Here is a 922,746-nt window from a genome sequence, read left to right as displayed (position 1 = left end):
TAGAAAAAATCAAAGAATACATTCGAGCGGGTGATATTTTTCAAGGCGTACTCTCACAGCGATTCGATATCCCAGTGTCAGTGAGTTCATTTGAATTATACCGTGTGCTGCGCATTGTAAACCCATCTCCATACATGTATTTTATGAAATTAAAAGACCGTGATTTAGTCGGAAGCTCACCAGAACGATTAATTCATGCCAAAAATAGGCACTTAGAAATTCATCCTATTGCAGGCACAAGAAAAAGAGGAGCAACAAAAGAAGAGGACGCCGCACTGGCAAGAGAGCTGCTAGAAGATGAGAAAGAAAAAGCAGAACATTACATGTTAGTAGATCTAGCCAGAAATGATGTCGGCCGCGTAGCAGAATACGGCAGCGTGTCCGTACCGACCTTTACAAAAGTTGTGAACTTTTCACATGTTATGCACATCATCTCCATAGTGACCGGGAAGCTAAAGCAGGATACACACCCAGTTGATGCACTCATGTCCGCATTTCCAGCAGGCACATTAACAGGGGCACCGAAAATAAGAGCGATGCAATTATTAAATGAAATGGAGCCTGAGCCAAGGGAAACATATGGCGGCTGTATTGCCTATATTGGATTCGACGGTAATATCGACTCTTGTATTACCATTCGCACCATGAGCGTGAAAGATCAGACCGCTTCCATACAAGCAGGCGCTGGCATTGTCGCAGATTCTGTTCCAGAAAATGAATGGGAAGAGACATGTAACAAGGCAGGAGCGCTTCTGAGGGCCATTCTGCTTGCTGAACATATTTTCTCAGAAAAGGAGAGTGTGCAGGATGAATCAACGACTATCAGCTCTTGTTAACGGAGGCTTCCTATCAGAAAATGAAGCACATAGTCTAATGCATGATATGATGAGTGGCTCTTTAACAGATGCTGAAGTCGCTGCAAGTCTATCGATTTTAGCACATAGAGGAGAAACCGCTGAAGAAATGACGGGCTTTGTGAAGGCCATGCGGCAAAAAGCAGAACCAGCGGAAAGATTACTTGATGTCGTTGACACATGCGGCACAGGAGGCGATGGACTCTCTACATTTAATATATCAACTGCAGCTGCTATTGTAGCTTCCGCCGCTGGTGCTAAAATCGCAAAACACGGAAATCGTTCAGTCTCTTCTAAAAGCGGAAGTGCCGACGTGCTAGAGTGTCTTGGGATTCACATTCAATCCACGCCAGAAGAAACAAGAAAACAAATACAAGAGAAAAACATGGGCTTTTTATTTGCGCCACTGTACCACTCATCTATGAAACAAGTAGCAGCAGTCCGCAAGCAGCTTGGCTTCCGGACGGTATTTAATCTATTAGGGCCGCTTTGCCACCCGCTGCAAGCCAAAAAGCAAATCATCGGTGTGTATGCAAAGGAAAAGGCAAAATTAATGGCAGAAGCCCTTGCCCCATTAGAACCAGAGCATGTCCTGTTTGTATGCGGGGAAGACGGGCTGGATGAATTAACGATTACAGCAAATTCATATGTGATTGAACTTAAAAAAGGTGCCATGACAGAATATACGCTAAACCCAGAAGACTTTGGATTGGAAAAAGGATACTTATCAGATATTCAGGTCCAATCACCGGAAGAGAGTGCGAAATTGATTCAGAATATATTGAATCATCAAACAGGAGGGGCACCGCTTCATATTACAGCTCTGAATGCCGGAGCGGCTTTATATGTCGCAGGCAAGTCAGAAAGCCTCATGGCAGGAACATTAAAAGCATTAGAAACGATTAAAAACGGAGCAGCCATAGAACAATTGGCTCGTTTAAAACAAAAAACGAAAGAGGAAGAGATCTATGCTTAATGAAATCATTGCACGCAAAAAAGAACATATCCAAACGTTGCAGCTACCTCATGATGGACACTATGAAAGACGATCATTTAAAGAAGCACTCATGAATCCTCACCGCTCGATTGGGTTGATTGCTGAGGTGAAAAAGGCATCTCCTTCCAAAGGAATCATTCAGCCGAATTTTGATCCTCTGCAAACAGCAAAAGCATACGAAAAATCGAATGCTGACTGCTTATCAGTCTTAACAGATGAACCATTTTTTCAAGGGAAAAACGAGTATCTTTCCTACATTAAAGAACACGTCGCACGTCCAATTTTAAGAAAAGACTTTATCATCGATTCAATACAAATAGAAGAGTCGAGACGTATCGGTGCAGATGCCATTTTATTAATTGGAGAAGTACTTGAACCACAACAGCTGCATGAGCTCTATGCTGAAGCAAAGGAAAAAGGACTAGATATCCTTGTCGAAGTTCACGCAGAAGATACACTGGAACATATCTTAAATATATTCACCCCCGAAATCATTGGCGTGAATAACCGAAATTTAAAGACATTTAAAACAACAGTTGAGCAAACAAAAGAGATTGCACCACTTGTACCAAAGGATGTCTTATTAGTAAGTGAAAGCGGTATTCAGACATTTGATGATCTAACCTTTGTCAAAAAACATGGAGCGAGTGCTGTCCTTGTAGGTGAATCATTAATGAGAGAACCCTCACAAGAAAAAGCCGTTCAGACGTTATTTGGAGAATGACACGATGAAACCTTTTTTAAAATATTGCGGGGCGGTCTCACTAGAAGATGTAGAATGCATTGCCCAATCTCAAGCAGATGCGATCGGATTTATTTTTGCTCCAAGTAAAAGACAAGTCGATCCAGATCAAGTGAAACAATGGCTCATGAAGTCGCAGTGCGAGAAAGAGATTACTGGTGTCTTTGTAAATGAAAAAATCCAAAAAGTGTGTGACATCACTAAACATATTCCTTTAGATATCGTGCAGCTGCATGGAGATGAAACACGAGAGGATGCAAAACAAATAAAACAACAAACAGGGGCGGTAGTGTGGAAAGTCTTTCATCACGATCCCAATATAAAAGAAACACTTGATCAAATGACGGCATTTGCGCCGTTTGTCGATGGCTTTCTCATTGATGCGAAAGTAAAAGGGATGAGAGGCGGTTCTGGCACAGCTTTTGCTTGGGAAGCGGTACCTGTATACAATCAGCAAGCAAAACGACTGGGGAAAACATGCATCATTGCAGGCGGGATAACACCTGAAACGCTGCCAGAGCTGCTTGCCTATGGCCCAAAAGCGATCGATCTTTCAAGCGGTATAGAAGAAAACGGGAAGAAAAGCAGCGCTAAGATCAAAGCGCTCGAAGAAAGGATGTTAAACGATGTACGCATATCCAAATGAGCTTGGCAGATATGGAGAATTTGGAGGGAAATTTGTTCCCGAGACACTCATGCAGCCACTCAAAGAAATAGAACAAGCATTTAACGAATTAAAAGAAGACCCCGCTTTTAAGCAAGAATATCTTTCTCTATTGCAAAACTACTCAGGCAGACCGACTGCGCTGACATATGCTGATCAATTATCTGCATACCTCGGCGGCGCAAAAATCTATTTAAAAAGAGAAGATTTAAACCATACAGGTGCTCATAAAATCAACAATGCACTTGGTCAGGCACTGCTTGCAAAAAAAATGGGGAAATCAAACATCATCGCGGAAACAGGCGCTGGACAGCACGGAGTAGCAGCTGCAACGGTAGCCGCAAAGTTTGGATTATCGTGCACGGTATTTATGGGAAAAGAGGATGTGGAGAGACAATCTCTCAATGTTTTCCGAATGAAGCTCCTTGGCGCTGAAGTCATACCTGTCACAAGTGGAAACGGCACATTAAAAGATGCAACGAACGAAGCGATTCGTTATTGGGTCCAGCACTGTAGTGATCATTTCTATATGATAGGTTCAGTTGTAGGACCTCACCCGTATCCCCAAATCGTCAGTGAGTTCCAGCGGATGATTGGTGATGAAGCAAAAGAGCAGATGCTTAAAAAAGAAGGCAGGCTTCCACATAAAGTCATTGCTTGTGTCGGCGGCGGAAGTAATGCGATTGGAATGTACCGAGCGTTTTTGGATGATGAGATTGATTTAATTGGTGTAGAAGCGGCTGGAAAAGGGATCGATACCCCGCTTCATGCAGCAACCATTACAAAGGGGACAAAAGGAGTCATTCATGGCTCTTTGACCTATTTAATCCAAGACGAATTTGGCCAAATTATTGAGCCCTATTCCATTTCAGCTGGTTTAGATTATCCCGGGATCGGACCAGAGCACGCCTATTTACATGCAAGTGGACGCGTTCAATATGTAAGTGCTACAGATCAAGAAGCACTGGATGCACTAAAGCTGCTGACAGAAAAGGAAGGAATTCTGCCAGCGATTGAATCAGCACACGCTTTAGCCAAGGCATTTGAGATGAGCAGGACGATGGGTGAAGATGAAATCATCCTTGTCTGCCTGTCAGGAAGAGGAGATAAGGATGTGCATACATTAATGAATGTGCTTGAAAGTGAGGGCAAAACCAAATGATCACATTTCAATTAGAGCAAGGCGAGAAATTATTCATCCCATTTATTACGGCAGGAGATCCGTCAGAAGAAATCACGATCGATTTAGCTTTGTCCCTTCAAGCAGCCGGTGCACATGCGATTGAGCTAGGTGTTCCTTATTCCGATCCGCTAGCAGACGGTCCTGTCATTCAAAGAGCCTCCAAAAGAGCTCTAAATCATGGCATGAATATCGTAAAAGCGATAGAATTAGCAGGGAAGATGAAAAAAAACGGTGTAAAAATTCCTGTAATTCTATTTACGTATTATAATCCTGTGTTACAATTAGACACAGAATACTTTTTCGCTTTACTGCGCAAAAATCATATTTCGGGACTCTTAACACCCGACTTGCCTTTTGAAGAAAGCAGTGAGCTGCAAAAGAACTGTCAAACACATGACATTTCATATATTTCGCTCGTTGCACCAACCAGTAAGGAACGATTAGTAACTATTGTAGAGCAGGCAGAAGGTTTTGTGTATTGTGTTTCATCTCTTGGTGTAACAGGTGTCAGACAAGCCTTTGACGAATCGATTACTGATTTTATTCAACAAGTGAAACAGCTGAGTCACATACCGGTTGCGGTCGGTTTTGGTATCTCAACAAGAGAGCAGGTAGACTCAATGAATAAACTGAGTGACGGTGTCGTGGTAGGCAGTGCACTTGTGAAAAAAATTGAAGAACTTCAAGATCAATTGTTAGCAAATGATACACGTCAAGACGCTTTAAGAGAATTTGAAACCTATGCAAAAACATTTAGTCCCCTCTATTCATTCAAATGAGGTGAAACTTTTGCAAATCAAAGATCAATTAAAACAACTAAAACCGTATCAACCTGGGAAACCAATTGAAGAGGTCAAAAAAGAATATCAATTAGACAAAATTGTGAAATTGGCTTCAAATGAAAACCCTTTTGGATGTTCCACGCATGCAAGAGAGGCGATACAAGCTGAACTCGAACATTTAGCGATTTATCCAGATGGATACAGCGCAAGTTTAAGGACAGAGCTTGCTGAGTTTCTTCAAGTAAATGAAAAACAATTAATATTCGGGAATGGCTCAGATGAACTTGTGCAAATTATTGCTAGGGCATTCCTTGACCAACATACAAATACCGTCATCCCAGCTCCGTCTTTTCCGCAATATCGTCACAATGCAATCATTGAGCGGGCAGAGATTCGAGAGGTGCCGCTTTTAGACGGAGGAGCTCACGATCTAAAGGGCATGCTTGATGCGATTGATGAGAATACGAAGGTTGTCTGGGTATGTAACCCGAATAACCCGACAGGAAATCATTTGTCAGAATCTGAGCTTGTGGCGTTTTTAGATCAAGTACCAGCTCATGTGCTTGTAGTACTAGATGAAGCATATGTCGAATACGTTCGTGCGGAAGACTTTCCGAACAGCTTATCTTTATTACACAACTATCAAAATGTCATCGTACTCCGTACGTTTTCTAAAGCGTATGGACTGGCCGCGCTTCGAGTAGGCTATGGCATTGCATCAGAAGAGTTGATTACTGCGATTGAACCAGCGAGAGAGCCGTTTAATACGAGTCGTATTGCTCAGGCAGCAGCTCGTGCAGCGATAAAAGATCAGGACTTCATTCAATCATGCAGACAAAAAAATGAAGCAGGGCTCAAGCAATATCAAGAATTTGCAGACCGTTTTGGACTATTTATTTATCCGTCTCAAACAAACTTCGTGCTGATTGATTTTAAAAGAGATGCAGATGAATTATTCAATGCATTATTGAAAAAAGGCTACATTGTTAGGTCTGGTAAAGCACTTGGTTTTCCAACGTCTTTACGTATTACGGTCGGGACAATGGAGCAAAATGCAGAAATTCTAAGTACACTTGCTGATTTATTGCAAGGCATTCGTGCGTAGCATAACCATAAAGTCATATCCTTTTACAGGATATGGCTTTCATTGTACCAACCTCATACATATAAGCTGTTGAAATGGCTTTTTTAATTTTCGCGAAAAAACAGGTGATGAACATGAATGATGCAAATGAAACAATATTAATCGCTGGACTTGGTTTAATTGGAGGTTCCATCGCACTGTCGATTAAAAAAGAGTATCCTCATAAAAAAATTGTTGGATATGATGTGTCCAAAGAACAAATGGTTGCAGCAACAAAGCTGGGTATCATTGATTTAGCAGCTGATTCATTTGCGGCAGGTTTGGCTGAATCTGCGACTATTATTTTGGCAACACCAGTTCAGCAAACAGTCAAGATGCTTCGTGATATTGCAAACTCTGGAATTGAGAGAGAGCTCACAATCACAGATGTCGGCAGCACAAAGCAAAAGGTCGTCCATTATGCAGAAAAAACGCTTCCTAAGCACTATCAATTTATTGGTGGACATCCAATGGCAGGCTCTCACAAGTCAGGTGTCATAGCAGCGAAAGACTTTTTATTTGAAAATGCGTTCTACATTTTAACCCCGGCAAAGGAAACAAACCGAGAGGCTGTTGATCGTTTGAAGGACTTGTTAAAGGGGACAAATGCTCATTTTATTGAGATGACCCCAGAAGAACATGATGGTGTAACAAGTGTGATTAGTCATTTCCCTCATATTGTTGCAGCCAGCCTTGTGCATCAAGCACATCATTTTGAAGAACAATTCCCACTCGTCAAACGGTTTGCTGCTGGAGGCTTTCGTGACATTACACGTATTGCGTCAAGCAACCCTGCAATGTGGCGAGATATCCTTCTGCACAACAAAAACAAGATTTTAGACCGGTTCCATGAATGGAAAAAAGAGATCGACCGCATTGAGACCTTTGTACAGCAAGAAGACGCTGAAGGCTTGTTCTCTTATTTTCAAGAGGCAAAGGAATATCGTGATGGACTTCCTCTGAGGAAAAAAGGTGCCATTCCAGCTTTTTATGATCTTTATGTGGATGTTCCAGATCACCCTGGGGTCATTTCGGAGATTACAGGGCATTTAGCAAATGAGAACATTAGTATTACGAATATCCGTATTATTGAAACGCGGGAAGACATTAATGGGATTTTACGCATTAGTTTTCAAACAGAAAACGACCGTAAACGTGCAGAGATCTGTATAAAAAATAGAGCGAATTACGATACATTTTATGCTGACTGAGGTGACAAAGATGAAAATTCATAAACATGCTCCTATGAATGGAGTCATTCATATTCCAGGTGATAAATCCATTTCTCATCGATCAGTGATGTTTGGAGCAATTGCTGATGGGACGACAGTGGTGAAAAACTTTCTCCCTGGAGCCGATTGTTTAAGTACGATTGATTGTTTTAGAAAGATGGGCGTTGAAATTGAACAAAAAGGGACCGATGTTGTGATCCATGGAAAGGGACTGAAAGAGCTCAAGGAGCCGTCTGATGTCCTCGATGTCGGGAATTCTGGTACAACCATTCGATTAATGATGGGAATATTAGCTGGTTGCGAGTTTCACAGTACACTGATCGGTGATGAGAGTATTGCTAAAAGACCAATGAAGCGAGTAACAGGTCCACTTAAACAACTAGGAGCGAAAATAGATGGCAGAGCAAACGGAGAGTATACGCCACTGTCTATTCGTGGCGGCCATTTAAAAGGTATCTCATATGAGTCTCCGGTGGCAAGTGCGCAAATTAAGTCCGCTGTCCTTTTAGCAGGGCTTCAAGCAGAGGGCACAACGACATTAACTGAACCACATAAATCAAGAGATCATACAGAAAGAATGCTCTCCATGTTTGGTGTGAAACTAGATGAAGATGAACAAAGTGTTTCCATTGAAGGCGGTCAAGCATTAAAAGCAACAGATATATTTGTTCCTGGAGACATCTCTTCAGCTGCATTTTTCCTTGTTGCTGGATCTATTGTTCCTAACAGCCGAATTGTGTTAAAAAATGTCGGGCTAAACAAAACAAGAACGGGCATTATTGATGTTCTGAAACAAATGGGTGCGAATCTTGAGATCAATGAAGTAGATGCAAAAGGTGGAGAACCATATGGTGATTTAACGATCTCGACCTCTTCATTAAAAGGAATCGAAATTTCTGGTGATGTGATTTCAAGACTTATCGACGAGATTCCAATTATAGCGCTTCTAGCGACACAAGCAGAAGGCACAACGGTCATTAAAGATGCTGCTGAGTTAAAAGTGAAAGAGACCAATCGAATTGATACAGTCGTGTCAGAACTTAAAAAACTCGGTGCTGATATTGAAGCAACAGATGATGGTATGAAGATTCATGGTAAAACCACGCTTCAAGGCGGCGCAGTCGTGTCAAGCTACGGAGATCACCGAATCGGGATGATGCTTGGGATTGCTGCATGTATCACAAAGCAAGCGGTTGAGATTGAAGATACAGATGCTGTACGCGTTTCATACCCGAATTTCTTTGAACATATTGAATACTTAACAAAAACAGTCTGAGGATGTCCTCAGGCTTTTTCTTTCCTTAGGCATATTTGTAAGGAATATAGCATAGCTTGTCTCAAGATGAAACCTGGAAAAAATTCATTTTATTTGATCAAAAAATGAATTTTAGGTGTTTTTAGTTTACAAAACTTCCGTTTTGTAAAGGATGAAATGAAAAACAGTCTTTAAAACACAAAAATGGGTTCATTTTAAAAGTGCAACATATTTGCTGGATGAGTACCTGTCGATTATGATATGAAGTAACAATAGTTTAGGTTTTTGGAAAACAGAAAGGAACGGTTTGATTTGAATAGTTCATTACAAGAAGCCATAAAATTAGTTGAGGCGGGTGAGACTGAAAAAGGACTTCAAACACTTGCTAAGGCAGAAAAGCATTTGCATGATGAAGAAAAGGCGCAGGCAGCTCAGTTATATTATGATTGGGGAGATATCGATAAAGCGAGAAATCTCATCAGTGATTTACATGATTTATATCCAGAGGAAACAGGGTTAACATGTTTTTATGCAGAACTTCTGATTGACTCTGATGAAGAAGAAAAGGCGATTTCGGTATTAGAGACGATTCCTGAAGATGATGATGCGTATCCAGAGAGTCTACTGTTAATGGCAGATTTGTATCAAATGCAAGGACTATTTGAAGTCAGTGAACAAAAGCTCTTAAAATCAAAAGAGCTGCTCCCAAATGAAGCCATTATTGATTTTGCATTAGGTGAATTGTATTTTTCACAAGGTCTTTCAAAGAAAGCGGCCGACTATTTCTACAAGGTTGCAGATCAACAACATGAGGTTGGCGGCGTCAATGTTTATCAGAGGCTTGCTGAATCACTCAGCACAGCTGGAGAATTTGAAGATGCGCTTGAATGGTACGAAAAGGCAGTGAAAGGTCAAACAGATCCGAATACACTTTTTGGCTACGGATTTACAGCGATGAGGGCTGGTCGAACGAAAACAGCCATTCAGCAGCTTTCAGAACTAAAAGATATTGATCCATCTTATTCGTCTCTATATATGCCTTTAGCGAAAAGTTATGAGGAAGAAGGACTATATCACGAGGCTTTAGAGGTAGTAAAAGAGGGTATTAAAATTGATGAGTATAACAAAGAATTATATTTATATGGTGCAAAGATTGACTTGAAAAATGGGGATTCAGAAGATGCGAAAAAGCTGCTTCAAGAAGCACTTGCTCTTGATCCGGGATATATTGAAGCGATTCAAACATTGCTCGCGATCTATTTAAATGAAGAGCTTTTTGATGAAATTTTGGATGTCATTAAAGAGGTTAAAAGCTTTGGGGAAGATGATCCAAAATGGAATTGGTATGCTGCATCAGCATCTGTTGGACGAGAGGAATATAAAGAAGCAGCTGAGTACTTCAAGCTGGCTCTGCCTGATTTTGATGAGGAACGTGACTTTTTATATGAATACGCATCGTTCCTTTTAGAAGAAGGCAGACAAAAAGAAGCATTGCCGCTATTACGCAAAGTTCTTCAGAAAGATGGCACGAATGAAGAAATCGAAGAAACGATTTTGAGAATTGAAGACGAAATTTCCTTATAGTTTGCAGGAATGAAGAACTGGTTTGTTGAATAATTCATGTATAGCAATTTAATTTACGATAGAGGAGGGAATAACATGCAGACCCCTGTTTCTGTCAATGAAAAGAAGGAATTCATCCGGTGGTTTTTAAACCATTATCAGTTAAAGCGAAGAGAGTGTGTTTGGATATTAAATTATTTAATGAGTCACGACTCTTTGATGGAAAAGGTTCATTTTGTAGAGCAAGCAGAATTTTGCCCAAGGGGAATCATTATGTCAACACACTGTGTGGATGAAGTTCCCTTTAGATTTTATAAAGAAAACATCATGACGACAGATGCTGAAAAGTCATTTCATGATATTCGTTTGAATAAACAGCAAGATTTGTTTATTCAATTGAATTTCCGTTCTGCTTATCGTTCTCCGGAATATGCAGCTGTGCTTGAAACAAATCCTCATATTCCAAAGGATCTTTATGAGAACGAAAAGGATAAGGATCTTGCGGAGAAAGTGCTTGAACACTCGATCGCAACTTTCCAAAAAGAACGGCTTATGAAAGAGATAGATGAAGCACTTGACCGTCATGATCAAGAAACATTTAATAAGTTAGCAAGAGAATTAAGCCTATTGTCATAAACTGAACGAATAAGCCTTGCCCTATCCAGGCAGGGCTTATGTCATGAAAGAGGGGAAATTGATGAAGTTTCAAGCGGAGGATGTGGATAGCTTTTTGCAATCTAAAGATTACATTGATACCGCTATCATTCCATTAGTTGGAATAGATGCGAATCAAATCAAACAAACCGTATCTTTAGGGGAGTTTACCATTCTTGTAGCAGAGGAACTTGAAAGGCAGCTGAAAGGGCGGGTCTTTCTTTTTCCACCACATACATATGTAGAAATCAATGACCGAAAACTAGAAGACATCTTCACGATGAAGCGGTCGCTAGAAGATCATTTTCAGCATGTCGTGTTAATCTCATCTGATCACCAATGGAAAGAGCATGCGGCGGTTAGTGAATCACTATTTTTGTTAAAGCCGGTTCCGCTCGAGCATTTAAAGGTAGAATTAAAGCAAAAAATTGTACAAGACAGTGTAGAACAAATTTTGAACTTTTTGTTACAAAAGTGGAACCCTTCATAAAAACCCTTACATTTGCATTGTACATAGCTTTTTAGGCTGTTGACCTTGTGAATAGATTGATATATTATGAGGGTGTCCTAGTTTTATGAAATTTTTTCTAATTCAGTTATAAAGTAGCTGACGACCTGAGGGGGGGAGAAAAAAATGAGCGAGAAGAGACATGGAGTGTCCAGGCGTCAATTTTTGAATTACACGTTGACCGGCGTGGGGGGATTTATGGCCGCTGGAATGCTCATGCCTATGGTTCGCTTTGCGCTTGACCCTGTGCTAAAAGGAACAGAGGATCAGGATATGGTTCAAGTTGTCAGTGTAGATGAACTGACGAAGGAACCGAAGCGCTTTGACTTTAAAATTGATCAAGTAGATGCATGGTATGAGTCAAAGGAATCTAGGTCAGCATGGGTGTACAAAGAAGGGGATGAAATTGTCGCTTTATCGCCAATCTGTAAACATTTAGGATGTACAGTGAACTGGAACAGTGATCCGAAAAATCCAAACAAATTTTTCTGCCCATGCCACTATGGGCTGTACGACAAGGATGGTACAAACGTACCCGGAACTCCGCCACTTGCACCGCTTGACCATTATAAGCAGCAAGTGAAGGACGGATACCTCTATCTTGGAAAAGCTGTGCCGAAAGGGGAAGGGTAACGATGCTTAACAAGATTTATGATTGGGTAGATGAGCGGCTAGACATTACACCAATATGGAGAGATATTGCGGATCATGAGGTGCCAGAGCATGTCAATCCAGCACATCATTTCTCCGCTTTTGTGTACTGTTTTGGCGGTTTAACGTTTTTTGTGACAGTCATTCAAGTCCTTTCGGGCATGTTTTTAACGATGTATTACGTGCCAGATATTAAAAACGCCTGGGAATCTGTCTATTATTTACAAAATGAAGTGGCATTTGGTCAGATTGTCAGAGGGATGCACCACTGGGGTGCGAGTTTAGTTATTGTCATGATGTTTTTACATACGCTAAGGGTCTTTTTCCAAGGGGCGTATAAAAAGCCTAGAGAGCTCAACTGGATTGTTGGTGTGCTCATTTTCTTTGTGATGCTTGGACTTGGTTTTACAGGTTATCTCTTGCCATGGGATATGAAGGCGCTATTTGCGACGAAGGTTGGTCTTCAAATTGCAGAAGCGACACCTTTCATTGGTAAAGAGATCAAAACGCTGCTTGCAGGTCATCCTGACATTGTAGGGGCACAAACGCTGACGAGATTTTTCGCTATCCATGTCTTTTTCTTGCCAGCGGCATTATTTGGGCTGATGGCTGCCCACTTTATTATGATTCGTAAGCAAGGAATTTCTGGACCGCTATAAAAAAGTTGCGTTTGATGAATGTTCAATGAGGAGGGGATGACTTTGCATAGGGGAAAAGGGATGAAGTTTGTCGGAGACTCTAGAATTCCGGCAGAAAGAAAACCTAACATACCTAAAGACTATTCCGAATATCCGGGAAAAACAGAAGCCTTTTGGCCGAACTTTCTTTTAAAGGAATGGCTTGTAGGTGCCGTTTTTTTAATTGGATTTCTTGTCCTAACTGTGGTTCATGCACCTCCGCTTGAGCGGATGGCTGATCCAACAGATACCGGCTATATTCCGCTGCCAGACTGGTATTTCTTATTCTTGTACCAGTTATTAAAATATGAATTTGCTGCAGGCGGCTATACGGTAGTTGGTGCGATGATTATGCCTGGGATTGCGTTTGGTGCACTGTTGCTCGCACCATTTCTTGATTCTGGTCCTGAACGCAGACCGTATAGAAGACCGGTTGCAGTGGGGATGATGATCCTTGCAGTCGGCGCAGCAACATATTTAACGTGGGAGTCTGTTGCTACTCATGATTGGGAAGCAGCGGCAAAGCAAGGTGAAATTAAGAAAGAAGCAGAAATTGACACCTCAGCGGAAGAGTATAAAATTTATCAGGAGCAGACATGTATCTCCTGTCATGGGGATAACATGCAGGGCGGAGCAGCCGGACCGTCACTTGTTGACAACGGTCTTGCACCTGAGGAGATCGCTAAGATTGCTGTTGAAGGAAAAGGTAACATGCCTAAGGGTATCTTTAAAGGCAGCGATGAAGAACTTGAAAAGCTGTCTAAATATTTATCTGAGGTCAAATCTAAATAATTCAGTTGTTTAAATGCAAGTACAAGGATATACTCAAAAGAGAAAAAGCTGGCGCTGTCAGCTTTTTTCTGATTTTAATAGATCGTGAGTGAAGAGACATATGAGATGGATTCAATATCTGCTAGCCACGCGCTACATGCTTGTGTTAGTCTTGATGATCAATTTCCTTGGCACTGTGTACGGCTACTATTGGTATATTCCACAGCTTGTAGAAACGCCGGCTATCTTTTTAGCTTTTGTTCCAGACAGTCCAACGGCAAGCTTTTTCTTTTTATTTGTTCTACTTGCGTTTTTGATGAAACGAAACGCTCCTTATTTTGAAGCACTTGCCCTCGTGACCTTAATTAAGTACGGGTTATGGGCTGTAGGAATGAATATCTTTGTCCTTTTATCTGTGGATGACTTTCCGTGGGAAGGGTACATGCTGATTGGGTCCCACTTTGCGATGGCGGTTCAAGCCGTATTGTTTGCACCGTACTATCGTTTTAAAATGCGTCATTTGGTGGTAGCTGGCATATGGATTTTACATAATGATGTGATTGATTATGTATTTGGTATGATGCCGCGTTATTCTATGCTGTCTGCCTATACAAACGAGATCGGCTACGTCACGTTTTGGTTGAGCATTGCCGTTCTTCTTGTTTCATATTATCTCGTCCTATCGAAAAAATCGATCAAGCTTGAACTCCCTTAACAATATTGGTCTAACCTTGTCCTTTTCTTCATACGCTGTATGGAGAAGGGCTAGGAGGGACTTGCATGAAACGAAAGCCAATCGCGATGATTCTATTATTTTTTCTCGTATTACAGCCATCTGTTGCCAAAGGCGAGGAAACAGCCGCTAGTGTGCTGCAAGAATTAACGGAACTATCAGATTCAATCTTTCAACTAACGAGACAAGCTAAATATGATGAGGCGTTACAGGTCGCATTGTATGTTGAAAAGACATTTAAAGCTGAGAATTGGCGCGGAACGCTGACAAATACTCAGATTCGGCAAATTACAGTTGGCTATCAAGATATCATAAAAGGGCTGCCGCAGGAAGAATTGAATGAGCGCGAAAAGCTTCGTTATGCCTCTCAGTTTAGAATGCTGCTCGATGCGATCCAGTCAGATTCTGAGCCGCTTTGGGGTTCGCTGGAGAAGCCCATTATGGGGTCTTTTCCTACGTTGAAAAAAGAAGTGAAGGATCCGGAGTCGACGACGTTTTATGAAACTTGGAATGAGCTGGTTTCTTTATACGATATGATCTATCCGAGTTTAACCATTGATGTTTCGCCTGAAAAGCTGCAAACGATTAAGCAGCATATGGAAGTGATTGAGCAAGGTGAATTTTTAAAAGCATCAAGTGGGACAAAGCTTGAGCGCCTTACGAAGCTTGAAGAGGATTTATCGAGTGTATTTGCCCACGTTGATCAAGATGAGGCTGACCCATCGCTTTTATGGGTCATTTTAACAACGGGAAGTATCATTTTATTAACATTAACGTATGTTGGATTTAGGAAATACCGTGCTGAAAAAGAGAAGAAGCAAAAGCGACAAGCTGATTATCCGAAATCATAAAAAAGAAGCACCATTTTTGGGCTTCTTTTTTTAATGCGGATTGAGCGGCTTTTTGTGTTCATCTAATGTGAAGCCTTCACCAAGCACATCATGCACGTCACTGACGGATACAAACGCATGAGGATCGACTGAGGTCACGACGCTTTTAAGATGGACAAGCTCGTTTTTCGGGACGACGCAATAAAGAACGTTGCGCTCCTGTTTTGTATAGGAACCGACCCCTTTTAAAATGGTGACACCCCGCTCCATTTCCTCTGTGATTTTCTTTTGAATGATGTCATCTTTTTCAGATATGATCATGGCGCCTTTGGCTGCGTAAGCGCCTTCTTGCATGAAGTCAATGACCTTCGCAGCAACAAATACTGCGACGAGTGTATACATGGCTTCTTTGTAATTTAAATAAGTAAGAGAAATCGTAATGACGCAAGCGTCGAAGATGAACATTGTTCGTCCCATAGCCACCTGATAATGCTTGTTGATGAGTCTTGCGATGATGTCAACACCGCCGGTAGTACCGCCGAACTTAAAGATGATCCCGAGGCCTGTTCCGATAAACACGCCAGCAAAGAGCGCGGCTAGGGCCAAATCGTGCTGGAGAGGCATATGTATTTGAAAGCGCTGGAAAATGGCAAGAAAGACAGAAAGACTGACGGTTCCTACAATTGTATAAGTAAACATGGTTCTGCCGAGCATTTTCCAGCCGATAAAAAAGATCGGAATGTTTAAGACAAGGTTTGAAATGGATGGGTCAATGTGGAATAGAAAATATAAAAGCAGTGTAATACCTGTAAATCCGCCTTCCGCCAAATTGTTCTGCATATTAAAATGAACAAGACCGAAAGAAAAAATCGCAGATCCTATTAAAATAAATACGATATTTTTAAGACGAATTTCTTTTAGCAAGAGACCACTCCTTTTTTTGCTTAGACAGCGATAATATTATATGGTATGGGAGAGAAACAAGCAAACTGAGTTTTAAACATTTGTCAAATATTTATGATTTCGCTAACATGTAAGAGATGGATAGGAGGATGAGCTTCATGACGAATGAAAAAACGCTGCGTCACGTGCAGCAAGAAGTAGATGATTACATAGGACAATTTAAAGAAGGTTATTTCAGCCCGCTTGCTATGATGGCCCGTCTAACAGAAGAATTAGGTGAGCTAGCAAGAGAGGTTAACCATTACTATGGAGAAAAGCCGAAAAAAACAACGGAAACGGAAAAAAGCATGGAAGAAGAAATTGGCGATGTTTTGTTTGTATTAACATGTCTCGCTAATTCACTAGATATATCACTAGAGGAAGCACATGATCGTGTGATGCATAAATTCAATACAAGAGACAAAGACCGCTGGACGAAAAAAGAAGGGAAGTAGAGACGATGACGAACCAAACCATCAAAGTAGTAATCGCTGGAGCAAGAGGAAGAATGGGGATAGAAGCTGTGAAGCTGGCAGAAGAAACGAGCCATTTTGAGCTTGTGGCAGCCCTTGATCACGCGCACGAAGGAAAAAAATTATCTGATGTGATTCATACGACATCTGAGGCGCCAATTTATACAGATATTGATGTGTGTCTTTCAGAGACAGCACCTGATGTATTAATTGATTTGACGACACCAGAAATTGGGAAAGTACATACTAAAAAGGCACTTGAACATGGCGTGCGTCCAGTCGTCGGGACCACTGGATTTTCTGAAGCTGACCTGAAAGAGCTCCAGCAATTAACAGAAGAAAAGGGCATAGGCTGCATTATTGCGCCAAACTTTGCTGTCGGTGCGGTCTTAATGATGAAGTTTGCCAAAATGGCAGCGAATTATTTTCCTGACGTTGAAATCATTGAGCTTCACCATGATAAAAAACTAGATGCCCCGAGCGGTACTGGGCTTAAAACAGCTGAAATGATTGCAGAAGTCAGGGAAAGCAAAAAGCAAGGACATCCAGAAGAGAAAGAATTAATCGAAGGTGCACGAGGTGCAGATTATGACGGTATCCGTCTGCACAGCGTAAGACTTCCGGGTATGATCGCACATCAAGAAGTACTGTTTGGAATGGACGGACAGACGCTTACCATTCGTCATGATTCTTATAACCGTGCCTCGTTTATGTCAGGTGTAAAGCTTTCAGTTGAACAAGTCATGCACATTGATCAGCTCGTCTATGGTTTAGAAAATATCATCGACTAATAAGGAGTGGATTCCTGATGAACATTGCTTTAATCGCTCACGATAAGAAAAAAAGTGACATGATCCAATTTGCTATTGCGTACCGTGATATATTGGCAAATCATACACTTTACGCAACAGGGACAACAGGTTTGAGAGTGAAAGAAGCGACGGGGCTTCCCATTCATCGTTTTCAGTCAGGACCACTTGGGGGAGATCAGCAGATTGGTGCTTTAATTGCTGATAATGCAATGGACCTTGTGCTCTTTTTTAGAGACCCGCTTACCGCGCAGCCGCATGAACCAGATGTATCTGCACTCATTCGGCTTTGCGATGTGTATACCATTCCACTTGCCACCAATATGGGGACGGCTGAAATTTTAGTCAGGAATTTAAATAAAGGTACGTTTGATTTTCGAGATGTAGCAAAAAACGGAGGAACAAATGAAACGACTTGATATCCTTGCATTCGGAGCCCATAGCGATGATGTAGAGATCGGTATGGGCGGAACGATTGCAAAATACGTAAAAAAAGGGGCACGTGTCGGGATTTGCGACTTGACCCAGGCTGAATTATCCTCGAATGGAACAGTAGAGAGCCGTAAAGAGGAAGCGAAAGCGGCTGCCGCCATTTTAGGCGTGTCAACGCGAATCCAGCTTACACTGCCAGACAGAGGGCTTTATTTAAATGACGAAGCAATGAAGGACATTGCAGGCGTGATTCGTACATACAAACCGAAACTAATTTTTGCTCCGCATCACCAAGATCGGCATCCAGATCATGGTCATGCGGGTTCACTTGTAGAAGAGGCTGCTTTTTCGGCAGGGATACATAAATTTGAAGATTCATACAAGCAGCCAGCGCATAAAATAAGTCAAATGTATTATTACATGATTAACGGCCATCATCGTCCAGATTTTGTGATTGATATTTCTGAGGAAATGCACCAAAAGATTGATAGCCTGCATGCGTATCAAAGCCAATTTGTGAAATCGGCGAATTCAGTTGAGACACCTCTTGTGAACGGGTATATTGATTTTGTCAAAATGAGAGAGTCTATGTATGGAAGAGAAGTCAATAAAGCTTATGCAGAAGGGTTTATCACAAAAAAACCACTTTTGATCGATGACGACTTACTTGGGGGGTAATTATGAAAAAACTGAAGGTCGGAATCACTTGTTATCCAAGTGTCGGCGGCTCTGGCATTATTGCGACGGAACTTGGAAAACGTTTAGCTGAAAAAGGGCACGATGTTCATTTCATTACCTCAAGTATTCCGTTTAGGCTCAATAAAGTGTATCCGAATATTTATTTTCATGAGGTGGATGTCAATCAATACGCTGTTTTCCAATATCCGCCTTATGACCTTGCATTAGCAAGTAAATTGGCAGAAGTCGCAAGACGAGAGAAACTTGATATTATTCACGCGCACTATGCGGTGCCTCACGCCGTCTGTGCGTACTTAGCAAAGCAAATGATGGGACACTCTGTAAAAGTCGTCACGACGCTTCATGGGACGGATATTACGGTATTAGGCTATGATCCATCACTAAAGGAAGTCATTCGCTTTGCGATCGAATCATCAGACCGGGTAACGGCGGTGTCGCATTCATTAGCTGCGCAGACGTACGACCTCATCAAACCAAATAAAAAGATCGAAACAATCCATAATTTCGTCGATGAGCGTGTATACTTGCGTGAAGATCACGATGTGCTGAAGAGACACTATGGTCTTTTACATGATGAAAAGGTCGTCATCCATGTATCGAATTTCCGCAAGGTGAAGCGGGTGCATGATGTCATTCATGTGTTTAAAAAAATTACTGAACAGGTGAATGCAAAACTGCTGCTCATTGGGGACGGTCCAGAAAAATCGGTTGTTTGCGAACTCGTGAAAAAGCTAGGGCTGACAGACCGCGTGTTATTTTTAGGTAAGCAAGAGAAAGTAGAAGAGCTGTATTCCATCAGTGATTTGAAGCTGCTTCTATCTGAGAAAGAGAGCTTCGGACTTGTGCTTCTTGAGGCAATGGCATGCGGTGTCCCATGTATTGGGACTGATGTTGGCGGGATTCCAGAAGTCATTACACATGGAGAAACAGGTTTCCTTGTCCCGCTCGGCGATATAGAAGCGGCAGCTAAACACGCAGTCTCTATACTGAAAGACAAAGCGCTTCATGAGCAAGTGTCGGCGGCAGCCCAGTCTAGCGTTCAAGCCCATTTCTCTTCTGAAAAAATTGTGAGTGAATATGAAGAGCTTTACCTAGAATTGATCGAAGGTGATGATGAACATGAATGAACCATTCACACATGCGATCCCTATTTTACATACACTGCACGAACATGGGCATCAGGCTTACTTTGTCGGCGGAGCAGTGAGAGATGTCCTTTTAGGCAGGGAAATCGGCGATATCGATATAGCAACGGATGCAACGCCTGATACGGTCGAGTCTTTATTTGAAAAAACAGTTGATGTTGGCAAAGAGCATGGCACTGTCATTGTGTTACATGATGGGATTAGCTATGAGGTGACAACGTTTCGAACTGAATCAGAATATGAAGATTTTCGCAGACCGAAAGAAGTGGCGTTTATCACATCCTTGAAGGAAGATCTTTTAAGAAGAGATTTAACGATCAATGCGATGGCCATGGATATAAATGGGGAGATCATTGACCATGTAGGGGGCAAACAAGATATTGAGCGGAAACGAATTCAAACCGTAGGAGATCCTGCGTGCCGCTTTCAAGAAGATGCGCTTCGGATGATGAGAGCGGTCCGTTTTTTAAGCCAGCTTGGCTTTAAGCTCGCTGCAGAAACGGCTGAGGCAATGGAAAAAGATAAGCATCTCCTTGCCAACATATCCGTTGAACGCAAAAAGATTGAAATGGAAAAGCTTTTAAAAGGACGTTATTGTGAGCGGGCGATCAAAGTGCTCATTTCTACCAAATTGTATGAAGAATTGCCGGGTTTCAAAAAGGATCGTCTACAAGAATCTTTTCAGTCATTTCCGTATTATTTACTGGATGGACTGGAAGAAGTATGGGGAGCTGTTATCCATTTGCTTGGCTTAGATGAAGAGGAGGCTGTGCTCTTCTTAAAAGAATGGAAGCTGTCAACAAAGCTATTAAAAGACGCGGTGGCCATTAGCCGATACGTCGATTGTGACTGGGATGCGGAGAAGATGTTCGAGGCTGGTGAACACGTGCTCTTATCTAGCTTGAAGATCACACAGCTAAAACACGAGCGCCGCATTTTCTTTGACGAGCTGGAGGCTGCGAAGCGTTCTTATGATGCACTGCCGATTAAAACGCTTCAAGACCTCACTGTTTCAGGTAAAGATTTAATGGCCTTTCGGCAAAAGACATCAGGAAAATGGATCGCAGAAGAGCTTAATTTGGTGAAAAATGCCGTTCTGCACAATCATTTGGAAAACCGAAAAGAAGCCATAGAGGAGTGGCTTACAGCATGCGATCAGCAATTAGAAAACGATTAATCGAACTATTTACAGCATCTAGTCAGGACTTTGTTTCAAGTCAGCAAATATGTGATGAGCTTGGCTGTTCTCGAACGGCTGTCTGGAAGCATATAGAGGACCTCAGAAAAGAAGGCTATGAGGTAGAAGCCGTCAGAAGAAAAGGATATCGTCTGCTACGTAAACCAGACAAAATTAGTGAGGACGAAATTCTGTTTGGTCTCGACACAGAGTGCTTTGGCAGACACATTTATTTTCAGAAAGAAGTCGCCTCCACACAGCTGATTGCCCATGATCTTGTAAATGAAGGTGCGCCCCACGGCACGCTCGTTGTCAGTGATCATCAGACAAACGGGAAAGGCCGCCTTCAAAGAACGTGGCATTCACCAAATGGGACAGGCATTTGGATGAGTCTCATTCTACGCCCTGAAATTCCGCTGCACAAAGCGCCGCAGATGACGCTTTTGGCATCTGTAGCCATCGCAGAAGCTATTGCAGAGCAAACAGGACTCAGCCCCTCTATTAAATGGCCAAATGATATTTTGCTAAACGGGAAAAAAGTCGTTGGTATTTTGACTGAATTAAAAGCAGAGGCGGATCAGGTTCATGCTGTGATTATTGGACCGGGCATTAATGTGAATCAAACGGCAGATGACTTTCCGGATGAACTAGAGGATGTCGCTACGAGCATGCGAATGGAACTGAATGAAAAAGTGGACCGTGCTGCGCTCATCCAACAGATCATGTTCACATTTGAAAAAAGGTATGCTGATTATATGAACCATGGATTTGCGCCCATTAAACAATTGTGGGAATCGTTTGCGATGACGATCGGTCAGCATATTGTGGCCCGTACCGTCAATGGGCAATACACTGGAAAAGCGCTCGGAATCAATGAAGAAGGTGTTTTATTGCTTGAAACGGAGGAAGGGATCCAAAAAATCTACTCCGCAGACATCGAGATCAAGTCAACTTAAGTGGAACACCCGGCACATTTTTGATATACTTCGTGTGGGCAGTATCTGAAAAGAGCTGTACCTGTTAGAAACAAAAATTTGATGAATTTCTGCCTTGATCCTAAGGGACTTGGACAGAGGGATGATTCGCCGCGCATGAGAGATCAAAACATGTGATGTGAGGCAAGCCATCTCCTCTCCAGAATGAGGAGGAACAAATGAAGACAAAGCTAGATTTTTTCAAAATGAAAGAACAAAATGAACCAATTGTAATGCTGACAGCATACGACTATCCATCTGCAAAGCAAGCAGAAAAAGCGGAAGTCGACATGATCTTAGTCGGTGATTCACTTGGGATGGTTGTACTTGGATTAGATTCGACAGTACAAGTCACGATCGATGACATGATTCATCACACAAAAGCAGTGAAAAGAGGCGCAAAAGACACATTTATTGTGACGGATATGCCATTTATGTCTTACCATTATTCATTAGCAGAAACATTGAAAAACGCAGCACGCATCATGCAAGAAAGCGGTGCGGATGCCTTAAAGCTAGAAGGTGGAGATGGAGTATTTGAATCCATTCAAGCCCTTACAAGAGGCGGAATTCCTGTCGTCAGTCATTTAGGCCTCACACCTCAGTCAGTTGGAGTACTTGGCGGGTATAAAGTGCAAGGAAAAGACCACGAAAGTGCGCAGAAATTGATAGAAGACAGCTTAAAATGTGAGGAAGCGGGTGCGATTGCACTTGTGCTTGAATGCGTACCTGGTGAACTGACAAAACGAATTACCGACATGCTGAAGATTCCTGTGATCGGGATTGGTGCAGGGGCTGAGGCAGACGGACAAGTTCTCGTTTACCATGATGTGGTAGGATACGGCGTGTCTAGAACACCTAAGTTTGTGAAACAATACGCGCAAATTGATACTGTATTAGAAGAAGCGCTTATTCAATATACAAAAGAAGTAAAAGCACACACATTTCCAGAAGACAAGCATACATTTCATATCAAAGAAGAAGTCCTTGATGGTTTATATGGGGGTATCAAAAAATGAACGTTGTCACCCATATTCACGAGTTGAAGGAATTGATCAAGTTGCATCAAGAAAAACAGCATTCCATCGGCTTTGTCCCAACGATGGGCTTTCTTCATGAAGGACATCTGACGCTTGCGAAAGAAGCAAGGGATCAAAATGACATTGTGGTAATGAGTATTTTTGTCAATCCTTTGCAATTTGGACCGAACGAAGACTTTGAATCCTATCCAAGGGATATGGAAAGAGATCAGCGCCTTGCAGAAGAAGCAGGGGTAGATATTTTATTTACACCTGATGTGAAAGAAATGTATCCAAATGAACCATCGATCACGATGACGGTTCAAAAGCGAACTGATGTCTTATGCGGGAAAAAACGTCCAGGACATTTCAACGGTGTTGTTACTGTGCTTACAAAGCTATTTCATCTTGTAGCACCAACAAATGTATACTTTGGTCTAAAGGATGCACAGCAAGTCGCTGTGATCGATGCGATGATCAAGGATTTCTTCTTTGATCTTCACCTCGTCTCAGTGCCGACAGTTAGGGAAGAAGACGGTTTAGCGAAAAGTTCAAGAAATGTGTACTTGTCTGATAAAGAAAGACAAGAAGCTCCTGCTTTGTACCGCGCATTGAAAAAAGGACAGTCAGCGGTTGAAAAAGGTGAACGTGACGTCAGTCGCATTTATCAGTTGGTAGAAGAGGAAATTCTTCAAACTAGCGGGGAAATTGATTATATTGAGATTTACTCTTATCCAGAGCTTGAGCCGCTTCAGCAGTTAGCAGGTCAGGTCATCATTGCGATTGCGGTGAAATTCTCACGGGCAAGACTGATTGATAATGTGATATTCCATGTTCCTGAAAGCGGTGAAAAGCATGTATAGAACCTTTATGACTTCTAAACTTCATAAAGCGACAGTAACAGAAGCAAACTTACATTATGTAGGAAGCATCACCATTGACGAAGATTTACTTGATGCGGCAGGTATGATGGCAAATGAGAAAGTACAGATTGTCAATAATCATAATGGCGCGAGACTTGAAACATATATTATTCCCGGTCAAAGAAAGAGCGGTGTCATTTGTCTAAATGGCGCAGCAGCAAGATTGGTTCAGCCGGGGGATGAAGTGATTATTATCGCTTATGGGATGCTTTCAGAAGAAGAAGCAAAGACACATACACCAAAAGTGGTCGTGTTAAATAAAGAAAATCAAATTGAACAAATGATTGGGCAAGAGCCTGCGAGAACGATTTTATAACGCATGCTCCAATGAAACAGAACAGTTTAAGCAAAGAAGCTGTTCTGTTTCAGCTATTTTTGCCCAGAGCGTGTTTCACTTTGAGTGGAACGAGGAATTGAGGTGTCCATTTTATGGCCGATCAAAGGTTTGTTGTCGTTGATATTGAAACCACCGGAAATTCACCTAAGAAGGGTGATAAAATCATTCAAATTGCTGCGGTGGTCATTGAAAATGGACAAATTGTCGAACGGTATTCAAAATATGTGAACCCGGGAAAAACGATCCCTGGATTTATTGAACAGCTGACAGGCATTCAGCAGCATATGGTAGACGATGCAGTGTTTTTTGAGGACATTGCCCAAGAGGTGTATGATCTCATTCAAGGCGCTTATTTTGTTGCGCACAATGTTCATTTTGACTTGAACTTTTTAAATGATGAACTAAAAGCATGCGGGAAAAATGAGCTGGATGTGCTAGCGATTGATACAGTTGAAATTTCTAGAATTCTTTATCCAGAGCTTGAAGGCTATAAGCTCACTGAATTAAGTGAAGAGCTCATGCTTCCACATGACCACCCGCACAGGGCGGATAGTGATGCGGAAGTTACTGCCATGTTATTTTTAACCTTACTCCATCAATTAACACATACGCCGTCAAATGTGCTTAAGCAGCTGCGCAGATTATCCTCTTATCTCTTAAGTGATATTGGATTTTTAATCCAGCAGCTTGAAATGAGTGATGCCAGCCGTGAAGATTCTTTGGTAGAAGTAGGCTCTTTTGCTGTTAAAGATGTCACCAATTCTGAAAAGGATACGACAGATTCAGTAGGGGAAGACGATGAACAGCTGTTTGAGGAGATCAAAAAGAAGCTGCCCCAAACGGTGGTAGGCTATGAAGTAAGAGAAGGCCAGCTCAAGATGATGAATAAAGTAAGAGATGTGTTTCATGAAAGAGCTTATGCTTTAATTGAAGCGGCACCAGGTATTGGAAAAACGCTGGCATACCTCATACCAGCCGCATTAGAAGCAAAAAAATCAGGAAAACCTGTCATTATTAGTACATATTCCATTCTTTTGCAGCAGCAAATGCTTCAGCGTGATGTGCCGATTTTAAATCAATTGCTTCCATTTGAGCCAGCAGCCTGTGTATTCAAAGGTCGGGCGCATTATATTTGCTTAGATAAGTTTGAGCATGTGCTGCATGAGGAAGATGATAACTATGATGTGGTCTTAACGAAGGCGCAAATATTAATGTGGCTCCTTGTGACAGAAACGGGTGATTTATCTGAACTAAATTTACCTTCAGGAGCTGCCAATATAAAAGACCGGATTTCGTGTGTGCACATGCCGTTTACATCGAAAAAGCGCCGCTTTAAGGAATACTGCTTTTATGAGCGTGCAAAAAGAAGGGCGAAAACAGCTGATTTAATTTTAACGAATCATCGCCTGCTCTTATCACAAACGGAAGCATCATCTATCTTTCAGCATGCAGACGTATATGTGATTGACGAGGCTCACCAATTTGAGAAAACAGCCAATGAAACGCTAGGGGATAGTGCGTCGTATATCCAGCTTCATGCGAAATTAACGCAGCTTGGCTCATTACAGGGCGGTCTGTTAAAGAAGCTGAAAAAGAGATTTCACGGTGCCGGCTTACAGACGGACACCTTTATCGAAATGGATGAGTATCTTCAGCAGCTTCAAATGGAAAGTGACGCCTTCTTTAGTACCGTTCATTCTTTTGTGAAAAGGACAAAACCAAAAGCAGACATCAATCGTCTCATTCATAGAGTACGTCATCAGTCGAAGCATGCGCAGTGGAAACGGATTAAAGAGACGGCAAGTAAGCTTTGTTCCTTGTTAATTGCTTGTGAAAAGCTGTATGAACAGCAAAAAAGCGAGCTTGTTCAAAAAAGTGATCAGCTGACAGAACACTTTGCGTTTGAAGCAGAGGAATACGATCAAGTGATGTCGTTTATGCATACATTTTGCAGTACGCTGTACCGGTTCATTTTTGAACCGAAAAACGATGAAACGGTTTGGATTGAGATCGATGCAAAGGGTGCCAAAAATGCTGTCTTTATGCATGCACAGCCGCTAGATACCGGCGAGCTTTTAGCGGATCGATTTTTTATGAACAAAAAAAGTGTTGTCCTCACATCAGGGACACTCACAATTAATGGTCGTTTTGATTATTGCTTAGAACGATTTGGTCTGCAAGATTTTTATCCGCATCTTGTACAGATTGAGTCACCGTTTGAACTTGAGAAACAGCTCAAGGTGATTGTACCAGCTGATATGCCGCCGATTACGAACCGTGATGAGCGTGACTATGTAAAGCAAGCAGTACGGTACATTAAGATAATGGAAAAGCAGCAACAAGCGAAAATATTGGTGTTGTTTAATTCACATGAGATGTTAAAAGCAGTGTATGATGAACTGAAAACAGAAGGGATGCAAGCCGCCCTTTTTGCCCAAGGTCTGACGGGCGGTAGTCCTGTTAAATTAACGAAGATGTTCAAATTAGCAAAACATGCAATTTTACTTGGTACGGGTAGTTTTTGGGAAGGTGTCGATTTTCCTGGATCAGAGCTGACAACAGTTATTATGGCACGTCTTCCGTTTCGGCCGCCTGATTCACCGCTCATTGAAGCAAAATGTGATGCCGCTAAAAAACAGGGGAAGAACCCGTTTAAAGCCGTTGCTCTCCCAGAAGCTGTGTTAACCTTTAAACAAGGTGCAGGACGCTTGCTGCGCTCTGAAAAAGACATAGGGACATTGCTCATTTTAGACCGCCGAGTGAAAACCGCGTCATATGGAAAGCTATTTTTAGAATCACTCCCTCATGCGCCAGTCCACGAGATGTCAAAAGAATCACTTGAGGCGTATATAGAGAAACTCAAAAACGAAAAGCCGCTGTCATAAGCGGCCTTTAGCTGATGTGGGTTTGGAGTTAATTTATCGTAACGGCTTTTTGTGTTCCGTTGTAAAAATAGTATCGGTTTCCGTGCCGAAAAGTATGACTAACAATATTTACGTACCGAGGAGGAATTAGAAGTGGAAAGTAAAATAGAGGTACTTTCAACTGTTCACATTAAGCATTCAGAAGACCTGTATAAAATTGTTGACTTATTGAACAGAACGCTTAAAAGAGAAGATCTCATGTTTGGATTGGCATTAGATCAAGAAGATCAAAATCAAGCGATATTTACAATATATCGCACATAGGGGAAGCTTGACATGAAAAAAATAGTCTGGATCATCTCATCCATTGTGGCTCTCGTTTTGCTCATTGGTATCATCAGCTTTACGTGGATTTATCAGATTGCCATGGGACAAAAAGAACAAGGTCATGAGGCGGCGATTGAACGAGCAAAAAAACAAGCAAACATCGTACAAGTGGAGCAAGTAGAAACTTTTGTTGGAAAAGAAAAACAATTTATTGTTGAAGGGAAAAACAAACAAAACGAAACAACCTATGTTTGGGTACCTGCCAGCAAAAAAGAAAAAGTGATCGCAAAAAAAGAAAAAGAAGGCATTACCTCAAATCAAGCAGTACAAGCCGTTCAAAAGGAGAACACGGTCTCTAAGCTAAAGGACGTTCAATTAGCAAGAGAAGGTGACGTACTCCTTTGGGAAGTGACGTACTTAAATGAAAACAATCAATACAGCTTTAGCTATGTCGATTTCTCGACAGGACACGTGGAAAAAAATGTAACGCCGTAGTTTCTCCTGTCTTGCGTTGACCATGCTGATTTAGAACGGTTATAATAAAATGTATGAAAAAAGAATCACACCTATCGAAAAGGTGAGCTTCTTTCTGGCTTTGGAGGGAATTATGTTGAAAACAACGATTAATCAAGTGTTCAAACATGTCGATGAAGATGTAACCATCGGCGCATGGATTGCCAATAAACGTTCAAGCGGTAAAATTGCATTCTTGCAGCTGCGTGACGGGACAGGCTTTATTCAAGGAGTTGTAGTAAAAGCAGAAGTGGAAGAGGAAGTCTTTAAGCTTGCGAAATCAGTTACTCAAGAAACATCTGTCTATGTGACAGGACAAGTAACAAAAGACGAGCGTTCACCTCTTGGTTTTGAATTGCAAGTGAAATCCATTGAAGTGATTCACGAAGCAACTGACTACCCGATTACACCAAAAGAGCATGGAACAGAATTCTTAATGGATCACCGTCATTTATGGCTTCGTTCTAAAAAGCAGCATGCTATTATGAAAATTCGTAATGAAATCATTCGTGCTACATATGAATTCTTCCATCAAGAAGGCTTCGTGAAAGTAGACCCGCCAATTTTAACTGGAAGTGCACCTGAGGGTACAACGGAGCTGTTTGCAACGAAATATTTTGATGAAGATGCGTACCTTTCTCAAAGTGGACAGCTTTACATGGAAGCTGCGGCAATGGCACTCGGAAAAGTATTCTCATTCGGCCCAACATTTAGAGCTGAAAAATCTAAAACAAAACGTCATTTAATTGAGTTTTGGATGATCGAGCCTGAGATGGCTTTTGTCGAATTCAATGAAAACCTTGAGTATCAAGAAAATTATGTGACTCATGTGGTTCAAAGTGTACTTGAAAACTGTAAAGTGGAACTGCATACACTTGGCCGTGATACAGCAAAATTAGAAAATATCAAAGCACCATTCCCGCGCATCACTTACGATGAAGCAATTAAATTCTTGCAAGAAAAAGGATTTGACGATATTGAATGGGGAGATGACTTCGGCGCGCCTCACGAAACAGCGATCGCTGAAAGCTACGATAAACCGGTGTTTATCACTCATTATCCAACATCATTAAAGCCATTTTACATGCAGCCTGCACCAGATCGTGATGATGTCGTTCTTTGTGCAGACTTGATTGCACCAGAAGGCTACGGAGAGATCATTGGCGGTTCTGAGCGTGTCCATGATCTAGAGCTGCTTGAAGCAAGATTGAAAGAACATGGCCTAGATCAAGAAACTTATAAATGGTACACAGAATTAAGACAATATGGTTCTGTACCGCATTCAGGTTTTGGTCTTGGACTTGAACGTACAGTTGCTTGGATTAGTGGAGCGCCGCATGTGCGTGAAACCATTCCTTTCCCAAGATTATTAAACCGTTTATATCCTTAAGACGTGAAAGCCTCCAACATATGGAGGCTTTTTCAAACGTTTTTTGAAGGGGCACGTGAAATAAAACGTGATATACTTAAAGTGAAGAGGTGTATCCGATGAATAGGCAGCAATTTATTAATATGCAGCAAATGGGCTCGACTAGTTTGCCTAATTTGCTGATTGCTCATTATGAGCAGTTAGGACTGAATGAATCACAAATGATGGTGATGCTTAAGATTAAAATGAATGAAGAACAAGGTGTGTTCTTTCAAACGTTTGAAGAGCTATCCCATGGCATGACCATTTCAGCTGAAGAGTGTGCGTATATGGTTCAGCATTTAATTCAAAAAGGATTTATTTCGATTCAGCCGTTTGAAGACGGGTCTGGTATTCAGCATGACCGTTACTCAGTTGAGCCTTTATGGGGCGTGCTGTATGACTTTCTAGAGGCAAAACAAGCGAAGGAAGGTCAAAAACTTCATGTACAGGCTGAAAAGTCTTTATATGCTTTATTTGAAGATGAATTTGGCAGACCACTGTCCCCACTTGAAGGAGAAACACTCTCGATTTGGATGGATCAAGACCATCATGATGCTGAAATGATCCGCCTAGCATTAAGAGAAGCGGTTTTATCAGGAAAATTAAATTTCCGTTATATCGACCGAATTCTGTTTGAGTGGAAAAAGAAAGGGCTGAAAACAGCGGAAGAAGCAAAAGAGCATAGCCAGCATTTCCGTTCTCAGCAAAAAGCGCCACCTTCAAAAGAAGAGACGTCAACATATAAGCGACAAGTTCCTTTTTATAATTGGCTGGAGCAATAACCAATAAAGGAGAAGTCATGTTATCAAAAAAACAAATCAATGAATGTTTAGATATTATAGGAGATATGTTTCCAGAAGCTGAGTGTGAGCTTGTTCATTCCAATCCATTTGAACTTGTGATCGCTGTAGCACTCTCTGCGCAGTGTACAGACGTGCTTGTCAACAAAGTGACCAAAACGTTATTTCAAAAATATAAAACACCAGAAGACTATTTAAGTGTACCGCTTGAAGAATTGCAGCAAGATATTCGTTCGATTGGCCTTTATCGAAATAAAGCCAAAAACATTCAAAAGTTGAGCAAAATGCTGATTGAAGAATATGGCGGCGAGGTGCCAAAAGATCGGGACGAACTTGTGAAGCTTCCTGGGGTGGGCCGGAAAACAGCAAATGTCGTCGTTTCGGTCGCTTTTGGGGTGCCGGCAATTGCAGTGGATACACATGTGGAACGTGTCAGCAAGCGACTTGGAATCTGCCGCTGGAAGGATTCAGTTCTCGAAGTAGAACAAACTTTAATGAAAAAAGTGCCAGAAGAAGATTGGTCTGTGACGCATCACCGCCTAATCTTTTTTGGTAGATATCACTGCAAGGCGCAGCGTCCGCAGTGCGAATCTTGTCCGCTTCTTGATATGTGTAGAGAAGGGCAGAAAAGGCTGAAAAAAGGATTGGTGAAGCTGGCATGAGCGGGGCAGTTGTTTTTTCCGCATATGTCGAAAAATTAAAAGGGAAAAAGGTAGAGATGAAAGGCGATCGAGTAGACATCCTTAGAGAGCATCCACTCGCATATGATCTATCATCAGAACTTCTTACAAATGAACTTCCATGGCAGAACACAGAAGAATTTGTTCCTGTGATGTTCGAACTGTGGAATGAATTAAAAGAAAAAATGCTTCCTCGTTTTCAAACAAGAAAGTCACGGTGTGAAGAAGATGATATGCTGCAAGGGATTGTCAGTATGATTGCTGTGTTTTACTGGATCAAAGGGGAGAGACTTCAAACGCTTGATTGGGAACATATTAAGCAAGAGACATTTCCTGTTGCTCCTATTAATTGGACAGAACGTTTAGAGTTCATTTTGCTAAAACCGACTCAATATCACTGCTTTATTCAACTAGACGAGCTATACACAGAACTAAAAAAGCAGTATGGAAAATATGAAGCACTTAAAAAGATTAGACAAAACCGTTAAAAAAAGCACTTGCCATATAGGCAAGTGCTTTTCATTATTCATTTTCTTTTCGATTAGGAGAAGTTGATTGCGAATTTGAGCTTTGAGAGTTGGTTTTCGCATCATCTTTCTTTTTATCTTTATTGTCAGTTTGTGAGTTTCCGTTCCCATTTGTACTGTCTGAGCCATTATCGGAAGAACCATTATTTCCGTTTTCCGTATTTCCGCCTTGATCCTGATCCTTATCTTTGTCTTGATCTTTTTTATCATCTGGCTTTTGCTCATCAGTGCCTGGGGGTTGATTTTTGTTATCGTCAGTCTGGTCTGTCTGCTCGTCGTCAGGCTGCTGAGGTTCTTCTTCTTCTTTGTTCTCATCATCTGCTTTTTCTTCCTCATCTTCATCATCCTTGATGGTGAGGAAAGTAGAAGCTGCTTTACTTGTAACATCCTCAACAGTGGCTGTCACTTGGAACTTATAAGTAGAGCCAGGCTTCACATCAGAGATGACCGCTTCTTTAGCAGAACTGTTTTGAATCTCTTTATAGCCGCCGTTATCAACCGCTTGTTTTACATTAAATGTAGCATCTGCGTCGTCATCATAGCCCCAAGTCAGTGTGATGGATTTTTTCTCTTCATCATACACTGCTTTTAAGTCAGAAGGCTTATCAGCTTCTTTTTTCTCATATGTGTCAGACACTTTTGTCGGAACCGTTCCTTTTACAAAGTATTCTGTTGTCTTCTTATCGCTCGGTGTATTTGGTCCGGCTAATTTCGCTGGATCCGATCCTTTTTCAACCGTAGCTTCAACGACACTGTCTGGTTTTTCAAATGAGCCGCTTCCATCATCAATTTGAGAAATTAATCGCTGGAAGACGATTTTGGCAACACGCTGCTCATAATCTGTGAGCCACATTTTGCCGTCCGCATCTTTTGAGTTACCGATCCCAGTCCAAACGGCTGCTGTATATTGCGGCGTATAACCAACAAACCACGAATCTTTCGCACCGCCAGAAGGTATATTGTATTTATTGATATCATCTTGTGTAAAGTTCGTTGTACCTGTTTTACCAGCTACTTGAACGTTCGGTACTTGTGCAAGTGTCCCAGTTCCAGATTGGACAGCAGTTTTTAGCATATCTGTGACCATAAATGCTGTGTAATCACTCATAGCCGCTTTGGAATCTGGCGTAAGGTCAAGCTTTGTACCGTCATTAAATTCAACAGATGTGACAGCATGCGGTTCATTATAGTATCCATTATTACCGAATGCACTAAAGGCTCCAGCCATCTTCAGGGAGGAGACACCATCGTCAAATCCACCGATTGAGTAAGACTCTGGAATGTCAGACGGTAAGTCCATACCTAAGTTATTAGCGAATTTAACGGCATTGTCTGTGCCAGCTTCTTGGAAAGCCTTTAGGGCAGGGATGTTTCTTGATTGTGCCAAAGCACTTCTCATCGACATTTTCCCTAAATGTCTTCTGTCAAAGTTATTAATCGGTGTACCGTTTGAGTACGTATATGGCGCATCATCAATTTGCTGATACGTTGACCATTTTTTGTTTTCAATGACAGGACCGTAATCTAAAATTGGTTTGATCGTTGAACCTGGCTGACGTTTTGCATCTGTCGCATAGTTAAAGCCGCCAGCTGGTACATCACGTCCACCGCCAATAGCTCGGATTTCACCATTTTTCGTATCAAGCAGGGTGACACCCGCCTGCATACCTTTCGTAAAACCAACTGAATCCCCATTGATAATATCATCTAAGTGATCCTGAGCTTTTCGATCAAGTGATGTATAGATTTTTAGTCCATCTGTTGATACATCCACTTTGGCTTTTTTCTGTACTTCTTCCATGACTTCTTCAATGTAAGCAGAATACTTACTTGAGTTCTGGCTCTTATATTTATCAGCAGGGACTACGGTCTTTTTGACAGGGGTTGCTTTTGCAACTTCATAGTCTTTCTCTGAAATATAGCCTTGTTTTTTCATGAGGCCTAATACGATATTACGGCGTTTTTCCGCTGCCTCAGGATTTTTCACTGGGTTATAAGCAGAAGGGCTCTGCGGCATACCTGCAAGTGTGGCAGCCTGTGCAACAGTTAGTTTATTTAAATCTGTCACGCCGAAAAATTGTTCAGCCGCTTTCCCAACACCATAGGCATAAGGCGAGAAGAAAATACGGTTTAAATACATTTCTAAAATTTCATCTTTAGAGTACTTTTGCTCAAGCTGAATCGAGAGCCATACTTCCTGTACTTTACGTTTTAACGTTTTTTGATTATTAAGTAGAGTGTTTTTCACAACTTGCTGTGTAATTGTACTTCCACCTTCAGCTCCAAAACCGTCCTCGACGTTTGCGACAAGGGCACCGCCAATACGGATTGGGTCAATCCCGTGGTGTTTATAAAAACGTGCATCTTCCGTTGCAATAAATGCTTCTTTTACCACATCAGGTATATCTTTAATCGAGACATACGTTCTTTTTTCCGCACCGACTTCTGCAAACACTTTCTTGTCTATGTCATAAAGCTTTGAAGAATACGGTGTTTTGAGCTTACTATCATCAATTGAAGGAGCGCTTGATGCAAAAACGGCAAAAGTTGTGATTCCGGCCACTACACATAGAAGACCGATCACGAGTAAAGATAAAAATATTTTTTTAAATAGACCTGCTTTCTTTTTGCCTTTTTTGTTCTTTTGCTTCTTATTGTTTTCTTGACTTGCTTTACGTCGCTGTTCACGACTTGTAAATTGATCAGACATCACATCTCAACCTTTCGTGTTAAACCTTTTTCGAACGTCATTGTTACTCACTTTCATCCGAAAAATGAAGTGTCTCCACTACTTTAATATAATCAATTCTTGGCGAATATCCAAGTGTCATTAAGTGGCCTGCTTCCACTAATTCGTCTTTACTAATGGATTTTCGGCCGTTTAGCTTCTGCCGCTCCCAAAAGAAAAAGAGATCTGAAGCGGGCAAATAATAAACGGAGCCAAATGCGGATATAATAACGAAACAAATACCGCCTTGCTTTTCAACCTGTTTCATATGCTCAATTTGATGGTCGTGGAAATTTTTGAGCGGAAACGAGGTGGTGCTTTTGGTTTCCTTTGCTTCAAAATCGATATAGCGCCCTTTGTACACTCCATTATAGTCTGTTGTGGATGATTGTTTAAAGTAGGCTTCTTTGATCACAGCAGCGCTTCTTTTTGGATAATCCACATTCACAATTTGAACGGGGGTAGGCTTTTTATGAATGACTGCGATCCCGTTGACCAAATAGTACTGGTTGGTTTCATTTAAGTCAGCCTCAAGCGTCATCCCGCGGTTACTATAAGAGGATTCGCCGCTGATTCTTTTTTTTGTCCCAATTGGTTGAATGGGCTGATACGATTTTCCGTTTGGATACCGAATCATCAAGTTTCAGCCTCCTTTTAATGCATTTTGTATTGGAGAGATACCTATGTTGTCACAAAAAGAGCACATCATCACTCAGCATATATTGCGTGAAACGAAAGTGAAAAATAAAGACAACCTGACGAGGACAAATGCTTACAAGCGCTTTTATGACCGTCATCCAGAGATGAAATGGTCGCTGCTTGCTTCCTTTGTCTCGAGAAATGCTGGATGGTCTATGACGGATCTAAAGGGCGAGCTCTTCCATCCAGGTCTAAAAGATCAAGAGGGGCACCTTTTTTTCACAGCATATGAAAGAGCGAATTGGCTGATCTTTGCGGATGCTTACCCTCAGCTTCTTTTGTATGAATGGTCTAAGCGGTGCGGCAAACCCTTGTTTCATCTGCTTCCGTATTTTTCTGTATCTCGTTTTATGAGCACTGAGTGGGAACGATTTTGGTTAAAGCGTGACACAGAGCGCCTGCTTTATGCACTCATCATAAATGAACAATATACTATACAATCTCCTATTATACAAAATCCTCTTCTGAAAAAGAATGTTTTTCACTCGATTCAATATCTGTTCAGCGAGTGGGGACATTTTCAAACCGTTGTTTTTCCAACGGTGGACGGGCATTTGTACGGGTTAACCATACAGAAGTTTTCCCACGTAAAGGAGCGTATTACATTAGGGAAAAAACTAGCGAAACTATTATTTCGGGCCGATTTATTTTCGGATTTTTATCATTTTTTGCATACTGTTCCGCATACCGGATCACGGTTTGATTTTGAGCCGTTTTTAGGGATCGCTAGGAGGTCAACACCTTTTCTTCGAACTGTTTATCCAGTGATGACACATTCATTAGACGATCAAAGAGAAGATTGGTTTCAAAAGAAATTGAGCCCATCTTTGTTTGATGCAGAGACGCTGCCAAAACAAATTGAGCTGACCGACTGGTATTTTCATAAAAAAAGACAGCTTCGTTTTCTTTTCTCATTAGAGCACTATTTTTTGCATAAATAAAAAGCAGGGGGTACCTGCTTTTTTTACGTAGATGGTCGATTAGGACCGCCGAGCTTTTTATCAAGCTGATCTGTACTGTTTTCTTTCCCTTTTGGTTTTTGCTCTTTTGGTGCTGGCTGCTTTTTCATGAAATCTACCTCCTTTGTCCTTAGAATTTACACAATCGGACGCAATCATACAAAGAAGGACAAGCATATGTCGAAAAGGAAGAAATAGCGCTCATCTACACTTAGATTGGCGATTTGCTTCTAGTTTTGTCATGTGTGAAGGAGGGTGTGAAAGAAAAGAGAATGTAACGAGAGACGATAAAGGAGGAATCTGATGATGAGCGAATTTGTATCAAAAGAATCCATTTTGCAGTTATTAGAGGAAATCGAGCGAAAAATTGATGCGGTGGAAGAAGAGCTGTCTCTTGCTGTGAACGAAACAACACGTGCAGCCATAGAAGAGCAAGAGCAAATGATAGACCGGCTTGAATCGGAAGTAAAGGACTGTGAAGTGAAGATTCACGCAGCTGAGTATCAACTGGCGGCAAGACCGGCATACCACGCAGGGTAGCTTTCTATTTGAGCAATAAGTAAACGTTTGATAGGATGGTTCATAGAGGTGAACACTTTGGATAATCAAACATTACTTGAACATACACAAGAGCTGAGAATATGGATCGAAGAGGCGTATGAGCAGTACCAAAAGGGAAAGGCTGAAGAGGAATACCCCGTTTATGATTTTCACACTGAAATTCAGCCAGCCGTTGAGACATTTGATCAGAAAATGGAAGAGTGGCTCACTGCTGCGATCTCGTTTATTCATCTGGCGAAACCTAGATATTTACACGAAGAACAGCTTGAAGCCGTCAAAGAAAATGGGAAAGAGGTTGTCCTGCAATCTTATTTTGGCAAACAGCATGCACCCCGTGTGAAAAATTTAGTTGAGTCAGTGATTTACACACTGAACCTTTTAATAGAAGAAATTAACAAGCGCAGCTGAAGACATCGCTGCGTTTTTCTTATGGCTGCTTTAGGCACATCTTCTGTTCTTCATCATAATATATGAGTGACAAGACTATGTGTTGAGAGCGAGAGGAGCGAGATATATGATCCCTTATTCAAACCAGCAGCCTTATGAATTCAATCCATTCAATCAAGGGCCTTTTCCGTATCCAGAAATGCAGCAGCAGCCTCCGCAGCCTCCAGAATATTTCATGCCGCCACATCAAGGTGGCATGAGCCAGGCATCACCTGCTGTCTATCAGCCGCCTTATGGATACCAAGAAAATGGGCCGCCTTATCAGCCGCCCGAAGCGATCAATCAACCCCAGATGCAGCCACCAGGCATGATGCCCATGCAGCAGCCTATGAACCCTTATCCTTTGCCCAGACCGCAAAAACAGCAATCATCTCAATTTAAAAGTGTGCTATCGCAATTCAAAAAAACGAATGGACAATTCGACTTTAACAAAATGTTTGATACAGCTGGGCAAATGATGAGTACGATGAATCAAGTAGGCTCATTAGCGAAAGGATTTACGAGCATTTTTAAAGCATAGTGAAAACCCAATAGAAGGATCTATTGGGCTCTTTGCTTTGGTGCCGTTACACGAAGCGTTTGATCTTTCCACACGCTTTTCATGTTCGTTTCATCTATTTTTGCCGGCATTAAAATGGTTTTTGTAAAGCTCGAATACGAGGAAGTTGTATCCGTTTTGATTGTTTCCTGCACGGATAAGTGTAAATATTGGGCTTTTACTTCTAGCGCGATATCGCCTTCAACAAAATGGTCAGGAAATTGGATTGCGATATACACAAACTGCTCATCCTCTGTCACATCAGTCGTAATCGATGCAAGTGAATGCGATGTGGTCATGAGCGCTTCCGCACTATTTAATATCTCATGAAACGGGGAGGATGCGAAAAATTGTTCAATCGCTTCATAGAGAATATCTTCATTTGCCAGCAATTCATGTTTCTTTTCGCCTTCATGTTCCATTTGAATCACCTCTCATCTACAGCCTATGCAGAAAGGACTCAGGCGGTTATCAATTGATGAGAGGAAAAAATTATGATTAAATAGTGTTGAATGAAGCAAGGTGTATGAGCGTATCGTTTCATACACGGAATAGATCTAGAAGCAAAGCTTGAAGGGAGCAATTGACATTGCTGAAAAAATTATTCGGTTTCGGGAAAAACCAAGATGATGTAAAGGAAGAAATCATTTATTCTCCAGCTGATGGAGAGTTAATGGATATGACGGATGTACCAGACCCTGTTTTTTCTCAAAAGATGATGGGAGACGGCGTAGCAGTCAAACCAAAAAGTGGTACGATTGTGTCACCAGTAGAGGGTGAAATCATCCAGCTCTTCCATACAAAACATGCAATTGGCATTCGAACACTCTCAGGGCTTGAGCTTCTGATTCATATCGGACTTGAAACAGTGGGATTAAATGGTGAAGGATTTGAAGCGCACATCAAAGAGGGAGATAAAGTGAAGATCGGTGACCCTCTCATTACGTGTGATTTAGAACTGATTGAAGAGAAAGCGTCAAGCACAGTGACACCGATTGTCATTATGAATGTTGACTTGATCGAGCATCTCGAAAAAGAGCCAAAGGGATCTGTTGAAAAACAGACATCTAAGCTTTTTACCGTTAAATTAAAATAATCAGGACAAAAAAACTACCCAATCGCATGAGGGTAGTTTTTTTGCTGACATTAATCTTCCATCGGAACCCAGCCTTGACTCGCTTCCATAACAGACCACAATCCTTCTGGGATCAAATACTGATCTTTTTGGCTTCGTTTAATGACAGTTTCAATCTCGCTTTCTCTGCCTTCTTTAATCTTCTTTGCCCAATCTGGATCGACGATCAGTTCACGTGCGACAGCGATAAGCGGAATTCCTTGGTTATAGGCATTTAGTGCATCTTCGGCTGTAATCACGCTGCCTACGCCGATGAGCGGAAGTGTATCGCCGCAGCGATTCTTTAGCAGCTCCATCCGAGTCTTATCCGTATCTGCACCGCGTCTTGCTTTAGAGTCAATCTCCATTAAAGAGATATGCAAATAATCAAGGTTTTTAGTTTTAAGAACATCGACTAAGGTAAACGTCTCTGTCATCGTTAAACCAGGTGTTTCTGGTTCTTCAGGGGATAATCGATATCCAAAGATAAACGGTTTTGTCGCATGTTTTTCGATTGCCTCTTTCACTGCATCCACAACAGCGATAGGGAAAGCTAGACGCTTTTCTTCATTTCCTCCCCACTGATCTGTCCGCTGATTGCTATGCGGAGAGTAAAATTGCTGTAATAAATAACCGTTTGCACCGTGGATTTCCACGCCGTCAAATCCTGCTTCGACCGCTCGTCTTGCTGCTTCTTTAAAAGAGTCAATGATATGGACAATTTCCTCTTCTTTTAAAGCGCGTGCAATCTGATTTCCATCTTTAAACACATCACTTGGCGCAACCACATCACCATTTGGAACTAAGTGAGGGAGAGCCTGAGAGCCGCCGTGATGAATTTGAATGATGGCTTTTGTTCCCTTTGCCTGAATCGCAGAAGCTAGTTTTTTCAGACCGGGTATATCTTCATCTCTTGCGATAGAAGGCTGTCCTTCAAATGCCTTACCATCTGGAGTCACGTTCGCACATGCTGTGATCACCATGCCCATCTCACTAGATCTAGCTGTAATGAAATCAATTTCCTCTTTAGAAATGGTGCCATCCTCGTGAGAACCGAAGTGTGTCATTGGCGCAACGACTAACCGGCCATTAATAGACGCACCTCCTGGAAACGTAAATGGTTCAAATAAAGGCTTAAATTCGTTTTTCACTCTCATCATCTTCTTCCTTGATAAAATCATTTCACTATAGAAGTGTAATAGATACTGTTACAACACTTCAAAGTATTTGCTCATAAGCTGCGCATCAAAAAATTGCCGCCTAGTCATGCAAACAAATATTCGGTACACTATGTAAGAGAGGTGATGCGATATGAAAAAGAAAACAATGAACGAACTCATAGAAGAATTAAAAAAAGATGAACAGGTAGAACATTGGCATGAAATTGAAGCGAAGCCCGCACAGACCTCTCCAGTGCCTGAAAGAGTGAACGAAAAGCTGAAAAAGGCGCTTGAGAAACGAGGCGTGAGTGAACTCTACATTCATCAAAAGGAAGCCTTTGAACGTGTGATGGACGAGGAGCATGTTGTAACTGTCACACCAACAGCTTCAGGTAAAACACTTTGCTACAATCTGCCTGTCCTTCAGTCGATCGTAGAAGATCAGACAAGCCGCTCCCTTTATTTATTCCCAACAAAAGCGCTCGCACAAGACCAAAAGAGTGAACTTAACGAGATCATCCACGAGATGGATGTTCCGATTCATAGTGAAACATATGACGGGGATACCTCACCCGCCATTCGGCAGCGAGTTAGACAAGCAGGACATATTGTCATCACAAACCCGGATATGCTGCATTCAGCCATTTTGCCTCATCATACGAAATGGGTCAGCTTGTTTGAGAATTTGAAGTATATTGTCATAGACGAGCTTCATACATATCGAGGCGTATTTGGCAGTCATGTAGCCAATGTGATTCGCAGGTTAAAACGAATTTGTGCATTTTATGGAAGTGATCCGATTTTCATTTGTACGTCCGCAACGATTGCAAATCCAAAAGAGCTTGCGCAGCAGCTAACGGGAAGCAAGATGCATTTGATTGAGCGAAACGGGGCACCTAGCGGTAAAAAGAATTTTGTGTTTTACAACCCGCCAGTTGTGAATAAACCACTAAATATTAGACAAAGTGCTGCCACTGTCGTCAATCAACTGGCTAAAACTTTTTTAAAGGAAAAAATCCAAACGATTGTTTTTGCTAGAAGCAGAGTAAGAGTAGAAGTGATTTTAAGTCATATTCAAGAACTAGTGAAAAAAGAAATCGGTCCAAAATCAATTCGTGGATATCGTGGAGGCTATTTACCAAAAGAGCGGCGCGTGATTGAAAAAGGATTGAGAGAAGGAGATATTCTAGGTGTCGTCAGTACGAACGCACTAGAATTAGGTGTAGACATAGGTCAGCTAAAGGTCTGTATCATGACCGGGTATCCTGGCAGTGTAGCGAGTACATGGCAGCAGGCAGGCCGTGCTGGAAGGCGTCATGAGGAAGCACTCATTATCATGGTGGCAAGCTCCTCACCCCTTGACCAATATATTGTCAGACACCCAGAATATTTCTTTAATAGACCACCTGAAGCTGCCAGAATTAACCCTGAAAATCTCATTATCTTAGTGGATCATTTAAAATGTGCATCCTATGAGCTTCCGTTTCGGGAGGATGAACAGTTTGGCGGCATGGACGTAGAAGAGATTTTGCAATACTTACATGAGGAAGGCGTTCTCCATTTTAGCGGGAACCGGTATTATTGGTCAGATCAATCGTTCCCAGCGCATGGCATCAGCCTCCGGTCTGCAAGCCAGGAAAATGTCGTAATTGTGGATCAATCAGATGTGGCGAATGTTCGGATTATTGGCGAGATGGACCGTTTCAGTGCGATGACGCTTCTTCATGATGAGGCTATTTATTTACACGAAGGGGTTCAGTATCAAGTGGAAAAGCTAGATTACGAGCATCTGAAGGCTTATGTGAAACAAGTAGATGTAGAATACTATACAGATGCGAATTTAGCTGTTCAACTTAAGGTGCTTGAAATCGATCAGACGACAGAGAAGGAAGCTGTATCTGTTCACTACGGTGATGTGACCGTCAACGCAATGCCGACGATTTTTAAAAAAATCCGTCTGAGTACCGGTGAAAATATCGGATCTGGACCGATTCACTTACCGGAAGAAGAAATTCATACGAGTGCGGCTTGGTTTGAATTACACGAGGCAGAGCGGAGATTTGAAGAGAAAACTCTTGAACAGCTGCTTCTAGGCATTGCAAATGTTCTTCAGCACATTGTACCTGCTTTTGTGATGTGTGACCGTTCTGATATTCATGTGGTTTCACAAATTAAAGCGGCACATACCGGAAAACCGACGGTCTTTTTATATGACCATTACCCTGGCGGAATCGGCTTAAGTAAGGAAGTACAAGCTCGCTTCGATGAAATAGCAGGCGCAGCCATTCAGCTCATTGAGCGGTGCCGCTGTGACAATGGCTGTCCATCCTGCATTGGCATGGAAATGAAAGAGGTCAACGGAAAAAGCAGCATCGTTGAATTGATGTCCGTATTTTAAGGGAAAGGAGGGGACACCTGCTCATGTCTTTAAAAGGGAAATTAAACAGAATGAAAAAGCATCTATCGCACAATCAGACACATGAAAACCGGCAGAAAACATCTGAAGGAATACCTCAGCCTGTGACTTCAGAAAATATCCCATTTTTAAAAGAATGGGAAGCATTAGGTGTGTCTCCTTATCATTTTGAGGAGTCCTTTTGTCTGATTCGCGAAGTTACCTACTCATTAGATCATCAGCATGGGCGCTATTCGTTTGCGGAACTGCCGAAAATCATTGAGCAATGGAACGAAAGCGGCATCCAGCATTCGCTATCGGCTAAAGGGTACGAGCCGCACGAGCTGTTTTTCTTTGATACTGAAACAACAGGATTATCTGGCGGTACGGGAAATATGATCTTCTTGCTTGGACACGCACGTGTCTTTTCGGGAAAAGTGGTGGTGAAACAGCACCTGCTCACCAATCCAGGAAATGAAGCGGCTCTTTACAAAAGCTTTCTGGATGAAGTAAACGTAGAATCATTAGTTACATATAATGGTAAATCATTCGATTGGCCGCAAGTGAAAACGAGACATACACTTTTACGAGGTCAAATCCCTGCACTTCCTGAATTCGGCCATTTTGATCTTCTGCACGGATCTAGACGATTGTGGAAGCATAAATATGAACGAATGGCGCTATCTGTTGTGGAAAAAGAAGAGCTGCACGTGCAGCGTGAAAACGACACGCCGGGGTTTTTGGCACCGATGATTTATTTTCATTTTTTAAAGGAACAAAATCCGAAGCTGATTGAAGGAATCTTGACTCATAATGAACTAGACGTCTTATCGTTAATCAGCCTCTACATTCACCTATCCAAAAAAATACTATCTGAGGATGCGGTAAAGGAACACAATGAGAAATATGCGCTCGCTAGGTGGCATCTTGCTCATCGTGATGTACAGGAAGCAACGAAGCATTTGCAGGAATTAACGAATGCTGACTTTGAGCATGCGAATCAGGCATCTTATGATCTTTCCTTGCAATATAAACGACAAAACGAGTGGGATCAAGCGGTTCAAATTTGGGAGAAATTATTTGCATCAAGTGATGTCCATTTAGCATTAAAAGCGGGTATAGAGCTTGCGAAGTATCAAGAACATCGTGAAAAAGATGCAAGGTCAGCTCTATCTGTCACTGAATCGTTATTATCTTTTTCTACGTTAAGTCAGCGAGAAACTGAAGAACTTGAAAAGCGAAAAAAACGGCTATTGAGAAAAGCTGGGCAATAAACATTATTGCCCGGGAAAGCGCAAAACATGACAACGTTCGGCTCTCGACCGAAAATGAAAATTGTTTAGCACTTTTATTGTAGAAAAGTCACGAATCCTGTAAAATAACGTTAGATATTGAATGAGGAGCGTAGAGCATGTATAAGGGTCTTTTCTACTTGTTTTTTCTTGTTGTCATTTTGGTCGCTTTTGTGTTTTCAAACTATAAGGATGTTTTCCTTGCAAACTTTTAAAATAGGTTAATGCATTAGTACATGTACACCTCTTAATTCATACATTATTAATGTAAGAAAATTAAGGAGAGGGGAATGCTACATGTACCATCATCATCATTGCCAGCCTAATGTTACACAGCCAATTGTTCATCCGACGAATCATTGCTGTACACACAGTGATTCAACAACAATTGTGCCGCATATCCATCCGCAACATGTGACAAATGTTCACCATCAAAATTTCAAACATGTTCACTACTTCCCGCATACGTTTTCTCAGGTGGACCCGGCAACACATCAACACTTTAACTGCGGTGGACCTTGCTGTAACAGATAAAGTGGAATGGGACTTTTATAAGTCCCTTTTTTTAAAAGCAGGTGAAAAAATGAAAATTATTGCTGTCACAGGGTACAAGCCATTTGAGCTTGGGATATTCAAACAAGACGAGCCTGCACTTCAATACATAAAAGCGGAGCTTCAAAAAAGGCTGACAGCTTTAATTGAAGATGGCCTCGAGTGGGTTCTCATATCAGGCCAGCTTGGTGCAGAAATCTGGACGGCCGAAGTAGTATTTGAGCTTCAAGAGGAGTATCCAGCGTTAAAACTTGCCGTCATTACGCCATTTTATGAACAGGAAGAGCGCTGGAATGAACAAAACAAAGAGTTGTATGAAGGAATTCTTGCACAGGCCGATTTTGTAGAAAGTGTCACGCATAGACCGTATGAAAGTCCGGCACAATTTAAACAAAAGAACCGTTTTTTTATTGAAAAAACAGATGGACTCCTCGCCCTTTATGATCCGGAGCATGATGGCTCGCCAAAGTACATGATCAAAGAAGCGGAAAACTATACCGATTACCCCATTATGTACATCACAATGGATGATTTGAGAGCGCAAGTTGAGGCGGAAGATCCGTTTTTTGACTAAAAGCAAGAGAAAATTTGACAACGTCACGTATTTCTGAAAAAATATACTATGAATTCACGATATGAGGTGAAAAAGATGCTTGCTGATAAAGTAAAGCTTTCTGCGAAAGAAATTTTAGAAAAAGAATTTAAAACAGGTGTCAGAGGATACAAACAAGAAGAAGTCGATAAATTTTTAGATATGGTCATTAAAGACTATGAGACCTTCAACCAAGAAATCGAAAAGCTTCAACAAGAAAACCTCCATTTGTCAAAACAGCTTGAAGAAGCCGTTGAGCAAGGGAAAAGACAGCCTGCACAGTCTAATACAACAAACTTTGATATTTTAAAAAGACTATCTAACCTTGAGAAACACGTTTTCGGAAGCAAACTTTATGATTGAGCCTTGCTGAAAAAGCTTGTGCGTCATGTCATTGTCGTTTATAATAACGCATGTTGATTAACGTTCGGGTAATCGCTGCAATGCGTTTAGACATTGCAGAGGAAAGTCCATGCTCGCACGGTGCTGAGATGCCCGTAGTGTTCGTGCCTGGCGAAAAAATAAGCCGGGGCAGCCTGGGAAAGGCTGACGGCAGGAAAAATGCCTACGTCCTTTTAGGATATGGCAAAGTATCCTTGAAAGTGCCACAGTGACGAAGTCTCACTAGAAATGGTGAGAGTGGAACGCGGTAAACCCCTCGAGCGAGAAACCCAAACTTGGTAGGGGAACTTTCTCAAAGGAACCAAACGGAGAGAAGGACAGAGTATTCTGTAGATAGATGATTACCACCTGAGTACGAGGCATTTGCCGTTTGCAGTACAATGGAACAAAACATGGCTTACAGAACGTTATATCCGTTATTATAAACATGATGAAAACAAAGCTCTCCTATTTCAACATATGGAGAGCTTTTATCTTGGAATACATAAAAGGACGAGAAAACAGGTGATAAATCAATGAAAACCTATACACTTATCGCAACGGCTCCAATGGGAATTGAAGCGATTGTTGCAAAAGAAGTAAGAGGCCTTGGCTATGAATGCACAGTAGACAACGGAAAAGTGATTTTCGAAGGGGACGCGCTTGCGATTTGCCGTGCGAATCTTTGGCTGCGTACAGCAGACCGAATAAAGGTACAAGTCGCTGAATTTTCGGCAAAAACATTCGATGAGCTGTTTGAACGCACAAAGGCGATTGACTGGGCCGCTTTTTTACCGAAAAACAGCACGTTCCCTGTCATCGGTAAATCTGTGAAATCACAGCTTGCCAGTGTGCCGGATTGTCAGCGTATCGTCAAAAAGGCGATTGCGCAAAAGCTCATCTCCTCTTACAACATACAGTCTGAATGGCTTGAAGAAACAGGACCTGAGTATAAAATTGAGGTTGCCCTTTTAAAAGATAAAGCTGTGCTCACGCTTGATACATCTGGTGTAGGTCTTCATAAACGGGGGTACCGCATGGATCAAGGCGGAGCACCTATTAAAGAAACCCTTGCGGCTGCACTCGTGCTATTAACGAATTGGACACCTGACCGTCCGTTTGTTGATCCTTTCTGCGGATCAGGAACAATCGCTATTGAAGCGGCCATGATTGGACAAAATATTGCCCCAGGATTTAACCGGGATTTTGCATCCGAGTCATGGGATTGGATTGGTGAAGACGTATGGAACAAAGCGCGTCACGAAGTGGAAGAAAAGGCAAACTATGATCAGCCGCTCCACATTATTGCAAGTGATATCGATCACCGGATGATAGACATTGCAAAAATGAATGCGGAAGAAGCTGGACTAAGTGAATTGATTGAGTTTAAACAAATGCAAGTGAAAGACTTTCAAACAAAAGAAGATTACGGTGTGATTGTCGGAAATCCGCCTTATGGAGAACGACTCAGTGATAAACCAGCTGTTGAAAAAATGTATCAAGGAATGGGCGAAGCATTTAAAAGCCTAGACACATGGTCCATTTACATCTTAACGTCACACGAACAGTTCGAAGAGTGCTTTGGTAGAAAAGCAACGAAAAAGAGAAAACTGTTTAATGGTTTTATTAAAACAGACTATTACCAATATTGGGGAAAACGCCCGCCTAGAAAACAGACAACTGAATCATAAAAAATGGTCACACCTACAGAAGGTGTGGCTTTTTTTATCGCAGAAAGGTATAAACCTTCACGGGACGGAATAAACTGAACTTGATTTTAAAAAAAGAGGTGTCTCCATGATACAATATGATCAATTTCAGTTAATCCAAAAAGCACTCGCTTCGACTGCTCAAGAAATTGAAGGGCAAGAAGGTGGACAATCTGCTCAGCTGACTGCAGCCATCGAAGATTTAGCGCTTGCTCAGGCTTACATAGAGCGATCTGAGCATGCATTTTTAATGAAGGAAACCTACCAACATCGTTTGCGGTCATAAAAAAGATTGTCATTCCCCAGCATAAATGTTACTATAGAATGTCTGAATGATTCAAAAGTTGGGGGTTGAAGCAGGTGACAGCATCTCGTTTGCCTTTTTCATTATCAAAAGAACATAATTTTTACGAAGAACTGGGCAACTGGATTGGTGATGTGTTCTATGACATTTTGCCAGAAAAGGGCTTTGATCTTCGAGATGAACAAATATTCATGGCTTTTCAACTAGAAAGAGCCTTTAAAGAAAAAAGTGTGATGTTTGCCGAAGCTGGGGTAGGCACAGGCAAAACCATCGTTTATCTATTATTTGCGGTCACATATGCAAGGTATACAGGGAAACCTGCGATTATTGCATGTGCAGACGAAACGTTAATTGAACAGCTAGTGAAACAAGAGGGTGATATCTATAAAATTGCCAATCACCTTGATATTCAAATAGATGCGAGATTAAGTAAATCGCATGATCAATATTTATGCTTAAAGAAATTAGAGAAAACCATGCAGCGTGAAGATGATGAGAAGTGGCTCGATATTTATGAAACGCTTCCTTCGTTTGTTCATGAATCACATGGGATGCAGAATTTTTATCCGTATGGTGATCGAAAAGAGTACCCAGAGCTATCCAATGATGAATGGTCACGCATTGGCTATGATTCGTTTCAGGACTGCTTGACGTGCGATATGCGTCATCGCTGTGGTTTGAATTTATCAAGAGATCATTACCGGAAAGCAACAGACCTCATCATCTGTTCTCATGATTTTTATATGGAGCATGTGTGGACGAAGGAATCCCGCAAACGCGAGGGTCAGCTTCCGCTGCTTCCAGAACATAGCTCTGTTGTATTTGATGAAGGGCACCTTCTTGAATTTGCCGCACAAAAAGCACTGACATACCGAGTGAAGCAATCAATGCTCGAAACCTTTTTAGAGCGCCTGCTTCAAAACGATATACGCGAAGAGTTTGCCGAGCTCGTTGAAGATGCACTAGCTACAAACGATGAGTTCTTTTATCTCTTAAAAACACATGCCAAAGAAATCAAGGGCTCACATCGACTTGAAATTGGCCGGGTGGATGAGGTGAAGCGTTCTGCAAGTGAATTGTGTGATTTACTTGAAAAAATCGGAGAAGCACTCGTATTTGAATCAGAGATGTATACAATCGATCAATACGAATTGTCTGTTGTAGAAGAGTACATTGAACAAATGGCGTATTCTCTGTCGCTTTATCAAAAAAATGCGATTAGCTGGCTTGAAAAGCAGGAATTAGATACGACATTTGTTGTGATGCCAAAGACTGTCGCAGAGGTACTTGGTGAAAAGGTATTCTCGCAAAAAAGACCATACATTTTCTCTTCTGCTACATTGTCTGAAAATCAATCCTTTGATTATTTAGCTGAAAGTCTTGGGATAAAAGACTACTTATCAATGAGTGTCGCTTCGCCGTATGATTACGATGAACAAATGAAGATTTATTTCCACGGGATTCAGCAGCTTCAAGAGCAAGAAGTAAAAGGACAGCAAGTGATCACTCAGCTGAAAGATAATGGAGGACGGTCTCTCATTTTGTTCCCTTCATTTGATGAACTTCATTTCTTTAGAAAGCAGCTTGAAGCATCGGATGAATCACTGCCTTTCGACGTGTACTTTGAGGGAGACGAGGAAATCAGTACGATTGTTCAAAAGTTTCAAGCGGATGAGACATCTGTGTTATGCTCTGTTCACCTTTGGGAAGGGCTGGATATTCCAGGACAATCATTAACAAATGTGATCATCTGGGGACTTCCTTACCCGCCTCATGATCCGGTATTTGAGGCGAAACGGAATGAAGCAAAGGATGCTCGTGCTGAAGTCGACCTTCCGTATATGCTGCTGCGTTTACGACAAGGTATTGGAAGACTGATTCGGACAAGCCAAGATGCAGGAACCATTCATATTTACTTTGACCGTAAGGAAGATACAGAGCTTCAAAGTAAAATTGAATCCGTTCTGCCAGTAAAGCCAATCATCACATCTTAAATAATATATAACGAAAAAAGAGAGGAGGATACCATCTGCGTATCCTCCTTTTTCATTGACAAAAGAACATTCCTTGAAGTAGCCTTGAAACGTACATACATATTTTATCGATTGGGGGAACAAACGTATGAGTCTTGAAGCACAAGAGAAAGCGTTTTATCAATTACTAGGAAAAATCGCCCACTATACGGAGGCGCTCCATTTACTTTATTGGGACTCTAGAACACAGGCGCCTAAAAAAAGCGCCGATTTCAGAGCTGAAACGATCGGTCAATTATCAAGTGATATTTTTAATATGAAGACTTCTGATGAAATGAGAGATCTTCTTGATGCATTAAATAAACACCGAGATGAGCTGTCAAAAGATACACAAAAGGCGCTCGAATTATCACAAAAAGAGTATGATGAAAACAGCAAAATTCCGAAAGAAGAATTTAAAGAATACTCGATTTTACAATCAAAAGCAGAGCATGTCTGGGTTGAAGCAAGGGAGAAATCAGACTTTTCACTCTTTGCTCCATACTTAAAACAGCTCATTGATTTTAACAAGCGTTTTATTCAATATTGGGGCGTGAAACAAACGCCATATGATGTGCTGCTCAATAACTATGAGCCAGATATGACGGTTGAACAGCTCGATCAAAAGTTTGGTGCACTTCGTGATGCCATTGTTCCTCTCGTGAAAAAAATCGAAGCCTCTCCTCATAAACCGGATACTTCATTTTTATCGAAAAGCTTTCCGATCGACAAACAAAAGGAACTGAGTCTTTTCTTCTTAAAAGAATTAGGCTATGACTTTGATGCAGGACGTCTGGATACAACGGTTCATCCGTTTGCTGTGACATTGAGCAGAGGGGACGTTCGTGTGACGACCCGTTATGATGAGCATGATTTTCGGATGGCGATCTTTGGCACCATTCATGAGTGTGGTCATGCCATCTATGAGCAAAACATTGATGAGGCGCTGAGCGGAACATTATTATGTGATGGCACATCAATGGGGATCCATGAATCACAGTCTCTTTTCTTTGAGAATTTTATTGGCAGACATGAAGACTTCTGGAAAACGTATTATCAAAAGCTTCAAGAAGCGTCTCCTGAGCAATTTAAAGATGTCTCTTTAGAAGACTTTGTGCATGCAGTGAATGAATCGAAGCCAACTTATATTCGAATTGAAGCAGATGAGCTTACATACCCGCTTCACATTATCATCCGCTATGAAATTGAAAAAGCGATATTCAATGAAGAAGTGGCGGTTGAAGACCTGCCTGCACTGTGGAATGAAAAATATAAAGCATATCTTGGCATTACGCCTCCTAATGATGCACTCGGCATCTTGCAGGATGTTCACTGGTCTGATGGTAGCTTTGGATATTTCCCTTCATATGCCCTTGGTTATATGTATGCGGCGCAACTAAAGCACCAAATGATCAAAGATTTACCGAATTTTGATGAGCTGATTCAAAACGGGTCTTTTGCACCAATAAAAGAATGGCTCACAACACATGTTCACCAGCATGGAAAACGCAAAAAGCCTTCTGAAATCATTCAAGATGCAACTGGTGAGGAATTAAATGTACAATATTTAATCGATTATTTAACTGATAAATATACGAAACTGTATTTATCTTAAATAAAAGGCACCCTTTGCTCAGAAGGGTGCTTTTTTGATGCTTGAATATTCTAAAAACGAACGTTTTGATCTGATTTATTATTTAAGTTCGGTATTTTTCTAGAAAAGTGCTTTCCAAGCGTCTGAAATCTTGTTATAATTTGAACACTATAACACTCATATAATCGCGTGATGATGGCACGCAAGTTTCTACCGGACACCGATACCGTCCGACTATGAGTGAGCAAATGAAACAGCTCTTGTTTGAGCTGAAGATCCGTGGATCGTTTTCGCATTGCTTGCTCCTCATGGACAGCAATGCTTTTTTTATGCGAAAAATAAAAATGTTTGCCAATATGCTGGGAGGAAGAATGATGGAATTGTTACGTCAAAAAATTGAGAACGAAGGAATCGTTCTGTCAAATCAAGTGTTAAAGGTAGATGCCTTTTTAAATCATCAAATTGATCCTGTCTTAATGCATGAGATCGGGCAAGAGTTTGCTAGCTTATTCAAGCATGATGGCATTACAAAAATTATCACAATCGAATCTTCGGGCATTGCACCTGCTGTGATGGCTGGACTAGCTCTTCAAGTACCCGTTGTCTTTGCTCGAAAACGTCAGTCACTCACACTAACAGAAAATCTATTAACAGCGAGTGTGTACTCTTTTACAAAAAAAGTAGAAAGCACGATCGCTGTCTCAAATACGCATCTCGGTGAAAAAGATTGTGTATTAATCATTGATGACTTTTTGGCGAACGGTGAAGCCGCTAAAGGACTTGCCGCAATCGCAAAGCAGGCGAAGGCAAAAGTAGCCGGATTTGGCATTGTCATTGAAAAGTCATTTCAGCCAGGAAGAGATGCGCTTGTTCAAATGGGCTACCGCGTCGAATCCCTTGCACGTATTGAATCACTTGAGGAAGGGAAAGTCACGTTTGTACGAGAGGTACAATCATGAGTACAGCTAAAAAAGCCAAAACACTCTCGCTAGGGATTCAGCATGTGCTGGCGATGTACGCAGGTGCCGTTCTTGTACCACTCATTGTGGGAGATGCACTCGGCCTCACACCTGCACAACTGACTTACTTAATCTCAGCAGATATTTTCATGTGCGGGACTGCCACGCTCCTTCAAGTTTGGAAAAATCGTTTCTTTGGTATCGGTCTGCCTGTTGTATTAGGCTGTACATTTACTGCGGTTTCTCCTATGATTGCGATTGGCTCTAAATACGGGATTTCGTCTATCTATGGAAGTATTATCGCTTCGGGGTGTATCATCATTCTGCTTTCCTTTTTCTTTGGGAAGCTTGTGAAATTTTTCCCGCCTGTCGTGACAGGGTCTGTCGTCACCATTATTGGCATTACCCTTATTCCAGTAGCGATGAACAATATGGCAGGAGGAGAAGGAAGTGCTGATTATGGTTCTTTTGAAAATTTAGGCCTCGCTTTCCTTGTGCTGTTTATCATTGTGCTGCTCTATCGATTCACAACAGGCTTTATGAAGGCGATCGCCATTTTAATCGGTATTCTCCTTGGGACAGGCGTCGCTGCATTTATGGGGAAAGTGGAAACAGCTGAGGTGGCGAACGCTCAAGTTTTTCGTATGATTGAACCATTTTATTTTGGCATGCCTACCTTTGAATTTGCACCGATTATGACGATGACGTTAGTTGCGATTGTGTCATTAGTCGAATCAACAGGCGTTTATTTCGCACTAGGTGATTTGACAAACCGGTCATTAAAAGAGAAGGACTTAGCGAAAGGCTATCGTGCAGAAGGGATTGCTGTGTTATTAGGGGGTATCTTTAATGCTTTTCCTTACACAGCCTACTCGCAAAACGTTGGGTTGATCCAGTTGACAGGGGTCAAGAAAAATCAAGTCATCGTTGTGACAGGCGCATTGCTCATGTTATTTGGACTTTTTCCTAAAATTGCTGCATTTACGACGATTATTCCAAAGTCAGTTCTTGGCGGCGCAATGGTTGCCATGTTTGGGATGGTCATTGCCTACGGGATTAAAATGCTCTCGCGTGTGGATTTTGCCAAACAGGAAAACCTGCTGATTGTCGCTTGCTCAGTTGGGATCGGCTTAGGTGTCACCGTTGTGCCGCAAATGTTTGAGCATTTGCCAGAATCAATCAAATTATTAACAAGTAATGGCATAGTGGCCGGCAGCTTTACCGCTATTTTACTTCATATTATTTATCACATGATTCCTTTTAAAAAAGAAACCGGGCAGGACCTGATGGAAGAGCCTAAGCAATCTGTTATGTAAACCCCTCTCCAAGAGAGGGGTTTAGATGATGGACAAAGAGCTAAAATGATCTTTATTTTAGCTCTTTGTCTTCTTTTTAGCTTGATAAAAAACCTTTGAAGTCCTAGGATCCTAGGAAGGAGCGTGTGAGGGTTTGTCTACACGCTGAAAGCCCGTATCTTTTGGATACGGGCTTGTTGTGATTAGCACTATTAATGTTGTACCGGCTGCATTGTTTCGTTAATGACTGCAAATGTATAGCCCCGTGCTTTTAGCTGTGTAATCAGGCTATCTAAATAGTTTGTGGTAGAGGGTTGATCATGCATTAAAATAACTTTTGGTTCCCATGGTTTATTTTTCTCAAACATTTGCAATTGATTCAATACCTCTGGAACATATTGTGAGTTTTTATATCTCCAGTCAAGGCTATCAATCGTCCAATCCCAGTAAATAAAGCCATGTTGGTTTAAACGTACTTTTTGATGATATGTTAAATTTGGAACACTGCCATAGGGTGTTCTCACAAGACGGGCGTAGACGCCTGTAACAGAAGCAAGAATGCGCTGAGCTTCTCTCATTTCATTTGCGGGAGACTCACTGTTCTGATAAAAAAGGTTTATATCATGCGTCATGCCATGAAGCCCCAATTGATGTCCTTCTTGATAAAGTCTTTTCACAGCTGCTTGGTGTGCTTGGATTTGCGGTCCAAGCATGAAGAACGTCGCCTTCACATGATGTGCTTTTAATACATCTAACAGCTGATTTGATGTAGCAGAAGGACCATCATCAAATGTTAAAAAGACCGTTTTATTCGTTGCCTGTTGGTTTGGATTGGTCTTAAAATGTGTATCCAATGTTCTTGTAGACTGATCTTTTGCTTTCAGATTGATGCTTGTGTCACGGAAGTCACTGCTGGCAACATTTTTTGCTTGCCCGTTTGTCGCCTGCAAATGGGCTTTAGACATATCCCAGATAAAAAAAAGAAACAGTGTAAGAAGCACTAAACCAATTACCTTTGAGAGAAGTACCGTGTTGTAGGGTGTCTTTTTTTTGGAAACCTTTTTCATTACAATCACTCCAGTCAATTAAATTTTGAGCCGAATCATGTAGTAGATTCTGTCTTTTTTCACTGTTTTTCTTGGTGATCATATTGATTAAGTATATAGTGGAAAAAATCCTTTTAATATAGAAAATTCAAATAAATTAGGAATTTATGGTTATTATTTTGTGTTGATCAGCAAAAAAAGGTGATCCATTCATGTTTAAATGAAATCATTCTGAATAATGATCGAAACGTTAATATTGATACGCTAAGATAGCATCAGATTTAACCATAAATGCGAAGCGAAGGGGAGATTCCGTATGAAAGTGTTGTATAAGTAAAGGGGGGTCTACGGTCTGAACACTTCTCTTTTAGAGGTGTTTTTTTGCATAAAAAAAGCAGGTTCGCTTGGCTTGGAACGAACCTGTGAAGGAGGAAAACTACATCATGTTTTCATTTATATTATCCAATATTTATCAATTGTCGTCAAGACAAAAAGTTAGACGGAGGAAAATGTTTTGACTGAATTGTGACGATTTGGCATGTATATCCTTTTTTCGATAGGGGATATTAACCGAAAAAAGAGGTGAAGCCGATGGCGTACATTCTTTCAGTTGGAACGAGTCATCCGAAGCATCATGTGGATCAGAAAATAGCTGCCGAATTTGCAAGGTCTCAATTTAAACGATCGTTTAAAGATATTGACCGGCTACTGAGAGCTTTTCAAAATGGAGAAATTAAGAGCAGGCAGTTTGTGCAGCCCATTGAATGGTATCAGACGCACCACTCTTTTGAAGAGAAAAACAATATCTATTTGGAAAAAGCCTTGACTCATGCAAAAGAAGCGATCATACATTGTCTTCAAGAGAAGACGTTTCTGAAAAAGCCAGTTCCGGTTGAAGAGATCGATGCATTGTTTTTTATTTCAAGTACCGGCTTATCGACCCCAAGTCTTGATGCAAAGCTTATGAACGTCCTTCCTTTTTCTCCGTATACAAAACGAGTACCGATCTGGGGCCTAGGGTGTGGGGGCGGTGCGGCAGGGCTGTCTCGGGCTTATGAATACATAAGGGCATTTCCAGAAGCAAAGGTACTTGTCGTTGCCTGTGAGCTGTGCAGTTTAACTTTTCAGCCGCAAGATCAATCAAAAAGCAATTTAATCGGCACCTCCTTATTTGGAGACGGGACGGCAGCGGTTCTTTTAACTGGAGAAAAAGCTGCGCTTGAATATGCCCATTTAAAAACAATCCCTAAAGTACTAAGCACGCAATCCGTCACAATGAAGGATTCTGAGGATGTCATGGGCTGGGATTTTACAAGTGACGGCTTTCGGGTTATTTTCTCCCGTGACATTCCGTCGATGATTTCCGGCTGGTTAAAAGAGCAGGTGGATCAATTTTTAGAGGAACATGGATATTCAACTAAAGACTTGTCCGTTTTTTTAGCCCATCCTGGAGGAAAAAAAGTGATTGATGCCTATGTTGAAAGTCTATCTTTACGAGAAAATCAGCTGTTTTCTTCAAAAGAAGTACTCAAACAACACGGAAATATGTCCTCTGCCACAGTTTTGTATGTCATCAAGCATTTCCTTGAACATCAATCTGCTGAAGCGGGGGAGATGGGACTTTGCGGGGCGCTTGGTCCGGGCTTTTCCTCAGAGTTGCTGCTTATGAAATGGGAGGATGTCTTGTCGTGATCATTTGGCTTGTCATCGGTTTTTTCGTTTGTCAGAGGCTCATTGAAATGCTTGTGGCCAAAAGAAATGAAAAGAAAGTAAAAGCACTAGGTGCCATTGAATTTGGTGCTAGTCATTATCCTTATATGGTCGCTATGCATACGGCTTTTTTTCTCTCACTGATAGTTGAGATAACGCTTTTACATAAAGGGCCATCCCAGTATTTTCTTGTACTGCTCCTTTTGCTGATGGCTACACAGATCATTCGGTACTGGGCTTTATGCTCCCTAGGGACGTACTGGAATACAAAGATTTTAGTCGTTCCAAACGCAACGATTATAAAAAAAGGGCCGTATCGCTGGTTGAAACACCCTAACTATGTCGTCGTGGCGATTGAGCTTATACTGATCCCGCTATTGTTTGATGCATATGTCACTGGCATCTTGTTTACATGTTTAAATGCATGGATGATGGCTGTACGAATTCAAACAGAGGAGAAAGCATTAAATCAGTATTTGCTAAATTAATATTGAAAATCATTATCAATTGTGCTACACTTTCATTAATGATAAGCATTCTCAATCATGAAGGATGGACGGTGATCACATGACAATGATTTTCTTACTCGGTACGGTGTGTGTATACAGCCTATTAATTGGCTTCGTATTAAAAGGTGTCTCCAAAAAATCTGCTTCCTGATTCCAGTCAACTGCGACTGATCGGGCAGCAGATTTTTTTATTTCCCCAGATCAGAAGAAAAATCTCTTTATTTTGTGTAAAATGGTATCACATACATAACTGACTTTTCTAAAAACAAAGGGGTTTATCGTCATGAAAGACTTGTCTATTCGAGATTCGCTCGTTCAAACTACAGGAGCTTTATATCAAAGCTTTCTCAAAAGGGATGATTATGAGCGCGCAGCCAAACTTGCATCGATTATCAAAAAGGAAGCAGAAGAAGAAGTATATATCGCATTTACCGGCCATTATTCTGCTGGAAAGTCATCACTTGTAAATTATCTGCTTCATGATCACATTTTGCCAACGAGCCCAATCCCAACAAGTGCAAACTTGGTCGTCGTGAGGAAAGGCGAAAGAGAAGTTCAGCTTCATACCTCTGATGGCCGATTTGCAAAAATGAGCGGCTCTTATGATAAAGAAGCAGTACAGCGTTTCTGTAAGGACGGAGAACAGATTGAAATGGTGGAAATTAGCGGTGACTATAGAGGACTTGAAGAAAAAGTGGCACTGATTGATACGCCCGGAATTGATTCGACGGATCATGCCCACTTTTTATCTGCTGCGTCTATTCTTCATCAAGCGGATGCTCTCTTTTATGTCGTTCACTACAACCATGTTCATTCTGAAGAAAACATTCGTTTCATTCGCTCCATTAAAGAGAAAGTGCCAAATCTTTATTTCATCGTAAACCAAGTCGACCGGCATGATGAGCATGAGACAGCGTTTGAAGACTACAAAAATCAAGTAGTTGATATGCTTCAAAAAGAAGGCATTGAAGAAGAACATCTATACTTTACATCTGTAACCGATGAGACCCATCCAAGAAATGAAATGATTCGTTTAGTCAAAAAACTGCAAGAATTACAGACATTGCCGAAGGCCTCACTTCGGGCTTATACGGAGCAGAAAATTGAGCATGTCTTAAAAGAACACATTGACTCGTTAAAAGAAGACCTGCAAGGTGAGGAGCTTGAGTCACAGCTCGAAGAAAAAAGAATAGAAGTAAATGAATTGGAAGCGAAAAATCACTTCATTGAAAATGGGGCCAAACAGTTAGAAGAAGAAGTATCTACTGAAGTCGAGAGCATTTTGAAAAATGCCAACCTCACTCCATTTAAAATGAGAGAACTCGCAAGCGGCTATATTGAATCAAAAGCACCTGGCTTTAAAGTGGGACTGCTTTTTGCTAAAAATAAAACTGAACAGGAAAAAGAAAAACGCGCAAATGACTTCTTAACAGATGTCAAAGCGAGAATGAAGGCAGAAGTGGACTGGCATATTGCTGAGCTACTAAAAAAAGAAGTCAAGAAACATCAACTTGGTGAAGAATTATTAAATCAAGTGATGGCGTTTGAAACGCCTGTACAAGAATCACTTCTTGAAAGTGTGATTCATCATGGAGCAACGTTCTCTAATGAATACGTACTGCAATATGCAAAAGATGCTGGAGAAGCCTTGAGAAGAAAGGCTAAGCAGCAAGTGATGCCACTGATTGAACAAATGGTGGAGTCGCTGAAAGCCAAGCTGATGGAAGATAAAGCAGAACAGCAAGAAAAATGGGCTCAGTCTGCAAAAGAGCTCCAAACACTCGAACAGTGCACCAGAAAAAATGAACAAATGAAGCGAGATATTCAGCATGTATGGGATATATGGCAAAATGGAACGGATGAAAAGATCGAAGAAGATTGGTTTTATGCGAAAAAGAGACAAATGCAGCATGACCAGCTAAAGCAGGATCAAGCGACCATTCATCCTGAAGAGAGCGACCAAGAAAAAACGAACAAGCAGATAGAGCAACCTCAAATGCGTCAGTCACAGCATGTCACGACGGCACAGTCGATTGCACAGTTTGAGCAGCTTTCTCAGATTTTATTGCCATTAGATGCGCTCCAATCTCAAAGGAAGTCCTTTGAAAAACGAACAAAACGGCTGCAAGCGAAAGAATTCACACTCGCTTTATTTGGGGCTTTTAGTTCGGGGAAATCTTCCTTTGCAAATGCTCTCGTCGGGAGAAAGGTGCTGCCATCCTCTCCCACACCAACAACGGCAACGATTAATAAGCTGACGCGGCCGGCAGAAGGTCATCCGCATGAAAGTGTCAAAGTGGTGTTCAAAACAGAACAGGATATATTAGAGGAGCTCAATCAGATCCTAGGATTTCCGATCTCAGAAGAAAAGGGAGAGACGTTTACATCCAAGCTCGAACGAGCCCTGAAAAAAAGACAGCTTGAACAAGATCATCGCGTTATTGTTGAACATTTTTTACAGGCACATACTCGTTTCCTTCATCACATTACGAAGCAAACGCCACTTCATGTCACCCTTCAAGAACTGAGGCCATACGTGGCGGAAGAAGCTGTTTCTTGTGTGGTGAAAGAAGTGACGGTTTATTTGAGTACACCTCTTACAGATAAAGGGCTGACTATTGTTGATACGCCAGGCGCCAGTAGTATGAATAAGCGTCATACAGAGATTGCTTTTCAATATATGAAGGACGCAGATGCGCTTCTTTATTTAACTTACTACCAGCACTCTTTTTCGAAGGCAGATCGGTCATTTTTACGTAAGCTTGGGCTTGTAAAAGATTCATTTAGCATGGATAAAATGTTCTTTATTATCAATGCAGCTGATCTCGCAAAGGATCAAGAAGAGCTTGATACCGTCTTTGACTATGTAAAAAATGAGCTCACAAAAGAAGGCATAAGAAACCCAAACCTTCATCATGTCTCCAGTAAGGAAGAGATCGAAGGAAATGGAGAGACAGCTTATAATCAATACGCAAAGCTTAGAAAGCAGCTCGACTATTTTATTGAGGAAGAATTAACGAAAGATGCGATCGAGCTGTTATATTTTGAAGCTGGTACATTATGTAGAACAGTCGACAAACTGCATGCGACGCTGCATCATTCAGAAGATGAGAAGCAAGTGGAAAAGAAAAAGATAGATGCATCCTATGGAGCGATTCTTGATCAAATGAGCCATATAAAACAATCTAAGCTAGTGACAGAAAGCGTGAAAAAGGACTTACATGAACAGCTCTATCATATTGTGCAGCGCCTATCACTATTTGCGAATGATCTGTTAAAGACAGCCTTTTATCCTGGAATATCTCAAGGGAATTTCGGACAGCAATTGAAAAAAGCGCTTGAGAAGGCGCTAAAGGATTATGAATTTGAATTTATACAGGAGTTAAAGGCGCTTGATATTCGGATGGAATCGTTTATTCATCAATACTTCCAAGAGGAGTGGGAGAAAGGATTACAGAAGGCATGTGCAGAAGACCCTTACTTTTCTCTCTCGCTGTCGCCGCCAGAAGAGAAAAATGCTGAACTGAAACAAATTGAAATCGAAGCTGAACTAACACCATTCGAACCGCTCTTAAAGAAACAAAAATCAGCGAAAGTTTTCTTTGAACAGAATGGTAAGGCTGCGTTTATTGAAGCGATTCGAGACATTCTTCATCAGTTAACCATGAAATGGGCAGATAAAGAAAAAGAAGAATTACTGAGCAGGTACGATATGATGGTGAAGACCTTTACGGAAAGATATGAAACAGAAGCGCTCGAGCAGCTAAGTGAACAAAAACAAACATTTATCACGAGCCTAACAACAGATCCCAAAGAGCAGGCCGTTATTGAACAAGTTTATGAACAAACAAATGAGTGGAAGAACCAGTTGAAAACCATTTGATTCATGGTAGACTAAATAAAAAAGAAAGCAGTTGATACAAAATGACGAGCGTACACGAAGAGATTTCCGCACACTCACAAAAGCAGCATGCTCATATCCAGTCCTTTCTTGAGCTTGAACATAAAAGAGAACAAGCAATAGAGAGGGCTGTTGTCAAATGTGAGCAAAACGAGTCATTTACAACAGACGAGATCAACGCCATTACGTCGAAGATGAATGAGCTTGCACGAGGCGGTATTGTTCCATTGCGAAAGCTTGTGACGAATGATATGGTCAGGGAGTATGTCGAGCGCAAACAGAAGTAAAGAGTAACATTCTCTTTTTTGGTCATCTTAATGAATGTACCGAGAAAGGGGAATGATCATGAAAAAAAAGCAACAGGCAAAGCAGCAGGATGAGCGTGACCCTAAACAAAAAGACATGCCGTCCTATGCAGAAGCAGAATCGAAAAAAATGCAATATGGTCAAAAGTAAACAGGCTGCCTCTTCTTTTCCAAAAGAAGAAGGCGCCTTTTTTATGTCTAGTTTTGCGTTCTGTGATAGAATAGGAGTATTGTTTTGAAAAGGGAGTTTATAAGAATGAGTAAACACGTACTGCTTGTAGATGGAATGGCGCTTTTGTTCAGAGCGTTTTATGCGACGGCTGTCCATCGCAATTTTATGATAAATGACCACGGTGTGCCAACAAATGGAGTGAATGGCTATTTGAAGCACTTATTAACAGCTGTACAGACATTTGAGCCAACTCATATTGTGTGCTGCTGGGATATGGGGAGTCAAACCTATCGAAACGAATTGTTTCAAGATTATAAAGCAAATCGTGGAGAGGCGCCTGTCGAGCTCATTCCGCAATTCGATTTAGCGAAAGAAGCGACAGAAGAACTAGGAATTGTGAATATTGGTTTAAAAGGCTTTGAAGCAGATGATTGTATTGGAACACTTGCTGCGCTTTACCAAAAAGAAGCACGCGTGACTGTCCTCACTGGTGACAAAGATTTACTGCAAATTTTAAATGAACAAGTGACTGTTGCCTTGATGCAAAAAGGAATTGGCAATTATAAGCATTATACAAAAGCCTTATTTGAAGAAGAAATGGGAATCTCGCCAAAGGCACTCATTGATATGAAAGCACTCATGGGTGATGCAAGTGATAATTATCCAGGTGTCAAAGGAATCGGAGAAAAAACGGCTTTGAAATTTATTCAAACATATGAAACGATTGATGGTTTGTTAGAAAATGTCCATGAACTAACGGCTGCACAGCAAAAGAAAATGCAAGCAGGATTAGAAGATTTAAAACTTTCTCGTCTATTGGCAGAGATCAAATGTGATGTCCCGCTCAGCTGTCCAATGGATGAGGCGAAAATGAACATCAATCAAGAACGAGCTGCTGCTATGCTAAGGCACCATCAAATCAAAGGAATCGAACCGATGGTGAATCGTTTAAATACAATAGAGATCAGCTAAAGCCGATCTCTTAGGTTTATCTTTTTGTATTGCTTTTCTTCGCTCTATTTTCCAGCTGAGATAGTGGCTGTTTATCTTTTGTTTGCGCATCACCTTGAGGGGTTGTCCCATTTGTGACACGACCTTTATTTTCTTTATCCAATCAGTATCACCTCACACACATTAGCATAACCGAAAAAAAGCGATTCATCCTTTAGAAAGGTGAATCGCTTTTCTAGCGAGCTGATCTGCTACTTGATTTTCCTTACTCGGAATCCATTTAATAAAAAATAAATCAAACTGGCTTTGGAGCTCGATTATCTCTTTAATAAAATGCTGAAATGCTGGATTTTTAGCAAATCCTGCATTGGCTGCGCGGTCAACTACTTGTGAATCTGTGCGAAATGAAACGGTACGCAATCCTTTTTCCACGCAGATTTTCATCCCCTCGATCAGAGCAGAAAATTCTGCTTCGTGATTGCTCATGGATTCAAGAGGAATGGAGAAGGATTCAGCCTTTCCATCATATTTGATGAAAATGCCGATGCCAGAAGGACCTGGATTACCTGCACTCGCACCATCAATGTATATTTCAGCTGGCAAATTACTTCATCCTTTCATCAAGCGGAACCATTTTTTTCGCTGCATACGCATATGGTGTGGAAATCGCAGCGACGATAAATTTAATGACATATGTCGTGATAAAAATTTCAATCCATACTTGAGTTGGATACGTGCCAAGAAAGGCAATGGTCGTAAAAATCAGTGTATCAAGAAGCTGGCTAATCATCGTACTTCCAGCATTGCGCATCCAGAGCGCACCATCAGAGGGAAATATCCGGCGAATAAACGAATATACATAAACATCTAGCATTTGACTGATGATATAAGCAGCGAGACTGCCGAGTGCCACCCTTGGCATAAAACCAAATATGGTTTCCAGCGATGATTGTGAGATATCAGATGGAGCAGGATCGAAAAGCAAAGCCTCCTGCATGACAACAGTTAGTGTTAAAAGGGTCGTAAAACCAATCCATACCGCTTTTTTCGCTTCATGTTGTCCATATTTTTCATTCAACACGTCCGTTGCAAAAAAGACACTGCCGTACAAAATATTTCCAAGTGTGGCTGTTAAGCCAAACAATTCAACGGTTTTCACCACTTGTAAGTTAGCGGCAGCCGTCGCAAAGCCAATCCAAACGAAAAGGCCCATCTTGCCAAATCCTTTATAAAATAGAAGAACAATGATAAAATTAATGATCGCAAATAAGATCCAAATACCTTCATTAAACAAGTGACATGAACTTCCTTTCTCATTGTAAAATGTAACTTTTTGATTATAGCATAACGTATGTTTACCTTAAAAGCACGGGAAGGCGATGTGATCAATGAAATTAAGAGCACACTACACAATGAAAGTGAAATCAATTGGGTCCATTGTTTTTTACCAAGAAGATTGGTTGGAGCTAAAAGAGGCCTTGAGATTAGCTAAACATATTGACAAAAAAGAACCACAGTCTCTTCTGTCATTTGAAGATGAAAAAGGGGCTATGTGGTCTATAAAAGAGCTTGAAAAGCTAAATGAAGAATTAAAGCTTGAGCCTGATCAGCTTCAAGTCTATTTTGATGCAAGTTTTCATAAAGAAACAGGTGACTCTGGTCTTGGCGTTGTCGTCTACTATAAGCTAGGAAAAGACGCTTATCGATTGAGAAAAAATCAGCCTTTCCAAGGAATTACCAATAATGAAGCAGAGTATGCGGCTTTATTTGAAGCAGTAAAAGTTTTAAAAGATCTAGGAGCAAGCAGAAATTCTGTCACGATTAGAGGAGATTCACTTGTTGTCATGAATCAGTTAAAAGGAGAATGGCCTTGTTATGATGATGTACATAACAAATGGCTTGACCGAATTGAAGCGGCTTTAAAAGAGCTGAAGCTGACGCCAACCTATGAAGCCATCGATCGGAAACAAAATGCAGAAGCGGATCAGCTTGCAAGACAGATTCTTGCAGACGTCCCAATCGAAAGTACATTGAAATTAGAAGCAGACGGAGCTGAATAATGTGGATAAAAAAACAGCAGTACAAGAATTGACTGATCTTCAAGACACGTATTGTTCAGATTGTTTGATTAAGAAGCATTTTCGAAAAGAATTTGGCAAAAAATATGCCCATTCCTTTTGTATACAGCAATGCACCGTTGGAGAGAAAATAAAAGAATATGGGCAAACGCTGCTCAAAAAATAAGAGGACGCACCGGTTTTCCCTGCTCAAACATCCGTTCTTGAAAAAAAACGGATAGAATGTGTAAAAAAAGAACATATTTCGAAAAATGAGCCGATATAACTATAGAAAGTTTTGGTTGAGTTACTTTTTGACTAAGTGACGGATATTAGAGGAAAAGGGGAAGGCCGGTATGAATAATAAGGAGTTCGAAACGGTATTACATCGAACATTTCAAGAGGTGTACAGCGATCTAGAGCAACTTGTAGATGTGGCAAAGAAGGGAAGACCTTTTCTCGAAAAAGATATCTCTGAAATTGAACAACGACTGAAGCAAAATATTTTAGCAATTGAAATTCAGCTGAAAATCAAATAAGAGAGGCATAAGCCTCTCTTTATTTTGCATCATTGATTTAGTTGATTAGATTTTTGTTACGTTTGCAGCTTGAGGTCCACGATTACCTTCAACGATTTCAAAAGAAACTTCTTGTCCTTCTTCTAAAGACTTGTAACCGTCACCTTCGATAGCTGTGAAGTGAACGAATACATCGTCTCCGCCTTCAACTTCAATGAAGCCGAAACCTTTTTCATTATTGAACCATTTTACTTTACCGTTTTGCATATTGCTTTTTCCTCCTAGTACTGTAGCATACCTTTAGGCATACTAAAAAAAATTTTCATCACCTAACGACTTTGCAGTTGTTAAATGATGGTTCCACTATACACCATCAAAAGTAAAGCGTCAAGCGGGAGAGCCAAATTTTGAGCAGAATGTTTGATTTTTTTTGACAAATAACAATTATAGCTGAACCGTCCCCATTTTCTGAAACTTTATGCACAGTTTGTCCGTATATAAAAAAAATACAGAAAGAGGTGCTATCATGAATCGTTATACACTCGAAGAATTTGTTCAGAATACGCAGCAGGAAGATAAGGGAGAAGGGGTCTTCGAACTTGAAACACCAAGACTTTTAGAAATTAATTTGACTGATACCATTTGGGCAAAAACAGGTTCCATGGTTTCGTACCGAGGCAAAATCAAATTTGAACGAGAGGGCGTGTTTGAGCATGGCGTCTCAAAGATGTTCAAAAAAATGCTGTCAGGAGAAGGCACTTCACTCATGAAGGCAACAGGTGATGGGAAATTATATGTAGCAGATCAAGGCAAAAAAATCTCAATTCTTCGCCTGGCTCAAGGGGAATCCATTTTTGTGAATGGGAATGATCTGCTCGCATTTGAACCTTCAGTCCGCTGGGATATCAAATTGATGAAAAAAGTATCGGGGATGCTTGCGGGTGGATTATTTAATGTCAAATTAGAAGGACCAGGCCTTGTTGCGATTACGAGTCATTATGAGCCGCTCACATTGATTGTTCAGCCGGGTGACTCTGTCTACACAGATCCGAATGCGACAGTTGCATGGTCAGGGGATTTAAAAACTGAATTTGTGACAGATGTTTCATTCAAAACCTTTATTGGCAGAGGAAGCGGTGAGTCTATTCAAATGAAGTTTAGCGGAAGCGGATTTGTTGTCGTGCAGCCGTTTGAAGAAGTGTACACAACAAATGGAAATCAAGGATAAAGAAAAAAGGTGTCCGTCAATGACGGACACCTTTTTATGATAATGCGCGAGCATACGTTTTATTATTCGTGATGAGATCCGATTGCTCAACGATATCTTCCAAAATGGTTTGAGAAGAATGCTTTAAGTGAAGTTTTTTTATATTTTGTTTCATGGTTTCTAGTTTTTCTTCATCTTGCAGTAAGTTGGTCACAGATTCTAAAATGTCTTCATGTCTGTTGATGACAATGGCTGCACCATAATCTTCAAAGAAATGAGCATTTTCCTTTTCTTGTCCAGGGACAGGCTTGTAAAGAATGACTGGGACGCCGATTGCTGTTGCTTCTGTTAAAGTAATGCCGCCTGGCTTTGTGATCATACAATCTGTTACTCTGAACAATTCATCAATTTGTTCCACATATCCAAGCGCCTTCAATTGATCTGGATGTGCTTGTTCAAGATCGCTTAGTGATTGTTTCAGCGCTGCGTTCTTTCCGCATACAACAACAATTTGTACTTCACTGTCTAGAAGCAATGCTTCACATAATTCCTTGACATTTTTCAGTACACCATGAGCACCGGCCATAATCAGAAGAACTTTTTTGTTTGATGATAATCCATATTTTTTATAAATCTTCGATTTTGGCACGTCTGCTTCAAATTGTGGTCTAATAGGTATGCCTGTCACTTTGACATCGCTTGGATGTGTGCCGATTTCCACTAATTTTTGTTTCACATAATCGGTTGCAACATAGTACCGGTCGATGTTTTCATGTACCCAAATCTTATGAAGACAGAAATCTGTCATGACATTAAATGTCGGGATGACTTTTCCTGTTTTGTTCCGGTATTCAGGAACAACAATCATCGGGAATGTAATAATAATGATATCCGGATTGTGTAATTGAATAAGTTCATCAAGACGCTTATTTCCCATTTTTAAATAAATGTTAAATTTGCGTTTATTGTAAATTTTATCTACACCGTAATAAAACAAGCGATAAAATTGTTTCCCAATGGAAAAGCTCTTCAAGTATAAATATTGAGTCACTTCCGACACAATGGGATTTGATTCTTGATACAAATTAGAAACTACAACATGCTCAAATCCTTGGGATTTACACTCATCATACAGTGTTTTAGCCACCTGCATATGTCCATTTCCATAATTTGCGGTCAAGATTAATATTTTTTTATTGGTATTCAAGAATATTCACCTCAAATGTAATCAACAACAACAAAACTTCGTACGAAAACTATTAATCTCATAGGTCTACATATACATAAAGATAACATATAAACAACCAGAGCATATCATTCGTTACGAAAGAATTAAACTAATTTTAAAAAACAACAAGACTAAATTGATAATGGAAGACAGAGCCATTTGTATTTTAACACATTTTGGCCATTTATCATCAGACTACAGTCTATTTTATTCCCAAACGTATGGTGTTTCTTGATAAACATAATAATTGAGCCAATTCATAAACAGTAAAGTGGCATGGGCTTTCCATCGATTCACTGGGACTAATGTGTCACCATCTTCTATAAAATAGTGGACAGGTTTTTGGACTGTATCATCCTTCAACAAATCTCTTTCATATTCCTGCTTCAATGTGTCCGTATCATATTCAGGATGTCCAGTTAAAAATACTTGTTTATCATCATCTGAAACAATTAAACAAACACCCGCTTCTTCAGAGACACTCAATACTTTCAAATTCGGCGTATTTTTTAATTGTTCTGTATTAATATCTGTATGCCTCGAATGTGGGACATAGTATACTTCATCGAAACCTCTGACTAATCTTTCTTTTTTCTCTTTCACAAGATGCTCAAATACACCAAATTTTTTCTCAGCAAGCTTGATTTTCTCAATACCATAATGGTGATATAGGCCTGCCTGTGCACCCCAGCAAATGTGAAGAGTAGACGTCACATTCGTTTTACTCCAGTCTAAAATCTCCTGCAGTTCTTTCCAATAGGATACTTCTTCAAAAGCTAAATGCTCAATTGGTGCGCCGGTGATGATCATTCCATCAAATTTCTTATGGCGAATCGATTCAAAGGTCGTATAAAATTCATCTAGATGCTCTCTCGACGTATTCTTCGGTGTATGCGTACTTGGAATCAAAAACGTAAAGTACACTTGTAAAGGAGAATTTCCGAGCATTCTTAGCAGCTGCGTTTCAGTTTGTATTTTTTTTGGCATTAAATTTAAGATCACGATATTCAAAGGACGGATATCTTGATTGAATGCCCTTGTCTCATCCATGACGAAAATATTTTCGCTCTCTAGTATTTGTTTTGCCGGCAGATGAACTGGTATGTTAATAGGCAACTCGCCACCCCCTGAATCAAAGCTAATTTCACTTCATTATAGGAACTTTCTGGCGATATTTCAATGTTTCAATTATGTTACAATGAAAAACAGAGCAAAAACAAAGCTGTTTCTCGAAAAAAAGGAGGCCGTTTATTTATGATCACAAAGCATTTATCAGATATTGACATCGCCCAAAAGGCAAAGCTGAGACCTATTCAAGACATCGCAGCTAAGCTGCAAATACATGACGAAGAATTAGAATGCTATGGTTTCACAAAAGCGAAAATATCTTTGACTATTTTTGACCGTTTAAAAGAACAAAAAGAAGGACATGTGATTCTTGTCACATCCATCAACCCAACCCCAGCAGGTGAAGGGAAGTCCACCGTCACAGTTGGACTCGGCCAAGCCTTCGAAAAAATAGGGAAAAAAGCAATCATTGCAATGCGAGAGCCTTCATTAGGTCCTACAATGGGCATAAAAGGTGGTGCAGCAGGTGGAGGATATTCACAGGTGCTACCAATGGAAGAAATCAATCTTCATTTTACAGGAGATTTTCATGCCATTACTTCTGCACATAATGCCTTATCTGCGTTTATTGATAACCATATCCATCACGGAAATGAACTTGGCATCGACGCGCGCCGCATTGTATGGAAGCGAGTGCTTGATTTAAACGATCGTGCATTAAGACAGGTCGTTGTCGGACTTGGTGGACAGGTAAATGGGTATCCTAGAGAAGACGGGTTTGACATCACAGTTGCCTCCGAAATGATGGCCATCCTTTGTTTAGCAGAAGACTTAACCGACTTGAAAAAACGTCTTTCTTCTATTGTTGTTGCCTATAATCAAGACGGGGAGCCAGTCACTGTTGGCGCACTTGGATATGAAGGTGTTCTAACGTTACTTTTAAAAGACGCGCTCAAACCAAATCTTGTACAAACGATTGAAGGAACTCCGGCCCTCGTTCATGGCGGTCCTTTTGCCAATATTGCGCATGGATGTAATAGTTTAATTGCAACTAAAATGGCGGCGAAATTAGCTGATTATGTCGTAACAGAAGCTGGATTTGGAGCAGATCTTGGAGCAGAAAAGTTCCTGCACATTAAAACAAGAGCTGGTGATTTCAAGCCTGGTGCAGTGGTCATTGTGGCGACAGTCAGAGCATTAAAGATGCATGGCGGAATGAAGAAAACAGAACTCAAAGAAGAGAATGCACAAGCTGTATTAAAAGGTATACATAATTTAGAAAAGCATATTGAAACCGTCCAATCCTTTGGTCTTCCGTACATTGTCGCAGTTAACAGGTTTATCACTGATACAAAAGAAGAGATTCAAGCGATAGAAGATTGGTGCCACGCACATGGCCACCCAGTCAAGGCTGTGAATGTATGGGAAGAAGGAGGCGAAGGCGGCACAGCACTCGCCGAAGAGCTCGCAACACTTATTGAAAAGAAGAAGAACAGCTTTTCCTATTTGTATGAAGAGCATGATGCCATCGAAGAAAAATTATCTAAAGTTGCCAAAGTGGTTTACGGAGCAGACGGGGTCACACTCACTTCAAAAGCAAGAAAACAGCTGGCAGCCATCGAGGCAAACGGCTGGGGGCATTTACCGGTTTGTATGGCAAAAACGCAATATTCACTTTCGGATGATCCAGCTTTGATTGGGAGACCTAAGGGCTTCACCATTACGATTCGTGAGTTAAAACCATCTGTAGGAGCAGGATTTATTGTTGCTTTAACTGGAAGCATATTGACAATGCCTGGATTACCTAAAAAACCTGCTGCGCTCGAGATGGATTTATTAGAAGACGGCAGTGTGACAGGACTCTTTTAACCGGAAGCATAAAAAGCGATTTTATAAAAGAAGCATGTTACGATAGGAAAAAGTGAATCCTAGGAGGCTATGAGATGTCAATTTATGATATTCAGGTCAAGACCATTAACGGTCAAGAAAAATCAATGGCAGATTATAAAGGAAAAATACTCATTATTGTCAACACAGCAAGCAAATGTGGACTAACTCCTCAATTTAAACAACTGCAAGAGCTATATGATCAATATCATGAAAAGGGCCTTGAAATTTTAGGATTTCCATGTAACCAATTTATGAACCAAGAACCAGAAGGAGAAGAAGCCATTCAAGAATTCTGTTCTTTGAATTATGGGGTGACCTTCCCTATGTTTGCAAAAGTAGATGTCAATGGTGACAATGCGCACCCGCTTTTCAAACATTTAACAAGTCATGCAAAAGGTGTACTTGGGACGAAAACAGTGAAATGGAATTTCACAAAATTTATCGTGGATCAAAACGGAGAAGTCACTGAGCGGTTCTCTCCGAAAACATCACCAAAAGAATTAGAAAGCTCCATCATCGCTCTTTTGGACAAATAAGGTGCTTACCGTCATGCAGAAAAAACAATTGGAGGCAGCTGCCTCCTTTGTTTCAGATCGGCTGAAATATGAACCTACTGGACACGATGCGGCTCATATTGATCGTGTGCGGCAGCTTGCCCGCCAAATTGCTAATCAGGAAGGCGGCTCTCTGTTTGTGATTGAAATGGCAGCGATTGTTCATGATGTCATTGATGAAAAGCTGCCGGGTGAATGGCAGCTTTCACCAAAGCGGCTTGAGCTTCAGCTCCTTTCTTGGGAAGTTCATACGCGGGATATTCGTTATATCATGGACATCATTACAACGATGTCTTTTCGACATCGACATAAGCAGAATAGACCAATAACGTTAGAAGGGGCTATTGTTCAAGATGCAGATCGTCTCGATGCGATAGGAGCAACCGGTATTGCGAGGGTGTTTACGTATGCAGGCGCAAAAGGGGAACCCCACTATTCAAAGGGCAGGCAGCAGGGCTCCGTGCTAAAACATATGGAAGAAAAACTGCTCAAATTAAAAGACTTCATGAACACTCGTACAGGAAAGCTGCTTGCTGAGGAGCGGCACGATTTGATGAGCCTATTTATCAAGACATGGAAAGAAGAATGCGGCCTTACAGATGAGTTGGGTCTTTATGTGTGTAAGGAGGATGTATAGATGAAAATAACAGCGATAGAACCGACGCCAAGTCCAAATACGATGAAGGTCATTTTGACAGAAGCACTTGCCGGCGGTAAAAGCAACAATTACAAAAAGGATCAAAAAGACGAAGCGCCAGAGATGATCAAGCGCATTTTGAACATTGAAGGTGTAAAAGGTGTTTATCATGTCGCAGATTTCTTAGCTGTTGAGCGTAATGCAAAGTATGACTGGCAGGGCATTTTGCAGCAGGTCAGAGAAGCCTTTGGTCAAGAATCAGAAGGCCTTCAGGAAGGAGTGCAGTCTGGTGGTGACACATTTGGCGAAGTCAAAGTGTTTGTCCAAATGTTTAATGGGATTCCGATGCAAGTCAAATTAACAGACGGTGAAAGAGAAGAGCGGTTCGGCATGCCTGAACGCTTCCAAGCAGCTATTTTAAAGCTCAGAAGCAGTTCAGACAATGTCGTATTTGAACGTGTGTGGAAAGAACATGGCGTTCGTTTTGGTGACTTTGCAGATATCGGTCAGGAAGTCACAGAAGAGCTGCAAGCAGCCTATGATGATGAGCGTTTAGCACGCTTAACAGAGGCAGTCAAAGAAGGTCAAGAAGCTGTAGATCGACAAGTGAACCGAAAGGCATATGATGTAACAGAAGATATGCTGCACGAGGAAGATTGGAAAAAGCGTTTTGCCCATCTAGAGCAAATGCAGCCAGAGCAAAAGGATATACCTGTTTTAATGAAAGCAATGGAAGACCCAAAAACATCCATTCGCAGACAAGCCGTTGTGAATGCTGGAATGATTGAAGATCCTGCTATTCTGCCTATTTTATATAAAGGGCTTAAAGATAAAACAGTGACGGTCCGCAGAACCGCTGGAGACTGCATTTCAGACCTTGGTGACCCGAACGCTATAGAAGCAATGATCGAAGCATTAAAGGATCCAAGTAAGCTTGTCCGCTGGCGTGCAGCGATGTTTCTTTATGAAGAAGGTGACGAAACAGCACTTGACGCATTAAAAGAAGCTGAGCAAGACCCTGAATTTGAAGTCAGCCTTCAAGTGAAAATGGCGATTGAGCGCATTGAGCACGGAGAAGCAGCGAAAGGTTCAGTATGGAAGCAAATGACAGAAAGTAGAAAAAATGCATCAGAATGATGAGACATTTGAACAAGCTGCCAATGATAGGCAGCTTGTTTTTCTTAAAGTCATAGACAGAAAAATTTTTTTAGAAAAATTATTTTGAATATTGTTGAAATATACGAAAAAACTCTATATAGTAGTACCAATATAGAATATTGGAGGTCAGATTTTATGACACGAACCTTGCTGAGCGCTAGCTTCAGCAGCCATGTTGGTCATCAGTCATTCATCGGTGGCTAAATAAACAGAAAATTTGTAAAATAAAATCAACTCAAAATCATACAGTCAACAAGACTTGTAGTATAGGAGGCTTTTTAAACAGATGGCAGAACTACGTAGTAATATGATTAAACAAGGAATTGACAGAGCACCTCACCGAAGCTTACTAAGAGCAGCGGGGGTAAAGGATGAGGACTTCGGCAAGCCATTTATTGCTGTATGTAATTCCTATATTGATATTGTCCCAGGACATGTCCATCTTCAGGAATTCGGAAAGATTGTGAAAGAAGCCATTCGTGAAGCTGGCGGAGTCCCATTTGAATTCAATACAATTGGGGTCGACGATGGAATTGCGATGGGGCATATCGGGATGAGATATTCATTACCAAGCCGTGAAATCATCGCTGACTCTGTCGAAACCGTTGTATCTGCTCACTGGTTTGATGGCATGGTTTGTATTCCTAACTGCGATAAAATTACACCAGGGATGATGATGGCAGCGATGCGTGTCAATATTCCAACGGTCTTTGTCAGCGGTGGACCGATGGAAGCGGGTAGAACAAGTGATGGCAGAAAAATTTCTCTTTCTTCTGTATTTGAAGGCGTTGGTGCATACCAGTCAGGTAAAATTAACGAAGAGGAATTAAATGAATTAGAACAGTTTGGCTGTCCGACCTGCGGATCTTGTTCAGGAATGTTTACAGCAAACTCAATGAACTGTTTAGCAGAGGCGCTTGGAATTGCTCTTCCTGGGAATGGCACAATTTTGGCGACATCACCAGAGCGAAGAGAATTTGCGAAAAAGTCAGCAAAACAACTAATGGAGCTCATTAAAAAGGATATTAAACCACGTGATATTGTAACTGAAAAAGCAATTGATAACGCATTTGCATTAGATATGGCACTTGGTGGGTCAACGAATACAGTTCTTCACACACTGGCGATTGCAAATGAAGCAGGTGTTGAATATTCACTTGAACGTATCAATGAAGTAGCAGAGCGTGTGCCTCATTTATCAAAACTTGCGCCAGCATCGGATGTTTATATTGAGGATTTACATGAAGCCGGCGGCGTCACAGCTGCGCTAAATGAATTGTCCAAAAAAGAAGGCGCACTTCATTTAGATACAATGACCGTCACCGCGAAAACGCTTGGTGAGAACATTGCAGGTCATGAGGTTAAGGACTATAACGTCATTTATCCAATCGACAAACCATTTACTGAAAAGGGCGGCTTAGCCGTTTTATTTGGAAACCTTGCGCCAGATGGAGCCATTATTAAAACGGGCGGGGTACAAGATGGGATCACACGTCACGAAGGGCCTGCGATCGTATTTGAATCCCAAGAAGAAGCTCTTGAAGGCATCATTAATAGAAAAGTAGAAGCAGGACATGTTGTTATCATTCGCTATGAAGGGCCTAAAGGCGGACCTGGTATGCCAGAAATGCTTGCTCCTACTTCGCAAATTGTCGGGATGGGACTTGGACCAAAGGTTGCTTTAATTACGGACGGACGTTTTTCCGGCGCTTCACGCGGCTTGTCTATCGGACACGTCTCTCCTGAAGCAGCTGAGGGCGGCCCGCTTGCCTTTGTTGAAAATGGTGACCATGTCGTCGTCGATATTGAACAGCGCATTTTAAGCGTCGATGTTCCAGAAGAAGAATGGGAAAAACGAAAAGCGAACTGGAAAGGCTTTGAACCAAAAGTGAAAACTGGCTATCTTGCTAGATATTCAAAACTTGTGACATCAGCCAATACAGGCGGAATCATGAAAATTTAATCTGAAATAGAACATTTGAAAATTGGCTCTCTCTATAGTATCCTTTATTCACAACATAAGGATTTTAGAGGGGGCTTTTTTATGTCAATGGCATATGAAGAATATATGCGCCAGCTCGTTGTGCCAATGCGCCAAGAGCTGACAAGTGCAGGATTTCAAGAACTGACGACGGAAGAAGAAGTAGAACAAACCATGCAAGAGGCTGAAGGAACAACATTTGTTGTTGTTAATTCTGTATGCGGCTGTGCTGCAGGATTAGCGCGCCCAGCAGCGACTCAAGCTGTAATGAAGGCAGAAAAAGCGCCAGACAAAATCGTCACAGTATTTGCTGGGCAGGACCGGGAAGCCACGGCAAAAATGAGAGAATATTTCACAGGTGAAGAGCCATCATCTCCTTCTATGGCCCTTTTAAAAGGAAATGAACTCGTTCATTTTATCCCGCGTGACGAAATTGAAGGTCATGAAATGGAAGATATCATGAAAAATGTCTTAACTGCATTCGAAAAACATTGCTAATACACGTGTTGAAATGCCCTGTAACTAGATCAGGGCATTTTTTCTTGATCATGATGGAGGAACGATATGCTCATTACAACAAGCTTTAGAGCAAATGAACAAACGATTGAAACAGCGAAGGGTCTTGCAGAGGATTTACATGGTGAGTATGTAGAAAGACGCAAACAATCCGTCAAGCAGCTTGCGGTGAAACGAGGAGATGTCCTTGTTGTCGGGAAAGAAAGATTTGAATGGTATCAGCCAAATGGTGAAAAGTTCTTCTTTCATCCAAGCTCAGCGATGTTCAGGGTGAAGCGGCTCTTGCGCGGAGAAAAGGATCCTTTAATTGAAGCAGCACAGCTAAAGCCGGGCGATTCCTTTTTAGATTGCACACTTGGCTTAGGGTCTGATGCGATTACTGCAAGCTGTGCGATAGGCAGGAAGGGAAGGGTCGTCGGTATTGAAAAGAATCCCATTACGGCATTACTAGTGCGAGAAGGACTGAATACATGGGAGACGGGAATAGAGGAAGCTGATGAAGCGATGAAACGGATTTCTGTTATCAGTGGAGACAGTATCGAGCAGCTAAAGAAGTATCCTGACTGTTCATTTGATATCGTCTATTTTGACCCCATGTTTGAGGAAACGATTCAAGAATCTACAAGTATAGCGCCGCTGCGTCATGCGGCAGAGCACGACTTTGATCACGAATCAGCCGTGCAAGAAGCATTAAGGGTGGCAAGAAAAAGAGTGGTGTTAAAAGATCATTGGAAAAGCACACGATTTATAGCAGACTCTTACCAATTTCATGTCATCAAACGAAAAACAGCCCAATTTCATTATGGGTATATCGAGAAAGAAAAAAGCCCTCACTAAGGGCTTTTAATCCGTAATTTCCATATAGACAAAATAAAACAGTGTCAGCAAGGAAGCTGTGATGAAAAAGCCTTCAAGCATACCCATTCCTCCCAAATTTTAGTTGCCTGTACTGTTATTGTAAACGTTTTATTATGAAAAAGAAAGTCTCAAATCAGTGACCAAATTGAATGACTGAAAATTCATTATATGCTAGAATAGCAGTATGATAACTTATGGAAGGAATTAGATATCATGAAGATGTGGATGAGAAAAACGCTTGTTGCGCTCTTTACAATTGCAACTTTTGGTTTGGTTTCTCCTCCGTCGGCTTTGATGACAGACAAGCCATCTGAACTTTCTTCACCTGATAAAACGCCTTATACAGCGGTTTATGATACATCAGATGAATTGCGCAGCTGGGAACGATCGCAAGAGGCAAGCGAAGAGCAGGTAGACCCCTTTGAGAAATATAAGGAAGAGGTTCTATCAAGTGCAGAAAATCAATCCTTTCTCAAATTCGGCCGTAAAATCACACCTGTCATTGAAGACGAGTACAGAGAAGAGATTCAACCGAAAATTGAACAAGTGTTAACCGATGTTTTAACAAATTTCAAAGATGACGAAAAATTTCAAGATGTTGTGTTAACTGATCAGCCTTCAAGCGGAAATGGCGAAAAAATCTTTCACATCTACAATCGGAAGACTGGAGAAGATTTGCTCCGTTTTCATGTGAGAAGAGATCAGCCGCCACACAGCGGATATTGGTTTAACTTTCACTACCATACAGCAGAAGATGGATTCCAGACGCATCATGAACTCGGTAATATTTACTGGGACAAAAACACCCCGCCGAGCTGGATGAGCCACTAGAAGGAGATGTCATGCCAATTGAAAAAATATACAATGAACGAAATGGTGCAGATTACAAAACAAATGTTAAACGAACGTGGAGTGAAAATTGAAGATATTGCACACATTGTGCTAAAGCTTCAAGAAAAATACCATCCAAACCTTCCACTTAGTGTCTGTATTGAAAATGTTGAGAAAGTGTTGAATAAAAGGGAAATTGTCCATGCAGTTTTAACAGGACTTGCCCTTGACCAGCTGGCTGAACAAAAGCTATTGCCAGAACCTTTGCAGCACTTAGTTGAAACAGATGAGCCGCTATATGGAATTGATGAGATTATTCCGCTTTCCATTGTCAATGTATATGGATCAATCGGTTTGACGAACTTCGGTTATTTAGATAAAGAGAAGTTTGGCATTATTAGGGAATTAGATGAAGGTCGCCCAGGTGAAGTACATACTTTCCTTGATGACCTTGTCGCCGCGCTAGCTGCAGCAGCAGCTAGTCGTATTGCTCACTCACACCAAGATATTAAGGATGAAGAGCAGGATCGAGTGAATCAAGTATAAAAAGAAAAACATGTCTGCTCCTCATGCAGGCATGTTTTTTTGGTTTAAACAAAAGCAGAAATAAGGTAAACTACAACAAGAACATAAATAAAGGATGAAAAAAATGAAACAATACAAAGAGTTATGCCGTCATGTATTACAGCACGGGGATGAAAAAGGTGACAGAACGGGAACAGGCACAATCAGCACGTTCGGTTACCAGATGAGATTTGATTTGCAGGAAGGATTTCCACTGTTAACAACAAAGAAATTGCACCTGAAATCAATTATTCATGAGTTACTGTGGTTTTTAAAAGGTGATACAAATGTCAAATACCTTCAGGAAAATGGTGTCCGTATTTGGAACGAATGGGCAGATGAAAATGGCGAACTGGGCCGTGTGTACGGGGCACAGTGGCGATCTTGGGCTAGTGGGGATGGTGAGACTGTGGATCAGATCACAAAGCTGATCCATGATATCGAGCATAATCCGAATTCAAGAAGACTGATCGTCAGCGCTTGGAACCCGGGTGAAATTGATCAAATGGCGCTGCCACCATGCCATTGTCTGTTTCAATTTTACGTATCAAATGGGAAGCTTTCCTGCCAGCTCTATCAAAGATCGGCAGATATCTTTTTAGGCGTCCCATTTAATATTGCTTCATATGCTCTTCTTACGATGATGATTGCCAAAGTCACAAATCTTGAGCCAGGAGAGTTTGTTCATACGCTAGGAGATGCACATATTTATCAGAATCATCTTCCGCAGGTGAACATGCAGCTAGAGCGCGAGGAACGCACGCTTCCGCAGCTTCGCATCACAAGAGATGTGAAGAGCATTTTCGATTTCACGTTCGATGATTTTGTACTTGAGAACTATGATCCACATCCGCATATCAAAGGAGAAGTCAGTGTATGATTTCAATGATTGTGGCGACAGGAAAAGACAGAGTCATTGGTCAAGATAATCAAATGCCCTGGCATTTACCAGCTGATTTAGCGTATTTTAAGAAGGTCACAGGCGGCCATACGATTGTCATGGGCAGAAAAACGTTTGAATCCATTGGACGAGCGCTGCCTAACCGCCGTAATATCGTGCTCACAACAAGTTCTTCTTTTGAAGCAGAAGGATGTGAGGTTGTCCATTCCATTGCTGATATTTTGGCAATTGGAAAAAGCGAGACAGAGTTATTTATCATCGGCGGGTCTAAGCTGTATGAAGAAATGATGCCATATGCGGATCGTCTATATATTACGCATATTCATCATGCGTTTGAAGGAGACCGCTACTTTCCTGATTACGATGAAAACGAATGGACGGTTGTATCACGCGAAAAAGGCCATCGTGACGAAAAGAACCCCTACAATTATGAATTTGTCGTTTATGACAAAAAAGGATAAATGAGTAGGAGGAGTACGGTTGTTTCGTTATTGGTTTTTAACGATTTATGTTGTTGTATCCCTTTTTAAAAGTATGAGGCATTTGCATGCCCATGAATTAACTGATCCGCGCATTTCCTATACGAAACGAATGCATCTCATTCATGAGCATGCAAAAAGGTTTGCCAGGGGCTGTATTGATCAGTCAGGATCAGTCATGACCATTCACCAGCAAAAGAAGCTGCCGGATGGACCCGTTATTTATATCACACAGGCACTGAATCCAGCCACAACGGCATTATTGATTGGTCACCTTGAGAAACCATTTGCTTTCATGGCAAAGCCGAATCTTTTTCGATATCCTATTTTAAAACAATGGCTGAAGAAGATGGCGATTATTCATCAGAATCAATCTGATGATGCCTTATTAGAAGAAGCAAAGGAAAAAATCTTATCTGGGCAGAGTGTATTGCTTTCAGAAGCACAGCGTCACATAGCAGAGGCACTTGCTGAAGATTGTGATTGTCCGCTTGTACCGATTGAAACAAGTGGAACGGATCGTCTATTAACTGGGAAAGTCGTGAAAAGACTGCACCCTGTGAATGTTGATATTCATATTAAAGCACCTGTCATGATGAGCGATTACGCCCAAAAGCGCGCATAGAAAAACCAGCATCCACTTTCGGATGCTGGTTTTTTTCATGCAGCAGGAATGTTCACACAGTAGAAAAGAATACAGAAGAACATGGATGCACTGCCGCCTAGAACAAAGCTGTGCCAAATCGCATGATGATAGGGGATCTTCCGCCAAATATAAAAGATGGTTCCGGCTGAATACAATAGACCGCCTAACAGTAAGAGGCCAAACCCTGGGCCTGTTAACCCAATGTAAAGTGGTTTGATGGCAATGATAATCATCCAGCCCATTAATAAATAAACAAGGGTGGACACAATGATAAACCGTTTGACGAAAAAGATTTTAAAGACAATTCCGCCAGCAGCAAGAGCCCATACAATCGCAAGAAGCGTATAGCCGAGTGCGCCTTTTAATGGTCCTAGTAAAAAGGGCGTGTAGGTACCAGCAATCAATACATAAATAGCCGAGTGATCGAGGATTTCAAATACATCTTTTGTTTTTTTGTGCCGAATGCTATGAAGCAAGGTCGAGCTTAAATAGAGCAGCAGCATAGATGCGCCAAATATTGAAAAGCTTACGATCTCTGTGACAGTGCCGTATTGAACAGCGAATAACACAAGAAAAACAATGGCTGGTATGGATAAAATAACGCCTATGCCATGTGTAATGGCGTTTGCAATTTCTTCTTTTACAGTAAACAATGGATGTCCTCCTTTTATTGAACCGGTATATAACCATCAAGTGACTTCAGGAATGAAAGACCTTCAAGAGTAATCTTCGTGCCGGCCCTGCCCTTTCCTTTCGTCACGTATGCTTTTTTCTCAAGGTCATCTAATCGGCTTCTTACCTGCTGAGGGGTCAGCGGGATGTCGCCTTGCTTGCTTAATTCAGACAAGATGCGTCTGCTGGCTGCTTCACCTTTCTCATTGAGAGATTTAATGGCTTCCAGTAGGAAAACAAACTCTTGTTTTTCCATTAAAGTGAGCTGATGTTCTTCTTTTTTTCCTTTTACCTCCGGCGAAAGAGGGGTTAATACAAAAGGCGGCAGGTGATGTAAAAATACCGTTTGCCCTTCGAGAATGACTGCAGCATAATGAACGATATTTTTGAGTTCCTGTACGTTTCCTTCAAACGGATACTCCTGCAAGGTTTCCCAAACACTTGGATCAATATCAGGTGCCATGCTCAGCTCCTGAAAGAAAGCAGTTGTTAACACAGGAATATCTGTTTTTCGATCTGCTAATGACGGTAAAGGTAAATGGAAAACGTTTAAGCGATAAAACAGCTCAGGTAAAAAGGTAGATGAAACCCTCAATGCCTCTATTGATAAAGACGAAGTGGCAATGATTTTTGTTGCAGGAGAGATTTCTAGAAAACGAATGACCTGATGCTGCATAGGAATACTTAATGCGGCAATTTCGTCTAAATAAAGAATTTGACGTTTTTTTTCAGTGAAGGCTTTCTGCAAGGTATCTTCATCTAGGATGGGACAATATAGATGTGTCAGTGAAGCGTTTGGAGCCGATGCATGAGCAATTTCATGGGCAAATCGTGTTTTACCTGTGCCAATTTCTCCTGTGATCAAGACCGGCTGCTCGTGTTTTGTGAATTGCTTTGCCAGGTGAATGGCACGCTTCATTTCTTGGTGCTCTCCATATATAGACGTAAATGAATGTGTGGTCATCGGGTGATTCCTTTCTTTGTGGTTCTAATTGGTTCAATTGTAACACCCAATAAAACCAAATGTACAGAGAAACGAAAAAGTTTATGAAATTTATGCTTGATCTATGATCTATTGGTTTATTTTTTGAATATTCATGTTATAATGACAAATTAAATAAGGTTAAAGAGAAAGGATCTTGTACATGAAACCGTTGCTCAAAGAAAACACGCTAATTCAAGTGAAAGACATTTTAAAGGCCCATCAAAATTTGAAGGATGTAGTCATTCATACACCTCTTCAAAAAAATGAGCGACTTTCTGAACGATATGAATGTAATGTCTACTTAAAAAGAGAGGATCTTCAAGTAGTTCGTTCCTTTAAATTAAGAGGCGCTTTTAATAAAATGAGCCAGCTTCCAAAAGATAAACTAAAAAACGGCATTGTTTGTGCAAGTGCAGGAAATCATGCACAAGGTGTTGCCTATTCTTGTAAATATCTAGGTATCCACGGAAAAATCTTTATGCCTGCTACGACACCAAGGCAAAAAGTATCTCAAGTAGAGCTTTTCGGAAAAGAATATGTTGAAATTATCTTAACCGGAGATACGTTTGATGATTCATATCATGAAGCAGTGAAATGCGGAGATGAAGAAAAGCGCGAGTTTATCCATCCGTTTGATGATTTGGATGTGATGGCAGGACAAGGAACGACTGCTGTAGAAATATTAAATGATATCGAAGTGGAGCCTCACTTTTTATTTGCAAGTGTTGGAGGTGGAGGTCTGTTATCTGGTGTTGGTACATATATCAAAAATATCGCCCCAGAAACCGAAATCATTGCCGTCGAACCGCTTGGCGCAGCTTCACTCCATGCTTCCCATGAAAAGGGTAAGGTTGTGACACTTGATTCCATTGATAAGTTTGTAGACGGAGCAGCGGTTCAGCGGATTGGCGAAAAGACGTTTACATCGCTACAATCTGTTGTCGATAAAATTAGTCTTGTACCTGAAGGGAAAGTATGTACAACCATTTTAGAGCTTTATAATCAATGTGCGATTGTAGCAGAGCCGGCAGGTGCACTTCCGATCGCAGCGCTGGATGCCCATCGCGAGGAGATTAAAGGGAAAAATGTTGTCTGTATTGTCAGTGGAGGAAATAATGACATTGGCAGAATGCAGGAAATCAAAGAACGGTCGATGATCTATGAAGGGCTACAACATTATTTCATTGTCAATTTTCCGCAAAGAGCAGGTGCGCTTCGGGAGTTTTTAGATGAAGTATTAGGGCCAAATGATGATATCTCCCGCTTTGAATATACGAAAAAGAATAACCGAAGCAAAGGACCGGCGCTTGTTGGCATCGAATTGAAAGAAAGAGATGACTATGCGGCGCTCATTGAACGGATGAATAAAAAAGGATTCCATTATGTTGAAGTGAATAAAGATCAAGATTTATTCCACCTATTTATTTAGGCGTAACAGAACATTGGAAAAGAGGATTGATCGTTTGTGCTGCTCAAAACAATATGTTTTAGACGGATGGATGGAGCTCAGATCAAGGTAACAGAAGTTCCTGTACTAAAGGGAGATGAGCCGTATCGTTTCATGCTCACCTTTAGACTTGAAGCTTTCTTGAAAAAAGTCTATGTATCTAAAGGAAAGAGAGCTGTGTACTCTTTCAGAGAGGATGTGAAACGTAACGTCAAGTGGAGCACATATGAGCAGATCTATCAGAAGCCTACACTGAAACACAATGCGTAAAAAAGGAATCTTTGTCAAAGGGAGTGAGCGGCTGTTTTAAAATGGCTGTTGCTCAGATTTGGCAAGGATTTTTTTCATGCAAACAAGCAAATGTGACAATTTCAAAAACGTTCTGACAGTTGTTTTCAAGTACGCACGAAATAAGGTAATATCATAAGTAAAGACTAAGACAGCAAGGATGAGACGATAGTGAAACAAATTAAAATTGTAACAGATTCTACTGTGGATCTTCCGCAAGAAAAAATCAATGATCTTTCAATTCACGTGATTCCGCTCAATATCTCCATTTCTGGGGTTGATTATATTGACCGAGTGAATATACAGCCAGATGAATTTATCGAAAAAATGGAGGCCGCTGAAGAATTGCCGAAAACGTCTCAACCTGCGATCGGTCAATTCGTCGAATTATATGAAAGGCTGACGGCAGATGGAAGCGAAGTCATTAGTATCCATTTAACGGGTGGGATGAGTGGTACGGTTCAAACTGCTGAAAGCGCTTCGAAAATGGTAGACGGAAACATCACGGTGATTGATTCAAACTTTATTTCATATGGATTAGGGTTTCAAGTCACCAAAGCAGCCGAACTTGCACAAAATGGTGCAAGCCGTGAAGATATTATCAAAGAAATGGATAAAATCCGTCTTGGAACAAAGCTATTTGTCACAATCGATACATTAGAAAATCTCGTGAAAGGTGGAAGAATTGGAAGAGGGAAGGCGCTGATCGGCTCACTTCTTCACATCAAACCAATTGCCAGCTTAACAGACGGGGTATACACGCCAGAAGCGAATGTGAGAAGCTATTCTGCTCTTGTCCGCTATTTAACCAAACAGTATGTACAGGCGGTGAAAGGAAAAACAGTTCAAGCCATTGGGATAGCGCATGCAGATGCATTAGAACTCGCTGAAAAGCTCAAATCAGCGCTGCTTGACCATACACCTGAAGCACCTGTTGACATCGCCTACACAACACCGATTATTTCGTGTCACACTGGAAAAGGTGCAATAGGCTTTACTTTTTATACCGATTGACTTCGAAAAGGGGATGGACGTACCATGCTTAAAAAAAGGGGAGCCTCACTTGGTGCGCTTATGATCATAAGCGTGCTTCTTTTAGTCTCATGTTCAAATGGACAAATCAAAGATGCGTTAAATTATCAAATACAGCCGTTTGAATATGAAAATCAGGATGGACAAAAGGTGTCATTGGATGATTTGAAGGGGAAAGTATGGGTGGCAGATTTTATTTTCACAAGCTGTGAAACGATCTGTCCGCCGATGACTGCACATATGACAGAGCTGCAAAAACGGTTAAAAGAAGAAAAATTGGATGCGCATATCATTTCCTTTAGCGTGGACCCGGAGGTAGATTCACCGAAAAAGCTAAAAGAATTTGCAAAAGCATATCCTTTATCCTTTAAAAATTGGGATTTCCTCACTGGTTACTCGCAGTCAGCAATTGAAAAATTCGCAATGAAAAGCTTTAAAACCATTGTGAAGAAACCTGAAGATGAAGACCAAGTGATCCATCAGTCATTGTTTTTCCTAGTTGATCAAGAAGGAAAAGTGATGAAAAATTATGATGGTGTACAAAACACGCCATATGATGACATCATCAAGGACATCAAAACGCTGATCCGTAGCTAGCATAAAGATGTTCAAATGAGCAAAAACATGATACACTTTTTTAATCAGAAAAAGGAGGGACATCATCGTTTGAAGGCTCGTTTGATTTTGATTGTGATGTCTCTAGCTTTTGTTCTTTATGCATGTTCCGCGCAAGAGGCTGGCATAAAGGATAAACTAGAAGACACACAAGACGTAAAAGAACATATTACCATCGCAGCGGTTGGAGATTCCTTAACAGAAGGAATCGGAGATCAACAAAAAAAAGGATATGCAGGCATGACCCGTGACAAGTTAGAAGCAGTGGACGGCGTGCAATCTGTCACATTAAAAAACTATGCCATTAAAGGCAGTAGAACGGTAGATTTATTAAAAAGATTAAAAGAAAAAAAGGTGCAAGACGGTCTGAAAGATGCTGACTATATTTTCTTTACGATCGGCGGCAATGACTTAATGCATGTCGTTCGTCAAAATGTACTCAATTTGACGTTTGCTCCTTTTCAAAAAGAGCAGGGGCCTTTTGAGGAGCGCTTTAAAACCATTCTTGCTCAACTGAGAGAACATAATGACCATGCGAAGATCATGTATGTAAGCATGTATAATCCCTTTAAATTTAGTCTCACTGAGCTGAAAGACATTGATGAAGTCGTCAAAGACTGGAATGCCGTCGCCAAAAAAGAACTAAAAAAAGATGGCAACGCTGATATGATCAATGTAGCAGATTTATTTGAGGATGATTCTGATGAAAAATTACTGGCAGATGATGATTTCCACCCAAACCAAAAGGGGTACTCTCTTATGGCAAATCGTTTATTCTCCAAAGTGAAAAAAGAAGGACTGCCGAAGGAATAGGGTGAACGTATGAAAAAGTGGAAAAGCTTATTTTTTATTTTACTTGCAATCAATCTATTGATTGTACTTGCCTGCGGTATTTTGATGTTAATGCCAGGCGGTCAATCCGCTTCAACTAAAGAATTGAAAAGCGAGTATTCTTTTAATATATCTAGCTCAAAGGAATCACTCACCAGCTTTATCAATGATTACTTGAAAAATCAAGGGTCAAGCGATATGCCAGACTTTCATGTGGCGATCGATCAAGATGTGAAAGTAACAGGCGCCATTAAAGCTTTCTCTTCGACGATTGATGCAAACGTCTCATTTACGCCAACTGTCGAAGATAATGGTGATGTGCTTTTGAAAGTGGATGGCCTTTCAATTGGACAATTGAGCATTCCGATTAGTTTTGTTCTAAGCTACATGGGCCAGTTCTATGAACTGCCAGAATTCGTTCATGTGAAACCGGATCAAAAAACGGTTGAAGTGCGCCTTTCAGAAATGCCGTTGACGAATGATATGTATGTGAAAGCAAACAAAATTGATCTAGAGAACGATGAAATTGAGTTCTCATACTATCATCCAAAGCAATAGAAAGTGAGTCAGGAGTGAAATCATGAAGCGAGTCTATCAATATTTTAGTTTACTGTCGTTTTTATTTGCTGCGTACTTTGGCATCACAGCTGCCACTGATTTAAGAGCAGAAAATATCGATCAGTTTTACTTTAATATTGCCTATTGTGCATTATTTCTAGGTATCATGATTCTTGCTTTTGATTTTCAAAAGCAAGAAAAAGCTGAAGATGTCTCGTAAAGAGCCTTCCCTTTATGGAAAAGGCTCTTTTTTATATTTGCTGAGACAAGACCACCTTCGCCATAAGCTCTGGCTCTCCATTAGCAAATCCATGAAGCAGAATGAGGTATGCGCGATTTGCTTGCAGATGAACTTTTGGGATATCAAGCAGTATACTTTGAGTGCCGGCGGCTTTCAATTCAAAATGATATTTATTCGGGGAGAAATGATGAATGTGAGTGCTGTTTACATAGTGAAGCTCCTTAGCTAACACCCCTTGATCACGTTCATATATATCAATGGAAGGAAGGTCTGGAGAAAGGTGGACAAATGTAAGGGCTGACAGGTCTTCGTGTTGAATCAGAGGGTCTTGCCGTTCTGTCAGCAGCGCAAAACCTGCATGCGCACCTGTGATACATAGGGTGTAAATCTCGTCACGTTTAATCATCATACGAGAATGAAGGACTCTTTCTTTTGTTGCTAGCTTGAACACTTCTATCTCATACATTCCCTCATCCCACTCCATATAAGCTGTTAAATGGCTGTAAGGCATTTTTTTCAAGATCTCATTCCGGTTCACATATACAGCGAGCTCACTAAGATCTGGGGCAGCGTGAAAGAGCCGAATAAAGGCTTTGGGTGAAGGGCTGCTTTGAGGGTGCTCGAAGCCCGCAGCGAGTGGACGGTATGGATAGTCATGATATAAGAGCTGCTGCATGTCATCAATCCCTACTTTCTTATGCGATGGTGTTTTTTGTAGCGTATGCATGAAAAAGGCGATCTGTATAGGCAAAAGAAGCATAGAAAAAAGCCTGACGTTTTCCGTCAGGCCCGCATGTTAAGAAGGAGAAGAATATTGATGATATTCAGCTAGTTTAATGAACGTTTTTTCATCCTCAATGAGACCACAAACACCGCACTGGACCTTTATTTGAGGACCTTGATAGCTCATGTGAAAAGGGGAAAGCTGATCTCCTTCGTATCTTTCGACAACTGCTCCGGTCGCAGGGTCAAGCTTCACAGGTTCTGAAAGCTGCTCAATCAGATTAAAGCGCGTTCTGTTTGTTTTACAGTTTGGACAAAGATAAGGGCTTGTCATGATTCATTCCACCTCTTTTTATCCGTAGCATGTCCAGAGCGCTAAATTCTATGCTTCATCCTTTTGACTTTTATCCAGCTTTTTAAATAATCTGATCATTGTTTTTAGTTCCTCGTCGTCGAATGACTCAAATCGCTCCATAAAGTATTCTGTTTTCTTTTTCTCAAAATGCTCAGTAATTTCCTTACCCTTATCGGTTAAGTGGATTTTGATGATGCGGCGATCCTCTTTAGAACGGATACGGGTGATCCAGCCCTTTTCTACGAGTGTGTCGGTCACAGCAGTGATATGGCTTGCTGACACACCTAGAATGGACGCAAATTCCGTTACTTTTTTTGCACCTTGCTCACGAAGCAGATTTAAAATGAGAAATTCATTCCGAGATAATTCGTTTTCGAGCAGGCTGTTAATCTCATAACGGATCTGCTTAAATACGGTTCTCAGTAAAGTATCCATTTCATACATCATTTTTTTTCTTTGTTCCAATCATTAAACCCCCATTATATTTTAAAATACGACAAAATGCTTTTTTATATTTTAGGTATACAAGTCGTATCGTTTTCATTATTTTTCATCATGTTATAATATGATGATACCATTTTTTAAATGAAGGGGGCACTAATATGTCTGAAAAACAAGAATTAGCCACATTTGCAGGAGGCTGCTTCTGGTGTATGGTTAAACCTTTTGATGAACAGCCGGGCATTATCAAAGTTGAATCAGGGTATACTGGCGGACATACAGTGAATCCGACCTATGAAGAAGTATGTACAAATACAACGGGACATAGAGAAGCGGTTCAAATCACGTTTGATCCAGACGTTTTCCCATATGAAAAGCTATTAGAACTGTATTGGCAGCAAATTGACCCAACAGATGATGGCGGGCAGTTTGGTGATAGAGGAGAGTCCTACCGCACAGGTATTTATGTTCATCATGACGAGCAAAGAAAGCTTGCAGAGGCATCGAAAGAGAAGCTGAACGAAAGCGGCACTTTCCAAAAGCCAATTGTGACAGAAATTTTAGATGCTGCTCCTTTTTATCCCGCAGAGGAATATCATCAGCACTATTATAAAAAGAACAAAATGCACTACGAACGATATCATGTCGGTTCTGGCAGAGCGGGTTTTATTGAGTCCCATTGGAGTGATAAATCATGACAAATGACAAAGAAAAACGACTGAAAGAATTAAACCGAATGCAGTACGAAGTCACGCAAAATAATGGCACTGAGCCGCCATTTCAAAATGAATTCTGGGATCATAAAGAAGAAGGCGTTTATGTAGATATCATTTCTGGCAAGCCACTTTTTTCTTCTTTAGATAAGTTTGATGCCCATTGCGGATGGCCGAGTTTCACAAAGCCGCTTGAAGATGAGGAAGTAGCGGAAAAGGTGGATAAGAGCCATGGGATGGTGCGGACAGAGGTGCGCAGCAAGACAGCAGATTCTCATCTAGGCCATGTCTTTCCTGATGGACCAGGACCAAATGGTCTTCGTTATTGTATTAACTCAGCCGCTTTAAAGTTTATTCCAAAAGATGATCTTGAAAAAGAAGGCTATGGGGATCTGAAACATCTATTTGATTGATCTATTGAAAAATCGCCACATGGAAAGCATCTGCTTCCGTGTGACGATTTTTTATTTTTTATGATGCGTATGATGTAATTGTTCAATGATGCGGAATAGCTTTTCTTTTGTAATGAGAGGCGCTTCATTGGATGTGTAATTGGTTAAGTCGACTTTTTGAAAGTCAGCATGCAGTTGTGGTCTTGGTAAAATGGCATAAAATTGTTCATGCTCAAATAGTGCATCTGCTTCGTGCGGAAATGTGAGCTCTTCGTGAAGCTTTTCTCCAGGTCTTTTCCCGACAACGAGAATATCCGGAGATGCGACATTGATTTGAGCAGCATATTCATGAAACGCTTTTAAGAGATCAGCAAGCTGTAAAGACTCCATCTTGAGAATGAACGTTTCGCCGCCTTTCATCATGATGGCTGCTTGAAGTGTGAGGGAGACAGCCTCTTCGATGGACATAAAAAAACGTGTCATATGAGGGTCCGTTACAGTCAAAGGTTTTTCATTTAACAACTGCTGGAGCATGATGGGAATGACGGAACCTCTTGATCCAAGCACATTGCCGAAACGCACAGAGCAAAACATCGTTTTTTGATTCGGAATGCTTTCGTTTGCTTGGAAAAATAGTTTTTCTGAAATTAATTTTGTTGCACCCATGGCATTTGTCGGAGAAACTGCTTTGTCTGTGGAGATGTTGACAACATGACTGACTTCATGTTCGATTGCAGCCTCAATGATGTGCTGCCCGCCGATAATATTTGTTTGCACGGCTTCAAACGGATTGTCTTCACAAGTGGGTACTTGTTTTAAAGCAGCTGCATGAAAGATGATATCAACGCCTTTGACGAGCTGTCTCACGCGGCTTGCATCTCGTACATCGCCTAAAGCGAAGGCGACTTCTGGGTGATCCGCATACTCATTTTTCATCATGTATTGTTTGCTGTCATCTTTGCTGAAGACGATAATCTTTTTTGGAGAGCATGATGTTAATTTTTTCACAATTTGACGTCCGATTGAACCTGTACCGCCAGTAACTAATATCGTTTTGTCACGAAAAAAAGCCTTCAAACTCGTTTCTATCTTTTTGGACATATCTAATCCCCCAACTCTCATTTCTCTACTTTGCATCATATGTGAAAGAGTGGTATCCGTTTGAGGAAAAGAACCACTTTCTATATAAATTAGGTGAACACATTATAACCATCTGCATGACGTTTTAATAGAATATGGAGAGATAAGAGAATAAGTAGAAAAATGAGAGACCTGAACACTTCAGTACTGCGATCAGCTCGGAAGAATATGTAGAGAGCTTTGCGCGAGGGGAGAAGGGAATACATGTATAGGGGAAATCGTATTTTAGCCTTGATACCAGCTTTTAGAAGCAGGCGCGATCAGCATGATGAACACATTCGCGTATTGGCGGAGCGGCCGCTCATCTATTGGACCATTCAGCCGTTACTGCAAATGATTGAGTTAGACGAAATCATCGTCTCTACAGAGGATGTCAATACACAAATCATTTCTTCTCACTACGGAGCCCGTGTGATAGAACTTCCAGACAGTCATGTAACAGAACAAACACCGTCACTCATAGCGGTGAAGCATGCGCTTGCTTACTTAGAGCGTGAGGGGAAAACCTTTGATATTGTTCTATATTTGCATCCATCGTCTCCTTTAAGACAGCCGGAAGATATTGAGAAGTGCTTGCAGCTTCTAGTAGAAGGGAGCTATGACTGCATGGCATCTTTTACAGAGGCGCTAGAAAATCCAAATGAGACATGGACATTGCATGAGAATAATGAAGCCACTTTATATAAGGACAATCATTACTTTTTCATGCCAAAGAAAGAGCAGCCATACACGTATGGTCGTTTAAATGGAGCAGTGTATGCTTTTCATGTTCCATATGCAAAAGAATGCATTCATTCCTTTTTAGAAGGATCTGTTGGAGCGTATATCATGGATTCCCAAAAATCACTTGTGGTCAAACAAGAAGAAGATTTTGAGAAAGCGGAGAAAGTCTTATTGGCTCGCAGAGATGCGGAGGGTTAGGTATAAGAAGAATTTCAACGAGAAAAGCGCCCGGTCATAGGGCGCTTTTTACGATCTCATAAAGTCTGTGTGGAAATGACTCAAATGTATTCCATGAAACGACTTGTTCGTAATTGTTTCGTGCGATTGCTTTTCTTTTCTCGGCATTTGATCCATAATATTCAACCTGTTCCAGCAAATCGTCCTCATCTTTATAAAAAGCGAAGCTTGAAAAAGCTTGAGGTGGTTGTAGATCCGTCAATTGAAAGCTTCCAGCTGCAGCGATATCAAACGCTCTGTTGTTCAGGCTTACATTTTGAACCATGGCTTTGTTTTTGTTATAAGCAAATTGAGCCGGTCTGTGCGGGTTAAGAACAATCGCTGATTGCTGATAGATGTCCGCCAATTGCTGAGGGCTCAGCCAATTGGTCACTAATGTGAGATCGCGATCATGTCTTCGTGACTTATTTAAATGACGATGCCATTCCTTACCTGCAACGAGAATTCGCCATTTTTTCTGTTGTAAGAGTGTATCAATGGCTTTCATGCGGTTGGGATAAGGGTAGCCAATGAGTGCAATGTCGTAGATGCACATCTTTTCAGACGATTCGTTTTTTTGAAAAATACGTGTATTTGCCGGAATGGGAAAGTAGTAGGCGTCAACTATGCCCAATTGCTTGTAAAAAGGCAAAGCTCCTTCATCAATTGTTAATATGAGGCGCGCATCACGCGTGCAAGCAGCTGACACATCTGTATAAAAGGGATCTTCTGTCATCCACAAAACGATCGGGATCTTTTCTTGTTTGAATTGATAAAGCACTTCGCTCGGAACATGATCACCAATCATCATCAAAACAAAATCCGGAGAAAATGTCCGGATTTTGTGCATGTGTGACTGTATAGATTCTCTTTCTATCTTGAAACATGAAAAGGGTGAATCAATGAAGCTTTCTTCTACCCAGTGATCAAACATTTGATAGATCCCGCCGTAGCCAGAGCTGATATAAAGTAGCTTCATGATAGATTTCTCACTTTAAGTTGTAAATGTAACACTTTCAACTTTATCTACATCTAAAAGAGTTGTTGCAGAGCCAGTAGGTGTAACAGAACTTTCCTGTGTGACAAAAACGATACCAGTTGAAGCATTGAATGCTACAAACTGAACTGGGCCAATTAAATCTCCAGAATCCATCACAATACTAATGACCGTTCCTGGTGCAAGTCTTGCGAAAATCCATCTTGCTCCTTTAGATGATTTAAGGGATGTAGCAGCTCCGCTTAAAAAATCGTTTAATTTATCTTCCACTTCTGTACCTCCCTCTTCGAGATTGACTGTTAACGCTTGACTAAGCGGCTTGAAGAATAGTTTCAATAGTTCTTTTTTTAACTCGGTACGATTGTCGCTCATTTTATCCCCATCCTTTCTTCAACAATTGAAACACACCACTATGTATATGCCGCTCACTTTTTTTTGGTATAAGCAGAACGCTGATTCCTTGTTCTTTTTTCATTTAATCACTTCACACATTTTTTAAAATGTGTTCAAATGCTGAGGCTAAATGAAGTGGTTCTCATACTCTAGTAAAGATTAAATGTGAAGAGAGAGGGATTATGAATGGAATTTGAACAATTATTAAATGATTGGAACGAAGAATTACTAGAAGTTGAAGGTGTACTTGAAGTTATCTTCATTTTACTTCTTCTTCGTCTTTTAGAGGAAAAACAAGAAGAAGGTTCGTCAGAAATCAAAGAGTTGCTGCGTTCTTGGTTGGAACTTGGTATTCCATTGCCGCGTGTTCATTTAGTCAATGGTGAGGTGCTCCAAAACGTGATTGTCGTTCAATTGTTTCATACAGTGGCGGTTTTTAAAAATGCAACAAATCAGTTAAGAGTGAGCGTTCCTTACGCAAACATTGTTAGTTGGGGAGCTTTTTAATCTCATTAAAAAGGATAATGCCTATGAAAGTATCGGTGATTTTAACAAGTTACAATAAACCTGATTATATTGATCGTGTGCTAAAGAGTATGGTGGAACAAACGTATCAAAACTGGGAGCTTTTGATTATGGATGATGGCTCAGAGCCAGAAACAATGAAAAAGATTCATTCCTTTTTAAACGATGACCGTATTCAGTTGTATCCGCACACTGTTCATCCTGCAAAAAGGCTTGAGACTGTACGTTATGCGACGCTTATTAATGAGGCATTAACACGTATATCAGGGGAGCTTATTTGTTATTTAACGGATGATACAATGTATTGTAATGATCGTTTGCAGAAGATGGTGGAGGTTTTTCAATCAAAGCCAGAGGTAGATATCGTTTATTCCTCGCAGCGTGTGATCCATGTTGATAAGCATCTGGTAGAAACAATGACCTTTGTACGTGAGGCGGAACACGTGTTAGACCATGCGTCCTTTCAAGTAGATCACTGTTCGGTCATGCACAGAAGCCGCTTGCTTCCATTGATTTATAAGAAATTTGGGCAATATTGGGATGATGAGCCGAAGCATTGGCATCATGCAGATTCTGTTTTTTGGATGCGGTTGAATCATTTTGCTGCGTTTCATCCATTAAAAGAAGTACTTGATATCACCTTTAAAACACCCCAATCCTTTCATCACATGTTTTCAAGTATGCCATATGATGTAATTGATGGGACGGTGATCGAAAGAGAAGGAAGATATTTCCAACTTGTTCATGGGGATCTTAACCAAATTGATAAGCGATGGGTGAATGAAAAAAAGAGGCGTGCAATTCGTGTTCCTTTGTTATGTGCAATGAAATATGAGGTAAAAGATACGCTGGTTGTGCCGAACTATACAGTCGTCACCGCAGATAACGGAAGAACGTTTTATTATATTGAAGATCAGAAAAAAAGACGATTTGCTTCAAAGCGCGATATGCAATATTTTCAGTTTCATCCAAAGGAAATGTGCGCCGTTTCAAACGAACTGTTACAGACGTTTGACGATGGCAAAATCATTCAAGTATCCCCTGAATTCAGCCCGCCAAATCGCCGGCTTTTTAAATGGCAACGAGATGTCTATTTACTTGTGCATGATACCTTCTGCCTTATTGCCCCTGAGGTGGTTAAGTTATTTGCGTTTTATCATCAGCCCATCAAATTATATCCTTCTCAATTTACTTTATTTCAAGAAGGAAAGCCGATCGTGCCGCTGTATAGGGAATCGCTGCAGGAATTCGATATGTCTCTTTATCAAACATCCGGGCGAAAGCACTCCTCATAAGAGGGGTGCTTTTTTTAGCAATGAAAGCAGGAAGTAGAAAGGAAAAAGCGAAACATGAAAAGGACAGGGAACCTTTTGGAGATGATCAAGCCGCTGAAAATCCGGCAATAGATGCCGGTTTTTCGGCACTGGAAGTGAGGGGAAAAGAATGGGGAAGGTTGTCGAAAGAGCGGATTGGTTTGAATTAATTTTAGAAGCCATTGATGAAGCCATCCATGTTGTAGATGATCAAGGAATGACGATTTTTTACAATCATAATGCCGCCAAGTTTGACTGTTTGCAAAAAGAAGAGGTGATTGGCAAGTACATTCTTGATGTGTATCCCTCTTTAACAGAAAAAACAAGTACGCTCATGCATGTTTTGAGAACAGGGAAGCCCATTTATCATTCGCTGCAAACCTATTTGAATAAAAACGGAGAAAGAATTGAAACCGTCAACACGACATTGCCTATTATTGAAGACAGCCAGTTAATAGGTGCGGTCGAAGTCGCAAAAGATGTATCGAAGCTGTCAGCCCTTTCGAATCGTTTAGATCAAAAAAAACGAATACACGATGCGGCTGGGGCAGAACAAATGCATGATTTTTCTTCATTTTTAACAAATGATCCGCTCTTAAATGAAATGCTTGAAAAGGCAAAAAAAGCTGCTGCTTATCCGTCATCAGTTGTTGTCTACGGGGAAACAGGGACAGGGAAAGAAGTGCTCGTTCAAGCCATCGTTCATGAATCTGATCGGAAAAACCAAGTGTTCATTCCGCAAAACTGTGCGGCACTCCCAGAATCGCTACTTGAAAGCCTATTGTTCGGATCTGTCAAAGGGAGCTATACAGGCGCAATTGATCGCAAGGGGCTCTTTGAATTAGCTGATGGAGGCACGCTTTTTCTTGATGAACTGCAAGCGATGCCGCTCACGCTGCAGACGAAATTATTACGTGTGTTAGAGGATGGCGTGGTGCGCCGCATTGGAGATGCAAAAGCGATTCAAGTAGATGTAAGACTCATTACTGCACTCAATATGGACCCATTTGAAGCGGTGAAAAAGCAAATTTTAAGAGAAGACTTATTTTATAGACTGCATGTGTCATCTTTTCATATCCCGCCGCTTCGTGAGAGAAAGCAAGACATCCCGCTGCTTTCCCGCCATTTCATTCAAACCTATCATCAGCAGTTTTCAAAAAACGTCAAACGCCTTTCTGAAGAAACAAAGCAATTGTTTATGGCTCACCACTGGCCGGGGAACGTTCGAGAATTAAAACATACCATTGAGCATGCCGTATTGATGATGCCAAAGGAAGCGGAAGACATCACACCTTCATACCTTCCTGCTCATTTACGTACGCAGAAGCTTGAGGAAGGAACACTCAATGCCTCCTTAAAAAGTCAGGTTTCTTCATTTGAACAAACACTCATTCAAGAAGCTTTAAACAAGCATCATGGCAATATTAAAAAAACCGCTGCCGCTTTAAAAATCCCTCGACAAACACTGCAATATAAACTGAAGAAATATGCAGATGCCGAAATATAGGCATCACTATCCATTGAATATCACGGGTAAAGCTCCTTCTATAAAGAATAGGGGCATTTTCCCATGTTGGCACATAACTTGCATAGTATAAGGAGAATGCTGATAGGGGGAATGGATATGAATCAAAAACTATATGAACCGGCGCGTCATTGGAAGGACATTGAGCTTTGGAAAGATGTACCTGAGGAAAAATGGAACGACTGGATTTGGCAGCTGACGCATACCGTGAAAACGCTTGAAGATTTAGAGAAAGTCGTAAACTTAACAGAAGAGGAAAGAGAAGGGGTGAAGATTTCCACCAAAACCATTCCACTTAACATTACACCCTACTATGCCTCATTGATGAATCCAGACGATCCAAGATGTCCAGTACGTATGCAATCTGTGCCAATTGCTGAGGAGCTTCATAAAACAAAATATGACCTGGAAGACCCGCTGCATGAAGATGAAGACTCACCTGTCCCGGGGTTAACACATCGGTACCCAGATCGTGTGCTCTTTCTTGTAACAAATCAGTGCTCCATGTATTGCCGCTATTGTACGAGAAGACGTTTTTCCGGTCAGATCGGTATGGGCGTGCCAAAAAAGCAGTTAGATGCTGCCATTGGATATATTAGAGAAACACCTGAGGTGCGGGATGTGTTAATTTCCGGCGGAGATGGGCTCTTAATCAATGATCAAGTGCTTGAATACATTTTGAAAAACTTACGAGACATTCCGCATGTTGAAATCATTCGCATAGGAACCCGCGCACCGGTCGTCTTTCCGCAGCGCATTACAGATGAGCTGTGCGAGATTTTGAAAAAATATCATCCAGTTTGGCTGAATACCCATTTCAATACAAGCATTGAAATTACGAAAGAAGCAAAAGAAGCGTGCGAACGTCTTGTAAATGCCGGCGTGCCTGTAGGTAATCAGGCCGTCATCCTTGCAGGAATTAACGACAGTGTGCCGATTATGAAGAAGCTGATGCACGATCTCGTGATGATACGGGTCAGACCTTATTATATTTATCAGTGTGATTTATCTGAGGGCATTGGCCACTTTAGAACACCAGTATCAAAAGGTCTTGAAATCATAGAAGGCTTAAGAGGGCATACGAGCGGCTATGCCGTGCCAAGCTTTGTTGTGGATGCACCAGGAGGCGGAGGAAAGATCGCCTTGCAGCCAAATTATTTATTATCGCAAAGCCCTGACAAAGTCGTCCTTCGTAACTTTGAAGGTGTCATCACCTCTTACCCTGAACCAGAGCATTACGTCGCAGGCCAGGCAGATGCGTATTTTAATGAAATTTATGAAGAGAAACAAGACCCGGCAATTGGTATTACCGCACTATTTGAGGATGAGGCGAAATCGTTTACGCCAGAGAATTTAAGCCGGATGAAACGAAGAGAAGCATATGAGACAAATCCTGAGCATGACACACTCAAAAACAAACGTGAAAAACGAGATGAATTAAAAGAGAAAAAATATCAAGCGCAGCTCAAAAAAGATCAAACTGTAAAGGAGGAGAAATAACCTTGCTGACATGTGATTGGTGTGAGGAAAACAAAGCAAACAGAGAGCAGACAACAGTCTATTGGGAACTGATCACTGGCACACAATCCATTGAAATCATCGAAACACCGTCCATTTCCTGCACACACTGCGGTATGACATATCAAAAGGATGAGACGGTTAAAGGGATAGAAGATCAATTAATTTTAGTGGATCAGACAAAACTTCCAGAAAAAATTTCATACGAAGAATTAATGAGCATGGAGCGGTTATTAAAGCGAAATTACTTTGACTTTTCATCATAAGTTGTACCTCCGCCTATACAAGTCATCAAATTGCTGTATAATATAACAACAAAATAGAGTGTCGCGGAGGGAAAAACAGGTGAAGTCGTTTTACCATTATTTAATGAAGTACAGACATCCAAAACCGAAAGATGAAATCAGCCATTTTGCAAATGCTGCTTATGAGGATCACAGCTTCCCGAAAGCGTCCACTGATTATCATGAGCTTTGTGCCTATTTAGAATTAAATGGCGATTATTTAAGCTCAATGACAACATTTGACGAAGCGTTTGAGCAATATGAAGTAGAAGTCAAAAAAAAATAACACACAACCGCTTTTTCCAGATGGGAGAAGCGGTTTTTTGATGAGAAATAAAATGGCGTTTTGCATGGTGTGGTTGCCCATGCAGAATTCCTTGCGCCGGCATACGATACGTTAAGACCAAAAGTCGGGCAAGGGGGAGACAGAATGAAGGCGAAAGCACCAAAATATCAAGTAGGGGATATTGTCGTCGTTGTCATGTACGGCACAGTTGGAACGATTACAAAAGTCCATCAAATTGACCAGCACTATTTGTATGAGGTCAATCATAATGAGGTGCTTTATTTTGAAACATCACTTCAGCTTTACGATGAGTACGACGGGGTGATTGTGGATACAGAAAAGCTGGACATTGAATATGAGTTCCTCATTGGCGATGTTGTATATGTAAAAGATTACGGAAAAGAGCTATTTAAAATTATTGGCCATCGAACTGAAATATGGCGATACCTTGATGATGGCTGGGAAGATGTCATTTACGAACTCACAAGGCTAAAGGACGGAGAGTGGCTGGAAACAGAAGAGGAAGACTTAACGCTTGTCCTGAGGAAATATGAGATGGACCAGTTCGTTCATCAGCTTCTTTTTGTGCATTACGTCGGTGAAACCTCAAAAGAAATGGAAGAAGATATGGTGCAAACAGCTCTATTACAATTAGAAGAGAAACAAGAAAGCGAAGCATCACTAGAATTTCTCGCTGTATCTATAGTGGATGAGCTTCTTGATATTTATAATGACTATAAAATTCTCTACGAATTTTTCGAAGATCCAGAATACAAAGATATGATGGATTTTATATTGGAAAGTTTACACGAGCATTTTGGTTAAAGAAAGACTTGTCCTAACACGAATAAAAAATAAGGCACACAGAAAAAAACAATCACATAAAACCATCCCCTCAAGATACGGCCCATCACCTGATCAAACATTTCTCCATCTAATATGCTGAACCATTTCATTGCCTCAAACCCCTTTTCTTTTTGTTTATTGCATTTATATGTATGGAATGAGCCATTATGACAAACTGTAATAAAAAACAGGCGTCGTTCATACATCATAAAAAAGGAGGCGGAATGTCATGAAAGAAGCAGATTTGGTGATCGATACAGAGGAAATTGCGGAATTCTTCTACATGGAGCTGGTCAAAAGAGGGTACATACCTGCTGAGCTGGAAACGTTTGAGCTGGCTGACATTACGTTTGAATATATGCTGAAAAAAACAATGATAGTTGAAGAAGAGGCGTGGTAGGCACTATACTTTGAAGTGATTCTGAAGAGAGGGAGGAGAATCTTTCGCGTGTATATCCTATTTCTTTTAATTTTATTTGGTGCCATTGCTGCGCTCATGGTATCTGGAGCGGGTCAAGCATTGGACAACCAGATCATCTTATGGTTTGAGAGCATCAGACTCCCTTTTTTAAATGATGTCATGCTGACTTTGACGGACTTTGGCATTAGTGCGCTGCTCGTGCCCATCATGCTCATTTTTAGTGTCGCTTTATTCATGTATAAGCGCTATTACTCTATCATGATGCTTTTTCTATTATATCTCACAGAAAAGACTATCAATCATGAACTAAAGGGGCTGTTTGCTAGAGAGCGTCCAGCCTTTGATCATCTTGTCAATGAAACGTATTACAGCTTTCCGAGCGGACATTCGATGAATGCAGCCACAATCTATCCGTTTATAGCTTATCTATTAGTTGAAATGATTCCATGGCTGAAAGAAAGACAAAAAATCGTCTACTTGATCACAGGGGTCTGTGTTGTTTTGATTGGGATCAGCCGAATGTATATCGGCGTTCATTTTTTGACAGATGTCGCAGGCGGTTTTGCGATAGGACTTGCTTTATTTCTCATTTGTAAAAAGATTGACGGAAAATTGTCTGCCATTCGACAAAAATAGAAGAAGGAAATTGACAGACCCCAGCCAATTTTATATAAAAGGGGAGGGGATTTGAATGCAATTGACGTTGAGATTTTTTCAAAAAAAACCTTCAGCATTTCACTTAACCATTTATCAGACACCTGAATATGGCGCTGCAAGCGGGCATCAACCTGTGTACCGAACAAAGATTGGCGGCAGAACACACCTGGATGTTCTGGAAAAAGCATTCTCGACATTTAATGTACATGATACAGTCCCTAGTGATTACAATGCACGCTTTATGACAACAGGCGATATTGTTGTGATTGATGATAAGAAAAAAGGAAAGTGCTATTATCAGCTTTTTCCGGCAGGATGGAAACGCAGTAAGCGGCTGATGACAATGAGTTAAATAGATGATAGACGATGCCAGCTTGAGCTTCAGCTGGTATTTTCTTTTTTGGACTCAATTGTTTATACTAAATAGGACAAATCACATAGTAAACGTAAGTGGAGGCTAAAAAAATGAGTGTACATATTGGAGCAGAAAAAGGACAAATTGCAGAAACGGTATTGCTGCCAGGCGATCCGCTTCGTGCGAAATATATTGCAGATACATATTTAGAAGATGTCGAATGCTATAACGAAGTGCGCGGAATGTATGGTTATACGGGAACCTACAAAGGAAAGCGCGTTTCTGTACAAGGTACCGGAATGGGCGTACCTTCTATTTCGATTTATGTGAATGAACTCATTCAAAGCTATGATGTTCAAAACTTAATCCGCGTCGGATCTTGCGGGGCTATTAAAAGGGATGTCAACGTACGAGATGTCATTTTAGCTCAAACATCTTCAACAGATTCACAAATGAATCGTGTGGCGTTTGGACCGATTGATTACGCACCTTGCGCTGATTTTGGACTGCTTAAGAAAGCATACGACACAGCAGAAGCAAAAAATGTCGCTGTACGTGTCGGTAATGTATTTACAGCAGATCAATTTTACAATGAAAAACCACTTGAGCTCATGGCCCAATACGGAATTCTAGCAATTGAAATGGAGACAACCGCACTATATTCGCTTGCAGCAAAATTTGATCGTAAAGCGTTATCCATTCTGACAGTGAGTGATCATGTTCTCACAGGAGAAGAAACAACGGCTGAAGAGCGTCAAACGACATTTGACGAAATGATCTTAATTGCGCTAGACTCCGTTTTATAATAGTATAAAGGGTGTGCTACGATGTAGCGCATCTTTATTTTTTTAGAAGAGCAAAAGGAAGGTATGTCATGAAGAAAAGCTATAAAATACTCTCAATCGCATCGATTCTTGGTTTGACAGCCGCACTATCGGGCTGCCAGTTGCTGGATCAAAAAAGCGGTACATCTGAATCGAACAAAACAAACGAACAAAAAAGCGCAGAAAATTCATCTCCCCAGCAAAACTCAAACAATACAGCAGATTCATCGGATCAAGAGCTGACGTTAAAGAGTGAATATTTCAATGACATCAAAGTGGTAAGCGGGCTGAAAACCATTCAAAATCCTGCAAACGTGCTAGCACTTGTCAACAAAGAATACGCATTACCAGGAACCTATAAACCTTCTGATCTCGTTGTTCCAAAAGTAGAATTCTCTTTTTCAGAGGATATTGAAAAACGATATATTCGTAAAGAAGCAGCAGAAGCACTTGAGACATTATTCAAAGATGCGAAAAAGAAAAACTTTGAGCTGGCTGCCGTATCTGGCTATCGCTCCTATGACCGTCAAAAGGTCATTTTTGATAGTGAAGTCAAGTTAAAAGGCAAAGAAAAAGCGCAAGAAGCAGTAGCTTTACCAGGCGAAAGTGAACACCAAACAGGCCTTGCAATGGACATTTCCTCAAAAAGTGCCGGCTTTGACATCTCTGAAAAGTTTGGTGAAACACCTGATGGCAAATGGGTGGCTAAAAACGCCTATAAATATGGTTTTATCATTCGTTATCCAAAAGGAAAAGAAGACATGACAAAATATGAATATGAGCCGTGGCATCTGCGCTATGTTGGAAAAGAAGCAGCAAAAGCGATGCATGATCACGATTTAACATTTGAAGAGTACATGAATAAAGTGAAGAAAATTTAATCAAATAAAAAGGCCTCCCAGCTATTCGGGGGGCCTTCTTTATTCTTCTTTTAAAAAAAGAACAATCCTGCTAATGCGAAACCTGTAATGAAACCAAGCCCGATGCCATAAGCGGCACCCCAGCCGTAATACCCTCCGTAATAACCAAAGCCAAAGCCGCCGCGAGAACCGCCGACTGGACGAATATACACTTTGCGGTTTGTCACCCGCTCAATGCGTCCGACATGTACTCTGCCATTACGATCTGTGATTCTAGCGACTTTCCCCATATGCTGCTGACAAAGCTTTTGATAGCGCTCCATATTTTTCCTCCTTATGACAAACTCTTTTCCCTCTTATCCTATGCGAGAGACCTCATAGAGTTTGGACAAAACATATAGGAGATTCGCTCATTTTATACGGTACATTCAAATAGAATGTGGCTTAGCTGCTTTCGGTGCGCTTGAATCAGATCGTAGTGTGTTTGCATCGTTTCGTAAAGAGAAGACGGGATATATTCAGATAATTCCATTTCTGTCGGCTCCTCTTGTACCATGTGATCATCAAATGAGAGAATTCGAACGTCATGAAATCCTGCTGCTTTTAGCTGCTCCTTCCATTCTTCAAGTGAAAAGAGTGCGTGAAACCCGTAAAAATCTCGAACGGCGGCAAGCTCCTTCGGTGTAAGGGGTGCTTTTAATACTGCTTCATTCGCAACAAGTTGACTTCCAGGGGCAAGCACGCGTTTAATCTCAGCAAGTGCCGCTGGAAGGTTGGTAAAGCTCAAAACAGATTCACTGATCAGAAGAGTGAACGCTTCATCTGGAAATGGCAGCTGTTCGATCGATGCTTGCAGTGCGCGGATCGGCAGTTCTTCTCGCTCAAATCGCAGATTGGCCTTTTCAATCATCAAAGGGTGTGTATCAATCGCCTCCACCTGATAACCGATATTGCCTAAATATGCCGCCGTTTGTCCAGTCCCGCATCCCGCATCCAGTATGCGTGCATCCGGCGTCAATTTTATATGCTCAAGCATCGTTTTTGTAAACTCAATTCCACCAGGATGGGCACTAGATACGCCAAAATAGGCAAGCATTTCTACATAATCACTCATAAAATCCCTTCTTTCCTTATCAAGTTCCTCTTTAAAGATTATGCAATGTAAGGTCAAATGGCTTATCTTTTCAAAGAGAACTTCGATCCTTTGGTTGACGGATGATGCATCGTCCTTGATAATAATGAAAGGAGATAAAGGTGGTGTTTTTTTGAAAAAACAATTTAAGATCGTCATCGCTATTTTGGTGACAGCGGCACTGTCCTCAGCGATTACATTTGTGATCACAAAACAAGGGACTGTCAATGTCTCAGGAGATGAGAAGTTTAGTAAACTCATGGCTGCGTATACGAAAGTAAAAGATGAGTATTACGAAAAAACGGATGATCAAAAACTAGTAGATGGTGCGATTCAAGGAATGATCGCATCACTTGATGATCCATACTCTACATATATGGATCAGGAGGAAGCCGAAGGATTTAACAACACCATTTCTTCATCATTTGAAGGAATTGGTGCACAAGTAGAAGAGAAGGATGGACAAATTTTAATTGTCGCACCGATTAAAGGCTCTCCTGCTGAAAAAGCCGGGTTGAAACCTCATGATCGTATTTTAAAGGTGGATGGAAAAAGCACAAAAGGCATGTCGGTCAATCAAGCAGTCTCTCTAATCAGAGGGGAAAAAGGAACGGATGTCAAGCTTCACCTTAACCGCCAAGGAGTGGGAAATGTTGATGTGACCATCACAAGAGACACCATTCCAGTTGAAACAGTGTATGCAAAACTCACAAAAGACAAAATAGGAGAAATCCAAATTACGTCCTTTGCTGAAACAACATCGAAAGAGTTAGATAAAGCCATTGATGACCTCGAGAAAAAAGGGGCAAAAGGGTTTGTCATCGACCTGAGAGATAATCCAGGCGGTATCATGACAGAAGCGATTGAAATGAGTAATGACCTTATCGATAAAGGGAAAGTCATCATGCAAGTTGAAGAAAAAGGGAAGAAAGAAGAGTACAAGGCTGAAAAAGAACGTAAAGTTCATCAGCCGGCAGTTGTCCTTGTAAATGGCGGTTCAGCCAGCGCTGCAGAAATCATGGCGGCGGCTCTACACCAATCTTCAGGTATCAAAATTATTGGTGAAAAGACATTTGGTAAAGGAACTGTTCAAAATGCGCAAAGCTATAATGATGGTTCTAGTGTCAAGTTAACCATTGCCAAGTGGCTGACGCCGGATGGTTCATGGATTCACAAAAAAGGAATTGAACCACAGGTCAAAGCATCACTCCCAAGTTATGCAAAGCTGCCATACTTAAGCCCGAAAAAAACGTATCAGCTGAATGACAATGGAGATGAAGTCAAAGCGGCTCAAAAAATGTTCCAAGCGCTTGGCTACAAAGCAAAAGCAAATGGTGAGTACGATCAAGCCTTCCAGACGATCGTCAAAAGCTTCCAAACAGACAACGATCTGAAAGCAGACGGAATTCTGACGGGAGATACAACGACAGTACTGATGACAAAGATCCAAGATAAGCTAAAGAATAATGATACTCAAATGAAAAAAGCGATTGAAGTCTTGAAAAAAGAAATGAAATAAAGAAAGAGCAGTCCTCTTAGGGGGACTGCTCTTTTTATACTTACGCGTTGTTTACAATTGCTTCTGTTTTGTCGTGATCTTTTTCAAATAGATCATTCATGACAGAATTAGATGAGACCTTCTTCTGGAAGAATGGATTCAACATCAGGATGACCACAACGTTTGCTAGTAAACCAAGAAACCCTTCATAAAGACCGAACGTGACTTGTGAGATATTGGCTGTAAAGGTGACGATAATGCCAACAACTAACCCCGCAATCGTTGCTTCTCTCGATTGTTTTTTCCAGAACAAGCTGATCGCAATGGCTGGGAAGATTTGAACCATTCCTGAAACACCAATAAGCTGAAGCGTTACAAGTGCTGTTGGGAAGAGCATTCCGAATAATAGAGCCAGTCCGATAACGATAAACACCATTGAACGAGTGATGATGGTCAACCGTTTAGGTGATACATTCGGATGAATTAAGTCACGATATAAATTATTGGCAAATAAATTCGATGCACCAATGGCCATGATTGAGCATGGAATGAGGGAAGCCAGTGCAATCGTTGAATAAGCAAGACCTTGCATCACGCCGCCATATGACGTTTGAATTAAATGAAGAAGTGCAAATCTTGGATTCGTATCTTCTGGTAAGACTAAAAAGGCAATAAATCCAAGGAAGATGACCAAAATCAATACAATGTTATAAAGAGGCAAAAACATGCTGTTTTTACGGATAGCATCTGCACTTTTGGCTGTGAAAACCCCTGTTGCCGCATGTGCCCACATAAACAAAGCAAGGGCAGAAACGCCTGAAGCGGTAATGAACCATAAAATGCCTTTAGGACCCCCGTCAGGAATTGTCAGAAGCTGTGGCGCTTCCTTCGCTAACGTATTCATCATCGGGGTCCAGCCGTTAAAATGAATGATTGGCAGTGAAACCACCATAAACAGCATGATGACCCAAACGAGAATATCCTTAATAATGGCTGTATAGGTAGGACCTTTAATCCCGCTGAAAAATGTATAAAGTGCAACTAAAATAAATGAAATAATAACAACTGCATTCACATTAATATAACTAGTTCCAGCGACAGTTAACGTATCTTGAATCCCGCTCAGTTGAAGACAAATATACGGAATGAGCATAAGTACTCCAATAATCGCAATGAGACTGGATAACAGTTTGCTGTCAAAGCGCTCACGTGCATAATCAGCGAGCGTTGTGAGATTGTGATTTTTCGCAACCGTCCATAGCTTTGGTAAGAAGAAATAAGCAATAAAATACGCTAGAACTGAATAGGGGATAGCGAAAAAAGCGACACTTCCAGCTGTATAGGCTGTACTAGTGAGTCCTAAAAAGGTATAAGCTGTGTATAAATCTGCACCAACAAGGAACCAAACGAGCAGCCCGCCAAATTTCCTCCCGCCAACAGACCATTCCTCTACTGACTGTCTGGATGATTTATCACGGCCAGCGGCAAATCCAATGACCACGACGATGAAAATGATACTTGCTGTAATCAATAAAGCTGTCAAATTTCCTTGCATTAGTCAGTTCCTCCATTTGAATGTTGCATCCGATAAATGATAAATGTACAGACTGGTGTGAGAACAATCCATAGTAAGAGCCAGAAGTGGAAAAAAGGCAGGCCTATCACAAATGGATGAATACGATTCGCAAAGGGCAGCAGTGCGAGCTGTCCGATGAATGGAATCGCTATAAGTAGTGCCAGTATCAATTTTTTATTCATGATTCCCTCCTGAATTTTTTGTAATTTCATAATAATAGCAGTTGTCAGATTAGATCACAAGACCATTTTCAGAAAAAACAATCATTTTGCAGAATATCATCCTAATATAACGCTTTCATTCTTAAAAAAGAGAAAAAGTGTAGATGAAAAGGGGGGAAGTGAAAAGAAAATATGTAGAAATAATATTTAAACCAAATAAAAAAAGCCTCAGCATGAAAGCTGAGGCCTTGCCATTTTTTAAAGAAAATCAGATACTTCTTCGATGTCGAAGCGGTTGCTTTTATGAGCTTCTTTCGCTGCTTTACCAACTGAAATCAGCATAACTGGCTCATAACGGCCGCTTACATTGAATTCTTTGATAAAGGCTTCTTTACTGAAACCACCCATTGCACATGTATCATAGCCCATTGCTTTTGCAGCAATCATTAATTGCATAGCAGCTAATGAAGCATTTGAATACGCAGCTTCACGTGCATACTGCTCGCTTTGGTATGCGCCATTGATTTGAGTCATCAATGTTTCTTTGATGTCTTCAGTAATGAACCCTTGTTCTGCCAGCTCACCATAGATTTTTTCTCCATTTTGATTGGCTTCAAGATCACCTAGTACAGCAATAACAGCCGATGCTTGTGAGATTTGCTTTTGGTTATAAGCGATTGGAAGTAACTTTGCTTTGGATTCAGCACTGTGGAAAACAGTAAAATGCCAATGCTGAAGGTTCCACGCAGATGGTGCTTTTGTTGTGATATCAAGTAGCTCTGTTAGCTCTTCTTTTGTCATTTCATGAGTCGTATCATACTCTTTTACTGAAGCTCTTTGTTTTAAAATGTCAATCGTTTTTTGATCAGTCGCCATATGGATATTTCCTCCCGTTTTTGCAAATAGTATGGTACAATAACTAAAAAAGTGAGAAACTTACTTATTGTAACTAGAGATATTTTAAATTGTATACCGTTAGTTTGTCAAACAATCATGAAAAGAAAGGCTGAAATTTATGGAATTTCAATTATGTCCACACATTCAGCAAGCTTTTTTACTGCTAGGCAAAAGGTGGAATGGTCTCATTATTCATGTATTGCTTGATGGTCCAAAGCGATTTAAAGACATGACGGACATTATCCCATCTATCAGTCAGAAAATGCTCGCAGAGCGTTTAAAAGAACTTGAGCAAGAAGGGATTATAAAGCGAACTGTACTTCCTGAGACGCCTGTTAAAGTCATTTATTGTTTAACTGAAAAAGGAAATGCGCTACATGATGTGTTTCATGAGGTATCTAGGTGGGCAGGGGAATATACAGAATCTCATGAAAAAAAGGAGCAAGCCTAGTTTCAGGTTTGCCCAAACGTTTTGACTCCTAATGAATATGCTGATCTTAGGCACATGACAAAGGAGGAGAAATGCATGTACCCTCATACTCCGTATTTCCGAGGCGGCGCCCCTGGCATTCCGCCATATGAATCCAGAGTCCCTTTGTTTTTTGGTTTTGGCGCTCCTTTAGTCGGCGGACTGCTTGGCGGATTTTTAGGAAGTGCGATTTTTAATTATCCCCGTCCATATTACCCGCCACCACCACCGCCTGTTCCACCACCTTATGGCGGAGGATATCCACCATACTATTAAGAAAAAAGAGTAAGCCTGCTTCTATATCAAAGCAGGCTTTTTATAATGGAATATCGATTTCAGAAATCCCCGGATCATCATGCTTTAAAAACATAATCTCCAAAATACCGTCCTGATACGAAGCCTTCGTTCCTTTTCTTTTGACAGCAGCAGGGAGGACGACTTTCTTCTGCGTGCCTTCCTCAGGAAAATGATCAATAAATAGCAGGTTGGCGGTATGTTTGATTTTTACTTTTTCTGTGTTCGGCCGAGCAAGCTCAATCTTAACAAACACGTGATCAGTTGTTTCAAACACTTCTACTTCGGGTTCTTTTTCTTTTTTGACATCTGTTTCTCTCGTTTTTTGATGTTGAGAGAGTGGGTCCTGAAAAGGGAACTGAGCAGGATAATTGGAGCCGAATACACTTTCCATCACTTGATTGACGTACTGCTCGACGTCTTTAGGGTCTGAATTCTTTAAGGCTTCTTTTGAAAATTGCTTTTGAAAAGGGAATAATCGGTTCCAGTCAAACATGAAAATCATCCTTTCTAAATGCCCTGAATTAGTATATGCCCATTCACTTGAGTGCGTGCTATAATATACGATAGGTTTAGAAAGGAATGGTTAGATTGAACGAACAACAGCAATCAAAAGGTGTTCTCTACACGGCAGCATCTTTTACATTATGGGGATTATTCCCATTATATTGGAAACTGATGGAACATATTTCGTCAGGCGAAATTTTAGCGCACAGAATTTTATGGTCATTTGTTTTTATGTGCGGTATTCTTTTGTATTTAAAACAAGTTCGGCCAGCCATGCAGACCGTGAAGGGTCTCATGCTCGATGGTAAAGCACTTTTTTCATTACTATTATCTGCTATATTAATATCGGTTAACTGGTATGTGTACATTTGGGCAGTCAACCATCATCTTATGCTAGAAGCTAGTTTAGGGTATTATATTAATCCGCTTGTCTCTGTTTTACTAGGGATCATTTTCTTGAAAGAGCGGCTCAATAAAATACAAACCATTGCGATTTTAATTGCCGCCGCTGGGGTGATTCTTTCTACGATCCAGTACGGTTCATTTCCTGTCGTTGCAATATTACTTGCCTTTAGCTTCGGTTTTTATGGATTGATAAAAAAAAGAATGAGCTTCACGAGTGCCATTGGTTTGACAATTGAAACGCTGCTTCTCGCCCCGGCAGCTCTTGTGTACTTATTGTTCTTCTTAAAAGAACCTGTGGTGACAATGAATCCTAACAGTTTCGGATCGCTTGGTCTCTTATTCTTTGCAGGGGTCTTTACTGCGGTCCCGCTTCTTTTATTCTCTGAAGGCGCAAAAAGAATCCCTCTTTATCAAGTGGGCATTTTACAGTACATAGCACCAACGATTACGCTGTTTTTGGGGTTGTTTGTGTATCACGAGCACTTAACTTCAGCTAAAATTGTGACGTTTCTTTGTATCTGGGTGGCGATTTTATTGTTTACGACCTCTCAATTACGCATGAAAAAAACAGCGAATTCTCATTAACTCCTACGAGCAGTTTGCTTTTTTTTGAAGGCGGATCATGTCATAATAAGTTGTTACCAAAACTGTTGAGGTGATTACATGTCATCAGCCAATGAGCTTACAGCTGCTTATCAATCTTTATGGAAAAATCGTCAGCTTGATGTCGATGATATGTCTTCTTTACTCGGAGCAATATGTGATGATTTAAGCGATGCACGGACTCATCCGAGGGCGAGAAAATCATTTCATCAAAAATATGTGCTCGCTGTAGAAAGAATATTAGAAAGTGAGCTTGAGCATGATCATCAACTGCAGCTGATCAGCTTACATACAAAAAAGCTGCGCGAATTAATTCAAAATGAAGGAAGGAACCACTCATGAAACCAATTCAAACGGAAGATGTCACGGCACATCTTGAATCGTTTTTAAATCGTCCAGTCTTCGTTCATCTTGAAACGACTACTGGTTCTTATTCAGCTCATGTAAATGAACAAAATATGACGGTCGTTGCCTATATCCGCAATGCCAAAGTTGTCTATTCTCAGGCGAAAATAAAAGGACAAGGTCCATACCGTGTTGGAATGAAAACAGAAGATGGCTGGATTTACGCAGAAGGCTTAACCGATTATGAGTTTGATGACCAAGGCCGCCTGCTGTTAGCAGGGCACTTGCCAGACGGGAAACTAGCGATCTCATTACAAATTAGCGAAACACCATTTCAGGTGTAGAAGAAAGGGTGACGAGTCATGAACGAACATGTACTAGTGATGCTGCCTCACCCAGATGATGAATCGTTTGGGGTTGCAGGTCTCATTGCACAAAGCAGAAAACGCGGCATCCCAGTCACGTATGCATGCGGGACACTTGGGGAAATGGGTAGAAATATGGGCAGCCCAACATATGCCAATCGCGAAACACTTCCTGAGTTAAGAAAACAGGAATTAATCAATGCCTGCAAAGAAATGGATATCACAGACTTGCGTATGCTTGGACTGCGTGATAAAACTTTGGAATTTGAGGATGACGAGTATTTAGCTGATGTGATGGAAACCATCATTGATGAAGTCAAACCTACACTGATTGTCACGTTTTATCCTGGACATGGTGTACATCCTGATCATGATGCGACAGGGGAAGCGGTGATTCGTGCTCTTTACCGTAAGAAAAAAGAAGACCGTCCTGTCACATACTGCATGGCTATTACAAAAAATAGAGAAGAAGTACTTGGAAATGCAGATATTACGATCGACATTACAGATGTAGCAGATATCAAATTAAATGCACTAAGAGCACATAGAACGCAAACAGAAGGCATGCTAAGAGAGCTTGAACAGAAGCTAAAAAACAAAGAACCTGTTGTCCAAAAATGGTTCGATGAAGAAATTTTTTGGACATACCAATGGAATGACTAAATAAAAAAGCAGCTGACATCGATCAGCTGCTTTTTTGTCTTGTATTTAGTGGTTGGGCGATTTCTGAAGCAGTCGTTTTTCCATCAATCTGAGACGGATAAAGAGGACAATGGCACCAGCGGCAAGTCCTGCAATCAGACCAATCCAATAACCAAATGCTCCAAATGAGGTATAGGTGCCGATCAGATAGCCGGAAGGAAGGCCGATCACCCAGTATGAAACAAATGCGGCAATGAGTGTATAGTTGACATCTTTATAGCCGCGCAGCGCTCCTTGAATAGGTGCAGCAATGGCATCTGACAGTTGGAAAAAGATCGCATAAATCAAAAAGTGCTGTGTCATCTGTAAAACAGCCGATTCAGTTGTGTATAAACCAGCAATCTCTGGTCTAAATAATAAAATGAGTGCTGCCGTAAACAAGGAGAATAATATCGCCGTTCCAATTCCGATATAGCTATAGCTTTGCGCATCTTTATAACGCTTGGCACCGGCTTCAAACCCAACGACAATCGTTAAAGCCATTGAGATACTGAGCGGTAAAATATATAAGATAGAAGCAAAGTTCATCGCAGCCTGGTGACTTGCAATCGTCACAGTATCAAAGTGACCCATTAATAAGGTAACTGCTGCAAAGATACTCGTTTCAAAAAAGATCGCAAACCCGATAGGAAGACCGATTTTCAGTATTTGCCCCATACGGGAGATATTAAGTCGAGGCAGTTTTTGAAACAAACGAAATGAGGCAAATGGTTCTGCTTTTATGACAATACAAATACTCATGATAAAAATTGCCCAATACGTCATCGCAGAAGCAAGGCCAGCTCCCGCGCCGCCAAGCTTTGGAAAGCCAAAATTCCCAAAAATAAATACATAGTTTAACACAAAGTTAATCGGAAGTGCTGTTAACGTGATAAACATCGTCACTCGTGTTTTCCCTAATGCATCAATAAATGACCTGAGCACCGAATAACCAAATAGCGGAATGATACCAAAAGCAAGAAAACGTAAGAAATGCTGCGCAATATCCTCTACGGATTGCTCAAGTCCAAGTCCCCCTAATACGTAAGGGATGCTAATTGTCCCAATCGCAATCACACAAATACTTAAAAGAAAGGATAAATAAATCGCCTGAAAGACAGCCTTGGGAACATCTTTTTTATGCCCTGCGCCCATCAGCTGAGCGACAATTGGCGTAACGGCCATTAATATACCAGCAAGCCCTGTATAAACGGGTGTCCAAATACTTGAACCGATCGCCACACCCGCAAGGTCTTCTGCACTCACTTTTCCAGACATCACGGTGTCTAAAAACGTAATAAGTGAAAGACCCGCTTGAGTGATTAAAATCGGAATCAAAATGGTTAAAAATAGTGTCACCTTAGCTCGAATGCTATTTGTTTCTCTCATCATAAGTTCCTCTCTGAACAGAAATAACGAGAGGATTATATCATGCTATGTAAAAAAATCAATTCTCTGTCGGATTATTTTTCTTAGATGGCTTCGTTTTTTTAAACATTTGGGCATAAATAAAGGAAAGACTGACAACACCTAAAATGCTGCAAGCATATTGAATCACTTTCTGAATGGTCATATTAAGTCACCTCCATAACAATAGCATGCGCATCATTTGTTATTTTATGACAACGAAAAAAAGGAGGGAAAAGGTCAAATGATCAATCGTACGAATGAAGAAGTGCAATTTAAAGTGGGCATGAGAACACACTTGATGAAAATTATGAAGGATGCAAGTGACATTATTGATTCCCTTGATGAGATTGAGCAATGTCTACTTTGTGATCTCGAGTCATTACATGATGAGTTTAATGCAATGCATGCAGAGGCTTCCTCGTTTTATTTACAATCGTATATGGAAGAATACACACCCGGATTTGCTCAATTTTCTTTAGCCATTGAGAACTTATCAAAACAAAAGCATGGGGCACTGATTGTGATTCAAAGGCGGGATGAGGTTGAGGATTTTATTCAAAGAGGGACAAATCTTCATGCGAAAATAAGTGCTTCATTAATCGAAAGCATTTTCTACCCAGGAAATCCACTTCATGATGGTGCGCTTTTAGTCAAAGAAAATACGCTCGTATCTGCGGCAAATGTGCTGCCGCTTACTTCAAAAAAAGTCAGTCCTTCTCTCGGGACAAGACACAGGGCTGCAATTGGACTCTCTGGCATGACCGATGCACTTGTTCTCGTCGTTTCAGAGGAAACAGGGAAAATGTCATTTGCGAAAGAAGGAGTCCTTTATCCGCTCACTGTAAAAGAACCTGAAATCAGAAAATAAAAAATCAATCGCTGCATTCTTCATTCGGAAGGATGCTTTTTTCATTCGAGGAGAAAAAACAGGCAATTAAGTAAAAAGTCATTTGATACAGAAAAATTTGTCATGTAGAATAGAACTATGAAACTAGCAGCGTGCTTGTTTTGACAAATTTCTAAACGTCAACTTAAAAATTCCTTAAAAAATGTTTATAAATACAGTAAACTGCCGATACAAACGATATGGCTTAGTTTTAGCATTTTGAGTTGACTGCTTTAGCCTATTTGTTATTGCCCAACGTCTACATGTCGAGTAATATAATAGAAATAAAGATAAAATAGTGCAAGAGAAGCAGAATCATTTAATGCGAAACTTAAAACTAGTACATAAGTCTTATTGGATGAAATCATGAAAGGCGGAGATTTATCTATGAAGAAAAAAGTAGTAACCGGCCTCACAGTTTCAGCGATCGCTGGCTCAGCTGTGTTTGCTGCACCGGCAGAAGCACAGACGATCAAGGTGAAAAGCGGTGACTCACTTTGGAAGATTGCCGAACAGTACAATACAAGTATTTCGGAGCTGCAATCTCTTAATCAACTAAAAACGACGATGATTTTTGCAGGACAAAGCTTGAAAATTCCTGCCGCAAAAAGCACAAAATCCAGTTCTTCAACAGGTTCAAAAGCAACAAAATCAAATGCTTCAACGACATCAAGCTACACTGTAAAGCTTGGAGACTCTTTATGGCTCATTGCAAACAATCATAAAATGTCAGTTGCAAGCTTAAAAAGTCTAAACAGCTTAAACAGTGACTTGATTCGTCCTGGACAAAAGCTAAAGATATCTGGAAGCACGAAGACAAGCGGGAGCCAGTCATCAAACTCCTCTTCAAATTCCAGCTCGAACAATAAGACAACGAACTCAAATAGTTCATCTTCATCAAGTACATACAAGGTCAAATTAGGGGATTCTCTCTGGAAAATTGCGAATTCGCTCAATATGACGATTGGTGAAATCAAAACATTGAATGGGCTCAAATCTGATACGATTTATCCGAATCAAGTATTGAAAGTAAAAGGGACGGCTGCATCAAAACCAAGTCAGCCCCAAGCCCCTGCAAAACCAAGCAACCCGCCTTCTAACAGTAACCAGTCTTCAAGCGGGAAAGCGACATCTTATACCGTAAAATCAGGAGATTCTTTATGGAAGATTGCGAATCAATTTAAAGTGCAAGTTCAATCCATCCGTACAGCTAACAGCTTAAAAAGCGATGTGCTTAGAATTGGACAAGTTCTCAAAATTAATGGTGCAGCTTCAGGCTCAACTGGATCGAATGGTTCTACGTCCAACGGCTCGACAACTCCAGTGAACAATAACAAAAACGATGTGCCGATGAATGCAAAAATCACGACGATGATCCAAGAAGGCAAAAAACTGACAGGCATTCCTTACAGATGGGGCGGCAACACACCATCTGGATTTGACTGCAGCGGCTTTGTTTATTATCTCATTAACAAGGTTTCATCTGTATCGAGATTAAGCACAGCAGGCTACTGGAGTATGATGACACCAGTGAGCACACCTCAAGTTGGCGATTTTGTTTATTTCACAACGTACAAAGCGGGTCCATCTCATATGGGACTATATCTTGGCGGAGGAGATTTCCTTCATGCAAGTGACAGCGGTGTGGGGATCTCGAACTTGAGCAACCCATATTGGAAAAAAGCCTATTTAGGTGCAAAACGTTTCTTCTAAAAAAGCCGATTTTCGGCTTTTTTTGTTTGCCTATTGATCAGGTTGTCCATACTGATATCAAAAGGGGGCAATCATATGAAAAAGTCAGTGTGGTTGATCATGATGAGTCTGGTCTTTGTTGCAACAGCTTGTCATGCACCGCCGAAAAAAGAAACGACAGAAGAAACCATTGAAGTTGCAGCACCTAAACAAGCACTAGTTACCACGTCACTCATCAATGAAAACGGGCAAAAAATAGGGAGCATCGAAGTAAGAGAATCCTCAGAAAACGGGCTGGATTTACATGTGAAAGCGAAAAACCTGCCGCCAGGTCCTCATGGCTTCCATATTCACGAAACTGGAAGATGTGAAGCGCCAGATTTTGAAACGGCAGGGGCTCACTTTAATCCAACACACCGGGAGCATGGCTTTGACAACCCAAAGGGTCATCATGCTGGAGATATGCCTAATTTAGAAGTTGGGGCAGATGGACAGATTGATGTTGTCGTAAATGTACCAGATGTGACGTTAAAGGGAGGACCAACCCAATTAATTGATCAAAATGGGCGGAGCTTTATCATTCATGCAGAAGCAGATGATTACTTAAGCAACCCTTCTGGAAACTCAGGGAAACGCATCGCCTGCGGAGCAATCACAAAAGAAATGGTAAAATAACAGATGTCTAGCCTTTATGTATTGAGTGCATAAAGGTTTTTTTAGTATACTTGGTGAGGAAAATGATCGAAGAGAGGAATTAATCATACATGTTTAACGAACAATCACTCCCAGAAGAAATTCAAGCAATGATTGAAGCAAAAGCAAAAGGACTAGAAGAAGAATTCCGTCCGCTTATTGGAACAGGCGGCTATGAATCACAGGACACGTCTATCATACAAGATGCGATGATTGCACTAGCACTCGGCAAAAACGTTCTTTTAAAAGGGCCGACCGGTTCAGGTAAAACAAAACTAGCAGAAACTTTATCTGCTTTCTTTCAGCAGCCGATGCATAGTGTGAACTGCTCAGTTGATCTTGATGCAGAAAGCTTGATTGGCTATAAAACCATTCACAATGATGGTCAAGTTGCTTCTATTGAATTTATTGAAGGACCTGTAACGAAAGCAATGAAAAAAGGCCATCTTTTATATATTGATGAAATCAACATGGCGAAGCCAGAAACTCTGCCTATTTTAAACGGTGTACTCGACTACAGAAAAATGATGACAAATCCATTTACAGGCGAGGTCGTTCGAGCAGATGAAGGCTTTGGCGTGATTGCGGCCATCAATGAAGGCTATGTCGGTACAGTGCCTCTAAATGAAGCGTTAAAAAACCGTTTTGTTGTCATTGACGTTCCATATATCGGCGGCGGCATCTTAAAGGATGTACTGCAATCTCAATCTGTATTAAAGGATGAACGATTAATCGATCAATTCGTGCAGCTTTCATCAGACCTCATTACACAGGCGCACAACGGGCAGGTAAGTGAAGAAGCAGCATCCATTCGCGCACTCCTAGACACATGTGATCTTGCGCAATACATCCCGCCGCTTCGTGCAGTTGAACGAGGGATTGTTGAAAAGCTAGAAGATGACCGGGAAAAAGCAGCGGTAAGAAATATTGCCCAAACATTATTCGAGTGAGGTTCTGAGTTTTGAAATTCATCAAATTTAATGACAGCAGAATCGATTCATTTTTATTTATGGAATTAACGGATTTAGCCAAAACGTTAGCAAAAAGTGATGATGTCGAGCTTGAATACGGTGTGCAGTCCTACTATGATCCTTTTGAAAAGAAAATTTTCATCAGTCATTTTTGGGATGACCGCAAACAAGAAGACATGACAGCCGGACTGAAAAGTGATGTATTCCTCCGTGCAGTAGGAACCGTTTATAGTGATCTGACTGTCTTTCAGGAAATCATTCGCTATGCTCATACATTGTCCATTCCTGACCTATGTAAACAACTGTTCATGCTCTTTGAAGATATCCGGATTGAAGAGCGGATTAAACGTGACCGCCCAGGAACAAAAAAGGTATTTAAACGAAGAAGAGAACTTTACCGGCGTCATTTTAAGACGCAATTAACGATTAACCAAGAGCGGAGCATTTTAACCGATGCACTTTATTGTGCAATGTATGTGAAGCTGACAGCGGATTCGCCGCTGGAAGAAGTTCCGCCGCTTCATGAGCGGATCAACCCAATGATTCCGTTTATTGAATCAAGTCTTGAGCGTGTATATGAAGCGCGTTCAACCGGAGATATCGCAGTCATCGTCAAAGAATTAATGGAAGGCTTTGATGAGCTTCTTGATAAAGATATGCTGAATACGTACTTTTTCTTCCCAGAATTGGACTATGAAAAAGCGGCAAAAGAACCGCTGTTTCATGACTTGAAAAGAAAACCTAAACTAAGTGAAGACATCAAAGTAGACAGGGAAAAAGAGGGCGATGAAGACATCCATCAAGAGTATATGGAAGTGTGGCATCGAGAAACAGAAGCGCCGTCAAAAAGCTTCCTTCAATTTGATTTAGAGCACGGAGGGAAAAGTGATCTCGGGAAGGATGCAGCAAGAGAAGGCGATGACGGAGATCAAGCACTTGGCACTGTCCAAGGCTCTGCCAAGCAGACTCACCGAAAAGATTATTCAAAGCTTGAAGCGCTGGAAGAGGCTGAAGGCGAAGAAAGCGGGGCGGATGCTCATGAGAATGGAAAAGAGAACAAATATGCATTTCCAGTCATGATTTCACCAGATCCTCCCGCGCCAGAACAAATCGACGTATACAAGCAGCACGCCAAGGAGATTGAGCCTTATCAGAAACGCTTAAAACAGATGATTCAAAAAACACTTGAACACAAAAAAACATGGCCAAAAACGGACCTTCATGCTGGACGTCTGAGTAAAAAGCTCATTCGTTATTTTACAGAGTCAAATCCGCGTCTTTTCTATAAAAAACAGGCACCTTCTTCGGAGATTGATGCTGTTTTCACTTTATTAGTGGATTGTTCTGCCAGCATGTTTGACAAGATGGATGAAACGAAAAAAGGCATTGTTCTATTCCATGAAGCCTTAAAGTCAGTTCAAGTCCCACATCAAATTGTGGGTTTTTGGGAAGATACAAACGATGCATCAGAAACAAGTCAGCCGAACTATTTCAACACAGTCGTGTCGTTCAAAGATTCTTTATTTGATGCAGGTCCTTCCATTATGTCTCTTGAACCAGAAGAGGATAACCGGGACGGCTATGCGATTCGCCAAATGACAAAAATGATATTAAAACGAAGAGAAGAGCAAAAGTTTCTCATTGTTTTTTCCGATGGAGAGCCAGCTGCATTCAGCTACGAACAAAATGGGATTGTCGATACACATGAAGCAGTTCTTGAGGCGAGGAAAAAAGGCATTGAGGTAATCAATGTGTTTTTATCCAATTCACCGATCGAAGAAGCACAGATGAAAACGATCCAAGATATGTATGGCAAGTTCAGCATTTTTGTACCAGATGTCGATACATTGCCAGATGTTTTATATCCGTTACTGAAGAAATTACTGCATAAAAGCATTGGGGCATAAGGTTTTGCCCCTTTCTTCAAAATATTTTTCGGAATGATTTAAATTTTTTGTTTTTCTGTGAATTTTTTATCTTTAATTGAACAAAGAATGTAGAAAGTAATCCGAAACAGTGGTAGAATATTATTGGAAGCGTTTTATTACATAAATTTGGTCATTGTGTTCTGGAAGTTATATCGAGATAGTGTTCAATCACTTGATGATCAAAGTTGGGGGTAGTGTTCAAAATGTTTCAAAATGATGTGAAACAACCGTTGAGTTGGGAAGAATTTCATGGTCCGAACCTCGGCTATGTGCTCGAGCTCTACGATCAGTATGTCCAGGATCCTACTAGTGTTGATGAAGATCTAAGAGGCATATTTGATGAACTTGGTGCACCACCGAGTGAAATGAAGGAGGAAATTGGGAAAAAAGAAAATAGCGTAGTTACTTCTGAACAAATCCAAAAGATAGCATCAGTCGTTAAACTGGCAGAAGACATCAGAACGTATGGCCATTTAAATGCTTCCGTCAATCCTCTTCGCAAAGAAAAGGAATTACAAGAGCTGTTTCCTTTAAAGGAGTACGGTTTAACAGAAGAAGACGTCAAGAATATACCAATATCTATTATTAGTCCTGACGCACCAAAACACATTTCAAACGGCATAGAAGCCATTAACCATTTGAGAAATACGTATAAGCGTACCATTTCATTTGAGTTTGATCACGTACATGATTTCGAAGAACGCAACTGGCTCTCAAAATCAATCGAGTCTGGTGAACTATTTAAGAAAAAACCAGCCGATAAACTAGTTTCTGTATTCAAGAGATTAACAGAAGTTGAGCAGTTCGAACAGTTTCTTCATAAAACATTTGTTGGGCAAAAGCGCTTCTCTATAGAAGGATTAGACGCACTTGTCCCAGTACTTGATGAAATTATTTCAGAGTCTGTTACACAAGGGACTTCAAATATTAACATTGGAATGGCACACAGAGGCCGTTTAAATGTATTAGCACATGTGTTAGGAAAACCATATGAGATTATTTTTTCGGAATTCCAGCATGCGCCAAATAAAGAGCTTGTTCCATCAGAAGGCTCTATTGGCATCAGCTACGGGTGGACAGGTGACGTAAAGTACCATCTTGGAGCAGATCGTCAAATTAAAGACGAAGATACAAAGAGTGCGAGAGTCACGCTTGCTAATAACCCAAGTCACCTGGAATTCATTGATCCAATCATTGAAGGAAGCACACGTGCCGCTCAGGAATTACGTACTCAAAAGGGCTATCCAGTACAAGACGTTGAAAAGGCTCTAGCCATCTTAATTCATGGTGATGCGGCATTTCCTGGAGAAGGAATTGTGGCAGAAACATTAAATTTAAGTCAACTTGTAGGCTATCAAGTGGGCGGAACAATCCATATCATTGCAAACAATATGATCGGATTTACGACGGAAAGTAATGAATCTCGCTCAACGAAATATGCAAGTGACCTTGCAAAAGGGTTTGAGATTCCAATTGTTCACGTCAATGCAGATGATCCAGAAGCATGTTTAGCGGCTGTTCAATTAGCTGTAGAATATCGCAAACGCTTTAAGAAGGATTTCTTAATTGATTTGATTGGTTACCGCAGATACGGTCATAACGAAATGGATGAGCCTTCTACGACTCAGCCGATGCTGTACGATGCCGTCAGAAAGCACAAAACGGTCAAGAATATCTTTGCAGATAAACTTGTCACAGAAGGTCTTCTAACGAAGGAGCAGCGTGAAGAAATCGAGCAGGCTGTAGCGACAAGAATAGAAGAAGCCTATCAAAAAGTGCCTTCAAAGAAAGAGCATACGATTCATGAAATTGAACTGCCAGAACCAGTATCAAATGGCTTCCCAGCAGTGGATACATCCGTAGAGTTTGATGTATTACGAAAGCTGAATGAAGAATTGATCAGCTGGCCGGACGATTTCCAAGTATTTGGTAAGCTTAAACGGATCCTTGAAAAACGTGCAAAAGTGTTTACAGATGACCGTAAAGTAGAATGGTCACTTGGGGAAGCACTTGCATTTGCATCTATATTAAAAGACGGTACGCCAATTCGGATGACCGGACAGGATTCAGAGCGCGGTACTTTTGCTCAAAGAAACCTTGTTCTTCACGACAGTCAAACTGGAAATGAATTTATTGCTCTTCATGAGCTGAGTGATGCAAACGCATCATTTACTGTTCATAATAGTCCACTGTCAGAGGGCTCAGTCATCGGGTTTGAATATGGTTATAATGTCTATTCTCCTGAAACGTTAGTCATTTGGGAGGCTCAATTTGGAGACTTCGCAAATGCGGCTCAAGTGTATTTCGATCAATTTATTTCAGCTGGACGCGCAAAATGGGGACAAAAATCAGGTCTAGTGATGCTCTTGCCTCATGGATATGAAGGACAAGGTCCTGAGCATTCAAGTGGAAGAACAGAGCGGTTCCTGCAATCAGCTGCTGAGAATAACTGGACAGTGGCGAACCTCACAAGTGCAGCGCAATACTTCCACATTCTTAGAAGACAGGCGAAAATGCTACTTCGTGAAGAGATTCGTCCGCTTGTCATCATGACACCGAAGAGTCTGCTTCGTAACCCGAACACATTGTCTGAAGTCCAGGAATTAACGGATGGACAGTTCCAACCAGTTCTTGAACAACCAGGCCTTGTGCATGATCACGAAAAAGTATCGCGCCTCGTGCTATCTAGCGGGAAGGTATCAATCGATATTAGTGATCGCTTTACTCAAATGGAAGAGCCGAAAGATTGGCTTCACATTGCGAGAGTGGAACAGCTATATCCATTCCCAGCCAAAGATATTAAAGCGATATTATCAAAACTAACAAACTTAGAAGAAATCGTATGGGCACAAGAAGAGCCACAAAATATGGGGGCTTGGGGATATATTGAGCCATATTTACGTGAAATTGCGCCTGAAAAAGTAAAAGTACGTTACATCGGCCGAAGAAGACGTTCAAGTACGGCTGAGGGTGATCCAACTGTGCATAAAAAAGAACAAGAACGAATTGTATCTGATAGCTTGACTCGCAAAAACTAAGGGGGAAATGAAAAATGGCGGAAATTAAAGTACCTGAATTAGCGGAATCGATCTCGGAAGGAACGATAGCTCAATGGCTCAAGCAGCCGGGCGATTATGTGGAGCAGGGAGAATACCTGTTAGAACTTGAAACAGATAAAGTCAATGTCGAACTGACAGCCGAAGAATCTGGTGTACTCAAAGAAGTACTGAAAGATTCTGGTGACACTGTACAAGTTGGAGAAGTCATCGGAACAATTGCAGCGGGTGAAGCTGGCGGAAGCGAGTCCGCAGCTCCAGCACCTGAGCAAGAGTCTGCACCAGCTCCGAAAGATGAACCGGCAGCTGCTCAAAAAGAAGAAGCAGTGAAAGAAGAGCCGAAATCTGGTAATGGCAGAACCATCGCTTCTCCTGCAGCTAGAAAACTAGCGAGAGAGAAGGGACTAGACTTATCTGAAATTCCAACCGTAGATCCGCTGGGCAGGGTACGAAAGCAGGATGTCGCTTCCTATCAAAAGAATGAAGCACCTGCAAGTGCACCAAAAGCCGCGCCAAAAGCAAATGCTGCGGTGCAAAATGAACAACAAGGAAAGCCAGTTGAACGTGAGAGAATGTCGCGCCGCAGACAAACGATTGCTAAACGTTTAGTTGAGGTTCAGCAAACGGCTGCAATGCTGACGACATTTAATGAAGTAGATATGACGGCTGTGATGGACTTAAGAAAACGACGTAAAGATGCCTTCCTTGAACAAAATGATGTAAAACTTGGCTTCATGTCTTTCTTCACAAAAGCCGTTGTAGCAGCGCTGAAGAAATATCCGCTGCTTAACGCAGAAATTCAAGGTGATGAGCTTGTCTTGAAGAAATTCTATGACATCGGCATCGCTGTTGCTGCTAATGAAGGACTTGTCGTACCGGTTGTTCGTGATGCAGACAGATTGTCGTTTGCAGGGATTGAAAAGGAAATTGGTCATCTTGCGAAAAAAGCTAGAGATAACAAATTGTCTCTAAATGAGCTACAAGGTGGATCATTCACGATCACAAACGGCGGAACATTCGGTTCACTGCTTTCAACACCAATTTTAAACAGTCCTCAAGTTGGAATTTTAGGGATGCACAAAATTCAGCTTCGACCTGTGGCAATTGATGAAGAACGTTTTGAGAACCGCCCGATGATGTATTTAGCTCTTTCTTACGATCACCGGATTGTCGATGGTAAAGAAGCAGTTGGATTCCTTGTCACGATTAAAAACTTACTTGAAGATCCAGAGCAGCTATTGCTTGAAGGATAATCTTTCATTTGAAAAGCTAGCACCTTAATGGGTGCTAGCTTTTTTTCTTTTCATTTTCAGCATTTCCTCTTTTTGACCAATATGTCGCAAGCCAGGAACCGGATAAATTATGCCACACACTAAAAATGGCACTTGGTACGGCTGCAAGTGGAGAGAAGTGTGCTGTTGCTAAAGCTGCACCAAGTCCAGAGTTTTGCATGCCTACTTCAATCGAGATGGCTCTTCGAGAAGGGATATCCATTTTGCACCACTTTGCAATAAGGTAACCAAATAAAAGACCAAGTCCATTATGTAAGATCACAACGGCCAATATTAGCAGCCCAGATTGAAGAATCTGTTCTTTATTTGCACTGACAACCGCTGCAATGATCACTACGATTCCGGCGACAGACACAAGCGGTAATGCTTGTACCGCATAGGTTACTTGTTTTTTGAAAAATAATTTAACGATGACGCCTAAGATAATAGGGATCAACACAACTTGTACAATTGACAAAAATAGTGCTTCCGGCGATACAGGTAGCCATGATCTTGCAAAGAGTAAAATAAAGACAGGTGTTAAAAAGGGAGCAAGAAGGGTCGATATGGTGGTGACGGCTACAGATAATGCCGTATTTCCTTTCGCCAAAAAGGTCATAACGTTCGATGCTGTACCGCCTGGGCAACAGCCTACGAGAACAACTCCTACTGCAATTTCGGACGGGAGCCTTAGTCCGTACGCTAACAAAAAGGCGAGAAGCGGCATGAGTGTGTACTGCGTCAGTACCCCGATCAGAACATAAAGAGGTTTTCGAAACAGTTCTTTGAAGTCTTCAGCGGATAATGTCAGCCCCATCCCAAACATAATGATACCGAGTAAAAAAGGAATATAAGGTCCGATTTTTGAAAATTCCGCAGGAAAGGCAAATCCAAGAAACGCAAAGACAAGAACCCAAATCGCAAAGGTCCTACCTGCAAAGTGACTAATAGTTAAAAGAATCTTCATATATTGCTTCAACTCTCTTTCTTTACATATCTTTTCTATTTTAAATGAATTTTCTGAAAAAACAACCCCATTCTTTTAGTTCTGATAATAATATTATGTAAACTATAAATACTCCATATAAGCATATGCCTACATGGAGTAGCGTTTTAAAATGGGGTCCATTTCACTTGCTGAGCTTGCTTAAGTCGTGCTTCTGGCTCACGCCAGTCAACGACATTCCACCAGCGATCTACATATGTCGCTTTTTCATTCAGATATTGCAGATAGTAGGCGTGCTCCCATACGTCAAGAGCTAGAAGAGGGATCACATCCCATTGTGATAAAAATTGGTGGCGTTCTGCTTGTAAAATCTCTAATCGCTGAGATCTGGGCGCCCAAACAAGAATCGCCCAGCCAACACCTTCTACTTGTTTGGCTGCAGCAGAAAATTGGGATTTGAATGCATCATAGCTTTCAAATGATTGTTCAATAAGACGAAGCATTTGCCCAGTGGGCTTTCGTTTGCCTGAAGGGCTCATAGAAAACCAAAAAATGCAATGTAAATAGTGTCCCGCACCATTGAAGGCAAGCTCCCGTTCCCAATGCTTGATCATTTTAAAATCATTGGTTCTTCTCGCTCTTTTTAAGGCAAGCTCAGCTTGGTTCAGACCATCAACATATGATTGATGATGCTTCTGGTGATGCAAATACATAATCTCTTTTGAAATAAACGGTTCTAGTGCATCATAGCGGTAAGGGAGAGGGGGTAATTTGTGGCCGCCAGTTGCCACATCCCGAGTAGCATCTTGTGGAATTATATCTTCTGCAATACTCTCAGCTAATTCATACCACTCCTTTTCACTGGAATGTTCATCATTCATGATGAACGACAAATGTTCTGCTTTCTGACGGAGGTTGTCATCTTGAATTGCATCTTGAATGGAGCTAAGCCAATCTTTAAGCTGCATGCGATATTCTTCCTTATTCATTTTTACGCCTCATTTCTTCTAAAAATGTGGAACAAGCCATCATTGGAAAGACATATGGATAGCTATGATAGGTGATGTAAAATTGCTTTGGAAGACCAATGCCTACTGGATAGTGTAAGGCTTCACTCGAGTGCTGATGTTGAATCAAAAATGAGATGGCTTTTAAAATTGCTTTGTCATCTGGCTGCTCGTATTGTAAAAGTGCCTCAGCGGCCCAAGCTGTTTGAACCACTGTTCCAAATGGAAGCGGGACGTATCTTTTAACCTCTGCACTTTTACACGATTCTCCGAAGCTGCCATCTTCTAATTGACTTGTTTTTAAAAATCGACATGCTTTTTGAACAGCAGGATGCGATGAGGGGATGCCAGCAGCCTTTAGACCTGTTAACGCAGCCCAAGTACCATAAATATAGCAAACGCCCCATCTGCCGAACCATGATCCGTTTTTCTCTTGATGATCAAGCAGCCATTTCACACAATGATCTTTTTGCCTTTGCATGAGTGGTGACTTGCTGCTATCTTCAAGAGCGATAAGATGAAGCACACGACCTGTAATATCAGGAGTAGAAGGGTCAATGGCCGCGTCCTCAGCAGATTCGAGCGGGAGATGACGAAGCAAGAAGTGATCTTGATTTTTTTCAAAAGCTGAGAAGCCGCCATCCCGGTTTTGCATGGAAAGAAGCCAATCAAATCCTCGTTTCCACTGAACGGGAGCGTAAGTTTGAGGAATGGCTTTTAACACAATCTGCGTATCATCACAATCTGGGTTATTTGTATTCAAATCTGAAAAACCAAAGCCTCCCGGAGCCGCATGCCGGTTATGGACCGCCCAATCTGCTTTCTTCATTTGCTGCCTGTTCAGTAAGTACGTAAAAGACTTTTTGATCACTGGATCAACTTGTGCTCTGCCTGCCCGCTGAGAAGCATAACTGACAAGGGCTGTATCCCAAACAGTGGATGTAGAATTCTCAGCATATTTCATGCCCCCGCAGTCAGTGACTAGCTGTTTCATCCCTTTGACTGCTTTTAAAATGAGATGATGTCCAGGAGAGTATCCAAGACTCATGAGTGCATAGACCATAAAAATACTGGCACTTAAATAGCTGTACAGCGTTCCATCTTTTTCAAGGCGGTCAAACATATACTTCTTCGCTGCCTCATACCCGAAAAAGTCGAACCGTCTGTCGAGTGCTGTATACGACCGCATGTATGCTAGAAATTGGTGGGTGGAACGTTCTTCTCTTGCCATAAACCAGTCAAAAGGATTTTTAGACATGTTTGCATCAAGATGTGCTAGGCTTGGAAACTGTTCATGTGAGGTATATCGTTTGTTGAGTGCAATCATCATTGGGACAAAATGAATTCTTGCATATGCACTAAGATGATAGAAGTGAAGCGGGAAGTATGTAGGGATGAGTAAAAATGAAAGTGGTGCATAGAAGTATGGCCAAGGGTGCATGCCATTGACGGCAAGCATCCACTTTGTCATAAAATGAACGTCCTTCAGACCGCCATTTGATCGAATAAAATGTGCTGCTTTTTCCATATGCGGCTCATCTTGTTGATACCTGCCTGACACAAGCATCCCGCAGTAGCCTTGCACAGTCGCGGTTACATGTCCCGCCTGATCATGATACAAAGAAAAAGAACCATCCTCATTTTGCTTTTCGTGAATTGCTTCTGCTAATTGATGAACCAAAGCCTGATCCGAATCGCCGACAGCCTTTAAGAGCATAATCAAAAAAGCATTTGTCATCATTGGCCCTTCAAAGCAGAAGACAAAAGCGCCATCTTCTCGTTGTCTGTGCTGTAGTTGCATGTGCAATTCATCAATATATTCGTTTACTTTCATTTTGAAATCTTGCATATTCGGCCATGCTCCTTTCCTTTATTACTATATTCAGGAGCCTGCCTGTCACATGCAATCACAAAAAAGCCGATGACATGGTCACCGGCTTTAAAGGCGTCATTAGTCTTGGAGATTAATCCACACACTTTTGACCTCTGTATAGTTGTTAAGGGCGTATGATCCCATTTCTCTGCCAAGACCTGATTGCTTGTATCCTCCAAACGGGGAGGCAGCATCAAAAACGTTATAGCAGTTGACCCAAATCGTGCCTGCTTCAAGACGTGCAGCAATATCATGGGCATGTTTTAAGTTTTCTGTCCAAAGTCCTGCTGCTAATCCATAGTCAGACTGGTTGGCTCTTTCGACCACTTCTTCAATGGAATCGTAAGGAATTGCAGATAGGACAGGTCCAAAGATTTCTTCTTTTGCGATGGTCATGTCATCTTCTACATCTTTAAAAACAGTAGGGGAGACAAAATAACCAGCCTCATAAGGGCAATCGCCACCGACAACGGCTGTTGCACCTTCTGATTTACCTTTTTCAATATAGCCTAACACGCGCTCATGCTGTTCTTTACTGACAAGAGGTCCGATTTGCGTATCTTGATGAAGACCAGCTCCTTGTTTGAGGGATGTCGCATATTCAGCCATTTGATCGACAACCTCATCATATTGGCTCCGGTGAACAAAAACCCTAGAACCTGCACAGCATACCTGACCTTGGTTAAACATGACCCCATTTAAAGCACCTGGAATAGCTTTCTTTAAATCGGCATCTGGCAAAATAATGTTTGGTGATTTTCCGCCAAGTTCTAATGTGACCCTCTTAATGGATTTGGCTGCTTTCTCCATGATGAGTTTCCCAACACTTGTTGACCCCGTGAAGGCAAGTTTATTTACATCAGGGTGATCGGTTAAGGCGTTCCCAGCTGTTTCACCGAATCCAGGAACGATGTTAATCACACCTTCTGGGAAGCCGGCTTTATCTACTAATTCAGCTAAATAAAGCGCAGAGAGGGGTGTTTGTTCTGCTGGTTTTAACACGATGGTGCAGCCAGTCGCAAGTGCAGCACCCATTTTCCACATGGCCATAAGCAGCGGGAAGTTCCAAGGAATGATTTGTCCTACAACGCCAACAGGCTCATGACGGGTATAATTAAAATATCCTTGGCTGACAGGAATGGTTTGTCCGCTTATTTTGGTTGTCCAGCCCGCATAATAGCGCATATGCTCGATTGCGAGAGGGATGTCTGCATTGGTTGTTTCATTAATTGGCTTTCCGTTATCTAAAGTTTCGAGCTGAGCGAGCTCTTCTTGGTTTTCTTCCATTAAATCGGCAAGCTTAAACATGAGGCGGGCACGTTCTGCGGCAGACATGGAGCGCCAAGGACCATGAAAGGCTTTTTTGGCTGCTTTTACTGCCTCATCAATGTCTTTTGCACCTGCTTCATATACATCAATAAGGGTTTCACCTGTGGCTGGGTTAGGAGTTGAAAAGGTTTTGTTATCGTGACTTGTGACAAACTGACCATTAATGTAGAGTTTTTTCGTCCCTTGGAGAAAAGATTCGAGTTTTGAACTAATTTGAAGTGTTGTAGAGCTCATAAATAAACAAACCTCCTTAAAGATATGGGTTGTTCTGCGAGTTCTAGGTGAAAAAGCGGATTTGAGTAAATGATCTAGTATACGCACATGGATGTAAACGTATACATTCATCATATTACACCACATGTTTGAAAGCAATCCATAACACTCATTGCATTTCATGAAAAATTGGCTACAATAAATGTATAGATGAAAAAAGGAGTTTTTAAATCATGATCCATCAAAACTGGCAAACAGCTCAAACGTTAAAACAAGTAAAATGTATACATACGAATGCGAAAAAATATATGGTCGACCGTGCACTAACGGCTGGAAGCACATATGAAGTGAAAAATGAAACAGAAGAATTCCTGTTTGTCGTTGATAATACAGGTAAAGTAGGCGGGTATTATAAAGAGTATTTCGAAGCCATTTCTGCTGAATGATTTTGGTGATCATCACTCATACTAAGAAAAACAGTAAAGGGTGATGATGATGAAAAAGAAGCAAACAGATGAGCAGAATCAACAAAATGCTTGGCATGATAACGAAGATGCTGATATGGCAATTACGCTTGAGCAGATTTCCGATGTATATGCCGAGGGAACCATTGAAACACCAAAAGACGAATAGTCATTTTAAACAGTGATTTGAAAAAATCACTGTTTTTTTATTGGTCACAATTCAACCATTTTTCTCAAAAAGAACTGAAACTTTTTTCCTGCTTTAACTGTCTAAATAAGTAGAGGAAAGAGCATCGAATCAAAAAGAAAAAGTTAAATGAAATTTAATCTATTCGTAATGGAATAACGACCATTTATAGCGTATTCTATAAGTGAGAACAAAACGTATCCACAGAGCGTGTGGCCGTTTTTTCATAAAGGAATTTGATGGAGGAAGAGGGGGTTTACGTGGGTATTTTTTCTGTCAGTAAACAAAATGATAAGAAATTCGAATCCTTACTAATTGAAGGGGAGAGAATTGAAGCTGTTTACAGACTGCGTCACGACCAAATTTGTTTCACCAATAAACGACTGATCTTTGGCGATAACCGCGTATTTTCTAAGAAGAAAGTCAGGGTCTCCTTGCCGTATCGATCAATTGAAAGTTTTGCCATTCAAGAAGCTGGCGTGTTTGATCAGGACACAGGTATGCTGCTTGTCACAAGCTCAAAAGTATTTGAACTCGATTTTTCGAAAGAGACGGATTTGAGTGATGTGCAAGCCATTTTGACAAAACATCTTTGCTGATCAACCTTGCGATTACATAGATCACATGCACTTTTCTCATTCTTCGTATTTATTTTCATAGATCGCACATTTCCTGAACCCTTCCCCATATTTTCTGGGAAGGGCTTTTTTGTTTAGGTGTTTGAATGATAGCAAAAAAGGATAAAGATGAAACAGATACAGAAAGGAGAATGAACAATGAAAGTATTAGTTGCAGGAGCAAATGGACATACAGGTAGACTCGTTATTCGTTATTTAAAAGAAAAAGGACATGAGCCGCTTGCTCTTATTCGAGATGAAAAACAAGCGGATGCGCTAAAAGAACTTGGTGCAGCGCCTGTCATCGGTGATCTTGAACAGGATGTGACAGATGCTGTGAAACAAGCAGATGCTGTCATTTTTGCAGCTGGTTCAGGCTCAAAAACAGGTGCAGATAAGACGATTGCAGTGGATCAAGAAGGAGCAAAACGTCTTGTTGACACAGCGAAAAAAGAAAATATTCAGCATTTTGTGATGCTGAGTTCCTATAATGCCGATGATCCAAACCAGGGAAAAGGGCAAGGAAGTATGGAAATTTATTATGAGGCAAAAAGAAAAGCAGATGAACACCTAAAACAGTCTGGGCTTTCCTATACCATTGTCCGTCCAGGTGCCTTGCTGCATGAGGAAAAGACAGGAAAGATCGAAGCTGCAGAGCATATTCCAGATGATCAAAACATTGAGATTTCAAGAGAGGACGTAGCCGCTGTACTTGTGGAAAGCTTAACAGAATCCAATGTGAAAAATAAATCCTTTGACTTAATTAAAGGGGATAAGCCAGTAGAAGAAGCACTTCGCATCCTGTAAGAGAAGAAAGGCTGCTGCCAATCAGGCAGCGGCTTTTTTGATGTTTTCATTTCGTTAGCATCGGGAAGGTAATAAGAAAGGAGTGATTGACCGTGGGCTTAACGAAAGAACAAAAAGCTGATTTATACGAAAGATTGAATCAATTAAAGGAAGATGTAAAAGGGTCAAAAAAGAAAGAAGAATCTATGCTAAGTGAATCGAGCGAGATTTCAAATGGTGTTGGGAACCATATCGCTGATCATGGGAGCATCTATTTAGACCGCATGACCGAACAAACGCTGGACCAAGTTGATGGCCAGCTTGAAGCTGAAATTGATGCAGCACTGAAACGAATGGAAGACGGAACATATGGGATTTGTGAGAAAACAGGGAAAGACATTCCATATGAACGTTTAAAAGCAGTTCCCTATACACGTTATTCAATCGATGCGAAGAAAAACGAAGAAACCACTCAAGATCCAAACGAGTTTGATCGTAATTTCTCTGATCAAATGCGTGATTTAACAAATAGACAAACAATGGATCAGATGCATTCAGATACGTATGAACGATTAGAGGAAGAGCAGGATGTTGACATAGACGAAGAAAAATAGGATAATTAGTGAACTTTACATTTTTTCAGAATAATTTTTTCTTATATGTACAAGGACAAATCTCTTGTATACACGAGTCTTTCATAGAAAAAAGATCTCTTGAAATTTAATAAACTTTCGTGTAATATAGTTTAAAGGCTGCGATGCGCGTAATGTTAATTAAGTTTTAACCTTTAAGCTGTAATAGGGAGTTTTATATTGAAGCCGGAATGTCATGCCTCCTTAGAGAGGAAGACAGGAACGTTTCTGCAAACACCCACTTTGAGGAGTGGTGGTTTAAAACTTTCTTACTTAGATTACGGCATCCGCAGCTTTTCCTAGGATGATTCAAGCCATTTTCCATTTCGGAAAATGGCTTTTTATTTTGTGAAAAGACGAAATTAGACTGATCGCCTGTAGAGGCAAGAATCTGTGTTAAAATGGACAAAACAAATGACGGAGAGGGAATTGGATGTTAGAACAAGCAGAAGCACTCCTGAAACAATATTATGGCTTTGATGCCTTTAGAAAAGGACAGAAACAAGCCATTGAAGCAATTGTAAATAAACAAAAGGATACTGTCTGCATTATGCCGACAGGCGGAGGGAAGTCAGTTTGCTATCAGATTCCTGCACTAATGATGGAAGGTACAACGATCGTCGTATCTCCGCTTATTTCATTAATGAAGGATCAGGTTGATGCGTTAAATGAGATGGGCATACGTTCTTCCTTTTTAAACAGCACCCTGTCCGCAGCTGAAATGAATGAAAGGCTGAAAAAATGCGAAAATGGGGAATATGAACTGCTTTATATCACACCTGAACGCTTACAAAATGAACGTTTTTTTCAGCTGCTAGATCGGTTAACGATTCCTTTAATTGCGATTGATGAAGCGCACTGTATATCTGAGTGGGGACATGATTTTAGGCCAAGTTATCGCTTCATTCAAGAATGCTTGAACAAGCTGTCAAAAAGACCGGTGATTGTCGCATTAACAGCTACAGCGACGAAAAAGGTCCATCAAGATATATGTGAACAGCTTGGTATAAACGGAGAAGAAACCATCTTTACTGGGTTTGCTAGAGAAAATTTGTCCTTTCAAGTGATCAAAGGAGAAAACAGTGAACGTTTTATCACACAATATATGAAGAAAAACAGTCTTGAGTCTGGCATTATTTATACCGCCACTCGTAAAGAAGCGGATAATATTTATCATCGTCTAAAAAAACAAAAGATCAAAGTTGGCGTTTATCATGGGGGATTGGATGATCATACGAGAGAAGAGCAGCAAAACCTCTTTTTAAATGATGACATCCAGGTGATGGTCGCAACATCAGCATTTGGCATGGGAATCAATAAGTCGAATGTGCGTTTTGTGATTCATCATCAAATTCCAAGGGATATTGAAAGCTACTATCAAGAAGCTGGCCGTGCCGGCAGAGATGGGCTTGAAAGTGAATGCATCTTACTGTTTTCACCTCAAGGTGTAAGAGTGCAGCGCTTTCTCATTGAGCAGTCAATAGAAGATGAGACGCGCTACCAGCATGAGCTGTTTAAACTAAGGCAAATGGTGGATTACTGTCATACTGAGCAATGTTTGCAGCAATTTGTGATGGACTATTTTGATCAAACAGCTAGTTCGCCTTGCGGTAAATGCAGCAACTGCCTTGATGAAAGAGAGCGTGAAGAGGTCACAAGAGAAGCACAGATGGTGTTATCTTGTACAGTGAGAATGAATGAGCGATTCGGTAAAATGATGATCGCCCAAGTACTGGCAGGCTCTAAAAACAAAAAAGTGCTAGAGCTAGGTTTTGACCGTCTCCCTACATATGCTTTAATGAAACAACATTCGACTCAGCAAATCAGTGACTTCATTGAATTTTTAATTACAGAAGAGTATTTGCACATGTCTGAAGGTGCTTATCCAACACTCAAGGTGACCCATAAAGGGAAGAAAGTGCTAGTTGGACAAGAGGCAGTGTATAAAAAGCAGGAGATCAAAGCAGAAGCCATTCAAGAAAATGATGCATTATTTGAGCAATTGAGAGCACTGAGAATGAAGCTAGCTAGAGAGCAAGGTGTCCCGCCGTTTGTTGTTTTTTCTGATCAAACATTGAAGGAAATGTCAGCGGTAGAGCCTCAAACAGATGAAGAATTACTCCAAATTAAGGGGATTGGCGCTCAAAAAAGAGAGAAATACGGAGATGTTTTTTTAGAAGAAATTCGTTTATTTATAGAAAAAGAGAAAAAATAAAAGGTTTGAAGAAGAAAAATAAATTTTTTTCGCTGCACTTGGACACGTTTTCATCAAGCTGTTTTTGATCCTTTTAAAACCTTGATATGGCGGGGAATCAAGCCGTTTTGTGGTCTGATTTACCAATGGAGAGAGATGTTTCATGTAAAGGAACTGTAATCTAAAACATATCGTTTTGTTATTGAAATGACATTTACATATGTTACGATAGCACTCGTTAGCCGCCATAAAAAGCTAACAAGGGAGGATTTACTTTATGAAGAAGACTATTATGTCCTTGGTTGCTGTTGCAGCAATCTCAACAACAGCATTAGGAGCACAGCAAGCTTCTGCAAAGGAAATCACTGTACAGAAAGGTGATACACTTTGGGGAATCTCTCAAAAAAATGATGTGTCTCTAAAGGACCTAAAGGGTTGGAACAATTTATCTACAGACATGATCTATGTAGGAGATAAATTGACAATCTCTTCAAAAGAGAAAACTCAGGAGCAGTACAAAGTCCAGAAGGGGGACAGCCTCTGGAAAATCGCTCAAAAATTCAATGTGTCAATTAGCGATATTAAGTCTTGGAATAACTTAAACTCAGATATAATTATGATTGGTTCAACATTAAGTGTTGCTGGTCAAAGCTCAGCTCCGGTAAGCTCAGAACCTGTTCAAAAACAGGCACCTGTCCAAAAAGAGCAAACAACGAAAAAAGCTGCTCCTAAAAAGGAAACAGCTAAAGCAGAATCATCTTCTGCTAGTCAAAGTGTACAAAAAGAAATGACTGTAACGGCTACGGCCTATACAGCAAATGATGGTGGCATCTCAGGTATCACTGCAACAGGGGTAAACTTAAACAAAAACCCAAATGCAAAAGTCATTGCAGTAGATCCTAACGTCATTCCATTAGGAAGTAAGGTTTATGTTGAAGGCTACGGTGAAGCCATCGCAGCAGATACTGGCGGCGCAATTAAAGGTAATAAAATTGATGTACATGTACCAAGCAAATCCCAAGCGAAAAATTGGGGCGTAAAATCAGTCAAAGTAAAAGTACTTAACTAGTAGTCTATTGTTTTTTGGAAGAAAGCATCAGGTGGCGGCCTGATGCTTTTATTATACCTTTTTTTGGTCAGAAATACACATATTTTTCTGAAAAATTCGCATTTTCGACAAAAACCAGCGTATAAGCCCATACAACGCTGGTTTTTGTGTCGTTAGCTGTCAACCCAATAAATTTCTCCGCTTTGTTCTTTCCAATTGATCTGGACATCAAATTGATGCTTTTCATAAAAATGAATTAAGCGGTCCACGTGATCCCAGTCTCTTTTGACGAGGTCGCCAGTAATCACTGGGATGTTCTGCTCTCTTGCAATTTCTTTTAAATGCTTCATGCAGATAGAGCCGTACCCATTATCTGGCGGGCCTTTAATATCGGCAATATGAATCTTTCCTTCTTCAGGATATTCCGCAATTAAGGAAAAATCAGATTGTCCGCGAAAAGCTTTTTCACAATCGCTGAGCATTATTTTACATGTATCTGCATTTTCAATGGCAGAGACGATCAGCCACTCATCTTCTTTCGCTTGATCGATGCCAATGATTTTTGCTTTTTTCGAAATATCTTTCATTTTTTCTTGCATTCGATACATTTGGAACTGCAATTGCTGTAATTCTTGCTCTAATGTCTTCACATCTTTGGCTGTTTCTTGTAAGATTGACAAGTCCATTACTCCTTTCCTATCAGAAATGATAAAAATCACATAAATTCCAATTTTAAAGGAAGTGGATGGATCTTTCAAGCCGTTAAAACACCTGTAACCTGCAAGTTTGTCTAAAATTCGACGAAGACAGCGAATTCATTGACTTTATCGAGAAATTTAAATAACATACTCTTAGTCGGAACTAATAAAGAGAGGTTTTCAAACATGAAAGAACAGAATCAAAAACCGAAAAATTTCACTGGTATTGTGATCATTTTAACAATTGCCATAAACGGATTAATCGCTTTATTATTTTTAATGCCAAAATCAGATAAATTTAGTCATCTGGATATTACATTTTTGCCGTTACTGAATGCCGTGATGAACAGCTTTACGTTTATCTTTTTACTTTCAGCACTTATCATGATTAAACAAAAGAACATTAAAGCGCATAGACGATTTATCTTTGCTGCATTTTCAACGACACTTGTCTTTTTAATTTCGTATGTCACCTATCATTCAATGGCAGCAGATACTCATTTCGGAGGAGAAGGGATCATCCGCCCGATTTACTTCTTTATTTTAATCACACATATCGTCTTATCAGCAGTCATTGTACCGCTTGCCCTGATTACGCTGTTTAGAGGCGCACAGATGCAAGTTGAGCGCCACCGTAAAATTGCTCGCTGGACAATGCCGCTATGGCTTTATGTCAGTCTCACTGGCGTCATTGTGTATATGATGATTTCTCCATACTACAGCTAACGTATGTCCAACTGGACATACGTTCTTTTATTTACAAGATGCAGTGCTTTGGATAAAATGGGAATTGGGTATCCGACTTGCACGGTATCTTCCCATCTATAGACTCACATCATTTCTGGCCGTTTGCTCGTTTGGAGAACAACAATTGAACGAAACGGGGGTTATATGATGACTGAACAAATGCAGTATAAACCGGGGCTTGAAGACATTGTGGCAAGCGAAACGTCTATCTCATACTTAGATGTGCAGCAAGAAGAGATTGTAATTCGCGGGTATGACCTCATCGAGTTGGCACAAAAAAAGACCTATTTAGAAACAGCCTATCTGCTTATTTATGGAAGATTACCAGATGCCATGGAATATCACCAATTTCAGCAAGACATTTCCTCACAAACCAACTTACATCCAACCATTCAATCCATTTTAACAAAACTGCCAAAAACCACTCATCCGATGGACGCCATGAGAACGTGCATATCTGCTCTTAGTGGGTACGATGATGCATTACAAGATCGATCAGAAGCGTGCCAGCAAAAGCGTGCTATTCGATTACTCGGCCAGCTGCCGGCGATTGTCGCTGGAAGCTATCATATTCTCACAAAAGACGCCGCTATTTCTCCAGATCAGACCAAATCCTACACTGAAACCTTTTTAACCATGCTAACCGGACGCACGCCAACCCAAGACGAAATCACTGCTTTTGACCAAACACTCACATTATATAGTGAACATGAGCTTCCTAATTCAACGTTTGCCGCTAGAGTCATCGCATCCACACATTCTGACATGTATGGTGCTTTTACTGGAGCAATTTCTTCATTAAAAGGTGACTTGCACGGGGGAGCGAATGAAGCTGTCATGCATATGCTTCTCGAAGGAAAAACAACGGAAGGCTTCCTTGCGCTGATTGAGCGAAAATTAGCCGCAAAGGAAAAAATGATGGGCTTTGGCCATAGGGTATACATGAGAAAAATGGACCCAAGAGCTGCTCTTTTAAAACGATCATTGAAAACGCTTACGGAATCAAAGGGAGATACAACGCTTTATGACATGTGTGTAGCAGGAGAGGCATACATGAAAGAGAAGAAAAACCTCTATCCGAACCTTGATTATTACGCCGCACCTATTTATTACGTGCTCGGGATTCCAATTTCACTTTATACACCGATTTTCTTTGCTGCAAGGGCAAGTGGATTAGCTACTCATGTCATTGAACAGCATTTGCATAATCGCATTTTCAGACCGAGAGTCCGGTATTTAGGGCCAAGAGGATTAAAAGTTTCAGATGATGATAGAAAAACGGGGGAATGATCATGAATAAAACAGCAGTCGCCAATCAAACAGATCAGCTATTAGAAGAAATCGCAGCCTATGCAGTAGATGGGGAAATTACGAGTAAAGAAGCCATTGAAACGGCACGATATGTGCTCATAGATACACTTGGCTGCGGAATGCTGGCGCTCAATTTTCCTGAATGTACGAAACATCTTGGACCGATCGTACCTGGAACCGTTGTACCTAACGGAGCAAGAGTTCCAGGCACTTCCTTTGTGCTAGATCCTGTTCAAGCAGCTTTTGATATAGGCTGTATGATTCGCTGGTTAGATTATAATGACACATGGCTTGCAGAGGAGTGGGGGCATCCGTCAGATAACTTAGGCGGAATATTAGCTGTGAGTGATTACATCAGCAGAACACGTCTTGCAAACGGAGAAGAGCCGCTTTCGATGAATGACGTATTGCATGCGATCGTCAAAGCACATGAAATTCAAGGCGTGCTGGCTTTAGAAAATTGTCTGAACCGCAATGGCTTGGATCATGTGCTATTTGTCAAAGTAGCAACTAGCGCTGTTGTGTGTGCATTGCTTGGCGGAACAAAGGAAGAAGTCCAGCATGTTTTATCACAAGCGTTTGTTGATAATTCACCGCTTAGGACGTATCGCCACGCCCCAAACACAGGATCTAGGAAATCGTGGGCAGCGGGTGATGCAACAAGCCGCGGGGTGAGACTGGCAATGATGACGCTAAAAGGGGAAATGGGCTATCAAACGCCGCTTAGTGCAGAGAAGTGGGGCTTTGAAGATGTTCTGATGAAAGGGAAATCTCTCACACTTGCTCAGCCGCTAGGATCATACGTCATCGAAAATGTGCTTTTCAAAATTGCTTATCCTGCTGAGTTTCATGCCCAGACGGCTGCAGAGGCCGCTATGATCCTGCATGACGCTGTAAAAGGTCGATTAGATGAAATTGACCGAGTAGAGATTACAACACATGAATCAGCGATTCGGATTATCGATAAGAAGGGACCGCTGTATAACCCAGCAGACCGAGATCATTGCTTGCAATATATTACTGCGGTTGGATTGATCTATGGTGAGCTTACTGCTGACCATTATGAAGAAGAAACGGCGCAAAATCCGGCCATTGATCGTCTCCGGGATCAAATGGTTGTCAAAGAAGATAAACAATATACAGCGGATTATTTAGATCCGAAAAAGAGATCTATTGCAAACAGTGTGCAGATCTTCTTTAAAGACGGGACGATGACAGACCGAATTGAAATTGAATATCCACTTGGTCATCGCAGAAGAAGGCAGGAAGGCATTCCTCTGCTTGAAAAGAAATGGCTTTATCATTTGAAGACAAGATTTCCACAAAAACAAGTGGATCAAATTGTGTCACTCTGTCAAAACCCAAATCAATTAAAAACAACAACCGTACCAGCATTTATGGACCTATTCGTCATATAAGGGAGGGAACTAGTGTGTGGATCGTGAATGATGAATCAAGTCAAGCAGATTTAGCCGCAGCCTTTCAAGAACAAATGCACAAATCAGCTTTATTTCAAATCCCAGGCGTTCACGATGGAATGTCTGCGCTCTATGCAAAAAAAATGGGCTTCCAAGGGCTCTATTTATCCGGCGCCGCTTTTTGTGCCAGCAAAGGATTGCCTGATCTCGGCATGATTCATTCAACGGAAATGGCTGAAAAAGCGAAGGAAATCATTCGAGCTTCTCAGCTGCCGCTTTTGGTCGATATGGATACTGGCTATGGCGGTGTATTGAATGCTGCAAGAGCGGCAAAGGAAATGGTAGAAAGTAAGGTGGCAGCTGTTCAAATTGAAGATCAGCAAATGCCGAAAAAATGCGGGCATTTAAACGGAAAATCACTCGTTCCAGTAGAAGAAATGGTCGCAAAAATCAAAGCCATTAAACAAGCGGCACCAACGCTTTTGGTGATTGCAAGAACCGATGCAAAGTCTGTAAACGGGATGGAGGATGTCATCCACCGGGCCAATCTTTACGTAGAAGCAGGAGCTGATGCTATTTTTCCTGAGGCACTCATCACAGCAGAGGACTTCACGCATGCGTCAAACAATATTAAAGGACCGCTTCTTGCAAATATGACGGAGTTTGGCAAGACGCCTTATTATCATGCAGACGAATTTTCTGTATTTGGTTTTCAAATGGTCATTTACCCTGTGTCATCACTAAGAGTCGCTGCAAAAGCGTATGAGCGTTTATTTACAGAAATCATGGAGAAGGGGACGCAGCAAGGAATGCTAAAGGACATGCAAACGAGACAAGAGTTGTATGAAACGATTCATTATGATGAATATGAGGAAATGGATCAGCATTTAGCGAAAACGATCCTGCCGGAAATCGGGAAAGAACATCGATAAAATGAAAAGCACTTCCAAAGAGGAAGTGCTTTTTTTACGATGATGGTGAGGATGACGAAGCCAATTTCATCTTTTCTTCAACTGTTTTCGTTTTTTCTTTTACTTTTTCAGCATAAGTGAAGTCACCGAAGCAATATGGGTAGCGGAAGTTATCTTTGTTGCCTCCGCACGTATAGACTTCTGGGTTTCGTTTCACTTGCTTTTTAGAGTATTGCTTTGCCAATTTCTCGGAATGTTTTCCCCCGTTTTTTGCAACAAAATCAATATAGCCAATTCCCATATTATAGCTTTGGATAATAGTTTCCAAATCAACGCCTTTTTTCTTCCCATGCTTGTACATAGTAGAAAAATGATGGACTCCTTGTCTAATGCTTTTCTGAGGGTCATTGATTTCATTTCGTTTCAAACCAAGAGATTCAGAGGACTGCATTGGATCTCCGCCTCTGCCTTTTGATTCTTGATACATCATACCGAGGATTAACGCGGTATATTGATCTAAATCTTGATCTCTTAACTCTGTTTCTACAAGCGGTTTGAAATCATCCAATCTCGACAAAACAATTGATTCCGTATCAATCGGCAGCTTTTTTAACTCCTTTTGATTAAAGGACATGACAATGGCTGCTAATACGAAAACAAACAGAAAAATCGTGAAGCAGCCTGAAATGGCAAAACATCCTGTTTTTTTCTTTTTCAAGGTCAGTTCACCCCTGTTTTGCCCCGCTTTTAAAAGGGAAGTACAGCCTTTTTATTATGCCATATCCTGCACAAGATACCAAGTGAAAACCTTATAATCAATCGTACCCAAATGTAAATTCGGGTCTTGTTTTCAGTCTGTAGCAGAAATAAACAAAACCGATAATTAGCCAAAGCAAACCAATGATTAATGCATTTGTACTGATGCTCGTTAATAGCCATATACAAAAGGCCGTCCCGCACAGAGGGATCACTGCGTATCTCAATGTATTGAGTACACCTCTTTGTTTTTGTCTAATGAAATAGTACGCAAAAACAGATAAGTTCACAAATGTGAATCCAATCAACGCGCCGAAGCTGATAAAGGAATAAATGACTTCAAGTTCGCCAACGACTGCGGTTAAGGAGAAAGCACCAATTAATAAAATATTAAAAACAGGCGTTTTTAATCTCGGATGAATATATCCGAAGAAACGCTTCGGTAACGACTCATCTCTACCCATTGCATATAACAGCCTTGCTGCACTTGCATGTGACGATAAGGAAGAAGAGATAACAGCGACCATTGTGCCAGCTAAAAAGAACGAGTGGAGAAAGGCGCCGCCCACAAATTCCGCAATTTCAAGTGACGCCGCATCGGGATGCTTGAACTGCTGAAAATTTGGAAATACTTGCTGCAAAAAATAAGACGTCAAGGTAAAAAGTACGCCTCCAATGGCGACGGTTAAGAAGATGGCAAGTGGGATCGTCTTTTTTGGCTTAATGGTTTCCTCAGACATGGTTGAGATGGCATCAAATCCTAGAAACGAAAAACATAAAATGGTTGCTCCTGAAAAAATCAGCGCTGGATCTAAGCTCGCCGAATAAAAAGGCCGGGCGGACAATAATTCTCCGCTGCCTGCGTTTTGCGTGAGCCCATAAATAATAAACCCAACAAAAGTGACGGCGACAATGACCTGGAAGGTCACAAATAGTGCCGTGATGTTGGCTGTAAGCCGGATACCGATTACATTGACAGTCGTTATGGCGATAGCAAGTATGGTGATCCAAATGTAATGAGGTACATCAGGAAAGGCTGCGGTTAAATAAGCACTTCCAATCGCAAAATTCACCATAGGCAAAAATAAATAATCCAGTAAAAGTGTCCAGCCTACAAGAAAGCCAATATGAGGATGAATACTTTTTTGCGCGTATGTATAAGCAGATCCTGCTTTTGGAAAAGCCTTCACCATATTCCCATAGCTAAGCGCTGTCAATAGTAATGCAAGTAACGTAAATATATAAGCTGCAGCGACGTGTCCTTTCGTCAGCTGAGCCACAATGCCGTATGAATCAAATACGACAAGTGGATCCATATAAGCAAGCCCGATCACAACAAGTGGAAAGACAGTCAGGCTGCGTTTTAGTCTTGGCTCCTCAGTCAATTTGCCTATCAGCTCCTCTAAAAAAATGAATAAATAATGCTCATTTTAAAAAGAATGCTACCAAGTGTCAATGCTATTTGAGTAAATCTTTTTTCTAAAGTGTGCTCTCTTTGCATGCCGGACGTTTTGGTATATGATGATACATAGAATAAGTCGTGATTTGACGGACAAGAAAGGTGAAGCAAAATGAAGGAAGAACTGAATACAAATCAAGAACAGGAACGGATGGAGCTGGATGAAGAAAGTCTATTTCTTGTCTCCCAAACCTTTAAAGCTTTATCTGATCCGACACGTATTCGAATTCTGCACCTGCTGTCTCAAGGTGAACACTCGGTAAATGATATAGCAGAAACACTGAATCTCATGCAATCAACCGTTTCTCATCAGCTGCGCTTTTTAAAAAATCTTCGTCTTGTGAAATCTAGACGAGCAGGGACCTCAATTTTTTACAGTCCTGAAGATCAGCATGTAATGGAAGTGCTTGAACAGATGATTCATCATGCACAGCACGATTGATAAAAAACCTTCCTACGCCAATAGGAAGGTTTTTATACATGATGTACATGTGTCGATCGTTTACTTGCTTTCATCATGTGAAAAGAAAAGACAACATAGTAAGCCGCTAAAAGGAAAAAGCTGAGCATGGTCATCGCATCATCGCTCACGATATGCTGATACAGTTCAACGACACTGATCTTGGTCATCGAATGGTTTGTCAGTTCAACCAGCTTAAAACTAACCCTGGATAAAAACAAGCATAAAATGAAGCTTTCAATCCATTTACTCGTTTTCATATACAGCCGGCCATTTTCTTCTTTCATACGAATCGTCTGATAGGCATGAACAGCAAGGCTGCTTCCAAAAAGCATACCAATAGCGGCATAGATCAAGATATTGTGATTTTGCCATCCTTCTGATAGGAGAATAAGGGCTGAAAGACCAAAGAGATACATTCTCATCAAAAGCCTGATGGGGCGTACAAGCTGATAGCGTCTCATTCGATTCATTCGAATCATGATGCAGATCAACATAATGCTCCCAATCATGAACAATTGCCACACGTTATGTGTCATGATGCAACCTCCTCCTGCACGTGCAGGGATGTAAACGAATGCTGGCTGTTACTTATCTTTACCATTCTTTCTTTTTTTATCAAAACAAAACCTACATTTATGAAAAAGAGGAAAAGTCATGAAAATTGACCGCATTTTATCTACTGTGATGCTGCTCATTAGCAAGAAGCAAGTACAGGCGAAAGATCTTGCTGAACTTCACGAAGTGAGCACGAGGACCATTTATCGTGACATTGATACCATCAATCAAGCGGGAATTCCTGTTGTGACAACCCAAGGAGCAGGTGGAGGCATTTCACTTGTTGAGGACTATCGTTTAGAGAAAAAATTATTTACCGATGATGACATCGAGGTCATTTTAACAGCTCTTGAAAGCATGACGAGTGCATACTCCTTTAAAGAAAGTGAACATGTACTGAAAAAAATCAAATCTCTCATTGCCCCGCATACCGATGAAGGCGAGAAACAGCACCATGTCTTCATTGATTTAAGCTCCTGGGGAAAAGACAGCCAGGCAGAGCAGAAGCTCCAGCTCATTCATACAGCTGCGTCAGCGCACCAATACATTCAGTTTACTTATCGCAATGCGAAAGGTGAAACTCTTTCGCGCAAAGTGGAGCCTTATACGCTCGTTTTAAAAGGGAGGCATTGGTATTTGTATGCGCTTTGTTGTGTAAAAAAAGCTTTTCGCCTGTTCAAGCTGACTAGAATGACCGGTCTTGTCACCATTTCAGGGTATTTTCAACCGAAAAGAGTCAAAAACGAAGAGAAGCCTTGGAATGATTCTTGGCAAGAACAGCCGTCTGTCAGTCCAGTCATGCTCAGGTTAACGGAAGCATCAGTGGGGAAAGTGAAGGAATGGGTAGATGAGAACGAATTGAACGTCTGTTCAGACGGTACCTATCTTGCCACCATCACCGTACCTCTTGATGATTGGTTAAATAGTTTTCTATTCCATTTAGGTCCAGATGTTGACATTCTTTCTCCGAAGCATGTCAAAGAAGCGTTTGATCTCCAGTTGAAACAATTTCTCAAACGAATAGAAACTTGACACTATGTTGTCAGGTTTCTTTTTATATGATAGAAAAAAAGGAGATGAGAATGTATGTACGATATCGTGACATTAGAGAAACAATGGATAAAAGGGCTGTCTGTTCGAACAACAAACGAAATGGAGCAAACAAAAGAGCGGAAGATTGCTCCACTCTGGCAGCAATTTTTTGCGCAGCAGCTTCACGGAGGGCAAGCGCCCGTCATAGGATTGTATTCAGATTATGAAAAAGATGAGCATGGCTCTTATTTATTTACTGCTGGGCAATTCGTGGATCAGCAGTTAGAACATATCATAGAGATTCCTGCCTCCGCCTACGTAAAATTCCGAACGAGAAAGGGTCCGATTGAAGAGGTCGTGTGGGAAACATGGCAGCAGATTTGGACGTGGGATGAGCGCCATTACCGCACATATACAGGCGACTTTGAATGGTATGACGAAAGATCTATAGATCCAAAAGAAGCGCAAATTGATATTTATATTGCGGTTGATGAAGAAATGCTTGCTAAAACTAATAGTATTAGTTAATATAAAACTAACAACATTAGTTTTAGGGGGACACTTGATGAGATTGACAACTTTTGACCGTCTGCACCAGCTCACATTGATGCCGAGATTATTCCCGGTAAACTGTTATGTTTTTGAGGAAGAGAATGGACTGATCTTAATTGATGCTGCTTTAAAAATGGCAGCAAACTCGATCATCGAATTTGCTCGACAAAAGAACAAGCCCATCCACAAAATCATTCTCACCCATAGTCATATGGATCATATCGGTGCATTAGATGAAGTGAAAAAGGTTTTTCCAGAGGCTGTCGTCTATTTATCAAAACGCGATGCCCGCCTATTTGAGGGTGACTTGTCCTTACTTCCTGGCGAACCCCAGCAAAAAATCAAAGGCAGTTTTTCGAAACATATTCGTACAAAACCGGATGTGCTTGTCGAAGAAGGGGATGAGATTGGACCGCTGAAAGTTATTGCAACACCAGGGCACACACCTGGCAGCATATCCTTATACGATGAAAGATCAAAAGTTGTGATTGCTGGGGATGCCCTTGTGACAAAAGGCGGCTTATCTGTTACGGGTGAATTTCGCTGGTCTTTCCCTTTCCCGGCTTTTGCTACATGGGATGCAGAAACCGCACTCAAAAGCGCCGAAAAATTACTGGCACTTCGCCTATCCTGTCTTGCTGCAGGACATGGCGATCTCATTATAGAACCTCATGAAAAGCTTCAAGCTGCCGTTCGAAAAAGGCAGCAGCAGCTGAAGAAAGGGGAGCAGTAAACCGTGTCTCCAAGAATGGGAATCACGCAAGAAAAAATCATCGATACAGCAGCTGCATTTGTTGATGAAGAGGGTTTTTCTGCTTTGACCATTGCTACATTGTCTAAAAGACTGAACATCAGACCACCTTCTCTTTATAATCATGTATCTGGTCTTCATGAAATTCAGGCGGCACTCGCAGAAAAAGGGCTGTCCATGCTACGTGAAGAAGGCATACACGTAACAGAGGGGCTGGATAAAGAAGAAGCTGTGTTAGCCTTTGCCAAACAGTATGTTCAATTTGTCCGCGAACATCCAGGTCTTTATGAAGCAGCCTTTTCACATATGGAGGAGAAAAAAGTAAGAAGTGAGGCAGAGCGCCTTGTTGAATTTGTCCAATCCATCATGGCCCGTTTTGGTGTCAAAGAAGAAGAGATGACACATGTGGTCAGAGGACTAAGAAGCTTATTGCACGGCTTCGGTGATATTTCAAATAAAAATGGATTTCAACGAAAAGAACAGCTTGAAGACAGTGTGAGCTATGCGGTCAAGCTTTATATCTCAGGTGTGTTGCAAAAAGAAGATCTGTCTCATTGACAGGTCTTTTTTTGGTAGTGAATCGATATGTTTTAGAGGCGGTCATCTTGAAGCAATTTTTTGACAAAAAAAGAATAAAGATTTGACAGTTTTGTGAAACATGGTATGATTATTATGTGAAATAATTCACATAGAGGAGAAGAGGCAGATGAAAAGAAAGCCCGTTTATGTGGAAACAACCATTCATGCACCGATAGAGAAAGTATGGGAGTATACGCAAAATCCAAAGCTTCATGAACAATGGGATTTGCGCTTTTCAACCATTTCATTAAATGAACCTCAAAATGAACAGCCCCAATCCTTTTTGTATGAAAAGCATCTTGGGTTTGGTTTAAGTGTCACAGGGACAGGAGCTTATCGAACAAGAATGATGGATGAACGGAAAGAGCGGGCATCCTCACTTCATTTCAAATCGTCACACCCATTGTCTTTTATCAAAGAAGGCAGCGGCTACTGGAAGTATATGAAAACAAGCGATCACATTGTGTTTCAAACTCAATTTGATTACAAAACGAAAGAAGGAAAAGGATGGACATGGGCAGACCGGATTCTTTTTCGCCCAATGATCGGGTTTATGACAGCCTTTAGTTTTGGTGCATTAAAGACGTGGCTTGAAAAGGGAACGCACCCTCGGTTATTACTAGAGAGAACCCTTGCTCATTACGGGATTTGTTTGCTGTTTGCCATCGTCTGGCTAAGCCAAGCAGCCATTCCTTTTTCACATTCAGCTTTTGATCATAGCACGAGTTTCCGATTGTTTTATGCGCTTTTAGGCGTATCATGGCTAATTCCCAAACTATCAAAGAAATATCTCTTCATTTTACAAAGTATGTTTCTTCTCATTATGCTTTGTATAGGGATCCTATCCCCGCAAACGACGCTTTATGAGCCGCTTGTGATGAGTGCATTTTTCATTTTGTCGATTGCAGGTATGATCAATCTAAAAGATTGTGTAGATGTATTTTCAATCAAGCGAAAAAGGGGAGGTAGACATGGTCGTTCATCGTCATCAAGTAAAGGATTACGATAAACTGCATCCAAAGCTAAAAGAGAGATACAACCGCGCGTTTTCTGCTGAAGGTACTATGGAGGAAATAGGCGGCGGGTCAAGACTCATTCGGTTGATCTTCAGAATGGGTCCACTGTTTCGTTGCTTTTTCCCCGAGCGAGGTAAAAACATTCCTTTCCAAATTGTGAACGAGCCCTTTGTGACAAATAAGGGGGAGGAAGGGATGCACTGGTATCGAACGTTTTATTTCCCAAAGAAGGAGCGGCACTTTGATGCAGATATGATCATTGATCAGGAGAGTCATACAGTACTAGATTACTTTGGAAAGCCTAGACTTCTTGTGTCAGAGCTTCATTTTACAGTAACAAAGCATGGTTTCTTGCACATCCAATCCGGCCGGCAGAAGTTTTTGATGTTCAGAAAAGAATGGCCGCTGCCTTCATGGCTTTATGGTGTGTCAGATGTAACGGAAGGCTACGATGAGCATGCAGGTGAATATACCATTGATGTCCACGTGAAAAACCGCCTGTTTGGTACTCTTTTTACATATAAAGGCCGTTTTACAGAAAGGATGGCTCATGATGAATAAGTGGCATTTGACATCCAGTCTGATCTTCATGTCTTGTTTTATTGCTACCCGTTTCATGACAGGCCGGGTAGCAGAATTTTTTGTTCTCATGGCGATTCTATTTTTTCTTCCCGCTGCCTTACACTTTTTTGAGAAAGAAGGGAAGAAACACAAGCCAGGGATGCTGATCGGCTTTTTAATGAAAGCCTTTCCACTAGCGGCTCTTTGTGCAACCGCTGCTTTTATCTATCATTCCGCTTGGTTCGCATCGGGATGGCTTTTATATACAATCTTATTGGCGTTATTTGGCTTTTCTCGTTTATTGAAAAGAGGAATCTTTCCGCTTCATGAGCTGATGATTGATGGCGCTTGGATGTATCTCGCTTTAGGGGGTCTGTGGTTTTGGCTATACACAGCAGATATACAGGTGATGACATTTTCGCCGATCATTGTTCTTTTGACCGCTATTCATTTTCATTACTCCGCTTTTTTTATTCCGCTTTTTTATGGATTATTAGGGAGGCAGCCAGCAAAAGAAACAGCTTTATACAAAGCGGCGGGATGGGTGATTTTGCTGTCGCCTCTGATGATTGCTGTTGGGATTAGCTTTTCCCGTCTATTTGATACGTTCAGCGTCATTCTTTATGTGATGGCCCTCTACATATATGGCTTCCTTTGTGTGAAAACAAGATTTCGGTCAACTTTGGCGAAAGGTCTCGTTGTGTTTTCTAGCTTTGTTTTAATGGGGACGATCGTGCTATCACTTCTTTATTCCGCAGGTATGCTGATGCGTGTGACCTACATTAGCATTGATCAGATGATTTGGTTTCATGGCAGTATCAATGCTTTTTTTGTGATTTTGCCAGGTTTGATTGGCTGGCTGATTGAAGGATCGAAGGATCAATTAAAGCAGAAGAACTTTCCGATTTCGAAAGTGCATGGCCGGTTTCAGATGATCTCGATTCAAGAGGACAGCGCGCATGACTCTGAGAAGCTGGGTTTAGTCGATTCTCTTGATGAATTAAATGGAAAGACGTTTTCAGCTGATAGGGTGTCACCCGTGATTCGCAGATTTTATGAAGACCCTATGGCATTCACATTAAAAGCAGCCGTCAGCTTTCATTGGTGGGTAAGGCCGTTTGTTTTTTTAATTCAGCCAATGTTTAAGAAAATAGGTCAGCTTTATTTGGGGTTATCTCGTCATCCATATGAAATGAAGGGACGTCTGACTAGATTTCAACATCCGAAGGAAGAAAGGAAAAATGTTCGGGCTTGGGTACGTCACAACGCAAAAGGAGAGCAAGTCTTTTTTGCACTTTATGCTCTTCATTACGATGCAGATGGGGGTTATTTGAACATTGCGCTGCCACTTCCTTATTCTCAGCTGACAGCTATTTTAAAGCCTTTTAATGAGAAAGAAGATTTTTTATTAAAAAGCACATGTCCAAAAGGCAGTACCGGTGACGAAGGATTGTATTTGCATACGCCTTTTATCACCATGAAACTGCCAATGGAAGAAAGCTTTCATATGAAGCCGCAGACGGATGAAAGTCTCACAGCGGTACATCAAATGAAGCTGTTCGGTATTCCTTTTTTAACGATTCATTATCATATTGACAGTGAAAGTCAGCGTGTTAGTCAATGATGTCACATGGTTCACCGTGCCGAATGATGTTTACAATTGCTTGCCCATCACTCGGATGATGATCTGCATATTGGACTGGCAGAAGTGCAAAAAATACATAGTAGACTGAGAAGTAAGCAAATTGATAGAAAAATTGGTGCTCTGGCAGGAAATCATTGGCGATCATTGTGTTCAGTATGAGAACACTGAGCAAGTTGCATAATGAACCGCCTAAGTAGACAAGAATGTGCGACAATCGGTTATTTTTCCTCATTTCTTCATAGTGGCAAAATGCATCTAGAAAATAGATCCGTCTAATTTCAACGACGCCTACTTTCAACACTTTTTTGCCTCTGCCAAGCGCAAAGGAAACCTTTGCTCCAAACATCCACGCGACCACAATATGGCCAAGTTGATGCAGGATGGCAACAATAGGAAGAATGACAAAAAACGACCAGCAAAACGTCCACATATCTGATAGTGTAAACAAGTGTGAACCCTCCCCAAATTATTCGAGAGGAAGCAGTAGGATTATTTGCCATTCTACCGAATTCATTTTTAGGATGCAAACATTTAATACGCGACTATAAATTTATTATGTAAACTATAAAGATGATGTTAACGCTGTATAGGCTTTTTGAACCTCCTTTTTGACAAAATGAATGTGCTACAATGGATAATCAATAGAATACGTTATCTTTTACGAAGGGGAGAGAATCAGATGGCAGATATTGAACAGTTTTTGGCGTTAGATATTCGTGTTGGAACGATCATAGAGGCAGAATTTTTTGCAGAGGCAAGAGTGCCTGCGTTGAAACTCAAGATTGATTTTGGCGAAGAAATCGGTGTGAAGCAATCTAGTGCTCAGTTGACAAAGCGTTATACAGCGGAGAATCTTACTGGCAAACAAATCGTAGCGGTCGTTAATTTCCCGCCAAGAAGAATTGCTGGGTTCAAATCAGAAGTGCTTGTCTTAGGAGGCATGCCGTCAAAAGAAGACGTGGTTTTGCTAGCGACAGATGAACCGGTTGAGAATGGAACAAAAATAGGGTAAGAAAAAAGACATCTTCCTAAGAAGATGTCTTTTGCGTATTGAGGCGGAATAACCACACGCCACATTCGTGTGTGTCTCAAAGAGACATGTTACCCGACTTACACAATTCAGCTCATCGCTTGATTAATATAGCATGGGATGAGCTTGAATGCAACCAATAAATGAATTCTTTTAGATTTTCATGTCATTTCAAAAGATAAATGACAAGATATCGATTATTTGGATTATTTTTTCAAAAAATATTGAAAAGTCAGATCAGATTTTATAAAATGAATTCATCTTAGTTTGTTTAGTCAATAAACTAAGATGAATTTCAATTATCGAACCCTATATTGAAGGAGATGATTCTGTCATTCGACTGTTTTGCTGCGTATTTGGGCTAAGCTGAAAGGATGAGATGTTCAGCTACATTTTTATAACAAATTGAAAGCGCTTTATATTCCGCGTATTGATTGCTGCTGCCCTCCATCATCTGTTCGTTAGAAGAGGGTAAGTGAAGAAGGGAGAAAGCTCATGGTTAGTGAGAATTTAAAGAAGATTCGTATGTCTGAAAAAGTGGGATATGCTTCAGGGGATTTCGCATGTAATTTGATTTACGCAACTGTCTCTACATATCTATTATTTTTCTATACAGATGTGTACGGTTTATCAGCGGCAGCAGCAGGGACGATGTTTTTGGTTGTTCGCGCCATTGATGCACTTGCAGATCCATTTATTGGTGCATTGGTGGACCGGACGAACAGCCGTTTTGGCAGGTTTAGACCTTACTTGTTATTTGGTGCGTTTCCTTTTGTCGTACTTGCCATCCTCTGCTTTACAACACCTGATTTTTCCGAAATGGGTAAACTCATTTATGCCTACATCACGTATGTTGGTTTATCGCTTACATACACATTCATCAACGTTCCTTATGGTGCTTTAACTTCCGCAATGACAAGAAATAACCAAGAAGTTGTTAGTATTACGTCCGTTCGCATGGTGTTTGCCAATCTAGGCGGTCTGGTTGTGGCTTTTTTTGTTCCTTTTCTTGCGACCTTTTTAAGTGATACGACAGGAAATACAGCACTTGGCTGGCAGATGACGATGGCTTTTCTCGGCGTTCTTGGCGGTGCATTATTGATTTTCTGTTTTAAAAGTACGAATGAACGTGTCACGCTTCAAAAGCCAGAGGAAAAGATTAAATTCAGTGATATTTTTGTCCAGTTACGAGTGAATCGCCCGCTTGTTGTATTAAGTATTTTCTTTATTATTATTTTTGGTGTGAACTCGATCAGCAACTCTGTTGGGATCTATTATGTGACGTATAACCTTGGCAGAGAAGATTTAGTAAAATGGTACGGACTCATTGGCAGTCTGCCAGCTTTAATGGTGCTGCCGTTTATTCCGAAGCTGCACAAGTTGTTAGGTAAGAAAAAGCTGCTGAATTATTCTTTATCGCTGAATATCGTAGGTCTTCTTGCCTTACTTGTGATACCGCCGAGTCAAATCACGTTAATCCTGATTTTCAGACTCGTTGCTGCTGCGGGTAGTATTACAGCCGGTGCATACATGTGGGCACTCATTCCTGAGACTGTTGAATATGGCGAATATAAAACTGGAAAAAGGATGGGCGGACTTATCTACGCAGTCATTGGATTTTTCTTTAAATTTGGGATGGCATTAGGCGGGATCGTTCCGGGGCTTGTACTCGATCGATTTGGCTATGTTGCAAACCAAATACAGACGCCAGAAGCATTGCTTGGCATTTTAATCACGGTAACAGTGATTCCTGTATGCTTACTGATTTTAGCGATGATTGATATTAATTTTTATAATTTAGATGAAGAAGAGCACCAAAAAGTCGTGAGGGAGCTTGAGAATAGGGATCAAGTATATATCGATCATATGGATGATTTTAAAATGTAGGTCGTGAAAGAGGAGGAAGTTGAATGAAAATTACCAATCCAGTGCTCAAAGGATTTAACCCGGACCCAAGTATTTGCCGTGTAGGAGAAGATTATTACATGGCGGTCTCTACATTTGAATGGTTTCCAGGGGTGCAAATTTATCATTCGAAGGATCTCGTCCATTGGCGGCTTGCTGCGCGTCCTTTGCAAAAAACGTCGCAGCTGGACATGAAAGGGAATCCTGATTCTGGCGGAGTATGGGCACCGTGCCTAAGCTATGCAGATGGTCAGTTTTGGCTTATTTATTCAGATATTAAAGTAGTGGATGGTCCATTTAAAGATGGTCATAATTATTTGGTTACGGCAAGTGAAGTTGACGGTGATTGGAGTGAACCGGTTAAGCTTAATAGCTCTGGCTTTGATCCCTCTTTATTTCATGACCAAAGCGGCAAGAAATACGTTTTAAATATGCTGTGGGACCATAGGGAAAAGCACCATTCCTTTGCAGGTATTTCCCTGCAGGAATATAGCGTGACGGAAAAGAAACTCATTGGCCAGCGGAAGGTCATTTTTAAGGGCACACCGATTAAATTGACAGAAGCACCGCATCTTTATCACATCGGCGATTACTATTATTTATTAACAGCAGAAGGAGGCACCAGGTACGAGCATGCGGCAACAATTGCCCGTTCCCCGCAGATTGAAGGGCCTTATGAGGTTCATCCTGATAACCCAATTTTAAGTGCTTTTCACACGCCTGAACATCCGCTTCAAAAATGCGGGCATGCTTCCATTGTTCAAACGCACACAAATGAATGGTACCTCGCTCATCTGACTGGCCGCCCTATTCAATCAAGCAAGGAATCTATTTTTCAACAGAGAGGGTGGTGTCCTTTAGGAAGAGAGACAGCGATTCAAAAGCTTGAATGGAAGGATGGCTGGCCGTATGTTGTGGGCGGAAAAGAAGGATCGCTGGAGGTTGAAGCGCCAGCGATCAACGAAAAGATTTTTGCTCCAACACACCATACAGTCGATGAGTTTAAAGAATCAACGTTAAATAGACACTTCCAAACATTAAGAATTCCTTTTACTGAACAGATCGGTTCATTAACGGAAAAACCTACTCATTTAAGGTTATATGGTCAGGAATCTCTCACATCTAAGTTTACCCAATCCTTCGTTGCAAGGCGCTGGCAAAGCTTTTATTTTGAAGCAGAGACAGCTGTGTCGTTCTTTCCAGAGAATTTTCAGCAAGCCGCTGGTCTTGTAAATTATTACAATACGGAAAATTGGACTGCGCTTCAGGTGACATATGACGAGGAACTTGGCCGTATTCTTGAATTATCTGCCTGTCAGAACCTTTCCTTTTCTCAGCCATTGACACAAAAAATCGTCATTCCAGAGGAGGTCACCTATGTGTATTTAAAAGTGACCGTTCAGAGAGAAACTTATACCTATTCTTATTCTTTTGATCAAAAAGACTGGAAGGAAATTGATGTGATATTTGAATCTAGCCATCTATCTGATGACTTCATCCGAGGAGGGGGATTTTTTACAGGGGCATTTGTCGGCATGCAGTGCCAGGATACAAGCGGCGAGCGTCTGCCTGCTGATTTCAACTATTTCCGTTATGAGGAAACAGAATAAATAAAAAAAGACAACACGGTAAGAGCTGTCTTTTTTATTGAAGAATCTGTCATGGTGAGAGGGTGGCATCTTGCAGAAAGGCTTCAATGACGAGTGAAGTCATCCCTAATACCGGTGCGTTATGTCCTAATGACGAAGGAAGCAGCTCGACATGTGAACTGAATTGAGTATCTATCCTTGAGGATACCTCCTCTTGAATCACACGTAAAACCGCTGGCTGCGATTCAATCACCTTGTTTCGTAAAATAATCGCTTGCGGGTTAAAGGTATGCAGGACGTTTGTGAGACCGACCCCAAGGTAAAAACCAAAGTTGCGCAGGGCATTGAGCGTTTTCATATCATTGAACGTCGCCAGTTGTTCCACATCTTGGTGAGAGATGGGCTGATCATTTGTTTGAAGGGACTGAAACAAGGCTTTCTCAGATGCATACAGCTCCCAGCAACCACGGTTTCCGCAGCTGCATGTTGGTCCATTAAAGTCGATGGTCATATGTCCCATTTCACCAGAAAAGCCGTATGCGCCTCTGTATAAATGATGATTGATAATGATTCCGATTCCAATGCCAGTGCCGATGCTGGCATAGATCAAATGATCATAATGTTTAGCGGCACCAAAGATTTTTTCACCATATGCACCGGCATTTGCTTCATTTTCAATAAAGACCGGTACTTGGAATGCATCTTGTAGCGTTGTTTTCAGGTCAACATTTTTCCATTTAGAATGAGGCGTAAACACGATCTGTTCATCAGCATCCACTAGCCCGGGAATACATAGGCCAATACCTATGAGCCCGTATGGGGAAGAGGGGATTTGGGTCATCAACTGCTGTATTAATTCAGTTAATATTCGTATGGTCACATCAGGAGCGCTTGATGGGAGCCTCATCTGCTCCTCATGAAGGATGGACCCTTCAAGGTCGGTTAAAATGCCGTTGACATAATCAACGCCGACATCAATCCCGATGGAGCAGCCAGCACGTTTATTAAACATGAGTAAAACCGGCCTTCTCCCGCCGCTGGACTCACCTTGGCCGATCTCATAGACGAGCTGCTCTTTCATTAATGTATTTACTTGAGAGGAAACCGTCGATTTATTTAACCCAGTGCGTTCAGATAATTTGGCTCTAGAAATTGGCGCATGCTGGAGAATTTCTTTTAATAATAGCTTTTGATTTATTTTTTTCACAAAGTTCTGATCAGCGATATCCATGTTATCCACTCCATTTGTTTCGTCTTTAGATTAAGTGAAGAAAAAAGCTGTTTTTCTTCGTCTGTAATCTGTAAGAAGGATGATTTTAACTTTATTATAACGAAAATATTTCTAAAAAACTAAAAAATATGGAAAATTCAAAGTGAATGGATCATCAATTGAACATTAGTTTGTTGAATCAACTTACAAAGTGAAATCATAGGAGGAATAAAAGATGGCCAACTCAAATATGAAAACGTTACACAGCTTAGAAGGAATCGGAAAAATACAATTTGAAGGAAAACAATCAAAAAATCCACTCGCTTTTAAATACTATGATCCAAACGAAATGATTGGCGGAAAAACAATGAAAGATCACCTGCGCTTCTCAGTCGCTTATTGGCATACATTGACTGCTGATGGAACAGACATGTTTGGAACTGGCACGATGCAGAGAGCCTGGGATTCCTATAGCGGAATGGATTTAGCAAAAACTAGATTGGAAGTAGCCTTTCAACTGTTTGATCTATTGGATGTACCGTATTTTTCGTTCCATGACCGTGACATTGCACCGGAGGGAGATACGCTTCAAGAGACGAATCAGCAATTAGACATCATTTTAGAAAGAATGAAAGAATACATGCAAGATAGCGGAGTCAAGCTGCTGTGGAACACGGCCAACATGTTCAAGCATCCTAGATTTGTACACGGCGCAGCGACATCTTGTCATGCAGATGTCTTTGCCTATGCGGCCGCACAGGTGAAAAAAGGGATTGAAACAGCTAAAGAACTTGGCGCAGAAAATTACGTTTTTTGGGGAGGACGAGAAGGATACGATACTCTGCTGAATACTGATATGAAAAGAGAGCTTGACCACATGGCGTCATTTTTGCATATGGCTGTTGATTATGCAAAGGAAATTGGATACATTGGCCAATTTTTAATTGAGCCTAAGCCAAAAGAGCCAACCACTCATCAATACGATGCAGATGCAGCAACATCTATCGCCTTTTTAAAGCAATACGGATTAGATTCCCATTTTAAATTGAACATCGAGGCGAATCATGCGACGCTTGCTGGTCATACGTTTGAGCATGAATTACGCATGGCGAGAATACATGGATTGCTCGGTTCAGTGGATGCGAACCAAGGAAATACGCTGCTTGGCTGGGACACTGATGAATTTCCAACCGATTTATATGCCACAACGCTTGCTATGTATGAAATTCTGCAAAATGGCGGACTAGGTACTGGCGGTCTCAACTTTGATGCAAAAGTTAGAAGAGCTTCTTTTGAGCTTGAAGATATTTTGTATGCCCATATTGCGGGGATGGATGCATTCGCAAAAGGGCTGCGGGTCGCTCATAGACTCATAGAAGATCGTGTGTTTGAAGATGTGATCAAGCACCGGTATCGCAGTTTTTCTGAAGGGATTGGACGTGACATTTCAGAAGGAAAGGCAAACTTTCATACATTAGAAGAGTATGCGCTCAAACATCCTTTAATCAGAAACGAATCGGGAAGAGAGGAACAGTTAAAAGCCCGGTTAAATCAATACTTATTAGAAGATTGATTGAAGAAGCGGACCTGTTTTGAAGGAGTGAAGACATGAAGTATGTAATGGGAATTGATCTTGGAACGAGCGGAGTCAAAGCCATATTAGTCGATGAGGATGGAAAGGTGTGCGGCGAGGCCACTAAGCTTTACCGCCTCATTCAAGATAAACCTGGATATTGTGAGCAGAACCCAGAGGAATGGGTTGAGCAAACAGTGGCTGCGATGAAAGAACTGATGGCAAGGCAGCCTGCCTTTTCAAAGAAAGTAGAGGGCATCAGCTTCTCTGGACAGATGCATGGTCTGGTTCTTTTAAATGAATCCCGTGAGGTGCTCCGCCCTGCGATTTTATGGAATGATACACGAACAACAGCGCAATGTACACACATCACAAAAAAGCTGGGGGAACGACTGCAAAAGATTACGAAAAATCAAGCGTTAGAAGGATTTACACTGCCAAAATTATTATGGGTAAAGGAACATGAACCAGAAATTGATCAACAAATCGACATGTTTTTACTCCCAAAAGATTACGTCAGATTTCGTTTAACAGGTTCTGTTCATATCGATTATTCAGATGCAGCTGGCACCTTGTTATTAAATATTGGAGAGCAAGCGTGGAGTGAAGAGATTTGTCAGGCATTTGATATTCCTCCTCATATTTGTCCGCCGCTTATCTCATCAGAGGAAGAGGTCGGTACACTCTTGCCGCACATTGCACGTGAGGCGGGGATTGAAGAGGGCGCAAAAGTGTTTGCTGGCGGGGCAGACAATGCTTGCGGAGCAATTGGAGCTGGCATTTTATCTTCTGGCCGCACGTTATGCAGCATTGGCACATCTGGCGTCATACTTTCTTACGAAGAGGATCATGAAAGAGCGCTTCAAGGAAACTTGCATTTGTTTCATCACGCAAAAAAAGATGCTTTTTACACAATGGGTGTGACGCTTTCAGCAGGATATAGCTTGAACTGGGTAAAACATTTGCTGGCTCCAGAAGAATCGTTTCAATCGCTTTTAGAGGGTGCGGTTGATGTCGCGCCTGGAGCGAATGGATTGCTCTTCACACCCTATTTAGTAGGAGAAAGAACACCTCATGCGGATTCTATCATTCGTGGAAGCTTGATCGGATTAGACAGCCGGCATGAAAGGGCACATGTCGTCAGGGCTGTGCTAGAAGGGATTACTTTCTCGTTAAATGAATCGATCGCTTTATTCAGGCAAGCTGGGAAACACATAGATTCAATTGTCTCCATTGGAGGCGGTGCAAGAAGCCGGACATGGCTTCAAATGCAAGCAGACATTTTTCAGGCTGAGGTCATCCAGTTAGACAATGAACAAGGGCCTGCTTTAGGAGCAGCTATACTGGCCGCCGTTGGCTGCGGCTGGTATCCGTCGCTTGAAGCATGTGCGGAACAGTTTATCCACCAAGCAGCTGTCTATGAGCCAGAGCAGCAGCATGCAAGTATATATGCTGATCTATTTCATCTGTATCAAAAGATCTATACACAAACAAGAGACATCCATGCCGGGTTAGCGAAATATCGTTCCATCTAGCAGAAAAGGGTGATATGAAAGGAGGTGGTGGGCTCGCTTCATCTTAGAGAAGGCAGAACAATTTTATTGAAAAAAGGAGAGGGATGAAAAATGAATTTGAAAAGATTGAGGCTATTGTTTGTGATGTGTATTGGATTTGTGCTGACACTGACGGCTGTGCCAGCTCATGCGGAAACGATTTATGATAATAGAATCGGCACACACGGCGGATACGATTTTGAATTATGGAAAGATTACGGAAATACGTCAATGACACTCAATAATGGCGGCGCATTTAGCGCACAATGGAACAATATCGGAAATGCTCTGTTTCGAAAAGGGAAGAAGTTTGATTCCACTAAAACTCATCATCAACTTGGCAACATCTCCATCAATTACAACGCAGCCTTTAACCCAGGCGGGAATTCCTACTTATGTGTCTACGGCTGGACACAAACTCCATTAGCTGAATACTACATTGTTGAGTCATGGGGCACTTATCGCCCAACAGGAACGTATAAAGGATCATTTTATGCCGATGGCGGCACATATGACATTTATGAAACGCTACGTGTCAATCAGCCTTCTATTATTGGAGACGCTACCTTTAAGCAATATTGGAGTGTACGTCAAACAAAACGTACGAGCGGAACTGTATCCGTCAGTCAGCATTTCAGAAAATGGGAAAGCCTAGGTATGCCAATGGGGAAAATGTATGAAACAGCATTAACTGTAGAAGGCTACCGAAGCAACGGAAGTGCGAATGTGTATACCAACCAGCTGATGATTGGACAATAAAAGAATACAAAAAAGCCAGCAGATTTTGCTGGCTTTTCTTCTGTCTATGATCGTTTTTCAACTTCAACTCTGCCAGAAAAGAACGTCGCACCGCCGCCCATATCTGCCAGCCGATCAGGTGTTAGTCCATTGACTAGCTGTTTTTTGCCTTTTTGATCTGCCCATAATCCTTGGCTCACCACAACACCGGATAAGACATTTTGACCAACTGACACGACAAGCTCGCATTCACCCCGGTCATTCAGCACACGCACCATGTCACCATCTTCAATCTCTCTTGCCTTTGCATCCTCTTCATTCATGTGAAGCTTAGGAAACTTCTCGAGCTTTTGGTGCTTTTCATGAAGTGAGAAGGTCGAGTTAAGAAAATTATGATTCGGTCCAGGTATGAAGGTAAGTGGATATTCGCTTTCTTGATAGAGCGGCACATAAGTTGGAAGCGCTGGATACCCGTCTTTTTTCATTTGTTCCGAATAAAGCTCAATTTTCCCGCTTGGGGTAGAGAGCCTTAAGTCTTGGAAAGGTCCTCTTTTTGCTTTAATCCATTTCTTTTCTTTTAATGCCTCGTATGAAATGTCCTCATAATGCGGATTTTCTGGATGATGAAGGGCTTGTTCCATGAGTTCCGCATCTGTCTCGCGGAAGGCTGCATCTTCAAAGCCCATCGCATGGGCTAACAAGCGGAACACTTCTGTATTGGATTTGCTTTCTCCATAGCGTTCAATCACTGGCTCTTGAATTTGAATATAATGGTGCCAGTATGATGTATAGAAATCCTCATTTTCAAAGGCGGATGTGGCCGGCAGGACAATGTCTGCATACTTAGCTGTCTCTGTTAGAAATAGGTCGTGAACCACTGTAAATAAATCCTCTCTCAGCAAACCTTCTCTTACTTTATTTGCTTCAGGCGTCACAACAGCTGGGTTGCACGAGTAGACAAAGAGTGAATCAATGGAAGGCGCTGCATTCGTCAGCACACTGCCTAGCTGATTCATATTAAATGATCTTGGCGTGCGTTCCTTTAATAAATCCGGCCGCTGAAGAGCTGTTTCATTATAGCTCAGAAAAGAAGAGTTTGATTTCATCGCACCGCCTCCCTTGTAGAGCCACTGGCCAGTCAGGGCAGGGAGGCAGGAAATGGTACGAATACTCATCCCGCCATTATCATGGTGCTGCAAACCATTGCCAATACGTATAAGAGATGGCGATGTCTCTGCGTACATTCTTGCGAGTGTCACGATGTCCTTTTTTGAAACCCCTGTGATCCCCTCAACAGTGTCTGGATCATACTGCTTCACATGCTCACGCAGCTCCTTATGACCGGTTGTATAAGTTTCTAAAAAGGCTTCATCTGTCAATTCTTCTTTAAAAAGAACATGCATGATGCCAAGGGCAAGGGCACTGTCAGTACCAGGTCGAAGCGGAATGAACCAATCTGCCATCCGTCCGGTTTGGTTTTTGTGAACATCAATCACGACAATCTTTGCTCCTTGCTTTCGGGCTTTTTGCGCGAGGGTGATTTGATGCATATTGGTCGACACAGCATTGATCCCCCAAAAGATAAATAGTTTCGTATGAATGGTGTCTTCTGGGTCAGTCCCGATGCTTGCACCCATTGTATATTTATAGCCAGTCGTTCCTGCTGACTGACAGATGGTCCGGTCTAATTGACTTGAACCAAGACGATAGAAAAAACGGCGGTCCATGCCTTCTGCATTCAGATTGCCCATATTTCCATAGAAGCTGTATGGCAGAATACTTTCTGGACCTTTTTCTTCAATGAGCTTTGTCCATTTTTGCCGAATGGTTTCAATGGCTTCTTCCCACGTAATCGGAGCAAATTGTCCATCGCCTTTTCGACCAACACGCTTCAAAGGAGTGGTCAGCCGCTTTTCATCATATAAACGGGCTGTGACATTCCGCACTTTGTTACATATATTGCCTTGGGTGACGGGGTGGTCTGGATCTCCCTGCACTTTTACGATCTTTCCATTTTCTTTATGTATCAAAAGACCGCACTGATCTGGGCAATCTAACGAACAAACTGATTTGAATATTCCGTCTTTCATTGCTGTAAAATCGGTCATGAATTTTTGGCTCCTTTTCTGAAATCCGTTATCTCTTTATATGGACTTTATTTTAGCATGTTCGGAGATGGAAGGTAAGAAAGAGATGATGAATTGAAGAAAATGAAAAAAAGCCCCTCAAGAGGGACTTTTAAAAACGGGTGATCTGTACAGGAAATTCTTTTACCCCAAAAACAAAAGTGCTTTGAATAGGTTTTAGCTGATCTGCCGCGCAGGTGATATCCTGATACGTCTGGAGTAAAACCTCAAGTGCAATGTTGCTTTCAAGGCGGGCAAGCGGTGCACCGAGACAAAAATGAATGCCAAAGCCAAAGCTCATATGCGGGTTTGATTTTCGGTCAAGACGGAATGTATCTGGATCGTCAAATTTCTGTTCATCGCGATTTGCTGAAGCGACCCAGTTAATGAGATAGTCTCCTTTTTTAATTTTTGAGCCTGCAATCTCAACATCCTCGGCCGCGATTCGCCCAATGGCTTGAACAGGCGGGTAATAGCGTAACGTTTCTTCGGTCAATTGAGGAATAAGAGAGGGGTCTTGCCGTACTGCTTCGGCGATATGCGGCTGCTCTGTTAGCAGTCTTACTGCATTTGTAATCAAATTGGTCGTTGTCTCATTACCAGCAACTAGTAATAGAATACAAAAACCAAGTAGTTCATTCTCGGTTAAACGCTCACCATCGATGTCTGCTTGAATAAGAAGTGAGATCAGGTCATCAGCAGGGGCTTCTTTTCGTTTTTGGATTAAGTGTGCAAAATAAGCGGACAGCTCTTCCTCTGCGCGTTTCTGCATATCGACGACTGCTTGAATGGCTTCTTTTGATTCATCCTTTGCACCTGCTACTAGGGCATCAGAATGTTTCTTAATGAACGCTCTATCCTTTATCTCTGCGCCAAGAAGCTCAGCAATGATCATGACAGGCAGGGGAGCTGCTAGATCTTCCACGATATCAAACGTACGCTGATCTTTGACTTGTTGCAGCAGGTCATGTGTCAAGTCTTTAATGTTATCTTCTAATTGTTTGATCGCTTTTGGCGTGAATGCTTTATTCACGAGTGCTCTCATTTTTGTATGTTTTGGCGGGTCCATCGTTAAAATACTCGTTTTTGTCGTGCTTCTTCCTCGCTGTGATGAGAACACTTTTGGCTGCTTCAGAACAGACTGGATATCCGCATATCGAAAGAGATCCCAGCACTTTCTTGTTTCATCATATCTAATATCACTCTTGGTACGTAGCTCATTGTAAATAGGGAACGGGAAAAGAAGGTCATCGGTCGAACGGATTTCTTTCATTGGAATGACATTGATATAGTTTTCTTTCACTTTCATTATGAACGCTCCTTTTTCACTTGGTTTCCCTTTCACGGTAACACCCGTAAAATATCATTTCAACGGACATGTTTTCTAAAATATGTCAATAGTCTAATCGAAAGATTCAAGCACATTCGTCGTATAGGAAAATAGGAATCCATTAGAAATGATAGCGTTTTCTATAAAATAGAATTGAAGTCACCGAAACCAAAAATAAAATGGGGAATTCAGTCGAACGAAAGGGTACTATGATGCAAATGCATATAGTTCATTAGATCTAAATTGTTGTTTTGTAAAAGCGCAGTCAGTATACATACAGCAAGCGGTTGAACGCGTATTCGGGACTTTTGAAAAGCGCTGGCTCTTTCTTGACACGATTTCTCATCATGTTACGATAACTAACGTGCGAAAAACACGAACAAAAAGCGAACGAGGGAGAGGGTCAATATCATTGATCAAAAGAAAGTTGCTTTCATTGGAGCAGGTTCTATGGCGGAAGGAATGATTGCAGGGATTGTGCGATCAGGACAAATGCCGCTAGGCCAAATTTACGCAACAAACAGACAAAATCAACTTCGATTGAATGAACTAACGACACGTTACGGAATACAAACAGCCACAATGGATTCTTTTCCTTTTGAAGAAATGGATATGTTGATTCTGGCCATGAAGCCAAAGGATGCTGAAACAGCACTTGAATCGTTAAAACCTCATATTCAGAGTGACCAGCTGATCTTGTCTGTCCTTGCAGGTGTGAAGCAATCTTATATTGAAGATATGCTGCATGAAGGGCAGCCCGTGATGAGGATCATGCCGAATACATCAAGTACAATCGGGGCTTCAGCGACCGCTTTATGTGCTGGACGTTATGTGAAAGACGCCCATATCAGCATGAGTCAGGCGCTTTTATCTGAAATGGGCGAAGTGTATACCATTCAGGAAGAACAGATGGATATTTTCACTGGCATTGCCGGAAGCGGACCAGCCTATTTTTATTTCTTAATGGAAAGAATCGAAGAAGCAGGAGAAGAAGCAGGTTTATCTAAGGAATTGTCTCGCCAAATTGGCGCGCAGACACTTCTCGGTGCTGCGAAAATGCTGCAAGAAACAGAGGAAGATCCTTCTACTCTAAGAGAGAAAATTACGTCACCAAATGGAACAACAGCGGCAGGTCTGAATGCATTAGATGATTTTGGCGGAGGAGAAGCAATCAAGCAAGCCGTCAAACATGCTGCCAATCGATCAAAAGAGATCAGCAAACAGCAAAAACAAAAAGTATCTATATAAATAGAGCTCAGGTACAGGAGTGATAAGGTGTACGCAGATAAAGAGAGAAAACGAATTGTTGTGAAAATTGGAAGCAGCTCTCTTACTAGCTTTCAAGGGGAGATTAGTTTAAAAAAACTAGAAAACCTCGTCAATCAAATTGTGAAACTCAAAGATGAAGGACACGAAGTCATTTTGGTTTCATCTGGTGCGGTTGCAGCTGGTTACCGAAAACTAGGATTTATCGATAGACCTAAAACACTGCCGGAAAAACAGGCATCTGCCTCAATCGGGCAAGGGCTTTTAATGGAATCATATTCTACTTTATTTTTATCACACGGTTATATTGCCTCACAGCTTTTAATCACAAGAAGTGATTTTTCAGATGAAACGCGCTATCAAAATGTGCGCAACACGATGAATGTGTTATTAGATCGAGGCATCATTCCGATTATTAATGAAAATGATACAGTGACGATTAATCGCTTGAAGTTCGGAGATAACGATACATTGTCTGCAAAAGTAGCTGGACTCATTGATGCGGATTTCCTTGCCATTTTATCTGATATTGATGGCTTGTATGAAGAGAACCCGCATACAAATCCGAACGCGAAGAGAATTCTTGAAGTCACAGACATCACAGAAGACATCGAAGCAGCAGCTGGAGATGCAGGCAGCAGTGTGGGCACAGGTGGAATGAAATCAAAGCTCGATGCGTTTAAAATTTCAATGGCCGCTGGCATTAATGGCTTTTTAGGAAAAGCAGATACGCCTCACATTTTAGACAAAGCAATCAATGGAACAGAGGACGGCACTTATTTTACCGCTGATGAGAATTTAGCACCGCTGAATTACAAGAAGCAGTGGATTGCCTTTCATTCTGGACCAAAAGGCGAGATCGTTATTCAAAAGAAATCACAGGAACACCTCATGCACCGGGAGAAATGCCTTGATTCCGATGGCATTGTCAATGTAAAGGGTTCGTTTAAAAAAGGCGATGTCGTCCGTATTTTAGATCAAGATGGTAGAGAAATCGGGCTTGGTATTGTGAATTATCCATCTGATGAACTTGCACAAGGCAGTGACTCGTTACAGGATGAAGTGGTTCATGTCGTCGATCTTGAAGCTTTTGTTTGTCATTTAGATTTATCGATACCCGTTTGTTAACAAAAAGGGAGGAATTTCATGACACTGACAGCTGAAGTTGTCACAACAGTCAAAGAAAAAGCGAAAAAAGCAAAGCACGTTTCAAAAAAACTAGGTTTACTTCATACAGAGGATAAAAACAAGGCTCTGCTTAAACTGGCAGAAGCGTTAGAACAAAATAGCACCTTCATCTTACAAGAGAATCAAAAAGATATAGATGCCGGGAAGGAAAAGGGCTTCTCAGAGGCACTCTTGGATCGTTTAATGTTAAATGAAGAAAGAATTCATGAGTTTGCCGAAAGCTTGCGGCTTGTGACGAGATTAACAGATCCTGTTGGAGAAATATTGGATGAATGGACTCTTGAAAACGGCTTGCATGTGAAAAGCCGAAGAGTACCGCTCGGCGTGATCGGGATGATCTATGAAGCGAGACCGAACGTCACTGTCGATGCAGCAGGGCTTGCCCTTAAGGCAGGTAACGCAGTGATTTTAAAAGGCGGTTCCTCCGCTATTTCTTCCAACAAAGCCATTGTGAGTGTTATTCATGAAGCATTGGATCAAACAAAGATTCCGCGTGATGCAGTGCAATTGATTGAACAAACAGATCGTTCATCGGTTCAAGCGATGCTTCATCTAAAAGAATGGATTGATGTCTTAATTCCGCGAGGCGGAGCTTCTTTAATCAAAACAGTGGTTGAACAATCTACGATTCCCGTCCTTGAAACAGGAACAGGAAACTGTCATGTCTTTATTGATCAAACAGCCAATGTGAAAAAAGCCATTGAGATCGTCATCAATGCAAAAACGAATCGTCCAGCTGTATGTAATGCGCTTGAAACGCTGATCATCCATCGCGATTGGCTGAAAGAGAATGCGGCATCATTGAATGAAGCCCTGCAGGAGCACCATGTCACCGTTCATGGCGATGAGGCTGCACTGTCTCATTTTTCAAACGCCATTCCTGCTGAGGAAGTGGACTGGACAGATGAGTATTTAAGTCTTGACCTTGCCGTAAAGGTAGTTGATTCAATCGACGAAGCGATCCACCATATTGAAAAGTACGGTACAAAGCATTCAGAAGCCATCGTGACAGAGGATGAAAAGCAGGCACTCACGTTTTTAAACGAAGTCGATGCGGCGGCGGTTTATCATAACGCATCTACTCGCTTTACAGACGGAGGTGCACTTGGATATGGGGCTGAAATTGGCATCTCTACACAAAAACTGCACGCCAGAGGACCAATGGGACTTCCAGCACTCACAACAACGAAGCTGCTTCTTTCTGGTGACGGTCAGATTAGAAGCTAGATGAGATTCAAAAAACACTACCTTTTTCATGGGGGTAGTGTTTTTTTGATGCAGATATTTATTGGCTGGAACAGGTTTTCTTCATCACTTTCTCAAACTTAAAAAATTCAAATTCCTCAGGTGCTGTAGGCTCATTTTTTTGATCAGTTTCATGAGGTGCGTTTGGATCTGGATGTTTCATATGATAAAACTCCACAATTTGAAAGCCGCATTTATTGACATAGAAATGAATGTTGCGTTTTTCAAAATACGGGGTCACAACCTCCCAAACAATCGTTTCTGGATATTTCGCCTCGATGGCTTTCCATGCTGCCTGACCAATGCCTTTTCCGTGTGAGGATGAAGAGATGTATAATAAGTCAACTGAGTTGTGGTGGGTCTCTTGGTTGATTTTAATGACAACGCCGCCTGCCTTTTCGCCATTTAGCATCATATGATAAACAATGTGTTCATTCGAATGAAAAGATGCATCAATCACATCATCTGGAGGAATCGGTCCATCATACGCATCGCCAAATGCGTCGATTACGCCAGCTGTAAAAGCTTTCTGTAGCTCATTTTTCATAAAAGGGAAGTCCTCTTTTTTGGCAAGTTCTAATGTCACTTCATGTTGAATGATATTGTTCATGTTTATATCCTTTCCAAGCTTAGTGGTGTTCTGCATGTTATCATAAAGGGTGGAGTAACTCCATAGTCAAGAGGGGAGCCTTAATGATGATGAATGATGTGCAAAAAACTTTTTTCACTGGAGAATTTGCCAAGTTATTTGATGTAAAGAAAGATACTTTATTTTATTACGATAAAATTGGTTTATTTAAGCCAGCTGGTGTTCATGAAAATGGGTACCGTTACTATACCCTTGAGCAATTTGATCATTTTATAGCGATTCAATCCCTTCGAGCTGTGCAATTTCCGATAAAAGAGTTAAAACAATATTTCACTGAGCCTTCTCGCGAAAGGCTCCAATGCCTAGCAGCTGAACAAATAGACAAGGTCAAACAAGAGATTGAAAAACTTCAAGATATCCAGTCTTTTCTTATGCGGGTCATGGAGACGACGCAGGAATTATCATCTGTAAAAATAGGAGAGGTGCTGTTTCAAGAGCTCCCAGAAGAACCAGTTGTATTAAGCGTGTCAAATCCGATTGACATGAATACATCCGTAGAAGAAATATCTCGTATTGTTGGACATTTTCTAAAGGAAATTGGCATAAAAGGGGCTGCGGCAAATGGAGCTGTCTTAAAAAAGGAGCAGTTTCTTCAGCGTCAATATCATCAGTCAGATCAGTTGTTTTGCCGAATGGAAGCGCCGGAAGCAGTTAAAAAACCTGCGGGCCTTTATGCGGTGATGTATGATCAAGGATCATATGAAGGGATTGAATCTGCTTATTCGCGCTTGTTAGATGAAATTGAAAAAGAGGACATGATGCTGGATGGAGATGTATTTGAGGAGTATTTGCTTCATTCACTCATGTCTAAAGATGAAGCAGAGTATATAACGAAACTCAGTGTAAAAGTGAAAAAGCGTTTAGAGTAACCAAAAAGGATAGACCGCATGGATGCGTGTCTATCCTTTTTTATCTTTAACCGACTTGATTCTCCGTAAATTGGCTCATATATAAGTCTGCATAGAAACCATTTTGTTTTAAGAGTTCGCTGTGCGTTCCTTTTTCAATGATGGTGCCATCTTTCATGACTAGAATAAGGTCGGCATCTTTGATCGTCGACAGTCTGTGTGCAATAACGAAGCTCGTTCTGCCTTTCATCAACTCATTCATCGCCTTTTGAATGTGCATCTCTGTCCGTGTATCCACACTGCTCGTCGCTTCATCTAGTATTAAGATCTTTGGATCAGATAAAATCGCACGGGCGATGGTTAACAGCTGGCGCTGACCTTGGGACAGGTTGCCGGCATCTTCTGTTAAGAGTGTGTCATATCCGTGTGGAAGCGTGCGGATGAAATCGTCAGCATAAGCATGTTTGGCGGCTTTGATGACATCCTCTTTTGAGACGTTCTGCCTGCCATAGGCAATATTGTCGTGAATCGTCCCTTCAAAAAGCCACGTATCCTGAAGAACCATCGCAAATAAGTCGCGTACTTGCTGACGGCTGAGATCAGTTGTTTTGACGCCGCCGATGCGGATAGAGCCTTGATCTAATTCATAGAAACGCATTAAAAGATTGATGATGGTTGTTTTTCCAGCGCCTGTTGGCCCAACAATCGCAACCGTTTGTCCTTCTTTGACATCTAAACTCAAATCTTTAATAATCGGATGGTCTTTTTCATATCCAAATTGAACTTGTTCAAAGCTCACATTGCCTGAAAGTGATTCAAGATCAATTGCTGCATCTTCCTCGGCACTTTCTTCTTCCTCATCCAGGATGTCAAACACCCTTTCAGCAGAAGCAATCGCTGATTGAACCAAGTTGGCGACGCTTGAAGCTTGCACGAGCGGCTGAGACATTTGCTGCGTGTATTGAATAAACGCCTGCACATCACCGACACGAATATTCCCGTTAATCACAAGAATACCGCCGGCTACACTGACTGCCACATAGCCAAGGTTCCCGATAAACGTCATCAATGGCATCATTAATCCGGATATGAACTGCGCTTTTCTTGATGATTCATACAGCTGTTCGTTTAATTGATCAAATGTATCGATCGCTTTCGTTTCGTAGCCATATGCACGAACCGTTTGATGCCCTGTGAACATTTCATTAATATGTCCATTGATCATTCCTAGCTCTTTTTGCTGCGCTTTAAAATGTTTTTGAGAAAATGACGTAATGCCGCGAATGGCAAACAGGCTGAGCGGCAGTGTTAAACAAACAAGCAATGTCAGCAGCGGACTAATCAAGAGCATCATGACAACAATCCCAATGACCGTGATGACAGATGTAATTACTTGGGTGAGTGCCTGCTGAAGCGAAGTATTAATATTATCAATATCATTCATCACACGGCTCAGTGTGTCCCCATGGGTTGTTTTATCAAAATACCGAAGGGGGAGACGTGTGAGCTTGTCATTTGCTTCTTGCCGTAATTCAGCAATGGTCTGTTGGGAGACACCCGCCATCACATATTGCTGGACAAATGAAAAGAGAGAGGCAACGACATATAAAAGGACAAGCAATAATAAAATACGTGAAATGACATCAAATTGAACGGCTGTTCCTTGAGTAAAGCTGTCAAATAGGGAAGAGGTGGCATCCCCTAGCAGCTTTGGACTAATGACGTTAAAAACGGTTGAACCGACCGCTGCAATGAAAACAAGGATCAGTTGAAATTTTCTCGGTTTCAAATAGCCAATCAAACGAAGCAGTGTTTTCTTAAATTCCTTTGGTTTTGCGACAGGCCCTCTAGGGTGGCCGCCTTTATGGCCCATGCCGGAAGACATTTTCTTACTCATCCTCGCTCCACCTCCTGACCTTCCTGTGATGCAACAATTTCTTGATAGACAAGATTGTCCTTCAGTAATTGTTCATGTGTTCCGATACCAGCAATTTTTCCTTCATCTAGTACGATGATTTTATCACTATGCTTCACTGTGCTGATTCTTTGCGCCACAATGATTAGAGCGGCATGTGCTTTTTCGGCTTCTAAAGATGCCCGAAGCTTTGCATCTGTTTTATAATCGAGTGCTGAGAAACTATCGTCAAACAGATAGAATGACGGCTTTCTCACTAGCGCTCTTGCAATAGAGAGACGCTGCTTTTGACCACCAGATAGATTCGATCCACCCTGGTCAATTTCCGCATCGATGCCGCCATCTTTTTGTAAAACAAATTCTTCTGCCTGCGCCGTGCGCAGCGCCTGCCAGACGTCTTCATCGCTTGCATCCTGCCTGCCAAAGCGCACATTATCGGCAATGGTTCCACTAAATAAAACCGCTTTTTGAGAAACATAGCCCATCTGGCTTCTTAGTTTCTTCTGAGGCAGCTCTCTAATGTCTACACCATCTAGTGTAATCCGGCCTTCTGTTGCTTCGTAAAAGCGCGTCATTAGCTGGAGAAGGGTGGTTTTCCCTGATCCTGTACTTCCGATAATAGCTGTCGTTTCACCGGTTTTGGCTTCAAACGTAATGTCTTGAACCGCCGGCTTTTCCGCATTTGAGTAATAAAATGACACATCCTCAAAGCGAATGGATTGTGGGGGCGCGCGAAGGTCAGCAACCGTTGCTTCATTGTCTTGAATTTTCGGTTCCATGTTTAACACTTCGTTCATGCGTTTAGCTGATGCTTGTGCTCTTGGGACCATAATGAAACTCATTGACAGCATAATTAGTGCCATCAAAATCATCATCGCATATTGGATAAAGGCAATAAGATTCCCAACTTCCATCTCTCCGGCATCAATTCGGTTTGCACCAAGCCAGACAATGCCGATATTTGTGAAGTTCATGATGATGAGCATAAATGGAAACAAATAAGCCATTAAACGGTTGACTCTAAGACCGGTATCCTTGTAGGATGTGTTGGCTTCTTGAAAACGTTCCTTTTCATCATCTACACGGTTAAAAGCACGAATGACCCGGATGCCTGAAAGAGATTCTCGCATAATTAAATTCAGCCGGTCTGTTTTTTTCTGAAGCTGGCCAAAGAGCGGAATGGCTTTCCTCGATACTAAATAGATAAATCCGCCAAGAAGGGGAAGGGCTGCTAAAAAGATGAGAGACAGCACAGTATCGCGGGATACAGCCAAAATAATTCCGCCCACAAGCATGAGCGGGGCTCTCGTCATCATTTGTAAAATCATGATCGTAACATCTTGGACTTGTTTCACATCATTTGTCGATCTTGTAATAAAGGAAGACGTTCCGATCTTTTGAAATTCTTCTAGTGAAAATTGTTCAACATGCACAAATAACTGTCTTCTCATATCACGCCCGAAGCCAAGTGCAGTCTTTGAGGACAAGTAAGACTTCCAGATCGTGAGCAAGATGGCAAGTAAAGAACAAGCCACCATCCAGCCGCCAACCTTCCATATGTAAGCAATATCTCCTTGGACGATCCCGACATCGACGATATCTGCCGTAAGCGTCGGTAAATACAGCTGGAGCATACTGCTTAAAAAGGTGAGGATCACAATGGACACAACGGATAGCCGATATGGCTTTAAAAACGATAAAATTGATTTCATACAAATACCTTTCTTCCATATAGTGTGTTGTTCTGTAACTCATCATATACAAAGAGGGATTATTTCCACAAATGAAATGTCTTGTTTTAATGAATTATTTATATTGTTCAATTTTAGAAAAGAAATCCTTCACAAACACATAAAAATCATGAGCAGAAGGAGACATTTCTCTTGATTTAGAAGCAATAATTCCAACAGTTCTCCTCACCTGCGGAAAATCGATCGGAATTTTCGCTGTAAATCGCGGTGTGGTTTCATAAAAAGCACTTTCGGGTAATAAGGTAACGCCCATACCTGCTGATACGAGACCTTTAATGGCGTCTAAATCTTCTCCTTCAGATGAAATGGTTGGCTCATAGCCTGCCTGCTTACAAGCATCAACCGCAATTTGTCTCAGGACATATCCTTCCGGAAATAACACGAAATGATCTTTTCTTAAATCACTTAAATGAATACTCCTTTGTCCGCTAAAGGGGTGGCTGACAGGAAGCAAGGCATAAATGCTTTCTGAAAACAAAATATTTCCTTCAATTTGAGGATCGTTTGTCGGTACAGGTCCTAAAAAGGCAAGATCAATATCTCGATTTTTTACAGCTTCAATGAGAAATTTATAGGATCCTTGACGAAGTAAAAAATCGACCTCTGGGTATTCCTGCTTAAAGGCGGAAATGACAGAAGGCAGTACTTGGCTTGCTAGGCTAGTAGGAAAGCCGATATTGACGGTTCCTTTGTGCGGATCTAAATATTCATCAATTTGCTCTTTCGCATAATCAATGGCTTTTAGTGCCGTTCTGACATGATCTAAAAATTGTCTGCCGATCTTCGTTAATTTGATATTTCGTCCTTCTCGTTCGAATAAGGCCACTCCAAGTTCTTCTTCTAAATTCGCAATCTGCCGGCTGATAGCAGATTGGGCAACATGTAAGTTTTCAGCCGCTTCTGACACGTGTTCACGGTCTGCGACTTCTACAAAATAACGCAACTGACGAAGCTCCATTTTTACACTTCACACCCATCTATCTCAAAAAGAGATTGTTTTCATCTAAATTATATATTGTTTATATTAATTTGAAAACTTAAAATAAGTTACAGAGTTTGTGAGATTTTATTACTGTGAAAAAACGGATCTTTTAAACGGGGGAGAGAAACGATGACTTATAATCAACTACCACAACCACAAGGTCTCTACCGTCCTGAATTTGAACATGATGCATGTGGGATCGGACTGTACGCTCATTTAAAAGGGGAAGCGACACACAGCATCGTCAAAAAGGGATTACAAATGCTGTGCCAGCTTGATCACCGCGGCGGGCAAGGCAGTGATCCGTATACAGGTGATGGTGCCGGCTTAATGGTACAGCTGCCAGACGCTTTCTTTAGAAAAAGCTGCAAAGACTTTGCACTTCCTGAAAAGGGCCGTTATGGGGTAGGAATGGTCTTCTTTTCAAAAGAGGATGACGAGAAAACGCGTCAAGCCATCGAGCAAAAAATCAACGGATTCATTAAGCAAGAAGGTCAAACATTAATTGGCTGGAGAACAGTACCTGTTGATGCCGGGAAAATTGGTACTGTCGCAGCGAAGAGCTGCCCGGTTGTGAGGCAAGTCTTTATCGGGGCAAACGACAACATCACAGATCGTCTGTCATTTGAAAGAAAATTATATGTCATTCGTAAGCAGGCTGAGAACTGGGGAACAGCAGAGGAAAAGCAATTTTACTTTGTCAGCTTGTCGAGTCAAACCATTGTATACAAGGGGCTTTTAACATCAGATCAAGTCGATGCTTTTTATCTTGATCTTCAGGATGAAACATTTGTTTCTGCATTTTCACTTGTTCATTCACGATTTAGTACAAATACATTTCCTACATGGGAAAGGGCTCATCCAAACCGTTACTTGATTCACAACGGTGAAATTAACACATTAAGAGGAAACATCAATTGGATGAGAGCAAGAGAACAACAATTCGTGTCTGAAGCCTTCGGAGACGATTTAGACAAGATTTTGCCAGTGCTGAATGCAGACGGAAGTGATTCATCCATTTTAGACAATGCCTTTGAATTTTTCGTACTTGCAGGGCGAACTCCTGCTCATACAGCGATGATGCTGATTCCTGAGCCTTGGACGGAGAATACGCACATGTCAAAAGAGAAACGGGCATTTTATGAATACCATAGTTCTCTTATGGAGCCGTGGGATGGGCCAACAGCCATTTCCTTTACTGATGGTAAACAAATCGGTGCCATCTTAGATCGTAACGGATTAAGACCTGCGAGATACTACGTTACAAATGATGATCATATTATTTTCTCTTCTGAGGTCGGTGTGATCGACACAAATGAAGAGGATGTGAAGTATAAAGATCGTCTTGAGCCAGGTAAAATGCTGCTAATTGATTTAGAAGAAGGACGAATTATTTCTGACGAAGAAGTGAAATCTTCGATTGCGAATGAACTTCCTTATCAAAAATGGCTCGATGAAGAAATGGTTCACGTCAATCGCTCTGAAGAAAATTCAGAAAATTCTAGTATAATGGATGATTTATTGACGCGCCAGCGTGCATTCCATTATACGTACGAGGACATTCAAAAATATTTAATTCCTTTACTAGAAGAAGGTAAGGACCCAATTGGTTCAATGGGAAGCGACACTCCGCTTGCTGTGTTATCAGATCGTGCGCAGTCTCTGTTTTCTTATTTCAAACAGCTGTTTGCTCAAGTCACGAATCCGCCGATTGATGCCATTCGTGAGCAGCTCGTCACATCAACCATGACTTGGTTAGGTGCTGAGGGAGATATTTTACATCCAAATGAATATTCATGCCGAAGAATTAAACTTTATACACCTGTTTTAACAAGCGGGCAGTTTAACGGCTTGAAAACGATTGTTCACAATGCCTTTAAAAGCAAAACGATTCATACACTTTTTACAGATGACCTAAGACGCGGTCTGGATGCAATGTTTGAAGAGGCAGAAAAAGCCATTCGTGAAGGTGTATCTTTATTAATCCTTTCCGATCGTGAAATGACGGAAGAAAAAGTGCCGATTCCACCTCTTCTTGCATTAAGTGCACTGCATCAGCATCTTGTGCGTCAAGGCTTACGGACAAAGGTGAGTCTGATCGTTGAATCTGGAGAAGTAAGAGAGGTCCATCATTTTGCCGCACTGATTGGCTACGGAGCAGATGCCATTCATCCTTACCTTGTGTATGAAACGTACAAACAGTTGATTGCAGAAGAAGCGATCTCTTTCAGCTTTGATGAAGCAGTCACAAAATTTGGTAAAAGCGTAACCGAAGGTGTCGTCAAAGTCATGTCTAAAGTAGGAATTTCTACTGTGCAAAGCTACAGAGGAGCGCAAATCTTTGAAGCCGTCGGCATTAGTGAAGACGTCATTCAGGCGTATTTCACAGGAACAGCTTCTCAGCTTGGCGGGATTGACCTTGAGACCATTGCACATGAAGCAAAACTCCGTCATGAAGCGGGGTATCAGGCAGCGACTGACCAAACACTCGAATCAGGAAGTGATTTCCAGTGGAGAAAAAATGGGGAGCACCATGCCTTTAATCCAAAAACGATTCATACGCTTCAGTGGGCATGCCGCAATGAAGATTACGATCTATTTAAGCAATATACAAAGGCTGCGGACGAAGAAAGAATCGGCTTCCTTCGAAATTTATTTGCTTTCCAGCCAAAACAAAAACCAGTTCGTTTGGAAGACGTTGAATCTGCTGAATCCATCGTGCGCCGGTTCAAGACAGGTGCCATGTCATTTGGATCTTTAAGTAAAGAAGCGCATGAAGCACTTGCCATTGCCATGAACCGAATTGGCGGTAAAAGTAACAGCGGAGAAGGCGGAGAAGATCCTGCGCGTTTTACAGTTGACGAGCACGGCGATGATCGCAGAAGTGCGATTAAACAAATTGCTTCTGGACGCTTTGGCGTAAAGAGCCATTATTTGGTCAATGCAGATGAACTGCAAATTAAAATGGCGCAGGGAGCAAAACCTGGAGAAGGCGGACAGCTGCCAGGTAATAAAGTATACCCTTGGGTTGCCGATGTACGCGGATCTACTCCAGGCGTCGGATTGATTTCACCACCGCCTCATCATGATATTTATTCCATCGAGGATTTGGCGCAGCTGATCCATGATTTGAAAAACGCCAACCGTGATGCCCGCATCAGCGTCAAGCTTGTGTCAAAAGCAGGCGTTGGTACGATTGCAGCAGGTGTTGCAAAAGGGACGGCGGATGTCATTGTAATCAGTGGATACGACGGCGGAACAGGAGCTTCGCCGAAAACAAGTATTAAACATACAGGACTTCCTTGGGAGCTTGGATTGGCAGAAGCGCATCAAACCCTTGTATTAAACGGTCTTCGAGAGCGAGTCGTTCTAGAGACAGATGGCAAATTAATGACAGGACGCGATGTTGTCATGGCTGCGATTTTAGGAGCAGAAGAATACGGCTTTGCGACAGCTCCACTTGTTGTTTTAGGGTGCGTCATGATGAGAGCATGCCACTTAGATACTTGCCCAGTCGGTGTCGCAACTCAAAACCCTGAACTTCGCAAAAAATTTATGGGTGATCCTGATCACATTGTCAACTTCATGATGTTTATTGCAGAGGAAGTAAGAGAGATTTTAGCTGAACTTGGCTTTACATCAATGGATGAATTGATTGGGCGTACGGATGTTTTATCCGTGAGTGAAAGAGCAAAAGCACACTGGAAAGCAGGTCAGTTAGACCTTGAAACACTGCTTTATCAGCCAGAAGGAGCTCGTACATTCAGAACACCGCAAAATCATAAAATTGATGAATCACTGGATATGAATGAAATTCTCCCTTATGTACAGGAAGCGCTGAATCATCAAACACCGGTTGATCTATCATTGAATATTCGCAATATCAATCGTGTGGCGGGAACCATTACTGGAAGTGAAGTGTCTAAGCGCTACGGAGAAGAAGGCTTGCCAGAGGATACGATCACACTAAGGTTCACTGGTTCCGCAGGACAAAGCTTCGGCGCATTTGTACCAAAGGGCATGTCTCTTTATTTAACAGGTGATTCAAATGATTATATCGGCAAAGGACTCTCTGGAGGCAAAATTGCGGTTAAAACCTCTGATCACTTTGTACAAAATGGACATGAAAACGTCATTGTCGGAAACGTCGCATTCTACGGAGCGACAAGCGGGAAAGCCTTTATTAACGGACGTGCAGGTGAACGCTTTGCCGTTCGTAATTCAGGGGTGCATGTGGTCGTTGAAGGAATTGGTGATCACGGCTGTGAATACATGACAGGCGGGCGTGTCGTCATTTTAGGAGACGTCGGAAAAAACTTCGGTGCAGGCATGTCTGGCGGCGTAGCTTACGTCCATACATCCGATGCGAAACAGTTCAAAAGAATGTGCAACATGGAAATGATCATGTTTGAAAAACTCACAGATCACGATGAAGAGCAAGAAGTAAAACAGCTGATTAAAGAGCACCTTCACTATACAAACAGCGCAAAAGCTTCGGCACTTTTAGAAAACTGGGCGCAAGAAAAGGAACAATTCATCAAGGTCATTCCGAGAAATTACAAAATGATGCTTCAAAGTATTGAAGAACAAAAACAAGCGGGCCTTAGTCATGAAGAAGCTGTTATGTTCGCATTTGAAGCAAACACAAAACCGAAAAATCAAGAAACGGCAAACGGGCAAAAAGCAGCCCTCGCTCATTAAGAAAGGGGAGAGGACAATGGGCAAAGCAACAGGTTTTATGGATTATAAAAGAGAAAAGCCAAATGAACGTGACCCTCTCACTCGTCAAAATGACTGGAAAGAATATTCAGCTCCTTATACAGATGAGGTATTAAAACAGCAGGGTGCTAGATGTATGGATTGCGGAACACCGTTTTGTCAAATTGGGATGGAGATCAGAGGCGGCGTTTCTGGCTGCCCGATCTACAATTTAATTCCAGAATGGAACGATCTTGTCTATCGCGGGAGATGGAAAGAAGCGCTTGAAAGACTACAAAAAACGAACAATTTCCCTGAATTTACTGGGAGAGTATGTCCAGCGCCTTGTGAAGGGTCATGTACAGTCGCGATCAATGATCCAGCTGTTTCGATTAAAAATATCGAACGCACGATTATTGATAAAGGCTTTGAAAATGGCTGGATTACACCTAGAATTCCTTCAAGCCGTACAGGGAAAAAGATCGCCATTGTCGGATCAGGACCAGCAGGACTTGCAAGTGCTGATCAATTAAACCAAGCAGGTCATGCCGTTACAGTGTTTGAACGGTCTGACCGCCTTGGCGGACTGCTGACATACGGCATTCCAAACATGAAGCTGGACAAAGAAGTTGTTGAGCGCAGAGTCAAACTGCTAAGACAAGAAGGCATTGATTTTGTAACGAACACAGAAATCGGCGTGGATGTCACTGCCGATGAACTGAAAGAACAGTTTGATGCGGTCATCCTTTGTACAGGTGCACAAAAACAGCGTGACCTGTTAATTGAAGGCAGAGAAGCAAAAGGGATTCATCTGGCAATGGATTATTTAACACTTGCAACAAAAAGCATGCTTGATTCAGGATTTAAAGATAAAAACTTTATTGACGCAAAAGGTAAAGACGTGATTGTCATTGGCGGAGGAGATACAGGTGCTGACTGCGTCGCAACTGCACTTCGCCAAAAAGCAAAAAGTGTTGTTCAATTCGGAAAGCATCCAAAGCTTCCGGATACACGTGTAGGGGATAACATGTGGCCTGAACAGCCTTACGTCTTTTCACTCGATTATGCTTATGAAGAAGCACAAGCTAAGTTTGGGGAAGATCCGCGTCAATATTCCATTCAAACCACAAAAATTGTGGCAGATAAAAATGGAAAATTAAAAGAGCTTCATACGATTCAAATGGAAAAGGTGAAAAACGAACATGGGAAGTTTGAATTTCATGAGATTCCAGGGACAGAAAAAGTATGGCCGGCTCAGCTAGTCTTTATTGCAATTGGTTTTGAGGGAACTGAACAGCCACTCGTGAAACACTTTGGCGTGGACAGCAAAAACAATCGCATTGACGCAAAGTATGGGGAGTATACAACAAATGTAGAAGGCGTATTTGCAGCGGGAGATGCAAGACGCGGGCAAAGCTTGATTGTCTGGGCAATTAATGAAGGCAGACAAGTGGCGCACGAGGTAGACCGTTATTTAATGGGGAGTTCGGTTCTGCCAAAATAGGTCAAACAAAGGGTGTTTACACATATAAAGAAAAGCCATGACCAACTAGTGGTCATGGCTTTTTATGATTCAGAAGATGTAATTTTACTTACTTCGTCATATTTAAAGGCTGAACGTACCGTGACAAACGCAGAAGGGCGCGTTACGCTTAAAGTAGCAACATTTCACCCAAAGAAAGTACGATTGGCAAATCATTTGTGTTTAGCAACTATATGAAGACAAATACGGCTTTTTCTCCCGCAGAAGAGGAAATGTGAACCGTCATAAGATGAAGAATCTGATGATTCTGGCATGACCTATGAAACGAACGATGATTTAAAAATGAATGCTCACATTATGATCGTTGAGCAAAATTTGCCGTCGTCACACAACATGAAAAAAGGTAGCAAGGGAACAGTCCTGTACAGCCGCCAGAGTATGCGAGAATTAAAAACATGTATTTAAAATCTATGTTTAAATGATGGTACTTTCTAAAAATGATCACATGAGGGGTGTTTTATCATGAAAGAAAGACTCGTATTAGTGGGGAACGGTATGGCTGGTATTCGAAGCCTCGAACACATTTTAAAAATTGACAGCGAACGATTTGAGATGACGGTATTTGGAAGCGAACCGCATCCTAACTATAACCGGATTCTTTTATCGAAGGTGCTTCAAGGAGATACGAAGATTGAAGATATTACACTAAATGATTGGAAATGGTATAAGGCGCATCATATTCAGCTTTTTACAAATGAAACCATTGTGAAGATCGATACAGAAAATCAAACAGTCACCAGTGATCAAGGACGGACCGTACCTTATGACCGGTTGATTTTAGCAACTGGGTCACTTCCGTTTATTTTGCCGCTTCCAGGAAGTGATAAAAAAGGTGTGACAGGTTTTCGGACATTGCAAGATACAGAGGAAATGGTCAATGTCTCTCACATGTACAAAAAAGCAGCAGTCATTGGGGGCGGACTTCTTGGACTGGAAGCGGCACGCGGTCTACTTAACTTAGGCATGGAAGTGAATGTCATTCACCTCTGCTCTCATTTAATGGAACGCCAGCTAGACCCTACTGCAGGTCAGCTTCTCCAAAAAGCATTAGAGGAACAGGGCATGAACTTCCTATTAGGAAAACAGACAACTGAGATTTTAGGAGATACAAGAGTTGAAGGATTATTATTTTCAGATGGCACAACACTTGAGACAGATCTCGTCGTCATGGCTGTAGGAATTAAACCAAGTAAAATGCTTGCAGAAATAAGCGGTCTTGAAGTGAACCAAGGCATTATCGTCAATGATTTCATGGAAACAAGTGTACCGGGCATTTATGCAGTCGGAGAATGTGCAGAACACAGGGGACAAACGTACGGTCTTGTTGCTCCTTTATACGATCAAGCGAATGTGCTTGCTGGTCATATATGTGGCATGAATGCTGCCCCATATGAAGGTTCTGTGATGTCAACACAGCTGAAAGTGTCAGGAGTAGATGTATTTTCTGCTGGTGATTTTATTGAAAACAATGAGAAAAAAGCGATCAAAATTTTTGATGAACAAAAAGGCATTTACCAAAAACTAGTCTTCCAGCAAAACCGTTTAGTTGGTGCCGTCATGTTTGGAGAAACAAATGATGGCCCCCGCCTATTTTCGTACATTAGAGAAGGGGTAGATATGTCGGATATGGAGAAGGTATCTGTCCTAACCTCAAATGATTCGGCGCAAGAAAGCACGATTGAAAGCATGTCAAACGACCATATCGTTTGCGGCTGTAATGGGGTCTCAAAGGGTCAGATTGTGGAAGCCATTCAAAAAGAAGGTTTAACAACGCTTCAGGAAGTCAAGCAATGTACAAGTGCCTCACGATCATGCGGAGGCTGTAAACCCGTTGTTGAAGAGACTCTTTGGCACACGTTGGGCGAGGGTGCGAACCGAACAGCTCAAAAAGAAACCATTTGCGCCTGCACCACTCTTTCACGAGATGAGGTCATTCACGAAATCAAAGAGAAGGGCTTGCAGCATATCAAGGAAGTCATGAGCGTACTTGACTGGGAGACAGAAGAGGGCTGTTCAAAATGCCGACCTGCCCTGAACTACTATTTAGGCATGCTTCAACCTCTTGAGTACAAAGATGAAAGGAGCTCAAGATTTGTGAATGAACGCTTGCATGCCAATATTCAAAAAGATGGCACTTATTCAGTTGTTCCGAGGATGTACGGTGGCGTCACAAATGCAAATGACCTGAGAAAAATAGCTGATGTCGTCGACAAATATGAAATACCGCTTGTGAAAATGACTGGCGGTCAGCGTATTGACCTTCTAGGTGTCAAAAAAGAAGATTTACCTAAGGTGTGGGCAGACCTGGATATGCCTTCTGGTTATGCATATGGAAAATCTTTAAGAACGGTCAAAACTTGTGTTGGAGAACAATTTTGCCGGTTCGGCACACAGGACTCAATGGCTCTTGGCATTGCACTTGAAAAGAAATTCGAAGGTCTTGCGACACCGCATAAAGTCAAATTGGCTGTCTCTGCTTGCCCTAGAAATTGTGCAGAGTCTGGCATTAAGGACCTCGGCATTGTGGGAATTGATGGAGGATTCGAATTGTACGCTGGTGGAAATGGCGGCACGCACCTGCGGGCTGGCGATTTATTGATGAAGGTCAGTACAGCTGAAGAAGTAGAGGAAGTGGCAGCTGCATATCTTCAATATTACAGAGAAACGGCAAATTATTTAGAAAGAACCTCTGCTTGGGTTGAACGACTTGGATTAGATCATATTCAATCAGTACTTCTAGATGATGAGAAACGAGAAGCCTTGATCGAAAGAATGGACATCGCACTTTCAACATATGAAGAGCCTTGGCAGGAGCTTCGCGGGAGTCAAAAAGATTCGAAACAATTATTTCAAAAAGCGACGGCTTCTGTATCAATCAATTGAAGGGATGGGGTCATATGACAGTTTCAGTTGTAAAAGTTCACATTGGCACCTTATCAGATTTTCCGCTTCAGCTAGGAAAAACAGTTGCAGCAGGTACTCTTGAATTAGCTGTTTTTCAAACCTCTAATCAGCAGTTCAAAGCCATTGAAAATCGCTGTCCTCATAAAGGCGGTGTACTAGCTGAAGGAATGGTCAGCGGGGATCATGTCTTCTGTCCAATGCATGATTGGAAAATCGAACTATCATCAGGGTATGTTCAAGCGCCAGATCATGGATGCGTTCAAACATATGAAACATTGGTTGAGGGGAACGAGGTCTTTGTTTTATTGCCCTCATAAGTCGTTTAGAACCTTCCTTTCATGTATATGCTGTATGTAAATAGAGCAAGAAAGGAAGGAATTTTCGTGCCGTTTCTTAGTATTTTGATCGAGCTCTTTATCGGGTTTTCCGCATTGTTTTTAATTACAAAATTATTAGGGAAAACACAATTTGCACAAATTACGCCGTTTGATTTTATTTCTGCACTAATTTTAGGGGAAATGGTCGGAAACGCCATTTTTGACCCAGAAGTCAAAATTCAGCACATTTTATTTGCTGTTGCGGTATGGGGTGTCCTCATCTACACAGTTGAATGGTTTTCACAGCGCTTTAAAGGGATTCGAGCCTTTTTAGAGGGGAGACCGACACTTGTCATTGATCAAGGGAAAATTCACTACAATCGTTTAAAGAAAAATATGCTTGATCTCAATCAGTTGCAGACATTAATTCGCGCGAAAGGTCATTTTGCCCTGAATGAAATTGAATATGCCATTTTGGAAACAGATGGATCGGTGAGCGTTCTTCCGAAAATGAAATACGCAACAGCCACCGCAGAAGATGTGAACGTGAAGGGAAAAGAAGTCAAATTGCCTAGAACGTTTATTATTGATGGTGAAATTTTAAAAAAAGATTTACAAGAAGCTGGTTTCGATGAAACATGGCTGAGAGAGCAATTAAAAAAGAAGCATATTTCTTCTTATCGAGACGTTCTATTTTGTGAATGGATTGAAAATGAAGGGATTTATGCGATGAAATATGAAAAGTCTAAAAAACACCCATAACATCAATAAGTGGGTGTTTTTTTGTGATTATCATGAATAGGATCAAAAAGAATGTTTGATTGAAAACGTTCACAAAGAGGAGGAAATGTATGATGAAGTATGGAAAGGTATGGCTTGTGGCCGTCTTGTCATTATTACTATTGAACTTAGATTCACTTCAAGCAGCCGATCATCAGAATCAAACAAATCGCGTCCTTGTGGTCGATCAAAAGGGAAATGGCTCGTTTCGAAACGTTCAGTCTGCCATTGATGCGATTCCAGTGAACAATCAACAGCGCGTAACGATCTATATTAAAAATGGTGTGTATAAAGAAAAAATCCTGCTTCCGCAAAATAAACCTTATGTGTCCTTTATCGGGGAAAACCAACACAAGACGATTCTAACGTATAATGATACAAATGCAAGTACTGGCAGCACAACAAATAGCTCAAGCACAATGATTCGTGCGAACGACTTTTACGCAGAAAATATCACCTTTCAAAATACGGCCGGCAGACATGCTGGTCAGGCAGTTGCACTGTACGTCTCTGGCGACCGGGCTGCGTTCAAACAAATACGTGTCTTAGGGTATCAAGATACACTTTATGCAACAGGAACAGGCCGCCAATATTATGAAAACTGCAATATCGAAGGAACGGTCGATTTTATTTTTGGATCAGCCACGGCTGTGTTTAAAAGAGCTGAAATAAGAAGTCTTGGAAATGGGTATATTACTGCAGCATCCACAACTGAAGCTCAAAGGTATGGCTATGTATTCATCGACTCTACATTGCAAAAGGGGACGGCTGCTGCTCAATCGGTTTATTTAGGACGTCCGTGGCGGCCTCATTCTGCTGTGACATTCCTCTATACACAAATGGATGATCATATAAAGGCAGAGGGATGGCATAACTGGGATAACCGTGATAACGAAAGAACAGCAAGGTATAAAGAATATGGATCGGCAGGGGCAGGAAGCAATTTGACAAACCGCGTAAAATGGTCCAGCATTTTAACGAAAAACGAAGCAAGTCAAATCACGGTGCAAGCTGTTCTTGGCGGAGCCGATGGCTGGAATCCAGAAAAAAGGTAAAGGGCTTGTCAGTTTTCGTCAAAGAAAGCTGACTTTTCTGTTTAAAAAACCTTTGAGAACAAACGTTCTTTTGTGTATAATGAACATATTCTTCTAAAATTGGCTGCGACAAAAAAGGAGGGATTCCGTGAAGCGTTTTTCACAGCTCTTGTTTTTACAAATATGTATCCTGTCGATTTTATTTCTCCCGTTTTCAGCAAAAGATGATCAACTTGTAGCTCGTAACGGCTCACTGCCGTGGATGACAGCTTTAGATGAATTTATACGAACAGCACCTGATTTAGAAAGTGCAATCTCTGGCATCAGCGTCCGCGATACTTCTGACTCCTCTCTTCTTTATGAACATCAAGCCGATACGCGCCTTACTCCTGCTTCTAATATAAAACTGCTCACATCAGCTATCGCCCTTGATATACTTGGAGAAACACACACATTCCCTACAGACATCTGGATGGATGGCTCTATTCAAAAGAAAACGTTATATGGAAGCCTGTATCTACGTGGTACCGGAGATCCGACTTTATTAGAAGAGGATTTTGCAGCACTTGCCAAACAAGTGAAAAAGGCCGGAATACATACAATTCGCGGACAGCTTGCGGCTGATGATACTTGGTTTGATGACACAAGGTATTCGATTGATTTACCTTGGAGTGATGAAGATCAATATTACGGCGCTCAAATATCTGCTCTCACTGCTTCACCGAATGAGGATTATGATGCAGGAACGCTGATTCTCGAAGTCAAGCCAGGAAAGAAAGCAGGGCAGAAGGCCACCTATGACACGATCCCGAAGACTGACGTCGCTCAAGTTGTCAATCAAGTGAAAACTGTGCCAAAAGGCGGAAAGAAAAAAATATCTTTTAAGCGCTCTCACGGCACAAACAAAATTACGCTGACTGGGACGATTCCGCTAAAAGCATCTTCATCTAAACAATGGGTAGCATTATGGGAACCGACAACGTATTCTTTAGACTTAATGAAACGAGCATTAAAGGCTGAGGGTATTCAGCTGAAAGGATCACTCAAAACAAAACAAGTTCCTAAAAAAGCAAAAAAAATCGCTTCCCATTCGTCAATGCCTTTATCGGAGCTTCTTGTTCCGATGATGAAATTAAGCAATAATACACATGCAGAAATTCTGTTAAAAGAACTTGGCAAGCGGGTAAAGAACAAAGGAAGTTTTGACAAAGGGCTTGACGTGCTGAATGAACGTCTCCCTGCCTTTGGCATAGATTCATCCATGGCTGTGTTGAGAGACGGATCAGGCATATCACCCATTAATCTTGTTTCAGCAAACCAATTCACGTTATTTTTGACAAACATTCAAAAGGAAAAATGGTTTGACACCTATGTCAATGCACTTCCGTTAGCTGGGGCAAGTGAGCGTATGGTGGGAGGTACATTAAGAAACAGATTGAAAGAACCAGCTACACTAGAAAAAGTGCGTGCAAAAACAGGCTCGTTATCAACGGTCAGTACACTATCTGGGTATATTGAAACGCAGAGTGGAAAGACGCTTGCTTTTTCCATATTATTGAATCACCTCGTTGATGACGAAAAAGGTAAAGAGATAGAAGACCGCATTGTCAGCATATTAGCTGAGGATCTTTAGACAGAGAAGGAGAACCATCATGACGTTAGATAATAATCAATCTTTAGCAAAAACCATGTCGATCTTTCTAATTCCACTTTTATTAAGCAATATTTTACAATCAATCGGGCAGCTTGTGTCCATTGTGCTTGTCGGTAGATGGATTGGAGAGGATGCAGTAGCTGCAATTTCTGCATTCTTTCCGCTTTTCTTTTTACTTGTTTCTTTTTCCATTGGGATTGGATCAGGAAGCTCGATCCTCATTGGACAAGCGTATGGAGCAAAAAATGAGCAGAGATTAAAGGAAATTATAGGCACAACGCTTTCGTTCACTTTTTTAATTGGACTTTCTTTAGCTGTCATTGGAGGCTTTTTTGCAACTGATATTTTACATTTGATGGGGACACCTGCAAATATTGTGGAGGAAAGTGCGGCATATGCCAGAATCCTATTCATCTCCATGCCGGTCTTATTTCTTTATTTTGTCTATACGACCTTTTTACGTGGAACAGGAGATTCAAAAACACCATTTTATTTCTTAATGATTAGTACTGGAACAAATATTTTATTGCTGCCGATTTTATTATTTGGCTGGCTCGGTCTACCGGCATTTGGTTTATATGGTGCTGCGTATTCTTCAGTGATTTCTACAATCGTTACGTTTATCATTCTGCATATCTATCTTTATAAAACAAAGCATCCGCTGCGCATTGATGCGTCGGTTAGAAAGCATTTATTGATGAAAGGGGATTTATTAAAAACGTTATTAAAGTTAAGTATCCCTTCTAGTATTAATATGATTCTGATTTCTTTATCAGAAATTGCTGTCATTTCTTTTGTAAACGATTATGGATCACAGGCAACAGCAGCCTATGGCGTTGTCAACCAAGTCGTAAGTTATGTACAGATGCCCGCAGTGAGCCTTGGTATTGCGGTTTCTATTTTCGCAGCACAATTCATTGGCGCAGGAAACATGAATCGTTTGAAAGATGTCATTAAAATTGGTCTGGGGCTAAACTTTGCGATAGGCGGATTGATTATTATTTTCGTCTATATTTTCGCACCGCAAATTTTATCTATCTTTTTAACAGATCCTGCAACGATTGATATTGCATATAGTTTGGTCGTGATTACACTATGGAGCTATCTCATTTTTGGAACGGCGCAAATTGTTGCAGCCACAATGAGAGCAAGTGGAACCGTTCTATGGCCGACCATCTTTAGTATTTGTTCCATTTGGCTTGTTGAAGTACCAGTGGCTTATGTGCTATCACACCACACATCGCTTGGGATCAAAGGAATCTGGATAGGATATCCTGCAGCCTTTTTTGTAAACTTATTCCTCCAATATGGCTATTATCGATTGGTTTGGAAGAAAAAGCAGATCGTTGCACTTGTCCAATCATAATGTGAGCCTATCATCGGGCATATACATACGAAGATCGATTACTTTTTAGGGGGTCTGATCTTCTATGTTTTTAAACCAAAGAAGTGAGCTCGGCTCGTATGATATCGGTGATTTCACTTATGCCGGACCAGATTTTCAAGTGTTGACTTGGGGAGAAGGAACGACACTGAAAGTGGGAAAGTTTTGTTCCATTGCAAACGAAGTAAAAGTTTTTCTTGGTGGTGAACATCGAACAGATTGGGTCACGACGTATCCCTTTAATCAAATTTTCACAGAGGCTGCTCATATTGAAGGACATCCACGATCAAAAGGAGATGTGTGCATAGGGCACGATGTTTGGATTGGATATGGAGCAACGATCATGTCAGGAGTACATATAGGAAATGGGGCAGTCATTGGAGCAAATAGTCTGATTACAAAAGATGTGCCACCATATGCGATTGTAGCAGGGAACCCGCAGCGGCTCATGAAATATCGGTTTTCTTTTGATATCATTGAAAAGCTTCAGTTATTAGAATGGTGGAATTTAGAGTTTTCGATCATACAGTCTGTTTTTCATCTCTTGCAATCTGATGATATTGAACATTGTATAAATGTCGTAGAAGACATAAAAAAGAAAGGCTGAAAAAGCCTTTCTTTTTATGTTTAGTGTAAGTGTGATGGAGTGCTTTAGTGAAAAAGGCCTCACACACACCTAGCTTCTGCCGTACAGGTATCCGATAAACATCATTTTGAATAAAATAAGTGGATCAAGAGAAGGACGACCTTTATTCTCGCTATAATACGGTTTTACTTTATCTACGATAAATGAAAACTCAATGTACTGATCAATTTTACGAAGCAGGTGATCCTCTTCGACCAGTTGATCTAGCAATACAAATTCGGCTTCGTGCTGAGAAGAATTTCTAGTGTGGAACATGAGAAAAACACCTTCCTTTAGTTTGCTTTTCTCTATTATAAAATGGACAGATGGAAACTTAGAAAAAAATAAAGCTGTCGAGATTTTTTCGACAGCCTGAAAGCATAAAGGCCAAAGCCTTTATGCGTTTTGTTTATACATATCTTACAGCATTTGCAGCTCGAGTATCTGTGTTAACTGTTGTTATACTTGACTGTGCTGTAATAATGATATTAACAGTATATACATTATTACCCGTACTAGTTACAGTATCAACGAAAGTGGTGGAAACTACAAAGCTTTGTGCCCCTGCGCCTGATCCTGATCTAAAGAAAGGAACTTCTGTTAACAATGTTCCGTTTCTCCTTAATCGAGTATTTCCATTTATACTATAATTCGCTGTAGTGTTAGCTGTAATATTTGCTGACAGGTCAATCTTTACTCTTTGACCACTTGTTACAGGAACTGTAAAAGTGAGTACTGTTATTTCTGAATTTAACGGAGGAAATATTTGCTGCTGTGTTGCTGTTTGGTCAAAGAAAATTTGTGAGGTTGGTCCAGTAGCTCCAGTAGGACCGGTAACTCCGGTTGCACCTGTTGCTCCAGTAGGACCGGTAACTCCGGTTGCACCTGTTGCTCCAGTAGGACCGGTAACTCCGGTTGCACCTGTTGCTCCCGTGGGACCGGTAGTTCCGGTTACACCAGTTGGTCCAGTTGGACCAGTAGCTCCGGTTGCACCTGTTGCTCCAGTAGGACCGGTATCTCCGGTTACACCGGTTGCACCAGTAGGACCAGTATCTCCAGTTGCACCAGTGGCTCCAGTAGGACCGGTATCTCCAGTTGCACCAGTAACTCCAGTAGGACCTGTATCTCCGGTTACACCAGTAACTCCAGTAGGACCGGTATCTCCGGTTACACCAGTAGCACCAGTAGGTCCCGTTGGACCTGTATCTCCAGTTGCGCCAGTTACACCAGTAGGACCTGTATCTCCAGTTGCACCAGTAGAACCTGTATCTCCAGTAGGTCCCGTTGGACCGGTATCTCCAGTTGCGCCAGTTACACCAGTAGGACCTGTATCTCCAGTAGGTCCCGTTGGACCGGTATCACCAGTTGCGCCAGTAGCACCAGTAGGACCGGTATCTCCAGTTGCACCAGTGTCACCAGTAGGACCAGTATCTCCGGTTACACCAGTAGCACCAGTAGGTCCCGTTGGACCTGTATCACCAGTTGCGCCAGTTACACCAGTAGGACCAGTATCTCCGGTTACACCAGTGGCTCCAGTAGGTCCCGTTGGACCAGTATCTCCAGTTACACCAGTTGCACCAGTGGCTCCAGTAGGACCGGTATCTCCGGTTACACCAGTAGCACCAGTAGGACCTGTATCACCAGTTACACCAGTAGGTCCCGTTGGACCTGTATCACCAGTTGCGCCAGTTACACCAGTAGCTCCAGTAGGACCGGTATCTCCGGTTACACCAGTTGGTCCAGTAACTCCAGTAAGACCAGTAGCTCCGGTTGCACCAGTAGCTCCAGTAGGACCTGTATCTCCGGTTACACCGGTTGCACCAGTAGGACCGGTATCTCCAGTTGCACCAGTATCTCCAGTAGGTCCCGTTGGACCAGTATCTCCAGTTACACCAGTTGCACCAGTAGGACCGGTATCTCCAGTAGGTCCCGTTGGACCTGTATCACCAGTTGCGCCAGTGGCACCAGTAGGACCTGTATCTCCGGTTACACCAGTAGCACCTGTATCACCAGTTGCGCCAGTAGGACCTGTATCACCAGTAGGACCAGTATCTCCAGTTGCCCCAGTATCTCCAGTTACACCAGTGGCACCAGTAGGACCTGTATCACCAGTTACACCAGTAGCACCAGTAGGTCCGGTATCTCCAGTTACACCAGTAGGTCCCGTTGGACCTGTATCACCAGTTGCGCCAGTAGGACCTGTATCACCAGTAGGACCAGTATCTCCAGTTGCCCCAGTATCTCCAGTAGCACCAGTAGGACCGGTATCTCCAGTTACACCAGTAGGTCCCGTTGGACCTGTATCACCAGTTGCGCCAGTAGGACCTGTATCACCAGTAGGACCTGTATCTCCAGTTGCCCCAGTATCTCCAGTAGGTCCCGTTGGACCAGTATCTCCAGTTACACCAGTGGCACCAGTAGGACCGGTATCTCCAGTTACACCAGTAGCACCAGTAGGTCCGGTATCTCCAGTTACACCAGTAGGTCCCGTTGGACCTGTATCACCAGTTGCGCCAGTTACACCAGTAGGTCCGGTATCTCCAGTTACACCAGTAACTCCAGTTGCGCCAGTAGGACCTGTATCACCAGTTACACCAGTAGCACCAGTAGGTCCGGTATCACCAGTTACACCAGTAGGTCCCGTTGGACCTGTATCACCAGTTACACCAGTAACTCCAGTAGGACCGGTATCTCCAGTTACACCAGTAGGTCCCGTTGGACCTGTATCACCAGTTGCGCCAGTAGCACCAGTAGGTCCGGTATCTCCAGTTGCACCAGTGGCACCAGTAGGACCGGTATCTCCGGTTACACCAGTGGCTCCAGTAGGACCGGTATCTCCAGTTGCACCAGTAACTCCAGTAGGACCAGTATCTCCGGTTACACCAGTGGTTCCAGTAGGACCGGTATCTCCAGTTGCACCAGTGGCACCAGTATCTCCGGTTACACCAGTTACACCAGTAGTACCTGTATCACCAGTTGCGCCAGTAGGACCAGTATCACCAGTTGCCCCAGTGGCTCCAGTAGGTCCGGTATCTCCAGTTACACCAGTATCTCCAGTTACACCAGTAGGTCCGGTATCTCCAGTTACACCAGTATCTCCAGTTGCGCCAGTAGGACCGGTAACTCCGGTTGCACCAGTAGCTCCAGTAGGACCGGTATCTCCGGTTACACCAGTTGGTCCAGTAACTCCAGTAAGACCAGTAGCTCCAGTAGGACCGGTATCTCCGGTTACACCGGTTGCACCAGTAGGACCAGTATCTCCAGTTGCACCAGTATCTCCAGTAGGTCCCGTTGGACCAGTATCTCCAGTTACACCAGTTGCACCAGTAGGACCGGTATCTCCAGTTGCACCAGTGGCTCCAGTAGGACCGGTATCTCCAGTTGCACCAGTAACTCCAGTAGGACCTGTATCTCCGGTTACACCAGTAACTCCAGTAGGACCGGTATCTCCGGTTACACCAGTAGCACCAGTAGGTCCCGTTGGACCTGTATCTCCAGTTGCGCCAGTTACACCAGTAGGACCTGTATCTCCAGTTGCACCAGTAGAACCTGTATCTCCAGTAGGTCCCGTTGGACCGGTATCTCCAGTTGCGCCAGTTACACCAGTAGGACCTGTATCTCCAGTAGGTCCCGTTGGACCGGTATCACCAGTTGCGCCAGTAGCACCAGTAGGACCGGTATCTCCAGTTGCACCAGTGTCACCAGTAGGACCAGTATCTCCGGTTACACCAGTAGCACCAGTAGGTCCCGTTGGACCTGTATCACCAGTTGCGCCAGTTACACCAGTAGGACCAGTATCTCCGGTTACACCAGTGGCTCCAGTAGGTCCCGTTGGACCAGTATCTCCAGTTACACCAGTTGCACCAGTGGCTCCAGTAGGACCGGTATCTCCGGTTACACCAGTAGCACCAGTAGGACCTGTATCACCAGTTACACCAGTAGGTCCCGTTGGACCTGTATCACCAGTTGCGCCAGTTACACCAGTAGCTCCAGTAGGACCGGTATCTCCGGTTACACCAGTTGGTCCAGTAACTCCAGTAAGACCAGTAGCTCCGGTTGCACCAGTAGCTCCAGTAGGACCTGTATCTCCGGTTACACCGGTTGCACCAGTAGGACCGGTATCTCCAGTTGCACCAGTATCTCCAGTAGGTCCCGTTGGACCAGTATCTCCAGTTACACCAGTTGCACCAGTAGGACCGGTATCTCCAGTAGGTCCCGTTGGACCTGTATCACCAGTTGCGCCAGTGGCACCAGTAGGACCTGTATCTCCGGTTACACCAGTAGCACCTGTATCACCAGTTGCGCCAGTAGGACCTGTATCACCAGTAGGACCAGTATCTCCAGTTGCCCCAGTATCTCCAGTTACACCAGTGGCACCAGTAGGACCTGTATCACCAGTTACACCAGTAGCACCAGTAGGTCCCGTTGGACCTGTATCACCAGTAGGACCAGTATCTCCAGTTGCCCCAGTATCTCCAGTAGCACCAGTATCTCCAGTAGCACCAGTAGGTCCGGTATCTCCAGTTACACCAGTAGGTCCCGTTGGACCTGTATCACCAGTTGCGCCAGTAGCACCTGTATCACCAGTAGGACCAGTATCTCCAGTTGCCCCAGTATCTCCAGTAGGTCCCGTTGGACCAGTATCTCCAGTTACACCAGTGGCACCAGTAGGACCGGTATCACCAGTTACACCAGTAACTCCAGTAGGACCAGTATCTCCGGTTACACCAGTAGGTCCCGTTGGACCTGTATCACCAGTTGCGCCAGTTACACCAGTAGGACCGGTATCACCAGTTACACCAGTAACTCCAGTAGGACCAGTATCTCCGGTTACACCAGTAGCACCAGTAGCACCAGTAGGTCCCGTTGGACCTGTATCACCAGTTACACCAGTGGCACCAGTAGGACCGGTATCACCAGTTGCGCCAGTTACACCAGTAGGACCGGTATCACCAGTTACACCAGTAACTCCAGTAGGACCAGTATCTCCGGTTACACCAGTAGGTCCCGTTGGACCTGTATCACCAGTTGCGCCAGTTACACCAGTAGGACCGGTATCACCAGTTACACCAGTAACTCCAGTAGGACCAGTATCTCCGGTTACACCAGTAGCACCAGTAGCACCAGTAGGTCCCGTTGGACCTGTATCACCAGTTACACCAGTAACTCCAGTAGGACCAGTATCTCCGGTTACACCAGTAGCACCAGTAGCACCAGTAGGTCCCGTTGGACCGGTATCACCAGTTGCGCCAGTTACACCAGTAGGTCCGGTATCTCCAGTTGCACCAGTAACTCCAGTAGGACCAGTATCTCCGGTTACACCAGTAGCACCAGTAGGTCCCGTTGGACCTGTATCACCAGTTACACCAGTGGCACCAGTAGGACCGGTATCACCAGTTACACCAGTAGCACCAGTAGGTCCCGTTGGACCTGTATCACCAGTTACACCAGTAACTCCAGTAGGACCGGTATCTCCAGTTACACCAGTAGGTCCCGTTGGACCTGTATCACCAGTTGCGCCAGTAGCACCAGTAGGTCCGGTATCTCCAGTTGCACCAGTGGCACCAGTAGGACCGGTATCTCCGGTTACACCAGTGGCTCCAGTAGGACCGGTATCTCCAGTTGCACCAGTAACTCCAGTAGGACCAGTATCTCCGGTTACACCAGTGGTTCCAGTAGGACCGGTATCTCCAGTTGCACCAGTGGCACCAGTATCTCCGGTTACACCAGTTACACCAGTAGTACCTGTATCACCAGTTGCGCCAGTAGGACCAGTATCACCAGTTGCCCCAGTGGCTCCAGTAGGTCCGGTATCTCCAGTTACACCAGTATCTCCAGTTACACCAGTAGGTCCGGTATCTCCAGTTACACCAGTATCTCCAGTTGCGCCAGTAGGACCGGTAACTCCGGTTGCACCAGTAGCTCCAGTAGGACCGGTATCTCCGGTTACACCAGTTGGTCCAGTAACTCCAGTAAGACCAGTAGCTCCAGTAGGACCGGTATCTCCGGTTACACCGGTTGCACCAGTAGGACCAGTATCTCCAGTTGCACCAGTATCTCCAGTAGGTCCCGTTGGACCAGTATCTCCAGTTACACCAGTTGCACCAGTAGGACCGGTATCTCCAGTTGCACCAGTGGCTCCAGTAGGACCGGTATCTCCAGTTGCACCAGTAACTCCAGTAGGACCTGTATCTCCGGTTACACCAGTAACTCCAGTAGGACCTGTATCTCCGGTTACACCAGTATCTCCAGTTGCGCCAGTAGGACCTGTATCACCAGTTACACCAGTAGCACCAGTAGGTCCGGTATCACCAGTTACACCAGTAGGTCCCGTTGGACCTGTATCACCAGTTGCGCCAGTTACACCAGTAGGTCCCGTTGGACCTGTATCACCAGTTACACCAGTAACTCCAGTAGGACCGGTATCTCCAGTTACACCAGTGGCACCAGTGGCACCAGTAGGACCTGTATCTCCGGTTACACCAGTGGCACCAGTAGGACCGGTATCTCCAGTTGCGCCAGTAGCACCAGTAGCTCCTGTTTCACCTGCTGCTGCCAACAACGTATAATCTGGAGACGTATCTGGCGTGCCGGTTGGTGGTGCCGTGTTAACGAGATACGTTGCTGTTGGCAGTCCCTTATCGACGAGTATCGTTCCTCTTTCATCCATCACCACTTGGCCTACTGGATACGTCACTACTTGGCCTACTGGATACGTTGGAGCCACTGCTGGATCAAATGCGATGACACCCGTTAAGCCTACGCCGGTGGATCCTGTTGCTCCGGTATCTCCAGTTGCACCAGTGGCTCCTGTTGGACCTGTATCTCCAGTTACACCAGTGGCTCCTGTTAGACCAGTATCTCCAGTTACACCAGTGGTTCCAGTAGGACCGGTATCTCCAGTTACACCAGTAGGTCCCATTGGACCTGTATCACCAGTTGCGCCAGTTGATCCTTCTGCAGCCAGTAATGTGTAGTCTGGGGAAGTATCTGGTGTACCTGACGGTGGTGCAGTATTTACTACATACGTACTTCCATTAAAGGTCACTACTTGCCCTACTTGGTAAGTAGGACTGACTACCGGATCAAACGTTTCAATTCCTGTTAATCCTGCACCAGTGGCACCAGTAGGTCCCGTTGGACCAGTATCTCCGGTTACACCAGTTGCCCCAGTAGAACCGGTATCTCCAGTAGGACCTGTATCACCAGTTACACCAGTTGCGCCAGTAGCTCCGGTAGGACCTCTTTTTACAATCTTATTATTTGTTTTTTTCCGTCCTTTTGCTTTAGCACAAGTGCTGTGATGTTTAACAACTTTTTTCTTTTTACATTCTCGTTTAAGAAGAGGGCAATCATCAAATAGAGGTCTATCGTGACGAGATTTTCTGTAGTGAGGTTGCCAATCATGCTTTTTTCCGCAAAAGGGACATTTGTTATCGTACTGATTATACAAATTCCCCATCTCCTAAAAGTTAATATTTTATTCTATGTAGAAATTTAAAAAGCGGAATTGAGCTAAATGATATTTTTTAGTTCGAAGTTCATCGAATCAAATGATTTAAAAATTAAATCGTTTTATGTTATGGTGTTGAAAGTATGAAACTAGTATGATTTTTGACAGAAATGGGGACATCATTTATGAGTCAATCAGTTTTACAACACGCAGCATATTCCGTGTTAAATTTATCCTCTGTAACAGAAGGTGGCACAATCAAAGAGTCATTTGAACATAGTATGGATTTAGCAAAAAAAGCTGAGAAGTGGGGCTACCATAGATATTGGCTTGCGGAGCACCATAATATGGAAGGGGTTGCGAGCTCAGCAACGTCTGTCTTAATTGGACATATTGCTGGAGGGACTGAAAAGATCCGGGTTGGTTCTGGGGGGATTATGCTTCCAAACCATTCTTCACTCGTCATTGCAGAACAATTTGGAACACTGGAGACTTTGTATCCAGGGAGAATTGATTTAGGTCTAGGCAGGGCACCAGGAACAGATCAGTTAACAGCAAGGGCACTTAGACGTAATCTTCATAATGGAGAGGACTTCCCTGAGCAGCTTGAAGAACTTCGGCAATATTTCAAACCGACCGGCCAGGTCAAAAAACATGTAAGAGCCGTTCCGGGAGAAGGGCTGGATATTCCGATTTGGCTTCTTGGTTCAAGTGGTTTTAGCGCAAGACTTGCAGGAGAACTAGGGCTGCCATTTGCCTTTGCAGCACATTTTTCACCTAAAAATACCATTCCTGCTTTAGAATTATACAGACAGTCATTTCGACCTTCTGATGTGTTAAAAGAGCCTTATGCGATGGTTGGTGTGACGGTTTTTGCTGCTGATCAAACAGAGAGAGCTGAGTATTTGGCGACGTCTCATTATCAGCGATTTTTGAGCCTCATTCGTAATACACCAGGAAAACTTAAAGCCCCTGTTGAAAGTATGGATGGGCTGTGGAGTCCATATGAGAAGGCAATGGTGGACGAACAATTAAGTTCGACGATGATCGGGGATAAACAAAAGGTGAAAAAAGAGTTAGAAGCTTTTATTGAAGCGACTCAAGCAGATGAAGTCATGATTAATTCTGATATGTTTGACCATCAAGAAAGAATGCGTTCTTATGAAATCATTGCAGAGATATTTCAGGAGGAACAAGAAAAATAAGAATTTAAAAAAGAACTGCAAAGAGCAGTTCTTTTTTATTTATGCTTTAGTAAACACGCGAAATGGTTGTCCTACTGGCAGTACTGTACGACCGAAATGTGTATTGAGTACAACAGCTGCAGAACCATAAAATGAAAGAAGAGAAATAATTAATTCTGCAATACCAGCAATCGTATGAGTTACATCATACATCACACCAAACGAGCTAAGGGAAAGGCCGATGAATAAGAAATCAATAAAGACGAAAATCAAAAACAATACTTTATGTGTTTCCATTGCACCGATCGTCATAAATAAGCTGAAAATCAAATAACCAATAAAAGCAAAACCTAGTTGTTTTGGGTCCGCAGCTTCCGCAAGCGTTTTCCCAAAAACGCCAGCTTGAATGATCCAAGTCGTTCCAACGCCCATCCAAAAAAGACCGAATGCGCCGAAGGCAGTGGCTCCAAAAATATTATGATGCTTTGAATCTTGTATGGACGCGATGAGTTGCGCGATTCCTCCAAGGAAGATAGCCCAAGGTAAAATAAGGGATGTGCCATCTGTGATTCCTAGTTTTTGTGAAGACGCAACAAGCGTCACCATTGCTAAACCAAACAAACCAAGTGGTGTTGGGTCTGCAATTGATAATCGAATTGCTTGAACATTTTGTTTTTCCATAATGACCTCCTACAATTTGCACTTACAAAAGATACTCGAATTCGATAGAAACGTCAAGCTCTTTTTTAGTAGACACTTGCAACGTCTTCCAAATAAATCTATATTTAATACATAATACATGTGATAGAAAAAGAGGGATTAGAATGGGTAAAGGCTTAGCTGGAAAAACCATTGCCATATGCGGCACAAGAAAAACAGAAGAAATGAGTACGCTTGTTGAAAAGCAAGGAGGACAAGCTGTTATTCGTTCTCTTCAGGGCACTGTATTTTTAGCCAAAGAGGAGTTAAAGCCAGGCATAGAAACCTTTGTAAAGAAGGGAGCTGACTGGGTGATTTTAACAACGGGTATTGGTACAGATACATTAATTGAAAGTGCAGAAGAATTGCAACTTGGAGAAGCATTTATGAACATTTTATCAAATGCTCATATTGCTTCAAGAGGATACAAAACGTTCGCGGCTCTAAAAAAACACGGAATTCAGCCCGATGTGTCTGATGAAGACGGAACCGTTCGTGACCTCATTTCTAAGTTAGAAGATAAAGAGCTTCAAGGTAAACGTGTCATGGTGCAGCTTCACGGCGAAAATGCACCAGCTCTCATCGACTTTTTACATAAGAAGGGGGCAGACGTTTTGCAGCTCATGCCGTATCAGCACACGCCTCCTGAACCAGAGGCAGCTGACACTTTGCTTCATGAAATGAAAGAAGGGAAGGTGCATGCCGTCTGTTTTACAACCGCTGTTCAGGTCCATGCCTTTTTCAAACTAGCAGAAGAATGGGGCAAAAAAGAAGAGCTACAACATCTATTCGAGCAGCATGTATTAGCTGTTGCTGTCGGAAAAGTCACAGCTGAAGCTTTAAAAGAAGAGGGAGTCAGCCGAATTCTTGCCCCTGCACTTGAGAGAATGGGTGCAATGATTATAGAATTATCTCAGTATATGAAAAAACAATCGACACACTCATAGAAAAAACGCCTTTCACATGATGAGTGAAAGGCGTTTTCGTTAGATTGTCCGTTTTCGATTCGTGCGAATTTTTTTCAAAACGAAATATAGCACAATCAGGACAATGGCAATCGCCATAATTGGTGTTGTATACGTATGAGCGACACTTTGAATGTGGCCCCATTTTGTTCCAAGCTGCATACCGAGGTAGATAAAAAGGATAGACCAAGGGATGGCGGCTAATCCGGTCAGGAGAACAAATTTGAGAAATGGCATCTTTGCAATACCAGCTGGAATCGAGATCGCATGGCGCACGACTGGGATAAACCGGGCTGTAAATACGACGCCTGTTCCATATCGGTCAAACCAGCGTTCTGCCGTGGCAATATGATGCTCATGGATGAATAAATACTTCCCATACTTTGTTAAAAAAGGTCTGCCGCCGTAAAGGCCGATCCAGTAAATAAAGCACTGGGCCAGCGTTCCTCCAATGACCCCAGCGATGACGGCTCCAACAAAACCAATGCTTCCTGTTGACACCATATATCCGCCGTAGGCAAGTACAATTTCACTCGGAATAATTTCAATCATCAGTCCAAGTGCAACACCTGCGTAACCAAGGCTTGTCAGCCAGGTTAAAATTTCATTAAACAAGGTTCCCATTCATTTCACTCTGCCTTTAAATACGAATTTTCTTCAAGCATCCTTATAAGAGCCTATGCTTGTTTTGCTTCTCTCATGAGTATGCTTTGCATATATGCTAGCATGGCTGGCCGCATATCATGACGTATCAATCCGATTTCAGCCGCTGCCTTAAATGAACCGAGCTTATCACCAACGTCAAATCTCATCCCATCTAATTGTTTTGCATAAATGGGTGATTCCTGTGCAATGATTTTCAGCGCATTTGTCAGCTGGATTTCGTTTCCGGCACCTCTCTCGATTCCTAGTAATATAGGTGTTAACAGGTACCTGCCCATTACGGCTAAATCGGAAGGAGCATCATGAATAGCTGGCTTTTCCACTAAGTCTGTGACTTCAAACACTAGACCGTCTATCCTAGCTGGTCTTATCATACCATACTTGCTGACATCTAGAAGATCACTTGCTGGACGCCAATGACCTCTCTTTGTTTGTCTTCAAAGTGATCATCATGCCAAGAAAGGTGCCAATCGCTTTACTTAAGAATAATGAGAAACCTGCGAGCTGCATGACATATAAGACAATATAGGTGAGAAGAGACGCTGCTCCGTTGACTGCGGCCCATTCCTTTTTTACTTGGAACGTCCAATTTCGCACTGTGCGAGAAAAGAGGGGACAAAGCAGGCAGTTAAAAAAGAAGAACAGAAAGTCAATCAGCGTATTGCTTGCGCCTACAATGAAAAATGCAGTATAGGACCGAAAGTTTTTCTTTGTCATGTGAAGGATCATCACCTCGTGATATAATTTGTAAGATGAAACGAACGGTGGTGCACATTCATGTATTTAACAATTGGAGAAACAGCTGAATACCTAGAAGTATCTGAAGCATATGTTGAAAAATTAATTCGGCAAAAAAAGATTCGCTACGTATTTGACGGGGAATCATATCTCATTTATCAAGGGCAGTTTCAAACCCATATGAAACAGCTAGAACAATATAAAGAGCTCATTCAAGACATCTTAAATGAACCGATTCCTGAGGACCCGGACGTAAAAGATGAAGATTAAAAAAAGACTGTATGAGAAGGGAGAGCCTTTTCATACAGTCTTTTTTATTGGCTGACACCAGTTTGGACAATGTTCATATGACAATTCACTTGAACATCTGCATCAGGGTAGAGTTTTTGCCATTTTTCTGGTGTCATGGCTTTATCTTTAGAGCGATATCTCAAACCGAGTCCAAGCGGATCAATTTTTTGATTTTTAAAGGATTGAACAAGTTCTCTTCCTTGCTGAGCTACACGCTCCTCAACTTCTTTTTCGACATGCTTTAAAATAGAAGGCGTATCGATTTTTTTCGATTTCATGAATTCTTTTAATTCACCTTTCAGTTTGATATCAATGGTGATATGAGGCTTTTTTGTAAGGTTTTCTGTTGGTTTCATATGATAAGACACATGTGATTTAATATTTTCAATGACGACATGTGTTTTCTTTTTGTCATTAAATCGAAACTCATAAATCCCGTTTATATGATTTTCAATCATCGCTTTAAACGTAAACGTATCTTCCCCTGGAATATGCCCAACCATTTTTTCTTGATCAAAAAGGGCGACACCTGACACTTTAATAGAGTTGCTTGTATTTTTAATGTAAGGGAGGTAAGCATCAACGCCTTTTGCCATCATCTGATTCATAAAAATATGCTGATTGGTGACAGGTTGATTGCCGTTTCGCATGTTTTGGGCAAGCAAATCTGAAAGATATACACCTATATTTAAGTTGGTTTGATTCATTTTTGTATGCAATAAATCTTCAACTTCTCCGTCTACTATGGCAAATACTTGCCTTGACCCAATGATCGGATCACGATAGATGTAATTCATCAAATCAATCATACCCACTTCTTTCGCCAGCTTTTCACTTATTAAAATCACGAGTACTTGTCCCATGACAACGGGGAAAGGCGATTTTTCTGAAACAAGAAACTGAATATTACTAATGGTATTTGACTTAGCACTTACAATTTGATAGCTTCCTTGCTCTTCGCTTTTAAAAACAGGGAAAACAAAGAAGCCCTTCATTTCTCCATCTTCCAATAAGTCAAATCCCGCCGCCTGCGAGATACTTAATTCATCTAAGAGACGAGGCTCTGCACAGCTCGTTAAAAAAAGACTAAATAACATGAGACACATCAGAATAGAATGTTTCATGCTCGTTTTTTCACCCACCTTTTTTTCAGCAGCAGCCCAATGATCATACATCCAATCAATCCATAGATGAGGATGTACCCGCTATATTCCACCCATTTATTAAATGTCTCAAAAGAGGTAGCTCCGATAAAAAATGAAAACATGCCGAGAATGAGAAGGCTGAGAACAATTAACGTGATGCGCTGGCTCGTCTGAAACACTTGTTTTGCCATTCTGCTGGCAGCCCATAATGGAATGGCGATATTTGGAACGATGAGCAAAAGCCATAGCGACACTTCAATAAATTCAAAGCGCTGGATAAACGGAAGTTTGACAATGCTGGTAAATGTCAATGTCGGCCATTTCGTTAGTTTGAGCTGGGCACTTGAGTAGTACGCTATAGAAACGAGAAATACAAGCAAATTGAGGCATGTGGTCAGCAATGCCCCCATATGTGCAAATTTTTGCGACGTTTGTGCTTTTTTAATAAAGGGATAATAGACAAGCAGTGTTCCAAAACCAAACATGGATAAAGAGGCATCTTTGACCCCCACCATGAGTTGTGAAAATGAATGATCAAACATTGGGAACATAAACCGGATGTGACTATATTTCATGACATAAAAGCAGATAAAGGTCATCCAGTACGTTAGGATAATGCTAAAGAATGCCCAACCAGCGATTGTTCTAAATCCGCCCGTATGAATGTAATAGACAAGGATGAGAAGCACTGATGCAAATAAGAGGCCGGGAATTTCTTTAAACAGCCAAACATGGATCACATCCATATAATGAATAAGCACAATCAAAGACAATGAAGAAAAATACAAAATGTAGAGAATGTTGATGAATTGTCCGAGCCATTTACCAAACACAGATTGCGTAATGTCACTGAATTCGTCAGTAGGTGCTTTTTTAAACAAAAAGTAAATAAGGAAAATCATTAAATTGACACTTGCACCAGCAATTAAAATGGCAATCCACCCATCATTATTAATCGTCCGGACAAGATTCGTCTGGAAATTTAAAATACCAACACCTACTTGATTGGCATTGACAAGGAAAAATACAAAAAAAGGGGATACTTGAAATTTTTCTTTTACAGAAGAAGAGCTCATGCCTTCACTTCCTTATTCATAAAAATCATTTTTCCCCTTGCGGCCTTGCTTCGGCTTTTGGTGGTGTATCGTTTCATTTGGCGGGCGTAAGTTCTCTGGGCGTTTATTCAAAAATCGGAGCTGAGGTCGAATCAAACTGCCCTTTAAATCGGCCAATCGAAGTGGAAAGATAGGTTCTAAGTAAGGACGGCCAATAGACGTTAATTTCATTAAGTGGGTAAGAAGAAAAGCTCCCATGAGCGCAATTCCGAGCGCTCCCCACGCTTGTGCGGCAAAAAGAAATGGGAAGCGTAAGAGACGAATGGTCGTCCCCATTTTATAAATCGGTGTGACAAAAGAGGCAAGAGCTGATAATGCGACAATAATAAGCAGAATATTACTTGTTAATCCCGCTGCAACTGCTGCCTGTCCGATCACAATACCTCCAACAATCCCAAGTGTCTGTCCGACTTTTGCTGGAAGGCGAGACCCGGCTTCCCTAAGCAGCTCAATGGATATCTCTAAAAATAATGCCTCAATAATTGGCGGAAAGGGAACGAGATAGCGTGATGCTACAATCGTTTCTAATAAGTCCTTAGGAATCAGTTCATAATGAAACGTTAAAATGGCAACATACAAGGGGGTTGCAAAAATAGAAAATATCACAGCAAAAATGCGTAACAGTCGAAAGGAGGATGCTGCGATCCAAGACATGTTATAGTCTTCCATTGTAGAAAAATACTCGAGTAATATTGTAGGTGCAAGCAGGGTATGAGGCGAACCGTCAACCATAATGGCTATTTTCCCTTCTGTTAAACCTGAAGAAACCCTGTCTGGCCTTTCTGTATTTAAAAATAATGGAAAGATTGTATTGGACACATCATAAAGCATTTGCGCAAGATAATTTGAATCTAGAATTTGGTCATAATCAACATCTTTAATCCGCTGAAGAACGGTTTCAATGTTCTGCGGGTTGGCGATATCCTCTATGTATACAACGGCTACTTTCGTTTGAGAAAGGGTTCCCACTGTGTGTTCAACTACTTTAAGGCCAGGGGTTGGCAGTCTGCGTCTGAGCAAGTTTAAGTTTGTATCCAGCCCTTCCACAAAGGCTTCCTGCGCACTGATAATCCCGAATTCAATCTCAGGTTGACTCACTTGTCTGCCTTTCTTTTCTTCAATCGGTAAAAGGAGCGTTTTGCCCCAGTCTGTCTCAATTCGAACAGCAATACTGCCACGATGAAGAGCTTCTTCCACTTTTTGAAGGTCACTTGTAATCACAGCTTGTTCAATTGGGATGTGTTCTTTCAGCTCTTCAAGAGTGGGTGTCAAATGCAATTGTTGAATAAAAGGCAAGATTTGTTCATGAAGTAAATTGCCATTAATTAAAGGTCGAAAAAAAGAAATTCGATAAAGAAAACCTCCGGAGCTTGATAATTCATTAATAAAATCAGAGGAACGAGATAATGCTTCAAATACTGAATTCGGGTCTTTCTGATGAGGTTTATTTTTCTTCAGCACTTGAACCATCTCCTTTCGCGATTTGCCTCTATTATCCAACCAATCGTCTGAAGATATGCATAAAAAAAGCGTTCAGCTTCATGAGCTGGACGCTTTTTTTCCATATTGAACGGCTTCTAATAAAAAGTCAGCCAGATGAATTGCTCTCATGCTGGGCGTATGTCCTGCCTTTTTGACGCCTGCTGCCATTTGTAATTGACAACCTGGATTCGACGTAACAATGGCAGCCGCTGCTGTGTGGTTGGCTTCTGCCATTTTATGATCTAAAATCTGCATCGACATATCGGGCTGCAAGATATTGTAGATTCCTGCTGATCCACAGCAGCGGCCGGCATCTTTCATTTCCTTAAACGTTACTCCTTGAATGGCTTTCATGAGCACCCTCGGCGCTTGTTGTACATTCATACCATTTCGTAAATGACAGGAATCTTGATAGGTGATCACTTGCGCTGGCAGCGCAAGTGGCATGCTGCGGTGAAACTCCAGCTCCACAAGAATGCTTGATATATCGGTTATTTTCTGTGAGAAGGCTTTACTTCTTTTTTGGAAATCTAGATCATCCTGAAGCAAATGGCCGTAATCAGTTAAAAAGGCACCACAGCCGCCCGCATTCATGATAATAGCATCGGCATCTGTATCCTCGAATGCTTCAATATTCCGCTTGGCTAACTGTTTTGCTTGGTCTTTTTCTCCGCTATGACCGTGAAGCGCTCCGCAGCATGTTTGTATAGCAGGAACGACGACATCACAGCCTGCTAGCTGCAAAAGATGAATGGTCGCTTCGTTTGTGCTTGAGAAAACCGTATCCATTAAACAGCCAGTAAAAAACGCCACCCGTTTTTTTGTCTTACCAATGGCTTTATATTCATTCAAACGTTTTTTCTTTTGAGGCGGCACCTTTGGAAGCGCTTGTTCCATCAGCTGTAAATGGGAGGGAAGCACCTTCAGTATGCGCGTCTTGCGGGCAGCCGTTTGCAGACCAGATGTTTGATAAAATCGAAGAAAGCTAGCAGCTTGCCGCATACGACTTTGTGAAGGGAAGAGACCTTTAAACACAACTCGTCTCATCAATTTGACAGGAAGCGATTGTTTTTTGTGCTGTTGAATAATGTCTCTTGCATCTTCTAGCAGCTGTCCATACTTGACGCCAGAAGGACAAACAGGTTCACATGCACGGCAGCCGAGACAAAGATTAAGTGAATGTTCAACATCTTCATCTGGTTCAATGACGCCATCTCTTACAGCTTTCATTAATGCAATTCGGCCCCGGGGAGAGTGCGTTTCTTGTTGTCCAGATTCAATATAGGTAGGGCAGGAAGGGAGGCAGAAGCCGCAGCGCATGCAATTAAGCAGCTCCTTTTCATCCATTTGCTCCTGAAACTGCTGCTGGATCTCTTTTTGCTTAGAAGAAGAACTCATGAGACCACCACCCGCTTTCTTGAGGCTTTTCCAAACACTTTATCTGGGTTCATGATATTTGCCGGGTCAAGCGCCTGTTTGATCGCTTTCATTGCAGCGATTCCTTCTTTTTTGACCTTCAGCTCCAAATAAGGGGCTTTCATGAGACCAACGCCATGTTCGCCTGTGATGGTGCCGCCGAGTGCAACGGCTTTTTCAAAAATGGCCTGAAAGGCAGCTTCTACACGTGTCATTTCTTCTACATTTCTTGCATCTGTAGCACAAGTGGGGTGTAAATTCCCATCACCTGCATGACCAAAGGTACAAATGTTCACCTCGTATTCTCGGGCAATGTCTTCAATTGCACGAACCATATTGGCAATTTCAGACCGGGGAACGGTCGCATCTTCTAAAATCGTTGTAGGGCTTAATCGAGCGAGAGCAGATAAAGCAGAGCGTCTCGCTGTTAAGAGCGCACTTGCCTCATCTTCTGAATGTGCGATCTTCACGCTTTTAGCCCCGTGCTGCTCACAGACTTCTGCGATTTTTTGGATATCACGAGAAACAGCTTCGGGGTTGCCGTCCTGTTCAATTAATAACACGGCTTGAACGTCAGTAGGCAGGCCAATGTTTGCAAAATCTTCAACGACTTCAAGGGTCGGCTGATCCATAAATTCTAATGTGGCAGGAATGATACGCTCAGCAATGATGGCCGAGACAGAAGTCGCAGCTTCTTCCAGGCTTTCGTATAAACAAAGCATCGTTTGTTTCGTTTCTGGAAGCGGCAGGAGCTTCAGCACCGCTTCTGTGACAATCCCGAGCGTTCCTTCTGAACCGACGAACAATCGAGTCATATCATATCCAGCGACATCCTTTGCAAGCTTTCCGCCTGTTTTGATAATGTCACCATTTGGCAGAACCACTTCAAGCCCAAGGACATAATCCCTTGTCACTCCATACTTTAAACCCCGTAGACCCCCTGAATTTTCGTTAATATTGCCGCCTAATGTGGAAATTTTCATAGAGCTTGGGTCAGGCGGGTAGAAGAGACCTTTTTCCTCTACTTGATGAATGAACTCCTGCGTAATCAAGCCAGGCTGCACCGTTGCGGTTAGATTTTCTTCGTCTATTTCTAAAAGTTGGTTCATTCTAGTAAAGAGAATCACCAACCCGCCTTGGGTAGGACATGTTCCTGCACAAAGATTCGTCCCTGAACCTCTTGGGACAATCGGCACCTTGTGAGTGGCGCAGAGTTTAACAATTTGCTGCACTTCCTCCGCCGTGCGAGGTGTCACGATGGCATCTGGCATCTGCTGAAAATTTGGTGTCGCATCATAAGAATAGGCAAGACGATCTGCCTTGCTGTCTTGGACATACGACGCCCCAACAATCTCTTTTAATTGATTTGAAAATTCTGAATCCAGCATATACAATCACTCCCGCTCATTTAACGTCTCGTTTCTACCAGTATAAAAAAAGAACCGTCACATGCCTATGGACGATTCTACAAAATATCAGGCTGTTTTATAGGTTTTTTTGTATCATGATCTAAAAGCAGCAAGGCCAAATAAAAAAGCATTGCATCTTGCATACGCTTTGGATCAAGTGTCGTTAAATCCTGGATCCGTTTTAATCTGTAATGAAGTGTATTAATATGGACATGCATGGCTTCAGCTGTATGTTTCAATGAGTAATCCGAAGCTATGAGTACCCGCAATGTTTTCACTAGTTCAGGATAGGGGAAAAGGGACGTAATCGTTCGATCAAGAAACGCATCTTTTGTTTCCTGACTGATTTCCTCCATAAAAAGTTCAAGTGTCAAATCTTCATCAAACACAATCGGTGTTTCAGCATGCGCCAATTTTAAAGCGCGAAAAGCTTGATGAAAAGACTGCTTCATGAAATGAGAAGCTGCTGGTTTTCCCGCGCCAATGAAAACCCTCGATGGTGAAAGCGCTGCGAGCGCAGCATGGATATGGAACAGACGCTTGTGCCATGTATCACGACCGTCTGGTGTGGTTTGCAGCATGAGCAAAAAACGGGCATGCCCCCAGCGCACAATAATTTCCTGATTGGTCAGGTGCAATTTGTCCTTCATCAGTTTGTATTGATCCTGCTTCATAAACGATTCATCTTGGCAATCAATGAGTACAACCACACGCTGCTTGTTGACATCAAGACCAAGCCGCTGCGCCTTTTCGGTCATATCAACAGCTGTTTCTGGCAGATGAAGCCAGTCGAATACAAAGGCTTCAAGCTGCCGTTCATCTGTTTCCGTTTCTTGAAAAAATTCATGCTCTTGAATGAGCAGCTCGGTCATTTTTCGTAAAATGTCGCCAAAAGGGGACACATGCCTTGGATCGCCTGTCATTCCAATCACACCAATGACTTCTTGCTTAAAATAAATAGGCAGATTGATACCGGCTTTAACGCCTTTCATATGCAGCACATCATCCTTTGTAAGAATTCGTTTCTGCCCTTCTAAGGACGTGACATATGCGCCTTCATGAAATTGACCAATGCGTGCTGGATCTGTTGCAGCAATAATGGTACCGTTAGTTTGTGTGATGATGATTTCTTCCGTCAGTACCTTTTTGACCTCATCTACGATTTTTTCTGCCAGTGTCATTGTGAGCAAAACGGTCCCCTCCGAGATGTTTCTTTTTACACTATCATACCATCATATGCTCAGGCATATCTTTCTTTTCATATGTTATGCTAAAATAAACAACGCATAGGAAGTAGATGAAAGGAGACACAGTCATGTCACTGCAAAATCGCTTACAAGATTTATTGAAAGAAGGACAGGCGCTCACAGACTTTGAATATAACGAAGCCGCACGTCAAAATTGGCCGCTAGAAGGGGCAAAAATGACAGAAGAAGCACGCTTTGCTGATGTTTATATAGAACGAGTGGACAAGGAATCGGAGGAAATGATTCAAACTGAAAAAGCGTCCTTTTTGAATACCCCTCTTACATATGTAAAAAAACAACAAAAAGAATTCATTTATATTGAGTCGAAGTGGTTTGAAGTGGTGGAAGTCGATGGACTGGCCATTGAATGGGATGAAGTATTCCAAACGTATACAGTATTATTCGGATTCAAACGTCAGAAAAAAGAGACAGGACAGCTAAAGGACATATTCTCTGCCTTACATGGTGCTCAGCTCCAATTTAATGGTCAAGACGGCTTATTTGATGTGAATCTGCCCCTTCTTGAAATTGATGACATCGAGGAAGATACGCCTCTTATTGGTGTCATCACGTCAATGTACCGCTTTTTATTCCGATTGCTGATGCAGCTTGAAAAGAATGAATCAAAAAACGGCTCAACTTCCTGAGCCGTTTTTTAGAGCAATCCTTTTATGAATTGAGCCTGACCCATCCCGAAGCTCCAATCGGCGTCTCCATTTTCCACAATGGAGATCATCACATCCGTTTTGGCAACCCCGCATTCTTTTTCTACACGTTCTGCGATTTGTGCATAAAGCTTTTCCTTTTGCTCTTCCGTTCGCTGTTTACTGACAACACTAATGACAACCAGATCCTTTGTTCTCGGGTAACCAAGCCCAGTGTCTTCAATGATCATCTCTTCAGCGCGGTGTTGATGTACAATTTGATAGCGATCTCGTTCAGGTACCCCAAAGGCATCCACCATTGCGTCATGGCAAGTGTCTAGCAGTTTTTTTAAATCCTCTTTAGAACGGCCTTCTATCAAGTCAAATCGTAACAATGGCATCACGTCTACCTCCCAATATGTGTTAAATGTACGGTCATAATGTAGCCAACACTTCGCTGTTTCACTCGTTTGTGCATAAGAAAAAAGCCAAAACACTGACGTTTGGCTCTTTGGACTAAGGCGTGACAAACTTTACATCATGCTCTTTTCCATATTGAAGGTAATCTTCATTTGGCTGCTCGTTGGTCACCACGATGTCGATATCTTTTAAGTCACAAAACGTGGTCAAGGCATAATGATCAAACTTACTATCATCGACTAATAAGAAGGTTTTGGCGTTTTTTTCAACGAGTGTCTTTTTAATATCAGTCTCAAGCGGGGAGGAATTCGTCACGCCGTGATCAATGGATAAACCCGTTGACGCAATAAATGCTTTATTGACATTGTATGCTTTTAGACGCTCAACACTTTGATAACCAACGAAAGAATTTGTTTTTCGCTCTAGCATACCGCCGGTCGAAAAGATGGTGAGGTGTTCATAAGGCATAGCCTGTGTAATGAAATCCACGTTATTTGTCACAACGGTGATCTGTTTCTCCGTCAAATAAGGAAGCATCTCCAGCGTCGTTGTACCAGAATCAACAAAAATCATATCACCATGTTCAACAAATGCGGCGGCAGTCTGTCCGATGAGTTGTTTTTTACTCAGCTGACGAGTCTTTCGCTCCTGATACACCACTAATGTGGAGTGATTCACAGCCACACCGCCATAGACTTTCTTTAGCACGCCGGATTCTACCAATGCTTGTACATCTCGGCGTATTGTGTTTTTTGAGACGCCAAAATGCGCCACAAGCTCATCAAGAGAGGCAGATTCCCGGTCAAATACATACTCTTTTATTTGCTGAATACGTTTTGTTTTTATCATGCTATAATCTCCAATCAATACGAATATGCTGATTTTATTATAACAATAATTCCACGTAAAAGATGTCACGGATCAACATGGGAGAATTGAATGATCTTTTTCTCTTATCTTTTCTCATTTTTCATAAGAGCGTATGATAGAGAAAAGAGGGCAGAAAGGATTTTCACTTCTATGAATCAGCACAACATACAGTTTTCAAAGCTTGCAAATTTTAGAGAGATAGGGGGCCTTCAAACAACCGATCAGATGGTGATTAAACAAGGAATGTTGTATCGATCTGCCGATTTATCCCGTCTCACTAAACAAGACATATTGACCTTCTCGACACTTGGAATTCAAACGATTTGTGACCTGCGTACAAGTTCAGAAAGAAGATCACACCCGCCAAAGATCATGGAACACGATAAAATTGTTCATATCCCTATGCAGCCTGACAGCATGATGCCTAGCAAATGGGCCATGTTTCGAATGCTGGTAGCAGAAGGAAAGTCTCTATCCTTTACGCCGATCATGAAAGATTTATATCAAAGCATGCTCAATGAGCGAAAAGAAGAAATTCAGCAATTGTTTACATTACTGTCTGATGAAAAAAATTATCCGCTTATGCTTCACTGTACAAGCGGAAAGGACCGCACAGGCTTTTTATCTGCTCTTATACAATTAGCAGCAGGTGTGCCGGTGTATACCGTTTTAAATGAATACATGCGTTCCAACGAAGGCGTGCGAATACTAGTGAAAAGGCAAGAACGATTTGTTCGCATGATGAGTTTATACCGGGTGTCAAAAGAACAAGTTCAACCACTGCTTGGTGTGCAGCAAGATTATCTTGAGGATGTACTGAAAGAGATGATAGATACATACGGAAGTGCAGAGCGGTATTTACTAGAAGCCTGCGGGGTTCCCAAAGCTCAGCTGATAGAAATGAAAAACATCTTGCTTACACCATCTGCTGGCATTCCATCACAAAACGCAGAATAAACTTGATATGAGGTGATGCAAAACATGCTGAAAAAGATGAGTATGACGGTTCTGATATTGGTTTTTATGTGTGTATTCTTATTGATTCCTTCTAGCAGTCTAGCTCGTTCAATGCCAAAAGGGAAGCTTGAGAGCACAAGAGAGATGCGTGCCGTGTGGGTCGCATCAGTGTATAACCTAGATTGGCCTTCAAAGAAAGGACTGTCCGCCGAAGAGCAGAAGCAAGAGTTCATTCAACTGTTAGACGAGATCAAGGCGATGAATATGAATGCCATTATCATGCAAATTAAACCAACAGCAGATGCCTTTTATCCGTCGAAATTCGGGCCTTGGTCTGAATATTTGACTGGTACGCAAGGGAAAGACCCTGGGTATGACCCGCTTGAATTTATGGTAGAAGAAGCACATAAACGAGGCCTTGAATTTCATGCTTGGTTTAACCCTTATCGAATCACAATGAATCATACCGATCTCAACCGATTATCAGCCGATCATCCTGCAAGAGCGCACCCAGATTGGACCATCGCCTACGGAAATCAGTTGTACTTTAATCCAGGCATTCCTGATGCTCAGGACTTCATTGTTGACGGCATAGAGGAAGTGGTGAAAAACTACGATATTGATGCGGTGCATATGGATGATTATTTTTACCCAAATAAAATAGCGGGTGTGCCATTTCCAGATCAAGAAACGTATGAAACATATGGGAAAAAAGCATTTACACATATAGAAGATTGGCGAAGAGATAATGTGAACCAATTAGTGAAGCAGATTAATGACACCATTAAGAAAGAAAAGCCATATGTGAAATTTGGTATTAGTCCATTCGGGGTATGGCGTAATATCAAAGACGACCCGACTGGCTCGAGTACAACAGCAGGTATGACCAATTATGATGATTTATATGCTGATACAAGAGAATGGATACAGCAGCACCATATTGATTATATCACCCCGCAAATTTATTGGAGTATCGGCTTTCAGCCCGCTGCCTATGATGTACTGACGAAATGGTGGTCAAATGAGGTGAAGGGGCAGCCTGTTCACTTGTACATTGGTCAAGCGACTTATAAAATCAATCAAAACAGTGATCCTGCTTGGTCTGATCCCGAAGAGTATTTCCGCCAGATCAAGCTGAACAGGCAGTCACAGCTCGTCCAGGGAAGCATGCATTTTAGTCTGAAGGATATCAATCGAAATCCCTTGAATGTAAAGAAACGATTAATAGAAGAAACCTATATCAAACCAGCCCTCATTCCAGAGATGCCATGGCTTCATCAAAAGGCTCCTAAAAAACCAATCATCCAATCTGTGAAAAAGACAGAGGATGGCGCAGTTTTACAGATTCAAAATGACCGGAGCTCTACCGCATCCTATTATGCAGTCTATCGATTATCAAATAAAGGGACGTATGAATTTGTGCAAGCGGCCGTAAAAGAAACAGGCTCCTTTACACATGTCAAAGACCTTTCAGCAAATCAAAAGAAGAGCTATACTTACAAAGTGACAGCTCTCAATCGTCTTCACCATGAAAGTAAGCCTTCTACAAAAACAATAAAATAACATAGTAAAGCATAAATGGGGATTTTCCTCGATTTATGCTTTTTTGCTTTCTCTATTTTTCTACTATTCTTATTTTAATTTTCTGAATTCAATCAAGCTTGGCATGAAGCAGCTACTTGATTAATAAATATGATAGAAAAGCGCCAAAGGGGGAAGCACAATGGATTTTGAATTAACGAAAGAGCAGCAAATGATCCGTCAGATGGTCAAAGAATTTGCAAAAACAGAAATTGCACCACACGCTCAAACGATTGATGAACAGGCGATTTTTCCAGAGAAAACATTTCAGAAAATGGGGGAGCTCGGTTTTATGGGTATACCCTTTCCAGAGAAATATGGAGGATCGGGAGGAGATACGATCTCGTATGCACTAGCAGTCGAGGAAATTGGAAAGCAGTGTGCGAGTACAGGGCTTAGTTATGCCGCAGCGGTTTCCTTAGGCGCAAGTCCCCTTTATTACTTCGGTACGGAAGAGCAAAAGATGGACCATCTTGTTCCGTTAGCTTCTGGAACAGCACTCGGTTCCTTCGGATTAACAGAGCCAAACGCCGGATCAGATGCAAAAGGAACAAAAACAAAAGCCATCAAAGACGGACAAGAATATGTGATCAGCGGGGAGAAGTGCTGGATCACAAATGCCAATTTTGCCAGAACAATTATTGTCACCGCTGTGACGGATCATGATGAAAACGGACGTCCGATCATCTCCGCTTTTATTGTAGAGAAAGGGCAAAAGGGACTTTCAATTACAAACCCATATGACAAAATGGGGGTTCGCGGTTCAGATACGGCTGAGATCATATTAGACGAAGTGCGTGTACCGGCTCATCACATATTAGGAGATAAGTCGAAAGGATTCAAGCAATTTTTATATACATTGGACGGCGGACGAATTTCCATTGCTGCCTTATCTGTCGGAATTGCGCAAGCTGCACTTGATGCTTCACTTTCCTATGCAAAAGAAAGAAAGCAATTTGGGCAGACGCTCTCATCCTTCCAGGCCATTCAGTTTAAGCTGGCGGATATGGCGATGCAAATAGAGCTTGCAAGACAAATGGTCTGGAAAGCTGCTTGGCTGAAAGATCAAGGCAAACCATTTACAAAAGAAGCGGCCTATGCCAAACTTTTTGCTTCAGAAATGGCGACTAAAGCAAGTCTTGATGCGGTCCAAATTCATGGCGGAACAGGATATATGAAAGAATGCGGTGTTGAACGGCTGGTGAGAGATGCCAAGCTGATGGAAATCGGAGAAGGAACCTCTGAAATTCAGCGTCTCGTGATCGCAAGACAGCTGTTAGCGTAATACCTTAATGAAAACGCTTACTATTCATGAGGGAGGAAAGCAATGATGTCGATTTACCCGCAAACGATCGGCTCCCTATTAAGAGAGAAAAAAGAACAGCATCCAGCACATGAAGCCATTGTTTACCCAGAACGTTCTTTACGTTATTCATATGAAGCGTTTTATCACGAGGTCAAGGAAACAGGTAAAGGTCTCATGGCATTAGGGATTCAAAAGGGAGATCATATCGCCATCATGGCACCAAATGTACCTGAATGGCTCATTCTGCAATTCGCCTGCGCCTCCATTGGTGCTGTTCTTGTCACCGTGAATACCAATTTTCAATCACAGGAACTCGCATATTTACTCAAGCATTCTGACAGTAAAATGTTGTTTATTGTAGACGGATTTAAAGAAACGTCCTATGTCAACATGCTTGAAGAGCTGATTCCAGAGCTTCAAACCGCTCATCAAGATGTGATCACTTCCTCATCATTCCCTTATTTGAAAAGCTGCGTCTATATTGGTCAGCATGTCCCAACCGGTATGCGCAGCTGGGATAGTATACAAATTGCAGCGAAAAGAACCGAGGATCATGAGTGGGAGAAGCGAATGGATGAGCTCACGCCTGATGACGTCATTAATATGCAATATACCTCAGGCACAACAGGCTATCCAAAAGGAGTGATGCTCAGTCATACGAATATTGTCTGTAATGCCGGTCAAATCGCAGATTGTATGAAATTAACAGAGCAAGACCGTATGTGTATCCCTGTGCCATTCTTTCATTGCTTCGGCTCCGTTCTTGGTGTACTTGCTTGTCTCACAAAAGGGGGAACGATCATCCCACTTGAATCTTTTCATCCAGAACGAGTCCTGCAAACAGTTGAAACAGAAAAATGCACTGTCCTTCACGGTGTGCCGACCATGTTCATCGCAGAGCTCGATCATCCAAATTTCCACTCTTATGATCTGTCTACATTACGAACGGGAATTATGGCCGGTTCACTCTGCCCGTCCCATGTCATGAAAGCAGTGATTGAAAAAATGGGGCTTAGAGAACTTACAATTGCCTATGGTCAGACCGAAAGCTCACCTGTCATTACCCAAACAAGAACCGATGATTCGTTTGAACGACGAGTTCAAACGGTCGGACGTGCGCTTCCTCACATTGAAGTAAAAATTACCTTGCCAGGAACGTCAAAAGAAGTGCCAAGAGGACAGCAAGGGGAGCTTTGCACAAGAGGTTACCATGTCATGAAAGGCTATTATAAAAACGAAGAAGCAACAAATGAAGTCATTGATGAGGACGGATGGCTTCATACAGGGGATTTAGCTGAGATGGATCACGAAGGCTATGTAAAAATCACAGGCCGGCTCAAAGATATGATCATCAGAGGCGGAGAGAATGTATACCCAAAAGAGATTGAGGATGTCCTATACACTCACCCTGCCATTCTTGACGCACAGGTCGTTGGTATTCCTGACGAGACATATGGCGAGGAAGCAGCCGCATTCATTCGGCTGAAACAAGGGAAGTCGATCTCAATTGAGACATTAACGAGCTATTGTCAGTCGCAAATGGCACGCTACAAAATCCCGAAATATTTTTTCATTACAGATGAGTACCCAATGACCGCCTCAGGCAAAATTCAGAAATTTCGCTTGAAAGAGCAGGCGCTTGATCTAATAAAGGAGTGAAGGCAGCGATGTTTGAACAAGTATTGGTCGCCAATCGAGGCGAAATTGCCCGTAGAATTATTCGGACATGTAAACGACTCGGAATAAAAACTGTTGCTGTTTATTCAGAGGCTGATCAGCATGCACTTCATGTGCAAGAAGCAGACAGCGCCTATTATATCGGTGGCGCTAGAGTATCTGAAAGCTACTTAAACATGGAAGCAATCATCAGTATTGCCAAACAAACAAATACAGATGCCATCCACCCAGGTTATGGTCTTTTATCAGAGAATGCAGCATTTGCTAAGCGCTGCCAAAGCGAGGGCATTGTCTTTATTGGACCATCTGCACAAGTGATTCAGCAGATGGGGAATAAAATTGAAGCGAGAAAAACGATGGAACAAGCGGGCATTCCAATCGTTCCAGGTGTTTCAGCTCCGCTTCATGATGCAGACGAAGGGGTTAGTAAAGCACAGTCACTCGGCTATCCCGTTATGCTAAAGGCATCGAGCGGCGGCGGCGGGATTGGTATGCAGCTCGTCCGCAACGATGAAGAACTGTATAGAGCATTTGAAGGAAATCAAAAAAGGGCACAAAGCTTCTTTCATGACGGTACTTTATACATGGAAAAGGTGATTGAACACGCACGGCACATAGAAATTCAAGTACTTTTTGATTCGTTCGGCCACGGCGTTCACTTATTTGAAAGAGATTGTTCACTCCAAAGAAGACATCAGAAAATTATTGAAGAAGCACCTGCCGTCTGTCTTGATGACACCGTGAGACAGCAAATGGGGCAAATGGCCATCAAAGCTGCCAAAGCGATTGGGTATGAAAATGCGGGCACAATTGAATGTTTAGTCGATCAAAACCAGCAATTTTATTTCTTAGAAATGAACACGAGATTGCAAGTAGAACACCCTGTCACAGAAGAAATTACAGGTATTGATCTTGTCGAGGAGCAGCTGAAAGTTGCAGCATTAGAGCCCCTGTCCTTCAGCCAGGAGGACATTCATCAAATCGGGCATGCCATTGAAGTCAGAATATACGCTGAAGACCCTGTGACATTTTATCCGTCACCAGGTACGATCACTCAACTTTCTACACCTGACGCCCCATATATCCGGCATGAGTCAAGCGTAACGAACGGCAGTGTCATTACCCCATTTTACGATCCGATGATTGCGAAAATGATTGTGTACGGTGATACACGGAACCTTGCAATAGAACGATTAAAAACGGCATTACACGCATATGAAATAGAAGGGATTAAAACCAATCTGCCGCTTTTAAAAGAAATGGCCGGATCTACTGCCTTTTTACTGGGGAGCATTACAACCGATTATCTGATGAAAAAAAGGGAGGAAAACCGTTCATGAAAACCGTCACGATACAAATGGCCGGAAACTTATGGAAGCTTCTTGTGAAACAGGGCGATGAAGTGCAAAAAGGACAGGAAGTCGCCATCTTAGAATCAATGAAAATGGAGATTCCCATTGTCGCAGAAGAAAGAGGTGTAATCAGTAAAGTGTATAAAGCAGAAGGGGAATTTGTTGACGAGGGTGAGGTGCTCTTGGAGCTGACAGAATAGGGGGGAAGCAGCATGGCATTACCAAAAAACGTGCTCATTAGAGAGGTCGGCCCGCGCGATGGCTTGCAAAATGAATCTGTTTGGCTGGACACAATGGAGAAGCGAACATGGATCCATTTACTCGAAGAAGCCCGTCTTCCCTATATTGAGGTCACCTCATTTGTCCATCCGAAATGGGTACCATCCTTAAAAGATGCCAAAGAATTAGCTCAATCATTAAACAAAAAAGAAGATATCACCTATGCCGCACTCATCCCAAATGAAAAAGGATTAGTTCATTTTTTTGAAGCAAACCTTGAGGTAGGGGCTATGTTTATCTCAGCGAGTGAGACACACAACAAAAAGAATATGAATCGATCTATACAAGAAACACTGCCTGTGATGAAACAAATGACAGTCGATTTAAAAGCAGAAGGACGGCAAACTCGGGCATATATTTCTACCGTGTTTGGCTGTCCTTATGAAAAACAAGTGCCGATGGACCAAGTACTGCGATTAACGGAACACCTGCTGTCCTACGGCATTGATGAAATATCACTCGGAGATACCATTGGAGAAGCCCATCCGCTGCAAGTAGAAAGACGATTAGACCTTTTACTTGAACGCTTTCCTGCTGATAAAATCGCTCTTCATTTTCATGATACGAAAGGAATGGGCCTTGCCAATATTTATACGGCATTAAAAGCAGGCATCACCATTTTTGATGCCTCTAGCGGGGGGCTTGGGGGCTGTCCTTATGCACCTGGCTCTAGCGGAAACGTCGCGACAGAAGACGTGGTGCACATGCTTCACAAACTTGGGATCGATACAAATGTCGACCTCCCTCGCTTGATCAAAGCGGCTGAATGGATTGAAGCAAAAGTGGATCGAACCCTGCCAAGTCACTGTTTACGCGCTTTTCAGTCTCACACTACTTGATAAAGGGTGAATCACATGACATCATTGGTCGATTTTTCAATACAAGATGATCACATTGGCATCATGACCTTAAACAGACCAGCACAAGCCAATGCTCTATCAGCTGCTATGCTAGAGGAAATCAATCAAACGATTCAAGAAATCAAACATGATGAAAATATCCGCTGTTTGCTCATTACAGGAGCTGGCGCTAAAGTTTTTTGCGCAGGAGCAGACTTAAAAGAACGGCGATTGATGACAGAACAAGAAGCCAAAGCAGCTGTCTTCATCATTCAGCAAACCTTTACAGACATTGAATCCTTGCCTGTCCCTGTCATTGCCGCTATGAACGGACACGCACTTGGCGGCGGTCTTGAGCTCGCGCTCGCCTGTGATCTCCGCATCGCAAGAGCGGGTGCAGCACTCGGCCTGCCGGAAACAGGACTAGCTATCCTTCCAGGAGCAGGGGGCACACAAAGACTCCCGCGCCTGATCGGACCCGGGAAAGCGAAAGAAATGATCTTTACAGGCAGCTCTTTACGAGCAGAAGAAGCCGTTCAAATTGGGCTGATTGAACGCATCTCTACAGCCGATTCACTGATGAATGATGCCATCTCACTCGCAAAACAAATCACCAAGAATGGGCCGATTGCTTTAAAAGAAGCAAAACAAGCCATTCAATCCAGCCTTGATCACAATTTGCAAACTGGTCTGATGAAAGAATACGAAGCCTATATGCGGCTTATTCATACAGAAGATCGACTGGAAGGTCTCAAGGCTTTTCAAGACAAACGAACGCCTCATTACAGAGGGAAGTAGCAAGAAAGGGGAATGGTTATGATCGAGGAATATGAATTAAAGAAACATCGAATTGAAAAGGGCGGGGCAGAACGCTATCATCAAAAAAACAAAGAAAAAGGAAAATTATTTGTCCGTGATCGGCTTCATTTGCTCTTAGATGAGGATTCTTTCATTGAAGATGCCATGTTTGCAGAATGCAAAGATGAACACTTACCAGCAGATGGTGTCGTCACAGGAACCGGGCGTATGAATGGCATGACTGTTTGCGTCATGGCAAATGACTCTACGGTTAAAGCAGGATCGTGGGGCGTCAAAACAGTAGAAAAAATCATTCGAATTCAAGAAACGGCCGAGAAGCTCAATTGTCCTATGCTGTATCTAGTCGATTCTGCGGGTGCAAGAATCACCGATCAGATTGCAATGTTCCCAGGCAGAAGAGGAGCAGGGCGCATTTTTTATAACCAAGTCAAGCTGTCTGGACGTATCCCGCAAATATGTTTACTCTTCGGTCCATCTGCAGCCGGCGGTGCATATATCCCTGCTTTTTGTGACATTGTCGTCATGGTCGAAGGAAATGCATCCATGTATCTAGGTTCACCACGAATGGCTGAAATGGTGATCGGTGAAAAAGTATCACTTGAGGAAATGGGCGGTGCGAAAATGCATTGCAGCACGTCTGGATGCGGAGATATATTAGCCAAAACAGAGGAAGAGGCTATTCAAATTGCACGTGATTATTTAACCTATATGCCTGCCAACTATACAGAAAAACCAAAAACGACAGCATCAAAAGCACCTAAACCATCTGAAACCACCATCCAAGACTTAATCCCAAAAGGCCAGAATACCCCATTTGATATGTATCAACTCATCGATTTACTTATTGATGAAGGGTCATTTTTTGAAATCAAAAAGCTGTTTGCCGCAGAGTTAATTACCGGCTTTGGCAGAATGAACGGGCAGCCTGTCGGTCTGATTGCCAATCAGCCAAGGGTAAAAGGCGGCGTCTTATTCCACGACTCAGCTGATAAAGCCGCCAAGTTTATTCAGTTATGTGATGCCTTTCATATCCCGCTGCTCTTTCTTGCGGACATACCGGGGTTTATGATTGGGACAAAAGTAGAACAAGCCGGCATTATTCGTCATGGAGCGAAAATGATCTCAGCTATGTCAGAAGCGACCGTTCCGAAAATATCCGTCATCGTCCGTAAAGCATACGGGGCAGGATTATATGCAATGGCAGGCCCAGCATTTGAGCCGGACTGCTGCCTTGCTCTTCCATCGGCGAAAATAGCTGTGATGGGGCCAGAAGCCGCTGTAAATGCCGTCTACGCAAATAAAATTGCAGAACTCCCACCCGAAGAGAGAGCGGCATTTATACAAGAGAAACGGAAGGAATATCAAGAAGATATGAATATCTATGAACTTGCCTCTGAAATGATTGTCGATGGCGTCATCCCGTTTGACCGTCTAAGAACGGAACTTTGTCATCGATTACTAGCTTATACATCGAAAGAAATGACATTTACTAAACGAAAACATCCGGTCTATCCGGTCTAAAGGGGGCGTCTTTATGATCAACCTGAAACCAGAATGGATACCAGAAGAAAAGCAGGTCCAAAAAACACGTTTGCATCAGTGGATGAAATCTCTTGGTTTTTCTACGTACCACTCATTCTATCAAGCCAGTATTGATCGCACTGACTGGTTTTGGAGAGAAGCCGAAAAGGCGGTCGGCATTCAATGGAAAAAGCCATATGAAGCAGCATTAGGTCAGCACTCATTCATGTGGCCGAAATGGTATCAGGGCGGCACATTAAACATCACCGAAACGGCCGTGGACAAATGGGCAGAAAAAGAAGAGACGAAGCATCGACCCGCCATCATTTGGAGCAATGAAGCCGGTGAAGAAAAAAAATGGTCATTTCTTGAACTTCAAGAGAAAGTGTGCCGTCTTGCAGCTGGCTTTTTGAAAGAAGGGCTTCGAAAAGGGGATGTAGCGATCGTATATATGCCGATGCTTCCAGAAACGGTCGCTGTCATGCTTGCCTTTGCAAAGATTGGTGTCATTTTTAGCCCAGTCTTCTCAGGCTATGGAAGTGAGCCTCTCGCTGTACGCATTCGCGCGTCAGGCGCATCCATTGTCGTCACAGGGAACGAAATGATGCGCCGAGGGAAGACGATCAACATGCGAGAATGTGTCGCTGATGCCATCAACAAAACAACAACAGTACAAAAAGTGATTGTGCACACTTCCGCTAATACCGGATATCAAGACGATGTCCGGTTGAATGAGTTGTTAAAAGAACAGCCGATAGCCGGCACGACCTATGTGAATAATGAAGACCCGCTTATGATCTTGTATACATCAGGCACAACTGGTACGCCAAAGGGAGCCGTTCATACACACGCGGGCTTTCCGATAAAAGCGGCTTTTGATGCGGGTCTATGTATGGATGTTGCAAAAGGAGACCGGCTTTTTTGGCTGACTGATATGGGCTGGATGATGGGGCCATTCCTCGTCTTAGGCGGCTTAATCAATGGAGCTGCCATCGTTTTATATGACGGCGCTCCCGATTATCCAGATGAACAGCAGCTCTGGTCGTTCATTCATCAGCAGAAAGTCACTCATTTTGGACTTTCACCCACATTTATTCGTTCTGCGATGCAGCAAACGATTGATGGGGTCGAACTGCCGCATGTCAAAGCCATTATTTCTACTGGAGAGCCGTGGAATGAAACGCCGTGGCAATGGTTATTTAACACCATTGGTCAAAGGAACATTCCGATCTTAAATTATTCAGGAGGAACCGAGGTTTCTGGGGGTATTGTAGGCAGTACGCTGCTTCGACCAATCAAACCGATTCTCTTTAATGCGGCGATCTTAGGAATGGCGGCAGATGTATACAATGAAGCTGGGCAAAGCGTGATGAATGAAGTAGGGGAGCTTGTGGTGAAAAAGCCATGGGTCGGCATGACATGTGGTTTTTGGAACGAACCGGAGCGTTATGAAGATACGTATTTCAAACGATTTGACGGCGTATGGACACACGGAGATTGGGTCATGCAAACAGAGGACGGTGAATTCCACATCACAGGAAGATCGGATGATGTCATTAATACAGCAGGTAAACGCATTGGGCCAGCTGAAATTGAATCCATCCTTGTTAGACATCCTGCCGTGCATGAGGCCGCTGTGATTGGGATAAAGGATGAGGTGAAAGGGGAGGCGCTCGTATGTTTTATCGTGACCAGTCCACATGCTTTTGAAGAAGCAGCCCTCATTCAAGAGCTTTCAGCACATGTTGGTTCACATGCCGGAAAAGCGCTCAAGCCAAAAGAAGTTCATCTCATTTCAGCTTTACCAAAAACAAGGAATGGAAAAATTGTTCGCCGTTTACTAAAAGCGGCGTATGAAGAGCAGACTTCACCCGACCTTTCTTCATTAGACAATCCAGATGTATATAAAAGCCTGACCGAATACTTGAATAAGAAACAGAAAAAGTAAAAAAGACAGGAAGGCCCCTGTCTTTTTTTATTGCACATGAAAATTCGTGCCATCTGTTGTTTCTTTGACAATACCTGCTCGAACGACAAAATCACCGAAATGTTCTTCGTCTTCTCGTTCTTTTGCATAGCGGGGAAGAAGAGAGCCAAGTTCGTTTAAAATGTCTTCCTCACCAACATTTTCACGGTATAGCTTACTTAATCTGCTGCCATCAAACGCAGCGCCAAGATACATGTTGTATTTGCCAGGTGATTTCCCGATAAAGCCAATTTCACCTAGCGCATGACGGGCACATCCATTTGGACAACCAGTCATACGAATCGTGATTTCTTTATCACTTAAGCCGTTTTCTTCGACAATCTCTTCAATTTTGTCAATCAAGCGTGGAAGGTAGCGCTCTGCTTCTGCCATCGCTAAGCCGCATGTTGGCAAAGAAACACAAGCCATTGAGCTGCGGCGCAGGGCGGAGTGTTGCTGGCCGTCTGATAAACCAAACTTCTGAATCAGCTGTTCGATTTGTTTCTTTTTATGAGTTGTGACATTCCCAATGATTAAATTCTGATTGGCGGTTAAACGGAAGTCACCCGTATGCACCTTGGCAATTTCACGGATGCCTGTCATCAGTGGATAATCATCATAATCTGTGATGCGTCCGCCTTCCACAAACATCGTATAATGCCATCTGCCATTAATGCCTTTTACCCAGCCATAACGGTCACCGTTATGATCAAAGTGATAATTCTTTGCCTCTGACAGAGTAAACCCAAGGCGGCGCTCAAGCTCTTCTTTTACATTTTCAAGACCAAGACGGTCCACCGTATATTTAAAGCGGGCATTTTTTCGCACGGAACGGTTTCCGTAGTCACGCTGAATGGTAATCACTTGTTTCGCAATCTCTACAACCTGTTCCGGTGTACAAAAGCCAATCACTTTTGCAAGCTGAGGATAGGTCGCTGTATCACCATGAGTCATACCCATTCCGCCGCCAATTGCGACATTAAAGCCAATCAATTGCTCATTTTCGATGATGGCAATAAAGCCTAAATCCTGCGAAAAGACATCAATATCGTTAGCAGGAGGGACCGCCACACCAATTTTGAATTTCCTTGGCAAATAAAGCGGACCATACATCGGTTCAACTTCCGTATCTGGCGTTGCCGCAACCTTTTCCTCATCAAGCCAAATTTCGTGATAAGCTCTTGTTTGCGGGAGCAGGTCATCACTTAATTTTTTCGCCAGCTCGTATACATCATGGTGCACTTCTGATTGATAGGGGTTTGATGTACACATGACATTCCGGTTCACGTCGCCGCAAGCAGCAATTGTATCAAGCATAGTAGAATGAATGTCTTGAATGGTTTTTTTCATATTCCATTTTAAAATACCGTGAAGCTGAAAGGTTTCACGAGTAGTCAGCTTTAACGTACCGTTTCCGTATTTGTGAGCAAGCTCATCCATCACAAGCCACTGCTTAGAAGTGGCGATTCCGCCAGGCAGGCGTACGCGCAGCATAAATTGATAGGCTGGCTCAAGTTTTTGTTTCTGCCGTTCATTTCTGAGGTCCCGATCATCCTGTAAATAACTGCCGTGATGTTTCATCAGACGGTTGTCATCATCAGGAATTCCCGCTGAAATCGGATCAAGCATTACTTCTTTTAACGTACCCCGTAAATAATCACTTTTTTCTTTGATTTCTTCTACGTCGCTCGGAGGTCCATCCGGCGCTGTTAATGCTGTCTTCACCATGTAAGTAAAAGCTCCTTTCTTTCAAGCATCAAGTCCATTAATATACGTCGCGCTGATAGCGTTTTTGCTGCTGCAAGTTAGCTAGATAGCTTTCTGCTTTCTCTTTGCTCATCGCACCTTCTTCTTGGATAATCGATAGAAGAGTATGATGAACATCATGCGCCATATGCTTTTCATCTCCGCAAACATATACATAGGCACCTTGCTCCAGCCATTCGAATAATTCTTTACTTTGCTTCTTCATTTGATGCTGAACATATACTTTTTCCTCTGAATCTCTTGAAAAAGCCACATCCATTTTCGTTAAGACGCCATCTTTTAGCCACTTTTGCCATTCGGTTTGATATAAGAAATCCGTCACAAAGTGCTGGTCACCGAAGAATAACCACGATTTTCCGCTTGCACCGATTTCTTCTCGTTCCTGCATAAACGAACGGAAAGGGGCAATACCTGTGCCTGGTCCCATCATAATGATCGGTGTATCAGGGTTTTCAGGAAGCTTAAAGTTTTGATTGTGCTGAATATAAACTGGCAGGGTATCACCTGGTTGTAAGCGCTCTGCACATAGAATGGAGCAGACACCTTGACGTTCTCTCCCGTGCGCATCATATCTCACAGCACCGATCGTCAAGTGAACTTCTTCTTCATTCGCTTTCAGGCTGCTTGCAATCGAATAAAGGCGAGCCGGAATTTTTCTTAAAATCGCAGTGAAGTCTGCGGCTGTTCCTTCAAAAGGAGCGAAATCGCGCGCAGCATCGACTAAATCTCTTCCTGCTATATACGCTTTTAATTTTTCTTCATTTCCTTCTTTTAAAAGGGCATGGAGGGCTTCATTTTTCGTCAAGTCCGCCAACTTTTGAAGAAGGGGTTTTGTTAAAACTGTAATCTCAAAATGTGAGGTAAGTGCTTCTTTTAAAGGAAGAGTCTCACCGTTTTTATGAACAGTTACGGCTTCTTCTGCATTCCATCCGCATGTCGTAATCAGTTCATCAACAAGCGCAGGATCATTTGTTGGATAAATTCCAAGGCTGTCACCCGGTTCATAAACAAGTCCTGACCCTTCAAGTGAAAGCTCCAAATGGCGGGTTTCTTTGTTAGAGCCACGGCCATTTAGATTGATATTTTCAAGAACTTCCGCATAAAAAGGATTCGTTCTTGAGTATTCAGTAGCTGCTGTTTGGCTGTTTGCTCCTGCTGATTCTTGCGTGAAAGCTGCGGCTTCACCTTCGCTAAGTGACGATGTCACCCCTTGAAGCCATTCAGAAAACGGCTCATCATAATCAAGGTCACAATCCACTCGATCTGTCAGGCGCGTTCCGCCAAGTTCTTTGAAGCGCTCATCAAATTCTTTTCCAGTCTGACAGAAGAATTCATAGGAGCTGTCACCAAGCGATAGAACAGAAAAGCTTAAATGATCGAGCTTTGGCGCACGTCTACCATGGACATATTCATGGAAAGAAAGGGCATTGTCAGGCGGATCTCCCTCGCCATGTGTGCTGACGATCAACAGTAAATTGTGTATTTTTTTCAGATTATTTGGTTTAAAATCTGACATAGAAGAGAGCGTCACTTGAAAGCCTTTCTCTTCAAGATGCTGTGCTGTCTTTTTCGCTAACCCTTCGGAATTGCCTGTTTGCGACCCGTAAAGCACGGTCACATCTTTACTGACAGGCTGCGCAGGTGCTGCGGCAGAAGGAGATAGGGCTTGAGTAGCTGTTTCTGATCCGGCTAGCGCAGCTTGTGCTGATAAATAACCGGTAAGCCAAATTTTTTGTTGATCTGTTAAAGTCGGAAGCAGCTGATTGAGTAGCTCTGCCTGCTGCTGACTAAAAGGACTGTTCAATACATGAAGTTGCAACGATATCCACCTCACAAGGAATATAAACATAGATTAATTCGATAGGAATTATATATATAGGTTCAATTTGAACTTTACCGAAAGTTTGCCATTAAGTAAAATATATAATATTGATTGTCATGATTAAGATTTCTAATGACAAAGCATATGCGAATAGGGGAAAAGACATAAAAAAAGGAAAACGGTCATCCGTTTTCCTCTTATCTATCTAATTTACGCCGTTGGAAGTCCCATCACAGCTTTCACTTCTAAATATTCCTCGATGCCGAAGTCTCCCCATTCTCTTCCGATACCTGATTGCTTAAAGCCGCCAAATGGGGCAAAATAATCTGTTTCGGCATTGTTAATGGTGATTTGACCAGCGCGAATATGCTCAGCGACATATTTTAATGTTTTTTCATCTTTTCCAACAACATACCCGGCAAGGCCATACACTGTATCATTGGCGATCTCAAGGGCATGATCAAGATTCTGATACGTAATGACACTCATGACCGGTCCAAAGATTTCTTCTTGTGCAATGGTCATGTCATTTTTCACATTGGTGAAAATGGTATGTTTGGCGAAATATCCTTTATCGATTCCGTCCGGCTTTCCAGCTCCCCCAGCAAGAAGGGTAGCACCTTCTTCGATTCCTTTTTCAATATAAGATTGCACGGTATCCCACTGCTTTTTAGATACAAGCGGCCCTGTAGCATGATCTTCTCTTGGATCACCAACTGTAAACTTCGGCAGGGCATTCAGCAGCGCTTTTTCAAACTTGTCTTTCATTGATTCTGGTACAAGCACACGCGTAGCTGCAGAACACACTTGCCCTGTATTCATCGCAATATGCTGAATGGCAGTTTCAGCAGCCACATCCACATCTGCATCATCCAAGACGATAAGAGGGGATTTCCCGCCAAGCTCAAGAGCGACTTTCTTCACATTGTCCGCTGCGTTTTCCATAATTTTAGTGCCAACAGCACCTGATCCAGTAAATGAAACAAAGTCAATATCAGGATGTGAGCTAATGCCGTCACCAATTACGTCACCCGTTCCGTTTACTAAGTTGAAAACTCCTTTCGGTACGCCTGCTTCATCAATAATTTCTGCAAGAATCATCGCAGCAAATGGTGTAATTTCCGCTGGCTTTAAGACAACTGGTGAGCCTGCCGCAATGGCACCTGCGATTTTAAGAGATGTTTGATTCGTTGGGAAGTTCCACGGTGTTATCAATCCGCTGACGCCAATTGCTTCTTTTATAATGGTATGTCCGCCGCGGTCCTCTGTAAATGTATAAGATTTAAGGGCTTCCGCTGCTTTAGAAAAATGTTCATAGCCCATTTTGTAATGAACTTCTTCGGATACTTTCAGCGGTGCACCGAGCTCTTGTGTCATCACTTCTACAAGTTCATCTTTGCGTTTTTCGTAGCCGCGCACAATGTTTTCCAGCATCTTTACTCGTTCATTTCGAGATGTTTTAGAGAAAGAAGGGAAGGCGGCACGAGCTGCTTTCACTGCCTTATCTAAATCTTCTTTTGTTCCTAAGCTAATGGTGCCAATGACTTCCTCTGTCGCAGGGTTGATGACCTCTGTCGTTTCGCTTCCTGTTGATGCAACCCATTCTCCGTTAATAAAATGCTTCTCTTGATTTCTCATTCTGACATGTCTCCTTTTTATATGTGATTCATTCAATATTCTGTTTTCAGCTGATATAAAACTGTACCCACTGTGAAAAATCTAAAACGAACAAACTGCAAAAGAAAAAGTTTCTGATATAATACGCAAAGTGGGACATATGTCCTTTTCAACCGGCGGGCATGTATCATTTAATGGAACTAGACTGAAAAAAGAAGGAGCTTTTGAACGAATGAAAGGTGTTATTTACGCTTTATTAGGAGGCGCTTGTATTACACTACAAGGCGTAGCCAATGCAAGAATCAGCCAGGATATTGGTACATGGCAGGCAGCCACCATCACACAGCTGACCGGCTTTATCATCTCGCTCGTCATTTTACTCGTCGTACGAGACGGGCACTTCAGGGAATATCAAAAGGTGCAGCCACTTTATTTAATAGGAGGCGCATTTGCAGCGATTATTATTTTTAATGAAGTCACCGCGATCCAAATCATCGGTGTGACACTCACTATCGCAGCGTTACTGATTGCACAGCTTGCTTTTACCTTTGCAATCGATGCAAAAGGATGGTTTGGTGTTCAGAAAAAGAAAATGAAATGGCCTCATTACGCAGGAATTTTATTGATGGTCACAGGGGTGATCATTTTAAAACTATAAAGGAGGGCGTCAGATGGAGGAGCTTCATGATGAATCTCTTTTTACCTCATATATGAAGGCACATCAATTAGAAAGTGTCTTTCATCAAAAGCTCATATCACACGTAAGTTTGTGGCGCTATGAGCAAGGGGAGCTCGTTTGTTCAAAAGGGGATAAGAGGGAGTACCTGTACTTGTTAGTGAAAGGGAAATTAAAGATTTTCACGACCACAAAGGAAGGGAAAACCTTTATTCTTAGCTTTAAACATCCCCTTGAAGCGATTGGAGATATCGAATACGTTCAGCAGACGGATATGGTCAATACAGTCGAAGCGGTCACAGAAGTACATATGTTAAGGGTTTCTCATCAAGCGCTCATGCGTCATGCGAAGGATGACCCGCGCATGTTAACCTTTCTGCTAAAAGGGATCACAAACAAATTTTATACAAAATCAAACGATTTGAGTTTCCACCTGTTATATCCTGTAGAGGTCAGGCTTGCAAGCTACTTATTGTCTGTTGTCACAGATGATGACAGCGCAAGCGCCCTTCGTCTCACTGATGCGGCAAGCTTAATCGGTACAAGCTACCGTCACATTAACCGAGTCATTCAGCGATTCTATGAAAAAGGACTGATAGAAAGACAGAGAGGAAAAATTACGATTTGTGACCGCAAAGGGCTCCTAGAAATAGCAGAGCACAACATTTATGAATAGAGGAAATGAAGGGATTTATATATGATCATAGGAATAGTATTAGCCATCACGGCTGGCGCACTCGTCAGCTTACAAACCATTTTTAACAGTAAGGTCAATGAGCAGACAGGCTCTTGGTCAACTACCACCCTCGTTCTTGGAATGGGCTTTATTGCTTCACTCCTGATGGGGCTCTTACTAGAGGGAACTGGCATGTTTCGATTAAGACATATGGAAGCGTGGTACTGGATCAGCGGGGCTATTGGTGTAGGAGTGGTCATTTGTCTTGTTCAAAGTATCAAACGGCTTGGACCGACTTATGGCATTTCGATTGTCCTCACGTCACAGCTTGGCTGCGCTCTTTTGTTTGATTCGCTTGGCTGGCTTGGCTTAGAAAAAGTAGAATTCTCTTTGACAAAACTTTTAGGTGTTATTGTAATTGTGGCAGGGATCTTGGTGTTTAAATTGACCAAATTGGAGTCTGCAGAAAAAGATCAAACGCAAGAAAAAGGGCTGCCACAAGAGTAGCTGCCCTACTTTATATCAATCGACGCCATAAAACTGTTATCGCGGATAATCCGTTTAAAAGGAGCCTTTTCATCAAAGGCTTTTTTTTCTGTCCATAAGCGCTCGTCTGGTAGACAGTTCGATCTTTAGCAACGAGATAACTGTAGGCGATTTTTCGTTCAATTGCTTGCGTAAGTGAGAACGCAAACGGGGCACTGTCAATGACCAAAATGGACTCTGTGTTTAAAAAACTAGACCTCGCATCTAAGTTATATGTCCCAATAATACTCAGGTAATCATCAATCACCATTGATTTCGCATGAATCGAATATGGACCTTCGTATTCATACAAATGAACGCCTGTTTTCATCAATTCCTTTTTTGTACTTAAATACCCAGCAAAGGCTAATGGATTTGGCGTCGCCGTAAGAGAATTCGTCACCACTGTCGTCTGAATCTCACTAGGTAAGGGGGTGAGTCCGGATTTCATTGGGCGTGTTGGAATGACATAAGGCGTCTGTATAAGCACAGAACGCTTTGCCCGGTGCGCAAGATCGTTCAGTTTTTTCAGTACAAGTGGCCGCTTATTAAAGCGTTCCACAGGATTTGTGAAAAAGGCAACCTGTTTCACAGAAGTGGTATCTGCTGCCCAATCAAATGAGGACATCACAAAAGGTTCTTTCGTGCGCACTGCATCATGATAGGATCTGAGCAGCTGTTTTCTTAGCTTTAACCCTTTTTTCGCTTTTGGCTTAGAGAACACAGCTTTTGTTCTTTTTGTGAAATCATGATTCCACAGATAAACGAAATATTGCTCCATTTCATCTAATACTTTTCCCTTTTTGGGGTTATAGAGCAGCACATCACGGTCAAAAGCAAAGTCTTTCGGCGGCTGATCTGCAAAGTATTTATCACCGATATTTCTTCCGCCCATCACAGCCACTCGGCCATCTGCTAGTAGCAGCTTATCGTGTAGCCGATTATGCCACGTCCATGGCTTGAACAACCGAAAGGGCTCATAAAAACGAATCGACATGTTCGGATGATTTGCTACTGCATAGCGCAAATGCTTTAGCGGCCCGCGCAAACTGTGACAGATGCCATCTAACAACAGCTGCACTTTCACACCCCGATCAGCTGCTTCAATTAAAGCACCTAGTATCCATTCGGCTGTTTTTCCCTTTTGAATGGAATAGTAACTGAGACGGATCATCTTCTTTGCCTCACGAATCATTTGGATCCTCACCTGACCAGATTCAAAGCCGTCGTCAAGAAGCATGACTTGATTTGTCCCCTGATCGTCTCCTGAGATAGAAGAGGCTTTATAAATGCAATGTTCTTTGCATGTTTTTTGAACAGGTAAATAAAACAAAACAAATGCGGTCAAAAATACATAGACGACATAAACAAGGATGAGATAAAACAAAAGATGAAGCATTATGATCAGCTCCTTTCACACAGACACAACTTTTCCTTAGTGTATGTCAAAAATGAAATTTCACTCATTTTGGCTTTCAACAAAATATATGACAAAAGAATCAGCTTGTTTTTATTGGGCATTTAATTATAGTATGAAATGAGTAAGGGGGAATCAAATTGAATGAACCACTATTTAACATTCCAACCGAAGTGTATCAAACGTTAAGTGAAACAGAACGTTATTTACTCAACTATATTCACCAGCATTTAGAGGATATCTCCACCTTATCCATCGTCACATTAAGTGAAAGAGCCAATGTGTCGACAGCCACAATTGTCAGGCTGATGAAAAAAATCGGCTACAACGGCTATACATCCTTTAAATATCGATTGAAACAAGAAAAGAAAATGACCGATGCAAGTGATCAGCTCAAAAACATTGATGAAGACATCAAGCTAGCGATTCGGAAAAACGAAGAAGAGGTTTTAAAGACGATCCAGCTGCAAAGTATTGGGCAAATTGAAGATGCCGTTCAAAAAATACATAATGCGGACAAAATTTATATTTTCGGCAGAGGCTTTTCAGAGATGATTGCCAAAGAAATGACCATCAAATTACAGCTCATCGGAAAAACATGTGAAGTACATGACGACCCGAATATCATTCGGCTGAAGTCGCGGGATATCGGTAAAAACGAACTTGCAATCTTTGTTTCATTGAATGGCGAAACAGCAGAGCTCGTTGAAGCGTGTCAAAATCTTAGCATGAAGCAAATCACGACGATTACTGTCACAACGAGAATAGATTCTACATTAAGTAAAATATCAGATATGACTCTAGTCGGATATAAAGGCGAACAATCCTTCTTCCCAGATTATGAGGTCAGATCGCGCTTGTCTCTTCATGTCATCGCCCGCATTTTACTAGATGCCTATGTGATTCGAATGAAATAATCAATAAAGAAGCCTTCGAGACTTTGATCTAGAAGGCTTTTTATCATGAAAACCTTTACCAAATCTGAAAACATTTTCACTCCTGCGTATGAGATACTTTCTTTAGAGAAAAGAAAGAAGGTGAAACCAATTGATTTATACCTGCACCTTAAATCCTGCTATTGACCTATATATTGCATTAAAAGAAATGAAGGCAAATGCAGTCAACCGCACGGAAGATGAAGATTATCAGCCGAATGGCAAGGGAGTCAATGTCTCCATTATGTTAAAGAAATATGGATTCACCAGCACTGCATTAGGATTTATTGCTGGGTTTTCAGGCTCTTATATTGAACAATCCTTAAAGGACCTTTCCATTCAAACCGATTTTATCTCAGTTGAAGGAATTACACGCATTAATGTTTTTATTAATACGACTGAAGAATACAAGCTCGTGAACCAGGGACCTGCGATTGAAGAAAAAGCGCTTCACGCCTTTCGTGAAAAAATAGCGGCCATCCCGCAGGGGGACATCCTGATCATGTCAGGCAGCCTGCCAAAGGGCGTACCAGCCAGCATTTTTTCAGAAGTAGCAGCTATTTGTCATCAGAACAACGTCAAGTTTATTTTAGACACAAGCTCCGCAGCAGTTCTTGAGACACTTCAATACAAGCCGTATTTATTAAAACCGAATGAAGAAGAAATCGCTGCTTTTTTCGGCAAAACACATCCTATGTCAGAAAAAGAACTCATTCAATCAGGAGAAAAGCTCATTGAGATGGGTGCAGAGCAAGTGCTTATTTCCCGCGGGGGAGAAGGGGCTTTGTTCATTACAAAAGACGCCGTTTTAAAAGGAAACGCACCGACTGGCACTGTGGTAAACACAGCTTGCTCTGGAGATGCGATGCTCGCAGCCTTTCTTAGTAAACAGCTTGAAGGTCATTCACCTGAAGAATGCTTACGTTACGGCATTGCAACAGGCGCATCTACTGCATTTTCTAAAGGCTTAAGTGATTTACATGACATTCATTCATTAATTGATCAAGTACACATTGACAAGATATAAGGGGGAATACACATGAGCCGTAAAAAAATTGTCGCTGCAACTGGCTGTCCAACAGGCATTGCACATACATTTATGGCAGCTGAGGCATTAAAAATAGCTGCTGAGCAACTAGGGGTCGACATCAAAGTTGAAACGCACGGTCAAGTAGGAATTGAAAACGCTTTAACCGATCAAGACATTTTGGAGGCCGATGGAGTCATTGTCGCAGCTGACAAAGATGTGAATACAGATCGTTTTCACGGCAAACCACTGATTGAAGTGCCTGTAGCGAAGGGTATCCGCACGCCAAATGAACTGATTCAAGGCATTATGAATGGAGAAGCACCTGTTCATCAAGTGAAAGGAAGAACTTCTGGAACAGAAAAAACATCTGCTCCTTCACCAGCTCAACAAAAGTCGGCGAATAAGTGGATACACACCATCTACAAACATTTAATGAACGGTGTATCACACATGCTTCCATTTGTTGTTGGAGGCGGGGTCTTAATTGCTTTATCTTTTCTATTCGGTATTTACTCAGCTGATCCTCAGCATGAAACGTATCATCCGTTTGCTGCCTACTTGAAAAACATTGGCGGACTCGGCTTTAGCTTAATGGTGCCTATTTTAGCAGCATTTATCGCTGATTCAATCGCGAAACGCCCAGGGATGGTTGTCGGATTTATCGGCGGCCTGCTTGCAAACGATGGAGGCGCCGGATTCTTAGGTGGTATTATCGCAGGTTTTGCAGCAGGGTATATCATCGTACTCCTTCAATTCCTGCTTCAAAAATTACCTGCATCACTTGACGGATTAAAATCAATCTTCATCTATCCTGTCATCGGTATTTTCTTAATTGGGGCTGTGATGACACCACTATTAGTTCCAATCACAGGTCTAAATAATTCATTAATGGATTTTCTCTCAGCTGTTCAATCCACGAATCCGCTGCTCTTAGGTTTAATTGTTGGAGCGATGTGTGGATTTGATATGGGAGGACCTTTTAACAAAGCAGCCTATGTCACAGGAACGGCTTTACTTGCAGAAGGTAACCTTTACTTCATGGCAGGTGTGTCAGCAGCATGTATCACACCACCGCTTATCATTGCGATTGCCACAACGATTTTCCGAAAACATTTCACACCGCAGGAACGAAATGCAGGGGCCATCAACTATATTCTAGGAGCGACACATATAACAGAAGGGGCCATCCCATTTGCGGCTAAAAACCCGATCGTTGTCCTGCCAATTATCATGTTTGGCTCCGCCATCTCTGCTATATTGACGTATCTCTTTGGCGTACAGGTTCCAGCTCCGCATGGTGGATTCCTTGTCCTTCCAGTCGTCACAGGTGCATTCCAGTGGGTACTATCCATACTGATCGGATCACTTGTAGGTGCCATTCTATACGGACTGTATCGTAAAAAAATAGACAAACCCGCAGTTTAATAGGGAGGAAGAGAAATAATGGAACATATTTATATGAATCTTCATGAAACCGCGTCGTCACAGGCTGGCGTTTTCGCAGCTATTGCTGATATTGCCTACAAAGCAGGTATTTGTACATCACCAGAGGATGTGAAAAAAGGCTTAACTGAAAGAGAAGCGCTGAGCACAACTGGATTTCAAGATGGATTTGCCATTCCGCATACACAAACAGACGCCATCACAAAACCAGCACTCGTGATCGTCCGCACAGAAACAGGCATTGAATGGGACGCTTTTGATGGGAAGCCTTGCTTTTTCTTCTTATCCTTACTGATCCCCAAAAGTGAAGCAGGGACCACTCATCTAAAGGCACTTTCTGCCCTTTCACGAGGATTAATGGATGAAGCGAAACGACAAAAGCTGCTGGAAACAAGAACAAATGAAGACATGCTGACTGTATTAGAAACAGATATTTTAACGAGAGAGGATGTTTGATCATGCCTTTACTATCCACAACACCAATGCTTGAGACTGCGAAAAAAGAAAAATACGGAATCGTTGCATTCAATGTACATTCCTTTGACAGTATTTATTGGGTGCTCGAAACGGCGGCAGAATTAAAATCACCTGTCATTTTGCAAACAACGGTTGGAACCGTTCAATCTCTTGGAGCAAAAGCGATTGCAGATACAGTCAAAGCGGCGGCTGATCAATATCAAATCCCGATCGGTCTGCACCTCGATCACTGTACGGACTTTGATGTGATTCTCACCTGTATTCGTGCGGGATATACATCCGTCATGATCGATGCATCGATGCATTCATATGAAGAAAATGTTCGCCGCACAAAAGAAGTGGTGGACCTCGCATTAAAAGTAGGGGTGAACGTTGAAGCTGAACTAGGCAAGGTGGGCGGCGTAGAGGATGATATCGTTGTTGATGAAAAGGATGCTGAAAAAGCCATTCCATCAGAATGCCGTCAATTTGTAGAAGAAACTGGGGTACCAACTTTAGCACCTGCAATTGGTACCGCACACGGCATTTATAAAGGGGTACCGGATATTGACTTTGACCGTATTGAACAAATTGCATCGCTGGTCGATGTTCCCCTTGTGCTGCACGGTGGTTCCGCTGTTCCGGATGGAGACGTCAGACGATGTGTGGCACTTGGTATGGCAAAGGTCAATGTCTCAACTGAATTAAAAAATGCGTACTCTGAAGCCATTCGTGATCATTTCTCAAACGAACCGGAAAGCTTAGATCCACGGATGTATTTACAAAAAGCGAAACAAGCCGCAAAAGATATGGTCACATCGAAAATACGTATCGTTGGCAGTGAGGGCAAAGCCCATCCTCTATATCAGTGAAACAAAAAAGCAGAGCCGCTTAAGCTCTGCTTTTTCACATTATTCGTTTTCTTTCATTTCATTTGATGTGCGTACACGTGCATTTCCCATGAACAGGACCGTAATCGCTGCAAGGGCAATAGGAAACAACGCAATCAAAAATACGTACGTAATACTTTGTGACATCGCATCAATGACTTTATTTAAAATATCAGGCGGAATTTGTGAGCGGGCACCTTCTTGAAAAATGGCTTGTGGATCGCCTATTTGAGAAGGGGCTCCTTTCATTCCGCTAAAGGCTTCTGCTAAGCGATTCGATAGGACATTGGTTTGAATCGTCCCAAAAATCGTGACACCAAGTGTCATCCCAAGTGATCTCATAAATGAATTGGTCGAGTTTGCACTGCCTCGATAACGAGGGGCTAGATCATTCATTGAAGCTGACGGCAGAAGGGAGAAGCTGAAGCCGACACCAAAGCCTGATATCATCATAAAGATTGTGAGCCAAATTCTAGCTGTATCTGGTGACATATTGGCAAGAAGCAGCATCCCCGCGAAAAATGAAATAACAGAGATCGTCATAAGACGTCTGAAAGGCACTTTCGTCTGCATCGTTCCGCCAATCATACTGCCAATGACAGACCCTATCATCATCGGTGTTAAAATGAACCCTGCACTTGTCGCTGATTCACCGTACACCGCCTGAACGAAAATAGGAATGAAGACAGCAAGAATAATAAATGTTCCGCCATATAAAAACGCCAAAATTTGAGATGTCGCAAATAAACGATTTTTAAACATCCAAAATGAAATAATCGGTTCCTCTGCTTTTCGCTCAACAATAAAGAAGATGGTACCGAACACAAGAAACACGGCAAAAAGGGTGAGGATTTGCACTGAATCCCACGCATAAGATTTACCGCCAAGCTCAAGTGCGAACATTAAGCTCACAACCGCCACGACAAGTGTGATAGCACCTGACCAGTCAATTTTTTGCTTGCGATGTTCTAGTGATTCCTGGTAGTATCTAGCAATCAAGAACACACTAACAATACCAATTGGCACGTTGATATAGAAAACCCAGTGCCAGCCGATTGAATCTGTGATAATAGCTCCTAAGAGCGGTCCTAGTACACTCGATAAACCAAACACTGCACCAAACATACCGGACATTTTTCCACGCTTTTCAGGCGGGAAGATATCAAAGATGATTGTAAACGCGATTGGAAGAAGGGCGCCGCCTCCAAGCCCTTGAATGGCTCGGTAAATAATGAGCTGATCCATCGTTTGTGCGATACCGCACAGCGCTGATCCAATTAAAAAGAAAATAAGTCCAAACAGAAAAAAACGCTTTCGACCATACATATCAGAAAGCTTTCCGTAAATCGGCATTCCAGCCATTACTGCCACCATATAAGAAGCCGTCACCCAAGCAAATTTATCAAAACTGCCCAAATCTGCTACGATGCTTCCCATTGCTGTTGCAACAATGGTATTGTCCATCGCCGCCATAAAAATTCCTAACAGCAAACCGATGACAACAAAGCGAGTGGATGCCTTGCCTTTATCAACATGATTCATTTCATTTACCTCCTGCTTACGTTCTCTCCTTATTTTTGCTATGATCAACTTAAATATAAAGTAAGAGAACATTTATCTTGATGATCAAGATAATTTATTTTAAAGGGAGGAGAACAAGTTGTCAATAAAGAACGACGCAGAAGACAGAGCAGACCTGATCATCCATACAATGAGGCGTCTCGCCACACGAACGGTTTTATTCCACCAAGCGGCCGCACAATCGCTTGGCCTTTTCCCAACAGACCTCAAATCAGCCGATTTATTAAATGAACTCGGTCCTCTCACAGCAGGAGAATTAAGTGAAAAAACAGGTCTTAGCTCAGGTGCAGTCACAGCTCTGATTGACCGCCTTGAAAAAGCGGGCTACGCAAAAAGAGAAAAGGACCCAAAAGACAAACGAAGAGTTATCATCGTTCCATTAACGGCAGGGAAATCACAGGTAAAAGAACTCTTCCAATCCTTATCAGCATCAACTAAACAACTCACAAACGAATACAAACGAGAAGAATTAGACTTAATCATTCAATTTATTACCGAAGCAGCAGATATTATGGACCAAGAGCTGCAATTGCTTAAGTCTAAGTCGTAAGAAAGCACAATGTGAAGGGCGTGTTTTACTATTAGTTGTTTAAAAAAGGTAGCGCGGATTATAATTGGCTCAATTAGTGCCCTCTTCCTTACCATGGAAGTGCTCTATAACACTTGTTTACAATGGAACATCTCAAATGATTTTAATTAAAAGATGTTTTAAGAATCGTGTCTTAATGATTACTGACGATGGCGAGGCTAAAGCGCTCTAATAAAACACGGATCATTTACATATTAAGTACTGTTTTTGTATCTATATTCCTATTTAATGACAAACTTTGTGTTGGTAAAATTGACCTTGTCAATGAATAGGAAGGAGTGAATTCTTCTGGGGAAGATACTTGATGCAAAAGCACTTGAAAGTGCCATGGACGCAAGAGCAAAGCACTATCAGGAACTCCGCGAACAAATGGTAGATTTAAAAAAAGCATTACAAGGTGTTTCTAATCTCGGTGACGACTTCACTGGGAAAGGTGCCGATAACATTAAAAGCTTCTACAAAGAGCTCGCCGGAAATGTAGATATGTTCATCAGCTTCATCGATAAGCAAAAAGCCTTTCATGAAGGTGTTTCTGGGACACTAGATGATACAAATTTTGGTGGCGGTACCTTTGTAGAAGAACACTTTTTAGATAACGCTGTACATATGGGCATCAAAAACGCCAAAAGCATTGTAAAGGATCAAAAAAAGGCACTTAAAACGATTTTTCAAGACATCGACGACCTCATTTCTCTAGAAGTATTTGATAGCCAAACCTTTGATGAAAAGATTGCAGATGCGGAAGACGAGCGAAAAAAGACAGTGAAAGACCTAAGAGAGCTTGATCAAAATGTAAAAGATGAATATGCTTTGTCAGAAACGGAGCAGCAAGCTACAATGGCATTGTACGCAGAAATGATGAATGCGACAAATGACGGAAAAGCCATTTCACCTATGAATTTTGACAAGAAAGCGTATCATAATAGCGAAATCTACAAGGCGAAAAGCGATATTGAGAAGCAAACTGCCGAATATCTCAACATTAAAAAAGAACAACAGGAAGCCCGCGAAATCGCAAAGGAACAAGAAGCACTCGCCAACCGTAATTGGTATGAAAAAGCACTTGATTATGGCGGGAATATTGTGAATGAACTAACTGGCGTGAACGATGCAAAACGCGCCGCAACAGGCGTTGACCCGATCACAGGCGAAGAACTTACCGCAGGACAGCGCGTCGCCGCAGGCGGCATGGCAGCAGCGGGATATATCCCTATCGTCGGCTGGGCAGGGCGCATTTTCAAAGGCGGAAAAGCCGTCTATAAAACCTCTCAAGCCACTTCAGCCGCAGTACAAGCAGTCGACATCTACAAGACATCGCAAAAATCCTTTGACGCCTTAAAAACATCTCAAAAAGGCTTATATGGCCTCACCGCCACCAACGGCTTCAGCGAAGCGATTACGGGCCGTGATATGTTTGGTAATAAGGTCTCAAAAGAACAGCAGGAAGCGAGTATGAACGCAGCACTTGGAATGCTTTTGCCGTTTGGGGCGAAAAGGTTTCAAGGGAAGATGGGGTTAAACGCTCAAAGTCAAGAAGGACTTAATCGAAAAAGGGCTTTGCGGCACGCTAAGGATTTAGGGGAAATACCTAGATCACAACAGCCTACTCGTCAATGGCAAGTAGGAGATAATGTTTTTAAGAAGGGACAAGAACATCGTAATTATGAGTACAGTTCTAACCAAACTCATCATGGGCGGTACTATGAATTTGATACCCCAAAAGGAAAAAGAGTTATAGTACAACATACTAATGACGGAAAATTACACACTCACGCAGGGAAACCGAAAGAGGGTGCCGACCCATTTAATTATGATTTTAAAAAAGAAAGGTATTCAAATATTTATGGACCAAATGGTGATCACCATATCTATTACAATGAATAATGAGGAATGAAAAATATGGTATATCAAAATGAAAAAATACAAAAGAAAATAGCTTTTATGAATGCTAAAAAGAAAATACAACAATTAGCTTATATTGAGGTAATTGGTTTTGAAGATGATGCTTCTCAATGGCTAAAATTATGTGAAGCAGTATTAAAACAATTTCGTCAAATAGACTCTACACCTTCTGATATTTTAACAATTACAGACAAAGTATCTGTTATGGCTTGGTTAAAAAATTCACTAGATTTTCTGAAAGAGAAAAGAGAATGGTTTATTTTAGTTGTAAATGACCCTTTTCCTGTTTGGGCAAATGTAAAAGCTCTAGATTTCGATAAGGCAATTGAAGAGATTTGGCTATCCTCAGAGAATCACAACATCATTGTAGCAGATAAAGCAACTGGTAAAATCGCTCAGATATTTTCAGAAGAAAAACATTTTGAACTGCATATTGGAAACTGCGCGATTTAATTATAATTCAGGTTAATTGATTAAGTAGCAGCCACAATCTGAAAACCCGCATTTAACAATGATTTGAATAACCATCACCACACAAAGGTTTTCTATCACGTTTCAGAAGACAAATGACTCCTTGTATACAAGTCTCAAAGCACACTCATACGAGTGTGCTTTTTCTTATAACAAAAGAGCACCCAAAAACCTGCACAGCATTTGCTGAAAACATTTGGACTTCTTTGACGCATGTGAGTTGATTAGACTTATAACCAAAGAGAAGAAGGGAGGAATTCCAACTGCACTTAACCAAAAGAGGCACGACTTTACTATCAATGCTGATTCACACGACATCTTATTTATCAATTGAAGATTTACAGAATCGACTGAATGTCTCTACTCGAACCGTCTACTCTGAAATCAAACGCATGAATAGCTGGCTGGACACTCATCAGCTTAGTGGCGTTCAGCGAAAAGATCAACTTGGCTACTACTTACACCCACATGAAAAAGAAGTCATTATTCAAAAAGCGAACAGCATTCTCGTTGGAGATGATTATGAACCATGTGTAGTGGAAAGAAGGGCTATTCTGCTCTTATCCATTGCATGCAGTGAGAAATGTCTAAAAATTGATGATTTTATGAAGCTCACCAAAGTGAGCCGGAATACATTGCTTGAAGATATGAAACAGCTAAAAGAAGCACTTTCAAAGCAGCAGCTCACGCTTCACTATCAGGCAGCCTTCGGCTATTTGATTTCAGGAGAAGAAAGAGCGATTCGATTGGCACTGAAACCTTATATTCATTCCATTCGCACCATGATAAAAAATGAAAAAGCTTTTCCATCTCTGTGGTTAAAGGGGCCTATTTCAAATAACAGGTTAAAATATCTCCTCGAGCAGTCAGAACAAGAGCTTCAGCTCGAGTTTGCTGATGACATGCTGGATCAGCTGTCTTTGGATCTCTTTTTCTACTTTAAGCGGATGAAGCTAGGACGTGCTATACACCTTTCAAACGAAGAAAAGCGTACATTGCAGGAAACCGAGGAATGCTTGGCGGCTATTCGTTTCATGGCACGAATTCAAAAAGAAACGGGTCTTCAAGTTCATGATGATGAAATCTATTTTCTTAGCACTCTATGGCTCAGCGCCAAGAAACAAAAGCTTCCATCAAGTCAAAAGCCAGAAGAGCATCTCATTCGCACCATTGCCAGACAAATGATTTTTGATTTTCAGCGGTATGCATGTATCTCCTTTCAAGAGTACGAAGCCTTGGAGCAAAACTTAACCATGCATCTCATCCCTGCCTATTACAGACTCATCTATCACATTGATATCAACAATGAATTAACAGAATCTATTAAAAAAACACAGCCAGAGGTGTTTGATATCACTCAAAAGGTCGTATGTCATTTAGAAAAGGCGACCTGCTCCAAGATAAGTGATCATGAAATTGCTTACGTGGCGATGCATTTTGGTGGTTGGATGAGAAGAGAAGGGATTTCGCCAATTGTGCGGCGTTCTGTATACATTGTTTGCGGCGAAGGAATTGGCACAAGTCACATGCTGAAAACACAGCTTATCGAATTAATCGGTTATATCGAAGTACGTGATCTATTATCAAAGCGCTCATATGAACAACTGTCATCGATTGATGTCGACTTTGTTGTGTCAACAACACCTATTTCGTTTAAAGGAAAGCCAGTTCATCTCGTTCATCCCATCCTTACTGCCTATGAGAAAAAAACCTTGCTTCAATATGGAGAAAGTGCCGAAACCATGTTTGATAAGAACAATGTGAACGCTTTATTCAACATCATTCAAGAGCATACCATCGTACAAAATGAAAAAGCACTGCTTCGTGATCTTAAAGAGTTGCTTCATCCCGCATATGTATCCCATCAGAAAGGGTGGAAACCAGTGTTAAACGATTTATTAACAGAAAAAACCATTCATCTCCAACAAACAGCAGAAACATGGCAAGAGGCCATCACAAAAGCAGCGCAGCCTTTACTCGATCAAAATGCCATTCAGAAAGGTTATGTGGATGCCATGATTCAGTCCGTTGACCAAAATGGACCTTATATTGTGATTGCACCACAAGTAGCCATTCCACATGCCAGACCAGAGGACGGCGTGAACGAATTAAGCATGTCACTCATGTCTTTCGAACGGCCCGTTTTTTTCTCTAAGGATGAAAAAAAACAGGTTCGTCTCATCATCGTGCTAGCAGCCATTGACAGTATGACCCACCTAAAAGCACTCAAACAGCTGACTATGCTGTTAAGTGATGAAAAGCGGAGGAAACAACTGGTTGAAGCAAAGGAATTAGCATCGGCGCAAAAACTAATTGATCAATTTTCACAACGATAAAGGAGGAAAAAGAGATTGAAAAAAATTCTTGTTGTGTGCGGAAACGGATTAGGAAGCAGCTTTATCGTGGAAATGAATGTCAAAAAAGCATTAGAAGAGTTAGGACTTGCAGCTGAAGTGGACCATACCGATCTCAGCACAAGTAAAAATGAACAAGCTGATCTATATATCGGAGCAACAGACATTATCGATCAGCTGGATGACGGCACAAGAACGGTCGCTGGATTAAATAACTTGTTAGACCAGGAAGCCATTAAAGACGTCCTTCGCAAACACATATAAGCCACGAAAAAGGGGGGATTCACATCATGATGGAACTGATCATGAACGATATATTGGGTACACCGGCAATTCTCATCGGTTTGTTTGCGCTGGCCGGTTTACTTTTGCAGAAAAAATCAGCCGCAGATACCGTGTCAGGCACCTTAAAAACAACCATGGGTTTTGTAATATTAGGAGCAGGCGCCACGGTCGTGTCTGATTCACTTGGCGTTTTCCGAAAAATGTTTGAAGCAGCATTTCACATTCAAGGAGTTGTGCCAAATACAGATGCCATGGCAGCCATTGCTCAAAAGGAATTCGGAACACAGACAGCTCTCATTATGATTTTTGGCATGCTGGTCAATTTGTTATTGGCAAAATTCACGCCCTTTAAATACGTTTTTTTAACAGGACACCATACCTTGTATATGGCTGCAATGCTCGCAGTCGTTCTCTCGACAGGTGGAATGAAAGGAGCGTTTCTTGTCACCACCGGTTCGATTATATTAGGAACCGCTATGGTCATTGCACCCGCTATTCTTCAGCCATTCACAAGGAAAGTCACTGGAAGCGATGATCTTGCGCTTGGACACTTCAGTACCTTCGGTTATTTTACAGCGGGAATGATCGGAAAATGGATCGGTCGTCCAGAGAGATCAACAGAAACCATTCAAGTGCCTAAATCACTCGGCTTTCTACGAGATACATCTGTGGCCATTTCAATCACGATGGCTTTGCTGTTCTTTGCGATTGCACCGTTTGCTGGGATTCCCTTTATAGAACAAATGAGTGGGGGCATGAACTTCGCTGTCTTTATTCTCATTCAGGCGATAACCTTTGCTGCTGGTGTGTACATTATTTTAGCCGGGGTACGGATGGCAATCGGTGAAATTGTGCCTGCTTTCAAAGGAATTGCCGATCGTTTTGTGAAAGGGGCAAAACCGGCACTTGATGCACCAACCGTTTTTCCATTTGCTCCAAATGCAGTCATTATCGGTTTTTTATGCAGTTTTGCAGGAGGCATTGTATCTATTTTTCTTTTACCTTTGTTTGGTTTAACTGTCATCGTTCCTGGTCTTGTCCCGCACTTTTTTTGCGGCGCTACAGCAGGAGTGTATGGTAATGCAACTGGAGGCGTGAGAGGGGCTGTCGCTGGGGCCTTTGTGAATGGATTGCTTCTTTCCTTTTTACCCGCTTGTTTATTACCTGTGTTAGGAACCCTTGGTTTTGAAGGGACAACTTTTGGAGATACAGACTTTGGTATCATCGGAATCTTAATTGGATTGATCAAGCTTTTATTTCAACTGTAAAAAGGAGGCTTCTGAGAATGACAGCCATTTTTTCACCTTCACTGATGTGTATGGATTTAACGCACTTCCGCGAACATATTCATATTCTCAACACGAGAGCAGATCGATATCATGTCGATGTCATGGATGGTCATTACGTGAAAAATATCACCTTATCACCCTTTTTCATAGAACAGCTTCGAAAACTAACAGATCGACCCATTGATGTGCATCTTATGGCAGAATCCCCCCAAGAATTTTTAATCGATGCCTGCATTGATGCAGGGGCAAGCATGATCTGCTTACACCCAGAGGTCGTGCAAAGAGACGTTTTTAGAATCATTCGGCATATTCATCAAAGAGACTGTGAGGTCGGATTTGTCTTAAATCCGGCCACACCAATTGAAGCATTAGATTCCTATCTACATTTAATAGACCGAGTGACGATCATGACGATTGATCCAGGCTTTGCAGGTCAGCCTTTTATTAAAGAAATGCTTCAGAAAATTAAACAGGTGAAAGAGGTAAAAGAGAAGAGAGGTTACTCATTTTCAATTGAAGTAGACGGCTCTTGTAATGAGCACACGTTCCGGCAGCTTGCTGAGGCGGGAAACGAGATCTATATTATCGGAAACTCAGGTTTATTCGGCCTTCACCAGCAACTCGATACGGCTTGGGAGACAATGAAGCAATTGTTTTCAAAAGAAACAGCCTCAATTGAATCACGTGAGTAAAAGAGGATGAAACATTCCTCTTTTTTTACGCAACTTTACTAAACTCTTGCATCCAATCAAAACATACTCAAAAACAAAATAAAAAATCACAAATCCACACTTGAAAGCGCTTTACCAACGTGGTATCCTTCAAATATCTTTAGTAAATATTTAGTCAAAAACCAAGAGGAGTTTGCCTATGACCACACTCAAAGATATTGCTCATGATGCAAAAGTGTCCGTTTCTACTGTATCCCGTGTGTTAAATGGCGATCAAACCCTTGCCGTTTCTCACGCAACAAGACAAAACATCCTCGACATTGCAAAGAAGTTAAACTATACCCCCGTGAGAGCAAGAAAAGCCGATCAAGCAGAGGAAAAAAGCACATCTGAATCCCCAGTCATCGGTATCGTAGTCGCTCAATCCATTGACGAAGAATTAAATGATCCCTTTTTTTCATCGATTCGAAAAGGAATTGAAAAAGAATATGCCAAACAAGGGCTGTCCACCCTCCATACCTTTCGCCTGAGAAGCATGGATAAAGGTGCGATGCTAAAAGATATTGACGGTTTGATCGTCATTGGACGAATCAGTCCTGATACGGTTGAAAAAATGACTAATCGAATGGAACACATTGTTTTTATCAATCATTATGCGGATGAGGATTTGTATGATTGTGTACATGTTGATTTTGTCAGAGCAGCAGATCGAGCAATTCGCCATTTGCAATCGCTTGGCTATACACATCTAGGCTATATTGGCGGAAAGGAGCGTGAACATTATTTCGAAGGGAATGCTGTGATTGAGGACGAAAGACAAACGACGTTTATGAAGAGAATGCAAGAAGCAGGTGGTCTTCATCTGGATGACATCCATATTGGGGAATACTCCATGCAAGAAGGCTATTCGCTCATGAAGCAAGCCATAACAAAAGGAAACCTGCCACAAGCCTTTTTTATCGGAAGTGATTCAATGGCGATCGGCGCAATGCGCGCGCTCAATGAAGCCGGTCTGCGTGTTCCTTTAGATGTATCCATTGTTGGGTTTAATGACATTGAAGCAGCTTCATTTTCAAGCCCGCCACTTACAACCGTCAAAGTATATACAGAAGAAATGGGGGAAGTCGGTTTGAAGCTTTTGCTTGAGAGAATAAACGGCAGAAAGCTTCCTCTAAAAGTCGTCGTGCCAACCAAACTCATCGAAAGAGGCAGCACATGCCTCATCCATGAAAGGGGGTGAACCCGAGATTTCAGCAAACAAAAAAGAGACAAAAAAGCAGAAAGCAAGCTGCTTCGCATGATGGCCAGATCATGCGAAGAACAAGGCAGCCTACCGGTATGCTCTCTTATCTCTTTGAAAAGAATAGAATTCCAGTATAATGGACTTCTTTTGTTTCCGCAACTGCATGAATTCTACCGATTATCGTCTGAATTTTCAGTGATCAAAAGGAGGAAACCATGAATAAAAAAATCATGCTGCTCACTGCGGCCTTTGTCTTGACCATTTTTTTGTCTGCTTGCAGCAATAACGGTACGTCTGAAGCAAACGGAAAGGTCACCTTGACTCTCTTTTCGACGATGAGCAACAGCGGGGAAAGAAAAGCGTTTGAAGAAGTGATTCGTGAGTTTGAAAAAGAGCATCCACATCTTCGAATCGATGCCAACTTCCCAGGCAACAGCTATGAAGATACGATTCGTGTCAAAATGGGGGCAAACGATATGCCGGATCTGTTTGACACACACGGCTGGGCCAAACTTCGCTATAGCGAGTATGTCGCTGATCTAAAAGAGATGAATTGGGTGAAACAACTTGATCCTTCACTCGATCAGATTTTAAAGGATCAAGATGGCAAAGTATACGCATATCCGCTGAATCAAGCAAAAGACGGGCTTAGCTTTAATGCCAATCTATTAAAGGACTATGACATTGAGGTACCTAGAACACTTGATGAATTCCAATCGGCTTTGCTGACAGTGAAGGAAAAGAGCAAAGGAGAGGTTGTGCCGCTCTGGATACCAGGAGGAGACAACTCAAATATCGCCCAAGTCTTTGATGAACTCGCCACACCTTTACTGATCACCGGTCCAAACCATCGCTACGGAAAAGAACTTGAGAACGGATCATTTGATTGGTCTCTCTATACACCGCTTGCACAGTTCATAAAGGACTTGAAAGATCAAGATCTTTTAAACAAAGATGTCCTCACAGCAAAACTAACTCAAGCACCTGAACTGATGGCACAAAACAAAATAGCCTTCACCTTTGTCGGAGGCTCTTTAGGACCTGAAGCATCTGAACTCAATCCATCGATCAAAGTAGGCACGATGCCAGTTCCATCTATTCATGAAGGAGATAAACAAAGCTGGATTGGAGGAGAACGGTTTACGGTCGCTGCATGGAAAGACTCCAAACATCTAAAAGAAGCAAAACAATTCATTGATTTTCTCGCAAAGCCTGAAAATGCGAAAAAAATCGCAGAAGGCACCTCATCTGAAGCAGCCTTAAAGCAAGTAAAAGCAAAAAACTATTATTCTACGTTTTACGATCAATACGAAGAGGTGAAGATTGAACCGTATTTCGATCGAAAATACTTACCAAGCGGCATGTGGGCAGTCATGGCAGCATCGGGTCAAGAATTATTAGCAGGCTCCATCACACCAGAACAATTATCGAAGAAGATGGAAGAGGAATATAAGCGTCTGAAAAAACAATAGCAGGCGCATGCTGAAACAGGAGTGAAGCCAATGAATGACATCACAAAAACTCAGCAGCCAGCCGCATTCACCTCTTTACCAAAGCAGAAAATGAAAAAAAGCCAAAATTCATCCCTTTGGTGGATGTACTTGCCTGCTGTTCTCGTTGTCAGTACCTTTATCATTTATCCTTTTTTGAACGGCATTCAGCTATCCTTTACGAATTGGAATGGGTTTTCACAAACTTATGAATGGATTGGGCTTGATCAATATAAACGTCTGCTTCAGGACCCAGCGACATGGCTTGTTGTTAAAAATACGCTTCTATACGGAATCGGGAGCACCATCTTACAAAATATCATTGGACTTGGATATGCTCTTTTATTAAATCAAAGCTTAAAGATGAGAGCGATCACAAGAACAGTTGTCTATTTACCTGTCATGATTAGTCCGATTGCGATGGGCTATATTTGGTATTTTGTGTTTGCTTACCAAGGCGGTGCCTTAAACGATGTGGTGGCGCTTTTTGGATTTGATCAAATGAATGCACTCGGCAATCCGCAATTAAACACATGGATCATTGTGCTCGTCAACACCTATCAATTCGTCGGGATTGCGATGATCATTTATTTAGCAGGACTGCAAAGCATTCCTAAGGATTATTATGAAGCCGCACAATTAGACGGCGCATCCAGCCTCCAGCAATTCAGGCGAATCACATTGCCACTCCTTATACCGTCTATTACCATTAATGTTGTGCTGAATGTCATTGGCGGGCTCAAGCTCTTTGATGTCATTGTGGCGCTTACTGGCGGCGGACCGGGAGATTCCTCACAATCAATGTCGACCTTTATGTATGATCTGTATTTCAAACGTCAGGATGCAGGCTATGCAGCAACGCAAGGGGTCTTCATGGCGGTCATCATCCTTGTCATTAGTGTCGCAGCACTGATGTATTTCAAACGAAAGGAGACCGAGGTGTGATGGAAAATGCTTTTAAACGTAAGAAGAGATGGTACTCCTTCCTCGCCCTTTTGGTGACATTGCTTCATCTCATTCCATTTTATATCTTGGTGACGACATCATTAAAGGGGATAGGAGATTTCAGTTCAAAATGGCTGTTTCCAAAAGTGCTTCATCTTGAAAACTTTCGCACGGCATGGACAGAGGCTCAGCTTGGCCAATCCTTTTTGAATACCGTGATCATTACGTTCAGCTCTGCTGTATGCCTTATCTTTCTTGGTTCTCTTGCAGCCTATCCGCTCGCAAGAAGAAACACAAAACTGAATAAAGCAGTTTATGTTTTATTCATCGCCATTATGGTCATTCCACCACTCACAGCCCTTGTCCCGCTCTATAAAATGGTCGTTCAGATCGGGATGATGAACACCTATCAAATCGCTATTTTAAATAATGTCGCTGCTTTTTTACCGCTAACCATTTTCTTATACGCAGGCTTTATCCGGTCGACCATTCCAAAGGAGCTTGAAGAAGCAGCCCGTATTGATGGAGCGGGGACATTTAGAGTTTTTTTCACCGTCGTTTTTCCACTTCTGAAACCTATTACCGCTTCTATTTTAATCATTGCCTGTGTGTATATTTGGAACGACTATCAATTTGCCATCTTCTTTTTGCAAGATAAAGAGATGCACACACTCACAGTCGCCTTATCCCATTTTTTTGGTCAAAATCAACATCAACTTCAGCTCGTTGGTGCTGCTGCGCTCATTGCAATGCTGCCGATGGTGACGATGTTTTTACTGTTGCAAAAATATTTTATCGCAGGGCTTTCACAAGGCTCTGTCAAAGGGTAGTTCAATATGGATGCGAAAAGGAGAGTCGTCTATGTCTAAAATTACATTTATCGGTGCAGGGAGTACCGTGTTTGCTAAAAATATATTAGGAGATTGTTTGTTCGTCCCTGCACTAACCGGTTTTGAATTCGCTTTATATGATATCGACCACAACCGGCTGAAAGAATCCGAAACGATGCTCCGCCATTTAAAAGAGAACTACGGTGCACATGTGGCCATTAAGTCCTATCACAACCGAAAAGAAGCCTTAAAGGATGCGAAATATGTGATCAATGCCATCCAGGTTGGAGGCTACCGGCCAAGCACGGTGATTGATTTTGAGATTCCGAAAAACTATGGGTTAAGACAAACGATTGCGGATACGGTTGGCATCGGCGGCATCTTCCGCTTCCTTCGAACAATTCCTGTGATGCTTGATTTTGCAAGGGAGATGGAAGAGGTTTGCCCAAATGCTTTATTGTTAAATTACACAAATCCAATGGCCACACTGACAGGTGCGATGCTGCGCTATACACAGGTTCAAACGGTGGGTCTTTGTCATAGTGTGCAGGTGTGTACAAAGGATCTATTTGAATCACTTGAAATGGATCATGAAGGCATTGAAGAAAAAATTGCCGGCATTAATCATATGGCATGGTTATTAGAAGTGAAACGGGACGGAAAAGATTTGTATCCAGACATCAAAAGAAGAGCGAAAGAAAAGCAGAAATCACGGCATCATGATATGGTACGTTTTGAGCTGATGGATAAATTCGGCTACTATGTCACTGAGTCCTCAGAACACAACGCCGAATACCACCCTTATTTTATCAAATCGCGCTATCCAGAATTGATCGGTCAATTTAATATTCCACTTGATGAATACCCGAGACGCTGCGAGGAGCAAATCAACAACTGGAATACCATGAAGCATGACCTTGTGGGCAATACACAGATCACACATACTCGCTCAAAAGAATATGGTTCTCTTATCATTGAAGCGATTGAAACGAACGTCCCCTTTAAATTTGCCGGGAATGTGCTGAACACAGGCGGCCTCATTCACAACCTGCCTGAAAAAGCGTGTGTCGAAGTGCCGTGTGTTGCAGATCGGAGCGGCATCATGCCATGCTATGTCGGAGAACTCCCTGAACAATTGGCTGGACTCAACCGGACCAATATCAGCTCACAGCTCATGACAATTGAAGCAGCAATCAGTGGCAAAAAAGAGCACATTTATCAAGCGGCATTACTTGATCCACACACAAGCGCTGAACTATCGATTGATGACATCATCAAATTATGCGATGAACTCATTGAAGCACATGGTGAGATGCTCCCGCATTTTTCAGAACCGAATCAATATACCGCATCAACCAACTAACAGAAATAAACCAGCCTCTACCTGATGCAACGCGCATCAGGTTTTTTTATGCTGCAAAAAGAGGATTGACTGAAAGCGTTTTTAATATTATGATTTTTCTAAAGTTAATCAAGAGTTAACCAAAAAATCACCATGAATGAATCGCATTCGGGAATTATTTCTCACAACCAAAGGGATGGGCGGCAACCTTTCACACGTTAGAGCAAGCTTTTATCACAACGTAAACCAAAACGACAATAATATTTGACAAAGAGTGTATACTGATGGGCGCCCATTTGATGAGACAATGACAACCAAACACATCCTATAAGCATGACATTTTTTCATAAAAAGGAGAGAGGGAACATGACCAAAACAGATGTACAAATGTTGAAAAATTATATTGGCGGACAATGGATTGAGGCAGAAACTAGTCAGACAGAGGCAGTATATAACCCAGCTACTGGCGAGGTCATCGCAGAAGTGCCGCTTTCAACAAAAAAAGATGTCGAACGTGCGGTACAGGCAGCACAAGAAGCATTTACCACTTGGTCAAAAACACCCGTTCCCCGCCGTGCCCGCATTTTATTTAAATATCAGCAGTTACTCGTTGAAAAATGGGATGAGCTGGCTGAACTCGTCACGCTTGAAAACGGAAAAAGCATAACAGAAGCAAAAGGAGAAGTGCAGCGAGGGATTGAATGTGTCGAATTTGCCGCTGGTGCACCAACCTTAATGATGGGAAAACAATTACCAGATATCGCATCTGGACTCGAATCTGGCATGTACCGCTATCCAATAGGCGTCATCGGGGGGATTACACCATTTAACTTTCCGATGATGGTCCCTTGCTGGATGTTTCCGCTTGCCATTGCCTGCGGAAATACGTTTGTTTTAAAACCTTCAGAGCGCACGCCGATTCTTGCCGCACGTTTAGCCGAACTATTTGAAGAAGCAGGTCTTCCAAAAGGTGTTCTCAACATTGTCAATGGGGCTCACGATGTTGTCAATGGTCTGCTTGAACACCAAAAGGTTAAAGCCATTTCATTTGTCGGCTCTCAACCAGTCGCAGAATACGTCTATAAAAAAGGCACAGAGCATGGCAAACGTGTCCAAGCACTTGCAGGAGCAAAAAATCACTCCATTGTCCTCCAAGATGCAGATTTAGACGCGGCAACAAAACAAATCATTGGTGCTGCCTTTGGATCAGCAGGAGAGCGCTGCATGGCCGCGGCCGTTGTCGCTGTGGAAGAAGAAGTGGCAGATGAGCTCATTCAAAAATTAGTTGATGAATCGAACGAGCTCGTCATTGGAAACGGAATAAATGAAGAGGTCTTTCTTGGTCCAGTCATTCGAGAGGAACATAAGGAGCGAACGCTTCAATACATTCAGTCAGGGATTGAAGAAGGCGCAAGTCTCATTCGAGATGGTAGGAAAGATCACGAAACAAACGGAAAAGGGTATTTCGTTGGACCAACGATCTTTGACCATGTGACAAATCAAATGAAAATTTGGCAGGACGAGATTTTCGCCCCAGTCTTATCAATTGTTCGTGTCTCTTCACTGACAGAAGCGATCGACCTGTCCAATCAATCAAAATTTGCAAACGGTGCCTGCCTTTACACAGACAGTGCATCAAGCATCAGAGAATTCCGCGAAAACATCGAAGCAGGGATGCTCGGCGTCAATATCGGTGTTCCCGCACCAATGGCATTTTTCCCGTTTTCCGGCTGGAAGGATTCTTTCTACGGGGACTTGCACGCCAATGGAACAGACGGGGTGGAGTTTTATACAAGAAAGAAAATGGTGACCGCGCGTTATATGTGATCAACAATCATGAATAAGCTAAAAAAATGCAGTTCCAAAAGGAGAACTGCATTTTTTTGTTGTCTCCTAGTCAAAAAGTAAGGGTTTTCATCGTTGTTTTAGCAGCGATTCGCCCAAGAAATCATCCTTTGTATTCATTCTTCATCAGCGTCTATCAACATAATTTGAAATTGGGCGTAAACCCCAATATTAGGAAGATGAAAACAGGAGGAAAATGACACGATGAGAAAGAGGATGAAGTGCGGTTTAGGTTTATTGATTCTTGCTTTGGTACTAAGCTGTGTACCTGTATATGATGCGAGTGCAGCAAGTACCCCCATTGCAAAACAAGTAGGAAATGCAAATCCGCTCATAGACCATCACCTGGGGGCGGATCCGTTTGCGCTCACCTATAACGGAAGAGTGTACATTTATATGTCGAGCGATGACTATGAGTATCACAGCAATGGAACGATTAAGGACAATTCTTTTGCAAATTTGAATAGGGTTTTTGTCATCTCTTCCGCGGATATGGTGAACTGGACAGATCACGGAGCGATTCCAGTAGCAGGTGCCAATGGGGCGAATGGCGGGAAAGGGATTGCCAAATGGGCAGGCGCTTCTTGGGCTCCAGCCGCTGCGGTGAAGAAGATCAATGGGAAGGATAAATTTTTCCTCTATTTTGCTAACAGCGGCGGAGGGATTGGCGTCTTGACAGCGGACAGCCCGATTGGTCCTTGGAAAGATCCTATCGGAAAAGCGCTCGTCACGCCAAATACACCAGGGATGTCCGGTGTTGTATGGCTGTTTGATCCAGCCGTATTTGTAGATGATGACGGGACCGGTTATTTATATGCCGGAGGAGGCGTTCCAGGCGGTTCAAATCCAACGCAGGGACAATGGGCCAATCCTAAAACAGCAAGAGTTCTGAAGCTAGGGCCTGACATGACAAGTGTGGTCGGCAGTGCATCAACCATTGATGCCCCTTTTATGTTTGAAGATTCGGGAATGCATAAGTATAACGGTACCTATTACTATTCCTATTGCATCAATTTTGGAGGCTCCCACCCAGCAGATAAACCACCAGGCGAGATCGGTTATATGACGAGCTCAAGTCCTATGGGTCCCTTTACGTATAAAGGACACTTCTTGAAAAATCCGGGTTCATTTTTCGGTGGCGGCGGTAACAACCATCATGCTGTGTTTAATTTTAAAAACGAGTGGTATGTCGTGTATCACACACAAACGGTGAGCTCTGCCTTATACGGAGCAGGGAAAGGCTACAGATCTCCGCACATTAATAAGCTTGTGCATAATGCTGACGGCTCCCTTCGAGAGGTCGCAGCCAATTTTGAAGGCGTTAAACAACTTTCCAACCTAAATCCTTATCAGCGGGTAGAAGCTGAAACGTTCGCTTGGAATGGACGCATTTTAACAGAGGCCTCCTCAGCACCTGGTGGGCCAGTCAATAACCAGCATGTCACAAACATTCAAAACGGCGATTGGGTGGCTGTCAGTAATGTCGATTTCGGATCGATGGGTGCCAGAACCTTTAAAGCCAATGTAGCAGCCGCTTCAGGCGGACAAATTGAGGTACGTCTTGGCAGTCCAGACGGCAGAATTGCCGGAACACTCAATGTCCCTTCCACAGGTGGAAACTGGCGAGAAATAGAAACAGCAGTCAACGGGGCAACGGGAGTACACAACGTATTCTTTGTCTTCAAAGGAAATGGTTCCAGCCTATTCCAATTTGATTCCTGGCAGTTTACTCAAAGGTAAACAAAACTGGTTGATGGGAGAGTGGGAAAATTTGATGTCCATAATCAAAAAACCAATTTGCACTTTATTGGTCTGCTTCACTATGTTGTCTGTCATGTTTTTAGGGCCTGGGGTAACTGAGGTGTCAGCGGCAGATGCGAATATTAATGTCAATGCGGAAAGACAAGTGATCCGCGGCTTTGGCGGAATGAACCACCCGGCTTGGATTGGTGATTTGACCGGCCCTCAAAGGGATACCGCCTTTGGCAATGGACAGAATCAGTTAGGATTCTCCATTTTACGGATTTATGTAGACGAGAACAGAAATAATTGGCAGAGAGAAGTCGCCACCGCCAAAAGAGCGATAGAGCACGGCGCTTTGGTGATCGCTTCGCCTTGGAATCCTCCAAGCCATATGGTAGAGACTTTCAACCGTAATGGTGCGTCTGCAAAGCGGCTGAGATACAATCAATACGCCGCATATGCTCAGCATTTGAATGATTTTGTGACATTCATGAAAAATAACGGCGTCAATCTCTATGCCATTTCTGTACAGAACGAGCCTGATTATGCACATGAATGGACATGGTGGACACCTCAGGAAATCCTGCGATTCATGAGAGAAAATGCTGGCTCCATTAATGCACGTGTGATTGCACCAGAATCTTTTCAATACCTTAAAAATATCTCAGATCCTATCTTAAACGATCCGCAGGCGCTTAGTAATATGGACATTCTCGGTGCCCATCTGTACGGAACCCAAATCAGCCAGCTTCCGTATCCTCTTTTCAAACAAAAAGGAGGAGGAAAAGAGCTGTGGATGACAGAGGTCTACTACCCGAATAGTGATAACAATTCAGCGGACCGCTGGCCTGAGGCATTAGGGGTATCAGAGCATATTCACCATTCAATGGTGGAAGGGGACTTTCAAGCGTATGTATGGTGGTACATCCGGAGATCATACGGTCCTATGAAAGAAGATGGAATGATTAGCAAGCGTGGATACAACATGGCGCATTTCTCCAAGTTTGTGCGACCAGGGTTCGTCAGAATTGATGCAACGAAAAGCCCTGAACCGAATGTTTTCGTCTCAGCCTATAAAGGAAACAATCAGGTCGTCATTGTCGCGATTAACAAAAACAATGCAGGAGTCAATCAACACTTTGTCATGCAAAACGGAACTGCTTCACAAGCGTCAAGATGGATCACGAGCAGCAACAGTAACCTTCAGCCTGGAACTGACTTAAACATATCAGGAAATCAATTTTGGGCACATCTCCCAGCTCAAAGTGTGACAACATTTGTGGTCAAACGCTAAAAAACAACAAAAGCCAATTTTCTCATTAAAAAAGAAAATTGGCTTTTTTCTGTGTAAATAGAAAGTTGATTTTTCACGACGTCTCCACTTTGGGTATAATAATAACAATGACTTCAGGAGAGTGATCATAATGCCAAAACTTCAAAGCAAAGTCTTGATTATAGATGACGAAAAAGAAATCTTAGAATTAATCCATACCGTATTAACAAGAGAAGGCATTGATCGGGTGATAACAGCTTCAACTGCCCGTGATGGGCTCTCGCAATTCCATCAAGAACAACCCGATCTCGTCATACTGGATATTATGCTGCCAGACGGTGAAGGCTACGATATTTGCAAACAAATCAGAGACGTCTCGCATGTTCCGATTATCTTTTTATCAGCAAAGGGAGAGGAATCAGACAAAATTGTAGGACTTGCCATTGGCGGTGATGATTATATTACAAAGCCGTTCAGTCCAAAAGAAGTCGCCTATCGGGTAAAAGCCCAGCTTAGACGGTCGTCATACTTACAGCCTTCTCAAACAGATCCCATCATCAAAAAAGGGCCATTTGAGTTAAACGAGCAGCAAGCCGAACTGACGAAAAACGGAGCGGCGATTGAGCTCACTCCGAAAGAACTTATGTTGATGACCTATTTTTTGCAGCACCCGAATCGCGTGATCAGTAAAGAAACGCTTTATCAAACGGTTTGGGGAGAGGATTTCTTCGGTTCTGATAATACGGTGATGGTTCATATACGAAGACTTCGAGAGAAAATAGAAAATTCCCCATCTACACCAGAATTTCTCGTGACGGTTAAAGGACTTGGCTATAAATTTGTTGTAAAGGATGCATAAAGATGAAATGGCGATTAACAGGCAGATATATGGTCTCTGTCATTATCGTGACCATTATCACGGTCTTTATTAACTTATTTGGATTCATGATTTGGCTTGTACTACAAGCAAGTAGCCAGCAAAACGAAGAAAATACGCCCGAAACCTTCACAAGAACATTTGAACAATACATCACCTTGTCCGATCAAGATATCACTGTGAGTAAAGAAGGACAGCAAGCCTTAAAACAACAAAATGCATGGATTCAGATATTAGACGAAAATGGACAAGATGTTTATCATGCACAAGCACCTAAAGGCTTAAAAAGCAAATACACACCTATAGAAATCGTAAACTTACACAAATATAAAGATAAGCAATTGATGTCGACGATCTATGCTGGGGGGAAAAATGGAAAGGGCAAGGAATACAGCTACTTTATCGGATTTAAGGACCCTTCCATCGGAAAATATTTATTTTCTTTTGATACGAAAGACTTAATAGCGCAATTCAATATCGGGACGATGATTTTATTATCGATTGATGCCATCATTGCCTTATTCATTGGATACTTATTCAGCCGTCAGCTCATCAAACCGCTCGGCCGTGCCATTTATGGCATCCAGCGGCTCGCAAACGGAGATTATACGACGAAGCTGCCAACTAAGGGGATATATAAAGATGTTTTCTATAATGTCAATCACTTATCAGAGCAGCTCGCTTCAAGTCAAAAAGAAAAAGACAAATTAGAGCAAATGCGGGAAGAGTGGATCAGTCATATTTCTCATGATATTAAAACACCATTATCCTCTATTCAAGGCTATGCAGAAATCATGAAAGATCCGAATTATCCTCTTTCAGATCAAGACATCAAACATTATGCCAGCATCATAGAGAATAAATCACTGTACATCAAAGATGTCATGGAGGACCTAAATTTAACAACAAGGCTGAAAAATAACGATGTGATGCTGCATAAAGAGCTGGTGAACATTGTGCCATTGCTGCGTGAAACGTTAATTGATATCCTCAACGATTCTAGATATGCAGATCAAACCATTGAGCTGCAAACGAATGTAGACAAGCTTATGCTGAATATTGATACGATCCTCATAAGAAGAGCGGTCACCAATCTCATTTTAAATGCCCTTGTTCACAATGATGCTGATGTGAAAATCATTGTACACCTTGAACAAAAAGAACATACCCACATCACAATTCAAGACAGCGGCAAAGGAATTGAAGAGGCAGAGCTAGAAAAAGTGTTTGACCGCTACTATCGAGGGACGAATACAGGAGGGACACATGCAGGCTCTGGTCTTGGAATGGCGATTGCAAAAGATATCATCCAAAAACACGGCGGAGATATTACGATACAAAGTATGATAGGGGAAGGCACAACGATTGATATCCAATTACCCGCTTGAACGGACATACAAAGAAACGGTTCTGCTCAATCACAGAACCGTTTTTTCATCTATTATTCTGAAAACACTTTAATGCCTTTCACAATGTTCCAAATGAAGAAGTAGATCGCCACAAGGAATGTCACAGCATACGTTGCAATTAAGAACGGACCAGCATGGCTGATATCGTTCATACCAAGTAAACCTGAACCGGCAATCCCAATACCGAAAATCAAATAAGGAATAACATGCGTCCATAGTGACTTTTTCGCATGATACTTTACTTCATCCTTTCCTAAGAAGTAGACGATAATCGGAAACAGAAACGGTGCAAAAAAGATACTGAAGTAACATAATGAAGACAAAATTTTATTTTCTCTCAAACCTTTTCACCTCTATGATTGATTTAGAAGAGAGGACCATTTGACTCATCCCTCACTTCCTTACAAACCCATTGTACAACCCCAACCTTAACTTGTATTAATCCGAACCTTACAGCAACCTTAAAAATGTTAAACAGTAGAATGATCAATGAAAAATAAAATACAAACAAGGTATTTCAATTTAATCTATTAGAAAAAAACGTTGACTTTGTTCATCTCTCTGATCCTGTGGCTTCGTCATTTTTTCCCTAACATAAAATGAATGTTCGCCTTGACCTTGAAGTATAGTTCAACCTTTATAATGTACATATAGTAAGACAAAATAATAAAAAAGGAGTAACGATGGAGTTGATGACTAGAGGAGAACTTGCCAAAAAAACAGGAGTAAGTCCTGCCGCAATTCGTTACTATGAAGAGCACAACATATTACCTGCTCCAAGACGACGTTCAAACGGTTACAGATTCTACACAGAAGACTATGTTGTGAAGATTCAATTGATCAAAGATGCGAAAACGCTGGGTTATTCATTAAAGGAAATAGCTGAAATTATGGACATGCTAAGTCAAGACATAGAACTTGATACACTAAGAGAAATTGTCCATCTTAAACATGAAGAAATTGATAAGAAAATTAAAAGCCTTCGTCTCATTCAAGACCTTTTATCTAACTTATTAAAGACCCCTGAAAAAAAAGTACAAGTCTACCTGGAATCATTTCGTGTACCAAATGAGGATGATCAATCATCATTTGAGTGAAAGGAGAGAAAAAAATGAGTGTAGAAATTTATCATGGTGAGCGTTCTGAAGAAAGTATTCAATTTGAAACATTATTCGCTTCGCAAAGTAATAAAGAGAGTTTTTCTAGTATCGAACACACAAAAAAATTTCTTGAGCAAAAAGGAATTGAAAATACGCAGCCTTATGCCATTGGAGATGATGTGAAGTTAATGAGTGAGGTACAAGAGCAAACATTCGAAGGCATGCAAGTTTTCACATTAAATGAACAAGCATCACAAAACCAAAAAGTCATTCTCTATCTACATGGCGGTGCATGGACAAATCAGCCTTTGAATGTCCACTGGTGGTTCATGGATAAAATGGCGCAATCACTAGGTGCGAAAGTGGTCGCTCCTATTTACCCAAAAGTGCCTCATTATAGCCATCAGGATACGTATCCGAAAATACTTAACCTATATAAAGACCTTCTGAAAACTGCCGGAAGTGCCAATCAAATGACGATCATGGGAGATTCAGCTGGTGGAAACATCTCACTTGGTCTAGCGCACCTTTTAAAGAAGGAGGATCTGCCGCAGCCGAAGGATATTATTTTATTATCTGCATGTGTCGACATGAGCTTAAGCAATCCTCTCATGTTTGAATATGCAAAAAAGGACCCGATTCTAGGTCATGAAGGAATGGAAGTCATTGCAAAGATTTGGACAGCTGATCAACATGTAACTGACCCATTGATTAGTCCCATTTACGGTGACTTCAAAGGACTTGCGAAGATTACTCATTTCATTGGAACACATGATATGTTATATCCAGATGCCATAAAGCTCGATGAACACCTAACAGAACAAGGAATTGACATCAAAACCTTTGTTTATCCTGAAATGCTGCATGTGTTTGTTGTCATGCCAATCCCTGAGGCACAAGATGCTCAGGAGAAAATCATTCAGGTGATCAATCGTTAGGGATTCCGTTCACACCAAAAAGACTGCTTCCCTTAAGCAGTCTTTTTAAATACAATCACAATGTCCATTCAATACAGATTCCGCTTCATTAAATTCCAATTTTTGTTTACAATGAGCGTATTTCCCATTAATATAATGATTGTTCGCTTTTTCATTGGGATGAAAAATGGCTGGTTAGTAAAGGAGAGTGAATGATGAGTGTTTCTTTTCTTCAACCTATGGCTCTGATCTTATTTACATTGCCTTTGTTATTTTTAATATGGGGGATTGTAGGCTATATCATCTTTAAGCGGGTCTACATCGTTCTAATAATCACCTTTGCAGCTTCAACCGTTTTTATCTTTGCCTATACGGGGTTTGACATATCGAATATGTATTGGGTGATCGCTATGACCTTTCTATGCATGTGTACCTCTGTCATCACAAAAATGATCTGCTATATGATTCATCGCTATAAAAATAGATAAGAAGATGATATGTGTAAACATAATTTTTTGTTTTCATGAAAACTTTAGATCTATCCAGAAGCCATTACGATTGGCAGCGCTTTATCGGATGGATAAAGGATTTTGATACAATTGTTGCAGTGAGACACCCTTATTCAGATGAAGACGATAGAAGAAATATGGTAGTAAGCCCTTGCGGCATCAGCCGGGAGCTCATTTCAGACTTCGGACCAGCATGTTTTGTCATCCTTGAGATGGATGAGGAGCTGGTCACGGTGAAAATCGAAGAACTCATTCTGCTCAAATATACTCGAAGCTGATGTACCCCATAAAGATAAAGTAGGAAAAGGGATGCAGCAAACGTTAAATGTGCTCCTTGCTGCATCCAAGATGACTGAAAAATCGCTCAACAAAAGCAGCCCCATATATTTTCTCCATATGTTTCGTGTTAAACATATACTGTTCCATTGGTTCAAGCTTGCGCAGACTGCGCACTAGTATTTTACGATCATCGTCAGAAAGAGTAGGATCATCATCTATCTTCTCCAAAGCCTTTTTCACACGTGAAGATACATTTTCAACATACAGATGATTTTTGGATGCTGGCGGAATACATGCCGCTAGGTCACAGCCTGTAAAACGAACACCGTCAAGGGTGCAGTTTTCAAAATTGGCGATCAGCTTTTGTTTGCCATTTCCCTCAAACGTTATATCTATTAGCTTACCAGCAAAGGTACAATTGACGATATTCGCTGCCTGTAATACGCGGTCATTGAATCTACATTTAGAGAAAGTACAATCGATAAACATAGCATTCTCCAATGTCATTCCTCTCATATCACAAGAAGAAAACACACAATTGGTGAAGACAGCTTCGTTTTTGGCAATGCCCACAGAGCGCAAGTCTGAACGACTAAAAGTACAATCATCAATCGTACTACCAGCAAAAAATCTCGCATTCGTGAGATCACACGTATCAAATACAAGATGATGCAGGTGACAGCTCCAAAATATAGGAGAACGAACATTTGAGTTGATGATTGTCGTTCTACTGATTGTTTCGTTTTCATACCTGGCAACATCAGAAAACATTTCGTTGTCTATTGATATACCAGACTCAAGTCTTCTCATCGCTATCACCCTATCATTTCTTCAGAATGTTTCACAATCAAGAATTCCATTCAGCAAGTTCATTTCATTTCTCTTAGCACTTGTCTTTGACTCAAGATTATATCACAAAAAGATACTCACCCAGCAAAGAACAGATATCCATTTTCAAGATGAAAGGGGCATAAAAGAATGAAAAGGTATGACACATTCCCAAAACCAATCGGTAGCTATATAGCCGGCCGAATCCAGATGGATTTTGAGTATACGGCATCAGATCATTCGAAAAGAGAACTGACCGCATTTATGTACTATCCATCTGATAGCAGCGAAGGAAAGACTCCATCCACGTACATGTTTCCTGAAGTCTACGAAATGCTTCATGACCAGCCGCTTGTCACTGAGTATTTGAAGAAAATAAACTTCTTCTCTATCGATATAAAAACGCATTGTTATGACGATGTGGCTCTTTCTCGGAAGAAAGAGCGCTATCCAGTACTATTTTATGTTTGCGGCGGGGGCGGTTCACCAGAATGGGGGACAGTACTCTGCTCAGACCTAGCAAGCATGGGATATGTTGTCGTCAGTATCGGCCATCAGAATAGCACCATGTATAAACGCAAAGATGGGCAGCTGTTGAATGTATCAAAGGATTTTTCGAATGTCATTATGGCGTTTTCTGAAGATCCAGAGATGATGACGCTAGCTGGTAAGATGAAGATGCGTTCTGACGATGAAACGGCTATTGAGATGTGCCGTAACGTCCTTTCCTTACCAATCATTAACGAGTTAACAAGATATAGTGAACAACAGGCTGAAGATGTAAAGTACGCAGCCGATTATCTTCACAAACTAGACTCTGGAGAATCGAAGTCCATCTTTCATAACAGACTGCTGCTCGGCATCGGCATGGGTATCGCCGGACATTCTTATGGCGGACCTACAGCGGCTTTTGTTTGCCGGGATGACGACCGGTTTGCCTGCGGGGTTGGCTTAGATAGTGGTGCATTCGGCCTTCTCGACAGTGACCTCAACAAACCTTTTTTGCTGCTGTTTTCTGAACCGAATTATGATATGAATGCAATCATTGGAGCTAACAACAGCATGGAAACCTATTATTTCTCTGTTGATGGTGCTGCACATTTAGATTACTGTGACATCGTGTTTAGCGGTGTAGATGAAGAGCTCAGAGGCACGAGGGAGGCATTAGAGATGCGAAATCTTGTGACGGACTATACGAAGACCTTTTTTGATCATTATATCCTGCAAAAGGCTGTACGTGTGGAAAACCTGTCATATGAAGGTGTAGACTTAATCGAGAAAACCAGTAACAAGTGAGATAGGGTAAGCTGCTGACATTTTTTAAGAGTATTCTTCAAGTTGACTCTCTTAGCTTGTAAATGAAGAGAAAATGTAAGGTGGATCAATCATCTTGAATAAGTAACAACGCTGCTGGCAGCTGCATTCATATCAAGGTAAATCACAATAACCTAAACACATCCCCATTGTTCTAATGGTGGATTGTGTGTTTAGGTTTTTTAGCGATTGAATCGTTTTCGAAGAATTAGGCATGAGACAGCGAATACTGCGAAAGCGCCCGCTGATCCAGCAGCAAATAACAGCTCAGCTTGTTCTGGTTTGGGTTTGAATAACAAAGGGACAGAAAGAATAAGCGCGGCACCACTAAAGCCCAATCCTAATATCAACATTGCCAATAATTTATTCATAGAAACACCTCTTACACTCAGAGTTTGAACAATGGAAAACTTTAAGATTCCTAGATGGAGTGTATCACATGATGGCGGGCGATTGGTTTCTTTTCATTAAAACACAATCGTGAAACAAACAATTTCAAACGAACACTGTTCTTTACGAACGATGTTCGTTATAATACAAATGAGATGTAGTTTTAAACAATTTCCATAAAGGAAGAGGAGATGCATACGATGACGGCATTATCTAAGGATCAAAAGCAAATCGCTATCATTGGAGGAGGACCTGGGGGACTAACACTCGCCTTAATTCTGCAAAATTACGGTATACAAACAACCATCTATGAACGGGAGATTCATGACAAGAGTCTTGAACGAGGAGGCTCACTGGATATTCACGAAGAAACAGGTCAAAAAGCCTTAAAAGAAGCAGGAGTTTATGAGAAATTTCAAAGAAATGCCCGTTATGAAGGGGAAGATTTCCGATTACTTGATAAATCAGGAAAAATTTATTTAGATGAAGAAACGGAATCAGATCAAAAAGGCACTCGTCCAGAAATTGATCGTGGTGTGTTGTGCGAACTGCTGCTGGATCAAATTGATGCTGAAAACATCAAATATGGATACAAATTAGAAAGATGTGTTTCATTAGAAAGCGGCATGACGGAGCTTCATTTTGAAAACGGGGTTGTCGAGACAGTTGACCTTTTGATTGGAGCTGATGGTGCTTTCTCTCGTGTGCGTCCTCTGTTAACAGATATTCAGATTGGATACTCTGGGCTCACGATGCTGGAACTGAATGTCTTAAGCGTAAAGGAGAACCACCCTGATTTAGCTGAATTTAATAAACGTGGTAAGATGTTTGCTTTAGCAGACCACAAAGGACTGATTGGTCAATTAAACGGAGATGGACGAATCAAAGTGTATGCAAGCCTTATGGTCGAACGCAACTGGATCGAGACTTGTGGTATACCGTTTCATCAAGCGAAAGAAGCAAAAGAACAATTATTAGAGTTATTTAGTGATTGGGATGATCAGCTGAAAAATTATATTCGCTATGCAGAAGATGCCATCATTCCAAGACGGATTTATACGCTTCCTACCGGTTTTAAATGGAATCGTCATAAAGGAGTAACACTTATCGGTGATGCAGCTCACGTCATGTCGCCATTCGCAGGCGAGGGTGTCAACATGGCTATGTTTGATGCAAGGGAGCTAGCACTTGCTATTGTCCGACATCCTCATCATATTGAAAAGGCTATTGAAGAATACGAAGACATGATGTACGAATATTCATCGGAAAAGGCTCGTGAATCGGAGAATAGTTTAAAGCTGTGTTTTTCAAAAGACGCTGCGGTCAAGCTTGCAGATATGATGAATTCTTTTCAAGAAAACGGTGATTGATGCTCAATTTACTATTTTACTTTGACATGTTATAAAGAGAGTATGAACAATTCAAATCGTCGTATTATAAGTCGCCGGTCTCGGCCGGCTAAAGAACCCTTAAGCCGTGAGCTGATTGTGAAAACGGCCTATGAGCTTCTTAAGGAGCAAGGGATAGAGGGCATGAGTATGCGTAAGGTGGCTAAAGCATTGGATACGGGACCTGCATCCTTGTATGTCTACGTGAACAATGTTCAAGAACTCAGTGCTTACGTATTGGATTATGGTCTCGGCCAAATGGTTTATCCAAATGCAGAGAATGGCACATGGAAAGAACAGTTATTTGACATATTGCATACTTATTTCCTACTGCTATTCGAAAAACCTGGTCTCGCTGAAATTTCTCTTTCCACCATTCCACAAGGAACGAACTTTCTTCAGTTGACCGAACATATTCTCGCTGCATTGCATGAAGGCGGGATCAAATCTACATCTGCAGCATGGGGAGTAGACCTATTGCTCTTATACGTATCTTCCGTAGCATACGAAAAGGTATCTTGGAAGAAACAAGGCTCTTCGCAGATTTCAGACATAAAAAAAACATTTGATGATGCAGACAAAACGCGTTTTCCTTTCATTCATCGTGTAAAAGAAGAAATGTTTGCAGGTGATACCGTTTCAATGGAACGGTTCCGATGGGGAATTGACGTCATTTTGTATGGAATCCAGAAAGAAATCAATTAGAAAGGAGCACAAGCAAAAAGCAGTCAATGAATGGCTGCTTTTTTTATATGTTTTTTCACATTTTGATCTTGTGAGCATCATGATACATATATATATAAATAAATCTATATATTGTTTTTATATATAAAAAATTATATAATCTAGTGGAATAAAAAAATGAGGTGCTTAGGCATGGAACATATTAAAAAGTTATTAGAAAGTTATATTCCCTTAGCAAAATCTACTGCAAAAATGTTTGGACCAAATTGTGAAGTGGTGATTCATGATTTAACGAACCCTCAAGCATCTGTCATGTTTACTGTAAATAACCATGTGACAGGAAGAGAAATCGGTCAATCATTTGATCATTTAGTAAAGACTGTATTACAATCAGAAGATTTTAAAGAAGATTATCTTGCTGGTTATACATTTGTAACAGAAGATAAACGTACGATTCGTTCTTCGACTTCATTAATACGTGATTCAAAGCAAAAAGTGATCGGTGCTTTCTGTATCAACTTTGATGTTGAAGCACTGAATCAAATGCAGCAATTTATGGATACTTTTCTTACTACACAAGTGGAAGCTCATGAGAAAGAAACAACATCAAATGATGATCTTGAAAATGTGGAAGAAATAGTAGATCAGTTGATTCAACAGATCATTCAAAACAGTGTTCATCCAGTCATGAAACGTCATGAAAAAATTGAACTAATGAAATTCATGGATGAAAAGGGCATTTTTTTAATGAAAGGATCTGTTGAGAAGGTCGCATCTATGTTAGGCATTTCCAAAGTAACCGTCTATAGCTATTTGGATGAAATCAAAAATAAATCAAAGTAAGGAGTGTCAAAAATGGAAAGCATACGCGAGGTAGGAAATCTAAAAGCAAACGGACACTATGCATTTGCAACCATTCATCAAAACACGGTCTATGTTTCAGGGCAATTTGCCATCAATCCCGAAACGAGAGAAAAAGAATTCGGCCCCATTGAAAAAGAGACATTACAAGCGCTAAAAAATGTAGAGATGATTGTAGAAGCTGCTGGTAGTAAAAAAGAGAACATTTTGCGCATGACATTATACATTTCAGATATTCATTTATGGGACAAAGTCGATGCTGTTTATACTGAATTTTTCGGTGAACATAAACCAGCACGTACTATTGTACCAACGAATGAATTACATTTTGGTTTCAAAATTGAAATGGACGCCATTGCATATATTTAAGATATTTTTTTGCCTACTCTATATAAAAAATTATATTTCGTATAAAAAAATATTCGAAGGGGTGGATGATTGATGAATCAATTGATTTGTAACCATTGCGGGAACAAATATGAGATGACACCAACTATATGGAAATGTGATTGTGGCGGAGTATTAAATTTGGTGAAAGATACCCCGAAAATAGATATCGAAGCTTGGGATCACTATCCAAATTCATTATGGCGTTATGTTGAAACCATGCCATTTTCAAAAGGTTCTAAGACGTGGGAAACTGTGACAATGGGGGAGGGTCAATCCCCTTTAATCGTTCTAGATCCTAATGAGCCAAACACTTATGTCAAAGTTGATTACATGATGCCGACATTATCCTTTAAAGACCGAGGAGCCGCTGTTCTAATGACAAAGGCTAAAGAATTAGGGGTATCAAAGGTGATTGCTGATAGTAGCGGGAATGCAGGAACGGCGATTGCAGCTTATGCAGCACGCTGCGAGATTGCCTGTGACATCTATCTAAGCGATGACACTTCACCTAAAAAGGTCGCTCAAATAAAAGCACATGGTGCAACGATTAAAGAAATTCACGGGACGCGAGAGGACATTGCAGCTGCGGCACAAAAGGCAGTAGACAATGAAAACGTGTTTTATGCAAGCCATGTCTATAATCCTTACTTTTTTGAAGGGACTAAAACATACGCCTATGAAATCTATGAGCAGCTAAAAGGAGCACCTGATGCTTTAATCATTCCGGTTGGAAACGGTACTCTCCTCCTAGGTGCGTATTATGGCTTTAAAGAGTTATTTGAAAATGGTTTCATTCATAAAATACCGAAAATCGTTGCTATACAAGCGAAAAACTGTGCACCTCTTGTGAAAGCATATCAAAATGAAGAGGAATCAGCATCACCTGTGACGAATAAAGGGACCTTAGCAGAAGGGATTGCCATTGCTGCTCCAGCACGCTCCAAACAAATTTTAGAAGCTGTACTAGATACCAATGGTACGTTTATTGATATTGAAGAAGATGAGATCTTACATGCACGCTCTACACTGAGTGAAAAAGGATTTTATGTCGAAGTGACATCTGCAGTCAATTTGGCTGGCTACATGAAATATCAAAAGGAACCAGAAGAAACCATTGTCATACCTCTTTGCGGGGCAGGGATTAAATCAAAATAACCTTAGGACTCTGGTAGAATAGAGCGTTGCGTGCCTCGTTGACCTATTATATGATCAATCAGGAGTAATATTTGCGAATGTTGAAAACATTGACCATCACAATTTGAAAACGGAGGAATGATTCGTGGGATTGGATTTTACTCATTGCGAAGCACATTGGTCTTACACCGACTTCCATGATTTTAGATGCAAGTTAGCAGCATGTATCGGTATGATTTAGATGATATGGAGGGTTTTGGCGGGGACATACCATTTGAGAACTTTACAGATGACATCATTCCTTTGCTGAATCTTTCGGATTCTGACAGTTACTTAATGCCAGATGTTTGTAAGACCGTTGCAGTTAGATTGCGTCAACTGATTCACAATTGGCCTGATGATGATATAGATAAGAAGAACGCTCTCTATCTGGCAGAAGGAATGGAGTTAGCACATCAACAAAATGAGCCAATCGGATTGATATAAGATGAGAAGAAAGCTACTTTAGAAAGCATGTTTAAACCGTAGTAGCTTTCTTTCCAGTCTACCTAATTATTTTTCATTTGTTCCTCTCCCCAATAACATATCTCATCTAATACAGGCATCAGTGATAATCCCTTTTCAGATAAACTATATTCTACTTTTGGAGGCACTTGAGGATATTCTTTACGATGAATTAAGTGATCCGCTTCAAGTTCTTTTAGTGTGTTGGTTAATGTTTTAAACGAAATTGTTCCGAGCATACGTTTCAGCTGATTATAGCGAACAGGAGCACCGTTAGTATATAAAGCATACAGAACCGGCATTTTATATTTCCCGCCAATTAATGACAAAGTATACCCAAAACCAGTATCTTTTAGCTCAGCTTTCGTCTGGAAGGACTCCTCATTCATTTCACACTCTCCTTTGGGTTAGTATCGCACTTTGATTACCGTACTTGTAGTATGTTATAGCATACAATAAAATGAATGTACATCAAAATATGATGCAAAACTCAGAAAAAGGGTGAATGAATAATGAAAACGATTGTCTATGCACATCCTTGGGATGGAAGTTATAATCATGCCATTTTGACTTCCATAACAGAAAATCTAGAAACAAAGAAAGAACCATTTCAAGTAATCGATTTATATAAAGATGAGTTTAATCCTGTTTTTACAGCTGAAGAATTGAAGTATTTTCATAAAGGAGAAACGCCTTATCAATTAGTAAAGGATTATCAAGAGAAATTAAATCAGTCAACTGAATTGATTTTTATATTTCCTGTCTGGTGGTGGGATTTACCTGCTATTTTAAAAGGATTTATTGATAAAGTGATGTTAAGGGGTTTCGCATTTACGGAAGATCAACACACTGGTTCTTTGAAAGGTTTATTGACAAATATAAAAAAAACAACCGTGATCTCAACATCTACAACAGATAAGGATTATATTGAATCGGAAGCTGGAAATGCCATTCAAAGCGTTTTTATTAATAGAACTCTAGCTGATTTGGGAATGAAAAATGAATCCACGAAATGGATTCATTTTTCTAGAGTGAACTTAACAACAGATGAAAAGAGAAAGCAATTTTTAAAAGAAATATCCCAGAATATTTGATTTACAGTACAACAAATAAGGCCCAACTTCTACGACCGATTTAATTTATTGAGAAGGTCGTAGAAGTTTTGAAATTTGAAAGAGTGAGATTTAGACAAACAAAAGGATAGACTTGTACAAGAAGGTAAATGTAGATCCATTGTATGACCTGATAAACAATAGCCGTATAAGAATCCCACTATTTAAAGTAAACCTAATTGACCTCTTGCAGGCAATTGATCATTGCTTTCTCCTCCAAATACCCCACTATTTAAATCCATATCATTTCTGTGTTTTTTGATGTCTTTTTTAGCTCTGCCAGCTCAAGCAGAATGCCCACTGCCAATTACAAAAGCTGTTTTATGCTAATATCGATTTTTTGCGTAATTTAATAATAGGCTACTTAAAAATGGCTAAAATAATTGATAATAACATCAGTTTCATTAAAGAAAATACTTACTCATACCATTTCTAAAGATAGGCAGGGTCTTAGTCACTAGCTCTTCTGGTGAAATAGGTCTCCCATCCTTATTCCATGTGTATGCAGCTCCGTATATCCCCCAACTTAGCATAGTAGATAGGGTTGTTACCAATTGTTTATCCTCTAATTCAATGGTATTTTCAGTTCCTTTTAGCACAAGATCAGCTATTAGTTTCTGTAACTCCTCTTTAATTTTACTTTCTATAATAGTTCCTAAAGAATTATAACCTTTGGGACATAGCTCGCTTAACTCTTTATGGTGATCACACATGGCTAGAAAAACATTTGCAATGACTTTTTCATTGAATCCATCGTGATCATTTAGTCTTTTTTTCAATTTGTCTGTAAATGTATTGGTGATTGTAGAATGTAATAAATCAAATTTATCGTCAAAGTGCGCATAAAATGTAGCGCGGTTAATAGTAGCCTTTTCTGTGATATCACGTACCGTTATATGGTTGAAATCTTTTTCACTAGCTAACGAAAGAAAAGAGTCTACAATCAATTGTCTTGTACGAAGTATTCTCGGATCTTTTTTTGGCATAATCATTTTTTCTTCTCCTTTTAGGGTTCATCATCGTGTCTAAAAACGACAATACATATAGAAGTGTTGCGTAAACAACATATCGGCTATTTTGGTTGTTGTTTATTATTCTTTTTCATCTTATCATCAATTATACAACGCGCGTTGCTTAAATAACACATGTTATTACGAAAGAGTTTTGATCAAGGAAATAATTGTGATCATTCAGAATAACAAAAGGAGATAGAAGACCATGAACATCACTATTTTTGGGGCAACTGGTGCAATCGGTCAACTTTTAACACAATTTGCATTAGAAAATGGAGATTTCGTCACGGTATATGTTAGAAACCCTGAGAAAATCAAGCGAAAGCATTCGAATTTACGCATTGTAACGGGTGAACTAACGAACACTTCAGCTATTGAAACGGCAGTTTCAGAAGCTGATGTCGTGTTAAGCACCTTAGGCCCCGGCATTGATTTGTCGCGAAAACGAAAAGATACACCGATCGCCGACGGACATAAACGGATTGTCAAAGCGATGAAGAAGTTCACCAAAAAAAGATTGATTACACTCGCAACGCCAGCCTTGCAATCTGAGGACGATAAGAAAAGCTTATCGACGATATTGCCGAGAATATTGCCTAAACTTCTCATGCCAAATGGTTATGCCGAAATGAAGAAGATAGGAGAACTGATTAAACAATCAAACCTAGATTGGACAGTCGTTCGAATCATTAATCCTAATATCAAATACAACGGGCAATCTTACGGTTATTCATTCGGCGATCAGCCAGCTAAAATGTCCGTATCTAGGGAAAATGTCGCTAAACTCATGTATGACGCCGCTAGGCAAAGCCAATTAATCGGAAAAATGCCCATTGTCTATAATAATTAAATCAGCTTTTTGTGTGAGGTTGTTGATTCAGCAAAAATTGTAGGGATCATTTAGAGTCATACCGAAAATATTGCGTGTGAATTCTTTTTATAAGTATTCAAAAAATGTTTAGGAATAAAAAACATTCATCAAAATCATAAAGGGGAAATGATCATGTCAAAAGTATTATTTGTTAAAGGCACACCTCAAAGTGAGAAACAATCAAGAAGTACGCAAGTTGCTAGAGCATTTATCAATGAATATCAGGAAGTAAATCCAACGGATGAAATAATTGAGGTAGATGTCTATTATGCAAATGTGCCATTAATCGATGCTGATTTTTTAACTGGACAAAAGAAGTTAAGAAGTGGGGAAGTGCTAACAGATGTTGAAGCACAAAAAATAGAAGCAGTGAATGCATTCACAAAGAAATTTATGGAAGCAGATAAATACATCATTCAGTCTTCAATGTGGAATTTAGGAATCCAACCCTTATTAAAAGCCTATTTTGATACAATCATGAGTGCTGGAAAAACGTTTAAATATACATCAGAAGGTCCAGAAGGATTGATGAAAGGGAAAAAAGCAATCCATATTCATGGAATGGGAGGATTTTATTCACAGGCAATTGGAAGGGAACATTCCGATTCTTACGTAAGAGGTGCGCTAAAGTTTGTTGGAATTGAAGTGGAACCAACGATTTTTGTTGAAGGTATTGACTATGATCCAACTAAGAAAGAAGAAGTTGTTGCTGCAGCAATTGAAAAGGCAAAAGCGGCAGCACGAACTTTTTAAAAAAGAGCTTTGGTGGGATTAGTTAAAAAGATGCTTATTAACATAATCCCCCTCATACATTCATCAAAATCATAAAGGGGGAACATATGATGAAAGTAGAAATTTGGTCTGATTTTGTTTGTCCGTTTTGTTATATTGGCAAACGTCAATTTGAAATAGGGTTAGAACAGTTTGAACATAAAGAAGAGGTCGAAGTCTTATTTCGTCATTTTCAATTAGATCCATATGCAAAAAAAATACAGGAATGGATATCCATCAAGTAGCATCTTCCAAGCATGGTATTCCATATGAAAAAGCAAAAGCAAGAAACAATCAATTGAAACAGAAAGCAAAAGAGGTTGGGTTAGATTATCAATTTGATACATTGATTCCTACGAATTCATATGATGCACTTCGTCTTTCTTATTATGCAAAAGAGAAAGGGAAGATACAGGAGTTTATGGAGCGCATGATGAAAGCTCATCTCACGGATTCACTAGATATCGGTGACCATGCAACACTTGCTCAACTTACAAGTGAGATAGGTCTTGATGGCAACGAAGCCTTGGATGTTTTAGCGAATGATAAATATAGCGAGAATATTGCAGCTGATAGAGCCGAGGGATCAAAAATTGGGATTCAGGGCGTGCCCTTTTACGTAGTGAATGATAAATATGTCATCTCAGGAGCACAGCCTAGTGAAGTATTTTTAGAAACATTACAACAGGTTTGGAAAGAAGAGTATGCGAACTCTAAGGTTGAAGCGCATAAATCAGAGTCGTCGCTCGATAATGATTGTTCAGATGGAACATGTAAATTTTAATGGATATTCAAAAAAGATTCAGAAATCACAAAAGAATATTATAGTATTTCAAGGCTCAGGTATTGTTGTTCTAAATCTTGTAGTAATGCTTCAAAAAAATCAAAGGGGTTTAGCGATATGAAAAATACAATTTTCCAAGGCACAATCGAACATTCAGGATTTGTAGTACCCGATATCGAAGTAGCAGTTGAATTCTTCACTAATATTTTGGGTTTTGAAGTCTTGTTCCGGCCAGGACGGATGCAGTTTGAAGACGATAGTTTAAAGAGATACTTTGGGGTTCACGATCATTCAGTTGTAGAAGGGGCGGCATTTTTGCAATACGGCGGTAGAAAGATCGAACTGGTTCAATGGTCGGCGCCAGATCAACAGAATGTTCACCTAAAACCCAGTGATATCGGTGTAGCTCATCTAGCTATTACAGTGACCAATATAGAAGAGGCTTTGAAATATTTTGCAGAACAGTCTGATGTTAAAGTTAGAGAGCTGAGCCCTCTTGGATTTTTCTATATCACAACTTCATGGGGGATGGAGATTCAAATAATGGAATTACCCCAAAAACCTTTATGACCTATCTAATTTGTACCAAGACAAAAACAAGGTCCTTTAATTAGTTGAAACAATAACTGTATCTTTATTAATGGACCCTCTTTCACCTTCTGATCAAAGGACACAAAGAAGGGTCCTTTCCATCTAATTGACCTCTTGCAGGCAATTGATCATTGTTTTCTCCTCTTAATACCTCACTAATATCCTGCTTTCTTAAAATCCATATCATTTCTGTGCTTTTTGATGTCTCTTTTAGCTTTGGCAGCTCGAGCTAAGTGTTAACAGCAGAATGCCCACTGCCAACTGCTGCAACTGTTTAATGCTGATACCGAGTCAGATCGCGATTTAAAATATCAGGAATGCCTTAAAATATTCCATCAGCCACTCTTTTTTCATTTTCTGTCATAATCCCTTCAGCATTTATTGGTTATCATCACCTTTTTTGCCAATATGGAGAACTGGGCTATTTAAATCAATCATTTTCACACGAATCAATTTTTGTTTGAATTCATATAATCAATTGATTATATAAGTTTTCAGTTATATACTATTGGAGGAGTTGATAACAGGACCGTCACCAGTTTTGAAAAGAGGGGGGAATCATTGTGACTACAGATGTTTCAATTGGTGTGACACATATGTCGAATTGTTTAAAAACACTCAGTGATCAAACAAGACTGATCATGATGAAATTGTTTTTGGAGAAAGAATATTGTGTTTGTGAACTGGTAGATATGTTCGAAATGAGTCAGCCAGCTATTAGTCAGCATTTACGAAAATTAAAAAAAGCTGGATTTGTTCAGGAGAACAGAAAAGGGCAGTGGCGTTATTATTCAATCAATACACTGTCTCCAGAATTTGAGACGATTCGTATCATCTTAAATCAAATTGATAAAGAAGACGACCTTTTAAAAAACATACAACATAACGCAACAAACATTTCTTGTTCATAAGGAGGGATGAGTTTGAGTTTTGCCGTTTTATCGTTACTTATATTTCTGTTCACTTTGGTATTGGTTATTTGGCAGCCAAAAAATTTATCCATAGGGTGGTCCGCATGTGGAGGGGCTATTTTAGCATTAATCGTAGGTGTTGTGAGTGTTGACGATGTGGTCACCGTGACAGGCATCGTTTGGAATGCGACTTTAGCTTTTGTCGCCATTATCATCATTTCACTCATCCTTGATCGAATCGGCTTTTTTGAATGGGCAGCATTGCATATGGCAAAGGCTGCAAAAGGCAGTGGGCTACGTATGTTTGTGTATGTGACCATCCTTGGTGCAATCGTCGCTGCTTTATTTGCAAACGATGGGGCAGCACTTATTTTGACACCCATTGTTTTAGCCATGGTCAGAGCATTACACTTCAATGAAAAAATTGTATTTCCTTTTATTATCGCGAGTGGGTTTATTGCAGATACAACTTCGCTTCCTCTTGTCGTAAGTAATTTAGTGAACATTGTAACAGCCGACTATTTTAACATTACATTTATTGAATATGCAGCCAGAATGGTTGTTCCAAACCTTTTTTCATTGCTTGCGAGTATCACTGTGCTGTACCTTTTCTTTAGAAAGAGTATACCTAAACGCTATGATATGACTGAGTTAAAGCAACCTAATGAAGCAATAAAAGATCCAAAGATGTTTAGATTATCATGGTATATATTAGCTTTTTTGTTGATTGGTTATTTTACAAGCGAATTTTTATCTATACCTGTATCGTTCATAGCGGGTGTGATTGCCATTTTATTCTTGATCCTTGCACAAAAAAGCCCTGCTGTTCAAACAAAAAGCGTACTAAAAGAAGCACCATGGGCGATCGTTTTCTTTTCCATAGGTATGTACGTTGTTGTCTACGGCATGCGAAATGCAGGGCTTACTGATGCTCTTTCAAGCGTGATTCAAGCTGTAGCAGATCAAGGTTTATTGGCAGGGACTCTTGGTATGGGATTTATCGCAGCAATTCTTTCATCTGTCATGAATAATATGCCGACGGTCATGATCAATGCATTAGCCATATCCGGCACCGATACACAAGGAATGATGAGAGAAGCGTTAATATACGCAAATGTCATTGGTTCTGATTTAGGACCAAAAATTACGCCCATTGGCTCCTTAGCAACACTGCTGTGGCTCCACGTCCTTTCTCAAAAAGGGGTGAAGATTTCCTGGGGCACATATTTCAAAATAGGGGTCATTTTAACTGTACCAACACTATTCATCACACTTTTAGCGTTGTATTTCTGGCTAATGATTATACATTAAAGGAGACGATCAACATGTCAAAGAAAACAATATACTTTTTATGTACCGGTAATTCTTGCCGCAGTCAAATGGCTGAAGGTTGGGCTAAAAAACATCTTGGAGATGAGTGGAAGGTCTATAGCGCTGGTATTGAAGCTCATGGATTAAATCCGAATGCTGTAAAAGCAATGAAAGAGTTAGGGATTGATATATCTAATCAAACGTCTGACCTGATTGATCAGAAGATATTGCATCACGCTGACTTAGTCGTAACACTATGCGGTGACGCAGCTGATAAATGCCCGATGACTCCTCCTCATGTCCAACGTGTCCATTGGGGCTTTGATGATCCAGCAAAAGCAGAAGGAACAGAAGAAGAGAAGTGGGCATTTTTCCAAAGGGTAAGAGATGAAATTGGAGATCGATTGAAACAGTTTGCTGAGACTGGAGAATAGGTGCTGACTTTAAGGCGAATTCAATTGAAAATCTAATAATGAAGAGGGCCAAGTTAAAGGCTCTCTTTTTTTGCATTAATTAATAGATAAGACATAACCATTCAATTGATTACGGAATTAATGTGAAGGGGCTACCAGTTGGGGGTTCAGCCTATATCTTTATTTATTAGTTTACATAATATATATTCTAGGAAGTTACACGACGAATACTATTCTTTTGTCTCAAATCTAAGTATACTTATCTTATTGAGACGAAAAAGAGAAAATCTACATCCTACGATATTCGCCAAATTTTGATTCATCCAGATATTTAATGATTTCCGCATTAATTGTCGCCAATCGTGACACCTGGATTAATAATAGCGCCAACGCCAATCCATACGTGGTTTCCAATGGAGACTGTTTTACCGAACTCAATGCCTTTTGCACGTTCTATTGGCTCAAAATGATGTCCAATGGTAATTTTGCATACGTCTAATAACACCGCATCAGAATTCGCAAAAAATGCTCGCCAACCTCGATATTGTATCCGTAATCGCACTGAAGCTTTCTTTCGAAAACGACATCATTTCCGCAAACGTCTAATAATTCCTTTAAAATGGATGTTCATTTTTCTGGCTGATTGGTTTGCTGGTATGCAAAGGCAATTGTCTTGCTCTTTCTCGATCTGCGATCAAGGTTTGGCCGCTAGATACATAATGTTCTATTTGGATCATTTTTTCCTTTTCACTTTTCATATTTTAGTCTTTAGTCCTCTCTCCTTCTATTTATCCTGATACATCCCCTTTATGTTTATTTTACCTTCTCCTCAGAAGAATTGGGAAAGTATGATTTCTTTTGCCTAAAATTGCCCCTGTTCCTGCCTCAGGTTATTTACGAATTGGCCCGTCTCATTTATAATCGAGTAGATTTGTTCAGTAACAGATACATCTTTAAATGTGAGGGATTACATGGAATTAAAGTGGTATAAAGCAATCATCATCATTTTCACGATGTCTGGTATTTCCATATCTACATGGTTTTCTCGGACACCAGAAGTGAGAGATTTATTACAAGCCAATACAGGAACGATGGGACTCATTTTACTCGGCTTATCCGTTGGTTCAATTGTTGGGCTTGTTCTTTCAAATGTATTTGTTCGAAAAAAAGGCGGACGAGTGGCGATTGTGATTAGTGCTTTTTTGATGTTTCTTGGATTCACCACTCTTGCTATTGGTTCAACCCTCTCTTCTATCTTTGTCGTCACGGCCGGACTATTTCTTTTTGGAGCAGGTTCAGGAATGTGCAATGTGGCGATGAACCTAGAAGGGACGGAAATTGAATACAGAATCAAGAAAACCATTTTGCCTATATTGCACGCTTCCTTTAGCATTGGTACTTTAATTGGAGCAGGAGCTGGCATTCTTTTTATCCATCTAGGGGTCTCTGTGTTGAATCACTTACTTGTCATTGCCCTTCTTTTCTTTCTCAGCATCTTCATTTGTACTCGGTTTATTCCGCACGGGACTGGAATGGATCTGCATGAGAAGCAGTCGCAGTCAGATACAATAGATGATACTCAAACGCCGTGGCTAAATAAACGAACGGTCTTTCTTGCCATGATCGCCTTATGTCTTGCGTTTGTCGAAGGGTCTGCTAATGATTGGATTCCACTTGCAATGGTGGATGGCTACCAGGTTTCTCATTCCATGAGTACAGTCATCTATGCATTATTTTTATGCGGGATGATTAGCGGCAGATTAATCAGCGGACGTTTGATTGACCGTTTCGGCAGGGTGTTATTGCTAAGAGTTGCGATTGTATCAGCTGCTGCTGGACTATTTTTGGTCATTTTAAAGATTTCACTTGTGGTATGTATGATATCGATCTTTTTATGGGGACTTGGGGCTTCTTTAGGCTTCCCGTTAACTATTTCTGCAGCTGGTGATGATAGCCGGTACGCCGTGAAACGCGTCAGCATTGTGACCTTATCAGGTTACACCGCCTCTCTTTCTGGTCCGCCTATATTAGGGCTGCTTGCCAATCAAGTAGGACTGCTTCATGCCTTTATTTTTGTTTTATTCGCCATATGTATTGCGGGAATCTTTACAAAAGCTGTCGCAAAACCGCATACATCACAAGTTCACTAAAAGTGTCTGATCCTCGATCATGGCACTTTTTTTAAATTAAAAAAATAAAATTGAAACCTTTCATGAAGTGAAACAGTCCTATAAATGTCCTGATGTTTATCGCTTTTTTAAAGAGGGAAAGTAAAAAAATAAGACTTTTCAAATAACAGAAAACGTGGTAAGATCATGAAAATAAACAGGAAGGGGTGAGATAAATGAAAAAAAATATGCTGCTAAAATTAGCTGTCTTATTCATAGCACTCGCAAGTTTTCATTTGTTCTCAATGCCTCATTCCGTTCAGGTATACCATCATGCAAAGGTGGTTGCCGATCAAGAATCACATGAGATGAAAATCGCTCAGACAATGGGCGATGAAAAGAAACAAAAACATGTGAGCGCAGTATTTGCCGCATTTACAGTACTGCTGATGATTGGCAGTATGACAGCTGGATTTGCACGCATCACTCATACTGATCAATATGACCGGAAAAAGAAGCATTTACTTGCAGTGTTCTATCAATCTTCTTATTTCCGACTATCTCGTGTTTAACCCAACCATCTAAATCAAAACAAAATTGGGAGGTTTTACACGATGTTATTTTTCTTAAGAGTATTCATTCTAGGTTTATTCTCTGTCACTTCACTTTCTCTTTTCGTCTACCAAGGAATTGAAGTAGTGCACGCCATTACAAGCATGTTTGGCAACCACGAGAGCTAAGACCTGTATATAAAAGAACCCCCTGCTCATCGCAGGGGGTTTTCGTTTGCTTATTTATTGTCATCTGGTGCAGTTTGAGGTGTAACAAGGACATGCGTTACTTCTCCCTGCTCCTCCTCATCTACAATAAATGATCCATTGCTATAGCGGTCATTCGCTCTCAGAGTAGAGATATCAAGCGGAATCGTTGCACCCTTCTCTGTATCAATCTCAAGTGTATCGTGCAGTGATGCAGCGATGACAGACACAATACGATGCGGGTTTTTCTTTAATTCTCTAAGCATTAGAACTCCGCGTTTGGCTCTAGATGTTTTATCAAATTCAGAGAGGTTCATTCGCTTCACAGCCCCTCTTTGCGTCGTCAGCACGAGGACATCGTTTTTCGGATCAATGATCTGACCAGAGACTACTTCGTCCCCATCCTTCAAATTGATGCCTTTAACACCAGCCGCTCTCGGACCAACAACACTTACTTCTTCTTCATCAAACCACAATCCATAACCATTTTTCGTCGCAATAAACAATTCCTGCTGTCCTGTTGTCACATGGACATCCACGAGTTCATCGTCCCCTTTTAGGTTTAAGGCGACAAGTGGTTTTGAATAGCGCTGCGCTTTATATTGAAGAAGCTCTGTTTTCTTCACCATTCCGCCCTTTGTAAAGAACAGCAGATACGATGTTTCATCAAATTCTTTAATTGGAATGGCTTTTTGGATGGATTCATCGCGATCAATCGAAATGATATTCGTAATATGCTGCCCCATGTCTTTCCAGCGTATGTCTGGCAGCTGATGCACAGGACAATAAATGTAGCTCCCTTTATTCGTGAATAGTAGGAGGACATCCGTTGTATTCATTTCAAACTGATGAATCAGGCGGTCTGTATCCTTCATACCAAAGTCCTTACCGTTAGAAGCAGCATAGGAGCGCTGGCTTGTCCGTTTGATGTATCCATCCTTCGTCACCGTGACGTAAACATCCTCTGAGGCAATCATCACTTCTAGGTTAATCTTAATTTCTTCGATTTTTTCCTCAATGACAGATCGTCTCTCATCAGCATATGTCTTTTTGAGCTTTTTCAAACTGTTTGTAATGACCTTAAGCAGCTTTTTCTCATTACCTAAAATGTCTTCAAGTTCTGCTATACGCACATCAAGCTCACTCGCTTCGTCTCTTAATTGCGTAATATCCGTATTCGTTAAACGATATAACTGGAGGGAAACAATCGCTTCTGATTGTGCTTCTGTAAAGTCATATTTCTCCATCAAGTTGTTTTTCGCATCTCGCTTATCATTAGAGGAGCGGATTGTGGCAATGACTTCATCTAAGATGGATAGCGCCTTAATTAATCCATCTACAATATGGTGGCGTTCCTTCGCTTTTCGAAGCTCATATGCTGAGCGATTCGTCACCACTTCTTTTTGATGGGCAATATATGCATCAAGTATAGTTGTCAGCGTCATTAAGGTTGGTCTACGATTATGTATCGCCACCATATTAAAGTTATATGGAATTTGCAGATCTGAGTTTTTATATAAGAAATTCAAAACACCATTTGCATCTGCTTCTTTTTTCAGCTCTACTACGATTCGAAGCCCAGTCCGGTCAGTCTCATCTCGAACCTCTGAAATTCCTTCCACTTTTCTTTCAATTCGGAACTCGTCCATCTTTTTGACAAGGTTGGCTTTATTTACTTCATAAGGAATTTCTGTGATCACGATTTGCTGGCGCCCGCCGCGGATGGTTTCGATCTCCGCTTTTCCGCGAATCATGATCTTTCCTTTGCCTGTTTCATAGGCCTTCTTAATGCCGTCTACCCCTTGAATGATACCGCCTGTTGGGAAATCTGGACCTTTGATGACCGTCATCAAGTCCTCCACCGTACAATGCGGCTGTTCGATTCGTTTAATGACACCATCAATCACTTCTCCTAGATGATGCGGCGGGATATCAGTAGCATAACCAGCAGAAATACCTGTTGACCCATTCACGAGAAGGTTTGGGAACATCGCTGGTAAAACAACGGGCTCCTTGCTTGTATCATCAAAGTTTGCGACAAATTCGACGGTTTCCTTGTCTAAGTCCTTTAATAGCTCTGATGCAATCGCAGATAGCCTTGCTTCCGTATAACGCATAGCAGCAGGCGGATCACCATCAATACTCCCGTTATTTCCATGCATCTCAATGAGCACATTCCGTACTTTCCAATTCTGACTCATTCTCACCATCGCTTCATAAACAGATGAGTCACCGTGCGGATGATAGTTACCAATCACGTTACCGACTGTTTTCGCTGCTTTACGGAAGTTTTTATCTTGCGTGTTTCCTTCTGCGTACATCGCATATAAGATTCTTCGTTGTACAGGCTTTAGTCCATCTCGCGCATCTGGAAGCGCACGATCTTGGATAATATATTTACTATAGCGACCAAACCGGTCTCCGATTACTTCTTCTAATGGTAAATCATGAAATCGTTCTTGTTGTGCCATGTTTAAACCTCCTCAGCTAGCGACAAGTTTTCATTTTCAAGAATGTTACTTTCCTCATCAAGTCCAAAGGCGACATTCTTCTCAATCCATTTACGACGTGGCTCTACTTTGTCACCCATTAATGTCGTGACGCGGCGTTCAACTCGTGCAGCATCGTCGATTTTGACTCTGACAAGTGTTCTCGATTCTGGATTCATTGTCGTTTCCCATAGCTGGTCGGCGTTCATTTCACCTAAACCTTTATAGCGTTGAATCGTGTACCCTTTTCCAACTTTCTTCAGTACGTCATCCATTTCTTCATCAGACCATGCGTACTCAATCACTTCTTTTTTCCCTGAGCCTTTGCTGACTTTATATAAAGGCGGTAGTGCAATAAACACTTTGCCATGCTCAATCAGCGGTTTCATATAGCGGTAGAAGAACGTTAGCAGAAGCACTTGAATATGGGCTCCATCTGTGTCAGCATCTGTCATGATCACGATTTTGTCATAATTGATGTCTTCTACATTAAAATCGACACCGACGCCTCCACCGATCGCATGAATAATGGTGTTGATTTCTTCATTTTTAAAAATATCAGCAAGTTTCGCTTTTTCTGTGTTAATGACCTTTCCACGAAGCGGCAGCACCGCTTGGAATTTACGGTCACGTCCTTGTTTTGCTGACCCGCCCGCTGAGTCGCCCTCCACTAGGTACAATTCGTTTCTTGCCGGGTTTCTAGATTGAGCAGGTGTTAATTTTCCGCTCAGTGTTGCTTCGGACTTTTTCCGTTTCTTGCCGCTCCTTGCTTCTTCACGTGCTCTTCTAGCAGCTTCTCTTGCCTGCTGCGCTTTAATCGCTTTTCTCACAAGAAGAGTGGCTGTTTCCCGGTTTTCTTCAAGGAAATAAGCCAGCTTTTCAGAAATAACAGCATCAACAGCGGAGCGAGCCTCACTTGTCCCAAGCTTTCCTTTTGTCTGGCCTTCAAATTGAAGCAGTTCTTCAGGAATTCTGACAGAAATAATAGCAGACAGCCCTTCGCGAATATCAGTGCCTTCTAAATTTTTGTCTTTTTCTTTTAAAAGAGCTACTTTGCGCGCATATTCATTAAAGGCTCTCGTCATCGCCGTTTTGGCACCAGACTCATGCGTACCGCCATCTTTTGTTCTCACGTTATTGACGAAAGAAAGAATATTTTCCGAGTAGCCGTCATTGAATTGAAAAGCAAAGTCTACTTCGATGGATTGATGCTCTCCTTCAAATGAGACCACTTCACTCAGAACATCTTTTTCTTCATTTAAATAAGCAACGAAGGCTTCAATGCCCGTCTCATAATAAAAGGTTTCTTGTACATCATGTCGTTCATCAATCAGCTCTATTTTTAATCCTTTTAATAAAAAGGCAGATTCTCTTAAACGTTCTGATAACGTATCAAAATTATAGGTTGTAACGCTGAACATCGATCGATCTGGTTTAAAATGAATCAGTGTTCCCGTTTTTTTCGTTTTTCCGACTTTTTCAAGTGACGTCACAGGTTTTCCGCCGTTTTCAAACCGCTGATGATATATATATCCATCACGTTCAATTGTGACAGTGAGCCACTCTGACAGCGCGTTTACAACAGATGCCCCAACTCCGTGAAGCCCACCACTTGTTTTATATCCGCCTTGACCAAATTTTCCGCCTGCGTGAAGGACCGTTAAAATGATCTCAGGTGTCGGTTTTCCAAGCTTATGCATACCAGTAGGCATCCCGCGTCCTTTATCCTGGACGGAAATGCTGTTATCTTTATGTATTTTGACAACGATATGATCTCCATGGCCAGCGAGTACTTCATCGACAGAGTTGTCTACAATCTCATAGACAAGGTGATGAAGACCGCGTGAATCCGTTGACCCAATATACATCCCTGGACGTTTACGGACCGCTTCAAGTCCCTCTAGCACCTGAATAGAATCATCGTTATAATCTACTTGCTGCTTTTTAACCAAATGCTTAATCCCCTTTCACTAACAAACATAACCGGCAAACCATCAAATGATCTCTTTAGATTTTAATGATGATCATGCTGCTCATTACTGTCCACTTTAATAAGCCGCATCATCACCATGCATGTGTGGTTCAAAAAAACATGCTCCATTGCACGGCTATGAGAATGTTCTACATTCTGCAATGAGAACTAGAAGTCCATTATAAACAAGACTGTTTGATAAGCCAAATGCAATCATATGATGATTTTCACAAAACAGAACAAATGTTCTATCTTTATCTTATCGCTCTTTTTCTTGATATGCAAGATCACCGATATGTCCCTGTCGCCTTATTTTATCGCTTTCTTCTAGAATCGCAAATATATTTCTGCAACAAAAAAGCAAAAATCCTTGAAAACCAAGGATTTTTGACGATTTAATGAGTTTTTGTCATTGCATGAGCCACCTTGATACATAAATCCATGATGGCAACCTTGCCATTTTCCTCAATCAGCCTTTTCGCTTCTTCGTGATAAATGCCTTGCTGCGCCCAAAAAACAGGTGCGTCTATTTCAAGAAATTCTTCTGCCACCTCGGGTAAAAACTCTGAACGTCTAAACACATTGACGATATCAACAGGCTCTTTGATCTCTTTTAGTGAAGCGACTGCTTTCACACCAAGTGCTTCATCGATCGTTGGATTCACCGGAATGATCTCATAACCGGCATCCTGCATTGCTTTAGACACCATATAAGACGTTCGGTGCGGCTGATCTGATAATCCAACAACAGCAATTCGTTTACTGCTCTTTAAAATACGGCCAATTTCTTGTTTCGAAGGATGATTCATCCAAACACCCCTTTTCCTCTATTTTAGCGAACTTCTGCTTAAAAACAAAGCTGAATCCATCTGCATTTGATTTTTTCAAAAAAAGATCCCCATGTTTTTCATAAGATCATGTTAAAATGTAAGACAAGAGGGAGAATATAAAGGAGTTATGCAGATGTTAATTGCTTTGATGTTTATTTTGGCTTATCTTCTCGGCAGTATTCCATCCGGTCTCATTGTCGGGAAAGCTGCAAAGGGGATTGATATCCGTGAACATGGTAGCGGAAACCTAGGTGCAACGAATGCATTTCGTACACTTGGCGTAAAAGCAGGGTCTATTGTTATTTCTGCTGATATTTTAAAGGGGACTCTCGCTTCTGCTTTACCGTTTTTCATGCAACTGGACATTCATCCCTTATTAGCGGGGGTTGCTGCTGTTATCGGTCACAGCTTTCCGATCTTTGCAAAATTTAAAGGGGGAAAAGCAGTCGCTACATCTGGCGGCGTGTTATTATTTTATGCCCCATTCTTATTTATCACGATGATCGCTGCTTTTTTCTTATTTTTATACATTAGTAAATATGTTTCATTATCATCTATGCTGACCGGCATCTATACATTCATTTACAGCATATTCACCAAAGACGTATTCTTAATCATTGTTGTTGCCGTTCTTGCTGGTTTTGTGATCTACAGACACATCGCCAACCTCAAACGAATCCTCAACAAAACTGAACCGAAAATCAAATGGCTCTAGCCGTTTCATAAGTTTCATTCTGTGGTAAAAGTAAAGAAAAGCTGTTTTTTTGCATCCTGCATTTTAAAAAACAGCATGACTTCAAAAAAGGGGCGATCACATTGAAATTAACGATTAAAGAAGATGCACTCAATTGGTACAAGGATGAATTAGATTTAGAAAAAGGTGATCAAGTTCGCTTTTTTGTGAGATATGGCGGGTGCAGTAATGTACAAAAAGGCTTTTCTCTCGGCGTCGCAAAAGATGAACCTCAAAATGCCGGCGCAACCGCTGAAATAGAAGGTATTACTTTCTTTGTAGAAGAAAGTGATATTTGGTATTTTGACAACCATGATCTGCATATTGATTATAACGAGTCTGTAAAAGAACCAGAATTCCATTATGAATAAACAAAAAAGATACCTCATCCCTCGGGTATCTTTTTTGTTTTATCCTTCAATATATAACCCATACTCCTGAATGTTTCCTAAAGACCGCTCCTTTTGCAGGATTCTTTTTTGCGGTTCACCGATCAAGTCAAAGTGAGGAAACCCTGCGCGGTCGTGAATCCATTCTTTTTTGAGTCCATGTTTTTCTCCCCACTCAATTAACTGCTTCATATCCTGACAGGCTGCTTTAGTGACTGTATTAGCATGCGGGAAACGGTCATCAAGCCAATAATGGGTTAAAAAGGCCATTTCTCCTTGCTGAACAGCTGATTTCCACGCATTTAAATCGCTTCTTTTAATACCAAACGCCATGAATTAAACCTGCTTCTTCGACTGTTCATATACTTTGTGCCAGGCAGGAAATGCTTTTCTAAATTGAATAGGTCTAAAGGTGTCTTTATCTACGCAAATATGAGAGGTTGTCCCTGTAATCGCTGTTTGCCCATCAGGCTTTTGAATTTCGTAGCCATACACCGTTTTGAGTCCATTGTATTCTTCAATCCAAGTATGCACGGTCGCTGTTTCACCATACAGGAGTGGTTTTTTATATTTCACCTGCAAATCTATAACGGGTGCAAGAGCGCCGTCTGCTTCTAGCTGCGCATAGGAAAATCCTAATTCTTTAATCAGGGCTGTTCTGCCGACTTCCATCCAGATTAAATAATTCGCATGATACACGATGCCCATTTGGTCTGTTTCTGCATAACGGACTTCTATTTCTTTTTTAGATACATACACGTTTTCATCGCTCTCCTATCAAAACCTAAGGTCTCTGCCATTTTACCACAATCGAAATGGTTCTTCTAAAAGGAGGCAATAAAATAAACCAGGAATCCCTGGTTTATTCAGTATAGCCATTTTTTCTTGCTGCTTCTTCGTCCTTGATCTCAGAACGCATGGCATCAATGCTCATTTTTCGATTTTCATTTTTTTGCTTGATCATCTGTTTTTCTTGATCTGTCGAAAGGGCCATCGCTGCTTCAGATTCATCGATATGATCAAGGGTGTTTTCGATCATATCTTGCAGCTTTTCAACATTATCAGAACGATCATCTGGATTGGATTGATATGACTTTTCATTCATCTTAATACCCTCCTTATTCGCCCTTCGTCTGGATCACATCAGGCTGTTCATTTGATTTATTATGCATCTTTTTACCTTTATTGCGTTTGTATGCTACAGGTTTTGTCCCTAAATGGTCTGGTGTAAACTGCGCTTGTTTATCATGCTCTCTACCCATCATTCATCCCTCCCTCTTCTTTAGGATGAACGAAAAAGGACAATTCATAACTTATTTCTGTCTAAAACGCTCTTCCAACTTTTCTTCAAGCTGGTTTAAAAATTCCTCATTGCTTAATAATTCTTTTTTATTTTCAAGTACAAGCTCTTCAAATGTACGGCGTTTTCTTCTTCTCATTGTACTCACCTCCAGTGTTTGTATTTCATTTTCGCCAAAACATTTAGAAAATAAGCAAAAAAGCTGAATCATTATAGATCCAGCTCTTGCTCAATTTCTTTTTTTGTCAGCATTTGATGCTTCACAGACATGATACGTCCTTTTTCATCTAATATGTATGTCGTGGGGTATGAAAGCACCTGATATCGTGCTTGAATGCCTTTTTGGTCCAATAAAATAGGAAAGCTCAGCTTTAATTCATCTGCAAATGCTGCAACATGATCTTCACTTTTTTCAGTGGTCGTCAAATTCACTGCAAGTACTTCGACCTGATCATATTCGCTTCTAATTGCGTCTAGATCCGGCATTTCTGTCCTGCATGGCTTACACCATGTCGCCCAAAAATTGACGAGCACCTTCTTCCCTTGGTAATCAGATAAAGAAGCCGTTTGACCATCTAGGGTTTTAAGTTCAAAATCAGGGGCTTGATCCCCTTTTTCAAGACCGATTGCGGGCTCTTTTGGTTCAAGTAAATTCCACACAAGTAAACCAATCAACACAAGTAAAACAGCGCTTGCCATTCCTTTTTTCCACATGATTGATCCTCCACTATTTTAAAAAAGAAGAGAAAGCTGTCTAGGCGCCTTCTCTTCTTTGCTGTATGAGTATTAGTTGCTTGCCAATTTTTCACGAAGTACCATTTGAAGGATACCGCCATGACGATAGTAGTCAATTTCGACTTCACTATCAAAACGAACAACCACTTCAAATGTTTTCTCATTGCCATCTGTGTCAATTGCTTTCACAGTGACGAGATCACGCGGACGTACTGTTTCGTCAACATGAACTTCAAATGTTTCTGTTCCTGTTAGACCATGAGTTTCTGCACTTTCTCCGTCTTTAAACTGTAAAGGAAGTACGCCCATGAAGACAAGGTTACTTCTATGGATACGCTCAAAGCTTTCAGCTAGAACAAATTTAATTCCAAGAAGGTTTGTTCCTTTTGCAGCCCAGTCACGTGAAGAACCCATTCCGTAGTCTTTACCTGCTAAGATCGCAAGACCTGTTCCATCTTCTTTATAACGCATGCATGCATCATAAATGGATGTCACTTCACCAGTTGGCCAGTAGGTTGTATATCCGCCTTCTGTTCCTGGTGCAATTTGGTTCTTAATACGGATGTTTGCAAAAGTACCTCTCATCATGACATGGTGGTTACCACGGCGAGATCCGTATGAGTTAAAGTCTCTAGGCGACACGCCTCTTTCTTGCAAGTATTTGCCCGCCGGTGTATCCTTACCAATCGCTCCAGCAGGAGAAATATGGTCCGTTGTGACAGAGTCACCAAATTTCGCAACGACACGCAAGCCTTTAAGCGGTTCAACCTTACCAGGTTCAACTGATAGGTTTTCAAAGAATGGCGGGTTATCAATGTATGTGGAATTTTCATCCCATTTGTACAATGCATCATCCGTCGTTTTAATTTCATTCCAGCGGTCATTGTTGTCAAAAACAGTTTCATACTCTGAACGGAAGAGTTCAGGTGTGACAGTGCTTTTGACGACGCTGTTGATTTCGTCCATTGATGGCCAAATGTCATTGAAATAAACGTTCTCACCATTTTTATCGACACCGATAGGGTCTTTTGTTAAATCGATATTCACTGTACCAGCAAGTGCATACGCCACAACTAATGGTGGAGATGCAAGGTAGTTTCCTTTTACAAGTGGATGGATACGTCCTTCAAAGTTACGGTTACCTGATAAAACAGAAGTGATCAGCAGATCATTTTCAGAGACAGCATCCTCAATTTCTTGTGCAAGCGGTCCTGAGTTTCCGATACAAGTTGTACAGCCATACCCAACGATGTTAAATCCGAGGTCTCTTAAGTATGGAAGAAGTCCTGAGTTCACGAGGTATCCTGTTACAACCTTAGAACCTGGCGCTAGTGACGTTTTCACGTAGTTTGGCACCTTCATGCCAAGCTCACTTGCTTTCTTCGCAACAAGACCTGCTCCGATTAAGACGTATGGGTTCGATGTATTCGTACAGCTCGTAATCGCTGCAATCGCAATCGCACCTGTCTTCATCACAGCTTTCTCACCATTTGCTAGATCAAATTCAATTTGTTTATCCAGCTCTGATTTTTCTAAGCCAAACCCTTGGTTACCAGCTGGGCTTTCAATGTGCTGATGGAACGTTTCTTTCATTTCAGAAAGTGGAATCAAATCTTGCGGACGCTTTGGACCAGATAAGTTTGATTCAATTTGAGAAAGATCAATTTCCACAATATCCGTAAAAATTGGCTCTTCTGCATCTGGTGTATAGAATAAGCCATTTGCGCGAGAATATTCTTCAACTATATTAATTTGCTCTTCATCACGTCCAGTAAGGCGAAGGTAAGCAAGAGCTTCCTCATCTACTGGGAAGAATCCGCAAGTAGCACCGTATTCAGGCGCCATGTTTGCAATCGTTGCACGATCCGCTAACGGCAGCTGTGCAACTCCAGGTCCGAAGAATTCAACGAATTTGTTCACTACGCCTTTTTCACGCAGAACTTGTGTCACTTTTAGTGCGAGGTCAGTTGCAGTCGTTCCGTTTGGAAGCTCTCCAACTAATTTAGCACCAATGACTTCTGGTACTGGGAAGTATGAAGGCTGACCGAGCATTCCAGCTTCCGCTTCAATACCGCCAACGCCCCATCCAAGTACGCCGATCCCGTTGATCATGGTTGTATGAGAGTCAGTACCAACCAATGTATCTGGGTAAGTGATGATCTCGCCATCTTCTTCAATCGCATGAACAACACTTGCAAGGTACTCTAAGTTTACTTGGTGAACAATCCCTGTTGCAGGCGGAACAGCTTGATAATTATTAAACGCTTTCTTTGCCCAGCTAAGGAAGTTATAACGCTCTGCGTTACGTTCGAATTCTAAATCCATGTTAATGTTTAATGCATCTTCAGTTCCAGCTTTATCAACTTGTACTGAGTGGTCAATGACAAGGTCAACTGGAATTTCAGGGTTGATTTTATCCGGATCCCCACCTACATCTGCCATTGCTTTTCTTAAAGAAGCAAGGTCAACGACGGCTGGTACACCCGTGAAGTCTTGTAAAATAACACGAGAAGGTTTAAATGGAACATCAATTTCTTTTACCTCGGCAGTTCCCCATTTTGCCAAGTTTTCAACGTGTTCCTTCTTGATCACTCTACCGTCTACTTGGCGAAGCACTGATTCTAAAAGTACCTTAATGGAATAAGGCAGCTTAGAAACATTTCCGATTCCTTGTTTCTCTAGTGCTTCTAACGAATAATAGTGATACGTTTTCCCATTTGTCGAAAACGTTTTTCTAGATTGAAAAGCGTCTTGTTTAGCGACTTGCTGCTGTTTCGACATGTCCAAAATCCCCCTTTTGATGATCAAGATCAATTTCAATTCTCAGAAAAATCGTCGTATTTCACCACAATTTTCTCACAATTTCATCTTAAAACAAATTCATACATAAGTAAATAACAATGCTTTTATTAAATTCAATAAGTTTAACTTATCATTAGGAAATGATTACTCTTCATAAACGAAGCGGGGCGGGCTCATACTACAAATGAGGTGATAGAACATGACAAAACGCAAAGCAAATCATGTCATTAATGGCATGAACGCAGCCAAAAGCCAAGGAAATGGTGCAGGCTATATTGAAGATGATCAACTCGTTTTAACAGAAGAACAAAGACAAAACAATAAAAAACGTAAAAAAAACCAATAAGAAAGGAGCAAGCATCATGACGAATAAAAACACAGGAAAAGACATCCGGCAAAACTCGCCTAAGGAACATCAAAGCGGACAGCCTGAGCCATTATCAGGCAGTAAAAAAGTAAAAAACCGCAACCATACAAGACAAAAACACAATTCTCATCACGATATGTAAACATTCTCCTCTCATCCCGTAGCAAAACGGGATGTTTTAGGTCTTTCACACATTTCCATTTTCATCATATGATTTATTATGAGATGTGATGGAGGAGTGTTTATGGAGAATGAAAAGCAATCGAATTCCTCTGATTTTCTTGAAATAGACGATTGGCTCAATGTTTTAATGGATGATCCATTTGCCTGGTATGATGAACACCTCCCAATTGATCTTTATGAAACAAGCCGTGATTATATTATTGAAATCGATGTCTCCACCCTATCGATTACTGATGTAAAACTAACCTTCGCTGGATATGAGCTCACTCTCGCTTACACAGTACAACAGCCAAATGATAAAGGCGAACAGCCAATTGAAAAAAGTGTCATGCTCCCTTTTTATTTGAACGACAAAGAGATTGAAACAGAATACGAAAACCGAATCATTTCGATAAGGATTAAAAAAAGTTCTGACCATCCAAACGGTGCATTTTCCTTTCAAGTCCCGCACTTCAAACATTAAGAGCCCACCTTCATTTAGGTGGGCTCTCTTCCGTTCGTGTCAAGTCAATACCTTTTGCGAACCACCATGGCCAAATAGTAGAGTCGCTATATGATAATGTATTCTTTTTCTACTAGATGGTTTGGGTCTTTCTAGTAAATGGGCAGTTATGAATGAAAAAAGGCGTTCATAGAGATAAGAGACATACATTTTTGTTATTTTCTTCTATCATTTCTTCATGTAAAATAAGATAGAGAGACAAGGGGTATAAGGAGTGAGAACATGTTAAGCGGCTGGTTTTTGTGGTTCATTTTATTTTGGGGTACGGTGATGATCGGATTACTCGCAATCGGTGGCTTTTTTATGTTTCGCAAATTTTTAAAACGATTGCCAAAGGAAGATGGGAAATCAGAGCTTGATTGGCAGGATGAATATATTCAAAAGAGCCTCCACCTATGGCGGGAAGAAGACAAACAGCTTTTAAATGAACTTGTATTACCAGTTCCAGAGCTGTTTAGAGATGTCGCCAAAGAAAAAATTGCAGGAAAAATTGGCGAGCTGGCTTTAAAAGAACAAGCTGCCAGCATTAATTTAGACTTAATCATTCGCGGCTATATTATCGCTACACCAAAGCGTGATCATAAGTTTTTATTGAAGCGCCTTCAAGAAAAAAACATCGATCATACGCCATATGAAGCATTATTAAAATAACCTCCTTTTTTAAAAGAGGTTCAAAGAAGAAAAAGGGCTAAAATAAAGATTTAGCCCTTTTTCAACAATCTGAATTTAATTCATTTGAACCTGCTGCGGATCTAATTGCTTAGACATCTTTCTAAACGACAAATACATGGCAACACGCCAAGGCACAATCATGCCAAAGGCAAGTATCCAAAACATTCCGCTTAGAGAACCATAATCAATAGAAGAACTCAGGATCGTCTTCATTCCAATACGAAGAACAAGGAGTCCAATAAGAATAAACACAAATGCTTTTGACCGCTTTAAGTAAATCTCATTCCCTCTAATTTCAAACTTCGATGTTTTGATTAAAAAGATGGAGAAAAACATCCCCACTGTGATCGCTTCAAGAAATTCAGCCCCAGTTACTCGAAACATAGGCACAAAAAACATCAATGCACCAGTGCTCATGAAAATAGGAGGCAATATAATTTTTTTCGCAGTTGCCGGTTTTGCAGATGACTTAATGCGAATAAACATGACGGCTACCGCCATACATACCGCAATTATAGAAGAGATTATGACCATCATATCTAATCATTCCTTTATTCTTTAAGGTCAGCCTATGTATAATATACTCCAATTGACGAAAAAAAACCATTCGCCGCGACTGTAGAAAACGATTTCAAAAGCCTGTAAATCCGCCAAACAAGGATGAGAACATGATGATAATCCATGTGAGAAGATCAAAGAACAGCAATATCCCTACCACAATCATAATGATCCCGCCAATTTTCATGATAAGCTGCTGACGCTTTCTGATCCATGCCATTTTCGTAATGAAGAAAGATAGAATAAAAAATGGGACGGCAAACCCAAGGACATATGTAATCATATAAGGCACAGCCGACTCTGGATTGTTACTAGCAAGTGCGATAACGGCAGATAAAATAGGTCCTGTACAAGGTGTCCATCCAGCGGCAAAGCCCATTCCGATGAGAATTGACCCAAAAAAACCAGCTGGTCGGTTTTTGAACTGCATTCTCTTTTCGCCCATGAGGAAAGAAGGCTGAAATACGCCAAGCGTCATAAAGCCAAAGAAAATTATGAGAATGGCTCCAACCTGGCGAATCGCTTGATGGTAATCATCAAAAAACTTTCCAACAAACGATGTCCCAAAGCCAATCGCAATAAAGATAATAGAGAACCCAACTAAAAAGAATAAAGTATGAAGTAGACTTCTTCTTCTCAGCATCACCTTCTCAGATTTCACTTCATCCATACTAACGCCCGTAATATACGATAAAAAGGCTGGATAAAGTGGCAGACAGCATGGTGAGATAAAAGAAAGAAACCCTGCTCCAAAAGCTAAAAAGAAATTCAAATCTGTCAAAAGAACACCCCCTTCTTACAATATACAATAAGAGATGACAAAATCATTTCATTTTTTTTACATCCTCTCAATAAAGATGGTCTATTCTCTTAAAACCTTATATAATTTAATTTGACATCAAGATAACGAATCCTTTAAATTTGAAAATAAACCTTAAAATGGATATAATAGAATCGATTCTTTTTATCAAGATTTGCATGAAAGGAACATGACTTTGGTAAAAACATCATTATTAACTCAAATCGAAGAAAAAAGAGAAGAGCTGATGAAAGTTGTCTTGCACAATGGGATGACATCCACAGTGACCATCGAACATAGCCAGCAGCTAGATCATCTCCTCTTACAATATCAACGACACTTACACTCAAACTCAGCCAACTAATCATATCTCATGATATTATCATGCTACACGATTTTTAGAACAGTTGATATGTGTGACCATAAACGAAACAAAAACCTCTGATAACAGGGGTTTTTTGTTTTTTAGCAGGAAGCTGAAGCCAAAATAAAAACCACCTTCCCTGCTTCATTTAGGCAAGTACAGTGGTTTTAAAGCGTCTGATGAAGGTGAATTCACTAAAGAAAGGACAACGCTTGTCCATTCTTTATAACCATGTTCCATCTATGATCATAATATCGTACGTATTATTTCGCTTGGTTGTTCATGGCTTTCATCATTTGATTGATTTTCTTCTGGGACGGTTTCATGCCCATTTGCATCATCATCATTCGAAGCATTTGTTCATTAATTGGTGGATTCTTTTTCAAGTAGCTCATCATATACTTACGAGCAATAAAGAATCCGAGTGCAACTCCTGCAAGCAGTGCAACAACGCCTACAAGGATGACAACCCATAAATCCATAATTCTTCCTCCTTCATGTTGTCTCGTATAAAGTGTACTAAACAAAAGGCTATTATACAACATTTCACGTTCAATTTTATTTTTTTAAACAAAATTCCTCACTTTTACCGGATTGAGCCACCCGTGCTTCTTTGAACCGAAGTCCATCGCAAGGAAGCAAGGACTAATTTTTCTCAGCACTTCAAAAAACACTGCTTCTGCTTCATAACTGCCGGTGGCAGACATTTGGATATAACGATCTTTTATGATAAATGCAGCCGTTCCTTTTCCATCAGGTAAGGAAGCGCTGTATATCGAGCCAATTTGTGTATAGTGAATATTCGTTAAGTTGTTCATTAATCGCTGGTGCATATGAAAAGCAGGGATTCGTTTCGTCACGTAATCCACTTGTTTCACAAGCATCACCAATTCATCTTCCGTGCGGTTCGTCCAGTGTAACGACTCAAACAAATGAAACAAAATTGATTCTCTGCCAAAATAGTGATGCGCAAATTCATCCTCAATCCAATAAATATAATAATGGCGTTCCATGTCTATCCCTTCCTTTCACATTTCGTCAATCTCGTATATTGCTTGTATTATACAAAAATGTGAAAGAAAGAATTGTCTATATATGAAGCAAGAAGAAACTAGTTTTGTCAAAAAAACAAGAAAAAAGAAAAAAGTTTGCAGAGCGGATGAAAATGCTCTGCAAACAGATGAAAAAAAGCATGATGCTTGGAGACTGGTTATTTGTTCAGCTTCGCTTTCACACGGCTGACGACATTGCTGACCGTAAAACCGTATTTCTCAATAATGGTTTCACCAGGTGCAGAAGCGCCAAATTTATCAATGGCAATTACGTCACCATCAAGACCAGTGTAACGCTCCCAGCCAAGTGAAGCCCCCATTTCAATCGCAATACGAGCCCGTACTGCTGTAGGAAGGACTGATTCTTTGTATTCGTCTGACTGCTGATCGAAACGATCCCATGCAGGAAGACTGACAACAGACGCGCGAATCCCTTCTTTTTCAAGTGCTTTTTGCGCTTCAATCGCTAAGCCGACTTCAGATCCGGAAGCAAGTAGAAGTGCTTCAGGCTGTGCATCAGCAGCTTCAACAACGACGTATCCACCCTTTTCTACTCCCTCATATGCCTTCTCAGGTGCTTGATCAATCGTTGGAAGGTTTTGACGAGTCAGAACTAGTGCTGTCGGTTTATCCGTTGAAGATACAGCCAGTTTCCACGCTGCAGCTGTCTCGTTTCCATCCGCAGGGCGAATAACAGAAAGGTTCGGCATCGCACGTAATGAAGCAAGCTGTTCAACCGGCTCATGCGTCGGACCATCTTCACCAACAGCGATACTGTCATGAGTAAAGACATAAGTGACTGGAAGTCCCATTAAGGCAGCAAGACGAATCGCTGGTCTTAAGTAATCTGAGAAAACAAAGAACGTTCCGCCGAATACACGAAGACCGCCGTGAAGCGCCATACCATTTAACGCTGCACCCATTGCAAATTCTCTGACGCCGAACCAAATGTTCTTGCCGGCATAATTCTCTTTACCAAAATCGTCAGTGTTTTTAATCGTTGTTTTGTTTGAACCTGCAAGGTCAGCAGACCCGCCAATGAAGAAAGGTACTTGCTTTGCAATGCCATTTAATACTTCGCCTGAAGAAGCGCGGGAGGCAAGACTTGAACCTGCTTCATAAACAGGAACCTCTTGATCCCAATTCTCAGGAAGCTTTCCTTCAATCGCAAGCTTCAATTGAGCTGCAAGCTCAGGGTATTCTTTTTCATATTGCGCAAATCGTTCATTCCAAGCTGCTTCTTTCTTCTGACCTGCGTCTTTTACAGCTTCTTTGAAATGATCGTACACTTCAGAAGGTACATGGAAATCTTCTTCAAACGTCCAAGAGTAAGCTTCCTTCGTCAGCTTGGCTTCATCGCTGCCAAGTGGTGCACCATGCACACCAGATGTTCCTGCACGGTTTGGCGATCCAAAACCAATTGTTGTTTTCACTTCAATCAGTGTCGGTCTGTCTGTGCTTTGTTTTGCCTTTTCAATAGCAGCCGTCACTTCTTCAATGTTGTTGCCGTCTTTCACATAAAGAACTTCCCAGTTCATCGCTTCAAAACGATTCTTCACATTTTCAGAGAATGAACGATCTAGGTCGCCATCTAAAGAAATATCATTTGAATCATAAAGAACAATTAAACGGCCTAAGCCTAAATGACCAGCAAGTGAAGCAGCTTCAGAGGAAATTCCCTCCATTAAGTCTCCATCTCCGCAAATGCTGTATGTATAGTGATCTACAACATTAAAGTTGTCTTTGTTATACGTTTCCGCAAGGTGTCTTTCTGCAAGTGCCATACCAACTGCCATGGCAATCCCCTGCCCTAAAGGACCTGTTGTGGCATCTACGCCCTCTGTATGTCCAAATTCAGGATGTCCAGGTGTTTTGCTACCCCATTGGCGGAATTGTTTTAGATCATCGATGCTCAGGTTGTATCCGCTTAAATGAAGCATGCTATATAGAAGCATAGAACCATGTCCCGCAGATAATACAAAACGGTCTCTGTTAAACCAACTTGGGTTTTGCGGACTTACGTTTAAGTGATTCGTCCATAAAGCGTATGCCATTGGTGCAGCACCCATCGGCATTCCAGGGTGACCGGAATTCGCTTTTTCAATTGCGTCTATGGAGAGAGTACGTATTGTTGCAATAGATTTCAATTCAATCGTTTCCATATAAATCCCCTTCCGTATCTTGTGTACACCATTATCATAAATCTACTGTCCTTTTTTCACAACTATTTCACGCTGAAAAAGAAGGATTTTGTCACATTTAGTTTATCGATCACCTAAAAAGTTATGCAAATATGAAAAAAGATGAGAATATTCTTCCCATCTTTTCAAAATTCAAGAAATCATACAACTATTAATGAAGGTTTTGATCTCTTTCTCTTTTTAATTTTTCTGGTGTGACATCGTTTCCTTCAGGATCAACGATTTTCACGGTTTTAAGTGTATTTTTCATAGAAGAACGAAAAGCTTTTAAATACTCTTCTCTTAATTGCTTTTGTTCTGTTTTTTCAGCGTCTGACAAACCGGTCTCTTTTGACTTTTTTGAAAGCTCATTGATTCTTGCAAGCTGATTTTTAGAAATCATGACTAACTCCTTTAAAACATTTTCTCTACATACTACTAAATATCAATCATTTTGACAACAAATCGAGCTTTAGGTGGTCAAACCTTTTTCATATTCTTGATACCTTCTATGGACCGTTGCTTTTGAAATGTCAAAACCTAGTGCCTGAAGAGTTGCTGCAATTTCGGCGAAGGTCATGTTGTTTTTTCTTAATCGAACAATTTCTGAAATTGGCACTTCAATACGCTCACGACCAGGCGCATGATCCTGCTGTTTTAAATTCAGTTCGGGCTGGTACCCGCGTTCTACAGCTCTTCTCATTCCCCGCTTGATTTTCAGATTATGAATTTTTCGTTGATATTCTTCAACGACTCCTACGATCTCAATCACCATTTCATCTGCTTCTGAAAGCTCAAGCTCGCCTCTATGAAACGTACTGTACACCTTCACATTCTCTTTAAAAAGACAATGGAGAAGCGCAATTTTTGCTTGTCCTCTTCCGAGACGTGTTTCATCCTGGATAAGAACAGCCTCAATTGACTCTTCTTTTAGTGTAGCTAGCATATCAAACACACCATCGCGATCTAGATCATACCCGCTTGCTTTTTCTTTAATGACTTTAACCACATTCATCTTGTGCATAGCAGCTAAAGCCAGCAATTCTTCTTCTTGTCTCTTCAGCGAGGTTTCCTGCTCTTCTTTAACAGTACTTACTCTCGCATAGATGATTGCATTCATGTCTTCAATCGACCTTTCTACTGTACTGTTGCAAGTTGATATACGACTGGATGCTCTTTTTTGACTGGTATTACAAGGATGTCACCAGGCTGGATTTCTGTTGAAGCAAGATCATTGTGCTGGGTGACCCAGTCAATAAACGCATTTTTATCGATTGATTTGCTGTCGTTTACTTGATCAGCTAATCCCCAAAGGGTATCACCTGATTGAACTTCTATTTTAACATATTGATTTGGATCATTATGGCTTGTGACTGCAATAAGTGAGAGAAATATGCCAACGATGAATGAGAATACCCCAATAAAAATAATAGATTCTTTTAACCTCATAATGTCATCTCTCCTAATAGAATGTGTGTTCGTTCTTTCTGTCACTTATTATAAATACGAACAAACGTTTCTGTCAAACGTTTTTTCGAACCTATGTTTGTACTGTTAGGAAAAACATGCTATAATTTCTTTAAAATTGACGTTTTGAGGTGCAAAAGATGACGAAGCTATCAAAAAGACAACTCGATATCCTGACATTCATCAAAGAAGAAGTAAAAAGTAAGGGCTATCCTCCATCCGTTCGTGAAATTGGAGAAGCTGTCGGTCTAGCATCAAGTTCAACGGTTCATGGACATTTAGCTAGACTAGAAACGAAGGGCTTAATTAGAAGAGACCCGACAAAACCTAGAGCGATCGAAGTATTAGATGAAGAGGAAATGAATATTCCAAAGAGTGCTGTAATGAACGTACCAGTCATCGGAAAAGTAACAGCAGGCCTGCCTATTACGGCTGTTGAGAATGTAGAAGAATACTTCCCTCTTCCAGAGACTTTTGCAGCACCAGATGAACAAGTATTTATGCTTGAAATTATGGGAGAAAGTATGATTGACGCAGGAATTTTGGACAAGGACTATGTCATTGTGCGTCAGCAAAGCACTGCTAACAATGGAGATATTGTCGTCGCCATGACAGAGGAAGATGAAGCGACAGTGAAGCGTTTCTATAAAGAAGATACACACTTTAGATTACAGCCAGAAAACCCATCTATGGAACCGATTATTTTACAGAATGTAAGTATACTAGGTAAAGTGATTGGCGTATTTAGAAATATTCACTAAAAAAAGCCGGTATTTCATCAGCTAATGATGAGAACCGGCTTTTTTTTATGAACAAGAATAGGCAAGAATACTCGAGCTTGGGAAGGAGCCAAATGTAAAGTTCGGCCATATAAAGCCAGTTGTTCTCCCGAAAGGCTGTGAAGATAGAACATACATTAAAAACACTTGACCGTTTCTCATAAACACAATCGTCCATCTTCTATTACATCCCGCAGCAAACTGAACTGATTGCTGTCCTCCACCTGTCTGCCCTGAAATAAGAGACTGCATGCTTTGAGGCTGCGATAACGCTTGCTGATATTGCGAAATGATATGCTGTGGTGGAGCTGGCGGGGCTGATCCACTAGATCCGGGCCCAGTGCCTCCTCCTCCGATTGGAAACCCTGGAAATCCTCCAACTTGAGAAGGGAACGACGGCCAACCTTGCATCTGCCTGTCATATGAGTACCCATTCCACACACCTTCATACGGATAATACATATTCAACACCACTTTCTTAGACATTCATCACGATAGTATATGTCATCAATGACAAAGCGTGTTGAACATCCAAACAGAAATTTTTCCAAAAAACGTTTTGTTCTTCTTTAGAACGGTTAAATAGTAGATATAAAGAAAAAATAAAAAAATGAAAACTTTTTGCCACCCTCAAACGTTATATATATAGAAAGAAAAGAAATAAAAAACATTTCAATTTAACACTTGTAATATCGCTGTAATTATTGTAACATTTGTAACATAAGAAGTTTTCATTGAGAAAAGGAGGCAATCGCCTTGAAAAAATTATTCGTTTTATTAACTGCTATTATGCTTATGATCTCATTACAATCCACAACATTGGCCGCTTCTAAAAAACCAGCCACTTTGACAAATAAAGAAGCGTTACATATTGCCCTTGATGCACGGGAACACTTTTGGAGTGCGATGTCAGGCTACAAAATTAATGAACATTCTGATTACAAATTAAAATCATTTAGCTATAAAGACATGACTTACAACTATCTTTCTAAAACATTTGATACAAAGAAAAAACTAAACAGCTACCTATCTCAAGTTTTCACAAAAGAAGCCATTAATCAAGGTTTAAAAGACTATCAGTTCATTGTTCATAAAGGCAAAATGGCTGTTCCGGTCGGCGACGGTGACAATATGCTTAATTGGGATAAAGCCACACCTAAACTTGTCTCTAAAAAACAAACAGTCCGCACATATGAACTCACTGTCCCAACACTTGATGGACGCAAAGTAAAAAGAACGGTTACGTTCGAAAAAGGACAAAAAGATTGGAAAGTCACAAAAATTGACGCTGTTATCTAAATAAAAAACCAGGCCGATTGAATGGCCTGGTTTTTATATTGAAGTAAATTCAGTCATGCGGTCTAGGGCGTGAGCAAGTGATGCTGCGGTGCGAAATTCATTAAAAGGAAGCCCGAGCTGTACAGCCGTTTGGGCAATTTCTGGTCTGATTCCTGAAATGGTTGTCTCTACTCCAATTAACCGAAGTGATGTGACAAGATCAAAGATCTGCTGAGCCACCATTGTATCAATAATGACAACGCCCGATAAATCAATACATAAATGCTGTACTCCTTTTTGTGAGCACTGTTTCAGCGTATTTTCTAAAATAATCTTCGCTCTCGCTGTATCAATATCACCTACTAACGGCAATAACGCAATATGACTTTTTAAGACAATGACAGGTGAGCTCAGCTCGTAAATCATGTCTCTTTGTGCCACGAGCTTCCTCGTTGTATTTTTTACATATTGCTGGATGAACACATGAATGGAAATATTAAACGCCTCTGAAATTAAATCATACCAATAAAAGATGCGGTCAATATCAATTTCATCTTGACGCTGCTTAATAAATTCTTTTAAGTAATGAAGGACCACTCTTTGATTGGACATGTATTCTCTCACAACATAATCTAATGGTGTGTTTAAATGCTTCGGGTCACTGGCTAAATCTTCAGACCACTTTTTAAACTCAGTATGTAAATATGTCTTGTCTTCAATAAGAGCACGTATAAAATGCTGGTAATAATCTTGATTTTGCCGTTTCAGCTCTGATATGATGCTGGAATCTGTTGAACGATAAATTGATTCTGGATCATCATCCTCAATTGAATCGTACCAAGTTTCAGTCAGTTTCTCTGCATGTTGTATGAAATAATCGTATAATGCACGGTTCTTATCCATAAGCATATGTCCCTTCACATTTTCTTCTTGTCTATCTTTGTATCTTATAGATCAATTGTACACTGAATCTTTTGTCCCTGCTAACTCCAATACGCTCTGATCGAACAAAAAAAGACACCTACTCACAGGCGCCTCTCTTTTAGTTTTATTTCACAATAAATAAAATTCTTTTCCCATCAGGATACCCACTTATCTGGTGTCCGACCCATGAGCCTGCTCCCCTATTATCAGACGGGCTGACATATTGAACACTCGCCCCTTTTCCTCCTTCAAGACAAACTGCCATCGGCCACTCATCTCGGTCGAATCCAGGCTTAGTCGGAATGCCTTTTAATGATTCTTGCCTGCGGGCATCTGCTCCATTTCGGTCTATCGTACACACATCTGAATGCCCTTTTCGAATAGCTTCTTGAATATGACTGCCTGTTTCAGGGTACCGTTCCTTTGGAAATTGAATAACATGATCATATCGATCCGCACCTTTTGCCGCATGTTCCTCTCCAAATCCACCTAACAGCGTGCCCATCCATATCACAAAGCATAAGACGACAGCAGTAATCCAGCCTCTTCTCATCTTCAAAAGCGTGAGACCTCCTCATTTTTCTCAAGCAGAATCTTGACTTAAAGGGAATGTGTCATTTTAATGTATGAGTCGTTCACGATTGACATGTGAAAAAAATGAAGAGGCTAAGTGTCAATGGATTTTTCAAGCATAAACAGATAGACACTTGTATCCACATAAAAAAGCTTGTCCCCTATGAAGGAAACAAGCTTTATGATTTAGCTTTTATTGCGCTTTTGCATAGTTGATAAATTCAACAAAGGCAGCTGTCGCTTTTGGACCGCCATTAATCGTACCGTTTGAATACCCTGCGTTATGAACCCCAACAATTTGCTGATTTTGATCTAGCATCGCTGAGCCTGAATTTCCGCTAAATGTATCAATCATATAGTATGCGAGATTCGTATCTTCTCTTGTCACAGGACCTGACATCTCCCACTGCGAGATCTTGCCAGTTGATCTCATTTTATCACCTGGATATCCAGAAATTTTAATCGTTGTCCCAGTTAAGTTTGTCACCTGACGGATGGAACGGTAACCGACTGTATTGCCAATGTTCGTATCTGTTTTGATCACGGCAAAATCATATTGGCTCGCACCTGTATTGATATACCCGCTTGGTACATAGAACTCTGTCATATTTGCTGAGCCATTCACCGCAGTACTATCGTTCATGCCTGGATACACCGATCCTTTTGCACTATAACTTCTGGATGCTGTATTGTACACGCAGTGTCCGTTTGTCAAAATTTTGTTAGGGGCAATCAGGGTCCCCGTGCAGCTGGAGCCGCCAAACGTAATATAAGCAATTGAATTATATGGTGCCACTCTTGTATTTGCTACTTTTGTTCTACCATCGTCTCCAATGACGACTTTTGTTTGAAAGTCTTTTAAATATTTTGATAGTGGTTTTACTTTTTCACCAACAGTTGAAGATAGATCATCCACTTTATCAAAGGATGAGGGGGATTTCGTATCATTGTGGAAATCACTTGAAGAGATCACCTTTCCATCAGAAGTCACCATGTCATAATCAGACGTTAGCACTGAATCAGATGAGGCATGGGCAAAACTAGGCACACTTAAAGCACCAAAAACAAGTAGAGAAGGGAGTAACATTTTCACCTTTTTCATCATATTCCTCCTTTATGTCCTATATCAAAAATGATACGATTGTTTCATATTGGAGTAAATGAGAGAATATTCTTATTTTTTACAAAATATTTCATTTCTAAATTAGGTGTTTTGTAACTTTCAAACTTTCATTCTATCGATCTCACCTCTCTTGATGAAACAGAAAAAACCGCCTAATTGGCGGTCTTTCCTTTTGTCAGCTCCATACATCTTTTACATATCTATTATTATTTGCAAGGGTTGTCAGCCAATTTTCAGCTACTTCCTTCGAACATTGTTTCTCTTGTTGATAGAGGTCGATCAATGTAGCCTCTACGTCTGGTGCCATGACTTTTCCGTCCCCGCACACGTAAAGATACGCACCTTGATCAAGTAACTTGATCAGCGTGCCGCCGTCTTCTTTCAACAAATGCTGGACATATATTTTTTGCTCATTGTAACGAGAATAAGCACGATGGATGTGAACAACTCCTTTTTGCGCTGCAAGCTGCATTTCCTCAAAATACAGATCATCTTCATGAGGGTGACGGCAGCCAAAATACAGGTGAGCTTCGCCTAGTGGTTTGCCTTCCTTCTGCCACACTTCTCTTGCCTGAACAAACCCTCTAAATGGAGCGATTCCTGTACCCGGCCCGATCATGATCATCGGTAATTCAGATGAAGGTGGTAGCTGGAATCCTGCCTGCGCTTCGTGAAGGAAGCAGGCGACTTCTTCACCTTCTTTCAGACCACATAAATAGGTTGATGCGACGCCTGCGTATTCTCCGCGTCCGTTCCATGCTTTACCTTTTACAACTGCCACTGTGATACTGACTTTTTCTTCCTCTACCTTTGGCGAGCTAGAAATCGAGTAATAACGCGGCTTTAAACCTGGTAAAAGTGCCAAAAAGTGCACAAACGGCAGCTCACACGCTTCATATTGATCTAATAAATCCAGCATGGTTACTCGTTTCTTTAAGATGGCGTCTTGATATGCTTCACCAGCCATTTGTTCAAGCTCCACGCGGTGAGGCGGACATACAGTATGTGCTGCGAGCTCTCTTAGCTGTGTACGTGTCGCAGGCTCTTGAAGCTCAACATGCGAGGCGAGTAATTCTTTGATTGGAATCGGCTGATCTAATGGTAAATGACTTGCCTCTTTCTCAGATGAAAGCTTAATGTGCTGCTCTGGATCTAGTTTAAAGCGGTGGGTCACACGCTGAACGAGTGCATCACTATTTTTCGGCACAATCCCGATATGATCCCCTTCTTTGTATACTTTTCCAGCAGGCAATTTCAGTTCAATATGTCTTGTCTGCCGTGTGCTTTTTTCTGATTGTAATTCTTCATTTTTCAATACAACAGCTGAAAAGGCATCATATATTTTAGCTACAGGACGCTCAACTAGCTCATTCGTATAAGCAACTGATAGGTTTGGTTTTTCCTTCCCCTTTTCTTGGAAAGTGAGCTTAAATTCTTTTGCAAGCTGTTCGAAGACCGTCTTCTGGAATGTTTCTTTATCTTCATCCATATCACCGCCTGCATCGCCTTCACCAATATCCGTTACACGCTTTGCCCCTTTTCTTTCAAGTGCTTCATCAATCAGACGAGGAATACGCTGATACGTACTCGCCCAATTTCGATCCCCACACCCAAAGACTGCAAATGTCACGTTTGATAGATCCTGCTCTTCATCCTGCGTCAACCAATCCACGAATTGCTTCGCGTTGTCAGGTGGATGTCCGTTGTATGAAGCGGTCACGATGAGGACAGCACCTGTATCTGGCAATCGGCGTGTAAAGTCATCAAGCGACGCAGTGGTCACATCGAACCCTTTTGCTTTCCCGTCTTCAACCAATTCGTTCGCTATTTTCTTTGCTGTGCCAAGATTTGATCCGTACAAAACTAGCAGCGAAGTACCGTGACTCGCCACTTTTGAATCACTAGATTTGGTGCTTTTCTTCGGTTCTTCTTTCGGTGGAGCCATAAAGAATTGCTGCTTCCTTGGCAGCACTTTGATTTTAAAATCGTTAGGTTTAATTGTGAGAGACTCTTTTAAATCAAGCTCATAAGATGTGTGATCAATTAACTCTAAATTGTGCAGGACCATCGCGAGAACCATCGTAGCTTCATGCAGGGCGAACTGCATACCGATACATGCACGCTGTCCATTCCCAAAAGGCTTGTAGGCATGCTGCGGGATTTTCTCAGGGTGCATAAACCGCTCTGGTTTAAAGTCTTCTGAATCCTCTCCCCATACTGCTGGATCACGGTGTAATTTAGGGAGCAGTACAGAGACACTTTGATTCTTTTGAATCGGATATTTCCCCCCGATTACTGTGTCCTCTTTCGCATAAAGAGAGAACGTAGGCGCTGTTGGCCAGAGGCGAAGGGCTTCATTTAACACCATACGAGTGTAGCTTAGCTTTTGCACCTGTTTAAATGTCGGAAGCCCGCCCTGCAGCACCTCATCTGCTTCCTGGATGGCTTTCTTTAATTTCTCTGGATTCTTTAGTAAGAAATAAATCGCAAATGATAGCAGTCCGCTTGTTGTTTCGTGCCCTGCAATTAAGAAGGTAATGATTTGATAACGGATATTTTCATCGGATAAACGTTCACCTGTTTCAGGGTCCTCTGCATGCAGCATAAGTGACAGTAAATCATCGCCCGTTTTATCTTGTTTTTTTCGTTCCTGAATAATGTCATCTACTAATTGCGACATAAAATCGACATGCTGGTCAAATTCTTTTCTTCTTTTGATCATGAGTTTATCTGCAATCGGCAATCGGCTCGACTGCTCCATTGCTTCATTTAAGCCTTTCAGCATGCTTTCGATGAACGGATGCTGATTTTCTTTATAAAAGCTGTTAAAGCGAAAATCAAAACCGCAAAGGCCGATCGTATCTAAAGTCAGCTTTGTCATATCCTCAGCTACTTCAATTTCTTCATCGCGGCCTGTTCTTTGCCATTTTTGCACAAGCTGTGTGGCAATATCGAGCATCATCTCATGATAGCCCTTCATGGCCTGCTGGCTAAATGCAGGCATCAAAATTTGATGAGCCTTTCTCCAGTTCGGTTCTTCTGTCCAGCTTGTAAATAGTCCATCTCCTGCAAATGCTCTTACTTTATTGAGACTAGTCCCAATAAATTTATCAAAACGGCTTTCGTCACATACTTCTTTGACAAGTTCATGGCTGGAAACAAAAATACTTGTTGCATTTGAAAATTCAAACTGAAAAATCGGTCCTAATTCATCTGCCAGCCGCCAAAAGGTTTGAGAAAGCTCTCCCTTTTTTATATGGGGAATATTTTTAAAAGGTCCGTATGTTTTTGGTTTTGGAATGATTGATGATTGATGCATATGCCCACTCCCTTTATTTCTTTATGATGCAACGCTAATGGCGCGCCATAAACATTGCTCAATATCCTCTAAAAATTCAATCGTTGGATCTATTTCTTCTGCAAGAATCTGCTTGTGAAGCTGGACGAATGCGCCAAATACAATGGATAAAATGGTTCTCCCTGATAGATTCGGATGAATCCCATCCTTCTTCCCTTCTTCAAAGATGAGGAATAGCTCATTTAACAATTGCTGCATTTTCTCTTTACTTTTCTGATCTAAATAATGTGACCGTTTATCAATTTCTAAGAAGTACAGACCACTCGGGTTCTCCTTTGTAAACAAAACCAAGCAATAAAAGACATGCTTAAAATAGGCTCTGATACTTGCTTTTGGGTCTGGACTGTTTGTGCTGATTTTGTCGATAAACGCAGTGAGGCTTCGCTGGTATAAAATGTTGACGAGTGCTTCTTTACTATCGAAATACCGATAAATGGTTCCCGCTCCAACGTTGGCTTTTTTTGAAATCATCGGCATCGTTGTGCCATCAAAGCCACGTTCAATAAATAAGTCCAGTGAAGCCTTCATAATCTGCTCCTGTTTATCACTAGTCGCTACAGACATTTCATCCTCTCCTTTCGTTTCACTAGGAATGAATGTTCATTCCGCTTGATATATATTATATTAATATTTTAAATTCTTCTATTTATACTTAAACATACTTATTTTTCTCCGTCACCACATTTTCTGAAAATAATAATAATTGAGAAATGATGCCTAGTCAGACAGCATCCAAACGACTTAGAAACATTGACAGATATGTGTCAGGAGGGTGACCTCCGCACTATACCTTCATTCTTGATCAATCGGAGAGTGAATGTGGTCGTCATATGTATCAATATATAAGCTGCCATTACTTGAACGGACTGCGTATACAATGTCCTTTAAGGAGAGCTGCCTTTTCTTAAGCTCTTCATCTATCCACTCCACAGTTAATTGATTTTCATGAATGTTTTTCAAAATGAGCTTTCCGTCCATGATCACTTCGATAGGCATGTAGCCCTCTGCCTTCATATACAATTGAATATCCTTTCGAGTGACATTTTCAAACGAAGGATATTTTTTCACTGACATATGCCCATCTGTTTCAATCATGGCAAATTCAACTTCGCTAATATCAAAAATGTCTTTTTCTCTCAGCTGCTGATTTAAATAATCAAGGGTATACCTCATTCCCTTCATATTCTCTTCAAGAATTTTGCCATTTTGTATGACAAGGGTTGGTTTACCGGCCATAAATCCTCTCAATTTTCGGCTCCTTAAAGCAATGAGAGAAATCACATAAATGATCATGACAAGCGTGACAAAGGAAATCGTCGTGTGATGAAACGGCAGCGTAGTATTAAACGCGAGACTCGCCGCAATTGAACCTAAGCTGATGGCTGCTATAAAATCAAAAATATTCATTTGCGCAATGGTTTGTTTTCCAAGAAGACGTGCTCCGACAAATAAAATCGCAAAAGCAAACATCGTCCGTAAAATGACTTCAATATGGTCTGGCATGTAAGGGTCCACCTTTCAATTGCATCAAAAAAGCCTTTTCCTTAGAAAAGACTTCTTTTTAGACTATGCATTTATTCCATCATTATTCAATTGGACAGCATCGCTTTGCTCAAATTGTGAACGCAGCTCAATAATGGAGCTATTTCTGACAGCATTGGCATCTTGCTCAAGAAGCCACGTATAAAATCTAGCTTGCTCCGCTGTTTGCAATGCCTGCATATATTTTTGCGTGGAACGCTTCTCTGCAACGCGCTGTTTGATCGAACGCATCTGCTTCCAGAATTGATAATAAGGAAGCTTGAGCTTGGTCATAAAGCCGCGATCATCCTCAATGACATATCCCTCTTCTTTGATCGTGTCGTCATGAGAGACGGCCTGATACCATTTATAAAAAGAGGTCCAATCATGGAACACAGCCACTTCCTGCTTACAGGACATTCCAAGCTGTTCGCTTACTCTTTTCACTTCAGTAAAAGGTGCCTTTTCATAGCTCAGCTGACGCTTCACAATATCAAGTAAAATGAGTTGATCATGATCATATGTGATTATATGCGGGTCTTTCTCTGGCAAAATGACTTCAAACACAAGAGATACATTGTGGTCACGTACGTATGATTTGATGTAGTCGACCTGCACGTCTCCGAAGGTCTGATAGAATAACTCTTCGACCCAAGAAGCATGCTGGTTTTGCTTCACATGAGATGTATACGATTTGGACGTAAACACCAATTCATCTTCCATTTCGTTATACCCAACCGTCCCTAAATATCCATTTGCTTTATCATAGACGGTAACAGGAAATTGAAGGTGGTTCACTAGATGATGCATTTTTGTCTCCGGACGCTCATCAATGTTAAAAAATTTGTTGTAGCTTCTTGAAACAATCTGCTTTGACACCATATTGACAAACAAACCTCTTGCCTTCACATTCACATCATCCCACTGCCGTTCACTAAACGCTTTTTTCGTAAAATTAAAAGATGAAATATGGTGCGGAAGCTTTAATTCCTGTACATATTCATGCTGATCTAAGTGAGCTAAAAAGTCATCTAGTGAGATATCTGGTTGAATAGCAGCCGATGGTTTTTTTTCAGAAGCTCTATAGACTGGGTTGTCAATTTCATGTGTCTCAATCCCGTCAGCTGTGATTTTCAACACCCTCAGCTGTCCCCCGAATTCAACCTGGCCTTCTAGATTATAAGACCTTTCCGCTGCTTGAGTAGGCAGCCTGTATAAATTGCGATGCCCGTGAATTTGAATGACATCTAATCCAGCAGTGTTTTGAACAAACAAATGGTCAATGTCATCTGAATATTCACCTACACCGTGAATGAGCTGCTGTGTTGAGACATGCAGAAGCTCTTCTGGCAAATGAGCAAGCCCCCCGTGAGTAACAAGAAATGTCTTGCCATGGTACGTAAAATAAGTGAGCTGATGAAATGTTCTGACAAACTTCCGTACTTCTTTTAAATCAAAGTCTGCTGCTTCGATTTCAGGTGCAGTATGCCGGTTAAACATATTGCTTCTTACTTTTTCACCATGTGCAAACCGGTATAAATGCTGATCATGATTGCCCTCAATTACGATGACATTCCGGCATTCTCTATGTGCGAGCATCCATTCTAATACTTCCTTGTTTTCTATCCCTCTATCAAGTAAATCACCTGCAAAGATATAAAGTTCATTTTCTTTAATATCTCCTTGCAAATAGGTGGTCAGAGCAGTATGACAGCCGTGAATATCTCCAAAGATATGAATGGCCTCATATTGATCAAAGGAACGAGGCTGATAGGTCATCACTTGCGAATATTCCTCAGGCTGCAAGACCGTCACCCATGATGGAACCTTTTCTATTTTTAAACGCTCGTTCATTTGATATAAAACAGACTCCCGAACAACTTTGTGAGCTTCCCGTGAGCGATTTTGCAGGAGAGCTGTTTCAAGCGGCACCTGCGTGAAATCGACGACATACACCCTGTAACGATACGATGTGGCCAGCGATTTATATTGAGATATCGATTTGCTTGAAATATGCGTGGCATCAATCACAGTAAAATCTCCACGTTCCATACGAGCTGTAAGCAATTCAAATAATAAAGACCAGACTTTGTGGTCATGTTTGCTTGAAATTTCTGGTTTCCCATTGACAGATAACTGCGGAGGCCGGGTCAAAAGACGGATCTGATCCGCTGATAACGTGTAAGGCTCTAAGCCTTGGGCTTTGATCCAAGTTGATTTCCCTGCGCCTGGGAGACCTCGTAAAAGGACTAAAGTTCTCATATTGGTTCTCCTTTAACAAGTGATATTTTACCTATTATAGATAAATAATGGATAAATCTCAATCTTTTATTGATTATGGTAATATATAGATAGAAAGGGAGGTTTTACGTATGTCTAACGGAGAGAATATGGCATTTAACATGGGTGATCTTCTATTTCAAGTGTTCTCTCTTCTATTCATTGCTGCTATCGTGACGATCATTGTCATCGCTTTTCGAATGATCAGAAGAAAACGAATGGAATTGAAGAAGGTCGAGGAAAGATTAAACAAAGTGATTGAAAAGAACGATTTAAAAGAGTAAAAATCCGGGATTTAACCGGATTTTTTTTGTTTCATCACAATCCCTTGCCGCTGCTGCATCAAAAAGAAAAAGACGCCTAAAAGGACAAGAAAACCGCCACACATTTGAAGCAGCGTGACTTTTTCTCCAAGCAGCCATACAGCAAGAATCGTGGCTCCAACAGGTTCGCCAAGGATACTCATTGAAATGGTTGTGGCATTGACATAGGTTAAAAGCCAATTATTAATGACATGAGACATGGTGGGAATGATCGCAAGCAATAAAAAGATCCCCCACTCTTTACCTGGATAGTCTGTAAAAGGAGTTTGCTGAATCAAATTAAATAAAATTAAAAAAAGACCGGCAAAACCAAACACACAAAAACTATAAATCCAATGAGATATCTTTCTGACAGCCTGTTGACCTATTAATAAATAACAAACAACGGCGATCACACTTAAAAAGGATAAAATATCTCCTAGGATGGCTTCCTGGCTATGACCTATGTCTCCCCACCCAATCATAAGTGCACCAACAATTGCGGCACACATCGTCAAAAGTGCAGGGAGCGTGGTTCGTTCACGAAAAATGAGAAAGCCGCCTAATAAGGAGACCATCGGCTGAAGGGCGATGATAATAGTAGAGCTTGCCACAGTCGTCAGCTTCAGTGAGCCAAACCACAACACAAAATGGAGTCCTAAAAAGAAGCCTGACATACATAAGAAAAACCAGTCTCTTCTCTGAATCGAGAGAAATTCTTTTTTTCGTGGCAGAATAAACGGCAGCATAAAAACCGCGGCAAAGATCATTCGATACATACTTAAAATAGCAGCAGGTGCATTTGACCATTTCACAATAATAGCAGAAAACGAAATGGCAATAATTGAAATCACAAGCGGTAGTGCAATTGATTTCTTTTGAGCAGTTGACTTCATGTCCATGAGCAGCTTCCTTTACATCAGCAGTAGATGAGAAGTTCATCCTTGTATGTCGTCATCTTACTATGTCCAATCCGCTAGAGGCAAGATGATTTTAAAACTGATGTAAGCTTTTTTTGTATGAAAAAAGGCTTTCATCTCGAAAGCCCTATTCATCATCTATCAATAGATAAACCGCCCGAACTGGACCATGAACACCTACTACTAAATTCATCTCAATATCCGCAGAGTTACTCGGACCTGATATGAAATGAATCGCACCTTTCGCCTCTTCCCCCTCCTCTACCGAGCGATTAAGAGCCGAAACTGCCTGAATCATCCGCGGAACCACCGTGCTTTTTTCGATACACACGATATACATCATCGGTAAAAAATGCAGCGCTCTTCCTTGACCCTGATGGGATGAAAGCACGACTGTCCCTGATTCTGCAAGAGTATAATCACTAAATACAACCGAATAAGCCGCTTGTTCTGCCAGCCTGATATTTTCTTCCCTTGATGCTTCAGCATTCCAGCTGGTGACTGCGAAGCCTTCGTGCTGCAAGCTGTCAAACATCGGATAAAATCCATATTGTTCAAAACGATGATCGCCCGATGTCATCACAGAACCCTCTCCATACTCTGTCATCAATGATCGTAATACAGAGGGCGCTTCCTCTGGTGTTGTTTCGACCACTCTTGTGTGAATTCGTTGACATTGCACCTTCAGTTGCTCAACTAGCTCTTCTTTAGTCAAAAGTCCATTTGTTTCCCACTGAACTTGATGTTTCCAAGCCGGACGCTGAATAGATGCAGATGAGGAGGAATCCTTCCCTAATTGCTGACGGATATGATCTAAAAACGACTCTCGTTGAGAAATGGTTCCCTTCATCACTGCTCCTCCTTCTGTCTCTTTTTAAACCAATCCCTGAATCTTTCTTTACTTGGAGCTGGCAGGTCACGAATATCTGTCCAATTCTTTAAAGGGCCTATTCCTTTTGAAATCTGTCCGTTTGAAGCCATACGATTCATCAATACAGGAGCAGCTTTTGTTCCGAATTGATACATACCGGGAGTAGATGCACCGATTCCGAACATTTTCATCGCCATCATTTCAGCTTTAGGCGCTCTCCCCTCTTTTTCAACAATGACTTGTCGATGTTTTATTAATAATTCGTGAAGCGGGATCTTTACTGGACAAGCATCTGTGCAGGCCGCGCAAAGGCTGGATGCAAAGGGGAGCTCTTGGTAGTCATCATAGCCGCCAAGAAGCGGCGATAAAACAGCGCCAATTGGCCCCGGATAAATCGATCCGTATGAATGTCCGCCCACATGCCGGTAAACTGGGCACACATTGATGCAGGCTGCGCACCGGATACATTGGAGAACAGGCTGAAAGGGAGTACCTAATATATTGGACCGCCCATTGTCCACAATAACCAGGTGAAATTCTTCTGGTCCATCCACTTCTTCTTCTCCTTTTGGTCCGACGACAGAAATATAACTCGTTAATTTCTGACCGACTGCACTTCTGCACAAAAGACCAACGAGGACATCCAGCTCCTCCATCGTTGGAACAATCCGTTCCATGCCCATAACGGCGATATGTGTCTTCGGGATAGCCGTAACAAGATCCGCATTCCCTTCATTTGTCACAAGGCAAATGGAACCTGTATTGGCGACAGCAAAATTACAGCCAGTGACACCAATATCTGCTTCGAGGAACTTTTCACGTAATATGGCTCTCACAAAACTCGTCATATCTTCAGGTGTCTCTGACATCTCATACCCGAGCTTTTCGTGAAAGACTTCTCTTATTTGTTCTTTCGTCATATGAAGAGCAGGTGCCACAATATGTGAAGGAGGTTCATGATCATCTACTTGCAGAATATACTCGCCAAGGTCACTTTCCACCACGTCACAGCCGATCTCTTCAAGGGCTTGATTCATTTCAATTTCTTCTGTGACCATTGATTTTGATTTAACGATCTTTTTGGCCGCTTTTTTCTGTGCCACATGTTGAATATACGCCGATGCCTCTTCCTTTGTTTTTGCAAAAAAGACATGTCCTCCGCGTGCACTAACGCTTTCACTTAACTGGTATAAGTAGTCATCAAGATGCGTCAGCGTATGCTGCCGGATTTCCTCGCCAAGTTCTCGCCACTTTTCCCAGTTGCCAAGTTCTTCGCTCGCAGATAGCCGCCTTTCATACAGGCGTTCCTGCGCTGAGGAAACAGCTCCTCTCATGACCGTATCTTCTAATCCTTCCCCGATTCGTTCTTTAAAGGCCTTCGCTCCAATTTTCATACTCATGTGCCGTTCCCCCTCTTAAAGTCAGCGGCTATTTAATACCTCTGCGATATGCATCACTTGAATGGATTTATCAAGACGATTCAGTCTTCCGCCAATATTGAGAAGGCAGCCGCAGTCAGCACCAATGATATATTCAGCGCCTGTCTCCTCTATGCTTTGGACTTTTTCATCGACCATTTGCTCAGATATAGGTGTCATTTTTACTGAAAAGGTTCCTCCAAATCCGCAGCAATTTTCTGCGCGTGGCAATGGTGTCATCGTCAAATCCTTGACATTTGACAATAGAGTGAAAGGGGCTTCCTTAATTCGCAGCAGTCTCGTCATATGACAGGATGTGTGATAGGCTGCGTTTCCTTTCAGGCTTGCCCCTACATCTGTGACGTGTAATATATCAACAATAAACTCGGTTAATTCATATGTTTTCTCAGCAAGTGCTTCAGCTTTTGCTGACCACACTGGATCTTCTTTTAAAAGTTGAGGATATTCTAAAAACATCGCCTTACAAGAGCCTGACGGAGTCACGACATATTCAGCTGATTCAAAGGCTTTAATCATGTTTTTTGCTGCTTTAATGGTTTCTTTTGTATAGCCGCTGTTAAAGGCTGGCTGCCCGCAGCACACTTGTGCCTCTGGAAATTCCACTTCTACACCGAGCCTTTCTAATACTTCCACTGTGGCCTTTCCTACATTTGGCTGCATGGTGTCAATTAAACAAGTAACGAATAAATGGACTTTCATCGGCGAACTTCCCTTCTTTGCTGCAATTTGATTCATCAATTTGGTCATCTGATGACGAAATAACAGCCTATATTTTCATTTTAATCCCAAATTTCTGAAATTTCAATGAAGTGATTTGTCTAAATTTGGACAAAAAAACGCCCTTTTAATTGGGCGTTTTTGATGTTTATTTTGAAATCATTTCACGAATTTTTTCGTCGATAGGCGTTAACGGCCGGCCTAATAAGGTTTCGAAATCATGGCTTTCAACGGCTAATGCACCATCGCGAATCCCGCTTTGAATGGCTTTAACAAATGGCACAGCTTCTTTTGGTACCCCATTAGAAGCTAAAAATTCTCCAAATGTGTCGACAGTAATTTGCTCCACCTTGATCTCTTTTCCGCTCACTTCACTGACAATGCGCGCAAGTTCAGTATGCGTCCGAAGAGGTCCTGACAGTTCATATTTCTCTTTGTTATGTTCAGAAAGTGTTAACGCATTTGCGGCCGCTTCTGCGTAGTCATTTCTTGTTGCCCAGCCAACCTTGCCATCACCAATTGGACTTAAAAATGGTGCGCCGCCCACGGCTGCTAAAATCGTATCTTTTTCATTTTCTACATACCAGTTGTTTCTTAAAAACACATGAGGAATGCCAGAGGCGACAATGGCTTCTTCAGTTTTTGCATGGTCGTGTGCGAGGACAAGCTGACTCTCTCTTGCATTCACAACGCTTGTATAAGCAATAAAGGATACACCAGCTGCTTTCGCCGCTTGGATGGCAGCCGTATGCTGCTGCACGCGGTCTCCATCCGCAGTTGAAATGATCAAAAGGCGGTCAATGCCTTGAAAGGCTGCCTTAAGAGTGTCTGGCTGAGTAAAGTCTCCGTGGCGTACATCCACCCCGGCTTCCTTCAAATGTGCTGCCTTTTGCGGATCTCGAACACTCACCGCAATTTGTTCAGCTGGTACCTTTTTAAGTAAATGCTGGACGACGAGCGATCCAAGCTGTCCTGTTGCGCCTGTTACTAATAATTTCATTTGTTTGACCTCCTCATTTTTCGTTCAACGGTGATGTGCATACGTTATAATCAAAATGGTTACAACAAAGGTGTAAAAAAAGCTCCAATGTATGAGCTTTTTTATTCCGCCTCTGTCAATAATTGCTGAATTGTCACTTGCTTTAGGTGATTCTCAAGTGCAGCTTGTGCTTCTTTTAGTTCATGCCGCAATCTCGTATCCATCGCTTGACCAATCGGGCATGCGATGACGGGCTGATGAAAGTTAAATAATTCTTCATCCTCGCTTACATCGACAGCGCGGTACACATCTAATAGCGTGATTTCCTCTGCCTGTCTTTTTAAATAAGCACCGCCTACTCCGCGGCGGATCTCAATAAGATCCGCCCGTTTGAGCATTGCCATCATTTTTCGAACAATAGCTGGATTTGAATTCACGCTCTCTGCAATAAAATCACCTGTACACTCTTTTGGAACACCTGCAATAAATGACACAATATGAACAGCAATCGGATACCTGCTGCTAATTTGTTTCACAATCTTTCACCACCGTTGTAATCAATATAGTTACAATGAGTGGTTTTGTCAATCAATAAATGGATTTTTCTTTCGATCCCAGTCCTCATAAGTCATGCTATCGTAGTCTTCTTCTGTATCAAGCTCAAGCGGCGCAATGCATTCAAGCAGATTTCCATCTGGGTCAAGAAAATAGATCGCTGCATGAAATTGCGGTGGATTATCCAGAACTAAAGGCTGCCTCTCTTCTGAAAAGCCAAACATTGGGTGAATGCCGATGCCCTTTTCAACCAGCCAAGCCTTGATCTGTTCAATACTGGACGTTGTAATTTGAAAGGCAACGTGCCGAGTCGAGGGATGGTATGGGAAGTCATTGATATCTACTTTCCACAAACCAAGCCAGCTCTTTCCTTTCTCAATCCATAAAAAAGCAACTCGTTCATTTTGGTGAGCAAGTGTCAATTCCAATTTTTCATAAAACGCAATAGACGCCTTCAAATCGTTCACAGGTAAATGAGCTTCATACAAACCTTTTATCATCATCAAAACCACTCCTTTTCTACTTTCTATTCTGCGGGATTTAATGAAATGACACCTCAGCAAAACGATGTATTTTATCCCCTTCATTAGTTTGAGAAGAATGATATGTTTGATCCTTTGCAGATGGGGAAGGTGTTCAAATAAAAGAAAGGAGCGTTTTATATGCCTTGGACGATGAATGATTATCCGGCTTCATTTCAATCGTTAGATCACATTATTCGAAAAAAAGCGCTTGAGATTGCGAACAAAATGATACAGGAAGGCTATGACGAAAGTAGAGCCATCCCAATTGCGATCAGTCAAGCGAAAGAATGGAAAAAGAACGCAACGGAAAAAGAGATCGAGAATTTCTCAGCCCGTGGTTCTGTCACGCCATCTAAAGACAGCAGCTCCGCAAGACCAGAGCTTATGGATCATGCCCAGCATGTCGTCAAACACGAAGATGGCTGGGCGATTCAAACAGAGAAAGCAAAACGAGCAAGTGAGGTCAAACAAACGAAACAAGAAGCAATTGACCGGGCTAAGGAGATTGCCTCTAATAAAGGGACTTCAGTTGTGATCCATAGAAAAGACGGGAACATTCAGGACGTGTTAAAACCGCAATAAGACCGCCCAGGAGCGGTCTATTTTTATGCATTCTTTTCTTTTTTCGCTGGTGCTTTTCTTTTTTTAGGTGCTGTTTTTTTCGCTTTGGCTGGTTTTGATCGGTCGATTGAAGCCTGTAGCGCTGCCATTAAATCAGTTACATTGGATGCAGGATCTTTTTTGCCTGTCGTTTCTGGCTGAACGGTATGTTCTCCAGATATTTTATCTCCGATTAAATTCATCAGCTGTTCTCTGTATTCATCCTGATAGGCAGCTGGATCAAAAGTTGTGGTTAATTGTTCGATTAAAAGAAGCGCTGTATCTAACTCTTTTTTCACAATGTTTTCCTCTTGCGGGATATTTGGTACATCTGATACCTGTCTAATTTCATCAGGAAAATGAATGGTTTCCATCAGCAAAATATGTTCATAGCACCTAACGATCGCTAATTGTTCCTTTGAGCGGATCATAATCTTTGCCACACCAATTTTCCCCGATTCCTCTAAAGCTTTTCTTAATAATGAGTAAGCCTTCGCTCCGCCGGTATCTGGTGATAAAAAGTAACTTCTTTCATAATAGATTGGATCAATCTCTTCTATCTTCACAAAATCAATAATTTCAACGGCTTTTTCTTCATTTTCTTTTCGCAGTTTTTCAAGCTCTTCCTCGTCTAACTCAATGAATTTATTTTTTGCATACTCGTACGCTTTTACAATTTGTTCTGGTGCCACCTCTTCCCCGCAGTTGGCACAAACCTTTTTATAGTTAATGGGTGTGTGACACTCTTTATGCAGCTGTCTTAACTTAATATCTTTGTTCTCTGTAGCAGTAAACAGCTTCACTGGAATATTGACTAGTCCAAAGCTAATGCCGCCTTTCCAAACTGTATGCATCGCGTCGCCTCCGTTCTTTTCTCTTTACTATGCAATGTTTTCGTTAGACTTATGTATGTGAATGAAAATTTCATCCCACTCTAAGAACACATCATATGAGGAAGTGACATGCACAAATGAAACCTATGCGATTAACGGCTGCACATGATGTTCCTACCGGTGCAGACTGGGTGTATGAATTAAAATATGACGGTTTTCGAGTCATTCTGACATGGGAGCAAAACAAGATTCATTTAGAAAGCAGAGCCGGAAACCGATTAAACGAACAGTTTCCTGAGGTGATTGAACAGTGCGAACAATTAAGGGATCAGTTTGCTCTTTTTTTACCTCTGACGTTTGATGGAGAATTGGTCTTTTTACTGGATGAACAGCAAAGCGATTTTGCGAGGGTTCAGCAAAGAGGCAGATTAAAAAACAAAGAGGCGATTAAGCAACAGGCTGAGCGGTTTCCATGTCATTTGATCGTATTTGATCTATTAAGATGCAAAGGGCAATCTCTAATTGATTTGCCGTTGATGGAAAGGAAAAAACAGGTACAGCAAGTTTTCAAAGCAGCAAAACTTCCGCCATCTGTTCAGCTTGAGCACCCTTCCCTTCTTCAACTCATTCATACAGACACAAATCCTGAACATATGAAAAAGTTGATGACGACGTATTTAGCAGAAGGACTCGTTGCGAAAAAAAGGACGAGTAAATGGCACGAGAATACACGGTCAAAAGAATGGCTGAAAGTCAAAAACTGGCGATATATCTCTGTCATTGTGACTCGTTTTGATAAAGAAAATGGCTACTTCCAAGGCTGTATTTATCAAGATCATCATCTCACCGAGGTTGTCCAATTCAAGCATGGATTTTCTAAAGAAGAAGAACAAACGCTTCGTACGCTCTTTCAAACAAAAGGCAATCAAATAGGGACATCAGGATATGAAATCCCACCTTCTATCGTCGCGAGCATTGCTTGTATCTCCTTTGATGGGTCCGCCTTAAGAGAGCCGCGTTTTTCTTCCTTTTTACTAGATACTGACCCAGCGGCGTGTACGTTTCAGCAAATGCTCAAACAGCTGTATCCGCTCCCTGCTGTGATTGACGTCACTCATCCTGAAAAACCGATTGTGCCGTCTCTTCATCTGAACAAGGCAGATTACTTGCTTTATTTAAGACAAGCCGCTCCCTACCTCTTGCCCTTTTTACGTGAAAGACGGCTGACTTTAATTCGGTTTCCTCATGGCGCCGGGGATGAATTCTTTTATCAAAAATCGACACCTGATTATGCGCCAGATTATGTGTTGACCGATCAAGCTGATGATATTTCATACACTGTCTGTAATGACCCTCAGACGCTTCTTTGGCTCGGTAACCAGCTTGCAATGGAATTTCATATTCCTTTTGAAACAAGAGATACAAATCGGCCGATCGAAATCGTCTTTGATTTAGACCCGCCATCTGTTAACGAGTTTCATCTAGCCATAGAAGCTGCTAAGCGAATCAAAACGCTTTTAGACGGTCTCTTTCTTACAGCCTTTATTAAAACAAGCGGTGGTAAAGGACTGCAAGTTTATATTCCATTAAAGAAAAATGCCTTCACATACGAAGAAACGAGAACATTTACCGCGTTTATATGCCAATTTTTATGTGAACAAGCACCTGAGCTATTTACTCTGGAACGTCTTAAGAAAAAACGCGGCAATCGCTTGTATTTAGACTATATTCAGCACGATGCTGGAAAAACAATCATTGCGCCCTATTCACCAAGAGGAAATGAGCTTGGACTTGTAGCGACACCGCTTGAATGGGACGAACTCCATCAAGATGGACTTCACCCTTCTTTGTTTACCATGCCAGCTGTGATAGAGCGTCTAAAGGAAAAAGGCGATCCATTCCGCCGCATGAGACACCTTGTAAATGATGACACTTTCAGACAAGTTTTGCACCGGCTTGAGGACATTATCCCGGCACATAAGATGGACATACGCGGTCATTAAGCGTTACACTTATTCATTAGAGAGCAAGAAAGGGATGACCATTTTGACCGCACATTCATTTCGAAATATAGCACTTATTTTCTTGTGCCTTGCAGCAGGTATTGTGGATGTGATTGGCTATTTGAGCTTAGGGCATGTGTTTACAGCCAATATGACAGGTAATATTGTGCTGCTTGGCATTGCAGCAGGAAGCTCCTTGCAGCTTACGGCCCTTCATTCCATCATTGCACTGAGTGGATTTGTTTTAGGTGTTTTACTAGCTGTTGTGATAGGCGGAAAGCATGAGAAAACGTTTTGGCCAAAAGCCGTTACACGTATCTTTATCATAGAAGTCCTCATACTGCTTCTATTTGCTCTTATGACCATTTTCCCTTATACACAAGGTGCTTATTTTATGCTGATTATCCTTTTAAGTATGGCCATGGGCCTGCAGACAGCGGCCGCCCGCAAATTAAATGTGGCTGGTATTTCCACAACGGTTCTAACGAGTACACTCGCTAACCTATTTGAGGATTTGGCTCAGCGCATTTCACATCAGGAAAAAAGAAAAGCTCCCATTCAGCATGTCAGTTTCATGCGAATAGGCTCTATTGTTTTTTACTGCCTAGGTGCTGCTTTAGCGGCATACACAGATGCATACGATCCGTTTATCATCATTTGGCTGCCTATCTCTATCCTTGGAGTCATTGTGATAACTGCTGCAATTAAGCACTTTCACCAATTGAAATAGCCATTCTCTAGAAGGCTATTTCAATCACTGTGATAAAACACTAATAACTTCTTACATAAAAACCAGGAGGACGCCCCATAATGAACGTGGAGCCATATGGAGAATATCCAGAAAATGTCCCGAATCCACCATATCCAGGATAACCTCCTAAGCCAGAGAACACGCCAGGGCTCACATAATACCCTCCAAAGCCAATATGAGGCCCCACTGCTCCTCCGCTAAAACCGCCTCCATGAAAACCTCCATATACCCGTGGATACATACAATCACCTGCCTTCAAGTTACACCTCATCTCATCATATGCGTGACAAATGGAGCGGTGTTCCCTCTTTTGTAACAAATTCTATGTACAATAGACCAATTTGATAAAATTTGAATGAAAAGTCCTGCAAAAAATTAAATTAAGCAAAGAAAGGTGACCTTTTTAACTTGTTGCTCTGCCCTATGTTTATTTAGAATAATGGAGCAGGTAACAAATTTGCACACCCCCTTTGTTGCGAATTCTTCTTATTAAACGTTCTTGTAGCGTTTAATAAGAAGAGCCTATTAATCACATACAAAAAACCCTTGCTGACGATCATCAACAAGGGCAAGAGATAAATGGTGAATTAACCACCAATAATTTTTTCTGCTACTTCGAAAGAACCCGCTACGTTTTCAGTTAAAACTGCCGCAGCAACCGCTAAACCCACAACGAATAATACTTTTAATCCTGTTTTCACCTTAAATCAACCCCATTCTTTTCATATGTAAATCCGCTTCTAAACTTTTATTGAAGTAAAAAACAGACTGCTCATAAAGTGTTTGCTTTTCACAATACTTAGCCGCAAAATGTGAAAGCTCTTTTACTTCATGATATTCATTCTTCTCTTCTAACTTTCTTAATTTCTCATCAATTTGCTGAAATCTTTGTGGTGCATTCGTTAAGTAAAGGTCATGGACGATGCCTATTTTCAGCTGAAACACTTCATGAGAAGCATCTTTTATTCGCGCATACGCAGCCTCTATATATTGGCTTGCACGCTGCTTTTCACCAATCACACAGAGTTCCCGGCTCATCAGATACGTAGAATGGAAAAAGAAATCCGACTCGTAATATTCTTGATGGGACAATGCTTTTTCAAGATGATGTACTGATTCTTTCGGTTTATTCCAAAATGAATATAAAATGGCCACATTGTGATGAAGCTGAGCCAGCATAAAATCATCCTGCTCTTTTGTCAAAACCTCTTCCGCCAGACGATAATTTTCAAGCGCTTCTTCATACCGGCCGATCTCAGTTTGATTCGCCGCTATGAGAGAATACGAAAGTGCGGTTCTTCTTTCATAATGCTTGTGCCGTTTATAAACGTAAAGAGCTCTGCGGATATAGCTTAATGAGAGCATGATATGACTAAGCCGGTAGTAAAGCCAGGCCACCTTGAAATCAAAATCAGCACGTTCGATCTCACTTGGAATTTTATCTAAGAGCTTTTCAGCACTTTGATACATTTGCAATGCAACCTCGTAATTCCCTTGATGCTGCTCATACACCCCCTCATAAAAATCAAAATAGTAGGCAAGTCGGTTAGATAAGTCATCTTCTTTTTTCCCGTGAAGACCTTCTATACTTTTGGTTGAAACATTGCCCTTTTGACCTCTTAAATTGTACATGAGAATGTGATGCCTCTTCTCAAGAAGAGAATAGTACATAAGGATGTCCGCATCATCAATTTCCTCTACTGCTTGTTTCGCTTTAGCAAATAGCCGTTCTGCCTCATCTGCATGATCCTTTTTAATTTCCATGTTCCAGTCATTTAATAATGATGCCAATTCCGCAACAGGAATCTTGCTCATTCTACACCCCCAATCACCTTCAGCTGCAACACATGATTTCACTAAATATGGAACTTCTATTAGCAATTGCTAATTAGTCCATTTGAGATCATTTTAATATGAATCACTTCAATCTTCAATAACCGTTTCCTTTGAAAATGCGTTTCTTTCTTCTAGTCAATGAAGTTTGCGTAAAAATTCCGCCTTTTTTCGATTTTAAAATAACGAGTCATCTAGTGATGAAATAAAAAAAGCCCTTTTTGGGGCTTTTTGTCTTTATTCCAATCGGATGAAGATAAGTGCCGCTCCAACAGACCCTCCCCAAGTAACACCACTGCTGCGACTATACCGAAAATTTGGTTACCCGCTGCAAGTGTTGTAATGAGTGATACATTGCAGGTAAATGCTGATAAAGTGGATGTTAATATAGAACCAGCAATGGCAAGTCCGCTGTTAATCAGCCTTGTTCCAGCAAGCAGCGCTGCGTTTGTGTTCACTTAATATGCGATGAAATAGCAACCCGATACTGGCACTGTAAAAATCGTATTTCCACCACTTGCCGTAAAACCATCTAAGCTCTGATTATTAGGCAAAGAAACCGCTGTCCCGCCTAAGTCAACAAGCACTGGAGGCGTACATTGAGTTAGCGGTTACAATTGTGCAGGATCGGTTATTCCTGTTGGACACTTCTATCAAAGAACACCCAGGAGTAGAAAGGTTCCCCATCTTCCATGATGAGCAAATAAAGGAGATCTTATTGGACATTTGTGAGTAAAGCCTTCATTTTTTGTGTGAATATTGATCTCTTTCAGTTTACTCATCAACAGGTTTGTCACTTTCCATCAGCCCAATTCAATGCTGTATACAAACCATATGGTCTTTTATCATATGAGCCTATGACTATTTTGTGCGATTCGTCTAAGAGCAGGAGCTGGAAGAGACACCATGGAACTAATCACAAAATGTACTGAACGAAAAGTCACATTTAGAAATTGTTAACAGCCTATTGCATTATACGATATTAAAATCTGTTTTCCGTCATGTTCCGCGAAAAACAACGCCAAATCAAGACGCCTATAAAGGAGTTAACAGGTTATTCATAAATGATGAAAATAATCACCTTATAAAAATAGGTAAATTTAAGGTATTTTTACAAATTTCGACACAAACTACTCTTTCTCTTTGATACTATTGAATTAACCTATTTACAACTAATAGGTTAATTCGTATTAAGGAGTTGTTTTGTTTGAAAAAATCAACATTAAAAAAAGCTGTATTATCTATCGCCTTTTCAGCCACAATGTTATTTTCTATGAATACTGCAAGTGCTGCTCCGTTAGAGTGGGTCAGAGATGCTTACCCTGATCAGTGGGACTATGTATTAATTAAACAAAATGGGGTCAGTTACACTCAAGTTTGGACAAGTAGCAACAGTTATTTCCTTGTAAAATGCGAAGTATTATCTAACGGAAAATGCTTTGTTTCAAAATAAAACATTCACAAAACGACTTCCAATTTTGGGGTCGTTTTTTACTATAAAGTAAAAAATTCTTCTAAACTGGAGCTTTATATAAAACCTCATTGAGAGGGTAAGCTAGGTTTAGGTAAGTCTTTTTTAAACATGTATGCAATCATTCACTCATACTGAATTCATTATTTATCTTTTAATGGTTATTTTGAGGATCATCTCTTCCTTTAGATTTTTCTTTACAATAACCCTATTAGCATTTTACTATATATCATATGAACGATAACTTCCGCGCCTCAGTAGCTCTAGAAGGGAAGAGCGCCGTAAAACAAATTGTAGCTGGCGGGTCGCAAGGCAAGGGTTTCAGAAGCACCGAAAAGCACACGAGCTGAGACAGGTGAAATTCCTGTCGGTGAAATTCCGTAGGGAAGCGTGTTGCCCCTAGCCTATGCTTACGAAAGGAGTGCGGGTTCGAATCCCGTCTGAGGCTTATGAGGTAGATGGAATGGGAGGATAAAATATCATGCATGTGTTTGAAGAGTATGTAAGCAACATTGGTAACCCAGAGCTGAAGCAGCGCACGCAAGACATTTTACAATGGATTTTAGACACATTCCCTCAATTAGAGCCAAGAATTGCTTGGAATCAGCCGATGTTCACAGACCATGGCACATTTATTATTGGGTTTAGCGTGGCAAAACATCACATTTCTGTCGCACCAGAAGGTAAAGGAATTGATCACTTTTCAGCTGACATTGTACAAGCGGGTTACGATCATGGAAAAAAGATGTTTCGCATGAAGGAAAGCTTGCCAGTTGATTATCCTCTCCTAAAGAAAATCATTGAATTTAATATCGAAGACAAAGCGGATTGTTCAACGTTTTGGCGAAAATAAAAAGCACCCCGATCTGAGCCATAAACAGATCGGGGCATTTTGCTGCAACATGTTATTTTGTTCTTTTCCTTACAACGTTCTGTTCAAGCCACTCATAACATGCCAAAATGGCATTCACGCTCCTTTGGCATATGGGCAAATAGACAACAGCGACCGCTGTTAAACTCGCTATGACAGCACCTGCTAAGACATCAAATGGATAATGGACACCTACCCAAATTCTTGAAAAACCAACGGCGCACGCTATGAACAGCCAATAAACATGGCGTTTGTGAAAAAGCCAAAAGATCAGACAAACAGAAAAAATAAAGATGGTATGATCACTCGGAAAAGAGTTATTCACTTCCTTTTGAATCAAAAGATTGACATGACTCATTTCGGCAAAGGGCTGCTGGTTGGAATAAAAAATACCTGCAATTTTTCCCATTAACTCTGCCAATATGAAAGTAAGTCCAGCAGATACAACCATGCCCCTATTGGTTCTACTTCGATTTTGAAACCATATGAACAGACACGTGAGTGCTGCTAACAGCACAGTATATTCAGCTAGTCCAATGAATATCGGATTCAAATAACCATGATCGATACTGAGCTGATTCACCCACCTAAATAAATCTTCATTATATCCCTGCATCTCATTTCATCCCTTTTTCCTCGATTTATGACAAGGATAAATGAAATAAGATGACTCCTCCATCGATTGAACGAACAAACCATGGAATCATATGACATGTTTGTCACTTTGCTGTCACTGAAGATCATTCACTTACTGCTCTATAGAGAGTGATGCTGCTCCCATTCCTTTTTTAGTAAAGCATATTGGTACGTGTTTTCATATTTAGGGGTGCCATCCTCATATGTAGTAAATGAAATAAACTCAAGAAAAAGCCCTTCTCTCCGCATGCCTAGTCGCTCACATAATGCCTGTGAACGGACATTATCATCTTCTACATAGGCATAAAGCCGCCTTGCTGCCTTTTCTACAAATAAATAGGACAAAAATGCCTCAGCACTCTCTCGTGCATATCCCTTTCCTTCAAATGCTTTATTGAAATTCCAGCCGATTGAATACGTATCAGGCTCCTCTTTTAATCGAAACAACTCACCGATAATCTGTTGGCTCTCTTTCAAACAAACTGCTACATATGAATGGTCTTCTTTTCTCTTTTGCACCTTAGCAGCCGCTTCCTCCAATGTAGAGATTCGATCATCAAGAAAACAATTTACTCTTGGGTTAGACAAGTACTCAAGCATCCCTGCCGCATCTTCATTGCAAAACGGTCTAAGAATTAAACGATTCGTTTCTAATTGATTCATAGATGACTCCTCTTTGCATCATTTCGTGTTTGCTAGTCTCTCCATATTTTAGATGACATGAACCAGCTTTGACAATCAAGTTGTTGTAAACTGTCTTCAATAAATGAAACTCATAAAAAGCATTTTGCTATTAAATCATTTGATCAAAAGTGATAAAATAGAACTTATGTTTCTATTTTATAAAAAAGGGGTTACACGATATGATCAAAACAGTGGATGGCAACATTTTAGAGGCAAGTGAAGACATCATCTGTCACCAGGTGAACTGTAAAGGAGTCATGGGCGCTGGATTAGCCAAACAAATCAAAAGCAAATACCCCAATGTATACAAAGAGTATAAACAATTATGTACTGAACAAGGAGATGACTTGTTAAGCTCCGTTCAACTCATCACAACTAATGACGGAAAAACAATTGCCAACTTATTTGCTCAAACTGGATACGGAAGAAAAAGAATGCAAACGGACTACGATGCCTTACGCAGCTGCTTACAAAGCCTAAAAGACACTTTGACCCATTCAAATGAAAAGAAAAACCAAACTTCCCTCGCCATTCCTTACGGGATCGGCTGCGGACTGGCGGGCGGCGATTGGGCGATTGTTGAAGGCATGATTGAAGAGGTATTGGGTGATTGTGAAGTGACGGTTTATCGGTTTAGATAATGGAAATGAGTTTCTTATGAAAAATATATAACAAATACCCTCCTTTATTTGGAGGGTATTCTGCGTTAGTTATCGTCTTTATTTTTTATATAATTTAATACGGCTTCTTTATCTTCCTCATCTTCAGGGAGAAATCCGAAGGTTTCATATTCCCAAACTGCTATTCTTTGTACATTGTCTATGCCTAATGAATAAACATCATCATATCCATACTCAATAGAGAATTTTCCTGAGGACTCTAACTGAAGAGTCGCTGTAGTCCAAACTCCTAAATCATATTTTATATATTCCTTTTTCAATTCTCTAAATTTATCACTTAGTTCGACTAGTAAATGATTATAAATAGAATTACTTACTCTATATCGTTCGGGAATATCGTGTCCATAAATATACTCTTCACTATTAGATTCAGTAAAGTAAAAAGTAATTCCTGCTGAATCATCAAGTATTTCAGCGTACACCCAAACTTTATCCCAATCACATGGTATAATTTCATTAATTGATTCTGATATTTTTTTATAATCTTTTTCTAATTCTTCCATTGTCTAACCTCCAGGTTGATTTAAAATAATTTCACGAACGGATCGTTTTCCAATGTTGTATTCGACTACGAAACTATCCGGTCTTAATGAATCATTCTTATAGACAGGTTCAATGTTAATTTTTACATGTTTAGGTGGATCGGCTCTCAATGCTCTCAACCACCTTTGCTCCATCTCATACCATTTCCCGCCACTTCTATTAATCTGTGAATTCATTGGCACAAGATTATCAATATCCCCAGACCCTTTAAAAATAGATGCAATCAAATGACCTCCGTCATCTTTTAATAGCCGATCTGGCTTACCTGAATTTGACTGAGCGTACTGGTTTCTTTTGACCTCTCCGTATTTTAAATCACTTGCTTCGACTTTGACAATCCTTCCGTAGTGATCGGTTGTGTAGGTGTAACCTTGTTTAGTTGAATAAACGACATTTGGTTTTAATACTTTTTTCGTTCTCACATAGTGGTCTCCGTAACTGACAACGGTTGGCGGTGATTTTTGTGCTGGTAAGCGTCTGCCTGTCTGAGAGATGCCGTAGCCTGAGTTGTTGTCTAGACGCTTTTCCATGGAGAGGAGTTTATTTTTAAGATTTTCCCCGTTAAATACATTGTACGGGAGCTTCGGTCCACCAGCCAACCACTGTATCTTTGGCCACATCATATAGACCTACTACAACATCTTTTACATTATCAACCGAATACCTCTGACGCTTCTTCCAGCGCTTTGATTTGTATTAAATGACTGTATACATTAAACACAAATTGGCTTTACTCTCATTTCATAGGCAATTTTTGATTCCAATTCTCTGCTTGCTGTTTTTTTCATTTCAACTAAATCGTCTTTGAGCTGTGTCACATGCTCAGTTATATCAACGCAGTCCATTTATTTAATCGTACCTCTGTCTCTAAGCCCTTAATCACTCCTTCTTAAATGATTAAACAGAACGAACGATCTTTACCAATGCGTTTTATGAACCTTTGTTCGATGTAAATGTTGGCATATAAAAAACCCTCCTTAAATTTGGAGGGCAGTATATTAGTTGTTTTTTTCTTTATTTTTTATATATTCTTTTAGAAATTCCCTAACTGATTTTCTTTTTGGATATATTCCTAAATTCTCATATGCCCATATCGCAATCCGTTTTGGCATATTTATACCTAGAGAAAGTATATCTTCGTAACTGAAATCGATTGACATTTTTCCTGCCGCCGTCAATTTCATTGTTACAGTTGTCCATTTATCTGAATGTTCTTCAGCATAATCTTCCTTCAATCTTCTTAGCTTTCTTTGTAAGTTAATCAAAAGACTATCATATGTGTCTTCACTAACCTGAAATTGCTCTGGAATATTGTGCGAATAATAATATTCCTCTTTATTAGATACTTTAAAATAAAATAGAGCTGATGCAGAGTCATCTAACATTTCTGCATACATCCAAATTGTATCCCATTCTACAGGAATCATCTTATTTAGATCTTCAGCTATTTCTCTATATAAATCTTCCACTTTTTCATCCTCCTGGTCTATTATAAATAGTATTCGTATAAACCTCTCCGTCTATCTTGTATTTGACTAAAAACTCAGACGGTCTCAATGAATCTGATTCATAAAACGCACTTATTGAAACAGACACTTTCTCAGGAGGAACTTCTTTCAATGCAGCTAGCCACTCTTGCTCCATCTCATACCATTTCCCACCACTTCGATTAATCTGTGAATTCATCGGCACAAGATTATCTATATCGCCAGACCCTTTAAAAATAGACGCAATTAAGTGCCCACCATCATCATCTAACAATCGATCAGGCTTTCCTGAATTGGATTGGGCGTACTGGTTTCTTTTGATCTCTCCGTATTTTAAATCACTTGCTTCGACTTTGACAATCCTTCCGTAGTGGTCGGTTGTGTAGGTGTACCCTTGCTTTGTTGAATAAACGACATTTGGTTTTAATACTTTTTTCCGTTTCCATCTCACATAGTGGTCTCCGTAACTGACAACGGTTGGCGGTGATTTTTGTGCTGGTAAGCGTCTACCTGTCTGAGAGATGCCGTATCCTGAGTTGTTGTCTAGACGCTTTGCCATGGAGAGGAGTTTATTTTTAAGATTTTCCCCGTCAAATACATTGTACGGGAGCTTCGGTCCACCAGCCATTTGAAATTTTGGTGAGTACGGCAATAGATTGGGAATAGAGACTCTGTCTAATGATTTTGCTCCTTGTTCAAGCCCTTTCTTCACCGTTGTTTTGGCCGCCGTTGTCCCCGTTTTTGTGATGGCTCCTGTCCCTTTAGAACCAAAGACAATTTCTGCTAGTGAACCCGTCGCATAGGCGAACCAGTGTGACCGTGAATACGCATCACCATCTATGACTTCTTTTTCGAATGAGTCTGAAATGGCTTTTCCAATCGCTTTCGATGTTTCAATTGGGTGTGAAACAGCTGTTACGACCGATTCAACGGCACCCCCAGGGTCTGTTACAAGATCATAGATGCCAACCACTGTATCTTTTGCCACATCATATAGACCAACTGCAGCACCTTTTACACTGTCAACGAATACCTCTGATGCTTCTTCCTGCGCTTTGATCTGGAGAAGCTGGCTGTAATACAATTTTTGATCGTAAGAAAGATTTTCATATCCAATTTCGTCTACAATCTCAAAGTATTTCTCTACTGATATACACGAAGGACCATTGAGCTTTTCTTTCAATTCTTTGATTCTTCGTTTCTCTTTTTCTTCTTTTTTCACTTTTATGTAAGCTTTCACCTGTGCATCAATTTTATCATGATTCTTGTACACATCTGTCTCGTGAAATGCTTTTGCATCATAATACATGGGCTGAGCGTTCTTACCTTTTCCTGTAGCAGCCATCATTTTTGTATAAAAAGTAGCAAGATGTTTCTCAATGGCTTCTGATTTTTCGTACTCTGTTTTTAGAACATGATCTAATGTATGTATAGCCTCAATTGCATCTTTTCTTTTTTTGTTCGCATCATCTAAATGCTCGTCTACTTTTTTGCTGGAAAATGTCTGTAATTCAATCAAATCACTAATATCGTCAAAAATCGTTGATAGAGCTTCTTTTTGTTCCTTGACCATATCTTTATTGTTCTGAATGCCTTGCTTCAATTGAGCATCTAAGAAGTGTTCATCAATAAATGTACTCCCGCCTAATGATTCATCATCCAGCTTTCCTTTCACTCCATCTAAAAAAGCCTTTTGCATATCGATAAAATCAAGATAAGTGTCTGTGTATAGTGCAAGATCATTATAAAAAGCTTTGATATTATCTGCACCTTTTCCAGTAAACCCATCACCTAATCCCGATACACCTTTTAATGCTTTTTTCACAAGTTTCATCTCTTCTTGAAGCTCATGATAGGCCTTTGACCTCTGTTCGACAGCTGATAATAAAGATGGAGCATCTAATATTTTCATATGAAAAAGACTCCTTTTATGGAATATTCTTTTACTAGAATACCATAAGGAGCCTGACACTTTAATCCACTTTATCGTTATTTAACCAATTATCCTCCGTAGTGGTAGATTAAAAACCTATCGTTTTTATGACCCTGCACCTCTAGAGAAAAGCGACACTACCTCATTTTTAGCATCTGCCTGAGTTTGTTGTCCAGTAGGCATTCCAAGAATTGTACCTAATAGCAAAGCAGTAGTAATCATCATCATTATTTTTTTCATGATCATATGACCTCCTTTCCTATAAGCGTACAAGATTTTAAAGCCAATTCCAAGAAGTAGTTACTTTCTTCATAAAGATTTAACTTCTTATAAATGGATGCAATATCAGGAGCTAGAGCCTCTATATCAACATATGCTTTTCTTTCTTCCAAAAAACATAGCCCTTTCTTGATATCCTCATAGCTTTCCCGTGGTGTTGTATAACATTTCTCAAGGATATTGAATTTCAAAATAAAGTTTGTGTTCTGCTGTTCATTAGAGAAGCTTTTCCCCTCAACAACCCTACTTATTGCCTGCTCCAATTGATTTGATTTATAGCTTGATCTTGCAAATTCATACGCACATTGTAAGTATGAAAAAGGAGCTGACTCTTTTAGATCATCTGCGGAAAATGCTTTGTTGAAATATTCTATTGCTTCTATATGGTGGTCATCCTGAATTTTAAGAAATCCTAAATCATAATAAGCCAATGCTAATAATCTCTTATCATTCTTTTCAATCAGTCTATCGACACACTCCAAAAGCATTCTTTCAGCTTTGTCTAGTCTACCATCATCAATCAAATTCAGTGCTAATAACAAATTACAGTTTATGGTCTGTATGCTGTAGCCTTCATGACCTTTGTAGATGTCCTTTGCTGTTTGTAGATGATGGTGAGAAAGGAGAGTGACCTTATTGAAATAGTAGAGTGTGCCAATTTTATAATGGAACTCGGCCTTTTCAATTTCATCATGTACCTTGTCCAATTGTCTCTCAGCTACTCTGAATAGAACTAGAGCTTCTGAATAATTATTCCTTGCACTCTCGTACATTCCTTTGAAAAGATAAAAGTAAAACCTTAGCATGTAATCTGTTTTGACTCTTTCACTTTCTGTTATTATTGGTTGCCCCACTAAATCTTCCATCAGTTCATACTCTAAAAGCTATGCTAGAGTCAGCGACCTCTACCCTGCCAAGATGAATGACATCAACCGAAGAGAACAGAAGTCCTATGGAAAAGACTGATTTAACGAGGCACTATGATGAGCCTTTTTGATAAAAATGTGCTTTTCTGAAGAAAACTGAAAAAGTTCGTCCCCAATCCATCCTCATAAAAAAACAGACCCTGCTTGGTCTGTTTTTATTAAGCCTAAACGTTTTGAGGAGTTGTGTTTCGATCGATTTTTTGTATCGATGTCGTGTTTCGATCAATTGCAACACTATACATTCCCGCAGCTGCAACCACCGTAATAATGTTGTTTTCACGAGATTAAATCTAAGTCAGAATACACCTATACTCATTTTGTCTTTTACCATATGAGCTTCACAACAGGTTAATGCACACTGGTAACTTCCACTATTATTACGGTACATTTACTAAGGTAGTGCACCTATCTTCAATTCTTAATTTCTGCTTTCGAAGTCCTCTTGTTAATCTCATTGGAAGGGCCTTATCTTTTACACTAATCGAATAACTCACTCTTTCCCCATACAAAAACACCTCCAAATTGTTTTCAGATATGCTATACCCGATTTTCGACGTAGAGGTGTCTTTATTTGGCTCATTAAACTTCCAAAAATTTTATTTTCAATAACATGTTAAACAGATTGACCATCTGCAAATTTTACGATCCGTATACTAGCAGCACTACCACCTAAAGAACCAGCAGTAGTCACTATAGTCCTAGCGGCACCTGAGCTATTTTGTAATTGGACAGCAAATGGGGTCCCCCCTACTGAAATAACTGCTCCGGATCCCATGTTCCCTCCACTAGTTGCTGCATTACCTATACCTGAAAACTGTGTCCCATTCTCAAGCAGATTAAAAACACTAGTACCACTATTTTCTGCTGTATTCACACAATATTCTACGTGGTAAAGACCAGGTTGATTCAAAGTTAACGTATCTGTACCATTAAATGTAATCCCACTTCCAAAAACTGCGGCTTGACTAAAGTTAACCAAACCACCATCAGGAACAGTTTGACTGTTATTCTGCAATGCTTCAACGCCACTAGATAAAAAAGGACCTGTTCCGGTAGGACCGGTTGCTCCTGTGACCCCTGTAGCTCCCGTTACTCCGGTCGCTCCTGTATCGCCAGTGGCTCCCGTTACTCCGGTCGCTCCTGTATCGCCAGTGGCTCCCGTTACTCCGGTCGCTCCTGCATCCCCAGTGGCTCCCGTTACTCCGGTCGCTCCTGTATCACCAGTGACTCCGGTGGCTCCTGTATCACCAGTGGCTCCGGTGGCTCCTGTATCGCCAGTGGCTCCCGTTACTCCGGTCGCTCCTGCATCACCAGTGGCTCCGGTGGCTCCTGTATCGCCAGTGGCTCCCGTTATTCCGGTCGCTCCTGCATCACCAGTGGCTCCGGTCGCTCCTGTATCGCCAGTGGCTCCCGTTACTCCGGTCGCTCCTGCATCACCAGTGGCTCCGGTCGCTCCTGTATCGCCAGTGGCTCCCGTTATTCCGGTCGCTCCTGCATCACCAGTGGCTCCGGTGGCTCCTGTATCGCCAGTGGCTCCAGTAGGACCTGGATCTCCTGTGACACCTGTTGGCCCTGTACCTGTTTCCCCTGCTGCGGCTAATAATGTATAATCTGCCGACGTATCCGGTGTACCTAATGGCGGTGCTGAATTGACCACATACGTACTGCCATCGTATGTCACCACTTGCCCTACTGGGTAGGTTGGGGCTACTGCTGGATCAAATCCCAAGATTCCTGTTAAACCAACGCCTGTTGGACCTGCTGGGCCTGCCGGGCCTGCCGGGCCTGCCGGACCCGCTGGGCCTCTTCTTCCTCTCCCGCCTGGCGGACCTTGAATAACACAAACACAAGGATCTTTTCCGCAGCAAGGATTCTTCACTGGTTTCTCTGTCTTTCCTGATTTCCCTTTCTTACAACTATCACATTCCCAGCCATCATCCTTATATGAATCATACCAACTCCCTCGTTTGTTATAATTCGAGTTAGATGTACACGATTTCCCACAATACCGACATCTTTTCACATCAACCACCTCTTCCTCATTTAATATAATTTGTACTACTTGGTGTTTTCTTAAAAAAATGATTATAAAATCTAATTTTTATAGGTGTTAAATTACTGAACTTTCTTTAATCTCGGTAAGTTTGATAGCAATTGATGAATATAAGTTGAGAAAAAATCACCTTCTAGTGGAGATTTTTTCTCAGGTGGGGTGAAATGATTCTTATGAGTTTGAGAACAATGGGACTATATTTTTATGCAGACGTATGAAAAAGGTGATTATAATATACATGAGGATCCGCCTCCGACACTTGCTTATAGAAACAGACCTCTCATGAAAGAGAGGTCTGCTTCATTTTTATCACAATGCGTTTTGAAGAGCTGCTTTTGTCACTGGACCATAGTAGCCGTCAATACCGTTATTTTTTGTGCCTTTATCTAGGTAGTAATACACAGTAGTCAGGGCTTCCTGCAATTCTTTTACTCCAGCGCCCTTTGTCAAAGGAAACACCCACAAAAATAAAAACCCCCTGAAACCAATGGCTTCAAGGGGTTTTCTTTATTAATACTGAGACATATACTGATCGCGTTCCCATGGGTGTACTTGGGTGCGGAACATATCCCATTCGATTTCTTTTGATTCGATGAAGTGCTCGAATAAGTGATCGCCTAGTGCGTTGACCATAACTTCGTTTGATTTGAGCAGCTCAAGTGCTTCTGCAAGTGTTGCAGGCAGATCAGAGATGCCGTTTTCAAGACGCTCTTCTTTGTCCATGACATAGATGTTTCTGTCGATTGGAGCTGGTGCGTCTAGTTTGTTTTTGATTCCGTCAAGACCTGCTGCAAGTAATACGCTTAGTGCAAGGTATGGGTTTGCAGATGGGTCTACGCTGCGCACTTCTACACGTGTGCTGATGCCGCGTGATGCAGGGATACGGATTAATGGGCTACGGTTTTGTGCACTCCATGCCACGTAGCAAGGTGCTTCATAACCAGGTACAAGACGCTTGTAAGAGTTCACCGTTGGGTTTGTGACCGCTGTAAAGCTAGTTGCATGCTTAACGATACCTGCGATAAAGTGTCTAGCCGTCTCGCTTAATTGTAAATCTGCTTTTTCATCAAAGAATGCGTTTTTGCCATTTTTGAATAATGATAGGTTACAGTGCATACCAGATCCGTTTACACCGAACAATGGTTTTGGCATAAATGTCGCATGAAGTCCGTGTTTTCTCGCAATCGTTTTAACAACAAGTTTGAATGTTTGAATATCATCACAAGAACGGATGGCGCCTGCATATTTGAAGTCAATTTCATGCTGTCCAGGTGCTACTTCGTGGTGAGACGCTTCAATTTCAAAGCCCATTTCTTCAAGCTCAAGCACGATATCACGGCGGCAGTTTTCGCCTAGATCTGTTGGTGCAAGGTCAAAGTATCCACCTTTATCGTTTAGTTCAAGCGTTGGCTCGCCTTTTTCATCTAATTTAAATAAGAAGAATTCTGGCTCAGGTCCAAGGTTGAAATCACTAAATCCTAGGTCTTCCATTTCCTTTAAAACACGCTTTAAGTTATTACGCGGGTCTCCATCAAATGGCGTCCCGTCCGGCTTGTAAATGTCACAAATAAAGCGTGCAACTTTACCTTTTTCAGCTGTCCAAGGGAAAATAACAAATGTGTTGAGATCTGGGTATAGATACATATCTGATTCTTCAATACGTACGAAGCCTTCAATAGATGAACCGTCAAACATACATTTGTTATCAAGAGCTTTTTCTAACTGGCTCACAGGAATCTCAACATTTTTAATCGTTCCGAGAATGTCTGTAAATTGCAGACGGATGTACTTTACGTTTTCCTCATTTACTAATTTTACGATATCTTCTCTTGTGTATTTTGCCATTTCGTAAAACTCCTCCCCTACAAAAGGTAAAATTGTATAGCAATGCTTTTGCTAATTGGTTAACGGAAGAACCTTGACATATCCCCCTGCCTAAAGGTCGTTCCTTGTTGGAAACGTCCAGCCTGAATGAGTTCCTTCTTCAGTAGCTTCCTGAGTTCATCATCTGTCAAGTTGTGCTTCGCTGTGGTTTTCTCCTCGGTCTTTACATCAGACGATGGATGTTCTGCCTCAGCTTTGGCAAAAAGTTTTTTGATTCCTGCCATGTTTACACCTTGTTCGATGAGGTTTTTAATTTCTAGTAATTTATCAACATCATGGAAAGAAAATAATCGGCGATTCCCATCACTTCTTGCTGGAAATACTAATCCATTTTCCTCATAATAGCGAATTTGCCTTGCAGATAATTCTGTTAGCTGCATGACAATCCCAATTGGGAATAAAGGCATTGAGCGGCGAATGTTATCACTCATCTCAACTGTCTCCTCCTCTTTGCTTAAATTTATTATATGTCATGTTATATTATGTGTCAACAACATGTTAGGAATATTAACATGGTTTTTTTATTGAGCAGGTATTTCAATGAAACCTTGTTCCAATAAGGCATCTACAGCACTACAAATCGCATTTTTCACATGGGCATACGTGAGTCCGCCTTGAACGTAGGCTGTATAAGGCGGTCTGATCGGTCCATCGGCTGACAATTCGATACTAGCTCCTTGGACGAAGGTGCCCGCTGCCATAATGACATCATCCTCGTATCCTGGCATATAGCTTGCATGCGGCGTGACGTGACTGTTGATCGGAGATGCATATTGAATCGCTTGGCAGAATGCAATCATCTTTTTAGGATCTCCAAATTCGACAGATTGAATTAAATCTGTTCTTTTCGCATTCCACGCTGGGTTCGTTTGGAATCCGAGCTTCTCAAGAAAACGAGCCGTGAACACTGCACCTTTTAAGCTTTGCGCCACAACATGCGGTGCTAAGAAAAACCCTTGATACATCTCCTGAAGCGCATAAAGCGAGGCACCCGCTTCACTGCCGATGCCCGGAGATGTCATTCGATAAGAGCAAGCTTCTACCCATTTTTCTTTTCCAACGATGTAACCGCCTGTTTTGGCAAGCCCGCCGCCTGGGTTTTTAATAAGGGAACCCGCCATAAGATCCGCTCCCACATGACATGGCTCTTGTAATTCAGTAAATTCACCATAACAGTTGTCCACAAACACAATAATTTCTTCATTGATCTCTTTTACAAATGAAATCATTTGCTCGATTTCTTCTATTGTAAAGGAAGGTCTTGACGCATAACCTTTCGAACGCTGAATGCCGATCATTTTTGTTTTAGAGGAGATTGAATCTTTTACATTGTCATAATCGACGGATCCATCTTGCCTTAAATCAATGGCCTTGTAATCAATCTGGAAGTCTTTTAATGAGCCTGTCCCTTCTTTGCCGCGAATCCCTACAATTTCTTCTAGCGTATCGTATGGTTTTCCCGTCATATAGATCAACTCATCGCCAGGTCTCAGCACACCGAATAATGCAATGGAAATGGCATGTGTGCCGGAAATGATCTGCGGACGCACAAGGCCGCTTTCTCCTCCGAAGACATCCGCATAAATTTTTTCTAGCGTGTCTCTTCCCATATCATCGTAGCCATATCCAGTTGTCGGGTTAAAGTGAGAGTCACTGACTCTATGCTTTCGGTAACTTTCAAGCACCCGCCACTCATTTTGTTCACTCTTTTGATCAATTTGCTGATGCATGTGTAAAATCTCTTGTTCTGTTTCTGCTGCTACTTTTTCTAAAATACTGCCGTGTTTTAATGTATGAAACATCTTGATTTAATTCCTTTCTTACAACATATACTTCTTGATTTGACCTAATATGGTCTGCTCCTCACCGCTAAACCCGGTGATGTCATAAAGTTCTGCTTCTTTTTGAAATTCTAGTGATTCCACGAGCGTTTCTGATTTTAATGCGGAGATGAGCTTTCCTTCATACGCTGGAATCTTCACATGATATGGTTTTAAAAAGTTTTGTTTCAGTTCTGCCATAATATCCGCTTTTAATCGCTTTATATCTTCTTCGCGTCTCGCACTGATTAAAAGATGACGATGCTTTGAAGATGGGATGAAATCCGGTCTGATTTGATCTTCTTTGTTATAAACCGTCAGCATCGGTATACGGTCTGCTTCTAGTTCTTCTAATAACTCATGAACCGTTCGTTCGTGTCCTTCGTAATCCTCATTAGAAGAATCAATGACGTGAAGCAAATAATCAGCTTCCTTCACTTCTTCAAGAGTGGAACGAAATGCCGCAATGAGTGTTGTTGGGAGGTCTTGGATAAAACCAACGGTGTCTGAAATCAGCACACTATAGCCAGATGCTAATGTCATCTTACGTGTCATTGGGTCAAGGGTCGCAAACAGCAGATCCTCTTCATGACTATCTGCATCTGTTAATTGGTTAAACAAAGTAGATTTTCCGGCATTCGTATACCCAACAATGGCAATTTGGAACACACCATTTTTCTTCCGGCGTTCCCGGTATCTTGTCCGGTGTTCTTTGACTGTAGATAATTGCCCGTTAATTTCGTGAATACGGTTTCGAATATGGCGTCTATCTGTTTCAAGTTTTGTTTCACCTGGACCTCTTGCGCCAATTCCGCCGCCTTGTCTTGAGAGGCTGATCCCTTGTCCGCTTAGTCTCGGCAAGGCATACTGAAGCTGGGCAAGCTCTATTTGCAGCTTCCCCTCTCTTGTCCGGGCTCTTTTTGCAAAGATGTCTAATATCAATTGTGTCCGATCGATAATTTTCACATCTAAGGCAGTTGCCAGCGCTTTTAGCTGACTTGGAGACAGTTCGTCGTTAAAAATAATGACATCACATTCAAATTCCTCACAAAGCACTTCAAGCTCTTCCACTTTCCCTTTACCTATATATGTTGCGCTGTCTTGTCTATTTCTCTTCTGCGTCATTACGCTGACAGCTTCACCGCCAGCCGTTTTGGTTAAGGAAGCTAATTCTTCCATTGAGTATTGAAAGCGTTCATCCGTGACATGCGGCAATTGACAGCCGACAAGGATCGCTTTTTCTGTCATTTCATGTTCATTCAACGTCAGTTGTTTCCTTTCTGTACTTAAGTTTTCAGTAGTACCATCATACCAAACACATCACACGTATACCACTATTCGGATGGTTTATTTTAGTATCTCTTTATAAAAAGGATACGCCATTTTAAGTAGGCGTATCCTCTTTCATTTGGAGATCGTGACTTTTAATCGTCAGCAAATCTTTTTTATCATAATGATCCACAAGCAGGAGTCTCATGGCTTGGGTCCGAATGGCCTTTTCAATCGTGTTTCGCACAAAGCGGCCGTTGCTGAATTTTGCAGGACTCGTGGTGCTTTTAATGTGCATTAAGTAATCTCGCAGTTTCCATTCAGCTTCTTGAGTAAATATATATTCTCTGTCAGCCATCATTCGTTTGGCAATGTCCATGAGCTGATCGACGGTATAATCAGGAAAGCTGATATTGATTGGAAATCTGGATTGCAGCCCGGGGTTTAATGATAGAAAATAATCCATTTCCTTGGAGTAGCCAGCAAGAATAAGAATGAATTCGTGCTGTTTGTCCTCCATATGCTTTACTAGGGTATCAATCGCTTCTTTCCCAAAATCCTTTTCGCCTCCGCGGGCAAGAGAATAAGCTTCGTCGATGAACAAAATGCCGCCTAGTGATTTTTTAATTAAGTCTCTTGTTTTTTGAGCAGTATGACCGATGTACTCCCCGACTAGATCTCCGCGTTCCGCTTCAATTAAGTGACCCTTTGAAAGGACATTCATTTCAAAGAAAAGTTTCCCGACAAGCCTTGCAACTGTTGTTTTTCCTGTGCCTGGATTTCCTTTGAACATCATATGAAGCGCTTGTTTACCTACCTTTAACCCTTGTTCCTGCCTTTTTTGATTGACAAAGATCCAAGCATAAATTTCTTTTATGTTTCGTTTCATTTCATCCATACCGACAAGGCTGTTCATTTCACGTTCTATTTCCCGTAAGATGCTGTGTTTCGCCTCATTTTTCTGCAAGGCTTCAAGGTATTCTGCCTCTGAATCTGCATCAACCAATACTTGCTTTTGTCCGTTAAGTATAATATTGATTTGGCCGTTGTTTTTATATGTGACAGCTCGCTCCAACGTATTCACCTCTCGCTCTTCTCTCTTTATTCTATTCGGGTGGAGCTGTAATCGTGACAATCGCCCGCTTAAGCCCAAGTTTGCTGTCAAAATGACCCGAGATACCGAATATTGTAGGGATTTCTGCGGTTTCCCAGGAAATGATGTGCTATTTCCATTGTATTCATCCCATTTAGGCGGACAAACCAACAATTTGTTTTTTCTTAGAAAAATGTAGCTTTCTCATCACAAATTGTGCAGAAAAGAGTCTCAATGATTTCCGCATTTTGTACAGGCAATTTTTCTAATTTCTCATAAAATAAAGACGAGGTGATGAATAGATGGTGAAAATTTTTATTGATCCTGGCCATGGAGGAACAGATTCTGGAGCTGCTGCGAATGGACTTTCGGAGAAAAATATCACCCTGCAAATCGCGATTTTATTGAGAGATATGTTGATTAGTGATTATGATGATGTTTCCGTCCGCTTAAGTCGTTCAATTGACCAATCCGTCACTTTGACCCAGCGTACTAATGCAGCAAACAGCTGGGGAGCTGACTATTTTGTATCTATTCATATTAATGCAGGCGGGGGCACAGGTTTTGAAAGCTATGTGTATCCTGGCGTTTCAGCACCGACCACCACGTATCGCAATGCCCTTCATGATGAGATTGTTCGCTCAGTGGATTTTGCCAACCGCGGCAAGAAAACAGCGAACTTCCACGTTCTTCGAGAAACTTCTATGCCCGCTATTTTAACAGAGAATGGTTTCATTGACACGACAGCTGATGCAAATAAGCTTCGTAACGCGACCTTCCTTCAAGGCATCGCTCGCGCTCATGCCACTGGATTAGAGAAAGCCTTTCAGCTGAAAAAAAAAGCAAGTAATCTTTATAAAGTACAGGCTGGAGCTTTCAAGGTGAAAGCCAATGCAGATGAGTTAGCAGCCACACTGAAATCCAAAGGCTTTGACGCCTTCGTTGTATTAGAGGGCGGCATGTTCCGAGTACAAGCCGGAGCTTTTCGTACAAAGCAAAATGCGGATGACCTCGTCGCAAGATTGAAACAGGCCGGTCATGACGCATTCGTTTTCCAATAACTGAAGCTGTTTTAACGAAATAAACCGGCTCAAGTCTGCTGCTGAGCCGGTTTTTGATTGCTTCATTTATGCTAAAATGTTCACGACAAATTGAGACCACGTTTCAAGTCGATCGAAGTATTCAGGCTTTTTCAAATCAGATGCTTTCATCCATTTTCCTGATATTTGATCTGTTTCTTTCACTTCTACATGAGCACCTGGAGATAATTCAAGCGCTGATAACAGTCCAATGTGCACACGACCTACACTGTTGTCATCATCATTAATTAATCCAAGGGTTTTCATCTCAAGTTTGTCTTTTTCTTGAATAGAAAGTTCCTCGTCTAGCTCACGATCCGTATTTTCTTTTAGAATTTCAGCAAAATTTTTGCCTTCGATGAAATTCATGTGACCACCAAAGCCAAGAGATAACTTATGATGCAATCGAGTCTCTCCCCCGCCTTGAAGCCTTTCATATACATACACTTCGTCTTCACGCTTAATCACGACATAAGGAATCGGCTGCTTGAAGTCAGGATTTTCTTCCGCATCGCCTCTGCGCATCTGCTCGAAGTGCTCTTCGATTTCTTTCATCATTGTATTGATTGTTTTCTCTTCACTATTCACACCATTAAACGCAAGCGTTTCGTTTTGGAATACGCGTGTGCGCGGTGCAACTAGTATGATTTCATCCATTTTTCCCATGTTCGGTAACCTCCAGTATGTAACGCATTGTATGAAATGGCAAAAAGCCAAAACGAGTGATGCGTTTTGACTTTTACGCCTTACTTATGATTCATCTCCAAAGAAGAAATCGTCATCTTTTAACGGCTCAACTGTCGCTTTTTTGTAGCCGTTCCCTTTCATTGAGAAGAAGTCATGCGATTTTGTTTTTGTATTGAGTCCGTTCAATACAATTGGATTGATCTCTTCTTCTTCAAAGTAAGGGGCAAATCCAAGGTTCATTAACGCTTTATTGGCATTGTAACGAATGAACTTTTTCACATCATGCGATAAATTGACTTGGTCATATATATCTTCCGTGTAATGAAGTTCATTTTCATAAAGCTCGTTCAATAGGTCAATTGAGAAATCATATAGCTCTTTTTGCACGTCAGGTGTTTGTTTGTTGTAAATTTCTTGTGCTAACAGTCCAACGTATACACCATGAATCGCTTCATCACGCAAAATCAAGTTGATGATTTCACCACTTTGCATGAGCTTACCTTGTCCATAGAAATAAAGCGGGTAGTAAAAACCACTGTAAAATAGGAAACTTTCTAAATAAACAGAAGCAACCATTGCTTTAAAGAGAGAAATCGGATCGTCCTTTTGAATTGAACGGTATAAACTGACAATCATATCTGCTTTCTTTTGCAAGAATTTATTCTTCTTCACCCATTCAAACACTTCACTGATCGTTTCAGTTGGTGCGAGTGTCATGAAGATATTTGAGTATGATTTCGCATGTACCGCATTTTCCATCATCGCCATAAAGTTTAATACCGCTTTACGCTGATGACCTTCTACATGTTCAGCCACTATCGGCATCCCTGTATTTCCTTGTTCTGTATCAAGTAAAGTCAGTCCAGCAAGTACCTTCATGTACGTATCTTGCTCTTTTTCACCTAAATATTTCCATGTCAATAGATCCCCGTTTAAGGAAATCTCTTCCGGAAGCCAGAACTGCTTCACATTTTGGTTGTAAAACATTTGTGTAAAATCGTCTTCGTGTTTTGACCAGTTGGCTGCATCATAAATTTTTGTCACGTTAAACTCTCCTTTAATCAAACAACACAAGAAAGACAGCCTTCCTGCCCTGTATCCTTCGTTCTTGCATAATAAAGTGTCTTAATGCCTTTATGGTGTGCATACAGATCGATGCGGTTTAAGTCACGCGTTGTCATCGTATCTTTCAAGAATAGTGTAAAGCTGATTCCTTGATCAACGTGCTGCTGAATCGTTGCGATCATATCGACCACTTTAAACATATCCATATCGTACGCTTCTTTATAGAAGAACCAGTTTTGCGCTGAAAGACCTGGCATTGGGTAATACGTTTTGCTGTTGCCGTATGTTCTTTCTTCGATACGCTCCATAATTGGCATAACAGAAGCTGTTGCCGATTGCACATAAGAAATGGAACCTGTTGGTGCAATACATAAGCGGTAGCTATGGTACATGCCATTTTCCGCTACAAAGTCTTTGAGTGCTGCCCAGTCTTCTTTTGTTGGAATGTGCATGCCTTCAAATAATGCTGCTGCTTTTTCTGTTTTTGGTGTGAAATCATTCTCCACGTATTTATTGAAGTACTCGCCCGTTGCGTAGCCAGAGCCTTCATAACGATGGAATGTTTCTCCTTTTTCTTTTGCAAGCTCACTTGAGCGTTTAATTGAATAGTAGTTCACCATCATAAAGAATGTATTCGCGAAGTCTCTTGCTTCTTCACTTTCATAGGCGATTTGGTTTTGAGCCAAATACCCGTGAAGGTTCATCGCGCCAAGTCCGATTGATTTCATCGCTTTGTTCGCTTTTCGAACAGCTGGTGCATTGCGAATATCTGTTGTTTCAGATACAAGCGTTAGTGAATCTGTTGCTAGTTTGACCGTTTTTTCGATCGATTTGTTTTTCATGACATTCATGATATTTAATGAGCCAAGGTTACAAGAAATATCAAGACCAATTTCATCTTCTTGATCATAGTCCGCGTAAGAAGAGACCTCTGAAGCTTGAAGCACTTCTGAGCAAAGGTTTGAGAATTTCACTCGTGAAATATGGTTTAATGCATGCTCTCTATTCACGTTATCTTGGAACATGATATATGGATAGCCTGATTCTGAACGAAGAACAGCCAATTTTTCAAGAAGCTTTCTCGGATTGACTTTTTCTTTTTTGACTTTCGGGTTTTCTACAAGCTCATCATACATTTCTTCCATGTCCATCTCATCAAGATGCTGTCCATATTCTTTATAGACTGTGTGCGGATAGAAGGTGTAAGCTGTTTTATCTTCTCTTGCAAGCTCGATAAATTTATCGGGGATGACGACACCGATGGACAATGTTTTCACGCGAACATCTTCATCTGCAGAGATTTTTTTAGTATCTAAGAAATCATTAATATCTCTGTGGAAAATATTGAGGTACGCACTGCCTGATCCTTGTCTTTGTCCCATTTGATCTGCATATCTGAATGCATTATCAAGAAGCTTCATCACGCCAACGACACCTTTTGTCGCGTTTTCAACATCTTTGATTGCTTCGCCTTTTGCACGAAGTTTAGACAAGTTCAAGCTGACGCCGCCGCCTAATTTTGAAAGCTGCATTGAAATATCAATCGCTCTTGAAATATCGTTTAATGAGTCATTCACTTCAAGCAAGAAGCAGCTCACAAGCTCACCGCGTCTTTTACGCCCAGCGTTTAAGAATGTTGGTGTACTTGGCTGGTATTCCTGATTGATCATCAGTTCTACAAACTCAAGGGCTTTTTCTTTATCTCCGCCCGCAAAGAAAAGCGCTACAACTGAAATGCGGTCTTCATAGCGTTCAAGGATTTTCTTTTTATCATTTGTTTTCAGTGCATAGTCATTGTAAAACTTAAACGCACTCATGAATGATGGGAATCTAAATTTCTTCGCATATGCAGCTTCGAATACCTCTTTAATATCTGCCATGCTGTATTGTCTTAAAAATTCTTCTTCATAGTAGTCGTTTTCTATTAAGTAATCAATCTTCTCTTCTAAGTTGTGAAAGAAGACTGTGTTTTGATTAATATAATCTACGAAATAACTATGTACAGCTTCTTTGTCCTTATCGAACTGAAACTTTCCTTCTTTTTGAATCATAATCTCGTTATTTAATTGTATCCACTTTGGAACCTGATTTTGTGACAATTCTTTCTACCTCCTGTGTAAACAATTCAACATCCCTTTTTGTTCCGCTTAGTTCAAAGGTGTGCAAAATAGGAACTTGATATTGTTTAGAAATCGTATCGGCGCTTTTGGCAAAATTATCTCCCCACACTTTGTTTCCACTCACCGCTACACCTAGTAAAAGGTGAGCATTTTTCTCTAAAAAAGATTGAGTGGTACTAGGGACTTGTCCAAATCCTGTCGTAAAGGTGACGAGAATAAACGGCGTATCCAAAAACTCTTCTCCAGTCAATTTTCGTTTGTCTGTAAAGGGGGTCTTGTCCAAAAAGCGTTGAACATTTCCTGTTTTTGAATCAAATACGATTTGAATCAATTCCATCACGACCTAGTTTTTAGTATTGTTGATCATTTCGTTATTCACTATATATAGTATACTATGTTTTTTCAAAACACAATATATAGATGTTCGAAACGAAAAAAATCAACCAACCCGGCCGAACATTCATAGCCGAACTCGTACGTTCAAATAAATAGAGCAGAACAGGATCTAAAAATAGACTGCTCTACTCTCTATTCAACTGAAACCGAAATCTATCATAACACGAAAAAAAATCGCTTAGTAGACTAGACTTTTTGTTTTATTTTTTGTAGGCATCGCACTGTAAATCTTCTGACACTTCTGTAATTTCCACTTCAACACCTAATTCTTTTAGCACCGCTTCAAGCGCAGAGACGATTGAAGCTTCTCTGACTAATTCTTTCCCATTTACAGAAACACTTGTTCCATATTCGAAGCAGGAGTCGTCTTCACAAGTTTGTTCCCAATGATTAATTTTAATTTTGTGTGTCATGAACTCATCCTTTTCTGTCTAGATGTCTAATGCATGATTATAGTGTAGCGACTTCACATTCATTTGTAAATTTACGTGCTTACTCTTCCACAGAATCGTCATCATCATAATCTTCGTCCCACTCATCTATGTATTTTGTTTTAATAAGAGTCAGTTCTCCCTCTTTTTCATCAAACCGGTACACATGTACTTCATCATCTTTCACAACAGCAAAGTGATTATTTTTTAGTGCAACAGCTGATTGTAACAGACCTTCTATATCTCCATGATCATCTTGATTAGAATAGTTATGCCAGCTTTCCTGCCTAGATTCAATGTTTGAAATGGCGCACGATCCAAATAAGACAACAATCCCAATTAGTAGAAGGATCACTCTAATCCTTCTTAATTCAAGCTCTGCATTTTCCATATCGTTCCCCTCACCTTTCTTCATATCCAATAAGGGATTATACGCAAAATAGACAGAAAGGTTTCACGGCATGCAAAATAGCCCCTCTGCACTGACAAAAACGTAGCGGGTTCCGGCCGGTTTATTCGCAGATGCATGGGGCTATTAGGTCGAACATATCCTATTCTAATTCTAGATTTACATTCTTTTGAGGTGCAAATGTAGAAATAGCATGTTTATAAATAAGCTGCTGCTTCCCTTCTGTTTCAAGCAGCACCGTGAAATTGTCAAATCCTTTCACTTGACCGCGAAGCTGAAAGCCATTCAGTAAGAATACTGTGACAAATGTATTGTCTTTACGAATTTGATTCAAAAATTGGTCCTGAATATTAATCGGTTTCATGTTTCGTCCTCCTTGATTCTGATAACTACAGTTTCGCTTTAAGTCCAAGCTTTCCTGCTATATATGCGAAAATTTCCTCCTTTTTGTCTGAAAAGTGGCAAGGCGGTGTCATGTCGAACCAAGTGACATCCATTTTATTACGGAACCACGTGAACTGACGCTTCGCATATCTACGGGAATTTTGCTTTAATTGCTGGATAGCTTCATCAAGTGAGTAGCCACCTTGAAAATACGCATACAGCTCTTTATAACCAATCGCTTGAACCGATTGACAATCCTTCAAGCCAGATTGATAAAGTGCGCTCACTTCCTCAATTAAGCCTTCATCTATCATCATATCAATTCTTTTATGAATGCGCTCGTACAAAAGCTCTCGATCCATTTTCAGCCCAATGAAGGCTGTATCATAAAGAGGAACTTCTTGATGACCATTTTGCATTTCCGACATTTTCTGACCTGTTGTATGGATCACTTCAAGCGCCCGGATGACGCGGCGGACATTATTTGGATGAATGGCTTTTGCAGCATCAGGGTCTACTGCCTTTAGTTTTTCGTGCAGCTGAAGGGAGCCATGCTGCTGTTCAAACAGCGCCATTTCTTCTCTAAATGCAGGGTCACTTTTCTCATCGGTAAATGTGTAATCATATAAAACAGATTGGATATACAAACCTGTTCCGCCGACGATCATGGGTGTTTTCCCTCTAGCGGCAATCTCTTTGATTTTCATACGGACCAGCTGCTGAAATTCAGCTGTAGAAAAGGATTCATCTGGCTCTTTAATATCAATTAAGTGGTGAGGGACATCATCCATTTCTTCAGGGGTGATTTTAGCTGTTCCAATGTCCATTCCTTTATAAATCTGCATAGAATCACCACTGATAATTTCTCCATTAAATGCTTTGGCTATATGAATGCTCAGTTTTGTTTTGCCGACAGCCGTCGGTCCTACTAATACAATCACTGGTTGTTTCGTTTTTTTCATGACATCACTCTCTTTTACAAACTGCCTACAGTATAGCATAACTTCTCTTTCTCTCCTATATACGGTCTATCACCAGCTGAGTGGTTCATTTCCGACCACTTCGTACGTCTTTCCTTTTAAGCGATGCGTATGCGTCGGCCGCTCCTCGTCCGGACTATAGACGACTCCTCCGTATGGAATGGGGACAGAATCGTTATAGGCAGAAAACGTGACTTCCTCAATCTCGTGATAGTGCGTACCATCCAATCTCGGTATCGCAGGTCCTGTGACGCCGTAGTATCTGTGGAAATGTCCTCTCTCAAAAGAGGTGACCCCGCGATAGTAATGAGTATGCTGATCGGTACTGCTTCCATTGACAGGCTGAGAAATACCTTCTATTAAATGATAATGCTCTTCTGTTACATCCGTTCGTGCTTTATAGGCATGAGCATGCGGCGGGCATTTAGCCCAATCAGACGGATACAGGCCCATTTTTAACATTCCTCCTTATAATAGGCGTTCACCCAAACACATATAGGCCAATCGAATACACTGATGTCAGTTACAGTGATTTTATGTGAGAGGAGCCTTTTTTTATGAATTATTTTGATGCACAGCCATTTATGCAAGAAGACATGAGAAGACCTTTTGGTTTTGGCTTTGGACGCCCGGGTTTTGGGTTTGGGAGACCCGGATTTGGCTTTGGGAGACCTGGATTTGGTTATGGTAGACCTGGATTTTTCGGACCTCCATTTTTAGGTGGTTTTGCTGGAGGTCTGCTTGCTGGGTCTCTGCTTGCACCAGGCTATGGCTATGGATACCCTTATCCGCCTCCGTACCCGCCATATGGACCATACCCTTATTATTAAATATGACGATTTAGCGAAAAAATCTGTTCATCAAATGAATCGATTGACACACTCGTTTTTGATGGGTTAACATTTACTTTACCGACCGTTCAGTAAAGTAGGTGTTTTTTTTATGTCTAAAACCAAAAAAGAGCAAATCTTTGATGCAGCTGCCCGCACGATTTTAGTAGAAGGGTTAAGCCAGCTTACCCTTCAGCAAGTGGCAGAGCATGCACATATGACCAAAGCCGGCCTGCTTTATCATTTCGCAAGCAAGGAAGAGCTCATCCAAAAAATGAATGAGCACGCGATTCTTTTCTTTCGTCAGCAGCTCGAAACGTATCAAGAAACTTACAAACATGAAAAAGCGCCTTATGTCCGTGCATATATATCGGCCACATTACATGATCTTGATCATCAAAATACGATTCAGCTATGTACAAGTATGCTGGCTACTATGTCATTTGATGAAGCGTTATTGAACCCTTGGCGTGATTTTTATGCAGAGTTCAAAGCGAAAGCAGCTGAGGAAATTAATGACCCTGCATTGAGCCAGCTGATCCGTCTTGCATGTGATGGAATATGGTTTTCAGAAATGTTTCAGCTTGAACCGCTGAACCGAGAGGAAAAAACCCTTTTACTTCACCGGGTTTTACACCTATTAGAGGAGGGAACATGATGATCCTCGGATATCTTTTTCTAGCTGTGGCCATTTTTTCAGAAGCCATTGGCGCCGTGATGTTAAAATTCTCAAATGGCTTTACTCGCTTTAAGCCTAGCGCTGTCGTTATTGCTGGGTATACACTTGCCTTTTATATGCTGTCATTGACACTAAATATCATTCCACTTAGCATGTCTTACGCAACATGGTCTGGGGTTGGTACAGTCCTCACGGCTATTTTTGGCGTGCTTTTTTTCAAAGAAACCTTGAACCAAAGAGCAATCATTGGGATGGCAATGCTTGTCTCAGGGGTCGTACTTTTAAATATGTCATAAAGGATGTGAGAGATCATGAAAGGAATGCTCTATTTAACAGGGGCTATTTTAACGGAGGTTTTTGGCAGTACGATGCTGAAGCTTTCACAAGGTTTTTCGCAACTATTACCGAGTATTGGGGTCCTGATTGGATTTGGGTGTGCCTTTACCTTCCTCAGTCTAGCACTTAAAACGATTGACCTTTCGTCTGCTTATGCGACATGGTCTGGCGTTGGAACAGCACTCACTGCTCTTATCGGACTCGTGCTATTTAACGAAACCATTCACATAAAAGGCTTCATTGGTCTTGCATTAGTAATATGCGGTGTGATTGTCTTGAACCTGTCAAAAAAACAAAAGGAAGAAAACAAAGAACATATCAATCAAACCGAATGGACGTCATAAAAAAAGTCATTTTCTCCATTTCATTAAGAGAAAATGACTTTTTGTTTTCACCCGCCGACTTGAATGGTTTCTTCTAAGGAAATGTCCACATTTCCTTGAACAGCTCTTGAGATCATACATGAGCTTTCGGCTTTGTGAGCAAGCTTGCGGGCAAGCTCAATATCTTGCGGAGAAGCAGAGGCTTTGAGGATGATGACAGGCCGATGTATGATTTTTTCATATGTAAACACACCATTTGTCACATCGACGACAGCCTCAGAACTCATCGTGAGATCCTCTTTTTCTAATTGGCTCCGCTCCATCATAGCGGCAAGTGTAATAATATAACACGTAGCCGCTGCACCTAAGAGCATCTCATCTGGATTTGTCCCAATGCCGGGACCGTCCATTTCTTTTGGAATTGAAATGTTCGTTTTTAACTGTTCGCATGAGATTGTACCCACACCGTTACGCAGGCCAGGCCAGCTCGCCTGAAGATGAAAATGATGACGCGCCATATTCGTCTCTCCTTTTGTTATCACTTTTTATAGTGTAACAAGAATTCACGCTGCTTGTCTTAACATGTGCACCATTTTTATGTATATTCCTCATCAAGCACTGTCCGAATCGCCCTGACATACCGGTAGAACGTCTCGTTTTTTGTACTCGACCGCCGCCGAAAGTCAAAACTGTCAAATAAAGCTTCACGCTGACTTCTACTAATCTCTAGCTGTACACTTTGCCCTGTTTTTGTAAGATTATTAATATTATGATTGCTTGTTCCGCTCAGGGTTGCGTGTGCGACAGCCAGTTCAGCAGAAAATCCATTCCGCTCTAATGAGTTCACTATTTTCTCTGCACGGTCGTAATCTGTTCCGCCAACGAGTGTATGGTCAATGCCTTCCTCACCTTTGTAGCCATGCACTGCTAAAATATAATCGTGTGCTTTTGCCTGCGCGACGCCGACTGGCTCATCAAAATTTGTACTTGTCACATGAAGTTCTGACGCATTCTCTCTTAAACCTTCAAACAAATACGTAGAGAAATCATTATCAAAAAAATGGACGATCTCGCTCACGCCGCCTTCAATTCTCCCCCCATGGGGTGACATCACAAGAAGACGGCTTCCAGGCACTGGGTTGGATGTAATCTGATAGCTGCTTGTTGATTCGTTTTCTTCTAGTTCTTTAAAATTGCGATAAATATCATTTGAACCGCTTTCGTCTTCCCCACCTGATGACACTGGCTCATCATGTTCCTGTGCTTGCATTGTATAATAAACGCCCCATCCGATCGCAAGCAGGAGAAGCAAAGCAAAAAACTTCTTCATTCCCGTTCTCCTTTAACAGATTTCTAAGCCGTTTCTATGATTTATATTGAATCATCATTTCTTTTCATTTTTTCCACTTTTTCTCTTCAAATTTGATCATAACACTCTAGTTGATGAGATTCCTCAAAAATAAGATAATTGCATTTATATACACAGAAACGCCTCTCCTCTTTGAAAACAGAGTTAGAATAGTATGACAGACAAATGAAGTTATGTTTAAAATGACCTAGTTCTATCCAGTCTGTTTTCTTTAATTTGGCTACTTTTTATATGGATTTGATTTTTCCTCTCTGTGACAAGTCAAATTTGTATGAGCATTGACCCTGTCTACCCCCTCCTTTTTTTCTGCAAAATCGTTTGTTTCACCGGTTCTCTAAGAAGAACTCTCCCACCTATCATCGGCTGATTCTACATGTTTTCCACCTTTTTCTATTATTTTACAAAATGTAAGCGCTTTTCTTTTTCATCAGAAATGAGTAAGCCGCCAATATGAAGAAAAGAAGGGACAAGAATCCGAACCAAGCACCTCTCATTCTCATAACGTAAGAGTGTACAAGAATGGATAGCTAGAATGGAGGGCATCACATGTTTGGATTTTCTATGGTGCAAATGGTCAGAACACATGCTAGTAAACTGGATCAACCTTTAAGAGAGACCGTCCTTCACCTTTATAAGCCTTTTAAATGGACGCCATGCTTTCTTCATCGTTTCTTTGAAGGAAGATTAAAGAAGAGAAAGAAGCTTCGTGTGATTATTGAATTTAAGGAAGGCGCGGTCGAAGCAGGAATTCAAAGCACAAAACAGCTCATGAAAAAAAGTAGAAAAACAAATATCAAACGGCACTTTTCACATATCGACTGCTGCGCTGCAGACCTAACACCAGCTGCTTTAGAGGAGCTGTTAGCAAATGGTGAGCATATTCGTAAAATTTATTTAGACCGGAAAGTTCATGCACTTCTGGATGTGGCCACACAAGCCAGTCACGCGGATGAAGTCATCCGAAAAGGTACAGCCTTAACAGGGGAAGGCATTACGGTCGCTGTCATTGATACAGGGATTTATCCGCATGAAGATCTAGAAGGAAGAATTCGCGATTTTGTGGACTTAGTCAAGCAGAAAACAAAGCCTTATGATGATAACGGGCATGGCACTCATTGCGCTGGAGATGTAGCTGGAGACGGAGCGGCCTCAGATGGCTTGTACAAAGGACCTGCTCCAAAAGCTCATTTAATTGGCGTAAAAGTATTAAATAAACAAGGGGCTGGATCACTTTCTACTATAATAGAAGGGGTTGAATGGTGCATCCAGTTCAATGAAGATCACCCTGATGATCCGATTCATATTATGAGTATGTCACTAGGCGCAGATGCTCAGCGTTATGATGACGAACAGGACGATCCGATGGTGCGTGCTGTCAATGCCGCTTGGGATAAAGGCATTGTTGTTTGCGTCGCAGCCGGAAACTCTGGTCCTAACAGCCAAACAATTGCGAGTCCTGCCGTCAGTCAAAAAGTGATTACGGTTGGCGCTTTTGATGACCGGAATACACCAGAATCGAACGATGATATTGTGGCACCATTTTCAAGCAGAGGTCCTACTGTTTATGGGGAGACAAAGCCTGATATCCTTGCACCGGGAGTAAACATTGTCTCCCTCAGATCACCAAGATCCTTTCTAGATAAACTCGATAAATCAAGCAGAGTCGATGATGATTACACGACGTTATCTGGCACATCTATGGCAACACCGATTTGCGCTGGTATTTGTGCTCTTTTATTAGAGCATTCACCAGCTTTAACGCCCGATGAGGTCAAAACCCTGTTAAAAGAAAATACAAGCAAGTGGTCTGGGGATGACCCGATGATTTACGGGGCAGGTGCCATTGACGCAGAAAAAGCCATCAAAGAATAAGTAAAAAAAGCCCTTTACGTTGATTCGTAAAGGGTGTTGTTTTTGTCTGTTATTATGTGTGAAGTCTTTCATCTACTTGATCAGCTGACATGTTATGCTTCGTTCTCATACATCTCATCTCCTTTTTGAATGTGCGTACGCGCTTCGATCACAATCTCAAAAAAAGTGGAGGATTCCTTGTACATGTCGCGTTCCTTATAATAATTAGCCGCATCAAGTGCTAATTCCTCTAAATCAGCAAACATTTTTTTGCTTCGCAGTCCAAAAAGTGCCGATCTTAATTGCTCACAGCTGTCTTTTTCTATATAAAGCGCCTGCAAAAATTGGAATTTCAACTGATAAATTTCATCTTCCAATAAACAAGCCTCATTCATCCCTTTACGTATAGCCTCGCCCGCCCGCTCGATATCTCCGAGCTTAAACCAGGTGAGAGCAAGTGAAAATAATGATTGGATCATCGTGGATGCTTGATCTTTTTGATAAAGGGAAATGGCTTGTTCAAAAAAGACTGTCGCTGTATGGTACGTTCCCATACTATAATGACAAGCTCCTAAGTTATTAAGGGCCATCGCTTTAAAATAAGATGTGCACTTTTTCTGCTCCATCGCTTCACAGACCTTTAACGCTTTTTCTAAGTAAGGAAGCGCTTTCTGGTGCTGACTCACATCAATCCAATTACCTGCCATGACAAAATCACATTGAATGCTTCTTTTTCCATAAAGCTGATGTTTCTTATAAATGTCTCTTGCTTTTTTAGCATAATGCATGGAGAAATAAGTTTGTTTCATATGATAGTATACTTCAGCAATTTTATAGTAAAATTCCGCTTTTTCAATCTCATCTGTCACTAAGATCAGTTGATGTTCCGCATGCTTGTAATAGGAAATGGCCTCGATGTACCGGCGCTGGATAAACGCAAACATTCCATGGAAAAAATGAAAGTAATAGCCGAGTAAGCCTGTCATCTCATCTTCTCCATCTTCCATTTCTTTTGGAAAAGACACGGCTTGAAGTGTTTCACTCCCTGCATGGACTGGCGTTGAATGCTGAAGCATCAGTTGATGGCGAAAATCCATTAGAGAATAATATAAAAGTAAATCTTGATCCTCTTCCATCTCATGAATTTCTTCTTCAACAAGGCGCTTCATATCGTTTGCTTGTTCGACTTCAAATTTGCAAATATGCGTGTACCATTGATTGATCTTTACACCTACTTCGGAAGATGGTATTTTATGTGCCATCCACTTCAGCCCCATTCTATCATATCAAACTGATAACTATTATTTTACATAATTTATGTTTTTAAGGCAAATTGTAAGTTATTGCATATTTTATGTTCATTTCGCATATTTCTATCTTTTTTACCAAGTTCAAATAGAGTACTTTTACCCATCAAAACGATTTTTCTACGTTGATGGGTCAAATTCTCTTAATACTTCTTTTAAAGCACGGATATAACGTCTGAATGCTTTTTTCTTTTCTTTTCTCGTATCAAAATTGTCGAAAAAGGCCTCTCTCTGTGCCGAACTAATTTCTAGCTGAACACTTTCACCACTTGCATTTCGATTATTAATATTTTTAGGATCTGTCCCTGAGAGCCGTTCGCCTTCTTGCACCATTTCTGCAGAAAACCCTCGATGTTTTAATTCTCGTACAACTGCTCTTTGCATTTTTTCGTTTGTCCCGCCAACTAGCGTGTGCCTTTTATCACTTTTGTAGCCGTGGATGGAAATGGAGAAAGGGTACGTTTTAATCATTTGGACCAATATCGGTTCATCAAACTTGGTGCTTGTAATATGCAAATCACGATTATTCTCTTGTTTCGTTCCCTCAAACAAATACGTCGAGTATTTTTGTTGAAATGCTTCTACAATTTCACTTGTTCCTGGTTCAATTTCCCCTCCATGAGGTGAAAAGACAAGTAAATCACTTCCGCCCTTTTCGTGAAATTCTATTTCATAGCCTTCTCTTTCATGCCGGATAAGCTGTTTAAAGCTGTCATATTGATCCCCTTTTTTCCGCTCTTTTTGATACTTTTCTACCTCTTCTTGATGTTGCTTTTGCTCTTTTTTTTCTTGAACAGAATGGCTGCATTTCACCATTAAAAGAGCACACAGGATCAGAAAGATGAATCCACATATCAGTAGCCTTTTCATTTCACCGCTCCTTTTCATTCTCTTAGGTGTCATCTTATCGCATTATTTTACTATCAATGGCTAACAGAATTCAAAGGATGTCCGGCTCATTTAAATGAATCAGGAGAACTTTCCTGTTTTTTTATGCCGTTCTAGGTATTTCCGACTTCTTTGAATCATTCGCTGCTTGAATAAAAACTGCATCGTATGACCTCATTTTAGCTTTAGTTAAAATCACCTACAAAAATGAAGATGTTTTTCTGATTTCAAACAAAAAAAGCCGTAAACAAAAGGGATGCCCTCCTGTTTACAGCCAATTATTGTATATCCATCATTAAACTCTTAGTTCATCCTCTAAAGCTGAAAGGACTTCATCTTGTGACAGCCCTTGTGCAAGAGAAATTTCACTCACTAACATGCCTCGCGCATCTTCAAGCATCTTCTTTTCACTTGAATTTAATGCTTTCTTCTGATTTCGTCTCATCAGATCTTTGACAACGTCTGCACCGTCTTCGATCGCACCTGTTTTTAGCTTTTTCAGATTTTCATCATATCTTTGCTTCCAAGTAAGCGTGTCGTCGTTTGTTTCTTCTGCAAAATTGTTCATCACAACTTTCAGCGTTGCTTGATCTGCTACCGGACGTATACCTAGTTGATTGATTCTGCCTCTTGGGATCATCATCTGCATATTCGGCATTTGAATCAGAAAATATTCCTCCGTCTTACCTAAAATCTCTTTTTCTTCCATTCCTTCAATCACACCGGCACCATGCATAGGGTAAACAATTTTATCACCTATTTGAAACAAATCCGCCACCTCCGAAAGTATTCACAATTTGATTATAACACATTTCATCTGTGGATAAAAATTTATATTTTATCATGTTATTTTAGCACTAGTCAATTCTTTTTATTTGAGTTTTTTAGAAAAAGCCTTTTTTTGCAGAAGATGCGCCACCATCCAGTCCCCTTGTCTTATTCTTGCATATACTAGCATTGAGTCACATTTAGGAGGGATGACAATGTGCAAATGCAAGTGCAAGTGCAAGTGCAAACATTCCCACTCAAACTGTTATAAAAAGCATGACGATCATCGCCATGAGGATCCATGTAAAGAAAAAAAGTTTCATCACAAAAAAGATAAATGGTTTGAGAGCGATTTCTGGGATACTTCTAGAAGCTACGATCCCTATTACTGTCCTAAAAGTGTCTGCAGCAGCTGTAAGAAGCGTCGCAGAAGAAGACACAGCATCTCATTTTAGCACCTGACGCTTTCATCTGCTTTTTGTTTTCCCGGCTGAAAAGCCGGTTTTTTTCATATGGATAGGCTCATGAAACGGATCATGCTCATAGGATATGGCAACCTGACATAAAGGATGAGATATCAAATGAACAATATGAATAGCCCAATGAATCATCATCACGAAGGAAACCCGTACCATACGTTTGAGAATGTGTATACAGCCAACCATGAGCATGTGGTCGCGCCAAACATGCATGATCATATGAATATGCCAAACCATTATCATGGTAAAAAAGATAAGTACAGCGGACATTATCCGCATCATCATTCAGCCTATCTGCCTTTTCCAAATCAGCATGATCCCTTTTCACATGTTCCAATGAAGGATCACCACCATCATGGCCACTATGGTGGATATGGAATGATGCCATATCATCCATACGGATATCAAGATATGCATATGATGATGCCGAATCAGCAAATGCCAGGCTTTGGTTACGGAATGAACCAACCAAATACGCATTTCTCCCGTTATTACTAAACAAAATGACAAAATAAGGGTATAATATACCATTCAACACCTTGTAGGGATATGGTAACATTATAGGTAAATAATGGATTTAATCATCTATTATTTACCTATAATCAACAAGGGGGAATGAAGAAATGAAAAAAATATGGACAATGATCATGATGGGGATGCTGACAGTGGTCATGGCACTATCGGTACCGATTGCCGCATCCGCTGAAGGATCCAAAACAGAGGAAGGCAAAGCATCAACAAATGCCAGACCAGCTGAGCTTTATGCGAAAATTACAGGTACAAGTAAGCAGGAATGGTCTTTTTCAGACATTGAGCTAACATACCGCCCAAATTCTGTTTTAAGTATCGGTGCCATTGAGTTCACATTACCTGCAGGCTTTCAAGCGACAACAAAAGACATCTTCAACGGAAAAGCATTAAAAGACAGCTACATTTTGAACAGTGGAAAAACTGTCCGCATTCCAGCTAGAATCGATTTATTAGGAATCTCACAATATAAATTACAACTTTCACATAAAGTACTTCCTGCTGCAGGTACATATACGTTCCGTGCAGAAAACCGTGCGCTTAGCATTGGTTCTAAGTTTTATGCAGAGGACACCCTCGATATTCAAACACGACCAGTTGTGGTCACACCGCCCAATCCGTGCGGATGCTAAATAAAAAAGCGCTCTTATGAGAGCGCTTCAGACTGTGACAAAGGGCTAATTTAGCCCTTTGTCTTTTTTTTATTTGATCACATCACCCGTTTAAACATTTTCTCCATTTCATATGTCGAGTGATGAATGATGATCGGCCGGCCGTGCGGACAGGTGAAAGGGTCATTGGTTTGCCGCAATTCATCTAATAAAGCTTTGATTTCATCATTTCGCAAATGACGATTTGCTTTGATAGAGCCTTTGCAGCTCATCATGATCGCCGCTTCTTCTCTTAATTTTTTGATATCTACACGCTTCTCATCCAGCACTTGCTCAATAATTTCTTCGATCAGTTCAGCCTCTTCCCCTTTTGGAAACCACTGTGGATGCGACCGAACAATGTAGCTTCCTGAACCGAAAGGCTCTAAGAAGACACCCACTTTCGTTAGTATCTCTTTATGCTCTTCAATAATCAGCATGTCGTTTTTCGAGTAGTGGAATGTTAATGGGACGAGCATTTCTTGCACTTCCTGTTCGATCTCTCCTACTTTCTCACGATAATACTCATACTTGATTCGCTCCTGAGCCGCGTGCTGATCAATAATATAAAGCCCTCGTTCATTTTGAGCCAAAATATATGTGCCGTGCATTTGCCCGATGGGATACATGACAGGAACTCGCTCGTTTTCTGAAATGGTTTCTGCAGCATCCTCTCTCAGTACTGATTCTTCATATTCAAGAGAAGCAGCGGATTCCTCTACATGGATACGCTCAGACGGAGTATCTTCATTAAATACGGGTGATGATGCTCCTGTCATTTCCTGCGTAGGCGTCCCGTATGTGTCCATCTGATTTGTCTCGTATACAACCGATTCGAGAGACTCCGGCTGATAGGGTAGCGATGTTCTCGCCTCGTTTGTATTTGCTTTTTTCGCATCAAAGGTTAAGGATTGCTGCTCATTTTTGATCGCTGGCATTGGTGCTTTCTTTGGCACCGAAGCACTTGGAATGAGTTGCTGTTTTTGAAATACGTCCTTAATTCCTTGTTTGATTAGCTCATGAAGTTCCTGCTCTTTACTAAGTCTCACTTCAAGCTTCGAAGGATGCACGTTCACATCCACTAAAATGGGGTCCATCTTCATTTCAATAAATGTAATCGGATGGCGGCCAATCGGCAGCAGCGTGTGATACCCTTCATGGACCGCTTTTACGAGCGGAAAATGCTTAACATATCTGCCATTTACTACAGAAGACATATAATTCCGTGATGCCCTTGTCACTTCTGGCAAGGAGATATATCCTTTCACTTCAAAATCAAGCGATTGCACGTGAAGTGGCACCATTTTTTTCGCAACAGCTGTCCCATAAATGGCCGCAAGCACATGCCGCACATCCCCGTTTCCATTCGTCTGAAGCAGGACTTTTCCTTGGTGACGCAAGCGAATTGATACTTCTGGGTGAGCCAGTGCAATTCGATTGACGACATCTGATATATTGCCAAGCTCCGTATGAACGGTTTTCATGTATTTTAGTCTGGCAGGCGTATTGTAAAATAAGTTGGTAACGACAATTTCGGTACCTCGGCGGCCAGAGGTTTTTTTCTCTGAAATGATCTTTCCGCCTTGCAGCACAAGGTGCGTTCCAGCTCCTTCACCAGTACTTGTTTTCATTTCCAGATGAGAGACAGATGCGATACTTGGCAGCGCCTCTCCCCTGAATCCAAGCGTTCTGACACGGAACAGGTCATTTTCATCTTTGATTTTACTCGTTGCATGGCGCTGAAAGGCGAGCTTACAATCTTCAGCATCGATTCCAGCACCATTATCAATCATTCTAATAGAGGAAAGACCTGCTTCTTCTACATCGATTTCAATCACTGTACTGCTTGCATCGATTGCATTTTCCATAAGCTCTTTTACGACAGAAGCCGGGCGCTCGACTACTTCACCTGCAGCAATTTTATTGGATAGGTCATCGGATAACTGAATAATCTTTGCCATTTTGCTCACCTCATCTTACATTATAATTTCTTTTGCAATTCATATAGTTTAGTCATCGCTTCGAGCGGAGTCATATCCATTAGATTGAATGACTTTAATTCCTCGATCACCGCTTGATCTTTCTGTTTTAGAACTGGTTTGGTTTGCGGTTTTTCTTCTACTTCAAAGAAAGAAAGCTGCTGTTTTTCCTCAGCCTTTTCTGTTTTTGGAGCTGCAGATACGTGCGGGGTCACTACATGTGATCCGCTCTCAAGCTCCGTCAAAATGGTCTGGGCTCTATCGATGATCGCATCAGGCAATTCAGCAAGCTGCGCTACATGAATACCATAGCTTTTATCAGCTGCACCCTCTTTGATTTGATGTAAGAAAACGACCGTGCCTTCATGCTCTTCAGCACGTACATGAACATTTTTCAGCTCGCTTAATTGAGATTCAAGAACTGTCAGTTCGTGATAATGTGTGGAAAAAAGCGTTTTGGCACCAATATGATCGTGTACAAATTCAATGATCGCCTGCGCAAGAGCCATTCCATCATAGGTGCTTGTCCCGCGTCCAATTTCATCAAATAAAATCAAGCTGTTTTTCGTTGCGTGCACCATCGCATTTTTTGCTTCGAGCATCTCTACCATAAAAGTACTCTGACCAGAAATCAAATCATCTGCCGCCCCAATACGTGTAAAGATTTGGTCAAAGATCGGAAGGGTTGCCTTCGATGCCGGTACAAAGCATCCAATTTGCGCAAGAATGGAGATAAGCGCCATTTGCCTCATGTACGTACTTTTCCCTGACATATTCGGTCCAGTAATGAGCAAGGTTTGCCGGCCATTTCCCATATGGCAGTCATTCGGCACATACTCCTGGTGATCCATCACTTTTTCAACGACTGGATGACGGCCATCTATGACATCTACCTCATCCTCTGAGAATTCTGGACGAATATAACGGCGTTTTTCACTGACAGTCGCAAAGCATTGGAGGGCGTCCAGCTCACTCATTTGTTTTGCGAGCAGCTGTAATCTCGGAATATAGACTTTCACTTGTTCTCTGAGAGCTGCGAATAGTTCATATTCCAGTTCGCTAATATTTGATTCGGCCTCAAGAATCAGCGCTTCTTTTTCTTTCAATTCAGGTGTAATATACCGCTCTGCATTGGCGAGCGTTTGTTTTCTTTCATAACGCCCTTCCTCCAGCAAATGCGTATTCGCTCGTGTCACTTCAATATAATAACCAAATACTTTATTAAACCCGACTTTTAAAGAGCGAATGCCTGTATATTCTCTTTCTTGCTGCTCAAGCCGTGCAATCCAGTCCTTCCCATTTCGGCTGGCATCACGGTATTCATCTAATTTTGTATTGTAGCCGTCTTTAATCAAATTGCCTTCTTTTAACGTCATTGGCGGATTTTCATATAGCGCATCTTCTAATAAATTCAGTAAATCATCACAAGGATCAATATCATTCGCTCTTGATTTTGCCATTTCCTCTGGCAGTGAGTGCACAAGTTCTTTAATGGCTGGCACTTGTTTTAAGGATTCCTTTAACTGAATGAGATCACGGGCATTGACGTTGCCAAACGCGACGCGGCCCGCTAGACGTTCAAGATCATATACTTGCTTCAACCGTTCACGCAGATCCTCTCGTTCAAAGAGATGGTCCATGAGAATTTGCACCATTTCCTGGCGTTCTTTAATGTGCGAAAGACGAATTAACGGCCGGTCGATCCATTGCTTGAGCAGCCTTCCGCCCATCGCTGTTTTTGTTTCATCTAACAGCCATAACAAAGAGCCCTTCTTGCTTTTTGAGCGGATCGTCTCTGTTAATTCAAGATTTCGTTTTGAGTAAAGATCAATTTTCATTGTTTGTTCGAGCTCAAACACTTGCACTTGCTGAAGGTGATCAAGACTTCTTTTTTGCGTTCTTCTTAAATAAGCATATAATGTCAAAAATGCCGATCTTAGTTGCTCGCTCAGGCGGGACACGAGTCGCTCAGCTTCATCGATTAATTCATCACTATCTTCGTATGAAATGGTCGCTTGGCACCGTTCCTTTAAGGTCTTGACTGTTTCCTCATCCAGCTGCTTTGACACCACAATTTCTTTTGCACCGACAGAATAAATTTCAGACACGACTTCATCTAATCGATCGATGAAAGCCGCCATGTTTTCACCAGTCGATAAATCGGAAAGTGCAAGTCCATATCCATTTTCAAACTTTGTCACAGAGGCAATGAAGTTGTTTTCATTTTCACTTAAGCCTTTACCATCCATTACCGTACCTGGTGTAATGAGTTGAACGACTTCTCTTTTGACTACACCTTTTGCCGTTTTAGGATCTTCCACTTGCTCACAAATCGCGACCTTATAGCCTTTTGAAATCAATTGTTCTATGTATGCAGAAGCAGAATGATAAGGAACACCACACATTGGTATAGTTCCGCCATCTCTACTTGTTAGCGTAATCTCTAATTCTTGTGACGCTTCTTTTGCGTCATCAAAAAACATTTCATAAAAATCGCCTAAGCGAAAAAATAAAAAGGCATCTTGATACTCTGCCTTGATTTTTAAATATTGCTGTATCATGGGCGTATAACTTGCCATATTTCTAATCCCTCACTATATTACATTCGAATTCATACCATCTTTCATTATAGCATAAAAAAACCCCTTTTTTCTCCTAGATAGGACACAAAAAAACTAGGGGGATATGCGCCCTAGTCATGAATTACTCTTCTGGATCACCCGCTAGGAATTCTGGATGAATATCCTCTAACTCCTCATCCACCTCTTCTTCCCACTCATGATCATCTTTTTCTTTCCAGCTTGAATTGACCTCTACAACAATTTTTGTTTCCCCTACCACTTCAGCAATGAATTCCCGCTCTGCTTGAACGATAATTTTATTGCCGTTTGGAGAAATGGTCACTTCTAAGCAATTCGGCTGCTGGAGCACTTTTGCAATCACTTCATGCTCATCATCAAGGAAATTTTTATCTTTATATCTCAGTTTGATGATGTCTACATATTTCACCCGTTCTGTGACGACTTCTGTTTTCGTGTTATCGGCGTAAGAATACCATACGTTAATATCAAAGGTTCCTTCAATCTCAACAGTTTTACCGACCTTTTCAGCATCATACTTATGATTAATGATCCAACCACCTAGGATGCTGGTTGGTTTTTGCGATGGAGAAATGGTGTGTGTGCTTTGGGTGAATTTCCTCCCTTTTGCAACCACCGCTTTTGTAATAATCTCTCTGTATTCAGACATTCCGGCATGCCTCCTTGTTCTTGATCGTTTTATCTTATGCTGGGCATTCGTCTAGTGTGTCACGATTTTGAACTTCATGTTCAATTAAATTCATTTCTGTTTCAGTGTATGCATGGTCGCCCATAAACTTGCCTTGAAAATTGGAAAAGTTGGAGAGTGAGAGATTGGGGTTGACTGTAATGGTGTCATTTGATGTAATAAAGATAGTAGCCCTTCTTTATATAAGGAGGAGATCTTATGAAACAATTTAATATTATAATAAACATTTTTGGATTAAGCATTGAGCTTCAATTCAAATCTTTTAATCTGTAAAATCAATTAATTTTTAGTTTATAACGTATGATTATAATATTTTAAATAACGAAATACAGGGCTACTGCATCAACATTTTGTTGTTGATGCAGTAGCAAAATACAAATTACATATATTCTATATAATAAAAACCCCGCATTTGCGGGGTTTTCTCATTTAATGGAGCAACTTGGTGATGAGTTTTTCACTTTTGAACCGGTTTCTCCTAACAAGAGGTCGCCTCCGGTTGAAAGGATGATTTCATCTGTTACTTGATTAGAAATCGTATGCGCTACGAGCTGTAGCAGGGAATTGACTTCCACTTGTGATTCTTTGAATTCTTGAATCACCGGGATTTCATCCAGTTCTTCTTGCAGGGCATCAATTTTTTCTTCCACTTGCTTTAATGCTTCATGTTTGCCGTAATGCTTTAAATTTACAGCTTGTTTTTGAAGCGCCTTAATTTGGTTAATAATCGTTGAAATTTTTGTGTTTTCATTGATTTGCGCTTCTGCTTTCTTGAAGAAATCAACTTCTTCTGTTTCAGAAATCATTTTAGCGAGCTCTCTTGCGCGCTCGACAATCTCTTTTTTTGAATAAAGTGTCATTTTAATTCACCTCGATAGCTTCTCCAACCATTTCTCCGTCAAGAGACCAAGTTTTGGCTTGTGTGATTTTCACTTTGACGATGTTGCCAATCGCTTCTTTTGGTGCTTTAAAATTCACAAGCTTGCTTTTACTTGTATATCCGGCTAGGATTTCAGGGTTGTTTTTACTTTCACCCTCTACTAATACTTCGACAGTCTGCCCTTCGTATTCCTTCATTTTTTTCGCGGAAATTTCATTCACGAGTGCATTCAGGCGCTGAAGGCGTTCTTTTTTCACATGCATTGGCACGTTGTCTTGCATTTTCGCTGCTGGTGTTCCTTCTCTTGGAGAGTAAATGAACGTATATGCCGCATCAAACTCAACCTCGCGATAGAGGGAAAGTGTTTCCTCAAACTGCTCATCTGTCTCATTTGGGAACCCAACAATAATATCCGTTGTTAATGAAGCATTTGGCATCGCTTTTTTGATTTTGCGCACAAGATCAAGGTAACGCTCACGGTCATATTTTCTCGCCATAAGTTTCAAGACAGAAGAACTGCCGGATTGAACTGGCAAATGAATATGATCAAGAAGGTTCCCACCCTTAGCCAGCACTTCAATTAAGTGATCGTCGAAGTCACGTGGGTGGCTTGTTGTAAAACGGATACGCGGAATATCGATTTTACGCAGCTCATCCATCAAGTGTCCAAGACCATATTCCATGTCTTCAAAATCTTTTCCATACGCATTCACGTTTTGACCAAGAAGGGTAATTTCCTTATATCCTTCTGCCGCTAAACGTCTGACCTCTTGAATAATTTCATCAGGGCGGCGGCTTCTTTCTTTACCGCGTGTGTAAGGGACGATACAGTATGTACAGAATTTATCACAACCGTACATAATATTCACCCAGCCCTTAATTTTTCCTTGGCGGGCTCTCGGAAGGTTTTCAATGACATCGCCTTCTTTTGACCAAACCTCAATGACCATTTCTTTTGAAAGATAGCATTCAGATAACAGCTCTGGCAGGCGGTGAATGTTGTGTGTACCGAAAATCAAATCAACAAATGGATGTTTCTTCAAAATACGGTTGACGACAGATTCCTCTTGCGACATACATCCGCAGACACCTAAAATTAAATCTGGCTTTTCACGCTTTAATGCTTTTAAATGACCAAGCTCTCCGAACACTTTGTTTTCCGCATTCTCACGAATTGCACAAGTGTTTAATAAGATAACATTTGCATCTTCCGTTGAGTTTGTCGGTTCATAACCAAGCGCCATAAAAATACCAGCCATCACTTCTGTGTCATGCTCATTCATTTGACAGCCATATGTGCGAATATAAAACTTGCGCCCGTTTCCTAACCCTTGAAAACGCTCGTCAATTTGAAATTGATTGTATTCGACTTCTTCTTTACCCCGTTTTTTTGCATCTTTTAAGGAAGGCGGAATGTACACAGCTTCAAAATACTGGCTGTAGTCCTTCTCGGATTTTTTGTCCGATGAACTTACTTGTCCGCTCGCTTTTCTCTGCTCTTCATTCATGAATTTGTACTCCTTTCAAACCAAGCTCCACCCTACAGTATAGACTATTTTGTCGTGAATTGAAAATAAATTCATACGTGCCACCACTTTTCAATCCACACGAATTTTGCATGAATATTGAGTAGGTTTCAGATGTAGATCGTCTTTACCTAAAGGGTTTTGTATTTCTTTGACAATCTTCATCTGCTGTGTACCGACACTCTCAACTAAAGTAATTACATATGATTCTTTTTCCTCTTCTGCTACCATTCTTTCTTGTTCAGATAAGAAGAATGGAAAGTCATGGTGAGTCAGTTTAGATCCTTTTACTTCTATAAGCTTCTCTTTTCCATCGGGGTAATAAGATTTAATATCAAATCCATGACCATCTTCCGTTTCAGCTACCCAATCGACAGCTTCCGCTAATTGTTCCCGTCCCACTGCTTTTAATTGCTCTACTTCCTTATGATAAACAAATTTCTCTGCTATTCTACCTGTCTCTTCGTTTTGCTTTGCTCTTTCTTCTCTTAATTGTTTATAAACATCTCTATGAATGATTCTTTTTCTTTTATACTTGTTCTGATCTTCCAATTTTGGGGTAAGGTCCTGATCCAAATATATTTCGTAAACAAAATCATAAAAAAACTCATTTAAAGAATTGATATCTTGTATTAATTGGTAATAGTCAAAATGATCAATATTATACTTTTTAAAGACCAATGAGCTTGCTGCATATTTTTTAGGTCTTAATGATTTACCCAAATGAAAATCACCTATATGAAAGCCCTCTAGTCTTTTATGTTGCTTTAATTCCGGCTGTAGCCTTTGCCTCCAAATGGCTGCCTCTTCCTTAATTTCAGATAAAGATAAATTTTCAGTTCCAGTTTCAATTGTTAAATAAAAATCTTCCCCGTTCTCAGCGAATAAAATAACAATAAATATACCTTTTTGTGTCGTTGTTTTTTGGGAATTAGGACTTGTCGTTAATCTCTTGTCTAAAAGTGCAATCCAAAAACATTCTGCAACTTTTCCATTTCCTGTAGATGCTTTAATATCGATCCTGTCCAAATTCCTCATATGACGTTTTTCTAATTCATAACGAATGTTGTTTGGGATCTCTTTATTAAACATGTTGTGAAAAGGGTGATTCTTATCTGTTCTCCCTTTGTTCTTATAATCTAAAAATTGCTCACAAAAAATTTTTTTATTAAATAACATTTGCCTCACCACTTACCTCAATAGATCTTTTTACATACATTATACATAACAAACGGTAGATTTGATGAAATATGGAAAGAATAGTGCAAAAAAAAGAGAGCCTGCGCTCTCTCAATCAAGTATGTTCAGTTTTTTTGCTTCTTCTTCGATGATCGTCAGTGCACGGTCTAGTTCTTCTTTTGTGTGCTCTGCTGTGATGATGGCTCTAATTCTCGCTTTTCCTTTTGCTACAGTTGGGAAAGCGATGCCCTGGGCAAACACGCCTCGGTCTATTAAAGCCTTGGAAAAGCGAAACGTAAGAGCTTCGTCTCCAATCATGATTGGAATAATCGGTGTTTCTGTCGGAGCAACTTGAAACCCAAGGCTGACGACTTTTTCTTTGAAATAGGCGGCGTTTTCCCAGAGCGTGCTAATGCGCTCTGGTTCATCTAACAGCACTTCAATCGCTTCTTCACACGCTCTAGTCACAGCTGGCGGATGTGAGGTGCTGAATAAAAACGGTCTTGCTTTATGCTTTAAATAATCAATTAAAACGGCTGATCCCGCTACATAGCCGCCGAGCACTCCGACAGCCTTACTAAGTGTCCCAACCTGAATGTGCACTCTGCCGTCGAGTTTAAAATGGTTGACTGTCCCGCGGCCATTTTCACCAAGCACACCCGAGGCATGTGCATCGTCTACCATCACAAATGCATCATATGCTTCTGCGAGCCTAACAATCTCAGGAAGCGGTGCAATATCTCCATCCATTGAGAACACACCGTCTGTGACGATGAGACGAACGCGGTAATTCATAGATTTCTTTAAAATTTTCTCAAGCTCTTCCATATTGGAATGCCCGTATACCTTTTTATCTGCTTTTGTTAACCGGATGCCGTCAATGATTGAGGCATGATTCAGTTCATCTGAAATCACAATATCATCTTTTGTCAGAATACTAGATAAAACCCCTTGATTGGTCGTAAAGCCTGATTGGAACACAAGGGCGGCCTCTGTCTTTTTAAATGCAGCAAGCTTTTTTTCAAGGCGTTCATGCATCGTCATTGTGCCAGCGATCGTTCGTACAGATCCTGTACCAGCACCGAATTCATCAATGGCCTCTTTTGCCGCTTTCATCAGCCTTGGATGTGAGGTGAGGCCTAAGTAGTTATTTGAGGAGAGCTGTATGACGGATTGTTCATTTAATGTCACAGTGGATGATTGTTTTGAGTCAATCTCTTTCAATGTTTGGTGAGTGCCTTGCTGCTTCATTGTTTCCAGTTCATCTTGTAAATACGTGAATTCTTTCATCATTTCTTCCCCCTTTGATTTGATGGCATCATCAGTACGACCTTTCCGCACATCCCATTTCTCATGAGTTCAAATCCCTTTTCGAACTGTTCAAATGGCAGTGTATGAGTGACAACTGGCTGGACATCGATGGTCTTCGTTCTTAATAACTCAGATACTTGACGCCACGTCTCAAACATTTTTCTTCCCGTGATCCCTTGCACGGTTAATCCCCTAAAAACAATTTGATTCGTAATGTCAATTGTCACTGGTCGTTCTGGCAAGCTTAGTATATTGAGTTTCCCTCCATTTGCACAAGCTTCGAGTGCTTGATTAATGGCAACTGGATGTCCTGACATCTCGCATATCACATCTGCCCCCTCCATCTGCGTGAACTGCTTAATCACCTCAACAGGATCATCTTTTCCAATATCCACGATATGGTCTGCCCCCATTTTTCGGGCAAGATCCAGCCTGTATTCATTTTGATCGACAGCAAACACTTGAACAGCACCGGAAGCTTTCGCGACGGCGATCGCCATTAAACCGATTGGTCCGCAGCCAAAAATCGCCACTGACTTACCTGAAACAGGTGTGTGCAGCACTGTATGAACCGCATTTCCAAGCGGCTCTTGAATAGACGCAAGCTCCACTGGCATTTGAGCTGGATTGTGCCACACATTTTGTTCAGGTACTTTGACATATTCAGCAAAACAGCCGTCAATGTCTACCCCTAAAATTTTCGTTTCACTACACAAATGCTGCTGCCCAGTTAAACACATAGAGCACTGATTACATACAACATGTGTCTCTGCCGATACAAAATCCCCTACTTTTGCTCGAGAGACTTGCCTCCCCGCCTTGACAACTTCCCCTGTAAATTCATGTCCAAAAATGTAGGGCGCTTTAACTCTTCCCTTTGCCCAATCATCCCAGTTATAAATATGCATGTCTGTTCCGCATATTGAAGTGGCTTTCACCTGTATCAATACTTCATGATCATTGATTTCTGGAATCGGCATCTCCATCAACACCGCTCCGTAAGCGCTTTCTTTTTTAACAATCGCTTTCATCGTTCCACACATGACGTACAACCCCTTTGTTAAAAAACTTCTCCCAATGAGATTTTAACACGTCTTATTTTCTTCGTAAATACCGCTGTCTACTGGAAAAAGACAAATGAGCACTCCACATATTTTTTTGGATATTTTTCTAAAAAAAAAAGCAAATCCCCATAGAAAAGGAGATTTACTTTTTGATTCACCGTCTTTTTGAAACGGCAATATATAAGGCTGGCACGATTAATAGTGTCAAAATTGTTGAGAAAAAGACACCCGATACAATGCAGATTGCCAATGGCTTAAAGAGCGGATCATTACTTAATGCTACAGGCATAAGGGCGACAAGTGCCGTAAATGCGGTTAGTAAAATTGGCCTGATCCTTGCTCTTCCTGCTTCAATGACAGCTGTCTGTTGATCGAATCCTTGTTTACGCCGCTGCTCAATAAATTCGAACAAGACAACCGCATTTCGGACCACGATACCAGCTAATGAGACAATTCCCATTGTTGCCATAAAGCTGAACGGCGTTTGTGTGACAAATAGTCCGATAACAGCTCCAGATATCGCTAAGTAAACCGTTCCTAGAACTAATAGTGGCAGCATCAATGAATTGAACTGGAAAGCGATGGTTACATAAATGAGCAGCAAGACAACTCCAAACAAGAGACTAATTTCAATAAAGAACTGGGATTGATTTTCATTTTCTCCGCCTTGAGAAATAGCTAGATCCTTCGCTGCATCCGTTTTTCCTATTTGATCGACGACTTCTTTCATGTCGCCTTTAAACGAGTCTGACGTGCCAGGGTACGCCTTCAGCGTAATGGTCGGGATTCCATTTTCATGTGGAATGCTTTCATACTGCTCTGTTTCTTTTTCTTTTACATATCGGCTAAGTGGCTCTAGTGAAGGCATACCGCCTTCATTTGAATTGACAGGCACTTTTATTTTGTTTAGCTTTAATCCATTTTGATGTGTACCTACATCCTGTTTGACCACTAAGTCGATATCTTTTGTTCCTTGTTTAAAGCTGCCTAATGGCATGCCTTCTGTCACAAGACCGAGCTGTCTGCTGACAAACTGAGCGCTGAGGCCATCCTCTGCCATTCGGTCACGGTTTAGTTCAAAGGAGATCGTTTTTACCGGCTGATTGACATTGTCAGTAATCAAGCTTGCTCCTTTTTCTTTCATTTCACTTGTGAGCGTTTCTTTGACATCAATGAGCTTTGCAAAAGAGTCACCCGCAATAGTTACTGACACAGGCGCACCAGTTGGGGGTCCTTGAACAATGGTTTTCATAAAGATATCAGCATCTTTAAATTTCTTACGCAACGGCTCTGTCATACGATCGATCAATTGTTTACTCGTCATCTGATCATTGTCTACTCTTACGACAACCTGACCAGTATGATCACTTGCATTTGAGATACTTTCATTAAACAGATTCGGTACACCGCCGCCTGCAAAGATCGCCGTCTCTTCAATACCTTTCTGCTGTTTGATCTCTTGTTCTATTTTCTCTAATGTTTCATTTGTTTTGTCTAATGTTGTTTCACTCGGAAGTGTGACAGTGACAACCACTTCTTTCTTATTCGCTGCAGGGAAAAATTCAAATGGTGTGATGAAAATTAGTAAAAAGGCAAGCGTTGCAACAAGCAAACCACTTAAGCCAATAAGCAGCGGACGCTTCACAATGTTCGTCAGCACGCGGTCTGCATAAAAATCAGCTAATTTTTTTAACGGTTTGCCTAGGAATCCTGGCTCTTTTTGAATTTTCTTGTTCTGTCTTTTTCGGTTCATGGTATATTGATAGACTGGCACTAGAGTCAGAGAAATCACCATAGACGCAAGTACAGTCGTTACGAGGACAGACGGTAATGCTCGTATAAATGAACCGTTTGCACCTGATAGGAAAACAAGCGGCAAGAAAGCAAACACAACTGCAAGTGTGGAAGTCAAAATAGATCCTGCAACTTCTTTGACCCCTGCAATCGTTCCTTTCAGCGGACTTTCATATTTTTTCATCTGCCTTAAAATATTATCGTTGACGACAATGGCATCATCGACAAGTATTCCTAGGGCAATGATAAAGCCGATAATCGAAATCTGATTGAGGTCCACTTGTAAAAATGGCAGTGGAATCGTTCCGATTGTGATTGATAACGGGATGGCAAGTGAAACGATAAACGCACCGCCAATGGTAAGACCAAGTGTGGTGACAACAATCACAGCGATGACCGCAACAATGGCTTCTTTTATCAAATCATTAAAAATGGCATCCACTTCACTTTTTTGTGAATAGTAGTTTACCCACTCGACGCCATTTGGAAGCTCTTTCTCTTTCTCAATAACATCACTGACTTTGTCATACATTTTAGGGATATCAAGCCCTGGTTTGATATTGACTGTAAATGAATAGGCAGGCTTTCCGTTATACGACACAATGTCACTTTTCTCTTTTTCTACTTCTTTTAAGCTGCCAAGCTGACTGATTGTGACCGGCTCCCGGTTTGTTTTGGAGAAGAGCTCAAGCTTTTTCACTTGTTCCAAACGGTCGTAGGTACCTATGGACAGCTTAACCTTCTCACCGCCTATCCGAATATCACCTAGTGGAGATGTGTCAAACTCCTGATTGATGGCATTTGTGACATCCGTTACATTTAACCCTTCATCCTCTAGTTTACTTGAATCTAAATTTAATACCGCTTGCTTGTCATTGAATCCTTTGATGACGACACTGTCTACCCCTTTGATGTCCTCAACCTTTTCCTTCAACGCACGCAGCGATTCCTGACTTTTTGCTAAGTCTGCTGATTGACTTGCCACAACCATATAAGAACCAACCGGCACGTTGCCAAACTCATCCTTTACATCAGGCTCCATCACTCCATCAGGAAAGGACGACGCAGTACTTGTGGTTTCGTTCTTAATTTGACTTGCTACCTTTTGAAAGTCGGCTTGATCATCAATTTCAAGCACAATATTTGAAAAACCAATGGCAGAAACAGAGCTCGTTTTCTCTACTCCATTGATATCAGATATGGCTGATTCGAGCTTATTGGTTACATCACTTTCCACCTGTTTTGCATCCGCACCCGGGAAAACGGTGGAAATTGTGACGATATTCGCTTGAAATTCTGGCAGTTCTCGCTTAGGAAGCTGCGTAAATAAATAGCCACCAGCAATGAGAACAATAAAAAATAAAATAAAAACAAGCTTTCCTCTTTTCAAAAAAGCTTCAACCATTATTTCACCTACTTAAATATTTGTTTTTGATGAAGTACTTTTAACTTAATCTTAATTTATCATCATGGTGAAAAAATGCAAGCTCTAATATGTAATTTTTATCTATTTCATGAACTGAATATGTTATATAAGAAATGTATAGTGGTAAACAAAAACAACCTGCTTACATGATGTAAGCAGGTTGAAAATAATAAAATTAGAATTATCGTGGCTCAACAATCAATTTGATGGCTGTTCTTTCTTCTCCATCGATAAGAATGTCAGTAAAGGCTGGAATGCATATCAAATCCACTCCGCTTGGTGCAACAAATCCCCTTGCTATGGCTACAGCCTTGACCGCCTGATTCAGCGCTCCAGCGCCGATTGCTTGTATTTCCGCTGCACCGCGTTCACGTAAAACGCCTGCTAATGCTCCTGCTACTGAATTCGGATTTGACTTTGCTGAAACTTTTAAAATTTCCATTTCTGCTCCCCCTTAAATTTACAATGGATAAGTGAGTGTTCATTAGAACAATCTTTGTTAGATGATGCTATTTTTTGAAAATCCATCCCCAAAATGTTTTTCAAAAATAGCAGGCTACCTACCATTTTTACTATATTCACGATAGAGGGCGCATATTCCTTCTTTCTGATTAATATTTTTCTGAAATAAATTTGTGAATATTTATTCAAAGAAAATATGGTCATCATTTATCAAAATTCGATCAATTTTGACAGCTTTTTTCGACTGTTCGTCAATTTCTACGATGACTGCACTTAATGTCGTGCGTCCTTCTGCAATCTCAAAACGGACGGGAAGACTTGTCTTAAATCGTTTAATAATCGTCTCCCGATCAACACCTAAAATGCCATCATAAGGTCCTGTCATTCCTACATCTGAAATATAAGCAGTTCCTTTTGGCAAAACGCGGTTATCAGCTGTTTGCACATGTGTATGCGTTCCAACGACACATGATGCACGGCCGTCTGTATACCAGCCCATCGCTAGTTTTTCACTTGTGGCTTCACCATGAAAATCAATAAAAATGAACGGTGTACGTTTGGATGCTTCTGCAATTAACTCGTCTGCTTTTTGAAATGGGCAGTCAAGTGGGGGTAAAAACGTACGTCCTTGCAGGTTGATGACGGCTAATTCTTTTCCTTGTTTTTTTATAAACGTCAGACCTTTACCAGGTGTGCCTTCTGGGAAGTTCGCTGGACGAACCATGTGGGCAGCGTCATCGATGAAATCAAAAATGTCTCTTTTATCCCATGTATGGTTGCCCATTGTGAGTACGTCAGCTCCCGCTTGGAGCAGCTCATGATAGATTTTTTCAGTTATCCCTTTTCCATGAGCAGCATTTTCTCCATTGACAATGGTAAAGTGGGGCTGATATTTTTTCTTTAGTTTTGGTAAGTATTCTTTCAGTGTGTCTCGTCCAGGTGAACCGACAATATCTCCAACAAATAATATTTTCATGCGCTTTGAACCCTTCCTCTTATAAATTGACTTCTTATCAGTGTTGCATATTTACACAAAAAAATAAAGCGGCGCTAAGCGCACCGCTCTATTTTGCATACTCTACTGCGCGAGTTTCTCGAATGACCGTCACTTTAATGTGACCAGGGTAATCGAGCTCGTCCTCAATCCGCTTACGAATATCCCTTGCTAGACGGTGAGCTTCAAGATCATTAATTGAATCCGGCTTCACCATAATACGCACTTCACGTCCAGCCTGTATCGCAAACGATTTTTCAACACCTTCATAAGATTCAGAGATATCTTCTAATTTCTCAAGTCTCCGAATGTAATTTTCAAGCGTCTCACTTCTTGCACCAGGGCGTGCTGCAGATAATGCATCTGCTGCTGCAACAAGAACAGCGATAATAGATGTCGGTTCTTGGTCACCGTGGTGAGAGGCAATACTGTTGATGACAACAGGATGCTCTTTATATTTCGTCGCAAGCTCAACGCCAATTTCTACGTGGCTTCCTTCTACTTCATGATCAATGGCTTTTCCAATGTCATGCAGAAGACCTGCTCGTTTTGCAAGCTTTGCATCTTCTCCAAGCTCTGAAGCCATGAGACCTGCAAGATGTGCAACCTCAATTGAATGCTTCAGGACATTTTGTCCATAACTTGTACGGAATTTTAAGCGACCGAGAATTTTGATGAGATCCGGATGCAGACCGTGAACTCCGACTTCGAATGTCGTTTGCTCACCCATCTCACGGATATAATCATCGACTTCACGGCGTGATTTTTCCACCATTTCTTCAATTCGTGCAGGATGAATTCGGCCATCCTGGACTAGCTTGTCCAGAGCTATCCTCGCTGTTTCACGTCTAATCGGATCAAAGCCCGATAGGATAACAGCTTCAGGTGTATCATCTATGATCAAGTCAATACCTGTTAACGTTTCTAACGTACGGATATTTCGTCCTTCACGTCCGATAATACGACCTTTCATCTCATCATTTGGAAGATTGACTACAGATACCGTCGTTTCAGCTACATGATCAGCTGCACAACGCTGTAACGCAAGTGAAAGAATGTTTTTCGCCTTTTTATCAGCCTCTTCTTTCGCTCGGTTTTCAGATTCTTTCGTCATGACTGCAATGTCGTGGGAAAGCTCATTTTCAACTTGATCCAGAATGATTTGTTTCGCTTCATCTCGAGTTAAACTTGAAATACGTTCCAACTCGGCTTTCTGCAAACGAATCATATCATCCACTTTGCTTTCCATCTCTTCAATATGTTGTTGTCGTTCATTCAGAGAATGATCTCTCTTCTCCAACAGGGACTCCCGTTTATCTAAAGATTCATCTTTGCGATCAAGATTTTCCTCTTTTTGAAGTAAACGGTTTTCTTGTCTTTGAAGCTCATTACGTCTTTCACGAACTTCTTGCTCCGCCTCTACTCGAAAGGAATGAATTTCATCTTTCGCTTCCAAGAGCGCTTCTTTCTTCAATGCTTCCGCATCACGCTTTGCATCCTCAACAATTTGTTCGGCCATGTTTCTTGCGCCGGATATTTTTGCTTCTGCAATGGTTTTACGAACAAAGTAGCCAACAACTAAACAGATTAGGCTCAGCAAAATGGAGATGATCGTAAACATCGTAGGCGACATATTTTCACCTCCTCTTGCTATGAACTTGGTTTTACAAATAAAGTGTCGGCATGTACATTGTTTTGAGTCTCAACATACAGGGCCTTCACAGGGAATGAGATCCTCACTGCCCTTGTCAAGTTTAAATTAGTTATCAATCATGTTAAGAAAAACAAGTGATACATTTCCATTGTAATTGTGTCGGAAATACTTGTCAAGCTAGTCAGACTGAGGCGTAAGTCGTTATTTCAAGCAAAGTCAGAACTTTTGACCTGCTAGCTGTCATGTAAATGTAAAAAAAAGACGCTTTTCAGCGTCTTTAGCATGTAGACAAACCCTCGCATTCGGTGTCAGGTCTGCGCTCCGGTGCTCACGAATGTTGAATTCGCTCCGCTCCGGTACTCACCCTTCCTAGACTTCAAAGGTTTTCTATCACGCTGAAAAGAAGACAAAGGGCTAAAATAAAGATCATTTTAGCCCTTTGTCAACCATCTAAGACGCTTTTCAGCGTCCTTTAGTCTTTAAATTTCCAATTCCTCTTGACCTTCTTCTTCTTCAGCTACTTTCACTCCGTTTGTATCCAAACCGTAGTGCTCTCTAATTTGTTCTTGAATCATGAGAAGAATATCTTTGTTTTCTTTAAGGAACTGTTTCGCATTTTCACGGCCTTGTCCAAGACGTTCCTCTTGGTAAGAATACCAAGCACCGCTCTTTTGTACGATATCTAGTTCGCTTCCAAGGTCGATGATTTCGCCCTCTTTTGAGATTCCTTCACCGTACATAATGTCTACTTCTGCAATACGGAATGGCGGTGCTACTTTGTTTTTCACTACTTTAATTCTCGTTTTATTCCCCATAATGTCATTGCCCTGCTTCAGCTGTTCAGCACGGCGCACTTCTAAACGAACAGATGAATAGAACTTCAGCGCACGTCCACCTGGCGTTGTTTCAGGGTTACCGAACATGACCCCAACTTTTTCACGAATTTGGTTAATAAAGATGGCAATGGTTTTTGATTTATTAATGGCACCAGATAGTTTACGAAGTGCTTGGGACATCAAGCGTGCTTGTAGACCAACGTGTGAATCACCCATGTCTCCTTCAATCTCTGCTTTTGGTACAAGAGCAGCTACTGAGTCAATAACAACAATATCAACTGCACCACTACGGACAAGAGCTTCTGCAATTTCAAGTGCTTGTTCTCCTGTATCAGGCTGAGAAAGTAACAGCTCATCAATATTGACACCTAGTTTTTGAGCGTAAACTGGATCGAGCGCATGCTCTGCATCGATAAATGCAGCTTGTCCTCCCTGCTGCTGAACCTCAGCAATGGCATGAAGTGCTACTGTCGTTTTACCAGAACTCTCTGGACCATATACTTCAATAATACGACCGCGAGGATATCCACCTATTCCTAGTGCAGTATCAAGTGCTAACGAACCACTCGGTACTGTTGAAATACGTGTATCTGTTTGCTCTCCTAGTTTCATAATAGAGCCTTTACCAAACTGCTTTTCTATTTGTTTAAGAGCCATATCTAAGGCTGCTTGACGATCACTCATTCTATTGTTTCCTCCTTTATCAATTCCACTATCTATACTATACCTTGTTTTACGTCATTTGCCAAGAAAAAAACGAACACATATTCGATTTTTTCTTGGCAGATTTTTAAGAAAAGAGTGATTTCTAGTAGAAAAAACACTCTTTTATAAAGGAGTAAACCTAACAAAAAACAAAATTAACTTTCTTTTAATAAATTGAGCAAGTGATGCAGACCGTATTTCACAGCGCGCTTGCGAATGCCCGACCGGCTTCCTGTAAACATCCATTCAAACACGTCAGTATGGTCTTTCGTAGATAGCCCGATGAACACTTTCCCGACAGGCTGTCCCTCGTGGGTATCAGGGCCTGCTACACCCGTAAAGCTAATGCCAATATCACTTCCCGTAAGCTTTCTAGCACCTTCAGCAAGCTCTAAAGCACACTCTTTGCTGACAGCACCATGAGAAGACAATGTTTCTTCCCGGCAGCCAAGCACCTGCTGTTTGACTTTGTTTGTATAACAAACGATACTGCCGCTTAAAATCGACGATGCACCTTCAAGATCTGTCAGCCATTCAGAAAACATTCCGCCTGTCAGGCTCTCAGCCGCTGCCACTGTTTTCCCGTGTTCGTGCAAGGCCTTTGAAGCTTCACGGACAAGTGAGGTATCACCATAACCGTAGAAGTACTCTCCTACCCGTGCTAAAATTTTCGCTTCTGTTTCTTTTAACAGACGCTCCGTTTCTTTTTCATCCTCATGCTTGGCCGTGAGCCTAAGTGTTACTTCACCGTCAGATGCAAGAGGTGCAATCGTTGGGTTTGTTTGAGCATCAATTAAATCTTCTAGGTCTGTTTCAAGCTGTGATTCACCGATTCCGAAGAAGCGAAGAACAACAGACACGATTTTTTCCTTTAAACCCAGTTTCTCAGATATCAGCGGTTTCGCCTCGTTCTCAAACATCGGATGCAGTTCACTTGGCGGGCCAGGAAGCAGCATATAAAACGTATCGTTTTCTTGAATAAACATACCTGGGGCCATCCCAAACCGGTTCACAAGCACATCAGAACCTTCTAGAACGAGCGCCTGCTTCCGGTTATTCGGTGACATGTCTCGTCCAGTCTTTCGAAAGTATTCTTGAATGGATTCAAACGCTTCTTCATTTAGCACGAGCTCTTTTCCGAGCGTACTCGCAATGGTTTCTTTTGTTAAATCATCTTTCGTTGGTCCAAGACCACCTGAGAAGATAATAAAATTCGATCTTTCCTGCGCCACTTGAATGGCGCTTTTTAAACGCTCTGGATTGTCACCAACTGCTGTATGGTAATAAACATTCACACCAATTTCAGCTAGCTGTTTGCTGATGAATTGTGCATTCGTATTCGTAATTTGCCCTAGCAAAAGTTCGGAACCGACTGCAATAATTTCTGCTTTTCTCTCTGACTTCAAAGCGTACACGTCCTTTTTAGTTAGAATTCTTTAAAGCTTCCCAGTTTTTCACAAAGTAATCCCAGCCTGACACAACAGTGAAGAACACTGCTACCCACATCGCAAGGTCACCAAACGGGAATGATACAAGTTCAAACGGAAGGTTATGCAAGAGAAGGGCTGAAATCGCAATGATTTGCGCCCATGTTTTCACTTTACCAAGCATATTAGCTGCTACCACTTCACCGCCTCCGGCTAGTACAAGCCTTAGACCAGTTACAGCAAATTCACGGCTAATGATCACAATCGCCATCCATGCCGGCGTGAGGTTGTACTGAACAAGTATAATTAAAGCAGCTGAAACAAGCAATTTATCTGCAAGCGGATCTAAAAATTTACCAAAATTCGTCACTAAGTTCAGTTTACGCGCATAGTACCCATCAATCCAGTCCGTTGTCGAAGCGACAATAAACAGGATTGCTCCAATAAGATGCGTCACTTCGATGCTGACGTGACCAAAACGCGCAACGCCCCAATCTAAAGGTGCAAGCATAATGATCATAAAAACAGGGATCAAGGCGATCCTAGAAAGAGTTATTTTATTCGGTAAGTTAAACATGAATTTCAATCCTCCAATAAGCCATTTTTTTATGTATATATAATAGTAGGAACAAAAGAAAAGTCATCTACTTGCTTAAGATGACTTTTCCTTTCCTTTATTCACAATCACAATGTTTTGTGTCATGGTGTTCTTAGGGTCTAATTCGTACTTTAGCGTCTCGTCATTCACCTTAATATCAATTCCAGTCGCATTGCCTAGACGGATATCGACCTGAGAGAGCTCAGACAGGTCTGTTTTAAACGATTCACCATCTTTTAGTTCACCCATTTTCAGCACTTTTCCAGATTCGTCTCTGACGCGCAGCCATGAAGCTTTTGTAGCAGAAATGGTTAACTCCATCTCATCTGCGCCTGACGCTTCATACGTTGTCGTTGAGCCTTCTGTATTCGCTGCCTTCAAAGAGACCGTTTCATCGTCTTTGGATGAATCCTTTGATGAGTCATCTTTTTTAGATGATTTTTCTTGATCATCTGACGGAGCTTTTTCTTTTTTCTTTTGATCTTTTGCAAGAGATGAATCCTCAGATACTTCATACTTAGATTCTGACTTCTGAGGAGCCGTCTGGTTGTTCTTCTGTCCGCTATCATGATTGACCGCCTGCACGATGACATAAATGATCGCGATGACCACAAGGACGCCTCCAATAATCAAAATGGTCGGCAGCAGCTCAAGCACCTTCGAGGCAGGCTTTGGCAGCTCTCTTTGCGGCTTAATATTTGATAATTTATCAGATATTTCATCGTTATACGTGCTCGGCACATCTTTACGAAATTCTTCGAACAATTGTTCAGGATTTAGTCCAACGGCTTCGGCATATTGTTTAATAAACGCTCTGACGTAAAATTTACCTGGAATAATATCATAGTTTCCTTGTTCGATTGCTAGCAAGTAGCGCTTTTGGATTTTGGTCACCGTCTGAAGATCCTCCAGCGACATCCCTTTTTCCTCTCTGGCCTCAATGAGCCGTTTTCCCAATTCAGTCAAAACAAACACCTACCATTACCATATTAAAAATCGAAGCCAGAAAAACCAGAATGATCAAACACTTGTGGTTCTTCAGCGTGCTCATATGTAATCTCTTCGTCTGCACTATTACGCAATTCAATGATATAGTCGAAATCATCCATTGTATATTCTGAATTTTGAATAAAAATGTCTGGATGCTCAACTACTTTTGTTGCCGGCAGTCTCATAATTTCTCTTAAAAGCTGCAAGTGCTTCTCAGAACCTCTTCGCGTCGACACAATCCCATCAATAATAAAGACGTTATCTGGGCTGTATTCATCCGCAATCAGCTGACTTCGGATCGTCTGTTTCAAAAGAGTGGACGATACAAAAAGCCATCTCTTGCTGGCACATACACTTGAAGCCACAATTGATTCTGTTTTTCCGACACGCGGCATCCCGCGAATCCCAATCAATTTATGTCCTTCTTTTTTAAATAGTTCTGCCATAAAATCAACAAGAAGACCAAGCTCGTCCCTTTCAAATCGGAACGTCTTTTTGTCATCTGCATCACGCTGAATATATCTGCCGTGACGAACCGCTAAGCGGTCACGTAGTTTTGGCTGTCTTAATTTCGTTACTTTTATCGTTTCCATTGTATTTAAAATTGATTCAAGGCGCTTAATTTGATCTGTATGGTCACAGCGCAGAAGCATTCCGCGTCTTGATACATCAACACCATTAATTGTCACAATATTAATTGAAAGCATCCCCATTAGAGATGAAATGTCTCCTAAAAGTCCGGGACGGTTTACCTGTATCTCATATTCAAAATACCATTCGAGCTTTGCCAAATGATATTACCCCCTTCATTGTGGCAAATTTTTACCTTCCTATATCATAAAGCATTTTCACATTTTTAGAAAGCACAATGTTGTGAAACAGTTAAAATAAAAAGAGAGGCACAAACGACCCCTCTTTTTGTTTAGTGCGAGCTATTATTTTCAACCAATTTGACCATCATATTGGCAATTGCGCGCTGCTCATCTTCTGATGCAACGCTCCAAAGGTCAGCAAGTACTCTTTCTTGCTCGTTCTTTGCTTCAACTTCGTTAGCTAAATATCCGCCAATTTCATACGCAAGGTTATTGATGGTATCATCTTTTAAGCCTTTATCCTGCGCATGATTTAAACGGTCACCTAAAAAGTTTTTCCAATGGTCCCAGTTCTCAAGTACTGACATGTCGATTCCTCCATTCGAAAAGATGAATTACAGCCATAGCTTTTGTCATGGAGTGATGAATTATACACGTTTTTTAACAGTACCAGCCGCCATTAACGGATAAAACTTGACCTGTCATATAACTTGACTGCTTTGAGGCGAGAAACCAAATGACATCAGCAATCTCCTCAGGTGATGCAAGCCGGCCAAGCGGGATTTCTTCCTCCAGCATGTCAATATCTTCTTGTGTGAAGCTTTTCATCATGTCTGTATGGACGGCACCTGGTGAAACAGCATTTGCTCTAATTCCACTTGGGGCAAGCTCTTTTGCCAGACCTTTAATAAACGCATTTTGCGCGCCCTTCACCATGCTGTACAGCACTTCACACGATGCCCCTGTTTCTCCCCATATCGAGCTTACCGCAACAATATGACCTGCTTTTTTTTGAATCATGGCTGGCAATAGGTGTTGGGTGAGCTCATATGGACTTGTGACATGAAGCTGCACCATACTGGCTAATACGTCTTTTTCTGTATCTGTCACTAATCCGACATGACTCTTACCGCTATTTAATACAAGAATATCTGGAGATACGGGCAGACGGCTGACGAGCTCATCTGCTCCGCCCGTTTTAGCTAAATCCGCTTGAACGACAAGCGTCTGAATATGACATGTTTCTTTCAGTTGAGCGGCAAGCTGCACGGCTGCCTGTTCATTTTTGTGATAATGGAGCATCACGTGGCAGCCTTCCTGGGCAAGCCTTTTGGCTGCAGCCTGCCCAATCCCGCCACTGGCACCTGTTATCAGCGCCCAACGACTCATCACATGGATTCCTACTTTCTATTTAAAATATCTATTCTTTCCGTTTAAATGGGAACCAGTTCGCTGATCCGAACAATTTCACCATCACAGGTACGAACAATGGTAGCACAACGAGTGCGTACAGCAAAAGCCCTGTGAGGACAAGTGTTGCAATCTGCAAGAGAGATAGCACTCCTGAAGGAAGCATGGCTGCAAATGTTCCTGCCAAAATAACAGCAGCAGACATAATGACAGAGCCCATATTCTTCATTGATTCAGTCATCGCAAACTGAATGTCTTTTGTTTTGTATTCATTGAACCGCTCCATTAAGAAAATCGAATAATCGACTCCGAGCGCCATTAATATGACAAATCCAAAGAATGGAACCGCCCAGTTAATGCCCGGATATCCAAAGAAATGGGTGAAAATAAATTCTGTTACACCAATCGCAGTGAAGTACGTCAAAATCAGCGATCCAACTAAGTAAAGCGGCATAACGAGAGAACGGAACAGAATCACCAGTATCAGGAAAATACCGATCATCATGTAAAGAACTGTCTTATTGAAGTCTTGGTCTGACAGCTGTTTTAAATCAGCGTTCATACTTGATACACCAGATACGCCAAATGAAACATCTTTTAGATTTGTTTCAGGAAGTGCACGTTTTACCGAAGCTTCTACGTTTTTAATCGTTTTCATGGCGTCGTTCCCATATGGATTGTTTTCTAAAATGACGTCAATCTTTGTCATCTTGCGGTCATCCGACATATAGGAATCGAACACTTGCTTGAATGCTTTATTTTTCAGGACATCTTTTGGAATAAACCAACCAGCCATGTCTTGATCTGGTGCATTTTTTAGTTCGTCTAAGTAGTCTCCTGCGCCCATTAATCCGCTTGAAATCTTCTCCAAGCCATCGACGCTTTTGTTCAGTCCATCTGTCAGTTTGGTTAGGTCATCACCAAAGCCGCCAATCTTTTCTTTCATTTGTTTTTGACCATCAATCACTTGCCCGGCACCATTTGCAAGCTTTGGCATATTATCAGCTATTTGCCCTTGACCTTTAGACGTTTTATCCAATCCTGTTTCAATTGCATCTAAGCCAGCAATGAGTTCATCGATTTGACTCGTCAAAACTTTTTGCTGCTCTGAAGCTTTTGCGATGAAGGCATCCGCTGCTTCAAGCTGTTTTCTAGCTTCTTTCGCTTGTTTGGCATAGCTGTCTGCCTGCTTCGCCCCTTCTTGCAAGGTCGTAGAAAGTTCATTATATGAAGCTTTGATGGCTTGATACGATTGATTTTCTTTCACCTGCGGAATTTGTTTTTCAAGTGTACTAAATTGTTTATTTGCTTGTGTGATTAATGCTTTTACATCTGCTGCGGCAGAGGATGACGTATCCACCTGCGCCAATGCTGCTTTTAATTCTTTGGAGATGCTTTTATACAGCGACACTTGCTGATTCACTTGTTCGACTTGAGCCGTTAATTCCTTTTTCGCACCTTTAATTTTCTCTTTAATCTGTGCAACACCGTTTTTGTTTTGATCGATTCCGCTTTGTAAATCTCTTAACGACTTTTCGACGTTTTGAATGCCTGTTTGCACTGATTCTGTACCAGAAATCAATTTGTTAATGCCTTTTCCAGATGATTTGATTTGCGGCGTTTGATCCTCAATGGATTGACTCATTGTCGTCAGTGCATCTTGGATCTTTTTCAACCCTTCATTACTTTTATCAAGCCCACTATTTAGCTCTTTGGCTTGAGATTTCACGTAAAGATCATTCAGTCCTTTACCAACAGGACGTGTGGCACTTCTCACTTTACTCACGCCATCTGTTTGTTCGATCGCGCGGCTAAGTTTTTCAATAGCAATCAGGCCTTTGTTATTGTCTAAAAGATCAGATGATTTTACCACAACTGTTGCTGGAAGGGCTTCACCTGGTCCAAATTTGTCAGAGATGGTATTGAACGCATTGACGGATTCGTATTTATTGCCGATTTCGTCAAGGTTGTTATATGAAAGTGTCCCTTTATACATGAGAATCGGCGGAAGGGTAATGATTGCAACGATTAGCAAGCTGAAAAGTGGTTTCTTAAATGAAAAACGACCTGCTGTTTCCCACATTTTCGATTGCGGGTGGGCAATATCTCCTTTAATCGGCCAGAATAACACTTTTCCTAAAACCGCCATAAAGAATGGAACGACCGTGAGGAGTGCCACAATTAACACGGCGACACCAACTGCCACTGCTACAGCTGATTTATACAGTTGGAATTGGGCTAAACCGATACACGTAAAACCAATGAGGACAGCAATTCCGCTGAATAAAACGGTTTTACCTGCCGTCTTATATGTTGTAATAATGGCCTCAATCTTATCTTTTCCATGAGATAGTTCTTCTTTAAACCGGCTTAGCAATAAGATGCAGTAGTCGGTACCAATCCCAAACATGATGGCGACCATAAAAATTTGGGTAAAGGTCGAGAGCGGAAAATCAACATACTTTACTAGGTAAGCCACAATCGATTGGCTGATTAAATAAGAAAGCGCCACTGCCACTAAAGGAACGAATGGTGCTACTGCCGATCTGAAGACAAGCACAAGAACAATTAAAATAAACCCAATTGTAATGAATTCCGTTTTTTTCAGACCTTCTTGCGAGCTTGTGATGACATCATCGTCGATCAGCGGCTGCCCTGTCATTTCAAATGTTAGGTTCAGACTCTTTAGCTTTTCATTGACTCTTTCTTTAAAATCGGATGCTTTGATTTTGTTCGAGTCGTATGTAACTGGAACAAGAAGTGTTGTTTGATCTTTAGAGAGCATCTGTTTTTTGATATCTTTGTTTGCATCAAAATAAGAAGTGATGTCTTCCACATGGAGGTCTTGATCCTTTTCTAATATCTCCATCGCTTTCTTTAAAGAGGTTTCTCTTTCTTTAACGATATCCTTACCTTGGAAGACTATGACGATCGATTTCTCTGTATCCCCATTTTTAGACATGTTCTTTAATAATTGATCGGCGTAGGAAGAAGGATAACCATCAGGAACAGAAATTTGCCCTTTTTCTTTAGTTAATTGCGCCATATTAGGAGCGGTGATGAGTAATACTGCCGCTAGTACGACCCAGAGGATCGTGATCAGCCATCTACCTTTTATGATTGCTCTCATTACTATGTTGTGCCTCCTCTTCGATGATAATTTGATAAATCTTTTCATATGTTTGAATAAATGATTCGATTTCCTTTTCATCAAACTTTTCTAAATATGACCGAACAAGATCCTGAAGCTGCTTCTCCATTCGGCTGACCACGTCTTTTCCTTCGGGCGTCACATAGAGATGAACGTTTCTTCGATCAACTTGATCATGCTCTCGATAAATATAATCTTTATTAAAAAGACGATTGGTCATGGATGTCACAGCACTTTTATTGACATTACATTCGATGGCAAGGTCTGTTGATGTACATCCTGGGTGTAAGTTGATGTATCGAAGCGAGTAATATTGATCAAGTGTCAGTTCTTTATCCAGCTTTTCCGTGATCATACTCGATACTTTTTTCTCCATCATGAGATAGACGTCCGCATATCTTTGGATGAGCTGTGCAATTTTATTTTGTACCATATGCTGCTCCTTTAGTTTGATTGTTTAACTATTAAAGAGTTTAACTAATTGCCAAAACAATTGTCAATCAATACCCTCACATATAAAGCGCTTTCTTTCGTTGGACACAAAAAAGACAAACTCTTATACGTTGAGTTTGTCTTTTTTTCATTTTATTTTGTTTTAGGGACAACTTTGAAAACGGACATCCGTTCTTCATCAATTTCTTCTTCTAAAATGTGCTGAATGTCGGTTAATTGGATCTGTTCCAGCATAGTCACGACATCAAATAAGCTCATGTCTAAAAATGCATATCGAGTGAATTGGTTCGCAATGTATTCAGGAGAATTCATGGCTTTTAAAAAGCTGCCGATTTTCTTCTTGCGCGCGAGCTCAATTTTCTCTTCTGAGATTAAGTTCTTTGCTTGAAGAAGGGTTTCTTTTAATACTTTCGCCAGTTGATCTGGATCATTTGTGTCTCCGCCAACTGACGTGAAGCCAAAGCCGCCTTCTTCCGTATAATCGTAGCTGAAGGTCTCATCAATTAAGCCTTTTTCATACATCTGTTCATATTGTAAGGAGCTTTTACCAAACAGCGTCTCTAAAATGAGATTCATTCCGAGCTCATGTTTTAACAGTTCATTGCCTTTTTTATGAGGATTCTTTGTTTTTAATCCAAACATACATTTCGAGCCTTGTACGTTCATTGGAAGTTCGTATTCTTTTCGGTACACACCTTCAGGCTCATTGATGTCTTTTCGTTTGATCTCTGGCTGGTCTGTAAATGGCTTTTTCGCCTGATTCGCTCGAACTTGATCTAATATTTGCTTCGGATCAACGGGACCGACAACAAATAGAAGCATATTGCTTGGGTGATAGAACGTTTCATAGCATTCATACAAATGATCTTTTGTAATCGGAGCGATGCTTTCTACTGTTCCAGCTATATCAATTCTCACAGGATGCTCTTGATATAGATTTTCAATCAGACCAAAGAATAAACGCCAGTCGGGATTGTCATCATACATGTTAATCTCTTGACCAATGATTCCCTTTTCTTTTTCGACCGTTTTTTCAGTAAAATAAGGTTCTTGCACAAAATCAATGAGTGTCTCAAGGTTTTGTTCAACATTTGAGGTGCTTGAGAATAAGTAAGCTGTTCTCGTAAATGTCGTAAAAGCATTTGCGGATGCTCCTTGTTTACTAAATGTATGAAATACGTCTCCATCTTCTTTTTCAAACAGTTTATGCTCTAAGAAATGGGCAATTCCATCAGGCACCCGGATCATGTCTTCTTTGCCAAGCGGCACAAATTCATTATCGACAGAGCCGTATTTTGTTGTAAAGGTTGCATAGGTTTTGTTAAACCCTTGCTTTGGGAGCACATAGACGTCAAGTCCGCTCTCCATTTTTTCGTGATAGACCGTTTCTTGGAGCTGGTCGAATTGAATTGTTTTCACTGTCATGAAGCACCCTCCGTTCCTTTAAGAAAATAGGTCGTATCCCATTCGATTTTCTGACCCACTTTGATGATGTCCTCTTTTGTCACTCGGTCAAGTGCTTCTAAAAAGGAATCAAGCGTTTCCCCTGTTGGCACAACGGCATGCTGATACAGGTATTCTGCTGTCCCATAAGATGTATCGATCGTTTCAAGCAGCTGATTTTTGACGACAGCTTTAGTTTGGTCAATCGCTTCATCTGAAAAATCACCTTTTTGCATCGCTTCAAATTGTTCTTTAATGATGTCTACTGCCTGCTGATAGTTGCCGACTTCAATCCCTGACATGACCATCATCAAGCCTTTAAAGCTCTCAAGTCTAGACACAGCATAGTACGCAAGACTTGCTTTTTCCCGAACATTGATGAATAGCTTCGAATGCGAGAAGCCACCGAATATGCCATTAAACAAATGCAAAGCCGGATAATCGTCATCTGCAATCGTCGTATGCGTGCGAAAGCCGATATTCAGCTTGCCTTGTTTCACGTCCTCTTCGTCGATGACTTCTTTTGCTTCTCTTTGCGTGCTTGCCGATTCAGCATGTTGTTTGACCGGTTCTCTATCACTTGTTTTGAAGTATTGAGAGACCATTCGGCTGATGTCTTGTTCGTCTACATCTCCCACAACATAAAGATCAAGCTGATTTGTTTGAAGCGCATTCTTATATGCTTCAAACAGCGAATGAGCTGTGATCGTTTCGATATCTTCCATTTCTCCATTAACGTGCAGCGCATACGGTTCACCTTTGCACATTTCCTGCACAAGCCTTAAGTTCGAGTAACGCATTTTATCATCATACACTGCTTGAATTCGCTGTTTTAAAGTGCGCTTTTCTTGATCTACATATAATTGACTAAAGGCTCCATCTTCAACATACGGATGGAATAGTAGATCAGATAGTAAGGCGATCCCTTTTTCTAGTAAAGGGGTTTGATCCTTTAAATATTTTTCATTCGCCATTTCCAGGCGGAAGGTAATGATGTGATTCTCCCCTTTTTTCGCCATGTCTGCCGAAACAGTTGCACCATAAAGCTCATCAAAATAAGCACGTAATTCTCCTGTTTTCGGCATTTTCTCTGTTCCTCTTAACAGCACATGCGGGAAAAGTGAACGCATGGTGACGTCATCTTTCGATAGAGGCGCAAGCATTTTAAAAAGGATTGTGACCGTTTTAAATTTTTCTGTTTTGACAATATGAGTATGAAGACCAGGTGTGTCTAGTGTCTTCTCTTGTAAGTACGTCATGAGAAACCTCCTTTGTTCATCCTATTTATTATGTATTAGAACATAGCTGATATATACGTAAAACAGCCATTTAATAGACATTATATCAATCAGAGGAAAGGATAGGAAATAAAAACGCCTCTGCTATCAGCAGAGACGCCGGTCGTTATTTCATTCTAAAAGGCCACCAATTCCATTTACCGAAAATACGAACCATGACTGGGATAAAGAGCGGTAATACAACAAAAGCATATAATAAAAGCCCAATGAGTATGACCGTTGCAATTTCAACAAGTGATAATACACCGGATGGCAGCATAGCGGCGAAGGTCCCCGCTAATATCGCGACTGCTGAAATAATGACAGAACCCATATTTCTCATCGCTGATATCATGGATGCTTGCACATGTTCTCCCTTCCATTCATTAAAGCGATCCATTAGGAAGATCGAATAATCAATGCCAAGGGTGACAAGAATGACAAAGCTGAAAAATGGGACAGCCCAGCTGAGACCGTCGTAGCCAAAAAATGTTTTAAAGATCCATTCTGTTAAACCGACGGATGTAAAATACGTTAAAATGAGTGAAAGTGTTAAGTATATCGGCATGACGATTGACCGTAATAATATAATTAAAATGATAAAGATGCCAACTAACATGAAAATGACCGTTCGAATAAAGTCACCGTCAGATGTTTCTTTTAAATCTACATTTAAACTTGAGATACCAGACACACCGTAATTTGCATTCTTTAACCCGCTGACAGGTAAATATTGATCAAGGGTTTCCTCAATTTTTGCAACGCCTTTCATCGCCTCATTGCTGTATGGATTCACATTTAAAATAACTTCTAAGGTTGTTAATTTACGATCTGGAGACATATACGTTTGAAAGATTTGTTTAAATTCATGGCGTTTCAGCACTTCTTCTGGAATAAACCAGCCCGTTATTTCTTCATCTGGCGCTTGCTGAAGCTGCTTTAAATAGCCGTCCGCCTCTGTGAAGCCGCTTTTGACCTGCTCGAGCCCTTCAATGCTTTCACCTAATCCATCTGTTAATAATGTCAATTTTGATGAAAGCTGGTTAAATCCTTTTTTGATGGCTTTTTGTCCGCCTGTCAGTTGATCTGCGCCGTCTTCAATTTTAGGCATTTCTTTGATCAATTGTTTTTGTCCTTCATTTGTTTGATCAAGACCGGCATAAATTTGGTCCAGCCCCTCCATGAGCGCTCGCACTTGATGTTTTACTTCTTTTTGCTTGCTTGAAAAGCTTTGAATCACTGAATCTGCTTTTTTGATCTTTTCTTTAAACAGAGAGGCTTCCTCTTCATACAGACTCATTTGATCCCCTGCTTGATCAAGCATTCCTTTTGTGTCTTTGAATACTTCCTTGATTTCTTTATATTCATCCATATCTTTTACTTCAGGAAGCCGTTTTTCAAGTGCTTCAAACGATACACTTTCATACGAACTTTTTACTTTTTTAATGGTGGTTATCAGCTGCTGATTTGATTTCGCATGACGCTCTAGCGTACTCACCATTCGTTTAAGCTCTTGAATCATCGCTTCACTGCTGCGATATTCTTGCTCTAATTCCTTTTTTGCTTTTTTGATTTTACTTCGGATGGTCCCGACACCATCTTTACTGCGCCTCACCCCATCTTCTAAAGAGATCAGGGACTCCCTTACTTCTCCAATGCCGCTTTTGATCGCTTTTGTTCCATCAATCAGCTGGTCAATGCCTTTAGCGGATTCTTGAATTTTTGGTTTTTGTTTAAGAAGGGCAAGATTTGTTTCGGTCAAACCATCTGAAATTTTTCCGATTCCTTCATGACCTTTACCAAGTTCTCCTCCCAGCTCTTTTGCTTGAGAGGTGACGTAAAGCTGACTTAACCCATCACCAACAGGACGAGTGACACTGCGGACCGTCTTTACTTCGTCAATGTCATTTAATTTACGAGTTAGTTTTTCAATCATGACAATCTTTTCTTGGTTATCTAACTTGTTGTCACTTTCAACAAGTACATTCAGGGGCAGCGCTTCCCCAAAGCCAAATTGCTCTGATATCGTATTAAATGCAGACACTGATTCATACTTTGTCCCAATCTCATTTAAGCTGTTATAAGAAAGAGTCCCGTCGTACATCAAAATAGGAGGCACCGTAATGAGTGCAACTAAACCTAGGCTGATCAGCGGCCTTTTAAATGAAAAACGCCCAGCCCATTCCCACATTTTACTTTGCGGGTGGCGAATGTTTTCTCTTTTAGACGGCCAGAAAAGGGATTTTCCGAAAACAGACATAAAAAAGGGTACGATGGTGACAAGAGCGATCAGCAGGATGCCAACTCCTACAGCAACACTAACAGCTGATTGATACAATTGAAATTTGGCAAAACCAATGCTTGAGAAACCGACTAATACGGCTAAGCCGCTGAAAAGGACCGTTTTCCCTGCACATTTATATGTGATGATAATCGACTCTTTGACATCACGACCTTGACCGATTTCTTCTTTAAAACGGCTTAACAGCAAAATACAATAATCTGTTCCTATACCGAACATAATCGCTACCATAAAAATCTGAGTAAAATTAGATAGAGGAAATTGCATATATTCTACTAGAAAAGCCACAATACAACGGCTGACGGCATAAGAAATGCCGATCGTAATAAGCGGAACAACAGGTGCCAAAATCGATCTGAAAACAATGATTAAAATAAAGAAAATAAAAATGATCGTGATAAGTTCAGTTTTCTTCAGACCTTGTTGAGAGCTTTGAATGACATCTGAATCCACAAATTTTTGTCCCGTCATTTCATATGAGACATGATAGGGCTTTAAAACTTCCTCAATTTGTTCTTTAATCTTCACAGCTTTTGTTTCGTAGTGGTCGAATTTGAATGGAACAAGAAGTGTACTTTTATCCTTTGATAAAAGTTGTTTTTGAATGTCCGGATCTACATGAAAATACGAAGTAATTCCGTCAATGTGGAGGTCTGGAGCATGTGTCATGAGTGCAGATAAAGCCTTTTTTAGTTCCTGCTCTTTCTTAGGGAACAGATGTTGTTCGGAGAATACAATGACACCCGTATCTTTTTTCCCGTTTTGATCTGTGAGCTTATCCAATAATTGAAGTGCCTCAGCTGTTGGTGTCCCCTCCGGAACCTTTAATTGCCCTTTTTCTCTTGTTAATTCCTCTAAATTGGGCGCAGTAATAAACAGAATCACAGCTGTTATCACCCACACCACTAATACAATCCATCTTGCTTTAATTATTTGCAACATAGCTGCTTCAAGCTCCTTCTAGTTCATCAATCAATTTGCTGTTTTTGAGCGTGTCTGAAGTGCTGACTGCGTCTCCTTCAACGTGCTAATGGTAGGATGACCTATTCAATTGTCTTTTCGTGTTGAAGAAACACACATTCATCATCACCACGCGAACTCAATTTCTGCCTAAAGAAAGACAGAAAATGAATGTTTTTGAACACCTCCTGTTTGGAATAATTTAAAAGATATTACTATACATTAGTTTAACTATCAAAATTTTACATGTCAATTTATAAAAAAGAAAAAAGATGGCAAAATACCGTCTTTTTTCTAGATTAAACCGTTTTTAATTGTTCACTTTCATCCTCTTCATCTGGCTGGATGAAGAAGATGACCAAAAATAGAGAAATAAGACTGCAAATGGTCGAGAGGATAAAAACAATGGAGTCCCCTTTATCCATGAGATAAGCGTAAATCGGTGGCCCTAAAGCGACACCGATAAAACGCATACTGCTGTAAAACGACGTAATGGTTCCGCACTGCTCTTTTTCAATTCCTTCTGTGATCAGGGCATCTAGTGCAGGCAGTACAATACCGATGCCAACACCGCCAATGCTTAAGCAGATAAACAATACGTAAAAGCTGTGATTCCACCATAAAAACATATAAGAAAGTGATAACAAGGCCATTCCTACGATTAAAAAGATTCTCATTTTCCCTTTTTCTTCTCCAATCGTTTTCCCAGCAACGTATGAGCTGATGGATAGAAAAAGGAGCGGAATGCTAAGCAGGAGCCCTTTTTTGACACCCTTAATTTGATAAGCTGCCTCTAGGTTATCAGATAAGTAAAAAAGCACACCAAAAAGAAGAAACATAATAAAACCGCCAATTGCAAAAATGGCATACAGCCAGCGTCCCTCATGCTTAAATATGGTCTTTGTTGATTTTAAAAATTCTTTAAATGAAGGCGGGTCCTCCTCTTTTTCCGCGGACTCTACCATGAACAGTACCATGAGAAAGCTGATGATTGAGAAGAACGGAATAAACCAAAACGGCACAAACCAAAACCATGAAGCCAAAAGCGCCCCAATAATCGGGCTCAATACCTTTCCAGCTGTGTTAGAGGTTTCAATGGCGCCTAGTCCCGCACTGACTTCTTCATCATCATGAAACAAATCTCCAATAAACGGCATCACGACAGGTGCTGCCCCGGCTGACCCAACACCTTGTAGGACCCTGCCAAATAGAATCCACATGTACGGCTCTTTCATGATCGTTGAGGCAACTGCTGCCACAGCCCCTCCAAGTCCTGCGATTAACAGACACGGCAGGAGTACCTTTTTTCGCCCGATTCGGTCTGATAAATAGCCGGCGATCGGAATACATAAGATCGCGACAACGGAGTATACCGTAATAATGAGGGAGACTTGAAAGGAAGTAATGGAAAGTGTCTTTTCTATCTGTGGCAATACGGGAATGAGCATCGAGTTCCCAAGTGTCATGATTAAAGGCACTGATGATAATGCAATAATATTCTTTTTACTAACTGTTTTCTCGCCCAACATCATTCACCCAATTCTATATACTGTTACGTATTAGTGTGGCAAGTTTTACGGGTATTATGTATAGGCAAACAAAAAGCAACCGCTTATGAAAGCGACTGCTCGTTAAAATCGTTTACGTATCACATGAAAGCTGAATTTATCCGCTCGAAAATAATTTAGTGAGTATAAGACCGGCTGATCATCCTGATCATAGTGCATTTGTTTCAGTAATAATAATGCTGTTTCAGGATCACATTCTAGTATCGGTGAAACCTGATCGTGGTAGCCGATTGGTTCAATGTCAGCAACTGCATATTTAATCCCGCTGTGTGGTTCTCTTCCAAACAGCTCAAAAAGAGACTCTTCTTCATGTGTAAAAGAAGCAGGAAGATGCTTAACCGGAATTTTATCTAAACAGTAAACCACTGGCTGTCCATCTGCCGTTCGAACGCGCTCCATTGAAAAAATCTCATCAGATTCATCACACTGAAAACGAATCACATCATTCTCTGTTGGCTCCCCTTCTTGGGAGGATAAAAAGATGGTACCAGGCGTCATATTGACCTGCTCTATCATTTTCGTGACACTTGCCAGCTGTTCTATGCCTGTTGAAAAGAGTGGTCTTGTGTTGACGAACGTACCCACACCATGCCTTCTAATTAAATATTTCTCTTCTTCTAATATACGAAGGGCTTCACGCAGTGTCGCTCTGCTCACGCCTAAAAGCTTTGAGAGCTCAAATTCAGAAGGCAGTTTCTCTTTTTCGGCATATACGCCTGTTTGTATATCTTCTTTAATACGGTCAATCACTTTCAAATATAAATGGCGATTGTCTGTTTTGGTCGACATGTTTTCCCTCCGTCTAATCAATGCAAATGATAAGATGAGAAATCTCTATTCCGAGATAAGTTGAACATAACTATATCATGTTTTTGCAAATAAATAAATAGTCTGACTTCCAGTTAACATAATCATACTATCGTTCACTTCTTTTTTAGAAAGCTCTCTTCGATTTATGAAGAGAGCTCGTCATATTGTTCTTTTGAAAGCAGGACTTCTCTCGGTTTACTTCCTTCATAAGGACCGACAACGCCCCGCTCTTCCATTGCGTCAATCAGGCGAGCGGCCCGGGTATAGCCGATACGGAATCTTCTTTGAAGCATAGAGACAGAAGCCGTCTGCATGCCGATGATGAGTTCCACTGCTTCATCATATAAATCGTCATCCACAGATGTAAGCTGTTCCTGCGTTTCTTCAGTTGGAATCATTTCTTCTTGATATTGCGCTTTTTGCTGAGTGATCACATGATCAACGACATGCTCCACTTCTTCATCTGATAAAAAGGCGCCCTGCACACGAACAGGTTTGTTTGCACCAACTGGCAGAAACAGCATGTCCCCTCTGCCGAGCAGTTTTTCTGCGCCCCCCATATCAAGGATCGTCCTTGAATCAGTTTGTGAGGACACGCTAAAGGCGATGCGAGATGGGATGTTGGCTTTAATGACACCTGTAATGACATCGACAGAAGGTCTTTGTGTGGCGATGATTAAATGAATCCCAGCTGCACGAGCCATTTGCGAAAGTCTTGTAATGGAATCCTCCACATCTGAGGAAGCGACCATCATTAAATCTGCAAGCTCGTCTACAATGACGACAATATAAGGAAGTTCTGGCTGTTTCGCCTCTTCTGATTGATTCATTCTTTTAATGTAATCATTGTATCCTTCAATGTTTCTTGTCCCCGTATGAGAAAATAATTCATATCGGCGTTCCATTTCACTGACGACTTTTTTCAGTGCCTGTGAGGCTTTTTTAGGGTCCGTTACAACGGGAGCGAGCAGATGCGGAATGCCATTATACACATTTAGTTCAACCATTTTCGGATCAATCATCATCATTTTTACTTCATGAGGTTTCGCTCTCATGAGAATACTCGTGATAATGCCATTAATGCACACACTTTTTCCGCTTCCTGTCGATCCTGCTACAAGTAAATGCGGCATTTTGTTCATTTCAGCGAGCACGGCTTCACCCGAAATATTGCGGCCGAGTCCAATCAGCAGCTTCGCATTTGGACGGTCATTTTGCTTCGATTCTAATACCTCTTTTAAAGAAACCATCGCAATTTCTGCATTAGGAACCTCAATCCCAATGGCTGATTTCCCAGGAATCGGCGCCTCAATCCGAATATCTTTTGCTGCAAGAGCAAGGGCTAAGTCATCACTTAAATTGACGATTTTACTTACCTTCACGCCAACATCGGGATAGACTTCATATTTGGTGACGGCTGGTCCTAAGTGAACCTGTGTGACTTTTGCTTTTACGCCGAAGCTTTGAAACGTTTTTTCAAGCTTTCTTGCATTTTCATATATATTCTTCTTGTCTGTTTGCTGTCCTGAGTGCTGCGGCTCTGCCAAAATATCCAGTGACGGCAATTCGTAATCTTTGTTTTCAAGTTCCGTAAACGTCATCGGCGGCGCCTCTTTTGGTTCATCAGCTGAATCTGATGGAGCAGGCGCACTTTGCACAGATTCTTGAAGAGGCGAAGTCTCTTTTGCCGCCTGCTCTTTTTGAACGAGCGGGGTGAGAATGTCATCTCTATCTGCAAAGCTTGAGATAATCGGCTGACTATTGTCAGGCACCGCTGCTTCCTCTTCAACTAAAATCTGATCATCTTCGTCCTCTTCCTGAATACGAGACCGTTTTTTCTTTTCGGCCGTTTTCTGAGAGGGCACGCTCTTTTTCGCCTGCCGGATTCCTTTCATATCTTCAACAAACGCTTTCCACTGCTTCACCATAAATTGCGAGACAGGCAGCGTCACTTTTTTCACCATTTCTTGAAGTGATCGATTTGTAATCAGCACAATTCCAATCAGCATCAGAACGATTGCCATGATTTGAGAGCCTGCTTGTGCAAATAAGAAATAAGAAGCAGCAAATAATACGGCACCGATCATGCCGCCTCCTAAATCAGGCGATCCCGTCTCACCTTTCATGTCCATCAAGAAAAGCTCAAATGTATTTCTGATCACACTTTGAGAGCCTATCACACCTGCAGATGAGAGGTGCTGAAAGAGCTTCACATGAGACAAAAGCAAGATACTCGCAATGATGCAGTATAGCCCTGCCTTTCTCCTTGTCAACATATCTGGGATTTGTTTTTTCCAGAAGATGGTCACGCCAAAAAGAAATAATCCGATAAGGCAGAGAATGAACCATTCGCCTGCAAAAAATCGGAATAAATATACGAAGGTTTGTCCAACGACGCCTAGCTGTAAAATGGCAATGATCGCTATGGCAATACAGACTAACCCATTTAATTCATATTTCAGTTTTAGCTGTTTATTTTGTTTTTTTCTCGTTTTCCGTTTTCTCTTTTTAGCCATACTCATCACCTTACTACGAAAGAAAATATAACCTACCGAAAGATCAGAAAGAAAGCAGCCTGGTTTTGGCTGCATCTTGTTGTAAGTTTTCCCTTTATTATAGCATAGAATCATTCATATGAGTCGGTTTGATTGGAGCCTAATTGTAACTTCAATCGCTTGCCTGGTGCAAGCTCTTGATTCAGAAAATCCATTGGATTGGTACTCATGACTTGAACGATTTCTGCTTCATCCTCTTTCATTTCAACCATAACTGGCACGCCTTGGATGGATACCTGCTGAAGTTTGCGGTCTCCTTGCTCCTCCGCGTAAATGGCTTCATATGGCATAGGTGTGTATAAAATCATTGGATCATCCCCTCGTTTTGAGATGCCCTTTCTCCAATCAACTCATTCAACTTTTTAATCGCTTGTCCTACACCGCCTACTTCATTCATGAGTCCGTATGCTGCTGCCTCATGACCAACAACATTTGTTCCAATGTCTCTTGTCAAATTGCCTTTTGAGAACATGAGCTCTTTGAACTTCTCTTCTGTAATATTGGAGTGGCTTGTCACAAAGTTAATGACTCTTTCCTGCATTTTATCTAAGTATTCAAATGTTTGCGGGACACCAATGACAAGACCAGTTAAGCGCACAGGATGAATGGTCATCGTGGCTGTTTCCGCAATATAGGAATAGTCACACGATACAGCAATCGGGACACCAATGGAGTGGCCGCCGCCAAGTACAATCGATACAGTCGGTTTTGATAGAGACGCAAGCATTTCTGCAATCGCTAGCCCCGCTTCAACATCGCCGCCTACTGTATTTAAGATGATCAAAAGACCTTCAATTTTTGGGTTTTGCTCTACTGCTACGATTTGCGGAATGACATGTTCGTATTTGGTGGTTTTATTTTGTGGTGGAAGCTGCATGTGGCCTTCAATTTGTCCAATAATGGTAAGGCAATGGATATTTGTATCTTGCGGCAGCTGTGGTATGGCTGTTTCACCAAGCTGCTGTATTTTGCTCATTATGCTGTCTTTTTCTTCTGGCTTTCGCTCAGGCTGCTGTTCATTTTTTTCGTCCATTTGTCTCCATCCTTTCCTCAAACTCTCCTCCTATTATGAACAAGAAGGCCGTATTCAATCCGCATTCCTCGCACCACATCAAAAAAGCCCAAAGAGCTTATGCTCCTTGGGCTTTCTCATCACACTTCCATAATAATTGGAATGATCATCGGCTTACGTTTTGTTTTTTCATATAGGAATTGATTAAGTACGTCACGCATGGATTGTTTCAATGTTGACCATTCAACAATTGAGTTTTCCGTTTGCTCTTTGACAATTCCTTTGACCATTTCTGTCGCTTTCACAATCAGCTCTTCAGACTCTCTGACATACACAAATCCTCTTGTGATGATTTCAGGTCCAGAAATTAATTGTTTCTTTTGTTTATCGAGCGTAATGACGACAATTAAGATACCGTCTTGAGACAATAAACGTCTATCGCGTAACACAATGTTACCAATATCACCAACGCCCAGACCATCGATCAAAATATTGCCTTGGTGAACTTTTTCACCGATCTTGACGTTCTGTCCTCTAAACTCCACAACATCTCCTTTATCAATCAAGAAAATGTCACTTCGTTTCATTCCCACTTCTTCAGCAATACGAGAATGTGCTTTTTGCATACGATATTCGCCATTCACCGGAATTAAATACTTCGGCTTGAGTAAGTTCAGCATGAGCTTTAACTCTTCTTGGCAGCCGTGTCCAGAGACATGTACACGTTTTTGCGCAAAAATGACTTGTGCGCCGCTTCTTGTAAGGAAATCAACTGTTTTTGAATAGGTGAGTTCTTGTCCAGGAAGAGGTGTAGATGCAATCACAACCGTGTCATCTTTTTCAATATGAAGCTGTTTGTGATTTTGTTTCGCCATTTTTGTTAACGCAGCAAGAGGCTCTCCGTGGCTTCCAGCTGTCAGGATGACCACATCGTTTTTCGCCATTTTCTTCACTTCTTGAACTGGTACAAATAATTCTTCGTCTGCTGTGACATAACCAAGTTTGATCGCCAGCTGAAGAGTCGTCATCATATTCTTTCCTGCTACGGCAAGCTTACGGCCATTTTGATTTGTTGCATTAATGATCTGCTGCACTCGGTTAATGTTAGATGAAGATACAGCCACAATGACACGATTTTCAGTATTGTACATCGCATTTGAGATTTCGTCTTGGACGAGCGCCTCAGAAGGTGTATAACCTGGTTTTTCAGCATTGGCACTGTCTGAAAGAAGTGCTAAAACGCCATTGTTTCCTATTTTCGCAATCTCTCCTATGTCACAGGCTTGGTTAAGCGCTGGGGTTTGATCAAATTTAAAATCACCTGTGCATACGATTGAACCAAGAGAGGTTTTGAAGCTGATCCCAACTGAATCAGGGATGCTGTGATTCGTTCTAAAGAATGATACCTTTGTTGTTTCAAACGTAATGACTGATTTTGCATGTACCTCACGCAAGTCAGCTTTTTGATTGAAGCCATACTGTTTTAATTTTTCTCGAAGTAACGCAAGGGTCAGCTTCGTTCCGTAAACTGGTACAGACAATTTGCTTAAGCAATGGAATACGCCTCCGATTGCTTCATCATGTCCGTGGGTAAGAAAAATTGCTTTCACCCGATCAGCACGTTCTGTTAAATAAGAGATATCAGGAATGACGACGTCAATGCCTAGCATTTCGTTTTCCGGATGCATCAAGCCTGCATCCACCACATATATGTCGGAATCAATTTCAATGACATATAAGTTTTTCCCGATTTCTCCAACGCCTCCAAGTGCAATAATTCTTACGTTCTCTGTATTTTTCTTTTTCAAAATTCTTATCCTCCTAGTCTCAAGCCCGTCCATCATCGCTTAATGCTATTATAACTGAATCTAATTTTAGAAAACAAGATGAAGTCACATTTTAAGAAAGTGTTTATGTATAAAAAACGGTCATACTCAGGGACATCTGAGAATGACCGCTTACGAAATCTTTTGTTTTGATCAGCTGTTTAAAACGCTGCTTAAATCCAGTCTCTCTTCTTCTGACAAAGGTAGAAGCGGAAGTCGAACCGATCCGACATCTAGTCCTTTTAGCTGAAGAGCTGTTTTAACAGGCGTTGGATTTGGCGCTGAGAATAGCTGTTTCATGATTGGGAGCAGCTTTTGATGGATCAATGCGGCATTGGCCGTTTGACCTGAAGCATAGCTTTTCAGCATTTCCTGCATATCAAGCCCTACGATATGAGACGCAACAGAGACTACTCCTTTTGCACCAACAGATACAGCAGGAAGTGTTAAGCTGTCGTCACCTGAATAAACATCGAAATCTTCTGGTGTCTCTGCAATGATTTTTGTCATAGCATCAAGATCACCACTTGCTTCTTTGATAGCGACGATGTTAGGTATTTGCGCAAGCTTAATGGTTGTTTTTGGGGCTAATGACGCAACCGTTCTCCCTGGTACATTGTAAAGCATGACAGGAAGAGATGTAGACTCGGCAATGGCTTTAAAGTGTGCATACATGCCTTCCTGTGATGGCTTGTTGTAGTAAGGTACGACAAGCATCACTGCATCAACGCCCGCTTCTTCTGCTTTTTTCGTTAGTTTGATAGACGCATTTGTATTATTACTGCCTGTTCCTGCAATGATTTTACAACGACCATTTGCTAATTTTACCGATTGCTGAAAAAGAGCGACTTTTTCTTCAGTCGATAAAGTTGGCGATTCGCCTGTTGTCCCTGCAACGACTAACGAGTCACTGCCGTTTTTTAACAAGTAATCAATGAGAATTGATAGCTTTTGGAAATCAATGTTGCCCTTTTTATCAAAAGGTGTAATCATAGCTGTTGCGATATTTCCGAAATTCATTTTTTTCACCTCATCATGATTCAATCACATTTATCTTGAAAGTTCAAACACTTCGTGCAGGGCATTGACAGCCGCTCTCATGTTTTCTTCGTTCACTAGCACCCAAATGGTCGTATGGCTGTCAGCCGATTGTAAAATCGGAATGTTTTGCTCGGATAGAGCCGATACAATTTTAGATGTGACACCTGGTACACCCATGATGCCTGCGCCAACAGCTGATACTTTCGCACAATTTGTTGTGACAATTGGCGTATAGCCAAGATCTTTTAGGATCGAGGTTGCCTTTTCAGTCATTGCACCTGTCACGGTATACACAATCTCACTCGGCGTAATGTTGAAGAAATCGACACTGATTTGTGCATTAGCCATTGCTTTAAAGACCTCTGTTTGGACGCTGTACTGCCCTTCTTTTGCTGGGACTTTGATTTGCGTCACATCATTGACATGTGCAATACCCGTAATGAGGCGGTCATACACATCATGACTCATTTTATCTGAGTAGTGTGATGTGACAAGTGTGCCCTCTTCATCAGAGTATGTTGAACGGACCCTCATTGGTACTTTTGCTTGCATCGCAATTTCGACAGCTCTCGGGTGAATGACTTTTGCTCCTTGATATGCAAGGTTGCAAATTTCTGTATAAGTCACGACTCTGAGCGGCTTTGCATTTTCAACAATGCGGGGATCTGCCGTCATCACGCCTTCTACATCTGTAAAAATATCAATAAAGTCTGCCTGCAATGCAGCACCTAAAGCAGCTGCGGACGTATCACTGCCGCCTCGTCCGATTGTGGTCACGTCCCCATTTTTCGCAGCTCCTTGGAACCCAGCAACAACGACAACATCATGTTCAGACAGTGCCGCCTCGAGACGCTCACACTTCATATCAATAATTTTCGCACTCGTATGCTCCTTATCTGTCACAAAGCCAGCCTGTGCGCCTGTCATCGCTACAGCTTTTAGCCCGTTTTCATTCAGCATACTTGAAAACACAACAGCTGAAATATTCTCTCCGCAGGAAACGAGCAAGTCTTTTTCTCGATTTGTCATGTGCTGCGCGCTGCCATAAAGCAGACCAAGCAGCGTATCTGTCGCATAAGGATCACCTTTTCGTCCCATTGCGGAAACGACGACAACCGACTTATAGCCTTTCTCTTTTGCCGATAAGATATGTGCAAGTGCCCTTTTTCTACCTTGATCATCTTTGACAGATGTACCGCCAAATTTTTGGACAATTATTTTCACTGTCTTCACTCCAAGTTCATTCTGACGTAACAGAAGAGAGCAGGCGAAAGATGCCTAACTCTCTTCTGTTCGTCCTCATCATCCATTGAATGTTAAACTAATTTTAATGCTTTTAAGCTTTCTGCAATTTGAACGGAGTTCCATGCAGCGCCTTTTAGCAGGTTATCAGATACAATCCACATATGGAACCCGTTTGGACGGTCCAAATCTTTCCGAATGCGGCCGACAAATACGTCGTTTTTCCCAACAGCATCTGCAGGCATTGGATAAATTTGCTGAGACGGATCATCTTGCAATGTAATGCCTGGAGCATCTTTTAGAACGGACTTGATGTCGTCAACTGTTGCGTCGTTTGATTCTAGTTCGACGTAAACAGATTCTGAATGTCCTGTTTCAATTGGAAGTCTCACACATGTTGCCGCTACTTCCAGCTCTGGCATATGCATGATTTTTTTCGTTTCGTTGATCATTTTCATTTCTTCAAATGTATAACCATTGTCTTGGAATTTATCAATTTGCGGAATCGCATTAAATGCAATTTGATAAGGCATGACTTCCGGCTTCACATCTTCTTTATTTAAAATGGCTTGTGATTGGCTGTATAGCTCGTCAATGGCTTCATGTCCTGCACCTGATACGGCTTGGTAAGTGGACACGATGACTTTTTTCATGCCATACGCCTGACGAAGCGGTTCTAATGCCGCTACCATTTGAATCGTTGAACAGTTAGGGTTTGCAATGATTCCTTTATGGTCATGCAAGTCTTTTTCGTTTACCTCTGGTACGACAAGAGGGATGTTTTCGTCCATACGGAAAGCACTTGTGTTGTCTACAACAATCGCACCTCGTTTGACCGCTTCAGGAGCTAGCGCCTTGGAAACATTTCCTCCAGCACTGAATAATGCAATGTTTACTCCTTCAAAGCTTTCAGGTGTTGCTTCCTGTACGATATACTCTTGACCTCTGAATGTCACTTTTGTTCCAGCAGAACGTTTTGAGGATAGTAGAGTCAGTGTATCCATTTCAAAATCTCTGTCAGCTAGTGTTTTTAACATTTGTTGACCGACAGCTCCAGTCGCTCCAACTACAGCTACATGCAATCCTCTTCCCATCAGTAAAACTCCTTCCGACCCATCCATGATTCTTTTCTTTCGGATGGCCATCCTATGACTTTTTACATTTTATTTTACCATAGAAAAGCAAGGCTTGAAGCATCTTTTTTGAATCTTTCATGATTTTCTAGTAAATCTATTATTCGTTTGGTCCAATTAAAATCGGCTGAATTTGTCTATGCTGAAGTGCCTCTTCCACTGTTTGAGAAAGCAGATTCATGTTCGCGACCATGGAGGTCGGTTTTTTAAATGGATCATCTTGACCAAATGGAATAAAGAAAATATTCTTTGTCGACATCAACCTCATCAGATTTGTACCATTTAAGCCTAGCGCATCATTTGTTGAAATTCCTAAAACGACAGGACGATGATTTCGAATGGTTGCTTTTGCAGCCATTAAAACAGGGCTGTCTGTCATGGCATTTGCGAATTTCGCCATTGAGTTCCCAGTTAATGGAGCAATGACCATACAATCAAGTGGCAGCTTAGGCCCGAGCGGCTCTGCTTTCACAATTGAGTCAATTGCCTTAAAGCCAGTCAGCTTCTCAATCCGCTCAATCCAGTCCGCCCCATCTCCGAATCTTGTATTCGTGTTCTGGACCGTATATGACACCACTGGACGCACTTCTGCTCCTTCTTTTACAAGTGCTTCGATTTGCGGATAAACCGCTTCGTACGTACAGTGGGAACCAGTTAAGCCAAAGCCGATTCTTTTCCCTTTTAATGTTGTCATGATTCCATCCCCCTTTTTTCCTCTGCAAGTTCACATAAGAGCCCAGAAAGCACTTTTGCAATGATTTGCCCTGCTGTCTTTGGCGCAACAATTCCCGGAAGTCCAGGTGCAAGAAGCGCCTTCACTCCGTGTTTTTGTGCAAAGTCAAAGTCTGTTCCTCCTGGGCGGGAGGCAATATCCAAAATGAGTGTCTTTGGTGTCATGCTGACGATGACAGATGAATCTAATACAAGGCTTGGAATGGTATTGATGATGATATCTACATCCGTTACTTCTTCTTTTAACTGGTCCATTGAAAATGGATCGAGTCCCATTTCAAAGGACCGCGCCAAGTGAGCTGTATCTGCTGCCCCTACTTTTACGTCCGCACCGAGTGCCCGAAATGTGCGGGCAATGGTGAGTCCTGTTCTTCCGAGCCCGAGAACAGCAACACGTGATCCATGAATGGTATAATCCGTTTGCTGAATGGCCATCATGATAATCCCTTCAACTGTAGGAATAGAGTTATATATGGCAATATCATCTCGCTCAAACAGCTTCACAAGTTTTCGGTTCACCTGCTTTGTCAGATTGTCTAAGTACGTATTAGAAATACCTGAGTACAAGGTACAATGGGCAGGGGTTCTTTCTAAATATGTTGCTTCTAGTAAAACCTGCTCATTTGAGAAAACTGTCGCGACAACACCTTCATCCGTTGCGCCTGATACTGGCAGGATCATACTGTCTACCTGTTCGAATGGTAGTTCTGACATTTTTAGTTTTTCAGCCCCAATAAATCCGTGATCCAGCTGATCAAATCCAACCAAAAACACTTTGGCATGCTGCTGTGACAGCTTGCGAATAATTTCAAGCTGCCTTGCATCTCCCCCGATCACCGCAACCGTTAAACCGCTCAACATACTGACCGTTCACCTTCTTTATTTAAAAAAGTCTGTAATATTTTCTGAATCTCCCTTTCAGCATATGAGGAGAGGATTCAGCCTGTGAACAAATCGAAGAGAGAAAAGAAAAAGAGCACCCATTTATGATGGATGCTCTTTTTCCCCGGGCGGCTGAAGTGCTTCAGGCACATCGAGAATGATCATATCTGATCCTATTTTTTGAATGTGATTCCAAGGGACGCGGATGTCATTTCCTTGCTTTCGAAAGCCAAACCACTTCACCGAAGGTATGATAAGTGCTGTGATTTGACCGTCTTGTTCATTGATTTCAAGGTCGGTTTGTCCAAGCACGCCAAGCCGCTCCGCTCTTTTGATATCGACGATCTCTTTTCCTGACAGCTCACTTAACCTCAAAATCGCATCACTTCCCTTCCGTATCATATATGCAGCTACAAGAAGAAATAGACCGTCCCGCTTTTTCAAGTTATGTGATGCCAATTTGAATACCAAGCTGGTTTCAGTAGATGAAAGTGATCATGGTCTGCCAGCATTCTTTCCACTCGGTTCACCATATCTTTTACATGTTCAGTGTCATAAGAAAGCGTCCAGACAATAGAAGAAAAGCAGCTCATTGCTGTATAGATAGAAAAAAGAAGCCAAAAATCGTCTGTGGCCTGCGTACTTACATAGTAATCCAGTTGCCCTGCTGAAAACGGAATACTATTTTCTCGGCTAAATAAGGACAATTTATAAAAATCATGAACTGGGTCACCCCAGTCAGATTGATCAAAATCAATGACTCCTGAAAACTCACCTTCTTGTATGATGATATTCCCCAAATGAAAATCATCATGCTGGAATTGATTAGGCCTCGCCTTTACTGCATCAACATGTGATTTAATAAAATCTAATACGAATTGATCCTGAGCAAAGGTCACTCCACTTGATTGATAGGCATGTACATACCGTTCATGTTTCGTCATGACCCTCTCTTCCCATGTCGCGATATGAGAAGGTGCTGGACATGTGTGCATGAAACTAAGTTCTTTGCCTGCCCGTCTCCCGATTTCATACTGCTCTTCATTTGTAAGCAGATGGATGAATGCTCTAGCATTCTCTCCTTCAATAAAAGAGAAAATACGATAGGTACAGTTGAGTTCAGTATTCATCCCAATCTCCATCACTTCAGAACATAGAAGGCCTCGATCTTTAAACTTTTGCTGAACTGACGCTTTTCTTTTAAAATTGGAATACGTTTTGAGGTTTGATAGCTTGAGCACTAGCTTTTCACTTGAGGATGTTGTGACGAGATAAGTACGGTTTCCAGAAAGGCCAGATGTCATTGGCTCAAAGAAGATGGCTTGTGTCAGAAGCGGAGAAAGGATTTTCAGTTTTTCACGTTCCATGTAAGCAGCGCCCCTTTCTTCTTGATATATAATAAACGGCAGACCTCTTAAGAAGCCTGCCGTGTTGTTTACATTATGATGGCTGATCACCCGTAGGACTAATAAGCGAGAGCGCATAATCCTCTGTAAAGATTCGTTTGGATAAGTTATTCACACCGTCTAATGTGACTTTGTTGATTTCGTCAATAATTTCATCAAGTGTGCGATGTTTGCCAAGGAGCAGTTCGTTTTTACCGTTTCGGCTCATCTTGCTGTTTGTGCTTTCAAGGCTGAGCATCAGGTTCCCTTTCATTTGCTCCTTAGAGTTTTCAAGCTCTTTTTGCGTGATTCCCTCACGCTTTAAGACGTCTAGCGTTTGTAAGATGGTTTCAGAGAGTAGGTTTAACTGCTTCGCTCCAGTCCCGCCATAAATCGTCAGCATGCCGTTATCTGCAAATGAACTGTGATAGCTGAAAACAGAATAGGCGAGTCCTTTGTCTTCTCTTACATCCTGGAACAAGCGGCTGCTCATGCTTCCGCCAAGAACATTATTTAAGACGATTAAGTCATAGATGCCTTTGTCTCCAGCTGGGAGGCCATTAAAGCCCAAGCATAGATGCGCTTGCTCTGTTTCCTTTTTGCGTGTGAGCTTGTCATAGTGAAATTGCGGCGCTTCTATGGGCTGTTTTTTTCCTTTCGTTTCATACGAACCGAACAATTTTTCAACTTCACTAATGAATGTGTCATCCACATTCCCTGCAACAGAGATGACGACGCGGTCCGGCGTGTAGAATTCATCCATATAAGCTCTAAGAGAGTCACCGTTAAAGGTAGAAAGTGTTTCTTCTGTTCCTAAAATCGGGAAGCCTAAAGAATGATCACCATAAATCGCTTTGCTCAATAGATCATGAACGATATCATCAGGTGTATCCTCATACATTTTGATTTCTTCATATACTACATTTTTTTCTTTTTTCAACTCTTCTTCATCAAAAGCAGAGTGGAAGAACATGTCGCTTAATACATCGAGGGCGTAGCCAGCATGTGAATCAAGCACCTTTGCATAGTAGCAAGTGTATTCTTTTGACGTAAAGGCATTCACTTGACCACCAATGCGGTCAAAGGATTCTGCGATATCACGTGCAGATCTCGTCTTTGTTCCTTTAAAGAACATATGCTCTAGAAAGTGTGAGATCCCGTTAATTTCTGGTGTCTCATGTCTAGAACCAGTTCCAATCCAGACGCCAATTGCGACAGATCTTACAGTGGGATTGTTTTCAAGTACAATTCTTACTCCGTTTTGGCATGTATACGTTTTGACCAAGTTTTGCTCCTCCTATTCAACAAACAGATCGGATCACGGATGTCTTTTTTCACTTAGGAGGTCAGAAACCGTTCCTAATTCATATCCTCTTTCCTTGATTTGAGTGATAAGTGCGTCAAGACTTTTCGCCGTCGAATCTGTTGGATGCATTAATATCATCGCCCCATTGTGAATTTTCCCAAGCACCCGTTTTTGTAGTATGTTTGGTGACGGTTTTTGCCAGTCAATGGTGTCTACCGTCCACATAATGGTTTCCATTCCTTCTTCTGCAGCCAGCTTCACTGTTTCTTCTTTGAAACTGCCGCTTGGAGGGGCGAACCATTTCGGTTTTTTTCCAAGGGATTCTTCAATTTGACGATTCGTTTTGGTAATCTGCTCTAATGCTCGTTCTCTTGTCAGTGTGCGCATATCGGGGTGATTGTATGAATGGTTTCCAATTTCATGACCATCTGCCACGATCTTTTTAGCAAGATCCGTGCTTTTTTTCACCCATTTGCCTTCTAAGAAAAAGGTCGCCTTGACCTGATGCTTTTCCAGTGTCTTTAACATCTTGATTAAATGCTCGTCACCCCAAGCCACGTTGATGAGGAAAGCAGTCATTTTTTTATCTGGATGTCCCTTGTAAATGGGTTCAGCACCAAGTTCATGTAAATGAATAGAAGGTTTTGTTTCATTGAAAACAAGCAACTTTTCATCAAATGACCCTCGTTTTTTCATTTTTTCATAAGAGGCATCGATATTGACCGTCTGTCCATTTAGACCAGGCATCTTTTTCCACACTTTATCAATCTTAGCATTTTGCGCCTTCACTTCATAGTCAGAAGACTTCGATTCAATCTCTTGATATAAAATATCTTTTGAAACAGATGCAACCTCAGCATGCTCTTTCATTGATTCAATATATGTAACAGCAGCCGGCTGCTTCATCGTTTGATATGACACGAGCAGTAAAAATACAAACACAATGAACGGTAACATTTTTTTCAATGGTTGTCCCTCCCCTTTACCACAAATTATGATAGGGAGAAACAAGCTAGAACTATTGTTAGCACAAGAAAAGAAAGAAGCCTGGTACGGATACCTGGCTTCTAACATATTTCATTAAGACTGTTTTTCTTCTTTTTCCTTTTCTTCACGTAAAACAGCTTTGCGAGAAAGGTTCACACGGCCCTGTTTATCGATTTCAGTGACTTTGACAAGTAATTCATCGCCAATTTTCACCACATCTTCTACTTTGCCTACACGATCAAGCGCAAGCTCAGAAATATGAACAAGTCCATCTTTGCCGCTGAAGATTTCAAGGAAAGCACCGAATTTTTCAATGCGTTTTACTTTACCTAAGTAAAGTTGTCCTACTTCAACTTCTCTCACAAGATCTTCAATGATTTTCTTCGCTTTTTGGTTCATATCTTCTTCAGTAGAAGAGATAAAGATTGTACCATCTTGTTCAATATCGATTTTCACACCGGTATCTTCAATGATTTTGTTAATTTGTTTACCGCTTGGTCCAATGACATCGCGAATTTTATCAGGATTGATTTTCATCGTTAAGATTTTTGGTGCATAACGAGACAATTCTCCTCTAGAAGCAGGAATCGTTGACAGCATGCTATCTAAGATTTCCATTCTTCCTTTTTTCGCTTGTTGGAGAGCTTCTTCCAAAATGTCTTTTGAAAGACCATCGATTTTGATATCCATTTGAAGTGCTGTTACACCTTTTGATGTACCTGCAACTTTAAAGTCCATATCTCCAAGTGCATCTTCCATTCCTTGAATGTCTGTCAGCACTGTGTAGTATTCCCCAGATTTCACAAGTCCCATTGCAATGCCTGCAACTGGTGCTTTAATTGGAACACCCGCATCCATCATCGCAAGTGTGCTTGCGCAAATACTTGCTTGTGAAGTAGAACCGTTTGATTCTAGTACCTCAGACACAAGGCGAACCGTATAAGGGAAATCTTTTTCAGATGGGATCACTGGTTCTAATGCCCGTTCACCTAGCGCTCCATGTCCGATTTCACGGCGGCCTGGGCCACGCATTGGACCTGTCTCACCAACACTGAATTGCGGGAAGTTGTAATGGTGCATGAAGCGTTTTGATTCTTCAACGCCTAGACCGTCAAGAATTTGCACATCGCCAAGTGCACCTAATGTACAAATACTGAGCGCCTGTGTTTGTCCTCTTGTAAATAGACCTGAACCGTGCGTTCTTGGCAGAAGTCCTACTTCTGAAGAAAGTGGTCGAATTTGATCTACACCGCGTCCATCTGGACGTACTTTCTCTTCAGTGATCAGACGACGAACTTCATTTTTGACAAGCTTGTTTAATACGTCTTTCGCTTGTTTAATTGTCGCTTCGTCGCGATCTTCTTCTTCAAATTTCTCAACCACAGCTTTTTTCACAGCACTGATTGCATCTTCACGTGCATGCTTCTCATGTACTTGAATCGCTTTCAGCAGGTCTGTTTCAGCAAGTGCCTTTACTTCGTCTGCTAACGTTTGATCTACTTCATATAAAGGAATATCGATCTTTGCTTTACCGACTGCCTTGACAATTTCCTCTTGGAATTCGATTAAACGTTTGATCTCTTGGTGGCCATACATGATAGCTTCAAGCATTGTTTCTTCTGGCACTTCATCAGCACCAGCTTCGACCATGTTGATCGCATCTTTTGTTCCAGCGACTACAAGGTTGATGTCACTTTGTTCAAGCTGTTCTACATTGGGATTGATGATAAACTTTCCATCAACTCGTCCTACTGTAACGCCGGCGATTGGTCCCTCAAATGGAATGTCAGACACACATAATGCTAATGATGAGCCAAACATTGCAGCCATTTCAGATGAACAATCTTGATCCACACTCATGACGATACTAATCACTTGTACTTCGTTTCTAAATCCATCTGCAAATAATGGACGGATTGGTCTATCAATTAAGCGGCTCGCAAGGATCGCTTTTTCACTTGGACGGCCTTCTCTTTTAATGAAGCCACCAGGAATTTTACCTACTGCGTATAATCTTTCTTCGTAGTTCACAGTGAGCGGGAAGAAATCAAGTGGTTTTGGTTCTTTAGAAGCTGTTGCTGAGCTAAGCACAGCTGTATCTCCGTAGCGTACGAGGACCGCTCCGTTTGCTTGCTTTGCAAGCTGGCCAGTTTCAACTGTCAGTTGACGTCCAGCCCAGTCTATGGTGAAGACATGTTTCTCTTGTCCCATTCTGAGAAAAACTCCTCTCTTATCTTGAAATTTTAGTTAATTCTTATTATGAACAAAATGATTTTCACATATCAATGTGAAAGGTGTATGTAGAAGGGTTTTTGCCATTCTTTCAACATTTTAACCATAAAATATTAGTGATTATACGATAAAAAAGCGGGAATCCTCCCGCTTTTTACGATTATCGACGTAAGCCTAGTTTGTTAATTAACTCACGGTAACGAGTTACGTCTTTATTACGTAGATACGTAAGAAGATTACGACGTCTACCTACCATTTTCAAAAGACCGCGACGTGAGTGGTGATCTTTCTTATGAGTACGTAAATGCTCGTTCAAGTTGTTAATTGATTCTGTTAGGACAGCGATCTGAACTTCTGGAGATCCAGTATCAGATTCGTGTGTTTTGAACTCACTAATTAATTGAGTTTTACGCTCTTGAGTAATAGCCATCCTGTTTCACCTCCAAATCATGTTAGCCCCATCTACCTCGCAACCGTCGGTGAAGTCGGCCTGCCAAGTAAGTGGTTTTAAAGCTACAGGAATAATCATACTAAAAATATGCTGAATTTGCAAATGGTAGAGCTGTTTTTCTATGAATTTTTTGTTTGCTTTCGCTGATGTTTAAAAAACTGAATCGCTTCTTCTTTATCTTGACTGATTTGTGCCGTTAACTCCTGGATTCCGTTAAATTTTTGCTCACTGCGAATGCGCTTGAACCACTGTAATTTAATCGGTTCACCATATATTTCTTCGTTAAAATCAAAGAGGTTTACTTCAATAGCAGGCTGATCAGGGCGTTTTTCATAAAAGGTTGGTTTATAGCCAATGTTACAAACACCGTCATACACTTTGCCTTTTACTTCTGCTCTTACTGCATAAACTCCTGTTGGCGGAATGATATATTCAGCAGATAAACCGACATTGGCAGTCGGAAAGCCGATCGTCCGTCCTCGCTTATCTCCATGAATGACAATACCGCGCAGCTGATAAGGTTTTCCTAAAAGCTCACTTACATATTCAACATCTCCATTTTTCAATGCAGAGCGTATGAGTGTTGAGCTGACTTTTCGGTCTTGATTGGACAACTTAGGAACGATGGTGGCCGAAATACGCCCTTTTCCGTACTCATCGAAGGTTTCCATTGTGCCTGCACCAAAACGGCCAAACGTAAAATCAAAACCAGCTACTGCGTGCTTTACATTCAGCTCATCTAAATATTGATCAACAAACTCTTGAGGCGATAGCGCTGCAAAGCTTTCGCTGAACTGCACAATGTATAAATAGTCAGCGCCCAGCTGTTCGATGAAATCAATTTTATCCTCAAGCGGCGTAATTAAGTCCTTGGGTTCACGTGCTTTTTGCAAAACATGTGATGGGTGCGGATGAAAGGTCATGACTGCTAAAGCCAAACCTTCTTTACTCGCAATGCTTTTTGCTGAGTCAATCACTTTTTGATGTCCGAGGTGAACACCGTCAAAATACCCTAAAGCCATAACAGACGGGTCTTGATCCTTTTGATTCAATGTATGTGGGTGTGAAATATGTATAGTCTTCACGAGATGGTCACCTTTTCTTTAAGATTGCTTGTCCTGAGATAAGATCTTCGCCGGCTTCATTAGATTCTGTTTGGTCGGGTGCTTCATATATATCGCCATACACCGGCCTGAAGGAGCAAAGACAGCGACACGATCTTCCTCTGCGAAATGAGCGAATTCACCAGGCATTGGCAGGACTGCACCGTTTTCCACTTTACTTGCTAATGTATCATTTATCTCCCATTTCGGCAAATGATTGAGCGCACGCTCGATCGGGACAAGGTGCTCATCTACTGTACCTTCTTCGCTTATATCTCGCAGCTCATCAAGGGTGATGCACTCATCTAGTGTAAAATCACCTGATCCTGTGCGAATGAGGTGTGACATATGAGCTGGGAATCCTAGTTTCTTTCCAATATCAACCGCTAAGGTTCTGACATATGTTCCTTTTGAACATAAAACGGTGAATCTAAATGATACTTTTCCATTTTCAAATAAAGCAGGTGTTGTCCGCTCGATACGGTGAATCGTAATTTCACGGCTCGGTCGCTCAATTTCAATGCCTTCTCTTGCATATTCATAGAGCTTTTTCCCGCCAATTTTCACTGCCGAAAACATAGGTGGAATTTGTTCAATGGTTCCTTGAAACTGTTTCAGCACAGCATCAATTTCTTCTTCTGAGATGGGATTTTGCACCTTTTTTTCTTCTACGGTCTCACCTGTTTGGTCTTCTGTTGTTGTAGAAAAACCAATCGTGATTTCTGCGTCATACGTTTTTGATTTATCTGTTAAGTATTCGACAATCTTCGTTGCTCTTCCGATACAAATGGGCAAAACACCTGATACCTCGGGGTCGAGGGTACCTGTATGTCCCACTTTTTTTGTATGCAGGATCTTTCTCACTTTGAACACACAGTCGTGAGAGGTCATCCCTCTTTCTTTATGTAATAAAAGAACACCATTTATCATCTGCGCTCTCTCCTTTCGTAAACGATGAAAAAGGACAGACGATCATCGCCTATCCTTATTTCAACGTCTTATTCATGATCTTTTGTGTTTAGTTCAGCAATTAGGCTTTCAATTCGGTTTCCGTAATCCACGGATTCATCGAATTCAAAGTGCAGTTCTGGTGTTTTGCGAAGTCTAATTCGATTGCCAATTTCAGAACGGATATACCCTTTAGCCTTTGCAAGGCCTTTTAAGGTTTCCTCTCTTTTTTTCTCGTCACCGAGAACAGAAATGTAAACTTTCGCAATTTGCAAATCACCGGATACTTCGACATCAGTTACAGTCAAAAAGCCGATTCTTGGATCTTTTAGCTTTCTGCCTAGGATGTCGCCTAATTCTTTTTTCATCTGCTCACCCACGCGGGTTGCTCTCATACTCATGATCTTATCACCTCTAATTAAAACCACTCAGTTTTCGTGATCGTTCGTTCAATTTCAGGAAAAGAATCAATAAAGCTTAAAACACGCTGCAATTCCTTTTCCACTTGAACCCGGGATGAGGAAATTACGGCGATTCCAATTGATGTACGCTGCCATGTGTCCTGGTAATCCATTTCAGCCATGGTTACATTGAATTTATGGCGCGTTCTTGTCAGTATACGCTGAAGAACCGCACGTTTTTCCTTCAGTGAGGAGGCATCATAAATGATGCACTCACATTCGGTATAACCGATCATTTTCTTTCGATTTCTTGCATAACGAATGATTCCATGACATCACCTTCACGGATATCATTGTACTTCTTAATGGTAATACCACACTCATAGCCTTGTGAAACTTCTTTCACGTCATCTTTGAATCGTTTTAATACGTCGACTTCGCCTTCAAAAATAACGACGCCGTCACGAATTAAGCGGATACCACTATCTCTTGTGATGGTTCCTTCAGTGACATAACCACCAGCAATTGTACCGATTTTAGATACTTTGAACGTTTGACGAACTTCAACTTGACCGATGACTTTTTCTTCATATTCAGGGTCAAGCATTCCTTTCATCGCCGCTTCAATTTCATCGATGACTTTATAAATAATGCGGTGTAAGCGGATATCTACGTTTTCTGTTTCAGCTGTGCTCTTCGCATTTCCATCAGGACGTACGTTAAATCCGATCACGATCGCATTAGAAGCACTTGCTAAAATAATATCAGATTCTGTAATCGCTCCAACACCCGTATGGATGATTTTCACTTTTACGCCTTCTACTTCAATTTTTTGAAGAGCGGCCGTCAGTGCTTCAGCAGAACCTTGTACGTCTGCTTTCACGATCAAGTTGATATCTTTCACTTCACCTTGTTTGATTTGCTCAAATAGGTCATCTAGAGATAATTTCGCTTTGTCTGAACGCTGTTCATCAAGCTGTTTCGAAGCACGCGCCTCACCTACTTGACGAGCTGTTTTTTCATCTTTGAAAACGAGGAACTGATCCCCTGCATTCGGTACATCGTTTAAACCAGTGATTTCAACAGGTGTAGATGGTCCTGCTGTTTTCACGCGGCGTCCGATGTCATTAACCATTGCACGTACACGGCCAAATGTATTTCCGACAACGATTGGGTCACCTACATGAAGTGTACCAGTTTGAACAAGAAGGGTTGCAACAGATCCTCTTCCTTTATCAAGCTCAGCCTCGATGACAGTCCCTTTTGCCGCACGATTTGGGTTGGCTTTCAGTTCTCCAACTTCGCTGACAAGAAGGATCATTTCAATCAACTCATCAATGCCTTCACCTGTTTTTGCAGATAGAGGAACGAAGATCGTTTCGCCGCCCCAAGCTTCTGGTACTAGACCATGCTCCGTTAATTCCTGCATCACACGGTCCGGGTTCGCTGTTGGTTTGTCAATTTTATTGACAGCAACAATGATTGGCACTTCTGCTGCTTTCGCATGGTTAATCGCTTCAACCGTTTGCGGCATAACGCCATCATCTGCTGCAACAACTAGAATAGTTGTATCCGTTACCTCGGCACCACGTGCACGCATCGTTGTAAAGGCTGCGTGTCCAGGTGTATCAAGGAACGTGATTTTCTTGCCGTTTTCTTCAATTTGGTATGCACCGATATGCTGCGTGATTCCACCAGCTTCGCCTTCAACGACTTTCGTCTTACGAATGCTGTCAAGAAGCGTTGTTTTCCCGTGGTCAACGTGTCCCATGATCGTCACAACTGGAGGGCGTACTTGCATATCTTCTTCTTTATCTTCAACTTCATACTTTTCAAGTTCAGTTTCTTCTAAAATAATGACTTCCTCTACTGGAACGCCATATTCAGAAGCGATTAATTCAACTGTATCTTTATCCAGCTCTTGGTTAATGGTTGCCATAACACCAAGCATCATCAGCTTTTTGATAATTTCAGCTGTTTCTTTTCCAAGCTCTTCAGCCAGCTGGCCGACTGACATTGAATTTGTAAATTCAATTTTTTCAGGAAGCTCTTTCTTAGGCTTCACAGGTCTAGCTTGCTGATGCTGCGATTTGTTATTTCCACCGCGTTTATTTTTGTTTTTGTTTTGGTTGTTGTTTTTTTTGTTTTTATTAAATTGATTATTCTGCACGTCATTCTTCTTTCTATCATTGTTTTTGTTAGATGATTGTTTTTTTTGTTCTGCGGGTTTCTCGTTAGCTGTCTCTTTTGCTTTGGCTTTTTTATAGATCGCGTCTAGCTTTTTCACAGTGTCGTCTTCAAGCGTCGCCATGTGGTTGTTCACTTCCACGTTCATATCCTTAAGCGCTGCTATAATATCTTTACTTGAAACATCTATGGCTTTTGCGTATTCATATACTCTCACTTTAGCCATTCGTTCACCCCCAAATAAATTAATCGAGCAAGCTTATAAGCTTCTTTGCGAAGCCTTGGTCAGTGACAGCGACAACTACGCGAGCTTCTTTCCCAATAGAACGTCCGAGAACGGAACGGTCTTCAACTTTTCTAACCGGAACATTATAAAATTTGCATTTGTCAGATACCTTTTTCTCTGTGTTCGATGAGGCATCTGCTGCAAGAAGAACCAGCTTAGCACGCGCATGTCTAATTTCTTTGATCACAAGATCTTCTCCTGACACGACTTTACGAGCTCGATTTGCTAGACCAAGCAAAGGATACCATTCAGATTGAGTCATTTGGTTTTTTCACCTTTTCAGCTAGTTCTAGTAATTCTTCAAATATGTGTTCGTCAATCTGTGTCTGAAATTGCTGCTGTAAACTGCGTTTGTTCTTTGCCGCAAGAATGGTTTCTTTATCGAGAGAAAGGTAAGCTCCGCGTCCGTTCTTTTTTCCGGTTGCGTCAACAGACACTTCACCTTCTTTAGAACGAACAACACGGATCAGTTCTTTCTTTGGTTTCATTTCTCCCGTCACGACACATTTTCTAAGCGGGATTTTTTTTCGGCTATTCACCTTTTACATCACCTCTTATTCGTCAGATTCCTCAGCTACTGGTTCAGCCTCTAAGAAAAGAGATTCAGAGTCTTCAGTTCTTGGGAAAATACCGAGTTCCCTTGCATCTGTTTCACTTTTAATGTCAATTTTCCAGCTAGTCAGCTTTGCTGCAAGACGAGCATTTTGACCTCTTTTACCAATCGCTAACGACAGCTGATAATCAGGGACAATCACTGTTGTCGCCTTATCTTCTTCATTCACAATAACATCAAGTACTTTTGATGGACTTAATGCATTGGCAACAAATTCAACCGGGTCATTAGACCAATGGACAATGTCAATTTTTTCGCCTTTTAGCTCGTTGACAATTGCTTGTACACGCTGACCTTTTGGTCCAACACAAGAACCAACTGGGTCAACATCAGGATCATCAGTACGAACAGAGATTTTAGAACGGTCCCCAGCTTCTCTAGCAACCGATTTAAGCTCTACAGTACCATCATAAATTTCTGGCACTTCAATTTCAAATAAACGCTTTAAAAGACCTGGATGTGTTCTAGACACATAAATTTGTGGTCCTTTTGTTGTTTTTTCGACTTTTGTAATAAACACCTTAATGCGGTCATGTGGTTTGTAGTCCTCATTTGGCATTTGTTCGTTGACCGGAAGAAGGGCTTCGATTTTGCCAAGTGACACGTAAATGAATTTACTGTCAATTCGCTGAACGATTCCCGTCATAATGTCTTCCTCGCGATCGATAAACTCCGTGTAGATCACACCTCGCTCTGCTTCTCTCACTCGCTGCGTCACCACTTGTTTCGCAGTCTGAGCTGCAATGCGTCCGAAATCTTTTGGCGTGACTTCAATTTCAACGACGTCACCTACCATGTAATTCGGGTTCATATTGGCTGCATCATCTACAGAGATTTCAAGGCGAGAATCATACACTTCATCGACAACATCTTTTCTTGCAAATACGCGAATTGTTCCCGTTTCGCGGTTTAAATCAACACGAACATTTTGCGCTTGATTAAAGTTACGCTTATATGCAGAAATGAGTGCAGCTTCTATCGCTTCAATAATAATTTCTTTACTAATACCCTTCTCTTTCTCGAGAACAGTCAGGGCATCTAACAACTCACTACTCATTTTTATGGTTCCCCCTTATATCAATGAAAAGGTTAATTGAACGAAACTGCTAATCTTGCGTTAGCTATTTTTTCGTATGGAATATTGATCTCTTTCTTTCTTGTCTTGATCTTCACTGTCACTGTTGCAATCTCACCATCAAAGCTTGTAAGCTCACCTTCAAATGCTTTTTCACCATCAATTGGTTCATATGTTTTCATGAAAACATTTTTTCCAAGTGCTTTTTCAAAATCAGCTTTTTTCTTTAATGGGCGCTCCGCTCCAGGAGAGGACACTTCAAGAAAGTAGTTTTGGCTAATCGGATCTGCCTCATCAAGCTTTTCGCTCAAGGCTTCGCTCACTTTGGCACATTCTTCGATATCGACGCCTTTATCAGAGTCAATAAACACGCGAAGGAACCAGTTTTGACCCTCTTTGACAAATTCAACATCAACGAGTTCAAGCTGTAAGCCATCTAAAATTGGCTGCACCATTTCGCTTACGACATCCACTACTTTTTTGCTCATTCTCTTCCTCCTTGTGCTTTCGATAAACGCTCTTATCAATCATTCTGCATAAAAACCCTGCTTTATGTGAGCAGGGGGAGCAGAAAACGGATGAATAATGTCGAGACAAAAATTGCCTGTTCAATACAAAAGAGCGGGTTTCCCCACTCTTGTCTCGGTAATCGTTAGCATTTCCATAAAAACTATACCATATCCAATTTTTTTATGCAAATGAAGTTCCTTATTCTGCAGGCATTCGTCATCGGTTCTTTTCGTTCATTCTTTTCGCATGATCACTGATAAGTGCTGCCTCCCTGCTCCCTTTTATGATGCGGAAACCGTCATAATCCGGATAGAGCGAATCATCGTCCTGAATGCTTGTTAAAATCCAAAATTGACTGCCTGCCCCTCCGAGCCGCTCAATCGCTGACAGCCAGCTTTCGTATACGTCAGGACGTGCTGATTGATTTTGATAGCCAAACTCCTCTAACACAACTGGTTTTCCGATTGACTTCCCGCGGGTGATATGGTCTTCAATCCATTTCACTCCCCAGGCAGCAGACTTGTTCCAATGATCTGGGTACAGGTGATAGGTTCCATAATCAATATTAGGAAGAGCCGTCAAACGGTCCCAATCGACGCCTTCTCCGCCTCCGTACAACCAATCTTCATGCCCTGGTATGCGAAAGAACCCTTCATCTCCTACTGCAACAAGATGGTGACGATCCAGCGATTTGATCCATTTACTCATTTCATCTGCCCATTTGACTAGTACATTTCCCGTTGGATCTGACTGCACACGCGGCTCATTGGCCAATTCCCAAGTCATAATAGCTGGATCGTCTTTATATTGAACACCTGTATACGTATTGGTTCTTTCTAATACATAGCGCACATAATTTTTGTAAGCATGTTGAATACGAGGATCTGTATAAAAGGCATCATGCGTTCCTGCCCCGAACCACTTTACGTATTGATTCATCCCGCCAAAGTCATCCCAATTGTTCACTAGTGGAATGACAAGCTTTATCCCTTCCTGTCCTGCTTTATAAATCGCATAATCTAGTTTTTGAAAACCTGATTCTTCATAGACCCCTGGACTAGATTGTAAAACGGAGTTTTCTTGAGGGGCTCCGTCGTGAAATCCCCAAATACGTATGACCTTTAAATTCATTGCTTTCATATCATCGAACACTGCATCTACCATTTTTTTAGATTTGTAATGGAAGTAGTAATTATTTGTACCAGCAAAGTAAAATGGTTGATTGTTCAGCGTAAATTGTTTACCAGATGTCTGCACGTAAGCGGCGGCTTTAATCGTAAGTGAAAACCAGCCGGCCCATATAGCGACCACAAGTATGAAGCAGGACACTCTTTGAGTCCACTTTTTCATTAACATTCTCCTCACAATCTATCCTTCTTCAGGTACGATCACATCTAGCTGAAGCGGTGCTTGTTCATTTGAATCAAGTTCAATTGTCTGCTGTTTCAACATTTTATTTTCTTTGCCGATTCGAATCTCATATGTTCCATGAAATGCTGGACATATCACATGGCCATTAGCATCTGTTGTTTCAACTCTTTGGGTCGTCCACTCATTTAGAAGTTTTTCATAACGTCGTCCTGCTTCATTTAAAGACCAATCATAATTCACGATAGCCGCATGCTCACCTCTCCAATGGGCACCTGCCCAAAATCCCCACATTAGCACTCCTTTTACGGCTGGATGACTAAATGCGACGCGATATAAAGCCTCTAGGTTATCCGCTCTTCTATTAGCGTCAGGGTGAACAGAGTCATACTCTGTGACCCATATAGGAAGACCAAGCTCAGCAAGCACATCGAGTCTCTCTTTGACAATGACTGGATCGACCCGTTCTTCAAAATGGCCTTGAACCCCAATCGCTTCAATAGGTGCGCCTAACTGACGCAGTTCATTGATATGCGCTTTATACGCATGGTGCTCACCATATGAGATCACATTATAATCATTCACAAACAAAAGTGCTTTCGGGTCAATTTTTTTCGTTTCTTCATACATCCACTTCCAAATATTTTTCCCAAAGCGATCTTTAAAAAATGAACCGTGCATCATTTCATTGTTTACATCCCAATGGCGGAATCTTCCCTTAAAATGATTGCCCGCATGCTCAAGCCGGTTTTTCATGGCTTCATATACTTCGTGATTCGGCAGTGACCTCAGCCAGCTTGGATTCGCATCCTCTACCTCCCAAAATAAAGCGTGCCCCCTCACTGGAAGTTGATGTCGATCTGCAAAATTCAGCATCGCATCTGCTTTTTCATAGGTGATTTTCCCTCTTTGTGGCTCATTCGCATACCATTTTGCCTCATTTTCAAAAACAGCCCAATTAAAATACTTCACGAAAAAATCAGCATATTGTTGATTAAATAACACTTGGTCATTCATTGCTGAACCAAATGCGAATTCATGCCTGATTTGCTTAATTTCAACCTCTATACCTGCTATTGGCTTTTTATCGCCGTTTGTCACGTTTATCACAAGGTCTCTTTGTCTATGCTCTGAGATTCGATCATTCGCCTCTTTTTTCCACATCAGATTGATCTGCTCATTTTCACCCTTGTTGAATGATTGATGAAGAAAGCTTCTTTCTTTGACCATGTAAAAATCCCCCTATCTTCATTGGATTTATATTTCTTAATCAAACTGCCGGCTCAAAGAAACCGGCAGCTTAAATTTCGACTGTTAGTTGATCAGACGATGATATTCTGCGTAGGCAGTGGCCATATCCACTTGTGACCAGAAACGGTGATAAGTGAAAACCGGTGCCCCGTTCTCCCATTTGCCTGTTGCTTCATTAAATGAAGACTGATACTTACTCTCAAGTGAAGGCCATGCTGGATCTTGTTTAATGTTCGGACGAAGATCAGCAAAACTCGTATAGACTCCATTTCCTCCTCGCTGCGGATCAGAAGGAGTGGTGCTGCTTCCAGGAATCTGATTCCCTTGACCAAATGTCCCGTTCCAACCATTTGGGAAATACACTTCTTTTTTAAAGAAGCGGTCATAGTCCTCTCTTTCTTCTTCTGTTACAATGCCCACTCCATCATTGTAATTCCACGCCACCTCAAGGAGCTGTGCGGCTGCATCTTTCGCTCTGACACCAAGCGCTGTATAATCCCCTGTTTCAAGCTTTGTAGCAGCAGCAAAGAAAGTTAATGCCTTGACTAGGCTCCCTAATACGCCCGTATCCTGAGTTGGATCTTTTGTGACAGCTGTTAGGTTTGGATTTCCTGTTGCAGACTGGAATCCATTCCACGTGTCAGGCTGTCCGCTCCAAGCAATATTTCCAGGAAGCCAAAACTCGCCTGGTGCACTCGTTGTAGCCACAGAAACATTTGTTCCCCCTAGAATTCTTTGTCCTTGGTCATTTAAGAAATAACCCTCTTCATCCGACACAGGACGGCTGCCGATAAAAATGTAATCGAGTGCATAGTTAACCCATTTTGTGATACAGGATTTAGCCATTTGGACATTTTCAGAAGTTTTGTCTCCATCTTTCACTAAAATATAATAAAGCTCTGCTACGCGCTCCATCGGCCATGCCTGCATCCCAAACCAGTTATTAGAAGGCGGATCATGATAAACAGGTGCATCCTCGTATGCCATATCGTAAAAAGTACTTCTTCCCGCCGGATATGCACTATAGTCTCCATTCCAGCTATTGGTTGCACCTCCTGCTATCGCTCCCTCTTTTGATTGAAGCCATACATAAAATTCAAGCTGCCTTTTTAATGTTTTTTCCCAATCGCTTGCACCAGTAGAGGAAGATGGCTTTAAACCACCTTTGTCTGAGGACAAAGCATAAGCGGCGACAGGGTTTTGATACCCTTGGTGACAATGGCTCGCTCCGATACGCCATGACCAGTTTGCATAGTCGCCAAGTCCTCCGCCCCAAGAGGTATACCACGCCATTAAGTAATGACAAGCACCCTTTCCGTTTCCAGGGTACGGATTCCCTTGCTTACCGCTTCCAATCGTTTGAAAATACTTATCGTACATACCGTAACGGAGAAAATCACCCATTTTTTTCGCTTTATCAAGATAGGTTGAATTATTGTAGCCAAGTTCCTTTGCCCAATAGATTGCTTGTATTGCACGCGCATCAGCATCCGTCGCATTGGTATAACGCCACTGAGCAGCTGGTACTTGATTTTCTTTTGTGAACAAGCTCATAAAGCCTTCATTTGGCTTCCCAAACGATTTATCATCTTGTGATGGATGCGGGATCGCCTCCCATACAGATTCCTGCGGACCACGCTGGAACGTGTTCACATATGCAGCTGTATGTGATGGATTGAGCAAGTTCCCATATTTATACCAGTTATCGACATCAAGCAGCCAGTGCATTAAATACGTTTCATTTGTTCCATAGGTTGATTTCAATTCACCATCAATCGGATCTTGACCAGCAGGACGAGCTCCGCTCAGCTGACTAGGATATTGATCCGGATATGGTTTTTCTGCTGCGTAGGTGGCTGGACTAGAAGGGTTGTAGGCGCTCATATGCGGCTGTTCATCATTTCCATCTTCATTTACTGGGATGATGTATTTCTCCATATTGTCCCAGGCTGCCTCTAATTTGCTCCAATCCCCTGTGTAATGTCCGTACAACACCTCTAGCCACAGCCAATAACTATATGCTTCTGACGTTGTCATATGCCCATAATCAGGCGCTTCGCAAATGAGCGTCTCAATTGAATGATACGGAATTCCTTCTGGTGAAAAATATCCATTCGCATCACTTTTAATTTGATGATAAAGCGTTAAAAACCGTTCTTTGTTTGACAAATCCTTCACCCTTTCAATAAATCTTGATTTTTATTTGTCTGGAAGTGTACCAAATACTAAAGAACCATCATCAAAAACAGGTATTCTCGGTGTTTTTTGCATATTGGATGTTAAGCCTTGAAAGGAATAATCATTTGAGGCATCCCATATATTCGACCCATTTGGCGCAGATAATCGAAATTGGATTTCCTTTTTATGCTCTGATTCTCCTCCAGGAAAAATCGCTACGCCGGTAAAATCTATTTCTGCATAATAGACGTGAGCTGATGCGTCATATACCTTGAGCGGAGATAAGGAAGCGCCTTCATTGTAGGCGGCTGTCACTTGAATATCTTTTTCAGTGAATCCCTTTGCAAAGACCTCACTCAGATTGACGTAATATCTAAAGGAGAGCGTTTGACTACTTCTCGCCGGCCATCCAGACCGGTTGTATAGAACCGCCTTGACTTGAGTAGAAGTTGCATCGTTATTCATCACTGCTGCCTCTACAAAAAACTCATCCTCTGGTTGTTCTTTAGGCGGGAAATTGGGTAGCTTTGATTGCCCTTTTCCAAACAGCTGCACCATTTTGGCTATATTTCCTGTAAAAGCGGCATTATAGTCCGTCGCCACCTCGTTTGATACATAATCAGAGATGTCGTCATCATATTGATCCTGTGCATTAGGTCCGCCAACGAGCGCCCCATAAAGAGTGTGACGATGATTCGAAGGATTTGTCAGCTGGTTAGACCATGAGCCATGTGCAGTTCGGTGGTGCGGATGCTTCGGCGGGTTCTGGCCAAACCCAACGACATAGCTTCTATTAAGCGGATTATCACCAAGCATATAGTGAGTTTGGTTGATCGCAAACGTTTGGTATCGATTCTTTTTTTCTTCATCTGACACCCAATCAGCGTAGACAAAGGCTAAAAATGCTGCATTTGCTGTATAACGAAGCGAGCCCCATTGATCAAGCCATGCCAAACCGCCAGGCGTATAAGTGATTCTTTCGACTTTTCCATTTTGAACAAAACCCGTCGTCCAGTAATCGAGATTACGCTCTGTCGATTCTATGAATCGGTTCTCTTTCGTGATTCTGGCGAGTAAGATTTGCGAAGCAAAAAAAGTATTGTCCCACGACATGGTAAACGTATAATCCCAATCCTTCGGCCATTCCTCTACTGCTTTTAGTGCTTGATTTAAATAGGTTTCTTCATTTGTTGCCAAGTACAGCCAGATTCCGCCCCATATGAGTTCATCAATATAGCCGCTCCATGAATTGTAAAACGGCTGAGCGTTTGTGACACAATCTGTATATTCGCCGCGATACCGGTCAGCAAATGAATAAAGCTGTTTCGCGTGCGTCAGAAGCTTTGCTGCATAAGGGGCATCTGTCTCTTTAAAAATGATAGAACCCGCTGCTAAAGCTGCCGCAGTTTGGGCGGCCACTTCTGTTCCAGGGCAATTTTCATCAATTTTAAAAGCTGGCCGGCTCATCGGCATCACTTCTGCCGGTCCCCACCAAGCATGATCAGCGTTCCCATCACCTACCTGCGCCCAAAACTCGTTCGGACCTGTATGAGCTTTTAAAAAATAATCTGTTGCCCACCTGATCTGATCTAAGATGTCATCAAGCAGTTCTGCCTCTTCATAGGCTTCTCGGTATTCATATACTGTCCAAGCAAGTACAGCTGCTGAGTAGGCCATTGGAAGGCCAAATTTCACATGATCACCTGCGTCGTACCAGCCGCCAGTTAAGTCATGCCCTACATCCTTCCCATCCTCTAGTCCAGAATCTCCCCGCCAGTTGAGACGGCTGCTTTTAGGCAGCTTTCCAGACCGCTGCGCTTCATAAAACAACAAGGATTTTTGAAGAACCTCTACATAGTTATAAGATGCCATTTCCGTATGACTCACCCCTTCTTTTTAGTCAAACATGAATACACAAGCCACCTCCTTTTATTCAGAACGTGATTTGAACAGCTTTGAAAAGAATCAAATATGTTTCAAAAATAAGCATAGTAAACAGCAATCAGCTTTGTGCTCATCGAAGTTGTTTTCTCTTGATTCTTTCTGTGACTGTACCCTGAATGATCATATGTCGCATGAGAACATTTCAGACGGCTAAATTCTCTTTTTTGCTCTATTTGGGTAGAAAGAATGACATACAATCTCTTCTCTTAAAACATCACGCTAAATCAAGGTATATGAATGAATTAGAAAATGATTCCAATTGATGGGAATTCCTTATTAGTTAACATAATAATATTATTGTGTACATAAAAAAGAACGCCCTTTATAAGGGCGCTCTTCATTGATCACATTAAAACAAAGAAAGTTGGTTTTGATCAGGAAGTGCTTCTAAGCAGCCTTGACGATCTAAATATTCTAGGATCGTTTTCGACACTTTTCCGCGTTTTTGTAAATCCTCTTTTGAAAGGAACTCCCCATCTTGACGTGCGCGCACAATATTTAACGCAACGTTCGTTCCGAGACCAGGGATTGAGTTGAATGGCGGAATCAATCCGTCACCATCAATGATAAACTCTGTTGCACTTGATCGGTAGAGGTCCACTTTTTTGAAATGATAGCCTCTTTCACACATTTCAAGGGCAAGCTCTAGTACAGTTAATAGGTTCTTTTCTTTCGGTGATGCATCTAAACCTTTTGAGTTAATATCATCCATGACTGCTCGAATCGCATTTGATCCTTTTGTCATTGTTTCAATATCAAAGTCATCTGCACGAACGGTAAAGTAAGCCGCATAGTATAAAAGTGCATGATGCACCTTAAAGTAGGCAATCCGTACAGCCATTAATACGTAAGCAGCTGCGTGGGCCTTAGGGAACATGTATTTGATCTTTTTACAAGAATCAATATACCAGTTCGGAACATTATTATTCTTCATTTCTTCTTCCCATTCAGGAGGAAGTCCTTTTCCTTTACGAACAGACTCCATGATTTTAAAGGCAAGTGACGGCTCTAAGCCCTGATAGATGAGATAGACCATAATATCGTCACGGCACCCAATCACTTCACTTAGTTCACACGTTTTATTGTGGATGAGCTCTTGCGCGTTTCCGAGCCATACATCTGTTCCGTGTGATAATCCAGAGATCTGAACGAGCTCTGAGAAGGTTGTTGGTTTTGTATCCTCAAGCATTTGCCGAACGAACCTTGTCCCAAACTCCGGAATACCGAGTGTACCTGTTTTACAGCCAATTTGCTCCTCTGTTACACCAAGAGGCTCTGTTCCTTGGAAAATTTTCATCACTTCAGGATCATCTGTTGGAATCGTTTTTGGATCAATTCCGCTTAAATCCTGAAGCATACGAATAACCGTAGGATCATCGTGCCCTAGTATATCAAGCTTGAGCAAGTTGTCATGGATTGAATGGAAGTCAAAATGCGTCGTTTTCCAATCAGAACCTGTCGCATCTGCTGGAAATTGAATAGGTGAGAAATCGTAAATGTCCATATAATCCGGTACTACAATAATACCGCCTGGATGCTGGCCCGTTGTCCGTTTTACCCCTGTACAGCCTTGTACAAGCCGGTCGATTTCTGCGCCCCTCATATGAAGATTATGATCTCCAGCGTAGCCTTTCACGTAACCGTATGCTGTTTTTTCTGCAACAGTACCAATCGTACCTGCTCGGTATACGTACTCTTCACCGAACAGCTCTTTCGTATAGTTATGGGCAATCGGCTGATATTCACCTGAGAAGTTCAAGTCGATATCAGGGACTTTGTCTCCTTTAAAACCTAAGAACGTTTCAAACGGAATATCGTGCCCATCTTTTTTGTACGGCGTGCCGCATTCCGGGCAGTCTTTGTCAGGAAGGTCAAAGCCTGAACCAACAGATCCGTCGTTAAAGAATTCGGAATGCTTACAGCTTGGACATACATAATGCGGCGCAAGCGGGTTCACTTCGGTAATCTCTGTTAAAGTGGCAACAAGAGATGAGCCGACAGACCCCCTTGAACCAACAAGATATCCATCATCAAGTGATTTCTTTACGAGCTTGTGAGAGATTAAGTAAATAACGGCGAAGCCATGACCGATAATACTTTTTAATTCTTTCTCAATGCGGTCTTCTACGATTTTCGGCAGGTCATCTCCATAGATGCTGCGCGCCATTTGATAGCTCATTTCCCGTATTTCTTCATCTGCACCTTCAATTTTTGGTGTGTATAGGTCGTCTTTGATTGGTTTAATGCTTTCGACCATCTCAGAGACTTTTTTTGTATTCGTCACGACGATCTCTTTCGCTTTTTCCTCTCCTAGAAAGGAGAATGCTTCAAGCATTTCATCTGTCGTTCTAAAATGAACTTTTGGCAGTTCATGACGGTTCAGCGGATTTGCTCCGCCTTGTGATGAAATTAAGATTTTACGATAAATTTTGTCTTCTGGATGCAGATAATGCACATTTCCAGTTGCCACGACTGGTTTATTCAGCTTTTCGCCAAGCTTCACAATGTTTGTGATGATTTCTTTTAACGCACGTTCATCTCGAACAAGCTCCAGCTGCAGCAGATGCTGATACACTTCTGGCGGATGAACTTCTAAATAGTCGTAAAATGCTGCAATGTCTTCCACCTCATCAGGTGATTTTTGCATCATCCCTTCAAACACTTCACCCTTATCACAGGCAGACCCGATTATTAAACCTTCTCGATATTTCTCAAGCTGTGAGCGCGGAATGCGCGGCACCCGGTAGAAATAATGAATATGAGAAAGAGAAACAAGCTTGAATAAATTTTTCAGCCCTGTCTCATTTTGTGCGATCAGAATGGCATGGTAAGGACGTGAGCGCTGGTAAGCATTAGACTGACCCATGTTTTCATTCAATTGATCGTGATAGGCAATATCCTTTTCAGCCGCATCTTTTAGCATTTTTAGCATGAGATAGCCTGTCGCCTCTGCATCGTAAATGGCGCGGTGATGCTGCGTCAGTTCTATATCGAACTTTTTACAAAGTGTGTTCAGCCGGTGATTCTTAAATTCAGGGTAAAGGAACCGGCCAAGTTCAAGTGTATCAATCACAGGGTTTGACGCTTTATCTGTTTTTAACAGGCGTTTGTACGCTGTATTTAAAAAGCCCATATCAAAGCTTGCATTGTGCGCAACAAGGATATCTTGTCCAATCCATTCTTTGAAATCCCGTACGACATCGACGACATCCGGAGCATCTCTGACCATATCATCCGTGATACCTGTTAATTCGATCGTTGTCGCTGATAATGGGTGATGAGGATTTGCAAATGCCTCAAAACGGTCAATGATTTCTCCGCCCTTTATTTTCACTGCTGCCAGCTCAATGATCGTGTCATAAACAGCTGAAAGTCCAGTTGTCTCTACGTCAAATACGACATACGTTGCATCCTCTAACAAACGGTGCTCTGGATTATAGGCAATAGGTACTCCGTCATCGACCAAGTTGATTTCCACACCATACATCATTTTGATGTCATGCTTTTTACTTGCTGCATACGCATCTGGGAAGGATTGTACCACCGCATGATCCGTCAGGGCAATCGCTTCATGTCCCCATTTTTTTGCTTGTTCCACCAGCCTGCCGATGCCAGTAACAGCGTCCATTTGGCTCATTGGGGAATGCAAATGAAGCTCGACGCGCTTTTCACCCTCAGGAGCCGTATCTTCCTTCAGCTGAGGTTTCATTTCATTGACGTCATTGGCAATCATGACAAGGTCTCTAACAAACGTATCGTTTTGAATGCTTCCTCTTGCTTTGACCCACATGCCTTTTTTCAATGATTTCATCAGCTGTGCATCTTCTTTTTCTCTTGCAAACATTTTGATTAAAATACTGTTTGTATAATCTGTAATTTTAAAGATACAAAGCGTTCTGCCGCTTTTCAGCTCACGCGTTTCTGCATCGAATACGTAGCCCTGGACGGTGATTCTTCTTTCCTCGTCCATAATACTATCAAGCGTACGAATTTCTTCATTGTCTTTAATTTGATAGCCAATCATGAGAGGGCCAGACGGACCTTCCTCCTGCTCCTCACTTTCCTTCTTCTCCATCTCAGTGAGGGCTTGCATCGCTCTTTCTTGATCTTCAGCAAGCTTTTGTTCTCTGAACTTCTGAATCTCTTGATCTGATACAAAAATTTCTGTATCAAATTGGAGTTCTGGAAAGCCTACTTGTTTAAAAGCAGCCTGGAGCATTGGACTGTACTTCTTCTTGATGGCCAAAGCCTCTGTTTCGCTTTTTGTTTTAATGATGATTTTATGTCCAGACAGCGATGGTTTTTGCTGCTGAAGCAAGCTGATAATTGGAGGAGAAATTCCTTGAAGCTCTTCCACACAATGTGACCAATACGATTGAACGAGCTCTTCAGAGATGCTCGGATCATTGACTTCAATCGTACAAGTGACTTGTGCAATATGAGAAAATGCATTCGTCAGCCTGCTGAGAAACATCGCATACACCTTGTAAGGCAGAAGCGCCTTAAATTTAAAAAGGAAATGCCACGTTTTCGTCGCCTTATGCACCGTCAATTTGACGATTTCTCCTTCTTCAAAGTAACGACTGAGGTCATCATCTGTCATTTGAATCTGATTGAGTAATATATGAAATTGCCGCCGTGTGATCGGTAATTGTTCATCCAAGACAGGACCCTCCTTTTGTCAATCAGAAAGGTACCTCTTTTCTACAGGAGGTACCTTCATTTTTTTGTTCGTTTTTTATGCTTGGCGTATAAATGAAATCAGCTCATCAACAGATACTTCATGTGATTCACCTGATTTTCTAAACTTCACTTCAACAATGCCTTCTTCTGAACGTTTTCCGCAGCTAATGCGAATTGGCAGCCCAATTAAATCACTGTCTGCAAATTTCACTCCAGCCCGCTCCTGGCGGTCATCGAAAAGTACGTCAAAGCCCTCATCTTCTAAGCGCTCGTATAACGTTTCAGCTAGCTCTTTTTGAGCATCGTTTTTCATATTTAATGCAAGGAGGTGAAGGTCATATGGCGCAACAGCTTCTGGCCAAATGATTCCTTTCTCATCGTGATGCTGTTCAACAACTGCTGAAAGAGTTCTAGAAATACCGATACCATAGCATCCCATAATCATTGGCTGTGCTCGACCATTCTCATCAAGGTACGTCGCATCCATTGACTCAGAATAACGAGTGCCTAGTTTAAAGACTTGTCCTACTTCAATCCCCTTAGCAAACTGGATTGTGCCTTCTCCATCTGGAGAAACGTCTCCTTCTTGAATCAAACGAAGATCTGTGAATTCTTTCACTGACACATCACGCGCAGGATTGACATTGACATAGTGATAATCCGCTTCGTTTGCACCTGCGACAGCATTTGTCATGCCTTTAACCGCAAGGTCGGCATAAATATCGACTTCTGCTTCCAGCTTCACTGGACCAACAAATCCAGGCTCTGTTCCAATGACTTCTAGTACTTCTTCGCGAGTAGCAAGCTCTACAAGCTGTGCTCCTACCAAGTTTTTCACTTTCACATCATTTACTTCATGGTCGCCTCTCGTCAGGATGAGAACATACGCATCATCTGCTTTAAACAAAACAGACTTGATACAAAGAGAAGGATCAACTTCTAAAAATTCAGCGATGTCTTGAATCGTTTTTGCTTGTGGTGTATGGACTTTTTCAAGTTCTTTGAAGTCCGCAGGATTTGCTTCTTCTCCTTGATATACAGCTTCAGCCATTTCGATGTTCGCAGCATAGGAAGATGTGTCAGAGTATGCGATTGTATCTTCTCCTACTTCTGACAGTGCCATAAACTCATGTGTATCTTTTCCTCCCATTGCACCAGAATCTGCAATAACTGGTCTAAAATTAAGACCTACTTTTGAGAATACATTGGAGTAAGCTGTAAACATCTTATTGTATGTGTCATCAAGGCTTTCTGGTGAAGAATGGAATGAGTACGCATCCTTCATAATAAATTCACGTCCGCGCAGCAGCCCAAAACGCGGTCTCTGTTCGTCGCGGAATTTTGATTGAATTTGATAAAGAGTTAAAGGAAGCTTCTTATACGATTTTACTTCGCTGCGTACGAGTGATGTAATCACTTCTTCGTGCGTTGGGCCAAGTGCGAACTCACGGCCATGACGATCTTTCATACGCATCAATTCTGGACCGTATGTATACCATCTTCCTGACTCTTGCCACATTTCTGCCTGCTGCAGCACTGGCATTAACAGCTCAGCTGCTCCCGCCTTTTCCATCTCTTTGCGAACGATGGATTGAATATGCTGGATGACTTTATGAGCAAGCGGGAGATAATGATAGATTCCGCTTGTATTTTGTCTAATGAACCCAGCTCTTACTAAGAGCTGGTGACTTTTTGCCTCAGCATCTGCCGGCACCTCTCGAAGAGTTGGTATGAAAGTCAGGGATTGTCTCATGTCGTTACACCTCATTTATGAAATAGGACTTCTCACAAAAACTCTTGTTTCCCGTAATGAGAAACAAGAGACATTGGTTTTATAAAAATAATCGCTGGATGTCATTCCACGTAACCACTAGCATTAACAGCATGAGGAATGCAACACCGATAAAGACAACAAGTGCTTCTTTCTCACGATTAATTGGTTTACCGCGAATGGCTTCAACAAACAAGAATAGTAAACGTCCTCCGTCTAGTGCAGGAATCGGCAATAAATTCACGATACCTAAGTTAATACTAAGGAACGCCGCAAACTGCATTAATGTTAACACACCTTGCTTGGCTACTTCTCCTGTCATGTCATAGATTCCAACAGGACCTGCTAACATATCTAATGAAAATTGTCCTGTGACAATCTTTTGCAAGTTCGTTAAAATCAAACCTGCTGTTGAAATCACAGTTGTTCCTGAGGATGAAATAACCTTCAGAAATCCATTTTCCGTTGGCGGATAAGAGCCAAAACGGCCAATGTTTTTTCCGTCTGCTTTCACAGCTTCTGGTACAACCTGTACAGTGCTTTCTTTGCCATCACGGTCAATGACGACATTCATTTTTTTCTCAGGGTTCTTTTGAACGGTTTGAACAACGTCTGTCCAAGAATTCATTTTATCCCCGTTAATGGACACGATGTGGTCTCCCTGCATGAGTCCAGCTTCTGCTGCGCGGCCGTCTTTCGTCAGCTTGCCGAGTACAGGGTCATCAACGGTGACCCCTTGAATAAACCCTAAAGCAACTAAAATCACATACGCCAAGATAAAGTTCATAATCGGTCCAGCTGCGATCGCTTTAATACGCTGCCATACCGTTTTTGATCCAAATTGGCGATTGTACGGTGCGATTTGAATCTCTTCACCATCTGCAATATAAAAGCTTGTTTGACTCACATTGTAGCCAGTCAAAATATCTTCATTTCCAGCTTCATATCCTGAGATTCTCATGGCATGATCTAAATCAATCTGCTCCACTTCGATGACAAGAGCATCAGGATATTTTTCTTTATCATTTAAAATAATTTTTTCTACTTCATTTTGCTCATTGAATAAGAGCCCCACTGTATGACCTGGTTTAATTTCAATGACTTCAGGGTCCTCTCCTGCCATTTTAACAAATCCGCCAATAGGGAGAAGTCTAATGGTATAAACGGTTTCCTTTCGTTTAAAAGAGAAAATCTTCGGTCCAAAACCAATTGCGAACTCACGGCATAAAATCCCCGCTCGCTGCGCCATAATTAAATGGCCAAGCTCGTGGAAAAAAACGAGCGTTCCAAAAATAATAATAAACGCAATCACTGTATTCACGAACATACCACCTTATGTGAGGATTGATTGAACAAAGTCTCGTGTATCTTTGTCCACTTCATGGATATCTTGCAAACTAGGCGTTGAAATCACATGATGTCTGTTTAGTGCCTTTTCAATCAATTCTTCAATTTGCAGGAACGTTACTTTGCCTTTCAGAAATGCATCGACTGCCATTTCATTTGCTGCATTGAGCACAGCAGGCATTGTCCCTCCTATTTTACCTGATTCATAAGCAAAATGTAAGCAGCGATACCTGTCAAAATCCGCTTTTTGGAAATTCAATTGTCCAATCTCCCAAAGGTTCAATGATTTCGCTTCTGGTAATGGCGCTCTGTCAGGGTATGTGAGTGCATATTGAATGGGCACTCTCATGTCAGGTGTCCCTAACTGAGCCATGACGCTTTTGTCGTGAAATTCCACCATCGAATGGATAATGCTCTCTTTATGTAACAGCACATCAATTTGTTCATAAGGTATATCAAACAACCAATGTGCCTCAATCACCTCGAGCCCTTTATTCATCATCGTCGCTGAATCAATGGTGATTTTCGCCCCCATTGACCAGTTTGGGTGGTTCAGCGCTTCTTCAACCGTAACACCTTCAAGTTCAGTTCGTTTTTTATCTCGGAAACTACCACCTGAAGCTGTCACGATTAAGCGTTCAATGTTTTTAGCTTGTTCACCTTGCAGGCATTGAAAAATAGCGGAATGCTCACTATCGACAGGAAGTAAAGGTACATCATATCTTTTCGCGTACTCTTTAACTATATGACCAGCTGTCACAAGTGTTTCCTTATTTGCGAGTGCAATCGTCTTTTTTTGTTCAATGGCCTTTAATGTTGGAACAAGCCCGACACTTCCGACAAGGGCATTGACCACAACGTCCACTGCATCATAGGTCGCTGCTTCGATGTTGGCTTCATCACCAGCAGCCATCTTGACATCGTATTCAAATGAATGACCTTTTAGCGTGTGATAAGCCTCTTCACTTAAGCATCCGACAAATTCAGGCTGAAACTGTTCAATGATTGGTATGGCCTTGTCTACATTTCGGCCAAACGTCATGGCTTTTAGCTTAAATTTGTCTGGGTGCTGCCTAATCACATCTAATGTTTGTTCTCCAATTGATCCTGTTGCGCCTAATAGCGAAATATATTTCAAATTGCCACTCCTTCTCTCGTTCAATAAGTTTCTATGAGGTTAGCTGGCAAACGTTGCGAGCAATAAATATAAAAACGGCAGAACGAATAAAAAGCTGTCAAACCTGTCCAAAATCCCGCCATGTCCAGGGAGAATTGTCCCTGAATCCTTCACGTCGTAATGACGCTTTAAAGCAGATTCCACAAGGTCGCCAAGCTGCCCAAAGATACTGAGCAAAAGCGTAATAAACATAACAAGCAGATATGATGGCAAAAATCCTGTAACCGCCTGAAACACAAATGACAACACGACCGCTGTGACGATTCCGCCGATAAATCCTTCTACTGTTTTGTTTGGGCTGATCTCTGGCCAGAGCTTTCGTTTCCCCATCGATTTCCCAATAAAATAGGCACCTGAGTCAGTGGACCAAATAATCACTGCTGCGAAGAAGATCGCACTCATGCCATATAAGCCTCTAATTTGGATAAAATAATAGAAACTAACGCCAATATATAATGTCGCTAAGATCACAAAAGCAACCTCATCGAATGTGAAAGAGTTTTTGCTCAACACTGTATAAGTTAAAAGAATTAAGACTGCAAATAAAGCAATCTGCATTTTTGATGCGTCTGCGTTCGGGAAGAAGCTGTTCTCTCCGCCCATTAAAAGCCAAAGCAATATTAAGCTGACAATACCAGGAAAGCTGAAAATCGATATCTTTTTCATTCTTAGAAGCTCAAAGAGAGCGACACTTCCCATTAAGTAAATCAGCAGGGTAAATGGCATCTGTCCATATATAACTGCAAGTAAAAAGACTGCTGCTGCCAACACACCCGTCAAAATTCTTTGTTTCATCTGCACCACCCTCTAAATTCCACCGAACCTCCGGCCGCGGCGCTGGTATTCTCCGATAGCGCCTATAAGATGCTCATCAGAAAAGTCAGGCCAAAGCACATCCGTAAAGACAAACTCGCTGTACGCAATTTGCCAAAGCATAAAATTGCTTAATCTAATTTCTCCACTTGTGCGAATAAGCAAATCCGGATCTTGAAGAGATTCTGTCATTAAATAAGCTGAAAACATCTCTTCTGTGATGTCTTCTGCTTGAAGCTTACCTTCTTTGACTTTTTCAGAAATTTGTCTGCACGCGGAGACGATTTCTGTGCGCCCTCCATAGTTGAGCGCAAAATTCAAAACGAGTCCGTCATTATTCGCCGTACTCTTTACTGCGTTCTCTACCGCTCTTTTCGTATGCTGCGGGAGGCCGTCTGGATCACCTGTTAAGCGCACACGGACATTTTCCTCGATGAGCTCGGGCAGGTAGATGTTCAAAAATTCCTCAGGAAGTTTCATTAAAAAGTCTACTTCTAATTTTGGACGTTTCCAATTTTCCGTAGAGAAAGCATACAAAGTCAGCACTTTGACATTCAGCTCATTTGCAAGCTTTGTCATGCGCTTGACGACTTTCATTCCTTCATGATGTCCTGCTACCCGCGGAAGAGCACGTTTTTTTGCCCATCTTCCGTTCCCATCCATGATAATGGCGATATGTTCAGGAATTTCTCCATTTAATATGTCTTCTTTTGTCAGACTTTCTAAGTTGGAAGCTGCAGTTTGCTGATTCTTCCAATTTTTGAGTATATTGAGCATGAGATTCCTCCATCACCCAAAAAGGTTGCGTTTCCGCTAATAATATAGTCACCAACAGTATTAACAAAAAAACCCCCTGTAAACATGAAGAGGGTCTTTTCACTATTATCTATTGTACATAGTTTTTTCTTAAACTTCCATGATTTCTTTTTCTTTATCTTTCGTCACGTCATCAATTTTAGCGACATATTCATCTGTCAATTTTTGAACATCCTCTGTTGATGATCTTAATTCATCTTCAGTGATCTCACCATTTTTCTCGAGCTTTTTCAACTCATCGTTTGCATCACGACGAACATTACGAACAGCTACTTTTGCTTCTTCTGAATATTTTCTTACCACTTTCACAAGCTCTTTACGTCTTTCTTCTGTTAGTGCAGGAATCGCAATACGGATCACATTTCCGTCACTTGTTGGCGTGATGCCAAGATCAGACTTTTGGATCGATTTTTCGATATCACCGATAGCTGTTTTATCATAAGGTGTGATAATCAGCATACGTGCTTCTGGCACTGTGATTGACGCAATTTGGTTAAGTGGTGTTTGTGCACCGTAATAATCAACCGTTACTTTATCAAGCAATGAAGCATTTGCTCTGCCCGCACGAACAGTTGCAAGTTCACGTCCGTATGCTTGAACGGCTTTTTCCATTTTTTCTTTCGTTTGGTTCAATACTTCTTTTGACACGTTATTTCCCCCTCACAATCGTTCCAATTGATTCGCCATTTACGGCACGTTTAATATTTCCTTCTTCCATAATAGAGAATACGATTAATGGAATGTCATTGTCCATACATAATGAGGACGCAGTAGAATCCATTACTGCAAGCCCTTCTTTTAGCACATCAAGATATGAAAGCTTGTCATATTTTACTGCATCCGCATCTGTACGAGGATCAGCACTGTAGACACCGTCTACATTATTTTTCGCCATTAAAATGACATCTGCTTCAATTTCTGCTGCACGAAGTGCTGCCGTTGTATCTGTAGAGAAATAAGGGTTACCAGTACCTGCAGCAAAAATCACGACACGTTTCTTCTCAAGATGACGGATCGCTTTTCTTCTTATGTATGGTTCTGCAACCTGTCTCATTTCGATAGAAGTTTGTACCCTAGACTGAATGCCAAGCGTTTCTAGGCTGTCCTGTAGCGCGAGTGAATTCATCACTGTTGCCAGCATGCCCATATAGTCTGCTGTTGCACGGTCCATTCCTAAGTCACTACCTGTCTTACCGCGCCAAAGGTTTCCTCCGCCTACAACAACTGCAACCTCTACATCTAGCTCTGCAATTTCTTTTACTTGCTTTGCAATTGAATGAATGACAGTTGGGTTAATTCCATTTCCAGCATCACCTGCTAGTGCTTCGCCACTTAGCTTCAGTACAATGCGATTATATTTCGGTTTGCTCATGATAACCTCCAAGTGTAAACTATACCGTCTCTTATTATGCGTAAGAAACTGCCTTTTGTAAATCAATATCCTCTAAAAAATAGGGAACACAGTGCTTGTGCTCCCTAAAAAAGCCCCAGAGAGCTTTTCAAACATTATTTTTTCACTTGGCTCATTACTTCTTCAGCAAAGTTGTCTTGACGCTTCTCGATGCCTTCGCCCACTTCATAGCGAACATAAGTTTGAATGCTTGCGTTTTTCGCAGCTACTACTTGTTTCACTTTTTCATCTGGGTTTTTAACGAAAGCTTGGTCAAGTAAGCAAATTTCTTCGAAGAATTTGTTTAGACGGCCTTCTACCATTTTAGCTACTATGTTTTCAGGCTTTCCTTCTTGAAGCGCTTGCTGCGTTAATACTTCGCGCTCACGGTTTGCTTCTTCTTCTGACACTTGGTCACGAGAAATATATTTAGGGTTTACAGCAGCAACGTGCATTGCGATGTCTCTTGCAAGCTCTTCGTCAGTTGTTCCGTTAAGAACAGCTAACACACCGATGCGTCCGCCCATGTGTAAGTAAGAACCGAATGCTGCGTTATCTTCTTTCGTGATAACAGAGAAACGACGTAGAGTGATTTTCTCTCCGATTTTCGCAATTGCAGATGTGATATGCTCTTCAACTGTTGAACCGTTTTCCATTTTAGAAGCATGAGCTTCTTCAATTGTTGCAGGTTTAACAGCAAGCAAATGATCAGCAAGTTCGTTAAGAAGTGATTGGAACCCTTCGTTTTTCGAAACGAAATCAGTCTCAGAGTTCACTTCTAGGATCACGCCTGTGTTGCCGTCAGTTTTGATAAGAGTTAATCCTTCTGCAGCAATACGGTCTGCTTTTTTCGCAGCTTTTGCAATTCCTTTTTCTCTTAGAAGATCGATTGCTTTGTCAATGTCACCATCAGTTTCTGTTAACGCTTTTTTACAGTCCATCATACCTGCACCAGTTTTTTGACGCAGTTCTTTAACTAATTGAGCAGTAATAGCCATTTTACATTTCCTCCTTCTATGTTAAAACACGGATTACTAGGTGAAAAAAAGGTGATAAAAGGCATTTCCCTCTTATCACCTTTTGAATAGGTTACGCAGTTGTTGTTTCAGTTTCTGTCGTTTCTTCTACAACAGCTTCTTCTTCGCCTTGTTTAGACTCAAGAATCGCATCTGCCATTTTAGCAGTTAGAAGTTTTACAGCACGGATTGCATCATCGTTTGCAGGGATCACAACATCAATTTCGTCTGGATCACAGTTTGTGTCAACGATACCGATGATTGGGATATTCAATTTACGAGCTTCTGCAACTGCAATACGCTCTTTACGAGGGTCGATAATGAAAAGTGCATCCGGAAGACCTTTCATGTCTTTGATTCCGCCTAGGAATTTTTCAAGACGTTCTAATTCTTTTTTCAGTTGAACGACTTCTTTCTTAGGAAGAACATCGAATGTACCGTTTTCTTGCATTTTTTCAATATCTTTTAAACGTTTGATACGTTTTTGGATTGTTTCAAAGTTTGTTAAAGTTCCACCAAGCCAGCGTTGGTTCACATAGAACATACCAGAACGGATTGCTTCTTCTTTCACTGAATCTTGTGCTTGCTTTTTCGTACCAACGAAAAGGATTTTTCCTCCGTCAGCAGCAAGGTTTTTCGTGAAGTTGTAAGCTTCCTCTACTTTTTTCACCGTTTTTTGAAGATCGATGATGTAGATACCGTTACGCTCTGTAAAGATGTAACGCTTCATTTTTGGGTTCCAACGGCGTGTTTGGTGACCGAAGTGTACACCAGCTTCTAGCAATTGTTTCATAGAAATAACTGACATGTTGTTGCCTCCTAATATAATGGTTTTTTTTCCTCCGCTTAAGTCATGTTCACATAAAACTGCGCCACGGCAGCACCTTCATACGAATCATTAAGCGTGTGTATTTAACACCAAGAAATAATATAACACATGATGGACTGACAATCAAGAATCCTTTACAGCTTTCCACTAAATTTTAATAAAAGCTCGATTTCTGTCTTGCCAGTTTTCAGTTCTTTCGCTATTTCTTCTAGCGAATGCCCTTTGTCATATAAGGTCTTCACTTGATCCTCGAATGTTTCTTCTATTTCACTTTCAGAAGGCACAGAAGCTTCTGATTCAAAATGTGGAACGGGTTCGTTTACCTTCTCTTCCTGCACTTCTACCTCGCTAAGGAGAGCCGACAAGTGCTCTGGGACTGGATCTTCACTTTCTACCGATTGCTGGGATTCAATTGGTGTTTGTGGCTGCTTTGGTGTCTGAAAATCCGATTTCAGCTCTTCAGCAGAAAAATCAGGGGAAGCGGCTGCCACTTTTGATAGTTTGTCATTCTCTTCTTTGACTTCCATCAAAAATGCAGCCAGGGTATTTTCCGTTTCTTCTAGAAGTTCTCGCTGCTTTTGTTCAGTTGCCTTCAGCGAATTCATTCTCGTATATAAAATGATCACAAAATAAATAAGTGCAGCATGAAGCATGAAGCTAATCAGCCATAACATATTTTTTCACTCACTAACTCTTTAAGATTGAATGGCTTTATCAAGCAGATGCTTCAGCTTGAACAATGCCTTTGAATGAATTTGCGAAATGCGTGAGGTCGATAAATTAAGCACGTGACCGATTTCCGTTAACGTCAGTTCCTCTTTATAGAATAGACTGATCACGAGCTTTTCTTTTTCCGAAAGCTCGGTCATTTTTTCAGCGAGCTGTTCTATTAATTCATCTTTCAGCATCTTTTCTTCAGGTGTCACAGTTTTCTCGTCGCGAATCATGACTTGGACGTTTTCACCGTCTTCTTGATCATGCAGCTTCTCGTCGATTGAAAGCAGATTTGCAAAGAAACCTTCATTCATTGTTGTGACAACATCCTGTTCACTCATGCCAAGTTCCTCTGCCACTTCTGTCGGCGTCACATTTCGTAAATAACGTTGTTCAAGCTTTTCAATAGCCGCTTCTACTTTTTTTGTTTTTTCTCTTGATGTACGAGGCAGCCAGTCCTCTTTACGAAGACCGTCGATGATGGCCCCGCGGATTCTGAAGGATGCATATGTATCAAACTTCAGATCTCTTCCGGGGTCGAATTTTTCAAGGGCATCATATAAACCGAGCATCCCTAGACTGATCAAGTCTTCTTTATGCACTGACTTCGGGAGACCGATGGAAATTCTTCCAACATGATATGTGACGAGCGGCATATAGCGGCGCATAAGATCATCTCCAGCAGCTGGGTCTTTCCACTCTTTCCATCTAGCCCATAGCGCCTGATCTTCGTAATTTAAGGATTGCATCTTTCTCCCCCTATACTTCCTTAGTTATATCTTCATAATGCCTTGCTTCACAGTGCGGATCTCAAGCTCTGTCGTAAGCGGATCAAATTCAATCGTACGGCCATTGTTCCCGCCCGTATCCTCACTAATGATCGGGATGCGATAAAGAGACAGATGTTCTTTAACAGCTGATACGTTTCTAGGTCCAATTCTCATTAGATCATTGGTTGACTTAAACTTAAACATTTCTGCGCCACCAGCAAGTTTTGCCTTTAGCGCATGTTTGCGCGCTCCTTCTTTAAGGAGCAGATCAATTGTATGCTTGACACCTGTATCTGCATATTTAGCCAAGTTCTCCACTGCCCCTTTTGCAAGGGATGAGTCTGGAAGCATGACATGGACAAGACCTGCCAGTTTTTTTTCTTGATCAAACAGAACAAGCCCTACACAAGAACCAAGTCCGGATGTCCGAATGCGGTCCGGTGTTTTCACAAGCTGAACATCCGCTATACCAACCTTTACAACTGCCGGAATCTGAACGTTCATTACAGGTTACCTAATGCTTTGAATAGTTTTTCAAACGATTCAAAGTCTGGTAATAGAAACATATTTCCTTTCAGCTCTTGCTTATTTTGATCATCAAAAATCGATGTATCAATCACAATTGCCTGATCACCTAGAGGGCTGAATTGTATTAACCCTTCGCTAATGACAGCCCCGAACATATCGAGCGTAACATCTGGAACACTTGGGTGAAGCTGCAATTTTGTTAAATCGGCAAGGGCTGATAAATAAGAGCCTGCTAAAATATTTCCCAGCTCATGTAGTGCTGACGTCCCCATCACATGCTCGTGAATAGTATCAATATCAAATGACGGATCTCGTACAAGCTCTCTTACGAATTGCTCGGCTTGCTCAAAGGGCATAATGAAAAAGATTGAGCCGGATAAATCTCCTTCCATTCGCAGGAAAATGCTTGCAACTGGGAGGTCTGCACCGCCAAAGAAATCCATTAATTCTTCAAACGAGAGAACCTTGACAAACGGAACAGCCATATCTATTTTGCGATCCAATAGGCTGGCAAGAGCAGACGCGGCGTGGCCTGCTCCAATATTCCCAACCTCTCTTAATACATCCAGCTGTTCATCTTTTATTTCATTGAAAATGCTCATTTCACATCCTCCTTAATGAACAGGTGCATCTTGAACGCTCTTGTCGAGGACAGCACCAGGATGAATGATATTAAATAGACGCTGATCATGCTTAATGATACCTGTCACCCATGATTGTCCTTCTTTTTCAGCTGATTCAGGAGAAGATTCTACTTCTTCTTGATGAACTGTAATGACGTCATTTGCTTCATCAACAATCCAGCCGACTTCAATGTCACCAACTTGTACAATAATCATTCTTGTTTCATCTGTAATTTCGTTGTCACTTGATCCAAGTCTCACTCTAAGATCGATGACAGGTGTCACGACACCGCGCAGATTAATAACACCGCATATATAAGGGGCAACGCCAGGGACTCTTGTCGGCTGCTGCCATTTTTCAATGGACTTTACTTCTGATACTGAAATGGCGTATTCTTTTTTGTTTACGATAAACACAATCATCTTTTCGCCAGTTTTGATATCTGTACTCATTTCAGACCGCTCCTCTATTGTTTTTTACTTGATCAGTGCATTACAGTCAACGATGAGTGCAACTTGACCGTCGCCTAGGATTGTTGCGCCTGAAATCGCAAACACGTTTGGCAGGTAATCTCCTAGTGATTTCAATACAACCTCTTGCTGACCAATAAATGAATCGACCACAAATGCTGTCAGCTTATCTCCTTTACGAACAACGATGATGTGCAGTTCTTCCTCTAATTCATTCGCATTTGGTACGTGGAATTGTTTCTTCAAGTACACGACCGGTACGATAAATCCTCGGAAATCAATCACTTCACGATCATGCGTTTGAAGGATGTCGCTTTTCTTAATGACAGCCGTTTCAATAATAGAAGAAATCGGAATCGCAAATGTTTCCTCTTCCAGTTTCACAAGAAGTACAGAAATAATCGATAATGTAAGCGGAAGCTGAATCGAGAATAGTGAGCCCTGTCCTTCTGTTGAGTTGATACTCACAGATCCGCCCAGTGATTCCAGCTTGTTTTTCACAACGTCAAGGCCTACACCGCGGCCAGAGATGTCAGAAATCGTATCAGCTGTAGAGAATCCTGCTGCAAAGATCAATGAATCAATTTGATGATCTTCAAGTGTCTCTGCTTCTCTTTCTGTAATAACGCCGCGCTCTAATGCTTTTTCAAGCACTTTCTTACGGTTAATTCCGCCGCCATCATCTTCTACTTCAATGAAGACGTGGTTTCCGCTATGATACGCCTTTAATAGAACGGTGCCTTTTTCTGGCTTGCCTTTTTTCACACGTTCTTCTGGCGATTCAATTCCGTGATCTAGACTGTTTCTAAGTAAGTGTAAGAGCGGATCTCCAATCTCGTCGATAACTGTTCGGTCAAGCTCTGTCTCAGCACCTTCAATGATCAGTTCAATTTTCTTATTCAGCTCTTTTGTCAATTGACGGATCATACGAGGGAATCGGTTAAACACCGTTTCAACAGGAACCATTCTCATGTTCAGGATGATCGATTGCAGATCTCCAGAAATACGTGTCATTCTTTCAACTGTGTCTGTGAGTTCATTATTTTCTAATTCTTTGGCAATCTGTTCTAAACGGCCTCTGTCAATCACCAGTTCTTCAAATAGATTCATGAGAGAATCGAGACGGTCAATGTTGACACGAATCGTTTTTGTTCCGCCGGCAGCTGCACCGTTATTGCCATTTGCTTTTGGCGCATCGTTTGCTGGTGCTTTCGCAGCAGGCACAGAGACTTCTTCTTTTTCCTGTTCAGGTTTTGCCTCTTGTTTTTCAGCTGGAGCCGCTTCTTCAAATGCAGAAACTTCTGAGATCTCAACTTGTTCAACTTCTGAGATCGTCATCACGATTTTCTTCACTTCGTCCATTGGTTGTTTAGATAAATAAGAAATACTGAATTCAGATTCGAAATCTTCTGATTCTAAAAGTTCTGCATTTGGAACTGTTTTAACGACTTCGCCTGCTTCGTTCAGTCTTTCAAAGATCATATAAACACGAACGGCTTTTAATAAGCATGCGTCGCTTAATGTTACATTGAGTTCATAACATTTAAAGCCTTGTTCTCTCGCTTCATCAAGCACTGTTCGTTCAAATTCGTTATAGTCTAAATCGTTAGCAGCCGCTGATACATCAGCTGTTTCAACACTAGGAGCTGCCTCAGCATGGCTTCCTGTCACATCTAACTTTTTACTAATCTCTGTGACATCGCGTTTCCCATCGCCGCCTTCTGCAATTGATTGAACCATTGCTTCAAGGTGATCAAGCGCTTCAAACATTGTGTCCATTGACTCAGGTGTGACAATCATTTGTTCATTTCGAATGGCATCAAACATGTTTTCTAAGTGATGTGTTAGCTGAGCCATATCAGCGTAGCCCATCGTTGCACTCATGCCTTTCAATGTGTGAGCCGCTCTGAATATATCATTCACTAGCTGCAAGTCGGTTGGGTTCTTTTCTAAATCAAGAAGTTTTTCATTACAAGTTTGTAAGTGTTCTCTGCTTTCATCTAAAAAGATATCTAAGTATTGGTTTACATCCAACGTGTTCACGCCCTCTCTTTATTCATGGAGCTTATAATTGCATGTGCGATGTCATCCACATGCCTTGTTTCATGTGCAAGGCCTGCTTTAATGACTGATTTAGGCATTCCGAAAACAACACATGATTCTTCTTTTTCTGCAATGACTTTTGTATGACCGCTTGCGACCATTTTTTTGACACCTTCTGTGCCGTCACTACCCATGCCTGTCATAATGACAGCGATTTTCTCGTAACCCTTTATATGACTGATGGATTCAAATAAATAGTTAACAGAAGGTTTGTGCCGGCTTTCTGTGTCCTCTGGAGACAGCCTGATGACTAAGGATGCCCCTTGTTCATGAAGTGACATATTCATTCCACCAGGTGCTATGTAAGCCACTCCATTTTTAGCGATGTCTCCATCTTGTGCTTCTTTAATCGAAATTTGAGATAAATGGTCTAACCTAGTAGCAAGTGATGCCGTAAATCCTGCCGGCATATGCTGCACAATCAAAATGGGTGCTTCTATGTCCTTGGGCAGCTTCGTGACGACTCGTTGAAGTGCTCTTGGCCCACCCGTTGATGTTCCGATTGAAATAATCTTTCGAAGTGAGCCGCTTTTTACTGCTTGCGGGCGAGGTGCAGCCACCGGAATCGGCGGCTTCATCACAGGCTTAGGAGAAACCTGCATTTCAGTACGTTTCCTTGACAGCCCTGCCGCAAGCACCCGTTCTACAATTTGGCCTCTTACTTTGTGTAAATCGAGCGAAATACTTCCTGAAGGCTTTGTCACAAAGTCAAAAGCACCAAGTTCTAAGCAATGGATGGTTAAATCCTTCCCTTGCTTTGTCTGGCTTGACACCATAATCACGGCAAGGTCGTGTTCAGCCAGAATTTGTTTTAATGCTTCTGTTCCATTTAAAACAGGCATTTCCACATCTAATGTGACGACATCTGGATTCAGTTCCTTGATCCGTTTTAAGGCATCTTCCCCATTTCGCGCCGTTCCGACGACTTCTATTTCTTGCTCGGCACTTAGGAAATCACTAATGAGCTTTCGCATAAAGGCCGAGTCATCTACTACAAGCACTCTAATCACGAGTCCACCTTCCTCCTTTTAAAAAAAGAGGACAACTTATCTATAAACGTATGCTGCTCTCTCTGTGCCTCTCTTATCTGCTGTTGATAAAGTGTTTCTGCCAGCATCTTGATCGTTTTACTTAGCCTTGAATGAGGCTGCTTCATATAAAATGGAATTTGTTCGGCCACTGCTTTTGGAACCGCAGGATCATCCGGCACAGCGCCAGCAAATACCAGTTTTCTGTGTAGAAATGATGTGACCACTCCTGCTAATTTTCTGTAGGTTTCAGACCCTTCTGACGGGGTTTTACACCGGTTGACAATGATTTGCACAGATTGTTCGAACTGATGAATCGCTAAGTGTTTAATTGCGCTGTAAGCATCCATGATCGATGTTGGTTCTGGCGTTGTCACAACCACTACTTCCCCTGCTGATAAAACAAAAGGCAGTTGATCTTTTGAAAGGCCAGCCCCCATATCAAAGAAGATACAATCAAAGTCGTGCATCATTCTTTCCATTTCCTCAAGAAAGAACGACCATTGATCTTTATCTAAAGAAAACAGCTGTTCAAGTCCGCTTCCGCCAGAAATGTAATATAGGTTGTTCGTTCCTTGAGTCATAGCCGCTTGGAAGGATTTCTTCCTGACAAGAACATCTAATATAGAGCTGGTCGATGTTTTCCCTAGTAAAATATCAATATTCCCCATACCAAAATCAAGGTCGATGACTAACACTCGCTTACCTGCATTTGCGATAGACAGTGCCATATTCAGCGTCAAATTCGATTTTCCAACCCCGCCTTTACCACTCATGACAGCAATGGTTTTTGCCTGTCCGCTTATACCAAGAGGAGCTGGTGGAATCGTTTGATTCTGCTGAACGAGCTTTCTTAAACCTTCTGCTTGGTCGGGCTTCATCATTGTAAGACCATCCTTGTTAATTCAAGAGGAGAGCCCTCAAGAATATCCTCAGGAACATTTTGACCATTTGTTAAAAAGCCAAGTCCAATTTGAGAGTTTGCAATGATTTGAAAGATGGTTCCCATCGTGTCTGTTTCATCTACCTTTGTAAAAATGAATTGATCGATTGGAACGTGTTCAAAGCGTTTAATCATGGCTTTCATGTCCTGATACTTCGAGGTCGCACTCATCACTAGGAAACTTTGAATGCTTTCATTAAATGGAATGATGTCTGTCAGCTCTTTGATATACGCTTCTTCTTTAAAGTTACGACCCGCTGTGTCTACGAAAATATGATCATACTCTTTAAAGGTCTCTTGAGCTTTCACAAAATCCTCTCTAGAATAACAAACCTCAAGTGGTGCATTGAGCAGTTCCGCATATGTTTTCAGTTGTTCGATCGCTGCAATTCGGTACGTATCTGTTGTAATAAAAGCGATTTTCTTTTGCTTCTGAATGGCCGTTTTGGCAGCGAGCTTTGCAATCGTTGTTGTTTTACCAGCGCCAGTTGAACCAAACAGCACAATGTATTTTGAACGTATCATCGGCTCATCAGAGGTGTGAGCCGGCAGCATATCTGTCAGCAGTTGTTCAAGTTCTTTATGAATTTGATCTTCCTTGACAGCACCCTTCGTTAAAAGACCTTTTAGGCATTCGTCTCGAATGGCATCATCAAGACCTTGATCCTTCAGCTTTTGATCGATTGCCATGAGAGAGTCTGGCAGAATACCAGCATGCCGCTCATTTCTCTCATATTCTAAAGGCTGAGCTTGAGAAGGTGCTGGTTTCACTGCCTCAGGAGCAAAAGGCGGCTCTTCAGGCCGGTGTTGAACGTGCTCCTTTTTCGGAAATACTGGAAGAGGAGGCGCAGGATGTCCACCTTTACCCGCTCTTTCTTCAAAATCTTGATCCAGCACTGCAATCACTTCAACCATTTGCTGTTTTTTTAAACCGAATAGCTTTCGTTTCACAACGGTTTTGGAATTTAAAATGACGGCATCCTTCCCAAGCTGCTGCCTAATTTGAATCGTTGCCTCCTGCATTGAATTCGCTATGATTTTTTTCATTTTCATTAGATATCCACCACTCCGATGCTCTGTACTTCCACATTTGCTTCTAGTTCGTTATAAGATAATACCGGTAAGTCCGGGAAATATCTTTCTAACAGCTGCTTGACGTACATTCTTATAGGAGGTGAGCACAATAGAACCGGCGTTTCCTGACGAAGCGAAAGCTGTTCAATTTCTCTCGCCACTGATTGAATCACACTTTCAGAGGATTCTGGATCTAACGATAAGTAGTTGCCATGCTCTGTCTGCTGTACACTGTCAGCAATCACCTTTTCCACTCGACCTGAGCATGTCACAACTTTGAGCGATTCATTTTCTCTCGCATATTGTGCAGTAATCTGTCTTGCCAGTGCCTGTCTGACATACTCTGTTAACAAATCTGTATCCGTCGTTAATTTTCCGTAGTCTGCAAGCGTCTCAAAAATGGTGACAAGATTTCGAATAGAAACTTTTTCTTTCAGCAGTTTTGCAAGCACTTTTTGAATATCACCAACTGCTAGTGGATTCGGGGTCACTTCATCCACTAAGACAGGATAACTTTCTTTCAGATGATCGATTAATTGCTTCGTTTCTTGACGTCCGAGCAGTTCGTGTGTGTTTTGTCTAATCTTCTCTGTGATGTGAGTAGACACAACAGATGCAGGATCTACAACCGTATAGCCGAGCATCTCAGCCTGATCTTTTTCTGCTTCTGAGATCCATTTAGCCGGAAGACCAAAGGATGGCTCGATTGTTTCGATTCCTTCAATCGGATCATCATCAGGCGTAGGCGACATCGCTAAGTAGTGATCAAGCAGGAGCTCGCCTTTTGCCACTTCGTTCCCTTTTATTTTTAGTCGGTACTCATTTGGGTTAAGTGCAATGTTGTCCCGAATCCGGACAACTGGAATCACAAGACCGAGTTCAAGGGCAAGCTGCCTTCGGATCATCACAATTCGGTCTAACAGGTCACCGCCTTGATTTGCATCGGCTAGCGGAATCAGACCATAGCCAAACTCAAATTCAATGGCATCCATTTGGAGAAGGTGAATGACGCTTTCGGGGCTTTTCATCTCTTCTACCTCTGCCTGTTCCTCTAGTACCTCTTCTATTTCTTCTTGATCCTGTTTGTTTTTTGACATCAAGTATGCGCCGAGGGCAAGTAAACCTGCGATCGGTCCTGTCAAAAGTACGCCGATTGGAGTAAACAACCCAAGAAGGAAGATCGTACCTGCTGTGACATAAAGCATAGCTGGGAATGCAAACAGCTGTTCAGTGATATCTGACCCAAGGTTCCCATTAGAAGCAGCCCTTGTGACGACAATCCCTGTCGCTGTTGAAATGAGAAGTGCAGGAATTTGAGAAACAATCCCATCTCCTACCGTTAATAATGTAAAGTGGGAAGCTGACTCTTGAATCGACATTCCTTGCTGAAGCATCCCAATAATAATCCCAAAAATAATATTAATAATAACGATGATAATACCTGCGATGGCATCCCCTTTGACGAACTTACTTGCCCCATCCATCGCACCATAAAAGTCTGCTTCTCTCGCTACTTTTTCACGGCGATTTCTCGCTTCACTTTCTGTCAGCATCCCTGCATTTAAATCTGCATCAATACTCATTTGTTTCCCTGGCATCGCATCAAGGGTAAATCTTGCCGCAACCTCTGAAACACGCTCAGCCCCTTTGGTGATTACAACAAATTGAATGATGATCAGAATAAGGAAGACCACCAGACCCACGAGTATATTTCCTCCAACAACAAATGAACCAAACGTTTCTACAACCTTTCCAGCGTCTCCAGTTGATAGGATAGAACGTGTTGTAGAGATGTTAAGCCCTAACCGAAACAGCGTTAAGAGCAAAAGCAATGATGGAAATATTGAAAATTGCAGTGGTTCTTGCATGTTCATTGTGGTGAGAAGCACGATAAGCGCAAGAGAAATATTAATAATGATTAAAATACTTAATAGCATTGGCGGAAACGGTATGACCAGCATCGCCACAATTAAAATAACACTGAATAAAACAGATAAATCTCTTGCTGACATGCCTGTTCTCTCCTTTTAAAACCAAAAATTCATAAAATCTTTTGTTTCGTTTTATAAACATATGCTAAAATTTCTGCGATCGCCTTAAAGTATTCCTCTGGCACCGCTTGGTCGATGTCGACCTGATCATAGAGTGCACGAGCGAGCGGCCGGTTTTCTACGGTCATAATATCGTGCTCTTTCGCAATCGTTCTAATTTTCAAAGCCAAAATATCTGTTCCCTTTGCCACAACAAAGGGCGCGTCCATTTTTTCTTCGTCATATTTCAAAGCAATTGCATAGTGAGTTGGGTTTGTAATGATGACGTCCGCTTTTGGGACTTCCTGCATCATCCGTCTCATGGCCATTTCCCGCTGACGCTGTTTAATCTTTGATTTTATGAGCGGGTCACCCTCAGATTTTTTATACTCATCTTTGATGTCTTGTTTGGACATCCGTAAGTTTTTTTCATAATCAAATTTCTGATACATATAATCAAGCCCTGCTAAGATCATGAGAGCACCTGCTGCATATAACCCCATAATCAAGGTCATATTTGCAACGAAATGAAGGGTTTCCTCTGCTGTTAATAAAGGAAGCCTCAGGATTTCGTCAAAGTGCATCCAAAGTGCAATAAATGTGGCAAAACCAATTAAACCAATTTTCAAAATGGATTTTAATAGCTCAACGAGGGCTCGAATACTGTATATTCGTTTAAACCCTTTGATTGGATCGAGTTTTTCTAATTTCGGTTTGATTACTTCTGTCGAAAAGAGAAAGCCAACTTGCAAATAGTTACTGATGATCCCTGCCAGCATACCAACACCAAGGATTGGCATGAGGAGGAGTCCTGTTTCCTGAAGCAATTCCACAAATAGTTGATGAATATTAGATGTGCTAACCTTCATTAGCATGGTTGTTGAATAAAAACGTTCAATGAGCGCAATAATACGCTCTTTCATAAAAGGCCCAATAAAAAAGAATGATAAAAAGATTAATAGAAATGAGATGGCTGTATTGACGTCGGTACTTTTGGCAACCTGGCCTTTTTTACGTGAATCTTGTCTCTTTTTCGGCGTTGCTTTTTCTGTTTTTTCACCTGCGAAAAATTGCAAGTCTAGTCTAAGCCTTGTCATCATGACGAACCACCGACCAATGCTAAGAAATTCCTCATGGTGAGTACAATCGTATCAAATGTATTTTGGACAACTCCGAAGATGACGCCCATACAGATGATGATCATAATAAAACTCACACCCATTTTAATAGGAAGTCCGACAACAAAAACGTTCATCTGCGGAACTGTTCGTGCCACAATGCCCAGTGCCAAGTCGACCAAAAACAAGCTGGCGACAACCGGTGCTGAGATTTGAAAGGCAATGATGAACATTTGGTTGAAGCTCTTTGCAATAAAATAAGCAAAGGATTCACTGCCGAAATTCAGTGCGTACTGATCAACTGCAATATACTGAAAGCTGTAATAGATTCCATCAAGCAGCAGGTGGTGTGCATTGGTTGCCAGCATCAATAGCAATGTGACCGTATAAAAAAACTGCCCCATCAGCGGCGTTTGTGCCCCTGTTTGCGGATCAATTACATTGGCGATCGCAAAGCCCATTTGAAAATCAATAAATGAGCCGGCAATTTGAACAGCGGACACCATGATATATGCAATCAAACCAAGTAGAAGCCCGACCATTGCTTCTTTCACCGCAAGCATCATATAAAGACCGTCTATGTCGAGTGCTGGCGGTTCCTTAATCGTGCTAAAACTAATTACAGCTAAAAACAGTGAGAATCCAACTCTGTGTACAGCCGGGATCGTTCTATGCGCTAAAAGCGGTACTGTCACAAAAAAAGCGGTGATTCGAATAAAAACTAATAGAAAAGCAGGGAATAATTCTATGATTGACATCGCTCGTTAACCTGCAAATCGATCTAAATTCGAGAACAGCTCTGTCGTAAAGGACACAATGGTTGACAGCATCCATGGACCAAACACAACAAGCCCAATAAGAACTGCAACAATTTTAGGAATGAACGCAAGCGTCTGTTCTTGAATTTGGGTTGTTGCCTGAAACACACTGACAATCAGTCCCACAATAAGAGCGAGCGCTAGAAGCGGCCCACTGACAAGCAATACCACATACACTGATCTTTCAGCCATCGTAATGACAAATTCTGAACTCATGTTTTAAGCACCTACTCTAAAAGCTTTGCAGCAAAGATTTAACAATCAAATACCATCCATCGACTAAAACAAATAACAATATTTTAAAAGGGAGCGATATCATAACCGGCGGAAGCATCATCATCCCCATTGACATCAGGACACTTGCGACGACCATATCAATAATTAAAAATGGAATAAAGATCATGAAACCAATTTGAAATGCCGTCTTTAATTCTGAAATCGCAAAAGCAGGTACCATCGCCGTTAACGGAATATCTTTTATCGATTCAGGTGTATCCATTTTTGCGTAACTAAGAAATAAAGCCAAATCCTTCTGTCTCGTATGTTTACTCATAAACTCTTTAATGGGCACTTCGGCTTTTTCATATGCCTGATTGAGCGTAATGTCATCATTTAAAAGCGGCGTGAGTGCCTCTTTATTAATCTCTGAGAACGTAGGTGCCATGATAAAGAATGTAAGAAACAAAGCAAGCCCTACAAGCACTTGGTTTGGCGGCATTGAGTTGGTTGCAAGGGACGTTCTAACGAATGAAAGTACAATCACAATTCGTGTGAAACACGTCATTAAAATGAGAATGCCTGGTGCAACCGAAAATACGGTTAAAAGTAAAAGAAGACGGACAGACGTGCTAATATTCCCTGCACCGCTGGAATTAAATAAATCGATAAACTCATTCATTTTGTTTCGGGCCTTTCTTTCTGACTTCTGATTGGGTCTTTTTCAATTCGGCTAGCTGCGCCTTCAAATTGGCTGAAAAAGAAGAAGTGGTTGGCTGATCCTGTTTCTTTATCTGAGATGTGAATTTTTGAACGATTTTTGGTAAATCTGTTTTGCTTTCCATCGCTTCTTCGTATTGTTGCACGATCGCTTCACATTCTTGTTCATCATCAATTTCTTTTAGTAGCTGGATTGAGTCCGCTACTCCGACAACTAATACTCGTTTTCCCACTTTGATAAGCTGGACTGAACGGTTTTGGCCAACCGTCGTTCCGCCAATATTTTCAACATAGCGAAATGGTTTAAGTAAGCGGTTTTGCTTACCAACAAATCTCACCAATCCATATATAAGCAGGATGACAAAAAGTAAGGCACCAATCATTTTGACAAAATCCATAATGGAGACAGAAGAAGAGGGAACTTCTTCTGCCGGAGTCGTTTGATTGTCAGTGGTTGTCTTTTCTGTATCCTTTTTGCTGCTCTTCTCTTCTTTGAGCCAGTCATTCACTGTGCCATTTTCAGGATCTTTCGTTTCAGCAAACAGTGAGGCAGGCTGTATCGTTAAGAAAAGCATAAAACTGATCATTGCTATACATATCAAACGTTTTTTCAACAAGTCTTACACCCTTTTTTAGCCTAACGTTTTATTAATTGCTTCAAGTACACGGTCTGCCTGGAACGGCTTCACGATAAAGTCTTTTGCACCTGCTTGGATCGCGTCAATAACCATTGACTGCTGCCCCATTGCAGAACACATGATGATTTTTGCAGAAGCGTCAATTTGTTTAATTTCTTTTAGTGCTGTGATCCCGTCCATTTCTGGCATTGTAATATCCATTGTGACAAGATCTGGAGACGTTTCTTTGTATTTTTCAACTGCTTGAGCGCCGTTTTCTGCTTCTCCTACTACATCAAATCCGTTTTTCACAAGAATATCCTTTATCATCATTCTCATGAATGCTGCATCATCTACGATTAATACCTTAGTAGCCATTTACTTATTCTCTCCCTGTATGTTTGTTTATTTTAAATTAGAAAGTCTTTCCGACTGACTTAAAATATCAGTCACACGAACACCAAAGTTCTCATCAATGACAACGACTTCCCCTTTGGCGACGATTCGTTTGTTAACTAGAATGTCTACTGGCTCACCAGCAAGTTTGTCCAGTTCAATGATACTTCCTGCTGAAAGCTCAAGAACTTCTTTGACACTTCGCTGAGTTCTTCCAAGTTCCACCGTAATGGAGAGCGGGATATCCATCAGCATATCAAGATTTCCAAGCTGGCTTGTTGTATGCTGAGGCTCACTGAATGCTTCAAATTCAACTGGTGCCACATTTACAGGTGCTGCCGGCTTTGGCTTCGCCTGTCTTTTCGGCGGAGCTGCTTGCGGCGCTGGTGCAGATTGCGCTTGCGGCGCTGCCTGCTGAGGTTCAGGTGTAGTCACTTGAGCTTCTTGAACCGGCTCTTCCTCTTGCGCAGGGTCTGTTAATTCTGCAATTAAATCCTTCGCAAATGTAATAGGATAAAGCTGCATAATATTTGAATCAATGAGTTCACCTATTTTTAATCTGAAGGACACTTTGACAAGCATTTCTTCAGCTGGGATCCGGTCTGTTCCTTCTCCTTCTTTCACATCAAGTAATTCGACGCGAGGCGGAGAAATATCAATCTTTTTATTAAAGACAGTCGACATGGATGTCGCAGCAGAACCCATCATTTGGTTCATTGCTTCTTGCACCGCACTTAAGTGAATCTCGCTTAAAGAAGGGTCAGCATTTGTCCCGTCTCCGCCCATCATTAAGTCCGCAATGACTGCTGCATCTGTTTGCTGGACGACAAGCAGGTTACTCGCGCTGAAGCCTTCCGTATAATTCACTTCAATCGCGACATACGGATGAGGAAACTCCTCATTCAGCATACTTTTTTGAATCACTGTCACAGTTGGAGTGGTAATCTCCACTTTTTGATTTAATAGGGTTGAAAGTGCTGTAGCAGAACTGCCGAATGAAATATTTCCAATTTCTCCAATGGCATCTTGCTCCATTGCAGAAAGGACTGTATCAGGCTCTATATCGTCATTGCTACCTCCTTTAAGGAGCGCATCGATTTCGTCTTGTGATAATTTACTTCCGTTATTCTCCATCTTCTTCACCTCTTATGTCGTGATCTAGAATTTGAATCGCCTGTTTCCGATTCACGCGGCCGGCCTGTCCCAAGAATTTCGGTTTATTTCCGACCATAACAGTAAGAGGCGCATTTACTGGTTTGTCCAAGGCAATACAATCACCAATTTCCAAATTCAAAAACTCTTCCACCGTCATTTCCGATTCCCCTAGCTCTGCGACTACCGGTATCTTTGCCGTCATAATCCGTTTTTCAATGGCCTTTGTTTCTTGTTGTTTTGGTTCATTTCGTTCAGACTGCATCCAGTAGTGTACAGACAGCTTCGGAATAATAGGCTCTAATACAACATGAGGAATACATAGGTTAATAACCCCGCTTACCTCGCCAATTTGTGTATTAAGAGAAATGACGACAACTGTTTCGTTTGGTGACACCATTTGAACAAACTGGGGATTTACCTCGAAATCTGCCATTTCAGGCTCGATGTCGGTTATAGACTGCCACGCTTCTCTGTAATTTTCCAAAGCTCCCTCAAACATGTTTGAGATAATCTTTGTTTCGATTTCTGTAAGTGATTCTGTCTTATTATGACTAATGCCAATCCCGCCCATCAGCCTGTCCATCATGGCATAGCCGATTGTTGGGTTCACTTCAAGCATGATTCTTCCTTCAAGCGGGCTGACATAAAATAAGTTTAATAATGTCATATTAGGAATCGAACGAATAAATTCTTCGTATGGTACTTGGTCAACCGAGCTGACAGTAATTTGAATATATGATCTTAGCTGAGCTGAAAAGTGCGTGGTGAGCAGTCTAGCGAAGTTATCATGAATCCTTGTTAAACTTCGAATCTGGTCTTTTGAAAAGCGAAGTGCACGTTTAAAATCATACACCTTTACTTTTTTCGTCGTTTCTTCTTTTTTCAGCTCTTCTGCATCCATTTCACCTGTTGATATGGCGGATAATAATGCATCGATCTCATTCTGGGAAAGCACTTCTCCTGACATTTCTTCACCTCCATCGTGTCAATTAATCGCCTCTATTGCAGATTAAAGGAGGTTATATATACTTCTTTCACCTTGCCATCTTGCAAATAGTTATTCACTTTGTTTTTGACTAGTGTTTTAAAATGTTCTCTGCCTTTTTTGCCATCAAGTTCATCTGCATTTGTGTCTGATAAAATGTCAATTACGGCGTCTTTCACTTGAAAACTTCTTTTCTCAAGCTCTTCTTTTGCTTTTTCAGAGTCTGTTTCAATATTCAATACAAGTTTGACCGCATTTCCTTCAGACTTTAAATTGGTGATAATCTCAGGAATTTCAACAGAAGCTTTTGCGACTTCATCTGCTGTTGGCTCTTTTTCAGCTTTTGCTTCTTCTGAACCATTCAGCAGAAAAATGATGCCTGCTCCTATTCCGCCGATGGCAATAATCATGATTAGCATTACTACGACTAATTTCTTCTTCATTCAAATTCCTCTATTCCTTGATTCAATGAAATGACTTGGATTTTTCTGTAGAAAGAAATGATTTTCTCTTGAAGTTGCTCTTCATTTTCTTTCACAACGAATTTCTTTCCATTGGCTAATGTAATGGTTGTGTCTGGAAAGCTTTCGATTTGCTCGATATGGAGAGCGTTCAGCATAAATCCTTTGCCATTCAATCTTGTCACTTCAATCATATTAAGCAGAGAAGCGTTCATCCGCTCCCCCTACCTCCTATCGTTTCAGATTCACAAGCTCTTGCAGAATTTCATCAGATGTTGTGATCGTCTTTGCATTCGATTGGAATCCACGCTGCGCGATAATCATTTCAGTAAACTCGTCTGTTAAATCAACATTTGACATTTCAAGTCGGCCTGTTTGGATGACGCCCGTTCCTTCTTGACCAGGTACGATAGGGTTACTTGGTGCACCTGAACTTAACGTTTGGCGGTAAAGGTTGTCACCAACTTTGTCTAACCCACCTGCGTTACGGAAAGATACCAGTGATACTTGACCAACGGTTCTTGATACATTGTTTTCAACAACCGAAATCGTCCCATCTGGACCTACACTTACACTTGAAATGCCTTCTGGAATCGTTATCTTTTGTCCATCCATTCCAAGCAGGTAATTTCCATCAGAAGTGACTAAACTTCCCTCTGAATCAGGTTTGAAATTCCCAGTTCTTGTATAAAGAATTTCTCCTTGACTTTGAATACGGAAAAATCCGTCTCCATTGATATAAAAGTCGTAAGGTTCATCTGTATTTTGAGAAGCTCCTGCTGACATGATTTTATCAATAGATGATAAAGAAGATCCTAAACCAACTTGCTTTGAGTTGATCGAACCCGAGTTGTTCGTCGGTCCACCTGAGCTTGAAATTGTTTGACTGACCATATCTTTAAAAGTGATACGGCTTTTTTTGTAACCGTGTGTATTGACGTTGGCCACGTTATTGGCTACAACATCTAATTTTGTTTGGAAGTTTTTCATTCCGCTAATTCCTGAGTAAAGTGAGCGTAACATTTATTTTCCTCCTCGATTTGCTTACGATTTTTCTCCAACAGTTGTAACGTCCCAAGGGCTGATTTTCGTTCCATCTTCTAAATATAGGAAGTATTCATTGTTTATGTTTTTAACAGACTTGACAGTGCCAGATATGTCTTTATCATCTTGTTTGCCCGCTACTTCTTTACCAATCCAGCCTACATACGTCGTAAACGGATCTTGGTGTGCAACAAATGTAGACATGAGCTGATTCAGCTTGGTGATAGAATCGTTCATATTGGTTTGCTGTTCTAAAGATGAAAATGTTGCAAGCTGTGTGACAAACTCACGGTCATCTAGTGGGTTTGTCGGATCTTGGTTTTGAAGCTGCGTGAGCAAAATTTTCAAGAATTGATCTTTGCCGAGCGTATCTGTTTTCTTTTCTGCTTTTGAAGAAGTGTCTGTTTGTGTTTGTGCGACTGTTCTATTCGTAGCATCAACCGTTGCCATTAGATTTCCTCCTCTTCTTCATCTGACCCAACAAGAGCATCCAGTACATCTTGGAATTCTGCTTCCTGTTCATCAGGCTTCTGGAAATTCTGCCCTTTTGACTGTTGCTGCTTGTTTTCTTCGTTAAATTGTCCAAATAACGGCTGTTCATTTGATTGAAGCGGTATATGGAAACGATCCACTTGAACCGACATATTCGGAAGCGCCTGCTTGAGCTGCGGCAGATGATGCTCTAGCAGCTCTTTTGCTGCTTGTGTCGAAGCAGTAATCTTACTCGCATACATACCATTTTGCTTCGTCAGCTGAATCGTGATAAATCCGAGATTTTCTGGATTTAATCGAACTGTAAAGCGTCCGCTTGAGTTGCCAAATGGTGTGAATTTCATTTGCTTCCACGTATTTAGAATTTGCTGATCAACCGTTCCCGGCTTTTCATCAGTTGTTTGTGTCTGCTGAACAGGGGCTGCTGATTGCAGTTGAAAAAACTGCTTATGACCTGGCAAAAGCGTATGAGTGATCGTTTTTTCAGAAGCAGGTGCAGCAGTGCTTTGCCCTTTGACCACTTCCTTTTTGATGAGCCATTCAAGAGAGGCAGCCCCTTTAGCAGGAGTAGCAAGAGTAGATTCTTGTCTTGGAGAGACCAATTCTTTTAACTCTCCTAAAGCAATCTTCAACTCTTTGTCTGACCCTTTTGCATTCGCCATCATATGGTCGATTAACTGATTAAAGTGTTTCAGCTCACTTTGAGACATCGAATTCAGCTTTGGAGCTGAACCCTGCGAGAAAAACTGCTCTTTTACTTGCTGAATCAGTTTCTCATCTACCCCATTTTTTGAAAGAAAGTGAATGAAGTCTTGACCCTTTGCTTCAATATCTTGCACTAACTTTGCATCAAAGCTGAGCGGCTGTTGATTGAGCAGTTGATATATGAAAAAGTGGACTTGTATGAGCTGCTCACTATGTTCAGAAGCTGGCTTATCAGCTTGATCACCGTAAATGGATGATTCCATTTTTTGAAATAGCTCTTCTAGTGACTTGAGATCAGACGAATCAAGCGTTTGACCTTGAAGTGTTTGAAGTGCGCTAAGAAGGTCTCCGTTGATACCTTCTTCAGGTGATTGCATCCATTTTTCAATGATTTGCATCGCATCATTGATGGAAAGAGTGGCACCCGTTGTCTCAGCATTCACAAGACCGCTTTGTGCACCTGCCCCGCTAAGTAATTGTTTAAACAACCCGCTTGCAGAGGCCACTCCGCTCCCCTTTGGTCCCGCGAGACCTTGAGATGATTGCTGTAAGGCTCCAATATCTAATAGCTTCACTTATTGTCCACCCCCATTTTCACTTTCTTTTTTAGAAAGCTCTTTCGTAAACGTAGCTGCCTTCTGAGGTGTTAGTTTTGCTAATATGTCTGTTAGTTTATTTTTGCTCAGCTCTTCGAGGATCTTCAAGGCCTCTTTATCACTTAATTCTGATAAAATTTTGGCGGATTTCCCTGCGTCCATGCTTTCATAGATACTGGCAATCTTCCCTTTAGGTTTCTGGTTAGAGGCTGCTGCCTCATCAGAAGTTGTCCCTGACGCATTATTACCTGATGTATCGCTCGATGAGCTGTTGTTTGATGAACTGTCACTCGCTGACGTATTATTCGCATCATTTTCAGTTGTTTTTTCAAGTGAACTGATTTTTTGATTCAGTCTTTTAATCTCTTCATCACTTGTTTTTAAGTCTTTTTGCGCAATTTCAAGTTCATTTTTTTGCTCTTTAATGGTCTTTTTCAGTTCCTTCAATTCTGCATCGCTTTGATTATTATGTGAAGATGACGTTTTTGACGTGTCATCTGAACCAACCAAACTGCTGACGCCCGGAATGTGTTGGAGCGGTTTCTTTAGATCAAAACCTGCCATATAAAGGATTGTGCCAGTCACTAACACAAGCACAATCAATGGGATGATGACAATAAACAAGATCCATTGAAATTTACCGCCACTTGATTCCTTCGTTTTTTCCTTCTTAGGCATTCATCTCGACTCCTAATGTCCTTGAAACATGAATTGGCTGATAGAGATATCATCCATTTCTTTCATTTCAATGGCCTTATGTTCAAGGGAAAACTTTTCATACTGCTTTTCTTTCATTTTTTCAAACTTTTTAAACTCAATGTTTTTTTCAGTTAAATCAGATTGTTTTTCATTCATTTGATGGCGTTTCATGATCACAAGCTGCTGATAATGCTGAATCGTGTTATCTAAATTGGTCACAAATTGCTGATAATGACGCATTTCTTGGACACTCATACCACTTCTCAGCTTTTCTTCTTTGCTTTTTTCCATTAATTCTTTTTTACTCATATTTTCATAGAGCTTTTCAGCGACTTGCTCAAATGCCGAAACGGATTGTTGGTACGCTGCGAGTGACTTGTCTTTTTCACTTTCTTTCAGTTCTAAGAGCTTTTGAAATTTGTATTGATATCTCACTGTTTTCGTCAATCCTCTCTATTCATCAAACCGAGCAATACATTCACACTGTCTTCAATAGATACAGCCTCTTCTACATCCTGCTTCAAAAATGAAATCAGATGAGGATAAGCCTGCATAGCATCATCAATGTCTTTCGAGGAGCCTTTTTTATATGCTCCAATGTTAATGAGGTCTTCAGCGTTTTGATAAGTGGATAAAAGCTGGCGGAACCGGTTGGCCGCCTCCTTGTGATCATGACTTGCGATATTGCTCATCACGCGGCTGATACTTTTCAGAATATTGACAGCGGGAAATTGTCCTTTGTTGGCTAAAGCACGATCAAGTACAATGTGACCATCTAAGATTCCCCTAACTGTATCAGCGATTGGCTCATTCATATCGTCCCCATCAACAAGCACTGTATAAAACGCTGTGATGGAACCAAGCTGATTCGTTCCAGTTCGTTCAAGTAATTTTGGCAGTATAGCGAACACCGAAGGCGTATATCCTTTTGTCGTTGGCGGTTCACCAGTTGCAAGACCGATTTCCCTTTGTGCCATAGCGACCCGTGTAACAGAGTCCATCATGAACATGACATTTTTTCCTCTGTCTCTAAAATATTCTGCAATTGCTGTTGCTGTATAAGCAGCCTTCATTCTTGTCAGCGCTGGCTGGTCAGAAGTTGCGACGACAACAATCGATCGCTTTAGTCCCTCGGTACCTAAATCCTTTTCAATAAACTCACGAACTTCACGGCCACGCTCTCCAACAAGAGCAATGACATTCAGGTCTGCTTCTGTCTGCTTAGCAATCATCCCCATTAAGGTACTTTTCCCAACACCACTTCCGGCAAAAATTCCGATCCTCTGACCAGTGCCGACTGTAAGCAGACTGTCGATTACTCTGACGCCAACGCCCATTTTTTCACGAATAGGCGGCCTGTCCATCGGGTTTGGAGGTGACTGATCTGTCGAAACAGGTGCAAGTCCCTTTGGAAGCATACTGCCGTCCAGCGGTTCACCGAAGGCATCAACAACTTCGCCAATTAAGCCAGTTCCAACTTTGACCTTCAGCGACTCACCTGTCGCTTCAACTAGACTCCCTGGTGAAATATTGGATGCTTCTACATAAGGCATGAGCAGAATATGTTCATCTCTAAACCCTACAACCTCTGCTTTTATCGGATCGTGCTTACGCCCCTTTTTATGAATGAGACACACGTCTCCGATAGAACTTTCCGGCCCCTTAGATTCAATCATCAGTCCAACAACTCGATTGACTTTACCAAATCGTTTATAAGGATCGGCAGTTTCGATCGTTTCTCTTAACACATCGATGTTCATTTGTGCTCACCTGAATCAATGACTTCTAGCAGCTTTCCTTTCAACTGATTCATTTGGGTATCAACACTCGCTTCCACTTTTCCAAAGCTTGTTTCTACGTAACAAGTCCCTTTTGGCGCTTTTTCATCCGAGTAAATCGCAAGGTGTGTATCCTTTTGAAGGATTCTGATTAATTCGTCTTTATACTCCATCACGTGATCGTAATGTTTAGGGTCCACATAGATGGAAATATCGTCATATTCTTTCACTTCAGAAATGACCTGCTTCACGAGAGCCAAAAATTGATCTTTCGTGTCCTCAGCCGAGTACCAAACGCGTTTAGCGAGTTCAAAAGCCAGTTCCACAATTTTTTCTGCGGAGCTTTCAATTTTTTCTTCGTAATCCTGCTTGGCAAGACTGACAATGTCATTTGCTTGATCAAGAATTGATCGATACTGACTCATCGCATCTGCTTCACCCTTTTGGAAGCCATCTTGGTAACCAGCTTGTTTCGCTTCTTCAATCAGCTGCATTCTTTCTTCTTCAAAATCAGCACGGCGCTGATTGATTTCAGCCATTGTTTTTTCAAGCTCATTATTTGCTTGTTCTACTATACGGCTTGCTTGATCTTCAGCATCACTTAGTACAAGCTGCGATGCTTCTGTTTCATTGACAAGCTCTTCTTCATGATGTTCTTTTTTGAACTCCACTTGCTGCAAAGGAATCGTTTGCCGGCCTTGCTCAGGAATAACAGATGTTTCATGTTTGATAATCCTAGACAATGATATCGTCTCCTCCGCCCCTAGCTATGACGATTTCTCCAGCTTCCTCGAGTCGTCTTACGATGCTGACAATACGGGTTTGTGCTTCCTCGACATCTCTAAGCCGGACAGGTCCCATAAACTCCATTTCTTCTTTGAACGTTTCGACCATTCTCTGTGACATGTTGCGGAAGACAATTTCTTTGACCTCTTCGCTTGCCACTTTGAGTGCGAGCAATAAGTCATCATTTTCAACATCTCTGATCACGCGCTGAATTGCTCTGCTGTCAAGAGTGACAATATCTTCAAAGACAAACATACGTTTCTTAATTTCATCAGCAAGCTCAGGATCTTGAATTTCAAGAGTGTCTAAAATGGTCTTCTCGGTCGCACGGTCTACACCATTTAGTACTTCTACAACCGCTTCGACTCCGCCCGTTTGCGTATAGTCTTGCGTAAAGGTTGAAGAAAGCTTTTGCTCAAGAATGCGTTCCACTTCATTGATGATCTCTGGAGATGTGCGGTCCATTAAAGCAATACGTCTCGCAACCTCTGTTTGTACATCCTCACCTAATTCAGATAATATCTGCCCTGCTTGGACTGGATCTAAGTAGGAAAGAATGAGCGCAATGGTTTGCGGATGCTCATGCTGGATAAAGTTTAAGATTTGTTCTGGGTCAGCCTTCCGGGCAAAATCAAACGGTTTCACTTGAAGCGAGGATGTTAACCGGTTTAAGATGCTGTCCGCTTTGTCCTCACCAAGTGCTTTTTCAAGTACTTGTCTTGCGTACATAAGACCGCCTTGTGATATGTAGTCCTGCGCGATGGCGATGCTGTGAAACTCTTCGATGATTTCATCTTTTTTAGCAGTATCTACACTTCGTACATTGGAAATTTCAAGTGTTAATTTTTCTATTTCGTCTTCAGACAGATGTTTGTATACAGATGCTGACACGTCTAGCCCTAAGGAAATCATTAGGATTGCTGCTTTTTGTCTGCCTGTTAGTCGATTTGGATCTTTTCTCGACATGTGTATTCCTCCTAATCCTCGGACAGCCAGCTGCGTAGCAATTTAGCAAAGTCTTCTGGTTTATCTTTTGCCATTTTCTCAAGCTGATTTTTCCTCACCATTTCCTCTGTTTCTGGTTCAGTGTCAATATCAGGAACATGGATTGGTGTACGTTCATCAAACTCAAACTCTTCTTCCTCTTCTTTTCTGCGTTTACGCACAAGAAGAACAATGAGAGCGATAATTGCAAGTAGTAGCACACCGCCTACAATATAAACCCAGATTGGAATATTGTTTGATGGGTTTTCTGCTGCAGTTTGCTGTTTACCGTCTAATTTTGATACAGATAAAACAATTTTGTTATCTAAGTCTGCTTGAGTGAGCGCTTGACCATTTGTGTATTCTTTATCAATTGACGTGCTAATGATCGTTGAAAGAATCTTTTTAATATCATCTTGCCTTTCAGCTGTTAAAGAGTTCACATCGTTTGCAGTTGGTGGTTCGACCAATGCTTGAATGCCAACATCTCTAATTTTATAAGGGCTCTCTTTGATATCTTTATGAATGCGGTTGACTTCATAGTTGATACGATCTTCGCTCTTTTCGTAATCTCCGCTACCATTCGCTCCATCGGCGCCTTGATAGTTTGTGACATCATCGTCGCCTGTTCCAGCGGTTCCACCAGCTGCTGCACCATTTCCTGAATAAGTTTCAGCAATCTTTTCAGCACTGACAGCGATGCCTTGCATGTTTTCTTTATCAACTGGTTCTACAAGATCTTCTTTTCTTTTCTCTTCAGTAAAATCAATGTCTGTTGTGACCGATACAGCGACTTTTTCTTGACCCATCATTGTTCCGAGCAGCTGTTGAATTTTTCTTTGAAGGTTCTTTTCAATTTCTTCTTTCTTCTGCTGCTGTGCATCCATTCCACTTGCATAGGAATCAGAACTGCTGTTTAAGTCGTAGTAGTTGGAATCTTGGTCCATAATGACAATGTTTTCTGTCTTTAAATTCGGCACACTTTTTGAAATAAGATGATAAAGGCCTTTTACTTGCTGCGGCGAGAGCGTGTAGCCACGTTCAACTTGCAGCACAATGGATGCTGATGCATTACTTTGCTCTTCTCCAACAAAAACGGAATCTTTTGGCAGGTTAATCATAACTTTTGAATCTTTAATCCCATCAATCGTGTTGATTAGATTGGATAGTTCTGTCTGGGTTGCGTCTACTTTCAGAACATCAAATTCATTATCTGTTAAACCGAAGCCGGAATTATTCGCAAAAAATGAGTAGTCAATATTCCCTGTCTTAGGGAGACCCTCAGATGCGAGTGTTACTTTTAAAGAGTCGGCCTGCTTTTCTGGAACGAGAATCGTTGTTCCATTATTCGCAAGTTCCGATTTAACGTTTTTGCCATCTAGTTCCTGTTTGATTTGTCCAGCTTCTGCCTCAGACAAGTCTCTAAACAATGGAACCATTTTTTCAGAAGAAGCAAAGATGCTAACAACCGTAATAATGATTGCTAGGGCAGCAACGCCGCCAATCATAAGTATTTTTTGTAATTTTGATCGATTTCGCCAAAACTCAACTGTTTTTGTTCTTAATTGCATTAAAGTACGATTCATCTTAACCCCCGGTCATTCCATTCAGTCTTTTTTTGTCCGTCAGCACCTCCTACATCTGCATTCTCATAATCTCTTGGTACGCTTCGACTGCTTTATTTCGAAACTCCGTTGCAGCTGTGAGTGTCACACTCGCTTTTTGCGAGGCAATCATGACTTCATCGAGATTGACATCTTTTCCTTGTGCAAGTGCATTTGTATACTGGTCTGATTTCAGCTGCGATTGATTTAATGCCTCAATGGAATTCTTCAGCACATCAGAGAAATTCGTTTGACTTTTAGGTGCAGCCGCATGAACGGACGATGCATTTGTCAATTCACTTGCTTGCTGAGCAGTTTGAAGCTGGAAAGGAGATATTGCGTTAACCAATTCTTTTCACCTTACTTTCCTATTTCTAAAGCTTTCATCAACATGCTTTTATTCGCATTTAGTGCGGTCACGTTTGCTTCATATGACCTTGAGCTGCTGATGAGGTCAACCATTTCCTTTAATGGATCAACATTAGGTGTTTGAACATATCCATTTTCATTGGCATCGGGATTTGTAGGATCATATTGAAGGTTGAATGGAGTTTCGTCTTCTGTAATCTTCGTTGCTTTCACGCCGTTTCCTAATTTACTGCTCGAATTCATACTTGAGTTTAATATAGATGAAAACGATTCACCTGACGGCTGTAAGGTGACGAGCTTACGTCTATAAGGCTCCCAGTTGCCATCAACCTGTTTCGCTCTTGTTGTATCCATATTTGCAAGGTTAGAGGATACAACGTCCATTCTGAGCCTCTGTGCTGTTAGTGCAGAGGCCGAAGCGTTAACGCCTGAAAAAATTGACATCACTTACCTCCTGTCAAAACTGTTTTAAGAGAATTGAATTTTCCACTCATTCTTTCAACCAACGCATTATACTGAATTTGGTTTTTAGCGAGTTCACTCATCTCTTGATCAATATCGACATTATTTCCGTTTTCTTGATATGAAGTACGGTTGCTCGAAACAACTGAATAATTAGACCCTGTTTTAGAAAAATCAATGTGACCTTGGTATGTTTTTTTAGCATCTAGCTTGATCGACGCATCGTTTAGCATATCATGAAATGCGACGTTTTTCGACTTGTAGTTCGGTGTGTCTATATTCGCGATATTATTGCTTATGACTTTTTGCTTAACATTCGCTCTGCCCAAGGCATTCTCAAGGTTGCTTATCGTTCCAGAAAATATATCCAAAACCATATACCTCCAATCATATGTATTTCATTCCATTTAATCATGTCGAGATTTGTAAAACCATATGTTCATTGTAAGAAATAATAGGATTAAAGTCTATGATGTATATGTAAAAAAAACTCGTAATATATATCTATTTTACGAGTAGGTACAAAGACCTAGATTCAAAGAACTAAGAATTGTAAGGGTTTTCTTGGAAAAAAGAGTGTCATTTTTCGGACAAATCCTCTTTTTTTATAAAAAAAACCCCTTTTTAGCTTGTATTTCTGCTAAAAAGGGGTTTTGATTAATGAGATTTTAAATTTTCAAGTTCAATTAAAAATTTGTTGTTTAACACTTTGATATACGTTCCCTTCATTCCAAGAGAGCGAGATTCGATGACGCCAGCACTTTCTAACTTACGTAAGGCGTTCACGATCACTGAACGAGTGATTCCTACACGGTCAGCAATTTTACTTGCCACTAGAAGCCCTTCGTTGCCATCAAGTTCTTCAAAGATGTGTTCAATGGCTTCAAGCTCACTATATGAAAGAGAACTAATCGCCATTTGGACAACTGCTTTACTTCTTGCTTCTTCTTCGATTTCCTCTGACTTCTCACGAAGGATCTCCATTCCAACAACTGTTGCACCGTATTCAGCAAGAATTAAATCATCATCTTTAAATGTATCTTGCAAACGAGACAGGATTAACGTTCCTAAACGATCTCCTCCTCCGATAATTGGCACAATGGTTGTCAAACCTGATTCAAATAAATCACGGTTCTCAATCGGGAAAGCTGTATACTCACTGTTAATGTCAAGATTTGAAGATGTTTCAGGGATGTTGAATAGACTCTTTGTATATTCTTCAGGGAATTGACGGTCTTCAAGCATTTTCTTCATACGCGGATTTTCAATCTGCTGGTTGATCGAGTAGCCTAGAAGCTTCCCTCTTCTGCTTAATACGAAAATGTTTGAATCAATGACATCTCTCAATGTTTCTGCCATTTCCTTAAAATTAACTGGTTTCCCCGCTGCATCTTGCAGCATTGAGTTAATAATCCTTGTTTTTTGTAGTAACGCCATGTTAATGATCCTCCTAGATTACTTTATTCATTTGTTAAAGTATAAATTGACTTAAGTCTTTGTTATTTGCAATCTTTCCTAGCTTCTCTTCTACATACTGAGGGGTAATGGTCACTGTCCCTAGTGTAATATCAGGCGCCTCAAATGAAAGCTCTTCAAGGAGCTTCTCAAGTATGGTATGAAGCCTTCTTGCACCGATGTTATCTGTCTCCTGATTGACATGATAAGCCACTTCTGCAATCTTATGAATAGCATCGTCAGAAAATTCAAGAGATATACCTTCTGTTTCAAGTAAAGCTTTATATTGCTTTAATAATGCATTATCTGGTTCCGTTAAGATTTTCACAAAGTCTTCGATACTTAATTTATCTAATTCTACACGAATTGGGAAGCGTCCTTGAAGCTCTGGAATCAAATCTGATGGTTTCGCCATATGAAATGCACCTGCTGCTACAAAAAGCACATGGTCTGTTTTCACTGCCCCATATTTCGTCATCACAGTTGAACCTTCTACAATCGGTAAAATATCACGTTGAACCCCTTCACGAGAAACATCTGCAGATGATGCACCACCGCTTTTGGCGATTTTGTCGATTTCGTCGATAAAAATAATCCCTTGCTGCTCTGCTTTATAGACAGCTTCTTGACTGACTTCATCCATGTCAATCAGTTTTGAAGCTTCCTCAGCTGTTAACGCCTTTCTTGCTTCTCTGACGGTCAGCTTTCTGCGTTTTTTCTTTTTAGGCATCAGATTGCCAAGCGCATCCTGCATGTTCATGCCCATTTGCTCCATACCCGAGCCTTGAAGCATATCAAACATGGATGGCTGCTGCTCTTCGACTTCGATCGTGACGTAATGATCTTCAAGTTCGCCCATCGCCAGCTGATGAGCGATTCGCTTTCTTGTCGATTCAAGTTCTACTTCTTCACTTGATTGATCTCGATCACGGTCATCTTCATCAGACCCACCAAACAGCATCTCAAAAGGATTTTTCACAGACTGGCTTTTTTTCTTGCCAGGAACAAGTAAATGAACAAGACGTTTATTTGCTTGTTTTTCTGCCTCTTCTTGAACGTCTTTCATCTTTTCTTCTTTGACAATTCTGATCGCTGTCTCAACTAGATCTCTGACCATCGATTCTACATCACGGCCGACGTAACCAACTTCAGTAAACTTCGTCGCTTCCACTTTAATAAAAGGCGCACCAGAAATTTTTGCAATTCTGCGGGCAATCTCTGTTTTCCCCACTCCTGTTGGGCCGATCATTAAGATGTTTTTCGGAACGACTTCATCCTTTAGCTTATCATGTAAAAGGCTTCTTCTGTAACGGTTTCTTAAAGCCACCGCCACTGCTTTTTTCGCATCAAGCTGACCAATAATGTATTGATCAAGCTTTTCAACTATCTCTCTTGGGGTGAACGGCTTTTTCTCCATACGTCTCATGTCCTTTCTATTCAAGCTCTTCTAAAGTGATTTGATCGTTCGTGTAGACACAGATTTCTCCGGCGGTTTCAAGAGCAGCCTTTGCAATATCTCTTGCTGTGAGGTGATCACCTGCATGTGTTTTGAGTGCTCTCCCGGCGCTAAGCGCATAATTGCCGCCTGAGCCGATGGCCAAAATACCGTCATCTGGTTCGATGACCTCTCCTGTACCAGAGACAAGCAGGATGCTGTCTTTGTTCATAACGATCAGCATGGCCTCAAGCTGCCTAAGCATCTTGTCACTACGCCACTCTTTTGCTAGTTCTACGGCTGCCCTCTTTAAGTTACCACCATATTCTTCAAGCTTCGTTTCAAACTTTTCAAAGAGTGTAAATGCATCTGCTACTGAACCTGCAAAACCTGCAAGCACCTTACCTCCGAAAAGACGGCGCACTTTTTTTGCCGTGTGTTTCATCACGACAGCCTGCCCGAAAGTGACTTGACCGTCGCCAGCCATCGCACTTTTTCCTTTATGTTGAACGGCAAAGATGGTTGTTGCATGAAATGATGACATGAAAAAACCTCCTTTTAGGATCGTTTAAAAGCCCTTGGGTGATGAGACATGTACGTTTTCCTTAAAGAATCTTTTGATACATGCGTGTACACCTGAGTTGATGATAAATTCGAATGACCAAGAAGTTCTTGAACACTTCTCAAATCTGCTCCCTCATTTAAGAGATGTGTGGCAAAGGTGTGCCTTAACATGTGAGGATGGATATGTAATGTGCCTGACGCCTTTTTCATTAGTTCAGTGAGAATGAATCGAACACCTCTGTCTGTAAGAGGCGCCCCGCGCTGATTCAAAAATACATATGCATCAGCACGATCATTCCCCTTCGCTTTCAGCTTCAGCCTTCCATCCTCTAAATAAGTGATGAGTGCTTCATGAGCATATGAACCAAAAGGAACATACCGCTGCTTGCTGCCTTTCCCATGAACAAGCACTGTATCCATCGATAAATCAAGATCAGATTCTTTTAATGAACATAACTCACTGACCCTCATACCTGTTGCATAAAGAAGTTCTAAAATCGCTTGGTTTCTTTGCCCAAGCGGTGTACTGACATCAGAAACAGTAAAAAGCTCTTTCAGTTCCTCTTCATACAAAAATGAAGGAATTCGCTTATCCTGCTTTGGTAAGCTAACGAGTAAAAAAGGATTTTCTTTCACAAGCTGTTCTCTTAATAGAAATTTATAAAAGCTGCGAAGCGCAGAGACTTTCTTACTAATCGTTCTTCTTGTCAGGCCTTTTTCATAAGCTTCTGTTAAATAAATTCTCGTATCTTGATAGGATACCTCTTCAAAACCGTCTATTCCTTGAACGTTCATAAATCTGACAAACTCTTCAATCGCTTCTGTATATCCTGAGATGGTTAAAACAGAATAGTTTTTTTCAATTTGCAGATATTCAATGAATAAGTGGACAAGACGCTGTTTATTCGTCATTTTTACACCTCTTTAAGGCTTTTAAATGGTATCACATATCTTGCTTTCCTTGCAATGTTTTACTACAGAGATTTCGAAATAGTTTGAATAGTTTCGATTGCGCGCTTAGCGTACTCTGCATAACGCTCTTGTTTGTTTTTAATGCGAACACCAAGATCTTTCAACAAGCCAAAATTCGCATTCATTGGCTGGAAGCTTTTCTTGTTTGTCGATGTGATGTAATAAGCCATGCTGCCAATCGCTGTTTCCTCCGGAAGAGTCACAAGCTCTTCTCCTTTGACAAAACGAGCGGCGTTTATACCAGCGACTAGTCCGGAAGCTGCGGACTCGACATAGCCTTCAACGCCTGTCATTTGTCCGGCAAAGAATAGATCTTCTCTATTTTTAAACTGATACGTTGGTTTTAAAAGACTCGGTGAGTTAATGAATGTATTGCGGTGCATCACGCCATAACGAACAATCTCTGCTTCTTCAAGACCTGGAATCAAGCGGAATACTTCTTTTTGGTCGCCCCACTTCAGATGTGTCTGGAAGCCGACGATGTTATATAAAGTACCTGCTGCATCATCCTGTCTTAATTGAACAACAGCGTAAGGTCTTTTTCCTGTTTTCGGATCTTCAAGTCCTACTGGCTTCATCGGACCAAACAACATCGTTTTCTTTCCTCTTTTCGCCATGACTTCAATTGGCATACAGCCTTCAAAGAAGATTTCTTTTTCGAACTCTTTTAATGGAACTGTTTCAGCAGAAATAAGCGCCTCATAAAAACGATCGAATTCTTCTTCTGTCATTGGACAGTTTAAATAAGCGGCTTCTCCTTTGTCATAACGTGATTTCAAGTACACCTTATCCATATCAATGCTATCTTTCTCTAGGATAGGTGCCGCTGCATCGTAGAAGTATAGATACTCTTCTCCAGTTAACGATTTTAATTCTTTTGAAAGTGCTTCAGAAGTAAGTGGACCTGTCGCAATAATTGTTGGGCCTTCTGGAATGCTTTGTACTTCTTCTTGAAAGACTGTCACATTCGGGTGATTTTTTACTCGATCAGTAACGTTTGCTGCAAATTCATGACGATCTACTGCAAGCGCTCCGCCAGCAGGAACTGAGCTTTCATCTGCGGCTGCGATAATCGCTGAATCTAAATGACGCATTTCTTCCTTTAATACACCGACCGCATTTGTCAAAGCGTTGGCACGCAGTGAATTGCTGCATACAAGCTCTGCAAATTTATCTGTGTGGTGAGCTGGCGTTTGTTTGACAGGTCTCATTTCATATAAGTTGACTTTAATTCCGCGTTTAGCAATTTGCCATGCTGCTTCACTTCCAGCTAAACCTGCTCCGATCACATTTACAAATTGACTCATTGTACAACTCTCCTATTTCGTAAGTTCTGTTTGATGACATAAAAAAGCAGGTGAACAAGGTTGCTCACCGCTATTTTTGTTGTTCCTCTTTATAATCACAGTTCACACATTGAACTTGCATGCCTTTTTTCAGCTTTTTCTCTACAAGCATATTTTCGCATTTTGGACACTTTCTTTCAATCGGTTTGTCCCAAGAGACGAATTCGCACTCTGGAAAACGATCACAGCCATAAAAAATGCGGCGCTTCTTAGATTTTCGTTCAACAATGTTTCCTTCATGACATGTTGGGCATTTCACACCGATGTCTTTCACAATTGGTTTTGTGTTACGACAGTCAGGAAAGTTAGAGCAAGCCATGAACTTACCGTATCGACCCATTTTGTACACCATTGGATGTCCACACTCTTCACAGTCAACCCCGGCGTATTCAGGCTCAATCTCAACTTCTTGCATTTCTGCTTCCGCTTTTTCTACCCGTTTTGCAAAGTCTTGATAGAAGCTGTCGATAATGCGAACCCATTCGATCGTACCTTCTTCAACGCTATCAAGTTCTTTTTCCATTTTCGCTGTGAATTCCACGTTAATGATCTCAGGGAAGAATTCAATGATTAAGTTGAGAACAATTTCCCCAAGCTCTGTTGGGATAAACCGTTTATTATCAAGTGCGACATAGCCGCGCTTTTGAATCGTGTCTAATGTTGGTGCATACGTAGACGGACGGCCTATTCCCAGCTCTTCAAGCGTTTTGACAAGTCTTGCCTCAGTATAGCGTGGAGGCGGCTGCGTGAAATGCTGTTCAGGTTCGATATCTTTTGAAAGAACCGTATCACCTTCTTTAAGATCAGGCAGCATTTTGTCCTTTTCTTCTAGCTGGTCGTCTTTCCCTTCTACATATACCTTCATGAATCCAGGGAATTTCACTTTGCTTCCGTTAGCACGGAATGTAAGCCCGTTATTATCAAGGTCCACACTCATTGTATCAAGAACAGCCGGCGCCATTTGGCTTGCGACGAATCGTTCCCAAATCAATTTATACAGACGAAGCTGATCTCGGCTTAAGACATGTTTGACATCTGCTGGTTTTCTCAGCGTAGAAGTCGGCCTAATGGCTTCGTGAGCATCTTGTGCATTTTCATTCTTTTTAGCGGTTCGTTTTGTTGTATTTAAGAAATTCTTACCGTACGTCTGATCAATGAAAGCAGATACTTCTTCAATTGCCGTATTGGAAATACGAGTTGAGTCTGTTCTCATGTATGTAATGAGTCCGACTGTACCTTCTTTACCAAGATCGATTCCTTCATATAATTGCTGTGCAATCATCATCGTCTTTTTCGCACGGAAGTTTAATTTTCTTGCAGCCTCCTGCTGTAAAGTAGATGTTGTAAACGGAACAGCTGGGTTTCGTTTACGCTCTTTTTTCGTCACTTTCTCTACAGAGAATTTGCTCCCTTTTAGTTTCGAAAGGATTTCTTTTACATCTTCTTTTGTTTTCAGTGGATGCTTTTTGCCATTGACGCCAAAGAAGCTCGCTTCGAAGCTTTCTTTTCCTTTTAGGAATGTACCGTCAATTGTCCAGTATTCTTCTGGTTTAAATTCATTGATTTCATTCTCGCGATCAATGATCAGGCGGAGTGCAACTGATTGAACACGACCGGCACTTAAGCCCTTTTTCACTTTCTTCCATAAAATCGGACTAATTTTATACCCAACGAGACGATCTAAGATCCGTCTTGCCTGCTGTGCATCAACTAAATCCATATTGATCATACGTGGATGCTTAAAGGAATCTTTAATAGCATCTTTTGTAATCTCGTTAAAGACAACTCGGCAGTCAGACGAGAGGTCAAGGTCAAGGCTATGCGCTAAATGCCAAGCAATCGCTTCTCCCTCTCTATCGGGGTCAGCTGCGAGATAGACTTTCTTTGCTTTTTTCGCAGCGGTTTTTAATTCTTTTAATACGGGGCCTTTCCCGCGAATCGTAATATACCTCGGTTCGAAGTCATGCTCAGTGTCAACACCAAGCTGACTTTTCGGTAAATCTCTTATGTGTCCCATTGAAGCCTTTACTTTATACTTTTTACCTAAATAACGCTCAATCGTTTTCGCCTTGGCTGGCGACTCAACGATGACTAAATAATCAGCCATACTCAAAATCCCCCTTAAGAGGTGTTCTCTCTTTATACATTTCACAATTCATATTTATGTTAATTGCACCTATCTAACAGGCAATCATGAAAAATTCTTTATGATGAACATCATTATAAACACGAAAAACAAAGTGTAAACTTAAATCCTCACTATTATTAAATATTCCTATGTCTTTTGTCAAACGATATTTTTATGAGAGTTCAGTATATTGAACACCGCGGAAGGAGAATTCCTCTAAAATATCCTTCGTTGAATGAACAAGCTTTGCTCCCTGCTGTATAAGTTTGGCTGGACCTGTGGAATTAGGATCAAAGATTGATCCTGCAACCGCAAATACCTCTTTGCCTTGCTCAAGTGCTTGATACGCGGTAATGAGTGAACCGCTCTTTTCTTTGCACTGAATCACGATGGTTCCACTTGTTAGCGCACTAATTAATCGATTCCTCAAAGGGAAATGCCACTTTTCTGGTTTGACATAAGGCGGATGCTCAGACAAAAGCAAATGATGCTCGCCCATGTATTCAGCCATTTGCACATGTTCCTTTGGGTATAAGTGCTGAAATCCGCCTGCTATAATACCAATCGTTTTCCCTTTATTCCTAATGCACTCTTTGTGTGCGATTCCATCAATGCCTTTTGCTAAGCCACTGACAATCGTCCAATCTTCCTTTACAAGCTCACCAACAATTTTCTTCACACATGCTTCTCCATAAGACGATGGAACTCGTGTGCCTACTACACCTAAACTTTTTTCTTCATTTAAATATGATATGTTTCCTTTTAGGAATAACACAGGGGGAGGATCATAAATATGTTTTAGTGTGCTGGGATATAAGGGTGATGTGATGGGAATCATGTGAATGTTTTGCTTTAAATAGGCTTGAACGATGTGTTGAAAAATGGGGAATTCTTTTTCTTCGGCTTGTTTTAAGCGGGTAAAGTCGATTGTTTGTAATGATCGATCCTGTTTGAAATGATGTGTTTCTTCATTTATATATAGCTCAGGATCGACTTTCCACCATTTTGTTAACAAAGAGGGTGAGATGAGGCCTTTTAAGCGGTGAAAAATCATTCTTTCGGACACGTTGTACATACAATTCCTCCTGTTTAAGATAGAAAGAAGAAGACTTGTCAAAGAACAAGTCTTCTTGTGTCATTAATGCGTTTTACAAGCTTCAAAAAGATTCTTCTCTTTTAGTACTTTAATCAATGTTTCTCCCATGACAGATGGTGTCTCTGCCACTTCAATTCCACATTCACGCATTGTTTTTACTTTTTCATCAGCTGTTCCTTTACCACCAGAAATAATGGCACCAGCATGTCCCATGCGTTTTCCTGGAGGCGCCGTTTTACCGCCAATAAAGCCAACAACTGGCTTTGTCATATTTGCTTTTACCCATTCAGCTGCTTCTTCTTCAGCCGTACCGCCGATTTCACCGATCATAATGACAGCATGTGTATCAGGGTCTTCATTGAATGCTTTTAATACATCAATAAAGTTTGTCCCATTGACAGGGTCTCCGCCGATTCCTACAGCTGTCGATTGACCAACGCCAGCTTCTGAAAGCTGATGTACCGCTTCATATGTAAGCGTTCCAGAACGAGAAACAACACCCACATGACCTTTTTTATGAATGTAGCCTGGCATGATCCCAATCTTACATTCTTCAGGTGTAATGACACCTGGACAGTTAGGGCCAACAAGTCTTGTCTTTTTCCCTTCCATATACCGTTTTACTTTGACCATGTCAAGTACTGGAATATGTTCAGTAATACAAATGACTAGATCGACTTCTGCATCAACAGCCTCTAAAATGGCATCTGCTGCAAATGGTGCTGGTACATAGATAACAGAAGCATTTGCTCCAGTTGTTTGAACAGCTTCAGATACTGTATTAAATACAGGAACTCCTTCTACTTCAGTTCCACCTTTTCCAGGTGTGACACCGCCAACAATATTTGTTCCGTACTCAATCATTTGTTTTGTATGGAACAATGCGGTTGAACCGGTAATCCCCTGCACAATTACTCTCGTATTTTTATTAATAAATACACTCATTTAGGTTCCCTGCCTTTCTGCTCTACTTGACTAAAGATACAATCTTTTCTGCCCCGTCAGCCATAGACTCAGCAGAAGTGATATTTAAGCCTGAATCGCTCAGGATTTTCTTCCCTAATTCAACGTTTGTTCCTTCAAGACGTACAACGAGTGGTAATGTTAAGCCAACTTGTTTCGTTGCTTCAACGACACCTTCTGCAATGACATCACATTTCATGATGCCGCCAAAAATGTTAACGAAAATCCCTTTTACATTTTGATCAGATAAGATGATTTTAAATGCTTCCGTTACTTTTTCAGCTGTTGCACCGCCGCCAACATCCAGGAAGTTTGCAGGGTCCCCGCCGTAATGCTTGATGATATCCATTGTAGACATCGCAAGACCTGCACCATTGACCATACAGCCAATATTTCCATCTAGAGAAATGTAGCTCAGATCATATTTAGATGCTTCAATTTCTTTTGGATCCTCTTCATCAAGGTCACGGTATTCTAATATATCTTTTTGTCTATATAAGGCATTGCTATCAAAGTTTAATTTCGCATCAAGCGCCATGACTTTTCCATCGCCTGTTACAACAAGTGGATTAATCTCAGCAATTGAACAATCTTTTTCAATGAACGCATTGTAAAGACTTGTCATAAACTTAACAGCTTGGCCAACTAATTTTGTTGGAATATTAATTTTAAACGCTACTTCTCTCGCCTGATAACCTTGCAATCCAATCGCTGGGTCGATGACCACTTTGACGATTTTTTCTGGCGTTTTTTCTGCTACTTCTTCAATTTCAGTACCGCCTTCTTCAGAAGCCATCAACACAATTCTTGATGTCGCTCTGTCCAAAACAAGTCCAACGTAGTACTCCTTTTGAATATCGCAGCCTTCTTCAATAAGTAAGCGTTTTATTTCGCGCCCCTCTGGCCCAGTTTGATGTGTGACAAGTGTTTTGCCGAGCAATTCCTCTGCAAACCCCTTCACTTCATCTTTTGTTTTTGCAATTTTTACCCCGCCTGCTTTACCACGGCCGCCTGCATGAATCTGTGCTTTTACGACATATACAGAGCTTTCTAGCTCTTCTGATGCTTTCACTGCTTCATCAGGTGTAAATGCTACTTTACCATTTGGAACTGAAACCCCATATTTTCTTAGGATTTCTTTTCCTTGGTACTCATGGATATTCATTTCCCATCCTCCCAACATATGTAGAAACAAAAAATATAAAATAGACTGCGCTTTCATTTTAAAGAATAAAAAAGAGAATGTCTAGGGTTCTATGTAAAATCGTAAAATCCTTCTAAACATTCAAACTTTTATTTTATTAAAAATATAAATTTTTCATCCAAATCACTTATTTTACCTTATTTTTTCATTTTTTGATCTAACCTATAGATAAACGAAAATATTTCTGCTACAGTATCGTATAACGCTTCAGGGATCTCCTCATCCAGTGTTAAATGGCGCATGAGTTCGACTAAATTACGGTCTTCTTGGATAGGAACTCCCGACTTTTTTGCTTCTTCAATAATATGGTCTGCCACATAGCCGCTCCCTGTCGCGACCACTTTTGGCGCCTTTTGTTTTTCTTCATCATAATGTAGAGCGACCGCTCTTCTAAGCGGTTTTGAATCCTTCATACTCGTAAGTCCAGCCCCTTCTCGCTGATTTTATGAAAGTGTTCATCTAGAAAGTGAGACGGATCTACTGGCTCTTGTCTCTTCTTTGCTGTAATTCCCGTGAGGCTGTATCCTAATGCATTTAAATTCTCCCGAACAGCTGGAATCATCGGATTAATGGTTCCTTGAAGTTCATGACCGGTTTCAACTGTAATTGACATGACCTTTTGCTGAATCGTACAGTCGATTAATGTTTCTTCGAGGTTTTCCATGTTTAAGTAAAACATAAGGCGACACTGAGAAATATCAATAGAGCCATCTTTTTTCTTATGTCCTTTTAGAATAAAGGTTAAATCTTGAACACTATGTTTTGAAAAGAGCGGATAAGAGACCATCATTTGGCTGATAGTTTGGTTCTCCTGCTGCACAAATAACTGCCCGTTCAATCTATGAAACAATTGATCGACTTCTTTTTTTACGGGCTCTGGTAAATCAGACTGTCTCACATCATTTAAGACGAGCTTTAATTGGTGAAGCTCCTGACTTTTTACATCCTGGTTGCCTTTTTCGAGTAGTTTCAGCATACCGATTTCGTCACGTACACCTATTGCCTTTTTCATCGTCATGAGTAAATCGAGCACGTCGGTTTTATTGCTTAATGCGGGTTCTGTCTGCTGCACGACCTGAGCCAATACTTTTGCTTCTGTTTTTGACAAGAACGGAAATTCTTTTTGAAGCACAGATGCTTTTGCGTCAGGCTGAGATCCAGCCTGCTGAAGTCCTTGCAGCAATGACGTAAGCTGTTTTAAGCTAGGCTCTTGCTGCCCATCTGCACCTTGTTTTATCAAACTTGTTAGTATCCGCTCGATTTGCTGAGGCGGGATTTGCAGCTCTTTTGGACTTGTTGATTGCTGCACGTTAGATTGAAGAACTTGGGTCGTCTGACGCTCTTGAGCTATTGGATTCTGACTATTTTCTTTTGGTTGAGACAGATTGGACTGAGGCGTTACAGGTAGATTTCCTCCTTGTTTCGCCGTCCCTTCTCTCGCTGCTAGAAGGACCGATAAGAGCTTTTCTGCATGGACAGTCGTCTCAGCACCTATGACTGATCGAACGGCTTGTGTAAGGGCCTGTGTGGCGTCTGAGTGCTTCGGGAGCTGTGTTAAGCGTTCTAGCAGTGCTCTCATATCTTGATGAAGAGCAGAGGATGATTTCACGGCTAAAATTGATTGAAGGACTCCTTCTTGGATCGGCAAGTCTTTCTTTAAAGCAAATAGGAGTGACTGGAGACCTTTTTTCACATCAGCTCCTTGAAGCTGTTCGATCCACTTCACTGCCGTTTTTAACTCTGCTTCATTGATGACGGATTTTTCTTTTAAAAAAGCAGTAGCTGTTAGGATGTTTTCTAGTCCGTTTTTCAGAGAGAGACCTTCTAATAGTTTGGCAGCTGCATCCTTTAATGTTTTAGGGTCTTGATCAAATTGCTGGACTGGCCTTAGTTTATTGAGGCTGCCTCCACCCTCTTGTTCAAATTGGAACCAATAAAATGCGTCTGCTTTGAGCTGAGCCGCTAGCTGCGCTTTTATTTTTGTTGAGCCTATTTGAACAAGGGCTGTATCATCTCCGAGCATTTTCAGTACTTTACCAAGAATCAGTCGATGCACATTTTCCTTTCCTTCGGTGTTTAATGGCACAGATTCTGCCGTATTCAGCCGGCTATTCAGTGCTGTATGTATGTCCTCAACTCTTGTCATCACAGGCAAGCCTCCTTAGGTCAAAAATTTATGATATAACGGATTTCACCGGTGCAAATGATAATCGATGGATTGGGGTAGCTCCATGTGTTTGAATGGCAGCCAAATGCTCTTTTGTTCCGTACCCTTTATGTTTTTCAAATTGATACTCAGGGTACTTACGCCCGTATTCTTCCATCATCTGATCTCTTGTCACCTTTGCAATACATGCACCTGCTGCGATAGACGCACTTTTTGCATCTCCTTTGATGATATTCTCCTGTTGAATAGGAAGCGGGAGCGTCATGGCATCTATGAGTAGATAATCGGGTGTATGAGTTAACTTCTCCACCGCTCTCACCATCGCCAGTCTTGATGCCTCGTAAATATTGATTTCATCAATCGTAGCTGCATCCACAATGCCGATTCCGATATCAAGTGCTTCTTTTTGGATTAGGTCATAATATGCCAATCTTTTTTTCTCAGATAATTGCTTTGAGTCGTTTAAACCGAGCAGGACTGTATCTTCCTTTAATATGACAGCTGCTGCGACAACGGGGCCTGCAAGTGGACCTCTTCCTGCTTCATCTATTCCAGCAATACATGTGTATCCCTGCGCCTTCGCACTGTTTTCAAATTGCAGCATCTCATTCCATGCTGCTTGAAGTTGCTGCTGCTTTTCTCTCTCTTTGCGCCACTTCTCTATCAGTTTTTGGACACTTTTTCTCGTATCATCTTTTACAAGTTCATGAATGTATGACTCGTCTTGCGAATGCTTTTCTATCAGTTCTTTTATTTGTTTCACTGTGTACATCAGCTTTTCGTCAGCCTCCTTCTTTATATCGGCAGTTTTCCGCAAAAAATAAAGACCCGCATGAGCTGCGTGTCTTTTAGCTTTCAGGCTTCTCGAAAGTGAGGGGACCAAATTTTTCTGTTCGAATATCCCGAATAATGATTTCGGTGGTTTTGTCGTAATTAATAAATCCACCGCTCATGAGACAGCCGCGCTTTGTACCTATTGCATCAAACAGCTCAGCCGTATCTTCAGGGATCTCCGTTAGGTCATAGCGTTTTTTTAATCGCTCTGGATAGTTTTCTTCTAGAAAGCGAAGTCCATATACAGCGACATCCTGTAAGTTGATGATAGAATCTTTGATCGCTCCAGTTACCGCTAGCCTGAGTCCTACTTTCTCATCTTCAAACTTCGGCCAGAGGATTCCAGGTGTATCGAGAAGTTCCAATTCTTTCCCTACCTTCACCCATTGCTGTGAGGTGGTAATACCAGGACGGTCTCCTGTTTTGGCAATGTTCTTTTTCGCTAAACGATTGATTAAGGTCGATTTCCCGACGTTGGGAATTCCGATAATGAGCGCCCGGATTGCACGTGGTTTGACACCTTTTGCTTTCATGCGGTCGAATTTTTCTTTTAAGATTTCCTTTGAAGTTGTGATGATCTGATTTAACCCTTGTCCATCGACAGAGTTAATAGCAAGTGACCGAACGCCTTGCTGCTCAAAGTGCGCCTGCCACTCCTTTGTCACACGAGGATCCGCTTTATCTGCTTTGTTTAATAGCATGATTTTGGGTTTATTCTGAAGGATTTCTTCGATCATTGGGTTTCTAGAGGACATCGGAATTCTAGCATCAGTTAATTCAAATACGATGTCGATGAGCTTTAATTTTTCTGTGACTTCACGTCTTGCTTTTGCCATATGGCCTGGAAACCATTGAATCGTCATATGTGCACCTTCTCTTCTATCTATTATCTCTATACATTGTACAAAAAAAGAGCCTGTTACAGGTAACAAGCTCTTTCCTTTGATATCATTATCGTCTGATTTCTTTGATACGAGCCGCTTTACCGCGAAGTTCACGTAGGTAGTAAAGTTTCGCACGACGTACCTTACCGTGACGTACAACTTCGATGTTAGCGATTTTTGGTGTGTGTACAGGGAATGTACGCTCAACGCCTACACCGTAAGAAATCTTACGAACTGTGAAAGTTTCGCTGATTCCACCACCACGACGCTTAATTACAACACCTTCAAAGATCTGGATACGCTCACGAGTACCCTCGACAACTTTAACGTGTACACGTAAAGTGTCACCAGGACGGAACGCAGGAAGATCAGTGCGTAATTGTTCTTTTGTGATTTCTTCAATCAAATGTTGCATCGTTTTCAACTCCTTCCAACAGATGCTCATGTCCTCTTTCTTCATTGCAGCGGAACATCGTTTTCAAACTTGAATCGGCAAGCCGTCCAAGTCACAAGTAGTATCATACCATACCTCTATGCAGTGTGCAATACAATCTAGTCATTATGAAGCTGCCAAAGCCATCTTTTTTCTTCCTCTGTTAACGTTTTGCAAGAATCGATCAAATCTGGCCTTCTTGTATAGGTTCGCTTCAAAGATTCTTTACGCCGCCACTCTTCTATTTTGGCATGATTTCCAGAGAGGAGCACATCCGGCACTTTTAGTCCTTTATAATCGGCTGGCCTTGTATAGTGAGGATGCTCTAGTAAACCTGTACTAAATGAATCTTCAATGTGAGACGCTTCTTTTCCAAGCACATGAGGCAAAAGCCTGACCACACTGTCTGCAATCATCATCGCTGGCAGCTCTCCGCCTGTGAGAACGAAATCTCCGATTGAGATTTCATCTGTGACAAGATGCTCCCTGATGCGCTCATCGTAGCCTTCATAATGGCCGCAAATGAACATAAGGTGTTCTTCTTTTGCAAGTTCCTCTGCCTTCTTTTGCGTATATCTTTCCCCTTGAGGACAGACAAGAATGATTCGGGGCTTCTTGCTTGCTTTCTTCGTCAAATCTTCTACCGCATCGAATACGGGCTGTGCTTTCAGTACCATACCAGCACCGCCGCCATATGGGTAATCATCTACTGTTTTATGCTTATGATCCGAATACTCTCTAAAATTGACAACATTGAATGAGACAGCTTCTTTCTCCTGTGCCTTTTTTAAGATCGATGAGTGGAGCACACCTTCGAACATTTCAGGAAAAAGTGTTAAGAAGTCGATTTTCATTCGTCAATAAGTCCTTCCATCACTTCAATGTGTATGGTTTTGGATGAGATATCGATCTTTTTGACGACAGATGGGATATAAGGAATCAAGGCATCTTTTTTGCCTTTTCTTCCGACCACCCAGACATCATTTGCCCCTGGTGTTAAAATCTCTTTGATTTGGCCGACAAGCTGATCCTCTTCATCGTATACTTCACAGCCAATGATTTGGTGGAAATAAAACTCTCCTTCATCTAAAGAGCCGAGATGTTCTTTTTCTACTTTTAAGATTGATTCTTTCAATAGCTCTGCTTCATTTAATGAGCTAATTTCTTCAAATGTAAGCAAATCAAACTGTTTATGCTGCCGGTGTGATGCGACAGTGACTTTTAGCGGCTCCCCTTGACCTTGCTTAAAAATATAGAGGACACTTCCTTTTTTATAACGCTCTTCTGGGAAATCTGTCTTTGACACGACACGAACTTCTCCGCGCACTCCGTGTGTATTGACAATCTTTCCAACATTCAACCATTCCTGTTCCATGTTCTCAATCACCCCTGACGTATTTCCACAATCGTGCCGTCTTTCACGACGATGACATTATCTTGCATCTTGTCATCCCATTTATCACCTATTTTCACTTCAACCAGCGCATCCACTTCTGTCTCTTTCATTTCACTTCCAAGCGGCAAAATATGCAGCTGCTCTACTTGAAAGTCAATTTGCTGGATTTTCTCTTGCCGTTTATCGATGGCTTTTTGAAATTGAGGGATGGCTTCTTGCTGATGTGGTTCTTTTTCATGTTTTTTCAGTTGAAAATATAGTTGATTGCATTCACGTTCTAGTCTTTCTTTTTTCTCCAAAAAAGTCGTTAACAGTTTGTCCTTACTGCTTTCAGTTAATACTTGCATGACGGTGACATGTTGAATGATCTGCATCTTCCTTTTTGTCCCCCTATCCGAAGGCATTTGTCCTCTACAGTATAACGAAAAATAGATTTAAACGTGTAAAAAAAGGGGAGGTCCTAAGCCCTCTCCCTTTTTAATCAGCAATCTCAAGTTGAACTTTCTTAGAAGACTCTGCACTTGCTGCAAACATGACTGTTCGTATCGCTTTCGCTGTACGTCCCTGCTTTCCGATCACCTTTCCGGTATCTTCAGCATTGACAGACAGTGTGTAAATCACTTGCTCATCTTTTTCTAATGAAGATACGTGAATATCTTCAGGGAAATCAACAAGTGGCTCGACGATGGACACAATCAATTCTTCCAAGGACAGCTCATTCATTATTTGCTGTTTTTCGCATTATGAAATTTTTCAAGAATTCCTTGGCTTGAGAAAAGGTTGCGAACTGTATCAGATGGTTTCGCACCATTTTGAAGCCATTTAAGAGCTAATTCTTCGTTGATTTTCACCTCAGCTGGTGATAAAACCGGATTGTATGTTCCAACTGTTTCGATGAAACGACCGTCACGTGGTGAACGAGAATCTGCTACAACAATACGATAGAAAGGAGATCTTTTTGATCCCATACGTTTTAAACGAATTTTTACTGCCATTTTACTAGCACCTCCGAAAATATTTCAACAAGATAGTATATTAACAATGATAAAAGGGTTTGTAAAGTGTTTTTTCTTAACAACGGTTTTATCATGTATAACCAATTACATAAATGGTAATTTAAAGCCTTTTTTCTTCCCTTTGGACATGTTGGTCATTTGCTTCATCATCTTTTTCATTTCGTCAAATTGCTTTAAAAGGCGATTGACTTCCTGGACAGATGTTCCGCTTCCTTTTGCAATCCGTTTTCTTCGGCTTGCATTGATGACCTCTGGCTGTTCTTTTTCCTCGGTCGTCATTGATTTAATGATCGCTTCGATGTGATTGAGCTGCTTTTCGTCTACTTGGACGTTTTTGAGCCCTTTCATTTTACCGGCACCCGGCATCATTTGGATCAATTCATCAAGTGGACCCATGTTACGAACTTGGCCAAGCTGCTCGAGGAAATCATCGAGTGTAAAGCTCATGGTCCGCATTTTTTGTTCAAGCTCTTTCGCTTTATCTTGGTCCACGTTTGCCTGTGCTTTTTCAATCAGTGTAAGCACATCTCCCATGCCAAGAATTCTTGATGCCATCCGTTCTGGGTGGAATGGTTCAATCGCGTCAAGCTTTTCACCTAGCGCGGCGAATTTAATCGGCGTATTGGTCACAGCTCGAATGGAAAGTGCTGCTCCGCCTCGTGTATCCCCGTCTAGTTTCGTTAGAACGACACCTGTTAAACCAAGCTGTTCATTAAAGCTTTTCGCTACATTAACAGCATCTTGACCTGTCATTGAGTCAACAACAAGAAAAATTTCTTCTGGACTCGCTACTTCTTTTACTTTCTGAAGTTCATCCATCAATTCTTCATCAATATGAAGGCGTCCTGCTGTATCTAAAATGACATAATCATGGTGTTCTTCTTTCGCTTTTTCGATTGCCTGTTTGGCAATCTCGACAGGACTGACTTGATCACCTAATGAAAACACAGGCATATCAAGCTGTTTCCCTAGCGTTTGAAGCTGCTGGATCGCTGCTGGTCTGTAAATATCTGCAGCCACCATCATCGGCTTGCGATTATGTTTTTTGCGAAGTAAATTGGCAAGCTTCCCAGTTGTGGTGGTTTTACCAGCCCCTTGAAGACCAACCATCATAATGACCGTCGGAGATTTTTTCGCTACAGCGATTTTACTCTCTTCTCCGCCCATTAATTCAGTGAGTTCTTCTTTTACAACTTTAATGACCTGTTGTCCAGGGGTAAGGCTTTTCATGACCTCTTGTCCAACTGCCCGCTCACTTACTTTTTTCACAAAGTCTTTGACTACTTTAAAATTGACGTCAGCTTCAAGAAGGGCAAGGCGTACCTCGCGCATCATTTCTTTTACATCTTGTTCTGACACTTTTCCTTTGCCGCGGATTTTTGAAATCGTCTGCTGCAGTCGGTCGGCTAATCCTTCAAATGCCATACTGTGCCGCCTCCTAATCTAATTTCTCAAGCGATTCAATTAAAGCTTCTGCTTCTTCCGTCTGTGCGGAATCTGCTACGAGCTCTCTCATTTTTTTGAGAAGTTCTTTACGCTCTTTAAATTTCTTAAACAAGAGCAGCTTTTCTTCATATTGTTCAAGCATCGCTTCAGTCCGTTTAATATTATCATAAACAGCCTGTCTTGATACTTCATATTCATCCGCAATTTCACCGAGGGAAAAATCGTCTAGGTAGTAAAGCGACATGTAGCTCTTTTGCTTTGCGGTTAACAACGATTGATAGAAGTCAAACAAGTAGTTCATTCTCGTTGTTTTTTCAAGCGTCATGGGCTCTCTCCCCTTTGTTAAGTTCATTCCCTTTACATCAACTAAGTTTACACGGTTCTCTACTGTGTGTCAAGTTTTTATCTTGTCACTTCATGAAGCGGCGTATAAATAAAAATGCCAGCAGTTTTTGCCGGCATTTTTGTTAGTCTTCTTGATCAATCACGTCTGAGAATAGTCCATACACATACGATTCTGCATCGAATTCTTGCAGATCGTCTACCTTTTCACCTAAACCGACGAGCTTCACGGGAATGTTCAGCTCATTTCGAATTGCAAGGACAATCCCGCCTTTTGCAGTCCCATCAAGCTTTGTTAAAGCAATTCCTGTCACATTCGTCGCTTTAGAAAATTCCTTCGCTTGAGCCATCGCATTTTGACCCGTTGTTGCATCAAGAGCGAGCAGCACTTCATGCGGTGCATCTGGAACCTCACGTTCAATGACTCTCTTGACCTTCTCTAGCTCTTTCATCAAGTTGACTTTGTTTTGCAGTCTTCCTGCTGTATCACAGATAAGGACATCCGCATTTTTCGCTTTTGCTGATTGAACGGCATCATAGATGACCGCTGCTGGGTCAGAGCCAGCCGTTTGTTTAACAACAGGGACACCTGACCGCTCTCCCCATACTTCAAGCTGCTCAATCGCACCGGCACGGAATGTATCACCTGCTGCCAAAATAACAGATTTCCCTTCATTTTTCAGCTTATTTGCAAGTTTGCCGATCGTCGTTGTTTTCCCAACGCCATTGACACCTACAAATAAAATAATATTTAATCGCCCGTCTTCAATATTCAGCGCAGAGATTTGTTCCTCTCCGCTATTGTAGATTTCAACCAGTTTTTCAGAAATGACCGATTGTACTTCACTTGGGTCTTGAATGTTTCTTAATTTCACTTCTTTTTTCAGCTCATCGATCAGTTCCATCACTGTTGTAAAACCGACATCCGCGCCGATTAAAACCTCTTCTAATTCTTCAAAAAAGTCTTCATCGACTTTACGGTAGCGAGAAATTAGTTCGTTTACTCTTCCTTGAAAGGAGTTTCTCGTTTTTTCAAGTCCATCTTTAAACTTTTCTGATACTGAATCGGTTTGCTGCGTAAATTTTTCTTTTAACTTCTTAAAAAAGCTCATTTGGTTCAAAAACCTCCTTTAATTACTGGACAAGCTCTTTCGTTTCTTCTAGTTTGACGGATACAAGTTTAGAAACTCCTGACTCCTGCATCGTAACACCGTAAAGCACATCTGCTTCTTCCATTGTTCCTTTGCGGTGCGTAATGACAATGAACTGCGTTTCCTCGCTGTATTTCTTTAAATATTGCGCAAAGCGGAAAACATTGGCTTCATCAAGCGCCGCTTCTACCTCATCTAACACGCAGAATGGAACAGGTCTGACTTTTAAAATAGAGAATAGTAAGGCGATCGCTGTCAATGCTCTCTCTCCGCCTGAAAGCAGGCTTAAGTTTTGCAGCTTTTTCCCTGGCGGCTGCGCGACAATTTCAACGCCAGAGTTTAGTAAATCATTTGGATCTGTTAGCTTCAGGTCTGCTCTTCCGCCGCCAAATAACGCTTGGAAAACTGATTCAAAATGCCCGCGAATTTGCGAGAATGTTTCAGAGAAGCGCTTTGTCATCTCTTGATCCATTTCTTCAATCACTTGGAATAATGTATTTTTCGCTTCTGTCAGATCATTTCGCTGTTCTGTTAAGAAAAGGTAGCGTTCATTTACTCGTTCATACTCATCAATGCTGCCTAAATTGACTGTTCCTAGCTCTTCGATGGCTAATTTGATCAGCTTCACTCGTTTTCTTGCTTCATCTGGCGATAGCGTTAGATGATACATCTCTTTTGCCCCTTCAAATGAAAGAGCATACTCTTCGTTCAAATAAGCGATGAGGTTGTCGAGCTCAACCTCCATACGGCCAAGCTTAATTTCTTCATCTTTTAAACTTGTGGTGAGCTGTTTGTAAAGGCGTTTTTGTTCTTTCAGTTCACGTTCAGCAAATTCTAACGTTTCAGAAAGAGCAAGACGCTGTTTACGCCGCTCTGAAATGAGTGCGGTTGTTTTGTTTTTGTTTTCCAGCTTCTCTTTCGCCGCTTCTTCCAACTGTTCTGCTCCGCTTGAGCTAGACGTCATTTCACTTGTTAAAAGTGACAGATCTTCTTTGGTTTCCGTCAGCGTTTGTTCAGCCTCTTCTAATTCGGCTATTAAGCTCGAAAGCTTTTCTTGTTCGTTCGCTAAGGACTGCTCTTTTTTGGCAAGTGAGATTTTCAGCTCAGTTAATTCGGCAGAAATAGTTTCTTTCGTTGAGCTTTGGGTCTGCTTACGCTTTGTTAATGTATTGATCTCTTGATCAAGGGTGGTCAATTTCTCCCCTATAGAAACTTCAAGAGCTGCCTGCTCTTTGTCCTTATCTGTCAGTTCAGTAGAACGCAGCTGCAATTCTTCTTTTTCTTGGTCATAGAGTTCAAGGTGAGCATTAATATTTTTTTCTGCTACTTGCAGTTCGTACAGCTTCCCTTTGAGCTCTTGCTGCTGTTCTCGAAGCGTTTCTCCCCGCTGACGCAGTTCGTTTAATTGGCTTTCGTTTGCTGCAATCAATTGCTTCGTTTCTTTTGTTTCCTTTTCAAGGATCGTTGTTTTTTCTTCCATTTCAACGAGCTGCTTTGTTAATGTTTCAATCTCACGGTTTCTTGAAAGAAGGGAGTTGTTCTTTTTCTTCACACCACCACCGGTCATTGAACCGCCGGGGTTCACAACATCTCCATCAAGGGTCACGATGCGATAACGATGACCAAGCATTTTTGCCAGTTCATTGGCACCTTTTAAGTCTCTAACGATTAGAACCGTTCCAAGCAAGTTCTGTATGACCTTTTGATACTTTTCATCAAAGGAAACAAGTTGACTCGCTACACCGATAAATGCAGCATGCTGCTCAGCTGTTTGGACGTCTCTATGCTGAATGGTTCTTTCTTTGATCACATTCATTGGCAGGAAGGTTGCTCTTCCAAAGGAGTGCTGCTTTAAGTATGCAATTGCTTGTCGCGCTGCGGATTCATTTTCTGTAACGACGTGCTGCGTTGCTGCACCTAACGCGATTTCAATCGCTGTCTCATGCTGCTGATCTGTTTGAATCAGCTCTGCAATGGCACCGTGAATACCGCCTAACCGTTCTTTTGCCTTTAAGACCTCTTTTACTCCTTGGAAAAAGCCTGAGAAGTCTTCCTGCATGGATTCTAGCATTTCTTTTTTTGATTTTGCCTGCTGCACATATTGATAGGCTTGGTAAAGAGCCGTTTCTTTTTTCTCGTATTGACGTTTCATTTGCTCAAGCTTTTGCTCTGCTTCCCTAAACCGCTTGACTTGAGCCAAAATGTCTTCTTCTAGGGCTGAAAGCTGCTGCTCAGCCTCTGTTTTCTTCTCTTTGACAGATACACGCTCTTCAATGTGTTTTTGGTTGTTTTGCGTGAGCCGATCCAGCTGCATGACCGCTTGGCGCTGCTGTTCTTCTAATAATTTGCGTTCATTGCGGATGGAAGCCTGTTCATTGAGCAGATCAAAATAATCGCTTTTTAGCTGTTCAATTTGACCTTCCACATCTTCACTATGAAGCGACAGTTGATGCTGCTTTGTTTTCACTTCATCTTTTAGCTGTTGCACTTCTTTTTGAAGGCTGTCCCGCGTGATTTTCTGCTGCTGAATCTTTTCGGTTAGCTGCGCCTGCTTTTCAGTTAAGCGAATGAGTGTTTCTTCTAGCTGTCCCTGGTTTGCGGCTGCATTTTTCTTCCGTTCTTTTAGTACTTCTTTTTTTCCTTCAAGCTTTTCTAATTCCTCACTTGTGAAAAGAAGAACTTCTTGCAGATCATTAATTGATTCGTCAAGTGCTTGAATGCGGTCTCTTGACTCTTCAATTTTAGCTTCTTTTGCTTGAATATCTGTGGATTGCTTCATTTCATCTTGTTTGAAGCGCTCGACAGCTTCACCAAGTGTTGTCCATTTTTCATGAAGTGCTTCAATGTCATGAACAGTTAAGGCGATTTCGACATTTTCAAGCTCTTCTTTTTTTTGCAAATAGTCCTTTGCAATAGACGCCTGCATTCTTAAAGGTTCTACTTGATCTTCTAGTTCATGCAGAATATCTTCTACTCGGTTTAAGTTGTCCTGCGTTTCAAACAGTTTATTCTCGGCTTTTTTCTTTCTTGTTTTATATTTCAAAACACCAGCCGCTTCTTCAAAGATGCTTCTTCTCTCTTCTGCCTTACTAGATAAAATTTCTTCTACCTTCCCTTGGCTGATGATTGAAAAAGCTTCCTTCCCAAGACCTGAATCCATGAAAAGATCAATAATATCCTTTAAGCGGACAGATTGATTGTTTATGAGAAATTCACTTTCTCCTGAACGATAGACTCTTCTTGTCACACTGACTTCGTGAAAATCGATCGGTAAAAAGTGATCTTCGTTATCTAATGTTAAAGTCACTTCTGCTAAATTGACTCTTTTTCTTGAGTCGCTTCCTGCAAAAATGATGTCTTCCATTTTTCCTCCGCGGAGGCTTTTCGCTGATTGTTCTCCAAGTACCCAGCGGATGGCATCGGTAATATTACTTTTGCCGCTTCCGTTTGGTCCAACAACAGCAGTGACCCCTTTGACAAAGTCCACGGTCACTCGCTGTGCAAACGATTTGAATCCTATCACGTCTAAACGTTTGAGGAACATGAGAGTGATCCTCCTTATGTATTTAAAGTACTATCATCTTACCATATGAAGTGAAAAAAGATGATGGAAAACAGAGTGAAATCCCCCTGAATGACGAGGGGGATTTTATTGGTTCATATGATGTTTCTGCAATTTAGCAAGTGCTTCCTGTGCAGCGTGCTGTTCTGCTTCTTTTTTACTGCGGCCATTTCCAATTCCAAGCACATCTCCGCGAAGGGAGACATTTGCTTCAAATTCCCGGTTGTGTGCTGGTCCTTTTTCATGCAAGATACGGTATTCCAGTACACCTTTTCCATCGCGCTGAACGAATTCTTGCAGCTGGCTTTTAAAGTCCATGACATGCGAGAACGCTCCATCATTAATTTTCGGATAAACATAGGCTTCTAAGAATCGTTCTACCGGCTCAAGCCCTTGATCCAAATAGAGTGCTCCGATAAACGCCTCGAATACGTCCGCTAAGAGCGCTGGGCGTTTTCTGCCGCCTGTCATTTCTTCGCCTTTTCCTAAAAGAACAAGGTCTCCGAAGGACAGCTCATGTGCCAGAGACACAAGTGACGGTTCACATACGATTGCTGCTCTTAGTTTCGTTAAATCGCCTTCGCTCATCGCAGGATATTTCGCAAATAAGAATTGAGAGATGGTCAATTCTAAAACAGCATCTCCTAGAAATTCAAGTCTTTCATTATCCTCGTATGGCTTTTTCCGGTGTTCATTCACATAAGAGGAATGCGTAAATGCTTGATATAGAAGTTTTTCATTTTGAAAATGTACAGAAATGCGCTGCTGGAATTCTCTAAATTGCTCTAGTTTTTTGCTCTGTTTCTGTTTGTCTTTATATTGTTTTGGCATAGCAACCTCCAGGTAGGCTTAATCGCCTTTAAGGATACTGATTATATGGAGTCTCTCTTTCTACATGCAAGGAAACATTGCTCCTTAGCATCTGAAAAAGGCTGACAATTGATCAGCTGAATATGTTGAAACTAACATAAATTTTGAAAGTCCCGTCATGAAAATAGACGGGACTTTGTTACGCTTATTGCTGGCTATTTATGTAGTTCACAGCGTCACCGACTGTTGCAATTTTTTCAGCATCTTCGTCAGAAATTTCCATATCGAACTCATCTTCAAGTTCCATAACTAGCTCAACTACATCAAGGGAATCAGCGCCTAAATCTTCTTTAAATGAAGCTTCCATTTTCACGTCAGCCTCATCAACGCCAAGGCGGTCTACAATAATTTTTGATACACGCTCTAATACGTCTGCCATTGCCTTTCACCTCCCCTCAAAGTATTATAGTTGATTCGTTTTTAAAAAACTAGAGAAAACCTAATGAAATTTTGATATTTCTTAAGACATGACCATTCCGCCATCTACTTGGATGGTTTGGCCTGTAATATAACCTGCTCCTTCTGAAGCTAAAAAGACAACAACGTTGCTAATATCTTCAGGTGCACCAAAGCGTGCAAGCGGGATCTGCTTGAGCATTTCAGTCTGTACATTCTCATCAAGCTTGTCTGTCATATCTGTTGAAATAAAGCCTGGTGCTACTGCATTGACTGTAATATGACGAGTTGCCAGCTCTTTTGCTGTTGTTTTCGTTAACCCGATAACACCAGCTTTTGCTGCAACATAGTTTGCTTGTCCAGGGTTTCCACATACGCCAACTACTGAAGCCAAATTGATGATTCTTCCGCTGCGCTGTTTCATCATTTGACGTGTCACGGCTTTTGTACAGTTAAAGACACCTTTTAAGTTTATGTTAATGACGTCATCCCATTCATTTTCTTTCATTCTCATAAGCAGGTTGTCCTTTGTGATCCCTGCATTATTGACAAGGATGTCAATTGAACCAAATGTGTCAATCGCTTGCTTCATGAGCGCTTGTACTTCTTCAGCATTTGACACATCAGCTTTAACGGCAAATGCCTGCTGGCCAAGTGCTTTGATTTCGTCTACGACTTCATTTGCTTTTGCTTCGTTTCCAGAATAGTTGACGACAACATTTGCACCATTCTTTGCCAAATCGATCGCGATAGAACGGCCAATCCCGCGTGATGCACCTGTTACAACGGCTGTTTTATTTGTAAGCATCAAGAATCCTCCTTCAATGTTTCAATGGCTGCTTCAATTGTTTCCTGATCTGAAACTGAAATGGTTGTCAGGCGGCGGTTAACCTTTTTCACAAGACCTGAAAGCACTTTGCCTGGACCAATTTCAATAAACGTTGTCACGCCTAAATCAATCAGACGTTCTACGCTTTCTTCAAATCGTACAGGAGAATACAATTGTTCAATGAGTTTTGTTTCAATAGCATCACGAGATGTAACGATGTCTGCTGTGACATTTGAGATCACTGGTGTTTTGGCATCTCTAATGTCTAGCTTTGACAGAACATCTGTGAATTTTTCAGCGGCTGGTTTCATTAAGGCAGAATGGAAAGGTCCACTCACTTCAAGGGCAATCGCACGTTTTGCTCCTTTTTCTTTCGCTTTCTCTGAAGCGAGTTCGACACCTTTTGCTGTACCAGAGATCACGATTTGACCAGGACAGTTTAAGTTAGCGAGTTCTACAAGGTGACCGCTCTCTGTCACTTCTTTTGTCACTTCTAAAAGCGCAGCTTGATCTAAGCCAAGGATCGCTGCCATAGCGCCTTCTCCTGCTGGAACAGCTTCATTCATTAATTCGCCGCGCTTTCTTACAGCATACACAGCATCTTGAAATGAAAGTGCACCTGCTGCAACGAGGGCCGTATATTCGCCAAGGCTATGTCCTGCTGCGTAATCTGCTTTGATTCCACTCTCTTCAAATTTCTTTAAGATGGCGATACTTGTCGTTAAAAGAGCTGGCTGCGCGTTATAAGTGAGCGTCAGTTCTTCCGCATCTCCTTCAAAAATCATTGAAGATAAGTCAAAACCGAGGGTCTTGTCTGCTTCTTCAAATACAGATTTAGATACTGCTTCTTGATCAAATAAATCTTTCCCCATGCCAATTTTTTGAGAGCCTTGGCCAGGGAATAAAAATGCAATTTTAGTCATGATGTTTTACCTCCATTAAGACTCGTTCGTGGTTTCTTTTTGGACTTCTTGATGAATGATGGCTGAAACGTCTTTTTCTACGATATCACGTGCCTGACGAATGGCATGAAAAATGGCGTTTTCATCAGAGGAACCGTGCGCTTTAATGACAGGTGCCTTTAAACCAAATAAAGCGGCACCGCCATATTCGGAGTAATCCATTTTAGACTTCATCTGCATCAATTTCGGCTTCATCATGCCAGCCGCTATTTTTGCTGTGAAGCTGGATGTTAAGGTTTCTTTCAGCATTTTAAATACAGAAAGAGCTGTGCCTTCAATCGTTTTGAGAGCGATATTTCCTGTGAAGCCATCTGTGACAACGACATCAGCTACACCTTCTAATAAATCACGAGACTCTACATTTCCTACAAAATTCAAGTCTGATGCTTTTAATAATTCAAAAGTTTTTTTCGTGAGATCGTTTCCTTTTTTATCTTCTGTTCCTACATTTAACAATCCTACACGCGGATTGCTCTTTGGAAAAACACGCTCTGCGTAGATTGAACCCATCATGGCATATTGCACAAGGTGTTCTGGTTTGGCATCAACGTTTGCTCCGACATCTAGTAATAAAAACCCGCTGCCATCAAGTGTTGGCAGTGTTGGAGCAAGTGCCGGTCTATCGATGCCATCAATTCTTCCTACGATAAACAGTCCTGCTGTCATGAGTGCGCCAGTGTTTCCTGCTGAAATACAAGCATCTGCTCGTCCTTCGGATACTTCTTGCGCCATTTTCACCATAGATGAATCCTTTTTACGTCTGACTGCACGTACTGGTTCATCTGTCGGTTCAATGACTTCTTTTGCATCTAAAATCGTAATGCGCTCGTTATTTGTTATGTATGGTTTGATTTTATTTTCATCGCCGACAAGTGTAATCTCGATATCTGAAAATGCCGTTAAGCTTTTTTGCACACCGTCAATTATGGCTTTAGGGGCATGGTCTCCCCCCATTGCATCGACTGCAATTCTCATATTACGTGCCACCTTTTACTTTTGTTTTGAGCGATACATGACGAAGTCACCTGAGAAGACAACTTCCTCACCAACATAGCTGTTTACTTCAACTACAGTTCTGCCTTTTTCTTTATCATGCGAAGCTACTTTGGCTTTTGAGACGACTCGTTCGCCTTGTTTAACCTGCCTTGTAAATTTAATATTCGCTTTTGCCGTTAAAGCCAGTTCATCGTCAATGACCGCTACTGCAAGCGAATTTGCCTGGGCGAAAAGATGATGTCCCCTGGCAATTTGGTTTCGGCTAAATACATGCTCTTTTCTCACTTCTAAAATGGAAATGGCTTGGTCATCAAGCTCTACATCAATCATTTCTCCAATTACTTCATCCAGCGGAAGTGACTTCACTTCATCCTCTAATGTCTTTTCAGCCACATGCTTAATTCTTTCGCGTAATTCAGGAATCGACAGTTCCAAACGATCAAGACGAACCGTTTGAATACTTACACCGAATTTACTTGCCAATTCTTCATCAGTAATGAACGGAGTCGAGCTGATCGTTTGCTGGAGAAGCTTTTGACGTTCTTTTTTATTTAGTTTCATATGCAGACACCATCCGTACATTTATGACTAGGTACTAATAGTAGTATATAATCTCATAGATGATAAATCAATCCTTGTTTCAAAAAGACAAGAAAATTCCTCCAGCGCTTGATCAGCTTAATTTATCTCCGCCCAGCACCCCGCTGTCTATAAGTGTTTGCCGAAGTTCTTTGTATTCGGGATCTGTCCAAAATGCATCTGATTGCACAAGTTCTGCCGCATCTTTTCTAGCAGTTTCCAGTGCTCTGTAGTCATGAACCATATCTGCTACTTTAAATTCAGGCATTCCGCTTTGTTTTTTACCGAAGAAATCGCCAGGTCCTCTTAGCTCTAAGTCCTTTTCAGACAGCTCAAAGCCGTCGGTTGTTTCGGACATAATCCTCATCCGCTCTTTCCCGGTTTCTGATTTTGGATCCGCCATTAAAATACAAAATGATTGATGCTCTCCGCGTCCAACCCGGCCTCTGAGCTGATGAAGCTGAGACAGTCCGAAGCGGTCTGCATCGTAAATGACCATGATGGTCGCATTCGGCACGTTGACGCCAACTTCAACGACTGTGGTTGAAACGAGAATTTGTACTTCATTTGCTGTAAAGTCTCTCATCACTTGATCTTTTTCATCACTCGCCAGTTTCCCGTGCATTAAGCCGATCGCCCACTTACCGCGGTATGCCTCTGTCAGCATGCTATGGACATCAATCGCATTTTGCACATCCAGCTTGTCTGATTCTTCTATAAGTGGACAAATAATATATGCCTGTCTTCCTTTTTTCAGCTCTTTATCCACAAATGCAAGAATTCTCTCAAGCATGTCATGCTTGACCCAATACGTTTCGATCTGTTTCCTGCCGGCTGGTAATTCATCAATGACGGAAACGTCCATTTCTCCAAAAACAGTGATCGCAAGTGTACGCGGAATAGGTGTGGCAGTCATGAACAAGACATCTGGGTCCTGCCCTTTACTTCTTAATTTTTTCCGTTGTTCTACGCCAAACCGGTGCTGCTCATCTGTAATCACAAGACCGAGCTGCTGAAATTCGACTTCGTCTTGGATGAGTGCATGCGTTCCAACTAATATATCGATCTCGCCCTCTTTTAGACGTTCCAGCAATTCTCTGCGGCGCTTTCCTTTTACAGAGCTTGTTAGTAGGGCGATATTTAGTCCCCATTTTTCAAACAGCTGATAAAGGGAATCTGCATGCTGCTCTGCCAAAATCTCTGTTGGGACCATTAATGCACCTTGATAGCCGGATAAATGAGCGGCATATAGTGCAATAGCTGCAACAGCAGTTTTCCCTGAACCTACATCTCCTTGAAGCAGACGGTTCATCCGGTACGGGGACGCCATATCAGACATAATTTCATCAAGCACTCTTGATTGTGCCTTTGTCAGCGGAAATGGCAGGCTGTGAACAAACTCAAAAACAGCCTCTTTGGAAAACGGATGCTGGATGCCCGATGTTTTTTCTCGTTCTTTCTTTCTAATGGCCTGCATCTTTAGCTGGAAAATAAGAAATTCTTCGTACACAAAGCGTCGTCTTGCTTGCTTGAGTGATTCTCTTGTTTCTGGCAGGTGAATGGTTTTTAATGCTTCCTGATAGGACATGAGTTTATAGGTAGAGACAAGCTGCTTTGGGAGTGGATCTTCAGCTTTATCTACATAAAGTGACAAGGCTTGTTTGACAAAACGCCTCATCATCTTCACGGTTACATTTTCTTTTACTGAATAAACAGGCTCTATACTGCCATCTTGCTCGTGCGTCCCTTTTTTAAATTCCTGCACCATGATCGATTGACGGTTTTTATCCCATTTGCCAGTGACGGATACCGTATCACCTAACACAAGGCTTCGTTTTAAATAAGGGCGATTGAAGCAAATGGCTGTGATGAGAAAACGCCCGACAAGCAGCCTGAATGTCAGCCTGCTTCGTTTTTTTCCATAATAGGTGAGGACGGGCTCACTGTGCACTTTTCCTTCAACTGTGACACGTTCGTCATGCTTTACTTCTTCTAAATTACGAAGCTCATAGTCATCATATCGATAAGGAAAGTAGCCAAGTAAATCGGCTACTGTGTGGATTCCAAGTTCATTGAGTGTTTTTTCAGTTTCTTCTCCAATCCCCTTGAGGACTGAGACGTTATCTTGCAGTTTCTGTATCACGAGATGAGGTCACACCTCCGAAAATCTTCTTTTCAAGCTCTCTTGCTGTCGGTGTTGCAGCAAGTCCGCCTTGTGCTGTTTCGCGAAGTGCCGTTGGCATGGTTTGACCAATTTTATACATCGCATCAATGACTTCATCACATGGAATACGGCTTGTGATACCAGCAAGTGCCATATCTGCTGCGATCATCGCATTTGATGCACCCATGGCGTTTCGTTTTACGCACGGTACCTCGACAAGTCCAGCTACTGGGTCACAAACAAGTCCAAGCATATTTTTCAGTGTAATCGCCATTGCTTCAGCAGATTGCTGAGGGGTACCGCCTGCCATTTCGACAATGGCTGCTGCCGCCATCCCTGAGGCTGAACCTACCTCAGCCTGACAGCCGCCTGCTGCACCAGAGATGCTCGCATTATTGGCCACAACAAAACCAAATGCGCCAGAAGTGAATAGGAATCTGACCATTTGTTCCTTTGTTGGCTTTAATGTTTGTTTTACTGCAAATAACGTACCTGGCACAACACCTGCTGAGCCTGCTGTAGGCGTTGCACAGATCGTACCCATTGCGGCATTGACTTCATTTGTTGCCACTGCCTTACTGACAGCATCTAATATCGTATGACCAGACAATGTTTTGCCTGATGCGATATACGCTTGAAGTTTGACCGCATCTCCGCCTGTTAAACCGGATAATGATTTCACACCTTTCAGCCCGTTTTCTACGGCCTGCTCCATCACTTCTAGGTTTCGGTACATTTGGGAGAAAATATCTTCACGTGACTTCCCTGTCACTTCCATTTCTTGTGTAATCATGATTTCTGAAATGGAGGTATTCCGTTCTTCTGTTAGCTGCACGAGTTCTTTGACGTTTTTAAACATCATCCATAACCTCCTTGTTGTTACTCTGCAATTTGTGTGACTTGAATAATGTTTGGCAGCGTTTCAAGCTCTGTTAGGACAGCTGGGTCAATATTTTGATCCACTTCGATGGTCATCAGAGCCTCTTGCCCGACATCTTTACGCGCCACTTCCATATGACCGATGTTGATGGCGAATTTCGCTAACACGTTGGCGACTGCCGCAATCGTACCGTAGCGATCGTTATGAACCACAAGAATGGCAGGATGATTTCCTGAAAGTCTGAGCTCAAAGCCATTCAGTTCAGTGATTTCAATTTTACCACCGCCGATGGAAATCCCGATTAATTCAAGGCTTCCGTTCGCATCTGATATCTCTACTTTTGCTGTATTCGGATGCGCTGGTACCGCATCTTCTTCTTTAAATTCAATGTCGATCCCTTTGCTTTTTGCAATATCGATCGCTGTTTTGATGCGTTCATCAAATGTATCAAAATCAAGAACGCCGCCGATAATGGCGACATCTGTACCATGTCCTTTATACGTATCTTTAAAAGAGCCATAAAATGAAACGACAATTCGTTTCGGTTCTCTTCCAAATAAGCTGCGAGCCACTCTTCCTATTCGAGCCGCACCCGCTGTGTGCGAACTTGATGGACCAATCATGACGGGTCCAATAATATCAAACACACTTCTAAATTTCATAGGTCTTCCCCTCTCATAACCACTCACATATTGGTTTGGTTCTTTCTTTAGACTAATGGATTCAATCATTTCCCGCAACTCATTTCACCGTTGAATCGTTAGTAAAAAATTGCAAAAGAAGAAGAAGGGCTTGATTTGCCCTTCTTTCGTTATTCCACAGCCAAAATATATGAATAAAGCGGCTGTTTTCCATCGTGGACTTCAACTTCTATATCTTCAAATGTTTCTTCAATAAAGGCTTCTAAGTCGTCCATCTCTTCAGATGATGCATCTTCTCCTTTAATGATCGTAACAATCTCATCATCTTCTGTCACCATTTTGGTTAAAAGTTCTTTGGCTGCATCTAATTGATTTTTCGCAGTTAAGGTGATTTTTCCGTTAAAGAGACCCATATAATCTCCTTTGGCAATGTCGATTCCATCGATTTGGGTATCTCTCACCGCAAAAGTAATTTGACCGCTTTTTACGTGGTCAATCGCTTCTAGCATCGCCGCTTCGTTATCTTCGTTTGAAGCTGCTTCATTGAGAGAAAGAAGTGCCGACATTCCTTGTGGAACGGTTTTCGTCGGAATAACAACAACCTCACGACTTGAGACAGTTGCCGCCTGTTTCGCTGCCATGACAATATTAGAATTATTAGGTAAGATAAAGACGGTTTCGGCATGTACGCTTTCAATTGCTGTGACAATGTCTTCTGTGCTCGGGTTCATCGTCTGTCCGCCTTCAATGACGACGGAAGCTCCGATACTTTTAAACAAGTCAGCAATTCCTTCTCCCATTGCGACACTGACGACTCCAAAGCGCTGTTTTTCAGCAGCAGGTGCCTTTGGTGCAGCGGTCGCATGTTCTTTTTCTTCGTTCACAATCGAGCTATGCTGCTCTCTCATGTTTTCAATTTTCATGTTGATCAGGCTGCCGTAGCGCTGTGCATAGGATAAGACATCTCCAGGCTGCTCTGCATGTATATGAACTTTCGCCAGCGTTTCATCAGATACCACAAGAAGTGAATCTCCGAATTCGCTTAAGTCTTCTCTGAAAGCATTCTCATCAAAGGACTGTTTGTCTTCTTCAAATTTCACCATAAATTCAGTACAATAACCAAATTCGATATCTTCAGTGTTCATATGGCTTTGTGCACTTTTATGATGCTCTGCACTGACAAGCTCTTTTAACGTTGGCAAAGAGGCCACTTTCGAAGGAAGCTCCTCTCCTCTTAATGAAGCAAGGAAACCTTCATATACGCAGAGAAGTCCTTTACCTCCACTATCGACAACGCCTACTTCTTTTAAAACAGGAAGTAGATCTGGCGTTCGCTCAAGTGATGCTCTCGCTTCCTCAATCGTTAACTCAAGAACACGGTCAATGTTATTTTCGGTTGCTGAAACAGCAACCGCTTTCTTTGCTGCATCCTTTGCAACCGTTAAGATGGTCCCTTCAATCGGCTTCATCACGGCTTTATATGCTGTATCGACACCTGCCTGTAAGGCAAGAGCAAATTCTTTTGCATCAATCGTTTCTTTTTGTTCGATCTGTTTACTGAAACCTCTAAATAGCTGTGATAGAATGACGCCTGAGTTCCCTCTTGCGCCCATCAATAGCCCTTTTGACAATGCCACGCCGACCTTCCCAATATGATCGGTATTTGTTTCTTCAACTGCTTTTGCCCCTGAAGTCATTGACAAATTCATATTTGTCCCCGTGTCTCCGTCTGGCACTGGAAAAACATTTAACGCATCCACAATTTGTGCGTTTTGAGAAAGATGGTGAGCACCTGCAAGAATCATTTTTGCAAATGAGCGGCCATCAAGAATTCTAATAGACAATATATTTCCTCCTTACTACGGGTTCGTAACTCTTACTCCTTGTACATAAATGTTGACCGAATCAACAGAAAGTCCAACTGTGTGAGAAATCGTATATTTGACTTTCGTTTGAACATTATGTGCGACTTCTGATATTTTTGTACCGTAGCTGACGATGATGTACATATCAATATGAATGCGGTCTTCTTTTTGACGCACAAGAACACCCCGGCTGAAGTTCTCTTTGCGGAGAATATCCGTCAAGCCGTCCTTGATTTGATTTTTGGACGCCATCCCAACAATACCATAGCAATCGATCGCAGCGCCTCCTGCCACCATTGCAATGACTTCATTTGATATATCAATTTGTCCGTATTTTGTTCTAAGTTCAATGGACACATTGGTTCCCCCTTTTTGAGAAATTGCCCTGAGTTATCACTATTTTACTATAAGACCCTTCTTTTTAAAAGAAATCATTCAATCCGACCCAATCCTACTTATACTATAGCCTTGATTTTTTATCAAGATGTCAAGGTATTTTTCTTGAAAGAGGAGTAAACAATCCTTGCAAACCCCTTGAAGCTGTGGTAAATTATTAAAGTATCTTGAGGCATCTCTAAGTACGTATATGAAGAATATGATGATGTTTTCGCAGTTAGGAGGGAAACAAATGGCACGTAAATGCGTTATTACAGGCAGAAAAACAAAAGCTGGGAACAATCGTTCTCACGCAATGAACTCTACAAAACGTACATGGGGCGCGAACCTTCAAAAAGTTCGTATTCTAGTGGACGGTAAGCCTAAAAGAGTATATGTATCAGCTCGAGCTTTGAAATCTGGTAAAGTTGAGCGTGTATAAGCAAGAGTAAACGCCTGCTACAATAAATTGTAGCAGGCGTTTTTATGTGGAAATAAAGGAGATTACTCATTAATCTTTCTTAAATGAACCAAGCATCGCACGGACAATGCCGCCAAGAAATCTAGGCAGTTTGATTGTATAAAATTTCATTTTGTCCCCCTCCTAAAAGTACCGCTTGCAGCACAATTGAGCTTAATCAGCCATCCACATTGATAGGTTGGTCAATCTTTGCTTCTTACCATTATTAATATGCCTTCACGAAAAGAAAAAGTACCATTTGAGTGGATGAGTTCGTTACTAATACATAGTGTGGAACCAGGCTCAATATGACAATTTTTCAGAGGATATTTGAAACCTTTTAATGTCAGCTTTTCAATCGGTGTTCCAAAGGGCAGAAACGACACATATTGTTTATCCTGATCTTCTTTTATTTCGTATGTACCAGGTTCAAACATTTGAATGATATTTTGTTTGTCTACAAGGGTGATATTCTGCTTGTGCTGAATCCCTTTGTAAAGAAGATGGATATTTCCTAGAAAATGATCCGCCCTTCCTCCTGTAATACCGTAGATGTAAATATGTGCTGGGTGCTGACTGAGTGCCCAGTTCAGTGCAAGCTCTAAATCGGTTTCATCCTTTTCAGCTTGAAAGACATTCAGGGCAGGCAATTTTTCTTTCAGCTCCCGAAGCTCTTCTTCTGTCACACTGTCAAAATCACCAAAGGCTTTGGCAGGGATAATGCCGTGCTCTAGTAAGAAGAGGGTTCCACGGTCTACGCCAATCCAGAGAACATCCTCTTGTGATGCTTCACGTTCAAGTGGCGGGATGTATTCAAAAGGACCGCCGGCTACGATATGTATGTGCATGATATACGCTCCTCTCCATGTAAAAAGAACCAAAGATCACAATGACTTTGGTTCCTTCCTTTACGCTTCTCGAATTGCCTGGATCGCTGCTGCGCGATTGTCTTTACCGTATACCGCAGAGCCCGCTACAAGTAAATTAGCGCCTGCCTCTTTGCAGCTTTTTGCAGTCTCTACATTGACACCGCCGTCTATTTCTATCAGTAAATCAGTTAAGCCCTTTTGTTCACTCAGTGCTTTTACTTCTTTTACTTTCGTGAGGACAGATGGAATAAATGCCTGTCCCCCGAAACCAGGGTTCACTGTCATGAATAACACAAGGTCCACATCTTCTAATACATGCTCAATGTGAGAAACGGGTGTGTGCGGATTCAAGACCACCCCTGCTTTTACACCTTGTTCTTTCATATGTTGTATTGTTCGATGTAAGTGCGGACAAGCTTCCACATGAACAGAAATAATATCAGCTCCAGCTTTTGCGAATGCAGGAATATACCGATCTGGCTGCTCAATCATTAAGTGAACATCAAGCGGAAGACGCGTATGCGGTCTGATCGCTTCGACGACATTTGGCCCAAATGTCATATTCGGAACAAAATGACCATCCATGACATCAATATGAATGTAATCTGCACCGCCTTGTTCCACATCACGGATATCTTTCTCCAAATTGGCAAAATCTGCTGATAAAATGGAAGGTGCAATATAAACCATGATTTAGTACCTCGGCTTTCTGTCTTTGATTTCTGTTAAAAACTCTAAATAATGCTGATAGCGATACTCTTTGATTTGATCATGCTCGACCGCATCTTTTATCGCACACCCAGGCTCTTTCACGTGCAGGCAGCCTCTAAATTTACAATCTGCACTTCGGTCTCTAATATCTAAAAAGTATAGACCTAGATCTTCTGCTTCGATGCCAGTAAATTCGAGCGAGCTAAAGCCCGGAGTATCTGCAATGAGCCCGTCTGCTGTTCGAATGAGTTCGACATGTCTTGTCGTATGCTTTCCTCGTCCGAGATGGGATGAGATATGATCTGTTTTCAGCGCCAATTCAGGACTCATCGCATTTAAAAGGGACGATTTGCCTACACCAGACTGACCGGCAAATACAGTGATTTTATGGTGAAAGTGCGGAGTCAGCTTCTCAATGCCGTCTCCTTCAATCGTAGAGGTTAAATGAACCTCATAGCCAATTTGCCGATAGTCGTCTGCATATGCCATGATCGTTTCACGTTCTTCGTCTGTTTTCAATAAGTCCATTTTAGTGATACAGATAATCGGCTCAATATGATTGGCTTCTACAAGCACTAAAAATCTGTCTAAGAGTGAGGTGCTAAAGGTTGGTTCTGCCGCTGAGAAAACAAGTACCGCTTGATCAACGTTACTGATAGGCGGACGAACAAGTTCGTTTGTCCGTTCTTTGACTTCTAATAAGTAGCCTTCTTTATCGTTGTCTGCTTGATACACGACGTAATCGCCAACAAGAGGTGTAATTTTGTTTTTTCGAAAAATGCCTCTCGCTCTGCACTGAACCACTTTTCCACTCTCTTTTGACTCATCCAGTACATAGTAGAATCCGCTTAATGCTTTAATAATTTTGCCCTCAGGCATAAAGTCCCTCCTTTATTCATCATCAGGGTATTCGATCGTTTTCGAGCTGACGACTTTATCATCAACCGTCACTTGATAATATCCTTTTTGACCTGGTTCAATCTTAAATTTAATGGTCCGTTCAGTCGGCGCAGTGATTTTAAAGCTTTCGTATGAATCAGAGATGCTATGCTCCGCATCATCAATGGAAATTTGGACATTCATCTCCTGTCCTTCCACTTCTGGTTCATAAGGGATCGCAATCTTTTCGGTCACCGTTTTGGCTGGTTTTTCCTTCGGTCCAAGAGAGAATGTAATCTTGACCGTGTCACCTGGTTTAACAGCCGTTCCTGCTCCTGGTTCCTGCTTCATGACCTCGCCTTTTGGCACATCATCAGAATACGCTTCTTTTTCATCAAGCTTCAAGCCGTTATCCTCTAAATAATTCGATGCCGCTTGCTTACTATACGTCGTTAAATCACGTAATGTAATATCGGCAGGACCTATACTGACAGTCAACGTGACTTCTTCATCTGCTGCTACAAGTTCAGTATTCGCGGAAGGACTCTGTTCCATGACAATCCCAGATTCGGTGTCATTGTCATTCACTTCCTCCACAACGACCTGTTTAAACCCTTTTTTCTCTAAGATTTCTTTTGCTTTATCGACCTTTTCGCCTGTCACATCAGGTAATTCGGTCTTTTCCTTGCCAGTACTTTCGTAAAGCTGAATCTCTGTTCCTTCTTTGACCTTTGTGCCGATTTTCGGATCTGTTTTGACGACGAGACCTTTTTCAATTTTCTCATCAGCGATCTCTATTGACTCCGAAGCGACGGTGAACCCAGCTTTCTTTAAGGTATCTTCTGCTTTTTCAACCGTCATGCCAGATACATCTGTGACTTCCACATCTTTTGGAAAAAGCAGCCCTGGAAACACAGTGATGGCTAAAATTGTCGCAGCAGTCAATATAAATAAGATGGATGCCACAATCCATGGCCATTTTTTCCGTTTCTTTTTCGGCTTTTGTTTCTCTTTTTTCTTCGGTTTTTGAGCCGGATGGACGGCTGTTTTTTCATTGTCTTGATCGATTTGATGATCTTGAATAATTGGGATCGCTTTCGTTGCTTCATGGTCTTCTTCAATGACAAAGCGTTTTTCTTTTAATCTGGCTGGATCGAAAGCGGTTTTTAAGTCTTTTTGCATTTCAGATGCATCTTCATATCGATAAAATGGATCTTTGGCCATCGCCTTTAAAATGATGTTTTCCACGCTTTGTGGAACAGAAGGATTCCACCTTCTCACAGATGGCGGCTCTGATTGCAAATGCTTCAGTGCAACACTGACAGCCGATTCCCCTTCAAATGGCATGCGTCCTGAGATGAGTTCATAGAGCACAATCCCAAGCGAATAGATGTCTGACTTTTTCGTTGCAAGACCCCCGCGTGCTTGTTCTGGAGACAAGTAGTGCACGGAGCCTAGGACAGAATTTGTATGGGTAATAGTCGCTGAGCTGAGTGCCATGGCAATCCCAAAATCCGTGACTTTGATGTTCCCCATATTGTCTATTAATATATTGTGAGGCTTAATGTCACGGTGGACAAGCTGTTTCGCATGGGCTTCTTCCATCGCCGCAACGACTTGTTCCATGATGCGAACGGCTTCTTTCGGATGAAGCGGACCATTGGCGTGTATGTATTCCTTCAGCGTCATTCCCTCGACATATTCCATGACAATATAATAAATGTCATCTTCTTCCCCGACATCGTAGATGCTGACAATATTCGAATGATCTAAGCTTGCAGCTGACTGTGCTTCCCTCCGGAAACGTCTAATAAAATCATCATCGCTCGCAAAATCAAACCGCAAAATTTTAATCGCTACTTCGCGATCTAAAATCATATCCTCCGCCAAATAGACGTTTGCCATTCCGCCTCCGCCTATAACGCGAAGAATCTGATAACGGCCGCTGATCCTTTTTCCGATCAACACTTGCTGTCACCCTCCTCTGGCTGGGAGGAGATTTCTAACAGTACTGCTGTAATGTTATCTTCACCGCCGTTGTCATTCGCTGTTTGTATTAACTCTGTTACTTTTTCCTCTGGTGCGGTTGTTTGCGTTAAAATATGAATCAAATGCTCTTCTTCTATTTTATTCGATAGACCATCTGAGCAGAGCAGGATTTGATCTCCTGGGTCCACTTCAAAGGTGCGTGCATCAATCTGAACACGCTTATCTGTTCCTAATGCTTTCGTGAGCACATTTTTTCTTGGATGATATTCTGCATCCGCTTTTGAAATTTCACCTGTTTTCACAAGCTCATTCACGAGTGAATGATCATCTGTTAATTGGGTCAGCGCTCCTTCTCTTAGCAGATAGCAGCGGCTGTCTCCAATATGCGCAATTGTGACCGTTTGCAAATGAACGAGCGCACATACAATGGTCGTCCCCATTCCTTGGCACTCCTCATTGTTTTGCGCATGTTCATAAACTTGGTCATTAATGTCACTGATTTTTGAGATTAACCAGCTTTCTTGATCGGCTGGCTTTTCTGGAATTGAAGATATTTCTTCCCAGTATTCTTTTAAAGAAGAGACTGCCATCTTGCTGGCGACATCACCAGCAAGATGACCTCCCATGCCGTCTGCTACAACAGCGAGAAGTGAATCTTCTTTTGCTTCAAAAATACCTGCATCATCTTCATTATGCTGACGGACTTTTCCTGTATCGGTAAGAAAGGCTGCCCTTATCAACATTCGTCACCTCGTCTCTTCCTGACGCTCCTTCGCTCTTAGCTGACCGCAAGCAGCATCAATGTCATGGCCTTGCTCTCGTCTAATCGTTACGTTTACGCCGCGTTCTTTCAGCGTTTTTTCAAATAGGAAGATTTGTTCTCTAGGTGTTCTCACATAATCTCTCTCTGGTACATAGTTCACCGGAATAAGGTTCACGTGGCACTTGATTCCTTTTAATAGGTCTGCCAGTTCTTCTGCATGGTGAACTTGATCATTTACTCCGCCAAACAGGCCGTATTCAAAGCTGACACGTCTACCCGTCTTTTGAATGTAGTATTCGATGGCTTCCATTAATTTTGGCAGCTTATATGCCTTATTGATCGGCATTAGGCGGCTTCTGATCTCTGTGTTCGGTGCGTGCAATGACACAGCAAAGTTGATTTGCATTTGCTCATCAGCGAATTGATAGATCTTTGGAATGATTCCGCTTGTCGAAACCGTAATATGGCGTGCACCAATATTTAAGCCATTATCATGGTTGATGATTTTAAGGAAGGCAAGCATTTCTTCAAAGTTATCAAACGGTTCGCCAATTCCCATGATGACAACAGAGCTGACTCTCTCGTCTGTTTCGTCAAGTGCCTGCTGCACTTTTAATACTTGTGCAACGATTTCTCCGGCTTCAAGGTTTCGTTTTAAACCACCAAGTGTAGATGCACAGAATGTACAGCCAATTCGACAGCCAACCTGTGTTGTCACACAGACAGAGTTTCCATATTCGTGACGCATAAGCACTGTTTCAATTGTATAACCATCATGCAGTTCAAATAAAAACTTGATCGTTCCGTCCTGAGACGTTTGTTTGATCACGGTTTTTAAAGTTGTGATTGTAAATTGATCTTTTAACTTTTCTCTTAATTCTTTGGAGAGGTTAGACATTTCATCAAATGATGTCACACGTTTCTCATAAAGCCACTCAAAAATTTGAGCTGCGCGGAAAGGTTTTTCATCTTGTTCTTTTAACCATTCTTTCATTTCGTGAAGCTCAAATGAATAGATCGACGGCATATCTGTTTTCAGTTCTTTTCTTACTTTTTGTTCTGTCATTTTTTATCCCTTCTTTCTCATGCTGCAAATAAAGAAACCATCTGTTCCGAAATAATGAGGAAGAATTTGCACACTTCCGTTTTGAACAAACGGAGCAACCTGCTCAGGCAGCCGTTCATTAAGAGATAGATCGGGTTCGAAGTCTTGGTGTTCTTGTAAAAACGCATGAATCACTTGTTGATTTTCTGTTGGGTCCATTGTACATGTACTATATACAAGGGTTCCGCCAGGCTTTAAAAGCGGAGCTGTTTCTTTTAAGATTGCCTGCTGAATTGCAGCAAGCCTTGCTGAGTCTTCTGGAGACTTTGTATATTTCATATCTGGTTTCCGTCTAATGACGCCAAAACCAGAACACGGCGCATCAATCAGAATCCGGTCAAATGAAGCTTCGCTGTAATCACCCTTTGCTTTCCTTGCATCAAGCGCTTTTGCTTCAATCTGAGTAAGGTTCAGACGTTTTGCTGCTTGTTTGATGAGTTTCACTTTATGTTCGTGCAAATCAAGTGAAACAATTTGTCCTTCGTCGTTCATACGCTCTGCGATATGTGTTGATTTTCCGCCTGGAGCCGCACAGGCGTCAAGCACAATTTCTCCCGGCTGAGGGTCTAGTGCTCTTGCGACAAGCATTGAGCTTTCATCTTGAATGGTCACATAGCCTTCTTGGAAAGAAGAGGTTGAAACGATGGACCCTTTCATCAGCTTAAGTGCATCTTCAGATAAGTCACCAAGCTCCGTTTCAATCCCGGCCTCCAGCAGCTCTTGCTGCAGTGCAGCGCGGTCCGTTTTCATTCGATTGACACGAAGGGTTTGCTTTGGCGGTACTAAATGAATACGGCACATGCTTTCTGCTGCTTCAAATCCGTATGACTGAACCCACTCCTGCACGAGCCATAATGGGTGGCTTGTCTCAATCGAAAGCCGCTTGACCGGATCTTCGATGGCATCAAAAGCCGGAACGCCTTCTCTTTGCACGGAACGAAGAACACCGTTCACAAGTGAAGAAATGCCCTTGTGCCCTCTCTTTTTCGTTAGCTCAACTGCTTCATGGATGGCTGCACGATCTGGAATTTTTTCAAGGTAGACCATTTGATAAAGAGACATCCGCAAAAGCTGCATGACCCAAGGAGCCACCTTTTGCGGTTTTTTCACAAATGGTGCCAGCATATAATCTAATGCCAGCTTGTTTTGCAGAGTACCGTACACAAGCTCTGTTAAGAGCGGTTTGTCCTGATCTGCCAAGTCTTTGTCTTTCATGACTGACTGCAAAAGCAAATTACTGTATGCTTGGTTTTGTTCGAGTTTGATTAAAGCGTCTAGCGCTACTTCTCTCACATTACTTTTCTTCATTCATTAACCCTAATTTCTGTCCAATTTCGATATTTGCGCCTCTTAGGAAGTCTTCGCCGCTCATCTTTTTCTTACCAGCTGGCTGTACACCTGTTAATAAAAGGCCTTGGTTATTCCCAGTTCCAATGACTGGACCTTCTTTTTGAAGCTCAATCACTTTCCCAGGTTCTTCTTGCGCTTCGAGTGGCACTTTTTTCGCATCCCATACTTTTAGATGAGCCCCGTTCCATTCAGTATAGGCAACTGGCCACGGATTTAAGCCGCGAACTTGGTTGTAAAGCTCTTCTCCGGTCTTTGTCCAGTCTAATCTTTCCTGCTCTCGCTTTATATTAGGTGCATACGTTGCCGCTTCTTCATTTTGCGGAATTGGTGAAATAGATCCGCTCAGAACATTCGGCACAGTATCTTTCAATAGTGCAGCGCCTGCTACACTTAATTTGTCATGCAATGTACCGACATTGTCTAATTCGTCGATTTCCACTTCTACTTTACTGATCATGTCCCCTGCATCAAGTCGTTCCACCATGTACATGATTGTAACGCCTGTTTTCTTTTTACCTTGAAGGATCGCATAATGGATCGGCGCGCCCCCTCTTAGTTCTGGCAGCAGCGAGGCATGCACATTGATACAGCCAAACTGAGGTTCATCCAGTAGTCGTTTTGGGAGGATTTGTCCAAAAGCCGCTGTCACAATTAAATCTGGTTTTAAGGCAAGCACTTTATCAATTTCTTCATCAAGGCGCACCTTTTCAGGCTGCAAGACCGGAATGCCGTGCTTTAAGGCTTCCACTTTCACAGGAGGCGGCGTGAGTACTCGTTTTCTGCCTTTCGGGCGATCTGGCTGCGTGACGACCCCGACAACTTCGTATCCTTCTGTTATGAGTGTTTGCAGCACAGGTACTGAGAAATCAGGGGTTCCCATAAATACAATACGTGCCATTTTCTTCACCCTTCCATTTCCGCAAGTTCTTTTTCTGTATAAGTTTGAATGATTTTCGACGTAAATAATATGCCGTCTAAATGATCAATTTCGTGCAATAAGGCTCTTGCTAAAAATCCTTCTGCTTCTATTGTAAATGGTTTGCCTTTCTTATCAAAGGCTTTTACCTTCACATAGCTCGGTCTTTCTACTGTGCCGTATAAAGATGGAAAGCTCAGGCAGCCTTCAATATCAGTTTGACTTCCTTTTACTTCAAGAACCTCGGGATTCACTAAATCAATTCTGCCAGGTTCTTCTCCGATATCGACAACAGCAATTCTTTGAGAAATGCCAATTTGTGGTGCTGCTAGTCCGACTCCATCTAGCTCAAGCATTGTATCATACATATCATCAAGCAGTTTTTTAAGCTTTTTATCGAACGTATCGACAGGCTCTGCCTTTTGTTCAAGTACGTCTGCCGGATGTATGACTATTGGTTTTACTGCCACTTAAAGCCCTCCGTTTTACATCATCATATATGGATTCATATCTATTGAAATCATCAATTGTTTTTGTTCCATTTCCTTTTGATAATGGTCTTGTATTTTCCGTAGTAAACTTGCCAGTTCATTTTCCCTTTTGTATTTTATCACGCATTGATATCGATATCTATCTTTGATCTTAGCGATTGGTGATGCAGCCGGACCAAGGATCCTTGTATTCGGTGCACAGTTCATTTTTAGGAACTGAACAATTTGATCCGTAACATGCGCTGCCTTCGTCACTTCCTCATGTGATACTGTCACCATCGCCAAAAAGTAATACGGCGGATAGGACTGGTGGCGGCGATGCAGCATCTCCTGTTCATAAAAGGCTTCATAGTCATGCTGCTTCGTTAATTCAATACTATAATGAGAAGGCGTATACGATTGAATGATCACAGAGCCTGCTTTTTCATGTCGTCCTGCCCTGCCGCTGACCTGCGTGAGAAGCTGAAATGTTTTTTCACTTGAACGGAAATCAGGGATATGAAGAGACGTATCGGCACTTAGAACACCAACAAGTGTGACATCGGGGAAATCCAGCCCTTTTGCAATCATCTGCGTCCCGAGCAAAATATCTGCTTCTTTATTGCCAAAAGATGTGAGGAGCTTTTCGTGAGCACCTTTACGAGACGTTGTATCGACATCCATTCGGATGACTCTTGCCTCTGGCAGTACTTTAGTCAGCTCTTCTTCTACACGCTGCGTACCCGTACCAAAATAGCGAATATGCTCACTATGGCATTCTGGACATTCAGCTGGCACCGGTGCCTCGTGCCCGCAATAATGACATTTCAGCCGTTTTTGATAGCGGTGATAGGTGAGAGAAATTTCGCAATGAGGACATTGCTCGACATATCCGCAATCACGGCACATCACAAAGGATGAATAGCCCCTTTTATTCAGAAATAAGACGGCTTGTTCTTTTCTTTCAAGCACTTCCTTTAATCTGATCATTAATTCTTCTGAAAACATGGACCTGTTGCCATTTCTCAATTCTTCTCTCATATCAATTAACGAAACGTGCGGCAGCTGCTGCTGGTTGACTCGGTTTTTGAGCGTCAGCAATGTAAACACGCCTTTTTTGGCACGCGCGTAGGTTTCAAGTGAAGGGGTAGCACTGCCTAAAACGACTGGGCATCGATGCCTTCTGGCTCGTTCAATAGCGACGTCCTTGGCATGATAACGAGGCATTTCCTCTTGTTTATAAGAAGATTCATGCTCTTCATCTATGATAATCATGCCTAGATTTTCAAATGGTGCGAAAACAGCCGATCTCGCACCCACGACAAGCTTGACTTCCTTGCGATGGATTTTCCGCCATTCATCATATTTTTCCCCTGTCGATAAGCCGCTGTGAAGTACAGCCACATTTGAACCGAACCGTTCTTTAAACCGCTGAACCATTTGAGGGGTTAACGAGATTTCTGGAACGAGGACGATCGCTTCTTTTCCTTTTTGCAGGGCATGATCAATCGTCTGCAAGTATATTTCCGTTTTACCGCTTCCTGTTACCCCGTGCAGCAGAAAAGTTTCATGACGGTCATCACTGACTGCTTGATGAATATGTTTTGCCGCTTCTCTTTGTTCTGGCATGAGGTCAAGTGAGGCAGAAGGTGTAAACGCCCGGTCACGATAAGGATCCCGGTAGACCTCTTCATAACTTTCTGTTAGCAGCCCTTCTTGAATAAAGGTTTTAAGCGTTTGAGAACTCGTGCCTGTTTGCTGCTGCAAGTCTTTCGCTAAAAAGGTTGTCTCACTCGCTTGAAGCAAAAAGGAGAGCAGTGCCTTTTGTTTCACCGCATTTTTCTTCAGCTGCTGCTGTTTTTCTTCAAGCTTATCTTTGGATACAGCTAGTTGGAGCGTGCGCACTTTTTTCTTTCCAGATTTTTGCGAGACGTGATACCTTACCTCTAAATGACCTTTTTGGACATGCTTTTGAATCTGTTTTAGTTGTTCGGCTGGGATGTCAGCATAAAGAATGCTATCTCGCTGACCGAAAAGCTCTTTCAATGACTGCGGAAGTTCTTCATCTGACAGCACTTGAATTTCTTTTTCATATTTCGCCTTCATGGCTGCAGGGAGCATCGATTGAAGTGCCGTAATGTGATAGGACAACGTTTTTTCCGTCAGCCAGTGGGAAAGCTCCAATAGCTCATCTGTCAGAACAGGTGATAAGTCAAATAAATCGACAATGTCCTTTATGCTTCCTGTTTTTACGTCTGTTTCTTCTTTGACTTTTGTCACAAACCCTTGAATCTTCCTCGGGCCAAAGGGAACGACCACCCTCATTCCCGCTTTGACGAGATCTTTGAAGCGATCTGGTACACGGTAATCGAATGGCCGGTCAATGGCTTTCGTTGTGACATCTACGATGATTTCAGCAATCATTCTCGATCACGCTCTTTTGGCAACAGCTGTTTTGCCTCCTTTAAGATTTCAAAAGCGAGGTCTTTTTTGCTCATCATCGGCAATTCTGTTGTTGTACCATCTGCTTTGATGATGGCTGCTACATTTGTGTCTGTGCCAAAGCCTGCACCTTCTTTTGTGACATTGTTTGCTACAATCATATCTAAATGCTTGGATTCGATTTTCTTTTTCGCATAATATTCTACATCCTGCGTTTCAGCTGCAAAACCGACAAGCACTTGATGCTCTTTTCTTTTCCCCAGCTCTTTTAAAATATCTTTTGTCCGGGTGAATTCAATCTCTAAGGCGCCGTCCTGCTTTTTCATTTTATGAGAATATGAGGTCACAGGGGTATAGTCGGCGACTGCTGCTGATTTAATGACAAGGTCCGCTTCCTCGTACACAGCTAATGCGGCTTGATACATGTCCTCTGCCGATTCAACGTGCACCACATGTACATGATCAGGTGCATTTAAAGAAACAGGTCCTGAAATAAGCGTGACATCTGCCCCCATCTGCTGCGCAGCCTCTGCAATCGCATAGCCCATTTTTCCTGACGATCGATTTGTAAAGAAACGCACAGGATCAATGACTTCTCGTGTAGGACCTGCTGTCACCACAACTTTTTTGCCTGAAAGCGGTAAGCTTTTTGGCTCTTCAAAAAATGCACGGATGTGCTCAACAATTTTTTCAGGCTCCTCTAATCGTCCTTTTCCAATGTAGCCACAGGCTAAATAACCTTCACTCGGCTCAATAAACCGGTAGCCGTCCTCATATAATGTGCGGATGTTCCGCTTTACAGCCGGGTGATCATACATATGCACATTCATAGCTGGTGCGATCCATACAGGAGCCGTTGAAGCAAGTAAGGTCGTCGTGAGCATATCATCTGCAAGCCCAGCGGCCATTTTACCAATCGTATGTGCTGTTGCAGGGGCAACTAGAATGAGATCGGCCCAGTCAGCTACATCAATATGCGCTATGACTTTTGGATTGTTTTCTTTAAATGTATCCACATACACCTCATGTCGAGACAGAGCTTGGAAGGTAAGCGGAGACACAAACTCACGAGCAGATTCTGTCATAATGACTCTTACATTTGCGCCTGCCTGTACGAGTTTACTAGTAAGTGCAGCTGCTTTATATACGGCGATTCCTCCGCTGACGCCGAGCAAAATATTTTTTGACTGTAACATTAGTTTGTCCCCCTTAACGGCCTTTTCACAAATTCGTCTACAATTCAAAAAAGTCAAAACCAATCATAGTTTTGACTTTTTTGAACGTATCGTATCTGCATAGCAGAAGCGATGTGTTATTCTTGATCCTCTTTTTCAAATGTCAAAAGACCGGCATCAATTTCTTCAAGTGCTTTGCCTACAAATTTGTAAGACTTCGTATTTTCAATTTGCTGATCTTGATGGATCTGCATTTCACGTGCACGGCGTGCAGACACTGTCACAAGTGTGTATTTTGAATCAAGTTTATTCATCAATGAGTCAATTGAAGGATCTAACATAATTTATTCTACCCCCAGCATTTTTTTATATCTTGGTGCGACTCTGTCTCTGCGCAGGTGTTCTGCAAGGACGATCGCTTTGATTCTTTCACAAGCAAGCTCGACATCATCGTTTTCCACGACATAGTCGTAAGCATCCATCATTTCAATCTCTTCTTTTGCAGCAGCCATTCGATTTCGAATAAGCTCCTCAGACTCTGTACCACGCGTAATGATGCGGTTCTGAAGTTCTGAAAGACTAGGCGGTGCAAGGAAAATAAAAAGACCTTCTGGGAATGCTTCTCTTACTTGAAGTGCACCTTGCACTTCGATTTCAAGGAAAACATCTTTTCCTTCGCTTAATGTCTGTTCTACATAGTCAACAGGCGTGCCGTAGTAATTCCCGACATACTCTGCCCATTCTAACAGCTTTTTATTTTCAATCATATGTTCAAATTCTTCCCTGGATTTAAAGAAATAATCGACACCATTTCTTTCACCTTCACGCGGTTTGCGTGTTGTCACAGAAATAGAGTATTCAAATTTCGTATCTTCCTGGGAGAAAATGGCTTGTCTGACCGTTCCTTTTCCAACTCCCGAAGGTCCAGAGAGAACGATTAAAAGTCCTCTTTCTTTCATAATGGCGTATTACCCCTGCCCTTCATCTATGATTTCTTCTTTTACAGAAAGTCTTTGCGCGACAGTCTCAGGCTGAACGGCAGATAAGATGACATGGTCACTGTCCATAATGACAACAGCACGGGTTCTTCTTCCGTATGTAGCATCTATGAGCATGCCTCGATCTCTTGCGTCTTGTATCATTCGTTTAATCGGTGCTGATTCCGGACTGACGATCGAAATCATCCGATTCGCTGAAATGATGTTTCCAAATCCGATATTGATCAACTTTATGGTCATCTTCTAACGTCCCCCTGTATTATAAACGTCTCTAGTCTCGCCGAAAGAGACGTACTGTAAACAGCATACACAATGACTATTCTATATTTTGCACTTGTTCTTTTATTTTTTCAATAGCACTTTTCATTTCAACCACCAGCTTAGTTAAATGATGATGGTTCGCTTTTGAGCCAATGGTGTTCACTTCACGGTTGAGCTCCTGTACAAGAAAATCAAGTTTTCTGCCAGCAGCACCGCCTTGCATTAAGATTTGCTGGAATTGCTGAAAGTGACTTTTCAATCTTGTAATCTCTTCTGTAATGTCACAGCGGTCAGCAAAGATCGCAGCCTCTGTTGTCAATCTGCTTTCGTCAAGCGCCTCTCCGATCCATTCTTGCAATCGCTGATTGAGCCTGTCTTTATACTGACTCACAACCTCTGGTGCAAAGACTTTGATTTCTTCTGTGTAGGCCTCTAATTCAGAAAGCCTCAGCTCACAGTCTTTTTGAAGTGATGTTCCCTCCTGCTCTCTCATGAAGCAAAGCTCTTTGACAGCCGTTTCACAAGCTTCCATCAGCAATTGCTCTAATTGCTCATTTCGGCTGGACGATTCTTCTACTTGAACGGCATGCTCCAGCCCCAGTAAGTCATGTGCATGCTGAATGCCTGAAATGTGATAGCGTTTCTCGAGATCTTTTGCGGCTTTCATGTATTCATCGAGCAGCGGCCAGTCAATCTGCAAGGACCGGCTTGCTAGTTTACCGCCTTCAATCGTAACAAACAGCTCAATTCTACCGCGCTGCACGTGACGAAGAATGATTTTTTTCAATGTGTCTTCGAAATATAAAAGCGGCCTCGGCAAACGGGCATGAACCTCTTTAAAACGGTGATTGACCGATTTTAGCTCAACTGACACTGTCAGTTCTCCATCCGTTTTACTCGCTTGGCCGAATCCCGTCATACTGCGTATCATGTCAAAACACCCAATTCTTTCATATTAATAAAATGAAAAAGGTAATAGCAGACACTATTACCTCAAAATTATACCATAACGAATTATTTTTTTCTTGTCAAAAGTGATCCTGCCAGTAAAAAAGTTGGCAGTGCAGACATACCGATGATCAGTAGCCAATCAATTGGTGCAATCGCCACCGTTTTGAAAATTGGCTGAAGCGGCGGATAATAAATGACCACAAACATCAATAAAAGTGATGACAAAACCGCGCCGATCAAGTAGAGATTACCGAATGGATTGCGCTCAAAGATGGATCGTTCACTGCGGCAGTCAAATACATGAATGAGCTGCGCCAAAACAAGCGTACTAAATGCAACAGTCTGCGCATATGGCAGGTTGTTTGGATCACGGTGATACACAAACATAAATGCTAAAAGGGTCGCAAGTCCAATGAGGAACCCCCTAGATACAACCTTCCATCCGAGTCCTCTAGCAAAAATCCCCTCTTTCATATTCCTCGGCTTTCTTTTCATGACATCGCCTTCTGGCTTATCCATGCCAAGCGCCATCGCAGGGAGGCCATCTGTGACAAGGTTGACCCATAAAATTTGAATAGGAACGAGTGGAAGCGGAAGCGCTAGAAGCATCGCAAACAGCATAACCAAAATTTCCCCCACATTTGATGCCAGCAAATAACGGACAAATTTACGAATGTTTTCATAAATATTCCGGCCTTCTTTAATGGCCGATTTAATGGTTGCAAAGTTGTCATCAAGTAAAATAAGAGAGGAAGCTTCCTTGGCGACATCTGTTCCAGTGATACCCATGGAGATACCGATATCTGCTTGCTTAATTGCAGGCGCATCATTAACCCCGTCACCTGTCATCGCTACAATATGTCCATTTTTTTGATAGGCCTTCACAATTCTCAGCTTATGTTCCGGTGATACCCGTGCAAAAACGTATACATTTTCAGCCGTTTGCTCAAGCTCTTTGTCACTCATGTGATCTAGCGCTTTTCCGTCGAGCACCTTTCCTTGCTTTGGTAAAAGACTCAAGTCTTTCGCAATCGCTTTGGCTGTTTCCACGTGATCCCCTGTAATCATGACTGTTTTTATGCCCGCATCCCTGCACTCTTTAATCGCTCGCCTCACTTCAGGACGAGGCGGATCGATCATGCCCTCTAACCCAATAAATGTTAAATCAGTTTCAGCCTGCTGGACAGTGTTGATTGTTTCGGTCAGCCCAACTTTTTTATACGCAATGGCAATCGTTCTCAGCGCCTGCCTTGCTAAACCTTGAATCGCAGCCTCTGTTTCTTGCCTGTGAGTGGTTGAAAATGAAGCTGTGCGGCCGCCGTGCATGATATGGCTTGAACGGTTCATCAGGACATCCGGCGCACCTTTTGCAATGACGTACCGCTCTTTTTGATTCGTTTCGACGACGACTGACATCATCTTTCTTTCTGAATCAAAAGGAAACTCTTCTACCACGTGAAATCCTGCTTCGATGAATTGCTCTGTAAAACCCGCTTTACGTGCTGCGGTGAGAAGTGCCCCCTCTGTCGGATCACCATCAAGCCTCATTTCGCCATCTTTTTCAACGATGGTCGATGTATTACAAAGCGCCCCGTATAATAACACCTTTTGCAAGCTTGGATGTTTGTCTACATGGACAAGTTCTCCGTTCAAGGTGAAATCACCAGATGGCTCATAGCCCGTACCAGAAATATTCCACGTTTTGCCCTCTGCCCATACATGGGTCACAGTCATTTTATTTTGCGTCATCGTTCCTGTTTTATCTGAACAAATGATCGACGCGCAGCCAAGTGTCTCCACCGCCGGGAGCTTTCTGACAATCGATTTTTGTTTGATCATCCGCTGCACTCCTAAGGAAAGTGCGACGGTGACAATCGCAGGCAGGCCTTCAGGAATGGCAGCAACCGCAAGTGATACTCCCGCGAGGAACATATGATACAAATCATGTCCTTGCACAACACCAAGAACCACAACGAGCACCGTTAAAAATAAAGCAGCCACAATGAGGATTTTCCCCAGCTGTTCGAGACGTCTTTGCAGCGGTGTTTCCATATTCCCTGCTGCATCCAGCATGCCAGCAATTTGTCCCATCGCTGTATTCATTCCTGTCCCAATGACAACGCCCACGCCGCTTCCTCTAGTGACAAGCGTCCCCATAAAGGCCATGTTCGTCAAATCTCCAAGCGAGACATGATTGCTAGAAAGAGGACTTGCGTGTTTGACTGCTGGGATGGATTCGCCAGTGAGAGCAGACTCCTCGATTTCCAGGCTCTTTGTTTCTAGTAATCTAATATCTGCCCCAATCCGGTCTCCGCTTGAAAATTTCACAATATCCCCTGGCACGAGATGTTTAGACGGGATCTTGATCCATTCATTATTTCTCCTTGCATACACGTGCGGGGTTGATAATTCCTTTAGCGCTTGAAGGGATTTTTCCGCCCGTCGTTCTTGATAAAAGCCAAGCACTCCATTAATGAGAACAATCGCTACAATGGCTACTGCATCAATGTATTCGCCCAGAAAAGCAGAAATGATCGTTGCTGCAAGCAAGATTAACACCATAAAGTCTTTAAATTGCGCTAAAAAAATAATCAGAGCCGATGCCTTTTTCCCTTCCTGCAATTCGTTTGGCCCGTGTTTTTCAAGCCGTTTTTGTACATCTTTTTCTGACAGTCCGTCACCTATCGATGTATTCATTGTTTTTAATAAATCGGTTTGGTTCAGTTCATGCCAATTCATTTGACCTCGTCCACTCCTCTTTTGTTCTCTCTCATATGCAGTGTTCTATAAGCCAGTTTATTCAGACTCGTCCTAAATCATGCTATAATAATAAGACTGCCTAAAGAACGAGAAATGGAAGGTTCTTTCAGTAGATTTGTGTGAAAGAAGAGGGTGTATCCAACATGTCATTTGACGGCATTTTTACATATGGTATGACAAATGAATTGCAAGAGACATTAACTGGCGGTAGAATTTCAAAAATTCATCAGCCATATAAACACGAGTTAATTTTTCATATCCGGGCAAACGGAAAGAATCATAAGCTTCTTTTATCCGCTCACCCGAGCTACGCTAGAGTGCAGCTCACAGAGCAGCAATATGACAATCCAAGCGAACCACCAATGTTTTGTATGCTCCTTAGAAAGCATCTTGAGGGCGGATTTATTGAGCGCTTTGAACAAATTGGATTTGACCGGGTGATCGTACTTCATGTACGAAGCCGCAATGAAATTGGCGACGAACAGACTCGAAAGCTCTACATTGAAATTATGGGAAGGCATAGTAATTTGATTCTTGTCGAAGATGACACGCAGCAGATCATCGATGGCCTGAAGCATCTTTCTCCATCTGTAAATAGCTATCGAACAGTGCTTCCTGGTCACGAATATCTTTTGCCACCTGCGCAGCAAAAATTAAATCCGTTTGCAGTAACGAAGGACGATATTTTAAAGCATTTACGCTTTCAAGAAGGAATGATCGCAAAGCAAATTGTCGATACATTCTCTGGGGTTTCTCCGCTGTTTGCAAAGGAAGCTGTACACAGGGCTGGTCTAGCCAATCAGGAAACAATTCCAAATACACTGCTCGACATGTTCCAGCTTATTCGCATGCATTCCTTTACCCCGCAGCTCACAAGAAAAGACGGAAAAGAATATTTCTATTTATTAGAACTGCATCATGTCGATGGTGAAATGAAAACATTCGAATCTCTCAGCAAGCTGCTGGACCGCTTTTATTTCGGCAAAGCTGAAAGAGACAGAGTGAAACAACAAGCGTCTGACCTTGAACGGTTTGTCGTAAATGAAAAAAAGAAAAATGAAAACAAACTCAAAAAACTGAACAGAACCCTTGAAGAATCTCAAAATGCTCATAAATACCAGCTCTATGGCGAATTGCTAACAGCCAATTTATATGCCATCAAAAAAGGGGATAAAGAAGCAACTGTCATCAATTATTACGATGAAGATGGCGGAGAGGTTACGATACCGCTGAAAACAAACAAAACCCCTTCTGAAAATGCGCAAGCATATTTCACAAAATATCAAAAGGCAAAAAATGCAATAGAAGCGGTCAATGAACAAATTGAACGGACACATGAAGAGATTGCTTATTTTGATGAGTTGATTCAGCAGCTTTCCTCTGCCTCACCGAAGGATTTAGAGGAAATGAGAGAAGAGCTTGTTGAGGGGAAATATTTACGCGCCAAACAAAAGCGCAACGCCAAAAAGAAAAAAACGGCGGCCATTCAGCTGGAAACGTATGAATCGTCTCAAGGTATTCCGATTTTAGTCGGAAAAAACAACAAACAAAACGAGTATTTAACCACAAAGGCAGCTGCCCGTGACGACATTTGGCTGCACACAAAAGATATTCCTGGATCACATGTCGTCATCCGTCATCAAACGCCTGATGAACAGACGCTGCTTGAAGCGGCTCAAATCGCTGCCTACTTCTCGAAAGCAAAAGAGTCGAGCTCCGTTCCTGTCGATTACACGAAAATCCGGCATGTGAAAAAACCAAATGGAGCCAAGCCCGGATTTGTGACGTATGATCAACAGCAAACATTATTTGTCACGCCTGACGAAGATGTCGTTCTAAAGCTGCGAAAATAATAAAAGCCGATAAAATCCTTTAAAGAGATTTTATCGGCTTTTTCTTTGTTGTTTTTTTCTTTCGATATAGAGAGCATCAAGTGCATCTACATCCTCTTGTTCAAGCAATGTCTCAATTTCCGCAGCCAGTTGTTTTGTCCGGGCTGGGCTCGCACCGCTTGTAGAGACTGAAATCGTCACTTTTCCTGCTTTGACCACCTTTGGCACGATCACATTGCCAAGCTCTGATTGGCTCACACAATTCACAAGCTGATGAGGTCGTGCTGTTTGGGCAATCCAATCATTTACCGCTGGATCGTTTGTAGCAGCGACAATGAAAAATGCATCCTCTACATCTTCAGCCTCCACTTTCTTTTCTTTCCAATGCAGGTTGTATGTATCAATGAGACGTGCCATCTCTTTAGAAATGTCAGGACTCACGATGGTGATATGGCAAGGCTCTATGCATAGCGCCTCTGCCCTTCTTGCAGCTATTTTTCCACCGCCGGCGATGAGCACTTGTTGATTGGTTAAATCAAGATGGACTGGAAGCATGGCTTACTCCTTGGAAATGAAACGCATCGCCTTTGTTTAAAATGGTTTCTTTAACGCGTTCAATATAAGCTGCTTTTACATGTGGATGAAAGCCAATATACCGGCATACCCGGACATCTTTCAGCCTCTCTCTCGCCTGAGCGGCTTCATTTTCAATCTCTTTCATTAAAATACCCGTAAATAACAAGTAGGGAACGAGATAAACGGGTGTATCATCATCTGCTGTTAATTTCGCAAGAACATCTCGGTAATTTGGCTCACATGCCGTAATAAAACATGGTAAGACCTCTGCGAGAGGAAGCAGCCGCCGGACATCGTCCGCAATGCCAAACACATCTCGCTTCACATCTGGATCAGAGCTTCCACGGCCAATTAAAAGAATCCGTGCTTTCCCGCCTTGATATCCTGCTTCTTCAATTCTTGCAGCAACTGCTTTTGTCACTTCTTGATTGACCCCAATTGGTTTCCCGTAGGTGACCTTCACTTGCGGGTATCGTTTTTGTACTTTCTCAATCTCAACTGGAATATCCGACTTAGCATGCATTGCAGTTAAAAGGAGGAGCGGGACGATCGCAATGTGTGTAGCTCCTTTTTTCACACAGGCTTCAAAACCTTCCTCTATAGAAGGGGCTGTCAGTTCTAAAAAACAAATTTCTTGTATTTCGGCTTCTACTAACGGCATACAGCTTTTCATAAAAGAAATGGCTTTATCTTGTGCTTCTTTCACCCTGCTTCCATGCCCAACATAAAGTACAGCTTGTTTCATGTGACTCCTCCTTCTTACTTGTTTTGTTCAGACGAAAAGACACGATCAATGCACGTGTCTTTTCTCTAACATTCTCAATTCTCAATGAGAGCCGGTTCAAACCAGTTCAGCTTTTGGTGAAAATGAACGACATCTCCAACAACTATTAAGCTTGGATGCTCGATACCTTCTTTTTCAACGGTTTCAGACAGTGTCGCCACAGTGCAGCAAGTCGTTTTTTGCCTTGTCGTGGTTCCCCAGTGTATAAACGCTGCTGGCGTTTCAGGATCGCGTCCATTTTTTATCAGAAGCTGCTGCACTCTTTCTACGTTTTTGACGCCCATGTAAATCACAAGGGTATCAATCCCCGTAGCTAGTGCCTCCCACTTTTCTTCAAAATGCTCATCCTTTTGATAATGACCTGTGACAAACGCAACATTCGAGCTGAATTCACGGTGCGTCACGGGAATGCCTGCATAAGCAGCTGCTGCAATACCAGAGGTAATTCCCGGGACAACTTCATATGGAATTCCGTGCTCAGCTAAACATTCGATTTCTTCACCGCCGCGTCCAAATACAAAGGGGTCGCCGCCTTTCAGCCGGACGACCACATTCCCTTCCTTTGCATGGGTGACAAGAGCTTCATTGATGGCTTCCTGTCTCATCGTATGATGATTCGGGAGCTTGCCGCAATAAATTAATTCCGCCTCGGGTTTGGCGTGGGCGAGTATTTCTTGATTGACAAGACGATCATATAAAATGACATCTGCCTGCTGTATTGCCTTATGGGCTTTTAATGTGATTAAGTCTGGATCTCCAGGCCCAGCCCCCACAATGTATACTTTCCCCATCGTGCTTTTCTCCCCCTGCCATCAGGCGATTATTTCGCTTTTCCTTTTACATAATCAACAAGACGCTGTTTGGACTCTTCACGCGATAATTCACCTGTATCTAGAACAAGCTCAGGTGCTGCCGGCTCTTCATATGGCGAATCAATTCCGGTAAAAAATGGAATTTCTCCATTTCTAGCTTTTTTATATAACCCCTTTGGGTCACGCTCTTCGCATACATTCAGATCACATTTCACAAACACTTCGTGAAACTCTCCCGCTTCAACTAACTGTCTGACAATGCGGCGGTCTTCTTGAAATGGTGAAATAAAAGCCGTGATGACAATCGTTCCTTGCTCAACAAATAATTTCGCCACTTCTCCAATGCGGCGGATGTTCTCTTTTCTGTCATCATCTGAAAACCCTAAATCTTTATTCAGACCATGCCGCACATTATCGCCATCAAGAACAGTGACTTGATAACCTTGTTCAAACAGCTCTCTAGCCGCTGCATTTGCGATTGTTGATTTACCTGATCCACTTAGACCTGTGAGCCAAATAATGCCGCTTTTATGATTGTTTTTCTGTTGATATTCTTTTTTTGTAATAGATGAATCATGCCACACGATATGTTCGTTGCTCATGTCATACCCTCCCATTAAGATACCGTCGTTTTTAATCCTTCGATTAAGGTTTCAATGACCTCTTTTCGGCTGAACGTGCTAGGCGGTAATTCTCCGTTTCTGAGCATCGTTCGAACCTTTGTACCTGAAAGAATGACATGCTCGCTTTTATCGTGAGGACATGTTTTTGGCGTTGCCATTGCTTCACATGTATTACAGTAGAAGCTATGTTCAAATTTTAACGGGGTAATACCAATTTCTTCGCTTGTAAATTGTTCAAATAACTCCTGCGCCTCATATGTGCCGTAATAATCACCAACACCTGCATGATCTCTTCCGACAATAAAGTGAGTACAGCCGTAATTTTTACGGACAAGCGCGTGAAAGATTGCTTCCTTTGGTCCAGCATAACGCATTGCCGCAGGAAAAACACCTAAAAAGACGCGATCCTTAGGGTAATAACCGTTCAATAACACTTGATAGCTTTTCATTCTCACGTCTGCCGGAATATCGTCTGATTTTGTTTCACCGACAAGTGGATTTAAAAATAATCCATCGACGGTTTCAAGTGCTGTCTTTTGAATATATTCATGGGCACGGTGAACAGGGTTTCTCGTTTGGAAACCAACAATCGTTTTCCAGCCGTTCTCTTTAAAATGACGTCTTGTTTCTTCCGGCTCATACGTAAATTGAGGGAATGGTTTTTCGCTGCGTTTCGTCAGTGTGATTTTACCACCAATGTATGTGTCACCGCGTTCAAATAATTTTTTCACACCTGGATGATTGCGGTCATCAGTTTTATACACATTCACCGCTTCTTTTTCCTTATCTGGTGTGTATTGATCCTCTACTTCAATCACGCCATATACAGTTCCATTATACGATAGACGCACAATATCGCCTTGATGGATTTCCCCTGCCTTTTCCTTTGTCACTGGCAATGTAATAGGAAGAGACCAAACGACACCACTTGCTAGCCGCATACTGCTCACAACAGATTCATAATCAGCTTTTGTTAAAAACCCTTCAATTGGACTATACCCACCAATTGCTATGAGTTCAAGGTCTGCAAAAGAGATAGCATCTAGTTCAATTTCCTTTGCAGCCGTGCTGAGATCATATTCTTCATTTACTCGATTAATTAATACGCCACCATGTGGTGTTAAACTCATTTGTATCTTCCTCTCAATGTTCATATTTAGTAGATGTTAATAGTCGGATTTAACATTAAATCCCGCCGCCCTGTTCATGAATCGAGCTGCTTTCATTTTTGACTGCCTTCATCAAACTTAGCGCACCAAGTGAGGCAAGCAGTACACTCATCATGATAAAAATAGAGTAATAGTCACCTTTTAAGAAAAGGCTCACTAGCAAATACGATAGACTAAGTGATAAAAAGGGTGATACTACCCACACTTTCAGCATTTTTTTCACCACATGTTTATGAAAAATATTAGGTCCACCTTTTGCCATGCCAAGTCCAATGATAGACGAGGAGGTGATTTGGGTAAGTGGAACTGGCAGCCCAAAAATAGAGCTGACGATGACAAGTCCAGCACCGGTACCGGAAAGCAATATCCCTTCGCCCGTTTGATAGCGGGTGATTTTCTTTCCGTTTGTTTCCAGCACCCTTCTTCCTAATAAAAGAGCACCCAGTGCAACGAAAAGTCCGCCGTAAAGCGTTCCTTGCCCAACGGATAAAATGCCTGAAGCAACAAGGGGGCCTACAGCATTTGCGACATTGTTCATCCCAGCAGAAAATGCTTCTAGAAATCCACTGATGATCAAAATAATCGATAAAATCAAAGTGCCTTTTTTTGAAAAGGTTCGTTTCGGGAACATTCTGATGATTTTGACTACAATGAATGTAAAAAGAAAAGCAACAATAGGAATGATGACCCAAAAGGACACGATGACTAAAATGGATTTCACATACAATACTTTATACGCGACCGCCACTCCAACGACAGCACCTACTGTCACCTCACTCGTTGATAAAGGGATAGCCATCAAATTCGCTATAAAGAGCGATAATGCAGCAGAACCAATAATAATACATACAATTTCAAGTGTAATGACAGATTCAGGCATAATGCCAGAGCTGATGGTTTTGACGACCTCACCGCCGCCAATGACTGAACCTGCTAAAATCCCAACTGCACATACACTGAGTGCATAGATCGGCTTTCGAATCGCACCTGATCCGTATGCGATGCCCATTGAAGCAGCTGCACCACTCGCGCCAATGTTTAGCGCGAAAAATAAACTAAATAAAATTGCGGCAATTTCCATACATTAGGCTCCCTTACTCATGTAATCCGCACTCAGTCTTAGCTGTGCCTGACCATCTGCCAGACCGCAGATCCTCGGCAGTAAATGCTGGCTGTGTACACGGCGCACAGCCGATACTTGGATATCCTTGATCATGCAGCGGATTATAAGTAAGTTCCTCTCTAGATGCATATCTCCATATGTCCTTCCACGTCCAGTGGATAAGCGGACATACTTTCACTGATTTGAATTTTTCATCCTTATTTAAAAAGTTCGTCCCTGCTCGCTTAGGTGACTGCTCTCTTCTTAAGCCAGAAAGCCATGCCGGATAGCCTGATAATGCTTCTTGCAAAGGAATGACCTTACGCATATGGCAGCAGCTTTGAGGGTCCGTTTTCCATAGTTGATCACCATGCTGCTCGTTTTGCTCCTCAACCGTCAGCTCAGGGGTTTTCAGCACAATATCTAAACCTGGGTATCTTTCCTTTACCGCATCAATTGTGTCATACGTTTCCTTAAAATGCAGACCTGTATCTAAAAAGACAATTCTTGCATCCTTTTTTACTTTCGCAATCAAATCAATGAGGACGATGCCTTCAATACCAAAACTACATGCATATACGAGCTGATCACCATAATGACCGTATGCCCATTTCAGCACAGATAAAGCCCCTTTATACAAATCGTCTTCTTGAAATGTAATGGACGGCTCTTGCCAATTCTCATAAGTTAACATTGTTTCTCCCCTTTCGGAGTATCACTACTCTCCGCACTACGTCAACTGAATTTTTTCTGTCTTCTTCCACTTGAATCACTTGACCGTCCTGAACAATCAGTGTAACTAAACTGAATCATATCCCCAATCAGTTTCTGCATAGGCTTCAATTAAGTCTTCATCCTGCTTTTGCTCTCACTTCCTCCTCACCGTTAAAATAAAAAAACTCCCTTTCAGTCCGAAAGAAAGATGAGGAAGCTCACGATTTCCTTATCTTTCAAAATAGAATCATTTTGCAGGATGTAGCACCTTGCAAATCGCAGGTTGCCGGGCTTCATCGGGCCAGTCCCTCCACCTCTCTGGATAAGTGTTTTAATTTGTCTTAAATATTAACACAATTCAAACAAAAGTCAACCCGACTTTATTGATAGGATTAGTTTTTATTTAAATTTGAGTCTATTTTACTATTTTCACCAAATAAAAAAGCTGTGCGGGTTCGCGCAGCTTCAGATTGTATTCAGCATGATAGAAAACCTTTGCAGTCTAGGAAAGACGAGTACCAGAGCGGAGCGAATTAAACATTCGTGAGCACTGGCACGTAGTCCTGACAAAGAATGCGAGGGTTTGTCTACACGCTGAAAGCTGTGCGGGGAGGCGCAGCTTTTTAGACGGTTTCTTCCATCCAAGATTCAGAGGAAGGATCTTGTCTCCAGCGTTTTAATTTATTCATAGCAGAAGGCTCAATCGCTTTCAGCTCAAGAGCCACGTCTGTCAGGGTGTCATAGTCTGTTAGGGTGACATATGGAATGTTTTTCTCTTGAAATGCTGCCGCAGCTTTTGGCAGACCGTATGTGAAGATTGCAGCAACGCCTAGTACGTCACAGCCCGCTTCTTGAAGAGCAGCGACCACTTCAAGCACACTGCCTCCTGTTGAAATCAGATCTTCTACGACAACCACCTTTTGACCTTTTGATACGGCACCTTCAATTTGATTTCCTTTTCCATGTGCTTTTGGTTTACTTCTGACATAACACATCGGGACGTTCAGACGGTCTGCCGCTAATGCCGCATGCGGGATGCCTGCTGTTGCAGTACCAGCAATCACCTCTGCTCCCTCAAAATGAGTGAGAATCAACTCTTTAAGACCTTCAGCAATGTCGTGTCTGACTTCTGGATAGGACAAGGTGAGACGGTTGTCACAATAGATCGGTGATTTGATACCGCTTGCCCATGTAAACGGTTCGTCTGGTTTCAATGAGACCGCTTTGATTTGTAATAGGTGTTTAGCGATTTTTGTTTTCATCTGGCAGTCACTCCCACTCTTTCAAAATTTGATGATAAGCTTCCAATGGTTTTTCAGCTTTTGTGATTGACCTTCCGACAACAATTTGTGAAACACCTTGCTCTTTTGCATAAGCAGGGGTTGCCACACGCTTTTGATCATCGGTTTGATCATTTAGTAAACGAATCCCTGGCGTAACAGTGAGGAAATCAGGTGAGATGTGCTCATGAAGGGCTTTGGATTCATGAACAGAGCAAACAACACCGTCTAGTCCACTTTCATATGCCAATTGACCGTACCGAATAACAGTCTCTTGCAGCGGACGGTCTATGAGTAATTCGCTTCTCATCATGTCTTCAGATGTGCTCGTCAGCTGAGTCACAGCAATAATGCCCGGACGTTTTTGTCCAGCAGGCGTTCCGCTTTCAAGCCCTTCTAACGCAGCTTGCATCATCTGTTTCCCGCCAGCAGCATGTACATTAACTAGATCAACGCCAAGTGCGGCAAGCCGGTTCATTGCTTTTTTCACCGTTGTTGGAATGTCATGTAATTTGAGATCGAGGAAAATGCGGCAATTTTTTTCTTTAAGCGCCTCAAGGATGACAGGTCCTTCTTGGTAAAACAGCTCCATGCCGACCTTCACAAATAACGGTGTCCCTTCAAAGGGTTCTAAAAAGGCGAGCGCCTCCTGCCCTGATGGAAAATCAAGCGCGATGATGGGCAAGTGCTTCATGTTTCCAGCTCCTTCCGATACATTCCTCTACAGATGAATACCCATAGGCTGATAATACTTTTGGCAGTTCTTCAATGATTTCTGGGCAAATAAATGGGTTTACAAAATTGGCTGTGCCAACAGCTACTGCACTCGCTCCTGCTAGTAAAAATTCAAGTACGTCTTCAGCATTTTGCACCCCGCCCATTCCGATAATCGGGATAGACACTGCTTGACTGACCTCATGTACCATGCGCACAGCGACAGGTTTGACCGCAGGGCCTGATAATCCGCCTGTTTTATTGGCAAGAATCGGTTTCCCCGTTTTTAAATCTAAACGCATACCGATTAACGTGTTAATCATCGTGAGTCCATCCGCTCCAGCAGATTCAATCGCTTGAGCAATCTCCACAATATTGGCTACGTTAGGAGAGAGTTTGACATAGACAGGGACGGAGGACACGTCCTTCACCGCTTTTGTCAATGCTGCTGCCATTTGAGGATCTGTACCAAAGGCAATTCCGCCTGTTTTGACATTTGGACACGAGATATTCAGTTCAAGGGCATGGACATTTTTTGCTTGGCTGATCTGCTTCGCTACTTCAACATAATCATCGACCTGTGAGCCAGCGACGTTTGCAATAATAGGCGTATCAAACTGCTCAAGCCAAGGTAATTCATTTTCAAGCACGCCTTTTAGGCCAGGATTTTGAAGACCGATGGCATTGAGCATACCGGCACCTGTCTCCGCTACCCTTGGTGTCGGGTTGCCAAATCTCGGTTCTAAGGTTGTGGCTTTGATCATGATACCGCCAAGCACGGATAAGTCGTATAATGAAGCAAATTCTCTTCCGAATCCAAAGCAGCCTGACGCCGGAATAATTGGATTCTTTAATGATAAGCCGGGTAACTCAACGTTTAGCATGACAATGCCACCTCCTCTGCTTTAAATACAGGTCCGTCCAGACAGACTTTGACGTAAGCTTTTTCGTGCTGGTCTGTATGACAAACACATGCAAAGCAAGCACCAATGCCGCAGCCCATTCGCTCTTCCATTGAAATGTAGACAGGCTTATCGGGGTAAGAGTCTTTTAGTGCCTTTAACATAGGGGTCGGCCCGCAAGAAAGCATGACATCAAAACTCAAATCATTCTCTTCAATAACACTTGTCACGAAGCCCTTTGCGCCATATGTCCCATCAACTGTTGCAATAAATGTATCTCCGAGTGCTTGGAATTTCTCCTCGTAAAATATATCCTTTTTCGATTGAAAGCCAAGGACATGCTTGACGATGACGCCTTTTTTCGTTAAACGCTTGGACAGCTCATATAAAGGCGGTACTCCAATCCCGCCGCCGACTAATAACGCTGTCTGACCTGGCTGAACAACTGAAGGATCATAGCCGTTGCCAAGCGGCCCTAATACATCGATGGATTCCCCATCCCGCTTTTGGGAAAGGAGCTTTGTGCCCTCTCCCTCTGCGCGATAGATGATGGTTGCTTCTTGTTTCTCGGCATGAATATTGGCAATACTGATCGGTCTTCTCAGCAGCGGTGTCATGGACTCGCTGACCTTGATATGAAGAAATTGTCCAGCCGTTTGAAAGGAGTCCACAAGGTCACCTTTTAATGTCATTTCGTAAATATGATCAGCGATCTCTCGATTTGAGACGACCGTCAAGTATGCTTTTTTCATATCGTTACTGTCACCTCAGCATTCGTTTTCACTTCTGGCATTTCGTCCGCTCTAAATGTCATGCTTTCTAGTACTCTTAAAATCGCTTCTGCTGTATCTAATGACGTTAAGCAAGCTACGCCATTTTCAACAGCTTCACGTCTGATTCTAAAGCCGTCTCTTGCCGGCTGTTTTCCTTTTGTCAGAGTGTTGATGACAAATTGGGCTTCCCCGTTTCGAATGACATCGAGAAGATTTTTGCCTTCTTCTCCTATTTTGCCGACAACACTTGATGGGATGGAGGCTTGTTTTAAGTAATTCGCCGTTCCTTCTGTCGCTAATATATGGTAGCCGATTGAATGGAATCTTCTCGCAATCTCAAGTCCTTCTTCTTTGTCCTTATCAGCAACTGTCAGAAGAACTGTCCCGTCTTTAGGAATTTGAATGCCTGATGCAATTAATCCTTTGTAAAGAGCTTTTTCGATTGTGACATCTTTCCCCATGACTTCACCTGTTGATTTCATTTCAGGTCCGAGTGTAATATCGACTCTTCTTAGTTTCGCAAAAGAGAAGACTGGAACTTTGACGTACACGCCTTCTTGCTCTGTGTGAAGTCCTTCTTCGTAGCCATAGTTTTTCAGTTTTTCTCCTAAAATGACCTTTGTCGCCAGGTTTGCCATCGGGATGCCTGTGATTTTACTTAAGAAAGGAACTGTCCGGCTTGAACGCGGGTTCACTTCAAGTACGAACACTTCACCTTTTGAGAGAACAAATTGAATGTTTAGCAGCCCAATAATGTTGAGTCCTTTTGCAAGCTTGATCGTGTATTCTGCGATCTTCGCTTTGATCTCTTCAGACAATGTTTGCGGCGGGTAAACCGCAATCGAGTCACCAGAGTGAACCCCAGCTCTTTCAATGTGTTCCATAATGCCTGGGATCACGACGGTTTCGCCATCAGACACAGCATCTACTTCGATTTCTTTTCCTGTCAAATACTTGTCAATGAGCACTGGGTGCTGCGGATTGACTTTCACTGCATTCTCCATGTAGTGAAGAAGCTCAGCTTCTTGATAAACGATTTCCATTGCGCGACCGCCTAATACATAGGAAGGGCGGACAAGGACTGGGTAGCCGATCTGATTGGCAATCGCTACAGCTTCTGGCACAGATGTAGCTGTTTTCCCTTTAGGCTGCGGAACGCCAAGTGCTTCTAATGTTTGTTCAAACTTGTCTCGGTTTTCCGCGCGGTCAAGATCTTCAAGGGAAGTTCCAAGAATCTTAACCCCTCTATTTGATAATTCGTCGGCTAAGTTAATTGCTGTTTGTCCGCCAAACTGAACGACAACACCTTCTGGTTTTTCAAGGTCGATGATGTGCATCACATCTTCTACAGTGAGTGGTTCAAAGTAGAGCTTGTCTGAAATACTAAAGTCTGTTGAGACCGTTTCAGGGTTGTTGTTAATAATAATTGCTTCATACCCTGCTTGTTTAATTGCCCACACAGAATGAACGGTCGCATAATCAAATTCTACTCCTTGACCGATTCTGATAGGACCTGAGCCTAATACGATGACGCTTTTCTTGTCTGTACGTTCTGATTCATTTTCATCTTCATATGTGCTGTAGAAATATGGCGTCTCTGATTCAAATTCAGCTGCACAAGTATCTACCATTTTGTAAACAGGTACGATGCCTGCTTCTTGTCTTAGCGTGTAGACATCCGCTTCTTTCATATTCCACTCGCGGCTAATATAGATGTCTGAGAAGCCTTTTTCTTTCGCTTCTTTTAATACGTCTGTATTGCCTTTGTTTTCTTTTAATGTCTTTTCAAAAGCGATGATGCCTTCCAGCTTATGAAGGAAGAAGTAATCAATTTTTGAGAATTCGTGTATCTGTTCAACCGTATAGCCTCTTCTAAGCGCCTCGGCGATATAGAATAATCGTTCGTCTCCCGCCTTGATAATCCGCTTTTCAAGCACTTCGTTTGTGATATCTGCTTCATCTTTTAATTCAATGTGATGCACATCAGCTTCAAGTGAACGGACAGCCTTTAGAAGAGACTCTTCTAATGTACGGCCGATCGCCATTACTTCACCCGTTGCTTTCATTTGCGTGCCAAGACGTCTGTTGGCAGATTCGAATTTATCAAACGGCCAGCGCGGAATTTTAGACACAATATAGTCAAGTGCCGGTTCGAAGGCGGCATAGGTTTTACCTGTGACAGGGTTCATCATTTCATCGAGCGTTAAGCCGACAGCAATTTTCGCTGCAAGTTTGGCAATTGGATAACCAGTTGCTTTCGACGCAAGTGCAGAAGAACGACTCACGCGCGGGTTTACTTCGATGATATAGTATTGAAAGCTGTCTGGATCAATTGCCAGCTGTACGTTACATCCCCCTTCAATACCAAGTGCCCGGATCAGCTTGAGCGACACATTGCGAAGCAGCTGATATTCACGGTCACTTAACGTTTGGCTTGGCGCCACAACGATACTGTCACCTGTGTGGATACCGACTGGATCAAAGTTTTCCATGTTACAAACAACGATCGCATGATCACCGCTATCACGCATGACTTCATATTCAATTTCTTTAAAGCCTGCAATACTTTTTTCAAGTAAGCATTGTGTGACTGGGCTTAGCTTCAAACCATTTTCGACGATTTCCTTCAGCTCTTGCTCGTTTGTACAAATTCCGCCGCCTGTTCCGCCTAATGTATAAGCTGGTCTCACAATGACAGGGAAACCGATTTGGTTCGTAAACGCCATCGCTTCTTCGAGGTTATGGATGATTTCACTTTCTGGTACAGGCTCATTTAGTTCATTCATCAAATTACGGAATAGATCTCTGTCTTCTGCTTTTTGAATAGCTGACAGCTTTGTACCGAGTACTTCAACGCCGCATTCAGCTAATACGCCAAGGTCTGATAATTCAACAGCAAGGTTCAATCCAGTTTGTCCGCCAAGTGTTGGCAAAATCGCATCAGGACGTTCTTTTCGAATGATTCGTGTTAAGAATTCTGGTGTCAGTGGTTCGATGTATACCTTATCGGCCATTTCTGTATCTGTCATGATGGTCGCTGGATTGGAATTCACAAGTACGACTTCATAGCCTTCTTCTTTTAGTGCTAAGCAAGCCTGTGTGCCTGCATAGTCAAACTCTGCTGCCTGACCGATGATGATTGGACCTGATCCGATGACTAAAATCTTTTTGATGTCTACGCGTTTTGGCATACTTCTTCCCCTTCTTTCTCAGTTGTATGAATCATGTCCATGAACTGGTCGAATAAGTAGTTGGCATCTTCTGGACCTGGTGATGCTTCTGGGTGGTACTGGACAGTGAATGCTGGTGCTTCTTTATGTTTTAATCCTTCAATTGTATTGTCGTTTAGGGCGATATGTGTGACTTCGAGCACATCCTCGTTAATGGCACTAACTGTGTAGCCGTGGTTTTGAGATGTCAGTGTCACCTTGCCAGTTGCTAGTTCTTTCACTGGGTGATTCGATCCTCTGTGACCGAATTTCATTTTTTCAGTACTTGCGCCGCATGCAAGCGCGAATAATTGATGTCCAAGGCAAATGCCAAAGAGCGGGACCTTTCCAATCAATTGCTGAATCATCTCGACTGCTTCTGGTACATCAACAGGATCCCCAGGACCGTTTGAAAGCATGATTCCATCAGGCTTTAACTGCAGTACTTCATCTGCCGTGATATTGTACGGCACCACGATGACATCACAGTCCCTTTTATTGAGCTCACGCAAAATGCCGTGCTTCATGCCGAAATCGACAAGGACAATTCTTTTTCCTCTTCCTGGGCTTGGGTACGCATTTTTCACAGAAACTTGACTTACTTGATCAGTCGGAAGCTGCATTGTTTGAAGGCGGCTAATCACGTCTTCCACTTGTTCATCAGGTCCCGCAAATGCTCCTTTTAAAGTTCCTGCACTTCGAATCATTCTCGTCAGCTTTCGTGTATCGATTCCGCTAAGCCCTGGAATGTTTTTCATTTTCAAATACTCATCGAGCGAGTATGAAGAGCGCCAGTTTGAGGGCTTTTCACAAAGCTCCTTCACAATCAGCCCTTTTACAAACGGTGTGATCGATTCAAAATCATCACGGTTAATGCCGTAGTTGCCGATAAGCGGATAAGTGAGTGTGACAATTTGTCCGCAGTATGATGGATCAGACAAAATTTCTTGATAGCCTGTCATCCCTGTATTAAAGACAACTTCTCCGACTGATGATTCTAAGCTGCCAAAGCCTGTTCCTTCGAATACTGTTCCGTTTTCTAGCACTAAGCGTCTCTTCATTTTACTAGTCTCCCCTCTTCATACACGACTTTGCCAGATGCAAGCGTCATGACCGGCCATCCTGATACAGTCAATTTGTCAAACGGTGTATTTTGTCCTTTAGATAAGAAGCTCTTTTTATCGATTGCCATTTCTTTGTTTAAATCAATAAGTGTCATATCAGCTGTTTGTCCTTCTTCCAACTTTCCATAAGGAAGTGAGAAAGCTTCTGCTGGCTTGATCGTCATATAATCAACGAGTTCTTTTAATGTCCATTCGCCCGATTTGACAAATCGTGTATACAGAAGCGGGAACGCTGTTTCAAGCCCGACTATTCCAAAAGGTGCGCGCTGCATCGTTTCGTTCTTTTCTTCTTCTGTATGCGGTGCATGGTCTGTTGCGATGAAATCAATCGTTCCATCTAACAGTCCCTCGATTAGTGCCTCGCGATCCTCTTTTCCTCTGAGCGGCGGGTTCATTTTATAGTTCGTATCAAGCCCTGGGATGTCTGCATCACATAAGAGCAGGTGATGCGGTGACACCTCTGCCGTCACACGGATGCCTGCTTTTTTTGCATCGCGAACGACTCGCACAGATTCTTTTGTACTGATATGACATACATGATAATGACAGTTCGCTGCTTCTGCTAAAAGAACATCTCTTGCAATATGCACCGATTCACAAATGGACGGTATTCCGTTTAATTCATTTGCTTTTGAAAATTCTCCTTCATGAACGCATCCGCCGTAAATAAGCGAGTTATCTTCACAGTGTGCCACAATTGCTTGATCAAGGCTTGCCGCCTTTTTCATCGCTTCGTACATCATGCCTGCTGTTTGGATGCCTACTCCGTCATCTGTGAAAGCGAAGGCGCCTGCTTCTTTTAGTGCTGCAAAGTCTGTCATCTCTTCCCCAATTTGTCTAGTTGTGATGGAGGCATATTGCAGTACTCTGACAGAAGAAGTCTCTTCGATCCGATTCATGAGCCATTCCATTTGCTCTTTTGTATCTGGAACTGGACGTGTATTCGGCATCGCTGCGATCGTTGTATAGCCGCCTCTTGCTGCTGCTTTAGAACCTGTTTCAATCGTTTCCTTTTTCTCTCCGCCTGGCTCTCTTAAATGTACATGCAGATCAATTAAGCCTGGTGAAACAAATAGCCCTTTAGCATCAATGACCTCTTCTCCGTCTTCTCTTTCTAAGTGACCAATCGCTTGAATCACTTCTCCTTCTACCCTAATATCCTGCTGCACTTTTTCACCTGTGCTTGTTAAGATAAAACCGTTTTTAATGAGATACGACATAGACAGAATCTCTCCCTTTTTGATGTAGTCTGCTATTTTGAAAAGCTCTTTTTAATACCGCCATTCGGACATAAACGCCATTTTCCATTTGCTTGAAAATTCGTGACTGCTTTGATTCCACTAAAGAATCATCTATCTCCACACCTCTATTTACTGGCGCTGGATGCATGATAATGGCTCGTTCTTTCATGTTGTTTGCCCTGTTTACCGTTAATCCATAAGTCGATAAGTAATCTTCATTGCCCATTTTTTCAGCGTGCCGTTCATGCTGGATTCTAAGCAGCATCACCACATCAGATTGTCTAATGGCTTCGTCTACTTGGACATACGTTCCGTGAGGATTTTGCTCATCTTGGAAGGAAGCAGGCCCTGAGAAAAGGACTGTCGCTCCGAGCCTTGAGAGTACTTCAGCATTCGACCTTGCCACTCTGCTGTGCTTGATGTCTCCATGAATCGAAATCGTTAAGCCCTCAAAGCAGCCAAACTCTTCATAGATGGTCATTAAATCAAGCAGTGATTGGGTCGGGTGCTGCCCGCAGCCATCTCCAGCATTGATGATGGGAATCCCAACCTTCCCGATTAGCTCGTTGTAGTATTCATCAGTGCTGTCTCTGATCACACATGCTTTCACGCCAATGGATTCGAGCGTTTTTACCGTATCGTATAATGTTTCGCCTTTTTGGACGGAGGTGCTTGCCGCATCTAAATTCAGTACATTCATCCCCAGTTTCTTTTCAGCGACTTCGAAGCTAAATCGTGTTCTTGTGCTTGGTTCAAAGAAGAGGTTTGCTACAAATTCTCCCGCTAAGCCAAGCTCTTGTTTCCCTTTTTTGAGAGCCGTTGCTTCTTCAATCAGCTGTAAAATCTCTTCTTTAGATAAGCTGCTCATTGTCGATAGATTATTCATTTTTTCTGCCCCCTCTAGTTTTTCATCACTTTCAGGTTCAAAAAAACCCTAAGCCTCGGCAGCTTAGGGTTCTCCAAAAGAAGCAGCGGCACATTCGTGCATTCTGCTCATTTTAGAACCCTTGTCAGCCTCACTGGACTTCTTTTAAAAGGTTTTCTGTATTCGATTCATTTGACTCGTCATCGGCCGCATTTTGCTGCGGCAGGATCAGATTCAACAGGACACCCGTGATGGCAGCAAGCGCCATTCCAGATAGTGTGAGGTTGATTTGTTTCACCTCAATGAATGCCCCGCCAATTCCGATGACTAAGATGACTGATGCGATAATGAGATTCCGCTTTTCTTCAAAATTCACTTTATGATCAATCAGGATTCTCAGACCGCTTGAGGCAATAATCCCAAAGAGCAGGAACGAAACGCCTCCCATGACCGCAGACGGTACTGTACTGATTAATGCTGAGATTTTTCCGACAAAGCCGAAGCAGATTGCAAATACTGCTGCTCCGCCGATGACGAAGATACTGAACACTCTTGTGATGGCGAGGACGCCGATGTTCTCTCCATACGTTGTTGTTGGTGGTCCGCCAATGAGTGAAGCGAAGATTGTCGCCGCACTGTCTCCTAAAATGGAGCGGTGAAGACCAGGTTTTTTAATGAAATCTTGCCCTACAACTTTACTTAACACCACTTGGTGGCCGATATGCTCAGACATTGTCACAAAGGCAACCGGCACCATCACGGTGAGAATGCTTAATGTCACAGCAGGTGTGTAATTGACAAATGGTACGACGAAGTCTGGTACAGCAAACCATTTTGCATCAATGACCGGCTGAAAGTTCACAAAACCTTGTGTTAAGGCAAAGAGATAGCCGCTTATAATGCCGATTAATACTGGAATTAAGCTTAGGAAACCTCTTAGGAAAATCATGCTGATAATCGTGACAGCCAGTGTGAAACCCGCGACCGTTAAGTGCTTAAGGCTGTATACAAGCTCGGTTGCATTCGGATCAACATACATCGCCATGTTAACAGCTGTTCCAGCGAGTCCGAGCCCGATGACCATAATGACCGGTCCTACGACGACTGGCGGCAGAAGCTTCATCAGCCAACCTGTGCCGAGCCATTTAATAAATAGTGCAATGAGTGCATAAGCGACACCCGCCATGAAGGCACCAACCATTGCGGCTCCAGGGCCGCCTGTTGCTTTGACATTCAGTATGGGGGCGATAAAGGCAAAGGACGATCCAAGATACGCCGGAATTTGGCCTCTTGTGATAATTAAGTAAACAATGGTTCCAACACCACTTGAGATGAGCGCGACGGCTGGACTCATATCGATGATTTTTGGTACTAGAATGGTCGCACCAAACATAGCAAACAAATGCTGCAGGCTAAGTGACAGCCATGTAAATGGTTTTGGGATATCTCGAATGCCTAAATTGGCTTTTTGCTGACTCATGATTTTTCCTCCTAGATGTGTCCTTCTTCATTAAAAAAGCCTCTTTGCGAGTATGCGCAAAGAGGCCTAGAAAAACCGTACACGTCATGTTAGCCGTGCTCGGTGTCTCTGTTATTGCCCTCTTTGCAAACTCTCTGGAATGCATTTAAAAAGGTTATTTTTCATATATAGCGACAAGGTCGTTTTGATCTACTTCATTCAGTTGAACCATCACTGTCTCTGCTTTTGATGTCGGAATGTTCTTCCCGATATAATCCGCTCGAATCGGCAGCTCTCTGTGTCCCCGGTCGACGAGAACAGCAAGCTGAATGGAAGATGGTCTTCCTACATCCACTAGGGCATCCATAGCTGCTCTAACAGTTCTGCCTGTAAACAGGACATCATCAACGACGATTAGTGTTTTGTCATTAATGTCAGCTGGTATGTCTGCACCCTTCACAAGCGGGTCTTGGTTGTCTGTCTTTTTTGTCAGGTCATCACGGTATAGCGTAATATCAAGTTCACCCACTATGACTGGATTTCCTTCAATTTGCTCAATGCGCTCTGCAAGGCGCTTTGCAAGATGAATGCCTCTTGTCTTGATCCCCGCAAGGATGACATCTTTCATCCCTTTGTTGCGCTCAATCATTTCATGTGCAATTCGGGTCAGCGCTCGTCTAATCGCTTGTTCATCAAGAATGACTGCTTTTTGTTCCATCTTTTACACCTCTTTTTGACAAATAAAAAGCCCCTTCTGCAAAGGGCAGAGAGGGGCGTTCATTTGTGCATACACGTGCACAAATTGATCCGTTATCCTTCTCAGCCTCTCTGGACTGTTTTAAAGAATCTTCATTTCTTCGTTCATTATTTCAAAAAAAGAACGGCCTGTCAATCGTTATTTCTTAATGAATTGATAAAAGCTTGCATATCGGCAGGAACTGGTGCTGTGAACTCGATATATTCGCCTGTTCTTGGATGATCAAATCCTAAAACACCTGCATGCAGCAGCTGACCATTGAAATCGACTGTTTTTCTCGGACCATATTTCGGATCTCCTGCAAGCGGATAACCGATATATTTCATATGAACACGAATCTGGTGTGTCCTTCCTGTTTCAAGTCGGCACTCCACCACCGTGAAATCCTCAAAGCGTTCAATCACATCAAAGTGAGTGACGGCTTGTTTAGAACTTTCTTTTGTCACTGTCATGCTTTGGCGGTCTTTTTTGTCTCTGCCAATTGGGGCATCAATTGTACCTGTATCATGCTGGATAATGCCATGAACAACGGCTGTATATTTTCTTGTGACCGTCTTAGCCACAAGCTGATTGACGAGTGATTCATGCGCCATATCGTTTTTTGCGACCATTAACAGCCCAGATGTATCTTTATCAATTCGGTGGACAATACCAGGACGCATCACTCCATTAATCCCTGATAAATCTGTGCAATGGGCCATTAGACCATTTACTAGTGTTCCTGACACATGACCTGGCGCTGGATGAACGACCATTCCTCGTGGTTTATTCACAACTAGCACATCTGCATCTTCATAATAAATATCAAGATCCATTGCTTCTGCTTCTACATCTAGTGCTTCTGGTTCTGGAATCTCGACTTTAATCTGATCACCAGCTTGTACTTTGTAATTGGCTTTCACTTGCTTCCCATTTACTTCGATCAGCCCATCTTTTACCCACTGCTGGACCTGGGTTCTTGACCATTCTGGTTCTGTCGTGCTTAGAAATTTATCAAGCCGTTCACTTGTTTGTTCTTCTGAAACGGCAATATTTACTTGATTCATGTAGTTGACTCCTTCGTTTTCTTTCCATCTAACAGCATTTGAATGAAGAGCAGAATAACCCCTACACATAGAGAAGAATCTGCAATATTAAAAATTGGGTAGTGATAATTCCCAAAGACGAAATGAGCAAAATCTACCACTTCCTGACGGAAAATGCGGTCGATAAAGTTTCCAATCGCTCCGCCAAGCATTAAGGCCAGCGCAACTCCAAGCAGCTTGTCCTTTTGTCCATGCTTTTGCAAATAATAAACAATTCCCGCAATAACAACGAGTGTGATCACATAGAAAAACCACATTTGTCCTTGAAGAATTCCCCATGCCGCGCCTGAATTTCGGTGTGACGTGATATAAAAGAAACCATCAATCACTGGATAAGAATCTCCGAGCATCATATTTTTGACAATGAGCCATTTTGTTAATTGATCTAAACAAATCATCACGAATGCGATTATGTAATAGAACACACACGTTCCTCCACTTTCATACTTTGATCTTTAAGCATTTTATCAAGAAAACAGGGAGGAGTAAAGAAACTTTAGTTGACAGACAAAAACCTCCCTACATATGGAAGGCTTCAAAATGAGAATCATCTGATTCATGAGGATAAGGAGTGAATGCTTTTTTCTCGTATTGCTTATGATATAAAAAGTCGTCAGCCGTGCGGGCGGTAGGAAGAATACTCATTTGTTCAAGCGGAATGATATCACCTGTTGCCTCACATATACCATAAGTTCCTTGCTCCATTTTTGCAATAGCGAGAGACACATCTTGAAGTTCTTCTTTGATGTGATAAAGAAGCGTGGCCGTTTGGACCTCGTTCATTGAGACATGCTCAGCGGATGAACGAAATGATGCGTATTCAAACAGTTTAGCTTGAAGCTCTTCTTTCATTTGAAGGAGTTCCGTGTAAATCGTCTCTAGATCGCCATTCATGTCGCTATTTCAACTCCTGCCCTGTCGTGATAATCATATTGTTGCCCCGGCTGTCCACTTTAAAGCCATAAGATTTTTCCTTTCGTTCTAAACGCTGTCATTTCTGCAAACAAGAAAACGCCCCGCATATGGCGGGGCGCTAGTTGGTCATATCACACTGTTAATTCTGGTAATATTTTTCCACGATTTCAGCATTTTTCAGTGACAATGTTGGGTATTTCGGATTTGCACCAACATCTTTTGAAATAATACGAGAACGTTCGCACAGTTCTCCTTCTGCTTTTTGAACCACAATTCGCCCTGAAGTGTATTCAGGTGCTGATGTGTCAGCATTTTGCGCATCTTCTACCGTTAATTCAGAGATGATAAAGAGCTGCTTCACATCTTCTTTAATGGATGCAAGAAGGTTTTTCACTTCTTCTGTCGCATAAAGGGTCACACTTGCTTCAAGAGAACGTCCGATAACTTTCTCATTACGTGCAATTTCGAGCGCTTTTAGCACATCGTCACGCACTTCCATAAAGCGGTCAAACTTCGCTTCTGTCGCTTCCGCTTGAGAAACAGCCACACCTTCTGGCATATCTGTTAACTGAACACTTGGCTCTTCAACAAAGCTTAAGTGGCTCCATAATTCATCTGCTGTATGCGGAAGAATTGGTGCAGTCAGCTTCACTAACGCCATTAATGTTTCGTAGAAGACCGTCTGCATGCTGCGGCGGTCAGGATGATCCGCATGCTCGATGTACACGACATCCTTTGCAAAGTCGAGATAGAAAGAGCTGAGCTCAATTGTACAGAAATTGTGAATCGCATGATACACGACCGCAAATTCGTAATCATCATAAGCCTTTTTCACTTTATCAATCAATTTGTTTAATTTGATCAAGATATATTGATCCACTTCGCGAAGCTCTTCTACAGGTACTGCATTGACTGCTGGATCAAAGTCAAATAGGTTACCATGCAGGAAGCGGAACGTGTTACGAATTTTACGGTAGACCTCTGCTACTTGTTTTAAGATATCATCAGATACTGGGTGATCGGCTTGATAGTTGACTGAAGATACCCAAAGTCTAAGAATCTCCGCCCCTAGCTGCTTCGCTACCTTTGTTGGGTCAATTGTATTGCCTAATGATTTACTCATCTTGCGTCCTTCTTTATCAAGCGTAAAGCCGTGGCTGAGAACACCTTTATACGGTGCTTTTCCAGTGACCGCAACTGCTGTTGATAAGGAAGAGTTAAACCAGCCGCGATATTGGTCAGAGCCTTCAAGGTAAAGGTCTGCCGGACGAACAAGATCATCTCTTTCTTCTAAAACAGCTTGGTGAGAAGAACCAGAATCAAACCATACATCCATGATGTCCTGCTCTTTTGTGAATTCACCGTTTGGACTGCCTGGATGTGTAAAGCCTTCTGGCAATAGTTCTTTCGCTTCTTTTTCAAACCAAATATTAGAGCCATGTTCTCTAAATAATTGAGAGACGTGCTGAATGGTTTCATCTGTGATGATCGGCTCACCATTTTCTGCATAAAAGACCGGAATTGGAACGCCCCATACACGCTGTCTTGAAATGCACCAGTCGCCTCTGTCACGCACCATATTGAATAGGCGCGTTTCGCCCCATGCTGGCACCCATTTCGTTTCTTTAATATTGTCTAATAGCGCTTCTCTGAAGTCTTTAATCGAAGCAAACCACTGAGCGGTTGCACGATAAATCGTTGGCTTTTTCGTTCTCCAGTCATGCGGGTAGGAGTGCGTGATAAAGTCGAGCTTTTTCAGCGCGCCTTTTGCTTCAAGCTGTTCTGTGATTGCTTTATTGGCATCCTCGTAAAATAGACCTTCAAAACCAGGCGCTTCTTCTGTCATGACACCTTTTTCGTCTACTGGACATAGTACATCAAGACCGTACTTCATGCTGACAATAAAGTCATCTTCCCCGTGACCTGGTGCTGTATGAACACAGCCTGTTCCTGCATCCGTTGTCACGTGGTCACCAAGCATCACAAGTGAATCTCTGCCATAGATCGGATGCTCTGCAACGACGTTATCTAATTCTTTTCCTTTTAATGTTTTCACGACTTCATACTCTTCAAAACCAAGCGTTTTTGCCACTTGTTCAACTAGCTCAGATGCGACAACATATCGCTCAGCACCCACTTGAAGAACACTGTATTCTAGGTTTGGATGAACACAAATCCCAAGGTTTGCAGGAAGTGTCCAAGGTGTTGTTGTCCAGATGATGAATTGTTCGCCATTTTCAAGTACGCCTTTCCCATCTTTCACTTTAAATGAAACGTAAATGGATGGTGAACGTTTGTCTTTATATTCAATTTCCGCTTCAGCAAGAGCTGACTCACTTGAAGGAGACCAGTTAACAGGCTTTAGTCCTTTGTAAATATAGCCTCTCTTCGCCATTTCTCCGAAGACAAGAATTTGCTGCGCTTCGTACTCAGGCTTTAAGGTGACATAAGGATTGTCCCAATCTGCTCTGACGCCTAATCGCTTAAACTGATTGCGCTGACCTTCGATTTGTTTCCAAGCATACTCCTCGCATAGTTTGCGGAATTCAGCTGTCGACATTTCTTTACGTTTGACTTTTTTATTTTTAGTGAGTGCTGTTTCAATTGGCAGCCCGTGTGTATCCCAGCCCGGTACGTACGGTGCATGGAATCCATTCATTGATTTAAAACGGACAATAAAATCTTTAAGGATTTTATTGAGGGCGTGCCCCATATGAATGTCACCATTCGCATATGGAGGTCCATCATGCAAAATAAAGGTCGGGCGTCCTTTTGTCCGCTCTAAAACCATTTGATAGATGTCTTTTTCTGCCCACTCCTCTTGGATTTCAGGCTCTTTGTTCGGCAAGTTCCCTCTCATTGGGAATTCTGTTTTCGGCATTAATAAGGTGTCTTTGTAGTTCATACCCATTCCTCCATATGCAAATTCTGATTAAAAAACAATAAAAAAAGCCCTCTCATCCCATAAGGGACGAGAAGGCTTGTCTCGCGGTACCACCCTTTTAGACAAGCGCTATTTAATCAGACGCTTATCCACTCTAAAATCGTAACGTGATCAGACGCCTTTTCTTACTCATTCTTTTCAGAAAAGGAACTAAAGGGGTGATCTCATTGCAGCATCTCGTAATGTCAGGCTTCCACCATCCCTGATTCGCTTTATTACGCATATGACAACTGCGAGTGTCCCTTTCAAACGTTTATCTCTTGTTAATTTATGATGGTATTATATGCAACTTGTACACGTCATGTCAAGGTGATGCGCTTATTCTTTTTCGTCAAAGACAGCGTCAACTTCATATTCCAGTAAATGATCCCAATCGTCATTTTTTAGAAGATCAAGCTGAGCTTCGATGAGCATTTGGAAGCGGGTTCTAAAGACTTTCGACTGCTTCTTGAGCTCTTCGATTTCCATCGCAATCTTTCTTGATTTAGATAGTGCTTCGTTGATAATACGATCGGCGTTTTTCTCCGCTTCACGAATAATCAATTTCGCTTCTTTATCAGAATGACGTTTGACGTCTTCTGCCGCTTCCTGCGCCACAAGAATTGATTTGTTTAACGTTTCTTCAATTGTCGCAAAATGACCTAGTCTTTCGTCAAGCTCGTTTACTTTTTCTTCGAGTTCATTCTTTTTGCGAAGCACGATTTCATAATCTTTACGTACTTGGCTTAAAAACTCGTTTACTTCATCTTCGTCATAGCCGCGAAAGCTTTTTGTGAATGTTTTATTATGAATATCATTAGGTGTTAATGGCAACCTCGCCACCTCCAGATTCAAGTTCGTTATGTCAGAAGCTCAAATGTTACTTTAAATTTATCTTTTTTGGTCTTCCCATCAATCGTTTTGAGGCTAAAGCGGCCAAATCCCCTGACAGAGAGCTGATCGCCTTCACCGATTGTAAAAGAAGGGTCCTCAGTGACTTTCCAGTTAACTTTAACAAGCCCATTTTTGACCAACAGCTGTGCCTTTTGCCGAGACTGACGGCTGATTGCAGCACATACCGCATCAAGCCGCAGCGAAGAAATCGTATCTTCTTTGATGTCAGTCTTGCTGATAACCGGCTTTAAATCTGCCTGCGTGATTTCCTCTAATGAAACGGAGGCTCTGCCGACATGCGTCAGCTGCGCCCGAACAAAATCAGCGACATCACTCGTACAAATAAACTGCACATCTTCCTCAGAAAATAACAGATCTCCAAATTTTTGACGCTTCAAGCCTGTCCCAATCAGTGAACCAAGGAGCTTCGGGTGTTCTAACGAAATAAACTTTTTCGCATAGTTCACCTGAAAATAAGACAGTTCAGCATCCTGAGTAGCCGGTTCTAGATATTCAGGATAAATGAGCGCTCTTTTGCGCTCCGCTCCTTCATACCCGCCAAAAAACATGATCCCAAGCTCATCAGCATGCTGGATGACGGACTGGGTAATAAACTGCTCACGCGGATCAAGAAAGTCTGTTAATTTCATTCGATACTGGTCGAGTGCGATTTTTTTCCAGCCTAACACTTGGTCAACAAATGGCTGTTCGTCTTTTCTAAAATGTTGATAAATATCGCTCATTTTGTTCCCCTCTTATGTAAAAGAGCCTGGCAGCGCCAAGCCCGGCAGCTTGTCTACATGAAGCGTGCAATCATATTGTAAAGACCAGTTAGTCCATATGTTGATGCAAAACGAATCACAAGCAATGCCACAATTGGCGAAATGTCAATCATGCCAATTGGCGGAATGATTTTACGAAATGGTTCTAAATACGGTTCGCAAATATTTGTCAGAAAACGCCCAATTGCAGTTTCTCTTGCAGATGGCACCCATGACATAAAGATGTAAATAATAATCGCGAATGAGTAAATCGTTAATACCGTTCCTAAAAAATTAAAAATCAAATTTAGAATCACTATGATTTACCACCTCTGAGGTTCTTCCTCTGTCAAAAGTTCTGATATTGTGCCAGATACATCTACATTATCAGGTGTGCAGAGGAATATATTCGAGCCAATACGCTGGATGTCTCCACCGATTGCATATACAGTTCCGCTTAAGAAGTCGATGATTCGCTTTGCTTGATCGTGCTGAATGCGCTGCAAATTGACGACGACTGCACGTCTGTTTTTAATATGGTCTGCAATCTCCTGCGCTTCTGCATAAACACGCGGCTCACTTAACACCACTTTAGAGGATTTCTGCACGCTTTGCAAGCTGACGACATTTTGTTTCCCAGTCTGCGGACGCTCTTGAAATGCCGCTTTGTCCTTCGTTCCTTTTTCTTCTTGGACTGGTTCTCTTTCTTCATCAATATATTCGTACTCATACTCTTCATCGTCGAGAGTGAAAAAGCTTTTAAACTTATTTTTTATGCTCATGTCACGCACCTCCTGTTTCATTTCCAACAAGTGAAGAGCCAATCCGAACGAATGTCGCACCTTCTTCAATTGCGATTTCAAAATCATTTGACATGCCCATCGATAAATGCTGACAAGGTGCATTTACTTGGTTAAGATGTTTTACTTCTTCTTGCAGGTTTTTTAATGTTTTAAAGCAGTTTCGTATCACAGTGTGATCGTCTGTAAATGGAGCCATCGTCATCAGTCCAGCAATTTCAATCTTTTTGAAATCAGCGAGCTGCTTGACAAATGGAATCACGTCTTCACTTTGCAGGCCGCGCTTTGACTCCTCCAGTGATGTATTCACTTGTACAAAACAGCGAACCGTGTGATCCGCTCTTTTTTCAATTTCATTCGCAAGAGAGATCCTGTCGAGCGAATGTAAGTAGTCAATGGTCTGAATGACAGATTTTACTTTTCGTGTTTGTAAACTGCCGATGAAGTGCCAGCTAATGCTTTCATCGGTTATTGCCGCTTGTTTTTCAAGTAACCCTTGGTCACGATTTTCACCAAAATGCAAAATTCCTGCTTCCTTGGCTTCTTGTGCTCGTTCAATTGAGACATATTTTGTGACAGCGACGACTGATACATCGTCTGGATTTCGACCGGCTCTTTTACATGCTTCGTTTATTTGTTCATTTATTTGTCTGAGATTCTCTCGTACATTCAATTGCTCTTATGCCTCCTTAAACCCGACAAAAGACATCATACGTCCTGTTTTCCCTTGATCACGCCGGTGTGAAAAAAATAGCTGATCATTGCAGCTTGTGCACATCGAACTGACATGTATGTTTTCTTCTATTATCCCTGCATGAAGCAATACGTTTTTGTTTAATGTTTTTAAGTCTAATTTATATTGTCCTTGTGATATCTCGGAATACACATCCACTGTAGAAAAGGGAAGCTGTTTCACTTGATTCAAGACCACATCATCAACTATGTAGCAGCAGCTGCCAATGGATGGTCCAATGACGACTTGTATTTGATCGGTCTTAGCACCTTCTTGATTGACCCATAGATCTACCATCTTTGCACCAATTTGCTTGACGGTTCCTTTCCATCCGGCATGGGCTGTTCCGATGAGTCCATGTTGCGGAGCTAGAAAATAAAGCGGAACACAATCGGCGAAACAAAGAGCGAGCATGATGTTCGGTTCAGACGTATATAAGCCGTCTGTTCCAGGCAGTGCCTCATGATAATGAAGACTTCCTCTTCCTCTTTGCTCCTTGGTGACTTTCTTGATGCGGTCCTCGTGTGTTTGATCTGCAAACACCCAATCAGAGAGCGGCACAGCAGTAGCATCTGCTATGACTTGACGATTCATTTGGACACTAGAAGCATCATCTCCTACATGGAGTCCAGTGTTCAATGATTGATATGGAGAAAGGCTGAAGCCGCCATTTTTTGTCGTAAATCCGGCCAATACCTCTTTACCAGAACATGTCATGTTCGTCCAATCATGAATCATCATTGCATCAGGTGATTTCTGCTGAAAGGGGTCATAATTGTGTGTCAAAGCTGCCTACCACCTTTCATTCATCTCTCTTTATATCGCTCCTATTTTACCACAAGACATGCGTAGACAGTTAGTGGGATTCATTAAATATTACACTCAAATGTGCCCTTTCTACAGGTTTTTTTGCAAATTGATATGAAAACGTAATCTTTTTACCCGAAAAAGACATTGTTTGCTGAGAATGGAGAGCTTATGTTAAGGATCATTGAATGATTCATTGAGGAGTTATACGAATTTTAAGAAGACAATCGGACAAGTATCACATCTTCGCCAATTTTTACTATATTTCGCCACGGCACAATCATTTCCTCTTCTTTTCCGAAAAATCCCATCATTTTACCTGTGCCGCCGATAATGATTGCTTGTATTTTACCGCTCGTAACATTGATATCAATGTCCCCAATGGTGCCTAGTTTTTTTCCGCTTGACACATCGACAACATCCTTGATTTGGAATTCAGAAATACTGATCATCTGTCCTTCCCCGCCTTTCGTTTTCTACTATAATATGTATGATGGAAAAGCAGGGACGCAGACCAATAGTTTCTTTTATCTACAATTTACTTAAGTGAGGACGGCCATTTCTCCACATCACATCTACCGGGCATTCAAAGAAGGAAGAAAGCAAGTCGCTTGTCATCATCTCTTTTGTTTTCCCTTGATCAAAAACAGACCCATCTTTTAATAATAGGGTGTGCTGAAAAACAGGCAAAATCTCTTCTGCATGATGGGTCGTGTAAAGCAAAGTAGGCGCATCAGGCTTTGAAGCAATGAATGAGATGGTCTCTAGCACCTGTTCTCTTGCTAAAAAATCAAGACCCGTCACAGGCTCATCTAAAATCAGGAGCTTAGGATCATTCATTAAAGCCCTCGCAATCAGGACTTTCTGCTTTTCTCCTTGTGAGAGTGTTTCATATGTCCGGTTCGCATATTTGAACGAACCAAATGCTTTTAATAGATCAATGGCTTTCTCTCTTATCTCATCTGTCGGGGTTTCATAAAGCCCGATGGAGGCAAATGCCCCGCTGAGAACAATTTCAAATGCATTGTCGTCTCTGTGCAGTTTCTTTTCAAGTCCCGCAGAAATGAGGCCAATTTTCTTCCTGAGCTTTTCGCCAAGAGCCTCCTTGCCAAAGACATGTCCCAGCACCGTCATCTCACCTGATGTAGGGAAATAATATGAGCAGAGCATATTTAATAAAGCGGTTTTCCCCGCACCATTTAAACCATAAAGCACCCAGTGCTCCTCTTTGTTCACCTGCCAGTCAACAGACTGAAGCAACCATTTTCCATTTCGTTTTAAAGAAACATTCTTTAATTCAAGTGACACCATCGTTTCCTCCTGAGTAAAAATTCTGAATAAACAAATAATGAATGTTTACAGCATATCGCAATTGCTCTTTCTGGTAAACCTCATATAAAAAAGCTGCTCCTTTTGAGGAACAGCTTTTCTTTAACGTTACGAAATTTCAATTCGTACGCCTTCTTTTATATCAGGAAACGTGTGCGGAGATGCAAAGACAGCTCCCGGTAATACATCATCAAACGGCTCTTGGAAGTAAATCGAAATATGGCCGAGCTCTTTAAAGTTGTCATTTGCTTTATTGCCGAGGGCTGTAATCGTGTACGTTTGATCACCCACTTGAATGGTACCGCCCAGTTTCAACGGCTCTTCTTCTAAATGTTCGAACTCATGAATGACGGACATATCTCTTAATTCCTGCGGCGCTGCGGGTCCAAATAAAACAATCAACTTATCTTCTTTAAATTGCGGGACTAAAATCCCGATTTCTTTTACGACAGATTGTGTGACCATGTATCTCGATTCCTCCTTTAATACGTTTAATACATACCAAAGCTGGCAGCGTATGCGATCACAACAGATAGAACCCCTGTAATGAGACGGCTATACAAAACAGCTGGTACTCCATATTGTACCGTTTCCGGCTTCGCTTCACCAAGTGATAGCCCAACTGGAATGAAATCACACCCTACTTGACCGTTGATGGCAAATAGTGCAGGAAGTGCAAATTGAGGCGGGATATTCCCTAGTGCAATTTGACTACCAATGAGAACACCAATTACTTGTGCAATGACTGCACCAGGTCCTAAGACAGGTGATAGGAATGGCAATGTACAAACCACAACGAGGAGTAAGAGTCCCCATATAGATCCTGCCAGTGGTGATAGAAAATGGGCAATCAAGTCACCAATTTTTGTATAATTGATAATTCCAATTAACATACTGACAAATGCCATGAATGGAATAATGTTTTTCAAAAGCATATCAACGGAATCACGACCAGCCTGATAGAACGTACCGGTGACTTTCCCAATTCCTCTTGAGAACCTCATCAAGAAATTACCTTTTTCCTGACGCTCGAGATTTTCCTCTTTCAGTTTTGAATAGGTTTCTTTGAAATTCTCTTTGTCAATCGGCTCACTGTTATCCTGACCTTCTACTGTTGCCTCACCACTTGATGCATCCGCAAAGGAAATATCTTTTTCTGTGACGCCTGATACGAAGATATCCTCTGTAATATGTTTTGCAAGCGGTCCAGAAGGAGAGGATGCCAAAACGTCTACAGTTGGAATGCGCTTCATTGGATAAAGTCCGATTCGCGCGGTTCCTCCGCAGTCAATGACAACACACATCATTTCATCTTCTGGTATCGAGTTTTTAAAGCCATCACATGCTTCTGTCCCTGTCATTTCTGCAATTTTACGTGCAACTGGGTGAATGCCTCCCCCTGTAATGGAAACAACCTTTCTTTTTTTACCGGTTGGTTCAAGCTCCAAGCCTTGTCCCCATCCGCCAGCACCTTTTGCTACAAATACTTTGTGGTTTGTCATGTCTAACCCTCCCCTATTGTGAATTCGCTTTCATTTTTCCTGCTAAGTACTTTGTAATCCATTCAGTAATAATACCGCGAAGTAAAATGACGACGATCCCGACTAAGAAGTACCGAACAGCAAGCTCTGACATTGAGTACCCTGCTTCTTTAATCCCGTTCGCAATTCCTAAGTAGACAAACAGTTCTCCTGCATTGGCATATGGGAACAGTGATGTCACCGGATGAACAAATGAAACAGCTGAATCATAGAATGCTGGTTTTTGTTTTTCGGGTAAGAATCGGCCAAACGTATAAGCCATTGGGTTTGTCAAAATAAGAACGGATAAGATCGGCATTAACGTGTAGCGCAAAATGGTATATTTCGCAGCAAACTGAATTGCTCTATTCACTCGCTCTTCTCCAATAAACTTCATGACAGCATAAGTGAAAGTAAGTAACACAACAAGCGTTGGAACGATACCTGTAACAAGACCCATGAATTGCTTTCCGCCGGCTTCAAACATTCCGATAAAGTGCTCTCCAAACCATTGAATCCATTCCATGTTTCATCTCCCCTTTCTTTAGTTCACATTTGTTATATTTTTTTTCGAAATCGAGACAAGTGCCTGTTCAGCTGCCATGGAAAGTGCGTGCATGACAGCTGGCCCCTTTTTGCGTTTTTTCAACGTCTGCTTCATCATATGGTGCTCGTCTAACACTGCCCCTACATGCTTTCCTTCATATGAAGGGACTTCTTTAAACTTAGATAAGATCGACACACCGCCAAGCACATGGCATTTTTGAATGATATACGATTCATCCACAATGATGAGCGCAATGGCACCAGGGCCAACTTTGCGCCGCTCCATCCCTGAAAATAAGTGGTAGCCTTGCTTCCCTCTGTAATCATCAATAAGTGAATCCATGCTCTTGCGGTAGTACTTGATTTGAATAAAAGATAACCCATACTGCACAATGAGAATGATACAAAGTACGATCGCTAATTTTTCCACAGCTTCACGCCCTTATGATTGAAATAAATGATCTTGTAATGAACGCAGCTTCCAGACCGTTGTGTTTGAATCAAGCTCTACATCATCGTGAGTGAGGAATTGTCCTAATTTGATGTCTTTTTTCGCTACGACTTTTCCGCTAATTAAGCCAATTGGAATGTGGCCGTTCGTTTTCATGTCTTGATGTGTTTCAAGAACACCTCTTACTGAGTATCCACCAATTCCGTCAAGTGATTCTCCAGCTTTAATATCTCTTTTCGCCACAGCGACTGTTTCTGACACTGGTACACCAATTGGGTGAATAGATGAATCATGCTGTAAGACCGCTTTTGCGATGGTAACAGGTGTTTCAAGACTCGCTAAGTGGAAAGGACGGTAAAGTGTGTAGTGTGGGCCTTTTCCAACTTTTAAGTAGCGCAGCTCTTCATCTACTGGCTCAAGGTCACTCTTCACGATGACAAATACACCTGGTGCAAGTCCATTTACATATTCAACGACTCCGAAGTTATCGAGCACGCCGCCTTGCTGTTTTTGATTCAATTTATCTGCAACATTTTCTAAATTCGCTTCGACTCCATGCATACCGACTTTATCTGGCAGAAGCCCTGTCGCGTTACTTAATAAGTTCATTTCCGCCATTGTTTTTGTTCCGTCTTGGAATGCAGCCAGCATATGTGCACTCATATGTTTGCTATCTGCTTCTGCTTTACACGTATCTGGATTTGCTTCTGGGAAGAATGGGTTGTTCTTTCCTTTCCCAGCAACGAGTACTTCAAGCCCCATTGTTTTCGCAAATTCATATAATTCTAGTGTTGCTGCTGGTTCATCTCCAGCTGATCCTGAGTAAACAAGTCCTGCATTTGTGAACAACTTATGCATGACCAATCCGATGGTAATATCAACTTCTACATTTAAAAGAACAAGATGTTTTTTTGAATTAAGCGCTTCCAAAGAAATGTTTGCTCCGACCTCTGGGACACCTGTTGCGTCTACGACAACTTCCACGGAATCTGATTGAATCACTTCTCTGTAATCATTTGTGACAACCATGTGATGCGGCTTTGCATGCTGCTTATAAAAATTCGCTGCCTTCTCTGCTGCACTAAGGTGGATATCACAAACACCAGCAACAATCATGCCTGGAATTTTAGAAATTTGTGAAATGAGTCCAAAGCCCATTTGACCTGCCCCAATAATCCCAACTTTGATTGGATCTCCACTACGTTCTCGCGCTAACAATTGTTGATAGATTGACATCTAAATCATCCTTTCAGGTTTTCTTGCTTCTCGGGTAGATTGCTAGAAATATAATCTGAAACTTTTAACAAATGTTATAAAAATTAACAAAAATCTGTTTCTTGTAACATTTGTTATTTTATTTATCATTTGTTATGAACTTAGTTTATATGATGTGTCAACTTTGTGTCAAGCTAAAATCGATAAAATTTTCAATCTTTTTGAGTCTTTAGACTCAAAAAAACTACCTAATATCATTAGGTAGTTACTTTAATAAGGCATCTCCAGTTCGTTCATCGGTAATTAATACATGAATTAATCCACCTGCTAATGCCGCCCGAATTGCTTCAATTTTCTCTTCGCCGCCAGCGACACCTATGACAAGCGGAATTTCTTTCAGCTTTTGCGGGCTTATCCCCATCACCCGGTCGTTCCATGGGTGGGGATATACTTCCCCTTGATGATCAATAAAGTTATAGCAAATGTCACCTGCTACATCCTTTGCTTGAAGGATGTCCTCTTCGCCGCTTGTCATATAAGATTTCACCATCGTTGAATGCTGCGGAACACCACCAATTCCGACAACCGCGATATTTGATGATTCTCCTAGTTCAATCACTTTTTTGATCGACGGCTGCCGGATCAGGACATCTTTCGCTTCTTTTGTATCAAGCATGACGGGTACATGTAAAAACTCACATTTAGATTTGAGTGCCTCTGTGCATCTCGCAATAATATAGTTGGCGTGGATATCGACATCTTCATTTCCCACACCTCCGACAAGCGGAACAAATGTCACGGATGGATAGTGCTGAACAGACGTAAGCGCTTTCGCCATTTCATGCAGCGTTGTCCCTGAGGAAAACCCGATGACTTGTCCATCTTTCATCACTTTTAATAAAAAGCTTGCCGCCGCGGCTCCGATTCGGCTTTTGGTTGTGTCTTTGCTGAGTGTTTCCACACACACGACTTCTCGCAGCCCATATTTGCGTTCTATTTTTCTTTCTAACGATCCATACTGTTGGTTGACTTCATCATGAATAATGATTTCCACGATTCCTGCTTCACGTGCTTTTGCCAAATATTTCGATATGAGCGAACGACTAACCCCCACCGCTTCTGCGATGTTAGATTGAGTGGCGCCTTCTTCATAATACATATGCGCAACCTTAATGAGCAGCCTTCTTTCATCATGGAATGTCATAATAACCCTTCTTTCCGCTTAAGTGTTCCCTAACAAATGCTATCTAAAATAACATTTGTTAAAAATAGATTAAATGAAAAAAATAACAGAGTCAATACTAGAGGCGTGTTCTCTCATAAGAATGAAAAAAGCCGCACATGAAGCGGCGGCTTTAAAAGATGTTTTTATTCATTTGTTTAATGGCTGCTTTTTCAAGCCTTGAGACTTGTGCTTGAGAAATCCCGATCTCTTCCGCAACTTCCATTTGCGTTTTGCCCTGGAAGAAGCGTTTGCGAAGAATCATTTTTTCTCTGTTGTTCAATCTGCGCATGCCCTCTTTTAAGGCCAATTCTTCCACCCATTGTGTGTCTTTGTTCCGTTCATCACTAATTTGATCCATCACATAAATCGGATCTCCTCCGTCATTATAGATCGGTTCAAACAAAGAGACAGGATCTTGAATCGCATCTAAGGCAAAAACAATTTCCTCATGAGGCACTTCCAGCACTTTGGCAATGTCTTCTGCTGTTGGCTCCTTGCTTGTCTCACTAATCAGCCTCTCACGGACCTGAAGTGCCTTATAGGCAATATCTCTTAGTGAGCGAGACACCCGAATCGGGTTGTTATCACGCAAGTATCGACGGATTTCTCCTATGATCATAGGAACCGCATAAGTTGAAAATCTGACATTGTGGCTTAAATCAAAATTATCAATTGATTTCATTAATCCGATACAGCCTACTTGGAAGAGATCGTCGACATATTCGCCTCTGTTGTTAAAACGCTGAATCACACTTAAAACCAACCGTAAATTGCCATTGACTAGCTTTTCTCTTGCTGTATCGTCACCCTCATCTTGCAGCTGTCTGAACAATTTTCTCATCTCGTCGTTTTTCAGAACAGGCAGCTTGGAGGTGTCGACTCCGCAGATTTCCACTTTATTTCTGGACACTTTTTTCCCTCCCTACAGGAGCTGTTGTACAAAGTTCAGTATCTCCTTGGGATGGAAAAATATGCACGAGCGATGACGAGAATCATGAGAAAAAAGGTTATTTCCTTTGACAGTGCAGGCACAGAGCTTTTTTAAAAAATTTTTTTAGACCATTTTATTAAATTCTTTTTGTAATCGTTTAATGATTCGTTTTTCAAGTCTCGAAATATAAGACTGGGAAATTCCAAGCATGTCAGCGACATCTTTTTGGGTTTTTTCCTCGCCGCCAACTAAGCCAAATCTTAGTTCCATGATCTGCTTTTCGCGGTCATTTAATTGCTCTAGCGCTTTTTTCAGCAATTTTTTATCTACATTTGCTTCGATATCCCGCGTGATAATATCATCATCTGTTCCAAGTACGTCTGATAAAAGCAGTTCATTTCCGTCCCAATCAATGTTGAGCGGCTCATCAAACGAAACTTCTGACCGGATTTTATTATTTCGGCGCAAGTACATCAAAATCTCATTTTCAATACATCTCGACGCATATGTTGCCAGCTTGATCTTTTTTTCTGGGTTAAATGTATTGACTGCTTTGATCAGACCAATGGTTCCGATACTAATTAAATCCTCAATATTAATACCAGTGTTTTCAAATTTTCTTGCGATGTAAACGACTAAACGCAAATTTCTTTCAATCAGAATCGCTCTTGCGGTTTGATCTCCCTTTGGTAATTTGACAAGCAGCTCCTGCTCTTCATCCTTTGATAATGGAGGCGGCAGCGCTTCACTTCCACCAATATAATAAATTTCATCACTCTTTAGACCTAGCTTCATGAGGAGTTTATACCAGTAGTAAGTGAGTTTAAATTTTAATTTTTTCATCTTCTTCTCCCTTCTAAATGTCAAGTTGACCTCGTAAGATAAAAGACATCACCAAAAACTACGACACCCCTTGGATGATTTTCCCGTCTAACATATCTGGATGAATGATGGATTGAAATTCCTGATCTGCCGATAAACCGCTCAGACTCAACCCTACAAAACACTTAGCAGGCTGAATCATATGCGTCTTTGAATAAATGAAGACTGTATCTGGTTTTAGGCATAGCAGAAAGCCGTGATCATGACCGACTGCTCGATATGGAACAAGTCTTAATCGATCAAGAAGAGGAAATTGATCATCGATCTTTTGCATGACTTCAACAGGATGAGACTGTTTCATGAGCTCTATAAATGGCTCTCCGCAAATGGCTGTTAGCTGGTCAGCCTGAACAATCATGACCGGTGTTTTTGTCATAGGATCATACAGCTGGTTGCCAGAATCGACGAGTCCCTTTAAACGAATGGTTTCTCCATGAATGTGTAGTTCCACAAGCACTTGTTCATCATACTGTCTTTTTTTCGTACCAACCTCTCCTAATCTTTTCTTTGAAAACAGCCAAATCGCAGGAAACCCAGTTAAAACAAAAAGCCAGCTAATCGGATCACCAAAGCCATCATTTTGTGAAATCAGCAGACCATTTTGAATCACTGTATTGGTTTGCAAAAATGAATGAACCCCGATCATGCCTCCTCCCATCAAAAAAGTTACAAAGTAAAAAGCAAACAGATTTTGAAAAAAGGAACGAAATCTTTGAAAACCAAAGGTTGCAAGAACGATGAAGATAGAAAAAAGTAGTTTGCCTAAAGGGTGTGACACAACCATTGCAAATGGTGTAAAGAGCAAGAGAACAATGCTCGATCCAATGAGAGCTCCTAACATATATCGCCTTTTTTTTACTTGTCGTTTGAGAATAAATGCAGTGAGTAAGAGAAGCAATAGATCAAAACAAAAGTTTAACAGCCAAATCACATCTAAATAAATGACCACCTTCTGCTCCTTTCATCTGAAACAAAGAATCAAAAGCAGTACTTGCACTTGTTTGTACCAGTATAAAACAGTCATGAGATGGAAGTCTGTCAATTCTTGTTGGGGATGATAGAGAACTTTTGGTGGATTGTTATTGTTTTTGTCGAGGAATGAGAGAGAGTATTCTTCTGGACAAGCCATCAACAATTGTTTAAAAGAAAAAAGACACGCTCCTAGAAGTCGTGTCTTTTGTTTATATTACTTTTCATTGATGCTTAATGTACCTGAAGCTTTTTGTCTTGTGACATTTCCATAATCATCTCGCACAATGACTTCTACGACCGCACCTTTTGCTTTAGCGGTAGAAGTAGCAGTCCAGTAACCTTCATACGTTCCGCTCGATACTTCGCGAAGCGGCAGCTCTGTAGTATTTTGAAGCTTTGATCTCGCGTTTGTCAGCGGCATGTGAATGACAAACGTTGCGTCTAGCTTTTCTCTACTATGAAATGAAATCTTAACAGACTCCCCTGATGCCAGATGGACATTATCTGCTGGAGTCAGCTTAGAAATCTCAGGTGCCTCGTATTGAACATCGATATTGATTTTTTTAGTCGTTTTGTTTCCTGCTGCATCTTTCGCTGTGACTTTGATCGCATTTTCCCCGTTCTCAAGCAGTATTCTTGCGGAATACTTCCCTTCTTTTATGGTTGCCTTTTTTCCATTTACAGTGACTTGATCAAGATGATCATCTATGACCTTTCCTTCTACAGTGAACGATTCTTTATTCGTCTTTTCCCCTTTTTTCGGTGTATCGATGGTGAGCAGTGGATCTGTTTGATCAATGATCACCTTTACTGGTTTGGATCGTTTTGTTGCGCCTTTATCCGTAACAGTTGCAGCAGTGAATACATGCTCTCCGCTTGATACTGTGACCTTTTCTTTAAAAGCGCCTGACTGATCTGCTTTCACTTTGGCAATCTCTTCATCGTTTTGATAGATCGCTACATCAAGCCCAGGAGAGGCTTTGCCTTCAATCTCTAGTTCATCTTTGTTCGTAATGATTCCTGCCTTTGGAGATGTAATCTCTGGCACATCTGCTTCATAGTCAACAAGCGCACGAATCATATAATTCCCCTCTTCTTTTGGAGAAGGAGAAAAAGCACCGCTTGTCAGCTGCCAGCTTCTTTCAGCATTTGGTCCATCCTCATCAGTTGCAAGGCCTGGAGATTCCGTATTCTTTTTCGTTTGAATATAGACAAGATAGAAATCTCCATCCACTGTAATGGCTTGATCTTCTAAATCTACTTTTGTCCATTCCCCGTTACGCAGCGCATTCGCTTTGAGAGGTCCTGCAATTTTCTCCCCTGGAGCTCCGTTCTTCCCAGAAGCGTCATACACTTCAACCGCAAAGTCATTCCCTCCAGGAGCTGGCCACTCTGATGACCAGAAACGGAAAAGCCCTCCTGTGAGTTGCGCTTGTTTCTTCCCCTTTTCTAATGAAAACTTCACAGCCCAGCCATTGCCAGGATCATAGAAAGCTCTCGCATTTTCAGCTGTTCCGTCATCGTAGCCAATTTCCCCAGCAAAGCCGATGAATGGTTCTAGATGAATGGCTTTTTCCACCGGCTTTTCTGTCACATCTGCTGTAAAAGAATATCCTTTAAACCCTTTGGCAAATACTTTGACGGTATAGACACCGCTTAATGCCTCTAGAGAAAATTCACCAGATTCATTTGTTTTCACCGGCTTAATTTTCGCATCCTCTACAAGGTAAACCGTGGCATCCTTTACTTTTTCACCCGTTGTTTCATTGGCAATTGTGCCAGATATCGTTCGTTTCTTTAGTGGCTGTAAGGCGAAATTCGCCTCTACTGTTTCTTTTGAAGAAATATGGACGGTTTGTGTGCGTGATTCAAATCCGTAAGCTTCGGCTTTCACTGTGAATTCACCTGCACTGTGAGGAAGCTGATATCTCCCTGTCGCTTCATCTGTGTACGTTGACTTGCCGCTTTCAAGAACACTGATTTCCGCTTTCATAGGAAGAGCTTTGATGGACGGAGAAGCTAGATTTTTTTCCTTTTTCTTTTCTTTTATGTTCGCAGGCTTCTTATGTGGATGTACAGCCTTATCTTTTTTAGGCATGGCTTGATCTGGTATTTTCATCTCATCTAAATGAACATCTTCGTTTGTCACCTGTCCTTCAATCATGCCAATTCCATCTGTTAATGCCGTAATCGCTGCTCTTGCATCAACTAAACCTGCCCCATAGCCATTGTTTGGAGACTCCGGGAATTGCTGATCAGTTAACGGCTTCGCAGTATCAATCAGTATTTGTTCAATCTGTTCAACAGAAAGATCTGACTGTACTTGGCGAAGAAGAGCCACAACAGCTGAAACATGCGGACCAGCCATCGACGTCCCATTCCAGCCATCCTCATACCCTTTCCCAGGAATGGATGAACGAATGTTTACCCCTGGGGCCGCAATATCTGGTTTCATGACACCATATGGAGACGGACCTTGAAGTGAGAAAGACCCCAATTTGTTATTTTGATCCGTAGCACCCGTTGCAAAGGCCTCTTGATAGTTCGCAGGATTCGCAATGGAGCCTTCACCACCAGGGTTGAATAAATCGGTATTGCCAGCTGAAAACTCTGGGAAGATGTCCGCCGCTCTCCAAGCATTGACGACATCTTTATACCAATCATCAATACCAGGCCCACCGCCCCAAGAGTTATTGACGACATCAGGTGCCTTTTCTGGATGCGGGTTTCCCGCGTCATCTTTTGGTGCTAAAATCCACTCACCTGCATCAAGCAGATCAGCATCTGTACCACCATCTTCTGAGAAAGCTTTCACCGCAATCCATTTTGCTCCCGGTGCGACTCCGATTTGATTCTTTCCATCTGGCTCAGAGCCAACCATCGTTCCCGTTACATGGGTACCATGCTCTAAATCATCATATGGCGCTTCAGATCCTGTCGTAGCATCGTACCAATTGAATTCGTGAGTTGGTTCATTCGGATGTGCTGGATCAAATCCACGGTATTTTTCCTTTAAAGCAGGATGATCCCATTCCACTCCTGTATCAATACTTGCCACAACTGTACCAGTACCGTCATAACCTAAAGTCCACGCTTCTGGAGCATGAACTTGAGAAATGTTCCACTCGACCCCATCTACTGCTTTCATTTGTTTTTTCTGCTTCGTCTTCAAATCAACCGGTCGGTGAATTTGACGGGTTTCGTTTGGCAGCACTTGATCTACTTCTGGGAAGGCAGCCACCTGTTCCATGACTTCTTTCGTTCCCGTCACCGCTAAACCATTCACAATATAGTACGAATGAATCTCCTTCACTTGCTTTTTCTTTTGTTCTTTTTGTAAATACGTAAGAAGCGCTTGCTGCGTCTCCTCAGACGTTGCTCTTAATTCGGATACGACAGCTGATCTTTTGGCGTATTGCGTTTTAGCCGCTGTTAATTTCTGTTTTTCGGCTTTGGATACCGCTTCCTTCGCCACTTTTTGAGTATTTGTTTGCTCTTTCATTTTGATTAAAAATGTCACCTGATCATCCTGCTGAAACTGTTTCATTAATCTAGATGAGATCTTTGCTTTTGTTGTCTTAGAGGAGACAGCTTCCTCCTGATATGAGGTAGAAGTCGATTTTGCTTGAACCATCCCAAAGCTTGTCATCGTTAAAGTACCAATCACCAAAAGACTCATCAAACGATAGCCGGCGGTCTTGCGAAACTTCAATTTCAATCAAATCCCTCCTCCTCAAATGGCCAAACAGAGTATAGGTCTCACTCCTTTCCTTCTGTTGTTCATGACAAGATTCATGGTGTTCTATTTAATGTAGTCAAATAAAGTTCATCATTTTGTCGTTTTTTGTAAGAGTGAGTGAAAATGATTCTTTTTTCTTAAATACCATAAGTCAAATTACATATGGAAATTGAAGTGACTTTCACTCATTTAAGACTTTTTGATTAGACCCTCTTATACGCTGAAACATGAAAAAACCCCTTCCATTGGAAGGGGTTAAGCGATACTCGATTAGCGTTTATTGCGGTTGCGTAAGAACGTTGGAATGTCTAGCGTATCATCACTTGATTGTGTATTTTGTCTTGGCTGAGATGATGGCTGTTGATGTTCCTCACGTTTCACTTCACGTTTTTGAGGAATGGATTGATTTTGCTTTAATCCTTGTCCTAATGGGTTTCTTTGTGATTTTGTCACTTCTGGTTCTTGCTCAATGAATCCAGTAGCGATCACAGTCACCACAATTTCATCCTTCAAGTTATCGTTGATGACAGACCCGAAAATCATGTTTACATCTTCGTCAGATGCAGAAGCCACAATATCCGCTGCTTCTTGCACTTCATAAAGACTTAGGTTTGTACCACCCGTAATGTTCATGATGACACCTTGAGCACCATCGATCGCTGTTTCTAGAAGTGGTGAAGAAATGGCTTTCTTCGCGGCTTCCGCAGCACGATTTTCGCCTGTTGCGACGCCAATACCCATTAGAGCCGAACCTTTATTGGACATGATGGTTTTCACGTCAGCAAAGTCAAGGTTAATCAGACCTGGTGTTGCAATTAAATCGGAAATCCCTTGAACACCTTGTCTAAGAACGTTATCTGCCGCGCGGAATGCTTCCAGCATTGGCGTGTTTTTATCAACAATTTCAAGCAAGCGATCGTTTGGAATCACAATTAATGTGTCAACTGCTTCTTTCATAGAAGCAATTCCTTCAACTGCTTGAAGCTGACGTTTTCTTCCTTCAAATGTGAAAGGACGAGTCACAACTCCAACTGTCAATGCACCAGAATCTTTTGCGATTTTTGCAATGACAGGTGCAGCACCCGTACCAGTTCCACCGCCCATACCAGCTGTAACGAAGACCATGTCTGCGCCTTTTAATACTTCTTCAATCTGCTCTTTGCTTTCCTCAGCAGCTTTTTTACCGACTTCAGGATTCGCACCTGCTCCAAGCCCTCTTGTCAGCTTAGCACCGATTTGCATTTTAGTTTCTGCTTTTGATAGATTTAATGCCTGTGCATCAGTATTGACTGCAATAAAATCGACACCTTGTACGTCATTTTCAATCATTCGGTTGACAGCGTTATTCCCGCCGCCACCTACTCCGATTACTTTAATTGATGCTAGGCCGTCTATATTTGTTTCAAACTCCAACATGCTGAATCCTCCTAATCCGTCGAAAATCTAATTCTATTCCCAGAACATATTAAATAGTTTTTTCATTTTGCCCGGTTTTTTATTTGTCTCTTGTTGTGCTTTTTGTTTTACTTTCGGTCTTGGCTGCGCTTCTTTCACTTGTGGTGCAGAAGAAACCGGCTCCATGGATGCGCCTACTTCATGAAACGCCTCATCTGGCATTTGGAATCCAACCTGTCTGCCCTGAATCTTTGCATTGCGATAAGCAAAGTGGATCAGACCTACTCCTGTCATATATTGAGGCTCTCTCACCCCGATATAATTCGGACTTGCAATCCTAACATTGTTTTGCAAAACCGTCTGTGCAAGAGAAAGAATACCTGGAATGGCTGCTTGTCCACCTGTTAGAACGAATCCACCAGGCAAATCATGGACACCCATATTTCTTAATTCCTCTGCCACAAAGAGTAAGATTTCCTCCAGCCGCGCTTCAATAATGTTAGCCGCATCAAGCTGTGTATACGTTTGTTTTTGATCGGTACCGATCACAGAAACTTCAAATGTCTCCTCAGTCGATGCCTCATCATAAAACGCATGCCCAAATTGTTTTTTGATTCGTTCAGCTTCTTCAGTGGAAGTTCTAAGTCCTATAGACAAATCTTTTGTTATGTTCTCTCCGCCCAAAGGGATACTGTGAGTAGAATAGAGATGCCCGTTTTCAAATACGGAAATCGTTGTAGAACCGCCGCCAATATCGACAAGAGCTACTCCTAGATTTTTTTCATCTTTCGATAATGCTGCTGAGCCCGATGCGAGTGGCTGCAAGCATATATCCATTATTTCAATTCCAGCTCTTTCTACACATCGGAGCCAGTTATGTAGAATCGTTTTAGAACCTGTAATTAACGATCCTTCCACTTCTAGCCGAACACCAAGCATTTTTTTCGGATCTGTGATCTCATCTCTTCCGTCGACGATAAATTGTCTCGGAATCACGTCTACGACGAGATGTTCTTGAGGAATAGATACTACTTGTGCAGCATCTAAGACACGTCTCACATCTTCAGCATGTATTTCTTTGTTTTCACTAGATACTGCGACTACGCCGCTCGTATTCTGAATATGAATGTGGTTTCCGTTAATTCCGACAATTGCCTTTTGTAAAGGAAAACCTACCATTCTCTCAGCCTGTTCAAATGCTTGTCTAATAGAATGAACTGTCTCATCTATATCAACAATCGATCCTTTTTTTAACCCCTCTGAAGGGACATTTCCAACACCTATAATGTTAAGCGAATCATCCGCCATTTCTCCGACGATGACTTTTATATTGGATGTACCGATGTCAAGGCTGACGTAAATTTCATTGTTGTTCATTCTATGGCACCTCCTCACATATCAATACTTTCTATTCTATTATTTGCTGAACAACAATACAATGAATGTGTTTTTACAAGTGTGTAACAAAACTTAAAAAATCAACATTTTTTATTAGGATTACTGAAAATATTCGTTACATCATATGTATATCCTTTTTTATGACTCACTTTTTTTCTTTTTTTCTCTAGAAATTGTCCATTTTGTTAGTAGAATTCTTCTGATAACTGCTATATTTTGAAACAATCTAACGCCGAATGCAAACATTCCGACTAAGTACAAGTCTACACCAAGATGGACGCCCAGAAAAGCTAAACTTATTGCCAGTATAATATTAAAGAAGAAGCCTGACACAAACACTAGTTCATCGTATGCCCCTTGCAGATGTGCCCGGATTCCACCAATCAATGTATCGAGCGCAGCAAGTACAGCGAGGGAAAGATAATTAGAATACTCATTCGGTATCGTAAAATTAGTTAAGAAACCGATCGCAACTCCTATGATTAAGCCAAGTACAGGTAGCCACATTAAGATTTCCCCTCCTTTACATCGTCAAGAGGCTTCAATTCGTTTACTTGAATTGCACCGTCATATGCTTTTAAGTGGATTTTTTTCTTCGGCTGGCTCATTCTCAAGCTGAAGTTTTCCTGAGCAAACAAATCACCAATATCTGATACATTTAAACGGCTGTATAATTTGTCGGCCTGCTCACTAATCATTTTAATGATGACTTCATCACTATCTAAGCTGTAGCCATCCATTTTTGTTGTGCCATTAATATCTCGAATGACACTTGTATTAATGACACGGCGATCATTGATGGAAATATGTTTTGCCCCAAACATATTGGCTTCATTAATTAATTTTTTCAGAAGATCAGGTGGGATGTTTTTCACTTCTTCTCCGGTAAGGTCCTTGGAAAAAAGCTGAGATATTTCAATTTCAATCCCCTCCCCTTCCACTTCTGTAAAACCAGCCTTTTCTTTTAAATCTTTTAACGTTTTTGTTAATTGAGCTTCTTTTGATCGATCTCCTTGATGACCATATTTTTTTAGCATCTCGTCATATTTATCAATTTCTTTCAGCAAATCCAATTCCTTACTTTTAGATGCGGATAAATCCTCTCTCAGTTCCCACACATCACGAGTATCTCGAACTTTGGGCTTTTGTAAGGAATTAAATTGGATGGAGACCATGATGCCAAATATGATCATTAAAGCTGTTAGACTAAGTAAAGGCTTCTTTTTCCTCAACACCACTCACCTTTTCACTTTTAATCTTTGTTTCTTAAAAGAGGGTTCATACGAATATCCGTTTTCTCAATCGTCATTGAAATGTGATCACTTGTCAGCTGATCGACCACTCCCCCTGCAATATTTAAAGCAGGTATTAACACAGCTGGATCACCAATAGCAGATATGACAAATGGTGCTGGATGCTGAACACCATCTACTGTGACAACTGGACCGTTACAATGTATGTATGATTGGTGTGTGATTCTTTGTCCATTAATAGATACAGCAGAAGCACCTGATATAAATAGTTCGTTTATCACATGAAAAATATGGCTCTCATGCACAATGTAATTATTGACATTTTGTCCACTCGGGATATAAGATGCATCTTCAAGAGACACTTTTACCCCTTTTCCTTTTACACCGATCTCTCCTGTAAACATTCTGTATTTCTCAACATCTTCCAGTACATTAAAATACTGCTCTTTTTCATTTTTCAAATTGGACTCTGTTGCTTGTACCTTTGATTGAAGACTATATAATTCTTTTTCGAGTTTCTGATTCGCCTTTTCTTGCGTTGTGAGCTGACTTTTCAGGGAGTATTCTTTTTTCCATTGCTCTGTCCGAATGACATCTGCCTGATGCTGCTTTGTATATTGGTATGAAAAAGATATCAGAAAACCAAGAACAAGCATGACAATTGAGAATATAACTGTTTTGCCCCTCAACGCTCATCTTCCTTTTTCTTAGATTTAAACGCTTCGAAATACGTAGCGACTTCCATATGAATTGTGCCTTTTTCAGATGACGAGAGCTCTTTTACAATGGCTGGATAGGTTTTCATTTTATCACCGAAAGTTTTAATTGAAGCAATCACAGTGTTTCCGTCATTCATATAAAATTTAACTAGCCACTTGTTTGAATTGGTCGGCACATAATATACTTCTGAGATGAGTTCCTGAATAGAGGCTGGCAGCTGATTTAAAGATTTAACGGTTTGCTTCAGCTTCTCCTTATTGTCCCAATCAACAAAAATAGGTCCTGCATGACTCGGTGTCACTTCTTCTGGTAAAGCGGTCCCATTTTCAAGAAGCTCATAATATAGATTTCCCTTTTGAAGATACGCAATATTTGCATATTCTTTGACAGCAATACTCACTTTATTTGGGAAATGCTTTTTGATACTGACACTTTTAATCAATTTATTTTGCTTCATATGATCTGCTGTTAAATCTTTATTTAAATTCCAAAACTCTGTTTCGCCTTCTTTAATTTGTGAAAGTTTAACAAGCTGTTTTGTTGAGACATGTTCGTTACCTGTGATGGTTAAAGAAGATATCTTGCTGATAGGTGTCTGCAAATAAACAATAATTAAAACCATGATAAAAAACAGTAGTATAAAAGAGATCAGTCTCCGATTCGCTTTTTGCTTCCTTTGTTCTTTAATTTTAGGAATTCGCTCTTCTATATTGACGATCTTTTCATTTTCATGATCAGGCCGCATATATACTCTTCACCTCATTCAAAGCTGCTTGTCGACACCTTTGGGTCATCATTTTGATGAGAAAACAAACGGCATGAAAAAATGCCGTTTGTTTTCCTCTGATGTCATCATTTATAAAAACTACCTGTTAATTTTCTTCGCCGATAATTTCTACTTCTGTATGCATCTCTACGTTGTAGTCTTCTTTAATTTTCTTTTGGATGAACTGAATTAAGTCCAGCACGTCTTGAGCAGTGGCTCCACCAGCGTTGACAATAAAGTTGCCGTGCATATCAGAAATTCTAGCTCCGCCGATTTGGTATCCTTTTAAATTCGCTTTTTCTACAAGCTGTCCTGCATATTCAGGCAGCGGATTTCGAAAAATACTGCCAGCACATGGCCGATTATAAGGCTGGGTTTCTTTGCGATAATCTTTATTTTGCTGCATCTTCTTTGTGATTTTCTCGCGGTCATCCTGCTTGAGCTTAAACACAGCTTCTAGAACAATGCCAGGTCGTTCCTTTTGTAGGACTGACGTCCGATAGCTAAAATTCATTTGTTCATTTGTAAGCCACTCGATGCTTCCATCTTCAAATAAGATTCTAGCCTTCACAAGAATCTTACTGATATCAGATCCATGTGCACCTGCGTTCATATAAACAGCTCCGCCAATAGATCCCGGAATACCAGCTGCGAATTCCAGTCCTGAAAGACCTTGTTTACTAAGTGATGTTGCGAGCCTTACGACAGAGTAGCCGCCGCCGACTGTAATTTCTTCATCATTTACAGTTAGGTGATCCAGTCCAGCACCCAGCTTTAGGACAACTCCTCGAATTCCTTTATCGAGTACAAGTAAATTCGACCCTCTTCCAATAACCGTCCAATTCGTATGGTGTTTTTTCACATGATCCATGATCGTTTTCACTGCATCGATATCTTTTGGGATGATCAAAAGATCTGCTGGTCCGCCTATTTTCATTGTTGTATGATTCGCAAGCGGCTCATTTTCAAGTACTTTACCAACTTGCGCTTCTAATAATTCATTCTTCAAGTTCTCCATATTACCCTCCGCCTTACCTAATATCATTCCATCATGTAGTCGTAATTTCTTTTAATACATTATATAAACGTGTAGCCGCATCTGGTACTCCTAGTTCTTTCGTTAAACGGCTCATTTCATTGAGTTTTTCTTCATTACCAGCAATTTCATCAATGGCATGAAGCAGACGATCCCCTGAAAGCTCTGATTCTCTTAAAACAATCGCAGCCTCATGTTTTTCAAGTGATCTTGCATTGATTTCCTGATGATTTGCCGTCACGTATGGGCTCGGAATAAAAATGGTTGGGATTCCAAGAGCCGTTACTTCAGCAATTGTTGTAGCTCCTGCTCTTGCAACAATCACATCGATCGATTTCAGGTACTCTGGCATTTGATGCAAGAAAGGTTTTGTGATCATGTTTGGTGCTGCACCTTTTTCCTTTAGTTCATTCAACACTTTTTCATAATGAACCTCACCTGTGATATATAAAAGCTGGTAGTTTTTAGCCTTTAAATCATCTTGCATTTCGATCACTGCTCTATTGATAGGAGCAGCACCTCGACTCCCTCCGAAAATAAGAACCGTTTTTTTCTTTTCATCCAGCCCGAATTCTTTAAGAGATTTCCCCTCTTTTATAGAGACGACTTCAGAGGCTCTAGGGTTTCCCGTAAATACAACCTTTTCAGAAGGAAAATGTGCTCTTGCTTCATCAAAGCATATGGCTACCCTATTAACATATCTCGCTAGGAACTTATTTGTAATACCAGGCAGGCTGTTTTGCTCGTGTATAATAGTTGGGATCTTCAGCTTAGAAGCCGCATAAACCACAGGCCCACACACATAACCGCCTGTTCCAATAACCGCATCAGGCTTGAATTCTTTTAAGTAAGATTTGCTTTTTTGAACGCCTTTCAAAAATCTCATCACCGTTTTGACGTTATCAAAGGAAAGCTTTCGTTTAAAACCTGAAATTTCTATCGCCTTGAAAGGGATATTTTCTCTTTCTACAATTTTCTTTTCAAGTCCATTTTCAGTACCGATATATAAAAATTCCACATCAGGATGTAGTCTTTTCACTTCTTTAATAAAGGCTAAGGCCGGATAAATATGACCGCCTGTTCCGCCTCCACTGATTACTATACGCATTATACCATTTCCCCTCATTTTTTTTCTGCTCTGAACATAGTATAAACCCTGTTTTAAACAACAGGGCTCCATTAAAACCTGTAAAGAAGAGTCAAAATACACGTTTTCTAAACAAAAACTGTCATTTTCACTCTTCAAATCATTTTTTTATACTTTTGCAAAATAAATGTCAACATGGTTTCATTAGCTTCAGCACGCTAATATCTTGCGTACCTGCTTACATTCAGAAGTACACCAATCGCCATCAGCATTAATGTCAATGATGAGCCGCCATAACTAAGGAATGGGAGCGTGATACCTGTCACAGGAATAAGTCCAGTGACAACTGCGATGTTAATCATTACTTGAATGGCAACCATTGAAATAATACCAACTGCTAGGAAACTCCCATATAAGTCTGGAGCTCCAAGTGCTATTCGTATGCCTCTCCATAATAGAACACTAAAGAGGAGCAAAATGAGTGATCCCCCTATAAAGCCAAGCTCTTCAGACAATATCGCAAAGATAAAGTCCGTTTGGGGCTCAGGTAAATAGAAGAATTTTTGTCTACTTTGACCAAGTCCCATTCCGAACAGACCACCTGGACCAACAGCGTATAAGGATTGAATAATTTGAAACCCACTGCCTAGTGGATCTTCCCAAGGATTTAAATAAGATGTTATTCTTTTTATTCGGTAGGGTGCTGATAAGACAAGTGCAGCAAACCCGCTGAGCCCTATAAGGCCGAGAAATATAAAGTGAGCAATTCTCGCACCTGAAACAAATATCATAATAATACAGGTTCCAACCATTACCGTTCCTGTTCCCAGATCCGGTTGAAGCATAATGATGGCAAATGCAGAAAATACAATGCCTAAAGCTGGGGCAAAACCTTTGCGAAAGGATGTGATATTTTTTTGTTTTTCAGATAAGAATTTTGCAAGAAACGCAATCATCGCAAGCTTCATAAATTCAGAGGGCTGAATACTAAACGCACCGACACCGATCCAGCTTCTTGATCCATTTCTCTCCATCCCGATGCCAGGAATAAGTACAAGCAGCAAAAGGAGAAAACAAACAGCAATCAATATCTTTGACCAAGTCCGCCACGTCCAATAATCGACTCGCATAATGAAAAACATTGCGATAACTCCGATTCCGGCAAACAAAAGCTGTCTTTTTGCAAAATAAAACGAATCATCAAATTTATACGATGCCCACACAGCACTAGCGCTGTACACCATAATTAAACCAATCGTCAATAAAAGTAACGTAATGACAACAAGCAAAAAATCCGGAGAAGTTTTCTTATTCGTCAAGAGACCGACACCCCAAGCATAATTTCATTTGGGCTGTCAGTCATACGAGAGACAAGCCCTTATTTAAGCATATGCACGGCGTTTACAAACATGTCTCCACGTTCTTCAAATGTTTTATGTTGATCCCAGCTTGCACAAGCTGGAGATAATAAAATCACGTCTTCTTCTTCAGATATGTTAAACGCCGCAGGTACTGCTTGTTCAACATTATCGACATGTTTTACGTGATGTATTCCAAGCTCTTCACCAAGCTTCACAAACTTAGGTGCAGTCTCACCAAATGTGATAATTCCTTTTACATGTTTCATAAAAGGTTTCAACTCATCAAATTCATTACCTCGATCAAGTCCACCTGCTAATAAAATAGTCGGTTGTTCGAAGGCTGACAATGCTTTACTTGTTGCCAAAATATTAGTTGCTTTACTATCGTTATAAAATTTACGACTCTGGATTGTATCTACAAATTGCAGACGATGCTTCACTCCACCAAATGTCGTGAGAACGTGAACGATTGCTTCATTTGAGCAGCCTGCATTTTTTACAACACAAATAGCTGCCAGAATGTTTTCTTGATTATGCTCACCAGGAAGGACAACATCCTTTACATCAATGATATGTTCATTCATGTAGTAAATTGCACCATGTTGAATAAACGCACCATGTTCTACTGGCTCTTTCACTGAGAAAAACACTTTTTTTGCTTTTGAACCTTCTGCTAGTTTTACAACGGAAGGATCATCTAGGTTAATTACAGCGATGTCATCTTCCTGTTGATGTGCGAATACTTTCTGCTTTGCTTTTTCATATTCATCACGAGTGTGGTGATAATCTAAATGTGCATCAAAAATATTTAATATTAAGCTGATTTTAGGTCTAAATTCAACTGTTCCCATTAACTGAAAAGAAGAAAGTTCTGTTACGATCCACTCATCGCCAGCTGCATTTGCAGCCACTTCACAGGCAACTGTTCCAATATTACCCGCCACTAATGTTTTTTGGCTGTCTTGTTTCAGCATTTCATAAATCAATGTCGTGGTAGTGGTTTTTCCATTCGATCCAGTAATCCCAATAAAAGGAGATGAGGTTAAATGATACGCTAATTCTATTTCCGTCCAAACTGGAATTTGGCGGCGAAGCGCTTCTTGAACCATCACATTTTCATATGGAATACCTGGATTTTTAATTAAAATTGTAATGTCTTTATCTTCGAATATACGAAGAGGATGACTGCCACAAATGACATCAATCCTCTTTTCAGAAAGTAGTTGAGCAGGTTCATTTTCTTCAAACGGTTTTTGATCATTTACCGTCACATTTACTCCATGTTCATGAAGAATTGAAGCCGCCGCATATCCGCTTTTAGCAAGACCTAATACTAGTACATGTTCGTTTTTTAACATTTGCATCTTATTCAATTATAACCACACCTCGATGTAAATTCCTAAAACAGCAAGTAATAAACCAGCTGTCCAGAAGGTGACAACTACTCTCCACTCTGACCAGCCAACTAACTCATAGTGGTGGTGAAGCGGACTCATCTTAAAGATTCTTTTGCCGGTTGTTTTAAAGGAGATGACTTGAAGAATAACGGATAACGTCTCAACAACAAATACTCCACCAATAATGACCAGTAAAATTTCAAGCTTCGTTAAAATCGCAATTGCTACAATGGCTCCGCCTAATGCTAGAGAACCTGTATCCCCCATAAATACTTTTGCAGGATGTGCGTTAAACACAAGGAAGCCAAGGACGGCTCCTGCAACAGCTACTGAAAAGATCGCTACATCATACTGAGATTGATTCCAAGCCAGTATAGCAAATGCTCCGAAAGCAATAGCAGCGGTTCCAGATAAGAGACCATCCAGTCCATCCGTTAAATTCACAGCATTAGAACCTCCGACAAGCATGAAAACAACAAGGATAAAGTAAGCCCATCCTAAATCAAAGCTGACGTCTGTTCCTGGAATGCGAATCGTCGTTGCAAACTGATAATAATGGAAAACTGCATAAAAGATCACAGCGATCACAATTTGACCGATTAATTTCTGTTTCGATGTTAAACCAAGATTTCGTTTCATCGCTACTTTAATATAATCATCTAAAAATCCTAATAGGCCGTAACCAAGTGTGACAAATAACAGTAAAAACATTTCTGGACTAATCTCAGAAAATTTGTTGATCATCACAATCGTTGTAATAGTAATAGAAAAGATAATCATGATGCCGCCCATTGTCGGCGTCCCAGATTTCTTTTGGTGAGACTGCGGACCTTCTTCTCTAATACTTTGACCAAATTTAAGTCTTCTTAAAAACGGTATAAAAATCGGGGATAAAAGAACACTGATTAAAAATCCCATTATGATTGTAAACAATATCACCTGTTCAAGCATCGTTCTTTACTCCTTCCGAATTTCCAAAGCCGTTTTCCATCAAAAAATTGCATTCATTATTATGGTATTCATTCTCGTTCTTCATATGTTGTTTTTGTACAAAATGCTTCATTTCATTACACTCTTTTCATCATTTTAAGATTTGTTTAGATCTAAAATAGCGTCAACAGCAACCTTTGCATCATCAAAGTCATAGACTTGATCGCCAATAATTTGATAGGTCTCATGACCTTTACCCGCTATTAAGACTGTATCGCCTTTTTTCGCATTGGCAATGGCAAAAAAGATCGCTTGTTTCCGATTCACAAAGCTATGATAATACGCGTCTGGGACCCCATTTTCCATATCTTTTAAAATGGCTGAAGGATCTTCGCTTCTTGGGTTGTCTGATGTAAATACAGGTTCATCTGCATATTTCACAGCGATTTGAGCCATTTGAGGACGCTTTGTTTTATCACGATCGCCACCGCAGCCAATCACACAGAAAATTTTCCCCTCTGTTAATTCTCTACATGTTGTGAGGACATTTTCTAAGCTGTCAGGTGTATGCGCGTAATCGACGATGACCGGGAAATCTTGATCGCAGTTTACAAGTTCAAATCTGCCTTTGACTCCTTCCAGCTCTTCAATCGCACTCACGATCGTCTCAAATGTTAAGCCAGATACGATGCCAACTGATACAGCTGCAAGGATATTATACACATTGAACTTTCCGACGAGGGCAACCGTCACTTTTTTGGTGCCGATTGGAGTGACCAGATCAAACTGAGTTCCCTTCGGCATGATTTGAATATTTTTTGCCATGACATCCGCTTTTTGCTCTAAGGCATACGTCATGACTTCAGCAGCTGTGACTTTTTCAAAATAACTCGAAGCCTCATCATCTGCATTTAAAATCGCATGCTTCGGTTTATTGTGATGAAAGGCACTTCCAAGCTGAGAAAACAGCAAGCTTTTCGCATGTTTATATTCTTCCATTGTATTGTGGTAGTCAAGATGGTCCTGCGTAAGGTTTGTGAAAACAGCAATATCATAATCACATCCATGTACTCTGCCAAGATGGAGTGCATGTGATGATACTTCCATGATGGCTGTGTCTACATCTTGATCAAGCATCTGTTTAAACGTTTTCTGAAGTGTGACACTTTCAGGTGTGGTGTTTTTCACGTCGAGAATGTCATCATTCACCTTCATATACATCGTACCGATTAAGCCTGTTTTCTTCTCGGCTTTTCTCATCATTTGTTCGATCATGTGTGTTGTTGAGGTTTTTCCATTTGTGCCTGTGATCCCTATGAGATTCAGCTTATGAGTGGGCTGTTCATAAAACGCATCAGCTATTCTTGCTAGTGCTCTTTGAGAGTGTTTCACAATAATGACTGGTACACCTGTTATGTTAAGAGGGTGTTCTGCTACAATGGCTGCAGCCCCACTTTTCACCGCTTTTTCAGCATAATCGTGTCCATCTACTGTATAGCCTTTTATACAGACAAAAAGGCTTCCCTCTTTCACCTCTCTTGAATCCATTTCAATGGAAGTGATATCAGGATTTTCGTTTATCAATTCGTTGTTTTCACTTTTAAAGTATGTAAGCAGTTCTTGTAATTTCATTTTCATATCAAACCTCTCAAATTCGTTCACGTGCATGTCTTGTGAAAAAAACACACAGTCTATATTTTATCGTAAAAAAAAGGATACATCCAGCGTATTCCTTAAGTTTCTGTTGGAAAAAACACACTTTGGACTCTTTTTTTCAAACTGTCCTTCTCTTTCAACAAAAAGAGGCAGCCAAATGAGTGCGGCTACCCTCTGTTCATTCTTTATTATTCATCGTTTAAGTATAATCTGATCGTGGAACCTTCTTTGACTTTTGTCCCAGCAGCAGGTGATTGCTTCACTACTTTACTGCCAGTTCCTGAGGCATCGATCTTTAGGTTGATCAAGAGGGATTCAAGATCTGAAACAGATCCTCCTACAAGATTCGGTACTTCAATGGTTTTTGTGTCCAGCCACTGATACTTCTTTTCAATTTGGCCTTTTCTTTTTTTCACACCCATCTCAGGCAGGCTATCCCGCATAATATGACCAACGATTGGTGCGGCAACGGTACCACCAAATTGAATGGTGCCTTTTGGGTTATCCACAGCTACATAGACTACAATACTCGGGTCATCTGCAGGCGCAAATCCGATAAACGACACAATGTGGTTATTCTCCATATACTTTCCGTCCTTTACCTTCTGTGCTGTTCCTGTTTTTCCGCCGACCCGATACCCTTCAACAAATGCATTTCGGCCAGTTCCTTGGGCGACTACACTTTCAAGTGCATACCTGATTTCTTTAGATGTTTCTGCTGATATCACTTTCTTTTTGGCAATCGGCGATTGCTTTTTCACGACCTCTTTTGTGATTGGATCTATCCATTCTTTTGCAATATAAGGCGTGTAAAGTGTCCCGCCATTTACTGCAGCTGCTACTGCAGCTACTTGCTGAATCGGTGTAACAGAAACACCTTGACCAAAGGCGGTGGTCGCCTGCTCTACAGGACCTACACGATCAAGCGGGAACAAAATTCCCCGCCCCTCTCCCTGAAGGTCAATCCCAGTTTTTTGGCCAAATCCGAAATTTTTGATATAGGAAAATAATTTTTCTTTACCAAGACGGTCTCCTAGCTCTACAAAGCCGGGGTTACAGGAATTTTGAACTACTTCCAAGAATGACTGTGATCCGTGTCCGCCTTTTTTCCAGCACCTGAGTCTTGCACCATCAACTGTCACAGATCCGCTGTCAAAAAATGAATCGCGTTTTAAATTAACTTTCTTTTCTTCTAATGCTGCTGCAAGTGTAATAATTTTAAATGTCGAACCCGGCTCATATGTGCTCCACACCGGTAGATTTCGGTTGAACACTTTTGGATCAACTGATTGATAGTCAGCTGGATCAAAATCTGGTCTGCTTGACATTCCCAGCACTTCACCATTTTTCGGATTCATCGCAATCGCAATCATACCATCTGGATGATACTTTGCCTGTGCGTTGTCTAATTCCCGCTCTATAATAGTTTGTACTTTTGCATCAACTGTTAACTTCATATCAAGACCATCTTTAGGGGGTGTATAATCATCTGCTTCATCTGGCATTTTCTGCCCCTTGGCATCAGAATAAAATTTCACAGAGCCTTTTTCGCCTTTTAGGTCGTCATCATAGTAGGCTTCAAGTCCAAGCAAGCCTTGATTATCGATTCCAGCGAAGCCTAGTACATGTGAAAGAAAGCTGCCAAACGGATAATGTCTGATGCTGTCTTCTGCTACATACACACCTTCTAAATCAAGCTCTCTTACTTCTTTTGCTTTTTCATGTGATACCTTTCTGCCCTCAGGAGAAATTCGTTCAATTGATGTTTTCTTCGTGACGTGCTTGTACGCTTTCTCTTCAGACATATTCAGCACTGCTGCCAACTTCTTACTTGTTTCTGCAGGGTCTTTAATTTGCCGAGGTACAACCAAAATAGATGGAGCACTTTTGTTCGTCGCAAGCTCTACTCCATTCCGGTCCAAAATATCTCCTCGTTCCGGTTCGAATGGAAGGTTTCGGCTCCATGAATCTTTAGCTAAGCTTGTTAGCTTCTCGCCCATAATAAACTGCACATATCCTAATCTAGTATCTATGATGAAAAAAATGATCACCCCAAACAGCAGCACGAAAAGCAATCGTTTTCTCACTGTTACACTCGACACTCGCACGCCCGGTTCACTCCTTACATATGGCTTATTTTCATCATATGCAGGCCCGTCCTTTTGTAGAACGCACCGTGATATTCTGCTGGAGCAAAAGAAAAAACCTAGCAAGTGATTTGCTAGGTTAAAAGTTAATTTGGACTTTTAAATGTCACGGTAACGACTTTGTCTGAAATCTCCGCTCCACTTTTGACACTTTGTTTCACAGCATATCCTTGTCCATTTGTTTCTATATGCACACCGGCAATCGAAGCATATTGAAGAACTTCCCTTCTGGACCAGCCTGTCATATCAGGCATCTTAATGGTTTTTCCTGCTGTTTTTAAGAAGACTTTCTGGCTTTCAGAGAATTCAGAGCCCGCACTCGGCCACTGGCGTTTAATGGAGAGGCCGTCGCCGATGACAACAGGCGTTAAGTGTTTATTTTTGGCTTCTGTTTCTGCCTGCTTCACTTCTAAATCCAAGAATGAAGGCATCGTTTCTTGTTTCACTTTTTGTTCGCCTGATTTTTTATCGTCTGTTTTTGTTGGTGCAATATTTAAATATAGCAAACTATTTTTCATGACAGGGTTAAAGATTTGAGAAACCGGGGCTGACCCCGTTTCTGTTTCAGACAGCTGCGGCTGCTGAACAGCCACATACACAAGAAGCTTCGGATCATCTTTTGGCGCCATTCCCATAAATGAAAAGACATAATCGTTTCTTCCCTGAAGGTAACCGCCGGCACCGCCAATTTGTCCTGTTCCTGTTTTCCCAGCAACGTCAAAGCCTTTGATTTGATAAGGCTGGCCTGTTCCAATTTTCGAGGAAACAACCTCACCTAAAATGTCGCGGACTTGCTTCGCTGTATCAGATGAAATCGGTTTGCCTGCTGCTGTTGGTTCATGCTGCAAAATCGTTTTGTTTGTGTTCGGGTCTGTAATATGGTCAATGACATATGGCTTCATCATCGTTCCGCCGTTTGCTATCGCTGTGGCTGCTTCGATTTGTTGAATCGGTGTGATGGCTGATGCTTGACCATAAGCTGTCGATGCTTTGTCATATTCGTATCTATAATTGATTTTGCTAGACGCTTCGTTCGGCAAGTCAATCCCCGTTTTGTCATAGAAATGGAACTTCTGCAAATATTGTTCGTAGCGTGTGAAGCCTAGCTTTTCTTTTGCCAGCTTTGCAAAGGCCACATTTGACGAGCGAAGAACCCCTTGGTGAAAGTCAATTTTCCCCCAGCCATTTCCGTTGTTGTGATCTCGCACAAGGCCGCCGCCTACTTTATAAGTACCAGATTGATATTTTTCACTGCCTTGGTAGACTCCTTCTTGGATCGCCGCAGCGAGGGTGAAAATCTTCATCGTTGAACCTGGTTCAAACGCATATGAAATGACATCATTGTTATAATTCGTAATGTCTAGTTCATTTAAATTAAAGCTTGGCCGCTGCCCCATCGCAAGAACCTTTCCAGTTTTCGGATCAACGACTGTGGCAATGATTTTCTTCGGCTTATACTTTTTGGCAACCTGCGTCATACTTTCTTCAAGAAACGCTTGAATTTTCTGATCGATGGTCAACGTGACATTTTTCCCGTCTTTCGGGGCGACGATGTCTTCTTTGCTATTCGGCAAAGCCCATCCGCTTCTGTCACTGTTATATGTGACATAGCCGTCTTTTTCTTTCAAAAATTTGTTCAGTGCCTTCTCAAGTCCCATTGCACCCGACATGTCCTTTGTCGCTTCATTTAACCTGGCATAACCGATGAGGTTAGAAGCAAACATGCCGTTTGGATAATATCGCTTCGTGTCTTTTTCAAATGCAATCCCTGGAAGCTTTAGCTTTTCAATTTTTTCCTTCGTTGAAAAACTGATATCCTTCCCCGCTTTCCCAAACTCCACTTGGAATGCATCTTTTGTATTGAGACGCTTTAAAATTTCGCTTTCACTCATATCGATGACTTTTGAGAGCTCTTTTGCCGTCTTTTCTTTATCGACGACATGCATTGGATGCTTAGGGTCCACTGTCATTTTCTTGCTCATGACCGCAATGAGCTTATACACAGATGTATCCTCAGCGATCACATTTCCATTCCGGTCTAAAATAGATCCTCTTTTGGCTTCAAGTGTTTTCTTCGATTGATATTGTTCATTTGCCTTGGCAGCTAATACTTGTCCATCAACTGTTCCAGTAATTTGAATATAAATAAAACGTGCTAGGATGATAAAGAAAAACAGGGCGAAGCAAATACTTGCAATTGCCGCGCCTCTGTTCATCATTTTATTCTTTTTAGGCATCGCCATGTTAATCGACCTTCTTAACATCTTTCGATATGCTTAAGCCTGCTTTTTTCGCAGCTTCAATGATTCTTTCTGGTTCACTCAGCAAGTCTTTTTCCTTTTGTAGCTCAGTGATCTTCTTCGATTCTAAAGATACTTGCTGTTCTAGCTTCTGCACTTCGATATTGGCGTGATAGACAGCAAAAGCTTTAGAAATGATGAGAATCGAGCTACACATAAGAGCCATAACAAACATGACAAGTAAGATTTTTTCACCAAGCGTGATAGACCCTCTTCTTTTAATGACAACCGATTGGCCTTGCTGCTCTGTTTGATGTTGCTTCACTTCTCTTTGATAAGCTAAATTACTCATAAGAAACCTCCTTTTTATCATCATCTATGGTGTCGTTTTACTTTTTTTCTGCAATTCGGAGCTTCGCTGAACGGGCACGGTTGTTATGTTCCAGCTCTTGTTCTGATGCAACGATCGGTTTTCTCGTGATCAGCTTCAGCTTTGGTTCAAGTCCTTCTGGAATCACTGGTAGTCCGTGCGGAAGTTCTGGAAGAGAAGACATTTCTCTAAATGTACTTTTACAAATCCGGTCTTCAAGTGAATGGAATGTAATGACAGAAATTCTCCCCTTCGGATTGAGTAACTCTATTGCTTGTTCTAGTGCTTCTTCAAATACTTTCAATTCATCATTTACGGCAATTCGGATCGCTTGAAACACTCTTTTCGCTGGATGTCCGCCAGTTCGTCTTGCAGGTGCCGGAATTCCTTCTTTGATAATGTCGACAAGCTCACCCGTTGTTTCAATTGGCGCTTTTTTTCTTGCTTCTTCAATTTTGCGTGCGATTTGCTTGCTGAACTTTTCTTCCCCATATTTGTAGAAAATCCGAACTAGATCTTCAAATGGCCATTCATTCACCACTTTTTTTGCCGACAATGCGGCTGATTGATCCATTCGCATGTCAAGAGGTGCATCATGGTGATAACTAAAGCCTCTCTCTGGTGTGTCGAGCTGAGGAGATGATACCCCAAGGTCAAAAATCACACCGTCTACGCTCGTAATACCTTGTTCATTCAGACGTTCTTTTAAATATCGGAAGTTGCTTTTTATGAAAAGAATGTTCGCTTTAAAATCTGCGAGCTTCTCTCGTGCATGATCCAGTGCAGCATCGTCTTGGTCAAATCCAATCAATGTTCCTTTTTCTGATAAATGAGATAGTAAATATGAGCTATGACCTGCTCCGCCTAGCGTGCAGTCCACATATGTACCGTCTTCTTTTACGTTTAAACCGTCAACTGTTTCTTTTAATAATACTGTCTCATGTTGAAACATGATGTTATGGTCCCACCTTTTTCAAATAGAAATGAATGTGTAGAAAGCTTGCTGCACAAGGGATTATTATATATCAAATCCAATCATGTTTTCAGCAATTTCAGCAAAAGAATCTTCTTGCTCTTCTGTATATTGTTCCCAGATCGACTTACTCCACAACTCAATTCGATTTGAAACGCCGATGACCACACATTCTTTTTCGAGTTTTGCATATTGGAGTAGGTTTGATGCGATGTTAATACGCCCCTGCTTGTCCAGATCGCATTCTACTGCGCCAGAGAAGAAGAACCGTGTAAACGCACGTGCATCTTTTTTCGTTAGCGGTAGTGCTTTGAGTTTCTCTTCGATTAATTTCCACTCACTCATAGGGTAACCAAATAAACATTGATCAAGCCCTCTCGTCAGCACAAATTGTTCTCCGAGACCGTCTCTAAATTTAGCAGGGATGATCATGCGCCCTTTTGTATCAATCGTATGTTGGTATTCACCCATGAACATGATAATCAGAGCCCCACTTTCTCACCCATACTCTCCACTATCCACCACTTCTCTCCACAAAACTTATTCTACACTGTTTCTACATAAAAAAAAACCCTGAACTAGTCAGGGTTCATTAAAACTTTATTTCAAAGTTTGACAATTTGTTGCTTGTTTTGAAATGAAAATGGCAGATTTTTGAACGTTTTGAAGAATTCTGGACCATATTTGTTTAAAAAGTACATGATATTCCAAATTCTTTCCTGCGGGGCATCTAGTGGTTTTAAACTATTTTCAATTCGTTCAAAGTCCCGAAGGATATATCCTTCCTTCTCTTCCACACGCTGCGCCACCTTTTGATAAACAAATTGAAGCTGGTCTTCAATAAATTTGGCATTTTTATCTAGCAGCTGCTCGAAGTTTGGTTCAATCTCCAGTGCTTCTTGTCTCATCACGCCATGAGCATTTGCTAATTCACGTTTGGCGTGTTGAACCGCTTGAACAAAGCTGTCTGGAAGACTTTGCTGAAAGTGTGCTTCTTTCTTTTCTTTTACTCCATTTGTCAGCACTTCTTCTACCGACAGTTCTCTAACTGGCAGTTTCTTGTCGATATGCCTTTCAAGAATGGTCACATGCAGCCTCGGAAGAACAGGCGCCATCTTTAATTGAAAATGCTCAAAGATTCCTTTCAGCTCTCCCCAATAGTTAACCTCACCGTGTCCTGCCATAAAGGCAAGTGTCGGGAGAAGGGTTTCCTGCATCAAGGGACGCGTCACCACATTGTTGCTAAACCGTTCTGGGTGTTCCTCCACTTCCTGCAAAAGCTCTTCCTTCGTCCATGTAAGCCCCACTTCTGATATAGAAAACCGGCCGTTCTCTTTTTCAATCAGGAAACGTTCCTCATCATATTCGTAAAACAGATTCGCCTGATTGTCACCAGCTTCAATAATCGGCTGATATCCTGCTCGTTTCATAGCAGCCTGTGATTCATTTAAGCGAGTAGTAACCGCATCATTTGTCTCGACAATGTGCTTGAATAACGCACGTTCGAGTGGTTTAACACCTAAGTCACCTGAATTAAGTAAAAGCAGTCCATCCTCTTCAAAGAGGTCACATACAATCCATTCAAAGAAATCAGTAAACGTTTGTGATTTGCGTAAACATCGAAGAAGCTGATCAAGCAAGTCATTGGTGTATGCAGATTCTTCATACGTTGAAAACACATCACGGAGCCATGTCTCGGTTTTTTCTTGATCAAGCGGGATTCTTTTCGCAGCCGCTTTTTTGACGTTATGTAATGACAGCTTTTGTTTCACTGGCCCTTTTTCGCCAGATGTGTACACAAAATTAATTTCATCTACGTCATGATCCTCACCGGCTACCCAAAAGACCGGAATCACTGGGACGCCAAGCTCTGTTTCTTTTTCTTTTGCAAACTGAATGATGGATATGATTTTATGTATGGTATAAAGCGGTCCTGTTAATAGACCAGCCTGCTGTCCTCCGACCACCATGACACTCCGTTCATCACGGATCTTTTCAATGTTCTGGCGCATCGCTGCCGATTCAAACTTTGCGTGGTATGCGCTCATATAATCCGCTAAAGCCTCGCGCGGGAAGCTCATTTCCATGAGATCGTCGTATCTCTTTTTCCATGTGTGCTCAGAATGTATATCATAATCAAAAAAAGTCGTCATCTCTTTTTTTTCTTCTATATAATCACGTATGAATAAATTCTGACTTCGGATGGAAAGTTCAGTAAATTGCATGTTTAGAACTTCCTTTCTTCAATAAATAGTTAGTTTCCCGAAAAAAGTATAGCATGTAAACGAGCTCACTCAAAAGATTTTGTTTGCTTTTTTTCCAATACTTCCAAGCTTCGATCAAAGAAAGTGAGATGTGGCGCCGCAACGCCGTGAGCTTGAGCCTTTTTTAAAAGATAACCAAGGATGGCTTTTCTTTCGGTTTGGCGGCCTTTCACTATATCTTGAAGCATCGAGGACTGATTCTCAGCGGTTTTCTCACAAATAGAAACTACATATGGCCAGAGCCGCTCTTTTTCAGACAAGCTCAAGATGGAAACTGCTTCTTCAAATGCACATTTCATCATGTGTTCATATGAGGAGTTTGCGATTAATTCCCCGTTCCTCACATGCAGCAAAGCCGTGAGCGGATTGATACAGACATTGACAAGCAGTTTTTCCTCCAGCACCTTTATCCATTCATCCGTATAGATCATCTGAAAATGAGATGATGTCTCATTCAATGCATTTTTTATATCTGCTGCTTCTTCATGCTGATATGCCCCCCACTTGATGACACCGATACCTGTATGGTTCACTTCATGATCTGACATCTTCATAGCTCCGTGCTCTACCACACCTATGTATAATGAGTGTCCTGTTTTCCAATTCTCCAAATCTAATAAGTGAGCCATTCCGTTCTGTAAAAATAAGATACGATGAGGAGGTAATGTCGATAGTTCACGCAGCACATCTTGCAAATGATGATATTTCACTGTCACGATGAGCAAATCAAATTCTCCTGTTATTCCTGTCTGTGCATGAACAGTCGCCTGACATGTATCTCCTTTTCCTGTTCGCTCAATGCCGAATGCTCGAATCTCTTCTGCCTGTTCGTTTCTTCTTGTAAAGACTGTGACGTCATGATGCTGCGTTAAATAACTAGCACAAAGCAGACCAATCGCACCGCCACCAATGATTCCAATGTTCAACTTCCGCACATCCCTTTTTCGTTTACTTCATGATATCAACTATTTTAACAGGTTCATGTCGTGATGCAAAAAGCAGATGGCGCGCTATGATTGAATTTTTTTAATTTAAAAACTATAATAATAAGTGTAAAAACTTTTTGAGGCGGATGGGATGAAAACGCCTTCAATGACATCACTGTCGACATTATGTGTGTAAGGGGGAAGATCATATGGCACAAGTAAAACGACTTCTAATTAATTACAAAACTTTAGAGGAATTTAAACAATTTAAGGAATATGGCATACAAGAACTATCCATGCTTGAAGACCTTGAAAGCAATATGATTGAAAATGACAGCAACTCTCCATTTTACGGGATTTATTTTGGAGATAAGCTAGTGGCACGTATGAGTCTTTATCAAGTGGACGGCTCAACAACTACGTATTTTAACCACAACCATGATTATTTAGAGCTGTGGAAGCTGGAAGTGCTTCCTGGATATCAGCGCAAAGGGTACGGCGAAGCACTTGTTGAATTCGCTAAATCATTCGGATTGCCAATTCGGACCAATCCGCGTGTCAAATCTGCCGGTTTTTGGGATAAAATGGGCTTTGAAGCAGTCAAATATGATATGGAGCGCGATAAGGGTGAAAATCCACTTATCTGGGAGCCCGCACATATTCAAAAAAATACAGGTGAATCCGCTTAAAGGCTGATCACAAAACGCCCCTCCTTTCTCTGTGAGGGGCGTCTCTTTATTTAGCATATTCTTTTAAGCTAATATTCTGTTTGACTCTTTCAACAATACTTATGAGTGCCCGGTAATCTTCTTCTGTCATTTTTAATTGCCGCTTTAAGTGTTCATTTTCTTCTGTAAGTGACTTCAATTGATACTGTGCATCTGCCAGTTCTTCGCGTAAATGAGCGGGTCCATCAGGTTCTTTTTCAAGCTGCTCTAAAAACTGAATCACTTCTCGAAGGGTCAATTCAGCCTGGTTTGAAGAAGTCTTTTCTTCTATGATTAACGCTTGCTGTGGTAAACCAGAGGAATGAATACCTATTTTTTTACGCAATTCTTTCCGCTGTTTTTTTGCCAGCTCTATGCCTGCCTGATATTGTTTTCTAACGTATGAGTTCCACCTGAAACCACATGCTGCCGCTGTTCTTGACAATGCTTTCCCGACTTCCTCAAATGCGGAAAGCTGCGTTCCTCCATCTCGAATGTGCCTTAAAACGACTTCTGCTAAAAGTAAATCTTCATCCTGTGTCCATGCGTCCTGCCTTGTAATCGTCAATTGATCATCCCCCCTGAATCTGAATACCACATCATATGCGCCTACTAGAGTAGATAGACTATTTGCAGGGGAGAAACCTAAAAAATAGACAAATAAAAAAACGTAAGGGAAGGTTCCCTCACGTTTTTTTATTAAGCATTAGTTGCTTTTTACGTCTTTGCCTTTGTATGTTCCGCAAGATTTGCAGACACGATGAGAAATTTTCATTTCACCGCATTCTGGGCAAGCTACCATACCAGGTACTTGTAGTTTGAAATGCGTACGACGCAATCTTTTTTTCATTTTAGAAGTTCTTCTAAAAGGTACAGCCATTATTCCCACCTCCTTAAAGAGTTAAGATTCATTATTTTCTTCTAAGAGCTTCTTCAAGCCTTCCAGACGCGGATCAATTCGGTTTTGATGTGCATCTTCCGAAATGACTGCCCAGTCATTCCCTTCTTGTGGTGCAGCACCTTTTACGTCAGTTTGGTCGCAAAAGATTTGCATCGGCACTTCAAGAAGAATTTCTTCCTTGACTAAAGGCGTTAAGTCGATGATGTCGTCTTCTACAATAGAAACGTCTTCATCTTCTATGTCGTCTGTCTTATGAAGTACAAATAGTTCTTTCGTTGAAATCGCAAATGGATAATTTACATCAACAAGCGTTCTTGAACAAGGCAATGTCATTTCACCTGTGATGGTTAAATCAAATGCGACTTGCTTTGATTCGATCACTCCAGTCCCTTTCACCTCTACCGGTGAAATGCGACGTATATCTGAATGAAGGCTAGTAAGTTCATTTAAGTCAACCGTCTCATGAAAATCGAAGCTGTTTTTAGCTTTTTGATGTAACTGATAAACTGTCCATTTCAATTGTATCACCTCTAAGAGCAACAAACATGATTATAGCTTTCATCATGTTATTTGTCAATATTTTTTCTTTACAGTCCTTTGTGATGTCAGAGCGTTGTTTGACATCAGTTCTCGGAATGCCTACACTGAAAAAAATGGGCTTCATTTTTCCTTATGCTACTGTAGCATAGACCATTTAACCATAGCAAGAAAGGCGGAACATCTATTGAAAGCAACAGGAGTCGTTGTCGAGTATAATCCATTTCATTATGGACATGCCTATCATGTTCGTCAGGCGAAAACACATACCTCCTCAGATGTTGCCATTGCCGTTATGAGCGGTCCCTTCCTCCAGCGCGGTGAGCCTGCCATCGTCTCAAAATGGGCGCGGACAAAAATGGCACTGCAAAACGGTGTAGACATTGTGTGTGAGCTTCCATACATATACGCAGTGCAAAAGGCAGAAACCTTTGCAAACGGTGCTGTGGCGATTCTAGATGCTTTAAAATGCCGCTCCCTTTTTTTCGGCAGCGAGGATGGTGACATCAAAGCATTTGAGCGAACAGCTCGTGCTTGGCATGAGAAAAAAGAAGAAATTGACTTTTTCACAAAAGAAAAGGTGAAAGAAGGCCTTAGTTATCCAGCAGCTGCTGCTGCTGCGTTTCAAGAGGTGATTGATCCTAAGCACTTACTGGATCTGTCTCGGCCCAATAACATTTTAGGTTTCCATTATGTCAAAGCCATCATGGAGCGATCCCCTCACATGCAGCCCTTTACCTCTCAAAGGATTTCATCTGGTTATCATGATGAAGAACTACCTGAAAATCAGAAAATCGCAAGCGCAACAAGTATACGAAAAGCCTTAAAAGATCATGGTGCATTTGAAACAGTCGCCCCTTATCTCCCAAATGCTACGCTCAAGCAATTACATGACTATCATTCTTCATATGGTCTTCTACATACTCAAGAAGCCTACTTTAGCTTCTTAAAACACGTCTTTCACACAATGGATACGGCAGAACTAGAAGGCATCTATGAAATTGAAGAAGGCATCGAACACCGCATGCAAAAAGCGATTACACATGCGTCCTCCTACGAGGAATATCTATCACTTGTGAAAACAAAACGCTATACGTGGACAAGGCTGCAGCGGATGAATACACATCTCTTAATGAGGGTGAAAAAGAATGCCATGCATGAGCTGCTGAAAGAGAAAAAAGCACCTTATATTCGGTTACTTGGTATGTCAAAGAAAGGGCAGCAATACTTATCTCTTGTGAAAAAAGAATTGGACGTGCCGCTCGTCAGTAAACTGTCTGCCTTTTCACATCCCGCTCTTGATCTTGATATACGCGCATCCCGCGTTTTCAGCCTGCCCGTTAGTGAACCAATGCAAACGAACTTAACGGAAGCGGAATTTAAAACCTCACCGATCCGATATGATGAAGAGACTGGTCTCTTCCAGTCTTAACAAAAAGAGCAGCCTTTACGAAGGCTGCTCCATATCGTTGACAAAGGGCTAAAATGATCTTTATTTTAGTCCTTTGTCTTCTTTTCAGCATGATAGAAAACCTTTGAAGTCTAGGAAGGACGAGTACCGGAGCGGAGCGAATTTGACATTCGTGAGCACCGGCACGCAGTCCTGACAAAGAATGCAAGGGTTTGTCTACATGCTGAGAGCAGCCTTTATGAAGGCTGCTCTTTTTTGATTAAGATGCTTTCTCTTTTAATTTGTTTAAATAGTTCAGCGCATCTTGCATTGTATCTACAGGTACAATTTTCATATCACTTTTAATATCTTTTGCTGTTTTGACAGCATTTCGGTAGTCTGAGTTTGGATCACCTTTATCGTTCGGTGCAAAGAATATATCTTTTCCGGCTTTATCTGCCGCCACGACCTTTTGATCGATTCCGCCAATTGGACCGACCGTTCCATCGGCATCAATCGTTCCCGTTCCTGCAATCGCGTAGCCATGTGTTTCGTCTTCTTTTGTCAGCTGGTTATAAATTTCAAGTGACATCATAAGACCCGCTGACGGTCCGCCGATATTTTCAATATCCACCTTAATGGACGGTGAGACTTTCACATTTCGGTCTGTAAATAATGATACGCCAATTCCAACTCGATTCGGCTCTTCTTTAAATGGTTTTAACGTCACTTTCTCCGTAATGTCTTTGCCATTTCGTTCAAGGATAAAACGGACAGGTGTACCTGCTTTTTTGCTGCTGATATACGAAACCATTTTATCAGCAGAATCATAGGTCTTGCCATCAACGCTTTTGATTCGGTCGCCCACTTCAATCTTTCCGTAAGCAGGCATTCCTTTCATCACGTAGCTTGCATATACGCCGTTAAACGTATAATCTACTTTTTTTCCTGCTTTTGTATATGCTGCAATCATGGCATTTTCTTGAGAGCTTTTCATCAGCTGAAGCTGCCTTTTCATATAATCTTGATCCGACTCCCCGTCCGCTTTCATATTTTCTTCTGGGACGATTTCGTCATATTTATTCATTTTCGCAAGCAAATACGTATACGGATTGGCTGGACCTACTTTAATTGTCATAAGAGAGAAGCTTCCCTTCTCGTCATATCCGCCGTCTACTTGAATGTGGGGAGCAATCTCGGTTGCATCACCCGGCTTTGTCACGTAATATGGCAGTTTGACAAAGGTTAAACCACATAATACAAGGATAACGACAAAAAAGCTGAGCCAGCGAATATTCAATTTTTTCATTCGATTAACACTCCCATTTATCAATGACATCTTTCAGTTTACCTGTTAGTTGATCTGCGGCGAGCTCACCTGCTTCAATCATCTCCTGCACCTGCGTGAACGCACTCGAGCTAAATGTTTCAAGCCTCGGCCGAATCATGACATCAGCGTGAATGGTTTGATGACGGACCAATTCATTTTGAAGGATGTCCAAACTTTGCATAATGACATCCGATAATCTCGTCGCCTTTTCTGTTTTTTTCACCCTTGATACATCAGAGGCGATAATGAGGTCTGCACCCATATCTTTTAAAACAGACACAGGAATGCGGTCCACAACCGCTCCATCCACTAGCTGTCTGCCGCCCATTTCATGAGGAACAAACACGCCCGGAATGCTGATGCTTGCTCTGACTGCTTGTGAGACAGACCCTTTTTTAAACACGACCTTCTCCCCTGTCTCGAGGTCACAGGCAACCACCGCAAGGGGCATTCTTAATTCTTCGAATTTTTTCCCATATGTAAACGTGTGAATCAGCTGCAAAATTCGATGTCCTTTTAAAAGACCGATTTTTGGCAGTGTATAGTCAGCATAATACTTTCTTCTGAAGACAAGTGCAAGTTTTTTCATTTTTTCTACGTCTTGTCCTGCCGCATAAAAGCTCCCAACAAGTGCGCCAATACTGCTGCCAGCAATCATATCTACCTGAATACCTTGTTTCTCAAGACTAGATAAAACTCCGATATGTGCCATTCCCCTCGCACCCCCAGAGCCTAACGCAAGCCCGATGACTGGTCGCTTCATGAAAATCCACCCTCCTCTTTTCTATGCATATATACGAATCTATTGGTCTAAACATGCCCCTTATGCTCGTATAGTAATAGAAGACAGGCTCGGCTAGTTTCTTTCTTTTTTGATCACGAGCTCGCCAATAGATCATAACGGCAAGGGGCGAAATCTCCATGAAAAAATGGAACACTCTGTTCATCGCTGCTTTTTTTATCTTTTTAACAGCCACTGTGATTACACATCCACAAGCCTCTTTGCAAGCATCTAAAAATGGACTTGCAATGTGGTGGGAGGTTGTATTTCCATCATTGCTTCCTTTTTTTATTTTGTCCGAGCTATTAATTAGTTTCGGGATTGTCAGATTTGTCGGGGTATTATTAGAGCCATTTATGCGTCCCATCTTTCGAGTGCCTGGTGTAGGCGGGTTTGTCCTAGCGATGGGAATGGCATCAGGCTTTCCTTCTGGTGCGAAATTGACCACAAGGCTCAGACAGGAAGGACAACTGACACAAATCGAAGCAGAGCGCCTTGTTTCTTTTACAAATTCATCGAACCCATTGTTTATTTTTGGTGCGGTGGCTGTTGGTTTTTTTCATCATCCAGCTTTAGGAATTGTTTTGGCCTGCGCACATTATTTAGGGAATCTCGCTGTTGGTGTGACGATGCGGGGATATAAAGCGCGGCAAGATGCACATCTGAGAAGCGGTAAGCGATTTTTATTCCCACCGTTTCAAGAGGCATTCAGTGCTCTTCATACAGCAAGACTCGCAGAGAAAAGGCCGCTCGGCCAAATTTTAAGTGATGCGGTCATGTCATCAGTCCAAACACTCTTTATGATTGGCGGCTTTATTATCTTATTTTCTGTTTTTAGCAAAATGTTATCAGTTGTTCATGTGACGGACCTCTTATCCATAGGGATCGGATATATGCTGCAAACGATGCATCTTCCGCCAGAATTAGATCTTGCGATGATTGCCGGTTTATTTGAAATCACGTTAGGAAGTCAGCTGACAGGGTCACAGGAAGTCACCCTTCTTGCTAAAACGATTGTCGTCAGCTTTATATTAGGATTCAGCGGGTTTTCTGTTCAAGCTCAGGTCGCCGGCATTCTGGCGGCAACAGATATACGCTTTAAACCGTTCTTCTTCGCTCGTTTGCTCCACGGGATTTATGCAGCTATTTTTGCCTTTTTATTGTTCAAGCCTCTTTATGTCTCTCGATCTGACATGGCTCTTCCAGCAGGTGCCTTTGAAGCAAGCCAGCAGGTCGTCATGTACAGCAGTGTGCTTTGGAATCAGCTTGTGACAGCCGGCCCTTTGATCACGCTATGCAGCTTGATCTTGTATACGGCGCTATACTATCAGAAATTAAAAAAAGGATGAGTGCACGGTGCACTCATCCTTTAAATTTTTCTATCAGCGCTTCTTCTACCTCTTTTGGCACAAGGTCTTTGACTGAACCATCATATTTCGCTACTTCTTTGACAATGCTTGAGCTTAAGAAGGAATATTGATTGTTGGTCATCATGAAAAATGTTTCAATGTCATCGTTTAACACTTTATTCATTGATGTGCCTTGCATTTCATATTCAAAGTCTGTCACAGCTCTTAATCCGCGTAAAATGACTTTGGCTTCTTTTTGTTTCGCATAATCAACAAGCAGACCGTGAAAGGATTCAACTTTGATATTTGGCAGATCCTTCGTCGCTTGGCGAATAAGCTCACACCGTTCTTCAACGGAAAATAACGGTTTCTTGGATGAGTTATTTAGTACACATACATACACTTCATCAAAGATCTTTGCACCTCTTTTGATGATATCCAAATGGCCCAATGTGACTGGATCGAAGCTACCCGGACAAACGGCTATGTTCCCCATGCTTTAATTTCCCCGCTTTCTATAGATCGTAATACCAGTCAACCCGTACAGTTCCTGTCTTGATATGTAAAGCTGTCCAGCTTCCTCTGGCAGTCTGACGTCCTTATCATGCTCACACACGATCACTCCGTCATCTGTTAATAAGGCATGCTCGTCAATCATGTCAAGAAGTGCTTTCAGCTGTTGATCTTTATAAGGCGGATCAAGAAAGATCGCTTGAAAGGATTCCTCTCGTTTCACAACGGCAGCGAGTGCACGCTTTGCCTCATTTCGAAACACTTCACTTTGATCAATCAGCTCCAATTGATTAAGGTTTCCTTTTATCGTTTGAATCGCCTTCATATCTCGATCAACGAATATGCAATGATCGAATCCTCTAGAAAGCGCTTCAATCCCTAAACCACCGCTTCCCGCAAATAAATCAAGCGCCCATCCGCCATCAAAATACGGGCCGATCATATTAAATATCGATTCTTTTACTTTATCTGTCGTCGGTCTTGTTGATTGACCTGGTACCGCTTTAAGTGTGCGGCCTTTTCTCGTTCCAGAGATGACTCTCATTTTTCCACCACTTTTTCTGCTTGCTTCTATTGGTTATTGTGTATGACAAAAAATCCAACATTATCTTACCACAACACTCCGCAAGGGACAATGCGCGGACTTTCATTCATTTTCTATGTATAGATCAAGGAAACCGGGGTCATACTACTTATAACAGCATCTGATGTGGTGCTGTTGCCAACCGCGGAGAAGACTTACGTTTCCCCATAAGTTCTTCCTCCGGTTTCTCCTCTCCCTTTGCCTTCTCCTTAATGAATCATTAAGAATAGAAGGACCCCGCGGGTGATGCCGCGGGGGTTTTTTTGTGTCTTTAAAAGCCCACTTTATAATCATACTCTTTTGCTTTGTCCAATTTGGATTCGTACTCTAATTTAATAAAAGGTTTATATGAAGGTTCAACACGCTTCACAAATGGCAATGAGCTGAGCTTAGCCATATGGCGCTCGAGATCATTCATATCACAATAGATCACTGCATATTTCATTTTCCTTGAAATATAGTGAACATTTCCAAATTTTCTTAGCGCCTTTGACTGCTTTAACGAATGCAGCCAAACGACCATCCCTTGACGTTTGGTTTCCATCTTTTCACCTGCCGCTTTTTCAATTCTTTTCAGTTATTATGTAAAAGACGAGACATTCAAGTCTCGTCAAGATACTTTACAGCCACAGCTGCCACCAGATCCACAGCCACCGCCGCATGATGATAGACCATCAAAATATGGGTTCCCTGTTGGAACTTTGATATATGCTGATACAGCTTGACCGATTTCAATACTAATCTCATCTAAGATGGATTGAATCGCTGTTTCTGCTTTTTTGAAATCAACCACTGTATCGTGAAGATCTAACTTTCTTTTGACCTCACGCATTTCCTTTGAGATCGTTCTATAGTCCGGATGGTATTTGCCGAACCGCTGCACATCCTCATATTGCTCTTTTACTTTTGTAAAATGGGCAATAATTTGTTGGGCTTCTTCGTCTTGCTGGAGACGCTTAAAGCAGTTGCGGTAATGTTCAGCCTCCTCCGACTGAAGAATCATGGCAGCCAATTGATTTGCTTCCTCTTGGAGCTCCACAGATTCGATTGTCGCATACATAAATGTTGCACCTCCAATTCATAGTTTACCACGAAACCTATGGATCAGAAAATGCTTTTACGTCACAAATACATCCCATGTCTCTCTTTTCTGCCTATATTCTGGATGACGAGAATTGAGCACAACGGTGATCTTATGTTTTCCTTTTGAAAGATGCTTGACCACAAATGCAGCAGTATACTCATTGCCTGCACGTTTTCCGTCTACATACACTGTAAAATATCCCGCCTTCTCATCTTTTTTTAGTCGCGTAGACTCAAGATGAAAATCTTGAAGTGTACTTTCTATATAGACTGACGACCCCTGCACTTTGTATTTAAAAAAGCCTTGCTGCTTCATTTCACTTTCGGCTTGCTGCATCACTGGTACAGCTGGATCTTGCTTCGTGATTTGCTTCTTTTCATGTTGACTTTGACACCCGGTGACAAGAAAAAGCAATGCGCACATTGACAGCATCCATTTCATCATCTGATTCTCCTTTCATCTACTTTTATAGGATGCTCAGGAAATAGACATCTTAATCAACTCAAAAAAGCCTCACCCGGCTCCATTTTGATTGCGCATTGCTTGGAACATTTGAATCATCATTTCAGCCATTTGGACACTGTTACTCAACTGACTCACACGATGAGGAATGGTTTTTTCGTAAAAATTCATTTTATCTAATTCAAAGGACGATAGCTTATCAGGATGTCGAGTCAGCTGTCTGTACCAGAGAGGACGCTGTCTGATGAATTTGATTCGTTCCTCTTCGGCCATGACAAACTCCTGTACTTCTTTCCGCACCAAAAGCATCCCCTTTCAATTAATCTTTCCTGAAGGAGAATGGGTGCTGACTGCCTCCAGATGAACCTTTCTTCGAGCCATTTGATGAAAATTGTCCGAGTAAGCTTTGTAAAGAGGAAATAGACTGGCTCATTTTGTTGATTTGTTCATTCATTTGTTCAGCGTCCATTTTTTTCACAGCAGAAACCATTTTAGACATAAAATCTGCTTTTCCAGATTCACTTGGCTTTGAAGCTTTTTCTTCTTTCACGTCCTCAGATTGCGTTTGCCGGTAAGGAGACCACATCTCATCTTCCTCACCAAACATGACCCAATTTTCGTATACACTTTGCCAGCTTTTTTCTTGCGTTTGCACTTCTTGAATTAACTTCGGATGGCGTCTGACGAATTGTTTAAATTCATCAATGGATGTTTGTTTTTGCTTGTTTGTCATATCCTCACCCCCCATACAAATGCCTACTATACTATATACACCATCAGTTATTTTGGTGAGCCTCTTTTTTGAAACAAAAAAACAGCTGCGATGATGCAGCTGTTTTCGTTTAAGATGTTTTTTTGATGAAGTTTTGGGTGTAGTATTTTTCTTTCACACCGACGCCAAGGTGTGAGTAATCTTTATTTAATAACGCCTTTCTATGACCTTCACTATTGAGCCAGCCTTCTACCGCTGCAGGTCCATCTACATAATTATAGGCAATGTTTTCACCTGCGAGTTGAAATGCCACCTCGCCTCTTTCTAATCGGTCTTTCAGCGTACCGTACTTTTTAGATTCATGGGAGAAATAATGATTCTCTTTCATGTCCTCACTATGCATGAATGCCACTTCAGAGGTTTCATCATCCCACTTTAAGGTCGGCAGTTTGTACTTATGACGAATAATATTGGTCATATCAAAAATTTGTTTTTGACTGGAAGCTTCGATCTCTTTCCATTTTTCACCCGATATTGCCTCTGGTTCTATCAATTCACCACGATAGACGACTTCGTATGGCTTTTGTTTCACAAATGTATCTGCGTTAAACGCCCTGATACTTGAAAGGGTGCTTTCAAACTTATCCATGTAAAGCTGAACATATACATCATCGTCCACTTTCACGGTGGGCCTTGTATTCATATCATCTTCTGAGAATTCAAAGCGGTATGAATTTTGTTCATCCTCTACATGAATGTAAGGTGCAATTTGTGTTTTTTTAAATACCTCACTTGTGGCTTGACCGATTTTAAATGGTTCAACATTGAGTCCGTCTCCTGTTGCAAACAATGTCACCACTTTACTATCCTTTACCCCTACTTGAATATAGTGCTTCTTCGATTGATTGTAAATCCACCAGTCATAATCATATGCGGAAGGATCAATGCGATCTGGTTCTCCCAGCTGTTTAAGCACTTCGTTTGAAGATTTTCCCATAAAGGACATGAGCCCCTTTTTCGGGATATTGATCGGCTTATCGCTAGATGTTTCTTCATTAGACACCTTCGGTTCATTGCTGTTTTCTTTTTCTGGTGAAGATCCATATTGAATAAACAGAACGTACGTTCCAGATATAATCAGGAGGATGAGGAGTGTTTTGAGCACAGTTTTCAAATAAACACCTCCGTTAAATTGGCAAGGTACAAAAAAGTACCTTCTACTGTCATTTAAACAAAACTCGCTTCATTTATCAACGACAATACAGCCTATTTAACACGAATTTAAAATATGCCCCTCTTAATGAAGAAATCCTTGCCCATGATCTTGATCCTGTTGAGAGATTTCTGTCAGGGCATCTCCTGCGCGATCATTCGATAAATCTTCGACGGATAAATCTCCAAGAGCGACAATCCCAGTTAATGCACCGTTTTTCACAACAGGAATGCGGCGGAGCTGGTGCTCTGACATCAGCCGGACAATTTCTTCAAGCGTTGCATCTTCTTCTGCTGTCAGTACTTCCTTCGTCATCAACGAGCCTACTTCCTGTGAGTTTGGCTTTTTTTCTGCAATACCTCTGAGTACAAGGTCACGGTCTGTCACGATACCAACGAGCTGATCTCCGTTAACCACCGGAATGGCCCCAATGTCTGCGTCTCTCATTTTGACTGCCGCTTCATACGTATTGTCATCTTGCTGACATGTCACTACTTTTTTTGTCATAATATCTTTGATTTTTTTCGTTTTCACGTTGATTCCTCCATCTGTTATTTTCTTTATTACTGTAACCAGGTTATAAAAGAACATACCCTTCACAGTTGAAAGTTTAACGCTTTCATACTATGATTGTCAGTAAAGGGAATTTTTATAAGGAGGGGTTTTGGGTGAAGTTTGAAGGTACGGGGATTGAAAAGGTAGCAGCTGACTTAAATAAATTAGATTTCATCATGGAAAGTGAAGGATTTGTACGAGCCGATCAATGGGATTATGAGCGTGTGACGTACGACAGAAAGTATAACATGGTAGAGGGAACCTTTTATTTACGGATTTCCGGCTACGCCACCGAAGGAGATGTTGGTTCAAAAAGAGCACACATACAGCTTCTCACACCTTTACTCGGAAAACATTATTATCCGCACGGTGTTGAATATGGCGAAGACGAAGATTTCCCTAAGTCTCTCATCCAATCAAGCAAAAAAACGCTTGAACAGCTGAAAGAAAAACTAGAAGCAATGACAGCAGAAGCATAAACGAAAGCACAGCCATATGGCTGTGCTTTTTTCATTCATATTTCGGAATCAGCGCATCTGGTACGGCATCTTTCGCTCTTTCTTTTCTTGCCCAGTCAAAGAAGACAACAGCAAGGATTGAGCCGTACACAATCTCCTGAATTATTTTCATCAAAATCGCGCCTAGCTGCTGGTCTTCTAGCAGCGGCAAGGTATGGAACATTTCAGGACCTGTGAGCGCAAGACCTGCCAGCGTATCACTTGGTACGCAGAGATGCAGCGCCTGTATCCAAGCACCAGCATCAGAATAGGTTGCATAGATCGGTGTCTCACTAAACATAATGAGTGCACATGCAGGAGTCATTAATATCCCGTCTGCCATAATATAACCAAGCTTTAAAATGCCTGTAATCTGAGGCTGACTTTGGACTTTATGAACGAGCGGCCACCACATGAAAAAGGCAGCAATAAAAATGACCACTGTCATCAGCGCATGATAAAACGGATCTGTTTTCACAAAATCAAACACAAGCGGGATATGGTACATCGAAAACAAACCGTTAAATCCGAGCAATGCAATTAAAGGCTTGGTAAACAAACGAAACATCTGCTGAATGCCTAGTGTTTGGATGATCCGCTCCCAAATGGCCGCAGGTAATCCTGTAATAAGGAGAGGCGGAATGACTAAATAGAGCACCGCCATTTGCGCCATATGTGCACTAAACATAATATGCCCCATTAAATCAATTGGGCTTCCTTTTACGGCGTATAACAGAACAAGCCCCGTCAGAAACAACGTTTTCTCTTTTACCGTCGCACGATGCTTCCCCTTTGTCACAAGAAGCAGATAAAGAGCAGCTGCTATGACAATACTAGTCAAATAGTAAGGGCTCCATAATGCCCGAAATCCGAATATCTCTAAGTTCTCCATTGCTGCGCCTCCTTCAAGGGCAAAGCGGGCTTACCACCATATAATGGTCAAAAAGGCTAATACGGTAATAAACGCGACAAACACACCTGAGTAAAGAAACAATGCGGGTGTTTCATGCCCTTTTTGGTTCATGTGCATAAAATAATAAAGCTGAAAAGCCACCTGAATAACGGCAAGCAGTAAAATAAATGGTACTGCGAACCAGTTTCCAACATCTTCGGAAGCGATTGTTAAAAAGGCAACAAAGGTTAATCCAATCATCAAGCCGAAAGAAATGAGCTGATGCTTCATTTCTTCGGCATTTTTCTTTTTACGGTATACAAGATCGACTTTAGACTGATTTGTGTTTTTATTTCCCATTCTTATCCCACCATTCCCATTAAATATACAACGGTAAAGATGAAGACCCACACAACATCAATGAAGTGCCAATACAGACTTGCCACATAATATTTTGGCGCATTGTATAAATCGAGTCCGCGTCTCATATTTCGAATCATAAGAGCGGTAATCCAGCAAAGTCCGAAGGCGACGTGAGCTCCGTGAGTTCCTACAAGTGTATAGAAGGAGGAACCAAGAGCTGAGCTGGTAATGGTAAAATCATACGCATGCACATAATGATAGAACTCATAAATCTCAACCCCTAGAAATGAAGCACCTAATAGCACAGTCACACCAAGCCAAAGCTGCATCTTTTTAAAGGCAAAGTTTTTCATATGATACATTGCATACACACTCGTTAAACTGCTCGTCAGTAGAAGCATCGTGGCAATAAAGACAAGTGTGAGATCAAACATATCAGTTGTTTTTGCTCCGCCTGCATTAGAGTTTTTCAGCGCCAAATATGTGGCAAAGAGCGATGCAAACAGAACAGTTTCTCCCCCAAGAAACAACCAGAACCCGACGAACTTATTCTTTCCTTCTAAAGTGGCTTTCTCAGGAGAAGCCGGAAAAGTTTCTGCTGTCATTTTTTGTGGTTCCATTATGCTTTCACCCCTTTATCATCGTCATCGGTCAGATCTTCTTTGTGAATATGGTACCCATGATCGTCTTTAAGAGAGCGAACCAGCATGGTTGCAAATGTAATGCCAAGACCAATGAGAATCACTGGAAGCCCCCAGCTGTGCTCTTGACGATACATGAAGCCAAACGCTGACACAAATAGACCGAATGAGATAATGACAGGTAAGATTGAATTATTCGGCATGTGAATATCATCGAGCGGTTCAGATGCTGTCATTCCTTTTTTACCATCCATTTTTTCAATCCATAATGGATCTAGTCCTCTAACAAGTGGCAGCTGTTTAAAGTTATATTCTGGCGGAGGTGAAGACACTGCCCATTCAAGCGTTCTTCCGTCTCCCCAAGGATCGCCCGATACACGCTCCCCTTTCGCTGTCGTCCAGATGACGTTAATCAGCAGGATGACAACAGCTACAAACATAAACAGCGCCCCAATCGTACTGACCAAGTTCCCAAGGTCTAACCCCTGACCTGGCAGGAATGTAAAGACTCGGCGCGGCATGCCCCAAAGACCGAGGAAATGCTGAATAAAGAAGGTTAAATGGAAACCGATGAAAAATAGCACAAAGCTAATTTTCCCAAGTTTCTCATTTAGTATTTTTCCAAACATCTTCGGCCACCAGTAATGCACACCAGCTAAAATACCGAATACCACCCCGCCAATAATGACGTAGTGGAAATGCGCCACAACAAAGTACGTATCATGGAACTGATAATCTGCTGCAGCTGCTGCAAGCATGACTCCGGTTACCCCGCCAAGTAAAAATGACGGTATAAAGGCAACGGAATACAGCATCGGCGTTGTAAACTTCACATTACCGCCCCATATGGTGAGCAGCCAGTTAAATACTTTAATTCCTGTCGGCACCGCAATCGCCATTGTGGCTACAGCAAAGATGGCATTGGCAATCGGACCAAGTCCTGTTGTGAACATGTGATGCGCCCACACCATGAATCCAAGGAAACCAATCAATACAGTCGCAAACACCATCGACGAATAGCCAAACAGCCTTTTTCTTGCAAACACTGGAATGATTTCAGAAAATATTCCGAATGCTGGCAGGATTAAGATATAAACTTCTGGGTGTCCGAAAATCCAGAACAAATGCTCCCAGATGATTGTATTACCGCCGAGCTCTGGATTGAAAAAGCTCGTATCAAACATTCTATCAAGCATCAGCATTGCAAGCCCTGCTGTAAGCGGCGGGAATGCGAATAAAATCAGTGCTGAAGCGACAAATGTCGTCCAAGTAAAGAGCGGCATTCTCATATACGTCATACCAGGCGTTCTCATATTAATAATCGTTGCAAGAAAGTTGATTCCGGCAATTAGCGTACCAATACCCGCTATCTGCAACCCTAAAATATAGAAATCCATGCCGTGTCCTTCTGAATTCAGCGTGAGTGAAGCGTATGCAGTCCAACCTGCATCAGGTGCCCCGCCCATAAACCATCCAAGGTTTAAGAAAATTCCTCCGAAAAAGAACAGCCAAAAACCAAGTGAATTCACAAACGGAAATGCTACGTCACGTGCACCAATTTGAATAGGTACAACCGCATTCATTAATGCAAATAAAAGCGGCATCGCTGCAAGGAAAATCATCGTTGTTCCGTGCATCGTCATGACTTCATTGTAAAACCCTGCACTTACAAAATCATTTTCAGGGATGGCTAGCTGAATACGGATTATCATCGCTTCCAGGCCGCCAATTAAAAAGAAAAATCCCCCTGCCACTAAATATAGTACGGCAATTTTTTTGTGGTCAACCGTCGTCAAGTAATCCCATAAGACAGCGCCAAACCCCCGCTTTTTAGCTATTGTACTCACCATGAAATCCCCCTCTTATCTCCCATTTGCCCCTTTTCATATAGATGTCTATTTAACTTTACACAGACTGTGTCTGACAGATGGCTACTTCTTGGTTGTAGAGACATATTCGGGAGCTCTTAACAAAAACTTCACATCGATTACATACCCTCTTGCCCATTTGCATTCGAATTTACTGGATTTTAAGTTCTTTTAAATACTCATAAAGTGCATCTGCTTCTGAGTCATTTAATTTAGGGTACGTCCCTGTCATTTTATTTCCTGGTTTAAAGCTCTCTGGATCTTTCAGCCATGCTTTCACGTTTTCTTTGTTCATGTCTTTAATTCCAGCTACTTTTGTCCGCTCTCCGAAGGTTGCAAGGTTTGGTGCTGTCCTTGCCGCTTCCGGCCGTTCGTCCCCAGGCTCTACTGCGTGACAGCTCAAGCAGTTTTTCTCTTTAAATAACTTTTCACCTTCAAGGGCGAGATCTTTTGTGGATGTAGGCTTCTTGTAATCAGCCATTTTTTTCGTCCATCCTAAAAACTCATCTTGAGAAAGCGTTTTAACTTTAAAGTCCATTAAAGCATGTGAAGGACCGCAAAGCTCCGCACATTTCCCGTAGAAATATTCCCCTGCATCTTTCGTTCGTTTTGAATCAAAGGTTAAATAAAACTTGTTTTCGTTGTCTGTGTTTGTATCAATTTTACCGCCAGCCGATGGAACCCAGAAAGAGTGTTTCACATCAGATGCTTTCAATTTAAAGTAGACCTTTTGATCTGTTGGTACAATCAATTCCTGACTTGTGACAATCCCATAATCAGGGTATTCGAATTCCCACCAATATAAACTGGCTCTTACATTGACAACAAGTGTCTTTTCAGGATCTCGTTTTTTCTTATCCATAGCGCTTGTATCCCCAAGCTCAAGCGTGTATGCCACAACAGGCACAACGAGAATAATGAGGAGAAGAATCGGAATCGCTGTCCACGTAATTTCTAGATTACGGTTCCCTTCCACCTGCTTTGGAATCGTATCTTCTCCCACTTTAGAACGTTTGAATTTAATGATGACGTAAAAGAAAATGATCGATACAACAATGACGACAAGAACCATAATGAGTGTACTCAGTACCGTTAGGAAGAATTGTTTATCTGCTACTTCCCCAACTGGTTTGAGTGTTGATAAGTATGGTTCACCACAGCCCGCCAAAACGAGCGTCAATAAGAGAAACAGTGAATAAACACGCCATTTTCTTATCATAATTTGTCCCAACCCCTTTTGCTTGATCTCCTTTGCCTTTCGCTTTTTACTTCTTATTTATAAAATCACTTTTCACCCATCCATAACCCCCGCCTCTTATAAAAGCACTTACATTTCCTCTTTTCATAAAAAAATGATGTTTTTACTCAAAATACCATCTATGTATAAACAGAAAGCCGCCTAAATAGAACTGAATATCAGGCGGCTTTCATAGTTGTTAGAAAATGTTGTGTTATAAGATATAGCCTTGTTTTGATGTGATCAAAGTGTATTTTACTCTAGAATAGTGTAATAATAATCATCGCAACGAAAAAGATGGTTAAGTAATTTAATGAATAAACGAACATGAGCGTTGACCACTTCATGACGTCTTTCATTTTAAAGCCCATAAGGCCAATGACAAGCCATCCAATATTCAGCAATGTGCCAAGTGCGACAATCGGCCATCCTAATCCACCTAAGAAAAATGGAAGCGGGAGAAGACATGCTGTCCAAATGATGATTTGGCGTTTCGTGACTTCAAAGCCATAAACGACTGGCAGCATTGGAATACCTGCCTTACGGTAATCTTCCGTTTTCTTAATCGCAAGTGACAGGAAGTGCGGGATCTGCCAAATGAACATAATCATAAACAAAACCCAAGCCGTTGTGTCGATTGTACCTGTGACAGCTGTCCAGCCGATTAATGGCGGCACTGCACCAGACACACTTCCAATAACGGTATTGATGGTGTAATGACGTTTAGACCACATGGTGTAAAGAACCGCATAAGTAAAGACTCCAATAAATCCAATCACTGCTGATGTTATGGTTGTCATTAGAAGCATGATGAGTCCAAGTACAACAAGCAAAATACCAAATGCATACGCTTGCCCCGGCTGAATCTTACCTGTAACCGTCGGTCTTGTTTTTGTTCTTTCCATTAATATATCAATATCACGGTCAAACGCATTATTAATGGCGCATGAACCGGCAATAATAAGAGAAGAACCAATCATTGTTAACAGCACAATATCTAGATTCCCAAGGAAACTCATCCCTGTAAAATAAAAAGCAAGCCACATTCCAGTAAATGTCGTAATGAAATTGGAATTGACGATGCCCATTTTAATCAGAGCAAGAAAATCTTTCCAAGCTGTTGTTTCTTCTATTTGTCCATGAATAGCTGCTTCCGCGGCTGTTTTGGAATTTGCCAATGTGTATAACCTCCCTTGCCCAAACCTTCAAACGAACTATGAAACGTAAATTCGTTACAACTCTATCATACAAGATAAACAGCTGTAAAAAAACATCCTATTAAATAATAAACGACAATCTCGAAGTTATTTGTGAACTTTTCGTGAATTTATTAGGATTTATCTGTGTTTCAGAAGGCGGTGCAAAATGAAATATTCTCTCCTCTATTTCTATCAGACTGCGAAAGAAAGATCAAGCACTCTAAATCTGTAAACTTTGTGAACTAACATATCATTTTTTTGTGAACTTTGGTCATTATGAATTGCAACAGAACACGCATTTGGCTTAAACTTGAGAGCATGTGAGGTTTTTCATTTAGATCAGAAGTTTTTTAGAGAAGGTGAAATAATTTGATGAAATTTGCTTTAAGGTTATTGAGCGTGATCACAACGTTTGTGATGCTGATCGTTTTGATTGGCGGTGCGCTTGTGACGAAAACCGGCTCGGGTCTTGGCTGCGGCAGGCAGTGGCCCCTTTGCCACGGTCGTTTCTTCCCTGAAATGAACCCTGCTTCCATCATCGAATGGAGTCACCGCATGTCAACAGGGGTTTCAACCATTCTTGTCTTGGCACTGGCGGTCTTATGCTGGAAAAAGATTAGTCCAGTATTCCGTGAAACCAAATTTTTGGTCATCATGTCGATTATATTCTTACTGCTACAAGCGCTGTTAGGGGCTCTTGCCGTCGTGTTTGGTTCCAACGCACTTGTCATGGCTCTGCACTTCGGTATTTCACTCATTTCTTTTGCTTCAGTGTTATTGCTTGCGCTTCTTGTATTCGAGGCAACCCGATCTGAAACAAAGCTTGTGAAGCCGCTTCATATCGGCAAAAAAATGCAGTTTCATATTTATGGTTTGATCACCTATACGTATATCGTGGTGTACACGGGTGCTTATGTGAGGCATACAAAGTCAAGTCTTGCTTGCTCTGTCTTCCCGTTTTGTTCAAAAGACGGTGCACTTCCAGCGTACTTTAATCAGTGGGTGCAAATGTCTCACAGAGCAGCAGCACTTCTTTTATTCGTCTGGATATTTGTTGCGATGTTTCATGCCATGAAACATTATAAAGAACAGAAGCAGCTGTATTATGGATGGATTATTTCAGCCATTCTTATTACACTTCAAGCGATTTCAGGTGTGATGTCTGTGTATTCTCATCTCGCACTTGGTTACGCGCTGGCTCATTCATTATTTATTTCCGGTTTGTTTGGCGTACTCTGTTACTTCTGCTTACTTATTGCCCGGTTTAAATATGAAAGCAAAGAACCATTCAAATAAGAATTTGTATCCCCCTTCCATATGGAATGGGGATTTGTTTTATTGTTGTTTTGCTTCTTCAAATAGCGAAATGGCTTTTTTGCGTCTTTCCTGATGGTCTACCGTCGGCAGCGGATATGTATCACCTAGCACACATCCCGATTTCAATTGCTCATCAATCGGCATTTTACTTGGTTCATGAATCCATTTTTCATCGACATACTCTAGCTCTGGTACATATTTTCTAATATATTCTCCGCTCGGATCAAATCGCTTTGACTGAGTGGCCGGGTTGAAAATACGGAAGTACGGCACCGCATCAGTTCCGACTGAGGCTGCCCACTGAAATCCTCCGATATTGGACGCCTCATCATAATCCACAAGTTTTTTTGCAAAATACGCTTCGCCCTTTCTCCAATCAATCAAATAATCCTTTGTTAAAAATGAGGCTGTGACCATTCGCAAACGGTTATGCATCCAGCCCTCCTCATTTAACTGTCTCATCCCTGCATCAACGAGTGGAAAGCCTGTTTCTCCTTTACACCAAGCTTCAAACAGCGTCTCATCTTCATTCCATTTCATCCCTTGAAACGCCAAATTGATTTCTTTTTCTTTCATCTCGGGATAATGCGCATAAATCATATGATAAAAATCACGCCAAGCCAGCTCTTTAATAAAGGTCTCTCTGCCCTCATCTTCATAGAGTGCTTCTTCATATATCAAATGAAAGATCGTTCGAATTGAAATAGTACCTGTTTTTAAGAACCGCGACAGCTTGCTCGTTCCAAAAACAGACGGAATATCACGTTTCTCATGGTAACGTGTTAATCTTTTTTGGATAAAGTGATGCAGCGTGCTCATCGCTTTGTCTGAGCCAATTTGATCAAACTTCCTTGAGCAGCCCTTTATCAATTCTCGCAGTTTATCATTTCCTTTTTGTGAAAGTGACTCATCACAAATCGTATGCCCACTGCTAAAAAATGATTTGTCAACTTTTATCACAGGCTGCTTCTCTTGCTTACGCCATGATTGATAGTATGGGGTAAACACTTGATAATGTGACCCATCTGCTTTTAAAATATCTCGCGCCCCGTGAAGATGTGTATCTTGCCACATTGACACATGAATGCCCTTCTTACCTAAAAAATCGGTTACTTGCTTGTCACGCCTTTGGCCGATACCCACTTCATCTTCATTAAAAAAGACGGCTTTGATGTCATACACATCCATGACCTGCTGAAAGGCGCGGAGGACATCATCATGGAGAAGGTGGACATACACTTGAGATTCTCTCGCTTCCTTGACGAAATGCGCCAAGCTTTGAAAGAAATGTTCGTTATTTATATCCATTTCCATTTCAGTAAAAAATGGATCTAGATGATAAAGAGCCAATAATTTGTACTCATGTTTTTTTGCATATGTGATCGCTTTTGACAAGGCGATATGATCATCCAATCGCAGATCTCGGCGAAACCAAATCACGACAATTTCCAACTTTCTTCACCTCACTCTATAGTGTAATCACTCTCGCAGGCTGCTGCACATTTTAATGCGCTCAAAAAAAGACACATCACGATGGATGTGTCTCAATTATTATTCAGGCTTTAAAACAATGAGCAGATCTCCCGTTTGAATCGGTTCTCCATTTGTCACATGTATTTCATCTACGACCGCAGTGAATGGAGCTTGCACAGTCGTCTCCATTTTCATGGCTTCATTGATCATCAAATGCTCACCTTGCGAAATTTTCTGTCCTTTTTCCACGAGCACTTTGATGACAGTGCCTGGCATTGATGCGGCAATGTGATTTGGATTTGAACGGTCCGCCTTCATTTTTTCTTGAACGGATGATTTGATGCTTTCATCCTTAATGACGACTTCACGAGGCTGTCCATTTAGCTCAAAGTAAAGAACTCTTGTGGCATTTGGATTCGGTTCTCCAATTGACACGAGTTTAACAATGAGGGTTTTTCCTTTTTCGATTTCTACCTCAATCTCTTCACCAAGCCTCATCCCGTAGAAAAACGTTGGTGTGTCAAGAACAGAGATGTCTCCATAACTTTCTGCTGTTTGGACAAATTCAGAAAAGACTTTCGGATATAAGGCATACGCAATTGCGTCTTTCTCTGTCAGCGTCAGGTCATGAGATTCTTTAAACTGCTGCTGAATAGCTTCAAAGTCAACTGGCTTCAGCTTTTCACCAGGTCTAACAGTGAGCGGCTCTTCTCCTTTTAAAATCAGCTTTTTCAATTTTTCAGGGAATCCGCCATGCGGCTGGCCTAAATAGCCTTTAAATAGTTCCACAACAGAATCAGGGAAGTCTAAAGTTGCTCCTTTTTCATAGACATCTTCCTCTGTTAAATCATTTTGCACCATATAAAGTGCCATGTCTCCGACTACTTTAGAGGAAGGAGTCACCTTCACAATATCACCAAACATGTCATTCACACGTCTGTACATTTCTTTTACTTCGTTCCAGCGGTCGCCAAGCCCGACACCTTTCGCCTGCTGCTGCAAGTTACTATACTGTCCGCCAGGCATTTCATGCTCATAAATTTCTGTATGAGGTGAATTCATGCCGCTTTCGAATTCACTGTAGTATTTTCTAACAGAATCCCAGTATTGAGAAAGGTGTTCGACCGATTGGACGTTCATGTCTGGCTTTCTTTCATGCCCATCTAAAGCATAGTACAATGAGCTTGCACTTGGCTGCGATGTGAGTCCCGCCATAGAGCTGACGGCCACATCGACAATGTCAACACCTGCATCAATTGCCCTTGCATAGGTGAACAGTCCATTTCCACTCGTATCATGCGTATGAAGATGAATAGGGATTGTGAGCTCATTTTTTAAAGCAGTGACTAACTCATAAGCTGCCTGCGGCTTTAATAATCCCGCCATATCCTTAATACCTAAAATATGCGCACCGGCAGATTCAAGCTCTTTCGCAAGAGATACATAGTACTTGAGATCATATTTCGGACGCGATGGATCGAGAATGTCCCCCGTATAACAAATCGCTGCCTCTGCCACTTTGCCTGATTCACGAACAGAATCAATGGCAAGTGTCATGCCTTTCACCCAGTTTAAGCTATCGAAAATACGGAACACGTCAATGCCTGCTTCGGCCGATTCCTTTACAAATGCTTTAATCACATTATCCGCATAGTTTGTATATCCGACAGCGTTTGATGATCTTAAAAGCATTTGGAACAACGTGTTTGGCACTTCTTGGCGAAGCTCTTTTAATCGCTGCCAAGGATCTTCTTTTAAGAAACGGTACGCAACATCAAATGTAGCACCGCCCCACATTTCCATACTAAACAGCTCTGGCCATAAACCTGCTGTTGGCTGGGCTACTTTCTTTAAATCATGAGTTCTGAAGCGGGTCGCAAGCAGAGACTGATGCGCGTCCCTAAAGGTTGTATCTGTTAAAAGGACGCTCTTTTGTTCTTTCACCCAATTGGCAAGACCCTCAGGTCCATGCGCATCTAACAATTGTTTAGTCCCAGATGGAATCTCCTGCTTGAGAGGAAGCTTCGGTACAACAGGCTTGTCAAAATGAGGCTTCTTTTTCTCCGCAATACCAGGGAATCCATTAATGGTCACGTTACCAATATAAGTCAGCATCTTCGTTCCACGGTCTTTTTGTTTAGGGAAATTAAATAGCTCTGGCGTTGAATCGATAAATGACGTATCGTATTCCCCTTTTAGAAACTTCTCATGCTTTGCCACGTTTTCAAGAAACGGAATGTTTGTTTTAATCCCGCGAATTCTGAATTCCTGTAAGTTTCGAACCATTTTAGCAGCAGCTTGGTCAAATGTAAGCGCCCATGTGGACAGCTTGACCAATAGTGAATCGTAATAAGGTGTTATGACTGCACCTTGAAAGCTGTTCCCTGTATCAAGTCGTACACCAAATCCCCCGCCTGAACGGTAGGCCATAATTTTCCCAGTGTCTGGCATAAAATCATTTAAAGGATCTTCTGTTGTAACCCTTGATTGAATGGCAAAACCATGTGTGAAAATATCTTCTTGCTTTGGTATACCGACTTCCTTGCTGTGAAGGTCATGACCTTTCGCGACAAGAATTTGGGTTTGGACGATATCGACACCTGTGATCATTTCAGTGATCGTGTGTTCTACCTGTACCCTTGGATTGACTTCAATAAAATAAAACTCTCCATTTGCAACAAGGAATTCTACAGTGCCTGCATTGATATATGATACATTCCGAGCCAGCTGAACAGCCGCTTCGCAAATGTCTTCACGCAGTTGATCTGTAAGAGACACACTTGGCGCCACTTCAATGACCTTTTGATGCCGCCTTTGAACAGAGCAGTCACGCTCATATAAATGAATGATATTGCCGTGATTGTCACCAATCACCTGCACCTCAATGTGTTTCGGATTTTCAATCAGTTTTTCAACGTATACTTCGTCATTTCCAAAAGCGGCTTTTGCCTCTGACTTCGCACGGTCATAGGCTTCCTTCAGCTCCTCTTTCGTTCTGACAATCCGCATACCCCGGCCGCCGCCGCCTAGTGAAGCTTTAATAATAAACGGGTAACCGTATTCTTCACCGAATTTTTCGACTTCTTTGACCGAATCAACTGGTCCGTCACTTCCTGGAATGACTGGTATTCCAGCTTTTTTCGCTTCTTCTCTTGCCTTTACTTTATCTCCAAACATATCTAAATGCTGAGAAGTTGGACCGATAAATTGAATGCCTTCCTCTTCGCATCGTCTTGCAAAATGAATATTTTCAGATAAAAATCCGTAACCTGGATGGATTGCATCCACATCATTTCGTTTTGCAATTTCGATGATCCCCTCGATATCAAGGTAGGCATCAATCGGTTTTTTTCCTTCTCCAACTAGATATGCTTCATCTGCTTTATAGCGATGATAAGAGCCTGAGTCTTCTTTGGAATAAATGGCTACTGTACGTAAATTGAGCTCCGTACAGGCCCTGAAGACTCTGATAGCAATTTCCCCTCTGTTTGCAACTAGAACCTTTTGAATTGTTCTCTGTGACATTTCTCACTCCTCCATATCCCTTAAAATTTTATATGTACTCTATAATAAAGGAAGAAATGAAAACTGTACACTTTTGTTTTCTAAAGATTCAAAGTTTTCTGCAATCCATTTTTTTGAACTGGTGGTTTGCTCATTGATTTTTTCTTTTTGTAACGCTCTTTATATTCAGTAAACATGCTGATATTCAGCAATATTCCCATACAACCACTCAGTAAAATGATAGATGATCCCCCGTAGCTAATAAACGGAAGTGTGACCCCAGTAATCGGAATCAAACCTGAAACACCGCCTAAATTAATGCATGTTTGGATCGCAATCATGGAGGAAATTCCTATTGCAAGCAAACTTCCAAATGGATCTTCACACTTTCTTGCAATATAAAATCCTTTCACGACGATGAAGCCAAGGAGAGCGAGTACAAAAAATACTCCGAAAAAGCCAAGCTCTTCTGAAATGATTGCCATGATAAAATCTGTGTGCGGCTCTGGGAGATACCCGTACTTTTGAACGCTTTCTCCTAGACCCAGTCCAAAAAAGCCGCCTGATCCAATGGCATAATAGGAATTAATCAATTGATGTCCAGTAGCTCCTGCATCTTTAAAGGGATCTTGGAAACTCTCAAAACGCCCGAGACGATTTTGCGTGAAAATTTTATCCCAGAACAGAATAATAAATGGGGTCACGACGACCATCACGGCACTAAATAACGCCAGCAGCTTCGCAAGTGTTTTCCCGCTAAACCCTGAGCATAAAATCATCGCAAGAGCAATCATCCCAATGATAAAGGCTGTCCCATAGTCTGGCTGCAAAATGATAAATCCGCATAAGATCGAAACAACCACGATTGGAGGTGTGACTCCTCGTAAAATATGATCAATATAATGCTGCTTTTTCGCATACACAGCAGCAAGATAAATAATGACGACAATCTTTACAAATTCAGCTGGCTGAAGGCTGAATGGACCTACTTTAATCCAGCTTCTTGCGTTCCCTGCAATATGACCGCCAAAGTACACATAGATGAGGGAGAATACGGATAGCAGCAGCATACCGATCTGAAATTTCTTATTTGAAAACAGCTGATATGGAACGAGTGCCGTAAAGAGCAAGATGACCGCTCCAACGATCATAAATAAAAGCTGTTTCTTAAAAAAATTATCTGGCGCGGCATCGTATCTAATCACAGATGTAATCATACTTGAGCTATACACCATGACCAAACCGAATGCGCTAATTAAAATAATGGCGAACAATAATGAGTAGTCATACGATTTTAGCATTCTCTTTAACATATAATCCTCTTCCTAACGTCTGTTTCTACTGCTTGATATCCTCTTAGCTGTTTTTATTCTACTACATTTTCTCCGTTTGATCTCGTTTTACCTCTTTTATATTGTTCGTCATTCATGAAAGAATCAAGTCCGTTTGACATGAATCAATGAAAAAAATAGAGGACAAAAAAACTCAAACTTATGTTAAGGAAGTTTGAGTTTTCAATCATTATTTTTTTGTGAACGCATCATGAAGTGCGGAAAGCTCTCTCTCAAGTTTATCGAGTAGTTTCTTACCTTCATGTTGATCAACTAATCCAAGCCGGACAGCAAAATCAATTTCTCTCGATAATCCGAACATTTGAGTATCTAAAACCTCTTCATAAAGAGGACATTGCGGCATCGTTAAGTTGTCCATTTGCACTTGGATCAATTTTAAAATTTTATCTGCATCCAATTTTAATAAAGCCAGTGCTTTTTGCCGATGATCGACTAAAATTTCTGACGCCAAAAGTATCCCTCCGTTCCCCAGGCGAGTACCTAATTCTTCTATTTATCATAAAGCGAAACGCCCAAAATTGCAAGCAGATTTGTACAGTTCGCTTGTAAAAATAAAAAGAAGCCTTCCTCCATTAAAAGATACTCATCTCGTATTTTTCACTCATCAGCTCAAGCAGCTTAATTCCAGCAATACTATTCCCTTTTTCATCCAGAGCAGGACCGAAGATACCGATTCCAAAATCATATGGTGCAGCTCCCATAATTCCGCCTGAGACACCGCTTTTTGCAGGAATTCCGATGTTAATGGCAAATTCTCCGCTCGCATTGTACATGCCGCACGTCACCATAAAAGTTTTACAAATTCTTGCGACATCTTTTGAAAGAATCTGCTTCCCCGTTTCTGGATGTCTGCCGTCTAATGAAAAAACACAAGCAATTTTTGCCAAATCCAAGCTGTTCATCATGATGGCACATTGTTTCGTATAGACGTCCATGACTTCCTCTACGTTCCCTCTAATAATATGATATTGCTTCATATAATAGCACATCGCCCGGTTAATCATGGATGTCTCAAATTCGGAGGCAGCTGTTTCCTTGCAGTATGTAATGCTTTTGTCATTTGCAAGCTCTCTAATGAAGCTGAGCAACCGGCTCAGCTGATCTTGCGGAGTCGCTCCTCTGATTAAACTCGTGACTGCGAGCGCCCCTGCATTAATCATTGGATTCAGCGGTTTATTCGGACTCGCTGTTTCCAGTTTAATCATTGAATTAAACGGGTCACCTGTTGGTTCTTGTCCAACAAATTGAAAGACTTTTTTTGGCCCTTCTTCTGAGAGCACAAGCGCCAGTGCTAATACTTTTGAAATACTTTGAAGGGTAAATCGTTTATCTACATTTCCAGCTGAGTGGCACGTATTACTCACATGATACACTGCCACAGATAAATCCGTCTGATCCGCTTTGCCGAGAGCGGGAATATAGGATGCTACTTGACCATCTTTGGCCACTTTTTTTGCTTCTTCTACAAATCGTTGAAGCTCTTCATTGTCGCGACATGCCATGCCTCATACACTCCCTATCTTTCATGTATGATTAGTGTGTACAAGGTGCAGCATGTTTATGAAAGTGACAAAGCGGACGAAAACTTCTATAATTTATGTTGGAAAGGGGTTGTCTTGAACATGAGCATCATTCAAATCAAGGGGAACGTACAGTACAAGATCACCATTGATCCAAGTGTATGGATTTTTGATGACCGCAAATTTTTAATGGATTCATTTTTTGAAAAAAATGCAGCAAGTGAAGAGAATCAGCTAGATCAGGAGCTTGACCAAGAGCGGGTGATAAGAGAAGGTCAAACTCTTCCACCCACGTTAAAAACAGAGAAGAAGTACGAAAAGGAAAGACTCGTCACAGGCAGCTTCGGGATGAAGCTTGGCGATATGCTAAAAAATGCTGAGCCGCTTGAACATGCGGATACATGCGAATTTGTCACAGAAACAGGTACTATTGCTGTACCACTTTCTCAGGCAATGGAAAGCATTGCTCATTTCAGCCAGCATGGTAAGCCAATCACAGAAGAAGGACCAATCCATGTCTATTTCGCGGATCAGTCCAACCTCACTCAGCCGATAAAAGGTGTCAAAGAGCTGATCATTACATAAGTCAAAGGGTCTGGACTATAGCAAATCAGCGGCAAGCTGTGCAAGTCCAGACCTTTCTCCTTTGACAAGCTTGACATGTCCAGATATTTGCTGCCCTTTGAACCGCTCGATCACATACGTAAGCCCATTATTTAAGCTGTCTAAATAAGGATGATCAATCTGCTCTGGATCTCCCATCAGCACAATTTTACTTCCCTCTCCGACTCGCGTTAATAATGTTTTCACCTCGTGCTTTGTTAAATTCTGCGCCTCATCAATGATAATAAATTGATCAGGTATACTTCTTCCCCGAATGTACGTCAATGCTTCGACTTGAATAGATCCAATTCCCGCCAAAATCGCATCAAGCTCACCAGGCTTTTTTGTATTAAATAAAAACTCTAGGTTGTCATAGATCGGCTGCATCCATGGTCTGAGCTTTTCTTCCTTTTCTCCTGGCAAATATCCGATATCTTTCCCAACAGGCACGATGGAGCGCGCCACGATCAACTTTTTAAACATACCGAGGTCCTCTGTCTGCATTAATCCGGCAGCAAGTGCAAGCAATGTTTTACCAGTCCCCGCTTTTCCAATCAGTGTCACGAGCGGAATGTCACGTCGCAAAAGCAGCTCGAGCGCCATCGTCTGTTGGACGTTTTTTGGACGAATTCCCCAAATATGCTCTTGATCATAAACGAGACGCTTTACATGCTCTGCCTTTTGATCAAGCATTCCTAAAGCAGAACCACCTTCATTTCCCTTCATGATGACAAATTGATGAGGGTTGAATGGTGCACTTGTGACCTCTTTTATTGGTAATTGATTTTGCTTATAAAATGTATTCAATTGCTCAGTTGGAATGTAGAGCTCATGATAGCCATTATCGATGTCTTCATTTTGCAAAACACGGTCACTTAAGAAGTCTTCTGCTTGAAGCCCTATAGCATCCGCCTTTACCCGCACTAACACATCCTTGCTGACCAAAATAACAGGCCTGCCATGAGGTTTTGTTTCTTCCTCTAAGCTTAAATTTTTCGCGACTGCCAAAATTCGATTATCGTTTGTTTTTTCAATAAAAATTTCTTGAAGCTCATGAAAAGAGCGGTGATTCAGTTCAATGCGCAGCGTCCCTTTTGACTCTAGTGTAATTTTTTCATGCAGTTTCCCTTTCGATCTTAAACCGTCAATTAGGCGTGAGACGCGCCGGGCATTTTGCCCAACCTCGTCCATATATCTCTTTTTTGAGTCTACTTCTTCTAACACAACGGCGGGTATGACGACCTCGTTGTCTTCAAATGAAAAGATTGAATTCGGATCCTGTAATAACACATTTGTGTCTAATACATAAATTTTACTCAGGTCCTTCGCCTCCTGATCGGGGTTTCATTCATCCTGTCTTTCCCAAAACGATTGTTAAAATATATGTTTTCATGAATAAAGTTAGAAGGTTAATTCAACAATAAAATAAATCATGCAGTTTGTGAAGGAGGGAATACAGATGCGACTATTTTTGACATTATTCATGATTCAAGCCATCATTCTGTTGGGCGCTTGCCAGCAGCAGGAAAAGCCAGAGGCACTTGACAAGCAGCCAGATGGACGCCAGCACGTAGTACGGGTGTCAGACTCGACTAAGAAAAAGACCAATCAAGCCCGGTCATCTACAGATGTTGCGCAGCATCTTGTCAAAGTGACAGAGCACGTAGCAGATGTCAATGATGCAACGGCGATCGTTATCGGCCGTTATGCTGTTGTTGGTATTGATGTAAAAGATGATTTAGATAGAAGCAAGGTAGAAAACATTAAATATTCAGTTGCAAAAGCACTGAAAAATGATCCAGAAGGTGCGAATGCTGTTGTGGTCGCTGATCCGGATACAGTCAGCCGGTTAAAAGAGATGGGTAAAGAAATACAAGCAGGCCGTCCTGTCAGTGGGATTATGGATGAACTAGCCGCCATTGTCGGCCGCGTGATGCCAGAGATGCCGAGAAATGAAATTGATCGCCACGAAACAGATCCAACAAATGAGCCGAATGATCAGCTCAAACAAAACGATCAAAAGCAGTTAGACGAACAGCAAAACGATCAATCAAACCATCATATGAATCAGAAGAAATAAAGAGAACGGCTTATATCTCCTGTGATATAAGCCGTTTTCTACGCTGATTTTAAGTAGCTGGAAAACATGCTATAATAAATGCAATAAGTGAGGTGAAAAGGATGAGAGTGAAGTGCTCATTATGTGAGAAGCTTGAAACCATTGATGATGATACACTCGTTGCTAAGCGGTTAAGAAATCGACCGATTCATACATATATGTGCGATGACTGTCAGGAACGTATTAAAGTAAAGACAGAAGCACGCATCAAGACTGGCAGATTCTCTCTTTATCAAGATCCTGCGACGAAAGAGAAAAAGAAGAAAAAAGGAAAAAAAGAACAAAAGACATAAAAAAAGACCTGACACAAGTTCAGGTCTTTTTTTACGTATTCACTGTTCCTTCTTTTTTCGCACGATGCAGCCTGATTTTATAAATAATCAAAATGGCAGCTGCCACGACTAGACCTTCCGCTACTGGCAGGAAGATACCTAGAAATGTGAGAAACGTGCAGCCAAAAATCAAAAACAAGTAAATCACGAGTGCTTTTAAAATCGGTAAACGTCTAGCAAAGCCGAGCTTAAAAACAATAATCGCTAAAACAAGGATGGTACCATATAGGAGCCACATCCCTGTTTGCGGATTTTCATCGACACGAAATAGCATCGCGAAAAAGGATAGATTTTCACTTACTTCCTGATCATTCAAAAAGATTCCCTCCCCTTACCTTTCCAGGGTTCTATCTTTTTAATTCTTCATGGAATTACGATAATCCTGCTAGCTTTTTCTTCTTCGCTGCTTTCTCACGTTCGTTTTTATCTAGAATTTTCTTTCTTAAACGAATTGATTCAGGCGTAACCTCACAGTATTCGTCCTCATTCAAGTACTCAAGAGATTCCTCAAGTGACATAATACGTGGTTTTTTCATGCTCACCGTTTGATCTTTCGTCGCTGAACGCACGTTTGTTTGTTGTTTCATACGGCTTACGTTGACAACAAGATCGTTCTCACGGTTATGCTCACCAACAATCATTCCTTGGTATACTTCAACACCCGGCTCAACGAAGATCACACCGCGCTCTTCAACGCCTTGGATTCCGTAAGCAGTTGCTTTACCTGTTTCCATTGAAACAAGTACTCCTTGACGGCGTCCGCCGACTTGACCAGACTGCATTGGCTGGTAGCTGTCAAACGTATGGTTTAAAATACCAAAACCACGAGTTAATGAAAGAAATTCAGTTGTATATCCGATTAAACCACGTGATGGCACTGTAAAGATCAGGCGAACTTGACCATTACCGTTATTGATCATGTCAATCATTTCACCTTTTCGTGCGCCCATTGATTCCATGATAGAGCCAGTGTGCTCTTCTGGTACATCAATTTGAACGCGTTCAACAGGCTCACATCGAACACCGTCAACTTCTTTTACAATAACTTCTGGCTTCGATACTTGTAATTCAAATCCTTCACGTCTCATATTCTCAATAAGAATGGATAAGTGAAGCTCTCCGCGTCCAGATACAACCCAAGCATCAGGTGAATCAGTTGGATCAACACGAAGACTAACGTCTGTTTGAAGCTGCTGCTCTAAGCGCTCTTCAATTTTACGTGATGTTACGTATTTTCCTTCACGGCCTGCAAATGGGCTGTTGTTCACAACAAACGTCATTTGAAGTGTCGGCTCATCAATACGAAGGATTGGCAAAGCCTCTTGGTGTTCAACCGGACAAACCGTTTCACCTACGTTAATGTCTTCCATTCCAGATACAGCGACAAGATCTCCTGCTTTTGCTTCGTTGATTTCCACTCGTTTTAACCCTTGGAAACCAAAGATCTTTGTCACACGGAATTGTTTCACACTGCCGTCAACTTTCATTAAGGCTACTTGCTGTCCTACTTGCATTGTTCCTCTAAATACACGGCCGATCCCAATTCTTCCAACATAATCATTGTAATCAAGTAGTGCCACTTGGAATTGAAGCGGCTCTTCATGGTTATCAACTGGGCAAGGGATATGGTTAACAATGGCTTCAAACAAAGATTCCATGTTTTCATCTTGCTTGCTCGCATCGTTACTTGCTGTACCATTGATTGCTGATGCATAGACAACTGGGAATTCAAGTTGTTCTTCTGTTGCATCCAATTCAATGAACAAGTCAATTACTTCATCGACTACTTCAGCCGGACGAGCAAAGTCGCGGTCAATTTTGTTGACAACTACGATTGGTGTTAAGTTTTGCTCAAGTGCTTTTTTCAGCACAAAGCGTGTTTGAGGCATACAGCCTTCATAAGCATCCACAACGAGAAGTACACCATCTACCATTTTCATGATACGCTCAACCTCACCACCGAAATCGGCGTGTCCTGGTGTATCTAAAATATTAATGCGTGTATCTTTATAATGGATCGCAGTATTTTTAGCTAAAATCGTAATACCGCGCTCTCGCTCTAAATCATTTGAATCCATGGCTCTCTCAGCGATATTTTCATTCGCACGGAAAGTACCAGCTTGATGGAGCAATTGGTCAACAAGCGTCGTTTTACCATGGTCAACGTGGGCAATAATTGCGATGTTGCGAAGATCTTTTCGAAGTTTCACATTTTCATCTCCTAAAATAATTAGATAACTTTCATATTATATCACAATCCCCTTTAAATGCCGATCGTTTTTCTGTAAACTTATATTAACTCTAAAAAAAAGGGATGGAGACAAATGAAACAAATCAAATGGCTTCTATTATTATGTGCATTACTTGCGGTTGTCAGTATGGCGTTTATTGGGGTAACTCTTGCAGAAAAAAACGTGCTGGGTATTTGTCTAAGTATTGTGTTTGCCATGATTTTCATGGGTACAGGATTTACATTAAAAAGAAAATTAAACGTGCAATCATAAAATTTCTCAAAAGCCTTTTACATTCTATATGTAGAAGGCTTTTATTTTAGGTAAAAACAAGACCAACCACCTATGAAAGGTCGTGTATAAGACAGAACATATCATTTAGACTTGGCAAAAGTAAGCCATCTGAACCTCTCCATTTTTCGACAATAACGTTTATAGTTCTCCAAATTCAAACATAAAGTTACAATTTTCCTATTCTTCCACAAAGTTTCTCGTGGTATGCTGTTCTTGCAACAAAATTTAACAGAAAAGGGAGAGAAAAGAAGCATGAAGAAGATTTTGAGCAAATCGCTCAGCTCTGTTGTATTTTTCGCTTTAGCTATTATTCTTACTTTCACAACAGTAGCTCCTGGGCAAGCAAGTGCTGCAACTTTCAAAGGGATTCCTTTTGAGCAGCAGCAAGTCATTAAAGAATTATTGGAGAAAAACGAGCGTGTCATCAACATTCTCATCAACTCATTTGTTGAGGAAGACAACAACTACACATTTGATGTGAAAAAAGCTGTTGAGCTCGGACTAACTGAAGAAGAAGCGGCGACTGCTGAGAAATTCTTAGATCGCGCAGCTGTTCTGACAATCGTTTTCAGTGAGAGCGTCACTAAAAACGAAAAAGGAAAATTGGTTTTTGATGCAGCGAAAGCTGTTGAACTTGGTCTTACAAAAGAAGAAGCAGCTAAATTTGAAAAGCTGTTTAAATCAGTGATCAGAATTGCTGATCTTGCTGGTGATGCACTTGTTTTAGACAAAAAAGGTAATGTTGTCATTGATTCAAAAATCGCAAAAGGTATTGGATTCAGCTCTACTGAATTACTTGTTTTCAACCAAATGCTGAAGAAAATTCCTCAAGAGCAATTAAAATCAGTCTATGATGCAATCCAAATTGCTAAAGAAAAATTAAGCTAAGCATGAAAACCCCCATCTGGATCGACCAGATGGGGGTCTTTTATTTCAGCCAGTTAAGAATGGTCAACTGATCATTTCATATCGATAGCCAGTTGCGCTTCATTAAAAAGTTTCATTAAACACAAAAAATCACTTCATTCTCATGAAGTGATTTGGTTTATTTTTTATTTTCACTGCCTTTTATGTAATCATGCAAGATTTTTTCACAAACGGATCGATTTCCGGCGACGATACTGTTTTTTTCTAGAAACGTTAGGCGTTCTCCGTGTATATTTGAGTAGACTGCCCCTACTTCATCCAAAAGCACACAGCCTGCTGCATAATCCCACGGCGCAAGCCTTAACGTGACGTATGCGTCACTTCTACCGCTTGCGATATAAGCGAGCTCAAGTGCAGCTGATCCAATCGTTCTCGTCCCTCTCACATCACGCACAAGACGGGCGAACGGTTTAGCATCAAAATAAGGGCTTTCGATCGCCCAGGTCGGGTTAATGCCAACAATGGCTTTTTCAATCGCTACATCTTTTAATGGAGGAAGCAGGGTATCATTCATATAAGCCCCTTCTCCTTTGATCGCATGGTAAAGCTCGTCATGAATGACGTCATAAATGAGACCGATTTTCCCAATGCCATTTTCAAATATCCCGATTGAAATGGCAAAGTTGCGTTTTTGATGGACAAAGTTCATTGTGCCATCGATTGGATCAATGATCCACACGACTCCATCCAGTGAGGTCACTTCTTCCCCTTGTCCCTCTTCACCTAAAATATGATGATCTGAAAATATCGCTTGTATCTTTTCAATGAAAAAACGTTCTGTTTCTTTATCGATATTTGTGACAAGATCATTTGGATTTGATTTTGTTTCAATTGATAGACCTTCCTGCATGGACGCTTTAATACGGCTTCCTGCTTCTTTTACCCAAAGCTTTGCAAGACGGTCAATTTCCACCCAGTTTGTCATCAGACTGTAAACCTCTTTTCTATGTAATACCTATTTGTAATAGCATACTGATATTATGTACGTAAAAGCAAGAAAAAAGCAGCTTCATACAAAAACGAACCGATGAATTGGTTCGTTTTTACCTCACCTTGTTTTACCCTTTAAGCTGCTCCCATTCTTTTCTTAGGCGCTCAAGCTTTCGTTTGCTGCGTTCGATTTGGATGTCATCTTTTTGCTCGATGGCTTCATGAAGCGTAGAAAGCTCATAGTCCACCTCTAATCTCCACACAGCGATGCGATTCTTCTTCTCCTGTCTATACCCCTGCTTCACGATTTGCTTCATTTGGTCAACGCCCCTTCCAGAGAATGATTCATTCCTTGTCAGTTTTCATTGATAAAAAATTCAATTGATAAGAGAATTGGTTCTTGCTTATATCGTATGAAGCGATCGCATAACCGCAACGACATTCTGAAAATTGTGTCTTTACCTATTTGTTATGTACCACAAAATCGTTGTTTTTAAACGCTGCCCTACTTCCTCTACAATCTTTGATCTGACGGTGCATCTTTTTTTGAGCTTAACCCAAGCTATGATAAAATATGATCAGCGAAAGAATACAGGAGGCATACTATGAGTGAAATGCGTTTTAGAGATGAAGATTTTGAGACATTTACAGTTGACGGTTTAGATGAACGAATGACCGTATTAAAAGAAAGAGTCCGTCCAAAGCTTGAAGCACTTGGAGAACACTTTGCACCACTTCTTTCTTCTATTACAGGTGACGAAATGTTTGTACACGTCGCAAAGCATGCTAGAAGATCAGTCAATCCGCCTAATGATACGTGGGTTGCTTTTGCAAACAGCAAGCGTGGGTATAAAAAACTCCCTCATTTTCAAATTGGGCTTTGGAAAACACATGTCTTTGTATGGTTTGCTCTTATTTATGAATCTCCTGTGAAAGGCGAATATGGTCAGTTATTCGAAAAAGAACTAGATACCATTCAGAAGAAAATACCGCAAGATTTTGTTTGGTCTAAAGATCATATGAAACCAGATGTCATGCGTCACAGCGAACTCGATGCAGAACAGCTGAAAACGCTGTTTGAACGTGTCCAAACGGTGAAAAAAGCCGAGCTCCTTTGCGGTATTCAGCTGCCTAGAGAAGAAGTCGTTCAAATGAATAATGAAGAATTCTTATCAAAAATCGAAGATGCCTTCCGCACGGTGACTTATCTGTACCGCTTTACACAAAAACAATCTGTATAAAAAAACGAGCCCATCTAGGCTCGTTTTTTCTTACATACGTATCATGGCGGACTCTTCTGCCTCTCTTGCCGTTTTCACTGCACGATAAGGAGAATACCCGCTTTCCTTTTCAAACGCTGCACAATGCGTCTTTTCTTCTGATTTTGATGGCACAATCTCTTTAAAGCGTTTATAAGTATTTAATAACTCCTGCTTCGCTATTCCTTTTTCATAGACTTTTTCAACAGCTTGAAAAAACGAAATAACCGCAATCTTTTCCTCTGTCGTCCAGTCGACGTCCATTGGATATTGATATTCCATTTACTTGTCCCTCACTTTAACACTCATTTCTTATTTGAACTTTTATTATAGCATCTGTTCGATCAGAAACCGATTGATTTTATGCTTTACATTCCGATCAGTTCATAATATAATTCTTTTGTTTTATGCAATGAAATCTGTCGTTATTGGCACAATAATAGCAGGTATTTCGACGAAGGTGGGAAAGCAATTGTCACAACATGATACACCCTTATATACTGGACTAAAAAAACACGCAGCAACCAATCCAGTTCAATTTCACATTCCTGGCCATAAAAAAGGAGCTGGAATGGACCCTGAATTTAGAGCATTCATTGGCGACAATGCATTAAGCATTGATCTCATTAATATAGAACCTCTTGATGATTTACACTCACCTCGAGGAATGATAAAAGAAGCACAAGATTTAGCTGCTGAAGCCTTCGGTGCTGACCATACATTTTTCTGTATTCAAGGAACAAGCGGCGCCATCATGACAATGGTGATGACCGTATGCGGACCTGGGGATAAAATCATCGTTCCGCGTAACGTCCATAAATCGATTATGTCCGCGATTGTATTTTCTGGCGCAGTTCCTGTTTTTATTCATCCAGAAATAGACAAAGAGCTTGGCATCTCTCACGGCATTACACCAGAATCAGCGAAAAAAGCACTCACAGAGCATCCAGATGCAAAAGGTCTGCTTGTGATTAATCCGACGTATTTTGGCGTTTCAGCAGACTTAAAATCGATTGTAGACATTGCCCATTCATTTCATGTGCCTGTCCTTGTTGATGAAGCACACGGCGTGCATATTCATTTTCATGATAAGCTCCCGCTATCAGCCATGCAGGCAGGTGCCGACATGGCAGCAACAAGTGTTCATAAACTCGGCGGTTCCCTGACCCAGAGCTCTATTTTAAATATGAAGGAAGGGCTTATCTCAAAAGATCGCGTGCAATCGATTTTGAGCATGCTGACAACAACCTCTACTTCTTATTTGCTCTTGGCGTCACTTGATGTCGCTCGAAAGCGATTAGCCACTGAAGGAAAGGCACTTGCAGATGAAGCCATCCGATTAGCTGAATCAGCGAGAAACCGTTTGAATCAAATTGATGGCATTACGTGTATTGGTAAGGAAATACTCGGTTCAGCTTCTACGTACGATTATGATCCAACGAAATTAATTATTTCAATTAAAGACCTTGGTCTCAATGGCCATGATGTGGAAAAATGGCTGAGAGAAAGCTACCGGATTGAAGTGGAGCTTTCTGACCTTTACAACATTTTATGTATTGTGACCCCTGGTGATTCTGATGAAACAATCGATACGCTTATAATGGCTATGAAAGACATTGCTGCAGCCTCTAAAAGTGAGAGCGGCACACAAGCGGTAACTGAAGTCCTGCTTCCTGAGATTCCATCGCTTGCCATGACGCCGCGTGATGCCTTTTACGCCACAACTGAAGTGGTTCCGTTTAAAGAAGCAACGGGCCGCATCATCGCAGAGTTTGTCATGGTGTACCCGCCAGGCATACCTATTTTTATACCAGGAGAGATTATCACAGAAGAAAATATCTCCTATATCTTTAAAAACATTGAAATTGGGCTCCCTGTCCAAGGACCAGAAGATTCAACGCTGGAAATGATCCGTGTCATTAAAGAACAGAAACCAATTTTATAAAAAAGAAACATGCAGCCCCAAATGGAGCTGCATGCTTTTTTTATTTATTCAGAGGCTTCATCACAGCAATGACAGTGACCACACGTTCCGTATAGTGTTGTCACTTTTTCATTTTCAAATTGATCAATGGTCTCATTGCAATCTTGACAAATAATTGTACCCACGTACATTCCCCTTTTCTTCATTCATGATTTGAAAGCGTTTAATCTATTTCATACTTCTATAATATGATGTCACATTTAAGTTGTCAACGGTTAATTGTATGGCACATTTAATTATTTTTTATGAATATGTGCTCTTTTCTTATCATATTGAGGGAACGTTTCAATTGTATTTTGCTTCATATCAATTCTGTAACAATTGAGTAACAATCGAAAATTGTCAAAAAGGACATGATACACTAGAGTGACTAACAGGTAACCAGCTCCTAAAAATGTTGGGACAACCCCAAAAGATTTTGAGGTGAATAGATTGAATTTTATGAGGACACTTCTCATTATATTCCCCATACTCTTTGTACTTAGTTCATGCTCATTTGCGTATATCATACCGAATCAGACAGACCAAGTCAGTCATATTCAAAAACCAAGAATTCTCTTTTTTACAGATGCAGAAAATCTTGATAAAGAAAGTCCTTATTATGATGCAGTCCTCGATTTAAAGAATGAATACCCGAAGGAAATGTCAAAGATGATTGTGAAAGAAGATCGTAAAGGCTGGAAAAATGAAGTAGACGAATTGCCGGCTATTTTACTTGTAAATAATGAAAAAGTCATAGTGAAGGTTGAAGGAAATGTCAGCAGCAAAGAGGATATTTTATCGCCCTTATGCCACGCTTTAGACCGCGTGAATACAAATTAATGGTCTCACCTTGCACTTATATAATCCATATGAAAAAGCCCCTCATGAAATGAGGGGTTTTTCTCATGCAGCGCTCAAAAAAACCCTCTCCTTGATGGAGAGGGTTTTAATAAGTTCATTATTTTACGATATGGATTGGGCTTCCAATTGCTACTTCAGCCGTTTCCATTGTAATTTCACCTAAAGTTGGGTGAGCATGAATTGTCATTGCGATATCTTCAGCAGTCACTCCAGCTTCGATTGCAAGGCTAAGCTCTGAAATCATATCAGAAGCGCCAACACCTGCGATTTGTGCGCCAATCACAAGACCATCCTCTTTACGAGTGATCATCTTCATGAAGCCATCAGTTGCGTCAAGAGAAAGTGCACGTCCGTTTGCTGCGAATGGGAATTTCGCTGCAACGATGTCGATTCCTTCTTCTTTTGCTTCTGCTTCAGTGTATCCAACTGTTGCAAGTTCTGGCTCAGAGAATACAACAGCAGGAATACCAAGGTAATCAATTTCAGCTGGCTCTCCAGCGATTGCTTCAGCTGCAATTTTACCTTCGTAAGAAGCTTTGTGTGCAAGTGGTGGTCCATCAACGATGTCACCAATTGCATAGATGTTAGAAACGCTTGTACGGCATTGTTTGTCTGTTTTGACAACTCCGCGGTCAGTCAATTCAACACCAACTTGCTCAAGACCAAGCTCATCTGTGTTTGGACGACGACCAACAGTAACAAGTACGTAATCAGCATCAACTGTTTTTTCTTCACCTTTTACTTCGAACGTAACAGTGACACCATCAGATTTTTCTTCAACGCCTTTTGCAAGAGCGTTTGTATGGATTTCAACGTTTCCTTTTTTCTTTAGGTTACGTTTAACCAATGAGCTCATTTGCTTTTCGAAACCTGGAAGGATTTCGTCTCCACCTTCAAGGATGACAACTTCTGTTCCAAAGTTTGCATAAGCAGTACCAAGCTCAGTACCGATATATCCACCACCGATAACAACTAACTTCTTAGGTACTTCTTTAAGCGCTAAAGCACCAGTTGAGTTGATCACGCGGTCTGTGTATTTAAAAGTAGGCAATTCAATTGGACGAGATCCAGTTGCAAGAATTGCATTTTTGAAAGTGTAAGTCTGTGCTGAATTTTCATCCATTACACGTACAGAGTTGCTGTCTACGAAATAAGCTTCACCTTTAACGATGTCTACTTTATTTCCTTTAAGAAGACCTTGAACTCCACCTGTTAATTTGTTTACAACAGAAGCTTTCCACTCTTGAACTTTTGTGAAATCAACTGTTACGTTTTCAGCTTTGATACCCATGTCTTCAGAATGCTTAGCATTTTCAAAACGATGGCCAGCATTGATTAATGCTTTTGAAGGAATACAACCAACGTTTAGACATACACCGCCAAGTGTTCCTTTTTCAACGATTGTTACTTTTTGTCCAAGCTGTGCAGCACGAATAGCAGCTACATATCCACCAGGACCTGCACCGATGACAAGAGTATCTGTTTCGATTGGGAAATCTCCTACTACCATGACATTACGCCTCCATTAAAATTAATTGTGGATCATTCAATAAACGCTTGATGTGGTTAAGGGCATTTTGCGCAGTAGCTCCGTCAATCATACGGTGGTCAAAGCTTAGGGAAAGAGCTAAGACTGGAGCTGCAACGATTTCGCCATCACGAACAACCGCTTTTTCAGCGATACGGCCAATACCAAGGATCGCTACTTCTGGGTGGTTGATGACTGGAGTAAACCATTGTCCACCAGCAGAACCGATGTTTGTGATTGTGCAAGATGCACCTTTCATTTCAGCTGGAGCCAATTTACCATCACGTGCTTTTGTTGCAAGCTCGTTGATTTCGTTAGACACTTCGAAAATTGCTTTGCGATCTGCATTTTTCACAACTGGAACGAGCAAGCCTTTTTCAGTATCAGCTGCAATTCCGATGTTGTAGTAATGCTTTTGAACAACTTCATCTGTTTTATCATCGATAGAAGTGTTAAGTACTGGGTACTTTTTCAAAGCAGAAGTAAGAGCTTTTACAACGTAAGGCAAGTAAGTTAACTTGATTCCTTGATCAGCTGCAACTTGTTTGAATTGTTTACGATGAGCAACAAGGTTCGTTACATCAACTTCATCCATTAATGTTACGTGAGGAGCTGTATGCTTAGAGTTCACCATTGCTTTCGCGATCGCTTTGCGGATTCCGCTCATTTTCTCGCGAGTTTCTGGGAATTCTCCTTCAAGAACTGGAGCTGCTGCTGCCGCTTTAGGAGCTGCTTCTTCTTTCGCACTTTCAGCTGCTTGAGGCGCTGCTTCTTGAGCTGCAGAACCACCATTAACGAAGCTGTCGATATCTTCTTTTAACACACGTCCGTTTTTACCAGAACCTGCAACTTTGTAAATTTCAATGCCTTTTTCGCGAGCATATTTACGTACAGATGGCATAGCGATAACGCGTTTGTTTGGATCAGCATCTACTTGCTCTTGTGCGCCTGCACCAGTTGCTGCCGCTTCTTCTTGTGCCACTTCTTTCTTCTCTGGCTCGTTACCAGCTTCAGCAGTACCTTGTACTTGAGCTTCAGTTTTTGCTTCGCCTTCTTCTTCGCTGCCTTTAAATTGAAGATTTTCGTAACCAGGTGCATCAAACGTAATGATTGTTTGTCCTACAGTTGCAACTGTTCCCTCTTCAACTTTTAATTCTAATACTTTTCCTTTAACAGGTGAAGGAATTTCTACAACTGCTTTATCGTTTTGTACCTCTGCTAAAACGTCATCTTCATTAATTTCGTCGTTTGGTTTTACAAACCACTTAACGATCTCACCTTCGTGGATACCTTCTCCGATGTCCGGAAGTTTAAATTCAAATGCCACTGTTTTTCGCCTCCTAGATTTTGTTGAATCCTTGTTGTGTATGTTTACACGGTCTTGTAATTGATAAAGGGGAAGAGAAATAAATTCTTTTCCCCTCAGTCATTTAATTAAAATTCAAGAACTTTCTTAGCTGTTTCAAGCACGTCTTTATGGTTTGGAAGCCATACACTCTCAGCTTGAGAGAAAGCAAATACAGTATCAGGTGCAGCTACACGAAGTACTGGTGCTTCTAGGCTAAGGATTGCTCTGTCATTGATTTCAGCTACTACGTTTGCAGCAATACCAGCTTGTTTTTGTGCTTCTTGAACAACGATCGCACGACCTGTTTTTTCAACAGAAGCGATGATTGTTTCAATATCAAGCGGGCTTACTGTACGAAGGTCGATTACTTCAGCAGAAACGCCTTCTTTTTCAAGCTCTTCAGCAGCTTTAAGTGATTCGTGAACCATTGCACCGTAAGTGATGATTGAAAGGTCAGAACCTTCACGTTTCACGTCAGCTTTACCGATTTCAATTGTGTACTCTTCTTCAGGAACTTCCTGACGGAAAGAGCGATAAAGTTTCATATGCTCAAGGAATACAACCGGATCATTGTCGCGGATTGCAGAAATTAATAGTCCTTTTGCATCGTAAGGTGTTGAAGGAATAACCACCTTGATACCAGGCTGTTGTGCGATAAGACCTTCTAAGCTGTCAGCGTGAAGCTCAGGTGTGTGAACTCCCCCACCGAATGGAGAACGGATTGTCACTGGAGAATGCCAGCGTCCGCCAGAACGGTAACGCATACGAGCCATTTGTCCAGAAACAGAATCTAATACTTCGTAAACGAATCCGAAGAATTGAATTTCCATTACTGGGCGGAATTCTTGTAGTCCAAGGCCAATTGCAAGACCGCCAATACCAGATTCAGCAAGTGGTGTATCGAATACACGATCCTCACCAAACTCTTTTTGCAATCCTTCAGTCGCACGGAATACGCCGCCGTTTTTACCAACGTCTTCTCCGAAAACGAGAACGTTTTCGTCATTTTTCAGTTCTGTGCGTAACGCATCAGTGATCGCTTGAATCATTGTCATTTGCGCCATGGCTTACTTCGACTCCTTCTGTTTGTAAATTTCAAGCTGTTCAACTAAGTTGAATGGTTTTACATCGTACATGTTTTCAATCAAGTCAGTGACTTTTTGCTTAGGCTGTTCGTCAGCTTCTTTGATCGCTTGTTTGATTTGTTCTTTTGCATCTTCGATGACTTTATTCTCTTCTTCTTCAGACCATAGGCCTTTGTTTTCCAAGAATTTGCGGTAGCGTACCAATGGATCTTTTTGCTCCCACTCGTTTTCATCTTCTTTTGTACGATATCTTGTTGGATCGTCACCAGCCATTGTATGTGGGCCGTAACGGAATGTAAGAGTTTCGATTAATGTTGGACCTTCGCCATTAACAGCACGCTCACGAGCTTCAGCAGTTGCTGCATATACAGCTAATGCATCCATACCGTCAACTTGTACGCCTACGATACCAGCTGCAGCCGCTTTTTGTGCAATTGTTTGCGCAGCAGATTGCTTCTCAACAGGAGTAGAGATCGCATATCTGTTGTTTTGGACAACAAAAATCGCTGGCGCTTTGTAAGCCCCTGCAAAGTTAATACCTTCGTAGAAATCACCTTGTGAAGCTCCGCCATCACCAGTGTAAGTGATTGCAACAGCATTTTTACCGCGCTTTTTCAAACCAAGAGCTACACCAGCAGCTTGAATGATTTGTGCACCGATAATGATTTGTGGTGAAAGTGCATTCACATCTTCAGGCATTTGGTTACCAACAAAGTGTCCACGAGAGAACAAGAACGCTTTTGTTAATGGAAGGCCATGCCAGATTAATTGTGGTACATCACGATATCCTGGAAGAATGAAATCTTCTTTCTCAAGTGCAAAGTGAGTTGCAAGCTGAGAAGCCTCTTGTCCAGCTGTTGGCGCATAGAAGCCAAGACGTCCTTGACGGTTCAATGAAATTGAACGTTGATCTAATACTCGTGTAAACACCATACGGCGCATTAATTCTTTTAATTGGTCATCTGAGAGATCCGGCATTGCCGCTTCGTTTACGACTTCGCCTTTTTCGTTTAAAATTTGAAACGTTTCAAACTGCTTTTTGATGGCATCAAATTGCTTTTTGCTATCAACAATTGCTTTTTTTGTTTTTGCAGCCATTCTAAAGTCACCTCTTCCTTTCTTTTAACAGTCAATTTGTCGTGAATCCATTTATACATACAGATATAGGATAACCCAAAATACGCATATGACTCCTGTATATAATAGCCACTGGGATCGTTGTCGAAACATTGAATGATCACTCGTTTTTGAGTTCTTCTAACTGTATTAACGATAGTTCACAAATAACTAATACAACTTCTGTTAACAAGGACTAGTTTACAACAAGAAAAATAGTCCGTCAATTGATTTAACGGCTTTATTTAAATAAATGTATTCGCTTTACTTTTTATGGTGAGCTGTATCAATCTGTTTAACAAACAACTCTAACTGTACTAGTATAGAGTGTGCTACTGTACTACAATAGAAAATGTTTGTTTTTGTCGAAAAATAACAAAAGAGCTGTTTTTTCAGCTCTCTTTGGACTCTTGATCTGCGGCTTCAGACAAAGCCTGTTTATGCTCATTCAATTGCTTTGTATATTGATTGAACTTTTTACCTTCTTTTCTGACTTTGCTATAAGAACGGTTCACTGTCTTCAACTTGGATTTCAGCTCTTTATATCCTAAGTCCTTCTTTTTTAAAGATTGATACAAATGCTGATCTTGTTTCAGCGCCTTTTGATATTCCTTGTAAAGCTGGTCATACGACGCATATCTTTTCTCGAGCGATTTGACCGTTTCATCTGCTTTTTCTTTTAAATCCGTATCTTGTATACGTCCCGCAGATTCTTTGACCGTTTTCAATTCTTTTTTCGATTCATCCATACTGTCTTTTTCTGTTTTCAAATGTTCTTCTCGTTTCGCTGCAGATGCTAACGCCTGATCAGAAAGGCTTGACACTGTTTTTGTGTGATCCTTTGTGGTTTGTATCATTTTTTTATAGAGCTGCTGTTCTTTTTTCTCATAGCTTTGCAGTGTGCCTTGCTCTTTTTCAAAAGAGGCCTCTTTTTCGCTCATTTTCGTCATCGCATCTTGCATGTCATGAAATGAACTTTGACCTCCGCATCCCGTCAGCAAAAGGGTACATATCCCCGCTAAAGCAGCACCTGCTTTCATGCTTCTTCTTATTTGTTTCATCACAAGGTTCCCCCTTTATATCTCCACATACAACTATAATTTTTATAGGCGTTTGTGACAAGGAAAGAGGTCATTCTGATGAGCCGAAGAAGATTTTTTTCAAGTGATAGGCGCATGACTATACAAATAGTGCATTCATACATAGTTTATATTACACGCTTCGCCTTCACTTATGAGAGGCCGAGTGTATTTCCAAAGGAGGTCAAAAGTATGTCTAATTATAGTCATGGAAGTATGTATGGTGGATACGGCGGTTACGGGTATGGATACGGTGGCGGATATGGCGGTGGCTGTTGTTACCCAAGTTATGGCGGTGGTTACGGATACGGCGGAGGACGCACATTCGCTTTAATCGTTGTCCTTTTCATCCTATTAATCATCGTTGGCGCAGCATTCTTAGGCGGCGGTGGCTGCTGCTAATGGCTGTTTAAGCCTCTGACCGGTCTCATAGACCGGTCTTCTTTATTTCATTGCATATGTTGTGTAACATTTTATATACTTTACATACAAAGGAAATAGGAGTGAAGATTTGTGATTACCATGGAAGATATCGTACGGGACGGACATCCCGTCTTAAGACAAACAGCTGAAGCCGTCGAGCTCCCGCCGACAGAAGAGGAAAAACAGCAATTAGCTGACATGATTGAATTCGTCAAAAATAGTCAAGATGCTGACTTGGCTGAAAAGTATGGACTCAGACCTGGTGTTGGACTCGCGGCTCCGCAAATTAATGTCAGTAAGCGAATGATCGCTGTTCACTGTGAGGATGAAGATGGAGAGGAATACAGCTATGCCCTTTTCAACCCGCGCATTGTCAGTCATTCCGTCAAAAGAGCTTATTTAACGACAGGTGAAGGCTGCTTATCTGTTGATGAAGCCATTCCTGGATTTGTCCCACGATATCAAAAGATCAGGGTGAAGGCCACAACGCTTGAAGGAGAAGACATTGATATTCGCCTAAAAGGGTTTCCAGCCATTGTATTTCAGCATGAAATCGACCATTTAAACGGCATTATGTTTTATGATCATATTCAAAAGGATCAGCCATTCGCTGAGCCAGACAACTCTGTTGCGATCGGCAGATCATAAATTAAAAAGAAGACCCAATAACCTCAGGGTCTTCTTTTTTTATTCTTCAATCAAGCCTAGATGGGTCACTGCATAGAATATGCCGTCTTCATCTACCGGCTTTGTCACAAAATCAGCCAAATCTTTTAGTTCATTCACAGCATTTCCCATGGCGACACCTGTACCAGCAAACGAAATCATCTCTCGATCGTTCAGACCGTCTCCAAAGGCAACGGTATCCTTTTGCTCGTAAGGCAGTCTTTCGATAACTCGTTTAATGCCTTCAGCTTTCGAACCGCCTTTTGGCAAGACATCTGTTGACAACTCGTGCCACCTGACAAGATCAATTTCTTCGCGGAACGCCTCGTATTGGACTTCCTCTTCTGCCTTACAGAATAACAGCATTTGAAAAATCTCGTTTTCTTTAAAGTAAGACAAATCATGTTCAGGGTGCTCTGTTTTTAAAGTCCCAATCCCCTCATGGATAAACGGATGATTTGGCACAGAAGCCTTCATCGCTTTTTCCCCCATGAAAACAAGCGGATGATCATGACGATCTGCCGTTTCATAAATTTTCTCCATCAGCTCCAGTTTAAGCGGATTGCCGTAAATGACTTTTCCCTCATACATGACATACTGACCGTTATAAGCAATAAAGGAGTCAAGCCCTAATTCCTCTAAAATAGGCTTAATTAAAAAAGGCGAACGCCCAGATGCAATGAAGAGATGATGGCCTTTTTCTTTTAATAAACGAACTGCTCTCTTCGTTGATTCAGGTATTTTTTTATCATGATCATATAAAGTACCGTCGATATCAAAGAAGATGACTTTTTTATTCATATCCCGTCTCCTGTCTCTTGTTATGTATACCCACTCCCTTTCATCATACAGAAAGATTTCTGCTTTCGAAACCAATTCCTATGAAAACGCCCATTTCCCACATATAACCATGTAACATTCAATGGAAACGTCATATAATACAAGTATAAAGAGAGAACGGAATACAAGGTCTAATCTCACTTCAATTCGAAAGGAGGCGACCTGCGATGCTTCGTCGTCTGCGCAAGAAAATTAGAAGACAATGGAAGGACATGCTTCGTAAAAAATCGATCGCTTAAAAGGATCTTCCGCACATTTGCTGAGGGTCCTTTTTTCTCAGAGACTTTTCTTATGCGCGTTTTTTTAATATAATAGAAATAGCGAGTGTAACATACGGTATTTAAGGAGAGATTTGGATGATATATAAGGTATTTTTTCAGGCAACTACTACTGAGGTACCTGTAAGAGAACACACAGATTCACTATACGTTGAAGCGGTTTCTGAAAGAGACGTACGCGATAAGTTGAAAAAACATAGCTACAACATTGAATTCATTCAGCCTGTAGACGGTGCTTTTTTAGACTATGAACGAGAAAGTGAAAATTTTAAAGTATTGGAGCTATGAGAGGAATGAAATTTGTAAAAAACGATCAGGCGGCAGTTTTTGCGCTCGGCGGTTTAGGCGAGATCGGTAAAAACACGTATGGCGTTCAATTTCAAGATGAAATCATTTTAATTGATGCTGGTATCAAGTTCCCTGAAGATGAGCTTCTTGGAATTGACTACGTCATCCCTGACTATACGTACTTAGTTAAAAACGAAGATAAAATCAAAGGTCTTTTCATCACTCACGGACATGAAGACCACATCGGCGGTATCCCTTACCTTCTCAAGCAAGTGAATATTCCAGTTTACGGCGGCAAACTCGCAATCGGCCTACTTCGTAATAAATTGGAAGAGCATGGTCTCTTGAGACAGACAAAACTTCACATTTTTGAAGAAGAGGATACCATTAAATTTAGAAAAACAGCTGTGTCTTTCTTTAGAACAACACACAGTATTCCAGATTCTTATGGAATTGTCGTGAAGACACCTCCTGGTAACATCGTACATACAGGTGATTTCAAGTTTGACTTTACGCCTGTTGGCGAGCCTGCCAACTTAACAAAAATGGCTGAAATCGGGAAAGAAGGCGTTCTATGTCTTTTATCCGATAGTACAAACAGTGAAATTCCAGAATTTACGATGTCTGAAAGACGCGTAGGTGAAAGCATTGATGACATCTTTAGAAAAGTCGACGGCCGTATCATCTTTGCTACGTTTGCTTCAAACATTCACAGACTTCAGCAAGTGATCGAGTCCGCTGTTGCCAATGGCCGAAAAGTTGCGGTGTTTGGACGAAGTATGGAGTCTGCTATTGATATTGGACAAGATCTTGGCTACATTAAATGTCCAAAAAACACGTTCATTGAACACAATGAAATCAACCGTCTACCAGCAAACAAAGTGACGATTCTTTGTACTGGGAGCCAAGGTGAGCCGATGGCTGCTCTTTCTCGTATTGCAAACGGCACTCACCGCCAGATTTCGATTAATCCTGGAGACACTGTTGTCTTCTCATCTTCACCGATTCCGGGTAACAATATTAGTGTAAGCCGCACCATTAACCAGCTGTACCGTGCTGGCGCTGAGGTCATTCATGGCTCACTTAATAATATTCATACATCTGGTCACGGCGGACAAGAAGAACAAAAGCTGATGCTCCGTTTAATTAAACCAAAATTCTTTATGCCGATTCACGGTGAATACCGCATGCAAAAAACGCATATTAAACTGGCGAATGATTGCGGAATTCCTGAGGAAAACTGCTTTATCATGGATAATGGTGAAGTTCTTGCACTAAAAGGTGACGAAGCAAGTGTCGCTGGCAAAATTCCATCAGGTAACGTGTATATCGACGGAAGCGGAATTGGCGATATCGGGAATATCGTCTTAAGAGACCGCCGCATTCTTTCAGAAGAAGGTCTTGTCATTGTAGTCGTCAGCATGGACATGAAAGAATTCAAAATCTCTGCTGGTCCTGATCTCATCTCAAGAGGCTTTGTCTACATGAGAGAATCTGGCGACCTCATTAACGACGCACAAGATCTCATTTCAAAGCATCTTGAAAAAGTAATGGAACGTAAGACAACTCAGTGGTCTGAAATTAAGAACGAAATTACGGACACACTTGCTCCTTTCCTTTACGAAAAAACAAGACGCCGCCCAATGATCTTACCGATTATTATGGAAGTGTAATCAAAAAAGAGACACAAGCCGACTGGCTGTGTCTCTTTTTTTCATCAAGTATTAAAAAAAGCCGCATATATACATCGTACACATGCGGTTTCTCACTTTTTATGATTGAATTGGGAGGTGCTGAAAGCTTCTGACATCAAACAAGCCCTTTGTCGTCATTTTCACATCAGGAATGACTGGAAGTGCCAAGAAGGACAGCGTCAAAAACGGATTAAAGTCTAAGGAAAAACCAGTTTCTTTTAGCGCTTCATGAAGTGTATGAAGGCTTTCATTGACGAGATGTGCCGGCTGATCTGACAACAAACCAGAGATTGGTAATGGCAGCGTATGAAGTGACTGCCCTTCTTTCACAACAGTCAAACCGCCGCCTGCTTCTTTTAACGCCTCAATCGCTTTGATGATATCAGCATCATTTGTACCAACTGCAATTAAGTTATGTGAATCATGTGCAACTGTTGTTGCAATGGCGCCCTGTTTGATGCCGAAGCCGCTGACAATCCCTACGCCCATTTCAGATAAACCTTGATGACGTTCAACAAGCACCATTTTCAATACATCTCTGCCTGTATCACTTGTAAATTGTCCGTTCATTTCTGAAGGAGAGACTTGTTCTAACTTTGTTTCAAGCTGATTCGGAATAATACGGATGACATTCATATGTTGATCGCCTGTGATAGGCAGTGCAATGTCTTCCTTTTGAACATCTACGGCATGAACAGATTGTAATAATGCCGGGCTCGGTGCAATCTTTTCGACACTCGGCTTATACTCTCCGTTCTGTGCAACCAATCGACCTGCGATAAATACACTTGTAATGTCTACATGATGAAAGTCTGAGACAAGCATAAAATCAGCATCATAGCCTGGTGCAATGGCTCCCTTTGTTTTAAGACCAAAACACTCTGCGGCATTTAAGCTTCCCATTTGATAGGCTAAAAATGGATCTAAGCCTTCTTTTATGGACATCCGTACTTGCTCGTCAATACTTCCCTGTGCCATTAAATCATCCAAATGTTTATCATCTGTACAAAAGAAAAAGCGTCTCGCATTCTTCTCATTCACTGCGGGTAAAACATTTTTCACGTTTTTGGCAACAGATCCTTCTCTCAGCATCACATACATGCCTCTTTTCACACGCTCAAGGGCTTCCTGTGCTGTTGTCACCTCATGGTCTGTTTGGACACTCGCTGTCCGGTAGACGTTGATTAATCGATCTGTTAAGCCTGCTAGATGGCCATCAATCAGTTTATTCTCGTTTTGAGCATCAAGCAGCTTTTGAAGCATATCTTCTTCTGCCTGCTCCACACCAACATAGTCCATCACCTCAGCAAGACCAAGCACTTCCTTTTCTTGATAAAGAGGTTTTAAATCTTGCGCTTTTAACGTAGCACCTGATCGTTCAAAACTGACTGCCGGTACACAAGATGGCAGCATGAAATAAATATGTAAGGCAGCTTTCCTCGCTTCTTCCAGCATAAAACGGATGCCTGTTATACCTGACACATTGGCGATTTCATGCGGATCTGTTACGACAGTTGTCACGCCGTGAGGAACGACAGCTTTGGAGAATTCAGCAGGGGTCACCATAGAAGACTCGATATGAACGTGGCCATCAATAAAACCAGGCACAAGCATTTGACCTGATGCATCTAGCTCCTGTTCTCCTTCGTACTCTCCTATCCCAACGATTTGTCCATTTTCAACAGCGACATCTGCGTCTATCCATTCCTGGTTAAACACATCCATGACTTTCGCATGTTTAATCACGAGGGCTGCTTTTTTTCTCTTTGCTGCTACCTCAATTTGATGTCTGAAAAGCTCCTTATCCAACGACACTGCCTCCTCCAAGTAAACAATATAATGTTTCTTATCGTAAACGAATCTGTTTCCCCAGTCAATGACATTTAGAGAAAATCAACCATATCAAAACACTGATTTTTATTTCTGAATAGTGATAATTGCATGAAAAATATCAAGGCTTATTTTCGCGGTTTTACAGAACAACGCAGCCCTTTTCAGTGTCTATTTCCATCTCAATGTCCACCTGTCATGAACACATTCATATAAAAAAACACCCCGTCATCGGAGTGTTTAATAATCGTTCTGCATTTCTCGTTTTTCAAAGCGTCCTATATCGGCTACTGCCCCAATGACAATGAGGATATCTTCTTTTTGAATCATTTCATCAGCCAGCGGGGAAACAATGACTTCCTTTCCGCGCTTAATCGCAACAATATTGATACCGTATCTTGCCCTAATATCAAGATCTAAAAGAGAATGCCCTGCAAGCCTGTTGTTTGCAACAATCTCAATCAGGCTGTACTCATCTGACAGCTCAAGGTAATCAAGCACGTTATTTGAAATGATTTTATGTGCAATCCGTCTCCCCATATCTCGCTCTGGATGAACGACGCGATCCGCTCCAATTTTGTTTAGCACCTTTTCATGGTAATCATTTTGCGCTTTCACTGTGACCATTTTGACGCCAAGCTCTTTCAGCATAATCGTTGTTAAAATACTTGCCTGAATGTTTTCGCCAATTGCAACGATGACATGATCAAAATTGCGAATACCAAGATTTTTTAAAACGTTTTCGTCCGTCGAATCACCAATCACCGCATGTGAGGCAATTTTCGCGTACTCGTTTACTCGATCTTCATTCATATCCATTGCCATGACTTCAAGTCCTTCTTCGCTCAGCGCCTTGCAAATACTTCCACCAAAGCGTCCAAGACCAATGACTGCATATTCCTTTTTCATGTTCAGACTCCTTTTATCTCACTTACCATGCATTTTACTACGGTTTGATTAATGAATCCATATGTGAACGAATTTTTTTGCGGAACGCTTCACTTAAGTAAAGGTCTGCTCCTTTTTCGATTTCACTGCGATAATGAGCTGGCGGAGCGATTTCTTCGCTTTTTTGAAGCACAAGAAAGGTTAAACAGTCCTCGTAAATTTGATCACCTATTTTGACATCGACAAATGCTGGACGATATGTACCTTCATATACTCCTTCTCGTTTATACAAATAACGAATGGCATCAAAAGGAACTTCATATAAAACACCCTCTGTTTCGCCGCCGTCTTCTACCATATCAGCTCTTGATCCATCTGGCCTCACCAATGTAAATCTCGTAGTAAAACCATTTAGTACACCACCGCCGATGATTTGTTTAAAGTGATGATCGACTTCTGCGAGCTTAAACCTAGCATCATCCATGCAGGAACCATAGGCAAAATAATAGAAGGTTGATGGCTTCTGCTGCCAAAGTTGATAAGCTTTCCAGCACCCTCTCTTTATTTCTTTCAGCGCTGATGCCTTCTGCTCTGGCAAAGTGTATGTCACGGCTGCTACCCGACCTTGATCCGTCATGATATTGATTTCCTGCTTGTCATACCCTTCCTCTAGTACGTCTATCTTATTCAACGTGTCAGCGGTTACCTCGTACAATTCCCCGAATACAGTGCCTTTTTCTGCAGGAACACACGCTGGATATCCTTGACCTGTATCGTAAATCCTTCCACTCATCCAAGCGGATTTAGCTAATAGTTTGTTTTCCTTCAAGTACGTTTCGTGGTGCTCTTCATGCTGCAATAGCGTCCCATATACAAATAAAGCTTTTACCGTCATGACTTCACGTCCTCTCAACTTGCTGCTGTCTGCTTTTTTGACACACAGGCAAATAAATATGAAAAGCTGTGCCTTTCCCAAGCTCACTTGACACGTCCATTCTTCCGTGATGATCTTTTAAAATTGTCGCACAGATGGTCAGACCAAGCCCTGTCCCTTCTTTTTTCGTGGAAAAGAAAGGATCATATATTTTTTGAATATCTTCTTCAGACATCCCTTTTCCTTCATCTTGAATGGTAATCTTCCATTCATTCAATACTTTTTCTGTAGATATGTATATGCTGCCACCTTCAGGCATTGCCTCAATCGCATTTTTGATTAAATTAATGAACAGCTGCTTCATTTGGTTAGCGTCTGCTAGGATTGCGCCGGCATCCTGCCTTTTAAATGGCTGCTTGAGATCAATATTTGAAAGAACGGCATTTGTTTTTAATAAAGTAATCACTTGTTCTAGAAGCTCATGAAGCTGGACCTCTTGAAAATGGACCGATTGAGGCTTAGCCAATACAAGCAGCTCACTTAAAACAAAATCAATCCGTTTAATTTCAGAAAAGATAATGTCAAAATAATCGGTTCTTTCAGGATATTGAGTCTTCATCAGCTGCAAAAAACCATTAACTGATGTCAGTGGATTTCTGACTTCATGGGCGATTCCAGCGGCTATTTGTCCAGCGACGGCCAGCTTTTGCGCCTGCATTTGCAATTGCTGATTGGATCTTTCAAGCTCAAGCTTTGCCTGCTTTTGTTTCGTAATATCAGCTACCGTTCCAATTCCTCCGGTAAACTGGTGATGCTCATCAAAATAAAGCTTGTAATGAACATCTCCCCACACCTTCTTTCCCTCTTTATGGAGAAGCTGCAGTTCTACACGCCCAGCATCCTTATGCTCCTTGATCACAGACAATAAATGCTGGACCACGCGTTCCTCTTGATCAAAGTACTGATTGTACATGGTGCCTAGACATTCATCGATGTCATAGCCCGTCATTTGTGTCCATGCTTGATTTAAGAAAATAATTTCACCTTTTTCGTTTGTTTCAAAGACGATTTCTTGCAAGTTATCTGTGATTCGATTCAGCCGCTCTGTCAGTTCGTGTGCTTCTTTCTCTCTCGTATTTAAGTCTGACACAAGTAGATTTAAGCGGTCTACATAGCCTGAGACAACCCAGATTCCTGTTAGAACCAGGACTGTAAAGGCTAGATCGAGCGGCCAATTAATTTGATAGCCACCTAGATAATAAAAGAAATCCCAGCTTAAAATTAAAATAAATGCAAGAACAGATAACACGATCCGCACTTGATATGTTTTGTTCAAATGATTCCACCTGCCGCCCTGAGATTCTTTGTCAATTGTACCATTTTCCACTTGTTTTTTGAGGGAGATGGGGCATTTTTAAGGAACTTTTTCAGAAAAAAAGCCTGTTCTCAGCACAAAGGAAGAGAACAGGCTTTTTTCATTACTGCTGAAGAGCTTCTTGAAGTTCTTTTAACAGTAATTCTGCGCCTTCAGCGCTTAATGTAATTTGACCATTTCCATAATCATGGTTCTCTGATGTAATCTCACCAGTCATGAGGCAAACGCCCTCTGGCTGATATTTTTTCAAGACGATTTTATCCCCATCTATAAAAAATTCCATACTGTCTTTAATAGCAATATCAAGTGCTCTTCTTAATTCGATTGGCATCACAATACGCCCTAGTTCGTCTACTTTTCTTACGACTCCGATAGATTTCAAATTCGTTCCCTCTTTCTTTCATTAGCTCAAGATCAATCTGTTTTTCACCAATTGATATATCGTAGACGTAAGAGATTCTCAAAAGGTTTCTCTTCTATAAAAATTTTTTTCACAAAAGAAAAAACAAAGGGAAAATTTATTGTGATTGTCAAAATGATACTCGAATTTTACAAGTTCATTTCAAGGTCATCACAAACCCCCACAAATGACCTCAACCCTCTGAACTTTTAAATGTAAAATTGTTTAAAACAGCAAAAATAGAGATTGGGTGAAAACATGTTTCAAAATGCCGAAATTGGAATTGATTTAGGAACAGCTAACATATTGGTTTATAGTAAAAATAAGGGGATTATTTTAAATGAACCGTCCGTCGTAGCAGTCGATACAGAAACAAAAACTGTACTTGCCGTCGGAACAGAAGCAAAAGAAATGATTGGGAAAACACCTGGGAAAATTGTGGCGATCCGTCCAATGAAAGACGGTGTCATCGCTGATTATGATATGACAACAGATTTACTCAAACAAATCATGAAAAAAGCAGGAAAAAATATCGGGTTTACCTTCAGAAAACCGACGGTCGTCGTATGTACACCTTCTGGTTCCACAGCTGTTGAGCGCCGTGCCATCGGTGATGCTGTGAAAAACTGCGGAGCAAAGCACGTGCATTTAATAGAAGAACCTGTTGCAGCCGCAATCGGCGCTGATCTTCCAGTAGATGAGCCTGTTGCAAACGTCGTAGTCGATATTGGCGGAGGAACAACGGAAGTTGCTATCATTTCGTTTGGCGGCGTTGTCTCTTGTCATTCCATTCGAATTGGCGGAGATCAGCTGGATGAAGATATCATTACGTTTGTGCGAAAGAAATATAACCTATTAATCGGCGAACGGACAGCTGAGCAGGTGAAAATGGAAATTGGTTATGGTCTCATTGAGCATGAGCCAGAGTCATTAGAAGTACGTGGACGTGATCTAGTGACAGGTCTTCCAAAAACAATCACACTTGAATCTCATGAAATTCAAGGAGCCATGCGAGAGTCACTTCTTCATATTTTAGAGGCGATTCGTGCAACATTAGAGGACAGCCCTCCAGAGCTTAGTGGTGACATCGTAGACCGCGGCGTGATCTTAACTGGTGGTGGCGCTTTGTTAAACGGGATTCAAGAATGGCTCTCACAGGAAATTGTCGTTCCAGTTCATATTGCAGCAAATCCACTTGAATCTGTCGCAATCGGAACAGGTCGTTCACTAGAAGTCATTCATAAATTGCAAAAAACATTAAAATAATCTTCTTGTTCTACTTCTTTTTTTATCATTTCGATCATATCGTGAGGAATGGATAAACGTGAAGGAGGAAGAACATGTTGCTTGATTTAGGTAAACGGGTTGTTGTCACAGTCATTTTAACGGGTATTATCTTAGGAGGAATGAGCCTGTCATTTTCACATATGCCCCCTTCTAACGCACAGCCTGTGAAACAACTGAACCGCTAAAAAAGCCGCATGAAAGCGGCTTTTTTATTTTGGCTTTTCGCGTGCTCCCCATTTTCCTTTTCGGTCTTAAATCTGATATGATGAACATGACTAAAGGAGGGTTTTTTTATGAGTTCATTTAAAAAACAACTAGATCAATATGCGAAGACCATCGTTGAAGTCGGTGTGAATGTTCAAAAAGAACAAGAAGTCGTCGTATCTGCATCTACTGAATCTGCAGACCTTGTTCGTCTTGTCGCGAAACATGCATATGAGCGCGGGGCGAAAAACGTACATATCCGCTGGGCTGACGGTGTTCTTGCTCGTTTAAAATATGAGCACGCACCGCAGGATGTGTTTGAGCAATTCCCAGAATGGGAAGCACAGATGATGGAAACCATCGCAAAACGCGGCGGCGCTTTTATCACGATCTTGTCAGAAAGCCCTGACCTTCTGCGAGGCATTGATTCGAAAAAAATCGCTGCACAGCAAAAAGCCGCTGGATCTGCCCTTCATACATATCGCCAATACGTTCAATCAGACAAAGTGGCTTGGACGGTTGTAGGCGCTGCATCAAAAGATTGGGCGAAAAAGATTTTCCCTGACCACACAGATGAAGAAGCTGTCGCTTTATTATGGGAACAAATCTTTAAAGTCGCTCGCGCTGATCAAGCAGATCCTGTGGAAGCTTGGAAAAAGCACGATGAGTCGCTAAATGAAAAGGTCAAAATCCTAAATGAGCGCCACTACCACAAGCTTCATTATGATGCTCCTGGTACTGATTTAACGATTGAGCTCCCTGAGCAGCACATTTGGGTAGGTGCCGGCAGCGTGAGTGAGCGCGGCGTCTCTTTCATGGCCAACATGCCAACAGAAGAAGTTTTTACCGTACCTAAAAAAGATGGTGTAAATGGGACTGTCTCAAGCACAAAACCGCTCAGCTATGCAGGAAATATCATTGATGAGTTTACTTTAACATTTGAAAATGGCCGAATTGTCGATGTGAAAGCGAAGGAAGGCGAAGACATTTTAACTTCGCTCGTTGAAACAGATGAAGGCTCTCATTATCTAGGTGAAGTTGCTCTCGTACCAGATGATTCACCAATCTCAAACTCGAATATTCTCTATTACAATACCCTTTATGATGAAAACGCATCGAACCACCTTGCCATCGGCAGCGGATATGCGTTCAATATCGAAGGCGGAAAAGAGATGAATCGTGAAGAATTGGATGCAGCTGGTGTAAACAACAGTATTACACACGTCGATTTCATGATTGGTTCAAAGGAAATGAATATTGACGGTATTACTAAAGACGGGAAACGCGAACCGATCTTCCGTAATGGAAACTGGGCGATTTAACCATAAAAAGACATCCACAAGTGGATGTCTTTTCTTATTTACGCATAAAGCTCAACGAGTCTCTTTTGAATCTCTTGATCTGATAAGAACTCATCATATGTTGTTTGTTTATCGACGATGCCATTTGGCGTCACTTCGATGATACGGTTTGCCACTGTTTCAACAAACTGATGGTCATGAGATGAGAAGAGCATCGCTCCTTTAAAGCTCATTAAACCGTTATTCAGCGCCGTAATGGATTCTAGGTCTAAGTGGTTCGTCGGCTCATCTAGAAGCAGTACATTCGCTCCTGACAGCATCATTTTTGATAACATACAACGAACCTTTTCTCCTCCTGATAAGACGCTTGCTTTTTTCTTTACTTCTTCCCCAGAGAAAAGCATACGTCCTAAGAATCCGCGTAAGAAGCTTTCGCTTTGATCATTAGGAGAATACTGGCGAAGCCAATCCACTAGATCGACATCGTTTCCTTCAAAGTATTCACTATTGTCTTTCGGGAAAAAGGCTTGAGATGTTGTGACGCCCCATTTATATGTCCCGCTGTCTGGCTCCATCTCACCAGCAAGAATTTTAAATAAAGTAGACACAGCAAGCTCATTACGGCTTAGGAACGCAATTTTATCCTCGCGATTCATAATAAAGCTGACGTTATCAAGTACTTTCACACCGTCAATTGTTTTCGATAGACCTTCTACTTGAAGGACATCATTCCCGATTTCGCGCTCTGGCGCAAAATGGACATACGGATATTTACGTGAAGATGGCTTAATATCGTCTAAAGAGATTTTATCAAGTAATTTCTTTCTTGACGTCGCTTGCTTCGATTTAGAAGCATTCGCACTGAACCGGGCAACGAACTCTTGAAGCTGCTTAATTTGCTCTTCTTTTTTCTTATTTGCATCTTGGCTGAGTTTCAGCGCTAGCTGGCTGGACTCATACCAGAAATCATAGTTTCCGACATATACTTGAATTTTTCCGAAGTCTAGGTCCGCAATATGTGTACATACTTTGTTTAAGAAGTGACGGTCATGCGAAACGACGATGACGGTATTTTCAAAATGAATAAGGAACTCTTCCAGCCACTGGATGGCTTGTAAGTCCAAGTGGTTTGTTGGCTCATCCAGAAGAAGGACGTCAGGCTTACCAAATAAAGCTTGGGCTAGTAGTACTTTAACCTTTTCAGAACCACCAAGCTCAGACATTTTCTTCGATTGAAGGCTCTCTGGAATGCCAAGACCTTTTAGTAAGATCGCTGCTTCACTTTCTGCTTCCCAGCCGTTTAACTCAGCGAACTCACCTTCAAGCTCTGCTGCACGAATCCCGTCTTCATCTGAGAAATCAGGTTTCATATAGATCGCATCTTTCTCCTGCATCACATCATATAAACGTTTATGACCCATCATGACGACTTTTAATACTTCAAATTCTTCGTATTCAAAGTGGTTCTGTTTTAAGATCGCTAAACGCTCACCAGGGCTCATATGAACATCGCCCGTCTGAGCCTCAATTTCACCTGAAAGAATCTTTAGAAACGTTGATTTCCCAGCTCCATTGGCACCAATTAAACCGTAGCAGTTGCCAGGAGTGAATTTAATGTTTACTTCTTCAAATAGTTTACGATCAGCAAAACGTAAACTAACATTATTTACTGCAATCATTTATTAATCCTCCATCACTCATTCATCATTATGAAGTATAACATGAATAACGTTTGATAGAAACGTCTCTCACTAAGAACGAAGGCAAATTGTCCAATATGGTATAATAAGTGGGAATGATTTATTGAAGGAGTTCGTGCGATTTGAGATTACTTACACTGATGGAATACTGTTTATTGATTTTCTTTATGGGTATTTATTTATCTGCAACAGGATTTAATGCGAGGGATTTCGGCCTTTATATTGGGCTTGTGCTTATTTACACACTGGTACACATCTTTTCGAAACGCTTTTTACAAAAGCGAGGGAAAGAAAATCATAAGATCGGATTGTTTCGGTCCGTTTTAGCTATAACTGGCTCTGTCTTCGCTTCTGTGCTGGCCATTGTGCTCATTGTTACAGTGCTCACGCCAAATTAAAAACGACCCTATTTTTAAGGGCCGCCCATTTAAGCACTTTTCTCATGCATCTGAGAAGGGTGCTTTTATTTTGTTTGCCGAATGTCGCCAAATGGGAAGAAAACAAATTCTGATGTCCCGACAACCCGATCCTTTTCAATGAGTCCAAGTCCATTTCTGCTGTCCATGGAGTTGAGCCTGTTGTCCCCCATCACAAAGTAATCGTTTTTCGGTACTTTCACTGGACCAAAATCCCCTGTCAAATGCACTTCATACTCTTTCGCATGTGCCTTGTTCTCTTTTAAATAAGGCTCATCTACTTTTTTACCATTAATGTAAAGCGTATCATCCTTCATTTCAATCGTGTCTCCCGGAAGACCGATCAATCGTTTTACATAATGAATTTTCTGGCCGTCTTTTCCATTAATAATCACGATGTCACCTCGTTTGACACCACCTAGGTAGTTAATGGTTTTGTTGACGAACAGCTTTTCCCCATCATGAAGGGTCGGTTCCATCGACTCTCCTTCCACCACATACGGCTCAAATATAAACGTACGGATGAGCAAGACGAGCGCAAGTGCAATTAAAATGGCTTTGATCCATTCAAACAGTGAACTTTTCTTCTCTGTTTTGGCTTGCTTTGCATCAGATTGAATATCATTTTCGTTTTGTTTGTTTTCTTCGTTCAAAATACTGCTTCCTCCTAAGACTTTCTGCTAAAAGACTTGAAACGTGAATTGAATAACTTTACTTTATCACATGTCATTTAAAAATTCACAAGACAACCATTCAATTAGATATTTTTTCCTAATTTGTTCGTAATTAAACAAAAAGAAACACCGCTTTTCACGATGCTTCTCCTCTGAATTACGCTTCTAGTTTCACTGGTTTTTTCAAAATACCAAGTAAAATCGCTGTTACAACGGCACCGATTAAGATGCTGATGATATAAAGAATTGGATGATTTGTTACCCAGAAAACGAATAGTCCGCCGTGCGGTGCAGGAAGCGTGACTCTAAAGAATTCCGTTAATCCGCCAGCCACAGCTGCTCCAATGACAGCTGAAGGAATCACGCGTAGAGGGTCAGCCGCTGCAAACGGGATTGCCCCTTCAGTAATGAAGGCAGCTCCCATGAAGTAGCATGTAATCCCTGCTTCTCGGTCACGTTTTGAGAACTTATTTCTAAAGATTGTTGTCGCAAGTGCAATACCTAGTGGTGGTACCATTCCGCCTGCCATAATGGCAGCGTGCGGTGCATAGTTTCCAGCAGCAATCATCGCAAGACCAAATGTGTAAGCCGCTTTGTTAATTGGACCACCCATATCAATCGCCATCATACCTGCCAAAATAATGCCCATTAAGACAAGGTTTCCAGTACCTAAAGTTTCAAGCCAATGAGTTAATCCGTCCATCACCATTTTTACTGGTGTGTTCACAATGTAATGCATGATGATACCTGTGAAGAAAATACCGAACAATGGATACAGCAGAACTGGCTTAATCCCGTCGAGTGACTGCGGTACAAATGTGAATACTTTTTTAAGTAACACAACGACATAACCAGCAAGGAAACCGGCAATGAGTCCACCTAGGAATCCTGCACCTGCTGCTGACGCCATAAATCCACCGACCATACCTGGCGCAAAACCTGGACGATCTGCAATACTCATCGCAATAAATCCGGCTAATACAGCGACGATTAAGGCAAGCGCATTATCTCCGCCAATTCCTTTTAATACAGCTGCAAATGAATTAAATGAAGGGTCTTTAGGATCTGCTGAGTTAATTCCCCAGAAGAATGAAATTGCAACAAGGATACCGCCTCCGACAACAAATGGAAGCATGTTGCTTACACCGCTCATTAAGTGCTTGTAGAAACCACTTCTACCTTTGCCAGATGACTCATGTTCGTCTTTTGAAGAACTGCCGCCAGAGCCTTTATAGATCGGTGCATCTTGATTGACTGCTTTTTCAATCAATTCCTGCGGACGACGGATTCCTGCTGTCACAGGCACTTCAATAACATGTTTGCCTTTAAAGCGTTCCATTTCAACTTGCTTGTCCGCTGCCACAATGATGGCTGGTGCTTCTTCAATTTCTTTTGCGGTGAGAGCGTGTTTAATACCACCAGAGCCGTTTGTTTCGACTTTAATGTCAACGCCCATTTCTTTCGCTTTTTCTTTCAAAGCATCTGCCGCCATAAATGTATGTGCAATACCCGTTGGGCAAGCTGTTACTGCTAAAATCTTAGCTGGCTTACCTGCTGGAGCTGGTTCCTCTTGAACTTCCTCTTCTTCTTCATCGTCCTTGTCATGCGTATTGATGATATCGATGATTTCATCTTCAGTAGCCGCTTCAAGAAGCTGCTTTCTGATTTCTTCACGCATCAGAAGTGTTGATAAACGAGAAAGGGCTTCTAAATGCGTGTTGTTTGCGCCTTCAGTTGCTGCAATCATAAAGACAAGATGACTAGGCTGCGCATCCAGTGATTCATAATCTACACCAGCTGTCGAGCGGCCAAATGCAATAGCAGGCTCTTTGACACTTGCTGTTTTAGCGTGAGGAATCGCAATTCCTTCGCCAATACCAGTAGAACTTTGTTTTTCACGGTTGATCACCGCTTCTTTGTAGCCCTCTTTATCATTTAACTTGCCAGCTGTATCTAAAACAGTGACTAGTTCTTCAATGACTGCTTCTTTCTGCTGGCTGTCTAATTGAAGCTTAATGGTCTGCTTTGTGAGTAGTTCTGTTATTTTCATGGTGTGACTCCTCCTTTAAATGCGTGTGACTTTTACTTGTGGTAATAGTGTGTCAACAAGCTCTTTTGTCCCAAGCTCCTCAGAAAATGCTGTAGCACTGCCTGATGTGACGCCAAGCTTAAATGATTCTTCAATCGAAAGGCCTTTCGAAACGCCGGCTAAAAATCCTGCAACGACTGAATCCCCTGCACCAACCGAATTAACAAGCGTACCCTTTGGAACATTGGACTGATAAATCCCTTCCTTACTGAATAAGAGAGCGCCATTACCAGCCATGGATACAATAACATGTTCAGCACCTTGTTCTAATAGCTTCTTTCCATAAGGAATAGCTTCTTCTGCACTAGAGATGCTCGTCTCAAACATTTCACCTAGTTCATGATGGTTTGGCTTCATTAAGAACGGTTTCAAGCCTGCTGCTTTTTTTAGGGCTTCTCCAGAAATATCAAGGACAACTCTAACGCCTTGCTTTTCACATACCTCAGCAATACGTTCATACGTGTTATGAGGCAATGAAGAAGGAATACTGCCAGCTAACACAACGACATCTCCTTCAATCAATGAAGTAAATTGAGACAGAAACGACTCAAATTGTGCTTCAGTAATGGATGGGCCGAGTCCGTTGATTTCGGTTTCTTCACCTGTTTTTAGTTTCACATTAATTCGTGTATCTTCTGACACCTCGTGAAAGGCTGTTTGTAATTGTTCGTTTTGTAAAAAGTCTTGAATATATTTGCCTGTAAATCCGCCTATAAATCCAAGCGCTTTTGATTCCACACCGTGACGTTTTAAAAGCCTTGAGACATTGATCCCTTTTCCGCCCGGATATTTTTTGTCATAGGTTGAACGATTCAAACCGCCGACTGCGAAATCCTCCACGTGTACGATGTAATCAACTGATGGGTTTAAAGTAACTGTATAAATCATGTTTTCACTACCTTTATAACCGTTTTTTCATGGTAATTATCGAATGAATCTTCTTTTGCGTCGTTTGTGATAATGGTGGCTTCCTGTAAACTAGCAAAGGTTGAAAACGATATTTCGCCAAACTTGGAGGCATCTGTTAAGATATAGGTTTTTTTTGCCTGCTTCATGGCCCTTTTTTTCATGAGCGCTTCCTCTGGATCAGGTGTTGTAAACCCTGCCTCGGGATGAATGCCATTCGTCCCAACAAAGCTTTTGTCAAAACGGTAATTTTCCATCGCCGTCAAAGCTGCGGCACCGACCATGGCTCCTGTTCGATGTTTCACTGATCCGCCTATCAGGTAGAAAGAAATACCTTTTCTCATGAGTGCTTCAATGTGCATAACACCGTTTGTCACCACAACAATATCTTGATCTGGATCGATATATTCAATCATTTGCTGTGTGGTCGTACCAGCGTCTAAATAAATACAATCTCCCTGTTTTAAAAGTGAAGCAGCTGCCTCCGCAATCAATGACTTTTCTTGAAGGTTTTTGGCAGATTTCTCAAATACATCTGGTTCAAGACGGATACTTGATATCTTGGCTGCTCCCCCATGGACCCTTTTTAGAAATCCTTTTTCTTCAAGGGCTGATAAATCCCTTCTAATAGTTGATTCAGACGCATCCGTCATAATCGTTAAGTCCTGTATTTTGATGACATCATTTTCTTCTAAACAGTCAATAATGAGTTGATGTCTTTCCGGTGTTAACATGGAAACACCCCCTTTTGAAAACGTATTCATTTTGCGCGCACCTTTATTGTAATCGCTTTTTTCAACATTATCAATATAAAACAATCAAATACATTCAATAACTATCAAAATCTTTCACCATGGTCATCTTACCTTTATATGTACCATTTGTAAACTGAAAAATATGTGACATTAAGATGAAAGTCATGATCTTAGCATTTCTATCATTTTTCATTTCATTCAATAGAACTAAAAAAAGCTTTTATGCAATGTGCATAAAAGCTTTTAATCCTTGATTACAGCGGAATTCACACTGTTTGTATGCTTTTGGTTCTTCTCGAAATTATTCATATCTAAGAGAATCAATAGGATCTAGTCTTGCTGCTTTATTCGCAGGAATTAACCCAAAAACAATCCCAATTAGCATACTAAACAGAACACCTACACAGATGATTTGCCAAGATACTAAGGACGGCCAGCCGGCAATGAGTGATACTAACGAGGCACCGCCTATACCTAGTGCAATCCCCATCAACCCGCCGATCAAGGTTAAGACGACAGACTCAATTAAAAATTGAACGAGTATTTGAGCCCTCGTTGCTCCAATCGCTTTTCGGATACCGATTTCCCTTGTCCTCTCTGTCACAGAAACAAGCATAATATTCATCACGCCGATACCTCCGACAAGTAAGGAAATTCCAGCTATTGAGCCAATGATTGTTGTCATGACAGACGTGATTTGACCGATGCCTTCTGCGATTTCTTCCATGTTGATCATTTCATAAGCATCTTCTGTATGATGATTCTCATTTAATAATGCAGCCGCATTCTTTCCTACTTCCTTCATTTGATCAGCATGTGCGACTTGAATTGACAACTTATCGTATTCACTGATCCCAAATGTGGAGGTGAGCATGGCGAATGGGACATATATTTCATTCATATCGAATGAAAGCATCCCTTTTTGTTTGGCTAAAACACCGATGACTTCAACCGGCTGTCCGTTCATCCAAATCATTTCGCCCAATGCCTTCTGTCCATTAAATAATTCTTTTTGTAAGCCTTCAGAGATAAGGGCGGCTCTTCTGCCGCTTCTAAAGTCAATATCTCTTAAATTCTGTCCTTCGGCTATTTGTAATGAATGTACATTCGTATACCCTTCATTTATACCGTTAACTGTCGCATCCACTGTCGTATCTTGAAATCTCAGCTGCATTCCTTGCGCAGTCGAAGATGCAACCTGATTCACCCCATTGATTGTCTTAATGCTTTTGATGTCTTCCTCAGTAAATGCGGCGTCGAATAAAGCGTTGGGATTTGCATTTAACTCTTCGTCAGAGGGCGTATACATCATATCAACGGTATTGTTTGGACCTGAAATCGACCCTTTTAGCATTTGCTCGCCGCCTTGACCGATAGCCACGACCGCAATGACTGATCCAACACCAATAATAATCCCAAGCATCGTTAAAATAGAACGTAATTTATGAGCTAAAACAGAATTCATCGCTATTTTGATATTTTCAAAGAGTTTCATTCATAGCGTCCCCTTGTGTCAATCTATCTTCAACGAGTCGTCCATCTCTTACAACGACCGTCCGATTTGTATACGCAGCTATTTCTTCTTCATGGGTAACAAGCACAATCGTTGTTCCTTCCTCATTCAGCTTCGTAAACTGTTCCATGATTGAGAAGCTTGTTTTTGAGTCAAGAGCGCCTGTCGGTTCATCTGCTAAGATAAGCTGCGGCTTATTGACAATTGCACGGGCAATTGCCACCCTTTGCTTTTGCCCTCCCGACAACTCGCTTGGCATGTGTTTCATTCGGTCTGACAAACCAACCTTTTCAAGTGCCATCTCTGCACGTTCTTTTCTTTCTTTTTGACTGATACCAGCGTAAATCATCGGAAGCTCAACATTACGCCTTGCATTTAACCTCGGCAGCAGGTGAAATTGCTGAAAGACAAATCCAATGAATTGATTTCGAATCACTGCGAGGTCTTGATCCTTTGCTGCTGACAGCTCTCTTCCTTGAAAATGATATTGTCCTGTAGTTGGCCGGTCTAAACAGCCGATGATATTCATTAACGTCGATTTTCCAGAGCCGGAGGGGCCCATAATGGACATATACTCGCCTTTTTCAATGACAAGATCGATCTCACTTAATACATCAAATGATTCCTCGGCAACCTCATAGCTTTTTGTCACGTTTGAAAGCTGAATCATTCAGCATTCACTTCCATTCCGTCATACATGTCATCTGATGGATGAGAAATGATTTGATCCTCTGCCACGACACCTTTTGTCACCTCAAGATCATGACCTGACGTTTCCCCTAGCACCACTTTTACTTTTTTAAGTACATTCTTTTTGACAACATAAACGTATTGTCCATCATCCTCTTTTTTTACAGCTGATTCAGGAATCGTTAGGGCTTGACGCTTATCTGTTTCAATTTCCATGATCATTTTAAAACCAGGTTTTGCTTCAGGTTTTTTTCCCTTTATTTCGATTTCAACTGGATATTGCACCGTTTGATCACCTGCAGTTGTTTCGGATGCTGCCTGAGCAGGTACACCCCCCACTTTTTTCACGACTCCTTGCCAGCTCTCTCCGCGAATGACATCAGACGTTATCTTTACTTTTTGTTTCTTTTTCACTTTTATGGCGTCATACTCAGAAATCAATCCTCGCACAACCATTTTTTTCTCATTGCCAATATGAATGATCGGCTGCCTCTCTTCCGGCTTTCCTGCCCCTTCTTCTTGCTCAATGGAAATCACTGTACCATCAATTTTACTATGTACGATTAAATCTTCTATTTGTGCTTTTACTTTTTCTTGGCTGATCTCTGCTTGTTTTTGTTCTAATTCAGCCGCTTTCAGCTCTAATTCAAGCTGGTCTCGCTCGTTTCTAGAATTGGTGGCGGATTCGCCTTCTTGTTTTTTGTCTAATTCGCTCAATCTATTTTGTAATTGTTCGCGTTTTAAAGTACTGGATTCAGCCGCAAGAGCTTGCTGCTCTTCTTCAAGCTCCAGCTCTCTATTTTCATATGTAAGAAGCGGCGTTCCAGGCTTTACCTTTTCTCCTTCTTTTACAGAAATTCCCTTCAAGTGTCCCTTTTCCTCTTCTGCATAAATAAACTGTTCTTCAAAGAATGAAAGTGTCCCTGGCGTCATCACCTTAGTGGTGATTTCTTTTTGCGAGGGTTTTACTGTTTTGATCGCTGCTGTTGAAGCAGGCTTTGCTTGATTTTTCGCAATGTTAAAGCCAATAAATAGACCGATAACAATAATAAAAATGGATCCGATGATGATTTTCTTTCTCATAAAGACATTCTACCCCCAGCTTACTGATATGGTGATTGCAGTTCCTACATATTGAAAAATGATAGATAAGAGATAAAAGACTCCTATAATGGTCCAAGCTATTCTTGGCGATATATGGCCAACTTTCATCAATAAAAAGCCTGTTAAAACAAGGTTCCAGATCACAAATAGATCAATATTGGCAAGCACAGCATGCCATGGACCAGACGTTTGAATGAGTGCATTTAATGAGGTGATTGTGATGTTTTTTGGTACATGGAACAGAATGATGGACAGATGAGAAATAATCGTACCAACGATCGTAACTGGTGTAATAAACAGGACCGCTGAAAACAGCTGCTGAAACGATGCATCACCCTTTGCTAAAAAAACGATGAACTTATAGATTGCAGCATTAACCACAAGCCCGAGAAGTAGACCAATTAGCGTCACCACATAAACGACCGATACCGGCAAGCTTAAATCTGCCCACATTCCTTCATTCACCAGCTCTGACAAATAAGTCACAATCACTGTTAAAAGAAGTACGCAGGATAAAGGCCACCAAACCACCGGATTTTCCCATACTCTTTTCAGGTGCTCCGAAGGCCTTGTGCTCACTCCAATGATCGTAGGCTTTTGCATATTTTCTTTCATCAAATGTCATCCTCTCTATGTCATGCAAGTATGCAAACGCACATGCTCTCTCTTATTCTTTCTATTTTATCAAAAGATTGCCAATAAGTGATGGATGATTTGATTTTCTTATTTTCATTGAGGGAAAAATTATCTATTATTCTATTATCATGGATGAAATCCTCCAAATGACACCATGACTAGACCATATTCATATCAATAAATAAAGGTTTTTCTGACCTAAAAACATTTTATCAAAAAAACACATGTCTTTCGGAATAAATATCCTTTTCCTTTGAATTCGGATGGTCTTTGAGAGACACAACAATTTTTTGTTAAAATAATCCTAGTAATTTCAACAAATCCCGGCTTTATAGGACTACGATTGGTTTCTTTTATAGAACAAATGAGCCTTTAGTAACAATACTTTCATATTAAAAAATTAAAAATATAATGATTTTACTTGATCAAAAGTTATTTTTTCATATAATGTAAAATAGAGGTAGGTTAAATGATAGTGGAAATGGAGTCAAGTGAATGTTAAGAGAAAAATTGAAAACGCAATTGATTTTACTTTATGAAAAGGAACAAGAAGCATGGCAATACTTTCGAAAGGAAAGAGAACTGATTTATCATGAGCTCAAATTACTTGATATGAAAGAAAGCAGACCCTCAAATGACAAAATATACTACGCTGCTAGATGTGTAGATATTATTAAAGAGAAAAAGGGAAGCATTGTGAGCACAAAAGAATTAAAAGAACAACTTCAAGCCCAGACAGATTTCAATGTGAGACGAATTAGCGAATTGTATGATCTAATACAGCAGCTCGATCCTCACATTTCTAAAGCACGAAGGGGATGTTTTATTTACGAAGATCACACCCAAATTCCTCTACAATCTTTTCACACATAAAAAATTGGTTACAGCCGCTGGCCATAACCAAATCCTCTAATATCTATTATCCACCGCTTACAGGAGGAATGAATGCAACAGTGTCCCCGCTACACACTTCAGCGTTTCCCCTCGTATATCGTTCGTTGACTGCAACCATCACATTATGTGCAGCATCAACACCATATACCTCCTGTAATTCTAATTTAATCTCATCAACCGTTGTTCGATCTTTTTGAATGATGATTTGTTGTTTACCGGCCTTCTCAGCAAGGCCGGCGAACAATAATACACTAATCAACCTGATCACCTTCTTTCTTTGCAAGTTGAAGATCACTAGGTTTCCCCTCTGGATATGAAACTGTTTCAAGCTGATCACCTATCCAGGCTTCCCCGTCTTCCCAATATTCTTTTTTCCAAATCGGCACAATTTCCTTAATTCGCTCAATGGCATATTCGTTCGCTTCGTATGCAGCTTTCCTATGAGGAGATGAAACGGCTATCGCAACTGCAATATCCGTTATATCAAGTGTCCCGATCCTATGCATAATGGCAGCTTCAGTATCAGGCCACCGTTTTTTGATTTCTTGTCCAATTTGACTTAGCATGCTTTCTGCCATTGGTATGTAAGCTTCATAAGTTAAGCGCAGCGTTTTCTTACCGTTTGTCCACTCTCTGACCGTCCCGATAAACGTCGTAATGGCCCCTGCCTTCCGCTTTGTCACATGCTGAATCAATTCATTCACATCAATCGGCATTTTTGTTATTTTAAAAAGTTCACTCAAATAGAGCCGCCTCCCTTCAATAAGTTATAACAAAATGAGTTCGCATCCTTTTCAAAGGCTGAAAACACTGGAAAAGAATAATTTTCGGCTAACTGAAACTCTTGAGAAAAATAAATAGCTGCTTGTATATTGGAAAGTGTTGAAAGTTCAATGAGCTCCTCTTCATTCTTCGCACAAACGATTTTGCGGTATGGTGCCTGTTTATACCCTTCTATCAAGACCGCGTCTAATGGAAGATGCTCACACATATTGAGCAATTGCTCTAACGTAATGTGCTGCATTGAAAAGTGAAATTCACCCTCTCCTTCTACGCCAGCGGCAAATGCACCTGCCCCGACATATCGATCAGTGTCTTTTTCTTTCAAAAGACGATCTGGTTTACCGCCATGTCCATGGTGTTTAAAGCAACCTAGCTTCAGCCCATCAAGTACAGCCAGCTGACAGAGCTTTTCAATCAACGACGTCTTGCCGCTGTTTTGATAGCCGACCACCTGTAATATACTTAATGTGTCATCCAGCATGGGGAACCCTCGCCTTCGTGCTGAAACAGCAGAACATGCACCTGATCACCGGCCTTAAAACCTCTTGTTCCACCTGGCAGCACGATGAAACAGTTAGCCTCTGCAATTGAGGTTACGGCACTTGATTTATCGAGACCTGTTGGGGTTACACTGAGCTGACTGCCCGTGAATTGAAGTGCTGCTCTGACAAATCGAGTGAACGGATTGGCTTTTGGAAAATCGTGTGTCAGCTTCGCCTCAGCAAAATCGGGGAACGGCTGTTTCTTCAAAGACCATTTATAGATCATCGGTTTCACAAATAATTCAAAGCCAACAAAACAGGCAGCAGGATTTCCTGACAGGCCAAAGAGCAGTTGACCATTTGGCATTGCAGCAACCGTTGTCACACTTCCAGGTCTCATAGCCACTTTATTAAATAGCACCTGAGCTCCAAGCTTCTCATAAATCGCGGGGAGAAAGTCAAAATCACCTACTGAAACTCCGCCTGTTGTGATTAAGTAGTCTACCTTGCTTAAAGCTGCTTTGACTGCATGAAAGCTTTTGTCAAAATCATCGGACACACCGCCTAAATCAAGCGGCTCTCCCCCAGCCTTAAGGATCTGGGCATAAACCATACTAAGGTTACTGTTTCTAATCTTCCCATCCACCATCGCATCACTCACTTGAAGAAGCTCTGTACCTGTTGAGATGATGCCGATCACTGGCTTTTTGACAACTGGGACTACCGCATATCCAAATGTCGCCAATAGGGCCGTAACGCCCGGAGTTACTTTGGTTCCTTTTTTAAGCATCACATTCCCTTCAAGTACCTCTTCTCCTTGACGAGAAATATTGTCCCCTTTTTTCAGCGGTCTTTTAAGTGACATATATAATTTGCCCTCTTTTTCATAGGACTTAGTCAGCTCAAGCATGATGACGACATTTGCTCCATCCGGGATTTTTGCTCCTGTCATGATACGGATGGCTTGAAAGGGACCGATGTTTTTTGCTGAGACCACTCCTGCCCCAATGTGATCAATGACCTCAAATTCAATCGGATGCTCGCTTGACGCTTCTATTGTATCTTCTGCCCGAAGTGCAAAACCATCATACGGGGACCGATCAAATGCAGGCACATCATGATCTGCCAAAATGTCTTCTGCAATGAACCTTTCAAGGCTAATTCTTAAGGGCACCCATTCTTGTTCTCCATGCTTTTCATATTGATGGACTTTCTGAATGGCTTCTTGTACTGGAATTGGCTGACGTCTTTCCATCACACTTCACTCCTATATCCCTAGCAGTTTTGCTAGTAATGAATTGGCTGCTTTTTCATCATTTGTTCCATGGATTAATGCACGTCCACCTTTGAAAAAGACAATACGATAAGGCTCATAGCGGACATGGATTAAGAAGTCATTCACTTCCACCTCACAAATAGATGACAGCCGCTCTTTCACATGCTGAAATGATAGATTAGCTAAATCCTTAGATACGACTTGAACTGTATCCCGCCCGCAAAGAATCGTCGTTTTTTTACGCTGCTCGTGTAAATAAGGATAGGTTCTATCTTTGCCGCAAGATGGACAGTCCTTCTGCTTAGTAAGAGACAAATCCATTTTAAACGTTGTCGCCTGCCAAAGATCAAATGTGACAAATTTCCGTTCGATTTGATCTTCATGTCCTGTTAAATATTTTAACGCCTCTGTTTGCTGATAAGCAGAAACCATCTGAACTGCTGGAGAAATAATCCCCGCTGTATCACACGTCAAGCCGCCAACAGGCAGTTCTGTAAAGACACACGATAAACACGGCGTTTTATCCGGCAAAATGGTCATATACATCCCCTGACTGCTCACACAAGCACCATATATCCACGGCGTCTTCGTTTCCTGCGATAAATCATTCATAACCATTCTCGTCTCAAAATTATCCGTCGCATCAATGACAATATTTGCACTGTGAAATAACGGTCTTAACAGCTCAACCCCTGCATCTTCAATCAGGGCGTGTATGGTCACTTCATGATTGATCTCTTGGAGACGTTTTTTTGCCGCAGCTGCTTTTGGCACATGTGCCTTTGCATCATGTTCTGTGTACAGCTGCTGCCGCTGTAAATTTGAAAATTCTACATAATCACGATCGACAATCGTCAACGTGCCGATCCCAGACCGGACAAGCCCTTCCGCAGAGGCCGTTCCAAGTGCACCCGCTCCAACAATTAACACATGACTGTCAGCAAGCGCACGCTGACCCTTTTCCCCAACCGGAGGGAACAAAATTTGTCTTGAATATCGGTCATTCAATGCTGCTCTCTCCTCACCATTTTTATGTATCATATCATACCGTTTTCAGGTAAATCGCTTCTTTTATTGATATTTCGAAATTCGTTTGGTGTTACGTTCAGTTCCTCCTCTGGAACGATACGCACCTTAAGCCTTTGAAGTAACTCTTTCATGGCTAATTGATTCTCTTTTAAACACGCATCAATGGACGGCAGACAGCGGCGGTGATAAAGTGCAAATAAAGGCTGTAACCTTCCCTGAACAAGTGGGATAATTGCATCTACGTGCTCGCTGCAATAGGACGATAATGCTTCGGCGGTCTCTCTCCGGATGAAAGGCATGTCACATGCCGTCACTAAATACCATGCTGATTCTTTCTTTTGCATCGCCGTATAGATGCCGGCAAGCGGCCCGCATCCGCGCACCTGTTCATCATCCAACCATACATCTCGTTCACCTCTTTCTTTAAAAAAGGTCAGAAGTGTTGAATGGCTGATGATCACCATCTGTCCTTTCAAAAGCTGCTTTTTCACATGCTCATATAGTGGTTTTCCTTGATACATATAACTTGCCTTTGGCTCTCCAAAACGTCTCGATGCTCCTCCAGCTAAAATGACATTGACTACGTCCATCCGCTCACCCTCCTTTGATATGGTTGTTCTAATCACTCTCATCTCGCATACTTTATTGGTAACATGAATAAGGAGGGTCTATCGATGAACAGGCGCCATGCTTCTCCCCTATTCCATGATCTATCTCAAGAGAATTTATACTTAAAAGCAGAAACAGCCAAATATCAACAAATGATCTCTGAGTTACAGTCCTCATATACGTATTCTAAAAACAAGAAGTTAACTCAAGAATATCACGAGATGAAAAAGGATTACACGCAATTAAAGCAACAATTGGATGAATTGACCATTGATCAAGATCATGCAGCCTCAAAAATACAGGATCTTTCCTACAGCAAATCTGAATTATTACATAAAATAGTCCTTCTTCATGAAATGCTCCAAAAAGAAACCTTTCATAGAAGGAAAGAAACGGAAGACAAACACCGGCTGCATTTAAAAGTCATCAAATATAAAGAAATCTCTCAACAATTAAATGAACGGATGCAGGATCAAGATAAACGGCTTGCAAAAGAGGAGAAAAAAGGAAATACTTTATCCGCTGTGATTGAGAAACTGCAGCAAACATTAAGTCATAAAAACGCAGAGCTCAATCTATTACAGGAAGGCGTTAGACACCTACAAGAGCGGTTTTATGAAACACAAGAGAAATTACTGCAAATCGAAAAAGCAAAGGAAGCGATTTTTTATGAAACGCTCATAAGCTATCAAAAGCAGTTAGCCGAAAGCGAGGAATGGATCGCATCTCATTTTGCTGATATTGACCAGTCAGCCCAAACAAATTCACAGCCATTCTCACGAGACAGCATCCTGGAAACAACGGAAGAAATCGAACCCATCTTGAAAAAGCTGAACGAACAAGTTCAAACGCTACAAGCACAAGTCGATGCGGTGCACCAAAATGGAGATGTCATGACAGTGAAGATTGATGGCTTCAAAAAACAGCGTGATCGCCTGTCAAAGGAACGAAAAATTGTCTATACAGTTGATCAAAAAAAGTAATTATCGCAATAAAAAAAACTGCTGGCATGACGTCAGCAGTTTCTTTTTTATTTATTCGTCTTCTGTTTGAATATCGCCTTCTAAAATATACTGTCCGCGATATGGCTTTTTCACTTCAGGATACATTTTAATTAAGCTTTGCATAAACGTTGTCATATTTGGAATTTCAAGACCGCTCTCTTTTTCAATTTCTTTTTGAAGTTCAGAGCTTTTAATCGCTGCATTATGACGCTTTAACGTTTTAATCGCAGCTTCACGAAGCTTAGCTGCCTTTGAACCAGGGCGAGCTGTGCCTCTTCTGCGTCTTGTAGATCCTTCAGGAATACCTACAGGTGCACCGTTTAGCTGTCCTGTTCCTAAAGTTGATGCAGAATTTGATTGTGATTGTGCAGGCGGCTGGTAGCTTCTCATTTCTTGTGCAGCCAGTTCAGCTAATACAGGCAGTGAATCCGTTTTTCTTTCTGCACGCACTTCTTTTTTTGTATCTGACACTAGACCTGTTCCTTGACGGTCTAATTCTCTTAATTTTGCATAAATCGCATCTCGCTCAATTTGATATTCACGGATGACCTTTACTTCTGCTTCGTTTAATTGTTCCAATCGTAATCGTAACGCTTCCCTCTCATTAAACAATGGATTTCCCCCTCATCATATAAAAAATATTCTATAGTAAATATTAGATTAGAAAACTAATTTTATCAACTATTTTTTTATCATTTTACAGTTTGTTATCAGATAGGTATTTTCAACTAAAATTTTGCCAAAGAGGAACAATCGGCATCCATTTCATTGCCACTAAAGGCTTTTGACAAACCTTAAAATATTGTAAAAAATTTGAATAAACACTTATACTACTTGATTTACATCGTTATTTACCAAACTGAAATTTCTTTTGTGCAAAAACGTTCTGAATAGTAAAAAGTTAAAATCTTTACATTTTCATTTCAAAACAAAAATGTAAATAGGTCGTTATACCTTTTTGTTTCAGGAATATTTTTTAATAAACTCCCTCAATTTCTCTTTTCTTAAGAAGGACAAGTCCATTCCGTGCAATAGGTCGCCTATTTTTGTCCATGAAAAAACCCCCAATTATGGGGGAAAGCCTATTCTGCAGCCTTTTCAGACTCAGAAAGCACTCGATTGACACGTTTCTCAAGCATTTTCATTCCGCTTCCGCCAGCTTGGAAGTGGCGTAGAGCACCTGTTTTATCAAACACATAATATGCTGGTACATATTCATTTTCAAAGGCTTCTGTTAGTTTATGATCGCTATCCACAAAAATTGGCTGGGTGATTTCATGCTCTTTCGCAACTTCCTTGATCTTATCCAGATCTAGGTCATCCTCTGAACGCGGCATATGAACGGCTATCACGTTTAGTTGATCCTTGTATTCATCACGGAATTGATTGACTTGAGGCATTGCCTCTTTACAAAGATGACAGCTGACTGACCAGAAATGAATCAATGTTGGTTTGTCACCAATTAGATCTTCTTTTGTTACTTCTCCATTTAACCATTCTTTTGCACCAGTTAGTTCTGGCATTGGTTGACGTAATTTCATTATGAAGCGCCTCCATCCATTGTATGTGTCGAAACAAAAAGGTCTAACATCAGTTAGACCCTCCTGTTTCTTCAGTTATCAATTAAAGTGTTTTTTGACCAGGCTTCCAGTTCGCTGGGCAAAGTCCACCAGTTTGTAATGCTTGAAGAACACGTAATGTCTCATCTACATCACGACCGATATTGTTGTGGAATACTGTTTGATATTGAAGTTCGCCTTCTGGGTTGATAATGAATAGACCGCGAAGTGCAATTCCTTCTTCTTCAATTAAAACGCCGTATTCTCTAGATACTGTGTGGTTTGTGTCAGCAGCTAGCGGATATTTCAATTCACCTAGACCATTGTCTTTACGGTCTGTGTTGATCCAAGCAAGATGCGTATGGATTGTATCAGTAGATACACCAATGATTTCAGCATCTAAATCTTCGAACTCATCATAACGATCGCTCATTGCTGTAATTTCAGTTGGGCAAACAAATGTGAAATCCATTGGGTAGAAGAAAAGAACTGTCCATTTGTCATTCTTCATGTTTTCTTCTAGACTCACTTTACCAAATTCCTTGTTAGCAAGTACTGCTTCCATTTCAAAACGTGGAGCTTGTTTTCCTACAAAACGCTCTGCCATATGTAAATCCCTCCAAAAATAATATCTTTATACAGACTTCTAAGCTGTATATAAAATGAGAATCAAAAGTTGAAATTCTCATTTAGTTAATAACTTCACAATTACAATTATAATACTTAAGCGGTTTTTAGTCAATATTAATTAATAATAAATTTAATTAACGATTTGTCACAATCTCTTACTCCACTTAACGAAAGTTTAACATGTCTTGCAGAAGGGAACAAATGATTAGCTTCTCTATTAGAGCATACATAGAAAGGTTTTGAAGATCATGAAAGCATTTGAACAAGTAGATTGGGTTTCCATTATCCTGAATAGCAGTATGATTTTGCTAAAGCTCATCGCTATTTTCGCGATTTATTTTATCATCAGAGCCATCGGAAATAAGATGATTAAGCGTGCTTATTCTACATTCTCTGAAAAGCATGATGTCTCTTTATCAAGAGCTCAAACGCTGCAAAGTCTTACGTTAAATATTTTCGCCTACTTATTGATTTTTATTCTAGTCGTCATGATCCTCGACTTATTTCATTATAACCCGACCGCATTGTTAGCTGGTGCAGGCGTCGTGGGGCTTGCGATCGGCTTTGGCGCTCAAGGACTAGTGAGTGATATTGTGACAGGATTCTTTATCCTATTAGAGAAACAATTCGATGTGGGAGAATATATAACAGTTGCTGGTTTTGATGGGATCGTAGAACAAATTGGACTTAGGACCACGCAGCTTCGAAGTTTTGACGGCACCCTTCATTTTATTCCAAATCGAAGCATATTGAACGTGAGCAACCATTCAAGAGGGACTATGCAGGCACTCGTTGATATCGAGCTGTCTCCAGAAGAGAATGTGGATCAAATGATTACAGCCCTTCAAGCGGCGTGTGATGAGGTACGAGAGGACATTCCTCAAATTATCGAAGGACCTCAAGTTGTCGGGGTGGAGGCGTTCGGATCCTCTTCCCTTGTACTGCGCATCATTGCAAAAACTGAAACAATGGAGCAATGGCGGGTAGAACGTATTTTGCGCAAAAAAATGAAAGAAGTACTCGATATAGAAAAAGAGCAAAAAGAACCGGGATGATAAGCTACCGGTTCTTTTTCTTGTTTGTTTTATTGAACACGCTGTTCTACTTCTTGACAAATTTCATCAGCCGTCATACCAGACGCGGTAATCACAGATGCCTTTGTCGTTGTGTCTGAAATGCCAAGAACATTTGAATCTAGTCCTGTGACAACATAGCAGTCACACTGATCCATTTGCTGTTCATTTTGAATACGTACGACGTCATACCCTTTTTGCTTCAGTAGTTCTTCTACATCGGATAAAGATGGTTCTACACCAATTCTTGTCATAATCAAGAACACCTCCTGTTCATAAGGTGTACAGGAGGCAGCTTGATTATTCATTCACCTGCTTGCTTTTTGAAATAAGCCGTCATAACGTTTACAGCTGTTTCTATCGCTTTTTCATCAGGCATGAGTTTTGAATGATGCAGGCCATATTCTGAATCGACCCCTAACCAAAACATAAATCCAGGGTACTTTTTCAGCATGTAGCCAAAATCTTCTCCTGTCATGGCCTCTCTGCATTCAACCACATTCGCAAGCCCTTCTCCAGAAACATATGACATAAATTCCTCTGTCAGTTCCTTTGAATTATCCACTTCGTAATAAGATGAAGGGTATCGCACGGTTACCTTGCATTCGTAGCCAATTTCAATCCCTTTTGCTAGTGCTTCAATTCGCTTTCTCACTTTTTCCATAGACTCTGGTGAAAGTGTACGAATGGTGCCATCAAGCTTTGCATGCTGCGCAATGATATTTTGAGCCGTTCCCCCGGTAATCGTGCCAATCGTAATGACCGCACTATCAAGAGGATCGACATTACGAGAAATAACCGATTGCAGTTGACCTACAAGTGCACTCGCAGCCACAACCATATCATTCGCTAAATGAGGGTAAGCAGCGTGTCCGCCTTTTCCTTCAAGATCTATCACAAGCTCACTCGTATTGGCAAAAAGCAGCCCTGGCTTTGTGGCTATCGTTCCGACAGGATATTCAGGTGCAATATGCAGTGCTGTAATAAAATCTGGCGTCCACTTTTTCAGCACATCACTTGTAAGCATCGGTTCAGCTCCGCCTGGACCTTCTTCTGCCGGCTGGAACATAAATAATAGATCTTCTTTGATTGGCTCATGAACGAAATGATCAATGACCCCAAGTGCGATGGTCATATGAAGGTCATGTCCACACGCATGCATCTTCCCTTCATGTACTGATTGAAATGGATACCCTGTGTCCTCAGGAATAGACAGGCCGTCCATATCTGCACGATACGCAAATACGCGCTCAGGATTTGTTCCCTTTACTTTGACAAAAAGTCCAGTTCGCCATGTTTCTATCTCAACTCGATCTTTTGAATAAGCACCAAGATGCTTGATGAGGTATGCTTGTGTTTTGAATTCCTTAAAACCAAGCTCAGGGATTTGATGTAAATCTCTTCGAATGGATATCAATTGCTCACGATTTAACAAGTGAATTCGCTTCCTTTCCTCTATACGAATAAGACGTGGATATATATCCACGTCTATGTCTTCAGCTGCGAATTATATGAATTAAAGCTGACGCAGTTCTTGTTTGATTTCTGTTTTACCTTTTGTTTTTTCATCAATGTCTTTAATTTTCTTTGCAGGTGTACCTGCTACAACTGTGTAAGGCTCTACATCGTTCACAACGATCGCACCTGCAGCTACAACTGCACCTTTACCAATTGTCACACCTTCTAGAACAACAGCGTTCGCACCGATGACAACATCATCTTCTACGACAACTGGTTTAGCAGATGGCGGCTCAATGACACCTGCAAGAACAGATCCAGCACCGATATGACAGTTCTTACCTACTGTCGCACGGCCGCCAAGCACCACGTTCATGTCAATCATCGTACCTTCGCCGATCACAGAACCGATATTAATAGAAGCCCCCATCATGATGACTGCATTATCACCGATTTCAACTTGGTCACGAATGATCGCACCTGGCTCAATACGTGCTTTAATGTTCTTTAAATCTAACATTGGAATTGCAGAGTTGCGGCGGTCATTTTCCACGACAACATCTTCAATTTTGTCTTTGTTCGTTTCTAACGCTTTTTGAATGTCGCTCCACTCACCGAAAACAACTCCAGTGTTTCCTGTGATGAACGTTTTTGCATGTTCACCAAACTCAATGCCTTCTAGATCACCTTTGATGTAGACTTTGACAGGTGTTGATTTTGTACTATTTTGAATAAATGAAATAATTTCATTAGCGTCCATTTGTTTCATGTATGTATGTCCTCCTCTTAATTTATACTTCATTACTGTACCAAAGGAGAGTTTTAATGACAAGTGAAAGAGTTGACTCTTCAATGGAAAATAAAACAAGCGGGACTGATTACCCCGCTTCCTGCTGGTGAAGATGAACAAATTGTTTACCAAAAGAAATCAATTTCTCTTCTTCTTCTCCTTCTGGATTTAGCTCGATCTTGACTGATGGCAGGACAATGTCCCCGCCAAGTTCCTTCACTTTTTCTTCGATTAGATCAACAGCTCCGCAAAAATGCTCATAAGATGTATCCCCGGAACCGAATACAGCAAATGCTTTTCCCGTTAAATCAAGCTCTTCCATTTCTTCATATAAATCAATAAAATCATCAGGAAGGTCACCATCTCCCCATGTGTACGCACCTAACATAATGTGCTTGTAATCATTGAGAAGTTCTGCATCAATATCCATCGCTTCATGACGGTCCACGCCAGCTCCTGCTTCTGTTATTCCTTTTTCAATTAGATCCGCCATCGCTTCTGTATTCCCAGACATCGTGGCATACACCAGTAAAACCTTTTCTGTCACTTTTTCTTCCTCCTTATCAATGAATCAATGCCGGCTCCTCATATGGCCTTACAAACTTGCTTTCATATAAACCAGCACAGAAAAAGTTTTCATTTTGATTGGCTACACGAAAACCGTGTCCTTTGATCGTATCAAACCATTTGAGCTCTTTTTGCTCTATATCAAGCTGATACACTTTAGAAAACCCGTATTCGTCTTGTGAAGTAGTCACATACACAATGCCATTATCCTCTGACACATCCAAAAATGATTCTTCTCTAGCAAAGGCTTGTGATTGAATATCATGCAGCATATTGGTATGTAAATCTAAAATTTGAACAGATCCCTTTTTGCCTTTTTTTGATCCCAATGCGCAAACAAGCAGATGCTCTTGACAGAGCAGCATAGAAGCTGTCATCCGGTGCTCCTCTCTGTTTAGAAGGAAAACCTGTTCACTCTCCAAGTCATACACCCATACTCCTCCGTGAACCTCATGAATCTGTGTTCCAATATAAAGGTGATCACCTGCAGCACATAAGGAACGAATGACAGGCGGATGGTTCACATGAGCAAACGGCTTCATAATTTCCCAGGAAATCCCGAAATCATTTGACACATATATACTATGTTTTCCATGTGCACACACAAACCCGTCTTCGCGTCCTGTAATCGACCAAACGACTGCATTTGTTGGAAATGATGATAGCGCCCATGTATGACCTTCATCTCCTGATCTAATCACTGTGCCATTTTCACCAACACCGAATAAATAAGGTCCAATATAGCTGATGGCATGAATTTTATGCTTGAGCTTAAACAGTTGCTGCCATCCGCTCTCCACACTGTAGTGAAAAATACCTTCACGTTTTACAGCAACAAAGTATCCACCGTTTTTAGAGGCAGCAACGGCCGTCGCTCCTTTATGAAACATGGTTTTCAACTCGTTTCACAGATAGCGCCGCCCATGTTAAAAAGCTTGTCGCAAATTCCTGACAGCACGCCACATCCTCATCTGTATCAGGTGCAAGCTCCATTTTCAATGTTTCAGGAAACACAGATGCACCGGTTGATTTGAGCATGTCATGAAATGTATGGACAGCCTCACAAAACTTCGGGTAACTGTAATCTCCTGATCCGAACACAGCTGCTTTGATGTCACTTAGTTCAAGCGTGGAGACCTCTTCATAAAAATCCTCTGCTTCATAAGGTAAATCGCCATCACCCCATGTATAAGAACCGATGAACACATAATCGTATGAAGAAAGATCCTCTGCGCTTGTATCATCAAATTCCATCATCTCAGTATCGATCCCTTTTCCTTCTAGTGTTTGCTTTATAATCGCTGCCATATCTTCTGTATTACCAGACATACTCGCAAATGCAATTAGTGCTTTCATCTATCGGTCACCTCATCTAAATGATAATCATTTTCAATTATTATATGTACACTTTAAATGATAATGATTTTCATTGTCAAATGATTTCATAAAAAAGCTTTGACCAATCAATACTCTAACCCAATGAAAAACCCGCTCAATCCAATTGGAAGGCGGGTTTTTCGTATCGAAGAGATCATCGGTTCCTCATTCGTTCGTTTCATCTATTCGAATAAAATATGGACCATAATCCGTTTCGTGCGTCATCACAAATGTCCATTTTTCATTCCAATCCATCACATACATATCGTTATAATCCATATTATTAGACTGATATGGTAAATCATTGATTAAAAGAGAGCTAGCATTTTCGAAAAGATACGCCTCGTCAACAAATTGATAAAAAACAGTGCACTTATCCTTTGATTGTTGAAGAAATGCGTCTATCGCCTCAGCCTTTTCAAGGCATGTAACCATTCCAAAACTGCATAAATGCCATAAAAAATCATCTACTGATATATCGTTTTGTTCTTTAACTGAAAGATGACTAGCAAAACGTTCACGCCACCTGGCGCGCAAATGATCTCCCCATTCAGGTTTGTTCATTTTGATTAATTGATTGTTTTTCATAAAATCGAGGTCTCCTCTATGATTCGCTCCATCTATCTATTGCTTTGATATGCGTACAATAAGTAAATTGAATCAAGCTGATTATTTACCTAAAAAAAGCACCTTCCTCTTCCAAGAAGGTGCTTACACCGCATCACTTTCAAGCATTTCTTTGACCACACCAACAAATGCTTGCACTTGTTTTAATTGAAAAGAAGCTTCATAGCCTAGCAGCCATGTGTCACGTCCGATTTGTTCTCCATTCACGTCAACAAGCGGTGTTTTATGAACACTTTTTTCGTGGTCGTATAAGGTGACCGAAGGCAAAATGGCGTAGCCGATGCCGTGGTAGGCCATCTGTTTACACGTCTCAATCTGGTCCACTAGAATCGTCTGCTTTGGAGACACTTTGAATTTTTGATGCCACCAGTGCTGGATTTCCTGATAATACGTGCTGTCGCTTTTAAATTGAATAAACGGGCGTTCTGTCTCGATTAACTCGTCCACGTCCTTGATAACAGAATCGACTAAATATAAATGATCTGTCATCAAATATTCCTTTGTTCCCTTCCAATCAGGGTTTCCGCGAATGATCCCAATGTGCACATGGTCCTCATATAAGCTTTTGAGCATTTCACTACTCCAGCCGGTCACAAGTGATACCTTCGCATTTGGGTACTTTTCGACATATCGCTTTAACACTTTCGGCAGCCAGTGCTGTCCAATAATGGAGGCCACTGCAAGCTTTAGTGTACCGTGAATTTCCCCTTCAAGTTCATCGATTCTCTCTCTCACTCGATCTTGCTCAACCGTCACCTCTTTTGCAAATTGAATGATCTGTTCACCTGCCGAAGTTACGGTGAGCCCTTTCTGAGAACGAAAAAAGATTTTGGTACCCCACTCTTTTTCGATCGTCTGCAATCTTTGGGATAAAGCAGGCTGAGAGACAAAGAGCCGCTCCGAAGCCTTTCTCATATTCAATTCTTCACTTAGCACAACAAGCATATGTAACTCTTGAAGCTGCATGGGCGTCCCCTTTCTCTCTATAAGTTTTTCTTATTCCATATAGTCATTATATAAATTATAGCTTATGAAGGCAAAAAAAATAAGCTGGGCTTCAGCTCATTTTTTCGCGGCATGAATCACTTCATTTAAGCGCTTTAATACAACACGTCGTGTAAATATTCCTTCAAAGACTTGCTCCTCATTTACGACACAAACAAATCCATTATTCGTTACAGCGTGAACGCCTTTTAGCACAGGATCCGTTGTTTTAAGCCTTGGGATATCAGTGAGCATAACTTCTTCTACCTTCAGTTGGTCCAGCTTTTCGAATTCAATTCGTTCTAAACCAAAGATCTTATCCATAATCATATTCGTTCCAATTAACCCATGCAGGTGATACGAAGGATCTAATACTGGAATGGCTGTATATCCTGTTTTTGTAAGGACCAATAGGGCATGCTCAAGATTATTTCCAATTTGAACATGTGCCACTTTATCTGCATCAATCATATGCTCAGCTACTGTGGACTCAAGCAATTGAGTTGGTTCTATCTCTATCATGTTTCTTCGACCCCTTTTCTCTCAATCATCAATCATACATTCCCCTTTACCATTAAGCATAAACTAAAACGAAATTTGTCGAAAGATTTTTTCTGCATAAAAAAGATACTCAGCTCCCGAGTATCTAATAGAATGTTCAATCAATATTAATTCTCAAACCTTACTCTGTCATACAATGTGATCAATTGCTTATACGTATTGTCATCGACATTTTTTGTTCCACATTCTATATCATTGATCTCACTGCTTAGTAATTCGACAGCATATTCCTGATTCAGCAATACGTTTAATAATAGCTTTTTCTCTTCTTCATTAAAACGATTTTCGATGACGCTCATCCAACATCAGGCCCCCTGTTTCATATATGCTTTTATATTGATTAGCAGGCTTTTGAATGTCTGCTTCCTCTCTATACAGCTAGAATAAGGAACTAGAATCGAATCGTCAACCGCACGTTTCGACAAGGTTTGGAGAAAAATGACGGAATTTATTTTGTGTATCGATTGGCATAGCAAAATGCTGCGTATGAGTCGGGTTTTATTTTAGCTTCAATTCCCATAGCTGTGATCATTCCGGTCATTTCCTGAATCAGCTCTTTTGTACTTCCTTTTTTGCCAATATCTAGATGAGCTTCAAAACGGAGGTCTGCCCCTTCCTCAGCAAAGGGAAGAAGCAAATCCATCAGTTCTGTTAAAGGCCCCTCAAGGATGTCTGCACATACCTTTTGGCTAAACGCTGTCTCTAATGAAATTTTTTCTCTAAGGCTTTGCACAGGCCTGCTGATCACTTGTTGCGTAAGACAGCCCCAAGCCCCTTTGCCAATCCGGTGGAGATGAATTGCAGTCATAAATCTTGTGACATTTTGATTGACCTGCGAGTCCGTACCAATTGATAACACATAGGCGGATCTAGGGTCTTTTCGAATAAAGTCTTTCATTCTCATGACGACATCAGAAAACGCTAAATGATCTTCAGAAAGATTGTAGTAAAAAGAATCACTCACAGAAAGGAACTCCTTTTTAATGGTCTCTTATCCGAATATTGCGCTGAATGATCATCTTCCTTTTGCTTATCACCTATGAAGTGTATGCTTCCGCAATCAACGAAGGAATTCTTAGAAAAAACATTTCATACGATTCAGCTTAGGATTGTAGAAGCTCAAAAATCTCAATCGAAATCATATCAATGTTGTCAAATGGGAAAGTATTTGGCTTATCCCCTTGTTGAAAAACAGTCAATTCAAACGTTTGATTCTTTTCGAAATACTTAACACTACAGATTTTCTCACCGTTCACTTCGAAATAACGCTGTGCCGGTTCGTTTGCAGCTTCTGCTGTCTCTTGAAGACTTTGCAGCCTTGTAATGATACCCATTAATTGTGACATTCTAAAAAAAGACTCCTTTCAAAAAAACAACTCAAGATGAACCCGTATTGATTATACACAAGTCCTACAAAGCATCATACCATAAAGTGTTCTCAGATGATATTTTTCCTCTTGAATTCAAAAAAAGAAAAAGAATCTGTTTTTTTAGTTTGAGTCTTTTTTCTGATCTCATGCACCATGTTTTTATAAACCCGCAGATCTCATCAGCCGTTTGGCAATTTCGTCAAAATCCTCTTTGGAAATGCCTGGGGCAAACTCTTCCGGTAATTCTCTATAATCTGGCACAGGTGCTCCTTGCGGGGTTCCCTCAATCACTGTGAGCGGTTTTCCATCAATCGGATGGCTGCCTTTCCAAATCTTATTGATATCCTTGTAATCCGTATCACTAAATGTGTACAGTTTTGTATGAATATTTTGTTCTTCAAATTTCCTTGCTGAATCAAAGTATTTGTTGTCGAGGTTTGGGATCGGGAGCATTTTCCCTACATCTACTCCTGTAGCTACCTCAAGCGCCTTTGCATATGCCACAACATGCACACCGCCTCGCACAAGTAAATAACCGATCATCTCTCTTGCTGTAGGATGATCTGTCATTTCATATACGCGCATTTTGTGCGTACGAGCCCCGCATTCAAGGAAGAAATTATGAAGGAGGTCAAGAATCAGGTTTCCGCTTGAGAACACATTCTCTCCGGTCCAAGGTTTTGCCATGGAATCAAACGGATAGCCTGTTTGAGCCGTTTGAATAAAATGCTGTGTATTTCGTTTATCGACAGCCGCTTTCATCGGTGTCGTATCTGGATCTCCGCCATGGGTGGTCCCTGTAATCATGAGATTCACTGCTGTTGTCACAAGTTCTACATGACCGAATTCTTCAGCCGTAATACTGGATACGAGGTCATAAAACGGTTTGAGTTTTCGTTTTCCTCTAAAGTTAAAGGATTGAAACATGTAATTATTTAATGTGGACATTTCACCGAATTTTCCGCCGAGTAATTCTTGCACAGCAGCAGCACCATTTGCATCTGGGTGATCTGGCCTTGGCAAATCAATCAGCAGCCGCTTGTCACGTTTGATCATGACGTTCCCTCCTACCGTCTAACTGTCATCACTTAAGATGTATGGAGTGATTGGGCTGTCCTATGCATGAGGCGAAGATGAAAAGCACAAAAAAAACTTGGCGGGGGTAGCGCCAAGTTTTTTGGATCTTGATCTGATAGAGGGGTTGGGGAACAGAGAGTAGCTTCTCTCTATAACTAAATGATAATGATTATCAGTTTCATTGTCAACCATTTTTTATTTCTTTTTTTCAATCAAAAAAAGCAGCCTAAAAGGCTGCTTTGATTGTTAATAAATGGCTAATATAATCTTCACTCTGTGCGTTTAAATTAATCCATCTTGCTCATATAAATAGGCATACGGAAGATCTATAAATAAATACATATCTCCCTCTAACGGGTAAGAAAACGTACGTATCCTCTCACCAGTTTCTAAATCGCTATATATATCACTGAAAAATCCTTTCCCGCTCATTCTCATTTGGAGAATATTCGCTAGGAAATAAGGACGCCAGCTCCAGTTTTTCTCAATATATTCAGGCTGAAACAGCCATTCTTTTTCTTTTTTAAACACATTTCCAGTGATTTGAAATCCCTCTTCATTACACATATATATCCGAAAGCTGCAATCCGTTAATTCTAATGCCAGCTTTTGGATGAGTTCATCATTTGTACTGCATGATTTTTTTAAGGTCGTGACAGCTTGGTGAATTCGTTTATAAAATGTTTCAGAATGTTCGTAGACAGTTTGTAGTTTCTTTTTCTCATGAGCAATAAATTGCTGGAATTCTTCTCTCAGCTGATCTTTTCGTTTATTACGGTCGATTAATTCCGCCGCCGGCTCGTGAAGATAGAATCCTTGAAAGTATCTGCCGCCATTTCTCCAAGCATATTGCAACTGAAAATTTGCTTCAATGTCTTCATAAATTAAAGCCGCCCCTATTTTTCTCGCAAGCAATGAAATGCTGTACAAGACATATTCATAGGAAGGTGAAGGAGCCGATGCCCTTAATGCGTGTAAATCTATTTTTAATAGATCGGGTGAGAGCAAGGCAATCCGGTCAAGATTGCTGCTTTCTTTTCCAATATTCGAGATGGCGATTTTAATACCATATGTACGAAAATACGTTAACGTATGGTAAAGCTGTTCAATATCGCCGCTAAACGTATGCTCTGTAAATTCGATAACAAACCGATTAAGCTGAATGCCCCTTGCTTCATATTGCTTCAAGAGTTCTAAAAAGCTTTCACCATGATCAAGCATCAGGATATTGGCATCATGATTAATAAAAATGAGCAAATCATCATCTGCTGTTGTGAAAAGATCAAGTGCTTGCGTCAGTACTTTATGATCTACTTCCACTTTATATTCGTCAGGAATAGATGAATCCGTAAAGAAGGAGCCTAGGCTAACTGTTTCAGACTCGAGCTTCATTCTTCCTAAAATCTCATAGCCTATCACTTTTTGCTCTTCCGCACTGAATATCGCTTGATAGTGCGGGAAAACATCTTCAATATTCGTTAAAATATCCAATGGATCGACCATTTTCATCACCTGCTTCTCTCTTTGTGTGATTATAACACATCAAAAGCAGGTCTTACATCGTCATTCAAAATGGGGATTGATTGAGCCATTGTCCCCCATCCATTGTGATACAATCTCCATTTATATAAGACGCTTGTTCAGATAATAAAAAGCTTGCAAGCGCTGCAATTTCCTCTGGTGTGCCCAGTCTGCCAAGAGGAACACTATCTAATGTTCTTTGCGCTGCCTCTTCCGATTCCCATAGTTTATCCGCACCGCCTGTTCTCTCAATTGGACCTGGCGCGATGGCATTGACGCGAATTCGATATTGCTTTCCCCATTCCACTGCAAGCGTTCGAGTGAGAGATAAAACACCTGCCTTTGCTGCCGCTGAATGCGCCACACCTACACCAGCACCCCATGCATAGGTCGCCACCATATTGACCATACTTCCGCTTTTCTTTTGACGAATCCAGTAATTGCCCACTGCATGACTGCAAAAAAATGTTCCATTTAATACAATATCAATGACAGCCTTCCAGCCGTTAGGAGAGAGTTTTTCTGCTGGAACTAAAAAGTTTCCTGCAGCATTGTTAATGAGAGCATCCACATCGCCAAATGTATCTACGGCAAACTTGACCATTTGATCAGCATCTTCTGGGTTTCGCACATCCATTTGGAAGTAAGCGATCGAGCCGCCATTTTGTTTTATTTCATTTGCCGCTTTTTCTAACGTTTCTTCTGTTCTTCCAGTAATCACAACATTCCAGCCTTCATGTGCCAAATGGACAGCCATCGCCTTCCCCATTCCGCTTGATCCTCCTGTGACAATCACTGTTTGTTTCGTCATTTGTTCTCCCCCTCTGTGGTTTTGAATGACTATTCATTCATTATTTTCTATCATATCATGATTGACCCTAGATGCACCATATGGGAGATTCTTTAAATATGATGCTATACTTAATTTTATTTATAAAGGAGTCTTATATGAAGCAACTTTCTCGGAGACAGTTTTTAAAAGGAGCAGCCGGCGCGAGCATTCTCGGTTTTTTAGCTACAACATGTGGGTACGGATATGCCAGATACATCGAACCACGCATGATCGATACCGTGTCAATGACCATTCGGGATGCTCAGCTTCCAGCTTCATTTGACCAGTTTAAAATCGCTCAATTTAGTGATGTTCATTTAAGTGATACATTTCCTGCGAAGGAATTAGAATCCGTCGTCCAGCAAATCAACGCTGAGTCTCCAGACCTCATTGTATTCACTGGGGATCTCGTTGATTTTCAAGCATCGATTGAAGAGCATGAAAAAGCGAAAGTCTATTTGACTAAGCTCCATGCCCCGTTTGGTAAGCTTGCGATATGCGGTAATCATGACTACGGACCATTTGGCATTGATCTTTATGAGAATACGATGAAAGCTTGCGGCTTTACAATATGTAAAAATGATGTGTTTCCATTAGAAAAAGAAGGGGCGCATATTCAGATTGCTACTATGGATGACTTGATGATGAGTGTGCCGGATTATGACCTAATGAAGCGGGAAGTATCATCTGATTTATTTACCTTGCTGCTCGTACATGAGCCTGATGCAGCATTGGAGCTGAATACAACCCCCATTAACTTGCAGCTTTCTGGACATACCCATGGCGGACAGGTGCAGCTTCCTTTCTATGGACCCATTCTCACAGCACCTTTCGGCCATACATATGTGGAAGGTTTATACGGAAGTTATCAGCACCGCATCTATGTCAACCGCGGCCTTGGGACAACAAGACTGCCGCTTCGATTCTTAGCCAAACCTGAATTAACCTTTTTCACCCTCTCTTCTCGCATTTAGACAGAAGCCAAACCGCTTCTTTTTGCATATAGATAATCAAAGATCTTTCTCATGACAAATGTTAGGAGAAACCTTCCTTAGCCTGATTCCGTCCATATATATATCAAGTGACGGGCATCATGGCTGCTTTTATTTGAGCAAAAGGAGTGTCCTTTGGTGCTGCGATATACGGTAAAACGCGGAGAAACGCTTTCTTCTATAGCGCTTGATTTTCGAACAACAACAGATGCCTTAAAGGCTGCAAACCCTTCACTTCAAGGTCAAGAACCGGTACAAAATGAGGTCATCATCATTCCTGGTCTGCCCGATCCTAATACGATCCCTTACCGCATCTCTGTTTCAATTTCTAGGAAACGTCTCGTCTTGTTTTCTGGATCAGAGCTGATTCGATCGTATCCGATTGCAACAGGAAGAATTTTAAATATGACGCCGACAGGTTCTTATTATATTGTGAACAGACAGCCAAACCCAGGAGGTCCCTTTGGCGCCTATTGGCTGAGCCTCTCGAAAGTTCATTACGGCATCCACGGTACGAATAACCCCTCTTCAATTGGTAAAGCTGTGTCTAGAGGATGCATTCGTATGTATAATCAGAATGTCATCGAACTTGCTTCACTCGTTCCAAATGGAACACCTGTGACCATTAGCCAGTAGGAGAAATCAATTGTATGAATGCTTAAAATTTTATATGATATAAAGTGGGATCTTCAGGTTAAGGAGCGTATTTATGGATATTTTTAAAAACAGAAATTTTGTTCGTCTCTTTTTTGCAGCACTTGCTTCGCAAATGGGGACAACAGTAGGCAATATGGCGTTTGCCTTTTATTTGCTCGATCATTTTAGTCATCAGCCCGCCTATGCCACATTAGCAGAGCTCATGTATTCACTTCCAACGATCTTTGTCTTTTTTATGGTCGGTGTCGTAGCAGATCGTTTTGATCGTAAAAAAGTCGCAGAGAATTGCGATTGGATACGAGCTGGGCTGACGATTGTTTTATTCATCGTTATTTATTTCAATTCACTTCCTCTTATTTTCTTGATCTTATTTATACGAAGTGCCATTACGAAGTTCTTCTATCCAGCTGAAGCCTCTCTCGTTCAGGCGATTTTAAATAAAGATCAATATGCAAAAGCCGCTGGTTTAAATCAAATGCTGTTTAGTTTATTCATGGTATTTGGTGTTGGAATCGGTGCGATTATGTATAAGACAATTGGACTTCACGGAGCCATTACCATTGATTTGATCAGTTTTATTGTGTCAGGCATCCTGATTCGTTCATGTAACATTCCAATTGAAGCACGTCAGCCAAATGGACAAGCAGGCTGGAGAGGTATGACCATTAAAACGTCTCTAAAAGATTTTAAAGAAGGCATTCTTTACATTATAAAAAATAAATTATTGGCTTCTTTAATTTTCGGCTTTTTTGTTTTTGGTCTAGTCAATGGCGCATTTGCTGTACTTCCGATGTTTACAATGAAATATGGTCTTTCACCGGATCATTTTGAACTGCATACATCCTTCTTTACAATCGCGATCGGTGCAGGCCTGCTTGTTGGCAGCTTAATGGGCTCTGTTCTCGCTAAGAAAGTAAAGATGCAATATCTCATGTCACTTCCAATTTTGGTTGCAGGCATTCTGATTTTTGTACTTGGTTCCACCCATACACTATGGTTGTTTTATGTCACATCATTTGTCATTGGTACATGCATTGGACCGGTCAACATTGTCATTGGCGGCTGGCTGCCGAGAATCGTCCACCCTCGTCTGATGGGACGTGTGTCAGGATGGGTTGATCCACTTACCATGTTTGCTCAATCCATGACATTAGGTTTGATTGCGGTACTATTTCCAAAACTCATTACAAACGTTTCTTATATTTATTACGGAATGGGCGTTATTATTTTACTCGTTTTCCTTTTTTACTTCTTTACACTGCCAAAGTTCAGCAGAGAAGCTGACGACTTAGACGTGCAGCGTGAACTTAAAGGTCAGGGAGCACAATAAATGAAGCGAAAAGGACTTTCTTCTATAGAAAGTCCTTTTTGTATGGCTCTGAAACACAACGGCGCTTATTTTTTTGTTCTTCGAAATGATTGGAAGCAAAATGAATGATTCTTTCAACTGCATAAATGCTAATAAATAGGATGAGAAATAGAAGCAAAGGATGAATCGGCTGGTCATCTATCACGTACACAATGCATCCAACGACAAATGCGACCAATAAAGGAGTTAAAATAGCTTTCAATCTTAACAGTCCTTTCTGTTCTCATAGAATTTGTTCTTCTTATTTAATAACATATTTTTCTTTTTATGACATAAAAGGAACGTGTATAAAATCGCAGTATTTTTAATTAAAAATCTTTACATCTTTGGGAATTTTATAGTAGTATAGTCAGGTTGGAGGTGAGAGGTATGCTAAAAAGTTATTATTTTATTCATACAAAAGATGATCAAGGTCAGTATGTTGTACATACAGAAGATTGTGCATTTTTAGGTGATGCTGCAAGCCGTAAATTGATTGGTCTGCACATGAGTGGCGAGAGCGCCATTGATGAAGCTAAAAAAATGACGAATGAAACTGATTTTAATGGTTGCTTCTATTGCGCTTATTCAAGTCATAAGAAATAGACCTTATGATGAAACCATATGTTCGACATGTTGTCTGGCATATGGTAAAGTCTCAAATGCAAAATGAATACAATTGAGAAACTACCCATTTATTTAAAATAGGTAGTTATCATGAACTAATAGTTCACTTCATATATATTTGACTCAGTCAATTATTCTGCGCTTCTTGCAATGAACGTCTCTTCTTCTTTGTCCATTAACACCAATGGCACCATCACAAGTTATGTGATGAATATACGACACCTTTAGCATATATAAATTTAAATACGCCGCATTCTTTCCACCTGAAGCAGATAGAAGAAAAATCAAATTGGATAGATGCTAGTGTCTTTGCTGACCTTTCTGCCATTTTTATCTTCACCCACGTTTTAGAACCTTCCTGAATGGCTATTGTACATAAGAGGGATAGGAATCCTATCACTTTTTACAATAAGTCTATTTGCAATTTACTAATAAAAACGTATAATTTATACTAAGCACAGAAAGACGAAAGACAAAGGAGAGAAAAAATGGACGATTATGCTCATACTAAAGACATAGAACCTACAGCAGAAAACATCGCAAAAGCCATTTATACTGTTAACCGCCATGCTAAAACCGCACCAAATCCCAAGTTTCTTTATCTTTTGAAAAAACGTGCGCTGCAAAAACTATTGCAAGAAGGTAAAGGAAGAAAAGTGGGCCTACATTTCTCTAACAATCCCAAATATAGTCAACAACAGTCCGACGTGCTGATTGAAATTGGAGATTATTATTTTCACCTGCCACCAACTAAAGAAGACTTCGAATTTTTGCCACACTTAGGAAATTTAAATCAATCATATCGCAATCCGAAAGCGAATATGTCATTAAACCGAGCAAAGCAGCTGCTTCAAACGTATGTCGGTTTAAAAGAAAAACCTACCGCCACAAAACAAAAATCACATTATACAAAGCCCGTCTTCAAACGACTCGGGGAAAGTTATTTTTAAACAAAAAACCACTCATGACGAGTGGTTTTTCCTTTAGATAATAAAGTGATCGACTTTTTCAATCAGCTGATGAATTTCTGGTTTACTAATTTGATCATCTGCACCGATTGTTTCCCCTTTATGGCGCAAATCTTCAGTAATTAACGAAGAGAAGATGAGAATCGGTATGGAACTCGTTAAAGGATTTTCCTTCAACAGTTTCGTTAATCGGTGACCATCCATTTTAGGCATTTCAATATCCGTAATAATCATATCAATTTCTTCTGTCACAGTAATTCCTTTGCTGACAAGGTCCATGACATGGTCATATGCCTGTTTCCCGTCTTCAAAGGTCACAATGTTTTTATAGCCTGCTTCGGTTAATTCATTTGTTAATAAACGCATGAGAAGCGGAGAGTCTTCAACGACATAAAGCTTCTTCCCTGTTCTTCTCTCGTCTTTCTCACCGTCAAACATATGATACGTTTCTACGCCAGAAGCGGATTCAATATCATAAATGATTTTCTCGTAATCTGGAAGGAAAATCATTTTCTCATCAAGCTTAATGATACCGGTTAAATGACGGTCCATCCCTTGATTGAGTGCAGTTGGCTTTTCAATCTCTTCCCAGCTGACGCGGTGAATTTGTGATACCGTTCCTGTATGGAACACAAATTTCCGTTGGTTGAATTCAGTCACAATATATTTCTCTTGTTCTGACTGATCTGACTCGACATTAAAAAAGGAAAATAGATTGATGACTGGTAAAATCTCGCCTCGTAAACTAATCATCCCTTCTACATCTTGGTGAGAGTGCGGTACTACCGTCACCTCAACCGGCTGAATGATTTCTCTTACTTTCATGACGTTAATGCCGAATTGATTTGAACCAATTTCAAACTTCACAATTTCCAATTCATTGGTACCAGAGTCAAGTAAAATTTCTTGTTTGTTTAAAGCCACGGAAATCCCTCTATTCTTCAATATAAGATTGTACTTTTTATATCGGCAGCATAGGTAAAAAGTTGACGTTTCTTTACGCTTTCTCTCGTACGAATTGATGAATCACGAGTCCTATCGCTGCAAGAATGAGTAAAGACCCTAGTGCAAGGCGACTTGCGAGATTTCCGTGCTCTGCAAACAGCAGAGTGACTGACCCATAAATAATGGGACCAATAATGGACGACACCTTCCCTGAGAATGCGAAGAGACCAAAAAACTGTCCTCTCTTTTCCTTCGGTGTCAGCTCGATAATCAATATTCGTGATGCTCCCCAGCTTGCACCGAGTGAAATTCCAAATAAACTGCCAGCCACCCAGAAGACCCATTCTGTTGCGGCTGTCACAGCCAGAATCAGAGCAACGATCAAAATCACATACACGACTGTAATTGAGCGCTTTGCCCCAATCGCTTTTGTGATATATCCAAATAAAAAGGAGCCAATGATACTTGAAATAGTCGACACAAGATAAAGGAGTATAAATTGCCCAGCGGTAAAGCCAATGATGATTTTGGCATACACAGCCATCATCGCAATCGCTGTCTGCAGGGCATCATTCATAAAAAAGAAAGCGATCATAAAGATAAAAGCCGGCTTGTAATGCTTCATCTCTTTAAACGTGCGAATAATTTCTTTATACCCGCTGAAAAATGACGCCTTTTTCTCTTGTTGCGGCAGTGGATGAGGGTCTTTTACAAAAAAGAGAAATGGCAGGAAAAAGAGAAAGAATAAAAGTGCTGTCGGAATAAATGCTTCATGAAATTGGTCATTGCCAATAAGTAAATAAACTGAGAGACCGACGAGTGTCCCTAAATAACCAACGGCAATGCCAAATCCAGAAATAAGCGGTATTTCATCCTTTGTCCCAAGATCGGGCAGGATGGTGTCATAAAACACTAGGCTCGAGTGATAGAAGAATTTTGCGATCACAAATAAGGTGACCACGACTAATAAAGAGACAGGCAGCCCAAACCATTCGCTTGAGATATCAATTCCAGCAATGATCCCCATCAAAAACGTACAAACTATACATATGAGAGTAAACACTGTGATGTAGCGCTTCTTTTTTCCTGTACGATCGATCAGGACTCCGTATAATGGTGTGAAAATGACAAGAAAAAAACTGGCTAATGCATTTGCATAAGATATAAATGTACTAGCGATCTGATCCATTCTTGCACTGTCTCCGATCGTTTCCTGCAAGTAGAACGGGAAGAAAATGGTGATCATATTCGATGAAAATATCGTATTTGCAAAGTCATACAATGCCCAGGCCAAAATGGGTGCTGTCAAAAACAGCCCGAAGCCTGCCCCTTTTTTCTGCATGGTCTTTTTCCCTGTTTTCAATCGTTTGTCTCCCTTCCCTGCCTAATTTTCCACTATCTTTCTATTTTATGTCATACGTCCCTCTTCCATACAAGCAATCTATAGAAAAAGCACCTCTTACGATTGGGCAGAGGTGCTTTTTTTCATTATTTCTTCACAACAATGGTACTTGCAATTAAATCGTGAAGTGCTTGTTTTTTCTCTGTGAAAAAGGCAATGATGTAGCCAATGTATAAGATTGGAGACAAAAAGCCTTTTGCAAAAAAGCGGCCTGTTGCTCGGCCGAATGTCACTTTTTCACCCGTTACTCTTGTTACTTTAATCCCAAGAGCCATCTTACCAAGCGTTCCTTGCAGTTTTGATGATTCCATGATGGCGTAATAAAGCCATGTCACCACGATACCGACCAAGATCGCTCCTATGTAGAAAAAGATAAGTCCCATAATCACTGCCCAGTCCTCATCGGTCATAACAGTTGTTGAATAGTAATAGCTGTCGTCATCCATCATCATTGCTGCCTCAGGACTTGAGACAAAAAAGAGTGTTGCCAAAATAAACATGACAAAAGAATATGGTACGCCGATGATAATACCATCTAAAAGATGTGCAAGAAAACGATAGCCTACGCCTGCTAGTTCAGGATGCTTCTTTTCTAGAATGTGTGGTTCTGTTATGTTTGTTTCCATCCTATTTCTCCTTTATTATGTATGTTTTCTATAAATTTCTTATAATCATTCGTTATTATATCTTATGAATATCGCAAGATCAATGTAACTTTACACTTTTACATATATTTTAGATCAGGTCATCCTCAATGATTTATGTGAATAAATACTGAAAATTTGTGAAAATCATGGCACTTTTAGTTCTTTTACCTCCTGATTTTTTAACATTTTGTGATATTTTCGTCTTGTTTCCATTCTGCTGTTGACAATCATTCTTCACATGGTACAATAGTCAAGGATTTTTTAAAGAAAGGTGTTCATGATGGGAACTGTCGTACTATTAAAGAACAATGAAATGACTGTGGTTGAAGATATTTGCGAAGCCGATTTTTTAGACATGAAGCATGATTTGTCAAATGATGACGCAGCTTATATCTCTTGGTATGAAGATTACGATACTGCTTATGGATATTGATTTCATTTCATAGATGAAGCGTAAAAAAAGGCGATACAACCTAAGTTGGTTGATCGCCTTTTTTACATTTGCGTGCTTCTTTCACTTTCAGGTTCTACATGAATAAAGATTTGTGCATGCGGAAATTCTTGCTGAATCTTCTCTTCAATTCGATCACATAATTGATGAACATCTTCAATCGTTGTCTTGCCATCTACAATCAAATGGAAATCAATATATTCCTCTGCACCGGATCGTCTTGTTCGAAAGTCATGATATTCGATGAACTCCTGACTGAATCCTTGAATGATTGCTTCGATCGATTGTTCTTCCTCGGGCGTTAGCCGGGCATCTACAAGCGGCGGGAAAGCCTCTTTCATGAGTTTAAATGCTTCGCGCATAATAAAAAGAGCAAGTATCATTCCAATGATCGGATCTAGGAAATACCAGTCAGTTAATGCGACAAGCAATAAACTGACTGCCACCCCTAATGACGTATACACATCTGTTAACAGATGCAATGCATTCGATTTCATGGCGACAGAATGGACCCTTTCCGCCTCTTTGTTCACAACCTTCGATACGATAAAATTGATGATCGCGCCTATTAGCATGACCACAATGCCAAGTACAGGCAGCTTGACTGGCTCTGGATGCATTAATTTGTGAACACATTCGTAGATGATCCAAATGCCTGCAACAAAAATCAACAGAGTTTCAATCGTTCCAGAAATATTTTCGACTTTTCCATGTCCATAAGGATGTTTCGAATCTGCTGGCTTTCTTGAAATACGAACAGAGATAAATGCAATAAATGATGCCATTAAATCGAGAAAAGAATGAATAGCTTCTGATAACACCGCAACAGATCCAGTGAGCAGACCTACAATGATTTTTAAGATGACAACAAATGTGTTGCTCATCACGGATAGAAACGCTATTTTCGATGTCTTCGCTGATTGTTCCATTTATCGTCCTCCTTTAGGAGATCGTATGTCTATGAAAGCACTTCCCATGACTTGATTCTCTCGTTCTTTCAGTTTACACAGTTTTGCTGCTTTCTAATCATGTTCATCGCAGCCTGTATTTTCTCGTGAGGTTACGCTATAATAAATGTTGCTCTTTCTTCAATATATCACTCATGCTGTGATGAATAGGAGAATAGACTACAGATAATGATATCCAGTGCCTTTCGCAGGTGACATTTATGCAGTGAATGGTAAAATAGGATAAAAACATAAATTTTTAAGGTGATGAGAAATGGAGCATTTGCTGAATCCAAGAGTAAAGGATATTGAAATTTCAGGCATTCGAACATTTTCAAATCTCGTATCGTCATATGAGGATGTCGTTTCTTTGACGATAGGCCAGCCCGATTTTTATACGCCGCATCATGTCAAGACAGCTGCCAAAGCAGCCATTGATGAGAATTTCACCTCGTACACACATAATGCTGGTTTTCTAGAGCTAAGGCAAGCGATCCAGCATTACATCAAGAAGAAAGTCAATCTTGATTATGAAGCTGAGTCAGAGATCATTGTGACGACAGGTGCAAGTCAAGCGATTGATGCTGCGTTTCGAACCATTTTGTCAGAGGGTGACGAAGTGATTTTACCTGGACCTGTCTACCCTGGCTATGAACCGATCATTCGAATGTGTGGCGGAAAGCCCGTACATATCGACACAACGAATGCTGGCTTTAAATTAAATGCCAAGCTGATTGAGGATGCATTAACGGAAAAGACAAAGTGTGTTGTGCTTCCGTATCCTTCGAACCCAACTGGTGTCACGCTTTCAGAAGAAGAATTGAAAGAGATTGCCCAGCTACTTGAAGGAAAAGACATCTTTATTTTATCCGATGAGATCTATAGCGAGCTGACATTTGACCGGCCGCATCATTCAATCGCTTCTTTCTTAAAGGAACAGACCATTGTGATTAACGGACTGTCTAAGTCTCATAGCATGACTGGTTGGAGAATTGGCTTTTTATTTGCTTCAGCTCCAATTGCTAAACATGTATTAAAAGTACATCAATATAACGTGTCTTGTGCCTCGGCTGTCTCACAAAAGGCGGCACTTGAAGCTGTGACAAATGGTGTGGATGATGCACTCATCATGAGAGAGCAATATAAGAAAAGGCTCGATTATGTATACGATCGGCTCATTTCTATGGGGCTTCCGGTCATTAAGCCTTCTGGCGCTTTTTATATTTTTCCATCCATTGAATCGTTTGGGATGAGTTCCTTTGATTTTTGTATGGAGCTGTTAGAAAGCACAAGACTTGCTGTCGTACCAGGGTCTGCTTTCTCTCCACTCGGCGAGGGGTATGTGCGTCTATCCTATGCTTATTCACTTGAAACACTGAAAGAAGGACTTGACCGCCTAGAACAATTCGTTCTTGAAAAACGTTCCATTCATTTAACAGACTGAAACAACGGCTCTCCTGCCGTTGTTTTATTTTGCAGGAAACATGATGTGAAATACGGTGCCCTTTTCGGGATGACTATCTACACGGATCGTCCCGTTGTGATTTTCTAAAATATTAAATGTGACCATAAGGCCAAGTCCAGTCCCTTTTTCCTTTGTCGTTAAAAAGGGCTCTCCTATTCGCTTCATGACCGATTCAGGAATACCGACCCCTTCATCACGAATGGTGACATGGATTCCATCTCTTTCTGCTTTGGCCGTAATGTCAACCTTCCCTCCGTCCGGCATGGATTCTACGGCATTTTTGATTAAATTGATAAACACCTGCTTGAGCTGATTTTGATCCCCGTTCATCAGGAGGCCCTCTTCTATCTCACTTGTGTTCATTAAAATGCCATTTAAGTTCGCTTGTGTTTCTAATAAAGCCGTGACTTCGCTGATGATTTTTTTCAAATCTAGTGTCTGCATCGATGCCGTTTGCTGCGGTTTTGCCAGCATGAGCAGCTCGCTTAAAATAATTTCTATCCGGCTCAGCTCAGAGAAAACAATCTCGAAATATTGATCCCGATCTTTTGTTTTCGGTTTAATGAGCTGCAAAAAGCCTTTGATGGCAGTCAATGGGTTCCTGATTTCATGTGCAATGCCAGCAGCTAATTGACCTGCGATCGATAATTTTTCAGATCGGAGCATGAGCTCTTCTGTCTGCTTACGTTCGGATATATCTCTTAAAATAATTTGAACGGCTGTTTCTCCAAAAAATGTAGTTGGGATACACACCATTTCTGTATAGATCAGCTTGTGCTTAAATGTATGACAGCTCATCGTGACAATTTCAGAATCTGATACTCTTTTAATAATACGTGATATGCTCTTTTTCACTTTTGGCTGGTCACAGGAATGGATTTGATGGAAAATATCTTTCCCTATTAATTTATCGTAATGCTCAGCTTCAAATAATTTAATGCCTGATTCATTCATAAACACCCATTTGTGATCGTGAATGACCGCAATCGTATCAATGGAGTTTTGGATGAGCAGCTGATACCGCTCCCGGCTTTTTTGCAGAACGGTTTGGAATTTCTTACGGGATGAGATGTCTACTAACAGCAAAAGCTCTGCCCGCTGATTTTGATAGATCGTTGGTGATGACTTCACTTCGATATGAATGCTGCTCCCATCTTTCCGCTTCCATATCTGTTCAATCATTCCGACTGGAAGACCTTGCTGCAGCCTCGTAATTCGGCTTCTCACAATGTCATGGTACTCCTCAGCAATAAAGTCAAATGCAGTTTTGCCGATCATGTCATCTCTTGTACTGACCCCCATTAATTGAAGCATCGCATCATTCGCATAAACAATTTCCCCTAAAATCGTAATACATAACGGATTTGGCAGCATGGCAATCAATTGTTCAGCTTCACTGACATGTTGGAAAGCCGGCAGACTGCCTAACGACTGTTCTGACACTTCTGATGTTGTTTGAAATACTGTTTTTTGCGGTTCAGCGTCCAGCACCCTCATTTTTAGGATCATTTCTCTACTTAATTCACTGTCTAACTCATCACAATCAACAAAATCAATACTAGCTTCAATCCATACAGCTGTTAGGTCACTTCTCAGCAGCCTAAAGTGGCAAATCTCCAGCATGTGCTGATTGTAGAAATAACTCTCGACGAGAAATTGATCTTCGGTATGAACAAAGTCTTTCAAAAAACACCCTAGTAAATCCTTTTGTTCATAGAGCAAAAGCTGCTTACAGTTAGAAGAAATGTAGAGAAAGCGGCCATTAGAAGAAAGAACGGCATGTAAATCGATATTCGAATAAAGCTGATTCGAATCTTTCATTTTTTGTTCCATCGTCGTCCGACCCTCCTTTTCATTTTTTAGGGTTGTCCTTAGATTGATGTATAAAAAAGATTCGCTAGAAAACCCGTATTTTCCTTCCGTCATCGAGGGAAACGTCCATATTTTCAGCAAAAAAGAGCACATTCTCTTGCTGTGCTCTCTGCTGTTTACTGCTTTTCGTATTTCTTTTGTAATTCAACGTACTTATCAACAATTTTACTTGGGATGGTTTTAATGACAGAATCTTTATCTGAGACGTAAGGCGTCACGACACTAAAAGCCACTTTTGGATTGGACGATGGATAATATCCCCCAAAGGTTAAATTGTACGTGGCATTCCCCCACCAGCTGCGGTTGGCACCATAGTAGAAGGTTTGGGCTGTGCCTGTTTTTCCTGCGACATCATGCTGACCAAAGCGGCCTGCGGCAGTACCGCCGGTCGATGTGACCATTTTCAGTCCCATTTTGACACGGTCAATATCTGCTTTCGAGTTGTTAATCGTGTTCAATACCTTCGGCTCATATTTTTTCACGACTGGACCTACTTCATCCTTCTTCGTTGGAAGATGAACGCTTTTCACCACTCTTGGCTGAACGCGATTTCCACCATTAGCGATCGTTGACATATACTGGGCAACTTGAAGCGGTGTATACGTGTCATACTGGCCAATTGCTTCATCGAGCAAAAGTCCGCCGACCGTCTTCGGATGTGTCTGCATCCCGCTTGATTCCTGCGGCAAATCGATCCCTGTTTTCACGCCAAGACCGAATTGCGCATAGTAGTTTCTCATTTTTTGCAGGTGCTCAGGTCTTGCTGGTAACGGCCCATTCTGTTGATAGGTAATACCTGCCATTCTCATCGCCACATGAAACATATAGACGTTCGAACTTTTTTGGAGTGCTCGCAGATCGTTGACCCACCCCAGATTGTTGTAAGACTTCTTGGGCTTTCCACTTCCTGCAAAATAGAGCGGTGTATCCATATAAGATTGGTTGTGCGACATTCCGTCCTGATAACCGCCAAGTACTGTGGCTCCTTTGACTACAGAGCCCATTTCGTACTGGGTCGTAAATGTTCCGATGGCATAATCAGTGACGTCTCTGCCGTCCATTTTCTTTCCAGACATCGCAAGAACATCCCCAGTGTTCGGGTCCATCATCACGACAAATGCGCGGTCCATCATATAGTTTCTCGCACTAGCGGATCTAAGCTCTGATTCGACGATCTTGTCGACTTCCTTTTGCAGCTCCATATCAAATGTCAGTGCAAGGTCAAGTCCTCTTCGTCCCTCTGTCCGCTTGATTTCATCGAGCAGCTTCCCGCCAACCTGAGTATATTGAACGGTCGCTTTCTCCGGGTTCAGAAAATCCTCGTATTGATACTCTAAATAGCTCTTCCCTACTCGGTCATTACGTGAGTAGCCTCTTGCCATATAGTAATCTTCACGCTCTTTTATAATCCCCTGCTCTGGTGTAGTCACACCGCCAAGTACATTATAAAGGGTCTTCTCATACGGATATTTTCTTGTCCAATCGTTGATGACATTCACGCCAGGCAGTTCATCAAGATGTTCTGACACAAGTGAAATCTCTTCATAGGTCAAACTCACAGATGATGTCTGCTTTGACTCTTTTGTTTCATCGAGTAAAGCAACTTTTTCGTCCCCTTTTTTCTCTTCATTTGGGTCCATTGCTTTCACGATTTGAGGCTCAAAGGCATATCCGCCTGTAAATCTACGATAGATCGCTGCAACTGCTTTTTCCTCTGCATTTTTTTCGATCGCCTTGACCTCTTCCTTAGGCACACGCTCTACTTGAAGCGGATAGACATCTTTTGCTTTAAGTTTTTTTTGCTCTGCTTTTGAAATGAGCTTATCCGCTTCTTTCGGATGGCTTGCCAGCCAAAAATCTCGAATGTCACGCTCTCTCAAAAAATCAGTATCCATTTTTATATAAGTCGCAAGTTTTCTTGCTACTTTAATCTTATCCTTCGCTTTCACACCGCTTTCTGATGTATAAACGATGGCAGGTACACTTTCGTTATCAACGACGACTCTTCCTCTCGCGTCATACATTTTTCCTCTTGGGGACGGGTATGATGCTGTTTTGACCTCTGTTCGGTTTGCTTGCTTTTTATAATCCTCACCATTGACGATCTGCAGCACACCAAGCTTGATCACAAGTACAGCAAATAAACTAAAGACAGCGAAGAAAAAGAGATTAATCCTCCAGGCGTTCCGGCGCTTGAATTTTTTCTGTTCGGCACCACCTTGATGCTGTTTCTCTCCCACTTATGTAGCTCCTCTCATCCTTTCAATCTTTTACAATTACCACTCATTATTGTAACACTTTTGTAATAGTTGTTACAGCGAAACAAGTGAAAAAAAGCTGTCAATCCCTATTATGAAAAAAAATATACTAACACTTTAAAATATTGGTATGTTTATGTCGTTTTCATTAAATGGAAGAATCCCCTATCCATTGATATGAGGCGGATTTTTTTATGACTTTAACAAAAATGACAAAAAGGTCTTGTCAATGGAGGATGCTGGTACGTTTATAACAAAAAGTCCATGTTATGATTTTCTGTGAGAAAACAAAACAAAGATTTTAGGAGGAGTTACAATATGAAGAAGAAATCATTCTTTTTTTCAGCGCTAACGGCTGCTGCACTCATCACGTTCACTGGGGGACATTCAGCTGATGCGAAGGAGCTTAACCTGAAACAAGTGATACAAGTACAGCATCAAACTATTGACCTTCATACATTAGCTGCAAAATTACATATCTCTTCAGATGTAAACAAGCTAAGCAAGTCGAATCAAAAAGAGATCGAAGCTCTTTTAAACAAGCTAATCAAAAGCGGTCAACCTGTTACTGGCACAAAAGTGGTGAAAGAAGTAAACAAAGCAAAAAATGAACAAAAACAAGAATCAGTGAAAAAACCTACTGCTTCTAAACCAAGTACGCCAGCAAAACAAAACACAAACAACAATAACAATACAAAAGCTGACCAAAAAGACACAACAGCAGCAAAAGCAGACAGCAGCTTGAATGCATTTGAAAAAGAAGTCGTTGAGCTTACAAACAAAGAGCGTGCAAAGCAAGGATTAAAAGCACTTTCTGTTGATTCAAAGCTAAGCAAATCTGCTCGCGCAAAATCTCAAGATATGAAAGATAAAAACTACTTCTCTCATACAAGCCCGACTTACGGATCTCCATTTGATCAAATGAAGCAATTCGGGATCACTTACAAATCAGCAGGTGAAAACATTGCCCAAGGTCAAAGATCTCCTCAAGAAGTGGTGACTGCTTGGATGAACAGTGAAGGTCACAGAGCCAATATCTTAAACAAAAACTATACACATATCGGTGTTGGTTATGTGAAATCTGGCAACTACTGGACGCAGCAATTCATCGGAAAATAAGATCAAAAAACCTGTCCCCTATATGGGACAGGCTTTTTTATTTCACCCATAATTTATATATACTCTGTGTGCCGCTGTTTTCTTCTCCCTGCTCACTCAGCTTTTCATATAGTGACTTTGCAAGTGAGAGTCCTGGCATTTCTTCTCCCATCAGCTCTGCTTCTTCAAGTGCTATGCCCATATCTTTAATAAAATGCTTCACGTAGAACCCTGGCTCGAAATCACCTTTCAGCATTCTTGGTGCAAGGTTTGACAAGGACCAGCTTCCTGCCGCGCCTGTTGTTATACTTTTGAGCACGTGCTCTGGATCAAGTCCTGATTTTTCGGCATAGGCCATAGCCTCTGCGACACCTACCATACCTGCTGCAATCGCAATTTGGTTACACATTTTGGTATGCTGGCCGCTTCCTGCAGGTCCTTGATATTGAATGTTTTCACCCATTTTCTCAAATAAGGGCAGACACGCTTCATAGGCTGATTTTTCTCCGCCAATCATGATCGCAAGCGTTCCATTTTTTGCGCCTACGTCTCCGCCAGAAACTGGTGCATCTAAGGCAAACAGCCCTTTTTCTTTCGCTTTCACTTCAATATCTTTTGCCAGCTGAGGCTTCGATGTAGTCATATCAATTAGATAAGTACCAGGCGTAGCATGTGCCACAAGCCCCTCTTCCCCTAAATAGATTTCTTCTACATCTGATGGATATCCTACCATTGTGATGACAGCATCTGCATGTTGTGCAATTTCCTTCACTGCCGGCTTCCATGATGCGCCTTTTTGAATGAGTGCATCTGCTTTTGCTTTTGTTCTTGTATAAACGAGAACTTCATAACCTGCATCCATTAAATGTTCTGCCATACTGCGTCCCATTACACCAATTCCAATAAAACCAACTGTTTTGATTGTCATCACTTATTCCTCCTCAAAGAGACTTTGTCAATCCACCATCAATGATAAGTGTTTGACCTGTCATGTATGTACTTGCTTCAGATAAAAGAAAAGCTGCATATGCTGCAAACTCCTCTGGCTGTCCATAACGGCCAAGCGGAATCGCATGTTCAGCCTGTGCTTTGATTTCTTCAACCGTTTGGTGCTCTGCCTGCGCGCGGTGCTTGTCCAGCTGTTTGACTCGGTCTGTTTCAATTTTTCCTGGGGCTAACGTATTAATCAAAATCCCATCCTTGGCAAGCTCCTGAGCGGCTGTTTTTGTCCAGCCCACAATAGCCGGTCTAAAAGTATTTGACAGCATCAAGCCTGGGATCGGTTCTTTTACTGACATAGACGCAATGTTTAACACGCGTGCACCGCGTTTTTTCAAATAAGGCAAGGCCTCTTTTAATAATCGAATATAGCTGAGTAAATGAAGCTGAAATGATTCCATCCAGTCTTCATCTGTTAAGGTTTCAAGCGTCCCTGTTTTAGGCCCGCCTGTATTGTTCACAAGAATGTCTAGATACTTCTCATCACCAGCTGCCGCTTGAACTAGCGCCTTGATTTGCTGCGCATCAGACACATCACATACTTGATAAGTCAGCTTTCCTTTTACAAGCGGAGATAATTCTTTCACCGTTTCTTTCAGCGTGTGCTCATGCCTTCCTGAAAGCATGACATCTGCTCCCTCTTTTGCTAGAGCAAAGGCAATGGCTTTTCCAATACCTTGACTGCTTGCAGCAACCAATGCTTTTTTTCCAGATAAATTGACATTCATGTCAACACCTCCTCTGCTTTATTTTATCATACAAAAAGAACCTTGCTCACGTCGCAAGGTTCCTTTCTGCTTGATTACACCTTAAATCTGTCAACCGCCTGACGTAACGCCTGGCTTGATTCGTTCAGCATTTCAGTCGAAGTTTTCGTTCTTTCTAACGCTTGAACTTGTTCATCTGTAGACGCATGTACTTCCTCAGCTGAAGCCGCAGATTCTTCAGAAATTGCAGCAATGCTTTGAATGGAGTCACTCATCTTCTGCTGTTCTTCTGTCATTTCATTGATCTGTGTATGAATGCTGTCGATTGATCCGACAAGTGCCTGCATTTCCATGGTGATGCTGCTGAGTGCCTCGCCTGTTGCATTAATGGCGTCACCTTGTTCCTCATTCATCTTACTTGCTACTGTCATCGCTTCAGCCGCCTTCTTCGATTCATCTTGAATGAGTTTAACGGTTTCACTAATGTGTTTTGTTGATTCCGCAGATTGTTCAGCAAGTTTTCTGACTTCTTCTGCAACAACAGCAAAGCCTCGTCCGCTTTCTCCAGCTCTCGCTGCTTCAATGCTTGCATTCAGTGCAAGTAAATTCGTTTGATCCGAGATTTGAGAAATGGCTGTCACTACATTTTCAATATTTTTTGTTTTATGCTCCAGGTCTAGCAGCATTTGCTCTACCTTTTTCGATTCTTCGCTCGCTTTTGTTGATTTTTGGACGAGCACCCCAAGTGCATCTAGCCCTTTATAGCTTGCGTCTTCTGATGATTTTGAGTTGGTTTGCATTTGTGAGGCAAGCTCGCCCATATGGCGCACTTTCTCATACAAATGCTCTGATTTCTCATTAATCGTTTCTGCATCTGAAGCCTGCTTAGTCGCCCCTGTTGCCACCTCTTGAATGGCCGTTGCAATCTGCTCGCTCGACAGCAGGGTTTCATTTGAAATTTGGGTCACTTCATCCGTTGATGTCACAACTTGATCTGAAGCCCCTTTCACTTTTTCAATTAACTCTCTGATTCCCTCGGTCATTTGATTAAAGCTCTTTGTGAGGAAACCAATCTCATCTTGAGATTTTGTTTCAAGTGAGCTGGTTAAATCACCTTCAGATACCTTACGCACATGCTCGATCAGACGCTTGATTGGCGTTGTAATGCTTTTTGCTAATAAGAAACTGAGAATGATCGCAATAATAATGGCAATCACTGAAATAATGATGCTTGTCTGATTCATTTGTTCTGTGATCCAAAGCAGTTTCTTTTTCTCAAAGCTGACACCTATTGTCCAGTCTGCTTCTTTGATTTTAGAAATAACCGTCAGTTCTTTTTTATCATCAATACCGGAATTGTCGACCGCTTTTTTTACAGAAGCGACTTTTGATATGTTTTTTCCTTGCTCAGTTGGATGTGCCAAAATCGTTCCTTTGCCATCAACTAAGAAAGCAGTTCCCATATAAGGAATCTTTTGTTCCTTAATATACGATTGAATGGAAGACAGCTTCAAATCAAGTCCTGCGACTCCAATAACTTTTCCATTTCGCACAATTGCCTTGGTGGCTGAGACAACCATTTCATTCGTTGCTTTATCAATGTACGGATCTGTCCAGATGACTTCATCAGGCTTTTCAGCAGAATTGATAAACCAATCTCTCTTTGTTGGATCATATCCTTCACCAAAATCAGATTCTGGGAAGGCAAACATTTTGGCGTCACTTGTTCCTATATAGACAAGTGAAATCAGTTCATCCTGCTCCTGCAAGCCTTTTAGTTCATCGTTTTCAAAGGCTAATGTTTGTTTTGTTTGCTTTTGAGCAAAATCTTCTGTCAGTGTACTTGTTGCCAGTTTGTTAATTGTATCCCCGTAATTATCAAGCTTTTGAGCAATAATATCTCTCATGCTTTCTGCTGTTGCTACTGTGGTCGTTTTTGCATCCCGTTCAATGAGTGGTGTTAATACTATGTTGGAACCCACTTGAACTGCCACAACGGTTAAAATTAAAATAACTGAGATGAAAACAGCTATTCTCACCTGAAGTTTCTTAAACATCTCATCACCCCTACATCCTACTTTCGTATCTTATTTTGTATATCGGCAAAATTGGTACCGCATTCAATAGTTGTGAGAAAATTTAAATAGAAAAAACAAGCCATAAAGGCTTGCTTCAAGTAAAATATTCAATTTTTGCATTCGGAAAGTACTGATCGATATATGATTCTAACGTCTGTCTTAGTTCTTGTTCCTCATCTTTTTGATAGATATATTTTCCAATTCCATATCTCCCCCACTTGTAACGTCTTTTTTCTTCATCTAATTCTAATTTTGATTTCGGATAATTTTTTTGGATCACACGCTTCGCTGGTTTTGTAAAACGATGCTGGATCATCTCAAAGGTGATATCGTGCCTCACATCTTCAGGTAGAGCTGCATCGAGCTTTTCAAAAAGAACTTTATATCCTTCCTGCCAGCCTTCGTGAATGTAGATTGGGGCAATAATAAAGCCAAGGGGATAACCTGCTTTCGCAACCTTGACAGCCGCTTCAATCCGCTGATCTAACGGTGATGTACCGGGTTCGAAATATTTAATGACATAATCCGCATTGATGCTAAAGCGGAATCTTGTCCGGCCATTATGCTTTGCATCAAGTAAATGATCGACATGATGAAATTTGGTCACAAAGCGAAGCTTACCAAGATCAGTCTGGCCGAAGTATTCAATTGCTGTCTTTAGTGTATGTGTCAGATGGTCAATTCCTACAATATCTGACGTACAAGAAGCTTCAAATCTCGTGATTTCTGGCGCACGTTCGTTCATGTACTGCTCCGCCTGATCTAATATTTCTTCAACATTCACATATGTTCGAATGTATGGCTTACTTCCCATCGTCGTTTGCAGGTAGCAATAATGACAATGTCCCATACAGCCTGTCGCAAAAGGGATCGCATACTCCGCAGATGGTTTAGACGTATCGAACTTCAATGTTTTCCTCACACCAATGACAAGCGTTGATTTCGCATTACGATACTTTTGCAAGTCATTTTTACCCGGAATATTTCTTACTTGGTTATGTGAAGTCGTTTCCCTTATTTCAATCCCCATACCCTCGAACTTTTCCTTCAGCTCTCGTCCTAACGGGTACTCTAACGCCCGTGGTTCAATGTACACAAGCTGGGGCACAAAAGGTTTGATCATATTTAGCACATCCTTACCCTATAGGTTTTCATACCGTTACTTTAACCGTGCAGGATGGCTTTTATCCTTTCTAAAATCTCCCTTATTCAAACAAATCTTGATAAAGAGCTTCTGCTTCTTCATATGTCGAAAAGACCGCATCATCTGGAGCTAAAGGATGGTACGTTTCAAGTAAAAATAGGGCAAGCTCCTCTTCGTTGTATGGATGTGAAACAATTTCTGCTTCTTTGATTTGTGCTACGTTTGCTGCATGTGGATTTCGATAAATCACATAGACTTGATCACCCGGTTGATAGTCTGAGAAAGGCAATCTGGTCACCTCCATTTTTCTTATAGAATGCCCTTCTCTCTGACGGATATGACCCAATATGATAAAATTCGACAAAAAAACCAGACAGGGTGACTGTCTGGTTTGAATTCACTTAGTTATGTTGAAACGTTTTCTTCACGAAATCAACCACTTCTTCTGTAGTGCTAAGTGATAAAATATGCTCTTTAAATGATGCAGCTTCTTCCTTAGAAAGCTTGCTTAGCTGAGTTCTTGCTGGAAGAATAGATGTTGCACTCATTGAGAATTCATCTAATCCTAATCCAAGTAGAAGAGGAATGGCGATTTCATCTCCTGCCATCTCACCGCACATGCCAACCCATTTACCTTCTTTATGCGCTGCTTCAATAACAAGCGTAATCAGACGTAAAATCGCTGGATTGTAAGGCTGGTAAAGATAAGACACTCGTTCGTTCATTCGATCAGCAGCCATTGTGTATTGAATCAAGTCATTCGTTCCAATACTGAAGAAATCAACCTCTTTTGCAAATTGGTCTGCGATGACAGCTGTTGATGGAATTTCTACCATTATACCGATTTCAATGGAATCGGATACGTCTGTACCAGCGGCAACCAATGCTTCTTTTTCTTCAAGTAAAATGGCTTTTGCTTCTCTAAATTCTGATAACGTCGCGATCATAGGGAACATGATTTTCAAGTTTCCATATGTACTTGCACGAAGTAAGGCGCGTAGTTGTGTTCTGAAAATCTCCTGTTCTTCGAGGCAAAGGCGGATCGCTCTAAAGCCAAGAAACGGGTTCATTTCTTTTGGAAGCTGCAAGTAAGGAAGTTCTTTATCGCCACCAATATCTAGTGTGCGGACAACCACTGCTTTGCCTTCCATTCTCTCTAAAACAGTTTTATATGCATCGAACTGCTCTTCTTCTGTAGGAAGCTGATCTCTGCCCATGTATAAAAATTCAGTACGGTACAATCCGACTGCTTCGCCGCCATTTTCAAGTACACCTTTTACATCTTCAGGTGTTCCGATATTTGCAGCTAGCTCTACGTGAACGCCGTCTTTTGTGACCGTTGGCTGATCAACAAGTTTCGCCCATTCCGCTTTTTGAGCTAAGTAGTCTTCATGCTTTTTTTGATACGCTTTCACTTCATCTTCAGAAGGCTGAATGATGACGTCTCCGCTAATACCATCAACAATGATCAGATCATTGTTTTTCACCGTTTTTGTTGCTTCTTTTGTTCCAACAACAGCTGGAATCTCCATTGATCTTGCCATAATTGCTGAGTGAGAAGTACGACCGCCGATATCTGTCGCAAAACCTTTGACAAATTGTCTGTTCAGCTGAGCTGTATCAGAAGGAGTCAAATCTTCAGCAATGATGATGACTTCTTCAGAAATCATGCTTGGATTCGGAATGTCAACGCCTAGCAAATGTCCAGTTACACGTTTTGTTACGTCGCGAATATCCGCTGCACGTTCCTTCATGTATTCATTGTCCATTGCTTCGAACATTGTGACAAACATTGTCGCTGTTTCTTTTAAAGCAAATTCAGCATTTACTTTATCAGAGTTGATTTTATCCTTTACTGGGTTTAGCAGCTCTGGATCACTTAACACAAGAAGGTGTGCAGAAAAGATATCTGCTTTGTCTTGGCCAAGCTCTTTTAGCGCATGTTCTTTAATTGCTTCAAGTTCTTGTTTAGAAACATGAATTGCTTCTTCAAAACGCTTCACTTCTGTCTCTGGATCGTTGATGTCTTTTTGGTGAACTGTTAAATCTGGTTCTTCCAGACGATATGCTTTTGCAATCGCAACGCCTGCTGAAGCACCGATTCCTTTCAGTTGTTGCATTACTCGCCTAGGCCTTCACTTTTCATTGTGTCTTTAAGTGCAGCAAGTGCATCATTTTCATCAGAACCAGAAGCAGAGATAGTGATTGTAGCACCTTTCGCAATTCCTAGAGACATTACACCCATAATAGATTTCAGGTTCACTGTTTTACCATTATATTCTAAGTTGATATCAGCATCATATTTACTAGCAGTTTGTACAAGAACTGTTGCAGGACGTGCGTGAATTCCAGAATCTGCAGTTACTTTGAATGTTTGTTGAGCCATTTTTATCAATCTCCTTTTTATACAATTAATACATCCACAATATTATATCATACTGCCGAGCTTGTCATCTAACAAGAACGGCAGTTATGAAAATTATTTTGAAATTTTCATGATGTTTTCTTGACCAGCGTTGATTTCACCGGATTTTTGAAGGTCAATAAATTGTCCTTCACTTAAGTTGGTAAATACAATTGGTGTCATTAAAGATGGTACTTCAGACTTAATTTTATCAATATCAACCTCTAAGAGTTTTTGACCGATTTCTACTTGATCTCCCTCTTGTACAAATGCTTCAAATCCTTCTCCTTTGAGGCTGACCGTATCAATACCGAAGTGGATTAAAATTTCAAGTCCACCATCAGATTGCAGGCCAATTGCGTGTTTCGTTGGGAATACATTTAAGATCTTCCCTTTCACCGGTGAAACCACCGTTCCATCTGTTGGCAAGATGGCGAAACCGTCACCCATCATTTTCCCTGAGAATACTTGATCTGGTACATCTGTAATCGGATGAAGCTCCCCTGTAATTGGTGAAGCAAAGATTTCTTCACCTTGCTCGTTTTGAAGCGGTTTTGCAATGACTTCTTCGACCTGCTGGCTGACTTCTTCTTTTGCAGAAGGGTCTTTCGCTGGACGAGGCGTGCGGCCTGCAATGATGTCCTGCATTTGTGTTTTTAAATTATCAGAGCGTGGTCCGAAGATAGCCTGAATGTTGTTTCCTACTTCAAGAACTCCTGAAGCACCAAGCTTTTTCAAGCGGTCTTTGTCCACTTTCTTCTGATCATTCACAGTAACACGTAAACGCGTAATACAAGCATCAAGGTGTTTAATGTTTTCTTGGTCACCCATTGCTTCAAGAATTTCATAAGGCAAGTCATTACCCTTTTCAGACTTAGCACTACTTGCACCGTCAGCTGCTTCATCCTCACGGCCTGGCGTTTTCAGATTAAATTTGCGAATAGCGAATCTAAATCCGAAGTAATAAATAACGGCAAGTACAAGACCAACTGGAATCACAAGCCACCAAGCAGTTCTGTTTGGCAAGATTCCGAATAAGAAGAAGTCGATTAATCCTCCTGAGAAGGTCATACCGATTTTCACGTTTAGAATATCCATTATCATAAAGGATAATCCAGCAAATACACAGTGGATTGCAAATAACACTGGTGCAACAAATAAGAATGAGAATTCAAGCGGTTCAGTAATCCCTGTTAGGAAAGAAGTCAGGGCTGCTGATCCCATAATTCCAGCGACAAGCTTTTTATTCTTTGGTTTTGCTTCATGGTAAATCGCAAGTGCTGCTGCTGGGAGTCCAAACATCATGAACGGATATTTCCCTGTCATGAATGTACCAGCTGTCAGCTGAACACCATCTTTGATTTGTGCCATGAAGATACGCTGATCACCACGGACAAGCTCACCTGATAAGCTCTTATAACTAAAGAACTCATACCAGAATGGCGAGTAGAAAATGTGGTGCAGACCAAACGGAATTAATGAGCGTTCAATGACACCGAATACAAAGGCAGCAAGCGGCTCATTCGCTGCGAGCAGTCCCGTTGAGAACGAGTTCAGTGCACCTTGGATTGGCGGCCAAATGACTAGCATCAAAAGCCCTAAAATAAGTGCTGAAATAGATGTAACAATTGGAACAAAGCGTTTTCCAGCAAAGAAGCCGAGATATTGCGGAAGCTCAATTTTATAAAATTTATTATACATATAAGCTGCTAATACCCCGACAATAATCCCGCCAAAGACGCCGGTAGACAAGGTCGGAATGCCAAGCATATTAATATACGCTGGATGGCTTTCTTTAAAGAACTTAGCCAATTTGATGGAATCAGATGGAATTGATCCATTGGCCATTAATACGGCACTCATTGTCACGTTCATGACAAGATAACCGATAATTGCGGCAATCCCTGCCACACCGTCTCCATTAGCTAGACCGATGGCAACCCCTACAGCAAATAAGAGCGGAAGATTCGAGAAGACAATGTTCCCTGCATTTTCCATGACGCTTGCAACAAGCTGAATTGTATCATTGCTTAAAAATTGAGCTACATCAATCAGCTGCGGATTTTGCATCGCATTCCCAAGTGCTAGTAAAATACCAGCAGCAGGAAGGATCGCAACTGGAAGCATAAGTGCTCGTCCAATTTTTTGCAACACACCAAAAAGTGATTTAAACACTAGTTGAACCTCCTTTTATTTTCGCTTACAACGCACATGCGGGACGCTCCCTGACATCCATTTCATAGTTAACCGTTTACATTTCTCTTTCAAACACAAAAAAAGGCATGGTGATATAAGGTTGCGCAAATAACAGGATCTTATCCTGTATTTACCTTAAGTCACTCATGCCTGATCGAATCAGTTACACGTTTCTAGGAAACTATGAAATTTTATTTGTCAATCTGTACAGATGAAGTGTCAGGTAGACAGCCTCGGCATCCTGTACAGGCTTTTTCAATGCATGTTGTAATATTTTGATCATTTTCCAAGCAGTATTGTAGCATAAAGGATATTCATTTTTCAATAGATGAAGCAATTTTTCTGGCTCCTCTAAAGATTCTTCCCGTTTAATACGCTCAATCGAAAACGTAATATGGCGTAATAAGCGTAAATAATGAATACTTTCTCTGTCGACTTTCATATGAAATGAATCTTCTATGACTTGGACCATTTGCGTGATGAGCTGCGAATGACGGTTCACCTCAGATAATGGCCGATTCGTTAAAGCTGAGTGAATATGGAGCGCAATAAAACCAATCTCTCCTTCTGGCAGCTTTGTTTCGACATCAGGACGCTCGTTAATGAGCTCAACGACTTCCTTTGCGACCTCGTATTCTTTCGGATACAGCGATTTTGTCTCAAGCATAAAGGGATTGGTGATATCGTATCCTTGCTGCACCCGCTTAAAACTAAACGCAATATGGTCAGTCAGGGCAATATGAATATGCTCATTCAAACGGTGTCCCATTTTTTCTCGTATATGATAAATGACGTCATTGGCAAGCTCGATCATGTTCTCATCAATGTGGTGAAGCAGCTGTTTATATTCTGTTTGTTCCTTTGTATTTTTAAGAACAAACATTTTTTCAAATGTATCTTGATCGAGAACATCACCCGATTTTTTCCCGAAGCCGATTCCTTTCCCAATCAGAACTACTTCGCCCAAAGAAGGGTGTCTTGCGATGATGACATTATTATTTAACGCTTTATCAACGGTGAAGGATTCCATGAACATCCCCACCTCCTTCTTATTCAATCCCTCTTATCGTACAAAACAGATGAAACGTGCGTCAACGATTGTTTTTGAAAACGGTGGTTGATCGCTCGATCAGGCGAAATGGCAGCATTCTTTTCTCTGGTACCTCTCCTTTTATAGCCCGGTCGAACAAGTCAAACGCTTCCTGCCCCATTCGTTTCAGCGGAATATCAATGCTGGAAATCCCCAAGGCCTCACTTAATTGATCATTTTGAAAGCCGAGTATGGCTGGAGATTCTCCTACTTTTATATCATGACGCTGCGCCTCTAATAAAAAGCCTGCTGATACGTCATCATTTGTGATGAATAATGCTGTGGGGCGATTCTTCATTTCTTGCCACTCTGTGAATAATTGTTTTCCATCAAAAAGTGTTAGCTTCCCTTCGATGACCCATTCTTCATCAATCTCCTGCCCGAGCGCTTTCATCATATCTTGATAAGCTTGAAGGCGTGACTGGCTGTTTGCGCCTTCAATTCTGGCTAGAACAATTGCGATTCGCTGATGCCCGCATGCTGCTAAATGATGCAGCCCTTCTTTAAACGCTTGATCATGAGCAATCGACACCGTTGAACAGTCTTCAATTGGCGCCGGATGGCAAAAAATGATAGGCCCGGATTCCTGCCAACTTAAAATGTCTCGATCACTTAACGCATTTGAGCAAAAGATTAATCCATCCACGCGGCGCTCTTTTAAACTCATCAAGGCTTCTTTTTCTTTTAAAGGATCATATCCTGTTTGAAATAAAGCAAAATGCATGCCGCGCGCCTGCGCTTTTTCTGCAATCCCTGTGACAAGTCTGCTGAAATAAGAATGATCAATTGTTGGAAGAACGATGCCAAGCATATTTGAATAACCCTTGGCTAAATGGACAGCCTGAATGTTTCTCGTATATTTGAGCTCTTTCATCGCACCAAGAACACGATCTCGTTTATCTTCTTTGACATAAGGATGATGATTCAACACACGTGATACAGTTGTCACAGATACGCCCGCTCTTTTTGCAATCTCCCTTATGTTTGCCAATTTTTCTCCTACTTTCTCTTGATATGGTAAGCGTTTCATACTTTAAGATGTATGTGAGCTGAACAAATCACTGGGTGGAAAGGGGAATTCAAGATGGGTTTCATCATATGGATTATATTATGTATGACTGTTTTGTTTTCTGCTCGTTTTGCACTACATCCTTTAGGAAAAGAACATAAAATCAAACCGTTTCAATCAATTGATGATTTTTTTGTTGATAAGGATCGAAAAGAGTGACAAAAAATCACGATGACACTTCCAGGACATGGGCGTTCATCGTGATTTTTTTATTACTTGATGATCGTCAGCTCTTTCGGATAATTGGTTAAAGTAACTGGACCATCCGCTGTGATCAGTACATCATCTTCAATTCTGACGCCGCCAACTCCTGGAACATAGATTCCCGGTTCGATCGTATACACCATGCCCTCTTGGAGAAGATCATCATTTGCCTGGCTCATCGAAGGAAACTCATGAACAGACACCCCTAGACCATGTCCAAGGCGGTGAGGGAAATACTCTCCATATCCAGCATCTGCGATTAGCCCGCGTGCTTTTAAGTCCAGGTCCCCAATTCTCACGCCCGGTTTACTCATTTCAAGTGCCGCCATTTCTGCGTTTAGGACGGTTTGATAGATGTCCTTTTGCTGATCAGAAGCTTCCTGATAAATAAATGTTCTTGTAATGTCTGAGCAATATCCATCAACAATGACACCAAGGTCAAATAACACAAAGTCGCCTTTTTTTAAGACTGCCTGTCCTGGATTTCCGTGAGGCTCTCCTGATTTTTCGCCAAAGAGAACCATCGTCGAAAAGGACATGCCTTGAATGCCTTTTTTCTTTAGCTCATATTCAATGACAGCGAGCACTTCTGTTTCGGTGACTCCTTCTTCTAAGGCGTTCACCCCAATTTTTACCCCTTCATCTGCCAATTGAGCGGCTTTTTTCAGTGTAGCAATTTCAGATTCATCTTTAATGAGTCTTAGCTGATTGAGCTCTTCTTCTGCCCGGACAAAAGTTTCTGCCCCAGTAGCAGCTTGAAGCTGTTCTGCTCTTTGAAGCGGAATTGACTCTTTTTCAATTGCAAGTCGAGTTGCTCTTACACCGCGTTTTTCTACTGCCGACTGAATGAAATCAAATGGATTCTCATGGTCTTCATAGCCAATAATATCGCCTGACCACCCAGCATTTTTCGCCTGCTCGACTTCCATTTTAGGCAAAATAAAAAATGGATCTGCCTCTTGAAACACAAACAGCCCCATTACTCTTTCATGCGGCTCTGTGAAGTATCCAGATAGATAAAACACATTTTCCTTTGTATGTATAAATGCACCTTGAATGTCTTTTTCCTTTAGCCAAGAAGACAAGCTTTTCATTCGGTTCATCGTGATCCTCCTCACACGTTTTACTACTGATCTATTGTATCAGTTTTTGTTATATTTCGCACAAAAACGCACTGGCAGAAGCCAAGTGCGCTATGATGATTTGCTTAAGATGCACGAAGCAGACGCAGTCCATTTAAAATGACCAAAATCGTACTTCCTTCATGCCCGATTACGCCAAAAGGCAAATCAAGCACTTGTAAGAAATTCGCACAAATTAACAAGCAAATCACCGTTAATGAGAAAATAATATTTTGCTTAATGATTCGATTCATCTTTCTTGAAAGACGGATCATCTTTGTTAAGTTATTTAAATTGTTTTTCATTAAGATCAAATCTGCTGTTTCTAAGGCTACGTCTGTTCCTCCGCCCATCGCAACCCCCACATCTGCTGTGGCGAGTGCAGGTGCATCATTGATTCCGTCACCTACCATGATGATTGAGTTTCCTTGTTTTTTTAGTTGATTGACCTCATGGACCTTTTCATCTGGCAGACACTCAGCGACAACCGTTTGGATGCCAGCTTCCTGTGCAATGGCTTCAGCCGTTTTTTGCTGATCTCCTGTCAGCATGACGGTTTGGATGCCTAAATCATTCAGCTCTTGAATCATTTTCTTCGCTTCAGGTCTCATTTGATCTTTAAGGCCAAGGCACCCAACGACTACTTGATCCTTTTGAACATACACCACTGTATATCCTTTTTCAGAAAGATGCTCTCCTGTCTCTTCAATCTCACGGTCCATTGAAGCCTTTCCAGCAAACTCTTTCTTCCCAATCCGCCACGTTTCTCCATTCAATTGTGCCTTTACACCAAAACCAGAGGTTTCTTCAATGGTGACATGAGCTGATCTTTCTATTTGTTGCTCTTGTGCCATATCAGAGATCGCTTTCGCTAATGGATGGTTTGATTGACTTTCAATTTGATAAAGCGCCTGATAAAAGGCCGCTTCCTCTTGTCCTTTAGCGATCACCACCTGCTCTACAGCTGGCTTTCCGCTTGTAATTGTCCCCGTTTTGTCAAAAGCAATCATACTGCTAGTGCCTAGCTTTTCTAAAAAGACGCTCCCTTTGACAAGCATTCCGTTTCTTGCGCCGTTTGAGATCAGTGACAAAGCAGCTGGCATAATGGATGCAACAAGCGCACAAGGTGATGCTACAACCATAAACACCATAGCCCGGTAGAAGGTTTCACTCATACTCCAGCCTAGTACAAAATGAGGCAGAACCATTAAAATCCCGACGGTGATCAGTACACCTTTTACATAAGCACCTTCGAATTTTTCAATAAATGCCTGGCTTGGCGACACACTTTCTTGAGCCGATTCGACAAGTTTAATAATTTTATGGAAAAGCGTTTCTTCATTATGTTTGGTCACTTCTACTGTTAAGGAACCATTTAAGTTCACTGTTCCTGCAAACACGTCTTCACCTTGCCCTTTTTCCTGAGGCACAGACTCGCCCGTGAGCGCAGATTCATCTACACTTGTTCTTCCGCTTAAAATCACACCATCTGCTGCAATACGTTCCCCAGCTTTGATCATGATACGGTCACCTGGTGTTAATGATGAAGCAGCGACTTGAATGGTTGTGCCATCTTCTTCAATTAAAGTCGCTTCATTTGGCGCGATGCTCATTAAAGCTGTTAAATCCTTCTTGCTTTTATTTGATGTATACGTTTCAAGCGCACCACTAAGCGAGAAAATAAAAATTAAGATCGCGCCCTCTGCCCAATATCCAATGATCGCTGAGCCAATGGCTGCGAAAATCATTAAAAGTTCAACATTCAAGCTTTTAGACGAAATGGTTTCTTCAATTCCTTCCTTCGCCTTTGCAAAACCTCCAATGACAAATGCTAGGATGAAAAGAGGAATGCTCCACATGCTCTGATCCTTTAAAATCCATCCAATTAAAATGAGAATCCCCGAGATACCTGCTGCCATTAATTCTCCGTGCTGTGTCCATTGATGAAGGGACCATTTCGATTCCTTTTGATTTGTTGTTTGATAAAGTGCTGTATTCTCATTCATGATTGTTTTCTCCTCTCTAATTGATAATGGTTTTCACATCATCAATTGTTGCCCGTTTCCTTTTTTCATCTATATTTTCTGCTATTACAAGCTTTTTATAGGTCTGTTATTCATTATAACAGGTTCTGACCGATTTTCAATTAATAATTATTATAATTTCTTTTTGATAATAATTATCATTATTGATGGGGAACATTCCATGTTCTGAGCACAGTTTATTCAGATGAAAAGAAATTGAACACAAAAAAGAACCAAAGGAATGATCCTTGGTTCTTGAAATAAGGTTTCGTTCTAAAAATTCGTCCACTCTTTGATTTGTTTTTTCGTCAGTGGACCTACATGATTTTTCACTATTTCTCCTTTTTCATTTATCAAAAAGCTGGTTGGAATGGTGATGATTTGGTATTTCTTCATCATGTGCCCTCCCTCATCTAGTATGACCGGGAATGTAAACTTTCTGTCTTTCACAAATTGGGCAACCGCATGTTTACTTTGTTCAGCACCTAGTAAATTCACCGTTAAGATATCAACATCACTCTGATTTTCTTTCACGATCTGGTCAAATACAGGCAGCTCCATTTTGCAGGACGGGCACCATGTTGTCCAAAAATGCAAAATGGTCTTTTTTCCTTTCATCGGAATCATCTGCGTCTCACCAGTTAATGTAGGAGCCTCTATCTTTGGCGCCATAACGGGCTCTTTCGCTTCAGCCTCGCTGCCTATGAGTAATAGAAGCATGGTCATCATAAGAAGACTGGCGGGTAGATATTTAAGATTCATCAGGATCTTCCTTCCCAGTTTTCTTATAGCTTGCCCGCTCGCCGAAGAGGGCATTCATGTTTTTTTCATTCTAAGAAACATGGAAACACCGAGCTCCTTACAAATCGTCGCATAATGCAGTGCAGTCAAGAGGAGCATGCCCGTATTCATCCCTAATATAACCCCCATCATATTTAAGCTTTCAATTGATCCGAGAAAATACACCATTGAAAACGAGACGACATGCACCCATATATTATGTAGGAACACATCTTTAATGAGCCCCATACCGATTAAGCACGCCTGAAACGGCATCACAAACAGGTGGCATAAAAAGTACGGCCAAAGCAGCTGTAAGTAGACAGCAGCTTGCGGTGAATCAAAAAAGAGCTGTGTGAGCGGATAAGCAAAATAATACATCACCATCACTGCCGGTACCCCGTACCCAAATGTAATGATAATCGCCTGCCTGACACGTTTTTTCACAAGATCATACTGACCTAAAGCATAGGCTTCAGATACATTGGGAATCATCACAATCATGATGGAATGAGCGATAAACGCTGGGAAAAAACCAATCGACATCGCGACACCAGCCAGCATGCCGTAATGATCAACAGCTAGTGTGCCAGAGATGCCTGCAGCAATAAGTGCCCCTTTGATTAAAAATGGTTCTATAGCATTTGCGATTGCATGAAAAATCCGCATGCCCGTTGTTGGAATAGAGACGGCTAATAGCCGCTTTCTCACGTCAATCCCTCTTAATTCAACAGACCTGACATGGACAGCATTTTTTGCCATGACGTATTGGGAGTATAAATAAATAAAGACGACAAGATCACTCGCGACAATGACACCGATGGCAATGAGTACTGCTGTTTCAATATCAAACGAATACCAATGAAAGAACAAAAACAAGCAAATAAGCTGGATCGTTTTCTTCAGCATATTGGCAAGAGCGATCCTGCCCATTTGCTGCTTTCCCATAAAATAGCCGCGTGCAATCGAGGTAAACGCAATAATTGGAATAAGAGACAGCACAAGCCCTTTCATGAGCGGATGATACGACTGAAATACAGGAATGAACGGCAGAACAATCGCAGCGATCCCCGTTGTTGTACTCGTCACCACAAGCGTCATTTTAAACGCATGGCGGAGCATACTTTTATGGAGCCGCTCATGCGATTCTGCAATGAATTTAGAAATGGAGACTGGCAGCTCTAAGCTGGCAATCACAAGGACAAGCATGATGATTGGAAGGATACTCATATATAGACCCATTCCATGCTCTCCAAGCTCTCTCGCTAAAATCATATTGACTAAAAACTCTATACACTCCGCAATGAAAGCTGCGACAGATAGCAGAATGACCCCTTTTACAAATCGATTCATGTAGCCTCCCCTTTATCTAAAGCAAATTCTTTTCACATTCTATGAGACAAGTCCTGAAAATATTTTGATAAATGAAGACAAAAAAAAGAGCGATCTGATTGATCGCTTTAGAACATTGACAAAGGGCTAAAAATGTTTTTATTTTAGTTCTTTGTCTTCCTTTCAGCGTGATAGAAAACCTTTGCAGTCTAGGAAGGGCGAGCACAGGAGCGGAGCGAATTGATTATTCGTGAGCACCGGAGCACAGTCCTGACAAAGAATGCGAGCTCTACACGCTGGAGCGATCTGATTGATCGCTTCAATTCTTTATACGGCAAATACGTGACGACCGATACGTTCTACAATTTTGCGAGAACGAATCCAGTTATCTGTTGCTGTTTTGGGATTATAAAAATAAATGGCCTTTGTTGTTCTGTCATGTTCTTTCACTACTTGCTTCACAGCTTTAACAGAATCTTGATCTGCTTTATCATGAATACTTCCATTTGATACTGGCTGGAAAGCATTTCGCTGATAAATAACACCTTTGACACTGTTAGGAAAAGAGCGATGCTCCACCCTGTTTAAGACGACGCTTGCCACAGCTTTTTTACCTGCGTAAGATTCTCCTTTTGCTTCAGCATGCACCAATCGTGAGAGCAGTTCCATTTCTTCATTAGAATAGCGTTTGGCGCTTTCCTCATTCGTTGTTTCTGATTTTACTCTTTTCTTTTGCTTCGGTTTTGAAGACTTCTCTTCTGTAGACGTACTTAGCATTTTGACTTTCGGCTGACGCTTTTCCTCTGAAAATGCCGGGATGACTTGATCGTGATCATCTCGATCTATATATGAAAGCTCATGCTTAACAGGTGCTTGTGAAAGTTCGTGACTTAATGTCCCTTGCTGCTCTTGTATGTTGTCCATCTTCATGGCTGCAATCAGCATAAGGATGACAAAAAGAGCGGTATGAATTTTCATCATTCGCCTCATTCCTCCTTTAATTAAAGTAGGCGGTAAGATACTTGTCCACTCTAACAAGAGCTCCTTCTATTTTCACGCACAAAGATTTGCATGCCTGTCCAAATTCCGTCATTAATTGGCATGTCCTAGTTGATTTGCGTATCAACTGGAATTGTTAGCGCTTAAAAAGGTCCCTTTTCCGCCTATAATCATCCTTATGCTCCTGATTATGGGTTATTACATTTTCTTTTCAGATGTATCAAGCTCGTTTGAAGTGTGACAAAAGAACTAAAATAAAAAAGCTTTCTCTCATTCATGAGAAAAAGCTTTAGCTTCTTGCTTCTGTAAGATATTCAAAAATAACATCTCCACCATGTTTCGCAATCCCGCGAAAATGCTTAAAATCATCTTGATTTACCAAGATCGAACGAAACGTTAAGAAATCATCTTTCTTGATGGTTACTTGCTTTTCTGTCCCATTTCGTAACGATTCAAGTATTGTGAGGATTTGTTCTTCCATCAAAAAAACCTCTCCTTTACAGCCATTATCAAATATTAAATATACCATCCGTTAGGAAAGCATACAACGAAAACAAAACAAAAACGTCTTTATCCTTTACATTGGTATGAAAATATTGCAAAATACTTTTTAATAGGGAATGAAATCTGTTTTTAAAGGAGAGGGATCGGTTGAAGATTGCAAAAATTGGAAATGTGATCGAATTTAGAAATGGTTTAACAGGTGTAGTTGAAAAAGTGAATGAAAACTCTGTCATTGTGGATGTCACCATCATGGACAACTATAGAGATTTAGAACTGGATTCACTAACAGTCGTTAATCATAAAAACTATAAAATCATCAAAGACTCCGTACATTAATTTGCAATCCTCAATTCAGATTATCGATACATACGTAAATACGAAGCAAAGCTGTTCATTTATTTTTGAAAAGGTAAATAGTATTTCAGACAACCTTCTATTTTTATAAAGTGATGAGATGCAGTATTTCGCTCTAGACAGGAGAAACTAAAATGCAAAATTCAAATGATATCATTGTGCGTTTTGGGAATATGGCAGACGCAGAAACTACTTTAGACATACAGTCATCAGTGATTGCTGAATCAGATTATTTACTTACAACGCCTGAAGAAAACAAAAAAACCCTTTTAGAACACAAGGCTTGGATACAAGAAAGAATAGAGAACGATAACGAAACGTACATAGTTGCTCAAAAAGACGGAAAAGTCATTGGGTTTATAGCATTTGAAAATGGATCAAATAAAAAAAGAACTGCCCACGCAGGTTCATTCGGTTTGATGGTTCATAAGAGCTTTAGAGGTTTAGGCGTTGGAGAAATGTTGCTAACAGCCTTATTAGATTGGGCAGAAAAGAACCCTTCGATCGAAAAGGTTAGTTTAGCCGTATTCTCTACAAATCAAAAGGCTATTTCTTTGTACAAAAAGATGGGATTCAGAGAAGAAGGACGTAAAATAAAAGAATTTAAAATAAGTGAACATGAATACTGGGATGATGTTTTAATGTATAAACTTGTTTAATAGCATAAAAAATAGATGCAGAAATTAGGACATAACATAAATTGATTAATCAATTTGTTATGTCCTTTAATTATTATTTCACCTATATGAGTGTCAGTCTTTTTGCGTATGAAAGGTTTGCATTTCTGCTTTCGTTTTGTACATGTCCACTTCCTCGGGGGTGATAACGCCTTTATCAATCAAAAGTGCAATCACTCCAAGCAATGTAGAGGCACTCCATTTATATCGTTCTTTGTTTTGATGTTCAAGCATTTGAAGTTCTTCTTTTAGCTCCCTCAGCAGCTTCTCTGTCTTTTCTTCTTTGTTTACCAACTCAAACGCCTCCATTAGTCGTTCATTGCCTCTATTTTATCTTAAAGCAAATAAGATAAGCAAAAAACACAATTCCTCTTTACAAACATACGTTCTGTCATGTATAATAATTTTACGAGCTGGTAGCCCCCAGCCGTCCTAGCAAGTTCTATTCCCATTTGTATGAGGAGAGCGACGTGACTCTTCTCTTTTTTTATCACTTCAGTCTGAATCATCCCTTTCAAACCCATAAAAAAAGACATGTCATTAGGCATGTCTTTTCCTTTATTAGCGATTATCAATCGTTTCTGGATACATATCATGGTTCATCATACGATACGATGCCATTTCTTCATATTTGGTACCAGGTTTTCCGTAGTTCGTGTACGGGTCAATTGAAATACCGCCTCTTGGTGTAAATTTGCCCCATACTTCAATGTATCTTGGGTCCATCAATTCAATAAGATCATTCATAATAATGTTCATACAATCCTCATGGAAATCACCATGGTTACGGAAGCTGAACAAATACAATTTTAATGATTTACTTTCGACCATGATGTCATTTGGGATATAGCTGATATAAACTGTCGCAAAATCCGGCTGACCTGTTTGCGGACAAAGTGACGTGAATTCTGGGCAGTTGAATTTCACAAAATAATCTCTATTTGTATGTTTATTCGGAAATGTTTCAAGCACTTGTGGTGCATAATCAAACAAATAATTGGTGCCTTGATTTCCTAGTAAAGTGACACCTTCTAATTCTTCTGGTTTTCTTGTCGTCATGTCTTCTCTTCCTTTCTATACGCCTCGTTTATTTCCCCACAATAATGTGTGCAGCTGCGGCAGCACTCTTACACGATTTAAGTCTGGGTCTTGCGCTACTTGATCAACAAGCGCTTCATATTTCTTTAATAAATGCGTCAATAAGTACGCATCATCACCTGTTGTCGTGTCATCATTTCCTACCTGTAAATAAAAAGGAAGCTCTGGATATTTTGTATGAACATCCTTTGCATAGGCTAGATCATGGTCGTCAAAAATCACGACCTTCAGGCTTGCATGCTCTAATCTATTTCCGTTTTTCAGCTCATCTATGATACGTGTGAGTTTCGCGAAATCTGTTTTCATATTTGAGCTTGGCGGCTTCGGAGAAATGGTTAAATCATCAATTTTCAAAAACCAGTCCTGATACATTGTCCCTTGTGTTTCAAGCGCTGTATCAATTCCTTCTTCGTGAAGCAAATCAATGAGTGACTCCATTTGTTTTAAAAGCGCAGGGTTTCCCCCTGAAATGGTGACATGAGAAAAAGCCTGTCCACCTATTCTTTTTAATTCTTTGACAATGTCTTCTGCGTGAAGCCACTGAATGTCATGCTTTGCTGATCCATCCCAAGTAAAGGCGGAATCACACCAGCTGCAAGAGTAGTCACAGCCAGCCGTTCTGACAAACATGGTTTTTTGTCCAATCACCATCCCTTCTCCTTGAATGGTCGGGCCAAAGATTTCTAATACAGGAATTGCCTTAGCCATTGTGTTCAACTCGTTTCGGCCGGTAAATGCAGTAGCTTGTTGGTGTCTCCCTAACAAAGACCTGAACACATACTGGTTCATTTGCTAAAGTCGATAAATATGCTGCGACTTTGTCATGGACTGTCTTTGCCACAACCTCTGTAGTAGGCATCGCGTATGGATCGGTTGAGGAGAATTCCTCATGATCATTGAGCAGCGTGTGATCATATTTACCATGGATAAGTTTTTTCAATGTACTAAAATTGACAAGGAAACCCGATTCATCTAGGTCATCTCCAGCAATGGTTATATTGATGGTGTACGTGTGACCATGTACACGGCTGCAAGCACCTGCATCTTCTCTCGGGATAAAATGGGCAGCTGATATATGCATATCTTTGTTCAATTCAAATGAGTATGGATGATTCGTTTGTGGATAGATCTGAGAAAGCATTTATTTTGCCTCCTTCATTTCCATATACGTGTCATAGCCATTTTTCCGAAGCTTACACGCAGGGCATTCCCCGCAGCCATCAGAAATGATGCCATTATAGCAAGTGAGCGTTTCATTTTTCACAAAATCTAACGCACTCAGCTCGTCTGCTAGCTTCCATGTTTCTGCTTTATTAAGCCACATGAGCGGTGTATGGATGACAAATGGTTTTTCCATCGCCAAATTCACTGTGACATTACAAGACTTTACAAACTCGTCACGGCAATCTGGATATCCGCTAAAGTCTGTTTCGCATACACCTGTGATAATATGTCTTGCTCCGATTTGATACGCAAGAATAGAAGCAAAGGATAAGAACACTAAGTTTCTTCCTGGTACAAATGTGGAAGGCAGCTCTCCTTCTTTTTCCTCAATATCAATGTCATCTCTTGTTAAAGCATTTGGTGCCAGCTGATTCAAAAGAGACATATCTAATAGATGGTTCTTCACACCTAACTTGTCAGCAATTCTTTTGGCGACATCAATTTCTTCTTGATGACGCTGATTATAATGAAAGGTCACGGTTTCTACCTCTTCGAATTGTTGAAGTGCCCATAATAAACATGTCGTACTGTCTTGTCCCCCGCTAAAGACAACGACTGCTTTTTCATTTTTCAATTTCTGTTCTCCTCCTTTTGCAGATCTATACCCTCGTACAAAGCTGCATCTGAAAGGCTCTTGAAAACCCCTGTTTTTCTCAAAAGAAAAGACACCTTTACATGTGTATGAGGTGTCCCAGCCATAAAAAATAAAAAATGCCACATCCAAGGATACGGCAAGTCCTTAGTTTTTTATAGAGGGTTTTGCTAGAACCTCTCCCGTTTAAACGGATTTTTGTTTAATTTTCACAGAAGATAGTGTACCATATATTTTTCATGCAGGCTATCCCTTCTTTACTTATCAAATGATGCAGGCACTTTCTTTAGAAAAAGAAAGAGGATAAAAAAGATGCTCACATAGCCAAAAATAGGATAAACCGTTGATATCAATGTGCCGTAACCAATTTTACTAATCACATAGCAGCATAAGAGAATAAGGGATATCGTCAAGACACTGTTCATTCGTATATACGCCCTCACTTGTCTCTCGAGTCCATATAAATTCCCTATGACGGATGTAAAGACTTCTCCGAAGATCACAAATAAATAAATGAGATGAATGGAATTTGCTACTTGATACACGACCTGAGCCATTGGAATATCAAACGCCTCCAGCATATCTAATGAAGAAAGAGATAAAAAGCATACAAATAAAATAATTGTCAGCATGACGCCCCCAATCACCGCTCCCTTTTTGATCACCGCTTCAGAGGTCATTTCATTTGCGACAGGCACTAATACCGCTTGAGAAAGTGCCAAATTAAAAGCACCATATGAGATAGCTGATAAAATCCACTCTCCCTCACCCATTTGCAGTGCAAGAACATAACTTTCACTACTGCTAAAAACGAATGAATCAAGAAACACAATCAATGAAAAGAAAATAAGCATTGGAACGACGAGAACATTGACACCAAATAAGCCTTTTGATCCTTTTAAAAGCACAATAACGCTCAGAATGATCGTTAAAAAAATCCCATATTCCTTCGATATGCCAAGCTGCTCTTCAAATATAGCACCTGCGCCAGAAATCATCACTGAAGTGACGCCTAGTAAAATAAAAAACATGACAACATTAATATATCGACTGGCAGCTGCGCCAAATAGAAACCGGTTCATATCTTGATAAGACTCTGCTTCAATTCGTTTAGAAATGAGCATCATTTTTGCTCCAAGTCCAGTAAAAATAGCGCCGCTAATCAAGATTCCGAATAGTCCAATCCAGCCAAAACGAACAAAAAATTCTACGATTTCTTTCCCTGTCGCAAACCCAGCTCCAACCACTGTTCCTACATATACAAAGGCAAGCTGAAAAGCGGATTCATTTGAACGTTTCATGTGACCCCTCCGCACCCATCACTTTCGATTGTCTTTTTTTATCCTATGAGACAAGTTCCTTGAAAAGAAGGACAAACCATGATTAAATGCAAAAAAAGGATTTTACCCGCCTTTGAGCAAAACAGTTGAAAGTCAAAATAGGTCAGAGTATACTATAGTCAAAGATGGTCAAACAACAGACCATTTTCTTTAACATTCATTGGTCAAATAAAGTCAAACTTTTATCATAAGGAGGTCATGGCAAATGCGTTGTCAACATTGTCAAGTAAATGAAGCAACTATTCGCCTGAATATGCAAGTGAATTCATCCCGGAGCCAAATGGTTTTATGTGAAGACTGCTACACCTCTTTGATGGAGCAATCAAAAATGAAAATGGGACCTCAATTGTTCGGAGGAAGCTCATTCTTCTCTGAGCAAGCAGGACATACGCAAAACGTAGAGCAGCCAAAACAAAAAGGCTTACTCGATGAACTTGGCCGCAATTTAACAGATGGCGCAAATGCTGGTTTAATTGATCCAGTCATCGGCCGTGATGAAGAAGTCGCAAGAGTCATTGAGATTTTAAATAGAAGAAATAAAAATAATCCTGTCCTCATTGGTGAACCAGGTGTTGGGAAAACAGCGATCGCTGAAGGACTTGCACTGAAAATTGCAAGTGGCGATGTACCAAATAAATTAAAGAACAAACAAATCTATTTATTAGATGTCTCCTCCCTTGTAGCGAATACAGGGATACGTGGTCAATTTGAGGAAAGAATGAAGCAGTTAATCAAAGAACTGCAAAGCCGTAAAAATATTATCTTATTTGTAGATGAAATCCATCTTCTTGTTGGCGCAGGATCTGCCGAAGGGTCAATGGATGCTGGAAACATCTTAAAACCAGCCCTTGCACGAGGCGAGCTCCAGCTAGTAGGTGCGACAACATTAAAAGAATATCGTCAAATTGAAAAAGATGCCGCACTTGAACGACGCTTTCAGCCCGTTATTGTAGATGAGCCAACACAAGCTGAAGCGATTGAAATTTTAAAAGGCATTCAAGATAAGTACGAAAGCTACCATGGCATCACCTATTCAGACGAAGCCATTCAAGCATGTGTTCAATTATCTTCACGATATATCCAGGACCGTCATTTGCCGGATAAAGCGATTGATTTAATGGATGAAGCAGGTTCAAAAGCGAACCTCTCCATTGATGCCGCAAGTGAAGATGAACTAACAAATCGTCTGAGAGAAATTGCTGCTGAAAAACAAGCCGCTTTAAAAGAAGAACAGTACGAAAAAGCAGCGAAGCTTCGAGATGAAGAAGAGGCCATTGAAGCTAGACTTCAAAATAAAACAAATGACAAAGAACATGTCGTCACAGCAGAAGACATTCAGGCCATAGTCGAACAAAAAACAGGCATTCCTGTTGGCAAACTGCAAGCAGACGAACAAACCAAAATGAAAGAAATTGGCGTCCGCTTAAAAGCACGAGTGATCGGCCAGGAACATGCGGTTGAAAAAGTAGCGAAAGCTGTGAAAAGAAGCAGAGCCGGCTTAAAATCGAAACATAGACCAACTGGCTCCTTCCTATTCGTTGGGCCAACAGGTGTCGGAAAAACCGAATTGTCAAAAACGCTAGCTGAAGAATTATTTGGTTCAAGAGATGCGATTATCCGTTTAGATATGAGTGAGTACATGGAGAAACACTCAGTATCTAAGCTCATCGGTTCTCCTCCTGGTTATGTTGGACATGATGAAGCGGGTCAACTAACGGAAAAAGTGCGCAGAAAACCATACAGCATCATTTTGCTGGATGAAATCGAAAAAGCACACCCTGATGTGCAGCACATGTTCCTGCAAATCATGGAAGATGGCCGGTTAACAGACAGCCAAGGCAGAACCGTCAGCTTTAAAGATACGGTCATCATCATGACAAGTAACGCAGGCAGCACAGATAAAACGGTCAAAGTCGGCTTCCAGTCTGATCAGGAAGAAGCAATTGAGGAGCAATCACTCATTGATTCACTCAGCACTTATTTCAAGCCAGAATTCTTGAACCGTTTTGACAGCATCATTCAGTTTGACTCATTAGATCGAGATGATTTAGTGAAGATTGTGGACCTTCTGCTCAATGAGCTGTCAGAACAATTAAAAGAACAAAATTTAACAGTCCATGTGACAAATGAAGCGAAAGAAAAAATTGCAGAACTTGGATACCATCCTGCATTTGGTGCTCGTCCACTGCGAAGAACCATTCAAGAGCACGTTGAAGATCAAATGACGGAAATATTGCTTGAAGAAGAACAGCTTTCAGGATTTACTGTAGAAGTTGAAGATAACGAAATTGTCGTAAAAAAAGGATAAGTACATCTTAAGAAGGATCTACAGCTCCATCATGTTGCGGTGTCTAAATTCCATCCGCACGCCGACGCTCCCCCCGCCTCTTTTCCTTTAAGATAAAAGAAAAAGAGGTGGATCACATGATGAATTGCAGCTATGATCTTGTCAAAATCATATATGAGGAAAAATTAAAAGAGCTGCTTTTAATTGAAACTGCTCAAAGAAATTAAAAAAGAAACTCCCTTTATATCAGAGGGAGTTTCTTTTTTAAGGTAATAGAAAGCGCTTTCGTCAAAATTTCTTCACAGAAACTGCCTTAATTTGATATTCAGACTAAAACCCTTCTAGAAGACACCGATATTAACTATAGAAAAAGATAGTTAAAGGATTTGGTGAGATAATGGATAAAACATCGTTAATTGGTATTATTTTAGCATTTATTGCACTGAGTGTCGGTATGGTTTTGAAAGGTGTAAGTCTAACCGCTCTTATCAACCCAGCGGCTATATTAATCATTGTGGTTGGGACGATTGCAGCTGTTGTCATCGCATTCCCATCTAGTGAAATTAAGAAAACACCAAAATTGTTCGGCAAAATTTTCAAAGACAACAAGCTTCCAACGATTCAAGAAATGATCCCTCTTTTTTCAAACTGGGCACAAATTGCGCGTCGTGAAGGTCTTTTGGCATTAGAAGCTAGCATTGAGGAAGTAGATGACGATTTTCTTAAGAACGGCTTAAGCATGGCGGTTGACGGTCAAAGTGCAGAATTTATTCGCGACGTCTTAACAGAAGAAGTTGACGCCATGTCAGAAAGACATCAGTCAGGTGCATTAATCTTTACACAAGCCGGTACATACGCTCCGACGCTTGGTGTACTTGGCGCCGTTGTCGGACTTATTGCTGCACTTGCTAACATGGGAGATATTGAAGCACTTGGACATGCAATCAGTGCAGCCTTCGTTGCCACACTTCTTGGGATTTTTACTGGGTATGTGTTATGGCATCCATTTGCCAACAAGCTAAAGCGTAAATCAAAGGAAGAAGTAAAACTTCGTCTGATTATGATCGAAGGAATTCTTTCTGTTCTTGAAGGTCAATCTCCAAAAGTGATTGAACAAAAACTTCTCATGTACTTACCAGCGAAAGAACGTGCAAATCTTGTCATTGAAGAAGGAGAAAAACAAAATGGCTAGGAAACGTAAAAAACATGATCACGATGACCATGTAGATGAATCTTGGCTGATCCCTTATGCCGATCTTCTGACGCTTCTGCTCGCTCTCTTCATTGTTCTTTTTGCATCTAGTTCGATTGATGCGGCAAAGTATGAACAGATGGCCAAGTCTTTTAATGTCGTCTTTACTGGCGGTACTGGTGTCATGGATCAAACCAGCATGCAAAGCACTGAAGAAACTGAAAATAGCAACCAGACCAAAAAAGCAGCTGAAGAAGAAGATGAAGAAGCGAAAGCGAAAGCTCGAGATCATGCCGTTCTCACAAAGGTCAAAAAGCAAGTGGATTCCTTCATTGCCAATAAGAAACTTGGAGCTAAGCTCGAAACAAAGCTCACGGACGAAGGTTTGCTCATTACGATAGAAGACAGTATCTTCTTTGATTCTGGCCGGGCGGTTATTCGTCCTCAAGATGTCCCTTTGGCAAAGGAAATCTCAAAACTACTCGTCATTAACCCCGCTCGTGACATCGTCATTAGCGGACATACTGATAATGTACCGATCAGAAATTCAGATTTTGAATCCAACTGGTATTTAAGTGCCATACGTGCTGTAAACTTTTTGAGTATTCTTCTTGAGAACAGCAATTTAAACCAAGAGAACTTTAGTACAAAAGGTTTCGGTGAATTTAAGCCTATCGCTTCAAATGATACAGCAGAAGGCAGAAGTAAAAACCGGCGCGTAGAAGTACTTATTTTACCGATCGAGAAAAAGGCAAAATAAAAAAGGAAGCCCTCGGCTTCCTTTTTTATTTATTCTTTATGATCATATAAATGTTTTGCACGCAGTCCCACATGTTTAAGCATGTCAATGCAGGCATCCTTCTCTTCTTCGCTCAGGACACTGATCATCTCATGAATTTCTTTCGCATGATCTGGGAAGATATCATCAAGCAAAGCTCGTCCCTGCTCGGTAATATGTGCAAATGTGACCCTCCGGTCTTCTGCACAGGCCTTACGACTGAGGAGTTCTTTCTTCTCCAATTTATCGACCACATACGTGATGCTGCCGCTTGCAAGTAAAATCTTATCACCGATTTGCTGAAGCGGCTGATCCCCTTTATGATACAGTAATTCTAATACTGCAAATTCAGTCGGATTCAGCCCGTGCTTCACAATATGTTTGTTCATGTGATGATTAATTGAGCGATAGGCACGTGATAATACAATAAATAATTTCAAAGATTTTTCAACATTATGATTTTCCATTTTTTTATCATCCTTTATGAAATGCAACCCACTAATGTGACATTAATAAACAATAAGTAAAATGTCAACATCTTGATCTATCTTTAGCATGAAAATGAGACCAGAACGAATCACCTAATTTTTTAAAAATCACACAAGTCATCGTAATAAAGATAGGTTCAATGCTATAATAAGTCTATTAGGTAATACGTTGGAGCGATGAATGATGAGTATATTGAAAGGGTTTTGGAAGAAGATCAGGCTGTACCTTATTTTGGTCATGATTCCAACCCTAATCATTAGTTATTTTATCTACGAAAAAGAAACGGAAAAAATCGACTTAAAAAACAAACAAACTGCTACACTTATGTTAAATATTCACAAAAACCAAATGAATTATTTAATTAGTGAAACAGAAGCGAGATTAACTTCACTTGCCATGGGATTTGACCAGCCTCTCGAGACGAAAAAGGTACAAAACATCCTAGAGAAAATCTATAAACAAGAACCTCGTTTTTCGGGTCTGTATCTCCTAGACAAAAAAGGAAATGTAACAGTAAGCACCACACCGTTAAAGGAAAAAATCAACCTATCATTCAGAGATTACTTTAAGCGCATTCAAGTGACCAAGCAGACGGTGATCACAGATAATTATGTGAGCCGAATTACAAAACAGCGGATTCTTTCCATTTGTGTGCCTGTGCTGGATGAAAACGAAGAAGTCACCAATGTACTAGTCGCCGCCATTCAAATTGATTATTTAAGAAATATTATGAATGTATTGAACCCTGATCTTCATTTTAAGATGCTGAATCAAAATGGACATGTCGTGTTTACAAGTGGTCCACAGCCAGCATCAGAAAATGGCAGTACCGTGTCTACATATTTAGATGAAAACAGCTGGAAGCTGGAGGTCTATCCGCAGCGTGCTTCTACAGGTGAAGTGCTGTCTGTTATGCTGATCCCCTTATCCAGTGCTTTTATTTTATTAAATATTTTATTCACACTTGTTCAATATATCATTTTAAGGCGGCAAACCCAGCAGGAGCGTCACCAAAATGAAGCGCAAAAGCTTGAATTAATCGGGACCCTCGCAGCAAGTACGGCACACGAAATTCGCAACCCATTAACAGGGATTAGTGGATTTATACAGCTTTTGCAAAAGAAGTATCACTCTGAAGAAGATCAGCTCTATTTTTCAGTCATTGAAGAAGAAATTAAACGAATCAACCAAATCGTCAGTGAGTTTCTTGTATTAGGGAAACCAACGGCAGAAAAATGGCAGAATAACTCTGTAAAAGAAATTGTAAGTGAGATCATGCCGATCGTTTTCTCTGAGGCGAACCTTTATAATGTTGAGGTTGATTTGCAAATTAATACGATTCAAGATGTTGGGGTATATTGCACAAAGGATCACATTAAACAAGTCGTATTAAATGTAGCGAAGAACTCGTTAGAAGCGATGCCAAATGGCGGTCATTTGAAGATTTTGATTGAGGCTGAAAAAGAACATGTCATTATTAAAGTGAAAGATACAGGCGAGGGCATACCAGAAGAAATGTTAAAACATATCTTCCTCCCTTTTATTACGTCGAAGGAAAAAGGGACAGGTCTTGGACTAGTCGTGTGTAAACGAATCATTTCGATGTATGGCGGAACAATTGATATCGAGAGCGAAGTGAATAAAGGAACAACCGTCATGATCATGCTTCCTTCTGCTCACTCAGCATAGCTGAAACATTCAGCCGGTTTTGCTTAGGCAAGACCGGTTTTTTCATGTCAATAAGAGGGACGGTTCACAGATAGAAGGCTCATTTGAGAGACAAGATCATGAAAGGTTGCAACAGATTGTTTCTCATGAAAAAGAAGATACTGATACTCATTCATCAGGTTGTCCAGTTCTTGACTATATTTAATTGTCGTCTCACCAGTGTAGCCTTCTGCTTGAGCAGCTTCTACCATCTGTTTTCTCTTCTCATCAATTGACATTAGCAATTGTTCTTTTCTTACATAACTATTCATGATCTCAGCTCCCGCAATAAATTCGACTGTCTGTGCTCAAAATGATCCGACACCAAAATTATACTTTATTTGTAAATTAAATTAAATATGCTTATTTTATTTAATTTTTTACAGCCTAAAGACCTCTTACCCAATCTTATTTGGGGGTAAACTTCAAATTTGGGCAGGACTGACACATGGATTAAACAGAATTTTATCCTATGCAGAAGCTCAAAATCAACTATTTTCTTTCTCATTTTATACCTATTTTCCTAAAAAAAAGCTGATCTTCCGCCTCATGCGGAATGATCAGCTCCTGTCATTAAACCGTTTCTCCCTCGTAAATTGGCACCCAGCCCTCAGTTGTGACAAATATGCGAACTGCGACCACTTTTCGATCCTCTTGAAGTGTAAAGTAGTGACGAATATGCGGCGGAACAGAAATTAAATCACCAGGATTCAGTCTCACATCAAAAAAGACGCCATCCTTCCCCTGAATGGCAAAGATTCCATGACCGCTTACGATAAAGCGTACTTCGTCATCTGTATGGTGATGCTCACGCTGAAAATTTTGGAGCAAGTCATCTAGGTTTGGTGTGGCATCAGATAATGAAATCACATCCTGCGCTTTGTATCCTCGTTTTTCAGATATACTCTCGATTTCCTTTTGGAAAACAGTCAAAATCTCTTCCTTTTCCTCATCTGTTAAATCATACTTTTCTGCTAATCGGTTTGGCAGCTTTGCAATATCCCAATGTTCATAAATGACCCCTTGATTTTCTAAATAGGCTGCCACCTCTTGCTCGCTTTCAAGTAATGTGTTCTCTTCATTATGAATCAAAATCGTCGCCATGTGCTTTTCCTCCTTTTTATGTGACAAGCTGCTTTTGATAAAGCGTTAATTTTAAGTAGTAGCTAAACAAAAATTCATACGCCTCTAATACTCGTTTTGCTTCAGAGGCTGTTTTTCCCCAGACTGTGATGCCGTGATTTCGAATGAGCACAGCACCTGATTCCGACTCTTCAGTGAGATGCTTTGCAAATTGTGCTGCAAGTTGCGGAATATGGGCTGGATTTTCAATAATCGGTAATGATACTTCTGCATCCTCTTCCCAGAAACCAAGTGCTTTGATGATTTCGTTTCCTTTGAAACGAACCTCGCCCTTATCCCCATACAGCTCAGAGATTACATTATTATCGATTGTATGGACATGGAGACAGCAGCCTGCTTTCGTCCGTTCATACACGTACGTGTGAAGCAGTGTTTCAGCTGATGGTCTAAGCGGTTCGTCAGGATCAACAGGCTTACCTGTTGCATTTACTAAAACAAAGTCTTCATCTGTTTCTTTTCGTTTATCTTTGCCGCTTGCCGTCACCAAAAACGTGATTGGATCATCCGACACCTTGATTGATAAATTGCCGCTTGTTCCGTAAAACCAATCTCTTTGTGCCAGTTCACGTTTGACATCAGCTAGCTCCTGCCAGCGCTTGTTCTTTGCGTCTGCCATTTCTTCACTTCCTTTATTTGATCAAATTGTGCTTTAAGATCAATAAATGTTTCAAACTCTTCATGAACAAGCCCGAGCTCTTTACATTCGTTTAGCAAGTAGTCACGCGCAAATGTGAGATCCGCATGCTTTGCCGCCTCCACATCGGTGACTGAATCCCCAATCATGATAATGAAGTCATTCTCACTGGTCAGCTCTCGAATGATTGACGGCTTGCAGCAGCCGCAGCCATTTTGACACTGCGAATCGCAGGCATGCGGCCATTCAATCTGAATATACTCTTCCCCAAATGAGGCATGATTGCAATAAATATCGTCTCTATCCACAATGCCCTCGAGTATGGGATAAACAAAAAAGTCCATCCCGCCGCTTAGCACATAGAAGGGAATATCAGCCTTTTTTACATGATCAACAAATGGCTTGAATCCTTCTCGAATCTCTGTATCTTCTAAAATAAACGATTGAATGGCTTCTTTTTGATCACTCGTCAGTAATTGAAACATCTGCCCGACGCCTTCTTGAATGGTGATCTCCTTTGTGAGAACATCATCCTTCAGCTTCGTCCATTCACTTGGTGCGAAGTGTTTCATGATGCGAATGATATTATCATTTTTCGTAATGGTTCCATCAAAATCACAACATACAATTGGTTTTTTCATTTATTCTGCTACCCTTCCCCATAGTTCAAGTGCTGCTTTTAAGTCTTGGCAAGAAGCTTCCTTCTCTTGGATCGACTCTCCATGTATCACCGCATCAATGATCGATCGAAATGCTTTCCCTCCGCCAATGGCTCCACGCGGATGACCGTGAATTCCTCCGCCAGCATTTATCACATGATCGAGTCCAAAATCTTTGATCAATACTGGAACCATTCCAGGATGAATCCCTGCTGACGGGACTGGGAACGTTTTTTGAACCGAATCCTCTTTTACACAAGCTTCATAGATTCCAAAGGCATCTTTTTTCGGAAGTGCGACCGACCCATACGGTGAGGGAAAAAGACTTAAATCAGCGCCAGCATATCGATTTAATTTACCTAAAAGAAGAGAATGGGAGAATCCATATTCAGGCGATGATGTCAAAGCACCGCTTACTGCGGGATGGGCCATAATAGGCAATCGAATATCTGGATCCTCAGCTAAGCTTTGCATGACATCTAGCCCGTAGGCAAAGACATTGAATAAGAGGGCATCCGCTCCAAGCTCAGCAGCCTTTCTTGCTCGATCCCTCAGTTCAAAGGTTCTGCCTGTTAAATTAACGGCATATAGCGTTCGGTGCCCTGTCTCTTCATATGTTTCTTTTAATATCTTTTTTCCTTCTTTGATTCGCTCTTCAAAAGGGGCTAGCGGGCTCTCAAATAAAATTTCATCGTCTTTGATAAAGTCAACGCCGCCTAATGCTTGTAAACGGAGCTGTTCTTTTAAATCTGCCATATCACGGCCAATGACACCTTTAAAAATACTCATCAACAAAGGTCGATCAAACACGCCTGTTTTTTTTCGTATGCCATCAATTCCAAATACCGGTCCTGGCAGATTTCTTTTCAATCTATCTGAAAATTGAATGTCGACTAGCTTCACTTTTCCATCTAGTGAAAGCTTTCCAAAGATCGTCGTCAAAACGGCCGGTATATCTGCTGAAAAGTTAGCCTCAGGATAAGCAATGGTCACCTCAGATTGATATAGGCCATTTTCGGCTGGAGCAAATTTTTCTGATACCTTTTCTACCCGGCCTTTATGCTTTTGAAGCTGCTTTTTTTTGAGCTGCGGCAAATCCGTCCATGATCCAACTGTTAGACCAAGCGCGATCTGCTCCGCTTTTCGGTTCACTTGTTCATCCTCTCGATGTGTTAATACGTATGTTGCCAGTAATTCACTCACTAGGAATCCCCTTTCAATTGCGTCATGCATATGGTCAATAAAAAAACCTCTTCAAGTGCTTTATCAGCGCCTGAAAGAGGTTGTTTCGTGTCATTCATCCGAATCTTATCTCTCAGCGCTTGCTGCAAGAATTAGCACCGTGCTTCATGGAAGTCGGTTGCCGGGCTTCATTGGGCTAGTCCCTCTGCCTACTCTTGATAAGAATATTCAATTTTCTTAAATATTGTCTGAATTATCGCACCGTTTATTCATGTTGTCAATGGCTTATTTTTAAACAGATTCAAGGCATCGATTCGCCGAGCGGCTTCTTTTAACCGCTCCTCATTTGTTAAAAGTCCTACTCTCACGTATCCTTCACCGTGAGTACCAAACCCATTCCCCGGTGCCACAACCACATGCGCTTTCTCTAATAATACGCCAGCAAAAGATTCAGATGTATACCCTTCTGGCACCTTTAGCCAAGCAAAAAACGACCCCTTTGGTGCAGTGACCTCCCAGCCAATCTCCTTGCAGGCAGCAATCCACACATTTCGCCGATTCTCATATCGTTCATTTTGCACCTGTACACACGTTTGGTCGCTTAACAAAGCTTCCGCTGCTGCATCTTGAGTGGCTTTGAACAGTGAAACAAACAGGTGATCCTGATAAAGCTCAATCGCTTCAACAACAGATGGATTTCCTGCTGCAAACCCTACTCTCCAGCCGGCCATATTATACGTTTTAGACAATGTATAAATTTCAATCCCCGTCTCTTTCGCTCCATCTGTTTGCAAAAAGCTGATCGGCTTTTCCCCATCAAACCCAATACCGCCATAAGCAAAATCATGGACAACACAGAGCTTGTGATCTTTTGCGAATGTAACGGTTTCTTCAAAAAATGAACGGCTTGCCGTGGCACCTGTCGGGTTGTTGGGATAATTTAAATACATCAACTTTGCCTTTTCCTTAACATCCTCAGGCAACATGTCATAGTCAGGTAAAAAATCATTTTGTTCAAGAAGCGGCATCGTCACCATTTGAGCTCCAGCAAGCACGGCACCTGACCAGTAATCAGGATAACCTGGGTCTGGAACAAGAAGTGTGTCACCCGGATTCAGCAGGCATTGCGGCAGCTCAACAAGTCCCGCTTTCCCGCCAAATAAAATCGCAATTTCCGTCATCGGATCAAGCGTGACACCATATTCTCTTTCATAAAAGGCAGCAGCAGCCTTTTTTAATTTCGCTGTTCCGCGGAATGACGAGTATTGATGATTTTCAGGTTTTAATACCGCTTCCTGCATGGCTTTTACAATGTGCGCGGGCGTTGGCTGGTCAGGATTTCCCTGCCCTAAATTAATCATATCTGCGCCCTCCTGCACTTTTTTCTGCACCTTTTGGACAAGGGATGCAAAAAATTGTGTCGGTAATTGTTTCAATACATCTGAATGCTGGAATTCCATTTTTCTTCACCTTCTATTCAAGTTACATAGCAATACAAACACTGTAATGGATTGTTTTACGAATTGTAAAGCAATTTCGAAAAAGGATTGACATGTGAAGCGCAGCTCTGATAATATCTTGAATTAAGAAATGCAAACAAACACGAAACAATTACATATTGATTTCTCTTATCGAGAGTTGGGCGAGGGATTTGGCCTTTTGACCCCAACAGCAACCGACCGTTAATACCACTGTGAAGTGGGGCGCAGCAAGTAAGCGCCAAGACAATTGTCTTATAGGGCACGGTGCTAATTCCATCAGACGTATGTGCTGAGAGATAAGAGAGGCTTTGAGTATACACAACATCAAGCCTCTTTCTCTCAGGAGAAAGAGGCTTTTTTATATGATTTGGAGGGGAAGCAATTGGTTACACTTACGGCATCATATGAAGAATTAACAGAAAGCTCGGCAGTTGCACTCGCAATTAGACTTGGCTTGATCCAAGAAAGCAGTCATTTGACATGTACGGAAATCGGTGACGGGAATTTAAATTATGTCTTTCATATTTTTGATCATAAACAAGAAAAAGGGTTGATCATCAAGCAGGCTCTGCCTTACGCCAAGGTGGTCGGAGAGAGCTGGCCGCTTACATTAGACCGTGCGAGAATCGAAAGTGCTGCCCTGATCAAGCAGTCAGAATATACGCCGCACCTCGTACCAGCAGTCTATTATTCAGATACAGCTCTTGCTGTGACGGCAATGGAGGATCTATCACACCTAGAAATCGTCAGAAAAGGGCTAATTGCCGGAAAACAATATCCGCATTTATCTGATCATGTCGGAGAATTTTTAGGAAAAACACTATTTTACACTTCTGACTTTGCCACAAATCCTAAAATCAAAAAACAATTTGTGAAGCAATTTACGAATCCGGACCTTTGTGACATTACCGAAAAGCTCGTCTTCACAGATCCTTTCTTTGATAGCGGCACAAATGATTTCGAAGAAGAATTAAGAGAAGCTGCCGAAGCGCTCTGGGCAGATCTTGCAGTGCAGGCAAAAGCAGCTGAATTGAAGCGTATTTTCCTGACATCTGCCGAAACACTAGTTCATGGAGATCTTCATACAGGCAGTATTTTTGCAAGTGAGACGGAAACAAAAATCATTGATCCAGAATTCGCTTTTTATGGTCCCTTCGGATTCGATATCGGTCACTTTATCGCTAACCTGTTCCTAAATGCTTTGTCTCGTGAGAATGAACATGATCAACAGCACCTTTTTGACCATGTCGTCAATGTATGGGCGACCTTCAAAGAAGTGTTCGCAAAAGCTTGGAAAGAAGACAGCATTGAAGCATTTAGTGTATCTGACAGCTTTTTAGAAACAACCTTTGACCGTATTTTAAAAGAAGCGACAGGCTTTGCGGGCTGTGAGCTTGTCCGCCGAACGATCGGTCTTGCCCATGCCGCTGATCTCGATGCAATTCCATCACCATCTAGACGGATTCAGCAGAAAAAAGCAGCACTTACGCTCGGAAAAACATTCATCAAACAATATCATGCAGTGGAAACAGCGTCTGACCTCGTCGCATTATTCCAGCAATCTGTAAAGGAGTGACGGGTTTTGTCTAAAGAATTTGAAGTCCCACGTTCTGTCGAATGGGAAGAAAACCATATTAACATTTTGAATCAGCAAAAATTACCGGCAGAAATCGTATTTGAACATCTATATACAAAAGAAGACGTGTATGATGCCATTGTCACGTTAAAAGTGCGGGGAGCACCTGCCATTGGCATCACAGCAGCTTTTGGACTAGCGCTCAGTGCCCAAGACATTGAGACAGAAGATATTGATGTGTTTAAACAAGAAGTCATTCAGATCAAAGAATATTTAAACAGTGCTCGTCCAACCGCTGTGAATCTAGCCTGGGCATTAGAGCGATTATTGCAGCGCATTGAGCGTGCAGCCTCAGTCAATGCAGCCAAAACAGACCTTGTCCATGAAGCCATTCAAATTCAAATTGAAGATGAAGAAACATGCAGACAAATCGGTCAAAATGCACTTCAGCTCTTTAAATCGGGTGATCGGATTATGACAATATGCAATGCAGGCTCTATCGCCACGAGCCGTTACGGAACAGCCCTTGCTCCATTCTATTTAGCCAAAAAGAAAAATCTCGATCTTCACATTTATGCCTGTGAAACACGCCCTGTTCTTCAAGGGGCTAGGCTGACAACTTGGGAGCTCATGCAAGGCGGCGTAGATGTGACGCTCATCACAGATAACATGGCAGCCCATACGATGAAAGAAAAGCAAATTTCTGCAGTTATTGTTGGAGCTGATCGTATTGCCCGTAATGGAGATGCGGCGAATAAGATTGGCACGTTAAGTCTTGCTATTTTAGCCAAGCATTTTCAAATTCCTTTTTTTATAGCTGCACCGCTTTCTACCTTTGATGTCTCAACCAAAGACGGGGCAGATATTCCAATAGAAGAGCGCGATCCTCTGGAAGTAAAGGAATTTAACGGCGTCCAAATTGCACCGCCTGATGTTCAGGTATTCAATCCCGCCTTTGATGTCACTCCTCACCATCTCATTTCAGGGATTATTACAGAGAAAGGGATTATCACGTCGAACTATACAGAAGAGATTGATGCTCTGTTTGCTGGAAGCATCTCACTCTGATCATAAAAAAAGCGCCGTGTACTTATTATTTAAGAGCACCGCGCTTTTTTATTTCATTCGTTTTTGCTAAGATTTCTTTTTTCTGTTCTTCTGTCAAAACGTTCATTTTGACACATAGTGATGTGATGGCATACATTTTATTCTTTTTGTCCCAAAACATTCCGTAGCGTCCTCCTTTTTCCCTCAACCAACTTTTTTAGCTTAATAAAAGGATATGTCGCTTGGAAAACATTTGGAACAGGTCAATCGATTTATTTTTGAACAAATGGGATACCTTCTAATTCAAGCAGAACCGCTTTCATGTCTGTCTTCGTTCCTGCATAGCCCGTTAGAGAACGGTCTTTTCCAATCACTCTGTGACAGGGAATAAAAATAGGTAATGCATTGCGTCTGTTGGCTTGTCCAATCGCTCTCACTGCCTTTGGGTTACCAATCGCTTCTGCAATGTCTGCATAGCTTTTTGATTCACCATACGGAATAGTCGAAAGTGCTTCCCACACTTGCTCTTGAAACGAAGTTCCCATTTGCTTGAGCGGGAGATCGAATACTTGGCGCTCCCCCTTGAAATATTCATCCAGCTGCTTTTTCGCTTCTTGTAATACAGACGTTTCTTCTTCTTTTAGATTGGCTTCCTGCTTTTTTTCTAAAAACGGCTCATCATCAAACATCACCTCGATGATGGCATCGTCTTTTTCTAGTATGTATAATGCCCCAATTGGTGCGTGATAGACGGTATAATACACGTTAATGCTCTCCTTCTTGTTTCTTCTGCCTCAGTGGCAGCGTGAGATGGAAGACGGTTCCTACCCCTTCCTCACTTTCTACCTCAATGGTTCCTTGATGCTCTTCAATAATTTTATAACTAACCATTAAGCCAAGTCCAGTTCCTCTTTCTTTTGTCGTATAAAATGGTTCCCCTAAACGCTTCAGCTTGTCCTCTGCCATTCCACAGCCTTCATCCCGCAATGAAATGACAATATGCTCTTCGCCCTTCCGCTGAATGCTCACATAGACATTTCCTTTTCTCGGCATGACTTCAATTGCATTTTTTAAAATGTTAATAAAGACTTGTTTTAATTGGTTTTGTTCACAATAAATGAGCGGAATCTCATCCATTACATTGAGATGCATTTGAACGTTGCCAAGGTTCGCCTGTGCGTGTAGCAGATCCATCGTATCTTTCACAATTTGCACGACATTTTTTTCTTCATATACGATAGCTTGCGGCTTCGCTAAAATCAAAAATTCGGTGATGATCGATTCAATTCTTTTGAGCTCTGATGTGATGACATTGAAATAGAGCGAATACTCCCCTTCTATATTTCCTTTTAACAGCTGAATAAAGCCTTTTAATGCTGTCATCGGGTTTCTAATTTCATGCGCAATTCCAGCGGCAAGCTCTCCGACCACATGAAGGGTATCTGATTTTCTGACCCGCTCTTCTAATTCCTTCCGCTCTGTCACATCTCTAAAGATCGCTAAATTCATATTATGAATAATGTTACGTTTAAAAGAGAATTCCAATATCCGCTGATCTGGATGGTTCAGCACAAACGGCACTTCATTGTCCATTTCATCTAATGACATCGTCTGGGCAGGCTGTGCCAAATGTTCAATTTGATAAGGCGCAAGGATATGGAATAGATTCATTTCCGTTAAATGATCATCTTTCAACCCGAGCAGCTCGCTTGCGGATGGATTGACTTCGATAATGTGGTATTGGTTATCAAAAAGAACAATGCCGTCCATTGATCCATTAAATACTTTACGGAATTTGAGCTCACTTTCGCGCAGCTCCTCCTCCATCCTTTTTCGATCACTCACATTACGTAAAATGGTTAAGTGCTGTCCTTCTAATACCGCATGCTTTGATGTAAACTCGAGCTCTTTAAACTGACCATTTGCCATTCTGAACAAAAGTTCTTCCCTTATTTCATGATTCCGAATATATCGTCTTCTAGTCGGTCTATATCTCCGATCAGATTTCACAAGAAAGTCTGTGAGTTTTTTGCCAATCAGTGAATGCATAGGCAATTCAAAAATGCGGCAAGCTGATTCATTGGCTCTCACAATCTCTCCATCATCCGCCCATATGATGATCGCATCCATTGCATTTTCAAAAATTTCTCTAAAGCGTTCCTCACTTTTTAACAGCTTCTCTTCCATTAACCTTTTTTCTGTAATATCCCGCATGATGGACATATAAAAACCGCTCATCACATTTGATGTGATGGTGAGCTCGAATAATTTGTACTGGCCAGATTGAAGGGTAACGGGAAGTTCTCCCTTGGCTTTCCCTGTTTCTTTCAGTGACGTTAAAAGGTGCTGCAAGGCTGGAAGATTTTCATCTTCGACAAATTCTTTTAAATAACGATCGGTTAAATCCGTCTTTTGCAGTTCAAAGCTCTGACAAAAAGAGTGATTGGCGTCGATTATGCAGCCATCCTGATCAAAAATGACCATGCCGTCAATGGCTCGGTCAAACAAATCTTTGAACAGCTGCTCATTCATGGATCGTTCTCGTTCTAATATTTTCTTTGAGGAAATATCTCGCATGACCACTATATATTGCTGATTCAAGACATCATGCTCTGCGACAAATTCAATGTATTTTGTTTCACCGTTTTCAAGCTGAATGGAAATTTCTCTTCTTAATGTTCCTTTACGAAAAAATAAATCAAGGGAGCATTCAATTTTGTCTTTCGGGATGCCGTATAGGAAATCTAGAACGGATTTATTGAGGAGGTCTTCTTTCGATGTCTGTACAAGCCTGCATGTCGCTTCATTGGCTTGGATAATATTGAGGTGTTGATCAAATATGAAAATGGCATCTAACGTCTTATTTAACAGCATTTTTTGCTGCATCAACTCTGTTCGCAAATATTCGTTCTCTTTTTCTAATTTTCTGATATCTTCTGCGCCATCGAGCGTTTCAGTCATTCTCTTACACTCCTTTTCCAGCCTCATTCCTCTACAATATTTCTACAATATTTTCATTGTTCCTTCATTCGACTCATAAAAAAAGATAACTTTTTACACGAAGTCTGTCTCTTTTGTTTCATTTGGATGACAGGATTGAACCGCGATTCTCTTTTCTTACGCTTCTTTTACAACCGTTCTACAATTTCACATCAAATAGCGAAATGAGCCAAAATGTATTTTAAAATGGGGCAAATACGGGAACAGTGCACTTAGATCATTTATGTTTAAAATCAAGCAGGAAAGGTGATGTTATGGCATCTTCACGAGATAGTTATTTTGATAATGCGAAATTTCTTCTGATTTTTCTAGTTGTTTTTGGTCATTTGTTACGATCATTCATTCATGATAATGATTGGATGCTTTATTTATACAAGTTTATTTATACTTTTCACATGCCTGCCTTTATTTTGGTTTCCGGCTTCTTTGCAAAAGGGTTTAGAAAGCCAGGTTTTATGAAAAAAGTTGCTGTTAAGCTGATCATCCCATATTTCATTTTTCAGGTGATCTATTCCGTTTACTATTATCTCTTACAGGATCAAAGCATGGCCAATTTAAATCCAATTGATCCGCAATGGTCTTTATGGTTTTTAATTAGTTTATTCTTTTGGAATTTGCTGCTCATTCCTTTTTCTAAACTGCCATTTCACTGGGCGATGATCGTCAGTTTGTCGATTGCGTTACTTGTCGGTTACGTGGACAGTATTAGCAATACGCTGAGCTTATCACGTACGTTTGTCTTTTTGCCGATGTTTTTAGCTGGCTTCTATTTAAAAAAGCAGCATTTTGAATTCATCCGTACAAGCAAAGGAAAGCTGGCAGCACTCCTTGTATTAATGGCTGTATTCTTGTTTTGCTATTTTTATGAATTTGATTATTCCTTCTTATTTGGATCACAGTCATATGCTTCTCTTGGTGATGAGGGAGTGATTGCGGCAATGAAACGAATGGCATGGTATCTGCTTGCATTCGGCGCTACATTCAGCTTCTTTGCTTTAGTGCCAACACGCCGTTTCTTCTTTACAAAATGGGGCACAAGAACGTTATATGTGTATTTATTACATGGCTTTGTTATCAAGCTTCTTAGAACGACTTGGTTTGATGACTGGGCCCTGAATGCAGCAAGTGTGCTCATGTTATTGCTGCTGACCATTCTGCTTACCTTCACCCTGTCTAGCACATTTGTTAAAACCGTTGCACAGCCAGTGATTGAGCTCAAAATGACCAGTCTCATGCGTACAATCACCGGCAGACAAGGCAGTTATAGCAAATAAAAAACGATCCTGAGCGGATCGTTTTTTCTATTTTTCATTCATATGTCCATTGTGGCATTCATCATCTTTCTTAGGTTTTACAAGAGTATCAATCCATTTGCTGCTGTTGATATCTCCAAGCTCACTGCCAAATTCCTCTTCTAAGATATCTGGGTCCATTGGCTTTTTATGGTCTTTCATGTCCTTGCTTTTTACATGCTTCTTAGTCACGAGATTCTCCCCCTTGTTTCCCTTTGTGAGAATTTCGGTTTGCCTGACGGTCTCTAGATTGTTCATCAAATTGAGTTTGTCCTTGATCATGTGCCATGCTCTCTGTCGGTGTCATATTATTTGTCAGTGCTTCATTTTTCGCTGCTTTTCTTTTCATCTGAAATCAGTCCTTTTTTAACATATTTAGTTCTTCTTTTAATTGGTCTAGGAGTTCCTTCATTTGTTTGACCGTCACGGGCCTTTCCTCTGGCTTTAACTCATAGCCGATTTGTCCATTGGCTTCTAGGGTGGCTTTTTTGAGACTGCTGATCTCTGTAATGCCTTGCTGCTTTAAGCGCATTTTGAATTCATCCCTTGTGAGCCTCGTTTTCTTCAGCTTGTGATCAAGCATTTTTCCATCCTGCAAAATGACCACAGATTTCCCAGAAACCAATTTTTCAAAGAAATCAGATTGGATAGACAATTTTTCCATGATGACGAGTGCAATGATAAATGTAGCGGCTGCATAAATCGTTTCAAGTAAATTGTGCTCAATAAAGGGTTGGATAATAATCGATCCGATTGAAATCATGATCACTGTTTGTTGAACAGTTAATTGACTAATGGATTTGGGCCCTGCTATTCTCAGCAGCAAGGTACCAACTAGCAGCATGACAATTGCTTTCCATATCACATCTAGCACGTCTCGTTCACCTCTTACCTATAGATTGCGAACATCTCGCGTGATTTAGCCAGTTATATAATGGAAATAAAAAAACAGCATTCGCTCGGAATGCTGTTTAGCCGATGATGACACGCTCTTTCGGATAATGATAATTCGCTTCGCTTTCTCTTCGGCCAATTAAGTACAAGAAGCTTGGAATGCCGATCCGACCAATAAACATGACCATCATGATGATACACTTACCGAAAACAGAGAGCTCAGAGGTAATCCCTAGTGATAGCCCTGTTGTTCCGAATGCTGAACAGACTTCAAATAAATTTTGAAGAAGCGTATTATGCTCGGATAAGGTTAATAAGAATGTAGCGCCAAACACCAAGATAAAGGCCATCATCGTCACCATTAGAGATTTGTTTATATCTGCTTGATGCAGTTCTCTTTTGAAGATTTTAATGGACTTATTTCCCCGAGCAAAATGAAACAGTGCAAGTAAATTAAGGGCAAAGGTGGTTGTCCGAATTCCGCCCCCCACCGAGCTTGGAGATGCCCCGATAAACATGAGCAGACATAAAAATAACAGCGTTGGTTCTGTCAATTGAGTAATATCTAATGTGGAAAGTCCCCCACTTCTTGTGGCCGTCGATTGGAACAATGAATAAAACAAAACTTCGTGCCAGCTCTTCCCTAAAAACGTAAACCGGGCTTCAAGAGCATAAATCCCAATAGCACCAACAATGACTAAGCTGCCAAACGTAATCGTTGTGATTTTTGTAAACAACGAGAACGATGCGTGCTTTCGGTCCTGATTAAATAAGTAATCCTTTACTTCCACGAGCACAGGAAAGCCAATAGCTCCAAAGATGATCAGCAGCATCGTAATAAATTGGACGAAATAATCATCTTTGTATGGGATGAGCGAGTTCCCTGTAATATCGAAGCCCCCATTGGTGGTCGCACTAATACTCGAGAAGAAGCCATGTAAGAATGCTGTCTGTACATCGTAATATTTGAGAAAATACATACTTAAAATCAGACCGCCTACAAACTCAATGAGCAAAATTAAATATAAGACCTGCTTCATTAGTTTCACAATTCCTGATAAATTGCTCTGGTTTTGATCTGCCATGATGAGCTTTCTTTCTTTAATCCCGATCCTTTTTCGCATGACAATCCACACAAAGGTACCGAGCGTCATAATGCCGATACCTCCGATTTGAAGGACTAACGCAAGGATCCACATACCTGCCACACTAAATGTTTGCGAGGTATCAACCACAGTAAGTCCTGTGACACTTACCGCACTCACCGCCGTAAATAATGCATCGATAAATGTCCACTTCACCCCATCTTGATGAGCGACTGGCAAACTGAGAAGAATAAATGAGACGGTTACAGCGAGAAAATAATAAAGGGCAATCAGCTGGAAAGCCGATAGCCGATCAATTAGCTTTTTAATTGGGTTCATTGTCATTCCTTCTTTTAACTTTCATTTTTCAATACTTATCATTTTAATGAAAAGAGACATGATTTTAAAGATATTTTATGCTTTATTTACTTTTTCATCAAAAAAGAAAAGACATCCTGTAACAGAATGTCTTTTCGTCTCTCTTATTTTGCTTCTAGTCTTCTAATTCTTTCGTTTAAATCAGGGTGTGTTGAGAAAAGAGAAGCTTTTCGTTTACCACTGATTTTAAGCGTAGCAACTGCTGTTTGATCATCATCTTTGATTCTTGACGTATACGCCTCAAGTGAGCGAAGCGCATGAATCATTTTATCTTTACCGGCAAGGTCAGCTCCGCCGCGGTCTGCATGGAATTCACGGTGTCTAGAATATGCAAACACGACAAGGCTTCCTAGGACAGAGAAAATGATTTGGAAAACAATCACTGCAATAAAATGAACAATCGGCACAAGCTCTTCACGCGGAACAAAGCGGCTTGCGATCCATGCCGCAATTCTTGAAAGGAAGACAACGAACGTGTTGACGATCCCTTGAAGCAGCGTCATTGTCACCATGTCTCCGTTCGCAACGTGAGCAATTTCGTGAGCGATGACACCTTCAACTGCTGCATCATCCATTTCATGAAGCAATCCAGTGGAAACCGCAACAAGTGATCTTCTCTTAGAAGGACCTGTCGCAAAAGCATTTACTTCAGATGATTGATAAATACCTACCTCAGGCATTTTAGAAAGGCCTGCTGCTCTTGATAATCTGTGCACGCGGTCAACAAGCTGCTGCTCATCATATGTTAATGAATCCTTTTCAGGATTTAACACACGCACACCCATCATCATTTTTGCCATCCAGCGAGACATCGCTAGTGACATGAACGAGCCAACAAAACCAACAACTGCACTGAATACTAACAGTGCCACAAAATTAATTCCACCGTCTGCTCCTATATAAGAACCAACACCAGTTGCTGCACTAATAACCGACAGTACAATACCAATCGTAGTGATAACAAGAATGTTCGTTAATATAAACAGAAATATTCTTTTACCCATACATAACCTCCGCTGTCATATTAAGTTCATTTGAACTTATTAATAAAATTATAAAAATAAACGTCTCAAATTGCAAGGAAAAAGGGATCATTTCCTCTAATTATCATAACGTCTTAAGCCCCGTCACTTCAATATTTACGACATATGCCACAGCTGAAAAGTGAATAAACTGTGACGCCGCTTTCTGGATTTTAGTTTATTTTGCATTTTTATCAAAAAGAGATTATGATGTTGAATTAGATCAAATATGACGTTTTTGACACACAAAACGAGGTGGAACAATGGGTGCTTTTAAATTAACGAGAATTGACATGACAAGTCTTCTTTATTCTCTAAAAGGAGAGGGAGATCTAACTCCGCTTCAGCTATTAAATTTATCTGTAAAAAAAGACAAACATCACGAACTTGACGAGCTCATCATCCCTTCTTTTTTTGAGAGGCTTGAACGGCGGAAACAAAAATCAGAGCATGGACTCTCCACAAATGAAATTGTAGAATTAGGAAATCTATGCGAACTGACTTCTCTTAAATCGACAGCGATTCAAAACTGGATCAAGCGTGATATTAAAGATATGATTGGCCACCCTGAGCTTGGAAAGAAGTACTCAATTGATCAGGTCGTTATTTTATTAATTGTGAGAGATTTAAAATCAGTTTTTGACTTTGATGCCATCCGGACCATCTTATCTGCCTTATTTAACACGATTACGGATCGAACTGATGATATTATTAGTCCACTGCGTTTTTATGAAGCATATGCGCATGTCCTTGATTTTATTTATCATCATACTCCTTTTCCGTTAAAAGAAACAAACTTACGAGAAATCACAGAGGAACAGACAGATAAGCTCCGTGAAGAATTTGCTGAATTATCGCAGCATCAATGGCATTTGATCAAAGGTATTATCAGTTCAACCGTTTTTTCTGTCTTTACTTCACACTTGCAAAGTACGGCACAAGAAATGATGTTTCATACACTGCAGCATCAAGATTAAAAAAGAACCGAGGTGATGATTCACCTCGGTTTTTTTGTACAGCAATTGCCAGCATAATTGCCTGTTGTTTTCTTCAAAATAAGAAGGCGCAACAAACATGAGGTGAAAGGAGGAATATGGACATGGCAAATCGAAATCAGCTTCTTGTTCCTGGAGTAGAACAAGCATTAGATCAATTTAAATACGAGATCGCTCAAGAATTTGGCGTGACTCTCGGTTCAGATACAGTCGCACGTGCAAACGGTTCTGTTGGCGGTGAAATTACAAAAAGACTCGTTCAACAGGCTCAATCACAAATGGGCAATCAATCTAAATAAAAACATGGTGAAATACGCCGGAGCTATTCTGGCGTTTTTTTATTGCTCATATGTGTGCTCATACCGGTTCTCACGATTCGGGGACGGTGCACCTTTTCCTTGCTTCTTCATATGGTCTTTTTTTCGTTCAGCGGACGGCTGTTTCTGATCCCTGTCGTTTTTTTTTGCGTGCTTTTCAGCACCACCACGTGATGTGCCATTTGGACTCCTTTTGTCATCAGGTTCCGTTGAGTGATTTTTTTTTTGTTCTTTATCGATAGGACGATCCTTTTCTTCCTTTATTTGATTGTCTTTGCTTTTATCATCAGGTTTTGCTTGGTGAGGCTTTTGAATAGATCCTTGCTCTTCCCTCTCTTGATCCTTCTGCTCTTCGTCTTCAGCTTCAGGAGCCTCTTGATCTGGCTTCATCTCTTCACTATCGTCTGTCTTGACGTCTTCTTGTTTGTCTTTGTCTGCTTGATCTTCATCATCTTTTTTAGGCTCTTCTTCTTTGACAGCATCACTCTCTGCTGCGTCTTCATCCTGTTGAATGTCTTCTTGTTCTTTGTCTTGCATTTCTTGATTTCTGATATATGTGCCTGTTGAAATGCCTGCCTTTTGAGCTTTTTCTCTTGTTTCCAGGTCACTTTCTACAGTTTCTAGCTTGTAATCACGCTTTTGATATTCACCAGAGATGGTGTTAATTTTACTTTTGACGTTGGTTTTATATGTATGGTCCTGCTTGTTTTCATAAACCGTTGAAATATAAATGCTCTTAGAGTGGTTCACGTAACCTTTTTTGTCACAGTCATCTATGATTTCCTGCACGACTTTGGTCATGTCGTTTTTTTCTAAACCCTTCATACTGGCCAGTACTTGTTTCGCATCTTTATTCAGTGGCGTGACACCGATCACTTGATAATTGTGATCAAGCTTTAGTTCAAAGCTTGGATTAATGTCAATCGTCATATATGCATATGCTTTTTGACTTGAGAACGATGGCATCATAGTAAAAATCACGACAATAATCGCTGCGATTGATAGGATTCCTGCATTTAATGGACGTAAACGAAGCAAGTCAAAAAAACCGGCTTTTTTTCTTTCGAGACGTGATTCATTCGGAAATGTCACTTCTTGACCGATTTCATAATCTTGCTGTTCATATTTTGTCCGCAGAAATTGTCCATCAGGGGTCAGCAGCGTGACATATTTTTTGTTTTTCTCTACTATAATGCCTCTTCTCATGAATTAAGCACCCCTTTAAGGTAATCTTTCAAATACACATAATCACCCGTCATAATGATCGCCATCGCAATGATATATTTTCTATTTCTTTCAATCGTTTTGCGGCTGACTTCCACTAGCTTTTCAAGCTGTTTGACTGGCAATTGTTTTTTCTGAAATAAAATGGTTCGGAGCTCATCGTGTTCAACGAGTGTGTGGGCTACTTTAATGGCATTTTGCCTGGCATCTGCATGCTTTGGTGAATGTTCAAGCAGCTCTTGAAACGTGAGACCGTATACTTTCAATCGTTCTTTAAAATGTTCAATTTCTTCTCTTCTGTGTTCTTGTTCAATTAAACGTCTATATTCGTTTGTAGACAGCTCTGCTTCAATCATGCTTTGAGAGTACTCGCCATTTTCACTTTCTTGCAGGTCCATTTGAACCGTTGGCGCATTTCTCGCTTCTTTTCGAATATAGTCGATCACTTTTCTTTTAATAATTAATTCTGCGAAAGCAAGGAGTGAGTTTCCTTTTTCGGCAGAGTATTTTTCTATCGCTTCATTAAAGGCAATTAAGCCTATGCTGAATTCATCATCTTTTTCATCTATATATCGTTTACAAACGGATGAAACCGTCTTAGCGACAAATGGTTTGTATTGCTCTATTAATGCATTTTGCAGCTCGATATCACCTTGTTGAATACTAATAGCCGACTGCTCTAATGTTTGCTTTTTCTTTCCTTTTTTAAACAAAAGGCTAAGCAATGGTTTCACCTCAGTTCTCCCTATATTACTCATTTATGATAGCTAATTTATGAGGGAAGCGCAAAGGAAGAAATGAGGAATTCATTTCCTGTTACTCAATTGTGACATGAATATCATCATCTACTTTACAATGTTTCGTCTAAAAGCAAAGAAATAAGGGGGTATCTCCCCCTTATTTGTAATATATGTGTTATGAAAATGAAATGATATTTCTTTCAAAAAACCTACTCTTCTAGGCGTTCCTCTTGTTTTTCTTTGTTTTGTTGCCCACCTTTTCTTGATGGACTTGATAAAAACCAGCCAAATGCTGCAATTGCGAGAAGCACTGTCCAGAAAATCACTTTCCATAATGCTGAATGAATAAAATGAGAGGACACGATCCCAATGGCTGGATGTGACAGTGTATAAAGCGTGAGCTTCACACCAACCCACCCGACAATGACAAAGGCTGCTGTTTCTAGGCTCGGTCTTGTTTTGAGCAGTTTCACAAAGACAGTTGCTGCAAATCTCATGATGATCAAACCGATGATACCACCTAAAAGAATGACAATAAATTGACCGCCATCAAGTCCACCGATTTGCGGAAGACTTGTTTTCGGCAATGTTACGGCTAATGCGACGGCCGCTAAGATCGAATCGACAGCAAAAGCGATGTCAGCAAGCTCGACTTTTACGACTGTTGCCCAGAAGCCGCTTTGCTTCATGTTTGTGTCTGATTCCTTTTTCTTAAATACGTGCGATTTTAAAATATGGTGAATGGAAATATAAAGAAGATAAATTGCACCAATGGCTTGAACTTGCCACACATCCACTAAAAACGAAATAAGAAACAGGGAGCCAAATCGCATAACAAACGCACCCGCAAGTCCGTAAAACAACGCCTTTTTTCTTTGCTTTTCTGGAAGGTGCTTCACCATCACAGCCATGACCAGCGCATTATCAGCGGCTAAAATCCCTTCTAATCCAATCAGTACGAGAAGAACCCACCCGTACTCTAAAATAATTGCTGCATCCATCATCATTCCTCCTTGTTTTTATCTATTGTCCCACAACAGACAAAGGCTTATGAATGCAAAAAAGACCTTTGCCTGTAATGGCAAAGGTCTTGCTAGACATGTGATATGTAGAATCATGCCAACAAAGCCGATGGAACTTAAGTCCATGTAATGACGACTTTGTTTCCGGTAAAAACCGGACGCTACTCCCCTTTGGTGGGATTTAAGAATATTTAGATTACTTATATTTTAATCAATAGACACTGTATTGTCAACAGGTGACTTTCACCTCGGGTCCAGTGATTAGGCAGTTGGTGTTTCTGCTTTTCTTTTTCTACGTTTCATCCATATATACATCGCGAAAAGCAACACAATCCCGATCCCAATCGGCAGAAGATATGGATCTAACATTGCGCCAACCTCTTTCCAGTTCTCCCCGAGCACAAATCCAAGATACACATATACAAATGTAATAGGCGTAATTGCTAAAAACGTGTACAGGCAAAAGACCCACACATTCATCTTGGCAATACCGCACGGGATGGAAATAAGCGTTCTGACCCCTGGAATAAACCGGCCGCTAAATGCGACGAATCCACCATGCTTTTCAAAGAAGGCATCCGATTTATCAAGCGACTCCGGTTTAACAAAAAAGTACTTCCCATATTTATTTAAAAAAGGTCTGCCGCCATAACGTCCTAACCAGTACAAGGTCAAAGGGCCAGCCACGCCGCCAATAGAGCCGGCTGCCACAACACCGATGAAGGCCATGTCCCCTTCTGAGACCCAGTAACCCGCAAGAGGCAGAACCACTTCAGCAGGAACAAATTCAATACATAATGCAAGGAAGATGCCAAAGTACGACAAGTTCTTAAAGGCATCAGCTAAAGAAATAATAAAATCTTCGATGTTTATCAATCCCTTTCACACATAATCGTTTAACTGATTCTATCTCTTTTAGAATCGCACATATATTAAACGAATAAAACCGAAGAAACGATTCACTTTTCGTCGTTTTTTTACATTAAATTTGATTTTACTATAAAAGACAAGTGAAGAAAACGTTGATTGTGGTATTTAAGTGAAGGAAAAGTGAACACAGAAGCCATTCGATCCGATATATTAAGTATACGTCTGTTTTAAGATACTGGAGGTTTTCTTACATGACCCATTTAACAGGAAGCTACAATGGATGGCTTGTCTTTCTGTCAATCGCAGTCGCCGCTGTCGCCTCCTACTCAGCTCTTCATTTAGCCAGCCGAGTGGCACAGTCAAGCAGTGCAAAGAAAAAGGTATGGCTGATCGTTGGTGCCTTGATCATGGGAATGGGGATATGGTCGATGCATTTTATTGGCATGATGGCATTTCACGTGCGTGCTGGCATCACATATGAAACACCCTTGCTCATTTTATCGATCTTGGCATCTTTTGCCGGGTCCTTGATCGCATTCACAATATGCATTCAAGAGCAGCTCTCCACAAGACGGCTGCTCATTAGTTCAATCACCATGGGCTCAGCTATTTGCAGCATGCATTATCTTGGAATGGAATCAATGGCCAATGTCTCCATCAGCTATGATCCAGTCCTCTTTTTTCTTTCGTTTGTCATTGCTGCGATAGCGTCTTTCTTTTCGCTTCATCTCTTTTTTCGGCTCCATCGATCCGGGAAAAAACAGGAGGATCATCTATTAAAAATAGCTGGTGCACTCGTGATGGGCGGGGCTGTTTCTGGGATGCATTATACCGGTATGGCTGCTTCTACTATGTTTTTTCATTCAGACGGACAGTCCTCTGGGGGTGGTTCTCTTGAATTATCACCATTCAGTCTGTCGATTTTCATCGGCCTTATGACACTGATTGTCCAAACACTGATGATTTTTGGTGCCTATATCGATCACCGAATCATGAAGCAGGCAGATAAGCTAAAGGAAAATGAACAGCGGTTCCAATCGCTCATCAAACATAATATCGATGGCATTATCGTGTTATCGGTCAATCGAAAGGTGCTTTCTGCGAACGACTCAGGTAAACAAATCCTAAAAATGTGCAATTCTTGGATTGGTGACGATGTTAGCCAATACGTCATGCCAACTGACATGTGGGAAGAATTTATTTGCGAGTCAAAAAAAGCCATCACGCGTGAAGCAGAACTAAAAGCAGCAGATCGCTTTTATTATTATCATGTCACTTACATACCTGTTCATGTCAACAATACGCTTGACAGTATTTATCTTGTCTTAAAAGATTTAACGCAGCAGCGGATTGCAGAAAAAGAAATTCATGTCATGGCACATTATGATGCATTAACTGAGCTTCCTAATCGGCGCCATGCCATCAACCATTTAAGTGATGTTCTCTCGGCTCAAGAAGAGACAGGAACATCGACAGCTGTTCTGTTTCTTGATTTAAATCGTTTTAAAATTATTAATGATGCACTTGGTCATAACATAGGGGACTTACTTCTTAAAGCAGCTGCAAACAGACTGACACAATGTTTACCAGACAACGGCTTTATAGCAAGACTAGGCGGAGATGAATTTTTAATGATCTTTCCTGACATGGGGCATGACACACAGAAAATTGAACAGCTTTCTCAAAATATCATTCGTCAATTTGAGCGTCCTTTTTTCATCCAGAATCATCAGCTCATTACATCTATCAGCATTGGAATCGCTATCTCACCTCAGAATGGCAAAGATGGGATGGAATTAATGAGGAAAGCCGATATGGCGATGTATTTATCCAAAAAACATAAGCAAAGCCGTTATGAGTTTTTCACCGAATCAATGGAAAGATCAAGTGAAGACAGATTGAACCGAGAGCTTGAGTTACGGGATGCGATTCAAAGAGAACAGTTTGTGCTTCATTACCAGCCGCAAGTCAGTGCGAAAACAAGACAGATGACTGGCGTAGAAGCTCTTCTAAGAATGAAAGCACCAGATGGCTCGTTAAAATCACCTGAGGCTTTTATTGAGCTGGCAGAGGAATCAGGGCTGATCATTGATATTGGCAGATGGGTCATTGATACCGCGTGCAGGCAGGCTAAGACGTGGTATGATAACGGGCTGAAAATTCCTGTGGCTGTCAATTTATCTGCGAAACAATTTAATTCTGAAGACTTAATTGATTTGATTAAGCTGACATTAAAAAAATACGATCTGACACCGTCACTGCTTGAGCTTGAAGTCACAGAAAGTATGACAATGGACAATATTAAGCAATCAAAACAGGTGCTGACGTCACTGAAACACCTGGGCGTCCGCATTAGTATTGATGATTTTGGTACAGGGCATAGCTCCTTAAGCTATTTAAAGGATTTGCCCATTCATCGACTGAAAATCGACAAATCCTTCATTGAAGATATTTTACATGATTCGAAATCCGAACAGATTACAGGTGCCATTATCGCGATGGGACATCAACTTTCTCTTGAGGTCATAGCAGAAGGTGTTGAAACCTTTGCGCAGGCGCAGCTTTTATCTGCGCAAGGATGTGACGACCTGCAAGGCTTTTATTATGCAAAGCCTCTTCCAGCAAACGATATCGAAAAATTCATTGCCTATCCAGCGCATCAGCTGGACACATAAAAAAGGTGCCAATCATGGCACCTTTTCGTTCTATCTAAATAATAAATGTTGACTGTGAATACCTGCTTTTTTCAATAGACTAATCAATTGTTCTTGTTCTTCTCGCGAGAGGCCTGAGAAGGCACGCGCAATCCGCAGAGAATGAATCGGGTAAATCTTATCAAGATAACTGCGCCCTTTATCTGTTAAATGGGCATAAACCGACCGTTTATCCTTTGGGTCCTGCTCTCTTTCAATAAAACCATTTCGTTCTAATTTGTCAATTACGTACGTCACATTCCCGCTGACAAGCAGGAGTCTTGAGCCGATTTGCTGAAGTTTTTGAGCACCTCTTGTATACAGCAATTCAAGAACCGCAAATTCAGTTGGATTAAATCCATGCTCTTTGCTGTCTCTAATGCTGTGTTCTGAAACGCTTTTAAATGCTCTTGCAAATACCTTGTAAAGTGTCATTGCACGTTCTACTTCTTCTTCATTAAACGATAGTCTCATCACATATCTACCTCTTATAATATTTTTTTAACTTCAAGGCTTTCTTGCGGTGCAGTTGGAGCCTTTCGTAAAAAATAGAAGTACGTTTTTGAAAACCCTTTCAACCACATAAGTGACTCCATTCGTGTTATGTATAAGATTTCGATATAAACTTTTAAAATCCTTCTTATTTTTCACAACCATCTCGAAAAAAAGGTTTTTTAGCAAACCATCAAGATACGACATGGTTTAACATAATCTGTAAAGACTCTATGTTTTCTCACACTGCATTCGTCAAATTTCTACAAAATTCAATATTGCTATAATATTAAACAAAAAAGAACCCCTTATGTGACATGCGCACATTTCAAGGGGATTTTCACAAATCACGCTCTGTTTTGTTGAAAAAGAAGTGATACTCTTTTTTTAAGTCACTAATTGTCATGTTCTTGGCCGCACTAGGACTGTACACGCCCAATGAACAGAGCTGCTTCGTATAGTAATATCTTTCCTTTGCTAAAGCTTCTGTTAAGATACGCCGCACCGATTATCCCCTCCTATCAATTGATCTGGACTAGGTGCTTATGAAGACCTTTTATACAAATCATTTTGTACGGCTCTTAGAAGAGCATGTGCATTCTGACCTGCCGCCTGCATGAATCGCTCCAGTAATTCATCCCTCTTTATATCTAATGCGATGATTTCTTTTGCCATACAGATGATCCGTGTTTGCTCCATCATATGCTCCTCCTCCTATTTCAACTCATCATCATTATATGCATGCGCAGCAATCATTTCACATCTGTTGTCAACTTTCCTTCCATCGTTTTTCATTTTTATGTTTTTATGTTATATTTTCTAACAAACGATGTTTTTTTTCGTTTTCATTCTGTATAATATGAAGAAAAAACTTGCAGGGGTGAGTATATGACGCAGGAAGATGTATCATATAAAGATAAAAAAGTCATTTCAATCGGGATTGTCAGTGAATTAACAGGGCTATCCGTCAGGCAAATCCGATATTATGAGGAACGCAGCCTCATCTACCCCCAGCGCTCAACAAGAGGCACGCGTAAATATTCTTTTTCTGATGTAGAACGTTTAATGGATATCGCCAACAAACGAGAAGACGGTGTGCAAACAGCGGAGATTTTGAAAGACATGAAGAAAAAAGAACAGGCATTAAAAAGCGGACAATATAAGAAAAAAATGCTGGAAGGTCAAATTAACGCACACTTCCGGTACAAAAATCGATAAACAAATAAAGTATTGCTGACTCTTTTAGGCTTTTTGGTCATGGCTTCATGAAAAAGAGACAGCTTTTTTGCTGTCTCCGTTCCATTTACGGCTTAGAGCTATTTTAGTTAGAGTATAGCTTTAATAGTTCTTGTGCTGGCTAACTATTTGTATTGTTCATGCCATTAACGCGTTATAAAATTCATTCACTGCTTTATCCCCTTATTTATTACTTATTCCAACAAACTTTCAACATTATCTTAATTTGAGCACAATGCCAAATCCTATTAAGTGAAATAAGCTATATAAGCAAGGAATCAGTTTAAATTTACTTTTTTCAGGCGGCGTTCAATAACATTTCATTCTAAGAACCAACACTCTATCAAATAACGTTTAGTATATTGTTAAGTGCAGTCGATCTAGCGTTCATCCATTCGTTCAGGAATCGAAACAGTTCGTTCATTGACCACATTCCCCGTGTTTAGCGTCGTTTTTGGTTCAATCAAGAGCAAATGAACTTCTTCTTCAGCAAATGGCTGATGTTCAATTCCTTTTGGAATCACAAGAAACTCCCCTTCATGAAGCGCTATTTCTCTATCCCTAAAACGGATGACTAGATTTCCTTTCCATACAAAGAACATTTCATCCTCGTCATCATGATGATGCCAAATGAATTCACCCTTAATTTTTACCATTTTCATGTATGAGTCGTTCAACTCTCCACTTATTCTAGGATTCCAATAATCATTTATTTGCGAAAATTTCTCTTGGATATTAACCTTTGAAATCAATAAATTCCCTCCTCATTTACTTGGAAACGTCTTTTTTTATCTTTCTTAAGCTAAAACTCCCTACCTTGCAAATTCTCCTCCTCATGATAAACATCAAGGGACACAATGAGCATCAACCTCTTATATTATTAAGTTTACTTATCCTATTGGATCACGTAAAATCAAAAAATAGTGTATAGTTCATCACAAATTGTGATGCAAAAAGGAGCATTATTTTGGATATTACATCTTTGGAGATATTTAAAGCAGTAGCTATTGAACAAAGCATTACAAAAGCTGCCGAGAAATTAAATTATGTGCAGTCGAATGTCACTGCACGAATCCAGCGTCTTGAACAAGAATTAGGTGTTCCTCTTTTCTATCGATATCACAAAAAGATATCCTTAACGCCTGCAGGGCGAGAACTGCTGCCATATGCAAACAAATTACTCTACAATTTTGAAGAAGCGATAGAGGCCGTAAAGCTTTCCTCTACTCCGCGAGGAACTTTGCACATTGGATCTATAGAGTCTACCGCTTCGACAAGATTGCCCAGCATTTTCGCAGCATATCACAAGACATTTTCACAAGTAGAATTAAGCATGAATATGGCACCTACTGTAGATCAGGTTCATGCTATTCTCAACTACAAGGTAGACGGTGCATTGGTTGATGGGCCCATTCTTCATCCCGACATTATTGAATATCCGGTATTAGAAGAATCCCTTGTTCTCATTACAAGCTACTCCCAGGAGGAATTCCAGGTAGAATCAATTTTACATGAACCATTGCTTTCGTCATTTGCGCATTGCATCTATTTGGGGCGTTGGCAACGATGGTTAGAGAGCAATGGCTTTGCTCCGATGAAGGTAATGGAATATGGCACTTTAGAGGGCGTGCTTAAATGCGTTGAAAACGGGCTAGGGGTTACCGTATTACCAAAATCTATGGTTGAATCTCGGATGCAAGGCAGATTTACCTGTCATCCTTTACCGGAACCACATAGAATCGTGCCCACTGTGTTTATAAGGCGTCGCGATTCGTACATGACTAGTGCCCTCTCACGTTTTATGGAATTATTGGGCATAACTCATATATGATCGGGTCATTTATGGTAAAAAAGAGGATAGATAGAGCGACATTCTTTCAGCTCTTCTATCCTTTTCAATAAAATCATTTTAGCTTTCATTGAGAGGAAGCGTCAGTTCCTTCAACGAGCCCTACAAAGTCAATCCGTACACCGCCTTTTTCAGGATCTTCTATGACCCGCATGGCCAGCGCCTTTTTCTCCCCTGTTTTTTCATCTTCGTAATTCGCATGAAAGACATGAATGCTGGCTTCTTCCAATTGAAAATCATCATAAGAAAGTGTCTCTATGCCCCATTCTTTTTTCATTTTTAGCATGTCATTCGGACTTGGGACAGCGCCTTCAACATAGATATTTTCTATTTTTCGTTTATTTCCTTCGCTAATAGCTTCAATCATATGCTCTGCTGCCACCAGTCTTCTGTCTTTCCCCTCGTCTTCTCTTGAACATGCACCTAGCAAAACAATGCACATTAAAATGAATAAAAACTTCTTCATTTTTCTCTCCCACCTTCTCCTTAAAATGTAAAGGATGGAAGCGCTATATGCAATCTTTATTCAAAAAAGACTGTAAAACGTCACGTTTTACAGTCTTCATGCTACATCAGTGTATGAAGGAATGCTGTTGCAATTCCAAAATAGATCAGTAAGGATAAAATATCATTCAATGTTGTGATCAGCGGCCCAGATGCAATGGCCGGGTCCACATTTAATCTGTGTAAAATAATCGGCACGACCGTACCTGCCATTGTCCCAATAATCAGTGTTGCAAGCAGCGAAGAACCGACAACAAAACCTAAAATCATATTGCCCTGCCACACCATTGCGACAACTGTAATAATAATGGAACAAACAATCCCAATGTAAATACTCGTTCTCAGCTCTCTAAAAATAAGGCGCATAATGGTTTTTTTCGTTAATTCTTCTTTTGAGAGCCCTCTAATGACGACGGCAAGAGACTGTGTCCCTGTATTACCTGTCATCCCGGCAATCATCGGCATGAAGAACGCTAAAGCAACAACTTGCTGAAGGGTATCTTCAAAATAATTTAAAATACTGCCTGAAATCAGCCCAATGAACAAGAGCAAAATGAGCCACGGAAGACGGCGGTATGCCGCCACAAATGCCGGTGTGTCGAACGTGATATCTTTACCAGAGGCAGCAAACTTTTCATAGTCTTCGCCTGCCTCTTGAATCACAACATCAATGATATCATCAACTGTAACAATTCCAACTAGGACATTGTTCTCTTCCACAACAGGAATCGCAAGGAAATCATATCGTTCAATCAGCTTTGCGATTTCCTCCTGATCCTGAAAGGCTCCAACGGCAATGACTCTTGTAAACATGAGATCCTGTACCTTTTCATCCGGTTCACCTAAAATGAGATCCCGGTATGAGAGAACGCCTACAAGCTGTTTTTGATCATTAATCACATATAAATAGTTGATTGATTCCGCGATTTCAGCAAAGCTTTTCAGCTTCACAACTGCATCCTGTACTGTAAAATGCTGAGGAATCCAAACGTAACGGTTGGTCATGATCCGTCCCGCTGTCTCAGCAGGGTAATTCATAAGAAGCTGGACGGCCTTGGATTCCTCTGCTTCCATGTTAGATAATAGCTGATCCTTTAGCTCATCCTCCATCTCATCAAACAAGTTGGCTAGATCATCGTTATCCATTTTGTTTGTGACGAAGGTCGCTTTGTCTTTCCCTACTTTTTCAAGAACGATTTCTTGATATTCCCGCTCCAGCTCACCCATCATTTCTGTCACGTCATCGACTGGTAAAAAGCTGAGGAAGCGGCTACGGTGTTTCTCTGGAAGTTCTTTAAATAAGTAGGCCATATCATATGGCTGAAGTTCTTCCATAATGTTTTTAAATTCTTTTCGTTTTCCATCTCTTAGTAAAATAATGATGCGTAAAATGAGTTCATCGTACGTTATATTTTGTATCATCGCTGTTACCTCCCCAAAGTCAGGAGATACCCGAATCCCTTAGAATGTGCGGGGGTCAGGATCTCCTCTATCTGATGTCTCAATCTGATCTTTTGACATATTCTCTATGTGTCTCGAATCGGGATGATCCATCCCCACACCTCCTTTTCCCATAAAAAAACACCTTCAACCGAATGAAGGCGCTTTGTAAGCATGACAAATAAACACTTGCTCCTTCAATCGTAGAGCTTTAGCACTGTATGGCATAGGAAAAATCCAGCTGCATTAAAAATCACCTTATGTCGATGATTTCTGTTGACCCATTGGCGTCTTTGGACATTTTTGGGCAGCAGCGTATCTCCATACAGGAGCCTCACCTAACGAAGTCTCATATTGTTGACACACTGAGATTACAGAAAAAGCGCAGTGATGTCAATAAGCAAGATGCCAAGTTCCCTTATGTATTCGCTTACATTTCAAAAAAAGAGCGATAGACAAAGTAGACCATCGCCCTTTCATGTCTTTATTCCTCTTCTGGCTGATTCATATCCTCTTGGGAGAGGAGATGAAAGGAATCATGCAAAAACAAAGCATATCCTTCTCCGTCAGGATGCGGAACATATTCCGCATGGTCCATTGTTTGCTCTTCTTCTTTTTTCTTCATATTCTCTCGCCTCCTTTCCCGTAGTTTGTCCCAATGCAAAAACCTTACACATGAAAGTGTAAGGTTTCGTGATGGCTTAATCATCCCATTCTTGCTTTAGGATTTTGCCTGTTTTAGCGGAAATCTCAAAATCAACTTCCTCGCCTTTTGGTGTGGTGATTTCGACTTCATATAAGTACACACCATTTTCTTTATCTAAATCAGAATCTGTGACTGTTCCTTTTACTTTTGCAAGGGCAATTTGTTCAGCCTGCTTTTTAGTAATTTTCACATTCTGTTTCTTTTCTTTGACTGGATCGTTCAGCGCTTTTCCTGTTTTGGCATCGACATATACTTTATATTCAAAACCGCCTTTTTTAATCTCAACCTCATACACCCATTTTCCTTTTTTACGCTCAAGATCCACATCGTCCACATACCCTTTCACCACTTTTAGGGCAGCTTTTTCTGCTTGTTTCTTAGAGACAAACGAAGATTTCTTTTGCACCACTTGCTCCGCGTGTGCTGTTTGATTTGTATTTTGCGCTTGAAGTGTGAAACCACCTGCGACAAGAGTTCCTGTTAATGCTGTAGCTACTAGTACTTTTTTCATCATATTCATATCCTCCTCTATTTGATTTCTCCTTTATCTTAAAGAAACAAGATGATAAAGGAAGGAAAGAAACATGAGAAAATCATGAGAAAAGGATTAGTTTTCGTACGTAATTCCTTCAATATCTCCTGTATATGCGTTTACAAGTACCTCTGCCTCCCGCCCATCAGGCAAATCCAGCTCCACCTCAAATACGAGCATACCGCTAAATGTTTCAAGATCAGCATCATCCACTGTCCCTCCGACTTCTTTTACTGCAATTCGGATGGCTTCTTCGACCGTGATTTTTGTCATTTTCTTTTCTTTAGAGGTCGGGTTTTTCTTTTCTGCTTCAAGCACTTTAAACGTTTGCTTGTCAACATCGACTTGATATAATTCTTTTTTTGATTGGATTGTAAAGATATAACGATCGGACTTTTCTTTCTTTTGAATGACCGTACCGCTCACCTTTTTAACAGCCGCTTCTTCTGCTTGAAGCTCAGCATTTTTTTCATTTGGTTTTTGATAGCTCTTTATTTGTCTAATCTCTTTCATTTGACCGCTTGCGGAAGATGCAATGATTTGATAAATGCCATTTGCATTTTCCAGCGTCAATGTATAGTCCTGTTTATGATTGATTAAATCAATCTGTGTAATGTTTCCATTGTAGTCTTTTGCAATCATTTTTTTGATTTCTGCTTCACTTAATATTTTTTGATCAATGGTTTGAATCATGAGCATTGCAAAGGCCGCAAGAACGACGAGACATCCTGCGAGCGCAAGCACCATTTTCGTTTTTCTAGACATGCAGCGCCTCCTTCCTATTTCCTATTTTATAAGGAGGAAATGAGAAATTGATGAGAAAAGACCCATTTATTTTGAGAAAAGAATGGTCATGGTTGTCCCTTTGCCGATTCGGCTGTCTACCTTCAGCTCAGCTCCATGCTCTTCTGCAATTTGCTTCGCAATTGAAAGACCAAGACCTGTTCCGCCGGTCTCACTGTTTCTTGCTTCATCTACACGGAAAAAGCGGTCAAAGATTTTTGGGAGATCCTCTTCTTTTATGCCAATCCCATGGTCAATGACTGAAATAAACGGCTTCTCTCCTCTCCATCCGCAGGTCACATCAACTGGCTCTGTACTATATTTGACGGCATTATCAATCAAGATGGTCAAAAGCTGTTTGATTTTCTCTTCGTCTCCTTCCGCAATAAGCGGCTGATCTGTTTGCACACGAGATTGAATCGTTCGATTAGTGGCCACTTCAAGTGTATGGCAAAGCTGCTTGCACAAATGACCAAGATCAACTGGCTTCATATCCACATATAGCGGCTGACCATTTTTCGCCAGTGTCAGCAATTGATCTGTCAGTCTTTTCATTTTTTTCGCTTCATCATGTATCGCTTGGGAGGATTCTTCTATAACCTCTGGACGTGTTTGCCCCCAGCGCTTGAGTAAATTGCTGTAGCTCATAATGACCGTAATCGGCGTCTTCAACTCGTGTGAGGCATCATGCAGAAATTGCTGCTCTTTTTCATAATGCTTCTCGAGGATTTCTGACATTTCATTAAAGGTTTGGCCCATTTGATACAATTCATCCTTAGAATCGCCTGTTAATTCGATTCGTTTAAACGCCTTCTCCCTCATACTCGCCTTCATGGTACTCGTCATTCGACTAATCGGCCGGACGATTTGTTTTGTTAAAATATGGCCTGCAAAATAAGAAAGCACAATAATTAAAACACCCGCAGCAACTAAAATCATTTTTAATAACGCTAAGTTCTCTTCCGTATTTTCGATTTCTTCATATACTTGGAGCGACACAATCTCGCCATTTGTCCAAATAACCGGAATCGCAGCGAACGCAACCATATGCTTGTTGTATTCTTTGATTTCTGCTGTCTGCCCAGATTCATATGTAAAAGGCAGTGAACTAAACGTTGACTCCTTTGTGACAGTCAGCTTTGATTCACCCGTTTCTGTCACGACACGGATCATGCCATTTTGGGGCAGGTAGGCTTTCAGCAGCTCTGATGATGGAAGACCTTCTTCTTCTGATTTTTTTAAAGCAATGGCGATATTTTCAGCCACCTCAGACAGCCGGGACATATCTTTTTGCGTCAAGGTGATTGAAAAAATAAAATAAATGGCTGTATGGAATAAGAGCACCATTAAAAACAATGACAACGACGTATAAAGCTGGATCTTATTTTTTAATCTCATTCTTTATCCTTTCATCACATAACCCACACCTCTCACTGTGTGAATCAGCTGTTTTTCGAATGGGTAATCGACTTTTTTCCTTAAATAACGAATATAGACATCCACCACGTTCGTATCACCGAAATAATCAAAACCCCAAACAGCTGTTAAAAGCTGATCTCTTGTGAGCACTTGCTGCTGATGCTTCAGCAGGTGGACAAGCAGGTCATATTCTCTCGGCGTGAGTTCAAGCATTTGGCCTGCTCTTTGTATGTCTCTTGTTTTCTCGTTGACAGTCAAATCTGCTATGCTGAGCTCTGTCTCCTTCTCTTCTTGCTCGTTTATATTCAATCTGAGTTGCGCACGAATTCGCGCTAATAATTCTTCTATGTCAAAAGGCTTTGTAATATAATCATTCGCTCCAAGATCAAGTCCGCTTACCTTATCAGGCACACTATCTCTTGCTGTAATCAACATAATAGGTGTCGCTGTATTTGTCTTTCTAACTCTTCTCAGCACTTCAAGACCGCTTAATTCCGGCAGCATGACGTCAAGCAGCACCAGATCGAAGCTTTCTTCTTCAAGAGCCTGTAGTCCATCCATTCCTGTCTCTTTGACCGTCACCTCATACCCTTCATACTCAAGCTCTAGTGACAGCACCCTTGCAATTTTCTTTTCATCTTCGACTACGAGTATCTTCCCTTTGTTCATCTCTATCTCTCCTATCTAAAAGGCAAGCTTGTCTTTCCATTATTATATGTTGCCTTTTGCATTTGGAACAGACACAATCTTCACGTCTATTTTTTTATGAAGGAAACATTTATTTTTCAACAAAAACATTACACATCCTTTTCACATCGCATTTATTGCTTGATCTCATTGTTATGTAGTTTGCCTCTTTTAGTCCTTTTCACCCATTTTCCTCTAAACAGGTGCAAGCTCACTATGCAGCATTTCCTTCTTTTTCATATGATATCAAGAGTTTTCCTCAAAAGATGAGTTCTTTCGTCAAGATGTGAGAAGAACTGCACTTTTGATAATAGATTGATTATTTGAAAAATTATTACAATTGACCCTTTCCGATCAAAAGTTTCTTTTATACAATAACATTACGCAGCCTGAATCTACTTTGAAAACAAAATAAGGAGGGCTTTCTTATGAAAGGTGAAATTCGCTTAATTCCGTATGAAGTAAAAGCCAATGTGATGGAAGCGAAAGAGACGCCGGAAAGTATTCAGGAGATTAAAGCACCCGAACTTTGGTCAAGTGGCTTCAAAGGAAAAGGCATAACCATTGCTGTCCTTGATACAGGTTGCGACACGGAGCATCCCGACTTAAAAGATCAGATTATCGGAGGCAAAAACTTTACCGATGATGACAACGGAGATGCTGAAAATGTGAAAGACTATAACGGACATGGTACCCATGTAGCAGGAACGATTGCTGCTACAGATCAAAATGGTGGAATTTTAGGGGTTGCCCCTGAAGCAAAGCTGCTGATCGTGAAAGTTCTTGGCGGCGAAAATGGCAGCGGGAAATATGAATGGATCATTAACGGGATTAACTATGCCGCTGAGCAGAAGGTGGATATTATTTCTATGTCTCTCGGTGGTCCAAGCAATGAGCCCGCCTTACAGGAAGCCATTCAAAACGCGGTAAAAAGCGGAGTACTTGTTGTGTGCGCAGCAGGAAACGAAGGGGACGGAGACGAGCGTACGGAAGAGTTCTCCTACCCAGCAGCATACAATGAAGTCATTGCCGTCGGCTCTGTCTCCCTTGCAAGAGAATCCTCTGAATTCTCCAACGCCAATAAAGAAATCGACCTCGTCGCTCCAGGAGAAGACATTTTATCCACTCTCCCTAACCATAAATACGGCAGACTGACAGGCACCTCAATGGCCGCCCCACACGTAAGCGGTGCTCTAGCCATTATAAAAAATGCCGAGGAAGAAGCGTTCCAGCGCAAGCTGTCAGAGCCTGAGGTCTATGCTCAGCTTGTCAGAAGAACCCTGCCACTGAAGCAGTCGAAAGCCCTCGTTGGGAATGGATTTTTATATTTAACTGCACCTGATGTGCTTTTAGAAAAGACATTGGAAGCAGATCTTTTATCTCTATAACTTGAATAGAGGTCCTGAGAATAGATCGAATTTTCTCAGGATTTTTTTAATTAAAATTATTCAAAATTTACTTTGACGAAATGAAGTGGACGTTATATAATCGAACACAATAAATTCATAGTTTGAGAGTCGGTAATTCGAATCACACATCGAATTTTAATTGGGAAGACCGGTGAAAATCCGGCGCGGTCCCGCCACTGTGAGTGAGGAGAGCTTTTCTTATGAATCCACTGTCATAAGGACGGGAAGGATGAAAAGCTTGCAGATTCACCAGCCAGGATACCAGCCGCTCTATCACATCAAACCCCCTACGGTTGATAGGAGATGTCGGAAAAAAGCGTCAGTTCTGCTCACGCCTTATTTCGCACACACATTTTGTCTTTTTAAACCAGACATTTGCCCTCATCAATCTTCACCATGAGTGTAAGTGTCTTTTTATATTTAGAGGAGGAATTGGAATTGACAATTGTTAAAACAAGTAATCTAGGTTTTCCGCGAATTGGTTTAAACAGAGAATGGAAAAAAGCACTTGAGTCTTATTGGAAAGGTCAAACAGACCGTGAAACCCTCTTAAGCACACTTGATGAACAATTTTTAGCTGCCATTAAAACGCAAATTGATCAACAAATTGATGTTGTTCCTTCTGGAGACTTTACCTTCTACGATCACGTGCTCGATACTGCTGTTATGTTCAATTGGATTCCAGAGCGCTTCCGCAGCTTAAAAGACCCGCTAGATACATACTTTGCGATGGCAAGAGGAACAAAAGATGCTGTCTCAAGTGAAATGACAAAATGGTTTAATACAAACTATCACTACATCGTTCCAGAATACGAAAAAAGCACCGAATTCAAACTCACACATAACAAACCGCTTGAAGCTTACGAAAAGGTGAAAAAGGCGTTTGGTGTTGAAACAAAACCTGTTGTACTTGGTCTTTATACATTTGTCTCACTTTCTAAAGGCTATGAACCAAATGAAGTAAAAGAGATTCAGCAGCGTCTCATCCCACTTTACACTCAGCTTTTAAAAGAACTTGAAGAAGCCGGCGTCAAATGGGTACAAATTGATGAACCAGCACTTGTCACAGCTTCATATGAAGACGTGAAAGCCGTCAAAGAAATCTATCAAACGATCAAAGAAGCCGTACCTGCCTTAAATATTCTTCTTCAAACATACTTTGATTCAGTAGATGCGTATGAAGAGCTTGTCACATATCCTGTTGAAGCCATCGGTCTTGATTTTGTCCATGATCAAGGGCGCAATCTTGATCAAGTGAAAAAGCACGGCTTCCCGAAAGACAAAGTTTTAGCAGCAGGCGTCATTGATGGAAGAAATATTTGGAGATCAGATCTTGGCGAAAGATTGTCATTCGTTTCTGAGGTTATTGCTGACGCTCAGCCGAAGGAAGTATGGCTGCAGCCATCAAGCAGTTTGCTGCATGTACCCGTTGCAAAACACCCAAGCGAACAGCTTGAAGAAAAACTATTAAACGGACTGTCTTATGCTACTGAAAAGCTGGCTGAATTAACAACATTAAAAGAAGGCTTAACAAAAGGCGCCGCAGCGATTGAAGCCGCCATCAATGAAGCCAAGCAAGCACTTCTTACTTTAAAAGAATTTGCAAAAGGAACCAATGCGGATTTCACAAAAGAACGCAACAATCTTTCATCGAAAGACTTTAAACGTCCAGTTGCCTTTGAAGAGCGCCTTCGTATCCAAAACGAATCTCTTGAACTGCCGCTCTTGCCAACAACAACCATTGGCAGCTTCCCGCAGTCTGCTGAAGTGCGAAGTGCTCGTCAAAAATGGCGTAAAAATGAATGGACAGATGCAGAATATGATGAATTTATTAAGGAAGAAACAAAAAGATGGATTGATATTCAGGAGGAAATCGGTCTGGACGTTCTCGTACATGGAGAATTTGAACGTACAGACATGGTTGAATACTTTGGTGAAAAACTAGCCGGATTTGCCTTTACGAAATTTGCTTGGGTACAATCCTACGGATCACGCTGCGTGAAGCCGCCAATTATTTATGGAGATGTTGAGTTTACAGCACCAATGACTGTGAAAGAGACGGTTTACGCACAAAGCTTAACGAAGAAAAAGGTCAAAGGAATGCTGACAGGTCCTGTCACGATCTTAAACTGGTCTTTCCCAAGAACAGATATCTCCCGAAAGGACATTGCCTTCCAAATCGCTTTCGCATTACGTAAAGAGGTAGAAGCGTTAGAAGAAGCAGGAATTCAAGTCATTCAAGTGGATGAACCTGCACTAAGAGAAGGTCTTCCGCTCAAAGAAAGTGATTGGGCAGACTATTTAAACTGGGCAGCAGAGTCATTCCGTCTATCAACATCATCTGTTCAAAATGAAACGCAAATTCATACACATATGTGCTACAGTAACTTCGAGGATATTGTCGATACGATCGAAGACCTTGATGCCGATGTGATCACAATTGAACATTCACGCAGTCATGGCGGATTCCTCGATTATTTAGAGAAACATCCGTATTTGAAAGGACTTGGACTTGGGGTGTATGATATCCATAGCCCGCGCGTTCCATCTGTCGAAGAAATGAGTCAAATCATTGATGATGCATTGAACGTATGCCCAACAGATCGCTTCTGGGTGAATCCTGACTGTGGACTAAAAACGAGACAAGAGCCTGAAACCATTGCTGCTTTGAAAAACATGGTGACGGCGGCTGAAGTCGCTCGTAAAAAGCTGACGCAGCATGCATAACTGATTTCCTCTCCCCTGCTATCATGGCGGGGGATTTTTTATGCGTAAATTGTCCTGATTGACCATCTACTAGAAGGTTTCCTTTTCTAGCATGATTCGTTTATACTAGAGAAGTCAGACGAACAAAGGGAGGAAGACAATGAATCACGAAGATTTTTTACAACGCGCAATTGACCTTGCAGTAGAAGGAGTCAATAGTGGTACTGGCGGTCCTTTTGGAGCAGTCATTGTCAAGGATGGACAGATTATTGCCGAGGGAAGCAACAATGTGACAACAACGAATGATCCAACCGCACATGCTGAGGTCACAGCCATTCGAAAGGCGTGCCAAACGCTGAATACATACCAATTAGAAGATTGTATTTTATATACAAGCTGTGAGCCTTGTCCGATGTGCCTTGGCGCTATTTACTGGGCTAGACCAAAAGCGGTCTATTTTGCTGCTGGACATCAGGATGCGGCAGTTTCTGGTTTTGATGACTCATTTATTTATGAAGAAATCAATAAAGATTACGAATCAAGAAATATTCCATTTTATCAGCTGACACTTCAAAAAACCCTTGCACCATTTGAAGCATGGGCAGCATACGAACAAAAGAAAGAATATTAAAAAAAGACACCTGCTCATGAGCAGGTGTTTCTTTTTTTCAGCGTGATAGAGAACCTTTTTATTCAGCCACTTCAAGCTCTACTTCGATGTTCCCTCTTGTTGCTTTTGAATATGGACAAAATTCATGCGCAGCCTCGACTAGCTCTTTCGCTTTGTCATGGTCAAGGCCTTTTGCAGATACAATCAGCTTGACACCAAGCTTAAATCCGCCATCACTTTCATCTTTTAAAAGACTGACATGTCCCTCGACTTCTGATTCAATGTCGACCCCTTGCTTTTTCGCTACTTGTTCAAGTGCCCCTCCGAAACAAGCTGCATAGCCCGCTGCAAATAATTGCTCTGGATTCGTACCAGTTTCTCCGTCTTTCTTTGCATTAGGCATGACAATGTTATGATCCAGCACACCATCTTCTGAGCGAACGTGTCCAGCTCTTCCGTGTTGTGCCTTTACTTTTGCTGTGAATAATGGTTTCATCTTTATCTCCTCCTTTATCTATTTATTCCTTTCACGTTCTATCCATTTCTCAAACATTTATCGCACATTAAATAATTTTTCGTTTTTGGGCTGTATTTATTTTAAAAAAGAAGAAAATCTTATACAATAATAAGTATGACAAAAAATAGTTGGTGACTGACATGACAAATGAATTCGAGCACATGAAGCTGGAAAATCAGCTTTGTTTCTTGTTATATGCAAGTTCAAGAGAGATGACGAAGCAGTATAAACCGTTATTAGAAGAGTTAGACATTACGTACCCGCAATATTTGGCACTGCTTTTATTGTGGGAACATGGGACATTAAATGTGAAAACGATGGGAGAGCTTTTATATTTAGACTCCGGTACACTCACACCTATGCTGAAACGGATGGAGCAAAACGGACTCATCATCCGCGAGCGCTCGAAAGAGGATGAACGTTCTGTGCAAATTCGTTTAACGGAATATGGAGGGCAGCTAAAAGAGAGGGCTACTGCAATTCCATTTCAGATGCTGTCTGGGACAGGCAGATCGGAAGAAGAGTTAAAAATGCTACGTGCCTCTTTACATGAGCTTTTGCAAAAATTAACACAATCAAAAGGCTGAGGGATTATTCCCTCAGCCTTTTATGATATCAATTATTGTGCGACAGCTACTAATTCCACTTCGATATTTCCTTGAGTTGCTTTTGAATATGGGCATACGCCGTGTGCTTTATGAACAAGCTCATCTAATGCTGATTGCTCGATTCCAGTTCCTTTTACTTCTAACTTAACGCCTAGTTTGAAGCCGCCATCTGAACTGTCTTTTACTAAACTCACATGTGCTGTTACTTCGCTTTCAAAACGGATACGCTCTTGTCTTGCGACCATTTGAAGGGCTGAATCAAAACATGCAGAGTAGCCTGCTGCAAATAATTGCTCTGGATTTGTTGCTTTTTCTATTTTTTTCGCTCTTGGTGTTCCAGGCATTGCTACATCATGCTCAAGCACTCCATCACTTGAAACAACCTTTCCTTCTCTTCCTCCGACAGCTGATACCGTTGCAGTAAATAAAACTTCTGACATGTATATAACCCTCTTTCTCTCCAATAATATTTTCTACAATTGAATTGTACACAATTTAAATTTAAGAGTCAACGAATACACACTCTTTTTTTAAGATTTCCTTCTTGCCTCTCTTTTATGTAGACAGTAAAAAAAGCCCTTTAATAAGGGCTTTTAGATGATGTCATGCTGCGCATGTGGTTGTTGTAGCGTATGGTTTCTGTTATCCGGGTCGGCATTTGCTGCTGCCAGCCATAACGCCAAGATGGTGATGCTTGTACAGACGACTGCCCATTTTTTAAAATTCATATAAACAATCCCCTCTCTGAATATAGATTCGAGCATGTTCTGCTTCTCCGTAGAACGTGGAAGATTTTTCATAATCTTCCATTTCATTATAATACTTTGCGGTGTCTAATGCCAGCTCCTCAATATCTGGATATGCATAGGCAGACTCTAAAAAATGAAAAATTCGTTTAATATGCTCCGCATCTTGCTTTAAATACAATGCTTCTAAAAATATCGTCTTTTGAATATGAATGTCATCCTGAAGTGCTTCTGCTCGCTTCATACATTCTTCTCTGTAGTGTAAGGCTTCTTCGTGTTTACCTTGTTTGTATAATATCTGAGCGGCTGTATAAAGAGGGTCTATGGATCGACGAAGGTGATCAGATTGATTTTGGTCAAATAACGAGATGGATTCTTTCATTAGTTCGAGTGCGCGGTCAAGATCTCCCATTCGGTAATAACTGTTGCCCATATTAAACAAAGAGGAAGCAATAAAACGCACATTTTGAAAGTCTCTTGATCTCGCAAGTGCTCTCTCGAGATGTGGTAATGCCTTTTCATGTCTTCTCATATCATCATAATTACCTGCCACAATAAATTCGCATTGGATCGTGCGAAGCGCATATAGCTCGTGCTGAATATAGACATCCAGCGCCAGTTTGGCATGATGCATCGAGATATGTGTTTGTTTCATGTGATAATATATTTCTGACATTTTAAAATGAAATTCCGCACGTTCAATATCATCTGACACAAAAGAAAGCTTGTGCTCTGCCTTTTGATAAGACGAGATGGCAGCAATATACTGCCTACGGCCAAATTCATACATGCCTCTGAAAAAATGATAGTAGTATTCAAGCATGCCTGTGACATGTGTTTGATGCTCATCTATTTCTTTCGAAAGCTCGGAAAAGTTGGCGCGAAGCTTTCCTTCCTTTAATGGCTTTAAATAATCGAGCATGACCTCATGTCTGAATTCCATTAAAGAAAAATAGAGAAGCAAATTCTGATCTTCTTCCATTGAATCAAGAGAGGTGCGAATTTCCTGCTTTAGTTGTTCTGCTTGTTCTGAATCAAATCTGCGGATTAATTCATACCACTTGTTGATTTTCACTCCAATATCCGAAGAGGGAATGATTTTCGCCATACGTTGCCTTCTCCAATCTTTTCAAAATATAAAACATTACCATATTTTATCATACTTGACCGAAGAAATACAAAAATGAAAGGAAAAAGAGAGCCTATTGTCACAAGACTCTCTTTTGAATTCGTTATTCTCTTATTTGTCCTTGACCGCGAATGACAAACTTTTCAGAGGTTAAGGCAGGCAGACCCATAGGTCCTCTTGCATGCAGTTTTTGTGTGCTAATCCCTATTTCTGCTCCGTAGCCAAATTCAAAGCCATCTGTGAACCGAGTAGAGGCATTATGATAGACAGCAGCAGCGTCGACAGCTGTTAAGAAAAGTGACGCATTTCGATCATTTTCCGTAATGATCGCTTCAGAGTGCTTGGAACTATACGTTTGTATATGCTGAATCGCTTCTTCTATGTTGGCTACGGTTTTAATACTGACAATCGGCGCTAAAAACTCTGTTTCATAGTCCTCTGTGCTCGCTAATGAAGCACTTGGCGCAAGGGCACATACAGCTTCATCTCCCCGTATTTCTACCCCATTTGCATGAAGGGCTTCAAATAACGAAGCGCCATATGTTTTTGCCCATGTTTCATGAATGACAATGCTCTCGATCGCGTTGCAAACAGATGGCCTTTGGGTTTTAGCATTCAGCACAATCTGCTCAGCCATTTCGTTTTTCGCTGTTTCATCAATGTAGATATGACAGTTCCCTGCCCCTGTCTCAAGCACTGGCACGGTAGACTCTCTCACGACAAGATCAATTAAATTTTTCCCGCCGCGCGGAATAAGAACATCCAAATATTCATTTAAAGTGAACAGCGTTTTCGCCGTTTCACGGCCTGTATCTTCAATCAATTGCACACTGTCTACTGGAATTTCCGTTGTGTGAAGCGCTTCATGGATCACCTTCACAATCGCTTTATTACTATGAATGGCAGAGGAGCTCCCGCGAAGAATAACAGCATTCCCAGTTTTCAAACAAAGGGTGGCAGCATCTACAGTCACGTTTGGTCTTGCTTCATAAATCATTCCAACCGTTCCAAGAGGTACACGCACCTTTTCAATGAACAAACCGTTTTCTTTTCGAATGGTTTCTAATGTTTCACCAATTGGGTCTTTTAGGTGAATGAGTTGAAGGGTCGCGTCTGCGATGGCTTCTATTCTCTCTTCTGTGAGTGTAATCCGGTCAATAACAGAAGGCGTGAACTGCTTTTCCCCGGCAGCCTGCACATCTTTTTTATTCTCATCGAGTAAATAAGCGGAAGATGCTTTAAGTGCCGTTGCGATGGCATGTAAAGCTGCATTTTTTTGTTCCGTCGTTTTTAGGAGCAGCTGATCTTTGGCTACACTTGCTTTTTTTGCTTTTTCAAGAACTTCATTCATCGTATTCCCTCCTCAGTTTTGTACATGCTGTACCCAGTGATCTCTGTGTATGACTTCAGGCTTCTCATTTGAAAGCTCATCACTTCGCAGTCCTTTAATACCGAGAAGCTCATCAGATGCGTACAAGGTTTGTCCTTTACCTACTAGCCCATTCGGACCGACGACTTCAACGACCTCTCCTTTAGAAAAGTCACCAGCGACATCAATAACTCCAGCTGGAAGAAGACTTCTCCCATGATGCAAAATCGCCGCTTCTGCTCCTGCATCTATCATGATTTTCCCAGAAACGGGTGAATGGAATTGAATCCACTGACGGCGGTTGTTGATCGCTGATAAGTCCTGTTCTCCGATATACGTTCCGTCTCCTTGACCCGCAAGAATATGAAACAGCTTATCTTCACCAGTACCTGTACCAATGAAGACTTTCACGCCTAGTGAAAGTGCCGTTTGTGCAGCAGACAGCTTTGATTTCATCCCGCCTGTTCCCACTTTTGAGCCTGTACTCTTCGCATATGAAAACAATTCTTCTGAAATGTGTGTTAGTACATCAAAACGCTTCGCATCAGGATGCTCATTTGGATTTGCATTATAAATTCCGTTAATGTCTGTTAAGATGATCAATTGGTCTGCATGAATTAAACCGCTGACAAGAGCTGACAGCATGTCATTATCCCCAAAAGTAAGCTCCTCAATGGAGACAGAATCATTTTCATTAATGATCGGTAAAATTTTTCTTTCCAGCAGCTCCATCATCGTTGCGTAAGCATTTCGATATCTTGTTCGATCTGAAAAGTCATTACGGGTTAAAAGCATTTGTGCAGGTGTCATGTGAAACTGTGAAAATAGTTCTGTATATTTCTGCATTAACAAGCCTTGACCAACGGCGGCTGCTGCCTGTTTTCCCTTTAAGGTCACAGGTCTTGATGGATACCCTAAGCTGCCAAACCCTGCTGCCACGGCTCCTGATGAAATTAAAATAATTTCATGCCCAGCCTCTTTCAGCTTTGCTATCGCTTTCACATGATCCTGCATTTTTTGTTCATCAATGGTTCCTTTTTGCTCTGTTAATGAACTGCTGCCAATTTTGATGACGATCCTTTGCTTTTTCATTATTGATTCCCTCCGCTATACCTTTAGGCACAAAAAAATCCCTTTTTCTCCTTATGTAAAGGACGAAAAGGGATTTTCCGTGGTACCACCTTCATTGAATAAGCATACTTCTAGCTTATTCCACTCAACTCCTGTAACGCCAGGCACGCGCTTAGATTTTTCCTCTAAGGCTCAAAGGGCAGGTTCAGCAGCTGTCTGCGGCAAATGTTTCAGCATGTCATTTGCTCTCTTTACGCATCAGTTCCTGCTTACTATTCCTTTTCAACGCTCGTTAATTTTTTTATATTATCACCAATTGCAAAGGAAAAGTCAAGCGGTCAATTAAATACAATCGTTTTATTCTCATGCACAATAATTCGATCTTCTAGATGCCATTTGACGGCACGTGCTAGCACACTCCGCTCAATTGTTCGACCAATATTTTTTAGAGCTTCCGCATCATCCCGGTGATCTACACGCTCTATATCCTGTTCAATGATCGGTCCTTCGTCTAAATCATTGGTCACATAATGAGAAGTTGCGCCAATTAATTTGACACCTCGCTCATATGCCCGCTTATATGGATTCGCACCGATAAACGCTGGCAGGAAGGAATGATGAATATTAATGATTTTGTTCGGGTGCTGTTCTATAAAAGCAGGTGTTAAAATTTGCATGTATCTAGCAAGCACAATGGCATCAATATCATACTCTTCTAATAATGCAAGCTGCTGTTTTTCCGCTTCTTTGCGAATGTCTTTGTTCGCCTTCACAAAATGGAACGGGATTCCAAGCGCTTCTACTGTATCTTTTGCCGTTTCATGATTGCTGATCACGACCGCAATTTCAGCCATCAAATTGCCGCTTTGCCATTCCCATAGCAGCTCATGTAAACAATGAAGCTCTTTTGACACAAAGATTGCCAGCTTTTTAAGCTCACTTGCACGCGACATGCTCCACGTCATTTGAAAAGATGCTGCAATTGGCTCAAACTGCCGCTTCAGCTGATCCATATTTGCCGAGATGTCTTTCCAATCAAATTCAATTCTTAAAAAGAACCGGCCGCTTTCATGGTCTGTTGTGTATTGGCTGGATTCAATGATATTTGCTCCGTTCTCAAATAAAAAGGAAGAAACAGCTGATACAATTCCAGGCTGATCCGGGCAGCTGACAAGCAATCTTCCTTTTTGCTCATGCTTTTGTCTGTGTAATTCAAGTTTCTCTGTTATCAAAGTTCTCATGTATCATGACCTCATTTACGTTTTCATTCTAATGAAATATTATACTGGACTGGAAAGAGAAAAAGCAATGTAGAGCCCCATTTTTTATTGAATATTCATTCAATTCTGCCCCTAGCGTGATATAATGTGAATAGACCTTTTAGCATAAAAGGAGTGATGGAGATGAAAAGTATGACTTTGTTTGGTAAAGTGAGCTTTTGGCTCGGCATCGTTTGTCTGATCACAGGTATTTCCCTTTTTATAGCCGGTGAAAGACTCGTTCCTTTTCTCACATTTGGTGTGTGTTTTCTACTTGTGAGCCAGCTTTACCGCAAAAATGAAAACGATTCCAATCATCATTCGATGTAACAAAAGGCTGGCATCTATCTGCCAGCCTTTTCTTATTCAATGATTTTCAACCCTACTGCCGCAGATAAAATCAATGCGATGAAGAAAATACGTTTTGCATCTTTCGACTCTCCGTAAAAGAGCATACCGACCATGGCGCCTCCAGCAGCTCCGATTCCAGTCCAAATGGCGTACGCCGTTCCCATCGGAATCGTGTTCATCGCAAGAGACAGCATCAGAAAGGACATCGAAAAGCCAGCCGCAATGAATAAAATCCATTTGACATGCTTGTCTTTTTGGAATTGGTTCATCATGGTCACACAAAGCATTTCTAAGATGCCTGCTCCAATAAGTAAAAGCCAGCTCATGATTCAGCCTCTCCCTTCTTTTCACCTGTTGTCAGCTTCAGTCCTAATACACCGCACAAAAGCATGACAATCAAAAGCAGTTTGACAAGCTGAACCGGCTCACCAAGCACCATGCCTATGACGACGGTACCTGCTGTACCAAGCCCGGTAAAAACAGCATAAAGTGTGCCAACTGGCAGTACATTTGTTGCTTTCATGAGTAAATAAAAGCTCACGATAATACAAATGATGGTTGCGCCCCATTCTATGAGCGAGTGGGCATATTTCAGCCCCATCACCCAGCCGACTTCAAAGATGGCCGCGATAAAGACATTTCCCCATTTCATCTGATCTTCTCCTTTCTGAACGATTCCAACCAACAAAAAAAGCCTGGAAATCGATCGTTTGATCAAATCTCCCGGGCTTTTATCCCTCCGTGTCCATACGGCCTCTTCTAAAGACCCTATGTGTTTTCTCTCGGACCAGACTGCACCAGCGCACGGAACCCTAGAAAACCAATTCATGATAAACAGATCTGACTTAGAGCAGATTCTGTATTAAAAATCTTACCACACCCCAATATGCCGGTCTACCAGTTTGCTCTCCCTCTTCAAATATACTTGTTCATTTTTCGAAAGAAATGATTTCGAACCGGCGTATACTAAGTGTTAGAAACAGATCAACTGATAAAGAAGATCTGCGGGATATTTCCGTGCTGCCAACCGAAGGGAAATGAGCGTATATGACAATCCATTTATTTTTTATTACTTTGACGATCAAGCGTAAATACAAGGACATGGAGACCGTTCTTTACGAACAAGAAGTCGAAACAATTTATGAAGAAATGAAACAGAAACAACTAAAGTATATGAACTAAAACAGAAAAAATGGAAGAAGGACCAAGTTAGAAACGCCCAGACATTAAAGGAACGGTCATATCGCTGGTATAATGAACTCAGATTGATGAGATGAACGTTCCACTTTAGGATGCTGCATTTACAGATTATCCGTTGTATCGGCCTAAACAATGCTGAAAAACATTTTATAGAAAACCAAGAGGTGGATCATATGATGATAACCAACGAACAGAAACATGAATTTTATCAAGCACTGGTTGACAAGAATCCGCAATATGACGGCACGTTTTTCGCCGGCATTAAGACCACCGGTATCTTCTGCCATGCCACATGTACCGCTAGAAAACCAAAATATGAGAACTGTGAGTTTTTCTTTACAGCAGAGGAAGCACTGCTAGCAGGATATCGTCCGTGCAAGCGCTGCACTCCATTAACATATCCGAACAGCATTCCAGAAGAAGTCAAAACACTCGTTTCAGCAGTTGAAACACATCCTGAAAAACGCTGGAAAGAAGAGGACTTTCGCGAGCTAGGAATTCACTCTGCAACGGCTAGGCGGAAATTCAAAGAAATCTACGGCATGACCTTTGTTCAATATGCGAGATCACGCCGAATGGGGCTTGCCTTTAAAGAAATTATGAATGGAAAAAAAGTGATTGATCAGCAGGTCGCCTTGGGCTATGATTCTTCAAGTGCCTTCAATGATGCCTTTACGAAAATCATGGGAAATCCCCCTAAAAAGACGCAAACCAAAATTCTTCACGCTAATTTTATTTCTACACCGATTGGACGGATGATCAGCGTGACAGATGCGACGCATGTGTATTTACTGGAATTTATGGACAGGCGGGGACTAGAAAAGGAAATTGAGAACATGAGAAAAAAGCATCATGCGCGTATTTTAGTTGGGGAAACAAACGTCCATCAGCAATTAATAAAGGAATTGACCTTATATTTCGAGAAAAAACTGACGCAGTTTACAGTACCACTTTCCATGCATGGCACCCCTTTTCAAATGAAGGTGTGGGACCTGCTCACACGTATTCCTTCAGGCGAAACTAGTTCTTACCGAGATCTTGCTGTGATGCTGGGCGATCCGCATTTGGTCCGGGCGGTAGGGAATGCAAATGGTGCCAATCAGTTGGCGATCATCATTCCATGCCACCGCGTCATTCAAACAAGTGGTGAGCTCGGCGGCTACGGCGGCGGGATAGAACGTAAGAAATATTTACTTCAACTAGAACAGCGGATATAAAAAAACGGCTCTGCTTATTTTGTAAGCGAGCCGTTTTCTTCGTTGCGGGTGATGCTGTAAACATCAATGATTTGGTCCCATTTTGAAATGGTTTTTTCTTTTTTCATGCCCATTTTTAAAGCGACCTTTACCGATGCTTCATTGTCCGGGCGGATTAAGCTTACCATTCGTCTGACTTTCATTTCTTCAAAGCCATAGGTGAGGCAGCCTTTTGCGGCTTCAGCAGCATAGCCATTCCCCCACGCTGCTTTCTTAAGCATATAGCCGATTTCAAGTTCTGTTTGTCCTTCAATGTTTTGCAGAACAATTCCGCTTTGTCCAAGTGGTTCATTCGTTTCTTTGTCTTCAATGATCCAGAGAGAAGTATGATAGATGCGGTCATTCTTTTGATTCCATGCAATCCACTCTTTCGTCTGCTGCTCATCCTTCAAAGATGGATAATACTTCATTACTTCTTCATCTTGGAACAACATCTCATATAAAAACGAGGCATCATGTTCATTCATCGTTCTCAGTCTAAGGCGCTCTGTTTCAAGCACTGTGCGTGTTTGAAGTTTCATTTATGAACCTCCCACTTACTGATTAAAAAGATCACCGAACAGTCCATTTGAATCTGGGGCAAAGTAATGGATTCCCGCACCGGTTAAACTAGCTGCCAGCGCCGTCCACATCATTAAACTGACTGTCATCCACACCGCAACTTGCTTTCTCTTCGTCCCGAAACTCATGCACATAAACGCCGCTAAATGACTGCCAATGATAAAAGGACCGACTATCGCTAATCCCGGGAGACCATAACGTTCCCAAATTTTTCTCGCCCGCTGCTGCTTTTTTTCTCCTTTTTTATTGCTTTTGTCCTCTTTTCTCTTTAACCGCCATGCTTTAAAGCGGTCTACGAAAACAATGAGCAGGAAAACGGTAAAAAAATTGCCGATGAACCCAATAACCGCTGCCGGTACAGGATGCATGCCACTTAAAATGGCCAGCGGAACGACCCCTACCACCTCAAAAAAAGGCAAAGCAGCCAATACAAAAACAAGTACATATCCCCATAAAATATCCAAACACAGAACCCCTTTTCATTTTTGTCCTCTTCCCATTGTAATGAAAAACACGTTACCATTTCTACATTTTTTTAGAAAAAGAAAAGCACATCGGATGGGATGTGCCCTGTTTTTTTACATCGTATTTTCATTTTTCTTATTCGTTCGGCGTAAAACAATGAGCACAAGCCCGACTAAGATCACAATAGATAGTAGACTTTGCAAGAGAAGCACGCTTGGTGATGTCCAGCCAATCCATTCGAATATGAGCTGCGGTCCGAAAAAGATGATTGGAATCAGTGAAATGAGATTCGCTTTCATGATTGCATTAAAAACAATGATACATAACAGCATAAGCAGGATGACGCCCCATCTTTGACCTGAAGTCAGTACAAGTAATGGTGTGCCGAGTTTTTGATCCAATAGTTTGATTGTGACCATTGAAGTCAACTGAAAGATTCCTAAGATCCAGAAATAAAGAAATGCCCGGCCTCCTGTTTGAAAGGAAGACGCTCTAAACATGACAATGATCATGATGACATTGGCTACTAAAACGAGCGGATAACCAATCAATGCATACCAAGAATAGGATAAGCTTTGACTGATCGCATCTGATAAAATCATATAAAAGAGTGAACCAATTAAGAAGGCACTGACAAAAGGAATCCAGTCTTTATGGTTTCCTGACAGCTCTTTTGCAAGTTCATCAGCATAGCCCCGCGGATCTCCGCCAAACAAAGCCTCCCCTGTTTTACCGTCTTTTTCAGCCTCAACCGCATGTGTCGTCAGTTCATCCATCAGCTCATCAATTTCGTCCTGATTTTTTCCCTTTGATATGAGATAGAGTTTCACCTCTAGTAGAACGTGTCTTGTTTCTTTTGATACCATAATCTCACTTCCCTTTTTGTAGTAAACAGTTTACATTTTTTGAAAGCTCACTCCAGCGGGTAATAAACTCTATGAGCGCTTTTTCTCCAGCTTGTGTGAGCGTATAGTATTTCCTTTTCGGTCCGCTTGCTGATGCTTTTGTGACAGTGGTCACGAGCTGTTCCTTTTGCATACGCAGCAGGATCGGATAGATACTTCCTTCACTAATTTGATCAAACCCGTAATGCGCGAGCTTCTTCGTCATTTCATATCCATAAATCTCACCCTCTGAAATAATCGACAGCAGGCAGCCTTCTAAAATTCCTTTTAGCATTTGTGTGGATGTTGTCATCTTTGTTCCCCCGATTCCAGTACCTTGCATCACAAGATAGCATCATCTTACCACACACTATCTTGCCATGCAAGATACCATCCTAGAAAAAAATCACCGCTTAAAGGGTGATTTTTACGCCCAAGGCTTATCTGTCCCAAGTGCGTCAGCCAAAGCTTTACTATGCTTTCGGCGGCTCTTTCTTTCCTCTGCCCGCTGCTTCGCTGTTTGATGCAGCATGATTTCTTCCTCTGTTTCCGGCATGACTTGCGGGACTCGTTTTGGCTTCCCATTTTCATCTAGCGAGACAAATGTCAGAAATGAAGTCGCTGCGAGTCTGCGCTCTCCAGACATCAAGTTTTCTTTCATAACTTTAACGAACACTTCCATGGAAGACGTGCCAACCCATGTCACATAGGATTCCAAGCATACTGACTCTTTTTGTCCAATTGGCTCTAAAAAATCAACAGAATCCATAGAAGCCGTGACCGTTTCACTGCGGCTGTGCCTTGCTGCCGAGATGGAAGCAATGTCATCTATATAACTCATTAATTTTCCGCCAAACAAGGTTTGGTGATTATTCGTATCGAGAGGGAATACCCTGCTGGTTTTTACAACTTTCGATTCCTTGCAGTATTTGAAATTTTCTTCTCTCATCATCATAGCTCCTTCTTGCTGTTTTCGTGAATGCGGAACGACTTTTATTAAACACTATTCTTTTAGGTTTGTCTAAACTTTTTGCTTTAGTCTCTTGTGAGAGATTTTCTTTCGGAAATGTTTCAACTATGACTAGAACGAGGAATAATAGAACTATGAACAAACAAGGAGGCCATTTGATGGATTCTATGAGAGCAGAACAAATACACAAAATGCCGCAATGCATGAGTGAATATGACGATTTACAAGAAGTCCTTTTATGCAGTCCCATCTATATGGAAATCAAACAGATCATCAACGAAACCCAAAAGCATTTTGCAAGAGAAAATATTTCTCAAATGAAAGCCATTGCTCAGCATAAGCAATTGATCCAAATCCTAAAAGACCATCAAGTACGCCCCATTATGCTTCCTGCAAATGACCGCTTTCCTGAACAGGTCTTTACTCGGGATATTGGGTTTACGATTGGACATACACTCTTTGTTTCAAGCATGGCCGCTCCGGTTCGGCAAGGAGAAGAACAATTGTTAAAAGAGTGGGCACAGGGAACTGGATTGAATACTGTTACCCTGACAAACGGAACAATTGAAGGCGGCGATGTCCTTGTGGATCAAACACGTGTATTTGTTGGAACGAGCAAAAGAACAAACCCAGCCGCTATTCATGAGCTAAAAAAAGAACTGCCGGATCATGACATCATTCCCATTCATCTTCCTCCTCACATTTTGCATCTCGATTGTGTGATGAATATTCTGTCTCATGATGAGATATTGATTTATCCTGAAGCGTTCAAAAAGGAGGATCTTCACCTGCTCAACATGCATTATCATCTCATTGAAATAAGCGAACAAGAGCAATTTACACTCGGACCAAACGTTTTATCCATTGGACAGAAAAAAGTGATTAGTTTGCCTATCAATCAAGAAACAAATGCTGCTTTAACCGCTCACGGCTACACTGTCATTGAAGTGAATTTTTCAGAAATCATTAAATCTGGCGGCTCTTTTAGATGCTGCACATTGCCGATTCGGCGTTCATCCACTAAAAAAGCCAGCGTGTAGAACAGCTTGTCTACTTGCTGGCTTTTTATCTGCCTATTTTATTTCTGATCGTATAAATGACAGGCGACATCATGCCCTTCTTCTACTGCTTGTAATGTTGGCTTTTTTTCAGCACACACATCCATCGCTGCAGGACATCTTGTTCGAAATACACAGCCGCTTGGCGGGTTCACTGGACTTGGAATTTCTCCTTTTAAAATGAACCTTTTGCGCTTGTCCTCCACGTCAGGATCTGGAATGGGGATCGCAGACAGCAATGCTTGTGTATAGGGGTGAAGCGGTGTTTGATATAACGCATCACTGCTGGTCAATTCGACGAGATGACCTAAATACATGACACCGATTCGGTCGCTAATATATTTGACCATCGACAGGTCATGCGCAATAAAGAGAAATGTCAGCCCTTCCTCCTTTTGCAGTTTCTTCAGCAGATTCACGACCTGCGCTTGAACAGAGACATCCAGTGCAGAAATTGGCTCATCTGCCACAATAAATTTCGGTGCTAAGGCGAGTGCTCTTGCAATACCGATTCTCTGCCTCTGCCCTCCGCTGAATTCATGAGGATAGCGAGTGGCAAAGTCATAGCTAAGTCCAACAGCTTCCAGTAGTTCTTTCACCCTAGCAACCCTTCTCTTTTGACTCCCATAAAGGTTATGAATCTCCATTGGCTCCAGCATAATATCTTTTACAGACAGCCGCGGATTTAAGGAGGAATACGGGTCTTGAAACACCATTTGAATTTGCCGATTAAAATCAAAGGATTCTTTTTGTGAAAGGTGATGAAGGCTTTTCCCTTCATATAAGGCTTCCCCATCTGTCGGTTCATAAAGACGCATAAGCACTTTTCCAAGTGTGGATTTCCCGCAGCCAGACTCGCCCACAAGACCAAACGTTTCACCTTGTTTCAGCTGAAAGGAGACACCGTCTAGCGCTTTTAACGTTTTTCCTTTCGATAGATGAAAATGTTTTTTGAGATTGTTTACTTGTAAAAGTGGTTCAACTGCCATGACCTTTGCTCCTCTCGCTAGGCAAATACCGTCTTGCACCTGCCCATTCTTTTTCATATGAAGTGCCAGCAAGGGAAAGAAGTTCAATTTCTCTGCCGGTTTTAGGCGAGTGAAGCATCAAACCGTCACCTGCGTAGATCCCAACATGGCGGACAGCTCCCTTTCCGTTGTCATTGGCGAAAAACAATAAGTCGCCTTGTTCTAAATGGCTTGATGCGACCGGTGTTCCTTGCACTGCTTGGTCACTTGCGTCCCTCGGCAAAAGATATCCGCTCGCTTTATACATGCTGTAAGCAAACCCCGAACAGTCATAGCCAAAGCTGCTCATGCCGCCCCATAAATACGAAAGACCAATAAATTGTTTTCCCTTGTCTACAACATCTTTTCCGGTCATAGAGGAAGTGGAGGAAACTGGCTGCACATCTTCTTTATTGATTTCTCTCGTCCCTGCTGGTGTGACAACACGAAAGCAATCACTCGTTTCTTCTAAAGCTGCGAGCTCTGTTAAAAAACTAATTTCCATGTCCGCTTGCCCGTTTTGATAGAGCGTGGCTTTTTTCTGACAAACGATATGAGATATAGCTGGCGCACTTCCTTCTGTCACTTGCTTTAGTTGGTTCGCAGGTATATAGCCAGGATAGCCTTGTGGATGTTTCCGGCTGGCCTGCTGCGGAATAACGACTTTCATCCAGCCGTCTGTCTCTTCTAATCCAATGACTCGTTCACCGAGCAGTACTTGCGACTGGATCAGATTTTCTTCACATAAAGCCAGTTTTTCTTCATATGTTTGCTTGTCAATCCACTCTTTGATTTTGAAGGAGCTCTGAAGTACCTTTTGATCGATTTCTCTCGGTGACTGCGGCGCTGTCCATACATTCGCAACTGGAACCTTTGATTCAAATATCATCATGAGACTCCTTTCACCCCTTGAATGCCTAATCCATGATGCGGCGGGAAAAAGATATCTTTTCCTTTGTACACGATTCCTCCGTCTACCATGTCCTCTTTTAGCATCAGCGGGGCATCAAAATCATAGCGGTTGATATTCGGCTGGCTTGCGGCGAGATGAGCGGCTGCTGTAATGCCGAGTTTTGACTCAATCATACTGCCAACCATGCACTTTACGCCGTATGCTTCTGCTAAAGCGTTGATTTTTAAGGCTTCTTTTATGCCGCCTGATTTCATTAATTTTAAATTGATCAAATCACAGCTTCTCGTTTCAAGCACCTTGATCGCATCATGAAAACTGAAAATGCTTTCATCTGCCATAATAAGTGTATCTGTTGCCTCCGTCACACGGCGCAGACCTTCGATATCTTCTTTTGGCACTGGCTGCTCGACTAGTTCGATATTCAGCGCCTCCATTTTTCGAATGGCTACGACCGCTTCCTTCCACGTCCAGCCCTGATTCGCATCGAGCCTGATCTGAATATCCGGTCCGACCTTTTCTCGAATTCGCTTGATACGCTGAATATCCGTGTCTATATCATCTTTTCCTACCTTGATCTTTAATGTCTGAAAGCCTTCTGCTGCGTATTGCTTCGCATCTTCCGCCATCTCAAGCGGCCGGTTTACACTGACCGTATAATCTGTTTCAAGCTGACTGCGATATCCGCCAAGGTATTGATAAAGCGGAAGTCCTGCCTGCTTCGCTAAGCCATCATAAATGGCCATGTCAACCGCTGCCTTTGCGCTTGTGTTGCAAGCGAGCACACGGTTCAAACGAGAAAAAATCTGTTCATACTCGGACAAGGAAGCCCCAAGCAATATCGGTCTGATCACTTCACAGATGGCATAGTCGATGCTTTCCAGCGTTTCACCTGTAATCACCGCTGTCGGGACTGCCTCTCCGTAGCTGACGTCACCTTGATCATATGTGATGATAACAATCAGAGATGCTGCGTCATACACCGTTCGCAAAGCGGTTTTGAACGGTTTTTTTAGCGGTACGCTCATTCTGCATGTACGAACATCGACGATTTTCATTTGATCGCCTCTTTCGCTGCAACGCCGGGAGAAATGTGCAGTTTTTTCCCTGTCGCATCTAATGCAGCCTGCGTGCCCATTGGAATGGCAAAGTTCGGCGAAGAATGGCCAATCCGAAAGCCCCCAAGTGCAGGCTTTTTTTGCGGCACAATGTAGGTGTCCCATACTTGATTCAATGTGAGGGACTGATCTTTCTTTTTTGGTTCACATTGATGAAAATCTCCAATGATGAATCCAGCCGCATCATCCAATTTTCCCGCAGATGTGAGGTGCTGCATCATTCGATCAATTTTATAGGGCTCTTCATCAATATCTTCAATGAACAAAAGCTTTCCCTTCGTATCGATTTCAAAAGGTGTACCAAGTGTCGTCACGATGAGGGCAAGATTTCCTCCAACAATCTCACCTGAAGCGGTGCCCGGATAGAAAGTATGAAGGGGTGACAAGTGGTGCGCATACGTAAAGGCTTTCGGTGCGAACAGCTGTAAAAAGGTATCTTTCGTATAAGGATGAACCTCCTCAAGTCCCACATCAGAGGAGAGCATTGGACCATGAAACGTCACAAGACCCGTCTGCTGCTGGATGGCCGTATGTAAAAACGTAATATCACTATAGCCCCAAAAGATTTTTGGATTCCGGCGAATCAGGTCATAGTCAATCGCTTCCGCAAGTCTGCCAGTCCCATATCCTCCGCAAGCACAAATAACCGCTTTCACTTCTGGATCTTGAAACATGCGGTGGAGATCCTCCACTCTTTCATGATCATGACCTGCTAAATACCCGTACCGGCGGCCCAAATACTTCCCTTTTTTCACCTTTAGCCCGAGGCTTTCTAAAAAGGCAATTCCTTTTGCTAATTTCAGCTCATCAGGCGGGCTTGCTGGTGCAATAATCCCCACCTTATCCCCTGTTTGAAGTGCCACTGGCAACTGGCTCATGCCATATCCCCTCTTTCTCTTCGTTTCTTTCAATCTATGGGTTTCTGCTTCATAACATGAACGAATAAAGGAACAGACGCTTTTATTTCAAAGCGTCTTTTGATCCTCATATCACTCTCCATCTACTTGTGCCCATTTCAAATCGATATACCCAACAGGGTGACGGACAATCCCTTTCACGCCTTCTTTTTGTAAATGGACTTGATTATAAAAATGAATCGGGATGATCGGTGCTTCTTCAATGAGAAGTGCCTCTGCATCATGAAGAATGTTGTTTCTCTTTTGCTCATCTGCTTCTTGGCTTGCCTTTTTGATCAACTGATCATAGGTATCGTTGGACCATCCTGTCCGGTTCATCGCATTCCCTGTTTGAAAGCTCTCTAGGAAATTGATCGGATCTGCATAGTCTGCTAAAAATGAACTTTGTGAGAATTGGAATTTCAGCGCCTTTTGATCTTCTGCAAATACATTGGCTTCCATGTTTGCAAGCTTCACATCTACACCTAGCGCTTCTTTCAGCTGCTGTTGGATGGCTTCAGCTTTTTTCTTGTTCTCAGGCTTTGTACTATATGTCAATGTGACGGCTGGCAGTTTTGAATAGTTCTCTTCTTTCAGCCCTTTTTCTAATAGCTTCGCAGCTTCACTCTTATCATTCTTCACAAGGTCACCGCCAGCTTCTCTGAAATCCTCGCCCTTTGAATCTAGAATGCCTGGCGAGACGAAAGCACGTGCTGGCTTCTCTTCATTTTTTGTCACATAATCCACGATATCTTGCGGGTTGATCGCCATTTGAAAAGCTTTGCGGATGTTCTTATTTTGAAAAGGTTCCATGTTTACATTCAGACGATAAAAGAACAATCCAGCCTGGTCTTCAATTTGTACATCTTTATTTTTCAGCAGATTTTCACTTTGCTCTGCTGGGACAAAGGCAGTATCTAAATCTCCTGATTGATACATTTGATAGTCTGTGTTTCGATCACTGATCATCAGCCACTTCACTTGATCCAGCTTAACTGATTTTTCATCCCAATACGTCTCACTTTTTTCCATTGTGAAGCTCTCATCATGCTTCCACTCTGTCAGCTTGAACGGTCCATTTCCGACAAAGGTTTTGGCGTCTTTTGCCCAGTTTGGGTCCTTCTTTGCTACCAGTTCATTGACAGGAAAAAAGGCAGGGTTTGCGGTCATATTTAAGAACGATTTCTGCGGATATGCTAGTGTGACCTTAAGCGTTTTGTCATTTACAGCGCTGACTTTCACGTCTTCTTTCTTTCCTTTGCCGCTGTTAAATGCCTCTCCGCCTTCAATCATGTATGCTAGGAACGATGCAGAAGAGCCTGTTTTCGGATCAAGAAGCCGCTTCCACGCATATTCAAAGTCACTCGCTTTCACTGGATCACCATTTGACCACTTGATGCCATCTCTTAAATGGAACGTATACGTTTTTCCATCCTTTGAAATCTCCCATTTTTCCGCCATTGCAGGAGATGGTTCGTGCTTTTCATTCAGTCTTGTTAATCCCTCCATTAAGTTATTGAGTCCTTGCCACGATACATTATTAAAACCAATCGGCGGATCAAACGACGTCGGTTCGTTTTCGTTATTTAAGGTTAATACTTTCTTTTCACCCTCTTTGCTTGATGATCCTTTCCCTGCTTGCTCATTGGCTGTACACCCTGCGAGCAGCATGATCGTGAACAAGCATATACTGATGATCCATCCCTTTTTTCTCATCAAAAACTCCCCCTTTGTGTTGAAGATAAAACGGTTTGATTCGCACGCTCATCTTGGAGCCAGCAATGCACTGTATGGGTAGGTGACCGCTGCGTTTCATGCGGCATGATATGATCACATACCTTCATGGCGGCAGGGCAGCGATCTGTATACGGACAGCCCTTTGGCGGAGCAAATAAATCAGGCGGGCTTCCTTCAATTGGAATGAGTTCATCTTTCATATCAAGTCTTGGAACAGATTGCAGAAGTCCTTTTGTATAAGGATGCTGCGGACTGTAAAAAATATCTCGCCTCGTTCCGACCTCCACCATTTTCCCTCCGTACATGACCGCCACTCGGTCTGCGACTTGGGCTACGACCCCTAAATCATGTGTGATTAAAATAATGGTGACCCCTGTTTTTCTCTGAATCTCTTTAAACAGCTCTAATATTTGTGCCTGTATGGTCACATCCAGTGCGGTCGTTGGTTCATCAGCAATCAGCACTTTCGGCTCGCAAATCAGTGCCATGGCAATCATGAGCCGCTGCCTCATTCCCCCGCTGAACTGATGAGGGTATTGCTTTAGCCTTTCCTTCGGCTGCGGAATGCCGACCAAATCAAGCATCCGAATGGCGGCTTCTTTCACTTCTTTATTCGTCAGCTTTTGATGCTCCTTTGCCGCCTCCATGAGCTGATCGCCGATTGTCAAGGTTGGGTTCAGTGCGGTCATGGGATCTTGGAAGATCATCGAAATATCGACACCTCGTATGGCGCGCATTTCTTTTCCAGATAATGACAGCAAATTTCGGTCTTCAAACCAGATTTCTCCCTGATCAACATGAGCGCTGTATGCTGGCAGTAGCCTCATGATACTTTGTGAAGTCACACTTTTCCCGCAGCCTGATTCTCCTACAATGGCAAGGGTTTCTTTTTCATATACATCCACATTCACTCCGCGTACCGCTCGAACTGAGCCGCCATATGTCCGAAAGCTGACGTGCAGATCGATGATTTGTAGAACTTTTTTCAAAGCGCCATCACCTCTTCATCTTCGGATCAAGCGCATCTTGCAAGCCATCACCTAAATTGTTAAAGCAAAACATCGTGAGTGAAATAAAAAACGCAGGGAAAAATAAACGCCACCAATGCCCGTTATTTGACAGCACTGTTGGCAGCGCATCATTGGCCATCACGCCCCAGCTTGCAAACGGTGCTTGAATGCCTAAACCAAGAAAGCTTAGGAACGCTTCTGCAAATATCGCGGTCGGTACAGTTAAGGTCATCTGAACGATAATCGGTCCCATCGTATTCGGCAGCAGGTTGCGGCGAATGATGCGCAGACTCTTTGCACCAAAGGTTTTTGAGGCAAGGACATATTCCTGGCTTTTCAGCTGAAGAACTTGACCTCTCACGATTCTTGCCATGCCAATCCATCCGGTGACAGTGAGCGCTACAATAATGGTGACAAGCCCTGGCCCCATCAGAACCATCAATAAAATGACAACAAGTAAATAAGGAAGACCGTAGAGCACCTCGACGATTCGCATCATGACATGGTCATATCTCCCGCCCTTATAACCGGCAATCCCTCCATAGATCACGCCGATAGCAAAATCAATCAGGGCTGCCATGACGCCTACAAATAACGAAATACGTGCCCCGTACCATGTACGCGTGAACACATCTCGTCCAAGCTCATCCGTTCCGAACCAGTGAGCAGCGGATGGCGGCAGATTTTGCATTGAAAGACGCTGCTCTGTCACGCTATTAGGTGCAAGCAATGGGCCTAATAGTGCCATGATAAAAAGAAAAATCAATACCGATAGACTAAACATCGCAAGCTTATTTTGCTTCAGTCGTCTCCATGTGTCTGCCCAATACGAAAGAGAGGGTCTTTTAATGGCATGGGCCTCCGTTTTCTTTTGCTCTCTCGGAGAAAACCATTCGTCCGGCACTTCATGATGCGGATTCGGTTGATCCTGATGCAAGTGTATACTCATGCCTTTCCTCCTTTCTGATGCAGCTGAATCCTCGGATCAAGCAGGCGATACGCCACATCAACAATGAAAAGAAGTGTGATTAAAATAATGCTGTAAAAAACAGTAGTTCCCATGATGACAGGATAATCACGGTTGTTAATACTCTCGACAAAGTATTTTCCCATGCCAGGAATCGCAAATATTTTTTCAATGACAAAACTTCCTGTTAAAATACTTGCGACAAGTGTGCCAAGAATGGTCACAACAGGCAAAAGCGCATTTCGAAGCGCATGTTTGAACACAATTTTAAAGGGAGAAAGTCCTTTTGCTTTAGCAGTGCGAATATAGTCCTGAGACAGCACTTCAATCATGCTCGATCTTGTTAACCGGGCAATAATGGCCATCGGACTAACGGCAAGAGCAATGGTTGGCAGCACCATATGCATCGGACTTGTCCACATCGCTGTAGGAAAGAGCTTCAAATTCACAGCAAGCTGCTGAATTAATAAAGTAGCAAAGATAAAGTTTGGAATGGATATACCGAAAACAGCAATGGTCATGGCGATATAATCAATCAAGCCATTGTGCCGGAGGGCAGCCATGACCCCAAGCAGGATGCCGGAGATGACAGCAATCAATATTGAGATAAGACCAAGTTCTAATGAGACTGGGAAGCCTCTCGCCAATAGATCATTGACACTTTCAGAAGGCTTTTTAATGGAAGGACCAAAATCAAAGGTAACGATGGATTTTAAATAGATGACATATTGAACATACAGTGGTTCGTCTAAGTGATAGTAGCTTTCGAGGTTTCGCTGGACCGTTTCGTTTGTATTTCGTTCTTCATTGAAAGGCGATCCTGGGATGACCTTCATTAAAATAAACGTTAACGTCGTAATTGTTAAGATCGTGGCGATCATCGCAATAAAACGCTTGAGCAAAAAGCTGGTCATCTGCCGTCTCCCCCTCGTTTAACAAAATGTTGTACGTGCGGCAAGCTCTGTCATGACAAGCATCGCTTGGTAGGCTTCTAATATATTCTCTGCTTGATACGTCACCGTTGTTGTTCCTTCTATGATGGCAGTACCTGGCATTAAATTCGCCCATTCAGCTTGTCCATAATTGGCAAATTCAATCTTCAGCAGCGGCTGATCAGGAGGCGTCAGCGGCTTGATGTAATGAATCTGTTTCATTGCGGCTTCCACTTGCTGCGAGATTTGTTGGTTGACTTTGGCAGGAGTGAGACATTTCACAGCAGATCTTGATATGGTCTCTTTTACTGCCACTGTTTTCACACCAGGCATCAGCTTTTCTGCTTCAAGTGCTGCTTGATCATCTCCGCAAACAAGAATCACCGGCACACCGTAGTAGCCTGCAACATACGCATTAAAGCCCATTTCACCAATTGGATGATCATTTATGTAAAAATGTCTGACACCAAAAATCATACTGTGGGACATCACACCTTTCATAGACGCCCTCGCATGATAGCCTAAAAAAACAGCAGCGTCATAGGATTGATCTAACCCTTGAACCATTGAATAAGGCTTGACGTCACCAGATATAAGAGATGCCTCTTCATGCAATTCTTCAATCAACAAATTATTCATTTTGGAATGACTGTCATTGACCAAGATGTCGGTTGCGCCATGCTGAAGAAGAGCCTCCACACAGGCATTCACTTCACCTGTCATGATCTTTCTGCCCCGTTCATAATTGTGCTGACGGGCATCGACAAATGTATGATCAGCTAGACCAGTAATCCCCTCCATATCGACAGATACATAGAGCTTCATCCCCATCCCCCTTTAATTAAACTTAAAATTTGTGTATATTTTTCTAAATTTTCTAAAAAATTATATGATTACTTGATTGATTTTTCAATACAATGTCTGAAAATAAGGAAATTAGACTCAGATAATACAGGTCAAAAGACTTTGTGACAAAGGATTTTTTTAACAAATAAAACACCACTAACTATGTCTTTAGTGGTGTTTGTCCGCTTCGTTAATCTGTGATTTTAGCTGTTCATATTTCTTCATGGTTTGTGTAAATAAATCATCAAACATCTGAGGTGCCTGCTTTTGAATAACATCGGCGCCTTCTCCTGTAATGCCCCCTTTTGTCGCCACTCTATCGACGGTTTCAGCAAAGGTGAGGCCTCGTTCTACAAGGACTTGACCTGTGCCTAAAAGGGCATACGTTAAAAATTCATACGCTTCCTCTAAGGAAAGTTCACTATTTCTCACAGCGGATCTCGCCATTTCTTCAAAAAGAGCAGCGATAAAACCAGGAGATGAGCTCGTCAAATTACTCGCCGCATCAAACTGGTCTTCCCCTATTTCACGTACGATACTAAAAGCTGAAAGGAGACGATGCAAACGCACCTTTTCTTCCTCTCCAGCAGTTTCACCATGCGCAACGAGGGATACGCCCGTTCCAACAGCTGACGTGAGCGTTGGGATGTATCTGGAAATTGGGTGAGTCGTATGCTTTGATAACTTGTCTAACGTCACAGCCGCGGCTACTGACACAATATGAACCGATTTGGCTGCTGAAGGCAGTTGATCGAGTACATCAAGTACAGCAAGCGGCGGCACGCAGATAAAAAGTACATCACATGACGCAGAAAGTTCGTCTAATGAGCAGATGTTTATTTCTTGATGCTTGTCTTTGAGTTGAAGCAGGCGGTCCGTTTCACTTCTTGTATGGATCATGATTTGATGGGCATTGAGCACTTCTTTTTCCAGCCATTTTTGCACCATCATATCAGCCATGCTTCCATATCCAATGATTCCAATTTTCTCCACAGTTTAATCTCCTCTATTTGGCTTAGATTCACTACTTATTTTAACAATTTCCCACAATGTTTTCATTTTTATCCCACACTTTTTTCTTACGATAAAGCCAATCACCACACATAAGGTCATCCCACCTCGAACCATACATGAAAAATTGAAGAAAGAGAGTGATTCGAATGACACATCACAAACATGAAAACCAACCTTCTCATGAGATTCAAACAATGAAGCAGCCACAAAAACAAAAGAAGAAGCCAAACAGCTGGTTTAAGCCATTTGTTAGCGGCATTGTAGGCGGCATACTAGCGTTAGGTGTGTATGTCCTTACGCCATATGCCCAGCACGCATCAAACAACACAGCAAGCGATTCTGCTGCAAAAACAGAAGCTGTATCAACAAATGATACAAGTGCCAGTTCGTCAAAAACAACTGCTGTCCAAACATCACATTCATCAAGCAGTATCTCAAGCATGGTCGAAGATGTATCGCCAGCCATTGTCGGCATTACAAACTATCAAGCGCAAAGTCAAACAGACATGGGCTTTGGCGATTTCAATACGCCTTTTGATGAATCACAGCAAAATAAAAGCAGTCAAGAGGAAAAAACCGGTACAGGCTCAGGAGTGATTTTCAAAAAATCCGGCAGCAAAGCCTATATCTTAACAAACAACCACGTCATTGAAGGGGCAAATAAACTCACAGTATCCTTGCACGATGGCAAAACCGCCAAAGGTAAATTGGTCGGAGCTGACCCGCTGACTGACCTAGCAGTTGTAGAAATTAGCAGCAGTCATGTAACGAAGGTCGCGGCATTAGGCGATTCCTCCTCGCTGCGTGCTGGGGAAACTGTCATCGCGATCGGAAACCCGCTTGGTGAAGATCTATCAAGAACCGTGACCCAAGGAATTGTCAGCGGTGTCGACCGAACAGTTTCGATGAACACATCAGCAGGCGAAAGCAGCATTAATGTGATTCAAACAGATGCAGCTATTAACCCAGGAAACAGCGGCGGACCACTTCTTACGACAGATGGAAAGGTTGTGGGGATCACGAGTATGAAAATTTCTGAAACAGGTGTTGAAGGTATTGGATTCGCACTTCCAATCAATGATGTCAAACCAATCGCCGATCAGCTTCTCGCAAAAGGAAAGATTGAACGTCCATATATCGGCATCAGCATGCTGGATCTCGACCAAGTCCCAGACATATATCAGAAAGAAACACTCGGTCTCAAAAACAGTCAGCTTGATCAAGGCGTATACATCAAAGAAATCGCCGCAGGCTCACCTGCCGCCAAAGCCGGCTTAAAGTCTGAGGATGTCATTACCGCCATCAATAGGAAACAAATCAAAACCGGAAGTGAATTACGTCATGAACTATACACGAATACGAAAGTTGGAGACACCGTAAACATCACACTCATTCGAAACGGAAAAGAAGAAACGAAGAAGGTGACATTAACACAAAATGAATCTAAGCAGGTAAGTTCCTAATGCAAAAGAAAAAGGGCTAAAATCATCTTGATTTCAGCCCTTTTTTCTTCTTTTTAGCGTGATAGAAAGCCTCATGATCTACTTTTTATAATGACTGAATTGGCGTTAATCTCTGCTCAATTTCTGCTCGTTTGTGCTCTAGAAATGGAGGAAGGGCTAATTGATCGCCAAGCTCATCTACTCCTTCGTCCACTGTAAACCCAGGACCATCTGTTGAGATTTCAAATAAGATACCATTCGGTTCTCTAAAGTAAAGGGCTTTAAAGTAGAAACGTTCCACAACACCAGAGTTCGTGAAGCCTGCTTTTGATATTTTGTCATACCATTTTTCCAGTTCCTCAGCATCTTCCACGCGAAAGGCTACGTGATGCACACTTCCTCTGCCTGAACGCTCAGAAGGTCCTTCCGTTTTTTCGATCACATGAATTTCTGTTCCAGCACCGCCATTTCCTGACTCAAAAATGGTCACGATCTCACCATCGTTTGATTGTTCACGCGCTCTTTCGGTAAAGCCAAGGATGTCTGTTAAAACACGGATCGTTTTGTCCGCTTCTGCAACAGTTAATTCCACTGGCCCCAAACCTCTAATGGCGAACTCTGCCGGAATATCATCATGCACTGGCGGTGAGCCTGCTTCTTGTGCGTTCGGTTCTACTGTTAAAAATAGCTGCTGCCCCTCTGGATCTTGAAAGCGCAAGGCAGGTCTACCCCCTCTTAAGGAAGCCGTTTCTTGCTGCACGCCTGTCTCTTCAAAACGCTTTTCCCAAAATGAAAGTGCTTCTTCAGAAGAAACGAGAAGGCCTGTGCTTGTGATGGCATTTGTTCCTTTCAAACGGCGGGCGAGCATTGGAATTTCAAAGAAGGTGAGCTCCGTTCCCGGTGAAGCGACCTCATCTCCATAAAATAAGTGATACATAGATGGGTCATCCTGATTGACCGTTTTCTTTACAAGTTTTAAGCCAAGAATCTGGCGGTAGAAATCAACATTCTTTTGAGCATTGGCTGTTAATGCAGATACGTGGTGAATCCCATTGATTTTCATTATATTCACTCCTATTTCAAAATATCTCGAATTCAAGATAATATCCTTATGAATAAAATAGGTCATTTTTCAAGAAAAGTCAACCATTTGGCTAGATGTTCGGTTTCTAACGATAAATTAACATTAAATCAAAAATAATCTTTTATCGTTCGTTTTTAACGAAACATTTACCCTGTTTTCTCCAATAAACGAACACTTTTAAATACAAATACGAAAATCAGAAAATTTTTTTAATTCTTGTTTTCCTAAAATCGTATTACAATGAACAAAATACATGTCACAGTAACGTACGAAAGTGATGCAGGAGGTCGTGTGTAATGAACAAAGAACAACCAGCGTTAAAACAGGACATCGGCTTATTTTTCGCCCTATCTCTTGTCATCGGGACGATTATCGGGTCCGGCGTCTTTATGAAGCCAGGCAACGTCCTTTCCTATTCAGGAAGCTCAGATATCGCATTATTCGCTTGGCTGCTAGGTGGCATTTTAACTCTTGCAGGCGGACTCACTGTTGCTGAAATTGGCACACAAATCCCTCGGACTGGCGGATTGTATGCCTACCTTGAAGAAGTGTATGGTGAGTTTTGGGGCTATTTATGCGGCTGGGTACAGATTATCATTTACGGGCCTGCCATCATCGGTGCACTTGGTCTTTATTTTGGTTCATTGTTAGCCAATTTATTTTCTCTTTCTTCTTTATGGTCGACTACAATCGGCATTATCACTGTTTTATTTTTATGTTTAATTAACATTATGGGAACAAAATACGGCGGTTTTGTACAAGGACTGACCACCATCGGAAAGCTTGTCCCGATTGCCGCTATTATTGTGTTTGGCTTATGGAAAGGAAACGAAAATATTTTGATGGCAGTCAACGATAGTATCGCTCAAATGAACTTTGGTGCAGCGATTTTGGCTACGTTGTTTGCTTATGATGGCTGGATATTGCTTGCAGCACTTGGCGGTGAAATGAAAAACCCAGAGAAGCTACTGCCTCGCGCAATGGCAGGCGGGATTTTAATCGTCACGGCTTGTTATCTCTTTATTAATGTTGCTCTTTTGCACGTGTTACCAGCAGATCAAATCGTACAGCTTGGAGAAAATGCGACAAGTACTGCTGCGACAATGCTCTTTGGACCAATCGGCGGTAAGGTGATTAGTATCGGCATCATCATTAGTATCTTTGGCTGTTTAAACGGAAAGGTTCTTTCATTCCCACGTGTGATTTTCGCGATGGCAGAGCGAAAGCAAATTCCTTTCGCAAACGCGATTTCGCGTATTCACCCTACATTTAAAACACCGTGGATTGCGGTATTTGTACAAATTTTGATCGCCATTGTATTTATGATCGTCAGCAATCCAGAAAAACTGTCAGAGGTTTCGATTTTCATGATCTACATCTTTTATGTCATGGCCTTTTTCGCAGTCTTTAAACTGAGAAAACAAAACAAAGGAATGGAGCGTGCTTATAGCGTACCACTTTACCCGCTCACTCCAATCGTTGCAATTATCGGTTCTTTATTCGTTTTAATCAGCACCATGATCACCGACTGGAAGAGCTGTCTCATCTCCATGCTGATCGGAATTGCTGGACTGCCTATTTATTATTATATGAAAAAAGCACATAAAAAAGCAGAGCGCTAATCAGCTCTGCTTTTTTCTTTCTTCAAAGCGTGATAGAAAACCTTTGCTTTCTAGAAAGAACGAGCATCCAAGCGCAGACCTGTCAAAGAATGCGAGGTTTTGTCTAAACGCTAGTGCTCTGCTATTTTTTATATTGCTTAATCACTTTGTATGATTCGTTTAAATATCTCATGAGCCGGTATGGCTTACTAAGCACGCGGATTGGGAGTCTTGAGATAAATCCATTCAAATTCGCCTTATATTCCTGCGTCATCCGTTTTGGCTTTGTCGCAATTTTTTCGTATACTTCTTTGTAAAATTCCTTCATGATGTCGACTTGCACACTGATCTTCTGATGACACTCTGTACACTCAACGCTTTTCATCTGATCATTCACATAAACGATGCTGTGGAGGGTCTCTTCTTGGCACCGAGTACAATGTAGGTTCGCTTCCATTTCGGTTTTCTTCAAGATACACAGCTCCTTTCTCGTTTGATGTTGCTCTTTTTATACAATTCGATGGCTATGAGCCGTTTATTGGACGGAAGCTTCCTTTAAAATGGCTGCCGCCGTTAGTTCGTCTGTCACCAGCACTTGAATAAATCCGCCATTTAAAGCCCCTAAAATACTTTCAGCTTTATGGGTTCCTTCTACAACAGCGATGACCGTTTTGACGCTCTTTAACTGCTCCAGTGATAAACCAATGACCTTTTGATTCAGTTCATCTTGGACAGGTTTGCCTTGACCGTCAAAGAAACGAAAGCCAATATCACCTACAGCCCCTGATTGCCTTAAACCAGATAAATCCTCTTCTTTTAAGTAACCAACTGTTTTTAACGTTGAACCTTTATGCGGGTTGCCAATACCGATGAGGGCAATGTCGACATTTTTACCTTCTTCAAGCACAGCTTCTATATCCTGCATTGCCATAAGCCGCTCTTTTAATTCTTCTGTTTCTAAAATCGCCGGGGCATATAAATAGGAACACGTGCCATTCATTTTCTTTGCCAGCTCATATGCCAGCTGATTGGCATGAATGTCGACTGCCTGCCTGCCCATTCCACCCTCTAATGGAATGACCTTCACATCGTTTCTTCGCTCGAACGGGTATTCCTTTACAAGCTCAGCTAGCGTAGTTCCCCATGAAATGCCGATTTTCTCCGCATCTTTCATGTTTTTAGATAAATAATAGGCGCCAGCTTGACCGACGGCACGTTTCACCATCTCAGACATTGTCCCGACACTTGGGACAACAACAGCATCTGTTAATTGAAAAGTTGTTTCTAGCTGCTTTTCCAGTTCCACCGTGTGAATACTTTCGTCTTTAATGTACACCTCAACGATTCCCACATCTTTTGCTTTTTGTAAGAGCTTTGAAATGACTGGTCTCGAGACATTGAGCTTTTTTGCGATTTCCTGCTGCGTCCACCCGTCTGTATAATAAAGATGAGCAACTTTGACGAGCTGTCGTCTTTCTTCCCAATTCAGCATGTGACATCATCCTTTTAATATACTATGATTCCCAGTATACCAAACATTCGTTTCTAATTGGAACAATTGTTACGAAAATGACAAAAAGAGCGATTACCTCTCCGCTCTTTTTCCCTCCGTATATTTTGGCTGATACGTTCTCCCGCCGTCTAACAGGATAATTTGTCCGTGCAAATAGCTTCCCTCGTCACTTGTAAGAAATAAAGTGAGTCCTGCAATATCGTCTGGTCTTCCTAATCTTCCGACAGGAATGAGCGATTGCAGCTGCCTTTTCTCCACCTCAGTAGGATAGAGCGTATCAAGCATTTGAGATTCAATTACGCGGGGGGCAATCACATTGATACGCACATGGTGCGCCCCTAATTCCTTTACGAGCGAACGCATCAGACCAAAAGCACCTGCTTTTGAGGCGTAATACTGAATTCCGCCGCCTGAGCCAGTTATAGCAGATCCTGATCCAATCATGACAATGCTTCCTTCTTGCCGCTCACATATATAAGGTGCTGACGCTTTGATGCAATAATAAAGACCATACAAGTTCACAGCCAGTGTCTTTTTCCAAAGTGAAAAATCGACTTCTAAAAAAGGAAGTGATTTTGTCATCCCTGCTGAATACACAAGATGAGCAATGCCGCCTAGCTCCCTTTCAGCTGCTGAGATCATCTGCTGGACACTTTCCCACGATGAAACGTCAGCTTGAAATGTCAGCAGCTCAGAATGCTGTTTTTTTAAAAGTGAAAGTCCTTGTTCATCTATATCAGACACAGCCACTCTGTGTCCTTCTTTTAAAAAACGCTCGGCAATTTCCTTTCCTATCCCTTGGGCACCGCCAACGATGAGAACTGGTTTTTGATCATTAGCCAGCACTCTCACCCCCATCAAGCATAATCGCTGCACCATCTGTAAATGCGCCATATGATGTACTTAAAAAGACCGTCATATGGGCCACAGTCTCCTTGATTTGCTCTGTGTTAGGAATCAAATGGAGAGGCGGCGGTAATAAGGCGAGCACCCGAATGCCTTTGTCTTTAAATTCTCGCGCCAGCCCTTTTGTCATGGCATTCAGCATAGAATTCGATGTCGCATGTGAAATCCCGCCATCACCTGTGATACTGCCTGATGACGATATATTAATAATACAGCCTTTCTTCTGGTCAACCATGTGCCATACGGCAGCTTGACTGGAAAGAAAGACAGTATTCACAGCTGTTTCCACTTCGTCCATCCATTCATTAGGGTGAGTGGCATCAAGCTCCGCTTCCGTTCCTTGCGCTGCTTGATTGACCAAAATATCCAGTTTCCCGCACGTATCGATCACTTGCCTCAGCATACGCGTGGCATCACGCGGCGTCTCCAGCGGGTTCATGATGATACTCGCCTGACCACCCATTTTTTGAATGTCTTCACAAATGGTTCTAGCCTTTGATTCATCATGAAATGTGTGTAAAAAAACATGTGCACCTGCCCGGGCTAAAGCCAGGCAGATGGCTTCTCCAAACCCATCTGTGCTACCTGTCACAAGTGCCGCTTTCTGATGAAGCTGGACGTGCACATGCATCTCCTCCCTATCCCTTGTTTAGCATTTATTTTCTCAGCTTACTCACGATCTCAAGAGCTGCTTCATAAAAACCTTCTGAGATGGTCGGATGCGGATGAATCATTTTCGCCATCTCTTCTGCTGTTCCTTCTAAATACATAAAGGAAGAAGCTTCTGAAATCATCTCTGTGACATGCGGACCAACCATCGTTGCGCCGATCACTTCACCATATGCTGTATCGTACACCAATTTAATAAAGCCTGTTTGAACACCTGCCGCTAACGCTTTACCACTTGCCGCTAAATCAAATCGTTCTGTTTGTACGCTGAGCCCTTTGGCTTTTGCCTCTTTCTCCGTTAGGCCGACACTTGCCACCTCTGGTAATGTATAAATACATCTAGGCATAATATCTGCATTCATTTTTTCAGGCACGCCGCAAATATTGCTGACCGCAACAGCAGCCTCTGCCATCGCCGCATGAGCCAGCTGATAACCGCCGGCGACATCCCCAACTGCGTATACACCATCAGCACTTGTCTGCATCTGATCATTCACCTTGATAAACGGACCATCGAGCTGAAGATCAAGCTGGCTAACAGCTGATACATTCGGTTTTCTTCCAACGCAGACAAGCAGTCTTTCCGCTGTAAAGATGTGTGTCTCCCCTTTATCATCTGTTGCATGAACCGCTTTGACTCCTTCGCTTTCCGTCAACTCTGTCACAGTGGTCTTCTTCGCAATATGGATGCCCTTTTTCTTGAGTTCTCTTTCTAGCAGCTTAGATGCTTCTTCATCCTCTTGTGGGATAATGGACGGTGCCGCTTCAATAATGGTGACTTTTGATTGAAGACTTTGGAAGATACAAGCAAGTTCAAGACCAATGACACCTCCGCCAATAATGACGACAGAAGCAGGAATATCTGGGATGTCAAAGATTGTATCACTTGTATCAAATGAAATATCCTTAAGCCCCGGTATTGGCGGAATGGCCGGTGAAGATCCAGTAGCAATGATTAACTCTTTCGTTTCAATCGATTCTGATCCACCTTGATTTTCTATTTCAATCCGATGCTTGGTCACCGCTGTGCCTCTGCCGTTATATACATCAATCTTTCCTTGCTTTAATAAAAAGGCGATTCCACCTCTGAGCTTTTCAATGACGTCATCTTTGCGCTTTCTCATTTTATCGAAGGAAAGGATCATGTCACCTGTTTCGATTCCCCAGCTTTTCGCCTTCTCGATTGATTCAATGACTTCTGCATGTTTCAGCAGGGTCTTTGAAGGGATACAGCCTCGATTTAAACAAGTACCGCCTAGAAAATCCTCCTCAATCAAAGCAACCTTCCGTCCGCGCTCAGCCGCTTGAAGGGCGGCAGTATACCCGCCAGGCCCTCCGCCAATGACTGTCAGATCATACGTTTTCGTCATCCGATTCATCTCCTACATTAGCAATTCAAATGGTTGTTCAAGCACTTTTTTAAGGTCTGTTAAAAAGGCAGCTGCTGGTGCGCCATCTACCACTCGGTGATCAAACGATAAACTGACACCCATCATTGGCCGCACCTGAATTTCTCCATCCACTGCAACAGGCTTATCTTGAATCCGTCCTACTCCTAAAATCGCCACTTCCGGCTGATTAATGATCGGGGTAAAGGTATCAATGGCATACATGCCTAAGTTACTAATCGTAAAAGTGGACCCTTTCAGCTGGTCCGGAAGCAGCTTTTGATCGCGTGCGTTTCGGCCAATTTCTTTCGCTTCTTTTGTTAGTTGTTTTAATCCTTTTTGATTCGCATGAGAAATGACTGGTACCATCAAGCCGTCTTTCACTGCAACAGCAAGACCAATGTGTACATCCTCATGGAAATGGAGCTCATTTTGTTCAAATGTCATATTGATCTGCGGGTGGCGCGTGAGTACATGGCTGACCGCATGAATGATGATTTCTGTGAACGACAACCGGTAGCCTGTCTCTTTTTCAATCGCCGGGAGTAGCTGCTGACGCACTTCTTTTGCTTTCGTCATATCAATTTCACTTGTTAATGTGACGTGCGGTGCTGTAAAGGCACTTTGTGACATGCGATCAGCAATCACTTTTCTCATGCCAGCTAATTTTTGTGTTTTCACAGGCGATGCCTCTGCTGTTTGCGTTGCTGCTTGTACGTCACTCTTCATGATCTTGCCGTGAGCGCCAGATCCAGAAACTGCTGCTAAATCGATTCCTTCACGAGCAGCGACTTTTTCTGCAAGTGGTGAGACGCGTCGGTCTTTCTCACTAGATTGAACGACTGCCTCGACGTCCCGCTTTTGGACTCTGCCTTTTGGTCCTGTGCCAGATACCTCTTGAATCACCACATGATGATCCTTTGCCGTTTTTCTCGCTGCGGGCGTGGCACGTACTTTTTCATCAGATGTTTTTGGGGCTTCAGTAGAACTGGATGAAGACGAGGCTGGTGAAGATGATTCGCTGCTTTCTGAGGAATCCTCATCTGCCTGTGCTGGCGGCTCGCTTGGCACCTGTTCATTTGCCTCTCCGATATATCCAATAACAGCATTGACTGGAATTTGATCATCAGCTTCGTAGTATTTTTTTAGAAAAATGCCGTCATCATAGGCTTCCACCTCGATGTTGATCTTGTCTGTCATAATTTCAAAAAGAGGCTCACCGATTTCAACCGAATCTCCTTCTTCTTTAAACCATTGAAGCAAGGTTCCGATCTCCATCGTACTGCTTAGCTTCGGCATAAATATCTCTTTTGGCATGATCTTCTCCCCTTTATTTAAGAGCGTGCAAGCTCTTTTACTGCTTCAATAATATCTGGCACTTGTGGAATGACCGCTTTTTCCAGTGTCGGGTTGTATGGTATTGGAACTGCAAGGCCGCCAAGTCGTTTAATCGGCGCATCTAAGTAGTCAAACGCTTCACTTTCCGCTATCATACTTGCAATCTCTCCGCCGTAGCCGCCTCGTTTGACCGCCTCATGAACCACGATACATTTACCCGTTTTCTTCACAGATTCGATAATGGTTTCTTCATCTAATGGGACGAGTGTTCTTGGGTCAATGATTTCAACATCGATTCCCTCTGCTTCTAGTTCCTTCGCCGCTTCTAATGCTTTGTGTACCATAATCGCTGTTACTACAATTGTGACGTCCTTCCCGCTTCTTTTCACATCAGCTTTCCCTAAAGGAATCGAATAAGGCTCTTCAGGCACTTCGCCGATTGTTTTATATAAAAGCTTGTGCTCGTAGAAAATGACAGGGTTGTCATCATCCATTGCTGCTTTTAAAAGTCCTTTGGCATCATAAGCTGTTGAAGGCTGAACCACCTTTAATCCCGGAATATGAGCCATCCACGCTTCTAAGCTTTGTGAATGCTGCGCTGCGGCACCCGTTCCTGATCCTGCTGGTGTTCTCACAACAAGTGGTACTTTTCCTTTTCCACCAAACATGTATCGTGTTTTAGCTGCTTGGTTTACAAGCTGATCCATTGCGATTGTAATAAAGTCAGAGAATTGAAGCTCTAAAATCGGACGCATACCTGTCAAAGCCGCTCCGACTGCACCTCCTGCGATGGCGGCCTCAGAGATTGGTGTATTGCGTACGCGCTCTGGACCGAACTCTTCAATCATACCGCGCGTGACCCCAAAAGCACCGCCATATACGCCGATATCCTCACCTAAAATAAATACATCTTGGTTCTCTCTCATTTCCTGACTCATAGCCTCTCGAACGGCTTCTAAATATGAAATCTCTCTCACTGTTGTTTTTGTCACGTGATTCCCCTCCTAATTAGGCGTATACATCCTCTAATAGTGTATCGATTGACGGTTCTTTACTGTTTTTAGCGAATTCTACAGACGCTTCAATTTCTTTCTTCGCTTCTTCCTGTAAGACCGCTGCCTGCTCTTCTGTCAAAACATTTAGTTCAATCAAGAGAGATTTAAAGCGCTTGATCCCGTCTTTTTGTCTCCACTCTGTTTCTTCTTCACGTGTACGGTATTTTTTCGCATCACTCTTAGAGTGACCCTTCCAGCGATACGTTTTCATTTCAACAAGTGATGGACCTTCTCCAGCTCTTGCACGGCTGACCGCTTGATCTACTGTGTTCATAATCTCAACCATGTCATTTCCATCAATTGATTTTCCTGGGATTCCATAGCTTTCTGCTCTTGTTGAAATGTCTTCAATGTTAATCATTTCTTTTACAGGGCCAGACATACCGTACTGGTTGTTTTCACAAATGAATACAACAGGCAAATCCCAAATGGATGCAAGATTTAGTGCTTCGTGAAAGCTTCCTTCATTTGTCGCTCCATCTCCGAAGAAACAAAGAACGACAAAGCCTTCCTGTTTCATTTTAGATGTGAGCGCTGCACCTGTTGCCAGCGGGATACCGCCGCCAACGATTCCATTTGCACCAAGGTTTCCTTTTTCTAAATCAGCGATATGCATCGAGCCGCCTTTTCCTTTGCAATAACCAGTCTCACGCCCGAATAGTTCCGCCATCATCTTATTGACCTCTGCACCTTTTGCAATACAGTGACCATGTCCACGGTGCGTACTGACGATCTTATCTTCGTCCTTTAATACGGCAATTGATCCAACAGCTGACGCTTCCTGTCCGACACATAAATGAGTGGTTCCATGGATAAGTCCTTTCGCAAAGAATTGATCGACCTTTTCATCAAAATATCTCACTAACCACATTTGTTTATATAAATCTGCTAATCTCTCATGACTAATCTGTTCAGGCAAAGTGATTTGTTTTTGCATTTCTTCTCTCCCCTTTACATTTGTTCTTATGTGTTACATTTGTAATTATCATACGTTTAAGTATCATTGAAGTCAAGCATTTCTCTTTCATTTTTAAGCGTTTTCACCTTTTATCAGAAAAAAAGAGAAAGGCAAAGCCCTTTTCTAAAGAACTTCTCTTTCTCTCCCAATCCCTTACGTTCTCATTTATCTGGATACATCATGATTTTGACACTCTCACCTTCAGGGTGCCTTGCGCATTCTATCGCCTGAAGGAGCTGACTTAACGGATAACGATGCGTCACCATCTTTTCTGTGTTGACCACTTTTGCTCTTAGAAGTTCAAGGGCTTCGAGGTAGTGATAAGGATGCGAGGAATAGGCTCCTACTACTTTCACTTCATCATGGAAAAACCGATCAGCCGGAATGGAGACGTCTCGCTTTGGGAAATGAGCAAATACTAAAATCGACCCGCCTCTCGCTACTGCTTGAAACGCTTCTTTTAAAAGCGCACTACTCCCAACAGAAATAATGACGAGGTCTGCTCCCTTTCCATTTGTTTCTCTCATGACCCGGTCTTCCACCGGCTCAGACGCTGGATGAAAAGCGACGTCTGCCCCTAAATTTCTCGCTTGCAGCAGCCGGTTCTCATTCACATCCGTTATCATCACTTTCCCAGCCAAGTAATGTTTGGCAAGCTGTAGTTGAATGCAGCCAATTTGCCCCGCTCCAAGGATCAGTACAGAATCTCCTGGATGAACAGGTGCTCGTTCAAAACCGTGCAGGCAGCAGGCGACTGGCTCCACCATCGCCCCTTGCTCATATGAGACGTCATTTGGGAGCTTGCCCATTGTGTGCTTGACATGTAATGCAGGTACGCGGATATACTCTGAAAACCCGCCTGGCTCTACATTAGTGGCTGCAAACTGCGGACACATTGTATAAAATCCCCTTTGACAAAAGTCACAGGTAAAGCAAGGCACATGGTGCGCAACATAAACCCTGTCTCCCGTTTTTATATTTGTCACATGCTTTCCGGTTTCAACAATATCACCAGCGATTTCGTGCCCTAGTACCGTTCCTGGAGGTACCGTCTCATGTGTTGCTTTGTAAATATCTGTGCCGCATAAGCCGCAGGCACGCATCCTTAATAGAACTTCATCATCACTTATCGCAGGCCGGTTCCGCTTCTCATACCGAATGTCCTCTGAAGAATAAAAGACAGCTGATTTCATGTAGCTGCATCCTCCTTTTCATCACCTTTCGCAAAATCCTGCAACGTTTGCACAAGCTGCTTGTACTCACTCATCTCACTGGATATCCAGTAACGTCCTCCGAATATACGAGATGGGCCCACCCTGACATAGACTTTTCCGATATGAGGGTATGGCTTAATAAAAAGCTTTCCTTTAATATCAGAGACCGCATATGTGTGCCATCTGCCAAACGCTCCGATTTTGAGTTTATCTTCACTAATGATGACGTTTGTCGGCTGGTTCAGTCCAGTGATACTAGAAAGCATGAGGATAGGCAACGTATAAACGCCTAACACAGCTAACGGTTCAGGCCCTGCTGACATTAACGTATAAAGAGACCAAAGGAAAAACAGACAGATGAGTACGGCTGGAAGAAAAATAGACAACACTGCAGACGTTCGGCTATAAGCATGATGCTGCATGAGACGTCCTCCTTTCAGATACATAGAAGGAGCCGGGAAAGCTCCTCCATGGAATGATTGTTTACTTAATATGATCGATGATTTTTTCAATATCATCTTCAATGCCAAATCCGGTTAAAAAGGATAATGTTTGAATCACAGGCGTTCCTTTCGTATCACTCACTGGTGTTGTCGTTACGATTAAATCGGCGCCCTCCGCTTTTTGCGGGACTTCAGATGCCTTGCACTGTTCCACCACAACATCGTATCCTTTTTCCTTTAACGTCTCTTCGACCTTTTTAGCAACAACCGTTGATGTTGCAACCGCTGTTCCGCATGAAACCAATATTTTCTTTGCCATAAGAATCCCTCCAGCTCGTTTATTGATCTTTCTGATCTAAGCCCATTTCTTTCGCATACTGCTTTCTAATATCATTTCGCACCCAGTACCATAGAAGCGCATAAGCCAAAGCACAGATGATGGCTGCAATAAAGTATGGGTTGCTCGGATCAAGAAGTCTCACCATGATCCAAGGAATGACGTGGGAACCAAGGTCAATACCTGAAATCATATTGGCTCCTTCTGGGAAGTCAAATCCGACTGCTTTCCCCATTGTTGTCGCAAGCGGTGCGAGATTCGTTGCGATAAAGAAGACAATCATTAATGTAAAAATACTGTTAATAAGACCGCGAATAATATTTCCACGAGCGGCTGCTACTGCCCATACAACTGTAAACGGCAGAACTGATAAGTCAGCAAACGGCAGCATGCCATTGTAAGGCAGAACGACCGCTAGTAGAATCGTAATCGGCACCATAAGAAGGGCTACCGCCATATTTGCCGGATGACCAATCACAATCGCTGTATCTAAACCAATATAGACATTTTTTCCAGGGAAGCGCTTTTGAATATAAGAACGAGCGCCCTCAGAGATTGGAATAAGACCTTCCATTAATAACGCAACCATTCTTGGCATTAGCACAAGAACTGCTGCCATTTGAATACCAAGCGTCATGACGCCTTTCGCATCATATCCACCTAAAAGACCAATAATGATACCAAGTATGAGACCCATCACAAGTGGTTCGCCAAAAATGCCAAAACGTTTCTTCAATGTTTCTGGATCAGCATGAATTTTGTTTAAACCAGGGATCTTGTCAATGATGCGGTTAGACGCATACATAAGCGGCGCGAAGTTGACCGTTTCAGCATGAGCCATCGATACGCCTTTCAATCCAAAGTGGTGTTCGATTGTCGGTGCCGTCCAATCGGCTAATTTAAGTGTGATAGCAGAGACGATCAAACCAACAGCAAGTGCCAAGAACATATTATGATAAGCGTAATAAGTCACAGAGGCTGCGAAAATCAAATGCCAGAAGTTCCAAATATCCACATTCAGTGTTTTCGTAAAATTAACGGACAATAAGATGACATTTAACAAAAGCACAAGAGGAATCATCAAAGGGGCAACGGGTGTTCCAAAGGATATAGCAGCTCCAATCGGCCATCCAACATCCAAAATATCGAGCTTTAGCCCAAGGGAAGTAACCATGGCTTTTGCTGCTGGCCCAAGGCCGCTCACAAGCAAATTAATGACAAGGTTGACACCGACAAACCCAATTCCGATCGTAATACCGGCTCGGAAGGATTTCTTAAAGCCTTGCCTTAAAATCATACCGAAAAGCGTCATAATAATCGGGAGCATAATAGTTGGTCCAAGGTCTAATATAAAATCGACAGCTTGCTTGATCATACATCCACCTCCTGGTTTTTTCGAATAAAGCGCTTACATTATTTTGTCAAAGGCTATTGGTTTAATTCTTTCTGAAGCAAAGCAACCGCTTCTTCATACGACGTCATGTCAGACAGCTTCGTCATCACCTCTTCTTTTCTAAAAAGTGTCATGAGCTTCTCTAACATCACAAGCTGCTTACTAGGTTCAGAGATTGCTAGGACGAACACAATTTTGGCCAGCACAGTTTCATCAGGGCTCCCCATCTTGTGAAACATAACAGGTTCCTTTAGAGTGGCTACACTAATCGCCGGTTTGTTCACATGCTCAGGATCTGTATGTGGAATTGCTACCCCAAAGGTCGCAAGTGGAAGGCCTGTAGGATATGTTTTTTCTCTTTCAAGCACCGCTGGTAAAAAGCTCGACTTAATATATCCTCCTGCTTCTAATTGCTCTGCTAAATATGTGGTCACCTCCTCTCTCGAAGATGCATCGTACTGCAACTTGATCAGTTGTTCATCTAACTCAAACAAGTTGTTCAAACAACCACCCCTTTCATTTGGTATAAATGTGAACACATGTAACAAAAAGAAAGAACATTTTAGAATAGAAACTTTTATAAAGCGCTTACAAATACACATATAGAAAAATGTTCAATGTTGTTACCTTTGTAAAGATATTATAATATTCTAAATTATAAGTCAATGTTCCTAGGAAAAATTTTATAAAAAAAGATGCAGTTTTTTCTGCATCTCAGATTGTTGACAAAGGGCTAAAATGATCTTGATTTTAGCCCTTTGTCTTCTTTTCAGCGTGATAGAAAACCTTTGCAGTCTAGGAAGGACGAGCACAGGAACGGAGCGAATTTGACATCCGTGAGTACCGACGCGCAGGACTGAAACCGAATGCGAGGGTTTGTCTACACGCTGAGATGCAGTCTTTTCTGCATCTTTCATCAACTCTGCTCTACTTCTTATTAAATGTGACTTCTTCTAATCACTCAGTACTTGCTCTTTGATGTGAGCAACAACTTTGTCATTCATACGCAAAAAGACCCTTAGCCATTGAAATACATTACAGTCTGTACTTCAAATGGCCAAAGCGTCTTCGATTCCCTGATCCGCTGTGTTTCTTTTATATAAATAAAAAAAGAAACGCCATCCTCAAGAGGCGCTTCTTTTCCCGGGAAATGTTCTTATTGGGCAGAGAGCTTTAAATCGACGCCAACGGCAGTTCCGTTTCTTGAGGAATCAGCCACTCCAGTAAAGGTTCCTGCTTTTCGATCAATGAGTAGCGCTTGAACATTTCCTATATCAATAGGCGAATTGCCGAAACGATGCCCCATATCATTAAGTTTTGTTCTCACATCGAGAGGGACACCTACTTCATAACGATAAGAAGTAGGACTGTTTGTATAAATTCTTGGTTCTTCAACTGCATCCTGAAGCTCCATCTCATATTCAAGCAAATTCAAAATAGTTTGTGAAACAGAAGCAATGATGGTTGTTCCTCCCGGTGAACCTACTGTCATGACAGGCTCATTATCTTTAAAAATGATGGTCGGTGTCATACTGGACAACGGTCGTTTATTCGGCTGAACTTCATTTGCTCCGCCTGGTATTGCATCAAAATCTGTTAGTTCATTGTTTAAGAAGAAACCATATTCCGGGACGAGAATCCCCGTACCAAATAACTGTTCAATGGTTGTCGTGAACGACACAACATTTCCCCACTGATCGGCAACAGTAAAATGTGTGGTCTCACCAATGGTTTTATCTTCAGGCTGCGGTACAATAGGAGATGGATTTTTTTCATCCTCATACGCCCACGGATCTCCTTCTTTCGGGTTAAGATTCTTTTTGTCTAATTGAATAAGAGAGGCTCTTTCTGAAATGTAATCATCGTCTAATAGTCCTTTTAGTGGAACATCTACGAACTCGGGGTCGCCGGCATATGCAGCACGGTCAGCATAGGAGAGATGCATCGTTTCAGCAAGTAGTTGATATTTTTCGAATGATTTGGGGTCATATTGAGATAGGTTAAAGTGGTCAAGTATTTTGAGCATTTGCAGCATAAACACCCCGCCTGAGCTTGGTGGAGGCATACTTGCAAGCTGGTATCCTTTATAGTCTCCCCAGATAGGCTTGTCAGTCTCGACCTCATAACGACCAATGTCATCAGTTGTCATTGTCCCGCCAAAATCTTGGACTGTATTTGCAAGTGCCTTTGCTACTTTTCCTTCATAAAATGCTTTGCTTCCTTTTTTCGCAATGAGCTTAAATGTTTTTGCAAGGCCTGGCTGAACTAGGAGGTCTCCTTCTTTGAGCGGCTGATCATTTGGAAGAAAGATGGGCGCTGCAGCCGTTTTTTTCAATTTTCCTTGATGATCATCAATGGCTTTTGCCAAGACAGAATCGATTTCAAATCCATCCTCTGCAAGCTGGATGGAAGGCTTAATCAATTCCTTCATTGAGCGGGTTCCCCACTTATCTAATGCCGCCTCAAGACCTTTCACAGTCCCTGGAACACCAACAGCATTACCATGTGTGGATCGCTCAGCAAACGGGATGGCTTTCCCCTCATCTGTTAAAAACATGTCAGGTGTTGCGCCTTGTGGTGCTCTTTCTCGACTATTGATGATGGATGTTTCTTTTGTCTTCCCATCATAAACCATCATAAATCCTCCGCCACCAATTCCAGACATCATTGGCTCTGTCACATTCAGTGCGTACTGGATGGCAACAGCAGCGTCAACAGCGTTTCCACCTTTCTTTAATACATCTGCACCCACTTCTGATGCGAGCGGATGGGCAGTAGCCACCATGCCATCTTTCCCAACAGCTACTTTATTCCCATGAGTTTCGTTTGCAGTGACCTGACCGACAGGCAGAAAAAACGAGAAAACCAACAGACATATGGACAAAATAGTTAGAGAAATGCGTTTCATACACAACACCCCTTCCATATTCTTACTTTGACCATACCGACTTCTTGACCAGAATACAATAGATTATTCTAAAATTTCTAAAATTTTCATTCTATCATCCTATATTCATCAAATGTAAAGTGGATTTTCAAAACATATGACACACGTACTAAGTAGGGATAAAGACACTATCCTTTCATGTTTTTGATTTCGCGGTATAATAAACGCATCGCAAAGGGGGAAGAATGATGAATCAAAAAAGCACTTTATTTTGGGAAACTTATTGGAAAGAAAAATCAGAAAGCGCACCAATTGACGCATCTGTTTCCGCTTGGGCATTTGGAGCAGACCCAGATCATTTACTTGACCTTGTTCTGCAAGGGAAAAAAACAGCGACATGTTCTGGACATCTTTTTTACGAAAAGGAACAGGAGCCGCTTCCAAAGGCAGGACAATATGCGGTCATTTTGGACAGCCATGACGAACCAAAAGCCATCATAGAGATCACGCATGTAGATGTCATGCCAATGAATGAAGTTCCAGAATCATTTGCCCAAGCAGAAGGTGAAGGCGATCTTTCTTATCACTATTGGTACAGAGCCCATGAAGCATTTTTCACAGAATCACTCAAACCGTACGGATTAGAATTTAAAGAAGACATGCTCCTCGTTTGCGAGCGATTTAAACTTGTTTATTCAGCTTCTTAAGCTTTAAGCGGCGCCAAAAAAGGACCGCTTTTTTCATTTCTTTTCTCCTTTCTGAAAAAGGTGTGATGAGAACACATCTTTAGGTCAGAATAAGATCAAATAGAAAAAGTGAAGAAATTTTCGACTACACCTGTTTTTTTTCGACAAAAGAATATATAATTATTTGATGTGTGCATTGTCTCATTTATACAATGGAGGGTTTTTACATGTTAAAAAGGAAAAAAGACAAGTTTTCCGTCTTGTTAACGGAAATTGCTAAAAATTTAGATGAAACTGCTGAGTATTTTGTTAGCTATAAAGTAACAAATCAAACCACTCTGAAAGAATTTTCTGACACATTGAAGGAATATGAGACAAAAGGTGATAATCATGTTCATACTATGATTAAAGAGCTGAACAAAGCCTTTATTACACCGATTGAACGTGAAGACATTCTTCAATTGACGAATAGCCTCGACGATGTTTTAGATGGAATTGAGCATTTTTCAGCGACAATGGAAATTTATTCAATGACAAGCTCTGACGAACATATCGACAAATTCAGCCACTACATCAGAGAATGTGCGAAGGAAATTTTAATTACAATCGATTTACTGGCTGAAAATCGCTTAAAAGATATTCAACCACACGCAATCAAAATCAAAGAGATCGAGCACAATTGTGACAATCTTTATCGTAAATCACTCAAGAACTTGTTTGGAAAAGAAACGGATCCAATTAAGGTCATTCAATACAAAGAAATTTACGAAACACTTGAAGAAATTGCTGATTCCTGTCAAAGTGTTGCCAACAATCTAGAAACAATCATAATGAAGAATGCGTAACGGGGTTAGTTAAACATGGACACATTACTCATCCTTACCATATTTATTGTCATTTGTGCACTTGCTTTTGATTTCATCAACGGATTCCACGATACAGCAAATGCCATTGCCACTTCGGTTTCAACAAAGGCGTTAAAGCCTAGACATGCTATTATTATGGCAGCGTTTATGAACTTCTTAGGAGCAATGACATTTACAGGTGTGGCAAAGTCCATTACAAAAGACATCGCAGATCCTTTTACACTTCAAAACGGTTCTGTCGTCATTTTGGCTGCTTTAATTGCGGCCATTACTTGGAACTTGCTTACTTGGTATTACGGGATTCCGAGTAGTTCTTCGCATGCACTGATCGGATCAATTGCAGGAGCTGTTATTGCCTCTGCTGGTTTTGGCGCTTTAAACTATTCGGGGTTCATTAAAATCATTCAAGCACTGTTGCTTTCACCTATCCTAGCTTTCGTATTAGGATATATCGTGTACACCATTGTCAAATTTATATTTAGAAACCACAATCTCGCAAAAACAAATAAACAATTCCGTCGTGTTCAAATTTTAACTGCAGCACTACAATCGTATACCCACGGAACAAACGATGCGCAAAAAGCGATGGGAATTATTACGATGGCTTTAATTGCAGGGAATTTGCATACAACAGACGATATTCCTTTCTGGGTACAATTCTCTTGTGCGCTTGCAATGGGACTAGGTACGTCTATTGGCGGCTGGAAGATTATTAAAACAGTCGGCGGTAAAATTATGAAAATTCGTCCAGTAAACGGAGTATCTGCCGATTTAACGGGTGCAGCTATTATCTTCGGTGCGACATTTATTCACTTACCTGTTAGTACCACTCACGTGATCTCATCTTCTATTCTAGGTGTAGGTTCTGCACACAGAGTAAAAGGGGTAAACTGGGGTACGGCAAAACGTATGCTTGTCACTTGGGTAATTACATTACCGATTTCAGGAACTCTCGGGGCTCTTATATACTTTGTGTTAAATGCGATTATCTAATATCAAAGACCTGTCTGACAGGTCTTTTTTTATTTGTCTGCACCCTTTTCCTACAAGCCATTTTTTCATGAAGCAGGGTTTCCAATCATATCCATAGAAATAAAGTAAGTATCCATCTGTCTATGGGAGAGAAAATCATGCTATTATTTTTTCAATTGACCGTGTGGTTATTGCTGGGTGCCCTTGCTGTATATGTATTTGCCGTATGGCGTTTTGAACAAAAAGTAAAAGAAAAGATGTTTGCCATTCGTAAAACGTGGTATTGGATTTATGTAGCTGGTGCTGTTGTATACTGGACAAATGACCCTTCTTCAATCTTCACCGATTGGATGCACTACTTAATTATTGCCGTTTTTTTCGCATTAACCGATGCATTCATCTTTCTCAGCTCCTATATTAAAAAACTCGGAAATCACGAACTAGAAACCGACACCCACCAACTCCTAGAACAAAATAACGATCTACTTCATTCTTACCTCAATAAACTAAAAACGTACCAATACCTATTGAAAAACGAACCGATTCATGTATATTATGGAAGTGTAGAGGCATATATAGAGGGAATTGAACGGCTCATTTATTCTTTTGCCGACAAGATGAATATTCAAGCAGTTCTTTGTCCTTACGATACGCAGGAACAAAAAGATGACCTGCTCCGGACACTTGACCAGCGAGCTCTTATTCAGGCGAAGCTTGACAGGCAGGAAGTCTATTACGATGATTTCGGCAAATTGGTGCTCATCCCGTTTTCTGTAGCAGATGATCACTTCGTCATTAAGCTCACCTCTGATGACATTGTCACTGAGTTCGACTATTTATTAATGACATCACTTACAACAATTTATGACCTAATCTTGCCTGACGAAGAGGAAGGTGATGAAGATGGACCACGCACTTCAAGGGGATAACAACAATCGCAAGAAAAACCCTTTTAAGATTTTAAAGAAAAAGCAACATATCAGTATGGCGGATTACAAGGTAAGCCCCCATACAGAACGTATTTTTAAAAAGAATGAACAGCTATTGGATGAGTATAAAAATAAAAGGGCATGATTACACTAAAGGACGCGGAACAAAATCCGCGTCCTGCTTCCATTTTTACATAGACTTGCATACAATAATCTATACGCTGCAACGATTGAGGTGCCAATAAATGAAAAAGAAAATCAAACAATTGAGATATGTTCAGTTTGCTGAATTTAAGTCGTCGCCTTATATGCGTCGATTAAATGAACAAAGTGAAGCAGTCATCCAATCATCCAAACAGAAACACTCACTGATTTAACAGCTTCAGAAGCTTTTCCTTCGTTTTAGGTCCGTATACCCCATCACTTGTCAGACCATTTACCAGCTGAAAACGTGCTACGGCGTTCGCCGTTTTTTCTCCGTAAACTCCGTCTATTCCTTTATTTGCAGCTGCTTTATCAGGATAAAAATAAACAGCAGCAAGCGCCTGCTGGACGAGGCGTACGTGCTCTCCCTTTGTCAATGGAGAAGTCACCTTTAAAACCCCATCTGGCAGCTCATACAAGCTCTTTGCATCGTTACGATAAATTTTGAGAACTTGTCCAATTTGAATCTTATTCGGATCACTAATGTCATTCCACTTCTGTAAATCTTGAACTGTGACCCCATGAGCTTTCGCAATACTCGTTAACGTATCCCCGCTTTTCACGACATATGTGATGACCGTCTCAGGATCTTCTGCTGTTTCAATCCCTTTTTTAAATTCATTCCAAGTAGATAGAAGCTGGCGTGGACATGCTTTTCCTGACCAGTACTGATGTGTGACCACATTTGCTAGCGGTATGTGATGTTCTTTTAACAGCTTTTGAATGAGCCATTGTGCATGTTTGACCGCTTGCTGAAAATTCCCATCTACATTCTCACAAATTTCAATTCCGATCGACTTCCGGTTACCATTCCCATGACCATCCCCTGCATGCCAACCATTTTCATTTAACGGTAGATGCTGAAAGATTTCATGATCATCCACTGTAAAGTGCCAGCTCACCTCTGTCGTTGGGCTTTTTACATAGGCCGCATGACTTTTCGCATCCGCTCCCTTTGACGTGTTTGCTGTGTTATGCACCGTTACATACTCCGGTGTCATCGCATACCCTGGGCGGTTTCCGTTTCCAACTGGAATAAAATCTTGATAAATTTGTACCATGTACTGCACTCCCTTTTGCTAGATTGAATTGATCTTTCTCATCAATCGGTGGCATTCGTAAGACAATACTTGTTTGTTTTCATGAGAAGACTATGGTAAAATTTGAATTCAATTCACTCTTTTTAGTCGTGAAACGTGCAAAAATACAGAAAAAAACAGGAATTAATTCCATTTTTCCTTGATTTTATGTTAAAATTGTTAAAAATAAACCGATAATAAAAGTAAGTAAATAGCTCATTTAGCTATTTAGTCCTATATGGGCTTTTCTTTTACGCCAAAAATAGAACATACGTTTGTATGGAGGTTTTCAAATGACTGGTTTTTTAACCCATTTAGAAGAAGATATTAAGCGTTTATATGCTCAATTACAAATAAGCGGTCCTGCTTATAGAGAGATGCAAAGGATCGCTTCTGAATTTCGCGTATGGGTCCATTACGAGGAGACTGGCAGCATGATGATCCAGCATCAAGGTCTTTACAGTATTATCTTAAACAGATCCCTATCACCTGAAGAACAGTGGCAGGATTTTGCCCACGAGCTTTGTCATGTGCTAAAGCATACAGGAAATCATTTCAAAATGAACAAACTCTTTCGAGAATTGCAGGAGTTTCAGGCAAAACAATTCATGTATCACTTTTGTGTTCCAACGTTTATGCTGATGAAAATGAAGCTTCCACCCCTTCGGCAGCAAGCCATTTTTCATATTGCTCAAACGTTTCATGTCACTTGGACTTTTGCTGAAAAGCGGCTTGCCTTATTCGAACAGCGAAAAGCAGGTATTCGCTTTCAGCAGGAGTTTACGTCTTATTTAATGAAAGCAGAAAGAGTCGCTGAAAAAGAAGCTGTTTATCAAACGTAAATTATCGCATAAAAGTTTATTCATAAAGAGCTAATACTTGTTTGAGTACATTTGTGTACCGATAAAATTGTTCAGTTTGTGTATCTCGCCGGTATTGACGCCTAAAGTCTTGAAAGAATGCTCTTCTTTGCGCCTGACTAATTTCAAGTTGTACACTTTTTCCTGTCAGACATTTGTTATTGATATTATCAGGATGCGTTCCAGAAAAACGATCAGATTCGGCTAGCAGCAATGCTTGAAAGCCATTTTGCGTTAAACGCTTCACAGTTTCTGTCGCTCTTTCTCTGTCCGTACCTCCCACTAACGTTTGAAGCTCCTCTGTTTCTCCGTAGCCATGAAGTGCAAACGTATAATGATGGGTATGCACCTCTGAAAGGCAAAGCGGCTCATCAAAGCGTGTACTTGTAATATGAAGCACATGATTGCCTTTTACTTTAAGGCCTTCAAATAAATACATAGAATAGTCACTAGAAATTTCATGAACAAGCTCACTCACGCCTGATTCAATTCCTCCAGCATGAGGAGACAAAACTAGCAGCTGGTCACCTTTCCGCTCGTGAAGAATTTGATAATCAATCCCTTTTCTTTCATGAGCGGAGAGCTCTTCATAATTTTGATACGTATCGATAATTTGCATCATGTCATCTGCTCCATTTCTTTATATGAGCATAAGTCTACTGATCCCTCATTCTTTTGTAAAGAGGTTTCGAATCAAATATACCTCTTGAATTCTTCCTTAAATTTTCCTTACATTTACGGCATTCTGTTGAATTTTGAGAAAAAATGACCGATAATTGAAACGAATAGAACTTTTGGACTATATGAATCTTTTTGTATTCTCTCTCATAAATTAGAAATATTGTGATCTACATCTGGAGGAATTCATGTTAAAAAAGAAAACCACCCTCACTCTTATCATCTTACTCCTTAGCTTCGCTGGCATTATTTATTGGAAATGCTTCTCTCTTCAAGGCGTGTCTCACGGAACATTCATCCGCTCGATGTCATCACCTGACGGAATGTATATCATCAACACCTATCAGCATAGCGGAGGAAAGCTAAAGGAAAACGCAGTCAGAGCAGAAATTGAAAACAAACTGACCCATCGCAAGAAAACGATTTACTGGAAATACCCTGATAAGGACCCTCTCATCAAATGGAAAAACGGACAGCTTGTTCAAATTGGACATGAGTTTTTAAATGTGGTGAAAGGCGACACCTACGATTATCGCTTTGATCAGAACAAGAGAAAATAACGACATACAAAAAACGAATCCTCTTGGATTCGTTTTTTACGTTGCCATGACGGTTTGCATAAATTTCTTCATATCTGTACTAACCGTTGTCAATCGATCAACAATTTCGCTAAATTCCGTCACAAGTGAAGCCTGTTCTGATGAAGAACCTTTCATATGGTCCATACTTTCAAGTAATGTATGTATATTGGAGGAAATTCCTTGTAATGAGCTTTCGATGTTTTCTGTTGCACGTGAAGTTTCACTTGAAAGCTTTTGAACCTCACTTGCTACAACACTAAAACCTGCTCCGTCTTTTCCTGCCCTGGCCGCTTCAATTGACGCATTCAATCCTAGCAAACTCGTTTGTTTCGAGATACCTTTAATCATTTTTGTAATATCGGCTGTTTGTTTCGAGCTTTCAAGAGTTTGCTGCGTTTGTAAGGTCATCTCCTCACTTGTAGCAGAAAGCTCCTCTGAATGCGCCGCCACCACGTGCACCTTTTCTTGAATACTTTGAATAATGTCATTCAATGAATCCATATACGCTTCAAGCTCTATTTGATTTTTGAGCGGAAATCCTAAAGCGAGGGCACCAATCACTTGCCCGTTTTCATCAAAAATGGGCAATCCCATTGCATTTAAAGGTACTCCATATACTGATTCAGGCACAAACATACTCGATGTCTCACCTCTCAGCGCTTTTTTCATATTCAGATCATCTGGTTTAATACGTTCACCAGCTCGAATTTGAAAATCAACATCTTTCGATGGCAAATACAGCAAAAATTTCTCTCGGTCAATGACACCCATCGTCACTTCATTTTTTAAAATCTGCATCATATAAGGTGCTGCTGTCACTATACTCTGTAGTATATCCAATTTCTCTACCCCCTTATATTATTTATCGGCCGCTTTTCTTAAAATAATAGTTATTTTTTAAAAATAATGATGATGAAAGTTATTTCTCATATGTATGAGTAAAAAGAGGGACATTCCCTCTCTATATTCAACAAAACGTAAATTTGCTATAATTTAAGCATCAACATATGATGAAATGTTCATGTAATCATTTTATATATATTCATTGGAGGCGCATGTTGTGAGACAACCTATGACTTATGAGCGGGCGATCGTCATTGGCGGCGGTATGACGGGAATACTCGCTGCAAAAGTTTTATCAACGTTTTATCATCAAGTTTTTATTATCGAAAAGGACGAAATGCCAGACTCTCCTAAGAATCGTCTCGGCACTCCTCAAGCTTTTCATCCACATAGAATGCTGCCACTAGGCAAGCAAATCGTTGAACGTCTATTCCCTGGCTATACAAAAGAGTTATTGACAATGGGCGGATTTAATACATGGCAACAAACCTCTCGATTTATCACAAAAGATGGTGAATTAACGCTTACTGATACAGAAGAAACAGCCGTTACAAGACGTGCCATGCTAGAGTGGGTGCTAATGCAAAGAATGTTAAATGAGGGACGGGTGCAATGTTTAGAAAAACATGAAGCCCTCTCACTTCAGTTGAAAGAGGGAACGAATCAAGTCATCGGACTGATCGTGAAAGATCGGCATCAAAAGCCGGGACGCATTTTTGAAATGAAAGCAGATTTAGTGATCGATACGTCTGGAAGAATGTCTAAATTGCCAAAATGGCTGAAAGATGCTGGACTGACCTTACCGCAGACAGATGAATTAAGTGTGTCACTCGGTTACAGCACTAGATATTACAAAATACCACCAGAAGCGCCATACCAGCAATCAATGGTCGTCGTGGGTCAGCCAGACAGGCAAATTCCAACAGGACTGTTTGAACGCGTAGATCATGATTTAGTAGCTGTTCTTCTCTCTGCAGCTGGCGGATCACATTATCCAACAACGGATGCTGATCAATTTGATTCAGAAACGGCTGCACTCGCGCATCCAGCAATAGCAGATGCCATCACTCATTTAACGCCCTATACAAAACCAAAAGGGTTTAGAGTTCCTTCTTGCGTGAGACATCACTATGAACAAATGCACGAATGGCCAAGTGGATTATTGGTGATGGGCGATGCCTTGTGTACATTAGATCCTATTCACGGGCAAGGAATGACAAAGGCCGCACTCGAAGCACAAGTTCTTGAGCGTATGCTCAAACAAGCACAAAAAAATAAGCAGCTATCTTTTGAAAAGGACACATTACAACAAATGCAGCATGCCAATGAACTTGGCTGGTGGCTTTGTGCGATTGCTGATATGGCGTGGGAAGGCGTTGAATTAAAAGGAGAAACAACCATTCCCCATTTGACATTCGTACAAGGATTTTTAAATCGCTACGTACAATACGCCATAGTAACAAAACAGCCTGAACGTCTTGAGGCGTATCACCGAATGCATTCTTTTTTAACTGAACCGAGAGACATCATCAACTTAGAACAGCTGCATGACATGATTCAAGCCGACACTTCTGGCGAAACGGCTGAATGGTGGAGTCAGTGGGATCAAGAGGACGAAGAACGCAATCGAGCTTTATTCCATGAAGCGGTTCCTGACTTTCGTTTACAGCAACTACTGTCATTCAATTGAAACAAAAAAAGCCCCTTTAAGGGGCTTTTTGATTAACGTAATAATTGAAGTACGTTTTGTGGCTGTTGGTTGGCTTGTGCTAGCATCGCTTGAGACGCTTGAGAAAGAATGTTGTTCTTTGTGAACTCACTCATTTCTTTCGCCATGTCAACGTCACGAATACGAGACTCAGCAGCTGTTAAGTTTTCAGCAGAAGCACCAAGGTTGTTGATTGTGTGCTCTAGGCGGTTTTGGACGGCACCAAGTTTAGAACGCTGGTCTGAAACTTGTTTGATCGCTCCATCAATAATTGCTAATTGATCGTTAAATCCACCTTCTTCATCTGCTGCAATTTCGGCGAAATCAGTTACTTTAATCGTAGAAACAGTTTTATCCTCAACGCCAAGTTTATCAGCAGACATTGCTTCAATATGAACTGACAATTGCTGCGCACCGTTAGCTCCAATTTGGAAAGTTAGTTTCTTCGGTTCTCCGCCTTCTGGCTCAGCAGCAAAAGTTCCATCAAGAAGTTTCTTTCCGTTGAATTCAGTACGGTCAGAAATACCGTTCTTATCTGTACCGTTCCCAATTTCCTGAACTAGTGCATCAATTTCCTCTTGAATTGCACCAAGGTCTGTTTCATCTTGTGTACCAGTGTTTCCAGCTTGTACGACGAGTTCACGTACACGTTGAAGGATTGAGTGAGTTTCAGTCAATGCACCCTCAGCTGTTTGAATAAGAGAGATACCGTCTTGAGCATTTTTCGTCGCCATTTCTAATCCACGGATCTGACCACGCATTTTTTCAGAGATTGCTAGACCTGCTGCATCGTCTCCCGCACGGTTAATTTTAAGACCAGAAGAAAGCTTCTCCATGTTCTTTTGCCCTGCTCCATTGTTTGCAGATAAACGGTTCAGTGTGTTAAGTGCTGCGATATTGTGGTTAATTCTCATGTTTCATGACCTCCATGTGTTTTGAACCAATTGAACATCCTTGTCCAAAAGTTCTAAATTAGAATTTTTTCGTAAGCCTTACAATCCATTTATCGAACCTTCATGGAATTTGTTTAACAAAAAAGGAATAAATAAGGTAAAAGTCTCATTCGTTATGATCGTTTCGCTAGAGTATGCCAAATTTAAAGGTCATTTTTCATGATTTGTCAGAGGGATTTAAGAATCATAAGACTGGAGAAAATGCGGAAAAAAACAGCATAAAAAAAAGCCCCATAAAAGGGGCTCGTCATTAACGTAGTAATTGAAGTACGTTTTGTGGCTGTTGGTTCGCTTGTGCAAGCATTGCTTGAGAAGCTTGAGAAAGAATGTTGTTCTTTGTGAACTCACTCATTTCTTTCGCCATGTCAACGTCACGGATACGAGACTCAGCTGCTGTTAAGTTTTCAGAAGATGCACCAAGGTTGTTGATTGTGTGCTCTAGACGGTTTTGAACCGCACCTAGTTTAGAACGTTGATCTGAAACTTGTTTGATTGCATTATCAACGATATCTAATTGATCATTAAAACCACCTGCAGCACCTGCAGCAATAGTTGCAAAATCAGTTACTTTAAGAGCTGAAACTGTTTTAGTTGCATCAGTTGGATCTGTTCCAAGTTTATCAGCTGACATTGCTTTGATATTTACATCTAATTTCTGTGCTTTGTTTGCACCAATTTGGAAAGTTAATGTAGCTGTTTCAAAGTCACCATTTAACAATTTTTTACCGTTGAATTCAGTACGATCAGAGATACCATTTTTATCAGTACCGTTACCAATTTCTTGAACAAGATTATTGATTTCCTCTTGAATCGCACCAAGATCTGTATCGTCTTGTGTACCCGTGTTTCCAGCTTGAACAACTAGTTCACGAACACGTTGAAGGATTGAGTGAGTTTCAGTCAATGCACCCTCAGCTGTTTGGATAAGAGAGATACCGTCCTGTGCGTTTTTAGAAGCCATTTCTAATCCGCGGATTTGTCCACGCATTTTCTCAGAGATTGCAAGACCTGCTGCATCATCTCCTGCACGGTTGATTTTAAGACCAGAAGAAAGCTTCTCCATGTTCTTTTGGCTCGCACCGTTGTTTGCAGATAAGCGGTTCAATGTGTTAAGTGCTGCGATATTGTGATTAATTCTCATTTCCTATTACCTCCATGTATGTGGGACCTGACAGACGTCCTTGTCTGAAAAAAGCCCTTCATTCTAGGGCTTATCAACCCTGACAATTCTTTTATCGGATTGTTTTATAGGAAGTTTAACACTTTTTAATATTTATTTATTAAATTATCAGTCTTAATTCATGATTTAGTTCTTTGGAAAAGACGTATTGTGTGCTCCTTTTAAAATATTAGTTCTTCTCATCATATTATTTATTTAAAAAACAAGTGCGCACCAAGTGTGTCTCACATTGATATAATCAAGATCTGCTTTTTTCAATCATCAGTAGACATAAAAAAAGCCCCATAAAAGGGGCTCTTCATTAACGTAGTAATTGAAGTACGTTTTGTGGTTGTTGGTTTGCTTGTGCAAGCATTGCTTGTGAAGCTTGAGAAAGAATGTTGTTCTTTGTGAACTCACTCATTTCTTTCGCCATGTCAACGTCACGGATACGAGACTCAGCGGCTGTTAAGTTTTCACCAGAAGCACCAAGGTTGTTGATTGTGTGCTCTAGACGGTTTTGAACTGCACCGAGTTTAGAACGTTGGTCAGATACTTGTTTGATAGCTCCATCAACAATATCTAATTGATCATCAAAAGAAAGTGCGCCAGCAGCAGTCGGATTAGCAAATTGTGTTACATCGATGTCAGCTACTGCGTGGTCTGCAATAAGAGCACCAGTAGCGGGGTCAACTGCACCAAGTGCTGTAGAAGACATTGCTTCGATGTTCACATCTAATTTTTGTGCTTTATTTGCACCAATTTGGAATGTTAATGATTTTGGTGTAGCACCAGCTGCGCTGAAAGAACCGTCAAGCAATTTCTTTCCGTTAAATTCTGTACGATCAGAGATACCGTTTTTGCCAGAACCGTCACCAATTTCTTGAACTAGGTTAGCGATTTCTTCTTGGATAGCACCAAGGTCTGTTTCATCTTGTGTACCCGTGTTTCCAGCTTGAACGACAAGCTCACGTACACGTTGAAGGATTGAGTGAGTTTCAGTCAATGCACCTTCAGCTGTTTGGATAAGAGAGATACCGTCTTGTGCGTTTTTAGTAGCCATTTCTAATCCGCGGATTTGTCCACGCATTTTCTCAGAGATTGCAAGACCAGCTGCGTCATCTCCTGCGCGGTTGATTTTAAGACCAGAAGAAAGCTTCTCCATGTTCTTTTGGCTCGCACCGTTGTTTGCAGATAAACGATTTAATGTGTTAAGTGCTGCGATATTGTGGTTAATTCTCATTTCCTATTACCTCCATGTATATGGGACCTGACAGACGTCCTTGTCTGAAAAAAGTCCTTTATTCTAGGGCTTAACAACCCTGACAATACTTTTATCGGATTATTTCATAGGAAGTTTAACATTTTTTAATATTTATTGATCAATTTTACATAACTTTATTCACTATTTAGTTTAAAAAGGTTTCTATTGTTCTATCGATTAAAGTGATGATTTCAAAGCTTATATTAAATTAATAGGAACAAAAAAGCCCCATAAAGGGGCCTGTCATTAACGTAATAATTGAAGTACGTTTTGTGGCTGTTGGTTCGCTTGTGCAAGCATTGCTTGAGACGCTTGAGAAAGAATGTTGTTCTTTGTGAACTCACTCATTTCTTTCGCCATGTCAACGTCACGGATACGAGACTCAGCAGCCGTTAAGTTTTCACCAGAAGCACCAAGGTTGTTGATTGTGTGCTCTAAACGGTTTTGAACCGCACCTAGTTTAGAACGTTGATCTGAAACTTGTTTGATTGCACCATCTACGATGTCTAGTTGCTGATCAAATGTAAGTGTTGGTGTAGCAGCAGCGAATTGTGTAACATCAATGTTAGAGACTGCTTGACCCGCTACAAGAGTTCCATTATTAAGAGCTCCTAGTTTGTCAGAAGACATTGCTTCGATATTTACATCTAATTTTTGTGCTTTATTTGCACCGATTTGGAATGTTAAAGTAGCTGTACCATCAGCGAAAGCACCATTCAACAATTTTTTACCGTTGAACTCAGTACGATCAGAGATACCATTTTTCTCAGTACCATTACCAATTTCTTGGACAAGATTCTTGATTTCTTCTTGAATTGCACCAAGGTCTGTCTCATCTTGTGTACCCGTGTTTCCAGCTTGAACCACTAGTTCACGAACACGTTGAAGGATTGAGTGAGTTTCTGTCAATGCACCCTCAGCTGTTTGGATAAGAGAGATACCGTCCTGTGCGTTTTTAGAAGCCATTTCTAATCCGCGGATTTGTCCACGCATTTTCTCAGAGATTGCAAGACCTGCTGCATCGTCTCCTGCACGGTTGATTTTAAGACCAGAAGAAAGTTTCTCCATGTTTTTTTGGCTCGCACCGTTGTTTGCAGATAAGCGGTTCAATGTGTTAAGTGCTGCGATATTGTGGTTAATTCTCATTTCCTATTACCTCCATGTATGTGGGACCTGACAGACGTCCTTGTCTGAAAAAAGTCCTTTATTCTAGGGCTTATCAACCCTGACAATTTTATTATCGGACGTGGTTATAGGATGTTTAGCAGATTTTTTAAAAGATATCGTGTTTTTTCATGACGTTGATCCTAATTTGAACAATTCTATAAAAAACAAAAGCTACTGATGATAGATCAGTAGCATTATCGTTTTATGAATATCAATATTGCTTGATATCAAACATTAAAATATTTTGGTACACCACGTAATCCTTCTTACTTGTGAACGGGCCTTTATTGTGTTCATCACTGATTTCATAGAAGTTCATCCCAATTCCAAAACTTCTCTCTTTATACCAGTTAAGAAAATCGTTGATTTCTTTCATTGAAAGCAAATAATCTTTTTGCAGTCCGTTTATCATAGTAATTGAAAGTATACCCTTTGTTACTTCTTCATCAGGTTTTGTTCCATCCTGATCCTTTGGTTCTTCTGTTGCGCCATCGTCAGGTTTTGTTCCATCCTGATCTTTCGGTTCTTCTGTTGTGCCATCGTCAGGTTTTGTCCCATCCTGATCTTTTGGCTCTCCTGTTAAGCCATCGTCAGGTTTTGTCCCATCCTGATCTTTTGGCTCTTCTGCTGTATCATCATCTGGCTTTTCTTCATCTTCAGTTATTTGCAAGTCGCTTAACGGAATAGAAATGACTGATTTGTAATCACTTTTTGCAGAAAAATTCCCCATATAATATGAGTAGTTACGTCCGCCAATGACATATAATTGGTCATCAACAATTGCGGCGACAGCTGATACTCTACCTTCTGGTAAATCATACGCTGAATTTTTAAATTGACCATCTTTAGGATTGAAAATTTGAACTTTATTCAGCATTTCACTTGATCGATCACCAGTCCGCTGTCCTCCAATAACAAAGAATTTCCCATTATATGTTTCGTAAGCCGGTTCAAATACATATGAAGTTAAGTCACTATCTTTTAATTTACTCCATGTATCTGCTGAAATATCATACTGGAACAAAGATCTTTCTCTACTATGCCCGATCGAATTTTCTCCACCGGCAACATATATTTTGCCGTCAATTGCAGATATAGCTCTCCCATTTCGAGACGGTAAAGCAGATGAGTTCAAGCTCTTCCATTCACCGGAGTCTGTATTATACTGATAGACATTATTCTTATAAGAGTTTTTTGAAGATACAATATATATATTTTCTTTTACTGCAACTGCGTACAAAGTTCCCTTACTATAAGTCGAGAACACAGGGTCTCTAGGTATTTGAATTGGCTCTTCAGCCCACTGATCAAGTTCTGTATCATATATATCAATCGTGTTATAAGCTACTTTAGTATCTTCGTTAATCCCGCCTATTAAATATATTTTTTTACCTACAGTAGCATATGTTCCACCTGTTCTATATCTTGGCATACTGGCTTTCTCTTCCCACACATCTTTCTTAGGGTCATACATAAATGTTTGGTTGTTTAATTTATTTTTTTCACTCGCTCCACCAAACACATAAATCTTTCCATCAACGACCCCCACACCAGCATTAATACGTTCTTCTGGCAAATCAGCTCTTTTTGTCCATCCAGTTGGTTTTTCTGCTGCATTTGCTTTGAATGGACTAAGGGTACTCATTAACAGAAGTACCGTGATGAATAATAAAAACCTTTTTTTCATTTCCTATTCCTCCAACTCGTTATATTCCCTCCTTTTATCGTTCTTTTTTTCACAAAGTTTACAAATTAAAGAAATTGAGATGAATCACTTTAAAAATCGATTGACACCAAAATTCACTCATTCAATCATCTAAATATGTAGTGTTATAAAGGATAGTTCTAAGCGTTACGTTTTAATAATCGGTTCTTCGCCTTTCAGCTGAATCATGAGTGAGGATTGATTATATAATAAATTGATTATGCGGCGTGCCATTTCAGAGGCAGACGCATTGTAGTCATTTCTGATCCATTCAATGATAAAACCAAAAATGCCATATGAACGATATTGGATAAAATAACTGTCGTTGATTTCTGCATACTGATCACTTACAAACGACATTCTATTTTGGAAGATATATTGTATTTTCTTAAGCAATTGTTCTTGTATTTGAGGGATGCGGTCTTCCATCACTAATAAATCATAATAGTCACGATTTTCGACGATATATTGAAATACATCGGTGCCTTCTGGTTTCATGCGAGTTAAATCTAACAGTGGATTTTCACGAGTTGGCTTACAAAATTCATATTCAAAATCTTCCATTTCTCGGTGAATAAAATCTTCTGCTAATTCATCTTTACTTTCATAATGCACATAAAACGTCGTCCGGTTATAATTTGCCTTTTCCACAATATCCTTCACTTTTACGTGCGAATATCCTTTTTCTTTTACTAGTACTTTGAATGTTTGACGAAGTGTTTCTTTTGTTCGCTCAACACGGCGATCCTCTTTTTTGATCATCGGCCCCTCCTTTAGACACTTTTAAAAAAATGTTGATTAGAGATACATAAATTCCTGTGTGTTGAAAACCTATACAAAAAAGTTTTTTTGCTGATTGAAACGAAAAATCTTTCGTCCTACAATCAACTTAGTCATAAAGAAATGAATTTTTTGTGACATTTGATCTAACTTCTTTAGAATATCATACTATACAAAAAGTGAGGGCACATGATATGGAAATTCAAGCGATGGTCACAACAAATGAAAAAGATTTCGAGAAACAAACATTATTACTAGATGATCCAAAAGCAGATGAAGTGCTTGTCAAAATAGTTGCATCTGGCGTCTGTCATACTGATGCCACAGTATTAGATGGAACGCTTCCTGTCCCACGTCCTGCTTTATTAGGACATGAAGGCTCTGGCATTGTAGTGAAAGCAGGTTCTAATGTCACAACCGTTCAAGAAGGAGACCACGTTGTACTAGGTTTCGCTTATTGTGGTCATTGTCATAATTGTCTAGATGGGAACGCTGGTGGATGTGAAAACATGATTCCACTGAATTTTTCTGGTCGTAATAAGCATAATGAAACGCCTATTCATACACATGATCATGAAGATGTATCACAATTTTTTGGTCAATCATCATTTGGTACATATGCAACGGTTGATGAAAAAAATGTAGTGAAAGTAGACAAAGAAACAGATTTACGTTATTTAGGACCATTTGGCTGTGGCTTAATGACCGGGAGCGGCACTGTCTTAAATTCACTTGCTCCAGCACCAGGAACAAGCTTTGTTGTTTTCGGTACAGGCGCTGTTGGGTTAAGTGGGTTAATGGCAGCAAAAATCGCTGGCTGTGATCCGATTATTGCCGTTGATATTCATGATAGCCGCCTTGAGTTAGCAAAAGAATTAGGTGCAACACATATCATCAACAGTAAGCATGAGAATCCAGTTGAAAAAATTAAGGAAATAACAGAAAGCAAAGGGGCACATTACTCATTTGAAACAACTGGAGTACCAGAAGTCACTCTAGCAGCCCTTCATTGCCTGCGTGTCAAAGGGACTTGTGCAACAGTAGCAGTAGGGAAGCGCGATTTAACATTTAATGTAACAAATGATCTAATGCTCAATGCTCTCACATTAAAAGGTGTGATAGAAGGGGATGCCGTTCCACAACTATTTATTCCTAAACTAGTAAAGTTCTTTAAAAATGGACAATTCCCAGTTGAGAAACTAGCAAAATTCTACGAATTAGAAGATATTGAACAAGCCTTTGAAGATTCTAAAAATGGATCTACGATTAAACCAATTCTTATTTTAGATAAAGAGTATCGTGCTTAAGTCTTGAAAGTTAGCCCCCTTGCCATGTAAAGGGGGCTATTCGGATTTTCATTTGTGGTGAGCTTTTAGAGACAAATTGAACTCACACATACATCACCGGCGTCGATATTTTAATAATCTTCCCGCCTCGACGATAAAATCTTGGGACGCGGCGGCTTAGGGTGGCGATGACTTCGTAGTTGATTGTATTGAGCATTTCAGCGATTTCATCGACAGAAATTTCTCCGCCCTTCTGACGTCCGTATATGACGACTTCCTCGCCTTGCTTTGCTTTCATTTCTCCTAAACTGATCATCGTCATATCCATTGTGACTCGGCCAGCAATCGGCATTCGTTCTCCACGGAAAAGCATAAATCCCCGATTTGATAAAGCACGTGAGTACCCATCTGCGTAACCGATTGGTATGGTGGCAATGACTTCATCAGGCTTTGCTACATACGTTGCCCCATAGCTGACGGTCCTTGGCTTTGTTACCATTTCCTTCACGAACGCAATTCTCGCTTTTAAACTGAGAGCCGGCTCTAGCTGAACAGCGTCTAAGCTTTCAATGTATTGCGAGGGATACATTCCATAAAGTCCGATGCCCAGCCGAATCATATCGGCGCTAAATTCAGGAAACGCGATGGCAGCCGCTGTATTGTTCATATGTACGGTCGGCAGCTTAATTCCTTGTTTTTTCAAAAAGCGAAGAAAATCAATAAAAATACTGTGCTGCAGCAGCGTGAAATCAGGGTCAGGCTCATCCGCAGTGGAAAAATGCGTAAAAATTCCGTCCCAGCTAAGGTTTTCACTCTTTTCAAGGGCTTCCACTACTCCTAACAGCTCTTCCTTCGTCCGTACACCTAGTCGCCCCATCCCTGTATCGACATTGACATGTATCCCAAGCCGGCGCTGACTTTCTTCTTCTGCTAAGATCTCATTTGCTTCAACAATCCAGTCTTCACGAAGGCCAGATAGATCAATTCTCCAAGCCGCAGCCCTTTTCACGCAGTCGAGCGGAGTAAACCCAAGAACCAAAATCGGCGCTTCAATTTTTGCTCTTCGCAGCACAATGCCTTCTTCCAAGCTAGCAACTGCAAGCTCCGTCGCACCGCTTTCCAGTGCTTGCCGAGCCACCTCCACTGAGCCATGTCCATAAGCATTCGCCTTCACAACAGCCATGATCTTACTTTTCCTTGGAATATGCGCTTGAATGGCTTCAATATTTCTTTTAATCGCATCAAGATTGACTTCGATCCAGACTTCCCTGCATAGCTTTTTCATTTATTTTTCCTCCTCATCACATGAGTGTTCTTTCTATATCCATGTTCGCTTTTGTGTCTAGTCTATCTTTATTCATTTTTGAGAAAAACATTCAGCTACAATGACTGAACCTGCTTTGTCTTGTTGCACATAAAAAAAGAAACCACATCAACTGTGATTTCTTCTCTATGTGCGATGATATTCAATGTCATCCGCAGATTTCATCATTGCATCAATATCATGATAAATCTCCTGCAAATTTTCCCGTTCAGCTAAGTATTGAGCATTGCTTTTATGAACAGGCACATCAAATTGCAAGAAGTTGATCGTGATCGTTGATGACTCTCGGTCATTCATTATTAATCTTAATTCAAGCGTTGAGACCTCTTCTTTATCATCTCTCTCAGCTGAAGCAATCGGCACCCCATCTTCTAACATCACAACTTGTTTCAAATCTTTCAAGGATAGCTCAGTGACTGCAAATCTATTTTTACTAGTTGACCCATCAGGCTGATGTTCAATAAAGCGCATTTTCTTTAACTCATCATCAATCGCAAATCCCTTATCAACTTGCTCTGAGAAGAAATAGGTAGATGCTTGAAACCCATCTTCGTGAAAAAGCATCATCATTTTGTCCATTAATATGTTTGGATCATTCTGTTCTTTTCGCCTTTGTAATCTACCGGCAATGAATAAAATGACCATTCCTCCGATGATGCTAAGAGCCGTTACCAATCCATTCCCTACATCTACGAAAACAGTAAAACCTAAAATAGCAATCATAAAAGCAATGATAATGCCTATGATGAATATCACACAATGCTCCTCCTATCATGACCCTTCATGAATGGTTTAGCCATAGTATAGCATTTGAAGTAAGGTGATTTAAGAATATTTATATGAAGAAAACAGACCATAAAGATCTGTTTTCCCATTGAACTTCATTCAAGTGTTTAAAAGATAGGCAGTAAGAATTCACACACGCCTTCTTCTTCTCTATATCTTTCCATAATAGATGCCTGACGCATGTTCAATTGATTGTTTTGGATCATTTGAGGCAATTGGCTCCAAAATAAATTCACTTTTTCGGTTGTATGTGTCACTGTAAACACAGCATACTTTCCCCCTTCGAAATGTCCAGTCTGAACCATTTGACCTTTTGAGAAATCTCTATTTGTCATCAACATGAGGTCGTATCTGCATTTTTCTGATGGAATTTTTCCAGGATCATCTTGAGGAACACCATATATACCAAATTCCTTTAATTCATCAATTAATTGATGTTGATTGATCCATTTTTTAAATCTCTTCATCATCTCTACATTTTCTTTGCTGCCATATGGTCCTATATTTCTCATATACACCATTTTCATATTCGTTAACATTTCAATTTTGTAATTCATGATTTCCCTCCAACTCTTATTGGAAGATTGGCCAATCATTCCTTACATCCAACGGTAACATCCTTTAAAATATAATACAGCAGGTTATTAAAAATAATTGAATTATGTTGGAAAAATATTCACTGGAATTGCGATTTAGATCATAAATTAAGTCATCTCATCATCTCTTTAAATAGCATATCCCATTTTTAAAAATAAAAAAGAACGGTCTTTAGCCGCTCACTGGTTTATTGATTTTCCTTTGAAGATTTAGCAAAGAGAAGGGTAACAATCAAATAGATAATTGTTCCGAAAAACAGACCATTTAACAAGCTGATAAACAACATCTTACAAACCAGGCCAACATAATAAGACACTGGTGTCCCTGGAAACACAGCCATATTGAACAGACTAATCATAAAGGTTAAAGCAAAAAATATAATGAAAATCTTTCGAAATACTGTTGATTTTAACATTGTCATTTCACTTCCTCCTCAGTATGTTTTCTATGGAGAAAATATTCTTTGTTCATAGCGTATATTCCGTTTTATAGTAAAAAGCCCTTAAAGGGCTTTTTACTTAAGCAGTATAACCAATACTTGCAGTGTGACCTCTCCTAGCTTCATCATGACTTGCTGTCACTTCAGACGTAAAATAACCAACAACACTTATGACACTAATCATCACGAATACCACTGATAACGTTTTAAATTTCATACTGACAGTCCCCCCGCTTTACTTGAGTTTGGAAATAAAGAATCTTTTCATAGAAATGCATCGCGTTGTCTTTATCTCCCATTTCATTATAATATTTTGCAGCATCTTTTGCTAAATCTTCGAGGTCAGGATACATTGACTTTACTTCTAACAATTCCATTATTTTTTCCAACTGCTCAAAATTGTTGTCAATGTATAGAGATCTTAAAAACTTGAATATCAATAATAGAACATGGTCTTTCAGCTTTTCAGATAGTTCTATACCGTTATTTAATGCAAATGTACCTAAGTCCTGTTCTTTCTTTTTGAAGTAGGCTTTTGACAACATAATGAGCGGATCTAAGATTCTATTTAAATGCTCGTATCCCTGCTCTTTAAATGCTCGTATTGAATCATTAAAATGAGTAATCGCTTGTGCTAATTCTTTGTTATGAAAATAACTCAACCCTAAATTATAAAGTGCTGATCCTTTTAATCGTTTTGTTGAGTTGTCGGCGGCTTTTTCTAGTGCGTGTTGAAAATGGGGTATCGCTTTTTCGGGGCAGCCCATATCGATATAGTTTAATCCAATCACAAAAGAACATTGAATTTCTCTCACTGTGTATGTATCTTTTTCTCTGTAACAGTCTATCGCCTGTGCAATATGGTGCATCGACATGTGGGTTTGTTTCATGTGGTAATAAATTTCTGCCATCTTGTAATTGAACTCGGCACGTTCAATATCGTCGCTGACAAGAGACAGCTTTTTTTCTGCCCGCTTATAGAAGGTAATCGCATTTAGGTATTCATAGTTTTCAAATTCATACATGCCGTAGAAAAAATTGAAATAATACTCGAGCAATCCTGTTAATTTCTCTTGATCCCTTTTGATCTTCAGTGCGAGTTCCCTAAAGTTCGCCCGCTCTTTCCCATTTTCTAAAGGATTCAAGTAATCAAGCATTAATTTATGTCTGAACTCCATAAGTGAGAAATACAATAATAAATCTTGATTTTCTTCCATATGATCAAGCATTGATTTGATTTCCTCTTTATATGCTTCGGCGTCTGGTACGTTAAATCGTTGAATGTGATAATACCATTCATTGATTTTCAAACCGACGTGAGAAGAAAGCACTTTCTCCATCAGCCCTTACCCCTTCCTCTATTTTCCCTATAATGACATATATTATCATTTCATAAATCGTCCGGCACCGAAAAGAAACCGCAAAAGAACAAAAAAAGCTTCTTTAAAGAAGACCTCTCCTCCTGTACTCTCTAATGATACATTCAGGTCTACATCTAGTATATCCTTCACGTCATACTTGTTTTAATCGTTTCCATTTACGAATTTGAGTACGGAAATTTTTAAAAGGGGCAACGGTATTCACATGAATAAATTTATAAACTGGCCAGACAGCCTTTACTGTAGCGTCATCCGCCCATTTTCGTTGATGAGGTTCAAACACTTCTTCTTCACTCATACGATCTAACATATTACAAATAGTTAAAACATTCTGTTTGAGCTGAGCTCTTAATGCGACAAGTGATTGACAAGCATACTTCTCATTAAAAAGAGAATATAATGCGCCAAGCTGATTCCATTTATAACCTTCTGCTGGCGTATGGACAACCATTCCTTCAGTTTCGTCTTGCTCCCATTGAAGTAGCAGGGTAGTCCAGCCAACTTGATAGGCCAAATTTTCTGCAGGAGTTCGGCTTACATCCTCTATTTGATCATCTTTCATTTCTTCTGGGATCATATCGAATTCTTCATCGTATTGATTGTACGATTTCATGATTGCTTGCTTTAAAACATCTTTTGACTCATAGCTTGTCATATGACTCACCTCTAGTTCTTTTTGTGCAAATTTTTCTCGGAACATATCTTGCAAAAGTACAAAAAAGTAACTGTAGCTCATGATACTGAAATTATTCTTAATCGAGCGAAAAAGCAATAGCTCAATAAAGTAAAGCTATAAAAGCGGCTGCGAAAAAAGAAGACACTCTTTACGTTCCATCATAAACAAACACCCAGTATCTCTCCCCAGGCTCCCCTTCTTCTACAACACCTCTTTTTTGATAAAAAGATAAAGCCTTGTGATTGTCAGAGACACATTTGAGGGTGACCGGTGTTCCGAGCACTTTGATAGCATGTTTGAGCAGCAGATCACCAGCCCCTCGACCAGCAGCTTTTGGATGCACAAACAAGAGATGAATAAAACGATCTGGTACATAGAGCGAGATGAATCCGAGGATTTTGTTGTTGTCTTCAGCTAAGAAAATTTGTTCTTCCAGCGTATCTTGATCAAAGTCTTGCAGATTGATTTCTTCTGTATTAAGCCAGTGAAAGCTCTGACGGCGGGATGCTAAATAGATTTGTCTTAATTGTGGATAATCTTCTATGCTTGCTTCTCTAATCAACATCGCATCATCCCCTATGTTTTTTAAATGTTATGTCGCCTCTAGAATGTGTTTTGCCTGTGTTCTGCCTGCCAATAACAATTGATCACTGAACTGCGAATCATTGACAGCTCGTGCAAGAGCAATTGTACCAATCATGCTGCTTACTAGTGCGTAACTCTTAGAGAGATCTATGTTTCCAGCATCAGCTATAAACGCCATAAATCGTTTCAGTTCATCAGTATAAACTTTCCGTACCTCTTGCGATAATTGAGAAATCTCCCCTGCAAGCGCAGGCAGTATACAGCCGACCTCCGTCTGATCACGGTGAACGGAACTTAAATAGAATTCAATGATCGTCTGAATTCGAGGCTGGTCTGCTTTCTTGTCTGCAACACTTTGCAGCAGCTTTATCGTATCAGTAATAGCAAAATGAAAAGCCTCTTTCACCAACTGATCCTTGTTCTTAAAGTGAGCGTAAAACCCTCCATGAGTTAGACCTGCCCCTTTCATAATGAATGGCAAACTGATATTACGAACGCCATTTGTTCGAAATGCTCGTGCAGCACTTGCAATGATTTGCTCTCTCACTTTTGACTTATGACCTTTCGGATAAGGCATCTTCTTACTCCCTCCTTCACTTTAACTCTTGCTAAGTGTGTTTATCAAAATATTATAATCATCATATTTTTGAGTGTCAAATTGACTAAAATCCATCTTTCCTCACTTAGATGGGATTGACTCCATCAAAATATGATGGATATAATATATTATGGTTATCATATTTTAAAGATGGAGGTGCAGAAATGATTCATTTAGAAACAGTAGATACATTAGTGATCGGATCAGGTCCGGGAGGCTACGTGGCGGCATTACGTTCAACACACCTCGGCATGAAAACAGCGATTGTAGAGCGTGATCAATTAGGTGGAGTGTGTACCCATGTAGGCTGTATCCCATCTAAAGCACTAATAGCAGAAGCAGAGCGGTTCAAACTCCGCACACAATGGGGGGTTTTTCAAGAAGGCTACTCTTTCAAGGAAGCTCAAGCGTTCAAAAAAGCTGTTGTGAAAAAACAAGCTGGAGGCGTTCAATTTTTGCTAAAGTCAGCAGGAGTTACCATTCTGGAAGGAGAGGCAAGCTTGATCGATCAGCATACAGCGGTGATTCAACATGCCGAAAAAGGTGAAAAGCGAATCAATTTCAAACACCTAATACTAGCAACTGGTTCCCGTCCGATTGAAATGAGATCACTCCCTTTCGGAGGTCGTATATTGTCTTCCACTGAAGCATTATCTCTTCCTAACATTCCAAAAAGCCTTGTCGTAGTTGGGGGTGGTTATATTGGGGTTGAACTAGGACAGATGTTTGCAAGATTTGGAGCAGAAGTCACCATTTTAGAAGGCGGCAATCAAATATTGCCTGGCTTTGAAAGTGAACTTGTCTCGCCTGTTATTCGGCAACTGAAAGAAGATCACATCACCGTGATTACAGGAGCAAATGTCAAAAATGCTGAGCAGCATATGAGCGGAATTGATCTTCATTACGAGCGACAGAAAGAAAGCTACACGGTGAAAGCGGAATATGCACTGATTACTGTCGGAAGAAAACCGAATACTGATGGTTCATTAGGTCTTGATTCTATCGGGTTGCCCATTACCCCTCACGGACTGATTGAAATTGATGAACAATGCAGAACATCCATCCCGCACATATATACGATTGGTGATATCACCAAAGGTCCTGCTCTAGCTCATAAAGCTTCCTATGAAGCGAAGGTTGCAGCAGAGGCAATCGCTGGTAAACCTTCTATTATAGATTATAAAGCGATCCCACTTGTTGTGTTTTCCAGCCCAGAATTGGCGAGTGTCGGATTGAGCGAAACAGATTGCAAGCAACAATCCATTCCGACTGTCATTGGAAAAACAATGTTCTCCATTAATGGTCGAGCGCTGGCATTAAAAGAACCAGAAGGATTTGTGAAAATTGTAGCTCATGCCGAATCTGGCCTTATTTTAGGAGCACAAATCGTAGGTGCAGAAGCATCTACTCTTATATCAGAACTTTCTCTCTCTATTGAAATTGGTGCTACAGTAGAAGATTTAGCAATGACGATTCATCCTCACCCAACATTAGGTGAAATGATCATGGAGGCCGCAGAAATGGCCACCCGTAAAGTTGAAAAACATCTTGCACGATAATTGGTTCAGGTGTAGCTTCTAAAATTGAGCAAAATAATCGCCATAGCTTATTTATTTAAGAATAATAGGCTATGGCAATTTCAATTGAGCACTCATATTAAAACGTCGGTCAATTTATCGTTAATTGGATCCTACTTCACGCTTTTTACCGAGATTCATGGATAACTGAACGCCAATCATCAGCATGACGATGACAAGCATTGCCACAATAGAAGCATAAAAATGTCCGCTTAGATCGAAAACAAGGCCAATGAAAAACGGACCGAATCCTCCCATGATATACCCGCCCATCTGCGACATGGCGGACCATGTACCAGCTTCCTCCGGTGTACGCGTCTCAATAATGGGCAGCATAAGTGCTAAAGGAAATAATCCACCTGCACCCATACCTAGGAAAATGACAGCTGGCAAGATCGGCATTGGCAGGAGAAGAAAGATGAGACCAATCAGCTCAGACAGACTGCATAAGATGAGAAATAATTTCGGTTTTCCTAATCGAGTAACGACCGCTGGAACGAGTAGTGCCACCGGAATCTGAATGAGTGTAAATATGGTCAGCAGCATGGCAGCATATTGCGGACTGTTTCCGAAGCTAAGAGCAATCGGTGAAATCCATGCCGTCAAAGAATAAAACATACTGGACATAAAGCCAAAAAACAAGGTGAATTGAATGGCTTTTTTGTTTCGCAGCGGCAATTTTAGCGGCAAGGTTACATGATCACTCTGCTCATTTTTGCGAGCAATACCTACCCATAGAATAAGCGCGATCACCCCTAGAATAGCCCAGCAAGACAATGCAAACGGAAGGTGGTGACTGCGTAGGTAAATCGGAATGGTGAAGCCGGAAGCAAGTGCTGCCCCAATCGTCATCGAAATAGAATAAACACTCACAATCCCCGGATTTTTCGGGAAATACTTTTTGATAAAACTAGACAACAAAGGACCTGCAAAGCTAATCCCAACTCCTCCTGCAAATGCAGTGATAAGAAGGACGGCAACCGTTTGACTCGTCCCACGTAGTCCAGTAGCGATCGTGATGAGAAGAATCGAGAAAAAAAGCGTTCTCTCTAAACCAAAACGCCGACTGAGTGTCGTCGCAACGGGTGCAAACACCCCCATACAAAGGACAGGCAAAGTGGTCAAAAGACTGGCTGTCAGTGCGTTCACACCAAGCTCTGATTGGATCATACTCATCATAGAAGCCACGGACGTAATGATTGGGCGCAAGTTTAATGCAGCTAAAAATAAAGCGGCTAAATAAAATATTTTTTTCATCAATGCACTTCTTCCTCTCTCTACTTGTTGAAGCTACTTTGAGTATAAATCCGCCGCATTCATTGATCAATACAATAATTCGTATTATGATGATAGTAAAAAACTATTATTAATGAAAGGATGACAAATGGATACTCGGCATATTACATATTTCATGGCTGTATTCGATCATTTACATTTCACAAAAGCTGCTGAGCAATTAGGGATATCACAGCCTACATTAAGCCAGCAGATTCGGCTGCTTGAAGCAGAAGTTGGGATGCCGCTCTTTGATCGAATCGGCAAAAAAGTCGTCGCAACCGAAGCGGGTTCTCTGCTATATCAATATGGGATGAAAATGCTCCAAGCTGAAAGAGATGCAAAAAATGCGATGAAAGAACTATTATCTGAAAAACGGGGAAACGTTCGGCTTGCAGTCCTCCCTTCCGATCTTGACTTTCAGCTTGTTCCGCTTTTTGTAGAATTTAAAACACTTTATCCTGAAACCAATCTGAAAGCATATTCAACCATCTTCGTTCGTGAAGAAGTTCTGTCGCATAAAGTGGATCTCGGCATCGGGCTGCGAGGGCCTGCGGATAAGCGTCTCGTTCAAATGCCTCTTGGAAGTGAGCCCTACGAATTATTTGTTCATTCAGAAAGTGAACTAGCCCAAAAGAATGAAGTGACATTGGAAGAGCTGACGCAGCATGCTTTGGTCATGTATCCGAAGGGATATCTAGGTAGGGATTTAGTAGATGACGTATGTAAAGAACAGGGTGTTGAACTAGACACTGTCATGGACGTTGGGTCCGCATCTTCATTATTGCAGCTGGTTGAAGCTGGCATCGGTGCAACCATTCAGCCGCGAGGATTGCTACAACAACATGCCACATGGCCAAATATTATTTCGATACCTATTGCTGAGCCAGCACCTGTTCGTCACCTGGAATTAATTTATTATGCAGATCGATTTGTCAGCAAAGCACAGCAGCAGCTATCTGAATGGCTGATCGACTTTTTCAAATCAAGAACTAACTAAAAAGTGAGGTTAAGACATGAAGAATGCAAACAACATATTCACAAAGACAAACCGAGTGGTTATCCGCCAATTTGATAGGCAAGATATCGAACCGTTTTATCAGTACCGAGCAAATCCCTCTATTGCAAAATTTCAATCTTGGGAAAACTATACGTACGAAGAAGCTGAATCATTTGTTCAACATCAAATGACACAAAAACCTAATCAACCGGGGTCTTGGTTTCAATATGCGATTGCCTTATCTGAATCCAATCAGCTGATAGGAGATTGTGCCATTCATACACTTGACAGTGAGCCTAGAATCGTTGAAATAGGTTTTACACTCGCGCCTGAATACCAAGGAATAGGCTATATTCACGAAGCTCTAAGTGCAATTTTCGAATATATTTTTATGACACTAAACAAACATAAAATCATTGCCTTTACAGATGTGCGAAATGAAAAATCTATTCGCGTGCTGGAACGTTTAGAAATGAGACGCGAAGGACATTTGCTGCAAAATTATATGTCGAAGGGACATTGGGTCGATGAATATCAATATGCGATTGTCCAATCGGAGTGGGCCGCTAAGCGCCATTAAAAGACGCTTTTGATCAACCTTCTATATACATATAGAACTTTTCTATAACGCTCACCATGCTTTCTTTTTTTATAATAGAAAAAAAAGAAATGTGGTGGCGTATATGTCTACAACGATCGGAATTATGGGCGGGATGGGTCCTTTAGCAACGATTGATCTGATGAAAAAAATCATTTCTCATACTCCAGCGATAAAAGATCAGGATCATATCCATGTGATTGCTGATAATTATCCGCAAATCCCTGATAGAACCAATGCCATATTTGGGAGAGGCGAAGATCCTACAGATGATATGATTGCATCAGCTAAGAGATTAGAACGTGCAGGAGCGGACTTTATTCTCATTGCATGCAATACCGCTCACTTCTTTTTAGAAAACGTACGACATTCCACTCATATCCCTATCATGAATATGCCATTAGAAACCGCAAATTATCTAAACAAACATCACTATACATCTGTGGGCTTACTATGTACTGATGGCACATTAAAAACCCAGCTCTATCAAAGGGCTTGTGCTCATCACAAGATTGACGTCATGACTCCTAGTGAAAATCTTCAGAAAAACGTGATGAATGGGATATATACGGTGAAAGCAGGAAAATTAAGTGAAGGCGAAAGCGAATTGGCGTTAGCTGCAGAGATTTTAATCAATCAAGGCGCAGAAGCCATCATTGCCGGTTGTACAGAAATCCCCTTAGTCTTAAGGTCAACTAAAGAGGTGAAAGTGATTGACCCTACTGTCATTTTGGCGAAAGAAGCTGTAAAATTAGTATATGAGCTTGAAAAGCTAAACATTAAAAGTACGTAATTTAAGGGGATAAAATGAATATTGAGAATATAGAAGCGTTTATTTACGTATGCCAGCTAGGCAGTATCAATAAAGCTGCGGAAGCACTGTATTTAACCCAGCCTTCTGTTTCGGCACGTATTCAATCGTTAGAAAAAGAATTAGACCTGAAATTATTTGATAGACAGAGAAATAAACTATCTCTGACGGAAAAAGGTGAACAGTTTTACCCGCATGCCAAAAAGATCCTCCATTCTTATCAAGAAGCAAAGCATAGTCTCAAACAAACGATGATTCCTTATGAATTGACGATTGGATGCGCATCCTCTATTTCCAATAATCTATTGCCTAACATACTGCCCGCACTAAAAGAAAAATACGAAAACCTGAAAGTGAAAATTGTAACAGGACATTCAAAGGATGTTGTCCAAAAAGTGATTAACAACCAAGTGGACTTTGGGATTGTCAGGACTGAAACACATCCTCAAATTGAATCAATCCCTATTTTCAGTGATCCAATCGGGCTGTTCATCCCAACTCATCACCCGCTCGCTAGCCTTGACAACATTAATATGAAGGAACTAGAAGAACAGCCTTTTATTTTCTTTGACTATGGGTCATTTGATTGGCTGATGCTTCACAGATTATTTCAAAAAAACAGCATCACACCGAACATTTCCATTGAGGTTGATCATATGGAAACCGCAAAGAACTTAGTGCTGCAAGGAATGGGACTATCGTTTCTTCCTCATCATTGTGTGAGAAATGAGTTAGAACAAGGAACATTAAAACAAATTTCAATCGATCCATCCATCCATTTCAACATCAATATCGAGTTCATTTATAAAAAAGGAAAATCCAAATCAGTTTTCATTGATCAACTCAAACAGTTTTTTCATGAATTAGATTGAGCAGCTTAAAAAGCCCTTTTTAGGGCTTTTTTGGATACGTTCTGATTAGCTTTCCAAAGTTAAATAAAGTAAGCTCCCTTTAGAGAGGTTTAATACTCTCTAAGTGAAGTGAATTTTTCTAAGAATGTTCTTTTTATTATACAAGCCCTAATGAGGAAGGTTGTTTTGAAAATGAGACCCAAGAAAAAATTAGTTATTAGCATCATCATTGGTTTTGTTTTGTTTTCTTCCTATTATCTACTAAAAAATTTATTCTTAAAAGAACATGCTACACACGTTTCAGAAAATGAGTTCAAACCTTCATTTCTAAATGACAAATTAGCTACCATCTACCTTTCAGCATCAATTGATTATCAGCGTGAAGGGAGCTACACAATATATATGAATAAAAAAGGTGAATTAACTACTTCAGAAGGTGATGCAATTGAATTAGGTTCTATTGCTCAAGGTGAACAGATGTTACTGAAAGAAAACCCTTCAGAAATAAATATTCTTGGAAAAAAAACTGCTCATTTTAAGTTCAAAAATAAAGTACATACTGGTTATGGACAAGCTAATGGATATTTAAAGAACAAAGAAATATTTTATACATTAAACAACCAAGGTTTTGGAGAGAAGGACTATAAAAGTTTAATTAGATGGGGCAACAGTCAAAACTTTCACGAGCAGATTTTAAATGGATACTTTGTTAGTACAGGAAACGACGAAGATAAAATTTACGTGATCAATCAAGATATGGATACTGATCGATCTACTTTTCATGAATTGAATTTAGAGGACAAACCGACTCTTCAAAATGGTGGTCATATTAAACTCATTAATGAAGACTGGGAAGTTTATTCAAATATGATCATTAAGGACAAATTAGCTTATTTTATCCTCTATCACACTCCTGAAGATTCTAAGGATGTGTCTTTTAAAGTAGCAGTATTTGATATAGAAAAGAAAAAATTAAGAGGAGCATATTTACTTGGCAGCTATAAAAGTGAAGATCAACTAATTCCACCAAATGAAAAGCACTTCTATATAAAAGACGATATTTTATATCACTTAACTGCAAATTCTAAGATTTATACATTTAACACAAAAACGATGAAACCAGAAGGATCCTATTCCTTAGAGCATGAGGAAGGACTCAATGTTAAATTCGTCTATTTTAATTCTGATCATATCTACTTATTAAACCAAAATAAGACTGGAGAATATGAAATTACTTCTTATTCATACCAAAAGGGAAAAAGATTGAATTCTTTAAAGATAAAAGGTCTCGACAAAATTCTGGATAAGAATCATGTATCTGAATATGATTTTTTGATGTTAGAACAAAATAGAAATGATATTCTCAAAATATTTAATAAGTGATTCTAAAAGGAGAATTGATATGACTCATTTAGAATTCGCATTCGGCTTGCTTCCAGTCAGTATGATCATCGCTTCTTTTATCGTCACATTGATTGTACAAAAGGTTTATTTCATGCCAGTTGTGAGCTTTATCATTTTACTCATCCTGACATTTACACTTTTTAATGTCTCCTTCTTAGGCTGGGCAGTTGTTTACACTTTTGGCTCATTCATTGCTTCATATTTAGCATTATTCATCATGAAAATTTTACATAAAAAGAGGTCATAAACTACATTTTAAAAGCCCTTTTCAGGGGCTTTTCTTCTTTCACTATCGTTTTTCCACTGGATGAATGTCTTCTCCCAAAAAAGCGGTATTAGGATCTCCACTCTTTTCTAGAAATTCAGCCATTTCTTGCAGCTCTTGATTGATACGGTTATTTCTTGGCATATCTGGGTTTAATAGAAGCATGGAGTGAATCGTTGTTGCTGCTTCATACAAAACATGTTGATCGTTTATCTGTTGGATGCATAGTTTCATACGATTGAAAAACCATTCGATCTCTTCTGTTTCTTCCATCGGATAATGTGCCATTTTGAATAGATTCTGCTGACGAAGGTCCTGCCTCTCAAATATGTGTTCAAGCTCTTCTTTACTGACATATAAATCAGAATCTTCCTCCTTAATCTCTACTACTTCGACCATCGCATCTTCAGCTGTATATAACTTCTCAATAAAATCATCGAAAGTTTCTGCCAGCTTAAAATCTACTTCCAGCTCTAAATCAAAATAGTGAATAGAAGGATGTTCCTTCGTTTCTCGATAATCCATGGCGATCCATGTATCTTCTTCTCCGCTGATGATCACAAGTCCCTCAGGCAGATCCAATTCATTACTTAACCGAAGACTATTCATGTTGCCATCATCTTTGGCGATTCCTCTTAAATGGTCAAATTGAACATGATCCTCAGCCCATGAATTCGGCTGTTCGGTTGGAAAAGCATTACAAACTGTAAACCCGCCATTCCATTCTAAAATGAGCTTTTTGTATGTATCAGGTAAAATGACTCCAAGTGTGCCCTCTGCTTCATGAATTTGTTCCTCATCTATCTTTTTTAACGTAAAAGGACTCTCTTCCTCTTTCTCCCAGAATGATTTCAAAGTGGGTGCCTCCTCGTATCTATTGAGATAAGTATAACATTGACCAACTGTTCATTTGCTCATTCTACTTCATAAAAAAACAGACTCTTAAAGTCTGTTTTAATCTTGTCTATACGTTTTCAGAGGTTGTATTTCGATCAATCATAGTCGTGTTTCGATTTGATTTTTGTTCCTCCATTGTTGTATTCCGAATTGATTTTGTTTCAATGATTTTTAAAGTTTCTGCTGTTGAAACACTTAACAATACAATGGATAAAATGATTAGTAATTTTTTAATAATCATACAGACACTCTCCTTTTTGAATATCATTTTGAGCCTTAAGAGCCTTTCTATAATATTCGGCAGCTTTTTCAAAGTCCCCTTTTTTTTCATAAAATAACCCGTCACTTTGAGCAAATGCTTCCACATAGACATGTAGTTTCTTTTCTTCAAAAATATCAAACACTTCTTTCAAAGCTTGTTCATCAGTATCCATATAAATAGCTTTTAATGCTTTAAATAACAAGACACTTAGCGAATCATTTACCTTTGAGGAATATATAAGTCCATCTTCAACGAGCAGATCCGCTTCATCAGTTTGATTAGACTTGTACAGCGACCAACACAAACTAAATAGAGTGATTGGCTTTATGTCACTTTTTTCCGAAGAAATGACATCTAACACTTCTTTATAATGCTTTATTGCCTCTGTATACTTTGATTGCCTATCATATGTATTACCAATATTTAATAATGTTTTTGCTACTAAACGTTGATCGTTTGCGCCCACAGCAATTGAATAAGCAGTCTTTAAATGTTGCAACGACTTTTCATATCTCATGAAATCATCATAATTTCCTGCTATGACAATTAGACTTTGAATTTGACGAACTCTATACTGTTCATGTTCTTTATAAATATCTAGAGCCTTTATGATGTGATGCATAGACACATGCGTTTGCTTCATAATATAGTAAGCTTCAGCCACCTTGAAGTGAAACTCCGCTTGCTCAATATCATCGACAACCAGTGCGAGCTGCCTCTCAGCGATCTTGTAATATTGAATGGCCTGTATGTATTCTTTCTTACTAAATTCATGCATTCCTCTAAAAAAGGCATTGTAATATTGCAACATACCGGAAAGTTGATGATTAGAATTCTCAATTTTATCAACCAAATCAGAAACAGAAGGTGATCTTTTTTCTGAAGGCTTGATATAATCAAGCATAAGCTGATGACGAAAGCACATCAATTGATAATAAATGAGTAAATCTTGATCTTCTTCCATCCGTTCAATTTCTTGTTCTACCTCAGCTTTCAAAATCTCTGCATCTGGAACGCTGAATTGCCGAATCATTTTATACCATTCATTTATTTTCACACCTACATGTGAAGAAAGAACTTTCTCCATCCCTTATTCCCCTTCCACCAAAATCCCTTATATGACATTCATTATCACATACAGTAATTTACAAAGCACCGAAAAGAAACCGCAAAAAGAACGATTGTTACATCAATAAACCTTTGACACAATTCATGATCATCACAAAACAAAAAGGCAGACTCATTTCAGTCTGCCTTCATCTTCTAGATTTCCATGAGAACACCTTTTGTCTTCAGGTAATTTGCAATGAATCATTTAACCACTCTTCACAATGTTCAATAAGCCACCTCAAATATTCCACATATTGACCGACGTGATAGCCATCACAAACAGCATGATGTACTTGAATCGCAACGGGCAAAATGATTTTCCCTTCTTCCACTTTAAATTTGCCTATCGTAAATATTGGCAGTAAATAAGCTTCATCTGTAGATACAGTAAGGTTAAAAGAAGTAAAATCAATCCACGGTAGACTTGAAATATTGAACATGTTTTCTGGCATATGAGGTTTCGGAAATAGGCTGCTGCTTTTGCTATATGTTTCAATGTCGGCTACACAGCTTTTATAAAACTGAGCAAAGTTTTCATCATAAGTCGTCCAAATACTTGAAAACGTCTTTGTTTCTTTATTTAGAGTTGTATAACTAGGATGGAGAATCTCCCAGTAACCAAGCTCATCGTTCACTTGATCCATCCGAAACTCAGGAATTTTTTGCACAGCTCTTGCTAACAAATAAATTTGCACAGGATATACTTTTAGCTTTTTTTCTTTTAATATTGCATGCAATTTCGTGATGTCTAGATTGACCACCAAGCTATATGAGCATCGGGTTAACGTCATATAATGATGAAAGTGCTCTTTTCGCGGGTAATTTTCGTCTATTTGTTGAAACATTTTTTATCTCCTCCTGAATTTGATTTACTGTATTCAGGAGGAGACTTTATCTGTTTTCACCACCACAATCATCCTTTCAAGAGATATGTCATGTTTCTGTCTATTCAAAGTCTACCATGAGCTTTGCTTACAATAAAGCCTGCAGCAACTCTTCGTAAGTCATCTTGCCCAACGTGAATTTTTCTAGTGCTATATATGTTTTCTCCGCTGAGGTATTCATTCTATGATGACATTCATTCACTAACTCATGTTCATTCGGTAATGGTTCATGTATATGTTCTTTTTTTCGACATGCTTCATAGTATCTTATCCCAAATATTCTCTGGGACATCGCATTGATGTGAATTCCATCCGGGTTAGGTATAAGACCTTTCGCAGTAACATAATAACAATTTTCATGATGATGTGCATATTTTTGTAGTTCCTCATTAATACGTTGATATTCCACACACCCTGCGCCAAATCCCACCTTTCCCAAGTAATCGCCCAAACCTCCTATCAAAAGCGGAATGTTAGGGACAGATAATTCAGTTCTTAGTTCATGAAATAATCTTCGTATTTTTTCATCGTATTCTTTGTATTTCCCATCTTGGCTGTCACTTTCTCCTTGATGCCATAATATCCCGGCCAATTCGCTATCTTCCTTTGCAAATTTAGCTTCATTTATTGCATGACGAAATAATGCCCCATCTCGTGACCACTCATCAATGGAACTGCCGCCTTCGGCACATGGAATAAGACCAATTTTTTCTCCCTCATGATCCTTACACCAAGTCTCCGCGAAGGAAGCCGCCAGTCCTACACCAGCGACCGGCCTATCAAAATGAATAGGTTCAGTCATCATTTGCCATCTTCCATTTCGCAGCATCATGATTCTTTCATTATAAATTGGCGGCACTTCATGCTTAAAGCCTCGACCCGCCATATTAGATTGTCCAATTAGTAAAAATGACTTCATACCTTTCCCCCTCTAAATATTTTATCAAATATATATTTACCTGAACGTTATCATCATTTTACCCTTCCTTTGTTTTTCATATTTGTCTACTTTTGTCGAAAGGATAGTAAATAGGAATTACTTAGTGTAATATCCTTATGCATCTATCAATCAGGAGGATCTACTATGAAAAAATGTTTTGTATTATTTTTTACATGTTTATTATTGTTAACAGCTTGTAGCAGTGCAGCATCTACTAAAAAACAGCTTACCACAGACAACGTGATTGAAGCTTTCAAAAGTGCTGGGCTTGAAGCAGAAAAACCAACTGATCTTGAACAAAAAGAGTTTGGAAATATAAGAGAAGAAGGAAAAAGGATTCTCATTCCTTCTTTAGGTGAAAATGCTGGTGGAAGGATTTTTAAATTTGGAAATGAAACTGATCTTAAGCAAGCAAAATCTTATTATGATGAGTTGGGCAATGCTGGATCTATGTTTTTCTCTCACACATATTCAAAAGGGAACTTCCTATTACAAATGAATGGGGAAATGAAAGATTCTGAATTTGAAAAATATAAGAAAGTGATGGATAAGGAAATAGATTAGTCTAATTTTACTTCTTGCTTCTTTAATTTTTAAAAAGGAGGATTCCGATGGTCCCTATTTCAGATGGCGGCGAACAATCGTTCATGTTGAGAAAAACAAACACCTCTTCGTTGCAACTGGCTCGAACTGTCTAGCTCTACCCTATCAAGGTAGTGATATAGAATTTTGTCATAACCAGTGACGCCCTCTAATTTCACTTCTATCGGTTGCTACTAAAGCTTTTTATCCTCTCCTGTATTAAGAACAAAAAATGTTATCTTTTTATTTAAATTCTTTGTTAGTCATGTTTTTTCATAATGAATATGCATGTTTTTTGTACCGTTCAAACCCTATAACAAACAACCTATTTACTTCATTTATTTACAAATGATAACATTCATTGGAGTAGGTGGAATATTTCTAACAGCTAAAATAAAATATTGCATTACTAAATAAGCCTAATTTCTAAAATATATTCAAAACAGGAGTTTATTATGAAAAACTAAGTTCTTCAAAAGGTTTAATATTATCCACGGTTGCAGGAATTTCTGTTTTTATATTCACACCTTTTGCAGAAGCAAATGCAACTAATGCTTTCGAAAAAGAACAGTCCTATTCATATTCATCTATAAAACCTTATTTTGATCTAGCAAAAGAGGCTACAATAGATGAGACAGCACAGTATTGGAATTAAAATGAAGAAGAAACAGAAAAGTTCAAAAAAGCAATTAAAGAAGCTCAGCCAAAAACAAATGGAGAAGCTATTACACACGGTAAGTTCACATGGGCTATAAAAGCAATCAAAGAAGCTTATGACCAATTACCAACAAAACTGAAAGTAATGATAGGTGGTGTTACAGGATTAGAAACTATTCTAGTCACTCTGGAACACTATACAGGCGCGCTTGAACATGGCATTTATTTAGGCGCGCTTGAACATGGCATTTATTTAGGCGCTCTTAAAGTGACTGGAAGTGAAAATGCGTCATGGTGGGTTGCTAAAACCATCATGTTGTTCGTTTTTTAAAATGAACTAAAACACATCTAAATGATGAAACAACAAGGAGGTGCTTGGTTAATGACACAGGAAAATAAGGCATCCAAAAGTTTGTTAATTACTTTACCCATCGCTATTATCGCTATTGTATTGATTTTAGGGAAAATTGATACGCCTGTAACAAATATTTTATTTTATGTAGTAGCTTTCGGTGTAATGGGTTTAACTGTTTCAAGCTTAATAAAAGACTACAAAAAAAAGAAAAATTGATGACTTGTCCATAGAGGTAATTTATGCAGCTATGAAAAACAGGATAATGAACTCATCGATAGAGGAAGCAGGATTACCAAAATACGGTTTCATGTTCTTAGACACACTATGAAAATATTTTATTAAATAATGGCGCACCTGTCGTATCTTAAATTGACCACACTGAAAAATGCAGTGTGGTTTTTAATTTCCCTAATGTTTTCTTTTATTTTAAAAATACAAAAGCCTCTCTTTTACTGTTTTCTTTTTCTTATCATTAAGAAAATGTAAGTTTTTTATTAATCCAAATGCTATAGATATTTATTAATATGTTAGAAAGTTTACTTGTTCGATGTTACTTATCAACAAACAAAAAAATCCCCTTCCTACAAAGGAAAATTTCTTTAATTTTTGAAAGGAAGTCGTTTAATTGAGAAAAACAAATTGTTTCTGTCTATGTTTATAACTGCTTTAATCTCATTTGTAATTCAATCGGAATTAAGTAAGTTCGGCATGATTAACATGTCAAATCTTTGGGTAGATTTGGTCAGTTGGATAGTAATATTCATTGGCGTTGAAACGTCTTTTAGAACGATCAATAAAATGAAACATTGAACCGAATATAGACAAACAAAAAAGCCCCTTTAGAAAGGGACTTTGGGTATATTAACGTAATAGTTGAAGTACGTTTTGTGGCTGTTGATTCGCTTGTGCAAGCATAGCTTGAGAAGCTTGAGAAAGAATGTTGTTCTTAGTGAACTCACTCATTTCTTTTGCCATGTCGACATCGCGAATACGAGACTCAGCAGCAGTTAAGTTTTCAGCAGATGCCCCCAAGTTGTTAATAGTGTGCTCTAGACGGTTTTGTACTGCACCAAGTTTTCCACGTTGAGCAGATACTTGGTTAATAGCTGCATCAACAATACTTAGTTGAGTATCAAAACCAACATCAGTAGCATCAGCTGCATTATCAGCAAATTTTCTAACATCGATGTCTTTCAAAGATTGATTTGCAACAATTCCATCAGCGTCTTTAACTCCTAATGCATCTGTGCTCATTTTTTCAATATGAACTGAAATTTGTTGAGTTGCGTTAGCACCAATTTGGAACACCAAATCATTACCAGTTGCTGGGACTGCAGGTGTACCTGCATCATCTGGATCATCTGGATCTCCCGGAATTGCTGGAGTTCCCGGCGTTCCAGCTTTAAACGTACCATCTAATAATTTCTTACCGTTAAACTCTGTACGGTTTGAGATACCGTCTACTTCTTCTTGTAGAGCTTTAATCTCATCTTGAATAGATTGAAGATCAGACTCTTTATCCTGTGTACCAGTATTTCCAGCTTGAACGACTAGTTCACGAACACGTTGAAGGATTGAGTGAGTTTCAGTCAATGCACCCTCAGCTGTTTGGATAAGAGAGATACCGTCCTGTGCGTTTTTAGATGCCATTTCTAATCCGCGGATTTGGCCACGCATTTTCTCAGAGATTGCAAGACCTGCTGCGTCATCTCCTGCACGGTTGATTTTAAGACCAGAAGAAAGCTTCTCCATGTTCTTTTGGCTCGCACCGTTGTTTGCAGACAGACGGTTTAAAGTGTTAAGTGCTGCGATATTGTGGTTAATTCTCATTTCTTATTACCTCCGTGTAATTTTTTAGAGCTTATCTGTAAAGTCCATTTAGATGAGAAGCTCTTCCTTAGAATTTTCGATTTCTAAGGCATGTGTATAGTAGTAACGCAGAGCATCTTTTGGTTCTCTAACTTTACTACCTTATGTAACATCAGTTATGGCAATAATCCTGAAACCTCCTTCTATCAAGCAAAATGATTATTCTTGTCACTTTTACGAGACTAGATACTCGCCATAACAATGAGTATTATGTTACCTACTATAGACAGACCTTCCACATATTTTAGTTTGTGGAAATTGTTAATTTCACAAATTCGACACATTTAACAACCAGATAAGGATGATAAAATTCAATCAACTACAGTTTTATGGATCGTATTTCTGCTTGGCTACATCAGAAAATTCATTATCAATAAAAGTTCAAATGATCATTGACAGAATAACAGGACTCGTTTTAGTAGATTTTTGGTGAAACTATTATTTACAAATCCAAAGCATTAAATTTTGACTACAAGTAGAGTTACACCATTTAAAACATAAAAAAACCTCTATCCTATAAAGGACAGGGTTTTTATGTTTTAATGTCTTTTGAAGAGTTGTTTTTTAATGTTTAAAAAACAAAAAACCCTTGCTTAACAAGGGTTTCAACGATGATTCCGACTGGACTCGAACCAGCAACTCTCCCTTGTCAAGGTGAATAATCATCCGAAGTAACTGATTTCCCCCTGAAAAAGACTGATTTAATAAAGTTCTATGATGAGGCTTTCTGATAAAAAATGTGCATTTCTGAAGAAAACTGAAAGGGTTCGTCCCCATAAAAAAACAGACCCTTCATGTTCTGTTTTAATTTTGCCTATACGTTTTGAGATGTTGTGTTTCAATCAGCTGCAATCACTGTAAGAGCAATCAACGTAAAACCCTCCTTTAAAGTCATACAAACAATCCCTCTCTGAGTTTTGAATTGTGTTTCTAATACCTTTTGATCAGCAACCGTAGCTTCTTCAAATCGACCTTGTTTCCCATACTCATCTGCATATACTATCTAGCATGCTTCAGCATAAGCGAAACGCTGTTTCTGCTCTAAATACTGAAAGACCTCGGCAAGCTGCTCCTCATTTATATTATTAAAATAAATCGGTTTATACCATTTTAACAAGTAGAAATATCTCATCCTTATTTTAATATTGGCTTACGTTAAACTTGTGAAAAAAACATATTCATGTATAATACAATTGATGTATGATACATGAATTGTAGGAGGGTAACCTTTTTGAAAAGAGAAGATGCCTTAAAACTAAGAACAGATATTAAGAAAATGATTATTATAACTGGAGTTTTTGAATCTCAAAATTTGCCAAATGGACCATTTGAAAAACCTCTACCAACTTCTCAAATGATGGCGTTAGAGGAACTAGAGGTGGAAAGATTAACTGTTTGGCAACTATCCAATAAACTTAGATTAGATACTTCAACTGTAAGTAGATTGGTAGATAAGTTAGTAAAAACGGGGCTTGTTTATCGTGAAGTAAATGAAAAAAATAGAAGAGAACTTTTTCTGCACCTCACAGAAAAAGGTCACATTACTGTTAATCGCTTAAGAGAACAATCCCTTACATTTTATCAACGTATCCTCAATAATTTATCAGAATCAGAACAAAAAATAGTTGTGGATGGTTTTGAATTATTTATTGATTCTATTTCTAAGTCTTTTGATTAGAGTGAGGTAAATCATAACCTTTGGAGGATAAAATGAGTTTGGATTTTGAACGTCCTATCATTGAACTAAAAGAGAAATTTGATGAATTAAAGAAAATGATGAAAGAAAATAATGTAGATTTATCGTCAGAAATTCATTTATTAGAAAAACGTTTAAATAAAATGCAAGATGAAATTTATTCTAATCTTACACCTTTTCAACGAGTTCAAATTGCAAGGCTACGTAACCGGCCCACGACATTGGATTATATACCTTTATTGTTTACAAACTTTTTCGAACTTCATGGTGATCGATTATATGGTGATGATAAAGCAATGATAGGTGGTATTGCAAAATTTAAAGAGATGCCCGTTACGGTTATTGGTCATCAAAGAGGTAGAAGTACAAAGGAAAATATAGAAAGAAATTTTGGAATGTCACATCCAGAAGGATATAGAAAAGCGTTAAGACTTATGAAACAAGCTGATAAATTTAATCGCCCTATTATTACATTTATTGATACAATAGGCGCCTATCCAGGGAAAGGATCTGAAGAACGTGGAATTTCTGAAGCGATAGCTCGAAATCTTTTGGAAATGGCTACGCTTAAGGTCCCAATTGTTTGTATTGTAATTGGAGAGGCATCAAGTGGTGGAGCTCTTGGCATTAGTGTCGGTAACCATATCCATATGTTAGAGTATTCATGGTACTCGGTAATTTCGCCAGAAGGAGCAGCATCTATCCTATGGAAGGATGCTAAGTATGCTCCAGAAGCTGCTGAACATATGAAAATTTCAGCAAAAGATTTAAAACATTTAGGAATTATTGATGAAATCATTGCTGAAATTAAAGGTGGAGCACAAAATGATATAAAATCACAGGCAAAAATGATTGAATCTGTGATCGAATCATCTCTAAAAAAATTGAGACCATTATCCTCGGAAGAGCTTATACAACAGCGATATGAAAAGTATAGACAAATAGAGAATTATAAATGAAAATATTTAAAGTCCGTATTACATTTAGGAGGATTCTCGCAAAAAATTCTAAATATTTTGTAAGAATCCTCTTAAACTGGATATGCTGATATTATTAAAAGATGTGTGATCGGTATGAAAAAGGATTTTCTTCCATCGATACTTTTTCTGAAGGTCCTCAAATCGTCCTCATAAAAAAACAGACCCTGCATGGTCTGTTTTCATTTTGCCTATATGTTTTGAGATTCTCCATCTCTCAGTCGCCGAGCCATATCTAAAGCAAAATAAGTCAAAATACCATCGCATCCAGCGCGTTTGAACGACATTAATGATTCTTCAATTACAACATTTGCATCAAGCCAACCATTCTGAATAGCTGCCATCAACATTGAATATTCTCCACTGAAGAAAGAATTTTGTCCATCCCTTACCTAATTTCCATAAAACACCTATATCTTATATTTATTATCACATCCAGCGATGTACAAAGCACCGAAAAAAAAAGCTCCTGTAAAAGAGCCTTGTGATAGTTATGAAACTTATTTATAAAAATACATCATTGAAAATTATTTATAATTGTACTTAATGCTTTCTTTAGTACAACCTTATCATCATTTGACAAGTTTTGAAGCGCTGTCTTGTTCAGCTCAATTGTTGCTGCTTCAACTTGATCTCTAATGACTAAAGATTTTTGAGTAGCCTCTACTAAAATATTTCTTCGATTGTTTGGATCTATTGTGCGTTCAATTAAGTCAGCTTTTTGCATTTTATCTAAAATTCCAGAAATTGTTGAGGCTTCTAAATACACAAGTTCTCCAATTTGTTTAGGAGATAGCTGGCCCTCTCTCCACAAACAGTTCAACACACCATATTGAGCGGGTGTCAAATCACATTCCTCTAAAAGCTTACTAAAGTACTTAAACACTTTATTTTGACTAACACTTAGTAAAAAATTTATGCACTCTGATAATTCCATTTTATCTCCCCCACATTGACTTTACCTATAATATCATGGTAGTTTTTTAATTGAAATACTTTTGTACCAGAAATGTTTTGTCGTAATATATTTTCAGAGAGGAAGATAAACAATGGATTCATTTAAAGCGATTCTAGTTACAGAAAAAAATGATCAAGTTAGTTATGATCTTCAAAATGTAAGTGTTAATGATTTATCTGAAGGAGAAGTATTGATTAAACTAGCATATTCTTCAATCAATTATAAAGATATGCTGGCTGTTCAAAAAAATGGAGGTGTGATTCGTAACTATCCAATGATTCCTGGAATCGATTTAAGTGGAACGATCGTTCATACAACAGACAATCGTTTCGTAGAGGGTCAGCAAGTTATTGTAACAGGTTTCGCTATGGGTATGAGCCATACTGGAGGTTTTTCTGAATATGCTAGAGTACCTGCAGATTGGATTGTTCCTTTGCCAAATAACTTGACTTTAAAAGAAGCAATGATTTTTGGGACAGCAGGCTTTACCGCAGCTCTTTCTATTATGGCTTTACAGGAAAATGGTATGAGTACGAAAAATCAACCTAATATACTCGTTACGGGGTCAACTGGTGGAGTTGGTAGCATTGCTATACAATTATTATCTAAAATTGGGTACAACAATATTTTTGCTTTAGTGCGTAAAGATAATCAAGTTGATATAGCAAAATCTTTAGGAGCAACTGATGTCATTTTTGCAAACGAGTTAGGAGAGCTAAAAAAACCATTAAACAAGCAAAAATTTGACTTCGTCTTAGATACTGTAGGAGGAGATGTGGCTTCTGTGATCATTCCTCAAATTTCTTATGGTGGAAGCATGAGCATGTGCGGGAATGCAGGCGGAATTAAATTAACAACAACTGTGTTACCTTTTATTTTAAGAGGGATCAACCTTCTAGGAATCGATTCTGTAAATGTACCAATCAATAAACGCAAAGTCATTTGGAACGAGATAGCAAACGAATGGAATATCTCCCAAACGACCCTAGTCAATGAGATTACTCTCGATACACTACCTGAAAAAATTGAAGCCATTAAAAATGGTCAACATTTAGGAAGAACCATTATTAAATATTAAGATAAACGAACTTTATTTATTTAAATTACACCAGACAAATATTGAATGTATTGATGCAGATACCCCATCCCAAACAGGTGGGGTACATATGTATGTGTATTCACCATAAAAGTTCCTATTTAATGCTTTTCGAAAGCGATTTTCCGACCCGTAAATGCTATCTACAACTAGCCCATGTATCAACTGAAATCGTTTGATCGCATTTACAATTTTTTGTCCATTGTAGCTCAATGGTCTAAAAAACAAACATTAAAAAACATTCTATTCCATGATTTAAACCATACAAAAATGGTCACGCTCCTTATATCGACTCGTGATGAGAGCATGAATACTATTCAAAAAAGAGCGGGACATGCTAGTGCTAAAACAACCTCAAATATTTATAGTCATGTTACAAACAAATTAGAATTTAACACTGCAGAACACTTTAATCGTTTTGATCCTAAAAATACTGAGGAACAATCTGGCGGATAAAGTTCGTCCCCAATCAAAAGAAATAGAACAAATATTCGTTATCCTAAAAACAAAAAACCCTTGTTACGCAAGGGTTTCAACGATGATTCTACGGATAAAGAATCTCTGATCTTCATGTTCATACTCTCCTTGCCGAATAAGCACCACCTTACGCTATTCGCTTAAATAGATTTTGCAATGATGATTACTCTCCGAGAGGATGCCAAGTACAGTTCATCATCATAAAATGAAAAACTGTCCTTGATACGTCTGCCGCAGACCAACTGCTATCCAGCTCAGAATGTCCCTCTCTTATGGCCAAATTCCTCATCACCTTTGTTCCGTATCCAGATACGCCATTGATAAGGGAAAAGCGCGTCTCCCAATAAAAAAAGCGAACACCAATCAAGGCACTTAAAATGCTCAATGATCAGCGCCGGCAGGTTCTTCCTTCTGGACAAAATATTCACGTTCGTTTTGCTTGTCTCTATCATACGATGATCCACTTAGGAAAAAAGGTCCCCTTTTTATCCCCCATTTTATCGTTTTTCCCTTGTATAAATTTAAATTTTTTTCATTTCCGCAACGGCCCTTACATAATTCTCCTCATTTAATATGATGTGTTGATTACATTTTTTTTTAGGAGTGAGTTCAAATGAGCAATAGGCGATGTTGTCGTTGTGGAGAATGGTTAGATGTTTGTTGTTGTATAAAGACAGTTGGTGTTCCTGGAAGGCGTGGACCAGCAGGAAAACCAGGTAGACGAGGTGCTACTGGTCCTACTGGCCCCCCTGGTGCTACTGGCGCCACAGGTCCTACTGGCCCTTCTGGTGCTACTGGCGCCACAGGTCCTACTGGCCCTTCTGGTGCTACTGGCGCCACAGGTCCTACTGGCCCTTCTGGTGCTACTGGCGCCACAGGTCCTACTGGCCCTTCTGGTGCTACTGGCGCCACCGGTCCTTCTGGTGCTACTGGCGCCACCGGTCCTTCTGGTGCTACTGGCGCTACTGGTCCTACCGGCGCTACGGGGGCTACTGGAGCTACTGGTCCTACCGGAGAAGCCTGCTGTCCATGTACAAATCTTTTAACTAACCCTGGGTTTGATTTATCAGATACTGGGGAACCACCAGCATCATGGACATCTGCTACTGCTACTGTAGTTGATTTCCCAGATGCTCATAGTGGTCGTTTTGTCGGAAGTCCCACAACACCGACCATACAATCGGTTAGTATTCTAGGTTTAGACCCTAACCCACCAGTTGGGACAGTAGCAACTCCTGGCTTTATCAACCAAATTGTTCCTGTTTCAGAAGGCTGCTGCTTTACTCTTACGTTTGCAGGTGATGTGCGAGCACAAGGTGTATTAGTTGCATCGGTTTCCTTCCCACCACAAACATGCCCACCATTAATCACTAATACGGGTACTGCTGAAGGAACAGTGACAACTAACCCAATATTTACAGAGGGTATTCCGCATATTATAGCGGTATCTAACCAACCTCAAAGTGTCTTTCAAAATTATTCATTAACAGTTTGTGCACCACCAGGAGCGACTACCGCATGTATTACTTTTCAAAATATTGGTGATCCGTCTGAAGGTAGTCAGGCCCTAGTCGACAATGTTGTCTTTAAAAATGCAGGTGGCCCATGCGATACGTGTGTTCAAAACTTCTAATATTAAAGAGTTGGCAAAGGCATGTGAGTAAATATGGCTAGGAACTGCGGATGCGGAAGAAGAGTTTATAAAGAAGGAGATTTCATTGTTAAAACAAGCTGCCCTGAAATCACTTTAGAAATTATCCAAAAGGAAGATTTGTGTTTTCAAGTTAAAGGAAAAGTATCATGCAATACACTTCCTTTACAACATGTTAATGTAAATTTATCAAGTTCATCTGAAAGTATTTTAGAACCTCAAATATCTACTACTGATAAAGATGGAGGTTTTTCATCAGAATTAAATTTATTAAAGAAATCAACAAAAGAAGTTAAAATCACAGCAACTGTAATTTCTAATAAATCACCTGTAACTAAGTCCATCACCATCAACCCTTAAAGAGACTCATAAAAAGAACGCTAAATTCTTACAAAAAGAGGGGTTAATTTTACATTGACCCCTACTTTCTTAGATCCTTTATTCTTCAAGTAACTAAATGATTCCAAGGGCTGTGGAAAGATTAAATGTAGCTTGCTTTTTTAATTTATAGTATCAATCCTTCTTTAACCCCAATTCTTGGCATACCTCTAAATCTTTAACCAGGCATGACGTGAGATACTTTTTCTCGATTATATTGTAATCAAGTTCATCAAGACTGTTCTTCAATGCTCGTTCAATCTGACGTAATTTAAAGCCCATTTATTGCTTCTTGAGGCTGGTGAGAGCATTAATGCTATTCAGAAAAGAGCGGGATATGCTAGTGCTAAAACAACATGAGATATTTATGGTCATGCTACATATAAATTAGAATTTAACAACGCAGAACACTTAAATCGTTCTGATCCTAAAAATACTGAGAAACAATCTGGTGGATAAAGTTCGGCCCTCATTCGTCCCCAATCAAAAGAAACAGAACGAATATTCGTTGTCAAAAAAAACAAAAAACCCTTGCTAGGCAAGGGTTTCAACGATGATTCCGACTGGGCTCGAACCAGCGACCTCTACCCTGTCAAGGTAGCGCTCTCCCAGCTGAGCTACGGAATCAAGTTATGTATCAGTTCTGGGCTTTCTGTTACTGACAGTCTCTATTATATAACCATAATTTTAAGTCGTCAATGGTTTTGTTCAAAAAAGGTCAAAAAGCCGGCGGCCATGCCGGCTTTTTTCTTTCCTTATGATTGGTTGACAAGGACAGGCTTTAGTTGATCGAGTGCTTGTTTGAAGTCGCGTTTGAGGTCTTCTCCGTTTTCGACTCCCACACTTAATCGAAGCAGCCCATCTGTAATCCCTCTTTTTTCTCTTTCTTCTTTTGGCATAGCGGCATGTGACATTTTGGCTGGGTATGACAGAATGGATTCGACGGCACCGAGGCTGACGGCGAATACAGGTAATGTGACGGCATCCACCAATTCTTTGACTGCCGCTTGGTTTTCTAGTTCAAATGAGAGAACTGCTCCAGCTCCGCTTGCCTGCTTTCGCTGAATATCTGCACCCGGATGGTCATCTAAGCCTGGGTAGTATACTTTTTTCACCGCAGGATGTTCTTTGAGGAATGTAGCGAGTTCATATGCCGTTTGGCTGGCTTTTTCTAATCTCACCTGAAGGGTTTTTAATCCCCTTAACACAAGCCAGCAATCCTGCACGCCAAGGACCGCACCGAAGGAGTTTTGCAGCGAATACAGCTCCTCACCTAACTTCTCGTCTTTTACTACAGCTAAGCCTGATAGTACATCACTGTGTCCGCTCAAAAATTTCGTTGCACTATGCAGGACAACGTCAACGCCAAGATCGAGCGGACGCTGAAGAGCGGGTGTTAAAAATGTATTATCTAAAAAAGTCAGACAGTCATGTTCTTTGGCAAGCTGGACGACTCCCCCAATATCCGTAATTCCTAGAGTCGGGTTTGACGGCGTTTCCATGTAAATGACTTTTGTATTCGATTGAATGCCTCTTTTGATTTCAGTCAAATCCGTCATGTCCACAAAGGTATGCTCAATGCCAAATCGCGAAAGAACTTGAGTAATCATTCTGAAAGTACCGCCATACACATCTCTTGTGACAAGGACGTGATCTCCTTTTGATAATAGCAGAAAAGCAGTTGAGATGGCTGCCATGCCTGATGCAAAAGCAAGCCCTCGAGTTCCTCCTTCTAGCGCCGCAATCGTATCCTCTAATGCTTGACGTGTAGGAGTCCCCGACCTTGAGTAATCATATTGACCAAAATCATCAAAGCTGCTTTGATGAAAGGTGGACGCATGCTGAATCGGCACACTGACTGCACCTGTTGAACGGTCTGTTTTGAATGCATTATGAACGAGTTGGGTTTCGAATGTCCAATCATGTGTGGTCATTTAGCATGTACCTCCTCTTTTACTTGTGATAGTGCCTGCTTTAGGTCTGCCTTCAGGTCATCTACGTGCTCAATACCAACGGAGAAACGGAGCAGTTTGTTACACACACCGTTTGCAATGCGAATTTCCTCAGGAATATCCATGTGCGTTTGCGTCGCAGGATACGTAATGAAGCTTTCGATTCCGCCAAGACTTTCAGCAAAACATATCGTTTTCAGCTGCTTTAAAAATGGATTGACCCAGTCCTCTTCGGCTACACGGAATGACAGCATTCCTCCCTTGCCTGGGTAAAGGACATCTTGAATTTCTGGCTGTTTCTTTAGAAACTCAGCTAGCTCCTTCGCATTTGCCTCGTGCTGGCGCATTCTAAGAGCCAGTGTTTTCATCCCTCTCATTAACAGCCATGAGTCAAATGGAGATAAAACGGCGCCAATTGCGTTTTGATGCTGGAACATGTCTTCAGAGAGCTTCTCTCCTTTTGTCACCACAAGCCCGGCAAGAACGTCATTGTGTCCACCTAAATATTTGGTTGCACTATGGATGACAATGTCCGCTCCAAGCGTAATCGGCTTTTGCAAAACGGGTGTGTAAAAGGTGTTATCGACAATGACCAAAGCGCCATGTTCTTTTGCAATCTTCGCTATTTTTTGAATATCCGCTTCCTGCATAAGTGGATTTGTCGGCGTTTCAATAAAGACTGCTTTTGTGTTTGGCGTGATTTTAGAGCGTAAACAGTCTTCATCTGAAAAATCATCGTAAAGAAAACGTAAGCCGTACTTTTTCCATTCGTTTTCAAACAAACGGTATGTACCGCCATATAGGTCTGATGAGACGATGAGTTCATCACCGCTTTCAAATAGCGCCATGATCGTTTGGATCGCAGCCATTCCCGAACTGAAGGCAAATCCGGCCGTCCCTTTTTCGAGTGAAGCAATCGCATCCTCTACAAGCTGTCTTGTTGGGTTTTTCGTACGAATGTAATCAAATCCGGTTGATTCCCCTATGCCTCTATGTCTGTAGGCTGTTGAAAGATAAACGGGGGGACTGACCGTACCAGTCGCCTCTTCGCTGCGGTTTCCAATTTGCGCTAATGTCGTTTCCACATGTTCTGTCATTTGACACCATCCTAAGTAAAAATCTGATTTCAAAACAGAAAACCCCTTCTTCATAAGAAGAAGGGGTTTTAATCGCTTCCTCTTATCTTCCAAGCAAAAAAGCTGCTTGCTGGATTTAGCACCTTGGTACATCACATGAAGTGATGCATACCGGTTGCTGAGGTTTCAAAGGGCCAGTCCCTCCACCTCTCACGATAAGAATGTGTTGTCTGTCTGTTCTAATTCCTAATACTGTAACGCATTAAATCTCATTTTTCAAGAGGAATCTGAACAATTAATTGAAATTTTCTGTATTTTATAACAGATTCGGTGTTAACTGAATTGATTGCATGTTAGCATATAGGAACAACGCTATTTTTCATGTTACAATGAATGGAAACGTTTCACTTTGTGATGAAATCGGTTAGCTGGAGGAATGGATTATGGTGAAGAAAACAGGCATTATTCAAGAAGAAACCTTACATTCAAAAGAACTTGGGGCGGATGTGACCCTTTTGATCTATTTGCCAGTCAATTATTCCCCCCTTTATACATATCATGTCATCATTGCCCAGGATGGTCATGATTATTTCCGCTTAGGAAAAATAGGCAGACAGGCAGAAGAATTGATGCAAAACAAAGAAATGGAACGCTCCATTATCATTGGTGTTCCTTATGAAAATGTCACGGAAAGACGGAATACGTATCATCCAGACGGCACAAAATTTGAAGCGTATAAACGCTTTTTAGCAAATGAACTTGTCCCTTATATTGATACGCATTATCCAACCTATCAAATTGGCTCAGGTCGCACGTTTATTGGTGATTCACTAGGTGCTACAATTTCTCTTATGACAGCGATTGATTATCCTTCTTTATTTGGCGGACTCATTTTGCAGTCACCTTACGTTGATGAGTCAGTCTTAGAAGCTGTTAAACAGTCGACAGCCCTTTCTCATTATGCAATTATCCATCAAATTGGACTGGAAGAAACGGCTGTGAAAACGACAGATGGCCAAGTGCTTGATTTTATTCAGCCAAACGACGATTTAAAGGCACTTCTTGAACAGTCAGGTGCGGATTATTTATTTGAGACATTCGAAGGGGATCATAAATGGACGTTTTGGCAGCCGCTCATTGCGCCTTCGTTAAAAAGAATGCTCCCATATTCGTTAATCAACTGAATTTTGTTATAATAAACAATAATAAATACTTTCTTAATCAGGAGGGAACAAGATGAAATACGGAGTTGTTATATTTCCATCAAAAAAATTGCAAGATATTGCGAACTCTTACCGGAAGCGTTATGATCCGAACTATGCACTCATACCGCCTCATTTAACACTTAGAACACCTTTTGAATTAACGGATCTAGAAGCGGCTGAGGTCGTCTCAACGTTAAGAGAGTATGCAAAAAATGCTTCTCCTGTTACATTACGTATTAAAAAATTCAGTTCATTCGCTCCTGTAAACAACGTTATTTATATGAAAGTAGAACCGAACGAAGAAATCATGGCGCTCAATGAAAGGTTGTATGCAGATCCACTTGAGGGTACACCTGAATATGCCTTTGTTCCGCATGTGACAGTGGCTCAAAAACTATCAGATGATGAGCATTCAGACGTTCTTGGCACATTAAAGCTGAGAAAGATTGACCATGAAGAAACAGTGGATCGCTTCCACCTTTTATATCAATTAGAGAACGGATCTTGGACCGTCTATGAAACATTTATTTTAGGAGAAGAGGGTTAAGTACATTTGAAAACAGTCATTGCAACAGCACAAACACAACGAGAAGATGCATATTACGTTCGAAAAGAAGTATTCGTCAAAGAACAAGAAGTCCCAATAGAGATTGAAATAGATGAACTAGAAGACGAGGCCATTCATTTTGTCATTTATAACGATGAAATGAAGCCTCAAGCAGCCGCTAGATTACGGATCATTGAAGGGCCAAAGGCAAAGCTAGAACGAATTTGTGTGTTAAAAGAGGCGCGCGCTTTCGGCCTTGGCCACAAACTATTAGAAGCGCTGGAAACAGAAGCCATTGCGAATGGAGCGAAGGAAGCAGTTATGCACGCACAAGTCCAAGCTCTTCCTTTCTACGAAAAAAAAGGCTACACAGCCGTATCTGAGCCATTTGAAGAAGCAGGGATCACACATGTCAAAATGACAAAAACGCTGTCTGTTTGACCAAAAGAAAAAGCCAGGACATCATGGATGATGCTCTGGCTTTTTCTTTATCATCGTTCGTCAATGGAAGAAAGCGCAATCATTTATATATACGTATTAATATGAACGCCTTTGCCTTCCTCCATAAACATATCTCGTACAAAGCGTTCCCGTTTTTTTTGCTGTACTTTCGTTTCCGCTTCTGTCACTAAGTCCTCTTTTTTCTCCAGCTCTCTGTATACCTTGTCATGAAAGGTGCGAGTAACCTTAGTTACTTTCGCGTAGTCTTCTTTATCCTGAGGAGCAGGACGATTGATATATTGAAAATACAGATCCGGCTGAATCGGGGCTATATATCCCATCAAGAACGCCTCCTTTGCTTCTCTTCTACTCTACTATTCCCTAATTAATACTGTTTGAAACACGTCTCATTTGATATGATTAGATGTGTTTCTTTTTAAGATTGATTAACTATTGGAGGACTAGCTTTGAAATGCGCACGACGACATGATCGAACGATCTCATTACATACGTATTCGAGAGAACATTATCAATTCCTCCATGACGAGGGAAAAAAAGGGCACTTATTCTGCCCATATTGCGGACAACCAGTCTTTTTTAGATTAAATATACATGAAGAACCTGCCTTTATTCATAAACATATGTCTCAGCAAGAGCTGTGTGAACAAGCAGAAGAACAAGAAGATCAGAAAAAACACGCAGAGCGAGAGGAAAGTGCTTCTTATAAAGAACTTGGGGGCTTCCGTTTTCCAACAGGTAAACAAATCATCTCGCAAACGAATGAATCATATGACTGGCAGGAACCAAGGTCGATTCAATTTAGTGATGCGTTACATTTAGAAGAGAATGAACAAGCACATACCATCGATCTCTTTCCGCATATCACCTTTAGCACACCGCAGCTTCAAGCTGTCACACATAAAGACGGTCCAATGCTGGTGCTGGCTGGCGCTGGCAGCGGGAAAACAAGAGTCCTGACAGCAAGAGCGGCTTATCTCATGTCACATCATCATATTCCTGCTCACCATATCTTACTCGTGACTTTCACCACAAAAGCCAGCAGTGAAATGAAAGAAAGACTGCGCAAGCAATATCAGCTTCACCCATCACAAGCAAGCCAAGTGGTGACAGGCACTTTCCACAGTCTTTTTTATAAAATGCTGCTTCACGATGACGCAAACAAATGGAACGGCCAGCACCTGATCAAGTTTGATTGGCAGAAGGAACAGTACATTCGGAAAGCCATCATGAATGAAGGACTAGATGAAAAAAACTACCCTACCGATCAAGTCCTGCAATCGATCGGCTTTTGGAAAAATGCTTTTTTACCAGGCGAGCTTCCTGATTTGAAGGATGAAAAAGAAAAACACATGTGGACGATCTATCAATCTTATGAACAGCAAAAACGAGACAATCAGCAATTTGACTTTGATGACATGGCCATTGCCTGCTTGCACATGCTGACAGAACAGCCTGAACTACTGAAACGATATCAAGAACGGTTCAAGTATATTTTGGTGGATGAATTTCAGGATATAAATCCAGTTCAATATCAATTGATTCAGCTATTAGCTGGAGAAACTGAGCAGCTATTTTGTGTCGGTGATGATGATCAAGCCATTTATGCCTTTAGGGGCAGTAATCCTGCTTTCATTCTTGAATTTAAACGAGATTATCCTTTGGCTCAGATTGTTCATTTACATGCCAATTACCGGTCGCATCATACGATTGTCGCAAGTGCGGATGCCGTTATTAAGAAAAATCAGCATCGTTATGAGAAAACGTTAAAAGCCGTCCGTTCGGAGACAATCCCGCCTACGCTCTTTTATCCATATGACGAGGAAGAGGAAGCGACCATGATCGTGTCAGATATTCAGGAGAAAATTAAAAACGGCGCAAAGCCGAGTGATATCTGCGTGCTCTTTCGCACCAATACGGGAGGCCGCGCGATTTATGAGCGTCTGCATCAATCCGCGATTCCGTATGAGACGGAATCTGGTGTCAAAGCCTTCTACAGCAGACGAATTGTTCGGGTTCTTCTCGCCTTTCTCTCTTTAAGTCAGGATGCTGATGATGTGGCTGCTATGAAACAGCTGCTTCCGGTTTTCTTTTTAAAGCAGCAGACCTTAAACACAATGAAGGCACTGACCATCACGGAAGATTGTTCAATGGTCGACGCACTCGGAAAACTAACAGATATTCAGCCGTTTCAACAGAAAAAGCTGCAATCCATTGTTCCTCTGTTCCGCACGTTACGAAATTTAAAGCCGTCTGACGCTGTGGCGTTTATTGAACAAAAGATGGGACTTGGTGATTACTTAAAAAAACGAGTGAATGATACGAATGTACTTGAAAAAGGGGCTGATGATGTACGAGATGTAAAAACCGCCGCCAAACGCTTTGAAACGATTGAAGCCTTTCTCGCACACGCCGAACATATGAAGTCTGCCGAAAAGGAAAAAACAGACGAACCAGGTGTTCAGCTCATGACGATTCACCGTGCAAAGGGACTGGAATTCCAAACGGTGTACATCACTTGCGTTGTCGACGGAGCACTGCCTCATGATTTCTCACTCGATGAACTCAGAAACGGTGAAGAAGAAGCCTTGGAAGAAGAGCGCCGTTTATTATACGTGGCTATGACAAGAGCTGAACAATCTCTTTATCTATCGGTTCCATCATTTAGACGAGGAAAAACCGCTCATCGCTCGCGCTTTTTATATCCCCTACTAAAGAAAAATCGAGCATTATTCACAGAAAAACAACAGGCCCCCCTTTAAGCGGAGAGCCTGTTGTTTATTTTTTGTTGTTCATCATTTTAGCGATGGTATTGAAATCAAGCTTTTCTTTTCCACTTGTAATCGATTGAACGATTTTGTCTTCCATTTCTTTCGGTACACGTTTATTCGCAAGCTGCGCTACTTTTTTAATGACGCCTCGAACCGTTGCTTCATCTTTAAAGTTGGCATTTTGCAAAGAACCTGCAAGCTTAAAAACATCGTTCATATTCACACCCGTTTTATTTTCAACGCTTTTAAAGAATTTATTATCCATTCATTTGCCTCCTCTTTGTGGAGTAATCACCTTACTATATGAAAATAGGCGAGATATGTGCCTATCCTAAAGCCTTGTTTGCCCAAAGAGAAAGGAAAGCAAAAGGCTCCCCTATTGCTTCCCTCACCTTCTTACTGTTTAGTTAAAGAAAGAAGCACCAACGATGATTAGAAGGATGAAAAGCACAACGACAAGAACAAATGTTGATCCATATCCGCCGCCATAACCTCCGCCGTAGCCGCCGCAAGAACCGCCACCGTAACCGTAACAACTCATATATAAGCACCTCCTCTTCTCCCTTACAAAATATGAAAAATACAACAAATGGTTTGGACGATCACATAAAAAAGTGCGGAATTTTTATTTCTGCTGTTTAAAGACGTAATCTGCCTCTCCATGACGTATCATGAATGCTTCTGTTTCTTTCGCAAAAGCATCCATTTTCACGCCAAATGCTTTTAAATGCTCCTCAAGATCCTTCGCTTTATCCGTTAGATCCATTTCAACCTTTTCATGCGCTTGCTCTTTCCCATCATGGGGGTTAGTGAACAAGGAACCGATTAATTGTTCGAATGCATCCATTCTGGTCACCCCTTCTCTCTTACATATGCATCACTCAAAAAAAGGGCAACAAAAAAACCGGATAAATCCGGCTTTTGTTTTTCCTTTATTGAGGTTTCTTTTTGTTTCCACAGCCGCAGCCTGCTTTTTTAATTTTCTTCGTATAAACAGATTGTTGATTTGACTGCGCTGGATAACCTTGAAGCGTATGTGACGGCGTTTCAGTTGGTTTCATCGCAACCCTTCCTTTCCTATTCCATGATAGTATATGCATTTTTTAAAAGCGTGTCTGATCAGAATGCCTGTTTATTTCACCAGCTTTGAGACGATCGCTTCAATAATGCCTGCTGCTGCGGCAATCGCTAATAGTAAATTAAGCCACATGCTAATGACAGGAAATAATATGTATATCAGAAGTAAAGCAGCAGTGCACCACATGCCAGTACACCAATAACAGCTTAACAGCTCTCCTACCCAAGACCGCAGCCCTTTACCTTTAATGATGATATATGTCTCTACTTCACCTTGTTCATTGACCTCTTCTTGTTCTTCATGAAATAAACGGCGGAAAGGAGCAGTAATGGTATCAAACACAATGAGCCTCGTCAGTCTAAAGGATGCGAGGGCAAACACGACAAATGACAAAGCACCGCTCAGGAGCCTCCACCTCCTTCTTTCTTCTTTTTTGCGTCCTTTCTTTATATATGCAAAAAGAAAGACCGCCATGATGAATCGAGCAGAAATAAAATTGGGTTGTACTTTTTCACACTTTCCGATTCCACCTTGAGCCTCTGCTGCATTAAATAATGTATAGATAAGAAAGGAGTGAAAGTATTGTCTATTGAAGAAAGTGCTGATTTATTATACACACAACTGTTAAACGAATTAATCAGCAATTATGATGATTTCATTGAGATCAAAGATTCCGAAAATGTCACAATTCATAAAACAGATGTAACAGCCGCACTCTCCCTTCAAGCGACCGTAACGACAATCATTACTCTTTTAATCCAGCTTCTTGTACCAGACGATGAATTGGCTGCAGATATCACAGATCAGATTTTAGCCACACAACAAGTGACAGTCCAAAAGAAAACTGTGATTCAAATCATCAATTGCCATAACATCACGATTACATTAACTGATGCATCCATTATGAACTCCGTCCAAATTCTCACTCAAACATTGAATGTACTCTTAGTTGAAGCCGGCATTCTTTGACCCTTTCTTTTTCTAACATCATGTATGAAAGAGGTGAAATAGCTTGTCTGAAAATAATAAAAAACAAGATTACAATATTGATACAAATGTAGACCCTTTAACCAGCCTGCTTGTCAGTGATGTTTTAAATAAGTACAACATTACAGCAGAAAATAGACGCCCTTTAGATGATGAACAAAAAAGAAATATTTTAAAATTAGTTGAAGACCTTCAAAAGAAGGCAAATGATTTTGTTGAATCACAGAAAGAAAAAAAACGTCAAGAAGAAACTCAAGTTGCTCAACAACCAGAAGCAACTGATTCAAAAACTAGGCGTGGAAAAAGAACAAACACATTGAGACATCGTATTCATCAGCGAAAGGAGACTGAATAAAACAACAATGAATAAAAATGGGTGCTTATATCAAGGTATTTGCCTCAATCCAAAATCAATATTTCGCATTTAATAAAGTAAACGAGAGGAGGAAGAGAATATGGAATCAAAACCTTATTCATGGGTAGCACTTGATCGCAACTGTACACATCAAGAACACCACCATCACTTCGATAGAAAGCCTGTATGTCATGACCATTGTGATGATGACGAAAACGTTTTACAAATAGCGGAGCAATTTTCGCAAAATAAGCAAATTTCAGAAGAAGTCATCATTATTAGGGATTCTTGCGATATCAATGTTTCTACAGTTGATGCTCAAATCGCAGTTTCTATTCAAGTAGCGATACAGCTGGCCTTAGTTGCAATTATTAACATTTCGATTGCTGACAATGACTTAGCTGATGAAATCGCACAAGATCTAGTACAGTTAACGTCATCTAAACAAGCAAACCGTCAAAAACTTGTCATTGAAAATTCTCGAGATGTAAGTGTTACAACAGTCGATGCAGATGTAGCAGTTTCAGTTCAAGCGCTTGTACAAATTTTAGCTGCGCTAATCGTTGCAATCGGTATCCTCTAATGTCCAAAAGCAGAGCGAAAAGCTCTGCTTTTCCTTTTATAAAAATACAACAAATATAAATGGTCATTTACCCACACCAACTAGAGGGCGCATACATATGTTGTTAAGGACTAAAGTCAAATACCTTGTTAAAGGAGCTGAAATCCATGAGCTGCGGAAAACACCATGGCCGACATGATGAAAACTGTGTATGCGATGCGGTTGATAAGATTTTAGCAGAGCAGGAAGCCGTAGAAGATAAATGTCCTACGAGCTGCTACAGTAATTTATTAAGCCCAACCGTTTCTGGAAAAGATACGATTCCGTTTTTACTTTTCGATAAAAAGGGCGGATTGTTCTCTACTTTCGGAAACATTGGAGGATTTGTTGACGATTGCCAATGCTTCGAATCCATTTTCTTCCGGGTTGAAAAATTACACGACTGCTGTGCTACGTTATCTGTATTAAGACCTGTTGATGTACACGGACATACGCTAAGCGTGTGTCACCCTTGTGACCCTGACTTCTTTGGTTTAGAGAAAACGGACTTTTGTATTGAGGTTGATCTAAACTGCTTCTGCGCAATCCAATGCTTAAACCCAGAGCTTGTCGACAGAGTCATGCCATCGAAAGATAAAAAGCATCATCACCACGGCTAAATCAACCGGCCGTTGATCTAACTTGTCATGAGTCAAAGCATCCCCTTCCTTACGAATGACAGTCAATCATGCGGAGCAGTCAGCATAAGAGCTGCCGCTGCCGCATTGATTGAAAGTAGAAGTATCAGCCGGCAAAGATAGCTTGTAGATGATGACAGTGCTCAAACACTCAAACAAAATTCCTAGTATAGGAGGGTTGAATATGAGCCGCAAACATTCATGGAGCTGTGTAGCAGAGGCTGTTGAAAATATTAACGACTTACAAAATGCCGTCGAAGAAGAATGCCCGACCAGCTGTTACAGCAATCTCCTTTCTTCATCCCATTCATTAGGTGACACTGTCCCGTTTGTTCTCTTTACATCCAAATCAAAACCATTCGTCGCATTCGGAAACGTCGGAGAAGTAGATGCAGGCCCTTGCTTCAGCACTGCATTTTTCAGAGTCGAACATATCTGTGATCACTGCGCAACACTCAGCTTGCTTATCGCATTTGACAAAGACCGTCATATTTTAGATTTTACAGATAAAGATTCCGTATGTGATGTGTTCCGATTAGAAAAATCGAAGTATTGCATTGAAGTAGATCTTGACTGCTTCTGCGCAATCGAGTGCTTAAATCCACGACTCATCAACCGTAACTGCTAACAAAAAAAGTCCCTCTATGGGACTTTTTTTATTCGTTAAAAGCCAAGCGGATGAATCGAGGAAATTTCATCTATTGCTAATTCAACTGGATTTCCCCCGCCCGCTGTTCGAATGACCACTGTATCTTCTTTTCGATCCATGATAATCCCTCTATATGTTTTACCATCAGCTTCAATTAGGCAAAGGGCTCTTGGCATATTATGAGGCAGGCTTGTGAGAAAATCGACTTTTTCGTCAATGCTCATCTGACTTAAAGGCTTTTTCACTCGTTTTCTTCTAGGTTCTTCTTTTGTTTCATGAAATACACCTTCTGGCGGCTTTTCCTCTTCTTGCTGGGGCTTTCTTTCTTGTGTAAGTTCCGGTTCTTGCGTGATGTCTTGTTCTTGTGTAACCTCAGCTTCTTGTGTGATGTCTTGTTCTTGTGTAACCTCAGCTTCTTCTGTAATGTCTTGTTCTTGCTGAAGTTCAGATGGCTCGGCTTCTTTTTTCTTCTCGATTTCTTGAGCCACAGGCTCCTCGTGCGTACTTTCTTCGATCACGTCTTTTGCACTCTGATGACTTTCTTGCGGTTTTTCTGATTTCTTTCGCTTTCTCACAATATTTTGCATGGCCGGCATTGATTCATCATAGCTCGGCTGAACAATATACATAAGCGGCTTCTGGTTCTCATCACCTTTATTTGACATACTAATCCCTCCCGAATGATTCATTCCTTATATATATGAGCGGACGACTCAAATCAGAAGAAAAATAAAAAAACAGCATACCCTTATTCGGTATGCTGCAAATCATTTAGTTGTTTAGCGGGCAATGATATGGAAGCCAGAATCAACATGCAGGTTCTCACCTGTCATGCCGCGTGATAGATCACTGAATAAGAATAGAGCTGTATCGCCAACTTCTTCAGGAGTCGTTGTACGGCGAAGCGGTGCACGCTCTTCAATATCCTTCAGAATGGTATTAAAGCCACTGATGCCTTTTGCAGACAGCGTACGAATTGGACCAGCAGAAATACTATTCACACGAATACCTTCTGCGCCTAAATCAGCTGCTAAGTATTTCACACTTGCTTCAAGTGCTGCTTTTGCTACACCCATTACGTTGTAGTTAGAAACCACACGCTCTCCGCCTAGGTATGTAAGCGTGACGATGCTTCCACCTTCTGTCATCAATGGACGTGCTGCTTTTGCTACAGCTGTTAATGAGTATGCGCTAATGTTGTGCGCCAAAAGGAAACCTTCACGGTTCGTGTTTAAGTATTCACCGACAAGTTCTTCTTTGTTTGCAAATGCAATCGCATGCGCAACGCCATGAATGACTTGTACTTTTTCTTTAATTGTAGCGAAACATTTTTCGATTTCTTCGTCACTTGTCACGTCACATGGAAGAATGATTGAATCATCGCGCTCAAGTGTGCTTGCAAGTTCTTTTACAGATTCAGCAAGACGATCTCCAACATAAGTAAAAATCAAACGAGCTCCAGCTTCGTGAAGTGAGCGGGCAATTCCCCAAGCAATGCTTCGTTTGTTGGCAACACCCATTACCACGATATTACGGCCTTCTAAAGAAAAGTTCATATGTAATAAAGCCTCCTATTTTTTCAAGACATAGTATTAGTACCTGATCATAATATTATCACAGATCATGAGAGAATGACAATTTCCGCTGAAAGAAAGTTTCTTTTTCATCAAAAAACCGTCCACACGAGTGAAGACGGTTTGACTTTATTATCGTTTGAGCCGGTTTTGCTGATAAGCAAAATGGTTGGTAGGTCCGTTTCCAGCTCCAATATTCAAAGGGTACTTGATGGCTTCATGGACAAAGGTTTCTGCAGTTTCAAAAGCTTCTCTCATGGAATATCCTTTCGCAATTTCAGCTGTTAATGACGCTGCAAACGTGCAGCCTGTGCCATGTGTATGCGGGGTATCAATATGTTCGTTTGTGACTTCTATAAAGCCTTTTCCATCATACAACAGGTCTGTTATCATACCGCCAGAGGGGCCATGTCCCCCTTTGATCACGACATGTTTCGTACCAAGCTCATATAAACGCTCCGCTGCTAGATAGCGATCCTCTTTTGTCTGAATGCGCATGCCTGTCAGCACTTCTGTCTCAGGAAGATTCGGCGTTACGGCATAGCTGACAGGTAGCAAGTGTGTTTTCATCGCTAAGACCGCATCTTCATTTAATAAAGAAGCGCCTCCTTTTGCGATCATCACTGGATCGACAATGAGCTTCATGTCATATTGAACCGTTTTTTCAGCAACTATCTTGATCATATCTGCACTCCACAGCATCCCTGTTTTGACGGCATCTGGCAGTAAATCCTCTGCCACTGCATCAATTTGACTTTCTAACGCCTCGATTGAAAGCGGATATACCCCATGAACACCTCGTGTGTTTTGTGCTGTAATCGCTGTGATTGCAGACATTCCGAACACACCGAGCTCCTGAAAGGTTTTTAAATCAGCTTGAATGCCTGCTCCGCCGCCAGAATCAGAACCTGCGATTGTAAATGCTTTTTTAATCGTCATTTCATCACACCTCTCATTAGCCAATCCATTGATGATAAATGGTTCTTGCTTTTGCCATATCATTTGTGCCATGGATAAGGGCTCTGCCGTCTTTAAATAAGACAAGCTTATATTCATCCTTTTGACAGGAAAGCAAATACGGATTTTCAAGGACATCCATCCCTGCTTTCTTTAACCGAAGAGCCACTTCGTGTAACGAAGGCGGAGTTTCAGCTGCACTGCGGATTTGGACCGTATTGCGGCCGCATAGTACATCTGCCTTTGCTCTCTTGTCATAGGAGAGAAAAGGATATGTTTTCATTCCGCAGCTTGGACATTGTTTTTTCTTTAAGGAACTGGCTGATCGGATGTCAGACCGTTCATTGGTCCATAAATCAAACGATCTTAATATCGGCGTCACTTGATGACCCGTTAAATACTTCAGGGCATCTGCCACTTGATATGCTGCCACCTGCTGCACAACTGGACTAATGATACCGGCTGTATCACATGTCATTCCCTGTGCGGGTAAATGTTCAAGAAGGCAGTGTAAACACGGTGTTTCACCAGGAATGACAGTAAATTGAATACCATAGCTGGCAACGCAAGCTCCATAAAGGAATGGAATTTGATGTTTCACAGCAGCATCATTAGCGATCATTCTCACTTCAAAATTATCCGCTGCATCGACAATGATTGAAGCGCCGCTGACCAGTTCGTCAATATATTCAGCGGTCACATCGACGACGATTCCCTTGACCTGTACGTCACTATTTATCTGTTTGAGTCTATTTTCAGCCGCCACGGCCTTTGGCAGCCGATCCTGCACATCTTGCTCTGTGTAAAGCTGCTGACGCTGAAGGTTGCTCCACTCAATATAATCTCGATCCAAAATGGTGACAGATCCAACGCCAGCACGAACAAGCATTTCAGCACTAGCTGTCCCAAGCGCTCCCGCACCAATAATGACAGCCTTTGAGTCATTTAACCGCTTTTGCCCCTCTGTGCCGATTGGCTGAAAGAGCTCTTGACGTGAATAACGAGTGCTCAAAATGCCGGCATTCCTTCCTGCGGGCTACTTGCTGTCCCGTAGTTTTTCAATGGAATGCGTCCTGCCTCGAAGCCTAGCCTTCCTGATTCAATCGCCAGTTTCATGGCTTTTGCCATTTTCACAGGGTCCTTAGCGCCTGACACAGCTGTGTTCAGTAATACAGCGTCAGCTCCTAGCTCCATCGCATAAGCCGCATCTTTTGGAGAGCCTACACCAGCATCAATAATCACTGGTACCTTCGCCTGCTCGATAATAAATGAGAGATTCAGAGGGTTTAGTAAGCCTTGCCCTGAACCAATCGGCGAAGCACCTGGCATGATAGCATGGACACCAAGCTCTTCTAATTTTCTTGCCAGTACCACATCATCAGATGTATATGGCAGCACGATAAATCCTTCTTCGAGTAGCATTTCGGATGCTTTTAACGTTTCGACTGGATCTGGCAGAAGAGACCTTGAGCAGCCAATGACTTCTACCTTGATCATGTCACACAGTCCGGAAGCCTTCGCTAAGCGAGCAATACGAACTGCCTCTTCTGCTGTACTTGCACCAGCTGTATTCGGAAGCAGCGTATATTTAGATAAATCCAGCTGTTCCAAAAAGTTAGGCTGAGATGCTTCGAAAATGTTCATTCTTCTCACAGCAAAGGTTAATATTTCTGCTTCTGATACGTTCACAGCTTCTTTTTGAATTTCAAATGATGGGTACTTCCCTGTACCAAGTAATAATCTAGATGTGAATGTTTTTCCGCCAATATGCAGCATGTTGTCATCCTCCTCCTACAAAGTGAACGATTTCGATCGTATCATTAGGTTGAATTTTCACTTGTTGAAACGCTTCTTTATCAATAATTTCTTGGTTCTTTTCCACAATCACTACTCGATTTTCAAGCTGATAGTCTGATAGCAGGTCATAGATCGTTCCATTCTCTTGATCGAAATCAACGATTCTGCCATTCAATTGAATTTTCATACAAACAGTGCCTCCTTTCGGTCAATACGAAATGCGTGAAGCCATTCTTTTTTGACCGGTTCACCTAATATCAGGTCGCGAATGATCTTTCCAGTAATCGGAGCAAGTAAAATACCATTTCTGTAATGACCAGCAGCAAAAAGAATACGCCGATCTTCTGGGTGTCTTCCAATGTAGGGATGCCGGTCGCTTGTCGCCGGACGAAGGCCAGCCCAGCACTGATCAATCGGCATCTCCTTGATCGAAGGCATCAGCTGTGACGCCTTTTGAATGACAGCTTCGATACCGCCAAGCGTTGGAACAGTTTGCCACTCGTTTGGCTTCATCGTTGCGCCAACGATCAGTTTGCCGCTATCTCGTTGAACGATGTAACAATGATCATGGTAAATGGTGTGTTGGAGTGCTGAACCATGATTCCATACAGACACACATTCCCCTTTTACTGGATAAAGAGAATGAGATAATCCAAGCTCTTCAAAAAAATGGCTAGACCATACACCACTTGCTACAGTTAGTTCATCACATGTGAATGTTCCCATCGTTGTTCTAATTGCTAACGCTTCTTTCTCCCGCTTCACTTCGATCACGGGTGTACACTCTTTCACTTCTGCCCCGTACCTGACCGCCGCCTGCCAAAATGCTCGGCATACCGCATAAGGTTCGACATGAACATCCTCTTTAATCAAACCTGCTCCTAGGATGTTCTCTGCCATTTGAGGCATGCATTTTTTTACGCTGCTTGCGTCCATCCACTCAAATGTAGACAAATGCTGCATCCGGCAAAGTGCTTGTTTCTCCTCTTCGGTAAAGGCTACCTTCATGATACCGCCCACTGATGTTCGAATATCAATGCCAGATTCATGCCGTAAATCGACTTTTAACTTCTCGTACAATGCCTGGCTTGCTCTGCCTGCTTGAAAGAAAATATCCTCATGACCCTCTCCTTCAGCATGTGCACCAAGCATCCCAGCAGCAGCACTTGTCGTTTGCTTCCCTGCCTCATTCGCCTCAAATAAAACGACCTGCTTTCCTGCTTTTGCAAGGTGATAGGCAATGGACATCCCTATGATTCCACCACCAATGATCGCCACATCATAATGCTTCTTCATAAGGATTCTCCTTTACTTGTTTAGAAAATGCTTGTGCCATCTTGCGCGGCTGATGATGAGTAAAAATTCCAGACATGACAGCAATCCCTTTCACATTCGCTTGTCTCAATTCTGGAACGCGCTCAGGTGTCACACCACCGATTGCCACCACTGGTATAGACAGTACAGATGTCAGTTCTTCCACAAGCTGTATGCCTCTTGCCTGAAGTCCTGGTTTACAAGTGGTGTCATATACGTGCCCAAACATGACATATTCTGCTCCATTTTTCTCAGCTGCTTTCCCTTCTTCTATCGAATGAACGGAGACACCCACATGAAGATGAGGGAATTTTTTCCGCAGCTCTTTTGGCGAAAAGCTATGGCCCGGGAGATGTACCCGGTGAATATTGGTGAGCAGCGCAACGTCTACTCTGTCGTTGATCATGAGCTTCTCTTTTGGTACACCTTCTAAAAGGAGACATTTCACGATATCAACAAGCTCACTTGCTGTTTTAGACCGTTCCCGTATATGAATAAAATCCACTTCAGATACAATGGCTATTATTTGTTTGATCAGCTCTTCCGCAGGAAGCGAATCATTTGTCACTGCGTGGAGTTCCATTTGCACCAACCCCATCTAAGCATGCTGTTTGCCACATTTCTTTTTGATACGCCATCTCCCAGAAATGGTATTCGTAATAGCTAGAAATCACAAAATTTTCTTTCATATTGGCCCGCACATGTTCTGGTGCTTTTTCGGCTAGTTCATCAAAGCGGTTGACCTGTTCAAAGACGAGCTCCTTAAACCAATCCCCTCCATATGTCAAAATCCATTCTTGATAAATCGGATGGTCAGGTGTGGTTTGTTTCAGCTTTTCACCCACCTCATAATAAAGCCAGTAGCACGGCAATAACGCAGCCAATATCTCTTCGAATCGTCCGCTTTTCACAGATCGGTACATATGTGAGGTATACGCGTAAGCAGTTGGAGATGGCTTAAAGTTCTCGATGGCTTCATCTGAAATCTCTAAAAGCTCTGTAAACTTTCTATGCAGCGACAGCTCCGCTTCATACGTCCCCTGCGCATGATACGCCATTCTGCCCGTCGTATGTAAGTCCTCACTAATCGCCGCTCCATATGCTTGCACCTTTGCAAAATGAGTTAAATAATATGAATCCTGCATCACGTAATAAGTGAAACGATCGAGTGACAGCGTGCCATCTCCAATCCCTTTCACAAAGGGGTGTGTAAAGCTTCCATTCCACCATGTTGCTGCTGCTTCTTTACATTCAGTTGAAAACGTCATGTTTCTCTCCTCCTGTTTTTCCATATAAAAAAACCACTTTCCATATGGAAAGTGGCTTGGAATTTGTCAAAAGCATAATCAAAAACCGCACCACTTCCCTACGCAGGTATGAACCTGTTCAGGTAATGAGGGTCTAAAAGTCAATACTTTTATCTCAGCCCTTTTAAAGGACTCCCCTAGTGGATCAAATATATGATGTTGTACTTCTATCTTAATCAGGAATTGTTCATTGGTCAAGGGTTCATTGTTACTCTAATTGGGCTCTTAGTCCTGCCACATATTCACGAGAGCCCGACACAAGCACACGGTCGCCGCTTCTAAGCGTCGTATCTCCATGTGGGACTAAACTGTCTACCCCTCTGAAAATACGGACAAAGACCAAATCGCCGGTAAACGGAAACTCCCTGAGCATGACATTGTGAAAGCGATGATTGTTCATTTGAATTTGATACAAGGAAGTATCCTCATTTGTTAATAATCGAATCGCATCTGGTGCTTCAATCAGAGCTCTTAGCACCGTTTTAGATGATAGGAAATTAGAAAACGTATCAATGCCCGCTTCCTTCAATGTCAGCTCTGCCTCAGCTTTATTCACACTCGCAATAACTTGTTTTGCTCCTTCTTCCTTTGCAAATAAAGCAATTTCCTTATTTTTTGTCTCACTGCCTGTTGCGACGACGAGGACATCCTCCCGGCCAACGCCTGCCTTTCGCAGCGTCTCATCGTCGTACTTCTCAATCGATTCCACTTCAAAGATGGAGTCGGCAAGCAGCGCTTCTTTATTTTCTTGAAAGACATGCAAAATTCGAATATCATATTCATCCTGATGTAAATCGAGTGTGACAGGTAAGGTGAGCTGATTTGCACCAATAAAGGTCACACGTTTTTTATGGCTCGCAGCTTGTTCTTTTTTAAACAGCGCTTTAAACCAAACAGGCGTTAAAATACTCGTGAGTACCGCGACTAAAATCAGCGCGCCAGACATTTTGTGATCAATGACTCCAAGCCGCTCCCCGATCGTCGCTGCTGCAATGACGAGTGATAACGTCGATGTTAATAAAAAGCCAGAGCCGATCACTTTTTTCATGTCATACCATTTTTTCAAATAAAGGATCGGAATGAGCTTACTAATCAGTAATGCAATAAATAGCAGCGGGATCATGATCATAATGGTTGGGTCCTTGAACAGTGCCCATATATTCAAATCAACTCCGACCATCACAAAGAAGATAGGGATCAAAAATCCGTAGCCAAATGAATCCAGCTGCTGAACAAGCTCTTTATTCGGCGAAAGAAGAGACACAAGCACACCTGCTAAAAATGCCCCAAGAATATTTTCAGCACCGAGTGATTCAGATAAGGCAACTAAGACTATAATGAGAGTAAAGATCGCCCTTGTCCCAATTTGCACGGTCCCTTTTGACATGGACTGAAAAATTGACTTTGTCTTAAATACGCGGCCAAATAAATAAAGAAGGATGCCTGCAGCAAATAATAAGAGCAGAAGCCACATATTCCCTGTACCATCGCCATAAATGGAGGAAAATACAGCAAGTAAAATCATTGTCACCAAATCAGCAATGACAGCGACAAGCAAGATGATTTGACCGATATTCGTCTGCATCAATTTTTCCTCTTTTAAGGTGGGAACCACTACCCCTAACGAGATCGTCGATATAATGAGCGTCATTAAAAAGGCATTTTGGATAAACCCTGCAAGAACAAACGCATAAGACAGGATAAAAGAAATACTAAATACGCCAAGAAAAACAATAGTGGCTGCAATAAACGTATTTGGTTCTTTTAGACCATTTGGCAGTTCTCGTGCTTTCTTCTTTGACTCGAAAGAAGAAAAATCTATTTCAAGTCCACTTAAAAACATCAGAAAAATAAAACCGAGCATGGATAACGTATCTAACCACGCATCATGTTCAACAACCAGTTGAAGACCGCTTTTTCCAATGATGAGCCCCATGATGATCTCAGCAACAACGACCGGAATGGTCAGCTTAAATCGGTGCAATAAAAGTGGGGTGAAAAAGGCAACAATAATAACGACAACGAGTGATGAAACAGATGTATGCTCCATTGGCTAAAGCCTCCTAACATTGATGTTTAATCTTTTAAGGTTTACGTTAAAGCATTGATTCTAACAATTGCCTAAATGAAAAGAAAGCCATTCGTTATATGTTCTAAAATTCAAACTTCTTTAACCCCGATGAATGGATGAGTAAAATCAGGAGGAAATCTTATGAAATTTGATATCATTGGTGATATCCACGGCTGCTACGAAGAGCTGCTTACCCTCATACACAAACTAGGATACGAACTCAAACATGGATTACCCGTCCATCCTGATAAGAGAACGCTAGCACTTGTCGGTGATTTAACAGATCGAGGACCTCAGTCAGTAGATGTCATGCGCTTTGTCATTCATGCCTACGCACACGGCGCGATCCGCTACGTACCTGGCAACCATTGCTTTAAACTATATCGCTATTTGAAAGGAAATCCCGTGAAATTACTTCATGGCATTGAAACCACAGTGAACGAAATAAAAATGCTTCCCCTTCATGAACAAACGAAATTGTCACATGAATTTAAGCAGCTATTTGAGAAGGCTCCGCTTTACGATGTACTTATTCCTGATGAACTAATGATTGCTCACGCAGCGATGAAGGAAAAGGACATTGGTAGAAAGCCGAACAAACAGATGCGATCCTATCTATTATTTGGCGCAGTCACAGGAGAAACATGGCCGGATGGACGACCTGTGCGGAAGGATTGGGCAAAGGAATATCGCGGAAAACCATGGGTTGTCTACGGGCATACACCAGTGAAAGAACCGCGATTCGTTGGCAGAACCGTCAACATTGATACAGGCTGTGTATTTGGCCACCGGCTGTCTGCCCTTAAATACCCTGAGCTTGAAACGGTTTCTGTTCCATCCTCTATGCCTTATGACGATTCAAGGTTTCAGCATTTCACATCATAAAAAAACCCGGTCCTGAGCTTGCAGGTAGCCGGGTTTCTCTATTTAAAGCAGCAATGATTTCATGTCTTCAGGAAGCGGAGCCGAGAATGTCATTTCCTCCCCGGTCATCGGATGAGGAAAGACAAGAGTCTCACTATGCAGTGCCTGCCGGTTCATCTGCTCACTCGTCCCGCCATATAACGTATCTCCGATGAGCGGATGACCAAGATACTGCATATGAACACGAATTTGATGGGTTCTCCCCGTTTCAAGTGCCAGCGTCACATCTGACATCTTCAACTCAGCGTCCACCGCTCGCACTGTAAAATGCGTCACAGCTTCCTGCCCAGTATCATCGACCATTCGCTCGATGATACTATCTCCTTTTCGGGCAATTTTTGCACGAATGGTTCCACGCTTTTCTTTGATCAAGCCATGTGTAAACGCTCTGTATGTTCGTTTGACCGCTCCACTTTTCTGCGCTTTTGATAAAAGGCTGTGGGCAAAGCGATGCTTGGCCACAAGCATGACGCCAGATGTATCACGATCAAGGCGGTTCACTAAATGAACCGTCAGCCGAACGGACTGCTCTGCATAATGATGCAGCAATCCATTCGCAATACTGTGCTCTGGGTGCTCCCGAGAAGGAATAGACGGGATATATGGCTTTTTATTCAGCACAAGGACGTGCTCATCCTCAAATAAAATATCAAGCGGAATCTGAGCAGGCTTCAGCCCTTCACTCACTTTTTCCTCGGGGAATAAAATAGTGAGCCTGTCTCCGTTATGCAGCTTGTATCTCACAGTCACATGCTCTCCATTAATGAGGAGATCACCGCCATCAAATTTAATATCCGTCAGCATTCTTTTCGAAATGCCAATATCTATTAAATAATCCTTTAAAAGCAGCCCTTCTTCTTTGGCTGTCATGGTTTTGTTTAGTGTAAAGTATTCCAGCGAGAACGACCTCTTTCTTATTCACCTTTTCCGATAAAGGAATCTTGCACCCTTTTCCAAAATGGAAATGGTCTAAATCGGGCAAAGCGGACATTCTCGTCTGCTACCCGGCATTGAATGGATTTGACGTCCTTATGAAGCAGCGTCAAATGATCAATGGTTACCTGAAAATCAACATCATTCCTCGGTTTAATGACACAAGTATGATGGTCTGGTAAAATAAGCGGCGAACCGACCGTTCGAAACACTCTGTTGTTGATTGAAGCCATTTCTGCCAGCTGAATGGCTCTAATGGAAGGATGAATAATGGCGCCCCCAAGTGCTTTATTATAGGCTGTACTGCCAGACGGTGTAGACAGACAAAGACCGTCACCTCTGAATGTTTCAAACAGCTGACCCCTAATTTCAACATCTGCCACAAGTGTCCCTTCCATACTTTTAATCGTACATTCATTCATGGCTAAATATTTCTCTTCTCTGCCGCCGTCGTTGTATCTGACAATGACTTCTAAGATTGGATATTCCACAATGTGATAAGGTGTTTTCGCTATAGCTAAGACGAGTTTTTCAATTTCACTTGGCACCCAGTCAGCATAAAAACCAAGATGACCTGTATGAACACCCACAAAAGCTGTTTCATTCAGACGGTCGCTATAACGGTGAAATGCATAAAGAAGGGTGCCGTCACCACCAACCGTAATGACAAGATCTGGTTCCTCTTCATTGAGTTCCATTCCGAAATCCAATAAGTAGGTCTGAATTTTATTTTTGAGGGTGTCAGATACAGAATTCCCTTTCGAAGAAACTGCAAATTTCATGAATTCTTCTCCTTTTCCACCTTGCTGCTATAAGAGGGCAGCATCATATTTGATCAAGCACAGGCTCAGCTATCGTTTTTCTTTTTCCGGGAAAATGCTACTTGTGCTTCTTGAATTTCCCCTCTAATTTCGGACATCTCATCATCAAGAAGAGATGCTGCCTCAGAAGCTCTTTGAAGGCGCAGCTTGACTTTCTCCGGGATATTCCCGCTATATTTATAATTCAGAGAATGCTCAATGGTCGCCCAGAAATTCATCGCAAGTGTACGAATTTGGATTTCGACAAGGAGCTGTTTCTCTCCATTGATCGTTTGCAGCGGATATAACACAACAAGGTGGTACGAACGGTATCCGCTTTCTTTATGCTCTGCAATATAGTCGCGTTTATCAACAACCACGAAGTCTTTTCGTGACTGGAGCATTTTTTTCACGACTTGTATGTCTTCTACAAACTGGCACATAATGCGAAGCCCAGCAATATCCTGCATCGTTTCAATTTCATGCATTGGGATGTTTTTACGCTTTGCCTTTTCTAATATGCTGGCAACGGGTTTCACTCGGCCTGTGACAAATTCTACTGGTGAATGGTCATCCTCGAATTCATACAGCTTTCGAATGCCTTTTAGTTTCACTTTTAATTCTTCGACTGCTTGTTTATACGGTGCGAGGAATTGATCCCATTGTTTTTTGTCCATGAAACTTCCCCCAATTCCATATACCTAATTATTTCAGAGGAATGTGCTCTTCACTTTCTCTTCCATATCTCCGTAATTGGCATTGTCTTTAATATTGTCGATTAAATAATGTAATTCTTGATGAAGCTGAATGAGTTCTAACGAATGGCCTCCTGCTGTCAAATAGACAGGGATGTCAAGATTCATTGCTTCTTTTAATGGAGCCCATGTATGTTCCCCTAAGATAAGATATGAAAAGGACTCCTCGTTTTCAAGTATGTAAACGAACGCAAAGTGATCAGAATCAACAAGCATTTGTCCTGATGCTTTTGCTTTTTGGATTTGCTCTTCTGACTTGGTCGTCAAAATCAGCCTGTCTTCTTTTAAAGTTGCTTCTGCGATTTCAATTCGGTTTTGCATCATGATCTCCTTTACAACAAAGTACAGCTTTATTTTATCATATCAAGTTCAATATTGATAAACCGAACTTTTTGAGAAAATCCTATTTTCTTCTTATAAATGATCCTTTCACGTAATTATCCATTGATTTTGGTACATGCGGAAAGAGAAATAATAGATAAAAACTGTCTTTTACATGATGAACATACTTCATGTACAATAATCATATTTCCTCTAAATGAAAGGTTGATGTCAAAATGGCCCAGGAAATTGAAATAGAACTAAAGCAATTGTTAATGAAAGAAGAATTTGAACAGTTGAAACAACATTTTCAATTGAAGGATTCGGATTTTCACACACAAACCAACTATTACTTTGATACACCCCAATTTGATATAAAATCTCAATTTGCTGCATTAAGAATGAGAGAAAAAAACGATCAGTGGGTTCTCACGTTAAAGGAACCACACGAAATAGGCTTACTCGAAACCCACCAAACAATTGCTCCTCCTTCAAGCCTTGACGATTTTCAGCTGCCAAAAGGTGAAGTGGCTGACAGGCTAGACCATTTGAACATTCAAAAGGATCAAATTGTGTATTTTGGTTCACTTGAAACGTCAAGAGCTGAAAAAATGATCAAAGAAGGCTTAATTGTTTTGGATCACAGCCGATATTTAACAATAGAGGACTATGAACTTGAATTTGAAGTGAGCGACCTGGAAATCGGACAAGCCGCATTCTCCGCATTGCTCCAACAATTTCAAATCCCTGTACGAAACACGAAAAACAAAGTTGTACGTTTTTATGAAGAGAAAATGAAAACACAGAATAGATGAATTCCTTGAAGGAGGAACAAGATGAACGTCAATCAAATTCAATCCTTTATGCAGCTCCAAGCGCTTAAAACGTTACAATCAGACCCTGGACAAACGCAAATGCCGGGCGGCCAAGAATCGAATGCACAAGCTTCATTTCAGTCGCTGCTGCAAGATTTTTTAGGCGGATCAGAATTATCACGCCTGCCGCTTTCAATTTCTGCATTGATGGGAACGGACCCTTCAACGGCTCCGAACACGCAATACGCGCGTACAAACCCATACTTATCTGCTATCGCTGGTGGTGAGCAGCTTCAAGCTCAACCTTCATATGCAAATGACGCTCAATTGAATACAGCAAATGGTATTGGAAATGTCTTAAACAACAGCTACACGCCGCCGCTTCAAAAGGCTGTTTCAAGCGGCTCATCATCAAAAGAAATTAATCAAATTGTGTCACAAATGGCTCAAAAACATGGTGTTCCAGAAAAGCTGATTCATGCGGTCATTAAGCAAGAATCCGGCTATCGTACGAATGCGGTTAGCCATGCAGGCGCACTTGGCCTCATGCAGCTTATGCCTTCTACAGCTAAGTCCCTTGGTGTGAATAATGCCTTTGATGCGGCCCAAAACATCGAAGGCGGTACGAAATATATAAAACAAATGCTTCAGAAATATAATGGAAATGTCTCACTCGCCTTAGCTGCTTATAATGCAGGCTCAGGAAATGTCGATAAATACGGCGGCATTCCACCATTTAAAGAAACACAAAATTATGTAAAGAAAATCACAGCACAATATTTCGCTTAAACCGAAGAGAATAACCTCTTCGGTTTTTTGTATGTCGCTTTTCACCCTTTTTTGACTGAATGTGTTATGATATGGTCAATTGATCACGGAACCCGCCTCTCCCCTTATTTCCAATAGACCAAAGCGGTTTGTTTGTGGAATTGAGTTGAGGTTGTTAAAATAAATATACAAGAATAGAAACAATAAAATAGAACAAACTGAATATCACTTTTGAAATAAATGAATTCACAATAGGGCGCTTCATCCTATTAACTACGAGTAAAAGGAGTAGTCAACATGGTACAATCGTTTAACGCACCTTACGAAGCGGTTGGAGAGGAACTTCTATCGCAACTTGTTGATACTTTTTATGAAAATGTAAAGTGTCATCCTTTGCTTCATCCTATTTTCCCGGATGACTTAAAAGAAACAGCAAGAAAACAAAAACAGTTTTTAACTCAATATTTAGGCGGACCCCCGCTTTATACAGAGGAGCATGGTCACCCTATGCTACGGGCGAGACATCTCCCTTTTCCGATTACTGAGGAGCGGGCTGACGCATGGCTTGAATGCATGGAGGATGCAATGGATCAAGTAGGATTAACCGGCGATATTCGTGACTTTTTATTTGAGCGGCTCTCTTTAACGGCTCGTCATATGGTCAATCAAACACCTGAAAAGGATGGACGATCTTGAGCTGCAATACGCACGATCAATATTTCTCACACTGTCACGGACATCCTCAAAAGCCGATTGAAATCTATGTATTCATTGACCCTCTAAGTCCAGACTGCTGGTTATTAGAGCCATCCATTAAAAAATTGAAAATGAAGTACGGCCGTTTTTTCACTTTACGAACGGTGACAAGCTCTAGTATTAATGCATTGAATCGAAAACGAAAAAAGCATTTACTCACCGAAGCATGGGGGAAATTCGCGACCAAAACTCAGACCAAAAAAGAACAAATGCTGTCTGAACAAATTGTGACCTCACCCTATCTCGCCTCGCTTGCATTAAAAGCGGCTGAACTTCAAGGCAGAAAATGCGGAATGAAATTTCTGCGTCTCATTCAAGAATCACTTTTTTGCCATCAGCAAGATGTCACAAATGAACATGTACTGCTAGAAAATGCAAAAAGCGCTGGACTAGATATCGAGGAATTCCAGCGCGATATTCATTCTCAAAGTGCTGTCAAAGCACTAAAATGTGATATGAAAATTGCCGCTGAAATGGACGTGTCTGAGCTTCCGACCTTTGCCTTTTTTAATACAGTAAACGGAGATGAAGGATTAAAAATTTCAGGTGCGTACTCTTACGATGTGTACGAGGAAATCCTTTTTGAAATGATTGGTGAAAAACCAACCCCATCAGTACGGCCTCCAATTGAATGGTTTATTGCTTACTTTCAATTTGCATCTGCCAAAGAGATTGCGGTCGTATATGACCTGACACTTGAAGAAGTTGAACGAGAAATGAAAAAGCTGGCTTTCGCTAAAAAAGTCGAACGTGTACAAGTGCATCAAGAAATGTTTTGGCGCTACAAAGAAGATGATCATCCTTCAGATCTTGATGTCTATCGCTGTGAGAATGAACATGGGTGCTGACCCATGTTTTTTCTTCACCTCAAAAAGGAACACTTGTTCTTTTTTAAACCACGAAGAAACCGCGCCGGGATAAGCGCGGTTTCACTATGTCTTAACGACAACAAAGGGGATGGGAGAAATTTTTCACGGTCAAACAAAGGGGTAATGTTTGTATGTGATTAATTTCACATCTGTAGTATATCAAATTTTGTCGACTTATGACAACAGATATACTATATGTTCATATTTTTGTCACAAAACATAAGAGGGTTGTCACTTTCATATAGTGAAAGTAACGAAAAAATGGAGGGATCTGCATGCGCAGCACAACCATTGGACTTGTTTCCATTGGCTTATGTTTCTTTTTAAATATATTAGGCTTAATGAAAATGCTTCCTCTTTATCTCACATCGCCTCTCTTATTTGCTGCAATACTTTTTACACTTTATCGAATGAACCATCGGAAGACCTTTAAGGGATTTAAAGGGTGATGATAAGAAGCGGCCTCTACATGCGAAGAGGTCTTTTTTTGTGAGAAAAAAACTCCTGTCAAAAGATGAGTTTGCACTCACACGTCTGACAGAAGTCTTTTCATTACTCACCCGTTTTAGAGATGAGCTCTTCCATTTCTTTTAATTTTTCTTCGAACAATTGACATGCTGCTTCGATTGGTTCTTTGGAAGCCATATCAACACCTGCTTTTTTCAGCACATTGATTGGATAATCAGAGCTTCCTGCTTTAAGGAAGTCTGTGTAGCGCTCCACCGCAGGTTTTCCTTCTTCTAAGATTTGCTTGCTTAATGCCTGTGCTGCACTATAGCCCGTTGCATATTGATATACATAATAGTTGTAATAGAAGTGAGGGATTCTCGTCCATTCTAACCCGATTTCTTTATCCACAACCATGCCGTCTCCAAAATACTTCTTGTTCAGGTCGTAATAGAGGTTCGTCATGAATTCTGGCGTTAAAGCCTCTCCTTCTTGTGCTTTCACATGAATCAGATGCTCAAACTCAGCAAACATTGTCTGTCTGAATACCGTTCCTCTAAATCCTTCTAGCAAGTGATTTAACACATACAAACGCTGTTTTTTATCATCTAGATGATTCAGCAGGTATTCGCCAAGTAACGCTTCATTTGTCGTAGAAGCTACTTCAGCTACAAAGATGCTATAGTTTCCATACGGATATGGCTGATGCTTTCTTGTATAGTAGCTGTGGACAGAGTGCCCAAATTCATGAGCCAGTGTAAATAAATTATCAATGTTATTTTGCCAGTTCATGAGGATATATGGATTTGTGCCATAGCTTCCAGATGAATACGCACCGCTACGTTTCCCTTTATTCTCATAAACGTCCACCCAGCGATTATTGAGTCCCTCTTTTAACACGGATACATATTCTTCTCCTAATGGTGCTAACCCTTTTAGCATATAATCCTTTGCTTCATCGTAGGTTAGCTTCATGCCAGCATCTTTTACAAGTGGCGTATACAAGTCATAGTTATGCACTTCATCAAGCTTTAATACCTTTTTACGCAATTCAATATAACGGTGTAATAACGGTAAATATTGATGAACGGTATCAATTAGATTGTCATATACTTCTTCTGGAATACTGTTCCGAGATAGTGCTGATTCTCTTGCCGATTTATAATTTCGTACTTTTGCATAAAAATTATCCTTTTTAATCGAACCGCTCAGTGTCGAAGCAAGCGTGTTTTTATACTGATCATACGTTTTATACACAGCTTTAAAGGCATTCTTTCTCACTTCACGGTCATCACTGTTTAAAAATGTAATAAAGTTGCCATGGGTAATCTTCTTTTCTTCCCCATTTTCATCCTTTACAGAAGGGAACGAAATATCAGCATTGTTAAACATACTAAAAGTAGTAGATGAAGTTGAGAGAGGTTCAGATGCCTCAGCTAATAAGGCCTCTTGCTCCTCACTTAAAATATGTGGACGTTCTTTATTAATTTCTTCAAGAGCATGGGAATACAGTTTTAATTCTTCTTTTTCCAAAATAAACTGCTGCAATTTATCTTCTTGAATCGATAAAATCTCTGGAACAATATAAGCAGAAGTACTAGAGAGTTGTGTAAATAAATTCGATGCTTTATCATTCAGCGCTTGAAATGATGAGTTCGTAGTATCCTCATCGTATTTCATGTGCGCATATGTATAAAGCTTACCAAGCTTTTCAGAAAGCTGATCCTGAAAGGTTAGGGCTTCATACAGTACATCAGCAGAATGGGCGAGCTTGCCTTTAAATTGGGCGAGCTTAGGAATTTCTTTTTTGACCGCTTCGAATTCCTTGTTCCATGCATCGACGCTTTCAAAAATATCTTCAAGCCGCCATTTGTTTTCTTCTTTTACTTCGCTTCTGTCTGGTAAATGGTTGTTTTTGCTTTGTGAAGTCATATGAATCCCCCTTGCATAAGTTGTGTTGAACCAACCTTTCGGAAAGTGAAAGAAATTGGTGTTGTATTTATCTTCTTTGTTTTGAACTATATTTGTCAAATCATATGCAGAAATAAATACCAAACAGACTAAAAAAATGAGAAAAAAGCGTTTCTTTCTATTCAATCGCAGCACCACCTTTTTCTTATCATGATCAAAGTGGGCATGAAACATGCTAATGAAATAAGAAAGCATCTCGTTTGAACGCTTCATCTACTGTTTGTATCGGCATTTGTTTTGACGCTACTTCATAATTACCCTCTTTCGTCATATGCAAAAACCCTTGTCTGACAATCGCATGAACATATGAGGTGATAACCTCTTTCATTTCTTCTATTGAAACATCGCCATATCGAAGTTTTACTTCTTTCATCTGGATACACCGCTTCATTTCTTTCATCAGCAGTTTAATCGTCACTGGACTGCTTCCTTTTTTTCTTATGATCCAATCATATAGACACCCCTGCCAGACATAAACGGGGCTTGTAAAGATGTACGCTTCTGGCAGCGGGATAAATAATTCAGCCGGCAGAAAAGGGAAAGCTGTTTGATGATGCTCATAAAAAATGTCTCTTAACCGTTTGCTTTCATTTGATAAAATACGAGGTGGCCGCTGTCTAAATTGCTGTATACATCTTAGCCATTGCTTGGAGACTTGGCGCTTGCTTGAGGGCTGCGATAGGATATCTGAAAATTGGCGGAATGCTGTTGGCGATCTGACAGTCATAGCGGCACATATTTTTGTTGGTTGAAATACAAGGAATTGAGCAAGATGGATGAATCGATTCTGAAGCGGACAATAAAAAATCAGGCTTCCTTTCTGTGATTCCCTTAACATTCCCCAATGAATGGAGGAGAAGGAAAAGAGCTGGGCAGATTTTCGCTTTAAACGATTTGCTCCTATGATCCATATAGGGAAGTGCCCTGCTTGACGGAGTCCTGTTGTCCTTTTACGTAGCTCTTGCCGCGAAATATTTGAACATTGATATTCGATTGCATAGCTTGTTCCTCCAATAGAGACGGCCACGTCAGGACGCTGATGAACCTTTGACACATACTTTTCAAGCACCGGTTTATGCCCAAGCCGCTGAAGCCAATTCATAATGGCTTCTTTTCCGGCCTGATGATAAGCCGTTTCGCCTGAGGCTAGTGGACATGCAGTGAGCTGTTTATGTGCAAAATGATAAACACGTTGTTCACCAAGCTTTAATTGCACTTCTTCCCTGCATTCTGGGCAGTAAAACTTGCACGTCGTCCTGACATGCTCCAGCCGGTTTTTAGATAAATGATGTGTAATACGAATAAGCTTACCATTATCCATGATCGCTGTATTCATTCAGCTCGCCCCTTAGTCTTTGATGACCGTATTATAGCTTGTTCATCTATAAGAGAGCGAATAGGCAAAATGAACTTTTATGGTGTGAAAATATGATTTTACTGATGTTTTACTGAGGAAAATGAAAAACCCCCTCTGATAAAAAGGGGGGAAATACAATCTTTATAGTAATGGCGATAATAATCTTGCTGTTGATTCAAAGAGCCTTACCCTTAACGGTCTCTTTGCAAATTCTTCTGGGATTATCTCGTGTGACTGCTCTAAATCACCTAAGAAGTCGTTTACGAGCTTCTCAGTGCTTCTCGTTTTGTAGAGGAAGGCATTCACTTCAAAATTCAAATGAAAGCTTCTCATATCCATGTTGGCCGTTCCTATCGAAGCCAGCTCGCTATCCACAATGATAAATTTACTATGCATAAAGCCTTGATCATATTCATACACCTTTGCCCCTGCTTCTAAAAGCTCCGGGAAGTATGAACGGGACGCATGGAAGACGATCCGTTTATCTGGATTCTTCGGTGCAATAATCCGTACGTCTACTCCGCTTAAAGCAGCAATTTTCAATGCAGACAAAATATCATCATCCGGCACAAAATATGGTGAAGCGATCCAAATAGACTTTTTGGCAGAGATAATCATGGAGAAAAAGAGATTTTTAATGACCTCCCACTGTTTATCAGGGCCACCAGCGATCATTTGTACGCCTTCTGTTGTACTTTCAAGATAGCTGAAATCTTTAAAGTAGTCCACACCTGCGCATCTTTCATTCGTCATATAGTACCAATCCTGCATGAAAATCTGCTGCAGATCACGTACAGCTTCACCCTTAATCATCAAATGAGTGTCACGCCAAAAACCATATTGTCTGCTTCTGCCCAAATATTCGTCTCCAATGTTCAGCCCGCCAACAAATCCAACTTCTCCATCAATCACGACAATTTTTCTGTGATTTCGGAAATTGATTTTATTATTTAACAGAGGCAGCCTCACAGGTAAAAATGGAACGATCTGAACGCCAGCCTTTTCGAGGTCAGCAATATATTGACGAGAGAGTTTCAAACTCCCTACATCATCATATAAAAAGCGGACAATCACACCATTTTTCGCTTTATCAATGAGAATATCCTTTAATTCTTGTCCAAGGTCATCATGACGGAGAATATAATATTCTAAATGAATGTGATGTGTCGCCTTTTTAATTTCTTCAAAAATATGAGAGAATGTTTCTTCTCCATTGGTCAGGACTTTAGAGGACGTGCGATACGTAATAGGGGTATGTCCAAGTCTGTGGGCCAGCTTAAATAAGAGCTGCTGATGATCACCCATATGCGTCATTTTCTCAATCGCTTCTCTATGAATATGTTCATCTTCCTGGATTAACTGTTCATCCAGGATGGCTTTCTTTTCAAACAGCCGGCGTTTTTTGATATTGCGTCCAAAGAAAATATAGAACAGAAAGCCGAATAACGGAAAGCTGCCAAGCAGGACAAGCCACGTTATCGTTTGAGATGGATTCCGGTTCTCCAAGAATATGACAAACCCGATGAAGATAATCGATAAAGTAAATAGAACACTGACAGAACTTAATACACTTACCGCTAAATCACCAGCAATTAATTGAATGACTAAATAAGCACCTATCGTAATGATAAGAAAAAATAGAACTTTAACTAAATTTCTCATTTCATTTTCTCCTTGCCGATCTCTTTATTTACCTATTCATTCAGATAAAAAAGCCGATTCCTCTATAGAAATCGACTTTTGTTGGTTACGAGAAGTGCTGTTGAATCGTTTCAAGGGCATTTCCTTCGATAATCAGCTGACCGTATTCTTTCAGTCTGTAAATGCTGACCACTGATTCATGAGCATATTCAAGCAAAATGCTGAGCTTATTCTCCACTTGCTCATCTGACAAATCCTCGTGGAAGTCAACATATAGATAATAACGGTTTTCAAACGAATATAAACTTGTGGTAAAATCCTGCATATTTAATTGAGAAAGTGCAATCAAATCTTCAAAGTCATCCATTTTCAACACAAATTGAAGTTGAAGTTTTTTGTCCTTCTCATTATGATCTTCTTGATCCTGCTCTTCTTTTTGAAAATCATCAAGCAGTGCATCTAGACTTTCTTCATCTGTTTGATCTTTTTTATCTTCTGGAATCGGCAATTCGAGCTTTTGTCCATCTTTAGAAAGTTGGGCTTTCGTCACGACAATTTCAAGACCTTTGTCAAGTGCCTGCACTTGAATCCAAAGCGGTCCCTCAACTGCAAATTCTTCTTCTTCGTGCACTTCGTCCATTACTTCCCAAAACAGCTCTTCACTGCGTTCACGATTATACCAAATCTCTTCACGGTCAAATCCGCGGTCTTCAATATCACCGTAGGAAATATAAAATTTCACTGTATGTTCATTAATTCTTTCGATTTCCATTTTGCCAACCTTCCCTTCTATATAAGATGTTGAAGGGACATACAAGCTCCCAATTAATAGTACTTTACTACACTTTACCCGTTCCGTCTACATGTTAACCTTTTAAAGAATTGAGGTATCACTTCGTACTGTCTATTTTATGATAAAACATGAATAAAAGAAATAAAAACGCATTTTTTGCAGAGAAAACTTACAGAAACATATATTTGAATTGTCCTCATATATTGGTTGTACGAGCTCTATTAGACATGAGGTGAAATGGATGGAAACAGAGTGGATCATATCCTTACTGATGATTATTGGCATTGATCTGATTTTAGGCGGAGATAACGCGTTGATCATTGCGATGGCTAGCCGCAGCTTGTCAAATGACAAACGGAATAAAGCCATATGGATCGGCACACTTTTGGCCGTGCTGATGAGAATTACAATGACAGGTGCCGCAGTTTATTTATTGACCATCCCTTATTTACAATTTATCGGCGGACTTTTTCTCCTTTATATAGGATACAATTTGTTAATTGAACAAAAGAAAGAATCGATTCGCATTAAAAGCAGCGGCTCCCTTTGGCGTGCGGTTCAGACCATTGTGATTGCCGACCTCTTTATGTCACTTGATAATGTGATTGCAGTTGCAGGGGCGGCAAAAGGCAACATGCTGCTGACTGCTTTTGGCCTGATGATTTCAGTACCGATTATTATTTGGGGAAGTAAACTGATTCATACCGCTCTAACCAAATTTCCGTATCTTTTATACGGAGGAAGTGCTCTTTTGGCTTTTACTGGCGGTGAAATGATTGTTCGTGATGTGAAATTGAATGAATTTATGGCTCAGCATGCGACTCTTGAATTGATGCTTCCGTTTTTAACAGTCGTCATGGTCATTTTAGCCAGCCTGTTTTACGAACAAACGGCTGAAAACAAATAAAAAAAGCTGCCAAAACATCGGCAGCTTTTCGTTTTTTCTATTAGTTAGCAAGTCGCTGAGCTTCTCTTAGTTGGAATGTACGAACCGTTCTTGGAAGGAAACGTCTAATTTCATCTTCATTGTAGCCAACTTGTAGTCTTTTTTCATCCAAGATAATTGGACGTCTTAAAAGACCTGGATGCTCATTGATTAGTTTATACAATTGTTGAAGAGGCATTGTCTCAACATTCACATTTAGCTTTTGGAATACTTTTGAACGTGTTGAGATAATTTCATCTGTACCGTCTTCAGTCATTCGAAGAATTTCTTTGATTTCATCGATTGAAAGAGGCTCTGAAAAGATGTTTCTCTCTTGATACGGAATATTGTGCTCTTCTAACCACGCTCTTGCTTTTCTACATGATGTACAGCTTGGTGATGTGTATAATGTTACCATAAATCTTCACTCCTCAATTTGTAGAATGAATATTGATCTGTATTCTTAAATTAAAATTGTTCTAAATAAGTAATCTTTATAGTGATTATACTATAAAAAAGTAAGTGTGAACAGATTTTCTTGCAATTTTTGTGACAAAAACTAGACAATTTCATTCATTTTCTCGTGTTGCTTGATGTCTGAACATTCTCATTTAGTCGAGATGATCGAAAATATTTTTTTGTTTTCTATTTTCAATGACCTTCAATACATCATCAACATCTTCATACGACTGCCCATACCATTCTTCATCTTTATACGTATGGATTCGTTCATAGGTTTTCCTCATAGCCTCCATCATTTCTTCTTCATTATCTGTAAGAGGCGACCAATAAAGGATTTCCATGCGGTTCACTTCATTTGTTGCAAGTGACCTGCGTTTATAACCGATTGATTCTGCATGCTTGAAGTGCTCTCTTTGGTAAAACTTTAGGCGTTTTGCAGTATCTGCATCATCTTCATCTACAGGCTCAACCTCAAGCAAGATCGGTTTCTTTTTTTCCTTCAGCTTATGAATGAGCTTTGATCCGAGGCCTTCACCTCTTGCATCTCTGGAAACAAATAAATAATCAATAAAGATAAAATTATCAAATTCGGCGTACATCATCACATGATGAGGTCCTTCCTCCTTATGATAAACATCACTTCTTTCCTTTAATAAAGCTTCCATATGCTCTTTTGACTTCATTTCTTCTATCGGGAAGTATTCACTGAGCTTTTCATACCAATTCATGGATCCGCTCCTTATGATATCGTTAAGAACCACTTCCTTAGATATTCCCGATTTCCTGCTATTTAAACGCCTGTACTAGTAAGACGCAGCAAAGTCTCCTCTAGTTTCACTTTTTTTTCAAACAACAGAAAAAAGTTTTATATCGAACGTTCCATGAGTAATTGAAAACAGACAAACAGGATGAGTGTCATCCCGGTTTGAAACATGATGAAATAAAGGTACTTCCTGCGACGTGCTTCCTCTTTCTGATTGCTTGTTTTCCGGTGAAGCATATATTCCACGGAAAAAGACACGATGCCAATGAGCACCATAAATATGAGCATCCACTGTCCTCCATTTGGCTTTCTCAAAAATGACGTTGAAAAAAGCATGAATACAATGAGAAAGTGAAAGAATGAATAGCGAAACGTCTTCCATATCGACATCTGATTTCCTCCTAGAACCCGCTTGTTGTTAACTAGAAATTACCATCATCTCGTTTTTTTGTAAAATAAAAAAAGAAGCACTGACATAGCAGCGCTTCTTCCTTCTTATAATTGTTTTGCCTGAAGCTCTTTGAATTCTTCCTCTGTGCAGCTCACAAAGTGACCTGGCTTCACTTCACGGAACTCAGTGTTTGTTCCTTTGTGAACAGATGGATCATACTTGATCCGTTTACGGTTACGCTCATAATCTGGATCTGGAAGCGGAATCGCAGATAATAATGATTTTGTATATGGATGAAGCGGGTTTTCGTATAATTCATTCGCTGGTGCCAGCTCTACCAATTTCCCGAAATACATCACGCCAATACGATCGCTGATGTATTTTACCATGGACAGGTCATGGGCAATGAATAAGTACGTTAACCCTTTTTCTTCTTGAAGCTCTTTCATTAAGTTGACGACCTGTGCTTGGATCGACACATCTAATGCAGAGATTGGTTCATCGGCAATGATAAAATCTGGTTCAACTGCTAATGCACGGGCAATCCCGATACGCTGCCTTTGACCACCAGAGAATTCATGCGGATATCTGTTTGCATGCTCTTTGTTCAAGCCAACAGTTTCAAGCAATTGGTACACACGCTCTTTACGTGCTTTCTTTGTTTTCGCAAGACCATGAATGTCGATGCCTTCTGCAATGATATCAAGCACTGTCATTCTAGGGTTCAGTGAGGCATATGGATCTTGGAAGATCATCTGCATTTGACGGTTGAACTCAAGCATTTTTTGTCTTGATTTCTTCCCGTGTACACTTTCCCCTTTATAAAGAACCTCACCATCTGTCGCATCATAAAGCCTAATGATGGAACGGCCAGTAGTGGATTTACCACAACCAGACTCCCCTACAAGGCCAAGTGTTTCACCTTTATAAATATCAAATGAAACGCCGTCAACTGCTTTCACAGTCCCTCTTGCTGTATGGAAATGCTGCTTTAAATTTTTGATTTCTAACAGTTTTTCTGCCATGCTATTCACCCTCTTTTACTAATACAGGTTTTTCGTAGCTACCTTCTAGTTCACGCATTCTCGCCTTTACAGAAGCAGGCGGTTCAACTTTAGGTGCATTCGGATGAAGTAGCCATGATTTCACATAATGCGTATCTGATACTTTGAACATTGGCGGTTCTTGTTCAAAGTCAATTTTCATTGCATAATCGCTTCGGAGTGCAAATGCATCTCCTTTCGGCGGGTTTGTCAGATCTGGCGGTGTTCCTGGGATTGCAGTCAGCTTTCCTTCATCTCCGCCATCTGTATCAAGGCTCGGCATTGACGCTAAAAGTCCCCACGTATATGGATGTTGTGGATTGTAGAAAATTTCATCAACCGTTCCTGTCTCGACAATCTGACCTGCATACATAACAGCTACACGATCAGCGACGTTGGCGACAACACCTAGATCATGTGTAATAAAGATAATTGACGTTTCCACCTTTTGCTGAATTTCTTTCATTAATTCTAAAATTTGCGCCTGAATCGTTACATCTAGTGCCGTCGTCGGCTCATCGGCAATCAATAGCTTTGGATCTGCTGCAAGTGCCATCGCAATGACAACCCTTTGTCTCATCCCGCCACTAAATTCGTGTGGATATTGTTTGATTCTTTTTTCAGGCATTGCAATTCCAACAAGCTCCAGTAATTCAATGGCTCTTTTTTCAGCCGCTTCTTTTGAAATTTGTTCGTGCTTGAACAGCACTTCTGTAATTTGTTTCCCGACCTTCATCGTTGGATTCAAAGAAGTCATTGGATCTTGGAAGATCATTGAAATGTCTTTACCTCGAATGTTTTGCATTTGTTTTTCAGTTTTCTTGACAATATCTTGCCCATCAAACAGGATCTGTCCGCGCTTGAAATAACCCGGCGGCATCGGAATTAATCTCATGATGGCCTGTGATGTCACACTTTTACCAGAGCCAGATTCACCTACAATAGCAAGTGTCTCGCCTTTATTTAAGTGGAAGTTCACACCACGAATGGCTTGAACCTCTCCACCATATGTTTTAAATGAGATTGCAAGGTCTTTCACCTCTAGAATACGTTCACGTTCCATCCTAATCACTCCTTATTTACGCAACTTCGGATCTAAAGCGTCTCTTAGTCCGTCTCCAACCACGTTAAAACCAAACATTGTAATACAGATAAATGCGGCTGGGAACCATAATCTCCACGGGTAGTACGTCATGGCTGGAATTCCGTCAGACGCCATTGTTCCCCAGCTCGCTAATGGCTGAGGTACACCAAGCCCTAGATAGCTTAAGAATGCCTCTGTAAAAATAGCAGAAGGAATGGTTAATGTCATCGTCACAAGAATTGGTCCCATTGAGTTTGGTATTAAGTGTTTAAATAAAAGTCTAGATGTTTTCGCACCTAATGTTTGTGCGGCAAGAACGTACTCTTGACTCTTCAATTGTAAAACCTGTCCCCGAACGATACGTGCCATGTTGATCCAGCCTACAACTGTCATGGCAAGGATAATCGTTAATAATCCTTTTGGCAGAACAACCATCATTAAGATGACCATTAGTAGTGTTGGAATTGCCCATAAAACGTCAGCAATACGCATCATCACTTCATCTGTACGGCCGCCTTTGAATGCTGCAATACTTCCCCAGATAATCCCGATGATGACGTCAAGAACAGCTGCAGCAAGACCGATGAAGATCGAAATTCTTGCCCCGACCCATGTCCGGACAAACATGTCACGTCCTAAATCATCTGTACCAAACCAGTGCTCTTTTGAAGGCGGCTGGTCCGCATTCAGTAAGTCAGTCGTTGAATAATCATACTTAGAGAAAATCGGAACAAAGATGGCCAACATCACAATAATAAAAATGATTGTAAGACCAACCATTGCAAGTTTATTTGCACGGAAGCGAAGCATAGCATCCTTCCATAAAGATAGACTAGGTTTAGAAATTTTTTCGGATTCTGCTGCGTCAGCTGTCGCAGGAACAAATAAATCTTTTCTCATCTCTTCCATGTGTTAGACCCCTTTCTTCGCCTTCGTCAGTTTAATTCTAGGATCGATAATACCGTAGAGGACGTCAACGACTAAAATACTAATTAATAGAATAATACTGTAGAAGACTGTGACACCCATGATGACGGTGTAATCACGGTTTGTAATACTTGTGACAAAGTGAGAGCCTAATCCAGGAATACCGAAAATCTTCTCCACGACAAAACTACCTGTTAAAACTGAAGCAGCCATTGGTCCCATATATGTAATGACAGGTAACAATGCGTTTCGAATGGCGTGTTTAATCGTCACAGCTGATTTCGTTAATCCTTTCGCTCTAGCCGTTCTAATGTAGTCACTGTTTAAAACTTCAAGCATACTTGACCGTGCAAGTCTAGCGATAAATGCCATAGGCATGAAGGAAAGTGCAATAGAAGGTAGTACGGTGCTGGCCCAAGTCTCCCATCCTGCAACTGGGAAAATCGCTATAACGCTTGCCTCAGATGCAAATACATATTGTAGTAGCGCAGCTAAAATGAAACTTGGAACTGAAATTCCAAAGATCGTTAAAATGGCAATCGTATAGTCTTGCCACTTGTTATGATAGAGCGCTGCAAGGACCCCAAACAATACACCAAATGCTAATGCGAGGAGAATTGCCTCAATTCCGAGGGTAAAGGAAACGGGGAATCCAGAACTGATTAAGTCATTTACAGTTTGTCCTTTATATTTAAATGAGGGACCAAAATCTAATTTTGCAACTGAACCTAAGTAGCTTGCATATTGAACAAATAAGGGCTTGTCCAACCCGTAGTGCTCGTTTAGGTTTGCTTCAATTTCAGCAGGAAGTTTCTTCTCACCAGAGAATGGACCACCCGGTGCTGCCTGCATGAGAAAGAAAGTTGCAGTTACAATAACAAACAGTGTGATTAAAATATATATTAATCGCTTACCGATATATTTAAGCAACGGAATTGCACCTCCATGATTTTACAACATTTTCTCTAATCAGCAAGAAAGGTATATGGAGAGACATCCTCCATATACCTTAAGATCCTTGCCGTAGATCTCTTACACTATAATTCTTACTTTTCGAAATGTGCCCATTTGTATTGAACATCACCTAGTCCAGATACAACCACACCTTTTAGTTTTGGATCTTGTACCCAAGGCTGAGTGTAGAAGTAAATTGGTGCTATAGGCATATCGTTGATGATGATTTCTTCTGCTTTTTTCAGCATTTCTTCACGCTTCGTTTGATCTGTTTCTTTTGCAGAATCATTCAACAATTGTTTGTACTCTTTGTTTTCCCAGCCAGTGTCGTTGTTTCCACCGTCTTTATCTTTGTAAAGCTCAAGGAAGTTCACTGGATCGTTGAAGTCACCTAACCAGCCCATACGTCCGATTTGGTAGTCTCCGCTGTGGATTTTGTCGATGTATACGTTCCACTCAGAGTTATCAAGTTCAACTTTTACACCTAAATCTTTTTTCCACATTTCTTGAATTGCTTGAGCAATCTTTTGGTGGCCTTCATCTGTGTTGTAAGAAAGTTTCAATGTTGGAAGATCAGAAACAGACTTATAACCTAATTCTTTCACACCTTTTTCAAGAAGTTCTTTAGCAGTTGCTACATCATGATCTTTGAAGTAGCCAGTTTTGTTATCAGTGAACCCTTTCATTGTTGGTGGAACGATTGCCATTGCTGGAACTTGTTCACCTTGCGTAATTTTATCAACGATCGCTTGACGGTTGATTGAATAAGTAAGGGCTTTACGGATGTTTGCATTGTTTAATGGTTTTACTTTTGTGTTGAATTTGTAGTTATAAATACCTGCGATCGTTTGGATTTTCAGACCGCCTTCTTTTTTCAATGTTTTTAAAGACTCAGTTGGAAGGCTTCCAGTTGGCATACCAGCCCAGTCAAGCTCGCCTTTTTTGAACATGCTAAGCTCAGTGTTTGTATCTTTGATCATAGACATGTTGATTTTTTTCAATTTCACAGTATCTTTATCCCAGTATTCATTGTTCTTTTCAAGCGTGATAGAACCGCCATGTTTCCATTTAGAAAGAACGAATGGTCCGTTAGATACGTAGTTTTCACCTGCATTTGTGTACCAGTTTTTATTCTTTTCAGCCACTTTTTTGTTGACTGGCATATACGTATAGAATGCAGTTAGTTCAGTAAAGAACGGTGTTGGGTTCTCTAACTCAACGACAAGCGTCTTTTTGTCTTTTGCTTTAATGCCAACATCAGCAACTTTCGCTTTCCCTTTGTTCGCTTCTTCAGCACCTTTAATATAGTAAAGCTGGTAAGCATATTGAGATTCATTTTTAGGATCTAATGCCCATTTCCAAGCATATTCGAAATCTTCAGCTGTGACAGGGTCACCATTAGACCATTTTGCATCACGAAGTGTGAATGTGTATGTTTTACCATCAGCACTTGTTTTGATATCAGAAGCCATTGCATTTTCTGGCTTACCTTCAGCGTTAATTCTTGTTAATCCCTCAAAAGTCTGACGGATGACACTTCCTGAAGTTGAATCATTTGCCAATCCCGGATGTAGAGAAAAAGGCTCAGTGGAGATATTCACATTTAGTGTTGTTTTAGCCTCTCCAGAACTGCTCGTGCTGTCGCCTGATTTGTTTCCGCTGAAACCACAAGCGCTTAATACAAGTGTGAAAATAAGCATTAAAGTAACAACAGACCAACGCTTTTTCAACTGTATTCCCCCTTATAATATGTTTTAGTTCAAAGGTCTCGATAGAAGATGAGATTCAGATTTAAGAAATAGCGTAAAAAAGTCCCTAAATAGCTTACTTTCTATTTCTTTTGTTTTTTCTGAATTTTCACTATGTAAAGAGCCTAGCACAAACGTGTGAACAAATTAATTATAATGAATAGAATAATTTATTGCAATATCAATTTCATATATTTTTAAAAAACGTAAATGGGGATAAAGAGGGATTTTTATAAACTAAAGTCTCAATCACTTCAACAAATTAAAGCGGAAATTGATTAAAATAATTTAACAAATTCAGCAGGAATAATGTTTTATACATATAATTAATCATCCCTTTTTAAAAAATTCTGACAGATAGTTGGTATTTTACCTAAAATTTTAAGTGTCAAACGACATGATGAGAAGGTCACATAAGGGGCTTCGTGACTTTTTTATGGTCATCCTTTATAATAGATAGACATACTGTTGCGATGAAAAAGAAGAGTACATATATTCACCATTAACAGAGAGTCTGCGGCCGGTGCGAGCAGACAATGGCATATATGGAATGGGCTTTGGAGCAGCTAACCGAACACTTTTGAAAGTAAGTAGGCTTAGACGGAGCAGTCTCCGATATCAACGTCTTGAGTGATTTCCATGTGAAATAACAAGGGTGGTACCACGGTTCATTCGTCCCTTTTCTGTTGAAAAGTGACGGGTGGGCCTTTTTATATTGAGGAAAAGAGGTTTTAGTATGACAAAGAAGACGATTTTTTCAGGCATTCAGCCGAGCGGTTCTGTGACATTGGGGAACTATATTGGAGCGATGAAGCAATTTGTCGATCTCCAGCATGATTATAATGGCTACTTTTGTGTAGTCGATCAGCATGCCATCACGGTGAGTCAGGATCGTTTAGCCCTTCGACAAAATATTAGAAGCTTAGCAGCTCTTTATTTAGCAGTGGGACTTGATCCTGAGAAGGCGACATTGTTTATCCAATCAGAGGTACCTGCTCACGCCCAGGCAGGATGGATGCTTCAATGTGTTGCTTATATTGGGGAATTAGAGAGAATGACCCAATTTAAGGATAAATCCGCTGGTAAGGAAGCGGTTGTTTCAGGACTATTAACGTATCCTCCATTAATGGCTGGCGATATCTTATTATATGGTACTGATTTAGTTCCTGTCGGAGAAGATCAAAAACAGCATCTTGAATTGACTAGAACGCTTGCTGAACGTTTTAACCGAAAATACAATGACATCTTCACTGTACCTGAAGTGAAGATTCCAAAAGAAGGCGCTCGGATTATGTCTTTAGCAGATCCAACGAAAAAGATGAGCAAATCCGATCCGAACCAAAAATCCTTCATTACTTTATTAGATGAACCAAAGCAGCTTGAAAAGAAAATCAAAAGTGCTGTGACGGATTCAGAAGGCATCGTTAAGTATGACAAAGAGAACAAGCCTGGAATTGCCAACTTGCTGACGATTTACTCTGTATTAGGTAACATATCGATTGCAGAGCTTGAGCAAAAGTATGAAGGCAAAGGGTATGGTGAGTTTAAGGGAGATCTTGCGAACGTCGTCATTGATGCTTTAAAACCAATTCAAGATCGATACAATGAACTCATTGAGTCAGACGAGCTTGATCGTATTCTTGACGAAGGTGCTGAAAAAGCAAACCGCGCAGCAAATAAAATGCTGAAAAAAATGGAGAATGCAATGGGTCTTGGCAGAAAACGCAAATAAAAAAGGCTTGCAGCACATCACGCTGCAAGCTTTTTCTAATTCACCTTTGATTCGTTTTCCATTTCCCAAAGCTTTTCAAAAAACGGCTGTCCCTTAATCATTTTTTCACAAAATGTTAAATGATTTTCTGACCATCCATCAATGGTTTCATTGTAAAGCATGTTCCAAATCTCTTCGAATGACATTCGTTTAATTTGATTGTACATGCGAGGGTTCCATTCCGTATACCAATACGCAATCTCCGCCCTGTTTTGAAGACCTTTTAATTGATCGAGCGCCATAAACATGAGCTGCTTCAACTGTCTTTCTTTTCTCGTTAATCCACAGATATGCTGCGGCGGCAAAGACAAAATATGATACTCCTTCGCTGACTCAAGACTGTCCTGAGAGAATTCATATTCCTCAGCCCTCACATCTTTCACCATTTCATACACCAATTGCTCCTGCCTTGGGATTAAGCGGCTTTTCCTCACAGGAATGGAATACCCAATCGTATCCACAGCAATAATTCGTATACCGTCCGTCACCACAAAACAATACTCTAATTTGCGCCGTTCATGATTTTTTCGAATATATGATTTCTCAAATACTGCTTCTAGCAGCGTCTTTGGCAGTTCTGAAAGATCATTCTCTATGTAATCATACAAAGGACTCTGCACCTTGAGTAAAGGTACTTGATCTAACAGCTCCACGCTGTCCTCCTTACGCCACTCATGAAAATGACACACATTGTAGCCATTTTCTTCCCCTTCAAACCAATTCACCCATACGTCATGAAGAAATAACATAACCAATCCCTCACTTTATAAAAACTGTTGTCCACAGTATGGGCAAGAGATAGAGAAATTATTCCAACTTTATTAAACTTCAAGCTGAGTGAATGATGGCATGCTTTTCTTTATGACATAATGAAAAGAAAGGGTGTCGCAGAGTCCCTTTCATCTTGTCATACAAATGAGGCATTACTTTAACTTTTTAGGATCAAGTGCATCTCTCAGCCCATCTCCTAAGAAATTAAAGCATAAAACGGTCAGTAGAATCAGTAAACCTGGAAACAATGGATACCACCACGCCTGCACCATAATCGAGAAATTTTGTGCATCTTGCAGCATGTTGCCCCAGCTCGCCGTTGGCGGCTGTATGCCAAACCCTAGATAGCTCAGCGTTGATTCGGCTAAAATGACGGAACCTACTTTTAGTGTAGCTGACACAATAATAGGACCGATACAGTTCGGTAAAATATGCGAAAAGATGATGACATGGTTTTTCGTTCCAATGGTTCTTGCTGCGAGTACGAATTCTCTTGTTCGCAGTGATAAAAATTCACTGCGAATTAGTCTCGCGGTTGTGGTCCATCCGGTCAAAGCAAAGATTAAAATCAATTTATCAATACCCGGTTTGAAAATGGTAACGAGCGTGATCAAGAGAAAAATATCGGGAATCGACAACACGACATCCACAAATCTCATTAACAAGGAATCAACAAATCCTTTGAAATACCCTGCTACCGCTCCTACCACAGTGCCAATGGTAATCGCACCGACCACCGAGACGAAACCGACTAATAAAGAGACCCTCGCGCCATATAGCACCCTTGAGAAAATATCGCGGCCAAACTTGTCAGTTCCCATCAAATGCTCAGCACTTGGCGGCTGGAGCCGTTTTAATAAATCTTGCTGCTCTGGTGCGTAAGGGGCAATCACTGGAGCGAAAATGGCTGAAAAGATAATGACCAATAAGATCACGGAGCCGGCAACCGCCAATTTATTTTTGAAAAACTTCTCACAAAATAAACGCAGCATCGTCTCTGGCTTTGGCGGAAGACCCTCCTTTAATTTGAGATCAACAGGAGGTGTTCCCATATTAGGCTGTGCCAACTGTGCTTCAGCTCCCTTCTAATATTCAATACGCGGATCAACGATCGCATAGAGAATATCCGCAATTAAATTTCCAACCACCACGAGCACTGCGGAAATAACAGTCATCGCCATAATGACCGGATAATCTCTCGAAAAAGCAGAATCAATAAACAGCTTCCCTAGCCCTGGCCAAGTGAAAATTTGCTCCACCACGACTGCACCACCAATAAAGGATGGAATCATCAATCCGAAAATCGTAATGACAGGCATAAGACCGTTTCTTAACCCGTGCTTGAAAATGACCTTGTTTTCTCGAAAGCCTTTCGCTCTTGCGGTACGAATGTAATCCTGCCTCATGACATCAAGCATACTCGACCTTGTGTACCGAGTGAGCCCTGCCATATCAGCCGTTGCTAAAACAAAGGCTGGTAAAATGATGTGATGGAGCCGGTCAAACACATTAAAATCGGCATTCAAGGTAGAGACTCCGCCAGTTGGAAACCATCCTAAATTCACAGATAACACCATAATGAGAATGAGTCCAAACCAAAAGTTCGGAATAGCCAGTCCGATAAAAGATGTAACTGTAATGCCATAGTCTAGCTTTGTATATGGACGTTTTGCTGAAAGAACACCGAATGGGATGGCGATGATCAAGGCAACTAATGTAGAAAAGATCATGAGGATGAGGGTATTTGGCAGCCTTGCAAAAATCAAATCAGCCACAGGCGTTCCCTTTTTAACAATGGAGGTGCCAAAATCACCTTGAAACATATTGCCAAGCCATTTCATATATTGCACATATTCAGGATCGTTCAAGCCGTACTTATCAATAAAAGCTTCCCGGTCTGCCGCACTAATGGTTGGGTCCATCATAAGTGACATCGGATCGCCTGGTGCTGCTTTCATGATGGCGAAGGACAAAATGGTAATCCCAAATAAGATGGGAATGGAAAGCAATGTCCTTCTAATGATATATGTAACCATATGCACAACTCCTTTTTCATCGGATCGCCATACTGTGATGAAAAAGGGCTAAAATGATCTTTCTTTTAGCCCTCTGTCTTCATTGCATCGTGATATGAAAACCCTCTCAATCTAACTGGTGCACGGTGAATAAAATTGTGAGCGCCAGCACGCCTGATTGACACCGAATGAAAGGGATCTGAGAGAACTTTCCTCTTCTTTCACTAGCAGCCTACTGTTCAATCCACCATTTCTCGATTTTGTAATACTCATCTTTCGGGTGGTATGAGTAGCCTTGGAGATTAGATGGCATCGCGCGATGTGAGTTGGCATAGTAAAGGAACGTATATGGTTGATCCTCTGCGATCAGTTCATAAATTTTTTCATATGCCTTTGAGTATTCTTTTCGATCACTTAAATTCTTGGCATCTACTAACAGCTTATCGACCTCTTTATTTTTATACCAAATGTTATTCAAGCCTTTTTCTGACTGGCTTGAGTGGAAGATGCTGTATTGATCAGGGAATGTCGCAAGGCTCCAGCCGAGCAGCAGCGCATCATAATCCCATTTAGGCGGTGTCGTCTGTTCAATGAGTGCGCTGAATTCCACAATTTGCGGCTTCGCTTCCACACCAATTTCCTTGAGCTGCTGCTGGACAACGACAGCAATGTCTTCACGGACTTTGTTTCCTTGGTTGGTCTTTATGACAAAGGAGAATTTTTTGCCATCCTTATCAAGATAGCCATCTCCATCTGTATCCTCCCAGCCCTCTTCTTTCAGCATCTTTTTCGCTTTTTCTTGATCAAACTCAAATACTGGAACACGATCAGTCTTTGGATAGTTCCATGACAGTGGACTTTCTGGAATGTTGGCTACTTTGCCGTCTCCATCCAACACTTGATCGACAATCGTTTGGCGGTCAATGGCATGTGTCAGCGCCTGGCGGACCTTTTTACTTTTGAAGAGTTCATTTTTCTGGTTCCAGCCAATGTATGAATAATTGAGTCCGAGATCAGATTCAATTTTAATGTTGCTGACTTTTTCGGCTGTTTGCAGCTCAGATCCCGGTACCGCAAAGAAATCAATATCACCTGCTGAAAGCTGGGCGATTGCTGCGTTCTGATCAGGAATGGTTTTAATCGTGACGGTATCAAGATATGGACGCCCATCCCAATAATCGTCAAAGGCTTCTAGTTTCACGTAGTCGCCTTCTTTCCACTCGGCAAATTTAAATGGACCAGAACCAATTGGTTTTTTTCGGTTAAATTCATTTTCACCGAGATCCTTTATAGGCACATCACCTAAAATATGCTTAGGTAAAATGCCGTAGCTTCCTAGTGTGACATTATAAAAATAAGGATCTTTTTTATTGAGCTTGAATTCGATTGAGTAATCCCCTGTCTTTTTAACAGAATCTAATACTTCAAAGCCTGATCCGCGCTCCCCGTTGTAGTCCTTATTGATCGGAATGCTGTATGTAAACACAACATCATCAGCTGTCAGTTCTTCTCCATCATGAAACTTTACGCCTTTTCTAATGGTCACATCAAACTGCTTGCCGTCATTAGATTCTTTAATATCTTCTGCGAGTGATAGCTGAGGGTTCAGCTTTCCGTCAGTTTGAAGTAAAAAGCTGTAGATTCTTTCTTCAATATCTGAGCTAGCCACATCTGTTGAATAAAGCGAGTTAAATAATGTTGGTTCTGCAATGGAACCGATGACAAGATCTCCGCCCTGCACAGGTTTACCGGTGGATTTCTTTTCACTGTCTCCAGAGGTTTTATTTCCACTAGAGCAAGCCGCAAGCATGAGCGTGAAGATCAGCAGTAAACTGATCAATATGGATTTTCTATTTCTACCTTTCATATACAATTCCCCCTATCCTTTTTTAAAAATGACGACAGATGCCGCTTCATCCCTCCTCTCAAAGATGAATTCATCCAAGCCGATTAAGCGTCGTAGAGGTGACAGGCAGCGAAGTGGTTTGGTTTTAACTCTTGAAATACTGGTATTTTTTCTTTACAGATTTGTTTCGCATACGGGCATCTTGTATGAAATACACACCCTTTTGGCGGATTTGCAGGACTTGGCAGATCGCCTTGAAGCATGATCCGTTCTCTTTTGATCTGACCTTTTTTACGGGTAACAGGGACAGAAGAAAGCAATGCCTGTGTATATGGGTGGAGCGGTTCATCGTACAAGCTGTGCTTATCGGCAAGCTCCATCATTTTACCGAGATACATCACGCCGACTCGATCACTAATATGCCTGACCACACTTAAGTCGTGAGAGATAAATAGATATGTCAGGTCAAATTCCTCCTGAAGTTCCTCCATCAGATTAATCACCTGCGCCTGAATGGATACATCAAGTGCTGAAACCGGCTCATCTGCGATGATCATTTCGGGATTCATGGCAAGCGCACGAGCAATGCCGATTCGCTGCCTCTGCCCGCCAGAAAATTCGTGGGGATAGCGATTTGCAAAGCTTGGATGAAGGCCCACCTTTGATAAAAGCTGTTCTACTTTTTCATTTCTTTCTTTTAAGGAATATAAGTGGTGTGTTTTGTAGGGTTCTTTGATGATGCTTCGAAGTGTTTTTCTAGGGTTGAGTGATGCAAAGGGATCTTGAAAAACCATTTGGATGTTTTTTCGCGTTGATTGTCTTAGCTTTGATTCTGATACGCGGGAGATATCTTGCCCTTTAAAAAGGATTTGACCGTCAGTTGGCTCATATAAACGAATCATGGTCCGGCCTAATGTCGATTTACCACATCCTGATTCCCCCACTATCCCTAACGTTTCACCTTTATAAATCTTCAAATCTATGCCGTCAACAGCTTTGACTGCACCGACTTTCTTCTGAAAGACGCCTGCTTTAATCGGAAAATGTTTTTTAATCTGTTTCAGTTCAAGAATGGTTTCTTTCTCTATTAGATCTGTTGCATGTGGCTGACTTTGAGCAAGGGTCATGTTCGGTCTGCCTCCTCATATAAGAAGCATCTGACGCTTCTGCCATTTTCAAAAGTCCTCAGCTTAGGCAGTTCGCCTAGGCATCGCTCCTTCACTTGCGGGCATCTAGGAGCAAAGCGGCAGCCGGCTGGAAGCTGATCTGGCGCAGGGACATTCCCTTTTATCGCAGTTAACGGCTGTATGTCTCCGTCAATGACAGGAATCGATTCAAGCAGCCCTTCTGTGTAAGGATGAAGCGGCTGATCAAATAATTCTTCGACGGTCCCATTTTCAACAACCTGTCCGCAGTACATGACAATGACTCGATCTGCCACTTCAGACACGACACCTAGATCATGCGTAATGAGGAGAATCGATGTACCAAATGTCGTGCATAAATCTTTCATCAATGTGAGCACCTGTGCTTGAATCGTAACATCTAGGGCAGTTGTCGGTTCGTCTGCAATGAGAAGTTTCGGGTCACAGCTTAGCGCAATGGCAATCATCACTCTTTGCCGCATGCCGCCTGATAAACGGTGCGGATAATCTTTGATGATTTGTTCCGGTCTGGAAAAACCAACAAGCTTCAGCAGGTCAATCGCTTTTTTCGTCGCTTCTTTTTTTGAAAGTTTTTTGTGATAGATGAGGATTTCTGTTATTTGTTCCCCGATAGTTAGGACGGGATTAAGTGAGGTCATAGGCTCCTGAAAGATCATCGATACGTCATTACCACGAATGCTGCATAATTCCTTTTCACCATATGTAACGAGATCCTTACCATTTAGCTTGATGGAACCGTCCATAATTTTTCCACCAGTGCCGTTAATCAAGCCCATAATGGATAAGGACGTAATGCTTTTACCAGATCCAGACTCACCGACTAATGCAACAGTTTCTCCTTTGTTGATGCTGAAATCAACGCCATCTACAGCAGGTATCGCTTCTTTTTTTCGAAAAAAATAGGTTTTTAAGTTCTGCACTTCAAGCAGTGTGGTCATTTATTCGCCCCTTTCACCATCAATTAATAGAAATGGATCTAAAATTCAGCCTTTTTTGAATAAAAAGAATTATCAAAATTTATATTTGTATATTATTACATTGTTATGACGAAATCAAGAAGAATTTAGTAAATTTGTAATATGTCTCTTTTTATGTGAATCATTCACTTTGTGAGTCTATCGCCTTTAAAAAAGTTTCGGACGGCTCTGCAATCATAGACTCCTCGCTGATTCTGTGTTCACTGAAATACTTTTTCACGATATAAAATCCAGTGGCGTAACCAAGCATTTTGGGGTAGTTCCCTTTTCCATAAAGGAGGTTCTGTATCAGTCTTTCGTCGTCCTGCACTTTTTGATCAAGATGACTGGATACCCATTTCTGGTACATACGCTGAAGCTGCGTTTCGTCATAGAGAGTGGTCCATTTGGCTGTATAGCTTTCTCCGTATCTATGATACACAGCATATTCAGCGAGCCCCTCCATCATGATTGTATCAAGGAATGTAAAATCTTTTTCTTCTTTCGCGAGAAAATGCAACCTGCATACATGGTGATATTCATGAGTCAGCAATGTTCCGATACGTTCTTTCGGGGTATTTGGCGACAAAAAGAGAAAGACCTTGTCGTCAAATGCCATGCCGGATTGATAATAAAATTGCTCCCTAATTTCTTTGCTGCTCTCATTGACTGGCAAAATAAAGACTGGAATGTCAGGGCCTTTCCACTGCTTTTGGAGCGCCCGGTATTCTTTCATGACGAGCTGGAAGTACCCTTTTTCTTTGAGCTTGTCGATCATGTCTATGCATGATCTAAAAGACCGAATCATGCCGTGATGCTGCAGGTGGGAGAGAATAGAGGACCATTCTTTTTCCTCCGCCCCTTTAAAATAAGGAACAAAGCGCGACGCAAGCTCCTGAAATGATGAAGATTGATGAATGAGATATTGTGTATTGACTAGACCCATAACTGCTAAACACCTCCATTTTCATCATATGCAAAAAAGCGGCGATCTGTTTATAGATCGCCGCCTCTTAGGAAATATTATGCTTCGTATTTTTTAAAGATAATTGTCGCATTATGTCCGCCAAAGCCAAGTGAGTTACTTAGAGCCACTTGTACTTCTTTTGAACGTGCTTCATTTGCCACATAATCAAGATCACATTCTTCATCCGGTGTTTCAAGGTTAATGGTTGGAGGAATGACGCTGTCTTTAATTGCAAGTACAGAGAAAATAGCTTCTACTCCGCCTGCTGCGCCAAGTAAGTGACCTGTCATCGATTTTGTCGAACTGATCGCAAGCTGATTCGCATGCTCTCCGAACACTTCTTTAATCGCCATTGTTTCAAACTTATCATTGTACGGTGTGCTTGTTCCGTGGGCATTGATATAATCAATTTCTTCCACAGACAAACCAGCATCTCGAATCGCTTCTTTCATTGCGCGGACGCCGCCTTCTCCGTTTGGAGCCGGTGCTGTAATATGATACGCATCTCCAGTTGATCCATATCCAACGATTTCTGCATAAATCGTCGCGCCACGTTTTAATGCATGCTCAAGTTCTTCAAGAACGACAACCCCTGCACCCTCACCCATAACAAATCCGTCACGGTTTTTATCAAATGGACGGCTTGCTGTCTCTGGATCAGGATTTGTCGAAAGCGCTTTGTTCGCACAGAAACCAGCAAACGACATTTTTGTTAACGGCGCTTCTGTTCCGCCTGTGATCATCGCATCTGCATCTCCGCGCTGAATGACTTTAAATGCATCACCAATTGAGTTTGTACCTGTTGCACATGCTGTTACAGTACAAGAGTTAACTCCTTTTGCGCCAAGTGCAATTGAAATTTGGCCTGTTGCCATATCTGGAATCATCATTGGAACGAAGAACGGGCTTACGCGTCTTGCCCCTTTATTTGAATACACTTCAAACTGCTCTTCAAATGTTTCAAGTCCACCAATACCAGATCCAACCCATACACCAACACGCGGTGCGATTTCATCTGTGATTTCAAGACGTGAATCTTCTAAAGCCTTTTGAGCAGCAACAACTGCATATTGCGTGAAGCGTGCCATTTTTCGTGCTTCTTTTTTCTCCATGTAATCTTCAATGTTAAAATCTTTTAATTCTGCAGCCACTTTTGCTGTATATTCACTTGAGTCGACACGTGTGATTGGTCCAACTCCTGATACACCTGCTAAAGCATTTTTCCATGTTGATTCTACATCGTTGCCAAGAGGTGTCAAAGCACCCAACCCTGTAACAACTACTCGTTTTTTATCCATTAATTTGTGCACCTCACTCTTTTATCGGCCCCATCGCATAGCGATTGCGCCCCACGTTAATCCGCCACCAAAACCTACCATTACAATCACATCGCCGTCATGAATTTTTCCGGCTTCGATTTCTTCACATAGTGAAATTGGAATAGATGCTGCTGATGTGTTTCCATATTTATGGACTGTCTTCGACATTTTTTCAACTGGCAGCTCTAGGCGTTCGCGGGCTGCTTCCATAATGCGAATATTTGCTTGATGCGGAATCAAGAAGTCAACGTCTTCTTTTGATAGTCCAGCTTTTTCGATGACGTTTACGCTTGACTCACCCATTTGTCTTACAGCAAATTTAAATACTTCTCGTCCATTCATGATTGTATGATCTTTTTCATCTAAGTACAAGTGCTTACCGCCTCTTCCGTCGGCTCCAAGCTCAAATGAGAGAATTCCTTTCCCTTCGCTGACCTCTCCTAACACAGCAGCACCTGCTCCATCTCCAAACAGAACAGCAGTATTGCGGTCATCCCAGTCGGTAATACGAGAAAGTTTTTCAACGCCAACGACGAGCACGTGCTTGAACGTACCTGATTCGATAAATTGTTTTCCAGTAACAAGCCCATACATAAAGCCAGCACACGCAGCGCTAATATCCATTGCACATGCTTTATGTGCACCGAGCTGCTCTTGAATCATACAAGCGACTGTCGGAAATGCTTGATCTGGCGTGACTGTTGCCACAAGAATCATATCGATATCTTCTGCAGCTACATCTGCGTCAGCTAATGCTTTTTTTGCAGCAGCAAGCGCCATATGTGATGTATTGACATCATCAGAAGCAATTCTTCTTTCTTCTATACCTGTTCTAGTACGAATCCATTCGTCAGAAGTTTCAACCATTTTTTCTAAATCAAGATTTGTTAACACTTTTTCAGGTATGTAGCGGCCAAGGCCAATAATTCCAGCATTCATTGAATAAGACTCCTTTTACTCATACGAGCATGTGATATTGTGATCTTATATTAGTATCTGGTACTAATTTTACCTTATTTTTTTCTCCTTGGCAATACAAACGTCTAACCTTTCCTCTCACTTTTTTCATAGATTATTGATATACCGATAGTAGAAAGGAGCATTTGATATGGCACAAAAAGATATTTTTTCGGCGATGATGTTTGGACAGCCGCTTGAAAAGGAGAAAGGCAAGACAGAAGCAAAGGAGGAACGAGCAGAAACAACTTCAAGTGAAGACTCCATTGACTACATGCATGTCATGAATCAAATTGGGAACATTATGAACTCCATCGATGAATTGAAGCCTGTGTTTAAAGATGTTGGGCCTATGATTAGTGCCTTCAAAAAAAAATTATCATAAAAAAAAGCCACTATTCTGTGGCTTTTCCTGATTCTGCATCTGCTTTTCCAAGCTCATATGCCTCTTGCATGACAGATGTAAACAATGATAAAAGCGGCTGAAGAGCTTCGGGCTCAAGCTGAATACCTGCTTTATCTAATTCTTCTTTTGCCTGAGGAAAATACTTCATGGCAATTTGTAAAAACTCCATCGATTTTTCTTGCTGCATCGTCGTATCCTCACTTTTCATTTGGCAGTTTGCCAGTTTTTTTGTAAGTCGCAATATCACTTTCAATGTCTTTCAAAAAAGCACGGTCAATGGTAGAACTAAATTTCCCCATTTCGATCACTCCTTCTTTAAAGTCAAAGGAGTACTCACCTTGTGCATTTAGCTTGCCTTCATTAAATTTCTTCGCAATAATACCGTACGCTTTATCCACATGCTGGACTGTGCTTGTTAAAACGGTATGGCTGCCGAGGTTGGATTGATCGGTGACATATCCGATCGCAGATAAATTATCGGCTTTGATTTGTTCAATGACAGGGATATTATAACCATCACCTGCTGGATATACAACATCTACGCCTTGTTTTTTCAATTTTTGATAGAGCTCCACGGCTTTGTCCGCATCATCCCAGTTTTCGACAAACTCAGCAAGCACTTGTACATGTTCATCTTGATATTTTGCACCTTTGATAAAGCCGTCTACTTCGCTTTGCCAATCATATGTAGCAAGAATACCAATCTTTTTTGATTTTGACATATGTGCTGCTGTCATGCCTCCGAAAAAGCCCATCGCTTCACCTTTAAACGTCACATTCGCAACATTATCCGCCTGAGGCTTGTTTCCATTTACCGTGATAAATTGTGTTTTCGGATAATCTTCACTGATTAAATTGAAAATTTCGCTGTATTCATTGCCATGGCCAATAATCAAATTGACTCCTTTTTTGTGAAATTCTTCAATGGCATCAACGATTTTCTCTTTGTCGACCATTCCTTCCTTATAATAAACATCTACACCAAATGTTGATTGAATATTTAATAAGCCTTTATAACCTTTCGTTCCCCAAACTTGATCATTAATAGTATCGGGGACGAGTAAACCCACCTTCTCAATCTGTCCTTTTAAAGGTGCCTGTGAGCAGGCAGATAATAGGAGAAGGAACGAAAAGATCATGACAAGCCGCTGATACTTCATGCCATGTTCAACTCCCTTTGCCACATGCAGGCATGAACCTGTATGTTAAATATAGGTTTATTTTATACTGAAAAAAGATAAGATGGAAGATCATTCTTGCTTTTTGTCGAAAAATGTTGAGTTTTGTCTTTTCCATTCTGCTATCATTTCTTCTGCTTGTTTGTCATCTATTTGTCTTTCTACCTTCAATTCATGTGTCATTTCCTGTCTTTGTTCAGAGCCCGATGCCCACTTGAACAAATCCCTAGCTACATCTTCTACAAAAAATGCTTCTTCACGCTTCGTTCTTTCTTCATCAAGTGTCCATGGTCCAAACATGCGCGGTAGAATAACTGCCGGCACATTCTGGTTGGATGATTTGTCTTCGGTTTTTTCGTAAAGAACACGGTACATGCCATGCGCCGCTTTCAAGTCTTCCTGTATTTTATCTGATTCATCTGATTGAATAAAGATCAGATCATACGTGTCTTTTCCATCCTGAAGGTCAATGACACGGAAAAGCTCATTTCTGCCAAGCCACATCATTCGTTCTTCTAATAACATCTTTTGCTCTTCTGTTTGATCATGAGGACATGTGATGTCCACTTGAATGCCCTCTTTCATCATATATTCACACAGCGCTAGGCCAAAAAATTCATCTGCCCCTATGATCAGTCCTGTCTCCATGTTCATGTCCCCTTTTTTAGCTTATCGAATAAAAAGAAGAGCCCTTTCCATGAAGGGCTGTTATCATCCTATTCATCACAATTCTTTTTCATGCGATTTATAAAACTTGTGAATGGATTGAAAGATTCTTCTCGGATGATCAAACATATGCAAAGTGAGATCGATCTGACAATGCTCTGGATTCTTCATGTGCTGATCAATAAAAGGCTTTGCATGCAGTTCATATGCATAGGGTGCACCGTTTAGTCTTTGCCATATGTGAATTGGTACATGAGCAGAATGAACAGGGCAAGCCGGGAGCTGATACGTTTCCGCTTCCTTTTCAGAACAGCCGTAGCTCTTCGCTAATTCTTTGATTAGCTGTTTATAAAAGAATTTGTGTTCCTTTTCTCTTTCTCGTTGTGCATGGAGATGCAGACATGGATTCACCAGTGCAATGGATCTTAGCACTTCTGGCATCTCTTCTGCAAGACTCATAGCAACGAGTGCGCCCATCCCCTCTGCCAGCACATGAATTTCTCGGTTTAATATTTCTTGTTTTAATGTGTGATGAACGAGCTGCTTTGCACTAAAAACAGCATCTTCGCATCCCCAGTGATTCCCATGAAGATGACTATTAAACAATGTATATCCTTCATCCTTTAAGGCAGTTAAAAGCTGGTTTCTTCCATAGTGCTGAAGCCAGAATGATGTATTTTCCTGCACAAAGTGATTTCGGTCACCGAGGATAAGAATGCCAAAGCCATTTGGTTTTTGAGGAAGGTGAATGACGTTCCACTGGGAACCAAGCTGGAAAAACCGTTCGCTTACACCCATATGGCCAGCCTCCTTTCAGTGATTCTGCTTTCTATGATATGAACAACAACTCTTGTAGGAATAAGGAAATCCCCTAATGACAGAAGAATTCTTTTTATTTTTATAGCAGAAGGTCTAAAAATGGTCACATAAAGGCTAAAACAGTCTTTTCCCCTCACTCGTATCTATGGTATGATAATCAATAGATTGTTACATAAAGGACGGTGGGATTATGCATTATATTATCACCCTCATTTGGACTTTTCTGCTGACACATATGGCTGGTTACATCGTTGCTTCGATGAATGGCGCTGCTTATGACTTTACTTTGACTTCTATTCTTGCAGTGGTGTTTACGGTTATTTTATTCATCTTTGCTGAAGTAAGTCCAATGAAAGAAACGGAAAGTTCAACAAAACACTCTTAATACGTAAGAGATGAATGTGAGAAAGAGCTAAAATGATCTTGTTTTTAGCTCTTTTTCTTTTTATGAAAAGAGGTACGCTAAAACCCCCTGCAGCCACAGGGGGTTTTTTTATTGCCTACACCTCGACGGTTTCGGACTTCTGTTTGTCTGCTGTCAAATGGCTTTTCGCAAGCCCTGTAAACAGGAAGATTGCGATACCTGATAAAATTTCAAGGACCCCACCACCAGCAATGACAGGTCCCGCTCCAAATCTTTCTGCCAGGACGCCTGATACGACAGCTGCAAGCGGGAGGAAAACATTTGATGAAGCATTGATCACTGCGTATACTTGCGGCTGATCATCTTGGTCGACAGACGTTTGAATAATGACCATTTCAGGTACATTGATCGCACTAACGGCGGCACCGAATATAAAGGAAGCAAGTAAAACGACCGGCAGCCATGTACTCATCCCTGTGATAAAGAATGCAGCCCCTTCAATCATACCAGCGACAATAAAGAACAAACCAAATCTCTTAATTTTCACTTTCGCTAGAGCAAAGCCCATCATAAAGGCACCTACTGCAGCAACTCCTCTTAAAATGGAATACACCATGGAATCGCTTTGCAATGCTTCTGCTACATATACAGCAGAAAGTGCCTGCCACGGAGCTGCGGCGACATTCATTAAAATACAATACAACGTCAGCGCAAATAAAATATGATGATTTTTAACGACGAGAAACCCTCTTTTTAAGTTATACAAATATGTATTCTTTGCTTGTTTAATGCCTGCTGCTTTGTCTTCATCGGTTTTCTTTAATTTAACGCCGATAATAAACAGGCCGGATATGATAAATAAGGCAGTGGTGATAAGCAGGGTATCTGCAGGTCCGATTAATTTGACTAAGAGACCAGCCACCATGACTGCTGCAAGTGCAACAATTTCAAAAGAAGATTGCAGGATGGCATTTGCTTTTTGAATCAGATGCTTCGGTACAATCTGAGGTAAAATCGCCACAGAAGCTGGGTTATACGCTGCACCAGTTGCCGATTGAATAACCATTAATGAGATCAATAACCATAAAGGCAATAGATGCGAAAAATGCAGTAGCGGAATAATGAGTACAATGGTTGCTCGAACGACGTCTGAAGCGAACATCCATTTAGACAAATGGTGCTTTTTCATAAGAGGTCCTAGTATTGGGGCTAGCAAAGATGAAGGAAGTACGGTTACTGCTAGGAGAAGTCCTGTACCGAGCGCTCCATCCCCTCTCAAAATCAATAGCCAAAGGACGGATGTAAAAGCAAAACTTTCTCCTGTGTTTTTAATAAGTCTTGATATGAATAATGAGGTGAAGCGTTTATTCCAAACACTTTCACTGAGATTCGTCTTTTCCATCACACAAATCCTTTCAACAATATATTACAATTACATATTTTACCTTATTTTCTCTTTTATTCATACTATTTATTTGAAAATTTGAACTTAATTGTTTTTTATTATAAAGAAAAAAGAGGCATGACACATGCCTCTAAAGACTTATTCCAACCGACTCTTAGTCAATTGCTTACGGCTTTCTCTGATAGGTCCAAACACGGTTATGGTTCGAGTTATCCGGAAAGACGTCGCCTGCTTGAAGCTTAATCTTTAAAGGATCTTTCACCATACTGCCAGTTTCACCGATCTCGACATACACACCATTATTTGGTGCTTTATTCCCTGATTTAAACTGATGCTGCTGACCCATTTCCATCCTCCTTTCTCGATGATGTTATTATGTCCCGTGACTTGCCTCTCCAATCCTTTATGCAAAAAGTCCCTGCTCCTACGAGTCAGGGATGCTTTTCATTTATTTGGTTTGTTGATACATGAGCTCTTTGATTAATGCTTTTTGTACATGCAGACGGTTTTCTGCCTGCTGAAATACTTTTGAGTGCGTTCCATCAATAATGTCTGCTGTCACTTCTTCTCCGCGGTGTGCTGGGAGACAATGAAGGAAAATATAATCTTTTGCTGCATGACGCATTAGTTCATCATTGACTTGATATTCTTTGAATTCAGCAAGGCGTTTCTCTGTTTCTGCTTCCTGCCCCATGCTTGTAAACACATCAGAATAAATGACATCTGCATTTTGGACAGCAGCGACAGGATCTGTCGTAACGATGACTTCTGCGCCTGATTGTTTTGCAAACTCACGTGCTGTGTCTGTTACTTCTTGAAGTGGTTCATAGCCTTTCGGAGATGCAACTGCAATATCACAGCCTAGCTGCGCACAGCCAACCATCAAGGAGTGCGCCACATTATTTCCGTCACCGATGTAGGCGACTTTGATTCCTTTTAATGTTCCTTTTGCTTCTTTTATTGTCAATAAATCAGCAAGTGCCTGGCATGGATGGGAGTAGTCAGTCAGCCCATTGATGACAGGAATGGACGCATATTGTGCCAGCTCCTCGACTTTCTCATGTTCAAAGGTTCGAATCATAATGCCGTCTACATAGCCAGACAGCACCTGCGCTGTATCACTGATCGTTTCTCCTCTGCCGATTTGCAAATCATTTGAGCTGAGGAAGAGCGCATGTCCCCCAAGCTGCGTCATTCCCGCTTCAAATGATACACGGGTTCTAGTTGACGATTTTTCAAAAATCATCGCTAATGTTTTCCCTTTGAATAAATCTTGGTATGGGTTTTGTTTCATTTCTTCCGCTTTTTCAATTAAATAAGCAATGTCATTGATTGAGAAATCTTTTAATGATAAAAAGTCTTTTCCGTATAATGTCGGTTGCAGGTCAACTTGACTCATGCCGTCACTTCCTTTTTGTATAATTCTTGGAGCGATACTGGTGATACATCTCCATTTTCCCCTTGCAGGAATGCTTGAACGGTTTCATATTCGGTTAGAACTTGGACGCCATGTGTGAGTGCTTTTACGCGTTGCTCTTTTGCCTCTTCATCTTCGCCTAAATGGATATGAAGGGATTTATCTTCGTTTTGCAGCCAAGTGTCAAAGCTGTCCGTCCAGACATCAAAACCTGCATGTTTTGCTTCATCTACCAATTGTTCACTGCCTTTTATAAATAAGCTGCCTTTCTGATGCCAGATTGACGCAAACACTTTTTTCAAGGCGCTTTCCGCGTTCTTACCTACACACATTCCTTCTCCTGTCGCTTTCATTTCAGGTGTCAGCTTTAAGTCAATATCTTGAATGGCATGTGATGAGAAAACTGGGAATTTGACCGCTGTTCCCCCTTTGTTTTTCGTTACTGGGTTCAGTTCTTGAAGCGTTGCACCCGCTAATAATTGAGTCGCAAGCGGAATCATGTCAATGCCCATTACCTTGCTGACAACTGGAACGGTCCGGCTTGCCCTCGGGTTCACTTCTAGTACAAGCGCCTGATCCCCTTTGATCACAAATTGGATATTCATAATGCCCTTAAACGCTAATTTATTCGCTATTTGTTCGGACGCAGTATGCACCTGCTGTTTGATGTCTTCACTGATGGAGACACTTGGTAGGATGGCAAAGCTGTCACCTGAATGGACGCCCGCTTTCTCAATATGCTCGACGATCGTTGGGATGAAGGTCGTTTTTCCGTCAGAAATCAGATCCACTTCAACTTCTTTTCCAGTGACATACTCATCAATTAAAATTGGATATGGCAAATGATCTGGCTGATCAAGTAGTGATGTCAAATGCGCTTCTGACTGGACAACCATCATTCCCATTCCGCCAATGACATACGATGGGCGAATTAACACAGGGTAACCGATGCTTTTAGCATGCGTGAGTGCTTCTTCTTTAGAATGAGCTGTATCTCCTTTTGCATGAGGAAGGTTCAGTTCATCAAGAAGCTGATAGAACAGATCACGATCTTCCAGCGCATCTAGCGTGTCAAAGGATGTACCTAACAACGTAATGCCCGCTTTTTCTAAGCCTTCTGCTACATTGATGGCAGTCTGTCCGCCAAATTGAACGATCACAAAATCAATTTGCTCTGCTTCCACAACGTTTAAGATGTGCTCTAATGTAATGGGCTCAAAATATAAACGATCTGCAATTTCATAATCCGTACTGACCGTCTCGGGATTGTTGTTCATCATGATGGTTTCAAAGCCAAGCTTTTGCAAGGTAAGAACGCCATGCACCGCACTATAATCAAACTCGACTCCTTGCCCAATTCGAATTGGACCAGAGCCAATGATGAGTGCACGCTGTTTTGTTTTCTCTTGATGCTCTCCATCACTTTTACCAAAGTATGTGGAATAGAAATAGTTCGTTTTTGCATCAAATTCCGCTGCACATGTGTCGACAATTTTAAATGAAGCCGTAATGCCATACTCTTGACGAAGCTGTCTAATAGCTTCTTCACTATTGCCTGTTAGATAAGCAATCGTTTCATCAAGGAACCCCTTTTCCTTTACCTTTTTCAAGGTGTCTTTAGAGAGCGTTCCATCATGGTTCTTCAATTCCTGTTCGAGCGTGATCATATTGTTGAACACATGTAAGAAGAATAGATCGATTTTCGTCGCTTGATGGATCGCTTCAACCGTTTCCTTTCTTGAAAGAAGCTCCATAACAGCGAAGAAACGTCGATCGTCTGGTGTTTTGACAAGCTCAAATAGTTGTTCAGTCGATTGACCTTTCAATTCTGGCAGGTGGAAGCCCTTTGTTTTAATTTCAAGGGAGGCAACGGCTTTCTGGATGGCTGACTCTAAATTACGGTCAATCGCCATGACTTCGCCCGTCGCTTTCATTTTTGTACCTAATTGACGATCTGCCTGTTTAAATTTATCAAACGGCCAGCGCGGGAATTTCACGACGACATAATCGAGTGCCGGCTCAAAACTAGCATAAGTTGTGCCTGTGAGCGGGTTTTTGAGTTCGTCTAGTGTATAGCCTACCGCAAGCTTTGCTGCCATTTTAGCAATCGGATAGCCCGTTGCTTTTGAGGCAAGAGCGGATGAACGGCTAACCCGCGGATTCACCTCTATGACAAAGTATTCTTTACTAAGCGGATCAAGGGCGAATTGAATATTACATCCACCGACTACATCGAGTGCTGAAATGATTTTCAGGCTCGCTGAACGAAGCATTTGATAATCCTGATCCGTTAATGTTTGCGAAGGTGCAACGACAATTGAGTCTCCTGTATGCACACCAACTGGATCGATATTTTCCATATTACAAACCGTGATACACGTATTTTGACGGTCTCTCATGACCTCATATTCCACTTCTTTAAAGCCCGCGATGCTTTTTTCAACTAAACACTGATGAATCGGGCTCGCTAAAAGGGCTCCTTCAATAAGTGGTTTAAACGCTTCTTCTGTTAAAGCGATTCCGCCGCCCTTACCGCCAAGTGTGTATGCTGGTCTTAGAATGACTGGGAAGCCTACTTCTTTTGCAAATTGAAGGGCATCCTTTGCATTATCCACAATTTCACTATCTGGTACAGGTTCGTTCAACTGCTTCATGAGAGCACGGAATTTCTCTCGATCTTCACCGTTTTCAATTGTTTCAACTGACGTTCCGAGCAGGGTTACTCTGTGCTTTTTCAGCACACCGGCTTTTTCTAGCTCGACAGCAAGGTTTAAAGCGGTCTGTCCGCCAAGGTTGGCTAAAAGACCATCTGGTTTTTCCTTTTCGATGATTCTTGTCACTGAATCAACTGAAAGCGGTTCAAAATAGATTTCATCAGCAAATGATTCGTCTGTCATAATGGTTGCTGGGTTGTTATTCACTAAAATCACTTTGTAGCCCTCTTCTTTTAGGGCCATACATCCTTGTGTTCCTGAGTAATCAAATTCTGCTGCCTGACCAATGATGATTGGACCAGACCCGATGACTAGAATGGTTTGTATGCTTTGATCTTTAGGCATGTGCGACTTCTCTCCTTGCTTGTTTCACTTTCTCAATAAAATCATCGAATACCCATTCACTTTCAGCAGGCCCTGGGTGTGCTTCTGGATGAAATTGAACTGACATAATGAGCTTCTCTTTATGAATGAATCCTTCAACAGATCCATCATTAACATGAAGGAATTTCACGTCCACTTCTTTGTCATTCATGCTTTTTTCATTCACCACATAGCTGTGATTCTGACTTGTCATGAACACACGTTTGGATTCTGTATCTTGTACAGGATGATTCGCCCCGCGGTGGCCAAATGGAAGTTTATACGTATCCCCGCCAAGTGCAAGAGCGATTAATTGATGACCTAAGCAGATCCCAAGTGTCGGGAAGGTCATCATGATCTCATGAATGGTTTTTAAATATGGCTTCAATGTTTTGGGATCTCCAGGTCCATTTGATAGCAGGACCGCATCTGGCTTCATTTCAAACACCTTTTCCAGCTGTTTGTACGGAATGACGGTTACTTTACAGCCGCGCGCTTCAAGCGAATCTGCTATTGATTTTTTAAAGCCAAAATCAATAAGCGCTACATGTTCCTCGCCGCTGCCTTGAGTGTAGATATCATCGTCTGTCACCTGTGCAACCACATTGTCTTGTTTCATGGCCGGCGGTGTTTCATTTTCGTCTACACTGATCACAGCGTTCATCGTCCCATTTGCCCGAATGTTTTGCACGACTGCACGTGTATCTGTATGTGTCAGAAGCGGGATGTTCCACTTCTGTAAATAATCTTTTAAGCTAACCGCAGCAAGATGGTGAGAGAAATGATCGGCTGCTTCATACACAACGACCGCTTTCACTTGTGGTTTTTTGCTCTCAAAGTCTTCATGATTAATGCCGTAATTTCCGATGAGTGGATATGTGAAAACAATGATTTGTCCCTTATAGGAAGGATCTGTGAGTACCTCTTGGTAACCTGTCATCCCTGTAAAGAAAACCACTTCACCTGTCTTGCCAGCTTCTCCTGTCAGATCTCCTTCAAAAGAGGCTCCATCTTCTAAATTTAAATAACCTTTCATGCTTGTGTCACCCCAAATTGAATAATTAGTAATATAAATGCATTTTTATGCGTTTTGGTGTAAAAAAATTTATACCGTCACTGTTTCATTTGCTAAAACATGAGTAATCGCTTTTATTGCTTGATCTATTTCTGCTGTTTCTACATTCAGCGGAGGCAATAACCGAATCACATTCGGACCAGCTGGAAGTACTAGCAATCCTTGTTCTCTCAAAGCTGTGATATAATCCCCCACTGGCTGATGACATTCAATCCCTGTCATCAATCCTTTTCCGCGTACTTCTTTTACGATATTCAGTTGTTTCAGATCTTGCAGCTTTTCTAACAGATAAGCGCCTTTTTCTTTCACTTCTGTCAGAAACTCATCTTTGAAAATGACATCGAGTGTTGCATTCACTGCTGCCATGGCAAGCATGTTGCCACCGAAGGTTGTTCCGTGTGAACCTGGTGAGAATGCGTCTCCTAAAGCCTTTTTCCCGATGATTGCACCGACTGGGAAGCCATTCCCTAATCCTTTTGCAGAAGAGATAATATCAGGATCAAGTCCCGTTTGTTCGTATGCAAATGCTGTTCCTGTACGTCCTATACCCGTTTGAATCTCATCTACGATCAGAAGTGCTTCATGCTTTTGGCAAAACGCTTGAACAGCTTCTAGAAATTCTGTTGTCGCTGGATTTACGCCACCTTCTCCTTGCACAACCTCGAGCATCACCGCTGCCACATTATCGACTTCACATGCGGCAATCGCTTCTGGATCATTAAACGGTACATAATGAAAGCCTTCCAGCATGGGGCCAAAACCCGTTTTGATTTTATCTTGACCTGTAGCAGCCATACCAGCATACGTACGCCCATGAAAAGAGTGCAAAAATGTCACGATGTTTGTTTTCCCTGTTGCTTTACGCGCTAATTTGATCGCACCTTCATTTGCCTCAGCTCCGCTATTACAGAAAAACACGAGATCCCCTGAACTGTTTGCAGCCAGTTTTTCTGCTGCTTTTTCTTGCAGTCCATTTTCAAATAGATTCGATACATGCCAGACGTGATCAAGCTGTTTCTTGATGGCTTGATTGACCTTTGGGTGATTGTGACCGAGATTTGTGACTGCTATGCCTTGTATAAAGTCTAAATATTTTTTCCCATTTGTATCGACTGCCCAAGAACCTGCTGCCTCTTTAATTTCAATATTCCACCGTCCATATGTTTGAAAGAGATGACTCACAGGACCGCCTCCTTTTCCTTCACAATTCTTGTTCCTTTAAAGGTTTCCCCTGTAAAGATACTGCCTTTGCCATTGACGATCATGACTTCATCCACATCTCCTGATAGAGCATTCAAAGCGGATTGTACTTTTGGAATCATTCCCCCGGAAATAATGCCTTCATCAATGAGCGTGAGAGCTTCTTGTTCGGTGACAACATCTAATAATTCACCATTTTTTAAAATGCCTTCGACATCTGTCACAAACATGAGCTTATCAGCTTTCATCGCTCCTGCGACAGCGGATGCTGCTAAATCAGCGTTTACGTTTAACGTTTGGCATTCTTCTGTCATAGACAGTGGTGCAATCACAGGAATAAATTGTTTCTCCATTAATGCTTCTGCCATTTCTGGATGGACTTCTTTGATTTCACCAACGTACCCGTACACGTCTTGATCAAGAAAATCAGCGACAAGCATCCGTCCATCTTTGCCAGACACGCCAACAGATGAGATATCATGCTTTGCGAGCTCTGATACAAAGTATTTATTGACCGTTCCTGAAAGGACCATTTCGGCTACCTCTAATACTGGCTTCGTTGTTTTGCGCTGCCCGTCAACAAATTCTGTTTTCACTTCTAATTTTTGAAGCATGTTCGTGATTTCAGGGCCTCCGCCATGGACGATAGCCAGCTTAAACCCAGCAGCTTGAAGTGAGCGGACATTTTCGTAAAAGGTATCTGAAAGTTCTCGAATGACACTGCCGCCACACTTGAATACGATCGTTTTATCCATGTCTATCTCCTTCATTATGTGCGATAGCTCGCGTTAATTTTCACATAATCATAAGTAAGGTCACAGCCCCATGCCGCTGCTTCACCATTTCCCTCATTCATTTGAATTAAAATCGTGATCTCATCCTGCTCTAGATACGCTTTTGCTTCCTCTTCAGAGAATGGCTGCGGTTCATTATGTTTAAACAGACATTGCCCGCCTAAATACACTTCTACCTCTTGTGGTGTGACTGACGCTGCGCTATGGCCAATCGCTCCGATGATACGCCCCCAGTTGGCGTCGGTGCCATATACGGCTGTTTTCACTAGACTTGAACCGACGATTTTCTTCGCTATGATGCCGGCTTCTAAATGATTTTTAGCGCCAGTGACTTGTGCTTCAATTAATTTCGTTGCACCTTCTCCGTCTCTAGCAATCTCTTTGGCAAGATCCTCACAAGCCAGCTTTAATCCTTCTTTGAACAATGGCCATTCTGGATGCTCTTCATTTAGAATTTCATTTTCTGCCATGCCATTTGCCATTACGAGTACCATATCGTTTGTCGATGTTTCTCCGTCGACGGTAATTTGATTAAAGGTTACATCTGTAATATCACGAAGTGCGTTTTGCAGAGCTTCTTGTTCGACATTTGCATCTGTTGTCACGAAGCCAAGCATTGTTGCCATGTTCGGATGAATCATGCCAGAGCCTTTCGCTGCACCTGAAATGAGAATCTCTTTGCCGTTTATCGTCAGGGTGTATGTTGTGTTTTTAATGACTGTATCTGTCGTTAAGATGGCCTCTTCAAAATGACCATTTCCTGCTTTTGCTTCTTTCAGCTGAGTGATGCCTTTTTTGATTTTATCCATATCCAGATACTCTCCAATGACACCAGTAGAAGAAACAGCAATGTAATCAGGTTCTATCCCTAACATATCTGCGCAGGCTGCCTGCATTTCGTATGCGTCTTTCAAACCTTGCTCACCGGTACATGCATTGGCGATGGCACTATTGACAATGACACCTTTTAATTGCCCTGTCTTTTTTAAGCTTTTCTGAGTGACTTGTAGAGGCGCAGCTTGAAAGTGGCTTTGTGTGTATACCGCTGCACTCGCTGCCGGCACTTCACTGACGATCAGTCCAAGGTCTTTTTTTGAATACCGTAATCCAATATGAATCCCCTTTGCTTCAAAGCCTTTTGGTGATGATACGTCACCGTCTATTTTAACAATGCTTTTTTCATTCAATTCGATCATGTTTGTTGTCTCCCTTGTTCTTATGGATAGAGAGGTGTCATTGTGAGGCCCGCCTCTTCATCTAAGCCTTTGATGATGTTGAAGTTTTGAACCGCTTGACCGGCTGCGCCCTTCATGAGATTGTCGATCACAGACACAATTGTGAGTCTGCCTGTACGTTCATCTAAATGAAAGCCAATGTCACAGAAATTACTGCCGTATACTTCCCTTGTTTGCGGATATACTTCGTGATCTCTCACTCTGACAAAATAGGAATCTTCATAAAAGCCTTTCATATGCTTCATCAATTCCTCTTTTGTGATATCTGATTTCAGCTGAGTATACATCGTCGCCATAATCCCCCTTGTCATCGGAACAAGGTGCGTTGAAAATGTAATGTTCGCCGTTTGCGGATTCCATTCTCTTAATATTTGCTCTATTTCAGGTGTATGTTGATGTTCATTTACCTTATAAATTTTGAAGTTGTCGTTTAGCTCTGAAAAATGCGTTCCAAGTGAGGCAGATCGTCCTGCACCGGACACTCCTGTTTTTGCATCTATGATGATCATAGATTCATCGATTAGATTCTGTTTCATCAGCGGTGCTAAACCGAGAAGAACTGCGGTAGGGAAGCACCCTGGGTTTGCAATGACTTCAGCCTGCTCAATCGTTTCACGATTCAATTCCGATAACCCATACACAGCTTGTTGAACAGATGCTTGATCAGCTGCCCTTCGTTTATACCAAGCTTCATAGGTTGCACCGTCTTGAATACGCAAATCACCTGATAAATCAATGATAGGCACTCCTTGGTTCATGAGCTTCGGTGTGAGTTCACTTGATACGCCTGCTGGTGTCGCTAAAAACACAGCATCTGTTTCTCGCACAATGGCAGCAGGATCAATGGCTTTTAATGTTTGATCAGTAATCGTTGTTAGATGCGGATAAGATTGACTGTATAATTGTCCATCACCACTCGATGAATACAATATACATTCATCGACATGTGGATGCTGCTTGAAGATACGAACTAATTCCGCACCACCGTATCCCGTAGCACCTATAATACCTATTTTCAACGTCAATACACCCTCTTGATCTTTGTGAAATTATTTAACATTATAACATGTATAAAAATTAATTCAATTGTATATTTAATATTTCTTTTCATTTTTTTTCATAAAAAAATCCACATATCTTCATAAGACATACGGATTTATCTTTCATATTTCATCATGATGACTATGAGAGCACTGCATAAATATAATATGGAGCTTGCATAAAAAATGAAATAAACGGTGAAGAAATCTGCAAACAGGCCGCCAAGCATAATGGCTATCGATGAAAAAAGAGCTGTCCAAAAATGATAGCGGCCGACCTCTTTCATTCTTTTGTTCTCTGTTGTCAGTTCCGTGACAAGCAGTTTTTCCCCGTGCTTTTGAAAGCCGCCAAGCGCACCAAGTGCAAGCTGAATCATATACACCTGTTCCACTTCTGTTATATGCGGAAATAGCAGTAAAAGAAATGCCATACCGAACGAATGAATAATTAAAAAGAGCCGCCTGTCAGTAGTTTCGGGCAGTTTTCCTAAGAGTAAATGAATAAACGCTCCGCTTAAACCAAACAAGCCATAGGCAAGACCAAACTGTGAATAGCTTGAACCAACATTTTTAATAAAAAGAATGTAAAAAGGGAAAATCAAACTGCTGGCGAAAAACAGCAGGCTTTGTGAGTAGACGAACCATTTCATTGCTTTTGCATTCATTGTGTATTGTACCTTTCATAAAAGTAATTGATAAATCTGCCATCTGGATCTGCTTGCTGTTTCTTTTGGAAGAATACATCGGTTTTAGGATAGGCCCGCTTCATTTGCGCTTTCGTTTGATAAGGCATGTACGGTAAGTAATAGCTTCCATGGTGCCGAAGCGTGATATCTGTCATTTGCCGGATGATCCGCTCTGCTTCTGCCTTCTTTTCTTTCTCAAAACCATAATTCACTAAAAGAACAAGGGCAAACATATCTTCTTTCGCATATGAGAGATCCGCTTTTTCATTTTTTTGTACGTATCGTATCGTAATGTTCATTAAATTCAATTCTTCCTGTTGTAAATAGCTTCTCATGTCATCAATGTACGCACGAAAGCGGTCCACTGGGACGAAATATTCCTGAAGCACATCTGTATCTGACTCATTTTCATATTCTAAAAAAGCAGAATCTGAGCGCATCACATTGTTTCTTGTGATCAACTGATCATTTTGACTTTGGAAATACTTCTTTTGTAAATGCCAGAGCAGATCTTTCCCCATATCAAATCTTCTTGAAAGGCCGAGCATAAATTTGAGTGGCATGACGAGTTGATCCTCTTTCAGCTCTTGATATGATTCGATCTCTTGTTGTGAAGTGAGGGAATAATTCGTTACATACATCTCTTTCAAAAAGTTTGTTTTCGCTGTTGAGATTCTGGCAAGATGCATGCGTACTTCTTTATTTTGTTTGACATGTTTTTGAAAATAATTGCTGTATTCGCGATAATCAAGAGAGGTTGTCTCCATTTTGTATAACTCATCTTTCGTTAACGAAAGCTCAACATCTAAAATGACGCCGAACAAACCATATCCGCCAATCACGGCAGTAAACAAATCATCGCCCGGCTTCACTGTAACGATGTCCCCATCTGCCTGAAGCAGCCTGAAGGAACGAACTGTGTCTATGAGTGAGCCGTAGCGAATGTCACGTCCATGTGCGTTTGCACTGAGAGAACCGCCAATCGTGAAGATATTCTGTGATTGCATGACCTTCACGGCAAGGCCATATGGGTTCACATATGTTTGTATATCATCCCATGTAACGCCGCTTTGGACCCTAACCGTTTTCTTTTTTTCATCAAATGCTAAAATCTGACGGAATTTGGTCATATCGAGCACGATGCCATTTTCATAATACGTGTGGCCACCCATGCTATGCTGTTTCCCTGCAATTGATATCGGCAGGCTTTTTGCTTTCGCTTCTTTTAATACTTCTTTTAAAGTATCTATTTCTTTTCCTTGAACGATTTTTTTTATTTTGACAGGCATGAGATGACTGACATCTGTAAAGGCTTCTAGATCTTGGCTTTTGTGTGCTTGCTCCTCACGAATGGTGATTGACGCAAAAAATGCAGCTGCGTATCCCATGAAAAGAACAATCCATAACCATTTTCGTTTCATTATAGGTACTCCGTTCTATGAAATTACACCCATTATATCGTACTATTCTCTTCCTCCACCTTATTTTTTCATAAAAAATGCCTGGCATGAGTTCAACTCATACCAGGCATTTTTATTTGTGCTTATTGAATACCGAGCGCAATTTTTGCGTATCTTGACATTTTGTCTCGTGTCCAAGGCGGATTCCATACGATGTGAACTTCTGTTTCTTTCACTTCTGGAAGATCACTTAATGCTTTTTTCACTTCATCCACGATAACTGGTGCAAGGGGACACCCCATTGATGTTAAGGTCATCGTGATATCCGCTTTTCCATTCTCATCAAGATCGACATCATAGACAAGTCCAAGGTTGACGATGTCGACATTCAGTTCAGGGTCAATCACCTGTTCTAGGGCGCCTAAAATATTTTCTTTCAATGCTTCATCCATGATATCCACTCCTTTTCCATTAGTATAACGTACTTTTTCTTTTGACTAAACGTTTGTGCTTTTCAGATGTGTCACAAACCACTCAATCGTTTCAAACATTGCTTGTCTTGAGACCTTATGGCCAGCCTGTCCATCTGTGATAAAACGAATCAGGTGCGGATCTTCTTTATATTGGGTTGCTGCCAACTCGTCATAAAGAGCTTTTGCATGTCTGTAAGGGACAACTGGATCGTTTTCTGCATGCCAGAATAACAGCGGTCTTTTGTTTAATCGATCTGTTTGCAGCGTTAAATCATAAGGACGCAGCGCGTCTAATTGCTGATGAACCTCTTCGTCTGTAATCTCTTTCATCAACCCTTTGTGCCGCATGTCCATAATTTGTGCTTGTAGGAATGTCGTATATTTCGGACTGCCCATCAAGCTAACTGCCGCTTTAATCCAATCATGTTTTGCAAGTGCACCAAAGGTCGTGATGCCGCCCATGGAAGTACCTGCAACACCGATCAGATCGGCTTCAATCAAATGTTTTTCTTGAAAGTATGTTTTGAGTATATCGATTTCACGTATTTCGTTCAGGACAATTTCCCAGAACCTTGACGCCAGTTCCTCTAAGCTGAGGTTTTCTGATCTTACACCATGATAAGCACAGTCAGGCAAAATGACTCTCATGCCTTTTTCCGCCAAATGAAAGGCGAAGTGTAAATTGTGCTCGCGTGCACTTGTAAATCCGTGTATAAAAAATACAAGCGGCAGCGGTTTGTCTTTATTTTCAGCTTTTACGATATGTAAAAATGGAATATCGCGCGTAATTTGCTCATCAATGGTGATCACAGCCTATGAATCCTCCTTTATCATTCCCGTCTTTGTTTATTTTAACATGTAGACAACAAAGATGTGATAAAGATACACTATAGGTAGAGGCGCCGCACGAACTGCCTCCTATCACTTACAGATCAAAGGAGATTTTATGGAGACTAAACCTTATCTAATCGCACTTGACCTGGATGGCACGTTATTAAAAGATGATAAAACCATCTCTGCGCATACACTTGACGTCATTCAAAAAGTGAAAGACAGCGGGCATCATGTCTGTATTTCAACCGGCCGGCCATTTCGTTCCAGCTCTCCTTATTATCAGCAATTACAGCTTGATTCACCCATTGTGAATTTTAATGGAGCGTTTGTCCATCATCCTCTTGATGAAAAATGGGGCAGATTTCATACGTCACTTGATCTTCAAGTCGTTAAACAGCTTGTAGACATTAGTGAGGAGTATAAAGTACACAATGTGCTAGCTGAAGTGTTAGACGATTTGTATTTCCATTATCATGATGAGAAACTCATTGATATATTTAATATGAATGCAAATAAAGTGACTGTTGGAGACCTTCGGGACAACCTTGGAGAGAATGTGACGAGCGTGTTAATTCACGCAAAAGAAGAGGACGTTGGAGCTATTCGAAGCTATTTATCAGATGTTCATGCAGAAGTGATTGATCATAGGCGATGGGCTGCCCCGTGGCACGTGATTGAGATCATTAAAACAGGCATGAACAAGGCCGTTGGACTGCAAAAGATCAGTGATTATTACGGCGTTCCACAGGAGCGGATTGTGGCATTCGGAGATGAAGACAATGATTTAGAAATGCTTGAATTTGCCGGATGCGGTGTGGCAATGGGCAACGGGATTGATGCCGTGAAACGTGCCTCAAATGAAGTCACTGATACGAATGAACAAGATGGGATTGCAAAGTTTCTAACGAATTACTTCTCGCTTTAATTTTTCCATTCATACATAGCAGATGGAAGCGGGCATACTACCGTTAGACAGGTTGTCCTGTCAGCTTGTGTAAAGGGGCGGATTCCGAATGGGTAAAAGAAGCAAATCGAAACGCTTTATACAACAAGGTAAAGATTCAGTCAGTCTGCATGATGCACGTTTTCCTTATCGTTCTACACTTGAAGAAGTGTCAGACAAAGAAAATATGAAGACTGATGCTTCTGGAGGTTCATTGTGAGAAACGAACTTTTTGATCAAGCCAAATCATTTACTGAAGAAGCCCTTACTTCTTCATTTTCATCTGGGTTAGAGCGTCAACAGGCGGTCAAACGAGCCAAAAATGCCGTATCTTCTGCATTTGCCAATTCGACAGATGCAGAAAGAAACCAGCTACACACCTTCCAAGACTTGCTGGATGATCTCTAACATAAAAGAAGCTGTCCATTAAGGACAGCTTTTTCTGATTCTCATGAAGCTGAAAGCACTTATTTCACTTGGAATGTTTTCTTTTCCGTGATTTGCTTCAGCCCTTCTGCTTTTCCTTTAAATGTGACGACCGCTTCATACGTTCCCGGCTTGACACCATTTGACCACGTATCTTGAAAATCATAGGCTTCGCCTTTCTTTAGCACAAATGATTGGATGGCCTGAGTGAACATACGGTCTTTTGAATAGCGGTATTGTTCATTTCCGTTTTCGTCATACACACTGAGCTCGAATTTTTGGCTTGTGTTAAAGGTAAATTCAATATCTCGATCTGATTCATTTTTCAGTGACATGTTAAATTGAACCGAAGAACCTTTCTGGACGGGGTCTACTGTGAGTACAACCGTTTTTTCTCCCATTTGACCGGATACCTCCTTGTCTGGTTCATCCTTTTTTTGTTGTCCACAAGCGGTTAAAATCAATACAACGAGAAGAAGTACCAACCCTTTTTTCATACGCTACCCACCTTTTAATCTCGTCTGAAAAATCCAAGAATATTAGTTGTTTGCACAATATTTGTAAAAGCTTTTGGATCGACTTCTTTAATAATTTGTTCAAGTTCATACAGCTCATACCTTGTAATGACGATCACCATCATTTCTTTTGGCTCGTTGGTAAAAGCCCCCTTTGCAGGTACCGTCGTAATGCCTCTGACCATTTTTCCATAAATGGCTTCCTTGATTTCATCAGCCTTCTTTGTCACAATCATCGCGGTCAGCTTCTCATGTCTTGTATGGATGGCATCAATGACCCTTGTGGTCACATATAATGTGACAAGGGTATATAATGCTTTCTCCCAACCTTGTAATAATCCTGCTGTAAAAATGATGATACCATTTAAAATGAAGAAATACGTACCGACTGGTTTATCCTTCCACTTCGCCAAGATCATGGCTATGATGTCGAGTCCGCCTGTCGATGCCCCAAATTTGAGCGTGATCCCAATCCCTACTGCGGATATCACGCCGCCAAACACAGCATTTAGTAAAATATCATGTGAAACACTCGTTTCTGGTAAGATGCCGAGGAAAATGGTCGTCAGGGCAACACTGATGATGCTGTAAAACGTAAAGGAACGGCCCACTTTCATCCAGCCTAAAATGCCGACTGGAATATTTAAAATAAATAATAGAATTCCTGTGGATACATAAAATGGGGCATATTGATCCATTAAGCTGGATAACAGCTGGGCTACCCCTGTAAACCCGCTCGCGTATACATCAGCTGGGATTAAGAATAAATTCAGTCCAATCGCATTGAGCAGTGCACCAATGACGACGACAATGAGTTTTTTTGCTTCTCCGATGAACATATTGTCATTCCTCCACTTACCATTCTCTCTATGGTTTTCCCTAAAATTTAGAATTTGAACACGAAAAAGTGATTTCTGTGATATAGTTAGGCTAAAAAGTTGCAAAATATGGCTGATTTTTTTAGAAAGAAGGGATTTTGATGACTGTTCATATCATAGCAGACAGTGCTGCTGATCTGCCTCTTTCTTATTATGATGAACATAACATGACGCTTATTCCGCTCCGTGTATTGCTTGGCGAAGAGGAATTTGAAGATTTGATCACCATTGAACCAAAACAAGTATTTGATGCGATGAGACAAGGCGCCAGCCCAAAAACGTCACAAGCTTCACCAAACCGAATCAAAGAAGCCTTTGTTTCTCTCGCACAAAACCATACATCTGCAATCTATGTTGCCTTTTCATCAGAGCTTTCCGGTACATACCAAACGGCTGTGATGATGGCAAACGAAGTGAAGGAAGAATACCCTAATTTTGATTTACGAATCATTGATTCTAAATGTGCTTCACTTGGCTATGGGCTTGCTGTCAAACACGCTCAATCACTTGCCATTGACGGAAATACAATACAAGAAATTGAAACGTCTGTAAAGCATTTTTGCGAATCTTTACAACATATTTTTACTGTAGACGATTTATCGTATTTAGCAAGAGGCGGAAGAATCAGTAAAGCGTCCGCATTTGTTGGTGGTTTATTGAGTATTAAGCCCATTTTACACGTCGAGGACGGAAAGCTCATCCCCCTTGAAAAAATCCGCGGACGTAAAAAGCTGTTGAAACGCATTATTGAACTGATGAAAGAACGTGGAACGGATTGGTCAAATCAAACTGTTGGCATTAGTCATGGTGATGATCCTGCACTTGCAGAAGACATGAGAGAATTGATTGAAGCCGAATTTCATCCAAAGGAAATTGATATTCAGATTGTCGGCGCAGCTGTTGGGTCCCATTCAGGACCAGGCACGCTTGCCATCTTCTTTACAGGCAAACCATCATAAAAAGCACCCTTCCCTGACACATCACGGGAAGGGTGCTTTTCTTATGACTTATGAAAGTTTAAAACGGTGGACGGTTTCATTTAGCCTTGCCGTCATACTCATGAGTTCTTCTACTTGTTTGTTCATTTGATGGAATGATTGCAGCTGTTCATTGGCAGAGGCAGAAATTTCTTCACTGCCAGCTGCTGTTTCTTCTACAACCGCACTAATATTTTCAATCGAGTTGAGCACTTGTCCGCCAAGCTCTGTTGATTGAACAATTTGGTCATTTAAGACCGCCATTTCTTGTTTAATGTGCTGCGCTTTTGTTTCTATATCTTCAAAGGAGTGTGAGGTTTTGTCCATCGCATCCTGCTGCTGAAGTGAAAGCTTGACTCCTTCTTTGACAGTTTGACTAATGGATTGAATGCCTCTTTCAATATGACTGACCATATCAAAGATTTGTCTTGTAGCGTTAGATGATTCGTCGGCAAGCTTACGAATTTCATCTGCGACAACGGCAAAGCCTTTTCCAGCCTCACCTGCTCTTGCCGCTTCGATCGCCGCATTTAGCGAAAGTAAGTTTGTCTGATCCGCAATGTCAGAAACTGTTTTGGCCATAGCCGAGATCCCGCTGGCATATTGCGTGAATTCTCCTGCCGACTGTTCGATTTGTCTTGTGGCATGTGTGTTTTTTTCAATCGCCGTTTTGGTTTCTGTTAACGTGTGCTTTCCACTTTCTACTGCTTCTATCGCGTCCGCTGTACTTTGGATGACTGTTTGTGAACGTTCGGAATTTTTACGTCCATGCTGATCCATCTTTTCAATCAAGCTGACGCCATGCTGGAGATCCTCTGAAATGGCTTGTGACCCATTTGCCATCTCGTCTGTCGAGACAGATACTTGATTTGCAGATTCCATCAGCTTTTTGTTTTCATCATCTAACTGGATCGAGAATGTCTCTACTTGACTTGAGACATTACTGATTTCTTTAATCAAACTAATCAGTTGATCTGTCATTTGATTAAAGGATTCATTCAAGCCGCCGATTTCATCCTTACGCTGAATGTCCATCCGCTCGACAGCAAGGTTGCCTTCTGCGATCTGCTTCGCTCTGTAGGAAAGTGATTTAATTGGTGTCACGATGGATCTTGTTAATCCAATATTTAAAAAGACAGCAATGACGATCAGTGTAAGGGCTGCAACGAGTGCACTTGTGATGATCCATTGCACATTATCCGCTGTATTCTCTAGATTTTGTTTATACGCTTCTTCCGCTCTTTTATTCATTGTATGCACGTCGTTTAAGACGCCATCAATTCTTGCTGCTACCCGCCTTGCATCTGATGCATTTTTTTCACCAATGGCGCCATTCGCTTCCTTGGTCCACGTATCATATTTTGCATTTAACCTTGTTAGTGCATCTTTATTGATATTACCTGCATTTTTGTTTAACGTTTGCAGCTGTTTTTTTGCTGTAGAAATATCGGTTTGAACAACTTCTAGCTGTTCATCAGACAGTGTCATTGAGTAATTGGTCATGGCTTGTTCGACACTTTCAAAGCTTGCTTTTGTTTTTTGAACGTTTAATAAGGTTTGAACTTCTGTTTCATTTGATGATTGGATCTTTGTCATACTAACAATGATAAAGGCGATGACACCAACTGCTAAAAGAAGTGAGACGAGTGAGTTGAGTAAAATTTTGATGCGCAAGCTCATGATGCGTCCCCCTCTTCTTTTAGCAATTTCTGCTTCAGTTCATTTACTTTTTTGGTCAATGCTCCAGCATTCTTCAGCACCCGAATTCTTGCCATGTCGATTCCGTCATTGCTTAAGTCGTAAATAACATGCCCATTTTTGATTTTGTTGCTCTTGACGAGCTGTTCGCTGAATTGATAGACCACTTCGTCGACTTTTTTTACCATGGACGAAATCACCGCTTTTTCAGCGGTGTAGTACTGATCACTATCTACACCAATGGCATACTTGCCCTCTGATTGTGCTTCTTTTAATACACCAACACCTGTATAGCCTGCTGCGGCATATAAAACATCTGCTTTCTTTTTGATCATGTCTTTGGCTATTTTACTGCCTTTGCCCGCATCACTAAACGTATTGGCATAGGTGGATAAGATCTTAATTTTCGGATTCACTGATTTGGCGCCTTTTTGGAACCCCTTTTCAAAACGATGAATCACATCCGCATCGACACCGCCAACAAATCCAATGACATCACTTTTCGTTGTCATCGCAGCAAGTGCGCCTGCTAAATAGCTGCCCTGCTCTTCTTTAAACGTCACGGAGGTTACGTTTTTTAGCTCAGATACAGCATCAATGAGCAAGAACTGCTTCTTCGGATATTTCTTTGCGACTTTTTCTAAGTCTTCTTGCATACTAAAGCCTACCCCGATGACGAGGTCATTGCCAGCTTTTACGAGCTCGGTCAGCCCTTTTTCATATGTATCGGTTTCTGCAATTTCTCTATAATCAAATTCAATTCCTAGGTCATCACGTGCTTTTTCTAATCCTTTAAATGACGAATCGTTAAATGATTGATCACCAAGACCATCATCTGTGAGCATAACGCCAATATGCTTCGCATTTGATGCTGGTGGTTTCCCTTGTTGATTGCTGCATGCAGCTAACACCATAAGCATGGCTACCAACAGAAGTAATGAAATTTTCACTTTCATCCAAACACACACTCCTTTTATCATCCTTACTCCTTTCTTATCGGATTTGAGAGGCGTTGTTTCAATGATTATGTGAAGGTTTTCCAGATTTTTTATGACTTTTTTCACTGAAAAAAACCATTATTTATAACAAATATAAAAAAAGGGATAAAATCATCATGATTTTATCCCTTTTTCTTCATTTCAGTGTAATGTGAAAACCCATGAGGTTAGAGTTCTCTTTCACGCTGCTCATTTTTTCTCGTATGTCCAGCCCTCTTTTTGGTAGACTAGGCCGTTTTTCATCAAATGACCTAATGCTCGTTTAAAGGCTGCCTTGCTCATTTGGAATCGTTCGCGGATGTCTTCTGGATCACTTTTGTCTCCATAAGGCATAGCGCCATTTCTCGTTCGCATATAGGTTAAGATTTCTTCTGCATCGACAGATAACGCTTCCTGTTTTCTAGGAAGCAGAGACACGTTTACGGTTCCATCCTCTTTCACTGCAATGACGCGTCCTGTCACGGTCGATCCTAATCTTGGTTCTTCCTTTCGTTCCGTACGGTGGATAAACCCTCGCACGCCTGTATCTGTCAGCATAAACGAGCCTGTCGCAATTAAGCGGTAAATCGTTCCAGTGATTTCTTTGTTCATTAAGGTTTCAGGTGCCTCAGTAAACAATTCACTGATCACATCTTCAGTGGCTGGCTTTGCGAACATTCTGCCGTAGCTTGTGACTTTCAGCATACAGTAAAGTTTGTCTCCTTTTTTCGGCCATGCTTCCTCAAAAGGCGGTAGATGTTCTGTTGCAACTAGTGCATCCTTTGAAAGCCCGACATCCACAAATGCACCCATGTCTTCTACGACGTCTACGACTTCTACCCAGCCATATGTATGCGCATTGATTGAAGGTATTTTCATCGTCGCAGCTAGTCTTTCTTCATGATCTACGTATAAGTAGACCTCTACTTCATCCTGGTCACCAATATCTTCTGTCATTTCACTGCGGTGCAAAAGGACCGAATCTTCTCCATCTGTCAAAAAGTAACCGTATTCCATCTCGTTCTCTATTTGCAAGGTCAGTTGCTCACCTGGTCTCATGTTCTCTTCCTTCCTATCTGCTCTTAAAAGAGCGTTCGTTCATCTTTTGATTCACTTTATTCTACTATACTTCTCCTCACATGAACATCTCTAGTTCTGTTAGCTAAAGTGGACAAACCGAACACGATTTATACCGCTACTGGCAGAACTCTTTGACTCGTCTCTTCGATAAAGTTTCTTCTTCCCCACGTTGCATGATAAAATAGACGCAATATCTATACATGGAGGTCATGTGTTATGGCAAAAGAAAGCTCATTTGACATTGTATCGAAGGTGGAACTGCCAGAGGTGCAAAACGCCGTTCAAGCAGCGCTCAAGGAAATTAAAAACCGTTATGATTTTAAAGGAAGTAAAAGTGATATTTCTCTTGAAAAAGAAGAGCTCGTTCTCATCTCTGATGATGACTTCAAGCTGGAGCAGCTAAAAGATGTCCTTGTGTCAAAGCTGATTAAACGAAACGTTCCAACTAAAAACATCGATTACGGAAAAACTGAGCATGCCCTTGGCGGAACAGTGCGCCAGCGCGCGAAACTGATCAGCGGAATTGATCAAGACAACGCTAAAAAGATCAATGCACTCATTAAGCAATCTGGCATCAAAGTGAAGTCACAATTTCAAGATGACCAAGTGCGTGTAACAGGGAAAAATAAAGATGATTTACAAGAGGTTATCTCTCTTATGCGCAAGGCAGATTTACCGATTGACGTTCAATTTATAAATTTTCGATAAATTTCAAATTTTCCATTGATTATTTCCGATTTTTTCGATACAGTGGATGGAAGTTCAATTCATTGACATGTTCATATCGCTTTCTTATCAAGAGAGGCAGAGGGACTGGCCCTGTGAAGCCTCAGCAACCGGTGTAGTAGAAAAATATTTTCTATGACCAAGGTGCTAAATCCAGCAAGCAACTGCTTGGAAGATAAGAAGAAGAATAACGATACAGCCAAAAAGTCTTCTTCTTATCAGAAGGCTTTTTTTGTTACATAGAAATAAGGAGGAAACCAATGGGCCTATTACAAGACTTACAAAACCGCGTACTGATTGCTGACGGTGCAATGGGAACACTTTTATACTCTTACGGCATTGACCGCTGCTTTGAAGAATTAAATTTATCGAAAGAAGATGAGGTAAAGCGCGTGCACGAAGCATATGTGCAGGCTGGTGCAGACATCATTCAAACAAATACGTACGGCGCAAATTATATTAAACTATCCCGCTACGGCTTAGAGGAAGAAACAAAGCGTATCAATACAAAGGCGGTACAAATCGCAAAATCAGCTGCAGGCTCCGCTTATGTCCTTGGAACGATCGGCGGTATTCGAACGTTTAACAAAAATGCCTACACGATTGAAGAAATTAAGCGAAGCTTTAGAGAGCAGCTATACATTCTATTAAACGAGCAGCCTGATGGATTATTGCTAGAAACGTATTATGACATGGAAGAAGCGAAGGCCGTTCTCCAAATTGCACGTAAAGAAACGACTCTCCCAATTGTCATGAACGTCTCCATGCATGAACAAGGTGTGTTGCAGGATGGAACACCGCTCAAGGATAGTTTATCTGAATTGTCTTCTCTTGGTGCAGACGTCGTTGGCATCAACTGCCGGCTGGGCCCTTATCATATGATTCAGGCACTCGAAGGCGTTCCAATTTTAGAAAATTCCCATTTATCAGTCTATCCTAACAGCAGTCTTCCCTCTCTTGAAGAAGGCAGACTCGTCTATGATACAGATAACGATTATTTCCGAAAAAGTGCACTTGAATTTAGAAATCAAGGCGCACGTATTATCGGCGGCTGCTGCGGAACAACGCCTCAGCATATTCAAGCAATGGCTGAAGCGGTCAAGGATTTAGCACCGATCACTGAAAAAGAAGTGAAAGTTTTAAAAGAAGAAATCATTTCGATTCAAGATCAGCGGACTGAACCAGGTCTTGATGAGCTCGCTACGAAAAAACGGACGATTATTGTAGAGCTTGATCCGCCGAAGAAGCTGAACTTCGAAAAATTTCTCGTCGCGGCAAATGAGTTAAAGAATGCAGGCATTGATGCCTTGACATTAGCTGATAATTCTCTTGCAACCCCGCGCATTAGCAATGTGGCTTGCGGGGCATTATTGAAACAGCAGCTTGATATGCGCTCACTCGTCCATATCACATGCCGTGATCGTAATTTGATTGGGCTTCAGTCCCATTTGATGGGTCTTGACACCCTTGGTTTAACTGATATTTTAGCCATTACAGGCGACCCTTCTAAGATTGGGGATTTCCCAGGTGCAACGTCGGTTTATGATTTAACCTCCTTTGATTTGATCCGGCTGATTAAGCAGTTTAACGAAGGCCTTTCTTTCTCAGGGAAACCGCTTGGCAAAAAGACCAATTTTTCAGTAGCTGGCGCGTTTAATCCGAATGTTCGTCACATTGATAAAGCGGTCAAACGTCTTGAGAAAAAAATCGAATACGGTGCTGATTATTTTATTTCACAGCCTGTTTATTCTGAGGAACAGCTTGTGAAAATTCATGAGGAGAGCCGTCATTTAGATAAACCGATTTATATTGGCATTATGCCGTTAACAAGCAGTCGAAATGCGGAGTTTATTCATCATGAAATTCCAGGTATCAAATTATCTGATTCCATTCGTGACATTATGGCGAGGGCTGGTGAGGATAAAGAAAAGCAGCGAGCAGAAGGCTTAGCGATTGCCCGCTCTTTATTAGATACAGCCTGTGAATTGTTTAATGGCATTTATTTAATTACCCCTTTCCTTCGATCAGACTTAACAGCAGAACTAACCACCTACATTCATCAGAAAGAAAAGGAGTCAAACATCCATGTCAACTATCACTGAACAGCTGAAGAAACGCATCCTCGTCCTTGATGGTGCAATGGGGACCATGATTCAAAATGCCAATCTCACAGCAGAAGACTTTGGCGGCGAGGAGTATGAGGGCTGTAACGAGTATTTGAATGTGACAGCCCCTCACACCATCCGCACGATCCATAGAGAATACCTTGAGGCAAGCGCCGATCTTATTGAAACAAATACGTTCGGGGCTACAAAGCTCGTCCTTGACGAATACGGGCTTGGCCACCTTGCCTATGAACTCAATGTACGGGCTGCCCAGTTGGCAAAGGAAGAAGCTGACCGTTTCTCCACGCCGGAGCAGCCTCGATTTGTTGTAGGTGCGATGGGTCCCACTACGAAAACATTATCTGTGACAGGCGGCACAACCTTCGATGAGCTCGTCAGAAACTATGAAGAGCAAGCACGCGCTCTGATTGATGGCAAATGTGATGCCCTTCTTTTAGAAACAAGTCAAGACATGCTGAATGTAAAAGCTGGTTTCAAAGGCATTCAGGAAGCCTTCCAGCAGACAGGTATTGAGCTGCCTCTCATGGTATCAGGTACGATTGAACCGATGGGCACGACCCTTGCTGGTCAGGATATTGAAGCCTTTTATATTTCTCTTGAGCATATGAAACCGATGAGTGTCGGTCTGAACTGTGCGACGGGTCCTGAATTTATGACAGACCATATCCGCACGCTATCTTCCATCGCCAAGTCAGCGGTTAGCTGCTATCCAAATGCTGGTCTCCCTGATGAAGAAGGTCAATATCATGAATCTCCAGCTTCACTTGCTAAAAAAATTTCCGCCTTTGCCAAGGAAGGCTGGTTAAATATTGTTGGCGGCTGCTGCGGAACAACACCTGCACATATTCA

Annotated in this window: 939 protein-coding genes, 1 tRNA gene, 2 other RNA genes, 7 pseudogenes, 12 riboswitches and 2 other annotated features (2 of these 963 only partly in view); of the genes and pseudogenes, 342 read left to right on the top strand and 607 right to left on the bottom strand. The window is 41.2% G+C overall.

What is annotated here, in order from left to right; genetic code table 11:
* From trpE to ypjB, 17 genes are all read left to right on the top strand, one after another.
* Positions 1-836 carry the 3' portion of an anthranilate synthase component I gene (trpE, locus tag MHI16_RS10420; protein ID WP_058014813.1) on the top strand. Its footprint begins 712 nt before the window's first position, so only the last 836 of its 1,548 coding nucleotides appear in the window; its start codon lies beyond the left edge, outside the window; the stop codon is at positions 834-836.
* Positions 808-1,830 (top strand): anthranilate phosphoribosyltransferase, encoded by a 1,023-nt coding sequence (gene trpD / locus MHI16_RS10415; RefSeq protein ID WP_268465957.1) that lies wholly within the window; start codon positions 808-810, stop codon positions 1,828-1,830. Before trpE ends, trpD begins: the two co-directional genes overlap by 29 nt.
* Entirely contained in the window at positions 1,823-2,575 is a 753-nt protein-coding gene (gene trpC / locus MHI16_RS10410) for an indole-3-glycerol phosphate synthase TrpC (protein WP_058014815.1), read from the top strand. Before trpD ends, trpC begins: the two co-directional genes overlap by 8 nt.
* A gap of 4 nt (positions 2,576-2,579) precedes the next feature.
* Positions 2,580-3,239 (top strand): phosphoribosylanthranilate isomerase, encoded by a 660-nt coding sequence (locus MHI16_RS10405; RefSeq protein ID WP_180310595.1) that lies wholly within the window; start codon positions 2,580-2,582, stop codon positions 3,237-3,239.
* On the top strand, positions 3,220-4,419 hold the full coding sequence (gene trpB, locus MHI16_RS10400) for a tryptophan synthase subunit beta (RefSeq protein ID WP_058014817.1): 1,200 nt from the start codon (positions 3,220-3,222) through the stop codon (positions 4,417-4,419). Before MHI16_RS10405 ends, trpB begins: the two co-directional genes overlap by 20 nt.
* Positions 4,416-5,219: a tryptophan synthase subunit alpha gene (gene trpA / locus MHI16_RS10395; protein WP_061408361.1), complete on the top strand. Its 804-nt coding sequence runs from the start codon at positions 4,416-4,418 to the stop codon at positions 5,217-5,219. The genes trpB and trpA overlap by 4 nt, the downstream gene beginning before the upstream one ends.
* A 10-nt stretch (positions 5,220-5,229) precedes the next feature.
* Positions 5,230-6,327 (top strand): histidinol-phosphate transaminase, encoded by a 1,098-nt coding sequence (gene hisC, locus MHI16_RS10390; RefSeq protein ID WP_061410246.1) that lies wholly within the window; start codon positions 5,230-5,232, stop codon positions 6,325-6,327.
* A 113-nt stretch (positions 6,328-6,440) separates the two neighbouring features.
* Positions 6,441-7,556: a prephenate dehydrogenase gene (locus tag MHI16_RS10385; RefSeq protein ID WP_058014819.1), complete on the top strand. Its 1,116-nt coding sequence runs from the start codon at positions 6,441-6,443 to the stop codon at positions 7,554-7,556.
* A gap of 10 nt (positions 7,557-7,566) precedes the next feature.
* On the top strand, positions 7,567-8,853 hold the full coding sequence (gene aroA, locus MHI16_RS10380; protein WP_180310598.1) for a 3-phosphoshikimate 1-carboxyvinyltransferase: 1,287 nt from the start codon (positions 7,567-7,569) through the stop codon (positions 8,851-8,853).
* A 291-nt stretch (positions 8,854-9,144) separates the two neighbouring features.
* Positions 9,145-10,416, top strand: a complete 1,272-nt coding sequence (locus tag MHI16_RS10375) for a tetratricopeptide repeat protein (RefSeq protein WP_268465949.1) — start codon at positions 9,145-9,147, stop codon at positions 10,414-10,416.
* A 75-nt stretch (positions 10,417-10,491) separates the two neighbouring features.
* A complete protein-coding gene (locus MHI16_RS10370; RefSeq protein ID WP_003215573.1) occupies positions 10,492-11,031 on the top strand; it encodes a ReoY family proteolytic degradation factor in 540 nt (179 codons plus the stop codon).
* A gap of 61 nt (positions 11,032-11,092) precedes the next feature.
* Positions 11,093-11,539, top strand: a complete 447-nt coding sequence (locus MHI16_RS10365; protein ID WP_268465947.1) for a YpiF family protein — start codon at positions 11,093-11,095, stop codon at positions 11,537-11,539.
* A gap of 144 nt (positions 11,540-11,683) precedes the next feature.
* Positions 11,684-12,190 (top strand): ubiquinol-cytochrome c reductase iron-sulfur subunit, encoded by a 507-nt coding sequence (locus tag MHI16_RS10360; RefSeq protein WP_007500911.1) that lies wholly within the window; start codon positions 11,684-11,686, stop codon positions 12,188-12,190.
* A 2-nt stretch (positions 12,191-12,192) separates the two neighbouring features.
* Positions 12,193-12,867 carry a menaquinol-cytochrome c reductase cytochrome b subunit gene (qcrB, locus tag MHI16_RS10355; RefSeq protein ID WP_003215804.1) on the top strand — a complete coding sequence of 225 codons (675 nt, stop codon included), beginning with the start codon at positions 12,193-12,195 and terminating at the stop codon, positions 12,865-12,867.
* Positions 12,868-12,909: 42 nt separating this feature from the next.
* Positions 12,910-13,677 carry a menaquinol-cytochrome c reductase cytochrome b/c subunit gene (locus MHI16_RS10350; RefSeq protein ID WP_003215888.1) on the top strand — a complete coding sequence of 256 codons (768 nt, stop codon included), beginning with the start codon at positions 12,910-12,912 and terminating at the stop codon, positions 13,675-13,677.
* Positions 13,678-13,777: 100 nt separating this feature from the next.
* Positions 13,778-14,371: a DUF1405 domain-containing protein gene (locus MHI16_RS10345; RefSeq protein WP_058014824.1), complete on the top strand. Its 594-nt coding sequence runs from the start codon at positions 13,778-13,780 to the stop codon at positions 14,369-14,371.
* A gap of 65 nt (positions 14,372-14,436) precedes the next feature.
* Positions 14,437-15,240: a sporulation protein YpjB gene (ypjB, locus tag MHI16_RS10340; protein WP_044141118.1), complete on the top strand. Its 804-nt coding sequence runs from the start codon at positions 14,437-14,439 to the stop codon at positions 15,238-15,240.
* Between the two features lie 30 nt (positions 15,241-15,270).
* Here the strand turns inward: ypjB and MHI16_RS10335 are convergent, their stop codons facing one another.
* Positions 15,271-16,143 carry a YitT family protein gene (locus MHI16_RS10335; protein WP_003215598.1) on the bottom strand — a complete coding sequence of 291 codons (873 nt, stop codon included), beginning with the start codon at positions 16,141-16,143 and terminating at the stop codon, positions 15,271-15,273.
* A gap of 137 nt (positions 16,144-16,280) precedes the next feature.
* On the opposite strand from MHI16_RS10335, the gene MHI16_RS10330 reads away from it, so the two are divergent.
* From MHI16_RS10330 to MHI16_RS10250, 17 genes are all read left to right on the top strand, one after another.
* Positions 16,281-16,616, top strand: a complete 336-nt coding sequence (locus tag MHI16_RS10330) for a nucleotide pyrophosphohydrolase (protein ID WP_003215805.1) — start codon at positions 16,281-16,283, stop codon at positions 16,614-16,616.
* 5 nt (positions 16,617-16,621) lie between these two features.
* On the top strand, positions 16,622-17,425 hold the full coding sequence (dapB, locus tag MHI16_RS10325) for a 4-hydroxy-tetrahydrodipicolinate reductase (RefSeq protein WP_058014826.1): 804 nt from the start codon (positions 16,622-16,624) through the stop codon (positions 17,423-17,425).
* A 17-nt stretch (positions 17,426-17,442) separates the two neighbouring features.
* Positions 17,443-17,862 (top strand): methylglyoxal synthase, encoded by a 420-nt coding sequence (gene mgsA, locus MHI16_RS10320; protein ID WP_050943855.1) that lies wholly within the window; start codon positions 17,443-17,445, stop codon positions 17,860-17,862.
* On the top strand, positions 17,849-18,553 hold the full coding sequence (gene bshB1 / locus MHI16_RS10315; RefSeq protein WP_058014827.1) for a bacillithiol biosynthesis deacetylase BshB1: 705 nt from the start codon (positions 17,849-17,851) through the stop codon (positions 18,551-18,553). The genes mgsA and bshB1 overlap by 14 nt, the downstream gene beginning before the upstream one ends.
* 2 nt (positions 18,554-18,555) lie before the next feature.
* Positions 18,556-19,701 (top strand): N-acetyl-alpha-D-glucosaminyl L-malate synthase BshA, encoded by a 1,146-nt coding sequence (gene bshA / locus MHI16_RS10310; RefSeq protein ID WP_058014828.1) that lies wholly within the window; start codon positions 18,556-18,558, stop codon positions 19,699-19,701.
* Positions 19,694-20,896: a CCA tRNA nucleotidyltransferase gene (locus MHI16_RS10305; RefSeq protein ID WP_058014829.1), complete on the top strand. Its 1,203-nt coding sequence runs from the start codon at positions 19,694-19,696 to the stop codon at positions 20,894-20,896. Before bshA ends, MHI16_RS10305 begins: the two co-directional genes overlap by 8 nt.
* Positions 20,869-21,852, top strand: a complete 984-nt coding sequence (locus MHI16_RS10300; RefSeq protein WP_058014830.1) for a biotin--[acetyl-CoA-carboxylase] ligase — start codon at positions 20,869-20,871, stop codon at positions 21,850-21,852. Before MHI16_RS10305 ends, MHI16_RS10300 begins: the two co-directional genes overlap by 28 nt.
* 197 nt (positions 21,853-22,049) lie before the next feature.
* A complete protein-coding gene (gene panB / locus MHI16_RS10295; RefSeq protein ID WP_058014831.1) occupies positions 22,050-22,889 on the top strand; it encodes a 3-methyl-2-oxobutanoate hydroxymethyltransferase in 840 nt (279 codons plus the stop codon).
* Positions 22,886-23,752 carry a pantoate--beta-alanine ligase gene (gene panC, locus MHI16_RS10290; protein WP_058014832.1) on the top strand — a complete coding sequence of 289 codons (867 nt, stop codon included), beginning with the start codon at positions 22,886-22,888 and terminating at the stop codon, positions 23,750-23,752. Before panB ends, panC begins: the two co-directional genes overlap by 4 nt.
* The gene (panD, locus tag MHI16_RS10285; protein ID WP_058014833.1) at positions 23,745-24,128 is read left to right on the top strand and encodes an aspartate 1-decarboxylase; all 384 of its coding nucleotides are present in this window, start codon (positions 23,745-23,747) and stop codon (positions 24,126-24,128) included. Before panC ends, panD begins: the two co-directional genes overlap by 8 nt.
* A gap of 113 nt (positions 24,129-24,241) precedes the next feature.
* The gene (gene dinG, locus MHI16_RS10280) at positions 24,242-27,034 is read left to right on the top strand and encodes an ATP-dependent DNA helicase DinG (RefSeq protein WP_058014834.1); all 2,793 of its coding nucleotides are present in this window, start codon (positions 24,242-24,244) and stop codon (positions 27,032-27,034) included.
* A gap of 132 nt (positions 27,035-27,166) precedes the next feature.
* Positions 27,167-27,337 (top strand): YpmA family protein, encoded by a 171-nt coding sequence (locus MHI16_RS10275; protein ID WP_003215469.1) that lies wholly within the window; start codon positions 27,167-27,169, stop codon positions 27,335-27,337.
* A gap of 12 nt (positions 27,338-27,349) precedes the next feature.
* Positions 27,350-27,835 (top strand): cell wall elongation/penicillin-binding protein regulator TseB, encoded by a 486-nt coding sequence (gene tseB / locus MHI16_RS10270; protein WP_058014835.1) that lies wholly within the window; start codon positions 27,350-27,352, stop codon positions 27,833-27,835.
* 115 nt (positions 27,836-27,950) lie between these two features.
* Positions 27,951-29,243, top strand: a complete 1,293-nt coding sequence (gene asnS / locus MHI16_RS10265) for an asparagine--tRNA ligase (protein ID WP_088001079.1) — start codon at positions 27,951-27,953, stop codon at positions 29,241-29,243.
* Between the two features lie 98 nt (positions 29,244-29,341).
* Positions 29,342-30,046: a DnaD domain-containing protein gene (locus MHI16_RS10260; protein ID WP_034661036.1), complete on the top strand. Its 705-nt coding sequence runs from the start codon at positions 29,342-29,344 to the stop codon at positions 30,044-30,046.
* A gap of 17 nt (positions 30,047-30,063) precedes the next feature.
* The gene (gene nth / locus MHI16_RS10255) at positions 30,064-30,726 is read left to right on the top strand and encodes an endonuclease III (RefSeq protein WP_012010351.1); all 663 of its coding nucleotides are present in this window, start codon (positions 30,064-30,066) and stop codon (positions 30,724-30,726) included.
* Positions 30,723-31,232 carry a YpoC family protein gene (locus MHI16_RS10250; protein WP_058014836.1) on the top strand — a complete coding sequence of 170 codons (510 nt, stop codon included), beginning with the start codon at positions 30,723-30,725 and terminating at the stop codon, positions 31,230-31,232. The genes nth and MHI16_RS10250 overlap by 4 nt, the downstream gene beginning before the upstream one ends.
* A gap of 34 nt (positions 31,233-31,266) precedes the next feature.
* On the opposite strand, the gene MHI16_RS10245 is transcribed toward MHI16_RS10250, so the two are convergent.
* Entirely contained in the window at positions 31,267-33,981 is a 2,715-nt protein-coding gene (locus tag MHI16_RS10245) for a PBP1A family penicillin-binding protein (protein WP_058014837.1), read from the bottom strand.
* A gap of 43 nt (positions 33,982-34,024) precedes the next feature.
* The gene (gene recU / locus MHI16_RS10240; protein WP_058014838.1) at positions 34,025-34,636 is read right to left on the bottom strand and encodes a Holliday junction resolvase RecU; all 612 of its coding nucleotides are present in this window, start codon (positions 34,634-34,636) and stop codon (positions 34,025-34,027) included.
* Positions 34,637-34,682: 46 nt separating this feature from the next.
* On the opposite strand from recU, the gene MHI16_RS10235 reads away from it, so the two are divergent.
* Positions 34,683-35,639, top strand: a complete 957-nt coding sequence (locus tag MHI16_RS10235) for a DUF2515 domain-containing protein (protein WP_058014839.1) — start codon at positions 34,683-34,685, stop codon at positions 35,637-35,639.
* Positions 35,640-35,662: 23 nt separating this feature from the next.
* Here MHI16_RS10235 and sspM read toward each other — a convergent pair whose 3' ends face one another.
* Positions 35,663-35,767: an acid-soluble spore protein SspM gene (sspM, locus tag MHI16_RS10230; RefSeq protein WP_012010346.1), complete on the bottom strand. Its 105-nt coding sequence runs from the start codon at positions 35,765-35,767 to the stop codon at positions 35,663-35,665.
* A gap of 196 nt (positions 35,768-35,963) precedes the next feature.
* On the opposite strand from sspM, the gene MHI16_RS10225 reads away from it, so the two are divergent.
* The 3 genes from MHI16_RS10225 (at position 35,964) to MHI16_RS10215 (ending at position 37,185) form a co-directional block, all read left to right on the top strand.
* On the top strand, positions 35,964-36,197 hold the full coding sequence (locus MHI16_RS10225) for a DUF5446 family protein (protein WP_223251159.1): 234 nt from the start codon (positions 35,964-35,966) through the stop codon (positions 36,195-36,197).
* Positions 36,198-36,254: 57 nt separating this feature from the next.
* Positions 36,255-36,626: a YppE family protein gene (locus MHI16_RS10220; RefSeq protein WP_044141136.1), complete on the top strand. Its 372-nt coding sequence runs from the start codon at positions 36,255-36,257 to the stop codon at positions 36,624-36,626.
* A 106-nt stretch (positions 36,627-36,732) separates the two neighbouring features.
* Positions 36,733-37,185 carry a YppG family protein gene (locus MHI16_RS10215; protein WP_058014840.1) on the top strand — a complete coding sequence of 151 codons (453 nt, stop codon included), beginning with the start codon at positions 36,733-36,735 and terminating at the stop codon, positions 37,183-37,185.
* A gap of 20 nt (positions 37,186-37,205) precedes the next feature.
* On the opposite strand, the gene MHI16_RS10210 is transcribed toward MHI16_RS10215, so the two are convergent.
* Positions 37,206-37,625: an Hsp20/alpha crystallin family protein gene (locus MHI16_RS10210; RefSeq protein WP_003215994.1), complete on the bottom strand. Its 420-nt coding sequence runs from the start codon at positions 37,623-37,625 to the stop codon at positions 37,206-37,208.
* A gap of 167 nt (positions 37,626-37,792) precedes the next feature.
* Here MHI16_RS10210 and MHI16_RS10205 point away from each other — a divergent pair, with 167 nt between their 5' ends.
* Positions 37,793-38,299, top strand: a complete 507-nt coding sequence (locus MHI16_RS10205; protein WP_268465939.1) for a PTS glucose transporter subunit IIA — start codon at positions 37,793-37,795, stop codon at positions 38,297-38,299.
* Between the two features lie 50 nt (positions 38,300-38,349).
* On the opposite strand, the gene MHI16_RS10200 is transcribed toward MHI16_RS10205, so the two are convergent.
* The gene (locus MHI16_RS10200; RefSeq protein ID WP_235567057.1) at positions 38,350-39,468 is read right to left on the bottom strand and encodes an NADH-dependent flavin oxidoreductase; all 1,119 of its coding nucleotides are present in this window, start codon (positions 39,466-39,468) and stop codon (positions 38,350-38,352) included.
* Positions 39,469-39,628: 160 nt separating this feature from the next.
* On the opposite strand from MHI16_RS10200, the gene MHI16_RS10195 reads away from it, so the two are divergent.
* The 12 genes from MHI16_RS10195 to pbuX all read left to right on the top strand — a co-directional run bounded on the left by MHI16_RS10195 (position 39,629) and on the right by pbuX (position 52,583).
* On the top strand, positions 39,629-41,875 hold the full coding sequence (locus MHI16_RS10195) for a DEAD/DEAH box helicase (protein ID WP_061408318.1): 2,247 nt from the start codon (positions 39,629-39,631) through the stop codon (positions 41,873-41,875).
* 23 nt (positions 41,876-41,898) lie between these two features.
* Positions 41,899-43,146, top strand: coding sequence for a ribonuclease H-like domain-containing protein (locus tag MHI16_RS10190; protein ID WP_061408316.1), 1,248 nt, complete (start codon positions 41,899-41,901; stop codon positions 43,144-43,146).
* Positions 43,147-43,461: 315 nt separating this feature from the next.
* Positions 43,462-43,698: a spore coat protein CotD gene (cotD, locus tag MHI16_RS10185; protein ID WP_080984739.1), complete on the top strand. Its 237-nt coding sequence runs from the start codon at positions 43,462-43,464 to the stop codon at positions 43,696-43,698.
* A gap of 49 nt (positions 43,699-43,747) precedes the next feature.
* Complete coding sequence (locus MHI16_RS10180; RefSeq protein WP_199800961.1) at positions 43,748-44,290, top strand: DUF1273 domain-containing protein; 543 nt, start codon at positions 43,748-43,750, stop codon at positions 44,288-44,290.
* Between the two features lie 75 nt (positions 44,291-44,365).
* Complete coding sequence (gpsB, locus tag MHI16_RS10175; RefSeq protein WP_012010336.1) at positions 44,366-44,671, top strand: cell division regulator GpsB; 306 nt, start codon at positions 44,366-44,368, stop codon at positions 44,669-44,671.
* Between the two features lie 60 nt (positions 44,672-44,731).
* An RNA gene (gene rnpB / locus MHI16_RS10170) (RNase P RNA component class B) lies at positions 44,732-45,115 on the top strand.
* A 110-nt stretch (positions 45,116-45,225) separates the two neighbouring features.
* On the top strand, positions 45,226-46,380 hold the full coding sequence (locus MHI16_RS10165; RefSeq protein ID WP_058014844.1) for a class I SAM-dependent RNA methyltransferase: 1,155 nt from the start codon (positions 45,226-45,228) through the stop codon (positions 46,378-46,380).
* Positions 46,381-46,486: 106 nt separating this feature from the next.
* A complete protein-coding gene (locus MHI16_RS10160; RefSeq protein WP_003215966.1) occupies positions 46,487-46,684 on the top strand; it encodes a hypothetical protein in 198 nt (65 codons plus the stop codon).
* Positions 46,685-46,758: 74 nt separating this feature from the next.
* A complete protein-coding gene (locus MHI16_RS10155; protein ID WP_058014845.1) occupies positions 46,759-48,696 on the top strand; it encodes an ATP-dependent DNA helicase in 1,938 nt (645 codons plus the stop codon).
* A 127-nt stretch (positions 48,697-48,823) separates the two neighbouring features.
* Positions 48,824-50,329 (top strand): carboxypeptidase M32, encoded by a 1,506-nt coding sequence (locus MHI16_RS10150; RefSeq protein WP_058014846.1) that lies wholly within the window; start codon positions 48,824-48,826, stop codon positions 50,327-50,329.
* Between the two features lie 136 nt (positions 50,330-50,465).
* A riboswitch (purine riboswitch) is annotated at positions 50,466-50,565 on the top strand.
* A 117-nt stretch (positions 50,566-50,682) separates the two neighbouring features.
* A complete protein-coding gene (gene xpt, locus MHI16_RS10145; protein WP_058014847.1) occupies positions 50,683-51,267 on the top strand; it encodes a xanthine phosphoribosyltransferase in 585 nt (194 codons plus the stop codon).
* Entirely contained in the window at positions 51,264-52,583 is a 1,320-nt protein-coding gene (pbuX, locus tag MHI16_RS10140; RefSeq protein ID WP_058014848.1) for a xanthine permease PbuX, read from the top strand. Before xpt ends, pbuX begins: the two co-directional genes overlap by 4 nt.
* Before the next feature lie 191 nt (positions 52,584-52,774).
* On the opposite strand, the gene MHI16_RS10135 is transcribed toward pbuX, so the two are convergent.
* Positions 52,775-53,629 carry a polysaccharide deacetylase family protein gene (locus MHI16_RS10135; protein ID WP_268467664.1) on the bottom strand — a complete coding sequence of 285 codons (855 nt, stop codon included), beginning with the start codon at positions 53,627-53,629 and terminating at the stop codon, positions 52,775-52,777.
* 570 nt (positions 53,630-54,199) lie between these two features.
* Between MHI16_RS10135 and MHI16_RS10130 the strand changes: the two genes are divergently transcribed.
* The 6 genes from MHI16_RS10130 (at position 54,200) to MHI16_RS10105 (ending at position 61,177) form a co-directional block, all read left to right on the top strand.
* Positions 54,200-55,300, top strand: a complete 1,101-nt coding sequence (locus MHI16_RS10130) for a 3-oxoacyl-[acyl-carrier-protein] synthase III C-terminal domain-containing protein (protein ID WP_058014849.1) — start codon at positions 54,200-54,202, stop codon at positions 55,298-55,300.
* On the top strand, positions 55,297-55,806 hold the full coding sequence (locus tag MHI16_RS10125) for an isoprenylcysteine carboxyl methyltransferase family protein (RefSeq protein WP_081042315.1): 510 nt from the start codon (positions 55,297-55,299) through the stop codon (positions 55,804-55,806). Before MHI16_RS10130 ends, MHI16_RS10125 begins: the two co-directional genes overlap by 4 nt.
* A 64-nt stretch (positions 55,807-55,870) precedes the next feature.
* The gene (gene fbpC, locus MHI16_RS10120) at positions 55,871-55,978 is read left to right on the top strand and encodes a Fur-regulated basic protein FbpC (protein WP_306172627.1); all 108 of its coding nucleotides are present in this window, start codon (positions 55,871-55,873) and stop codon (positions 55,976-55,978) included.
* 132 nt (positions 55,979-56,110) lie between these two features.
* Positions 56,111-59,710, top strand: a complete 3,600-nt coding sequence (locus MHI16_RS10115; RefSeq protein WP_058014850.1) for a dynamin family protein — start codon at positions 56,111-56,113, stop codon at positions 59,708-59,710.
* Between the two features lie 41 nt (positions 59,711-59,751).
* Complete coding sequence (locus tag MHI16_RS10110) at positions 59,752-60,015, top strand: YpbS family protein (RefSeq protein ID WP_058014851.1); 264 nt, start codon at positions 59,752-59,754, stop codon at positions 60,013-60,015.
* 274 nt (positions 60,016-60,289) lie between these two features.
* Positions 60,290-61,177 carry a 5'-3' exonuclease gene (locus tag MHI16_RS10105; protein ID WP_144462841.1) on the top strand — a complete coding sequence of 296 codons (888 nt, stop codon included), beginning with the start codon at positions 60,290-60,292 and terminating at the stop codon, positions 61,175-61,177.
* Positions 61,178-61,193: 16 nt separating this feature from the next.
* Here MHI16_RS10105 and MHI16_RS10100 read toward each other — a convergent pair whose 3' ends face one another.
* From MHI16_RS10100 to MHI16_RS10090, 3 genes are read right to left on the bottom strand one after another with little or no spacing between them, the layout of a single operon-like run.
* Complete coding sequence (locus tag MHI16_RS10100) at positions 61,194-61,319, bottom strand: hypothetical protein (protein ID WP_003215584.1); 126 nt, start codon at positions 61,317-61,319, stop codon at positions 61,194-61,196.
* A gap of 44 nt (positions 61,320-61,363) precedes the next feature.
* Positions 61,364-61,759 carry a reverse transcriptase-like protein gene (locus tag MHI16_RS10095; protein ID WP_058014854.1) on the bottom strand — a complete coding sequence of 132 codons (396 nt, stop codon included), beginning with the start codon at positions 61,757-61,759 and terminating at the stop codon, positions 61,364-61,366.
* Position 61,760: 1 nt separating this feature from the next.
* A complete protein-coding gene (locus tag MHI16_RS10090; RefSeq protein ID WP_058014855.1) occupies positions 61,761-62,450 on the bottom strand; it encodes a queuosine precursor transporter in 690 nt (229 codons plus the stop codon).
* Between the two features lie 94 nt (positions 62,451-62,544).
* Here MHI16_RS10090 and MHI16_RS10085 point away from each other — a divergent pair, with 94 nt between their 5' ends.
* The 3 genes from MHI16_RS10085 to MHI16_RS10075 all read left to right on the top strand — a co-directional run bounded on the left by MHI16_RS10085 (position 62,545) and on the right by MHI16_RS10075 (position 63,752).
* Entirely contained in the window at positions 62,545-63,216 is a 672-nt protein-coding gene (locus MHI16_RS10085; RefSeq protein ID WP_061408294.1) for a ribonuclease H family protein, read from the top strand.
* A 1-nt stretch (position 63,217) separates the two neighbouring features.
* Positions 63,218-63,400, top strand: coding sequence for a zinc-finger domain-containing protein (locus MHI16_RS10080; protein ID WP_003215998.1), 183 nt, complete (start codon positions 63,218-63,220; stop codon positions 63,398-63,400).
* A gap of 169 nt (positions 63,401-63,569) precedes the next feature.
* Positions 63,570-63,752, top strand: coding sequence for a hypothetical protein (locus MHI16_RS10075; RefSeq protein ID WP_003215507.1), 183 nt, complete (start codon positions 63,570-63,572; stop codon positions 63,750-63,752).
* A 45-nt stretch (positions 63,753-63,797) separates the two neighbouring features.
* On the opposite strand, the gene cspD is transcribed toward MHI16_RS10075, so the two are convergent.
* Positions 63,798-63,998, bottom strand: a complete 201-nt coding sequence (cspD, locus tag MHI16_RS10070) for a cold-shock protein CspD (RefSeq protein WP_003215784.1) — start codon at positions 63,996-63,998, stop codon at positions 63,798-63,800.
* 259 nt (positions 63,999-64,257) lie between these two features.
* Between cspD and MHI16_RS10065 the strand changes: the two genes are divergently transcribed.
* A complete protein-coding gene (locus tag MHI16_RS10065) occupies positions 64,258-64,959 on the top strand; it encodes an AIM24 family protein (RefSeq protein ID WP_058014857.1) in 702 nt (233 codons plus the stop codon).
* 34 nt (positions 64,960-64,993) lie between these two features.
* On the opposite strand, the gene MHI16_RS10060 is transcribed toward MHI16_RS10065, so the two are convergent.
* Together MHI16_RS10060 and metA are read right to left on the bottom strand one after the other, a co-directional pair.
* Complete coding sequence (locus tag MHI16_RS10060; protein ID WP_058014858.1) at positions 64,994-66,145, bottom strand: diglucosyl diacylglycerol synthase; 1,152 nt, start codon at positions 66,143-66,145, stop codon at positions 64,994-64,996.
* A 228-nt stretch (positions 66,146-66,373) separates the two neighbouring features.
* Positions 66,374-67,282: a homoserine O-succinyltransferase gene (gene metA / locus MHI16_RS10055; RefSeq protein WP_058014859.1), complete on the bottom strand. Its 909-nt coding sequence runs from the start codon at positions 67,280-67,282 to the stop codon at positions 66,374-66,376.
* Between the two features lie 138 nt (positions 67,283-67,420).
* Here metA and MHI16_RS10050 point away from each other — a divergent pair, with 138 nt between their 5' ends.
* From MHI16_RS10050 to MHI16_RS09995, 12 genes are all read left to right on the top strand, one after another.
* Positions 67,421-69,103: a formate--tetrahydrofolate ligase gene (locus MHI16_RS10050; protein WP_058014860.1), complete on the top strand. Its 1,683-nt coding sequence runs from the start codon at positions 67,421-67,423 to the stop codon at positions 69,101-69,103.
* Between the two features lie 74 nt (positions 69,104-69,177).
* Positions 69,178-69,660: a glutathione peroxidase gene (locus MHI16_RS10045; protein ID WP_058014861.1), complete on the top strand. Its 483-nt coding sequence runs from the start codon at positions 69,178-69,180 to the stop codon at positions 69,658-69,660.
* A gap of 13 nt (positions 69,661-69,673) precedes the next feature.
* Positions 69,674-70,315 (top strand): HD domain-containing protein, encoded by a 642-nt coding sequence (locus MHI16_RS10040; protein WP_058014862.1) that lies wholly within the window; start codon positions 69,674-69,676, stop codon positions 70,313-70,315.
* Complete coding sequence (locus tag MHI16_RS10035; protein WP_058014863.1) at positions 70,316-71,452, top strand: conserved virulence factor C family protein; 1,137 nt, start codon at positions 70,316-70,318, stop codon at positions 71,450-71,452.
* 307 nt (positions 71,453-71,759) lie between these two features.
* Positions 71,760-73,436, top strand: a complete 1,677-nt coding sequence (gene ilvD, locus MHI16_RS10030; RefSeq protein ID WP_012010311.1) for a dihydroxy-acid dehydratase — start codon at positions 71,760-71,762, stop codon at positions 73,434-73,436.
* 81 nt (positions 73,437-73,517) lie between these two features.
* Complete coding sequence (locus MHI16_RS10025) at positions 73,518-73,952, top strand: BrxA/BrxB family bacilliredoxin (RefSeq protein ID WP_003215999.1); 435 nt, start codon at positions 73,518-73,520, stop codon at positions 73,950-73,952.
* Between the two features lie 66 nt (positions 73,953-74,018).
* Positions 74,019-74,807, top strand: a complete 789-nt coding sequence (locus MHI16_RS10020) for a class I SAM-dependent methyltransferase (RefSeq protein ID WP_144462847.1) — start codon at positions 74,019-74,021, stop codon at positions 74,805-74,807.
* A gap of 234 nt (positions 74,808-75,041) precedes the next feature.
* Positions 75,042-75,659 carry a YpjP family protein gene (locus MHI16_RS10015; protein ID WP_342497951.1) on the top strand — a complete coding sequence of 206 codons (618 nt, stop codon included), beginning with the start codon at positions 75,042-75,044 and terminating at the stop codon, positions 75,657-75,659.
* An 18-nt stretch (positions 75,660-75,677) separates the two neighbouring features.
* Entirely contained in the window at positions 75,678-76,205 is a 528-nt protein-coding gene (locus MHI16_RS10010; protein WP_058014866.1) for a phosphatidylglycerophosphatase A, read from the top strand.
* A 103-nt stretch (positions 76,206-76,308) separates the two neighbouring features.
* The gene (locus MHI16_RS10005) at positions 76,309-77,103 is read left to right on the top strand and encodes a thymidylate synthase (RefSeq protein WP_088001643.1); all 795 of its coding nucleotides are present in this window, start codon (positions 76,309-76,311) and stop codon (positions 77,101-77,103) included.
* Positions 77,100-77,585 (top strand): type 3 dihydrofolate reductase, encoded by a 486-nt coding sequence (folA, locus tag MHI16_RS10000; RefSeq protein ID WP_058014868.1) that lies wholly within the window; start codon positions 77,100-77,102, stop codon positions 77,583-77,585. Before MHI16_RS10005 ends, folA begins: the two co-directional genes overlap by 4 nt.
* 19 nt (positions 77,586-77,604) lie before the next feature.
* A complete protein-coding gene (locus MHI16_RS09995; protein WP_058014869.1) occupies positions 77,605-78,228 on the top strand; it encodes a hypothetical protein in 624 nt (207 codons plus the stop codon).
* Positions 78,229-78,263: 35 nt separating this feature from the next.
* Here the strand turns inward: MHI16_RS09995 and MHI16_RS09990 are convergent, their stop codons facing one another.
* Together MHI16_RS09990 and MHI16_RS09985 are read right to left on the bottom strand one after the other, a co-directional pair.
* On the bottom strand, positions 78,264-78,902 hold the full coding sequence (locus tag MHI16_RS09990; RefSeq protein ID WP_058014870.1) for a hemolysin III family protein: 639 nt from the start codon (positions 78,900-78,902) through the stop codon (positions 78,264-78,266).
* 14 nt (positions 78,903-78,916) lie between these two features.
* On the bottom strand, positions 78,917-79,885 hold the full coding sequence (locus MHI16_RS09985; RefSeq protein WP_058014871.1) for a sigma 54-interacting transcriptional regulator: 969 nt from the start codon (positions 79,883-79,885) through the stop codon (positions 78,917-78,919).
* A gap of 181 nt (positions 79,886-80,066) precedes the next feature.
* On the opposite strand from MHI16_RS09985, the gene ilvA reads away from it, so the two are divergent.
* From ilvA to ypmT, 7 genes are all read left to right on the top strand, one after another.
* A complete protein-coding gene (gene ilvA, locus MHI16_RS09980) occupies positions 80,067-81,335 on the top strand; it encodes a threonine ammonia-lyase IlvA (RefSeq protein WP_003215464.1) in 1,269 nt (422 codons plus the stop codon).
* 36 nt (positions 81,336-81,371) lie between these two features.
* A complete protein-coding gene (locus MHI16_RS09975; protein ID WP_058014872.1) occupies positions 81,372-81,623 on the top strand; it encodes a YpmP family protein in 252 nt (83 codons plus the stop codon).
* Between the two features lie 189 nt (positions 81,624-81,812).
* On the top strand, positions 81,813-82,655 hold the full coding sequence (locus MHI16_RS09970; RefSeq protein WP_003215944.1) for a DegV family protein: 843 nt from the start codon (positions 81,813-81,815) through the stop codon (positions 82,653-82,655).
* A 24-nt stretch (positions 82,656-82,679) separates the two neighbouring features.
* Positions 82,680-83,270 (top strand): SCO family protein, encoded by a 591-nt coding sequence (locus tag MHI16_RS09965; RefSeq protein ID WP_003216134.1) that lies wholly within the window; start codon positions 82,680-82,682, stop codon positions 83,268-83,270.
* A gap of 69 nt (positions 83,271-83,339) precedes the next feature.
* Positions 83,340-84,101 (top strand): SGNH/GDSL hydrolase family protein, encoded by a 762-nt coding sequence (locus MHI16_RS09960; protein WP_342497950.1) that lies wholly within the window; start codon positions 83,340-83,342, stop codon positions 84,099-84,101.
* A 9-nt stretch (positions 84,102-84,110) separates the two neighbouring features.
* A complete protein-coding gene (locus MHI16_RS09955; protein WP_050943897.1) occupies positions 84,111-84,677 on the top strand; it encodes a YpmS family protein in 567 nt (188 codons plus the stop codon).
* A gap of 22 nt (positions 84,678-84,699) precedes the next feature.
* Positions 84,700-84,897 (top strand): protein YpmT, encoded by a 198-nt coding sequence (gene ypmT, locus MHI16_RS09950; protein ID WP_342497949.1) that lies wholly within the window; start codon positions 84,700-84,702, stop codon positions 84,895-84,897.
* 31 nt (positions 84,898-84,928) lie between these two features.
* Here ypmT and MHI16_RS09945 read toward each other — a convergent pair whose 3' ends face one another.
* From MHI16_RS09945 to MHI16_RS09935, 3 genes are all read right to left on the bottom strand, one after another.
* Positions 84,929-85,645, bottom strand: a complete 717-nt coding sequence (locus MHI16_RS09945) for a DUF4397 domain-containing protein (protein WP_342497948.1) — start codon at positions 85,643-85,645, stop codon at positions 84,929-84,931.
* A 69-nt stretch (positions 85,646-85,714) separates the two neighbouring features.
* Positions 85,715-85,975, bottom strand: coding sequence for a DNA alkylation repair protein (locus tag MHI16_RS09940; protein ID WP_095117826.1), 261 nt, complete (start codon positions 85,973-85,975; stop codon positions 85,715-85,717).
* Between the two features lie 48 nt (positions 85,976-86,023).
* Positions 86,024-86,461, bottom strand: a complete 438-nt coding sequence (locus tag MHI16_RS09935; RefSeq protein WP_095117824.1) for a MarR family transcriptional regulator — start codon at positions 86,459-86,461, stop codon at positions 86,024-86,026.
* A gap of 137 nt (positions 86,462-86,598) precedes the next feature.
* On the opposite strand from MHI16_RS09935, the gene msrA reads away from it, so the two are divergent.
* Complete coding sequence (gene msrA / locus MHI16_RS09930) at positions 86,599-87,135, top strand: peptide-methionine (S)-S-oxide reductase MsrA (RefSeq protein WP_044141185.1); 537 nt, start codon at positions 86,599-86,601, stop codon at positions 87,133-87,135.
* Positions 87,132-87,563, top strand: a complete 432-nt coding sequence (msrB, locus tag MHI16_RS09925; RefSeq protein ID WP_342497947.1) for a peptide-methionine (R)-S-oxide reductase MsrB — start codon at positions 87,132-87,134, stop codon at positions 87,561-87,563. Before msrA ends, msrB begins: the two co-directional genes overlap by 4 nt.
* Positions 87,564-87,614: 51 nt before the next feature.
* On the opposite strand, the gene MHI16_RS09920 is transcribed toward msrB, so the two are convergent.
* On the bottom strand, positions 87,615-88,643 hold the full coding sequence (locus MHI16_RS09920; protein ID WP_342497946.1) for an SDR family NAD(P)-dependent oxidoreductase: 1,029 nt from the start codon (positions 88,641-88,643) through the stop codon (positions 87,615-87,617).
* A gap of 243 nt (positions 88,644-88,886) precedes the next feature.
* Between MHI16_RS09920 and MHI16_RS09915 the strand changes: the two genes are divergently transcribed.
* On the top strand, positions 88,887-89,603 hold the full coding sequence (locus MHI16_RS09915) for an acylneuraminate cytidylyltransferase (protein WP_342497945.1): 717 nt from the start codon (positions 88,887-88,889) through the stop codon (positions 89,601-89,603).
* A gap of 34 nt (positions 89,604-89,637) precedes the next feature.
* Here MHI16_RS09915 and MHI16_RS09910 read toward each other — a convergent pair whose 3' ends face one another.
* Complete coding sequence (locus MHI16_RS09910) at positions 89,638-90,600, bottom strand: DUF3880 domain-containing protein (protein ID WP_342497944.1); 963 nt, start codon at positions 90,598-90,600, stop codon at positions 89,638-89,640.
* 15 nt (positions 90,601-90,615) lie between these two features.
* Complete coding sequence (locus tag MHI16_RS09905) at positions 90,616-90,990, bottom strand: hypothetical protein (protein ID WP_095117816.1); 375 nt, start codon at positions 90,988-90,990, stop codon at positions 90,616-90,618.
* A 207-nt stretch (positions 90,991-91,197) separates the two neighbouring features.
* Between MHI16_RS09905 and cgeC the strand changes: the two genes are divergently transcribed.
* The 12 genes from cgeC to MHI16_RS09845 all read left to right on the top strand — a co-directional run bounded on the left by cgeC (position 91,198) and on the right by MHI16_RS09845 (position 100,446).
* Positions 91,198-91,518, top strand: a complete 321-nt coding sequence (gene cgeC, locus MHI16_RS09900) for a spore maturation protein CgeC (RefSeq protein WP_095117815.1) — start codon at positions 91,198-91,200, stop codon at positions 91,516-91,518.
* Between the two features lie 23 nt (positions 91,519-91,541).
* Positions 91,542-92,831, top strand: a complete 1,290-nt coding sequence (locus MHI16_RS09895; RefSeq protein ID WP_003215916.1) for a glycosyltransferase family 2 protein — start codon at positions 91,542-91,544, stop codon at positions 92,829-92,831.
* 148 nt (positions 92,832-92,979) lie between these two features.
* Entirely contained in the window at positions 92,980-94,356 is a 1,377-nt protein-coding gene (locus MHI16_RS09890; RefSeq protein WP_003216007.1) for a sigma-54-dependent Fis family transcriptional regulator, read from the top strand.
* Between the two features lie 117 nt (positions 94,357-94,473).
* Complete coding sequence (gene ablA, locus MHI16_RS09885) at positions 94,474-95,874, top strand: lysine 2,3-aminomutase (RefSeq protein ID WP_003215473.1); 1,401 nt, start codon at positions 94,474-94,476, stop codon at positions 95,872-95,874.
* Positions 95,875-95,876: 2 nt separating this feature from the next.
* Complete coding sequence (locus MHI16_RS09880; RefSeq protein WP_003215937.1) at positions 95,877-96,158, top strand: YokU family protein; 282 nt, start codon at positions 95,877-95,879, stop codon at positions 96,156-96,158.
* Between the two features lie 79 nt (positions 96,159-96,237).
* Positions 96,238-96,462 (top strand): YozE family protein, encoded by a 225-nt coding sequence (locus MHI16_RS09875; RefSeq protein ID WP_003215834.1) that lies wholly within the window; start codon positions 96,238-96,240, stop codon positions 96,460-96,462.
* A 144-nt stretch (positions 96,463-96,606) separates the two neighbouring features.
* Positions 96,607-97,287, top strand: a complete 681-nt coding sequence (locus MHI16_RS09870; protein ID WP_012010279.1) for a hypothetical protein — start codon at positions 96,607-96,609, stop codon at positions 97,285-97,287.
* A 250-nt stretch (positions 97,288-97,537) separates the two neighbouring features.
* A complete protein-coding gene (locus MHI16_RS09865) occupies positions 97,538-97,708 on the top strand; it encodes a YozD family protein (protein ID WP_003216084.1) in 171 nt (56 codons plus the stop codon).
* A 48-nt stretch (positions 97,709-97,756) separates the two neighbouring features.
* Positions 97,757-98,365: a phosphatase PAP2 family protein gene (locus MHI16_RS09860; protein WP_003216036.1), complete on the top strand. Its 609-nt coding sequence runs from the start codon at positions 97,757-97,759 to the stop codon at positions 98,363-98,365.
* A gap of 55 nt (positions 98,366-98,420) precedes the next feature.
* The gene (locus MHI16_RS09855) at positions 98,421-98,738 is read left to right on the top strand and encodes a YodL domain-containing protein (RefSeq protein WP_058014886.1); all 318 of its coding nucleotides are present in this window, start codon (positions 98,421-98,423) and stop codon (positions 98,736-98,738) included.
* A gap of 113 nt (positions 98,739-98,851) precedes the next feature.
* Positions 98,852-99,547 (top strand): purine-nucleoside phosphorylase, encoded by a 696-nt coding sequence (deoD, locus tag MHI16_RS09850; protein ID WP_012010274.1) that lies wholly within the window; start codon positions 98,852-98,854, stop codon positions 99,545-99,547.
* Between the two features lie 68 nt (positions 99,548-99,615).
* Positions 99,616-100,446: a M15 family metallopeptidase gene (locus MHI16_RS09845; RefSeq protein WP_106032562.1), complete on the top strand. Its 831-nt coding sequence runs from the start codon at positions 99,616-99,618 to the stop codon at positions 100,444-100,446.
* A gap of 50 nt (positions 100,447-100,496) precedes the next feature.
* On the opposite strand, the gene MHI16_RS09840 is transcribed toward MHI16_RS09845, so the two are convergent.
* Both MHI16_RS09840 and MHI16_RS09835 read right to left on the bottom strand, forming a co-directional pair.
* Positions 100,497-100,748, bottom strand: a complete 252-nt coding sequence (locus tag MHI16_RS09840) for a hypothetical protein (protein WP_003216113.1) — start codon at positions 100,746-100,748, stop codon at positions 100,497-100,499.
* 92 nt (positions 100,749-100,840) lie between these two features.
* A complete protein-coding gene (locus MHI16_RS09835) occupies positions 100,841-101,539 on the bottom strand; it encodes a methyltransferase domain-containing protein (RefSeq protein WP_342497943.1) in 699 nt (232 codons plus the stop codon).
* Positions 101,540-101,690: 151 nt separating this feature from the next.
* On the opposite strand from MHI16_RS09835, the gene MHI16_RS09830 reads away from it, so the two are divergent.
* On the top strand, positions 101,691-103,076 hold the full coding sequence (locus tag MHI16_RS09830; protein WP_342497942.1) for a S41 family peptidase: 1,386 nt from the start codon (positions 101,691-101,693) through the stop codon (positions 103,074-103,076).
* A 40-nt stretch (positions 103,077-103,116) separates the two neighbouring features.
* Here the strand turns inward: MHI16_RS09830 and MHI16_RS09825 are convergent, their stop codons facing one another.
* The 3 genes from MHI16_RS09825 to MHI16_RS09815 all read right to left on the bottom strand — a co-directional run bounded on the left by MHI16_RS09825 (position 103,117) and on the right by MHI16_RS09815 (position 105,668).
* Complete coding sequence (locus MHI16_RS09825; protein ID WP_342497941.1) at positions 103,117-104,610, bottom strand: sodium:solute symporter; 1,494 nt, start codon at positions 104,608-104,610, stop codon at positions 103,117-103,119.
* Positions 104,610-104,813: a DUF3311 domain-containing protein gene (locus tag MHI16_RS09820; protein WP_003215965.1), complete on the bottom strand. Its 204-nt coding sequence runs from the start codon at positions 104,811-104,813 to the stop codon at positions 104,610-104,612. Before MHI16_RS09820 ends, MHI16_RS09825 begins: the two co-directional genes overlap by 1 nt.
* A 237-nt stretch (positions 104,814-105,050) precedes the next feature.
* The gene (locus MHI16_RS09815) at positions 105,051-105,668 is read right to left on the bottom strand and encodes a nitroreductase family protein (RefSeq protein WP_058014891.1); all 618 of its coding nucleotides are present in this window, start codon (positions 105,666-105,668) and stop codon (positions 105,051-105,053) included.
* Positions 105,669-105,807: 139 nt separating this feature from the next.
* On the opposite strand from MHI16_RS09815, the gene MHI16_RS09810 reads away from it, so the two are divergent.
* Both MHI16_RS09810 and MHI16_RS09805 read left to right on the top strand, forming a co-directional pair.
* A complete protein-coding gene (locus tag MHI16_RS09810) occupies positions 105,808-106,140 on the top strand; it encodes a winged helix-turn-helix transcriptional regulator (RefSeq protein WP_058014892.1) in 333 nt (110 codons plus the stop codon).
* 75 nt (positions 106,141-106,215) lie between these two features.
* Complete coding sequence (locus tag MHI16_RS09805) at positions 106,216-106,434, top strand: hypothetical protein (RefSeq protein ID WP_003215921.1); 219 nt, start codon at positions 106,216-106,218, stop codon at positions 106,432-106,434.
* Positions 106,435-106,474: 40 nt separating this feature from the next.
* On the opposite strand, the gene MHI16_RS09800 is transcribed toward MHI16_RS09805, so the two are convergent.
* Positions 106,475-106,948 (bottom strand): spore gernimation protein GerT, encoded by a 474-nt coding sequence (locus tag MHI16_RS09800; RefSeq protein ID WP_034660938.1) that lies wholly within the window; start codon positions 106,946-106,948, stop codon positions 106,475-106,477.
* An 86-nt stretch (positions 106,949-107,034) separates the two neighbouring features.
* Between MHI16_RS09800 and rarD the strand changes: the two genes are divergently transcribed.
* The 4 genes from rarD to bshB2 all read left to right on the top strand — a co-directional run bounded on the left by rarD (position 107,035) and on the right by bshB2 (position 109,340).
* Complete coding sequence (gene rarD, locus MHI16_RS09795; RefSeq protein ID WP_061408225.1) at positions 107,035-107,949, top strand: EamA family transporter RarD; 915 nt, start codon at positions 107,035-107,037, stop codon at positions 107,947-107,949.
* Between the two features lie 78 nt (positions 107,950-108,027).
* Positions 108,028-108,309, top strand: coding sequence for a hypothetical protein (locus tag MHI16_RS09790; RefSeq protein ID WP_058014895.1), 282 nt, complete (start codon positions 108,028-108,030; stop codon positions 108,307-108,309).
* Positions 108,306-108,656, top strand: a complete 351-nt coding sequence (locus tag MHI16_RS09785; RefSeq protein WP_012010262.1) for a YojF family protein — start codon at positions 108,306-108,308, stop codon at positions 108,654-108,656. Before MHI16_RS09790 ends, MHI16_RS09785 begins: the two co-directional genes overlap by 4 nt.
* An 18-nt stretch (positions 108,657-108,674) precedes the next feature.
* Complete coding sequence (gene bshB2, locus MHI16_RS09780) at positions 108,675-109,340, top strand: bacillithiol biosynthesis deacetylase BshB2 (RefSeq protein ID WP_012010261.1); 666 nt, start codon at positions 108,675-108,677, stop codon at positions 109,338-109,340.
* Positions 109,341-109,385: 45 nt separating this feature from the next.
* Here bshB2 and MHI16_RS09775 read toward each other — a convergent pair whose 3' ends face one another.
* Together MHI16_RS09775 and MHI16_RS09770 are read right to left on the bottom strand one after the other, a co-directional pair.
* Positions 109,386-110,747, bottom strand: a complete 1,362-nt coding sequence (locus tag MHI16_RS09775; protein ID WP_061408222.1) for an MATE family efflux transporter — start codon at positions 110,745-110,747, stop codon at positions 109,386-109,388.
* A 58-nt stretch (positions 110,748-110,805) separates the two neighbouring features.
* Positions 110,806-110,931 carry a hypothetical protein gene (locus tag MHI16_RS09770; protein ID WP_003215647.1) on the bottom strand — a complete coding sequence of 42 codons (126 nt, stop codon included), beginning with the start codon at positions 110,929-110,931 and terminating at the stop codon, positions 110,806-110,808.
* Positions 110,932-111,009: 78 nt separating this feature from the next.
* Here MHI16_RS09770 and cdaS point away from each other — a divergent pair, with 78 nt between their 5' ends.
* The 7 genes from cdaS (at position 111,010) to odhB (ending at position 121,247) form a co-directional block, all read left to right on the top strand.
* Complete coding sequence (gene cdaS, locus MHI16_RS09765) at positions 111,010-111,636, top strand: sporulation-specific diadenylate cyclase CdaS (RefSeq protein WP_058014897.1); 627 nt, start codon at positions 111,010-111,012, stop codon at positions 111,634-111,636.
* A 405-nt stretch (positions 111,637-112,041) separates the two neighbouring features.
* Positions 112,042-113,367 carry a peptidoglycan endopeptidase gene (locus MHI16_RS09760; RefSeq protein ID WP_280150113.1) on the top strand — a complete coding sequence of 442 codons (1,326 nt, stop codon included), beginning with the start codon at positions 112,042-112,044 and terminating at the stop codon, positions 113,365-113,367.
* 75 nt (positions 113,368-113,442) lie between these two features.
* Entirely contained in the window at positions 113,443-114,021 is a 579-nt protein-coding gene (locus MHI16_RS09755; RefSeq protein ID WP_058014898.1) for a superoxide dismutase family protein, read from the top strand.
* Positions 114,022-114,110: 89 nt separating this feature from the next.
* Entirely contained in the window at positions 114,111-114,989 is an 879-nt protein-coding gene (locus MHI16_RS09750; protein WP_003215912.1) for a MoxR family ATPase, read from the top strand.
* Between the two features lie 11 nt (positions 114,990-115,000).
* Entirely contained in the window at positions 115,001-116,917 is a 1,917-nt protein-coding gene (locus MHI16_RS09745; RefSeq protein WP_061408219.1) for a VWA domain-containing protein, read from the top strand.
* A 224-nt stretch (positions 116,918-117,141) separates the two neighbouring features.
* The gene (gene sucA / locus MHI16_RS09740) at positions 117,142-119,976 is read left to right on the top strand and encodes a 2-oxoglutarate dehydrogenase E1 component (RefSeq protein ID WP_058014900.1); all 2,835 of its coding nucleotides are present in this window, start codon (positions 117,142-117,144) and stop codon (positions 119,974-119,976) included.
* Between the two features lie 14 nt (positions 119,977-119,990).
* A complete protein-coding gene (gene odhB / locus MHI16_RS09735; protein WP_058014901.1) occupies positions 119,991-121,247 on the top strand; it encodes a 2-oxoglutarate dehydrogenase complex dihydrolipoyllysine-residue succinyltransferase in 1,257 nt (418 codons plus the stop codon).
* A gap of 34 nt (positions 121,248-121,281) precedes the next feature.
* Here odhB and MHI16_RS09730 read toward each other — a convergent pair whose 3' ends face one another.
* From MHI16_RS09730 to MHI16_RS09715, 4 genes are all read right to left on the bottom strand, one after another.
* Positions 121,282-122,232 (bottom strand): bile acid:sodium symporter family protein, encoded by a 951-nt coding sequence (locus MHI16_RS09730; protein ID WP_061408216.1) that lies wholly within the window; start codon positions 122,230-122,232, stop codon positions 121,282-121,284.
* Between the two features lie 146 nt (positions 122,233-122,378).
* Positions 122,379-123,200: a superoxide dismutase gene (locus tag MHI16_RS09725; RefSeq protein ID WP_061408213.1), complete on the bottom strand. Its 822-nt coding sequence runs from the start codon at positions 123,198-123,200 to the stop codon at positions 122,379-122,381.
* Complete coding sequence (locus MHI16_RS09720) at positions 123,193-125,067, bottom strand: prenyltransferase/squalene oxidase repeat-containing protein (RefSeq protein ID WP_061408210.1); 1,875 nt, start codon at positions 125,065-125,067, stop codon at positions 123,193-123,195. Before MHI16_RS09720 ends, MHI16_RS09725 begins: the two co-directional genes overlap by 8 nt.
* Positions 125,068-125,169: 102 nt before the next feature.
* Positions 125,170-126,654 carry an aldehyde dehydrogenase family protein gene (locus tag MHI16_RS09715; RefSeq protein WP_058014905.1) on the bottom strand — a complete coding sequence of 495 codons (1,485 nt, stop codon included), beginning with the start codon at positions 126,652-126,654 and terminating at the stop codon, positions 125,170-125,172.
* Positions 126,655-126,866: 212 nt separating this feature from the next.
* Here MHI16_RS09715 and MHI16_RS09710 point away from each other — a divergent pair, with 212 nt between their 5' ends.
* The 8 genes from MHI16_RS09710 to MHI16_RS09675 all read left to right on the top strand — a co-directional run bounded on the left by MHI16_RS09710 (position 126,867) and on the right by MHI16_RS09675 (position 132,582).
* Positions 126,867-127,079: a DUF6501 family protein gene (locus tag MHI16_RS09710; RefSeq protein ID WP_058014906.1), complete on the top strand. Its 213-nt coding sequence runs from the start codon at positions 126,867-126,869 to the stop codon at positions 127,077-127,079.
* A 49-nt stretch (positions 127,080-127,128) separates the two neighbouring features.
* Positions 127,129-127,266 (top strand): DUF4025 domain-containing protein, encoded by a 138-nt coding sequence (locus MHI16_RS09705; protein WP_223250615.1) that lies wholly within the window; start codon positions 127,129-127,131, stop codon positions 127,264-127,266.
* Between the two features lie 278 nt (positions 127,267-127,544).
* Positions 127,545-127,883, top strand: coding sequence for a PH domain-containing protein (locus MHI16_RS09700; RefSeq protein WP_024422682.1), 339 nt, complete (start codon positions 127,545-127,547; stop codon positions 127,881-127,883).
* Between the two features lie 177 nt (positions 127,884-128,060).
* Complete coding sequence (locus MHI16_RS09695; RefSeq protein WP_058014907.1) at positions 128,061-128,708, top strand: SDR family oxidoreductase; 648 nt, start codon at positions 128,061-128,063, stop codon at positions 128,706-128,708.
* 92 nt (positions 128,709-128,800) lie between these two features.
* Positions 128,801-129,301 (top strand): TraR/DksA C4-type zinc finger protein, encoded by a 501-nt coding sequence (locus MHI16_RS09690; protein ID WP_058014908.1) that lies wholly within the window; start codon positions 128,801-128,803, stop codon positions 129,299-129,301.
* A 132-nt stretch (positions 129,302-129,433) separates the two neighbouring features.
* Positions 129,434-129,619, top strand: a non-coding RNA gene (gene ssrS, locus MHI16_RS09685) — 6S RNA.
* 133 nt (positions 129,620-129,752) lie between these two features.
* Positions 129,753-131,534, top strand: a complete 1,782-nt coding sequence (recQ, locus tag MHI16_RS09680; protein WP_061408207.1) for a DNA helicase RecQ — start codon at positions 129,753-129,755, stop codon at positions 131,532-131,534.
* A 256-nt stretch (positions 131,535-131,790) separates the two neighbouring features.
* Entirely contained in the window at positions 131,791-132,582 is a 792-nt protein-coding gene (locus MHI16_RS09675) for a 3D domain-containing protein (RefSeq protein ID WP_007500712.1), read from the top strand.
* Between the two features lie 152 nt (positions 132,583-132,734).
* Here MHI16_RS09675 and MHI16_RS09670 read toward each other — a convergent pair whose 3' ends face one another.
* Entirely contained in the window at positions 132,735-133,247 is a 513-nt protein-coding gene (locus MHI16_RS09670) for a hypothetical protein (RefSeq protein ID WP_058014969.1), read from the bottom strand.
* A gap of 198 nt (positions 133,248-133,445) precedes the next feature.
* Here MHI16_RS09670 and MHI16_RS09665 point away from each other — a divergent pair, with 198 nt between their 5' ends.
* The 4 genes from MHI16_RS09665 to prpB all read left to right on the top strand — a co-directional run bounded on the left by MHI16_RS09665 (position 133,446) and on the right by prpB (position 137,667).
* A complete protein-coding gene (locus MHI16_RS09665; RefSeq protein ID WP_012010243.1) occupies positions 133,446-133,985 on the top strand; it encodes a DUF420 domain-containing protein in 540 nt (179 codons plus the stop codon).
* Between the two features lie 168 nt (positions 133,986-134,153).
* Positions 134,154-135,296, top strand: coding sequence for a citrate synthase (mmgD, locus tag MHI16_RS09660; protein WP_342497940.1), 1,143 nt, complete (start codon positions 134,154-134,156; stop codon positions 135,294-135,296).
* A gap of 2 nt (positions 135,297-135,298) precedes the next feature.
* Positions 135,299-136,735, top strand: a complete 1,437-nt coding sequence (locus MHI16_RS09655) for a bifunctional 2-methylcitrate dehydratase/aconitate hydratase (protein WP_169057168.1) — start codon at positions 135,299-135,301, stop codon at positions 136,733-136,735.
* Between the two features lie 14 nt (positions 136,736-136,749).
* Complete coding sequence (prpB, locus tag MHI16_RS09650) at positions 136,750-137,667, top strand: methylisocitrate lyase (protein WP_058014912.1); 918 nt, start codon at positions 136,750-136,752, stop codon at positions 137,665-137,667.
* Positions 137,668-137,701: 34 nt separating this feature from the next.
* Here the strand turns inward: prpB and MHI16_RS09645 are convergent, their stop codons facing one another.
* Positions 137,702-138,364: a lysozyme family protein gene (locus tag MHI16_RS09645; RefSeq protein WP_003215897.1), complete on the bottom strand. Its 663-nt coding sequence runs from the start codon at positions 138,362-138,364 to the stop codon at positions 137,702-137,704.
* 97 nt (positions 138,365-138,461) lie between these two features.
* Positions 138,462-139,787 (bottom strand): APC family permease, encoded by a 1,326-nt coding sequence (locus tag MHI16_RS09640; protein ID WP_058014913.1) that lies wholly within the window; start codon positions 139,785-139,787, stop codon positions 138,462-138,464.
* Positions 139,788-139,973: 186 nt separating this feature from the next.
* Between MHI16_RS09640 and czrA the strand changes: the two genes are divergently transcribed.
* Entirely contained in the window at positions 139,974-140,303 is a 330-nt protein-coding gene (czrA, locus tag MHI16_RS09635) for a Zn(II)-responsive metalloregulatory transcriptional repressor CzrA (RefSeq protein WP_007500691.1), read from the top strand.
* A gap of 32 nt (positions 140,304-140,335) precedes the next feature.
* Here czrA and MHI16_RS09630 read toward each other — a convergent pair whose 3' ends face one another.
* Positions 140,336-140,860, bottom strand: coding sequence for a hypothetical protein (locus MHI16_RS09630; protein ID WP_058014914.1), 525 nt, complete (start codon positions 140,858-140,860; stop codon positions 140,336-140,338).
* 118 nt (positions 140,861-140,978) lie between these two features.
* Between MHI16_RS09630 and MHI16_RS09625 the strand changes: the two genes are divergently transcribed.
* The 7 genes from MHI16_RS09625 to MHI16_RS09595 all read left to right on the top strand — a co-directional run bounded on the left by MHI16_RS09625 (position 140,979) and on the right by MHI16_RS09595 (position 146,994).
* Entirely contained in the window at positions 140,979-141,911 is a 933-nt protein-coding gene (locus MHI16_RS09625) for a YafY family protein (RefSeq protein ID WP_268467655.1), read from the top strand.
* Between the two features lie 54 nt (positions 141,912-141,965).
* Positions 141,966-142,439, top strand: coding sequence for a GyrI-like domain-containing protein (locus MHI16_RS09620; protein WP_058014916.1), 474 nt, complete (start codon positions 141,966-141,968; stop codon positions 142,437-142,439).
* Between the two features lie 37 nt (positions 142,440-142,476).
* The gene (locus tag MHI16_RS09615; RefSeq protein WP_268467654.1) at positions 142,477-143,196 is read left to right on the top strand and encodes an MBL fold metallo-hydrolase; all 720 of its coding nucleotides are present in this window, start codon (positions 142,477-142,479) and stop codon (positions 143,194-143,196) included.
* A 3-nt stretch (positions 143,197-143,199) separates the two neighbouring features.
* On the top strand, positions 143,200-143,772 hold the full coding sequence (locus tag MHI16_RS09610; protein ID WP_268467653.1) for a TetR/AcrR family transcriptional regulator: 573 nt from the start codon (positions 143,200-143,202) through the stop codon (positions 143,770-143,772).
* Between the two features lie 148 nt (positions 143,773-143,920).
* Complete coding sequence (locus MHI16_RS09605; RefSeq protein WP_268467652.1) at positions 143,921-144,802, top strand: hypothetical protein; 882 nt, start codon at positions 143,921-143,923, stop codon at positions 144,800-144,802.
* Positions 144,765-145,370 (top strand): DUF4166 domain-containing protein, encoded by a 606-nt coding sequence (locus MHI16_RS09600; protein WP_058014920.1) that lies wholly within the window; start codon positions 144,765-144,767, stop codon positions 145,368-145,370. The genes MHI16_RS09605 and MHI16_RS09600 overlap by 38 nt, the downstream gene beginning before the upstream one ends.
* A complete protein-coding gene (locus MHI16_RS09595) occupies positions 145,363-146,994 on the top strand; it encodes a YndJ family protein (RefSeq protein ID WP_342497939.1) in 1,632 nt (543 codons plus the stop codon). Before MHI16_RS09600 ends, MHI16_RS09595 begins: the two co-directional genes overlap by 8 nt.
* Here MHI16_RS09595 and MHI16_RS09590 read toward each other — a convergent pair.
* Complete coding sequence (locus MHI16_RS09590) at positions 146,984-147,463, bottom strand: site-2 protease family protein (protein WP_003216048.1); 480 nt, start codon at positions 147,461-147,463, stop codon at positions 146,984-146,986. The two genes, MHI16_RS09595 and MHI16_RS09590, sit on opposite strands and share 11 nt — an antisense overlap.
* A gap of 231 nt (positions 147,464-147,694) precedes the next feature.
* On the opposite strand from MHI16_RS09590, the gene csaA reads away from it, so the two are divergent.
* From csaA to MHI16_RS09575, 3 genes are all read left to right on the top strand, one after another.
* Positions 147,695-148,027, top strand: coding sequence for a chaperone CsaA (gene csaA / locus MHI16_RS09585; RefSeq protein ID WP_003215734.1), 333 nt, complete (start codon positions 147,695-147,697; stop codon positions 148,025-148,027).
* A 513-nt stretch (positions 148,028-148,540) separates the two neighbouring features.
* A complete protein-coding gene (locus MHI16_RS09580; protein WP_058014922.1) occupies positions 148,541-149,932 on the top strand; it encodes an MFS transporter in 1,392 nt (463 codons plus the stop codon).
* A gap of 23 nt (positions 149,933-149,955) precedes the next feature.
* Positions 149,956-151,560, top strand: coding sequence for a glycoside hydrolase family 43 protein (locus MHI16_RS09575; protein WP_268467650.1), 1,605 nt, complete (start codon positions 149,956-149,958; stop codon positions 151,558-151,560).
* Positions 151,561-151,609: 49 nt separating this feature from the next.
* Here the strand turns inward: MHI16_RS09575 and MHI16_RS09570 are convergent, their stop codons facing one another.
* Entirely contained in the window at positions 151,610-152,770 is a 1,161-nt protein-coding gene (locus tag MHI16_RS09570) for an ROK family transcriptional regulator (protein ID WP_268467649.1), read from the bottom strand.
* 214 nt (positions 152,771-152,984) lie between these two features.
* On the opposite strand from MHI16_RS09570, the gene xylA reads away from it, so the two are divergent.
* The 3 genes from xylA (at position 152,985) to MHI16_RS09555 (ending at position 156,634) form a co-directional block, all read left to right on the top strand.
* Entirely contained in the window at positions 152,985-154,322 is a 1,338-nt protein-coding gene (xylA, locus tag MHI16_RS09565) for a xylose isomerase (protein WP_268467648.1), read from the top strand.
* A gap of 35 nt (positions 154,323-154,357) precedes the next feature.
* On the top strand, positions 154,358-155,857 hold the full coding sequence (gene xylB, locus MHI16_RS09560; RefSeq protein WP_268467647.1) for a xylulokinase: 1,500 nt from the start codon (positions 154,358-154,360) through the stop codon (positions 155,855-155,857).
* Between the two features lie 90 nt (positions 155,858-155,947).
* Entirely contained in the window at positions 155,948-156,634 is a 687-nt protein-coding gene (locus tag MHI16_RS09555) for a glycoside hydrolase family 11 protein (protein ID WP_268467646.1), read from the top strand.
* A 44-nt stretch (positions 156,635-156,678) separates the two neighbouring features.
* Here the strand turns inward: MHI16_RS09555 and MHI16_RS09550 are convergent, their stop codons facing one another.
* Entirely contained in the window at positions 156,679-158,721 is a 2,043-nt protein-coding gene (locus MHI16_RS09550) for a molybdopterin oxidoreductase family protein (protein WP_268467645.1), read from the bottom strand.
* 130 nt (positions 158,722-158,851) lie between these two features.
* Positions 158,852-160,048 carry a cytochrome P450 gene (locus tag MHI16_RS09545; RefSeq protein ID WP_058014929.1) on the bottom strand — a complete coding sequence of 399 codons (1,197 nt, stop codon included), beginning with the start codon at positions 160,046-160,048 and terminating at the stop codon, positions 158,852-158,854.
* 432 nt (positions 160,049-160,480) lie between these two features.
* On the opposite strand from MHI16_RS09545, the gene proC reads away from it, so the two are divergent.
* From proC to MHI16_RS09530, 3 genes are read left to right on the top strand one after another with little or no spacing between them, the layout of a single operon-like run.
* Positions 160,481-161,317 carry a pyrroline-5-carboxylate reductase gene (gene proC / locus MHI16_RS09540; RefSeq protein ID WP_260850352.1) on the top strand — a complete coding sequence of 279 codons (837 nt, stop codon included), beginning with the start codon at positions 160,481-160,483 and terminating at the stop codon, positions 161,315-161,317.
* 27 nt (positions 161,318-161,344) lie between these two features.
* Positions 161,345-162,463, top strand: coding sequence for a glutamate 5-kinase (proB, locus tag MHI16_RS09535; RefSeq protein WP_058014931.1), 1,119 nt, complete (start codon positions 161,345-161,347; stop codon positions 162,461-162,463).
* Between the two features lie 18 nt (positions 162,464-162,481).
* Entirely contained in the window at positions 162,482-163,750 is a 1,269-nt protein-coding gene (locus tag MHI16_RS09530) for a glutamate-5-semialdehyde dehydrogenase (protein WP_342497938.1), read from the top strand.
* A 58-nt stretch (positions 163,751-163,808) separates the two neighbouring features.
* Here MHI16_RS09530 and MHI16_RS09525 read toward each other — a convergent pair whose 3' ends face one another.
* Positions 163,809-164,378: a GNAT family N-acetyltransferase gene (locus MHI16_RS09525; RefSeq protein ID WP_268467644.1), complete on the bottom strand. Its 570-nt coding sequence runs from the start codon at positions 164,376-164,378 to the stop codon at positions 163,809-163,811.
* A gap of 86 nt (positions 164,379-164,464) precedes the next feature.
* On the opposite strand from MHI16_RS09525, the gene MHI16_RS09520 reads away from it, so the two are divergent.
* Complete coding sequence (locus MHI16_RS09520) at positions 164,465-165,286, top strand: MerR family transcriptional regulator (RefSeq protein ID WP_268467696.1); 822 nt, start codon at positions 164,465-164,467, stop codon at positions 165,284-165,286.
* A gap of 46 nt (positions 165,287-165,332) precedes the next feature.
* On the opposite strand, the gene MHI16_RS09515 is transcribed toward MHI16_RS09520, so the two are convergent.
* The 3 genes from MHI16_RS09515 to MHI16_RS09505 form a co-directional block, all read right to left on the bottom strand.
* Entirely contained in the window at positions 165,333-167,162 is a 1,830-nt protein-coding gene (locus MHI16_RS09515) for an ABC transporter ATP-binding protein (protein WP_061408157.1), read from the bottom strand.
* Positions 167,159-168,892, bottom strand: coding sequence for an ABC transporter ATP-binding protein (locus MHI16_RS09510; RefSeq protein ID WP_268467643.1), 1,734 nt, complete (start codon positions 168,890-168,892; stop codon positions 167,159-167,161). Before MHI16_RS09510 ends, MHI16_RS09515 begins: the two co-directional genes overlap by 4 nt.
* A 94-nt stretch (positions 168,893-168,986) precedes the next feature.
* The gene (locus MHI16_RS09505; protein WP_044141269.1) at positions 168,987-169,889 is read right to left on the bottom strand and encodes a LysR family transcriptional regulator; all 903 of its coding nucleotides are present in this window, start codon (positions 169,887-169,889) and stop codon (positions 168,987-168,989) included.
* Between the two features lie 153 nt (positions 169,890-170,042).
* On the opposite strand from MHI16_RS09505, the gene gltB reads away from it, so the two are divergent.
* From gltB to MHI16_RS09460, 9 genes are all read left to right on the top strand, one after another.
* Positions 170,043-174,614 carry a glutamate synthase large subunit gene (gene gltB / locus MHI16_RS09500; RefSeq protein WP_268467642.1) on the top strand — a complete coding sequence of 1,524 codons (4,572 nt, stop codon included), beginning with the start codon at positions 170,043-170,045 and terminating at the stop codon, positions 174,612-174,614.
* A gap of 16 nt (positions 174,615-174,630) precedes the next feature.
* A complete protein-coding gene (gene gltD / locus MHI16_RS09495) occupies positions 174,631-176,115 on the top strand; it encodes a glutamate synthase small subunit (RefSeq protein WP_169057192.1) in 1,485 nt (494 codons plus the stop codon).
* A 501-nt stretch (positions 176,116-176,616) separates the two neighbouring features.
* Positions 176,617-179,037: a nitrite reductase large subunit NirB gene (gene nirB, locus MHI16_RS09490; protein WP_342497937.1), complete on the top strand. Its 2,421-nt coding sequence runs from the start codon at positions 176,617-176,619 to the stop codon at positions 179,035-179,037.
* Between the two features lie 14 nt (positions 179,038-179,051).
* Positions 179,052-179,375, top strand: a complete 324-nt coding sequence (nirD, locus tag MHI16_RS09485) for a nitrite reductase small subunit NirD (RefSeq protein ID WP_268467640.1) — start codon at positions 179,052-179,054, stop codon at positions 179,373-179,375.
* Positions 179,376-179,402: 27 nt separating this feature from the next.
* Complete coding sequence (locus MHI16_RS09480; RefSeq protein WP_186306841.1) at positions 179,403-180,137, top strand: DUF421 domain-containing protein; 735 nt, start codon at positions 179,403-179,405, stop codon at positions 180,135-180,137.
* 92 nt (positions 180,138-180,229) lie between these two features.
* The gene (locus tag MHI16_RS09475; protein WP_268467694.1) at positions 180,230-181,210 is read left to right on the top strand and encodes a pectinesterase family protein; all 981 of its coding nucleotides are present in this window, start codon (positions 180,230-180,232) and stop codon (positions 181,208-181,210) included.
* Between the two features lie 127 nt (positions 181,211-181,337).
* Entirely contained in the window at positions 181,338-182,822 is a 1,485-nt protein-coding gene (gene dacB / locus MHI16_RS09470) for a D-alanyl-D-alanine carboxypeptidase/D-alanyl-D-alanine-endopeptidase (protein WP_268467639.1), read from the top strand.
* Positions 182,823-182,841: 19 nt separating this feature from the next.
* Complete coding sequence (locus MHI16_RS09465) at positions 182,842-184,209, top strand: MATE family efflux transporter (protein WP_268467638.1); 1,368 nt, start codon at positions 182,842-182,844, stop codon at positions 184,207-184,209.
* A 64-nt stretch (positions 184,210-184,273) separates the two neighbouring features.
* Positions 184,274-184,834: a CatB-related O-acetyltransferase gene (locus MHI16_RS09460; protein WP_058014942.1), complete on the top strand. Its 561-nt coding sequence runs from the start codon at positions 184,274-184,276 to the stop codon at positions 184,832-184,834.
* Between the two features lie 78 nt (positions 184,835-184,912).
* Here MHI16_RS09460 and MHI16_RS09455 read toward each other — a convergent pair.
* Both MHI16_RS09455 and MHI16_RS09450 read right to left on the bottom strand, forming a co-directional pair.
* A pseudogene (locus tag MHI16_RS09455) lies at positions 184,913-185,128 on the bottom strand (IS5/IS1182 family transposase); the annotation flags it as partial.
* Between the two features lie 133 nt (positions 185,129-185,261).
* Positions 185,262-192,314, bottom strand: a complete 7,053-nt coding sequence (locus tag MHI16_RS09450) for a hypothetical protein (protein WP_342497936.1) — start codon at positions 192,312-192,314, stop codon at positions 185,262-185,264.
* A gap of 176 nt (positions 192,315-192,490) precedes the next feature.
* Between MHI16_RS09450 and MHI16_RS09445 the strand changes: the two genes are divergently transcribed.
* Positions 192,491-193,510 (top strand): LLM class flavin-dependent oxidoreductase, encoded by a 1,020-nt coding sequence (locus tag MHI16_RS09445; protein WP_268467631.1) that lies wholly within the window; start codon positions 192,491-192,493, stop codon positions 193,508-193,510.
* A 39-nt stretch (positions 193,511-193,549) separates the two neighbouring features.
* Here MHI16_RS09445 and MHI16_RS09440 read toward each other — a convergent pair whose 3' ends face one another.
* A complete protein-coding gene (locus MHI16_RS09440; RefSeq protein WP_180310684.1) occupies positions 193,550-194,170 on the bottom strand; it encodes an acetate uptake transporter in 621 nt (206 codons plus the stop codon).
* A 143-nt stretch (positions 194,171-194,313) separates the two neighbouring features.
* On the opposite strand from MHI16_RS09440, the gene MHI16_RS09435 reads away from it, so the two are divergent.
* Complete coding sequence (locus tag MHI16_RS09435; protein ID WP_268467630.1) at positions 194,314-195,135, top strand: uroporphyrinogen-III synthase; 822 nt, start codon at positions 194,314-194,316, stop codon at positions 195,133-195,135.
* Between the two features lie 39 nt (positions 195,136-195,174).
* Here the strand turns inward: MHI16_RS09435 and MHI16_RS09430 are convergent, their stop codons facing one another.
* The 3 genes from MHI16_RS09430 to MHI16_RS09420 are packed head-to-tail and all read right to left on the bottom strand — an operon-like array spanning position 195,175 to position 196,533.
* Entirely contained in the window at positions 195,175-195,777 is a 603-nt protein-coding gene (locus MHI16_RS09430; protein ID WP_268467629.1) for a DedA family protein, read from the bottom strand.
* 53 nt (positions 195,778-195,830) lie between these two features.
* Positions 195,831-196,160: a hypothetical protein gene (locus tag MHI16_RS09425; RefSeq protein WP_268467628.1), complete on the bottom strand. Its 330-nt coding sequence runs from the start codon at positions 196,158-196,160 to the stop codon at positions 195,831-195,833.
* Positions 196,161-196,215: 55 nt separating this feature from the next.
* Positions 196,216-196,533, bottom strand: coding sequence for a hypothetical protein (locus MHI16_RS09420; RefSeq protein WP_268467627.1), 318 nt, complete (start codon positions 196,531-196,533; stop codon positions 196,216-196,218).
* Between the two features lie 60 nt (positions 196,534-196,593).
* Between MHI16_RS09420 and MHI16_RS09415 the strand changes: the two genes are divergently transcribed.
* Positions 196,594-196,824, top strand: coding sequence for an excisionase family DNA-binding protein (locus MHI16_RS09415; RefSeq protein WP_058015584.1), 231 nt, complete (start codon positions 196,594-196,596; stop codon positions 196,822-196,824).
* Positions 196,825-196,868: 44 nt separating this feature from the next.
* Here the strand turns inward: MHI16_RS09415 and MHI16_RS09410 are convergent, their stop codons facing one another.
* The 6 genes from MHI16_RS09410 to MHI16_RS09385 all read right to left on the bottom strand — a co-directional run bounded on the left by MHI16_RS09410 (position 196,869) and on the right by MHI16_RS09385 (position 204,602).
* Positions 196,869-197,969, bottom strand: a complete 1,101-nt coding sequence (locus MHI16_RS09410) for a Ger(x)C family spore germination protein (protein ID WP_058015694.1) — start codon at positions 197,967-197,969, stop codon at positions 196,869-196,871.
* Complete coding sequence (locus tag MHI16_RS09405) at positions 197,966-199,066, bottom strand: GerAB/ArcD/ProY family transporter (protein WP_061408125.1); 1,101 nt, start codon at positions 199,064-199,066, stop codon at positions 197,966-197,968. Before MHI16_RS09405 ends, MHI16_RS09410 begins: the two co-directional genes overlap by 4 nt.
* A gap of 12 nt (positions 199,067-199,078) precedes the next feature.
* Positions 199,079-200,566: a spore germination protein gene (locus MHI16_RS09400; RefSeq protein ID WP_058015585.1), complete on the bottom strand. Its 1,488-nt coding sequence runs from the start codon at positions 200,564-200,566 to the stop codon at positions 199,079-199,081.
* A gap of 78 nt (positions 200,567-200,644) precedes the next feature.
* Positions 200,645-201,985, bottom strand: a complete 1,341-nt coding sequence (locus tag MHI16_RS09395; protein ID WP_058015586.1) for a (Fe-S)-binding protein — start codon at positions 201,983-201,985, stop codon at positions 200,645-200,647.
* Positions 201,982-203,391 carry a glycolate oxidase subunit GlcD gene (gene glcD / locus MHI16_RS09390; protein WP_144461946.1) on the bottom strand — a complete coding sequence of 470 codons (1,410 nt, stop codon included), beginning with the start codon at positions 203,389-203,391 and terminating at the stop codon, positions 201,982-201,984. The genes MHI16_RS09395 and glcD overlap by 4 nt, the downstream gene beginning before the upstream one ends.
* 77 nt (positions 203,392-203,468) lie before the next feature.
* Positions 203,469-204,602 carry a sugar diacid recognition domain-containing protein gene (locus tag MHI16_RS09385; RefSeq protein ID WP_180310691.1) on the bottom strand — a complete coding sequence of 378 codons (1,134 nt, stop codon included), beginning with the start codon at positions 204,600-204,602 and terminating at the stop codon, positions 203,469-203,471.
* A gap of 125 nt (positions 204,603-204,727) precedes the next feature.
* On the opposite strand from MHI16_RS09385, the gene MHI16_RS09380 reads away from it, so the two are divergent.
* On the top strand, positions 204,728-205,306 hold the full coding sequence (locus tag MHI16_RS09380; RefSeq protein ID WP_268467626.1) for a branched-chain amino acid aminotransferase: 579 nt from the start codon (positions 204,728-204,730) through the stop codon (positions 205,304-205,306).
* A gap of 8 nt (positions 205,307-205,314) precedes the next feature.
* Here MHI16_RS09380 and MHI16_RS09375 read toward each other — a convergent pair whose 3' ends face one another.
* Both MHI16_RS09375 and MHI16_RS09370 read right to left on the bottom strand, forming a co-directional pair.
* Positions 205,315-205,704 carry a tautomerase family protein gene (locus MHI16_RS09375; protein WP_058015588.1) on the bottom strand — a complete coding sequence of 130 codons (390 nt, stop codon included), beginning with the start codon at positions 205,702-205,704 and terminating at the stop codon, positions 205,315-205,317.
* A 115-nt stretch (positions 205,705-205,819) separates the two neighbouring features.
* Positions 205,820-206,572, bottom strand: coding sequence for a DeoR/GlpR family DNA-binding transcription regulator (locus MHI16_RS09370; protein ID WP_058015589.1), 753 nt, complete (start codon positions 206,570-206,572; stop codon positions 205,820-205,822).
* Between the two features lie 90 nt (positions 206,573-206,662).
* Here MHI16_RS09370 and MHI16_RS09365 point away from each other — a divergent pair, with 90 nt between their 5' ends.
* The 10 genes from MHI16_RS09365 (at position 206,663) to MHI16_RS09320 (ending at position 218,872) form a co-directional block, all read left to right on the top strand.
* A complete protein-coding gene (locus tag MHI16_RS09365; RefSeq protein ID WP_058015590.1) occupies positions 206,663-207,550 on the top strand; it encodes a tyrosine-protein phosphatase in 888 nt (295 codons plus the stop codon).
* 24 nt (positions 207,551-207,574) lie between these two features.
* Complete coding sequence (locus MHI16_RS09360; protein WP_058015591.1) at positions 207,575-209,113, top strand: family 10 glycosylhydrolase; 1,539 nt, start codon at positions 207,575-207,577, stop codon at positions 209,111-209,113.
* A gap of 160 nt (positions 209,114-209,273) precedes the next feature.
* Positions 209,274-210,416, top strand: a complete 1,143-nt coding sequence (locus MHI16_RS09355) for an acyl-CoA dehydrogenase family protein (RefSeq protein ID WP_058015592.1) — start codon at positions 209,274-209,276, stop codon at positions 210,414-210,416.
* A gap of 42 nt (positions 210,417-210,458) precedes the next feature.
* Positions 210,459-212,096 carry an AMP-binding protein gene (locus tag MHI16_RS09350; RefSeq protein ID WP_144461956.1) on the top strand — a complete coding sequence of 546 codons (1,638 nt, stop codon included), beginning with the start codon at positions 210,459-210,461 and terminating at the stop codon, positions 212,094-212,096.
* Positions 212,097-212,104: 8 nt separating this feature from the next.
* Positions 212,105-213,454 carry an acetyl-CoA carboxylase biotin carboxylase subunit gene (locus MHI16_RS09345; RefSeq protein WP_144461958.1) on the top strand — a complete coding sequence of 450 codons (1,350 nt, stop codon included), beginning with the start codon at positions 212,105-212,107 and terminating at the stop codon, positions 213,452-213,454.
* Positions 213,451-213,666 carry an acetyl-CoA carboxylase biotin carboxyl carrier protein subunit gene (locus tag MHI16_RS09340; protein WP_058015595.1) on the top strand — a complete coding sequence of 72 codons (216 nt, stop codon included), beginning with the start codon at positions 213,451-213,453 and terminating at the stop codon, positions 213,664-213,666. Before MHI16_RS09345 ends, MHI16_RS09340 begins: the two co-directional genes overlap by 4 nt.
* Before the next feature lie 12 nt (positions 213,667-213,678).
* Complete coding sequence (locus MHI16_RS09335) at positions 213,679-214,584, top strand: hydroxymethylglutaryl-CoA lyase (RefSeq protein ID WP_144461960.1); 906 nt, start codon at positions 213,679-213,681, stop codon at positions 214,582-214,584.
* 15 nt (positions 214,585-214,599) lie between these two features.
* A complete protein-coding gene (locus tag MHI16_RS09330) occupies positions 214,600-215,382 on the top strand; it encodes an enoyl-CoA hydratase (RefSeq protein ID WP_144461962.1) in 783 nt (260 codons plus the stop codon).
* 18 nt (positions 215,383-215,400) lie between these two features.
* Complete coding sequence (locus MHI16_RS09325) at positions 215,401-216,924, top strand: acyl-CoA carboxylase subunit beta (RefSeq protein WP_268467625.1); 1,524 nt, start codon at positions 215,401-215,403, stop codon at positions 216,922-216,924.
* 13 nt (positions 216,925-216,937) lie between these two features.
* Complete coding sequence (locus MHI16_RS09320; RefSeq protein ID WP_144461966.1) at positions 216,938-218,872, top strand: AMP-binding protein; 1,935 nt, start codon at positions 216,938-216,940, stop codon at positions 218,870-218,872.
* Positions 218,873-218,899: 27 nt separating this feature from the next.
* Here the strand turns inward: MHI16_RS09320 and cysI are convergent, their stop codons facing one another.
* From cysI to MHI16_RS09305, 3 genes are all read right to left on the bottom strand, one after another.
* Entirely contained in the window at positions 218,900-220,618 is a 1,719-nt protein-coding gene (cysI, locus tag MHI16_RS09315) for an assimilatory sulfite reductase (NADPH) hemoprotein subunit (RefSeq protein ID WP_144461968.1), read from the bottom strand.
* Between the two features lie 37 nt (positions 220,619-220,655).
* Positions 220,656-222,476 carry an assimilatory sulfite reductase (NADPH) flavoprotein subunit gene (locus MHI16_RS09310; RefSeq protein ID WP_268467624.1) on the bottom strand — a complete coding sequence of 607 codons (1,821 nt, stop codon included), beginning with the start codon at positions 222,474-222,476 and terminating at the stop codon, positions 220,656-220,658.
* Between the two features lie 213 nt (positions 222,477-222,689).
* Complete coding sequence (locus MHI16_RS09305; RefSeq protein ID WP_268467623.1) at positions 222,690-224,117, bottom strand: aldehyde dehydrogenase family protein; 1,428 nt, start codon at positions 224,115-224,117, stop codon at positions 222,690-222,692.
* 211 nt (positions 224,118-224,328) lie between these two features.
* Here MHI16_RS09305 and MHI16_RS09300 point away from each other — a divergent pair, with 211 nt between their 5' ends.
* From MHI16_RS09300 to MHI16_RS09290, 3 genes are read left to right on the top strand one after another with little or no spacing between them, the layout of a single operon-like run.
* A complete protein-coding gene (locus tag MHI16_RS09300; RefSeq protein ID WP_268467635.1) occupies positions 224,329-224,754 on the top strand; it encodes a DMT family transporter in 426 nt (141 codons plus the stop codon).
* Positions 224,755-224,767: 13 nt separating this feature from the next.
* On the top strand, positions 224,768-225,448 hold the full coding sequence (locus MHI16_RS09295; protein ID WP_268467622.1) for a Crp/Fnr family transcriptional regulator: 681 nt from the start codon (positions 224,768-224,770) through the stop codon (positions 225,446-225,448).
* 21 nt (positions 225,449-225,469) lie between these two features.
* Complete coding sequence (locus MHI16_RS09290; RefSeq protein WP_268467621.1) at positions 225,470-225,955, top strand: DMT family transporter; 486 nt, start codon at positions 225,470-225,472, stop codon at positions 225,953-225,955.
* A gap of 10 nt (positions 225,956-225,965) precedes the next feature.
* On the opposite strand, the gene MHI16_RS09285 is transcribed toward MHI16_RS09290, so the two are convergent.
* Entirely contained in the window at positions 225,966-227,372 is a 1,407-nt protein-coding gene (locus MHI16_RS09285; RefSeq protein ID WP_268467620.1) for a phospholipase D family protein, read from the bottom strand.
* Positions 227,373-227,530: 158 nt separating this feature from the next.
* On the opposite strand from MHI16_RS09285, the gene MHI16_RS09280 reads away from it, so the two are divergent.
* The 5 genes from MHI16_RS09280 to MHI16_RS09260 all read left to right on the top strand — a co-directional run bounded on the left by MHI16_RS09280 (position 227,531) and on the right by MHI16_RS09260 (position 232,126).
* Positions 227,531-228,307: a MurR/RpiR family transcriptional regulator gene (locus MHI16_RS09280; protein ID WP_268467619.1), complete on the top strand. Its 777-nt coding sequence runs from the start codon at positions 227,531-227,533 to the stop codon at positions 228,305-228,307.
* Positions 228,308-228,437: 130 nt separating this feature from the next.
* Positions 228,438-229,352 carry a 1-phosphofructokinase gene (pfkB, locus tag MHI16_RS09275; protein ID WP_058015607.1) on the top strand — a complete coding sequence of 305 codons (915 nt, stop codon included), beginning with the start codon at positions 228,438-228,440 and terminating at the stop codon, positions 229,350-229,352.
* Positions 229,353-229,364: 12 nt separating this feature from the next.
* The gene (locus MHI16_RS09270; RefSeq protein WP_058015608.1) at positions 229,365-230,780 is read left to right on the top strand and encodes a PTS fructose transporter subunit IIBC; all 1,416 of its coding nucleotides are present in this window, start codon (positions 229,365-229,367) and stop codon (positions 230,778-230,780) included.
* Positions 230,781-230,795: 15 nt separating this feature from the next.
* Entirely contained in the window at positions 230,796-231,254 is a 459-nt protein-coding gene (locus MHI16_RS09265) for a fructose PTS transporter subunit IIA (RefSeq protein ID WP_061408064.1), read from the top strand.
* A 2-nt stretch (positions 231,255-231,256) separates the two neighbouring features.
* Positions 231,257-232,126 (top strand): class II fructose-bisphosphate aldolase, encoded by an 870-nt coding sequence (locus MHI16_RS09260; RefSeq protein ID WP_058015609.1) that lies wholly within the window; start codon positions 231,257-231,259, stop codon positions 232,124-232,126.
* Positions 232,127-232,165: 39 nt separating this feature from the next.
* Here MHI16_RS09260 and MHI16_RS09255 read toward each other — a convergent pair whose 3' ends face one another.
* Positions 232,166-233,686: an MDR family MFS transporter gene (locus tag MHI16_RS09255; protein WP_061408061.1), complete on the bottom strand. Its 1,521-nt coding sequence runs from the start codon at positions 233,684-233,686 to the stop codon at positions 232,166-232,168.
* 169 nt (positions 233,687-233,855) lie between these two features.
* On the opposite strand from MHI16_RS09255, the gene MHI16_RS09250 reads away from it, so the two are divergent.
* The 17 genes from MHI16_RS09250 (at position 233,856) to MHI16_RS09170 (ending at position 254,262) form a co-directional block, all read left to right on the top strand.
* Positions 233,856-234,275, top strand: a complete 420-nt coding sequence (locus tag MHI16_RS09250; RefSeq protein ID WP_058015696.1) for a MarR family transcriptional regulator — start codon at positions 233,856-233,858, stop codon at positions 234,273-234,275.
* 327 nt (positions 234,276-234,602) lie between these two features.
* Entirely contained in the window at positions 234,603-236,198 is a 1,596-nt protein-coding gene (locus tag MHI16_RS09245) for a T7SS effector LXG polymorphic toxin (RefSeq protein WP_268467634.1), read from the top strand.
* A gap of 15 nt (positions 236,199-236,213) precedes the next feature.
* A complete protein-coding gene (locus MHI16_RS09240) occupies positions 236,214-236,669 on the top strand; it encodes a hypothetical protein (RefSeq protein WP_061408054.1) in 456 nt (151 codons plus the stop codon).
* A 281-nt stretch (positions 236,670-236,950) separates the two neighbouring features.
* Complete coding sequence (locus MHI16_RS09235) at positions 236,951-239,023, top strand: BglG family transcription antiterminator (RefSeq protein ID WP_268467633.1); 2,073 nt, start codon at positions 236,951-236,953, stop codon at positions 239,021-239,023.
* Positions 239,024-239,038: 15 nt separating this feature from the next.
* Positions 239,039-239,305 (top strand): PTS sugar transporter subunit IIB, encoded by a 267-nt coding sequence (locus MHI16_RS09230; RefSeq protein WP_061408048.1) that lies wholly within the window; start codon positions 239,039-239,041, stop codon positions 239,303-239,305.
* Positions 239,306-239,331: 26 nt separating this feature from the next.
* Positions 239,332-240,594, top strand: coding sequence for a PTS ascorbate transporter subunit IIC (locus tag MHI16_RS09225; protein ID WP_061408045.1), 1,263 nt, complete (start codon positions 239,332-239,334; stop codon positions 240,592-240,594).
* Positions 240,595-240,611: 17 nt separating this feature from the next.
* Positions 240,612-241,307, top strand: coding sequence for a D-allulose 6-phosphate 3-epimerase (alsE, locus tag MHI16_RS09220; RefSeq protein WP_061408042.1), 696 nt, complete (start codon positions 240,612-240,614; stop codon positions 241,305-241,307).
* Positions 241,308-241,485: 178 nt separating this feature from the next.
* Positions 241,486-242,526, top strand: a complete 1,041-nt coding sequence (locus MHI16_RS09215; protein WP_061408039.1) for a LacI family DNA-binding transcriptional regulator — start codon at positions 241,486-241,488, stop codon at positions 242,524-242,526.
* Positions 242,527-242,744: 218 nt separating this feature from the next.
* Positions 242,745-244,001 carry an extracellular solute-binding protein gene (locus tag MHI16_RS09210; RefSeq protein ID WP_061408036.1) on the top strand — a complete coding sequence of 419 codons (1,257 nt, stop codon included), beginning with the start codon at positions 242,745-242,747 and terminating at the stop codon, positions 243,999-244,001.
* Positions 244,002-244,031: 30 nt separating this feature from the next.
* A complete protein-coding gene (locus MHI16_RS09205; RefSeq protein WP_061408030.1) occupies positions 244,032-244,964 on the top strand; it encodes a sugar ABC transporter permease in 933 nt (310 codons plus the stop codon).
* A complete protein-coding gene (locus MHI16_RS09200) occupies positions 244,964-245,794 on the top strand; it encodes a carbohydrate ABC transporter permease (RefSeq protein WP_342498169.1) in 831 nt (276 codons plus the stop codon). Before MHI16_RS09205 ends, MHI16_RS09200 begins: the two co-directional genes overlap by 1 nt.
* Before the next feature lie 31 nt (positions 245,795-245,825).
* Entirely contained in the window at positions 245,826-247,157 is a 1,332-nt protein-coding gene (locus tag MHI16_RS09195; protein WP_342498168.1) for an alpha-glucosidase/alpha-galactosidase, read from the top strand.
* Between the two features lie 345 nt (positions 247,158-247,502).
* Positions 247,503-248,963 carry a CoA-acylating methylmalonate-semialdehyde dehydrogenase gene (locus tag MHI16_RS09190; protein WP_061408022.1) on the top strand — a complete coding sequence of 487 codons (1,461 nt, stop codon included), beginning with the start codon at positions 247,503-247,505 and terminating at the stop codon, positions 248,961-248,963.
* A gap of 222 nt (positions 248,964-249,185) precedes the next feature.
* Positions 249,186-250,721 (top strand): glycoside hydrolase family 43 protein, encoded by a 1,536-nt coding sequence (locus MHI16_RS09185; RefSeq protein WP_061408019.1) that lies wholly within the window; start codon positions 249,186-249,188, stop codon positions 250,719-250,721.
* A gap of 31 nt (positions 250,722-250,752) precedes the next feature.
* The gene (locus tag MHI16_RS09180; protein WP_058015629.1) at positions 250,753-252,018 is read left to right on the top strand and encodes a glucuronoxylanase; all 1,266 of its coding nucleotides are present in this window, start codon (positions 250,753-250,755) and stop codon (positions 252,016-252,018) included.
* Between the two features lie 130 nt (positions 252,019-252,148).
* Positions 252,149-252,856: a response regulator transcription factor gene (locus MHI16_RS09175; protein WP_058015630.1), complete on the top strand. Its 708-nt coding sequence runs from the start codon at positions 252,149-252,151 to the stop codon at positions 252,854-252,856.
* A gap of 2 nt (positions 252,857-252,858) precedes the next feature.
* A complete protein-coding gene (locus MHI16_RS09170) occupies positions 252,859-254,262 on the top strand; it encodes a HAMP domain-containing sensor histidine kinase (protein WP_058015631.1) in 1,404 nt (467 codons plus the stop codon).
* Positions 254,263-254,315: 53 nt separating this feature from the next.
* Here the strand turns inward: MHI16_RS09170 and MHI16_RS09165 are convergent, their stop codons facing one another.
* Entirely contained in the window at positions 254,316-254,624 is a 309-nt protein-coding gene (locus tag MHI16_RS09165; protein WP_058015632.1) for a DUF4870 domain-containing protein, read from the bottom strand.
* A 342-nt stretch (positions 254,625-254,966) separates the two neighbouring features.
* Between MHI16_RS09165 and MHI16_RS09160 the strand changes: the two genes are divergently transcribed.
* From MHI16_RS09160 to MHI16_RS09145, 4 genes and pseudogenes are all read left to right on the top strand, one after another.
* A complete protein-coding gene (locus MHI16_RS09160) occupies positions 254,967-255,380 on the top strand; it encodes a MerR family transcriptional regulator (RefSeq protein WP_268467618.1) in 414 nt (137 codons plus the stop codon).
* A 14-nt stretch (positions 255,381-255,394) separates the two neighbouring features.
* Complete coding sequence (locus tag MHI16_RS09155; RefSeq protein ID WP_268467617.1) at positions 255,395-256,321, top strand: alpha/beta hydrolase; 927 nt, start codon at positions 255,395-255,397, stop codon at positions 256,319-256,321.
* 194 nt (positions 256,322-256,515) lie between these two features.
* The gene (locus MHI16_RS09150; RefSeq protein WP_058015635.1) at positions 256,516-256,788 is read left to right on the top strand and encodes a DUF2651 family protein; all 273 of its coding nucleotides are present in this window, start codon (positions 256,516-256,518) and stop codon (positions 256,786-256,788) included.
* Positions 256,789-256,845: 57 nt separating this feature from the next.
* Positions 256,846-257,087 (top strand): annotated as a pseudogene (locus MHI16_RS09145) (cytidine deaminase); the annotation flags it as partial.
* A gap of 43 nt (positions 257,088-257,130) precedes the next feature.
* On the opposite strand, the gene MHI16_RS09140 reads toward MHI16_RS09145, so the two are convergent.
* Positions 257,131-257,898: a pentapeptide repeat-containing protein gene (locus MHI16_RS09140; RefSeq protein ID WP_058015636.1), complete on the bottom strand. Its 768-nt coding sequence runs from the start codon at positions 257,896-257,898 to the stop codon at positions 257,131-257,133.
* Positions 257,899-258,066: 168 nt separating this feature from the next.
* Here MHI16_RS09140 and MHI16_RS09135 point away from each other — a divergent pair, with 168 nt between their 5' ends.
* The gene (locus tag MHI16_RS09135; RefSeq protein WP_058015637.1) at positions 258,067-259,212 is read left to right on the top strand and encodes a choline esterase; all 1,146 of its coding nucleotides are present in this window, start codon (positions 258,067-258,069) and stop codon (positions 259,210-259,212) included.
* Between the two features lie 200 nt (positions 259,213-259,412).
* Here MHI16_RS09135 and MHI16_RS09130 read toward each other — a convergent pair whose 3' ends face one another.
* Positions 259,413-259,601: a hypothetical protein gene (locus MHI16_RS09130; RefSeq protein WP_058015638.1), complete on the bottom strand. Its 189-nt coding sequence runs from the start codon at positions 259,599-259,601 to the stop codon at positions 259,413-259,415.
* A gap of 219 nt (positions 259,602-259,820) precedes the next feature.
* Here MHI16_RS09130 and MHI16_RS09125 point away from each other — a divergent pair, with 219 nt between their 5' ends.
* The 6 genes from MHI16_RS09125 (at position 259,821) to MHI16_RS09100 (ending at position 264,563) form a co-directional block, all read left to right on the top strand.
* Entirely contained in the window at positions 259,821-260,990 is a 1,170-nt protein-coding gene (locus MHI16_RS09125; RefSeq protein WP_268467616.1) for an NAD(P)/FAD-dependent oxidoreductase, read from the top strand.
* A gap of 42 nt (positions 260,991-261,032) precedes the next feature.
* The gene (locus MHI16_RS09120) at positions 261,033-261,713 is read left to right on the top strand and encodes a TetR/AcrR family transcriptional regulator (protein WP_268467615.1); all 681 of its coding nucleotides are present in this window, start codon (positions 261,033-261,035) and stop codon (positions 261,711-261,713) included.
* 171 nt (positions 261,714-261,884) lie between these two features.
* Entirely contained in the window at positions 261,885-262,535 is a 651-nt protein-coding gene (locus MHI16_RS09115) for a PAS domain-containing protein (RefSeq protein ID WP_061407989.1), read from the top strand.
* A gap of 12 nt (positions 262,536-262,547) precedes the next feature.
* Positions 262,548-262,922 (top strand): RidA family protein, encoded by a 375-nt coding sequence (locus MHI16_RS09110; protein WP_061407986.1) that lies wholly within the window; start codon positions 262,548-262,550, stop codon positions 262,920-262,922.
* A 72-nt stretch (positions 262,923-262,994) separates the two neighbouring features.
* Complete coding sequence (locus MHI16_RS09105; protein WP_061407983.1) at positions 262,995-264,098, top strand: threonine synthase; 1,104 nt, start codon at positions 262,995-262,997, stop codon at positions 264,096-264,098.
* 201 nt (positions 264,099-264,299) lie between these two features.
* Positions 264,300-264,563, top strand: a complete 264-nt coding sequence (locus tag MHI16_RS09100) for a hypothetical protein (RefSeq protein WP_186306824.1) — start codon at positions 264,300-264,302, stop codon at positions 264,561-264,563.
* Positions 264,564-264,625: 62 nt separating this feature from the next.
* On the opposite strand, the gene MHI16_RS09095 is transcribed toward MHI16_RS09100, so the two are convergent.
* Positions 264,626-264,970, bottom strand: a complete 345-nt coding sequence (locus MHI16_RS09095) for a helix-turn-helix domain-containing protein (protein ID WP_061407980.1) — start codon at positions 264,968-264,970, stop codon at positions 264,626-264,628.
* A gap of 123 nt (positions 264,971-265,093) precedes the next feature.
* On the opposite strand from MHI16_RS09095, the gene MHI16_RS09090 reads away from it, so the two are divergent.
* On the top strand, positions 265,094-265,675 hold the full coding sequence (locus MHI16_RS09090; protein ID WP_058015645.1) for an NAD(P)H-dependent oxidoreductase: 582 nt from the start codon (positions 265,094-265,096) through the stop codon (positions 265,673-265,675).
* A 422-nt stretch (positions 265,676-266,097) separates the two neighbouring features.
* On the opposite strand, the gene MHI16_RS09085 is transcribed toward MHI16_RS09090, so the two are convergent.
* Positions 266,098-266,685 (bottom strand): TetR/AcrR family transcriptional regulator, encoded by a 588-nt coding sequence (locus tag MHI16_RS09085; protein WP_235567099.1) that lies wholly within the window; start codon positions 266,683-266,685, stop codon positions 266,098-266,100.
* Positions 266,686-266,911: 226 nt separating this feature from the next.
* On the opposite strand from MHI16_RS09085, the gene MHI16_RS09080 reads away from it, so the two are divergent.
* The 7 genes and pseudogenes from MHI16_RS09080 (at position 266,912) to arsC (ending at position 272,379) form a co-directional block, all read left to right on the top strand.
* Positions 266,912-267,556 (top strand): NAD(P)H-binding protein, encoded by a 645-nt coding sequence (locus tag MHI16_RS09080; protein WP_268467614.1) that lies wholly within the window; start codon positions 266,912-266,914, stop codon positions 267,554-267,556.
* A gap of 153 nt (positions 267,557-267,709) precedes the next feature.
* On the top strand, positions 267,710-268,330 hold the full coding sequence (locus MHI16_RS09075; RefSeq protein WP_342498167.1) for an NAD(P)H-dependent oxidoreductase: 621 nt from the start codon (positions 267,710-267,712) through the stop codon (positions 268,328-268,330).
* Positions 268,331-268,419: 89 nt separating this feature from the next.
* Positions 268,420-269,132: pseudogene (locus tag MHI16_RS09070) on the top strand (DsbA family oxidoreductase).
* 117 nt (positions 269,133-269,249) lie between these two features.
* A complete protein-coding gene (locus MHI16_RS09065; protein ID WP_058015649.1) occupies positions 269,250-269,702 on the top strand; it encodes a glyoxalase/bleomycin resistance/extradiol dioxygenase family protein in 453 nt (150 codons plus the stop codon).
* A gap of 617 nt (positions 269,703-270,319) precedes the next feature.
* Entirely contained in the window at positions 270,320-270,634 is a 315-nt protein-coding gene (locus tag MHI16_RS09060; RefSeq protein ID WP_058015700.1) for a metalloregulator ArsR/SmtB family transcription factor, read from the top strand.
* A 12-nt stretch (positions 270,635-270,646) separates the two neighbouring features.
* Complete coding sequence (locus MHI16_RS09055) at positions 270,647-271,945, top strand: arsenic transporter (protein WP_144462001.1); 1,299 nt, start codon at positions 270,647-270,649, stop codon at positions 271,943-271,945.
* A gap of 14 nt (positions 271,946-271,959) precedes the next feature.
* Positions 271,960-272,379 carry an arsenate reductase (thioredoxin) gene (arsC, locus tag MHI16_RS09050; protein ID WP_058015651.1) on the top strand — a complete coding sequence of 140 codons (420 nt, stop codon included), beginning with the start codon at positions 271,960-271,962 and terminating at the stop codon, positions 272,377-272,379.
* Positions 272,380-272,704: 325 nt separating this feature from the next.
* Here arsC and MHI16_RS09045 read toward each other — a convergent pair whose 3' ends face one another.
* Positions 272,705-272,920, bottom strand: a complete 216-nt coding sequence (locus tag MHI16_RS09045) for a hypothetical protein (protein ID WP_061407969.1) — start codon at positions 272,918-272,920, stop codon at positions 272,705-272,707.
* 409 nt (positions 272,921-273,329) lie between these two features.
* Here MHI16_RS09045 and MHI16_RS09040 point away from each other — a divergent pair, with 409 nt between their 5' ends.
* From MHI16_RS09040 to MHI16_RS09030, 3 genes are all read left to right on the top strand, one after another.
* Entirely contained in the window at positions 273,330-274,508 is a 1,179-nt protein-coding gene (locus MHI16_RS09040) for an MFS transporter (protein ID WP_144462003.1), read from the top strand.
* Between the two features lie 194 nt (positions 274,509-274,702).
* On the top strand, positions 274,703-275,038 hold the full coding sequence (locus MHI16_RS09035; protein WP_003210975.1) for a hypothetical protein: 336 nt from the start codon (positions 274,703-274,705) through the stop codon (positions 275,036-275,038).
* A 42-nt stretch (positions 275,039-275,080) separates the two neighbouring features.
* A complete protein-coding gene (locus MHI16_RS09030) occupies positions 275,081-275,206 on the top strand; it encodes a hypothetical protein (RefSeq protein ID WP_008343787.1) in 126 nt (41 codons plus the stop codon).
* Positions 275,207-275,256: 50 nt separating this feature from the next.
* Here MHI16_RS09030 and parC read toward each other — a convergent pair whose 3' ends face one another.
* The 3 genes from parC to MHI16_RS09015 form a co-directional block, all read right to left on the bottom strand.
* The gene (parC, locus tag MHI16_RS09025; RefSeq protein WP_058015654.1) at positions 275,257-277,695 is read right to left on the bottom strand and encodes a DNA topoisomerase IV subunit A; all 2,439 of its coding nucleotides are present in this window, start codon (positions 277,693-277,695) and stop codon (positions 275,257-275,259) included.
* Positions 277,696-277,697: 2 nt separating this feature from the next.
* Positions 277,698-279,665 (bottom strand): DNA topoisomerase IV subunit B, encoded by a 1,968-nt coding sequence (gene parE, locus MHI16_RS09020; RefSeq protein ID WP_012010116.1) that lies wholly within the window; start codon positions 279,663-279,665, stop codon positions 277,698-277,700.
* Positions 279,666-280,080: 415 nt separating this feature from the next.
* A complete protein-coding gene (locus MHI16_RS09015; RefSeq protein WP_012010115.1) occupies positions 280,081-280,494 on the bottom strand; it encodes a CoA-binding protein in 414 nt (137 codons plus the stop codon).
* Between the two features lie 154 nt (positions 280,495-280,648).
* On the opposite strand from MHI16_RS09015, the gene plsY reads away from it, so the two are divergent.
* Both plsY and MHI16_RS09005 read left to right on the top strand, forming a co-directional pair.
* A complete protein-coding gene (plsY, locus tag MHI16_RS09010; protein WP_058015656.1) occupies positions 280,649-281,230 on the top strand; it encodes a glycerol-3-phosphate 1-O-acyltransferase PlsY in 582 nt (193 codons plus the stop codon).
* Positions 281,231-281,331: 101 nt separating this feature from the next.
* A complete protein-coding gene (locus tag MHI16_RS09005) occupies positions 281,332-281,619 on the top strand; it encodes a HesB/YadR/YfhF family protein (protein ID WP_003210876.1) in 288 nt (95 codons plus the stop codon).
* A 39-nt stretch (positions 281,620-281,658) separates the two neighbouring features.
* Here the strand turns inward: MHI16_RS09005 and MHI16_RS09000 are convergent, their stop codons facing one another.
* The 7 genes from MHI16_RS09000 to acnA form a co-directional block, all read right to left on the bottom strand.
* Positions 281,659-281,970, bottom strand: coding sequence for a hypothetical protein (locus MHI16_RS09000; RefSeq protein WP_058015657.1), 312 nt, complete (start codon positions 281,968-281,970; stop codon positions 281,659-281,661).
* A gap of 3 nt (positions 281,971-281,973) precedes the next feature.
* A complete protein-coding gene (locus MHI16_RS08995) occupies positions 281,974-282,396 on the bottom strand; it encodes a thioesterase family protein (protein ID WP_003211985.1) in 423 nt (140 codons plus the stop codon).
* Between the two features lie 103 nt (positions 282,397-282,499).
* Positions 282,500-282,742, bottom strand: coding sequence for a small acid-soluble spore protein Tlp (tlp, locus tag MHI16_RS08990; protein ID WP_058015658.1), 243 nt, complete (start codon positions 282,740-282,742; stop codon positions 282,500-282,502).
* Between the two features lie 13 nt (positions 282,743-282,755).
* On the bottom strand, positions 282,756-282,899 hold the full coding sequence (locus MHI16_RS08985; RefSeq protein ID WP_008357830.1) for an acid-soluble spore protein N: 144 nt from the start codon (positions 282,897-282,899) through the stop codon (positions 282,756-282,758).
* Between the two features lie 51 nt (positions 282,900-282,950).
* A complete protein-coding gene (locus MHI16_RS08980; RefSeq protein ID WP_003211002.1) occupies positions 282,951-283,076 on the bottom strand; it encodes an FbpB family small basic protein in 126 nt (41 codons plus the stop codon).
* Between the two features lie 71 nt (positions 283,077-283,147).
* Positions 283,148-283,651: a TlpA disulfide reductase family protein gene (locus MHI16_RS08975; protein ID WP_058015659.1), complete on the bottom strand. Its 504-nt coding sequence runs from the start codon at positions 283,649-283,651 to the stop codon at positions 283,148-283,150.
* 72 nt (positions 283,652-283,723) lie between these two features.
* The gene (gene acnA / locus MHI16_RS08970; protein WP_144462007.1) at positions 283,724-286,453 is read right to left on the bottom strand and encodes an aconitate hydratase AcnA; all 2,730 of its coding nucleotides are present in this window, start codon (positions 286,451-286,453) and stop codon (positions 283,724-283,726) included.
* Positions 286,454-286,673: 220 nt separating this feature from the next.
* Here acnA and sspO point away from each other — a divergent pair, with 220 nt between their 5' ends.
* The 4 genes from sspO (at position 286,674) to MHI16_RS08950 (ending at position 288,177) form a co-directional block, all read left to right on the top strand.
* Positions 286,674-286,820 (top strand): small acid-soluble spore protein O, encoded by a 147-nt coding sequence (gene sspO / locus MHI16_RS08965; protein WP_058015660.1) that lies wholly within the window; start codon positions 286,674-286,676, stop codon positions 286,818-286,820.
* Positions 286,821-286,836: 16 nt separating this feature from the next.
* Entirely contained in the window at positions 286,837-286,983 is a 147-nt protein-coding gene (locus tag MHI16_RS08960) for a small acid-soluble spore protein P (protein ID WP_012010105.1), read from the top strand.
* A 102-nt stretch (positions 286,984-287,085) separates the two neighbouring features.
* Complete coding sequence (locus MHI16_RS08955) at positions 287,086-287,487, top strand: Hsp20/alpha crystallin family protein (RefSeq protein WP_268467612.1); 402 nt, start codon at positions 287,086-287,088, stop codon at positions 287,485-287,487.
* A gap of 261 nt (positions 287,488-287,748) precedes the next feature.
* Positions 287,749-288,177 (top strand): DUF2621 domain-containing protein, encoded by a 429-nt coding sequence (locus MHI16_RS08950; protein WP_044141405.1) that lies wholly within the window; start codon positions 287,749-287,751, stop codon positions 288,175-288,177.
* 75 nt (positions 288,178-288,252) lie between these two features.
* On the opposite strand, the gene MHI16_RS08945 is transcribed toward MHI16_RS08950, so the two are convergent.
* Together MHI16_RS08945 and MHI16_RS08940 are read right to left on the bottom strand one after the other, a co-directional pair.
* Positions 288,253-288,735 carry a CcdC protein domain-containing protein gene (locus tag MHI16_RS08945; RefSeq protein ID WP_061407947.1) on the bottom strand — a complete coding sequence of 161 codons (483 nt, stop codon included), beginning with the start codon at positions 288,733-288,735 and terminating at the stop codon, positions 288,253-288,255.
* Between the two features lie 94 nt (positions 288,736-288,829).
* The gene (locus tag MHI16_RS08940) at positions 288,830-289,537 is read right to left on the bottom strand and encodes a cytochrome c biogenesis protein CcdA (protein ID WP_058015664.1); all 708 of its coding nucleotides are present in this window, start codon (positions 289,535-289,537) and stop codon (positions 288,830-288,832) included.
* 214 nt (positions 289,538-289,751) lie between these two features.
* Between MHI16_RS08940 and MHI16_RS08935 the strand changes: the two genes are divergently transcribed.
* Positions 289,752-289,919 carry an aspartyl-phosphate phosphatase Spo0E family protein gene (locus MHI16_RS08935; protein ID WP_008343814.1) on the top strand — a complete coding sequence of 56 codons (168 nt, stop codon included), beginning with the start codon at positions 289,752-289,754 and terminating at the stop codon, positions 289,917-289,919.
* Between the two features lie 263 nt (positions 289,920-290,182).
* On the opposite strand, the gene MHI16_RS08930 is transcribed toward MHI16_RS08935, so the two are convergent.
* From MHI16_RS08930 to yneA, 6 genes are all read right to left on the bottom strand, one after another.
* Positions 290,183-290,401, bottom strand: coding sequence for a YneF family protein (locus MHI16_RS08930; RefSeq protein WP_003212379.1), 219 nt, complete (start codon positions 290,399-290,401; stop codon positions 290,183-290,185).
* Between the two features lie 84 nt (positions 290,402-290,485).
* Positions 290,486-290,932 (bottom strand): sporulation inhibitor of replication protein SirA, encoded by a 447-nt coding sequence (gene sirA / locus MHI16_RS08925; RefSeq protein ID WP_012010100.1) that lies wholly within the window; start codon positions 290,930-290,932, stop codon positions 290,486-290,488.
* 197 nt (positions 290,933-291,129) lie between these two features.
* Positions 291,130-293,133: a transketolase gene (gene tkt / locus MHI16_RS08920; RefSeq protein ID WP_058015665.1), complete on the bottom strand. Its 2,004-nt coding sequence runs from the start codon at positions 293,131-293,133 to the stop codon at positions 291,130-291,132.
* 190 nt (positions 293,134-293,323) lie between these two features.
* Positions 293,324-293,554: a DUF896 domain-containing protein gene (locus MHI16_RS08915; protein WP_003211509.1), complete on the bottom strand. Its 231-nt coding sequence runs from the start codon at positions 293,552-293,554 to the stop codon at positions 293,324-293,326.
* 69 nt (positions 293,555-293,623) lie between these two features.
* Complete coding sequence (locus tag MHI16_RS08910; protein ID WP_061407941.1) at positions 293,624-294,271, bottom strand: recombinase family protein; 648 nt, start codon at positions 294,269-294,271, stop codon at positions 293,624-293,626.
* Positions 294,272-294,288: 17 nt separating this feature from the next.
* Complete coding sequence (yneA, locus tag MHI16_RS08905) at positions 294,289-294,600, bottom strand: cell division suppressor protein YneA (RefSeq protein ID WP_003211955.1); 312 nt, start codon at positions 294,598-294,600, stop codon at positions 294,289-294,291.
* A gap of 158 nt (positions 294,601-294,758) precedes the next feature.
* On the opposite strand from yneA, the gene lexA reads away from it, so the two are divergent.
* Positions 294,759-295,379 carry a transcriptional repressor LexA gene (gene lexA / locus MHI16_RS08900; RefSeq protein ID WP_003212311.1) on the top strand — a complete coding sequence of 207 codons (621 nt, stop codon included), beginning with the start codon at positions 294,759-294,761 and terminating at the stop codon, positions 295,377-295,379.
* Between the two features lie 45 nt (positions 295,380-295,424).
* Here the strand turns inward: lexA and MHI16_RS08895 are convergent, their stop codons facing one another.
* On the bottom strand, positions 295,425-295,859 hold the full coding sequence (locus MHI16_RS08895; RefSeq protein ID WP_058015668.1) for a hypothetical protein: 435 nt from the start codon (positions 295,857-295,859) through the stop codon (positions 295,425-295,427).
* A gap of 294 nt (positions 295,860-296,153) precedes the next feature.
* Here MHI16_RS08895 and MHI16_RS08890 point away from each other — a divergent pair, with 294 nt between their 5' ends.
* A complete protein-coding gene (locus tag MHI16_RS08890; RefSeq protein WP_268467610.1) occupies positions 296,154-296,696 on the top strand; it encodes an IseA DL-endopeptidase inhibitor family protein in 543 nt (180 codons plus the stop codon).
* 33 nt (positions 296,697-296,729) lie between these two features.
* Here the strand turns inward: MHI16_RS08890 and MHI16_RS08885 are convergent, their stop codons facing one another.
* From MHI16_RS08885 to MHI16_RS08855, 7 genes are all read right to left on the bottom strand, one after another.
* Positions 296,730-297,578 (bottom strand): STAS domain-containing protein, encoded by an 849-nt coding sequence (locus MHI16_RS08885; RefSeq protein WP_061407940.1) that lies wholly within the window; start codon positions 297,576-297,578, stop codon positions 296,730-296,732.
* 145 nt (positions 297,579-297,723) lie between these two features.
* Complete coding sequence (locus MHI16_RS08880) at positions 297,724-298,104, bottom strand: NucA/NucB deoxyribonuclease domain-containing protein (RefSeq protein ID WP_244270805.1); 381 nt, start codon at positions 298,102-298,104, stop codon at positions 297,724-297,726.
* A 261-nt stretch (positions 298,105-298,365) separates the two neighbouring features.
* Complete coding sequence (locus tag MHI16_RS08875; RefSeq protein ID WP_061407938.1) at positions 298,366-299,274, bottom strand: trypsin-like serine protease; 909 nt, start codon at positions 299,272-299,274, stop codon at positions 298,366-298,368.
* A 196-nt stretch (positions 299,275-299,470) separates the two neighbouring features.
* The gene (locus MHI16_RS08870; protein ID WP_061407935.1) at positions 299,471-302,614 is read right to left on the bottom strand and encodes a bifunctional cytochrome P450/NADPH--P450 reductase; all 3,144 of its coding nucleotides are present in this window, start codon (positions 302,612-302,614) and stop codon (positions 299,471-299,473) included.
* 21 nt (positions 302,615-302,635) lie between these two features.
* On the bottom strand, positions 302,636-303,217 hold the full coding sequence (locus tag MHI16_RS08865) for a TetR/AcrR family transcriptional regulator (RefSeq protein ID WP_058015673.1): 582 nt from the start codon (positions 303,215-303,217) through the stop codon (positions 302,636-302,638).
* 228 nt (positions 303,218-303,445) lie between these two features.
* Entirely contained in the window at positions 303,446-304,156 is a 711-nt protein-coding gene (locus MHI16_RS08860) for a DUF421 domain-containing protein (RefSeq protein ID WP_058015674.1), read from the bottom strand.
* A gap of 63 nt (positions 304,157-304,219) precedes the next feature.
* Entirely contained in the window at positions 304,220-306,436 is a 2,217-nt protein-coding gene (locus tag MHI16_RS08855) for an RNA ligase (protein ID WP_058015675.1), read from the bottom strand.
* A 110-nt stretch (positions 306,437-306,546) separates the two neighbouring features.
* Here MHI16_RS08855 and MHI16_RS08850 point away from each other — a divergent pair, with 110 nt between their 5' ends.
* The gene (locus tag MHI16_RS08850; protein WP_058015676.1) at positions 306,547-306,738 is read left to right on the top strand and encodes a hypothetical protein; all 192 of its coding nucleotides are present in this window, start codon (positions 306,547-306,549) and stop codon (positions 306,736-306,738) included.
* A gap of 11 nt (positions 306,739-306,749) precedes the next feature.
* Here MHI16_RS08850 and MHI16_RS08845 read toward each other — a convergent pair whose 3' ends face one another.
* From MHI16_RS08845 to MHI16_RS08815, 7 genes are all read right to left on the bottom strand, one after another.
* Positions 306,750-307,658 (bottom strand): DMT family transporter, encoded by a 909-nt coding sequence (locus MHI16_RS08845; RefSeq protein ID WP_342498166.1) that lies wholly within the window; start codon positions 307,656-307,658, stop codon positions 306,750-306,752.
* Positions 307,659-307,803: 145 nt separating this feature from the next.
* Positions 307,804-308,526, bottom strand: coding sequence for a lactate utilization protein C (locus MHI16_RS08840; protein ID WP_058015678.1), 723 nt, complete (start codon positions 308,524-308,526; stop codon positions 307,804-307,806).
* A complete protein-coding gene (locus MHI16_RS08835) occupies positions 308,526-309,947 on the bottom strand; it encodes a LutB/LldF family L-lactate oxidation iron-sulfur protein (protein WP_342498165.1) in 1,422 nt (473 codons plus the stop codon). The genes MHI16_RS08840 and MHI16_RS08835 overlap by 1 nt, the downstream gene beginning before the upstream one ends.
* A 21-nt stretch (positions 309,948-309,968) precedes the next feature.
* Positions 309,969-310,685, bottom strand: a complete 717-nt coding sequence (locus tag MHI16_RS08830) for a (Fe-S)-binding protein (protein ID WP_058015702.1) — start codon at positions 310,683-310,685, stop codon at positions 309,969-309,971.
* Positions 310,686-310,851: 166 nt separating this feature from the next.
* Positions 310,852-311,703 (bottom strand): SDR family oxidoreductase, encoded by an 852-nt coding sequence (locus tag MHI16_RS08825; RefSeq protein WP_058015679.1) that lies wholly within the window; start codon positions 311,701-311,703, stop codon positions 310,852-310,854.
* A gap of 101 nt (positions 311,704-311,804) precedes the next feature.
* Entirely contained in the window at positions 311,805-312,218 is a 414-nt protein-coding gene (locus tag MHI16_RS08820; protein WP_058015680.1) for an Rrf2 family transcriptional regulator, read from the bottom strand.
* A gap of 48 nt (positions 312,219-312,266) precedes the next feature.
* Entirely contained in the window at positions 312,267-312,740 is a 474-nt protein-coding gene (locus MHI16_RS08815; RefSeq protein WP_058015681.1) for a VOC family protein, read from the bottom strand.
* 159 nt (positions 312,741-312,899) lie between these two features.
* On the opposite strand from MHI16_RS08815, the gene MHI16_RS08810 reads away from it, so the two are divergent.
* Positions 312,900-313,343 (top strand): DUF2188 domain-containing protein, encoded by a 444-nt coding sequence (locus MHI16_RS08810; RefSeq protein ID WP_058015682.1) that lies wholly within the window; start codon positions 312,900-312,902, stop codon positions 313,341-313,343.
* Between the two features lie 23 nt (positions 313,344-313,366).
* On the opposite strand, the gene MHI16_RS08805 is transcribed toward MHI16_RS08810, so the two are convergent.
* The gene (locus tag MHI16_RS08805; RefSeq protein ID WP_058015683.1) at positions 313,367-314,215 is read right to left on the bottom strand and encodes a Ku protein; all 849 of its coding nucleotides are present in this window, start codon (positions 314,213-314,215) and stop codon (positions 313,367-313,369) included.
* 116 nt (positions 314,216-314,331) lie between these two features.
* Here MHI16_RS08805 and MHI16_RS08800 point away from each other — a divergent pair, with 116 nt between their 5' ends.
* Together MHI16_RS08800 and MHI16_RS08795 are read left to right on the top strand one after the other, a co-directional pair.
* Positions 314,332-316,197, top strand: a complete 1,866-nt coding sequence (locus tag MHI16_RS08800) for a DNA ligase D (RefSeq protein ID WP_180308916.1) — start codon at positions 314,332-314,334, stop codon at positions 316,195-316,197.
* Positions 316,198-316,231: 34 nt separating this feature from the next.
* A complete protein-coding gene (locus MHI16_RS08795; RefSeq protein WP_342498164.1) occupies positions 316,232-316,927 on the top strand; it encodes a YoaK family protein in 696 nt (231 codons plus the stop codon).
* 723 nt (positions 316,928-317,650) lie between these two features.
* On the opposite strand, the gene MHI16_RS08790 is transcribed toward MHI16_RS08795, so the two are convergent.
* The 3 genes from MHI16_RS08790 to MHI16_RS08780 all read right to left on the bottom strand — a co-directional run bounded on the left by MHI16_RS08790 (position 317,651) and on the right by MHI16_RS08780 (position 319,368).
* Positions 317,651-318,763 (bottom strand): tetratricopeptide repeat protein, encoded by a 1,113-nt coding sequence (locus MHI16_RS08790; protein WP_342498163.1) that lies wholly within the window; start codon positions 318,761-318,763, stop codon positions 317,651-317,653.
* 212 nt (positions 318,764-318,975) lie between these two features.
* On the bottom strand, positions 318,976-319,239 hold the full coding sequence (locus MHI16_RS08785; RefSeq protein ID WP_342498162.1) for a hypothetical protein: 264 nt from the start codon (positions 319,237-319,239) through the stop codon (positions 318,976-318,978).
* Entirely contained in the window at positions 319,240-319,368 is a 129-nt protein-coding gene (locus tag MHI16_RS08780; RefSeq protein WP_342498161.1) for a hypothetical protein, read from the bottom strand.
* Between the two features lie 620 nt (positions 319,369-319,988).
* Between MHI16_RS08780 and MHI16_RS08775 the strand changes: the two genes are divergently transcribed.
* Positions 319,989-320,234, top strand: a complete 246-nt coding sequence (locus MHI16_RS08775) for a hypothetical protein (RefSeq protein ID WP_034660753.1) — start codon at positions 319,989-319,991, stop codon at positions 320,232-320,234.
* Between the two features lie 499 nt (positions 320,235-320,733).
* Positions 320,734-321,105 carry an iron chaperone gene (locus MHI16_RS08770; protein WP_058015688.1) on the top strand — a complete coding sequence of 124 codons (372 nt, stop codon included), beginning with the start codon at positions 320,734-320,736 and terminating at the stop codon, positions 321,103-321,105.
* A 52-nt stretch (positions 321,106-321,157) separates the two neighbouring features.
* On the opposite strand, the gene MHI16_RS08765 is transcribed toward MHI16_RS08770, so the two are convergent.
* Positions 321,158-321,739, bottom strand: a complete 582-nt coding sequence (locus MHI16_RS08765) for an undecaprenyl-diphosphatase (protein ID WP_058015689.1) — start codon at positions 321,737-321,739, stop codon at positions 321,158-321,160.
* A 140-nt stretch (positions 321,740-321,879) separates the two neighbouring features.
* Positions 321,880-322,422, bottom strand: a complete 543-nt coding sequence (locus MHI16_RS08760; protein WP_342498160.1) for a GNAT family N-acetyltransferase — start codon at positions 322,420-322,422, stop codon at positions 321,880-321,882.
* A 200-nt stretch (positions 322,423-322,622) separates the two neighbouring features.
* On the opposite strand from MHI16_RS08760, the gene MHI16_RS08755 reads away from it, so the two are divergent.
* Positions 322,623-323,084 carry a macro domain-containing protein gene (locus tag MHI16_RS08755; protein WP_058015691.1) on the top strand — a complete coding sequence of 154 codons (462 nt, stop codon included), beginning with the start codon at positions 322,623-322,625 and terminating at the stop codon, positions 323,082-323,084.
* A 65-nt stretch (positions 323,085-323,149) separates the two neighbouring features.
* Here MHI16_RS08755 and MHI16_RS08750 read toward each other — a convergent pair whose 3' ends face one another.
* The 13 genes and pseudogenes from MHI16_RS08750 to spoVK all read right to left on the bottom strand — a co-directional run bounded on the left by MHI16_RS08750 (position 323,150) and on the right by spoVK (position 336,392).
* Positions 323,150-323,626 (bottom strand): immunity protein YezG family protein, encoded by a 477-nt coding sequence (locus tag MHI16_RS08750; RefSeq protein ID WP_058015692.1) that lies wholly within the window; start codon positions 323,624-323,626, stop codon positions 323,150-323,152.
* A 3-nt stretch (positions 323,627-323,629) separates the two neighbouring features.
* A pseudogene (locus MHI16_RS08745) lies at positions 323,630-324,280 on the bottom strand (DNA/RNA non-specific endonuclease); the annotation flags it as partial.
* 384 nt (positions 324,281-324,664) lie between these two features.
* Positions 324,665-325,135 (bottom strand): immunity protein YezG family protein, encoded by a 471-nt coding sequence (locus MHI16_RS08740; RefSeq protein ID WP_235567102.1) that lies wholly within the window; start codon positions 325,133-325,135, stop codon positions 324,665-324,667.
* A 4-nt stretch (positions 325,136-325,139) separates the two neighbouring features.
* Positions 325,140-327,065 carry a T7SS effector LXG polymorphic toxin gene (locus tag MHI16_RS08735; protein WP_342498159.1) on the bottom strand — a complete coding sequence of 642 codons (1,926 nt, stop codon included), beginning with the start codon at positions 327,063-327,065 and terminating at the stop codon, positions 325,140-325,142.
* A gap of 126 nt (positions 327,066-327,191) precedes the next feature.
* Complete coding sequence (locus MHI16_RS08730; RefSeq protein ID WP_268760716.1) at positions 327,192-327,326, bottom strand: hypothetical protein; 135 nt, start codon at positions 327,324-327,326, stop codon at positions 327,192-327,194.
* A 2-nt stretch (positions 327,327-327,328) separates the two neighbouring features.
* On the bottom strand, positions 327,329-328,231 hold the full coding sequence (locus tag MHI16_RS08725) for a tetratricopeptide repeat protein (RefSeq protein WP_342498158.1): 903 nt from the start codon (positions 328,229-328,231) through the stop codon (positions 327,329-327,331).
* A gap of 673 nt (positions 328,232-328,904) precedes the next feature.
* Entirely contained in the window at positions 328,905-330,314 is a 1,410-nt protein-coding gene (locus MHI16_RS08720; protein WP_342498157.1) for a collagen-like protein, read from the bottom strand.
* Between the two features lie 339 nt (positions 330,315-330,653).
* Entirely contained in the window at positions 330,654-330,803 is a 150-nt protein-coding gene (locus MHI16_RS08715) for a peptidoglycan-binding domain-containing protein (RefSeq protein WP_081042300.1), read from the bottom strand.
* Between the two features lie 51 nt (positions 330,804-330,854).
* A complete protein-coding gene (gene glnA, locus MHI16_RS08710; RefSeq protein ID WP_058013910.1) occupies positions 330,855-332,189 on the bottom strand; it encodes a type I glutamate--ammonia ligase in 1,335 nt (444 codons plus the stop codon).
* Positions 332,190-332,248: 59 nt separating this feature from the next.
* On the bottom strand, positions 332,249-332,659 hold the full coding sequence (locus MHI16_RS08705; RefSeq protein ID WP_058013911.1) for a MerR family transcriptional regulator: 411 nt from the start codon (positions 332,657-332,659) through the stop codon (positions 332,249-332,251).
* A 90-nt stretch (positions 332,660-332,749) separates the two neighbouring features.
* Positions 332,750-334,030, bottom strand: a complete 1,281-nt coding sequence (locus MHI16_RS08700) for an aminotransferase class I/II-fold pyridoxal phosphate-dependent enzyme (RefSeq protein ID WP_058013912.1) — start codon at positions 334,028-334,030, stop codon at positions 332,750-332,752.
* Between the two features lie 18 nt (positions 334,031-334,048).
* A complete protein-coding gene (hflX, locus tag MHI16_RS08695; protein ID WP_061407896.1) occupies positions 334,049-335,311 on the bottom strand; it encodes a GTPase HflX in 1,263 nt (420 codons plus the stop codon).
* A gap of 121 nt (positions 335,312-335,432) precedes the next feature.
* Positions 335,433-336,392: a stage V sporulation protein K gene (gene spoVK / locus MHI16_RS08690; RefSeq protein ID WP_058013914.1), complete on the bottom strand. Its 960-nt coding sequence runs from the start codon at positions 336,390-336,392 to the stop codon at positions 335,433-335,435.
* A 320-nt stretch (positions 336,393-336,712) separates the two neighbouring features.
* Between spoVK and MHI16_RS08685 the strand changes: the two genes are divergently transcribed.
* Positions 336,713-337,471 carry an N-acetylmuramoyl-L-alanine amidase gene (locus MHI16_RS08685; protein WP_058013915.1) on the top strand — a complete coding sequence of 253 codons (759 nt, stop codon included), beginning with the start codon at positions 336,713-336,715 and terminating at the stop codon, positions 337,469-337,471.
* Between the two features lie 66 nt (positions 337,472-337,537).
* On the opposite strand, the gene MHI16_RS08680 is transcribed toward MHI16_RS08685, so the two are convergent.
* From MHI16_RS08680 to MHI16_RS08640, 9 genes are all read right to left on the bottom strand, one after another.
* The gene (locus MHI16_RS08680) at positions 337,538-338,155 is read right to left on the bottom strand and encodes a hypothetical protein (RefSeq protein ID WP_058013916.1); all 618 of its coding nucleotides are present in this window, start codon (positions 338,153-338,155) and stop codon (positions 337,538-337,540) included.
* Positions 338,156-338,239: 84 nt separating this feature from the next.
* Positions 338,240-339,220 (bottom strand): class 1b ribonucleoside-diphosphate reductase subunit beta, encoded by a 981-nt coding sequence (gene nrdF, locus MHI16_RS08675; protein WP_058013917.1) that lies wholly within the window; start codon positions 339,218-339,220, stop codon positions 338,240-338,242.
* A gap of 17 nt (positions 339,221-339,237) precedes the next feature.
* A complete protein-coding gene (gene nrdE, locus MHI16_RS08670; RefSeq protein WP_058013918.1) occupies positions 339,238-341,340 on the bottom strand; it encodes a class 1b ribonucleoside-diphosphate reductase subunit alpha in 2,103 nt (700 codons plus the stop codon).
* Entirely contained in the window at positions 341,300-341,692 is a 393-nt protein-coding gene (gene nrdI / locus MHI16_RS08665; RefSeq protein WP_008360380.1) for a class Ib ribonucleoside-diphosphate reductase assembly flavoprotein NrdI, read from the bottom strand. Before nrdI ends, nrdE begins: the two co-directional genes overlap by 41 nt.
* 265 nt (positions 341,693-341,957) lie before the next feature.
* Positions 341,958-342,170 (bottom strand): hypothetical protein, encoded by a 213-nt coding sequence (locus MHI16_RS08660; RefSeq protein ID WP_003212415.1) that lies wholly within the window; start codon positions 342,168-342,170, stop codon positions 341,958-341,960.
* A gap of 79 nt (positions 342,171-342,249) precedes the next feature.
* Positions 342,250-342,579: a YmzC family protein gene (locus MHI16_RS08655; RefSeq protein WP_058013919.1), complete on the bottom strand. Its 330-nt coding sequence runs from the start codon at positions 342,577-342,579 to the stop codon at positions 342,250-342,252.
* 160 nt (positions 342,580-342,739) lie between these two features.
* Positions 342,740-342,961 (bottom strand): RNA chaperone Hfq, encoded by a 222-nt coding sequence (gene hfq, locus MHI16_RS08650; RefSeq protein WP_003211269.1) that lies wholly within the window; start codon positions 342,959-342,961, stop codon positions 342,740-342,742.
* Between the two features lie 25 nt (positions 342,962-342,986).
* The gene (gene miaA, locus MHI16_RS08645) at positions 342,987-343,943 is read right to left on the bottom strand and encodes a tRNA (adenosine(37)-N6)-dimethylallyltransferase MiaA (RefSeq protein WP_058013920.1); all 957 of its coding nucleotides are present in this window, start codon (positions 343,941-343,943) and stop codon (positions 342,987-342,989) included.
* A 69-nt stretch (positions 343,944-344,012) separates the two neighbouring features.
* Positions 344,013-344,414 (bottom strand): YmaF family protein, encoded by a 402-nt coding sequence (locus tag MHI16_RS08640; RefSeq protein ID WP_058013921.1) that lies wholly within the window; start codon positions 344,412-344,414, stop codon positions 344,013-344,015.
* 104 nt (positions 344,415-344,518) lie between these two features.
* Between MHI16_RS08640 and MHI16_RS08635 the strand changes: the two genes are divergently transcribed.
* From MHI16_RS08635 to MHI16_RS08620, 4 genes are all read left to right on the top strand, one after another.
* Positions 344,519-344,791, top strand: coding sequence for a hypothetical protein (locus MHI16_RS08635; protein WP_058013922.1), 273 nt, complete (start codon positions 344,519-344,521; stop codon positions 344,789-344,791).
* A gap of 112 nt (positions 344,792-344,903) precedes the next feature.
* Positions 344,904-345,449 carry a TetR/AcrR family transcriptional regulator gene (locus MHI16_RS08630; RefSeq protein ID WP_058013923.1) on the top strand — a complete coding sequence of 182 codons (546 nt, stop codon included), beginning with the start codon at positions 344,904-344,906 and terminating at the stop codon, positions 345,447-345,449.
* Complete coding sequence (locus MHI16_RS08625; RefSeq protein ID WP_058013924.1) at positions 345,449-345,766, top strand: multidrug efflux SMR transporter; 318 nt, start codon at positions 345,449-345,451, stop codon at positions 345,764-345,766. Before MHI16_RS08630 ends, MHI16_RS08625 begins: the two co-directional genes overlap by 1 nt.
* 15 nt (positions 345,767-345,781) lie before the next feature.
* Complete coding sequence (locus MHI16_RS08620) at positions 345,782-346,150, top strand: multidrug efflux SMR transporter (RefSeq protein WP_058013925.1); 369 nt, start codon at positions 345,782-345,784, stop codon at positions 346,148-346,150.
* 47 nt (positions 346,151-346,197) lie between these two features.
* On the opposite strand, the gene MHI16_RS08615 is transcribed toward MHI16_RS08620, so the two are convergent.
* The gene (locus tag MHI16_RS08615) at positions 346,198-346,647 is read right to left on the bottom strand and encodes an OsmC family protein (protein WP_058013926.1); all 450 of its coding nucleotides are present in this window, start codon (positions 346,645-346,647) and stop codon (positions 346,198-346,200) included.
* A 77-nt stretch (positions 346,648-346,724) separates the two neighbouring features.
* On the bottom strand, positions 346,725-347,459 hold the full coding sequence (locus MHI16_RS08610; protein ID WP_058013927.1) for a poly-gamma-glutamate hydrolase family protein: 735 nt from the start codon (positions 347,457-347,459) through the stop codon (positions 346,725-346,727).
* 585 nt (positions 347,460-348,044) lie between these two features.
* Here MHI16_RS08610 and MHI16_RS08605 point away from each other — a divergent pair.
* Positions 348,045-349,370, top strand: coding sequence for a S8 family peptidase (locus MHI16_RS08605; protein ID WP_058013928.1), 1,326 nt, complete (start codon positions 348,045-348,047; stop codon positions 349,368-349,370).
* Between the two features lie 92 nt (positions 349,371-349,462).
* Here MHI16_RS08605 and MHI16_RS08600 read toward each other — a convergent pair whose 3' ends face one another.
* From MHI16_RS08600 to MHI16_RS08590, 3 genes are all read right to left on the bottom strand, one after another.
* Entirely contained in the window at positions 349,463-350,611 is a 1,149-nt protein-coding gene (locus MHI16_RS08600; RefSeq protein WP_058013929.1) for a Rap family tetratricopeptide repeat protein, read from the bottom strand.
* 165 nt (positions 350,612-350,776) lie between these two features.
* Complete coding sequence (locus MHI16_RS08595) at positions 350,777-351,526, bottom strand: poly-gamma-glutamate hydrolase family protein (protein ID WP_058013930.1); 750 nt, start codon at positions 351,524-351,526, stop codon at positions 350,777-350,779.
* A gap of 313 nt (positions 351,527-351,839) precedes the next feature.
* Complete coding sequence (locus MHI16_RS08590) at positions 351,840-352,313, bottom strand: CarD family transcriptional regulator (protein WP_058013931.1); 474 nt, start codon at positions 352,311-352,313, stop codon at positions 351,840-351,842.
* Positions 352,314-352,893: 580 nt separating this feature from the next.
* Here MHI16_RS08590 and MHI16_RS08585 point away from each other — a divergent pair.
* Positions 352,894-353,289, top strand: a complete 396-nt coding sequence (locus MHI16_RS08585) for a hypothetical protein (RefSeq protein ID WP_058013933.1) — start codon at positions 352,894-352,896, stop codon at positions 353,287-353,289.
* 125 nt (positions 353,290-353,414) lie between these two features.
* The gene (gene bslA / locus MHI16_RS08580) at positions 353,415-353,951 is read left to right on the top strand and encodes a biofilm surface layer hydrophobin BslA (protein ID WP_058013934.1); all 537 of its coding nucleotides are present in this window, start codon (positions 353,415-353,417) and stop codon (positions 353,949-353,951) included.
* Between the two features lie 77 nt (positions 353,952-354,028).
* On the opposite strand, the gene mutL is transcribed toward bslA, so the two are convergent.
* The 130 genes from mutL to MHI16_RS07930 form a co-directional block, all read right to left on the bottom strand.
* Positions 354,029-355,930, bottom strand: coding sequence for a DNA mismatch repair endonuclease MutL (gene mutL / locus MHI16_RS08575; RefSeq protein ID WP_058013935.1), 1,902 nt, complete (start codon positions 355,928-355,930; stop codon positions 354,029-354,031).
* Between the two features lie 20 nt (positions 355,931-355,950).
* Complete coding sequence (gene mutS / locus MHI16_RS08570) at positions 355,951-358,527, bottom strand: DNA mismatch repair protein MutS (protein ID WP_058013936.1); 2,577 nt, start codon at positions 358,525-358,527, stop codon at positions 355,951-355,953.
* A 124-nt stretch (positions 358,528-358,651) separates the two neighbouring features.
* The gene (cotE, locus tag MHI16_RS08565; RefSeq protein WP_003212450.1) at positions 358,652-359,197 is read right to left on the bottom strand and encodes an outer spore coat protein CotE; all 546 of its coding nucleotides are present in this window, start codon (positions 359,195-359,197) and stop codon (positions 358,652-358,654) included.
* Positions 359,198-359,661: 464 nt separating this feature from the next.
* Positions 359,662-360,096: a RicAFT regulatory complex protein RicA family protein gene (locus MHI16_RS08560; protein WP_003211238.1), complete on the bottom strand. Its 435-nt coding sequence runs from the start codon at positions 360,094-360,096 to the stop codon at positions 359,662-359,664.
* A gap of 1 nt (position 360,097) precedes the next feature.
* The gene (gene miaB / locus MHI16_RS08555) at positions 360,098-361,624 is read right to left on the bottom strand and encodes a tRNA (N6-isopentenyl adenosine(37)-C2)-methylthiotransferase MiaB (protein ID WP_058013937.1); all 1,527 of its coding nucleotides are present in this window, start codon (positions 361,622-361,624) and stop codon (positions 360,098-360,100) included.
* 90 nt (positions 361,625-361,714) lie between these two features.
* Positions 361,715-362,821 (bottom strand): DUF3578 domain-containing protein, encoded by a 1,107-nt coding sequence (locus MHI16_RS08550; RefSeq protein WP_058013938.1) that lies wholly within the window; start codon positions 362,819-362,821, stop codon positions 361,715-361,717.
* Positions 362,822-362,932: 111 nt separating this feature from the next.
* A complete protein-coding gene (locus tag MHI16_RS08545) occupies positions 362,933-364,114 on the bottom strand; it encodes a glycine C-acetyltransferase (RefSeq protein ID WP_151282351.1) in 1,182 nt (393 codons plus the stop codon).
* Positions 364,111-365,175 carry an L-threonine 3-dehydrogenase gene (tdh, locus tag MHI16_RS08540; protein WP_058013940.1) on the bottom strand — a complete coding sequence of 355 codons (1,065 nt, stop codon included), beginning with the start codon at positions 365,173-365,175 and terminating at the stop codon, positions 364,111-364,113. The genes MHI16_RS08545 and tdh overlap by 4 nt, the downstream gene beginning before the upstream one ends.
* A 175-nt stretch (positions 365,176-365,350) precedes the next feature.
* Positions 365,351-368,395 carry an efflux RND transporter permease subunit gene (locus MHI16_RS08535; RefSeq protein ID WP_058013941.1) on the bottom strand — a complete coding sequence of 1,015 codons (3,045 nt, stop codon included), beginning with the start codon at positions 368,393-368,395 and terminating at the stop codon, positions 365,351-365,353.
* 202 nt (positions 368,396-368,597) lie between these two features.
* Positions 368,598-368,858: a stage V sporulation protein SpoVS gene (gene spoVS / locus MHI16_RS08530; RefSeq protein ID WP_003211281.1), complete on the bottom strand. Its 261-nt coding sequence runs from the start codon at positions 368,856-368,858 to the stop codon at positions 368,598-368,600.
* 201 nt (positions 368,859-369,059) lie between these two features.
* A complete protein-coding gene (locus MHI16_RS08525) occupies positions 369,060-369,854 on the bottom strand; it encodes a TIGR00282 family metallophosphoesterase (protein ID WP_058013943.1) in 795 nt (264 codons plus the stop codon).
* A gap of 88 nt (positions 369,855-369,942) precedes the next feature.
* The gene (rny, locus tag MHI16_RS08520; protein ID WP_003211958.1) at positions 369,943-371,505 is read right to left on the bottom strand and encodes a ribonuclease Y; all 1,563 of its coding nucleotides are present in this window, start codon (positions 371,503-371,505) and stop codon (positions 369,943-369,945) included.
* 500 nt (positions 371,506-372,005) lie between these two features.
* Positions 372,006-373,046, bottom strand: a complete 1,041-nt coding sequence (gene recA / locus MHI16_RS08515) for a recombinase RecA (protein WP_058013944.1) — start codon at positions 373,044-373,046, stop codon at positions 372,006-372,008.
* 176 nt (positions 373,047-373,222) lie between these two features.
* Positions 373,223-374,473, bottom strand: coding sequence for a competence/damage-inducible protein A (locus tag MHI16_RS08510; RefSeq protein WP_058013945.1), 1,251 nt, complete (start codon positions 374,471-374,473; stop codon positions 373,223-373,225).
* Between the two features lie 16 nt (positions 374,474-374,489).
* The gene (gene pgsA, locus MHI16_RS08505; RefSeq protein WP_058013946.1) at positions 374,490-375,071 is read right to left on the bottom strand and encodes a CDP-diacylglycerol--glycerol-3-phosphate 3-phosphatidyltransferase; all 582 of its coding nucleotides are present in this window, start codon (positions 375,069-375,071) and stop codon (positions 374,490-374,492) included.
* Between the two features lie 75 nt (positions 375,072-375,146).
* Positions 375,147-376,058, bottom strand: a complete 912-nt coding sequence (locus MHI16_RS08500; RefSeq protein ID WP_058013947.1) for a helix-turn-helix domain-containing protein — start codon at positions 376,056-376,058, stop codon at positions 375,147-375,149.
* A gap of 23 nt (positions 376,059-376,081) precedes the next feature.
* Positions 376,082-376,873 (bottom strand): DUF3388 domain-containing protein, encoded by a 792-nt coding sequence (locus MHI16_RS08495; protein ID WP_003211480.1) that lies wholly within the window; start codon positions 376,871-376,873, stop codon positions 376,082-376,084.
* Positions 376,874-377,004: 131 nt separating this feature from the next.
* Complete coding sequence (locus MHI16_RS08490) at positions 377,005-377,262, bottom strand: DUF3243 domain-containing protein (RefSeq protein ID WP_003211590.1); 258 nt, start codon at positions 377,260-377,262, stop codon at positions 377,005-377,007.
* A 73-nt stretch (positions 377,263-377,335) separates the two neighbouring features.
* The gene (locus MHI16_RS08485; protein ID WP_058013948.1) at positions 377,336-378,064 is read right to left on the bottom strand and encodes an SDR family oxidoreductase; all 729 of its coding nucleotides are present in this window, start codon (positions 378,062-378,064) and stop codon (positions 377,336-377,338) included.
* A 31-nt stretch (positions 378,065-378,095) separates the two neighbouring features.
* Positions 378,096-381,215, bottom strand: a complete 3,120-nt coding sequence (locus MHI16_RS08480; protein ID WP_058013949.1) for an MMPL family transporter — start codon at positions 381,213-381,215, stop codon at positions 378,096-378,098.
* Positions 381,193-381,669 carry a MarR family transcriptional regulator gene (locus MHI16_RS08475; RefSeq protein WP_058013950.1) on the bottom strand — a complete coding sequence of 159 codons (477 nt, stop codon included), beginning with the start codon at positions 381,667-381,669 and terminating at the stop codon, positions 381,193-381,195. The genes MHI16_RS08480 and MHI16_RS08475 overlap by 23 nt, the downstream gene beginning before the upstream one ends.
* A 152-nt stretch (positions 381,670-381,821) precedes the next feature.
* Positions 381,822-383,114 (bottom strand): pitrilysin family protein, encoded by a 1,293-nt coding sequence (locus MHI16_RS08470; protein WP_058013951.1) that lies wholly within the window; start codon positions 383,112-383,114, stop codon positions 381,822-381,824.
* Positions 383,111-384,391 carry a pitrilysin family protein gene (locus MHI16_RS08465; RefSeq protein ID WP_058013952.1) on the bottom strand — a complete coding sequence of 427 codons (1,281 nt, stop codon included), beginning with the start codon at positions 384,389-384,391 and terminating at the stop codon, positions 383,111-383,113. The genes MHI16_RS08470 and MHI16_RS08465 overlap by 4 nt, the downstream gene beginning before the upstream one ends.
* 145 nt (positions 384,392-384,536) lie before the next feature.
* Positions 384,537-387,653: an MMPL family transporter gene (locus tag MHI16_RS08460; protein ID WP_058013953.1), complete on the bottom strand. Its 3,117-nt coding sequence runs from the start codon at positions 387,651-387,653 to the stop codon at positions 384,537-384,539.
* A gap of 317 nt (positions 387,654-387,970) precedes the next feature.
* Positions 387,971-389,203, bottom strand: a complete 1,233-nt coding sequence (locus MHI16_RS08455) for an MFS transporter (protein WP_180308990.1) — start codon at positions 389,201-389,203, stop codon at positions 387,971-387,973.
* Between the two features lie 99 nt (positions 389,204-389,302).
* The gene (locus MHI16_RS08450) at positions 389,303-390,028 is read right to left on the bottom strand and encodes a GntR family transcriptional regulator (protein WP_058013955.1); all 726 of its coding nucleotides are present in this window, start codon (positions 390,026-390,028) and stop codon (positions 389,303-389,305) included.
* A gap of 164 nt (positions 390,029-390,192) precedes the next feature.
* Positions 390,193-392,565 carry a DNA translocase FtsK gene (locus tag MHI16_RS08445; protein WP_058013956.1) on the bottom strand — a complete coding sequence of 791 codons (2,373 nt, stop codon included), beginning with the start codon at positions 392,563-392,565 and terminating at the stop codon, positions 390,193-390,195.
* Between the two features lie 110 nt (positions 392,566-392,675).
* Positions 392,676-392,912 (bottom strand): YlzJ-like family protein, encoded by a 237-nt coding sequence (locus MHI16_RS08440; protein ID WP_058013957.1) that lies wholly within the window; start codon positions 392,910-392,912, stop codon positions 392,676-392,678.
* Complete coding sequence (locus tag MHI16_RS08435; protein ID WP_058013958.1) at positions 392,909-393,637, bottom strand: ClpP family protease; 729 nt, start codon at positions 393,635-393,637, stop codon at positions 392,909-392,911. Before MHI16_RS08435 ends, MHI16_RS08440 begins: the two co-directional genes overlap by 4 nt.
* 119 nt (positions 393,638-393,756) lie before the next feature.
* Entirely contained in the window at positions 393,757-395,424 is a 1,668-nt protein-coding gene (gene rnjB / locus MHI16_RS08430; RefSeq protein ID WP_058013959.1) for a ribonuclease J2, read from the bottom strand.
* Between the two features lie 171 nt (positions 395,425-395,595).
* Positions 395,596-396,462, bottom strand: a complete 867-nt coding sequence (gene dapA, locus MHI16_RS08425) for a 4-hydroxy-tetrahydrodipicolinate synthase (protein ID WP_058014481.1) — start codon at positions 396,460-396,462, stop codon at positions 395,596-395,598.
* Between the two features lie 30 nt (positions 396,463-396,492).
* Positions 396,493-397,707, bottom strand: coding sequence for an aspartate kinase (dapG, locus tag MHI16_RS08420; protein ID WP_012010005.1), 1,215 nt, complete (start codon positions 397,705-397,707; stop codon positions 396,493-396,495).
* Between the two features lie 92 nt (positions 397,708-397,799).
* Entirely contained in the window at positions 397,800-398,819 is a 1,020-nt protein-coding gene (asd, locus tag MHI16_RS08415; RefSeq protein ID WP_058013960.1) for an aspartate-semialdehyde dehydrogenase, read from the bottom strand.
* 139 nt (positions 398,820-398,958) lie between these two features.
* A complete protein-coding gene (gene dpaB / locus MHI16_RS08410; protein ID WP_058013961.1) occupies positions 398,959-399,552 on the bottom strand; it encodes a dipicolinate synthase subunit B in 594 nt (197 codons plus the stop codon).
* On the bottom strand, positions 399,549-400,451 hold the full coding sequence (gene dpaA, locus MHI16_RS08405) for a dipicolinic acid synthetase subunit A (protein WP_058013962.1): 903 nt from the start codon (positions 400,449-400,451) through the stop codon (positions 399,549-399,551). The genes dpaB and dpaA overlap by 4 nt, the downstream gene beginning before the upstream one ends.
* A 123-nt stretch (positions 400,452-400,574) precedes the next feature.
* On the bottom strand, positions 400,575-400,847 hold the full coding sequence (locus MHI16_RS08400) for a YlmC/YmxH family sporulation protein (protein ID WP_012010001.1): 273 nt from the start codon (positions 400,845-400,847) through the stop codon (positions 400,575-400,577).
* Positions 400,848-400,912: 65 nt separating this feature from the next.
* Positions 400,913-401,839 carry an aminoglycoside phosphotransferase family protein gene (locus tag MHI16_RS08395; protein ID WP_058013963.1) on the bottom strand — a complete coding sequence of 309 codons (927 nt, stop codon included), beginning with the start codon at positions 401,837-401,839 and terminating at the stop codon, positions 400,913-400,915.
* Between the two features lie 73 nt (positions 401,840-401,912).
* A complete protein-coding gene (locus MHI16_RS08390; protein ID WP_268467082.1) occupies positions 401,913-403,142 on the bottom strand; it encodes a pitrilysin family protein in 1,230 nt (409 codons plus the stop codon).
* 33 nt (positions 403,143-403,175) lie between these two features.
* On the bottom strand, positions 403,176-404,120 hold the full coding sequence (locus MHI16_RS08385; RefSeq protein WP_235567030.1) for a polysaccharide deacetylase family protein: 945 nt from the start codon (positions 404,118-404,120) through the stop codon (positions 403,176-403,178).
* A 123-nt stretch (positions 404,121-404,243) separates the two neighbouring features.
* Entirely contained in the window at positions 404,244-406,361 is a 2,118-nt protein-coding gene (gene pnp / locus MHI16_RS08380) for a polyribonucleotide nucleotidyltransferase (protein WP_003211098.1), read from the bottom strand.
* 181 nt (positions 406,362-406,542) lie between these two features.
* Positions 406,543-406,812, bottom strand: coding sequence for a 30S ribosomal protein S15 (gene rpsO, locus MHI16_RS08375; protein ID WP_012009997.1), 270 nt, complete (start codon positions 406,810-406,812; stop codon positions 406,543-406,545).
* Positions 406,813-406,952: 140 nt separating this feature from the next.
* Entirely contained in the window at positions 406,953-407,918 is a 966-nt protein-coding gene (gene ribF, locus MHI16_RS08370; protein ID WP_268467080.1) for a bifunctional riboflavin kinase/FAD synthetase, read from the bottom strand.
* A gap of 18 nt (positions 407,919-407,936) precedes the next feature.
* Positions 407,937-408,866: a tRNA pseudouridine(55) synthase TruB gene (truB, locus tag MHI16_RS08365; RefSeq protein WP_268467078.1), complete on the bottom strand. Its 930-nt coding sequence runs from the start codon at positions 408,864-408,866 to the stop codon at positions 407,937-407,939.
* A gap of 68 nt (positions 408,867-408,934) precedes the next feature.
* Positions 408,935-409,285: a 30S ribosome-binding factor RbfA gene (rbfA, locus tag MHI16_RS08360; RefSeq protein WP_007499525.1), complete on the bottom strand. Its 351-nt coding sequence runs from the start codon at positions 409,283-409,285 to the stop codon at positions 408,935-408,937.
* Between the two features lie 17 nt (positions 409,286-409,302).
* Positions 409,303-409,581 (bottom strand): DUF503 domain-containing protein, encoded by a 279-nt coding sequence (locus MHI16_RS08355; protein ID WP_012009994.1) that lies wholly within the window; start codon positions 409,579-409,581, stop codon positions 409,303-409,305.
* Positions 409,578-411,698 carry a translation initiation factor IF-2 gene (gene infB / locus MHI16_RS08350; protein ID WP_058013968.1) on the bottom strand — a complete coding sequence of 707 codons (2,121 nt, stop codon included), beginning with the start codon at positions 411,696-411,698 and terminating at the stop codon, positions 409,578-409,580. Before infB ends, MHI16_RS08355 begins: the two co-directional genes overlap by 4 nt.
* Before the next feature lie 19 nt (positions 411,699-411,717).
* The gene (locus MHI16_RS08345) at positions 411,718-412,020 is read right to left on the bottom strand and encodes a YlxQ family RNA-binding protein (RefSeq protein ID WP_034662287.1); all 303 of its coding nucleotides are present in this window, start codon (positions 412,018-412,020) and stop codon (positions 411,718-411,720) included.
* Positions 412,007-412,297: a YlxR family protein gene (locus MHI16_RS08340; RefSeq protein WP_058013969.1), complete on the bottom strand. Its 291-nt coding sequence runs from the start codon at positions 412,295-412,297 to the stop codon at positions 412,007-412,009. The genes MHI16_RS08345 and MHI16_RS08340 overlap by 14 nt, the downstream gene beginning before the upstream one ends.
* A gap of 15 nt (positions 412,298-412,312) precedes the next feature.
* A complete protein-coding gene (gene nusA, locus MHI16_RS08335) occupies positions 412,313-413,428 on the bottom strand; it encodes a transcription termination factor NusA (RefSeq protein ID WP_003211013.1) in 1,116 nt (371 codons plus the stop codon).
* 32 nt (positions 413,429-413,460) lie between these two features.
* Positions 413,461-413,934, bottom strand: coding sequence for a ribosome maturation factor RimP (gene rimP / locus MHI16_RS08330; protein ID WP_003211398.1), 474 nt, complete (start codon positions 413,932-413,934; stop codon positions 413,461-413,463).
* A 238-nt stretch (positions 413,935-414,172) separates the two neighbouring features.
* Positions 414,173-415,306: a cellulase family glycosylhydrolase gene (locus MHI16_RS08325; protein ID WP_058013970.1), complete on the bottom strand. Its 1,134-nt coding sequence runs from the start codon at positions 415,304-415,306 to the stop codon at positions 414,173-414,175.
* Positions 415,307-415,324: 18 nt separating this feature from the next.
* Complete coding sequence (locus tag MHI16_RS08320; RefSeq protein WP_058013971.1) at positions 415,325-416,554, bottom strand: endo-1,4-beta-xylanase; 1,230 nt, start codon at positions 416,552-416,554, stop codon at positions 415,325-415,327.
* An 84-nt stretch (positions 416,555-416,638) separates the two neighbouring features.
* A complete protein-coding gene (locus MHI16_RS08315; RefSeq protein WP_058013972.1) occupies positions 416,639-418,744 on the bottom strand; it encodes a glycoside hydrolase family 48 protein in 2,106 nt (701 codons plus the stop codon).
* 30 nt (positions 418,745-418,774) lie between these two features.
* Positions 418,775-420,625, bottom strand: coding sequence for a glycoside hydrolase family 9 protein (locus tag MHI16_RS08310; RefSeq protein WP_058013973.1), 1,851 nt, complete (start codon positions 420,623-420,625; stop codon positions 418,775-418,777).
* Positions 420,626-421,046: 421 nt separating this feature from the next.
* The gene (locus tag MHI16_RS08305; RefSeq protein ID WP_234034891.1) at positions 421,047-425,300 is read right to left on the bottom strand and encodes a PolC-type DNA polymerase III; all 4,254 of its coding nucleotides are present in this window, start codon (positions 425,298-425,300) and stop codon (positions 421,047-421,049) included.
* A 135-nt stretch (positions 425,301-425,435) separates the two neighbouring features.
* The gene (locus tag MHI16_RS08300; protein ID WP_058013975.1) at positions 425,436-427,133 is read right to left on the bottom strand and encodes a proline--tRNA ligase; all 1,698 of its coding nucleotides are present in this window, start codon (positions 427,131-427,133) and stop codon (positions 425,436-425,438) included.
* Positions 427,134-427,212: 79 nt separating this feature from the next.
* Positions 427,213-428,478: an RIP metalloprotease RseP gene (gene rseP / locus MHI16_RS08295; protein WP_106055909.1), complete on the bottom strand. Its 1,266-nt coding sequence runs from the start codon at positions 428,476-428,478 to the stop codon at positions 427,213-427,215.
* Between the two features lie 6 nt (positions 428,479-428,484).
* Entirely contained in the window at positions 428,485-429,636 is a 1,152-nt protein-coding gene (gene dxr / locus MHI16_RS08290; RefSeq protein WP_058013976.1) for a 1-deoxy-D-xylulose-5-phosphate reductoisomerase, read from the bottom strand.
* 39 nt (positions 429,637-429,675) lie between these two features.
* Positions 429,676-430,470 carry a phosphatidate cytidylyltransferase gene (locus MHI16_RS08285; RefSeq protein WP_058013977.1) on the bottom strand — a complete coding sequence of 265 codons (795 nt, stop codon included), beginning with the start codon at positions 430,468-430,470 and terminating at the stop codon, positions 429,676-429,678.
* 12 nt (positions 430,471-430,482) lie between these two features.
* Positions 430,483-431,265: an isoprenyl transferase gene (locus MHI16_RS08280; RefSeq protein ID WP_034662319.1), complete on the bottom strand. Its 783-nt coding sequence runs from the start codon at positions 431,263-431,265 to the stop codon at positions 430,483-430,485.
* Between the two features lie 129 nt (positions 431,266-431,394).
* Positions 431,395-431,952, bottom strand: coding sequence for a ribosome recycling factor (frr, locus tag MHI16_RS08275; protein ID WP_003212469.1), 558 nt, complete (start codon positions 431,950-431,952; stop codon positions 431,395-431,397).
* Between the two features lies 1 nt (position 431,953).
* The gene (gene pyrH / locus MHI16_RS08270) at positions 431,954-432,676 is read right to left on the bottom strand and encodes a UMP kinase (RefSeq protein WP_003210919.1); all 723 of its coding nucleotides are present in this window, start codon (positions 432,674-432,676) and stop codon (positions 431,954-431,956) included.
* 134 nt (positions 432,677-432,810) lie between these two features.
* Positions 432,811-433,692, bottom strand: coding sequence for a translation elongation factor Ts (gene tsf / locus MHI16_RS08265; RefSeq protein ID WP_058013978.1), 882 nt, complete (start codon positions 433,690-433,692; stop codon positions 432,811-432,813).
* A gap of 91 nt (positions 433,693-433,783) precedes the next feature.
* The gene (gene rpsB / locus MHI16_RS08260; RefSeq protein WP_003212093.1) at positions 433,784-434,518 is read right to left on the bottom strand and encodes a 30S ribosomal protein S2; all 735 of its coding nucleotides are present in this window, start codon (positions 434,516-434,518) and stop codon (positions 433,784-433,786) included.
* A 155-nt stretch (positions 434,519-434,673) separates the two neighbouring features.
* Positions 434,674-435,213 carry a hypothetical protein gene (locus MHI16_RS08255; RefSeq protein WP_058013979.1) on the bottom strand — a complete coding sequence of 180 codons (540 nt, stop codon included), beginning with the start codon at positions 435,211-435,213 and terminating at the stop codon, positions 434,674-434,676.
* 21 nt (positions 435,214-435,234) lie between these two features.
* Positions 435,235-436,002, bottom strand: a complete 768-nt coding sequence (locus MHI16_RS08250; RefSeq protein ID WP_012009976.1) for a FliA/WhiG family RNA polymerase sigma factor — start codon at positions 436,000-436,002, stop codon at positions 435,235-435,237.
* A 24-nt stretch (positions 436,003-436,026) separates the two neighbouring features.
* On the bottom strand, positions 436,027-436,527 hold the full coding sequence (locus tag MHI16_RS08245; RefSeq protein WP_003212153.1) for a chemotaxis protein CheD: 501 nt from the start codon (positions 436,525-436,527) through the stop codon (positions 436,027-436,029).
* Positions 436,527-437,153: a chemotaxis protein CheC gene (locus tag MHI16_RS08240; protein ID WP_342498156.1), complete on the bottom strand. Its 627-nt coding sequence runs from the start codon at positions 437,151-437,153 to the stop codon at positions 436,527-436,529. The genes MHI16_RS08245 and MHI16_RS08240 overlap by 1 nt, the downstream gene beginning before the upstream one ends.
* A gap of 12 nt (positions 437,154-437,165) precedes the next feature.
* Positions 437,166-437,627: a chemotaxis protein CheW gene (locus MHI16_RS08235; protein WP_003211606.1), complete on the bottom strand. Its 462-nt coding sequence runs from the start codon at positions 437,625-437,627 to the stop codon at positions 437,166-437,168.
* Between the two features lie 24 nt (positions 437,628-437,651).
* On the bottom strand, positions 437,652-439,679 hold the full coding sequence (locus tag MHI16_RS08230; protein WP_058013981.1) for a chemotaxis protein CheA: 2,028 nt from the start codon (positions 439,677-439,679) through the stop codon (positions 437,652-437,654).
* Positions 439,680-439,684: 5 nt separating this feature from the next.
* Positions 439,685-440,758: a chemotaxis response regulator protein-glutamate methylesterase gene (locus tag MHI16_RS08225; protein WP_169056518.1), complete on the bottom strand. Its 1,074-nt coding sequence runs from the start codon at positions 440,756-440,758 to the stop codon at positions 439,685-439,687.
* A complete protein-coding gene (locus MHI16_RS08220) occupies positions 440,755-441,660 on the bottom strand; it encodes a MinD/ParA family protein (protein ID WP_058013983.1) in 906 nt (301 codons plus the stop codon). Before MHI16_RS08220 ends, MHI16_RS08225 begins: the two co-directional genes overlap by 4 nt.
* The gene (gene flhF, locus MHI16_RS08215; protein ID WP_058013984.1) at positions 441,657-442,772 is read right to left on the bottom strand and encodes a flagellar biosynthesis protein FlhF; all 1,116 of its coding nucleotides are present in this window, start codon (positions 442,770-442,772) and stop codon (positions 441,657-441,659) included. Before flhF ends, MHI16_RS08220 begins: the two co-directional genes overlap by 4 nt.
* Positions 442,772-444,805 (bottom strand): flagellar biosynthesis protein FlhA, encoded by a 2,034-nt coding sequence (gene flhA / locus MHI16_RS08210; protein WP_058013985.1) that lies wholly within the window; start codon positions 444,803-444,805, stop codon positions 442,772-442,774. Before flhA ends, flhF begins: the two co-directional genes overlap by 1 nt.
* Positions 444,806-444,834: 29 nt before the next feature.
* The gene (flhB, locus tag MHI16_RS08205) at positions 444,835-445,923 is read right to left on the bottom strand and encodes a flagellar biosynthesis protein FlhB (RefSeq protein ID WP_058013986.1); all 1,089 of its coding nucleotides are present in this window, start codon (positions 445,921-445,923) and stop codon (positions 444,835-444,837) included.
* Positions 445,920-446,699 (bottom strand): flagellar biosynthetic protein FliR, encoded by a 780-nt coding sequence (fliR, locus tag MHI16_RS08200; protein ID WP_012009967.1) that lies wholly within the window; start codon positions 446,697-446,699, stop codon positions 445,920-445,922. The genes flhB and fliR overlap by 4 nt, the downstream gene beginning before the upstream one ends.
* A gap of 6 nt (positions 446,700-446,705) precedes the next feature.
* Entirely contained in the window at positions 446,706-446,975 is a 270-nt protein-coding gene (fliQ, locus tag MHI16_RS08195; RefSeq protein WP_003211206.1) for a flagellar biosynthesis protein FliQ, read from the bottom strand.
* Positions 446,976-446,991: 16 nt separating this feature from the next.
* Complete coding sequence (fliP, locus tag MHI16_RS08190; RefSeq protein WP_007499580.1) at positions 446,992-447,657, bottom strand: flagellar type III secretion system pore protein FliP; 666 nt, start codon at positions 447,655-447,657, stop codon at positions 446,992-446,994.
* Positions 447,650-448,309 (bottom strand): flagella biosynthesis regulatory protein FliZ, encoded by a 660-nt coding sequence (fliZ, locus tag MHI16_RS08185; RefSeq protein ID WP_058013987.1) that lies wholly within the window; start codon positions 448,307-448,309, stop codon positions 447,650-447,652. Before fliZ ends, fliP begins: the two co-directional genes overlap by 8 nt.
* An 18-nt stretch (positions 448,310-448,327) precedes the next feature.
* The gene (locus MHI16_RS08180; RefSeq protein WP_007499584.1) at positions 448,328-448,690 is read right to left on the bottom strand and encodes a response regulator; all 363 of its coding nucleotides are present in this window, start codon (positions 448,688-448,690) and stop codon (positions 448,328-448,330) included.
* Between the two features lie 27 nt (positions 448,691-448,717).
* Positions 448,718-449,842, bottom strand: a complete 1,125-nt coding sequence (gene fliY, locus MHI16_RS08175) for a flagellar motor switch phosphatase FliY (RefSeq protein WP_058013988.1) — start codon at positions 449,840-449,842, stop codon at positions 448,718-448,720.
* Positions 449,832-450,830 carry a flagellar motor switch protein FliM gene (gene fliM, locus MHI16_RS08170; RefSeq protein WP_003212239.1) on the bottom strand — a complete coding sequence of 333 codons (999 nt, stop codon included), beginning with the start codon at positions 450,828-450,830 and terminating at the stop codon, positions 449,832-449,834. The genes fliY and fliM overlap by 11 nt, the downstream gene beginning before the upstream one ends.
* Before the next feature lie 32 nt (positions 450,831-450,862).
* Entirely contained in the window at positions 450,863-451,291 is a 429-nt protein-coding gene (fliL, locus tag MHI16_RS08165; RefSeq protein WP_058013989.1) for a flagellar basal body-associated protein FliL, read from the bottom strand.
* Complete coding sequence (locus tag MHI16_RS08160) at positions 451,288-451,503, bottom strand: flagellar FlbD family protein (RefSeq protein ID WP_034620035.1); 216 nt, start codon at positions 451,501-451,503, stop codon at positions 451,288-451,290. The genes fliL and MHI16_RS08160 overlap by 4 nt, the downstream gene beginning before the upstream one ends.
* A gap of 37 nt (positions 451,504-451,540) precedes the next feature.
* Positions 451,541-452,332 (bottom strand): flagellar basal body rod protein FlgG, encoded by a 792-nt coding sequence (gene flgG / locus MHI16_RS08155; protein WP_058013990.1) that lies wholly within the window; start codon positions 452,330-452,332, stop codon positions 451,541-451,543.
* A gap of 21 nt (positions 452,333-452,353) precedes the next feature.
* Positions 452,354-452,803 carry a flagellar hook assembly protein FlgD gene (flgD, locus tag MHI16_RS08150; protein WP_058013991.1) on the bottom strand — a complete coding sequence of 150 codons (450 nt, stop codon included), beginning with the start codon at positions 452,801-452,803 and terminating at the stop codon, positions 452,354-452,356.
* Positions 452,803-454,125: a flagellar hook-length control protein FliK gene (locus tag MHI16_RS08145; RefSeq protein ID WP_058013992.1), complete on the bottom strand. Its 1,323-nt coding sequence runs from the start codon at positions 454,123-454,125 to the stop codon at positions 452,803-452,805. Before MHI16_RS08145 ends, flgD begins: the two co-directional genes overlap by 1 nt.
* Positions 454,126-454,824, bottom strand: coding sequence for a MotE family protein (locus MHI16_RS08140; protein WP_058013993.1), 699 nt, complete (start codon positions 454,822-454,824; stop codon positions 454,126-454,128).
* Between the two features lie 12 nt (positions 454,825-454,836).
* Positions 454,837-455,280, bottom strand: a complete 444-nt coding sequence (gene fliJ, locus MHI16_RS08135; protein WP_034620036.1) for a flagellar export protein FliJ — start codon at positions 455,278-455,280, stop codon at positions 454,837-454,839.
* 8 nt (positions 455,281-455,288) lie between these two features.
* Positions 455,289-456,605: a flagellar protein export ATPase FliI gene (gene fliI / locus MHI16_RS08130; protein WP_058013994.1), complete on the bottom strand. Its 1,317-nt coding sequence runs from the start codon at positions 456,603-456,605 to the stop codon at positions 455,289-455,291.
* Positions 456,602-457,366: a flagellar assembly protein FliH gene (fliH, locus tag MHI16_RS08125; RefSeq protein WP_058013995.1), complete on the bottom strand. Its 765-nt coding sequence runs from the start codon at positions 457,364-457,366 to the stop codon at positions 456,602-456,604. The genes fliI and fliH overlap by 4 nt, the downstream gene beginning before the upstream one ends.
* Complete coding sequence (gene fliG / locus MHI16_RS08120; protein WP_012009955.1) at positions 457,359-458,375, bottom strand: flagellar motor switch protein FliG; 1,017 nt, start codon at positions 458,373-458,375, stop codon at positions 457,359-457,361. The genes fliH and fliG overlap by 8 nt, the downstream gene beginning before the upstream one ends.
* A gap of 11 nt (positions 458,376-458,386) precedes the next feature.
* Positions 458,387-459,979, bottom strand: a complete 1,593-nt coding sequence (gene fliF / locus MHI16_RS08115) for a flagellar basal-body MS-ring/collar protein FliF (protein WP_058013996.1) — start codon at positions 459,977-459,979, stop codon at positions 458,387-458,389.
* Between the two features lie 49 nt (positions 459,980-460,028).
* Positions 460,029-460,346 carry a flagellar hook-basal body complex protein FliE gene (gene fliE, locus MHI16_RS08110; RefSeq protein WP_058013997.1) on the bottom strand — a complete coding sequence of 106 codons (318 nt, stop codon included), beginning with the start codon at positions 460,344-460,346 and terminating at the stop codon, positions 460,029-460,031.
* A gap of 11 nt (positions 460,347-460,357) precedes the next feature.
* Entirely contained in the window at positions 460,358-460,810 is a 453-nt protein-coding gene (gene flgC, locus MHI16_RS08105) for a flagellar basal body rod protein FlgC (protein ID WP_058013998.1), read from the bottom strand.
* Positions 460,810-461,199, bottom strand: coding sequence for a flagellar basal body rod protein FlgB (gene flgB, locus MHI16_RS08100; protein WP_012009952.1), 390 nt, complete (start codon positions 461,197-461,199; stop codon positions 460,810-460,812). Before flgB ends, flgC begins: the two co-directional genes overlap by 1 nt.
* A 286-nt stretch (positions 461,200-461,485) precedes the next feature.
* The gene (gene codY, locus MHI16_RS08095; RefSeq protein WP_003210838.1) at positions 461,486-462,265 is read right to left on the bottom strand and encodes a GTP-sensing pleiotropic transcriptional regulator CodY; all 780 of its coding nucleotides are present in this window, start codon (positions 462,263-462,265) and stop codon (positions 461,486-461,488) included.
* Positions 462,266-462,299: 34 nt separating this feature from the next.
* A complete protein-coding gene (gene hslU, locus MHI16_RS08090; RefSeq protein WP_003211907.1) occupies positions 462,300-463,700 on the bottom strand; it encodes an HslU--HslV peptidase ATPase subunit in 1,401 nt (466 codons plus the stop codon).
* A 16-nt stretch (positions 463,701-463,716) separates the two neighbouring features.
* A complete protein-coding gene (hslV, locus tag MHI16_RS08085) occupies positions 463,717-464,262 on the bottom strand; it encodes an ATP-dependent protease subunit HslV (protein WP_003211247.1) in 546 nt (181 codons plus the stop codon).
* 14 nt (positions 464,263-464,276) lie between these two features.
* Entirely contained in the window at positions 464,277-465,194 is a 918-nt protein-coding gene (gene xerC / locus MHI16_RS08080) for a tyrosine recombinase XerC (RefSeq protein WP_058013999.1), read from the bottom strand.
* A gap of 62 nt (positions 465,195-465,256) precedes the next feature.
* Positions 465,257-466,561: an FADH(2)-oxidizing methylenetetrahydrofolate--tRNA-(uracil(54)-C(5))-methyltransferase TrmFO gene (gene trmFO / locus MHI16_RS08075; protein ID WP_034662383.1), complete on the bottom strand. Its 1,305-nt coding sequence runs from the start codon at positions 466,559-466,561 to the stop codon at positions 465,257-465,259.
* Between the two features lie 70 nt (positions 466,562-466,631).
* Positions 466,632-468,707 carry a type I DNA topoisomerase gene (gene topA, locus MHI16_RS08070; protein ID WP_058014000.1) on the bottom strand — a complete coding sequence of 692 codons (2,076 nt, stop codon included), beginning with the start codon at positions 468,705-468,707 and terminating at the stop codon, positions 466,632-466,634.
* 193 nt (positions 468,708-468,900) lie between these two features.
* Complete coding sequence (gene dprA, locus MHI16_RS08065; protein WP_058014001.1) at positions 468,901-469,803, bottom strand: DNA-processing protein DprA; 903 nt, start codon at positions 469,801-469,803, stop codon at positions 468,901-468,903.
* Positions 469,804-469,866: 63 nt separating this feature from the next.
* The gene (sucD, locus tag MHI16_RS08060; RefSeq protein ID WP_003212080.1) at positions 469,867-470,769 is read right to left on the bottom strand and encodes a succinate--CoA ligase subunit alpha; all 903 of its coding nucleotides are present in this window, start codon (positions 470,767-470,769) and stop codon (positions 469,867-469,869) included.
* Positions 470,770-470,791: 22 nt separating this feature from the next.
* Entirely contained in the window at positions 470,792-471,952 is a 1,161-nt protein-coding gene (gene sucC / locus MHI16_RS08055) for an ADP-forming succinate--CoA ligase subunit beta (protein ID WP_012009945.1), read from the bottom strand.
* Between the two features lie 176 nt (positions 471,953-472,128).
* Positions 472,129-472,404 (bottom strand): FlhB-like flagellar biosynthesis protein, encoded by a 276-nt coding sequence (locus tag MHI16_RS08050; protein ID WP_003211418.1) that lies wholly within the window; start codon positions 472,402-472,404, stop codon positions 472,129-472,131.
* The gene (locus MHI16_RS08045; protein ID WP_061407809.1) at positions 472,401-474,137 is read right to left on the bottom strand and encodes a hypothetical protein; all 1,737 of its coding nucleotides are present in this window, start codon (positions 474,135-474,137) and stop codon (positions 472,401-472,403) included. The genes MHI16_RS08050 and MHI16_RS08045 overlap by 4 nt, the downstream gene beginning before the upstream one ends.
* 28 nt (positions 474,138-474,165) lie before the next feature.
* Positions 474,166-474,930 carry a ribonuclease HII gene (locus MHI16_RS08040; protein ID WP_058014003.1) on the bottom strand — a complete coding sequence of 255 codons (765 nt, stop codon included), beginning with the start codon at positions 474,928-474,930 and terminating at the stop codon, positions 474,166-474,168.
* A gap of 76 nt (positions 474,931-475,006) precedes the next feature.
* Positions 475,007-475,855, bottom strand: a complete 849-nt coding sequence (gene ylqF, locus MHI16_RS08035; protein WP_044141932.1) for a ribosome biogenesis GTPase YlqF — start codon at positions 475,853-475,855, stop codon at positions 475,007-475,009.
* An 88-nt stretch (positions 475,856-475,943) separates the two neighbouring features.
* Positions 475,944-476,291 (bottom strand): 50S ribosomal protein L19, encoded by a 348-nt coding sequence (gene rplS / locus MHI16_RS08030; RefSeq protein WP_003212364.1) that lies wholly within the window; start codon positions 476,289-476,291, stop codon positions 475,944-475,946.
* A 137-nt stretch (positions 476,292-476,428) separates the two neighbouring features.
* A complete protein-coding gene (gene trmD / locus MHI16_RS08025) occupies positions 476,429-477,163 on the bottom strand; it encodes a tRNA (guanosine(37)-N1)-methyltransferase TrmD (RefSeq protein WP_058014004.1) in 735 nt (244 codons plus the stop codon).
* Positions 477,160-477,684 carry a ribosome maturation factor RimM gene (gene rimM, locus MHI16_RS08020; protein ID WP_050945053.1) on the bottom strand — a complete coding sequence of 175 codons (525 nt, stop codon included), beginning with the start codon at positions 477,682-477,684 and terminating at the stop codon, positions 477,160-477,162. Before rimM ends, trmD begins: the two co-directional genes overlap by 4 nt.
* Before the next feature lie 8 nt (positions 477,685-477,692).
* A complete protein-coding gene (locus tag MHI16_RS08015; RefSeq protein ID WP_050945054.1) occupies positions 477,693-478,079 on the bottom strand; it encodes a YlqD family protein in 387 nt (128 codons plus the stop codon).
* Positions 478,080-478,182: 103 nt separating this feature from the next.
* Positions 478,183-478,428 carry a KH domain-containing protein gene (locus MHI16_RS08010; RefSeq protein ID WP_012009937.1) on the bottom strand — a complete coding sequence of 82 codons (246 nt, stop codon included), beginning with the start codon at positions 478,426-478,428 and terminating at the stop codon, positions 478,183-478,185.
* Positions 478,428-478,700, bottom strand: a complete 273-nt coding sequence (rpsP, locus tag MHI16_RS08005; protein WP_003212139.1) for a 30S ribosomal protein S16 — start codon at positions 478,698-478,700, stop codon at positions 478,428-478,430. The genes MHI16_RS08010 and rpsP overlap by 1 nt, the downstream gene beginning before the upstream one ends.
* Positions 478,701-478,805: 105 nt before the next feature.
* Positions 478,806-480,146: a signal recognition particle protein gene (gene ffh, locus MHI16_RS08000; protein WP_058014005.1), complete on the bottom strand. Its 1,341-nt coding sequence runs from the start codon at positions 480,144-480,146 to the stop codon at positions 478,806-478,808.
* Between the two features lie 13 nt (positions 480,147-480,159).
* The gene (locus MHI16_RS07995) at positions 480,160-480,492 is read right to left on the bottom strand and encodes a putative DNA-binding protein (RefSeq protein ID WP_012009935.1); all 333 of its coding nucleotides are present in this window, start codon (positions 480,490-480,492) and stop codon (positions 480,160-480,162) included.
* 142 nt (positions 480,493-480,634) lie between these two features.
* Positions 480,635-481,621: a signal recognition particle-docking protein FtsY gene (gene ftsY, locus MHI16_RS07990; RefSeq protein ID WP_034662411.1), complete on the bottom strand. Its 987-nt coding sequence runs from the start codon at positions 481,619-481,621 to the stop codon at positions 480,635-480,637.
* 22 nt (positions 481,622-481,643) lie between these two features.
* Positions 481,644-485,204, bottom strand: coding sequence for a chromosome segregation protein SMC (gene smc, locus MHI16_RS07985; RefSeq protein ID WP_058014006.1), 3,561 nt, complete (start codon positions 485,202-485,204; stop codon positions 481,644-481,646).
* A 105-nt stretch (positions 485,205-485,309) separates the two neighbouring features.
* Complete coding sequence (gene rnc, locus MHI16_RS07980) at positions 485,310-486,053, bottom strand: ribonuclease III (RefSeq protein WP_058014007.1); 744 nt, start codon at positions 486,051-486,053, stop codon at positions 485,310-485,312.
* Between the two features lie 184 nt (positions 486,054-486,237).
* Positions 486,238-486,471: an acyl carrier protein gene (gene acpP / locus MHI16_RS07975; RefSeq protein WP_003212028.1), complete on the bottom strand. Its 234-nt coding sequence runs from the start codon at positions 486,469-486,471 to the stop codon at positions 486,238-486,240.
* Between the two features lie 81 nt (positions 486,472-486,552).
* Entirely contained in the window at positions 486,553-487,296 is a 744-nt protein-coding gene (gene fabG, locus MHI16_RS07970; RefSeq protein ID WP_058014008.1) for a 3-oxoacyl-[acyl-carrier-protein] reductase, read from the bottom strand.
* Positions 487,296-488,240, bottom strand: a complete 945-nt coding sequence (fabD, locus tag MHI16_RS07965) for an ACP S-malonyltransferase (protein WP_058014009.1) — start codon at positions 488,238-488,240, stop codon at positions 487,296-487,298. Before fabD ends, fabG begins: the two co-directional genes overlap by 1 nt.
* 15 nt (positions 488,241-488,255) lie before the next feature.
* Positions 488,256-489,254: a phosphate acyltransferase PlsX gene (gene plsX, locus MHI16_RS07960; protein ID WP_058014010.1), complete on the bottom strand. Its 999-nt coding sequence runs from the start codon at positions 489,252-489,254 to the stop codon at positions 488,256-488,258.
* Between the two features lie 15 nt (positions 489,255-489,269).
* Positions 489,270-489,836 (bottom strand): transcription factor FapR, encoded by a 567-nt coding sequence (gene fapR / locus MHI16_RS07955; protein WP_003210820.1) that lies wholly within the window; start codon positions 489,834-489,836, stop codon positions 489,270-489,272.
* 112 nt (positions 489,837-489,948) lie between these two features.
* A complete protein-coding gene (recG, locus tag MHI16_RS07950; protein ID WP_058014011.1) occupies positions 489,949-491,997 on the bottom strand; it encodes an ATP-dependent DNA helicase RecG in 2,049 nt (682 codons plus the stop codon).
* Entirely contained in the window at positions 491,975-492,877 is a 903-nt protein-coding gene (sdaAA, locus tag MHI16_RS07945; RefSeq protein ID WP_012009925.1) for an L-serine ammonia-lyase, iron-sulfur-dependent, subunit alpha, read from the bottom strand. The genes recG and sdaAA overlap by 23 nt, the downstream gene beginning before the upstream one ends.
* A gap of 20 nt (positions 492,878-492,897) precedes the next feature.
* On the bottom strand, positions 492,898-493,560 hold the full coding sequence (gene sdaAB, locus MHI16_RS07940; protein WP_058014012.1) for an L-serine ammonia-lyase, iron-sulfur-dependent subunit beta: 663 nt from the start codon (positions 493,558-493,560) through the stop codon (positions 492,898-492,900).
* A 149-nt stretch (positions 493,561-493,709) separates the two neighbouring features.
* Positions 493,710-495,383 carry a DAK2 domain-containing protein gene (locus MHI16_RS07935; RefSeq protein WP_058014013.1) on the bottom strand — a complete coding sequence of 558 codons (1,674 nt, stop codon included), beginning with the start codon at positions 495,381-495,383 and terminating at the stop codon, positions 493,710-493,712.
* Between the two features lie 15 nt (positions 495,384-495,398).
* Positions 495,399-495,761, bottom strand: coding sequence for an Asp23/Gls24 family envelope stress response protein (locus MHI16_RS07930; RefSeq protein ID WP_003211680.1), 363 nt, complete (start codon positions 495,759-495,761; stop codon positions 495,399-495,401).
* A gap of 271 nt (positions 495,762-496,032) precedes the next feature.
* On the opposite strand from MHI16_RS07930, the gene rpmB reads away from it, so the two are divergent.
* Positions 496,033-496,221, top strand: a complete 189-nt coding sequence (rpmB, locus tag MHI16_RS07925; RefSeq protein ID WP_003212514.1) for a 50S ribosomal protein L28 — start codon at positions 496,033-496,035, stop codon at positions 496,219-496,221.
* Between the two features lie 69 nt (positions 496,222-496,290).
* On the opposite strand, the gene spoVM is transcribed toward rpmB, so the two are convergent.
* The 17 genes from spoVM to MHI16_RS07840 form a co-directional block, all read right to left on the bottom strand.
* The gene (gene spoVM, locus MHI16_RS07920; RefSeq protein WP_008354550.1) at positions 496,291-496,371 is read right to left on the bottom strand and encodes a stage V sporulation protein SpoVM; all 81 of its coding nucleotides are present in this window, start codon (positions 496,369-496,371) and stop codon (positions 496,291-496,293) included.
* A gap of 71 nt (positions 496,372-496,442) precedes the next feature.
* A complete protein-coding gene (locus tag MHI16_RS07915) occupies positions 496,443-497,087 on the bottom strand; it encodes a thiamine diphosphokinase (protein ID WP_058014014.1) in 645 nt (214 codons plus the stop codon).
* A gap of 60 nt (positions 497,088-497,147) precedes the next feature.
* Positions 497,148-497,798 (bottom strand): ribulose-phosphate 3-epimerase, encoded by a 651-nt coding sequence (gene rpe, locus MHI16_RS07910; RefSeq protein ID WP_058014015.1) that lies wholly within the window; start codon positions 497,796-497,798, stop codon positions 497,148-497,150.
* A 3-nt stretch (positions 497,799-497,801) separates the two neighbouring features.
* Complete coding sequence (gene rsgA, locus MHI16_RS07905) at positions 497,802-498,698, bottom strand: ribosome small subunit-dependent GTPase A (RefSeq protein WP_058014016.1); 897 nt, start codon at positions 498,696-498,698, stop codon at positions 497,802-497,804.
* Between the two features lie 12 nt (positions 498,699-498,710).
* Positions 498,711-500,666: a Stk1 family PASTA domain-containing Ser/Thr kinase gene (gene pknB / locus MHI16_RS07900; protein WP_058014017.1), complete on the bottom strand. Its 1,956-nt coding sequence runs from the start codon at positions 500,664-500,666 to the stop codon at positions 498,711-498,713.
* On the bottom strand, positions 500,660-501,430 hold the full coding sequence (locus tag MHI16_RS07895) for a Stp1/IreP family PP2C-type Ser/Thr phosphatase (RefSeq protein ID WP_058014018.1): 771 nt from the start codon (positions 501,428-501,430) through the stop codon (positions 500,660-500,662). Before MHI16_RS07895 ends, pknB begins: the two co-directional genes overlap by 7 nt.
* A 3-nt stretch (positions 501,431-501,433) precedes the next feature.
* On the bottom strand, positions 501,434-502,516 hold the full coding sequence (gene rlmN, locus MHI16_RS07890; protein ID WP_058014019.1) for a 23S rRNA (adenine(2503)-C(2))-methyltransferase RlmN: 1,083 nt from the start codon (positions 502,514-502,516) through the stop codon (positions 501,434-501,436).
* A gap of 3 nt (positions 502,517-502,519) precedes the next feature.
* The gene (gene rsmB, locus MHI16_RS07885) at positions 502,520-503,863 is read right to left on the bottom strand and encodes a 16S rRNA (cytosine(967)-C(5))-methyltransferase RsmB (protein WP_058014020.1); all 1,344 of its coding nucleotides are present in this window, start codon (positions 503,861-503,863) and stop codon (positions 502,520-502,522) included.
* The gene (fmt, locus tag MHI16_RS07880; RefSeq protein WP_058014021.1) at positions 503,850-504,803 is read right to left on the bottom strand and encodes a methionyl-tRNA formyltransferase; all 954 of its coding nucleotides are present in this window, start codon (positions 504,801-504,803) and stop codon (positions 503,850-503,852) included. Before fmt ends, rsmB begins: the two co-directional genes overlap by 14 nt.
* 5 nt (positions 504,804-504,808) lie before the next feature.
* Positions 504,809-505,291, bottom strand: coding sequence for a peptide deformylase (gene def, locus MHI16_RS07875; protein ID WP_058014022.1), 483 nt, complete (start codon positions 505,289-505,291; stop codon positions 504,809-504,811).
* Between the two features lie 15 nt (positions 505,292-505,306).
* Positions 505,307-507,715 (bottom strand): primosomal protein N', encoded by a 2,409-nt coding sequence (priA, locus tag MHI16_RS07870; RefSeq protein ID WP_058014023.1) that lies wholly within the window; start codon positions 507,713-507,715, stop codon positions 505,307-505,309.
* Positions 507,712-508,929: a bifunctional phosphopantothenoylcysteine decarboxylase/phosphopantothenate--cysteine ligase CoaBC gene (gene coaBC / locus MHI16_RS07865; protein WP_058014024.1), complete on the bottom strand. Its 1,218-nt coding sequence runs from the start codon at positions 508,927-508,929 to the stop codon at positions 507,712-507,714. Before coaBC ends, priA begins: the two co-directional genes overlap by 4 nt.
* Positions 508,930-509,045: 116 nt before the next feature.
* Positions 509,046-509,249, bottom strand: coding sequence for a DNA-directed RNA polymerase subunit omega (gene rpoZ, locus MHI16_RS07860; RefSeq protein WP_003211647.1), 204 nt, complete (start codon positions 509,247-509,249; stop codon positions 509,046-509,048).
* 3 nt (positions 509,250-509,252) lie between these two features.
* Entirely contained in the window at positions 509,253-509,867 is a 615-nt protein-coding gene (gmk, locus tag MHI16_RS07855; protein WP_003212381.1) for a guanylate kinase, read from the bottom strand.
* Between the two features lie 9 nt (positions 509,868-509,876).
* A complete protein-coding gene (gene remA / locus MHI16_RS07850; RefSeq protein ID WP_008344898.1) occupies positions 509,877-510,146 on the bottom strand; it encodes an extracellular matrix/biofilm regulator RemA in 270 nt (89 codons plus the stop codon).
* 76 nt (positions 510,147-510,222) lie between these two features.
* Entirely contained in the window at positions 510,223-511,098 is an 876-nt protein-coding gene (locus tag MHI16_RS07845; RefSeq protein WP_044141956.1) for a YicC/YloC family endoribonuclease, read from the bottom strand.
* Between the two features lie 83 nt (positions 511,099-511,181).
* Complete coding sequence (locus MHI16_RS07840) at positions 511,182-513,857, bottom strand: calcium-translocating P-type ATPase, SERCA-type (protein ID WP_058014025.1); 2,676 nt, start codon at positions 513,855-513,857, stop codon at positions 511,182-511,184.
* Between the two features lie 164 nt (positions 513,858-514,021).
* Here MHI16_RS07840 and MHI16_RS07835 point away from each other — a divergent pair, with 164 nt between their 5' ends.
* On the top strand, positions 514,022-515,731 hold the full coding sequence (locus tag MHI16_RS07835) for an NFACT RNA binding domain-containing protein (RefSeq protein WP_058014026.1): 1,710 nt from the start codon (positions 514,022-514,024) through the stop codon (positions 515,729-515,731).
* A 30-nt stretch (positions 515,732-515,761) separates the two neighbouring features.
* On the opposite strand, the gene MHI16_RS07830 is transcribed toward MHI16_RS07835, so the two are convergent.
* The 58 genes from MHI16_RS07830 to MHI16_RS07545 form a co-directional block, all read right to left on the bottom strand.
* Positions 515,762-516,265, bottom strand: a complete 504-nt coding sequence (locus MHI16_RS07830) for a bifunctional precorrin-2 dehydrogenase/sirohydrochlorin ferrochelatase (protein WP_058014027.1) — start codon at positions 516,263-516,265, stop codon at positions 515,762-515,764.
* Positions 516,246-517,031, bottom strand: coding sequence for a sirohydrochlorin chelatase (locus MHI16_RS07825; protein WP_058014028.1), 786 nt, complete (start codon positions 517,029-517,031; stop codon positions 516,246-516,248). The genes MHI16_RS07830 and MHI16_RS07825 overlap by 20 nt, the downstream gene beginning before the upstream one ends.
* A 74-nt stretch (positions 517,032-517,105) precedes the next feature.
* On the bottom strand, positions 517,106-517,861 hold the full coding sequence (gene cobA / locus MHI16_RS07820; protein WP_058014029.1) for a uroporphyrinogen-III C-methyltransferase: 756 nt from the start codon (positions 517,859-517,861) through the stop codon (positions 517,106-517,108).
* Between the two features lie 29 nt (positions 517,862-517,890).
* Entirely contained in the window at positions 517,891-518,484 is a 594-nt protein-coding gene (gene cysC / locus MHI16_RS07815; RefSeq protein WP_003212173.1) for an adenylyl-sulfate kinase, read from the bottom strand.
* A 14-nt stretch (positions 518,485-518,498) separates the two neighbouring features.
* Positions 518,499-519,635, bottom strand: a complete 1,137-nt coding sequence (gene sat / locus MHI16_RS07810; RefSeq protein ID WP_058014030.1) for a sulfate adenylyltransferase — start codon at positions 519,633-519,635, stop codon at positions 518,499-518,501.
* Between the two features lie 55 nt (positions 519,636-519,690).
* Entirely contained in the window at positions 519,691-520,755 is a 1,065-nt protein-coding gene (locus MHI16_RS07805; protein ID WP_058014031.1) for an inorganic phosphate transporter, read from the bottom strand.
* 13 nt (positions 520,756-520,768) lie between these two features.
* Positions 520,769-521,470 (bottom strand): phosphoadenylyl-sulfate reductase, encoded by a 702-nt coding sequence (locus MHI16_RS07800; protein WP_003211029.1) that lies wholly within the window; start codon positions 521,468-521,470, stop codon positions 520,769-520,771.
* 246 nt (positions 521,471-521,716) lie between these two features.
* A riboswitch (SAM riboswitch) is annotated at positions 521,717-521,819 on the bottom strand.
* Between the two features lie 294 nt (positions 521,820-522,113).
* Positions 522,114-522,752 (bottom strand): orotate phosphoribosyltransferase, encoded by a 639-nt coding sequence (pyrE, locus tag MHI16_RS07795; protein ID WP_044141967.1) that lies wholly within the window; start codon positions 522,750-522,752, stop codon positions 522,114-522,116.
* 7 nt (positions 522,753-522,759) lie between these two features.
* The gene (gene pyrF, locus MHI16_RS07790) at positions 522,760-523,464 is read right to left on the bottom strand and encodes an orotidine-5'-phosphate decarboxylase (RefSeq protein ID WP_058014032.1); all 705 of its coding nucleotides are present in this window, start codon (positions 523,462-523,464) and stop codon (positions 522,760-522,762) included.
* Positions 523,436-524,368, bottom strand: coding sequence for a dihydroorotate dehydrogenase (locus MHI16_RS07785; RefSeq protein ID WP_058014033.1), 933 nt, complete (start codon positions 524,366-524,368; stop codon positions 523,436-523,438). The genes pyrF and MHI16_RS07785 overlap by 29 nt, the downstream gene beginning before the upstream one ends.
* A complete protein-coding gene (locus MHI16_RS07780; RefSeq protein ID WP_058014034.1) occupies positions 524,362-525,138 on the bottom strand; it encodes a dihydroorotate dehydrogenase electron transfer subunit in 777 nt (258 codons plus the stop codon). The genes MHI16_RS07785 and MHI16_RS07780 overlap by 7 nt, the downstream gene beginning before the upstream one ends.
* Positions 525,135-528,350, bottom strand: coding sequence for a carbamoyl-phosphate synthase (glutamine-hydrolyzing) large subunit (gene carB / locus MHI16_RS07775; RefSeq protein WP_058014035.1), 3,216 nt, complete (start codon positions 528,348-528,350; stop codon positions 525,135-525,137). The genes MHI16_RS07780 and carB overlap by 4 nt, the downstream gene beginning before the upstream one ends.
* Positions 528,335-529,429, bottom strand: coding sequence for a carbamoyl phosphate synthase small subunit (locus MHI16_RS07770; RefSeq protein WP_058014036.1), 1,095 nt, complete (start codon positions 529,427-529,429; stop codon positions 528,335-528,337). The genes carB and MHI16_RS07770 overlap by 16 nt, the downstream gene beginning before the upstream one ends.
* A complete protein-coding gene (locus MHI16_RS07765) occupies positions 529,426-530,712 on the bottom strand; it encodes a dihydroorotase (RefSeq protein ID WP_268467075.1) in 1,287 nt (428 codons plus the stop codon). Before MHI16_RS07765 ends, MHI16_RS07770 begins: the two co-directional genes overlap by 4 nt.
* Positions 530,696-531,619 (bottom strand): aspartate carbamoyltransferase catalytic subunit, encoded by a 924-nt coding sequence (locus MHI16_RS07760; RefSeq protein ID WP_058014038.1) that lies wholly within the window; start codon positions 531,617-531,619, stop codon positions 530,696-530,698. The genes MHI16_RS07765 and MHI16_RS07760 overlap by 17 nt, the downstream gene beginning before the upstream one ends.
* A 130-nt stretch (positions 531,620-531,749) precedes the next feature.
* Positions 531,750-533,078, bottom strand: a complete 1,329-nt coding sequence (locus tag MHI16_RS07755) for a solute carrier family 23 protein (RefSeq protein ID WP_061407754.1) — start codon at positions 533,076-533,078, stop codon at positions 531,750-531,752.
* 154 nt (positions 533,079-533,232) lie between these two features.
* The gene (pyrR, locus tag MHI16_RS07750; protein WP_012009892.1) at positions 533,233-533,775 is read right to left on the bottom strand and encodes a bifunctional pyr operon transcriptional regulator/uracil phosphoribosyltransferase PyrR; all 543 of its coding nucleotides are present in this window, start codon (positions 533,773-533,775) and stop codon (positions 533,233-533,235) included.
* A gap of 170 nt (positions 533,776-533,945) precedes the next feature.
* Positions 533,946-534,860, bottom strand: coding sequence for an RluA family pseudouridine synthase (locus tag MHI16_RS07745; protein ID WP_058014040.1), 915 nt, complete (start codon positions 534,858-534,860; stop codon positions 533,946-533,948).
* Complete coding sequence (lspA, locus tag MHI16_RS07740) at positions 534,857-535,324, bottom strand: signal peptidase II (RefSeq protein ID WP_058014041.1); 468 nt, start codon at positions 535,322-535,324, stop codon at positions 534,857-534,859. Before lspA ends, MHI16_RS07745 begins: the two co-directional genes overlap by 4 nt.
* Positions 535,325-535,418: 94 nt before the next feature.
* A complete protein-coding gene (locus MHI16_RS07735) occupies positions 535,419-535,793 on the bottom strand; it encodes a hypothetical protein (protein ID WP_058014042.1) in 375 nt (124 codons plus the stop codon).
* Between the two features lie 160 nt (positions 535,794-535,953).
* Positions 535,954-538,719 carry an isoleucine--tRNA ligase gene (ileS, locus tag MHI16_RS07730; RefSeq protein WP_058014043.1) on the bottom strand — a complete coding sequence of 922 codons (2,766 nt, stop codon included), beginning with the start codon at positions 538,717-538,719 and terminating at the stop codon, positions 535,954-535,956.
* Positions 538,720-539,076: 357 nt separating this feature from the next.
* Positions 539,077-539,571: a DivIVA domain-containing protein gene (locus MHI16_RS07725; protein WP_003211323.1), complete on the bottom strand. Its 495-nt coding sequence runs from the start codon at positions 539,569-539,571 to the stop codon at positions 539,077-539,079.
* A 26-nt stretch (positions 539,572-539,597) separates the two neighbouring features.
* A complete protein-coding gene (locus MHI16_RS07720) occupies positions 539,598-540,374 on the bottom strand; it encodes an RNA-binding protein (protein WP_061407750.1) in 777 nt (258 codons plus the stop codon).
* A gap of 53 nt (positions 540,375-540,427) precedes the next feature.
* A complete protein-coding gene (locus MHI16_RS07715) occupies positions 540,428-540,709 on the bottom strand; it encodes a YggT family protein (protein ID WP_061407747.1) in 282 nt (93 codons plus the stop codon).
* A 6-nt stretch (positions 540,710-540,715) separates the two neighbouring features.
* Positions 540,716-541,174, bottom strand: coding sequence for a cell division protein SepF (sepF, locus tag MHI16_RS07710; protein ID WP_003212271.1), 459 nt, complete (start codon positions 541,172-541,174; stop codon positions 540,716-540,718).
* Position 541,175: 1 nt separating this feature from the next.
* On the bottom strand, positions 541,176-541,865 hold the full coding sequence (locus tag MHI16_RS07705; protein ID WP_058014046.1) for a YggS family pyridoxal phosphate-dependent enzyme: 690 nt from the start codon (positions 541,863-541,865) through the stop codon (positions 541,176-541,178).
* A gap of 6 nt (positions 541,866-541,871) precedes the next feature.
* Complete coding sequence (pgeF, locus tag MHI16_RS07700) at positions 541,872-542,711, bottom strand: peptidoglycan editing factor PgeF (protein WP_081106446.1); 840 nt, start codon at positions 542,709-542,711, stop codon at positions 541,872-541,874.
* Positions 542,712-542,947: 236 nt separating this feature from the next.
* Complete coding sequence (locus tag MHI16_RS07695) at positions 542,948-543,184, bottom strand: YlmC/YmxH family sporulation protein (RefSeq protein WP_008344958.1); 237 nt, start codon at positions 543,182-543,184, stop codon at positions 542,948-542,950.
* Positions 543,185-543,263: 79 nt separating this feature from the next.
* Entirely contained in the window at positions 543,264-544,040 is a 777-nt protein-coding gene (locus tag MHI16_RS07690; RefSeq protein ID WP_268467068.1) for an ABC transporter ATP-binding protein, read from the bottom strand.
* 129 nt (positions 544,041-544,169) lie between these two features.
* Positions 544,170-544,526, bottom strand: coding sequence for a PTS glucitol/sorbitol transporter subunit IIA (locus tag MHI16_RS07685; RefSeq protein WP_007499733.1), 357 nt, complete (start codon positions 544,524-544,526; stop codon positions 544,170-544,172).
* 26 nt (positions 544,527-544,552) lie between these two features.
* Positions 544,553-545,563 (bottom strand): PTS glucitol/sorbitol transporter subunit IIB, encoded by a 1,011-nt coding sequence (locus MHI16_RS07680; protein WP_061407741.1) that lies wholly within the window; start codon positions 545,561-545,563, stop codon positions 544,553-544,555.
* A gap of 13 nt (positions 545,564-545,576) precedes the next feature.
* Positions 545,577-546,107 (bottom strand): PTS glucitol/sorbitol transporter subunit IIC, encoded by a 531-nt coding sequence (locus MHI16_RS07675; RefSeq protein WP_003210918.1) that lies wholly within the window; start codon positions 546,105-546,107, stop codon positions 545,577-545,579.
* 18 nt (positions 546,108-546,125) lie between these two features.
* On the bottom strand, positions 546,126-546,557 hold the full coding sequence (locus MHI16_RS07670; RefSeq protein ID WP_003212289.1) for a transcriptional regulator GutM: 432 nt from the start codon (positions 546,555-546,557) through the stop codon (positions 546,126-546,128).
* Positions 546,558-546,569: 12 nt separating this feature from the next.
* Positions 546,570-547,814: an SAF domain-containing protein gene (locus MHI16_RS07665; protein ID WP_061407736.1), complete on the bottom strand. Its 1,245-nt coding sequence runs from the start codon at positions 547,812-547,814 to the stop codon at positions 546,570-546,572.
* 244 nt (positions 547,815-548,058) lie between these two features.
* Positions 548,059-548,997 (bottom strand): sugar-binding transcriptional regulator, encoded by a 939-nt coding sequence (locus MHI16_RS07660; protein WP_034662535.1) that lies wholly within the window; start codon positions 548,995-548,997, stop codon positions 548,059-548,061.
* Between the two features lie 151 nt (positions 548,998-549,148).
* Positions 549,149-549,928, bottom strand: coding sequence for an RNA polymerase sporulation sigma factor SigG (sigG, locus tag MHI16_RS07655; RefSeq protein ID WP_342498155.1), 780 nt, complete (start codon positions 549,926-549,928; stop codon positions 549,149-549,151).
* 144 nt (positions 549,929-550,072) lie between these two features.
* On the bottom strand, positions 550,073-550,792 hold the full coding sequence (sigE, locus tag MHI16_RS07650) for an RNA polymerase sporulation sigma factor SigE (RefSeq protein ID WP_007499746.1): 720 nt from the start codon (positions 550,790-550,792) through the stop codon (positions 550,073-550,075).
* Positions 550,793-550,850: 58 nt separating this feature from the next.
* Positions 550,851-551,780 (bottom strand): sigma-E processing peptidase SpoIIGA, encoded by a 930-nt coding sequence (spoIIGA, locus tag MHI16_RS07645; RefSeq protein ID WP_061407730.1) that lies wholly within the window; start codon positions 551,778-551,780, stop codon positions 550,851-550,853.
* Between the two features lie 237 nt (positions 551,781-552,017).
* Entirely contained in the window at positions 552,018-555,521 is a 3,504-nt protein-coding gene (locus MHI16_RS07640; protein ID WP_342498154.1) for a S8 family serine peptidase, read from the bottom strand.
* A 291-nt stretch (positions 555,522-555,812) separates the two neighbouring features.
* Positions 555,813-556,958 carry a cell division protein FtsZ gene (gene ftsZ / locus MHI16_RS07635; protein ID WP_003211613.1) on the bottom strand — a complete coding sequence of 382 codons (1,146 nt, stop codon included), beginning with the start codon at positions 556,956-556,958 and terminating at the stop codon, positions 555,813-555,815.
* A gap of 33 nt (positions 556,959-556,991) precedes the next feature.
* On the bottom strand, positions 556,992-558,314 hold the full coding sequence (gene ftsA / locus MHI16_RS07630) for a cell division protein FtsA (protein ID WP_012009874.1): 1,323 nt from the start codon (positions 558,312-558,314) through the stop codon (positions 556,992-556,994).
* A gap of 159 nt (positions 558,315-558,473) precedes the next feature.
* The gene (locus MHI16_RS07625; protein WP_003210988.1) at positions 558,474-558,842 is read right to left on the bottom strand and encodes a small basic family protein; all 369 of its coding nucleotides are present in this window, start codon (positions 558,840-558,842) and stop codon (positions 558,474-558,476) included.
* The gene (locus tag MHI16_RS07620) at positions 558,842-559,567 is read right to left on the bottom strand and encodes a DUF881 domain-containing protein (protein WP_058014051.1); all 726 of its coding nucleotides are present in this window, start codon (positions 559,565-559,567) and stop codon (positions 558,842-558,844) included. The genes MHI16_RS07625 and MHI16_RS07620 overlap by 1 nt, the downstream gene beginning before the upstream one ends.
* Before the next feature lie 20 nt (positions 559,568-559,587).
* The gene (locus tag MHI16_RS07615; protein WP_003211621.1) at positions 559,588-560,277 is read right to left on the bottom strand and encodes a DUF881 domain-containing protein; all 690 of its coding nucleotides are present in this window, start codon (positions 560,275-560,277) and stop codon (positions 559,588-559,590) included.
* Complete coding sequence (locus tag MHI16_RS07610; RefSeq protein ID WP_058014052.1) at positions 560,274-561,053, bottom strand: cell division protein FtsQ/DivIB; 780 nt, start codon at positions 561,051-561,053, stop codon at positions 560,274-560,276. The genes MHI16_RS07615 and MHI16_RS07610 overlap by 4 nt, the downstream gene beginning before the upstream one ends.
* A 127-nt stretch (positions 561,054-561,180) precedes the next feature.
* Positions 561,181-562,092: a UDP-N-acetylmuramate dehydrogenase gene (gene murB / locus MHI16_RS07605; protein ID WP_003212095.1), complete on the bottom strand. Its 912-nt coding sequence runs from the start codon at positions 562,090-562,092 to the stop codon at positions 561,181-561,183.
* 31 nt (positions 562,093-562,123) lie between these two features.
* Entirely contained in the window at positions 562,124-563,218 is a 1,095-nt protein-coding gene (gene murG / locus MHI16_RS07600) for an undecaprenyldiphospho-muramoylpentapeptide beta-N-acetylglucosaminyltransferase (protein WP_058014053.1), read from the bottom strand.
* 197 nt (positions 563,219-563,415) lie between these two features.
* Positions 563,416-564,516, bottom strand: a complete 1,101-nt coding sequence (spoVE, locus tag MHI16_RS07595; protein ID WP_003212197.1) for a stage V sporulation protein E — start codon at positions 564,514-564,516, stop codon at positions 563,416-563,418.
* Between the two features lie 59 nt (positions 564,517-564,575).
* Positions 564,576-565,931: a UDP-N-acetylmuramoyl-L-alanine--D-glutamate ligase gene (murD, locus tag MHI16_RS07590; RefSeq protein ID WP_081042283.1), complete on the bottom strand. Its 1,356-nt coding sequence runs from the start codon at positions 565,929-565,931 to the stop codon at positions 564,576-564,578.
* On the bottom strand, positions 565,932-566,906 hold the full coding sequence (gene mraY / locus MHI16_RS07585) for a phospho-N-acetylmuramoyl-pentapeptide-transferase (protein ID WP_003211854.1): 975 nt from the start codon (positions 566,904-566,906) through the stop codon (positions 565,932-565,934). It abuts the gene before it with no gap.
* 135 nt (positions 566,907-567,041) lie between these two features.
* Positions 567,042-568,517 carry a UDP-N-acetylmuramoyl-L-alanyl-D-glutamate--2,6-diaminopimelate ligase gene (locus MHI16_RS07580; RefSeq protein ID WP_058014485.1) on the bottom strand — a complete coding sequence of 492 codons (1,476 nt, stop codon included), beginning with the start codon at positions 568,515-568,517 and terminating at the stop codon, positions 567,042-567,044.
* 212 nt (positions 568,518-568,729) lie between these two features.
* Positions 568,730-570,649, bottom strand: a complete 1,920-nt coding sequence (locus MHI16_RS07575) for a stage V sporulation protein D (protein ID WP_058014054.1) — start codon at positions 570,647-570,649, stop codon at positions 568,730-568,732.
* Positions 570,650-570,774: 125 nt separating this feature from the next.
* Positions 570,775-572,925, bottom strand: coding sequence for a penicillin-binding protein (locus tag MHI16_RS07570; protein WP_058014486.1), 2,151 nt, complete (start codon positions 572,923-572,925; stop codon positions 570,775-570,777).
* A 7-nt stretch (positions 572,926-572,932) separates the two neighbouring features.
* Positions 572,933-573,280 (bottom strand): cell division protein FtsL, encoded by a 348-nt coding sequence (ftsL, locus tag MHI16_RS07565; protein ID WP_012009864.1) that lies wholly within the window; start codon positions 573,278-573,280, stop codon positions 572,933-572,935.
* 37 nt (positions 573,281-573,317) lie between these two features.
* Positions 573,318-574,250 (bottom strand): 16S rRNA (cytosine(1402)-N(4))-methyltransferase RsmH, encoded by a 933-nt coding sequence (rsmH, locus tag MHI16_RS07560; protein WP_058014055.1) that lies wholly within the window; start codon positions 574,248-574,250, stop codon positions 573,318-573,320.
* 66 nt (positions 574,251-574,316) lie between these two features.
* Entirely contained in the window at positions 574,317-574,748 is a 432-nt protein-coding gene (gene mraZ, locus MHI16_RS07555) for a division/cell wall cluster transcriptional repressor MraZ (protein WP_003211163.1), read from the bottom strand.
* A gap of 128 nt (positions 574,749-574,876) precedes the next feature.
* Positions 574,877-576,496, bottom strand: coding sequence for a bacillithiol biosynthesis cysteine-adding enzyme BshC (bshC, locus tag MHI16_RS07550; protein ID WP_058014057.1), 1,620 nt, complete (start codon positions 576,494-576,496; stop codon positions 574,877-574,879).
* A 65-nt stretch (positions 576,497-576,561) separates the two neighbouring features.
* The gene (locus tag MHI16_RS07545; RefSeq protein WP_058014058.1) at positions 576,562-577,461 is read right to left on the bottom strand and encodes a 2-dehydropantoate 2-reductase; all 900 of its coding nucleotides are present in this window, start codon (positions 577,459-577,461) and stop codon (positions 576,562-576,564) included.
* Positions 577,462-577,670: 209 nt separating this feature from the next.
* On the opposite strand from MHI16_RS07545, the gene MHI16_RS07540 reads away from it, so the two are divergent.
* Entirely contained in the window at positions 577,671-578,150 is a 480-nt protein-coding gene (locus tag MHI16_RS07540) for an N-acetyltransferase (protein ID WP_003211702.1), read from the top strand.
* A gap of 46 nt (positions 578,151-578,196) precedes the next feature.
* Here MHI16_RS07540 and gerR read toward each other — a convergent pair whose 3' ends face one another.
* The 3 genes from gerR to MHI16_RS07525 all read right to left on the bottom strand — a co-directional run bounded on the left by gerR (position 578,197) and on the right by MHI16_RS07525 (position 579,588).
* Positions 578,197-578,736: a sporulation-specific transcriptional regulator GerR gene (gerR, locus tag MHI16_RS07535; RefSeq protein ID WP_058014059.1), complete on the bottom strand. Its 540-nt coding sequence runs from the start codon at positions 578,734-578,736 to the stop codon at positions 578,197-578,199.
* Positions 578,737-578,874: 138 nt separating this feature from the next.
* A complete protein-coding gene (gene rpmF / locus MHI16_RS07530; RefSeq protein ID WP_008354700.1) occupies positions 578,875-579,048 on the bottom strand; it encodes a 50S ribosomal protein L32 in 174 nt (57 codons plus the stop codon).
* Positions 579,049-579,069: 21 nt separating this feature from the next.
* Positions 579,070-579,588: a DUF177 domain-containing protein gene (locus MHI16_RS07525; protein ID WP_003210956.1), complete on the bottom strand. Its 519-nt coding sequence runs from the start codon at positions 579,586-579,588 to the stop codon at positions 579,070-579,072.
* Positions 579,589-579,793: 205 nt separating this feature from the next.
* Here MHI16_RS07525 and MHI16_RS07520 point away from each other — a divergent pair, with 205 nt between their 5' ends.
* Positions 579,794-581,038 (top strand): nucleotidyltransferase, encoded by a 1,245-nt coding sequence (locus tag MHI16_RS07520; RefSeq protein WP_058014060.1) that lies wholly within the window; start codon positions 579,794-579,796, stop codon positions 581,036-581,038.
* 238 nt (positions 581,039-581,276) lie between these two features.
* Here the strand turns inward: MHI16_RS07520 and MHI16_RS07515 are convergent, their stop codons facing one another.
* Both MHI16_RS07515 and MHI16_RS07510 read right to left on the bottom strand, forming a co-directional pair.
* Positions 581,277-582,305: a SepM family pheromone-processing serine protease gene (locus MHI16_RS07515; RefSeq protein WP_058014061.1), complete on the bottom strand. Its 1,029-nt coding sequence runs from the start codon at positions 582,303-582,305 to the stop codon at positions 581,277-581,279.
* 4 nt (positions 582,306-582,309) lie between these two features.
* The gene (locus MHI16_RS07510; protein ID WP_058014062.1) at positions 582,310-583,089 is read right to left on the bottom strand and encodes a patatin-like phospholipase family protein; all 780 of its coding nucleotides are present in this window, start codon (positions 583,087-583,089) and stop codon (positions 582,310-582,312) included.
* A 158-nt stretch (positions 583,090-583,247) separates the two neighbouring features.
* On the opposite strand from MHI16_RS07510, the gene ylbJ reads away from it, so the two are divergent.
* Positions 583,248-584,456, top strand: coding sequence for a sporulation integral membrane protein YlbJ (gene ylbJ, locus MHI16_RS07505; RefSeq protein ID WP_058014063.1), 1,209 nt, complete (start codon positions 583,248-583,250; stop codon positions 584,454-584,456).
* Positions 584,457-584,469: 13 nt separating this feature from the next.
* Here ylbJ and coaD read toward each other — a convergent pair whose 3' ends face one another.
* The 9 genes from coaD to MHI16_RS07460 form a co-directional block, all read right to left on the bottom strand.
* Positions 584,470-584,952, bottom strand: coding sequence for a pantetheine-phosphate adenylyltransferase (coaD, locus tag MHI16_RS07500; RefSeq protein ID WP_058014064.1), 483 nt, complete (start codon positions 584,950-584,952; stop codon positions 584,470-584,472).
* 3 nt (positions 584,953-584,955) lie between these two features.
* A complete protein-coding gene (rsmD, locus tag MHI16_RS07495; protein WP_268467365.1) occupies positions 584,956-585,543 on the bottom strand; it encodes a 16S rRNA (guanine(966)-N(2))-methyltransferase RsmD in 588 nt (195 codons plus the stop codon).
* Positions 585,544-585,823: 280 nt separating this feature from the next.
* Entirely contained in the window at positions 585,824-586,096 is a 273-nt protein-coding gene (locus MHI16_RS07490) for a YlbG family protein (protein WP_003212137.1), read from the bottom strand.
* A 66-nt stretch (positions 586,097-586,162) separates the two neighbouring features.
* A complete protein-coding gene (locus MHI16_RS07485; RefSeq protein ID WP_007499807.1) occupies positions 586,163-586,612 on the bottom strand; it encodes a YlbF family regulator in 450 nt (149 codons plus the stop codon).
* Positions 586,613-586,669: 57 nt separating this feature from the next.
* Positions 586,670-587,077: a hypothetical protein gene (locus MHI16_RS07480; protein WP_058014066.1), complete on the bottom strand. Its 408-nt coding sequence runs from the start codon at positions 587,075-587,077 to the stop codon at positions 586,670-586,672.
* A gap of 72 nt (positions 587,078-587,149) precedes the next feature.
* Positions 587,150-587,398 (bottom strand): YlbE-like family protein, encoded by a 249-nt coding sequence (locus MHI16_RS07475; protein WP_058014067.1) that lies wholly within the window; start codon positions 587,396-587,398, stop codon positions 587,150-587,152.
* A 19-nt stretch (positions 587,399-587,417) separates the two neighbouring features.
* Positions 587,418-587,831: a YlbD family protein gene (locus tag MHI16_RS07470; RefSeq protein ID WP_058014068.1), complete on the bottom strand. Its 414-nt coding sequence runs from the start codon at positions 587,829-587,831 to the stop codon at positions 587,418-587,420.
* A 109-nt stretch (positions 587,832-587,940) separates the two neighbouring features.
* Complete coding sequence (locus MHI16_RS07465; RefSeq protein WP_268467056.1) at positions 587,941-588,984, bottom strand: CAP domain-containing protein; 1,044 nt, start codon at positions 588,982-588,984, stop codon at positions 587,941-587,943.
* 123 nt (positions 588,985-589,107) lie between these two features.
* Positions 589,108-589,530 (bottom strand): CBS domain-containing protein, encoded by a 423-nt coding sequence (locus tag MHI16_RS07460; RefSeq protein ID WP_044142103.1) that lies wholly within the window; start codon positions 589,528-589,530, stop codon positions 589,108-589,110.
* 161 nt (positions 589,531-589,691) lie between these two features.
* Between MHI16_RS07460 and MHI16_RS07455 the strand changes: the two genes are divergently transcribed.
* On the top strand, positions 589,692-590,057 hold the full coding sequence (locus MHI16_RS07455) for a YugN family protein (protein ID WP_058014070.1): 366 nt from the start codon (positions 589,692-589,694) through the stop codon (positions 590,055-590,057).
* A gap of 31 nt (positions 590,058-590,088) precedes the next feature.
* On the opposite strand, the gene ctaG is transcribed toward MHI16_RS07455, so the two are convergent.
* The 6 genes from ctaG to cyoE form a co-directional block, all read right to left on the bottom strand.
* Positions 590,089-590,967 carry a cytochrome c oxidase assembly factor CtaG gene (ctaG, locus tag MHI16_RS07450; RefSeq protein ID WP_058014071.1) on the bottom strand — a complete coding sequence of 293 codons (879 nt, stop codon included), beginning with the start codon at positions 590,965-590,967 and terminating at the stop codon, positions 590,089-590,091.
* Between the two features lie 30 nt (positions 590,968-590,997).
* Positions 590,998-591,327: a cytochrome c oxidase subunit IVB gene (ctaF, locus tag MHI16_RS07445; protein ID WP_003211520.1), complete on the bottom strand. Its 330-nt coding sequence runs from the start codon at positions 591,325-591,327 to the stop codon at positions 590,998-591,000.
* Between the two features lie 2 nt (positions 591,328-591,329).
* Complete coding sequence (gene ctaE / locus MHI16_RS07440; RefSeq protein ID WP_088001578.1) at positions 591,330-591,953, bottom strand: cytochrome c oxidase subunit III; 624 nt, start codon at positions 591,951-591,953, stop codon at positions 591,330-591,332.
* A complete protein-coding gene (gene ctaD, locus MHI16_RS07435; protein ID WP_044142010.1) occupies positions 591,950-593,821 on the bottom strand; it encodes a cytochrome c oxidase subunit I in 1,872 nt (623 codons plus the stop codon). The genes ctaE and ctaD overlap by 4 nt, the downstream gene beginning before the upstream one ends.
* A gap of 169 nt (positions 593,822-593,990) precedes the next feature.
* On the bottom strand, positions 593,991-595,058 hold the full coding sequence (gene coxB / locus MHI16_RS07430) for a cytochrome c oxidase subunit II (RefSeq protein ID WP_058014072.1): 1,068 nt from the start codon (positions 595,056-595,058) through the stop codon (positions 593,991-593,993).
* 278 nt (positions 595,059-595,336) lie between these two features.
* On the bottom strand, positions 595,337-596,254 hold the full coding sequence (gene cyoE / locus MHI16_RS07425; protein ID WP_003211774.1) for a heme o synthase: 918 nt from the start codon (positions 596,252-596,254) through the stop codon (positions 595,337-595,339).
* A 393-nt stretch (positions 596,255-596,647) separates the two neighbouring features.
* Here cyoE and MHI16_RS07420 point away from each other — a divergent pair, with 393 nt between their 5' ends.
* Positions 596,648-597,571, top strand: a complete 924-nt coding sequence (locus MHI16_RS07420; RefSeq protein WP_058014073.1) for a heme A synthase — start codon at positions 596,648-596,650, stop codon at positions 597,569-597,571.
* A 39-nt stretch (positions 597,572-597,610) separates the two neighbouring features.
* Here MHI16_RS07420 and MHI16_RS07415 read toward each other — a convergent pair whose 3' ends face one another.
* The 5 genes from MHI16_RS07415 to glsA form a co-directional block, all read right to left on the bottom strand.
* Positions 597,611-599,044 carry a deoxyribodipyrimidine photo-lyase gene (locus tag MHI16_RS07415; RefSeq protein WP_058014074.1) on the bottom strand — a complete coding sequence of 478 codons (1,434 nt, stop codon included), beginning with the start codon at positions 599,042-599,044 and terminating at the stop codon, positions 597,611-597,613.
* 99 nt (positions 599,045-599,143) lie between these two features.
* Positions 599,144-602,590, bottom strand: a complete 3,447-nt coding sequence (pyc, locus tag MHI16_RS07410) for a pyruvate carboxylase (RefSeq protein WP_268467052.1) — start codon at positions 602,588-602,590, stop codon at positions 599,144-599,146.
* 80 nt (positions 602,591-602,670) lie between these two features.
* Positions 602,671-603,882, bottom strand: a complete 1,212-nt coding sequence (gene ftsW / locus MHI16_RS07405; RefSeq protein WP_169056450.1) for a putative lipid II flippase FtsW — start codon at positions 603,880-603,882, stop codon at positions 602,671-602,673.
* A 208-nt stretch (positions 603,883-604,090) separates the two neighbouring features.
* Positions 604,091-604,372, bottom strand: coding sequence for a YlaN family protein (locus tag MHI16_RS07400; RefSeq protein ID WP_003212509.1), 282 nt, complete (start codon positions 604,370-604,372; stop codon positions 604,091-604,093).
* Positions 604,373-604,493: 121 nt separating this feature from the next.
* Positions 604,494-605,423, bottom strand: coding sequence for a glutaminase A (gene glsA / locus MHI16_RS07395; protein ID WP_342498153.1), 930 nt, complete (start codon positions 605,421-605,423; stop codon positions 604,494-604,496).
* 120 nt (positions 605,424-605,543) lie between these two features.
* Here glsA and MHI16_RS07390 point away from each other — a divergent pair, with 120 nt between their 5' ends.
* Complete coding sequence (locus MHI16_RS07390; RefSeq protein WP_061407693.1) at positions 605,544-606,026, top strand: hypothetical protein; 483 nt, start codon at positions 605,544-605,546, stop codon at positions 606,024-606,026.
* 15 nt (positions 606,027-606,041) lie between these two features.
* Here the strand turns inward: MHI16_RS07390 and MHI16_RS07385 are convergent, their stop codons facing one another.
* On the bottom strand, positions 606,042-607,364 hold the full coding sequence (locus MHI16_RS07385) for a PhoH family protein (RefSeq protein WP_034619937.1): 1,323 nt from the start codon (positions 607,362-607,364) through the stop codon (positions 606,042-606,044).
* Between the two features lie 139 nt (positions 607,365-607,503).
* Here MHI16_RS07385 and MHI16_RS07380 point away from each other — a divergent pair, with 139 nt between their 5' ends.
* Together MHI16_RS07380 and MHI16_RS07375 are read left to right on the top strand one after the other, a co-directional pair.
* Positions 607,504-608,124, top strand: a complete 621-nt coding sequence (locus MHI16_RS07380; protein WP_061407690.1) for a YhcN/YlaJ family sporulation lipoprotein — start codon at positions 607,504-607,506, stop codon at positions 608,122-608,124.
* Between the two features lie 101 nt (positions 608,125-608,225).
* Complete coding sequence (locus MHI16_RS07375) at positions 608,226-608,456, top strand: YlaI family protein (RefSeq protein ID WP_012009835.1); 231 nt, start codon at positions 608,226-608,228, stop codon at positions 608,454-608,456.
* 31 nt (positions 608,457-608,487) lie between these two features.
* Here MHI16_RS07375 and MHI16_RS07370 read toward each other — a convergent pair whose 3' ends face one another.
* Both MHI16_RS07370 and typA read right to left on the bottom strand, forming a co-directional pair.
* Positions 608,488-608,811, bottom strand: a complete 324-nt coding sequence (locus MHI16_RS07370) for a YlaH-like family protein (protein WP_003210819.1) — start codon at positions 608,809-608,811, stop codon at positions 608,488-608,490.
* Positions 608,812-608,866: 55 nt separating this feature from the next.
* Entirely contained in the window at positions 608,867-610,705 is a 1,839-nt protein-coding gene (gene typA / locus MHI16_RS07365; protein ID WP_012009833.1) for a translational GTPase TypA, read from the bottom strand.
* A gap of 114 nt (positions 610,706-610,819) precedes the next feature.
* On the opposite strand from typA, the gene MHI16_RS07360 reads away from it, so the two are divergent.
* Entirely contained in the window at positions 610,820-610,999 is a 180-nt protein-coding gene (locus MHI16_RS07360; protein WP_003211596.1) for a DUF5325 family protein, read from the top strand.
* A gap of 273 nt (positions 611,000-611,272) precedes the next feature.
* Positions 611,273-611,908, top strand: a complete 636-nt coding sequence (locus tag MHI16_RS07355) for a hypothetical protein (RefSeq protein ID WP_012009832.1) — start codon at positions 611,273-611,275, stop codon at positions 611,906-611,908.
* A gap of 157 nt (positions 611,909-612,065) precedes the next feature.
* Here the strand turns inward: MHI16_RS07355 and MHI16_RS07350 are convergent, their stop codons facing one another.
* Together MHI16_RS07350 and MHI16_RS07345 are read right to left on the bottom strand one after the other, a co-directional pair.
* Positions 612,066-612,872, bottom strand: a complete 807-nt coding sequence (locus MHI16_RS07350; protein WP_058014079.1) for an inositol monophosphatase family protein — start codon at positions 612,870-612,872, stop codon at positions 612,066-612,068.
* Positions 612,873-613,005: 133 nt separating this feature from the next.
* The gene (locus MHI16_RS07345; protein WP_003211901.1) at positions 613,006-613,194 is read right to left on the bottom strand and encodes a hypothetical protein; all 189 of its coding nucleotides are present in this window, start codon (positions 613,192-613,194) and stop codon (positions 613,006-613,008) included.
* Between the two features lie 288 nt (positions 613,195-613,482).
* Between MHI16_RS07345 and MHI16_RS07340 the strand changes: the two genes are divergently transcribed.
* On the top strand, positions 613,483-614,118 hold the full coding sequence (locus tag MHI16_RS07340) for a DUF1054 domain-containing protein (RefSeq protein WP_012009830.1): 636 nt from the start codon (positions 613,483-613,485) through the stop codon (positions 614,116-614,118).
* 30 nt (positions 614,119-614,148) lie between these two features.
* Here MHI16_RS07340 and MHI16_RS07335 read toward each other — a convergent pair whose 3' ends face one another.
* Positions 614,149-614,418, bottom strand: a complete 270-nt coding sequence (locus MHI16_RS07335) for a UPF0223 family protein (RefSeq protein ID WP_058014080.1) — start codon at positions 614,416-614,418, stop codon at positions 614,149-614,151.
* A gap of 190 nt (positions 614,419-614,608) precedes the next feature.
* Here MHI16_RS07335 and MHI16_RS07330 point away from each other — a divergent pair, with 190 nt between their 5' ends.
* Positions 614,609-616,081 carry an aminotransferase class I/II-fold pyridoxal phosphate-dependent enzyme gene (locus tag MHI16_RS07330; RefSeq protein ID WP_058014081.1) on the top strand — a complete coding sequence of 491 codons (1,473 nt, stop codon included), beginning with the start codon at positions 614,609-614,611 and terminating at the stop codon, positions 616,079-616,081.
* A gap of 44 nt (positions 616,082-616,125) precedes the next feature.
* On the opposite strand, the gene MHI16_RS07325 is transcribed toward MHI16_RS07330, so the two are convergent.
* Positions 616,126-616,245 (bottom strand): GapA-binding peptide SR1P, encoded by a 120-nt coding sequence (locus tag MHI16_RS07325; protein WP_003212464.1) that lies wholly within the window; start codon positions 616,243-616,245, stop codon positions 616,126-616,128.
* 316 nt (positions 616,246-616,561) lie between these two features.
* Between MHI16_RS07325 and MHI16_RS07320 the strand changes: the two genes are divergently transcribed.
* On the top strand, positions 616,562-616,942 hold the full coding sequence (locus MHI16_RS07320; RefSeq protein ID WP_235567032.1) for a hypothetical protein: 381 nt from the start codon (positions 616,562-616,564) through the stop codon (positions 616,940-616,942).
* A 118-nt stretch (positions 616,943-617,060) separates the two neighbouring features.
* Here MHI16_RS07320 and lpdA (MHI16_RS07315) read toward each other — a convergent pair whose 3' ends face one another.
* The 5 genes from lpdA (MHI16_RS07315) to MHI16_RS07295 all read right to left on the bottom strand — a co-directional run bounded on the left by lpdA (MHI16_RS07315) (position 617,061) and on the right by MHI16_RS07295 (position 623,101).
* On the bottom strand, positions 617,061-618,473 hold the full coding sequence (gene lpdA, locus MHI16_RS07315; protein ID WP_003211097.1) for a dihydrolipoyl dehydrogenase: 1,413 nt from the start codon (positions 618,471-618,473) through the stop codon (positions 617,061-617,063).
* Positions 618,474-618,477: 4 nt separating this feature from the next.
* Positions 618,478-619,818 (bottom strand): dihydrolipoamide acetyltransferase family protein, encoded by a 1,341-nt coding sequence (locus MHI16_RS07310; RefSeq protein ID WP_058014083.1) that lies wholly within the window; start codon positions 619,816-619,818, stop codon positions 618,478-618,480.
* A gap of 107 nt (positions 619,819-619,925) precedes the next feature.
* Entirely contained in the window at positions 619,926-620,903 is a 978-nt protein-coding gene (gene pdhB, locus MHI16_RS07305; protein WP_012009824.1) for a pyruvate dehydrogenase complex E1 component subunit beta, read from the bottom strand.
* Between the two features lie 3 nt (positions 620,904-620,906).
* The gene (gene pdhA / locus MHI16_RS07300; protein WP_007498599.1) at positions 620,907-622,022 is read right to left on the bottom strand and encodes a pyruvate dehydrogenase (acetyl-transferring) E1 component subunit alpha; all 1,116 of its coding nucleotides are present in this window, start codon (positions 622,020-622,022) and stop codon (positions 620,907-620,909) included.
* Between the two features lie 410 nt (positions 622,023-622,432).
* The gene (locus tag MHI16_RS07295) at positions 622,433-623,101 is read right to left on the bottom strand and encodes a YkyA family protein (RefSeq protein ID WP_058014084.1); all 669 of its coding nucleotides are present in this window, start codon (positions 623,099-623,101) and stop codon (positions 622,433-622,435) included.
* A 234-nt stretch (positions 623,102-623,335) separates the two neighbouring features.
* On the opposite strand from MHI16_RS07295, the gene MHI16_RS07290 reads away from it, so the two are divergent.
* A complete protein-coding gene (locus MHI16_RS07290) occupies positions 623,336-623,521 on the top strand; it encodes a YjcZ family sporulation protein (RefSeq protein WP_151282361.1) in 186 nt (61 codons plus the stop codon).
* A 111-nt stretch (positions 623,522-623,632) separates the two neighbouring features.
* The gene (gene def / locus MHI16_RS07285; protein ID WP_044142028.1) at positions 623,633-624,190 is read left to right on the top strand and encodes a peptide deformylase; all 558 of its coding nucleotides are present in this window, start codon (positions 623,633-623,635) and stop codon (positions 624,188-624,190) included.
* 39 nt (positions 624,191-624,229) lie between these two features.
* Here the strand turns inward: def (MHI16_RS07285) and MHI16_RS07280 are convergent, their stop codons facing one another.
* Positions 624,230-625,009 (bottom strand): Cof-type HAD-IIB family hydrolase, encoded by a 780-nt coding sequence (locus MHI16_RS07280; RefSeq protein WP_058014086.1) that lies wholly within the window; start codon positions 625,007-625,009, stop codon positions 624,230-624,232.
* A gap of 395 nt (positions 625,010-625,404) precedes the next feature.
* Here MHI16_RS07280 and MHI16_RS07275 point away from each other — a divergent pair, with 395 nt between their 5' ends.
* The gene (locus MHI16_RS07275) at positions 625,405-625,614 is read left to right on the top strand and encodes a DNA-directed RNA polymerase subunit epsilon (protein ID WP_058014087.1); all 210 of its coding nucleotides are present in this window, start codon (positions 625,405-625,407) and stop codon (positions 625,612-625,614) included.
* Positions 625,615-625,619: 5 nt separating this feature from the next.
* Positions 625,620-627,287, top strand: coding sequence for a ribonuclease J1 (rnjA, locus tag MHI16_RS07270; RefSeq protein WP_012009818.1), 1,668 nt, complete (start codon positions 625,620-625,622; stop codon positions 627,285-627,287).
* A gap of 99 nt (positions 627,288-627,386) precedes the next feature.
* Here rnjA and ade read toward each other — a convergent pair whose 3' ends face one another.
* The 5 genes from ade to MHI16_RS07245 form a co-directional block, all read right to left on the bottom strand.
* The gene (gene ade, locus MHI16_RS07265) at positions 627,387-629,117 is read right to left on the bottom strand and encodes an adenine deaminase (protein WP_058014088.1); all 1,731 of its coding nucleotides are present in this window, start codon (positions 629,115-629,117) and stop codon (positions 627,387-627,389) included.
* Between the two features lie 261 nt (positions 629,118-629,378).
* On the bottom strand, positions 629,379-630,047 hold the full coding sequence (locus MHI16_RS07260) for a TrkA family potassium uptake protein (protein WP_012009816.1): 669 nt from the start codon (positions 630,045-630,047) through the stop codon (positions 629,379-629,381).
* A 37-nt stretch (positions 630,048-630,084) separates the two neighbouring features.
* Entirely contained in the window at positions 630,085-630,921 is an 837-nt protein-coding gene (locus MHI16_RS07255) for a gamma-glutamylcyclotransferase family protein (protein ID WP_058014089.1), read from the bottom strand.
* A gap of 4 nt (positions 630,922-630,925) precedes the next feature.
* The gene (locus tag MHI16_RS07250; RefSeq protein ID WP_180309068.1) at positions 630,926-632,236 is read right to left on the bottom strand and encodes an ATP-binding protein; all 1,311 of its coding nucleotides are present in this window, start codon (positions 632,234-632,236) and stop codon (positions 630,926-630,928) included.
* Between the two features lie 142 nt (positions 632,237-632,378).
* Positions 632,379-632,657 carry an AbrB/MazE/SpoVT family DNA-binding domain-containing protein gene (locus tag MHI16_RS07245; protein ID WP_012009813.1) on the bottom strand — a complete coding sequence of 93 codons (279 nt, stop codon included), beginning with the start codon at positions 632,655-632,657 and terminating at the stop codon, positions 632,379-632,381.
* A 276-nt stretch (positions 632,658-632,933) separates the two neighbouring features.
* Here MHI16_RS07245 and mreBH point away from each other — a divergent pair, with 276 nt between their 5' ends.
* The 3 genes from mreBH to MHI16_RS07230 all read left to right on the top strand — a co-directional run bounded on the left by mreBH (position 632,934) and on the right by MHI16_RS07230 (position 635,488).
* Entirely contained in the window at positions 632,934-633,941 is a 1,008-nt protein-coding gene (mreBH, locus tag MHI16_RS07240; RefSeq protein ID WP_268467041.1) for a rod-share determining protein MreBH, read from the top strand.
* 74 nt (positions 633,942-634,015) lie between these two features.
* Positions 634,016-634,147 (top strand): protein YkpC, encoded by a 132-nt coding sequence (locus tag MHI16_RS07235; RefSeq protein WP_003210922.1) that lies wholly within the window; start codon positions 634,016-634,018, stop codon positions 634,145-634,147.
* Between the two features lie 108 nt (positions 634,148-634,255).
* Complete coding sequence (locus MHI16_RS07230) at positions 634,256-635,488, top strand: aminopeptidase (RefSeq protein ID WP_268467039.1); 1,233 nt, start codon at positions 634,256-634,258, stop codon at positions 635,486-635,488.
* 38 nt (positions 635,489-635,526) lie between these two features.
* Here MHI16_RS07230 and MHI16_RS07225 read toward each other — a convergent pair whose 3' ends face one another.
* The gene (locus MHI16_RS07225) at positions 635,527-637,146 is read right to left on the bottom strand and encodes an ATP-binding cassette domain-containing protein (RefSeq protein WP_003212114.1); all 1,620 of its coding nucleotides are present in this window, start codon (positions 637,144-637,146) and stop codon (positions 635,527-635,529) included.
* 143 nt (positions 637,147-637,289) lie between these two features.
* Between MHI16_RS07225 and MHI16_RS07220 the strand changes: the two genes are divergently transcribed.
* Positions 637,290-637,565 (top strand): hypothetical protein, encoded by a 276-nt coding sequence (locus MHI16_RS07220; protein ID WP_034619939.1) that lies wholly within the window; start codon positions 637,290-637,292, stop codon positions 637,563-637,565.
* A gap of 65 nt (positions 637,566-637,630) precedes the next feature.
* Here MHI16_RS07220 and lepB read toward each other — a convergent pair whose 3' ends face one another.
* The 8 genes from lepB to MHI16_RS07180 form a co-directional block, all read right to left on the bottom strand.
* Positions 637,631-638,203 carry a signal peptidase I gene (lepB, locus tag MHI16_RS07215; protein WP_029706712.1) on the bottom strand — a complete coding sequence of 191 codons (573 nt, stop codon included), beginning with the start codon at positions 638,201-638,203 and terminating at the stop codon, positions 637,631-637,633.
* Between the two features lie 211 nt (positions 638,204-638,414).
* Positions 638,415-640,307, bottom strand: coding sequence for a PTS fructose transporter subunit IIABC (locus MHI16_RS07210; RefSeq protein WP_058014094.1), 1,893 nt, complete (start codon positions 640,305-640,307; stop codon positions 638,415-638,417).
* A gap of 15 nt (positions 640,308-640,322) precedes the next feature.
* Positions 640,323-641,234, bottom strand: coding sequence for a 1-phosphofructokinase (gene pfkB, locus MHI16_RS07205; RefSeq protein WP_058014095.1), 912 nt, complete (start codon positions 641,232-641,234; stop codon positions 640,323-640,325).
* Positions 641,231-641,986: a DeoR/GlpR family DNA-binding transcription regulator gene (locus MHI16_RS07200; protein ID WP_058014096.1), complete on the bottom strand. Its 756-nt coding sequence runs from the start codon at positions 641,984-641,986 to the stop codon at positions 641,231-641,233. The genes pfkB (MHI16_RS07205) and MHI16_RS07200 overlap by 4 nt, the downstream gene beginning before the upstream one ends.
* 322 nt (positions 641,987-642,308) lie before the next feature.
* Positions 642,309-643,502, bottom strand: a complete 1,194-nt coding sequence (locus MHI16_RS07195) for an ABC transporter permease (protein WP_058014097.1) — start codon at positions 643,500-643,502, stop codon at positions 642,309-642,311.
* Entirely contained in the window at positions 643,489-644,190 is a 702-nt protein-coding gene (locus tag MHI16_RS07190; protein ID WP_058014098.1) for an ABC transporter ATP-binding protein, read from the bottom strand. The genes MHI16_RS07195 and MHI16_RS07190 overlap by 14 nt, the downstream gene beginning before the upstream one ends.
* Positions 644,187-645,293 (bottom strand): efflux RND transporter periplasmic adaptor subunit, encoded by a 1,107-nt coding sequence (locus tag MHI16_RS07185; RefSeq protein ID WP_058014099.1) that lies wholly within the window; start codon positions 645,291-645,293, stop codon positions 644,187-644,189. Before MHI16_RS07185 ends, MHI16_RS07190 begins: the two co-directional genes overlap by 4 nt.
* Before the next feature lie 9 nt (positions 645,294-645,302).
* The gene (locus MHI16_RS07180; protein WP_058014100.1) at positions 645,303-645,929 is read right to left on the bottom strand and encodes a YIP1 family protein; all 627 of its coding nucleotides are present in this window, start codon (positions 645,927-645,929) and stop codon (positions 645,303-645,305) included.
* A gap of 516 nt (positions 645,930-646,445) precedes the next feature.
* Between MHI16_RS07180 and MHI16_RS07175 the strand changes: the two genes are divergently transcribed.
* The gene (locus tag MHI16_RS07175) at positions 646,446-646,823 is read left to right on the top strand and encodes a hypothetical protein (protein WP_003211488.1); all 378 of its coding nucleotides are present in this window, start codon (positions 646,446-646,448) and stop codon (positions 646,821-646,823) included.
* 46 nt (positions 646,824-646,869) lie between these two features.
* On the opposite strand, the gene moaD is transcribed toward MHI16_RS07175, so the two are convergent.
* Genes moaD through MHI16_RS07145 form a run of 6 tightly spaced genes read right to left on the bottom strand, consistent with a single transcriptional unit; the run spans position 646,870 to position 651,004 of the window.
* Positions 646,870-647,103, bottom strand: coding sequence for a molybdopterin converting factor subunit 1 (moaD, locus tag MHI16_RS07170; RefSeq protein ID WP_058014101.1), 234 nt, complete (start codon positions 647,101-647,103; stop codon positions 646,870-646,872).
* Positions 647,096-647,560 (bottom strand): molybdenum cofactor biosynthesis protein MoaE, encoded by a 465-nt coding sequence (locus MHI16_RS07165; protein WP_268467363.1) that lies wholly within the window; start codon positions 647,558-647,560, stop codon positions 647,096-647,098. The genes moaD and MHI16_RS07165 overlap by 8 nt, the downstream gene beginning before the upstream one ends.
* Before the next feature lie 23 nt (positions 647,561-647,583).
* Complete coding sequence (gene mobB / locus MHI16_RS07160) at positions 647,584-648,108, bottom strand: molybdopterin-guanine dinucleotide biosynthesis protein B (protein WP_058014102.1); 525 nt, start codon at positions 648,106-648,108, stop codon at positions 647,584-647,586.
* On the bottom strand, positions 648,090-649,367 hold the full coding sequence (gene glp / locus MHI16_RS07155; RefSeq protein ID WP_268467034.1) for a gephyrin-like molybdotransferase Glp: 1,278 nt from the start codon (positions 649,365-649,367) through the stop codon (positions 648,090-648,092). The genes mobB and glp overlap by 19 nt, the downstream gene beginning before the upstream one ends.
* 9 nt (positions 649,368-649,376) lie before the next feature.
* A complete protein-coding gene (locus MHI16_RS07150) occupies positions 649,377-650,393 on the bottom strand; it encodes a thiazole biosynthesis adenylyltransferase ThiF (protein WP_058014104.1) in 1,017 nt (338 codons plus the stop codon).
* A gap of 29 nt (positions 650,394-650,422) precedes the next feature.
* A complete protein-coding gene (locus MHI16_RS07145; RefSeq protein ID WP_058014105.1) occupies positions 650,423-651,004 on the bottom strand; it encodes a molybdenum cofactor guanylyltransferase in 582 nt (193 codons plus the stop codon).
* 84 nt (positions 651,005-651,088) lie between these two features.
* Here MHI16_RS07145 and MHI16_RS07140 point away from each other — a divergent pair, with 84 nt between their 5' ends.
* Positions 651,089-652,006: a hypothetical protein gene (locus MHI16_RS07140; protein ID WP_058014106.1), complete on the top strand. Its 918-nt coding sequence runs from the start codon at positions 651,089-651,091 to the stop codon at positions 652,004-652,006.
* 51 nt (positions 652,007-652,057) lie between these two features.
* Here the strand turns inward: MHI16_RS07140 and rok are convergent, their stop codons facing one another.
* The 3 genes from rok to ahpA all read right to left on the bottom strand — a co-directional run bounded on the left by rok (position 652,058) and on the right by ahpA (position 654,193).
* On the bottom strand, positions 652,058-652,639 hold the full coding sequence (gene rok, locus MHI16_RS07135; protein ID WP_058014107.1) for a transcriptional regulator Rok: 582 nt from the start codon (positions 652,637-652,639) through the stop codon (positions 652,058-652,060).
* Between the two features lie 470 nt (positions 652,640-653,109).
* Positions 653,110-653,568 carry a TlpA disulfide reductase family protein gene (locus tag MHI16_RS07130; RefSeq protein ID WP_003211884.1) on the bottom strand — a complete coding sequence of 153 codons (459 nt, stop codon included), beginning with the start codon at positions 653,566-653,568 and terminating at the stop codon, positions 653,110-653,112.
* A gap of 82 nt (positions 653,569-653,650) precedes the next feature.
* Positions 653,651-654,193, bottom strand: coding sequence for a biofilm-specific peroxidase AhpA (gene ahpA, locus MHI16_RS07125; RefSeq protein ID WP_003211758.1), 543 nt, complete (start codon positions 654,191-654,193; stop codon positions 653,651-653,653).
* Between the two features lie 271 nt (positions 654,194-654,464).
* Here ahpA and MHI16_RS07120 point away from each other — a divergent pair, with 271 nt between their 5' ends.
* Entirely contained in the window at positions 654,465-655,271 is an 807-nt protein-coding gene (locus MHI16_RS07120; RefSeq protein ID WP_058014109.1) for a mechanosensitive ion channel family protein, read from the top strand.
* Positions 655,272-655,300: 29 nt separating this feature from the next.
* On the opposite strand, the gene MHI16_RS07115 is transcribed toward MHI16_RS07120, so the two are convergent.
* From MHI16_RS07115 to fadH, 15 genes are all read right to left on the bottom strand, one after another.
* Complete coding sequence (locus MHI16_RS07115) at positions 655,301-655,543, bottom strand: YkuS family protein (RefSeq protein WP_003211408.1); 243 nt, start codon at positions 655,541-655,543, stop codon at positions 655,301-655,303.
* A gap of 50 nt (positions 655,544-655,593) precedes the next feature.
* Positions 655,594-656,724: an N-acetyldiaminopimelate deacetylase gene (locus MHI16_RS07110; RefSeq protein WP_061407611.1), complete on the bottom strand. Its 1,131-nt coding sequence runs from the start codon at positions 656,722-656,724 to the stop codon at positions 655,594-655,596.
* Between the two features lie 81 nt (positions 656,725-656,805).
* Positions 656,806-657,516: a 2,3,4,5-tetrahydropyridine-2,6-dicarboxylate N-acetyltransferase gene (gene dapD / locus MHI16_RS07105; RefSeq protein ID WP_058014112.1), complete on the bottom strand. Its 711-nt coding sequence runs from the start codon at positions 657,514-657,516 to the stop codon at positions 656,806-656,808.
* 109 nt (positions 657,517-657,625) lie between these two features.
* Complete coding sequence (locus MHI16_RS07100; RefSeq protein ID WP_268467361.1) at positions 657,626-658,051, bottom strand: flavodoxin; 426 nt, start codon at positions 658,049-658,051, stop codon at positions 657,626-657,628.
* A 49-nt stretch (positions 658,052-658,100) separates the two neighbouring features.
* Complete coding sequence (locus MHI16_RS07095; RefSeq protein WP_058014113.1) at positions 658,101-658,994, bottom strand: hypothetical protein; 894 nt, start codon at positions 658,992-658,994, stop codon at positions 658,101-658,103.
* Positions 658,984-659,460 carry a flavodoxin gene (locus MHI16_RS07090; protein ID WP_268467030.1) on the bottom strand — a complete coding sequence of 159 codons (477 nt, stop codon included), beginning with the start codon at positions 659,458-659,460 and terminating at the stop codon, positions 658,984-658,986. Before MHI16_RS07090 ends, MHI16_RS07095 begins: the two co-directional genes overlap by 11 nt.
* A gap of 186 nt (positions 659,461-659,646) precedes the next feature.
* Positions 659,647-660,069 (bottom strand): DUF4275 family protein, encoded by a 423-nt coding sequence (locus MHI16_RS07085; RefSeq protein ID WP_058014115.1) that lies wholly within the window; start codon positions 660,067-660,069, stop codon positions 659,647-659,649.
* Between the two features lie 123 nt (positions 660,070-660,192).
* Complete coding sequence (locus MHI16_RS07080) at positions 660,193-661,074, bottom strand: LysR family transcriptional regulator (protein ID WP_003211236.1); 882 nt, start codon at positions 661,072-661,074, stop codon at positions 660,193-660,195.
* A 96-nt stretch (positions 661,075-661,170) separates the two neighbouring features.
* Positions 661,171-661,614 (bottom strand): cyclic-di-AMP-binding protein CbpB, encoded by a 444-nt coding sequence (cbpB, locus tag MHI16_RS07075; protein WP_003210874.1) that lies wholly within the window; start codon positions 661,612-661,614, stop codon positions 661,171-661,173.
* Positions 661,615-661,760: 146 nt separating this feature from the next.
* On the bottom strand, positions 661,761-661,952 hold the full coding sequence (abbA, locus tag MHI16_RS07070; RefSeq protein WP_003210802.1) for an antirepressor AbbA: 192 nt from the start codon (positions 661,950-661,952) through the stop codon (positions 661,761-661,763).
* Between the two features lie 149 nt (positions 661,953-662,101).
* A complete protein-coding gene (locus tag MHI16_RS07065; RefSeq protein WP_058014116.1) occupies positions 662,102-662,617 on the bottom strand; it encodes a ribonuclease H-like YkuK family protein in 516 nt (171 codons plus the stop codon).
* Positions 662,618-662,756: 139 nt separating this feature from the next.
* Positions 662,757-662,999 (bottom strand): DUF1797 family protein, encoded by a 243-nt coding sequence (locus tag MHI16_RS07060; RefSeq protein WP_003212254.1) that lies wholly within the window; start codon positions 662,997-662,999, stop codon positions 662,757-662,759.
* A gap of 183 nt (positions 663,000-663,182) precedes the next feature.
* On the bottom strand, positions 663,183-664,079 hold the full coding sequence (locus MHI16_RS07055; protein ID WP_058014117.1) for a manganese catalase family protein: 897 nt from the start codon (positions 664,077-664,079) through the stop codon (positions 663,183-663,185).
* Between the two features lie 303 nt (positions 664,080-664,382).
* Positions 664,383-665,603: an EAL-associated domain-containing protein gene (locus tag MHI16_RS07050; RefSeq protein ID WP_058014488.1), complete on the bottom strand. Its 1,221-nt coding sequence runs from the start codon at positions 665,601-665,603 to the stop codon at positions 664,383-664,385.
* 64 nt (positions 665,604-665,667) lie between these two features.
* Positions 665,668-666,432 (bottom strand): 2,4-dienoyl-CoA reductase, encoded by a 765-nt coding sequence (gene fadH, locus MHI16_RS07045; protein WP_058014118.1) that lies wholly within the window; start codon positions 666,430-666,432, stop codon positions 665,668-665,670.
* Positions 666,433-666,569: 137 nt separating this feature from the next.
* Between fadH and MHI16_RS07040 the strand changes: the two genes are divergently transcribed.
* The 3 genes from MHI16_RS07040 to MHI16_RS07030 all read left to right on the top strand — a co-directional run bounded on the left by MHI16_RS07040 (position 666,570) and on the right by MHI16_RS07030 (position 669,432).
* On the top strand, positions 666,570-667,427 hold the full coding sequence (locus tag MHI16_RS07040) for a metallophosphoesterase (RefSeq protein WP_058014119.1): 858 nt from the start codon (positions 666,570-666,572) through the stop codon (positions 667,425-667,427).
* Between the two features lie 156 nt (positions 667,428-667,583).
* A complete protein-coding gene (locus MHI16_RS07035) occupies positions 667,584-668,081 on the top strand; it encodes a L,D-transpeptidase family protein (RefSeq protein ID WP_058014120.1) in 498 nt (165 codons plus the stop codon).
* Positions 668,082-668,154: 73 nt separating this feature from the next.
* Positions 668,155-669,432, top strand: coding sequence for an MFS transporter (locus MHI16_RS07030; RefSeq protein ID WP_058014121.1), 1,278 nt, complete (start codon positions 668,155-668,157; stop codon positions 669,430-669,432).
* A 22-nt stretch (positions 669,433-669,454) separates the two neighbouring features.
* Here the strand turns inward: MHI16_RS07030 and MHI16_RS07025 are convergent, their stop codons facing one another.
* Positions 669,455-669,673, bottom strand: a complete 219-nt coding sequence (locus MHI16_RS07025) for a hypothetical protein (RefSeq protein WP_058014122.1) — start codon at positions 669,671-669,673, stop codon at positions 669,455-669,457.
* A gap of 167 nt (positions 669,674-669,840) precedes the next feature.
* Here MHI16_RS07025 and MHI16_RS07020 point away from each other — a divergent pair, with 167 nt between their 5' ends.
* Together MHI16_RS07020 and MHI16_RS07015 are read left to right on the top strand one after the other, a co-directional pair.
* Positions 669,841-670,056 (top strand): hypothetical protein, encoded by a 216-nt coding sequence (locus MHI16_RS07020; protein ID WP_012009775.1) that lies wholly within the window; start codon positions 669,841-669,843, stop codon positions 670,054-670,056.
* Positions 670,057-670,565: 509 nt separating this feature from the next.
* Positions 670,566-671,027 (top strand): YkyB family protein, encoded by a 462-nt coding sequence (locus MHI16_RS07015; RefSeq protein ID WP_012009774.1) that lies wholly within the window; start codon positions 670,566-670,568, stop codon positions 671,025-671,027.
* Between the two features lie 33 nt (positions 671,028-671,060).
* Here MHI16_RS07015 and MHI16_RS07010 read toward each other — a convergent pair whose 3' ends face one another.
* From MHI16_RS07010 to MHI16_RS07000, 3 genes are all read right to left on the bottom strand, one after another.
* On the bottom strand, positions 671,061-671,969 hold the full coding sequence (locus MHI16_RS07010; RefSeq protein WP_012009773.1) for a chemotaxis protein: 909 nt from the start codon (positions 671,967-671,969) through the stop codon (positions 671,061-671,063).
* Between the two features lie 73 nt (positions 671,970-672,042).
* Positions 672,043-673,353, bottom strand: coding sequence for an MFS transporter (locus MHI16_RS07005; RefSeq protein WP_058014123.1), 1,311 nt, complete (start codon positions 673,351-673,353; stop codon positions 672,043-672,045).
* A gap of 125 nt (positions 673,354-673,478) precedes the next feature.
* Positions 673,479-674,018, bottom strand: coding sequence for an RDD family protein (locus MHI16_RS07000; protein ID WP_058014124.1), 540 nt, complete (start codon positions 674,016-674,018; stop codon positions 673,479-673,481).
* Between the two features lie 301 nt (positions 674,019-674,319).
* Between MHI16_RS07000 and MHI16_RS06995 the strand changes: the two genes are divergently transcribed.
* The gene (locus tag MHI16_RS06995; RefSeq protein WP_200964039.1) at positions 674,320-674,472 is read left to right on the top strand and encodes a hypothetical protein; all 153 of its coding nucleotides are present in this window, start codon (positions 674,320-674,322) and stop codon (positions 674,470-674,472) included.
* Between the two features lie 62 nt (positions 674,473-674,534).
* On the opposite strand, the gene MHI16_RS06990 is transcribed toward MHI16_RS06995, so the two are convergent.
* Positions 674,535-675,419 carry a cation diffusion facilitator family transporter gene (locus MHI16_RS06990; RefSeq protein ID WP_058014125.1) on the bottom strand — a complete coding sequence of 295 codons (885 nt, stop codon included), beginning with the start codon at positions 675,417-675,419 and terminating at the stop codon, positions 674,535-674,537.
* Positions 675,420-675,711: 292 nt separating this feature from the next.
* On the opposite strand from MHI16_RS06990, the gene MHI16_RS06985 reads away from it, so the two are divergent.
* Positions 675,712-676,881 carry an aminotransferase A gene (locus tag MHI16_RS06985; RefSeq protein WP_058014126.1) on the top strand — a complete coding sequence of 390 codons (1,170 nt, stop codon included), beginning with the start codon at positions 675,712-675,714 and terminating at the stop codon, positions 676,879-676,881.
* A gap of 24 nt (positions 676,882-676,905) precedes the next feature.
* Here MHI16_RS06985 and MHI16_RS06980 read toward each other — a convergent pair whose 3' ends face one another.
* A complete protein-coding gene (locus tag MHI16_RS06980) occupies positions 676,906-678,735 on the bottom strand; it encodes a PAS domain-containing sensor histidine kinase (RefSeq protein WP_058014127.1) in 1,830 nt (609 codons plus the stop codon).
* A 155-nt stretch (positions 678,736-678,890) separates the two neighbouring features.
* Positions 678,891-681,014, bottom strand: coding sequence for a penicillin-binding protein 2 (locus tag MHI16_RS06975; protein WP_058014128.1), 2,124 nt, complete (start codon positions 681,012-681,014; stop codon positions 678,891-678,893).
* A 336-nt stretch (positions 681,015-681,350) separates the two neighbouring features.
* Between MHI16_RS06975 and MHI16_RS06970 the strand changes: the two genes are divergently transcribed.
* Positions 681,351-682,151: a CAP domain-containing protein gene (locus MHI16_RS06970; protein WP_058014129.1), complete on the top strand. Its 801-nt coding sequence runs from the start codon at positions 681,351-681,353 to the stop codon at positions 682,149-682,151.
* Positions 682,152-682,188: 37 nt separating this feature from the next.
* On the opposite strand, the gene MHI16_RS06965 is transcribed toward MHI16_RS06970, so the two are convergent.
* The 10 genes from MHI16_RS06965 to MHI16_RS06920 all read right to left on the bottom strand — a co-directional run bounded on the left by MHI16_RS06965 (position 682,189) and on the right by MHI16_RS06920 (position 693,739).
* Positions 682,189-683,058 carry an NAD(P)-dependent oxidoreductase gene (locus tag MHI16_RS06965; RefSeq protein WP_058014130.1) on the bottom strand — a complete coding sequence of 290 codons (870 nt, stop codon included), beginning with the start codon at positions 683,056-683,058 and terminating at the stop codon, positions 682,189-682,191.
* 13 nt (positions 683,059-683,071) lie between these two features.
* Positions 683,072-683,857, bottom strand: coding sequence for an SDR family oxidoreductase (locus MHI16_RS06960; protein ID WP_058014131.1), 786 nt, complete (start codon positions 683,855-683,857; stop codon positions 683,072-683,074).
* A gap of 74 nt (positions 683,858-683,931) precedes the next feature.
* Complete coding sequence (locus MHI16_RS06955; RefSeq protein ID WP_058014132.1) at positions 683,932-685,893, bottom strand: methyl-accepting chemotaxis protein; 1,962 nt, start codon at positions 685,891-685,893, stop codon at positions 683,932-683,934.
* A 115-nt stretch (positions 685,894-686,008) separates the two neighbouring features.
* Positions 686,009-687,037 carry a spore photoproduct lyase gene (splB, locus tag MHI16_RS06950; RefSeq protein ID WP_058014133.1) on the bottom strand — a complete coding sequence of 343 codons (1,029 nt, stop codon included), beginning with the start codon at positions 687,035-687,037 and terminating at the stop codon, positions 686,009-686,011.
* Positions 687,038-687,119: 82 nt separating this feature from the next.
* Positions 687,120-687,362 carry a transcriptional regulator SplA domain-containing protein gene (locus MHI16_RS06945; protein WP_058014134.1) on the bottom strand — a complete coding sequence of 81 codons (243 nt, stop codon included), beginning with the start codon at positions 687,360-687,362 and terminating at the stop codon, positions 687,120-687,122.
* Positions 687,363-687,459: 97 nt separating this feature from the next.
* On the bottom strand, positions 687,460-689,178 hold the full coding sequence (ptsP, locus tag MHI16_RS06940; protein ID WP_058014135.1) for a phosphoenolpyruvate--protein phosphotransferase: 1,719 nt from the start codon (positions 689,176-689,178) through the stop codon (positions 687,460-687,462).
* Entirely contained in the window at positions 689,178-689,444 is a 267-nt protein-coding gene (locus MHI16_RS06935; RefSeq protein ID WP_003211078.1) for a phosphocarrier protein HPr, read from the bottom strand. The genes ptsP and MHI16_RS06935 overlap by 1 nt, the downstream gene beginning before the upstream one ends.
* Before the next feature lie 93 nt (positions 689,445-689,537).
* Positions 689,538-691,637: a glucose-specific PTS transporter subunit IIBC gene (gene ptsG / locus MHI16_RS06930; protein ID WP_058014136.1), complete on the bottom strand. Its 2,100-nt coding sequence runs from the start codon at positions 691,635-691,637 to the stop codon at positions 689,538-689,540.
* A 202-nt stretch (positions 691,638-691,839) separates the two neighbouring features.
* Positions 691,840-692,694 carry a transcription antiterminator gene (locus tag MHI16_RS06925; RefSeq protein WP_003212366.1) on the bottom strand — a complete coding sequence of 285 codons (855 nt, stop codon included), beginning with the start codon at positions 692,692-692,694 and terminating at the stop codon, positions 691,840-691,842.
* Between the two features lie 55 nt (positions 692,695-692,749).
* A complete protein-coding gene (locus tag MHI16_RS06920; RefSeq protein WP_058014137.1) occupies positions 692,750-693,739 on the bottom strand; it encodes a LacI family DNA-binding transcriptional regulator in 990 nt (329 codons plus the stop codon).
* 93 nt (positions 693,740-693,832) lie between these two features.
* Here MHI16_RS06920 and MHI16_RS06915 point away from each other — a divergent pair, with 93 nt between their 5' ends.
* Entirely contained in the window at positions 693,833-693,976 is a 144-nt protein-coding gene (locus MHI16_RS06915) for a hypothetical protein (protein ID WP_162900848.1), read from the top strand.
* Between the two features lie 53 nt (positions 693,977-694,029).
* Here MHI16_RS06915 and MHI16_RS06910 read toward each other — a convergent pair whose 3' ends face one another.
* From MHI16_RS06910 to MHI16_RS06885, 6 genes are all read right to left on the bottom strand, one after another.
* Positions 694,030-695,124, bottom strand: a complete 1,095-nt coding sequence (locus tag MHI16_RS06910) for a Xaa-Pro peptidase family protein (RefSeq protein ID WP_058014138.1) — start codon at positions 695,122-695,124, stop codon at positions 694,030-694,032.
* A 104-nt stretch (positions 695,125-695,228) separates the two neighbouring features.
* Positions 695,229-697,148, bottom strand: coding sequence for a heavy metal translocating P-type ATPase (locus MHI16_RS06905; protein WP_058014139.1), 1,920 nt, complete (start codon positions 697,146-697,148; stop codon positions 695,229-695,231).
* A 291-nt stretch (positions 697,149-697,439) separates the two neighbouring features.
* On the bottom strand, positions 697,440-697,928 hold the full coding sequence (gene stoA / locus MHI16_RS06900; RefSeq protein ID WP_058014140.1) for an endospore biogenesis thiol-disulfide oxidoreductase StoA: 489 nt from the start codon (positions 697,926-697,928) through the stop codon (positions 697,440-697,442).
* A 54-nt stretch (positions 697,929-697,982) separates the two neighbouring features.
* Positions 697,983-699,299 carry a polysaccharide biosynthesis protein gene (locus tag MHI16_RS06895; RefSeq protein WP_058014141.1) on the bottom strand — a complete coding sequence of 439 codons (1,317 nt, stop codon included), beginning with the start codon at positions 699,297-699,299 and terminating at the stop codon, positions 697,983-697,985.
* A gap of 306 nt (positions 699,300-699,605) precedes the next feature.
* Positions 699,606-700,259 carry a cell wall hydrolase gene (locus MHI16_RS06890; RefSeq protein ID WP_058014142.1) on the bottom strand — a complete coding sequence of 218 codons (654 nt, stop codon included), beginning with the start codon at positions 700,257-700,259 and terminating at the stop codon, positions 699,606-699,608.
* 307 nt (positions 700,260-700,566) lie between these two features.
* Positions 700,567-700,761: a hypothetical protein gene (locus MHI16_RS06885; protein ID WP_081042288.1), complete on the bottom strand. Its 195-nt coding sequence runs from the start codon at positions 700,759-700,761 to the stop codon at positions 700,567-700,569.
* Positions 700,762-700,928: 167 nt separating this feature from the next.
* Here MHI16_RS06885 and MHI16_RS06880 point away from each other — a divergent pair, with 167 nt between their 5' ends.
* Positions 700,929-701,117, top strand: coding sequence for a DUF2187 family protein (locus MHI16_RS06880; protein WP_003211747.1), 189 nt, complete (start codon positions 700,929-700,931; stop codon positions 701,115-701,117).
* 152 nt (positions 701,118-701,269) lie between these two features.
* Positions 701,270-701,794 carry a GNAT family N-acetyltransferase gene (locus tag MHI16_RS06875; RefSeq protein ID WP_058014144.1) on the top strand — a complete coding sequence of 175 codons (525 nt, stop codon included), beginning with the start codon at positions 701,270-701,272 and terminating at the stop codon, positions 701,792-701,794.
* A gap of 93 nt (positions 701,795-701,887) precedes the next feature.
* Here the strand turns inward: MHI16_RS06875 and MHI16_RS06870 are convergent, their stop codons facing one another.
* From MHI16_RS06870 to MHI16_RS06845, 6 genes are all read right to left on the bottom strand, one after another.
* A complete protein-coding gene (locus MHI16_RS06870; protein WP_003211069.1) occupies positions 701,888-702,106 on the bottom strand; it encodes a hypothetical protein in 219 nt (72 codons plus the stop codon).
* Between the two features lie 267 nt (positions 702,107-702,373).
* Positions 702,374-702,871, bottom strand: coding sequence for a preQ(1) synthase (gene queF / locus MHI16_RS06865; protein ID WP_058014145.1), 498 nt, complete (start codon positions 702,869-702,871; stop codon positions 702,374-702,376).
* Positions 702,872-702,886: 15 nt separating this feature from the next.
* On the bottom strand, positions 702,887-703,618 hold the full coding sequence (queE, locus tag MHI16_RS06860; RefSeq protein ID WP_058014146.1) for a 7-carboxy-7-deazaguanine synthase QueE: 732 nt from the start codon (positions 703,616-703,618) through the stop codon (positions 702,887-702,889).
* Positions 703,611-704,051 carry a 6-carboxytetrahydropterin synthase QueD gene (queD, locus tag MHI16_RS06855; RefSeq protein WP_058014147.1) on the bottom strand — a complete coding sequence of 147 codons (441 nt, stop codon included), beginning with the start codon at positions 704,049-704,051 and terminating at the stop codon, positions 703,611-703,613. The genes queE and queD overlap by 8 nt, the downstream gene beginning before the upstream one ends.
* A complete protein-coding gene (queC, locus tag MHI16_RS06850) occupies positions 704,052-704,708 on the bottom strand; it encodes a 7-cyano-7-deazaguanine synthase QueC (protein ID WP_058014148.1) in 657 nt (218 codons plus the stop codon).
* Between the two features lie 159 nt (positions 704,709-704,867).
* A riboswitch (PreQ1 riboswitch) is annotated at positions 704,868-704,912 on the bottom strand.
* Positions 704,913-704,983: 71 nt separating this feature from the next.
* Positions 704,984-706,027 (bottom strand): hypothetical protein, encoded by a 1,044-nt coding sequence (locus MHI16_RS06845; protein WP_058014149.1) that lies wholly within the window; start codon positions 706,025-706,027, stop codon positions 704,984-704,986.
* A 244-nt stretch (positions 706,028-706,271) separates the two neighbouring features.
* Here MHI16_RS06845 and MHI16_RS06840 point away from each other — a divergent pair, with 244 nt between their 5' ends.
* The 3 genes from MHI16_RS06840 to motB all read left to right on the top strand — a co-directional run bounded on the left by MHI16_RS06840 (position 706,272) and on the right by motB (position 710,305).
* A complete protein-coding gene (locus tag MHI16_RS06840; protein WP_268467022.1) occupies positions 706,272-708,374 on the top strand; it encodes an ATP-dependent Clp protease ATP-binding subunit in 2,103 nt (700 codons plus the stop codon).
* 376 nt (positions 708,375-708,750) lie between these two features.
* Positions 708,751-709,545 (top strand): flagellar motor stator protein MotA, encoded by a 795-nt coding sequence (motA, locus tag MHI16_RS06835; protein WP_003212085.1) that lies wholly within the window; start codon positions 708,751-708,753, stop codon positions 709,543-709,545.
* The gene (gene motB, locus MHI16_RS06830; RefSeq protein ID WP_058014151.1) at positions 709,538-710,305 is read left to right on the top strand and encodes a flagellar motor protein MotB; all 768 of its coding nucleotides are present in this window, start codon (positions 709,538-709,540) and stop codon (positions 710,303-710,305) included. The genes motA and motB overlap by 8 nt, the downstream gene beginning before the upstream one ends.
* Before the next feature lie 29 nt (positions 710,306-710,334).
* Here the strand turns inward: motB and MHI16_RS06825 are convergent, their stop codons facing one another.
* Positions 710,335-710,790, bottom strand: a complete 456-nt coding sequence (locus MHI16_RS06825; protein ID WP_003211701.1) for a MarR family transcriptional regulator — start codon at positions 710,788-710,790, stop codon at positions 710,335-710,337.
* A gap of 205 nt (positions 710,791-710,995) precedes the next feature.
* Here MHI16_RS06825 and MHI16_RS06820 point away from each other — a divergent pair, with 205 nt between their 5' ends.
* On the top strand, positions 710,996-712,501 hold the full coding sequence (locus MHI16_RS06820) for an ATP-binding protein (RefSeq protein ID WP_058014152.1): 1,506 nt from the start codon (positions 710,996-710,998) through the stop codon (positions 712,499-712,501).
* 47 nt (positions 712,502-712,548) lie between these two features.
* Here MHI16_RS06820 and MHI16_RS06815 read toward each other — a convergent pair whose 3' ends face one another.
* The 6 genes from MHI16_RS06815 to MHI16_RS06790 all read right to left on the bottom strand — a co-directional run bounded on the left by MHI16_RS06815 (position 712,549) and on the right by MHI16_RS06790 (position 717,597).
* A complete protein-coding gene (locus MHI16_RS06815) occupies positions 712,549-712,791 on the bottom strand; it encodes an aspartyl-phosphate phosphatase Spo0E family protein (RefSeq protein ID WP_058014153.1) in 243 nt (80 codons plus the stop codon).
* Positions 712,792-713,092: 301 nt separating this feature from the next.
* Positions 713,093-713,623, bottom strand: a complete 531-nt coding sequence (locus tag MHI16_RS06810) for a cupin domain-containing protein (RefSeq protein WP_268467019.1) — start codon at positions 713,621-713,623, stop codon at positions 713,093-713,095.
* Between the two features lie 16 nt (positions 713,624-713,639).
* Positions 713,640-714,278, bottom strand: coding sequence for a methylthioribulose 1-phosphate dehydratase (locus MHI16_RS06805; RefSeq protein WP_058014155.1), 639 nt, complete (start codon positions 714,276-714,278; stop codon positions 713,640-713,642).
* A complete protein-coding gene (locus MHI16_RS06800) occupies positions 714,242-714,937 on the bottom strand; it encodes a 2-hydroxy-3-keto-5-methylthiopentenyl-1-phosphate phosphatase (protein ID WP_058014156.1) in 696 nt (231 codons plus the stop codon). The genes MHI16_RS06805 and MHI16_RS06800 overlap by 37 nt, the downstream gene beginning before the upstream one ends.
* On the bottom strand, positions 714,938-716,158 hold the full coding sequence (gene mtnW / locus MHI16_RS06795) for a 2,3-diketo-5-methylthiopentyl-1-phosphate enolase (protein ID WP_058014157.1): 1,221 nt from the start codon (positions 716,156-716,158) through the stop codon (positions 714,938-714,940).
* A gap of 102 nt (positions 716,159-716,260) precedes the next feature.
* Positions 716,261-716,362: riboswitch (SAM riboswitch) on the bottom strand.
* A 44-nt stretch (positions 716,363-716,406) separates the two neighbouring features.
* Positions 716,407-717,597 carry a pyridoxal phosphate-dependent aminotransferase gene (locus MHI16_RS06790; protein ID WP_058014158.1) on the bottom strand — a complete coding sequence of 397 codons (1,191 nt, stop codon included), beginning with the start codon at positions 717,595-717,597 and terminating at the stop codon, positions 716,407-716,409.
* A gap of 165 nt (positions 717,598-717,762) precedes the next feature.
* Positions 717,763-717,921, top strand: a riboswitch (SAM riboswitch).
* Positions 717,922-718,000: 79 nt separating this feature from the next.
* Between MHI16_RS06790 and mtnK the strand changes: the two genes are divergently transcribed.
* Both mtnK and mtnA read left to right on the top strand, forming a co-directional pair.
* Positions 718,001-719,194: an S-methyl-5-thioribose kinase gene (gene mtnK / locus MHI16_RS06785; protein ID WP_058014159.1), complete on the top strand. Its 1,194-nt coding sequence runs from the start codon at positions 718,001-718,003 to the stop codon at positions 719,192-719,194.
* 6 nt (positions 719,195-719,200) lie between these two features.
* Positions 719,201-720,262, top strand: a complete 1,062-nt coding sequence (gene mtnA / locus MHI16_RS06780) for an S-methyl-5-thioribose-1-phosphate isomerase (RefSeq protein WP_058014160.1) — start codon at positions 719,201-719,203, stop codon at positions 720,260-720,262.
* A gap of 25 nt (positions 720,263-720,287) precedes the next feature.
* Here the strand turns inward: mtnA and MHI16_RS06775 are convergent, their stop codons facing one another.
* From MHI16_RS06775 to MHI16_RS06765, 3 genes are all read right to left on the bottom strand, one after another.
* Positions 720,288-720,422, bottom strand: coding sequence for a hypothetical protein (locus tag MHI16_RS06775; RefSeq protein ID WP_257474522.1), 135 nt, complete (start codon positions 720,420-720,422; stop codon positions 720,288-720,290).
* Between the two features lie 91 nt (positions 720,423-720,513).
* A complete protein-coding gene (locus MHI16_RS06770) occupies positions 720,514-721,005 on the bottom strand; it encodes a methylated-DNA--[protein]-cysteine S-methyltransferase (RefSeq protein ID WP_151282349.1) in 492 nt (163 codons plus the stop codon).
* 1 nt (position 721,006) lies between these two features.
* Positions 721,007-723,202: a PAS domain-containing sensor histidine kinase gene (locus MHI16_RS06765; RefSeq protein ID WP_058014162.1), complete on the bottom strand. Its 2,196-nt coding sequence runs from the start codon at positions 723,200-723,202 to the stop codon at positions 721,007-721,009.
* 293 nt (positions 723,203-723,495) lie between these two features.
* Between MHI16_RS06765 and MHI16_RS06760 the strand changes: the two genes are divergently transcribed.
* On the top strand, positions 723,496-724,515 hold the full coding sequence (locus MHI16_RS06760; protein ID WP_342498152.1) for an acyltransferase family protein: 1,020 nt from the start codon (positions 723,496-723,498) through the stop codon (positions 724,513-724,515).
* Between the two features lie 27 nt (positions 724,516-724,542).
* On the opposite strand, the gene MHI16_RS06755 is transcribed toward MHI16_RS06760, so the two are convergent.
* From MHI16_RS06755 to htpX, 5 genes are all read right to left on the bottom strand, one after another.
* Positions 724,543-724,725 carry a hypothetical protein gene (locus tag MHI16_RS06755; protein ID WP_058014164.1) on the bottom strand — a complete coding sequence of 61 codons (183 nt, stop codon included), beginning with the start codon at positions 724,723-724,725 and terminating at the stop codon, positions 724,543-724,545.
* Positions 724,718-724,882, bottom strand: coding sequence for a hypothetical protein (locus MHI16_RS06750; protein ID WP_200964040.1), 165 nt, complete (start codon positions 724,880-724,882; stop codon positions 724,718-724,720). Before MHI16_RS06750 ends, MHI16_RS06755 begins: the two co-directional genes overlap by 8 nt.
* A gap of 6 nt (positions 724,883-724,888) precedes the next feature.
* Positions 724,889-725,407 carry a YetF domain-containing protein gene (locus MHI16_RS06745; RefSeq protein ID WP_058014165.1) on the bottom strand — a complete coding sequence of 173 codons (519 nt, stop codon included), beginning with the start codon at positions 725,405-725,407 and terminating at the stop codon, positions 724,889-724,891.
* A 97-nt stretch (positions 725,408-725,504) separates the two neighbouring features.
* Positions 725,505-726,851 carry a TrkH family potassium uptake protein gene (locus MHI16_RS06740; protein WP_081042289.1) on the bottom strand — a complete coding sequence of 449 codons (1,347 nt, stop codon included), beginning with the start codon at positions 726,849-726,851 and terminating at the stop codon, positions 725,505-725,507.
* A gap of 143 nt (positions 726,852-726,994) precedes the next feature.
* Positions 726,995-727,894, bottom strand: a complete 900-nt coding sequence (gene htpX, locus MHI16_RS06735) for a protease HtpX (protein ID WP_058014167.1) — start codon at positions 727,892-727,894, stop codon at positions 726,995-726,997.
* Positions 727,895-728,175: 281 nt separating this feature from the next.
* On the opposite strand from htpX, the gene MHI16_RS06730 reads away from it, so the two are divergent.
* Positions 728,176-728,889, top strand: coding sequence for a DUF1836 domain-containing protein (locus tag MHI16_RS06730; RefSeq protein ID WP_058014168.1), 714 nt, complete (start codon positions 728,176-728,178; stop codon positions 728,887-728,889).
* Between the two features lie 122 nt (positions 728,890-729,011).
* Positions 729,012-729,206, top strand: coding sequence for an alpha/beta-type small acid-soluble spore protein (locus tag MHI16_RS06725; RefSeq protein WP_003211343.1), 195 nt, complete (start codon positions 729,012-729,014; stop codon positions 729,204-729,206).
* 39 nt (positions 729,207-729,245) lie between these two features.
* Here the strand turns inward: MHI16_RS06725 and MHI16_RS06720 are convergent, their stop codons facing one another.
* The 4 genes and pseudogenes from MHI16_RS06720 to MHI16_RS06705 all read right to left on the bottom strand — a co-directional run bounded on the left by MHI16_RS06720 (position 729,246) and on the right by MHI16_RS06705 (position 733,086).
* Positions 729,246-730,430 carry an anti-sigma factor domain-containing protein gene (locus MHI16_RS06720; protein ID WP_058014169.1) on the bottom strand — a complete coding sequence of 395 codons (1,185 nt, stop codon included), beginning with the start codon at positions 730,428-730,430 and terminating at the stop codon, positions 729,246-729,248.
* Positions 730,427-731,182, bottom strand: coding sequence for an RNA polymerase sigma factor SigI (gene sigI, locus MHI16_RS06715; RefSeq protein WP_034662939.1), 756 nt, complete (start codon positions 731,180-731,182; stop codon positions 730,427-730,429). The genes MHI16_RS06720 and sigI overlap by 4 nt, the downstream gene beginning before the upstream one ends.
* 215 nt (positions 731,183-731,397) lie before the next feature.
* A pseudogene (locus tag MHI16_RS06710) lies at positions 731,398-732,289 on the bottom strand (TerC family protein).
* Positions 732,285-732,392, bottom strand: a riboswitch (yybP-ykoY riboswitch). (Overlaps the previous pseudogene by 5 nt.)
* A gap of 79 nt (positions 732,393-732,471) precedes the next feature.
* On the bottom strand, positions 732,472-733,086 hold the full coding sequence (locus MHI16_RS06705; protein WP_058014171.1) for a DedA family protein: 615 nt from the start codon (positions 733,084-733,086) through the stop codon (positions 732,472-732,474).
* A gap of 245 nt (positions 733,087-733,331) precedes the next feature.
* Between MHI16_RS06705 and MHI16_RS06700 the strand changes: the two genes are divergently transcribed.
* The gene (locus tag MHI16_RS06700; RefSeq protein WP_058014172.1) at positions 733,332-735,755 is read left to right on the top strand and encodes an EAL domain-containing protein; all 2,424 of its coding nucleotides are present in this window, start codon (positions 733,332-733,334) and stop codon (positions 735,753-735,755) included.
* A 30-nt stretch (positions 735,756-735,785) separates the two neighbouring features.
* Here MHI16_RS06700 and MHI16_RS06695 read toward each other — a convergent pair whose 3' ends face one another.
* From MHI16_RS06695 to MHI16_RS06685, 3 genes are all read right to left on the bottom strand, one after another.
* Positions 735,786-736,250, bottom strand: coding sequence for a MarR family transcriptional regulator (locus tag MHI16_RS06695; protein ID WP_144462220.1), 465 nt, complete (start codon positions 736,248-736,250; stop codon positions 735,786-735,788).
* A 355-nt stretch (positions 736,251-736,605) separates the two neighbouring features.
* Positions 736,606-736,770: a hypothetical protein gene (locus tag MHI16_RS06690; protein ID WP_058014174.1), complete on the bottom strand. Its 165-nt coding sequence runs from the start codon at positions 736,768-736,770 to the stop codon at positions 736,606-736,608.
* 38 nt (positions 736,771-736,808) lie between these two features.
* A complete protein-coding gene (locus tag MHI16_RS06685) occupies positions 736,809-736,964 on the bottom strand; it encodes a hypothetical protein (RefSeq protein ID WP_200964041.1) in 156 nt (51 codons plus the stop codon).
* Positions 736,965-737,153: 189 nt separating this feature from the next.
* Between MHI16_RS06685 and MHI16_RS06680 the strand changes: the two genes are divergently transcribed.
* A complete protein-coding gene (locus MHI16_RS06680) occupies positions 737,154-737,483 on the top strand; it encodes a MerR family transcriptional regulator (protein WP_058014175.1) in 330 nt (109 codons plus the stop codon).
* 398 nt (positions 737,484-737,881) lie between these two features.
* Here the strand turns inward: MHI16_RS06680 and MHI16_RS06675 are convergent, their stop codons facing one another.
* Positions 737,882-738,253: a cupin domain-containing protein gene (locus MHI16_RS06675; protein WP_081042290.1), complete on the bottom strand. Its 372-nt coding sequence runs from the start codon at positions 738,251-738,253 to the stop codon at positions 737,882-737,884.
* Between the two features lie 215 nt (positions 738,254-738,468).
* Here MHI16_RS06675 and MHI16_RS06670 point away from each other — a divergent pair, with 215 nt between their 5' ends.
* Positions 738,469-739,332 carry a LysR family transcriptional regulator gene (locus MHI16_RS06670; RefSeq protein WP_058014176.1) on the top strand — a complete coding sequence of 288 codons (864 nt, stop codon included), beginning with the start codon at positions 738,469-738,471 and terminating at the stop codon, positions 739,330-739,332.
* A gap of 85 nt (positions 739,333-739,417) precedes the next feature.
* Here MHI16_RS06670 and MHI16_RS06665 read toward each other — a convergent pair whose 3' ends face one another.
* The 7 genes from MHI16_RS06665 to MHI16_RS06635 form a co-directional block, all read right to left on the bottom strand.
* Positions 739,418-739,816 (bottom strand): hypothetical protein, encoded by a 399-nt coding sequence (locus MHI16_RS06665; RefSeq protein WP_058014177.1) that lies wholly within the window; start codon positions 739,814-739,816, stop codon positions 739,418-739,420.
* A 101-nt stretch (positions 739,817-739,917) separates the two neighbouring features.
* Positions 739,918-741,276 carry a magnesium transporter gene (gene mgtE / locus MHI16_RS06660; protein WP_058014178.1) on the bottom strand — a complete coding sequence of 453 codons (1,359 nt, stop codon included), beginning with the start codon at positions 741,274-741,276 and terminating at the stop codon, positions 739,918-739,920.
* Positions 741,277-741,483: 207 nt separating this feature from the next.
* A riboswitch (M-box (ykoK) riboswitch) is annotated at positions 741,484-741,647 on the bottom strand.
* A 131-nt stretch (positions 741,648-741,778) separates the two neighbouring features.
* A complete protein-coding gene (locus tag MHI16_RS06655) occupies positions 741,779-741,919 on the bottom strand; it encodes a hypothetical protein (protein WP_003212346.1) in 141 nt (46 codons plus the stop codon).
* A 76-nt stretch (positions 741,920-741,995) separates the two neighbouring features.
* Entirely contained in the window at positions 741,996-742,514 is a 519-nt protein-coding gene (locus MHI16_RS06650; RefSeq protein WP_058014180.1) for a PepSY domain-containing protein, read from the bottom strand.
* Positions 742,515-742,607: 93 nt separating this feature from the next.
* Positions 742,608-743,297: a PepSY domain-containing protein gene (locus MHI16_RS06645; protein WP_058014181.1), complete on the bottom strand. Its 690-nt coding sequence runs from the start codon at positions 743,295-743,297 to the stop codon at positions 742,608-742,610.
* A 66-nt stretch (positions 743,298-743,363) separates the two neighbouring features.
* Complete coding sequence (locus MHI16_RS06640) at positions 743,364-744,713, bottom strand: ATP-binding protein (RefSeq protein ID WP_058014182.1); 1,350 nt, start codon at positions 744,711-744,713, stop codon at positions 743,364-743,366.
* Positions 744,714-744,716: 3 nt separating this feature from the next.
* Positions 744,717-745,403: a response regulator transcription factor gene (locus MHI16_RS06635; protein WP_058014183.1), complete on the bottom strand. Its 687-nt coding sequence runs from the start codon at positions 745,401-745,403 to the stop codon at positions 744,717-744,719.
* Between the two features lie 446 nt (positions 745,404-745,849).
* Here MHI16_RS06635 and MHI16_RS06630 point away from each other — a divergent pair, with 446 nt between their 5' ends.
* From MHI16_RS06630 to MHI16_RS06620, 3 genes are all read left to right on the top strand, one after another.
* Positions 745,850-746,809 (top strand): S8 family peptidase, encoded by a 960-nt coding sequence (locus MHI16_RS06630; protein WP_012009704.1) that lies wholly within the window; start codon positions 745,850-745,852, stop codon positions 746,807-746,809.
* A gap of 113 nt (positions 746,810-746,922) precedes the next feature.
* Positions 746,923-747,115, top strand: a riboswitch (cobalamin riboswitch).
* 153 nt (positions 747,116-747,268) lie between these two features.
* Positions 747,269-749,557, top strand: a complete 2,289-nt coding sequence (metE, locus tag MHI16_RS06625) for a 5-methyltetrahydropteroyltriglutamate--homocysteine S-methyltransferase (protein WP_058014184.1) — start codon at positions 747,269-747,271, stop codon at positions 749,555-749,557.
* 139 nt (positions 749,558-749,696) lie between these two features.
* Complete coding sequence (locus tag MHI16_RS06620) at positions 749,697-750,167, top strand: nucleoside deaminase (RefSeq protein WP_058014185.1); 471 nt, start codon at positions 749,697-749,699, stop codon at positions 750,165-750,167.
* 58 nt (positions 750,168-750,225) lie between these two features.
* Here MHI16_RS06620 and MHI16_RS06615 read toward each other — a convergent pair whose 3' ends face one another.
* Complete coding sequence (locus MHI16_RS06615; protein WP_106049103.1) at positions 750,226-750,642, bottom strand: organic hydroperoxide resistance protein; 417 nt, start codon at positions 750,640-750,642, stop codon at positions 750,226-750,228.
* A 161-nt stretch (positions 750,643-750,803) separates the two neighbouring features.
* Between MHI16_RS06615 and MHI16_RS06610 the strand changes: the two genes are divergently transcribed.
* Positions 750,804-751,250, top strand: coding sequence for a MarR family transcriptional regulator (locus MHI16_RS06610; protein WP_058014187.1), 447 nt, complete (start codon positions 750,804-750,806; stop codon positions 751,248-751,250).
* A gap of 32 nt (positions 751,251-751,282) precedes the next feature.
* Here the strand turns inward: MHI16_RS06610 and MHI16_RS06605 are convergent, their stop codons facing one another.
* The 6 genes from MHI16_RS06605 to purU all read right to left on the bottom strand — a co-directional run bounded on the left by MHI16_RS06605 (position 751,283) and on the right by purU (position 756,827).
* Positions 751,283-751,711, bottom strand: a complete 429-nt coding sequence (locus MHI16_RS06605) for an organic hydroperoxide resistance protein (RefSeq protein WP_058014188.1) — start codon at positions 751,709-751,711, stop codon at positions 751,283-751,285.
* 153 nt (positions 751,712-751,864) lie between these two features.
* Positions 751,865-751,999, bottom strand: coding sequence for a hypothetical protein (locus tag MHI16_RS06600; protein WP_058014189.1), 135 nt, complete (start codon positions 751,997-751,999; stop codon positions 751,865-751,867).
* On the bottom strand, positions 751,989-753,125 hold the full coding sequence (locus tag MHI16_RS06595) for a Rap family tetratricopeptide repeat protein (RefSeq protein WP_058014190.1): 1,137 nt from the start codon (positions 753,123-753,125) through the stop codon (positions 751,989-751,991). The genes MHI16_RS06600 and MHI16_RS06595 overlap by 11 nt, the downstream gene beginning before the upstream one ends.
* Before the next feature lie 124 nt (positions 753,126-753,249).
* Entirely contained in the window at positions 753,250-754,497 is a 1,248-nt protein-coding gene (locus tag MHI16_RS06590; RefSeq protein ID WP_058014191.1) for a glutamate-5-semialdehyde dehydrogenase, read from the bottom strand.
* A 12-nt stretch (positions 754,498-754,509) separates the two neighbouring features.
* On the bottom strand, positions 754,510-755,607 hold the full coding sequence (gene proB / locus MHI16_RS06585) for a glutamate 5-kinase (RefSeq protein ID WP_268467005.1): 1,098 nt from the start codon (positions 755,605-755,607) through the stop codon (positions 754,510-754,512).
* A gap of 55 nt (positions 755,608-755,662) precedes the next feature.
* Positions 755,663-755,881: a binding site (T-box leader), on the bottom strand.
* A 43-nt stretch (positions 755,882-755,924) separates the two neighbouring features.
* Positions 755,925-756,827, bottom strand: a complete 903-nt coding sequence (purU, locus tag MHI16_RS06580) for a formyltetrahydrofolate deformylase (RefSeq protein WP_058014193.1) — start codon at positions 756,825-756,827, stop codon at positions 755,925-755,927.
* 162 nt (positions 756,828-756,989) lie between these two features.
* Between purU and MHI16_RS06575 the strand changes: the two genes are divergently transcribed.
* Positions 756,990-757,175, top strand: coding sequence for a hypothetical protein (locus MHI16_RS06575; protein WP_058014194.1), 186 nt, complete (start codon positions 756,990-756,992; stop codon positions 757,173-757,175).
* 32 nt (positions 757,176-757,207) lie between these two features.
* On the opposite strand, the gene MHI16_RS06570 is transcribed toward MHI16_RS06575, so the two are convergent.
* Positions 757,208-757,522 (bottom strand): multidrug efflux SMR transporter, encoded by a 315-nt coding sequence (locus MHI16_RS06570; protein WP_012009690.1) that lies wholly within the window; start codon positions 757,520-757,522, stop codon positions 757,208-757,210.
* A complete protein-coding gene (locus MHI16_RS06565) occupies positions 757,519-757,848 on the bottom strand; it encodes a multidrug efflux SMR transporter (protein ID WP_058014195.1) in 330 nt (109 codons plus the stop codon). Before MHI16_RS06565 ends, MHI16_RS06570 begins: the two co-directional genes overlap by 4 nt.
* 66 nt (positions 757,849-757,914) lie before the next feature.
* Positions 757,915-758,023: riboswitch (guanidine-I (ykkC/yxkD leader) on the bottom strand.
* Between the two features lie 220 nt (positions 758,024-758,243).
* Here MHI16_RS06565 and MHI16_RS06560 point away from each other — a divergent pair.
* On the top strand, positions 758,244-758,378 hold the full coding sequence (locus MHI16_RS06560; protein WP_081042291.1) for a YrzI family small protein: 135 nt from the start codon (positions 758,244-758,246) through the stop codon (positions 758,376-758,378).
* A 191-nt stretch (positions 758,379-758,569) separates the two neighbouring features.
* A pseudogene (locus tag MHI16_RS06555) lies at positions 758,570-759,610 on the top strand (trifunctional transcriptional activator/DNA repair protein Ada/methylated-DNA--[protein]-cysteine S-methyltransferase); the annotation flags it as partial.
* A gap of 17 nt (positions 759,611-759,627) precedes the next feature.
* Here the strand turns inward: MHI16_RS06555 and MHI16_RS06550 are convergent.
* From MHI16_RS06550 to MHI16_RS06530, 5 genes are all read right to left on the bottom strand, one after another.
* Entirely contained in the window at positions 759,628-760,173 is a 546-nt protein-coding gene (locus MHI16_RS06550; protein ID WP_058014197.1) for a GNAT family N-acetyltransferase, read from the bottom strand.
* A gap of 15 nt (positions 760,174-760,188) precedes the next feature.
* Positions 760,189-760,677 carry a small multi-drug export protein gene (locus MHI16_RS06545; RefSeq protein WP_058014198.1) on the bottom strand — a complete coding sequence of 163 codons (489 nt, stop codon included), beginning with the start codon at positions 760,675-760,677 and terminating at the stop codon, positions 760,189-760,191.
* Between the two features lie 114 nt (positions 760,678-760,791).
* Positions 760,792-761,544 carry a hypothetical protein gene (locus tag MHI16_RS06540; RefSeq protein WP_058014199.1) on the bottom strand — a complete coding sequence of 251 codons (753 nt, stop codon included), beginning with the start codon at positions 761,542-761,544 and terminating at the stop codon, positions 760,792-760,794.
* 4 nt (positions 761,545-761,548) lie between these two features.
* Positions 761,549-761,875, bottom strand: a complete 327-nt coding sequence (locus MHI16_RS06535) for a PadR family transcriptional regulator (RefSeq protein WP_058014200.1) — start codon at positions 761,873-761,875, stop codon at positions 761,549-761,551.
* Between the two features lie 114 nt (positions 761,876-761,989).
* The gene (locus MHI16_RS06530) at positions 761,990-762,511 is read right to left on the bottom strand and encodes an acyl-CoA thioesterase (protein WP_058014491.1); all 522 of its coding nucleotides are present in this window, start codon (positions 762,509-762,511) and stop codon (positions 761,990-761,992) included.
* A gap of 179 nt (positions 762,512-762,690) precedes the next feature.
* Between MHI16_RS06530 and MHI16_RS06525 the strand changes: the two genes are divergently transcribed.
* Positions 762,691-763,572 (top strand): arginine deiminase family protein, encoded by an 882-nt coding sequence (locus tag MHI16_RS06525; RefSeq protein WP_144462240.1) that lies wholly within the window; start codon positions 762,691-762,693, stop codon positions 763,570-763,572.
* Between the two features lie 38 nt (positions 763,573-763,610).
* On the opposite strand, the gene MHI16_RS06520 is transcribed toward MHI16_RS06525, so the two are convergent.
* From MHI16_RS06520 to proG, 10 genes are all read right to left on the bottom strand, one after another.
* Positions 763,611-764,579 carry an oligopeptide/dipeptide ABC transporter ATP-binding protein gene (locus MHI16_RS06520; RefSeq protein WP_058014202.1) on the bottom strand — a complete coding sequence of 323 codons (969 nt, stop codon included), beginning with the start codon at positions 764,577-764,579 and terminating at the stop codon, positions 763,611-763,613.
* On the bottom strand, positions 764,569-765,486 hold the full coding sequence (locus MHI16_RS06515; protein WP_058014203.1) for an NlpC/P60 family protein: 918 nt from the start codon (positions 765,484-765,486) through the stop codon (positions 764,569-764,571). The genes MHI16_RS06520 and MHI16_RS06515 overlap by 11 nt, the downstream gene beginning before the upstream one ends.
* A complete protein-coding gene (locus MHI16_RS06510; RefSeq protein ID WP_058014204.1) occupies positions 765,486-766,565 on the bottom strand; it encodes a dipeptide epimerase in 1,080 nt (359 codons plus the stop codon). Before MHI16_RS06510 ends, MHI16_RS06515 begins: the two co-directional genes overlap by 1 nt.
* Positions 766,562-767,503, bottom strand: a complete 942-nt coding sequence (locus MHI16_RS06505; RefSeq protein ID WP_268466997.1) for an LD-carboxypeptidase — start codon at positions 767,501-767,503, stop codon at positions 766,562-766,564. The genes MHI16_RS06510 and MHI16_RS06505 overlap by 4 nt, the downstream gene beginning before the upstream one ends.
* Before the next feature lie 111 nt (positions 767,504-767,614).
* On the bottom strand, positions 767,615-769,237 hold the full coding sequence (locus tag MHI16_RS06500; protein WP_058014206.1) for a peptide ABC transporter substrate-binding protein: 1,623 nt from the start codon (positions 769,235-769,237) through the stop codon (positions 767,615-767,617).
* The gene (locus MHI16_RS06495) at positions 769,237-770,247 is read right to left on the bottom strand and encodes an ABC transporter ATP-binding protein (protein WP_268466995.1); all 1,011 of its coding nucleotides are present in this window, start codon (positions 770,245-770,247) and stop codon (positions 769,237-769,239) included. The genes MHI16_RS06500 and MHI16_RS06495 overlap by 1 nt, the downstream gene beginning before the upstream one ends.
* A 7-nt stretch (positions 770,248-770,254) precedes the next feature.
* Positions 770,255-771,217: an ABC transporter permease gene (locus MHI16_RS06490; protein WP_268466993.1), complete on the bottom strand. Its 963-nt coding sequence runs from the start codon at positions 771,215-771,217 to the stop codon at positions 770,255-770,257.
* The gene (locus MHI16_RS06485) at positions 771,214-772,149 is read right to left on the bottom strand and encodes an ABC transporter permease (RefSeq protein WP_003211100.1); all 936 of its coding nucleotides are present in this window, start codon (positions 772,147-772,149) and stop codon (positions 771,214-771,216) included. The genes MHI16_RS06490 and MHI16_RS06485 overlap by 4 nt, the downstream gene beginning before the upstream one ends.
* 18 nt (positions 772,150-772,167) lie before the next feature.
* Positions 772,168-772,992 (bottom strand): M55 family metallopeptidase, encoded by an 825-nt coding sequence (locus tag MHI16_RS06480; protein ID WP_058014209.1) that lies wholly within the window; start codon positions 772,990-772,992, stop codon positions 772,168-772,170.
* Between the two features lie 189 nt (positions 772,993-773,181).
* Positions 773,182-774,006, bottom strand: coding sequence for a pyrroline-5-carboxylate reductase ProG (gene proG, locus MHI16_RS06475; protein ID WP_058014210.1), 825 nt, complete (start codon positions 774,004-774,006; stop codon positions 773,182-773,184).
* Between the two features lie 167 nt (positions 774,007-774,173).
* Here proG and MHI16_RS06470 point away from each other — a divergent pair, with 167 nt between their 5' ends.
* On the top strand, positions 774,174-775,490 hold the full coding sequence (locus tag MHI16_RS06470; protein ID WP_058014211.1) for a trypsin-like peptidase domain-containing protein: 1,317 nt from the start codon (positions 774,174-774,176) through the stop codon (positions 775,488-775,490).
* Positions 775,491-775,575: 85 nt separating this feature from the next.
* Here the strand turns inward: MHI16_RS06470 and MHI16_RS06465 are convergent, their stop codons facing one another.
* Positions 775,576-776,532 carry a ring-cleaving dioxygenase gene (locus tag MHI16_RS06465; protein ID WP_058014212.1) on the bottom strand — a complete coding sequence of 319 codons (957 nt, stop codon included), beginning with the start codon at positions 776,530-776,532 and terminating at the stop codon, positions 775,576-775,578.
* Between the two features lie 317 nt (positions 776,533-776,849).
* Between MHI16_RS06465 and MHI16_RS06460 the strand changes: the two genes are divergently transcribed.
* Positions 776,850-778,175 (top strand): amino acid permease, encoded by a 1,326-nt coding sequence (locus MHI16_RS06460; protein WP_058014213.1) that lies wholly within the window; start codon positions 776,850-776,852, stop codon positions 778,173-778,175.
* A gap of 121 nt (positions 778,176-778,296) precedes the next feature.
* Here the strand turns inward: MHI16_RS06460 and MHI16_RS06455 are convergent, their stop codons facing one another.
* The 14 genes from MHI16_RS06455 to ggt all read right to left on the bottom strand — a co-directional run bounded on the left by MHI16_RS06455 (position 778,297) and on the right by ggt (position 792,276).
* Positions 778,297-778,626: a hypothetical protein gene (locus MHI16_RS06455; RefSeq protein ID WP_008358910.1), complete on the bottom strand. Its 330-nt coding sequence runs from the start codon at positions 778,624-778,626 to the stop codon at positions 778,297-778,299.
* Between the two features lie 63 nt (positions 778,627-778,689).
* The gene (locus MHI16_RS06450; protein ID WP_058014214.1) at positions 778,690-779,646 is read right to left on the bottom strand and encodes a sugar-binding transcriptional regulator; all 957 of its coding nucleotides are present in this window, start codon (positions 779,644-779,646) and stop codon (positions 778,690-778,692) included.
* Positions 779,647-779,739: 93 nt separating this feature from the next.
* The gene (locus tag MHI16_RS06445; protein WP_058014215.1) at positions 779,740-780,525 is read right to left on the bottom strand and encodes an SDR family oxidoreductase; all 786 of its coding nucleotides are present in this window, start codon (positions 780,523-780,525) and stop codon (positions 779,740-779,742) included.
* Entirely contained in the window at positions 780,503-781,204 is a 702-nt protein-coding gene (locus MHI16_RS06440) for an SDR family NAD(P)-dependent oxidoreductase (protein WP_235567019.1), read from the bottom strand. Before MHI16_RS06440 ends, MHI16_RS06445 begins: the two co-directional genes overlap by 23 nt.
* 25 nt (positions 781,205-781,229) lie before the next feature.
* On the bottom strand, positions 781,230-782,612 hold the full coding sequence (lpdA, locus tag MHI16_RS06435; RefSeq protein ID WP_058014217.1) for a dihydrolipoyl dehydrogenase: 1,383 nt from the start codon (positions 782,610-782,612) through the stop codon (positions 781,230-781,232).
* 12 nt (positions 782,613-782,624) lie between these two features.
* Positions 782,625-783,947: a dihydrolipoamide acetyltransferase family protein gene (locus tag MHI16_RS06430; RefSeq protein WP_058014218.1), complete on the bottom strand. Its 1,323-nt coding sequence runs from the start codon at positions 783,945-783,947 to the stop codon at positions 782,625-782,627.
* Between the two features lie 17 nt (positions 783,948-783,964).
* Positions 783,965-784,945 (bottom strand): alpha-ketoacid dehydrogenase subunit beta, encoded by a 981-nt coding sequence (locus tag MHI16_RS06425; protein ID WP_058014492.1) that lies wholly within the window; start codon positions 784,943-784,945, stop codon positions 783,965-783,967.
* A gap of 31 nt (positions 784,946-784,976) precedes the next feature.
* The gene (locus MHI16_RS06420) at positions 784,977-785,960 is read right to left on the bottom strand and encodes a thiamine pyrophosphate-dependent dehydrogenase E1 component subunit alpha (protein ID WP_058014219.1); all 984 of its coding nucleotides are present in this window, start codon (positions 785,958-785,960) and stop codon (positions 784,977-784,979) included.
* Positions 785,961-786,142: 182 nt separating this feature from the next.
* Positions 786,143-787,174 (bottom strand): alcohol dehydrogenase catalytic domain-containing protein, encoded by a 1,032-nt coding sequence (locus tag MHI16_RS06415; protein WP_058014220.1) that lies wholly within the window; start codon positions 787,172-787,174, stop codon positions 786,143-786,145.
* Complete coding sequence (locus MHI16_RS06410) at positions 787,171-787,617, bottom strand: hypothetical protein (RefSeq protein WP_003211419.1); 447 nt, start codon at positions 787,615-787,617, stop codon at positions 787,171-787,173. The genes MHI16_RS06415 and MHI16_RS06410 overlap by 4 nt, the downstream gene beginning before the upstream one ends.
* Positions 787,618-787,678: 61 nt before the next feature.
* Entirely contained in the window at positions 787,679-787,957 is a 279-nt protein-coding gene (locus MHI16_RS06405) for a PTS sugar transporter subunit IIB (protein ID WP_003212259.1), read from the bottom strand.
* Between the two features lie 19 nt (positions 787,958-787,976).
* Complete coding sequence (locus tag MHI16_RS06400; RefSeq protein ID WP_058014221.1) at positions 787,977-789,350, bottom strand: PTS transporter subunit IIC; 1,374 nt, start codon at positions 789,348-789,350, stop codon at positions 787,977-787,979.
* A gap of 53 nt (positions 789,351-789,403) precedes the next feature.
* Complete coding sequence (locus tag MHI16_RS06395) at positions 789,404-789,871, bottom strand: PTS sugar transporter subunit IIA (protein WP_058014222.1); 468 nt, start codon at positions 789,869-789,871, stop codon at positions 789,404-789,406.
* 653 nt (positions 789,872-790,524) lie between these two features.
* Entirely contained in the window at positions 790,525-792,276 is a 1,752-nt protein-coding gene (ggt, locus tag MHI16_RS06390) for a gamma-glutamyltransferase (RefSeq protein ID WP_058014223.1), read from the bottom strand.
* A 227-nt stretch (positions 792,277-792,503) separates the two neighbouring features.
* Here ggt and MHI16_RS06385 point away from each other — a divergent pair, with 227 nt between their 5' ends.
* The 6 genes from MHI16_RS06385 to MHI16_RS06360 all read left to right on the top strand — a co-directional run bounded on the left by MHI16_RS06385 (position 792,504) and on the right by MHI16_RS06360 (position 796,085).
* Positions 792,504-792,962: an ASCH domain-containing protein gene (locus MHI16_RS06385; protein WP_058014224.1), complete on the top strand. Its 459-nt coding sequence runs from the start codon at positions 792,504-792,506 to the stop codon at positions 792,960-792,962.
* A 206-nt stretch (positions 792,963-793,168) separates the two neighbouring features.
* Complete coding sequence (locus MHI16_RS06380; protein WP_003212390.1) at positions 793,169-793,786, top strand: DUF47 domain-containing protein; 618 nt, start codon at positions 793,169-793,171, stop codon at positions 793,784-793,786.
* A 15-nt stretch (positions 793,787-793,801) separates the two neighbouring features.
* Positions 793,802-794,800: an inorganic phosphate transporter gene (locus MHI16_RS06375; protein ID WP_058014225.1), complete on the top strand. Its 999-nt coding sequence runs from the start codon at positions 793,802-793,804 to the stop codon at positions 794,798-794,800.
* Between the two features lie 137 nt (positions 794,801-794,937).
* A complete protein-coding gene (locus MHI16_RS06370) occupies positions 794,938-795,708 on the top strand; it encodes a type II toxin-antitoxin system SpoIISA family toxin (RefSeq protein WP_003211137.1) in 771 nt (256 codons plus the stop codon).
* Complete coding sequence (locus MHI16_RS06365; RefSeq protein WP_080984789.1) at positions 795,677-795,853, top strand: type II toxin-antitoxin system SpoIISB family antitoxin; 177 nt, start codon at positions 795,677-795,679, stop codon at positions 795,851-795,853. The genes MHI16_RS06370 and MHI16_RS06365 overlap by 32 nt, the downstream gene beginning before the upstream one ends.
* Positions 795,854-795,953: 100 nt before the next feature.
* The gene (locus tag MHI16_RS06360) at positions 795,954-796,085 is read left to right on the top strand and encodes a hypothetical protein (protein WP_260850301.1); all 132 of its coding nucleotides are present in this window, start codon (positions 795,954-795,956) and stop codon (positions 796,083-796,085) included.
* On the opposite strand, the gene MHI16_RS06355 is transcribed toward MHI16_RS06360, so the two are convergent.
* Positions 796,074-796,973 carry an N-acetylmuramoyl-L-alanine amidase gene (locus MHI16_RS06355; protein ID WP_058014227.1) on the bottom strand — a complete coding sequence of 300 codons (900 nt, stop codon included), beginning with the start codon at positions 796,971-796,973 and terminating at the stop codon, positions 796,074-796,076. The genes MHI16_RS06360 and MHI16_RS06355 overlap by 12 nt on opposite strands.
* 311 nt (positions 796,974-797,284) lie before the next feature.
* On the opposite strand from MHI16_RS06355, the gene MHI16_RS06350 reads away from it, so the two are divergent.
* A complete protein-coding gene (locus MHI16_RS06350) occupies positions 797,285-797,833 on the top strand; it encodes an ImmA/IrrE family metallo-endopeptidase (protein ID WP_058014228.1) in 549 nt (182 codons plus the stop codon).
* A 16-nt stretch (positions 797,834-797,849) separates the two neighbouring features.
* Here the strand turns inward: MHI16_RS06350 and MHI16_RS06345 are convergent, their stop codons facing one another.
* Positions 797,850-798,473, bottom strand: coding sequence for a poly-gamma-glutamate hydrolase family protein (locus MHI16_RS06345; protein WP_058014229.1), 624 nt, complete (start codon positions 798,471-798,473; stop codon positions 797,850-797,852).
* A 244-nt stretch (positions 798,474-798,717) separates the two neighbouring features.
* On the opposite strand from MHI16_RS06345, the gene MHI16_RS06340 reads away from it, so the two are divergent.
* On the top strand, positions 798,718-799,089 hold the full coding sequence (locus tag MHI16_RS06340) for a DUF5412 domain-containing protein (protein WP_058014230.1): 372 nt from the start codon (positions 798,718-798,720) through the stop codon (positions 799,087-799,089).
* Between the two features lie 36 nt (positions 799,090-799,125).
* Here the strand turns inward: MHI16_RS06340 and MHI16_RS06335 are convergent, their stop codons facing one another.
* On the bottom strand, positions 799,126-799,950 hold the full coding sequence (locus MHI16_RS06335; RefSeq protein WP_058014231.1) for a methyl-accepting chemotaxis protein: 825 nt from the start codon (positions 799,948-799,950) through the stop codon (positions 799,126-799,128).
* A 220-nt stretch (positions 799,951-800,170) separates the two neighbouring features.
* On the opposite strand from MHI16_RS06335, the gene MHI16_RS06330 reads away from it, so the two are divergent.
* Positions 800,171-801,643: an FAD-dependent monooxygenase gene (locus tag MHI16_RS06330; protein ID WP_058014232.1), complete on the top strand. Its 1,473-nt coding sequence runs from the start codon at positions 800,171-800,173 to the stop codon at positions 801,641-801,643.
* 32 nt (positions 801,644-801,675) lie between these two features.
* Here MHI16_RS06330 and hag (MHI16_RS06325) read toward each other — a convergent pair whose 3' ends face one another.
* From hag (MHI16_RS06325) to MHI16_RS06300, 6 genes are all read right to left on the bottom strand, one after another.
* A complete protein-coding gene (gene hag, locus MHI16_RS06325; protein ID WP_058014233.1) occupies positions 801,676-802,575 on the bottom strand; it encodes a flagellin Hag in 900 nt (299 codons plus the stop codon).
* 289 nt (positions 802,576-802,864) lie between these two features.
* Entirely contained in the window at positions 802,865-803,755 is an 891-nt protein-coding gene (gene hag, locus MHI16_RS06320; protein WP_058014234.1) for a flagellin Hag, read from the bottom strand.
* A gap of 340 nt (positions 803,756-804,095) precedes the next feature.
* Positions 804,096-805,016, bottom strand: a complete 921-nt coding sequence (gene hag, locus MHI16_RS06315) for a flagellin Hag (RefSeq protein WP_058014235.1) — start codon at positions 805,014-805,016, stop codon at positions 804,096-804,098.
* A 267-nt stretch (positions 805,017-805,283) separates the two neighbouring features.
* The gene (gene hag / locus MHI16_RS06310) at positions 805,284-806,183 is read right to left on the bottom strand and encodes a flagellin Hag (RefSeq protein WP_058014236.1); all 900 of its coding nucleotides are present in this window, start codon (positions 806,181-806,183) and stop codon (positions 805,284-805,286) included.
* Positions 806,184-806,415: 232 nt separating this feature from the next.
* Entirely contained in the window at positions 806,416-807,891 is a 1,476-nt protein-coding gene (locus tag MHI16_RS06305) for a kelch repeat-containing protein (protein ID WP_058014237.1), read from the bottom strand.
* A 165-nt stretch (positions 807,892-808,056) separates the two neighbouring features.
* Positions 808,057-808,671 carry a TetR/AcrR family transcriptional regulator gene (locus MHI16_RS06300; protein WP_058014238.1) on the bottom strand — a complete coding sequence of 205 codons (615 nt, stop codon included), beginning with the start codon at positions 808,669-808,671 and terminating at the stop codon, positions 808,057-808,059.
* 212 nt (positions 808,672-808,883) lie between these two features.
* Here MHI16_RS06300 and MHI16_RS06295 point away from each other — a divergent pair, with 212 nt between their 5' ends.
* Positions 808,884-809,996, top strand: coding sequence for an NAD(P)-dependent alcohol dehydrogenase (locus MHI16_RS06295; RefSeq protein WP_169056336.1), 1,113 nt, complete (start codon positions 808,884-808,886; stop codon positions 809,994-809,996).
* Between the two features lie 82 nt (positions 809,997-810,078).
* Here the strand turns inward: MHI16_RS06295 and alr are convergent, their stop codons facing one another.
* From alr to MHI16_RS06255, 8 genes are all read right to left on the bottom strand, one after another.
* Entirely contained in the window at positions 810,079-811,260 is a 1,182-nt protein-coding gene (alr, locus tag MHI16_RS06290; RefSeq protein WP_058014240.1) for an alanine racemase, read from the bottom strand.
* Positions 811,261-811,425: 165 nt separating this feature from the next.
* Complete coding sequence (locus MHI16_RS06285; protein WP_342498151.1) at positions 811,426-812,055, bottom strand: hypothetical protein; 630 nt, start codon at positions 812,053-812,055, stop codon at positions 811,426-811,428.
* 137 nt (positions 812,056-812,192) lie between these two features.
* Positions 812,193-812,642: a GyrI-like domain-containing protein gene (locus MHI16_RS06280; protein WP_268498062.1), complete on the bottom strand. Its 450-nt coding sequence runs from the start codon at positions 812,640-812,642 to the stop codon at positions 812,193-812,195.
* Positions 812,643-812,869: 227 nt separating this feature from the next.
* Positions 812,870-813,103: a hypothetical protein gene (locus MHI16_RS06275; RefSeq protein ID WP_041815429.1), complete on the bottom strand. Its 234-nt coding sequence runs from the start codon at positions 813,101-813,103 to the stop codon at positions 812,870-812,872.
* 224 nt (positions 813,104-813,327) lie between these two features.
* Positions 813,328-814,461, bottom strand: a complete 1,134-nt coding sequence (locus tag MHI16_RS06270) for a tetratricopeptide repeat protein (RefSeq protein ID WP_268498063.1) — start codon at positions 814,459-814,461, stop codon at positions 813,328-813,330.
* Positions 814,462-814,633: 172 nt separating this feature from the next.
* Complete coding sequence (locus tag MHI16_RS06265) at positions 814,634-815,155, bottom strand: ClbS/DfsB family four-helix bundle protein (RefSeq protein WP_268498065.1); 522 nt, start codon at positions 815,153-815,155, stop codon at positions 814,634-814,636.
* Between the two features lie 169 nt (positions 815,156-815,324).
* Complete coding sequence (locus MHI16_RS06260) at positions 815,325-815,741, bottom strand: GNAT family N-acetyltransferase (RefSeq protein ID WP_342498150.1); 417 nt, start codon at positions 815,739-815,741, stop codon at positions 815,325-815,327.
* A 27-nt stretch (positions 815,742-815,768) separates the two neighbouring features.
* Positions 815,769-816,338 (bottom strand): TetR/AcrR family transcriptional regulator, encoded by a 570-nt coding sequence (locus MHI16_RS06255; protein WP_342498149.1) that lies wholly within the window; start codon positions 816,336-816,338, stop codon positions 815,769-815,771.
* A 185-nt stretch (positions 816,339-816,523) separates the two neighbouring features.
* Between MHI16_RS06255 and lpdA (MHI16_RS06250) the strand changes: the two genes are divergently transcribed.
* Entirely contained in the window at positions 816,524-817,918 is a 1,395-nt protein-coding gene (gene lpdA, locus MHI16_RS06250; protein ID WP_342498148.1) for a dihydrolipoyl dehydrogenase, read from the top strand.
* Between the two features lie 120 nt (positions 817,919-818,038).
* On the opposite strand, the gene MHI16_RS06245 is transcribed toward lpdA (MHI16_RS06250), so the two are convergent.
* Positions 818,039-819,193 carry an MFS transporter gene (locus MHI16_RS06245; RefSeq protein ID WP_106029866.1) on the bottom strand — a complete coding sequence of 385 codons (1,155 nt, stop codon included), beginning with the start codon at positions 819,191-819,193 and terminating at the stop codon, positions 818,039-818,041.
* 127 nt (positions 819,194-819,320) lie between these two features.
* Here MHI16_RS06245 and MHI16_RS06240 point away from each other — a divergent pair, with 127 nt between their 5' ends.
* The 6 genes from MHI16_RS06240 (at position 819,321) to MHI16_RS06215 (ending at position 824,122) form a co-directional block, all read left to right on the top strand.
* Positions 819,321-820,211: a LysR family transcriptional regulator gene (locus MHI16_RS06240; RefSeq protein ID WP_106029867.1), complete on the top strand. Its 891-nt coding sequence runs from the start codon at positions 819,321-819,323 to the stop codon at positions 820,209-820,211.
* Positions 820,212-820,227: 16 nt separating this feature from the next.
* Complete coding sequence (locus MHI16_RS06235; protein ID WP_003211367.1) at positions 820,228-820,791, top strand: GNAT family protein; 564 nt, start codon at positions 820,228-820,230, stop codon at positions 820,789-820,791.
* Positions 820,792-820,894: 103 nt separating this feature from the next.
* Positions 820,895-821,602 (top strand): amino acid racemase, encoded by a 708-nt coding sequence (locus MHI16_RS06230; protein ID WP_342498147.1) that lies wholly within the window; start codon positions 820,895-820,897, stop codon positions 821,600-821,602.
* A gap of 14 nt (positions 821,603-821,616) precedes the next feature.
* Positions 821,617-822,492 carry a LysR family transcriptional regulator gene (locus MHI16_RS06225; protein WP_342498146.1) on the top strand — a complete coding sequence of 292 codons (876 nt, stop codon included), beginning with the start codon at positions 821,617-821,619 and terminating at the stop codon, positions 822,490-822,492.
* A gap of 171 nt (positions 822,493-822,663) precedes the next feature.
* Positions 822,664-823,854: a hypothetical protein gene (locus MHI16_RS06220; RefSeq protein ID WP_342498145.1), complete on the top strand. Its 1,191-nt coding sequence runs from the start codon at positions 822,664-822,666 to the stop codon at positions 823,852-823,854.
* 19 nt (positions 823,855-823,873) lie between these two features.
* Complete coding sequence (locus tag MHI16_RS06215) at positions 823,874-824,122, top strand: DUF2651 family protein (protein ID WP_106035856.1); 249 nt, start codon at positions 823,874-823,876, stop codon at positions 824,120-824,122.
* Positions 824,123-824,164: 42 nt separating this feature from the next.
* Here MHI16_RS06215 and MHI16_RS06210 read toward each other — a convergent pair whose 3' ends face one another.
* From MHI16_RS06210 to MHI16_RS06190, 5 genes are all read right to left on the bottom strand, one after another.
* Complete coding sequence (locus tag MHI16_RS06210; protein ID WP_342498144.1) at positions 824,165-824,995, bottom strand: SMI1/KNR4 family protein; 831 nt, start codon at positions 824,993-824,995, stop codon at positions 824,165-824,167.
* A gap of 109 nt (positions 824,996-825,104) precedes the next feature.
* On the bottom strand, positions 825,105-825,278 hold the full coding sequence (locus MHI16_RS06205) for a hypothetical protein (protein WP_012009624.1): 174 nt from the start codon (positions 825,276-825,278) through the stop codon (positions 825,105-825,107).
* Positions 825,268-826,386 (bottom strand): tetratricopeptide repeat protein, encoded by a 1,119-nt coding sequence (locus tag MHI16_RS06200; RefSeq protein WP_268466971.1) that lies wholly within the window; start codon positions 826,384-826,386, stop codon positions 825,268-825,270. Before MHI16_RS06200 ends, MHI16_RS06205 begins: the two co-directional genes overlap by 11 nt.
* 205 nt (positions 826,387-826,591) lie before the next feature.
* Complete coding sequence (gene catA / locus MHI16_RS06195; protein WP_058014256.1) at positions 826,592-827,254, bottom strand: type A chloramphenicol O-acetyltransferase; 663 nt, start codon at positions 827,252-827,254, stop codon at positions 826,592-826,594.
* 127 nt (positions 827,255-827,381) lie between these two features.
* Positions 827,382-828,212, bottom strand: coding sequence for a sialate O-acetylesterase (locus tag MHI16_RS06190; RefSeq protein ID WP_058014257.1), 831 nt, complete (start codon positions 828,210-828,212; stop codon positions 827,382-827,384).
* Positions 828,213-828,377: 165 nt separating this feature from the next.
* On the opposite strand from MHI16_RS06190, the gene MHI16_RS06185 reads away from it, so the two are divergent.
* Positions 828,378-828,797: a hypothetical protein gene (locus MHI16_RS06185; protein ID WP_058014258.1), complete on the top strand. Its 420-nt coding sequence runs from the start codon at positions 828,378-828,380 to the stop codon at positions 828,795-828,797.
* Between the two features lie 1,057 nt (positions 828,798-829,854).
* Positions 829,855-830,043, top strand: a complete 189-nt coding sequence (locus tag MHI16_RS06180; protein ID WP_058014259.1) for a hypothetical protein — start codon at positions 829,855-829,857, stop codon at positions 830,041-830,043.
* A 645-nt stretch (positions 830,044-830,688) separates the two neighbouring features.
* Here MHI16_RS06180 and hag (MHI16_RS06175) read toward each other — a convergent pair.
* Positions 830,689-831,657: a flagellin Hag gene (gene hag / locus MHI16_RS06175; protein ID WP_058014260.1), complete on the bottom strand. Its 969-nt coding sequence runs from the start codon at positions 831,655-831,657 to the stop codon at positions 830,689-830,691.
* A gap of 1,270 nt (positions 831,658-832,927) precedes the next feature.
* Here hag (MHI16_RS06175) and MHI16_RS06170 point away from each other — a divergent pair.
* Positions 832,928-833,374 carry a MarR family transcriptional regulator gene (locus MHI16_RS06170; protein ID WP_106029872.1) on the top strand — a complete coding sequence of 149 codons (447 nt, stop codon included), beginning with the start codon at positions 832,928-832,930 and terminating at the stop codon, positions 833,372-833,374.
* A gap of 32 nt (positions 833,375-833,406) precedes the next feature.
* Positions 833,407-834,351 carry an acetyl-CoA carboxylase carboxyltransferase subunit alpha gene (locus tag MHI16_RS06165; protein WP_003211522.1) on the top strand — a complete coding sequence of 315 codons (945 nt, stop codon included), beginning with the start codon at positions 833,407-833,409 and terminating at the stop codon, positions 834,349-834,351.
* A 209-nt stretch (positions 834,352-834,560) separates the two neighbouring features.
* On the opposite strand, the pseudogene MHI16_RS06160 reads toward MHI16_RS06165, so the two are convergent.
* Both MHI16_RS06160 and MHI16_RS06155 read right to left on the bottom strand, forming a co-directional pair.
* A pseudogene (locus MHI16_RS06160) lies at positions 834,561-834,722 on the bottom strand (porphobilinogen synthase); the annotation flags it as partial.
* Between the two features lie 164 nt (positions 834,723-834,886).
* A complete protein-coding gene (locus tag MHI16_RS06155; RefSeq protein ID WP_003212015.1) occupies positions 834,887-835,306 on the bottom strand; it encodes a MarR family transcriptional regulator in 420 nt (139 codons plus the stop codon).
* 112 nt (positions 835,307-835,418) lie between these two features.
* Here MHI16_RS06155 and MHI16_RS06150 point away from each other — a divergent pair, with 112 nt between their 5' ends.
* The 3 genes from MHI16_RS06150 to MHI16_RS06140 all read left to right on the top strand — a co-directional run bounded on the left by MHI16_RS06150 (position 835,419) and on the right by MHI16_RS06140 (position 838,911).
* Entirely contained in the window at positions 835,419-836,405 is a 987-nt protein-coding gene (locus tag MHI16_RS06150) for a YhdH/YhfP family quinone oxidoreductase (RefSeq protein ID WP_342498143.1), read from the top strand.
* A gap of 1,108 nt (positions 836,406-837,513) precedes the next feature.
* Positions 837,514-838,533, top strand: coding sequence for a collagen-like protein (locus MHI16_RS06145; protein ID WP_342498142.1), 1,020 nt, complete (start codon positions 837,514-837,516; stop codon positions 838,531-838,533).
* Positions 838,534-838,566: 33 nt separating this feature from the next.
* Positions 838,567-838,911 carry a hypothetical protein gene (locus tag MHI16_RS06140; RefSeq protein WP_155114457.1) on the top strand — a complete coding sequence of 115 codons (345 nt, stop codon included), beginning with the start codon at positions 838,567-838,569 and terminating at the stop codon, positions 838,909-838,911.
* 572 nt (positions 838,912-839,483) lie between these two features.
* On the opposite strand, the gene MHI16_RS06135 is transcribed toward MHI16_RS06140, so the two are convergent.
* The 3 genes from MHI16_RS06135 to MHI16_RS06125 all read right to left on the bottom strand — a co-directional run bounded on the left by MHI16_RS06135 (position 839,484) and on the right by MHI16_RS06125 (position 841,978).
* A tRNA-Val gene (locus MHI16_RS06135) sits at positions 839,484-839,556 on the bottom strand.
* Positions 839,557-839,684: 128 nt separating this feature from the next.
* Positions 839,685-840,863 carry a cystathionine beta-lyase gene (gene metC, locus MHI16_RS06130; protein WP_342498141.1) on the bottom strand — a complete coding sequence of 393 codons (1,179 nt, stop codon included), beginning with the start codon at positions 840,861-840,863 and terminating at the stop codon, positions 839,685-839,687.
* Positions 840,860-841,978 (bottom strand): methionine biosynthesis PLP-dependent protein, encoded by a 1,119-nt coding sequence (locus MHI16_RS06125; protein ID WP_034619989.1) that lies wholly within the window; start codon positions 841,976-841,978, stop codon positions 840,860-840,862. The genes metC and MHI16_RS06125 overlap by 4 nt, the downstream gene beginning before the upstream one ends.
* A 79-nt stretch (positions 841,979-842,057) precedes the next feature.
* A riboswitch (SAM riboswitch) is annotated at positions 842,058-842,179 on the bottom strand.
* Positions 842,180-842,400: 221 nt separating this feature from the next.
* On the opposite strand from MHI16_RS06125, the gene MHI16_RS06120 reads away from it, so the two are divergent.
* The 3 genes from MHI16_RS06120 to MHI16_RS06110 are packed head-to-tail and all read left to right on the top strand — an operon-like array spanning position 842,401 to position 844,150.
* Positions 842,401-843,141, top strand: a complete 741-nt coding sequence (locus MHI16_RS06120; protein ID WP_003211044.1) for an esterase family protein — start codon at positions 842,401-842,403, stop codon at positions 843,139-843,141.
* Positions 843,142-843,193: 52 nt separating this feature from the next.
* Complete coding sequence (locus MHI16_RS06115; protein ID WP_058014268.1) at positions 843,194-843,709, top strand: YjcG family protein; 516 nt, start codon at positions 843,194-843,196, stop codon at positions 843,707-843,709.
* 6 nt (positions 843,710-843,715) lie between these two features.
* Positions 843,716-844,150 (top strand): GNAT family N-acetyltransferase, encoded by a 435-nt coding sequence (locus MHI16_RS06110; protein WP_342498140.1) that lies wholly within the window; start codon positions 843,716-843,718, stop codon positions 844,148-844,150.
* A gap of 83 nt (positions 844,151-844,233) precedes the next feature.
* Here MHI16_RS06110 and MHI16_RS06105 read toward each other — a convergent pair whose 3' ends face one another.
* Positions 844,234-844,491: a hypothetical protein gene (locus MHI16_RS06105; RefSeq protein ID WP_058014270.1), complete on the bottom strand. Its 258-nt coding sequence runs from the start codon at positions 844,489-844,491 to the stop codon at positions 844,234-844,236.
* A 126-nt stretch (positions 844,492-844,617) separates the two neighbouring features.
* Between MHI16_RS06105 and MHI16_RS06100 the strand changes: the two genes are divergently transcribed.
* The gene (locus MHI16_RS06100; protein WP_342498139.1) at positions 844,618-846,930 is read left to right on the top strand and encodes an ATP-dependent helicase; all 2,313 of its coding nucleotides are present in this window, start codon (positions 844,618-844,620) and stop codon (positions 846,928-846,930) included.
* A 16-nt stretch (positions 846,931-846,946) separates the two neighbouring features.
* Here the strand turns inward: MHI16_RS06100 and MHI16_RS06095 are convergent, their stop codons facing one another.
* The 5 genes from MHI16_RS06095 to MHI16_RS06075 all read right to left on the bottom strand — a co-directional run bounded on the left by MHI16_RS06095 (position 846,947) and on the right by MHI16_RS06075 (position 848,422).
* Positions 846,947-847,204 carry a stage VI sporulation protein F gene (locus MHI16_RS06095; protein WP_003212292.1) on the bottom strand — a complete coding sequence of 86 codons (258 nt, stop codon included), beginning with the start codon at positions 847,202-847,204 and terminating at the stop codon, positions 846,947-846,949.
* 138 nt (positions 847,205-847,342) lie between these two features.
* Positions 847,343-847,480, bottom strand: coding sequence for a YjcZ family sporulation protein (locus MHI16_RS06090; protein ID WP_003212017.1), 138 nt, complete (start codon positions 847,478-847,480; stop codon positions 847,343-847,345).
* 84 nt (positions 847,481-847,564) lie between these two features.
* Positions 847,565-847,786 carry a hypothetical protein gene (locus tag MHI16_RS06085; protein ID WP_003211789.1) on the bottom strand — a complete coding sequence of 74 codons (222 nt, stop codon included), beginning with the start codon at positions 847,784-847,786 and terminating at the stop codon, positions 847,565-847,567.
* 85 nt (positions 847,787-847,871) lie between these two features.
* Positions 847,872-848,000, bottom strand: a complete 129-nt coding sequence (locus tag MHI16_RS06080) for a hypothetical protein (protein WP_003211271.1) — start codon at positions 847,998-848,000, stop codon at positions 847,872-847,874.
* A 71-nt stretch (positions 848,001-848,071) separates the two neighbouring features.
* Complete coding sequence (locus tag MHI16_RS06075; protein ID WP_034620057.1) at positions 848,072-848,422, bottom strand: DUF1360 domain-containing protein; 351 nt, start codon at positions 848,420-848,422, stop codon at positions 848,072-848,074.
* A 168-nt stretch (positions 848,423-848,590) separates the two neighbouring features.
* On the opposite strand from MHI16_RS06075, the gene MHI16_RS06070 reads away from it, so the two are divergent.
* From MHI16_RS06070 to MHI16_RS06050, 5 genes are all read left to right on the top strand, one after another.
* Positions 848,591-848,986, top strand: coding sequence for a spore coat protein (locus tag MHI16_RS06070; RefSeq protein ID WP_226805033.1), 396 nt, complete (start codon positions 848,591-848,593; stop codon positions 848,984-848,986).
* Positions 848,987-849,029: 43 nt separating this feature from the next.
* Positions 849,030-849,359, top strand: a complete 330-nt coding sequence (locus MHI16_RS06065) for a hypothetical protein (RefSeq protein ID WP_034619991.1) — start codon at positions 849,030-849,032, stop codon at positions 849,357-849,359.
* A gap of 100 nt (positions 849,360-849,459) precedes the next feature.
* Positions 849,460-849,942: a spore coat protein gene (locus MHI16_RS06060; protein ID WP_003212213.1), complete on the top strand. Its 483-nt coding sequence runs from the start codon at positions 849,460-849,462 to the stop codon at positions 849,940-849,942.
* 146 nt (positions 849,943-850,088) lie between these two features.
* The gene (locus MHI16_RS06055; protein WP_003211658.1) at positions 850,089-850,580 is read left to right on the top strand and encodes a CotY/CotZ family spore coat protein; all 492 of its coding nucleotides are present in this window, start codon (positions 850,089-850,091) and stop codon (positions 850,578-850,580) included.
* Positions 850,581-850,782: 202 nt separating this feature from the next.
* Positions 850,783-851,226, top strand: coding sequence for a CotY/CotZ family spore coat protein (locus MHI16_RS06050; protein ID WP_003212499.1), 444 nt, complete (start codon positions 850,783-850,785; stop codon positions 851,224-851,226).
* Between the two features lie 35 nt (positions 851,227-851,261).
* Here MHI16_RS06050 and MHI16_RS06045 read toward each other — a convergent pair whose 3' ends face one another.
* The 10 genes from MHI16_RS06045 to MHI16_RS06000 all read right to left on the bottom strand — a co-directional run bounded on the left by MHI16_RS06045 (position 851,262) and on the right by MHI16_RS06000 (position 860,246).
* Positions 851,262-851,912, bottom strand: a complete 651-nt coding sequence (locus MHI16_RS06045; RefSeq protein ID WP_342498138.1) for a CotO family spore coat protein — start codon at positions 851,910-851,912, stop codon at positions 851,262-851,264.
* A gap of 114 nt (positions 851,913-852,026) precedes the next feature.
* Complete coding sequence (gene fabI / locus MHI16_RS06040; RefSeq protein ID WP_003211867.1) at positions 852,027-852,803, bottom strand: enoyl-ACP reductase FabI; 777 nt, start codon at positions 852,801-852,803, stop codon at positions 852,027-852,029.
* A 150-nt stretch (positions 852,804-852,953) separates the two neighbouring features.
* Positions 852,954-853,760 carry a bifunctional hydroxymethylpyrimidine kinase/phosphomethylpyrimidine kinase gene (gene thiD, locus MHI16_RS06035; protein WP_058014278.1) on the bottom strand — a complete coding sequence of 269 codons (807 nt, stop codon included), beginning with the start codon at positions 853,758-853,760 and terminating at the stop codon, positions 852,954-852,956.
* 16 nt (positions 853,761-853,776) lie between these two features.
* The gene (locus MHI16_RS06030; protein ID WP_268466960.1) at positions 853,777-854,790 is read right to left on the bottom strand and encodes a thiazole biosynthesis adenylyltransferase ThiF; all 1,014 of its coding nucleotides are present in this window, start codon (positions 854,788-854,790) and stop codon (positions 853,777-853,779) included.
* Positions 854,787-855,554, bottom strand: a complete 768-nt coding sequence (locus tag MHI16_RS06025; RefSeq protein WP_058014279.1) for a thiazole synthase — start codon at positions 855,552-855,554, stop codon at positions 854,787-854,789. Before MHI16_RS06025 ends, MHI16_RS06030 begins: the two co-directional genes overlap by 4 nt.
* A gap of 4 nt (positions 855,555-855,558) precedes the next feature.
* Positions 855,559-855,762 carry a sulfur carrier protein ThiS gene (thiS, locus tag MHI16_RS06020; protein ID WP_003210896.1) on the bottom strand — a complete coding sequence of 68 codons (204 nt, stop codon included), beginning with the start codon at positions 855,760-855,762 and terminating at the stop codon, positions 855,559-855,561.
* Complete coding sequence (gene thiO, locus MHI16_RS06015; protein WP_342498137.1) at positions 855,759-856,871, bottom strand: glycine oxidase ThiO; 1,113 nt, start codon at positions 856,869-856,871, stop codon at positions 855,759-855,761. Before thiO ends, thiS begins: the two co-directional genes overlap by 4 nt.
* Positions 856,855-857,472 (bottom strand): thiazole tautomerase TenI, encoded by a 618-nt coding sequence (gene tenI, locus MHI16_RS06010; protein ID WP_061407366.1) that lies wholly within the window; start codon positions 857,470-857,472, stop codon positions 856,855-856,857. Before tenI ends, thiO begins: the two co-directional genes overlap by 17 nt.
* On the bottom strand, positions 857,447-858,157 hold the full coding sequence (tenA, locus tag MHI16_RS06005) for a thiaminase II (RefSeq protein ID WP_144462314.1): 711 nt from the start codon (positions 858,155-858,157) through the stop codon (positions 857,447-857,449). The genes tenI and tenA overlap by 26 nt, the downstream gene beginning before the upstream one ends.
* Before the next feature lie 78 nt (positions 858,158-858,235).
* Positions 858,236-858,345, bottom strand: a riboswitch (TPP riboswitch).
* A 59-nt stretch (positions 858,346-858,404) separates the two neighbouring features.
* Entirely contained in the window at positions 858,405-860,246 is a 1,842-nt protein-coding gene (locus MHI16_RS06000) for a monovalent cation:proton antiporter family protein (RefSeq protein WP_058014284.1), read from the bottom strand.
* 162 nt (positions 860,247-860,408) lie between these two features.
* On the opposite strand from MHI16_RS06000, the gene prpE reads away from it, so the two are divergent.
* Positions 860,409-861,152, top strand: coding sequence for a bis(5'-nucleosyl)-tetraphosphatase PrpE (gene prpE, locus MHI16_RS05995; protein WP_058014285.1), 744 nt, complete (start codon positions 860,409-860,411; stop codon positions 861,150-861,152).
* 42 nt (positions 861,153-861,194) lie between these two features.
* On the opposite strand, the gene MHI16_RS05990 is transcribed toward prpE, so the two are convergent.
* From MHI16_RS05990 to MHI16_RS05975, 4 genes are all read right to left on the bottom strand, one after another.
* Positions 861,195-862,061, bottom strand: a complete 867-nt coding sequence (locus tag MHI16_RS05990) for an RluA family pseudouridine synthase (protein ID WP_058014286.1) — start codon at positions 862,059-862,061, stop codon at positions 861,195-861,197.
* Between the two features lie 44 nt (positions 862,062-862,105).
* Positions 862,106-862,906 (bottom strand): NAD kinase, encoded by an 801-nt coding sequence (locus MHI16_RS05985; RefSeq protein WP_058014287.1) that lies wholly within the window; start codon positions 862,904-862,906, stop codon positions 862,106-862,108.
* A 65-nt stretch (positions 862,907-862,971) separates the two neighbouring features.
* Positions 862,972-863,601, bottom strand: coding sequence for a GTP pyrophosphokinase family protein (locus MHI16_RS05980; protein WP_003211990.1), 630 nt, complete (start codon positions 863,599-863,601; stop codon positions 862,972-862,974).
* Positions 863,602-863,634: 33 nt separating this feature from the next.
* Complete coding sequence (locus MHI16_RS05975) at positions 863,635-864,000, bottom strand: hypothetical protein (RefSeq protein ID WP_058014288.1); 366 nt, start codon at positions 863,998-864,000, stop codon at positions 863,635-863,637.
* Positions 864,001-864,236: 236 nt separating this feature from the next.
* On the opposite strand from MHI16_RS05975, the gene MHI16_RS05970 reads away from it, so the two are divergent.
* The 5 genes from MHI16_RS05970 to MHI16_RS05950 all read left to right on the top strand — a co-directional run bounded on the left by MHI16_RS05970 (position 864,237) and on the right by MHI16_RS05950 (position 867,657).
* Positions 864,237-864,815, top strand: a complete 579-nt coding sequence (locus tag MHI16_RS05970; protein WP_058014289.1) for a CYTH domain-containing protein — start codon at positions 864,237-864,239, stop codon at positions 864,813-864,815.
* Between the two features lie 21 nt (positions 864,816-864,836).
* The gene (locus MHI16_RS05965; protein ID WP_058014290.1) at positions 864,837-865,604 is read left to right on the top strand and encodes a lytic transglycosylase domain-containing protein; all 768 of its coding nucleotides are present in this window, start codon (positions 864,837-864,839) and stop codon (positions 865,602-865,604) included.
* 276 nt (positions 865,605-865,880) lie between these two features.
* On the top strand, positions 865,881-866,279 hold the full coding sequence (locus MHI16_RS05960) for a thiol management oxidoreductase (protein ID WP_008355333.1): 399 nt from the start codon (positions 865,881-865,883) through the stop codon (positions 866,277-866,279).
* Complete coding sequence (locus tag MHI16_RS05955) at positions 866,276-867,187, top strand: ClpXP adapter SpxH family protein (RefSeq protein ID WP_058014291.1); 912 nt, start codon at positions 866,276-866,278, stop codon at positions 867,185-867,187. The genes MHI16_RS05960 and MHI16_RS05955 overlap by 4 nt, the downstream gene beginning before the upstream one ends.
* 296 nt (positions 867,188-867,483) lie before the next feature.
* Positions 867,484-867,657, top strand: a complete 174-nt coding sequence (locus MHI16_RS05950; RefSeq protein WP_044139629.1) for a hypothetical protein — start codon at positions 867,484-867,486, stop codon at positions 867,655-867,657.
* Positions 867,658-867,760: 103 nt separating this feature from the next.
* On the opposite strand, the gene pepF is transcribed toward MHI16_RS05950, so the two are convergent.
* From pepF to mecA, 4 genes are all read right to left on the bottom strand, one after another.
* Positions 867,761-869,587 (bottom strand): oligoendopeptidase F, encoded by a 1,827-nt coding sequence (pepF, locus tag MHI16_RS05945; protein WP_284906233.1) that lies wholly within the window; start codon positions 869,585-869,587, stop codon positions 867,761-867,763.
* Positions 869,588-869,801: 214 nt separating this feature from the next.
* Positions 869,802-870,962, bottom strand: a complete 1,161-nt coding sequence (locus MHI16_RS05940; protein WP_342498136.1) for a competence protein CoiA family protein — start codon at positions 870,960-870,962, stop codon at positions 869,802-869,804.
* 162 nt (positions 870,963-871,124) lie between these two features.
* Complete coding sequence (gene cls / locus MHI16_RS05935) at positions 871,125-872,645, bottom strand: cardiolipin synthase (RefSeq protein ID WP_339165508.1); 1,521 nt, start codon at positions 872,643-872,645, stop codon at positions 871,125-871,127.
* Positions 872,646-872,730: 85 nt separating this feature from the next.
* Positions 872,731-873,396: an adaptor protein MecA gene (gene mecA / locus MHI16_RS05930; RefSeq protein ID WP_012009573.1), complete on the bottom strand. Its 666-nt coding sequence runs from the start codon at positions 873,394-873,396 to the stop codon at positions 872,731-872,733.
* Between the two features lie 262 nt (positions 873,397-873,658).
* On the opposite strand from mecA, the gene MHI16_RS05925 reads away from it, so the two are divergent.
* The gene (locus MHI16_RS05925) at positions 873,659-874,324 is read left to right on the top strand and encodes a TerC family protein (protein ID WP_058014294.1); all 666 of its coding nucleotides are present in this window, start codon (positions 873,659-873,661) and stop codon (positions 874,322-874,324) included.
* A gap of 40 nt (positions 874,325-874,364) precedes the next feature.
* Here MHI16_RS05925 and spxA read toward each other — a convergent pair whose 3' ends face one another.
* The 8 genes from spxA to MHI16_RS05885 form a co-directional block, all read right to left on the bottom strand.
* Positions 874,365-874,760: a transcriptional regulator SpxA gene (gene spxA, locus MHI16_RS05920; protein ID WP_003211421.1), complete on the bottom strand. Its 396-nt coding sequence runs from the start codon at positions 874,758-874,760 to the stop codon at positions 874,365-874,367.
* 193 nt (positions 874,761-874,953) lie between these two features.
* Positions 874,954-875,532, bottom strand: coding sequence for a GNAT family N-acetyltransferase (locus MHI16_RS05915; RefSeq protein WP_058014295.1), 579 nt, complete (start codon positions 875,530-875,532; stop codon positions 874,954-874,956).
* A 137-nt stretch (positions 875,533-875,669) separates the two neighbouring features.
* Positions 875,670-875,957 carry a hypothetical protein gene (locus tag MHI16_RS05910; RefSeq protein WP_058014296.1) on the bottom strand — a complete coding sequence of 96 codons (288 nt, stop codon included), beginning with the start codon at positions 875,955-875,957 and terminating at the stop codon, positions 875,670-875,672.
* Between the two features lie 105 nt (positions 875,958-876,062).
* The gene (locus MHI16_RS05905; RefSeq protein ID WP_058014297.1) at positions 876,063-876,983 is read right to left on the bottom strand and encodes an ATP-binding cassette domain-containing protein; all 921 of its coding nucleotides are present in this window, start codon (positions 876,981-876,983) and stop codon (positions 876,063-876,065) included.
* Between the two features lies 1 nt (position 876,984).
* A complete protein-coding gene (locus MHI16_RS05900; RefSeq protein WP_106072466.1) occupies positions 876,985-878,073 on the bottom strand; it encodes an ABC transporter ATP-binding protein in 1,089 nt (362 codons plus the stop codon).
* A 3-nt stretch (positions 878,074-878,076) separates the two neighbouring features.
* Positions 878,077-878,994, bottom strand: a complete 918-nt coding sequence (locus MHI16_RS05895) for an ABC transporter permease (protein WP_058014299.1) — start codon at positions 878,992-878,994, stop codon at positions 878,077-878,079.
* Positions 878,995-878,997: 3 nt separating this feature from the next.
* Entirely contained in the window at positions 878,998-879,942 is a 945-nt protein-coding gene (locus tag MHI16_RS05890; protein ID WP_058014300.1) for an ABC transporter permease, read from the bottom strand.
* Between the two features lie 116 nt (positions 879,943-880,058).
* Positions 880,059-881,696, bottom strand: coding sequence for a peptide ABC transporter substrate-binding protein (locus tag MHI16_RS05885; protein WP_058014301.1), 1,638 nt, complete (start codon positions 881,694-881,696; stop codon positions 880,059-880,061).
* A 482-nt stretch (positions 881,697-882,178) separates the two neighbouring features.
* Positions 882,179-882,397: a binding site (T-box leader), on the top strand.
* 53 nt (positions 882,398-882,450) lie between these two features.
* On the opposite strand from MHI16_RS05885, the gene trpS reads away from it, so the two are divergent.
* Positions 882,451-883,446: a tryptophan--tRNA ligase gene (gene trpS / locus MHI16_RS05880; protein WP_058014302.1), complete on the top strand. Its 996-nt coding sequence runs from the start codon at positions 882,451-882,453 to the stop codon at positions 883,444-883,446.
* A 35-nt stretch (positions 883,447-883,481) separates the two neighbouring features.
* On the opposite strand, the gene MHI16_RS05875 is transcribed toward trpS, so the two are convergent.
* The 9 genes from MHI16_RS05875 to MHI16_RS05835 form a co-directional block, all read right to left on the bottom strand.
* Positions 883,482-884,234, bottom strand: coding sequence for a YjbA family protein (locus MHI16_RS05875; protein WP_058014303.1), 753 nt, complete (start codon positions 884,232-884,234; stop codon positions 883,482-883,484).
* Between the two features lie 174 nt (positions 884,235-884,408).
* The gene (gene opp4C / locus MHI16_RS05870) at positions 884,409-885,308 is read right to left on the bottom strand and encodes an oligopeptide ABC transporter permease (protein ID WP_081042303.1); all 900 of its coding nucleotides are present in this window, start codon (positions 885,306-885,308) and stop codon (positions 884,409-884,411) included.
* A 33-nt stretch (positions 885,309-885,341) separates the two neighbouring features.
* Positions 885,342-886,292 (bottom strand): ABC transporter permease, encoded by a 951-nt coding sequence (locus tag MHI16_RS05865; protein ID WP_058014305.1) that lies wholly within the window; start codon positions 886,290-886,292, stop codon positions 885,342-885,344.
* A gap of 211 nt (positions 886,293-886,503) precedes the next feature.
* Positions 886,504-888,138 (bottom strand): peptide-binding protein, encoded by a 1,635-nt coding sequence (locus MHI16_RS05860; RefSeq protein ID WP_058014306.1) that lies wholly within the window; start codon positions 888,136-888,138, stop codon positions 886,504-886,506.
* An 83-nt stretch (positions 888,139-888,221) separates the two neighbouring features.
* The gene (locus MHI16_RS05855; RefSeq protein WP_058014307.1) at positions 888,222-889,244 is read right to left on the bottom strand and encodes a dipeptide ABC transporter ATP-binding protein; all 1,023 of its coding nucleotides are present in this window, start codon (positions 889,242-889,244) and stop codon (positions 888,222-888,224) included.
* A complete protein-coding gene (locus MHI16_RS05850; protein ID WP_058014308.1) occupies positions 889,241-890,221 on the bottom strand; it encodes an ABC transporter ATP-binding protein in 981 nt (326 codons plus the stop codon). The genes MHI16_RS05855 and MHI16_RS05850 overlap by 4 nt, the downstream gene beginning before the upstream one ends.
* 160 nt (positions 890,222-890,381) lie before the next feature.
* Positions 890,382-891,185, bottom strand: coding sequence for a DUF2268 domain-containing protein (locus tag MHI16_RS05845; protein ID WP_058014309.1), 804 nt, complete (start codon positions 891,183-891,185; stop codon positions 890,382-890,384).
* Between the two features lie 77 nt (positions 891,186-891,262).
* Complete coding sequence (gene fabF, locus MHI16_RS05840) at positions 891,263-892,504, bottom strand: beta-ketoacyl-ACP synthase II (protein ID WP_058014310.1); 1,242 nt, start codon at positions 892,502-892,504, stop codon at positions 891,263-891,265.
* Positions 892,505-892,525: 21 nt separating this feature from the next.
* Entirely contained in the window at positions 892,526-893,464 is a 939-nt protein-coding gene (locus MHI16_RS05835; protein ID WP_012009552.1) for a beta-ketoacyl-ACP synthase III, read from the bottom strand.
* A 169-nt stretch (positions 893,465-893,633) separates the two neighbouring features.
* Between MHI16_RS05835 and MHI16_RS05830 the strand changes: the two genes are divergently transcribed.
* Complete coding sequence (locus tag MHI16_RS05830; protein WP_058014311.1) at positions 893,634-893,867, top strand: hypothetical protein; 234 nt, start codon at positions 893,634-893,636, stop codon at positions 893,865-893,867.
* 10 nt (positions 893,868-893,877) lie between these two features.
* Here MHI16_RS05830 and MHI16_RS05825 read toward each other — a convergent pair whose 3' ends face one another.
* The 4 genes from MHI16_RS05825 to MHI16_RS05810 all read right to left on the bottom strand — a co-directional run bounded on the left by MHI16_RS05825 (position 893,878) and on the right by MHI16_RS05810 (position 896,530).
* Positions 893,878-894,075 carry a ComZ family protein gene (locus MHI16_RS05825; protein WP_058014495.1) on the bottom strand — a complete coding sequence of 66 codons (198 nt, stop codon included), beginning with the start codon at positions 894,073-894,075 and terminating at the stop codon, positions 893,878-893,880.
* A gap of 10 nt (positions 894,076-894,085) precedes the next feature.
* Positions 894,086-895,048, bottom strand: a complete 963-nt coding sequence (locus MHI16_RS05820) for a BMP family ABC transporter substrate-binding protein (RefSeq protein ID WP_058014312.1) — start codon at positions 895,046-895,048, stop codon at positions 894,086-894,088.
* Between the two features lie 90 nt (positions 895,049-895,138).
* Positions 895,139-895,714: a hypothetical protein gene (locus MHI16_RS05815; protein WP_058014313.1), complete on the bottom strand. Its 576-nt coding sequence runs from the start codon at positions 895,712-895,714 to the stop codon at positions 895,139-895,141.
* Between the two features lie 75 nt (positions 895,715-895,789).
* Positions 895,790-896,530 (bottom strand): hypothetical protein, encoded by a 741-nt coding sequence (locus tag MHI16_RS05810; RefSeq protein WP_058014314.1) that lies wholly within the window; start codon positions 896,528-896,530, stop codon positions 895,790-895,792.
* Between the two features lie 211 nt (positions 896,531-896,741).
* Between MHI16_RS05810 and MHI16_RS05805 the strand changes: the two genes are divergently transcribed.
* The gene (locus tag MHI16_RS05805) at positions 896,742-896,936 is read left to right on the top strand and encodes a YjzD family protein (RefSeq protein ID WP_003211779.1); all 195 of its coding nucleotides are present in this window, start codon (positions 896,742-896,744) and stop codon (positions 896,934-896,936) included.
* 115 nt (positions 896,937-897,051) lie between these two features.
* On the opposite strand, the gene MHI16_RS05800 is transcribed toward MHI16_RS05805, so the two are convergent.
* The 13 genes from MHI16_RS05800 to MHI16_RS05740 form a co-directional block, all read right to left on the bottom strand.
* Complete coding sequence (locus MHI16_RS05800) at positions 897,052-898,317, bottom strand: MFS transporter (protein ID WP_058014315.1); 1,266 nt, start codon at positions 898,315-898,317, stop codon at positions 897,052-897,054.
* Between the two features lie 169 nt (positions 898,318-898,486).
* The gene (locus MHI16_RS05795) at positions 898,487-898,666 is read right to left on the bottom strand and encodes a YjzC family protein (protein ID WP_003211282.1); all 180 of its coding nucleotides are present in this window, start codon (positions 898,664-898,666) and stop codon (positions 898,487-898,489) included.
* Between the two features lie 102 nt (positions 898,667-898,768).
* On the bottom strand, positions 898,769-899,719 hold the full coding sequence (gene argF, locus MHI16_RS05790; RefSeq protein ID WP_058014316.1) for an ornithine carbamoyltransferase: 951 nt from the start codon (positions 899,717-899,719) through the stop codon (positions 898,769-898,771).
* Complete coding sequence (locus MHI16_RS05785) at positions 899,716-902,796, bottom strand: carbamoyl phosphate synthase large subunit (RefSeq protein ID WP_058014317.1); 3,081 nt, start codon at positions 902,794-902,796, stop codon at positions 899,716-899,718. The genes argF and MHI16_RS05785 overlap by 4 nt, the downstream gene beginning before the upstream one ends.
* Positions 902,789-903,850: a carbamoyl phosphate synthase small subunit gene (locus MHI16_RS05780; RefSeq protein WP_058014318.1), complete on the bottom strand. Its 1,062-nt coding sequence runs from the start codon at positions 903,848-903,850 to the stop codon at positions 902,789-902,791. Before MHI16_RS05780 ends, MHI16_RS05785 begins: the two co-directional genes overlap by 8 nt.
* 69 nt (positions 903,851-903,919) lie before the next feature.
* Positions 903,920-905,071, bottom strand: a complete 1,152-nt coding sequence (locus MHI16_RS05775; RefSeq protein WP_058014319.1) for an acetylornithine transaminase — start codon at positions 905,069-905,071, stop codon at positions 903,920-903,922.
* Positions 905,068-905,844, bottom strand: a complete 777-nt coding sequence (argB, locus tag MHI16_RS05770) for an acetylglutamate kinase (protein ID WP_058014320.1) — start codon at positions 905,842-905,844, stop codon at positions 905,068-905,070. The genes MHI16_RS05775 and argB overlap by 4 nt, the downstream gene beginning before the upstream one ends.
* A gap of 14 nt (positions 905,845-905,858) precedes the next feature.
* On the bottom strand, positions 905,859-907,079 hold the full coding sequence (gene argJ, locus MHI16_RS05765; protein WP_058014321.1) for a bifunctional ornithine acetyltransferase/N-acetylglutamate synthase: 1,221 nt from the start codon (positions 907,077-907,079) through the stop codon (positions 905,859-905,861).
* 20 nt (positions 907,080-907,099) lie between these two features.
* Complete coding sequence (argC, locus tag MHI16_RS05760) at positions 907,100-908,137, bottom strand: N-acetyl-gamma-glutamyl-phosphate reductase (RefSeq protein WP_058014496.1); 1,038 nt, start codon at positions 908,135-908,137, stop codon at positions 907,100-907,102.
* Between the two features lie 137 nt (positions 908,138-908,274).
* On the bottom strand, positions 908,275-908,823 hold the full coding sequence (locus MHI16_RS05755; RefSeq protein WP_012009539.1) for an MFS transporter: 549 nt from the start codon (positions 908,821-908,823) through the stop codon (positions 908,275-908,277).
* On the bottom strand, positions 908,820-910,265 hold the full coding sequence (locus tag MHI16_RS05750) for an FAD-binding oxidoreductase (protein ID WP_058014322.1): 1,446 nt from the start codon (positions 910,263-910,265) through the stop codon (positions 908,820-908,822). Before MHI16_RS05750 ends, MHI16_RS05755 begins: the two co-directional genes overlap by 4 nt.
* A gap of 122 nt (positions 910,266-910,387) precedes the next feature.
* The gene (locus tag MHI16_RS05745; protein ID WP_003211530.1) at positions 910,388-910,696 is read right to left on the bottom strand and encodes a metal-sulfur cluster assembly factor; all 309 of its coding nucleotides are present in this window, start codon (positions 910,694-910,696) and stop codon (positions 910,388-910,390) included.
* A gap of 45 nt (positions 910,697-910,741) precedes the next feature.
* Positions 910,742-911,527, bottom strand: coding sequence for an alpha/beta fold hydrolase (locus tag MHI16_RS05740; RefSeq protein WP_058014323.1), 786 nt, complete (start codon positions 911,525-911,527; stop codon positions 910,742-910,744).
* A 136-nt stretch (positions 911,528-911,663) separates the two neighbouring features.
* On the opposite strand from MHI16_RS05740, the gene MHI16_RS05735 reads away from it, so the two are divergent.
* The 3 genes from MHI16_RS05735 (at position 911,664) to MHI16_RS05725 (ending at position 912,902) form a co-directional block, all read left to right on the top strand.
* A complete protein-coding gene (locus MHI16_RS05735) occupies positions 911,664-912,476 on the top strand; it encodes a Cof-type HAD-IIB family hydrolase (protein WP_058014324.1) in 813 nt (270 codons plus the stop codon).
* An 88-nt stretch (positions 912,477-912,564) separates the two neighbouring features.
* Positions 912,565-912,714 (top strand): hypothetical protein, encoded by a 150-nt coding sequence (locus MHI16_RS05730; RefSeq protein WP_058014325.1) that lies wholly within the window; start codon positions 912,565-912,567, stop codon positions 912,712-912,714.
* Entirely contained in the window at positions 912,711-912,902 is a 192-nt protein-coding gene (locus tag MHI16_RS05725; protein ID WP_024425070.1) for a DUF3813 domain-containing protein, read from the top strand. Before MHI16_RS05730 ends, MHI16_RS05725 begins: the two co-directional genes overlap by 4 nt.
* 59 nt (positions 912,903-912,961) lie before the next feature.
* Here the strand turns inward: MHI16_RS05725 and MHI16_RS05720 are convergent, their stop codons facing one another.
* Positions 912,962-913,417, bottom strand: a complete 456-nt coding sequence (locus MHI16_RS05720) for a BsuPI-related putative proteinase inhibitor (protein ID WP_058014326.1) — start codon at positions 913,415-913,417, stop codon at positions 912,962-912,964.
* 14 nt (positions 913,418-913,431) lie between these two features.
* The gene (locus tag MHI16_RS05715; protein WP_003211320.1) at positions 913,432-914,274 is read right to left on the bottom strand and encodes a YitT family protein; all 843 of its coding nucleotides are present in this window, start codon (positions 914,272-914,274) and stop codon (positions 913,432-913,434) included.
* A 140-nt stretch (positions 914,275-914,414) separates the two neighbouring features.
* Between MHI16_RS05715 and MHI16_RS05710 the strand changes: the two genes are divergently transcribed.
* Positions 914,415-915,272 carry a DegV family protein gene (locus MHI16_RS05710; protein WP_058014327.1) on the top strand — a complete coding sequence of 286 codons (858 nt, stop codon included), beginning with the start codon at positions 914,415-914,417 and terminating at the stop codon, positions 915,270-915,272.
* Between the two features lie 48 nt (positions 915,273-915,320).
* Here the strand turns inward: MHI16_RS05710 and MHI16_RS05705 are convergent, their stop codons facing one another.
* From MHI16_RS05705 to MHI16_RS05695, 3 genes are all read right to left on the bottom strand, one after another.
* Complete coding sequence (locus MHI16_RS05705) at positions 915,321-916,970, bottom strand: methyl-accepting chemotaxis protein (protein WP_058014328.1); 1,650 nt, start codon at positions 916,968-916,970, stop codon at positions 915,321-915,323.
* Positions 916,967-917,944, bottom strand: coding sequence for a BMP family ABC transporter substrate-binding protein (locus MHI16_RS05700; protein WP_061407342.1), 978 nt, complete (start codon positions 917,942-917,944; stop codon positions 916,967-916,969). Before MHI16_RS05700 ends, MHI16_RS05705 begins: the two co-directional genes overlap by 4 nt.
* 231 nt (positions 917,945-918,175) lie before the next feature.
* On the bottom strand, positions 918,176-919,024 hold the full coding sequence (locus MHI16_RS05695; RefSeq protein ID WP_061407339.1) for a S1 RNA-binding domain-containing protein: 849 nt from the start codon (positions 919,022-919,024) through the stop codon (positions 918,176-918,178).
* Positions 919,025-919,261: 237 nt separating this feature from the next.
* Here MHI16_RS05695 and MHI16_RS05690 point away from each other — a divergent pair, with 237 nt between their 5' ends.
* The 3 genes from MHI16_RS05690 to metH all read left to right on the top strand — a co-directional run.
* A complete protein-coding gene (locus MHI16_RS05690) occupies positions 919,262-919,753 on the top strand; it encodes a YajQ family cyclic di-GMP-binding protein (RefSeq protein ID WP_003211707.1) in 492 nt (163 codons plus the stop codon).
* Between the two features lie 81 nt (positions 919,754-919,834).
* A riboswitch (SAM riboswitch) is annotated at positions 919,835-919,953 on the top strand.
* A 78-nt stretch (positions 919,954-920,031) separates the two neighbouring features.
* Entirely contained in the window at positions 920,032-921,873 is a 1,842-nt protein-coding gene (locus tag MHI16_RS05685) for a bifunctional homocysteine S-methyltransferase/methylenetetrahydrofolate reductase (RefSeq protein WP_061407333.1), read from the top strand.
* A protein-coding gene (gene metH, locus MHI16_RS05680; RefSeq protein ID WP_061407330.1) for a methionine synthase crosses the window boundary here: on the top strand, positions 921,857-922,746 show its 5' portion. 2,539 nt of this gene lie beyond the right edge of the window; 890 of the gene's 3,429 nt are visible here — the first part of the coding sequence; its start codon is at positions 921,857-921,859; its stop codon lies off the right edge, out of view. The genes MHI16_RS05685 and metH overlap by 17 nt, the downstream gene beginning before the upstream one ends.

Source organism: Bacillus sp. FSL K6-0923 (genome assembly GCF_038630825.1).
GTDB lineage: Bacteria > Bacillota > Bacilli > Bacillales > Bacillaceae > Bacillus > Bacillus pumilus.
Note: the sequence above shows the minus strand (reverse complement) of the source record. Positions and strands in the feature narration are given on the sequence as shown.

Bases quoted from the DNA above. Each gene is read 5' to 3' on its own strand.
- trpD (WP_268465957.1), top strand. From the start codon at position 808: ATGAATCAACGACTATCAGCTCTTGTTAACGGAGGCTTCCTATCAGAA.
- trpC (WP_058014815.1), top strand. From the start codon at position 1,823: ATGCTTAATGAAATCATTGCACGCAAAAAAGAACATATCCAAACGTTG.
- MHI16_RS10405 (WP_180310595.1), top strand. From the start codon at position 2,580: ATGAAACCTTTTTTAAAATATTGCGGGGCGGTCTCACTAGAAGATGTA.
- trpB (WP_058014817.1), top strand. From the start codon at position 3,220: ATGTACGCATATCCAAATGAGCTTGGCAGATATGGAGAATTTGGAGGG.
- trpA (WP_061408361.1), top strand. From the start codon at position 4,416: ATGATCACATTTCAATTAGAGCAAGGCGAGAAATTATTCATCCCATTT.
- MHI16_RS10385 (WP_058014819.1), top strand. From the start codon at position 6,441: ATGAATGATGCAAATGAAACAATATTAATCGCTGGACTTGGTTTAATT.
- aroA (WP_180310598.1), top strand. From the start codon at position 7,567: ATGAAAATTCATAAACATGCTCCTATGAATGGAGTCATTCATATTCCA.
- MHI16_RS10370 (WP_003215573.1), top strand. From the start codon at position 10,492: ATGCAGACCCCTGTTTCTGTCAATGAAAAGAAGGAATTCATCCGGTGG.
- MHI16_RS10365 (WP_268465947.1), top strand. From the start codon at position 11,093: ATGAAGTTTCAAGCGGAGGATGTGGATAGCTTTTTGCAATCTAAAGAT.
- MHI16_RS10360 (WP_007500911.1), top strand. From the start codon at position 11,684: ATGAGCGAGAAGAGACATGGAGTGTCCAGGCGTCAATTTTTGAATTAC.
- qcrB (WP_003215804.1), top strand. From the start codon at position 12,193: ATGCTTAACAAGATTTATGATTGGGTAGATGAGCGGCTAGACATTACA.
- MHI16_RS10345 (WP_058014824.1), top strand. From the start codon at position 13,778: ATGAGATGGATTCAATATCTGCTAGCCACGCGCTACATGCTTGTGTTA.
- ypjB (WP_044141118.1), top strand. From the start codon at position 14,437: ATGAAACGAAAGCCAATCGCGATGATTCTATTATTTTTTCTCGTATTA.
- MHI16_RS10330 (WP_003215805.1), top strand. From the start codon at position 16,281: ATGACGAATGAAAAAACGCTGCGTCACGTGCAGCAAGAAGTAGATGAT.
- dapB (WP_058014826.1), top strand. From the start codon at position 16,622: ATGACGAACCAAACCATCAAAGTAGTAATCGCTGGAGCAAGAGGAAGA.
- mgsA (WP_050943855.1), top strand. From the start codon at position 17,443: ATGAACATTGCTTTAATCGCTCACGATAAGAAAAAAAGTGACATGATC.
- bshB1 (WP_058014827.1), top strand. From the start codon at position 17,849: ATGAAACGACTTGATATCCTTGCATTCGGAGCCCATAGCGATGATGTA.
- bshA (WP_058014828.1), top strand. From the start codon at position 18,556: ATGAAAAAACTGAAGGTCGGAATCACTTGTTATCCAAGTGTCGGCGGC.
- MHI16_RS10305 (WP_058014829.1), top strand. From the start codon at position 19,694: ATGAATGAACCATTCACACATGCGATCCCTATTTTACATACACTGCAC.
- MHI16_RS10300 (WP_058014830.1), top strand. From the start codon at position 20,869: ATGCGATCAGCAATTAGAAAACGATTAATCGAACTATTTACAGCATCT.
- panB (WP_058014831.1), top strand. From the start codon at position 22,050: ATGAAGACAAAGCTAGATTTTTTCAAAATGAAAGAACAAAATGAACCA.
- panC (WP_058014832.1), top strand. From the start codon at position 22,886: ATGAACGTTGTCACCCATATTCACGAGTTGAAGGAATTGATCAAGTTG.
- panD (WP_058014833.1), top strand. From the start codon at position 23,745: ATGTATAGAACCTTTATGACTTCTAAACTTCATAAAGCGACAGTAACA.
- dinG (WP_058014834.1), top strand. From the start codon at position 24,242: ATGGCCGATCAAAGGTTTGTTGTCGTTGATATTGAAACCACCGGAAAT.
- tseB (WP_058014835.1), top strand. From the start codon at position 27,350: ATGAAAAAAATAGTCTGGATCATCTCATCCATTGTGGCTCTCGTTTTG.
- MHI16_RS10260 (WP_034661036.1), top strand. From the start codon at position 29,342: ATGAATAGGCAGCAATTTATTAATATGCAGCAAATGGGCTCGACTAGT.
- nth (WP_012010351.1), top strand. From the start codon at position 30,064: ATGTTATCAAAAAAACAAATCAATGAATGTTTAGATATTATAGGAGAT.
- MHI16_RS10250 (WP_058014836.1), top strand. From the start codon at position 30,723: ATGAGCGGGGCAGTTGTTTTTTCCGCATATGTCGAAAAATTAAAAGGG.
- MHI16_RS10245 (WP_058014837.1), bottom strand. From the start codon at position 33,981: ATGTCTGATCAATTTACAAGTCGTGAACAGCGACGTAAAGCAAGTCAA.
- recU (WP_058014838.1), bottom strand. From the start codon at position 34,636: ATGATTCGGTATCCAAACGGAAAATCGTATCAGCCCATTCAACCAATT.
- MHI16_RS10235 (WP_058014839.1), top strand. From the start codon at position 34,683: ATGTTGTCACAAAAAGAGCACATCATCACTCAGCATATATTGCGTGAA.
- sspM (WP_012010346.1), bottom strand. From the start codon at position 35,767: ATGAAAAAGCAGCCAGCACCAAAAGAGCAAAAACCAAAAGGGAAAGAA.
- MHI16_RS10225 (WP_223251159.1), top strand. From the start codon at position 35,964: ATGAGCGAATTTGTATCAAAAGAATCCATTTTGCAGTTATTAGAGGAA.
- MHI16_RS10215 (WP_058014840.1), top strand. From the start codon at position 36,733: ATGATCCCTTATTCAAACCAGCAGCCTTATGAATTCAATCCATTCAAT.
- MHI16_RS10210 (WP_003215994.1), bottom strand. From the start codon at position 37,625: ATGGAACATGAAGGCGAAAAGAAACATGAATTGCTGGCAAATGAAGAT.
- MHI16_RS10195 (WP_061408318.1), top strand. From the start codon at position 39,629: ATGAAAAAGAAAACAATGAACGAACTCATAGAAGAATTAAAAAAAGAT.
- MHI16_RS10190 (WP_061408316.1), top strand. From the start codon at position 41,899: ATGTCTTTAAAAGGGAAATTAAACAGAATGAAAAAGCATCTATCGCAC.
- cotD (WP_080984739.1), top strand. From the start codon at position 43,462: ATGTACCATCATCATCATTGCCAGCCTAATGTTACACAGCCAATTGTT.
- MHI16_RS10180 (WP_199800961.1), top strand. From the start codon at position 43,748: ATGAAAATTATTGCTGTCACAGGGTACAAGCCATTTGAGCTTGGGATA.
- gpsB (WP_012010336.1), top strand. From the start codon at position 44,366: ATGCTTGCTGATAAAGTAAAGCTTTCTGCGAAAGAAATTTTAGAAAAA.
- MHI16_RS10165 (WP_058014844.1), top strand. From the start codon at position 45,226: ATGAAAACCTATACACTTATCGCAACGGCTCCAATGGGAATTGAAGCG.
- MHI16_RS10160 (WP_003215966.1), top strand. From the start codon at position 46,487: ATGATACAATATGATCAATTTCAGTTAATCCAAAAAGCACTCGCTTCG.
- MHI16_RS10150 (WP_058014846.1), top strand. From the start codon at position 48,824: ATGAGTCTTGAAGCACAAGAGAAAGCGTTTTATCAATTACTAGGAAAA.
- xpt (WP_058014847.1), top strand. From the start codon at position 50,683: ATGGAATTGTTACGTCAAAAAATTGAGAACGAAGGAATCGTTCTGTCA.
- pbuX (WP_058014848.1), top strand. From the start codon at position 51,264: ATGAGTACAGCTAAAAAAGCCAAAACACTCTCGCTAGGGATTCAGCAT.
- MHI16_RS10135 (WP_268467664.1), bottom strand. From the start codon at position 53,629: ATGAAAAAGGTTTCCAAAAAAAAGACACCCTACAACACGGTACTTCTC.
- MHI16_RS10130 (WP_058014849.1), top strand. From the start codon at position 54,200: ATGGCGTACATTCTTTCAGTTGGAACGAGTCATCCGAAGCATCATGTG.
- fbpC (WP_306172627.1), top strand. From the start codon at position 55,871: ATGGACGGTGATCACATGACAATGATTTTCTTACTCGGTACGGTGTGT.
- MHI16_RS10115 (WP_058014850.1), top strand. From the start codon at position 56,111: ATGAAAGACTTGTCTATTCGAGATTCGCTCGTTCAAACTACAGGAGCT.
- MHI16_RS10110 (WP_058014851.1), top strand. From the start codon at position 59,752: ATGACGAGCGTACACGAAGAGATTTCCGCACACTCACAAAAGCAGCAT.
- MHI16_RS10105 (WP_144462841.1), top strand. From the start codon at position 60,290: ATGAGTAAACACGTACTGCTTGTAGATGGAATGGCGCTTTTGTTCAGA.
- MHI16_RS10085 (WP_061408294.1), top strand. From the start codon at position 62,545: ATGAAATTAAGAGCACACTACACAATGAAAGTGAAATCAATTGGGTCC.
- MHI16_RS10075 (WP_003215507.1), top strand. From the start codon at position 63,570: ATGAATAATAAGGAGTTCGAAACGGTATTACATCGAACATTTCAAGAG.
- cspD (WP_003215784.1), bottom strand. From the start codon at position 63,998: ATGCAAAACGGTAAAGTAAAATGGTTCAATAATGAAAAAGGTTTCGGC.
- MHI16_RS10065 (WP_058014857.1), top strand. From the start codon at position 64,258: ATGAATCGTTATACACTCGAAGAATTTGTTCAGAATACGCAGCAGGAA.
- MHI16_RS10050 (WP_058014860.1), top strand. From the start codon at position 67,421: ATGATCACAAAGCATTTATCAGATATTGACATCGCCCAAAAGGCAAAG.
- MHI16_RS10045 (WP_058014861.1), top strand. From the start codon at position 69,178: ATGTCAATTTATGATATTCAGGTCAAGACCATTAACGGTCAAGAAAAA.
- MHI16_RS10040 (WP_058014862.1), top strand. From the start codon at position 69,674: ATGCAGAAAAAACAATTGGAGGCAGCTGCCTCCTTTGTTTCAGATCGG.
- MHI16_RS10035 (WP_058014863.1), top strand. From the start codon at position 70,316: ATGAAAATAACAGCGATAGAACCGACGCCAAGTCCAAATACGATGAAG.
- ilvD (WP_012010311.1), top strand. From the start codon at position 71,760: ATGGCAGAACTACGTAGTAATATGATTAAACAAGGAATTGACAGAGCA.
- MHI16_RS10025 (WP_003215999.1), top strand. From the start codon at position 73,518: ATGTCAATGGCATATGAAGAATATATGCGCCAGCTCGTTGTGCCAATG.
- MHI16_RS10020 (WP_144462847.1), top strand. From the start codon at position 74,019: ATGCTCATTACAACAAGCTTTAGAGCAAATGAACAAACGATTGAAACA.
- MHI16_RS10015 (WP_342497951.1), top strand. From the start codon at position 75,042: ATGAAGATGTGGATGAGAAAAACGCTTGTTGCGCTCTTTACAATTGCA.
- MHI16_RS10005 (WP_088001643.1), top strand. From the start codon at position 76,309: ATGAAACAATACAAAGAGTTATGCCGTCATGTATTACAGCACGGGGAT.
- folA (WP_058014868.1), top strand. From the start codon at position 77,100: ATGATTTCAATGATTGTGGCGACAGGAAAAGACAGAGTCATTGGTCAA.
- MHI16_RS09985 (WP_058014871.1), bottom strand. From the start codon at position 79,885: ATGACCACACATTCATTTACGTCTATATATGGAGAGCACCAAGAAATG.
- ilvA (WP_003215464.1), top strand. From the start codon at position 80,067: ATGAAACCGTTGCTCAAAGAAAACACGCTAATTCAAGTGAAAGACATT.
- MHI16_RS09965 (WP_003216134.1), top strand. From the start codon at position 82,680: ATGCTTAAAAAAAGGGGAGCCTCACTTGGTGCGCTTATGATCATAAGC.
- MHI16_RS09955 (WP_050943897.1), top strand. From the start codon at position 84,111: ATGAAAAAGTGGAAAAGCTTATTTTTTATTTTACTTGCAATCAATCTA.
- ypmT (WP_342497949.1), top strand. From the start codon at position 84,700: ATGAAGCGAGTCTATCAATATTTTAGTTTACTGTCGTTTTTATTTGCT.
- MHI16_RS09945 (WP_342497948.1), bottom strand. From the start codon at position 85,645: ATGCATACGCTACAAAAAACACCATCGCATAAGAAAGTAGGGATTGAT.
- MHI16_RS09940 (WP_095117826.1), bottom strand. From the start codon at position 85,975: ATGACAAGCCCTTATCTTTGTCCAAACTGTAAAACAAACAGAACGCGC.
- msrA (WP_044141185.1), top strand. From the start codon at position 86,599: ATGTCTGAAAAACAAGAATTAGCCACATTTGCAGGAGGCTGCTTCTGG.
- msrB (WP_342497947.1), top strand. From the start codon at position 87,132: ATGACAAATGACAAAGAAAAACGACTGAAAGAATTAAACCGAATGCAG.
- MHI16_RS09920 (WP_342497946.1), bottom strand. From the start codon at position 88,643: ATGTCCAAAAAGATAGAAACGAGTTTGAAGGCTTTTTTTCGTGACAAA.
- MHI16_RS09915 (WP_342497945.1), top strand. From the start codon at position 88,887: ATGTATAGGGGAAATCGTATTTTAGCCTTGATACCAGCTTTTAGAAGC.
- MHI16_RS09910 (WP_342497944.1), bottom strand. From the start codon at position 90,600: ATGAAGCTACTTTATATCAGCTCTGGCTACGGCGGGATCTATCAAATG.
- MHI16_RS09905 (WP_095117816.1), bottom strand. From the start codon at position 90,990: ATGAGCGACAATCGTACCGAGTTAAAAAAAGAACTATTGAAACTATTC.
- cgeC (WP_095117815.1), top strand. From the start codon at position 91,198: ATGGAATTTGAACAATTATTAAATGATTGGAACGAAGAATTACTAGAA.
- MHI16_RS09895 (WP_003215916.1), top strand. From the start codon at position 91,542: ATGAAAGTATCGGTGATTTTAACAAGTTACAATAAACCTGATTATATT.
- MHI16_RS09890 (WP_003216007.1), top strand. From the start codon at position 92,980: ATGGGGAAGGTTGTCGAAAGAGCGGATTGGTTTGAATTAATTTTAGAA.
- ablA (WP_003215473.1), top strand. From the start codon at position 94,474: ATGAATCAAAAACTATATGAACCGGCGCGTCATTGGAAGGACATTGAG.
- MHI16_RS09870 (WP_012010279.1), top strand. From the start codon at position 96,607: ATGAAGGCGAAAGCACCAAAATATCAAGTAGGGGATATTGTCGTCGTT.
- MHI16_RS09865 (WP_003216084.1), top strand. From the start codon at position 97,538: ATGAAAGAAGCAGATTTGGTGATCGATACAGAGGAAATTGCGGAATTC.
- MHI16_RS09855 (WP_058014886.1), top strand. From the start codon at position 98,421: ATGCAATTGACGTTGAGATTTTTTCAAAAAAAACCTTCAGCATTTCAC.
- deoD (WP_012010274.1), top strand. From the start codon at position 98,852: ATGAGTGTACATATTGGAGCAGAAAAAGGACAAATTGCAGAAACGGTA.
- MHI16_RS09845 (WP_106032562.1), top strand. From the start codon at position 99,616: ATGAAGAAAAGCTATAAAATACTCTCAATCGCATCGATTCTTGGTTTG.
- MHI16_RS09840 (WP_003216113.1), bottom strand. From the start codon at position 100,748: ATGGAGCGCTATCAAAAGCTTTGTCAGCAGCATATGGGGAAAGTCGCT.
- MHI16_RS09835 (WP_342497943.1), bottom strand. From the start codon at position 101,539: ATGAGTGATTATGTAGAAATGCTTGCCTATTTTGGCGTATCTAGTGCC.
- MHI16_RS09825 (WP_342497941.1), bottom strand. From the start codon at position 104,610: ATGCAAGGAAATTTGACAGCTTTATTGATTACAGCAAGTATCATTTTC.
- MHI16_RS09820 (WP_003215965.1), bottom strand. From the start codon at position 104,813: ATGAATAAAAAATTGATACTGGCACTACTTATAGCGATTCCATTCATC.
- MHI16_RS09815 (WP_058014891.1), bottom strand. From the start codon at position 105,668: ATGGCGACTGATCAAAAAACGATTGACATTTTAAAACAAAGAGCTTCA.
- MHI16_RS09810 (WP_058014892.1), top strand. From the start codon at position 105,808: ATGGAATTTCAATTATGTCCACACATTCAGCAAGCTTTTTTACTGCTA.
- MHI16_RS09805 (WP_003215921.1), top strand. From the start codon at position 106,216: ATGTACCCTCATACTCCGTATTTCCGAGGCGGCGCCCCTGGCATTCCG.
- MHI16_RS09800 (WP_034660938.1), bottom strand. From the start codon at position 106,948: ATGTTTGACTGGAACCGATTATTCCCTTTTCAAAAGCAATTTTCAAAA.
- rarD (WP_061408225.1), top strand. From the start codon at position 107,035: ATGGTTAGATTGAACGAACAACAGCAATCAAAAGGTGTTCTCTACACG.
- MHI16_RS09790 (WP_058014895.1), top strand. From the start codon at position 108,028: ATGTCATCAGCCAATGAGCTTACAGCTGCTTATCAATCTTTATGGAAA.
- MHI16_RS09785 (WP_012010262.1), top strand. From the start codon at position 108,306: ATGAAACCAATTCAAACGGAAGATGTCACGGCACATCTTGAATCGTTT.
- bshB2 (WP_012010261.1), top strand. From the start codon at position 108,675: ATGAACGAACATGTACTAGTGATGCTGCCTCACCCAGATGATGAATCG.
- MHI16_RS09775 (WP_061408222.1), bottom strand. From the start codon at position 110,747: ATGAGAGAAACAAATAGCATTCGAGCTAAGGTGACACTATTTTTAACC.
- MHI16_RS09770 (WP_003215647.1), bottom strand. From the start codon at position 110,931: ATGACCATTCAGAAAGTGATTCAATATGCTTGCAGCATTTTAGGTGTT.
- cdaS (WP_058014897.1), top strand. From the start codon at position 111,010: ATGATCAATCGTACGAATGAAGAAGTGCAATTTAAAGTGGGCATGAGA.
- MHI16_RS09760 (WP_280150113.1), top strand. From the start codon at position 112,042: ATGAAGAAAAAAGTAGTAACCGGCCTCACAGTTTCAGCGATCGCTGGC.
- MHI16_RS09755 (WP_058014898.1), top strand. From the start codon at position 113,443: ATGAAAAAGTCAGTGTGGTTGATCATGATGAGTCTGGTCTTTGTTGCA.
- MHI16_RS09750 (WP_003215912.1), top strand. From the start codon at position 114,111: ATGTTTAACGAACAATCACTCCCAGAAGAAATTCAAGCAATGATTGAA.
- sucA (WP_058014900.1), top strand. From the start codon at position 117,142: ATGTTTCAAAATGATGTGAAACAACCGTTGAGTTGGGAAGAATTTCAT.
- odhB (WP_058014901.1), top strand. From the start codon at position 119,991: ATGGCGGAAATTAAAGTACCTGAATTAGCGGAATCGATCTCGGAAGGA.
- MHI16_RS09730 (WP_061408216.1), bottom strand. From the start codon at position 122,232: ATGAAGATTCTTTTAACTATTAGTCACTTTGCAGGTAGGACCTTTGCG.
- MHI16_RS09725 (WP_061408213.1), bottom strand. From the start codon at position 123,200: ATGAATAAGGAAGAATATCGCATGCAGCTTAAAGATTGGCTTAGCTCC.
- MHI16_RS09720 (WP_061408210.1), bottom strand. From the start codon at position 125,067: ATGCAAGATTTCAAAATGAAAGTAAACGAATATATTGATGAATTGCAC.
- MHI16_RS09715 (WP_058014905.1), bottom strand. From the start codon at position 126,654: ATGAGCTCTACAACACTTCAAATTAGTTCAAAACTCGAATCTTTTCTC.
- MHI16_RS09710 (WP_058014906.1), top strand. From the start codon at position 126,867: ATGATCCATCAAAACTGGCAAACAGCTCAAACGTTAAAACAAGTAAAA.
- MHI16_RS09705 (WP_223250615.1), top strand. From the start codon at position 127,129: ATGAAAAAGAAGCAAACAGATGAGCAGAATCAACAAAATGCTTGGCAT.
- MHI16_RS09695 (WP_058014907.1), top strand. From the start codon at position 128,061: ATGAAAGTATTAGTTGCAGGAGCAAATGGACATACAGGTAGACTCGTT.
- recQ (WP_061408207.1), top strand. From the start codon at position 129,753: ATGTTAGAACAAGCAGAAGCACTCCTGAAACAATATTATGGCTTTGAT.
- MHI16_RS09675 (WP_007500712.1), top strand. From the start codon at position 131,791: ATGAAGAAGACTATTATGTCCTTGGTTGCTGTTGCAGCAATCTCAACA.
- MHI16_RS09670 (WP_058014969.1), bottom strand. From the start codon at position 133,247: ATGGACTTGTCAATCTTACAAGAAACAGCCAAAGATGTGAAGACATTA.
- MHI16_RS09665 (WP_012010243.1), top strand. From the start codon at position 133,446: ATGAAAGAACAGAATCAAAAACCGAAAAATTTCACTGGTATTGTGATC.
- mmgD (WP_342497940.1), top strand. From the start codon at position 134,154: ATGACTGAACAAATGCAGTATAAACCGGGGCTTGAAGACATTGTGGCA.
- MHI16_RS09655 (WP_169057168.1), top strand. From the start codon at position 135,299: ATGAATAAAACAGCAGTCGCCAATCAAACAGATCAGCTATTAGAAGAA.
- czrA (WP_007500691.1), top strand. From the start codon at position 139,974: ATGAAGGAAGAACTGAATACAAATCAAGAACAGGAACGGATGGAGCTG.
- MHI16_RS09630 (WP_058014914.1), bottom strand. From the start codon at position 140,860: ATGACACATAACGTGTGGCAATTGTTCATGATTGGGAGCATTATGTTG.
- MHI16_RS09625 (WP_268467655.1), top strand. From the start codon at position 140,979: ATGAAAATTGACCGCATTTTATCTACTGTGATGCTGCTCATTAGCAAG.
- MHI16_RS09620 (WP_058014916.1), top strand. From the start codon at position 141,966: ATGTACGATATCGTGACATTAGAGAAACAATGGATAAAAGGGCTGTCT.
- MHI16_RS09615 (WP_268467654.1), top strand. From the start codon at position 142,477: ATGAGATTGACAACTTTTGACCGTCTGCACCAGCTCACATTGATGCCG.
- MHI16_RS09605 (WP_268467652.1), top strand. From the start codon at position 143,921: ATGAAAAGAAAGCCCGTTTATGTGGAAACAACCATTCATGCACCGATA.
- MHI16_RS09600 (WP_058014920.1), top strand. From the start codon at position 144,765: ATGGTCGTTCATCGTCATCAAGTAAAGGATTACGATAAACTGCATCCA.
- MHI16_RS09595 (WP_342497939.1), top strand. From the start codon at position 145,363: ATGAATAAGTGGCATTTGACATCCAGTCTGATCTTCATGTCTTGTTTT.
- csaA (WP_003215734.1), top strand. From the start codon at position 147,695: ATGGCAGATATTGAACAGTTTTTGGCGTTAGATATTCGTGTTGGAACG.
- MHI16_RS09580 (WP_058014922.1), top strand. From the start codon at position 148,541: ATGGTTAGTGAGAATTTAAAGAAGATTCGTATGTCTGAAAAAGTGGGA.
- MHI16_RS09575 (WP_268467650.1), top strand. From the start codon at position 149,956: ATGAAAATTACCAATCCAGTGCTCAAAGGATTTAACCCGGACCCAAGT.
- MHI16_RS09570 (WP_268467649.1), bottom strand. From the start codon at position 152,770: ATGGATATCGCTGATCAGAACTTTGTGAAAAAAATAAATCAAAAGCTA.
- xylA (WP_268467648.1), top strand. From the start codon at position 152,985: ATGGCCAACTCAAATATGAAAACGTTACACAGCTTAGAAGGAATCGGA.
- xylB (WP_268467647.1), top strand. From the start codon at position 154,358: ATGAAGTATGTAATGGGAATTGATCTTGGAACGAGCGGAGTCAAAGCC.
- MHI16_RS09555 (WP_268467646.1), top strand. From the start codon at position 155,948: ATGAATTTGAAAAGATTGAGGCTATTGTTTGTGATGTGTATTGGATTT.
- MHI16_RS09550 (WP_268467645.1), bottom strand. From the start codon at position 158,721: ATGACCGATTTTACAGCAATGAAAGACGGAATATTCAAATCAGTTTGT.
- MHI16_RS09545 (WP_058014929.1), bottom strand. From the start codon at position 160,048: ATGAAAGTGAAAGAAAACTATATCAATGTCATTCCAATGAAAGAAATC.
- MHI16_RS09530 (WP_342497938.1), top strand. From the start codon at position 162,482: ATGACACTGACAGCTGAAGTTGTCACAACAGTCAAAGAAAAAGCGAAA.
- MHI16_RS09525 (WP_268467644.1), bottom strand. From the start codon at position 164,378: ATGAACAATATCATTCAACATGAAGTGACATTAGAACTTGCCAAAAAA.
- MHI16_RS09520 (WP_268467696.1), top strand. From the start codon at position 164,465: ATGATGAATGATGTGCAAAAAACTTTTTTCACTGGAGAATTTGCCAAG.
- MHI16_RS09515 (WP_061408157.1), bottom strand. From the start codon at position 167,162: ATGAGTAAGAAAATGTCTTCCGGCATGGGCCATAAAGGCGGCCACCCT.
- MHI16_RS09510 (WP_268467643.1), bottom strand. From the start codon at position 168,892: ATGAAATCAATTTTATCGTTTTTAAAGCCATATCGGCTATCCGTTGTG.
- MHI16_RS09505 (WP_044141269.1), bottom strand. From the start codon at position 169,889: ATGGAGCTTCGTCAGTTGCGTTATTTTGTAGAAGTCGCAGACCGTGAA.
- gltB (WP_268467642.1), top strand. From the start codon at position 170,043: ATGACTTATAATCAACTACCACAACCACAAGGTCTCTACCGTCCTGAA.
- gltD (WP_169057192.1), top strand. From the start codon at position 174,631: ATGGGCAAAGCAACAGGTTTTATGGATTATAAAAGAGAAAAGCCAAAT.
- nirB (WP_342497937.1), top strand. From the start codon at position 176,617: ATGAAAGAAAGACTCGTATTAGTGGGGAACGGTATGGCTGGTATTCGA.
- nirD (WP_268467640.1), top strand. From the start codon at position 179,052: ATGACAGTTTCAGTTGTAAAAGTTCACATTGGCACCTTATCAGATTTT.
- MHI16_RS09480 (WP_186306841.1), top strand. From the start codon at position 179,403: ATGCTGTATGTAAATAGAGCAAGAAAGGAAGGAATTTTCGTGCCGTTT.
- MHI16_RS09475 (WP_268467694.1), top strand. From the start codon at position 180,230: ATGAAGTATGGAAAGGTATGGCTTGTGGCCGTCTTGTCATTATTACTA.
- MHI16_RS09465 (WP_268467638.1), top strand. From the start codon at position 182,842: ATGACGTTAGATAATAATCAATCTTTAGCAAAAACCATGTCGATCTTT.
- MHI16_RS09460 (WP_058014942.1), top strand. From the start codon at position 184,274: ATGTTTTTAAACCAAAGAAGTGAGCTCGGCTCGTATGATATCGGTGAT.
- MHI16_RS09450 (WP_342497936.1), bottom strand. From the start codon at position 192,314: ATGGGGAATTTGTATAATCAGTACGATAACAAATGTCCCTTTTGCGGA.
- MHI16_RS09445 (WP_268467631.1), top strand. From the start codon at position 192,491: ATGAGTCAATCAGTTTTACAACACGCAGCATATTCCGTGTTAAATTTA.
- MHI16_RS09440 (WP_180310684.1), bottom strand. From the start codon at position 194,170: ATGGAAAAACAAAATGTTCAAGCAATTCGATTATCAATTGCAGACCCA.
- MHI16_RS09435 (WP_268467630.1), top strand. From the start codon at position 194,314: ATGGGTAAAGGCTTAGCTGGAAAAACCATTGCCATATGCGGCACAAGA.
- MHI16_RS09430 (WP_268467629.1), bottom strand. From the start codon at position 195,777: ATGGGAACCTTGTTTAATGAAATTTTAACCTGGCTGACAAGCCTTGGT.
- MHI16_RS09420 (WP_268467627.1), bottom strand. From the start codon at position 196,533: ATGACAAAGAAAAACTTTCGGTCCTATACTGCATTTTTCATTGTAGGC.
- MHI16_RS09415 (WP_058015584.1), top strand. From the start codon at position 196,594: ATGTATTTAACAATTGGAGAAACAGCTGAATACCTAGAAGTATCTGAA.
- MHI16_RS09410 (WP_058015694.1), bottom strand. From the start codon at position 197,969: ATGAAACATTCTATTCTGATGTGTCTCATGTTATTTAGTCTTTTTTTA.
- MHI16_RS09405 (WP_061408125.1), bottom strand. From the start codon at position 199,066: ATGAGCTCTTCTTCTGTAAAAGAAAAATTTCAAGTATCCCCTTTTTTT.
- MHI16_RS09395 (WP_058015586.1), bottom strand. From the start codon at position 201,985: ATGAGTTCTTCTTCTAAGCAAAAAGAGATCCAGCAGCAGTTTCAGGAG.
- glcD (WP_144461946.1), bottom strand. From the start codon at position 203,391: ATGCTGGATTCAGAATTTTCAAATCAATTAAAAGAGATTGTTGGGGCG.
- MHI16_RS09380 (WP_268467626.1), top strand. From the start codon at position 204,728: ATGTCACTGCAAAATCGCTTACAAGATTTATTGAAAGAAGGACAGGCG.
- MHI16_RS09375 (WP_058015588.1), bottom strand. From the start codon at position 205,704: ATGCCATTGTTACGATTTGACTTGATAGAAGGCCGTTCTAAAGAGGAT.
- MHI16_RS09370 (WP_058015589.1), bottom strand. From the start codon at position 206,572: ATGATAAAAACAAAACGTATTCAGCAAATAAAAGAGTATGTATTTGAC.
- MHI16_RS09365 (WP_058015590.1), top strand. From the start codon at position 206,663: ATGATCTTTTTCTCTTATCTTTTCTCATTTTTCATAAGAGCGTATGAT.
- MHI16_RS09360 (WP_058015591.1), top strand. From the start codon at position 207,575: ATGCTGAAAAAGATGAGTATGACGGTTCTGATATTGGTTTTTATGTGT.
- MHI16_RS09355 (WP_058015592.1), top strand. From the start codon at position 209,274: ATGGATTTTGAATTAACGAAAGAGCAGCAAATGATCCGTCAGATGGTC.
- MHI16_RS09350 (WP_144461956.1), top strand. From the start codon at position 210,459: ATGATGTCGATTTACCCGCAAACGATCGGCTCCCTATTAAGAGAGAAA.
- MHI16_RS09345 (WP_144461958.1), top strand. From the start codon at position 212,105: ATGTTTGAACAAGTATTGGTCGCCAATCGAGGCGAAATTGCCCGTAGA.
- MHI16_RS09340 (WP_058015595.1), top strand. From the start codon at position 213,451: ATGAAAACCGTCACGATACAAATGGCCGGAAACTTATGGAAGCTTCTT.
- MHI16_RS09335 (WP_144461960.1), top strand. From the start codon at position 213,679: ATGGCATTACCAAAAAACGTGCTCATTAGAGAGGTCGGCCCGCGCGAT.
- MHI16_RS09330 (WP_144461962.1), top strand. From the start codon at position 214,600: ATGACATCATTGGTCGATTTTTCAATACAAGATGATCACATTGGCATC.
- MHI16_RS09325 (WP_268467625.1), top strand. From the start codon at position 215,401: ATGATCGAGGAATATGAATTAAAGAAACATCGAATTGAAAAGGGCGGG.
- MHI16_RS09320 (WP_144461966.1), top strand. From the start codon at position 216,938: ATGATCAACCTGAAACCAGAATGGATACCAGAAGAAAAGCAGGTCCAA.
- cysI (WP_144461968.1), bottom strand. From the start codon at position 220,618: ATGGTGAAGACAGCATTAACAGCGCCGGATGGACCTCCGAGCGACGTA.
- MHI16_RS09305 (WP_268467623.1), bottom strand. From the start codon at position 224,117: ATGAGAAATCAAGAGAAGCATTTTATTAACGGAGAATGGGTTGCATCA.
- MHI16_RS09300 (WP_268467635.1), top strand. From the start codon at position 224,329: ATGAAAGGTGTTATTTACGCTTTATTAGGAGGCGCTTGTATTACACTA.
- MHI16_RS09295 (WP_268467622.1), top strand. From the start codon at position 224,768: ATGGAGGAGCTTCATGATGAATCTCTTTTTACCTCATATATGAAGGCA.
- MHI16_RS09290 (WP_268467621.1), top strand. From the start codon at position 225,470: ATGATCATAGGAATAGTATTAGCCATCACGGCTGGCGCACTCGTCAGC.
- MHI16_RS09285 (WP_268467620.1), bottom strand. From the start codon at position 227,372: ATGCTTCATCTTTTGTTTTATCTCATCCTTGTTTATGTCGTCTATGTA.
- MHI16_RS09270 (WP_058015608.1), top strand. From the start codon at position 229,365: ATGAGCCGTAAAAAAATTGTCGCTGCAACTGGCTGTCCAACAGGCATT.
- MHI16_RS09260 (WP_058015609.1), top strand. From the start codon at position 231,257: ATGCCTTTACTATCCACAACACCAATGCTTGAGACTGCGAAAAAAGAA.
- MHI16_RS09255 (WP_061408061.1), bottom strand. From the start codon at position 233,686: ATGAATCATGTTGATAAAGGCAAGGCATCCACTCGCTTTGTTGTCATC.
- MHI16_RS09250 (WP_058015696.1), top strand. From the start codon at position 233,856: ATGAGGCGTCTCGCCACACGAACGGTTTTATTCCACCAAGCGGCCGCA.
- MHI16_RS09240 (WP_061408054.1), top strand. From the start codon at position 236,214: ATGGTATATCAAAATGAAAAAATACAAAAGAAAATAGCTTTTATGAAT.
- MHI16_RS09225 (WP_061408045.1), top strand. From the start codon at position 239,332: ATGATGGAACTGATCATGAACGATATATTGGGTACACCGGCAATTCTC.
- alsE (WP_061408042.1), top strand. From the start codon at position 240,612: ATGACAGCCATTTTTTCACCTTCACTGATGTGTATGGATTTAACGCAC.
- MHI16_RS09215 (WP_061408039.1), top strand. From the start codon at position 241,486: ATGACCACACTCAAAGATATTGCTCATGATGCAAAAGTGTCCGTTTCT.
- MHI16_RS09210 (WP_061408036.1), top strand. From the start codon at position 242,745: ATGAATAAAAAAATCATGCTGCTCACTGCGGCCTTTGTCTTGACCATT.
- MHI16_RS09205 (WP_061408030.1), top strand. From the start codon at position 244,032: ATGAATGACATCACAAAAACTCAGCAGCCAGCCGCATTCACCTCTTTA.
- MHI16_RS09200 (WP_342498169.1), top strand. From the start codon at position 244,964: ATGGAAAATGCTTTTAAACGTAAGAAGAGATGGTACTCCTTCCTCGCC.
- MHI16_RS09195 (WP_342498168.1), top strand. From the start codon at position 245,826: ATGTCTAAAATTACATTTATCGGTGCAGGGAGTACCGTGTTTGCTAAA.
- MHI16_RS09190 (WP_061408022.1), top strand. From the start codon at position 247,503: ATGACCAAAACAGATGTACAAATGTTGAAAAATTATATTGGCGGACAA.
- MHI16_RS09185 (WP_061408019.1), top strand. From the start codon at position 249,186: ATGAGAAAGAGGATGAAGTGCGGTTTAGGTTTATTGATTCTTGCTTTG.
- MHI16_RS09175 (WP_058015630.1), top strand. From the start codon at position 252,149: ATGCCAAAACTTCAAAGCAAAGTCTTGATTATAGATGACGAAAAAGAA.
- MHI16_RS09170 (WP_058015631.1), top strand. From the start codon at position 252,859: ATGAAATGGCGATTAACAGGCAGATATATGGTCTCTGTCATTATCGTG.
- MHI16_RS09160 (WP_268467618.1), top strand. From the start codon at position 254,967: ATGGAGTTGATGACTAGAGGAGAACTTGCCAAAAAAACAGGAGTAAGT.
- MHI16_RS09155 (WP_268467617.1), top strand. From the start codon at position 255,395: ATGAGTGTAGAAATTTATCATGGTGAGCGTTCTGAAGAAAGTATTCAA.
- MHI16_RS09150 (WP_058015635.1), top strand. From the start codon at position 256,516: ATGAGTGTTTCTTTTCTTCAACCTATGGCTCTGATCTTATTTACATTG.
- MHI16_RS09140 (WP_058015636.1), bottom strand. From the start codon at position 257,898: ATGAGAAGACTTGAGTCTGGTATATCAATAGACAACGAAATGTTTTCT.
- MHI16_RS09135 (WP_058015637.1), top strand. From the start codon at position 258,067: ATGAAAAGGTATGACACATTCCCAAAACCAATCGGTAGCTATATAGCC.
- MHI16_RS09130 (WP_058015638.1), bottom strand. From the start codon at position 259,601: ATGAATAAATTATTGGCAATGTTGATATTAGGATTGGGCTTTAGTGGT.
- MHI16_RS09125 (WP_268467616.1), top strand. From the start codon at position 259,821: ATGACGGCATTATCTAAGGATCAAAAGCAAATCGCTATCATTGGAGGA.
- MHI16_RS09120 (WP_268467615.1), top strand. From the start codon at position 261,033: ATGAACAATTCAAATCGTCGTATTATAAGTCGCCGGTCTCGGCCGGCT.
- MHI16_RS09115 (WP_061407989.1), top strand. From the start codon at position 261,885: ATGGAACATATTAAAAAGTTATTAGAAAGTTATATTCCCTTAGCAAAA.
- MHI16_RS09110 (WP_061407986.1), top strand. From the start codon at position 262,548: ATGGAAAGCATACGCGAGGTAGGAAATCTAAAAGCAAACGGACACTAT.
- MHI16_RS09105 (WP_061407983.1), top strand. From the start codon at position 262,995: ATGAATCAATTGATTTGTAACCATTGCGGGAACAAATATGAGATGACA.
- MHI16_RS09100 (WP_186306824.1), top strand. From the start codon at position 264,300: ATGTATCGGTATGATTTAGATGATATGGAGGGTTTTGGCGGGGACATA.
- MHI16_RS09095 (WP_061407980.1), bottom strand. From the start codon at position 264,970: ATGAATGAGGAGTCCTTCCAGACGAAAGCTGAGCTAAAAGATACTGGT.
- MHI16_RS09090 (WP_058015645.1), top strand. From the start codon at position 265,094: ATGAAAACGATTGTCTATGCACATCCTTGGGATGGAAGTTATAATCAT.
- MHI16_RS09085 (WP_235567099.1), bottom strand. From the start codon at position 266,685: ATGATTATGCCAAAAAAAGATCCGAGAATACTTCGTACAAGACAATTG.
- MHI16_RS09080 (WP_268467614.1), top strand. From the start codon at position 266,912: ATGAACATCACTATTTTTGGGGCAACTGGTGCAATCGGTCAACTTTTA.
- MHI16_RS09075 (WP_342498167.1), top strand. From the start codon at position 267,710: ATGTCAAAAGTATTATTTGTTAAAGGCACACCTCAAAGTGAGAAACAA.
- MHI16_RS09065 (WP_058015649.1), top strand. From the start codon at position 269,250: ATGAAAAATACAATTTTCCAAGGCACAATCGAACATTCAGGATTTGTA.
- MHI16_RS09060 (WP_058015700.1), top strand. From the start codon at position 270,320: ATGTCGAATTGTTTAAAAACACTCAGTGATCAAACAAGACTGATCATG.
- arsC (WP_058015651.1), top strand. From the start codon at position 271,960: ATGTCAAAGAAAACAATATACTTTTTATGTACCGGTAATTCTTGCCGC.
- MHI16_RS09040 (WP_144462003.1), top strand. From the start codon at position 273,330: ATGGAATTAAAGTGGTATAAAGCAATCATCATCATTTTCACGATGTCT.
- MHI16_RS09035 (WP_003210975.1), top strand. From the start codon at position 274,703: ATGAAAAAAAATATGCTGCTAAAATTAGCTGTCTTATTCATAGCACTC.
- MHI16_RS09030 (WP_008343787.1), top strand. From the start codon at position 275,081: ATGTTATTTTTCTTAAGAGTATTCATTCTAGGTTTATTCTCTGTCACT.
- parC (WP_058015654.1), bottom strand. From the start codon at position 277,695: ATGGCACAACAAGAACGATTTCATGATTTACCATTAGAAGAAGTAATC.
- MHI16_RS09015 (WP_012010115.1), bottom strand. From the start codon at position 280,494: ATGAATCATCCTTCGAAACAAGAAATTGGCCGTATTTTAAAGAGCAGT.
- plsY (WP_058015656.1), top strand. From the start codon at position 280,649: ATGTTAATTGCTTTGATGTTTATTTTGGCTTATCTTCTCGGCAGTATT.
- MHI16_RS09000 (WP_058015657.1), bottom strand. From the start codon at position 281,970: ATGGCGTTTGGTATTAAAAGAAGCGATTTAAATGCGTGGAAATCAGCT.
- tlp (WP_058015658.1), bottom strand. From the start codon at position 282,742: ATGAATGAAAAGTCATATCAATCCAATCCAGATGATCGTTCTGATAAT.
- MHI16_RS08985 (WP_008357830.1), bottom strand. From the start codon at position 282,899: ATGGGTAGAGAGCATGATAAACAAGCGCAGTTTACACCAGACCATTTA.
- MHI16_RS08980 (WP_003211002.1), bottom strand. From the start codon at position 283,076: ATGAGAAGAAGAAAACGCCGTACATTTGAAGAGCTTGTACTTGAAAAT.
- MHI16_RS08975 (WP_058015659.1), bottom strand. From the start codon at position 283,651: ATGTGGAAAAAAGGAATGGCAAGCGCTGTTTTACTTGTGTTGATTGGT.
- acnA (WP_144462007.1), bottom strand. From the start codon at position 286,453: ATGTCGAAACAGCAGCAAGTCGCTAAACAAGACGCTTTTCAATCTAGA.
- sspO (WP_058015660.1), top strand. From the start codon at position 286,674: ATGACAAAACGCAAAGCAAATCATGTCATTAATGGCATGAACGCAGCC.
- MHI16_RS08960 (WP_012010105.1), top strand. From the start codon at position 286,837: ATGACGAATAAAAACACAGGAAAAGACATCCGGCAAAACTCGCCTAAG.
- MHI16_RS08955 (WP_268467612.1), top strand. From the start codon at position 287,086: ATGGAGAATGAAAAGCAATCGAATTCCTCTGATTTTCTTGAAATAGAC.
- MHI16_RS08950 (WP_044141405.1), top strand. From the start codon at position 287,749: ATGTTAAGCGGCTGGTTTTTGTGGTTCATTTTATTTTGGGGTACGGTG.
- MHI16_RS08945 (WP_061407947.1), bottom strand. From the start codon at position 288,735: ATGATGGTCATAATCTCTTCTATAATTGCGGTATGTATGGCGGTAGCC.
- MHI16_RS08930 (WP_003212379.1), bottom strand. From the start codon at position 290,401: ATGGATTTATGGGTTGTCATCCTTGTAGGCGTTGTTGCACTGCTTGCA.
- sirA (WP_012010100.1), bottom strand. From the start codon at position 290,932: ATGGAACGCCATTATTATATTTATTGGATTGAGGATGAATTTGCGCAT.
- tkt (WP_058015665.1), bottom strand. From the start codon at position 293,133: ATGGAAACGATTGAATTGAAATCTATTGCAACAATACGTACTCTCTCC.
- MHI16_RS08915 (WP_003211509.1), bottom strand. From the start codon at position 293,554: ATGATTTCTAAAAATCAGCTTGCAAGAATCAATGAGCTTTCAAAAAAG.
- MHI16_RS08910 (WP_061407941.1), bottom strand. From the start codon at position 294,271: ATGAATGCAATCATCTATGCGAGAGTAAGTACTGTTAAAGAAGAGCAG.
- yneA (WP_003211955.1), bottom strand. From the start codon at position 294,600: ATGAGGTTAAAAGAATCTATTATTTTTATTGGGGTATTCTCATTCATC.
- lexA (WP_003212311.1), top strand. From the start codon at position 294,759: ATGACGAAGCTATCAAAAAGACAACTCGATATCCTGACATTCATCAAA.
- MHI16_RS08895 (WP_058015668.1), bottom strand. From the start codon at position 295,859: ATGTATTATCCGTATGAAGGTGTGTGGAATGGGTACTCATATGACAGG.
- MHI16_RS08885 (WP_061407940.1), bottom strand. From the start codon at position 297,578: ATGGATAAGAACCGTGCATTATACGATTATTTCATACAACATGCAGAG.
- MHI16_RS08880 (WP_244270805.1), bottom strand. From the start codon at position 298,104: ATGGGCACGCTGTTAGGTGGATTTGGAGAGGAACATGCGGCAAAAGGT.
- MHI16_RS08875 (WP_061407938.1), bottom strand. From the start codon at position 299,274: ATGAAAAAGGTGAAAATGTTACTCCCTTCTCTACTTGTTTTTGGTGCT.
- MHI16_RS08870 (WP_061407935.1), bottom strand. From the start codon at position 302,614: ATGCATCAATCATCAATCATTCCAAAACCAAAAACATACGGACCTTTT.
- MHI16_RS08865 (WP_058015673.1), bottom strand. From the start codon at position 303,217: ATGTCTGTAGCGACTAGTGATAAACAGGAGCAGATTATGAAGGCTTCA.
- MHI16_RS08860 (WP_058015674.1), bottom strand. From the start codon at position 304,156: ATGCCAGACCATATTGAAGTCATTTTACGGACGATGTTTGCTTTTGCG.
- MHI16_RS08855 (WP_058015675.1), bottom strand. From the start codon at position 306,436: ATGAGAACTTTAGTCCTTTTACGAGGTCTCCCAGGCGCAGGGAAATCA.
- MHI16_RS08850 (WP_058015676.1), top strand. From the start codon at position 306,547: ATGTCTAACGGAGAGAATATGGCATTTAACATGGGTGATCTTCTATTT.
- MHI16_RS08845 (WP_342498166.1), bottom strand. From the start codon at position 307,658: ATGGACATGAAGTCAACTGCTCAAAAGAAATCAATTGCACTACCGCTT.
- MHI16_RS08840 (WP_058015678.1), bottom strand. From the start codon at position 308,526: ATGAAGGGAACCATTTCTCAACGAGAGTCGTTTTTAGATCATATCCGT.
- MHI16_RS08835 (WP_342498165.1), bottom strand. From the start codon at position 309,947: ATGAGTATGAAAATTGGAGCGAAGGCCTTTAAAGAACGAATCGGGGAA.
- MHI16_RS08830 (WP_058015702.1), bottom strand. From the start codon at position 310,685: ATGAAAGTCCATTTATTCGTTACTTGTTTAATTGACACCATGCAGCCA.
- MHI16_RS08825 (WP_058015679.1), bottom strand. From the start codon at position 311,703: ATGAAATTATTAGTAACAGGCGCAACAGGACAGCTTGGATCGCTCGTC.
- MHI16_RS08815 (WP_058015681.1), bottom strand. From the start codon at position 312,740: ATGATGATAAAAGGTTTGTATGAAGCTCATTTACCTGTGAACGATTTG.
- MHI16_RS08810 (WP_058015682.1), top strand. From the start codon at position 312,900: ATGCCTTGGACGATGAATGATTATCCGGCTTCATTTCAATCGTTAGAT.
- MHI16_RS08805 (WP_058015683.1), bottom strand. From the start codon at position 314,215: ATGCATACAGTTTGGAAAGGCGGCATTAGCTTTGGACTAGTCAATATT.
- MHI16_RS08800 (WP_180308916.1), top strand. From the start codon at position 314,332: ATGAAACCTATGCGATTAACGGCTGCACATGATGTTCCTACCGGTGCA.
- MHI16_RS08795 (WP_342498164.1), top strand. From the start codon at position 316,232: ATGACCATTTTGACCGCACATTCATTTCGAAATATAGCACTTATTTTC.
- MHI16_RS08790 (WP_342498163.1), bottom strand. From the start codon at position 318,763: ATGAGCAAGATTCCTGTTGCGGAATTGGCATCATTATTAAATGACTGG.
- MHI16_RS08770 (WP_058015688.1), top strand. From the start codon at position 320,734: ATGCATGTGTTTGAAGAGTATGTAAGCAACATTGGTAACCCAGAGCTG.
- MHI16_RS08765 (WP_058015689.1), bottom strand. From the start codon at position 321,739: ATGCAGGGATATAATGAAGATTTATTTAGGTGGGTGAATCAGCTCAGT.
- MHI16_RS08760 (WP_342498160.1), bottom strand. From the start codon at position 322,422: ATGAATCAATTAGAAACGAATCGTTTAATTCTTAGACCGTTTTGCAAT.
- MHI16_RS08755 (WP_058015691.1), top strand. From the start codon at position 322,623: ATGATCAAAACAGTGGATGGCAACATTTTAGAGGCAAGTGAAGACATC.
- MHI16_RS08750 (WP_058015692.1), bottom strand. From the start codon at position 323,626: ATGGAAGAATTAGAAAAAGATTATAAAAAAATATCAGAATCAATTAAT.
- MHI16_RS08735 (WP_342498159.1), bottom strand. From the start codon at position 327,065: ATGAAAATATTAGATGCTCCATCTTTATTATCAGCTGTCGAACAGAGG.
- MHI16_RS08730 (WP_268760716.1), bottom strand. From the start codon at position 327,326: ATGAAAAAAATAATGATGATGATTACTACTGCTTTGCTATTAGGTACA.
- MHI16_RS08725 (WP_342498158.1), bottom strand. From the start codon at position 328,231: ATGGAAGATTTAGTGGGGCAACCAATAATAACAGAAAGTGAAAGAGTC.
- glnA (WP_058013910.1), bottom strand. From the start codon at position 332,189: ATGGCAAAATACACAAGAGAAGATATCGTAAAATTAGTAAATGAGGAA.
- MHI16_RS08705 (WP_058013911.1), bottom strand. From the start codon at position 332,659: ATGAGTGATAACATTCGCCGCTCAATGCCTTTATTCCCAATTGGGATT.
- MHI16_RS08700 (WP_058013912.1), bottom strand. From the start codon at position 334,030: ATGTTTCATACATTAAAACACGGCAGTATTTTAGAAAAAGTAGCAGCA.
- MHI16_RS08685 (WP_058013915.1), top strand. From the start codon at position 336,713: ATGGTGAAAATTTTTATTGATCCTGGCCATGGAGGAACAGATTCTGGA.
- MHI16_RS08680 (WP_058013916.1), bottom strand. From the start codon at position 338,155: ATGGGAAAAATGGATGAAATCATACTAGTTGCACCGCGCACACGCGTA.
- MHI16_RS08660 (WP_003212415.1), bottom strand. From the start codon at position 342,170: ATGACACACAAAATTAAAATTAATCATTGGGAACAAACTTGTGAAGAC.
- MHI16_RS08655 (WP_058013919.1), bottom strand. From the start codon at position 342,579: ATGGAAAATGCAGAGCTTGAATTAAGAAGGATTAGAGTGATCCTTCTA.
- hfq (WP_003211269.1), bottom strand. From the start codon at position 342,961: ATGAAACCGATTAATATTCAGGACCAATTTTTGAATCAAATTCGTAAA.
- miaA (WP_058013920.1), bottom strand. From the start codon at position 343,943: ATGAAAAAAACGAAACAACCAGTGATTGTATTAGTAGGACCGACGGCT.
- MHI16_RS08640 (WP_058013921.1), bottom strand. From the start codon at position 344,414: ATGGGCCTGTATCCGTCTGATTGGGCTAAATGCCCGCCGCATGCTCAT.
- MHI16_RS08635 (WP_058013922.1), top strand. From the start codon at position 344,519: ATGAATTATTTTGATGCACAGCCATTTATGCAAGAAGACATGAGAAGA.
- MHI16_RS08630 (WP_058013923.1), top strand. From the start codon at position 344,904: ATGTCTAAAACCAAAAAAGAGCAAATCTTTGATGCAGCTGCCCGCACG.
- MHI16_RS08625 (WP_058013924.1), top strand. From the start codon at position 345,449: ATGATCCTCGGATATCTTTTTCTAGCTGTGGCCATTTTTTCAGAAGCC.
- MHI16_RS08620 (WP_058013925.1), top strand. From the start codon at position 345,782: ATGAAAGGAATGCTCTATTTAACAGGGGCTATTTTAACGGAGGTTTTT.
- MHI16_RS08615 (WP_058013926.1), bottom strand. From the start codon at position 346,647: ATGGCGCGTCATCATTTTCATCTTCAGGCGAGCTGGCCTGGCCTGCGT.
- MHI16_RS08610 (WP_058013927.1), bottom strand. From the start codon at position 347,459: ATGAAGAAGTTTTTTGCTTTGCTTCTCCTGCTTGCGATCGGATGGGGC.
- MHI16_RS08605 (WP_058013928.1), top strand. From the start codon at position 348,045: ATGTTTGGATTTTCTATGGTGCAAATGGTCAGAACACATGCTAGTAAA.
- MHI16_RS08600 (WP_058013929.1), bottom strand. From the start codon at position 350,611: ATGGCACATAAAATACCATCTTCCGAAGTAGGTGTAAAGATCAATCAA.
- MHI16_RS08595 (WP_058013930.1), bottom strand. From the start codon at position 351,526: ATGAAAAGGCTACTGATATGTGGATTCATCTTTCTGATCCTGTGTGCT.
- MHI16_RS08585 (WP_058013933.1), top strand. From the start codon at position 352,894: ATGAACAATATGAATAGCCCAATGAATCATCATCACGAAGGAAACCCG.
- bslA (WP_058013934.1), top strand. From the start codon at position 353,415: ATGAAAAAAATATGGACAATGATCATGATGGGGATGCTGACAGTGGTC.
- mutL (WP_058013935.1), bottom strand. From the start codon at position 355,930: ATGGCAAAGATTATTCAGTTATCCGATGACCTATCCAATAAAATTGCT.
- mutS (WP_058013936.1), bottom strand. From the start codon at position 358,527: ATGGCAAGTTATACGCCCATGATACAGCAATATTTAAAAATCAAGGCA.
- cotE (WP_003212450.1), bottom strand. From the start codon at position 359,197: ATGTCTGAATACAGAGAGATTATTACAAAAGCGGTGGTTGCAAAAGGG.
- MHI16_RS08560 (WP_003211238.1), bottom strand. From the start codon at position 360,096: ATGACACTTTATTCAAAAAAAGAGATTGTCGAGCGCGCAAGAGAGCTC.
- miaB (WP_058013937.1), bottom strand. From the start codon at position 361,624: ATGAATGAAGAGCAGAGAAAAGCGAGCGGACAAGTAAGTTCATCGGAC.
- MHI16_RS08550 (WP_058013938.1), bottom strand. From the start codon at position 362,821: ATGTTATTTAATAAAAAAATTTTTTGTGAGCAATTTTTAGATTATAAG.
- MHI16_RS08545 (WP_151282351.1), bottom strand. From the start codon at position 364,114: ATGATGAAAGAATTCACGTATTTACAAGATGAACTGGAAACAATGAAG.
- tdh (WP_058013940.1), bottom strand. From the start codon at position 365,175: ATGTGTGGAACGATGAAAGCGATTGTTAAAAAAGAAAGCGCTTACGGA.
- MHI16_RS08535 (WP_058013941.1), bottom strand. From the start codon at position 368,395: ATGGTTGAAGCTTTTTTGAAAAGAGGAAAGCTTGTTTTTATTTTATTT.
- spoVS (WP_003211281.1), bottom strand. From the start codon at position 368,858: ATGGAAATTTTAAAAGTTTCAGCAAAGTCAAATCCGAATTCAGTAGCA.
- MHI16_RS08525 (WP_058013943.1), bottom strand. From the start codon at position 369,854: ATGAAAATATTATTTGTTGGAGATATTGTCGGTTCACCTGGACGAGAC.
- rny (WP_003211958.1), bottom strand. From the start codon at position 371,505: ATGTCGCCTACGATGTTTACGATCATCTCCATTTTGCTGAGCCTAATC.
- recA (WP_058013944.1), bottom strand. From the start codon at position 373,046: ATGAGTGATCGTCAAGCAGCCTTAGATATGGCTCTTAAACAAATAGAA.
- pgsA (WP_058013946.1), bottom strand. From the start codon at position 375,071: ATGTTTAACTTACCGAATAAAATAACTCTTTCTAGGATCGCCTTGATC.
- MHI16_RS08490 (WP_003211590.1), bottom strand. From the start codon at position 377,262: ATGTCAGTACTTGAGAACTGGGACCATTGGAAAAACTTTTTAGGTGAC.
- MHI16_RS08485 (WP_058013948.1), bottom strand. From the start codon at position 378,064: ATGAGTCGTTGGGCGCTGATAACAGGTGCCAGTGGCGGGATTGGGCAG.
- MHI16_RS08480 (WP_058013949.1), bottom strand. From the start codon at position 381,215: ATGAGAGCAATCATAAAAGGTAGATGGCTGATCACGATCCTCTGGGTC.
- MHI16_RS08475 (WP_058013950.1), bottom strand. From the start codon at position 381,669: ATGGTACAAAATAAAATTGCACAGCTCATCCAAAGATATGCGGACGTC.
- MHI16_RS08470 (WP_058013951.1), bottom strand. From the start codon at position 383,114: ATGACAGTGAAAACAATTCAATTCGACCAGCTCCAAGAAACGGTCTAT.
- MHI16_RS08465 (WP_058013952.1), bottom strand. From the start codon at position 384,391: ATGACGTACTTACAAGAGAAGACACTAGACACACCTGGTCTTCATACT.
- MHI16_RS08460 (WP_058013953.1), bottom strand. From the start codon at position 387,653: ATGTTGCAAATAATTAAAGCAAGATGGATTGTATTAGTGGTGTGGGTG.
- MHI16_RS08455 (WP_180308990.1), bottom strand. From the start codon at position 389,203: ATGATGTTGGGCGAGAAAACAGTTAGTAAAAAGAATATTATTGCATTA.
- MHI16_RS08450 (WP_058013955.1), bottom strand. From the start codon at position 390,028: ATGTCGACCAAAACAGACAATCGCCATTTATATTTGAAAGTGATTGAC.
- MHI16_RS08445 (WP_058013956.1), bottom strand. From the start codon at position 392,565: ATGGCTAAAAAGAGAAAACGGAAAACGAGAAAAAAACAAAATAAACAG.
- MHI16_RS08440 (WP_058013957.1), bottom strand. From the start codon at position 392,912: ATGATTTTATACACACCTATGCCATATGAAGCCATTTACGCGGAGGAG.
- MHI16_RS08435 (WP_058013958.1), bottom strand. From the start codon at position 393,637: ATGGACGAAAAAAATGAACAGCAGCCTGAGCGAAAGCCAGAAGAAAAA.
- dapA (WP_058014481.1), bottom strand. From the start codon at position 396,462: ATGAATTTCGGAAATATCGCAACAGCTATGATTACACCTTTTGATAAA.
- asd (WP_058013960.1), bottom strand. From the start codon at position 398,819: ATGGGAAGAGGATTGCATGTAGCTGTAGTTGGAGCGACTGGAGCTGTC.
- dpaB (WP_058013961.1), bottom strand. From the start codon at position 399,552: ATGACAACATTAAAAGGGAAAAGAATCGGCTTTGGCTTAACTGGTTCC.
- dpaA (WP_058013962.1), bottom strand. From the start codon at position 400,451: ATGTTGAGCGGTTTAACGGTTGCGGTGATCGGGGGAGATGCAAGGCAG.
- MHI16_RS08395 (WP_058013963.1), bottom strand. From the start codon at position 401,839: ATGGAACGTGAAAAACTGAAAATCCTTTCTCCGCTTCTGACACAAGCC.
- MHI16_RS08385 (WP_235567030.1), bottom strand. From the start codon at position 404,120: ATGTTACCGTTCATTGTGTTTGTATTTTTACTGCTCGTGTCATATCAA.
- pnp (WP_003211098.1), bottom strand. From the start codon at position 406,361: ATGGGACAAGAGAAACATGTCTTCACCATAGACTGGGCTGGACGTCAA.
- rpsO (WP_012009997.1), bottom strand. From the start codon at position 406,812: ATGGCTATTACTCAAGAGCGTAAAACTCAATTAATTAGTGAGTTCAAA.
- truB (WP_268467078.1), bottom strand. From the start codon at position 408,866: ATGATAAATGGTGTTCTTTTATTACATAAAGAAAGAGGGATGACCTCT.
- rbfA (WP_007499525.1), bottom strand. From the start codon at position 409,285: ATGAGTATGAGAGCAACCCGCGTGGGTGAGCAGATGAAAAAAGAATTA.
- MHI16_RS08355 (WP_012009994.1), bottom strand. From the start codon at position 409,581: ATGATCGGTTATACCGAATGTGAGTGCATCATTTATGATGCCTCCTCA.
- infB (WP_058013968.1), bottom strand. From the start codon at position 411,698: ATGGCTAAAGTGAGAGTATATGAATACGCAAAAGCCATAGATGTTTCA.
- MHI16_RS08345 (WP_034662287.1), bottom strand. From the start codon at position 412,020: ATGACTCAATCTGAATGGTATCCTTTGCTTGGTCTAGCAAATCGAGCT.
- nusA (WP_003211013.1), bottom strand. From the start codon at position 413,428: ATGAGTAGTGAGTTGTTAGATGCCCTGACTGTTCTCGAGAAAGAGAAG.
- rimP (WP_003211398.1), bottom strand. From the start codon at position 413,934: ATGAGCAAAAAAGTAGTGGATGTCGTAAGCGAAATGGTGCAGCCAATT.
- MHI16_RS08325 (WP_058013970.1), bottom strand. From the start codon at position 415,306: ATGAAAAAGTGGACTCAAAGAGTGTCCTGCTTCATACTTGTGGTCGCT.
- MHI16_RS08320 (WP_058013971.1), bottom strand. From the start codon at position 416,554: ATGGTCAAAGAAAGAAGCTTTCTTCATCAATCATTCAACAAGGGTGAA.
- MHI16_RS08310 (WP_058013973.1), bottom strand. From the start codon at position 420,625: ATGGCATCTTATAACTATGTAGAGGTTCTTCAAAAATCCTTGTTGTTT.
- MHI16_RS08305 (WP_234034891.1), bottom strand. From the start codon at position 425,300: ATGACAGATGATGACCTCAGTCGTTACTTTGAAGAAGGAGAAATCGTC.
- MHI16_RS08300 (WP_058013975.1), bottom strand. From the start codon at position 427,133: ATGAGACAATCCCTGACTTTCATACCAACTCTTCGAGAGGTGCCGGCA.
- rseP (WP_106055909.1), bottom strand. From the start codon at position 428,478: ATGTTCGTGAATACAGTGATTGCGTTTATTATTATTTTTGGAACGCTC.
- MHI16_RS08285 (WP_058013977.1), bottom strand. From the start codon at position 430,470: ATGAAACAAAGAATTTTGACGGGTGTGTTGGCAGCAGCAGTCTTTTTA.
- MHI16_RS08280 (WP_034662319.1), bottom strand. From the start codon at position 431,265: ATGCTCAATATACTCAAAAATTGGAAGAATCAGCAAACTGCAGCTTCC.
- pyrH (WP_003210919.1), bottom strand. From the start codon at position 432,676: ATGAGCAAACCGAAATATAATCGCATTGTACTGAAGCTAAGTGGCGAA.
- tsf (WP_058013978.1), bottom strand. From the start codon at position 433,692: ATGGCTATTACTGCTCAATTAGTTAAAGAACTGCGTCAAAAAACTGGT.
- rpsB (WP_003212093.1), bottom strand. From the start codon at position 434,518: ATGTCAGTTATTTCTATGAAACAATTGCTAGAAGCTGGTGTACACTTC.
- MHI16_RS08255 (WP_058013979.1), bottom strand. From the start codon at position 435,213: ATGTTATGGCTGATTAGCTTCATGCTTCATGCTGCACTTATTTATTTT.
- MHI16_RS08250 (WP_012009976.1), bottom strand. From the start codon at position 436,002: ATGCAATCCTTAAATTACGAAGATCAGGCGCTATGGGCTAGATGGAAA.
- MHI16_RS08245 (WP_003212153.1), bottom strand. From the start codon at position 436,527: ATGAACGTTCAGATTCCGGCAGTTGTAAAGGTTGGTATAGCGGATGTT.
- MHI16_RS08240 (WP_342498156.1), bottom strand. From the start codon at position 437,153: ATGAGCATTTTCAATGAAATAAAAGATGAACAGCTGGATGTATTAAGA.
- MHI16_RS08235 (WP_003211606.1), bottom strand. From the start codon at position 437,627: ATGAGTACAGATATCAAAACTGGCGAAAAGATGATTGTGTTTATCGTA.
- MHI16_RS08220 (WP_058013983.1), bottom strand. From the start codon at position 441,660: ATGATGAAGCCCGACCAAGCAGAAGGTTTAAGAAAGCTCGTTCAGCAG.
- flhF (WP_058013984.1), bottom strand. From the start codon at position 442,772: ATGAAAATGAAAAAAATCATAGCGAATTCAATGCAGGAGGCAACGATT.
- flhA (WP_058013985.1), bottom strand. From the start codon at position 444,805: ATGTCAGCAAGAGATTTATCTGTTTTATTCAGTGTTATTTTAATTGTG.
- flhB (WP_058013986.1), bottom strand. From the start codon at position 445,923: ATGATGACAAGGCTTAGACTAGACTTGCAATTTTTCGCAGGTGAAAAA.
- fliR (WP_012009967.1), bottom strand. From the start codon at position 446,699: ATGTCAATCATAGAATTATTCCCTGCTTTTCTATTAGTTTTTATTCGA.
- fliQ (WP_003211206.1), bottom strand. From the start codon at position 446,975: ATGAGTTCAGAATTTGTCATTACGATGGCTGAAAGATCAGTGTATGTG.
- fliP (WP_007499580.1), bottom strand. From the start codon at position 447,657: ATGAATGAGTTTATCGATTTATTTAATTCCAGCGGTGCAGGGAATATT.
- MHI16_RS08180 (WP_007499584.1), bottom strand. From the start codon at position 448,690: ATGGCTACTAAGGTATTAATCGTAGATGATGCAGCATTCATGAGAATG.
- fliY (WP_058013988.1), bottom strand. From the start codon at position 449,842: ATGGAGAATAACGGAAGTAAATTATCACAAGACGAAATCGATGCGCTC.
- fliM (WP_003212239.1), bottom strand. From the start codon at position 450,830: ATGTCAGGAGAAGTGCTTTCCCAGAATGAGATCGATGCATTATTATCC.
- fliL (WP_058013989.1), bottom strand. From the start codon at position 451,291: ATGAAGAAGAAATTAGTCGTAGTAATGCTAATCATGATTATTGCCATC.
- MHI16_RS08160 (WP_034620035.1), bottom strand. From the start codon at position 451,503: ATGATTGAAGTGACAAGATTGAATGGCAAAGGATTTATGCTGAACGCT.
- flgG (WP_058013990.1), bottom strand. From the start codon at position 452,332: ATGTTACGCTCACTTTACTCAGGAATTAGCGGAATGAAAAACTTCCAA.
- flgD (WP_058013991.1), bottom strand. From the start codon at position 452,803: ATGGCAACGGTTGATGCTACGAATAGAACAGTCGCACAAACACAAACA.
- MHI16_RS08140 (WP_058013993.1), bottom strand. From the start codon at position 454,824: ATGCCTAAGAAGGAAAAAACGAAGGAATCAAGTGGCGGTAAATTTCAA.
- fliI (WP_058013994.1), bottom strand. From the start codon at position 456,605: ATGAACATCGATGTGTTAAGAGAAACGATCGAAACTGCCGATCCTTAT.
- fliG (WP_012009955.1), bottom strand. From the start codon at position 458,375: ATGTCGAGAAAAGATCCAAATCGACTAACAGGCAGACAAAAAGCAGCA.
- fliF (WP_058013996.1), bottom strand. From the start codon at position 459,979: ATGAATCGTACTTTAATGCAATTAAGAACAAAAACAGTTGAGTTTTGG.
- flgC (WP_058013998.1), bottom strand. From the start codon at position 460,810: ATGTCAATTTTTTCAGGCGTTAACGCTTCGGCCTCTGCACTAACAGCA.
- codY (WP_003210838.1), bottom strand. From the start codon at position 462,265: ATGGCGTTACTACAAAAAACAAGGATTATTAACTCAATGCTGCAAGAT.
- hslU (WP_003211907.1), bottom strand. From the start codon at position 463,700: ATGGAGAAAAAGCCGTTCACCCCAAGAGAGATAGTTGAAAAGCTTGAT.
- hslV (WP_003211247.1), bottom strand. From the start codon at position 464,262: ATGTCATCATTTCATGCAACAACCATCTTTGCCGTTCAACATAAAGGA.
- xerC (WP_058013999.1), bottom strand. From the start codon at position 465,194: ATGACGAATAAACAGCGTCTTGTCCACTTATTCATTGAATATCTGCAA.
- trmFO (WP_034662383.1), bottom strand. From the start codon at position 466,561: ATGAGTCAATTTGTAAATGTGATCGGAGCAGGTTTAGCTGGAAGTGAA.
- topA (WP_058014000.1), bottom strand. From the start codon at position 468,707: ATGGCTGATTATTTAGTCATCGTTGAGTCGCCAGCCAAGGCGAAAACG.
- dprA (WP_058014001.1), bottom strand. From the start codon at position 469,803: ATGTACAACGTGTCCGAAAGAATGATTTTTCACCGCTTAAAAGGCCTC.
- sucD (WP_003212080.1), bottom strand. From the start codon at position 470,769: ATGAGTGTATTTATTAATAAAAATACGAGAGTAATTGTGCAGGGGATT.
- sucC (WP_012009945.1), bottom strand. From the start codon at position 471,952: ATGAATATCCATGAGTACCAAGGAAAAGAAATCCTAAGAAAATATGGG.
- MHI16_RS08050 (WP_003211418.1), bottom strand. From the start codon at position 472,404: ATGAAGGATTCAAAACCGCTTAGAAGAGCGGTCGCTCTACATTATGAT.
- MHI16_RS08045 (WP_061407809.1), bottom strand. From the start codon at position 474,137: ATGACAAGAGTTGAGGACATACATACAGCACTGAATAGCCGGCTGAAT.
- MHI16_RS08040 (WP_058014003.1), bottom strand. From the start codon at position 474,930: ATGTACACAGTGAAACAAATAAAAGAACTGATAGAAAAGCATTCGCAA.
- ylqF (WP_044141932.1), bottom strand. From the start codon at position 475,855: ATGACGATTCAATGGTTTCCAGGCCATATGGCAAAAGCAAGACGTGAA.
- rplS (WP_003212364.1), bottom strand. From the start codon at position 476,291: ATGCAACATTTGATTGAAGAAATCACAAAAGAACAATTACGCACTGAT.
- trmD (WP_058014004.1), bottom strand. From the start codon at position 477,163: ATGAAAATCGACTTCTTAACACTTTTTCCTGAAATGTTCGAAGGTGTG.
- rimM (WP_050945053.1), bottom strand. From the start codon at position 477,684: ATGGAACAGGAATGGTTGAATGTTGGAAAGATTGTCAATACACACGGA.
- MHI16_RS08015 (WP_050945054.1), bottom strand. From the start codon at position 478,079: ATGCAGATCATTCAACATGTCACCGTCATGCAAGTATTAACTGAAAGC.
- MHI16_RS08010 (WP_012009937.1), bottom strand. From the start codon at position 478,428: ATGAATGAGCTGTCCTTGGAAGAATTGATTGTGTCCATCGTCGAGCCA.
- rpsP (WP_003212139.1), bottom strand. From the start codon at position 478,700: ATGGCAGTAAAAATTCGTTTAAAACGTATGGGATCAAAAAGATCTCCT.
- ffh (WP_058014005.1), bottom strand. From the start codon at position 480,146: ATGGCATTTGAAGGATTAGCCGACCGACTGCAGCAGACGATTTCAAAA.
- MHI16_RS07995 (WP_012009935.1), bottom strand. From the start codon at position 480,492: ATGACGCTTGAAAAAACAACGAGAATGAACTACTTGTTTGACTTCTAT.
- ftsY (WP_034662411.1), bottom strand. From the start codon at position 481,621: ATGAGCTTTTTTAAGAAGTTAAAAGAAAAATTTACGCAGCAAACCGAT.
- smc (WP_058014006.1), bottom strand. From the start codon at position 485,204: ATGTTCCTCAAACGTTTAGACGTGATAGGATTCAAATCGTTTGCACAG.
- rnc (WP_058014007.1), bottom strand. From the start codon at position 486,053: ATGCCAAAACAATATAAAGACAAACAGAAACAGAGCAAAAAACTAGAG.
- acpP (WP_003212028.1), bottom strand. From the start codon at position 486,471: ATGGCAGACGTATTAGAGCGTGTATCAAAAATTATTGTAGACCGCCTT.
- fabG (WP_058014008.1), bottom strand. From the start codon at position 487,296: ATGCTTACAAATAAAACAGCCGTTGTAACAGGTGCATCACGCGGGATT.
- fabD (WP_058014009.1), bottom strand. From the start codon at position 488,240: ATGACTAAAATTGCATTTTTATTCCCTGGCCAAGGCTCTCAAAAAATT.
- plsX (WP_058014010.1), bottom strand. From the start codon at position 489,254: ATGAGAATTGCAGTCGATGCAATGGGGGGAGACCATGCCCCTAAAGCC.
- fapR (WP_003210820.1), bottom strand. From the start codon at position 489,836: ATGAAACTAAATAAAAAAGAACGTCAAAAGCTTCTCCAGCAAACGATC.
- sdaAA (WP_012009925.1), bottom strand. From the start codon at position 492,877: ATGTTTAAAAACGTCAAAGAACTCGTGCAGCTAACAGAAGAACGGAAT.
- sdaAB (WP_058014012.1), bottom strand. From the start codon at position 493,560: ATGAAATTTAGAAGTGTGTTTGATATTATTGGACCCGTCATGATTGGT.
- rpmB (WP_003212514.1), top strand. From the start codon at position 496,033: ATGGCACGTAAATGCGTTATTACAGGCAGAAAAACAAAAGCTGGGAAC.
- spoVM (WP_008354550.1), bottom strand. From the start codon at position 496,371: ATGAAATTTTATACAATCAAACTGCCTAGATTTCTTGGCGGCATTGTC.
- MHI16_RS07915 (WP_058014014.1), bottom strand. From the start codon at position 497,087: ATGCACATACATATCGTAGCCGGCGGTCCTTTTGAATACATCCCGCCA.
- rpe (WP_058014015.1), bottom strand. From the start codon at position 497,798: ATGGTTTATATTGCACCTTCCATTTTATCAGCAGATTTTGCCAATTTG.
- rsgA (WP_058014016.1), bottom strand. From the start codon at position 498,698: ATGCCTGAGGGCAAAATTATTAAAGCATTAAGCGGATTCTACTATGTA.
- MHI16_RS07895 (WP_058014018.1), bottom strand. From the start codon at position 501,430: ATGTTGATAAGGGCAGCCTTTCTTACCGATACAGGAAAAGTCCGTCAG.
- rlmN (WP_058014019.1), bottom strand. From the start codon at position 502,516: ATGACAGAACAAAAAGTAAGAAAAGAACTGAAAACAGATATGCCGTCG.
- rsmB (WP_058014020.1), bottom strand. From the start codon at position 503,863: ATGAAGAAAAGTAATGTGAGAGAAGTAGCGCTAGACGCTTTAATCAAA.
- fmt (WP_058014021.1), bottom strand. From the start codon at position 504,803: ATGGCACGTATTGTATTTATGGGAACCCCTGATTTCTCAGTACCTGTG.
- priA (WP_058014023.1), bottom strand. From the start codon at position 507,715: ATGATTGCTGAAATCATCGTAGATGTCACAACGAAAGCCATTGACCGG.
- coaBC (WP_058014024.1), bottom strand. From the start codon at position 508,929: ATGTTACAGTCAAAAAATATTTTGCTCGGCGTCAGCGGAGGAATCGCC.
- rpoZ (WP_003211647.1), bottom strand. From the start codon at position 509,249: ATGTTAGATCCTTCAATTGACTCATTGATGAATAAACTTGATTCAAAA.
- gmk (WP_003212381.1), bottom strand. From the start codon at position 509,867: ATGAAAGAAAGAGGACTTTTAATCGTTCTCTCTGGACCTTCGGGAGTT.
- remA (WP_008344898.1), bottom strand. From the start codon at position 510,146: ATGACCATAAAGTTGATCAATATCGGATTTGGAAACATCATTTCAGCG.
- MHI16_RS07845 (WP_044141956.1), bottom strand. From the start codon at position 511,098: ATGATACGCAGTATGACGGGATTCGGCCAAGCGAGTAAAACGGATGGA.
- MHI16_RS07840 (WP_058014025.1), bottom strand. From the start codon at position 513,857: ATGAATTGGCATGAACTGAACCAAACCGATTTATTAAAAACAATGAAT.
- MHI16_RS07835 (WP_058014026.1), top strand. From the start codon at position 514,022: ATGTCATTTGACGGCATTTTTACATATGGTATGACAAATGAATTGCAA.
- MHI16_RS07830 (WP_058014027.1), bottom strand. From the start codon at position 516,265: ATGCTTCCAGTCCATCTTGATTTAACCAATCAACAAGTGCTCATCGCC.
- MHI16_RS07825 (WP_058014028.1), bottom strand. From the start codon at position 517,031: ATGAAACAAGCTGTACTTTATGTTGGGCATGGAAGCAGGGTGAAAGAA.
- cobA (WP_058014029.1), bottom strand. From the start codon at position 517,861: ATGGGGAAAGTATACATTGTGGGGGCTGGGCCTGGAGATCCAGACTTA.
- cysC (WP_003212173.1), bottom strand. From the start codon at position 518,484: ATGAGCAACGAACATATCGTGTGGCATGATTCATCTATTACAAAAAAA.
- sat (WP_058014030.1), bottom strand. From the start codon at position 519,635: ATGAGTTTAACACCACATGGTGGCGTATTAATTAATCGAGTAAATGAA.
- MHI16_RS07805 (WP_058014031.1), bottom strand. From the start codon at position 520,755: ATGGAAATTGCCGCAATTTTATTTAGTTTATTTTTCGCGCTAAACATT.
- MHI16_RS07800 (WP_003211029.1), bottom strand. From the start codon at position 521,470: ATGTTAACTTATGAGAATTGGCAAGAGCCGTCCATTACATTTCAAGAA.
- pyrE (WP_044141967.1), bottom strand. From the start codon at position 522,752: ATGAAAACAAAAATCGCTAAACACCTATTACAAATCAAAGCGGTCTCA.
- pyrF (WP_058014032.1), bottom strand. From the start codon at position 523,464: ATGAAGCACTTGCCCATCATCGCGCTTGATTTTCCATCAGGGCAGGAG.
- MHI16_RS07785 (WP_058014033.1), bottom strand. From the start codon at position 524,368: ATGCTAAACGTTGAGTTACCCGGCTTATCATTAAAGAATCCAATTATT.
- MHI16_RS07780 (WP_058014034.1), bottom strand. From the start codon at position 525,138: ATGAAAAAAGCATACTTGACGGTCGTCTCAAATCGAGAGATCGCTGAT.
- carB (WP_058014035.1), bottom strand. From the start codon at position 528,350: ATGCCAAAACGCGTAGACATCAAAAAGATTTTAGTCATCGGATCAGGT.
- MHI16_RS07770 (WP_058014036.1), bottom strand. From the start codon at position 529,429: ATGAAGAGACGCTTAGTGCTAGAAAACGGAACAGTATTCGAAGGAACA.
- MHI16_RS07765 (WP_268467075.1), bottom strand. From the start codon at position 530,712: ATGTCGTATCTCATTAAAAACGGTTTTATCTTAACAAGCACAGGTGAA.
- MHI16_RS07760 (WP_058014038.1), bottom strand. From the start codon at position 531,619: ATGAATAATCTATCGACAATGAGCAGCTTATCTAAAGAAGAGATTTTA.
- MHI16_RS07755 (WP_061407754.1), bottom strand. From the start codon at position 533,078: ATGAGTCAGCAAAAAGCCAATTTAGGCATTCGAGATATCCCAAAACCA.
- pyrR (WP_012009892.1), bottom strand. From the start codon at position 533,775: ATGGAACAAAAAGCAGTCATTCTTGATGAACAAGCGATTAGACGAGCG.
- MHI16_RS07745 (WP_058014040.1), bottom strand. From the start codon at position 534,860: ATGAATCAAGTAAATATTGCCGTTTCAGAAGAACAAACAAGTGAACGG.
- MHI16_RS07735 (WP_058014042.1), bottom strand. From the start codon at position 535,793: ATGAATGGCGATCTAGAGACGATTTACACGGAACTCCTTCAAATGAAA.
- ileS (WP_058014043.1), bottom strand. From the start codon at position 538,719: ATGAACTACAAAGACACCTTATTAATGCCGAAAACAGAATTCCCAATG.
- MHI16_RS07720 (WP_061407750.1), bottom strand. From the start codon at position 540,374: ATGAGCGATATTTATCAACATTTTAGAAAAGACGAACAGCCATTTGTT.
- sepF (WP_003212271.1), bottom strand. From the start codon at position 541,174: ATGAGCATAAAAAATAAGTTTAAAAGCTTTTTCACTCTCGACGATGAA.
- MHI16_RS07695 (WP_008344958.1), bottom strand. From the start codon at position 543,184: ATGATCAGTATTTCTGAATTCCAAATCAAGGATGTTGTCGATGTGTCA.
- MHI16_RS07685 (WP_007499733.1), bottom strand. From the start codon at position 544,526: ATGGTCACACAATCTGTCGTAAAAGAAATCGGGATTTTAGTCCCGCAA.
- MHI16_RS07680 (WP_061407741.1), bottom strand. From the start codon at position 545,563: ATGACAAACCACAAAGTATTTGTAGCAAAAGGTGCTGGCGGATGGGGA.
- MHI16_RS07675 (WP_003210918.1), bottom strand. From the start codon at position 546,107: ATGGAATGGATTCAATGGTTTGGAGAGCACTTTATCGGAATGTTTGAA.
- MHI16_RS07665 (WP_061407736.1), bottom strand. From the start codon at position 547,814: ATGTCAATCTATCAACAATTGTTAGCGCGAGAACGTAGTGGAGATCCA.
- MHI16_RS07660 (WP_034662535.1), bottom strand. From the start codon at position 548,997: ATGACATTCCATGATGAAAGAAGGCTGCTCATTAAGGTTGCGCATATG.
- sigE (WP_007499746.1), bottom strand. From the start codon at position 550,792: ATGAAAAAATTAAAATTTAAACTCACTTACTACTGGTATAAACTCCTC.
- ftsZ (WP_003211613.1), bottom strand. From the start codon at position 556,958: ATGTTGGAGTTTGAAACAAATATAGACGGCCTAGCATCAATTAAAGTA.
- ftsA (WP_012009874.1), bottom strand. From the start codon at position 558,314: ATGAACAACAATGAAATTTACGTCAGCCTTGACATCGGTACATCCAAT.
- MHI16_RS07625 (WP_003210988.1), bottom strand. From the start codon at position 558,842: ATGTGGCTACCTGTACTTGGCTTAATCATAGGAGTTGCGATCGGTTTC.
- MHI16_RS07610 (WP_058014052.1), bottom strand. From the start codon at position 561,053: ATGCGGCCTGATCATGAAAATGAAAAGATCGTCAATATAGAAGAGCGA.
- murB (WP_003212095.1), bottom strand. From the start codon at position 562,092: ATGGAGAACTTGAAGAATGAATTATTAGAAGCGCAAGTTGGTAAAGTA.
- murG (WP_058014053.1), bottom strand. From the start codon at position 563,218: ATGCGTATAGTAATCAGTGGAGGCGGAACAGGCGGTCATATTTATCCG.
- mraY (WP_003211854.1), bottom strand. From the start codon at position 566,906: ATGCTTGAACAGGTGATATTGTTTACAATCATAATGGGATTTTTAATC.
- MHI16_RS07580 (WP_058014485.1), bottom strand. From the start codon at position 568,517: ATGAAATTACAAGAACTGCTTACATACTTTAAAAGTGAAAACAACGAA.
- MHI16_RS07570 (WP_058014486.1), bottom strand. From the start codon at position 572,925: ATGCCTAAAAAGAATAAAATGATGAACAGAGGCGCGGCAATTGCAAGT.
- ftsL (WP_012009864.1), bottom strand. From the start codon at position 573,280: ATGAGTAATTTAGCTTATCAAAGAGAAGTGAAGCAACATCAAACAGAG.
- rsmH (WP_058014055.1), bottom strand. From the start codon at position 574,250: ATGTTTCAACATGAGACAGTATTATTAAAAGAAACAGTTGACGGTTTA.
- mraZ (WP_003211163.1), bottom strand. From the start codon at position 574,748: ATGTTCATGGGTGAATACCAACATACGATTGATACAAAAGGGCGCATG.
- bshC (WP_058014057.1), bottom strand. From the start codon at position 576,496: ATGCAATTTACTGAACTTTCCATCCGAAGTCAGAATTTATTCATACGT.
- MHI16_RS07540 (WP_003211702.1), top strand. From the start codon at position 577,671: ATGGCACAAGTAAAACGACTTCTAATTAATTACAAAACTTTAGAGGAA.
- rpmF (WP_008354700.1), bottom strand. From the start codon at position 579,048: ATGGCTGTACCTTTTAGAAGAACTTCTAAAATGAAAAAAAGATTGCGT.
- MHI16_RS07515 (WP_058014061.1), bottom strand. From the start codon at position 582,305: ATGAAAAAATTGAATATTCGCTGGCTCAGCTTTTTTGTCGTTATCCTT.
- MHI16_RS07510 (WP_058014062.1), bottom strand. From the start codon at position 583,089: ATGAAGCGACCAGTCATCGGGCTTGCGTTAGGCTCTGGGGGTGCGAGG.
- ylbJ (WP_058014063.1), top strand. From the start codon at position 583,248: ATGAAAAAATGGAACACTCTGTTCATCGCTGCTTTTTTTATCTTTTTA.
- coaD (WP_058014064.1), bottom strand. From the start codon at position 584,952: ATGGGGAACATAGCCGTTTGTCCGGGTAGCTTCGATCCAGTCACATTG.
- MHI16_RS07490 (WP_003212137.1), bottom strand. From the start codon at position 586,096: ATGGAAACCAAACGTCAAGGGATGGTCGTTTGGCTGCATTCGTTAAAG.
- MHI16_RS07485 (WP_007499807.1), bottom strand. From the start codon at position 586,612: ATGTATGCGACAATCGAATCTGTGGAGCTCCAAGAGGAAGCAAATCAA.
- MHI16_RS07480 (WP_058014066.1), bottom strand. From the start codon at position 587,077: ATGAAATGGATGCTGTCAATGTGCGCATTGCTTTTTCTTGTCACCGGG.
- MHI16_RS07470 (WP_058014068.1), bottom strand. From the start codon at position 587,831: ATGACAAACAAGCAAAAACAAACATCCATTGATGAATTTAAACAATTC.
- MHI16_RS07460 (WP_044142103.1), bottom strand. From the start codon at position 589,530: ATGACAAAAAAAGTAGTGACATGTCAGCAAGATGACAATACGTATGAA.
- ctaG (WP_058014071.1), bottom strand. From the start codon at position 590,967: ATGGAGAACTTAGAGATATTCGGATTTCGGGCATTATGGAGCCCTTAC.
- ctaF (WP_003211520.1), bottom strand. From the start codon at position 591,327: ATGGGAAATAAAAACACAAATCAGTCTAAAGTCGATCTTGTATACCGT.
- ctaD (WP_044142010.1), bottom strand. From the start codon at position 593,821: ATGGTGAGTACAATAGCTAAAAAGCGGGGGTTTGGCGCTGTCTTATGG.
- coxB (WP_058014072.1), bottom strand. From the start codon at position 595,058: ATGATAAGAAAATGGCGTGTTTATTCACTGTTTCTCTTATTGACGCTC.
- MHI16_RS07420 (WP_058014073.1), top strand. From the start codon at position 596,648: ATGAAATTTGCTTTAAGGTTATTGAGCGTGATCACAACGTTTGTGATG.
- pyc (WP_268467052.1), bottom strand. From the start codon at position 602,590: ATGTCACAGAGAACAATTCAAAAGGTTCTAGTTGCAAACAGAGGGGAA.
- ftsW (WP_169056450.1), bottom strand. From the start codon at position 603,882: ATGTTAAAGAGAATGCTAAAATCGTATGACTACTCATTATTGTTCGCC.
- glsA (WP_342498153.1), bottom strand. From the start codon at position 605,423: ATGGCATGTCGCGACAATGAAGAGCTTCAACGATTTGTAGAAGAAGCA.
- MHI16_RS07390 (WP_061407693.1), top strand. From the start codon at position 605,544: ATGAGCATCATTCAAATCAAGGGGAACGTACAGTACAAGATCACCATT.
- MHI16_RS07380 (WP_061407690.1), top strand. From the start codon at position 607,504: ATGCGACTATTTTTGACATTATTCATGATTCAAGCCATCATTCTGTTG.
- MHI16_RS07375 (WP_012009835.1), top strand. From the start codon at position 608,226: ATGAGAGTGAAGTGCTCATTATGTGAGAAGCTTGAAACCATTGATGAT.
- MHI16_RS07360 (WP_003211596.1), top strand. From the start codon at position 610,820: ATGAAACAAATCAAATGGCTTCTATTATTATGTGCATTACTTGCGGTT.
- MHI16_RS07355 (WP_012009832.1), top strand. From the start codon at position 611,273: ATGAAGAAGATTTTGAGCAAATCGCTCAGCTCTGTTGTATTTTTCGCT.
- MHI16_RS07350 (WP_058014079.1), bottom strand. From the start codon at position 612,872: ATGACAAACTGGGTGGAAATTGACCGTCTTGCAAAGCTTTGGGTAAAA.
- MHI16_RS07345 (WP_003211901.1), bottom strand. From the start codon at position 613,194: ATGAAGCAAATCGTGAAGCAGGGGTATAGACAGGAGAAGAAGAATCGC.
- MHI16_RS07340 (WP_012009830.1), top strand. From the start codon at position 613,483: ATGAGTGAAATGCGTTTTAGAGATGAAGATTTTGAGACATTTACAGTT.
- MHI16_RS07335 (WP_058014080.1), bottom strand. From the start codon at position 614,418: ATGGAATATCAATATCCAATGGACGTCGACTGGACGACAGAGGAAAAG.
- MHI16_RS07320 (WP_235567032.1), top strand. From the start codon at position 616,562: ATGAGGACACTTCTCATTATATTCCCCATACTCTTTGTACTTAGTTCA.
- lpdA (WP_003211097.1), bottom strand. From the start codon at position 618,473: ATGGTAGTAGGAGATTTCCCAATCGAAACAGATACTCTTGTCATCGGT.
- pdhB (WP_012009824.1), bottom strand. From the start codon at position 620,903: ATGGCGCAAATGACAATGATTCAAGCGATCACTGATGCGTTACGCACA.
- pdhA (WP_007498599.1), bottom strand. From the start codon at position 622,022: ATGGCTGCAAAAACAAAAAAAGCAATTGTTGATAGCAAAAAGCAATTT.
- MHI16_RS07295 (WP_058014084.1), bottom strand. From the start codon at position 623,101: ATGAAACAAATAAGAAGAAGCATGAAAGCAGGTGCTGCTTTAGCGGGG.
- MHI16_RS07290 (WP_151282361.1), top strand. From the start codon at position 623,336: ATGTATGGTGGATACGGCGGTTACGGGTATGGATACGGTGGCGGATAT.
- MHI16_RS07280 (WP_058014086.1), bottom strand. From the start codon at position 625,009: ATGAATAAAAAAGTCATCTTCTTTGATATCGACGGTACTTTATATGAT.
- MHI16_RS07275 (WP_058014087.1), top strand. From the start codon at position 625,405: ATGATATATAAGGTATTTTTTCAGGCAACTACTACTGAGGTACCTGTA.
- rnjA (WP_012009818.1), top strand. From the start codon at position 625,620: ATGAAATTTGTAAAAAACGATCAGGCGGCAGTTTTTGCGCTCGGCGGT.
- MHI16_RS07260 (WP_012009816.1), bottom strand. From the start codon at position 630,047: ATGAAAAAGGAATATGCAGTCATTGGTCTTGGACGCTTTGGTGGAAGT.
- MHI16_RS07255 (WP_058014089.1), bottom strand. From the start codon at position 630,921: ATGACGGTAAAAGCTTTATTTGTATATGGGACGCTATTGCAGCATGAA.
- mreBH (WP_268467041.1), top strand. From the start codon at position 632,934: ATGTTTCAAAATGCCGAAATTGGAATTGATTTAGGAACAGCTAACATA.
- MHI16_RS07235 (WP_003210922.1), top strand. From the start codon at position 634,016: ATGTTGCTTGATTTAGGTAAACGGGTTGTTGTCACAGTCATTTTAACG.
- MHI16_RS07230 (WP_268467039.1), top strand. From the start codon at position 634,256: ATGAGTTCATTTAAAAAACAACTAGATCAATATGCGAAGACCATCGTT.
- MHI16_RS07225 (WP_003212114.1), bottom strand. From the start codon at position 637,146: ATGATTGCAGTAAATAATGTTAGTTTACGTTTTGCTGATCGTAAACTA.
- MHI16_RS07210 (WP_058014094.1), bottom strand. From the start codon at position 640,307: ATGAAAATAACAGAACTACTCACAAAGCAGACCATTAAGCTTCAATTA.
- pfkB (WP_058014095.1), bottom strand. From the start codon at position 641,234: ATGATTTATACAGTTACTTTAAACCCATCAGTTGATTACATCGTACAC.
- MHI16_RS07200 (WP_058014096.1), bottom strand. From the start codon at position 641,986: ATGTTAACACCGGAAAGACATCAACTCATTATTGACTGTTTAGAAGAA.
- MHI16_RS07195 (WP_058014097.1), bottom strand. From the start codon at position 643,502: ATGAAACTCTTTGAAAATATCAAAATAGCGATGAATTCTGTTTTAGCT.
- MHI16_RS07190 (WP_058014098.1), bottom strand. From the start codon at position 644,190: ATGATTCAGCTTTCAAACGTGACAAAAAGCTATGAGGTTGCCGAGGAA.
- MHI16_RS07185 (WP_058014099.1), bottom strand. From the start codon at position 645,293: ATGAGAAAGAAAATCATCATCGGATCCATTTTTATTATTGTTATCGGT.
- MHI16_RS07180 (WP_058014100.1), bottom strand. From the start codon at position 645,929: ATGAAAGAAAATATGCAAAAGCCTACGATCATTGGAGTGAGCACAAGG.
- MHI16_RS07175 (WP_003211488.1), top strand. From the start codon at position 646,446: ATGTTAAGAGAAAAATTGAAAACGCAATTGATTTTACTTTATGAAAAG.
- MHI16_RS07165 (WP_268467363.1), bottom strand. From the start codon at position 647,560: ATGCCGATTGATGTGAATGAATTGATTCAGCATGTGACAAAGCGGAAG.
- mobB (WP_058014102.1), bottom strand. From the start codon at position 648,108: ATGCTGGATGACACATTAAGTATATTACAGGTGGTCGGCTATCAAAAC.
- MHI16_RS07145 (WP_058014105.1), bottom strand. From the start codon at position 651,004: ATGGACGTAGTCAATGTCATTTTAGCTGGAGGAGCATCGAGACGTTTT.
- MHI16_RS07140 (WP_058014106.1), top strand. From the start codon at position 651,089: ATGAACAGGCGCCATGCTTCTCCCCTATTCCATGATCTATCTCAAGAG.
- MHI16_RS07130 (WP_003211884.1), bottom strand. From the start codon at position 653,568: ATGAAATTACGTCAACCAATGCCAGAACTAACTGGTGCAAAAGAATGG.
- ahpA (WP_003211758.1), bottom strand. From the start codon at position 654,193: ATGGCAGAGCGTTTTGTAGGAAAACAAGCTCCACGTTTTGAAATGGAA.
- MHI16_RS07120 (WP_058014109.1), top strand. From the start codon at position 654,465: ATGAAAGCATTTGAACAAGTAGATTGGGTTTCCATTATCCTGAATAGC.
- MHI16_RS07115 (WP_003211408.1), bottom strand. From the start codon at position 655,543: ATGACAAGAATTGGTGTAGAACCATCTTTATCCGATGTAGAAGAACTA.
- dapD (WP_058014112.1), bottom strand. From the start codon at position 657,516: ATGAAACAAATGGACGCTAATGAAATTATTTCATTTATTCAAAATAGT.
- MHI16_RS07100 (WP_268467361.1), bottom strand. From the start codon at position 658,051: ATGTCTGGGAATACAGAAGCGATGGCGGATCTAATTGAAAAAGGAATA.
- MHI16_RS07095 (WP_058014113.1), bottom strand. From the start codon at position 658,994: ATGTTTCATAAAGGAGCGACGGCCGTTGCTGCCTCTAAAAACGGTGGA.
- MHI16_RS07090 (WP_268467030.1), bottom strand. From the start codon at position 659,460: ATGAAAGCACTAATTGCATTTGCGAGTATGTCTGGTAATACAGAAGAT.
- MHI16_RS07085 (WP_058014115.1), bottom strand. From the start codon at position 660,069: ATGAAAAACAATCAATTAATCAAAATGAACAAACCTGAATGGGGAGAT.
- MHI16_RS07080 (WP_003211236.1), bottom strand. From the start codon at position 661,074: ATGCAGCTTCAAGAGTTACATATGCTTGTTGTGCTAAGTGAAGAATTG.
- cbpB (WP_003210874.1), bottom strand. From the start codon at position 661,614: ATGATAGAGATAGAACCAACTCAATTGCTTGAGTCCACAGTAGCTGAG.
- abbA (WP_003210802.1), bottom strand. From the start codon at position 661,952: ATGAGCGTCATCGAAAATCGTTTTAATGAAGAAGAGAAAAAGCTATTA.
- MHI16_RS07060 (WP_003212254.1), bottom strand. From the start codon at position 662,999: ATGTCACAATTAATGGGTATCATTACAAGGCTGCAAAGTCTTCAAGAG.
- MHI16_RS07055 (WP_058014117.1), bottom strand. From the start codon at position 664,079: ATGATCAAACGTGACAAGCGGCTGCTGATTGATTTGCCAAGGCCAGAT.
- MHI16_RS07050 (WP_058014488.1), bottom strand. From the start codon at position 665,603: ATGGTCGATCCATTGGATATTTTAACGAATATTGAAGATGTTTTCCCG.
- fadH (WP_058014118.1), bottom strand. From the start codon at position 666,432: ATGACGAAACAAACAGTGATTGTCACAGGAGGATCAAGCGGAATGGGG.
- MHI16_RS07040 (WP_058014119.1), top strand. From the start codon at position 666,570: ATGAAGCAACTTTCTCGGAGACAGTTTTTAAAAGGAGCAGCCGGCGCG.
- MHI16_RS07030 (WP_058014121.1), top strand. From the start codon at position 668,155: ATGGATATTTTTAAAAACAGAAATTTTGTTCGTCTCTTTTTTGCAGCA.
- MHI16_RS07020 (WP_012009775.1), top strand. From the start codon at position 669,841: ATGCTAAAAAGTTATTATTTTATTCATACAAAAGATGATCAAGGTCAG.
- MHI16_RS07015 (WP_012009774.1), top strand. From the start codon at position 670,566: ATGGACGATTATGCTCATACTAAAGACATAGAACCTACAGCAGAAAAC.
- MHI16_RS07000 (WP_058014124.1), bottom strand. From the start codon at position 674,018: ATGGAAACAAACATAACAGAACCACACATTCTAGAAAAGAAGCATCCT.
- MHI16_RS06995 (WP_200964039.1), top strand. From the start codon at position 674,320: ATGGGAACTGTCGTACTATTAAAGAACAATGAAATGACTGTGGTTGAA.
- MHI16_RS06990 (WP_058014125.1), bottom strand. From the start codon at position 675,419: ATGGAACAATCAGCGAAGACATCGAAAATAGCGTTTCTATCCGTGATG.
- MHI16_RS06985 (WP_058014126.1), top strand. From the start codon at position 675,712: ATGGAGCATTTGCTGAATCCAAGAGTAAAGGATATTGAAATTTCAGGC.
- MHI16_RS06980 (WP_058014127.1), bottom strand. From the start codon at position 678,735: ATGGAACAAAAAATGAAAGATTCGAATCAGCTTTATTCGAATATCGAT.
- MHI16_RS06970 (WP_058014129.1), top strand. From the start codon at position 681,351: ATGAAGAAGAAATCATTCTTTTTTTCAGCGCTAACGGCTGCTGCACTC.
- MHI16_RS06965 (WP_058014130.1), bottom strand. From the start codon at position 683,058: ATGACAATCAAAACAGTTGGTTTTATTGGAATTGGTGTAATGGGACGC.
- MHI16_RS06960 (WP_058014131.1), bottom strand. From the start codon at position 683,857: ATGAATGTCAATTTATCTGGAAAAAAAGCATTGGTTGCTGCAAGCAGT.
- MHI16_RS06955 (WP_058014132.1), bottom strand. From the start codon at position 685,893: ATGTTTAAGAAACTTCAGGTGAGAATAGCTGTTTTCATCTCAGTTATT.
- splB (WP_058014133.1), bottom strand. From the start codon at position 687,037: ATGATCAAACCTTTTGTGCCCCAGCTTGTGTACATTGAACCACGGGCG.
- MHI16_RS06945 (WP_058014134.1), bottom strand. From the start codon at position 687,362: ATGGAGGTGACCAGATTGCCTTTCTCAGACTATCAACCGGGTGATCAA.
- ptsP (WP_058014135.1), bottom strand. From the start codon at position 689,178: ATGCAACAACTGAAAGGAATCGGTGCTTCAGCAGGCGTTGCGATTGCA.
- MHI16_RS06935 (WP_003211078.1), bottom strand. From the start codon at position 689,444: ATGGCTCAACAAACATTCAAAGTAACTGCAGATTCTGGAATTCACGCA.
- MHI16_RS06925 (WP_003212366.1), bottom strand. From the start codon at position 692,694: ATGTTCATGGAATCCTTCACCGTTGATAAAGCGTTAAATAATAATGTC.
- MHI16_RS06915 (WP_162900848.1), top strand. From the start codon at position 693,833: ATGGGTTTCATCATATGGATTATATTATGTATGACTGTTTTGTTTTCT.
- MHI16_RS06910 (WP_058014138.1), bottom strand. From the start codon at position 695,124: ATGAACCGAATGAAAAGCTTGTCTTCTTGGCTAAAGGAAAAAGACATT.
- MHI16_RS06905 (WP_058014139.1), bottom strand. From the start codon at position 697,148: ATGAATGAGAATACAGCACTTTATCAAACAACAAATCAAAAGGAATCG.
- stoA (WP_058014140.1), bottom strand. From the start codon at position 697,928: ATGAATCTTAAATATCTACCCGCCAGTCTTCTTATGATGACCATGCTT.
- MHI16_RS06895 (WP_058014141.1), bottom strand. From the start codon at position 699,299: ATGAATCGATTTGTAAAAGGGGTCATTCTGCTATCTGTCGCAGCTTTC.
- MHI16_RS06890 (WP_058014142.1), bottom strand. From the start codon at position 700,259: ATGATGAAAATTCATACCGCTCTTTTTGTCATCCTTATGCTGATTGCA.
- MHI16_RS06875 (WP_058014144.1), top strand. From the start codon at position 701,270: ATGCAAAATTCAAATGATATCATTGTGCGTTTTGGGAATATGGCAGAC.
- queF (WP_058014145.1), bottom strand. From the start codon at position 702,871: ATGACGACAAGAAAACCAGAAGAATTAGAAGGTGTCACTTTACTAGGA.
- queE (WP_058014146.1), bottom strand. From the start codon at position 703,618: ATGGCTAAGGCAATTCCTGTATTAGAAATCTTTGGCCCGACCATTCAA.
- queD (WP_058014147.1), bottom strand. From the start codon at position 704,051: ATGCTTTCTCAGATCTATCCACAAACGAATCATCCATACTCATTTGAA.
- MHI16_RS06845 (WP_058014149.1), bottom strand. From the start codon at position 706,027: ATGAAACGTTCAAATGAATCCGCTTTTCAGCTTGCCTTTGTATATGTA.
- MHI16_RS06840 (WP_268467022.1), top strand. From the start codon at position 706,272: ATGCGTTGTCAACATTGTCAAGTAAATGAAGCAACTATTCGCCTGAAT.
- motA (WP_003212085.1), top strand. From the start codon at position 708,751: ATGGATAAAACATCGTTAATTGGTATTATTTTAGCATTTATTGCACTG.
- motB (WP_058014151.1), top strand. From the start codon at position 709,538: ATGGCTAGGAAACGTAAAAAACATGATCACGATGACCATGTAGATGAA.
- MHI16_RS06825 (WP_003211701.1), bottom strand. From the start codon at position 710,790: ATGGAAAATCATAATGTTGAAAAATCTTTGAAATTATTTATTGTATTA.
- MHI16_RS06820 (WP_058014152.1), top strand. From the start codon at position 710,996: ATGAGTATATTGAAAGGGTTTTGGAAGAAGATCAGGCTGTACCTTATT.
- MHI16_RS06815 (WP_058014153.1), bottom strand. From the start codon at position 712,791: ATGAATAGTTATGTAAGAAAAGAACAATTGCTAATGTCAATTGATGAG.
- MHI16_RS06810 (WP_268467019.1), bottom strand. From the start codon at position 713,623: ATGGCGACGATTTTGATTCATAATGAAGAGAACACATTACTTGAAAGC.
- MHI16_RS06805 (WP_058014155.1), bottom strand. From the start codon at position 714,278: ATGGCAGACGCAAAGAACAAGCGCTGGCAGGAGCTAGCTGATGTCAAA.
- MHI16_RS06800 (WP_058014156.1), bottom strand. From the start codon at position 714,937: ATGAAAAAACCAATTGTATGTTGTGATTTTGATGGAACCATTACGAAA.
- MHI16_RS06790 (WP_058014158.1), bottom strand. From the start codon at position 717,597: ATGGAATTCCAGCATTCAGATGTATTGAAACAATTACCGACACAATTT.
- MHI16_RS06775 (WP_257474522.1), bottom strand. From the start codon at position 720,422: ATGTTTTGGGACAAAAAGAATAAAATGTATGCCATCACATCACTATGT.
- MHI16_RS06765 (WP_058014162.1), bottom strand. From the start codon at position 723,202: ATGACTGAAACGCTCGATGGCGCAGAAGATATCAGAAAATTAGAAAAA.
- MHI16_RS06760 (WP_342498152.1), top strand. From the start codon at position 723,496: ATGGCATCTTCACGAGATAGTTATTTTGATAATGCGAAATTTCTTCTG.
- MHI16_RS06750 (WP_200964040.1), bottom strand. From the start codon at position 724,882: ATGAAAAGAAAAGCAGCGAAAAATGAAGCACTGACAAATAATATGACA.
- MHI16_RS06740 (WP_081042289.1), bottom strand. From the start codon at position 726,851: ATGAACCCAATTAAAAAGCTAATTGATCGGCTATCGGCTTTCCAGCTG.
- htpX (WP_058014167.1), bottom strand. From the start codon at position 727,894: ATGGGTAAAAGAATATTTCTGTTTATATTAACGAACATTCTTGTTATC.
- MHI16_RS06730 (WP_058014168.1), top strand. From the start codon at position 728,176: ATGGGTGCTTTTAAATTAACGAGAATTGACATGACAAGTCTTCTTTAT.
- MHI16_RS06725 (WP_003211343.1), top strand. From the start codon at position 729,012: ATGGCAAATCGAAATCAGCTTCTTGTTCCTGGAGTAGAACAAGCATTA.
- MHI16_RS06720 (WP_058014169.1), bottom strand. From the start codon at position 730,430: ATGAGAAGAGGCATTATAGTAGAGAAAAACAAAAAATATGTCACGCTG.
- MHI16_RS06700 (WP_058014172.1), top strand. From the start codon at position 733,332: ATGACCCATTTAACAGGAAGCTACAATGGATGGCTTGTCTTTCTGTCA.
- MHI16_RS06685 (WP_200964041.1), bottom strand. From the start codon at position 736,964: ATGGAGCAAACACGGATCATCTGTATGGCAAAAGAAATCATCGCATTA.
- MHI16_RS06680 (WP_058014175.1), top strand. From the start codon at position 737,154: ATGACGCAGGAAGATGTATCATATAAAGATAAAAAAGTCATTTCAATC.
- MHI16_RS06665 (WP_058014177.1), bottom strand. From the start codon at position 739,816: ATGAAGAAGTTTTTATTCATTTTAATGTGCATTGTTTTGCTAGGTGCA.
- mgtE (WP_058014178.1), bottom strand. From the start codon at position 741,276: ATGATACAAAATATAACGTACGATGAACTCATTTTACGCATCATTATT.
- MHI16_RS06655 (WP_003212346.1), bottom strand. From the start codon at position 741,919: ATGAAGAAAAAAGAAGAAGAGCAAACAATGGACCATGCGGAATATGTT.
- MHI16_RS06650 (WP_058014180.1), bottom strand. From the start codon at position 742,514: ATGATGAAAAAAGTACTAGTAGCTACAGCATTAACAGGAACTCTTGTC.
- MHI16_RS06645 (WP_058014181.1), bottom strand. From the start codon at position 743,297: ATGTCTAGAAAAACGAAAATGGTGCTTGCGCTCGCAGGATGTCTCGTC.
- MHI16_RS06640 (WP_058014182.1), bottom strand. From the start codon at position 744,713: ATGAGATTAAAAAATAAGATCCAGCTTTATACGTCGTTGTCATTGTTT.
- MHI16_RS06635 (WP_058014183.1), bottom strand. From the start codon at position 745,403: ATGAACAAAGGGAAGATACTCGTAGTCGAAGATGAAAAGAAAATTGCA.
- MHI16_RS06630 (WP_012009704.1), top strand. From the start codon at position 745,850: ATGAAAGGTGAAATTCGCTTAATTCCGTATGAAGTAAAAGCCAATGTG.
- MHI16_RS06620 (WP_058014185.1), top strand. From the start codon at position 749,697: ATGAATCACGAAGATTTTTTACAACGCGCAATTGACCTTGCAGTAGAA.
- MHI16_RS06615 (WP_106049103.1), bottom strand. From the start codon at position 750,642: ATGAAACCATTATTCACAGCAAAAGTAAAGGCACAACACGGAAGAGCT.
- MHI16_RS06610 (WP_058014187.1), top strand. From the start codon at position 750,804: ATGACAAATGAATTCGAGCACATGAAGCTGGAAAATCAGCTTTGTTTC.
- MHI16_RS06605 (WP_058014188.1), bottom strand. From the start codon at position 751,711: ATGTCAGAAGTTTTATTTACTGCAACGGTATCAGCTGTCGGAGGAAGA.
- MHI16_RS06600 (WP_058014189.1), bottom strand. From the start codon at position 751,999: ATGAATTTTAAAAAATGGGCAGTCGTCTGTACAAGCATCACCATCTTG.
- MHI16_RS06595 (WP_058014190.1), bottom strand. From the start codon at position 753,125: ATGGCGAAAATCATTCCCTCTTCGGATATTGGAGTGAAAATCAACAAG.
- MHI16_RS06590 (WP_058014191.1), bottom strand. From the start codon at position 754,497: ATGAATGAAGTTCTTGAAAAAGCAAAAAAAGCAAGTGTAGCCAAAGAT.
- proB (WP_268467005.1), bottom strand. From the start codon at position 755,607: ATGAAAAAGCAAAGGATCGTCATCAAAATTGGCAGCAGTTCATTAACA.
- purU (WP_058014193.1), bottom strand. From the start codon at position 756,827: ATGAGAACTTTGATAACAGAGAAACTTGAATTACACAGACAAAAGCAT.
- MHI16_RS06575 (WP_058014194.1), top strand. From the start codon at position 756,990: ATGAAAAGTATGACTTTGTTTGGTAAAGTGAGCTTTTGGCTCGGCATC.
- MHI16_RS06570 (WP_012009690.1), bottom strand. From the start codon at position 757,522: ATGAGCTGGCTTTTACTTATTGGAGCAGGCATCTTAGAAATGCTTTGT.
- MHI16_RS06565 (WP_058014195.1), bottom strand. From the start codon at position 757,848: ATGAAATGGGGAAATGTCTTTATCGCGGCCATCTTTGAAGTCGGCTGG.
- MHI16_RS06560 (WP_081042291.1), top strand. From the start codon at position 758,244: ATGACAATCCATTTATTTTTTATTACTTTGACGATCAAGCGTAAATAC.
- MHI16_RS06550 (WP_058014197.1), bottom strand. From the start codon at position 760,173: ATGAAACTTCAAACACGCACAGTGCTTGAAACAGAGCGCCTTAGACTG.
- MHI16_RS06540 (WP_058014199.1), bottom strand. From the start codon at position 761,544: ATGGTATCAAAAGAAACAAGACACGTTCTACTAGAGGTGAAACTCTAT.
- MHI16_RS06535 (WP_058014200.1), bottom strand. From the start codon at position 761,875: ATGACAACATCCACACAAATGCTAAAAGGAATTTTAGAAGGCTGCCTG.
- MHI16_RS06530 (WP_058014491.1), bottom strand. From the start codon at position 762,511: ATGAGAGAAGAAAATTTCAAATACTGCAAGGAATCGAAAGTTGTAAAA.
- MHI16_RS06525 (WP_144462240.1), top strand. From the start codon at position 762,691: ATGGATTCTATGAGAGCAGAACAAATACACAAAATGCCGCAATGCATG.
- MHI16_RS06520 (WP_058014202.1), bottom strand. From the start codon at position 764,579: ATGGCAGTTGAACCACTTTTACAAGTAAACAATCTCAAAAAACATTTT.
- MHI16_RS06515 (WP_058014203.1), bottom strand. From the start codon at position 765,486: ATGATATTTGAATCAAAGGTTCCAGTTGCGAATGTATGGACAGCGCCG.
- MHI16_RS06510 (WP_058014204.1), bottom strand. From the start codon at position 766,565: ATGAAAATCGTCGATGTTCGTACATGCAGAATGAGCGTACCGCTAAAA.
- MHI16_RS06505 (WP_268466997.1), bottom strand. From the start codon at position 767,503: ATGAGCCAGTTGCCAGTGGCACTTCAAACAGGGGATAAGGTGGGGATT.
- MHI16_RS06500 (WP_058014206.1), bottom strand. From the start codon at position 769,237: ATGAGAAAAAAGGGATGGATCATCAGTATATGCTTGTTCACGATCATG.
- MHI16_RS06490 (WP_268466993.1), bottom strand. From the start codon at position 771,217: ATGAGTATACACTTGCATCAGGATCAACCGAATCCGCATCATGAAGTG.
- MHI16_RS06485 (WP_003211100.1), bottom strand. From the start codon at position 772,149: ATGACCAGCTTTTTGCTCAAGCGTTTTATTGCGATGATCGCCACGATC.
- MHI16_RS06480 (WP_058014209.1), bottom strand. From the start codon at position 772,992: ATGAAGCTCTATGTATCTGTCGATATGGAGGGGATTACTGGTCTAGCT.
- MHI16_RS06470 (WP_058014211.1), top strand. From the start codon at position 774,174: ATGACACATCACAAACATGAAAACCAACCTTCTCATGAGATTCAAACA.
- MHI16_RS06465 (WP_058014212.1), bottom strand. From the start codon at position 776,532: ATGAAAATCAATGGGATTCACCACGTATCTGCATTAACAGCCAATGCT.
- MHI16_RS06460 (WP_058014213.1), top strand. From the start codon at position 776,850: ATGAACAAAGAACAACCAGCGTTAAAACAGGACATCGGCTTATTTTTC.
- MHI16_RS06450 (WP_058014214.1), bottom strand. From the start codon at position 779,646: ATGCTGAATTGGGAAGAAAGACGACAGCTCGTCAAAGTTGCTCATCTT.
- MHI16_RS06445 (WP_058014215.1), bottom strand. From the start codon at position 780,525: ATGGGGGTGAGAGTGCTGGCTAATGATCAAAAACCAGTTCTCATCGTT.
- MHI16_RS06440 (WP_235567019.1), bottom strand. From the start codon at position 781,204: ATGCATGTGCACGTCCAGCTTCATCAGAAAGCGGCACTTGTGACAGGT.
- lpdA (WP_058014217.1), bottom strand. From the start codon at position 782,612: ATGACGAAAACGTATGATCTGACAGTCATTGGCGGAGGGCCTGGCGGG.
- MHI16_RS06430 (WP_058014218.1), bottom strand. From the start codon at position 783,947: ATGCCAAAAGAGATATTTATGCCGAAGCTAAGCAGTACGATGGAGATC.
- MHI16_RS06420 (WP_058014219.1), bottom strand. From the start codon at position 785,960: ATGCAAAAACAAATCACTTTGCCTGAACAGATTAGTCATGAGAGATTA.
- MHI16_RS06415 (WP_058014220.1), bottom strand. From the start codon at position 787,174: ATGAAATCAGCTGTCTTTTATTCTTCAGAGGACATTCGGTATGAGAAG.
- MHI16_RS06410 (WP_003211419.1), bottom strand. From the start codon at position 787,617: ATGCAGCATCATGCTTATAGCCGAACGTCTGCAGTGTTGTCTATTTTT.
- MHI16_RS06405 (WP_003212259.1), bottom strand. From the start codon at position 787,957: ATGGCAAAGAAAATATTGGTTTCATGCGGAACAGCGGTTGCAACATCA.
- MHI16_RS06400 (WP_058014221.1), bottom strand. From the start codon at position 789,350: ATGATCAAGCAAGCTGTCGATTTTATATTAGACCTTGGACCAACTATT.
- ggt (WP_058014223.1), bottom strand. From the start codon at position 792,276: ATGAAACGCATTTCTCTAACTATTTTGTCCATATGTCTGTTGGTTTTC.
- MHI16_RS06385 (WP_058014224.1), top strand. From the start codon at position 792,504: ATGAATCAAAAAAGCACTTTATTTTGGGAAACTTATTGGAAAGAAAAA.
- MHI16_RS06380 (WP_003212390.1), top strand. From the start codon at position 793,169: ATGTTAAAAAGGAAAAAAGACAAGTTTTCCGTCTTGTTAACGGAAATT.
- MHI16_RS06375 (WP_058014225.1), top strand. From the start codon at position 793,802: ATGGACACATTACTCATCCTTACCATATTTATTGTCATTTGTGCACTT.
- MHI16_RS06370 (WP_003211137.1), top strand. From the start codon at position 794,938: ATGCTATTATTTTTTCAATTGACCGTGTGGTTATTGCTGGGTGCCCTT.
- MHI16_RS06365 (WP_080984789.1), top strand. From the start codon at position 795,677: ATGAAGATGGACCACGCACTTCAAGGGGATAACAACAATCGCAAGAAA.
- MHI16_RS06360 (WP_260850301.1), top strand. From the start codon at position 795,954: ATGAAAAAGAAAATCAAACAATTGAGATATGTTCAGTTTGCTGAATTT.
- MHI16_RS06355 (WP_058014227.1), bottom strand. From the start codon at position 796,973: ATGGTACAAATTTATCAAGATTTTATTCCAGTTGGAAACGGAAACCGC.
- MHI16_RS06350 (WP_058014228.1), top strand. From the start codon at position 797,285: ATGACTGGTTTTTTAACCCATTTAGAAGAAGATATTAAGCGTTTATAT.
- MHI16_RS06345 (WP_058014229.1), bottom strand. From the start codon at position 798,473: ATGATGCAAATTATCGATACGTATCAAAATTATGAAGAGCTCTCCGCT.
- MHI16_RS06340 (WP_058014230.1), top strand. From the start codon at position 798,718: ATGTTAAAAAAGAAAACCACCCTCACTCTTATCATCTTACTCCTTAGC.
- hag (WP_058014233.1), bottom strand. From the start codon at position 802,575: ATGAGAATTAACCACAATATCGCAGCACTTAACACACTGAACCGTTTA.
- hag (WP_058014234.1), bottom strand. From the start codon at position 803,755: ATGAGAATTAATCACAATATCGCAGCACTTAACACATTGAACCGCTTA.
- hag (WP_058014235.1), bottom strand. From the start codon at position 805,016: ATGAGAATTAACCACAATATCGCAGCACTTAACACATTAAATCGTTTA.
- hag (WP_058014236.1), bottom strand. From the start codon at position 806,183: ATGAGAATTAACCACAATATCGCAGCACTTAACACATTGAACCGCTTA.
- MHI16_RS06305 (WP_058014237.1), bottom strand. From the start codon at position 807,891: ATGAAAAAAAGGTTTTTATTATTCATCACGGTACTTCTGTTAATGAGT.
- MHI16_RS06300 (WP_058014238.1), bottom strand. From the start codon at position 808,671: ATGATCAAAAAAGAGGATCGCCGTGTTGAGCGAACAAAAGAAACACTT.
- MHI16_RS06295 (WP_169056336.1), top strand. From the start codon at position 808,884: ATGGAAATTCAAGCGATGGTCACAACAAATGAAAAAGATTTCGAGAAA.
- alr (WP_058014240.1), bottom strand. From the start codon at position 811,260: ATGAAAAAGCTATGCAGGGAAGTCTGGATCGAAGTCAATCTTGATGCG.
- MHI16_RS06280 (WP_268498062.1), bottom strand. From the start codon at position 812,642: ATGAATTACAAAATTGAAATGTTAACGAATATGAAAATGGTGTATATG.
- MHI16_RS06275 (WP_041815429.1), bottom strand. From the start codon at position 813,103: ATGACAATGTTAAAATCAACAGTATTTCGAAAGATTTTCATTATATTT.
- MHI16_RS06270 (WP_268498063.1), bottom strand. From the start codon at position 814,461: ATGGAGAAAGTGCTTTCTTCTCACGTCGGTTTGAAAATCAATGAATGG.
- MHI16_RS06265 (WP_268498065.1), bottom strand. From the start codon at position 815,155: ATGACAAGCTATGAGTCAAAAGATGTTTTAAAGCAAGCAATCATGAAA.
- MHI16_RS06260 (WP_342498150.1), bottom strand. From the start codon at position 815,741: ATGTTGATTAGAGAAGCAAGCATAGAAGATTATCCACAATTAAGACAA.
- MHI16_RS06255 (WP_342498149.1), bottom strand. From the start codon at position 816,338: ATGCCTTATCCGAAAGGTCATAAGTCAAAAGTGAGAGAGCAAATCATT.
- lpdA (WP_342498148.1), top strand. From the start codon at position 816,524: ATGATTCATTTAGAAACAGTAGATACATTAGTGATCGGATCAGGTCCG.
- MHI16_RS06245 (WP_106029866.1), bottom strand. From the start codon at position 819,193: ATGAAAAAAATATTTTATTTAGCCGCTTTATTTTTAGCTGCATTAAAC.
- MHI16_RS06240 (WP_106029867.1), top strand. From the start codon at position 819,321: ATGGATACTCGGCATATTACATATTTCATGGCTGTATTCGATCATTTA.
- MHI16_RS06235 (WP_003211367.1), top strand. From the start codon at position 820,228: ATGAAGAATGCAAACAACATATTCACAAAGACAAACCGAGTGGTTATC.
- MHI16_RS06230 (WP_342498147.1), top strand. From the start codon at position 820,895: ATGTCTACAACGATCGGAATTATGGGCGGGATGGGTCCTTTAGCAACG.
- MHI16_RS06225 (WP_342498146.1), top strand. From the start codon at position 821,617: ATGAATATTGAGAATATAGAAGCGTTTATTTACGTATGCCAGCTAGGC.
- MHI16_RS06220 (WP_342498145.1), top strand. From the start codon at position 822,664: ATGAGACCCAAGAAAAAATTAGTTATTAGCATCATCATTGGTTTTGTT.
- MHI16_RS06215 (WP_106035856.1), top strand. From the start codon at position 823,874: ATGACTCATTTAGAATTCGCATTCGGCTTGCTTCCAGTCAGTATGATC.
- MHI16_RS06205 (WP_012009624.1), bottom strand. From the start codon at position 825,278: ATGATTATTAAAAAATTACTAATCATTTTATCCATTGTATTGTTAAGT.
- MHI16_RS06200 (WP_268466971.1), bottom strand. From the start codon at position 826,386: ATGGAGAAAGTTCTTTCTTCACATGTAGGTGTGAAAATAAATGAATGG.
- catA (WP_058014256.1), bottom strand. From the start codon at position 827,254: ATGTTTCAACAAATAGACGAAAATTACCCGCGAAAAGAGCACTTTCAT.
- MHI16_RS06190 (WP_058014257.1), bottom strand. From the start codon at position 828,212: ATGAAGTCATTTTTACTAATTGGACAATCTAATATGGCGGGTCGAGGC.
- MHI16_RS06185 (WP_058014258.1), top strand. From the start codon at position 828,378: ATGAAAAAATGTTTTGTATTATTTTTTACATGTTTATTATTGTTAACA.
- MHI16_RS06180 (WP_058014259.1), top strand. From the start codon at position 829,855: ATGACACAGGAAAATAAGGCATCCAAAAGTTTGTTAATTACTTTACCC.
- hag (WP_058014260.1), bottom strand. From the start codon at position 831,657: ATGAGAATTAACCACAATATCGCAGCACTTAACACTTTAAACCGTCTG.
- MHI16_RS06165 (WP_003211522.1), top strand. From the start codon at position 833,407: ATGAGTTTGGATTTTGAACGTCCTATCATTGAACTAAAAGAGAAATTT.
- MHI16_RS06155 (WP_003212015.1), bottom strand. From the start codon at position 835,306: ATGGAATTATCAGAGTGCATAAATTTTTTACTAAGTGTTAGTCAAAAT.
- MHI16_RS06150 (WP_342498143.1), top strand. From the start codon at position 835,419: ATGGATTCATTTAAAGCGATTCTAGTTACAGAAAAAAATGATCAAGTT.
- MHI16_RS06145 (WP_342498142.1), top strand. From the start codon at position 837,514: ATGAGCAATAGGCGATGTTGTCGTTGTGGAGAATGGTTAGATGTTTGT.
- MHI16_RS06140 (WP_155114457.1), top strand. From the start codon at position 838,567: ATGGCTAGGAACTGCGGATGCGGAAGAAGAGTTTATAAAGAAGGAGAT.
- metC (WP_342498141.1), bottom strand. From the start codon at position 840,863: ATGACCACACATGATTGGACATTCGAAACCCAACTCGTTCATAATGCA.
- MHI16_RS06125 (WP_034619989.1), bottom strand. From the start codon at position 841,978: ATGACAGAACATGTGGAAACGACATTAGCGCAAATTGGAAACCGCAGC.
- MHI16_RS06120 (WP_003211044.1), top strand. From the start codon at position 842,401: ATGGTGAAGAAAACAGGCATTATTCAAGAAGAAACCTTACATTCAAAA.
- MHI16_RS06115 (WP_058014268.1), top strand. From the start codon at position 843,194: ATGAAATACGGAGTTGTTATATTTCCATCAAAAAAATTGCAAGATATT.
- MHI16_RS06105 (WP_058014270.1), bottom strand. From the start codon at position 844,491: ATGGGATATATAGCCCCGATTCAGCCGGATCTGTATTTTCAATATATC.
- MHI16_RS06095 (WP_003212292.1), bottom strand. From the start codon at position 847,204: ATGGATAATAAATTCTTTAAAAGCGTTGAAAATAAAACGGGTGTGAAT.
- MHI16_RS06090 (WP_003212017.1), bottom strand. From the start codon at position 847,480: ATGAGTTGTTACGGTTACGGTGGCGGTTCTTGCGGCGGCTACGGCGGA.
- MHI16_RS06085 (WP_003211789.1), bottom strand. From the start codon at position 847,786: ATGGATGCATTCGAACAATTAATCGGTTCCTTGTTCACTAACCCCCAT.
- MHI16_RS06080 (WP_003211271.1), bottom strand. From the start codon at position 848,000: ATGAAACCAACTGAAACGCCGTCACATACGCTTCAAGGTTATCCAGCG.
- MHI16_RS06060 (WP_003212213.1), top strand. From the start codon at position 849,460: ATGGAATCAAAACCTTATTCATGGGTAGCACTTGATCGCAACTGTACA.
- MHI16_RS06055 (WP_003211658.1), top strand. From the start codon at position 850,089: ATGAGCTGCGGAAAACACCATGGCCGACATGATGAAAACTGTGTATGC.
- MHI16_RS06050 (WP_003212499.1), top strand. From the start codon at position 850,783: ATGAGCCGCAAACATTCATGGAGCTGTGTAGCAGAGGCTGTTGAAAAT.
- MHI16_RS06045 (WP_342498138.1), bottom strand. From the start codon at position 851,912: ATGTCAAATAAAGGTGATGAGAACCAGAAGCCGCTTATGTATATTGTT.
- fabI (WP_003211867.1), bottom strand. From the start codon at position 852,803: ATGAACTTTTCTTTAGAAGGCCGTAATATCGTGGTAATGGGTGTTGCC.
- thiD (WP_058014278.1), bottom strand. From the start codon at position 853,760: ATGACGATTAAAAAAGCATTTACAATCGCAGGTTCTGATTCTGGCGGC.
- MHI16_RS06025 (WP_058014279.1), bottom strand. From the start codon at position 855,554: ATGCTGCATATTGGCGGAAAAACATTCACATCTAGATTATTACTTGGT.
- thiS (WP_003210896.1), bottom strand. From the start codon at position 855,762: ATGAAAATTCAATTGAATGGCAGAATCGTTGATTTCGATCAAGAGAAT.
- thiO (WP_342498137.1), bottom strand. From the start codon at position 856,871: ATGAAGAAGCATTATGATGTGGCGATCATTGGTGGTGGAATCATAGGG.
- tenI (WP_061407366.1), bottom strand. From the start codon at position 857,472: ATGGAACTCCACGCAGTGACAAATGATTCGCTTCCTGCGGAAGAGCTG.
- tenA (WP_144462314.1), bottom strand. From the start codon at position 858,157: ATGACGTTTTCAACTGAATGTAAAGAAGCAGCAGCAACATGGTGGAAT.
- MHI16_RS06000 (WP_058014284.1), bottom strand. From the start codon at position 860,246: ATGGAGCATACATCTGTTTCATCACTCGTTGTCGTTATTATTGTTGCC.
- prpE (WP_058014285.1), top strand. From the start codon at position 860,409: ATGAAATTTGATATCATTGGTGATATCCACGGCTGCTACGAAGAGCTG.
- MHI16_RS05990 (WP_058014286.1), bottom strand. From the start codon at position 862,061: ATGACAGCCAAAGAAGAAGGGCTGCTTTTAAAGGATTATTTAATAGAT.
- MHI16_RS05985 (WP_058014287.1), bottom strand. From the start codon at position 862,906: ATGAAATTTGCAGTTTCTTCGAAAGGGAATTCTGTATCTGACACCCTC.
- MHI16_RS05980 (WP_003211990.1), bottom strand. From the start codon at position 863,601: ATGGACAAAAAACAATGGGATCAATTCCTCGCACCGTATAAACAAGCA.
- MHI16_RS05975 (WP_058014288.1), bottom strand. From the start codon at position 864,000: ATGCAAAACCGAATTGAAATCGCAGAAGCAACTTTAAAAGAAGACAGG.
- MHI16_RS05970 (WP_058014289.1), top strand. From the start codon at position 864,237: ATGGCCCAGGAAATTGAAATAGAACTAAAGCAATTGTTAATGAAAGAA.
- MHI16_RS05965 (WP_058014290.1), top strand. From the start codon at position 864,837: ATGAACGTCAATCAAATTCAATCCTTTATGCAGCTCCAAGCGCTTAAA.
- MHI16_RS05960 (WP_008355333.1), top strand. From the start codon at position 865,881: ATGGTACAATCGTTTAACGCACCTTACGAAGCGGTTGGAGAGGAACTT.
- MHI16_RS05950 (WP_044139629.1), top strand. From the start codon at position 867,484: ATGCGCAGCACAACCATTGGACTTGTTTCCATTGGCTTATGTTTCTTT.
- pepF (WP_284906233.1), bottom strand. From the start codon at position 869,587: ATGACTTCACAAAGCAAAAACAACCATTTACCAGACAGAAGCGAAGTA.
- MHI16_RS05940 (WP_342498136.1), bottom strand. From the start codon at position 870,962: ATGAATACAGCGATCATGGATAATGGTAAGCTTATTCGTATTACACAT.
- cls (WP_339165508.1), bottom strand. From the start codon at position 872,645: ATGAGAAATTTAGTTAAAGTTCTATTTTTTCTTATCATTACGATAGGT.
- mecA (WP_012009573.1), bottom strand. From the start codon at position 873,396: ATGGAAATCGAAAGAATTAATGAACATACAGTGAAATTTTATATTTCC.
- MHI16_RS05925 (WP_058014294.1), top strand. From the start codon at position 873,659: ATGGAAACAGAGTGGATCATATCCTTACTGATGATTATTGGCATTGAT.
- spxA (WP_003211421.1), bottom strand. From the start codon at position 874,760: ATGGTAACATTATACACATCACCAAGCTGTACATCATGTAGAAAAGCA.
- MHI16_RS05915 (WP_058014295.1), bottom strand. From the start codon at position 875,532: ATGAATTGGTATGAAAAGCTCAGTGAATACTTCCCGATAGAAGAAATG.
- MHI16_RS05910 (WP_058014296.1), bottom strand. From the start codon at position 875,957: ATGTCGATATGGAAGACGTTTCGCTATTCATTCTTTCACTTTCTCATT.
- MHI16_RS05905 (WP_058014297.1), bottom strand. From the start codon at position 876,983: ATGGCAGAAAAACTGTTAGAAATCAAAAATTTAAAGCAGCATTTCCAT.
- MHI16_RS05895 (WP_058014299.1), bottom strand. From the start codon at position 878,994: ATGGAAGAGATGAGAAAAGATTTATTTGTTCCTGCGACAGCTGACGCA.
- trpS (WP_058014302.1), top strand. From the start codon at position 882,451: ATGACAAAGAAGACGATTTTTTCAGGCATTCAGCCGAGCGGTTCTGTG.
- MHI16_RS05875 (WP_058014303.1), bottom strand. From the start codon at position 884,234: ATGTTATTTCTTCATGACGTATGGGTGAATTGGTTTGAAGGGGAAGAA.
- opp4C (WP_081042303.1), bottom strand. From the start codon at position 885,308: ATGGGAACACCTCCTGTTGATCTCAAATTAAAGGAGGGTCTTCCGCCA.
- MHI16_RS05865 (WP_058014305.1), bottom strand. From the start codon at position 886,292: ATGGTTACATATATCATTAGAAGGACATTGCTTTCCATTCCCATCTTA.
- MHI16_RS05860 (WP_058014306.1), bottom strand. From the start codon at position 888,138: ATGAAAGGTAGAAATAGAAAATCCATATTGATCAGTTTACTGCTGATC.
- MHI16_RS05855 (WP_058014307.1), bottom strand. From the start codon at position 889,244: ATGACCCTTGCTCAAAGTCAGCCACATGCAACAGATCTAATAGAGAAA.
- MHI16_RS05850 (WP_058014308.1), bottom strand. From the start codon at position 890,221: ATGACCACACTGCTTGAAGTGCAGAACTTAAAAACCTATTTTTTTCGA.
- MHI16_RS05845 (WP_058014309.1), bottom strand. From the start codon at position 891,185: ATGGGTCTAGTCAATACACAATATCTCATTCATCAATCTTCATCATTT.
- fabF (WP_058014310.1), bottom strand. From the start codon at position 892,504: ATGGATAAAAAACGAGTAGTTGTTACAGGGTTGGGTGCTTTGACACCT.
- MHI16_RS05835 (WP_012009552.1), bottom strand. From the start codon at position 893,464: ATGAATGCTGGAATTATTGGCCTTGGCCGCTACATACCTGAAAAAGTG.
- MHI16_RS05830 (WP_058014311.1), top strand. From the start codon at position 893,634: ATGGCACAAAAAGATATTTTTTCGGCGATGATGTTTGGACAGCCGCTT.
- MHI16_RS05825 (WP_058014495.1), bottom strand. From the start codon at position 894,075: ATGCAGCAAGAAAAATCGATGGAGTTTTTACAAATTGCCATGAAGTAT.
- MHI16_RS05820 (WP_058014312.1), bottom strand. From the start codon at position 895,048: ATGAAGTATCAGCGGCTTGTCATGATCTTTTCGTTCCTTCTCCTATTA.
- MHI16_RS05815 (WP_058014313.1), bottom strand. From the start codon at position 895,714: ATGGAGACAGGACTGATCATAGGGGCAGATGAATTTTTTGGCCTAGCG.
- MHI16_RS05810 (WP_058014314.1), bottom strand. From the start codon at position 896,530: ATGGGTGTAAGCGAACGGTTTTTCCAGCTTGGTTCCCAGTGGAACGTC.
- MHI16_RS05805 (WP_003211779.1), top strand. From the start codon at position 896,742: ATGCATTATATTATCACCCTCATTTGGACTTTTCTGCTGACACATATG.
- MHI16_RS05800 (WP_058014315.1), bottom strand. From the start codon at position 898,317: ATGGAAAAGACGAATCTCAGTGAAAGTGTTTGGAATAAACGCTTCACC.
- MHI16_RS05795 (WP_003211282.1), bottom strand. From the start codon at position 898,666: ATGGGTCAGCAGCATCAGTTTAAATCAGGGAATAAAGCACCAAATAAT.
- argF (WP_058014316.1), bottom strand. From the start codon at position 899,719: ATGAGTCAAGTTGACCTGCAACCGACATTATACGGAAAAGACTTTTTA.
- MHI16_RS05785 (WP_058014317.1), bottom strand. From the start codon at position 902,796: ATGCCTAAAGATCAAAGCATACAAACCATTCTAGTCATCGGGTCTGGT.
- MHI16_RS05780 (WP_058014318.1), bottom strand. From the start codon at position 903,850: ATGAAAGGTTATTTAAATTTAGAAGATGGAGCCTCTTTTGAAGGAGAT.
- argB (WP_058014320.1), bottom strand. From the start codon at position 905,844: ATGGATAAAACGATCGTATTCAAGTGTGGCGGCAGTGTCATTCGAGAA.
- argJ (WP_058014321.1), bottom strand. From the start codon at position 907,079: ATGATCGAATTGAATGAAAAAAGCATTGTTAAAATAGACGGTGACGTA.
- MHI16_RS05755 (WP_012009539.1), bottom strand. From the start codon at position 908,823: ATGAATGCAAAAGCAATGAAATGGTTCGTCTACTCACAAAGCCTGCTG.
- MHI16_RS05750 (WP_058014322.1), bottom strand. From the start codon at position 910,265: ATGAAACGAAAATGGTTATGGATTGTTCTTTTCATGGGATACGCAGCT.
- MHI16_RS05745 (WP_003211530.1), bottom strand. From the start codon at position 910,696: ATGGATGAAGCATTGAAAGAAAATATTTTAGGCGCCCTAGAACAGGTG.
- MHI16_RS05735 (WP_058014324.1), top strand. From the start codon at position 911,664: ATGGAGACTAAACCTTATCTAATCGCACTTGACCTGGATGGCACGTTA.
- MHI16_RS05730 (WP_058014325.1), top strand. From the start codon at position 912,565: ATGGGTAAAAGAAGCAAATCGAAACGCTTTATACAACAAGGTAAAGAT.
- MHI16_RS05720 (WP_058014326.1), bottom strand. From the start codon at position 913,417: ATGAAAAAAGGGTTGGTACTTCTTCTCGTTGTATTGATTTTAACCGCT.
- MHI16_RS05715 (WP_003211320.1), bottom strand. From the start codon at position 914,274: ATGTTCATCGGAGAAGCAAAAAAACTCATTGTCGTCGTCATTGGTGCA.
- MHI16_RS05710 (WP_058014327.1), top strand. From the start codon at position 914,415: ATGACTGTTCATATCATAGCAGACAGTGCTGCTGATCTGCCTCTTTCT.
- MHI16_RS05705 (WP_058014328.1), bottom strand. From the start codon at position 916,970: ATGAGCTTGCGCATCAAAATTTTACTCAACTCACTCGTCTCACTTCTT.
- MHI16_RS05700 (WP_061407342.1), bottom strand. From the start codon at position 917,944: ATGAAAGTGAAAATTTCATTACTTCTGTTGGTAGCCATGCTTATGGTG.
- MHI16_RS05695 (WP_061407339.1), bottom strand. From the start codon at position 919,024: ATGAGACCAGGTGAGCAACTGACCTTGCAAATAGAGAACGAGATGGAA.
- MHI16_RS05690 (WP_003211707.1), top strand. From the start codon at position 919,262: ATGGCAAAAGAAAGCTCATTTGACATTGTATCGAAGGTGGAACTGCCA.
- MHI16_RS05685 (WP_061407333.1), top strand. From the start codon at position 920,032: ATGGGCCTATTACAAGACTTACAAAACCGCGTACTGATTGCTGACGGT.